Below are 920,723 nucleotides of genomic sequence, written 5' to 3' on the forward strand. Positions count from 1 at the left end.
CCTGATGACTGCCATTGGCCAGCACACAGGGCTGCTCGGAGCGGTATTGCCGGCCATCGAGCACATGGAAACGTGCCAGTCTCCCGTAGTCCAGGCGCCGGTAGATGCGCATGTCGGCGCCCCTGGGCAGGCTGCTGGTACGCAATGGCATATGTTCGTAATACGCCTGGTAGGCCGCCGCCCGCTGCTGCAGAAATTGCTCCAGCGCAATCTTCGGGTCCTGGGACCAACGGTTGGCGTAGTCGTTCTGCACCTCGTGATCGTCCCAGGTGGCGACGCTGGGCGCGGCGGCGTGCAAGGCCTGCAGGTCAGGGTCGGTTTTGTACAACGCGTAGCGGTTGCGATAATCACTGAGGCTTACCGCATTACCGCTGCCATGGGCGCGAAACACCTTGCCAGAGTCCGGCGCGTAGGAACTGTCGTAGATATAGTCGCCCAGGAAAAACACCAGGTCCGGCTGCTCGGCGGCCAAGTGGCGATACGCACTGAAATAGCCACGCTCCCAATGGGAGCACGAGACAAATCCCACACGCGCCGACGTCATTGCCTGCACCGGCGGGGCGGTCCGCGCCTGCCCAACCGGGCTTTGCGCCCCCAGCCCTTCGAACTGATACCAGTACGGTCGCCCCGCCTGCAGCCCGGCGACCTCCACATGCACCGAATGCGCAAACCGTTCGCTGGTCATGACCTTGCCTTGCCGCACAATGCGCGTCATCCCGACATCGCTGGCCACTCGCCAACGTACCGGTACCGCGCGGCTCAATCCTCCACGGCCGTCCACAGCATTGAACAACGGGGCCAGCCGCGTCCAGATCACAAAGCCATCCGGCAGCGGGTCACCCGAGGCCACCCCGAGGGTAAACGGATAATCCACCCCGGCGCTTCGTGTATACGGGCTGAGGATCGAAAATGTAGTAGCAACCGCGAGCCCGGCCAGCACCCGACGTCGGCCGTGATCGACCGAGCCACTCATACCCTGGCCTCCCAGTCAGCGCGCAACGTGGCGAACACCAGCATGTCTTCATGCACACCGTTCTTGAGAAACGCGCCGCGCAGGCACCCCTCGTAGCACAGGCCGATGTTCTCCATGACCCGCGCCGATTCTTTATTACGGCTGAAGCACTGACTGCCCACGCGGTGCAGTCCCAATGCCTCGAAGCCATACGCCATCAACGCGCTGGCAGCCTCAGCCGCAAACCCTTGGTTACGCTCAGACGCCGCTACCCAGCCGCCCAAGTGCCCATACCCGTGGGCCGTGTTGATGCGCAGACTGACGACGCCGATCAACCCATCGTCGTCGCGCCGATGCATGCCCAGGCTCAGCAACCCCGTAGCGCGAAATTTTTCCTGCATCCCCTCGATAAATTCCTGCGCGGTTTGCAGCGTATAGGGCGACGGCATACTCGCCGTGTTCTCGGCGATGTTCGGCCCGTTGGCCAGCTCGCACAACCGCTCGGCCTGGTGCGGTTTCAGCACACGCAACAGTAAGCGCGGGGTCGACAGGTGTGGCAATTGGTTACTCATTCCCAGAGGCCCTCGATGTAAATTTTCTGAGAATGCGCAGCTTGTATTTCAATTCTGTGAAGCTCTGAAAATGACCGGTAAGTCTTCTGTAAGACGCGTCCTAGAGCCGTCAAAACGTCAATTAAAGTTAACCGTTCGGTCATTTTTGCTTGTTAGCGTGTCGCCCCTAATTCAATAACGGGGTAAGGGAATGAGAACCTGGGACGAACCGAAAAAACGCAAGGCGCACATCGAATTGATCCCGATGATCGACGTGATGATGTTCCTCCTGGTGTTTTTCGTACTCGTGAGTCTGAACGTGATTCCGGCCCTCGGTATGAAGACTCAACTCCCCAGCGCCAGTAGCTCGCAGCAGCTCAAGCCGCAGAATAAATTCATCCTGACCCTGGGCCTGGAAGGTCAGTTGCAACTCGACGGCAAGGCCATTGCGGTGGATGCCCTGGTGCCGGCGTTGAAAGCTGCGCAAAAGCCCGACGCGAAGTCGACCATCATCGTTAACAGTGACAAGGGCGTGGACGTCGCGCGCCTGGTGGAGGTGATGGACACCCTGCGCCTGGGTGGCTTCACCTCCGTGTCCATTGCCACGCGTAAGTCCTGACTATGTACGTTCTGTTTCGTGCGCGCCAACTGCTGGGCAGTGTCCCGGCCGTGATCGCCCTGGTGCTGATTGCCCTGGGTATTCAGTCCCAGACCTTGAAGGTCGAGCCGGTGTATGACGAGTCGGCAGTCGAGCTCGCCCTGGTCGAACCCGAACCGGAGCCCGAGCCGCCAGTGATCCCGGAACCGGTGGCTGAGCCGCCACCGCCGGTGATCGAGGAAGCGGACGCCGAGCCGGCGCCCCCGCCTCCACCGCCTAAACCGTTGCCAAAACCCGAACCCAAGCCCAAGCCCAAACCGCTGCCCAAACCGGTAGTGGCGAAAGCCGCGCCTGCTCCGCCCCCGGTTGCCGCCGCCAAACCGGCGCCAGCGGTAACCGCCCCCGCGGCAGCTGCACCGGCACCACCCGCGCCGCCGAAAGTCGACGGCCAAGCCTTGGAGGGTGGCTATCTCAAGGGCCTGCGCAACGAGCTGGACACGTACAAGCAGTACCCCACCGGCCGCCAGGCGTCTCTCGAACGCCCCAGCGGCGAGGTAGTGGTCTGGCTGCTGGTGGATCGCCAGGGCCGTGTTCTGGATTCCGGCCTGCAGACCCAGGCGTCGAGCATGTTGCTCAACCGGGCCGCCACCAACAGCTTGCGGCGTATCAAGCAAGTCAAGCCGTTCCCCGAGCAAGCCTTCGGGGGCCGCAATGAGCAGCGCTTCACCGCCACCTTCAACTACAGCGTGCAATAAGCACCCGACACCAGGACGACACTGATGAGGTTCACACGGATTCATCTGGCACTCGTTGCCGCAAGCATGGGACATGGCATGGTCATGGCCGACACCCGCGACAGCGACGTCGGTACCATCGGCGTGCAAGGCAAGGCCACGGCGGGCGGCGGCTATATGGTGCAGGAAGAAAGCATCAAGGGCCGCTCCACGGTGACCAAGGAAGCGCTGGATAAACAGACCGCCACCGGTAACGCCGTGGACAAGCTCAAATACACCCCGGGCCTGAACATCTCCAGCGAAGACGCCACCGGTCTGTCGGGCTTTCGCTTCACCATGCGCGGGCTCAACTCCGACCAGGTGGGCATGTCGGTGGACGGCATGCCGATCAACGACTCAGGCAACTACGCGCTGTATTCCAACCTGCTGGGCGATCCGGAAAACATCGAGCAGATCTTCGTCACCCAGGGTTCGGCGGAAGCGGACGGTCCGCACATCGGTTCCAGCGGGGGTAATATCGGCATCGTGACCATTCGCCCGTCCAAGGAAACCGGCGCGTTCGTCAAACAGATCATCGGCAGCAACGCCACCCGCAAGACTTTCGCGCGACTGAACACCGGCGAAGTCAACGGCCTGAGCAACTGGCTGTCGGCCTCGCATACCGAGGGCGACATGTGGCGTGGCTCCGGCGCCGTGCGCGCGGACAAGGTGGAGTGGAACAGCTTTTTCGACGCCGGCGAAGGCAACACCGCCAACCTGATCCTCAAGTACCACGAGCAGGACAACAACAGTTACAGCCAGTTGACCAAGAGCCAGTTCCAGCAGAACGGTCGCAAGTTCGACCCCTACCCCGCCACGCCGGCCGTGGGCAGCAATGGCAAGGTCAACAGCTATTACGCGCTGGCGCAGAACCCATTCCAGACCTTTACCGGCGTGCTCAACACCCAATTCAAACTGGCCGACAACCTCGCCCTGTCGGTGATCCCGTACTACTACTGGGGCAACGGCAGCGGCGTCGGCTCATCCAGTTATGCACTCAACCGCGGCTCCAACGTGGGCGGTGTGTTCGACCTGAGCAACTTACCTACCGCCGCCCAGTACAACGCCGACGGTTCGTCCACCACCGGCGTCTACTACCGCCCTTCGCGTACGCAGACCTGGCGTCCGGGCATCACCACCAAACTGAACTGGGACCTGGAAGAACACAGCCTGCAATTCGGTTACTGGTACGAGCGCGCACGCCAGAGCCAGACCCAGCCGTTCATTGCCCTGAAAAACAGCGGCAAACCCAGCGACACCTGGCCGGACGGCGACGCCGTGGTGGATGCCAACGGCAACACCGTGCAGGGTCGCGACCGATTCACCGTGACCCCGGCGCAGAAGGTCTGGGCCCAGGACACTTGGTACATCAACCCGGACTGGACCCTGGTGGCCGGCCTGGCCTACATGAACGTCAAGCGTGACGGCACCAACCACGGCAGCCTTACCGAGCAGGCGGAAAAACGCAGCCAGACGTATAACAAACTGCTGCCCAACGCCGGCCTCAAATACCAGTGGGATGAGCGTGACCAGCTGTTCTACAGCCTCTCGCGCAACATGCGCATTCCGCAGAACTACGTGCTGTATGACAAAGGCGCCGGTTCGATCGACGCCAAGCCGGAAACCAGCTGGAACCACGAATTGGGCTGGCGCTACACCGATGAAGACATGACCGTGGCCGCCACGCTGTTTTATATGCAGTTCAAGGATCGCCAGGTCTCGTCCAAGGACATCAACGGCGACTTCGCCGACATCAACGCCGGCTCCGTCAACAACAGTGGCCTGGAACTAGAATGGAGCGGCCTGCTGCCGAACCACTTCAACTACTACACCTCCTACACCTACACCAAGGCCGAGCAACAGGACGATCTCACCGTCTATAACGCCGGCACAGCCATCCTGCTGCCCACCAGCGGCAAGCAGTTCGCCAACGTGCCGAAGAACATGCTGGCGGCCAACATTGGTTATGACGATGGCCGCTACTACGGCACCTTCGGCGGCAAATACACCAGCAAGCTCTACGGCGACCTGACCAACGACGAAGCCATCTCCGGCCGTACCGTGTTCAACGCCGGTGCCGGCATCTACCTGCCGGTGGACAAGAAAGTGGTGAAGGACGCAACCCTGCGCCTGAACGTCGACAACCTGTTCGACAAGAAGTACCTGGACGGCGTCTACACCACCAAGACCAACGCCGCCAGCTACAGCGGTTTCCGTGACGGAGACCCGGCCTACATCGTGGGCCTGGAACGCACCGTGACGGTCTCCCTGGAAGCCAATTTCTAATTGCGAGGTAAGCGAACATGGACATGAATCTGCTCCACGACATCACCTTCTATGTGATGTACGCCGCGATGGCGATAGCCATCTTCATCACCATCGAACGCGGCATCTACTTCGCCTATGTGCGGCGCCAGGCGCGCGCGTTGAACCAAGTGCTGGGCGCTCAAGTGCACAGCGAACGCGACCTGCCCCAGGCGTTGACCCGTCGCCCCAGCCTGCCCCTGAACATGGTGCTGCCGGTGCTGGCGCAAAAAGCCTCCCACGGCTCGCGCAAAGACCTGGACGATGTGATCGAAACCCAATATTTAAGCACCCGCGCGCCCCTGGCCCGCAGCCTGTGGATTATCGAAACCATCACCACCGCCGCGCCGCTGCTGGGGTTGCTGGGTACCATCCTCGGTATCATCGACACCTTCAAGGCGTTGGCCACGGCGGGTGTGTCGGACCCGGGGCAGATTTCCGGCGGCATCGGCACGGCCCTGTTCGCGACAGGTTTGGGGATCGCCATTGCGCTGTTCTGCGTGGTGTTCCACAACTTCTTCCAGGACAGCCTGGAACGCATCAACGACCAACTGAAAATCCTGTTGATCCGCGCCGCCACCGGCGCCCGCGTGCAGAACGAAGCACCGCACCTGGTAACGGCGCCGTTGCACACCCGCACGGCCTGAGGTTCCCGGCGGGCGCTTGATGCGCCCGCCGTTCTTTTGCCACAGAGGTCCTGAATGTCTGTTTTCTTGAAATTGCGCATCATGGGCCTGGCCGGCGTACTGATCAGTCCGCTGGCCCAGGCGGACTTTTCGATTCCGGGCTTCGAACTGGTGCACACCGTGCCGGTGGACACCACCCTGGGCACCGACGATCTGCGCGAGCCCGGGCCGGTGTGGATCGAACTGTTCGACGGTGCCAGGAGCCGCATCGATATCGGCCAGTTCTATGCCGCCGATCATCCGGGCTCCGTGATGGATCGCGTGATCGAACGCCTGGAAGCAGCCGGCAAACGCGGTGTGAAAATACGTTTTCTGCTGGAAGAAAAGGGCCTGCGTTTGTCGGACGCCGCCACACTGCAGCGCTTGCGCGCCATCCCCAACCTGACGTTCCGCGTACTGCCTTACGCGCAAGTGAGTGGCGGCATCATCCACGCCAAGTACATGATCGTGGACGGTCAACAAGCGTTTGTCGGCAGCCAGAATTTCGACTGGCGCTCCCTGGAACATATCCATGAAACGGGCTTGCGCATCAGCGATGCCACGGTGGTGGGCCAGGTACAGGCGATTTTCGAACAGGATTGGCAAGCCCAGCAGGCACTGGCCGAACACCGGACGGTGCCCCTGCCGGCGACCGGCCAGCTGCCGGCGCGTACGGGTAACTACCTGGTTGCCAGCCCGCAACGTTACAACCCGCCCGGAGTGGGTGACTCCCAACTGGAACTGCCGCGTCTGCTGGCGGAGGCGAAAAAAGAGATACGCGTGCAATTGCTCGACTACGCACCGCTGTCCTACGGGCCGGACAACACGCGCCCCTATTACGCAGTCATCGACAACGCCCTGCGCGCCGCCGCAGCGCGTGGCGTGGCGATCAAGCTGATGGTGTCCGACTGGAACACCGACGCGCTGGAACTGCCCTATCTGAAAAGCCTGGCAGTGCTGCCCAATGTGAAGGTCAAAATCGTCACACTGCCCCAGGCCAAAGAAGGATTTATCCCCTATGCACGGGTGATCCACAGCAAGACCCTGGAGATCGATGGGCAGGTCGCGTGGGTGGGCACCAGCAATTGGCTGGGCGGCTATCTGGATAATTCGCGCAACCTGGAGGTGGTGATGCGCAACGAAGCGATGGCCAGCCGCGTAGGGGATTTGCACCGGCAATTGTGGGACGGACCCTATGCCAGAGCCCTCAACGCTACCGATGAATACCCCGAGCCGCATCCTGGCCAGCATTGACCGGCAGCACCTGAGTGGTGGTAGTGTGTGGAAATGTTTCTGACACATTGATCAGAAACTTCCTACTCACTACCTGCAAAGGAATGCGACTTTCCATGCACTTTCCACTCAAGCAAATCGTGGCTGCCAGTCTGTTCGCGGCCAGCCTTACGGCCGTTACCACACCCGCTTTCGCGAACATCACCGCTGAGCAAAGCACGGCGATTCTCAAGCAATTCGGCGAAACGCCGGCCAGCGATTTCCGCGGTTTCCTCGCCACCCTGGCCAAGGGCGATGTGGGTAAAACCGCCGATGTAGGCCCGGCAATCAACGCCTTTCTCTCCAACAAAACCCTGAGTGCCGACCAGCAGAACGAAATCAACCGTTTGCTGGGTATTTACACCAGGGTCAAATACGGCAAGGCCGCGCTGGAGACGCTGCGCGAGCTGGTGGAAATCCCAACGTTCAACGTCGACGGTGTGCCGCAGTACAAGAACCCGGAATTCCTCAAAATCGCCGATAAGATCCAGGCCCTCGCCAAAGCCTTCAATCTGAATTTCCGTAACGTCGACAACCGCGTATACGAAATTTCTTTGGAAGGCAGCGGCGATGAAGTAGTCGGCATCCATGCCCACGCCGACGTGGTGCCGGTGACTCCGGAAAATTGGGTGCTCAAAGATGGCACCAAGCTCGACCCGTTCAAAGTCACGCTGATCGGCGACCGCATGTATGGCCGCGGCACCGAGGATGATAAGAACGGCATTGTGGTGGCGATGTATGCCATGAAGGTGATCAAGGAAGAGAAGCTGCCGCTGGCACGCCACTTTAAACTGTTGGTGGACACCACCGAGGAGACCTCCGGCGACGCCATCCCGTATTACTTCGAACACAACCCGACCCCGCAGTACAACCTGGCGCTGGATGGCGGTTACCCGGTGGTGATTGCCGAGAAAGGCTACGGCACGGTCATGGCGTCTTTCCCGCGTCGCAAAGGCGAAGGCAACGGCGCGGAAATCATCGCGATGACCGGCGGCATGGCCACCAACCAGATTCCGTCGGCGTCGGTTGCCACGCTGGTCACCGACCAGCCTGCCGAACTGGCGGCGAGCCTGCAGAAAGCCGGCGCGGAGTATGCCAAGCGCAACGGCGGCGACTTCGAGGTGGCCGCCAAGGTCGAGGGCAAGGATGTGAAACTGACCGTCACCGGCGTGTCGGCGCACTCGTCCGAGCCGGAGTCGGGCGTCAACCCGGTGGCGCGCATGCTGGAGCTGATCCACAGCGTCGACGGCAAGATTGCCCTCAAGCACAACCACATCACCGATGCTGCGCACTATGCGTCCGACAATTGGGGCCTGGATTACTTGGGCGGCAAATTGGGCGTCGGCTTCGCAGACGACTTTATGGGTCCGTTGACTACCTCGCTGACGTTTGTCGGCCAGGACGAAAAAGCCTTCAAACTGGCGGTGAACCTGCGCGTGCCGAAGGGCAAGGCACCAGAAACGCTGAAAAAACAAATCGCCGACAAACTGAGCGCGTGGGACAAGAACAGTAACGTCGCGGTGGATTTCACTTATTCGATTGCCGAGCCGATGTACCGCAACCCGGAAGGCGAATGGGTGAAAGCGCTGCTGGCGGTCGCCACTGAAAACCTGGGCATGGAGCACAAATTCGGCACGTCGGCCGGTGCGACCTCGGTGCATGAGTTGCCCAACGGCGTGCAATTCGGCCTGGCGCGTCCGGAAGTTAAATACACAGGGCACACCGACAACGAATTCAAGACGGTCGATCAGTTCTTGCTGGACTTGCAGATCGTGACCGAAATGATGGGCCGCGTCGGACAATTGCCTAAGCTCTGACAGCAAAAAGCCCGCCGTGTATTGGCGGGCTTTTCAGACTGAGTAAAAATCAAGCGCACACAAAAACGCCGATCATCGCTGATCGGCGTTTTTGTTGAATATGGAGCGGGAAACGAGACTCGAACTCGCGACCCCGACCTTGGCAAGGTCGTGCTCTACCAACTGAGCTATTCCCGCAAATGGCGTCCCCTAGGGGACTCGAACCCCTGTTACCGCCGTGAAAGGGCGGTGTCCTAGGCCACTAGACGAAGGGGACACGCTACTGAAACACATGGTGTGTGTTCCAGTGCCCAGAGGCCGCATCCGAAGATGGGTCCTGGTTTCACTCAGTGCCACCCGAGGGCAACACTGCTTAAAAATTGGAGCGGGAAACGAGACTCGAACTCGCGACCCCGACCTTGGCAAGGTCGTGCTCTACCAACTGAGCTATTCCCGCATTGGCGTCCCCTAGGGGACTCGAACCCCTGTTACCGCCGTGAAAGGGCGGTGTCCTAGGCCACTAGACGAAGGGGACACACGTACAACATTCACTCCCTACCGCGTATCGCTGTGTGCTTTACGCTGTAAGTGGCGCGCATTCTATGGATGGATTGAAAGGTCGTCAACCCCCAAGCATAAATTTATTTAAATCAATGACTTCGCCCCCCTTTAGCGCCCCGCGAGGGGATTTGGCGCGTCCGTGCCTTGACGCCTATATTCTGGCGTTCGACAAAACGCTATAGTTCACCTGAACAAATGATGGCAATGTGCATCCATGCGGCGAGCATCCATCTATATAGGAAGCACTCATCCAGGGAACGAGGCGACAACTGGTCGATAAGACCTATCCGCCGCAAGGTCCAGTCACTACACTCCACTGTAAACCCTATAAAGAGGTCACACCGGTGACACCACTCATGATCACCCTGCTGGTAATAGCCGGGATCGCAATACTGATCGCCATTGGCTATATGAACCACGTGGTGGAAAACAACAAGCTGGAAAAGAAGCGCGTCGAGATCGAACTCAATGATCGTCTGCGTCGTTGCGGTGAGATCACTGAGACGTTCCCTGGCCAGCTGATGAATCCGGCGCTCAAACTGCTGCTCACCCGCCTGGAACTCAACGTCAACCAGCGCTTGTTGAACCTCAACAAAACCAATGCAGCGCTCAAGGCACGCATCGCCGAGTTGAGTGCACTGGTAGCCCAGGGCGAATCCATTCCGGTCAATAACCCACCCGCGCCGATCCAGACCGAAGCCAAGGCCAAGGATGTCCGCTTCCTGCTCGAGGCCCTGCACGGCCAGGTCACTCGCGCCGCTCAGGACGGCTACCTGCCGGCCAGTGAAGCCAAGCACTGGATCAGGGAAATCCGCCACATTCTGGTGCTGCTGCACATCGAATTCTTCAATAACCTCGGCCAGCATGCCCTGCAGCAAGGCCAGCCGGGCCAGGCGCGCCTGGCCTTCGAGCGTGGCGTGCAGTACCTGCGCAAACAGCCGGAACCGGCGTTCTACAGCGCACAGCTGCAGATGCTGGAATCGCAGCTGGCCCGCGCCAACTCCACCGTGCTGACCAATAGCAAGCCCGCCGAAGACGAGGTCAATGAATTGACCGAAGGCTTGAAAGTGGTCGACGCCGATGCCGAGTGGAAAAAGAAAGTCATCTACGACTGATGTCCCCTCCCCGCCTGGCGAACGCCTGTTCGCCAGATGCCATCACTTTGCATCTATCCCTGCACCCCTGACTCGCGTAAAAAAGTGCCCCTCACTCCACGAAGTTAGAGGCCTGCTATGCCTGTTGCCGTGATTGATGGACAAGCGCTGCATTATCTCGACCAGGGCTCGGGGCCCGTCGTCCTGCTGGGGTCCAGTTACCTGTGGAGCCTCGACATGTGGGCGCCGCAGATCGAAGCCCTGTCGCAACAGTACCGCGTGATCGTGCCCGAGCTATGGGGCCATGGCGATTCCGGGCCATTGCCCTCTCAAACCCATTCCCTCGACGACCTCGCGCGCCAGGGCTTGGCACTGCTGGACCACCTGGACATCCCACGCGTCAACCTGGCGGGCCTGTCGGTCGGCGGCATGTGGGGCGCGCGCCTGGCATTGCTGGCCCCTGAGCGCGTCAACAGCCTGGTGCTGATGGACACCTACCTGGGCGCCGAGCCCGAGGCCACGCGCCAATACTATTTCTCGTTGTTCAAGATGATCGAAGAAGCCGGCGCCATTCCCGAGCCGTTGCTGGATGTAATCGCACCGATCTTCTTCCGTCCGGGTATCGATCGCGAATCAGCGCTGTACCGCAATTTTCGCGAGTCGCTGCAAACGTTTCCCAGGGAGCGCCTGCTGGACAGCATCGTGCCGCTGGGTCGAGCGATCTTCAGTCGCGAGGATATTCTCAGCCAGTTACCGCAGCTGGACAGTGACACCACGCTGGTCATGTGTGGTGAGCAGGACACGCCGCGCGCCCCGGCGGAGTCTGAAGAAATGGCCGATCTGATCGGTTGCAGCGTGATCCTGATTCCGCACGCCGGGCATATCTCTTCGCGGGAAAACCCGGAGTTCGTCAACGAAGCGCTGCTGACCTTCCTCGCCAACCACGCCTGAGTGCCCTTGGCTTTGATCGTGGCCGTGGCCGTGGCCGCGATCAAAGCCGAAAGTGCCCGACCATCCCCTTGAGTTCGGCGCCCAACCGCGCCAACTGGATGCTCGACACGGCGTTACCCTGCATGCTCAACGCCGATTGATCGGCACTCGCACGAATGCTGGTGACACTGCGGTTGATCTCTTCGGCCACCGAGCTCTGCTGCTCGGCGGCGGCGGCGATCTGCTGGTTCATCTGCTGGATCAGCGACACCGCCACCGCGATGCTGCCCAGGGCGCTTTCGGTTTCCAACGCATCGCTGACCGCCAGCTTCACCAACTCGCCACTGTGTTGAATCTGCTGCACCGATGCCTGCGCGGCGCTGCGCAAGGTGCTGACCAGCCGCTCGATCTCTTCCGTCGATTGCTGTGTACGCTTGGCCAGCGCCCGTACTTCGTCGGCCACCACCGCGAACCCCCGGCCCTGTTCGCCCGCGCGCGCGGCCTCGATGGCGGCGTTCAACGCCAGCAGGTTGGTCTGCTCGGCCACACTTTTGATCACACTCAACACTGTGCCGATGTGCTGGATCTCTGCACTCAGGCTTTCGATGCTGGCGCTGGCCCCGGTGCTGGAGGTGGCCAGTAATTCGATGCGCTGCAAACTCTGGCGCACCACCTGCTGTCCACTGTCGACTTTTTCATCAGCGGTCTGGGCAGCCTGCGCTGCCTCTTCGGCGTTGCGTGCCACATCATGCACGGTAGCGGTCATCTGGTTCATCGCCGTGGCAACCTGCTCGGTCTCTTCCTTCTGGCTGCTGACCTCGACGTTGGTCTGTTCGGTAACGCTGGACAACGAATGCGCGGAGCTGGCCAATTGTTCGATACCAGCCTGCAGCCCACTGACCATGTGGCTCAACCCACTGCTCATCTGTTGCATGGCCTGCATCAGTTGGCCGATTTCATCGCGGCGGTCGACCTCCATTCGACCGCTCAAATCGCCGTCGGCGATGCGCTGTGCCACCGCGATCGCGCTGCGCAGAGGCGCCACGATCAAGCGGGTAATCACCCAGGCGGCCACCAACCCCACCAGCAACGCCAAGGCCGACGAGCCGATGATCAGCAGCGCGCTTTTCTTCAACTGCGCCTGCATCGACACGTCCTCGGCACCATAGGCCTGGTCGACCCGACTGACCACTTGCTCCGCACGATCATGCAGTTGCTTGTAGACCGTCTTTTCCTGAGCCAGCAGGCCGGTGTACTCGCCAAGTTTTTCAGTGAAGGCGGCGATATGCCCCGAGACTTCGCCGAGTACGGTCTGGTAACCCGGGTCCTTGACCGAAGCCTTCAATTGCTCGGCCTGGGCCAGTGCCTGATCGGCCTGCTCGATCTTGCCTTGCTCGGTGTTGTCTTCGTCGACTTTACGACTCTGGTCCAGGCGCACATGGGCTTCGTTCATGGCTTGCAGCATCAGGCGCGACACCTGGCTGACCTGCCCCGCCTGCTCGATGAATTCGGCGCCCTCCTTGCCCTGGCTTTCCTTGAGCCCATAAGCGCCGTCATCGGCCAGGCCGGCCTGCAGCACATCCAGGTTATTGGCGACGCTGGACACCGACCAACTCGCCATTTCCAGCGCCAGGTCCTTGGCCTGGGTCAGCTCGACAAATTCGTCAAACGCCTTGCGATACGCCGCCAGTGCCTGCTCGACGTCGGTCATGGCCGGCACGTTGGCGGCGGATTGAGCTTTAAGGCTGGTTGCCTGAGCGGCCAGCGCATCCACGGCCTCATGCAACGCGTCGACCGCTTTGGGGTCGGCATGCAAGGCGTAGTCCTGTTCGATCAAGCGCACCTTGAGCAAACCGCTGTTGAGCGAAGACATAGCCTTCAGCCCCTCGAAACGTTGCCCGATGGTTTGCAGCGACCACACGCCAATGGCCGCCACCACCGCCGTCAGCAGCAGTACCAGGATGAAACCCAAGCCTAGCTTTTTCGCCATGCCCAGGTTGGCGAAACGTCGTTGCACGCCCGAAATCATTGCACGTGATCCTCTTGCAATGGCAGATGCCATCAAGCCCGGTTGACTGGAAGCGAGAGTCGCAACGACTGAGGCCTGAACACAAGTCACTGACGCCGCAATAATGGCAAAAAGCTACAAACCCGTCGTTTTCAGAACCGTCGAGGTCGATCTGGCGGGCCCCATGGCGCGCAGCAACGCCAGCGCCCGCTGATCAGCAGCATAGGCCACATTGATGCGCAGCCACTCACTGTATTCGCCCGTGGGGTTGAACAGTGCCCCAGGCGAGAGCAACACGCCGAGCCGACGCGCGCACGCCTGCAGCCGCGAGTGGTCCGCCGCACCGGGCCGCGCCCACAGGAACATGCCGCCGGCGGGCACCGCGAACACCTCCCACTCTTCGTCTTCGAGCACCTGCAGTGTGGCGGCCATCTCCATGCTCAGACGCTTGCGCAGGCGCTGCACCCATTTGCGGTACGTGCCATTGGCCAGCAGAGTGCCCACCACCGCTTCGGCAAACCGCGAAGTGCCCAAGCCCGTCAAGGTCTTGAGGCTGGCCAGTTGGGTGACAAGCGTCGCACTCGCGCACAGGTAGCCCACGCGCAAGGCGCTGCTCAAGGTCTTGGAAAAACTCGCGACGTAAATCACCCGCCCCTCGTGGGGCAAGGCCGCCAGTCGCGTGCAGCTGGGGTGCTGCAAGTCGCCGAAGACGTCCTCTTCAATGATCAGAAAGTTCTCGCGGCGGGCCAGTTCCAGTAAGCGCTCGGCCACCGCACGGCACAGGCTGGAGCCGGTGGGGTTGTGATACAGGCTGTGGACGAACAGGCACTTGGGCCGGTGATGCTGCAATAGGGCTTCTAGCGCCGCGATATCCGGCCCGCCTGGGGTGCGCGGAACTTCGAGCAGTTGCACGCCGTGGAAGGCCAGTTGTCGGTAGAGGTTGCCGTACCCGGGCGTTTCCACCACGACACTGTCACCGGCCTTGAGCAGCACGCGTATCAGCAGGTCCTGGGCATGGCTGGCGCCGGCAGTGGTCAGGATGCAATCGACGCGAGTGGCGATGTGAATCCGGGTCAGGCGCCTGAGCAATTGCTCACGCAGCGCAGGCAGGCCCAGGGGCGTGCTGTAGTTGAACAGGCCGGCGGTGTCGGTGCGGGTCACTTCACGAATCGCGTAGCTGATGTCATCGCTTTCATGCCAGGCATCCGGCAGCCAACCGCAGCCCAGCTTCAATTCACCCAACGGGTTGTCGGCAAACGCGCCCCACGTCAGCTCGGCGCCTTCATACCATTGGCATTCAGTGGTGACCGGTGGTTGTGCCACCACGAATCCCGCGCCTTGCCGATGCGCCAGCACGCCTTGAGCGACCATGCGCTCGAAGGCTTCGATCACATTGGACTGGCTGAGCAGGTTATCCAGGGCCAACTGCCGAACGGACGGCAAGCGTGTCCCGGGGCTGACCTGGTTGTTACGAATCCATTGAGCCACGGCCGTGACGATTTGCTGCACCACCGGTACAAGGGCTTGTCGATCGATCCCTAAATCCATGAGCCACTCACTTCAACTGTTTGTTTTCAACTCAACGAGTTAAGCACAGAAGCAGGTGATGGCCGGCCGCTAAGATTTATTAAAGTATTGATTTTATTGGATAATTTACCTTGTGATACACATTCGCACACGGCGTTGTGCCAGCTCTGGAAAAGCCCCACAGCGCCCCAGACGTTTTCGAACCGTGCGCGGCATGCGGTCTTAGATGGCGGTCGCGCCTCCGTCCACCGCCAATGCTTGGCCGGTGGTGAATGCCGCCCCATCGCTGCACAAGTAGAGCACCGCGCTGGCGATTTCCTCGACCTTGCCGATACGCCCCACCGGGTGCATTGCTGCAGCATAATCGGCCTTGCGCGGGTCGGCCTCATAGGCGCGTCGGAACATATCGGTATCGATCACCGCCGGGCAAACGGCATTCACGCGGATTTTCTTCTTCGCGTACTCGATGGCAGCCGACTTGGTCAGGCCGATCACCGCATGTTTAGACGCGGCATAAATGCTCATCTTCGGCGCCGCCCCCAAGCCCGCCACCGACGCGGTGTTGACGATGGCACCGCCACCCTGGGCCAGCAGCAGCGGCAACTGGTGCTTCATGCACAGCCATACGCCTTTGACGTTAACGCCCATGATGGCGTCGAACTCCTCCAGGCTGCCGTCGGCGAGCTTGCCCTTTTCGATTTCGATACCGGCGTTATTGAACGCGTAGTCCAGACGCCCATAGGCCGCCAGCGTCTGCGCCATCAACTGCTGCACCTCGGCTTCCACGGTCACGTTGCAGCGCACGAACAATGCTTCGCCACCGGCCTGGCGGATCAGCGAGACGGTCTCCTCGCCGCCCACCACGTCCAGGTCGGCCACCACGACTTTCAAACCTTCGGCGGCGAACGCCAGGGCGGTGGCGCGGCCGATACCCGCGGCGGCGCCGGTGACCAAGGCGACCTGGCCGGAAAACGTCATGCTCATGCAGGGGTGTCCTTCTGGAGGATTTAAGCGTGGCTCGAGTCTAGCCAAGGTTGCGCAGCCTGCGTCAGCACTATCAAAAGGCCGGTTGGCGCTGTATGAACCGCAGTGATAAAGCCTGGGTATCCACCATCAATACAGCCTATCGAGGAGCATTCGCACACTTCGCTGCGCTTGCCCACCGGCCATTCAAGGTCTATCACTGAGGCTTCCTTTCCAAAGAGTCCCAGCCATGACCGCCCAGACCAACCGCCAATTCCTGCTTGCCAAACGCCCGGTCGGCGCCGCCACGCGGGATACCTTCACTTATCAGGAAGTCCCGGTGGGCACGCCCCAGGACGGCCAGGTGCTGGTGCATAACGAATACCTGTCCCTCGACCCGGCCATGCGCGGCTGGATGAATGAAGGCAAGTCCTACATCCCCCCGGTCGGCATCGGCGAAGTGATGCGCGCACTGGGCGTAGGCAAAGTGATTGCGTCGAACCATCCGAAATTTGCCGTCGGCGATTACGTAAACGGTGCCCTGGGTGTGCAGGATTACTTCCTCGGCGAGCCGCGTGGTTTTTATAAGGTCGACCCGACAGTGGCGCCGTTGCCGCGCTACCTGTCCGCCCTGGGCATGACCGGCATGACCGCCTACTTCGCCCTGCTGGAGACCGGCGCGCCAAAGGCCGGCGAGACCGTGGTGATCTCCGGGGCCGCCGGTGCCGTGGGCAGCATCGCCGGCCAGATCGCCAAGCTCAAAGGCTGCCGGGTGGTGGGCATCGCCGGTGGCGCCGACAAGTGCGCTTTCCTGGTGAATGAGCTGGGTTTCGATGCGGCCATCGACTACAAACACGAAGACGTACCCGCCGCCCTCAAGCGCGAGTGCCCCAAGGGCGTGGATGTGTATTTCGATAACGTCGGCGGCGACATTCTCGACGCGGTGCTCAGCCGCCTGGCGTTGAAGGCTCGCGTGGTGATCTGCGGCGCAATCAGCCAGTACAACAACAAGGAAGCGGTCAAAGGCCCGGCCAACTACTTGTCACTGTTGGTCAATCGCGCGCGAATGGAAGGCTTTGTGGTGATGGATCACGCCGCGCACTTCGCCGCCGCCGGGCAGGAAATGGCCGCCTGGATGGCGCAGGGCAAGCTCAAGAGCAAGGAAGATATCGTCGAGGGGCTGGAGACGTTCCCGGAAACACTGATGAAGCTGTTCAACGGTGAGAACTTCGGCAAGTTGGTGCTGAAGGTCTAAGCGCACTGGCCAAAAAAAACGCCTGCATCCCGTTGGTTCAGGATGCAGGCGTTCTCGTCAGTGACTCGCGCTCGGCGTGATCAGGCGATCTCGGCAACCACTGCCGCCAGCGCCTTGGCCGGATCCGCCGCCTGGCTGATCGGACGGCCGATCACCAGGTAGTCGGAACCGGCGTCCAGTGCCTGACGCGGGGTCAGGATGCGGCGCTGGTCGTCCTGGGCACTGCCCGCCGGGCGGATGCCGGGTGTAACCAGTTGCAGGGACGGGTGCGCGGCCTTCAACGCCTGGGCCTCCAGCGCCGAGCACACCAGGCCGTCGAGGCCGGCCTTCTGCGCCAGGGCCGCCAGGCGCAACACCTGCTCCTGAGGCTCGATGTCCAGGCCGATCGCGGCCAGGTCCTCGCGCTCCATGCTGGTCAGCACGGTCACACCGATCAGCAGCGGTTTGGGGCCGCTGCGCTGTTCCAGCACTTCACGGCACGCGCTCATCATGCGCAGGCCGCCGGAGCAATGCACGTTGACCATCCACACGCCCATTTCAGCCGCAGCCTTGACCGCCATGGCGGTAGTGTTGGGGATATCGTGGAATTTCAGGTCCAGGAACACCTCGAAGCCTTTGTCACGCAGGGTGCCGACGATTTCCGCAGCGCAACTGGTGAACAATTCCTTGCCGACCTTGACCCGGCAAAGCTTTGGGTCCAACTGGTCAGCCAGCTTCAGTGCGGCGTCACGGGTGGGGTAATCCAGGGCGACGATGATAGGAGTCTGGCAGGCGGACATTGGAATAGGCTCTCAGGCAAGTCGAAATCGGCGCGGATTGTAGCGCAAGCGACGCCATTGCGGGATCCGATGATCGGTAAATACTGACCAAGCGTGCTCTGACGGGCATTCGGGGCATATATTTCAAAGTCGATACATTCAAGACACGCCCCCAACACGCCCCGCCGCTAGCCTCGCTCGCACGACCCTGCGACCTGCACTACCAGCCATGGGGCTGGGCGCCTATGCTGACCGCAACCACCTGGCAGATGACCGCATTATGCAAACCCCTTGCGCCCCTGTGAACGACGAGCAAAAAGGTCCGGCGAACGCCGATGACAAGCGCTGGACCACCCGCGCGCTGGTGGTCGACGACGATGTGCCGATTCGTGAACTGCTGATCGATTACCTGGCGCGCTTCAGTATTCTGGCCACCGGCGTCAACGACGGTGCCGAGATGCGCCAGGCCATGCACGCCGAAACCTTTGACGTGGTGGTGCTCGATCTGATGCTGCCGGGCGAGGATGGCCTGTCGCTGTGCCGCTGGCTGCGGGCAGAGTCGGATATTCCGATTCTGATGCTGACCGCGCGCTGCGAACCCACGGACCGCATCATCGGGCTGGAATTGGGAGCCGACGACTACATGTCCAAGCCCTTCGAGCCGCGCGAGCTGGTGGCGCGCATCCAGACCATTCTGCGCCGCGTGCGCGACGACCGCAGTGAGCAGCGTGCCAATATTCGCTTTGACACCTGGCGCCTGAACAGCGTGCTGCGCCAGCTGGTGGCCGACGACGGGTTGGTGGTGCCGCTGTCCAACGCCGAATTCCGCCTGCTTTGGGTATTCATCGAGCGTCCGCGCCGGGTACTGAGCCGTGAACAATTGCTGGATGCCGCGCGCGGGCGGTCCATAGAGGCATTCGATCGCAGCATCGACCTGCTGGTCTCGCGCCTGCGGCAGAAACTCGGGGATGACCCCAAGGCGCCGCAGTTGATCAAGACCGTGCGGGGCGAAGGCTACCTGTTCGACGCGCGGGACATCGGCTGATGCGCGGCCCCTTCAATACGCTGTTTGGTCGGCTGTTCGGCGTGTTGCTGGTAGCCATTGTGCTGGCCCACGTGCTGGGGTTCTTTTGGTTCCACCACTATGGCCCGCCCCCGCCGCCGCCCGAAGAGACTTTTGTAGAGCAGCCGGACGGCACGATGAAACCGCTGCCCAGGCATAAACGCTCCTGGTTCGGCGGCCCGGTGGTGCCGCTGACGTTTCAATTCATCTCGCTGATCGTCGCCGCCTGGTACGGCGCCAAGCTGCTCAGTCGGCCGATCCAGCGCTTGAGTGAAGCCGCCGAACGCTTGAGCCTGGACCTCGACAGCCCGCCGCTCGACGAATCCGGCCCGCTGGAAGCGCAACAAGCCGCGTCGACCTTCAACCTGATGCAGCGGCGTATCCGCGAGCAGGTCAGCCAACGCGCGCGCATGCTCGGGGCCGTTTCCCATGACCTGCGCACGCCGTTGTCTCGCCTCAAGCTGCGCCTGGAGCAGATTGAAGACACCCGGCTCCAGGGCCAGATGCGCCAGGACCTGGACGACATGATCGGTATGCTTGATGCGACCTTGAGTTATCTGCACGAACAACGCACCAGCGAAACCCGGCACTGGCTGGACGTGCAGGCGCTGGTGGAATCGATCAGCGAAAACGCCCAGGACCAGGGCTGCGACGTGCAATTTGCCGGCACCTGCGCGCCGCTTCAAGTGCAACCGATGGCCTTGCGCTCCTGCCTTAACAACTTGATCGATAACGCCCTGCGCTACGCAGGAACGGCGCTTGTGGACCTGCAGGACAGCCGTGAAGCGCTGGTCATCCGCGTCATCGACCACGGCCCCGGAATCGCCACGGACAAACGCGAAGCGGTGTTCGAGCCGTTCTTTCGCCTGGAAGGCTCACGCAACCGCAACTCCGGCGGCGTCGGCCTGGGCATGACGATTGCCAAGCAGGCCGTGGAACGCCTGGGCGGCCGCTTGAGCCTGGAGGAAACACCCGGCGGCGGCTTGACCGCAGTGATGCGGTTGCCCAGGGCTTAAAGCGCCTTGTCGTCCCGACGACCCTGTGCCTGGGTCGCGCTCCAGTCCATCAACAGGCTGTAGGCCACGGCGAGCAGGGTCGGGCCGATGAACAGGCCGATAAAACCAAAGGCGATCAAGCCGCCGAACACGCCCAGCAGCACGATCACCAACGGCAGGTTTCCACCACGGCTGATCAGGTAAGGCTTGAGCACGTTGTCCACGCCGCTGATGACGAACGTGCCCCACACGCCGAGGAATACCGCGTAGGTGTAATCGCCCTTCCACGCCAGCCAGGCCGTGGCCGGAATCCATACCAACGGCGGGCCCATGGGAATCAGGCTGAGCAGGAAGGTCACGATGCCCAGCACCAGCGCGCCCGGCACGCCCGCGATCAGGAAGCCGATAAGCGCGAGCACCGCCTGGGCGGCAGCGGTGCCGATCACACCATTGACCACACGCTGCACCGTGCCGGCCACCAATTCGATGTAGTAGCCGGCGCGATCACCGATCAGGCGCTCCAGCAAACGGTGGACGAACATCGCCAGGCGCGGCCCGTCGCGGTAGAAAAAGAACACGAAGACCAGGCTCAAGGTCAGCTCCAGAATCCCGCCGCCGATCTGCGCACTGCGTGCCAGCAGCCAGTTGCCGACCTGTCCCAGGTACGGCTTGAGGCTGACCATCAGCGCCGCGCCCTGCTGGTCGATGCTGTCCCACATCGCCACCAGCCGCTCACCCACCAAAGGGATCGAACCCAGCCATGTCGGCGCCTCGGGCAAGCCATCGACCTGGATATCCTTGATCAACGCCACGGCATCGCGCACATGGTCCGCCAGATTGAACCCCAGCCACACCAGCGGCACTGCCACCAGCAGCATCCAACCCAAGGTCAGAATGGCGGCGGCCAGCGACTCACGACCGCCCAGCCAGCGCGTCAACAACACCATCAAAGGCCAACTGGCGAACGCCAGCACCGCGCCCCAGAACAGCGCCGACCAGAACGGCGCCATCACCCAGAAGCTGGCACCAAACAGCACCAGCAGCAGGATTTGCACCAGCAGGCGATCGTTATTGAGCATGGGGTATCTCTGAAAAAAGGAGGCTGTAGGAAGAAAGCTTAGGCGAACGGCGCGGGTCCGTTCGCCCGGTACCGGTCAGCGTATCAGATGCACATGCAGACCTTTGGTTTCACTGCTGCCGCTCTCCATGCGCGCAGCGCGCACGCCCTTGTCGACCAGCGCCTGGCGCCAGGCTTCGGCGTTCGGTCCGCTCAGGCTCACGCGTAGGGTGGTGTCGAGGTTCAAGCCACGGGAAATAAGGGTCAGCCAGGTATCGTCCGGCTCATCGCTCAATGCGGGGAAGTCCAGCTCGCCGGTGCTTTTCAGCTCGCGCAGCAGGGTGGCCGACGTGGGCAGCAGGTTGCCCAACGGGTTGCCGGCGTCCAGTTGCTCCACATGCAGGTACGCGCGGCGATTACCACGGGTGATGCCGTACAGGGCCACCAGTGAATTGGCCTGTGGCTCGGCCAGGCGCAGCAGCAGGTACTCCTGCTGGCTGTCAGCCCCCACCAGCTTGGCGTTGCCGAAGATCTCATTGGCCCATAGGCTGCTTTCACCGCAGTCACGGGCCTGGCACCAGAACAGCAACTGCGCGCCCTGGGCCTGCAACGCCTCGCGCGTGGCGGTGAAGGCCGCACTGGAGGAGTGTTCGGGAGGCAATTCATAGGTAATGGCAGTGGCCCGGCCCCGCGCGATGGCCTGGCCTTCGTAACGCAGCTGGCCGCTGATCTTGCGGATGGCGCCCAGGGGGTAGATGCGTTCCTTTTCTTCAGCGGGGCGATAATCGACGATCTGCGCGTCGACCTGGCGGGCCACGGCGGGCAAGTCCTGGCTGCCCGGTACGTCGGCGGCGAACACCAGTGGGCTGAACGCGCACAACCCCAGCAGACGGATGCAGTCGTTACGCAGGCTCATCGGACAGGTAAGCCCTGGCCATTGAAGATTGCCGCGGTTTTAAGCTCGGTGTTGAAATTGCGCATGGTTGACTCCCTTTCAATCCGCCCAGCCTCGGCAGTTGACCGCCCCAAGTCAAGGCGCGGAGAAGAACCGATTGAAACAGTCTGCAACAAGGACCGCGCCGGACTCATCATTCAGGTGTAAATGATGGCCGCCCGGCAGCGTCGTCACTGTAAAGGGTAGCTCGGAAAGCAATTCGGGATGTTTCGCCAGCATGCCGTCGGCAGCCACCACCAATTGCGCAGGGCAATTGACTCGCCGTACGAAGGCCATGGCCTGGTCGTCGGTCAGACGCATCGGTGAAGCCAGCGTCAGGCGACTGTCCGTGCGCCAGGTGTAACCGCCAGGTACCGGCATCAACCCACGCTGGGCCAGCAATTGTGCAGCTTCACGACTCACAGCCACCAAGCCCTTCATCCGGGCCTCGACTGCACGCTCCAGGGTGCCGTACACCGGTTTGCGTTTGTCCCGCAGGTTCAATTGCGCCTGCAACGCCATGCCCAGGCGCTCGGCCGCGTTCTCGCCAGGGGCAGTGGGCGGGATCACGCCGTCGATCAGGCCCAGCTGCGTGATGCGCTCAGGCAAGGCGCCGGCCAGCGTCAGTGAGACAATGGCACCGAGGGAGTGGCCAAGTAATGCAAAACGTTTCCAGCCCAACTGTTCGGCCACTTGCAGCACATCGTAGACGTAATCCCACAGGGCGTAGCCAGCGCCCGGCGGGCGGTGCGCCGAGTGCCCGTGGCCGGCCATGTCCAGGGCCACGATGCGCAGCCCTGTCAACTTCGGCGCCAGGCGCGCGAAGCTGTTGGCATTGTCCAGCCAGCCATGCAGGGCGATGACCGGCACCCCGTCCTCGGGACCGAACAGATGGGCGGCCAACTCGATATGAGGCAGGCTCAGGCGCACTTCTTCGACCGGCGAGCTCATGCGCAGCTGCGCTCACGGGCGTCCCAGCGGGCAAACAGGGTTTTGATCAGGGTGGCGGTGTCCTGCGGGCGTTCCAGCGGGAACATATGGCCGCCGGGCATGGTGAGCATTTCCCCCAGGGGCAGGCGGCCGACGCCGCTGGCATGGTGACGCATCACGACGCGGCTCTGCCGGCCGCGCACCACCGCCAGCGGTACTTTCATCTGGCGCACCTGGCCGGGGCTGGTATGGGGTACACCACGGTAGATGCTGATCTCGGTGGCCGGGTCGAAGCGCAGGCGCAAGCGGTCGCCCACCGGTTGCAGGCCATGTTGCAGGTAGGCCTCGAAGCAGTCCGGGTCGAAGCCACGAAACAGGGTCTTGCCGGAGAAATAGCTGCGCGCGGCGTCCAGGTCGGCGAATTCCTCGCGCCGACCCAGGGTGCGCCCGGCCGGGGTGAGGCGGTCGATAAACCCGAAGCGCTTGGCGGCGCGGATCACCCAGCGGTCGGCGCGGGTCAGTACCGGAGAGTCGAGCATGACCACCCCGCGATACAGCTGCGGGCAACGCAGGGCGGCGTGCAAATGCAGCACGCCCCCCAGGGAATGGCCCACGCCCCATACCGGCTGCGGCTGTTGCTCCAAATGGTGGATCAGTTCATCCACCAGGTTGTGCCAGTTATCGTCCACCGGAAACCGTGGATCGTGACCATGCTGCGGCAGGTGCGCCACGGTATATTCCGGCGCCAGCGCGGCAAACAACTTGCCGTAGGTAGCCGAAGGGAAGCCATTGGCGTGAGCGAAAAACACGTGCTGCGACATACCGGATCCATCTGCAATATCAGGACTTGATTGTCATCACGCACGGCCGGCACAGCAATGACTGTAACTGCCAGGAATGGTGACACTCACGCCACGCCTATCGGGCCGGTGGGTTCTCGCCCAGCGGCACCACCGCCATGGTCAGGCGCGATATGCATGTGGCCTTGCCTTCCTCGTTGCTCAGGCGAATATCCCACACCTGGGTGCTGCGCCCGATATGCACAGCCCTGGCCACCGCCGTCACCCGGCCGCTGCGCACACCGCGCAGGTGGTTGGCATTCACTTCCAGGCCCACGCAGTAGTATTTGCTGGTGTCGACGCACAGGTAGGCCGCCATCGAGCCGATGCTCTCGGCCAGCACCACCGACGCGCCGCCGTGCAGCAGGCCGAAAGGTTGATGCGTGCGCGCGTCAACCACCATGCTCGCGGTCAGGGACTCGTGGTCGAAACTTTCGAAGCGGATATCCAGCAATTCACCGATGGTGTTTTTCTGGCTGGCGTTGAGGTGTTCGATATTCGGTTGGGTGCGCCACAGGCTCATGCAGGTGTCCTTTGGTATTTTTATGATGACCCCAATCCTGCCACACAATCGTCTCGATGCGCGCGCTCCGGGCGTGTAAATGTGCGCCATAAGTCGCATTGATGATGCGGGTTAACGCGAGGAAGGCGTTCGCACCGCTAGGGGTTTTGCACGCTCACCAGCCTCATCGACCCCGCCAGCAAGAACTCGCCTTCCAACTGCGCCAGGCTGGCGGTGTACATCGGCTGCGGTTGGCGCCAATGGCCGTGCTGGAGGAAGCTGATCAAATTGCCCACCAACGGCTGATGGCTGACCAGCAGCACGTTCTGCTCGCCGTCGAGGTGGGCCAGCACTTGCCGCGGATCGCCTTCGGGCGTCAGCCACGGCACGGTGTCAATATCCGGCTCAAACCCCAGCGCCTCGCGCACCAGCTGAGCGGTTTGCTGCGCCCGTGTGTAAGGGCTGGCGATGATCGCGTCGAGGGGGTGGCCGATCAACCGTGCGGCGCTGCGCAGCACCTCTGCGCGGCCATGCTCGGTGAGGTTGCGTTCGGCGTCGGTGCGCACCTGGCTTTCGGCCTCACCGTGACGCAGGATCCACAGCTTCACAATTTCGGCTCTTCATCGCGCACCGGGTGCGGCGCCGCCGGCACGCTGTGGGGCGCCTCGCCTTCGGGTGCGCGTGGCGCCGGCCAGTCGGCGAACGGCCAGGGCTTTTGCTCGGTATGAAAGCTGCCGAACCGGCCGATCTGTGCAAGGAACTGGCTGAGGCTGTCGCCAAAATTCATCAGGCCCAGGTTCGGCGCGCCGTAGATCAGGCGATAAACCAGTTGCACCACTACCAGCGCACCGAGCAGGAACTGCGCCACCTGCCAGACCAGGGCGAACACCAGCATCCACAGGATGCGCAGGCCGATGGATTCGTACTTGGGAGCAGCTTTGGGATCGTTCATGGTGCGTTCCTCAGTTGAAACCACTGGTGGAAATAAAGTCGACATCGGTTTTGGGCTCGGCCCGCATCAGCAGCTCGATCACTTGGTCCAAGGTGCGCCCTTCAAACAGGATAGCGTGCAACCCGGCGACCAACGGCATGTACACCCCGGCCTCCTGAGCCTTGGCCTTGAGAACCTTGAGCGTGTTGACCCCTTCGGCCACTTCGCCCAGGCGCGTGACCGCCTCATCCAGGCTCAAGCCCTGGCCCAGGGCAAACCCCACCTGATAATTGCGGCTTTTGGGCGAGGAGCAGGTGACGATCAGATCGCCCACGCCGGCCAGCCCGAGGAACGTCATAGGGTTGGCGCCCTGGTTCACCGCGAAGCGGGTCATTTCCGCCAGGGCGCGGGTGATCAGCATGCTCTTGGTGTTTTCCCCCATGCCCAACGCCACCGCCATGCCGGCGATGATCGCGTAGACGTTTTTCAACGCGCCGCCCAATTCGACACCAAAACGGTCGCTGCTGGCATAAACGCGGAACGTGCGACCATGCAGCACCGCCTGGACACGCTCGCAGAGCGCTTCGTCGGCGCTGGCCACCACGGTAGCGGTCAGCGCGTGCTCGGCCACCTCCCGCGCCAGGTTCGGCCCGGACAGCACACCAATGCGCGCCTGGGGCGCGATTTCTTCAAGGATCTCGCTCATCAACTTGAAGGTCTGCGCTTCGATGCCCTTGGTCAGGCTGACCAGCAGCTTGCCCGCGAGACGCTCGGCATGGGGCGCCAGCACCGTGCGCAAGGCGCTGGACGGCAGCGCGACGAAGCACAGCTCGCAGTCCGTGAGGGTAGCCAGCAGATCGGTGACCGGCTCGACTGCCGGGTGAATCTTGATGCCTTTGAGGTAACGGGGGTTTTCGCGGTGTACACGAATGGCCTCGGCCTGCTCGGGATCACGCATCCACTGGCGCACCGCATGGCCGTTCTCGGCCAGCAGGTTTGCCACGGCGGTCCCAAAACTTCCGCCTCCCAGGACCGCAATAGGGCGCTGTTGAGTCATATGCAATCCGTTAATCCATACCAGTGGCGATGGCGGCATTATACGGAGCGACCCGCCTGCGGCCAGCCCCCCTGTCGATTCGCGCGCTTGTCGGAAAATGCCACGGGTAGGTGAAGTAATTGCAGGGGCGACGACTGGCAAATGGCCGCGCCTCGGTTAACATGGGTGGCTATCCGTCATGATCAAGGCCGCACCGTGCATCTGCGCCCTCCTCCCCGTTCGTCTCTTCTGCTGATGCTGCTGTGCAGCAGTGCTGCACTGGCTGACGACTTGTTCCTCGACAGCCAGCCGCTGCCGCAGGTATTGACCGCCACGCGCCTCAAGCAGTCGGCCGCCGCCGTGCCCGGCAGCATGACGGTGATCGACAGCGAATTGATCAAGGCCAGCGGTGCGCGCGACATCAGCGAGCTGCTGCGCCTGGTGCCCGGCATGATGGTCGGCTACACCACCGGCAACCAGGCGGCGGTAAACTACCACGGCACCAGCGCCAGCGACGCCCGGCGCATGCAGGTGTTGATCGACGGCCGCTCGGTATACCGCGCAGGCCTGGCCACAGTGGACTGGAGCGATATTCCGGTGGCCATGGAAGATATCGAGCGCATCGAGGTGTTCCGTGGCCCCAACACCGTCAGCTACGGCGCCAATGCCTTGATGGCGGTGGTCAATATCCTCACGCGCTCACCGGCCAACAGCCATGGCTCGCGGGTCAAAGTGATTCGCGGCGAGCGCGGCATCAACGACTTCTATGCCAGCCAGGGCGCGGGCTGGGAAACCGGCGACCTGCGCCTGTCGCTGTCCGGGCAACAAGATGATGGTTTCGACAGCGATGCCGCCGGTGCCGACCGCCGCGATGGCCGTCGCCTCAACCGCTTCAGCCTGGCCGTAAGCCAGACCTTGAATACGCAGCAGAGCATCGACTGGCAACTGGATGCGAAGGAAGGCACCAACCAGCGCCCTTACACCTACAGCCCGGTCTTCGCCGGCATTACCGAGGGCGGTACCAATTCCGACGTCACGTCCAAGGACTACGCCGGTTCCCTGCGCTGGAATTTCGACTTCAACCCGGAACACAGTTTGTATATCCAGGGCTCCGCTCAACGGTGGGACCGCCGGCAGATCTGGAAAGCCTGCGACGCCAAGGTCTCATTCAGCCCGGAACTGACCCAGCTGTGGCAACTGAACCCCAATTACGCGGAAAAGCTGGCCCGGCATATGGACACCTACAGCCAGGGCAGCGCCCCGCCAGGCAGCGCCGCCGAGCAGGCGCTGGCCAACCAGGTGCTGGACCAATGGCGCAACGGCGCCAACCAGAGCGTATGCGGCGACATCGACCAGAGCACCCGGGAAAGCCGCTACGACCTGGAGATTCAGGACACCCTCAGCCTGTCCGACAGCCTGCGCCTGGTCAGTGGCATGAACTATCGCTATGACCGTGCCGACTCCGACACCTATTTCAACGGCACCCTGGACGACACCACCTGGCGCCTGTTCGGCCAGTTGGAATGGCGCGCCAGCGAACACTGGTTGCTGCAGGGTGGCGCCATGTATGAAGACACTCACCTGAGCGGCAATTCGCTGACGCCCCGGGTGGCGGTCAACTACCTGATCAACCCGCGTCACGGCCTGCGCGCGGTGTACTCCGAGGCGATCCGCTCGCCGGACATGTTCGAGAACAACGTCAACTGGAGCTACCGCGTCACTAACTTGAGCTCGCCGGCGTTCGGACAAAGCTCCGCGCAATACTTCGTAAAAACACGTGGCCCCGGCAACCTCGATAAAGAGCTGATGCGCTCACGGGAATTGGGTTACAACGGGTTTTTCGCCGACGTCGGCCTGAACATGGACGTGAAGCTGTTCTATGACGAGATCACCGACATGATCAGCTCGCCGCTGCGCAATAACCAATACATCGCCAGCAACGCCAACAGTTCGCGGTTCACCGGCGCCGAAACCCAATTGGACTGGCGCGTCAGCAACGCCGACCGCCTGCGCATGACCTATGCGTACGTCGACGCCACCGCCAGCAACCCCAGGGACAAGGCGCAAACCGCACGCAACAGTGGCTCGGCCGGCTGGCTGCGTGAATGGGGTCGCGGCTGGTCCAGCGCGCTGTTCTACTATGGCGACGACGCCCTCAACCAGTACCGCTTCGAACGGGTCGACCTGCGCGTGGCCAAACGCATTGCCTTGGGCAAAGCCAATGTGGAACTGGCCGGCATGCTGCAGCAGCGCCTCGACGACCAGCCCACCACATGGGCCGACAACACCTATGACCAGCGCCACGTGCTGTACTTCAGTGCGGAGCTGGAGTTCTAGCATGGCCGCCCCGTCACGGATGACCTTCTCCTTCATCTCCGCGCTCTGGCGCCGCTGTTCGTTGCTGGCGTGCCTGCTGCTGGCTGCACCGGCATGGGCCGCCGAGGTATTGCTGACGGCCGCCGAAGACAGTGACGGGGTGCAGGCCTTTACTCAGGCCCTGGCGCGGCAACGCCCCGAAGACCATGTGACGTTCACCCCGCTCAAAGACTTACCCGCGCCCGGCCGCCTGCCCGCCAGCACACGCTTGATCCTGCTCGACCTGCCCAGTCTCGACTGGCGCCTGCAGGACGATCAGGGCCCACCGACGCTGGTGCTGCGCATCAGCCGGCTGCAAGCACATCAGCACCCGGGCGCTGCGCAACATGCCCATGTCAGCCTGCTATGGAGCGACCCGCCGCTGGCGCGCCAACTGCGCCTGATTACGCGCATCCTGCCCCAGGCACGCCGGATCGGCGTTCTGTATGGCGCCGAAAGCGAGTTCCTGCTGCCCGAACTGCGTCAGCATGCCGCCCCCCTGAACCTGGAAATCGTGCCCCAGCGTTGGGACAACACCAGTGACAGTCGCCCTCTGCAAAGCCTGTTCAGGAACAGCGACGTACTGCTGGGCCTGGATGACCCACAGCTGTACAACCCGAAAACCGCAAAAAACCTGTTGTTGAGCAGCTACGCCCAGCAACTGCCGCTGGTGGGCCCCAACGCCGGCTTTGTGCGGGCCGGCAGCCTGGCCAGCACTTACAGCGACCAGACCGACTGGCTGGCGGTACTCGACCGTTTGCTCGACCATGCCCCCGCCAACTGGCCGCGCTCGGTGTACCCGGACCATTTCAAAGTGGTGGGCAATGCCCAAGTGGCGCGCTCGCTGGGGATCGAACAGGTCGATGAAGCCCAGGTCGCGGCGCAACTGGCCGAAGGAGAAAAACGCCCATGACCCTGCGCCGTCGTTGGGACATCAATACCCGTACCCAGCTCATTACCCTGGGCCCGGCGCTGGTGCTGACATTGCTGCTGATCAGCTTCTTTACCTTCGTGCGCATCCAGGACCTGCGCCAGGAGCTGGACCACACCGGGCAACTGATCGCCAACCAGTTGGCGCCGGCCACTGAATATGGGGTGATTTCCGGCAACACCGACGTGCTCGAGAGCCTGCTGCGCGCCACGCTGGCGACGCCTCATGTACGTTTCCTGGAGATTCAGGACAGCACCGAGAATATTCTGGTGTACGTCGAACAGCCTTCGGAAAAACATGATCGCTCGCTGTCGGTAAAAGTGTTCCAGGCGCCGATTCGCCTGCAGCATATCCAGCTGGGCAACGACTTTTTTCAGGACAACCTCAACGAAACCAAGGCGCCGCGTGCCGACTACCTGGGTCGGGTCATCGTCGGTATGTCCAACGATGCGTTCAGCCAGCGCCAGCAGGAGATCCTGCTCAAGGCCGGCATCCTGGCGCTGTTCACGCTGCTGTTTACCTTCCTGCTGGCCCGGCGCCTGGCCGCCAGCCTGTCGCAGCCGATCAGCGCCATGGGCACTGCGGTAAAAGCTATCCAGCAGGGCCACTACAAGACCGCGCTGCCGATCGTGGATGACTCGGAGCTGGGCGATCTGTCGCGGCATATCAACAACCTGGCCGAAGGCCTCAACCAGGCCAGTCGCGAACAACAGCAGGCCATGGCCCAATTGATCCAGACCCGCGAAGAGGCCGAGCGCGCGAATAACGCCAAATCGGATTTCCTGGCCATGATGAGCCATGAATTGCGCACTCCGATGAACGGCGTGCTGGGCATGCTGCAGTTGCTGGAAACCACCGAGATGACCGAGGAACAGACCGAATATGCGGCGCTGGCCTCCGAATCCACCGAGCATTTGCTCAAGGTGATCAACGACATCCTCGATTTCTCGCGCATCGAACGGGCGGCCCTGGAGCTGGAACATATCCCCTTCAACCTGGCCGACCTGATCAACAGCTGCGCCCAAGCCTTCCAGCACAGCGCCCAGCAGCGCGGGCTGGCGCTGCGACTGCCGATCCCGCCGGGCATGGAGGCGCTGCGGGTGCGGGGCGACCCCACGCGTATCCGGCAGATTCTGGTGAACCTGATCGGCAACGCATTGAAGTTCACCGAGCAGGGCAGCGTGAGCGTCGAACCCCATTGGCAGACCCTCGACCATGAGCTGGTGTGGTTTACCTGCACCGTGCGCGACAGCGGAATCGGAATTTGCGCCGAACGCCTGGAACTGATGTTCGATGCGTTCCAGCAAGCCGACAGCTCCATATCCAGGCGCTACGGCGGCACGGGCCTGGGCCTGCCCATCGCGCGTACGCTGGCCGAACGCATGGGCGGCACACTGCGCGCCCAGAGTGAAGAAGGCCGTGGCTCGGTGTTTACCCTTGAGCTCCCGCTGGCCATCGACCAGCACAGCCTGCCCTCCGCTCCCCCCGATGCCGAGCGCAAAGGCGCCGCCGGCGAAGGCCGTCACGTGCTGCTGGTGGAGGACAATCCGGTCAACCGCACCGTGGTGGAAGCCATGCTGCGCAGCCTCGGGTACGAGGTGAGCCTGGCCACCGACGGCGCCGAAGCCATCCGCAGCGCCGAAAGCCTGATTTTCACGGCGATCCTGATGGATTGCCGCCTGCCGCTGATCGATGGTTACGAAGCCACTCGGCAGATTCGCCGGTTACCCGGCTGCGCCGACCTGCCCATCATTGCCCTGACCGCCAACGCCTTGCAGGGCGACCGTGAAGCTTGCCTGGCGGCGGGAATGAACGATTACCTGGCCAAGCCGTTCAAACGTACCGATCTGCAGCAAATCCTGCAGCGCTGGGTGCAGTAATGCCGCGCGATGAGCCAACTGCGACTGGCGTGAAAGACGAAAGTGCGGCAGTCTTAGGCACCCAAATGGGCCCTTGAACGGGCCCGGTTTAACATTTCAGTGAACATGTGTACATTGAGTACCTTGACGCTGTGACTTTCACTACAACGCAATAGTCTATGTGTAGGCTGCCGACATGAGGCATGAACGCTTCATTCGGTTCGGGAAGATCTACCCTACCCTGCCGCATGGGATTATTGAGGAGCTCGCATGACCAAACAAAACGCCTTTACCCGGGAAGACCTGCTGCGCTGCAGTCGCGGTGAGCTGTTCGGCCCAGGTAACGCGCAACTGCCCGCCCCCAACATGCTGATGGTGGATCGCATCACCCATATCAGCGAAGAAGGTGGCAAGTACGGCAAAGGTGAATTGGTCGCCGAGCTGGATATCACCCCGGACCTATGGTTCTTCGCCTGCCATTTTGAAGGCGATCCTGTGATGCCAGGTTGCCTGGGCCTCGACGCCATGTGGCAGTTGGTCGGTTTCTTCCTCGGTTGGCAAGGCCTGCCGGGGCGCGGCCGTGCCCTGGGTTCGGGCGAAGTGAAATTCTTCGGACAGGTCCTGCCGACCGCGAAGAAAGTCACCTATAACATTCAAATCAAGCGCGTCCTCAAGGGCAAGCTGAACCTGGCCATCGCCGATGGTTCGGTGAGCGTCGACGGTCGCGAGATCTATACTGCCGAAGGCCTTCGGGTCGGCGTATTCACTTCCACTGACAACTTTTAAGGGTTATCCGCATGCGCCGCGTCGTTATCACTGGTCTGGGCATCGTTTCTTGCCTGGGCAATGACAAAGAGACCGTCACCGCTAACCTGCGTGCAAGTCGCCCTGGCATCCGCTTCAACCCGGAATATGCCGAAATGGGTCTGCGTAGCCAGGTTTCCGGCTCCATCGACCTGCCCCTCGAAGAATTGATTGATCGCAAGATCTACCGCTTCGTCGGCCACGCCGCCGCCTACGCCTACCTGGCCATGAAAGACGCGATTGCCGACTCCGGCCTGAGCGAAGACCAGGTGTCGAACGTGCGCACCGGCCTGATCGCCGGTTCGGGCGGTGCATCCACCCTGAACCAGATGGAAGCGCTGGACATCCTGCGCGAAAAAGGCGTGAAGCGTGTCGGCCCGTACCGTGTGACCCGTACCATGGGCAGCACCGTTTCGGCCTGCCTGGCCACTCCGTTCCAGATCAAGGGCGTGAACTACTCGATCTCCTCCGCCTGCGCCACCAGTGCTCACTGCATCGGCACTGCAGTCGAGCAGATCCAGTTGGGCAAGCAGGACATCGTATTCGCCGGCGGCGGTGAAGAAGAACATTGGAGCCAGTCGTTCCTGTTCGACGCCATGGGCGCGCTGTCCACCCAGTACAACGAAACCCCGGAAAAAGCCTCCCGTGCCTACGACGCCAAGCGTGACGGTTTCGTCATTGCCGGCGGTGGCGGCATGGTGGTGGTCGAGGAGCTGGAACACGCCCTGGCCCGTGGCGCCAAGATCTACGCGGAAATCGTCGGTTACGGTGCCACGTCCGACGGCTACGACATGGTTGCGCCAAGCGGTGAAGGCGCGATCCGCTGCATGCAGATGGCGATGTCCACTGTCGACACCCCAATCGACTACCTGAACACCCACGGTACTTCGACTCCGGTCGGCGACGCCAAGGAAATGGAAGGCGTACGTGCGGTATTCGGCGACAAGGCACCGAAAATCAGCTCTACCAAGAGCCTGTCCGGTCACTCCCTGGGTGCCGCCGGCGTTCACGAAGCGATCTACTGCCTGCTGATGATGGAAGGCAACTTCATGGCCGGCTCGGCCAACATCGACGAGATCGACCCGGTCGTCGCCGATATGCCGATCCTGACCAAGACCGTCGAGAACGCCAAGATCGACACCGTGATGAGCAACAGCTTCGGCTTCGGTGGCACTAACGCTACCCTGGTGCTCAAGCGCTGGCAGGGCAAGTAAGCCTTGTAGGTTGCTCCCCATGAAAAAGCCCCGACTGGTTCGGGGCTTTTTCATGGGCCACGGAAAATCCTGGCAGGGGCGCGGGCTCAAGGAGCGCTGTTATCACGCAGGTGCCTGGGCAGCACGGCGAGGAAATTATCCCGCGCCACCTTACGGGCAACCGTTTCAGGCAGCGCGTCAAGAAAGGGATCGAAGCGGTGCATTTCCTTGCCCAGTTTATTGAAGCGCCCGACGACGTCAGAGCCCAGCATAAAGCGCTCCGGGAAGCGCTCCACCAGGGCCAGCCACTCCGGCCGCGGTTTACCCGACTCGTCCAGCAGGTAAGGCGTGAGCATGCTCCATGACAGGTCGATGTACAGATTGGGGTAAGCCTCCAGCAGACGGCTCAAGGTGGGCAGCAAAAAATCCATCTGTACCTGATGCCGATGAATCTCCTTGCTGGCGCCGGCATGGGCCCAGATAAACCGCGTGTGCGGATGATTGCGCAGTGGCTCCTCGACTTCGGCCAGGTACAGCGGGTTGCGCTCGCGTTTGGAGGTGATGTTGGAATGCAGCAGCACCGGCAGGTCGTTTTCGGCCGCCAGGTGGTAAATGCGCGTCATGGCCTCGTTGTTGGCGCGCGGGGTGTCGCCAGAGGTCAGCGCGGTCAGGTCGTCGTGGCGGGTGAAGACCTCGCCAATGCCCTGCCACAAGCCCGGATTGAGGTCGAGCATGCGCTGGATATGCGCGTCGGAGTTCTTGTCATTGGGGTTGAAACCGGACAGAAACGGATGAAAATGGCGACGCTGCTCCGGGCTCAGTGTGTTTACGGCGGCCGCAACAATCACGTCAGTGGCGCTGTACCAATACGCATCGGCGTCATCACCGGCGTAGTAGCGTGGGCGCTTGGGTTCGTCTTCATGCCATTTCTTGGCGACCGGAACGCCTGAAATCATCACATGGTCGATGCGATTTTCCGCCATGGCCTTGAGCAGCTTGTCCATGCCCGCGGTTTCCTGGAAAAAGTCCACGTAGTGCAGGTGCGCATCGCTGTAGGCATAGTCGCGGGCCTGCACGGTGAAGCTACCGGTGGCCAATAGCAGGGCAAGGCTCAAGCGGGTCCAGGGCACGGTGATCTCTCGGCAGGCAGGGAATACAGGTAGACCCTGGCATGCCTCGCCGGGTTCATCCGGCGAAAAAAGCAGGAACACCTAAGTGCCAGCATGCTCTATAACTGCATGACCTTTATCCTGCCGTCACTGTGAGGTTTGCCATGCCAGTCATCGTCAATACGCTGAACACCGAAAACTATCGCCACAGCGTCAATATCAACCACCACGAACTGTTCACCGACCTGCCCAAAAGCCTGGGCGGTGACGATTCGGCGCCCTCCCCCCACGATTATTTCGACGCCGCGCTGGCCTCATGCAAGGCGCTGACGGTCAGGCTCTACGCACAGAAAAAAGATATTCCGCTGACAGGCGTGACGGTGGAAGTGACCCACGATGCCACCGACGAGCAAAAAGGCCGATATACGCTCAACGTCAAGTTGACCCTCAAGGGCGTGCTCACCGATGCGCAACGCGATGAGCTGCATCGTGTGGCCGACCGCTGCCCGGTACACAAACTGATGACCACCGCCGACATCAACATCGAGACTACCCTCTCCGAAGGTGCTTTCAGCCAATAGCGGCAGCCTCCCGTCGAGCGGGTTATGCTCAGCGCATTCCAACCCGCTCAGACAGGGATGCACCATGACCACCCTCACCGTGATCCGCCCTCGCCAGGAAGATGTCGAGGGCCAGCCTATCCTGCGCCCGCTGCCCTCGCGCGAATGCCGAAGCGTCGGGCCTTTCGTATTCTTCGACCACATGCTGGCTACGCGCTACGCGCCAGGCACCGGCATGAATATCCGCCAGCATCCGCATATCGGGTTATCGACCCTCACCTACCTGTTCGAGGGCGCCTTGCAGCACAAGGACAGCCTGGGCTCCGATCAGGTAGTGCAAGCCGGCGAGGTCAGTTGGATGACAGCCGGCAGCGCGATTGCCCACGTCGAGCGCACGCCGGAGGCGCTCAAGGCCAGCGGTTTTACGCTGCATGGCCTGCAAGTGTGGCTGGCGTCGCCGAGGGACCACGAAACCGGGCCGGGGCATTACAGCCACCACGCGGCGGCGAGCCTACCGCTCAGCGACTCACTGGGCGTGCAGATCCGCTTGATTGCCGGCACTGGCTTCTGCCTCAAATCGCCGGTACCGGTGCTGTCGCCCACCCTGTATGCCGAGGTGCGAATGCAGACGGCCACCACCTTGCTGATCCCGGATGAGCATGAGGAACGTGCGGTGTATGTGCTGGCGGGCGAGGCGCAACTCGATGGCGAACCGTTACAGGCCCATAGCCTGGTAGTGTTGCCGAAGGGAGAGACGATGACGTTGTCAGCCGAATCCGACTGTCATCTGGTGGTGTTGGGCGGAGCACCGCTGGATGGGCCGAGGCGGATCAATTGGAATTTTGTCGCGAGTGATCCTGCGCTGATCGAGCAGGCCAGGCAGCGCTGGGCGGCTGGGGATTGGCCAACGGTTCCGGGGGAATCGGAAAGGATTGAGTTGCCTGGGAGATAGCCATCGGGGGCAAGCCCCCTCCCACATTTTGACGATCTGAATCCAATCATGTGTGGGAGGGGAGCTCGCCCCGATGACGCCGGAACAGGCGCTGAACACTCAGCCCTTGAACACTTCATCCAGCAGGTTGTGCATCGACTGGAAGGCCCGCGCGGCAGTCTTCGCGTCGTACATCATCTTGCCCGGCACATTGGCGTGCGGGTCGGTGAACGAATGCACCGCACCGCCGTAGCTGAGCAATTGCCAATCCACACCGGCGGCGTTCATTTCATCTTCAAACGCCGGCAGTTGCTCTTTAGGGACCAAGGGATCGGAAGCGCCGTGCAACACCAGCACGGAACCCTTGATATTCCGTGCATCCGCCGGGTTCGGCGTATCGAGGGTGCCGTGAAAGGACACCGCCGCCTTCAAAGGTGCGCCCGTACGCGCCAATTCCAATGAGCAGCAGCCACCAAAGCAGAAACCGAAGGTTGCCAGCTTCGATGTATCAACCGCCGCCTCCGTCTGGTTCTGCAGTTGCTCGAAAGCTGCCTGCATACGTTTGTTCAACAGCGGTCGGTCGTTCTTCAACGGCATCATCGCCGCGCCGGCTTCATCGCCATTGGAGGGACGCACAGTTTGCCCGTACAGGTCGGCGATCAGCACTACGTAGCCGTGACTGGCGACGGTTTTGGCGATCTCTTCAGCACCGGCACTCACCCCCATCCAGTTCGGCGCCATCAGCAGGCCCGGTCGCGGGCCCACGTGGCTGGCATCGAACGCCAGGCGACTCTCATACGATTGCCCATCTATCTGATAGACCACGGAACGCACGGTGACTTGGCTCATCATTTACTCCAGTTGAAGTGCACTAGAACGAAAAAACCCGCCGAAGCGGGTTTTTCCTGCGACGTTGTTAAACCGACAGTTCAACCAACAGCTTGTTCAGTCGGCGCACATAGGCGGCCGGGTCCTTCAGGCTGTCACCAGCGGCCAGGGCCGCCTGGTCGAAGAGGATGTGCGACAGGTCGCCAAAACGCTCTTCGCTCTGCTCGCCGTCGAGTTTCTCGATCAACGGGTGCGCGGGGTTGAATTCAAAGATCGGCTTGGAATCCGGTACTTTCTGCCCGCTCGCCTCGAGGATCTGGCGCATCTGCAGGCCCAGGTCCTGTTCGCCAATGGCCAGGATCGCCGGGGAATCGGTCAGGCGGTGGGAAACCCGCACTTCGCTGACGGCATCGCCCAGGGCAGTCTTGATCCGCTCAACCAGGCCTTCCTTGGACTTGGCCACCTCTTCAGCGGCTTTTTTGTCTTCCTCGGAATCCAGGTTGCCCAGATCCAGGTCGCCACGGGCCACGTCGACAAAGGACTTACCGTCGAACTCGCTGAGGTAGCTCATCAGCCACTCGTCGATACGATCGGTCAGCAGCAATACTTCGATGCCTTTCTTGCGGAAGACTTCCAGGTGCGGGCTGTTCTTGACCTGCGCGTAGGTCTCGCCGGTCAGGTAGTAGATCTTGTCCTGGCCTTCCTTGGCGCGCGCCAGGTAGTCGGCCAGCGACACAACCTGCTCACCGTCTTCGCCCTGAGTCGAGGCAAAACGCAGCAGGCCGGCGATTTTTTCCTTGTTGGCGAAATCTTCCGCCGGGCCTTCTTTCATGACCTGGCCGAAGTTTTTCCAGAAGCCTTTGTATTGCTCAGGCTCGTTTTTCGCCAGTTTTTCCAGCATGTCGAGCACGCGCTTGGTCAGCGCCGACTTCATGGAGTCGATGATCGGGTCTTTCTGCAGGATTTCCCGCGACACGTTCAGCGACAGGTCATTGGAGTCGACCACGCCTTTGATAAAGCGCAGGTACAGCGGCAGGAAGGATTCCGCCTGGTCCATCACGAACACGCGCTGCACGTAGAGCTTGAGCCCCTTGGGCGCTTCACGCTGGTACAGATCGAACGGCGCGCGAGCCGGCACGTAGAGCAGCGAGCTGTACTCCAGCTTGCCTTCGACCTTGTTGTGGCTCCAGCTCAGCGGGTTTTCGTAATCGTGAGCGATGTGCTTGTAGAATTCCTGGTATTCCTCGTCCTTGATTTCGGTACGAGGACGGGTCCACAGCGCGCTGGCGCGGTTGACCACTTCCCATTCCTGGGCCGGGGTTTCTTCGCCTTCGGCGGCGGCCTTTTCTTTAGGCAGCTCGATCGGCAGCGCGATGTGGTCGGAGTACTTTTTGATGATGTTGCGCAGGCGCCAGCCGTCGGCGAACTCTTCTTCACCGGACTTCAGGTGCAACACGATACGAGTGCCGCGCTCTGGCTTGTCGATCGTGGCGATTTCAAACTCGCCCTCGCCTTTCGACGCCCAATGCACGCCTTCGCTGGCGTCGAGGCCGGCGCGACGGCTGAACACTTCAACCTTGTCAGCCACGATGAAGGCTGAATAGAAGCCCACACCAAACTGGCCGATCAGGTGCGAATCCTTCTTCTGATCGCCCGACAGGTTCTTCATGAAATCGGCAGTGCCGGATTTGGCGATGGTCCCCAGATGGGTGACCGCATCGTCACGGCTCATGCCGATACCGTTGTCTTCGAGAGTGACGGTCTTGGCGTCCTTGTCGAAGCTCACGCGGATTTTCAGTTCGGCGCCACCTTCCAGCAACTCGGGCTTGGACAGGGCTTCGAAACGTAATTTGTCGACAGCGTCAGAGGCGTTCGAGATCAATTCGCGAAGGAAGATTTCCTTGTTGGAATACAGCGAATGGATCATGAGGTGCAGCAGTTGCTTCACCTCGGTCTGGAAGCCCAGGGTTTCCTTTTGAGTTTCCACACTCATGGTCATCAAACTCCAATTGGATGGCAGTGGCCGCGCCCTTGCGGGTTGGCGGCGGGTTGTCATCAAAGTTGGGGGCTAACAGCAGGATTTCAAGAGCGGCTCGTGTCCTCGATCTTGAAATGCGCTCGAGCAGTGGCGATTGGCTCTGCGGCGGTGCTTTGCCACGCAGTGATCGCCACATTCGCCACGCGACGCCCCTGACGCCACACCTGGCAAGTGGCGTAAGTGTCGCGAAACTGGCCGGCGCGCAGGTAATCCAGAGAAAAGTCGATGATTTTCGGCAGTCCCGGCGCACCGGTAAACACCAGCAGGTGCAGCGCCGCAGCCAACTCCATGAAGCCTGCGATCACGCCGCCGTGCAGGGCCGGTAAAATGGGGTTACCAATGTTGTCTTTGTTGGCCGGAAGGCGAAACAACAATTCATCGCCCAGGCGCGTGCATTCAATGCCAATCAATTGGGCATACGGAATCAACTCGAGCAGCGCCGTATAGTCACCGCGCGCATGGGCCTGTTCAAGGCGGGTCTTGAATCGATGGGTCATGCCTGCGCTCCCTTGAGGGTATCGCCCAGCCCCTGCGTGCCCTTGAGACGCTTGCCCATGCGCATGAATGTACCGACTACATGGGCGATGGGGTGCTGCGGGTCCTCCTGGTAGGCAACGCCACGGGTGAAGATCACATCGGTGGTCACCCGATAGCATTGGGCGAAGCCGTAGACCGGCTGGTGAGGCGCCGCCGGGTGCATGTAGTCGATGCGCAGGTCTAGGGTCGGGCATACCTCGAAGTCCGCCAGTACACACAGGGTCGCCATGCCGCAGGCAGTGTCCATCAACGAGGTCAACGCGCCACCGTGTATCACGCCGGTCAGGGGGTCGCCGACGATCGCCGGGCCGTACGGCAGGATGAGCGTCATGCCTTGGGTATTGGCCTCATGAACGGTAATGCCCAACAGCTGGCAATGGCGCAATGCCGAAACGAAGCGTCGGGCACGCTCTAACAATGGATTTTCGCTCATTCGGTCCAGACTCTTATTAGTGTTGATCCGCGGAGTACGGGGTGCGGGCGAAAGTTCCTGGCAGGGTGCTGTTTATATATCTGCGTAATTAAAGGAACTAATGCTGAACCCTCAGGCTCGAAAGGCCAGTAGATATCTTCAATAAGGAGAAACACCCCATGCGCAAGACTTTAGCTATTTCCATGATGCTGGCCGCTGCTCTCGGTCTGGCTGCCTGCGACAAGAAATCCGAAGACAAAGCCCAAGACGCCGCTGCCCATTCTGAGCAAGCTCAGAAAGATATGGCCAAGGCTCAGGATAAAGTGAACGACGCTGCGAAAGAAAACGCCGATGCTGCCAAAGCTCAGGCCGAATCCAACGCTGCCGCCGCAAAAGAAGCAGCACCTGCCACCGGTTCCTGAGACCTGGCTTGAAGTAATCGTGCTGCAAAAAGAAAGCCCGCTCATATAGCGGGCTTTACTTTGCCTGGTATTTAACGCCAGTGGTTACAGCGTTAAGACACCGCGTCCTTCACCGGCTCCGTTAACGGCGTGTCGGTTGGCGTATAAACCATCACCTCCAGCACGTCGGAATGAAATTCGCGGCGATACAGCACGAACACCACGCCGGCACTCATCAACATGAACAACCAGGGGCTGACAAACCAGGCAAGCATGGTCATGCCGAAGTAATAAGAACGCAGTCCGAAGTTGAATTGATTGGCGGCCATTGAGATGACACGCGCCGCGCGCAAAGCAAACGCCTTGCGTTCCTGCTCAGACACATGCCGCTCGCCGATCATCGGCGCCGACCCTACCAGCACCGCCGCGAAGTTGTATTGGCGCATGCACCAGCTGAACGTGAAGAACGCGTAGACAAACACCAGCGCCAGGCACAGCAACTTGATTTCCGACATGCCCTGGGAGGCCTGCTGCACCATGGGAATATCCGCCAGCAATGACACTGCGCGCTCGGAAGCGCCAAGCACGGTCAGAATACCGGCGAGAATAATCAGGGTGCTGGAGGCGAAGAAGGAGGCATTGCGCTCCAGGTTGCCGATCACGCTGGCGTCGGCGATACGGTTGTCACGCAGCAACATGCGACGCATCCAGTCTTCACGGTAAAGATGCAGCACACTGGCCAGACACGCGGTGTCTCGGGCTTTCCAGGTGGCATAACGGGTATAGCCGCCCCAGCACAGGACGAACCAGAGGGCGGCAAGCAGGTGAATCTGATTGGTTTCGACGAACGACATGCGGGGCCTATGACAGGGTGAATGATGGCGTAATGCGCTATGACGGCGGGAGCGGCAAGCCCCTCCCACACTGATCCCTTCCAACTCTAGAGGGTGTAGTTTCATAAAGCATAAAAAATGCCCCGTATCGATTGATACGGGGCATTTCCGTAAACCTCGAACCTGGCGCGTTATGCGATCGCTTCGCTACGCTTGCCGAGCAGACGGTCTACCACTACCGCCACAACGAGAATCATCACCGACGGCACCAGCCAGGCCAGGCCTTGCTCGCTCAACGGCAGGTTCGCCAACTGCGCCGGCAACCAATCCGCCAGGCCCGCGCCCTTGAGCGCATCAATGCAACCGAAGATGAACGACACCAGCATCACCGGGCCGACGATCCGCCCCTGCTCCTGCCAGAAGCCTTTGCAGAAGCTCAGTGCCACCAGCACGATGCACGGCGGGTAGATCGCGGTGAGCACCGGGATCGAGAACGCGATCAGCTTGGTCAGGCCCAGGTTCGATACGAACAGCGAGAACAACGCCAGGATTACCACCAGGGTCTTGTAGGACAAGGGCAGCACGCGGCTGAAGTACTCGGCGCAGGCGCAGGTCAGGCCCACCGCCGTCACCAGGCACGCCAGGGAGATCAGCACGGCCAGGAAGCCGCTGCCCAGGGAACCGAAGGTGTGTTGCACATAGGCATGCAGCACTGCCGCACCGTTGCTGGCACCGGCTGCGACGGCATGGCTGCCCGAGCCGAGACGGAACAGGCTGACATATACCAGCGCCAGGCCCACACCGGCAATCAGCCCGGCAATGATCGCGTAGCGAGTGATCAGCTTTGGAGACTCGACACCTCGTGAGCGAATCGCATTGACGATGACGATGCCGAATACCAGCGCACCCAGGGTATCCATGGTCAGGTAACCATTGATAAACCCTTGGGAGAATGGCGCAGCGACATATTCCGGGGTAGCGACACCCACATCGCCGGCCGGCAGGGCGAACGCAGCGATGCCGAGGATAGCCAGCGCGATAATCTTCAGCGGCGCGAGAAAACGCCCCACCGTGTCCAACAGGCGCCCGGGATACAGGGAGACAAAGAACACCACCAGGAAGTACACCGAGCTGTACAGGAACAGCGCCAGCGGGCTTTCGCCGGTCAAGGGCGCCAGGCCCACTTCAAAGGACACGGTCGCGGTACGCGGGGTAGCGAACAACGGGCCTACCGCCAGGTACGCCGCCGCCGCGAGCAGGCCACCGGCGATCTTGCCGATCGGGCTGCTTAACGCGTCCATACCGCCACCGACCTTTGCCAGGGCAACTACGGTAACCACCGGCAGGCCGACCGCCGTGATCAGAAAGCCCAGCGCCGCCATCCAGACGTGAGGCCCGGACTGCAAGCCAACGATAGGCGGGAAGATGATGTTGCCGGCGCCCACAAACAGGGCAAAAGTCATGAAGCCCAACGCCAGGATGTCCTGGCTTTTCAACACTTTCATTTAAGGAAATACCACACTGCTGAATCGGAATTTAGAGAGGGATTCCCTGTGGATGAGGGAAATACCGGCGGCCCTTTTGGGGACCGACCGTTCCAGCGCGCAGCGTCCTTTTGGGATGCGGGCGCATAAAGAGGCGGCCAGGGTACAGAATTAGGCTGACAAACGCACTGTTGCGGGGCGTACTGTCCGATAAGCGACATCTTGATGTCGCGTTTTCATACTTAATTTGGCAATACGACCACCTGTGGGAGGGGGCAAGTCCCCTCCCACATTGGATCGTGTACATCCAAGACGCACAAAGGCCACCCGAAGGTGGCCTTTGTGGGTGGAACGTCAGTTAAGCGCGGAGCTTACTTGACAGCCCAACCGGTCAGCTCGGCCAGGGCCTTGCCGATGTCTGCCAGCGAACGCACGGTTTTAACGCCTGCGTCCTGCAGCGCAGCGAATTTCTCGTCTGCAGTGCCTTTGCCGCCAGAGATGATTGCGCCCGCATGGCCCATGCGCTTGCCCGCAGGGGCAGTCACACCAGCGATGTAGGAAACAACCGGCTTGGTCACGTGTGCCTTGATGTAGGCAGCCGCTTCTTCTTCAGCCGAACCGCCGATCTCACCGATCATTACGATCGCTTCGGTCTTCGGGTCTTCCTGGAACAGCTTCAGGATGTCGATGAAGTTGGAGCCTGGGATCGGGTCACCGCCGATGCCGACGCAAGTCGACTGACCGAAACCGGCGTCAGTGGTCTGCTTCACAGCTTCGTAGGTCAGGGTGCCGGAACGGGAAACGATACCGACCTTACCTGGCAAGTGAATGTGACCTGGCATGATGCCGATCTTGCATTCGCCTGGAGTGATCACGCCTGGGCAGTTAGGGCCGATCAGGACCACGCCCAGCTCGTCGCACTTAACTTTAGCGTCCAGCATGTCCAGGGTAGGAATGCCTTCGGTGATGCAAACGATCAGCTTGATGCCGCCGAATGCCGCTTCCAGGATCGAGTCCTTACAGAAAGGAGCCGGAACGTAGATCACGCTGGCGGTGGCGCCAGTGGCGGCTACAGCGTCTTTCACGGTGTTGAACACAGGCAGGCCCAGGTGCTCGGTGCCGCCTTTGCCCGGTGTTACGCCGCCAACCATCTTGGTGCCGTATTCGATGGCTTGCTGGGTGTGGAAGCTACCTTGCGAACCGGTAATACCCTGGCAGATAACTTTGGTGTCTTTATTGATCAGGACGCTCATTATTTGCCCTCCGCAGCTTTGACAACTTGTTGAGCAGCGTCGGTCAGGCTGGTAGCCGCGATGATGTTCAAACCGCTTTCTGCCAGTACTTTAGCGCCCAGTTCAGCGTTGTTACCTTCAAGGCGAACAACAACCGGGATTTTAACGCCGACTTCTTTCACTGCACCGATGATGCCTTCGGCAATCATGTCGCAACGAACGATGCCGCCGAAGATGTTGACCAGTACTGCAGCGACGTTGGCGTCGGACAGGATGATCTTGAAGGCTTCGGTCACGCGTTCCTTGGTAGCACCACCGCCCACGTCGAGGAAGTTGGCTGGTTTGCCGCCATGCAGGTTGACGATGTCCATGGTACCCATGGCCAGGCCGGCGCCGTTGACCATGCAACCGATGTTGCCTTCCAGCGCTACGTAGTTCAGTTCGAACTTGGCAGCGTGCGCTTCGCGCGGATCGTCTTGCGACGGATCGTGGAAAGTCTTCAGCTTAGGCTGACGGTACATGGCGTTGGCGTCGATGTTGATCTTGGCATCGAGGCAGTGCAGGTCGCCGTCGGCCTTGATCACCAGCGGGTTCACTTCCAGCAGGGCCAGATCATGATCCTGGAACAGTTTGGCCAGACCTACGAAGATCTTGGCGAACTGGGCAACTTGCTTGCCTTCCAGGCCCAGCTGGAAAGCCAGCTCGCGCCCCTGGAACGGCTGAGCGCCAACCAGTGGATCGATGGTGGCTTTCAGAATTTTTTCTGGGGTTTCGTGAGCGATCTTTTCGATGTCCACGCCACCTTCGGTGGACGCCATGAACACGATGCGACGGCTCGAACGGTCAACGACAGCGCCCAGGTACAGCTCTTTAGCGATATCAGTGCACGATTCAACCAGGATCTTGGTGACTGGCTGGCCATTGGCATCAGTCTGGTAAGTCACCAGACGCTTGCCCAGCCACTGCTGTGCGAAGGCCTTGGCGTCTTCTTTGCTGCGAACCAGCTTAACGCCGCCCGCTTTACCGCGACCACCCGCGTGGACCTGGGCTTTGACAACCCACTCGGTACCACCGATTTTGTCGCAAGCTTCTGCTGCTGCTTCCGGGGTGTCTACTGCGTAGCCCTTGGATACTGGCAGGCCGTATTCAGCGAACAGCTGCTTACCCTGATACTCGTGAAGATTCATGCTTTTTACCGTCTTCGTTAGGTACTGCGCATTCGGCGCTGCGCTCATTATGAGTGCCGCGCCACCTGTGACTGCTGCTTGCGCAACCTGCGGGGCTTATGGCCCGTAAAGCTGCGCAAGGCTGCGTCCAGCGGATATTCCGCGGTGAGTCTTGCGCGCAAGGCTCACGACGGGCAACTCCGCCGTGGTTTCTTATTATCTCGCTTAGCGCTTCTTGCGGTTGGCGATGTGGATGGCGCCGCCATTCACTGCCAACGCTGCTTCGTGCAACGCTTCGGACAGGGTCGGATGGGAGAAGACCATCATGCCCAGGTCCTCGGCACTGGTGCCGAATTCCATACCGATCGCGCCCTGCTGAACCAGTTCTGCTGCGCTTGGGCCAATCACATGCACGCCCAATACGCGATCAGTCTTGGCATCAGCGATGACTTTGACAAAACCACCGGTGTCGTTGGCTGCCATGGCACGGCCAGAAGCGGCAAACGGGAAGGTGCCGACGTTAACTTCAACGCCTTCAGCTTTCAACTGCTGTTCGTTCTTGCCGACCCATGCAATTTCCGGGTGGGTGTAGATAACCGAAGGGATCAGGTCGTAGTTCATCTGGGTCTTGTGGCCCTTGATGCGCTCGACCACCATGATGCCTTCTTCGGAAGCCTTGTGCGCCAGCATCATGCCGCGAACCACGTCACCGATGGCATACACGCCTGGAACGGTGGTAGCGCAGTGATCGTCAACGTGGATGAAGCCACGTTCATCGATGTTCACGCCGCTGTCGGCCGCCAGCAGATCGGTGGTCACCGGGCGACGGCCCACTGCAACGATCAGCTTGTCGAAGGTGATGGTTTGTTCGCCATCCTTGTCGGTGTAGGTCACGACCACTTCTTCGCCGTTGACCTTCGAGCCGGTTACGCGAGCGCCCAGCTTGATGTCCAGGCCCTGTTTGGTCAGGGTCTTGAATGCTTCCTTGGAGACTGCGGTATCGGCAGCCAGCAGGAACGTATCCAATGCTTCCAGAACGGTGACTTCAGCACCCAGACGGGACCACACCGAACCCAGCTCCAGACCAATCACGCCGGCGCCGATCACGCCCAGGCGCTTAGGCACGGCTTGGAATTCCAGGGCGCCGGTCGAATCGACGATCACGTTCTGGTCTACCGGGGCCGGTGGAATGTCGATCGGACGGGAACCTGGGGCCAGGATCACGTTTTCGGCTTCGATCACTTCAACCGAACCGTCAGGCTTGGTGATTTCGACTTTCTTGCCGGCCAGCAATTTGCCGTGGCCCTGCAGGGAAGTCACGCCGTTGGCCTTGAACAAGGTGGCAACGCCGGAAGTCAGGCCCTTAACGATATTGGCCTTGCGGCCGACCATCGCAGGGACGTCCATGGTCACGCCGGCGTGGTTGATGCCGTGGATGGCAAAACCGTCCTGCGCTTCGTGGAATTTCCAGGAGCTGTCCAGCAGCGCCTTGGAAGGAATGCAGCCAACGTTCAGGCAAGTACCGCCCAGCGCCAGTTTGCCTTCCTTGTCAGTGTATTTTTCGATGCAAGCAGTCGAGAGGCCCAGTTGTGCGGCCTTGATGGCGGCCACGTAGCCGCCAGGGCCCGCGCCAATCACTACAACGTCAAATTTCTGTGTCATAAAAGGTTCCCTTTTAGCAACAAGCTACAAGCCGCAAGCTACAAGTTTGAAACCCACCCGCTCTCGAGCCTGGGGCTTGTCGCTTGCAGCTTGCCGCTGCTTTTTAGATATCCAGAAGAAGACGAGCCGGATCTTCCAGCAGGTTCTTGATGGTCACCAGGAAAGTCACGGCTTCTTTACCATCGATCAGGCGGTGATCGTAGGACAGTGCCAGGTACATCATCGGGCGAATCACGACTTGACCGTTGACGGCCATCGGACGCTGGATGATGTTGTGCATGCCCAGGATCGCGGCTTGTGGTGGGTTGACGATCGGCGTCGACATCATCGAACCGAAGGTACCACCGTTGGTGATGGTGAAGGTACCACCGGTCATCTCGTCGATGGTCAGCTTGCCGTCACGGGCCTTCTTGCCGAAGGTGGCGATACCGCCTTCGATTTCAGCCAGGCTCATCAGTTCGGCGTTACGCAGGACCGGAACCACCAGGCCACGGTCGCTGGACACGGCAACGCCGATGTCTGCATAGCCATGGTAGACGATGTCGTTGCCGTCGATGGAAGCGTTGACGGCCGGGAAGCGTTTCAACGCTTCGGTGGCCGCTTTCACGAAGAACGACATGAAGCCCAGGCGCACGCCGTTGTGGCTCTTCTCGAACAGGTCCTTGTACTTCGAACGCAGGGCCATGACTTCGGTCATGTCGACTTCGTTGAAGGTGGTCAGCATTGCCATGTTCGACTGGGCTTCAACCAGACGCTTGGCAACGGTGGCCCGTACACGGGTCATCGGTACGCGCTTCTCGGTGCGGTCGCCGGCGGCGAACACTGGAGCAGCGGCAGCCGGAGCGGCAGCCTTGGCAGGTGCGGCGGCCGGCGCAGCTTTTTTGGCGGCGATGGCGGCAACCACGTCTTCCTTGGTCACACGACCGCCTTTGCCGGTACCGGCGACGGAAGCGATGTTGATGCCGTTCTCTTCAGCCAGCTTGCGAGCGGCCGGGGCGGCGACAGGATCATCTTCGCCCGCGTCGGCGGCAGCAGCGGCCGGGGCGGCAGCCGGAGCAGCGGACGCTGCTGGAGCGGCAGCAGCAGCGCCGCCCTCTTCGATCGAGCCCAGTACCTGGTTCGACAGAACGGTAGCGCCTTCTTCGGCAACGATTGCACCCAGCACGCCGTCAGCTTCAGCCAACACTTCCAGCACGACTTTGTCGGTCTCGATGTCGACGATCAGGTCGTCACGCTTGACGGCCTCGCCTGGTTTCTTGTGCCAGGTGGCAACGGTGCCATCGGCAACCGATTCCGGGAATGACGGGGCTTTGATTTCGATAGCCATTATCTATGGGTCCTTAAAATTCGGTTTCAGTCAGCGCGAAGGCGTTAAACAGTGAAAGCATCTTGCAGCAGTTTTTCCTGCTGCTCGGCGTGCATCGAGGCATAACCACACGCAGGTGCGGCAGACGCATCACGGCCGGCGTATTCCAGGCCCAGGGCCTTGTTATGGTTGCCGATGCTGCGACGCAGGTGATGCTGGCTGCTGTACCACGCGCCCTGGTTCATCGGTTCTTCCTGGCACCAGACCACATTCGTGAGGTTGGTGTAAGGCGCGATGACCTCCATCAGGTCGTCTTCCGGGAACGGGTAAAGCTGCTCGATACGCACGATGGCGATGTCTTCGCGGCCTTCGGCACGGCGCTTTTCCAGCAAGTCATAGTAGACCTTGCCGCTGCACAGGATCAGGCGAGTCACCTTGGCCGCGTCCAGCGTGTCGATTTCCGGAATCACGGTCTGGAACGAACCGTCCGCCAGATCTTCCAGGGTCGAGATGGCCAATTTATGACGCAGCAGCGACTTCGGCGTCAGCACAACCAGCGGCTTGCGCAGAGGACGAATCACCTGGCGACGCAGCAAGTGGTAGATCTGGGCCGGGGTGGTCGGTACGCAGACCTGAATGTTGTGCTCGGCGCACAGCTGCAGGTAACGTTCCAGACGCGCCGAGGAGTGCTCAGGGCCCTGACCTTCATAACCGTGTGGCAGCAACATGGTCAGACCGCACAGGCGGCCCCACTTGTGCTCGCCGCTGGTGATGAACTGGTCGATCACCACCTGGGCACCGTTGGCGAAGTCGCCGAACTGGGCTTCCCAGATCACCAGCGCGTTTGGCGTGGTGGTCGAGTAACCGTATTCGAATGCCAGTACGGCTTCCTCGGACAGGAACGAATCGTACAGGTCGAAACGTGGCTGGCCTTCGTACAGGTTCTGCAGCGGCACATAGGTGCTGGCGTCTTTCTGGTTGTGCAATACCGCGTGACGGTGCGAGAACGTACCGCGGCCGATGTCCTGGCCGGTCATGCGGATCGGGTGACCTTCGAACGCCAGGGTCGCGTACGCCATGGTCTCGGCGTAACCCCAGTTGATCGGCAGGCCGCCGGCTTGCATCTTCTGACGGTCTTCGTAGATCTTCGAGACCTGGCGTTGAACCACAAAGCCTTCCGGAATTTCCAGCAGCTTGGCGGACAGTTCCTGCAGGGTCTTGAGGTCGAACGAGGTGTCGTGACGCGCGGTCCAGGTGTGACCCAGGTAAGGGCGCCAGTCAACGAACAGCTCTTTGTTCGGCTCTTTGACCAGGCTTTTCACTACGTGCAGACCGTTGTCCAGCGCGTTGCGGTATTCGTCGACTTTCGCCTGAACACGCGCTTCGTCCACCACGCCGGCCTTGGTCAGGCTTTCGGCATACAGCTCACGGGTAGTGCGCTGCTTGGCGATCTGCTGGTACATCAACGGCTGGGTGCCGCTTGGCTCGTCCGCTTCGTTGTGACCGCGACGACGGTAGCAGACCAGGTCGATCACCACGTCACGCTTGAACTGCATGCGGTAGTCGACAGCCAGTTGGGTCACGAACAGCACGGCTTCCGGATCATCGCCATTCACATGGAGGATCGGCGCCTGGATCATCTTGGCAACGTCGGTGGCGTACTCGGTGGAACGCGCGTCCAGCGGGTTGCTGATGGTGAAGCCCACCTGGTTGTTGATGACGATGTGAACGGTACCGCCGGTCTTGAAGCCGCGAGTCTGCGACATCTGGAAGGTTTCCAGAACCACGCCCTGACCGGCGAATGCCGCGTCACCGTGGATGGAAATCGGCAGAACCTTTTCACCGGTGGTGTCGTTACGACGGTCCTGGCGAGCACGCACCGACCCCTCGACCACTGGCGAAACGATTTCCAGGTGGGATGGGTTGAATGCCATGGCCAGGTGAACTTCACCGCCGGTGGTCATCACGTTGGACGAGAAGCCCTGGTGGTATTTAACGTCACCGGAACCCAGCTCGACCTTCTTCTTGCCTTCGAACTCGTCGAACAGCTCACGCGGGTTCTTGCCGAAGGTGTTGACCAACACGTTCAGGCGACCACGGTGGGCCATGCCGATCACGACTTCCTTGGTACCGTAGGAACCGGAACGCTGGATCAGCTCATCAAGCATCGGGATCAGGCTTTCGCCGCCTTCCAGGCCGAAACGCTTGGTGCCCGGGTATTTGGTCCCCAGGTATTTCTCCAGGCCTTCAGCAGCAGTCACGCGCTCGAGCAGGTGGCTGCGAACATCAGCGGACAACGCCGGGCGGCCGCGCACGCCTTCCAGGCGATGCTGGAACCACTGGCGCTGCTCGGAATCGGTGATGTGCGTGAATTCAGCGCCGATGGTGCGGCAATATGTCTGCTGCAACGCTTCGTGAATTTCGCGTAGGCTCGCTTCCTCTTTGCCGATGAACAGGTCGCCGGCACGGAAGGTCGTATCAAGATCGGCATTGGTCAAGCCGTAATGATTGATCGACAGGTCAGCCGGTGCAGGACGCTGCCAGAGCCCCAGCGGGTCAAGCTGGGCCGCCTGGTGGCCACGCATCCGGTAGGCCTGGATCAGTCGCAGTACTTCAACTTGCTTCTTCTCATGCTCACTGCTCACGCTGCCGGCGGAAACCGGCTGGGCGCGGCGCTGGTTCTTTGCCAGCAGCACGAACTGATCGCGAATTGTTGCATGCGATACATCGGTGGCAGCGTTGCCGTCTGAAGACAACGTCTGAAATTTGGTGCGCCATTCTTCTGGCACAGCGTTAGGGTCGTGCAGGTAGAGCTCATAAAGCTCTTCCACATAGGCAGCGTTACCACCTGAAAGATAGCCGCTGTTCCACATGCGCTGCATCACGCTTTCTTGCATGCTTGGTCACCCTCGATTTGGGGACACCACCGGCGAAAACACCGAGTTTGCTTGCAAAAGGCCAAGTGCAGCGACCAAAACAAGCCACTTAGGATCACGCTGATAGTTCGGGTACCAACCCGAATGCCCCTGCTTGTCTCATTTCTTCAAAATAAGAGCTGCGGCTTTGTAAGTCGCTGCTCAAGTTAAAACTACGGCGCCGGTTGAAGCCTGCGCCGCAGCATTTACGGGCACAACGGTCCTGCTTTTACTACAACGTCAGTTACACGCCGCTCTGCAGCAGCATGTTACGGATGTGACCAATGGCCTTAGTCGGGTTCAGGCCCTTGGGACATACGTTGACGCAGTTCATGATCCCGCGGCAGCGGAATACGCTGAACGGGTCATCCAGCGAAGCCAGACGCTCGGACGTCTTGGTGTCACGGCTGTCTGCCAGGAAGCGGTACGCTTGCAGCAGGGCAGCAGGACCCAGGAACTTGTCCGGGTTCCACCAGAAGGACGGGCAGGAGGTCGAGCAGCAGGCGCACAGAATGCACTCGTACAGACCGTCGAGCTTGTCGCGCTCTTCCGGGGACTGCAGACGCTCGATGGCCGGGGCCGGCGTGTCGTTCTGCAGGAACGGCTTAACTTTCTCGTATTGCTTGTAGAAGATGCTCATATCGACAACCAGGTCACGGATAACCGGCAAACCTGGAAGTGGACGAACGATCAGCTTGTTGCCTTTCACCACGGCGGACAGCGGCGTGATGCACGCCAGGCCGTTCTTGCCGTTGATGTTCATGCCGTCGGAGCCGCAGACACCTTCACGGCAGGAGCGACGGTAGGAGAAACCCTCGTCCTGCTCTTTGATCAGGGCCAGCACGTCCAGCACCATCAGGTCTTTACCACCGGTATCGACCTGGAATTCCTGCATGAACGGCGCAGCGTCCTGATCAGGGTTGTAGCGATAAACACTGACTTTCAACATGGCAGCCACCCTTAGTAAGTCCGAATCTTCGGTTCAAAGGTCGGAACCGTTTTCGGCGAGAAGTTCACGGCACGCTTGGCAACGCGCTTTTCACCCGGGAAGTACAGGGTGTGGCACAGCCAGTTCTCGTCGTCGCGGTCTTCGTAGTCTTCACGCGCGTGCGCACCACGGGATTCTTTACGAACCTCGGCGGCAATCGCGGTCGCTTCGGCCACTTCCAGCAGGTTTTGCAGTTCAAGGGCTTCGATACGAGCGGTGTTGAACGCCTGGCTCTTATCGTTGATCTTGACGTTGGCGATGCGCGTACGCAGGTCGGCCAGTTGGGCGATACCCTTCTGCATGTATTCGCCGGTACGGAATACACCGAAGTAGTTCTGCATGCAGCTTTGCAGCTCGCGACGCAGGGTTGCCACGTCTTCGCCATCGGTGCGCTCGTTCAGAGCGGACAGGCGCGCCAGGGCGGCCTCGATGTTGGCGTCGGTGGCGTCGTCGTACTCGATACCGTCGGTCAGCGCCTTCTCGAGGTGCAGGCCTGCCGCACGACCGAATACCACCAGGTCGAGCAACGAGTTACCGCCCAGGCGGTTGGCACCGTGAACCGATACGCATGCCACTTCACCCACTGCGAACAGACCAGGGATGATGGTGTCAACGCCATCGGCGTCCTGAGTGATCGCCTGGCCATGGATGTTGGTCGGCACGCCGCCCATCATATAGTGGCAAGTCGGAACAACCGGAACCGGAGCAACTACCGGGTCAACGTGCGCAAAAGTCTTGGACAGTTCGCAGATGCCTGGCAGACGGCTGTGCAGCACTTCTTCGCCCAGGTGATCGAGCTTGAGCATCACGTGGTCGCCATTCGGACCGCAACCGTTGCCGGCGATGATCTCTTTAACCATCGAACGGGCAACAACGTCACGACCGGCAAGGTCCTTGGCGTTCGGCGCATAGCGCTCCATGAAACGCTCGCCATGCTTGTTGATCAGGTAACCACCTTCACCACGGCAACCTTCGGTCACCAGTACGCCGGCGCCGGCAATACCGGTCGGGTGGAACTGCCACATTTCAATGTCCTGCACCGGCACGCCGGCACGCAGGGCCATACCTACACCGTCGCCGGTGTTGATCAGGGCGTTGGTGGTGGAAGCATAGATACGGCCCGCACCGCCGGTGGCCAGAACGGTAGCCTTGGCGCGAATGTAGGTGGTTTCGCCGGTTTCGATGCAGATGGCGATCACACCGACGAACTCGCCTTGGGAGTTCTTGACCAGGTCAACCGCGTAGTACTCGTTCAGGAACGTGGTACCGGCTTTCAGGTTGCCCTGATAAAGGGTGTGCAGCAGCGCGTGGCCGGTACGGTCGGACGCGGCGCAGGTACGGGCAGCCTGCCCGCCTTTACCGTAATCCTTCGACTGGCCGCCGAACGGACGCTGGTAGATACGGCCTTGCTCGGTACGGGAGAACGGCAGACCCATGTGGTCCAGCTCGAACACCGCCGCAGGGCCTTCCTGACACATGTACTCGATCGCGTCCTGGTCACCGATGTAGTCGGAACCCTTGACGGTATCGTACATGTGCCAGCGCCAGTCATCGTTCGGGTCGGCGGACGCGATGGCGCAGGTGATGCCACCCTGAGCCGACACGGTGTGAGAGCGCGTCGGGAACACCTTGGTGATCACGGCAGTCTTGTGACCACCCTGGGCCAGCTGCAGCGCAGCGCGCATGCCGGCACCGCCGCCACCAATAATGATGGCGTCGAAGGAAATAGTTGGAATGTTAGCCATGACTCAGATACCCCAAAGAATCTGCACACCCCAGACGAAGTAAGCGAACATCGCGATGCCGCATACTGCCTGGAAGAGGAAACGTACTGCAGTCGCGGACTTGCCCAGCGCCATTGGCGTGAGGTAGTCGGTCGCGATGGTCCACATGCCGACCCAGGCGTGAGCGCCCAGGGCCACAAGTGCCAGCAGACTGAAGATTCGCATCGCATTATGGGCAAACAGGCCGTGCCATTGCTCATAGCCGATGCCCGGGTTTGCGACGAGGTATCCGATCAGGAAAATGAAATAAGCCGCGAGAACAACCGCAGACACGCGCTGCGCCATCCAGTCGTAGAGGCCCGAACGCGATAGGTTCGTAACGCTGGTTACCATATCCAAACTCCTGCCAGAACGATCAGCACCACGGAAATGGCGATGATGATTTTCGAGCCCAGGCGGCCGCCTTCCAGCGTCTCACCGATGCCCATGTCCATGATCAAGTGGCGCACACCGGCTACCAGGTGATACAGCAGAGCGGACAGGAGGCCCCATGCTACGAACTTGGCCAGCGGGCTGGTCAAGTATGCCTTCACCTCGGCGTAACCTTCCTCGGAACCCAGGGATTTGCTCAATGCGTAAAGCATGATGCCCAAGCCCAGGAACAGGATGATGCCGGAAACACGGTGCAGGAACGACGTAACGCCGGTGATGGGGAGTTTGATGGTCCTTAGGTCTAGGTTTACAGGTCGTTGGCTATTCTTCACGGCTTTTTTTCACACTGAAGAGCCCCTAACAATCAGGGCAAAGTTGTAGGGGAGTGCACTGGTCAGGTAAGCACCACCCAGGGAGTGCGACCCCCAATGAAAGCAAGCCCAAAAGCCCTTGGCGGTCGGTGGCCGAGTATAGACAGTTAGGTTACTAATGACAACGCGCGCTCCTCACCCTAATAGCGGATTGCGCTGACGGGATAAAAGGCGTAAATGGCAGTTAATTTCGACGAAAAAGTATGGTTAAAGCCTTCTGGAGCAAGACTTTAGGCAAATTGACATCTGAATTTATCTCACTATAGTGGTGCGGGCCCTGCGTGGGGGGTCTGTCTGATGATTTGAAGCATAAATAGGAGGCCACATGGCTGACAAAAAAGCGCAGTTGATCATCGAGGGCGCAGCCCCCGTCGAGCTGCCCATTTTAACCGGCACCGTTGGTCCCGATGTTATCGACGTACGGGGCCTGACGGCCACGGGCCGTTTCACGTTCGACCCAGGCTTCATGTCGACCGCCTCTTGCGAGTCGAAGATCACCTATATCGACGGCGACAATGGCATCCTGCTGCACCGGGGCTACCCGATCGAGCAACTGGCTGAAAAATCGGACTACCTGGAAACCTGCTACCTGCTGCTCAATGGCGAATTGCCAACAGCCGAGCAGAAAGCCCAGTTTGTCAGCACCGTGAAGAACCACACCATGGTTCACGAGCAGTTGAAGACCTTCTTCAACGGCTTCCGTCGCGACGCCCACCCGATGGCCGTCATGTGCGGCGTGGTCGGCGCCCTGTCGGCCTTCTATCACGACTCCCTCGACATCAATAACCCGCAGCATCGCGAAATCTCCGCGATCCGCCTGGTTGCCAAGATGCCGACCCTGGCCGCAATGGTTTACAAGTACTCCATGGGCCAACCCATGATGTACCCGCGCAACGACCTGACGTACGCGGAAAACTTCCTGCACATGATGTTCAACACCCCGTGCGAGATCAAACCGATCAGCCCGGTACTCGCCAAGGCCATGGACCGGATCTTCATCCTCCACGCCGACCACGAGCAGAACGCCTCCACCTCCACCGTGCGTCTGGCCGGCTCTTCGGGTGCCAACCCGTTCGCCTGTATCGCCGCCGGTATCGCCGCGCTCTGGGGCCCTGCCCACGGCGGTGCGAACGAAGCCGTGTTGACCATGCTCGATGAAATCGGCGATGTCTCGAACATCGACACCTTCATCGCCAAGGCCAAGGACAAGAACGATCCGTTCAAGCTGATGGGCTTCGGTCACCGGGTCTACAAGAACCGCGACCCGCGTGCCACCGTGATGAAGCAGACCTGCGACGAAGTGTTGAAGGAACTGGGCATCAAGAACGACCCGCAACTCGAACTGGCCATGCGCCTGGAAGAGATCGCCCTGACCGACCCATACTTCATCGAACGCTCGCTGTACCCGAACGTCGACTTCTACTCGGGGATCATCCTCAAGGCGATCGGCATTCCAACCAGCATGTTCACCGTGATCTTCGCCCTGGCGCGGACCGTGGGCTGGATCTCCCACTGGAAAGAAATGCTCTCCAGCCCGTACAAGATTGGCCGCCCGCGCCAGCTGTACACCGGCTACGAGTCGCGTGACATCACCAAGCTGGAAGATCGGCACTAAATCCCAGCCAGAAAAAACGGCCTCCTGATGAGGCCGTTTTTTTTGGCTGGAATTTAGTGAGCTGCAAGCTTCCAGCTATAAGCCGCAAGCAAAAAAATACCCCTGTATCTCCACAGGGGTATCTCTCTACACACCACCGCTTCTAACTTACAGCTTGAGGCTTGCCACTTGCGGCTGCATCAATGATTCACTGCCCCACTCGCCCCCAGGCCCGTCTGTGAACGCACAAACTGCGGGAAGTACAGCGCACGTTCTTTCTCTGCCGCCGCCGACTTGTCGGTGATGGAGAAGAACCAGATGCCGATGAACGCGATGATCATCGAGAACAGCGCCGGGTACTCGTACGGGAAGATGGCCTTTTCATGATGCAGGATCGAGACCCAGATGGTCGGCCCCAGGACCATCAGGCCCACGGCACTGACCAGGCCCAGCCAACCGCCGATCATGGCGCCACGGGTGGTGAGGTTTTTCCAGTACATGGAAAGCAGCAGCACCGGGAAGTTACAGCTGGCGGCTATGGAGAACGCCAGGCCCACCATGAACGCAATGTTCTGACTTTCGAACAGGATACCCAGGCCGATCGCCAACACACCCAGGGCCACGGTGGTGATCTTCGACACACGAATCTCATCTTTCTCGTTGGCCTTGCCTTTCTTGATCACGCTGGCATACAGGTCGTGAGACACCGCCGATGCGCCCGCCAGGGTCAAACCGGCCACCACCGCCAGGATAGTGGCAAATGCCACGGCCGAGATGAAGCCCAGGAAGATACTGCCACCCACCGCGTTGGCCAGGTGCACCGCCGCCATGTTGTTACCGCCCAGCAAGGCGCCTGCAGCATCCTTGAATGCCGGATTGGTGCTGACCAGCAGGATCGCGCCGAAGCCGATGATAAAGGTCAGGATATAGAAGTAGCCGATAAAGCCCGTGGCATACAGCACGCTCTTGCGCGCTTCCTTGGCGTCGCTCACCGTGAAGAAGCGCATCAGGATATGCGGCAGGCCGGCGGTGCCGAACATCAGCGCCAGGCCCAGGGAGAATGCGGAGACAGGGTCTTTCACCAGGCCGCCGGGGCTCATGATCGCCTCACCTTTAGGGTGAACCTTGATCGCCTCGGAGAACAGCGTGTTGAAATCGAAGTTGACGTGCTTCATTACCATCAGCGCCATGAACGAGGCACCCGACAGCAACAGCACCGCCTTGATGATCTGCACCCAAGTGGTCGCGAGCATGCCGCCGAACAGCACGTACAGGCACATCAGGATACCCACCAGGATCACCGCCACATGGTAGTCCAGGCCGAACAGCAGCTGGATCAGCTTGCCCGCCCCCACCATCTGTGCGATCAGGTAGAACGCCACCACCACCAGCGAACCACAGGCCGACAGGCTGCGGATCTGGGTCTGGCCCAGGCGGTAGGACGCCACGTCAGCAAAGGTGTATTTGCCCAGGTTACGCAGGCGCTCGGCGATCAGGAACAAAATGATCGGCCAGCCCACCAGGAAGCCGATCGAGTAGATCAGCCCGTCGTAGCCAGACGTGAACACCAGCGCGGAGATCCCCAGGAACGAGGCCGCCGACATGTAGTCACCGGCGATCGCCAGGCCGTTCTGGAAACCGGTGATCTTGCCGCCGGCCGCGTAGTAGTCGGCCGCCGACTTGTTGCGCTTGGAGGCCCAGTAGGTAATGCATAGGGTTGCACCGACGAAGACCACAAACATCACGATGGCCGAGACGTTCAGCGGTTGCTTGTGCACTTCACCGGTCAATGCGTCGGCCGCCCACAGGGCGGGAGCAAAAAGCGAAGCGCCGAATACTGCCAGTAGACGACGGATCATTGCGCAGCCTCCTTGAGAATCGCATTGTTCAGGTCGTCAAACTCGCCATTGGCCCGACGCACATAGATGGCGGTGAGGACGAAGGCGGAGACGATCAACCCGACACCCAGGGGAATGCCCCAGGTAATCGACGAACCAGGGCTGAGTTTGGCCCCCAGCACTTGAGGCCCGTAGGCGATCAACAGGATGAAACCGGAGTAGAGCCCTAGCATGATGGCCGAGAGAATCCAGGCGAATCGCTCCCTTTTCCTCACCAGCTCCTTGAAGCGCGGGCTGTTTTGAATCGATAGGTAAATGCTGTCGTTCATTGTTTTTATCCTCGCAGCACAGCTTTTTTATTATTGGAACGTAGCCACTGTATGCGGCTCTGGAACAGGTTCCAGACGACCTTAGTAGTAGATCGAGTGTAGCGAGGGATTGGCGGCGCGAATGAAGATTTGCAGGAAACAGAAATTAATGTGGGAGAGGGCTTGCCCCCGATGGCGTTGAGTCAGTCAGATCACTGACAACTGACACTCCGCTATCGGTGGCAAGCCCTCTCCCACAGGGGTTGTATCAAGACATCGGGGGGTTACTTACCGGTCCACTCGGCAACGCGCTCAGGGTGCTTGGCGACCCAATCCTTGGCCGCGGCGTCAGGCTTGGCGCCCTCCTGGATGGCGAGCATGACTTCGCCGATTTCATCCTTGGAGGCCCATTGGAATTTTTTTAGGAAGGCCGCAACTTCCGGCGCTTTAGCCTCCAGGCCTTTGCTGCCGATGCTGTTGACGGTTTCAGCCGCGCCATAAACGCCTTTTGGATCGTCAAGGAAGCGCAGTTTCCACTTGGCGAACATCCAGTGCGGCACCCAACCGGTAACGGCAATGGATTCCTGCTTGTCTTCGGCACGAGTCAACTCGGCGATCATCGCCGCGCCCGAGCTGGCCTGCAGTTTGTAATCGAGGCCGTACTGCTTGATGGCTTCGTCAGTCTTGAGCATCACGCCTGAACCGGCATCGATGCCGACGATCTTGTTCTTGAAGGTGGTATCGGTCTTGAGGTCCTCAATGGACTTGGCCTTGACGTACTCCGGCACAATCAAGCCGATCTTGGCGTCCTTGAAGTTGGGGCCGTAATCGACCACTTTGTCCTTGTTCTTGGCCCAGTACTCGCCGTGGGTCACCGGCAACCAGGCCGAGAGCATCGCGTCGAGCTTGCCGGTGGCCACGCCCTGCCACATGATCCCGGTGGCGACCGCCTGCAGTTTCACGTCATAACCGAGCTTCTCTTTGATCACCTCAGCCGCCACATGGGTGGTGGCAACGCTGTCGGACCAACCGTCCACGTAGCCGATGCTCAGGGTTTTGCTGTCGGCGCTGGCCAGTGTGGAGCTCATCGCAACCACCAGAGTGGCAGCTGCGCCCAAGAGTCGTCGCATCTTCATCGTACTTCCCCGAAAGTGCTGCGCCCGGCGAATGCCGAGCGACGTCAACCTGTTGTTATGTGGTGCACCGCGCCCCCTTCACGCGCTGAATCCGGCTGCTGATCCATCAGTGGAGTGCTGACACTTGGATCATCGGCCTGCAGCATCCATCGACCTGCTCTGTCAGCGACCTCGTACAAGCAGGAAACGACATCACATAGCCAGTAGGACGCTTTACTGAACGCTCGTTCAAAAACCCGCCCGAACTTTGCATGTCAAAATCGTGCGGCTCCCCTTGAGCCGCACATTTGCAGGTAAGATGCGCGCCTTTGCTCTCCCAGATAAGCCGACCATGCCCGCGACTGCCCGCTTCCCTGCCCTGCCCTATGTGTTCGCCCTGTTTTTCGGCCTGCTGGCTCTTATCGGCTATTGGTACGGCCTCGGCCGCCCCGTGGTGTTGCCGGATGTCGCCAGTGCCAGTCACAAGTTGCAATGTGCGTCCTACACGCCATTCGACAAGGACCAATCCCCCTTCGACCAGCCGTTCACACTGCGCCCGGCGCGCATGGACGCCGACCTGGCCCTGCTGGCCACGCGCTTCGAATGCATTCGCACCTACTCCATGACCGGTCTGGAAGGCTTGCCGGCCCTAGCGCGCAAACACGGCCTGAAGCTGATGATCGGCGCCTGGGTCAGCAGCGACCCGCTGGCCACCGCAAAGGAAATCGACCTGCTGATCGCGTCGGCGAACGCCAACCCGGATGTGGTCAGCGCCGTGATCGTCGGCAACGAGGCGCTGCTGCGCAAGGAAGTCACCGCCGGGCAACTGGTGAAGCTGATCCAGAAAGTCAAAAGCCAGATCCGGCAGCCGGTCACCTACGCCGACGTCTGGGAATTCTGGCTGCAACACCCGGAAATCGCCCCGGCCGTGGATTTCCTGACCATTCACCTGCTGCCCTATTGGGAAGACGACCCGTCCGGCATCGACCAGGCACTCCAGCATGTGGGCGACGTACGGCAGACGTTCGGCAACAAATTTGCGCCCAAAGACGTGCTGATCGGTGAAACCGGCTGGCCGAGCGAAGGCCGCCAGCGCGAAACGGCGCTGCCGAGCCGGGTCAACGAGGCCAAGTTCATGCGCGGTTTCGTGGCCATGGCCGAAGCCAACGGCTGGCACTACAACCTGATCGAAGCGTTCGACCAACCCTGGAAACGCGCCAGTGAGGGCGCCGTGGGCGGCTATTGGGGCCTGTTCGATGCCGATCGCCAGGACAAGGGCATCCTTGCCGGCCCGGTCAGTAATGTGCCGTACTGGCCACTGTGGCTGGGCGTAGGCGGTGTGATCCTGCTGGGTACGTTGGTACTCGGCGGACGTGTTCGCAGCACCCGCGCTGCGCTGGCCCTGCCGTTGCTGGGGGCCGTGGCGGCGTGCTCGATAGGCAGCTGGGCCGAGCTGACCCGCCTGACTGCACGCTTCAACGATGAATGGGTATGGGCCGGCCTGCTGATAGCGCTCAATCTGCTGGTACTGGCCCATGCCGCATTGGCCCTGAGCCCTCGCGAGGGGTGGCGCGAGCGCGCGTTCAACTGGCTGGAACGCCGCGCGGGCTGGTGGGTGGCGCTCGCCGGCTTTGCTGGCGCAGTGATGATGCTGGCGCTGGTATTCGACCCGCGCTACCGCAGTTTTCCCAGCGCCGCACTGGTGTTGCCGGCGCTGGTGTACCTGGTGCGCCCGGTCACCGGCCCGCGTCGAGAGATTGCGCTGCTCACCTTCATTATCGGCGCCGGCATTGCGCCGCAGTTGTACCGTGAAGGTTTGCTGAACCAGCAGGCGTGGGGTTGGGCAGTGGTCAGCGGGTTGATGGTGGTTGCGTTGTGGCGCTGCCTGCGGATGCGCAGGGCTTAAGACTGCTATCGGGGGCAAGCCCCCTCTCGCAGTTGATCGGGTTTACACATTTCCAATTGTGAATACCGGCAAATGTGGGAGGGGGCTTGCCGCCGATTGGCCGGATCAAACGCCCCGAGGCTGCCTGACCAACCGCAACCCCGCAATCACCACCGCAAACACCGCAAAGGTGGTGTTGTACAACGCGAGCGCCGGCAGCCCGAACACCAGCGCCGCTACCGCCAGGCCCCAGCCAGTGCGGCCCGCTACGAAAAATGCGAGCACCGAGGTCACCAGCGCCGCCCAGCCCAGAACTTTGAAATGGATCATCAAGCCCAGGTTCGAGCGCAGCTGGCATTCCCAGCGACTGGCCTCGTCAACGCAAATACCGACCCACCGGCCATCCTCCATAAACCCGTAACGCGCGGCATAGCTGGCAGCCAGCCAAAGTGGCAAGGCAATAAGCAGCAAAATCAATGGCAAACGACGGGACATGGAGGACTCCGATAGGCAAAAACGGCGCTCAGCTTAATGCGCCGACGGCCGTTAGCAAGGTACATACACACAATTAGTATTCACCCGGACGTTGCAGAGTGTATCTTCTGGCGACTATTACCCCGATTCCGACGTTTTTTTCCGACTTTTCGCACTGAGTGCTGGCACTTCGGTGGTACGGCGGTGGTCATAGCCTGCGAACTTCATTCAGCACGTTTCCTCTTAGGGATTAAGTCATGCTCCGTTCCTTGCGCTGTGCTGCCTTACTGGGCAGCCTTTTTTTGAGTGCGTCAGCACTGGCCGTCGACATCGACCAAGCCAGCTATGGCTACCCTTTGACCAACCCGTTCGAAGCGACCATTGCCACGACGCCGCCGGACCTTCGGCCTACGCTGCCGACCGACGACCAGATCAACCAATCCGACTACACCCTGAACATGCGCCCCGAGCGCGAGTTCAGCCTGCCGGACAACTTCTGGGCGGTGAAGAAACTCACGTATCGCATCGCCAAGCAAGACCGCGCCGCGCCGCTGATCTTCCTGATCGCGGGCACCGGCGCGCGCTATGACAGCAGCCTCAACGAGTACTTGAAAAAGCTGTATTACCAGGCCGGCTACCACGTGGTGCAATTGTCGTCGCCCACCAGTTTCGACTTCATCAGCGCTGCCTCGCGCTTCGCCACCCCAGGCATCACCCAGGAAGACGCCGAGGACATGTACCGCGTAATGCAGGCGGTGCGCGCGCAGAACGCTTCGTTGCCGGTCACCGACTTCTACCTCACCGGCTACAGCCTCGGTGCCCTGGATGCGGCCTTCGTCAGCAAACTGGACGAGACCCGTCGCAGCTTCAACTTCAAGAAAGTGCTGCTGCTCAACCCGCCGGTCAACCTGTACACCTCGATCACCAACCTCGACAAGCTGGTCCAGACCGAGGTCAAGGGCATCAACAACACCACAACGTTCTATGAGCTGGTGCTGAACAAGCTGACCCGTTACTTCCAGCAAAAGGGCTATATCGACCTTAACGACGCCCTGCTCTACGACTTCCAGCAATCCAAGCAGCACCTGACCAATGAACAAATGGCCATGCTGATCGGCACCTCGTTCCGCTTCTCCGCGGCCGATATCGCCTTTACCTCGGACCTGATCAACCGCCGCGGCCTGATCATTCCGCCGAAGTACCCGATCACCGAAGGCACCAGCCTTACACCGTTCCTCAAGCGCGCACTGCAATGCGATTTCGACTGCTACCTCACCGAACAAGTGATCCCGATGTGGCGCGCGCGCTCCGACGGCGGCAGCCTGCTGCAGCTGGTCGACCAGGTCAGCCTGTATGCGCTCAAGGATTATCTGCACGCCAGCCCGAAAATCGCCGTCATGCACAACGCCGACGACGTGATCCTGGGCCCGGGCGACCTGGGCTTCCTGCGTAAAACCTTCGGCGATCGCTTGACCGTCTACCCACTGGGCGGCCACTGCGGCAACCTCAATTACCGCGTCAACGCCGACGCCATGCTGGAGTTCTTCCGTGGCTAAATATCTTCTGCTGCTCGCCGCCCTGATGTGCGCAGGCGTGGCCAATGCCGACAACAGCAAGGCTCACGAGCCGACGCAATTGGGCGATGACGGTTTCAAACAACCGCTGACCAAGCTCAAGTTCAATCCGGGCCTGGACCAGCGCGAGTTCGAACGCTCCTCGCTCACCGCACTTAACGTGTATGACCCGCTGGAGTCGTGGAACCGCCGCGTTTATCACTTCAACTACCGCTTCGACCAGTGGGTGTTCCTGCCGGTGGTCAACGGCTACACCTACGTCACCCCAAGCTTCCTGCGCACTGGTGTGAGTAACTTCTTCAACAACCTGGGCGATGTGCCCAACCTGATGAACAGCCTGTTGCAACTCAAGGGGCATCGCTCGCTGGAGACCACCGGGCGCCTGCTGGTCAACACCACCATCGGTATCGCCGGCTTGTGGGACCCGGCCACCGCCATGGGCCTGCCGCGCCAGAGCGAAGACTTCGGCCAGACCCTGGGCTTCTACGGCGTGCCGGGCGGCGCCTACCTGGTGCTGCCGATCTTCGGCCCGTCGAACCTGCGTGACACCACCGGCTTGCTGGTGGACTACACCGCCGAGTCGCAGATCAACTTCCTCAATGTCTCCGAGGTCAGCTCCAACCACCCGGAGATCTGGGCCCTGCGCGCGGTGGATAAGCGCTACCAGACCAGCTTCCGCTACGGTCAGATGAACTCACCCTTCGAATATGAAAAGGTGCGCTATATCTATACCGAATCGCGCAAGTTGCAGATCGCGGAATAAATAACGCTCACAAAAAAGGCCATTCATGAATGGCCTTTTTTGTGCCTGCGATTTAAGCCTTGAGGGCCTTCCAAGCCTTGCCGATTCCACTGACCAGCGCCAAGACCACAGCCCCCGCAATGATTCCCGCCAGCGCATTGAGCAGCGTCGGCATCAGCCACGCCATCGCGCCCGCACTCTGGCTGACCGCCTCGATCCAGTGATGCACCACCGGCACGCCATGAGTAAGGATGCCGCCACCGACCAGAAACATCGCCGCCGTGCCGATCACCGACAGGCTTTTCATCATGTACGGCGCCGCACGCAGGATGGCACCACCGAGCCCACGCGCGACCTGGCCGGGTTTCCGGCTCAGCCACAGGCCCAGGTCGTCCAGCTTGACGATGCCCGCCACCAACCCATAAACGCCGATGGTCATGACGATGGCAATACCCGACAGCACCACCACCTGCTGCATCAGCGGCGCATCGGCCACAGTGCCCAGGGTGATCGCGATGATCTCGGCCGAGAGAATGAAGTCGGTGCGCACCGCGCCTTTGATCTTGTCCTTTTCAAAGGCCACCAGGTCGGTGGCCGGGTCAGCCACGGCCTGGGTCAACTGCGCATGCTCGACCTGGTCTTCGGCCTTGCTGTGCAGGAACGTGTGCGCAAGCTTCTCGAACCCCTCGAAGCACAAGTAGGCGCCACCCAGCATCAGCAACGGCGTAACCGCCCAGGGCGCGAAGGCGCTGATCAACAGCGCGGTAGGCACCAGGATCAATTTGTTGATAAACGAACCCTTGGCCACCGCCCACACCACCGGAATTTCCCGCTCGGCACGCACCCCGGACACCTGCTGGGCGTTGAGCGCCAGATCATCGCCGAGCACACCGGCGGTCTTTTTCGCGGCGACTTTGGTCATCAAAGCCACATCGTCGAGGACTGCGGCGATATCGTCGATCAATACCAGTAAACTGCTTCCTGCCATGAAACGCGCATCCGTAAAAGAAAAGTTGGCGCGAGCATAGCGCGGCACAACGCTTTGCGGGAGCCTTGTTGAGACTCGCGGATAGCCGGTGCTACCATGCCAGACCGCCTGTCCTGGCAAGGAAAACCCTGGTTTATGAGCACCATTCGCGAGCGCAATAAAGAAAAAATCCTGCGGGCGGCCAGCGAGGAGTTTGCCGACAAGGGCTTCGCCGCGACCAAAACCAGCGACATCGCCGCCAAGGCCGGGCTGCCCAAGCCCAACGTCTACTACTACTTCAAGTCCAAGGACAACCTCTACCGCGAGGTGCTCGAAAGCATCATCGAGCCGATCCTGGCCGCGTCCACGCCGTTCAACCCCGAAGGTGAACCGGCGGTGGTGCTGAGCAATTACATCCGCTCGAAAATCCGTATCTCCCGCGACCTGCCCTTCGCCTCCAAGGTATTTGCCAGCGAAATCATGCATGGCGCCCCGCACCTGAGCGCCGAGCAGGTCGAGCAACTCAACGCCCAGGCCAAGCACAATATCAACTGCATCCAAAGCTGGGTGGATCGCGGATTGATCGCGGCTATCGACCCCAATCACTTGATGTTCAGCATCTGGGCCGCGACCCAGACCTATGCCGATTTCGACTGGCAGATTTCCGCGGTGACCGGAAAAGCCAAGCTGGATGAGGCCGATTATGAAGCGGCGGCGCAGACCATCATTCGGTTGGTGCTCAAGGGCTGTGAGCCGGACTGATACACCGCAGAGCCGGTGCCCATCGGGGGCAAGCCCCCTCCCACAATCAACATTGTGGGAGGGGGCTTGCCCCCGATGAGGCACTGAAAGTCACACACTGTTTAAGCCGACACACCCGCATCCGCCATTAACCCCACCCCCTCGATCGCCGTGATCGCACACTGCTCGTCAATATCCGACGTATCCCCACTGATCCCAATCGCCCCCAGCACCACACCGTCCTGATCGCGAATCAACACCCCGCCCGGTGCCGGCACCACGCTGCCCTGCCCCAGGCTGTTCAGCGCGGCGATAAACGCCGGGCGTTGTTGCGCATCCAGCGCCAACAGGCGCGAACCCTTGCCCAGCGCTATCGCGCCCCAGGCCTTGCCGATGGCGATCTGCGGGCGCAGCAGGCTGGCGCCGTCTTCACGTTGCAGAGTGATCAAGTGGCCGCCGCTGTCGAGCACCGCGATGGTCAGTGGCGCAGCGCAAATCGTGCGGCCGGCGGTAAGGGCCTGGCTGGCGAGTTGGGTGGCGGTTTTCAAGGTTAAAGCGCTCATGGTGCCGTCCTTCTTTTGTTATTGGGAAAGCGATGGTGGTCTGATTGATCAGATGCTCGATCACACAAATAGAACACAATGATTTATTATTTTGTATACAATATTTCTCCAAAAACCCACCATACGTCGAAAAAAGGCGTTCCGGCGAGCTCGATCAGTCACGAATAAAATGCGTTGACCTGCGAAGCTCCCCGTGAATACACTTTGACCAAACACCACTTGTATACAATTACAAAACGCAAGAGGCACCAAACCCATGAGCAAAATGAGAGCAATCGAAGCCGCTGTCCTGGTAATGCGCCGTGAAGGCGTGGACACCGCCTTCGGTATCCCCGGCGCCGCGATCAACCCGCTGTACTCGGCCTTGCAGAAAGTGGGTGGCATCGATCACGTCCTTGCTCGCCACGTTGAAGGCGCCTCGCACATGGCCGAGGGTTACACCCGCACCAAGGCCGGCAATATCGGCGTGTGCATCGGCACCTCGGGCCCGGCCGGCACCGACATGGTCACCGGCCTCTACAGCGCCTCGGCCGACTCGATTCCGATCCTGTGCATCACCGGCCAGGCGCCGCGTGCTCGCATGCACAAGGAAGACTTTCAGGCGGTGGACATCACCAGCATCGTCAAACCGGTGACCAAGTGGGCCACCACGGTGCTCGAGCCGGGCCAGGTGCCCTACGCGTTTCAGAAAGCCTTCTACGAAATGCGTTCGGGCCGCCCCGGCCCGGTGCTGATCGACCTGCCGTTCGACGTGCAGATGGCCGAGATCGAGTTCGACATCGACGCTTATCAACCCCTGCCCCTGGCCAAGCCGCTGGCCACCCGCGTGCAGGTGGAGAAAGCCCTGGCCCTGCTCGACCAGGCGGAGCGCCCGTTGCTGGTGAGCGGTGGCGGCGTGATCAACGCCGACGCCAGCGAGCTGCTGGTGGAGTTCGCCGAACTGACCGGCATTCCGGTGATCCCGACCCTGATGGGCTGGGGCACGATCCCCGACGATCACCCGCTGATGGTGGGCATGGTCGGTCTGCAGACCTCGCACCGTTACGGCAACGCAACGATGCTCAAGTCGGACGTAGTGCTGGGCATCGGCAACCGCTGGGCCAACCGCCACACCGGGTCGGTCGAGGTGTACACCGAAGGCCGTAAATTCATCCACGTGGACATCGAGCCGACGCAGATCGGCCGCGTCTTCACACCGGACCTGGGCATCGTTTCCGACGCCGGCTCGGCCCTGACGATGTTCATTGAAGTAGCCCGCGAATGGAAAGCCGCCGGCAAGCTCAAAGACCGCAGCGCCTGGCTGCATGATTGCCAGCAACGCAAAGCCACCCTGCAGCGCAAGACGCACTTCGATGCGGTGCCGGTCAAGCCGCAACGGGTGTACGAAGAGATGAACCAGGTGTTCGGCAAAGACACCTGCTACGTCAGCACCATCGGCCTGTCGCAGATTGCCGGCGCGCAGTTCCTGCATGTGTACAAGCCACGCCATTGGATCAATTGCGGCCAGGCCGGCCCGCTGGGCTGGACGATTCCGGCGGCGCTGGGGGTGGTCAAGGCCGATCCGAGCCGCAAAGTGGTGGCGTTGTCCGGCGACTACGACTTCCAGTTCATGATCGAAGAACTGGCGGTAGGCGCGCAGTTCAAGCTGCCGTACATCCATGTGGTGGTGAACAATTCCTACCTGGGTCTGATCCGCCAGGCCCAGCGCGGTTTTGAAATGGACTACTGCGTGCAGCTGTCTTTCGACAACCTCAACGCCCCGGAGCTCAATGGCTATGGCGTGGACCACGTGGCCGTCGCCGAAGGCCTGGGGTGCAAGGCCCTGCGCGTGTTCGAACCAGGCCAGATCGCGCCGGCATTACGCCAGGCCGAGGCAATGATCGAAGAATTCAAGGTGCCGGTGATCGTTGAGATTATTCTGGAACGGGTGACCAATATTTCCATGGGCACCGAGATCAACGCCGTCAATGAATTCGAAGACCTGGCCCTGGTCGGCAACGACGCGCCGACTGCCATTTCCCTGCTCGATTAAGGAGAACCCTATGCCGCGCTTTGCCGCCAACCTGTCCATGCTGTTCACCGAACAGGACTTTCTCGCCCGCTTCAAAGCGGCCGCCGATACCGGTTTTCAAGGGGTCGAGTACCTGTTCCCCTACGAATTCAGCTCTGCCGAGATCAAGGCGCAACTCGACACCCATGGCCTGACCCAAGTGCTGTTCAACCTGCCGGCCGGTGACTGGGCCAAGGGCGAGCGCGGCCTGGCGTGCCATCCGGACCGCGTCGAGGAATTCCGCGCCGGGGTCACATTGGCTATCGCTTACGCCCAGGTGCTGGGCAATACGCAGATCAACTGCCTGGCGGGTATTCGTCCGGCCGGCGTGGACGAAAAGCTGCTGGAAGAGACCTTCGTCGCCAACCTCAAGTACGCCGCCGACAAGCTGCAAGCGGCAGGCATCAAGCTGGTCATGGAGGCGATCAACACCCGCGACATCCCAGGCTTCTACCTGAACAACACCGCCCAGGCCCTGGCGATCCGCGAGCGGGTGGGCAGTGACAATCTGTTCCTGCAATACGACATCTACCACATGCAAATCATGGAAGGTGACCTGGCCCGCACCATGGCCGCGCACCTGGGTGAGATCAATCACATCCAACTGGCGGATAACCCGGGGCGCAACGAGCCGGGGACCGGGGAGATCAACTATCGCTTCCTGTTCGAGCATCTGGACCGGATCGGATACACGGGTTGGGTCGGCTGTGAATACAAGCCGCTGACCACCACCGAAGCGGGCCTTGGCTGGCTCAAAACCCTGTGAGGAGGGGCCCCCCCTCCCACAATAAGAAGAGGCATTCATCATGGCTAAAATCGGCTTTATCGGCACCGGCATCATGGGCCAACCCATGGCCGCGAACCTGCAGAAAGCAGGTCATCAACTGTTCCTCTCCGAGCACCACGGCAAGGCTCCGCACGCGCTGATCGATGCCGGCGCCGTGGCCCTGGCCAACCCGCAGCAAGTGGCTCAGGAAGCCGAGTTCATTATCGTCATGGTGCCGGACACCCCGCAGGTCGAGGACGTGCTGTTCCGTGCCGACGGCGTGGCCGCCGGGCTGTCGCCGAACAAGGTGGTGATCGACATGAGTTCGATCTCGCCCACCGCCACCAAGGCCTTCGCCGCCAGGATCAACGAGCACGGCGCGCAGTACCTCGACGCGCCGGTGTCCGGCGGTGAAGTCGGCGCCAAGGCCGGCACCCTGAGCATCATGATCGGTGGCGAGCCACAGACCTTCGAGCGCGCCCTGCCGCTGTTCCAGGCCATGGGTAAGAACATCACGCGGGTAGGTGGCAATGGCGATGGCCAGACCGCCAAAGTCGCCAATCAGATCATCGTGGCGCTGAACATCCAGGCGGTGGCCGAAGCATTGCTGTTCGCCGCCAAAAACGGTGCCGACCCGGCCAAGGTGCGCGAAGCGCTGATGGGCGGCTTTGCCTCGTCGAAAATCCTTGAAGTGCACGGCGAACGCATGATCAAGGGCACGTTCGATCCGGGCTTCCGCATCAACCTGCACCAGAAGGATTTAAACCTGGCGTTGGCCGGTGCCAAGGAATTGGGGATCAACCTGCCGAACACTGCCGGTACTCAGCAGGTGTTCAGCACGTGCAATGCCCTGGGTGGCGGGAATTGGGACCATTCGGCGCTGATCAAGGGCCTGGAGCATATGGCGAATTTCTCGATTCGCGATCAGTAACGCCGTGATCGAATGTGGGAAGGGGCTTGTCCCCTCCCACAGTTGGCCTTTTCCAAGGCCAAGGCTGAAATAGCTGCACGTCTAATAACAAAAATATCCGGGAGCCCGCTTATGTCGGTCGATCCGCAACACCTGCTTCGCGAGCTGTTCGCCACAGCCATCGACGCTGCCCACCCGCGCCAAGTTCTCGAACCTTTTCTGCCCGTCGACCGCAGCGGCCGCGTGATTGTGATCGGTGCCGGCAAGGCCGCCGCAGCCATGGCGCTGGTGGTGGAAAACTGCTGGCAAGGCGAAGTCACCGGCCTGGTGGTCACCCGCTACGGGCATGGCGCGCCATGCAAGAAAATCGAAGTCATCGAAGCGGCTCACCCGGTGCCCGACGCCGCCGGCCAGGCCGTGGCGCAGCGCGTGCTGGCGTTGATCAGTAATCTGGGCGAAGACGACCGGGTGATCTTCCTGCTCTCCGGCGGCGGCTCAGCCTTACTGGCCTTGCCCGCCGAAGGCATTACCCTGGCCGACAAGCAGGCCATCAACAAAGCCCTGCTCAAGTCCGGCGCGACCATCGGCGAGATGAATTGCGTGCGCAAGCACCTCTCGGCGATCAAGGGCGGGCGCTTGGCCAAGGCCGCCTGGCCGGCCACGGTGTACACCTACGCGATTTCCGATGTGCCGGGCGACCAGGCCACGGTGATCGCTTCCGGACCCACCGTGGGCGACCCGAGCACCTCGCAACAGGCACTGGCGATCCTCAAACGTTATCGCATCGACGTGCCCGCCTCGGTGCACCATTGGTTGCAGAACCCGGCGTCGGAAACCGTCAAGCCCGGCGACCCGGTGCTGGCCCGCAGCCATTTCCAATTGATTGCCCGCCCGCAGCAATCCCTTGAAGCAGTGGCGGTGAAAGTGCGCCAGGCCGGTTTCAGCCCGCTGATCCTCGGCGACCTGGAAGGCGAAGCGCGGGACGTGGCCAAGGTGCATGCCGGTATCGCCCGGCAGATCGTGCAGCATGGCCAGCCGCTGGCGGCGCCGTGCGTGATTCTGTCCGGCGGCGAAACCACCGTGACCGTACGCGGCGACGGCCGTGGCGGTCGCAACGCCGAATTCCTGCTGAGCCTCACCGACAGCCTCAAAGGCCTGCCCGGCGTTTACGCACTGGCCGGTGACACCGACGGCATCGACGGCTCCGAAGATAACGCCGGCGCGCTGATGACCCCGAGCAGCTACGCGCGCGCCGAAGCCCTCGGCCTGTCGGCCAGCGATGAGCTGGATAACAACAATGGCTACGGCTATTTCGCCGCCCTCAACGATTTGATCGTCACCGAGCCGACGCGCACCAACGTCAACGACTTCCGCGCCATCCTGATCCTCGAGACTGCCCACCATGACGCCTGACAAAAAGGTCAAAATCCTCGCCACCCTGGGCCCGGCCATCGACGGGATCGATGACATCCGTGAGCTGGTTGAAGCGGGGGTGAATATCTTCCGTCTCAATTTCAGCCACGGTGAGCATGCCGACCACGCCCAGCGCTACCAGTGGATCCGTCAGGTGGAGCGTCAGCTCAACTACCCGTTGGGCATTCTGATGGACCTGCAAGGGCCGAAACTGCGGGTCGGGCGTTTTGCCGACGGCTGCGTGCAACTGGTGCGCGGCCAGGCGCTGCGCCTGGATCTGGATGAAACCCCGGGGGATGAGCGCCGGGTCAACCTGCCCCACCCGGAAATCATCGCGGCCCTGAAACCAGGCATGGACCTGTTGCTTGACGACGGCAAGCTGCGCCTGCGGGTGGTCACCAGGCACAAAGATGCCATCGACACCACGGTGCTGAACGGCGGCGAATTATCCGACCGCAAAGGGGTGAACGTCCCACAAGCGTTGTTGGACCTGAGTCCCCTTACCGCCAAGGACCGCCGCGACCTGAGCTTCGGCCTGGAGTTGGGCGTGGACTGGGTGGCGCTGTCGTTTGTGCAGCGTCCGGAAGATATCCGCGAGGCCCGCGAGCTGATCGGCGACCGGGCGTTCCTGATGGCCAAGATCGAGAAGCCCTCGGCCGTGCAGCACCTGCGGGAAATCGCGCAACTGAGCGATGCAATCATGGTGGCTCGCGGTGACTTGGGGGTGGAGGTGCCGGCCGAGAGCGTGCCGCAGATCCAGAAGCGCATCATCCGTACCTGCCGCGAACTGGGTAAACCCGTGGTGGTGGCTACGCAAATGCTCGAATCCATGCGCTTTTCCCCGGCGCCGACCCGCGCCGAAGTCACCGACGTGGCCAACGCCGTGGCCGAAGGCGCGGATGCGGTGATGCTGTCGGCGGAAACCGCGTCGGGCGAATACCCACTGGAAGCCGTGCAGATGATGAGCAAGATCATCCGCCAGGTGGAAAACGGCCCGGACTACCAGACTCAACTGGAGGTCAACCGGCCTAAAGCGGAAGCCACGGTTTCCGACGCCATCAGCTGTGCGATTCGTCGTATCAGCAGCATCCTGCCGGTGGCGGTGCTGGTGAACTACAGCGAGTCCGGCAGCTCCAGCCTGCGCGCGGCACGGGAGCGGCCGGTGGCGCCGATCCTCAACCTGACGCCAAACCTGTCCACCGCACGGCGGTTGAGTGTGGCGTGGGGCGTGCATTCGGTGGTCAACGATCGACTGCGCCAGGTGGACGAGGTGTGTTCGACGGCGCTGGAGATTGCCCAGGCCCAGGGGATGGCAGAGCGCGGGGATACGTTGGTGATTACTGCCGGGGTGCCGTTCGGGCAGCCGGGGTCGACCAACTCACTGCGCATAGAGGTGTTGATCTAGCGTCTGTAGCGGCCCCATCCGGGGCAAGCCCCTTCCCACATTGGACTGCATTCACAGCTATGACTCTGTGAACCCAATCAAGTGTGAGAGGGGGCTTGCCCCCGATGGGTTTCACCCCGGTCCAACTGAATACCCACCATGCACAACCCAACCTGCCCCGACTGGGCCGAAGCCCTGCTCAACGGTTTCAGCCAGATTTTCCTGCAGCGCCACCCGCTGTGCGGCCTGCTGTGCCTGCTGGCGATCCTGATCAGCGCCCCGGCGTTGCTCGGCGGTGCGTTGCTGGGTGGCGTCGCCGGCTTGCTCACGGCCCAGCGCCGAGGGTATCCAAAGGCTGAGCGCCAGGCCGGGCTGTATAGCTACAACGCTGTGCTGCTGGGGTTGCTGATCAGCCAGTCCTTCCCATGGTCGGCGTTGTTGCCACCGCTGATCCTGGCGGGCGGCGGCGTCAGCGCGATGCTCACGCGGCAGTGGTTGAAACATGCCAGCCAGCCCGATGATTTGCCCGCCTATACCGCGCCTTTTGTCGGCCTGGGCTGGCTGCTGCTCGGCAGCGCGCCGCCCGGCGAGGTGGATAGGATCGGCGCCGACGTCCTGGGTTTGCTCAGCGCGCCCTTCACCGGTCTGGCACAGGTCATGCTGCTGGACCAGCCGCTGGCCGGCGGCCTGATTGCGCTGGGCCTGTGGCTGGCCAGTCGCCGCGCCGCGCTGTGGGCCTTGGCCGGCGCCGGCAGCGGCGCATTGCTCGCCCTGGGGTTGGGCGAAACCCCTCACGCCCTGCTCGGCCTGCACAGTTACAACCCGGCGCTGGCGGCCCTGGCATTGAGCCAGATCAGTCGCCGCACCTGGCTGCCGCTGGCCGGTATCCTGCTGGCGATCCTGCTGACGCCGGGCTTTGCCGCCCTGCACCTGCCGGCACTCACCGCGCCGTTCATCCTCGCGTGCTGGCTGGTGCGCGCCAGCCGCAGGATGCTTCGGAAACCGCGCATGGACAGCCCCTTCGAATCCCCCTAGGCTTGCTCGAAAATCGAGTCAGGCGGGATTTATGGACAGCAACAACGATTGGCGTCAGCGGCTCTACGTCATGGTTTTCCAAAGCGACACGGTGGCCGGGCGGCGGTTTGACGGCATCCTGCTGCTGATCATTCTGGCCAGCCTGGTGATCGTGATGCTCGACAGCATCGACCAGGTGCACCAGAACTACGCCGACGTGCTGGCCTATATCGAATGGGGCTTCACGCTGATCTTCGCCATCGAGTACGGCCTGCGCCTGTACTGTTCGCCCAAACCGCTGCGCTATGCGTTCAGCTTTTATGGGTTGGTGGATTTGCTGGCCATCGTGCCCGGCATCCTCGCCTTGTATTACAGCGATGCGCAGTACCTGCTGATCATCCGCATCATTCGCATGCTGCGGATCTTCCGCGTGCTCAAGCTGAGCCCCTACCTCAAGCAAGCCAATTACCTGATGTCGGCACTGCGCGGCAGCAAGCAGAAGATCGTGGTATTCCTGGTCAGCGTGTGCACCCTGGTGACCGTGTTCGGCACCTTGATGTATGTGATCGAAGGCCCGGAACACGGGTTTACCAGCATCCCCAAGGGTATCTACTGGGCCATTGTGACCCTGACCACCGTCGGCTTTGGCGATATCGTGCCCAAGACCCCGCTGGGCCAGGTGATTTCGTCGCTGGTGATGATCACCGGTTACTCGATCATTGCGGTGCCCACCGGGATTTTTACCGCCGAACTGGCCAGTGCCATGCGCGGCGAGCAACTGCACACCGACTGCCCGGTGTGCCACAAAGACACCCACGAACCCAACGCAGCATTCTGCTCGCGCTGTGGCAGCAATCTTTTTAAGAAAGTGGAATAAGCAAAGTTCTTTTTAATCTTTAAGCGACTATGCGGCCCCGGCTATAGTCGCTGGCATTGTGCCTGTCCCCTCTTCTCGAACAACAAGGAATGAGCAGTGAAAAAACTCCTTAGCGCCTCTCTCCTGGCCGCCGGCCTTGCCCTGGCGGGCGCCGTGCAGGCCGCCCCCGTCACGCTGCTTAATGTGTCCTACGACGTGATGCGCGATTTCTACAAGGACTACAACACGGCGTTCCAGAAGCACTGGGAGGCCGAGCACCCGGACGACAAGCTGACCTTGCAGATGTCCTTCGGCGGTTCGAGCAAACAGGCACGCTCGGTGATCGATGGCCTGCCGGCCGACGTGATCACCATGAACATGGCCACCGACATCAACGCCCTGGCCGACAATGGCAAACTGGTGCCGGACAACTGGGTCACACGCTTGCCCAACAACAGCGCGCCGTTCACCTCGGCCACGGTGTTTATCGTGCGCAAAGGCAACCCCAAAGCCCTCAAAGACTGGCCGGACCTGCTCAAGGACGGCGTGCAGGTGATCGTGCCCAACCCGAAAACCTCGGGTAACGGCCGCTACACCTACCTGTCGGCCTGGGGCTATGTGCTCAAGAACGGCGGCGATGAAGAGAAAGCCAAGACATTCGTCGGCAAACTGTTCAAACAGGCGCCTGTGCTGGACACCGGCGGCCGCGCCGCCACCACCACATTCATGACCAACCAGATCGGCGACGTGCTGGTGACCTTTGAAAACGAAGCGGAAATGATCGCCCGTGAATTCGGCCGCGATCAGTTCGAAGTGATCTACCCAAGCGTGTCCGCCGAAGCCGAGCCGCCGGTGTCGGTGGTGGACAAAGTGGTCGAGAAAAAAGGCACCCGTGCCGCCGCCGAGGACTATCTGAAGTACCTGTGGTCGCCGCAAGGCCAGGAAATCGCCGCCAGCAACTACCTGCGCCCACGTGATCCGGCGGTGCTGGCCAAGTACACCGACCGTTTCCCTAAAGTCGACTTCCTGTCGGTGGAAAAGACCTTCGGTGACTGGCGCACCGTGCAGAAAACCCACTTCAATGATGGTGGTGTGTTTGACCAGATCTACTCCGGTCAATAACTGAACACATGCAGTAAACCTGTGGGAGGGGGCTTGCTGTGGTGAACGGGCTTGCCCCCCCTCCCGCAGAGTTATTTCAGCCTTTGAGACTTGTGTAGCCCCCTCCCACATTGGTTTTGCGCGGGGGGGCTGGGTAGATGTTTCTGAATGTATCATCAGCCGACATAAGTACTATCATCCCAAGCGGCCTACTCGTCGCTAAGCCTTGCATTTACCCTCGCAGGCCATCTTCCTTCGCTTTATGAGAACACCATGAACGCTACCCCACACCCAACGAGCACCATGACCCGAGGCATGGTGATGCTGTTTGCGTTTTGCTGCGGCGCCATCGTCGCCAATATCTACTATGCGCAGCCGATCATCGAACTGATCGCGCCGGACATTGGCCTCACGCCTGCGATGGCCAGCCTGATCGTGTCGCTCACGCAAATCGGCTATGCCTTGGGCCTGTTTTTCCTGGTGCCCCTGGGTGACTTACTGGAAAACCGCAAACTGATGATCACCACCACGGTGGTGGCCATTGCCAGCCTGCTGGGCGCGGCGTTTACCGAGCAACCGAACCTGTTCCTGCTGGTGTCGCTGTTGATCGGCTTCAGCTCGGTGTCGGTGCAGATCCTGATTCCCCTGGCCGCGCACCTGGCGCCCGCCGAGTCCCGCGGCCGGGTGGTCGGCAGCATCATGGGCGGCCTGCTGTTGGGCATTCTGCTGGCGCGGCCGGTGTCCAGCGTCGTGGCGGACCACTTCGGCTGGCGCGCGATGTTTATGGCCGCAGCGGCGTTGATGGCGTTTATCAGCGTGGTGCTGATGCTCACCATCCCCAAGCGCCAGCCCGATCACAGCGCCAGCTACGGCCAACTGCTGCGCTCGCTGGGCACCTTATTGCGTGAACAACCGCTGCTGCGTCAACGCGCGTTTTACCAGGGCTGCCTGTTTGCCACCTTCAGCCTGTTCTGGACCGCGGCCCCGCTGGAGCTGGTGCGCAACCACGGCCTGAGCCAGACCCAGATCGCGATCTTCGCGCTGGTCGGTGCCATCGGCGCCATCGCCGCGCCGATCGCCGGGCGCCTGGCCGATGCCGGTCACACCCATCGCGCGTCATTGCTGGCCATGCTGTTCGCAGCGCTGAGCTTCCTGCCGGCCTTCGTACATCCGCTGTACAGCGTGATTGGCCTGGCGGTCACCGGCGTGGTTTTGGACTTCTGCGTGCAGATGAATATGGTCCTCGGCCAGCGCGCCATTTACGCCCTGGACGCCAACAGCCGCAGTCGCTTGAACGCGCTGTATATGACCAGCATCTTTATCGGTGGCGCCTTCGGCTCGGCGATTGCCAGCAGCGTGTACGAACACGGCGGCTGGCTGGGGGTGATGCTGGTGGGCAGCGCGTTTCCACTGGTGGCGTTGTTGCGGTTTCTGAGCGCATCACGCCGAGGAGCCGTCGCAACAGCCTGAATAGTCATGCGCCAGGCAGCACAGTAAACGCTCGACCGTATGCTCGAGCGGCCCTGAGTTATCCAGCACGAATAATGGCGCGCTGTTGCCGGTGATCAATTCTTCGGTAAACCGTGCATTGCGCGCCAGCCGCTCTTCAATCTCAACCAGAGACTCACGCCCGCGCGCGCTCAAACGCTGCCGCAGCACCGCCTGATCAACCGTCAGTAGCAGTACCAGCGAAGAAGGATAACGCTCGCGGGTCACCGCCAGGTGCGCGCGCGAACCATTGACCAGCACGTCCTCTCCTGCCGCCAGCCAGTCGTCGATCACTGTTGGAATGCCATACCACAACCCATTGGCCTGCCAGCTCAGCGCAAATGCCCCTTGCACCTCCATCGCGGCGAACTGCTCGGGGCTCACCCCCTGCGCGGCCTCACCCACTGCTTCCGCCGAGCGGGTAATCACGCGACGCACAATGCGGCAGCCGCGCTCGGCCAGACGCGCACGCGCTGCGTCCAACAGGCTGTCCTTGCCCGAGCCCGATGGGCCGATGAGATAGATCAACCTGCCTGCCATTGAAACAGCCTCTGCGTTTATCTCCAGCCGTATTGAGCGGCTGGCAGCACCTGGGAAATTGTCGCGGGACAGTATAGAGGGTGCGCAGAGGCTCAAAGCAACGCATCAATGTGCGGTGAGGTAGATACCTTGGGCCTCCAGCAATCGGATCCGCTGATAATCCGCAGCGATCACTGCTGGATCAGCATGCACCAGGTACACCGTCCCTGGCTGGCTGAATACATCTTGCGTCACGCCCAGGGGTTGTCCCTCCTCAACGTAGAACACCGCCTCAAAGAATGACGCCAGCTTGAGCAGTTCCTCCACAAACCGCGCCTTGTGGAAGTAGCCGTCGGTGCGATTGATCAGGCACACATTGTAGGTGCGCTGCAGGCGCTGATAATCGAAGTCCCTGGCCAACAACTGCGCGAATGCCTGGGGTTTGGTGATGGACAACACCACCGCCTCGATCTGCCCCAGCCCGGTGGTCTGGCGGGATACGCCAGGACGAAGAATGCCATCGGTACGCGCGGCGATTTCCACCAGTTTCGGCCCTTCGTCGGTGAACATGACTTCCGCGTGGCTGGGGCCGTTGCGGATGCCAAGGCACTGCACCACGGCGCGGGTGTATTCCACCAACGGCAAGTAGAGTGGCGAGTCCGGCCCGATCAGTTCATCGATGTCATAAAGAATGCCGCCGCCCGGGGCCCGCTGTTTTTGATAGCGCACCACCTCGGTGACCAGTTGCTGGCCATCGACGCACACCATGTTCACCACATACTCCAGGCCGGCCAGATACTCCTGAATCAACACCTGGGTATTGCGGCCGTTCAACCGGTTCACCGTGCCCAGCAGCGTTTGCACCGCCGCCTCGCAGGCCGGCAAATCCTCGCAGATAAACACCCCATCGGCCCCCGCGCTGTCGAGCGGCTTGACCACCACAGGAAAACGCCCGTGGGCGTTGATCCAAGCATGTGCAAGCGCCCAACTGTCGGCAACGCACTGTCGTGCTACGGGCAAGTGCGCCTGGGCAACCGTTTCGATCATGGCGAACTTGTTTCGACGGGCATGGGTGTTGTCGAAGTCATTGCGATACGGTAACTGAAGGCGCTCGTTCAACTGATCGGCGAGCAGCACACCGGTTTCGGCACCGGCGATGATGAACTGGGGCGCGAAAAGCTCAACGCTGCCGAGCGTCGTGGCGAAGTCGGTATGCACAATCATGCGGTCATACAGCGAGTGATCGAAGCCCCTGTAGTAGTAATCATCGAGACTGGCTGACGACGCCACATGCATCAACCTGCAGCCTCTCTCGAACAAGCCTTTTGCTACACATTTCCCGGATGAAAAACCATCCACGACGACCACCGTGATCATGCTGCCTCCCTCCTCATTGCATATAAGGCCCGGCCCGACAGCAACAACACGATGATGCAGACGGACGCGACACTGGCCAGCGAAAAAAACACGCGATCGTCCAGGTACTGAAGTAACAGCACGAACACAGGAAGGGTCAGCAACACCAGGGAGACGTGGATCGGCGAGAGGCAATAGATGGTTTTCTGGATCAGGTAGATCGGCAGCAAATGCCCAGCGACGACCAGAACCACCATGGGCGCGATCAACCCGGACTCGAGGTAAAAACCTGTGCCGGTCAGAGGAAGCGCCAGCAGGCACACCACGATCACGTAAGCGCCGGCCCGCAGGCCACCGAAGCGACACCGACAACGGCTGGCTCCAGATAACGCAGGGCGTAAAACAGGCCGCCCCAGTTGAGTAAAACTGCGACGTTCACTAGCAGTACGCGCCTCCAATCGGCTTTGACTCTGGAACAGAAAGAAGCCGAGTCATGAAACAGCGCGACTGCCAGGAACAACGCAGCAGTCGCTATAAAGCAATAGAAAATCACCAGCAACGTGTTAAGCCTTTGCGTGACGAAGCCCACGTATACATCGAACGCAGCACTTAGCAGGCAGAACAGCAATCCGAGAAAAACACCGTGCTTTTGCATCGCACTTCACCTGGGAGGCAGCAAGTGCTTCAACTTAACAAAACAGCGAGCAGGTCAGTACTGACCGAACGGATAGGTAAACCGGCGGTACGAGAGCGCACCTTGCCAGGATCCTTGCCCCGATAGCGGTGGGTCAGTCAGCCCACCTACCACTGACGTACCGTGATCGGGGGCAAGCCCCCTCCCACAATGGATCTCAGGTGTTTGGAGGAATGGATTTCAAGATAAAAAAAAGCGACCCGAAGGTCGCCTTTTGTCACTGCGCGTACTGCTTACTCAACCCCGGCGGCACGCCTTGTACATTGGTTTCTTCCCACGGCCCGTTGGGGCTGATGGAGCGGCTCCAGCCATTGCTCCAGCGGTAGTAGGTGCGCTGGCGGTAGAAGGTGTCGGGTTGTTCGTCCAGCACATACACCTGCATCTTGCCGTCCCAATGGCTGGCGGCGCCCGGTGGTGGGGCGAAGGTCGGCGACTTGGTCGGCAGCGGTTTCGGCGGAGGGGTGACCGGGCCGGACGGTTTGGTGCTTGGCTGGGTCGACGGGCCCGACGGTGGGATGGTCGGCCCGGTCGGCCCAGGCGGTGGCCGGTGGACCGCACAGGCGCTCAGGCCCAATACCAGGCTGAGCAAGGTGATACGTGCGAATGCGGTCATGGCGTTTCCTCGAATGACTTGTCCGGACTGTCGATGGTCAGCTGCTGCAGTGCAGTGGTGGAGCTGGCCAGGGGTTGGCTGCGGCCGATCCATTCGCCGGCGGTCGGTTGACCGGCCCGGGATATGCGCGCAACCAGTTGGACTTCGGGGAAGTTGGACAGTTTCAACTGCGGCATCATCGCATCGGCATCGCCCAGTTCGACGGTGATCGGCAACTCCGCTACGGTGACACGCTTGGCCGCCAACGGCGCCGGCGGGCCACTCACGGCACGGGCGAAGATAAATACGCTGTCACCTGGCAGGGCCTTGGCCTTCACCTCGGCGGACACAGCCACGCGCACTTTCAACGTCGCTGCCTGCTTCGCCTGGGCGACGGTGCCGCCACTTTCCTTGAGTTTTTGCGCGGCGCGGTCGATACCGCCTTGCAGCGCAGCGCGGGAATTGTCTTCGGGCGGCAGTTGCGCCAGCAGACGGCTCCAGTAGTCGATAGCTTCCTGATAGCGCTGGCCTTCAAACGCGGCAATACCCAGCAGGCCGAGGCTGGTGACTTCTTTCGGGTCGAGCTTCAACGCCTCGTCCGTCAACGCCTGGACCTTCGGCGACCATTGTTTGTTGTCGGCAAAATACTGGGCCTGAGCCCACTGGCCGAGCAGTTCCGGCTGGCGACCGGCCAGGGCGACGGCACGCTCGAAGACCTTGGCCGCATCGGCGGAGCGGTCCTGGGCCATGTAGGCCCGACCGAGGAAGTACAGGCCTTCGGCCGAATCCGGCTGGGCGGCGGCGGCGCGTTCCAGGCGCTGGGTCATGTCTTGCAGGGACACCGGCGGCTGGGCAAATTCGCGCGTCAGTTCCACCTTGTCGCTGGCACCGAAGTGCAGGTACAAGCCCAGGCCCAGCACCGGCACCAGAAACGCGGCCAACAACGGCAGCGGTTTGCCCAGACGCGATTCGCGGGGGGTTTCCACGCCTTCGGTGTCGGCTAGCAATTCGCGGGCGGCTTCGGCGCGGCCGGTGTCCAGTTGTGCGGCGTCGAGCACGCCTTCGGCCTGCTGGGTCTGCAGTTCGGCCACGCGCTCTTGGTAGAGCGCCACATTCAGTGCGGTGCGATCCTCCTCGCGCTGGGCACGACGGCCGCGCAGCACAGGGATCAACAGGAAACTCAGGGCAACCAGAAGCAGCAAGCCTGCTGCGAGCCAGAAATCAATCATCAGTGGTTTTGTCCAGCAGGTGGTCGAGGCGTTGGCGCTCTTGCGGGGATAGCGCGTCGGAGCCATCGGTAGGTGCGGCGCGGCGGCGGCGGACGATCACGGCCATCACCACCACACCGCTCAGCAACAGCGCGGCGGGGCCAAACCAGAGCAGCGCCGTCTTGCCGGTCAGCGCCGGTTTGTAACGCACGAAATCACCGTAGCGGTCGACCATGAAGTCGATGATCTGCTGGTTGTCCTTGCCCTCCCCCAGCATGCGGAAGATCTCTTTGCGCAGATCGGCGGCGATGGGCGCATTGGAGTCGGCGATGTCCTGATTCTGGCACTTGGGGCAGCGCAGTTCCTTGGTCAAGTCGCGAAAACGCTCGCGGTCGGCATCATTGGCAAACTCATAGGTGTCGATGGCGGCGTGGGCGACGCCGGCCAACCCCAGTGCCAATACGGCAGCGGCTAACAGGCGCTTCATGGCTTGGCCTCATCGACCAGGGCCTGGTACTTGGCGGCCAGTTGCTCGCGCCATACCACGTCGTCGATCACGCCGACATATTTGTCGCGGATCACGCCCTTGGCGTCGATGAAAAAGGTTTCCGGGGCGCCGTAGACGCCCAGGTTCAAACCGAGGTTGCCGTCTTCATCACGGATATCCAACTGATAGGGGTTGTGAAACTCGGCCAGCCATTTGAGCGCCGCCGCGTTGTCGTCCTTATAGTTGATGCCGTAGATCACCACACCGCGCTCGGCCAGTTTGTTCAGCACCGGATGCTCCACGCGGCATGAGATGCACCAGGTGCCCCACACGTTGACCAGCGCGGGCTTGCCCAGCAGGTCGGCACGGGTCAGGGTTTTATCGCCCTGCACGGTGGGCAGGGAAAATTCCGGGAACGGCTTGCCGATCATCGCCGACGGCAGTTCGGCCGGGTCGAGGTACAAGCCGCGATACAGGAACACCGCCACCACCAGAAACGCTGCCAGCGGCAACACCATCAACCAGCGCTTCATACCGCCGCTCCTTGCAGGCCGAGCGCTTCACGCACGCGGCTCTTGACCTTGACCCGATAACGCCGGTCCAGCGCCGCCAGCAACCCACCGAAACCGGTGAGCAGGCCGCCGAACCAGATCCATCGCACGAACGGTTTGACATGCACCCGCACCGCCCAGGCGCCGTCACCCAAAGGTTCACCCAGCGCCACATAGAGATCGCGGGTGAAACCGGCGTCGATACCGGCCTCGGTCATCATTGAGCTCTGCACGGTGTAGAGGCGTTTTTCCGGGTGCAGCACGGCAATTTCCCTACCGTTTCGCACGACACGCACGGTGCCTTTGTCTGACGTGAAGTTCGGCCCTTCGAAGTGTTTAGCGCCTTCGAAGATAAAGTGGTAACCGGCCAGGTCCATGGACTCGCCCGGCGCCAGGCGCAGGTCGCGCTCGGCGCTGTTCTGGCTGGAAAGCACCACGCCGAGGGCGCACACGGCAATGCCCAGGTGCGCGACCTGCATGCCCCAGTAGCTGCGGGTCAACGCCGGCAAGCCTTTGATCAGGCCTTTGTGGCGGGTCTTGTCGACGATGTCGCGCACGCCGGCCAGCAGCACCCAGGCCGCGAGCAGGAACGTGGCCAGCACCGCCCAGTTGAAGTCGCCGTAGGCGATGCCGGCGATCACCGCCAAAGCCACGCTGCCCAGCAGCACCGGCATCAACATGCCGAGCAGCCATTTCACCGGGGTGTCTTTCCAGCGCACCAGTACCCCGACCGCCATCACCACCATCAACAGGCCCATCAATGGGATAAACAAGGCGTTGAAGTACGGCGGTCCCACGGACAGCTTGGCGCCGCTCAAGGCATCCAGCACCAGCGGGTACAACGTGCCGAGCAGGATCATCGACGCGGCCACCACCAGCACCAGGTTATTGCCCAGCAGCAAGGTCTCCCGCGACCACAGGTTGAAGCCCACCTGGCTCTTGACCACCGGCGCGCGCAGGGCGAACAGGGTCAGCGAACCACCGACCACGAACAGCAGGAAGATCAGGATGAAAATGCCGCGCGCCGGGTCGGACGCAAACGCGTGCACCGAGGTCAACACGCCCGAACGCACGAGGAAGGTGCCCAGCAGGCTGAGAGAAAATGCGGCAATGGCCAACAGCACGGTCCAGCTCTTGAACACACCGCGTTTTTCGGTGACCGCCAGCGAGTGAATCAGCGCGGTGCCCACCAGCCAGGGCATGAACGAGGCGTTTTCCACCGGGTCCCAGAACCACCAGCCACCCCAGCCGAGTTCGTAGTAGGCCCACCACGAACCGAGGGTGATACCAATGCCCAGGAAGGCCCAGGCGACGATGGTCCACGGCCGCGACCAACGCGCCCAGGCCGCGTCCAAGCGCCCACCGAGCAAGGCGGCGATGGCGAAGGCGAAGGCCACCGAGAAGCCCACGTAGCCCATGTACAGCATCGGTGGGTGCACGATCAGGCCGATGTCCTGCAGCAGCGGGTTGAGGTCACGGCCATCCACCGGCACCTGCGGCAGGATGCGGCTGAACGGGTTGGAGGTCATGATCAGGAACAGCAGGAAACCGATGCTGATCATGCCCATCACCGCCAGCACCCTGGCCAGCATGATTTGCGGCAACTGGCGCGAAAACACCGACACGGCGAAGGTCCAGCCGCCGAGGATCAGCGCCCACAGCAGCAACGAACCTTCGTGGGCGCCCCACACGGCGCTGAACTTGTAGTACCAGGGCAGCGCGCTGTTGGAGTTATTCGCCACATACGCGACGGAAAAATCGTCGGTCATAAAGGCGTAGGTCAAGCAGCCGAATGCAAACAGCAGGAATGCAAATTGCCCCCACGCAGCCGGCTGCGCCAGGCTCATCCACAGGCGATCACCGCGCCAGGCGCCGAGCAACGGCACCACGGCCTGGACCATAGCCAGGCACAGCGCAAGGATCATCGCCAATTGGCCAAGCTCCGGAATAAACAATGCGGACGTCATGGTTCAGCCCTCCTTTGCGGGTGCAGGGGCGGACTGGCCGCTGTCTTTCAAGGCTTTGGTGACTTCCGGCGGCATGTACTTTTCGTCGTGCTTGGCCAGCACTTCGTCGGCCACTACCACACCGTCGGCGTTGAGTTTGCCCAGGGCGACGATGCCCTGGCCTTCGCGGAACAGGTCCGGCAGGATGCCGCGGTAGGTGATGGTCACGGCTTTATTGAAGTCGGTGACTACAAAGGTGACGTCCAGGGAATCGCCGGAGCGTTTCAGCGAGCCCTTCTCCACCATGCCGCCGGCGCGGATGCGCGTGTCCACCGGAGCTTCGCCATTGGCGATCTGGGTCGGCGTGTAAAACAGGTTGATGTTCTGCTGCAGGGCGCTCAAAGCCAGGCCGACGGCAATGCCGACGCCGACCAGGATGGCAAGGATGATTAACAGACGCTTTCTACGCAGCGGATTCACTTTTCGGTCTCCCGGCGCAGACGACGCGCCTCTTGTTGCAGGTAACGCTTGCGCGCCAGGATCGGCGCGACGACGTTGAGGGCCAGCACCGCCAGGCAGATGCCATAGGCCGTCCAGACATACAGGCCGTGATGGCCCATGGCGAGAAAATCGCCGAAAGAACTGAAACTCATCCCCGCGCCCCCAGGCAGCTTTGTACTTCGGCCTTGACCCAACTGGCGCGGGCCTCGCGCTTGAGTACTTCAAGGCGCATGCGCATCAGCAACACCGCGCCGAAGAAACAGTAGAACCCCAGCACCATCAACAGCAGCGGCGCCCACATTTCCACCGGCATCGCCGGTTTTTCAGTGAGGGTGAAAGTGGCGCCCTGGTGCAGGGTGTTCCACCACTCCACCGAGTATTTGATGATCGGGATGTTGATCACGCCGACGATTGCCAGCACCGCGCAGGCCTTGGCAGCGCTGTCACGATTGCTGATCGCGTTGCCCAGTGCAATCAGACCGAAGTACAGGAACAGCAGGATCAACATAGACGTCAGGCGTGCATCCCACACCCACCACGAACCCCAGGTGGGTTTGCCCCAGATCGCCCCGGTGACCAGCGCCACGGCGGTCATCCACGCACCGATGGGCGCGGCGCATTGCAGGGCCACGTCGGCCAGTTTCATTTTCCACACCAGCCCGACGATGCCGCACACCGCCAGCATCACGTAGCAGGATTGGGCCAGCATCGCGGCAGGTACGTGGATATAGATGATGCGAAAACTGTTGCCCTGCTGATAATCCGGCGGCGCGAAGGCCAGGCCCCAGACCAGGCCGATGCCGATCAGCACGGCGGCGAAGAGGCTCAACCACGGCAGCAGCTTGCCGCTGATGCCGTAAAACCATTTGGGCGAGCCGAGCTTGTGAAACCAGGTCCAGTTCATTGCTGTTTCTCACGGTTGCTTCTTGTCGTTGCAAGAAGCGTAGGGTCTTTACTGGCTGAGCCAGACCTCATTATTCACCGACGCTGATCTTCAGGCCGGCGGCTATCGCAAAAGGTGTCAGGGTTACCGCCAGGGCGGTCAGGCTGCCAAGCCACAGCAGGTAACCGGTCGCCGGCATGCCCATCAGCGCGGCTTGCAAGGCGCCGCTGCCGAGGATTAATACCGGGATGTACAAGGGCAGAATCAGCAGCGCCAGTAACAGCCCGCCGCGCTTCAATCCCACCGTCAGCGCCGCGCCCACCGCCCCCAGCAGGCTGAGGACCGGTGTACCGAGCAACAGGCTCAGCAGCAGGATCGGCAGGCATTCGACGGGCAAGCCCAGCATCATCGCCAGCAGCGGCGAGAGCAAGACTAGCGCCAAGCCGGAAAAAGCCCAGTGTGCCAGTACCTTGGCCAGCACCAGAAGTGGCAACGGGTGCGACGAAAGGACCCACTGCTCCAGCGAGCCGTCTTCGAAATCACTGCGAAACAGCCCGTCCAGCGAGAGCAGGACGGACAACAGCGCCGCTACCCACACCAGTCCCGGAGACAAGGTTTGCAACAGTTTAGTCTCCGGACCGACCGCCAGCGGGAACAACGCAATGACGATGGCAAAGAACACCAGCGGGTTGGCCAGTTCGGCCGGGCGACGGCATAACAGACGCGCTTCGCGCGCGACCAGCAGGGCGAACACGCTCATAGCGACCACCGCCCGAGGTCCAGCTCGCGGTAACCGGCAGGCACCCGCGTCAAGCTGTGGTGCGTGGTCAGCAGCACCAGGCCGCCCTGCTCGCAATGCCGGGCCAGGTGTTCTTCCAACTGGGCCACGCCTTGTTTATCCAGGGCAGTGAAGGGCTCATCGAGAATCCACAGCGGCGGGCCCGGCAAATACAGACGCGCCAACGCGACACGGCGCTGCTGGCCGGCGGACAAGGTGTGACATGGCACGTCTTCGAAACCCTTGAGGCCGACGGCGGCCAACGCTTGCCAGATGGCCTCGCGGGACGCGGGGTGATGCAGCGCGCTGAGCCAACTGAGGTTTTCTTCAGGGGTGAGCACATCTTTGATACCGGCGGCATGGCCGATCCAGATCAGATTGCGCGCCAATTCGCCGCGCTGCGCATTAAGAGGCTTGCCGTTGAGGCGCACTTCACCGGCCGTGGGTTGCATCAACCCGGCCAGCAGGCGCAGCAGGCTGGTCTTGCCACTGCCGTTGGGGCCACTGACCTGCACCATATCGCCGGCCGCCAGCCGCAGCTCGAGGCGTTCAAACAGCAGGCGCAGGTCGCGCTCACAGGCAAGCGCTACGGTTTCAAGAAGAGGGCTGGTCAAGAGATCGCGGGCCTTTACGGTTCAAGTCGGCGGTGCTGCGGCCGTTAAAGAGGAATGCACAATAGCGGCTTTGGCGACCGATTTTAGAGAGCTGGATCAAATAGTTGTGAGGTTTTTACCGCTCTCTTTGAAGACGGGCGGCATTATACATGCGATGCCCTAGGCTAAAGAGGGCAATTACCCTTAGAGACGATGCGTGCAATGACCGGCGAGATCAACCTTCCTACGCTACCTCCTGCCACGGCGACCGGCCCGGCATCGCCGCCGGCCGCCGGGGCATTGCTGAAACTGCTGGAGCCGCAGATCGGCTTGATCGATCCGGGCAAGACCGCGAACGCCGAGGTGATCGCTCTCAAGCAAGGCGGCGAGGCTTTTCAATTGCTGCTCAAGCTGACCCTCGACGGCGGCCGCCAGACCCTGGTGCAGGCCAGCAGTCCGCAACCGTTGCCGCTGGGCAGCAATGTGGCGGTCAGCCAGACCTCTGCCGGCAACCTGGCCTTGAGTCTGCAGCAAGCGTTGAGCGCCAACGTTGCGGCGCTGACGCGCATCGATACCAGCAAAATTCCCGAAGGCACCCTGCTGCAGGCCAAAGTACTGACCACCCAGGTGCTGCCGCAGGGCACCACGCAGCCGGCGATCTACCGTTCGCTGGTCACGGTGCTCAGCAGCGCCATGGCCGGTGCGACGCTGACGGTGGAAAGTCCACAACCATTGCGAGTGGGCAGCCTGCTCAGCGCGGTGGTGCAGAACGCGCAAACCCTTAACTTCGTGCCCTTGAGCGACTTCAAGGATCAACTGGCCGTCACGCAGCAGCTGTCGGTCCAGCAAAATCGCCAAGGCTCGCTGGATGTGCTGTTCACGGCATTGCAGAGCCTGCCGCGCGGCGACAGCACCTCCGCCGACCTGCGCGCCGCCGCCGACCGCCTGTTGGCCGCCCTGCCGGACCTGGCGCAGGTGAGCAATCCCAAGGTGCTGGCCCAGGTGATTCAGAACAGCGGCGCCTTCCTGGAGGCCAAACTGCTGGCCGGGCAGAACCCGCAGGTACCGCCTCTGGATATGAAAGGTGCGCTGCTGCGGTTGGTCGCCGACCTGGTCCCCGCCCTGCCCGCCAGCACCAACCTGAATGCCATCCTGGCAGCCAACACCCTGGCCCAGGTGCTGCCGAACTTTGTGCGCAGCCCGCTGAACACGCTGGGTCAGCTCAGCGCACGGCAGGCGCCGGTGAGCTTCCCGCTGCCCGAGCGCCTGATGGGCAAACTGGAAGGCGAAGGCGACCTGGAAAACCTGCTGCGCCTGGCCGCAGGGGCCATTTCCCGCTTGCAGAGCCATCAGCTGTCGAGCCTGGAGCAAACCGGCACCACCGCCGATGGCCGCCTGCAAACCACCTGGCAGTTGGAGATCCCCATGCGCACTCTGCAGGACATCGTGCCGTTGCAGGTCAAGTTCCAGCGCGAGGAACCGGCGCCGGACAAGGACCAACCGGAACGCAAGACGACTAAAGATGCCAAGCAGATGCTCTGGCGCGTCGAGCTGGCCTTCGATATGGAACCACTGGGACCGTTGCAGGTGCAGGCGCAACTGACCCAGGGCAAGCTGTCCAGCCAGCTCTGGGCAACACGGCCATTCACGGCGAGTTTGATCGAAAGCCATTTGGGCAGTTTGCGCGAGCGTCTGGTGAGCTCGGGTCTTAACGTCGGCGACCTCGATTGCCACCTGGGCACGCCACCACGGGGGCCGAAAACCGGACTGGAGCAACGCTGGGTGGATGAAACCGCATGAAAAACACCGAATCATCACGCCAGGCGATTGCCCTCAAGTACGACGGCCAGCAGGCGCCAACGCTCACCGCCAAAGGCGACGATGCGCTGGCCGAAGCCATCCTCAAGCTGGCGCGGGAAAACGAAGTGCCGATCTATGAAAACGCCGAGCTGGTAAAACTGCTGGCGCGCATGGAACTGGGCGACAGCATCCCCGAGGAGTTGTACCGCACGATTGCCGAGATCATTGCGTTTGCCTGGACATTGAAAGGCAAGTTCCCGGTGGGATTTGACCCGCATGCGGGGCCGGTGGAGCGGGATGTGACCGAGCGTGGCGACGATTACTGAATAGCAAGCCGTCATCGGGGGCTTGCCCGATGGCAATGATTCAGCCACCCATAAGTCACTGATGCTCCTCTATCTGAGGCCCCCTTCCCACATCTGCCTTTTTATTCAGTTGAGGACTTCGCTCAGGGGGATGAAGTTGACTCGATCCCCCACGTTAAGCGTCGTGCCTTCCACTACCTCCACAAATCCCTCGGCCCACGCCGCGCTGCGCAGCACACCGGAACTCTGGTTGCGATAGATGACCGCGCGGCCCTGCTCAATGCGCCCGCGCAGGTACTCGCGGCGGTTGCCCGGCTTGGGCCATTCGAAACCCACCGGCACTTCGACGCGCAACGGCTCCACGTCGACCACGCCTTGACGCCGCAGGATGTACGGTCGCGCCAGGAGTGCAAACGTCACCAGGGTCGAGGCTGGATTGCCTGGCAACCCAATCACCGGAACGCCGCGAAAATGCCCGAACGTCAGCGGCTTGCCTGGCTTGATCGCCAGCTTCCACAGCGCCAGTTCGCCCTCTTCACGCAGGGCGATGCCCAGGAAGTCAGCCTCCCCCACCGACACGCCGCCGGTAGACAGGATCAGGTCTACGCTGCCCAGCCCGGCGAGGCGTCCTCGGGTCTGCTCCAGATCGTCGGGAAGAATCCCGGCATCGATCACTTCACAGCCCATCCGCGCCAGCCAACTGCAGAGCACGCGGCGGTTGCTGTTGTAGATCTGCCCCGGTCCCAGGGGCAGGCCCGGCTCGATCAGTTCGTCGCCGGTGGACAGCACCGCCACCCGTGGACGCCGCACCACGGCCAGACGGTCGCAGCCCAGGGACGCGGCCAGGCCCAGCTCGATCGGGCCCAGGCGCGTACCCGCGTCGAGCACGGTTTCGCCGACCGTGGTTTCCTGGCCTTGAGGACGGATGTTCTGGCCCAGGTGCAAGGGCTCGCTGAAACTCACGCGCTCATCGGCGTGCACCAACGCATTTTCCTGCATCTCCACACAGTCGGCGCCGGCCGGCACTGGCGCACCGGTGAAAATCCGCGCGCAGGTGCCGGCCGCCAGCGGCTGCGGCGCCTGACCGGCGAAGATGCGCTGGCTCACCACCAGCGGCTCGCCGGTCCAGTCCGACAGGCGCACGGCATAGCCGTCCATGGCACTGTTGGGCCAGGGCGGCAGGTCGAGGGTGGAGATCAGCGGCTGCGCGAGCACGCGGGCGTCGCATTCGCCCAGGGGCAACGTCTCCTGCGCGCGGATCGGCGTGGCGTCGGCCATGTCCAGCAACTGTTGCAGGGCCTGCTCTACCGGCATCAGGGCGCCGGTCTTGCCGGGCTTACCCACGGGATTCACAAGGTTCAGCCTGCTTGAGATGCGCAACGAAATTGCACGGGCGATGACGGTTGTCCAACTGCTCGCCGAGGATGCCGTCCCACCCGGTGCGCACCGCATTGGTGGAGCCCGGCAGGCAGCACACCAGGGTGCCGTTGGCCAGGCCGGCCAAGGCGCGGGACTGCACGGTGGAAGTGCCGATATCGGCCACGGAGATCTGGCGGAACAGTTCACCGAACCCGTCGACCTGCTTGTCCAGCAGGCAGCTCACCGCTTCTGGCGTGCTGTCGCGGCCGGTAAAGCCGGTGCCGCCGGTGATCAACACCACTTGCACCACGTCTTCGGCGATCCAGTGGGCAACCTGGGCGCGGATCTTGTAAAGGTCGTCCTTGAGCAGCACACGCTCGGCCAGGCGATGGCCGGCGGCGGTCAGGCGGTCGACGAAGACCTGGCCCGAGGTATCGGTGTCCAGGGTGCGGGTGTCGCTGACGGTCAATACAGCGATATTCAGGGGTACAAAAGGCGCATCAACCTTGGCTTTCATGGCACGGTCCGGTTGTCGAAGAAACAGCCCAGTGTTATATCACAGGCCCTCCTTTGCCTGCCGCTGTGGAACCACCATGTCCCTTGATTGCTGCCCATTGCCCTGTTCGATTCTGTTGTTGGCCGGTGGCCGCGGCCAGCGCATGGGCGGCCAGGACAAAGGCCTGCTGACCTGGCGCGGCCAGCCGCTGATCGCGCATGTGCACGGGCTGGTACGCGGGCTGACCGATGACTTGATCATCTCCTGCAATCGCAACCAGGACCGTTATGCGGCCTATGCCGATCGACTGGTGAACGACGACAGCGCGGACTTCCCCGGCCCGCTCGCCGGTATTCGCGCCGGGCTCGCCGCTGCGCGCCACGGGCACCTGCTGGTGTTGCCCTGCGATGTGCCGCACCTCGACGCGCGCCTGCTGACCGATCTGCGTGACACGGCACGACGCACCCCGCAGTCGCCGGTGATGGTGCGCCATGGGGAATTCTGGGAGCCGTTGATCTGCATCATCCCGACCCACCTCAAGAACGCGGTAGAACAGGCCTGGCAGGCCGGCGAGCGCAGCCCGCGCAAAATTCTGCTGCAGCTGGGCGGCGTGGGCCTGGAATGCCCGGCCAATGATCCACGCCTGGCCAACTTGAACACACCCGAACTGTTGCACCAGAAGTCTGACGTGTCAGAATGAACTTTCGTACAAGGAACTTTGGCGACGCCTTACGCGTCACAAGGTCAGCAATTTCAAAGAATTCTCTCGGAGACACACCCATGACTCAACGGACCATCGCCGCTTTCATGCTCGCACTGGGCCTCGCTACCCTCGCCGGTTGCGCCTCGCCTACCGTGATCACCCTGAATGACGGTCGTGAAATCCAGGCCGTCGACACCCCGAAATACGATGAAGACTCGGGCTTCTACGAATTCGAACAGCTGGACGGCAAGCACACCCGGATCAACAAAGATCAGGTTCGCACCGTTAAAGACCTGTAAGTCTTAAACGTTTGCCCACAAGGCCCGCCTCGCGCGGGCCTTGTCGTTTTCGCCGTTTACCAATCGAGGGTGATGCGGCTGCGAAAGTCGCGCGTCTGGCCGGTGACCGGATCGGCAAACCGCACGCCCTGGGCCAGCAATTTGAGCGGGTTGGCGTAGTCGTCCACGGCGTCCTTGAGTACGTCGGGGTAGAACGGGTCATTGCAGATACTCGCCCCCAGCGCGGTCATGTGTACGCGCAACTGATGCTTCTTGCCGGTGACCGGGAACAGGCCGTAACGCCATAGCTCGCCGTTTTTTTCACGAACCTCCACCGCGGTTTCGGTGTTGCTGACACCGGGACCTTCCTGCATGCGAAAGAACGGTTCACCGTCCACCAAACGACTTTTGTGCACCAAGGGAAAGGTGAGATCCGGCAGCGCGGGCGCGATGGCTTCGTAAAACTTATCGATCCTGCGCGTAGGAAACAGCTGCTGATACGCCGCGCGGCTGTGGGGATTGGCCGAAAACAGCACCAGCCCCGCCGTGTGCCGGTCGATGCGGTGCAGGGGCACCAGCGACGGGTTATCCAGGCGACGAATCAGACGGCGCAGCAGCGTTTGTTCGACGTATTCACCGGCCGGAGTCACGGGCAGGAAATGCGGTTTGTCGGCCACCACCAAGTGTTCGTCGGCATACAGAATGGTTTCCTCCACAGGGATGACCTTTTCATTCGGCACCTCGCGGAAGTAGTAGATGCACAAGCCTTCCTTGTAGGGCAGGCCCTGGTCGATGGGGCTGCCATCGATGTCCAGCACGCGACCGCGAGCGATGCGGTCCAGCCAGTGGTCGCGGCTGATCGCGGGGAAGTGCGCGCACAGGCAGTCAAGCACCGTGGCCCAAGGGCCGGGTGGCAGATACAAGGTGCTGGCCTGGTGCTGGGACGCGGAAAAACCGGAAGTGGACATGACGACGCTCGAAGCCTGGGAAAACCGGCGGGCATTATCCCGCATGGAGCGGGATCGAGCCTAGGGCGGATCTCAGGCCTTGGCCAATTCGGCGCGCAGGATCGGCGAGGCGCTGGCGGCCTCGGTGAATTCCTTGAGCCAACGCAGGACGTCCACCGCCTCCCAGCGCCCCGGATCGTAGAGTGCGTAGAGCAGGCCCTGATAACCCACCACATCCAACTGCTTGTGATAGCCGGCGCGCTGGAACAACGCTTCGATTTCGGCAAAGCAGGTATTGAAATGCACTTTGTTGAACGGCGTCTTGCCTTCCGTGACCAGGCCGTCCAGGCGCAGCTCGTTCACCGCATCACGCACGATGTCGGCGGACATGCGATTGACGCTGCTTTTCAGTTGTTCAACATTCACCACGGGCGTTCCCTCTATTCAATCGCTGTACAAACATACAGTAACTTAATATTTGGAAACTCGCCATCGCCTGAACGTCAGAGAAGGAAGGCGACCACCTGTCCGGTGTCGAAGGGCCAGTCCAGCTCCGCCCCCGTATCCACCCTTCGAAGCACCGGAATCCGCGGGCCGTAGACCTCGGTGAGGTCATCGGGATCGGTGATATCCACTAATTCAACCTGCAACCCATGTTCGACGAGCGGCATGATTTCGGCTTCGGCAATCTCACACAGGTGGCAACCCAGGGTGCCGAACAGCTGGCATTCAGGACGCATGACGGAAGGCCTGATCAGAATAAGGTGGGTCATTCTAAGCCCGCCTGCCGACGGTGGCGAGTTGCGCATTGTTGGCGGTGAGCGAGCGTTTGTGATGAGCCCGCTCACCACAAAAAAACGCTGCATATCATTAAAAAGCTGACCCACGTCACCATGGCCTATAACTGATTCAGCCATTCTCGCGGCTTTTTGTCCGCTTACCCTGCAACGGAGAGGTTTGTGTTCGCCAACCTGCTGATCATTCTGGCGTCATCCCTGGTGGTGATTGCCCTGTTTCGCCGGCTGCGGCTGCCGCCCGTGCTGGGCTATCTGTGCGTGGGCCTGGCCGTGGGGCCCACCGCGCTCGATTGGGTCAACGACAGCGAAGAGCTGCCGGACCTCGCTGAGCTGGGCGTGGTGTTTCTGCTGTTTTCCCTGGGCCTGGAATTTTCCCTGACCAAAATGCTTGCCCTTCGCCATGTAGTGTTCGGCCTGGGCAGCCTGCAGGTACTGGGTTGCGGCGTGCTGCTGGGGGCGACCTTGATGGCGCTGGGGGTAGCGCCGGGCATTGCGCTGTTGCTCGGCGCGGGGCTGGCGCTGTCGTCCACGGCCATTGTCAGTAAGGAGCTGAGCAGTCTTGGCGAAATTTTCAGCAGTCATGGCCAGAATGCGATTGGTGTGCTGCTGTTTCAGGACGTGGTCGCGGTACTGCTGCTGACCCTGGTGCCGGTGTTCGCCGGCAGCAGTGACCAGGCCTGGTACGTGGCGTTGCCGTTGACCCTGGGCAAGACCGTGGTGTTGTTCTTCGGCCTGCTGCTCGCCAGCCGTTGGCTGCTGCCGCGTCTGTTCCATGAAGTGGCCGCGTCGCACTCGGCGGAGCTGTTCGTATTGCTGGCCTTGGTGATCGTGCTGCTGACCGCCTGGCTGACTCACCTGCTCGGCCTCTCCCCTGCCCTCGGTGCGTTCCTGGCCGGGATGCTGTTGGGCGAAAGCCATTACCGCCATCAGATCGAAGCGGATATTCGACCGTTTCGCGACATCCTGCTGGGCTTGTTTTTTGTCAGCATCGGCATGCTCATCGACCTGCAGCTGTTCGTCAGCCACAGCCTGCTGATCCTCGGCATGACCCTTACGCTGATGCTGATCAAGGGCTGTGTGGTGGCCGTGCTGGTCAAACTGCGCGGCAGCGATGTGGAAACCGCCTGGCGCAGCGGCCTGGCCCTGGCCCAGGGCGGTGAATTCTGCTTCGCCCTGATGGCGCAGATGCAACAGAGCCAATTGATCCCGCAGCAATTCAACGGCCTGCTGCTCGCCGCGACATTCTGCTCGATGCTCCTGACCCCTTTGCTGCTGCGCGCCGCCCCGGCGATCGCCCTGCGCCTGCACCGCAAACCCAATCAACAGGTGCAACTGGAGACCATCACCGCGCTCAATGCGCAGCTGCGCAACCATGCCGTGATCTGCGGTTACGGCCGTGTCGGCCAATCCATCGGGCGCTTTCTGCGGCGCGAGCAACAGGCATTCATCGCGCTGGATGACGACCCGGAACGGGTGCAGGAAGTGGCGACCGAAGACAGCAGCGTGCACTACGGCGACTGCCGGCGCGGTGCCCTGCTCAGCGCCGTGGGCGTGGAGCGCGCGCGATTGGTGGTGATAGCCGTGGATAACAGTGATGTCGCGCTGGTAGTACTCAAAGAGGCGCGCCGCATCAACGCCCAGGTGCCGATCCTGGTGCGCACCCGCGACGATAGCCAGTGGGCCGAACTGAAGGCCGCGGGCGCCACTGAAGTGGTGCCCGAGCTATTGGAATCGAGCCTGATGCTGGCCGCCCACGCCTTGCTCCTGCTGGGCCTGCCGGACCAACAAGTGCAGGCGCGGGTCGACGAAGTCCGGCAGAACCGCTATCGCCTGCTGCACGGTTTTCACACGCCGCCCAGCGACAACGACGAGGCGCCGATCAATCCTGACTGACCGCGCCGATCTTGTGGATCGACAAGTCCGCGCCGTAGTACTCCTGCTCCTGGCTCAGCCGCAACCCGTGCACGCGCTTGATCGTGCCATACACCACTAGCCCGCCGCCGAACGCCACGGCCACACCGAGGGCGGTGCCGATCAACTGGCTGATCAGGCTCACGCCGCCCAATCCGCCAAGAACCGTCTGACCAAAGAGCCCGCAGGCAATGCCGCCCCACACGCCGCAAAGGCCGTGCAGCGGCCACACGCCCAGCACATCGTCGATCTTCCAGCGATCCTGGGCGGCGATAAAGCACCACACGAACAAACCACCGGCCACCACGCCGGTGACCAATGCGCCTACCGGGTGCATCAGGTCGGAACCGGCGCAGATCGCCACCAAACCGGCCAGTGGCCCGTTATGCAGAAAACCGGGGTCGTTGCGACCGATCACCAGCGCGGCGACGGTGCCGCCCACCATAGCCATCAGCGAGTTGACCGCCACCAGGCCGCTGACGCCGTCCAGGGTCTGGGCGCTCATCACGTTGAAGCCGAACCAGCCGACGATCAGGATCCACGAACCCAATGCCAGGAACGGAATGCTCGACGGCGCGAACGCCACCAGCCGCCCCTCGCGGTAGCGACCGTTGCGCGGCCCCAGCAGCAACACCGCCGCAAGCGCCAGCCAGCCGCCCGTGGCGTGCACCACCACCGAGCCGGCGAAGTCGTGGAAACTGGCACCGAAAGAGGCCAGCAACCAGGCCTGCAGGCCGAAATTGCCGTTCCAGACAAGCCCCTCGAAAAACGGATAGATAAAAGCCACGATCAACGCGGTGGCGCACAACTGCGGCGCGAACCTGGCCCGCTCGGCAATGCCCCCGGAGATGATCGCCGGAATCGCCGCGGCAAACGTCAGCAGAAAAAAGAACTTCACCAGGCCGTAGCCATGATCGGCACTGATCACCGCCGCCGGTTGCAGGAAGCTCACACCGTAGGAGATCCAATAGCCTATAAAGAAATACGCCAGGGTCGAGATGGCGAAATCGCTGAGGATTTTCGACAGCGCGTTGACCTGGTTTTTCTGCCGCACCGTACCGACTTCCAGGAATGCGAAGCCGGCGTGCATGGCCAGGACCATGACCGCGCCGATCAGGATAAACAGGGTGTTGGAGCTATGGACCAGGGTGTCCACCGCACGTTGCAGATTGTCCATGGAAATTGGCAGGCCTGTAGTCAGGGCAAAAAGCACCAAAGCGGTTCAAGCCAGAGGTTCGCGCACTAAATTGGCACCACCGGCACCACCCCTCTGAAGGGAGCGTGAACCGTTTTAGCGCAGCGAACAGCACAGCAGGCCATTGCCGACAGGGTTTTTCCGCGAGTTGGAGTGTTTTAGGGTAAGGTTTTTCGAGGTTTGCGCCTCGCCCGCCCGTCTTCAGCGCAGGCCCGGAGCCTGCGCACCAAGGCAAAGCAAAAGCTGTACCAGACAATTGCACTGAACCTTCACCGACGCCGGTGACTCGAAACCACACGCACCGCTCAGCCAATCACGGAGATACCCATGGCCAGAACCACTGCAAAGACTGCTCAAGAAATACTGATGGCGGATTTTCAAACCCTGGTCAGCGACACCGAGAAGTTGCTGGACGACACCGCAATCCTCGCCGGCGACCAGGCCGATGAACTGCGCAGCAAGATTCATGAGAGCCTGCTCAAGGCCCGCGAAACCCTGCAACTGACCGAAGACTCCCTACGCGAGCGCGGCCAGGCGGCGGTGACGGCGACTGAAGATTACGTACAGGCCAACCCCTGGCAGTCGATCGGCATCGCTGCAGGTGTAGGCTTTCTGATCGGCCTGCTGGCTACAAGGCGCTAAATTATGTCTATCGGCGAAAACGGCTCGTCTACGGGCGCAAGTTCTACCTCACGACGCCTGGGCGCGGCCGTTCTGGGCTTGCTGCACAGCCACGTCGAACTGTTCGGCATCGAGTTGCAGGAGCAGAAAGCCCGCACCGTCAGCCTGCTGTTGTTTGCGGGCCTGGCCCTGGTGTTTGCGCTGTTGCTGCTGGTGGGGTTGTCGACCCTGGTGATGATTCTGGTGTGGGACACCGGCTATCGTCTGACCGGTATCATCTGCCTCTGCGTGTTCTACAGCCTGGCCGCAGCCTTCTGTGGCGTGCGCCTGAAAGCGGCGGTGTTCGATGAGTCCACGCCGTTCCATGCCACCCTCGAAGAGTTGGCCAATGACCGGGAGCGCCTGCTGCCATGAGCCTGACTGAAGTTCCGCAATCCACCACACGGCGGGAAATGCGCAAGGCGTTGATTCGCCTGCGCATGGAGATGCACCGCCAGGAAATCCGCCACGAGTCCCATCAACTCCTGGCGCCGCTGCACAAGATGCGCGACATGCGGCATAACTGGCAGGACAACCTGGGCATCAAGCACGCGCCGCTGTGGGGCATGGCGGCGGTGACGCTGATGGGTTTCTTCACCGGCAAGGGCGCCAAGGGCGGCAGTATCAGCAGCGTGACACGCCTGGTGCGATTGGGGGCCGGGTTAATCCCTCTGATCAAATTGGCCATGCAGGGCCGCTCGCGCAAACCCTGAGCCGCACCCGCCCGTGCTGGCTGCATTCTTGCTAACAGAATCGGCCCGGCCCTCGTTTTAGAGGGCCGGGCCTTTTTTCGCCGACGCTTCTAAGGAGGCCCCGTGATCGACGGGCAACCGCTCGCCTGTTTCCAGCCTTTCATCGACACCGCCACCGGCCGCATCGCCGGCGTGGAAGCCCTCGGCCGCCTGCGCCTGGCGGATGGTCGCCTGCAGTCGGTGGGCCCGCTGTTCGCCGATCCGCGCACGCCGGGTGTGGCCTTGCGGCGCCTTGACCGACAACTGCGCGACAACGCCCTGAGCCGCCTGCATGAAGCGCCTGAGGACTGGTTCCTGAGCCTGAATATCTCGCCGCGCTGGATCAATCGCCTGCGTGCCGGCCAGCCGCTGCCGAGCTTGAAACAGATCCACAGCCACGGCGTCGACCCACAACGCATCGTGTTCGAGATCACCGAACTGGGTGGCGACATTCAGCGCCTGACAGAGGTGGTGGCGCGTTATCGCGAGGCGGGCGCGCGCATTGCCATCGATGACTTCGGCGCCGGCTATTCCCAGCTCGACCGGGTACTGGCGTTGCAGCCGGACATTCTCAAGCTGGACATGCGCCTGTTCCAGGAAGCCGCACGCGGCGGACCGAGCAGCGAGGTGGTACGGGCACTGGCGCAAATGGCGGAAAAGACCGGTTGCTGGATCATCGCCGAAGGTGTGGAGACCGAAGCGCAGTTGAGCTTTGCCCTGGAGTGCGGTGCCCGTTACGTACAGGGTTACCTGTTCGCCCAGGCGCAGCTGGACTGGTTTGCCGCCGATGCTTTCGTGCCACGTTTTGCGCAACTGCGCGGCGCCTACGTCAAGCAGAAACTGGCGGAGCGCGCGCGCATCATGCAGTTGCGCCAGCAAATGGCCGAGTTGATGAATATTCTGCAGCACTGGGCCCTGGCCGAGGCGCCGCTGAGTCAATTACCGCAATTGCCGGCGTTCCCGTGGTTGCTGCGCTTTTATCAGTGCGATCCTCATGGCACCCAGCTGACGCCCAACTTTGAGTGGCGCCAGGACGCCTGGCAGGCCGACAGCCGCTACCTGGGCCACAACTGGTCGTGGCGCCCGTACTTTTACCATTTGCTCGCCGAGGGCTGGGAGGAGCGCCGCCTGACGCTGTCTTCGACCTACCGCGATGCCACGACCAACCAGTACTGCCTCACCGCCGGACAATTCTTCGATCACGGTCAGCGCTTGCTGTTAATCGATATCGACGCCGCCGGCCTGTAGATTTTCGCTTGCCCCGCCACAGAGGAACCGGGAAGCTGGGAGGGTCATTCACCGCACGGAGAGTACCCGCCTTGGATTGGCCTACCCTGCTGACCCGCGAACGTCTTGGAAAACCACTGCACAGCCCGGAAGAGTTGGGCCGCAGCCCGTTTCACAAAGACCACGACCGCATTATTTTCTCCGGCGCGTTTCGCCGCCTGGGCCGCAAGACCCAAGTACACCCCGTATCGAGCAACGATCACATCCACACCCGGCTGACGCACTCACTGGAAGTCAGCTGCGTCGGCCGCTCCCTGGGCATGCGCGTCGGCGAAACCTTGCGCAGCGCCCTGCCCGACTGGTGCGACCCCAGCGATCTGGGCATGGTGGTGCAGTCGGCCTGCCTGGCCCATGACATCGGCAACCCGCCGTTCGGGCATTCCGGCGAAGATGCGATTCGCCACTGGTTCCAGCAGGCCGCCGGACGCGGCTGGCTGGATGACATGAGCAGCGCCGAGCGCAATGACTTCCTCAATTTCGAAGGCAACGCCCAAGGCTTTCGCGTGCTCACTCAATTGGAATATCACCAGTTCGACGGCGGCACGCGCCTGACATATGCCACCTTGGGCACTTACCTCAAATACCCCTGGACCGCCCGCCACGCCGATTCCCTGGGCTACAAGAAACACAAGTTCGGCTGCTACCAGAGCGAACTGCCGATTCTGGAGCAAATCGCCCACAAACTTGGCCTGCCGCAATTGGAAGAGCAACGGTGGGCGCGTCACCCGCTGGTCTATCTGATGGAGGCTGCGGACGACATCTGCTACGCCTTGATCGACCTTGAAGACGGCCTGGAAATGGATTTGCTGGAGTACGCCGAAGTCGAGTCGCTGCTGCTCGATCTGGTGGGCGACGACCTGCCTCAGACTTATCGTCAATTGGGGCCGCTGGACTCTCGCCGGCGCAAACTGGCGATCCTGCGCGGCAAGGCCATCGAGCACCTGACCAACGCCGCGGCGCGAGCATTTGTCGAACAGCAGGATGCGTTGCTGGCCGGCACCCTGCCCGGCGATCTGGTCGAACATATGCACGGTCCGGCCAAACGCTGCGTGCTGGATGCCAAAGACATGGCGCGCAAGAAGATCTTCCAGGACAAGCGCAAGACATTGCACGAGATCGGCGCTTACACCACTCTGGAAATTCTCCTGAATGCGTTCTGCGGGGCGGCACTCGAGCAACATGGCGGGCGCACGCCGTCGTTCAAGAACCGGCGCATTCTCGACCTGCTGGGCAATAACGCCCCGAATCCGGCGTGGTCGCTGCACACTTCGTTCCTGCGCATGATCGACTTTATCGCCGGCATGACCGACAGCTATGCCACCGAGATGGCGCGAGAAATGACCGGGCGTTCGAGCCCTCAATAATCATGCCCCACCAAGCCGCCTGCTCCCCGACCAGAATCTGCCTACGACGGGAACAGAGCGGCCTGATCGAATTCGCACAGCCCCTCGAAGAATAATCGCTCACGCTTCGGGCATATTGTTACCAACTGTTCCTACATGCCCCCCTTCGACGCTCGACTCATCGTGTACTTTTTATGCCCAGTCACTCTCTTAGCATCCTGTTGGTGGAGGACCATCCCTTTCAATTGATCGCCGCCCAGTGTTTGCTGCGCAGTTTCGGCTTCGAACGGCTGACCCCGGCCGAAAACGCCGCCCAGGCGATCCATTTGATGACGCTGGCCGAAAAGCCCTTCGATATTTTGCTGTGCGACCAATGCCTGCCTGACCTGCCGGGCCTCGAGCTGATTGAAATCGCCAGCCAGCAGCGCCTGATCGGCGCCGCGATCCTGCTCAGCGGACTGCCCGCAACAGAACTGGCAACGTTGTACGACCAGGCACGACAGCGCGGCCTGCCGTTACTGGGCTACTTGCCAAAACCATTGAACAAGGACGAACTTACACATTTAATCAAGGCCCTGCCAAAGTTATAAATGTAGGACTAAAAACATATAAACCCGTGGAAAATTTTCCGCAGCGCAGCCTTGAAACACCTGGCGCCAAGATTTCGCCTGGCGATCTACGAAATCCGCTTATCTCCCTTCACCAAGCCTGAGCAACCGGTAGGCCTTTACCTTTTTTAATGTAGGAATTTTCCTGTTTTATATCTAGCCACCCCAGGCTTCATGCTCCTCGCTCCGCTTCTGAGCTAATGTGCCCGCTTTATTTGCACCTGCATGGAAATGTAATCATGAACACAGTTTTTATTATTGATGACCATCCGGTTATAAGGCTTGCCATCCGAATGTTGTTGGAACATGAGGGCTACAAAGTAGTGGGCGAAACGGACAACGGATGCGATGCCATACAAATGGTCCGCGAATGCTTGCCGGACCTTATCATCCTGGATATCAGCATTCCGAAGCTCGATGGCCTTGAAGTGCTGTGCCGTTTCAACGCCATGAATACCTCGATGAAGACCCTGGTGCTCACGGCCCAGTCGCCCACACTGTTCGCTACCCGCTGCATGCGCTCCGGCGCCGATGGGTATGTCTGCAAGGAAGGCGACCTGAGCGAATTGCTCAGTGCCATCCGTGCCGTATTGTCGGGCTACAACTACTTCCCCAGTCAGGCCTTGAACGGCAATGGCGCGGATGCCGAAGTATCCAAGGAACTTGAACTGTTCAAAGCGGTAAATGATCGGGAGCTGATGGTATTGCAACTTTTTGCACAAGGCCGCACCAACAAGGAAATTGCCAAAGGCATGTTCCTCAGCAATAAAACAGTAAGCACTTATAAGAAAAGGCTGATGCAGAAACTTCAAGCCAAGTCCTTGGTAGAACTTATCGAGATGGCAAAACGAAACGCGTTAGTGTGAGAAGACGGATGCCCAGGCGTATAAAGGACTATCTGATTATATTGAGTGCCGGTCTGTGCTTCAGCATTGCCGTGCCTGCTGCCCCTCCAACCGGCCCGGAATACTTCAACTTACTGAGTCGTGCAGGCTCGGTACAACTGGAAACCCACCTGGACAAGGCCCAGCGCCAGTGGCTGCAGAACAAACGCGAACTGGTGCTGGGCACATCGGCCCCTGACTACCCGCCCTTTGATCTCACCTCCAGCGGACGCGACTATGAAGGCCTCACCGCCGATTACGCCGGGCTGCTGGCCAAGGCACTGGGCCTGCCGATCAAAGTGGTGCGCTACCCCACTCGAGAGGCGGCCATCCGCGCCCTTGAAACCGGCGACGTCGACCTCCTGGGCTCTTCCAACGGTTTCGAAGCTGCAAATCCCAATCTCAGTCTGTCGGAACCCTACGCCGTGGATCAGCCCGTACTGGTGACCCGCGAGGGCGAAACCCGCAGCCTCAGCGACGGCCTGGCGGGAATGCGCCTGGCCCTGGTGTATCACTACCTCCCCCTGGGCGAAGTCGAGAAGCTGTATCCCAACGCAATCATCCGCGCCTACCCGTCCTACCAGAACGCCTTGAATGCCGTGGCATTCGAACAGGCCGACGTGTTCCTCGGCGACACTATCTCCACCCATTACATGATCAACAAGGGCTACCTGAAAAACGTCCACATGGCCAATTTCGGCAAACACGAAGCCTACGGTTTCAGCTTTGCCATTGCCCAGCACCAGCACATTCTGCTGAGCATCGTCGACGCTGCGCTGATGGCGGTGCCCACCAGCGAACGAGAAACCATCGCCAAGCGCTGGAGCGCCGGCAGCGATATCCTGCTGACCGACAAGAAGTTGCAACTGACCTCGCGCGAAGAACGCTGGCTGCAGGAAAACCCGGTGGTCAAGGTGATCGTGAACGAAACCTTCGCGCCCCTCACATTCTTCGATGCCGAGGGTAATTTTCGCGGTATCACCGCCGACCTGCTGGAACTGATTCGACTGCGCACCGGGCTGCGCTTCGAGGTCCAGCGCGGGCGTGACGTGAACGAGATGATCGAGCAGGTCGAATCCGGTAACGCCGACATCATCGGCGCTATCGCCCCCAGCGCCGAACGCGAGGACCAACTGAACTTCAGCCGCCCCTATCTGGAAAACTCCTACGTTATGTTGACGCGCAAGGAGGAGAACGCCCCTATGGGACTGGAGGAAATGTCGGGCAAGCGTGTGGCGGTGACCCAAGGCAGCCCGCCGATAAAATTCCTGCGCGAGCACTTTCCGCAGATTCGATTGGTTGAAACCGGGGATACCTTCAAGGCCACTGAGTTGCTGGTTCAAGGACACGTCGATGGCGCCGTGAATACGCTGGTGGTCGCCAACTATTCCCTCTCCTCGTCCATGTTCCAGGACAAGGTTCAAACCAGCTTCAGCATAGGCACGACGCCCGCAGCGTTTGCCCTGGCGACCTCACGCGGCGCCACCGAACTCAGTTCGATTCTCGACAAGGCCCTGCTGAGCATCGCTCCTGATGAGCTGGGCGTGATCAACAGCCGCTGGCGAGGCTATACCGCCGCGTCCGACAGCTACTGGCGCAACTACCATGAACTGATCGCCCGCATCATTATCGGCACCGGCCTGCTGCTGTTGATTTCCCTGACCTGGAACGCCTACATGCGGCGCCAGATCAAACATCGCAAAATGGCCGAGCGTGCGCTTAATGACCAGTTCGAATTCATGCGCGCGCTGGTTAACGAAACACCGCATCCGATCTACGTACGTGACCGCAAGGGCTTGTTGCAGACATGCAACGACAGCTATCTGCAGGTATTCGACGTCAAGCGCGAGGACGTGATCGGCAAGAGCGCGGTGCAGATCAGTACCGCTCTTGCGCAGGAAGCGGCGCAATACCATGCCGACTACCAGCGCGTCGTGGCCGAAGGCAACCCGCTGATCCTGGATCGCACCCTGCACATCCGCGGTAAAAAACTCACGATTTATCACTGGATCCTGCCCTATCGCGACTCCGACGGCGAAGTCCAGGGCATCATCGGCGGCTGGATCGACATCAGCGAGCGACGCCAATTATTCGATGAGCTGCGCGCCGCCAAGGAGCGCGCCGATGAAGCCAACCGCGCCAAGAGCACATTCCTGGCCACCATGAGCCATGAAATCCGCACCCCGATGAACGCCGTGATCGGTATGCTCGAGCTCACACTCAAGCGCGCGGACCAGGGCCACCTGGATCGCCCGGCCATCGAAGTGGCCTACAACTCGGCCAAGGACCTGCTGGAACTGATCGGCGATATTCTCGACATTGCACGAATTGAATCCGGTCGCCTGAGCCTGGCCCCGGAGCGCGTGAACCTGCGGGACGTCATCGAGTCGGTGGTGCGCGTCTTCGATGGCCTGGCGCGTCAGAAAACCCTGAGTCTGCTGCTGGAATTCAAGCCTGACCTGGATAACACCGAAGTGCTGATCGACCCGCTGCGCTTCAAGCAGGTGCTGTCGAACCTGATCAGCAACGCAATCAAGTTCACCGAGCGTGGCCAGGTCAAGATCAAGGTGGAGGTGCTGCCGACCGACCTGGCACAGCAGGTCGAGATGAAACTGGTGGTGGAAGACACCGGCATCGGAATCAGTCGCGAAGATCAGTTGCGCCTCTTCGAGCCCTTTGCCCAGGCGGACAACTCCGGGCAACTGGCCAGGAGCGGCGCAGGCCTGGGGCTGGTGATCTGCCGCAGCCTGTGCGCCATGATGGGTGGGCAACTGAGCCTGAGCAGTGTGCCCATGGTGGGCACCCAGGTGCATATAAACCTGAAGATGACGCGCCTGCAGCCGGAACTGGCGGTGGAAGAGCACAAGCCACAGAGGCCCTCGACCGCGCCGGTACTCAATGTGCTGGTAGTGGACGATCACCCGGCGAACCGCCTGTTGATGTGCCAGCAACTGGGCTACCTGGGGCATCAGTTCAGCGCTGCGCAGAACGGCGCAGCCGGCTTCCAGGCCTGGCGCCAGGAGCATTTCGACCTGGTGATCGCCGACTGCAACATGCCCATCATGAATGGTTATGAACTCAGTCGTTCCATCCGCGAATACGAGCAGCGCGAACAACTGCCTCCCTGCGTGGTACTGGGCTTTACCGCCAACGCCCAGCCCGAAGAGAAGCAACGCTGCGCCCAGGCCGGCATGAACGACTGCCTGTTCAAGCCCATCAGCCTGACGGCGCTGGAACGGCAACTGGCGAAGATCCGCCCCCGTCATGCCGAGCAGCTCATCGACTTGGGCAATTTCGACGCCCTGACCGGCGGCGACCCGCTCCTGAGCCGCCGCCTGCTGGAAGAGCTGCTCAACAGCAGTCGTCAGGATCGCCAGGAATTGCTTGCCCTGACGAGCGCGCAGGCCCCCTACAAAGACATCATCGAACAGGCCCACAAAATCAAGGGCGCCGCGCGCATTGTCCAAGCCCGCGCCTTGGCGGCACAGTGCGAAGCCCTCGAACAGGCCTGCGGCCGGGGCGATGACCGGCCGTTGGTTGACGCGGGCGCAAAAGCCCTGGAAAAGCTGATGCTGGAGCTGGAAAGAATGCTGCAGGTGCAGCTCCACGAGTTGGACAACCCTTAACGGGCGGATGCTCCCAACGAATCAGCAGTCGGTCAAGCGCAGAAAGATCGCCGCCAGTTGCTCGATGCCCTGCTGGTCCTGCTCGGTAAAGCGGGCCAGCCTGGGGCTGTCGAGGTCGAGGACGCCGATCAACTGGCCGTTCTTGACCAGCGGCACCACCAGCTCGCTATTGGAAGCACTGTCACAGGCAATATGCCCAGGGAAGGCATGCACATCGTCGACGCGCTGGGTTTGCCGCGACGCGGCGGCCGCACCGCACACCCCCCGGCCAAACGGGATACGCACACAGGCGATCTGCCCCTGGAAGGGGCCCAGCACCAGTTCTTCATCACGGTTCAGGTAAAAGCCGGCCCAGTTCAAGTCGTCCAGTTGGTGAAACAGGAACGCAGAGAACTGAGCGCTGTTGGCGATGAAGTCGCGTTCATCGGCCAACAGCGACTCCAGCTGCGCGCAGAGCATGGCGTAGCCATCGAGGCCGGTTCCGGCATTTTGCAAATCGATCATGATTGACGCTCCAGCAATTTGAGGCCCACCCAATAACGGGCGAATTGATACGCGCAACGTCCGTTGCGGTTGCCGCGCCCGGTAGCCCAGCGCACGGCGAGAATATCGAGCGCTTCATCCCGCTGCCATTGCAACCCGGCCTTGCCCGCCAGCTCGCCGATCCAGTGTTCCACCACGTCCAGGAAGTGTTCCTGAGTGAACGGATAGAACGACAGCCACAAGCCAAACCGATCGGACAAGGCAATCTTGTCTTCCACGGCTTCGCTGGGGTGCAGTTCGCCGTCGACCCGTGCCCAATTGTCGTTGTCGCTCTGGTTTTCCGGCACCAGGTGGCGGCGGTTGGAGGTGGCATACAGCAGCACATTTTCCGGCGCCTGTTCCAGGGAGCCATCCAGCACACTCTTGAGCACGCGGTAGTCGCTTTCACCGGCCTCGAACGACAGATCATCACAAAACAGGATAAAGCGCTGCGGCAGCTTGAGCAGTTGCTCGACCACGCGGGGCAGGTCGGCCAGGTGGTCACGTTCGATTTCGATCAGGCGCAAACCGGCCGCGGCATGCTGGGCCAGCAAGGCGCGCACCATGGACGACTTGCCGGTGCCGCGCGACCCCCACAACAGCGCATGGTTGGCGGGCAGGCCATCGAGAAACTGCTGAGTGTTGCGGGCCAGTTGCTCACGTTGCTTGTCGACGCCGATCAGGTCGGACAAACGCATGTCCAGGCTGACCTCCAGCGGCAACAGGAACCCCGCGCGGCCTTCGCGCTGCCAGCGCGCGGCCAGGCAGTGCGTCCAGTCGATAGGCTGGCGAGGCGCTGGCAACAGGGGTTCGAGGCGGGCAAGTACGGCGTCGGCCCGCTCAAGAAAGGCGTTCAATCGAGAATCCACGATTATTCCTCTGGCAAGTTTTTGCAAAAGATGGCGTATTGGCAACCCTGCGACGGTCCGCAAAAGGCTGCGTATAAAACGATTCATGCCGGGCAGGCCAGAGCCTGTGGATGTTCAGCTATGCTTGCCGGGCGAAGGGAAACGTGAAGTGGTTCAACACTCGATGGATATCAAGTTCGCCCACCGCTTGTCTTATAAACAAGCCCGATTGACTGTGCTGGTCGGTTTCGTCTTGGGAACCTTGCTCAGTCTGATCCAAATCGCCATTGATTATGCCAGTGAAGACGCATCCATCAACCGTGAAATACGTTCGCTGATCGAAATCAGCCATAACCCGGCCTCACGCATTGCCTACAACATTGACGCCGAGCTGGCGCAGGAATTGACCCTGGGCCTGCTGCACTCCCCCGCCATCATCCGTGCGCAGTTGATCGACAACAATGGCCTGGTGCTGGCGGACGTCGGCCGGCCACGCAGCGAAAGCACGTACCGCACCGTGAGCGACCTGCTGTTTGGCGCCAACCGCCAGTTTGAAGACCGCCTGTACTTAAGCCACATGCCCAACGATGCCCTGGGGGTGCTGCGCCTGGACGTGGACACCTACGCCTTCGGCAGCCGTTTCCTGCGACGGGCCGAGATCACCCTGCTCAACGGCTTTGTACGCAGCCTGCTGCTGACCGGGATCCTGCTGGGCCTGTTCTACGTGATGCTGACCCAGCCGCTGGTTCGGATCATTCGCGAGTTGAGCGAGCGCAGGCATACCCGCGTGGACTGCCCGCCCGGGCACGAAAACGACGAGATCGGCGTTCTGGTCAGCGTGGCCAACCAGCAATTTGAAACCATGCAGACCGAGATCCAGCAGCGCCGCCACGCCGAAGACCGCCTGACGGAATATCTGGGTCAGTTGGAAGACATCGTTTCCGCCCGCACCCTTGAGCTCAAGGCCAGTAACCAGCGCTTGAGCCAGTCCAACGACGAGCTGGAGGCGGCCAAGATGAATGCACTGGGCATGGCCCAGGCCCGTGCGGCCTTCCTGGCGAACATGAGCCATGAAATCCGCACCCCGCTCAACGGTCTGCTGGGGATGATCGCGCTGTCCCTGGACAGCACCCTGAACGCCGAGCAGCGCCAGCAGCTCTCCATCGCCCATGACTCGGGCAAAGTGCTGGTGGAGTTGCTCAACGATATCCTCGACCTGTCCAAGTTCGATGCCGGCCAGCTGGAATTGGAGCGCATCCCGTTCGACCTGGGCGCGCTGGTGGAGGACACCGCCAACCTGTTATCGCAGAACGCCGCGCCGAGCGTGGAGCTGACCTGCCTGATCGACCCTCTATTTCCGTCCCAAGTGCTGGGCGACCCGACGCGTGTGCGGCAAATCGTCAGCAACCTGCTGTCCAACGCGCTCAAGTTCACGCGCTTTGGTCGCGTGGATGTGCGGCTGAGCAGCTGCGACGCCAAGGTGCGCATCGAAGTCTGCGACACCGGTATCGGTATCGCACAGGAAGCGCAGGTAAAAATTTTCCAACCGTTCACCCAGGCCGGCGCCGGCATTACCCGTCAGTTCGGTGGCACGGGCCTGGGCCTGGCCCTCACGCGCAACCTGTGCGAAGCCATGCACGGCCGCTTGAGCATCAGTTCGGAAGTCGGCTTTGGCAGCCAATTCTGCGCCGAACTGCCTCTGCCGCCCCATTCGCCCGCCGTGCAGCCACCGCCATTGAGCGGCGAAGTCATCGCCATCACTAACGCCAGCAGTGGCCTGACAGAGTTACTGAACACCCTGTTGCCCCACTGGGGCCTGACCCCGCGCTGCTACCCTCAGGACCAGGATCTGACCGGGCAAACCCCCGACCTGCTGATCACCGACTGCCCGGAGTGCCTGTTCCGTCTGCGGCCGGGGATTACCGCGCCGATCCTGGTGGTGACGGCCTACGGCAATTTCATGCCCGGCGAAGAAGTGGCAGCCCTCGCCCCCCTGCAGCAACAGGCGCGCCCGTTGAGCCGCAACGCGCTGTATCAGATCCTGCAACGTACTTTGCGCAGCGATGGCCAGTTGATCCTTGATCCGGTCCAACTGGAGTCCCCCCCGCTGGCCCACCGGGCGCGCATCCTGTTGGTGGAGGACAACCCGGTCAACCAATTGGTGGCCAAGGGCATGCTCAGCAAACTGGGATGCGAGGTGATCGTGGCCGCCCACGGGGGCGAAGCGCTTAAATGCCTGGAGCAGCAGACCTTCGACATGGTGTTGATGGACTGCAATATGCCGGTGATGAATGGCTACGAAGCCAGCCGACAGATTCGTAGCAGCGGGCGCTGGCCGGACCTGCCGATTGTTGCCCTGACGGCCAATGCCATGTCCGAAGAGCGTGAGCGTTGTCGGGCCGCCGGGATGAGCGACTACCTGGCAAAGCCGTTCCGTCGCGAAGAGCTCAACGCCCTGCTGGACCTATGGGTGCCGATGACGAACCCTCTCTGAGCTGCCCAAGCAACTGGTCCAGGCCATCGCGCAGGGCATCCGCCTGGTTCAGGTCGATGCCGCTGTCACACAATAGGCGTGCTTTGAGGCGGTGCGTATGGTCGCGCAGTTGCACGCCGGCTTCGCTCAAACTCAGGTGCACTTCGCGCTCATCCCCGGCGCTGCGCCGACGCTGCACCCAGGCCCGTTGTTCAAGGCGCTTGAGCAAGGGCGTGAGCGTGCCGGAGTCGAGCATCAGGCGTTCGCCCAGGCTCTTGACCGTGGGCTGCGCCGGCGGGAGGGCGTGCCACTCCCACAACACCAGCATCACCAGGTACTGCGGGTAGGTGAGGCCCAATGAATCGAGCATCGGTTTATAGGCACGGGTCACCGCCCGCGAGGCGGCATACAGTTTGAAACACAGCTGGTTGTCCAGGGCCAGTGATACGGCCGGCATCTCGGTCATTTGAGCAAGGCTTCGATCTCCGGGGCCAGGTCCTGCGGCTTAGTCGTCGGGCCGAAGCGCTTGACGACCTGACCCTCGCGACCGATCAGGAACTTGGTGAAATTCCACTTGATGCCCTTGGAACCGAGCAGTCCCGGCGCCTGGTTTTTCAACTGCACGAATAACGGGTGGGCATCGCTACCGTTGACATCGATTTTTTTGAACAGCGGGAAGCTGACGCCGTAATTCAACTCGCAGAATTCGGAAATCGCGCCTTCATCGCCCGGCTCCTGCTTGCCGAACTGGTTGCAAGGGAAGCCCAGCACCACCAGCCCCTGGTCCTTGTACTGCTGCCACAGTTGCTCAAGCCCCCTGTACTGAGGCGTGAAGCCGCATTTGCTGGCGGTATTGACCACCAGCACGGCCTTGCCGGCGAAATCGGCCAAGGTCTTTTGCTCACCCTTGATAGTCGTGCAGGGGATGCTCAGCAGGTTGTCGCTCATGGCAGTGCCTCGGATTATTAAAGTTGAAGGTTTTAAAGTAGCGAGCAATTCAATTGCACACAATTTAATTGAGCGCACTGATCATGCCCCATCAGGCCGGATCATGGGGCGCGAACAACGCGCCCGCTCACTTCAACGGGGCACCAGGTCCAGGCACACCGAGTTGATGCAATAACGCAAGCCTGTCGGCGGCGGGCCGTCCGGGAACACATGGCCCAGGTGCGCGTCGCACTTGGCGCAGGTGACTTCGGTGCGGATCATGCCGTGGCTGACGTCACGGATCTCGACCATCGCGCTGTCGGCGATCGGCTCATAGAAGCTGGGCCAGCCACAGCCGGAGTCAAACTTGGCGTTGGAATCGAACAGCGGTGCATTGCAGCAAATGCAGTGGTACACGCCGTCCGTTTTGGTGCCGTTGTACTTGCCGCTGAACGGTCGCTCGGTACCCTTGAGCCGGCATACGTTGTACTGCTCCGGATCCAGCATCGCTTTCCATTCTTCAACGGTTTTCTGCAACTTTTCCATCGGTACACCTCGGTAACTGAAAAACCCTGATCTGTGTCTTTTCCGTGGATCAGGCGGCACGTATGATTGCGCCTCTTCAAAACGCCAGTCTGGCACCCGCGCTACCGGCATTCAAACGTATTTCCGGGTGCGGACCTCGCAGCCTTCACAGTACGGTAGTGCCCGCGCCGTCTGGATCGTTCATTTTCAGGATCACATCGCCATGCAGGTCAGCAAATCGAACAAGCTCGCCAACGTCTGCTATGACATTCGCGGCCCAGTGCTCAAGCACGCCAAGCGCCTGGAAGAGGAAGGTCATCGCATCCTCAAGCTGAATATCGGCAACCCGGCGCCGTTTGGTTTCGAAGCGCCGGACGAAATCCTCCAGGACGTGATCCGCAACCTGCCCACCGCCCAAGGCTACAGCGACTCCAAGGGCCTGTTCAGCGCACGCAAGGCGGTGATGCAGTACTACCAGCAAAAGCAGGTGGAAGGCGTCGGCATCGAAGACATCTACCTGGGCAACGGTGTGTCCGAACTGATCGTGATGTCCATGCAGGCCCTGCTCAACAATGGCGACGAAGTACTGGTGCCGGCGCCTGACTACCCGCTGTGGACCGCCGCAGTAACCCTGGCCGGCGGCAACCCGGTGCATTACCTGTGCGACGAAGGCGCCGATTGGTTTCCTGACCTGGCGGACATCAAGGCCAGGATCACGCCGAACACCAAGGCGCTGGTGATCATCAACCCGAACAACCCCACCGGCGCCGTGTATTCGAAGGAAGTGCTGCTGGGCATGCTCGAACTGGCGCGCCAGCACAACCTGGTGGTGTTCTCCGACGAAATCTACGACAAGATCCTGTACGACGACGCCATGCATGTGTGCACCGCGTCCCTGGCGCCGGACCTGCTGTGCCTGACCTTCAACGGCCTGTCCAAGTCCTACCGCGTGGCGGGTTTCCGTTCCGGGTGGATTGCCATTTCCGGCCCCAAGCACAACGCCCAGAGCTATATCGAAGGCATCGACATGCTGGCCAATATGCGTCTGTGTGCCAACGTGCCAAGCCAGCATGCGATCCAGACCGCCCTGGGGGGCTACCAGAGCATCAACGACCTGGTGCTGCCGCAAGGCCGTCTGCTGGAGCAACGCAACCGTACCTGGGAGTTGCTCAACGACATTCCGGGCGTGAGCTGCGTCAAGCCGATGGGCGCGTTGTACGCCTTCCCTCGTATCGATCCAAAGGTCTGCCCGATCCTTAACGACGAGAAGTTCGTGCTCGACCTGTTGCTGTCGGAAAAGCTGCTGGTGGTGCAGGGCACGGCGTTCAACTGGCCGTGGCCGGATCACTTTCGCGTGGTGACCTTGCCGCGCGTGGATGACCTGGAAATGGCCATTGGTCGTATCGGCAGCTTCCTGAAGTCCTATCGCCAGTAACGAATATGCCGCCGTGCGACTTCCATTCAGTCGTACGGCGAGCATCTGGCAACACTTCTATATCGATTGCCCTGCTGCGCACTGCCCCAGCCTCGCGCTTGCCGCTATCCCCCTACAATTACAGGGCCGCAAGGCAAAAGAAGGTCGATATCGGGCGATGTTCCATGTGGGAAATTCCCTTCAAGGGTCTACATTCAGGCTGTAGGACACAGTTTGAAATAGTCGCTCGGTTGAATCACCCTATGCCGCACCTTATATACCCCGCAGTACGCAACATATTAAGCATGAGGAGAACTCTACAACCATGATGCGCATCCTGCTGTTCTTGGCCACTAACCTGGCGGTCGTACTGATTGCCAGCGTCACCCTGAGCCTTTTCGGCTTCAACGGGTTCATGGCGGCCAATGGGGTTGACCTGAACCTCAATCAGCTGCTGGTTTTCTGTGCGGTCTTTGGTTTTGCCGGCTCGCTGTTCTCGCTGTTCATCTCCAAATGGATGGCGAAGATGAGCACCAGCACCCAGATCATCACCCAGCCCCGCACCCGGCACGAGCAATGGTTGCTGCAGACCGTCGAGCAGTTGTCCCGCGAGGCGGGCATCAAGATGCCCGAAGTCGGGATTTTCCCGGCGTATGAGGCCAATGCCTTTGCGACCGGCTGGAACAAGAACGACGCGCTCGTGGCCGTCAGCCAGGGCATGCTCGAACGCTTCTCGTACGATGAAGTGAAGGCCGTGCTGGCGCATGAGATTGGCCACGTGGCCAACGGCGACATGGTCACCCTGGCGCTGGTACAGGGCGTGGTGAACACCTTCGTGATGTTCTTTGCGCGGATCATCGGCAACTTTGTCGACAAGGTGATCTTCAAAAACGAAGAGGGCCGCGGCATCGCCTACTTCGTGGCGACCATTTTCGCTGAAGTGGTGCTGGGCTTCCTGGCCAGCGCGATCGTGATGTGGTTCTCGCGCAAACGCGAGTTCCGCGCAGACGAAGCCGGTGCGCGCCTTGCCGGTACGGGGGCGATGATCGCGGCGCTGCAACACCTGCGCTCCGAGCAGGGCCTGCCGGTGCATATGCCGGACAGCCTGACCGCCTTTGGTATCAATGGCGGCATCAAGCAGGGCCTGGCTCGCATGTTCATGAGCCACCCACCGTTGGAGGAGCGTATCGACGCACTGCGCCGTCGCGGCTGAGGTCAACGGGCGACACGTACAAGGGGCGATCTGATCGCCCCTTTTTTGCGGGCGCGGTTTATATCCTGGTCAGCCGGTAGGCACGTTCGTCCAGGCGCGTGACACCGTCCTGCACGAACTTCCAGCTCTCGTCGAGGATGTCGCGCTCTTCCAGCACATCCACCGTCCAATGCGAGCCCAGCAAAACCTGCACCTCGTCATGGGCCACGGCAAACGGCGGCCCGGCCTTGAGTGCCTGATCGTAATCCAGGGTGATCAACAGGCCCTCACAGCCAGGGCGCAGCACCTGGTTCAAGTGCTCGGTATAGCGCGCCCGCAGCAACGGCGGTAAAGCGATCAACGCGGCACGGTCGTACAGCGCTGTGCAATCGGCCAATGCCTCGGCGTCCAACGCAAAGAAATCCCCGCACCACACCTCGATCGAGCTGGCCCGATAAACCGTGAACGCACCGTGCCTTGCCATTCTCGGCTGCAGGCCCTGCTCACTGAAGAAGGCCTGCACGGCCTGCTCCGACAGCTCCACTCCGAGCACGCGATGCCCCAGGCTGGCCAGCCATATCAGGTCCAGGCTTTTGCCGCACAGCGGTACCAACACCTGCGCACCGTGAGCCAGACCCAGTGAGGGCCAGTGCCGCTGCAAGTAAGGGTTGACCTCGGCCAGGTGAAAGCCGATCTGATTGCGCGCCCAACGGTCAAGCCAGAATTCAGGTTCCATGACTCCCCCCGAAAATTCGATCAAATGGAGCTAAAACTTATATTAGATTTAGATCAATGATCTGATTAAAGATGGGCCCATGTTAACGCTCAGGACCCCTTTTATGCTCCCCAGCCTGTTTATCTCCCACGGTTCGCCCATGCTGGCCCTGCAGCCCGGCGCCTCCGGGCCGGCGCTGCGGCAATTGGCGGCGCACCTGCCAAGGCCAACAGCGATTGTGGTGGTGTCGGCGCACTGGGAAAGCCAGGAATTGCTGGTCAGTGGCAATGCAGCTCCCGAAACCTGGCACGATTTCGGCGGCTTCCCTCGCGAACTGTTCGCCGTGCAGTATCCCGCCCCCGGCGCCCCGGAGTTGGCCCACGCCATCGTCGACTTGCTCCAGGCCGACGGCCTGAGCGCGCGCATCGACAACCAGCGCCCGTTCGACCACGGTACCTGGGTGCCGCTGTCGCTGATGTACCCGGCGGCGGATATTCCCGTGGTGCAGGTGTCGTTGCCCAGTCGCATGGGCCCCGCCCTGCAAACCCGCGTGGGCCGTGCCCTTGCCGACCTGCGAAAACAGCACGTGCTGCTGATCGGCTCCGGCAGCATCACCCACAACCTGGGTGAGCTGGACTGGCACGCCGGGCCGGAAAGCATAGAGCCCTGGGCTCGCGCGTTCCGCGACTGGATCGTGGAAAAGCTCGTGGCAGATGACGAAGCCGCGCTGCACGATTATCGCCTGCGGGCACCGCACGCCGTACGCAACCATCCCAGCGACGAGCACCTGCTGCCCTTGTACTTCGCACGCGGGGCCGGCGGCGCGTTCAGTGTGGCCCACCAGGGCTTTACGATGGGCGCGCTGGGCATGGACATCTACCGCTTCGACTGAGCGCAAAACCCAGGCAAAAAAAATCCCCGAACCGGTCGGGGATTTTTTTTGTGCGATCAATCAACCCAGGGGGCGGATCAATCTTCGCGGTAGCGACGCAGCTTCAGCTGCTTACCGGCAACGCGTGTGTCTTTGAGCTTGGTCAGCAGTTTTTCCAGACCGTCTTCCGGCAGCTCCACCAGGGAGAAGCTGTCGCGGACCTGGATACGACCGATGGCTTCACGTGCCAGACCACCCTCGTTGAGGATAGCGCCCAGCAGGTTCTTGGCAGCGATACCATCGCGCGCGCCCAGGGCGGTACGGCAACGGGCACGACCTTCAGCCAATGGAACCGGAGCGCGACGCTCACGATCACCACGGTCTGGACGGTCGCCGGAACGCTCTGGACGATCACCGCGTGGCGCGCTGTTCGGTACCAGTGGACGTTCTTTCTCGATGGCTGCCAGGGTCAGGGCCTGCCCGTTGGTCGCTTTGCGCAGCAGCGCAGCGGCCAGGGCACGTGGAGTGCAACCGATATCGGCGGTCAGGCGATCCAGCAGGTCGCCGTGGGTCGATTCAGCGTCAGCCACCAGGGGTGCCAGGCTGTTGGTCAGTTTCTTGATGCGGGCATCGAGAACGGCCTGGGCATCCGGCAGGCGGACTTCTGCAACTTTCTGACCGGTGACGCGTTCGATCACCTGCAGCATGCGGCGCTCACGTGGCGTCACCAGCAGCAGTGCGCGACCTTCGCGACCGGCGCGGCCGGTACGGCCGATACGGTGAACGTAGGACTCGGGGTCGTAAGGCATGTCAACGTTGAACACGTGGGTGATACGTGGAACGTCGAGGCCACGGGCGGCAACGTCAGTCGCCACAACGATGTCCAGACGGCCATCCTTGAGGGAGTCGATCACGCGCTCACGCTGGTTCTGGGCAATGTCGCCGTTCAGCGCAGCGGCCTTGTAGCCTTTGGCTTCCAGGGCGCTGGCCAGGTCCAGGGTCGCTTGCTTGGTGCGCACGAACATGATCAGGGCATCGAAGTCTTCGACTTCCAGCAGGCTCAATACCGCCGAGGTCTTCTGGTCAGCGTGAACCAACAGGTGAGCCTGTTCGATCGCGGTCACGGTCTGAGTCTTGGTCTGGATCTTCACGTGCTCCGGATCGCGCAGGTGGCGTTCGGCAATGGCACGGATCGACTGTGGCAGGGTGGCCGAGAACAGTACGGTCTGACGGGTCGCCGGCAGGGACTTGAAGATGACTTCCAGGTCATCCATGAAGCCCAGCTTCAACATTTCGTCAGCTTCGTCGAGCACCAGGTGGTTTACGGTCGACAGGACTTTCTCGTCGCGACGCAGGTGGTCGCACAGACGGCCTGGAGTGGCGACAACAATCTGCGCGCCGTTGCGGATGGCCTTGAGCTGCGGGCCCATCGGCGCACCGCCGTAGACGGCCACGACAGTAACGCCCGGCATTTGCTTGGCGTAGGTTTCAAAAGCGGTTGCTACTTGCAGCGCCAACTCGCGGGTTGGCGCCAGGATCAGGGCTTGCGGTTCGCGCTTGGCAGGATCGATGCAGTGCAGGATAGGCAGGGCGAACGCGGCGGTTTTACCGGTACCGGTTTGCGCCTGGCCGATCATGTCCTTGCCGGCCATGATGATCGGGATCGATTGCTGCTGGATAGCCGAAGGTTCTTCGTAGCCGGTCGCTGCGACGGCTGCAAGAATGTTCGGGTTAAGATTAAAAGCGGCGAAGCCGCCGGTTTCCTGGGTCATGGGTCTGCCTCTGAGTGCATCCGCAAAGACCCATGCTCCAAAGCTGCGCATGCCGTGTTGAGACTCAAGAGTCGCCCTGGCTGCTTTGTCGGCGGGGATTTGCGAAAACGAATGAATGAAAAAGATTCGTCAAGGAAGAGTCCGCTGTGCGGACGTGCAGCCGAAGCTGACTTCGGGGAATTGCGCTACCTAAACGCGGCCTGCTTAAAGGCCGGCGCGCACTATACCGGAAATACCTGAAAAAGGGAGCTTTTTTTATCGCCGGGCGCCGATAAAGCGCGTTGCGCCAGAGCTTTTTGAACGCCAGGCCAGGGGCTTGGTTTTTCAAAGGCCCGGCCCCGCTGGTCAAGGCGCTTAAACGGTTCACCTGTCCTGCACGTTCGTTTGGTCCGAAACCTGCTCGCGCACCGCACCGTTAAGTCATCGGGCCTGTCGGCTTTAAGGCACGCTCAGCCACTCAGGTGGCCGGGCGAATCGCCTTGATCAACGGCTGCAACGAGTAACCCAGTCGCGGCGCCAGCGCTTCGGCGCGGCCCGCGAGCGCCTGCATGTCCAACGTTTGATCCAGATCCGATGACACCAACAGGATCACGTTGCCCTCCTTCACCGGCAATTCCCAGTAGTGGCGGTGGTACAAGCCGCGCAGCAACGCCGCGCCCAATGGCTTGCCATCGTCGGTGGCCCATTGGTTGATGACCAGCCAGCCGCCGGGGTTGAGCTTCTTCTGGCAGTTTTCCAGGAACGCCCAGGCCAAGTGCCCAACGCCGGGGCCGACATCCGTGTACAGGTCGACGAAAATCAGATCGGCCGTTTCCGCGCTTTCCAGCAACTGCAGGGCATCGCCGATGCGAATATACAGACGCGGATCGTCGTCCAGCCCCATGTACTCGATGGCCAGCCGTGGTACATCCGGGCGCAGTTCGATGGCCTCCACGTCTTCCAACGGCAGGAACTTGAGGCACGCCTGGGTCAGCGTACCGGCACCCAGGCCGAGGAACAGCGCGCTCTCCGGCTGCTCGTGGCACAACGCGCCAATCAGCATGGCGCGGGTGTAGTCGTATTCCAGCCAGCTTGGGTCGGCGGTGAACACGCAGCTTTGCTCAATGGCATCGCCGAATTCGAGAAACCGGTAATCGGCCACTTCGAGCACACGGATCATGCCGAAGTCATCATGGACCTCGGCCAGCACGCGCTCGACACGCTCCTCTGTCATCACTGCTCCTAAAGGGTTTACCGTGAGGCAAAGGCGCGATTGTCGGCCAACCGGCGGCAGCAGGTCACGCACTAATTGCTGATAACATTGGCGCCCGACCGTCAATCAGCCAATCGAGTTCAAGATGAGCCAACCGTGGAGCCCCGAGAGCTGGCGCGCCCTGCCGATCCAGCAACAACCCCACTACCCGGACGCCGCGCACCTGTTGCAGGTGGAGCAGAGCCTGGCCAGCTACCCGCCGCTGGTGTTTGCCGGGGAAGCACGCGAGTTGCGCCGCCAGTTTGCCGAAGTGACCCAGGGCCGGGCTTTTCTGCTGCAGGGTGGCGACTGCGCCGAAAGTTTCGCCGAGTTCTCCGCCGCAAAAATCCGCGACACCTTCAAGGTGCTGCTGCAGATGGCCATCGTGATGACCTTTGCCGCCGGGTGCCCGGTGGTGAAAGTCGGACGCATGGCCGGCCAATTCGCCAAGCCACGCTCCGCCAATGATGAAACCATCGACGGCATCACCCTGCCCGCCTACCGCGGCGACATCGTCAACGGCATCGGCTTCGACGAAAAAAGCCGCGTGCCCGATCCGGACCGCCTGCTGCAGTCCTACCATCAGTCCACCGCCACCCTCAACCTGCTGCGCGCGTTCGCCCAGGGCGGCTTTGCCGATTTGCACCAGGTGCATAAATGGAACCTGGACTTCATTGCCAACTCGGCGCTGGCCGACAAATACAGCCAACTGGCCGACCGCATCGACGAAACCCTGGCTTTCATGCGTGCCTGCGGCATGGACAGCTCGCCGCAACTGCGCGAAACCAGCTTCTTCACCGCCCACGAAGCGTTGCTGCTCAATTATGAACAGGCCTTCGTACGCCGGGACAGCCTGACCAACGACTATTACGACTGCTCGGCCCATATGCTGTGGATCGGCGACCGCACCCGCCAATTGGACGGCGCCCATGTCGAATTCCTGCGCGGGGTGAACAACCCGATCGGGGTCAAGGTCGGCCCAAGCATGGACCCGGACGATCTGATCCGCCTGATCGACATCCTCAACCCGGACAACGACCCCGGCCGCCTCAACCTCATCGCCCGCATGGGCGCCGGCAAGGTCGGCGACCACCTCCCCAACCTGATCCGCGCCGTGCAGCGCGAGGGCAAGCAGGTGCTGTGGAGTTCCGACCCGATGCACGGCAATACGATCAAGGCCAGCAGCGGCTACAAGACTCGGGATTTTGCGCAGATCCTGGCGGAGGTGAAAGCGTTCTTCCAGGTGCATCAGGCCGAGGGCACCTATGCCGGCGGGATCCATATCGAGATGACCGGGCAGAACGTCACCGAATGCATCGGCGGCGCCCGGCCGATCACCGAGGATGGCTTGTCAGACCGCTACCACACCCACTGCGACCCACGGATGAATGCCGATCAATCGCTGGAACTGGCGTTCCTGATTGCCGAGACGTTGAAGCAGGTCAAACGCTGAGACTGGGCCGACGCCCTCGTGGGCAAGCCCACACCCACAGGGAATGCAGTGTTCGATGCAAAGCATTCCCTGTGTGAGCCGGGCTTGCCCGCGATAAGGCCCTAACGGCCAACATCCAAGCCGATCATCGCGCCGCGCAATCGATCGGCACTGGGCCTTTGGCAATTGAGCTGTATCTGCTGCAACCCCAGCCAGTCGGCCATCTGGCGCAAATTCACGGCCAACGCTTGCATCCCTTCTTCGTCCAGGCCCGGCTCTTCTTCGTGCACCGCATGCACCGCCAGGCGCGAGTGGGTGCGTTCGGCGCGCAGGTCAACCCGCGCGGCGATGCGTTCATTGTGCAGGAACGGCAGCACGTAATAGCCGTACACCCGCTTGTGTTGCGGGGTGTAGATCTCCAGCCGGTAGCGGAAATCAAATAGACGCTCAGTGCGGCTGCGCTCCCAGATCAGTGAATCGAACGGCGACAGCAAGGCACTGGCCAGCACTTTGCGCGGCACGGTTGGGGTTGGCAGGCAGTACGCCGGTTGCTTCCAGCCCTGCACCCGACAACTGAGCAACTGGCCCGCATCCACCAGCTCGGCGAGGCGAGTGCGGCTGTCGGCGGGATCCAGTCGAAAGTAATCGCGCAGGTCTTTTTCGGTGCCCACGCCCAAGGCGGTGGCGCTGTGCAACAACAGCGCGCGCTGAGCCTCGGCTTCGCTTACGCGGATGCGCAGGATATCGCTGGGGATGACCCGCTCCGGCAAATCGTACAGACGCTCGAAGCCACGTCGACCGGCCACAGTGACCAGGCCTGCCGCGAACAGCCATTCCAGCGCGTGCTTCTCGTCACTCCAGTCCCACCACGGCCCGGCGCGCTCTGCTCGGGTCGACAGGCTGCCCGCGCCAAGCGCGCCCTGTTGCTCCACGGTCTTCAGCACGCGCTGGATCACCGCCTGTTGTTCACGACCGAAACGCGCCATCTGCGCATAAATGCCCTGCCCCTGCTGCGCCCGCGCCATGCGCCAGCGCATCAATGGGTACAGCGCCATCGGCAGCAACGAGGCCTCATGCCCCCAGTACTCGAACAACGAACGCCGCCGCCCCTGACTCCAGGCCGCTTGTTCGAGAATCGACGGGGAATAGCTGCCCAGGCGCGAAAACAGCGGCAGGTAATGGGCACGCACCAACGCGTTGACCGAGTCGATCTGCAGTACCCCCAAACGCTCGATCAAGCGGTTTACATGAGCGGCCTTGATCAGCGCCGGCGGCTGCCGCCCGGCGAAGCCTTGGGCCGCCAACACCAGGCGGCGCGCTTGCTTGAGTGAAAAACACGGGTCGGCGGGCATGTCAGTCTCCATCGGGCCTCGCCGCCTACCCTACTGCATCCATGGCTATTTTCGCAGCGGGTCCTGCCAAAAATGCTGATGACGCTCGCGCTCAACGTCAGCGCGGTTGAGACCAAGGTCCTTCAATGCGTCGTCGCTCAAAGTGGCCAGCAACTGACGCTCCTGATGCAATGCCTGCCACCGGCTCACGACCTGAAACAGCCCGGCAAACGGGCGCTTCGCCAACAGCACAAAACCTTTCTGACCTTTCATGCTGTCACCCTCCCTTGGGGATGACGCCAGTGTGTGCGCGGGGCTATGATCAATCCAACGAATGTTTCTTATGCAACACATCTCCGAGATTGATCAATTGTCCGGCTACCCAAGTATCGATACAGACGTACTGCGCACCTTCGTGGCCATTGCCGATCATGGCGGTTTTACCCGCGCCGGTGAGTCGGTCAACCGCACTCAGTCGGCGGTAAGCATGCAGATGAAGCGCCTGGAGGAAGATGTGCTGCAGCGCAAGCTGTTTGAGCGCGAGGGTCGCCAGGTGCGATTGACGCCGGAGGGCCAGGTGTTGCTGGGGTATGCGCGGCGTATCCTCAAGCTGCACAGCGAAGTGTTCAACACCTTGCGTGAGCCGCATATGGTCGGGCTGGTGCGCATCGGCACGCCTGACGACTACGTGATGCGCTTCCTGCCGGGTATTCTCAAGCCATTTTCCAAGGCGTATCCGTTGATCCAGATCGAGATGCATTGTGAGTCGTCAGCGGTGCTGATGCAGCGACGGGATCTGGCGTTAACCGTGGTCAGCCGCGAGCCGGGCAACGAACTCGGCGAGCTGCTGCGTACCGAGCGCATGGTGTGGGCCGCGGCCCCGTGCTTTTGCGCGGACGAACACGACGCGCTGCCACTGGCGGTGTCCGGCAACGATTGCGTCTATACCCAATGGACCCGCGCCGCGCTGGAGGCGGCCGGACGGGACTATCGCCTGGCCTATCACAGCACCAACGTCGCGGCGATCCAGGCGGTGGTCAACGCCGGGCTGGCGGTGATGATCTGCATGGAAAGCCTGGTGACCGAAGAGTTGCGCGTGCTCGGCAGCGACGAAGGCTTCCCGCCGCTGCCGTCGATGAACCTGCATTTGTTGCGCAACGCAACGATGACCTCGCCGATCACCGAATGCCTGGCCGATTACATCCGTGAAGGCTTCAGACTTTGAACATCAACATCACCGCACACGCCACCAGAAAGCCGCAGAACAAGCCGCGCAGCAGCCGTTCCGGCATCGCATGGGCGACTTTCACGCCCCAGCTGATGCTGAGCAACCCGCCGATGGCCAGCGGCATACCGATCATCCAATCCACTTCGTGATGCCAGGCATAGGCCACCAGGGTCACGCTGGTGCTGGGCAGCGCGAGCGCGAGCGACAAGCCTTGCGCGACTACCTGGGTCGTGCCGAACACGCTGGTCAATACGGGTGTGGCGACGACCGCGCCGCCGACCCCGAACAAACCACCCATGGAGCCGGACGCCGCACCCAACACGCCCAGCCACGGCCAGCTGTAGCGCATGTGCGCCGTAGGCGGCGCGTTGCGTGTGAACATGCGCAGCACGTTGTAAGCCGACAGCACCAGCAAAAACGCGATAAAGCCAATGCGCATCGCCCCGGCATCCAGACCAACCGCCCAGATCGATCCCAGCCAGGCGAAGATAAACCCCATCACGCCCAACGGTAAGGCGTGGCGCAATTCGATACGGTTGCGTTGATGATAGCGCCACAGCGCCAGCATCACGTTGGGCACCACCATGACCAGCGCCGTGCCTTGGGCAATCTGTTGATCCAGGCCGAACAGCACGCCCAGCACCGGGATAGCAATCAGCCCGCCACCAATGCCAAACAGCCCGCCGACCGTGCCGAGGGCCGCGCCCAATACCAGGTAAATCGCTACATCCAACACCGTGTGTGACTCCGCATACCCCAAGACCTTGCATGCTACGCAGTCGTGCCTGGCGCGGAAACGCACAGCAACGCACAATGGTTATGCCGATCTCGCACAAGCAGCCGCCATGAATCCCAATACCCTGACCGATCAACTGAGTCTTTTCCTGGATGTGCTGGAGACCGGCAGTTTTTCCGCCGCCGCGCGTCGCCATCCGATCACGCCGTCGGCAGTGGCCCGGCGTATCGACAGCCTGGAAAATTCGGTTGGCAGTCGCCTGTTCCAACGCAGCACCCACGCGGTGGTGCCGACCCCGGCGGGCATGGCGTTTGCCGAGCGCGCGCGGCGGATTGTCAGCGAGCTGCAACTGGCGAGAGCCGAAGCGGTGTCCCTGAGTCACGCGCCGGAAGGCCTGATTCGGGTGGACGCGCCGGCGGCCTTCGGTCGACGTCACCTGGCGCCGGTGATCGCCGACTTTCTCAACGTGTACCCCGGACTGGATGTGCACCTGCATCTGATCGACAGCTTCGTGGACATGCAGGGCGCACATCTGGGCAAAGTCGACCTGGTGCTGCGCGCCGGCCATATCGTCGATACGCGGCTGATCGCCACTCCTTTGGCCAGTATCGTGCGCATCGCCTGCGCCAGCCCGGCGTACCTGAAAAGTCGCGGCACGCCGACCCACCCTCGTGAATTGAGCGACCACGACGGCCTGGACTGGGATGGCCTGGCACCGATGTTCGCCTGGCGCTTCGAACTCGACGGGCGCCGTGCCACTTACCGCCCGCAGCGTATCCGCATGAGTGCCAACAACGCAGAGGCTCTGCTTTGCGGCGCGTTGGCCGGATTAGGTATCGCTCACCTGCCGACCTGGCTGGCCAGTGAATATCTGGTGCGCGGCGAACTGTTGCCCTTGTTCTGCCAGGAAGGCCTGCCCAACCCGGAAACCACCGGGATCTACGCGCTGCGCCTGGAACAGCAGCCCAATGCGCGCAGTCGTTTGTTGCTTGAGTACCTCAAGTCACGTTTCAGCCCGGTGCCGCCCTGGGACCTGGCGCTGCAAAGCGGGCTGATCTGAACGGCGGGTCAGAATTACCTGGCGCATTAAAGATTTGCCCGCTAGATTCAAAATCAGACCTATTTTTTAAGGCACCACCCATGAGCAAAAATCCCGCACCCTGCGAATCCTTGATGCTGGACAACCAGTTGTGCTTCGCGCTGCACTCCACCTCGCTGCTGATGACCAAGGTCTACAAACCGTTGCTGCAAGCGCTTGGCCTGACCTATCCGCAGTACCTGGCCATGATGGTGTTGTGGGAAGAAGATGGGTTGACCGTCGGCGAAATCAGCAGCCGTCTGCTGACCGATCCGGGGTCTCTGACCCCCCTGCTCAAACGCCTGGAAGTAGAAGGCCTGCTCAGCCGTACCCGCAGTCGTGAAGATGAACGCGTAGTGGTGGTGGAGCTTACCGACGCCGGCCGCGCCTTGCAGGATAAGGCCATGGGCATTCCTCAGTGCATTCTTGGCGCCAGTGGTCTGGAGCTTGAGCAATTGCGCAAGCTACAGGCTGACTTGCTGGCATTACGCGGCAACCTGCAGAACGCGATCTGAACACCGCCACACCCAGGTGAGCGTGGGCTTGCGACCCCGTTAGCCTGGGGTCCGCCAGCCCGCCTGTCACTGACACACCGTCATCGGGCATAAGCCCTCTCCTACCCCCGGTTTGCAGTGCCTCAAAAAATAGTTGTGAATTTATCTTGCGCACTAAACATTAGCGCTATACATTTGCTTTCACCAACTACTTAGCGCACAAACTTTTAGCGCTAAACAAATCGAGGGCTTTACTATGCAAACACTCTATACCGCATTAGCCACCGCCACCGGCGGCCGTGATGGTCGTGCTGTTTCCAGCGACAACATTCTCGATGTCAAACTTTCTACCCCCAAAGAATTGGGCGGTGCCGGTGGCCAGGCCACTAACCCTGAACAATTGTTTGCCGCCGGTTATTCGGCTTGCTTCATCGGCGCGTTGAAGTTCGTCGCCGGCCAGACCAAGCGCAAGGTCCCGGACAACGCGGCAATCACTGCCCACGTGGGCATCGGCCAGATCCCCGGCGGTTTCGGCCTGGACATCGATCTGCATATCAGCCTGCCCGGCCTGGCCCAGGATGACGCGCAAAGCCTGGTCGACGCGGCTCACCAGGTCTGCCCGTACTCCAACGCCACCCGTGGCAACGTTGATGTACGTCTGCACGTAACCGTCTGATCACCTCTGCCGCCCAAGGAGAAGCACATGAACACCATTGGTAAAGCGCTCACCGGCACCCTGCTCGCCCTGTCCATCGGCAACGCATTTGCCGCAACCGGCGATGTGGAACACAGCACCCAGGCCTTTCTGGATGCGTTGAACAGCGGCACCGGCAAGCCGATCGAACAACTGACGCCCAAGGAAGCCCGCGCGGTGCTGACCGGAGCTCAGGCCGGGGTTAAGCTGACGCTGCCCGAGGCGGACGTGAGCCACAAAACCATCCAGGTCGACGGCCAGCCGCTGGACCTGACCATCGTGCGTCCGGCCGGGGTCAAGGGCACATTGCCGGTGTTTATGTTCTTCCACGGTGGCGGCTGGGTGCTGGGGGATTATCCGACCCATGAACGCCTGGTACGCGACCTGGTGGCAGGTTCGGGAGCCGCGGCGGTGTTCGTCAACTACACACCGTCACCCGAAGCGCATTACCCGGTGGCGATCAACCAGGCCTACGGGGCCACGAAGTGGGTGGCCGAGCACGGCAAGGAAATTAATGTCGACGGCAAGCGCCTGGCAGTGGCGGGCAACAGTGTCGGCGGCAACATGGCTGCAGTGGTCAGCCTGATGGCCAAAGACAAGGGCACGCCGGCGATCAAGTTCCAACTGCTGTTGTGGCCGGTGACGGATGCCAACTTCGAGACGGCTTCGTACAACCAATACGCCGAAGGGTACTTTCTCACCAGGAACATGATGAAGTGGTTCTGGGACAACTACACCACCGACCCTAAACAGCGCGCCGAGATCTACGCCTCACCGCTGCGCGCCACCACCGCACAACTTAAAGGCCTGCCGCCGGCCATGGTGCAGACCGCCAGCGCCGACGTGCTGCGCGACGAGGGCGAGGCCTATGCCCGTAAGTTGGATGAAGCCGGGGTACCGGTGACGGCTGTGCGCTACAACGGCATGATCCACGATTACGGGTTGCTCAACGTAGTCAGCCAGGTGCCGGCGGTGCGTTCGGCACTGCTGCAGGCGTCGGATGAGCTTAAGCAACACCTGAAGTAATCAAGCAGCGCCCACGAAAAAGCCCGACGCTAGGTCGGGCTTTTTTTCGTATCGGCACAGCCAGAATTACTTCTTGGCGCGACCTTTGTACGAACCACCTTCGCGGGTGTCGATTTCGATCAGGTCGTCGATTTCGATGAAATCGGCCACTTGCAGTTCGGTGCCGTTGCTCAGTTTGGCAGGCTTCATCACCTTGCCGGAAGTGTCGCCACGGGCGGAACCTTCGGTGTAGGCAACCTTACGCACGATAGTGGTCGGCAGCTCTACGGAAACCAGGCGCTCTTCGAAGAAAATCGCTTCGCAGACGTCTTCCATGCCTTCTTCGATGAACGGCAGAACGGCTTCGATATCTTCAGCGTTCAGCTCGTACATGGTGTAGTCGGTGGTGTCCATGAACGTGTAGGTGTCGCCGCTGATGAAGGACAGGGTCGCTTCTTTGCGGTCGAGGATCACGTCGTCCAGTTTGTCGTCGGCGCTGTAGACGATCTCGGTCTTGTAACCGGTCAGCAGGTTCTTCAGCTTGGTCTTCATGATTGCGCTGTTACGACCAGACTTGGTGAACTCAGCTTTCTGAACCAGCCAAGGGTCGTTTTCGAGACGGATCACTGTACCGGGTTTCAGTTCTTTACCAGTTTTCATTACGTATATCCGAAATTTGGATGGGATTTACAAAAATCAAGGTCGCGTATCATATCCAACTTTCATAAAACTGTACCAGCGCCGTCGCAAGATCGGTCTGCAACCCCTGTTCCAGACACCATGTTTGGGCGTGTTGGCTCACCTCCGGCCAATGTTCCAGCAGCATTTTCCACGCTTGAGCCATATCGGCCTCCGTGTTCCAGGCTTGCCAAAGCCCGATCAACGCCGCCCTTGCCGCCGCCGATAAGGCGGCGGTGTACAGCTCAAGGAAGGCATCGAGCTTATCGAGGTGAATGTCTTCGTCCTGACGGTAGATGTGCCACAGCAGCGGGCGCCCGGCCCATTGGGCGCGCACGAACGAGTCTTCGCCGCGTACGGCGTTGAAGTCGCAGCACCACAACAGGCGGTCATATTGCTCCTGGCGCACGAACGCAATGACCTGCACGGTCAGTGATCCGCGCTGCTGGATGTCGCCCGCTGTCAGACGGTCCAGGCCCAGCCAGCGCTGCACATCGCCAAGAATGCGCCCCTCGGGAACCAACAGATGAGTAGCACGCCCGTCCGTCGATAACACTTCCAGCCAACTGGCCAGTCCGGCGTTTTCGTAGGCAAACAGAGAGATCAGCCGCGCACCGACTGCGGGATACACGCCGAGGGACTGTAGGAAATATTGCTGCGCACTGACATCCTGCTGAAACTCCCTACGTCGCTCCAGCAATCCCGCCTCACGCAACAGACCGCCCGTGCCGGGCCGGAACCCGGGAAAGAAGAAGTACTTCTGCACGCCCTTGAACTTCACCGACGGCAGCTTGTGACACCCTACCACCCACTCTTCGGCACTGAGGTAATCCAGGTTCATCCACAATGGCGTGCGTTCACGTGCGGCCATACCTTCCATGTAGTCAGGCGGCAACTGGCACGCGAACGCGGCGATCACCACATCCGCCGCAGGCGCGTCCACCCACTCGGCCGGCCAATGACGCACTTCGACGCCTTCCTGCCATTGCATGCCTTGCCGCACATCAATGTCCGGGCACATGCGCTCGAAGGCGCGCAGGTCATCGACCCACAAGCGCACGTCACAACGGTGCTCAACCACCAATTGGCGGGCCAGGCGCCAGGTCACGCCGATGTCGCCGTAGTTATCGACAACGCTGCAAAAAATATCCCAGCGGGCTTTCATTCCGGGCTCCATCGATCAAAGGCTCGATTGTCCGCATAAATGCGCGGATGCAGAAGGCTTGATCGCGATTATTCTGCACAGTGGCTGTGCGACAATCGCCGTCACGCCGTCAATGCCTGCCAGGAGGCCGCCATGTCTGACCGTCCGTTATCGCCGTTCAAGCTGATACTCGCCATTGCCCTCGGCCTTTGGCTGGGGTTCGTCGCCATTGCGCTGACCACCTGGCTGGCTTCACGCTACCTGTTCCCTCAAGCGTTGGCGCCCATCGCCCAGGCGGTGCAAGAGGTGGGCAAGCCCGCCGCCGCCGCGCCGCAGCCGCCCAACCCAATGTTCGAGCAGTATCAGCAGAACCTGCAGAAACAGGAACAACAGCAGGCGCTCTATCAGGCGCGTAATAACGCGCGCAATCTGTCCAACCCCAAATGCCAGTTCTGGCTGCAACAGGACCAGAACGCACCGAACGAGAAGTCCCGGGCCAATGTCCTGCAATTCTGCGATTGATGACTATGAATAAACACGCTGTCCACACACTCATTCTGGAAAAGCTCGGCGATGATCTCGACATCGCCCAACGGGCCGCGCAGACCGCGTACGAAACCGCGACCCACGAAGAAAACATCGCCGAGAACAAATACGACACGCTGGGGCTGGAGGCCTCTTACCTGGCAGCCGGGCAGGCTAAACGGGTTGAGGAAATCAAACAGGCGCTGACGCTGTGCCAGAACCTGCAACTGCGGGCATACGATGACCAGCGCGGCATAGAAGTCGGCGCGCTATTGGGCCTGGAAGATGACAACGGGCGCCAGCAGTGGCTGTTCCTGGCGCCCGATGGGGCGGGGTTGAAAGTGGACGTGGTGGGCCAGCCGGTCACCGTCATTACCCCGCGCTCGCCTCTGGGCAAAAACCTGCTGGGCAAATTCGAAGGGGATGACGTGGAGATTCTGGTGGCAGGCGCTCGGCAACACTTCACGGTTACCGAGGCCAAATAACTTGAGCGCGCGCTCGAATCACCTAAGGACGCAAAGGTGATTCGAACGGCGCGCTATCGCAAAACGGCCGCCACGGGCCGGGCCAATCAGTGAACCGGCAGCTCCACACCGTCGAACAGCTCCTCCAGTTCCTGCTTGTTGTGGCACTGGATAGCCTTGGCCATGACTTCACGGGTGAGGTGCGGGGCGAATTTTTCGATGAAATCGCACATGAACCCGCGCAGGAAGGTTCCGCGACGGAAGCCGATCTTGGTCACGCTGGACTCGAACAACTCACTGGCATCCAGCACCACCAGGTCTTTATCGAGCTGGGTGTCCACCGCCATCTTGGCGACGATGCCCACGCCCAGGCCCAGGCGCACGTAAGTCTTGATCACGTCGGCATCGGCGGCGGTAAACACCACTTTGGGCGTGAGGCCGCGATGGCTGAAGGCCTCATCGAGCTTGGAACGCCCCGTGAACCCGAACACATAGGTCACGATCGGGTATTCCGCGAGGGCTTCGAGGGTCAGCTTCGGCAGCTTGGCCAACGGGTGGCCCTGAGGCACCACCACGCAACGGTTCCAGCGGTAGCAGGGCATCATGACCAGATCGCCGAACAGCTCCAGCGCCTCGGTGGCGATGGCGAAATCGACGGTGCCGTCGGCGGCCATCTCGGCGATCTGCATCGGCGAGCCTTGATGCATGTGCAGCGCCACGTCCGGGTACTGTTTGATGAAATCGCGGATCACCGGAGGCAGCGCATAGCGCGCCTGGGTGTGGGTGGTGGCGATCGACAGGGTGCCCTTTTTCTCGTTGGAAAATTCCTGGGCGATCTGCTTGATGCTTTCGACTTTTCGCAGGATTTCGCCGGCGGTGGTGATAATGCGCTCACCGGCCGGCGTGACGCGGGTGAGATGCTTGCCGCTGCGCGCGAACACTTCGACGCCCAACTCGTCTTCGAGCAGGCGGATCTGCTTGCTGATACCGGGTTGCGAGGTGTAAAGGCTTTGAGCAGTAGCGGAAACGTTGAGGTCGTGGTGCGCCACTTCCCAGATGTAGCGCAGTTGTTGAAGCTTCATATCAATCCCTCAAAGCAGATAGACGCCACGGGTATCAGCGACGGTATATAACTATATTAAAGGTTTGGAGGATAAATCTAGAACTTTTTATCCTTTACTCAACTCACACGTCATCACTTCGTCGACGTTGCAGCGACGGCACCAGATAAACCGGTACCGTGGACAGCTGCACCACCCGCGAAGCCGTGCGCCCCAGTGGCGTGGCCGCCGCGCTGGCGCAGCTGTGACTTCCTACGATCAACAGGTCCACGGAAAGTTTACGCAGTTGGTCGAGTATCACCTCGCAAGGATCGCCCTGGATCACGCGCACCGAGCGGATCAATTGCAAATCCTGCCCCCCCTCCCCCAACTCCTCACGAAAACTGTCCAGTACCCGCTGTTCGATGGTGGCAATCATTGTGCGCAGGCCCTCACTGCGCCACTCATTCAGGCTCTGTTCATCGAGATAACTGTGCAGCACCGATTCGGCAAACAGCCCGATCGGCTCCACCACGTGAATCACATACAGATCCGCCTTGAACGTTCGCGCAAGCGCCAATGCATGTTGCATCACGTACGGCGCGTACAGACCAAGGTCCGTGGCGTACAGCATCGAACCAATCATAAAAACCTCCTGGACGGCCAGGATGGCGCAGATCAAATCAGCTTAGCAGCGCCGCATTGATTTCGACTGCTTCAGACCTGGGTTCCGACTTCGTTGCTGATGCCATGGGGCACATGCCCGGTGGCTACCACCTCCCTGGCTTTCTCACAATGACCGGCCTGGTCATCGAAAAACACATCGGCGGCAAACGCCTCAAGGAACGCGGCCTTCTCCAGGCCACCGAGAAACAGCGATTCGTCCAGCCGGATGTCCCATTCCCGCAAGGTGCGAATCACCCGCTCATGGGAAGGCGCCGAACGCGCGGTAACCAGGGCCGTACGGATCGGGCACGCCTCATCGGGAAACTCACGCTGCAGCAAATTCAACGCCGCGAGGAATCCCTTGAACGGCCCGCCGTGCAACGGCTGGCGCGCCGACTCGCGCTCGCTGGCCTGGAACGCCGCCAGCCCACCGGCCTGGTACACGCGCTCGGACTCATCGGAGAACAGCACCGCGTCACCGTCAAAGGCGATCCGCAGCTCCTCGCTGCACGCCCGCCGTGGGCCGCCCGACAAAATCGTCGCCGCCGCGAAGCCGGCATCCAGGGCACTGCGCACATCTTCAGCATGGGTGGAAAGAAACAGATGACAACCGAACGCTGCCAAATAAGGATATGGACTACGCCCTCCGGCGAAAGCGGCGCGGGAAATATCCAGGCCGTAATGCTGGATCGAGTTGAACACCCGCAGTCCGGTGTCGGCACTGTTGCGCGACACCAGCACCACCTCGACCCGGGCGCGGCCCAGGCTGGCGTTGAGGTTCAGCAGTTTCCTGACCAGCGGGAAGGCATCGCCGGGCTCGAGAATCTCTTCTTCGTGGTCGATCTGATATTTACGGTAGGTCTCCACACCTTCGGCCAGGTAAATCCTGTGGCTTTCGCCGAGGTCGAACAGCGCCCGCGATGAAATCGCCAGCACCAGCTTGTCGCCCAATCCCTTTGCCATGTGCGTCCCCCCGAATCAGCGGTTGTGCCGATCAATAAAGCTCAAGGCCTGATAGAGCGCCCGCATGCGCGGCAACTCGCACCCGGCGGCCCTGGCGGCCGATAGCGGGCGCGCATAGATCGCCGCCAGTTCCAACGGGCGTTTGTGCATATAGTCGTGATACATGCTGGGCAGGTAATCGTCCATGGTTTCGGTCATGGCGAACATCTGCCCCGCGTAGCTTGCCGGGATGTCATGGCCGCAGGCGTGGGCAGCCTGCACCACTTCGGCCATCAGCGCCTGGATCAGCTCGCGGCTCGATTCGTCGGCCATCATGGCGGTGGTGCCGGTTTTCAAGAGCACAGAGAGCCCGTTGAACGGCACGTTCCACACTAACTTATGCCAGCGCGCCTGATGCACATTGGCCATGGCCTGGGATTCGATCCCGGCCTGGTGAAACAACGCGGCACCGGCTTCGACTATTGCTGTCCGACGCCCCTCATCATTGGCTGCCGCGCCGCTGTGGTAGCCCAGATTAACCCGCCCCAACGCCTCATGCTCGACAACGCCGGGGCCGGAGCGGTGTACGCCGATGTAGCACAAGCCACCCAGCAAGTGCAGCGACGGGGGCAGGTGTTCGCGCAGGCTGTCTTCGACGTCGAGGCCGTTTTGCAGCAACACCACCTTGGCGTCCGGGGCCGCCACCTGGGCCAGGGTCGGAGCCAGCTCCAGATTCCCGGTCGACTTGGTGCCCACCAGCAACCAATCGCAGGGTGGCATATCGGCCGCACGGGCATAGGCCTGCACCGGCTGCAGGTGCAAAGTGCCATGCACCTTACTGTTCACCCGCAGGCCATGGGCGCTCACTGCGGCATATTCACTGCGCAGCAGGAAGTGCACATCGAACCCGGCGCGCGCCAGCATCAAGCCGTAGAAGCCACCGATGGCGCCGGTGCCGATGATGCCGATACGCGGCGAGTGGGGTGCAACTGCTGTCATGGCAATTCCTCAGGTAGACGGGTTAGCGCTTCATTTACGGCCTCGGTAATGGCCGCGGGTGTAAGACGTGTCTGTAATTGCCCAAGGAATCGACCCTCGCACACCACAAACAGCGCCGGCAAATGAAAGATCTGGTATCGCTCCACCGCGCCGCCATTATTCCCCGCATCCACCCAGCACACACGGTCCACCGCCAAGCGCCAGCCCGGCAATTGCTGGCGTGCCCAGCGGCAACTGGCACAACCGGCGCTGACGAATACCAGCAGCGAAACCCCTGGCAATACCAGCAATTGCTGGTCAATATCCAGGTCGGTCAATTCCAGTTCCTTCACTATACTGCTGCCACCGCCGTCAACGGGACGGTGCTCGGAGTCCGTGTACATGGGTCGTTTTTTACCTCACCCTGATGATGTCGCTGTCGAGTTAATCCAACGTCCCTCCCCTGCCATTCCCCGCCAACGCCTGCACGCCGTCGGCCTGGGCGGTGTCGCCTGCCAGTCGCCCCGCGCCTGGCGCCAGGGCAGCGCAGTTGACTTGCATATTCCCTCACTGGGCGCCAGTGCGCGCTATCCAGGGTACGTGGCCTGGTGCCGCAAGGTGGAAAGCGGCTATCGCGTGGGCATTTCGTTTACCGACGAACATGCCTTGTTCGGCGCGCGAATGGGGGAACAAGCATGCCGGATAGAACGCTACTGCCGCCAGCACGATGATGCACAGCCGACACCGCTGCAGTTCGAGGCCCTGGCCCGAGAGTGGGTGGCGCGTCATGCTCTGGAGTTCTCCCACGAAGCGTTTGTGCAGCCGGCGCGGGATTAAACCCGCCCAGCCCATTGTCGCGGGCCCGTATTACGCGCTAAGGTTCCTCCCCCCTGCATCCAAATCATGCTGTGCACCGCCGCACGGGAATGGCTGGCGGCCGGCACCCGTGACCCTGACGAGTAACACGATGGCTGATTTACCGATCAATGACCTAAACGTCGAATCCAACGAGACCCTGATCACCCCAGATCAGCTCAAGCGCGAAATCCCGTTGAGCGAGTCTGCCCTGCAGACCGTCACCAAGGGCCGCGAAGTCATTCGAAACATTCTTGACGGCACCGACCACCGCCTGTTTGTGGTAATCGGCCCTTGCTCGATCCACGACCTCAAGGCCGCCCACGAATACGCCGAACGTCTCAAAGTGCTGGCAGCGGAAGTGTCCGACACCTTGTACCTGGTCATGCGCGTCTACTTCGAGAAACCGCGCACCACCGTTGGCTGGAAGGGTTTGATCAACGACCCGTACCTGGACGACTCGTTCAAGATCCAGGACGGTCTGCACATCGGCCGTCAATTGCTGCTGGACCTGGCAGAAATGGGCCTGCCCACCGCCACCGAAGCGCTGGACCCGATTTCCCCGCAGTACCTGCAGGACCTGATCAGTTGGTCGGCCATCGGTGCGCGCACCACCGAATCCCAGACCCACCGCGAAATGGCGTCCGGCCTGTCATCGGCCGTGGGCTTCAAGAATGGCACCGACGGCGGCCTGACCGTGGCGATCAACGCGCTGCAGTCGGTGTCCAGCCCTCACCGTTTCCTGGGTATCAACCAGGAAGGCGGCGTCTCCATCGTCACCACCAAGGGCAATGCCTACGGTCATGTGGTTCTGCGGGGCGGCAACGGTAAGCCCAACTACGACTCGGTCAGTGTCGCGCTGTGCGAACAGGCGCTTAACAAAGCCAAGATCAAGCCGAACATCATGGTTGACTGCAGCCACGCCAACTCCAACAAGGACCCGGCCCTGCAGCCGCTGGTAATGGAAAACGTCGCCAATCAGATCCTGGAAGGTAACCAGTCGATCATCGGCCTGATGGTCGAGAGCCACTTGAACTGGGGCTGCCAGGCCATTCCCAAGGACTTGGCCGATTTGCAGTACGGTGTATCGATCACCGATGCCTGCATCGATTGGGCCGCCACCGAAAACACCTTGCGCAGCATGCACGCCAAGCTCAGGGACGTATTGCCCAAGCGCACACGCGGCTGAACCCGCCTCGTATCGCGCACACAAAAACGCCGGGCTGAACCCGGCGTTTTTGTGTGCAGTTGTCTAAAACTTACAGCTTTGCAGCATGGCGCTGATGGCGCTCCATGTAGCGCTCCACGTAGGAGCAGGACGGGATCACCGTATAGCCCGCCTTTTCTGCGAACTGCAACGCCTCCTCGGTCAACGCCGCCGCAATGCCACGGCCTCTTAGCGCGTTGGGCACGAAGGTGCGATAGATATCCAGGGTCTGCTTGCCGAGATCCATGTAGGTCAGGTAGGCACGATGACCGTCCACAGTGGTCTCGAACTGATGACCTGTCTGGTCATGGTGGATGGACAACGCCTCGCTCATCACTACTCCTCGCGGGTCTTGGTGTGTGACCCTTACCTTACCGATGTTTTTCCGGCGAAGGAACATCTACGCCAACCCGTGCCGGTTTCGACAACGAGAAACCTATAGCGCTCACAACCAGCCCGTAGGGAATAGTAGGCACCAATCCTGCAATTGCTCAAGGCGCATGCACCATCCCCCGCCGCTGGCGGATATAGAAAGGGCTTCGACCTCTGGAAGATCGAAAGCCTGAACATTGCCGGCAGTTGAACCTTGAGACGAACAGGCGCTCTTAAAGTCACCTCTACATGCTTAAAAAGATGGCTGTCCAGACGCCATCAGGCGCAACGAAAGTGCCTGGGTAGTTATATAATTTTTCATCTTTGTACAAGGCGCAACGCATGCCGGCCGGCCCTCTCAGCTGACCTTCAGCGGTGTGCACGGGCAAAAAATTGAACAGTTTTTATACAACCCTACGAAAGGTTAGCCAAAACAGATTCGCTGCGAGAATTTTTTTTGCTTCTTGCGCAACGTCAGTTTACTTACTACAAGTAATGGGTAGTATGTACGCCGGCTATAAGCTCAATCTGAGAAGTAGCCATTTAACAGAAAGTCCTTGAAGGGGAACACGATGAACAACGTTCTGAAATTCTCTGCTCTGGCTCTGGCCGCAGTTCTGGCTACCGGTTGCAGCAGCGTCTCCAAAGAAACCGAAGCTCGTCTGACTGCAACTGAAGACGCAGCAGCTCGCTCCCAGGCTCGTGCAGACGAAGCCTACCGTAAAGCTGATGAAGCTCTGGCTGCTGCTCAAAAAGCACAACAGACTGCTGACGAAGCTAACGAGCGCGCTCTGCGCATGCTTGAAAAAGCTAGCCGCAAGTAATAGTCCCTCGGGGTTGTTACCAAGCCGATCCATTTTTGGATCGGCTTTTTATTGCCTGGAGTTCCCCATGAACCCGGCCAATAAAAAACCCGCCGCGGCGCGAGGCCGTGGCGGGTTCAGAAGGACGCAGGCTTACTGCTGCAGATCGATCGGCGCACTGGAAACCATGGGCGCCGCGCCAGGCACGCCGATTTCGGTGGGCAAGCCGTCTTCCGCCGCCACTACATCACGCACCTGATCCCAGTTCACCCGCAGGTTATTGGCCAGGTCTTCACGCTTGAGCAGGGCGTTGATCACAGCGGTGTGCTTGTCGACCACCGACGGCGTACCGTCATCGTTCAAGGGCGTGTGCGCCTCCAGGTACACCTTGCCGCCACTGCTGCCGAACTTGTAGGCATCGTTGATGATGCGCACCGATGTGCCCACCGGCACCATGCCGGCCATCTCCAGCACGTTGTTGTTGAACATACGGAAGCAGCCATGGCTGGTACGCGTGCCGATACCGAACTTCATGTTGGAGCCGTGGATCAGGTAACCCGGCGTGCCCAGGGTGAATTTGAACGGGCCCAACGGGTTGTCCGGCCCGGCGGGCACCACGTTGGGCAGCGGGTCGCCATTGGCGGCATGCTCGGCCTTGATCGAGGCAGGCGGCGTCCAGGTCGGGTTCGGCGTCTTGGCGATGATACTGGTGTGGGCAATCGGCGAGCCCCATCCTTCACGACCGATCCCCAGCGGGAACGTGTACACCACGTCCTGCCCCTTGGGGTAGTAATAAAGCCGGTATTCCGCGAGGTTGATCACAATACCCTCGCGCGGCCCCGGCGGCAGGATGAAGCGCGTCGGCAGCACAATCTCCGTACCCGCGCCCGGCAACCAGGCATCCACGCCAGGGTTGGCGGCAACCATCTCCGAATAGCCCAGGTCATAGGTGGTGCCCAGGTCGGCAAAGGTGTCTTCGTACTTGGCCTTGATCACTTGGACCTGGCCGACGATGTCTTCGCCCGGAGGTGGCAAGGGCAACTGCAGGGCCGCCGCCGGGCCGGCCGCACACAGGGCAGCAAGAGACAGGCAGCAGGTAACGACGGAAAGGCGCGAGAACATCCGAAAAATCCTTCGCAGAACGACGGGTAGGTTAAAGGCGAATCGCTAGCTTACAACTTATAGCTCCACGCCTGCAGCTGCTTCTAAAGCTCAAACCGCAGTTCCGGCCAGATCGGCGGGGTGCCGCGCTTTTGGGATTCAAGGATAGCCCGGCACAGGGGGCACAGGCGCTGATCCTGGAAGATCGAACGATCCACCAGCGACCAGCGTGGCTGGGCCGGCAATAAAGTGCCGCACAGCGTACGGTCGATGGAGCCGCCCAGTTCCAATTGACGCGTCACCAGATGCACCCGCACTTCCTGGCAGGCGAACAGATCCAGCTGCTCGTCCGGCTCGATCAGTTGGTAATTAAACAGGGACCAGGCAGGACGCGACATCGAGGGCTCCAAATCAGGGGGGCGCCACCTTAGCCGAAAGCCTGCCGGTAGAAAAGCGTCATAACAGCGGTTTGAGCGATGGCCAGACATTTTCCAGCAACTTGTCCTGGGCACCCACCGCCGGGTGCAGGCCATCGGCCTGCATCAGCTCGGGATGACCGCCGACCCCCTCCAGGAAAAACGGCACCAGCGGCACCTTTTTTTGCTGCGCCACATCGCCGAAGACTTTGTTGAAAGCCTCGACGTAGCGCTTTCCATAATTGGGTGGAATCTGCATGCCCAGCAGGAGCACCTTCGCCCCGCTGTCCTGAGACTGCTGAATCATCGAAGCAAGATTTTGTTGCAATTGCGCAGGCGGCTGGCCGCGCAGGCCGTCATTGCCGCCCAACTCGATAACCACCACCTGCGGCTTATGCGCCGCAAGCGCCGCCGGCAGCCGCGCGAGGCCGCCGGCACTGGTGTCGCCGCTGATGGAAGCGTTGACGACTTTATCGTCGAAACCTTCCTTCTTGAGGCGTTGCTCCAGCAATGCCACCCACCCTTTGCGGGTATCCAGGCCGAAACCGGCACTGATACTATCGCCAACGATCAGGACTGTACCCGCCGCTGCGTTCTGCGCCATGCACATCAAGGCCAGGCCAGCACTCAAAAACCACATTCGCATCGGATTCTCCATGGGCGCAAGCATTCTCACCGCGCGGAACCTTAGCAAAGTGGTTCCCAGCGCGGAAGGTGAACTGACTATCCTGCACGAACTGAGCCTGGAACTGAACAAGGGCGACAGCCTGGCTATCGTCGGCAGTTCAGGTTCCGGCAAATCCACGCTCCTGGGCCTGCTGGCCGGCCTCGACCTGCCCAGCGGTGGCGAAGTCACCCTCGCCGGGCGTGCCTTAAGCAGCCTCGACGAAGACCAAAGGGCGCGCATCCGCGCCGAGCACGTGGGCTTCGTTTTCCAATCCTTTCAACTGCTCGACAGCCTCAACGCCCTCGAAAACGTCATGCTGCCGCTGGAACTGGACGGCCGTAAAGACGCCCGCGAACGCGCCAGGCACCTGCTGGAGCGCGTGGGCCTGGGCCAGCGCCTGACCCACTCGCCACGTCAGTTATCCGGTGGCGAGCAGCAACGCGTGGCGATTGCCCGCGCGTTCGCCGCCGAGCCGGACGTGCTGTTCGCCGATGAACCCACCGGCAACCTCGACAGCCACACCGGCGAGCGCATCAGCGACCTGCTGTTCGAACTCAATAAAGAGAGCGGCACGACCCTGGTGCTGGTCACCCACGACGAGCGCCTGGCCCATCGTTGCCGACGCCTGATCCGCCTTGAAGCCGGCCTGATGGTCGCGCCCCTGGAGCCTTGATGGCACGTTTGCCGCTGTTGCGTCTGTTAAGCCTTGCCATGCGCCAACTATTGCGCGATGCCCGTGCCGGTGAATTGCGCGTATTGTTCTTCGCCCTGCTGGTGGCCGTGGCGGCCAGCACCGCCATCGGTTACTTCGGCGCGCGCCTCAACGGCGCCATGCTGCTGCGTGCCACCGAGTTTCTCGGCGCCGACCTGGTTCTCGAAGGCAGCTCCCCGGCGCGACCCGAACAGGTCCGGTCCGGCACCGAACTGGGCCTGGATCATGCGCGCGTGGTGGAATTCTCCAGCGTGATTGCCACCGACAATGGCATCCAGCTGTCCAGCATCAAGGCCGTCAACGAACAGTACCCGCTGCGCGGTGCGCTCAAAAGCGCAGCCGCGCCCTTTGCCGAAGAAACGCCGGGGGGCGGTCCGAAACCCGGTGAAGCCTGGGTGGAGGCGCGCCTGTTGACGGCGCTTGACCTCAACGTCGGCGACAGCATCGATGTGGGTATGAAAACCCTGCGCCTGGCGCGCGTGCTCACTAATGAGCCGGACCGCGCCGGTAATTTCTACAGCCTCACGCCCAGGGTGATGATCAACCTCGCCGACCTGGAGGCCACCGGCGTGGTACAGCCTGGCAGCCGTGTCAGCTACCGCGAACTGTGGCGCGGACCGCAGGGCAGCACCGCGCTGCAAACCTATCGCGACCTGATCAAACCCGGCCTTGCCGCCAACCAGCGACTGCAGGACTCACGGGACGGCAACCAACAGATCGGTGGAGCCCTGGGCAAGGCCGAGCGTTACCTGAACATGGCCAGCCTGGTGGCCGTGCTGTTGGCGGGGGTGGCGGTCGCCCTGTCGGCCAACCGCTTCGCCACGCGCCGTTTTGACGCGAGTGCGCTGTTGCGCTGCCTGGGGTTGTCACGCCGCGAGGCCATGCTGCTGTTCAGTCTGCAACTGAGCGTACTGGGCCTGCTGGCCAGTCTCACCGGGGCCCTGCTCGGCTGGCTGGCGCAGTTTGGCCTGTTCTATTTCCTGCACGATCTGTTGCCGGCGGATGTGCCGCCGGGCGGTCTGTTACCGGCCGTGGCGGGGATCGGCACCGGCCTGGTCGCCCTTGCCGGCTTTGCCTTGCCACCCTTGGCTGCACTCGGTCGCGTACCGCCGCTGCGGGTGTTGCGCCGCGACCTGCTGCCGATCCCGTCCAGCACCTGGGTGGTCTACGGCGCCGCATTATTCGCCCTGGGCCTGATCATGTGGCGTCTGAGCCTCGACCTGGTGCTGACCTTCGCCCTGCTCGGCGGTGGCGTGGTGGCCGCTTTGGTGCTGGGCGGCCTGCTTCTGCTGCTGTTGCAAAGCCTGCGTCGAATGCTGGCCGGTGCAACCCTGCCCTGGCGCCTGGGCCTGGGCCAACTGCTGCGCCACCCCTTGGCTGCGGCTGGCCAGGCGTTGGCGTTCGGCCTGATCCTGCTGTCCATGGGCTTGATCGCTCTGTTGCGCGGCGAACTGCTCGACACCTGGCAGAACCAGTTGCCCAAGGACGCGCCCAATTATTTCGCCCTGAACATCCTGCCGGCCGACAAGGAGGCTTTCGGCGCACGCCTGCTGGAAGTCCAGGCGCAATCGGCTCCCCTGTACCCGGTAGTGCCCGGACGGCTGATCAGCATCAATGGTGAACCGGTGCAGGAAATCGTCAGCAAGGACTCCAGCGGTGATCGCGCCGTGCAGCGCGATCTCAGCCTGACCTGGGCCGCCGACCTGCCACCGGGCAATGCCCTGACGGAAGGCACATGGTGGCCGCCGCAACCTTCAGACGATATTCCCGGCGTTTCGGTCGAGGCCAAGGTAGCGCAAAGCCTCAAACTCAAGCTCGGCGACCATCTGATCTTCACGATAGGCGGGGAAAATCGCGAGGCGCGGGTCACCAGCCTACGCACCATCAACTGGGACAACTTCCAGCCCAACTTCTTCATGATTTTCCAACCCGGCACCTTGAAGAACCTGCCCACCACGTACCTGACCAGTTTTTACCTGGCACCGGGTCATGATCAGCAGATCGTGGACCTGTCCCGCGCGTTTCCAGCCGTGACCATCCTGCAGGTGGAGGCGCTGCTGGAGCAGTTGCGCAGCATCCTTGCCCAGGTGACCCTGGCCGTGGAATACGTGCTGTTGTTCGTATTGGCCGCAGGCATGGCGGTGCTGTTTTCCGGCCTGCAAGCGACACTGGATGAACGCATCCGCCAGGGCGCGCTGTTGCGGGCGCTGGGTGCCGAGCGCACATTGCTGGTGACGGCCAGGCGCATCGAGTTCGGCCTGCTGGGTGCCGTCAGCGGGTTGCTGGCGGCGCTGGGCACCGAGCTGGTGACCTGGGTGCTGTACCGCTATGCGTTCGACCTGGCCTGGCACCCTCACCCGTGGCTATTGCTGCTGCCGGTGATAGGTGCTGTGTTGATCGGAGGGGCCGGCGTATTCGGCACGCGCCGTGCGCTCAATGCCAGCCCGCTTACCGTGCTGCGCGAAGGTTGATTCGCCACAGGCCCGCCCCGTTCAAGGGCGGCGGGCCTGCAGCGTTCACTTTTGATACTCAATAGCGGTAATCCACCAGCACACCTCGCCGGTTGGCGTCTGCACAATCGCCTCGTCGTCCACTTCCTTGCGCAGCAGTGCGCGGGCCATCGGTGAATCGATGGAGATGTAATCCATACGGTCGTAAATCTCGTCATAGCCGACGATGCGAAACCGTTTGGTTTCTCCCTGCTCGTTTTCAATGTCGACCCACGCGCCAAAGAACACCTTGCCTTCCTGCTCAGGGGAGTACTCCACCACACGCATGTCTTCCAGGCGTTTGCGCAGGTAACGCACCCGGCGGTCGATCTCGCGCAGCAGTTTCTTGTTGTACTGATAATCGGCGTTTTCGCTGCGGTCTCCCAGCGAGGCCGCCCAGGTGACTTTACGCGTGGTGTCCGGGCGCTTTTCGCGCCACAGGTAATCCAGCTCTTTCTTCAGCGCCTCATGACCTTCTTTGGTAATCAGCTTGGTACTCAAACGCTTGCATCCCCGGCAATGTCCATGAACGCCGATGCTCCAGAGTCTCGGCCCTGGTGTCGACTGACTGAGGTGGATGATAAATGAACCGCGCAAAGTAGCCAGCGTCGCCAATCCTCAACCCGCCAGCCCCTGGTCCATCTCCTGCAGCGCTCTTTGCAGATTTTGACGCAAAATCGATAGGTGGGATTTAGTCAGGTTCAGCGCCTCAGCCTTCTGCTCCATGGCATGCGCCTGCGCCTGCTGCTGCGTCTCGAGCAGCTCCAACTCCCGCCTCTTCTCATCCATTTGCTGCTGCTCCTGCTGCAACCGCGCCTGCCAACGCTCGAGTTCCGCCTCCCGCTCGACGACAGCGAGCTTTTGCTGGGTCAAATCCTGGGCCACCCGAGCCAGGTTTGTCAGCGTACTGTCCACTTGCGCCAAGGTATGGCGCTCCATGGGAACGGAGGGAGCCGCCTGGGGCACCGCGTCGGGTGCCTCCAGCAGCTGCGGGCTGCAAAGCTCGGCCTGCGCCTCAACCGCCGCCGGCGGGCCATCCGGCGCCGCAGGTCCCGCCTCAACCGGATCCTGCACAACCGGTTGCCGCGCACGATCCGGCGGGCTCGCGACCCGGGGCGGCGAGACCATCTGCGATGAAAAACGAATGGATGGAACAATCAGCGACGCGCTTTCAATCGCCGCCAGCGCAGGGGCCGATATCCCCAGGGTAATCACTTTCATCACCAGCGCTTTTTTGATGATTACCGAGTGATGATCTTCAGGCCTGGCAGGCGGCAACTTACAACCTTTGAGGTCGACAAAATGGTAGGGCACCTGGGGTTCGGTCCCCTCCTCCAGCTTATTGTTCGATGCAGCGGCCAGCATCAGGATCTGCTTGAACGCTTGCATCGCGATTTGCAGGTGCTCCCTGGACTCGATGCGATCCAGAAAATACCGTTCGGTCTTTTTGTGCAACGCCGCGATGTAGACCCTGGAGCTGCCGGGCTCGACTTCTTCGTCCAGGCTGTAGACAAGAAAATTGGAAGCGATCTGAGTCACCGCAAACCCACAGAGCAAGGCACCGTTGACCGGAGCATCCTGGCCGTTACGTTCAAGAACAAGAGTACGTAGAAGCATCATAGTAATCAGGCCTGATTTCAAAGGACGAAGGTTTATATAAACATCTGACACATGGATATCTAAATACACATCAATTGTTTCAGCGAAGCCCCAAGAAGGAACGTAGGACTTGTCTTATTAGTTCTGAGCACCGTTCCCAAAACCAGATAATCACCGTAACCTTTTTTCGCCTTGCCCCCTCACTCTCCGCCACACTTATTCGACAATAAAAATGATTGAAATAAGCAAGCTCAATAAAACCCTAGGCAACAGAAAGATAATTAATGACTTGTCATTCAGTTCCATTCAAAAGGAATGCCTGGGTTTATTCGGAGATGACGACAGCGCCAAGACCATGCTATTGAAATTGATAGCAGGGGCGATCCCACCGTGCAGCGGACATATTAAAATCGACACGCTGGATACACGTACCCATTCCATCAAGGCTAGAAAGCTAATCGGCTATCAAGTCGAACAAGGGCTGAGCCACCCCACCATAACCGTTAATAAAGTGCTTCATTACATGGCCGCCATTCGCGGCTTCAGCGGCAATGAAAAACGCTGGCGGGTAGCCGAAGCCGTTGCGCGCCTGGAATTGCTGGCGGTGCTGAATACGCCGCTCGACGCATTGCCCATAGACCTGAAACGCAAAGTCGCAATTGCGCAGGCCATCCTGCATACCCCCACCGTGTTGCTGCTCGATCAACCCACGCAAGGGCTGGCCCCCGACCAGATATACGCGTTCAAAGAGACCGTGCAGGCGTTGACGCAAGAGATGACGGTCATCATCGCGTCGCGCAATGCCGAGCACCTGAGTGAACTGTGCACGCGCGCGCTCATCATTACCGATGGGCAACTGGTGGCTGACGCCCCTTTGCTCGACCTGCAGCGCAACTCCCGGCACTGCCAGGCGGTGACGCTCAGCGCCGACACACCACTGGATTTATTGTCCCTGGCCGTATTGCCCGGTGTCGCCGGCATCGAAGAACACCGTCATGCTCCCGGTACAGTGACCGTACTGGCCATGCCTGGGCACGCGATCTACCCGCATATCAATACGCTGATCGCCAACCGTCGCTGGAAAATAAACACATGGCGCCTGGAACCCGGCCGCCTGAGCGATCCACGGCAAAACCCGAGCCAGTTGGGGTCCCTGTGAAGTTGATCCCGGTGATTTTCAAACGACAGTTGGGCTGCTACCTCTCGACACCCGCCACCTACTTGAGTGTCGCCCTGTTTCTAGCACTGTCCATGGCCGGAGGCGTCCACATCAACCAGTGGCCCGGACAGGAGATTGTCGATCTGGGGACATTCGTTCAGTTACATCCGTGGTTGCACTTATTGCTGATACCCGCCTTGGCCACGCAACTATGGTCGGACGAGTCCAACGCCGGCTTTATCGAACTTCTACCCACACTTCCCATCACCACGGCCGAACTTTCCATCGGCAAATTCCTCGCAGCCTGGTGCGTGGCAGGCATGGCCTTGAGCCTTATGTTCCCGGTGGTTATCGCCATCAACTACCTCGGCAACGCAGACAACGGTGTTATCGCCTCGCAACTGACCGCAAGCTGGCTGCTGGCAGGCAGTTATCTTTCGATCGGCGGTTTTATTTGCACGTTAACACGTCACCGCATAGTTATTTTCGTACTCACACTGGGCTTATTACTGATTGCCAGTGGGCTTTCTTATGTCGTAGATGCGTTGGAACATCAATTGCCTATTCAAGTGCTGGAAAGTTTGAGTGCGCTTAGCCCATTTTCAAGATTCGCGCTGATCGACAATGGTCAGTATCTGCTCCATGACAGCCTGTATTTCATCAGCGTGATTTTCGCCTTCCTGACTGCTACCACAGTCACTCTCAATTCGAAGTACCGCTGAGAAGGAAGCTCAACATGGGATCCCTGCTGCGCACCGGCATGACACTGATTGTCATCGCACTGACGTTCCTGGCGTTCAACCTGGTCTGGCTTGAAAAACTTCCCAATCCCCAGTGGGACTTTTCCCAACAGGGCATTCATTCCCCACCGGCCTCGATAAAACGCTGGTTGAGTACGTTGGAACATCCAGTGGACCTGTACTACTTCAACGCGCACAACGCCCCAAATCGAACTCAGGCGCTGAACCGACACGGCAAGCGCATTGAACAGCGGCTCAAAGACTATGAAAAACGGGCCAAGGGTATGATCAATCTGCACGTGATTGATCCACGGCCTTTTTCGGAAGATGCCTATAAGGCAAGTCTGTACGGCCTGAGCGAAGACATGGGTTTCCTCGGCCTTATCGGTACGCGCGCGGGAGTGGGCGTACAGCGTATCGAATCATTGCGCCTCGACCACGAACCGTTGCTTGACTACGAAATCAGCCACCTGATCTATAAGTTGCAGCATCCAGAACGCCCCAGCGTGGGGCTGCTGTCCGGGATACCGCTGGGCGAACCCGCGGGTCGATTGCTGGGTGAGCTGCGGCGTCATCTCGCGTTTATCGACCTGCAACCGACCGGCCAACGCGTGCCCGAGCAGCTCAAGGCACTGATGGTCGTGCAGCCAAGCCTGCTGCCGGAACGCGCCTTGTATGAGATCGAACAGTTTGTGTTGAAAGGCGGGAAATTGCTGATGTTTATCGACCCGTTGAGCGAACAGCGTACGCAAGCAGCACCCGATAATCCCAGGGTCGGTGAGTTGCTGGCTGCCTGGGGCCTGCACATGCCCGAAAGAAAGGTGCTGATCGACAGTCTTTACGGGTCCACGCCGGCACCTGGGCTCATGAAGCCCGGCATACCTGCGCTGGCGCGACTCAACTTGCCACGCCAGGCCATGAACAAAAACGACGTCAGCACCTGGCGATTGAACACCGTTGCGGTTTCCAGCAGCGGCGTCCTCTCGCCGCTCAACGGCAGCGCTGCAACCTTCACGCCGTTATTGCAAGGCTCCTGGCAGGCCGTGTTGCCGGAGGTTGCGCTCTTGGAGCCCATCACCCCGATGGCTTCATCAACGGACAGAGTGGCCTCCCCTGTGATCGCCGCCCGCATCGAAGGGCCGGCGTATTCGATTTTTCCCGATGGCCTCAAGGGCCAGCCGCCGGGTGTGCAGAAAGCCGCGCAGATACAGGTCGTGGTAGTCGCCGACACTGATCTGCTGATGGACCAAGACGCCGGCGCGGCGCCAACTGACAACGCACTGTTTATCTTGAACACGTTGGATAACCTGTCCGCCCTGGAGCCGCTTGCAAGCCTGCGTCCACGTGCGCCCCCACCCCCATCGGCGAACCTGCTCGGCAAGATGCGCGAAGACGCCGAACACGCCTATCGCGCCAAAGCGATTGAACGGGAGCGCCGTCTGCAGGAAACGGAACAGCAATGGCGGCGACTGAACCCGGCGACGCTCACGCTTGGCTCCCAGGCCGTGGACACCAGCACCCAACTGCAAGCCCTCAACAAGGAACGGCTGCGCCTGCCGATAGAGCTGCACGCCTTGAGAGCCGACGCCTATGCGCAGGTGCGCCACCTGGAGCGAACGATCAAGCTGGTAGTGATACTCGCTGTGCCCTTGATGCTGTGCCTGGTGGCCTGGCTGCTCCACGGCGTGCAGCGTCGCCGTCGCGTGGCGTTTGACAACCAGGTCCGCTGAGGGCTCAGCGCCGTGCGATCAGACCCTGCCGGGCAATGCGAGTCAGTTGGCGGATCACTTCTTCGGCGTCGTCGGCGTTGGGCGCCTGGATGACCGCAAGGTCGAAGCTGTCACTGGCAAACCGAGCCAGCGAGTCGCCATCTTCGACAAACTGGATCAGGAACGCAGACGGGCGCCCGCTGCGACGCGGCCAGCCATCCAGATAACGCAGGAGCGTCGGCTGGTGCTTGCCGCCCAGGAGAATTTTCGGATTACGTTGAGTGAGGTCCGCGGTGATCGGGGCCAGGCGTATAAGGGGGCGTAGTGCATTCATCGTGTCGTGTCTCTGCCTCAAAAGTCTGCGGGCAGGTGAGAGGCAACACCGAACCAGCGCTTTAGCGGTATTTCGAAGGTACCTCACGAGGGAGAACACACTTCTGTCGGGCTGCATTGAGTCCCGGTGGCGCCCCGCAATTAGCTGTTTAAATCGGCGCATGAACGGCATCCTAGAGAAGCCGGAGGGGCAGTGTCAAGAATCCCGAGCAACGAAAAGGCCCACGCGAGCGTGGGCCTTTTCAGAGACTTGCAGGTAGGTCAGTGGGTGATGGCGCGGTCGGCGGAGAGCCTGCCGGCACCTTCCAGCAATACCGCCAGCGTGCCGCCCAGCAAGGCCAGTGCAAACTCATAACCGTTGTTGGCCATAAACAGGCCGTTATGAATATGCACCGAGAAGATCGCCACCAGCGTCAGGATGGTCAAGCCCAGCGCCGCCGGGCGCACCAGCAGGCCGATGATCAAGGCCAGGCCGGCGAAGAACTCGGTGCCACCCGAGAGCAATGCCATCAGGGTGCCCGGTGCCAGGCCGATGCTTTCCATCCACTGGGCGGTGCCTGCCAGGCCGTAGCCGCCAAACCAGCCAAAGAGTTTTTGCGAACCATGGGCGGCGAAAATGATGCCGACAACAATACGCAGGACAGTCAGGCCATAACCGGCGCGGGTGGACAACAGGCTTTTAATCAGTGGGCTCATGGTACGCATCCTTCGGGAAGTAGGGTTGGTTTGCCGCCATATTAATCAGTTTAGACAATGATAAAAGCCGAAAAAGTGCGCCATTGATATCGATAAAATCGATTATTTGCGTGAGGCGACTTTCGTTGCGGTCGGCTCCAGGGACTCCCGCTCCCGATCAAACGCCAGGTAGTACTTATTGACGCTGTTGACATAGCTGACAGCCCCCATGCCGACCTGCTCCATGGCGATGCGCTCGACCTGGAAGAACCACTGGTTGGGGTTGAGCCCACGGCGCCTGGCCTCGGTGCGCATCCCTTGAACGCGCTCCGGCCCCATGTTGTAGGCCGCCAGCACAAATGCCATGCGCTCGCGCTCGTTAAGCTTGGGGCTGGCAAAGAATTTTCGGCGGATCATCGCCAGGTAACGCGCGCCGGCCTGCACGTTACCATCAAGGTTCTCGATATTATTGACGCCCACCCGCTGCGCCGCCGAAGGCGTGATTTGCATCAGCCCGGTAGGGCCGCCGCTGTTGTGCGCGCTGGGGTCCAGAGCGGACTCCTTGAACGCCAACGCCGCCAGGTTCAGCCAGTCCATGCCCTGCTCACCTGCATGCTTTTGCAGGATCGGGCGCAGTTTTTCCAGGCGCTGTCGGTCGACGCGGGCCAAAGGGTTGCGCACCTGGTAGAGACGCCGGTAAATGCGCTGAAACGCCACGTCCTGGTCAGCCGGCGTGCGATACGTCTTAAGGAATCGATCGATACTGGCCCGCAGCATTGACGCGTCCTGGCGCACAAACCAGTACTCGTCGCCGGACTCACTGATGGCCACCTGCTTGTCGAAACGCAACTTGGGCAGGATCTTCGACCAACGCTCGGCAATCGGTTTTTCGACAATGGTCAGGTGGAAGATCCCAGCCTGCACCATCTCCAGCACGTCTTCCACAGCGAGGGTCGGGTCAACCCACTCCACCTTGATAGGGGGCTGCTTATGCAGCGCCAGTTTCTGGTTGACCTGGCTGATGGCATCCGCCGCTGCGCTGCCGGTGGTCAATGCCAACGTCCGACCGGACAATTGCTCCAGCTTGGTAAAGCGCCGCTCACCCTTGACCCCCACCAGCCACAGCGGCACATCGCTGGCGATCGGGTCGCTGGGGCTGATCTTATGCGCCGCCTTTATATCCAGCAGCTCACCGGGCGCGACCAGGTCGCCTTCACCACGGGCCAGCGCGCCGAGCAACTGGTCCTTGGCCTTGGGAATGATTTTGAGGTTGATTGCCTGACCATCGCGGGCATGGCCATTGAGGTATTGCTCGAACGCGCGCAGGCGGTGATATTCCACGCCGATCGCCTGGCCCTGTACTTCGCCGGAGCTGTTGCGACTCTGGTTGACCAGCACGCGCAAAGTACGGCTTGAGCGGATCTCGGCCAGATCGCGGACTTTGCCGGGTTTAGTCACCTCCAGCGGGCCGTCCAGACGCGCGACCGCCGCCATGGGCAGCAGCAGCGCGAGGCATAACATCAACAATGCTGAGGGTCGGATCATCCGCTCTCCGGAAAGAATACTGCCCAGCGCACTCGGGAAAAGGAGGGGCTGGGGGTCAGAAACAGAGCGCTTTCAGCGCAGGCTTCGCGTGCAACGCGAGCACGGATAAGGCACTTAGCCATCAATCATGTCGGTCGCAACGTTCAAAGACAGCTTTAAACCGTTGTAGTTCTTGGTTTTTCTTATAAATCTACAGCTCTGATATGCTTTCCGGCCGCAGGCGGAGATAGCACCATGCAACTCATTGATATCGGCGTCAACCTGACCAACGCCAGTTTCGACGATAAACACCAGGCGGTTCTCGACCGTGCCTATGCCGCCGGCGTGCAGCAATTGATCCTCACCGGCACCAGCGTCGACGGCAGCGAGCAAGCCCTGGAACTGTGCGTAAAACTCGATCCAGATGGCCAACGCCTGTTCAGCACGGCCGGCATACACCCTCACTCTGCCAGCGATTGGAACGGCGACAGCGCTCAGCGTCTACGTGGTCTGCTCAGCGAGCCGCGTGTGCGTGCGGTGGGTGAGTGCGGCTTGGATTTCAATCGGGATTTCTCCCCACGCCCGCAACAGGAAAAGGTCCTGGAGGCGCACCTGGCCCTGGCCGTCGAACTGAAATTGCCAGTGTTCCTGCACGAGCGTGACGCCAACCAGCGCCTGCTGGAGATCCTCAAGGACTACCGCGACCATCTTACCGCCGCCGTGGTGCATTGCTTCACCGGCGAACGGCAGGCGCTGTTCAGCTATCTCGATCTGGATTTGCACATTGGTATCACCGGCTGGATCTGCGATGAACGCCGTGGGACCCATTTGCATCCGCTTGTCAGAGAAATCCCCCGAGGCCGTCTGATGCTGGAGAGCGACGCGCCTTACCTGTTGCCTCGCACGCTGCGACCCAAACCGAAAAACGGCCGCAACGAGCCCGCGTATCTAGGGGAAGTGCTGCGCGAAGTCGCCCTGCACCGCCAGGAAAGCGTGGAAGACCTGGCCCAACACAGCACCGCCAGCGCCCGTAGGTTTTTCGGGTTGCCTACGCTGGATTGATGCGGCGCATTGACCCATGTCAAAACCGGTTTCCTGAATAGCGGCACAATACTGGCACCTTGCCAATGCTGCTTTCGCTATCAGAGAAAACCTTCCATGGGTGCCTGGCTTAGCAATATCTCGTTGAAATACAAATTCTGGGCCGTCAACGCGGTCGCTTTTGTCACCACTCTGCTGCTGGTGCTATATGCCGTGCACCTCGAACAGCAGGCCCGTAGCGCGCAATCCTACGCGTCCGCGCAAGCCCAGGCGCAATTGCTCAGCGCCTGGCCGGCCGATAAGGCGGTGCCGAAAGGTGAACTATGGCTGACGTTCCCGCGCGGCAAAGCCCCACAGCTGGCTGATCAGGATCTGTCAGCCCTGAACGACGCCAGCGGCTGGGTCGAGCTCAACCACCTGCCGTTGTTCGGTGAAAATGTTCTGATCGGCGCGCAAGTCGTGGCCCACGCGGACGGCCAACAACTCGCCGCGCTCGCCTATGCGCCCAGCCTGAGCCAGGTGTTCAGCGAACGCTTCACCCATTACGCCGTGGCGGTATTGATCCTGATGCTGGCGATGCTCTGCGCCTCCCAGTTGTTGATCCGCTTCCTGCTCAGCCAGCTCAACACCCTCAAGGACGTCATGCTGCATGTGGAGAAAACCGGCGATCTCTCGGCCCGCGTGCCATTGGTCGGCAAGGATGAAGTCGGCCAGATGGCCAGCGCATTCAACGCCATGCAGGCCGGCTACCAACGCGTGGTCAACACCGTGGCGCGCACCGCCCGGCAGCTCGACGAGGGTGCCGCGCGCCTGGCCAGCAGCATGAACGACGTGCAGCACGGCATGCTCGGCCAGCAAAGCGAAACCGACCAGGCCGCCACTGCAATCAATGAAATGACCGCCACCGTGCACCATATCGCCCAGCATGCCGGCGCTACCCGCGACCTATCTAAAACCGCCGACACCCTGGCGGGCAGCGGCCGCGAGGTAGTGACCCGTGTGCAACGCTCGATCGCCGGGCTGTCCACCGGTGTGCAGCAAACCGCCGAAATGATCCAGAAACTCGCCGAAGACAGCCAAAAAATCAACGGCGTGGTCAGCGTGATTCACAGCATTGCCGAACAGACCAACCTGCTGGCCCTCAACGCCGCCATCGAAGCCGCACGCGCCGGCGAAATGGGCCGCGGTTTCGCCGTGGTCGCCGACGAAGTGCGCAATCTGGCTAAACGCGTGCAAAGCTCTACCGACGAAATCACCCGCATGGTCTCGGCCCTGCAAGCCGGCACCCGCGACGCGGTGGACTTTATGCAGGAAAGCTCATTCAAGGCCGACGACTGCGTGCAACAGGCCCAGGACGCCGGTGCCGCCCTCGCCGACATCACCGACGCCGTGGCGCAGATGCGCGAGAGCAACACCCAGATCGCCGTCGCGGCCGAACAGCAAAGTCATGTCGCCGAAGAGATGAACCGCGCCGTGGTGAGCATCCGCGATGTGACCGAAAACACCGTGCAACAGACCGTGGACTCCGCCACCACCAGCAATGACCTGGCCACCCTCGCTGGGGAGTTGAGCAAGGCGATTGGACAACTGAAGCTGTAGGAGTATTCAAGCTGTAATCCTCTACCTACAACAACACCACAATTTGCCCGCATTTTTGGCGAAATATCCTCGCTCTTCCGGCGAATAACGCCGACTTTCTTGCTCTGACAATCCCTCCAAAGTCTCTCGCCTGATCACACAGTGCGAGGGATTGCAGATGGTTTTTTTCGTTATGGCCCTGATTGATAGGGCCGCCTCATGATGGGCGCGACCAGCCAGACCATTGGCTTTCTGGTACTCGCCGCCCTGGATGCAAAGACCCGCGACGTCGAGTCCGTGCTCAGGGATTTTCGCGGATGCCTCAATAGTTACGACGCCTGGGCCGAGAGTGTCCTCAGCTTTTCGGCGCTGAATATCGAGCAGGTGTTCAAGGCCGGGGACGAAGCGGAGCGGGTCGCGCCGATCAACCGCTCGCTGTTCCCCAGCAGCACCGTTGCAGCATGCCGGGCCGACGGCACCTTGACCTTGGTGCATCGGTTCCAGAGTTCACGGTTCGTACCCATCGGCAATACACCGGTGATCCTCCAGCGCGTCGATGCAGACGGCACGCTGCTGGGCGAGCCGATCCATAAAACCATCGGGCCCAGCGGCATTCTTGAAGTCAAGGAATGCGAGCGTAACCAGCGCTACCGCATCCAGTTCTACCCGAATGTATCCGCCGCGCATTTCAAGGCGCTGTACGCCTCTTATCAGGCGGTCATCACGCCGCTGGAGGCGTGGCTGCGCAGCGAATGGTCCGACACTTTCGAACCGCTGTGGCAGGGCTACTCCGAGGCGAACTTCCTTAAGCGCTACCTCTCGCTCCACGCCGCCTACGCGCGCGGATTCGGCGAAGCGCTGTACTCGCTGTGGGACAGCCTCAAGCAACTGTTCCAGTGGCTGTCGGACCCGGTGGCCCATGCCGAGCAATGGCTGCGGTATCTGTCCCAGGCCGAGTTTGACCAGTTGCTGGCGCTCGGTGCCGACGCTATTGCGACGGGCTTGCTGATGCTCAGCGATGAGCCGTTGTTGTTCATTTACCTGGCGGCGATGGTCAGTTGGATGCGCCTGCTGCCACCGCCGTATATGAACGAGCTGCTCGGTGAAATCACCGGCGAGGTGCTGATCAACCTGTTGCTGATCTGGACCACGGCGGGTATGGGCGTGGTGGTTCGCCTGGGCGCGCAGGTGCTGGGCGGGATCAAGTCGCGGCGCGCGCGCGAGTGGTTGGAACATTTGGCCGAGCAGTTTGGCAAGGTGCGCGTCGAGGGGCACGCCGAGGTGGCCAGGCCGGTGTTGCTCGGCAGTCAGGCCACAGCGATCAACACGCCACCGGTGGGGCCGCTGAAGGTTGGGGACCAATGGGTTTCCAACCCGGTGATAGCGGCGCGCGACAAGACGCAGAGGACGGTGTTGGTGCGGCAGGAGCCTGTAGACGACACGCCGCTCGTGGCGACCAATCCTAAGGGCGATGCGGCGGCTTCTGCGGGTAAAACCGTCACCAACGGCTGCCCGGTGTCGATGGTCACCGGGGAGGAACTGCTGACCCTGACCGATGGCACGTTGGACGGGATTTTGCCGTTTGAATGGACGCGGCTGTATCGCACCAGCGCGGTGGAAGTGGATGTCGGGTTGGGGGTTGGGTGGAGTCATTCGCTGGCGCAGCGGCTGGTGGTCGACGGCGACTCAGTGGTGTGGACGGATCATGAGAACCGGTCGATCACCCTGCCCTTGCCCACGGTTGCTCGACCTGCAATCACCAATAGCTTGGCCGAAGCGGCGATCTATTTAGGCTCATCACCGGATGAATTGGTGCTGGCGCAGGCGTCACGGTTTTATCACTTTCGCGATGGCGCATTGGTCTCGATCAGTGATGCGTACGACAACCGGCTGCGGATTGCCCGGGATTTTTCCGGGCGTATCGAGCGGGTGGATAACGGCGTCGGGCGTTCGCTGTTCCTGCGCTATGGGGCTGGGCGCATTGTCGCGGTGGACTACCAGGTCCAGCGCGCCAAGGAGCATGAGCCTTACGAATGGATCACCGAGCAGAACGTTGTTTCCTACGCCTATGACGACCTGGGACGGTTGGTTTCGGCGACCAATGCCGTCGGTGAAAGCGAGGTGTACCGCTACGACGATCAGCACGTCATTGTTGAGCGCGGCCTGGCCGGTGGGGCGAGTTTCTTCTGGGCGTGGGAACGGGCCGGCAAGGCGGCGAGATGCATCCGGCATTGGGCCAGCTTCTCGCAGATGGACACGCGGTATGTGTGGGGCGATGACGGCCAGGTCACGGTGCACAACGCCGATGGCAGCCAGGAAGTGTATGTCCACGATGACCGCGCACGCCTGGTGCAACGTATCGATCCCGATGGCGCGCAGCACTTCAAATCCTACGACGAAAAAGGCCGGCTGACAGTCGAGCAGGACCCGCTGGGGGCGGTGACGGCGTATCAGTACGACGAAGCCGGACGCTTGGTGGCGTTGTTTCCTGGGGATGATGAGCCAACAACCTACGAGCATGACAACGGTTTCGTACGCGTGGTGCGCCGGGGTGAGGCGGTTTGGAAGTACGAGCGCAATGACCAGGGCGATGTCGTTCGTAAGATCAATCCCGATGGGCATGTCACGGATTACAGCTACAACAAATACGGACAACTGACCGGGGTTTGGTACCCGGATCACAGCTGCCATCGGCTGGTGTGGAATGAACGCGCTCAGCTCATTGAGGAGCAACTGCCCAATGGCGGGATCAAGCGCTATCGCTATGACGACCTGGGCCGCGAGGTGGCGCGCGAGGATGAGTTCGGCGCGCTGACCCAATATCAGTGGGACGGTGTCGGTCGGTTAGTCCGCATCGTTTTACCGGGCGGTGCCACCCGCGAATACAGCTACAACCCCTACGGAAAAATCACCGCCGAACGCGACGAACTCGGCCACGTCACCCGCTACGACTACGCCGACGGCCTGCACCTGATCAGCCGTCGTCTGAATGCCGATGGCACTCAGGTCAACTACCGCTACGACAACGTGCGGTTATTGCTGACCGAGATCGAAAACGAAGTCGGCGAAACCTACCAACTCGACTACCACCCCAACGGCCTGATCCGGCAGGAAACCGGGTTCGACGGCCAACGCACCGCGTACACCTACGACCTCAACGGCAACCTGCAGGAAAAGACCGAACACGGCGACGACGGCAGTCAGCGCATTACCCGTTATGCGCGCGACCACGCCGGTCGCCTCGTACGAAAAACCCTGCCCGATGGCAGCGTCGTTGAATATGCCTACGACCGCCAGGGCAATCTCCTCAGCGTCAACGACGGTCACTGGGCGTTGGCCTACGAGTACGACCGCCAAAACCGCCTCACCGCCGAACACCAGGGCTGGGGCACCCTGCGCTACGGCTACGACGCTTGCGGCCAGCTCAAACATTTGCGCCTGCCGGACAACAACCGCGTGGCGTTCAACCACGACAAGGGCGGGCATCTCGCCACCGTCGAACTCAACGGCAAACCGCTGACCTCACACCTGTTCAGCAAAGGCCGCGAATATCAGCGCCAACAAGGCCAACTGCTCAGCCATTACCACTACGACGACCAGCAGCGCCTGCACGCCCACGCCGTCACCCACCAGACCCATCCGCTCTACCAGCGCCAATACGACTACGACCAAGCCGGCAACCTCACCCGCCTGCTCGACACCCGCAAAGGCGAACACCACTACCGCTACGACCCGCTCCAGCGCCTGACCCGCGCCGACCATTCCCACGACGTACAGGAACGTTTCGCCCACAACCCGGCCGGCAACCTGCTGATGCAAAACCGCCCCGGCCCCGACATCGTCGCCGGCAACCGCCTGATGATCCAGGGCGACCACCACTACACCTACGACGCCTTCGGCAACCTGATCCAGGAACGGCGTGGCAAGGGCCATCAACTCGTCACGGAATACCGCTACGACTGCCAGCATCGGCTGATCGGCATCACCCAACCCAACGGCCAAACCGCCAGCTACCGCTACGACCCGTTTGGGCGGCGCATCAGCAAAACCGTCGATGGCACCACCACCGAATTTTTCTGGCAAGGCGACACACTGATTGCCGAACACCAGGCCGACCGCCACCGCAGTTACCTCTACGAACCCGACAGCTTTCGGCCGTTGGCACTTTTAGAAGGCTTCGGCCCCAAAGAGACAAAACCCTACCACTACCAACTCGACCACCTCGGTACACCCCAGGAACTCACCACCCCCGAGGGCGATATCGTCTGGTCCGCCCACTACCGCGCCTACGGCGAAATCGCCCGCCTCGACGTAGGCAAACTCGACAACCCACTGCGCTTCCAGGGCCAATACTTCGACAAAGAAAGCGGTCTGCATTACAACCGCCATCGCTACTACAATCCGGATATTGGTCGCTACCTGACGCCGGACCCGGTGAAGTTAGCGGGTGGGATCAATGGGTATCGGTATGTGCCTAATCCGACGGGATGGGTGGATCCGCTGGGGTTGAGTAGGTGTCCGGGTAAATGCCACCCTGCTAAAAGTGCTGACGACCCTGAAAACAGTGCAAAGACAAACGAAGAGCAACCAAAGTTACCCGCACCAGAAAATATTCAGTGGACCGCTCATGGCTACAAACACAGCCCGTCAAAGAGAACACCCTGGAAAGATATTGTAGCCGCAACAAAATCTGGACCAGCTAAGTACAAACCAGGCATTGACATCGAAAAAACAGAAAAAGACGCCTATAGAAACGGCAGCATTACTACTAACGGCAAACCTTGGAAAGTGATGGAATATCCTGATAGTATCGGAGCAAGCGAGGGAAGCCCGAGTCGCTGGATTCGCATAGAGCTAAGTGCAAACACAATTCACGGCCATCCTATTTCAGAACGTGAGTTCAGGAGATTAACTAAGTGATCTCATTAGATTTCTTACACGGCAAAATTACTTATGATGAGTTTTCATCCCTGCAAAACCTTTCCATAGAGCATCAACTCCAAAACTTAAAAGAAGATATGCTTCAGGTTGAATATCCTAGCGGGTTCCTGCTTGACGTAGGCTGGTATCCGTCTTTCGATACAGAAGGGTGCTTTCAAGTAAAAATTATTAAGGATTTTGACTGGGACTTTCCCATCCTGAGCCTGACTTCAAAATCAATTGACAGCACATGCTCACTACTTGATCTCGCGCAAAATAAAATCAATGAAGAATTAAGAAAACAAAATAACCGCTAACTATCTAACACTATGATTCGCACAAACCCGACGAAAATTCTCACAAGCACAAAACAAGAAAAATCCAGACCAAGCAAGACTAACTAACTGATACCCCAAATCTATAAAAAATCAAAAAAAACGCCCCATAAAAAATGTACTTAGTCTGCGCCCCCCCCTGAAAGCTATGCTGCTTCCGCTTAAGAAATCCAAAAAAAAAAAAAAACACCTATTAAATAAATAATCTGTGATTGTAAGTACATACTCACTATCACCCCCATAGCCAACCCCAATTCGCCGCCCCGCCCTACCCCGCCTAAACTTTATTCAAGTTGTTTCAACGGACAGAGGATTCATCACCATGGGCAAACGTCATCCTAATCTCCCCGCCTGGCAATGGCGCCACTACCCGCAGAACCATCAGCACCCGACCAATCTGGCGCTGCATCTGATCGCGGTGCCGCTGTTTATCATCGGGTTTCTGTTGATCGTGTCCGGGGTGTTCAGCCTGAGCGTGGCCAGTTTTGCCGTAGGAGTGGTCGGTATCCTGGCGGGGTTGGCGTTGCAGCGTCATGGGCATAGCCTGGAAGCTCAGGCCAGTGAGCCGTTCAGTGATCGCAAAGATGCGGTGCAACGGTTGGTGGTCGAGCAGTTCGTGACCTTTCCGCGCTTTGTGGTAAGCGGCGGCTGGTGGCGTGCCTGGCGGCAGCGCCAGCGGCATTGAGGATCAGGCGAACACCGCCACGGTCTGGCGGCTGATGGCGATCAGTTCGCCGGTCGGGCCCCACAGTGCGGCGGCGGCATGGCCGTAGCCGTCGCGGGCGTGTTCGATCTTGACGTAGTACTGGCACCAATCAAGGGTCGTGAGCTTCGCCAGCGGCTGGATGAGCTCAATGGTCCAGGTCAGGGTGCTGCCGGGCGCCGGCTTCTTGAGGTGCGGTAGCAACGCCGGGGGCCAGGCGTCGACCAATGCCAGGATATGCGCTTCGGTCAGCGGCTCCTCTTTCACATCGCCGCGCAGTCGGACCCATCCGCCCATCTCGCGGGATTTGTTGCCGGTAAACGGCAGGCCGCCAACGCTCCAGCGCATCGCCAGGTGGCGCATGAATTCAGGGGTCACGCCTTTGATGTAGGGCAACTCCTGGCAATCGTCCCAGTGTTTGAACGTCGGCGGTGGCTCGCTGGCTACGTCGATTTCCGACTCGCGGGCGCCGCCGAAACTGGCTTGCACCAGCGTGGCCACTTCACCGTTCTGCACCACGCGCCCCAGCAACTGGCTGACGGCCTTGCCTTCACGCAGTACTTCGACTTGATAACTGGCGGCGACCTCAGGCGCCACCGGGCCAACAAACGTCACCGCCAATGAGCGCAAGGGCCTATCGGTGGGAACTTGGGCGCGCAGGGCTTCGTATTGCAAAGCGGCTACCAGGCCGCCGAAAGTCGCTCGGCCTTGGCCCCAGTCGGCGGGAATCGTCACGTCCAGAGGGTGATGACGGGCAGCGTCGAGCAAATCACTGAAGTGCATGGTGACCTCAAAGCGAGAGACAGAAGGCAGATCTTAACGATCCTGCCTACGCGGTACAGCGCCTATTCCGGCCAAAAACCGGACCGGTCAAAAGCAACGCGCGCTGAGCTTGTCCAACACGCGATCCGACTGGCCCTCGGCTTTGTCCAGGGTGCGCTGCCACACCGCTACACAGGGCTGCAGGTCTACCTGATGGTCGGCCTGGGCCAACCACTGCAAGCAATCATGCCAGTCGCCAAGCACAGCCTGGGCTTTCTTGAGACGCGGGATGGCATTGGCGGGGAGCTTGTCCAACTGCGGGTACGCCTCGGCGGCGTAGCGCACGCGTTTGATCAACAAGCGCAGGCGATGCCGATCGTGGCCAGGCTCTTTGAGCGCTGCACCGAGCTTATGCCATTGCTTGGCCAAGCGCTTTTCGATACGCGCACGCAAACCCTTGAGCAGCTTTTGGTGTCCGGACGCTCGTATGAAGCGCGGAAAAGCGTCCAGTATCTGTAACAACTGCGCAAGCTCAGGTGATTGAGCCACGTGACGATAGGCATCGGGCTGTGGCCGCAGGCGTCGATCCGCCGCCTCGTGATGACCATGCTGATGCAAATAAGTGGCGAGCACTTCTCGATCACGCAACGGCGTGGTCAATTGGCCGACCGCCCGCGCTGCGTCCTCCAACTGCTCCACGCCGGGTAAACCGCGCAACGGGCGCAGCAGGCTGCGCAGCCGGCGCACGGTAGTGCGCAGGTCATGCAGGGCCTCATCGTCGGTGACGGCAGCGAGCCGAGCCTGGCAGCTCAGTAACCCTACTTCCAGGCCAATGACCTGAGCGACTAACTGATCAACCAACGCTGACATCACTGACTCCCCTGAAAAGGTATGTTTCCTGACGGCTCAAGATGCGCGGTGCGGATCAACGGCCGGCGCGTGATTCACGAATATAGAAGCGTGCTTTTTCGGCCTTGTTGGCACAACCTTCAAACGCTTCGAATTGCTGCTGGGTTTTCGCGCCGGTCAACAGCGACAAGGCTTTGGAATAGCTCACGGTGCCGGCGAAACCTTCGGCCTTGGCCAGGTCCAGTTCTTTCCAGGCGGCATCCAATTGCGACCCGCAGCTGTCGCGGTAGGCGGTTTTCCCGGCACAACCGGCCAGGGCCAGCACGATCACAGGTACACACATCCAGGCTTTCATTGATGACACCTCAAAAGGAAGAAACAGTCGTAGGGAGTAGACGTTGCCCACGGGGAAAAGTGCCTTGTCCACCAAGGGGAAATCACGCCCGCCGATTGCCAGAGCATACCCGAGCGGCGTGACTATTCTGGAAAAATTGTGCAGGTCGGCGCCGAGCATTGAAGCGGCCCCCTCAATAGGTGCATTGTGGGCGTCTGCGTTGGAAAGGACATGGACCATGAAGAAACGTGTTGCCCTGGTGCTGGGCTCCGGCGGAGCCCGTGGCTACGCCCATATCGGCGTCATCGAGGAGATCGAGCGGCGCGGCTATGACATCGCGTGTATCGCCGGATGTTCCATGGGGGCCGTGGTGGGTGGCATCTACGCCGCCGGCAAGCTGGACGAATATCGCCGCTGGATCGAAAGCCTGGATTACCTGGATGTGCTGCGCCTGGTGGATGTGAGTTTTCGCCTGGGGGCGATCCGCGGCGAGAAGGTCTTCGGGCAGATTCGCAAGATCGTCGGCGAACTGAATATCGAAGAGCTGCGCATCCCCTACACCGCCGTCGCCACCGATCTCACCAACCAGCAGGAAATCTGGTTCCAGGAAGGTTGCCTGCATCAGGCCATGCGCGCCTCGGCGGCGATTCCCAGCCTGTTCACACCGGTGATGCAAGGCAACCGCATGCTGGTGGACGGTGGCCTGCTCAACCCGTTACCGATCGTACCCGTCGTCTCGAGCCACTGCGACTTGATCATCGCCGTCAACCTCAACGCGACCAACCAGAAGCACTATCAGCTGCCGGTCATTCCTCGCCCGCCGGCGTTCAAGAGTCGTTTCAACAGCCTGGCCAAGTCACTGGGCTCGCACTTGCCCTTTCGCCGCAAACAGGCCGAGCAGTTAATGAAGCTTGAACAGGAAGCGCTGCAGGCCCAGGCAGCGGATATCAATCCGTGGCTGGAGTCGGCCGAACCCGAATCGCAGCAACCGGCCGCCGCGCCGGAAAAACCCGGTGCGCCGAAGTCGGCGACCGGATCTTTCATCATCGATAATGTCGGCCCGGCGTCGCTGCTGGACCTGATCAACCAGAGCTTCGAGGTGATGCAAACGTCGCTGGCCCAGTACAAAATCGCCGGCTATCCGCCGGATGTGCTGATCAACGTGCCCAAGCGGGTGTGTCGTTTTTTTGAGTTCTACAAGGCACCGGAGTTGATCGCCCTTGGGCGGGAGATTGCCAGCGACACGCTGGATCGGTACGAGAGTGAACAGCCTTGAAGGCGCCGGAGTCAGGCTTGTCCTGGTGAGCACGCTTGTTGTGGTGAGCAGGCTTGCCCTGCGCTGGGCTGCGAAGCGGCCCCACTTCAGACAATGTGGTTTACCCGACAAACCAAGGCGCCTGGATTTGGGGCATACCCTCTACTCAAACGCCGGAAACATATTTACGCCCCCAGCAACCGATACCCCACCCCGGCCTCGGTCACAATAAACCTCGGCTGCGTCGGGTCATCCGCCAATTTCTGGCGCAGATGGCCCACCACGATGCGCAGGTAGTGGCTGTCTTCGGTATGGGTCGGGCCCCAGATGTCCTTGAGCAGTTGTTGCTGGGTAATCACCCGACCGGGGTGGCGCGCCAGTTGCGCCAGCACCGCGTATTCCTTGCGGGTCAGCGCCACTTCGGCGCCGTCCAGCAGCACGCGGCGATAGGCCAGATCGACGGTCAACGGGCCGAAGCACAACGCGGCTTCCTGCGCCTCACCCGCCGGGGCCTGGCGCAACAGTGCACGTATCCGCGCGAGAAATTCCTGGATGCCAAAGGGCTTGGTCACATAGTCATTGGCGCCGCCGTCGAGGGCTTCGACCTTCTGCCCTTCGCTGGCGCGTACCGACAGCACCAGCACCGGCACCGTCGACCATTCACGGAATTCGCGCAGCACTTGCTGACCATCCATATCCGGCAGCCCCAGATCCAGCACCAGCAAGTCCGGCTTGCTCAGCGCCGCCTGGGCCAGGCCTTCGTTGCCGGTACCGGCCTCGATCACTTTGTAGCCCTGGGAGGCCAGGCTGATGCGCAGGAACTTGCGGATCTGCGGTTCGTCATCAATGACCAAAATCGTCGCGGTCTGGCTCATGGTGTTCCATCAAAATCCGGGGAGAAAACAGGGTAGCTCACGGCTCACGCTCCAGGCCAGGCTGGGTGGGCAGCGGCAGGTACAGACTGATGCAGGTGCCGCGCCCGTCGATGCCGTCGCCAACGCGAATATGCCCACCGTGCGCGCCAACCATCCCCTGGCAGATCGCCAGGCCCAGGCCAGTGCCCTGCCCGCCGCGATCACCGCGCGCAGCGGTGTAGAACATATCGAAAATTTTCGTGCGCTCCTCCTCGGGAATCCCCGGCCCTTCGTCAGCCACGGCGAAAAACAGCTGGTTGTCCAAGACCCCGGCCTTCAATTGCAGGCGCCCGTGGGGCGGTGAAAAGCGCGCAGCGTTTTCCAGCACATTGACCAGCGCCTGTTCGATCAACGCCGCGTGCACATACAGCAGCGGCAACTCCGGCGGCACATCGGTGCTCACCTGCAACGGCGCCAGCACCGCGCGCAGACGGCCCAGGGCGCTGCCGACGATATCGCCCGGCGACACCCAATCGCGCGCCAATTTGAGCGCGCCGTGGCCCAGGCGCGTCATATCCAACAGGTTCTGGATATAGCGGTCGAGGCGCTCGGCCTCATCGCGGGTGCCCTCAAGCAGTTCGAGACGATCTTCCAGGGGGATGGCCTCGCCCAGCGCCAACAGGCTGTCGATGCTGCCGCGCATGGACGTCAACGGCGTGCGCAAATCGTGGGACACCGAGGCGAGCAAGGCGCTGCGCAGTTGTTCGGTTTCCCCGTGCAGTCGTGCGGACTCCAGCTCCTGCGCCAATTGGGCGCGGGCCAACGCCTGGGCCAGGGGTTGACTCAAGGCCGTGAGCAGGCGACGGCGTTGGCCGCTCAACTCAAGGCCGGGTTTAGCGCTGACGCCCAGCAAACCCAGCGGCCCCTCCTCCCCCGACAGCGGCCACCACCACCAACGCCCGAACGGCAAGGTGCCGGTGCCCATGCCCGCCGGCTGGTCGTGTTGCCAGGCCCAGTCGGCGGCGGCGCGTTCAGCTTCGGTGAACGTCAGCGGGCCACCGTTCTCCACCGTCCAGCCGCCCTGACCGTCGCGATTGACCAGGCACAAGTCCAGATCGCTCCAGCCCTCCAAGTGATGCGCGGCCGCGCTGATTACCGCCTGGCGGTCGGTGGCGGCGGTGAGTTTGCGTGACAGGTCGAGCAGTTCGCTGGTCTCTTCCTGGGTATCGCGCAAGGCTTGCAGTTGCCGGCGCTGGCGCGCGGCGAGGTTGCCGGTGAGCGCCGCCATGAGCAGGAAAAACAACAGGGTCAACACGTCTTCTTCACGCTGGATAGCAAATGAGAAGTTCGGCGGAATAAACAGAAAGTCATAGGTCAGGAACGACAACGCCGCGCACACCAGGGACGGTCCCAGGCTGCTGCGTACCGCCACCAGCAACACCGCCGCGAGGAACACCAGCGAAATATTCGGCAGCGGCAACACACTGGACACCGCCCACGCCACGCCAGCGGCCACCAGGGTGGCGAACACCGCCAGGGCGTAATCGAACCACACCAGGCCGCGCACTTCCGGTAGACGTGGCGCAGCCGGGGTATCGTCGCTGTCGAGCACGTTGATTTCCAGGCCCCGGGCATTGCGCAGCAGCCGTGCGGCCAGGCCGCCCCCGAACACCTGGCGATGCCAACGTCTGCGCGACTGCCCCACCAGCAGCAGGCTGGCGCGACGCTCGGCGGCGTGCTGGATCAAGGTCTTGGCCACCTCGCCGGCGCGCAACAGCACCACCTCCCCGCCCAGCCGCTCGGCCAATTGCTGGGCGTTTTGCAGGCGCAGGCGCGATTGTTCGTCCCGTGCGCGACCGTTGTCGATGTGCACCAGGCTCCACGGCAGATGCCGACGCTGCGCCACGCGGCTGGCGTGCCGCACCAGGCGTTCGGCCTGGGCATCGCCATCCACGCCCACCAGCAAACGCCCGCGCACCGCTGGCGCGGCCTGGCCGAGTTGGCGGTAGCCCTGGGCCAGGTCGTCGTCGACGTGGGCCGCGGCGGTCTGCATCGCCAACTCGCGCAGCGCCATCAGATTGGTCTGGGTGAAGAACGCATCGATGGCCGCGCGCGCCTGCTCCGGCACGTAGACCTTGCCGTCGCGCAGGCGCTCGAGCAGTTCGCGGGACGGCAGGTCGATCAGCAGCAGTTCGTCGGCCTCCTGCAACACCCAGTCCGGCAGGGTTTCACGCACCTGCACGCCGGTGATGCCGCGCACCTGGTCGTTGAGGCTTTCCAGGTGCTGGACGTTAACCGTGGTGAACACGTCGATACCGGCGGCCAGCAGTTCCTGGATGTCCTGCCAGCGTTTTTCATGGCGGCTGCCGGGGGCGTTGCTGTGGGCCAGCTCGTCCACCAGCACCAGTTTGGGCCTGGCCGCGAGCAGGCCGTCGAGGTCCATTTCTTCAAGTGTCACGCCACGGTACTCGCGGCGCACCAAGGGTTGCTGCGGCAGGCCACCGAGCAAGGCTTCGGTTTCGGCGCGGCCGTGGGTTTCGACCACACCGGCGATCAATTTCACGCCCTGGCGCAGCTGGGTATGGGCGGCCTGGAGCATTGCGTAGGTCTTGCCCACACCCGGCGCGGCCCCAAGAAAGACTTTGAGCCGGCCACGGCCGTCCCGGGGCAGATCGGCTAACAGGGCGTCGGCGCGGCCGGAGTCGCTCATGCTCGTTGGTTCCTTACGGTGTTTATTGGTTGCGCTTCAGGCCGCCTTCACGGGCAAGCCCGCTCCCACATTTGAAATGCATACTCCTGTGGAAGCGGGCTTGCCCGCGAAGGCGGTTTCACTGCTTACAATTTTTCCAGGGCCATGTTCAATGCCAACACATTCACCACCGGCGGGCCCACCAGCGGGCTTTCGATGTGTTCATCCAGCAACCGCTGCAACGTGGCCACCGGCACGTTCCGCGCCGCCGCCACGCGCGCCAGTTGATAGGTAATCGCCTGCGGTGGCAAGTGTGGATCAAGTCCGCTGCCAGAGGTCGTCAGCGAGGCCAATGGCACCGGCCCCTGGCTGGGCACCAACTGTTTAGTGGCATCGTCGAAGACGCGCGCAGCCAACGCCGGGTTGCTCGGCCCGAGGTTGCTGGCGCTGCTCGACACCGTGGCAAAAGCGCCGGCGGACGGACGCGGGTGGAACCAGCTGTCACCGGTAAATTCCTGGGCGATCAGGCTGGAACCGCGCACTTTGCCGCTGGCGTCGCGCACCAGGCTGCCGTTGGCCTGGTCGGGGAATGCCAGCTGGGCCACGCCGGTGACCACCAACGGGTAAGCGATGCCGGTGATCAGAGTCATCAGAACCAACAGGCTGATGGCTGGGCGAATGGTAGGGGTCATGTTCATATCCTCAATCAGTTGAGAAACCCGGTGGTGAGGGCGCCGGGGCCGCTGCCCGAGCAAGCGCCCTCACCACGCAAACAGGCTTGGAGTTACACCAGGTGCAAGGCGGTCAGCAGCATGTCGATGGCCTTGATGCCCACGAACGGCACCAGAATCCCGCCCAGCCCGTAGATCAACAGATTGCGGCGCAGCAAGGCCGCCGCACTCGCCGCCTGCACCCGTACACCGCGCAGTGCCAGCGGGATCAGCACCACGATAATCAGTGCATTGAACACAATCGCCGACAGGATCGCGCTCTGCGGGCTCTGCAGGTGCATCACGTTGAGCACGCCCAGTTGCGGGTAGATCGAGGCAAACAACGCCGGCAGGATCGCGAAATATTTGGCCACGTCGTTGGCGATGGAAAACGTGGTCAGCGCGCCGCGGGTCACCAGCAGTTCCTTGCCGATCTGCACCACGTCCAGCAACTTGGTGGGGTCGCTGTCGAGGTCGACCATGTTGGCGGCCTCGCGGGCGGCCTGGGTGCCGTCGTTCATGGCCATGCCGACATCCGCCTGAGCCAGCGCCGGGGCGTCGTTGGCGCCGTCGCCGCACATCGCAACCAGGCGACCGTCGTTCTGCTCATGGCGAATGCGCGCGAGTTTTTTCTCCGGAGTGGCTTCGGCGAGGACGTCATCCACGCCGGCTTCGGCGGCAATCGCGGCGGCGGTCAGCGGGTTGTCGCCGGTGACCATCACGGTGCGAATCCCCAGCTTGCGCAGCTCGGCGAAACGTTCACGGATACCCGGTTTGACCACGTCCTTGAGGTGAATCGCGCCGAGCAATTTGCCATCGGCACACACCAGCAAAGGCGTGCCGCCGCTCTGGGCGATCTTGTCGATCTCCCGCGACATGGCCGGTTGCAGGTCGCCGCGTTGCTGGCCGATAAACGCCAGCAGCGAATCCACCGCGCCTTTGCGGAACACGCGGCCTTGGTAGTCGACACCGGACAAGCGGGTTTCGGCGCTGAACGGCACGCCGGTCAGTTCATCCGGGGTCGGTTCAGCCTGTGGGTGCAGGGCGCGCAGGTATTCGACGATGGATTTGCCTTCCGCGGTGTCATCCGCCAGGGACGCCAGCAGCGCGCCCTCGGCCAGCTCGCGGCCGCTTACGCCAGGCGCCGCCAGCACGGCCGCGCAACGACGGTTACCGAACGTGATGGTGCCGGTCTTGTCCAGCAGCAGCACATGCACGTCCCCCGCCGCTTCCACGGCGCGGCCGGACTTGGCGATCACGTTCAGACGCACCAGACGGTCCATGCCGGCGATGCCGATGGCCGACAACAAACCGCCAATGGTCGTAGGAATCAGCGTCACCAGCAGTGCGACCAGGAACACCAGAGGCAAGCTGCCATTGGCGAAGTGGGCGAACGGCTGCAGCGTCACCACCACCAGCAGGAAGATCAGGGTCAGGCCGATCAGCAGGATGTCCAGCGCGACTTCGTTGGGAGTTTTCTGGCGTTTGGCGCCTTCCACCAGCGCGATCATGCGGTCCAGTGTGGACTCGCCGGGGTTGGCGGTGATCCGCACCAGCAGCCAGTCGGAAACCAGCCGCGTGTTGCCGGTCACAGCCGAACGGTCGCCGCCGGACTCACGGATCACCGGCGCGGATTCGCCGGTGATCGCCGCTTCATTGACCGCCGCGATGCCTTCGATAACCTCACCGTCACCGGGGATCATCTCCCCGGCGGCAACGCGCACCACATCGCCTTTACGCAAGCTGGTGGCCGGCACGACCTTGAAGCTGCCATCGGCTTCCTTGCGCCGCGCGCTGAGCCCTTCACTGCCGGCCTTGAGGCTGTCGGCGCGGGCCTTGCCACGCCCTTCGGCCAAGGCTTCGGCGAAGTTGGCAAACAACACGGTGAACCATAGCCACACGGCGATTTGCACGGCGACGAACGTGGGCACCGCCGTGTCCGGCACGAAGCACAGTACCGTGGTGAGGATCGCCGTGAGTTCCACCACCAGCATGACCGGCGAGCGTTGCAGTTGACGCGGATCCAGCTTGACGAAGGACTGCACCAGCGCCGGGCGCCACAGCGCGGAGATGGCGGTTTTGGCCGGCTCCTGGGGTTTGACCGGGGCGGCATTTTTTACAGGCATATTCATTTTCATATCCCTTTTCTAGAAGCCCATGCTCAAGTGTTCAGCGATAGGCCCCAACGCCAGTGTCGGCAGGAAAGTCAGGCCGCCCACCAGCAGAATGGTCACGGTCAACAGGGTCACAAACAGCGGGCCGTGGGTCGGGAAGCTGTTCTGGCCAATCGGTGCGCTCTTCTTCATCGCCAGGCTGCCGGCCAGGGCCAGTACCGGGAGGATGTAACCGAAGCGGCCGATCAACATGCCCAGGCCCAGCATCAGGTTGTGGAACGGCGTGTTGGCACTCAGGCCGCCGAATGCCGAACCGTTGTTGGCGCTGGCGGAGGTGTAGGCATAGAGCAACTGGCTGAAACCGTGGGGTCCGGGGTTGCTGATGGCGGAGGCCGGGCCCGGCAGGCTGGCGGCGATGGCACCCAGTACCAGCACGCCAACCGGCATCACCAGCAAGGTCACCACCAGCAGTTGTACTTCTTTGGCCTGCAGTTTTTTGCCCAGGTATTCCGGGGTGCGGCCGATCATCAGGCCGGCGAGGAACACCGCAATCAACACGTTGAGCAACATGCCGTACATGCCGGCACCGACGCCGCCGAAGATCACCTCGCCGACCATCATATTGACCAGCGCCACCATGCCGCTGAGGGGGCTGAGGCTGTCCTGCATGCCGTTGACCGAGCCGTTGGACGCGGCGGTGGTGGTCACCGACCAAAGCACGGTGCCGGTGGTACCGAAGCGCGCTTCCTTGCCTTCCAGCGGTGCGGTTTGCTCCACCGCCGGGTTGTTCAGGGTCGGGTTGGGCTGGTACTCGGACCACAGCGAGGTCGCGCCACCGATCAGGAACAGCGCCAGCATGCAGCCGAGGATCGTGCGGCTCTGACGCAGGTCTTTGACGTAGTGACCAAAAGTGAATACCAACGCCACCGGAATCAGGATGATCGACGCCACTTCGAACAGGTTGGCCCAGGCAGTCGGGTCTTCAAACGGATGGGCCGAGTTGACGCCGAAGAAACCACCGCCGTTGGTGCCCAGTTGCTTGATGGCAATCTGGCTGGCCGCCGGGCCCAGGGGGATCACTTGATCCACGCCCTGCATCGTTACGGCATTAACGTAATGGGCGAAGGTCTGCGGTACGCCCTGCCACACCAGGAACAGCGCCAGCACCAGGCACAGCGGCAACAGGCCATACAGGGTGGCGCGAGTCATATCGACCCAGAAGTTACCCAGGGTGCGCGCGGATTTGCGGCCGATCCCACGGCAAAGCGCGACCAGCACGGCAAGGCCGGTGGCTGCGCTGACGAAGTTCTGCACGGTCAAGCCGGCCATCTGACTGAGGTAGCTCAGGGACGCCTCACCGCTGTAGGACTGCCAGTTGGTATTGGTCATGAAACTGACCGCCGTATTGAACGCCAGCGTCCATTCCTGGCCCGGCAAATTCTGCGGATTCAGTGGGAGAGCACCTTGGAACAACAGGATCGCGAACAACAGCAAAAAACCCGCAAGGTTGAACGCCAGCAGGGCCAGCATGTATTTCTGCCAGCTTTGCTCCTGCTGCGCGTCCACGCCCGACAGGCGATAACAGGCTTTTTCGACAGGCCCCAGCACGGGGCTCAGCCAGGTGCGCTGGCCTTCCATTACCTTGTAGTAGAACCGCCCCAGAAACGGCGCCGGCACCAGCACCACGGCGAAGAAGGCGATGATCAGCCAATAGTCATAACTGTGCATAGCCTGCTCCTAGTTCCGATCCGCGCGTAACAGCGCAACCAGCAGATAAATGAACAGCGCCACGGCCAATAGCAGTGACACCCCGTCCAGAACGCTCATGGAAGTCTCTCCGTTTAGCGGCGAGTGCCGCGTGTGGGGCAATTGTCGGCAGGAATGGTGTAAAGGAACGAGAGCGAGGGCGTGGGCGGGGCGTAAAGACGGCGTAAAGAGTGGGTTTATGCGGGTGCTGGGGTGGACGCTATCGGGGTTCAAGCCCCCTCCCACATTTGCCCGGGTACATCCTAGGTCAACCTGTGGGAGGGGGCTTGCCCCCGATAGCGCCGGCCCGGCCACCGCCGCACCTGACTGGTGCAACACCGCAACACTTCAAACGCCAAACCATCCCCCACACGACAGTTGCAACGCTTTACGACACGGTTGCGCGCCATGGCATGGCCGCTGCAACACCTTGAACCATTCCAACCCGTTCAAGGAGCGCCACACGATGAACACACAACTCAAACCCACCTTGGGCACCCTGCATCTCTGGGGCATCGCCGTCGGGCTGGTGATCTCCGGGGAGTACTTCGGCTGGAGCTACGGCTGGGGTGTAGCCGGAACCCTGGGGTTCCTGGTGACCTCATTGATGGTGGCCGCGATGTACACCTGCTTCATCTTCAGCTTCACCGAGCTGACCACCGCGATTCCCCATGCCGGCGGGCCGTTTGCCTACAGCCGTCGAGCCTTCGGTGAGAAAGGCGGCCTGATCGCCGGGTTGGCCACCTTGATCGAATTCGTCTTCGCGCCACCCGCCATCGCCCTGGCCATCGGCGCCTACCTGAACGTGCAGTTCCCGGCCCTGGACCCGAAACACGCAGCCGTCGGCGCCTACATCGTCTTCATGGGTCTGAACATCCTCGGCGTGAAACTCGCCGCCACCTTCGAGTTGGTGGTGTGCGTACTCGCCGTCGCCGAACTGCTGGTGTTCATGGGCGTGGTCGCGCCGGCGTTCAGCTTCAGTAACTTTGCCCTCAACGGCTGGGCCGGCTCCGACACCTTTGGCGCCCCGGCGATTGCCGGCATGTTCGCGGCAATCCCCTTCGCCATCTGGTTCTTCCTTGCCATCGAAGGCGCGGCCATGGCCGCCGAGGAAGCGAAAGATCCCAAGCGCACCATTCCAAAAGCCTACATCAGCGGCATCCTGACCCTGGTGATCCTGGCTATGGGCGTGATGTTCTTCGCCGGCGGCGTGGGCGACTGGCGCGCCCTGTCGAACATCAACGACCCATTGCCACAAGCCATGAAAACCGTCGTGGGCGACAGCTCCGGCTGGTTGCACATGCTGGTGTGGATCGGCCTGTTCGGTCTTGTGGCGAGTTTCCACGGCATCATCCTGGGCTACTCGCGCCAGTTCTTCGCCCTGGCACGCGCCGGTTACCTGCCACCTTTCCTCGCCAAGTTGTCGCGCTTTCAGACACCGCACCGCGCCATCATTGCCGGCGGCGTGGTCGGTATCGCCGCCATCTACAGCGACGGCCTGATCAACCTGGGCGGCATGACCCTGACCGCGGCAATGATCACCATGGCCGTATTCGGCGCCATCGTGATGTACATCATGAGCATGCTCAGCCTGTTCAAACTGCGTAAGACCGAACCGCTGCTGGAGCGCACGTTCCGCGCACCCGGTTATCCCATCGTGCCGGGCATTGCGCTGGTACTGGCGGTGGTGTGCCTGGTGGCAATGGCCTGGTTCAATGCCTTGATCGGGCTGATCTTCCTGGGCTTTATGCTCGCCGGCTTCATCTACTTCCAACTGACCGCCCAGGACCGCGCCGATGCGCCAGCGGATGCGATGCTGACAGGGCTTTAAGGTTTCTGAGGCGGAACAGGCCTACACTGAACTACTCAGAAAGCCTGTAACTCAAAGCAGTTATTACCGTGGGAAAACTCTCCCACGGCAATCTGCCTCAAGGAGAGCGTTATGCCGTGGTATGCATGGTTGATTTTAGTGGTGGCGATCGGGTCGATCGTCGGTGGCCTGATGATGCTGCGCGACAGCGCCAACAAGGTTGAACTCACCGACGAACAACGCAAGCGCGTGGCCGAGCGAAATGCGCAGGCGGATGCCAAGGATGCGCAGGATCGCTGAACCTTGGGTTATTCCCAAGCCGCCCTGGCGATCTGCAAACCGTGCTGTCCCTTATAGGCAGCACGTTCCGGCTGGCTCCAGCCACTCAGCAACTCGTCCTCCAGCTTGTAAACCTCAACCCCCAACGGCCGACACACCGTCAGCGGGTCCTGCGCATCCGGCCCCCACATCGGCAGCGACAAATCCCCACCCGGACAGGTCGACAGCGCACACAGCAGATCGATCTCGGCAAAGAACTCCAGATAATCGCCCTTCTGCGCCGGACAGGCTTTCATGAAGTACATGTCGTCATGATTGAGGCCCGTGCATTGGAAAATATTCAGCACATCGTGCACGTCGAACTCCGTCAGGCCGTGGGGTAAAACCGCGCGGGTCAGATTCGAGTGACAGTGGTGGTGGAAGTCTTCGCCGGTGAGCATGCGGTTCACATAGGGGTCGCAGCGCGTACCGAGCAGATCATGCAGGCGACCGCCGTGCTCGTCGATGCCGTAGTTGGCCAGGCTGTCGTCGGTGATAGTGACCAAGGGCCTTAGAAAGGGCAGGTTCGACCATAGACGGTCGTGAGTGCTGACATGGGCTCCCTGCAGCTGACGCGTACGCGCCGCCCATAAACGCTCGCGTGGGTCGTTGGCGTTCCATACGTTGAAGTCGCCGACCTGCGGGCCCACCGGTGTCGTGACACGGAATACATGCCCAGCCGGCACTTTCCACGCCCTCCCCGTACGAATCGGTACCTCGAACTGCTCGATCAACGTACGCTGATCCTTGTGATCGCGAATACGCGTATAGAACGCCGTATCAACCTGCAATGCTGAGCCTTTACTGACTTGGTAAGCGGCCGGATAGTCTTCGTACATGCTGCAGATCCTCAATCAGGGCTAGGTAAACAGCGCCAACACTGGAGCTTCGAATCATTCAAGTACAAGCTAATGACCTCGTCTCCCGCCTGTTTATCAGAGCGTAATGGTTGAACCATTTTCACTCCAAACGTAATCAGTATTCGTGCCAACGTCACGGGGTTCAGAAAATAAAAAGACCGGTCAATGACCGGTCTTCTAGGCGACTTTTTACATCCTTAATTAATAATAAGCCTGTCGCGATTTTTCTCCAGCAATGCCTTGCCGATACCCTTTACCTCAAGCAACTCATCTACCGCCGTGAACGGGCCATTACTTTCGCGGTAGGCAATGATCGCCTTGGCCTTGGCGGCACCGATGCCAAACAGGTCACGGCGCAACACCTCGGCGTCCGCGGAGTTCAGGTTGACCTTGGTGAACTGTTCGACTTTGTTCATCTGAACGGTGATAGGCGCTGCGGTTTCCGGCTTGATAGACGGGGCTGCGTTGGCGACAGCAGAGAGAGTAGTTAGCAAGGCGAAGACCAGAGACGACAAGTAAGTGTTATGCATTGGTGACGCTCCATGACATCGTTAATAAGAAAGCAGCTTTTCGAAGCTACCTCTCAAATCTAGGCAATTGCATGGATTAGTCAAAAACAGCTAAGTTACAAAACATGAGTTCAATACTTTCAACATTAAGTGATAAACACCCACGCAATGCCTTCTTACCCGTTATGAAGAGGGCATTCATTATAGCGGCCAAAAAGCTGTCGGCGGGTTAATGTGGTGCTACATTGATACCTTTGGCTTCAAGCTGGCGGGTCAAATAGATCACTGCCGCTTTGAGTTGATAAAGTTCTTCACGATCCGAAACCGACAGGTAGCCTTCAGGATTGACCACCACGGCATCCGGGTTAGTCTTTTGAACATCTTGAGCCAAGTTACCGGTCTCATTACTGGTTATCTTCTGCCGCTTCTCTGTTACGACGCCTTTTGCGTCGGTTTCTTTCCACACAATGTAGCGGTCAGACACATAAATTTTGTTGGCTAGCACACGCTGCATGCTTTTGGCATAATCGACCTCACCATGCACCTCTTGCAACTTGCTATCGGTCGGGGTCATGACACGGCCCACCTGCACATCGCCTACAAAGTAACCGGAATAGTTGCTCTTGCCGCCAATTGCGTTGGCGTAAACGCCATAGTTGGCGTCGTTTCGTCCATCTACGATCGCACGGTAGCCAATAGCTTGTTTACCATCGGTTGCGAGCACTGTCGAGCTGGCACCGCGTACGTCATCGGAGCCGCTCACTGCATTACTCACTCGCGCATCGATAGCGGTCACGCGCGCGGAGCCTGTTGACGCAGCGTTCGGCTCAATGCGTGACTCGCTAGCCACGAGCGGCGCGTTGCGTGAACCACCCCCTGAGACCAAGTCAGACGTGACGACGCCCATTGCGCCGTTAGCGCGCTCGAAAGCGTTTGATACTGGCGAGTTGTTTGTCGCGTCAGTGAGCGAGTCAACCGCTTTGGCTGCGTTGGCTGCCGAGAATGCCCTTAGTGCAGAGTCTCGCCCTCTGGAGTCGGCCAAGATCGAATAGCCCCAATCTCCCGACTTTTTCAGGCCGGCAACTGACGCATTATCAATGCCCACCGCGCCTTTCGCATAACCCAGCACGCCATAACCAGGCCCGGCGCCGTTCAAGCGCTCACCATAAACGCCGGAGCCGTCAGTTGATTCATTTTTGCCATAAACACCATGACCATCGCCGGTCAGGATTTTGTAACCGGTGACACCGCTGCCGGTACCTGTTCCACGCATCAGCCCGTAAACGCCTGACCCGTCACCATTCTCCCAACGAGTCCCGATTACCCCATTACCCGGGCCGGCAGCACGTCGATTGCCGACAATCGCATCCGCCATAGTCGTCCTGGTGGTGGCACCGCCTATGGCACCACCGCCCGCCCCACCGTCACCCTCGTCCAACGCATGAAAACCGTAGCCGGATGCAAGCGGGCCAATTGCATTGTGGTAAGCAAACACGGCATCAGATACGCCGTGCGTATCCTTGACCACGCGCAAAGAACTTGGCTTGTCCACCGAGTCATCAGTGACGATATTTACATGGTGGGCGGTAACTTCCGGGATAGGGTCGGCAATTACAACGCACGGAACGGCGCTCAACAGCAACGCCACGGCCCAATTACTCATCAAAATTTTCCTTTAAAGTCAATTGTTCAATCATACTAAACGCGATTGCCAAGGATTTTCAGGCCGACACTTTTCATGAGTTTCGGCTAAATACCAGAGAAAAGCCGCTACATCACTCAGCGCTCATGATGTAAAAAAAGGCCGATCTATGTCGGCCTTGTTTTTCCACAACGTTTTAGTATGAGAGGCTTAGCGCAATTGTGCTCAGGGTTCCAGGCGACGTTGCTGGTAAATCCAGTCAACGATTTCACCATCAGGTGCGTAGCCACTCACGGTGTCACGCAGCAGTTGACGAACAAGCGTGTAATCATCCTGATCCACCGCTGCGAGCAGCTCGGTCAACCTGGCTTTAAGCACATCCCACGGCAGATAGTCTTCGTTAGCGCTCATGATCATCGGGTGTTGAGTCGCCACCACGTTGTCACCGATCAACAGCTCTTCGTACAGCTTTTCACCAGGTCGCAAGCCGGAGAACTCGATAGAAATGTCGCCATGCGGGTTCTTTTCAGAGCGCACGCTGAAGCCTGAAAGGTGAATCATTTTTTCGGCCAGCTCGACAATTTTGACCGGTTCGCCCATGTCCAGCACGAATACATCACCACCGCGGCCCATGGAACCCGCCTGGATGACCAACTGAGCCGCCTCGGGAATGGTCATGAAGTATCGCGTGATCTTCGGATGGGTCACCGTCAGCGGCCCCCCCGACTTGATCTGTTTGTGAAAAAGCGGAATAACAGAACCTGAGGAACCCAGCACATTGCCAAAGCGCACCATTGTAAAACGGGTCTTGTTAACGTGCGAAACGTTTGATTTTTCGCCAAATAAAACAGGTGCGATTTCGCGACTGAGCGACTGAAGCGTCAACTCGGCCAAACGCTTTGTACTGCCCATCACGTTAGTCGGGCGAACGGCTTTATCGGTTGAAATCAACACAAAGTTTGCGACACCTACCTGAAGCGCAGCCTGAGCTGTATTCAGCGTACCGATCACATTGTTCAATATGCCTTCGGCTATGTTGTGCTCTACCATCGGTACGTGCTTATAAGCCGCCGCATGATAAACAGTATCAACATGCCAGGTTTTCATTACATCCAACAGCTTGGCCTTGTTACGTACAGACCCCAGGATTGGCAACACTTTCACAGGCAGCGACTCGCGGACGACACACTGTTCAAGTTCAGACAGAATACTGTAGAGATTAAACTCACTGTGCTCGAAAAGTAACAGGGTCGTCGGGCGCAGCGATAGGATCTGCCGACACAGCTCGGAACCAATAGAACCGCCTGCGCCAGTCACAAGTACGCTCTGACCCTTGATGCAATGTTCAAGCAATTCGTGCTGAGCTGGTACGGCGTCGCGGCCTAAGAGATCGGCGATGTCGACTTCTTGAATATCGTCAACCTTCACACGCCCGCTGGCCAGATCCATGAAGCCTGGAACGCTTCTGACGTGCAGCGGAAAAACCTCCAGAAAACTGAGAATTTCGCGACGACGCGCCCGGTTTGAAGAAGGCAGTGCCAAAAGAATCTCTTGAGCACCGGTTATATCGATCATGCGCTGGATGTGCTTCGGTTTATATACCTGCAAACCGGAGATCACGCGGTCGGAAATACTCGCGTCATCGTCGATGAAGGCTACCGGGCGCATCACGCGGCCCATGCGTAACGCTGCAACCAGTTGGTTACCCGCAGCCCCGGCACCATAGATGGCCACACGCGGCAGACCATCTTCACGACTGGTGAAAGGAACATGCTGAACCGTCGAAAACCAGTCACGAAGGAAATACTGACGCATCGCCAAACGCAGGCCGCCAACCATGATCAGGCTGAGCCACCAGTAGTTGAAAATAATCGAGCGCGGAACTACCGTCTGGTGATTGCTGTACCAATACACCAATACGCCCAGAATCAGGGACGAAAGGCTGACGGCCTTGATAATCGCAATTAACGCATCATTACCGAAATAGCGCATGACCGCTCTGTACATACCAAAACGAATGAACAAAGGGATCGCAACTATCGGCGCGGCAAGGAACAGCCACAAATGGTCTCGCAGAGGATTGACCATATCATCAATGCCAAGCCTTACGACAAATGCCAGCCATAACGCCGCCCACACGACGATTACATCAGTGGATACCTGAATAAGGCGTTTCTGACGCCGTGGTAGGCCCACAAGCATCGTCCGTAATTTCTCCATAACCCCTTCGTCCACCCAGACTGCTCCTACTAATTAAGCGCCAGCCCTGATTGTACGGCTCTCAGCAATTTTTGACTGCAAATATCACCGTGCTGCTAAGAAGCGTTTTCAAGCTTACCCGCATGAAACTTCACCGCCAACGCGACAAGCGGCAGGTAGGCCAGCAACAGACACACAAGGCCGTCGACCTGATAAACCGCAGCGGCGATTGCCCAAGGCATAAGCCATGCCACGTTGATCGCAGCCACAGCCAACGTCACCGGGCGATGATGCCCGAAACGCCGAGAAGCGTATTGATAGGCATGGCTGCGATGAGCCTCGTAAATTTTATCACCGCGCATTAAGCGACGAGCTAGGGTGTAGGTCGCATCAACTACGAATACCCCGACCAGAATCAACCAAGACCAAAAGAGCTGTGACGACGTCCAGGCCGCCTGAATAGAGATAATCCCCAGCACAATGCCCAAAAAACCGCTGCCAGCGTCGCCCATAAAAATTCGCGCGGGGGGGAAGTTCCAAAAAAGGAACCCTATAACAGACATAGCTAGTAAAAAAGGCAACCAAATCAGCTGGGGCAGCCCGACAAACCAGTACAGTAAACAAGCGCCAAAACAGGCAAATATAGCTTCGACACTGGCTATACCGTCAATGCCATCCATAAAGTTATATAAATTCAGCATCCAGACTAAATAGAACGCTGCCAAGATGTGGCCTACCCAGCCAAAATCAACACTGACACCCATTAACTGAAGCGGCGGAAGCCCACCGAGCCAAAAAAGCGCCCACGTTGCAGCGCAAAAATGACCGAGCAGACGCCAGCGTGCCGCGATATGACCATGATCATCCATAAACCCGATAATCGCGATTAACGCGGCCGCACACCCCAAGCCAATCAGCACCTCTAGGCCAACTAGGTTTAAGTACCCGAGTACTGGCAAGCATAAAAGAAACGCCAGCACGATGGCCACGCCTCCACCGCGCGGGGTCGCGACCGAATGCGAGCTCCTTGCATTGGGGATGTCCATAATGCTTCTCGACAAAGCGTAACGCCTTAACGCGCCGGTCAGCACGAGCGACAGCAGGACAACGACGATAGCTAGAGACCCGTAAATCATTGTTCTTTAAGTTCCAAATAATGTAAAGCCGTCGCTCTAAGCGCTGCATCAACCGTCACCGGAGGCTGCCATTGCAGAACCGTCTTGGTCTTAGCAATATCGACCTGCAACGAACCCAATAGTCGCTGCGACAGGTCCTTTTTTCCGACCGCCGCGGCAGTAACTTTCAACATACAACCAGGCACAGGAAGAAGATAAGCACGTTTATTCAACGCTTTTGCCATTTTTTTCAGCAGGCCCGTGGTTGATAAATCCTGCCCGTCACTGGCCAAAAAGGTTTGATTAGCCGCTGCCGGGTGCGCAATACACGTCACGATCAGATCAACCAGGTTATTGATCGCGACCAGACTGCGGCGGTTACCTATAGCGCCAAACGGTAAAGGAACGCCCTTGTCCAACCAACGCATCATGCTTAGGAAATTGGCCTTAACGCCTGGGCCGTATACCAGTACGGGGCGAATAATGACGACCTGCATGCCGGTCTTTTCAGCCAGGGCACGAAGCCCGTCTTCGGCTTCCCTCTTCGACACGCCATACGGGTCGGTGGGGCAAGGCGCATCGTCAGCCTTATAAGGGATGCCCGGCAGAGTGCCGTCGCCGTTTACTTTGATCGAGCTGATAAACACAAACCGCTTAACGCCTGCCGCCGCAGCTTGTGACGCGAGGTGCAGAGTGCCGTCAACGTTGACCTTACGAAATTCGGCAAGCGGGTCCATCACAGTATCGTTCATCACATGCACGCGCGCCGCGCAATGAACGACAACATCTTGGCCAACCAACGCCGTCGACCAGTCAACCAATTCTTCCAACGAGTCAAAATTTACCGTTTTCACAGACGCAGGAATTGAATCAACGTGTCGTCGTACCGCCGCCACACAGGGAATATTATCGGCGACTAATCTTTCGACTAATGCCCGGCCAACAAAACCAGACGCGCCCGTCACAAATATGCTATTCATAAGCGTAGCCTCGCACTAATAAATTCCTAAAATGATCACGATCGCTAAAAGAAAACGATCACGAAGTCGACGCCGTGTGCAATTGAAGTTCTTCACCAGGAAACTTAACGAAACTTTACCGGAAGCTTTTAACTCGGCAGGCAGTTGCGGCAGATCTGCCGACAACAGCTGGGTAATTTTGGCTATCTCAGCTCTGTACCAACCGGAACGCATCAACGACAGGCGAGCCATAAGCGCTTTTAAACCCTCATTTGCGCCTACCTGATTATTAGAGTGCTGACGGTACAGTATCTTTGGGCAAGGATCGATAAACCACACCAAGCCCTTGGCACGAAACCAAGCGTACATCAACCAATCATGCAGAGATACATTATTCGCCGCGGACCAATTATCCAAAAGAAACTGTTTGAAGGCACTAGCCTCTGCCACCTTCAATACATAACTACAGCCTGGGCCTGCAGCCTCAAAAATGAAGTCATACGTTTGTTGTGCTTGCGCCTTATTCAAGACCACTTGGCGGCCGTCAGGCCAAAACGCTGTGACGTTACCCGAGTAAGCCGACACACCGGGATTGGAAAGCTTTTGATGAGCTGATACAAGTTTGTCGGCGACCCAGATATCGTCTTGATCAGCGAAGGAAATATAATCATAACCATTGAAATCCACATCACGAATCAAACGAAAGAAGTTTTTCGCCGCCCCTCCAAACTTAAGACCGTAGGGCAATGGAATAACGCGTGCGTCAGCCTCGCTGAGTGAAGTCACCCATTGCTCAGTGTTATCTGACGATATATCGACACTTACAAACAATGTAACGTCGACACCTTGCTGACCAAGAATTGAGTCAACCTGCTCTTGCAGCCATTGGGTGCCGTTATAGGCCGCCATTAATACTGCCACGCGCGCCTTGGTGGGCGCGGTACTCAATGTGCTCATACCTCCACCCACGATGAGCTGACGATATCATAGGATTTTATCACCTTAGCAGGCGATCCCACCGCAATACACATTGGCGGAATGCTGCGCGTCACTACCGACATGGCACCGATAATACTGCCTCTTCCGATAGTCACACCCGGCAGCACACACACGAACTCACCAAGCCACACATCGTCTTCAATAACGATAGGAGCAGACACGAGCTTGCGCTCTATAGGGCTCTCAAAAGGCGAGGAATGGGCTTCGCTGCCTTTATACACCCCGTGGTTGTGGTCACTGATAAAGACCTTGCTCGCGATCAATACCCTGTCGCCGATTGTGATCGACTCAACACTGCCCAAGTGCACGTAATCATTGATTTGTACATCCTTACCAATATGGATACAAGTGCCAGCCTTTTCGGGGAAAGCGTCAATCCTACAGCTTACCCCGGTAGTAAACCCCTTACCGATCGCAACATGCCGCGCACCACGCATATAAAACGGACGTCGCACAATACGCGCGCTTGGGTAAAATAGCCTGCTATACATCACGTCACAGAGCAGCTTCAAAAGCCCTCTAAAACCATATACTTTCAGCACAATAGTTAACCTATAAATTAGTAAGGAGAATAGTTAATAAGCTTCAAACTTTTAGCAATTAAACGCAGCAGCCGCGGATACGTGGCCAGTCTCAACACCGCCTTGTGTTTAATTCCAAGTAATGCCTGAACGTCTGGGCTATTGGCCAGATTCATCTCAGGCAGCCCCATTAGCTTAACTGCTACGCTATTGTACTCCGCATACACCGGCATACGAAAAGCGGCGAGCACCAACGCATGAGAAATTTGCTTGGACACATGAGCAAGGAATAAATGATAGTATTGTTGCGCCACACCATTTTTTTCAAGAAAGATAGATTCCAATCGAATGACCTCTATCAGCGAGCTAAAAAATACCCAACTAATAGAGCGGCTAGTACTGTTATTTCTAATCAAGGCGTGGTAATAAACCTTAGAAACAAACGCTGTACGCGATGAGAAAAAAGAGACCGCCCTGGAAAAATACATGTCCTCACAGGCGCGGACCGCTGGAAACTCAATTGAGTGCTCTCGTAAAAATGAACGACGGTACATCTTGTTGACGGGACTTGATAAAACCGCATCATCTAACATTGCCGCTTTGAAGATGGCATCCCCCGACAGTGTTTCAAAGCGGAAACGCCTGATCTCGTGCACAATCTTCTCGTCTTGCGTGACAAAGTCAAGACCAAAACTAATGAAATCCAACCGTTCCTCTGTCATGCGCGAAACTAAGTCTAAGCACAGGTCTTTATCAATCCAGTCATCTGCGTCAACAAAAACAATGTACTCCCCCGAGGCGACGCGCACACCCAGATTGCGCGCCACGCCTTGTCCACTATTGAGCTGTTCTAAAAATTTTACGTTTAGGTCATGCGCAAAAAATTCTTTGCAGACCTCCAGAGATCCGTCGGTGGAGCCGTCGTCAACAATTATAATTTCGATATTTTTATAAGTCTGAGCCTTTAAACTTACCAAGCATCTCTGCAAAAATTCATGCACATTGAACACGGGAACAATAATTGAGCACATCGCTTCCGACATCGGGTTCACTCCCAGAAAAACAAATATGGTACAAAGGGCGATGGACCTTCGTTAAAGCTGTCCGAAAAATTCTTCATTTTTAGAATGAACGCAATAACCGCCACGCCCAACAGTGCTGCTTTAGACACGTTGGAAAGTGTGACACGATTGCTCGACATCGAAATGATAAAGTAGAGAAACGTCGCGAAACTGACTAACTGCAAAAACCTTAAGCCTGCGTATGAAATTTGCGCAACACCGAACATCAAGCATGCAATACTTAACAAAATACAGCAGGCCGAGAACGTATTTTTGCGTGTGCCAGGATCAAGCATCCATATTAAGAGCGCCGCAACAGTGACGATTAAAGTAGACAGACCCGAAAAGATAGAAGCGGTGTAAATCTCAGAGTAATTCTGAAATTTCGCGATGAAATACGGGTAGGCGCCGACGAACCCCACGGCGAATAGAACCGTGCAACCAATCAATACCCTCCAGCGCCGACTGTGCAGAACATACAACATCAGGCCAAGCAGCCCACCCGAGCTTTGAATCAGGCTGGCCACCACTACCCAAGCGATGAACCTTTTCTCTTTGCCATCTCTTAAGTAAATTAACGCCCAAAAAACGATAGCAAACGAAAGTCCATAGCGGACCCCATTCATCACCATATCAAAATAATAAACGGGAATTATAAAGGCGCAAAAAACCAGCAATGATTGGTTTTTTTGAATCGCGCCCATTACCAAAAAAACCGTCGTTATTGCGCCTAATGCGGCCAATACAGCTCTTGGCGAGTCAAAAAAACTCGAAAAAAACAGGATCAGTTTTTCAAACAAAGGCTCAAACGTGCGGGTATACTCGCCGGCCTCCGCGATGCGTTGTATTTCTTGCAAATAGACGGCCGTATCGATACCGACGTTACCTCTAAGCAATGCGATCAAAATCATAGGGAGCAGGCCTATGAAAAAGAATGTACGCGGCCACCTTGTGTAGCTACCAAACAAACTCGCCATCACAAAAAACAAGGTACTCGAAACATAAAATTCCATTAAAAACCTATTCACCTAAAAGCGTTACTATTGAGATCCATCTGTAAAAATTTAACGGCGAACCATATACCTCTTGCTATTTTGATTCACGGCAAACGGCGCAAACCTTAATAAAAATCAAAACTAACGCCTTACCCTCTGCACGCGCGCTCACACCGGAAGCCTAAGCTTTGCAGGGTAATCAGCTAAAAAAAGTTGCAAGCCGTGACTCGCGCTGTACGTCGTATCAAGCCCCTTCAACACTGAGCTATCAAGTGACACTTTTGACTTAAACAGCTTTGTAGAAATGCGTGACAGAACCCACACAAACTCCGCCCCCACCGAGCGAACCACTTGATAGATTACTTTCGCGTAACCATAGTACGCTGCGGTTCTTCGAAAAGAACTAAACGTTTCTTTGTAAGAACGAGGAAAATAAACGAAGCACTTTACCAGCACCCGGCCAAAATTTGGATGTAGATTAAGGCCGTCAGACGCTTCTACTTTTTCAACGGCTTTCAACAGCGAGTAGGACCACACCGTCGGAACCGAATAAAATTCCGGGATACGCTCATCCCATACCAGATTTTTAAACGGAGCAATATGAGCGTTTTCCCTTAGCTTGCCGTAATGCTCACCTGAACTGCTTTGCCCAGAAGTACTCATACCTGAAGCACCCGGTATAATAACAGGATAATCTACCAGTACGCAGGCATTCGATTCATTGGCAATAAGAAAAGAGCTGTATATATCAGGGCTTACACCGCCAAATACCTGACCGTACTTCAGCTTGATTCTCCGCGCCAACTCCGCAGAAATCATCCCGGCATAAGCGCGAGGCATATCAAAAACTCCCCCCCCAAAATTATCAAGCGCATGGCGCATGGATGCTTTTAAGTCATGAGGTGTCACCGAGCCGTCAAAGGGCGTGATGTGCAGGGTTGCGGAATAAGCATCGCCTTGAGTGGAGTGCTTAAAGTCATCCCAGTAATACAAAGCCGGAAAATTAAATTTCACAGAATCAATTTTCTTGCCTCGCGCCCACTCAGCGACCTGCACGATCTCTTTGCCAACAAAGTCGTCATCCCCGATGAACACCAGGTACTCACCGTCCGCAGAATCAAGCCCGAGATTAAAATTATCGACAACACTAATGCCATGGCCCGACCTGATTAACTTTAAACGCGAGGCTGAGTAACTGTCCACGAAGTGGCCAGAGATCTCGTCAACAGGGCTGGAGTCGCACACCACCACTTGAATATCGGGCGACAGCTCTAAAATTGAACTAATCGATTGCACTGCGTACTGGGCACGGTTATGTGTAGGTATAATGACGCTTAATAAGGTCATGCTGATCAACCAATATTCTGTTGAATATAGGTTAGCGTCAGCAGCAACTGCTTGATCTGCTCTACGCTCAATAGTTCTGTATTGTGAGAAGTGTAATCGTCAATCGCATTTGCTTCAGGCTGCCCTTCGATAATGAACTTATCGTAGTTCAGATCGCGGTTATCCGCAGGAATACGGTAGTATCTGCCCATGTCCTTGGCCTTGGCCATTTCTTCGCGAGACACTAACGACTCGTACAGTTTTTCGCCATGGCGTGTACCAATGATATTGACCACAGCTTCACTGGCAAACAGCTCTTTCAATGCAACGGTCAGGTCACCGATGGTGCTGGCCGGCGCTTTCTGTACGAAGATATCGCCTTGTTCGCCATGTTCAAAAGCATGCAGTACCAAATCGACCGAATCTTCCAGGCTCATCAAAAAGCGTGTCATGTTCGGGTCAGTAACTGTCAGTGGAACGCCGGCTTTGATTTTATCGACGAACAGAGGAATTACCGAGCCGCGCGAAGCCATCACGTTGCCGTAACGGGTTGCGCAAAAGACAGGGCCGCCTTCGCGAACGGTGCGCGACTTGGCGATCAGAATCTTCTCACCCATGGCCTTCGAAATACCCATGGCGTTGATCGGATACACGGCTTTATCGGTGCTCAGGAGTACAACACGTTTTACATTGTTATCAATCGCGGCATTCAGGACGTTTTCGGTACCTGTGACGTTTGTCAGAACCGCTTCCATTGGGTAAAACTCGCAGGACGGTACTTGCTTCAAGGCAGCTGCGTGAAAAACAAAATCAACGCCGGCCATAGCGCGATTGATGCTTTCATAATTTCGGACATCACCAATATGAAACTTGACTTTAGGATTGTTCAACGCAATCCGCATGTCTTCCTGTTTTTTTTCATCACGGCTGAAGACGATGATTTCTTTAACATCGGTGTTCAAAAACCGGTTCAGCACGGTGTTACCAAACGAGCCGGTACCGCCCGTGATCATCAAAACTTTATTGTCAAACATCGTTGAATCCACCTATTAAATAAATATATATAGCGCAACGCCAAACACCGAGACAGATGTGAAAATCAACACCGACATCAGTAGCGCCGCGTTTTTTGCGTAGGCACCGACCTCAGGAAGTCTTGACGCCCTGATCCACGAAACCACAGTCGAAGCGATGTGGTAGGCCGAGTAGGCGTAGCAGACGGCTTCGATATTTTTCTCAGCGGCAGCAACGGTAGCCAACACCAGAGTCACTGCTGTCAGGCATGCAGACATTGAGGCTTGAAAACGATAGTCCTTGGAAAAAATCAACAAACTATAAGGGATAAACCCAAACGCGCCAATGGCAAGACCGGGCAGCAATATCGCGATATAGCTTGCAATCAAGCGGTTACTTTCACTTGGCCCAACCCATAGCTGGATAATGGGAGCGCGGAACCACCACAGAATGAAGGTGGGCAAAGCCGTGACGAAAAAAACGGACAGGACAAATCGCTTCACTGTCTTGTGTGCTTGACCCAGCCTCCCCTGCGCCGCCTCGCGCAACAGTATCGGCTGAAAATACTGACTGACTGGGCCTGCCAAAATAGAAATCGGCGTCATACACAACAAGCTGGCCAAATAGTAGGGCGTTACACTGCTGGCAGAGGCGAATATGGAGATTATAGGCTTGTCCAGCTGAGTTACCGCGGCGCCCGCGGCGGAAAATAAAACCAGCGCGCCACCGGTCCTGGTCAGTGCTATAGCGTCCTTAAGTGTCGGCCGTTTTTCTTCAACACCCGCCGTAACGTGAGCGGAGACTCGCCTCATTACAGCAAACCGTGAACACCACCAGTGCACGGCTGTGATAAGCAACTGAGTGATAATAAACACTTCAAGCGTAGCGGCTATATACATCAGCGCGGCGGCTGTTACACCCGCGCGAACGGCGACGCCTACGATCTGTATACCACTGCCCAGTGTGTATTTTCGCCACGCTATCAAAGTGCAGTAATAGAGGTTTTGCATAACGAGCAGCCAAAACAACACCACCGCACCGATCACCACCAGCCAGGAGGCCGAATCGCCAAAAAAGGCGAGTTTAAGTGCCACTGCGACGCCTAATAGAATGGCGTAAAAACCCGAAAGACTTAGCTCGGCCGTCTGTAGCAAAGTGCGCAGAGAGCGACTGTCGTCGGAGGCAACGGAAACCTCCCTCCCGGTCAGGGTCGACATGCCCAAGTCCATCATCACCAAAAGTGCTTGAAGCGACAGAATGACTGCCACGACGCCAAACTGCGCGCTGCCCAATAACCGGCTATACCAGGGTAAAAAAAGGAAGGCCACCAGCAAGCTGGAAGACCTGCCCGCGTAAAGCATTAACATTCGCCCAATCGCAGGCACGCGCAACTTCATGCGCCGCTGTCGACTTTACTGGTGACTTTAACGCAGACGGCTTCTTTCAACGCGCTTGCGACATGCATGACATCAACATCGTTAAGCCACCAACCGCATGGCACGCCGATCACACTGCCCTGCAAATAATCTGTATTAGGCAACGCACTAGCATCCGCTTTGAAGCCACTGTAGGTGTCATTGCGCTGGTGCACGATGGAAGCCATTACCCCCTTGCTTTTTAACTCACTGAGTACGTGCTCTCGGTTATCGACAAATACCAAGAACACCCAGTACGCAGGTTTACTAAACTGCGGCACCGGAACGGGTGTTAGACCTTCTACGTCCTCCAGCAACGCGCGCAAGGTTCGCACATTCCTGGTCGTGCGCTCATGCCTGGCATGCAGCGTCGGAATTTGCGCGCAGCCCAGCGCTGAACACAAGTTATTCATAGTCATCCCCCAACCAATCTCGGGTATATCCGATGCGGGGCTGATTTCACCGCTTTTGCTTCTGAAGGTCGTGAAGTCAATACCAAATCGCCTTAACTGACGCGCTTTGATAGCCATTGATTCACTACGGCAGGCCAAAGCACCGCCCTCCGTGGTGTTGATTTGTCGATTCGGGTAAAACGAGTAAATCGCAAAATCCCCATATGAACCGACTGGCACAGCTTCTTGCTCGGCAAGCAGGGCGTTGTCGCAGTCTTCAATCAACGCGATATTGTGCTTCTTGCATAATTCGCTGATCTCTTTCGCAGGCCCAGGATAACCGGCAACGTGATACAAGATCACCGCTTTAGTTTTTTTACTGATTTTCGATTTAAGGTCTGCAAGGTCCATCGACACTGTGCCAGGGCTCACATCAACCCAAACGGGCAGCGCCTTGTGTTGTGCAATGGCCGAGTTGGTTGAAAGGCATGCAAAGGGAGTGGTCAACACCTCATCGCCTTCCTGGACGCCCGCCAGATGCAAAGCAAGGAATAACGCACTGGTCATATCGACCGTCGATACAACATGCGGCAGCCCGATGATTTGTTTCAGGCCTTCCTCAAACTTTGTTACCCACTCTCCTCCAGCGATCCTGCCGGAGCGCAATATGTCCAGCGCTACAGCCTCCATCTCAGGCAGACTGACGACGCCATATAGGGGGATAACTTCAGACATCAACTAGGCTCCGCTCAACCACGTTTGAGTACATGGACGATCCGCTCGCGGTCGTCATCGGACACCCACCACCCACATGGAATATGCACCAGGCGCTTGTAAAACTCGTCCAAGCCTGGCATTGCGCCGGCAAACGGTTTAAATACGGAGTGAAAGTGGTTGGGCCTATGAAGTTTTGACGCCATCACGCCATTCGCGGCTAATAATTTCTCAACGTCGTCCGAGTCATCTGCCAATAGCGTGTACAGCCAGTAGGCCGGTGTGGCCTGTGCTTCTACGGTCGCCGGCGCAATACCGGTTATCCCGGTTAACGCTTGATCAAAATAACGCCCGTTATCGTGGTGTTTTTTCAACAATGGCGATATGCCCTCCAGCTGCTTTAATCCAATCACAGCAGCGACGTTGTGCATATTGTATTTGTAACCTGCGGTCGTAATATCGACTTCGGTACGAGGCACGCCTTTCGCCAAACCAAACCAGCGCAGCTTCCGCGCCTCCGCCATCTGGGCCGGGTCTTTCATTACCAGCATCCCACCATCGACGGTGGTCATGTGTTTAATTGCTTGGAATGAATAAATCGCGTAGTCGGCCATCGAGCCGACAGGCTCGCCGCCATACTCAGCACCCAATGCATGGGCGCAATCTTCAATCAGAGAGATATTGTGCCAGTCCGCAATATCTCTGAGTTCTTTGAGGCGTGCAGGGTAACCGGCGTAATGTACGACACAGATGGCCTTGGTCTTTTCGGTTACTGCAGCTTTTACAGCGTCAGGGCAAAGATTACCTGTTTTGCGCTCAACATCGGCAAATACCGGCGTCGCGCCCATTTGCAAAATAGTCGTATTGGTCGGCTCGGCCGTCATGGAAGTCGTGATGACTTCATCACCGGCGCCCACGCCTGCCAACAGCATCGACAGGTGAAGGGCTGCAGTGCCGCTGCTGGTTGCCAACACATTTTGCAGTTTGAAGGTTTCAGCAAATACTTGTTCAAAACGATAGACATGCTCCCCTTCAGAAATCATGCCACTGTAGAGTACCGACTCCAACGCAGGGAGCAGAATATCGCGTGGAGGCATTGCGACTTTCACGAGAGGTAGCGGTGGAGTTGTGTTGGACATTTTTCAGACCCGATCAAGAAATTTGATGTTCGGAAGCTCAACCGCCGTGCGGCCGCTTAAATATTTAACCATTCTAACGGCAGCAGACTGCAAATTAAGCGCCACTCCGCTTTTTTCCAATTCAGCTAGCAAGGGGTCATCTTGAGCACTATTAAGAGACCACCTTGCGGGCATGGAAGCCATCATCAGGTCGACGACATCTCTACTGTCCCCTTCCCACTCTGCGACGGTGAGTCCGCTGTTTGAAGCCAATACAATAATTCGGGCGTTTTCATTTGAAATCACTTGACCGCGAATCGCGAAAGGCGGCAGCCCGCGCGTCAAAAGACGGGTTGAATCAGGCCAATCGTTTGTCGCGTAATCCACCTTGACACTATGTTCGATAACGCATTCAACAGAACCAAAGCGATCTTCCTGATCGATGACAAACCCTTGACTGACGTAAACCTCGGGTTTTTGCGTCCAGAGCACCAATGCGCCCAAATTTTCGCGCTCGGCAAACTCGATAGCGCGGGACATTAAACGTGAAGCCAGACCTTTTCCGCGCCACTGTTCAGCGACACACACAAGCCCTATCAGACCGATGGAATTGCCTGAACCTATATCCAGATACCTTACGACCAGAGCGGCGAGCGTTTCGTTCTGTTCTTCAGGGTTTATGAATTCAATGCAAGACACATTTTCATCATCCGCCAGCCACGGAAAATGGGTAACCAAATCGATACCTCGCCCTCTGGAAGCAAAAAAAACCTCCCAAAATAGCGTACGCGCAGATTCAGGGGCCCCTGAAGAGATAATTGGCTTCAACGTAAAACCCATCCGATACAACTCCATTTCTCAACTCATCACGACGCAAACTGGAAGAATTTTTCCTGCCGCTCTCGGGTTACCGTATCAAAACCCTCAGCTCTGGCAAACCGTCATAAAAACCTCAACGACCCATAAAGCAAACTTGAGCAAGACGCCCGAAAATTGGCATTTATTACCCCTTCACAGTCAGGGCTCCTGCAACAGCATCAGTACCGAAATATGAAGATCTCGCATGGAAGAGATTACCCGATTAGTCATCTGAAAATTCGTTCACGCTACGACGCGCAATCGAGGATGAAATGCTCAAGGCTACCTAAAGCTTGCTTACCAGCGCCGGAGTAGATTTATCCTCCGTGAGAACCTGTTCAGAGCTAAAAAAACTCGGACGGCGACGCAGCAAACTGCGCGCGACGGCAACTGCCCCTCCCAGCGCGAGCCCCGCAAGCAAGCCGATCAGGATGATCAGCATTTTTTTCGGTTTGATCGGTCGCAGCGGCTGTAGAGCCTGCTGATCTACGACGACGAGCTTCAGCTCATCCATATTTGTATTGAAAAGCTTCAACCTTACGACTTCAGCACGCAACGGCTCTACACCCGCAAGAAAAATATCTTCATTTTTACGCTGCCCCAGCACCTCAACCTCACGGTTGGCCTTGAGCAACTGCAGCTCTTTGGCAATTTGAGCGATACGCCCTTCGGTAAAGTCATCTGACTTACGTGCCTGCAACGCCGTGCGTTCAGCTTGAAGCGCTTCAACCCCCATAAAATAGAGCGGGATTTGTTGATTGTTTATTTCTGTTCGCATGATGCTACCGCTTTCACGGCGCGACTCGCCCAACGATGTCGGCGAGGAGGGTTTTTCTATACCTAATGACTTGGCAATGCCTATCGCCTCATTTAATTGAGAGATCCGGTCAGCGCGTTGAATTTTCAGTTGCTCACGGAGTGCTTTCAGTTCGTCCGTCAATTTAGCGCGTCGAAGGCTGTCTACTTCTTGCAAAGAAGCGATCCTAGCTTCCTTGCTATTTAAATAATTAGCCCGTGCGGCGTCTAGCTTAACAGATAGCTCATTGAGACTATTTTGTATGATGACATTCAAGTCAGCCGCGATTTGCTTTCGCTCAGACGCGATAGCATAGCCGACAAAATTGTTAAGTATTGTAACGCCATCAACGCCTTGGGGATAATTCATCTCCAGCCTGATGAAAGTGCTTATGGAGTCAGACGTCTTGGCATCGGGCAAAATGAGCTTGATCGAGTTTTGATTGAACGCCTCGAAACTCTGCTCAAGGCTGCGCCCTGGACGAACAAAGCTCTTGAAGAGCTGTTGATTCTCACGAAAAAACCCCAACCTCGTCTCGTACGACTCCAGCGCAGCGCCCACTTTCAAAAGCGCCTCACGGGAAGACAGCCTATAAAGCTCAGACCGATTCAGTGCATCCAACTCGTTAATAGCGGCGGGGCGCAAGACACTACTGACCTGATACTCAGGGGTAGCCGAAAAGGCGTAAATGGCCGCCACCAGCACAGCGCCTGCGGCAAATAGCGCGATGAGTTTTTTCTGGTGCATAACGGATTGAAAGAGCGCGACGAGGTCGATGTCGTCGGACGAGGGCACCGAGGGCGCACGGAAATTACTACTCACAACAAAAACCTGCCTTCAAGGAGAAACTGCGGGCTCGTTATGCAGACGATTTGCTGTGTTTATTTATAATTATGTTAATACCGCTCAAAACCCGGCGTCGCTGCTAGGTCAGGAACACACAAAAATGCCTGTTATCGAGAATGCCCGCATTTTGCCATCTATCGCTTACATTACAAGCCTTGACAAGTATGCAGGACATTTCCTCACGCGCGTAGGGAGCTTTCCGATGCGCGCAAATATGAGATGCCGTGAGGTTTTTGAGAGAGGCTATCGATCAAATTGATAACCGATGCAGTAGGTTTTCCGACGAACGGATGAGCCCGTTGGGAGCGCTGAAGGCCAAGCGATCAGCGACACCACGGCTAAGCGAAATTGCGGTGAGCAACCCTGCGCAATGAAGAGCCCCTTCGATCAAGGCCAAACCAAAATGGCCAGATACTAAACTTTATGCCTTATTCGCCGACTGTTTTTTAACCCGCTGAGCAAAAAAAAGCGCAGGCCCCACTAACAGACCTATGATCAAAGCCACTACTATAAACAACGAGACAGGCAGGGATGGCGTAGCCCACCCGACAAACGACAACGCCGTTTTTTGTTGGTTTTCCAGTGCGAACGCCAAAACCCCAAACGCAATAACCAGCACAATGAACACTGCAAAAACGCGCTTAACCCCACGCATAACCTTCTCCTACCCCAAAAACACTCAGACGCCCTCTTCCTCTTCTTCGTTCACCCGGTCGCGCAATTCCTTGCCCGGCTTGAAGTGGGGAACGAACTTTCCGTCGAGGCTGACGGATTGGCCGGTTTTTGGGTTACGGCCTACTCGCGGTGCGCGGTAGTGCAGGGAGAAACTGCCGAAGCCGCGGATTTCGATGCGATCTCCGGTGGCAAGGCATTGGGACATTTGCTCAAGCATGGTCTTGATAGCCAGCTCCACATCCTTGGATGAGAGCAGCCCTTGATGGGTGACAATTCGTTCGATCAACTCCGACTTCGTCATATTTTTCCCTTCTTTTTCAAGCAGCTAGGAAAAGCGCTTCAAAGGTTTTAGCATGACTTGATGAATTTGAACAGCCCGTGCATAAACTAATATACGACTGAATAAACACTGACGAACAAAGCTCCTCAGGCTATTTGCAGATTACGAGCATCTTGCGTGTGACGGCTCCTGCCGGGTTCCATCCGAACAAGTAGTCGCCCTCTTCATCCGTGGCGTCGCTGGAGCGCGTGATGACCTTGTAGCCCTGCATCTTGCACTCGCGTGCAGCGCGCTTCTCGCACTTCCCCCACTTGTTGCCTAAGCCCGAGCAGTCGATCTCTACACCGCTGACGCCGCGCTTCACATAAGTTTTTGCACTGGTGCTTGCGCACCCTGCCAGCATTACCAGGGCGAGCACTACGATAAGCCTGTTCATCCGAATCCTTATTGAAACAACAGCGTTGGTGAAGCCTTTCTGAAGACTATAGTCACTTCCGACACTGAGCTGAACGCGCTGGTTCTAAGTTGTTGATTCAACAAATTTCAGGCACAAAAAAGGGCGACCGAAGTCGCCCTTTTCCTACAGCTTTTACAGAACTTAGTTCTGCTTAGCCATTGCTTCGCGCAGCAGGGAGGCCATGGTGGTCTCGCCAGTTGCAGCTGCCGGAGCTTCTTTCAGGCTCTGGATAGCTTCTTTCTCTTCAACTTCGTCTTTCGACTTGATGGAGAGTTGGATTACGCGGCTCTTGCGGTCAACGCTGATGATCTTGGCTTCTACTTCCTGGCCCTCTTTCAGTACGTTGCGCGCGTCTTCAACGCGGTCACGGCTGATTTCGGAGGCTTTCAGAGTCGCTTCGATATCGTCGGCCAGAGTGATGATGGCGCCTTTAGCGTCAACTTCTTTCACAGTGCCCTTAACGATTGCGCCTTTGTCGTTCTCTTGAACGTACTCGGAGAACGGATCGCTTTCCAGTTGCTTGATACCCAGGGAGATGCGCTCGCGCTCTGGGTCAACCGACAGGATAACGGTGTCCAGCTCGTCGCCCTTCTTGAAACGACGAACAGCTTCTTCGCCCACTTCGTTCCAGGAGATGTCGGACAGGTGAACCAGGCCGTCGATGCCGCCGTCCAGACCAATGAAGATACCGAAATCGGTGATCGACTTGATGGTGCCGGAGATTTTATCGCCCTTGTTGAACTGGCCGGAGAAATCTTCCCATGGGTTGGATTTGCACTGCTTGATGCCCAGGGAGATACGACGACGCTCTTCGTCGATGTCCAGAACCATAACTTCCACTTCGTCGCCGACTTGTACGACTTTCGAAGGGTGGATGTTCTTGTTGGTCCAGTCCATTTCGGAAACGTGTACCAGGCCTTCCACGCCTTCTTCCAGCTCAGCGAAGCAGCCGTAGTCGGTCAGGTTGGTAACACGCGCGGTCACGCGAGTGCCTTCTGGGTAACGTGCTTTGATAGCAACCCATGGATCTTCGCCCAGCTGCTTCAAGCCCAGGGAAACGCGGTTGCGCTCACGATCGTACTTCAGAACCTTGACATCGATCTCGTCGCCAACGTTGACGATTTCGGAAGGATGCTTGATACGCTTCCAAGCCATGTCGGTAATGTGCAGCAGGCCATCGACGCCACCCAGATCGACGAATGCGCCGTAATCGGTGAGGTTTTTGACGATACCTTTGACTTGTTGGCCTTCCTGCAGGGATTCCAGCAGAGCTTCACGCTCGGCGGAGTTCTCTGCTTCCAGGACGCTGCGACGGGAAACGACAACGTTGTTGCGCTTCTGGTCGAGCTTGATGACCTTGAATTCGAGTTCTTTGCCTTCCAGGTGCGTGGTGTCGCGCACTGGACGAACGTCGACCAAAGAACCTGGCAGGAACGCACGGATGCCGTTAACGTCGACAGTGAAGCCGCCTTTAACCTTACCGTTGATAACGCCCTTGACCACTTCTTCAGCTGCGAAGGCTGCTTCGAGAACAATCCAGCATTCAGCGCGCTTGGCTTTTTCACGGGACAGCTTGGTTTCACCGAAACCGTCTTCAACCGAGTCCAGAGCAACGTGAACTTCGTCACCGACATTGATTGTCAGATCACCAGCATCGTTGTAGAACTGTTCCAGCGGGATCAGAGCTTCAGACTTCAGACCAGCGTGAACGGTTACCCAGCGAGCTTGGTAATCGATATCAACGATAACACCGGTGATGATGGAGCCTGCCTGAAGGTTCAGGGTTTTTAGGCTTTCTTCAAAGAGTTCCGCAAAGCTTTCGCTCATTTTAATTCCTGTTGATAAGGGCGAAGAATACGCCCATCTCCACACCCCAGACGGTGTGGGTCAGTTTCAATTAAAAGAAGCACCACAGGACTATGACTGGTCCCCTGCAGCCTTCTTGGTCACCCGGCGATGTCGCGAATGGCGATCTCGCTCATGATGCGTTCCAGCACCTGATCGATGGACAACTCCGTGGAATCCAGCTGGATGGCATCAGCCGCCGGTTTGAGCGGGGCTACTGCGCGCTGGGTATCACGCTCATCGCGTGCACGGATCTCATCTAGCAGACTCGACAGACTAACACCATCGACTTTTCCCTTCAACTGCAAGTAGCGGCGGCGCGCCCGTTCCTCGGCGCTGGCCGTCAGGAAAATCTTCAGCGGCGCGTCGGGAAACACCACGGTGCCCATGTCGCGGCCGTCGGCCACCAGCCCCGGCGCTTCCTGGAAAGCCCGCTGACGCTGCAGCAACGCGTCACGCACCGCCGGCAGCGCGGCAACCTGGGAGGCCAAGGAGCCTACCTGTTCGTTACGCAGGTCGTCCGTCACATCATCGCCTTCGAGGATGATGCGCTGGGGATGGCCTTCCGTCGCCCCGACGAACTGCACATCAAGGTGCGCCGCCAGCAGTTTCAGGGATTCCTCGTTGGTCAAATCGACGCCATGATTGCGCGCAGCAAATGCCAGCAGACGATACAGCGCGCCGGAATCCAGCAGGCCCCAGCCGAGGCGCTTGGCCAGGATGCCGGCGATCGTGCCTTTACCCGAACCGCTTGGCCCGTCGATGGTTATCACCGGTGCTTTGATATTCACAATTGAGCCTCTTGGGCAACACGGATGCCGACTTGGGCACACAGTGTAAGAAAATTCGGAAAAGACGTAGCAACATTGGCGCAGTCATGGATACGAATCGGCGCCGCCGCCCTTAGAGCAGCCACACTGAAGGCCATCGCGATGCGGTGGTCGCCATGGGCATGAACCTCACCACCGGCCATCGGGCCACCGTCAATGATAAGCCCATCCGGGGTGGCTTCACACTTCACACCCAGCGCCGCCAGACCGTCGGCCATGACCTGGATGCGATCGGACTCCTTCACACGCAGCTCCTGGGCACCGCGCAACACAGTGCGCCCCGCAGCACACGCAGCTGCGATAAATAACACCGGAAACTCATCGATCGCCAACGGCACCAAAGCCTCGGGAATCTCGATACCTTTCAACGCCGCAGCGCGTACCCGCAGATCGGCAACCGGCTCCGCGCCTACTTCGCGCAGGTTTTCCACGCGGATATCCGCGCCCATCAACCGCAGGATATCGATCACCCCAGTCCGCGTCGGATTGATACCAACGTGCTCCAGCACCAACTCCGAACCCTCGGCAATCGAAGCAGCCACCAGAAAGAACGCCGCCGAAGAGATATCCCCCGGCACTTCAATCGAGGTCGCCGCCAACGCATGGCCGGACTCGACCGACGCCGTCGCGCCCTCCACCGTCACCGGATAACCAAAACCACGCAGCATGCGTTCGGTATGATCGCGGGTCGGCGCGGGCTCAGTCACCGCAGTCCTGCCGTCGGCATACAGACCGGCCAGCAGCAGGCTGGATTTAACCTGGGCACTGGCCATCGGCAGCGTGTAGGTCAAGCCCTTCAATGGCTGGCCGCCACGGATGGTCAACGGTGGGCGACCTTGCGGGCCGGTCTCGATCAGCGCGCCCATCGCCCGCAGCGGCTCGGCCACGCGGTTCATCGGGCGCTTGGACAGCGACGCATCGCCGGTCAACACGCTGTCGAAGCGTTGCGCGGCCAGCAACCCACAGAGCAGCCGCGTGGACGTACCGGAGTTACCCAGATAAATCGGCCCGGGTGCAGGCTTCAAGCCATGCAGGCCCACACCATGGATGGTCACGCGACCATGGTGCGGCCCCTCGATCACCACCCCCATGTCGCGAAACGCCTGCAAGGTCGCCAGGGCATCTTCGCCCTCCAGGAAACCTTCGATCTCGGTTACGCCCTCAGCCAACGAGCCCAGCATGATCGACCGATGGGAGATCGACTTGTCGCCCGGCACCCGGATGCGACCGTTCAAGCGGCCACCCGGGTTGGCGAGAAACGTCAGCGCTTGGGCGTCCACAGCGGTTTCCATATAGGCCCGGCGAGCCAGGATCTTGCTGAAATGTTCACGCGCCACCCGCGCACGAGTGAACACCCCCAATAATTGATGGCCGTCCCCGGCATCCACCGCGTCGCGTAAGGCGTCGAGGTCGCTGCGGAAGGTGTCGAGCGTGCGCAACACCGCCTCGCGATTAGCCAGGAAGATGTCGTGCCACATCACCGGGTCGCTGCCGGCAATGCGCGTGAAATCGCGGAAACCACCGGCGGCATAACGAAAAATCTCAAGGTTCTCGTTGCGCTTGGCCAGCGAATCCACCAGACCAAACGCGAGCAGGTGCGGCAGATGACTGGTCGCCGCCAGCACTTCGTCGTGGCGTTCGACCTGCATATGCTCGACATCCGCCCCCAGCTCGCGCCACAAACGATCCACCATTGCCAGAGCCGCCGGATCGGTTTGCTCAAGCGGCGTGAGGATGACTTTGTGGCGGCGGAACAACTGCGCATTCGACGCCTCGACCCCGCTCTGCTCGGAGCCGGCAATCGGATGCCCAGGCACAAAGCGCGCCGGCATGCCGCCAAAGGCCAGTTGCGCCGCGCGCACCACGTTGCCCTTGGCACTGCCGACATCGGTAAGAATCGCTTGCCCAAGGTCCATCCGCGCCAGCACCGCGAGTAACTTCTCCATGGCCAGGATCGGTACGGCCAGCTGAATCACATCGGCCCCCTGGCACGCCAGCGCCAGGTCGGCTTCGCAGCGATCCACTACGCCCAGCTCAACCGCCAACTGGCGCGATTGCGGGTCCAGATCGACGCCTACCACCTCGCCGCATAGCCCGCTTTCACGCAGGCCCTTGGCGAATGAACCACCGATCAACCCCAGGCCGACCACCACCAGGCGACCGATCATAGGCACAACAGGTTGCAATGCAGTGACATCAACCACGAGCCAGAACCTTGGCCAGCGCCTCCAGGAAGCGGCTGTTTTCAGCCGGCAGACCGATGGTGACTCGCAGGTGGTTCGGCATGCCGTAATTGGCCACCGGGCGCACGATCACGCCTTCGCGCAGCAACCCCTGGAATACCGGCGCGGCTACCTGGCCGAGGTCGACGCAAATGAAATTACCCTTGGACGGGATCCAACCCAGGCCCAACTCACGGAAGCCGTCCTGCAACTGCTGCATACCACGCTCGTTGAGGCGACGGCTTTCCTCCAGGTAGTCGACATCCTTGACCGCCGCACAGGCCGCGGCCAGGGCCAGGCTGTTGACGTTGAACGGTTGGCGCACCCGGTTAAGCACATCGGCGACCACCGCGCTCGACAAGCCATAGCCCACCCGCAGCGACGCCAGGCCATAGGCCTTGGAAAACGTACGCGACACCAGCAGGTTCGGATACGCGGCGAGGAAATCCAGGCCATCCGGCAGGTCGCTGCCTTCGGCGTACTCGATGTAGGCCTCGTCCAGCACCACCAGCACATGCTCGGGCACGTCCTGCAGGAAGTCATTCAAGGCCTCGGCACCGAACCAGGTGCCGGTCGGGTTGTTCGGATTCGCGATGAAGACCACGCGGGTCTGCGCATCGATAGCCGCCAGCATGGCCGGCAGGTCATGCCCCCAGTCCTTGGCTGGAATGACGCGCGCATCGGCGCCGACAGCCTGGGTCACGATCGGGTAGACCGCAAATGCGTGCTCGCTGAACACTGCGTTCAAGCCGGGCGCCAGGTAAGCGCGGCCGACCAACTCCAGAATGTCATTGGAGCCATTGCCCAGGGTCACCTGGTTCAGTTCCACCCGGCATTGTTCCGCCAACAGGGACTTGAGCGCGAAGCCGTTGCCATCCGGATAGCGGGTCAGCTCGGCCAGTTCTTCACGAATCGCCGCCAGTACCTTCGGGCTCGGGCCCAGGGGGTTCTCGTTACTGGCCAGCTTGACGATGCTCGCCGGGTCCAGATTCAACTCACGCGCCAGCTCGTCCACCGGTTTGCCCGGAACGTAAGGCGACAGTTGTTGCACGCCCGGCTGCGCCAGGGCGAGGAAGTTGCCACTCATGTTAACGCCTCACAAAACCGCTTTCGGGTAAGAGCCCAGCACCTTGAGTGCCACGGCTTCCTGACTGATTTTCTCGAGCACGCCCTTGACCAGCGGGTCGCGGTGATGGCCGACGAAATCGATAAAGAACACGTAGGTCCATTTACCGCTGCGCGAAGGTCGAGTCTCGATACGCGTCAGGTCGATCCCATTGTCATGGAACGGCACCAGCAGCTCATGCAGCGCGCCAGGCTTGTTGCTCATGGAAACGATGATCGAGGTCTTGTCGTCGCCGGTCGGCGGCACTTCCTGGTTACCGATCATCAAAAAGCGCGTGGAGTTGTCCGGGCGGTCCTCGATTTTTTCGGCCAGGCGCGTCAGGCCATACAGGCCCGCCGCCATGTCACCGGCGATCGCCGCCGAGTTCCACTCGCCCTTGACCCGCTTGGCCGCCTCGGCGTTGCTGGACACCGCCACCCGCTCGACATTCGGGTAGTGGGCGTCCAGCCACTTGCGGCACTGAGCCAGGGACTGGGCGTGGGAATAGATGCGGCTGATGCTGTCGGTCTTGGTGTTCTCACCCACCAACAGGTGATGGTGGATACGCAGCTCGACTTCGCCGCAGATCACCATGTCGTGCTCGAGGAAGCTGTCCAGCGTGTGGTTGACCGCGCCTTCGGTGGAATTTTCCACCGGCACCACGCCGAAATTCACCGCACCGGCCGCCACTTCTCGGAACACTTCGTCGATCGCCGCCATTGGCTTGCTGATCACTGCGTGGCCGAAGTGCTTCATGGCCGCCGCCTGGGTGAAGGTGCCCTCGGGACCGAGGTAGGCCACTTTCAGCGGCTGCTCCAGGGCCAGGCACGACGACATGATTTCACGGAACAACCGCGCCATCTCTTCGTTACCCAGCGGCCCTTTGTTGCGCTCCATCACACGCTTGAGCACCTGGGCTTCGCGCTCCGGCCGGTAGAACACCGGCACTTCGCCTTCCGCCAGGGACGCCAACTTCACCCGCGCCACTTCCTGGGCGCACCGCGCGCGCTCACTGATCAGCTCCAGGACTTTCTCATCCAGGCTGTCAATGCGCACGCGCAGGGCCTTGAGTTCTTGTTCAGACATTAGCCGTGTTCCTTTTCGAACTCTGCCATGTAGGCCACCAGCGCGTTGATCGCGTTGATGTCGACAGCGTTGTAGATGGAGGCGCGCATGCCGCCCACCGAACGGTGACCCTTGAGGTTGAGCAGACCGCGCTCGTCCGCGCCGGCCAGGAACGGCTTGTCCAGGCGATCGTCGGCCAGGCGGAATGGCACGTTCATCCACGAGCGATCGGTTTTGTTGATCGGATTGCTGTAGAGGCCGCTGGCGTCGATGAAGTCGTACAGGGTGCGCTTCTTCACTTCATTAAGCTTGCCCATGGCCGCCACGCCGCCCTGCTCCTTGAGCCACTCGAACACCAGGCCGGAGAGGTACCAGGCGAAGGCCGGCGGGGTGTTGTACATCGAGCCGTTATCGGCCGCGACCTTGTAGTTGAGCATGGTCGGGCAGACCGACCGGGCGCGGCCCAGCAGGTCTTCGCGGATAATGTTGACCAGAATGCCGCTCGGGCCGATGTTCTTCTGGGCCCCGGCGTAGATCATGCCGTAGCGCGACACGTCGATGGGACGCGAGAGAATGTCCGAGGACATGTCGCACACCAGCGGAACGTCACCCACTTGCGGTACCCAGTCGAATTCAAGGCCGCCGATGGTTTCGTTCGCGACGTAGTGCACGTACGCCGCGTCTTTCGACAGCTTCCACTCGTTCTGGCCGGGAATGGCGAAATAATCGTAAGGCTTGGCGGTGCCCGCCACATTGACGTGGCCGTAGCGCGAGGCCTCCTCAATCGCTTTCTGCCCCCAGATGCCGGTGTCGATGTAGTCCGCAGTGCCGTCTTCCGGCAGCAGGTTCAGCGGGATCTGGGCGAATTGCTGGCTGGCACCGCCTTGCAGGAACAGCACTTTGTAGTTGGATGGAATGTCGAGCAAGTCGCGCAGATCCTGCTCGGCCTTGGTGGCGATGGACACGAACTCATCGCTGCGATGGCTCATTTCCATCACGGAGAGGCCTTTTCCATGCCAGTCGAGGAGTTCACCCTGCGCGCGCTGCAGGACTGCTTCAGGAAGCGCCGCGGGACCGGCACAGAAGTTATAGGCTCTCTTGCTCACATCCAATCTCACTCTGATCTGGTGGGGCTGCAATCATGTTCGGTAACAACCTTTCTCTGGAGCGAACCCTTGTGGGAGCTGGCTTGCCTGCGATAAGGGCAACTCGGTAGCGCGGTGATACCGCGGCGCCACCAGCGCAGGCGAGCCAGCTCCCACATTGACCGCGTCCAGCCAAAGGACGTGTTATTTCATAAGGGACAAACAACAAGGGGGCGAATCTTCATCCGCCCCCTGTGTGTCCGCTTATTCCTGCGGTTCTTCTTCGTCTGCGGCAGCGTCGAGGGTTGGCTCGTCGACGGTGTCATCGCCCGTTGCGATCACCTCGCCTTCGAACTCCTCACCTTCCAGCTCTTCGCCTTCGACTTCCGATGGTTCCTGGACGCGTTCCAGGCCCACCAGTTTTTCGTCCTTGGCCAGCTTGATCAAGGTAACGCCCTGGGTATTACGGCCCAGGCTCGACACTTCGGCCACGCGGGTACGGACCAGGGTGCCCTGGTCGGAAATCAGCATGATTTCCTCGCCGTCGAGCACCTGCACCGCGCCGACCAGACGGCCGTTGCGATCGTTGCTGACCATGGCGATCACGCCCTGGCCGCCACGCTTGTACTCCGGGAACTCGCTGATGGCGGTGCGCTTGCCATAACCACGCTCGGAAGCGGTGAGGATCTGGCTGCCTTCTTCCGGGATCAGCATCGAAATCAGCTTCTGCCCTTCCGGCAGACGCATGCCGCGCACACCGCGAGCGGTACGGCCCATGGCGCGAACGTCGGATTCCTTGAAGCGAGTGACCTTGCCGCCGTCGGAGAACAGCATGACTTCACGTTCGCCATCGGTGATGGCGGCCGAGATCAGCACGTCGCCTTCGTCCAGCTCCAGGGCGATCAGGCCCACGCTGCGCTGACGGCTGAAGGATTCCAGCGGGGTCTTCTTCACAGTGCCCTTGGCGGTGGCCATGAAGATGAAGTGACCTTCGGTGTATTCCTCGACCGGCAGCATGGTGGTGATGTACTCATCACTGTCCAGCGGCAGCAGGTTGACCAATGGGCGACCACGGGCGGCACGGGAGGCCTCCGGGATCTCGTAGGTCTTGAGCCAGTACACCTTGCCCTTGCTGGAGAACAGCAGCAGCGTGGTGTGGCTGTTGGCGACCAACAGGTGAGCGATGTAGTCCTCGTCCTTCACGCCGGTAGCCGATTTACCTTTACCGCCACGACGCTGGGCCTGGTAGGCCGCCAACGGTTGGGTCTTGGCATAGCCGCCGTGGGAGATGGTCACCACGCGCTCTTCTTCCGGGATCATGTCACCCAGGGTCAGGTCGAGGCGCGCATCGAGGATCTCGGTGCGGCGCACGTCGCCGTATTCGGCGCGGATCACTTCCAGTTCTTCGCGGATCACTTCCATCAGGCGCACGGCGCTGCTGAGGATGCGGATCAACTCGCCGATCTGGTTGAGGATTTCCTGGTACTCGGCCAGCAGCTTCTCGTGCTCCAGACCGGTGAGGCGATGCAGACGCAGCTCCAGGATCGCCTGGGCCTGTTCCGGCGAGAGGAAGTACTTGCCTTCGCGCAGACCGTATTGCGGGTCCAGGGTTTCCGGACGGCAGGAATCGGCACCGGCACGTTCAACCATCGCGACAACCGCGCTGGATTCCCAGGGCGTGCTGATCAGCGCTTCCTTGGCTTCCGACGGGGTTGGCGAGGCTTTGATCAGGGCGATCACCGGGTCGATGTTCGACAGCGCAACCGCCTGGCCTTCCAGGATGTGGCCGCGCTCGCGGGCCTTGCGCAGTTCAAACACGGTACGGCGGGTGACCACTTCGCGACGGTGACGCACGAAGGCTTCCAGCAGATCCTTGAGGTTCAGGATGCGCGGGCGACCGTCGATCAGGGCCACCACGTTGATACCAAACACGCTTTGCAGCTGGGTCTGGGCGTAGAGGTTGTTGAGGATCACCTCCGGCACTTCGCCGCGACGCAGCTCGATCACGACGCGCATACCGTCCTTGTCGGACTCGTCGCGCAGCTCGGTGATGCCTTCGAGCTTCTTCTCCTTGACCAGCTCGGCGATCTTCTCGATCAGGCGCGCCTTGTTCAACTGGTATGGGAGTTCGGTAATGACGATCTGCTGGCGGCCACCGACCTTGTCGATGTCTTCGATGATCGAGCGGGCGCGCATGTAAATGCGCCCGCGACCGGTGCGGTAGGCTTCGATGATACCGGCGCGGCCGTTGATGATCGCGGCGGTCGGGAAGTCCGGGCCGGGGATGTATTGCATCAGCTCATCGACGGTCAGCTCAGGGTTGTCGATGAGGGCCAGGCAACCGTCGATGACTTCACCGAGGTTGTGCGGCGGGATGTTGGTGGCCATGCCCACGGCGATACCGCTGGAGCCGTTGACCAGCAGGTTGGGGATCTTGGTGGGCATGACGGCCGGGATCATTTCGGTGCCGTCGTAGTTCGGCACCCAGTCCACGGTTTCTTTATGCAGGTCGGCCAGCAGCTCGTGCGCCAGCTTGGTCATGCGCACTTCGGTGTATCGCATGGCCGCTGCGTTGTCGCCGTCGACCGAACCGAAGTTGCCCTGGCCGTCTACCAGCAGGTAGCGCAGGGAAAACGGCTGGGCCATACGTACGATGGTGTCGTACACCGCAGTGTCGCCGTGAGGGTGATACTTACCGATCACGTCACCGACAACACGGGCAGATTTCTTGTACGGCTTGTTCCAGTCGTTACCCAGCTCGCTCATCGCGAACAGCACACGCCGGTGCACGGGCTTCAAGCCATCGCGCGCATCAGGCAGTGCTCGACCGACAATCACGCTCATCGCGTAGTCGAGGTAGGACTGTTTCAGCTCGTCTTCGATATTGACCGGGAGGATTTCTTTGGCCAGTTCGCCCATGAGAAGCCTGATTCCTTTTTCGGGTGAAACTTCGTCACATCCATTCGGGACGAACGAAGCTCGCCGCTGCCGGCAGAGTGCCTGGCAACGACTTACGACAAATCAACGAGTTATGACACGGATCTGCACGTTATAGGACACCCCTCGGGGTGGCCTTGGAAACCGCCGGATGTTATCACAATCGCCGCCACGCACCTATCCCCTTGATGGGCATGGAGCATAGTAAGTTGACGGATGACAGGCTTGAGGGCGACGAGAGGGGCTCAGAGGTGGGGTGGTGGTGTTTTTCGAGGGCGGATCCGAGGGTTTTATTGACTTTCAGGGCCAATCGGGGGCAAGTCCCCTCCCACACTTGAAGTGTGAACACCGTCAAATGTGGGAGAGGGCTTGCCCCCGATGACCATTTCAGTCCCCACACAAACTTCAGTGCAGCCGCTTACGGCACATCAACTTGGCCAATTTCGCGGTGTCCGGCCGCTCGACGATGCCTTTTTCGGTCACGATCACATCGATAAGGTCGGCAGGGGTCACGTCGAACACCGGGTTGTAGGCCCCCACATCCAGGCGCTGCCCCGCCACCTCCAGCAACTCGCCAGCATCGCGCTGCTCCAGCGCAACGTCATCGCCGGTAGCCATCATCAGGTCCAGGGTTGAACTCGGCGCCACCACCATGAAACGCACGCCGTGGTGCATGGCGCAGACCGCCAGTTGATAGGTGCCGATCTTGCCGATCACATCACCGTTGGCGGCGATGCAGTCCGCACCCACGATCACCCAGGTCACCCCTTTGGTCTTGAGGATATGCGCGCCGGCCGAGTCGGCATTCACCAGTACCGGGATGCCTTCGCCGGCCAACTCCCAGGCGCTCAGGCGCGAGCCTTGCAGCCACGGGCGCGTTTCATTGACATAAACCTGCTCGACCATGCCTTCCAGGAAGGCACCGCGGATCACTCCCAACGCCGTACCGACGCCGCCGGTAGCCAGCGCGCCCGCGTTGCCGTGGGTCAGAATGGCCTGGGCATTGCCCTGGTGCCTGCGGATCAGTTCGACGCCCAATTGCGCCATGGTGAGGTTGGCTTCGCGGTCGCTCTCGTGAATCGCGACGGCCTCGGCTTCCAGCGCAACCAGCGGATCGGCGTGCGGCTTGAGACGGTCGAGGCGCTCGCGCATGCACTTGAGGGCCCAGAACAGGTTCGACGCGGTTGGACGGGTATCGGCGAGCAGTGCGTAGTCTTCTTCCCAACCGGCCTGCCAGTCACCGCCCTCGGCGATGCGTGCCCTAGCGGCGAGCACCAGGCCATAGGCGGCGCTGATACCGATGGCTGCCGCGCCACGCACGACCATCGCGCGAATGGCCTGCGCCACTTCATCCACCGTGGCGCAGGCTATCCAACTCTCCCGGGACGGCAAGGCACGTTGGTCGAGCAGGTGCAGCGTGCCGTCGCGCCAATCGATGGCCTTCACTTTCTCCGCTGCCAACAGTCGATCGCGCATCCCTTACTCCGCACTCATGAACAAAAGCCGCCGATTATAGCGATCCGCCAGCCAGGACGCTCGGGTATACTTCGCGCTTCTTTTATAGCTGCCCAGGAAGAAGCCCGCGATGACCGCCACTGCCGCCCCGCTCGACATCTTGCTGCTGCCGACCTGGCTGGTGCCTGTGGAGCCGGCCGGCGTGGTACTCAAGGAACATGCCCTGGGGATTCGCGACGGGCGCATTGCCTTTATCGGCCCGCGGGCGGCGGCACTGAAGCTGCAGGCCACCGAGGTGCGTGAGCTGCCGGGCATGCTGCTCAGCCCCGGCTTGATCAATGCCCACGGGCACGCGGCGATGAGCCTGTTTCGCGGCCTGGCCGACGACCTGCCGCTGATGACCTGGCTGGAAAAACACATCTGGCCCGCCGAGGCCAAGTGGGTCGACGAGGCCTTCGTACGCGACGGCACCGACCTGGCGATCGCCGAACAGCTCAAAGGCGGGATCAGCTGTTTCTCCGACATGTACTTCTACCCCAAGGTCGCCAGCGACTGCGTACACAACAGCGGCATGCGCGCACAGATCGCGATTCCGATCCTCGACTTCCCGATCCCCGGCGCCGGCAGCGCCGATGAAGCGATCCGCCAGGGCATCGAGCTGTTCGGCGACCTCAAGCACCACCCGCGCATCAAGATCACCTTCGGCCCCCATGCGCCCTACACCGTCTGCGACGCCAACCTGGAGAAAATCCGGGTCATCGCCGAAGAACTCGACGCCGCCATCCATATGCATGTCCACGAAACCGCCTTCGAGGTGCAGCAAGCCGTCGAAAAGACCGGCGAGCGACCGTTGGCACGTCTGGGTCGCCTGGGGCTGCTGGGGCCGCGCTTCCAGGCCGTTCACATGACCCAAATCAGCGAGGACGACCTGGTTTTGCTGGTAGAAAGCAACACCAGCGTGATTCATTGCCCCGAGTCGAACCTGAAACTGGCCAGTGGCTTCTGCCCGGTGGAACGTCTGTGGCAGGCTGGCGTCAATGTAGCCCTGGGCACCGACGGCGCCGCCAGCAACAACGACTTGGACTTGCTCGGCGAAACCCGCACCGCTGCAATGCTGGCCAAGGCCGTCGCCGGTTCGGCCACCGCTCTGGATGCGCATCGCGCGCTGCGCATGGCTACGCTCAATGGTGCGCGCGCCATGGGCCTGGAAAACGAGATCGGCTCGCTGGAAGTGGGCAAGGCGGCGGACATCGTCGCCTTCGATCTGTCGGGGCTGGCGCAACAACCGATCTACGATCCGGTCTCACAGCTTATATATGCCACCGGACGTGACAGCGTGAAACACCTTTGGGTCGCCGGCAAGCAGTTGCTCGACGACCGGCAATTGACCCGCATGGATGAGCAACAGTTGACCGCCACGGCCATCGCCTGGGGCCGGCGCATCAGCGGGCAGCACGAATAACGACGGTGTTGAACCCGCGCGTTCAGCACCGGCCAACCGATTTATCAGATTCAGAGGATGCACCATGAGCAACGTCGATCACGCCGAAATCGCCAAATTCGAAGCCTTGGCCCACCGCTGGTGGGACCGCGAAAGCGAGTTCAAACCGCTGCACGACATCAACCCGCTGCGAGTCAACTGGATTGACGAACGCGTCAATCTGGCCGGCAAGAAGGTGCTGGACGTCGGCTGCGGCGGCGGCATCCTCAGCGAAGCCATGGCCCAGCGCGGCGCCACGGTGATGGGCATCGACATGGGCGAAGCGCCACTGGCCGTGGCCCAGCTGCACCAGTTGGAGTCCGGCGTGAGCGTTGAATACCGCCAGATCACCGCCGAAGCCCTGGCCGAGGAAATGCCCGGGCAGTTCGACGTGGTCACGTGCCTGGAGATGCTCGAACACGTGCCGGACCCGTCCTCGGTGATCCGCGCGTGCTTCCGTATGGTCAAGCCGGGCGGCCAGGTGTTTTTCTCCACCATCAACCGCAACCCCAAGGCGTACCTGTTCGCGATCATCGGCGCCGAGTACATCATGAAGCTGTTGCCGCGCGGCACCCACGACTTCAAGAAATTCATCCGCCCTTCCGAGCTGGGGGCCTGGAGCCGCCAGGCCGGGCTGACCGTCAAGGACATCATCGGCCTGACCTACAACCCGCTGACCAAGCACTACAAGCTGGCCAACGACGTCGACGTCAATTACATGATCCAGACCCTGCGCGAGGAGTAAGCCTGTGAAGCTGCGAGCGGTTCTCTTCGATATGGACGGCACCCTGCTGGACACGGCGCCGGACTTTATCGCCATCTGCCAGGCCATGCGCGCCGATCGGGGCCTGGCGCCGATCAACGACCAGCACATTCGCGACGAAATCTCCGGCGGTGCGCGGGCGATGGTCGCGGTGACGTTCTCGATGGACCCGGAGTCGCCGGGTTTCGAGGAGCTGCGCCAGGAATTCCTTGAGCGCTACCTCAAGGGCTGCGCGGTCCATAGCAAGCTGTTCGACGGTATGAGCGAGCTGCTGGCGGACATCGAGAAGGCCAACCTGATCTGGGGCGTGGTCACCAACAAGCCGGTGCGCTTTGCCGAGCCGATCATGCAGCAACTGGGCCTGGCCGAGCGTTCTGCGCTGCTGATCTGCCCGGACCATGTAAAGAACAGCAAACCGGACCCGGAGCCGCTGATCCTGGCGTGCAAGATGCTCGACCTCGACCCTGCCAGCGTGCTGTTCGTGGGCGACGACCTGCGCGATATCGAATCCGGCCGCGACGCCGGCACGCGCACGGCGGCGGTCACCTATGGCTATATCCACCCGGACGACAACCCACATCATTGGGGCGCAGATGTGGTGGTGGATCACCCACTGGAACTGCGCAAGGTGCTGGATAACGCGCTATGCAGTTGCTGATGGCTCACCGATCCAGCTGACCTATGAAGCTCCCCCTCCCACAGGGTATCTCCACCGGTCTCAAGTTTTGTGCTGAAACATGTTGAATTCTGTCGAGGCTATTTATGTTTGATTACTCCGCACGTCCAGAACTGCTCAAAGGCCGGGTCATCCTGGTGACCGGCGCCGGTCGCGGGATTGGCGCGGCAGCGGCGAAAACCTATGCCGCCCACGGCGCCACCGTGCTGTTGCTGGGCAAGACCGAAGCCAACCTGGCCCAGGTGTATGACGAAATCGAAGCCGCCGGCCACCCGCAACCGGTGGTGATCCCGTTCAACCTGGAAACCGCCCTGCCCCATCAATACGATGAGTTGGCGGCGATGATCGAGAAAGAGTTCGGCCACCTCGACGGCCTGCTGCACAACGCCTCGATCATCGGCCCCCGCACGCCGATCGAGCAGTTGTCCGGCGAGAACTTCATGCGTGTGATGCATGTGAACGTCAATGCGATGTTTATGCTGACCAGCACCTTGCTGCCATTGCTCAAACTGTCCCAGGATGCGTCAGTGGTGTTCACCTCCAGCAGCGTCGGGCGCAAAGGCCGCGCGTACTGGGGCGCGTATGGCGTGTCCAAGTTTGCCACTGAAGGCCTGATGCAGACCCTGGCCGACGAACTGGAGGATGTGGCGGCGGTACGCGCCAACAGCGTCAACCCAGGCGGCACCCGCACCAGCATGCGTGCCCAGGCCTATCCAGGGGAAAACCCGATGGAAAGGCCGGCACCGGAAGAGATCATGCCGGTGTACCTGTACTTGATGGGGCCGGACAGTGCCGGCGTGAATGGGCAGGCATTCGATGCCCAGTAACAACTGACACAACTGGAACAAAATGTGGGAGGGGCAAGCCCCCTCCCACACTTGTATTGCGCGGTTGCCGAATGCTTAGTTTTTCACGACTTCTTCCAGGGTGAAACGGCCCAGCGGGTTTTGCAGGAAGTTGCTCACATTCTTGCGTGAGATATTGATGTAAGGGCTGTAGTACAGGTCGATCCAGTTCACATCCTGCTTGGCCAGTTTCTGCAGTTCCACATACATCTGCTCACGCTTGGCCGGGTCGGCTTCGATGCGGGCTGCGGCGACCAGGTCCTTGACCTTGTCGTTCTTGTAGCGGGTCATATAGTTCTGGTTGGTGTCGTGGCCCAGCACGAAGGTGGTCTTCTGGTCCGGGTCGAGGATGTCGTTGGTCCAGTACATCACCGAAATGTCGTACTCACCGTCCACCAGCATCTGCCAGCTCTGGGTCGGGTCGACCTTCTGCAGGTTGGCGGTCACGCCGACCTTGGCCAACTGGTCCTTGATAATCACCGCGATCTGCTCATCGGCTTCGTTGCCGGCATTGACCACATAGTTGAGTTTCAAGTCCTTGGCACCGGCCTGTTCCAGCAGCTTCTTGGCGGCGGTGGGGTCATACGGGCGCTGCAGGTTATTGGGGTAGTGGTACAGCGAGCCTTTCGGGATGTAGGAATAAGCCACGGTGCCCTGGCCGTACGTGACGGTTTTGACCAGCGATTGCTTATCGATGGACATGTCCAGCGCCTGGCGCACTTCGGGTTTGGCCAACAGGCCGTGGGCATGGTTGATCAACAAGTGATCTTCACGGGTGGACGGGTCGGCGTGGACCACCACGTTTTTGTCTTTCTTCAACTCTTCAACTCGAGAGAACGGCACGAAGATCGCGGTATCGAGTTCGTCGTTCTGCACCATGCGCATACGGGTGTTGTCGTCGGTCACCGAGACCCACTCCACACCGTCCAGGCTTACCTTTTGAGCCTGCCAGAAGTTCGGGTTCTTCTTGAGGATCACCCGATCGCCCTTGCGCCACTCTTCTACCGTAAACGCACCGGACGTCACCGGGTTTTCCGAGTAGGCGTCTTCGCCCATGGAGGTCATGGCTTTTTCGGACAGGATCGACACCGTCGGCGAAGCAAGTTGGGAGAGGAAGGCCACCGCCGGGGTCTTGAGCGTGACCACCAGGGTTTTCGGGTCGGCGGCCGTGGCCGTGTTGATCAGACTGAACGGGTCAGCCCACAGCGAAGCCTTGTTGTCGCGGATGCGCAACAGGCTGAAAGCGGCGTCGGCGGCGGTGATCGGCGAGCCATCGGAGAATTTCGCGTCACGCAGCTTGAAGGTATAGGTCAGGCCGTCCTTGGATATCTCCCAGCTTTCAGCCAGGCCCGGTTCCATCTTGGTGCCCAGGTTGTCTACGCGCACCAGGGTGTCGTAGACGTTGGCAAACACCCAGGTATCGCGGTTCTGCGCGCTTTTGATCGGGTCGAACGTGGTGCTGTCTTCACGGCAACCGATGGTGAGTACACCGGCGGCCTGGGCGAAACCGGCGGTCAGCGACCAGGCGGTCAGCGTGGCGGCGGCGAGTAACTTCAAGTGGCGGGATTGCATGTCATAACTCCTTGTTCATGAATGGCAGAGGGTTAAAGCAAAGGCGTTTCAAGCACGCAACTGTACCGGTGCTCGTGCAGGTGGTGGGTAGGCGGCAACGCTACGGAACACATTGCCCGCGCATGCCGGCAACGCGGGTGGAAGGCACAGCCGGTCGGTAAATTCAGCGGGCTTGGCGGCTCGCCCGGCAGGGGTTCGGCCGGCAATGGCCGCTGCGGGTCGATCTGCGGGATCGCCTCGATCAAGGCTGCCGTGTACGGATGGCGCGGCGACGTGAACACCGCTTCCACCGGGCCTTCCTCGACGATCTTGCCCAGGTACATCACCGCCACGCGGTCGCACAGGCGCCGCACGATGGCCAGGTCATGGGCGATAAACAGGATCGCCAGGTTCATACGCTGTTGCAGTTCCAGCAGCAGATTGATGATCTGGCCCTGAATCGATACATCCAGCGCCGCCACGCATTCATCGGCGACGATCAGGCGCGGCTCTACCGCCAGGGCCCGGGCAATGCCGACGCGCTGGCACTGGCCACCACTGAGGGCACTGGGTTTGCGCGTGGCCAGCTCAGGGCGCAGGCCCACCAGATCGAGCAGTTCGTTGACCCGGGCGGGAATGTGGTCCGAGCCGACTTTGCGCTGCACGCGCAAGACTTCGGCGATGGTTTCGCCGATGGTATGGCGCGGATTCAACGCGGCGTACGGGTCCTGAAAAATCATTGCCGTTTCATGGCGCAGGCGCGCGATGTCGATGGCGCTGCCTTGGGCCATGTCGACGCCATCGAACAGCACCTGCCCGGCACTGATCGGGTTCAGATGCAGAATCGCCCGCCCGAGGGTGCTTTTGCCGCTGCCGGACTCGCCCACCAACCCAAGGGTTTGGCCTGCTGCGAGGTTCAGCGATACACCGTTCACCGCCCTCACCCACTGTTTGTTCAGGCCGAACAAGCCACTGCCGGACGCGGCAAAACGTACCTCCAGGTCCTTGATCTGCAACAGGCTCATGGGCGCACTCCCAACGGATAGTGACAAGCCACCCGCGCGCCTTCAGGCAAGCGCTCGGTGCACAACGCGCCAACCTGCGGGCAACGCGGGTTGAAGCGGCAGCCGGCGGGTAATGCATCAAGCAATGGCGGCTGACCGGGGATGGTGCGCAGCAAGGCGTGGCCGCTGCTGTGGGCCGGCTGGCAGTCGATCAGGCCGGCGGTGTACGGATGCTGCGGATGCGCCAGCACCTCGTGCTTGCTCGCATGCTCGCACAGACGCCCGGCATACATCACCGCGATGGAATCGCAGGTCTGCGCCACCACGCCAAGGTCGTGAGTGATCATGATGATCGACAGGCCGCGCTGGTCGCGCAGGTCCAGCAGCAGGCGCAGGATTTGTGCCTGCACGGTCACGTCCAGGGCGGTGGTCGGCTCGTCGGCGATCAGTACCTTGGGGTTGCAGCCCAGCGCCACGGCGATCATCGCGCGCTGGCGCATGCCGCCGGAAAACTCGTGGGGATAGTTGTCGGCGCGCGCTTGAGGGTCGGGAATGCCGACCTGGCGCAGCACCTCGACGGCCTGCAGACGCGCATCCTTTTTCGATACGCCTTGATGCAGGCGAATGCCCTCGGCGATCTGCTCGCCGATGCGCATCAAGGGGTCCAGATGGCTGCTGGGGTTCTGGAAAATCATCCCCAGTTGCCCGCCACGCACCGCACGCATGCCGGCGGCGTCGAGGCTGAGCAGGTCCTGGCCGGCCAGGCGCACCGCGCCACCCTGCACACGCAGGTTGGGCGATGGCAGCAGGCGAATCAGGCCACGGCAGGCCATGGTCTTGCCCGAGCCGCTTTCGCCCACCAGGCCGAGGATCTCGCCTTCGGCCAGGTCGAACGACACACGGTCCACCAGGGTCACGTCACGCCCGGCATTGTGGGCGATCACGCTCAGGTCGCGCACTTGCAACAGGCTCATGTGCGGTCTCCCAGTACTTGCGCCACGCCATCGGCCAGCAGGCTGAAGCCCATGGCCAGCGTGACGATGGCCAGGCCGGGAAAGGTGCAGATCCACCAGGCCGTGGTGATAAACGCCTGGCCCTCGGCGACCATGGTGCCCCACTCGGCGGTCGGCGGTTGCACGCCCAGGCCCAGGTAGCTCACGGCCGCGCCATTGAGCAGCACCAACACCGCATCGGACATGGAAAACACAATCGAGCCGAACATTGCATTGGGCAGCAGGTGTCGAAACAGGATGCGCCCGTGGCCGAAGCCCAGGCTCTTGGCGGCCAGGGCGAAGTCGCTTTCCTTGAGCACCAGGATCTGCGAGCGGATCAGCCGCGCATACGACACCCAGCCCACCAGCGCCATGGCGATATAGAAACTCTTCAAGCCTGGGCCGAGGATGGCCATGATCGCCAGCATCAGCACCAGAAACGGGAACGCCAGGATTACGTCGATCACGCGCATGCACACGCTGTCGAAACGCCCGCCGATATAGCCTGAGACCGCGCCGATAAACGTGCCGATGATAAACGGAAAGATTACCCCGACCACCGCCAGTTGCAGGTCGATGCGCGCCCCCCAGATTACCCTCGAAAGGATGTCTCGGCCGTAGTTATCCGTGCCGAATGGATGGGCAAGGCTGGGGGCCAGCAGGCTCAGGTCGGTGTTCTGCGCAATTGGGTCATACGGCGCGATCCACGGCGCGAACAAGGCCAGGCCGAGCCACGCCAGCAGGATCAGCAGCCCCCACGCCGCCGTGAGCCGGCCGTTGCGTAAACCGAGTCGCAGGCGCAGGCGCCAGGGCGCAACCAAGGGTCGAGTGCTCATTGCATCTTCACTCGCGGGTCGAGCGCCACCGTCACCACATCGGCGATGAAGTTGACCAGCACCGTGGCGCACGCCAACACCATCGCCACGCCCTGCACCACCATGTAGTCGCGGGTAAAGATGCCGCGCACCAGCAACTGACCAATGCCGGGGATAGCAAACAGGCTTTCGATGACCACCGTGCCGCTGATCAACCAGCCGATATTCACCGCCAGCAGGTTGACCGCCGGGACCAGGGAGTTGGGCAATACGTGCCGGCGAAACACCTCGGCTTCCGACAGCCCGCGCGCACGGGCGGCGGTGACGTGATCGGCCTGCAGTTCCATCAGCATGCTCGCGCGCAGGTTACGTACCAGTACCGCCGACAGCGCCAGGGCGATGGTCAGGCACGGCAGCACCATGTGGTGCGCCTTGTCCAGCCAGGTGCGGCCATACCCGGACACCGGGAACAGGCCCCATTGCACACTGAGCAGCAGGATCAGCATCAAACCCAGCCAGAACGCCGGCATGCCCAGGCCGACGGTGGTGAAGACGCGGACCAGGTTATCCGCCCAGCCGCCTTTGTGGCGCGCGGCCAGTGTGGCCAGGGGCAGCGCGATCAGCAGCGCCAGCAACACGCTGCCGAGCACCAACATCAGGGTCGGCTCGATACGGGTGACGATCAGCTTCAGTGCATCGACCTTGTACAACAGCGATTGACCCAGGTCGCCCTTGAGCAGGTTTTTCAGGAAATAGAAGTACTGCAGCCACAGCGGCTGGTCGAGACCGTATTGGGCGCGGATTTTCAACAATGCATCAGGCGTACTGCGCGATCCCAGCAGCGCCCGCGCCGGGTCGCCGGGGATCGATCGCACCAGCACGAACGTAATCACACTGATGCCGAACAGTACCGGCAGCAGTTGCAACGGTCGGAACAGGACGAAACGGTAACGCGCCAGGTTCATGCGTCAGCCTCGGTGGCGAGCGAGAAAGTCCAGCAGCACCGGAAAATACGCCTGGGGTTCTTCATAGAACGGCATATGGCTGCTGTTGGGGAACACATGCAATTCGGCGTGCCGGGCAGCCATTTTCATGCGCATGGCGCACGCCGGCGTCAGTTCATCGTGCTGGCCGGTGGTAATCAGCATCGGCATTTTGAAGTCGGCCATCTCGGCGATACGGTTCCAATCCTTGAGGTTGCCGACGTAGAGAAACTCATTGGGACCCTGCATGGTTTCGTAAGGGCCCATGTTCCAGTCGCCAAGGGAACGCTTGACCGGCTCGGGCCATTCGTCCAGGCGGCACACGTGGCGATAGTTGAGCAAGGTGATCGCGGCCTGGTACTGCGGGTGGTCGAGGGTGCCCATGGCTTCGTGGCGTTGCATCATGGCCACGGTTTCGCTGCCCAGCGCGCCACGCAGGCGCTCCAGTTCCTGGGAAAGGTGCGGAATATCGCCGACGGTGTTTGCCAGGATCAGGCTTTTGAGCTCGTCGGGATAATGAATGGCGTACTCGATGCCCAGCCACCCGCCCCAGGAATGCCCTAGCAGGTGCACACGGCCCAGGCCCAGGGCTTGGCGCACGGTTTCGACTTCTTCGACATAACGGCCGATTTCCCACAGGGAAACATCGGTCGGTCTGGCTGATGCCCCCGTGCCGAGCTGGTCGAATGCGACCACTCGCAGGTTATGCTCCTTGAGCCAGCCATGGGCGTCGCGCAAATAGTCACACGGCAGGCCAGGGCCACCGTTGAGGCATAGAAGCACCTCATCGCCTTGGCCAAAGCTGTAGACCACGAGTGTGTGGCCGTCGACTTGCACGTTGTACCGCTGGTCGGGGGCAATTTCACGCCACATGCATACATTCCTTGTGTTGTATCGGCCTGGCGGGCAGCGGCCGTTTATCAGGCCAACACTACCGAGGATGCCGCGCGTCCATAACCTAGTATTTCTTATAGGTTTGGCCTGGCAGTCCTTCGCCGGGGCGTGGCATTCTACTTGCCGCAAGTCGAGATTCAAATGAAATCGGGAGCAGAACGGATGCTGGCCAAGCTTACTGCCTTCAACGACCGTCTGATGCCGGGCAGGAGCCTGGAAGAACAGATGGACAACACTTTCGTCCTCGCCCGGCAATTGGGCTTCGACGCGCTGGTGTACGACTACACCCCGGTGCCGATGGACCCCAATGGCACCCTGATCACCCCGTCGGTGCTCGAACTGCGCAACACCCCATCGGACTGGCACGCCTTATGGTGCAGCGAAGGGTTCTACCAGATCGACCCGGTGCAGCATCTTGCGCTGGCCACGGTGTCACCGTTCGTATGGTCCTACGACGTCAAGGTCGATACCCCGCTGAAAAAAGTCATCGATCCGTGCCACGCACCGGTCTCCTCCTACCTTCACGACCAGCAGCTCACCTGCGGCGTCAGCGTGCCGATCCACCTGCCAAGGGGCGGCTTCGCCTCGCTGACCGGCCTGCGCACCGGCAAGAGCCGCAGCGTGCTGCGGGACGCACACCACACGCTGGCGGATTTCAGCCTGATCACCCACGCGTTGCAGGAAGCGGCCTATCCGTTGTTCGGCAAAGAGCTGCGCAGCTACCCGCATATCCGCCTGACCAAACGCGAACGCGAGTGCCTCAAATGGGCCGCCGAAGGGCTGACTGCGGCTGAAATCGCCACCCAGTTGAGCCGTTCACTGGCTGTGGTGACCCTGCACCTGGCCTCGGCGATGCACAAACTGGGGGCCAAAAACCGCGTGCAGGCGGTGGTGCGCGCCACCCATTACCGCCTGCTGGAAGACTGATCCACCAGTAAAACCTAGCTGTTTTGCTAGTTACCTAAATTTTCCCGGCGGCTTATCGTGACCCTGATCCTTTTTTCAAGAGCAGGGTACGAAATGGAATTCATCGAAAAAATCCGCGAAGGGTATGCGGCGTTCGGCGCCTATCAGACCTGGTACCGCGTCACCGGCGACCTGAACAGCGGCCGCACCCCGCTGGTGATTATCCACGGTGGCCCCGGCTGCACCCATGATTATGTCGACGCCTTCAAGGACGTCGCGGCCAGCGGCCATGCCGTAATCCATTACGATCAATTGGGCAACGGCCGTTCCACCCACTTGCCCGACAAAGATCCGTCCTTCTGGACCGTCGAACTGTTCCTCGCCGAGCTGGACAACCTGCTGGACCACCTGCAGATCAGCGATAACTACGCGATCCTCGGCCAATCCTGGGGTGGCATGCTCGGCAGCGAACACGCGATCCGCCAGCCCAAGGGCCTGCGGGCGTTTATCCCGGCCAACTCGCCGACCTGCATGCGCACCTGGGTCAGCGAAGCCAATCGCTTGCGCAAGCTGTTGCCCGAAGGCGTGCATGAAACCCTGCTCAAGCACGAAGCCGCCGGTACCTACCAGGACCCGGAATACCTCGCCACTTCGCGGATTTTCTATGACCACCACGTGTGCCGGGTCAACCCGTGGCCGGAAGAGGTCGCGCGCACCTTTGCTCAGGTCGATTCAGACCCGACGGTGTATCACGCCATGAGCGGGCCTACCGAGTTCCACGTGATCGGCAGCCTGAAGGATTGGAAATCGATTGGCCGTCTGTCGAAGATCAACGTGCCGACCCTGGTGATCTCCGGCCGCCACGACGAGGCCACGCCGCTGGTGGTCAAGCCGTTCCTGGATGAGATCGCCGATGTGCGCTGGGCGCTGTTTGAGGACTCCAGCCACATGCCCCATGTGGAAGAACGCCAGGCGTGCATGGGGACCGTGGTGAAGTTTTTGGATGAGGCGTGCGCGGTGCCGCGCGCGGCACTCAAGGCCGGTTGAGTTCAGTGTGGGAGGAAGCACGCGCCCTCCCACTCCTTCAGACCTCGGAGGTCTCAGGCTTTGATGCCTGCCGTGCCGGCTCAGCCGTCACCGGGATCTCTTTGCCCTCGGCATCGAACAACTTGCCGCCCCTGAAGTAATCCCCATCACGCAGCGCCGCCACATCGTGGAAGCACAGGCTGCGTTCGGTCCCCGCGACGAACACCGACTGCTGGTCCGAGTTGCCCGCGGTGAAATGGTTGAACGCCAGGTTCAGCAGAATCGCCATGATCGCCGACGAACTGATCCCCGAATGGAAAATGGTCGCGAACCAGCTGGGGAAGTGGTCATAGAAGCTTGGCGCGGCGATGGGGATCATGCCGAAACCGATGGAGGTGGCGACGATGATCAGGTTCATATTGTTGCGGTAATCCACCTTGGACAAGGTGCGAATTCCACTGGCCGCCACCGTGCCGAACAGTACGATCCCGGCGCCGCCCAGCACCGACGTGGGCACTGCGGCAATCACCCGGCCCATGAACGGCAGCAAGCCGAGAATGACCAGGAACAGCCCGCCGGTGGCCACCACAAAGCGGCTTTTCACCCCGGTGACCGCCACCAGGCCGACGTTCTGGGCGAAGGCACTCTGGGTGAACGAACCAAAGATCGGCGCGAACATGCTCGACAGCATATCGGCGCGCAGGCCGTTGCCCAGGCGCTTGGAGTCCACCCTGGTGTCGATGATTTCACCCACGGCGAGGATATCCGCCGAGGTTTCCACCAAGGTCACCATCACCACGATACACATCGAAATAATCGCAGCGATGTGAAAGGTTGGCATGCCGAAATGAAACGGCGTGGGGAAGCCGAACATTGGCCCTTGGGTCACGCTGGAGAAGTCGGCCATGCCCAGCAGCACCGCGATCAGCGTGCCGATCACCATCGCCAGCAGGATCGATAGGCGCGAAATGGTCGCGCTGCCGATTTTGCTCAGCAGCAGCACCAGCACCAGCGTCAACGCCGCCAACCCGATATTGGGCATGCTGCCGAAATCCGCCGCGCGGCTGTTGCCGCCCATGGCCCAGCGCGCCGCGACGGGCATCAGGGTCAGGCCGATAGTGGTGATGACGATACCGGTGACCAGCGGCGGGAAGAACTTGGTGATCCGCGAGAACACCGGGGTGATCAACAGGCCGATCAATGACGCGGCCATTACCGCTCCGAGAATCGCCGGTAAACCACCGGCACCGTCGCTGCCGACAATCGCCACCATGGTGGCCACACCGGCAAACGACACGCCCTGCACCAACGGCAGCTGGCAGCCGAAAAACGGCAGGCCGAGGGTTTGCAACAAGGTCGCCAGGCCGCCCGCGAACAGCGACGCGGCGATCAACAGGCCGATATCCGCCGGCGATAACCCGGCCGCCTGGCCGACGATCAACGGTACGGCAACGATGCCACCGTACATGGTGAGCACATGCTGCAGGCCGTAAGCCATGTTGGCCGCGATGCCAAGATTCTCATCTTCCGGCCGCTGCGGTGACGCCTTCGGGGTAGTCATGGTGAGGGGTTCTCTGTTTTTGTTGTGCGGCCACTGTATGCAATCTTTGGACTGGATGTCCATAGAGTTGTATACAATCAACCAGACAAGATACCCTCCGCCGGCGTTACAAAAACCATTCGGCCGTGATGAGCCGCAACGCCAAGGACACTAAAACAATGAAAAAGGCACTACAGGGCGCTACCGTCGCACTCACTCTGCTGGGCGGCGGGGAGGCTGTCGCGGTGGAATGGATGAACAACAGCGTAGGGTTTCGCTACGGCCAGCAGTTCACCAATCCGAACAACCCCGATGAATTCAGCAAGCGCATCTACAGCTTCACCCACGCCAGTGGCTACCGATACGGCAGCAATTTTCTCAACCTGGATGTGTTCCTGTCCGACAGCCGCGACCCGCGCAAGGGCACCGATCACGGGGGCAGCGAGGTGTACGCGGTGTACCGGCACCAGCTGTATGCCTCGCGGGTATTCGACAGGCCGCTGGGCACGGGTGCGATCAAGGACTACGCCCTGACCCTGGGCTTCGACGCCAACCGAAATAACAACTTCGCCTCCGCGAAGAAACGCGCGCTGGTGCTCGGCCCGACCGTGAAATTCAATACTGTCGGCGTGTTGGACCTGAGCCTGCTGTATTACAAGGAGCGCAACCACACTGGCATTCCCGGCGCCCAGGAATCCGACCACACCTTCGACGACACCTACATGCTTAACCTGACGTGGATGCGCCCGTTCGAGATCGCCAACCACGGGGCGAAATTCCAAGGGTTCATCAATTACGTCGGGGCTAAAGGCGAGGACTACCACGGCCGCGACACCGCTGCCGAAGCGCTGATGCGCACCGCGTTGATGGTGGCCGTGCGACCGGGCAAGAGCGTCAAACCGAACCTGTACCTGGGCGTGGGTTACGAGTACTGGCATAACAAATTCGGCGTCGACGGCGGCCGCGGCAGCCGCACCTCCACGCCGACCGTGAATATGGAAATCACCTTTTAATCACGGGTGCTGCTGTGAGTCGGACACACCGCATTCGCAGCCATTAGGGCCGCTGCGCAGCCCAGCGCAGGACAAGCCTGCTTACCACAGGGAAGCAGCACCCCCGCAGTTGTGGTGAGCGGGCTTGCCCCGCGCTGGGGCGCGAAGCGGCCCTGTCTCCAGACACTGCGGTGTGACAGGCTTAAACAGTTTGCAGACTTTGGGGCAGCCGCTACGCAGGTGTTCTTTCAGTTCAGCTCTGTCATCAGCTCGGCACGATTGGTCTTCGGCCGGGCCAGCCAATATCCCAACACTGCCAGCGGCGCGGTTGCCAGCATCACGATCACGGTGATCATTAGCGGATGTTCGAGCATTGATGACACCAGCAGGCTGCTTACAAAACACAACCCCAACTGCAGGGTGTTTTGCAGCGCTGCGGCCTTGCCGGAATTTTCCGCGAAGGGCATCAGCGCGTTCGCCACCACGATGGGGTAACTGGCACCGTTGCACAGCGCCATCAGGCAGAACGGAATCAACAGGGTAGTGAGCGTCGGCACGGTCAACGTGGCGACCAGGTACAGCGCCCCCATGCTCACGCAGTAGGCAAGCAGCAGCCACGGCAGCAAGGTTTTACCCTGCAGATGCTGCAAGGCGCTGCGGCAACTGTAACCACCTATCAGGAATGCCAGGGTCGGCACCACATAGCTCAAGCCAATATCATTGGGGCTGTAACCCATACCGCCGAGAATGAACGGGGACGCTGTAAGCCAGGCAAAAAAACTGGCCGAGCACGCGGCAAAAATCATTACGTTGCCGCTGAATACCCGCGACTTGAGCAACTGCCCATACCCCAGGCGCGCCGGTGCCTGTGTCAGTCGTTTCGGCGCACTGCGCAGGAATAAGGTGGGTAACAGCAGCGCCAGCGACACAGCCAGCAACACGCCGAAGATCGCCTGCCAGCCTACGTGATTCAACACCAGCGCGCCCAACAGTGGCGCCAGGGCCGGCGACAGCGACATCAACGGCATGATGCTGGCGAACACGCGATGGGCCTTGTCGGCCGGGTAGCGATCAATCACCAGCGCCTGCCAGCTCACGGCGGCGGAACACACGCCGATCGCCTGGATAAAGCGCAGCGCCAACAGTTGCGCAGCACTGTCGACCCAAAACATGCCGGCGCAGCCCAGCACAAACAGGCTCAGGCCCGCTAGCAGAATCGGCTTGCGCCCCAGGCGGTCGGACAACGGCCCCCACACCAACTGCCCCAGCGCAAACCCGGCGAGGAAGACGCTCAAGCTGGCGCCGACCGCGCCCGCGCTGATCTGCAAGTGTTCGCCCATGGCGCCGAACGCCGGCAAGTACATGTCCATGGCGAGATAACCGAGCATGCTCAGGCCCGCCAGATACCAGGTAAAACCAAACGAATTTTTCATTGAAGCCTTGTTGACCTTGCCATCAAACTATTTGCTGACTGGCGCCCATTATGAAGCTGACAGTTTTCATGTGAAGCGATAATAATTGGCCGAAGCTATCAATAATTTTGAAGGCAGCGATCATGTGGTCCGAATATTCCCTGGATGTGGTAGACGCCGTGGCGCGCCACGGCAGCTTCAGCGCCGCCGCACAGGAATTGCACCGTGTGCCGTCGGCCATCAGCTATACGGTGCGTCAGCTGGAAGAATGGTTGGCGGTGCCGCTGTTCGTGCGGCGTCACCGCGACGTGGAACTGACCCCCGCCGGCCGCCTGTTTATCGACGAAGCCCGGGGCGTGATGAAGAAAATGCTCGGCACGCGACGCTTGTGCCAGCAAGTGGCCAATGGCTGGAGCGGCCAGTTGAAGGTGGCGGTGGACTCCATCGTCAAACCCCAGCGCTGCCGGCAATTGGTGCTGGATTTCTATCGACGGTTCCCCGAGGTGGAATTACTGCTGGAGTACGAGGTGTACAACGGTGTGTGGGATGCCCTGGCCGACGAGCGCACCGACATTGTGATCGGGGCCACCAGCGCGGTGCCGGTGGCCAGCCACTTTACCTTTCGCGATATGGGGTTGTTGAACTGGCTGTGCGTGGTCAGCGCGCGGCATCCGCTGGCGAGCGTTGAAGGCCTGCTCAGCGACGACCAATTGCGCCCCTTCGCCTCGCTGTGCATGACCGACACCTCGCGTAACCTGCCCAAGCGCGACACCTGGACCCTGGACAACCAACGGCGCCTGGTGGTGCCTAACTGGGCGTCAGCCATCGATTGCCTGCGCGATGGGTTGTGCGTCGGCATGGCGCCGGCACATAAGGTAGCGCCCTGGATCGAACGCGGCGAGCTGGTGGCGCTGCACCTGACCCGCCCCTTCCCCGCCAGCCCGTCCTGCGTGGCCTGGGCGCAGAACAAGCTGTCCCCGGCCATGGCGTGGTTACTCGAATACCTGGGCGACACCGAAACCCTCAACCAAGAATGGCTCAATGGCCCTGATCCAATAAGCGGCTGATGGCCCGCACGATCATCTCGACTTCCTTGCCGTCCAGGGTCAGCGGCGGCAGCAGGCGGATGATTTTGCCGCGCGTCACATTGATCAGCAGCGCATGCTCCTGGGCGGCGCGCTGGGCCAGGTCGCGATACGGGCTGACCAGTTCGATGCCGATCATCAAGCCCTGCCCGCGAATCGCCAGCACCTGGGGGTGTTCCGCCAGTTCCACGCGCAGCCGCGCCAGCAAGCGTTCGCCCTGTTGCGCGGCGTTGTGCAGCAAGCCCTGCTCTTCGATGATGTCCAGCACCGTGCAGCCAACCCGGCAAGCCAGCGGGTTACCGCCAAACGTGCTGCCATGACTGCCCGGCGTGAACAAGCGCGCCACACCGGCCCGTGCCAGGCAGGCGCCGATCGGCACGCCATTGCCAAGGCCTTTGGCCAGGGTCATGACGTCCGGCACGATGCCTTCATGCTGGAACGCGAACCACGCACCGGTGCGACCGATGCCGGTCTGGATTTCATCGAGCATCATCAGCCAGCCGTGGGCTGTGCAGTGATCGCGCAAGCCACGCAGATAGCCGGGCGGCGCCGGCAATACGCCACTTTCACCCTGGATCGGCTCCAGCAACACGGCCGCAATCTGCGCGCCATGGGTGCGGGTGATCGCTTCGATGGCGGCCAGGTCACCGAACCGGACCTTGAGAAAATTCCCCGGTAAGCGCTGAAACCCGAGGCGCACCGACGGTCCGTCGCTGGCCGCCATGGTGCCCAGGGTGCGCCCGTGAAAGGCGTTCTCCATCACCACAATCAACGGTTCTTCGATGCCCTTTTTCCAGCCATGCAAGCGCGCCAGCTTGAGGGCGGTTTCGTTGGCCTCGGCGCCGGAGTTGTTGAAAAATCCGCAATCCAGGCCGGACAGCTGCGCCAGGCGCCGGGCCAGGCGTTGTTGCCAGTCAATGCTGTAGAGGTTGGAGGTGTGCAGCAACAGACCGGCCTGCTCGCTGATGGCCGCCACCAGGCGCGGATGGGAATGCCCGACATTGGTCACCGCCACACCCGCCACCGCATCGAGGTACTCGCGACCCTGCTGGTCCCACAGACGCGTGCCCAGGCCACGGGCGAAGCTCAGGGCCAAGGGTTGGTAGGTGGTCATCAGGCAGGCGGCGGTCATGGTGCGGGCTCCAAGTCATCAGGTTGATGGTCTCAGTATCGTTAGCCACCTGAGCTGGATAAACTGCGCATTTCTGCAATGACTTTAAACCAGGGCTTGATAATGGATCTGTTCCAGGCAATGTCGGTGTACGTAAAAGTGGTGGAGACCGGCAGTTTGACGGCGGCGGCCCACGCCTGCGGCCTGTCGACCACGATGGTCGGTAACCACCTGCGCGCCCTGGAACAGCGCCTGGGAGTCAGTCTGCTCAAGCGCACCACGCGCAAGCAGAGTCTCACGGAGTTCGGCGGCCAGTATTATCAACGCTGTCTGGAAGTGCTGGGGCTAGTGGCCGACTCCGAACAACTAGCCGAACAAGCCCACAGTGACGTGCCTAGAGGCACCTTGCGCATCACCGCCCCACCCGCCTTCGGCACCGAGCGCCTGGCGCCGGCGTTGAGCGAATTCTCCCAACGTTATCCGCAGATCAAGCTCTATGTGGTGCTCAGCAACCAGCGCATGGACCTGGTCGACAGTGGCTTCGACGTGGCGATCCGCTTGGGCGAGTTGGAACCGTCGAGCCTGATCGCACGGCCCATGCAGGACTACACCATCACCCTCTGCGCTTCGCCGAGCTACTTGGCGCGACGCGGCACGCCGACCAGGCCCGAAGACCTGCAACAACACGACTGCCTGGCATTCGCCTATCCGTCCACCGACGACTGGCGCAACGCCGACAAGCTCTGGCGTATGACGGGAGCGGACGGCGAAGTGGAAATCCCGGTGTCGGGATCGTTGACCATCAATAGCTCACAAGCCCTGCGCCAAGCGGCGGTGCAAGGCATGGGCATCGTGATGCTGCCCGATGCGCTGGTCCAGCCCGATCTGCACAGCGGCAAACTTGTGGCGTTGCTGACCGACTATCAATTGCCCAGCCGCCCCATGCACGTGCTGTACGGCCAGGATCGTTATCGCCTGCCCAAGTTGCGAGCGTTTGTCGATTTTGTGATGGAGAAATGGGCGCGCTAGAAGCTCACGCCCAATTCACGCAATCGTGCCGATGTCTGCTCGGCCGATACATGATGAATGTCCTGCCAACCCAGAGCGCTGGCGGCATCGGCTTGTCGGCCACGTCATCTCGTAAAAGGCCGTGATCGAGTCTCTAGGGTGGGGGTGTTGATCGATCAGGATTTGCGTGGCTTCGGCCAGCGGCCGCCCCGCATCTTGTTCGGTATTCCAGGCCTGGGTGCAGATGTTATCCAGGAATCACTGCCGTTCTTGATCGTCGGCAATCAGTTTGCGGTAGAGGTGATGCGGGCTCCAATCGAAGAGAACACCGCCGAAATCAAAAACTACTGCACGAATCGTCATCAGATCCTCCGTTGGCTTGGCTTGATAGCGGGAGGAGTCTGGCAGATTTGAAGAGAGGGAAAGGCGCGCTGAAGCGCAAGAAACCTCTGAAACGCACGCAAATCAACGTGGGAGGGACTTGCCCCCGACGGCGATAGCTCAGCTACAGCTGAGCTGTCTGACGCGAAGCCATCGGGGGCAAGCCCACTCCTACATTTTTAACCGCGCTTTAGGCTTGGATCAGACCGTTGATCTTCACCGTCGGATTTACATCAGCCTCGTAGTCCACGCCATCGACTTCAAAGCCGAACAAGCGCAGGAATTCCGCTTTGTAACCGGCAAAATCGCTGATCTCGTTGACGTTCTCGTCGGTGACCTGGTTCCACAGGGCCGCCACGGCGTCCTGGACCTTCGGCTCCAGCTCGGCCAGGTCGGCGCGCAGGCGGCCGTCGGTGTCGAGCTTCGGCTCTTTGCCGTACAGGCTGTCCTTGAACAAACCGTAGACCTGCTCGATGCACCCTTCGTGAGTGCCCTGCTCTTTCATCACTTTGAACAGCAGCGACAGGTACAGCGGCATGATCGGGATCGCCGAGCTGGCCTGGGTGACCACGGCCTTGAGCACCGACACACGGGCGTCGCCCTTCAGTGCGGCGAGGTTGTCGCGCAGGGTCAGGACTTTCTTGTCCAGGTCTTTCTTGGCTTCACCGATGGAGCCGTTCCAGTAGATGTCCTGGGTCAGCTTTTCGCCAAGGTAGGTAAAGGCGGTGGTCTTGGCGCCTTCGGCCAGTACATCGGCGTCACGCAGCGCGTCGATCCACAGCTGCCAGTCTTCGCCACCCATGACTTTCACGGTGCCGGCGATTTCTTCTTGGGTCGCCGGCTCCAAGGTGGTGTCGACCACAACCCCTTTGTCGGTGTTGATACCGCGCAGGGTCACGGCCTTGCCGATCGGCTTGAGCGTGGAGTTGTAGACTTCACCGGTCTTGGGGTCGGTACGGCGTGGCGCGGCCAGGCTGTAGACCACCAGGTCGATCTTGCCCAGGTCTTTTTTGATGGTTTCGATGGTCAGGCGCTTGATCTCGTCGGAGAACGCGTCGCCGTTGATGCTCTTGGCATACAGGCCTTTTTCGACCGCAAACTTCTCGAACGCAGCGCTGTTGTACCAGCCGGCGGAGCTCAGCTTGCCTTCTTCGCCTTCTTTCTCAAAAAACACGCCCAGGGTGTCGGCGCCGCAGCCAAACGCAGCGCTGATGCGCGCGGCCAGGCCGTAACCGGTGGAAGCGCCGAGTACCAGCACCTTCTTCGGGCCGCCTTCGATGGCGCCATGCTGGGTCACGTAATCGATCTGTTCCTTGACGTTCGCTTCACAGCCAACAGGGTGAGCGGTCACACAGATAAAGCCACGAACCCGCGGTTTGATGATCATAAAGTTTCTGCCTCTTCCAAGGTGCCGAAGGCCAGTGGTGGCCATTCAGCTTCAATCGTACCGGTCTATGACGTCCGAAAAACCGAAGCGTCACGATAGTCGTAAATCTCGCGTTTACAAAATTCGGTGCACACACCCCGGCAACCGTTAAAAACTGTGAGTGGCCTGCACACTTTTTCGCACTATTTAAACTGCCGACACGGGGTCAAACGCCTTATTATGACGTAGTTGTTTCAACATGTTTCAAACCCACCACTCGCAGCCACCGGTCCGGACCTGTCGAATGGCGTCCTTGTGGAGCTGAGTTCATGAACAAGCCTGCTGTGCGTAAAAAAGCCATCTCGCTGGCCTGGGTGCTCGCGGGCCTGCTGTTTATCGATGTATTCCCCGAGACCACGCTGGTGTTTCTGTGCCTGGTGCTGCTGTGCGGCCTTTACGATTTTTTGCGCAACGGCCTGTACGATGCGTCCACCATCAAAAAGTACTTTATCGGCAGCGGCCGCAACACCTGGCTGTTGGCGCCGTTCAATACCCTGTTCGACCTGCTGAGCTCGCGCAATCGCCACATCTATACGATGCGTGACCTGCCACCCGCCTGGCGTGAAGAGCTGCAACGGGTCATTGATGAGGCCATGGCCCACAAGGACGAAATCATCGGTTACCTCGACGAACGCATGGCCGAAAAAAAGCGAGGCATGTTGTTTTTCCAATGGTACGGGCGGCCGATCGAGACCCACCTGGACATCCCGGCCCTGCGCAAAAAACTGCCGTTCGTAAAAACCATCGGGGTGTCGGTGTTCAACGAAAACCGCTCCACGTCCTTTCACTTCGGCCCACTGCGCATGATGTTCCGCGTGCTTTACAACATGGCGCCGGCGCCCCATCACGACGGCGTGTATATCCAGGTGGGCGAGCACAAACACTACTGGCATGACGACCCGTTGTTTATCTTCGATGACACGCTGATGCACGCGTCTTTCAATAAGAACGATGCCAAGCGCTACTGCCTGTTCATCGATATCGTGCGGCCGACCCCAGTGCCATCGGTGCTCAATGCCGTGATCGCCGGGTTTGCCGCGCTGGTCTTTACCCTGCGTCGGGTTTTCTACAAAAACTGGAAGCTGATCGAGTGAGTTCTGCGGCATGATGGTGTTGAGCGGTGTTTGCGCTGGGCCGTGTGCCTGAGTTAAAAAACCGTCTCGTGCGCCCCTCATCGGCGCCCACCTTTCCCAAGCCATCGCGCCTCAGCGGCTGCGGTGGCTGTGCTTTCAAGGAATCAGAATGCCCCAACGTCAAGTCATCAACGCCTCCGTCAGCCCCAAGGGCAGCCTCGAAACCCTCTCCCAACGCGAAGTGCAGCAACTGAGCGAAGCCGGCACCGGCAGCATCTATACCCTGTTCCGCCAATGCGCCCTGGCGATCCTCAACACCGGCGCGCACATCGACAACGCCAAGACCATCCTCGACGCCTACAAAGACTTTGAAGTGCGCATCCACCAACAGGACCGCGGTGTGCGCCTGGAATTGCTCAACGCGCCGGCCGACGCCTTCGTCGATGGCGAGATGATCGCCAGCACCCGCGAAATGCTGTTCAGTGCCCTGCGCGACATCGTCTACACCGAGAACGAGCTGGACAGCCAGCGCATCGACCTGAGCAACTCCCAAGGCATCACCGACTACGTGTTCCACCTGCTGCGCAACGCGCGCACGCTGCGCCCTGGTGTGGAACCGAAGATCGTGGTGTGCTGGGGCGGGCACTCGATCAATACCGAAGAATACAAATACACCAAGAAAGTCGGGCATGAACTGGGCCTGCGCAGTCTGGATGTGTGCACCGGCTGCGGCCCGGGCGTGATGAAAGGTCCGATGAAAGGCGCGACCATTTCCCACGCCAAGCAACGTATCACCGGCGGGCGCTACCTGGGCCTGACCGAGCCGGGCATCATCGCCGCCGAAGCGCCGAACCCGATTGTCAACGAGTTGGTGATCCTGCCGGACATCGAAAAACGCCTGGAAGCCTTTGTGCGCGTGGGCCACGGCATCATCATCTTCCCCGGCGGCGCCGGCACGGCCGAAGAGTTCCTGTACCTGCTGGGCATCCTGATGCACCCGGATAACCGCGACGTGCCGTTCCCGGTGATCCTCACCGGACCGCAGCAGGCCGCACCGTACCTGCAGCAACTGCACGCCTTTGTCGGCGCCACTTTGGGCGAAGCGGCGCAGGCGCATTATCAGATCATCATCGACGACCCGGCCGAAGTGGCCCGCCAGATGACCGCCGGCCTCAAGGCGGTGAAGCAGTTCCGCCGCGAGCGCAACGACGCCTTCCACTTCAACTGGTTGCTCAAGATCGACGAAGGCTTCCAGCGCCCGTTCGATCCGACGCACGAGAACATGGCCAGCCTGCAACTGAGCCACACCCTGCCGCCCCACGAACTGGCGGCCAACCTGCGCCGGGCGTTCTCGGGGATCGTGGCGGGTAACGTGAAGGACAAGGGCATCCGCCTGATCGAAGAAAATGGCCCATATGAGATCCATGGCGATCCAGCGATCATGAAACCGCTGGATGAACTGTTGAAGGCGTTCGTCGCGCAGCACCGCATGAAATTGCCGGGCGGCGCGGCGTATGTGCCGTGCTACCGCGTGGTGCGGTAGGCAGCCGGCATGCGTTCATAGTTTGTATTGCTTTGGCGCCAGGCCAGGTGTGCGAGAAATAGAAGTTCGGGCTAGGTTTTTTACTTACCCACTTTTACATGAGCAGAACGACCTATGGACCAACGGACCTTGTCTGCCATCGTTCCTTACCTTAGGGTAAGGAACACCCCGATGGAGATATTTGCTATGGCCACCGCCACCCTCACCTCTAAAGGACAAATCACCATCCCCGTGCAGGTCCGCACCGCCCTAGGCCTGGAAACCGGCGACCGCGTGGAATTCGTCGAAATGGAAGACGGCAGGTTTTCCATTGTTGCGTCAAGCAAGAGCGTCCGCGACCTTAAGGGGTTGATCCCGACGCCAGCCAACGCGGTCTCGCTCGACGAGATGAACCAGGCCATTGCCGCGCAGGGAGCGAGCGCTCGATGATCGGGTTGGATACCAACGTCCTGGTGCGCTACATCACCCAGGACGACCCGGTTCAATCCGCCCAGGCATCCGAATTGATCGAATCCCTCACTACGGTGTCTCCAGGGTTTGTCAGCCTGGTGTCGGTAGTGGAACTGGTTTGGGTCCTGCAGAGCTGCTACGCCTGCGCCAAGCGTGACGTGGTCAGCGTGCTGGAAACCCTGCTGCGCACCCGCGAGTTGACCCTGGAACATGCCGAAGTCATCTGGCAGGCGCTACGCAAGTTCAGCGCCGGCAAGGCCGATTTCGCCGACTGCCTGATTGAGCGGTGCGCCCATGGAGCCGGCTGTGAATACACTGCGACCTTTGACGCTGATGCCGCCAAGGCAGCCGGCATGAAGCGCCTGGGCTGAGCCGGGCTCAACGCACCCAGCCACCAATCTGCCAGTGAAAGCCATCACTGCGCTGCACCCAATGCGGATGCACATAGCGATAGCCTTCGCGCACTGGCTCCCAGTGGCCATGGACCGCCACGTAGCGACCGCCCTCCCAACGCCAATAACCGCGAGACCAGATATAGCCATAACGTGCCGGCGGTTCGACTTCGACCACTTGCACCGGCGGCGGCTGCGGCGCCACCACCTCGACATATTCCCGTTGCACCGGTCGGCGCTCATGCACCACACGCTCTTGCACACACCCGGACGCAGCCACGACCACCGCCGCCAATGCCGCATAACGTAGCAACATACAAACCCCTCGGGCGTTAGCGCCCAACACCTGCCGCTGTCAAAAATCCCCCCGTTGCCGCAACCATGCTCCTGCGTGGCCATGGACAATTTGTAACAGGCGGTATCTGTCAGCTTGCTGAAGCTGAGGGCATCACGATGTGCAGGCGACGGTCGGTCGCTTGAGTCGAACCAGAATCAGACCGGCGACAACCACCGCAATGCCGGCATAGGTGGAGGCGAGAATCGCATCGCCAAACATCAACGCCGCCCACACCAAGGTCACTGGCGGCTCCAGGTAAACCAGCACTGCCACGTGGGTCGCGGTCATGAACCGCAGCAGCATCCAAAGACTCAAGTAGGCAATGAAGGTCGAGAACACCGTCAGCCAGACAATCGAGATCAGTACCTCAGGCTCATGGGGAATGCTCAGGGTGTCGGTATACAACACCGCAGCGGTAAACCCGATCAGCGTCAATAGCGATTGGATAAACAGCGGCAAGACCAGGCCCGTGCTGTGTTGTTGCGCCGAACGGCGCTCATACAGGGTTGCCAGGGTCAGCCCCAACGCCGACACCAGCGGCAACAGATACATGACCAGGCCGACACTTTGCCCGCTGCTGCCGTATTGCCCCGAGATGACGATCGACACGCCGACAAACCCGATCAGCAACCCCAGCCACTGCCATCCACCACTGCGCTCCCCAGCGTTCCCCGTTGACAGCGCCGCCGTCATCAACGGCTGCAAGGCCGCGATAATGGCCGCGATCCCCGGCGGCAACCCGTTCTGGATCGCCACGTAAACGCAACTCAAGTAGAGGAATTGCGAGAGAAACCCGATCACCGCGTGATGGCGTATCTGCGCCCAGGAAACCTTGAGTAACCGCACATTCAAAAATACGCCCAGGCACAGCGAGACCAATAGAAATCGCCAGAACAGCAGGTTGAATGCACCGGCACTCTGCGCGCCCAATTTGGCGCCAATAAAGCCCGAACTCCAGGACAGGACAAACACCGCCTGCAGGAGCAGCAGCTTCACATAACCCATGCGGGGCGCGCTCACGGCGATACGCTCAACGGATCGAGATCGGCGAAGGTAATGGGCTCGATGCCCAGTCGCTGATACTGCTCGTGGGCCGACCGCGCCAGGTCGCGTTGAAGCCGGAACCACGGGCATATCGTCCTCAACACCCCGTCATCCGAAGCCAGGTGCCAGAACTTGTTCACATCCTCCTGGCTATAAGGGCAATGAAACGATAGCACCAACGACATACGACGACCGCGCGTAAGCGGACGCACTCCATGGAACACACGGCTGCCGTAGATATACACCGCATCACCACTGGATTTGACCGAGCAACTGCGCACACGCTGATCCAGCTCCTCGACGTCAAACTGCTCAGCGCTACCGTCGAAGTAAACGAACTCTCCACCGTCATATTCATCGGCCTCAGACAGCAGAATATTCAGCACGAAACTGGTGCCGTCGGTGTGCCACATGCCGATCTGCGCTTTGTCGTGGTGTGCCTGAGGCGGATAGAAATAATTGACCTGGGAACGTGCCCGCGGGAACGGATGTGGCACCAACGGAACCCCGGCAATGCGCGATACCGCCAGCAGAAAGGCGCGACTGTTCATCATCTCGCGTATCAGTGTGGACGACTCGGTGACGCCGCGGGTGCGGTTCGAAATGATCCAGGCACTGGTGCTGGAACCCGCCTCCAACTGATAACAGGCACGTCGCAGTTGGAGGATGCCCTGCTCGCTGAGCAGCCCGGATACCTGGGCCAAGGCCGTCAACTGTTGAGGCGTGGAAACCGCCAAGGGCGAGTCCACATAACCCAAGTCCGCAAGGGTGCGGCTCCCGATGAGACTGGGCCCATCCGTTCGCAAATAACTGTCGCGCCAAGGTTGCAACGTATCAAGCAATGCGCCCGGATGTTTACAACGGGATGTGGGGGCCAATGACGCCTGCAAGGCGGATCTGATGCGCGCGAAGCCTTGGGCAAATACCGGTAGCTCACTTTGTCTTTTCATGGTGATTGCCTCACTCAATTGACGGCCGCGTGATCCGCGCAATATTCCGACAGCTGAAACAGCACGCTGCCGTCACCGCTGCAGTACTCGCCGATGACGCGGCAACCGCCGTAGTCTTGGCGTACGCGGGTAAATTGTTCGCGGGTGTACTTCAAACAGACATTGGTCAACAGCTAGCCCCGTGCCGAACCTTTGCTGACGGGCAACAAGGTGGCGGCAACGCGATAGCGATCCACCCCGTGCTCGATTTCTGAAACAACCACTTCGTGCTCGCCGGTTTTCTGGAAGCCGAGCTTGATGCCGATCAGGTCGGAGAATCGATACATACAGTCGTGCCGGTAAAAGCGCTGGATGTGTTCGTCCCCCTGGGCAGTGGACAGTTGCATCTCCGAAAGCACGTAGGTTCGCGCGCCACCAATACGCCGTAGGATCTGTCCGATGGTGTCGGGCAGTTCATTACCTTCCTGAAACCCCAGCATGGTGATCAGCGTCACATCCTGCCCGCAGTCGATGTGGCGCCTGTACAGGGAGCGAAAATCCGTCGACAAGTAGCGAAACCCTTGCGGCGCTGCGAGCAATGGCTCGACCGATCGGCGCATGACCCCGTGTGATGCCTGGTTGATATCAACGGCGGTGTAATGCAAGGGTTCAGCGCCGTCCTCCAGCAGGTGTCGCATCAGCGCGCAGGTTTTGATCGGCTCAGGGCCCAACTCCACATAGTGCAAGCGGTCTTGACCGACCAGCTCCACAAGGTCATCCGCCACCGCGCGCAACAGTTGACCCAACGCGCCCTGGCCACAGGGTGCGGCGCACAGATCCACGCGGTCGACGCCCTCCTGATTCAGCGAGGTCATCAGGTGCAGGATTTCTTCGCTGACCAACCGGTCCCATTCCGATAAATCAGCGCCTGTGGCCGCGTATTTAGCGGCATTTTCAACCGTCCATATCGGGCTTTCGAAGCCGTGGTTGTTCTTCAACGACGACACCACCAGCTCATTGATATCCATAAGCGCTCCCTTTCTTATTGTTCTCAGGCACGACCGGCGTACCTGCTTGACCCTAAGCCTAGGGAGCGAGCATGATTTTGTATATTTGAATAATCTGCACAACTGATCCTTAAAAGAAGAATCATGAGTAAACAACTGAATGTCGACCTGCTGCGCACTTTTCATGCGGTGGCGCGTTTCCGACGCTTCAATGAGGCCGCGCAGCATGTGCACCGCAGCGCCTCGACGGTCACCACGCAGGTCCAGAAGCTCGAAGCGTTGATCGGCCAGCGCTTGTTCATTCGCAGCAACCAAGGCGTGGAGCTGACGATGTATGGCAAGAAGCTGCTCAGCGAAACCACTGACTTCCTCAAGAGCCATGACCGACTGCTGGCCTCGCTGACTCCGCAGCGCATGCAAGGGAAGATTCGCCTGGGTTTGCCGGACTCTTACGCGCCCGCCTTTATGCGCGACTTCCTGCCTCGACTGATCGCCGATAACCCGCTGCTCGAACTGGAAGTGGAAGCCCGCTCCAGTGGCGAATTGTTCACCATGTTCAGCCGTGAACAGATCGATCTGGCGTTGATTGTCAGCGCCCAGCCGCTGGAACAAGGGGAATTGTTAGGGTCGATACAGCCGGTGTGGGTGGCGTCCGAAAATTTCAAGACACCCGAACAGGCGCCGCTGCCGATCGCCGTGCAATTGAACGGTTGCCCCTACCGCGCCTCCGCCATGCGGGTGCTCAAGGACAACGGAACCTACTACCGGGTGCTACTGGAAAGCGCGAGCTCCACGGCAGTGGAGGCGGCCATCAGCTGTGGCCTGGCCGTGGGCATGATCGAAGAAAGTCGCATCACCGCCGGGCTGACTAAAAACATTCCAGGGGTGCAACTGCCCGAACTGCCACGCCACCATCTCTACTTGCTGTCCGATAGCGCGAACTACTTGGCGCTCGATCTGCATGAGCAGTTAAAGCAGGGCTTCACCCTCTGACAGATGCCCACAAAAAAGCCCGCTGACCGTTACCGGTTCAGCGGGCTTTGTTGTGTCTTACAGCATTTTTTACAGCGCCAGGTCAGACGCCGGCTTGCTTGGCTGGGCCGCAGGCTTGGCAGCCTCGGTAGCCGTTGGTGCCGTCCGCTGTGGAATCGCAGGCGGTGGAGTCAGTTGCAGGATACCGGCGGTGTAGGCCCATTCCTTGGCAACCGCTTCCGGGCTGTCATTCAGCTTGGTGCCGTAGCTCGGCACGATCTGGTGCAGTTTTTCCTGCCAGGCCGGGGTGGCGACCTTGTCCTTGAAGACTTTCTGCAGCACGGTCAGCATGATCGGAGCCGCGGTGGACGCGCCCGGCGATGCACCCAACAGGCCGGCGATGGTGTTGTCGGCGGAGCTGACCACTTCGGTGCCGAGTTTGAGGACGCCGCCCTGCTCTTCGTCACGCTTGATGATCTGCACGCGCTGACCGGCCTGCCACAGGCGCCAATCTTCTTTCCTGGCGTTCGGGAAGTACTCTTTCAGGGCGTTGTAACGGTCGTCATCCGACAGCATCAGTTGGCCAGCAAGGTACTCGACCAGCGGGTATTCACGAATACCGACTTTGGTCATGGGCCAGATGTTGTGGGTGGTGGTGCTGGTCAGCAGGTCCAGGTACGAGCCTTCCTTGAGGAACTTGGTGGAGAAGGTCGCGAATGGGCCAAACAGGATTACGCGCTTGCCATCGAGCACGCGGGTGTCCAGGTGCGGCACCGACATCGGCGGCGCGCCGACCGAAGCCTTACCGTAGGCCTTGGCCAGGTGCTGCTCGGCGATGGTCGGGTTATCCGTCACCAGGAACGAGCCGCCCACCGGGAAGCCTGCGTATTCCTTGGCTTCAGGAATGCCCGACTTTTGCAGCAGGTGCAGTGCACCGCCACCGGCGCCGATGAACACGAACTTGGCGTCGGTTTCAGTCTGGGTGCCGTCCTTCAGGTTTTTGTAGCTGACGCGCCACGAACCGTCGTCGTTTTTGGTGATGTCCTGCACTTCGCTCGACAGTTTCAGGTCGAACTTCGGTGTGGTTTGCAGGTGCGCGACGAACTGGCGCGTGATCTCGCCGAAGTTCACGTCGGTGCCGATCGGGCTCCAGGTGGCCGCGATTTTCTGGTTGGGGTCACGCCCTTCCATCATCAGCGGCACCCACTTGGCAATCTGCGCCGGGTCTTCGGAGTACTGCATGCCGGCGAACAGCGGGCTCGCCTGCAGGGCTTCGTAGCGCTTTTTCAGGAACTTGATGTTGTCATCGCCCCACACGAAGCTCATGTGCGGTGTGGAGTTGATGAACGAACGCGGGTTCTTCAGCACGCCCTGCTGGACCTGCCAGGACCAGAACTGACGGGAGATCTGGAACGCTTCGTTGATCTCGACCGCTTTGGGGATTTCAACGTTACCGTTCTTGTCTTCCGGGGTGTAGTTCAGCTCAGCCAGGGCCGAGTGACCGGTACCGGCGTTGTTCCAGCCGTTGGAGCTTTCTTCGGCGACGCCGTCGAGACGCTCGACCATTTCCATCGACCAATCCGGTTCCAGCTCGTTGAGCCATACGCCGAGGGTCGCACTCATGATGCCGCCGCCGATCAGCAGCACATCGACTTTCTTTGCCTCTTGCGCTTGCGCGGTCGTGATCCCCATCGACAACGCCAGCCCCAGCAGGGCAGTGTTTACTTTCTTAAACATCCGTAGCACCTATGATAAAACGCCATCCGCCCCACTGCTCCCAAGCCTGGGCACCCCTCCATCACGCTGCGCCAGGCAACGCACCGCGGGGTGTGCACAGTCACTTCAGGGCCGCAGGGTGGGCACACAAGGCCGATGGATCGACCTCACTGTTATGTCCCTTCTGCGCTGACTTCTTATCATTATTGGCTTCAGCTGCCTGGCGACAGCCGCCCACCGCAACGTATACAGGTGTACGTTTGGGGAGCAGGCCAGACCAGGACGGCGCGCAGAATATCACGGCAAAAGGCCTTTATGCGCTGTTTGGCCAATTGACAGCTCCAAAACGAGGGTTTTCGCGCGTCTGATCGGCCTCAGTGTCAAGCCTGGCGGGCGCGACGTGGGGTCACAGGCTGGCCACTGTGATGGAACTCTGACCAAAACGACTGTTCTAGACACCTTCGCCGTTGCTTGCGTAGCATCGGCGGCGCCTCCACGTACCCCCTTTACTAAGAGCGATCCATGTCAATCCACCCAACACCCGGGCACGTACTGCCCGCGCGCAGCGCCGCCAAAATGGAAGCGGCCATGGCCGTGGGCGCCTTCGCGATCGGCACCGGCGAATTCGCCATCATGGGCCTGATGCCGGACATCGCCCAGAACCTGGGCCTGAGCGAACCCCAGGTCGGCCACGCCATCAGCGCCTACGCGTTGGGCGTGATGGTCGGCGCGCCGCTGCTGGCCATCCTTGGCGCCAAGCTGCTGCGCAAACACATGTTGCTGCTGCTGATGGGCCTGTACGCCCTGGGCAACCTGGCCACCGCCTTTACCCCGACCTTCGGCTCGCTGGTGGCCTTTCGCTTTATCAGCGGCCTGCCCCACGGCGCCTACTTCGGCATCGCCGCCGTGGTGGCCTCCAGCATGGTGCCCAGCGATAAACGCGCCGGCGCCGTGGCGCGGGTGATGCTGGGCCTTACGCTGGCCATGCTGCTGGGCAACCCCATCGCCACCTTCCTCGGCCAACACCTGGGCTGGCGCTCGGCGTTCGTACTGGTCAGCGCCATCGCCCTGTGCACCATTGCCCTGGTCTGGCAATTCGTACCCCACCGCCACGACGAACAACGCAGCGACCCGCGCAAGGAACTGCGCGCCTTCACTAAACCCCAGGTTTGGATGGCTCTGGCTATCGGCGCGATCGGGTTTGCCGGGATGTTCTGCGTGTTCAGCTACCTGGCGCCGACCATGCTGGAAGTGACCAAAGTGTCGCCACAGTGGATCCCCTTCGGCCTGGCCGCATTCGGCGTGGGCGGGATCATCGGGAATATTGCCGGCGGCAAGCTGTTTGACCGCCTGCAGTTTCGCGCGGTGGGCTGGATCATGGTGTGGTCGATGGCCGTACTGATTTTCTTCACCTTCGCCGCCAGCTCGCTGTGGAGCGTACTGCTGGGCATCGGCCTGGTCGGCACCATGATCGCCATGGCCGCGCCGCTGCAGATCCGCCTGATGGACATCGCCCACGAAGCCCCAAGCCTCGCGGCGGCATCCAACCACGCCGCGTTCAACCTGGCGAACGCGCTGGGGCCGTGGTTCGGCGGCATGGCAATTAGCGCCGGGTACGGCTGGACCAGCACCGGCTACATCGGCGCCGCTACCGCACTGGTCGGCCTGGGCATCTACCTGATCGCCCGGCGCATGCCAGGCGGCCACTGAAGCCACCCGCTCCACTGGAGATCAAACTGAGGGAGGGGGCTTGCCCCCGATAGCGATGGGCCAGTCAATACACCACTGACTGACCCACCACGCCATCAATCATCATGCAACAACCCCGAACCATACTCCCCATAACTGCTACCCAGCCCACTGCCGCCAAAATTGATCCTGGCGGCTTTGCTCGGGCTGTGGTCGCCGAAGGCTTGGCATCCGCCTGAGAAGCACGGGTCGCTGTTGACGGTGGGTGAGGATGAACACGCGCTTAGCAGCAACGCGCCAGCGATCAACACGACTTTGACGAGCTTCGAGGTCATTTTTCGGTTCCCGGTGGGTTGGAGGCACGGCGGTCCTCGCTTAAGCGGATCGTAGACCCCGCGGGCAAAGGTGATGATGAAACTTTGGCGAGTGACAGGATGGGTTCAGGTTGCCGCCTTGGGGTAAGGCGGCGGACGGGACGGTCAGGCGGTTGGCTTACCGCTGGCAGGTGCGACCTGGTCCTGGGCGCGGTCGACTAAAAGCTCGCTTAGCTCGATCAGTTGCTGGATGCCCAACACGATGGCGCGGTGGGGTTCTTCGACGTCGAAGGCCAGGGTTGCGGCCATTTGGCTGGCGGACGCCAGATTTTCGGCGGCGTTGGCCAGGAGGGTTTCGGTGTCGATGTTGGGGGTAACGGTGAAGAGGTTGGTGGTGGGTTGGTGGAGGGGCGAGGCGTCTTCATCTGGCGGCAGGTAGTGATGAATGGCCCGCTGGGCCGCTGCTTGAAGCTTGGCGTTTTGGGATGAAGCGCTTGATGCATGAGGCGGGTTAGGTGTGACTTTGTACATGGCGAAGCTCCTTAACTATTCAGGAACTACCAGTCTCACTTCCACATGAGAGGTGGCAGCTGTACGCAGGTGTGGAAGACCAGGGCTAAGGACCCGGTGCACCGAAGTGCCCCGCGCACAGCCGCCGAAACACATGATACAGGCGTAAAAAAACGCCGGTAGGTGTTTGTGACGATTGCGTCTTAGCTTGGTACGGACTTCCACATCCGACCGCTGGATTGGCAGCGGCTGGGGGAGGTTAGCTAGGGAGGGTCTGAGGGGCAAGCCGAGAAAAGCGTGGGATATTTCTTAAAAGGCCTGTCCCCGTACACGCTCTTTGATGTCGCTCCAATTCCAACACCCCCTGCAAACGTCAATATCTGACGCTATGTGGATGAGAGTGCGCACGCGTGAACCTAAATGTAGCGGCTCACGTTTGAAAACACGCGGGCTAGCGTTCAGCAGAATTTCTGGCTCATATTAGCTGCACCAGTCAAATGTCCCGGCTCAGATTAAAGGCAAGCAGACTTGCATTCGATGGAGCTGGCTTGCATTCCATTGAGGCGGGCTCACGCTGTTTGCATCACTCCGACAGTCCTGTTTTGTCTCATTAGGTTCTAGACGTTCGTCGTGACGCATCTCGAAAGGGCATTCAGATCCTTGTAATACGAAAATAACGTCTAATGCCCATGGCCCATTTGGGTATACCAAACAGCACAAACATCAATAGCATCCAGAATACGGAGAGGGATAACCTTTTAAAGTACAAGTATAAAAAACCCAGCTTGAGCCGGGTTTTTTGCAAACCTAAATATCACTCAACGTATACTTATTTTCAACCATGAAGGCCGGCGCATTCCAGTTTGGACCTTTCCTTATTCCTCCATCAACATGTTCAACCACCCCTTCGAGCTCCATATTTTCAATAAGCTTCAAAAGCTCTAGGTTATTTGAAATATTCGCCCACCCATTCCTGCTGTAGAGTCGGTCTAGCATTGGATACGAAATTGGTTTGTTTCTTACAATAAAAAGAACTACATCCCTCGGCTCTTCAGCGACTACCACATCATTAATGTTACTCATTTTACTCTCCATAAACTTGTTTAATTTCTGCAGCGATGGCTTCCGGCGTATAGAACAAATCGTCAGCATCTCTCAGTTTATAGTCTTCCAAGGTTGCAGTATGGGCATTATTCCAAATATTTCCTTCTACTCCATCAGCGACCCCGATCGCCCTGTAACGTTCCAACTCTCGCATTTCATGGGTGTAAAATCGTTTATCAACATCCGTAATAGATATGTGACCACTTAGGATCTTTTCTAGCCGATCAATCATGATCTTATTAGCATCAGAAGGTACGAATCGTGACGTATGCAGTTTAACCAGATCAATACCTTCCTGAGTCACCGTTGCCGTTGCCCAATCAAGATCTTGTGTTGGACCTCCGGCTTTATCAGGATTGTACACCCGCCCGCTGTGTATACCTTTAGTAGTGGCGCCTTCGTACGGACTACTAAATACCGCGTAAATCGGCGGCAACCCCGAATCTGCGGGGTAAACATAAATAGCGTCTCGGATGCCCAATTGGCTGGCGATCGGAAACGGCACGGCTTTGACCTCAATTGGAGTCAGAGTGATGCCGGTGTATACCGGAGTTTCCACCGGCTGTGCCGGAGTTGCCGTTGAGCTATTTCCTGGTAATGCAATCGGGAATGCCAGAGTGATCGGCGGTGTATCGGTTGTAGTAAACGTATAGGCGTTGGCCACAGGATCAAGCACCAATGCCCTTACCGGAATAGTGGGGGCTAGTCCCCCAGTAACCTGTGTGGCGACTACGGAATACTTCGATTGATCACCATAAAGCCGATATGGCACATCAACCGTCCCACCAGCCGCCGCTACCTCGAGAAGATTATCAGGCAGGCTAGGCGCCAGTTCCTTAGCGGGCAGGTCCAGCATTGTCGCGGGCAGCTCCCCGTTGCCAAGGGACTCTGAATACGTCAAAGCTCCAATACCGACCGCCGTTGCCGCACTCACAACTGTACCCAGCGCTACCTTAGCCGCTTTAATCGCCGCCTCCAACGTAACGCCTGAACCTGCCGTGACGGCAATAGAGCCTGCTGCCGCAGTCAGTTGCGTAGCGCCAGCTCCGGGCAGCCTGAACGTGTGAGCAGCTTTAAGTGCTGCGGCTTCAGCGGCTACCCTAGCAGCCTCTGCTGCGGCCGCTTCAGCTGCTACCCTTGCAGCCTCTGCTGCAGCCGCCTCATCGGCAATACGTTTTGCCTCGGCGTCTGCGCGTGCTTGATTAGCCTGCGCTTGAAGGTTCTGCTTCAAGGCATTCAAATAATCGATCTCGCGGTTGCTGTATTTCGCAGCATACGCAGCCTCAAGTGAGGCGTACCATTCTTTATAGTTCTTATCCGGAGGGTAATTTGTCTTGCTCCCGCTGATTGCATCTTTAATAAATTGCATAGTCGGGAAACGAAAGAAGTCTCCGTAGTAGTACTTATCAGCAATCACTTTTTGAGCAGCGGAAACCTGTGCTTTTTGAGCGATCAGCGTATCTACCGAACGAATATGCTGTTCGATTTTATCGACTTCGCTCGCCGGGCCACCTTCATTTTGTTCTATTGCAGCAATACTTTTTGAAATAGTTTCTGGCATAGATTGTAGATTCGTCGCAAAGCTCGCCTCCTGATCATTAACATTCTTGGAAATCATAGGGGGATATGTGTTAAGTACATAAGTACGCGTTGCAGCGTTAATGAGCTGTCCGGTGTGACTATGTGAGAAATCACTGTCACCACCACCTCCTCCGAATGTCTGAGGTTCATATTTATTAATATCGTTGATTACAATTGGTGGTAAATAAATCGTATCGTCATTAGCCATAGTGAATTTCCTTTTCGCTATTCAGTTCAAAAGTCTCATATCTCAGTAAAATGAACGGCGAGTTATCCCATCACCTTACTACGATCTGACGAACGGCTTCGGCTCTCAAATTTTCTGTTTTTGAGAACTCAAAGAACAAAAATCCCCGTCTTGTGCACTCTTCATCATGTCGCACACACACTGTATGTACATACAGGTCGAAAGACAACAAAAAATGCATTTGTGCATAATTTCAGATGCGAGCCGCCGCGATTAACCCCGCTGAGGCCCAATTCTGTAGTGGATGTCTGTCGCTCCGATCCTGCGGCGTCATCCACTTGTAAGCATCTGAGGCTGTGTGAGTGAAATGTGAGCGTAAAGGTTGTGAGGACTGCGTACTGCATCACGCAGTTCCGAAAGCGCTAGGCGTTGGAGCCAGAACACAGGTTGAATGGCTTGAAAGGCACTCAAGAACCTTGAAGACGAAGCTAGCGATATTGCCCTCGAAAATCCCACGGCGGCCGGCGACGTCTCCGATTGTGTTTTCAAAAGCATCGACAAACTCGCCCAGTTTCCTTCTATGGGCCGCAAAGGACAGGTTAAACGGACTCGGGAGTGGGCAGTGCCAATGGGGGTATCGATTCCATAAGTGTTGAACAGCACGGAACACCCTCTCCGACACCCACCATCCATCCCTGATAAACTGCGCCCCATTCGCCACGTTGACTCAGACCCCCAATGCCCCTACAAGCCGCCCCCCTCTCCCGCCGCTTCTCCGTCGCACCCATGATGGACTGGACCGACCGCCACTGCCGGTTCTTCCTGCGCCTGCTCTCCAAGCACGCCCTGCTCTACACCGAGATGGTCACCACCGGCGCGATCCTGCACGGCGATCATGAGCGCTTCCTGCGTCACGACGAAGCCGAGCACCCGCTGGCGCTGCAGCTGGGCGGCAGCGTCCCCGCCGACCTGGCTGCCTGCGCGCGCATGGCCGAGGCCGCGGGTTACGACGAAGTAAACCTGAACGTCGGCTGCCCCAGCGACCGTGTGCAGAACAATATGATCGGCGCGATCCTGATGGCGCACCCCGCCCTGGTGGCCGATTGCGTGAAGGCGATGCGCGATGCGGTGTCGATTCCGGTGACGGTGAAGCATCGTATCGGGATCAACGGTCGGGACAGTTATGGCCAGTTGTGTGATTTCGTCGGCACGGTGAAGGACGCCGGCTGTACCAGTTTCACCGTGCATGCGCGGATTGCGATTCTGGAGGGGTTGTCGCCTAAGGAGAACCGCGACATTCCGCCGTTGCGCTATGACGTGGCGGCGCAGTTGAAGCAGGATTTCCCTGAGCTGGAGATTGTGCTCAATGGCGGGATCAAGACGTTGGAACAGTGCCACGAGCATTTGCAGACGTTTGATGGTGTGATGCTCGGACGTGAGGCATATCACAACCCCTATCTGCTGGCGGAAGTGGATCAGCAGCTATTTGGCAGTGAAGCGCCGGTGATCAGTCGGGCGCAGGCGCTGGCGCAGTTGCGACCTTATATTGCCGAGCATTTGGCCACGGGTGGGTCGATGCATCATATAACGCGGCATGTGCTGGGCTTGGGCACGGGGTTTCCGGGGGCGAGGAAGTTTCGGCAGTTGTTGTCGGTGGATATTCATAAGGCGAGTGTTCCGCTGGCATTGCTGGATCAGGCTGCGGAATTGCTGGAGGGTCGCTGATTGTTCCCATGCTCTGCGTGGGAACGATCGAACTGCCGCTATCGGGGCAAGCGTTGCCCACATGGCAGTTGGGTTGAACCTGCGGTCAGTTTCGCCCTCCTATTAAGCACCACAGCCGGTGATTCAAACGGCTGTTTTCAGGTTGTTGCCCCCGCAAACGATCGAACGCATTTGCGCCCTTGAGCGCCTGTCGGCGCTCGGGTAATGTCAACAGACCCATAGGACAGAGCACGCTCATGACTTCCAAGCTGGAACAACTCAAGCAATTCACCACCGTCGTAGCCGACACCGGCGACTTTTCCACCCTCGCCAAGCTCAAGCCGCAAGACGCTACCACCAACCCTTCGCTGCTGCTCAAGGCCGCTTCGATTGCGGGCTATGCCAATCTGTTGGATGAGTGCGTGAAGGACTGCAACGGTGACGTGGGCCTGGCCAGCGACCGTTTTGCGGTGGCGGTCGGTCAAGAAATTCTCAAAGTGGTACCGGGCCGCATTTCCACCGAAGTGGATGCCCGCTTGTCGTTCGACGAAGGCGCGATCCTCAAGCGTGCGCACCGTCTGATCGAGCTGTACGACAAAGCCGGCGTCGGCCGTGACCGCGTGCTGATCAAGATCGCCTCCACCTGGGAAGGCATCCGCGCGGCGGAGAAGCTGGAAAAAGAAGGCATCCAGACCAACCTGACGCTGCTGTTCTCCTTTGCCCAGGCCGTGGCGTGTGCCGAAGCAGGCGTGTTCCTGATCTCGCCGTTCGTGGGCCGCATCTACGACTGGTACAAGAAAGCCAATGGCAACGACTACACCGGCGCGGATGATCCGGGCGTGCAGTCGGTGACGCGCATCTACAACTACTACAAAGCCAACGGTTACAAAACCGTGGTCATGGGTGCGAGCTTCCGCAACCTCAGCCAGATCGAAGAGTTGGCCGGCTGCGACCGCCTGACCATCAGCCCGGACCTGCTGGAGAAGTTGGCGGCGGATGAGGGCACGCTGGAGCGCAAGTTGTCGCCAGGGCATGCCGGCGAGGCGCGCGTGCACATGACTGAAGCGCAGTTCCGTTGGGAGTCCAACGAGGATGCGATGGCAACCGAGAAACTGGCCGAGGGTATTCGCCAGTTTGCGCGGGACCAGGAGAAGCTGGAGGCGCTGCTGTCCGCTAAGCTGTAAACGGCGGAGGCGACAAAAAGGGCGGTACCTGTGAGGGTACCGCCCTTTTTTGTGTCGATGTCTCAAGCCAATGTCATTTCAACAGTGGAAGATACATTGACCGACACTGCGTTATCGGGGGCAAGCCCCCTCCCACAATGGGGCGAATGTTAGCCAGAGGCTCAGTGACGCTCGAGGGCGTTGACCAGGTCGTGGAAGGCTTCGCGGTTGGACTCGTTGAGGCCCATCAGAATTTTGTGCGCTTCCAGCACCTTGACCCGCACGACTTCCTCGGACTGGTCCTGGGAGGGCAAATCGGTAAGGCACTCCGGGCATGGAATCGGGCGACCAACGATATTGAACACCTGATCGAAGCCCATGGACTGCAGCAGCCGGGTGATGTCGTCGTGGGTAGTGACCACGGTCGGCAACAGGCCAACCTTCTGCCGAGACAGAATGGACAGCTTGGCCAAGAGGCCCAGCGTGGTGCTATCGATGCTGCGGGTTTCGGTCAGATCGATCACGATCGCCGAGAAGTTCAGCGCAGTAAAGATGCGCTCAATCGTCGCATCCAGCGCCGAACACAAGGTCAGGCGCACTTCACCGACAAACTTCAGGACAAAGGTCCCGTCTTGCTCGGCGAATTGGATTCTTCCGGTACTCATCAAAGATTCCTGCTCAACACCAGTAGGGCGATATCATCCGGCATCTCCCCCAGCGTGGCCAATCCAAAAACCTGCCGCAAGCCATCCAGGCTGCCGCCCGCCGACTTGACCTTTTGGGGCAAGGCGGCTTCTTTCTCTTTGAGTGTAGGTTCTGGAAGAAGGTCCAGAATGCCATCGGACATCAGCGTCAGGCTGAACGTCGGCGGCAGTTCCAGAATGTGGTCCTCGTAGGTCGCTTCATTAAACAAGCCTACGGGCAGGCCACGGCCTTCCAGGTAACGCACACTGTCAGGAGTGTATAAAACAGGCATCGGCAGGTGACCGCCAATACTGTAGGTCAAAAGACCGGTTTCTTCGTCAATCACGCCGCCGACCATCGTCACGTGCTTGCCCAGCTTGCAACTGATCAGGCCTCGGTTGATGTGGCCCAGCACTTGCGACGGGGTAAACTCCGGCAAGGTGCCATTGCGCTTGGATTCGAACAACAGCCGTGTGGTCATGAATTTCAACAACACGGTCACAAAGGCCGAAGACGCACCGTGGCCGGATACGTCGGCCAAATAAAACGCAACGCGCCGCTCATCAACGCGAAAATAGTCGACAAAATCCCCCGACAGGTACAACGACGGGATGATCTGGTGCGCGAACTGGAACTCATCGATGGTCCAGGGGCTCACCGGCAGCATGTTCATCTGCACCTGGCGACCGGCGTTCTGGTCTTCCTGCAGCAGGTTCAGGCTGGCTTCGAGCTCGCGATTGGCGGCTTCGAGTTTCTCACGGTAGCGCTGGTTTTCCAGCAGCAGGCGTGCCCGATCCAGGGCACGACGCACCGAGTGCTCCAGCACCGCCAGGTCTTCCAGGGGCTTGATCAGATAATCGGCGGCGCCCAGGCGCAGCGCCTCGACGGCGTCGTTCATCACACCGGCGCCGGACACAACGATCACCGGCGTCTGCGGCGCACGCTCAGTGACCTGGCGAATCAGCTCCAGGCCGCCCATCTGGGGCATGCGCAGGTCGCAGATCACGAGGTCGGGCTGGTCGCGCTCGAACACCTGGAGACCCTGTTGGCCGTTGCCGGCCTGCAGGACGCTGAAGCCACTGTCTTCCAAATAGGCCGCGAGACTCGCGCGCACTACTTCGTCGTCATCGATTATCAGCAGCGTGGCACTGGTTTTTTGCATGTGGGCAAACGGCGCCAGAATTAGGTTGGCGTAGGCGGCGCGGCAATGGCCGGGCTCATACTACTGGATTCGCTTTCTAGCCTCTCTGTCCTACAAAGCATGGGCTTTTTGCCCACGCACAACTGTAATGCAGAGGTGCCCTTCTAAGGCGCAGACGGTACTCCCATCCGTCAGGTGTTTCAAGCTCATGCCGATGGTCGCCGGGCGTCTTTACACCGCAAATCACCGGGAGTTATAAGAACGGTCACTACCCCAACACAAAGTAAGGACGGATGCTGTGAGCGAACACGAGCGCGATTACGCCGAAAAACGCGATTTCATCCGCATGCGGGTGGATGCCAATGTGTCCCTGATCCACGCCGGGCAGGAGATTGAAGGCGTGTGCCTGGACCTGTCCAGTTCCGGCATGCAAGTGCAGGCACCCCGCCAGTTCAGCGTGGGCGACCTGCTGAGCGTGCGCATTGATTCCGAGCACGCGGCCCTCAAGGGCCTGGAAGCCGAGACCGAGGTGGTTTGGATCAAAGCTGACGGCGAGCAGCACGAGACTCAGCGGCTGGGCCTTAAGATCCTGAAAATGCGCTGAAAGACGCGCACAAAAAAGGCGACCTGCACGGGTCGCCTTTTTCGTTTCAAAACATCACAGCTTAAAAGTCGTCGACGACCTTGCCATCCTTGACCTTGAACTCACGGTTCTGCAGGTAAGCATTGCGGATAAAGGTGTATTTGTCGCCGGTGATCAGCTTCTCGCTATCCAGCAGGCTGGCGCGGGTGTCGATGATGTTGAGGCCCATCGTGCTGTTGCGCCAGTCGATATCGTTCATATAGCGGTACGGCTGGGTGTAACTGTCCACGTACTTGGAAGGCGCATCCCGCAGCGTGCTAGGGCCCAGCAGCGGGATCATCACGTACGGACCGCTGCCCACGCCCCAGTAGCCCAGGGTCTGGCCGAAGTCTTCATCACTGCGTTGCAGCCCCATTTTGGTGCCGACATCGACGAAGCCCAGCACGCCGAACGTGGTGTTGACCAGCAGGCGCGCGGTATCGACACCCGCGTTGTGTGGCTTGAGCTGCAGCACGTTGTTGGCCAGGTTGCCGACGTCGCCGATGTTGCGGAAGAAGTTGTGGATGCCGTCTTCGACAAATTGCGGGGTGATCCACTCATAACCCTGGGCCAGAGGCTTGAGGGCGTAGGTATCAATGGTGTCGTTGAACGCGAAGATCGGGCGGTTAACGCTTTCCCATGGATCGTCTTCGGTTGCAGCCTGTACGGCGAACGGCGCCAACATCACAGTGGCACACACCGACAGCTGAGCGAAGTAGTGACTCCAGCGCATAGCTTTTGCTCCTTGAATGGTCTGTCATGGGCGCTATGCCCTGAATAAGGCGGTGAGTATATGACGGAAGTGTCCTTTTAGGCAGCTCCTAGGAAACGACATACGGAAAATGCACAAAATTCCTACAATTGCATACAGCTGTCATCGCCTTGTCATCCCGCGCCGATAGCGTCGGAGCTATTTCAGGGACGTCGACATGCCACACGCCGAGATCGCCATCGCCACCGCCCCCACCTTGACTGCGGTGCTGTTCGGCCTGAGTGGTTGCCTGGTGGACTTTGGTTCCCAGGCGCGTACCGATTTCTCGGCGCCCGACTCTCAGGCCACTCCAGGCGCCCTGAACATCCTGCGCCACCTCAAAGAACAAGGCGTGCCCTGCGCCTGGCTGGATGAACTCCCACCCACCGTGACCACTGCGCTGGCCGCCGTGCTGCCGCGTTGGGTCAAGGCCATATCGCCCTCCCCGATCCGCTGGCCCGCGCCCCACGCCTGTTGGCAAGCCTTGATGGAGTTGAACATCGAGCGTCTGGAAGGCTGCGTGTTGGTCAGCGGCGAGCCGCGCCTCCTGCAATCCGGGCTCAACGCCGGATTGTGGACCATCGGTTTGGCCTCCTGTGGTTCGCTGTGCGGCCTGGCGCCCGAACCCTGGCAAGCGCTGAGCGAAAAGGAACGCGAGCACAAGCGCGCCAAGGCAACAGTGGCGCTGTACGGCCTGGGGGTACACTCGGTGATCGATCACCTGGGCGAACTCGGCACTTGCCTGGCCGACATCAGCCTGCGCCGGCTCAAGGGCGAGAAGCCCTGATCGAGATCATGCACAGTTGGCCCCAGTGAATTAATCTACAGGTCAGCCCGTAGACCTTTCACGGCGTGCCGCGGTCTATGCCAGTGCCTATCGATAAAAGGAAAGAACGTCATGCCTGATCGCGAAAAGTTAAAACAGCAGGCCGATATTGTGAGCAAACAACTGGAAGAGCATCCGGATTTGCCCGTTGAAAAGCGCCGAGCCCTGGAAAAACTGGTTGCCGATTTGAATTTTCAACTTCAAATGGAACCGGGTGCCCAGTCACCCAGCATTGCCGACGATTTCAACAAAGCGGCGATCGAGTTTGAGTCCAGTCATCCCGGGTTGGCTGGAGCGTTTCGCAATATAGTCACTACCCTGGGCAATATCGGCATCTAACCCGAGCCCAAGCCGAACACCAAACCAAATGTGGGAGCCAGCTCCCACAGTATTGTTGGGTAAAGGCTACTGGCGCGCCAGCCGCACGTTCAGGAACTGAGTGTTTTCGGTACTGCGGTAGGGGTTGATGTCCAATCCACCCCGGCGCACATACCGCGCGTACACGGTCAACTTCTCGGGCTTGAGCAAGCGCTGCAGGTCCAGGAAGATCCGCTCCACGCACTGTTCATGGAAGTCCGAGTGCTGGCGAAAGCTGACGATATATTCCAACAGGCTGGCATGATCCAGCGCCGCACCACGATATTCCACCACCACACTGCCCCAGTCCGGCTGGCTGGTCACCGGGCAGTTGGACTTGAGCAGGTGGCTGTGCACGCTCTCCTCTACCACACGCGAGTCATCGCAACGCAGCAGTTCCGGGCGCGGGTGTTCGTAACTGCTGACGTTGATATCCAGGTCGTCAATGCACACGCCCGGCAACGCCATCACGCCTTCGGCTTCGATATCGGCCAGGCTACGAATGCGCACGCTCACTGGCTTGCCGGCAGCAAAACTGAGGTCGGTGCGCAGGGTGGCTTCAAGGCTGGCCGTATCGGCAAACGCCGTCTGGTTCAGCGAGTTGAGGTACAGCTTGAAGGACTTGGATTCGATAATATTCGGCGAATCGGCCGCAATGCTGAACTCACCAATGGCCACCACCGGCTTGCCCGACGGCAGCAGCCACGACAGTTCGAAGCAGTTCCAGAAATCCACGCCCTTATAGGGCAGGGTCTCGGCGCTCAATCCCAGCTCGGCCCACTTGGCGGCACGGGGAATCGGGAACAGCAACGACGGGGTGTAGGTAGAGATGTATTCACTGGACTTGCCCAGCGGCGAATGTTCGGCTGCGGGATGCATGGCGGAAACCTGACTGAATAAACCGCGCCAGTCTAACAGCCTTTGGCCCCGCGTTTGCGCACCCGCCGCTTACTGGCTGACGTTGAGCTTGCCCACCATGCCCGCCTGGTAATGGCCCGGCAGGTTGCAGGCAAACTCCAACCCCGTCGCCTGCTTGAAAGTCCACGTCAGTTCAGCGGTCTTGCCCGGCGCCACCAGCACACTGTTCGGGTCGTCGTGCTTCATGACCTCACCGTGGCCCATGGCACTGTGGTCCATTTCCCCCATTCCCGTGGGGGTAAGCATGCCGCTGGCCTGCATCTGCAACATTTCCTGCTGGTGCTGTGCATGCATCGCCGCGTCGCCCAGGTTGAATTCGTGCAGCAGCCGGCCTTTGTTGACCAACACGAAGCGCACGGTTTCACCGGCTTTGACGTCCAGCGATGTGGGCGAGAAGGCAATGTCCTGCAACGTGATTTCCACCGTGCGCGTGGCCTTGTCGGCCGGTGCCGGCTGTCCGAAGGCGTAGGTGTGCGCCCCTTCGGCCAGTGCATTGACGCTCAACGCTAACAGGCAGCCCGCCAGCAACAGGGGTGTACGTAACGTCATCGCTCTTCTCCAAAAATGTGTCACTGCGTTGAGCGGCACTCTAAGATGAAGCGGCTGCCAGCCAGCTGACTGCTGGATTACAACTTTGTCAGGTTGCGCCCTTTGCCTGATACCCGCGGTATAAAGCCCGTCGTCACCTGTTACCCAGAGCCGCCCATGAAACTGCTGATCGTCGAAGACCAACCCAAGACTGGCCAATACCTGCGCCAGGGCCTGGCAGAGGCAGGTTTCATCACCGAGTGGGTGGCCGATGGGCTCACCGGGCAGCACCTGGCATTGACCGGTGATTACGACTTGCTGATCCTCGACGTGATGCTGCCGGACCGCGACGGCTGGCAAATCCTGCAGGCGGTGCGTGCAGCCGGTCTGGATGTGCCGGTGCTGTTTCTCACCGCGCGCGACGCCGTGGAAGACCGCGTGCATGGCCTGGAGCTGGGTGCCGACGACTATCTGGTCAAGCCGTTCGCCTTTTCCGAACTGCTGGCCCGCGTACGCAGCCTGTTGCGACGTGGCAGCAGTTTGCCGCAGGACACCGCGCTGCAACTGGCCGACCTGCGCCTGGACCTGATCCGCCGCCGCGTCGAGCGTGACGGCCAACGCATCGACCTCACCGCCAAGGAATTTTCTTTGCTCGAACTGCTGCTGCGACGCCAGGGCGAAGTGCTGCCCAAGTCGCTGATCGCCTCCCAGGTGTGGGACATGAACTTCGACAGCGACACCAACATCATCGAAGTCGCGATCCGCCGCCTGCGCCTGAAAGTCGATGACCACTTTCCCACTAAACTGATCCACACCGTGCGCGGCATGGGCTATGTGCTGGAGGAGCGGTGCAATTGATCCGTCGCCTGTCCCTGGCCAGCCGCCTGGCGCTGTTGTTTGCCGCCTGCACCGCGGTGGTTTCACTGCTGGCCGGGGTGCTGTTCAATCAGGCCAGCGAGGCGCATTTTCTTGAACTTGACCAGCAGTTGCTCGATAGCAAGCTGATTGCGCTGCGCGCCGCCCTGCAAGGCGTCGACACCCAGCAGGCATTGGCTCAACGCGCACCCCAACTGCAGGCCGAACTCAGCCGCCAACCCGATCTGGCCCTGCGCATCACGGCTGCCGGGCAGGATTGGTTCGACAGCGCGACGAGTATTAGTTTGCCGCAATCATCCGGGCTGCATAGCCTGCAACACGCCGGTACGGATTACCGGGTGTACAACGCGCCGTTAATTGCAGAGCAGCCCGATTCGCCGCAATTGAGCCTGGTGCTCGACATCACCCATCACCAGCATTTCCTGCAGCGCATGCAGCACCTGATCTGGCTCACCGTCGGCCTGTCGGCGCTGGCCACCGCCCTGCTCGGCGCCTGGGCCGCGCGCAGCGGTCTACGGCCTTTGCGGCGCATGGGGGAAGTCGCGGCCAGCGTGTCGGCCAACTCCCTCACCCAGCGCCTGCCCCAGCAACAGATGCCGGCCGAACTGGCGGAACTGGCCCAGGCCTTCAACGCCATGCTCGGCCGCCTGGACGACGCGTTCCAGCGCCTCTCGGCGTTCTCCGCCGATATCGCCCACGAATTGCGCACACCGCTGTCGAACCTGCTGACCCACACCCAGGTCATCCTTACCCAGCCGCGCCCGCTGGAGGATTACCGCGAGGCGCTGCACAGCAACCTTGAAGAGCTGCAATGGATGGCGCAGCTGGTCAACGACATGTTGTACCTGGCCAAGGCCGACCATGGCTTGCTGATGCCCAAGCGCGAGCCCCTGGCGCTGGTGGATGAAGTCGACGCCGTGCTCGAATTCTTCGCCCTGCTGGCCGAAGACGCGACGGTGCATCTGGTTCGCGAGGGCACGGCCGATACACGCGGTGATCGCGGCATGTTGCGCCGGGCGTTGTCGAATCTGCTGGATAACGCGCTGCGTTTTACCCCGCCCGGCGGCGAAGTGCGAGTGACGCTGACCGAGGATGGGCGCGCAGTGACGATGGCGGTGCAGAACACCGGCGAAGGCATCCCGGCGCAGCAGTTATCGAAATTATTCGACCGTTTCTACCGAGCAGACCCGGCGCGACGCGAAGGCAGCAGCGAGCATGCCGGACTGGGCTTGGCGATTACCCAGTCAATCGTACGGGCCCACGGGGGGCGGATTTTTTGTGAATCCGCGGCTGGAGTGACAAGGTTTGTGATTGAGTTGCCCAGAGTGAATTGATGCAAGATGGGCCGGCCCTATCGGGGGCAAGCCCCCTCCCACATTCGACCGTACGCTTCCTGAATAAACGCGATCAACTGTGGGAGGGGGCTCGCCCCCGATAGCGGTCTCAATGACTACGAATATCTCAGCGCATGCGCCGGCTCGATCTTCGCCGCCCGGTACGCTGGGTAAATGGTCGCCAGAAAGCTCAGTACAAAGCCGGCCGAGCAGATCAACAGCACATCCCCGCCTTGCAGCTCGGACGGCAAGTTGCTGACAAAGTACACATCCGAACTGAAGATATGCTGCCCGGTCACGCGCTCCAGCCACCCCACCAGTTCACTCACGTTCAACGCCGCGATCACGCCGAGCACGCCGCCGATCAAGGTGCCGACGATCCCGATCACCGTGCCCTGCACCATAAAGATCGCCATGATCTGGCGCGGCGTGGCGCCGATGGTGCGCAGAATCGCGATGTCCGCGCCCTTGTCGTTCACCACCATGATCAACGTAGCGATGATATTGAACGCGGCCACGGCGACAATCATCAGCAGCAACAGGCCGATCATGGTCTTTTCCATTTTCATCGCGCTGAACAGACTGCCCTGAGTGTGGGTCCAGTCATCGGCCTTGTAGCCCGCGCCCAGGCTGGCGGCAATGTCCGCCGACACTTTGGGCGCGGCGTACAGGTCTTTCACCGCCAGGCGTACGCTCTGCACCTGGTTCGGCTGCCAATGTTGAATCTCGGCGGCGTCGGCCATGTTGATCAGGGCCATGGAGCCATCCAGCTCGGCGCCGACCTTGAAGATCCCCACTACATTCAACCGCTGCATGCGCGGGGTGATGCCGCCAGGCGCGCTGCTGAGTTCCGGCACGATCAGGGTCAGCTTGTCGCCCACATTGAGGCGGAAACGCCGCGCGGTGATCTCACCGACCACCACGCCGAACTCGCCCGGCCTCAGGTCTTCCAGTTTGCCGCGCACGATATGCTGGGCCACGATCGACACCTTGCCTTCCTGGGCCGGATCGACGCCGCTGATTTCGATGGGCTGCATGGCGCCCTTGTAGGAGAACATGCCGTCCATTTGCGTGAAAGGCACCGCAGCCGTGACCTGCGGGTTCTTCATCGCAGCGGCCGCCACCGGCTGCCAATCGTCGATCGGTTTTACGCCGACGACGGTCGCATGGGGCACCATGCCGAGGATGCGCGAACTCATTTCGCGCTGGAAGCCGTTCATCACCGACAGCACCACGATCATCGCCAGCACGCCCAGGGCGAGCCCGATCATGGATGTCATGGAGATGAACGACACAAAGCGATTGCGGCGCTTGGCGCGGGTATAGCGCGTGCCGATGAAAATCGATAACGGTCTGAACATTCGCGTGCACCGCCTGAAAAAATGAAAAAGCCCGACGCCAGGCGCCGGGCTGGAAAACGGGTCAGATGGCGACCAGATGACCTTCCTGCAGATGCAGCACGCGGTCCATCTGCCGGGCCATGCTCATGTCATGGGTCACCACCAGGAACGCGGTGCGCATCTGGGTGCTCAACTCCAGCATCAAGTCCTTGATGCCTTGGGCGGTGTGGGAGTCGAGGTTGCCGGTGGGCTCATCGAGCATCACCAGGCCGGGGTTGTTCACCAGGGCGCGGGCAATCGCTACGCGCTGGCGCTCGCCCCCGGACAACTCCGCCGGTTTATGCTCCAGACGGTGACCGAGGCCGACACGCTCCAGCAGCGCCGTGGCGCGTTGGCGGGCCTCGGGGATCGCGGTCTTGCCGATCAGCAACGGCATGCACACGTTCTCCAGGGCGGTGAATTCCGGCAACAGGTGGTGAAACTGGTAGACAAAACCCAGCGACCGATTGCGCAGCTGGCCACGGGCCTTCTCACCGAGAGCCGACAGCTCTTCACCGGCCAGCCACACACTGCCCTGGGACGGCGTATCAAGGCCGCCCAACAGGTTGAGCAACGTACTTTTACCGGAACCCGAACTGCCGACAATCGCCACGCGCTCGCCCGGGTGCAGTTCAAGCTGCAGGTTGGAGAGCACCACCACGGATTCCGGGCCTTCCTCATAGGATTTGCCCAGGTTACGGCAGCTCAAAATTGCTTTTTCACTCATGCCCGATTCACTCATAACGTAAGGCCTGTGCTGGCTGGGTGCGTGCCGCGCGCCAGGCTGGATACAGGGTGGCAAGGAAACTCAGGACCAACGCCGCCCCGCCCACCATCAACACATCCTGGGCCTGAACCTGGGACGGTAAGTAGTCGATGAAATACACGTCGGCGTTGAGAAATTTGTGACCGATCAGGGTTTCCAGGCCGGCGATGGCCGCGCTGACGTTGAGCGCGGCGAGGATGCCGACGGCGGTGCCGATCAAGGTGCCGACCACGCCGATCACGGTGCCCTGCACCATGAAGATCGCCATGATCTGCCCCGGCGTGGCGCCCAGGGTGCGCAGGATGGCGATATCGCCTTTCTTGTCGTTGACCACCATCACCAGGGTGGAAATGATGTTGAACGCTGCAACGGCGACGATCAGCAGCAGCAACAGGCCGATCATGGCTTTTTCCATGCGGATGGCCTGGTACAGGTTGCCGTGGGTGCGGGTCCAGTCGCGGGCGTAATACTCGGTTTCACCCAAGTGCTGGGCGATTTCCCAGGCACCGCGCGGCGCGTCGAACAGATCGCTGAATTTCAGGCGCAGGCCCTGCACCTGATCCGGCTGCCAGCGATGCAGGCGGGCCAGGTCGGTGAGATTGGTCAGGCCGAGGTAGCCGTCGATTTCACCGGCGCCGACGTGGAACGTGCCGACCACGGTAAAGCGCTTCATGCGTGGGAACATACCGGCCGGGGTGACCGTGACTTCCGGGGCGACGAAGGTGAGCTTGTCGCCGATGCCCACGCCGAGCTTGGCTGCGGCCTTGTCACCGATGACGATGCCAAAACTGCCGGGCGCCAGGTCGTCAAGCCTGCCCTGCAGCATGAACCGGTCGATGATCGAGACCTTGCGCTCCTGGGCCGGGTCGATGGCGTTGAGCAGGATTTTCTGCACCTTGCCATCATTGGTCAGCAACCCCTGCATCTGAGTGAACGGCGCAACGGCCACCACCTTGGGGTTCTGCTTGACCTTGTCGGCCAGGCTCTGCCAGTCGCCGATGGGCTCGCTGGCTTCGATGGTCGCATGGGGCACCATGCCCAGCACGCGGGTGCGCATCTCATGATCGAAGCCGTTCATCACCGACAGCACCACGATCATCACAACCACGCCCAAGGCGAGCCCGATCATCGAGGTCAAGGAAATGAACGACACAAAATGATTGCGGCGCTTTGCACGGGTATAACGCGTGCCGATAAATACGAAGAGAGGTCTGAACATGTCGGGGCTTGTTCGGAGGAAAAGAAGACGTCCCGGTGGCGGGGTCTGGTAAGCAGCTTTACACTCAGACCATTACCGCCAGCTGGGGTTCGCCATGACGACATTAGATGAAGAAGAGCGCCGCGAATACTACCGTATCGATGACATGATCGCACTTCAAATCAAAAGCCTGTCTGCCCCTGAAGCAGCCAGCAAGGAAGTATTGCTGGATGATTCACCGCTGTTCAACCTGCTCAGTGAATTGCACCTGAGCGAATTCGAAGCCCAGCACCTGTTGCGCCAGATCAGCGAGAAAGATCGCAGCCTGGCGGCGTTCCTCAAAGTCCAGAACAAACGCCTGGATCTGCTCAGCCAAATCATGGCCCGTGGCCTGTTGGACGAAGTCGGCGCCCCGCAGCCGGTGATCATCTCCGAAGGCGGTATCGACTTCCAGCACCCCTCATCGTTGCCTGTCGGCGCGCACCTGGCGGTCAAGCTGGTGCTGATGCCCCAGGCCCTGGGCCTGCTGCTGCGCGCCAAGGTTACCCATTGCGACGCCAAGGGCGAGGGCTTCGATGTGGGCACGGAATTCGAATCCATGACCGATGCCCAACGCCAGTTGCTGGCGCGCTACATCCTGCAGAAGCAAGCCCAGGAACGGCGCCTGGCGCGGGAAAAAAGCGACGCCCAGGCCACCTGAATTCGTATACATCCCGCCGGACGATCCGGCGAAAAGGAGCAACTGTGACCCTGATTTACGGCCACCGCGGTGCCAAAGGCGAAGCACCGGAAAACACCCTGACCAGCTTTCAACAATGCCTCAAGCACGGTGTACGCCGCTGCGAACTGGACTTGCACCTGTCCATGGACGGCGAGCTGATGGTTATCCACGACCCGACCCTCAAACGCACGGCTGACCGTCGCGGCAAGGTGGTCGACTATTCGGCAGCCGACCTGGTGAAAATGGACGCGCGCAAGGGCGGTCCCGGCTGGCTCACGCCCTGCCCCATTCCACGCCTGGAGGCGTTGTTCGAACAGTGCGACTTCGATCACTGGCAACTGGAAGTCAAAAGCGCCTCGCGCACTCGCGCGGCGACCACCGTATTGGCAATCCGTGAAATGGCCGTGCGCTTTGGCCTGATGGACAAGGTCACTGTGACCTCCAGCTCGCGGGAAGTGCTCAAGGCCGCCGTGGAGCTCACGCCGGACCTGTCACGCGGGCTGGTGGCCGAATACGCCTGGCTCGACCCATTGAAAGTCGCGCAGAACTACGGCTGTGAGTACCTGGCATTGAATTGGACGCTGTGCACCCCTGAACGCTTGCAGAAAGCCCAGCGCCAGGGGTTGCACGTGTCCGTGTGGACGGTCAACGAACCCGCGCTGATGCGCAGGCTCGCCGACTTCGGCGTCGATAGCCTGATTACAGACTTTCCCGGTTTGGCCACTGCCACCCTCGGGAATGGCTGAAATCGGTCTCCCCGGCCGGCTCAGGCCACCGGCCGGAGCCGCTCAAAAAAGCCGGTTGAGGCCGTCGTAGGCGGCTACCCGATAGGCTTCGGCCATGGTCGGGTAGTTGAACGTGGTGTTTACAAAATACTTGAGGGTATTTTGCTCGCCCGGCTGATTCATGATGGCCTGGCCGATGTGCACGATCTCCGACGCCTGGTAACCGAAGCAATGCACGCCGAGGACTTCCAGGGTTTCACGGTGAAACAGAATCTTCAGCATGCCTTGCGGCTCACCGGCGATCTGCGCACGCGCCATGCTCTTGAAAAACGCCTTGCCCACTTCATAAGGCACCTTGGCCTTGGTCAGTTCGTGCTCGTTCTTGCCGATCGAGCTGATCTCGGGAATCGTGTAGATACCGGTGGGCACGTCGTTCACATAGCGCCAGCTGCCGTTGTCGACAATACTGCCGGCGGCCGAACGCCCCTGGTCATGGGCGGCGCTGGCCAGGCTCGGCCAACCGATCACATCGCCGGCGCCATAGACGTTCGCCACACAGGTGCGGTAATTCTCGTCCACTTCGATCTGGCCACGGTTGTTGACCTTGACCCCGATGTTTTCCATGCCCAGCTTGTCGGTGTTGCCGGTACGCCCGTTGCACCACAGCAAGGCGTCGGCCTTTATCTTCTTGCCGGACTTGAGGTGCAGGATCACCCCGTTGTCCAGGCCTTCGACGCGCTCGTACTCTTCGTTGTGGCGCACGGTGATGTTGTTGTTGCTGAAGTGGTAACTCAACGCCTGGGAAATTTCCGAGTCCAGAAAGCTCAGCAACTGGTCGCGGTTGTCCACCAGCTCCACCAGTACGCCCAGGCCGCTGAAGATCGAGGCGTATTCACAGCCGATCACGCCGGCGCCGTAGATGATCAGTTTGCGCGGGGTGTGGCCCAGGCTCAGGATGGTGTCGCTGTCGTAGATACGCGCGTGGTTGAAGTCGATATCGGCCGGGCGATACGGGCGCGAGCCGGTGGCGATGATGATGTGCTTGGCCACCAGTTTTTCGACCACGCCGTTGGAACACACCACTTCGATGGTTTGCTCGTCGGCGAAGCTGCCGGTACCGAAGAACAGGTCGACACGGTTGCGTGCGTAGTAACCGGTGCGCGACGCCACTTGCTTGGAGATGACTTTCTCGGCGCTTTTCAACACGTCCGGGAACGAAAACCAGCGCGGCTCGCCAATGGCCCGGAACATCGGGTTGGTGTTGAACTGCATGATCTGGCGCACCGAGTGACGCAAGGCCTTGGACGGGATGGTACCCAGGTGGGTGCAGTTACCGCCGACCTGGCGACGGCTATCGACCATCGCCACCTTGCGCCCTGCCTTCGCGGCGTTCATCGCCGCACCTTCTCCAGCCGGGCCGGAACCCAGTACCACCACGTCGTAGTTGTAGACAGCCATGCGTACTCCTCAGAACAGGCCAGGCGTACGGTTGGACGCCGGGCTAAATCATGCCGCGGCCAGCGGTCATGAAGGACAATTTGGCTCAAGTGTGTGAACCGGGGCACAGTCTATAGAAGGCTCAACGCCGCGCACATTAACCCTTGGTCGCGTCGTAGGCCAACCTTGCCATACTACAGGACGCAAATCAGCGTCGATTTCAGGATGAGCATTATGCGACAACTATTTTTTTGTTTGATGCTGATGGTGTCGATCACCGCGCACGCCAGTGATGCTCAGCGGCTCAAGCAAGCGGCCTTCCCGGCGCAGGCTGGGGAACTGATCCTCAAAAACCAGGCGGTGCTCACCTATCTGTGGGCGGACGTGTATGCCGCAGCGCTGTATGCCCCGGCAGCGCTCAGCGCCAGGCACGCCTGGGACCAGCAGGCTGCACTGCGCCTGACGCTGTATTACTTTCGCGACATCGACCGCAACGACGTGATCAAGGCCGCCACGGCCACCCTTGAGCGCCAACAAGCCAATGCTCGATTAAAGCCTGAGCTGGATAAGTTGCACGCCAGCTTTCGCGACATCCGCAGCGGTGACCGTTATGCCCTGGACTTTCATCCCGGTCGCGGTTTGGAGCTGGAGATCAATGGGCAAGTGGTGTTCATCAGTCGCGATGACGAACTGGCACGGGCCTACCTGGGCATCTGGCTCGCGCCTGGGGGGTTATCGGATGAGTTGCGCGGCCGGTTGCTGAAGTGATGCGACGGCTGAACGATCGCCATCGAGGGCAAGCCCCCTCCCATATTTGAATCTATTCCCACATCAAACCGTGGGAGGGGGCTTGCCCCCGATGAGGTATCCCAGACAACACAAAATCCCAGCCACAAAAAAGCCCCGAACCAGTCGGGGCTTTTTCATTCAGCGCAGAGGCTTAGCGCGGAAACGCCGGCGGGTTGACCCCGGCCATGTCTTCCATCACGCGAACCACCTGGCAGCTGTAGCCGAACTCGTTGTCGTACCACACGTACAGCACAACGCGGTTGTCCTGGGTAATGGTCGCTTCCGCATCCACCACACCGGCGTGGCGCGAGCCGACGAAGTCGGTGGACACCACTTCCTGCGAATTGACGAAGTCGATCTGCTTGTGCAGGTCGGAGTGCAGGGCCATGTAGCGCAGGTACTCGTTCATCTCTTCGCGGGTAGCGGCTTTCTCAAGGTTCAGGTTGAGAATTGCCATCGACACGTTAGGCGTCGGAACACGGATCGCGTTGCCGGTCAGCTTGCCGGCCAATTCAGGCAGGGCTTTGGCAGCGGCAGTGGCGGCACCGGTCTCGGTGATCACCATGTTCAGCGCGGCGCTGCGGCCACGGCGGTCGCCTTTGTGGAAGTTGTCGATCAGGTTCTGGTCGTTGGTGTACGAGTGAACGGTTTCGACGTGGCCATTGACGATGCCGAACTTGTCGTTCACGGCCTTGAGCACCGGCACGATGGCGTTGGTGGTGCAGGACGCGGCCGACACGATTTTGTCGTCAGCGGTGATGTCAGCGTGGTTGATGCCATGCACGATGTTCTTGAGCTTGCCCTTGCCAGGCGCGGTCAGGACGACGCGGGCGATGCCCGGGCACTGCAAGTGCTGGCCCAGGCCCTCGGCATCACGCCATACGCCGGTGTTGTCCACCAGCAGGGCGTCCTGGATGCCGTACTGGGTGTAGTCCACCTCGGTCGGGTTCTTGGCGTAGATCACCTGGATCAGGTTACCGTTGGCCGTGATGGTGTTGTTTTCTTCGTCGATGGTGATGGTGCCGTTGAACGAACCATGTACCGAATCGCGACGCAGCAGGCTGGCGCGCTTGGTCAGGTCATTCTCGGCGCCTTTGCGCACGACGATGGCACGCAGGCGCAGGCCGTCGCCGCCACCGGTTTTTTCGATCAGGATGCGTGCCAGCAGGCGGCCGATACGACCAAAGCCGTACAGCACCACGTCGGTGCCCTTGCGGGCCGCGGCGCTCTGCTGGCCGACCACATCGGCCATTTCTTCACGCACGAACTGCTCGGCGCTGCGGCCGTTGGCTTCATTGCGGAATTTGTAGGCCAGTTTGCCCAGGTCTACCGATGCCGCGCCGAGCTTGAGCTCGCTCATGGCCTTGAGCAGGGGGAATGTTTCGTGGACGGAGAGTTCGCTGTCGTCGGCGGAGCGATGGCGAGCAAAGCGGTGCGCCTTGAGAATCGCGATGACTGACTGGTTGATCAGGCTGCGGCCATAGATCGAGCTGACCACATTGTTATTGCGGTACAGCTGACCGATGAGCGGGATCATCGCTTCTGCGAGTGCTTCACGGTCGATCCATTCACCAAGACACTGGTCGGGCTTCTGAGTCACGGGAACCTTCCACATGTAGGGGCTGAAAAAAGGGGCTACATTATGTCGCCCGACTGCCCGTTGAGCAATGCGCCGACACCAACAAAAAGCCCTTGCAAAAAACTACCACCACGCTACAGGCCAGGAAACACGCGGGTTCCAGAAGGCCACCATTGAGACGGTTGCGCCGACTTGTCCGTAACCCTCCGAAACATACGTGCTTTTCGGCACTACATATTGAGTCAAAACCCTGCATTGTTTGTCTTAGCCACTACATTTCCTACAAACCGTAATAGGCACAGTCAGCAACTGACAGGCGGCACCTGGGGCCGTTACAATTACCGACTTTGTCGCAACGCTTGGAGCTCAACCTTCCGTGCCCGTTCTGCGTCTACCGCAACTCCCTGCCGCGGCAGGTAAACAGCACTGGGGCAACCTGCCCGGTGCCGCCCTGAGCCTGGCCATCGCCGAGGCTGCCAGCGCAGCCAAGCGCTTTACCCTGCTGCTTACCGCCGACAGCCAAAGCGCCGAACGGCTGGAGCAGGAGCTGAGCTTCTTCGCCCCCGATTTGCCGGTGCTGCATTTTCCCGACTGGGAAACCCTGCCCTACGATCTGTTCTCGCCGCACCAGGACATCATCTCCCAACGCATCGCCAGCCTGTACCGCCTGCCGGAACTGGCCCACGGCGTGCTGGTGGTGCCGATCACCACGGCGTTGCACCGCCTGGCGCCGACCAGGTTCCTGTTGGGCAGCAGCCTGGTGCTGGATGTGGGCCAGAAGCTTGACGTGGAGCAGATGCGCACGCGCCTGGAAGCCAGCGGCTATCGCTGTGTGGACACGGTGTACGAGCACGGCGAATTCGCGGTACGCGGCGCGCTGATCGACCTGTTTCCGATGGGCAGCAAGTTGCCTTATCGCATCGATCTGTTCGACGACGAAATCGAAACCCTGCGCACCTTCGACCCGGAAAACCAGCGCTCCATCGACAAGGTCGAATCGATCAAGCTGCTGCCGGCGCGGGAATTCCCGTTGCAAAAAGACGCAGTGACCCGCTTCAAGGCGCGTTTTCGTGAGCGCTTCGACGTCGACTTCCGCCGCTGCCCGATCTTCCAGGACCTGAGCAGCGGGATTACACCCGCCGGTATCGAGTACTACCTGCCGCTGTTTTTCGACGAAACCTCCACCCTGTTCGATTACCTGCCCCAGGACACGCAAGTGTTCTCGCTGCCGGGCATCGAACAGGCGGCGGAAAACTTCTGGAACGACGTGCGCAACCGTTATGAGGAGCGCCGCGTCGATCCCTCGCGTCCTTTATTGCCGCCCGCCGAATTATTCCTGCCGGTGGAAGACTGCTTCGCGCGCCTGAAAAACTGGCCGCGTGTGGTGGCCAGCCAGCAGGATGTGGACGCCGGTGGCGGTCGCGAACGCTTCCCCGCGCAAGCACTGCCCGACCTCGCGATCCAGGCCAAGGCCACTCAGCCGCTGGAAGCGCTGTCCACATTCCTTGGCGACTTCCCGGGCCGCGTGCTGTTTACCGCCGAATCCGCCGGGCGCCGCGAAGTGCTGCTGGAGCTGCTCGAACGCCTGAAACTGCGACCTAAAACCGTCGACAGTTGGCCGGACTTTGTCGCGGGCAAGGATCGCCTGGCGATCACCATCGCACCGCTCGACGAAGGCCTGCTGTTGAATGACCCGGCCCTGGCACTGATTGCCGAGAGCCCGCTGTTCGGCCAGCGCGTGATGCAGCGTCGGCGTCGTGAAAAACGCGCCGACGCCAACAATGACGCGGTGATCAAGAACCTCACCGAACTGCGCGAAGGCGCGCCGGTGGTGCATATCGACCACGGTGTGGGCCGCTATCTGGGCCTGCAGACCCTGGAGATCGACAACCAGGCCGCCGAATTCCTCACGATGGAATATGCCGAAGGTGCCAAGCTTTACGTGCCGGTGGCCAACCTGCACCTGATCGCGCGCTATACCGGCAGCGACGACGCCTTGGCGCCGTTGCACCGGTTGGGCTCCGAGACCTGGCAGAAAGCCAAGCGCAAGGCCGCCGAACAAGTGCGCGATGTCGCGGCCGAGCTGCTGGACATCTACGCCCGCCGCGCCGCGCGTGAAGGTTATGCCTTCGCCGATCCGAAGGCCGACTATGCGACCTTCAGCGCCGGTTTCGCCTTTGAAGAAACCCCGGACCAGCAAACCACCATCGAAGCGGTGCGCGCCGATATGCTCGCGCCCAAACCGATGGATCGCCTGGTCTGCGGCGACGTCGGCTTCGGCAAGACCGAAGTGGCCATGCGCGCCGCCTTCATCGCAGTGCACGGCGGCAAACAGGTGGCAATCCTGGTGCCCACCACCCTGCTCGCTCAGCAGCACTACAACAGTTTCCGCGACCGCTTTGCCGATTGGCCGGTGACCGTGGAAGTGATGAGCCGTTTCAAGTCCGCCAAGGAAGTGAACGCGGCCGTTGCCGACCTGGCCGAAGGCAAGATCGATATCGTGATCGGCACCCACAAGCTGCTGTCGGACGATGTGAAGATCAAGAACCTGGGGCTGGTGATCATCGATGAAGAACACCGCTTTGGTGTTCGGCAAAAGGAACAACTCAAGGCTTTGCGCAGCGAAGTCGACATCCTCACCCTGACTGCCACGCCGATTCCGCGCACGTTGAACATGGCGGTGTCGGGCATGCGCGACCTGTCCATCATCGCCACCCCACCGGCGCGGCGCCTGTCGGTGCGCACTTTCGTGATGGAGCAGAATAAAAGCACGGTCAAGGAAGCGCTGCTGCGGGAATTGCTGCGCGGCGGGCAGGTGTATTACCTGCACAACGACGTCAAGACCATCGAGAAATGCGCCGCCGATCTCGCCGAACTGGTACCCGAGGCGCGGATCGCCATCGGCCACGGGCAGATGCGCGAGCGCGAGCTCGAACAGGTGATGAGCGACTTCTATCACAAGCGCTTCAATGTGCTGATCGCCTCGACCATCATCGAGACCGGCATCGACGTGCCGAGCGCCAACACCATCATCATCGAGCGCGCCGACAAATTCGGCCTGGCGCAACTGCATCAGTTGCGCGGCCGGGTCGGACGCAGCCATCACCAGGCTTACGCCTACCTGCTCACGCCGCCGCGCCAGCAGATTACCGGCGACGCGGAAAAACGCCTGGAAGCCATCGCCAACACCCAGGACCTGGGCGCCGGCTTTGTGCTGGCCACCAACGACCTGGAAATCCGCGGTGCCGGCGAACTGCTGGGCGACGGCCAGAGCGGGCAGATCCAGGCTGTAGGCTTCACGTTGTATATGGAAATGCTTGAGCGCGCGGTGAAAGCCATTCGCAAGGGCGAGCAGCCGAACCTTGACCAGCCTTTGGGCGGCGGTCCGGAAATCAACCTGCGCTTGCCGGCGTTGATTCCCGAAGACTACCTGCCGGACGTGCACGCGCGGTTGATCCTGTACAAGCGCATCGCCTCGGCCACCGACGAAGAGGGCCTCAAGGACCTGCAAGTGGAGATGATCGACCGCTTCGGCCTGCTGCCGGAACCGACCAAGAACCTGGTGCGCCTGACCCTGCTCAAACTGCAGGCCGAGCAGCTGGGCATCAAGAAGGTCGACGCCGGGCCGCAGGGCGGGCGGATCGAGTTCGAAGCGCAGACGCCGGTAGACCCACTGGTGCTGATCAAGCTGATCCAGGGCCAGCCCAACCGCTATAAATTCGAAGGGGCTACGCTGTTCAAGTTCATGGTGCCGATGGAACGCGCCGAAGAACGCTTCAATACCCTGGAGGCGCTGTTTGAGCGCCTCATTCCGACACCTGTTTGAAGGACGCCCCAATGCGCCTGTTCCGCATTCTGAGCCTGTTGTTAGTGGTATTCGCGCCTGCGGCGTTCGCCGACAGCCCGTACCAGGTAGAAATGATCCTGGTGCGCCAGAATGCGGAGCCGGTAATCAACAGCCGCGCCGCGCCGGAAAACTGGGATGCCGGCGCCTCGCGCTTGGGCACTGACACCATGAGCCCGCCGCGCCTGAACAACATTGTCGACAAACTGAACGCCGATAACAGCTTCACCGTGCTGGCGCACAAGGCCTGGGAGCAGAACCTCGGCGAACAGCCGGTAAAAATCGCCGTCACCGATGGCCAGGAGCAGTTCGGTCAATTCCCCATCCAGGGCGTGCTGAACCTGCAACTGGGGCGCTTCACCGATATCGATGCGGATTTCTGGATCAACCAGTTCGACAGCAACGGCAGCGTCGTCGCCAGCGAGCACTTGTCGCAGAAGGACGTGCGCACCAAGAACAACCAGCTCAACTACCTTGACGGCGGCCATCTGGCACTGCTGATCAAGATCACTTCACTGACCGCCAAACCACCCAGCGCGCCGCCGCCCGAGCTGCAGGACTGATCCAGCGCCATGCCCCCGACGTCGTCGCTTACCAAACCCCTGGCCCCTTCGTGGGCCAATCGCTTTAAAGAGCAAAGCCTGGAGCGTGGCCGGCGTTACGCGCTGGAAAACCGCGTACGCATCGTCGAGGCCGGCGACAGCACCATTATTGCCAGTTGCGAAGGCTCGGGCGGCAACGTGTACCGTCAGACCATTTCGCTGCGCGAGTCGGCCAAAGGCGCGCTGCTTTTGGTGGACAGCCGCTGCACCTGCCCGGTGCACAGCAACTGCAAACACATCGCGGCGGTACTGCTCAAGGTACAGGAAACCCTGGCCTACCCCGCCGCCGCCCAGGACGCCGAACTGCTGGAAAAACTCCAGGCCGTACTGGATAACCGCGTCGTACTGCCGCAAGTGCCGATGGACGACGTCCAACCGGTGCCGCGCCTGTGGCTGGCCAGCGCCGAGTTCAGCGCGTTCGAACCGCGCAACGGCAAGATGCAGCGTTATATCCAGCACCGCGCGGCGTTATCCTTCAACTACCTGGGCAACTATGTCAGCGGACAGAAAAACGCCGACATCATTGTGCGCCAGGACACCCAGAGCCTGCGGATCAAGCGCCACCCCGAGGTGGAACAGGCCTACCGCGAACAGCTGCGCCTGCTGGGTTTCAAGATCGCCACACGCCAGAGCAAAGCCTTGCCGGAAAGCGCCGGCGAACTGTTCGAGATGGTCAATGACAGCGCCTGGCTGAACTTCACCCTCAACGCCGCGCCGACCCTGCGCGCCGACGGCTGGGAACTGCAGATTGACGACGACTTCGGTTTCGACCTCAGCGCGGTGGACGACTGGTATGCCACCGTCGATGAAGGTCCCGAACGGGATTGGTTCGACCTTGAGCTGGGGATTATCGTCAATGGCGAGCGGCTGAGCCTGCTGCCGATCCTGCTGAACCTGATGCGCTCCCACACCGAGCTCCTCAACCCGGAGAAAATCGCTCGGCGCCGTGATGACGAGCTGGTCCTGGTGAATATCCCCGGCCTGCCCAATGGCGGGCATGGCCCGCTGCAAGTGGCACTGCCCTACGGCCGCCTGAAACCGGTACTGGCTACCCTCGGTGAGTTTTACCTGCAGGAGCCCGGCACCACCGCGCTGCGCCTGGCCAAGGCCGATGCGATTCGCCTCAACCCGCTGGAAGACGTGCCTTTGCAATGGGAAGGCGGCGAGAAGATTCGCAACTTTGCCCAGCGCCTGCGGGACATCAAGGACTTCACCTGTGTGGCGCCCGAAGGCCTGAACGCGACCTTGCGGCCTTATCAGCTGGAAGGTTTGAGCTGGATGCAGTCGCTGCGCCAGTTGGAGGTGGGCGGCATTCTTGCGGATGACATGGGCCTGGGTAAAACCCTGCAGACCCTGGCGCATATCCTCAGTGAAAAGGCCGCCGGGCGCCTGGACCGGCCGTGCATGGTGGTCATGCCCACCAGCCTGATCCCCAACTGGTTGGACGAAGCGGCGCACTTCACCCCGCAACTCAAGGTGCTGGCGCTGTACGGCGCCACGCGTAAAAAACACTTCGCCAGCCTGCAGGACTACGATCTGCTGCTGACCACTTATGCGCTGCTGCCCAAGGACATCGAGCACCTGGCCGCCCTGCCCTTGCATGTGCTGATCCTCGATGAAGCCCAGTACATCAAAAACCCTTCCAGCAAGGCTGCCCAGGCCGCGCGCGAGCTGAATGCCCGGCAGCGTCTGTGCCTGAGCGGCACACCGCTGGAAAACCACCTGGGCGAACTATGGTCACTGTTCCACTTTCTGCTGCCGGGTTGGCTGGGCGACGTCAAAAGCTTCAACCGCGACTACCGCGTTCCCATCGAAAAACGCGCCAGCGAGGTACGACTGCAACACCTTAACGGTCGGATCAAACCCTTCCTGCTGCGCCGCACTAAGGAGCAGGTGGCCACTGAGCTGCCGCCCAAGACCGAGATCATTCACTGGGTCGACCTCAACGAGGCCCAGCGCGACGTGTACGAAACCATGCGCCTGGCCATGGATAAGAAAGTCCGCGATGAAATCACCCGCAAAGGCGTGGCGCGCAGCCAGATCATCATCCTTGAAGCGCTGTTGAAGCTACGCCAGGTGTGCTGTGACCTGCGCCTGATCAACGATGCGACCCTGCCCACTCGTGGCAGCAGCTCGGGCAAGCTCGACAGCCTGATGGAAATGCTCGAAGAACTGTTTGAGGAAGGCCGCCGGATCCTGTTGTTTTCCCAGTTCACCTCGATGCTGAGCCTGATCGAAGTGGAGCTGAAAAAACGCGGTGTCGCTTACGCGCTGTTGACGGGCCAGACTCGCGACCGACGCACACCCGTGAAGGATTTCCAGAGCGGCAAGTTGCAGATTTTTCTGATCAGCCTGAAGGCCGGCGGTGTGGGTCTGAACCTGACCGAGGCCGATACAGTGATTCACTATGACCCGTGGTGGAACCCGGCCACGGAAAACCAGGCGACCGACCGTGCTTATCGCATCGGCCAGGAAAAACCGGTCTTCGTGTACAAAATGATCGCGCGCGGCACCGTGGAAGAGAAAATCCAGCACCTGCAGAAGGAAAAATCCGACCTGGCGGCGGGGGTGCTGGATGGACGGACCACGGGAGATTGGCAGTTGGGCAACGAGGATATCGAGGCGTTGTTTGCGCCGTTGCCCAATAAGCAGGAAAAGCGCTAGATCAGCTGTGCATCCCGCAAAGCGCCAAGTGCGGTGAGCCAGCGCGGATCCTGTTTGTAGTCAGTCGAAGCAATCGCCTGCCCACGCATACGCGCGATGCGGGCCGATGGCGTGACCCTCATCCGCTGCGCCGCACTCAGCGCCAACTCGGCCGCCGCACGATCGTTGCACACCAGCCCCATGTCACAACCGGCGGTCAGCGCCGCCTCGATCCGGCTGGCCGCATCGCCGACCACATGGGCACCGGCCATCGACAGGTCATCGCTGAAAATCACCCCATCGAACTGCAACTCGCCGCGCAGGATGTCCTGCAACCAGCGGCGTGAGAAACCGGCGGGCTGGGCGTCCACCTGCGGGTAGATAACATGCGCCGGCATCACTGCCGCCAACTGCTTGCTCAGGCGTGCGAAAGGCACCAGGTCATTCGCGCGAATCTGCTCCAGGCTGCGTTCGTCATTGGGAATTGCGACGTGGGAATCAGCCTCAGCCCAGCCGTGGCCGGGAAAGTGTTTACCGGTGGCGGCCATGCCGGCGCTGTTCATGCCACGGATAAAGGCACCGGCGAGCACGGCGGCGCGCTCGGGGTTGCCCTCAAAGGAACGGGTGCCGACCACGGCGCTACGCTGGTAGTCCAGGTCCAGTACCGGGGCGAAGCTCAGGTCGAGACCGACCGCCAGCACTTCAGTGGCCATGATCCAGCCGCACTGCTCGGCCAGGTACTCGGCGTTGGGGTTGTCCGCCAACGCGCGCATGGCCGGCAGGCGCACGAAGCCTTGGCGCAGGCGCTGCACGCGCCCGCCTTCCTGGTCGACCGCCAGCAGCAGGTCCGGGCGCACCGCCCGAATGGCCGCGCTCAACTCACGGACCTGGCGTGGATGCTCGATATTGCGCGCAAAAATGATCAAGCCGCCCACCTCCGGCTGGCGCAACAGGTGGCGATCCTCAGCCGTGAGCCAAGTACCGGCCACGTCGACCATCAAAGAACCTTGCAGGGCAACTGTCATAAACCTTCCTTAAATAACGCACACAACCCGTTGCGCTCACTCGGTGCAAGGCACGCGGTGAGCACAACGGGTTGCGAATAATCAGCAGACATGAACATGGCGGCTAGCTTAGCGGATGCCAGTGGCCGCGCACACCCAGGGAGATCAAACCTTGGCGGGGGTGGGCACGGTTTTGCTGCGTGGGCGCAGTTGCGCGGCGGCCATGGTCGGGTCGGTCACGCCGGTTTCAGCGCGCATGCCGGCGGCAAGGAAGGGCACCATCAGGCGCATGACTTGCTCGATGGAGGTATTGACGCCGAAATCAGTCTCGGCAATTGCACGCAACGCCTTGATGCCGGACATGCTGAACGCCGCGGCCCCGAGCATGAAATGCACGCGCCAGAACAATTCGATCGGCGGAATACGCGGCGCGGCTTCGTTGACCAGCAACATATAGCGGCGAAAAACCTTACCGTACATATCTTCCAGGTACCGCCGCAGGTGGCCCTGGCTCTGGCTGAACGCCAGGCCGAGCAAGCGCATGAAGATCGACAAGTCATTGCCGCTGCGCGGTTGCACCACGAGCGCTTGCTCGACAAGAATTTCCAGCAGTTCTTCCAGGCTAGGCTTGTGATCGGCCTTGGCCTGGCGGCGCTCGAGCTCACGGTCGAGGCTGGCGCAGAAAGGCCCCAGGAAGCGCGAGAACACCGCCTGGATCAGGGCCTTTTTCGAGCCGAAATGGTAATTCACTGCCGCGAGGTTGACCCCGGCCTTGCTGGTAATCAGCCGCAATGAAGTTTCAGCAAATCCTTTTTCCGCGAACAATTGCTCGGCGGCATCGAGAATGCGTTCAACGGTTTCCGACTGGGCCATGGCTACTCCGCCTGACAAACACTTGTTTGAAACATACGTTTCAGGTTGTGTCTTGTCAAGCCTGGCAGGCCGTTTTCCGGCCGGGCAGTCATCGCTCCAAGCGCCATTTAATCACATCCGAACGGGTCTGTAGGTAGCGCTATCCAGCACTTGTAGGAAGGATGCATCACGACCGTCCAGCGGAGTGCTGAAAAAGGATGATTGCCAAGCGCAGTTCACTGTATATAATCCCAGTCACTGTATAAAAAGACAGAGCGATCAACATGCTAAAACTGACGCCACGCCAAGCTGAGATTCTGGCTTTTATCAAGCGCTGCCTCGATGACAACGGCTACCCGCCGACGCGAGCGGAAATTGCGCTGGAACTGGGGTTCAAGTCCCCCAACGCCGCCGAAGAACACCTAAAGGCCCTCGCACGCAAAGGCGCGATCGAGATGACCCCAGGTGCTTCGCGAGGCATTCGCATCCCAGGCTTCGAGGCCAAGGCCGACGAGTCGACATTGCCGATCATCGGGCGCGTCGCCGCCGGTGCGCCGATCCTGGCGCAGCAACACGTCGAAGAGTCCTGCAATATCAACCCGACCTTCTTCCATCCTCGCGCCGACTATTTGTTGCGAGTACATGGCATGAGCATGAAGGACGTCGGCATCTTCGACGGCGATCTACTGGCCGTGCACACCACCCGTGAGGCCCGCAATGGCCAGATCGTCGTGGCCCGTATCGGCGATGAAGTCACCGTCAAACGCTTCAAGCGCGAAGGCAGCAAGGTCTGGCTCCTGGCCGAGAACCCTGAGTTCGCCCCGATTGAAGTGAACCTGAAAGATCAGGACCTGGTGATCGAAGGCTTGAGCGTCGGCGTCATTCGCCGCTAGAGGAGGCACCATGCAGCTCGTACACACCCCACAACACACCCAACTGTCGCTGTTCGAGGCCTTCATGGCCCATCCCCTTGCGCCGATCCTCAAGGAAACGGTCGAGGCGCCCTGGAACGTCGAACCCGAGGCGTTCAGTGAGCTGTCGTTGCGCGGTGCTGCCGAGAGCTGCCTGAACCTGTTGGCGCCTATCCTGCGCAACTTGAGCGAAGAGCAGGACGCCCGCTGGCTGACCCTGATCGCCCCGCCCGCCAGCCTTACCCAGGCCTGGCTGCGGGAGGCCGGCCTCAACCGCGAACGTATCCTGTTGCTGCAACCGCGCGGCACACAAAGCGCTCAACAGCTGACGTGCGAGGCACTGCGCCTGGGCCGCAGCCACACCGTGGTCAGCTGGCTGAACCCACTGAGTGCCGCTTCCAGGCAACAACTGGTCAACGCCGCGCGCGTCGGCGATGCGCAGAGCCTGAATATTCGATTGGGATGAAGATTCCCCCATGCGGGCCATCCTCAGGAGGAGGCTCGTTGTGGTGGAGGGTGAAGGTAGGCGTGAAACGACGTGAGTGGTGAGCCTGCTTAATACCCCACCACAACACCATACGGCTTGAACAATCAGTGAAGTACTCGCGGTCCGTCTTCTTTCTCCGGCTCGCCTTCGGCCAGTCGCCCCGCCATCTGCACACCGACGCTCAACATGGCTTTTGCCACTTCCACATGCTGACCTTGCAGAAACACCTTGGCGTCCTCGGAAAAATCCAGAATAACCAGAGAGCCCTCGTCCTCAGCCCGGCGCAGTTCGATTCGGCCGTCAGGCAGTTCAACAATTTCCAGAAAGGACGTCGGCATAAAATCTGTTCTCCACGAAAGGCCGGGATTATATCAGTCATCCGCCCGGCCTCGCTGCGGATCTGAACAGGTTTCTTTACGGCTTGATGAACGGTGCTTTTTAAGTAAAAGCCGCTATTAACACTCGTTGAGCCCTTCACGAAAGCGCAGTGCCATCTTTTTCAGCGCTTGCCGCCAGCCTTCCAGCTCTTCCCGACTCAGGGGCTTGGGCTCCTCCTCTTCCAGCGCGACCGCTACGATCAGCGGTTGAGTGACGTCGCCTTTAGGTACATGGGGGACGCGGGGCGGCTGGAACATATCAGCATGGGCCTTGAGCAAACGCGCCACCCAGCTGTCGGGACTCTGAGCCATTTCTACCAGCTCGGCTAATTCGGGAATGGCCATAGACGCCAGCACTTCACTGTTCATGATCATTTCGGCACGCGGCGAACCCGCCTGGGGTAAGCGGTAGAACCCGGCGATTTCATGGCACAGCCCCAGCAAGGCGCCGTACAAGTGGAACAACGCCGCTTCTCGCCCCGCCTGGACCAGCGCGATGGCGTTCATCTCCTTCCCTTCCTCGGCACGACCGAGGGCTTCCAGGGACAAACCCGCGAAGTAAATTTTCTGATTGGTACGGGTATAGAGTTCGTGGGCCATAACGGCAATCTCCACAACGAATTAGGCGTGATGCTGGCTGAACAGTGTCACGGATCAGCCGAATCGACCGCAAGTGCAATAACCGCTGCTTGTGCAGGTCGGAACTCTACTTTCAGAAACCAAAAAAATCCAAATGTGGCAGGGGCTTGCCCCTCCCACACTGGATCTTCAGTGCATGCGAAAGATCAAGCGCCCTGGCGCTTGTCCTCGACCTTCCACTTGCCACCTTCGTAGAAGGCTTTCCAGCCGGTCGGCTTGCCATCCACTTCGGATTGCACGTACTGCTCCTTGGTCTTGCGGCTGTAGCGAATCACCGCTGGGCGACCGTCCGGGTCCTTCTTCGGTGCTTCACACAGGAAGTGGTACTTAGGATCGATCTCGTCCTTGTGCGGCACGATCTCCATCACCAACGGCGCGCGGGTCTCGCGGTTTTTCGGGAACTGACTGGCCGCCAGGAACAAGCCCGAGGCACCATCACGCAGGATGTAAGTGTCGTTGACCTTCTCGCACTTGAGCTCCGGCATTTTCACCGGGTCCATCTTCGGCGGCGCCGCGTCGCCGCTTTTCAGCAGTTTGCGGGTGTTTTTGCACGTCGGGTTGGTACAGCCGAAGAACTTGCCGAAACGGCCGGTCTTGAGCTGCATCTCACTGCCGCACTTGTCGCATTCCAGGCTCGGACCTTCGTAGCCTTTGATGCGGTAAGTGCCCTCTTCGATCTCGTAGCCGTTGCAATCCGGGTTGTTACCGCAGATATGCAGCTTGTGCTTCTCATCCAACAGGTAAGCATCCATCGCCGTGCTGCAGATTGGGCAGCGATGCTTGCCGCGCAGGACCAGCGATTCGGATTCACCTTCGTCGTCGGCGGCGATTTCATCGCCCGGCACCAGGTTGACCGTGGCCTTGCAGCGTTCTTTCGGCGGCAGGCTATAGCCCGAGCAGCCGAGGAAAACACCCGTGGACGCCGTGCGAATCTGCATCGGACGACCGCATGTCTGGCATGGAATGTCCGTCATCACCGGCTGGTTGGCACGCATGCCGTTTTCAGGGCTCTCGGCCACTTCGAGCTTCTTCTTGAAGTCGCCGTAGAACTCGTCCAGCACGTTTTTCCAGTCGCGCTCGCCCTGCGCCACATCGTCCAGGTTCTCTTCCATGCCGGCGGTGAAGCCGTAGTCCATCAGGTTGGAGAAGCTCTCGGAGAGACGCTCGGTAACGATGTCACCCATCTTTTCCGAATAGAAACGACGGTTATGCAGCGCCACGTAGCCACGGTCCTGGATGGTGGAAATGATCGCCGCGTAGGTCGACGGACGACCGATGCCGCGTTTTTCCATCTCTTTGACCAGGCTGGCTTCCGAATAACGCGCCGGCGGCTTGGTGAAGTGCTGGGACGGGTCAAGCTTGATCAGCTTCAACGTGTCGCCCTGGGCCATGTCCGGCAGCACATCGTCGTCGCCAGGCTTGGCGATCTGCGGCATCACGCGGGTGTAACCGTCGAACTTGAGGATACGGCCCTTGGCGCGCAACTCGAAATCCCCGGCGCCCACGCTGACGGTGGTGGACAGGTATTGCGCCGGCAGCATCTGGCAAGCCAGGAACTGGCGCCAGATCAGCTCGTAGAGGCGCTCAGCGTCGCGTTCCATGCCACTGAGCTTGCTTGGCTCGGTGTTGGCGTCGGAAGGACGAATCGCTTCGTGAGCCTCCTGGGCGCCTTCCTTGCTGCTATAGACGTTAGGCTTTTCCGGCAGGTACTTCTTGCCGAACTCGCTTTCGATATAGGTACGCGCCATCGCCACCGCATCCTGCGACAGGTTGGTGGAGTCGGTACGCATATAAGTGATGTAACCGGCTTCGTACAGACGCTGGGCCATCATCATGGTTTTCTTCACACCGAAGCCCAGGCGGTTGCTCGCGGCCTGTTGCAGGGTGGAGGTGATGAACGGTGCCGACGGCTTGCTGCTGGTAGGTTTGTCTTCACGCTTGACGATGCTGTAGCTGGATGCCTTGAGCTTTTCCAGCGCGGCCATGGCCTGGGCTTCGTTCAGCGGCTTGAAGGCTTCGCCTTTCTCACGAGCCACTTCGAAGCGCACATTGGCGCCCTTGGCGGTGCCCAGGTCGGCGTGGACTTCCCAGTACTCTTCAGGGATGAATGCACGGATCTCGCGCTCACGTTCCACCACCAGTTTCACGGCTACAGACTGCACACGGCCGGCGGACAGGCCTCGGGCGATCTTGGCCCACAGCAGCGGCGAAACCATGTAACCCACCACGCGGTCAAGGAAACGCCGCGCCTGCTGGGCATTGACGCGGTCGATATCCAGCTCGCCGGGCTTGGAGAAAGCTTCCTGGATGGCTTTCTTGGTGATCTCGTTGAACACCACGCGCTTGTAGCGGCTGTCGTCACCGCCGATGGCTTCCCGCAGGTGCCAGGCAATGGCTTCCCCTTCGCGGTCCAAGTCCGTCGCGAGATAGATGGTGTCAGCATCCTTGGCGAGCCGACGCAGCTCTTCGATCACCTTTTCCTTGCCCGGAAGGATTTCGTACTTGGCCTTCCAGCCATGATCCGGATCGACGCCCATGCGCGAGACCAGCTGCTTGCGCGCTTTCTCCTTGGGGCTGAGTACCGGACCTTCGCCTGCGGCGGCCTTGCCGCGCTTGGCGGCAGGCTCCTTGCTGGCGCTAGCCGAACCGCTGGTGGGCAGGTCTCGGATATGGCCGATACTCGACTTCACCACGTACTCGTTGCCCAAGTACTTGTTGATGGTCTTGGCCTTAGCCGGGGATTCCACAATGACCAGCGATTTGCCCATGGATCGGAAAATTCCTGAATTCGAGAAGTGAAAGGCAGTTGGCGCCTGACGCGGCAACGCTATATATAGTGGCAACCGGGTGAGGTCAAGCGCAGCATTCTGCGCGGCCTACGGTTATTGCCCTTTAAAAAGACTGGGTTCGGCCTGGACCAAAGCAAAGCGTGGGACCTGCTCGCCGTCAACCTCGACGCTTTCCAGGAACATGCTCAAGGGGCGCACCCAAAAGCCGTAATCGCCATACAGTGCTTGGTAAAACACGACTTGCTCTTCGGTCTCGGAGTGGCGCGCCACGCTGAAAACCCGGTACTGCGGACCTTTATAATGCTGGTAGAGCCCTGGTTCGACTTTCATGCTCTGGCCCCCTTACAAAATTTATAAAAAAAAAATTTAAAAATTCCAAAAAACAAAAACCGGGGCACTGGGCCCCGGCTTCCGTCAACCCAACGCTTAGACGCGTTCGAAGACGGTGGAAATGCCTTGGCCAAGACCAATGCACATGGTGGCTACCCCAAGGTTGCCGCCATTTTGCTTCATTACATTGAGCAACGTGCCAGAGATCCGCGCACCGGAGCAACCGAATGGATGGCCCAGGGCAATCGCACCGCCGTGCAGGTTAACCTTCTCATTCATCTTGTCGAGCACTTTCAAATCTTTCAGCACCGGCAGAGCCTGTGCGGCGAATGCTTCGTTGAGCTCGAAGAAGTCGATATCGCTGATGGAAAGACCCGCGCGCTTCAAGGCTTTCTGCGTCGCCGGTACTGGACCATAGCCCATGATCGCCGGGTCCACACCCGCCACCGCCATCGAACGAATCACCGCCAGCGGTTGGATCCCGAGGTCCTGGGCACGCTGCGCCGACATCACGATCATGCACGAGGCACCATCGGTGATTTGCGACGACGTGCCCGCCGTGACGGTACCGCCCTTCGGATTAAAGGCAGGCTTGAGGGCCGCCAGGCTTTCCAGGGTGGTATCCGGACGAATGGTCTCGTCGTAGTCGAACAGTTTCAGGAAACCGTTCTCGTCGTAGCCGTTCATCGGGATGATTTCATCCTTGAACTTGCCTTCCACGGTCGCCTTGTGAGCGAGTTGATGGGAACGCAGGCCGAAGGCATCCTGGGCTTCACGGGTAATGCCGTGCATTTTGCCGAGCATCTCCGCCGTCAGGCCCATCATGCCCGAGGCTTTGGCCGCGTACAGCGACAGATGCGGGTTCGGATCGACGCCGTGCATCATGCTGACGTGGCCCATATGCTCCACGCCACCGACCACGAATACATCGCCGTTACCGGTCATGATCGCCTGGGCGGCGGTGTGCAGCGCGCTCATCGACGAGCCGCACAGGCGGCTGACGGTCTGGCCGGCCGCAGTGTGGGGGATCTGAGTCATCAGCGACGCCATGCGCGCGATGTTCCAGCCCTGCTCCAGGGTCTGGTTGACGCAGCCCCAGATCACATCCTCGACTTCGTTCGGGTCGACCTTGGTGTTACGTTCCAGGACTTTGCTGATCAGGTGCGCCGACATGTCTTCGGCGCGGGTATTGCGGTGCATGCCGCCCTTGGAGCGGCCCATCGGCGTGCGACCGAAGTCGACAATCACGACGTCTCTTGGATTCAAGCTCATAAATATTCTCGCTCTAGTCGTCTGGGCGCTTAACCGAAGAAGCTCTGGCCGTTCTTGGCCATTTCACGCAGCTTCGCGGTCGGGTGGTACAGCGGGCCCAGCTCAGCGTATTGATCAGCCAGGGCAACGAACTCGGCCACACCGATCGAGTCGATGTAACGCAGCGCACCACCACGGAATGGAGGGAAACCAATACCGTACACCAGGCCCATATCGGCTTCGGCGGCAGTCTCGACGATGCCATCTTCCAGGCAACGCACGGTTTCCAGGCACAGGGCGATCATCATCCAGTTGATGATGTCCTCGTCGGACACTTCACGCTGCTCGTAGACGATCGGGGCGAGTACTTCGTGCACCGAAGGGTCGGCGACTTTCTTCTGCTTGCCCTTCTTGTCCGCCTCGTAGGCGTAGAAGCCCTTGCCGTTCTTCTGGCCCAGGCGCTTGGCGTCGTACAGCGCGTCAACAGCCGAGCGGCGGTCATCTTTCATACGGTCCGGGAAGCCTTCGGCCATCACGTCGCGACCGTGGTGGCCGGTGTCGATGCCAACCACGTCCATCAGGTAAGCCGGGCCCATGGGCCAGCCGAATTTTTCCATGACTTTATCGATGCGCACGAAGTCCACGCCGGCGCTGACCAGCTTGGCGAAACCGCCGAAGTAGGGGAACAGCACGCGATTGACCAGGAAGCCCGGGCAATCGTTGACCACGATCGGGTTCTTGCCCATTTTCTTGGCGTAGGCAACGGTGGTGGCCACCGCGTGCTCGCTGGACTTCTCGCCACGGATCACTTCCACCAGCGGCATCATGTGCACCGGGTTGAAGAAGTGCATGCCGACGAAGTTTTCCGGACGCTTGAGGGCCTTGGCCAGCAGCGAGATGGAAATGGTCGAGGTGTTGGAGGCCAGGATGGTGTTTTCCTTGACCTGCGCTTCCACTTCAGCCAATACGGCCTGTTTGACTTTCGGGTTTTCGACGACCGCCTCGACCACCAGGTCGACGTGGCCGAAATCACCGTAGGACAGCGTAGGACGAATGCCATTGAGCACTTCAGCCATTTTCGCTGCGGTCATACGACCTTTATCCACACGGCCCACCAGCAGTTTGGCGGCTTCCGCCAGGCCCTGCTCGATACCGTGTTCGTTGATGTCTTTCATCAGGATCGGCGTGCCTTTGGACGCCGACTGATAGGCGATACCGCCGCCCATGATACCGGCGCCGAGTACGGCAGCCTGCTTCACGTCGCTGGCGATTTCGTCGTAGGCCTTGGCCTTTTTCTTCAGCTCCTGATCGTTCAGGAACAGGCCGATCAGGCTCTGGGCAGCCGAGGTCTTCGCCAGTTTGACGAAGCCCGCCGCTTCCACTTCCAGGGCTTTGTCGCGACCGAAGTTCGCGGCTTTCTGGATGGTCTTGATGGCTTCAACCGGCGCCGGGTAGTTCGGGCCCGCCTGGCCAGCGACGAAACCTTTGGCGGTTTCGAACGACATCATTTGTTCGATGGCGTTGAGCTTGAGTTTTTCCAGCTTGGGCTGACGCTTGGCCTTGTAGTCGAATTCGCCACTGATGGCGCCTTTGATCAGGTTCAGCGCGGCCTCGGCCAGTTTGTCCGGGGCAACCACAGCGTCCACGGCACCGACTTTCAGTGCGTCTTCGGCACGGTTTTCCTTGCCGGCGGCGATCCACTCGATGGCATTGTCCGCACCGATCAGGCGCGGCAGGCGCACGGTGCCGCCGAAACCTGGGTAGATGCCCAGCTTCACTTCCGGCAGGCCGATTTTTGCGGTCGCCGACATCACACGAAAGTCAGCGGCCAGGCACATCTCCAGGCCACCACCGAGGGCGATGCCATTGATCGCGGCAACCGTCGGGACGTTGAGGTCTTCGAAATCGCTGAAAATCTTGTTGGCTTCGAGGTTGCCAGCCACCAGCTCGGCATCGGGCAGCTTGAAGTTGTCGACGAATTCGGTGATGTCAGCGCCGACGATGAACACGTCCTTGCCGCTGGAGACGATCACGCCCTTGACCGAAGCATCTGCTTTGATGGTGTCTACGGCCTGACGCAGTTCGTTCAGGGTTAGACGGTTGAACTTGTTGACGGACTCACCCTTGAGGTCGAATTTCAATTCGACGATGCCACTTTCAAGAGCCTTAACCGTGATGGCTTTACCTTCGTAAATCATCAACTGATCTCCACGATATGGAAGCTGAACAGTACACATCGGACGCTGGCCTCTGGTTGGACACTGACGGTGAGGTCAATGCTCATGCCAATCCGCCAGGCACACCCGCCAATGCGATAGTCGGGATTCTGTACGAGCGGTCTGACAGACAAACGCTCAATTCATACGCCCGTTTGATTTGGGTACGCCACCTTCATCCAATTCCGGGCAATTGTCAATCGCTCCAAAGGCTAGGAAAAACGCGACTTTCCAGTCATTTCAGAACCCCAACCTTAGGCCTGCGCCTCGTCAATATTCAATTATTCACGAAATCAATAGTCGGCAAGGGCGCGAAGGGTCGCGCAGTAAGCTCCCCGCTTAAAATGCCAACATGGGCATCAGGCCAACGCTTTAAGCAGCGCATCAATGTCCTGCAAAACCTTCGCGTCGCCCTTCTCGCCCCAATACAAGGCGATCATTTGCTTGTCGGCTTGGACTTTGTAGACATTGGCCGGCAACGTTGAAAAATGCGGCAACAACTTCTCATCCACGCACGGTTCACGCCATTGGTTGACCCACACCCCGGGCTCCAGTTGCCAGTAACTCCAGATCGCCGGCGCCGCGCCGCGCCGCGGCCGGCAGTATTGCGCGCACGGGCTTGGCGGCTCCTGCTTGAGCCAGTGCGGCCACTCCTGAGGTGCCAGTTGCATGGCCAGACCGATGCGACGCGCCTCCATGCGCAGGGCCATGCGCCCACTCTGATGACGCGACGGGCGCAGCCATGCCAGGGGGCTCAATACCACTACAAGGATTGACACCACTATCCAGACCGTCATATCTGTACTCCCGATTTTTCTGATGAGCGGATTTGACCTGACGCAACCCCATCCGCTTGAAACCAGCCATACTTAATTTATTGCAGTCCCCCTGGAGGAACGCCTCATGTCGTACGAACATATTCTGGTCGCTGTAGATCTGACCGAAGAGTGCGATCCAGTGATCAAGCGCGCACGAGCTTTCGCAGTCGCCAGCGGCGCCAAACTGTCCCTCGTGCATATCGTCGAACCCATGGCCATGGCCTTCGGCGGCGACGTTCCCATGGACCTTTCCCAACTGCAGCAGCAACAATTCGACCAGGCCAAGGAGCGTCTCGATCGCCTGATCGTCAAATATCCCGAAGTGACCAAGGAAAACTCCCACCTCACTTACGGCCAACCGCGTCAGGAGATCCACCACCTGGCCAAGGAACACGGCTGTGACCTGATCGTGGTCGGCAGCCATGGCCGCCACGGCCTGGCGTTGCTGCTCGGCTCTACTGCCAATGATGTGTTGCACGGCGCGCCGTGCGATGTGTTGGCGGTGAAGCTGGTTAAAAATACTTAAGGACGCTGAAGACCAAATGTGGGCGGGGCGGTGCGACGTGCCCCCTCCCCCATTTAAACCGTATTTCATATGAAAAAGCCCGGTGCTCATCAGATGAACACCGGGCTTTTTATGGCCTGTAGATCAATCAGGCATCCAATTCAGCCCAACGCTCGACCAACGCCTCCAACTCCTGATTCAACGTCTCCAGCGAAGCGATGACCTTGGCGGTTTCCGCCGCAGGGCGCAGATAAAAACCCGCGTCAGCCATTTGCGCTTCTACCGCGGCGATCTGCTGTTCCTTGGCATCGATATCACCGGGCAAGGCTTCCAGCTCACGCTGCAGCTTGTAGCTGAGTTTCTTCTTGGCGGCCGGTGCGGCTTCCTGCACCGGGGCAGCAGCTTCCACCGGAGCCACCACAGCGGAGGTCAGGTCGGCTTTGCCGGATTTGCTTTCGGTCACGCCCAGCAGACGCGCAGAGCCGCCCTGGCGCAGCCAGTCCTGGTAACCCCCGACGTACTCGCGCACCTTACCTTCGCCTTCGAACACCAGCGTGCTGGTCACCACGTTGTCGAGGAATGCCCGGTCGTGGCTGACCATCAGCACAGTGCCGTTGAAGGTCAACAGCACCTCTTCCAGCAGTTCAAGGGTTTCCACGTCCAGGTCGTTGGTCGGTTCGTCGAGCACCAGCAGGTTGGCCGGCTTGCTGAACAGCTTGGCCAGCAGCAGACGCGCACGCTCACCACCGGACAGGGCTTTTACCGGGGTACGTGCTCGCTGCGGGCTGAACAGGAAGTCGCCCAGGTAGCTCAGCACGTGGCGGCTCTGACCGTCGATGTCGATAAAGTCACGGCCTTCGGCCACGTTATCGATCACGGTTTTTTCCAGGTCCAACTGATGGCGCAGTTGGTCGAAGTAGGCCACATCGATGCGCGTGCCCTCTTCCACCGTGCCGCTGGTCGGTTTAAGACCATTGAGCATCAGCTTGAGCAAGGTGGTCTTGCCGGTACCGTTGGCGCCGAGCAGGCCAATACGGTCGCCGCGCTGCAGGACCATGGAGAAGTCTTTGATCAGGAACGGGCCGTCCGGGTGATGGAAGCTGACGTTCTCCAGCACCATCACCTGCTTGCCCGACTTGTCGGCGGTATCCAACTGGATATTGGCCTTGCCGGTACGCTCGCGACGTTCGCTGCGCTCAACGCGCAAGGCTTTGAGCGCACGCACGCGACCTTCGTTACGGGTGCGGCGCGCCTTGATGCCCTGGCGAATCCAGACTTCTTCCTGGGCCAGCTTCTTGTCGAACAACGCATTAGCAGTTTCTTCAGCGGCCAGCGCGGCTTCCTTGTGCACCAGGAAGCTGGCGTAGTCGCCGTTCCAATCGATCAGGCCGCCGCGATCCAGTTCCAGGATGCGCGTCGCCAGGTTCTGCAGGAAGGAACGGTCGTGGGTGATGAACAGCACCGCACCCTGGAAATCCTTGAGGGCTTCTTCCAGCCAGGCGATGGCGCCGATGTCCAGGTGGTTGGTCGGTTCGTCGAGCAGCAGCAGATCGGGTTCGGACACCAGCGCCTGGGCCAGCAGCACGCGGCGACGCCAGCCGCCGGACAATTCGGCGAGGGTCTTGTCGGCCGGCAGTTGCAGGCGGCTCAAGGTGCTGTCCACCAACTGCTGCAGGCGCCAGCCGTCACGGGCTTCAAGGTCCTGCTGGACATGCATCAGCTTGTCCAGGTCTTCCTCGGTGACGCAGTTCTGCGCCAGGTGATGGTATTGCGCAAGCAACTCACCGACACCGTCCAGGCCTTCGGCAACCACGTCGAACACAGTCCGTCCGTCGGCCACCGGCAGTTCCTGGGGCAATTCGCCGATCTTGAGGCCCGGCGCGCGCCACACGGAGCCGTCATCGGGCTTCTGATCGCCCTTGACCAGCTTCATCATGCTGGATTTGCCGGTGCCGTTGCGGCCGATGATGCACACCCGCTCACCACGGGCGATCTGCCAGGACACCTTGTCCAACAACGGCATAGCGCCGAAAGCAAGGGACACATCGCTGAATTTGAGCAGGGTCATACGCTTCTCCAAAAACTGGGCGCGCATTCTACCTGAGTTGAGGGTGGGATGCGGCCGGCATTTTCGCTGCCGACACGTTCTGTAGGACATTTCCGGCGAACTTGCAGGAAGCGCCCGGCAAAGCTTTCACCGGCCGCTGGCAAAAGGCTAAGCTAGGGGCAATCAGTGTCGGCGGTGCCGGTGCTAGTCGTGATTTCTTTGCACGGACGTCTCATGCGCAGTCGCCTTTTCAACTTTTTATCTTGTCTGCTTCTTTCCGCCACCGCCGTTCAATCCGCCCAGGCCGTGGACCTCACCACCCAACGTCAATATTACGATGAAGCCAAACGCGCCCTGGCCAAAGGCGATACCGGCCCCTACATGCAATACAGCCAGGCCCTGGCCGATTACCCGTTGACGCCATATCTGGCCTACGACGAGCTGACCGCACGCCTGAAGACCGCCAGTAACGAGGAAATCGAACAGTTCCTAGCCAAGAACGGCGACCTGCCCCAGGCCAACTGGATGAAGTTGCGCTGGTTGCGCTGGCTGGCCGATCGGGGCGACTGGCAGACGTTTGAAAAGTATTACGACCCCAAACTCAATTTCGTTGAACTGGACTGCCTGCACGGCCAGTACCAGCTCACACACAACTTGAAGGCGGAAGGTTACAAAACCGCCGAAAAACTGTGGATGACCGGCAAATCCCAGCCGGCCGCCTGCGATGTCACCTTTGGTCAATGGGCCGCCGACGGCCAACTTACCGAACAGAAAATCTGGGACCGCGCCAAGCTGGCCGCCGAAGCACGCAACTACGCCCTGGCCAACAGCCTGGTGAAAACTCTGCCGACCCTCGGCGCCCAAGGGCGTCTGATGGTGGACGTGGCCCAAAAGCCGGACATGCTCAGCGACCCGTCGCGCTTCCTGCCGGCCACCGAGGCGATGTCCGACGCCGTGGGCCTGGGCCTGCGTCGCCTGGCCCGTCAAGACCCGGACAAGGCCATGGCGCTGCTGGATGGCTATGCCAGCAGCATGCACTTCTCACGTGACGAAAAAGTGGCGATCGCCCGCGAAATCGGGCTGACCCTGGCCAAACGCTTCGACCCTCGCGCGCTTGAAGTAATGACCCAATACGACCCGGAGCTGCGCGACAACACCGTTTCCGAATGGCGCCTGCGCCTGTTGCTGCGTCTGGCTCGCTGGGAAGATGCCTACCAGCTGACCCGCAAACTCCCGCAGGACCTGGCCACCAGCAACCGCTGGCGCTACTGGCAGGCCCGCAGCCTGGAGCTGGCCGAGCCGAAAAACCCGCAAGCGCTGGTGCTGTATAAAAATCTGGCTCAGGAACGGGATTTCTACGGTTTCCTTGCCGCCGATCGCTCCAAGGCCCCCTACCAGTTGAAAAACAAGCCACTGTTGATGAGCCAGGCGCTGGTCAACAAGGTACGCAACACCCCCGGCGTACGCCGCGCCCTGGAATTCTATGCGCGAGGCCAGGTGGTCGACGGGCGCCGCGAGTGGTACCACGTCAGCCGTCATTTCAACCGCGACGAAATGGTCGCCCAGGCCAAGCTGGCCTACGACATGAAGTGGTACTTCCCGGCCATCCGCACCATCAGCCAGGCGCAGTACTGGGACGACCTGGACATTCGTTTCCCGATGGCTCACCGCGACACCCTGGTGCGTGAGGCCAAGGTACGGGGGCTGCATTCAAGCTGGGTGTTCGCCATTACCCGCCAGGAAAGCGCCTTCATGGACGACGCCCGCTCCGGCGTCGGCGCCAGCGGCCTGATGCAGCTGATGCCCGGCACCGCCAAGGACACCGCGCGCAAGTTCAGCATCCCGCTGGCCTCACCGGCCCAAGTGCTGGACCCGGATAAAAACATCCAACTGGGCGCCGCTTACTTGAGCCAAGTGCACAGCCAGTTCAATGGCAACCGCGTGCTCGCCTCCGCCGCCTACAACGCCGGCCCCGGCCGAGTACGCCAGTGGCTGCGCGGGGCCGATCACCTGAGTTTCGACGTATGGGTGGAGAGCATCCCGTTTGACGAAACCCGCCAATACGTGCAGAACGTGCTGTCTTATTCGGTGATCTACGGGCAGAAGCTCAACTCGCCGCAGCCGTTGGTGGATTGGCATGAGCGGTATTTTGATGATCAGTGAACGCTGAAGCAGTCGCCCGCTGAAGCGCCAAGATAAGTGCCCGCATTGGACCATGCGGGCATTTTTTATGGAGGGTCGATTCCACACGTTCCCCATCCTGTGGCAGGGGAGCTGATCACCGCCAACAATCGCCTAACTGGCCGACTCTTCCCCATCACTGAACTGCAACGCCGCCAACCGCGCATACAGTGGATTGCTCGCAATCAACTGCTGATGGGTGCCCACCGCCACCAGCTTGCCCTGGTCCATCACGGCGATGCGATCAGCGTTCTTCACCGTCGCCAACCGATGCGCGATAACCAGCGTGGTACGGCCCTGCATCAACTGCGGCAACGCTTGCTGGATCAGGTGTTCGCTTTGGGCGTCGAGTGCGCTGGTGGCTTCGTCCAGCAGCAGGATCGGCGCGTCCACCAGCAGCGCGCGGGCGATGGCCAGGCGTTGACGCTGGCCGCCGGAGAGGCCCAGGCCGCCATCACCGAGGTGGGTCTGGTAGCCGTCGGGCATTTGCAGGATGAAGTCGTGGGCGTGGGCGATCCGAGCGGCGGCTTCGACCTGCTCGCGGGTGGCATCCGGGTTACCGTAGCGGATGTTCTCCTCGACACTGCCGAAAAACAGCGCCGGGCTCTGGGATACCAGGGCGAAGTGGCGGCGCAGGTCCGTTGGATCGAGGTTGGTCAACGGTTGGCCTTCAAGCAGGATGCGGCCCTGCAGGGGGTCGTAGAAGCGCAGCAACAGGTCGAAGAGCGTCGATTTACCTGCACCGGAGGGGCCTACCAGCGCCAGGGTTTCGCCGGTGTTGACGGTCAGGTTCAGGCCATCGATGGCGTAGCTGTCCGGCCGCGAAGGGTAGGCAAAACGCAGATCCTGCAGCTCCATGCGGCCACTGACCCGTTCTGGAAGCGTTACGAGGCCCGTGGCGGGCGCCTGGATTTCGTTGTTCGACTGCAACAGCTCGCCGATGCGTTCCGCCGCACCGGCGGCGCGCTGCAGCTCGCCGAGCACTTCACTCAGGGTGCCGACGGCGCTGCCGACGATCAGGCTGTAGAACACGAATGCCGCCAGTTCGCCGCCGGAGATGCGCCCGCTGATCACGTCCATGCCACCGACCCACAGCATCACGCCCACGGCACCGAGCACCAGCATGATCACCAGGGTAATCAGCCAGGCACGCTGGGCAATGCGTTTGCGCGCGGTGTTGAACGCCTGTTCGACGGTGACGGCAAAACGCTGCTCATCCTGTACTTGGTGGTTGTAGGCCTGAACCGTCTTGATCTGGCCGAGGGTCTCAGCCACATAGCTGCCCACGTCGGCGATGCGGTCCTGGCTCTGGCGCGACAGGCTGCGCACACGCCGACCGAAGATCAGGATCGGCGCCAGCACCAGCGGCAGTGCCACCACCACGATGCTGGTGAGTTTGGGGTTGGTGACAAACAACAGCACGATGCCGCCGATGACCATCAACGCGTTGCGCAGGAACAACGACAGCGACGAGCCGATCACTGACTGCAACAAGGTGGTGTCCGTGGTCAGCCGCGACTGGATTTCCGAGCTGCGGTTGTTCTCGTAGAAACCGGGGTGCAGATAGATCAAATGGTTAAACACCTGCCGGCGAATGTCCGCCACCACTCGCTCGCCGATCCACGACACCAGATAAAACCGCGCGAAGGTGCCGACCGCCAGCCCCACAACCAACAGCATAAACAGGCCGATGGACTGGTTGAGCAGGTGCGGTGACTGGGTCATGAAACCCTGGTCCACCAGGAGACGGATACCCTGCCCCATGGACAGGGTAATGCCGGCGGTGACGATCAGCGCCACCAGGGCACCGAAGGCCTGCCAGCGGTAGGGCGCAATGAAGCGGCTGGCCAGGCGAATCGCGCGGCGTTGTCGGACTGAGAGCATGGAGGGTGTCACCGATGAGGAACCTGTACACACCCACATGGGGGGAACTTGGGCGAATAACAATGAGTCAGGTTAATTATGCCCGCCGATACTGGCCACTAGATGCTATCGGTCTAACGCCCGGCTGGAAATCCTTGGCGGTTTCTGGTGGACTGGTCGTTCGAACCGGTGATCTTGTAAGGAGTTGTAATAGCTCGGTCACGCGGGGGAATTAAAGTAGGTACACAACCTGATGAGGAGACAGGCCATGTCCTTGCAACACAGCAGCGATGCCAAGATTGACGTAATCCGCCAGCCACAGGCGTTGCCTTGCTCGTACATCGACGCCAAGGGTGACGAAGTGCAGATTACCGAAGAAATGATCCAGCGCGCCTGCAGCGAGCTGGAACAGCGACTGGTCAAGCCTGCCCAGCAAGGCTGAAACGCCCACGCTCTTTCAGACCCGGCCCCGGTGGCCGGGTTTTTTATGCGCCACGTTCCTACAGCTGTTGGGCGCCCAAGGCATTGACAATGCGCGCCAGCTCTGCCGACTCGCCGTTGAACCGCACCTTGAGCCCCTCGATCTCGCGACGCTGCGGGTAATGTTTGCGCAGCCGGTCAAAGGCCAGGCGCTGCTCCTGCACCGTGCCGACCAGGCTACGGCGAAAATCCGCGTCGTCACGGCGCGGGTCGTACACGCTGCGACATAAGGTCGCCAACGCCCAGGCCGGCTCCGTGACTGGGTTCAGGTGCACTTCGGCCAGCCACGGAGGCGGCAGCAGATCGCTCAGCTGAATGCTCGGTGCCTGGCCCAGATGGGCACAAAACGCCTGATAGATCTGCGCCGTGCCGCGTTGTTTGCCGTCCAGGCTGTAACCGGCGATATGCGGCGTGGCCAGCACGCACAGGTCGGCGAGTGCCACGTCGACTTCAGGCTCGCCTTCCCACACATCCAGCACGGCTTGCAGGTCTTCGCGCGCCAGCAGCACCTCGCGCAGCGCGGCGTTGTCCACCACCGGGCCACGGCTGGCGTTGATGAGCCAGGCGCCGGGCCTGAGCTGGTTGAGACGCTGACGGTCGAACAGGTGCCAGGTAGAGCCGTTGCCGGACTTGATCAGCGGCGTGTGCAGGCTGATCACATCGCACTGCTCGATGATCTGCGCCAGGCTGACGTAGTCGCCGTCCTCGGCGATCTGGCGCGGCGGATCGCACACCAGCACATTCCAGCCCAGGCCCTTGAGCACCTGAACCAGGCGCCCGCCCACTTCACCGGCGCCGACCACACCGTAGGTGCGCCGGGTGAGGTCCACACCTTCGATCTCGGCCAGGGTCAGCAGGCTGCCCAGCACATAGTCCACGACGCCGCGGGCATTGCAGCCGGGGGCGCTGGCCCACTGGATACCGGCCTGCTTGAAGTAATCCAGGTCCAAATGGTCGGTGCCGATGGTGCAGGTGCCGACAAACCGCACCGATGTGCCTTGAAGCAAAGCGCGGTTGACGTTGGTCACCGAGCGTACCAGCAGCACATCGGCCTGCTCGACGGTCGCGCGGTCGATGGAACGGCCGGGCACACGGCGAATCTCGCCGAACCCTTGGAAGAATGCGTCGAGCAGGGGGATATTTTCGTCGGCAACAATCAGCATGGCGGGCTCCTTTGGCGGACAGGCAGTGTACAGGGATCGCGGGCATCGCTTACAAATCCCTAACACAGGTTTTTTCCTGACCGTTGCGTCAAGGCGTAGAATCCGCGGTCCTTGCGCACCTCTCGACTGGACACCTGTACGTGAACACTGCCACCGCTCCCCTCACCCGCCCCGCCCGCATCAGCCGGGAAGTGCGCGACCTGCTGACGCTCGCGCTGCCGATCATGATCGGCCAACTGGCGACCACCGCCATGAGCTTTGTCGACGCGGTGATGGCCGGACGCGTCAGCCCGCAGGATCTGGCGGCGGTGGGCCTGGGCAATTCGATCTGGATCCCGGTGTACCTGCTGATGACCGGCACGCTGCTGGCCACCACGCCGAAGGTCGCCCAGCGTTACGGAGCGGGCCGGTTCAGTGAGATCGGCCCGTTGGTACGCCAGTCATTGTGGTTGGCGGTGGTCGTCGGGGCCATCGGCGCATTGTTGCTGCTGTGCGCCGAACCGATCCTGCATGCGATGAAGGTCGAACCCGACCTGATCGCGCCATCCATGGGCTACCTGCATGGCATCGCGGCGGGCATGCCGGCGGTGGCGCTGTATTACGTGCTGCGCTGCTTCAGCGACGGCCTGGGCCGCACCCGGCCAAGCATGGTCATGGGCCTGGTCGGCCTGGGGCTGAATATTCCGCTGAACTACATCTTCATCTACGGTCATTTTGGCGTGCCGGCCATGGGCGGCGTGGGCTGCGGCTGGGCCACGGCCATCGCGATGTGGGTGATGATGCTCGGCCTGGCCGGTTGGACGCGCTGGGGCGCCGCCTACCAGAGCAGCGAACTGTTCAAACGCTTCGACTGGCCGCAGTGGGCGGTGATCAAGCGCGTGCTGGGCATTGGCCTGCCGATCGGCGTGGCGATCTTTGCCGAATCGAGCATCTTCGCGGTAATCGCCCTGCTGCTCGGCAGCCTGGGCGCCACCGTGGTGTCGGGGCATCAGATCGCGCTGAACGTAAGTTCACTGGTGTTTATGATCCCCTACTCCCTGAGCATGGCGGTCACCGTGCGCGTCGGCCAGGCCCTGGGACGTGGCGAGCCGCGTGAAGCGCGTTTCGCCGCCGGGGTCGGCATGGGCACGGCATTGGCGTACGCCTGCCTGTCCTGCAGCCTGATGCTGCTGTTGCGCGAACAGATCGCAAGTATCTACACCCCGGACCCGGTGGTGATTCACCTGGCGTCCACGCTGATCGTATTCTCAGCGCTGTTCCAGTTCTCGGACTCGATCCAGGTCACCGCCGCCGGTGCGCTGCGCGGCTACCAGGACACGCGGGTGACCATGGTACTGACGCTGTTCGCCTATTGGGGCGTGGGGCTGCCGGTGGGGTACGCCCTGGGGCTGACCGATTGGCTCGGCGAACCCAGCGGCCCGAGCGGTTTGTGGCAAGGGCTGATCGTAGGCTTGAGCTGTGCGGCGGGGATGCTGCTGGTGCGCCTGGCGCGCAGTGCACGCCGGCGCATTCGGGCCGACAAGGCACGGGGCTAATCGGCTTTCTTGCGGATCCAGTACAGATAGGTACCGGCCTGCTCCTGCTGCTCCACCAGTTCGTGGTCCAGGAACACGCAGAACTTGGGGATATCGCGGCGGGTCGACGGGTCGGTCGCGATCACCTTGAGCAAGCCGCCTGCCGGCAGGTCACGGATGTGCTGGTGCAGCATCATCACCGGTTCCGGGCAGTTGAGGCCGGTGGCGTCGAGGGTGGCGTCGACGGGCAATTCAAGACTCATATTTCACTCCTAAAACCAACCCGATCTTTTATGGGAGCGGGCTTGCTCGCGAAGACGCGGGCACATTCAACATAAATTTCGACAGTTATACCGCTTTCGCGGGCAAGCCCGCTGCCACATTCTGAGCGGTGAGTCAGCGGGCCTTGGGTTTCTTTACGCTTTCCAACCGACGCAGGTGGCACGTCACTTCTTCACGGTCGTGGTACAGCTGCTTGCAGCCGATTTCCACACGAATGCCACGCGCCTTGAAGCCTTCCTCGATGCGCTCCAGCAGGCGCTTGACCTCGGCATAGCGCTGTTTCATCGGCAACTTGAGGTTGACCACCGCCTCGCGGCAATACCCTTCGCCGATCCAGGTCTCCAGCAGCGCCGCGTTACGCGCGGGTTTCTCGACGATGTCGCAGACCATCCAGTCCACCGGCTGCTTGGGTACGAAAGTGAAACCGTCGGCCATCAGGTGCTGCACCAGACCAGTGTCCATCAGGCTCTCGGCCATCGGGCCGTTGTCGATGGCGGTCACCAGCATGCCACGGTTGACCAATTGCCAGGTCCAGCCACCGGGCGCGGCACCGAGGTCGACGCCGGTCATGTCGCCATGCAGGCGCTCGTCCCATTGATCGCGAGGAATAAAGTGGTGCCAGGCCTCTTCCAGCTTGAGCGTGGAGCGGCTCGGCGCTTCACGTGGGAACTTCAAACGCGGGATGCCCATCGGCCACATCGCCGAATTGTTCGATTCGGCCAGGCCCATAAACGCCTCGCGGCCGCTCTTGAAGGTCAGCAGCAGGCGCGGTTTGCTCGGGTCATCCACCAGCCGGCCGGCATTGAGCAGGGCTTTGCGCAGGTGCACTTCGAATTTCTTGCAGAAGTTCGACAGCTCTTTGCCGTCATTGGTGTCGACCATTTCCAGCCACAGGCTGCCGCACACCGGGAATTCGCGCAGGTGGGCAAGGATCACGCTGATGCGGTCGGTTTCCGGCAAGTCGATAAACACTCCACGCGCCCATTGCCGCGGGAAGATCAGCTCGGCAAAACGCTGGCCGTGCATCAGGCGCTGGGCGCCGTCTTCTTCGGTGCAGACAAATTCGGCGCAGGCGCTGCCGGGCTTGGCCTTGGCGTAGCCGGATACGTTCAGGCGCGCGGCAAGCTCGGCGATCTCGGAACAGACTTCGCCTTCAAACCCTGGGCGGCAGTGCATAAAAAGGGTGTTCATCAACTCTCCTGGTGACTCGACCGACATTGCGCTATCGCAATGCCGGTCATGAAAACGCGCGCATGATAGCCGAGTTCGGAACCTTGGACTTAACCATAGAGTCCAGTTATTAGCCTGCTAATCAAAACAGGGCTAACGTGATAGCTCTGTTCGTCCCGTCAGGTCCGTGGCCGTGCGGACCATAAGGAGTCGTGTCATGTCATCGCTTGATAGCCTGAGAACCCTTAAAACCCTCGAAATAGACAGCAAGACCTATCACTACTTCAGCCTGCCCGAAGCCGCCAAGAGCCTGGGCGACCTGGACAAGCTGCCGATGTCGCTCAAGGTGCTGCTGGAAAACCTGCTGCGTTGGGAAGACAACAAGACCGTCACCGGCGCCGACCTCAAGGCCATCGCCGCCTGGCTCAAAGAGCGCCAGTCCGACCGTGAGATCCAGTACCGCCCCGCCCGCGTGCTGATGCAGGATTTTACCGGTGTACCCGCCGTGGTCGACCTTGCCGCCATGCGCGCCGCCGTGGCCAAGGCCGGCGGCGACCCGCAGCGCATCAACCCGCTGTCCCCCGTCGATTTGGTGATCGACCACTCGGTGATGGTCGACAAGTTCGGCAACGCTGATGCCTTCGAGCAGAACGTCGACATCGAAATGCAGCGCAACGGCGAACGCTACGCCTTCCTGCGCTGGGGCCAGAGCGCGTTCGACAATTTCAGCGTGGTGCCGCCGGGCACCGGTATCTGTCATCAGGTCAACCTCGAATACCTGGGCCGCACGGTGTGGACCAAGGACGAAGACGGCCGCACCTATGCCTTCCCCGACACGCTGGTGGGGACCGACTCCCACACCACCATGATCAACGGCCTGGGCGTGCTCGGCTGGGGCGTGGGCGGTATCGAAGCGGAAGCGGCGATGCTCGGCCAGCCGGTGTCGATGCTGATTCCCGAAGTGATCGGCTTCAAGCTCACCGGCAAGCTCAAGGAAGGCATCACCGCCACCGACCTGGTGCTGACGGTGACCCAGATGCTGCGCAAGAAAGGCGTAGTGGGTAAATTCGTCGAGTTCTATGGCGACGGCCTGGCTGACCTGCCCCTGGCGGACCGCGCCACCATCGCCAACATGGCCCCGGAATACGGCGCCACTTGCGGCTTTTTCCCGGTCGATGAAGTGACCCTGGACTACCTGCGCCTCTCCGGCCGTCCGACAGAAACGGTGAAACTGGTCGAGGCGTACACCAAGGCCCAGGGGCTGTGGCGCAACGCTGGCCAGGAACCGGTGTTCACCGACAGCCTGGCGCTCGACATGGGCAGCGTCGAGGCCAGCCTGGCCGGGCCGAAACGCCCGCAGGACCGGGTGGCGCTGCCGAATGTCGGGCAGGCGTTCAGCGACTTCCTCGACCTGCAATTCAAGCCCACCAATAAAGAAGAAGGCCGCCTGGAAAGCGAAGGCGGCGGCGGTGTCGCCGTGGGTAATGCCGACCTCGTGGGTGAAGCCGATTACGACTTCGAAGGTCAGACCTATCGCCTGAAAAACGGCGCCGTGGTGATCGCCGCGATCACCTCCTGCACCAACACCTCCAACCCCAGCGTGATGATGGCCGCCGGCCTCGTCGCGAAAAAGGCCGTGGAAAAAGGCCTGACGCGCAAACCGTGGGTCAAAAGCTCCCTGGCGCCCGGCTCCAAAGTGGTCACCGACTACTACAAGGCCGCGGGCCTGACCCAGTACCTGGACAAGCTCGGCTTCGACCTGGTGGGGTATGGCTGCACCACCTGCATCGGCAACTCCGGGCCGTTGCCCGAGCCGATCGAAAAAGCCATCCAGAAAGCCGACCTCACCGTCGCGTCGGTGTTGTCGGGCAACCGCAACTTCGAAGGCCGCGTGCACCCCCTGGTAAAAACCAACTGGCTGGCCTCGCCGCCCCTGGTGGTGGCCTACGCCCTGGCCGGCACCGTGCGCATCGATATCAGCAGCGAGCCGTTGGGTAACGACCAGCAGGGCAACCCGGTCTACCTCAAGGACATCTGGCCCAGCAGCCAGGAAATTGCCGACGCCGTGGCCCAGGTCAACACGGGCATGTTCCACAAGGAATACGCCGAGGTGTTTGCCGGCGACGAACAGTGGCAGGCCATTGAAGTGCCGCAGGCGGCGACTTACGTGTGGCAGAAGGACTCGACCTACATCCAGCACCCACCCTTCTTCGATGACATTGCCGGCCCGTTGCCAGTGATCAAAGACATCACGGGCGCCAACGTGCTTGCGCTGCTGGGCGATTCGGTGACCACCGACCACATCTCCCCGGCCGGTAATATCAAGATCGACAGCCCCGCCGGCCGCTACCTGCGCGAACAGGGCGTGGAACCGCGTGACTTCAACTCCTACGGCTCACGCCGGGGCAACCATGAAGTGATGATGCGTGGCACCTTTGCCAACATCCGTATCCGCAATGAAATGCTCGGCGGCGAGGAAGGTGGCAATACGCTGTATATCCCCACTGGCGAGAAGATGGCGATCTACGACGCCGCGATGAAATACCAGGCCGCGGGCACGCCGCTGGTGGTGATCGCCGGGCAGGAATACGGCACCGGCTCCAGCCGCGACTGGGCGGCCAAGGGCACCAACCTGCTGGGTGTCAAAGCGGTGATTGCCGAGAGTTTCGAGCGTATCCACCGTTCCAACCTGGTGGGCATGGGCGTATTGCCGTTGCAGTTCAAGCTGGACCAGAACCGCAAGGCGCTCAAACTCACCGGTAAGGAGAAGATCGATATCCTGGGGCTGAGCGACGTGGAGATCGTGCCGCGTATGAACCTGACGCTGGTGATTACTCGGGAGGATGGCAGTACGGAGAAGGTCGAAGTGCTGTGCCGGATCGATACGCTCAATGAAGTGGAATACTTCAAATCGGGCGGCATCCTGCACTACGTGCTACGCCAATTGATCGCCTCCTAAGAACATAGGAGATCTAATGTGGGAGGGGGCACCCCCTCCCACAGATTGTTCGATCAGCCGAACAGCCACTTCCACAGCAGCACCAGCACAACCACCGCCAGTACCGGTCGCGCAATGCGGTAAGCCTTCGGATGCTTGCGCTTCCACTGTTTGACCACGCCACTGAACTTATCGCTGAAACGCTTGCTCCAGGCATACGCCTGGTTAATCCCACCCACGCGCTCGTCGTCGAGGTTCTGCGGTGCGGTGGCGCGGCCCAGCTGCTTACTGACCCAACGGTTGACACGGGTCATCAGGCGGTTACTCAGCGGACGCTCGATGTCGCAGAACAGGATCACGCGGGTCTGCTCGGTTTCGTTCTTGACCCAATGCACATAGGTTTCGTCGAACATCACGTCTTCACCGTCGCGCCAGGCGTACACCTGGCCGTCGACAAAGATGCGGCAGTCGTCGGAATTGGGCGTGGACAAGCCCAAGTGATAGCGCAGGGAGCCGGCGAACGGGTCACGGTGCGGGTTGAGGTGGCTGCCGCCCGGCAACAGCGCGAACATCGCGCCCTTGACGTTGGGAATGCTGCTCACCAACGCCACGGTTTTCGGGCACAGCGCCTCGGCCGACGGCAGCGGTTTGTCGTACCACTTGAGGTAGAAACGCTTCCAGCCCTTTTTGAAGAACGAACCGAAACCGGCGTCGTTGTTCTTTTCGGCGGCGCGGATGTAACCCTCGTCGAACAGGTGCATGGCCTCTTCGCGGATCACTTCCCAATTGTCCTTGAGCACATCCAGTTCCGGGAACTTGCTGCGGTCCAGGTACGGCTTGGACGGCACCGCCGAAAACAGGTACATCAGGGCGTTATACGGGGCGAACAGCGCCGAATGGTTGACAAACTGGCGCAACATCGGCAAACGGGCCTTGCCGCGCAGGTGCACGTACAGCGTGCTGCCGATAAACAACAGCAGCACCGACAGTTTGGCGGTCAGAGAAAAGGTCATGCGGCAACTCCTGGAAATAAGCGTCTGGCCGACAGCACCCCCTGGGCGGGATGCCAGACGTAGCAGCCGGCCATGATAAACAGTTGCGCCATTATGCAGAAGGCCCGGACCGACCAGCTGACCTGCATCAAGCCTGGTTTTCCTGCTCAGTGAACAGATCGCTGAATAACATGCTCGACAGGTAGCGCTCGCCGGAGTCCGGCAGCACCACCACGATGGTCTTGCCCTGCATCTCCGGTTTCTGCGCCAGCCGCACCGCCACCGCCATCGCGGCACCGCAGGAGATCCCGCACAAGATCCCCTCCTCCTGCATCAAACGCAGGGCCATGGCCTTGGATTCCTCGTCGCTCACCAGTTCCACGCGGTCGACCATCGACAGGTCGAGGTTCTTCGGCACAAAGCCGGCGCCGATCCCCTGGATCTTGTGTGGGCTGGGCTTGACCTCCTGACCGGCCAGGGTCTGGGTAATCACCGGCGAACCGATGGGCTCGACGGCCACCGACAGAATCGGCTTGCCCTGGATATTTTTGATATAGCGCGACACCCCGGTGATGGTGCCACCAGTGCCCACGCCCGCCACCAGCACATCCACGGCGCCGTCGGTGTCGTTCCAGATTTCCGGGCCGGTGGTTTTTTCGTGGATCGCCGGGTTGGCCGGGTTTTCGAACTGGGCCGGCATAAAGTACTGGGCCGGGTCGCTGGCGACGATCTCGCCGGCTTTCTCGATAGCGCCTTTCATGCCTTTGGCCGGCTCGGTCAGTACCAGCTCGGCGCCGAGGGCCTTGAGCACCTTGCGCCGTTCCAGGCTCATGGACGCCGGCATGGTCAGCAGCAATTTATAGCCACGGGCCGCGGCGACGAACGCCAGGCCGATGCCGGTGTTGCCGGAGGTGGGTTCGACGATGGTCATGCCCGGCTTGAGTTTGCCGCTGCTTTCGGCGTCCCAGATCATGTTTGCACCGATGCGGCACTTCACTGAGTAACCGGGGTTACGCCCTTCGATCTTGGCCAGGATGGTCACACCGCGCGGGGCGATGCGGTTGATCTGAACCAGGGGCGTATTACCGATGGAGTGCGCGTTATCTGCAAAAATGCGGCTCATGGCGGGTCCTATTGGGCGGTTGCGAAAGGTTTCAAGGGTATGCCTGGTCTTCCGGGGCGTCCAGTCGGAGGAACGTTGAGGCCGGCGCGGGAGTCCATCTGCTTACGAGCAAGGAGAACTGCCCCATGAAACGTCGCTACAGTTGGCCGCTATGGACCATCGCCGGGCTGGTGGTGGTGCTGATCGCCCTGAACATCGCGCTGCCCTACCTGGTACGCAACTACCTGAATGACAAGCTCGCCAATATGGGCGAATACCGTGGCGAAATCGCCGACGTAGACCTGGCCCTGTGGCGCGGCGCGTACCGCATCAACGGCCTGCAGATCGTCAAGGTGGACGGCAAGGTGCCGGTGCCGTTCGTCAAGGCGCCGCTGATCGAGTTCGCGGTGAGCTGGCATTCGCTGTGGTACGACCATTCCGTTGTCGCCGAAGGCCACTTTGTGCGGCCGGAAATCAACTTTGTCGACGGCGGCGCCAACAAACAGGCGTCCCAGACCGGTAAAGGCACCGACTGGCGCGAGCAATTGGGCAAGTTGTTGCCGATCACGCTCAACGAAGTGCGCATCGAAGACGGCAAGATCGCCTTCCATAACTTCAATTCCAAACCGGCGGTGAACATCAATGCCACCGGGGTCAACGCCAGCTTCTACAACCTGACCAACGTGGTCGACACCGAGGGCAGGCGCGATGCGCGCTTTGAAGGTAAAGCACTGCTGCTGGGCCAGGCCCCGCTGGAGGCCAACGCCACCTTCGACCCCTTGAGCGATTTCGAAGACTTCGAATTCCGCTTCCGTGCCCGCGACTTGCAGCTCAAGCGCATGAACGATTTCGCCTCGGCCTATGGCAAGTTCGATTTCAAGGCAGGCACCGGCGACCTGGTCATTGAAGCCCAGGCCGAAAAAGGCCAGCTGTCCGGCTACATCAAGCCGTTACTGCGGGATGTGGAAGTGTTCGACTGGCAGCAGGACGTGGAAAACAAAGACAAAAACATCTTCCGTTCGATCTGGGAGGCCGTGGTGGGCGCCAGCGAAACGGTATTGAAGAACCAGCGCAAAGACCAGTTCGCCACCCGCGTCGAGTTGAGCGGCAGCGTGCACCAGCAAAATGTCAGCGCGTTTTCGGCGGTGATTGCCATTTTGCGCAACGGGTTCATCCAGGCATTCAATGCCCGCTATGAACAGCCCAAGCCCAGTGCCGATTGAGCGCTCGGCGTGACCGGCCATTCAGAGACTGAATAGCCCGTCTGCGTTCACAGTCGCCGGGGCCGCGCGGTATAGTCCGGGCATTGATGAATTCGAGGAATGACCGATGAAGTTCGAAGGCACCCAGGCTTACGTTGCCACCGATGACCTGAAACTGGCCGTCAACGCTGCCATTACCCTGGAGCGTCCGCTGCTGGTCAAGGGCGAGCCCGGCACCGGCAAGACCATGCTCGCCGAACAACTGGCCGAGTCCTTCGGTGCCAGGTTGATTACCTGGCACATCAAGTCCACCACCAAGGCCCACCAAGGTCTGTACGAGTACGACGCGGTGAGCCGCCTGCGCGACTCGCAGCTGGGCGTGGACAAGGTGCACGACGTGCGCAACTACCTGAAAAAAGGCAAGCTCTGGGAGGCGTTCGAGTCCGAGGAGCGCGTGATTCTGCTGATCGACGAAATCGACAAGGCCGACATCGAGTTCCCCAACGACCTGTTGCAGGAACTCGACAAGATGGAGTTCTACGTCTACGAAATCGACGAGACCATCAAGGCCAAAAAGCGCCCGATCATCATCATTACCTCCAACAATGAAAAAGAGCTGCCGGACGCCTTCCTGCGCCGCTGCTTTTTCCATTACATCGCCTTCCCCGATCGCACCACCCTGCAGAAAATCGTCGACGTGCACTACCCCGACATCAAGAAAGACCTGGTCAGCGAAGCGCTGGACGTGTTTTTCGACGTGCGCAAAGTCCCTGGCCTGAAGAAAAAACCCTCCACATCCGAACTGGTGGACTGGCTCAAGCTGCTGATGGCCGACAACATCGGCGAGGCGGTGCTGCGCGAGCGCGATCCGACCAAGGCCATCCCGCCATTGGCCGGTGCCCTGGTGAAGAACGAGCAGGACGTGCAGTTGCTGGAGCGTCTGGCGTTCATGAGCCGTCGCGGTAATCGCTGATGTTGCTCAACCTGTTCAATGAAATGCGCGCAGCCAAGGTGCCGGTGTCGGTGCGCGAATTGCTCGACCTGATCAACGCGCTCAAACAACGCGTGACCTTCGCCGACATGGACGAGTTTTATTACTTGGCGCGGGCGATCCTGGTGAAGGACGAGCGGCATTTCGACAAGTTCGACCGCGCCTTCGGTGCCTATTTCAACGGCTTGGAAAAGCTCGACGATCACTTGCAGGCGCTGATCCCCGAAGACTGGCTGCGCAAGGAATTCGAGCGTTCCCTCAGCGACGAAGAACGCGCGCAGATCCAGTCCCTCGGCGGCCTGGACAAACTGATCGAGGAATTCAAGAAACGCCTGGAAGAACAGAAAGAACGCCACGCCGGCGGCAACAAGTGGATCGGCACCGGCGGCACCAGCCCGTTCGGTTCCGGCGGCTTCAACCCCGAAGGCATCCGCGTCGGCGACGCCGGCAAGCGCCAAGGCAAGGCCGTCAAAGTCTGGGACCAGCGCGAGTACAAGAACCTCGACGACCAGGTGGAACTGGGCACGCGCAATATCAAGATCGCCCTGCGTCGCCTGCGCAAATTTGCGCGCCAGGGCGCGGCGGAAGAATTGGACATCGACGGCACCATCGATCACACCGCTCGCGATGCCGGCTTGCTGAATATCCAGATGCGCCCGGAACGGCGCAACACCATCAAGTTGCTGCTGCTGTTCGATATCGGCGGTTCGATGGATGCCCATGTGAAGATCTGCGAAGAGCTGTTCTCCGCGTGCAAGACCGAGTTCAAGCACCTGGAGTACTTCTACTTCCATAACTTCGTGTACGAATCGGTGTGGAAAAACAACCAGCGCCGCACCTCGGAACGCACCTCCACCCAGGACCTGCTGCACAAGTACGGTGCCGATTACAAAGTGATCTTTATCGGCGATGCCTCGATGGCGCCGTATGAAATCACCCAGGCCGGCGGCAGCGTCGAACACTGGAACGAAGAGCCGGGGTATGTGTGGATGCAGCGCTTCATGGCCAAGTACAAGAAGCTGATCTGGATTAACCCGTATCCCAAGGACACTTGGGGGTACACCGCCTCCACCGGGATTGTGCGGGAGTTGGTGGAGGACCAGATGTATCCCCTGACACTGCGCGGGCTGGAAGAAGGCATGCGCTTTCTCTCCAAATAATGCCCGGTCCCACAGATTGGAAGCGGTGCAAATACTCTCTACAAGTACACCGACATCCAATGTGGGAGAGGGCTTGCCCCCGATTCCGATGGTGCAGTCACCGACGGATGGACTGATACACCGCTATCGGGTGCAAGCCCTTCCCGCCGTCTGGAAGCGGCGCAAATACTCGATGTGCTGCCGATGCGCCGTTTCCTGCACCACCGGCGCCAATCGCACGTTCTCCCCCGGTAGACATTGCGCCAGCCTGGCCAACGCCAAGGGTGTGAGCGCACCCAGCCGTGGGTAACCGCCAATGGTCTGCCGATCATTGAGCAGCACGATCGGCTGCCCATCCGGCGGAACCTGGATCGCCCCCAAGGGAATCCCTTCGGAGATCAACGACGGCCCCTGATACTGCAACGGCGTGCCCAGCAGACGCATGCCCATGCGGTCGGCACGGCTGTCGAGCGTCCAGTCGGTGTTGAACGCGTCAAACAGACTCTGCCCGCTGAACCGGCCGATCTGCGCGCCGACAATCACGTCCAGCGAGCCGCCGGTCGGCAAGGCGGGCTGACTCAGCTCCTGCAGGGCACCGCCCGTACCGGAATAGGCCAACCGACCGCCTTCGGCCAGCGCCTTACCCCTTCCCTCCACGCCACCGAGGGCTTCACGCACCACCGTGGCGCAACTGCCCAACACCGCCGGCGCATCAAACCCGCCCGGTGCCGCCAGGTACGCCCGCGCACCGCTGAACGGCTGGGTAAAGCGCAGACGCTGGCCCTTCTGCAGGACAAAACTGCGCCCGGGGCTGATCGCGCGCTCGTCGATAAAGGCCCCCAGGTCGGCACCGGCCAACGCCAGCAGGCAATAGTCCTCGGCCTTCACGGTAAAACCGCCGAGGGTGATTTCCACCACCGGCGCATTCAGCGCATTGCCCAGCAACCAATTGGCCCAGGCCATCGACACCCAATCCAACGCACCGCCCTGGGTTACGCCCAGATGGCGCACACCAAAACGCCCGGCGTCCTGCAACAGGCACAGCGGCGTGCTGGCCTCGATCAATAAACCGCTCATGCATGCGCCTCCAGCGGTGCGTCATCGCCACCCAACCGGATGAATTCGGCGTGATCCACCGCCTGGAAACGCACCGTGTCGCCGGGCTGCATCAGACTGTAGCCGTCGCGCTCGCGGTCGAAGAGTTTGGCCGGGGTGCGGCCGATCAGGTTCCAGCCACCCGGCGACACCACCGGGTAGGCCGCCGTCTGCCGCTCGGCGATGCCCACGCTGCCGGCCGCCACGCGTTTGCGCGGGGTGCTCAGGCGCGGGGTGGCCAGGGCTTCATCTACCAGCCCCATAAAGGCGAATCCGGGAGCAAACCCAAGGGCGAACACCTGGTATTCGTGGGCGCTGTGGCGGCGGATCACCTCATCCACCGTCAAGCCACTGCGCTGGCTGAGCAAGCCCAGTTCGGGGCCGACGCGCAGGTCGTACCATACCGGCAGGACATGGCACTTGCCGCTGCCCTGGGCCTGGGGTTGCAGGTCGGCGAGGGCTCGATCGATGCGTTGTCGCGCCTCGGCCGGGCTCAACGCGGTGAGGTCGTAATGCACCATCAGCGTTGTATAGGACGGCACCAGGTCCACCAAGGCCGGGCCGAATGCGCCGCGCAATTGCTGGGTAGCGGCGAGCATCCACGGCATATTGGCTTCGGCGATGACCTCGAACAGACGCACCATCAGGCAATCGATGGCCACCACTTCAATGCATGGTTTCATGCTGACTTCAACGCTTGGCGAATGCGTTGCACTGCGGCGATGGAGCTGGCGTTGTCGCCGTGTACGCACAACGTATTGGCCTGCAACACCAGGGCGCTGCCGTCGCTGGCGGTCAGCGGCTCGCTGCGGGCGATGGTCAGGGCTTGCTGGAGCACGGTGTCGGCGTCGTGATGCACCGCGCCCGGCAGTTGGCGCGAGACCAGGTGGCCGTGGCTGTCGTAGGCCCGGTCGGCGAACGCTTCGAACCACAGGGTCAGGCCGTATTCGTCACCCATCGCCTGGGCCGCGCTGTTGTCGCGGGTGGCCAGCAGCATCAGCGGCAGGCCGGCGTCGTAGGCCGCGATGGCCTGCATGACTGCGCGCAGCTGCGCCGGCTTGGCCATCATGTCGTTGTACAGCGCGCCGTGGGGTTTGACGTAGCTGACGCGCGCGCCCTGGGCCCGGCAGATGCCGTCGAGGGCACCGATCTGGTAGTGCAACAGGTCCTGGATTTCTTCAGGGCTGTAAGCCATCGAACGACGACCGAACCCCTGCAGATCCTGATAAGCCGGATGTGCACCGATTCGCACGCCATGCGTGAGCGCCAGGCTGACGGTCTTGCGCATGATACTCGGGTCGCCGGCATGGAAGCCGCAGGCCACGTTGGCGCAATCGATGAACGGCATGACCTCGGCGTCCAGACCCATGGTCCAGTTGCCAAAGCTTTCGCCGATATCACAGTTCAGTAGCAGGCGGCTCACGGTGGTCGCTCCTGTAGGCTTTGTTATTTTGTAGTGTGGGATTTTTACCGCAGGACACGCAACTTGTCCTGGCACCCCCACGCCGCTTATCGTGGAACGAACCGATTTTTGGCGCTGGCCCCGTGCCGCGTCCAACTAATAAAAACCGATCCAAGCATAAGAAAAAGTTGATCCCATGAATTTGAAGTTCCTCGAAACCTTCGTCTGGGTCGCCAGGCTCAAGAGCTTTCGCCTGACCGCCGAAAAGCTGTTCACCACCCAGGCATCGATCTCCAGCCGCATCGCCGTGCTGGAAAGCGAACTGGGGGTCAAGCTGTTCCTGCGCGATTCGCGGGGTGTGAGCCTGACCCCGGAAGGCGTCAAGGTGCTCGATTACGCCGAACAGATGATGGTGACCCTGCAAGGTTTGAAGCAGTCCCTGGAGACCACCAGCAGTAAGGTCGGACGGATTCGGATCGGCGCCATGGACACGGTGATCCACACCTGGCTCAGCCCGCTGGTGGCGGAATTGATGGACCGTTTCCCGCTGGTGGAAATCGAATTGGTCGCCGATACCGCACTGAACCTCAGCGATCAGCTGCAAAAAGGCTTCCTCGACCTGATTCTGCAAACCGACCTGCTGCGCCTGGAAACCGTGCGCAGCCTGGAGCTGGGCAGCCACCCCATGGCCTGGATCGTCGCCAGCCAGTCGATCTACAACCGCGACTATGCGTCCCTCGCCGACCTGGCCCAGGAGCGCATCATCACCTATTCGAAAAACTCCCACCCGCACCAGGACGTTATCCGCCTGATGCAGGCCAACGGCGTCGCCGCGCCGCGCATGAACTGCGTGAACTCGGTGTCGGCGATCACCCGCCTGCTGCGCGACGGCTTCGGCATCGGCGCCCTGCCGCCGGTGCTGGTCAGCGAAGAACTGGCGCGCGGCGAACTGTTGATGCTGCCCATGGAGCAACGTTTGCCGAACCTGCAGGTGGTGGTGTCGTGGCGCGTTGGGGTGGAATTGGTGGAGGAGATCGTGGGGTTGTGCCAGAAGGTGGTGGCCCGGTATGCCGAGGAAGTTGGCGAAGAACGGATGGTGCTGGCAGTTGAATAAACCGGATATGAATGTGGGAGGGGGCACCCCTCCCACAGTTGACCGAGTTGGGCGTTAGAGGCCCTTGAGGTCCCGCTCCTCAATCGGCCGGCTTTGGCGCAGGCGCTTGCCGCCCAGCACGATCCAGTCGATCAACCGGTACAGGCATTCCAAGCCGAACGACAACAGCATCGCCCCGCCCAGGCCCCAGCCCATGGCTTCGGGAGTCAGCAGGATCTGGTAGCTGTAGCCGTTCCAGGTTTCCAGGCGGATATCCGGATCGGCGGCCACCGCCACTTGCAGCGCGCGGATGTACCACGGGCCCTGCATGGCCTGGAATTGCTTGTCCAGCGCCACCTGGCGATCAAGCAAGGCGCCCAGGCTGCTGGCATCGCTCTGGAACACCGGGTCATCGCTGGCCCGGTAATGCTCGACCAGGGCGTGCATATCTCCCTTGAAGAACTGCTGCGCCGTGGTTTCGAAGCCGCGCAGGCTGGTCTGGGCCTCGATCAGGTGGGCCTCGACGCGCTTGGCATAATCGCTGATAAACCCCGGCACCTGCACACCGACCAACAGGCCAAAGGCAAACAGCACCAACCGCAGATAGCTGAGCAACATAGTCGATGTCCTTACTCGGTAATGCCCTGGCTGACGCATTCACCGCGCCGCCACAGGCTCCATTGACCCGGTTCGTAGCGGGTCCAGTTTTCGTTGTCGGTCAGGGGTTCGGTGGCAATCACCGTGACCACGTCGTTGGGGGTGGTTTCGGCCTGAAAGTCGACGATCACGTCGACATCTTTCAAGCGCGCCGGGCCGAACGGTGCACGTCGGGTGATCTGGGCCAGTTTGGTCGAGCAATAGCAGAACAGCCAGTCGCCATCGCTGAGCAGGCAGTTGAAGACGCCTTTGCTGCGGTATTCGGTGCAGGCCGCGATCAGGTCCGGCAGCACCTGCTCCAGGTCCACCGGCTCTGGGAAGGCTTCGCGCACGCGGTTGAGTAAATCGCAGAACGCCGCTTCGCTGTCGGTATCGCCCACCGGCCGATAGAACGTGGCGCGCGGGGCGAAGTCCGCCAGTTGGCCGTTGTGGGCAAAACACCAGTTGCGCCCCCACAGCTCGCGCACGAACGGGTGGGTATTGGCCAGGCTCACCTTGCCCACGTTGGCCTGGCGGATATGACCGATCACCACTTCGCTCTTGATGGGGTAACGCTGCACCAGCAGCGCAACTTCCGATTCGCTGCTCGCGGCCGGGTCTTGGAACAGGCGCAGGCCACGGCCTTCGTAGAACGCGATGCCCCAACCGTCGCGGTGGGGCCCGGTGCGCCCGCCACGCTGCATCAGCCCGGTAAAGCTGAACACGATATCGGTGGGGACGTTGGCACTCATGCCCAATAATTCACACATGCCAGGGCTCTCGCTGCAGGGCTTACAACGTTAAAGGCGCGGTTCGACCCGCATACCGCTGACGGGCGCCGGACGCCGGAAGGGTTCGTCATCCTCCGGGTCTTCGGCGGCCAGGGCGGCGTCGGTGGCGGCCTTGCGTTCACGGCGTGCCTTGGCGGCGCGCTCGATGGGCCAGCGGATCAACACGAAGACCAGGTACACGCCGAATGCGATCATGGTGTACATGAACAAATCGGAAATGGCCCGCCAGGCGTTATTGCCAACCTTGAGCACCAGGTCCAGCGCGGTGATGGCCACGGCCGGCGCGAACTGGGTCTTGACCGGGTCGACGATGGTGGGGCTCAGCAGCAGCACCGCCATCAGCAATTGCAGCGGCTCGCGCAGCCAGCGCCAGATCCAGCGCGTCATGCGCCACCACACCAACAGGCAGCCCAAAGCGGCGAAGGCGTACAGGCCCCAAGCGGTCAGATAGTCGTTCTCGGTCATGGTGTCCATGGCAAGGTAGGCAAACAGGCGGCTATGATAACGGCTTTTGCGTGTCGCGGCTGCAATGCCGGCCACCTTCCGCCAGACAGAGAGTGATCCATGCCGTCATCGACCCACATCACTGCCGCCCCGATTGCCCGCAAGGCCCCCGGCCAGGACCCGTACGCCTGGCTGCAAGAACGTGACAGCGCCGAAGTGCTCGATTATCTCAAGGCCGAAAACGCCTGGCAGGAAGCCCAGCTCGCCGACCAAGCCGCGCTGCGCGAAAGCCTGTTCGAAGAGATCAAGGGGCGCATCCTCGAAACCGACCTGTCACTGCCCTCACCCTGGGGCCCGTACCTGTATTACACGCGCACCACCGCCGGTGACGAATATGCGCGTCACTACCGCTGCCGTCGCCCGGCCGACGACAGCACCCAGGTGGATGAAAGCAGCGAGGAATTGTTGCTGGACCCGAACGAACTGGCCAACGGCGGCTTCTTCTCCCTCGGCGCGTTCAGCATCAGCCCCGACCACCAGCGCCTGGCCTACAGCCTCGATACCAGTGGCGACGAGATCTACACCCTGTACGTGAAGGAATTGGCCACCGACAAGGTCAGCGAACTGGTATTCGATAATTGCGACGGCAGCATGACCTGGGCCAACGACAGCCTGACGCTGTTCTTCGGCGAGCTGGACGATACCCATCGCCCGCACAAACTGTATCGCTATCGCCTGGATGGTACGGCGGCTCAGGAAGTCTTCCACGAGCCTGACGGACGGTTCTTCCTGCATTGCTACCGTTCAAGCTCCGAACGCCAGCTGCTGCTGGCCCTGGGCAGCAAGACCACCAGCGAAATCTGGGCGCTGGACGCCAACCAGCCGCACTTGGACTTCACCTGCCTGGCGCCACGGGTCGAGGATCACGAATACGATGTGGACCACGGCCAGCTCGATGGCGAGTGGACCTGGTTTATCCGCAGCAACCGCGATGGCATCAACTACGCGTTGTTCGTCGCCGCCGATACCGGCGAGGTACCCACCGAAGCCCACTGGCGCAACCTGATCCCGCACCGCGACGACGTAATGCTCGACGGCGTGAGCCTGAACGCCAGCGCCATGACCCTGAGCCTGCGCATCGGCGGCTTGCCGGTGATCGAAGTGCATCCCCAGGACCTGGCGGCCTACCGCGTCGAATTGCCCGACGCCGCCTACAGTCTCTACGTACAGAACAGCCTGGAATTTCCCAGCGACAGGATCCGCCTGCGCTATGAAGCGCTGAACCGTCCGGCCCAGGTGCGCCAACTGGAGTTGGCCAGCGGTGCGCAGCAGGTGCTCAAGGAAACCCCGGTGCTTGGCGTATTCAATGCCGACGACTACGTGAGCCAGCGCCTGTGGGCCACGTCGGCCGATGGCACTCAAGTGCCGATCAGCCTGGTGGTCAGGCGCGATCAGTTGGGCAAGCCGACGCCGTTGTACCTGTACGGCTACGGCGCTTACGGTTCGAGCCTGGACCCGTGGTTCTCCCACGCGCGCCTGAGCCTGCTGGACCGAGGCGTTGCGTTTGCGATTGCGCATGTGCGCGGCGGTGGCGAGTTGGGCGAAGCCTGGTATCGCAACGGCAAGCAGGAGCACAAGCAGAACACCTTCAGCGACTTTATCGCCTGCGCCGAACACTTGATCGCCCAGGGCCTGACCACTTCCAAGCAACTGGCCATCAGCGGCGGCAGTGCCGGCGGCCTGTTGATCGGCGCCGTTCTCAACCAGCGCCCCGAGCTGTTCCAGGCGGCGATTGCCGAAGTGCCGTTCGTGGATGTGCTCAACACCATGCTCGACCCGGAACTGCCGCTGACCGTCACTGAGTACGACGAGTGGGGTAACCCCGAAGATCCGGAGGTCTACGCACGGATCAAGGCCTACGCGCCGTACGAAAATGTACGGGCACAGGCTTACCCTGCCCTGCTGGTGATCGCCGGCTACAACGACAGCCGCGTGCAGTACTGGGAAGCGGCCAAATGGGTGGCCAAGCTGCGGGACACCAAGACCGACGATAACCTGCTGCTGCTCAAGACCGAACTGGGCGCCGGCCACGGTGGGATGAGCGGCCGCTATCAGGGATTACGTGATGTAGCGCTCGAATATGCATTTGTATTCAAGGCGCTCGGGCTGATTTAGGAACTTAGTGCGGCGGTTCGGTCTGAACACAGGACCGCCACTGTTTGATGGACCAAATTGCAGCTATGCCACCACCTACCCAACTCAATAATGAAATCCGCGACATGCTCATGGACTGCGGATTATTCGATCCGCTGCTGCCGGAAGATTTTCATATCGCCGCCGGCTACTTCAACATCAGCAGCATTGCCCAGGGCGAAGTGATTTTTCTCGAGGGCGATGCGGGCACCTTCATGTGCATCATCCACAGCGGCCAGGTGGCGGTGCAGAAAACACCTCACGAAGGTCAACCCGTGACCATCGCCACCCTGCGCAGCGGCCGCACCTTTGGCGAGATGGCGGTGCTAGACGGCGAGCGGCGCTCGGCCAGTTGCATGGCCGCCAGCGACTGCGTGCTGTTGAACCTGGGCAAGGACTCCCTGGAGAAAATGCTCAACGAAGCGCCGCGGGTGGCCGCCAAGATCATCCGCGCCATTGCGATTGCCTTGTCCAAGCGCCTGCGCATGGCCGACGGGCAACTGCTGGCCCAGCAGTTCTAGCCGCCGGGTGTCTTCGGCTTGCTGTCGTTCTGCTGCAGGCCGGGCACCGGCTGATCCTTGGGCGGCGTCGGCAAGACAATGGGCGCCAGGGGCGGCGAGCCGTTTGTCTTCGGCACCGCTGGCGGCGTGACCTGAGGGTAGAGGGTGGGCGTTGGGGTGCCCGGTGCGCCAGGCGTGGGCGCGGGGGCGACCGGTACGGTTTGCAACTCCTGAGCCTGCGCCGCACCCAATGTGAGCGCGCTCAACACAATGACCGTTAGAATGCTGCACTTCATCGATGGCTCCATGGCCTGACCGGAATGTCCTAAGGCTACTCCCAACCGCGCAAGAATGCCCTTCCCAATGAGATTTCCATGAAACGTTTCGTTCTGCTGGACACCACCCCGATCCCCGACAACGGCGGCGCTTTGTGCCTGTTCGAATATGGCGAGGATTTTGTCATCAAGATCCAGGGCGGCGACGGTGGCCAGTTGATGAATACGCGCATGCACGGTTCCGAAGACGCACTGGCCGAAATTCCCTGCCGCAAGGTCGCCGGCCGGCCGGGCTCGCGGGTCTTGATCGGCGGCCTGGGCATGGGCTTCACCCTGGCCTCGGCCCTCAAGCACCTGGGCAAGAGCGCCGAAGTGGTGGTGGCGGAGTTGGTGCCTGGCGTCGTGGAATGGAACCGAGGGCCGCTGGGGGAAAAATCCGGTCGGCCATTGCTGGACCCGCGCACGGTGATCCGCCAGGAAGACGTGGCCAAGGTGCTGCAGGCCGAACCCCAGGGCTTTGACGCGATCATGCTCGACGTCGACAACGGCCCCGAAGGTCTCACGCAAAAGGCCAACAGTTGGCTTTATTCGGCCGGTGGCCTGGCCGCCTGCGCCAAGGCCCTGCGCCCCAAGGGCGTGCTGGCCGTGTGGTCGGCCAGCGCGGATAAGCTGTTCAGCGACAAACTGCGCAAGGCGGGCTTCAGGGCCGAGGAAGTGCAGGTGTTCGCCCATGGCAACAAGGGCACCCGGCACACCATATGGATAGCGGAAAAGCTTAAGGGCTGAATCACGCTGTGTCGTGGCTATCGGGGGCACGTGGAATCGTCACACCGCCCTTCCCACATCAGTGATGGGAGTGGCGGTAGTCGATCACGTACGGCACTTTTTTCTCGAAGGTTTTCTCCAGCTCATCGCGGTCCAACTGGGGCATGCCGCCCAGTTGACGGGCCGTGAAACCGCTGTCGCCTACCTGCGCGCCCGGCGCCAGGCTGACCATGCGTTTGGCGACCGCTTCAATCGCGTCACGATAGCCGCCCTTCTTGTTCAGGTTGTACGCCGTCAAATCCACTTGGGTACGCAGCCAGTTGCCCCAGTAGAACTCCAGGAATTCCGGCGCCACTTCACCCTCGTCCGGTTTGCCGTAGGCCGCCTTGCGAGTGAAGTACACCAGGCTGCGGAAGGTGTCGTCCTGCAGGGATTTGAAGCCCAGGTGGGCCGGCAACTGCTCGGGCCGCAGGGGCTGGCCCTGGTTATCCTTGAGCCAGACCTTGCGTGCAGCCTCCATGCGCTGCCAGAAAACAGCCAGGTTCGGGCTGTCGCTGAAGTCGTCGGTGACCTTGACCCACATTTTCAACCGAGGCCCGCCGCCTGGGGTTTCCCACAGTGTGGTGAAGCTGTGGTGACCATCGGTCAGGTACAACTGACCGCCCAGGCCCACCACCACGGTTTTCATGTCGGACGCATGGGTGCCTACCGGGCTGGCGCAGCTGAAACTGGCGGGCTGGCGCAGGTCGGCGTTTTTCGGCACGTTGGCGGCCTCGCCCTGGCCGTTGGTTTCGCAGTATTCATCGAAGGCCTTGGCGGGCTTGGCGGCAAACAGTCCGAGGCTGTAATGGATCTGATCGAACCCCACCACCGCCTGGGTCGGGTGCAGCTGTTCGAGGGTCACTTCGATCACCTGCCCCGGCTTGGGCGCCGACAACGCCTGAGCTTGAGCGGCAACCACACACAGCAGCAGTGCAACAGTCCATGATGACCAACGCATGACTTCCCATTCCTTATCGATAAAGTGAATCGAACCTAGCGGTCATTTGCGGCGCGAGCGGCTAGAATCAACACTGTCCGTGACCCACCTAATAGCCAGGAGCCATGATGAGCTCGAGCAACCCGCCCTCCCACACCGCCAAGCTGGACCGCATCCTCGCCGATGCCCAGCGCGACCGCGAAATGGGCTACCGCGACAAAGCGCTGAAGATGTACCCGCACGTGTGCGGCCGCTGCGCCCGCGAATTCTCCGGCAAGCGCCTGAGTGAACTGACGGTACACCACCGCAACCACAATCATGATGACAATCCCCAGGACGGCTCCAACTGGGAATTGCTGTGTCTGTATTGCCATGACAACGAGCACTCGCGCTACACCGACCAGCAGTACTTCGGCGAAGGCTCCACCAGCAGCCCGACGATTGCCAAGGCCACCCACAACCCGTTCGCGGCATTGGCGGGGTTGATGAAGAAAGACGACTGAAGATTGTCGTCGTCCGTTGCGCCTGCCTCCCACAGATGAAGGGGCTCACAATAGACAGGTGAGAGGGGGCTTGCCCCAATGCCAGTCAGTTAAGGAGGAACACTGTAACTGTGGCGAGCGGGCTTGCCCCGCGCTGGGCTGCGCAGCAGCCCCAATAGGAGCGTCGCAGTATGCCAGGCAGTTCCGGGACTATGTTTTGGGGCTGCTTCGCAGCCCAACGCGGGGCAAGCCCGCTCGCCACAGGTTACTGGTTGCCCGTTCCGTCGCTTAACTGACCGGCATTGGGGCTTGCCCCCCGACAGCGCTGGCCCAAGCACGACATCCCCTTCAGGCCGTATAATCGCCGCTTTTCTTCAAGGCACCCTTCCCCGTGGGCAATAAACGCTACAGCTGCATCGGTCTGTATAACCCAAAATCCCCCGAAAACGTCGGCTCGGTGATGCGTGCCGCCGGCTGCTATGGCGTGGCGTCGGTGTTTTACACCGGGGTGCGTTACGAACGCGCGCGGGATTTCATCACCGACACCAAGAAGGTCCATCACGATATTCCGCTGATCGGCATCGACGACCTGAAAAAGATCCTGCCGCTGGGCTGCATCCCGGTGGCCGTGGAACTGGTGGACGGCGCCCGCCCGCTGCCCGAGTACACTCACCCCGACCGTGCGCTGTATATCTTCGGCCCGGAAGATGGCTCGCTGGATAAGGATATCCGCGACTGGTGCGAAGACGTGGTGTACATCCCCACCACCGGTTGCATGAACCTTGCCGCCACCGTCAACGTGGTGCTCTACGACCGGTTGGCCAAGGGCAACAACACCCGTTCGGGCCCCAAGTACTGATTTTTTCGGAACATCCGGCGCCTGCCGGCAGTCATCTGCAGACACTTGCCCTTGTTGGAGAGAGATCATGAGCGACAGCACAACCTTGCGCCCCGTCATCGAACACACGCCGTTCCAGACTCAGCCGACGCAGAATGTGCACGGTTGGGAACGCATCGGCTCGGTGGCCGGCGGCGTGATGATGGTCGGCAAAGGCCTGCGCCGTGGTGGCATTTTTGGTCTGATTCAGGTGGCGATTGGCGGCGTGGCGCTGGCCCGTGGCTTTACCGGGCACAGCTCGCTCAAGGACAAACTCGAGCAGGGCCGCCGTGAAATGAACAGCGTGCGCACCAAGATCGAACGTGCCGGGGAAGAGTTGAAGAATCTCAAGACCCGTGCGGAAGTGGCCGCCGAAAAAGCGGTTAAAACCACTGGCTGATCCCGACAGCTGAGCTGCTGGAGTTACAAATGAATGCAGGAGGTGGCGAGCCTCCTCCTGCAGTGGGATCTGTACAGGGTTGAGGATCAGCGCAGAAGCTTGGAATCGAGGACTACCGACGATTCGCCGATGATGCTTTCAGCCAGCTGCACAAACTCCGCCGTGGTGATGCGGTCGGCGCGCATCACCGCCTGCGCGAGATCATCGAGGGAGCGCTTGTTATGGGTTTTCACCCGGATCTCCCGATCCAGTTCCTGCAGCACCAGCACTGCCCGTGACACCGTCGCGCCGCTGACGTGTTCGCCGCGCAGGCTGGTGACATCCTTGCTTTCCCTGGCCAACCGCGCCTGTATCGCCTGATACCGCTCATCGGTCACGCCGCCTGCACGGCGCAACAGTTCGATGGCGTAGAACTCGCCCATCCCTTCGCTGATCCAGTCACTGCTGTCATGGTCATTGAAACGGCCAATCGCCTGTACCACCTCACGGATCAACGGGCTGCCGCCGTTTTCACTGACCAGCGGCGTACGGCTGTTGAGAAAGATCGAATCGCGCGCTGAAAACGCGCCGCGGCGCATCGGGTCGCTGGCTCCAACCACCAGCAGCTTGGCCGGATGGCGCGGGAAGGCGGCTTCGACCTGGGGCCAGACGAAAGTCAGCAACGTCAGCACATCCATGCGCCGCATGCCCTGCGCTTTGGGCGATGCCACCGTGACTTCGGTTTCACCCAAGCGCACGCGCCGACTGCCGAGGTTGCCGGCAAGCATCCAGCCGGTGGGACGGTCAAACAGGCGCGAAACGTTGTCGACACGGAACTTGTGTTTGCCGATGCGCGGCCAGGCGGTTTCGATGCTCTTCCAGCCGGCCGGCAACTCGAACATCAGGCGCGAGACCAGCTCGACGCCATCCTGCTGGTCGAGCCGCGCGGTGGGCACCAGGTCCTCACCACGGAACATCGCCCAACCTGGGGTCACGCGCGCTTCATACACACCGGGTTTACGCGCCTGGGTGAGGCGGACCCGGTAGGTCAGGCTGGCCTTGTCGGCGCTCGGTTGCCACAGGCCGCGGTGGCCCGTGACTTTCCATTGCCCGTCGGCCTTGAAATCGCTATAGGTGCCGTCGTGGCCCAGGTCGAAATCCAGGCTACGCACCGCCGAACCTTGGGACAGGCTCACGCGGACTTCGGCCTGTTCGGTCTGGGGCAACAGTTTGACGTGGTAATCCAGGTCGACTTTTCGGGCGCTCCACGCCGCACTGCTGATGGCCAGCACCATCAGGCCCGCCGCCAGCTTGGCTGCAACCTTCATACACATTCCTCTCAGCCAGCGCGGAAGATCAGGTAATCCTCCCAGTCGTCTTCGGGCACGCTGCCTTCGCTGAGCATGCGTCCGGACTGGGAAATACGTTCGTGATGCACGGCGTCGCGGTCGCCGCACACCAGGTGGTGCCACAGCGGCAAATCCTTGCGTTCGCTCACCAGGCGATAACCGCAGGTGGGCGGCAGCCATTTGAATTGGTCGGCCTGGCCCGGGGTGAGCTGGATGCAGTCCGGCACCGACGCGCGTCGATTGGGGTAGTCGGTGCACTGGCAGGTTTTCAGGTCCAGCAACTTGCAGGCGATGCGCGTGTAATAAACGCTGTTGTCGTCTTCGTCTTCAAGTTTTTGCAGGCAACACAAGCCACAGCCGTCGCACAGCGACTCCCATTCCTCCTGGTCGAGCTGTTCGAGGGTCTTGCGTATCCAGAAAGGTTCGACTTTGGCGGCCATGGCTCTACGTGGGTATCGGTCGGTAAAAGGGCCGCCAGTCTAGTGCGATGGCCGTCCGCGGCCAAGCGCTTACGACTGGCGGTGTTGCAAGACTTGTCAGTCTAGCGGGCGCGCAGTAGCTTTGAGCATCGAATTGACGATCAGGAACCACCTATGACCCGCGTTGCCGACTACCCGATCCATCCCCAGTTCACCGACCGCTGGTCGCCGCGCGCGTTCACCGGCGAAAACATCTCGAAGGAAACCCTGCTGAGTTTCTTCGAAGCCGCACGCTGGGCGCCGTCGGCCTACAACTCGCAACCCTGGCGTTTTCTCTACGCTCGCCGCGACACACCGGACTGGGAACGCTTCCTGGGCCTGCTCAACGAATTCAACCGCAGCTGGGCACAGCACGCCTCGGCCTTAGTGATCATTGCCTCGAAAACCGACTTTGTCGCTCCCGGCGCCAGCGAAGAAACGCCGGCACTGTGGCATACGTTCGACACCGGATCGGCCTGGGGCCACCTGGCGCTGCAAGCCAGCCTCAGTGGCTGGCACACCCACGGCATGGCCGGCTTCGATCAGGAACTGACCCGCAACGAGTTGAAGATCCCAGAAGGCTATGCCCTGCATGCGGCGGTGGCGATCGGCAAGCTAGGGGACAAGGCGACCTTGCCGGAGTACTTGCAAGGCCGTGAAGCGCCCAGCCCGCGCAAACCGTTGAGCGAGTTGGTATCGGAGGGCGATTTCAGCCATTAAGGCTAAGCGTGTCGGGGATGGGCCAGGTGATACTTTGCCAGCGCTGCCCCTCCCCGGCAGGCACACGTTTGAATGTGCGGCGCATTCAAGTGCACGGGCTTTTCTGCCCCTGTCGACTAGGCAAGCAGCTCACTCAAGCGTCTCTTGAGATCGTTCTTGCTGCGCGTATACGCCGCGATTTCCATCTCATAAAGCGCCTCGCCCGGCACCATCAGTTCAGGCGGTAGCGACTGAATATCAACCGGATAGATTTTGTTGTCTCTGGAGGAATATAAAAGGTTCTTCAACTGCAGATCCTGGTGATAAACGCCCTTGGCTTCCATCCCGTTCAATGCGTCCTCAAGTAAGGTTCGAACCTCTGGGGGCAAACTGCGCTTTTCAATTTTCGCCATGCTGACGCCGTCCAGTTTCGGCATTTTGATATATGAGCGGCCATCCTCAAGAATCGCCGTGGCAAAACCCTCTCCGTAATATTGGTTCAGCGCTCGGGTTTCATGCCTCGTGTAGTCGGGCAGAACGTCGGAGCTCGTAGCCCCCATGTCCTTATAGGCACTACGCCCATCGAGACTCTCATAGACGACGCCTTCGGTACCTCGCCCAATCTCACGTCCCAGGTCCGCTTTCACTGAAGCCGGACTCCCCCCACGGGCTCCCAGTCGCTGCCATTGATCACCCTGGACATGCTCAACCAGCAACGACGTTTGTCGATTGTTGTGATAAACCCGCGCCTGCACCCTGCCATCCTCGGTGCGCGTGACCTGTCGGACTTCGTAAACAGCTGTCCGGCCCGTGCTGTCGGTGTGGCGAATATGCGATACGTGGCCATCGGCGGCGACATACACCCCCTGGCTGTTGCGTGGACACCCGGCGATCCTCGCTTCGGGCACGTTGAATGAGCCAAACAACGCATTACTCAGCTCAGCGTCCGGCGCCTTCGGCAACAGGGTCACCTTGCCCTCCACTGCGCGGGCAGCCGGTACAAAATCTTCGAGCGGACGGCCATAAGGCCGCATGGCCTGCGCGTCCAGGGCATACCATTTGCCATTGTGCAGCGTCGCTGCGCCTTCAACACGTTCACCAGCCACTTTGAAGCTGCCCGTTGCCACGTCACCGTATTGCTTGCTGGCAATTTTGAGCAGGTCATAGCTACCGGTGGCACCCTTGAGGTGATTCACCACAGTACGACCACCTCTCAACGCCAAGCGGCCACCGACCAATGCCAGATCGCCCAGACCGCTCAAGGGGTTGAACGCCTCAACCACAGTCGCGCCGACGAACCGCGCGGCCTTGGCCAGCCTGCTCGCCGTTGACAGAGTTTTACCCAATGCCTTGCCCGCTTGCGCAGCCTTGCCGGCACCCAAGGTGACCAGGCCGACCACATCCATGCCCAAGTCGAAGAGGCCCTGCCCGACACTGCCGTTTTGAAAGTTGACGATGGCCGAGCGTAAAGGGATGAGGTTCAGAAAGAACTCGGAAATCGCGTGGTTCCGGCTGCGGTCTTGATCATATGAAGTGACCCCTCTGGCCTCCTGCAGTAGATCGGCGTTGTTCAGGTCCAGTGATTTGACGAAAACATCGGCGATCAACTGGCTGCGAGGGGAATTAAAACTATCAGGCTGCCCCGTCCCCTGCGGTTGCTGCGCATAATGCGCGGCGCGCTTACCGTCATAGGGGTCAAACACTGCCGTTCGCGAGAGGATATTGGCCTCGCGCTGTTCCATTTTGCGGGTGGTATACGGCTCGGTACGTCGGCGTAGCAGGAAGTTCTCTTTTTCGATGACACCTCTGCGCGTGTCGATGGTGTAGAGGTTTGGGCCATCTCGGGTGGTGGTCTTCACCTCCAGTGTGTGGCCTCTGACATGCAGGGCGGGAGGGGTGAGTAGATCACCGGCAATTGTGTATTGGTTGGTATGGAAGAATTCCAGCTTGCCCTCTTCCAGGTTCCTGCGGTCCTCCAAAGGCAACGTGGAGATCAGGTGCCGAACCAGGCGTTGCTGACCGTCCTCCAGTGCGCTCAGGGCCTCGTCATATGAAGCCTGGAAGGGCGCGGCAACCCCCAATCCACCCTTCTCGTAAAGCGCGCAGAACCTTTGGACGGGTAGCCGTTTGTCAGTGCTTATCCAATGATCTTCAGGCCCCAGCGCGCCGCCTTCCATGACGACGTCCAGCATTGAGCGCTCGCCGGGATACAGGCCTGGCCGACCTTCCTTCAAGCGTGCTTTGTGGAGCGCGCGCACCTCAAAGAGGTGGCTGTCCAGGTCGGGAAACGCGGCCTTGAGCTGGGTAAGTGCCATCGCCTTGCGACTGGGAATGTCAGTTTGCAGCAACGTACTGGCGTCTTTGAGCGAACTCAGGTGATGGTTATACGCTGTTCGCACGCGCTCCATATCGCTGGCCGAAGGCACTTGTTCCGCGCCGACGAGAAAGCCACTGGCGATGCCCCAATCCCTCAGCGCCTGGTAATCGATAGGCTGGCTGACCGTTTCATCGCTATCGAGCTGTTCGGCAGCCAGCAGAATCTCGGCGTACCCCATGGCGAGGGTGCGTCCGGGTGTCTGCACCTCGATCCTGGCCACGGCCATCGTCAATTGTGCCCACAGGACGCTACCGTAGGTCACGCTTTGGGGAATGTCTTTGACCAGGTAGTGAGGAGCAGCCTTGGCCAGCAGCAGATAGGCTCCTAAATGGGCGGTCGTCGCGCTGACACGGCCTTGCTCGATCAAATGTTTGCCTAGCGCCTCAACCACCGTTGAGGCCGGTTGCCCCCAATACTGGCTGCTCGCCAAGTCAAAACCGGCAACGTGATTGCGAGCGGGGGCCGCCAAAGACTCCGGATCAAGGCCCAACTGGATCGCCGTCATCACATAATCGCTGTTACAGCCCACGGCAGGCATACCGCCCAGCCGCGCCCGCAGGGCTTGCTCCAAAGCCCGCGCCTTGGGGGAGGCGAGCAGCTTCTCCATCGCGACCATCGGGTGTTTGAGGTCGGCCTCAACCACCGAGCTGCCACTGAGCAGATAGCCCAAGGCCCCCTTCCCGCCCTCAGGCAAAGGCAGACTTTGTAAGCCGGTTTCATTGCTGTGCAGCAGGTGGACGAGGGTGTTCTGGTCTTCACCGGGCATCGCTCGCGGCCAGGACAGGGCACCGCCGAGGTTCCCCAGCGGATGGGCCTGAGCTTGCGCGGACAGCGCATTTTTCAGCTCGACCAGCGCTTCCAGGGTTTTGGGCACCTGCAGCGCACAGCCTTGAAGGTACGCATCAAGACTGACCAGACGGTTGGGCGGCAGCGGCTGGGGTGGTTGATAGGAGGCGTCCTCGCACACATACATCGTTGTGCTGCTCAAGAGCGAGGCGAGCGCGGTCTCCATCCTTTCTCTGGCTTTGGCAGGGGTTAACGTGTCATCGGGCACGAGCTGGCCCGGGAGTTGCTGAATGACGGTCTGGAGCCGCCGACTCAGGGTTCGTCGGTCGCAGTGGTCGCCCAAGGAGTTCTTGAATGCCGAAATAGGTCGGGGCACAGGGGTGGCAAGCGTTTCAGACGGTTCGTCAGCGGAGGCGATAGCGGAGTGCAAATACTCCCTGTGGCGCACATAAACAGCAGGCGGTGTGGGTGTAGTCATGACAGTACCTGTCCTTAATCCAGTGGATATCCTTTAAAAGACGCAACCTTGCGCCTTTGCGATCACTGGGTGGCAGGCCCGCCAGGGCGGTTCCAACCGGACTGTCAGGTTTTGTGTACACGACCGAACGTAGATCAAAACGCGTCCGATGGCCGGGTGCGGCGGTCAGTAACCGCGCTCGAAATCCACTTCACCGCGCAAGGCTTGCTTTGCCTTGTATGCGCGTACGTTGTCCAGAAACAACTCCACCATCATCGGCGGCGACGTCGGCGCAGAGCTGTGCCCAGTCAACAACAGCCCCCAGGCGGTCCAGAATGGATGGCGCTGCGGCAGCGGTTCCTGGCGGCACACGTCGATCACCGCACCGGCCAGGTGCCCTTCTTTCAACGCCTCGACCAGATCCGCATCGACCACCGCCACGCCACGCCCGACGTTGATGAACAGGCCGGTGGGCTTGAACTGCTTGAACAGCGCCGCGTCGTACAGGTCATGGGTGTTGGGTGTGTTGGGCAACAGATTGATCACATAATCCACCTCCCCCACCAACCGGCCCAGTTGGTCCGGCCCGGCCACTTCTATAAAGGGCTCCTGCTCACGTGCAGTGCTGGCGATGCCGTACAGCTTGACGCCAAACGGCACGAGGAATCGGGCGACGCTCTGGCCGATATCCCCCGTACCGACGATCAACACCTTGCGTCCGGCCAGGCTCTGGCCCATGCGGTTGTCCCACTTGCGCTCGACCTGGCTGACCAGGCGCGCCAGCACCTCGCGCTCATGGCCGAGCATGTAGGTCAGCACAAACTCGGCCATCACCTGGCCGAAAATCCCCACCGCACGGGTCAGGCGATAGTCGCGCGGCAAGCCGTCGGCCAGCAGCGGCGTGATGCCGGCCCAGGTCGACTGCAGCCATTGCGGGTGGTGGCCCTGGCGCAGCAGGGTCGCCAGCAGGTCCGGCTGGCCCAGCCACACCGGGCAGTCGGCGGCCAGGCGCGACAGCTCGGCGGAGTCGCCGCTGGTCAGCACTTCCAGCTCCGGCGCTGCTTCGCTGAGCAGTCGGGCATACAGCGGGTGATCCTGTTCAGCAATCAGAACACGCATGGTTCAAACCTTTCAAAAACAGTGCAGACGGCCGCCCGCATCCTTACGGCCACCGCCAACTCAAACGATTTCATTGAGAATGTGCCCCGGACGGGGCACCTACCGATCACATCGGGTCATTGCGACGCAGCAGCTCTTCGGGCAAGTGTTCGATGTACTCGTCCTCGGCCGGCGGCATTTGCAGGTGGTAGCCCTGTTTATCGAGGTTTTCCAGGACCACGGCGATGTCCTCGCGCGACAGCTTACGCTCTGGTGTCAGGACCATGTCGAAGGCCAGGTGCGGTTTGCCGAACGCCACCATCAAGGGCTCGGGCACGCGCTCAAGGGCATCGCTCTTGAGCACATAGAGGTACATGCCGTCTTTTTTCAAGCTGCGGTAAATGGAGCAAATACGTTTCAAGGCTGTTCTCCGGCAGTGGCCAGGCTGTCGAGCAGCGCCTGGCCCATCAACTCGCGGCGCCAGCCACGCAGCGAGTCTGGCAGTTGGTAAGGTCCATCGGGGTAGCCACTTTTAACCAGGGCTTCGAGGGTTTTCTTGCGCAGCATCAGTTCCGGCGCCATGTCCAGGCGTTCGGCTTCGGCCTGGCCGAGGGCGCGCAGCTGTTTGATCAGCGCGGCGGCATCCACCGGCAAGGGCTCGGCCACGGTCGGCGGCCATTGGTCCGCGGGCACACTGCCGGCACGCTTGATCAGGTCCAGCAGGAACTGCCCGTCCTGGCGCACGGTGCGCGGGTGCATGTCTTCGATCTTGCCCAGGGCGGCGAGGTTATCCGGCTGGGACTTGGCCAGGGGCCAGAGCGAATGTTCGCGGATGATGCGATTGCGCGGCAGGTCCCGGGCACGGGCCTGCTGCTCGCGCCAGGCGCACAGCTCACGCAATACGGCCAACTGCGCGCGGGACAGTTTCCACGCCAGCTTGGCGTCGCGGTACACCTCGTAGGGGTCGACTTCGCGGCGCAGGTTGGCCACCAGTTCGGCGCCATCCTCCAGCACCCACGCGAATTTGTCGTCCGACAGGCGTGGACGCAGGCGTTCGTAGACTTCGGCCAGGTGCACCGCGTCTTCGGCGGCGTAGCTGATCTGGGTCTCGGACAACGGGCGTTGCAACCAGTCCGAGCGGGTTTCGCCCTTGGGCAACTCGATGTCCAGTACGGCCTGGACCAGGCGCGAGTAGCCCATGGAGAAGCCAAGGTTCAGGTACGCAGCCGCCAGTTGGGTGTCGAACAGTGGCACCGGCAGGCTGCCGGTCAGGCGCAGCAGCACTTCGAGGTCTTCGCTGCAGGCATGCACCACCTTGATCACCGCCGGGTTTTCCAGCAAAGCAGCCAGGGGTTGCCAATTGTCGATGGTCAGGGGATCGATCAGGTAAGCGCGTACGCCGTCACCGATCTGGATCAGCCCGGCAATGGGATAGAAGGTGTCGACCCGCATGAATTCGGTGTCGAGGGCGACGAATGGCAACTGCTGCCATTCGGCGCAATGCTGGCCGAGGCTATCGTTGTCGCAGATCCAGTGAATATCGATGGCCACACGGCTCTCCCTTGAAGAATGGCGCGCAGTATATATCGCGAAAGAGCCTTGCGAGCATCCGCAGTGCACAGCCGATCATGAAAACTCAGACAGGCATTGAAGAATAGTCCGACAGGCGGGAGTTATCATCTCTTACGCAGAACATAGACACGCCATACCGCGGAGCCCGGTACGAATTCCTGATGGTGCAGCACCTTGAAACCCGCCTGGCGAAACTCGCCCTCAACCGCGGTGCGGGAGTTGACCGAGATAATCACGGTGTCGCGACTGACCCGATGAAACTCGCGCAGCAGCGCCAGGCGTCCTTCACTGTCGGGTACATGACGAAACAATTCCAGACAGAAGATGCAGTCCACCGCGTTTTCCGACAGGCCGATGGAAAACGCCGAGCCCTGGAACGTCTTGACCCGCTTGAGCAAGGATGCGGGGTGATGGGTGCGGGCATGGTCGAGCATGGCCTGGGAGTTGTCCGACGCCAGAATCACGCGGTTGACGTGCTCGGCCAGCACCGGCCAGAAGCGCCCCGAGCCACAGGCCAGGTCGAGGATCAGCCCCGGCTCGCCGGCCACTTTCAATGCCTGGCGCACCAGCCAGGCATCGCGCCACGCCACCAGGCGCCGACGCAGCCCTGGCGGGCGCGTGTCACCGCAGACGCTGGCGTGTTCACGGCCACAGCGCTCGGCGTATTCGATCTCGATGGAGGATGGTGGTTGTGACGACATCTATGGGCTCATCTGGGCGAAACGGTAGTGAACGACCTTGATTGGCAGCTTAACGGCCGCCACGTGAAAAAAAGGTCGAAGACTTTCTACCGTTAATCCCGTCATGCCTGATGCAGGTACCAACGCCAATCCTGCTCCCCGACTTCGCCCATGAACTGGCGGTATTCGGCGCGTTTGACCGCCAGGTACACGCCGAGAAATTCTTCGCCGAACGCTTCGCGCGCCCATTGGGAGCCTTCCAGCGCGCGCAGGGTGGTGAGCCAGTCGGTGGGCAGCAGCTCTTTGGCCTGGGCGTAGCCGTTGCCTTGCACCGGAGCGCCGGGGTCGCGCTGCTCGCGCAGGCCACGATGGATGCCGGCCAGGATCGCCGCGGCAGCCAGGTAGGGGTTGGCGTCGGCACCGCAGATGCGGTGTTCGATATGCCGCGAAGGCGCCGGCCCGCCCGGCACGCGCAGGCTGACGGTGCGGTTGTCGACCCCCCAGGTGGCGGCCAGCGGTGCGTAGCTGTTGGCCTGGAAGCGCCGATACGAGTTGGCGTTGGGGCAAAACAGCAGCAACGCGTCGAGCAAAGTACTGAGCATGCCGCCCACCGCATGACGCAGCAGCGGCGTGCCATCGGCTGCGTCGCTGGCGAACAGGTTGTGGCCGTCGGCATCCGCCAGGCTGACATGCATGTGCAGGCCGGTGCCCGCCAGGTCGTCGAACGGTTTGGCCATAAAACAGGCGGTCATCCCGTGTTTGTGGGCCACACCCTTGACCAGACGCTTGTAGCGCACGGCTTCGTCCATGGCCTGCAGGGCATCGGCGCGGTGCTCCAGGGTGATTTCGACCTGGCCGGGGGCGTATTCGGAAATCGCCGTACGCGCCGGGATGCCTTGCAGCTTGCAGGCACTGTAAAGGTCGGCCAGAAACGGTTCGATCTGCTCCAGTTCGCGCAGGCCATAGACTTGGGTCGCGCGCGGACGGCCGCCGTCCTGGTCGCGCGCCGGTTGCGGGCGGCCGTGGCTGTCGGGTGTCTGGTCAAGCAGGTAGAACTCCAGCTCGGCCGCCATCACCGGGTAATAGCCGTCGGCCTTGAGCGCGTCCACCACCTTGGCCAGCAGCTGGCGCGGGTCCGCCACGGTGGCGGGCAGGCCTTCGCGGGGGTGCATGCTCACCTGCACCGCCGCGGTGGGGATCAACCGCCACGGCATGCGTTGCAAGCTGCCGCTGATCGGGTAGGCGCGGCAGTCGATATCGCCCACGTCCCAGACCAGGCCGGAATTTTCCACGTCATCGCCGTTGATGGTCAGGCCGAGAATGGTGCTGGGCAGCGGGCGGCCGCTTGCGTACACCGCCAGCAGTTCATCGCGGTGCAGCAGCTTGCCGCGTGGCACGCCGTTGTTGTCGAGGATAAACAGCTCGAACAGTTCAATGTCCGGGTTGTGTTCAAGAAAGGACTGGGCTTCGTGCAGGCTGGCAAAAATACTCATGGGGGCTCTCATACGGGTACGTCAGGCAGGCGCGCGGGCGCCGCCGGGCAGATGCGCACAGGTGTGCGTCATCCAATGGGTCAATCAACGTAGGAGAGCGGTATCCGGCGGGCGCGCGTGACGGCAGTGGAACAGCGCCCAGAACGCCAGCGCGGACGGCAGTGTCGCGAGGTGAGCGTCGGGGGAAGCGGCCATGGGCAATCACACTGGTGGGATGCGCGCCAGCCTCACACGCGGCGACCGCCGGTTAAATTCACGCTTGGCGGAGTGTGGTTGCAGCCCGGCTAAACAATCGTCACGCCTTGCCACCCTGCCCCGCGCTGGAAATAATGGCCACCCGCCCTCACCCCAAGGACTCGACCGCATGAAAGCTCCTTTAGCCCTCTGTGTACTGGCGAGCCTGGCCACGTCGGCCCTGGCCGACACCGGTGCGTCGCGCCTCGATGAGGTGTTGCAGCGTGGCACCCTCAGCGTGTGCACCACCGGCGACTACAAGCCCTACACCTCGCTGCGCGCCGATGGCCGCTATGAAGGCATCGACATTGCCATGGCCGAGTCCCTGGCCAAAAGCCTCAACGCCAGGATCCAATGGGTGCCTACCACGTGGAAAACCCTGATGCCGGACTTCCTGGCCCAGCGCTGCGATATCGCGGTGGGGGGCATTTCGGTGTCGCTGGAGCGTCAGAAAAAGGCCTTTTTCAGTCAGTCCCTTGGCGTCGACGGCAAGATCCCACTGGTTCGCTGCGCCGACGTGCAGCGCTACCAGAGCGTCGAACAGATCAACCAGCCCCAGGTACGAGTGATCGAACCGGCAGGCGGTACCAACGAAGTGTTCGCCCGTACGCACTTGGGCAAAGCGCAGATTCGCCTGCACGACAACGTGACGATTTTCGACGAGTTGCTGGCGGGCAAGGCCGACGTGATGATCACCGATGCCAGCGAGGCGCGCTTCCAGCAAAAGCTCAAGCCGGGGCTGTGCGCGGTCAACCCGGACAAGCAAATGCAGTACAGCGAAAAAGCCTTTCTGCTGCCCCGGGACGACGTGGCATGGAAAAGCTATGTGGACCAGTGGTTGCACCTGAGCGTGGCCACCGGCGTGTACGACGGCATCGTCAATCAATGGCTGGCGGCGCCCTGAGCCATAGGCGTCTACGCTGTGCTCACATCAACAAGAACGAGGATGGGTTCATGAAGGGACTGCTGAGAATGACCTGGCTGCTGCTGTTGGGATTCAGCCAGGTGCATGCCGATACCGCTCAGGATGACGATGCCCAGGCCGCGAAGGCGCTGCTGGAAAAAGCCCTGGTTTATTACCAGAGCAATGGCGACAAGGCCTTTGCCGCCTTCAGCCGCCAGGGGGAGTTTGTCGACCATGACCGCTATGTGTTCGTGGTCGACACCCAGGGTGTCTTGCTGGCCAGTGGCGGCCCCTCCTCCGCGTTGATCGGCCGCGACGTATCCGAGGTGCTCGGGCCGGACCTGCGCGAGTCATTCGAGCAGGCGCTCAAGGTGCCCGAGGGCCAGGGCATGCAGCAGGCCGACTATCGCTGGCAGAACTGGAACGACGGCAAGGTCGAGCACAAGCATGTGTTTTACCAGCGCGTGGGCGAGCGCATCCTGGCGGTGGGTTACTACCTGCCACGGGCCACCCCGGAACAGGCCCGGGCGCTGCGCAACAAAGCGGTGAATGCGTTGGTCAAGGACGAAGCCGGTACGCTCAAGGCGATCAACTCACTGCAGGGCGGCTTTCTGCAGGATGACCTGTACGTGTTCGTGGTGGACCTCAATACCCAGCGCTACGTGGCCCATGGCACCACGCTGCGGTTGATCAACACCGACTTCAGCAAGATCAAGGACCCCGACGGCAAACCGGTGGGCGAGCCGATACTCAAACTGATGACGGAGCAGGACCAGGGCGAATACAAATACCGCTGGAAAAACCCGATCACCGACAAGGTCGAGAACAAACATGCGTATATCCGCAAGAGCGGGCATTACATGGTTGCGGTCGGCTACTACAGCCCCTGATCGGCAGTGGAATGCGTTCAGGTGGCAGACTTGCCCCCGCCCCAGTTTTAGTCTTCATGGTGCCGGTTATTTCGCCTTGTCCTCGCGCCCGCGCAGTAGGCGGTTGGGCATGACCATGGCCGCCGCCAGCCCCAGCAGCGACACCGCCGCACTCACCAGCAGCAAGTGTCGGAATGTCACTGCCAGTTCGGCGCGCAGGGCATCCTGCGCCGGGCCGGGGGCGGCGTTGAGGCCGTCGAGCAGCACGTTGCCCGAACTGCCCTCGGCCACCAGCGCGCCGCTGGACAGGTGGGCGAAGCTGGAGTCCTGCAGCAGCGCCAGCAGCAACGCCGACATGCAGGCCACGCCCACCGCACCGCCCAGCGAACGGAACAGGTTGGTGGTGCTGGTGGCCACGCCGATATCCGGCTGCGCCACCGAATTCTGCGCACCCACCAGGGAGGTCGGGAACTGCATGCCGGCGGCGATCCCGCAGAGCAGCATGAACATGGCGGTGAGCAACACATCCTGGGGCGCGCTGTAAGCCATGCCGAAGATGGCCAGCGGGCTCAACAATGCACCGCTGAGGATCATCGGTTTATAGCGCCCGGTCACCGAGGTCCGACGCCCGGCGCAGTAGGCACCGATTGGCAGGCCCATCGCCAGCGGCAGCAGGTGCAGGGCGGCGCTGTCGGCACCGGCGCCGGTCACGGTCTGAAAGCGCAACGGCATCAGCACGGTCAGGGAAATCGCCTGGAAACTGGTGAAAAAAATCGTGCACCAGCACAACACCGCACTGGCATTGGCAAACAGATGCATCGGCAGCAGCGGTTCGCGCGCGCGGCGTTCATGCCACACGAACAGCGTCAGCACCACCAGCGCGCCGGCCAGCAGGCCCAGCACCTGCGAGTCACGCCAGGAATGGCCCTGGCCGATTTCAGTGACGCCCAGCAACAGGGCGGTCAAACCGATGATCATCAGCACAGTGCCGAGGTAATCGATGATCGGCTTGCGCTGAGGCACCGGCAGCCCCACCAGGGTGCGGTGGGCCACGTACCACGCAGCGGCGCCCAGAGGCAGGTTGATCAGAAACACCCAGCGCCAGGACAGGTACTCGGTCATGTAACCGCCCAGCACTGGCCCGGCCACACTCGCCACCGCGTACATGCTGCTGAAATAGCCCTGGTAACGCCCGCGTTCGCGAGGCGCGATGATGTCGCCGATGATCGCCTGGCTCACCGAAACCATGCCCCCGGCGCCGATCCCTTGCAGCACCCGCGCCAGCACCAGTTGCTCCATGCTGTGCGCCATGCCACAGAACAGCGACGCCACGGTGAACACGCCCATGCCGATCAGCATCATCGGCCGACGCCCATACAGGTCGCCGAGCTTGCCGTAGATCGGCACCGCCACCGTCATGGCCACCATGTAGCCGGAAATCACCCAGGCCAGCAGATTGACGTCGTGAAAACGCGCCGAGATGGCCGGCATGGACACCGCGACGATGGTCTGGTCAAGGGCGCCAAGGAAGATGGCCATCATCAGCGCGACCAGAATACTGCGCACGGCGGGTAACGGCGGGGTGGGATGATTAAGCTGAGTCACGCAGGAACCTTCGAACAAGGTCGTGGGAAAGGCGCCCCACGACAATGGCGAATACGATAGCAGGCTATTCGATAGCCTCGTAAGGAAGTCCGACGTAATTTTCCGCGATCGTCCGGCGCCCGGCTTCGGAGTCGATGAAGTAGTCCAGCTCACTCTGGGCGATGCGCTGGCTGAACTCGTCGGCTTCATCAAACGTGTGCAGCATGGAAGTCATCCACCAGGAAAACCGCTCGGCCTTCCACACCCGGCGCAGGCAGATCGCCGAGTACTGTTGCAGCAAATCCACCCGGCCCTGGCGATACACCTTGAGCAGAATCCTGAACAAGGTACTGACATCACTGGCCGCCAGGTTAAGGCCCTTGGCGCCGGTAGGGGGCACGATGTGCGCGGCGTCACCCAGCAGAAACAGGCGCCCGTACTGCATCGGCTCCACCACGAAGCTGCGCAGCGGCGCGATGCTTTTTTCGATCGACGGCCCGGTCACCAACTGCTCGGCCAATGCGGCGGGCAGACGCTGTTTGAGCTCTTCCCAGAACCGCGCATCCGACCATTGCTCCAGTGCTTCATCCGCCGGCACCTGCAGGTAATAGCGACTGCGGGTGGGCGAGCGCATGCTGCAAAGGGCAAAGCCACGAGGGTGCTTGGCGTACACCAGTTCCGCGTGCACCGGTGGTGTGTCGGCGAGGATGCCCAGCCAGCCGAACGGGTAGACCCGTTCGAAAATGTTCAAGGCATCGGCCGGGATCGATTGGCGGGCGACTCCGTGAAAACCGTCGCACCCGGCGATGTAGTCGCACTCCAGGCGAAACGTCTGGCCCTGATGTTCGAAGGTCAGCCAGGGCCGATCGCTCTTGAGGTCGTGGGGCTGGACGTCGCGTGCTTCATACAGGGTGATGGCGCCCGCATCGGCACGCGCCTCCATCAGGTCACGGGTGACTTCGGTCTGGCCGTAGACCATCACGGATTTGCCGCCGGTCAACGCTTTGAGGTCGATGTGGGCGAGCCTATCGTTGAGCGCCAGTTCGAAGCCGTCGTGCACCAGGCCGTCGCGATCCATGCGCTGGCTCACGCCGGCCTCGCGCAGCAGATCGACCATGCCCTGCTCCAGCACGCCGGCACGAATGCGGCCGAGCACGTAATCGGCGCTCTGGCGCTCAAGGATCAACGTCTGGATGCCGGCGTTGTGCAGCAACTGGCCGAGGAGCAGTCCGGATGGACCGGCGCCGATAATGGCGACTTGGGTGTTCAGCGTTTTCATTATTTTTATGGCCCGCAAGTTCCACCCGAACGGATCGAGTGAAAGAGTTGTCATTGGTCTTGTAGCTGACATTTTCACTTGAGCGCCCAGCATAAGAAGGTGAAAACTGCGCCAAAGCCTGCGCTTTTTGCCAATCGGGGCGATTACCGCACAACTATCCCGAGTATCGGATTTAAACCATGACCAAAACCGCGATTCCGGTCTTCAAGCTTTACGGGGAAAGCCAGCAGTGGCCGACGCCCGATTTGTTGCACTGCGAAACCATTTCCCGGCGCAGTCGGGAATACCAGTGGGAAATCCAGCCCCACCGGCACGCGGATCTGTGCCAATTGCTTTATGTGCACAAAGGCCAGGCCCAATTGGAAATCGAAGGCCAGCGCACCACCCTCAATGAAGCCACGTTGCAGGTGCTGCCACCGCTGTGCGTGCATGGCTTCCACTTTGCCGAGGATGTCGAAGGTTACGTGCTGACGCTGGCGGCCCCGCTGGTGGACCATCTACAGGCGCAACTGGGCGCCACGGCCGACGCGTTGCAGATGCCGGGCAGTTACCCGGCGGGCAAGGACAGCGAGTACCTCAACCGCCTGTTCGCCCGCTTGCAGGAGGAGTACGCCGATGAGCAACCGGCCCGGGACATGCTGATGCATGCCCTGGTCAGCGTGTTGCTGGTGTGGATCAGTCGTCAGGCAATCCAGCGTCGTCACCCTCGGGCGCCACGCGGGCGTGAGTATTTCCGGCGGTTCACCCAACTGGTTGAACAGCACTACCGCGAGCACCCGAAGATCGAAGACCTGGCCCACAAACTGGGGATCTCCGTGTCGCACCTGAACGGCACTTGCCGTGAATTGGGCGGCCAGCCCGCGCTGCAGATCATGCATGACCGCCAGTTGCTGGAAGCCAAGCGCTTGCTGACGTACACCAGCATGACCATCAATGAGATGTCTGAGGTGTTGGGTTTTTCCGACCCGACCAATTTCTCGCGGTTGTTCCGTCGCCGGGTCGGCTTTTCGCCCAAGGCCTTTCGCGAGCAGCTTAAATCCAGGCAGCCTACCTGAGCGCGCTGAAACTGCCGCTGCGCGGAACGCACAGATCCTGATGGCAGCTGATCGCAAAGGTCGGCTGCATACGGGTTTGCTCGACGCGGTAGGCGGCCGTTGCGTAAAGCGCGCTGGCCAAGACGCTGAGGGCGAAAATCGTCAGGTACTTGCGGGTTTTGATGCTCATGGCACTGACCTCTGCACGGTTCTACACGGTGCTGTTTAAAGCATAGGTCAGTCAGGGCAGGTTGCCATTATTGGCCGCCATTCAACCCGTTTATGTCGCGTATAAACCCTCATCCCACGCCGGCTCCTCGGGAAAGCGCAGGACCAGGAAATCCAGCAGGCTGCGCAACGCCGAGGGCATGTGTTTGCGCGAGGCGTAGACCGCGTAGATGTTCATCTGCCGGGGATCGGCGCCAGGCAGCAGGCGTACCAGTTCGCCACGACGAACATAGTCGCCCGCCTGATAGCTGGGCAGCATGGCGACCCCGGCGCCGGCCAGGGTAAGGCGCAGTAAGGTGCTGGCCTCGTTGGCGGTGATATTGCCGCTCACCGGTACCGACACATGCTCACCCCGCTCGTCGAAATGCCACAGGCTCTTGCCGAAATAGGAGTGGGTGAGGCAATTGTGGCGCGCCAGGTCTTCGACTTTGCGCGGCGCCGGATGCTCGCGCAGGTACTCAGGCGTGGCGCACACTACCGAGCGGCAAACGCTGAGGCGCCGGGCGATCAGGTTGGGGTCCAGGTCGTTGCTCATGCGAATCGCCAGATCGATGCGCTCATCCACCAGGTTTACCGTGCGGTCGAGCAGTTGCAGATCCACCGTCACCAACGGGTGGCGCTTGACGTATTCGGCGATGGCCTCGGCCAATTGCACCTGGCCGAACGACGTACTCACACTCAGGCGCAACAGGCCGCGAGGCGCGTCGTCCGGTTCGCTCACGGCGGCCTGCATGTCGGCACCCAATTCCAGCATTTGCCGGCAACGGGGCAGGGTTTCGCTGCCCGCTGCGGTCAGGCTGAGCTTGCGTGTGGTGCGGTGCAGCAGGCGCGCGCCGACCCAGTCCTCCAGCTCGACCAGGTAGCGCGATACCACCGGGCGTGACAGGTCCAGATGATCGGCGGCGGCGGATTGGCTGCCCAGGTCGACCACGGTGACAAACACGCGCATTGCTTGAAGACGATCCATGATCTGCCCGATTTTAGAAACAAACTATGTTCCAGCATCGCATTTTTAGTCTGGTTTGGTGCAACTAAGCTCTGTGCATCCTTTGAATCGATGCTGGAGCTGCCCAATGTTCTCAACCTTCAAGCGCCTGAGCCTGGGCACCGCCGCCCTGGCCTTCGCCGCCCATGCGGCCGCGGCCGAGCTGAAGCTCGACGTGTACAACCCCGGCGAAGCGGCAATCTTCCCAGTCACCTCGGTGCTGGTCAGCGGCGCCAGGGACGCGATCCTGGTGGATGCGCAATTCGGCAAAAGCCAGGCCGAGCAACTGGTGCAGAACATCCGCGCCAGCGGCAAGCACCTGACCACCATCTACATCAGCCATGGCGACCCGGACTACTACTTCGGCCTCGACACCCTGACTGCGGCTTTCCCCGACGCCAAGGTGCTGGCGCCGCAACCGGTGGTCGAGCACATCAAGGCCACCGTGGCCGACAAACTGGCATTCTGGGGCCCGAAAATGGGCGCCGACAAACCGGCTAAAACCATCGTGCCGCAGGTACTTGAAGGCCACAGCCTGAGCCTGGAGGGCCAGACACTGGAAGTGGTCGGCCTGGATGGCCCACAGCCGGATCGCAGCGTGGTGTGGATCCCGTCGATCAAGGCGGTCGTCGGTGGCGTGGTGGTGGCCCAGAACATTCATGTATGGATGGCTGACACCCAAAGCGCACAGTCCCACAAAGACTGGCTGGCGACCTTGCAACGCATCCAACAGCTGCAGCCGCGCACCGTGATTCCGGGCCATTACCTGGGCACGCCGTCGCTGGCGTCGGTGGCCTTCACGGCTGACTACATCAAGGCCTTTGACCTGGAAACCGCCAAGGCCAAGGACGCCGCCGCGCTGATCGCAGCCATGAAAAAGCGCTACCCGACCCTCGCCGACGAGAGCTCGCTGGAGCTGAGCGCCAAAGTCGCCAAGGGCGAAATGAAGTGGTGAACCGCTGTAAACCCTGACTTTTACTGGAGAACATCATGAGCAAGATCGCAATCATTGGCGCCACCGGCCGTGCCGGCAGCCAACTGCTGGAAGAAGCGCTGCGTCGCGGGCATAGCGTGGTCGCCATCGCGCGCAATACCGATACCCTGGCGGCGCGCGCCGGCGTCACCGTCGAACAGGTCGATGCCCTGAATGCCGACGCTTTGCAACAGGCCATCAGCGGCAGCGACGTGGTGATCAGCGCGGCGCACTTTGCCACATTGCCCGCTGCCGCCGTGATCGGCCCGGTGAAAAAAGCCGGGGTCAAGCGCCTGCTGGTGGTGGGCGGCGCGGGTTCGCTGCTGCTGCCGGACGGCAGCCGCGTGATCGACAGTCCGGGCTTCCCGGCTGAATACAAAGCCGAAGCCAGTGCCGGTGCTGAGTTCCTCGAAGCCCTGCGCCAGGAACAGGACCTGGACTGGACCTTTCTGTCACCGTCGGCGGAATTCGTCGAGACCGAACGCACCGGCCGCTTCCGCCTGGGTCACGACCATTTGCTGGTGAGCGCCGAAGGCCGCAGTTGGATCAGCTTTGCCGACTACGCCATCGCGCTGATCGATGAAGTGGAAAAGCATCAGCACCCGCGCCAGCGTTTTACGGTCGGTTACTGATTGGTGGAGTGACTGATCCATCGCTATCGGGGACAAGCCCCCTCCCACATGCACTGACGAAACCAGATCAAAACTGTGGGAGGGGGCTTGCCCCCGATGGCGATCGATCGGTCAGTTCAAGTACCGCTGCCCCACCCTGATCTGAAGAGTGCGCCTGGCTCTGCAGCCAAGCCATCAATGCCTCTAGCTCCGGCATGGGCTGCGCGCCCGGCGCAGACACCAGGTAATAGCCCATCCCCGTCGGCACACGCCGTTCAAACGGCATGACCAGCCGCCCCGCCTTCACATCCTCGCCGATCAGCGCACAATCGCCGATCGCCACGCCGGAGCCTTGGGACGCCACTGTCATCGCCAGGTCCAGGGTTTCGAAGTGATGGCCTTGGCTCACGGTGCTCAAGCGCACATCCGCCGCATTCAGCCAGAGCGTCCAGTCCCGTTCGTCGCGCGTGGGGTGCAGCAGCACCTGGTGTTGCAGGTCTGCCGGCGCGCGCAGCGTCGCGAGCAAGGCCGGCGCGCAGACCGGGGTGAGTCGTTCGTCGAATAGATGCACGGCCTCGGCGGGCTGTTCGGCGATGGGCGCGTAAATCACGGCCGCATCGAAAGGCTCGCGACGAAAGTCCACGGTGTTGGCCACGGTGGTAGTGAGCTCAACCGGCACATCAGGGCGTTCCCGTTGCCATTGCATCAGGCGCGGCAGCAACCAGCGCATCACGCAGGTGGAAGCCTTGAGTTGCAGGGCCTGACGCCGACGGCCGATCTGTTCCACCGCGGCACCGACCAGGCCAAACACCTGCTGCGTGCACTGCTGCCATTCACGCCCTTGCTCGGTAAGGCTCAAACCGCGCGCCTGACGCACAAACAAGGGGTAGCCCAAGTGGCGCTCCAGCCCGGCGATCTGCCGGCTCACCGCACCCTGGGTGATGTGCAAGCGCTCGGCGGCGCGGGTGAAGTTGCAGCACTGGGCCGTGACCCAGAACGTGTGCAGCGCAGGCAGCGGCGGAAGGCGTTTCATGCGATGAGCCATGACGTGAGGACATGGCGAGTATGACGTTTTATCGATTGTGGGCGCCATGGGCCAACCGTTCCAATACCGCCTTCTCTCATTCACAAGAGCGACCTGTATGGCGACCTGCGGCGAAGTGTTGGTCAACCTCCTGGAAGGCTACGGCGTGGACCATGTGTTCGGCATACCCGGGGTGCACACCGTGGAGCTGTATCGCGGCCTGGCCCGCTCCGGTATCCGCCACGTCACCCCGCGCCATGAACAGGGCGCCGGCTTTATGGCCGACGGTTACGCACGCACCCGTGGCAAGCCGGGCGTGTGCTTCATCATCACCGGCCCCGGTATGACCAATATCACCACGGCCATGGCCCAGGCGTATGCCGACTCGATCCCGATGCTGGTGATTTCCAGCGTGCAATCGCGCAGCCAGCTGGGCGGTGGACGCGGCAAATTGCATGAGCTGCCGAACCAGAGCGCGCTGGTGGCTGGGGTGGCGGCATTTTCCCACACGCTGATGTCGGCGGCGGAGCTGCCGGGCGTGCTGGCCAGGGCGTTTGCGTTATTCCAGGCCGGGCGGCCGCGCCCGGTACATATCGAAATCCCCCTGGACGTGCTGGTGGAAAACGCCGATGCGCTGCTGCCCTGCGCACCGGTTAACGTGGCCCGCGCCGGCGCGGCACCGGCGGCGGTTGCACAGATGAGCCGTTTGCTCGTCGCGGCCAAGCGCCCGCTGATCCTGGCCGGCGGCGGTGCCATTGACGCCGCCGCTGCGCTGACCGAACTGGCCGTCACCCTCGGCGCACCGGTCGCGCTGACCATCAACGCCAAGGGCCTGTTGCCGGCCGCGCATCCGCTGCTGATCGGCTCGACCCAGAGCCTGCCCGCCACCCGCGCCCTGGTGGCCGAAGCCGACGTGGTGTTGGCCATCGGCACGGAGCTTGCGGAAACCGACTACGACACCACCTTCGCCGGCGGCTTCGAAATCCCCGGTGTCTTGCTGCGCATCGATATCGACCCGGACCAGACCGTGCGCAACTACCGGCCCGAGGTGGCGTTGGTGGCGGATGCGCGGATCGCCGCCGACGCCTTGCTGGCCGACGTTTTGCGCGGGCCACTGCCTGCGCGTGAACCCCACTGGGGGCGCCTACGCGTGGCGCGGTTGTGGGCTGAATTGACGCCCACCTGGGACGCCGCCACGCGCGCGCATAGCCTGTTCCTCAATACGGTTCTGCACGCCTTGCCGGACGCCGTGCTGGTGGGCGACTCGACCCAGCCGGTGTACAGCGCCAACCTGACCCTGAACCTCGACCAACCGCGCCGCTGGTTCAACGCCTCCACCGGCTACGGCACCCTGGGCTACGCCCTGCCCGCCGCCATCGGCGCCTGGCTTGGACGCGGCGACGGCCGGCCGGTGGTGTGCCTGATCGGCGACGGCGGCCTGCAATTCACCCTGCCGGAACTGGCGAGCGCGGTGGAGGCTCGTACGCCGATCATCGTGTTGCTGTGGAACAACCAGGGCTATGAAGAGATCAAGCGCTATATGCTCAACCGCGCCATCGAGCCGGTGGGCGTGGACATCTACACGCCGGATTTTATCGGCGTGGCCAAAGCCCTCGGCAGCGCCACCGCCAGCGCGCACAGCGTTACGCAGCTGCGTAGGGCGTTGGATGCCGCCGCGCAACGGCAGAGGCCGACGCTGATTGAAATCGACCAGGGGCTGTGGATGAAGGAGGTGGCGGTGTGAGCCCAGTCACCACAGGGGAGCGGCGTACACACTGGTTGTGGTGAGCGAGCAGTCTGTTGCAAGCCCATCAACCCCCGCGCAATTTTTCAATAACCCCTGCGACTTTCTCATTTGCTCCGCCTGCATCCACCGTGGCCTGATTCGCGCTTGTTCACTCAAGGCTTGCCCATGGAAAACGTTCACGCAAAACCCACTACGGCCGTCTGGCTGATGCTCAGTGTTGTGCTGGTCGCCCTTAACCTGCGTCCGTCGATGGCGGCAGTCGGGCCGTTGTTATCGTCGATTCGCGGCGATGTGCCGTTGAGTTTCAGCAGCGCGGCACTGTTGACCATGCTGCCGGTGATGGCCATGGGGCTGGCGATGTTTTTCGGTATGGGCCTGGCCAAGCGGCTTGGCGAACACCGCAGCATCGTGCTGTCGCTGGGGGTGATCGGCGTGGCGACGCTGTCACGGTTGTGGCTGGATTCGGCGCTGGAGCTGATCGTCAGCGCCATCGCCGCCGGGGTGGGGATCGCGTTGATCCAGGCGGTGATGCCGACGCTGATCAAGACCCGCTTCAACCAGAATGTGTCGTTGTTCATGGGCCTGTATGTCACCGCAATCATGGGCGGTGCCGCGTTGGCCGCGTCATTCGCGCCGTTCGTGCAGGCACGGACCGGCAGTTGGCGCATCGGCCTGGCGATCTGGGCAACGCTCGCCGTGCTGGCGCTGGTGTTCTGGTGCGCCCAGCGTGCGACGCTGCCGACGGTGCCCCAGGCCGGCTCCGGCGCGCAGGAAAGCTTTTTCGGTAACGCACGCGCCTGGTTGCTGGCGATCTTCTTTGGTCTTGGCACGGCGTCCTACACCTGTGTACTCGCGTGGCTGGCGCCGTACTACGTAGAGCAAGGCTGGAGTGAACAGAACGCCGGACTGCTGCTGGGCTTTCTCACGGCGATGGAAGTGGTGTCGGGGCTGGTCACGCCGGCCATCGCCAACCGTCGCCGGGATAAACGCGGCGTGGTGGCGGTGTTGCTGGTGCTGATCATCCTCGGGTTCTGCGGCCTGATCCTCGCGCCACAGCACCTGAGCCTGCTATGGCCCTGCCTGCTCGGCCTGGGCATCGGCGGGCTGTTTCCGATGAGCCTGATCCTGTCCCTCGACCACCTGGACAACCCCCGCCGCGCCGGTGGTCTTACGGCCTTTGTGCAGGGCATCGGCTACCTGATCGCGGGGCTGTCGCCTCTGATCGCCGGCGTGATCCGCGACCAACTGGGCAGTTTCGAATGGGCCTGGTGGGCGCTGACTGCCGTGATCGGTGTGATGCTGCTGATCGTGACGCGCTTCGACCCCAAGCGCTACGCGCAGCAAATTCGCTGAGGTCGTGTCGCCAACAGTTTTTGTCCCACACCCAACATAGAAACAGCCTACGAAGCTTCCTATTGGGACGCCCGTTCCGTTAATCTTTTGCGCTGTCTTGTACTGAATTCGGTACATGGGGTTTACGGACGAAACCGATGTTAAACAGTAACTTGCTCAGAAAGCTCGATATGCAGGACTTGATGGTGTTTATCGCCGTTTATGACCAGAGCAGCGTTACCGATGTGTCAGAAACGCTGTTCGTCAGCCAGTCCACCGTGAGCTACAGCCTCAAGAAACTGCGTACCAGTTTCGAGGATGAACTGTTTATCAACACCCGTGCGGGCATGCGACCGACGTACAAGGCCACCACCATGTACGGGCATGTGCAGAAGATTCTCGAAAGCATCAACCTGTGTCATGCCGGTGGCCAGGCGTTCGACCCGACCCAGCAGGCGGTGACCTTCAATGTGTGCGCCCCGGAATACTTCGAACAGCTGATCCTGCCGCGCCTGCTCAAGCAATTCGACCGCGCCGACCTGCCGGTGATCGTCAATGTGCGCAAGCTGGAAGCCGATATCCCCGCCGAGGACCTGCGCCAAGGTCGCCTGGACCTGGTGATTTGCTTCGGCCCGCACTTTCATCGCACCCACAAAGACTTCAGAACCCAGATGCTGCTGGAGGATGATCTGGTGTGCGTGTTCGACAAACGCGCCGCGCCACAGGAACCGGCGTTCAGCCTGCAATCGTTTGTGGAGCGACGCCATGTGTTTCCCACACCGTGGACGTCCGATACCAATATGATCGACGGTTGGCTGGGCCGCCTGGCGCGTAAACGCCACGTGGTGGCGCGGGCCAACAGCTACAGCGCGGCATTAAAGATGATCACGGGCACCGACTATGTCGTCACCCTGCCCCGCCGTGTGCAAAAGCTACTGGCACCGGCCTCGACCTTCGGTCACTGCGAAGCGCCGAACGGCTTGCCGGGTTTTACTCTGGATATGCAGTGGAACGAAAGCAGCGAGCAGGACCGCGCCAATACCTGGTTCAGGGAACAGGTGGTGAAAGTCTGCGCCGAACAAGGGCTGCTCTGACGCAGGCTCTGCAGTGATTTTGCGGGGCGGTGATCAGCCGATGACAACCTTGCTGTAGGACTCTCGATCCATATCGAGCAGTTGCACGCTGAGCTGCACCTGCATGTCCGCCGGCCAGTCGCCCATATCGTGCAACGCCGCCAACAGGCCTTCCGACAGCTGTTTCTTGACTTGAGGCGAGCGTCCGCTGAGCAGCGACAATTTCACCGCAATGAAACCGCGTGGGTTGAAGGACGTGCCCACCTGGAAACTCTCGACTTTCACCGCGCGGCTTTTGATATCGAACTCCGAGCCGAATTGCCCGGATGCCATCAGCACATTGTTGAGCCGCAACAAGGCTTTCTCGACGGCCAGGCCGGTGAGGTTCGCGGTGTACTCCAGGTGCAAGTGCGGCATGGATCGCTCCGAGTTATTTGTAGGAAGACTCTTAGATATATCACGGAAAAAACCGTCAGGCAGGATTCAGCGGCCCGCGATCGCTCATAAACGCTTCCAACCGCGAACGCACCCAGCGCTCGGCCGGGTCGGTATCCACGTGGCTGAGCCAGACCATGGACAAATCCAGGGTCGGCGTCTCGAACGGAAACGGCTCGCAAAACAGCTGGCCTGACACGGCCATGGCCTCCGCGGTGTAGTCCGGCAGGCTGGCGATCAGGTCGGTGCCGGCCAACAGCGCCGGCAAGGCGCTGTATTGCGGCACCGACAACACCACCTGCCGCTTGCGGCCGATTTCCGCCAGCCATTCATCGGCAAACCCCGACACGTTGGCGGTGTGAGACACCAGCACATGGGGCCGTGCGCAATATTCATCGAGGGTCAACGGCGTGTCCGACGCATCGGCGCGCAACAGGCGCGGACGGATATGACGCAGCAATTTGCGCTTGGCATTGGCCGGCAGGCCACGGGTCTGGGTAATGCCGACGGTGATGTCACCGGATGCCAGCAGATCGGGGATGCGCCAGTAATCGACATGCTGCACCACAAACACCACCTTCGGCGCTTCCTGGCGCAAGGCGCGCAGCAAAGGCGGCAACAGGCCGAATTCCACATCGTCGGACAGGCCGATGCGGAAGGTCATGGTGCTGATGGACGGGTCGAAATCGTGGGTCAGGCTCAAGGCCGACGACAGCGAATCCAGGGCCGGCGACAGGTGCTGGATTATCTCTTCGGCTCGCGCGGTGGGCTCCATGCGGTGGCCGACGCGGATAAACAGCGGGTCGTTGAACAAGGTACGCAAACGGTTGAGCGCCGAACTGATAGTGGGCTGGCCCAGAAACAGTTTCTCCGCCACCCGCGTGACGTTGCGCTCGAGCATCAGTGCTTCGAAGACCACCATCAGATTGATGTCGGCCTTGCGTAATTCGTTGCGATTCATCGGCGCCTGCCCTTTCCCCAAGACGAACCGCAGTGTAGAAAGCGCCGCGAGCGGCGTCTACGCGCGACAGCGCCGGATTCACCGGCAGGCCATGGCCCACCGGTGCCTGTCAGACCTGGCGCTCAGGGTTTGAGCGGCCTTTCCTGATCGCGCTCGGACAACTCCGTGCCATCGTCCGGATGTTTCCAGGTTTGTGGTTTTTCCTCTTCGTGACGCCGGGATTGCTCCTGCGCCGGCTCATCGTGGTGCTTCGGTTCGTTACCCATTGTCACCTCCCTTGCGTAAGCATTGGCCATCGTTATCAGCATAGAACAGGACAAGGGTTTCGGATGCGGTCGCCGATTGATAGCCATGACGCATCAATAAATCCAAAATTTTCACTTATCATTTCTAAATGTGTCAGCCACTATCCCAGGTCTTAAGCGAAACAAGCACTTTAAAAAGAACGCTGGAGACACAAACCATGACTAGCTCAACCCGGCCTGACTCTGCCCGCTCCAAAGTGGGCGCGGTATTGCGCGTTACTTCGGGTAACTTCCTCGAACAGTTCGACTTCTTTCTGTTCGGCTTCTATGCCACTTACATTGCTGCCGCGTTCTTCCCCGCCGCTAATGAGTTTGCATCATTAATGATGACCTTCGCCGTGTTCGGCGCGGGCTTCCTGATGCGGCCCCTGGGCGCGATCATTCTGGGGGCGTATATCGATGACGTCGGCCGGCGCAAAGGCCTGATCGTGACGCTGTCGATCATGGCCAGCGGCACGCTGCTGATCGTGCTGGTGCCGGGCTACCAGAGCATTGGCCTATGGGCGCCGTTGCTGGTGCTGCTCGGCCGCCTGCTGCAAGGCTTCTCGGCCGGCGCGGAACTGGGCGGGGTGTCGGTGTACCTGGCCGAAATGGCCACGCCGGGCCGCAAAGGCTTCTATACCAGCTGGCAGTCGGGCAGCCAGCAGATCTCCATCGTGGTCGCCGCCGCGCTGGGCTACGGTTTGAACGTGTGGATGGAACCGTCGGTGGTCGCCGACTGGGGCTGGCGCATTCCGTTCGCCGTAGGGTGCGTGATCATCCCGTTTATCTTTGTGCTGCGTCGCAACCTGCAGGAAACCGAAGAGTTCGCCAATCGCAAGCATCGCCCGACCATGCGCGAAGTGCTCGCAACCCTGGTGAAGAACTGGACCGTGGTGATCGGCGGCATGCTGATGGTGGCCATGACCACCACCGCGTTCTACCTGATCACTGTGTACGCGCCGACCTTCGGCAAGACCGTCCTGCAATTGAGCACCTCCGACGCGCTGCTGGTGACCTTGCTGGTGGCCATCTCCAACTTCGTATGGCTGCCCATCGGCGGCACCCTCAGCGACCGCTTCGGGCGCAAACCGGTGCTGATCGCCATGACCGCATTGACCGTGCTTACGGCCTATCCGGCCCTGTCCTACGTGGTTAACGCGCCGAGCTTTGCACATATGCTGGAAACCCTGCTGTGGTTCTCCTTCCTGTACGGCATGTACAACGGTGCGATGATCCCGGCCCTGACCGAAATCATGCCGGTGGAAGTGCGCGTGGCGGGTTTCTCCCTGGCCTACAGCCTGGCGACCGCGATCTTCGGTGGCTTCACCCCGGCGATCTCCACCTGGTTCATTCACATCACTGAAGACAAAGCTTCGCCGGCCTATTGGATGATGTTCGCCGCGCTGTGTGCACTGTGCTCGACCCTGGCGCTGTACCGCCGCGCCAACGCCCGTGGCCAAGTGATGCAGGGGGCCGCATGATGAAGCCGCTGTTCAATACGCTGACCGCCCTCGCCCTCGGCGCCCTGGCGCTGACGGCCCAGGCCGAGCAGCTCAAGGTCATGACCTCCGGTGGCTTCACGGCAGCCTATAAAGTGCTGGGCCCGCAATATGCCCAGCGCAGCGGCGACACCCTCGACACCATTCTCGGCCCGTCGATGGGCAAGGCGCCGGAAGCGATCCCCAACCGCCTGGCCCGTGGCGAACACGCCGACGTGGTGATCATGGTCGGCTACGCCCTGGATGAGTTGATCAAGCAAGGCAAGGTCGACCCGGCCTCGCGGGTGGAATTGGCCGATTCGCGCATTGGCCTGGTGGTCAGGCAAGGCCAGCCGAAACCGGCGATCGGCACCGATGCCGAGCTCAAGGCCGTACTGAGCAAGGCCAAGTCCGTGGCTTACTCGGACAGCGCCAGTGGCGTGTATGTCGAGAAAGAGCTGTTCAAGAAACTCGGCATGCCGGCCAAGGGCACCATGATCGAGCGCCTGCCGGTGGCCGAGCAGGTTGCCAAGGGCGACTACGAAGTGGGCTTGCAGCAGGTGGCAGAACTGTTACCGGTGCCGGGCGTGACCTACGTAGGCAAAATCCCCGAGGACGTGCAATCGGTGACGCGCTTCGCCGCGGGTATCCCGGTGAACGCCGATCACCCAGCGCAGGCCAAGGCGCTGCTGCAGTACCTCGCCTCTCCCGAGGTACAACCGGCGGTGCGCGCCACCGGCCTGGACTCGGTATCACACTGACCGAAACGGCATCTCGCGCACCAACCGTTCCAACTCCAACGCCGCCGGCGGCAACGTCCGCCCGCGGCGTTTGATCAAGCCCACATTGCGCATCACCTGCGGCTCCACCAGCGGCACACTCACCAGAATCGGGTGTTCGCACGCCGGCATTGCAATCGATGGCACCATGGCCACGCCCAGCCCCGCCTCTACCAACCCGATCATGGTAGTCACGTGGTGGGTTTCGCAGATACTCGGCTTCTTTACCCGCACGCCGCGCAAGGCCTGGTCGAGCAGGAAGCGGTTGCCCGAGGTTTTATCTACGGTGATGTAGTCATGCTCATAGGCTTCGGCCCAGGTCACGCTGTCGCGCCCGGCCAGTGGATGGTCACGCCGGCACGCCAGCACGTAACGTTCCTGCAGCAACAGTTCAAACTCCACCTCATCGGCCAGGCTGCCGCTGAAACTCACGCCGAAATCCGCCTCGCCGCTTTCCACCGCACTGCACACCTCGCCGGCACTGGCGTCGAGCACGCGCAGGCGAATCTTCGGGTAGAGCTTGTGGAACTCGGCGATTACATGAGGCATGAAGTAGTACGCGGTGGAGGGCACGCAGGCGATGGTGACATTGCCCATGCGCGTGGACGCCACATTGCTGATGCCCATCAGCGCGAGGTCAAGGTCGTCGAGCATGCGTTCGACCTGCGGGAGAAACGCGCGCCCCACCATGGTCAGGCTGACACGTCGGGTGGTGCGCTCGAACAGCTTCACATCGAGCGCCGATTCGAGCTTTTCGATGCGTCGGCTCAAGGCCGGTTGCGAGATGCGGATCGCTTCGGCGGCGCCGCGAAAACTGCCTTTGTCCACCACGGCACGAAAGGCCTGCAGGTCGTTGAGGTCGAAATTGATAATCACGGGAAGCACTGGCCGACTGAGAGGGTCGATCTATAGTACCCGAGGCCCATGAACGTGGGGCGACGCAGTTTGTAGACATCCCCCGCAATAATCAGTGTAAAAAGTTTCAAACGACACATTTTGGTATAGATTGCGCGCAGCATATATCAGGCATCCAGGAGCTTTCCCATGGCGACACTTCACGCGAACACCGTTCAGGCGCTGCAAACCAACAAACTCAGCCTGTTGAGCACATGGATCGAAAGCCTCGAGGCCTCGGGTGCCACCCGTAACGTCAAGGAAGCCGAGCTGAAACAACAGGCCAACGACTTCCTGAGCACACTGATTGCAGCCTTGGAACAAGGCGGTTCGCAGAACGTCAACCACGAGAACTGGGCCGAAACCCGCGTGCTCCTGGAAAAGCTGTCCCATAGCCGCGCGCTGGTCGGCCAGGACTCGCAACAGACCGCCAGTTTCATCTTCGCGCTCAAAGGCCCGCTGTTCGCCCTGCTGCAACGCGAATACGTCGAACAGCCGGCGCAACTGGCCGAACAGCTGTGGGAAATTTCCGAGCTGCTCGATGCCCTCGGCATGCACACCATTCGCACGTTCCAGAAGTCCCGTGAACTGGTGATCAAGCGCCAGCAGGAAGAACTGCTCGAACTGTCCACGCCGGTGGTCAAACTGTGGGATGGCGTACTGGCCCTGCCGATGATCGGCACCCTGGATTCCCAGCGCACCCAGGTGGTGATGGAGTCGCTGCTGCAACGCATCGTCGACACCGGCGCGGAAATCGCAATTATCGACATCACCGGTGTGCCGACCGTCGATACCCTGGTGGCCCAGCACCTGCTCAAGACCGTGACCGCCATTCGCCTGATGGGTGCCGACTGCATCATCAGCGGCGTGCGCCCGCAGATCGCCCAGACCATCGTGCACCTGGGCCTTGACCTGCAAGGCGTGGTCACCAAGGCCAATCTGGCCGACGCCCTGGCCCTGTCCCTCAAGCGCCTGGGCGTGACCGTGACCAAGGCCGTCTGATTATGGAACGCATCCCGATTTTGCAGATGGGCGAGTTTCTACTCGTGACCATCCAGGTGGACATGCACGACCAGTTGGCGTTGACGCTGCAGGACGACCTGTCCGAACGCATCAATCGCACCTCGGCGCGTGGCGTATTGATCGATATCTCGGCGCTGGACATGGTCGACTCCTTTATCGGCCGCATGATCGGCACCATCTCCGGCCTGTCGCGGATCATGGACGCGCAGACCGTGCTGGTGGGCATGCAACCGGCGGTGGCCATTACCCTGGTGGAATTGGGCATGACCCTGCCCGGCGTCGCCACCGCATTGAATGTCGAACGAGGCATGAAGCTGTTGCGAGAACGGGTGGACCACTCATGACCGTGGCCAGCAATGGCACGCACCCCGTGCTGATCGAACAGGACGTCGTGCTGGCTCGGCAATTGGTCCGCAAACTGGCCCAGGACTGCGGCATGCGCCTGATCGACCTGACCAAACTGGTCACGGCGGTCAGCGAGCTGGCGCGTAACACGGTGGTCTACGGCGGTGGCGGGTATATGGATTGGGAAATAGTCGAGAAGGACCTGCGCCCCGGCGTTCGCCTGACGTTTCGCGACGAAGGCCCGGGCATTCCCGACCTCAAGCTGGCGATGACCGACGGCTGGACCTCCGGCGGCGGGCTCGGCCTGGGGCTGACCGGCGCCAAGCGCCTGGTGGACGAATTCGAACTGGACACCGCACCCGGCCAGGGCACCCGCGTGACGATCACTCGATGGGCCTGAATATTCCCAGCGCCCTCACCGAGGTGTTGTTGATCGAGGATGTAAGCCAGATTGGCCACGCCCGACGCACCGCGCAGAAACTCGCCGAACACCTGGGCTTCGACGAAACCGACGCCGGCAGAGTGGCGTTGGTGGCCACCGAGCTGAGCAGCAACATCCTCAAGCATGCGGCTCACGGGCAATTGCACCTGCGCGCCACCGGCAACGGCGGTGTGGAGATGATCGCCGTGGACCGCGGCCAGGGCTTTGACCTGGACAGCTGTCTGGTGGACGGGTTTTCCACCGGCGGCACCCAGGGCATCGGCATGGGCGCCATTTCACGGGTGGCCCAGGTGTTCGATGTATATGCCGACCCTCGCGGCACGGCGATGCTCGCGCGTCTGTATCCACGAGCCTCCACGGTCAGCGACATTCGCTACGGGGTCAGCCAGCATTCGCTGCATGACGACCCAGCCTGCGGCGACGCCTGGCACCTGGCAATCGAACCCGGCCGTTTCAGCGTGATGGTGGCCGATGGGCTGGGCCATGGCAGCGAAGCCGAACGCGCCGCGCGGGACGGCGAACAGGTATTTGCACGCAGTGCCTTTGATGAAGCCACGCGGCTGATGGCCGACATGCATGTCGGCATGACCGGCACCCGTGGCGGTGCGGTGGCCGTGGCGCAATACAACGCCGCGACCGGCAGCCTGCGCTTCACCGGCGTGGGCAATATCGGCGCCAGCCTGATCGGCTCCGGCAAGTCCCGTGGCCTGGCGTCCCACCCGGGCATCGTCGGCGTGCAGTTTCGCAAGGCGCAGCCGTTCGACTACGCTGAGGTCGGCGGCCAGTTGCTGATCCTGTACAGCGACGGCTTGCAGTCACGCTGGAACCTGGCCGACTACCCTGGGCTGACGCACCGCCACCCGGCTTTGATCGCCGCCATCCTGCACCGTGACTTCTGCCGCGGGCGGGATGACGTCACCGTTTTCGTGATTGCCCTGGAGGCCATCGATGGCTGACACCACTGCCTCGCTCGCCGCTGAGGTGCAACGCCTGCGCCAGGAAGCCGACGCCTTGCGCGCCGAGCTGGATGAAACCAACCAGGGCGTGCTGGCACTGTATGCCGAGCTGGACACCCAGGCCGACCAACTGCGCCAGGCTTCGGACCTCAAGAGCCGTTTCCTGTCGTACATGAGCCATGAGTTCCGCACGCCGTTGGGCTCGATCCTGAGCATCACCAGCCTGCTGGACGATGAACTCGACGGCCCGCTCAGCCCTGAGCAGCACACCCAGGTGGGCTTTATCCGCAGCTCGGCGCGGGAACTGCGCGAGATGGTCGATGACCTGCTGGACCTGGCCAAGATCGAGGCAGGGCGCATCAGTATCTCCCCGGCCTGGTTCGACATGTTCGACCTGTTTTCGGCGCTGCGCGGCATGTTCCGGCCGATTGTCGATGCCTCGGCGGTGGACCTGATCTTCGAAGAGCCGGCCGGCCTGCCCAAGCTGTACACCGATGACAAGAAGCTCGCGCAGATCCTGCGCAACTTTATCTCCAACGCTCTGAAGTTCACGCTGCAGGGTGAGGTACGCGTGTCGGCGTGCATGGAGAACGAGCGGGAGATCCGCTTCGCGGTGCAGGACACCGGCCTGGGTATCCCGGTCGAACTGCACAGCAATCTGTTCGAGGACTTTTCCCAGATCGACTCCCCGCTGCAGAAGCGCCTGCGCGGCACCGGGCTGGGACTGTCACTGTGCAAGCGCTTCGCTCAATTGCTGGGTGGCCGGGTCGGCGTGGAGAGCAAGCCCGGCGTGGGTTCGCTGTTCTATGTGGTCATTCCTCTTTCCATCGCCAACGAGATCGTCGATGAAACGTGACATCCAAGTGTTGATCGTCGACGACAACGTTGCCACGCGCTACGCCCTGCGCCGGCGCCTGGAAAACCATCACTATCGGGTACTGGAAGCCGGCACCGGCCAGGACGGTCTGGACCTGATCGCCAGTCGCACCATCGATGCGCTGATCCTGGACGTCAACCTGCCGGACATGAGCGGTTTCGATATCGTGCGCGGCCTGCGCGCCGACCCCGCCACCGCGTTGCTGCCGGTGGTGCATGTCTCGGCGGCGTCGATCGAGACCGGCGATATCATCACCGGCCTGGACGCCGGCGCCGATGCGTACCTGATCCATCCGGTGGACCCGGAGGTGCTGCTCGCTACGCTGCGCACCTTGTTGCGCGTACGCGACACTGAATACGCCTTGCGCGAAAGCGAAGCGCGTTTTCGCGAGATTTTCTTCAACATCAGCGCGCCCATCGCGGTGATGGACGCGCACCTCAAAGTCCACGAATGCAACCATGCCTTCGCCCAGCTGATCCACGCCAACCTCAACCCCGACGCCCTGCTGGAATGCTTCGCCACCGATCAATTGGCCGTGATCCAGGAGCTATGCCTGCGCCTGGCCGCCGGTGAACGCTGGAAAGGCACGTTATTGATGAAGGTCGACGACCAGCTGCGCGAGACCGAATGGCAGATTTCGCCTTACCGTAGCGCCGGCCTCAGCCTGGTGTTCGTGGAGGACGTCACCGAGCACCGTCATCGCGAACGTCATCAACAGGCCGAACTGGCCAATGCCGCGAGCCAGTTGGCCCGCACCGAGGCGCAGTTGCTGCAGGCGCAGAAAATGGATGCATTGGGCAAGCTTACCGGCGGCATCGCCCACGACTTCAACAACCTGCTGACCGGGATCATCACCAGCCTGGAGCTGATCAAGAAACGCATTCAGAGCCAGCGCACCGACAAGGTGCTCAATTATGCCGACGCCGCGCTGAACTCCGCCCTGAGCGCCGCCGGCCTGACCAACCGCTTGCTCGCGTTCGCACGCCAGCAGCCGCTGGACACCCGCCCCACCGATATCAATGCGCATATCCGCTCTCTGGAAGAGCTGCTGATGCGCACCATCGGCGAACACATCGTGCTGAATCTGGAGCTGACCACCCACCCCGCCGTGGCGCTGGTCGACCCGATCCAGCTGGAAAGCTCGGTGCTCAACCTGGTGATCAACGCCCGAGACGCCCTGCCCCAGGGTGGCGTCATCTGGGTAACCACGTACCCTGCGCATTCCACCGGCAACCCCAAGCTGGAAAACGGCCCGTACATTGCGTTGTCGGTACGCGACAACGGCGTGGGTATCGAGCCCGGCGTGATCGACAAAGTGTTCGACCCGTTCTTCACCACTAAACCGGTGGGCCAGGGCACCGGCCTGGGCCTGTCGACCATCTATGGGTTCGCCCGCCAGTCCGGCGGCGATGCGCAGATCCGCAGCGTGACCCGCCAGGGCACCGAAGTGACCATCATGCTGCCCGCCGCCGACGGCCCGGCCGCCCTGGCCACGAAAGTCGAGGCCGTGCCAGGGGTGAGCAACGGCGAGCACATTCTGGTGGTCGAAGACATGCCTTCGGTGCGTGGTTTCGTGGCTGAAGTGCTGGTGGATGCTGGTTATCGCTGCAGCCTGGCCGCGGACGGTGACGAAGCCATCGCCATGCTGCGAGCCGATCCGACGATCGACCTGCTGCTTACCGATTTCGGGCTGCCGTACATGACCGGCCGCGAGCTGGCCGATCATGCGCGGGATCTGCGCCAGGAATTACCGATCCTGTTCATGACCGGTTACGCCGAGAATGCGGCGAACCGCCAGGATTTTCTCGGCGAACGCATGGACCTGATCACCAAGCCGTTTCATATCGATCAATTGCTGGAAAAAATCCGCCACGGCCTGGAGGTTTGATTCGGGCTTTAAGAGGCGTGGTACACAATCCCAGGGCAGGCAGGCGTCATGACAGCTGGTTTCGATCCATTGGTGCATATCGATTGGAAAACTCCCGGCGGCGAATGGCTGGCCCTGTTGCCGCCTTCCTACCCCCATATCCCTGCGCTGTGCGGCCCGGCATTCGAGGCGCTGCTGGACGAACTGTGCAATGAAATGCCCGAGGTGTGCTTCGATACGCTGGCCACTGCATTGGCGCGCGAGGGCTTCGACCTGTGGAACCTCGACGCCGGTGGCGACGATTACCGCCCGGTGATTGTCCCGACCAATCAGCGCGAGCGGTTTGCCCGGCATTGGCGCGAGCACAACGCAGCGCCACGCTTCACGCCCACGCTGATCGAAGCGCAAACACCGCCCGCGCGCCCACCCAGGCGCAGCAAGCTCAAGTGGCTGCAGGACGTGCACGACTACCCCGGCCCGACCTCTGTGCACGCGTACAACTACCGCAACGGCTGGGCCGCGATTACCGAGCAGGACGAAGACCGCTGGCTGTGCTTCCTGATTGATTACAACCCCTGGCCACCCACCGAGCAGGACATGCTCGAAGCCCGCGACGACGGCGTGGACGGCGCCGATCTGCAACTTATCGATGCCAACGTTCAACACAGCCTGTGGAAGCGTCAGGTGACGCGCGGCGCGTACGGTTCGGATGACCGCTATCAGTACGAGATCCGCCAGGGTGATGCTGTGGAGGGTTTCGGGCCTGCCCAGATCCAATGGCCGGCGTTTGAAGAGCCCTGCGTGGTGGTCGATGGGCAGATATACGAGCGTCAACGCCTCTACGATCCCGAGCCGTTGACGCGGATCTGGCGCATCACCGCGCAGACCAGCGAGGTCATTTTCGAACACCCGGATGAACTGACCCTCTTGCCTATCGGGCCCAACCGTTTGCTGTTTATGCAGCACAACGGCCCGCAGTGCTGGATCTGCAACCAAGCCCCCGCGCAACACGCCGTCATCGCCGCCAAACCGTTGCCGGCTGAGGGTTATCAGTTGCGCGCGGCCACAGCGTACCTGGAAGGCGACGAGGTACTGTTGTTCAGCGAAGGCACACGGCCCAACCGCGAACACTCGGGCTATCAGGAAACCGTGCTGCTGGCGTGGCGCTTCAACTTCATCACCGGCGCCAGCACCCGTGCAGTCCTGGACGGCTTCGGCAGCGAACTGCGCCAGGACACGCGCCTGCTGACCACGCAACCCAAGCAGGTCATCACCCTGCGCACCTTTCATGGGCAACTGCACGTCGCCCGCGGCCATGGCGATTGGTGGGTGTGGAATTACCACACGCAAACCTTCGGCACGCACACGCTGGCGTGGTTCTGGAACCAGCGCAGCAATGACGTGCTGAAACTGTCCTCCAAAGACATCCCGCGAGTGAAACCGCAGATTCGTTACGTAGCGGCGCAGGATCGGTATCTGGCGTTCGAAACGGAATATGTGGCGCGGCTGCCGGAGTTTGCGCAGATGGTGGAGGCTTTGGGGAGTGAGGGGTTAGTGTTTGAGTGAAGGACGCCGGTACCCGCACCGGACACAACCCACCTCTACGATGAAGCCATCTGAAACGCAAAAGCCCCTGAAAGGGTTAAACCTTTCAGGGGCTTTTGGTTATTCAATAATGGCGGAGAGATAGGGATCGAACGCCACGCCGACGATGTTGAACCGTGCGGCCTGTTCGCCGAGACGTGTGGCGACGACTTTTGGTGCCTGCGCGGATCATGTCCACCACGACACGGGTTTGTATTCGTGGATTTCGTCCAGCAACGCGATAGGCGGACGCGCCGTCGTCGGCGCTGATTGGGCGGAATAAACTGCCAAAGGCGAAGTGGGCCAGGCTCAAGACCTTTTCGCCGCGACCGGATTTCTCCAGGCGCTCGGCCAGCAATGCGGATTGGTCGACCATCGAAACCGCGTCGTGAAACAGGATCATCGATTGGTGTTTTTTGGTCGCGGCTGCGTAGATCTCGGCGCGGGCTTCGGCGTCCGAGGTCATGCCGTAGAGGCCGATGCCGGTGGCCAGCGGCGACTTGCCGGAGCCTTTGGCGGTCGATGTAGGCGGTGCGGAAGCGGCGGAAACCGTCTGGGCCTTTCCAGCCAAATAGACTATCGACAACGAAGGATTGCCAGGACAGCAGCAGAGTTGGCCGTCGATTGTGCAGCCGAGAATTACGCCGGATTTTTCGAAGCGTTGTTTGTGGGCGTCGTTATGGGGTTGGATGTGGTCGACGACCGATGCTTGGGTGATACGGCCGTGGCGCTCGCATTCGGCGCACAGCGGGTGATGTCTTAACCAGCCGAGGCGAGCCTGCTGCCAACGGTAGCCGTAGCCGCGCTGGGGGGATGTGTTAATTCATCCTCGTCGCGTCGGGAGGATTTTGGCACCGGCGAAGCGTTCAGCCAGATTGCGCGCCTTGTCGACGCCGGTAGCCCAACCATGCCCCCACGAACGCTGCCGCCTCTTGTGGGAGCTCTAGCAGGCTTAGCCCAGAGAGGATTGCCAGAGTGGTGCAGCCACAGTTGAGCCCGCCATGCGAGGGTAACGGCCCAAGCGGTGGGGTCTTTACTGGATGGCATATCGACAGTCCTGCGATACATCGAGACTCGTAAAAAAAACCAGTTACAACTCATCGGCTGCACGCTGACGTATACGGGCTTAGCATTGCCGAAAACTAAGCCAATGGCGTACATTAGCTATGATTTTCATTGAGACCCCAACCTTCACGCGCCGTGTGAAAGAATTGATTGATGACGATGCCTACACTGTTTTTCAGCGTGCATTGATGCTTAACCCGTCCGCAGGTGACGTGATCGAAGGCACCGGTGGAATTCGTAAAGCTCGAATTGCTGCGAAGGGCCATGGCAAACAAGGTGGAGCCCGGGTGATCTACTACCACTTCGTCTCGATGTCGCAGATTATTCGGTTGATGATCTACCCGAAGAATGAACAGCACGCCCTGACCAGCGACGAACGCAAAGCGTTGAAGGCTGCAATCGAACACTGGAGATAATCATGAGCAAATTTTTTGACGAGCTGATGGGAAGCGTGCAGGAAATGAACGAAATCCTACGGGGTGAGCGTCAGCCTTCGCGCGAATTCCACGTTGATGCGCTACAGGTCAAAGAGATTCGCAAAGCAACGGGTCTGACTCAAGCCAAGTTTGCCGCACTGATTGATGTGCAACTCGGAACCTTACGCAATTGGGAGCAGGGACGGCGCGAGCCTACTGGCCCAGCAAAAGCACTGCTTAAGGCCATTCACAACGATCCAGTACATGTGCTGAACGCATTGGCGGGTTGAGCAATGAGCTTGCAAGGTGTCTAAAGAATCCGGGGCGATTCAGGGGCAGCCAGTGAGCCACCCCAGAGCTCCAATATTTGCCGATTTAAAAAGGGTGCAAATTCGGTTTTCTATACGCGTACTAAGCGCATTTCCGCCTTCGCTGATTCAGCAGCTTTTTTCCTACTTCTTCAACCATGCTTTAAACGTGTAGAACGCCTTCCCGCTGGGTGAAAGGAAGCTTGCAGCGTATTCGTTTTCCTGGAACACCCGCACCTTCATTCCGGAGCTGATGCGGCACTTGCCGTCACTGACCATCTTATTCGCGCCGTCCTCATCCCCGTCTTGAGCAAAGGCCCCGAATTCGTCTAGCGACTTTTGGCTACCGCAGTAGATGTATTCCTTTTTCAACGTGGCGTTGTATTCCACGTCACCCCACTGAGCTAACGCCAACCCTGAAAAACCCAGCAATCCGACCACGACGATATTCCGAATCATTCCCTGCTCCATATTTTCAAGATACGGCGTCACGCCTTCCGGGAGGTATAGCAGCCTGCCAAGAATTAGGGGTGTGGAATGGTTGTAGAACGGGAATGCTCGCCTACGCTTCACGCTGGACATGGTGTCCGCCTGAATAAAGGGAGCATGAAATGGGTGAGGTTACATATCCGTGCTACTGGCAGAAAAAAGACAATTCTAGGCAGTGGTACTGGATCTATTACGCCAAGAATGGAGAGGAAATCGCTCGGAGCAGTGAGAGCTACGTGAATCGTTCAGACTGCACGCATTCCATCAATCTGATGCAAAATTCAACTGCATCAAAGATCTTCTACACAGAGTAAACAGAGGTAAGAGATGGGTAGAAATACTGGGTAGAATCGGAATGTCGGCGCTGATTGAAAACTGACCCACCCTGCCGATTGAAAATTGACCCAGGGCAGATTGCCGATTTGTCATCAGCAATTGTGGATTAGCGTAGCAGTCCTGTCCGATCTCAAAAGATCGAAAGCCCCACCACATGTGCGCGTGTGACAGGGCATTTTTCCGATGGGGATCAAAATGGCTCATCGTCCTCAACAACATCACCTTCCTTGCGCTTTCGCTCACGTGTCTTGATCTTTGTCTGGTCAGCCAGAGTGCTGTGTTGCAGCCGATAGGACTCATTACCTGTTTCAACGATGTGGCAGTGATGCGTCAGTCGATCCAGCAGCGCTGTGGTCATTTTGGCGTCGCCAAACACACTCGACCATTCCGAGAAGCTGAGGTTGGTCGTGATGATCACGCTGGTGTGCTCGTAAAGCTTGGACAGAAGATGAAACAGCAGCGCGCCACCGCTTTGGCTGAAGGGCAGATAGCCCAGCTCATCCAAGATGACGAGGTCTGTGCGCAGCAGCCCCTGTGTAATCCGGCCCGTTTTCCCATCGTACTTTTCACGTTCCAACAGATTGACCAGGTCGACCGTGGAGAAGAAGCGGACTCGTTTGTTGTGGACGGTGATCCCGGATACAGCCAGTGCGCTGGCCAAGTGTGTTTTGCCTGTTCCAGGGCCGCCGATGAACACCACGTTTTGGGCCGTTTCCGTGAACTCCAGGCTGGATAGTTCCTTGACCAGACGGGCATCAGCGCTGGAAGCGCTGAAGTCAAAACCTGCCAAATCACGGTGCATGGGGAGCTTGGCCATGTTCATCTGATGAGTCACGGAGCGCACGGCACGATCTGCTTGTTCCTGCTGAAGCAGATGCTCCAGCAACCATTTTGAGGACGCTGTCGAGGCTTCTCCTTGGGCTGCCAGTTCTTCCCACGCGTGCGCCATGCCATGCAGGCGAAGCTCTTTAAGTTCTGCCATCAAGTCACGCATTTCGGCTCTCCTCATCTTTGGTGCGCAGTTGGTCGTACCGAGCCGTGTTGGCAGCCGGCGCGACCTTGAGCTGAAGACTCGTTTCTACAGAAGGCGGCGGTGCCGTGGACGTGAGTCGAGCCAGGACATTCAGGATGTGATCCGCGCTCAAGCTGCCAGATTCAAGCACCAGTTCCACGGCCACCAAAACTGAGTCCAGGCCGGTAATGGGCACCGCAGCCAAGACTTGTGTCATTACGCGATCACCGTTCACGTGACGCCGCAGGCCACGCTTGAGCAGGCGTAATGGCTTGGGCAAATCGGCAAACGGAGCGCCATTGCGAAGTGCGCCAGGCTTGCGCTCGATCAGCGGGATGTAGTGCTGCCAGTCGTAGCTGACTTGGTCTCGATCAAACAGTCGCTCATGACTGGCGATAGTTGTTTCATCAGCAACGACCACAACCCGCGAGGAGTATAAACGGCTGCTGACCCACTGACCGACGCGCTCGCAAGGCACCGAGTAACGATTGCGCGCCACGCTGATCAGGCAGGTACTGGAGACCCGCACTGTGCGTTCGACATAGCCGTCGAAAGCGCTGGGCATCGGCATCATTTCCACCCGCTCCAGCTCCAGAACATCTGCCACCGTAAGCCCCTTATATTGCGGGTGCGGCAGCTCGCTCCAGAGAGTCCGGCAGCGCTGGCCGAGCCAGACATTCAGCTCATCGAAGGTATGAAACAGGCAATCTTGAGCATCGAGCCAGATACGTCGCCGACTGTCTTGGACGTTCTTCTCGACGATCCCTTTTTCCCAACCTGAGGCTACGTTGCAGAAGTCTGGATCGAACAAATAATGCGAGCACATCACGGCAAAACGGGCGTTGACCGTCCGCCCTTTGCCTTTGCTGACCTTGTCGACAGCCGTTTTCATGTTGTCGTAAATGCCGCGACGAGGAACGCCGCCCAATGCCCCAAACGAGCGAGTATGGGCGTCAAACAGCATCTCGTGACCTTGGCTGGGATAGGCCACCAGCCAAAATGCGCGGCTGGCACAGAGCTTCATGTGGGAGACCTGGATCCGCCTGAACAGCCCACCGATCAGCAGACCTTCTTCACTCCAGTCGAACTGGAAGGCCTCGCCCAACGCGAACGTCAACGGCACAAAGGCTCGCAAGGATTTTCCTTGCTCGCCGCGCCACGCGCGGATGAATGCGGTCAGTTGGCTGTAGCCGCCGTCGTAGCCCTCGGCTCTGATCTGCTCGAAGAGAGCCTTGGCGGTTCTGCGGTTGTGTTTGGCCCGAAGCGAATCGGCTTTGAGTGCCTGCTCCAGTATTTCGTGGAAAGGACTGAGCTTGTTGAAAGCGGCTTGCCGCTGGTACACCGGCTGTTTGGCTTCGGGGGCTCTGATCCACTTTCGGATAGTGTTTCTGGACAGCCCGGTACGCTTCGCTATCTGGTGAAGCGAAAGCTTGTCGCGGAAGTACATCCGCCGAATTTTTCCCATCATTTCCATGCTGATCACCTGGTGTTCTCCTGCTCGGAAAGTGAGCAGAAGCAGTTGAACACCTGGGTCAGTTTTCAGTCGGCAGAACAGCCTTTAATGGGTCAGTTTTCGGTCAGCGGCAACAGGTTAGAGCGTGCGAAATTTCACTTCACCTGACCGCCGGATTGCATCGATACTGACCACTTGCTTGCATACTATCTGACCACCGATTGCATCGAATTTGACCAGCACACTTAATAATCATTATCGGCTGAGAGCTGCCATTGTCGCCGGTTGCGACAGGCAGAAATCGGCCGATTTTGTTGAAAAACTCGGATTTTCAGCTGAGCTGAACTCAGGCACGGCTACCCTGGAGAACCCCTTTTGGTCGGCCACTATTGCGTTGATGCAGTCTCTAGACAGCATTCAAGGAACCTAGTGATGGCGATACACGGAAAGTAGAAATAAGGATAGGTTATGCTAGATCTATATTCTGAAGAAATTGATGTGCTTTCGAACAAGCATATTGATGCGGAAGTACGCAACTTAGCACTAAAAAAAATACGGGAAAAGCTACCAACCTCAGAAAAAAAGCGACGTGAAATTCTGAAGTTTGCTACAGCCATTCTCCTCAACAATGTCCGAAACCGCGATTATAACGCTTCATTTGGAATGCTCAGGTTTACATTTTTTACAAACTTAGAAAAGCCTATTGCGGAAGCTCGGAAGCAGGGGGTTTTTAGGGCATCAAAAACAAATTTTAACCCAAAGCTAACTAAAGAACTTTTGGAAGAGCTGTATCGCAGCCAAACTTTAGCTGATGATGAGCTAAATTATATTAGATCCGTTAATGGTTTATTGAAACTCGCCCCTGACGTATTGGATTTCAAGAATAAAATCGCAACGGCGGCAAGCTCAAGGCGGTATTTTCTCAAAACAATACTTTCTATAGCTGAGACCAAGTATAGTGATTTGCTATCTCACTATGATGAGCGCCCCGAAATACCTTATATGGATATTCTTTTCCATAACAACAAAGAAAGCATCCTTACCTCGGCCTCGTACATAGTTCAGATCTATAGAGAAGTCACTTCAGGCTTAAAGCTTAAAGATAGCAACGGCATTGATGAAAACATTAGTCACGACTTTTATCACAATCTTCTCGAAGCCGCATTTGCAATAATAAATTATCTTGAGGCTGAAATTAAAGTCGACTTCTATGGCTATGGGGTTTGGTTTGACGAAGAAACTAGGAGCTTTAGTGTTGATAGCGTTGAATTCGAAACCGCTAAGAGCTATGGGTATGCGAAAGCTGACTTGAGAATTTATTCGCAAAGCCGAATCTATAACGAGGCTGCGAATTCAAAAAGTTACGCGGAGATGCTGAATGAGTTTTGGCTGAAGGATAGCCAAGAGGCGGAAAGTGTCGTACATGCCATTAAGAATGCTCCATTTGAACGAATTGTTTTAAAGACGTTTCATGTTGAATATGGGCATCAAGCAAACATTTTCGGTCACGACCGTCCTTTCAAAGAAGAACAAATGCAGCTTATGGCCTTGATGGATGAAAATTATAATGTAGATGTATTTGATACAAAAATTTACCGAGATTTTGCCTGCTTTGATATATTTAAACTGCAACGTTTTTTCGGATTTATAGCCTTCATTTATAAAAAAGCGTATGAAAAGTTGAGGGCAGAAGGACATTCCAATTCTGATTTAATAAGAAAGCGCTCAGTTCTTCCGGTTTTTGATAAGAAGGATCTAGTAAGGATATTCCAGAATACTACTGGCAAGTCACAAGCAGATTGTGAGGGTTTACTTGAAAAACTAACAAATGATAAAGTTACGGATTATGAGGTAATCGACCTCCAGTACAAGCCCATACTAACCATAGAACACAGGTATCTGGTGATGCCTACATTGTTCGCTTATTCAAATTTGTGTAGATCCTTAGCTATCGATGAGGGTGTACATTTTTCTGTTTCTGGAAAGTATGACTATATGGTCAAAAACGTATCAGACATTCTGAACGATCAAGGGTTTACTGTTCAGCATGACTTTCCGTTTGGTGACGATGAGATAGATATTGCGGCAGTGTACGGCGAGAATTTATTTCTATTCGAATGTAAAAACCCTTATCACCCCGTAAATGATTTTGAACTGCGAAACACATATGCCCATCTAGTGAAAGGTTTTTCGCAGATTGAGAAATTTCAGGAGCGTTTCAAGGATCGCCAAGTGCTTGATCAGTTTTTAAAAAATCTAAAAGTAAACCCGAAAAACATAAAGAACATCCATTATGGAGTAATTAATGCGAATCGAGCCCTAACTGGACTTTCTAAAAATGGGGTGAAGGTATTTCATGCAAATGAACTAATGAACTTTATATCTACCGGAAAATTGATATCCGCAGGCCATGAATATCATAGTTGGAAATCAGAGACATTCCATGGAGAGGATCTTGTTGCATACATGACCGGAGAGGTAATTAGTGATGATATGGTCCGTCACAAACTGCCACTACCGTTTTCAATTGCGTTCCGAAGCGGAATAATGCATTTCAGAACCTATCAATATGATCTTGAAAAGACAAACGCACTAATTAAGACGAAGTATCGATATATCGGCCCTCACAAGTAGACTTCTAAACCGAAAAAACCCAAAGCAAATAATAACCTTGAGAGCTTTCATTCATGCTTGTATCTTCTGAGTTGCGAAATAGATTGTTGGCGCGGCGTGTAAACATTAAAAAAAGCGGCCGGTAGCCGCTTTTTTGTATTCTTGCTAGATCTAACAAAAATCTGTCTTATCGATAATTATTAACATGCGAAACTAATGTTTGCGCTATAACTTCTCCCAGCCTTACGGGAACTGCATTACCAATAAGCCGCCCCATTTTATTGAATCTGATTGGAGTACCTGAAGGTACAAATTGATAGTTTTGGGGAAAAGTTTGAAGCATTGCTGCCTCTCGAAGTGATATCGCCCGATTTTGTACTGGATGACCAAATCTGCCATTACCATATCCGAAACACTGCGTAGTTATTGTGGGACCTGGCTTATCCCATTCCATCCGACCATAGACGCTAGGATAAGTCGCCCCAGTAGACTTTTTGTGGCAGGCAGCCTGTAACGCTTCAGGCCAATCTCGCCAAGTACCACCCGGTACTGAGGCCTCTATCCTCTGAAGATTCAGTTCACTTAGTGAGGATGCGTAGTGAAGTGCATCGTTAGGATCCTTACCTCCTGCGGTTAATGCAGGCAGCCCCCCAATGACATCTCTCACTGTAACCGCCTTAGCATGAGTAGGTACCAGCTTCAGATCTTGGTCACCTAATCGTGAAGCGAGCAGCACAAGACGCTTACGCGTTTGAGGAATCCCATACAAAGAACAATCTACTACGCCCCACCATGTGTGATATCCAATCAGGCTATCTACAAAATCTTGAAAAACGGGATGATCCGCAAGCTGCGGCACATTTTCCATCGCAACCAAATCCGGCTTCAACTCATTTACCAGATTTCCGAAGGCTAAAGCTAAAGGCCACTGCGCTTCATATTGGCTATTTCGCCCACTTCGGCTGTAAGTCGAAAATGGCTGACAAGGTGCACATCCAGCTAACAGGGTGACCCCAGAGCCATTATAAAACGCTCTAAGGTCGTCTCCTTTTAGCTGACTGATATCACGTTCTAGAAAAACCGCTGAGTTATTTTTTTCGAATGGATATCGGCTATTGGGGTCGATATCAACGCCTGCCGTAACAGAAATACCACCATCAATTAGCCCACGCGTAAGACCGCCCACGCCACAAAATAAATCAATTGCGGTTATAACTGGAGTGCATACAGCGTTAAAATTAACTGACTGGTTCAAGCTGGGCGCCGCTCAGGAATAAGGAATTCATATCTTTCGACATAGCCGCCAAAGCAGACTATTACCTCTTTCAAATAATTAGCTGTATTATCCTTTAGCTCTATTAGGCGAACAACCGTCTCCGCCTCCGCGCTTTCTGTAAAAGAAATCGATCCATGCGCGAGCATATTTCTAAGTTTTTTGACTAGACCAAGTGGGCCTAAATCGTCTCTAAATTTTCTCTTCACATCACTATAAACCCTTCGACTGACATTCAATCGAAAACCCAAACGAGTGGCCATAGCCTCGATTTCATTATCATCCCAGTTCCCACCACCACCTTTTTCGATGGAAAACTCTGTAAGCGGGCTTGCGGAAACTAACAAGCTGCAAAGAGTTAAAGCATGATCCAATCGATGCTCAGGTGTGAGTTCAGTGTGAGTCCTAGCAGTCAACCGTATCCACTCTCGAAACAGTGTCTGGCTTAAATCATTAGGTCGCCACGTAGCATCTTTGAAAGCGCTTTGAGCTATAAAATCTATGCATCTCGTCATTGTCGACTCGACGAGGTTGTACAGCTGCAAATATACACCTGCATAGAGAATTTTTTGCTGCTGGACATTTATGACCTGATCCGTCCCTGAAAATTTAGGCGGACCTGCTTGCATGCTGGCTTGCAGTAACTTGAGAAACTCCAGGTACTCCTCGACTTCGGCCAATCTCTCTTCGAAAGCAGCTCTCAGTTCTTCCATGATCAGTTGCCCAACAATCGCTGCTGCACAAAACCAATTCGCTCACGCAAACGAGCGACAGCGTTGGCCCCGTCAGACCCAGTGACTCTTTTGAACTCATCGCTATCCAGCCATCTTTGCACGTCGATGTTTTGAGCGTTATGGAGTGTTGGGTCGTCGTTGAGAGCCAATCTTGTTCCGATAGCTATTGCTTCGAATCTCGCTCTAGGAGTCGCCTTCGCGGTCTGAGTTTTCCTAAAACCATAAGGAAATACCCTCTCAACAAAACTCATAACCTGATCGAATTGACGGCGATACTCCTGAATTAGATTAGGGTCAGCAGCCACACGCTCATTCATACCTTTGACGTAACCAAAAAGGAATTCAGCCGGACGATCTTTGTAGCCCTGCAACCCGTCACCGTAAGCAAAAAGTCGGGTAACAAGATCTTCCCGCCCCCTTTCCTTCTCATCTTTGGTTGAAACCGGCGCGAGAGTTTTCAACCTAGGGTCCACGGCGAGTTCAATAATGAGGCTCATAAAATCACCTGCCAGTGCTCCCCTACGCACCTCAGCATGATTTGCGATTTTGCTACCAGTGTTAATCCGCTCAAACAGATCGAAGCGTGCTTGTTCATCAGCATGCTCATTCAAGACAATGCCTCGAATCGACCTATTATTGATTTTCCGTTTGCGAGACTCGGGCAGCTCAGCAAATGTAAAACTTGAAAGCTTCGTCAAGCTCTCAAGCTCTCCTAAGCGAAAATCATCATGCACGAATTCAGCAATGGTCCTCAGTCGCTGTGATCCATCAACGATTTCCAGCTTACCGTTTGGCATTTCCCAAAAAAACAGAAACGGGATTGGTAGGCCCAAAAGCACCGATTCTATAAATCGTGATTTTCGGTCGTCTTCCCATGTGAAGCTACGCTGATAGGGAGGGACTACAAATTCGCCATTCTTGACCTTGGCAGCCAAAAGCTCAATGGAGTATTCAGTAAGATAGAATTCAATTCGCTTCGATAGCTCAACAATCTGAGCCTCCGCACTCGCAATGTCATCCTTGGTTTTCGCAGCATGTTGCTTTGGAGGTCTCATAGGCTTCGTTGTTCTCTTTAGGTTCGCGCCCTGAACGCGCTGCTTTGCAGCTAACTAACTGAAAAATGTTTGGCCTACCGGCAGAGCAATTTGTCCCATCAGATAGGCATTTCCCAACGATACCACAAGGGCCGCAGTGGGTTTGAGAGCCAGCCCATATCTTGGCGCCTGAGCCGTACCGCCAAGACGCGGAGGGCAAGAACCAGCTTGATGTTACCGACCTTCCCGAAAAGCTCACTCACGCGCTCTGAGGACGCTTGCGGCAAACGGGGCGGGAAAGATGGGTAGACAGCAATAGGCAAACCGTCAGGACTAAGGTTCTCTGGTTACCCTTGGCAACGGAAAACAAAAAAGCCCGCAAGACGTTATCACGCCATGCGGGCTTTGTGGGATCACTGTGGGATCACCTTACTGCTGCTAGAAAAACTCTTTACATTACGTTTTCCGTAAGTGCCTGATTTCCTAGCTAAATATGGCGGAGAGATAGGGATTCGAACCCTAGGTACCGGTGAAGGTACAACGGATTTCGAATCCGTCCCATTCGGCCACTCTGGCATCTCTCCAACGGCGCGCATCATAACAGCCTGTTTCGTGGAAGCAAAGCTCTTGCGAGATTTTTTTCCGTGCTATCAGATGCTTGCGTCGATTAAAGCGGTACGCCCAGACGGTTGGCGACTTCTTCGTAGGCTTCGATGACATCACCGAGGCCCTGGCGGAAGCGGTCCTTGTCCATCTTCTTCTTGGTGTCCTTGTCCCACAGGCGGCAGCCGTCCGGGCTGAACTCGTCACCCAGGACGATGGAGCCGTCATGGAATACGCCGAATTCCAGTTTGAAGTCCACCAACAGCAGGCCGGCGTCGTCGAACAGCTTGCTCAGCACGTCGTTGACCTTGAGGGACAATTCCTTCATGCGCGCCAATTGCTCGGCGGTGCCCCAGCCGAAAGCCACAACGTGGGACTCGTTGATGAACGGGTCGCCCTTGGCATCGTCTTTCAGGAACAGTTCGAAGGTGTAAGGGTTTAGCTTGAGGCCCTCCTCCACACCCAGGCGCTTGACCAAGCTGCCGGCGGCGTAGTTACGCACGACGCACTCGACCGGGATCATGTCCAGTTTCTTCACCAGGCATTCGTTGTCGCCCAGCAGCTTGTCGAATTGGGTCGGAATACCGGCCGCTTCGAGCTTCTGCATGATGAAGGCATTGAACTTGTTGTTCACCATGCCCTTGCGATCAAGTTGCTCGATGCGCTTGCCGTCGAACGCCGAGGTGTCGTTGCGAAACAGCAGGATCAGGCGGTTGGCGTCGTCGGTCTTGTACACCGACTTGGCTTTGCCGCGGTAGAGTTCTTCACGTTTTTCCATGATGGGCTCCGCTTTGAGTGAGGTGGGCTAGGCGATATGTCGCCAGTCGAGCCCTGAATCTTGATCGGCCAGTTGCAGCCAGTCCGGGTCGCACCCGAGGGTGTCGACAAAACATTGCCGGGCAAGCGTCGGCAGGTTGTTCTTGCTGCTCAGGTGGGCCAGGACCAGATGTTGCAGGTCTTGCCAGCCCAACTCATACACCAGGTACGCCGCCTGGTGGTTGTTCAAATGCCCCCGTTCGCCGCCCACCCGCTGCTTGAGAAAATACGGGTAGTGACCACGCGCCAGCAGGTCTCGGCAGTGGTTAGACTCGATCATCAACGCATCGAGGTTGCGGTAACCGTCCAGCACCTTGGCACAGTAGGAACCCAGGTCGGTGAGCACGCCGAAACGCCGCTCCCCATCGCTGAAGACATACTGCGTCGGTTCCTGAGCGTCGTGCGCGACGGCAATCACGTCGATGCTCAAGGCACCGACCTGCAACGTCTCGCCACCGGCCAGGAAACCTGCGGGTTCAATGGGTTTGCGCATCCCGCGCAAGGTACCGCGACTCAAGTACACCGGAAGATTGTAGCGCCGAGACAGCAAACCCACGCCATGCACGTGGTCGGCATGTTCGTGGGTCACCAGAATCGCGCTCAGCTGCGTGGGGTGAACCCCCAGGCGCAGCAGGCGTCGCTCGGTTTCCCGTAGCGAGAAACCACAATCGACCAGCACATACGTGTCGTCATGGGCGACCAGCGTGCCGTTTCCTTGGCTACCGCTGCCGAGAACGGCAAAACGCATCGGATCAGCCCAGGTTGTCCTGAATCACGCCCAACACTTTGCGCGCTGTTTCAGCCGGCGCTACGGTGTTGATGTTCTTCTCGACCGTGACTTGCACGGTTTCGCCAACCTTGCTCAAACGGACCTGATAACGCTCGGCGCGGGTCTCGACTTCTTCCTTGGTCGGTGTGCTGCCAAACAACTTGCCGAAGAAACCAGGCTCGTCATCCTTGCGCTCGGCCTTTTCGGCGACGTTGATGTAGTAAAGACCCAGGCTGCGGTTGATGTCTTCAACGCGCCATGGGCCTTGCTCCAAGGCACGGCCGACGCTGGCCCAGGCGCGATCCAGGTCTTCACCCAGGTTCAGCACCACGTTGCCGCTGCCGTCCTCGGTGAGGCTGACGCGGCTTGGGGTGTCGTAATCGCGGGCCGCGAGCAGCGAGACCGAACCGCCCTTCTCGGAGATCCGGCTCATGCTGGCCAGCATTTCATCGACCAGTGCAGAGTCGACACCGGTATTGACCGAGCGATTGGTGAACTCGACGTTGGACGTGCTGCCGGCAGGGCGCTCGGCGCTCACCACATAGACTTCACTGGTATTGCGCTGTACGCCGGGTTCGATCCGCACGCGCACACGCGTTTCGCTATCGGCGGCGACGCCACCGGCTTGCAGGCGCTTGGCCATGCTGGCGGACAATTCATTGCCCTGCTGCCACGCAGTGGTGAATTCACCGGTCTGCGGACGTTGTTCGTCAATGCGGAAACCGTTGTCCTGGAAGAACTGCACCGCCACCGGCCAGACTTCGGCAGGTGGACGTTGAGCAACGATCCAGCGCGAGTCGCCGCTTTTCTGCAGGCTGTAGTCGCTGGCATCGGCCACGGCCGCGATCGGCTGTGGACGTGGCACCACGTACTCACCCTTGGTGGTGTCATCGGCGACGTTGCGTGGAATCGGCAGCAATGGGTCAAGGCGCTTGGCGACATTGACGTCCGGCGGCAATTGCATCGGTTTGGTTGCTTGTGCTTCCAGATAATCGCTGCCGCGGTCACGGAAGTAGCCTTCCGGGCCCCAGATCCAACCGCAGCCGCTGGTGCTGGAGATAATCAAGGCAAGTGCGGAAAGTCCGGCCAATCGCTTCATGCGTAGTGCTTCCTCAATTAAACCAGGACGCCGGACTGGCGCAGGGCCTGTCGCAGCGGTTCGTGACAGGCTTCGCTGAGACGGGTGAGCGGCAGACGGATACCGTCCGGCATCATGCCCATCTCGAACAGCGCCCATTTCACGGGAATAGGGTTGGATTCGATAAACAGTGTCTTGTTGAGCGGCATCAGCTTCTCGTGGATCGCACGGGCTTTGGCGGCATCGCCGGCGAGAGCGGCGGCGCACATGTCGCTCATAGCACGGGGGGCCACGTTGGCGGTCACGGAGATATTGCCCTTGCCGCCCAGCAGAATCAGCTCGACGGCAGTGGCGTCGTCACCGGAATACACCAGGAAGTCGGCGCTCACGCCGGCCAGGATGTCCTTGGCGCGCTGCAGGTCGCCGGTGGCTTCCTTGATGCCGACGATGTTCGGCACGGTGGACAGGCGGATTACGGTCTCGGCCTTCATGTCGCAGGCGGTACGACCCGGCACGTTATAGAGGATCTGCGGAATGTCGACGGCTTCGGCAATGGTGCGGAAGTGCTGGCAAAGGCCTTCCTGGGTCGGCTTGTTGTAGTACGGGGTCACCAGCAGGCAGGCATCTGCACCGGCTTTCTTGGCGTTTTTGGTCAGTTCGATCGCTTCACGCGTCGAATTGGCGCCCGTGCCGGCGATGACCGCGATACGCCCGGCCACGCGCTTGACCACGAACTCGATGACCTGGATATGTTCTTCCACATCGAGTGTGGCCGATTCACCCGTGGTGCCGACCGCAACAATGGCATTGGTGCCTTCTTGCAGGTGGAAGTCCACCAGTTTGCCCAGGCTGTCCCAGTCGAGATGACCTTGTGCATCCATGGGTGTGACCAGTGCCACCATACTGCCCGCAATCATGCAACCGCTCCTGCCGGAAAAAGAGAGCCGTAATGGTACTGGCGCCAAGATGCTTGCACAAGCGAAGTACCGCGTGAGGATGCGTTCTGACGCAACTAAACGGCGATCGATGCCATCATCGGGCCAAAGGGCGATTCGAGGACCGCTGGAATCGGGCCGATGACGCAATGAAATCGCCACCTCCTAGCCCTTGGCGACGCTTTTCGCTACCCTTGATCCTTTGATCGATACGGCCCTCTCGGTATCGACCGCTCATCGCTTTAGGAAGGCTGCATGTCCACCCCCACAGTTCGCGAACAATTCCTTGTTATCAGTGCCCTCGGCGCCAACCCCATGGAGCTGACCAACGTCCTGTGCCGCGCCAGCCATGAGAACCGCTGCGCCGTCGTAACCTCTCGCCTGACCCGCCATGGCGAGTGCAGCGCCCTGGTGCTGCAGATTTCCGGGACCTGGGACGCCCTGGCGCGCCTGGAGACCGGCCTGCCGGGCCTGGCCAAGAAGCATGACTTCACCGTTAACGTGGTACGCAGCGCGGCCCTGGAGAACCGTCCCCAGGCCCTGCCTTACGTAGCTTATGTCAGCTCGGCCTACCGTTCGGACATCGTCAATGAGCTGTGCCAGTTCTTCATCGACCATAACGTCGAGCTGGAGAACCTGACGTGCGACACCTACCAGGCGCCCCAGACCGGCGGCACCATGCTCAACGCCACATTCACCGTGACGTTGCCGGCCGGCGTGCAGATCAGTTGGCTGCGCGACCAGTTCCTGGATTTCGCCGATGCGCTGAACCTCGACGCCCTGATCGAACCGTGGCGACCACAGAACCCAATGTAAGGATGTACCCATGGCGGTAGTCATCGACCAACCCGTACCCGACTTCGAAGCCCAGGCCACCAGCGGCCGGACGTTCAGCCTGGCCGCCCTCAAGGGCAAGCAGGTGGTGCTCTACTTTTACCCCAAGGACAGCACGCCGGGCTGCACCACCCAGGGCCAGGGCTTCCGCGACCAGCACGCAGCGTTCCAGGCTGCCGACACCGAAGTGTTCGGCGTGTCGCGCGACAGCGTGAAGTCCCACGAAAACTTCAAAGCCAAGCAAGCATTCCCCTTTGAGCTGCTCAGCGACAAGGACGAAGCGGTCTGCCAGCTGTTTGACGTGATCAAGTTGAAGAAGCTGTATGGCAAGGAATACCTGGGCGTGGACCGCAGCACGTTCCTGATCGATAAAGACGGTGTGCTGCGCCAGGAATGGCGCGGCGTGAAAGTGCCAGGGCATGTGGATGCGGTGCTGGCCGCCGCCCAGGCCTTGAACAAGGCCTGAACCGGCATCGGCAGGCGAGGGCCTGCTCTCGCCTGCAGCGGCAGCGGGCCAGACAGATCAGGCCTTGCGCAACCAATACCGGTACACACCGCAGGCATCTTCTTCGCGCAACAAGGTGTGCCCGGCCAGTTTGGCGAAGGTACGGAAGTCGCGCTGCGAGCCTGCATCGGTGGCGATCACCTTGAGCACCGCACCGCTGGCCAATCGATTGAGCTCCAGCTTGGCCTTGAGCAAGGGCAACGGGCAATTGAGGCCGCTGGCATCAAGCTCGGCGTCGAAGGCGATGGGGTCGGTCATGTCTTACTCCGGGACAAGCATTCGGGGCGCTTAGAATATCTGGTCCGAAGCTCAGTGTCCGGCTACAGTAAGCTCTTTGTCGAAAGGCCTCGTGCATGAATTTTTTGCGCCCTTCCCTGCTGACGCTGGCCTGCCTGCTGGCCTCTCCCGGCTTCGCCGATGACTTGCCGTCGCTGGGCGACGCCAGTTCTGCCATTGTCTCGCCGCAACAGGAATACCAACTGGGTCGTGCCTGGCTGGCGTACCTGCGGGGCCAGGTCTCGCAGCTCAACGACCCCCAACTCAAGGATTATGTTGAAACCAGCGTCTACAAGCTGGTGGAGACCAGCCAGGTCAACGACCGGCGCCTGGAATTCATCCTGATCAACAGCCCGCAATTGAACGCCTTTGCCGCACCGGGCGGGATTGTCGGGGTCAACGGCGGACTGTTTCTCAATGCCCACACCGAAGGCGAATACGCCTCGGTGCTGGCTCACGAACTGGCTCACTTGTCCCAGCGCCACTTCGCACGAGGCGTTGAAGCACAACAGCGCATGCAGGTACCGATGATGGCCGCACTGCTCGGCGGCATCATCGCTGCCGCAGCAGGCGCGGGCGATGCTGGCATTGCAGCGATTGCCGGCACTCAGGCCGCAGCGATCCAGGAGCAGCGTCGTTTTTCCCGACAGAATGAACAAGAGGCCGACCGCATCGGCATCGTCAATCTGGAAAAAGCCGGTTACGACCCACGCTCAATGCCAACCATGTTCGAGCGCTTGATGCGCCAATACCGCTTCGACGCCAAGCCACCGGAATTCCTGTTGACTCACCCGGTAACCGAATCCCGGATCGCCGACACCCGCAACCGCGCCGAACAAGCCAAGCCCGGCGGCAAGGAAGACAGCCTGCGCTACCAGTTGATTCGCGCACGGGTGCAGTTGAAATACGAAGACACCCCAGGCCTGGCTGCGAAACGCTTCCAGGCACAGCTCGACGAAAATCCAAAGAACGATGTGGCGCGCTACGGCCTCGCCATTGCTCAGATCAAAGGCACGAAACTCAAGGAAGCACGGGAGAACCTGGCGCCGCTGCTGGCTAAGGCTCCCAACGATATCACCTACAACCTGGCGCAGATCGAGCTGGACATCATCAACAACCGCCTGCCCGATGCCCAGCAACGCACCGACAAGATGCTCACCCAATACCCCAGTAACTACCCGCTGAATCAGGTCCGGGTCGACCTGCTGCTCAAGCAGAATCGCACCGCCGATGCGGAAAAGGCCCTGGATGCGCTGCTCAAATCCCGCCCGGATGATCCGGACGTGTGGTATCAGGTCGCCGAGACGCGCGGTTTGTCCGGCAACATCATCGGCCTGCACCAGGCCCGCGCCGAATACTTCGCGCTGGTAGGCGACTTCCAGCAGGCTATCCAGCAATTGGACTTTGCCAAGCGCCGTGCCGGCAACAACTTCCCGCTGTCGTCGCGGATCGATGCGCGCCAGCGTGAGTTGATCGAACAGGAACGACTGGTCAAAGGGATGATGAGCTGAATCCATCGCCCACAAAAAAGCCCCGCTCTCTCTAAAGGAAAGCGGGGCTTTTTATTGAGCTGGCGCGTTACTCGGCCAGTTTGAACGTAATGAAGCTGGCACGGCCTTGACGCAGTACACGCATCGACACAGAACGATTCTTCGGCAGCGCTTTGGCAATGTCAGTGAACTGCTTGGTCGTGTCGATCGCCTGGTTGTTCAGGTGCGTAATCACATCACCCGGTTGCAGACCGATCAACGCGGCAGGCCCATCCTGCACTTCCTTGATTACCACACCGCTCTTGAGGTCGAAGCTCTTCTTCTGCTCGTCAGTCAGCTCGGCCACCGCAATGCCCAGGCGATTGCTGCTGCGCTCGGCGCCCGGCTTGGTGTTACCCAGCGCATCCAGGGTGGCGCCTTCTTCAGGAATGGCGCCGACGGTCAGCTCCACATTCTGACGCTTTCCATCACGGATCACTTCGAGCTTGGCTTTACTGCCCGCCTTCAATGCACCGACCAGATGCGGCAGGTCGGCCGACATGATGATCGGCTGGCCATTCATGCTCAGGATCACGTCACCGACCTGCAGGCCACCCTTGGCGGCCGGACCATTGTCCTGAATCTGCGCAACCAGTGCGCCCGCCGGCTTGTCGAGTCCGAAGGATTCAGCCAGGTCCTTGTTCACTTCCTGGATTACCACGCCCAACCAGCCACGACTGACCTTGCCACCGCTTTTGAGCTGATTGGAAACATCCATGGCCACGTCGATCGGAATGGCAAACGACACGCCCATGAACCCACCGGAACGGGTATAGATCTGCGAGTTAATCCCTACGACTTCACCCGCCAGATTGAACAGCGGCCCACCGGAATTACCCGGGTTGATCGGCACGTCAGTCTGGATGAACGGCACGTAGTTTTCATTGGGCAGGCTACGACCAATGGCGCTGACGATACCTTGCGTTACCGTATGGTCAAAGCCAAAAGGCGAACCGATGGCGACCACCCACTGACCGGCTTTCAGGTCTTGGGACTTGCCCAGTTTCAGCACCGGCAGATCCTTGCCATCGATCTTTAACAACGCCACATCGGAGCGCGGATCGGTGCCTATCAACTTGGCTTTGAGTTCGCTGCGATCAGCCAGGCGCACGAGGATCTCGTCCGCATCGGCAATCACGTGATTATTGGTGAGAATGTAACCATCCGGGGAAATGATGAAGCCCGAACCCAGCGATTGCGCTTCACGCTGACCGCCACCACCGCCACCCCGTGGCGCCCGGGGTTGTGGCATGCCACGCTCGAAAAACTCACGCAACATGGGCGGCAGGCCTTCGAGATCCGGCATCTGCTGGTTCGACACTTTGCGATCCGGCAGCTTCTGCGTGGTACTGATGTTCACTACGGCTGGCGAGGCCTGCTCAACCAGTTGGGTGAAGTCAGGCAGATCGGCCGCTTGCACAGGCACGGCCTGACCCAGCACCAACACCGTGGCGATTATGGATAGATAGGATTTCAAACGTGGTATCGACATACAGCTCCCGTTACGACGAGCAGGGTTGAGCGACAGGGTTCAATAAACGCCGGAAAACCGCGACCGACGTCTTTGTTCCGCGAACAAAACAAGGCCAGAGCCGACAAGCTCTGACCTATAAAAAACATGGAAGGTTTTTGCAAGTGAAAATCCTGATCCAGACATTTCATGCTCTCGGCAGCCAGGCGGGCATGGACGTAAGTTGAAAGGTCAAGATGAACATAGGATTAACAACTCACGGTGCAGGTTTGGCGGATGCCTTTTTTTCACCGCGCACCGATAACGCGATGCGTTCGGCAGTACCTATGGGGATTTCTCCTACCACCGTCACCATCATTTCGCCATCGACGGTATTCAGACGCCGGGACACTGCGACGGTCGGGCCCAGCTGCGTTCGAGCTTCCGTGACACTGCCATCGCTGATCGGCTCCAGAAACACCGAGAACCGTGCCAGGCCGTCGTCATACATCATGCTGTCGACGATGGCTTTGGTGTGGACATCCTTTCGCGCACTAGTGCGGGTGAGCTGAAACCCCGGCGGCAACCAATCCAAACGCCATATGTGGGTGGGCTGCACCTCAGGCGCACTGCTATTAGCCAGGGCAATGGGCGTGCAGTCCTTACTCGGCTGCAAGTTGCGATCATCCGGCTGGACCGAGGTGTTCAAGCGCGTGAACTGGAATCGCTCCAGCAGTTGCCCTTGGTCGTTAAGCAGCAGGGATTTGAGCGCGAGTGCGGTTTCGCGATCCAGATGCAACTCGAACCCATACCGGTATTGGTCACGCGGTGTAACGGCCACAATCACAGCATTACGACCAGCCACACGGGATTTTCCGATGACGGCCAGTTCATAAAATTGATTGAGTTTTTGCGGATCAAGCGCGCGCGAAGGTGCATCGCGGGAATTCCCAAGCCCGGGCACTAAAGTGCCGCTTACGCATTGGGTACGGCCATCCTCTCGCACGACTTCCTGGGCAGAGCCATCGAGCTGCAAAAGGCGCTCTCTGACTTGACCGTTCTGGACACGATGCCAGATGTCATGAGTGGAAAAACTGCCATTACGTTCATAGACGAACGTACCTTCAAAACTTTGGGTCTGCTCTGCACGCCCAAGTCGATTAAGCCAGTCCTGCGCTTCATCGGCATGGGCGGGGAGTACAAACCAACCACTGATCAACAGCGTAAGGAGCGGTATGGCGCGCATAAAGCTCCTTAACGGTTCAACGGTTTTCCAGGCTTGCAGCGCGAGCGTATGGCAGAGCACTTTCAGTGCCTTTCAAGGCCGATTCCTGAGCGTGTTGGCGCAGGTAACCTGGAAGACGCTGATCCTGCCAGCCGGATTGCCCCTGAAGCACGCCGTTAGCCATCGGGCCGGTCGTGTCGGAGCTTTCCTTGTAGCCGGCAAGTACGGCCGGACCTTTGACCTGCGGGCCAGCCATAACCGGCTGCTGGGTCTGCTGGGCCAATTCGGCACCGGCAATTTCGTCCTGGTTGTACAGGCGAACACCCGCCAGCACGGCAACAGTTACCGAGGCTGCCACTGCAAGGCGACCCAGGCTACGCCAAGGACCACGAGCAGCTTTAGCCGGAACGGCTTCATCAGCCAGCGCGGCAGAAACAGCCGCAGCAATATCCAGACGAGGGATTAGAAGATCCTTGTGCATCACCGCCCGAGCGACTTGGTAACGAGACCAGGTATCACGGGTTTCGGCATCATCAAATGCGTTGAGCACTCGACGAAGTTCCAGTTCATCCGCTTCGTTATCCATCACTGCGGACAGCGATTCCTGCAGGGCATCACGACTCATGGCGGTTCCTCTCTTGGCTGTCGCCGCTGTCTTTAGTTTTCCTGCAACAACGGTTGCAAGGCTTTGTCGATGGCTTCCCGGGCCCGGAAAATCCGTGACCTTACAGTCCCCACCGGACATTGCATGACGCTCGCAATGTCTTCGTAACTCAGACCATCGAATTCACGTAAAGTTAATGCGGTACGCAAATCTTCCGGCAGTTGCTGAATTGTGCGATGAACGGTTCCTTCGATCTCGTCGCGCAGCAATGCACGCTCCGGCGACTCGAGATCTTTGAGGCCGTGATCACCATCATAAAACTCAGCATCTTCTGAACTTACATCGCTATCCGGTGGGCGGCGGCCGCGAGACACCAGATAGTTTTTCGCCGTGTTAATGGCGATTCGGTACAGCCACGTATAAAACGCACTGTCACCGCGAAAATTGCCGAGTGCACGGTAAGCCTTGATAAAAGCTTCCTGTGCAACGTCCTGCGCTTCATGGGTGTCGTGCACAAACCGCACGATCAACCCGAGAATTTTGTGCTGGTATTTCAGCACTAGCAGATCAAATGCTCGCTTGTCGCCGCGTTGTACGCGCTCAACCAGCTGCTGATCCTCTTCCTGGGTTAGCATGAACACTCCTCGTAGTACTTGAAGGAGGCTTGCATAACTAAACGATCAGGCTTGCAAACATAGACTCGGTCTTTTCGCAAAAGTTCTCCCCCTCCAAGCAAGTTTCCGGCATGCACTGATTTGGCACACACGAAAAACGCAGCGCGGGTAACGCCGGCTGCGCGAATAATCTTGTCGTCGGTTTTCTGACGCGTCCAATGCTCCCGACGGGCCAATAAACTCAACGTTTTCCCAGCTTTCGGGCAACCTGCTATTGAGTCGGGAGCCATGCAAAAAGTTCCCGATTCGATAACCGGCTGATTATACCCAAGCCACGCACCGTAATCTCATATTGCCACGCATGCCTGGCTATTGTGCCGGTCCCCCCCTCTATATACTAGTGGGCCGTGTGACCCTTTGATTCGCCGATCCCGGCGTTCTGTCAGCGCCACCCTTGCGGATCGCTTTTTGCGGAATCCTATAAATGAGCCAACAGTTTCAACACGATGTTCTGGTGATTGGCAGCGGCGCAGCCGGATTGAGCCTTGCCCTGACCCTGCCCAGCCATCTGCGCATCGCGGTGCTGAGCAAAGGCGACCTGGCCAACGGCTCGACATTCTGGGCCCAAGGCGGCGTGGCGGCGGTTCTGGATGACGCCGACACTGTGCAGTCCCACGTCGAAGACACCCTCAACGCCGGCGGCGGCCTGTGCGACGAGGACGCGGTGCGCTTCACCGTCGAGCACAGCCGCGAAGCGATCCAATGGCTGATCGACCAGGGCGTTCCCTTTACCCGTGACGAGCACGCACGCGCCGACGACGGCGGCTTCGAGTTCCACCTGACACGTGAAGGCGGCCATAGCCACCGGCGCATCATCCACGCCGCCGATGCAACCGGCGCAGCCATTTTCAAGACCCTGCTCGACCAGGCTCGACAGCGCCCGAACATCGAACTGCTGGAGCAGCGCGTCGCGGTCGACCTGATCACCGAAAAGCGCCTGGGCCTGGACGGCGAACGCTGCCTTGGCGCCTACGTGCTCAACCGCGGCAGCGGCGAGGTCGACACCTATGGCGCGCGCTTCACCATCCTCGCCTCGGGTGGCGCAGCCAAGGTCTACCTCTATACCAGCAACCCCGACGGCGCCTGCGGCGACGGCATCGCCATGGCCTGGCGCTCGGGCTGCCGGGTGGCCAACCTGGAATTCAACCAGTTTCACCCCACCTGCCTGTATCACCCGCAGGCCAAAAGCTTTCTGATCACCGAAGCCCTGCGTGGCGAAGGCGCACACTTGAAACTGCCGAACGGCGAACGCTTCATGCAGCGTTTCGACCCGCGCGCCGAACTGGCACCGCGCGATATCGTCGCACGCGCCATCGACCATGAAATGAAGCGCCTGGGCATCGACTGTGTGTATCTGGACATCAGCCACAAGCCTGAAGCATTCATCAAGACCCACTTCCCCACCGTCTACGAACGCTGCCTGACCTTCAATATCGACATCACCCAAGGCCCGATCCCGGTAGTGCCTGCCGCGCACTACACCTGCGGCGGCGTAATGGTCGACCAGCATGGCCGCACCGATGTGCCGGGCCTGTATGCGATTGGCGAGACCAGCTTCACCGGCCTGCATGGCGCCAATCGCATGGCCAGCAACTCGCTGCTTGAATGCTTCGTCTACGCGCGTTCGGCGGCGGCGGACATACTCGAGCAATTGCCGCGAATCCCGGTGCCGGCCGCCCTGCCCCGCTGGGACGCCAGCCAGGTCACCGACTCGGATGAAGACGTGATCATTGCCCACAACTGGGACGAGTTGCGGCGTTTCATGTGGGACTATGTGGGGATCGTGCGCACCAATAAGCGCCTGCAGCGCGCGCAGCACCGAGTGCGCTTGCTGCTCGATGAAATCGACGAGTTCTACAGCAACTATAAGGTCAGCCGCGACCTGATCGAGCTGCGCAACCTGGCTCAGGTCGCCGAGCTGATGATCCGCTGCGCCATGGAGCGCAAGGAAAGCCGAGGCCTGCATTACACCCTCGACTACCCACAGATGCTGCCGGAGGCCCGCGACACTATCCTGGTGCCAACCACCTACGGCGGCTGAACTTCAGGCGTACCCGCAGGCGCCGGTGCGTATCGGCGGCCTGCGAATCCCTCGGCACGCAGATCGAACGCGACCACCATTGCCCGCGCACGCGATAGCGCAGCACCACGATCGGTGGCAGTGCCAGGCTGTCGGGGCGCAACTGCACGGCGTGCCAGCCACGCTGTTCACTGAACAACTGCCAACCCTCTTCATCTCGGCGCAGGCCGCAGACCGATGAAGGATGGGTTAACAGAATATGTCTGGGCAGCACCCAACCCGCATGCGCAAGGCACAGCAGCATGCAAAGGCTTGAAAATGGCACATCCACTGCCGACAAGGCACCCAGCGCGAACGCCTGGGCAAGCAAATACGCCACCAGCAGCCTGCGCGAAGGCTGCCAGCGGCATTCGAAACGGTTACTTGGGCTGGACACGGTCCAGGATCATCCGAACCATGCGCTGCAGTTCCGGATCGTCCGACTCGGCGCGCTCCATGAACCAGCCGAACATATCCTGGTCCTCGCATTCCAGCAGTCGCACATACACCTTGCGATCCACCTCATTGAGCGTGGAATAAACCTCTTTGACGAATGGCACCAGCAACACGTCCAGCTCAAGCATGCCGCGACGACTGTGCCAATAGAGGCGATTGAGTTCTACATCTTCGACCATGGAGCGCTCCTCAAATAGAGCGCAAGTATACAGGCCCGACGGCAGCGCAACAGTCGGCTTTGGTCGTGCTCCCACGGAAACTATCCATTTGCCGGGCGCCCCTCTATGATGCACCCAAGACTTTTTGACCTGCGATGACCCATGGCCGACTCTGCTTTTTTCTGCCCCCTGTCCCACGAAGGCGTTCTTGCCGTGCGCGGTGCCGACGCTGCCAAATTCCTGCAGGGCCAATTGACCTGCAACCTCAACTATCTGAGCGACACCCAGGCCAGCCTGGGCGCGCGCTGCACACAAAAAGGGCGCATGCAGTCCAGCTTTCGCATCCTGCTGCAAGGCGACGGTGTGCTGTTGGCGATGGCCACCGAGCTGCTGGAACCGCAACTGGCCGATCTGAAGAAATACGCGGTGTTCTCCAAATCCAAGCTCACCGACGAAAGCGCCGCGTGGGCACGCCTGGGCCTGTACAACGCGGATTCAACCCTGGCCAGCCTCGGGCTTGAACTGCCGGCCGACACCGACAGCGTTGCCCGCAACGAACACTTGATCGCGATTCGCGTGTCACCTGATCGCAGCGAACTCTGGGTGCCGGCGGAACAGGCCGACGCGGTACATGGCCAGTTGAGTGCGCAATTGAAAGAAGCCGATCTGAACGAGTGGCTACTGGGCCAGATCCGTGCCGGTATCGGCCAGGTCATGCCCCAGACCCGCGAGTTGTTCATCCCGCAGATGCTTAACCTGCAAGCCGTCGGTGGCGTGAGTTTCAAGAAAGGCTGCTACACAGGCCAGGAAATCGTCGCGCGCATGCAGTACCTGGGCAAACTCAAGCGCCGCCTGTACCGCTTGAGCCTTGAATCGACGCAAATGCCCGAGCCAGGCACCCCGCTGTTTTCGCCCAGCCATAACAGTTCGATCGGTGAGGTGGTAATCGCGGCCAATGCGGGTCCGGTGATTGAACTTCTGGCCGTATTGCAAGCCGAAGCTGCCGATAGTGGCGATGTGCATTTAGGCACGCTCGAAGGCCCCGGCCTGCAACTGCTTGACTTACCCTACACGCTGGACCGCGATCGAGAGATCCAGCGTTAGTCGCCGTACTTTTTTGCAACACCCTAGAGAACATGAATGAACAAGCTGGCGGAAAAAGTCCAACAGGCTTTGGTCACGGCCATCGAAAACGATGACCTGGTTCTGCCGACATTACCGGAAGTGGCCCTGAATATTCGCAAGGCCGCCGAGGACCCGGAAATCAGCATCAGCCACTTGAGCAAAGTGATCGGTCGCGATACCGCCCTGTCCGCACGCTTGATCAAAGTGGTCAACAGTCCGCTGCTGCGCGCCACCCAGGAAGTCACCGACCTGCACACCGCCATCACACGGCTGGGCACCAACTACAGCAGCAACCTGGCGATCGGCCTGGTGATGGAGCAGATTTTTCATGCCCGCTCTGAAACGGTCGATCAGAAAATGCGTGAAGTGTGGCGCCGCAGCCTGGAAGTAGCCGGCGTGAGTTACGCCTTGTGTCGCAGCCACAGCCAGCTCAAGCCGGACCAGGCAGCGCTTGGCGGTCTGGTGCACCAGATCGGCGTGCTGCCGATCCTGACCTACGCCGAAGATCACTACGAGTTGCTGTCCGACCCGGTCAGCCTCAACCACCTGATCGACACTATCCATCCAGCCTTGGGTGATAAATTGCTCGGCCGCTGGGACTTTCCGGAGATGCTGGCGAAACTGCCCGGCCAATACCTGAACCTTGAACGCGACTCCAGCCGCCTTGACTACATCGACCTGGTGCAGTTGGCGGTGCTGTATTGCTATCGCGGCACCGATCACCCACTGGCAGGCGTGGTGGTTTCCGAAGTGCCGGCGATGAAAAAGCTCAAGGTCGACCCCTACAGCGACCGCCTGCGCGCGGAGCTCGATGAAGCACGCTCGATGTTCTACTGATCAACCGGCGATAAAACTCACCCTTACTTTCAGCCCCGCGCGCTCGCCATCGTGCAGGCTGATCTGGGCCAGATGCGCCCGGCAGATTTCCCCGACAATCGCCAAGCCCAGGCCCGAACCCATGCCCTGCTGACTGCGCCGGTAGAAGCGTTCGAACACCCGCTCCCGCTCATCCTGCGGGATCCCCGGGCCGTCGTCCTCCACCTCCAGTACCGCCGGTGCCGTCACCCGCAGGATTACATTGCCACCGGGCGGCGTGTGCGCCAGGGCGTTGTCCACCAGGTTGCTCAGCAGTTCGTTCAACAGCGTTGGCTCGCCGCGCAACCACACCGGCTCATCGGCTTCCAATGCCAGCGCCACGCCACGCGCATGGGCCAGGGGCGCCATCGCCATCCCCAACTCACGGGCCAACTGGCTCAGATCCAACAACTGCGCGCCGCCTTCTGCAATTGCCCGTGCGCCGTTCTCGATACGCGCAAGAGACAGCAATTGATTAGCCAGATGGGTCAGGCGATCAGTGCCCTGCGCAGCGGTTTCCAACGTGCTGCGCCAGGTGGCCGGTTCTTCGGCGCGCAGGCCCAACTCCAGGCGCGCCTTGAGCGCGGCCAAAGGGGTGCGCAGTTCGTGTGACGCATCGGCGATAAACTGTGCCTGGCGTTCGAACTGCCCGCGCAGGCGCTCGGTAAAGTGGTTGAGCGAACTGACCAGCGGGCCGAATTCGTGCTGCACTTCCACCAATGGCAGCGGCCGCAGATCGTCGGGCTGGCGTTCTTCCACGGCCTTGCGCAGACGCTCCAGCGGGCGCAGCGCGGCGCTCACGGCAAACCACACCAGGAGCAACGCGCCGACCGCCAGCATGCCCAGGCGCAGCAGCGTATCGGCCATCAAACTGCGAGCCATGCTGACGCGGGCTTCGTCGGTTTCGGCCACACGGATTTCCGCCATGCCGTTCATGTTCGGCTCGGACACCGCCTTGAGCAGGCTCACCACCCGTACTTCCTGACCCTGATACTTGGCGTTGTAGAACCGCGCCAGCGCCGGGTAATCATCGGTGCGCGGCGTGCCGGGAGGCGGACCGGGCAGGTTCTCGTAGCCGGAGATCAGCTTGCGATCAATGTCGTTGACCTGGTAATAAATGCGCCCGGCACTGTCGTAGGCGAACGTGTCCAGGGCCACATAGGGCACATTGGCGCTGAGGGTGCCGTCCACCTGGGTCAGGCCTGCGGCGATGGTGCGCGCCGACGCGAGTAACGTGCGGTCGTAAGCGGTATCGGCGGCTTCGCGGCCGTTCCAGTAGGCACTCATGCCGCTGGCCAGCATCAACAATACGAGCAACAGGGCCAGGTTCCACACCAGGCGCCAGCGCAGGCTGCTGGGCTTATGCATCGCGAGCTTCCAAGAGGTAGCCGAGGCCGCGGAAAGTCACAATGGCGATGGGTTGGCCATCGAGCTTCTTGCGCAGGCGATGCACATAGATTTCGATTGCATCGGGGCTGGCCTCCTCGTCCAGGCCAAAGACCTGCGAAGCCAGTTGCTCCTTGCTCATCACCCGGCCCGGGCGCGCGATCAGCGCTTCGAGCACCGCCTGCTCGCGGGAGGTCAACGTCAGCAGTTCGCCACCCAGCGTGAAGCGCCGGGTATCCAGGTCATACACCAGTACGCCGCAGGCCTGCTGACGCTCGCCGCCCAGCACGCTGCGGCGCAACAGGGCCTTGACCCGCGCCTCCAGCTCCGTCAGCTCAAAGGGTTTGGCCAAGTAGTCGTCGGCGCCCAGGTTGAGGCCATGCACGCGGTCCTTCACGTCGCTGCGCGCGGTCAGCATCAACACCGGCAGGTTTTTCCCACGGGCCCGCAAGCGTGCGAGCACCTCGAAACCATCCATGCGCGGCAGCCCCACATCCAGGATCGCGACCGCGTAATCCTCGCTGCTCAAGGCCAGGTCGGCGGCCACGCCGTCATGCAGCACGTCGACCGTCAGACCCGTGCTCTTGAGCGCCTGGGCCACACTGTCGGCAAGTTGCAAATGGTCTTCAACCAGAAGGACACGCATGGTTTTCTGCCTCGTTCAGGGGTGGTCGACGCCACGCTTTGGCGGGGAGTTTACAGGCGCCCGAGGCCCTGTGAAGCCCGGAAACATTGAAAGACTGCTGAAAGGTTAGTGAAAGCTTCGCCCATTAGCATCCAGCTCACGGTGAGCCTTGCCCACCCAGTTGCCCAAGCCGCAGCGCCCGCAAAACGCCTCGATGCGTTTTCGTCACAATAAGAACAATAACGGAGTGCACAACCATGCTGTCGACACAGCGCCAGAACCGCCCGCCTGTTCGTTTTCCTCGCTTGAACCACGCCGCCCTCGCCGGCGTTATTTCGTCGTTCAGCCAAACCGTCGTCCTCGAAGACCGCGGCACGGCCGCTGATGCGGATGAAGTGCGCCTGCTGGACCGCAAAGACGCCGCACGCTGATAAGCAGTGCCTGGTAGTAGAACCTCATAACAAAAAAGACGGAGATACCCATGACTCTTTCATTGCGTAAATTGGCCCTCGCCGCCGGCTGCATGCTGTTCGCCGGCCAACTGCTGGCCGCCGACGAGCCCAAGCGTCCGGAATGTATCGCCCCCGCCTCCCCCGGCGGCGGTTTCGACCTGACCTGCAAACTGGCGCAAAGCGCACTGGTCAACGAGAAACTGCTGACCAAACCCATGCGCGTGACCTACATGCCCGGCGGCGTTGGCGCGGTGGCCTACAACGCCGTGGTCGCCCAGCGCCCGGCGGATGCCGGCACCCTGGTGGCCTGGTCCAGCGGCTCGCTGCTGAACCTGGCCCAGGGCAAGTTCGGGCGTTTCGACGAAAGCGCCGTGCGTTGGCTGGCCGCGGTTGGCACCAGCTACGGGGCCATCGCAGTGAAAAGCGATTCGCCCTACAAGACCCTCGACGACCTGGTTCAAGCCCTGAAGAAAGATCCAGGCAGCGTGGTAATCGGTTCCGGCGGCACCGTCGGCAGCCAGGACTGGATGCAAACCGCCCTGATCGCCAAGGCCGCCGGGATCAACCCGCGCGAGCTGCGCTATGTGGCCCTTGAAGGCGGCGGTGAAATCGCCACCGCGCTGCTCGGTGGCCACATTCAGGTGGGCAGTACCGACATCTCCGACTCCATGCCCCACATCCTCAGCGGCGACATGCGCCTGCTGGCGGTGTTCTCCGAGCAGCGCCTGGACGAGCCGGAAATGAAGGACATCCCAACCGCCAAGGAGCAAGGCTACGACATCGTGTGGCCAGTGGTGCGCGGCTTCTACCTCGGGCCTAAAGTCAGCGATGCCGATTACGCCTGGTGGAAAGACGCCTTCGACAAACTGCTGGCGTCCGAAGAGTTCGCCAAGCTGCGTGACCAGCGCGAGCTGTTCCCGTTCGCCATGACCGGCCCGGAGCTGGACACCTATGTGAAGAAACAGGTGGCTGACTACAAAGTGCTGGCCAAAGAGTTCGGCCTGATTCAGTAAACGCCCCTCTGTCGCGCGGCCATGCCTGGCAAACCCCAGGCGTGGCCCAGGAGTTCACCATGCTCTTACAACGCATATTCGCCGCCGCGCTGCTGCTGGCCTGCGCCGGCCTGGCGCTGATGGCCTGGCCATATCAGGCGTCGTTTTCCTACGAACCCGTAGGGCCTCGCGCCTACCCGTTGCTGATGCTCGGGCTGATGAGCCTGGCGCTGATCTACATGCTGTTCCGCCCGCAACCAACCAAGCACACCGAAGAAGAACCGGCGCTGGATCGCGAAACCCTGGTCAAGATCGGTTTCTGCGTGGCGCTGCTGATTGTGTTCGCCGCCACCTTCGAACCATTGGGCTTCATCCTCAGCAGCATGCTGATCGGCATCCCCATGGCGCGCCTGTACGGCGGTCGCTGGGTGCCCAGCATCGTGATCGTCACCTTGATGGCCATCGGGCTGTACCTGCTGTTCGATAAAGCCATGGATGTGCCGCTGCCCCTCGGCCTGCTCGACGTTCTGGAGAACTGATATGGATACTTTCGGCTACTTGGGCCAGGGCTTCGGCGTGGCGCTGTCTCCTTACAACCTGGTGACCGCCCTGTGCGGCACCTTGATCGGTACCGTGGTCGGCCTGCTGCCGGGTCTGGGCCCGATCAACGGCGTGGCGCTGTTGATCCCCATCGCCTTCGCCCTGGGCCTGCCGCCGGAATCGGCGCTGATCCTGCTGGCGGCGGTGTACCTGGGCTGCGAATACGGTGGCCGGATCAGCTCGATCCTGCTCAACATTCCGGGCGAGGCCTCCACCGTAATGACCACCCTCGACGGCTACCCGATGGCCCGTAAGGGCCTGGCGGGTGTGGCGCTGTCGCTGTCGGCGTGGAGTTCGTTCATCGGTGCGTTTATCGCCACCTGTGGCATGGTGCTGTTTGCGCCGTTGCTGGCCAAGTGGGCGATTGCCTTCGGCCCGGCGGAATATTTCGTCCTGATGGTGTTCGCGATTGTGTGCCTGGGCGGCATGGCCGGCGACAAGCCGTTGAAGACCTTTGTCGCGGCATTGATCGGGCTGTTCCTCTCGGCGGTGGGCATCGACGCCAACAGCGGCGTGTACCGTTTTACCGGCGATAACATTCACCTCACCGACGGCATCCAGTTCGTCGTGTTGGTGCTGGGCCTGTTCTCCATCAGTGAGATCCTGTTGCTGCTGGAAAAAACCCACCGTGGCCAGGAAGCGGTCAAGGCCACCGGACGCATGATGTTCAACGTCAAGGAAGCGGCGTCGGTGTTCGTGGTGAACATCCGCTGCGGTCTGCTGGGTTTCATCATGGGCGTGTTGCCGGGTGCCGGCGCAACCCTGGCCTCGGCCGTGGCCTACATGACCGAGAAACGCATGGCCGGCGCCAGCGGCAAGTTCGGCCAGGGCGATATGCGCGGCCTCGCCGCCCCGGAAACCGCAATCGGTGCCTCCGCCTGCGGCGCTCTGGTGCCGATGCTGACGCTGGGCGTGCCCGGTTCGGGCACCACGGCGGTGATGATCGGCGCACTGTCGCTGTACAACATCACCCCCGGCCCGCTGTTGTTCCAACAGCAACCGGACATCGTCTGGGGCCTGATCGCCTCGTTGTTTATCGCCAACATCATGCTGGTGATCCTCAACATCCCAATGATCCGTCTCTTCACGCGCATCCTCGCCGTGCCGAACTGGGCGCTGGTGCCGGTGATTGCGATTATTACCGCGATCGGTGTGTACGCGGTGCATGCCACCACGTTCGACCTGTTCCTGATGGTCGGGATCGGCATCTTCGGCTATATCCTGCGCAAGCTGGACTTCCCGCTGTCGCCGGTGCTGCTGGGCTTTATCCTCGGTGGCCTGATGGAGCAGAACCTGCGCCGCGCGCTGTCGATCTCCAACGGTGCGCTGGAGATTCTGTGGTCGAGCCCGATCACCTTCGGTGTCTGGGTGCTGACGGCGTTTATGCTGGTCTTTCCGCTGATCCGCATCTACCGCAAACGCGCCCTGCAGCGTCGCGCCGTGGCCGATGTCTGAGGTCACCTTTAAACAGTGGTGGGGAACGCCGCTGGTCGGCCTGGCCGGCGGTTACCTGGCCAGCCTGATCGGCTGGCCGTTGCCGTACATGGTCGGCTCGTTGCTGGCGATCATTCTGGTGCGCTGCCTCACGCCGTGGCAGTTGGCGGAGATTCCCGGCGGGCGCAAATGCGGCCAGTGGGTAGTGGGGATCGGCATCGGCCTGCACTTCACCCCGGTGGTGATCGAGCAGGTGATGAGCCACTTCGGCCTGATCTTCTTCGGCGCGCTGGTCACCAGCCTGTCGAGCGTGGTGGGCGTGTGGCTGATGCGCCGCAGCGGTGAAGACCGCGCCACCGCGTTTTTCTCCAGCATGCCGGGCGGGTCCGGTGAGATGGTCAACCTCGGCGCACGCAATGGCGCGGTGCTCAGCCGTGTCGCGGCGGGGCAGAGTCTGCGCGTGCTGGCGGTAGTGCTGTGCGTACCGGCGATCTTCAAGTATTTGCTGGGGGGCGGCGCGCCGCAGTTTCATCCGGCACCGGTGAGTTGGGCGTGGCTGGCGTTGCTGTTTCCACTCGGGGCTCTGGTGGCCTGGGGTTGGCAGCGCCTGCGTCAGCCAAACCCGTGGTTGTTCGGCCCGTTATTGGTCAGTGCGACCGCCAGCGTTGTCTGGGATTTGCATATCGGCCTGCCCGACGGCGGCAGCCAGATTGGCCAATGGCTGATCGGCAGCGGCCTGGGCTGCCATTTCAACCGCCAGTTCTTCCGTCGCGCCCCATCGTTCATGGCCCGCACCTTGATCGGCACCGCCCTGACCATGGTACTGGCGACGCTGGCGGCCGTGGGCCTGAGCGCCCTCACCCACTTGGACCTGCGCTCGCTGACCCTGGGCATGATGCCCGGAGGCATTGCCGAGATGAGCCTCACGGCCGAGACCTTGCAACTGTCGGTGCCGCTGGTGACCGCGATGCAGGTGATGCGCTTGTTGTTTGTGTTGTTCCTGGCCGAGCCATTGTTCAGGCGGTGGAATCGTCAGCCGGAAACACTCTAGACCCTCCCCGTTTTTAGCAGGCCTGGCCTTAAAGAGGCGGCAGGCGCCACTCAATCGGCGTCTCGCCGTTCTGCTCGAGAAACTTGTTGGCGCGGCTGAAATGCCCGGAGCCGATAAACCCCCGGTACGCCGACAGCGGCGACGGATGCACCGACGTCAACACCAGGTGCTTGGTGGCGTCGATCAGCTTCTGCTTGCTCTGCGCATGGGCGCCCCACAACAGGAATACCAGGTGCGGCTGGTGCTCGCTGACCACCTCGATGATCCGATCGGTAAAAAACTGCCAGCCCTTACCCGCATGGGCATTGGCGTTGGCGCGCTCCACGGTCATGGTGGTGTTGAGCATCAGCACGCCTTGGTCGGCCCAGCTCTGCAGATAACCGTGGTTGGGGATGTCGATGTTCAGGTCGCGCTTGAGTTCTTTATAGATATTGACCAACGACGGCGGCGCCGGCACGCCCGGTTGCACCGAGAAGCACAGCCCATGGGCCTGGCCAGGTCCGTGGTAGGGGTCCTGGCCGAGTATCACCACCTTGACCTTGTCCAGGGGCGTCGAGTTGAGCGCATTGAATATCAGCGGGCCGGGCGGGTAGATCTCTTTGCCGGCGGCATGCTCCTGGCGCAGGAATTCGCGCAACTGGGCCATGTAGGGCTTGTCGAACTCGTCGCGCAGGGCGTCTTTCCAGCTGGGTTCGAGTTTGATGCGGTCGCCGTCGGTCATCGTTGAACTGTCTTGTAAAAAAAAGAATGAGGCGAACCCTAGGAAAGCCGACTCCGCTTGTCAATTGATCTGACACACCACCGGCACTTTCCCACCAAAGGATCATACTGATCCTTCACTTTCTCGATTGAGGTCACGATGAATCTGCACTTTGAAGAACTGACCGGCAGCGGCGGCGCCCGTATCGGCATCGCCAGCCTCGACGCGGAAAAAACGCTCAATGCCCTCTCCCTGCCGATGATTCTGGCCCTTGGCGACCGCCTGGAGGCCTGGGCCAAAGACCCGCAAATCGTCTGTGTGTTGCTGCGCGGCAATGGCCCCAAAGCGTTCTGCGCCGGTGGCGAAGTACGCAGCCTGGCCCAGGCGTGCCTTGAGCACCCCGGTGAAGTGCCCGCCCTGGGCGCGCAGTTTTTCGCCGCTGAATATCGCCTCGACTATCGCCTGCACACCTATCCCAAACCGCTGATCTGTTGGGGCCATGGCTACGTGCTGGGCGGCGGCATGGGCCTGCTGCAAAGCGCGGCGGTGCGTATCGTCACGCCGAGCAGCCGGCTGGCCATGCCGGAAATCAGCATCGGCCTGTACCCGGATGTAGGCGCCAGTTGGTTCCTGTCGCGCCTGCCGGGCAAACTCGGTGTGTTCCTGGGCCTGACCGGTGCGCATATCAATGGGCGTGATGCCCTGGACCTGGGGCTGGCCGACCGTTTTCTGCGCGATGACCAACAAGATCAGCTGGTCGAGGGCCTGTTGCAACTGAATTGGCAGGAACAGACCGCGATGCAACTCAACAGCCTGCTCAAGGCCCTGGCCCAGGAGGCGCAGGACCAACAGCCCGAAGCACAGTGGCTGCCGCGGCGTGCACAGATCGACGCCTGGCTGGACGTGGGCGATGTGCGCTGTGCATGGCGGGCCCTGAGTGCCCTGCGCGAGCATGCCGATCCGCTGTTCAATCGCGCCGGCAAGACGTTGAGTGAAGGATGCCCGCTGACGGCGCATCTGGTGTGGGAACAGATCCAGCGCGCGCGTCATTTGTCCCTGGCTCAGGTGTTCCAGATGGAATACACCCTAAGCCTCAATTGCTGTCGCCACCCGGAGTTCGCCGAAGGGGTGCGGGCGCGGTTGATCGACAAGGATCAGACGCCCCATTGGCACTGGCCGGATATCAACACGGTGCCCGACGCCGTGGTGCAGGCGCATTTCAGCAAAGCGTGGGAAGGTAGGAATCCTCTGGCAGATCTTTCTGATTACTGACAGCTATCTTCGGAGTTGCTTTACGGTAAACGAGCAGTTGTCCGGCTGGCGGTCTTCACAGATGTACACGTCCCGGCCGAAGGGATCCTCGACCAGGCGCCAGTGCGAAGTCGTGGTCAGCGAAAAGCTGTAGGGGCCGTTCTTCGCGCTGTAGCGTAATGCGACCGACTGGCCGCGATTAGTGCTGTAAATGCACTGTTCAAAATACCCCTCGTCGCGCGAGTCCCCCTCCTTCGGAATAAACACAGCGCCTACGAAACGCTCGACATAACCGTCGTACGGAACGCTGGGGCTGCGCCAGAGGGTCCTTCCATCAAGCGCCTGGAACCGGTTTTTTTCGTAGCGAACGGTCGATGGGTACGGGCACCCCTGCGCGGCGCTCGTCTGTATGACCGCACAGCTCAACAGCAGAAGTAGACAGGACATGGATCTGGTCAAAGGACGCCCCCAAAAGGCACTCACTATCCTGTGAGTGAAGGACATCCTGGGCAAAAAAGAAACCTGTTATAAATGACAGTCCCGATAAACGGTTGCAAAAAAAGCGGCGCTCTATGCGCCGCTGCTCATTCAGGACCTTCAGCGGTGACCGCCGCGGCCTTGTCCATGATCACCTCGATGGCCGCGGTCGCCCCGGTCATAGCCACCATGCCCTCCACGGTCGCCCCAACCGGGGTTTGGATAAGGCCGGTAGCCGGCGCGCGGGCCCGCAGGGTAATAGCGTGGTGCCGGCTGGTAGTAACGCGGGGCGGAGTAATAGCGCGGCGCAGGCGTGTAGTAACGCGGTGCCGGGTAGTAGTCGCGCCGGTATTGATACACCGAACCGCCACCGTAGTAGTACGCCGGTGCAGGTGAGGTGTAGACCTCGGAACGGTAATAGCTCTGGCCTCCATCGTAATAAGGCACGCAAGCGGTAAGGGTCAGACCGAGTAAAGCGCTGAGCAGCATTCGTCGATACATGGCGGCCTCCTGGACCGCGAGGGAGCACCTTCAGCGACGCTGAAGGGCGGCATTCAGCTTTCACCGAATGACGAAATATCTGACATCAAAAACGGAATCTGGTGCGTTCCGGCAACACATTGATACATCTATGTCGACCGGCGGCAAGGCCGCCGAAGCCACGTCGCCAGCGGCTCCCACGGCGGCTTCAGCTTTAACGTTTCAGTTAATTTTGAAACACCGAAACTCTTCGGCTTACGATGATGTCATTATGATGTCGCGCAACGCCAGGGAGGCTCTAGCGTGCATCCTTCGCTAACATCCCCGGATTCGAGCCATGAAAATTTCAACCAAGCTGCTGCTTTCATTTCTACTGTGTGCGCTGGTCACCCTTGGGGTCGGCCTGCTGGGTATCAAGGGGGTCGTTCGGCTCGCCACGGCGTTGGAACTGACGTTTTCCAACAACCTGGTGTCCGTGAGTAATACGGCGGCCACCCTTAATGGGCTGGTGGCGCACAACCGAGGTTTGTACCGCCTGATGGACGCCAGCCGAGGCGATGTGGCGCAGCAGGACCGCGACCGCGTACGCCAGGATATCGGCAACGAACTCAAGCGCAGTCAGAGCGCTTACGCCACCTACCGGGCAACCCCGCTGGAAGACGACGAACGGGCGGCCGGTGACAAGCTCGATCAGATCTGGCCAACCTACATCAGCAGTGCCGAACGCATCATGACGCTGCTCGACGGCGGCAAGATCGACCAGGCCCGCGTGGAGCTCAACACCACCAACAACGAGCTGTTCCGCCAGGCGCGCGAACTGATCCGCATAATCATCGATTCCAACAACCGCCAGATCAAGGAAGGCGCCATCGCTGCCGAGCAACTGCGCGACAGCGCGTTGACGTGGATGATCAGCGGCATCGTCCTGGCCTTTATCATCGCCATCAGCGTGGGCGTGCTGATCACCCGTCTGATCACGCGCCCCATCGCACAGGCGGTACAGAGCGCCCAGCGCATTGCCGACGGCGACCTCACCCACGCCATTCTCACCGAGCGCACCGACGAAGCCGGGCAACTGTTGATGGCGCTGTCCGACATGCAGGGCGGTCTGAAAAGCACCCTGGTGGAAATTGCCAATGCGGCTGATCAACTGGCCTCGGCCGCCGAAGAGTTGAGCGCGGTCACCGATGAAAGCAGCCGCGGCCTGACCCGCCAGAACGATGAGATCCAACAGGCGGCCACCGCCGTAAACCAGATGACCGCCGCAGTGGACGAAGTGGCGAGCAACGCCGTATCGACCTCGCAAGCCTCGCACCAGGCCACCACCGAAGCCGAGGAGGGTCGCCAGCAAGTGGAACAGGCGGTGTCGGGCATGTCGTCGATGGTGCTGGAGATCAACGATTCGACGCAATCGGTCGCCGACCTGGCCAACCAGGTGCGCGAAATCGGCAAGGTGATCGACGTGATCCGCAGCATCGCCGACCAGACCAATCTGCTGGCCCTCAATGCTGCGATCGAAGCGGCGCGCGCCGGCGAGCAAGGCCGTGGTTTTGCCGTGGTTGCCGACGAAGTACGCGCGTTGGCCCATCGCACCCAGACGTCCACGGTCGATATCGAAAAAATGATCGGCGAAGTACAGGTCGGTGCCGATGGCGCGGTGGCGGCGATGAACAAGAGCCTGACCTGGGCCAATAACACCCAGACCCTGGCGCAGAGTGCCGGTGAAGCGCTGCAGCGCATCACCGCCAGCGTGGCGAGGATCAACGAGCGCAACCTGGTGATCGCTTCGGCCTCCGAGGAACAGGCCCAAGTGGCCCGTGAAGTGGATCGCAACCTGCTCAATATCCAGGACCTGTCCACCCAGACCGCGGCCGGTGCGCACCAGACCAACGCCTCCAGCCAGGACCTGTCGCGCCTGGCCACCTCCTTCAATGTGCTGGTGAGCAAGTTCAAGCTCTGAGTAGCCGACGCAAGGTCGGCCCTGTATCGTGCAAGGCACGCCGGAATTGACCGGCTCCTTGCCCGATACCGTCTGAACCCACCGATGACCACGCCCACCCTCTGCCCCGCCTGTGGTGCCCGCAACGACTGCGCCCTGGCCGACCCACGCCGCGTTGACCAGCCCTGCTGGTGTTACAGCGTCACCATCGATCCGGCAGTGCTCCAAGCCTTGCCCGATGCACTGCGCAACCAGGCCTGCCTGTGCCCGCGCTGCGCCCAGGTCGACCAGCAACTGCGCGACGCCGGCCCGTCCTGATGCGTGTCGATCGTTTCCTCAGCAACCTGCCGCGCTTCAATCGCCAGCAAGTGCGCCTGCTGCTGGTGGAACGCCGGATCAGCGTCGACGGCGTGGCCGTCAGCGATCCCCATCATGACGTGCGCGAATTCAGCCGGGTGTGCGTGGACGGGCAAGTGCTGCAGGCGGGCAGACCGGCGCGTTATTTCATGCTGCACAAGCCCAAGGGTTGCGTGAGTGCGACGGCGGACGCCCGACATCCGACCGTGCTCGACTGGCTGGACGAGCCGGATAAAGGCGAGCTGCATATCGCCGGGCGGCTGGACTTCAATACCACCGGTTTGCTGGTGATCACCAACGACGGCCAATGGTCGCGCCGCCTGACGCAACCGCAGACCAAGTTGCCCAAGGTGTATCGGGTCCACACCCAACAGGACATCGGCCCTGAGTACGCGGCGACGTTCGCCGCCGGCCTGTACTTTGCTTTCGAAGACCTCACCACCCAGCCCGCCGAGCTGGTGTTGCTGGGACCGAGGATTGCACGCTTGAGCATCGTCGAAGGCCGCTACCATCAGGTCAAACGGATGTTCGGGCATTTCGATAATAAAGTGATCGATCTGCACCGCGAGCGCATGGGGCCGCTGGAGCTGGATGCGACGCTCGCGCCGGGCGAGTATCGGGCATTGACCGACGCGGAAATCCGCCAGGTCTGACCACCGTTCAGCCGGTGCAGGCAAAAACCGGTTCGAGCGCCTTGCGGCATCCCGGGTCTGCTGCTTGAATCACCACGTCAGCCGCACTATGACTGATGAGTCGCCTATAACCTCCAAGACCTACCTTGCCCCGCCCGCGCTTGATCCACGGGCCTTCCAGGCAAACCGCCCGCCATAACAACACCCGCCGGCCAGCCGTTATCGGACCGACATGGGCCCTCCTTTTCCAGGCGTATGCCTGCCTGTCACAAAGCGCGTGCAGAGTGTTCTGCGCGCCCTACCCGCTTGCCAGGAGTCTTACGACATGAGGCCAGAAATCGCTGTGCTGGATATACAGGGTCAGTATCGGGTTTACACGGAGTTTTATCGCGCGGACGCTGCTGAAAAGACCATCATCCTGGTCAACGGCTCGATGGCCACCACGGCATCCTTCGCCCAAACCGTGAAAAGCCTGCACCCGCAGTTCAATGTGGTTTTGTACGACCAGCCCTACGCCGGCCGCTCCAAGATCCACAACCGCCATGAGCATATGCTGACGAAGGACGTTGAAGGCCAGATCCTGCTGGAGCTGATCGACCATTTCGCCGCCGAACACGTGCTGTCGTTTTCCTGGGGCGGCGCCGCCACCCTGGTGGCCCTCGCCCAGCGCCCGCGCCGGGTGGAAAAGGCCGTGATCAGCTCGTTCTCACCGGTGATCAACGCGCCCATGCGCGACTACCTGGAACGCGGCGTCGACTACCTGGGCAACCTGGACCGCGATCGCGTCGGCCATCTGGTCAATACCACCATCGGCAAACACCTGCCGTCGTTGTTCAAGCGCTTCAACTACAAACACGTGAGCAGCCTGGCCGAGCATGAATACGGGCAAATGCATTTCCACATCAGCCAGGTACTGAACAGCGATCGACTGTGCTACCTCAAGGCCGCCAGGCAAATCGATATACCGGTGCTGTTCGTCAACGGCGAATGGGACGAGTACACCAGCGCTGAAGACGCCAGGCAGTTCGGGCACTACGTGCCCCACAGCAGCTTCAGCGTCATCCAGGCCACCGGGCACTTCCTGGACATGGAGCACAAGGCGGCATGCAGGGACAGCCGTGCAGCCGTGGTGGGCTTCTTGACACACACACGCCGCCCCAGCCACTTGCGCTATGACCAGGGCCAGACCCAGCACGCCTTCGCGCTGTGAAACACAGGCTCGGTGCTGGCTTACGGTGACGAGCGAACCGGCTCGCCACCGTAAGCCAGCACGCGCATTGAGTGCGTTCGCCGGATCTGCCACTGCGCGCAACCCGTACATTTCCCAAAGAAAAACTTCAAATCCCGGCGCACATCTGGTACAAAGTCAGCCGCTCTGAGCGGGTGTCGTATAATGGCATTACTCCAGCTTCCCAAGCTGATAACGAGGGTTCGATTCCCTTCACCCGCTCCACTCAAATGTGCTTCCCGTCACGCAGTTACCGACGGGAACGCTTGAAAACCGGTCCTTGGTGGCCGGTTTTTTTATGCATGCGATTCAGCCATCACAGCGCTTGGTCACTCCGCTACTTGCCGCAAAAACCTGTACAAATTTATATTTTTGTACAAGTATTACGCCCTATCGGGGTGTCTTTCCCCGCACGATCATGGAGTGCGCTACCGCCTCAACCTGCCGGTGGACGGTTCGGTGTATGAGGTCAGCTTCGACGACTGGATGTACCTGATGGACGAAGACACACTGATCAACCGTTCGAGCATGTCCAAGTTCGGTGTCGAGTGGGGCCAGGTCACGTTGTTTTTCCGTCGCCAATAAAGCGCTTGTCGTGCCTGTCAACAGGCTTGGGGTGAATGATGAATAAGCAAATGCTGTCGGATCGGGCTGCAAAAGGTGAAGTCCGCGAGCTGCAACTGCTGTCGCTGGAAGGCGGTTTCTATGTGGCGCGCATCCGCTTTGACCATGGGGAAACGACGCTGCTGGGAGAGGATGGCCAGCCGCTGCGCATCCGCTCTACCACGCACCTGCGTGACCTGCTGCTGGGCGTGACGCCCTTCCCCTGTGTGCTGGTGCAACAGTGCGCACATGACGAGATGTGCGGGGTCCGCGATGGGCCCATCGCAGCGTTGCGCGTGCCGTTTTCGCTGGGCGCCACGTTTTGAGGGCCTTTCAGCCGATCAATGCGATGAGCGGCCAGAAACGCAGCGGCGGGAAGCGGGTGGATACTCAGTAAAATCCGAATGCGCGCGAGGGTTCACTATAGTGATGATGACCATCCCTTGAGCCCGAGAGCGGAATGACGCATGCCTGGATACGCCCCAACCACTCCCCGCCACATCCGGCGTCAAGTCATCGGCTGGGTGTTGGTGTTGCCCTTGCTGGTGTCGTTTTTGCGGCTGCCATTCCCATTCGGGCTGTTGCTGGGGCTGGGCAGCATCGCTGCCTCGGCCTATGGCGTGTGGTTCGCCAGCCGCCATGCCAGCCGGCGCGTGACCCTGTTCGCGCTGATCGTCACCGTGTTCAATGCCTTTTCGTTGTTCATGCTGGGGACTGCATCCTTGCTCAAGGTGCCGTATCTGATCGCCTGGTATTACTGGTACGAGTACCACGCCAGCTGGGTTTATGGGTACTTCTAACGGCTGGGAATTGCACCGCAAGAAACGTAGTTTTCACTGAGGCGGGCGGCACTAGAATGGGCCTGTCGCTTTTAACCCCACCCAGTCGAGGACACCGCTCATGCCCTGCCACTACAAGCTTATGCCCTCGCCCGTTGGCGTGCTCACTCTGGTGGCGCGCGATGACAAACTCGCTGCCATCCTCTGGGAAACCGAGCGCGCCAACCGCGTCCGACTGGGGCAGTTGAATGAGGCCAATGACAGCCCGGTACTGCTGGAGACCGAACGTCAACTGACCGAGTACTTCGCCGGCAGGCGCAACAGGTTCGAGCTGGAACTGGACTTCACCGGCACCGATTTCCAGAAGCTGGTATGGCAGGCGCTGCTGACTATCCCCTTCGGCGAAACCCGTAGTTACAGTGAGATCGCCCAGCAGATCGGCAACCCGAAAGCCGTGCGTGCCGTGGGCGCGGCGAATGGGCGCAACCCGATCTCAATCATCGCGCCCTGCCATCGCGTCATCGGCGCGTCCGGCGGGCTGACCGGGTTCGCCGGAGGGCTGCAAGCCAAACAGTATCTGCTGGCGCTGGAAGGCACTGGTCAGGCGAGGCTGCTTTTTTAATGGCTGGTTTTTTCGAAGGTATCGGCGGACTTGAACATTCATCTCGTCCGCCTGTGTATTTGTAAAAAGAAATTTCAAAGCTCAGCTGCGGTCAGTTTATTCATCACCCACTTCTTTGAGGAAAACGGTCATGAAATTCTCCGCTGTTTCACAAACCCTGTCCCGTTGGGCAGGCAGCCCCCGGACGTTCTACACAGCGGTGGCGCTGATTCTGGCGTGGAGCCTGAGCGGGCCTTATTTTCACTTCAACGACACTTGGCAACTGATCATCAACACCTCGACCACCATCATCACGTTCCTGATGGTGTTCCTGATCCAGAACACGCAGAACCGTGACAACGACATCCTGCATATCAAGATCGATGAGCTGCTGCGCGTGTCCAAGGACGCCCAGAACGCCGTCCTGAGCCTTGATGGCCTGGACCGCAAGGAGTTGGAAAAACTGCGTCAGGAATATCGCAGCATTGGCCAGGCCGGGACGGTCAACCTCAACAACAGTTGCGGGCATGCCGCCGACGATGCGGCGCCGACGAAAACCGACTTGAACCAGGCCTGAAAAAAACGGCGGTTGGAGCTTATCCAACCGCCGTTTCGTTATTCAACCCACCGGTTCAACCGTCGCCTTGGTGGCCTTTGCCATAGGTCGATGCCAACGCACGCGCCTTTTGCAGACGTTCTTCCAAGCGCGGCAAGGTTTCATCCACCAGCGCTTTAATCTCCGGCACATCGGAAGCGGCGCCTTCTTTTTTGAACAGTGCGATGGCCTCTTCGTTTTCCTTGACCTGCTGCGCTGTATAGGCCGCATCGAAGGAGTCGCCGTCCTTGAGTTCAGGCATCAGGGTTTCGGCTTTATCGACGATTTTTTCCCGCGGGGCCACCGGCAGGTCGAGCTTCTTGGCGATGGCCGCCAGATGCTGGTTGGCCAGGGTGCGCTCGTTGATCACCTCGATGGTGTAGTCCTTGATTTCCTGGGACGAGGTTTTGGAGTGGGCCATGCGGCTGGTCTCGATATCGGCCATGCCCTTGGCCGACGCCTGCTCGATGAACTCAGCGGGCGACTGGGCGAAAGCACTGCTGGTGCCGAGGCCCAGCAGCATCGCGAAACTGGCGGTGCGTAACCGGATAGCCATGCGGCTCATGATGGGTTCCTCCAGAGCAAAAATTAGGGCGGGGCACAGGCCTCGCCCTGAATTCGAATTTTCACAGGAGTAAAGGTTTAGAAAAAACTTACCAGTGCGACGAACGGTCATCGGCTCGTCAGGCCGCTTTGCTGCCAAACAAGCCGGGCAAGGCATGGGCCAGTGCGTTGATGGCGAAACCGATAAACATCAGGCCACAGAGACGGGTGATAAGAATTTCATGCCGTTGGTACAGGGTGCGCACCCGATGAGCGCCGACTACGCCGATCAGAATCCCATAAGCCAGCAACCCGCCGATAAAACTCAACACGATTAACCACGGCAGCATCGACCAGGTCAGCAGCTCGGCACGGCTGGACAACAACGCAGTAAAGGTGGCCACCGCCACCGGGTAGGCCTTGGGGTTGGTCAAGCCAAACAGAATGCCGTGCCAGAACGGATGCCGCGCCGCGCCCTCGGGAGCATCGCTGCTGCGACGCCGGGTGCGAATCGCGCGCCAGCCGAGCCAGAACAGATACGCACCGCTGAGCACGCCCAGCACATCGAACGCGCTGCTGCCCACCTCTCGCGCACCGACGATGGCAATCAACGCAGTGCTGCACCACACCACGTCCCCCAGCAAATGCCCGCACAAAAACCCCGCTCCGGCCCGCCGACCACGGGCTGCACCGATGCCGAATACGGCCAGTACACCGGGGCCAGGGGTAATCCCGTAGATAAAACCCGAAGCAAGCACAGCGAGCAGCAACGAAGGGGTCATGGCGCGACTCTGATAAGTGAGCGGTGCAAGGATTTTGCACGTTCCGGCGTTACGGGTAAAAGGTCATGCCGGTATAAGGCCGGGTGCGACAGGCTCGCAGGCGCGAAGCCAGATCGCCGACGTGGACTTCGAGCTTATGGCCGTCGGGGTCGAGAAAATAGAACGAGGCGCCCTCGCTGCGGTTATCGCGCCATTCCTGCACACCGGCGGTACGCAGACGTTCGATCAGCGCGGTGAACCCCTGCGGCTCAGCCGTGAACGCGTAATGCGTGTAGTCCGCAGCCGGCTCCGACCCGCATGAGCGGTCGAGGGACAGGCACAACCACAACCCCGGCAATGATAAATACGCACCATTATCCCACGTGGCGTCGAGCTGAAGCCCCAGCACATCATGGTAGAAATGGACGCTGCGCGGCACGTCGGTGACGGCCAGAGTCAGGTGGTTGAAACCAGAAAGCATGATATTTCCTCGGCGCAATAGCGTGAGCAAGATCCAACAGTGCGAGCGCAGATTATGAAGCGAGCGGACCTCAACCCACCACCGCTTGTAGGTGGCAGGGTGAGCAATTGCCGATGATCAACGTTCTGCACGCCACGGGCGGACATCGTCAGGATCAGGTCCGTGCCCAGGATCAACTGTGGCGCCACGCCCCAGTGCGGCAGGCTGATCGCCACATATCGGCGCTGGCGGATCGCCCTCAGTACCCGCTCGATTTCCGGGGTGCCGCTGCCGCGCATTTCCAACAGCACGTGGGGGCGTGCCAGGTAAGTCGGCCTGTTCGGTCTTGCAGAGCGTCAGCTGACAACGCCCCGGGTGGTCGGGGCGTTGTTGCTGATGGGGGGCGTGGCGTTGATTCAGTTCGGCGGCGCGCCAGGCAAAGCGCTGGCGTCCGCATGAACCCGCGTCAGCGCTTGTCGGACGTGCGCATTTTCTGCGGCAGGCCCCACATCAACAGTGCGGCGGCGATCAAGGCGCACACGGCAATCACATACAACGCCGGCGTGGTGCTGCCGGTAATGTCCTTGATGCGCCCCACCATCACCGGGCTGACGATCCCGCCCAATTGGCCCAGCGTGTTGATCAGCGCTATCCCGCCCGCCGCCCCTGCTCCGGCGCCCGCCAACAGTTTGGGCGGCAAGGTCCAGAACGTCGGGATCGAAGCAATGATGCCGGCGCCCAAAAGGCCCAAGGCAATGATCAGAAACACCTGCTGGTCATCGAAGATACCCGCGCAGAAAAACCCTACAGCGCCCATGACCACCAACCCACTGACGAACTTACGCCGCTCACCGGTGGCGTCAGACCAGCGTCCTACCACGACCATGGTAATCGCGCCGCAGATATACGGGATGGCGGTCAACAGACCGATCACCACCGCGCTTTCGATGCCCGCGCTGCGGATCAATTGCGGCGCCCAGAAGTTCAGTCCGTAAGACGCTACCTGGATCAGGAAGTAGATCAATCCCAGCATCAGAAAACCGGGGATGCGCAGGGCTTGGAGCAGCGAACCTTTCTTGTGCACCTCGTGCACGGCAATGCGGCTGGCGAGCAGGGTTTTTTCCTCGGCGCTCAGCCACGGCGCGTCTTCGATGCGGTCCTTGAATTGCGTCAGCACCATCCACGCCAGCCCCACGCACGGCAGACCGCCAAGCAGGAATAACCAGTGCCAGCCGCGCATCTGCAGCACCCCGTCCATGTGTTCCAGCACCAGGCCGGAGAACGGCGCGCCCACCAGCCCGGAAAACGCCGAGGCGAGGAACAGCATCGAGGTGATGCGTCCACGGAAGTCCTGGGGAAACCACAACGTCAGGTAATACAGCACACCGGGGGCAAACCCGGCCTCCATGGCCCCGATCAGAAAGCGCAGGGCATAGAACTGCCATTCGGCCGTGACGAACACCATGGCCGCCGTGGCCAGGCCCCAGGACACCATGATCCGTGCGATCCAACGGCGGGCGCCGACCCTGTACAGCATCATGTTGCTCGGCACTTCAAAGATCACATAGCCGATCACGAACAATCCCGCGCCCAGGCCGTAGGCGGTGTTGCTCAGGCCCAGGTCGGCCTGCAGCTGGAACTTGGCGAAGCTGATGTTGATGCGGTCAAAAAAAGCGAACAGGTAGCAGACCATGATCAACGGCATCAGGCGCCAGGCAACCTTGCGGACCACCGCCTTGACCGGATCGACTTCACCGACCGGGCGCGCGCCGGTCTCTACTGTGTTGGTGCTCATTGTTTTTCTCCCAGCGGACCGCTCCAAGGCGTCCGATTGTTTTTGTTGTCTGGTATGGCGTTACAGCGCGGCGGTGTGCGCCGGTGGCGGATGCAGATCGCAATTACGCCCGGCCTTGGCCACCTGCCCTGGCAGTTCATGGCCCAGCAAGACCGGCAAGCGCCGGGACAGCTGCAACAGGTGCGGCAGGTCGATGCCGGTGTGAATCCCCACTTCGTCGCACAGGTTGACCAGGTCTTCGGTGCAGATATTGCCCGACGCCCCCGGTGCAAACGGGCAGCCACCCAGGCCGCCGAGGGCCGCATCGAACCGACGCGCGCCCACTTCGTAAGCCGCCAGCACGTTGCACAAACCCAAGCCACGGGTGTTATGAAAATGCAGGGTCAGGTCACTTGCGCAAACCCGCTGCAGCATGCGCTTGACCAGACGCTGCACCTGACGCGGGTTGGCCATGCCGGTCGTGTCGGCCAGGCTGATGCCTTCAATCCCCATGGCCTGGTACGCCTCGACTATCTGCAGCACACGGTCTTCGTCGATGCGCCCTTCGAACGGGCAGCCAAACGCCGTAGAGACACTGGCGTTGAGGCGCACCGGATGCTCGGCGGCAAACCGCGCGATATCGGCGAAAGCCGCCAATGAGGCTTCGCAGCGCATGCGCATATTGGCCAGGTTGTGGGTCTGGCTGGCGGACATCACCAGGTTCAATTCATCGGCGCGGGCCTCGATCGCGCGCTGGGCGCCCTTGAGGTTGGGGATCAGCGCCACGTAGATCACCCCCGGCAGACGTTCGATGCCCTGGAACACCTGCTCGCCATCGCGCAGCGCCGGGATAGCTTTGGGCGACACGAACGAGCCGGCTTCGATGCGGGAAAAACCGGCCAGGGACAACTGGTCGATCAAGGCAATTTTGTCGGCGGTCTCGACCCAGGTCGGTTCGATCTGCAGGCCGTCGCGCGGCGAAACTTCCTGCACGATCAGCGGGTCGCCATAGTTCTGGATCATTGCACCACCCCCGCGTTTTTCAGGCGTTGGATATCGGCGCCACTCAGGCCCAGGTTGCCGAGGATTTCGTCGGTGTGCTGACCCAGCGCGGGCCCCTGCCACTTCACGCCGCCGGGGGTTTGCGAGAGCTTGGGCACGATGCCCGGCATCTTCACCGACACACCGCCGGGCAACTGGGCATCGAGCAGCATGTCGCGGGCCTGGTAGTGCGGGTCATTGACGATATCCGCCACCGAATAGATGCGCCCGGCCGGGACTTCGGCAGCCTCCAGGACGCTGAGCACGCGGTCGATCGGCTGGCCGGCGGTCCAGTGCGTAATGGCCGCATCCAGCAAAGTACTCTGGGCGGCGCGGCCGTCGTTGTGGGCGAACTGCGGCGCATCGGCCAGATCGGCGCGGCCGATGGCGTGCATCAGCCGTTTGTAGATCGGGTCGCTGTTGCCGGCGATCACCACGTAGGCACCGTCGGCGGTCGGGTAGGTATTGGACGGCGCAATGCCGGGCAACGCCCCGCCGCTGCGCTCGCGCACATGGCCGAGCATGTCGTACTCCGGCACCAGGCTCTCCATCACGTTAAACACGCTTTCGGCCAGGGACACATCGACGACCTGCCCGTCGCCCTGGCCGGTCTTGACCCGCAGCAACGACATCAACGCACCGATCACGCCATGCAGCGATGCCAGGGAATCGCCCAGGCTCACTCCGACCCGCGCCGGGGGCGAATCGGGGTTGCCGGTGGTGTAGCGAATGCCGCCCATGGCCTCGCCGATCGCACCGAAACCCGGACGGTCCCGATAAGGGCCGGTCTGGCCGTAGCCGGAGATGCGTACCAGGGTGAGCCTGGGGTTCAAGGCATGCAGCACCTCCCAGCCCAGGCCGAGCTTTTCCAGGCCGCCGGGGCGCAGGTTTTCAATAAGCACGTCGGCATCGCCGAGCAGTTGCTTGATCAGCCCCAGGCCTTCATGGGACTTGAGGTCCAGCGCCAGGGACTTTTTGTTGCGCGATTGCAGGTACCACCACAGCGACGTGCCTTCATGCAGCTTTCGCCACTTGCGAAGCGGGTCGCCCTGGCCCATGGATTCGATCTTGATCACATCGGCGCCAAACTCGGCCATCAGGCGTGCGGCGAACGGCGCTGCGATCAGCGTGCCGATCTCGATCACCTTGATTCCGCTCAGGGGAGCTGTCATCGGGTGCACCTCTTATTCTTGGAATAGTGACCAAGGCTAGAGGAGCACCGCGCGGGAAATCCAACCGTCAGTGGGCAAGGAGCGTTCGCTAAACGCGAACGCTCATGAATTTTTCCGTAGGACCAGGCTGTCAGGCCGCTCCAGGGAAGGCATTGAGAGGCTCAGGTAGTCGAACAATAAACGGCTGACCGGCGACAATTGTGCTTCATCCCGTACGACGAGAATCAGACTGCGGTCCGACCAGGCATCCGTCAGCGCCACGGCATGCAGGCCCAGGGGACGTCCGAACAGTTCATAGGCCTTGCGCGGCAAGATACCGATGCCCATCTTGGCCTGAACCATGCGGCACATCGCATCGAAGCCCGGCACATGAATGCGCAGGCGCAGCATCTGGCCCGCCTCGCGCGCGGCGGCATGGGTGCGCATGTTGATGGAGCTGGCGGCGTGCAGGCCGATGTGATCGCTGCCCAGGGTGTCGGCGAACGCCAGGCTCGGCCGGCCCGCCAGAGGATGGTCCGGCGGCATCAGCACCACCAGTTTGTCGTGGCGATAGGTCACGCTGGGCAGGCCCTTGGTGTCGGTGTCGCAGGAACAGATTCCCAGGTCCGCCACCCCGTCCAGCACGCCCTGCACTACGCCGTTGCTGGGGCGCTCTTCCAGATCGGTTTTGACTTCGGGGTGCAGCTCGGAAAAATCCCGCAGGTCTTCGGGCAGGAACTGAATGATCGCGGACAGATTGGCCAGCATCCGCACATAGCCGCGCACGCCATGGCTGTGCTCGCCCAGCTCAAGGCCCATTTTCTCGACGTTGAACAGCATCCTGCGCGCATGGTGCAGCAGGGTCTCACCGGCGGCAGTCAGCTCCATGCCTTTGGCCCGGCGCACAAACAGGCTCACACCAAGCACCTGTTCCAGTTCCATCAGGCGCTTGCTGGCAGCGGACACCGCAATGGCTTCACGGGTGGCGGCGCGGGTCAGCGTGCCTTCTTCGAACACCGCGACGAACAGTTGCAGGGTGATCAGGTCCAGGCGCCGTACCAGACTCTTGTGCAACATCACACACGCTCGCCGGCCAGACGCTGGATTTGGGCCTGTTCCACCACCGCCTGCGGCGCGCCATGGCGCACCGCCGCCAACATCGCGCGACCAACCGACTCGGTGCTCACCACCCATTCAGGCTTTACCCGACGGACCAGCGACAGCAGCGGCCCGAACACGCTGTAGAACGCCTGATACAGCGGCGTCTTGGAGCGCACACCGTGCAACGGTTGAATGACCCCGGGGCGGAACAGGTACACCGCCTTGAACGGCAAGCGCAGCAAAGCGTTCTCGGTCTTGCCCTTGACCCGCGCCCACATCGACTTGCCCGTCTCGGTACTGTCGGTGCCGGCGCCGGACACGTAGATAAACGTCATCTGCGGATTGAGCCGCGCCAGGGTGCTGGCAGCGACCAGGGTCAAGTCGTAAGTCAGATGGGTGTAGCGCGCTTCATTCATGCCCGCCGAAGAAACACCCAGGCAGAAGAAACACGCATCGAAGCCCTGCAACAGATTTTCCAACGCCTGGAAATCCAGCATATCGGCGTGCAACACCTGATGCAGCTTGCCATGCACCTGCGGCAGCGGGGTGCGGCCAACGGCGACGACTTCCTGCACATCCGCCGCCAGCAGACACTCGCGCAACACGCCCTGGCCGACCATGCCAGTGGCGCCGAATAACAAGACTCTCATAAAAGGGACCTCAGCATTAAGCCGCAAGCGGTAAGCCGCAAGTTGATCGCAGTGGAAGTTCCACACTTTGGCAACCTGTAGCTTACCGCTTGCGGCCGATGCCCGCCCCTGTCAGAACGCGCTGCGAAAGATCTCCTCGATCTGACGCTGATCGGCCCGGCGTGGGTTGGTCAGCCCGCAGGCGTCCTTGAGTGCGTTGGTGGCCAGCAGGGGGATGTCCTGCAACTTGGCGCCCAGTTCACGCAGGCCGGCGGGGATTTCCACGTCGTGGGCCAGGCTGCGGATGGCGGCGATGGCGACCTGGGCGCCCTCTTCATCGCTGATGCCTTGGGTATCGGCGCCCAGGGCGCGGCCGACGTCGCTCAAGCGTTTGGCGCTGACGCTGGCGTTGAAGCTTTGTACATGAGGCAACAGGACTGCGTTGCACACGCCGTGGGGCAGGTCGTAGAAACCGCCCAACTGATGTGCCATGGCATGCACGAAGCCCAGGGACGCGTTGTTGAAGGCCATGCCGGCGAGGAACTGCGCGTAGGCCATGTTTTCCCGCGCGGCTTTATCGCTGCCGTCGCGCACGGCCAGGCGCAGGTTGGCGCTGATTAATTCGATGGCCTTGATCGCGCAGGCGTCGGTGATCGGCGTGGCGGCGGTGGACACGTAGGCTTCGATGGCGTGGGTCAGCGCGTCCATACCGGTGGCGGCGGTGAGGCCCTTGGGCATGCCGACCATCAGCGACGGATCGTTGACCGACAGCAACGGCGTGACGTTGCGGTCGACGATGGCCATTTTTACGTGGCGGGTTTCGTCGGTGATGATGCAGAACCGGGTCATTTCGCTGGCGGTGCCGGCGGTGGTGTTAATGGCCACCAGCGGCAACTGCGGCTTGGTTGATTGATCGACCCCTTCGTAGTCGCTGATATGCCCGCCGTTGGTGGCGCACAGCGCGATGCCCTTGGCGCAGTCATGGGGCGAGCCGCCGCCCAGGGACACCACGAAGTCGCAGGCGCTGTGCTGCAACAGCGCCAGGCCTTTTTCGACGTTTTCCACATTGGGGTTGGGCTTGGCGCCGTCGTAGATCACCGAGTCGATGTCCTGCATCGCCAGTTTCTCGGCAATCATCGCGGCCACGCCGGCCTTGGCAAGCCCCGCGTCGGTGACGATCAGGGCCTTGCGAAAGCCGTAGTTGCGAATGGCGTTCATGGCTTCGTCGAGGCAATCGGTGCCCATGATGTTGACGGCTGGAATGAAGAAAGTGCTGCTCATGGCGAATCCTCGGATGACGTTATACGTACAGCATCAACCTCAGCCGCAGGGCGCACCTTGATCAGGATCAACGCCGGCTCGTGATAAAGTCACCGCCCAGCCGATTTCGAGTAGACCCGCCGCAATGAAGGATTTCCAGGATACTGATGCCCACCTTGAAGACTGGAGCGCGCTGCGCAGCACCCACGACTTCAGCGCGATACTGATCGGCAACGGCGCCAGCCGGGCGATCTGGGAAGACTTTGCCTACGACTCGCTGTTCGAAAACGCCCGCACCGTTGAAGAAAAACCCTTAAGCGCCTCCGAACTGAGTGTGTTCGATGCGTTGCAGACCCGCAGCTTCGAGCAAGCCCTGAGCGCATTGAAAACCACCAGCCGGGTCAACAAGGCGCTGGCGGTCAGCTCGGCCGCGCCGCGCAATCGCTACTACGCGATCAAGGAGGCGCTGATCAATACGATTCACGCCGTGCATATTCCCTGGCGCCTGGTGCAGCCGTCGACGCTGGCGACAATCAATGCGGAACTGGCCCGCTACCCCACGGTGTTCACCAGCAATTACGACCTGCTCAACTACTGGGCGATCCTGCACACCCCCGGCATCGATGACCTGTTCCGCGGCGCCGACGCCCGCTTCGACCTGCGCGACACCCGCAGCGAGGCCACGCGTATCCTGTACCTGCACGGCGGGCTGCACCTGGTGCGCAACCTGGACGGCACCGCACGCAAACTGCCGACCACCGACAGCACGCTGCTCAGCAGCTTCGCGATCAACAACACGCTCAAGACCCTGGACGATGTGCCGCTGTTCGTCAGCGAAGGCACGGTGCAGGAGAAGCTCAAGACCATCCGCGGTTCGGACTACCTGTCGTTCTGTTACGCGCAACTGCTCGCTCACCAGGGCGCGCTGTGCATCTTCGGCCATGAGCTGGGCACGCAGGACAGTCATTTGGTGGACGCGATTCGTCACGCCAGGCCGAGCCTGTTGGCGATCTCGGTTTCAGGGCGCAGTGATGGCTTCATTCGTCAGCAGAAGCGCCGGTATTCGCAGTTGTTCGACGGCACCGGAGTGGCGCTGAGGTTCTTTGCGGCACGCACCCATGCGCTGGGCAATCCGGCGTTGTCGGTCCCTGTGGAGCCATAGGTCACGACACCCATCTAAAGGCAGACACCACAGGCGGAGCGGCGCACACACGGGTTGTGGTCTCGGGTGTTATTTCCGCTGAACATGTGTCGAGACCTAACGATATAAGGAAAGCCAGCTTTACCTGGAGACAAATGACAATAATTCTCGATATCATCCGCGACGTTTTCACACCCTCTCTGCGTCAGGAAGGATATCCATGTCTCGTCCCAAGCCCGACCCGTTGTCGGCCGATGCTTTTCGCGGATTCTATGCGGACATTCTGCATTTTCTGCGCAAGCGCACGGATAACGTCAGCGACGCGGCGGACATGACCCAGGATGTGTTCGCCCAATGGCTGGGTTACCGCGACCGGGCCAACGTCGAGCAGCCTCGGGCGTTTCTGTTTCAGGTAGCGCGCAACCTGCTGCGTGACCATTGGCGCAAACAAAAGGTGCGCCAGACCGTGCAGTGCGAGCAGGTCGACAAGGACGCCGAAGCAGTCACCGAGGAGCAGAACGAACCCATGGCCGCCGCACTGCGCCTGCAGCGTCTGGAACAATTGAAAGAAGTCCTCGCCGAACTCTCGCCCCGCAGGCGAGAAGCCCTTATGCTGCACCGCTTCGAAGGCCTGAGCCAGGCGCAGATCGCCGCGCGCATGGGCATTTCGATCAGCATGGTGGAAAAACACATCGCCTTTGCCTTGCTGCATTGCAAGCGACGCCTTCAACACGAACCCGGCACGGAGCAGCCAGAATGAACCGCCTGAGCGACACCGACATTCTGGATATCGAAGCCAGCGATTCCATCGATGCCCAGGCCGCCAGTTGGTTTGCACGCAACCGTGAAGACACCGGCCGTGCCGACCGCAAGGCTTTCGCCGCCTGGCACGCCGTACCGGCCCATGCCCGCGCCTATGCCGAATTCGAGCAGTTGTGGGCCGATCTCGCGCAGTTGCAGCAACTGAACAAACCCGTGGCGCTGCCGCCGCGCAAGGCATCGGTATGGCGCCCGGCGCTGGCGGTAGCGGCGGCGGTCCTGTGCGCCTTGATGGCCACGCAACTCGGCGCGCCCCGCGAGCTGTATCACCTCCAGGTGTCGGCCCAGGCCAAGGGCGCGCGCACGCTCAGCCTGCCGGATGGCAGCACGCTCTACGTGAACGCCAACACTCGTCTGCGCGTGGATTTCAGCGCCCTGCAGCGCATCGTGCAGTTGGAGGAAGGCCAGTTGTATATCGACGTGGCGCCCGACAAGGAACGCCCGCTCTTCGTGCGCGCCGGTGAGGCCAGTGTGCGCGTGGTCGGCACCGGGTTTGATGTACGTCGTGGTCCCCGGCAACTGGTAGTCAGCGTCGCCCACGGCCAGGTCGCGTTCGCACCTACGCCCCAAGGCCCAACTCTCCAGCTCCATGCCCAACAGCGCGCCAGTTACACCTACGCCAAGGGCACGCTGGTCCAGCAGCCCCTCTCCGACGAAGCGGTCGCCGATTGGCGCAGCGGGCATTTGGCCTTTCGCAATCGCGAACTGGCCAGCCTTGTGGATGAGTTGAGCCTGTACCGGCCTCAGGCACCGTTGCAGGTCAGTCAAGCCGTGGCGCAGTTGAAAGTATCGGGCAACCTGGATGTGAACGACCCCGACGCCCTGCTCAACGCCCTGCCTGCGTTACTGCCGGTGAAAACCGTAAGCGCGGCCGACGGTGCGATCAGGATCGAACCGAACCAATAATCCCAGGCCCCACACATGAGAATATTTTGCATTCGCATGTGTGGATTTTTTTTCCAGCCCCGTCTTCCTCCCGTCTGCGTTTGATACGCACACCTTTTCGGCCTTTCAGCCACCCTGGGGGATTTCATGTTTCGCGCGCCTTGCCTCGCTTCGCCGATGTTTCGACCGACCCTTGCCTTTACCTGCCTGGCCTTCAGCCTGGGCGCCCAGGCCGAGTCGTTCACGCTGCACCTGCCCGCCCAACCTTTGGCCGCGTCCTTGAGCCAAGTGGCGCAGCAGACCAAAATCCAGCTGTTGTTCGACGAGGCCCAACTCAAGAACCTGCAGGCCCCGGCGCTCGACGGCGACTACAGCGCGGAAACGGCGATTCGCAACTTGCTGAACAACGGCGAGTTCATCCTGATCAAGGTCGGCAGCACTTACGTGGTCAAACCCGAAGCGGCCAGGACCACTTCCAGCAGCACGATCCAGCTGGAGGCCCTGAGCGTGATCGGCACCGGCAATGAAGTCGACTCCAGCACCGTCGGCCGCTCCACGCTGAGCCAGGCCGACATCGAGCGCTATCAGGCCAACAATATTCCCAGCCTGCTGCAGACCCTGCCCGGGGTCAGCCAGGGCGGCTCGCTCAAACCCGGCGGCCAGACCATTAACATTCGCGGTTTCGGCGATGCCGAAGACGTGCCGCTGACCGTTGACGGCGCCACCAAGAGCGGCTTCGAGCGCTACCAGCAGGGCACGGTGTTTATCGAACCGGAACTGATCAAGAGCATTGAGGTGGAGAAAGGCCCTAACTCGCCCTTCACCAGCAACGGTGGCTTTGGCGGCACGGTCAATATGACCACCAAGGACGCCCCCGACCTGCTGCAAGAGGGCCGCAACAGCGGCGCGATGCTCAAATATGGCTACTCCAGCAACGACCATGAGCAGGTCTACAGCAGTGCCGTGTTCGGTCGCACCGACGACGGCCGTTTCGACGCCCTGGCCTACCTGACCAAGCGCGACGGCGACGACATGAAAGTCGCCGCCAAGTTGCCTAACGAGAACAACCAGTACCCGATCAACCCTCAGCGCCTGCCCAACTCCGCCCAGAACGTCGACGGCCAGTTGTTCAAGGTCAATGCGCACTTCACCGATGAGCACAGCGTCGGCCTGTCGTACTCGCGTTCCCACAGCGACCGCTGGACCCCGTTTTCAGCCGCCAGCTACCCCACGCCACCGACCCAGGCCAATATCGACCGCTACGGCTACGAAGGCGCGTTGAAGCGTTTCCTGGCCAACCGCGATACGGTCGACACCACTTGGTCCGGCAAGTACGAATACCAGCCGCTGGATAACCCGCTGGTGGACCTGACCGTCAAATATTCGCAATCCAACACCGAGCAGACCGACGAGCGCACCGACACGGCGTTTTTCCAACTGGCCAGTGGCGGCCGCCGGATGGACACCGCCTACACCGACAAAAACCTCGACATCCGCAACGTCAGCCTGTTCGACACCGGGCCTTTGCAGCACGCGGTCACCGTCGGCACGCAGATCCGCAGGCATACGCGGGAAACCGAGATGTGGATGCCCGGCGCCACCTACAACACGCCGCGCTACAACTACGGGCATTTCCAGCCGGGCTTCATGCCCCACGGCAAGGTCGATACCAACAGTGTCTTCATTCAGGATGCGGTCACCCTGGGCGACGTAACGGTCACTCCGTCGCTGCGCTACGACCACGTGCGCAACCGTGGCGAGGCCAACGATGCGCCGTACTACAGCAATCCCGATCCGGCGGTTGGCCATGATTACAGCGACCGCACCTACACCGGATGGTCGCCCCGCCTGGCGCTGTTCTGGACCGTCACCCCGCAGGTCGGACTGTTTGCCAACTGGAGCCAGACCTGGCGCGCCCCGGTGATCGACGAACAATATGAAGTGCAGGGCGTGGGCAGTCGCACCGCCACCAGCGTCGACCTCGACCCGGAGCGCATCACGTCGATCACCGTGGGCAACATCACCAGCTTCGACAACCTGATTGCTCAGGACGACAGCCTGCAAGTGCGTACGACGCTGTTTCACAACAAAGTCGAAGACGAAATCTTCAAGGCCACCGGCGTCGGCTGCCAGAACCAGGCAATCAATGGCGGCACGATTTCCACGGCCTGCCCGCCGGGGCCGATGGCCAACTACCGCAACATCGGCGGCGTGACCATCAAAGGCTTCGAGGTGGAATCGTTTTATAACTCCACCTACCTGTTCGGCTCGGTGTCGTATGCCTATACCACCGGCCAGCACGAAGGCGCGTACACCAACCCGTGGGGCCCGGATGTGTCGGCGCGGGACATTCCACCGACCAAGTGGGTGCTGGTGCTCGGCACTCATATTCCGGCCTGGGACGCCCAAGTGGGATGGATGGGCCAGTTCGTCGGCGCCACCGACCGCCTGCCCAGCGACAAATACTCCGGCGGCCCCGGCAGCAGCGTCGGCGACACCTTTTACGACCAATACAACAACAAGCGCTACAACACCCAGGGCCTGTTCGCCAAATGGAAGCCGCAGCAGGCTTACCTGAAGGGCACCGAGGTCAACTTCACCCTCGACAATATGTTCAACAACAACTATCGCCCAGCCCTGAGCGGCGACCGGGCCTACACCAAGGGCCGCGATGCGAAGATCAGCGTCACGCGTTTTTTCTGAGCAGGTGTACGGATAAATCCGCGCGCAGCAGGGTTTCCAGGCAGTGTTCAGTGATGTGGTAATACGCTTTCAGCGCCTGGATTTTCTCCAGCAACGACGCGTTATCCACCGGCTCGGCACGCTTGACGGCCAGGATCATTTTGTTCTTGTTGGTGTGTTCCAGTGAGATGAACTCGAACACTTTGGTCTCGTAGCCGCAGGCTTCCAGGAACAGCGCACGCAGGCTGTCGGTGACCATTTCCGCCTGCTGGCCCAAGTGCAGGCCGTATTGCAGCATCGGCTTGAGCAGCGCCGGGCTCTGGATCTGCAGGCGGATCTGTTTGTGGCAGCACGGCGAGCACATGATGATCGACGCACCGGAGCGGATACCGGTATGGATCGCATAGTCGGTGGCGATGTCGCAGGCGTGCAGCGCGATCATCACATCCAGTTCGCTGGGCGCCACGCTGCGCACGTCGCCGCATTTGAATACCAGCCCAGGGTGATCCAGACGCGCGGCGGCGCTGTTGCACAGGGTCACCATGTCTTCACGCAGCTCGACGCCGGTCACTTCAGCTTCGGCGTTGAGGGTATTGCGCAGGTAATCGTGGATGGCGAAGGTCAGGTAGCCCTTGCCCGAACCAAAATCGGCGACCCGCACCGGCTGGTCCAGTTTCAGCGGCGACGAGGTCAGCGCATGGCTGAACACCTCGATGAATTTGTTGATCTGTTTCCACTTGCGCGACATCGACGGGATCAGCGTCTGCTTGGCGTCGGTCACGCCCAGGTCGGCAAGGAACGGTCGGCTCAGGTCGAGAAAACGATGCTTTTCGCGGTTGTGCTCGGCCGACGGCGCCTCACGCAGTTGCTGCGGCTTGCTCTTGAACAGCGAGCTTTTGTTCTTCTTGCTGTATTCCAGCTGGGCTTCGTCGGTCAGCGCCAGCAAGTGCGCGTTCTTGAACGACGCCGGCAACAGCGCGGCAATCGCCGCGACGCCTTCGGCCACGGGCAGGTTCTTGGTGATGTCGCGGGTTTTGTAGCGGTACACGAAGGACAGGCACGCCTGCTCCTTGACGGTCACCGGCTTGATGATCAGCCGTTGCAGCTCGGCTTCGTCACCGACGTACTTGGCCAGCACCAGCTTGATAAAGGCACTGTGCGCAAGGCTTTCGCCGAGCAGTTCGATGAACTGGGCGTGATGATCCGGCGCAGGGCGGGCGGGTTGAGCGGTGACGGACATGAACAAAAACGCCTCGGGCAGGGAATGCCGGGCATTTTAGGGGGGATGAGGGTTCAGGGCACGGAGTTATTTGATCAACGGTACGGCGCTTGAACAGACCGGGGCTGAATGTGGGAGGGAGCAAGCCCTCCCACACGGTTTGATCGAGGTATTCGGGTTACTCAAGTACCACCAGGCGGTTAGGCAGTTCATTGCGCGCCTGGGTCAGCGGCACATGCACCTTGAGCAACTCGCCACAGGCTTGGATGCAGGCAATGAACCCGGCCAGTGTCTGGCCCTGTTTCACCTGCTGGGTGAAGGCCTGGACAATGGCGTCCCAATTGCTGTCGTCCAGGCGTTTGGAGATGCCCTCATCCACCAGGATTTCCACATAGCGCTCGGCCTCGCTGACAAAAATCAGCACGCCGGTGCTGCCCACAGTGTGGTGCAGGTTCTGCTCCAGAAACTGCCGGCGCGCCAGGTTCGATGCGCGCCAATGCCGCACCGAACGCGGGATCAGGCGGGTCGTCACCTTGGGCAAGCGGAACACCAGGCACAACACAATGAACGTCGCCCACTGCGCCAGCAGCAAGGTGTACATGGTCAGGTAGCCGGACAGGTAATGCACCACCCCCGGCACCACCAGGGCGATCAGGCTGGCCCACAACAACGGGATGTACGCGTAGTCATCGGCACGGGCGGCCAGGACTGTCACCAGCTCGGCGTCGGTCTGCTGCTCGACCCGGGCGATCGCTTCGGCGACCTGGCGTTGTTCGTGTTCACTCAGTAGTGCCATGGTTATAGATGCTCTTTTATCGTTATTGTCATTACCAGCCGCCCGAGGCCCCGCCCCCGCCGAAGCCACCCCCGCCGCCCCGGAAACCACCGCCGCCGCCCCCGCCACCGCCGCCGCGTCCACTGCTGCTGAGGATCGCCAGCAGGATCGCGCCCACCGGCAGGCCCAGGCGATTGCACAGCCACAGCACACCGATCAGCAGCACGAACAGGCCAATGGAAAGGCCGGGATTATCCTTGGCAAAATTGCCGTCCGCCACATGGGCCGGCACCGCCAGGGGTTCACCGCCGACCACCTGGACCATCGCGGCCACGCCGTCGCTGATGCCCTGGCTGTAATTGCCGGCCTTGAACTTGGGCGCGATCACCTGGTTGATGATGACCCACGACTGTGCATCGGTGAGCACGCCTTCCAGGCCATAACCCACTTCGATGCGCAACTTGCGTTCATCGCGGGCGACGATCAACAGCGCGCCGTTGTCCTTGCCCTTCTGGCCGATGCCCCACTGGCGCCCCAATTGATAACCGAAGTCCTCGATCGGCACGCCTTGCAGGTCGGGCACGGTGACCACCACGATCTGGGCGCCGCGCGTCTGCTCCAGCGCCTGCAACTGCTGGGTCAACTGCGCGCGCACCGCCGGGTCGATCATCTGGGCGTTGTCCACCACCCGCCCGGTCAGCGCCGGGAAGGTCAACGCTGCCTGGGCCGCGCCCGCGCAGGCCAACAGCCACAGCGCCAGGCCTATCCTTAATAAACGCATCGACACCTCAGTGCAGCCTTATTTGAACTTCACTTGCGGCGCTTTATCGGCATCGGCACTGGTGGCTTCGAACGTGGCGCGAATCGGCAAATCGCTGTACATCACGCTGTGCCACAAACGGCCTGGGAAGGTGCGGATCTCGGTGTTGTACGCCTGCACGGCCTGGATAAAGTCGCGGCGCGCCACGGCGATACGGTTTTCGGTGCCTTCCAGCTGGGATTGCAGGGCCAGGAAGTTCTGGTTGGCTTTGAGATCCGGGTAGCGCTCGGACACCACCATCAAGCGGCTGAGGGCGCCGCTCAAGCCGTCCTGGGCCTGCTGGAACTGCTTGAGTTTTTCCGGGTTGTCCAGGGTGCTGGCGTCGACCTGGATCGAGGTGGCCTTGGCCCGCGCTTCGATCACGGCGGTCAGGGTGTCCTGCTCATGGGCGGCGTAGCCTTTGACCACTTCCACCAGGTTGGGGATCAAGTCGGCACGGCGCTGGTACTGGTTCTGCACCTGGCCCCAGGCCGCCTTGGCTTGCTCGTCGAGGGTGGGAATGGTGTTGATGCCGCAACCGCTCAGCACCGTGCTGATCAATAGCAGAGCCGCGGCTTTGAGGCCCCAGCGGTTAACGTGTGCTGCTTGCATGATGTATCTCCTGCCCAAACTGGATGGAATTGGATGACCTGCCCTATAAACCGCGCGCTTGGGGCATAATCCGCCACCACTGGTATGCATCGAGCCAATCAGCTACAAAGATGCCCAGCGCGAATAAGAGTTCAGAAGTGTGCGGTATTTCTCTGAACAACGCCCGAACAACAATAGACGCTCCCCACATTTTGGCCGTCAGCGCGAGCGCTGTGCAGTGAGCCGAAAAAGGATATTCATGAAAAAGCTGTGTTTGCTCGGCCTTGTTGCCACGCTGGCCACTCACCCCGTATGGGCAGAAACAAAGCCTGCTGCGCTTAAGGACAAGGACGCCTTTGTCAGCGACCTGCTCAAGCAGATGACCCTGGATGAAAAGATCGGCCAGTTGCGCCTGATCAGCATCGGCCCCGAAATGCCCCGCGAGCTGATCCGCAAGGAAATCGCCGCTGGCCGCATCGGCGGCACGTTCAACTCCATCACCCGCCCGGAAAACCGTCCGATGCAGGACGCGGCCATGCGCAGTCGCCTGAAGATCCCGATGTTCTTCGCCTACGACGTGATCCACGGCCACCGCACCATTTTCCCGATCAGCCTGGCCCTGGCCTCCAGCTGGGACATGGACGCCATCGGCCGCTCCGGCCGCATCGCCGCCCAGGAAGCTGCGGCCGACAGCCTGGACATCACCTTCGCGCCGATGGTCGACATCTCCCGCGACCCGCGCTGGGGCCGCACCTCCGAAGGCTTCGGCGAAGACACTTACCTGGTCTCGCGCATCGCCGACGTGATGGTCAAGGCGTTTCAGGGCACCAGCCCCGCCAATGCCGACAGCCTGATGGCCAGCGTCAAGCACTTCGCCCTGTATGGCGCGGTGGAAGGCGGGCGCGACTACAACGTGGTCGACATGAGCCCGGTCAAGATGTACCAGGACTACCTGCCGCCGTATCACGCGGCGATCAAGGCCGGTTCCGGCAGCGTGATGGTGGCGCTCAACTCGATCAACGGCGTACCCGCCACCGCCAATACCTGGCTGATGAACGACCTGCTGCGCAGGGACTGGGGCTTCAAGGGGCTGGCCGTGAGCGACCACGGCGCGATCTTCGAACTGATCAAGCACGGCGTGGCCAAGGACGGGCGTGAAGCCGCCAAACTGGCGATCAAGGCCGGCATCGACATGAGCATGAACGACTCGCTGTACGGCAAGGAACTGCCGGGGCTGCTCAAGTCCGGCGAGATCGAGCAGAGCGACATCGACAACGCCGTGCGCGAAGTCCTCGGCGCCAAATACGACATGGGCCTGTTCAAGGACCCGTACCTGCGTATCGGCAAGGCCGAGGACGACCCGGCCGACACCTACGCCGACAGCCGCCTGCACCGCGCCGAAGCGCGTGATATTGCGCGCCGCAGCCTGGTGCTGTTGAAAAACCAGAACAACACCCTGCCGCTGAAAAAATCCGCGACCATCGCCCTGGTCGGCCCGCTGGCCAAGGCGCCGATCGACATGATGGGCAGTTGGGCGGCTGCCGGTAAACCCGAGCAATCGGTGACCCTGCTCGACGGCCTCAACGCCGTGATCGGTGAAAAAGGCAAAATCCTCTACGCCCGTGGCGCCAACATCACCAACGACAAGGCGGTGGTCGACTACCTCAACTTCCTCAACTTCGATGCGCCGGAAGTGGTGGATGACAAGCGCTCGCCGCAGGTATTGATCGATGAGGCGGTCCAAGCGGCCAAGCAGGCCGACGTGATCGTCGCCGCCGTGGGCGAGTCCCGTGGCATGTCCCACGAGTCCTCCAGCCGCACCGACCTGAACATCCCGCAAAGCCAGCGCGACCTGATCAAGGCGCTCAAGGCCACCGGCAAACCGCTGGTGTTGGTGCTGATGAACGGCCGCCCCTTGTCAATCCTCGACGAGAACCAACAGGCCGACGCCATCCTGGAAACCTGGTTCGCCGGCACCGAAGGCGGCAACGCCATCGCCGATGTGCTGTTCGGCGACTACAACCCGTCGGGCAAACTGCCGATCACCTTCCCGCGTTCGGTGGGGCAGATTCCGACCTACTACAACCACCTGACCATCGGCCGGCCGTTCACCCCAGGCAAGCCGGGCAACTACACCTCGCAGTACTTCGATGACACCACCGGGCCGCTGTTCCCGTTTGGTTATGGCCTGAGCTACACCACGTTCAGCGTGTCGGATATGGCGCTGTCGTCCACGACCCTGAACAAGACCGGCAAGCTCGACGCCAGCGTCACCGTGAAAAACACCGGTAAGGTCGACGGCGAAACCGTGGTGCAGCTGTACATCCAGGACGTGGCCGGTTCGATGATCCGTCCGATCAAGGAGTTGAAGAACTTCCAGAAAGTCATGCTCAAGGCCGGTGAAGAGCGCACGCTGCATTTCACCATCACCGAAGAAGACTTGAAGTTCTACAACACCCAGCTCAAGTACGCGGCCGAACCGGGTGAGTTCAATGTGCAGATCGGGTTGGATTCCCAGGATGTGCAGCAGCAGACCTTCGAGCTGCTTTGATTCAATGATCGTTCCCACGCTCCGCGTGGGAATGCAGCCACAGGAAGCTCCGCGTCCAAAGCGTGACGCAGAGCGTCACAAGAGGCATTCCCACGCAGAGCGTGGGAACGATCGTTAATCGCGTCGATCCAGCAGATTTACCACCAACCGATCAATCCAGCCCCACACCCGCTGCTTCACCCGCCGCCACAATGGCCGCGCCTTCCACGCCTCCAGGCTGACCACCTGGCTCTGGGCAAAATCCGCGGTAAAACTCGCCGCCACCGCCTGGGTCAGCTCAGGGTCCAACGCTTCCAGATTGGCCTCCAGATTGAAACGCAGATTCCAGTGGTCGAAATTGCACGAACCGATGCTCACCCAGTCGTCCACCAACACCATCTTCAGGTGCAGAAAGCACGGTTGGTATTCAAAAATCTGCACGCCCGAGCGCAGCAGACGCGGGTAATAGCGGTGCCCGGCGTAACGCACCGACGGGTGATCGGTGCGCGGGCCGGTCAGCAGCAAACGCACATCCACCCCACGCCCTGCTGCCCGGCGCAATGCGCGGCGCACACCCCACGTGGGCAGAAAATACGGCGTGGCGAACCAGATACGTTGCTGACTACTGTTCAGCGCGCGGATTAACGATTGCAGGATGTCGCGGTGCTGTCGGGAATCCGCGTAGGCCACCCGGCCCAGCCCCGGCCCCGTCGCCGGCACCTTGGGCAGACGCGGCAAACCGAAATGCGTGGCGGGTTTCCATGCGCGCCGCGCCGCGTTGGCGTGCCATTGGCGGTCGAACAGCGCCTGCCAGTCCAGCACCAGCGGGCCGCTGACCTGCACCATCACCTCGTGCCACTCGGCCGTGTCCTGGCCCGGCGTCCAGAACTCATCCGTTACGCCCGTGCCGCCGACCACGGCGAGCTGTTGGTCGATCAGTAACAGCTTGCGATGGTCGCGGTACAGGTTACGCATCCAGCGTCGCCAGCTCAGACGATTGTAGAAGCGCAGTTCCACCCCGGCGTCAGTCAGGCGTTTGCGCAGCGACAGGGTAAACGCCAGGCTGCCGTAGTCATCGAACAGGCACCGCACGCGCACACCGCGCTCGGCGGCCAGCACCAGTGCCTGCACCATGGCCTCGGCGCACGCACCGGCCTCCACCAAGTACAACTCCAGGTCCACTTGCTGTTCGGCACGGGCAATGCCCACCAGCATCTGCGGGAAAAACTGCGGGCCGTCGATCAACAACTCGAAACGGTTGGCGCTGCGCCACGGAAACACCGCGCCGCCCATGTCAGCGCGCCGTGAAGATCAGTACCGCACCCACCGGCACCGACAAACTGATCGACTTCAGCCCGGCCGCCTTGCGCAGCGCGGCCACCCCCGGCGCCAGGTCGAAATCCTCGGCATGCAGCACCACCGGCTCCAGGGTCACCACCTGGAAACGCCGGTCATCCAGGCGCGTGGCCAGCAGCTCGGCGCTGTAGGCCTGGGTTTTGCCGTGCAAGGTCACACTCAGTGGCAGGCGCAACTCCAATTGCGCGCCGGGGGCCAGGTCGTTAATGGGCTGCAGATTGATCTGCGCGCTGATCAACGCCTCGGGGAACGTCTTGATCTCAAACAACTGATTGCGCATGCGCTCATCGCGCAGCGGCACGCCGCTGTTGACCGACTCCAATTCCACCTGCACCTGCGCCGCGCCCTTGTCGTCGACCTTGCCGTGCAGCACCAGAAAACGATGCACATCGGCAATCTCAGTGTTTTTGGTGGTGACGAACGACAGGCGCGAGGATTCGTTATCCAGGTAGCAGTCGGCATGGGCGGGCACAGCAGCGACCGCCAGCAAGGCGAAGGCCAGGGGTTTTATCAGAGAAGCATTGAACATAAAGACTCGAGGGGCAAAAAACCTGGACGAACCTTAACTGCGCCGCCTGCCGGGCGCAATGTAACTGACGAAGCAGATCAACTGTGGGAGCTGGCTTGCCTGCGATAGCGGCAGGTCAGTCAACATCACTGTCGCCTGTGCCGTCGTCATCGCAGGCAAGCCAGCTCCCGCAGGGGAAGTGTGCCGTGTCAGGGATTCAGGCGGCAGCCTTGACGGTCGCCGAGCCACCTTGCGCTGTGGGTTCGGCCCAGCCCGCTCGCCGTCACTTCACTGCGCTCCGGGTTGTCGCTGAAGGCGCTGGTCGGCACGTACTGCTTCACATACCCCTTGCAGTACTGCGCCGGGTTATTCGCCACATAGCGGCATGAGCAATACTCTTTGGCGGTGTACGCCGCGATGATATCGGGGAAGGCTTGCAGGTTGACGCGTTCGTGCCAGACCCACGCCAACAGCGCGAGCAATAACAGCAGAAAAAAACCGGTCAACGGCCGACGACGGATCATGGTTGCACCGCCGCAAGCACGCGTTTGAGCAATTCGTTGTGGCGATAGCTGCCGTCACGATCGTCGCCGTAGCGCACGATCACCAGGCGTTCATCGGGCAATACGAACAGTGCCTGGCCCCAGTGGCCGAGCGCCGCGAAGGTATCGGCGGGAGCGCCGGGCCAAGGCCTTGGCGTGCCTTGGTTGAGCCACCAATGGCCGCCGGGGACAGCTTCGTCCTGCCCGGTTTGGTATCGGTTGAACGGCTGGCGATTGAAGGCCACCCACTCCTTGGGCAGCAGTTGCTGGTCACCCCAACGCCCCTCCCGCGCCATCAGCAGGCCGACCCGCGCCAGGTCGCGAGCGGTGAGGTAAGCGTAGGACGAGGCGACAAACGTCTCGTCGCCGTCGGTTTCCCACGTGGCATTGCGAATGCCCAGTGGCTTGAACAACGCATCCCACGGGTAACTCATATAGGCCTTGTGACCGAGCATGCCTTTCAGTGCGGCGGATAAAAGATTGCTGTCGCCACTGGAGTAACGGAACGCCTGGCCCGGCGCGCTAGAGGCCTCCGTGTTCGCGGCAAACTCAGCCATGTCCGTGCGGCCACGGGTATAGAGCATGGCCACCACCGAGGATTTGAGCGGGGCGAACTCGTAGTCTTCCTGCCAGTCCAGCCCCGAGGCCCAGTGCAGCAGATCGGCCATTGTGACCGTCGGATGCTGCTTCATCGGCGGGTAAAACCGCGCCACCGGGTCGCTCAATTTGAAGCGGTTGTCGCCGTAGGCCACCCCCAGCACGCAGGCCATCAGGCTTTTGCTGACCGACCAGGTCAAGTGCGGCGTGCTGGCGGTAGTGGGTGCGGCGTAGCGTTCGTAGATGACTTCACCGTCGCGTATCACCAGCAGGGCGTCGGTGCGAATGCCTTGGCGGGTGCTGTCGTCGCGCGGGGGAAAGGCATAGGCGTCCAGGGCTTGGAGCGCGGGACCGGTGAGCCGCGCGCCCTCGGCCCATTGCGGGTCGGGCCAGGTTTCAGCGTGGCCGTTAACGGTGAACAACAACAGCGCAACGCACAACAGGCCTCTGACCATGGACGCGAACTCGACGGGGCATTCAAACCCGCGAGGCTAGCCCAGGCGCATGACAGATTGACGACAAAGGGCCTGTCATCCAAGCGTCACCATAACTTCATGGAGATGACACCGGGCCTCCATAGCCTGACTTCGGACAACAAAGTCGACCGGCCGAAACGTGGCCGGCACTCGGAGACTCGCCATGACTCAGATCGCCCGCATCAGCGACACCGGCAATGAACGCCGTCTGCAAGCCGAACGCCTGATCGGCGCCCAGGCTTTGCAGGAAGCCCAGGCCCTGCGGTTCAACGTATTCAGCGGCGAGTTCAACGCCAAGCTGAAAGGCGCGGAACACGGCCTGGACATGGATGACTATGATGTGCACTGCAGCCATATCGGCGTGCGGGACTTGAACACCGGTCGACTGGTAGCCACCACTCGCTTGCTCGACCACCAGGCCGCCAGCACCCTGGGCCGGTTCTACAGCGAAGAAGAATTCAGCCTGCATGGCCTGCTCCACCTGAAGGGCCCGATCCTGGAAATCGGACGCACCTGCGTCGACCCGGCCTACCGCAACGGCGGCACCATCGCGGTGTTGTGGAGCGAGTTGGCCGAGGTGCTCAACCAGGGCGGCTACAGCTATTTGATGGGCTGCGCGAGCATTCCGATGCACGACGGCGGCATCCAGGCCCATGCGATCATGCAGCGCCTGCGCGAACGCTACCTGTGCAACGAACACCTGCGCGCCGAGCCGAAAAAGCCGCTGCCGGCCCTGGATCTGCCGTCCAACGTGATCGCCGAAATGCCGCCGCTGCTCAAGGCCTATATGCGCCTGGGCGCGAAGATCTGCGGCGAGCCATGCTGGGACGAAGACTTCCAGGTCGCCGACGTGTTTATCCTGCTCAAGCGCGACGAGTTGTGCCCGCGCTATGCGCGCCACTTCAAGGCGGCCATGTGATGAGCCGCCTGCGTGTATACGGGCGCATCGCCCGCGTGCTGCTGGTGGTGGCGCTGGGCTTGAGCATGGCCAGCGTGTTTGGCCTTTTCGAACGCTTGGGCGTGGCCAATTCGATGGTGCGCCGCCAGCGCTGGTCGCGGTTCTTCATGGCCCGGCTGACCAACGCCCTGCCCTTTCGCGTGACGGTTCATGGCCAGTTACCGACGCAACCGATGCTATGGGTGAGCAACCACGTGTCCTGGACCGACATACCGCTGCTGGGCATGGTTGCGCCGATGTCGTTTCTGTCCAAGGCCGAAGTGCGCACCTGGCCGGTCGCCGGCTGGTTGGCGGCGAAGGCCGGCAGCCTGTTTATCCGCAGGGGCTCGGGCGACAGCCAATTGATCCGCAAGCAGATGACCCGGCATCTGGAGCAGCAACATCCACTGTTGATGTTCCCCGAAGGCACCACCACCGACGGCCGCAGCCTGCGCACCTTCCACGGGCGCCTGCTGGCCAGCGCGATCGATGCGGATGTGTCGCTGCAACCGGTGGCGATCCGTTACCTGCGCGATGGGCAGGTGGACCCGCTGGCGCCGTTCATTGGCGATGACGATTTGCTCTCGCACCTGATGCGGTTGTTTGCCAATGATCAGGGCGATGTGGAAATCCACGTACTCACACCGATTGCCTGCGCCGGGCAGGAGCGTGCCGCCCTGGCGTTCCAGGCGCAGCAGGCGGTGCAGAAGGCGTTGTTCGGGCCGATCGCTGAAGTTGAACCGGTAGCGGCGCGACCAGCGTTCGCTGCTTGAAACCATGTGGGAGGGGCAAGCCCCTCCTACATTTAGTTTTACGGCGTCAGTTGAGCCTGTGCGAACACCTGCAATTGAGGGTAGAAGCGCCGGAAGTCTTCACTCAACGGTTCATATAAAAGTCGCAACTCCTGCATCGCGTGCCCCAATTCCTCAGGTTGCGTCAGCCGCCGCGAAATCCCGCGCAGCACGTGCTCCATCACCGCAAACTCGCGGTATGAGCCCAGCCAATCGTCCGCTGCCATATAAGGCGCAATCTGCGCCAACCGCCCCGGTAACGCCGGTTCGGCCGCCAGTACCCGGTACACCCGCGAAGTGAAGTCTTCCAGCGGCTGGTCGGCATACAACGCCCAATCCCGCGCCAGGCAGTGATCGAAGAACACGTCCAGAACGATCCCGGCATAGCGCCGACGGGTCAGGCTGAAGCGTGACAACGCCTGCCCTACCAACGGATGGCTGTCGGTAAAACGGTCGATCGAACGATGCAACTGGATCGCCGCTTCAATGGATGGGCTGAACTGGCCCTGCAGGCGGCCTTTAACGAAGTCGCCATACAGGCTGCCCAGCAGTTGCGCAGGCAACTGGCCGCCCAGGTGCAGATGTGCGAGATAATTCATGGCGCGCAGTCTAGCACTGCGCTTAACGTATCGTTATAACCCGATATACCGATTCAGTCTGACCTCAGAGCAAAATCGTATTGGTATATCGGGATATACCGATTTAAAGTTCGCCTCATCGCGATATAACGCTTTACAACACCGAGCACACTGCCATGTCCATCGACCTCGACGAAATAATAAAAGCCCTGGCGCACCCGGTACGGCGAGACATCCTCACCTGGCTCAAAGACCCGAAGGTGCAATTCCCCGAGCAATTGCACAACCACGAGTACGGCATCTGTGCCGGGCAGATCGACCAACGCTGCGGCTTGTCCCAGTCGACCGTGTCGGCCCACCTGGCCACCTTGCAACGCGCGGGTCTGATCAGCAGCCAGAAGGCCGGGCAGTGGCACTTTTTCAAACGCAATGAGGAAGTGATCCAAGCCTTCCTCACAGCGCTCATCACTGAACTCAGCGCCGAACCGCTGTAAAAGGACCCTGCAAATGCCCCTCTCGCTCCTCATCCTGGCCCTGAGCGCCTTCGCCATCGGCACCACCGAGTTCGTCATCATGGGCCTGCTGCCCGATGTGGCGGCGGACCTCGGCGTATCGATCCCGGGCGCCGGCTGGCTGGTCACCGGTTATGCCCTGGGCGTGGCCATTGGTGCGCCCTTTATGGCGCTGGCCACGGCTAAATTGCCGCGCAAGGCCGCCCTGGTAGCGTTGATGGGGATTTTCATTATTGGCAACCTGCTCTGCGCCCTGGCCAGCGACTACAATGTGCTGATGTTCGCTCGCGTGGTCACCGCGCTGTGCCACGGCGCCTTCTTCGGGATTGGTTCGGTGGTCGCCGCCAACCTGGTGCCGGCCAACAAGCGGGCCTCGGCCGTGGCCTTGATGTTTACCGGCCTGACCCTGGCCAACGTGCTCGGTGTTCCCCTGGGCACTGCGCTGGGCCAGCAAGCCGGCTGGCGCTCGACCTTCTGGGCGGTGACGGTGATCGGCGTGGTGGCGTTGATCGGCCTGATTCGTTTCCTGCCGGCCAAGCGCGACGAAGAAAAGCTCGACATGCGCGCCGAACTGGCCGCCCTCAAAGGCGCCGGTATCTGGTTGTCGCTGAGCATGACCGCCCTGTTCGCGGCGTCCATGTTCACTCTCTTCACCTACGTGGCGCCGCTGTTGGGCGATGTCACCGGTGTATCGCCCAAAGGCGTGACCTGGACCCTGCTGCTGATCGGCCTGGGCCTGACCGTCGGCAATATCATCGGCGGCAAGCTCGCGGATAAGCGCCTGGCAGCCACTCTGATCGGCGTGTTTATCAGCATGGCCGTGGTGTCCACCGCGCTGAGCTGGACCAGCGTCGCCGTGATCCCCACCGAAATCACCTTGTTCCTCTGGGCAACCGCCGCGTTCGCCGCCGTACCGGCGCTGCAGATCAACGTGGTGACCTTTGGCAAGGCCGCGCCGAACCTGGTGTCCACCTTGAACATCGGCGCGTTCAACATAGGCAACGCCCTCGGCGCCTGGGTCGGCGGCAGCGTGATCGCCCATGGTTTCGGCCTGACCAGTGTGCCGCTGGCGGCCGCTGCCCTGGCGATCCTTGCCCTTGTGGTGACCTTGATAACTTTCCGTCAGAGCGGCGATGCCGACCTGGCCCCTGCGACCAACTGATCAATGTAATAAAGAAGGTATTGTGCGATGACGACTATTTTCGATCCGATCAAACTGGGTGACGTGGAGCTGTCGAACCGCATCATCATGGCCCCGCTGACCCGCTGCCGCGCCGACGCCGGCCGCGTGCCCAACGCGCTGATGGCCGAGTATTACGTGCAGCGTGCCTCCGCCGGGCTGATCCTCAGCGAAGCCACCTCCGTAACGCAAATGGGCGTAGGCTACCCGGACACCCCGGGCATCTGGTCCAACGACCAGGTGCGTGGCTGGGCCAACGTGACCAAGGCCGTACACGGCGCGGGCGGCAAGATTTTCCTGCAACTGTGGCACGTCGGCCGGATCTCCCACGAGTCCTACCTGAACGGCGAACCCCCCGTGGCACCGAGTGCGATCCAGGCCAAGGGCCACGTCAGCCTGGTGCGTCCGCTGGCCGACTATCCGACCCCGCGCGCCCTGGAAACCGCTGAAATCGCCGACATCGTCGACGCCTACCGCACCGGCGCCGAGAATGCCAAGGCTGCAGGCTTTGACGGCGTGGAAATTCACGGGGCCAACGGCTACCTGCTCGACCAGTTCCTGCAGAGCAGCACCAACCAGCGCACCGATCAGTACGGCGGCTCCCTGGAAAACCGCGCACGCCTGCTGCTGGAAGTGACCGATGCGGCCATCGACGTGTGGGGCCCTGGCCGCGTGGGCGTGCACCTGGCACCCCGCGCCGATGCGCACGACATGGGCGACGCCAACCTGGCGCAGACCTTTACCTACGTCGCCACTGAGCTGGGCAAACGCGGCATCGCGTTTATCTGCTCGCGCGAGAAAGAAGGCGCCGACAGCCTCGGTCCACAGCTGAAAAAAGCCTTCGGCGGCGCGTATATCGCCAACGAACGCTTCACTAAAGACAGCGCCAACGCGTGGCTGGCCGAGGGTAAGGCGGATGCGGTGGCGTTTGGCGTGCCGTTCATTGCCAACCCGGACCTGCCGGCTCGCCTGAAGGCCGATGCCCCGCTGAACGAAGCGCATCCGGAGACGTTCTATGGCAAAGGCCCGGTGGGTTACATCGACTACCCGACCCTGCCGCTGTAATCGCCTGAGACACAAACCAAATGTGGGAGGGGCCTGTCCCCTCCCACATGTTTGCCCCGTCGTTGCCTGTGTAACATTCCTTCACAGCCCTGCAACAAATTCCCTACAAAATACTTAGGCGGCTACCTATCAAGCGCCGGCCAGCCCGTATATAAAGTCACCCCACGAATAAGTCAGAAGGACGATTGACCGTCCTTAGGCTTTACTGTTGACACAACTGGACGCAATTACGCATTTTGTCTCAATTGCGCAGGCTTGGGCTCAAGCGCAGCATGTCCAGCCCTGCCTCTACCCAGCGTTCGGCTTCCTGCTGCAATTGGAAGCTGTCGGGGACCAGCAGCCATTGGCCGATCAGCCCATTGATGTAGGCATGAATGCACACCGCGCCACGCGTGGTGTCGAGGTTTTCCGGAAGTTGCCCGCGATGGACCGCATTACGCAGTGTCAGGCCGATGCGCAGGTTGCATTCCAGGCTATGCGTTTGGCGCTGGCGGCGCATGTCGCACATTTCGTCGGTGAATTCGCACTTATGAAACAAGATCTCATTGATGCGTCGGGTTTTCGGGTCCAGGGCCACTTGATGGAACAAACGAATCAGCAGCTTGCGCATACAGCCCAGCGGGTCGAGTTCATCCTCGCTTTCACTGGCCCGGGCCAACTCGTCCAAGGGCTCGTGCAGCGTATCGAGCAGCGCCTGGAGCAAATCGGATTTATTACTGAAATGCCAATAGATAGCGCCTCGCGTTACGCCGGCCAGTGCGGCGATGTCCGCCAGCGTGGTCCGCGCGACGCCGCGCTCGTAAAAGGCTTGCTCGGCGGCATCGAGAATCTGGCTGCGCGTTTCCTGAGCTTCCTCTTTGGTGCGACGAACCATGGCAGTAAAACCTCAATCAGAACACTTAGGACTATCGATAATGCTGTCTTAATAGGCGGTATCGATCATCTGAATAATTGTGGGACGACGCCGTCATGGGCACCGAACGTACTAAAATCGAGGCTTTGGCCGCTGCTTTGTCAACAACGCGCGAAACCTGTCAAGAGTTTACAAACAACCATGAACGTAAGTATATTGCGTAGCAAGCTACTTATCTACTCACGGCTCGTTTTTTACCCTTCCACACTTCTTGTGCGCACTCTGCGCGCCTGACCCGAGGATCTTCATGCAACTTAAGCCAGCTGTTACCGCTCTGGTCACTGCCGTCGCCCTGGCATCGCTGCTCAGCGGATGTAAAAAGGAAGAAGCGGCTCCGCCCGCTCAAATCCCTCTGGTCGGCGTGGTCACCCTGCAACCGCAAGCCTTTACCCTGACGTCCGAACTCCCTGGCCGCACTACGGCCTTTCGCATCGCGGAAGTTCGCCCGCAGGTCAACGGCATCATTCTCAAGCGCCTGTTCAAAGAAGGCGCGGACGTGAAGGAAGGCCAGCAGCTTTATCAGATCGACCCGTCGGTCTATGAGGCCACCCTGAAAAGCGCCCAGGCCACCCTGAGCCAGACCAAATCCATCAGCGACCGCTACAAGCAGTTGGTGGATGAGCAGGCCGTGAGCCGCCAGGAATACGACACCGCCGTCGCCAATCGCATGACCGCCGAAGCCAACGTGCAAACCGCCCAGATCAACGTGCGCTACACCAAAGTGTTCGCGCCGATCTCCGGGCGTATCGGCCGTTCTTCGGTGACCGAAGGCGCGCTGGTCAGCAATGGCCAGGCCGATGCCATGGCGGTCATCCAGCAACTGGACCCGATCTACGTCGACGTCACGCAGTCTTCGGCCGAAATGCTGAAGCTGCGCCGCGACCTGGAAAGCGGCCAACTGGAAAAAGCCGGCGCCAATGCGGCCAAGGTCAAGCTGACCCTGGAAGACGGTAGCGACTATCAACACGACGGCAAACTGGAATTTTCCGAAGTGTCGGTCGATCAGACCACCGGCTCCGTGACCCTGCGCGCTGTGTTCCCCAACCCTGACCACACCCTGCTGCCGGGCATGTTCGTACACGCCCAATTGCAAGCCGGCGTGAACAGCAAGGCGATCCTGGCCCCGCAGCAAGGCGTGACCCGCGACCTTAAAGGCACTCCGACGGCGCTGATCGTCAACGCGCAAAACAAGGTCGAGCAACGTGAACTGGTGGCCAACCGTACCGCCGGTGCCTACTGGCTGGTGGAGAAAGGCTTGAACGCCGGTGACCGTGTCATCACAGAAGGCTTGCAGTACGTCAAGCCAGGCGCCGAGGTCAAGGTCAAGGACGCGGACAACGCCAAGCCCGCCGGTACCGCCGCTCCTGCTGCCGCTGCTGGCAAAGGGGAGTAACCCATGTCGAAATTTTTTATCGACCGTCCCATTTTCGCCTGGGTGATTGCCCTGGTGATCATGCTGGTCGGGGCACTGTCGATCCTGAAGTTGCCCATCAACCAATACCCGGCCATCGCGCCGACCGCTATCGATATCCAGGTGACCTACCCAGGCGCGTCCGCACAAACCGTGCAGGACACCGTGGTGCAGGTGATCGAGCAACAGCTCAACGGTATCGACAACCTGCGTTATGTCTCCTCGGACAGTAACTCCGACGGCAGCATGACCATCACCGTGACGTTCAACCAGGGTACCAACCCGGACATCGCCCAGGTTCAGGTGCAGAACAAGCTGAACCTGGCCACCCCGCTGCTGCCGCAAGAAGTACAGCAGCAGGGGATCCGCGTGACCAAGTCGGTGAAGAACTTCCTGATGGTGATCGGTCTGGTGTCCGAAGACGGCAGCATGACCAAGGACGACCTGTCCAACTACATCGTGTCCAACATCCAGGACCCGATCTCGCGGACAGCCGGCGTGGGTGACTTCCAGGTATTCGGTTCCCAGTACGCCATGCGTATCTGGCTCGACCCGGCCAAGCTGAACAACTACCAGTTGACTCCGGTCGACGTCAGCACCGCCATTTCCGCACAGAACGTGCAGGTGGCCACCGGCCAATTGGGCGGCCTGCCTGCCCTGCCCGGCACTCAGCTGAACGCCACCATCATCGGCAAGACGCGCCTGCAGACCGCAGAGCAGTTCGGCAACATCCTGATGAAGGTCAACACCGACGGCTCGCAGGTTCGCCTCAAGGACGTCGCGCGCATCGAGCTGGGCGGCCAGACCTACAGCATCAGCGCGCAGTTCAACGGCAAGCCGGCCTCCGGCATGGCGATCAAGCTGGCGTCCGGCGCCAACGCCCTGGACACCGCCAAGGCCATCCGCGCCACCGTGGCGTCCCTGGAGCCGTTCTTCCCGCCAGGCATGAAGGCAGTGGTGCCGTATGACACCACCCCGGTAGTGACCGAATCGATCTCCGGTGTGGTGCACACCCTGGTCGAAGCGATCGTGCTGGTGTTCCTGGTGATGTTCCTGTTCCTGCAGAACTTCCGCGCCACCATCATCACCACCATGACCGTTCCGGTGGTACTGCTGGGTACGTTCGGCATCCTCGCGGCGTTCGGTTTCACCATCAACACCCTGACCATGTTCGGCATGATCCTGGCCATCGGCCTGCTGGTGGACGACGCCATCGTGGTGGTGGAGAACGTTGAGCGGGTGATGGCCGAGGAGCACCTGTCGCCTAAAGAAGCGACGGTCAAGTCCATGACCCAGATCCAGGGCGCCCTGGTGGGTATTGCCCTGGTGCTGTCGGCGGTACTGCTGCCAATGGCGTTCTTCGGCGGTTCCACCGGTGTGATCTACAAACAGTTCTCCATCACCATCGTTTCGGCCATGGCGTTGTCGGTACTGGTTGCCCTGATTTTCACCCCGGCGCTGTGCGCCACCATGCTCAAACCGATCGACCCCGAAAAGCACGGCCAACCCAAGCGTGGTTTCTTCGGCTGGTTCAACCGCACCTTCGACCGTAGCGTGGTGAGCTACGAGCGCGGCGTGGGCAACATGATCAAGCACAAGATCCCGGCGTTCCTGGTCTACCTGCTGATCTTCGCCGGCATGATCTGGCTGTTCATGCGCATCCCCGCGGCGTTCCTGCCCGACGAAGACCAGGGCGTAATCTTTGCCCAGGTGCAGACACCGGTCGGCTCCACCGCGGAACGTACGCAGAAAGTCATCGACGACATGCGCATCTTCCTGCTCAACGACAAGGAAGGTGAGCCAGGCGAAGGCAAAGGCGTCAAATCGGTGTTTACCGTGAACGGCTTCAACTTCGCCGGTCGTGGCCAAAGCTCGGGCCTGGCGTTCGTGATGCTCAAGCCGTGGGACGAGCGTGATGCGTCCACTTCGGTGTTCGAGATCGCCAAACGTGCCCAGGGCTACTTCATGCAGACGTTCCAGGACGCCATGGTGTTCGCCATCGTGCCGCCGTCGGTACTGGAATTGGGTAACGCCACCGGTTTCGACGTGTTCCTGCAGGACCAGGGCGGTGTCGGTCATGAGAAGTTGATGGCCGCGCGCAACCAGTTCCTGGGCATGGCGGCACAGAGCAAGATCCTGGCCGGCGTGCGCCCCAACGGCGTGAACGATGAGCCGCAATACGAGCTCACCGTTGACGACGAGAAGGCCAGCGCCCAGGGCATTTCCCTGTCCAACATCAACCAGACCCTGGCGATCGCCCTGGGTGGCAGCTACGTCAACGACTTCATCGACCGTGGTCGTGTGAAGAAGGTGTACGTGCAAGGTGACGCCGCCAGCCGCATGTCTCCAGAAGACCTGAACAAGTGGTACGTGCGCAGCGACTCCGGGAAGATGGTGCCGTTGTCGGCCATCGCCACCGGCAAGTGGATCTACGGCTCGCCGAAGCTCTCGCGTTACAACGGCGTGGCCGCGATGGAAATCCTCGGCACCCCGGCACCGGGCCACAGCACCGGTGAAGCGATGGCCGAAGTCGAGCGCATCGCCAAGCAACTGCCGGCGGGCGTGGGCTATGCGTGGACAGGCCTGTCGTACGAAGAACGCTTGTCCGGCTCGCAGGCACCGGCGTTGTACGCGCTGTCGCTGCTGGTGGTGTTCCTGTGCCTCGCGGCGCTGTACGAAAGCTGGTCGATTCCGATCGCAGTCGTGTTGGTGGTGCCGCTGGGCGTGGTGGGTGCGTTGATCGCCACCAGCATGCGCGGGCTGTCCAACGACGTGTTCTTCCAGGTGGGCCTGTTGGTCACGGTGGGTCTGGCGGCGAAAAACGCCATCCTCATCGTGGAGTTCGCCAAAGAGCTTCACGAACAAGGCAAGGGCATCGTCGAGTCGGCCATCGAAGCCTCTCGCATGCGTCTGCGTCCGATCATCATGACCTCCATGGCGTTCATCCTCGGCGTACTGCCGCTGGCGATCTCCTCGGGTGCCGGTTCAGGCAGCCAGCACGCCATCGGTACCGGCGTGATCGGCGGTATGATCACGGCCACTGTCCTGGCGATCTTCTGGGTGCCGCTGTTCTTCGCCACCGTGTCGGCCATCGGCAACCGCAAAGAACCCGAAACCAAGCAAACTTCTAAAGAGGCTGGCCAATGAGCAAGTCGCTACTTTCCCTGGCCGTCACAGCATTCGTGCTCAGTGGCTGCTCGCTGATCCCTGACTACCAGCGCCCCGAAGCGCCGGTAGCGGCGCAATACCCGCAGGGGCCGGCCTATTCGTCGGCCCAGGCGCCGGGCCAGGCTGCCGCCGAGCAAGGCTGGAAGCAGTTTTTCCATGATCCTGCCCTGCAGCAACTGATCCAGACCGCACTGGTGAACAACCGCGACCTGCGTGTCGCGGCCCTGAACATCGATGCCTACGCCGCGCAATACAACATCCAGCGCGCCGACCTGTTCCCGGCCGTATCGGCCACGGGCAGCGGCGAACGCTCGCGCACCCCGGCTCGCCTGTCGCAGACCGGCGAATCGAGGATCGCCAGCCAGTACTCGGTCGGCCTTGGAATCAGTTCCTATGAGCTGGACCTGTTCGGCCGCGTGCGCAGCCTGAGTGAAGAAGCCCTGCAAAGGTACTTCGCCACGGAAGAAGCGCGGCGCAGCACCCAGATCAGCCTGGTGGCCAGCGTGGCCAACGCCTACCTGACCTGGCAGGCCGACAAGGAACTGCTCAAGCTGACCCAGGACACCCTTGGCGCGTTCGAGCAAAGTTTCAAACTCACCTCGCGCAGCAACGAAGTCGGCGTGGCCTCGGCCCTCGACCTGAGCCAGGCGCGCACCTCGGTGGAGAACGCTCGCGTGCAATTGGCGCGTTACACCCGCCAGGTGGCCCAGGACGAAAACAACCTGACCCTGCTGCTGGGTACCGGCCTGCCGGCCAATCTGGCCAGCCAGCCGCTGTCGGATAACCTGCTCAGCGAAGTACCGGCCGGCCTGCCTTCGGACCTGCTGCAACGTCGCCCCGACATTGTGCAGGCCGAGTACAACCTCAAGGCCGCCAACGCCAATATCGGCGCGGCCCGCGCGGCGTTCTTCCCAAGCATCAGCCTGACCGCCAGCGCCGGCACCGCCAGCCCGAACCTGGGCGGCCTGTTCAAGGGCGGCTCGGGCACCTGGTCGTTCGCCCCGCAGATCAACATCCCGATCTTCAACGCCGGCAGCCTGCGTGCCAGCCTGGACTACTCGAAGATCCAGAAAGAGATCAACGTGGCGAACTACGAAAAGGCGATCCAGACCGGCTTCCAGGAAGTCTCCGATGGCCTCGCCGCGCGGGCGACCTACAAGCAGCAACTGGAAGCCCAGCGCGGTTTCGTCGAGGCCAACCAGGATTACTACCGCCTGGCCGAGCGTCGCTACCGCATCGGTGTCGACAGCAACCTGACGTTCCTCGATGCCCAGCGCCAGCTGTTCAGCGCTCAGCAATCGCTGATCACCGACCGTCTGGCGCAGTTGACCAGCGAGGTCAACCTGTACAAGGCCCTCGGCGGTGGCTGGAATGAGCAGACCGCGAAGAACGAACCGCTGAAAGAAGAAGCGCCGGCGTTCAAGGCGTTCTGATAACGGCGTTGTCATAAAAAACCGCCTCCCTCACAGGAGGCGGTTTTTTTTGGCGACGGCGCTTTGCCCAATCGCCGCATCACTCGCCCCGTCAGCCATCCGCCTTGCATTCCCTTCAACCTTTCGCGGTAAAATCTGTCACAGATTCTTACAGACCACAGAGGGAGCTTGTCGTAATGATCGTAGGAATCGACCTGGGGACAACCAACAGTCTCGCAGCGGTCTGGCGCGGCGATGCCGCCGAATTGGTGCCCAATGCCCTCGGCCAGTTACTGACCCCGAGCGTGGTCGGGCTGGACGACCAGGGTCGCGTGCTGGTCGGTCAGGCCGCCAAGGAGCGCCTGCACACGCACCCGCACCTGACCACGTCGCTGTTCAAGCGCTATATGGGCAGTGCCACCGAGGTGCGCCTGGGCGACCGTTCGTTTCGCCCGGAAGAACTCTCGGCGCTGGTGCTCAAGAGCCTGAAAGAAGACATCGAACGCACCTACGGCCACGCCGTCACCGAAGCCGTGATCAGCGTGCCTGCCTACTTCAGCGACGGCCAACGCAAAGCCACGCGCATTGCCGGTGAACTGGCCGGGCTCAACGTTGAAAAACTGATCAACGAACCCACCGCCGCCGCCCTCGCCTACGGCCTGCATCAACGCGACAAAGAAACCTCGTTCCTGGTGTTCGACCTCGGTGGCGGCACGTTTGACGTGTCGATCATCGAGCTGTTCGACGGGGTGATGGAGGTGCGCGCCAGCGCCGGTGACAACTTTTTGGGCGGCGAAGACTTCGACACGCTGCTGTTGGAGCATTTCGTCGACAGCCAGCGCAACGCCCAGGGTTTTCCACCCACCAGCAGCGTGCTGCAGGCCCTGCGCCGCGAGGCCGAGCGTGTGCGCAAGGCGTTGGGCCAGGATGACAGCGCCGACTTCACCCTGCGCGTCGACGGCCAACAGTGGGTCAAGACCATCAGCCAACAGGAACTGGCCAAGCTCTACACGCCGCTGCTCGAGCGCCTGCGGGCACCGATCGAGCGTGCCCTACGCGATGCGCGCATCCGTGTCAGTGACCTGGATGAAATCCTGCTGGTGGGCGGTACCACGCGGATGCCGCTGGTGCGCAAACTCGCCGCCGGGCTGTTCGGGCGCTTCCCGTCCATCAGCCTCGACCCCGACCAGGTGGTCGCCCACGGCGCCGCGATCCAGGCCGCGCTCAAGGCGCGTTCCGCCGCGCTGGAAGAAGTCGTGCTGACCGACGTGTGCCCCTACACCCTCGGCATCGAAACCTCAAACCAGTACGGCGGCCACATCGAGAGCGGGCTGTACCTGCCCTTGATCGAACGCAACAGCAGCGTGCCGGTGAGCCGGGTCAAAAGCGTGGTCACCCTGCATGACGACCAGAGCCGCGTCCTGTTGAAGATCTACCAGGGCGAAAGCCGCCTGGTAAAAGACAACATCGAACTGGGCCAGCTGGAAATCGCCGTGCCCAAGCGCAAGGCCGGCGAAGTCTCGCTGGACGTGCGCTTCACCTACGACAACAACGGCCTGCTCGAAGCCCAGGTGAATATCCCGCTGACCGGCGAGCAGCACTCCCTGGTGATCGAGAACAATCCCGGCGTGCTCAGCCCGCAGGAAATCCAGCAACGCCTGCAAGCCCTGGCGCTGCTGAAAATTCATCCGCGCGACCAGCAGGTCAACACCGTCCTGACCGCGCGCCTTGAACGGCTCTATCAGGAAAGCCTGGGTGAGCTGCGCGAACAGCTCGGGCATTGGGCCGCGCAGTTCCAGCAGGTGCTCGATACCCAGGACGAACGCCGCATCCGCGAAGCCCGCAGCGAACTGACCCGGCAACTGGAGCAGCTCGATAACGGGTTCTGGCGCTGAGGAAACCTCCCATGGATTGTTGGACCGTATTGCAGCTGCCGGAAGATGCCGACGAGCGCACCATCAAGCGCAGCTATGCACGCTTGCTCAAAAGCTGCCGCCCGGACGAGGATGCCGTCGGCTTCCAGCGCCTGCGCGAGGCCTATGAAGAGGCACTGAGCGAAGCGCGCTGGCGCGTGGACAACGACGAGCAGGTGGCCGTCGAGGCACCGCCGGCCGAAGCGGCCCCCGGCAATCTCAGCGACCTGGCCGAACTGATGGACGTGCGCCCCCTCAGCCCGGCGCCGTTCGACGCCCCCGCGCCAGACCCAGCCGAGGCGCTGATCTGCGGCCTCAATGCCCATAACCTCGATGAACGCTGGGCGCAGGCTCGGCAACAGGGTTGCGCCGACGCGTTCCAGGCCGGCCTGTTGCGCCATTGTTTCACTGCCCCCGGCGAACGCAGCGCCATCGCCCAATGGGCCGCGCAGCACCTGGAATGGCTGACGCCGTGGCAGCAGGTGGCGATGACCACCTGGCAGTACGAGGCGCTGACCGGCGAACTGTTGCAGGACTACCGCCGCACCTTGCAAGAGCTGCTGGAGCAGCAGGCCGAACGCGAGTTCATCCGCCAATTGACGCAGCACAACAGCCAAGCCTGGTTGCAGGTATTCGACCTGCAGCAACAGTGGCAACGCATCGTTCTGCAATTGCTGCATGACACCCAGTGGAGCGTGCCGCTGTTCGAACGGGTGTGCCAGGCGTTTGGTTGGGATGACCAGAAAGGCGTTTACCCGGAACCGGCGTGGATGTGGCGCCAGTTGGTGTCGCGCTGCGAGCAGGAGAGTTTCTTCGCTCATCTGCAGGAGAAAGCCCAGGACACCCGACGCAACTCCGCCGACGCCCTGGCCGCGCGCCTGCTGCTGACGCCGATGTCCGCCACGCAACAAAAACGCATCATTGATACCTTCGGCGACAACGAATGGAACGCCTGCCAGCACCTGGCCGAAACGTTGACCTGGCGCTACCCGCAACTGACCGAGCGGCTGCCTCAACCTGACCTGTTCTTCTGGCGCAAATTCGTGCCACGGCCGATCTACACCCAAGTATTTATCCGGTTGTGGGCCGTGTTCGCCCTGGGTATCGGCCTGAGCATCGCCCACTCCGGGCCCGACAAACTGGACTTGATGTCGGTGTCGATCTTTATGTTCATGGCACTGGTGCCGGCCGGCATCGGCTTTCGCGTCACGCAGCTGTGGGCCGGGATGAGTTCGACCTACAGAGTGCTGGACTTGTGGCTGAGCCAGCGCTTGATCCCCAAGCGACTCAACCCCAACGACTATTGGCTGGTGATCCGCCACGGCGTGCCGCAGGCGATCATGCTGGTGGCCTGCGGCTTGATGCTCGGCGTACTCGGCGCGTTCACCTATGCCGGCATGGTACTGATCAACCTGTTGCACAAAAAACGCATCGGCCATATGAGCCAACGCTTCAGCGAAGGCTACCCGTGGCTCAACGGCCTGCATTGGGCGTTCTGGAGCCCGTGGCAAGTGGTGTTCCTGGTGGTGATGGTGGCCGTGATCGTCGCGGCCCAGCATTACTTGCCGGCGTTCCCCTGGACCCACATCGACCTGCCCAAACGCTGAGCCTGCCTGCCGGGCCCAAGCGCCCGGCAACTTGCGTTCGATCACCGCCCACAACCCGCCCTCCCCCGATTGAAGCGCGCCCGCAGCCCCGCGCACCATGGCCGCCACCTGCATAACCCCAATAACAACAGGTCCGCCACCATGAGCACTTTCCATCCGCGCCGGCTGCTGCTGGCCATCGCTGTCGCCAGTCTTGCCCTGCCTGCCGTCGCCCAAGAGCACGGTTTTTTCGAAGACGCCGGCGCCAACCTCAATCTGCGTAATTTCTTCTTCAACCGTAACTTCACCAACCCGAGCAAAACCCAGGGCGGCGCCCAGGAATGGACGCAGAGTTTTATTCTCGACGCCAAATCCGGCTTCACTCAGGGCGCGGTGGGGTTCGGCGTGGACGTGCTGGGGCTGTATTCGCTCAAGCTCGACGGCGGACGCGGCACCGGCGGCACCCAGCTGTTGCCGTTGGATCACGACGGTCGCCCGGCCGATGACTTCGGGCGTTTGGGCGTGGCGTTCAAGGCACGGCTGTCCAGGACCGAGCTGAAGGTGGGCGAGTGGATGCCGGTGCTGCCGATCCTGCGCGCCGACGATGGCCGCTCCCTGCCGCAAACCTTGCGCGGCGGGCAGATCACGTCGAAGGAAATCGACGGCCTGACCCTCTATGGCGGCCAGTTCCGCGCCAACAGCCCGCGCGACGACAGCAGTCTGTCGGACATGTCGATGGTGGGCAAAACCGCGTTCACCTCGGACCGCTTCAACTTCCAGGGCGCTGAATACGCGTTCAACGACAAACGCACCCAGGTCGGCCTGTGGAACGCTCAGCTCAAGGACATTTACCGCCAGCAATTCGTCAACCTGATCCACAGCCAGCCTGTGGGCGACTGGACCCTGGGCGCCAACCTCGGGTTCTTCTACGGCAAGCAAGACGGCAGCGCCCGCGCGGGCGAGCTGGACAATCAAACCTGGTCCGGCCTGTTCTCGGCCAAATACGGCGGCAACACGTTCTATGTGGGCCTGCAAAAGCTCAGCGGCGACAGTGCATGGATGCGCGTCAACGGCACCAGCGGCGGCACCCTGGCCAACGACAGCTACAACTCAAGCTACGACAACGCCCGGGAGAAATCCTGGCAAGTGCGCCACGACTACAACTTCGCCGCCCTCGGCTTGCCGGGCCTGACCCTGATGAACCGCTATATCAGCGGCAGCAATGTGCACAGCGGCACCGTTACCGACGGCAAGGAATGGGGGCGCGAAAGCGAAGTGGGCTACACCGTGCAAAGCGGTGCGGCGAAAAACCTTACAGTACGCTGGCGCAATTCCAGCATGCGCCGCGACTACAGCAACAACGAGTTCGATGAAAACCGGCTGATCGTCAGTTACCCGATCAGTCTGCTGTAAACCGGCGCGGCACTTGCTGTATGGTGCGCGCCTGCCGCTGCTGATTCGCCCAGCAGCGGCCTCTTTGCCGAGCCCGTGCCCACCATGAAACTCTATGCTTTCGCCGCTGCCGTGCTGGCCCTGGCCCTGAGCCTCGGCGGCTGCATCGGCGCGCCCATCGCCCTGACGCCGCAGACTGAGCAACGCCTGCAAGCCCAGGCGCCGATCCGCTTTCTGTTGACGTTCGATGACGGCCCCAGCGCTTCGGGCTACAACAATCCGACCCGCTCGGTGATCGCCGACCTGGCACACAACCCCGTGCTGCCGGGCATCAAGGCGGTGTTTTTCCTGCAGACCGAATCCGCGCGCGCAGGCGGCAGTTCGCGGGGCCGCAAGACCATGGAGCGTGAGTACGCCGGCGGGCATGTGCTGGCGTTTCACACCGCCACCACCTTCCACACCAATCACCGCTGGCTCAACGATGCCGAACTGGAACGCACCCTCATCCAGGGCGCGGCCGATATCGCCGCCATCACCGGCGCACCGCCGCGCCTGGTACGCCCGCCGTTCTGGAATTACGACCGCCGCACCTTCGCCGCCTACCAGCGCCACGGCATGCAGGTACTGCTCACGGACCTGAGCGCCAATGACGGCAAGATCTGGGGCTTCAACGCCAGCCCGAGGCGGCGCGCCAACCTGTACCGGCAACTGTCGGTGGTGCGCGAACGTATCGCCCTGGGCGAATTGCCTACGGTGGACGGCGTGATCCCGGTGGTGGTGACCTTCCACGACATCAACCGCTACACCGCGCGGCACCTACAGGAGTACTTGCAGATCCTGCTGGACAGTGCCCGCACCAACGGCATGCACACCGCCGCCGAGCCTTTCTACACCGACCACGCCGCACTGCAACGCGCCGCACTGGCCCGTACCGTCAAGGATGTGAATGAAGCCGTGCACCTGCCGGGTGTGTGGAACTGGGTATGGGACTCGGATTCCCACTGACCCGGCGTGGCGCCCATCTGTCAGCCCTGGCGGGATTCAACGCCCAGCTCGTCCCATACCGACTCGGCCAGGTGAAAAGTCGCATTCGCCGCTGGAATCCCGCAATAGATCGCGCTCTGCATCAACACTTCCTTGATCTCGGCGCGGGTCACGCCGTTGCTGGCGGCGGCGCGCAGGTGCAGCTTGAGTTCTTCGCCGCGGTTCATGCCGATCAGCATGGCGATAGTGATCAAGCTGCGGGTGTGCCGGGGCAGACCGGGACGGGTCCAGATATCGCCCCAGGCATGACGGGTGATCATCTCCTGGAATTCGCTGTTGAACTCGGTGAGGGCATTGAGGCTGCGGTCGACATGGGCGTCCCCCAACACGTCGCGGCGCACCTGCAGACCCTCGGCATAACGTTGTTTCTCGTCCACGAAAAGCTCCTTAGCGGCACAGCAGGAATTTAATCACCCGGTCACTGAACGCAGCACCGGCCTGGACGTTGGACAGGTGCGCGGCATAGAACTCGGCGTATTCGGCGCCCTTGACCTGTTGCTGGATAAAGTGGCCACCGGCAGGCGGGGTGACGGCATCTTCACTGCCGGCGATAACCAGGGTCGGCACCTGGATCGACGCTAACGCCCCGCGCAGGTCCGCATCGCGCACGGCCGCGCAGTTGGCGGCGTAGCCTTGAGGCGAGGTGGCGGCGAGCATATCGGTGATCAGTTTGGCCTGGTGCGGGTTGGCGGCGGCGAAGTCGGGGGTGAACCAGCGCGCGATCGATGCATCGCGCAAGGCCACCATCGCATCCGGGCCATCGCGCAGCACCGTCTCGATGCGTGGGTTCCACACCTCGGGCGTGCCGATCTTGGCGGCGGTGTTGCACACCACCAGCCGCTGCAGGCGCTCGCCGGCGTTGATCCCCAGCCATTGGCCGATCAGGCCGCCCATGGACAGGCCACAGAAATGCGCGCGGGGAATCTGCAGCGCATCCAGCAGCGCGAGCACATCGCGCCCCAACTGCTCGATGCGGTAAGGCCCCTCGGTCACCAGCGACTTGCCATGGCCACGGGTATCGTAACGCAACACGCGAAAATGCTCGGTGAACGCCGGGATCTGGATATCCCACATACGCAGGTTGGTGCCCAATGAATTGGACAGCACCAGCACCGGCGCATCGACAGGACCTTCCAGTTGGTAATGCAGGTCGCCCTCGGCGAGTTGTACAAAAGCCACAGCAGTCTCCTCAGGCACTCAATGCAAAATGGTCGGTCACGGCGCGGGTAACCCAGGTGTGCGCCTGGCCCAGATAATGGGCCGGGTCGAGCAGGCGATCCAACTCGGTGGCGGACAGTTCGGCGCTCACCTGCGGCTCATCGGCCAATACCGCGCGCAGATGGCGTCCCTCGGCAACCGCGCGCCGGCAGCAGCGCTCGAGCAAATCGTGCGCGGTTTCGCGGCCCAGGCGCTGGGCGAGCACCATGCTCACCGCCTCGGCCAGCACCAGACCCTGGGTCAAATCAAGGTTGTGGGCCATGCGCGCCGGATCGACCTCCAAGCCTCGGCCCAGCAGCAGCGCCTGTTGCAACGCGCCGGAGACCAACCGGCAAATGTCCGGCAGGGTTTCCCACTCGGCATGCCACAGGCCCAGGCTGCGCTCGTGCTCCTGGGGCATGGCGCTGAGCATTGTGGCCACCAGGCCCGGTACGCGGGTGGCGGCGCTGATCAGTACGGCGGCGCCGACCGGGTTGCGTTTGTGCGGCATGGTGGAAGAACCGCCCTTGCCCGGCGCCGCAGGCTCGAACACTTCCGCCGCCTCGGTCTGCATCAGCAGGCTGATATCCCGGCCCAGTTTGCCGAGGCTGCCGGCGATCAGGCCCAGCACACTGGCGAACTCCACCAGGCGATCGCGCTGGGTGTGCCAGGGTTGTTCGGGCAACGTCAGGCGCAATTCGGCGGCCAGGGCTTCGGCTACCGGCATGGCCTGTTCGCCCAGCGCGGCCAAGGTGCCGGATGCGCCGCCCAATTGCAGCACCAGCAGGCGCGGTTTGAGTTCGGCCAGACGTTGCCGGGAACGGGTCACCGCACCCAGCCAACCGGCGATTTTCATACCCAGGGTCACCGGCGTCGCATGCTGCAACCAGGTGCGCCCGGCCAACGGCACGGCGGCATAGCGCTGGGCTTGCGCGGCCAGCACTTCACCCAATTGCGCCAGGTCGCTTTCGATCAATACCAGGGCGCGCCGCAGTTGCAGCACCAGGCCGGTGTCCATCACGTCCTGGCTGGTGGCCCCCAGGTGCACATAGCGCTCGGCGTTGGCGTCTTCACTGGCAATCAGTTTGCCCAAGGCCTTGACCAGCGGGATCGCCGAATTGCCCGCCGAGGCGATGGCTACGCCGAGGGCGTCAACGTCGTACAGCGACGCCAGACATGCCTGGGCAATCGGCGCCACCGCCGCTGGCGGAATCAACCCCACGCGAGCCTGCGCCCGGGCCAGGCCGGCTTCAAAGTCGAGCATGCCTTGCAAGCGGCCGTGGTCGCAGAACACCTCAGCCATGCTGTCGGCGGTGAAATAGGCGTCGAACAGTTGGTTGCTCGTGCGCAATGTCATAAGGCTTTCCTACTTCCGATTACAGATCGTGGTGCAAGTACGCCGCCTGCCGGGGCAGGCGCAGGCTGAACAGGAACGCCACCGCCATCATCGCCGTGACGTACCAGTAGAACGTGTTTTCCATCCCCATGGATTTCAGGCCCAGCGCGACGAACTCCGCCGAACCGCCAAAGACCGCATTGGCCACCGCATACGCCAGGCCGACACCGAGGGCGCGCACCTGTGGCGGAAACATTTCGGCTTTCACCAGGCCGCTGATCGAGGTGTAGAAACTGACGATGGCCAATGCCAATGTGATCAGCACGAACGCCAGGAACGGGCTGGCGACGGTCTTGAGGGTGAGCAGGATAGGAACGGTGAGTAATGTGCCGAGGCCCGCGAACCACAGCATCGAATTACGCCGGCCGATCTTGTCCGCCAGCATGCCGAACACCGGCTGCATGCACATATAGAGGAACAGCGCGCCGGTCATGATGTAGCTCGACGTCTTGGCGTGCATGCCGACGGTGTTCACCAGGTATTTCTGCATATACGTGGTGAAGGTATAAAAAATCAACGAACCGCCGGCGGTGTACCCCAGCACCGTAATGAACGCCGCCTTATGGTCGCGAAACAATGCGGCGATGCTGCCGGCGTCTTTGTCTTCGCGGATTTCCTTGCTGGTGGTTTCCTTGAGCGTGCGACGCAGCAGCAGCGAGATCACCGCCGCGATGGCACCGATTACAAACGGGATGCGCCAGCCCCAGGCGCGCAGCTCTTCTTCGGTGAGGAACTGTTGGAGAATCACCACCACCAGCACCGCCAGCAACTGGCCGCCGATCAGCGTTACGTATTGGAACGAGGCGAAAAACCCGCGCTGGCCCTTGAGCGCCACTTCGCTCATGTAGGTGGCGGTGGTGCCGTACTCACCGCCCACCGACAGGCCTTGGAACAGGCGCGCCAGCAGCAGCAGGATCGGCGCCCACACACCAATGTCGTTGTAAGTCGGCAGGAACGCGATGACCAGCGAGCCGGCGCACATCATCAGCACCGAGATCATCATTGAGTTCTTGCGCCCGTGCTTGTCCGCCACGCGGCCAAACAGCCAGCCACCGATGGGACGCATCAGGAAACCGGCGGCGAATACCCCGGCGGTGTTGACCAATTGCACGGTGGGGTTGTCCGACGGAAAAAACGCCGGGGCAAAGTAGATGGCGCAGAAGGCATAGACGTAGAAGTCGAACCATTCGACCAGGTTGCCGGAGGACGCCCCCACAATCGCAAAGATCCGTTTGCTGCGTTCTTCTCCGGTGTAATGACTGGTTTTTGTGGTCATGATTTTTTTACTCAATGGGAACGGTTATAGCCTAGACATACTTTGCAACAACCATGTTCCGCAAGCAGACTTTCAGGAAGGCAGGCAGTGCCTGGGCCGGCCTCATCGGGGGCAAGCCCCCTCCCACATTTTGATCGCACCACCTATCAACTGTGGGAGGGGGCTTGCCCCCGATGAGGCCCCAACAAGCAACTCAATAATCGAAGAACACCGTTTCCTTATCGGTCCCCTGCAAAATCACATTCCACTGATACACACCGTGCTCACCCGGCGTGGCAATCAACGTGCCCCGTCGCTCTGCCGGCACACAGGCCAGCAACGGGTCATCCCCATTCAGCGCCTCACCGTCGAAGTAAATCCGCGTCAGCAGGTGCTTCACCAACCCACGGGCAAACACCAGCACCACCAGATGCGGCGCCTGGGTGGTGCCCTTCAGTCCGGGCACGCTGCCCGGTTTGATGGTGGTAAACCGGAAGCGCCCTTCGGCGTCCACCGGCACGCGGCCGAAGCCGTCGAAGTTCGGGTCGAGGGCTTTGTCCTGCTCGTCCTCGGGGTGAGCGTACTTGCCGGCGGCATTGGCCTGCCAGACTTCCAGCATGGCGTCGTTGACCACCTCGCCATTGCCATCCAACACCTGCCCGCTGATCGCCACGCGTTCGCCGAGGGTGGCCGCGGTGGTCAGGTCCTCGCGGTTCAGCCAGGTCAGGCCGATGTGGTAATACGGCCCGACGGTGTGGGACGTGGTCGCGTTGAGTGTCATCTTATTTCTCCATCGGCGTGGCGTCGCGGCCGCGCAGGACGATGTCCCAGCGGTAGCCGAGGGCATAGGCAGGGATGGTTTTTTCCAGGTCGAAACGCGCGATCAGACGTTCCTTGGCACGGGTGTCCGGCACGCAGTTGTAGATCGGGTCGTATTCGAGCAGCGGGTCGCCGGGGAAATACATCTGCGTCACCAACCGCGTCAGCACACTGGGGCCGAACAGCGAAAAGTGAATATGCGCCGGGCGCCACGCGTTGTGGTGATTGCCCCACGGATAGGCGCCGGGCTTGATGGTCTGGAACTGGTACCAGCCCTCGGCGTCGGTGACCGTGCGCCCGGTGCCCGTGAAGTTGGGGTCCAGCGGCGCGTCGTGCAGGTCGCGCGGGTGGTGGTAGCGCCCGGCGGCGTTGGCCTGCCAGATCTCCACCAGAATGCCCGGTACCGGCAAGCCATTTTCATCCAGCACGCGGCCGTGAATGATGATGCGTTCGCCCTGGGGCTCACCGTCGTGCTGGGCGGTGAGGTCGTTGTCCTGCTCGCCGATCCGCTCGGCACCAATGGTCGGGCCGGTGATTTCCGACAAGGAATGAGGCAGAAACACCAACGGCTTGGACGGCGAACGCAGGTTCGTCGACTGGTATGCCGGGTGCAGGTAGTCAGGCTGGGTGCCCGCCTGGGGGCGCCGGTAACCGGGCTTATCACTCATGGAGCCATCCTCTCTTATTAGGCTTAGACGCGTTCGATCGCCAGGGCCAGGCCTTGGCCGACGCCCACGCACAGGGTTGCCAGGCCTTTGCGGCCGCCGGTTTTTTCCAATTGATGCAGGGCCGTCAACACCAGCCGCGCGCCGCTCATGCCCAACGGATGACCAAGGGCGATGGCGCCGCCGTTCGGGTTGACCTGCGGCGCATCGTCGGCCAGGCCCAGTTCACGCAGCACGGCCAGGCCTTGGCTGGCGAAGGCTTCGTTGAGTTCGATCACGTCGAAGTCGCTGACCGCCAGGTCCAGACGCGCCAACAATTTGCGCACCGCCGGCACCGGGCCAATACCCATCACGCGCGGCGCCACACCGGCACTGGCCATGCCCAATACGCGGGCACGGGCGGTCAAACCGTGTTGTCGCACGGCCTCGGCGGACGCCAGGATCAGCGCCGCCGCGCCGTCGTTGACTCCCGAGGCATTGCCGGCGGTGACGGTCTTGCCCGGGCCGTTGACGGGTTTGAGCGTGGTCAGGGCTTCCAGGGTGGTGTCCCGTGGATGCTCATCGCGCTCCACCACGGTGTCGCCTTTTTTATGGGCGACCCGCACCGGTACGATTTCCTCGGCAAAGTAGCCGGCGGCTTGCGCGGCAGCCGCACGTTGCTGGCTGCGCAGGGCGAACGCGTCCTGGTCGGCACGGGAGACGTTGTAGTCGTCGGCCACGTTGTCGGCGGTCTGCGGCATCGCATCCACGCCATACTGGGCTTTCATCAACGGGTTGATAAAACGCCAGCCGATAGTGGTGTCTTCCAGCGTCATGTTGCGCGAAAACGCGGCATCGGCTTTGCCCATCACGAATGGCGCACGGGACATTGACTCGACGCCACCGGCAATCGCCAGCTCCATTTCGCCGCTGGCGATGGCACGAAACGCGGTGCCGATGGCTTCCATGCCCGAGGCGCACAAACGGTTGAGGGTCACACCGGGCACGCTCTGCGGCAGGCCGGCCAGCAGCAGCGCCATGCGCGCGACATTGCGGTTGTCTTCGCCGGCCTGGTTGGCGCAGCCGAGGAATACCTCATCGACCGCGCCCCATTGCACCGACGGGTTGCGCGCCATCAACGCCTTGATCGGCAGCGCCGCCAGGTCATCGGCACGCACGCTGGACAAACCACCGCCAAAGCGGCCAATGGGGGTGCGAACGGCGTCGCAGATAAATACCTCGCGCATCAGGCTTCTCCCGGGGTTTGGCCGTGGGCGGCGGCGGTGCGGGCTTCAAGATCGCGCAACGCGGTCAGCTCGACGACGGTGGGTTCGGGGGTAGTGCCGAGCTGCTCGGCGAAGCGAATCGCCCAGCCGGTGGCGGCCACCACCTGTTCGCGGGTCACGCCGGGATGCAGCGTGGTGACCACAAACTCATGGGTGCCCTCCTCCGGCTCCATGATGCACAGGTCGGTAATAATCCCTACGGGACCTGCACCTGGCAGACCCAGGCGTTTGCGCGAGTCGCCACCTTCGCCGTGGCCGACCGAGGTGATGAAGTCCAGTTTGTCGACGAACGAGCGCGCCGATTGTTTGAGGATAATCAACACGCTCTTGGCCGAACCGGCGATCTCCGGCGCCCCCCCGGCCCCCGGCAGGCGCACTTTGGGTTGGTGATAATCGCCGACCACAGTGGTGTTGATATTGCCGAAGCGGTCTACCTGGGCCGCGCCGAGAAACCCGACGTCAATGCGCCCGCCCTGCAGCCAGTAGCGAAAAATCTCGGCCGTGGGCACCACGGTGTCAGCGGTTTGCGCCAACTCGCCATCACCGATGGACAGCGGCAGCACGGACGGCTTGGCGCCGATCGGACCGGACTCGTAAATCAACACCACATCCGGCGACGAGGTCAGGCGCGCCAGGTTGGCGGCTTTGGAAGGCAGGCCGATACCGACGAAACACACCGAGCCGTTCTGGAGGCGACGCGCGGCGGCGACGGTCATCATTTCATGGGTCGAATAAGTCATTGCTTGGCCTCCTGGGCGGCGGCCAGTTTGGCCTGGAACTCAGTGAAATCGGCAGTGCCGCGGATGTAGTCGTCGATCCACGCAGTAAACGTCCCACGGTCGCGAGCGATTGGGTCCCACGCCTGATAGAAGCGGTTATCCCGTTCGTTGTAGCCTTGGGCGTAGGACGGGTGCGCGCCGCCGGGCACATGGCATACCGCGCTCAGGGCCCAGGTGGGCAGCACGCAGCTGTTCATCGGCGCATTCAGGTCGTCGACAATTTCTTCCACGGTGACGATGCAACGCTTGGCGGCCAGCGCGGCTTCTTTCTGCACACCGAGAATGCCCCAGAGCAGTACGTTGCCCTTGCGGTCGGCCTTCTGCGCGTGAATCACCGTGACATCCGGGCGCACCGACGGCACGGCCGCCAGCACTTCGCCAGTGAACGGGCACGTCACGCTCTTGATCAGTGGATTGACCTTGGGCAAGTCGGAACCGGCGTAAGCACGCAGCACCGCAAAGGGTAGGCCGGAGGCGCCAGCAACGTAGGCATTGGCCAGGTCGGCGTGGCTGTGTTCTTCGATTTCCAACGGCTGCGGCCACTGCTTCTCGACCGCGTCGCGCAGACGATGCAAGGAACCTACGCCGGGGTTGCCGCCCCAGGAAAAAATCAGCTTGCGGGCGCAACCGGCACCGATCAACTGGTCGTAGATCAGGTCGGGCGTCATGCGGACCAGCGTCAGGTCTTTCTTGCCTTGACGGATGATTTCATGACCCGCTGCCGTAGGTATGAGGTGGGTAAAGCCTTCCAATGCGACGGTATCGCCGTCATTGACGAATTGCTTTACCGCATCACGCAGCGCGAGGATTTCAGCCATGGGGTCGGGCTCCCGGTGTTGATCGAAAAAGGCGCTGAGGGGGCGCCGAAGTGCTTGCAGATTAAGCCGGGCAAATAGGCCAAACAATCCGATAATCGACTAAGCGTTCGATTATCGAACCGATTGTTGGCAGGCTATCGATCAGGTCGCGTCGGCGTGGCTGACCATGCCTTTGATCACCACGGCAGTGGTGGCCAGTGCGGCGGGAATCACCAAGGCGCTGAGCACTTGCTCGAAGTTCCAGCCCAGGCCCAGCAGCGTGGCGCCCATCCAGGCGCCGAGAATCGCGCCGAAACGCCCGATGCCGAGCATCCACGACACGCCTGTGGCGCGGCCCTGGGTCGGGTAGAACCGCGCCGCCAGGGAAGGCATCGCCGATTGCGCGCCGTTGACGCACATGCCGGCGACCAGCACCAGGGTGGCCAGTAGCGTGATATTGCCCAGGCTCTGCCCGACCGCGTAGGCAAATACCCCGGCCAACAGGTAAAACGTGCCGATCACCTTGTGCGGATTGAACCGATCCATCGCCCAACCTACGCCGACCGCGCTCAACACGCCGCCGAACTGGAACAACGCGCCGATAAACGCGGCCTGCTCCATACTTGCGCCGCTGTCGCGCATCAGGGTCGGCAGCCAACTGGTCAACAGGTACACGATTACCAGGCCCATGAAGTACGTCAGCCACAGCAGCAAGGTGCCGGCGCTGTAGGTACCGGAGAAGATCACCGCGAACACGTTGCGGGCCTTCACGGTTTTTTGTTCGGGCACGCTGAAATGAGTGGCCTGGGCGACCAGGTTGGGTTCGATGGGCGAGAGGGTCCGGCGCACGTTGTCGGCGCCACGGTTGCGTACCACCAGATAACGCGCCGATTCCGGCAACCACACCAGCAATACCACGGCCAGGATCAACGGCAGGATGCCGCCGACCAGCAGCAGACTGTGCCAGCCGAATGCCGGAATCAGCTTGGCCGAAATAAACCCGCCGCCGGCCATGCCCAGGTTGAAGCCGCAGAACATGCTGGTCACCAGCAGCGACTTGTGGCGTTCAGGAGTGTATTCGGAGAGCAAGGTGGTGGCGTTGGGCATCCCCGCCCCCAGGCCCAGCCCGGTGAGAAAACGCAGCACCAGCAACTGATCGACGTTGCTGCTGTAGGCCGAAGCCAGGCTGAAGGCACCGAATACCAGCACCGCGCCTACCAGCACGACTTTGCGCCCGAAGCGGTCGGCCAGCGGGCCGGAGCCGAGGGCGCCGAACACCATGCCGATCAACGCGGCGCTCATCACCGGGCCGAGGCTGGCGCGGTCAATGCCCCAGTCCTGGGACAACGCCGGTGCAATAAAGCCCATGGCTGCCGTATCGAGGCCATCGAGGAACACAATCAGGAAACACAGGATAACCACGCGCCACTGATAGCGTGACAGCGGCTGGGCATTAATAAAGGACTGCACGTCCAGGGTGGTACCGACAGAAGGCTGATTCATTATTTTTATTCCACACCGATGGCGGGCGGACGGCCTGGGGCCGTCATTCTTATTAAGTGGCGCTTGAACAGCGCTGCCGCACATTAATAAGCCGGGGGAAACAGCGTCAATTGATCAGCTCGGGATCTGTGCGGTCACCGAACAGCTTACGCAAATAATTGCGCACTCAGCTCGCGGCTGGCGCTGAGCATGCTCGGCAGGAAGCGCTGCTCCAGCTCGCTGCGGCTGACACGCCCGGCGTGGGTGCTGACGTTCAGCGCCGCGAGCACCTGCCCGGAAGCGTCATAGACCGGCACCGCGATGGAACGCAGGCCTTGCTCGAGCTCCTGGTCGACGATGCACCAGCCTTGCTGGCGTACCTGCTGCAGGCATTCGAACAACGCTTCGGGGGTGGTGAGGGTGCGGCTGGTCTTGGTTTGCAGGTCGGCATGATCGAGGTAGTCCTGCAGCGAAGCGTCGTCCAGCGCCGCCAAAAGGATGCGCCCCATGGACGTGCAGTAGGCCGGCAAACGCCCGCCGACGGACAGATCGACCGAGATCAGCCGCTGGGTGGTCGCCGAACGCGCGATGTAGAGGATGTCGTCGCCTTCGAGGGTAGCCATGTTGCATGCCTCGTGCAGTTGCTCACTCATGCGGTCCAGATAAGGTTGGGCCGACACCGCCAGTGGCGTGGACGACAGGTACGCATGGCCCAGGGTCAGCACCTTGGGCAATAACGAATAGGTACGCCCGTCGGTGGTGGCGTAGCCGAGCTTGATCAGGGTGTGCAGACAACGGCGCACGGCGGCACGCGGGATTTCGGTGCGGTGGCTGATCTGGGCGATGGTGAGGTGGCGCTTGCGCTCCTGGAACGCCTGCACCACCGCCAGGCCGCGAGCCAGGGAGGTCATGAAGTCGGGGTCACCGGTGAACGCCTGGATGCGCTTGGCCGGCGAAGCAACGATCGGAGGCGCCACGGACGCGAAGGAATTGCGCAATTGATCGTTCATCTCGATGCCTTCTCTTATTGTCAGCCGCTGGGGAGGTTTGCCAGGTATTACAAGCCGCGCCGGCTGCGGGATACAAGATTGCGCCGACATCACTGTGCGATTATCGGACGATGATTCGATAATCGCAATTTAGCGCGAGCACACCGCAGAGTGCTCAGCCGTGAGTGTGCCAAGGGAAAGTTGTACAAATGCATTAACAGCGTTTAACCAATTGTGAAGCGCAGGCACTTATTAAATGCTCACACACCGATGTAACAAAAGCCTCATACAAAGTTGAAGCTTTTTAACTCTATGCCGATAGTGTTATACAAATGCGCCGCTATAATGCACCCTGCGCCCGGATCGCGGTCTGCAGGTTCGCCGACCACGCCTGCCGCCACTGCACAGGAGTGCGGGGCAAGCGCACTATCAGCCTGGAATGACCCGCACGTCGCATGCAAAGGCACCTGTGTTTCATAAGTTGGCGTTGCAAGGGGTCAACTTTGTTCGCCTTGAGACGCCATCCAGGCATAACGCTTTAACTTACTTACACCCAACTCAATTAGGTAACGATGTGACGAAAGATGAACTGCGCGCGGAACTAGAGCGCCAGGAACAACGTTACAAGGACGTTTACGGCGGGGAAGTCACCACCTACGCCGCCCAGCCTGAACCTGAGCGTAAGCCATGGCGCAAGCGCGCCAGCCTGCTGGACCAGGCCTTTGCCCAGGAAATCCAGAAGATTGAAGAGGAACTCAAGACCGAAGAGCCGTAGGCGCAGCACAAAAGGATGGCGCATAGCCAGCTCGAGCCAATCCGCCTCTCTGCGCCCTCGGTAAAATTTCATACAAATGTTTCAGAGATGACGTTTTGGCGACAATCGCCCTCGCAAAGGGGCCGCGGCTATATAAATCAATGACTTGTCAAAGCCCCGGAAACCCTGGGATGCACAGCGCTCCCCGGTGTTTTTCCAGTGAAGATTGTTACCGATGAGCAGCTAGTGCATCGATTACTGAGGTTTTCTGGCATAATCGCGCCCCCTTACGACCGGGTCAGAAAACCTTCATGATCGATTTATTCAGCGGACTGGATGCGTGGGTTCTAGTGAGCCTGTTGCTCGCCCTGGCCTTTGTCCTCGCCTTCGAGTTCATCAATGGCTTTCATGACACCGCTAACGCGGTGGCCACAGTCATCTATACCAAAGCCATGCCGCCGCACCTGGCCGTGTTCTTCTCCGGGGTGTTCAACTTCCTCGGCGTGTTGCTCGGTGGTGTCGGTGTCGCCTACGCCATCGTGCACCTGCTGCCGGTGGAGCTGTTGATCAATGTGAACACCGGTCATGGTCTAGCCATGGTCTTCTCATTGCTGGCGGCGGCGATCACCTGGAACCTGGGCACCTGGTACTTCGGTATCCCCGCGTCCAGCTCCCACACTCTGATCGGCTCGATCCTCGGCGTCGGCCTGGCCAACGCACTGATCAACGATATCCCCCTGGCTGACGGTGTGAACTGGCAAAAGGCAGTCGATATCGGTGCCTCTCTGGTGTTCTCGCCGATGGCCGGTTTCCTGGTGGCAGCCCTGGTGCTGATCGGCCTGAAGTGGTGGCGCCCGCTGTCGAAGATGCACAAGACTCCGGACCAGCGCCGCAAGCTCGACGACAAAAAGCACCCGCCGTTCTGGAACCGTCTGGTGCTGGTGATCTCGGCCATGGCCGTGAGCTTCGTGCACGGTTCAAACGACGGTCAGAAAGGTATCGGCCTGATCATGCTGGTGCTGATCGGTATCGTGCCGGCGCAATTCGTTCTCGACCTGGGCAGCACCACTTACCAGATCGAACGCACCCGCGACGCCACTGTGCATTTGAGTCAGTTCTATGAGCGCAATAACGCAACCCTCGGCGAGTTCCTGGCCCTGGGCAAAAGCGTGAAAGATGACCTGCCGGGCAAGTTCCAGTGCAACCCGCAGCAGACCGAGCCGACGATCAATGCGCTGGTCAACACCTTGAAAGGTGTATCCGACTACCACTCGCTGAGCGCCGATCACCGCATCGAAGTGCGTCGCTACCTGCTCTGCCTGGACGATACCGCGAAGAAAGTCGGCAAGCTGCCAGGCCTGGATGCGCGCGAGAAGTCGGACCTCGACAAGCTGCGCAAAGACCTGACCGCCACGACCGAATACGCACCGTTCTGGGTAATCCTGGCCGTCGCATTGGCCTTGGGCCTGGGCACCATGGTGGGCTGGAAGCGCGTAGTGCTGACCATCGGCGAGAAGATCGGCAAACAGGGCATGACCTACGCACAAGGCATGTCGGCGCAGATCACCACGGCGAGCATGATTGGCCTGGCCAACATCTTCAGCCTGCCGGTATCGACCACCCACGTGCTGTCGTCGGGTGTCGCCGGCACCATGGTTGCCAACAAAAGCGGCCTGCAAGGCGGCACGGTCAAGACCATCCTGATGGCCTGGGTGCTGACCCTGCCGGCGACCGTTGCGCTGTCGGCCGGGTTGTTCTGGCTGGCGTCCAAAGCGCTGGGCAGCTGATCGCCCTACGCTGAAAAAAGAAGGTGCGGCCTCGCAAGAGGACCGCACCTTTTTTTATGACTGGGCATTAGCGAAGAGCTCAAATCGCAGGTAAAAAAAAGGGCGACCGAAGTCGCCCAAAATGCCTTGCGTGCTCATGTAATCCAGAAAGACCTATGGTTTTTTACGCTTATTCGCGTCTTTCCAGATAAAAAATCCAAACCCTACAAAGAACATCACCATGAGGCTGACGGTCAGCACTCCGGCAAACACCACATTATCGATGAACATGACCGCCCTCCCGTGCTTGCCCTGTTGCGATGGGGCTAAGTTAACGGAGATGGTGCAGGGGAAAATTGACGAGGATCAATGTCGCCCGCAACGGGGCGTAAAGAAGGGCAATAACTGACCTGCATCAATAGATGCAGGGCATTTCAACGCTTTTTGGGTTTGTTTTTCGGTTTTTTCTTGGTTTTCCCAAGCGGCATGGCCTGTTCAAACGCCTGGCGCACTTCGTTCAGACGCTTGTCGTTCAGGTCATGCACGCGCTTGGCACGTTCGGCATTCAGGTCGATCAGCTTGGGTTCATCACTCATGGCTTGGCTTACGTGGTGGCGGGGAGGCCTCAATAATGCGGCCTCGCCCGCCCGACGGCAAATCAGCGGGCGACAAAAGGCAGGCCATCGACCAAAATCGACGCGTCTGTCCAACCTTTTGAGGCGTCCCCAGGTGGCACTGCACAAAGACCTTCCACCGCTGCTGGCCCTGCGCGCTTTCGAAGCCGTGGCACGACATTTGAGCTTTATCAAGGCAGCGTCTGAATTGTCGGTGACCCAGAGCGCGTTGAGCCATCAAGTGCAGAAACTGGAGCAGCATCTGGGTAAATCACTGTTTGTCCGGCGCACACGTGCGATTGATCTGACCGCCGACGGCCAACAGTATTACGACGACATTCGCCCGGCCCTCGACGCGATCGCCGTCGCCACCCGTGCGCAACGGGCGGCGCCCAGTACGACGGTCTTGCGCATCGGTCTGCTGGCCTCGTTCGCCACCCTGTGGCTGGCCCCCCGCCTGGCCGGATTTCTCAACCGCTACCCGTCTATTCAGGTTGAGTTGCTGCCGGCCATTCAACTGGCCAATGTCCCCGCCGCCGAAGTCGATCTGGCGATCCGCTATGGCAAAGGCGACTGGCCCGACGTACATGCCACACGATTGATGCCGGAGGTGATTTCCCCGGTGTGCAGTCCTGCGTTCAAGGCCGGCCCATTGCACAAGGGGCCGTTGCTGATGGCCACTTCGCACCGGCCGTTCGAGTGGAGCGATTGGTCCGCGCATTACCAGGTCGATCTGGAGCACCACCCCCGCGTGCTGCTGCACGACTACAACATCGTCGTCGAAGCAGCCGTGGCCGGCCAGGGCATTGCCATGGGCCGGCATCGTTTGATCGAAAGGCGTTTGCAGGATGGCAGCCTGGTGCCAGCCTTCGATTGGCCGCCTTATCACAGCGATATCGGTTACTGGCTGATCGCCCCGCCAGGCGGTATCAGCCCAGCGGCCGAATGCTTCGTTGAGTGGCTGAAGGACGCCTGCACTGACGCGTGAGTTATTTCGATACGTCGGGTGAGATCTATCCGTTTGTCGCCGCCGCTCAAGGCCAACATGCTCACGCCTCCCACTCTTAAGAGGTTTGACCATGGACTCCCTCCGCGCCCGCGTAAATGCTCTGGGCCTGACGCTGCCCTCCCCCAGCCAGCCGATTGCCAATTACATCAACCATGTCGCCAGCCACCATCAACTGTTTATCTCCGGGCAAATCCCGCTGGTGGACGGCAAGCCTGCTTATGTGGGCCGATTGGGCGAGACCCTCGGCGATGAAGAAGGCGTTCGGGCCGCGGAGCTGGCGGCCCTGGGATTGCTCGCGCAATTGAGCGATGCCCTGGGCGATGACCTGTCGCGCCTGGTACGAACGCTGCGCCTGGGCGTGTTCATTGCCGCCAGCAGCGATTTTCAACGCCATGGCATGGTGGCCAACGGCGCATCGAACCTATTGGTCAACGTCCTGGGCGAAAAAGGCCGGCATGTCCGCACTGCGATAGGCGTGGCCAGCCTGCCCGCCGGCGTGGCGGTGGAGGTTGATGCGGTGTTCGAGGTGCAGCCGTGAGCCCGCTGGAGGTTCGGCAATTGCGCGCGGCCACGCCGGGCTGCCAGTCGGGGTTGGTGCATTTCAATCATGCCGGCGCCTCCCTGCCGAGCCAGGCGACCGTCGATGCCATCATCGAGCAACTGCAGCGCGAGGCGCGCGACGGGCCAATGGAAGCCGGCGAGCACGGCGCCGTAATGGCGGACAATGCCAGGCGCGCCGCCGCGCGGTTGCTCAACGCCCCGCCCTCCTCGATCGCCTTCGCCGGCAGCGGTTCGAGCGCCTGGAACCTGGCATTCCAGGCCCTTGGTCCCTGGCAGCCGGGGGACCGGATCCTGGTCGGGCGCCATGAATGGGGCGGCAACCTGGCGAGCATGCAAGTGGCCGTAAAAGCGGGCGCCCGTGTGGAAGTGATCCCCTGCGATGCCAGCGGCGCCGTATGCCCGCTGGCGCTGACGGCAATGATCGACGCGCGGGTCAAGCTTATCGACCTGACCTGGCTGCCCGCCAACGGTGGCCTGATCAACCCGGCCCAGGCCATCGGCGAAGTGGCCAGGCGCCATGGCATTGCCTACTTTATCGATGCCGGCCAAGCCGTCGGCCAGATCCCGGTGGATGTGCAGGCGCTGCACTGCGATGTACTCAAGTGCGCCGGGCGCAAGCACCTGCGCGGGCCACGCGCAACGGCACTGCTGTATGTGCGGCCGGCGTTTCTGCCGCGCCTCGACCCGGCCCAGCGCGATGTGTTTTCCGCACCGTGGAGCGCGCAAGGTTTCGACCTGCGCAATGACGCCCGGCGTTTTGAAACCAGCGAAGTGTCCTACGCCCTATTGGCCGGATTGGGCAATGCATTGCACGAGATCAATCAGCTTGGGATCGAGCGAGTCTGGGAAAGGGTTGCGCAGACAAGTGCGAGAATTCGCCAGGCATTGGGTGAGATCGAGGGCATCTCGCTGCATGACCTGGGCGAGCATCGATCGGGCTTGATCGCCTTCAACCTGGAAGGCTGGGACGGGTTCGAACTCAAACGGCAACTGGCCTTGCAACGCATCAATATCGGCGCCAATAACGTGGCCTATACCCCGCTGGACATGCAGGCAAGGAGCCTGCCCGGCATCGCGCGCATCTCCGTCAGCCCGCTTAACGACGAGGGCGATATCGAGATCTTGCTGAACGCCCTGCGCGCACTGCGTGGCTAGACTTCGACGTCTACCCACAATCCCTGGCGCGGCGCATCTTCAATCAGCGGCACGACCGGCACGGTGTTATCGGCGTTGAGCACATCGCCAGGAATGGCCAGGTGCTGCTCCGGGTCTTCATCCGCCTCCCGCCGACGCTTCTGCTGTTCCTGCTGGCGACGCTGTTCCTCGCGCAGCAGAAAGGTGGATTGCTCGGCGTCGCCCTTTTTCAGATCGATCGTACTTTCGTTGGAGCCCTGTTGCACGGGCACCACGGGCGGGATATCCGGCTTCTGGCGCACCGGGTCAAGTTGTGACGTGACCGGCACGACGCTGACGGGCAGCATGGGTGGCAGCATAAGTTTTTCTCTCCTGATCTCAGGCTGTCGGCGCGGCGCAGAGCGACTTGAGCACCAAGGTTGGAACCTGTGACCCAGTCGACACTCGCAAGTGCCCGCCACCCGTCGACTCGACGCACATCGCTGCCCGCGAACGGCGTAGTTTTTGTCAGAGTCCTTGGGCGGTGGACCTTGTTCCGTTAAGATAGTCGGCTTTTTCACGGCGGGAGTCAGGCAGCATGGCGCAGCAGTATCAACCGGGGCAACGCTGGATTAGTGACAGCGAAGCAGAGCTGGGGTTAGGCACCGTTCTGGCACAGGACGGCCGCTTGTTGACCGTGCTCTATCCGGCCACTGGCGACACCCGCCAGTATGCGCTACGGAATGCGCCCCTCACCCGCGTGCGGTTCTCGCCGGGCGACTCCATCACCCATTTCGAAGGCTGGAAAATGACCGTGCAGGAAGTCGACGACGTCGACGGCCTGCTGGTGTACCACGGCCTCAATGGGCAGAACGAGCAGGTCACCCTGCCGGAAACCCAACTCTCCAATTTCATCCAGTTCCGTTTGGCCAGCGACCGTCTGTTCGCCGGGCAGATCGACCCATTGGCCTGGTTCTCGCTGCGTTACCACACCCTGGAACACACCAGCCGCCAACTCCAATCCTCGCTGTGGGGCCTGGGTGGCGTGCGTGCGCAACCCATTGCGCACCAACTGCACATCGCCCGTGAAGTCGCTGACCGTATCGCACCGCGCGTATTGCTGGCCGACGAAGTGGGCCTGGGCAAGACCATCGAAGCCGGCCTGGTGATCCATCGCCAACTGCTGTCGGGCCGCGCCAACCGCGTATTGATCCTGGTCCCGGAAAACCTGCAGCACCAGTGGCTGGTGGAAATGCGCCGCCGCTTCAACCTGCAGGTGGCGCTGTTCGACGAAGAACGCTTTATCGAAAGCGATGCCACCAACCCGTTCGAAGACACTCAACTGGCCCTGGTTGCGCTGGAATGGCTGGTGGACGACGAGAAAGCTCAGGACGCGCTGTTCGCCGCCGGCTGGGACCTGCTGGTGGTCGACGAGGCTCACCACCTGGTCTGGCATGAAGACAAGGCCAGCCCGGAATACGCGCTGGTCGAGCAACTGGCCGAAGTGATTCCGGGCGTATTGCTGCTCACCGCCACCCCGGAGCAATTGGGCCAGGACAGCCATTTCGCGCGTCTGCGCCTGCTTGACCCGAACCGCTTCCACGATCTGCAGGCCTTCCGCGCCGAGAGCGAGAACTATCGCCCCGTCGCCGAAGCCGTGCAGGAACTGCTGGACAAAGGTCGCCTGTCGCCTGCCGCGCACAAGACCATCCAGGGTTTCCTCGGCAACGAAGGTGAAGCGCTGCTCACCGCCGTCAACGATGGCGACACCGAAGCCAGTGCACGCCTGGTGCGCGAGCTGCTCGACCGTCACGGCACCGGCCGCGTGCTGTTTCGCAACACCCGCGCCGCGGTGCAAGGGTTCCCGGAGCGCAAGCTGCACGCTTACCCGCTGCCGAACCCGGACGAATACCTCGAATTGCCGCTGGGCGAGCACGCCGAGTTGTACCCGGAAGTCAGCTTCCAGTCGCAGCCGGACATCGAAGAAGAACATCGCTGGTGGCGTTTCGACCCACGCGTGGAGTGGCTGATCGATCAGCTCAAAATGCTCAAGCGCACCAAGGTCCTGGTGATCTGCGCCCACGCCGAAACCGCCATGGACCTGGAAGATGCACTGCGCGTGCGCTCCGGCATTCCAGCCACGGTGTTCCACGAGGGTATGAATATCCTTGAGCGCGATCGCGCCGCCGCCTACTTCGCCGACGAAGAATTCGGCGCCCAAGTGTTGATCTGCTCGGAAATCGGCAGTGAAGGCCGCAACTTCCAGTTCTCCCACCACCTGGTGTTGTTCGACCTGCCGTCCCACCCGGACCTGCTGGAACAGCGGATCGGCCGCCTGGACCGGATCGGCCAGAAACATGTAATCGAACTGCATGTGCCCTACCTGGAAACCAGCCCGCAGGAGCGCCTGTTCCAGTGGTACCACGAAGCGCTGAACGCTTTTCTCAACACCTGCCCGACCGGTAACGCCTTGCAGCATCAGTTCGGCCCGCGCCTGCTACCGCTGCTGGAAAACGCCGACGATGGCGAGTGGCAAGCGCTGATCGACGAAGCGCGTGCCGAGCGCGAACGCCTGGAAGAGGAACTGCACACAGGTCGCGACCGTCTGCTGGAGCTCAACTCCGGCGGCGCAGGCGAAGGCGATGCGCTGGTGGAGGCCATTCTGGAGCAGGACGATCAGTTCGCGCTGCCGATCTACATGGAAACCCTGTTCGATGCGTTCGGCATCGACAGCGAAGACCATTCGGAAAACGCCCTGATCCTCAAGCCCAGCGAAAAAATGCTCGACGCCAGCTTCCCCCTGGGCGACGACGAAGGCGTGACCATTACCTACGATCGTGACCAGGCGCTGTCGCGTGAAGACATGCAGTTCATCACCTGGGAACACCCGATGGTGCAGGGCGGCATGGACCTGGTGCTGTCCGGCTCCATGGGCAATACCGCCGTGGCGCTGATCAAGAACAAGGCGCTCAAGCCGGGCACCGTGCTGCTTGAACTGCTGTACGTCAGTGAAGTGGTGGCGCCGCGCTCGCTGCAATTGGGCCGCTACCTGCCACCGGCCGCCCTGCGCTGCCTGCTGGACGCCAACGGCAACGACCTGTCCGGCCGCGTGTCGTTCGAAACCCTGAATGATCAGTTGGAAAGCGTGCCACGGGCCAGCGCCAACAAGTTCGTCCAGGCCCAGCGCGATCAACTCACGCCGCGCATCAATGCCGGCGAAGAAAAGATCAGCCCTCGCCATGCCGAACGCGTGGCCGAAGCCAAACGGCGCCTGGCGGCGGACACCGATGAAGAACTGGCTCGCCTGACGGCACTGCAGGCGGTCAACCCGACCGTGCGCGACAGTGAACTGATTGCCCTGCGCCAGCAACGCGAACAGGGCCTGGCCATGCTCGACAAGGCTGCGCTGCGCCTGGAGGCGATTCGGGTGCTGGTGGCGGGTTGATGACCCTCCTGCCCTGCTGACCTTATCGGGGGCAAGCCCCCTCCCACAGTTGACCGAGTTGTCATGTCGGTCACTGATCAATGTGGGAGGGGGCTTGCCCCCGATGGCTTCACCCCAGTCTCAAGCGGTCGCGGCAACAGCCGGCACCTCAACCGCACTCAACCCCTCCTTCATGCGCTTGGCATCCCGCACAAAGCTGCGCGAGGCCTGGAACAGAAACAGCATCGTCAAGAACAGCGCCACCGGGATCAGGTACATGGCGTCGTGCAGGCCCACGGCTTTGTAGGCTTCCGTCATCTGTTGCGCACCGTCGGCGTACATCGCCGAATGGGCAAAGTGGTCGGACAAACCGCCCACCACAATCGGCCCCATGCCGCCGCCCAGCAGGTACAACCCGGCAAAAAACAGCGCCATCGCCGTGGCCCGCAGGCGCGGTTCCACTACGTCCTGAATCGCGGTGTAGACGCAGGTGTAGAAGTTGTACGCAAACAGCCAGCCGACACTGAACAGCGCGACAAACACGCCGATCTCGATGCGCCCGGCATGCAGGGCCCAAGCGGTGGTGACGGTGGAAATAATCAGGCTGCACGCGGCAAATAACAGCCGGCCATTGGCAATCCGCTGATGGATCTTGTCGGCGATCCAGCCGCCCAGTGTCAGGCCGATCAGGCCTGTGACGCCGACGATGAAACCGGTGGCCACCGCCGCGTCCTGCAACGGCAACAGGAAATAGCGCTGCAGCATCGGCACCAGGAACGAGTTGCAGGCATAGGTGGCGAAGTTGAAGCACAACCCGGCCAGCACCAGCCATAGGAACGTCGGCACCGCCAGCACGCGGCGGATCGGGCGGTCGACGCGCGCCTGGGACACCTGCACCGCCTCCGCCGCGCCACGCTTGGGTTCTTTGATATAGAACATGAACACCGCCAGGATCAGCCCCGGCACCGCGGCGATAAAGAACGGCGCGCGCCAGCTGTCGAACGCCTTGACCATCGCCCCGATGGTAAAGAACGCCAATAGCAGGCCCAACGGTAGCCCGAGCATGAAAATCCCCATGGCGCGGGCGCGGCGGTGCGCCGGGAACAAGTCGCCGATCAGCGAGTTGGCCGCCGGCGCGTAGCTCGCTTCACCGATGCCGATCCCCATGCGCACCAGCAGAAAACTCCAGAAACTGCCTACCAGGCCGTTGATCGCCGTGAGCCCGCTCCAGGCAAACAGCCCCCAGCCCATCAACTTGCTGCGCGAGCCGGTGTCGGCCAGACGCCCAAGGGGCAGGCCGGCGATGGCATAGACGATGGTAAAGGCGGTGCCGATGATGCCGAGCTGAAAGTCACTCAGGTGCCATTCCATGCGGATGGGTTCGATGATGATTGCCGGAATGGTTCGATCGAAGAAATTGAACAGGTTGGCGAGGAACAGCAGGAACAGAATGCGCCAGGCATTCGCCGCTTGGGTCGAGTTCTGCATGGGTCCGTCTCTTTTATTGTTATGAGAGCTGCGATGCCCGATGCATCCCGCTCAGGTAACTGCAACATAGTCACGCCGGCGGTGGTTGTCTGTAATGATTCGTAAAGCTGATAGGACGTAATTTCACCCGGCACTGCGGGACTTCGCCTACACAAAATATATGTGTGCCCCCCTCTTCCCAATGGCGTTGGCGTGGATAGAATGGCGAGCCTTCCTGCAGTGCCCCTATCCCACTTTTCTTATCGATGACGCCCATGTCCGAAGCCAGTCCGTGTCTGAGTTGCGGTGCCTGCTGTTCCTATTTTCGCGTGTCGTTCTTCTGGGGCGAGTGCGCCTCGTCGGGTGGTACGGTGCCCGATGATCTGGTGGAACAGATCAATCCCACTCGCGTGGCGATGATCGGCACCGACCGCAAACCTGCGCGCTGCTGCAGCCTTGAAGGCACGGTGGGCGAAGGGACGCGCTGCACGATCTATGAGCAGCGCTCCAGTGTATGCCGCGAGTTCGAATCGTCCTGGAGCCAGGGCGTGCAGAACGTCGATTGCGATGCCGCGCGCGCCGCCTTCGGCCTGCCGCCCCTGCAGGCACCGTTTGAATTCGAGCTGCCCATCAGCGCTTAGCATCAAACGCTATGGGCAGCATGCCGAAAAGGTTCTTAGCAAAGTGCCATTATCCCTGGCAAATTCCGCGAGGCTTCTATACTCGACCTCATAGGTCATCGCCTTAGGCCGTGACGTGACGCTATGACAGGACATGCTATGGAATGGCTGGGTCTGCATTTCTTTACCGACCTCCCCACCAACGGGCATTTATTACTCAATTGCAGTCATAACCCGTTTCTGGTGCTGCTGGCTTATCTGGTGGCCTGCGCGGCAGGGTTCGGCACGCTGGACATGGCCGAGCGGGTCGGCCATGTCGAGGCCCCCACCGCGCGCCGACATTGGCGCTGGCTGGGGGCCGGCTGCCTGGCTGGGGGCATCTGGTCGACACATTTCATCAGCATGCTGGCCTTCCAGGCGCCCATCGCAATTCACTACGAACTGACGATGACCTTCGTGTCATTGCTGATCGCGCTGATTGCGTCGTTGTTTGCCATGAAAACCCTCAGCCATCCCAAGCTGCGGCTGCTTCAATACCTGCTGGCCTCGGTGTGGATGGGACTTGGCATCGCCTTGATGCATTACGTCGGCATGTCAGCGATACGCTCCCAGGCATGGATGTACTTCGACTCATGGCTGCTGCTGGCCTCGATCGGCATTGCCATCGGTGCCAGCCTCGCCGCGTTGTTGCTGTCGAATTATCTGCGCACCGGGGCCGGGATCTTCCACCAACTGCTTAAATATGCCGCCAGCCTGGTCCTGGGCGCGGGCATTATCAGCATGCATTTCACTGGCATGGCCGCCATGCAGATGGTAGTGCCTACCGGTGCTGACCTCTCGGTTGCGCCCAACAATAACCCCATGCAGCTGGGCCTGTCGGTGGCGGTGATCACCTTGCTGGTAATCGGCAGCAGCATCAGCGCGGCGCTGGCGGACAAGAAACTGCAACACAAGGAACGCGACCTGCGTCGGGTCAACGCCCTGCTCAGCGAATTGGACCAGGCCCGCGCGTCCCTGCAGCAGGTGGCCCATTACGATGCGTTGACCAGCCTTCTCAACCGTCGCGGGTTCAACCAGATTTTTGCGGAAAAAGTCGCGGAAAAGACCGCCACCCACGGCATGATGGCGGTGATCTTCCTCGATATAGACCACTTCAAGCGCATCAATGACAGCCTCGGGCACGACGCCGGCGATCAACTGCTGACCGTACTGGCCAGCCATATAAAAGGCTCGGTGCGCAGTCATGCCGACGTAGTCGCGCGCTTTGGCGGCGATGAATTCTGCATCCTGATCAGCATCCATCACCGCGACGAAGCGCGCCATCTGGCCCAGCGCATCATGCAAAAAATGAAAGAACCCGTGGAACTGGCCGGCCGTCGGATGGTGATGACCACCAGCATTGGCATCAGCCTGTTTCCCGATGACGGCATGACCTGTGAAGAACTGTTGAAAACCGCCGACCTGGCGCTGTATCAGTCCAAGGATGCGGGACGCAACAGCCTGAATTTTTTCAGCTCCAACTTAAAGACCCGCGCCACCCTCGAACTGCAGTTGGAAGAAGAGCTGCGCAACGCCCTGCGCACCGGCACCCAACTGGTGCTGTTCTATCAACCGATCTTCGACATGAAACTGGGCAAGGTCAGCCGCCTGGAGGCTCTGGTGCGCTGGCAGCACCCACAGCACGGGCTGCTCGCACCCGACCGGTTTATCGAGATCGCCGAAAGCAACGGCCTGATCGCCGAGCTGGACCATTGGGTACTGCGCCAGGCCTGTCATGACCTCAGCCAGCTCACCGACCGAGGCTACACCCAGCTCACGCTATCGGTGAATTGCTCGGCCCTGAACCTGGCGCGCGACGAGCTGGCGGATGAAATCGAAGATGCCCTGCGCTTCAGCGGCCTGGCCGCCAACCGCCTGGAACTGGAAGTGACCGAGAATGCGCTGATGGGCAATATCAGCAGCACCCTGGCGCTGTTGCGGCAAATACGTTCGCTCGGGGTATCGCTGGCCATCGACGATTTCGGCACTGGCTACTCGTCCCTTGCCTACCTCAAGCGCTTGCCGCTCAACACGCTGAAGATCGATCGCTCCTTTATCCAGGACATTCCCAAATCCACCGCCGACCTGGAAATCGTCCAAGCCATCATCGGCATGGCCCATACCCTGCACCTGCAGGTGGTGACAGAAGGCGTGGAAACCCACACCCAGTTCGAACTGCTTCATAGCCTTGATTGCGACTTCATCCAGGGCTACCTGTTGAGCCCGGCGGTGGGCATCGGCGAGATCATCGGCGTAGTACAAGGCATTGAGCGGCATAATCCGCTGCATACCTTCACGCCTGCGGCGAACAAAGAGCCTGCACCGTCCAAAGCGGTGTCGCCAAACCGCGGCAGCGCCGGCTCAACCGTGAGGCCAATCCGCTGACGTCGAATCCTTGGCAGTTAGCCATCATTTATCTAAAGAACTCCGACGAACGGCCGATCCATGAACGTCCGGCCAGGTTTTGCCGAGCCCATCAAGCCTAAGGCCAATGGTTCAGGACAAGGACGCACTGCAAAGTCGCGAACAACCCAATCCGTGATGGCCCTTTGATATTTTCCAGCCATCCGCCCAGGCACATGGCGCACAATGACTTCTAAAAATAACTCTGCCACCGTGGTATCCGACGTGTTGCTCACAGCTCCTGCGGAAAAACCCTCAGGTTCCAAGTCATTGAGCTCCACCTCCGCGCTGGCCACCCAGCAATACCTGTACTTCACCGAGACCAATACCGACCGCATCCTCGACAATCTCGACGGTCTGCGTGACATGGTGTTCCCGCGTCCGCCTCACGCCGAGGGCGATGGCGAACAGCACAGCGACCAGGAATTCCCCTCGGTGTGCCTGATCGGCCTGGGTCGTTGCGGTTCGAACATCGCCCTGGATGTGGCAGAGCTGGTGTACAACGCGCGCAAGTTTTACCTGAACGAGTTCAGCACTGAAGACAAGTCGATCGATAAGGGTTACAGCCCGGCCCAGTGGATCCGCAACAACCTGCGCCTGGGCAATGGCAAGGCCAGCAAACCGGTATTCCTGGTGGAGCCGCTGGTCATGCTGGGCGATCTGGACAAGGACATCGCCGGGCGCATCCGCTTCTCGCGCAAGAACGAAAAAAGCGGGTTCCTGCGCGACTACAGCAAAATGAAAATCATGGACCTGTCGGAAGTGCACGCCGGTGGCGCCGGCAACGCGCCAATCCTGGGCCAGTACCTGGCCAAGATCATCCTCAATAAAGACACCCAGCGCTTTTCCAGCCCCGACTGGAAGATGATTCACTCGTACCTCATCGATTCATGCGGCATCAAGGCCAACCAGTCGCGCCTGTATTTTTCGATCTTCAGCGCCGGCGGTGGCACCGGCTCGGGCATGGCTTCGGAGTTCGGCCTGGCCCAGCAGCATTCGTACATGAACAAGACATTCGACACCAAGCCCGCCGACGAGCACGACAGCAAGAGCGGCCACGCCTTCGTGTTCGAGCCGATCTTTACCAGCGGCATTTGCGTGCTGCCGAATATTTCCGACCATCGCAGCGAGATGTCCGAGGCCTTGCACATCAACGCCGGGCGTCTGCTATGCAAATACCTGTCGGAAGAATGGGATTTCTCTTACAACTTCGCCAATGAAGACAGCAGCGAAGCCAGTGTGAAAGGGCGTATCCGGCCCTGGAACGCCATGATGCTGATCTCCAACGACATCATGCGTTATGCCGAAGAAAGCGATGACGGCAACATCCAGAACATTGATGTCAATGCCATGGAAAAACACGCCAACCAATACATCTCACAGCAGATCTTCAACATTCTTACGGCCCAGGCCGTGACCACCGACTACGATCAGAACTATTTCCGGCGCGCCGGCATCGACATCGGCGAGACCATTCGCCTGGATGCCAACGACTTGTTTATGAGCCTGGCCGGTCCTGTGGCGATTGCGTACGCTGAATCCGTCGTCCCCGAAACCCCGGCGCCCTCGAATGACAAATTCAAGGTGTTCGAAAAAGAACCTCAGCGCCTGAACATCGACGACCTGTTCTTCCGGTCCATCGACCTGCCGCATTTCAACAAGGTCACCCAGGCCATCGAAGGCATCAGCCTGTTGCCGATCGAGTCCAAGCGCTACAAGGCATCCCTGGAGCAATACAAGAACTCCGGCTATGACGCAGCGGCGCTGCACGACCTGCACTTCTTCAAGAACTGCTCGTCGGTGGTGTCGATCGTCTCATTGCCCAAGGACTACAAGCTGTCCTACATGGATCTGAATCGGCTCAAGACGCACCTCAACAGCCTGTTCCCCAACACCACGCTCAAGCGTTATGCCCTGGTGATCGGCGCGTCGGCCAACCTGTCGCTGACCACCCTGATCGCTAAGAGCCCGTGCCTGTCGGACGACTTCCTGACGCTGATCGTGGCGTTTATCAAACGCTGTTTCGCCCGCAACCCCTACCGATTCGATGACACCCTGGACAACTCGATCCTGGACTTCATCATCCACGAGGATTTCGATGAGGAGCGCATCGACGAACTGCTCAACGAGTTCGAGAACCCGGCGAAAATCCTCGATACCAACTGGTACGCGATCAAACCGATGTACGAGAAGAAGTACCGCGAGCTGATCAACGACAAAGAGAAGTTCGTGTCCATCAATGACATTCGCCTGTCACGGGACTGCGTGAAAAAGGCGATCAAGTACCTGCGCGAGATTTACCGTCACCGCATCGGCAAGACCAAGGTGATTTCACTGAACAACCACACCGGCAAGACCGGCTAGGTTGAGGCGCGGCCATCGCGGCCTGGAAATCCATGGGCAGCCTCCTGACGCTGTGGTGAGCGGGCTTACTGGGTGAGCGGGCTTGCCGTGGTGAGCGGGCTTGCCCCGCGCTGGGCCGCGAAGCGGCCCCATTCCAGACGACACGGGGCAACCCCCTGCCCCACTCACTCACAAAATCACAACCTTTACTGCCACACCCGGAAACAATTCCCCACGCATTCCTTCCCACGCAAAACTGTTCCCGTGACGTTTACGTCACCCTGATCTGTGACCTTTCTTCACGGCAAGGTGCCATCACCGGCGCAGCGGTTACTCCGCTACACACTCGACGCGCAAAAATACATGCACCCTTTTAGTGCGCCGCTCCTCACACCGCCCTTTCCTGGATCAGAATCCACGGCGAAACCACAACCGCCCATAGGCTCGGGTCACGCTCGACCAAGTCCAGCGCCCGCGTCGCAGACACTTCGCCCAGGCTGCCGGAGGCCAGCCAGGCGGCGACTTTGTCGCGGTTATCTTCGGCCATGCCCTCAGCCGCCTCGATCAAATCCAGGCTGGCATCGACCCACAATAGGGCACCCTTGGCAAAGAACGGCTCAAGCTCCTTCCAGGAGATTTCGGCGGTTTCACCGAGCAGCTTGGCATAGAGGGTGCTAGGTTCTTGCGTCATGGGAGTCCACCTTGGAAAAAGTCGGCGCAATCATAGCGTCACGTCTCGTTTAGAAAAACCCAAGGCAGAAAAACCCGGTTGCAATTGAGTCATCGAGAAAAACGTCAGGAAAGCCAAGGATTGCCGAAGCGTCTGTCACCACCCGCGCCGCAATTCTGTCTTTTCCTGTCGTTAAAGCGACACCCACGGAATTTGCCCCTGGCAGCCAGCTTTTCAAGCGATCAACCGGCGCTCTACACTGTACCGGTACAGTTGCCAGGCGGTTGCCGGGGGGATATTCCAGATATCCGATCCGGTTCAGCTGCCGATCAGGCCGCTAGAACTATAAAAAATACAACAGTAAGAGTGGAGCACTATGAATAAGGCTACTAAGCAGATTTCCAAACTGTTTGCCGCTATGGTCCTGGCTGGGGTTGCGGGCCATTCGTTCGCTGCCGACACCATCAAGATCGGCATCGCCGGTCCGAAGACCGGCCCTGTGACCCAGTACGGTGACATGCAGTTCATGGGCGCCAAGCAGGCCATCGCCGACATCAACGCCAAGGGCGGCGTCGACGGCAAGATGCTCGAAGCCAAGGAATACGACGACGCCTGCGATCCCAAGCAAGCCGTGGCCGTGGCCAACAAAGTGGTGAACGACGGCGTCAAGTTCGTGGTCGGTCACCTGTGCTCCAGCTCTACTCAACCCGCCTCGGATATTTATGAAGACGAAGGCGTCATCATGATTACCCCGGCAGCCACCAGCCCGGAAATCACTGCCCGTGGCTACAAGCTGATCTTCCGCACCATCGGCCTGGACAGCGCCCAGGGCCCCGCGGCCGGTAACTACATCGCCGACCACGTGAAGCCCAAAGTCGTTGCGGTACTGCACGACAAACAGCAATACGGTGAAGGCATCGCCACCGCGGTCAAGCAGACCCTTGAGAAGAAAGGCGTAAAAGTTGCCGTCTTCGAAGGCCTGAACGCCGGTGACAAAGATTTCTCCTCGATCATCCAGAAACTCAAGCAAGCCAACGTCGACTTTGTCTACTACGGCGGCTACCACCCTGAACTGGGTCTGATCCTGCGCCAGTCCAAGGAAAAAGGCCTGAACGCCAAGTTCATGGGGCCGGAAGGCGTCGGCAACGACTCCATCTCCCAGATCGCCCAGGACGCTTCCGAAGGCCTGCTGGTAACCCTGCCGAAATCCTTCGACACCGATCCGGCCAACAAAGCCATCGTGGAAGAGTTCACCAAGAACAAGCAGGACCCGACCGGTCCGTTCGTGTTCCCGGCCTACTCGGCCATCGAAGTCATCGCCGGCGGTATCAAAGCCGCCAAGAGCGAAGACACCGCCAAAGTGGCTGAAGCCATCCACGCCGGCACCTTCAAGACCCCTACCGGCGACCTGAGCTTTGACAAAAAGGGCGACCTGAAAGACTTCAAGTTCGTGGTCTACGAATGGCACTTCGGCAAACCTAAAACCGAAGTTTCTCCTCAGTAAGCCAGGCATTACTGGTCAACAAGCCCACTGTGAAAGCAGTGGGCTTTGTTTTACGAGGTTTATGGGCCATGTCACCCGCGATCCGGGCGCTGGCTCACCTGAAAATCTTAAAACCGTCACCAGCGGTTCGCTGGCAAACGCTACGTGCAAATGTGCTCACAGAACACAGCACGGGGCCGGAACATGACTCCACCAGTGAAATGCGTATCGGGTTTTTAGGAGCGCTGTAATGCCTGAGATCTATCATTTTTTCCAACAGCTGGTTAATGGCCTGACCATTGGCAGCACCTATGCCTTGATAGCCATTGGCTACACAATGGTTTACGGCATCATTGGAATGATCAACTTCGCCCATGGCGAGGTGTACATGATTGGTTCCTACGTGGCCTTCATCGCCCTTGCCGGGCTGGCCATGATGGGTATCCACTCCCTGCCGCTGTTGATGACCGCTGCCTTCATTGCATCGATCGTCGTAACCAGTGCCTATGGCTACAGTATCGAACGCGTTGCCTACCGCCCCCTGCGCGGCAGCAACCGTCTGATCCCGTTGATTTCCGCCATCGGCATGTCGATTTTCCTGCAGAACACCGTATTGCTGTCCCAGGACTCCAAGGATAAATCCATCCCCAACCTGATCCCGGGGAGCATCTCTTTCGGCCCAGGCGGCGCGGAAGAAGTCCTGATTTCCTACATGCAGATCCTGGTCTTCGTGGTCACACTGGTGGCGATGCTGGGCCTGACCGTGTTTATCTCTCGCTCCCGTCTGGGCCGCGCCTGCCGGGCCTGCGCCGAAGACATCAAGATGGCCAACCTGTTGGGCATCAATACCAACAACATCATCGCCCTGACCTTCGTGATCGGTGCCGCGCTCGCTGCCGTCGCGGCGGTGCTGCTGAGCATGCAGTACGGCGTGATCAACCCCAACGCCGGTTTCCTGGTAGGCCTCAAGGCCTTTACCGCAGCGGTCTTGGGCGGTATCGGCAGTATCCCGGGCGCCATGCTCGGCGGGCTGGTGCTGGGTGTGGCCGAAGCGTTTGGCGCCGATATTTTCGGCGACCAGTACAAGGACGTCGTGGCGTTCGGCCTGTTGGTCCTGGTGTTGTTGTTCCGTCCGACCGGCATTTTGGGCCGTCCGGAGGTTGAGAAAGTATGAGCAGATATCTTAAATCGGCGTTCTTCAGCGCCTTGCTGGTCTGGGCCGTGGCCTTTCCGGTACTCGGCCTCAAACTGAGCATTGTCGGCATCAACCTGGAAGTGCATGGCACCGGTCCCGTGACCCTGACCATCATCGCCCTGTGCTCGGTGCTGATGTTCCTGCGGGTGCTGTTCAGCCAGCAGGTCGGGGCTTTGTTCAAAAGCAACCGTGGCCCGTTGATGTCGCCCAAGGTCAGCCAATTCCTGACCCTGCCGCGTACCCAGCGCTACATCATCATCGGCCTGATCGTGGCCGCGTTGATCTGGCCGTTCTTCGGCTCGCGCGGCGCAGTCGACATCGCCACCCTGATCCTGATCTACGTGTTGCTGGGCCTGGGCCTGAACATCGTGGTGGGCCTGGCCGGCCTGCTCGACCTCGGTTATGTGGGCTTCTATGCGGTAGGCGCCTACACCTACGCGCTGCTGTCGCACTACCTGGGCTGGAGCTTCTGGATCTGCCTGCCGCTGGCCGGCATGGCGGCGGCCACGTTCGGCTTCCTGCTGGGCTTCCCGGTGCTGCGCCTGCGCGGTGACTACCTGGCCATCGTGACCCTGGGCTTCGGTGAAATCATCCGCTTGTTCCTGCGTAACCTCACCGACATCACCGGCGGCCCCAACGGCATCAGCAGCATCCCCAAGCCGACGTTCTTCGGGCTGTCCTTCGACCGCACCGCTGCCGAAGGCCTGCAGACGTTCCACGAATACTTCGGGATCGACTACAACCCGGTGAGCAAAGTGGTGTTCCTCTACCTGGTCGCCCTGCTGCTGGCGCTGGCTGCGCTGTTCGTGATCAACCGCCTGCTGCGCATGCCGATCGGCCGTGCCTGGGAAGCGCTGCGCGAAGATGAGATCGCCTGCCGCGCCCTGGGCCTGAACCCCACTATCATCAAGCTCTCCGCCTTCACCCTGGGCGCTGCGTTCGCCGGTTTCGCCGGCAGCTTCTTTGCCGCGCGCCAGGGCCTGGTGACACCGGAATCGTTCACCTTTATCGAATCGGCGATCATCCTCGCCATCGTGGTACTGGGTGGCATGGGCTCGCAGTTGGGCGTGATCCTGGCGGCGATCGTGATGATCCTGCTGCCGGAAATGATGCGTGAGTTCAGCGAATACCGCATGTTGATGTTCGGCGCCCTGATGGTGCTGATGATGATCTGGCGTCCTCAAGGCCTGCTGCCCATGCAACGTCCACATATGGAGCTGCGCAAATGAGCCGCGAGATCCTGAAAGTCGAAAATCTGAGCATGCGCTTCGGCGGCCTGCTCGCGGTCAACGGCGTGGCCCTGACTGTGAAAGAGAAACAGGTTGTGGCGCTGATCGGCCCCAACGGCGCCGGCAAGACCACGGTGTTCAACTGCCTCACCGGCTTCTACAAACCGAGCGGCGGCAGCATCCTGCTGGACGGCCAGCCGATCCAGGGCCTGGCCGGTCACGAAATCGCGCGCAAGGGCGTGGTGCGCACGTTCCAGAACGTGCGGCTGTTCAAGGACATGACGGCGGTCGAGAACCTGCTGATTGCCCAGCACCGGCACCTGAATACCAACTTCTTCGCCGGCCTGTTCAAGACCCCGGCGTTCCGCAAGAGCGAGCGCGAGGCCATGGAATACGCCGCGTACTGGCTGGACAAGGTCAACCTCACCGAGTTTGCCAACCGTCCCGCCGGCACCCTGGCCTATGGTCAGCAACGTCGGCTGGAAATCGCCCGCTGCATGATGACCCGCCCACGGATCCTCATGCTCGACGAACCGGCCGCCGGCTTGAACCCCAAGGAAACCGAAGACCTCAAGGCGCTGATCAGCGTACTGCGTGAGGAAAATAACGTGACGGTGCTGCTGATCGAACACGACATGAAACTGGTCATGAGCATCTCCGATCATATCGTGGTGATCAACCAGGGCACACCGCTGGCCGACGGAACCCCGGAGCAGATCCGCGACAATCCCGAAGTGATCAAAGCCTATCTGGGGGAAGCGTAAAATGCTGCAATTCGAAAACGTTTCCACTTTCTACGGCAAGATCCAGGCCCTGCACAGCGTCAATGTGGAAGTGCGCCAGGGTGAGATCGTCACCCTGATCGGTGCCAACGGTGCCGGTAAGTCGACCCTGCTGATGACCTTGTGCGGTTCGCCCCAGGCCTACAGTGGCAGCATCCGCTATATGGGTGAGGAACTGGTGGGCCAGCCGTCGTCGCAGATCATGCGCAAGAGCATTGCTGTGGTGCCGGAAGGCCGTCGGGTGTTTTCGCGTCTGACCGTGGAAGAGAACCTGGCAATGGGCGGGTTCTTCACCGACAAGGGCGACTATCAGGAGCAGATGGACAAGGTGCTGCACTTGTTTCCACGGCTCAAGGAACGCTTCAGCCAGCGCGGCGGCACCATGTCCGGCGGCGAGCAGCAAATGCTCGCCATCGGCCGAGCGCTGATGAGCAAGCCCAAGTTGCTGCTGTTGGACGAACCGTCCCTGGGCCTGGCCCCGATCATCATCCAGCAGATCTTCGACATCATCGAACAACTGCGCAAGGACGGTGTAACCGTGTTCCTGGTGGAGCAGAACGCCAACCAGGCGCTGAAGATCGCCGACCGTGCCTATGTGCTGGAGAACGGCCGGGTGGTGATGCAAGGCTCGGGCGAGCAACTGCTGACCGACCCGAAAGTGCGCGAGGCGTACCTGGGCGGTTAAGAGAAGGTTGCTGAACGAACCGGACCCAAATGTGGGAGGGGGCAGCCCCTCCCATTTTTTTTGCATTGTTTGAGGTTATTTCTCCCGCCCCTGTAACGAACCGCGTCCTCCTACCTCTAGTGGTGCAAGCAGGCATTCAAGCCCGCTTCTCAACCCACTGCTGGAGTTACCCCAATGACGACCAAACTGTCCGCCACCGCCCTCATCCTCGCCCTGGGCTCGACCCTGAGCCTGTCCGCCCTGACCACCAGCGCCCACGCGGCCGATGACATGCAAAAGTGCTTCGGCGTTGCTGAAGCCGGCCAGAACGATTGCGCCGCCGGCCCCGGCACTTCCTGTGCGGGCACCTCGAAAACCAAGGATCAGGCCGATGCCTGGAAACTGGTCCCCGCCGGTACGTGCACCGAGACCCCCAGCACTACCTCGCCGACCGGCTTCGGCCAGGAAGCCGCGTTCGCCGCCAAATCCTGAACCCTCACCCGGCCGCGCCTGAGTATCGACGATGACACCTATATTACCGCCCACATGCTCACCGGCTCAGGCGCCCGGCTTGCCTGATCGGGCCGGGCTGGGGCTCAAGCACGAGCACTTTGTCGAAGTGCTTGAAACCTTGCCCGACCTCGGTTTTTTTGAAGTGCATGCCGAAAACTACATGATGGCCGGCGGCCCGTTTCATCACTATCTGGGGCTGATCCGTGAACGCTACCCGCTGTCGCTGCACGGCGTGGGCCTGTCCATCGGCGGCGAAGGCCCGCTCGACCGTGACCACCTGGCACGCCTGGCTGCGCTGCTTGAGCGCTATCAACCCCAGGCTTTTTCCGAACACCTGGCCTGGTCCAGTCATGGCCCGGTGTTTCTCAACGACCTGCTGCCCCTGGCCTATGACAGCGCCACCCTGCACCGTGTGTGCGATCACATCGACCAGGTCCAGAGCACGCTCAAGCGGCCAATGCTGCTGGAGAACCCGTCGACTTACCTGTTATTGGAACGTTCGACCCTGGACGAGACTGACTTCATCAGGGAGGTCATCCGCCGCACTGGCTGCGGTTTGCTGCTGGACGTGAACAATGTCTATGTGACGTGCACCAACCACCAGCGTGATCCGGATGCCTACCTGAACGCCCTGCCCTTGCATGCCGTGGGGGAGATACATCTGGCCGGCTTTGCCGAAGACACCGACAGCCTGGGCGATCGCCTGCTGATTGACGACCATGGCGCCTCCATTGATAACGCCGTATGGCAGCTGTATCAACGGGTGCTGGGGCGGATCGGCGCGGTACCGACGCTGATCGAGCGGGACAACCAGGTGCCCGCCTTATCGGTGTTGTTGGCCCAAGCGTGGCAGGCCGAATGGCAGCTGTCGCAGGTGCGCCCATGACTACCCACGGCACATTTGCCCGCGCACTGCTGGAACCCGACCGGGCCTGCCCGGCTGGTTTGTTCAGCCGTAACGGTGCCGATCCGGCCAGCCGCTTTGCGGTATACCGCAATAACGTGCACAACGGCTTGATCAATGCGCTGGCATCGGCGTACCCGGTCACTCTGCAACTGGTGGGCGATGCCTTCTTTCGCGCCATGGCCGGCCTCTACGTGCAGGCGCATCCGCCCACCAGTCCATTGATCGGCGAATACGGCAGCACCTTCGCCGGGTTTATCCAAGACTTCGAACCGGCGGCCAGCGTGCGCTACCTGGCGGATATCGCACGCCTGGAGCGCCTGCGGGTACGTGCTTACCACGCCGCCGATGACCAGCCGCTGGCGCCACAGGCCGTGCTCGACGCCTTGCAAGGTCGCGCCGACCTCGGCGCGGTGCGCCTGCAGCTGCATCCCAGCGTCGCCACGCTGATGTCACCGTATGCCGTAGTCACAGTATGGGCGGCGCATCAGACCGAAGGCGGCCTGGCCACCCTCGATCCCGGGTACGCGCAAGGCGCGTTGGTCCTGCGCCAGGGCTTGGAGGTCAAGGTGTTCGCCATCGACGCCGGCTCCGTGACCTTCATCCAGCGCCTCGTCTGGGGCGAAACATTGCAGACCGCCGTAGAAGGGGCCCTGGACGCCAGCAACGACTTCGACCTGCACCAATGCCTGACGCTGTTGATCAGCCACCACGCCATCACTTATTTACACCTGGACTCAAAGGTATCGCCATGAACACCCACGCACAGTGCCTGATCAAACGGGCCATCCAGCTTTTTGAACAAATGCCTTACAGCCTGATCGGGTTTTTCGCGCGCTTCTCCATCGCCGCGGTGTTCTGGAAATCCGGGCAGACCAAGGTCCAGGGCTTCGCGATTGACCTGGTCAACGGCACCTTCGAGCTGGGGGAGCCGCGCTTGGCAGCCTCGACGCTGCCGCTGTTTCGCAGCGAATACAAGGTGCCGTTACTGACCCCGGAAGTGGCCGCGCACCTGGCCGCATTCGCCGAGCATTTTTTCCCGTTACTGATCCTGCTGGGGCTGGCCACACGGTTCTCGGCGCTGGCCCTGATCGGCATGACCCTGGTGATTCAGCTGTTCGTCTACCCGGACGCTTATCCGACCCACGGCACCTGGCTCGCCCTGTTATTGCTGTTAGTCGCCAAAGGGCCGGGGCGTCTGTCCATCGATCACCTGATTGCCCGTCGCTACCGTTAAAGCCGATCGAGGGCCTCGCCGCCGCGCTTGAACCAATCCACCAGGTAATCGGCCAACACCTGGGTGCGACGCGGCAGGCCACCCTGATAGGGATGAACCAGGTACATCGGCTGGCTGGCCGTCTGGTAATCGCGCAGCAGCCAGCGTAAACGTCCGTCAGCCAGCTCCGCCGGCAACACGTAGGACGGCAGCCGCGCGATCCCCGCGCCCACCAGTGCGGCTTTTTTCAACAGGTTGTAGTGATTGGACGCGAACGTGCCGCTGACCCGTACCCGCAACAATTCGTGCTGCTGGTGGTAGAGCCACTCTTCGCGCCCGCTGTAGTGGCTGTTGAGCAGGCAACGGTGCAGGGCCAGATCCGCCGGGGTCCGCGGTTCGCCATGCTGCTCCAGGTAGGCCGGGCTGGCGCAGGTCATTTCGCGCCAGGCCAGCAGCGGTCTGGCCACCAGGCGCTCGTTCTCGACCGCGCCTGATCGCACCCCCAGGTCGAAACCGTCGCGCGCCAGGTCGCGATAGCGGTTGTTGAGCTCCAGCTCGATCTGCACCTGGGGGTACTGCTCGGTAAATTCCAGCAGCAAGCCATCAAAGAAGGTTTCGCCCAGCGACACCGGCACCGTCATTCGCACCGGTCCCGCCAGGTCGTCCTTGAGCCGCGCCAGGGCCTGGCGCGCCCGCTCCACCTGCGCCACCAACGCCTGAGCCTGGGGCAGTAACGCCGCGCCGGCCGCGGTGAGGCTGAGCCGCCGCGTGGTGCGATGCAACAACACCACGCTGAACTGTGCTTCCAACTGGCTGATGCGCTTGGATAACTGGCCCTTGCTGCAGCCCAATTGCTCGGCGGCCACGGTAAAGCTGCCGGCCTCGATCAACACGGCGAAGGCCGCAAGGTCATCCATCTCGCTCATGGATTGTTTCCAAATGAAAACCAAAGGTTGCCTATTAGCGCGTTTATCCCGTTCAAAAGCCACCCTAGACTGGGTCGACATTCACCCTTGAAGGAACAGCACCATGAAAATCCTATTGATTGGCGCCAACGGCACGGTCGGCTCGGCGGTCAAGGCGGAGCTCGCCCAACGTCATGACGTTATCAGCATCGGCCGCACCCGCGGCGACTTCCAGATGGACATCAGCGACAGCGCGTCCATCCGCAGCCTGTTCGAACAGACCGGCAGGTTCGATGCGCTGGTCTGCGCCGCCGGCAGCGTGACGTTCGCCGCCTTGGGTGAGATGCATGAGGGTGACTTCGAACTGGGCCTGCGGGACAAATTGATGGGCCAGGTCAACCTGCTGCTGATCGGCCGAGAGTACGCCAATGACGGCGCCTCCTTCACCTTCACCAGCGGCATCCTCAACCGCGATCCGATTCGTACCGGCGCGTCGGCCGCCTTGGTCAACGGTGCCATCGACGGGTTTGTCAAAGCCGCGGCGATCGAATTGCCACGCGGGCTGCGCATCAACGCGGTAAGCCCCACAGTGCTGGTGGAAGCGATGGACAGCTACGCGCCGTATTTCCGTGGCTACAAACCGGTCAGCGCTGCCGATGTGGCACTGGCCTACGCCAAAAGCGTAGAAGGCCTACAAACCGGCCAGACGTTTATCGTTGGGTGAAAGTCCATTCCGTAAGAATTGCCTGATGCTGGCGGGTGGGCTTGTGATGCGACGCCAGCCTGCGTAACGTGGCGGCACTTGCCTGGAGACCCTTTATGCGTGCCGCCCGTACCCTCGCCCTGTTCGCCTTGCTTCCCCTGTTCGCCGCGTGCCAGCTGTTCGAAAGCGAGCCGGCCAAGCCCTCCCTCGCCGGGTTGACCCGCATGCAGGGCGAGCTGACGGCGGCAGGCGACAAGCTGCTGTTCCAGCCGTGCAACGACAAACGCAACTACGTGGTCAAGGACACCGGCGGCACCAGCATCCTGCAGGAAGCTGCGTCCCTGGCCGGGCAGCAGGGCGCTTTGTTTGCCGACCTGCGCGGCAAGTTCTCCGGCGTCGCCAGCGGTACCCAGGGCGAAGTGGAGTTGCAGCAGCTGTACCGCGTCGAACGGTCCACCTCCGCCTGCGACGATCCCGACTTCAAGCGCATGATCCTGCGCGCCAATGGCCACAAGCCTGCGTGGGCCCTGAATGTCGCGGCCAAGGGCATGGTGCTCGAGCGCGAAGGCTTGCCGCCGTTGGCAGTGCCCTATGTGGAGGAGCAGCTCGGAGACGGCCGCTTCAACCTGATGACCGAAGCCAACAACGAACACATCGAACTGTGGGTGGCCCCGCAACGCTGCGTGGACAGCGTCAGCGGCAGCCTGCAGCACATGAGCGCCGAATTGCGGATCAACGGTAAAGTCCAGCGTGGCTGCGCGGCGTTCGGCGGCTCGCGGGACGATTGATCGGCGCCCGCGCTGTTTTAACATGACGGGACACCCGCGTTGGGGCTTATAATCGCCGGTTTGCAAAACCGCCGGCCTTACCAGGCGCCGCACACCGGATCCCGTCATGTTACGAATCACCGAACTCAAGCTGCCCATCGACCATCCCGAAGAAGACCTGCGGCCCGCCATCGTGCAGCGCCTGGGCATCGCCAGTGATGACCTGCTCGATTTCACGCTGTTCAAACGCAGCTACGACGCGCGCAAGAAATCGTCGGAGCTGTGCTTTATCTACACCATCGACCTGACCGTCAAAGGTGACGAAGCCGCGCTGCTGCGCAAGTTTGCCGATGACCGCAACGTCAACCCGGCCCCGGACGTCAGCTACAAAGTGGTCGGCCACGCGCCGGCCGATCTGGTGCAGCGCCCGGTGGTGGTCGGGTTCGGCCCATGCGGCATCTTTGCCGGGCTATTGCTGGCGCAGATGGGCTTCAAGCCGATCATTCTCGAACGCGGCAAGGAAGTGCGCCAGCGCACCAAGGATACCTGGGGCCTATGGCGTAAAAGCGTGCTCAACCCCGAGTCCAACGTGCAGTTCGGTGAGGGCGGCGCCGGGACCTTTTCCGATGGAAAGCTGTACAGCCAGATCAAAGACCCGCAGTTCCACGGCCGCAAAGTACTGCACGAGTTCGTCAAGGCCGGTGCGCCGGAAGAGATCCTCTACGTCAGCAAGCCCCATATCGGCACCTTCCGCCTGACCGGCGTGGTGGAAAATATGCGCCAGCAGATCATCGCCCTCGGCGGTGAAGTGCGCTTCGAGCAACGGGTAACCGACGTGCTGATCGAAGACGGCCAACTGAACGGCGTGGTGCTCGATGGCGGCGAGCAGATCCTGTCCAGGCATGTGATCCTGGCCCTCGGCCACAGCGCCCGCGATACGTTCCGCATGCTGCACAGCCGGGGCGTGTACATGGAAGCCAAGCCGTTCTCGGTAGGCTTTCGTATCGAACACCCGCAGTCGCTGATCGATGCCGCGCGCCTGGGCAAGTATGCGGGCCACCCGAAACTCGGCGCCGCCGACTACAAATTGGTTCACCACGCCAAGAACGGCCGTTCGGTCTACAGCTTCTGCATGTGCCCGGGTGGCACCGTAGTCGCGGCCACGTCCGAGCCGCACCGCGTGGTGACCAACGGCATGAGCCAGTACTCGCGTAACGAGCGCAATGCCAACTCCGGTATCGTGGTCGGCATCACGCCGGAAGTGGACTACCCCGGTGGCCCGCTGGCCGGTATCGAGCTGCAGGAGCGCCTGGAATCCCACGCTTATGTTCTCGGTGGCAGCAACTACGAGGCACCGGCGCAACTGGTCGGTGACTTTATTGCAGGCAAGCCCTCCACCGCCTTGGGCAGCGTGGAACCGTCCTACAAACCGGGCGTGTCGCTGGGCGATCTGGCCTTGGCGCTGCCGGACTTCGCCATCGAAGCGATTCGTGAAGCGTTGCCAGCGTTCGAAAAGCAGATCAAGGGCTACTCGCTGCACGATGCGGTTTTGACCGGTATCGAGACCCGCACCTCGTCGCCGCTGCGGATTACCCGTAACGAATCGATGCAGAGCCTGAACGTCAAGGGCCTGTTCCCGGCCGGCGAAGGTGCGGGTTATGCCGGCGGGATTCTATCGGCGGGCGTGGACGGGATCCGGATCGCCGAGGCATTGGCGCGGGACATGTTGGCCAGGCGGGGCTGAAGCGGTAAGCGGCAAGTGCGTCTGCTCTGACTTGCCGCTGCCCTCTTAAATATTCGCCCGCAGTACGTTGGCGGGCAGCGGTTCGCCGCGCTCCACGCTGGCGGCAACGGCCGATATCAAAGCACCCAGTTCATACCCCTGCCCCGCGAGCCACGCCTGATCGTAATAAGTGGTGGCGTAGCGCTCGCCACCGTCACATAAAATCGCCACGATCGAGCCCGACTCCCCCGCCGCTTTCATCTGCTGCGCGGCCATCAGCGCGCCGATCAGGTTGGTCCCGCTGGACCCGCCGACGCGTCGTCCCAGGCGCTCGGCCAGGTAATGCATCGCGGCCAGGGACAGCGCATCAGGCACCTTGACCATCGCGTCGATGACCTTCGGCAGAAACGACGCTTCGACCCGTGGTCGGCCGATGCCTTCGATGCGCGAACCGCAGTCCAGGCGCAGGGTGGCGTCGCCGCTCTGGTAGAAGTCGAAGAACACCGAACGCTCGGCATCGGCGCATAACACGCGGGTGCAATGCTGGCGATAGCGAACATAACGTCCCAGGGTGGCGGTCGTGCCGCCGGTGCCCGGACTGGAGATCAGCCAGCTTGGTTCGGGGTGCTGCTCAAAGCGCATCTGCTGGAAGATCGACTCGGCAATGTTGTTGTTCGCTCGCCAATCGGTGGCACGTTCGGCATAAGTGAACTGATCCATGAAATGACCGCCACTTTCCTGGGCCAGACGCTCCGACTCGGCGTAAATCCGCGTCGGATCCTGCACCAGATGGCTCTTGCCGCCATAGAACGCGATCTGCGCGATCTTTTCCTGGGACGTGGTCGCGGGCATCACCGCAATGAACGGCAGGCCGAGCAGACGCGCAAAGTACGCCTCCGAAATCGCCGTGGAGCCACTGGACGCTTCAATGACCGGCGCGCCCGGCTTGAGCCAGCCGTTACACAGCGCATACAGAAACAACGAGCGCGCCAGCCGATGCTTCAGGCTCCCGGTGGGGTGGCTGGACTCATCCTTGAAATACAACTCGATACCCGGCAGGCCCGGTAATGGCAGTGGGATCAGGTGGGTGTCGGCGCTGCGCTGGAAGTCCGCTTCAATGATGCGAATGGCTTCGCGGGCCCAGGGACGGTGGTCGCTCATCGGGGATATCTCTAAGGATGTTGAACGCAATCTTAGGATGTTTCCTACACTCCACACAGATACAGTGAAGACTGAATTGGACACACAATTGCTAGTCTTTGGCGCAACGCCTTTGCCACCCGCCACTTATAACAAATAAGAATATAACTTTTGTTTTAACAACTAACGGTACGGGTTAGGGTACCCACCTATTGAACCTGGATTGGAGAGCATCCCTTGCCTCTGCGTAGCACGTTTACCCGTTTCTTTCAGCTCGAAGCCGCCAGTGGCCTGCTGCTGATCGCCGCCGCAGCGTTGGCGCTGATCATCAACAACTCACCGTTGTCGCACCTCTACGCCGCGTTTCTGGACGTGCCGGTGGTGGCGCAGATCGGCGCATTGCAAATCGCCAAGCCGGCCCTGCTGTGGATCAACGATGGCCTGATGGCCCTGTTCTTCCTGCTGATTGGCCTGGAGGTCAAGCGCGAGCTGCTCGATGGCCATCTGTCCAAACCGTCCCAAGTGGTGTTGCCGGGCGCGGCGGCAATTGGCGGCATGGTGGTGCCGGCGCTGATCTACTGGGCCATCAACAAGGACTTCCCTGCCGCGCTGTCCGGCTGGGCGATCCCGATGGCGACCGACATTGCCTTCGCCCTCGGCGTGCTGGCCCTGCTGGGCAAGCGCGTGCCGGTGTCGCTGAAGCTGTTCCTGATGACCCTGGCCATCATCGATGACCTGGGCGCGATCATTGTGATCGCCGTGTTCTACTCCACCGACCTGTCCGGTGCCGCCCTGGCCGGTGCGGGCGCCTGCCTGGTGGCGTTGATCGCGATGAATCGCCTCGGCGTGATCAAGCTGGCTCCCTACTTGATCGTCGGGCTGATCCTGTGGGTGTGCGTGCTCAAGAGCGGCGTGCATGCCACGCTGGCCGGTGTGACCCTGGCGTTCTGCATCCCGCTGCGCACCAGAAATGCCGAGCCTTCGCCGCTGCTGACCCTGGAACACGCCCTGCACCCGTGGGTGGCCTACGGCATTCTGCCGTTGTTTGCCTTCGCCAACGCCGGTGTGTCTCTCACCGGCGTCAGCCTGGAAAGCTTTACCCACCATGTGCCCATGGGCATCGCCGCCGGCCTGCTGTTCGGCAAGACTATCGGCGTGTTCGGCCTGACCTGGCTGGCCATCAAGACCGGGCTTGCCGCCCTGCCGACCGGTGCCAACTGGGGCCAGGTGTTCGGTGTGGCGATCCTGTGCGGTATCGGCTTCACCATGAGCCTGTTCGTCGGCTCCCTGGCGTTTGCGCCGGGGGCCAGCGAGTTTGCCGGTGAAGATCGCATGGGTATCCTGACCGGGTCGATACTGGCGGCTTGCATCGGTTACGCCGTCACCGCGATGGCGAGCCGCAAAAAAGTCTGACTACGCGCGTAAACAGCGCAACAAAAAACCCCAACCGGTCACCCGGTTGGGGTTTTTCTTTACCCGTCGATTAACCCTCAGCGGGTAACGCGGCTGGTACCGTCAACGGTCATGATGCGCACACGATCGCCGATGCGGAAGATTTCATTCTCCTGCACGGCCTGAACATAGGCGCGCATGCTGCCATCGTCTTCGCGTACGGTGATTTCAACACCCTGTGTACGAGTCAGGCCTTCTTCGGTCGCCGAACCCAGCAGGCCGCCGGCTACCGCACCGATCACCGCCGTGACGATGCTGCCGCGACCGCCGCCGATGGCACTGCCACCCACGCCGCCGACGACTGCACCGGCAGCGCCGCCGATAGGCGTCTTGGTGCCTTCGATTTTCACCGGACGCAGGGATTCGATGGTACCCATGCGAACGGTCTGTACACGACGCGCTTCGTCACGGGAGTACGAGTCGCCGGTCAGACTCGAGGCGCAGCCACCCAACAGCAACGACAAGGTGGTAAAGCAGGCAACCAGTAAAACAGACTTACGCATAGCATCAACTCCAAAGGACAGGTATTCATTAAACGCTGCCGCTTGACGCCTGTCACGGCAAGCCCGGCAGAAAACTGTTTTCATTCAGCCCCAGTACAGACAGCCCGTACCCGACAACTCGACGAACAGTAACACCCCGGTCGTCATCAGGACATCCATGGACTATTTCATCATTGTAGTCACAACCCTCGCCGGCCTGTATTTCCACGGCTGGCTCTACGTGCGCATCCGCCGCTGGGTGGATCGCGACCTCGCGCTGTCACTGGCAGGTGATGACCCGCATAAACGCAGTTTCATGCTGCAACGACTGGAGACGGCGCGCGCCCTGAGGATCAAACGCAGGGACTTGCCAGGCTGGCTGAAAGACGCCGCGCAGCACTACACGCCCGCAGTCTCTTGAACAGAGACCGCGGGGTGAAGGGCATCATTCAGTTGAAGTGACGAAAGGTGAAGCTCAGGGCGCCAGGCGCTCGCGGACCCACTGGGTGTCGTCTTGCAGACGATAGTTGAGGCGGTCATGCAGGCGGCTGGCGCGGCCCTGCCAGAACTCAATGCGCTCGGGCAACAGGCGGTAGCCACCCCAATGCTCGGGGCAGTCGGGCTGACTGTCGCTGAAGCGTTGTTCAGTGGCCTTGAGCAGCTCCTGCAGCGCTTCACGGTCGCGAATCACCCGGCTCTGCGGTGAGGCCCAGGCGCCCAGGCGGCTACCCAGTGGACGAACCTGGAAATAAGCGTCCGACTCCTGAGGCGTGACCTTGACCACCCGCCCTTCGATGCGCACCTGGCGTTCCAGGGTCGGCCAGAAGAAGGTCATGGCCGCGAACGGCCGCGCCGCGAGCTGCTGGCCCTTGGCGCTTTCGTAGTTGGTGAAGAAGGTAAAGCCCTGGGTATCCAGGCCCTTGAGCAACAGGATACGACAGTGAGGTCGACCGTCCTGATCGACCGTGGCCAGGGTCATGGCATTGGCCTCCACCGGCGGCTGCTCGGTTTTCACCGCATCGGCAAACCACTGGTGAAACAACGCAAACGGCTCGCTCGGGGCTTGGGCCTCGCTCAAACCGTCCCGTGTGTAGTCACGACGCATATCGGCCAGTGCCTGGGTCATGCGGCTTTATCCTTTTGGTTCAGCGGGTCAGTTTTTCGCCTGGTCGTTTGCAGCCGGATCTGCCGCCTTGGCCTTGGCCGGAGCAGGTTTCTTCGCGGCAGGCTTGGCAGGCGCCTTTTTGGCAGCCGGCTTGGCGGCGGCTTTCTTGGCGGCAGGTTTGGCGGCAGCGGCTTTTTTTGCCGGCGCCTTGGCGGCCGGCGCAGGGGCCGGCACGTTCTGCACGGCTACCATTTCAGCCACGGGCGGGGTCTTGCCGGAGTTGTACTTGTTCAGCAACGCCAGCATGGTGGTGCGCTGGGTGAACATGATTTCCATGCGACGGTTCAGGGCGCGTCCCTGGTTGCTGTCGTTGGCCGCACGCGGCATCAGGTCACCCATGCCACGCAGCATCAGGCGGTCTTGCTTGAGGCCGCTGAGGCTGAAAATCGAGGCGATGGACTGCGCACGTTCCTTGGTCAACGCCTGGCTGGCCGGGGCACTGCCGGTAGCGTCGACATGACCCAGGACCAGCACGGCGGTCTTGGGATCGGACTCAACCGCCTTGGCCACACGGGTAAACGGCCCCAGCGTCACTGGCAACAACATTGCCGGGCGCTTGGGGTTGTAGGAACCGTCGACCGGGGCAATCACCACCAGCACGTTGTCGCGGCGTTCCAGTTGCAGGTTGCTGTCCTTGATGGCAGCACGCAGGCGCGGCTCGTAGTCGTCCAGCCAGGCCTGAGTGATTTTCGGGTCAGGCATTTGCACGTTGGCGACGTCGACCTTGGCCAATGGCTTTGGCTTGCTTTCGAACGGCCACCACCAATGGGTCTCCGTGTCGGTCTTGGCCACGGCTGGGGCCGGGTCTGCGGCTTTGAGATCGGCTTTCAGATCGGCCTTGGCGTCGGCGGCCTTGTCATCGGCGCTCTTGGATGAAAACGGCCACCAGCTGGAGCCGGTGTCGGCCTTGGCCACCGGAGCAGGCGCTGGGGCAGGCGTCGCCGCAGGAGCAGCAGCGGTGGCCGGTGCGGCAGGCTTGGCGCCAGCGGCGGGTTTAGCCTCCGGCTTGGCATCGGCCTGGCTCACAACGTCCTTGGTAGCCGCCTTGTCCGATCCGAATGACCACCAATGCCCACCTTCGGCATCATTTTGTGGAGTTTGTGCACAGCCGGTAACAGTGAGGCAAAGCGCCAGAGCCAAGGACTTGTTCGATAACATGAGATATCCACAAAATGAGAAAAGAAACGGGGGTCTGAGTGACCCGTTAAACAGACGCTTACAGAACATTTAAGTTACATGATTTCGTTCAGCGCCTTTTATAGTTGCCTTTGTAACAAAAAATTGTGAAACGGCAAGGGTTTTACAGACAACCGGCCAATATTCCGACCAACTTCTGCGCACGCGGGTCCATAAGTACATAAGGGCCGAGTGTATTAGTGACGAACCCAAACGCTACATCATGTTCAGGATCGGCAAAACCTACCGAACCGCCCGCCCCCGGATGCCCGAAAGCGCGGGCGCCAAGGCCGAATGTGGCATTGGGCAAGTGGGGTTGATCCAACATGCAGCCCAGGCCGAAGCGGGTTTGGGTCAATAATGTTTTATCCGGCCCGATACTGTGTTCGCGCGTCAATTGTTCGAGCATGTCAGCTTCCAGCAAACTACCGTCCAACAAACCACTATAAAAACCGGCCAGGCTGCGCGCATTACCGTGACCATTTGCCGCTGGCTGCTGCATACGTCGCCATTCGGGTTTATTAGTGCTGGTCAGAATAGACGGTGGGTTGGTAAAAGCCCGCGTGGTCATGGCCGCCGGTTCACGCATCATTACTTGCAGTAAACGTTGCGCGGCTTCATCGCCCATATTGCCTTTGCTGCGGGCTATATGCGCAACCCGATGAAACTGGTCATCGGCCAGGCCTACATGAAAGTCCAGCCCCAGCGGCTGCGCGACCCGCGCCACAATCGATTCGCCTGGCCCACGGCCATCGGCACGCCGCAGCAGCTCGCCGACCAGCCAGCCATAGGTGATCGCCGCATAGCCATGGCCCTGCCCCGGTGTCCACCACGGGGCTTCGGCAGCCAGGGTGTCTACCATCAGCTTCCAGTCATACAGGGCTTCGGCGGGCAGGGCCTCGCGGATCGCCGGCAAACCGGCCTTGTGGCACAGCAATTGGCGCAGGGTGATGTCTTGCTTGCCGGCCGCCGCGAATTCCGGCCAGTACTGGGCGACCGGTGCGTCCAATTGCAGCTTGCCCTCGGCCACCAGTTGCAGGGCCGTGACGGCGGCGAAGGTTTTGGTACAGGAGAACAGATTGACGATGGTGTCGCTGTGCCAGGCTTGAGCGCCGTCCTTGTCGGCGGTGCCGGCCCACAGGTCGACCACGCTCTCACCGCCGATCTGAATGCACAGCGCCGCTCCACGCTCCTGCGGGTCATCGAACAACGCGGCGAAGGCTTCACGTACCGCTTCGAACTGGAGCTCGTAATGACCCTGAATCTGCACCTAAGCCCCCTCGTGAAGCACCATGAAAAGTGGGCGACATTGTTCCAGCCCTTGTGGGGTTTGTGAACCCGTCAGCGCTGAATCAATGACCATTTCCAGAATGCCCACCCGCGTGCCCGGCGCCCTGCGCAGCGCCTTTGCCGTCATGGGCCGAGCGACCACCTGCCTTTTCCTGCGCTGCCGCGGCCGCATTGGCTTTCTCGGCTTCCTTGCCCAGTTGCTCGACCGCCGCCAGGTTGCTTTTGCGCACGCTCTCGACGAAGCCCTGAAATGGCACATCGGTGATGCCTGCCAGGCCGAAATGGCCGTTTTCACCGTCCAGCAAACGGCCGGTCACGGGTTGGTCCAGATATTGGAACCAATGCACGCCGACAATGGACGGCTCGGCCATGGCTTGCTTGAGGAAGTTGGCATACGCCGCGCCGCGATCCTCTTCCCTGGCCAACTGCGTCACACCGCCCCAGAACGGACCACGGTCGGCCGAGCCAACGTTGAACTCGGTGATCAGCACCGGCTTGTCCAGCGCACGCAGGGCGGCGAAGTCATAACCATCCTGGGGTTTGAGGGTGTACATGTTAAAGCTCAGCACGTCGCAATACTGCGCGCAGGACGCCACGGCCTCCGGCGTACTCACCGCAAAGCGGCCGCCGAGCAGCAACTGGTTGGGGGCGTGCCATTTGAGCGAGTCGGAGATGGTCTTGAAATACGCATCGGCGAAGGTTTTTTGGAAGTATTTGAAGTCGGCCTCGATTTCCGGGTGCGCAGGGTTGGGCATCGGCGGCTCGAAACCGGGATCTTCCATCAGCTCCCAGCCTGTAAGCTCGATCCCCCAGGCTTTCGACAGGCCCTCCTCGTTGCGGTATTTGTCGCGCAATTGCTTAAGAAACGCACGCTTGGCCGGTACATCGGTGGTCATGCGCAAGGTGCCATATGCCAGCGCATAGCGGGCTTTGGGGTCATCGCCAGGACCGGCCCAGGCCAGTTCGTTATCGGCGAAGAAGCCGATCAGCCAAGGGTCGTCGCGATGATCGCGGGCGGCGATGGCCACGGCGCGTTCGGTGGCCATGGCAAAGCGTGGGTCGAACGGGTCAGGCATGCCACCCCACCAATCGGTGCCCGTGCTGATGCTGGCGTAGTCGCCGACGATGGACAGCGGCAAGGTGTACGGCACACGGTCGGCGGTGGCCAGGTCCGGGTCGCTCCAATTGCCTACGGTGTTAAAGCCCCAGGCCTGCAGACGGTCGAGGGTGTGGTTGACCCAGCGTTTCTGGTCGAACCCTGCCGTGCCGTAGGCGCGTTCCAGATTGGCGCGGTAAAAATCGTACCAGCGCCCGGCGCCGAAGCTGCGGCCTTCGCCCGAACCGTTGCCGGTGCGGTGATCAGCACTGCCGTAATATTTATCGAAGGGCTCGCCGGCCTTGGGCAAGGCGGCAAACATCCATTCACGACCGGCCACATAAGTCTGGCTATTGTCCGCAGCCACGGTGTTTACGCCGAGGGAATAGAACGGATGTCCCTGAGGGGTCACCAGGTACCAGCGGCCGTCGCGTTTTTCGGTGCGGAAAAAGCCGCTGGCGGTGAACGCAGGGCCTTTGTTCCAGCCGCCGTAAGGGTCCAGCGAGGATTTGTCCCGCGTGGCCAGCCATGCCTGCAGTTGCTGCTGCTCCCTGGCGGCGCCAGCCTTGAGTTGCTCATCACTGCTGACCTTCTCCGGCCAGCGCGCACGAGTGGATTGACCATAGGCGTCGACCAGTTCGCTGTAGGCTGCCTTGATGACCGGTTCCACGTCCTGTACGCCGAAGCGCTCCAGCAGGATGCTCTGGGCCACATTGGGATTGAGCATCGACACGCTGACCGACACCACTTGGCTGCGGTCGATCTCGCCGGCGCTGCTGGCCAACAGTACACGCTGGCCGTCCACCGTGATCGGCATCGGCGGGCCGGCCTTCATGCCCTGGCTCAGCGCCGAGTTGGCTTGCAGCGGGATCAGCAAGGTCTGGGCCGGGCCGGCCGGCAGGTCGATGCGGCTGGTCAACGTGCGGCCGTCATTGCTCTGCACCTTGACATACAAGGTCAGCGCCCAGTCCATGGCACTTTGAATGCGCAGGCTCACGGCCCCGGACTGCGACCAGTCCCATGCACCGCTTTGCGGGCTGAGCACCAGGCTCGGTTCGGCCGCCGGGTTAAAGGTGATGCGCCGCAGCACCTCGCCCTCGGGAGTTTGCTCGGCATTGTATTGCGGCAGGCTGGCGTCCTGGGTCGCCACCTTGACCACATCGGCAGGTCGGACGAAGTTGAACAGTGTTTGCTGCCCGGCGGGCGCGGCGATCAAGGGCGCTGCGAACAGCAAGGCAAAAAGAGCAGGCAGCGTGCGAATCATACGAGCAAGGTTCTCCCAGACGGCCGATGAATGGCCTGTGATGACGGTGATGAGATAGACCACAAAGTGGGCGAATTCGCCCACGGTGAATTAAGAAATTTCGCGCCGGAACGGCGGCAATGCGTTAAGGATAGCCTTGCCATAGCGCTGGGTGACCAGTCGGCGGTCGAGCAAGGTGATGGTGCCCCGATCCTGTTCGGTACGCAGCAGCCGGCCGCAGGCCTGCACCAGCTTCAGCGAGGCATCCGGCACCGAGATTTCCATGAACGGGTTGCCGCCCCGCGCTTCGATCCATTCGGCCAGCGCCGCTTCGACCGGATCGTCCGGAACCGAGAAAGGGATCTTGGCGATCACCACGTGTTCGCAGTAGGCCCCCGGCAAGTCCACGCCCTCGGCGAAACTCGCCAGGCCGAACAGCACGCTGGAGTCGCCGCCGTCCACCCGCGCCTTGTGCTTGTTGAGGGTCTCCTGCTTGGACAGGTTGCCCTGGATAAACACCTGCTTGCGCCAGTCGCGATCCAGGCCGTCGAACACATCCTGCATCTGCTTGCGCGACGAGAACAGCACCAGGGTGCCGCGCGAGCCTTCGACCAGTTCCGGCAGGTCGCGGATGATTGCCGCGGTATGGGCCGCCGCGTCCCGTGGGTCGGCCTTGAGGTCGGGCACCCTCAGCACGCCGGCGTCGGCGTGGTGGAAGGGGCTCGGCACCACGGCGGTGACGGCTTTTTTCGGCAGCCCGGCGCGCATGCGGAAACGATCGAACGTACCCAGCGCGGTCAACGTGGCCGACGTCACCAAGGCCCCATAGGCCACGTTCCACAGGTTGCGACGCAGCATGTCGGCGGCAAGGATCGGGCTGGCGTTGACCTCGATATCGAATAGCGCACCACTTTCGGCCAGGGTCAGCCAGCGCGCCATGGGCGGGTTGTCTTCCGGGTCTTCGACGGTAAAGGCGGTCCACAGCTCCCAGTTGCCCTGCGCGCGCGACAGCAGGCTGCCGAACAGCGGGTACCACTCCTCGGCCTGGTTGCTGGCGATGCCGATGTTGACCTCGCCATCCATGCCTTCCTTGAGCAGGTCGGTGAGACGGGTGAACAGGTCGGTCAGGCGTGAAAAACCCTTCTTCAGCTCGATGCCCATTTCGCGCATGTGCTCGGGGATCAGGCCGCCGACGAAACGGTGGCGTGGCCGTTCGCGGCCTTCCACGTCTTCGCCGGGCTTGAAGTCGGCCACCTGCTCGCAGGCACTGAACATGAACTGCTGCTGGGTCTTGATCTCCCGCGCCAGCTCCGGCACCTGCTCGATCAGCTTGCCCAGATCGCCGGGCAGCGGGTGCTGGGCCAGCAGTTTGGTCAGATTTTTTGCGGTGGACTCTAGCCAATCGGCGGTAGAGCGCAGGCGCGTGTAATGGGCGAAGTGGCCGATGGCCTTGTCGGGCAGGTGGTGGCCTTCGTCGAAGACATAGAGCGTGTCGCGCGGATCGGGCAACACCGCACCGCCGCCCAGCGCCAGGTCGGCCAGCACCATGTCGTGGTTGGTGACGATCACATCGACCTTGCCCATGCCTTCGCGGGCCTTGTAAAAGGCGCACTGGCCGAAGTTGGGGCAATGCCGGTTGGTGCACTGGCTGTGGTCAGTGGTCAGGCGCGCCCAGTCGGAATCTTCCAGGGCGGTGGGCCAACTGTCGCGGTCACCGTCCCATTTATTGCCGGCCAGTTTCTCGATCATGCTGGTAAACAGCTTCTGGCTGGCCTCATCGACTTCAATCCTGAAGCCTTCTTCTTCGAACAGCTGCGCGGTGGCGGTTTGCGCGTGGCCTTCCTGCAGCAGCACGTCGAGCTTGGACAGGCACATATAGCGGCCACGGCCCTTGGCCAGGGCGAACGTGAAGTTCAGGCCGCTGTTGCGCATCAGGTCGGGCAGGTCCTTATAGACGATCTGCTCCTGCAGCGCGACCGTGGCGGTGGCGATCACCAGGCGCTTGCCGGCGGCCTTGGCGGTCGGGATCGCGGCCAGGCTGTAGGCCACGGTCTTGCCGGTACCGGTGCCGGCCTCGACGGCCACGACCGCAGGCTCGCCTTCGCGGCGGCCTTCGTCGTCGGTGTCGATATCCCCGAGGACTTTTGCCACTTCGGCAATCATCAGGCGTTGGCCGTAGCGCGGTTTCAAGCTCTTGGCTTCGAGAAAACGCGTGTAGGCGCCCTGGATCGTGGTTTTGAGTTCAGTGCTGATCATGAATAGTCGGGCGCAAAAAACGCTGGATAAATTTTCAGTGGTTCGGATCGGCGGCTATCATACCCCGCTAATTAATCCCGCGCAGAACGGAGTACCGCAATGACCGTCTTCAGCCTCGCTTACACCCTGCATGTATTGGCCGCCCTGGTATGGGTCGGCGGTATGTTTTTCGCCTGGATGATCCTGCGCCCCGCCGCTGTGGCGGCCCTTGAAGGCCCTGCCCGGCTCAGGTTGTGGGCGAATGTGTTTCAACGTTTTTTTGTGTGGATCTGGGTGGCGGTGCTGATTTTGCCGATCAGCGGTGTCGGCCTGCTGCACCTGCGCTTCAACGGCTTTGAAACCGCGCCGCGTTATGTGCAGGTGATGATGGGCTTGTATCTGGTGATGACCGCATTGTTTATCCGCATCCAGGCGTTGAAATTCCCGGCGCTGCGCGCGGCGGTGGTGGCCGAGGACTGGCCGGCGGGCGCGGCGGCCCTGGGACAGATTCGCAGGTTGGTGGGGAGCAACCTGATCATCGGGCTGGTGGTGGTGGCTATTGCTTCGGCGCGACCGATGTTCTGAGGGTCAGGCAAGCTGCAAGCCTTGACTTGCAGCTTGACGCTGCGGCGTTTCAGAGCCGCTGAATAGTCACGGCACCCGCCGGCCCGGCAGGCCCTGGCTGCCCTTCCAAACCTGGGCGGCCTTTTTCGCCGCCCTCGGTGCGGTACACCAGGCAGCCCTTGGATTGCCCACCTTTACCCGGCTTGCCCGCCGTTCCGGCAGGGCCGCCCGGACCGCCATCCACCCACACCTTGATCCGTTCGGCCGGGAAGTCTTTCGGCAATTCGACCCGCACCTGCGCGCCCGCCGCGCCTGGCAAACCATCGCCGCCATTATCCCCGTTGGCGCCTCGCCCGGCCGCGCCCCAGGTGCAGCCCGGGTCTTCGCCGTTAGCGCCATCCAGACCGGCGTAGCCCTGGGCACCGGCGCCGCCACGGGCGTCCACCGAGAGTTCTTCGGCCGTCAGGGCATTGATGCGCAAAGTCAGGTCGCGCCCGGCCTTGGCCGGTTTTTCATGGGTGCCGGGAGCCCCACGCGAGGTGATCTGGCTGCCAGGGTCCAGCTGCGCCTGGCGCACCTGCAATTGCAGCGCGGTACTGCCGGGAACAATGGCGATGCGCGCGTCGCGGCCCAGATGCAACTCTTCTACGGTGACCTGGCTGATGGTGGCCGGCACCAGCAAGGTGCCGTAGTCCGCCACGTCCAGGCGCTCCAGTTGCAACACGCTGGTGCTGCTGGGCAGACGCATCAACGAGTTGGTTTCCACACTGACGCTCTGGGCCAGGGCAATGGGGCTGACCAACAGGGCCAACAGAAAAACCTTACGCATCATGGGGCTCCTGAGTATTTTCGAATTTTTCTTTGGACGCACAGTAACGACTTCCACGGACGGTTTGCCAGTGAAGGATCAAAAAACTTGAGAAGGGAACAATGCAGGAGGCTTGGCGGCAACATCCCAGCGGATCCCACTGGGGCAACGGCGGTCAGCGGTTGTTCTGGATTTGCGTAGTACAGTTTCAGCGCGCGACTTCTCGCGCCGGGGCCGCAGCATAAAGCGCGCTCTTTTCATCGGCACCAGCCCCGGATTCATTGGGATTGACCGCTTCACAGGACTTTTCGCCACCACCCGCTCTAGGCCCGCACGCTCAGCCGCGCTAGTCTCTATAGTCCTGATGTGAGGATCTGTGATGACCGCCGGTAACTCTGCCCGTACGCCCCAGCAAGCCCTGGCCGCCCTCCTTGACCAGCACGCGCCCAAACGCTTGCTGGTGTTGAGCGTCGGTCGGTTCCCGGCGCTGGAGGCCTTTGAACAAGCGCACCCGGACAGCCAAGTGTGCTGTGCCGGGCCCGGCCCGTTGCCGGCAGACCTGGCGGCCCAGCGTTTTGACCTGGCGCTGGTGGTCGACTGCCTGGAACACTTGTCAAAACCCCAGGGCCTGACGCTGCTCGGCGGCATCCGCAACCTCAATGCCAGCCGCATTGCCGTGCTGGTCGACCTGGGCGCCTGCGACTGGAAGGACACCGACTTCTACTCCCTGGCGCTGCAGGCCGGCGAGCGTTTCCAGCGCGACGAGCAGGTCCTGACCTTGTTCACCTACGATCTGCTTGACTATAAACAGGTGCCCGACTGGCTCAACGCCCGGTTCTGGGCCAACCCGGAAAACTTCGGAAAGTATTGGTGGTGATCCCGATGAGTACATCCATTTGCCCCTGCGGCAGTGGCAACCTGCTGGATGCCTGCTGCGGCCATTATCACGCCGGCCACCCGGCGCCCTGTGCCACCGCGTTGATGCGCTCGCGCTACAGCGCGTACGTATTGGGCCTGGTGGATTATCTGGTGGCCACCACCCTGCCCGCGCAACAGGCCGGCCTGGACCGCGACGCCATCGCCGCGTGGAGCGCCCAAAGCACTTGGCTGGGCCTTGAGGTGGAAAGTTCGGAGGTGTTCGGCGGCCAGCCGGAACACGCGTTCGTGACCTTCACCGCACGCTGGCATGACAGCACCGGCGAACATAGCCACCGCGAACAGTCCTCTTTCGTACAGAATGACGGGCGCTGGTACTTCATTGACCCTACAGTGCAAGTCAAGGCCAGTCGCAACGATGCCTGCGTATGCGGCAGCGGGCAGAAATTCAAGAAGTGTTGTTCCAGCTACCTCTAACCCCCAGGAATCGCGCCATGCTTCGGATATACAGCTTGATGCTGGCGTTAACCCTCGGCCTGAGCGGCTGCGCGTCGTGGTTTGAAGACGACACGCCACCGCCTCACGTGTCGCTGGTGAAGGTCGAGGTGGTGCGCGCCAAATTGCTGGAGCAGAAATTCAAGCTGTACTTTCGTGTAGACAACCGCGACGACGCCGACCTGACCGTGCGCGGCTTGGTCTACAAGGTAAGCCTGGGCGATTTCGTGCTGACCGAAGGCGAGTCCAATGAATGGCTGACTGTGGCGCCGCACGGCCACGCCGTTTTCAAGGTCACGGTGCGCACCAACCTGTGGCCGCAGATACGTGATGTGGTGCAGATGCTGAAAAAACCCGACAAGCCCGTGCCTTACCGTCTGGAAGGCGAGCTGAAAACCGGATTATTCATCGGTTATGACGTGCAGGTCGCGCACAATGGGCAGATAATCCCCGGCGATTTTATTCCGGAGCGACATCGATGACTCAACAACCCCATGTCCATGGTCCTGACTGCAACCACGATCACGATCACGTTCACCATGATCATGACCACGGCCATGTCCACGGCCCGAACTGCGGTCATGCTCACCAGGAGCCGGTGCGCAATGCGCTGAAGGACGTTGGTCGCAACGATCCTTGCCCATGCGGCAGCGAGAAAAAATTCAAGAAGTGCCACGGCGCCTGATCGCGACCGCTGACATTCACTTGACCCTCGTGGGAGGATTCCAAACGCCTCCCACACTGTTTTGCCCAAGGCTTACGCAATTACACAACTCCTGCTTGCGTCGTTTCACCGCGCTCACTAACGTAGCGCCTTTACTGACGCTACCCCCCGCAGGAGCTTTGCCATGGCCTCGCCAGCCCTTTCACATTTTCTTCCCCGGTTCGGCGTTGCCGCGGCAGTGGCCAGTGCATTGAGCCTGGCCGGTTGCCAACTCCAAAGCACCCAGGACACCCTGCCGCCGGTGGCCGGCGTACAGCCGCTCAAGGGCCTGGCCCAGAATGTGTCGGTACGCCGCAATGCCCAGGGCATGCCGCTGATCGAAAGCAACACCTTCCACGATGCGCTGTTCAGCCTTGGGTACGTGCACGCCAGCGACCGGATCCAGCAGATGGTCACCCTGCGCCTGCTGGCCCAGGGCCGTCTGGCGGAAATGTCGGGCCCTGAGGTGTTGGACGTGGACCGCTTTATGCGAGCGGTCAACCTGAAAAAAAGTGCCGGCGAGCTGTATAACGCCTCGTCGCCGCGCCTCAAGCGGTTCTTCGAAGTGTACGCCCGCGGTGTCAATGCCTATCTGTTCCGCTACCGCGACAAGCTGCCGCCGGATCTGGCCCAGACCGGCTACACGCCCGAGTACTGGAAACCGGAAGATTCCGCACTGCTGTTCTGCCTGCTCAATTTCAGCGAGTCGGCCAACCTGCAGGAGGAATTGGCGTCCCTGGTGCTGGCGCAGAAAGTTGGCGTCGACAAGCTCGCCTGGCTTACACCAAGCGCGCCGGATGAGCCGATCCCACTGGCCGAAGCCGACAAACTCAAAGGCATCAATCTGGGCCAGATCACCGGCCTGGTGGGACTCGACGCGGTCAGTCAGCAGTTGAGCAGCCTCAACGCGCTGGCGGTCACCACGTCAAGCAACTGGGCCATCGGTCCGCAGCGCAGCCGCGCCGGCAAGAGCCTGCTGGCCAGCGATTTCGCAGCCCAGCCACAGGCACCGTCGCCGTGGAGCTACGTGCAGATCCGCGCCCCGAAATACCAGGCCGTGGGTGCCTCGATTGCCGGGCTGCCCACACTGCTGTCCGGGTTCAACGGCAAAGTGGCGTGGAGCATGAGCGCGGTCAAGGGCGACACCCAGGACCTGTTCCTGGAAAAGGTCAAACGCCAGGGCTCCGCCCTGTATTACGAAAACAACGGCAAATGGCTGCCGGCCGGCGTGCGTAACGAAACCTTCTTTATCAAGGGCCAACGCTCGATCCGCGAAGTCGTCTACGAAACCCGCCACGGTGCTCTGCTCAACAGCAGCCAGGCCTTGACCAGCGGTTTGGGCCTGGCCCTGCAAAGCGCCGACTTCAAAGATGATAAGAGCCTGGACGCGTTCTTCGACCTGTCCCGCGCGCAAAATGCCGGTAAAGCCTCGGACGCCACCCGGGAAATCCGCGCGATCGCCCTGAACATGATCTTCGCCGACGCCAGCAATATCGGCTGGCAGGTCACCGGTCGCTTTCCCAACCGCCGTGAAGGTGAAGGCCTGTTGCCGTCGCCGGGCTGGGAGGGTCGCTTTGACTGGGACGGTTACGCCGATGCGATGCTGCACCCCTATGATCAGGACCCGCCCCAGGGCTGGATCGGCACCGCCAACCAGCGCACCGCGCCACGCGGCTATGGCATGCAGCTATCCAACTCCTGGGATGCGCCGGAGCGCAGCGAACGCCTGGCGCAACTGGCCAATGCCGGCAAACACGACAGCCGCAGCGTGATCGCCATGCAATACGACCAGACCACGGCCTTCGCCGCCAAGCTCAAGAGCATGTTCCAGGCGCCGGGCATGACCCAGCCATTGAAGCAGGCGATGGATGGGTTGCCGGCCGCCGAGCAGGCCAAGGCACGGGAAGCGCTGAAGCGCTTGATGGCATTCGATGGTCGCCTGGTATCGACGTCCTCGGACGCAGCGCTCTACGAACTGTTCCTGCAGGAGAGCACCCGACAGATCTTTCTCGACGAACTCGGCCCGGAAAACAGCGCCAGCTGGAAAGCCTTCGTGAGCAACGCCGGCCTCTCCTACGCCGCCCAGGCCGACCACCTGCTGGGCCGTGAAGACAGCCCGTTCTGGGACGACGTGCGCACCGCACAGAAGGAAGACAAGCCGACGATCCTCGCACGCAGCCTGGCGGCCGCCATTACCGCTGGCGACAGCCAACTGGGTACGGACCACAAGGCGTGGCAGTGGGGCAAGTTGCACAGCACCACCTGGAAAAACGCGCAAGGCCAAGTGATCCGTGGGCCGCTGGCCAGTGGCGGCGACCATAACACCTTGAACTCGGCGCCTTACAGTTGGGGCCAGGATTTCAACACTACCCAGGTGTCGGCATTGCGCATGATCGTCGACTTCGGCCTGGCGGAACCGATGATGGGCCAGGGTGGCATCGGCCAATCCGGTAACCCGGCCAGTCCGAACTATGCCAATGGCATCGACCCGTCGCTCAAGGCGCAATACCTGAGCTTCCCGATGCAGCCGCAGAACTTCGACAAGGTGTACGGCAAGACCCGCCTGACCCTGACCCCAGGCAAGTAAACGCTGGAAAATGCAGGAGGGGCTTGTTGTGGTAAACCGGCTCACCACAGAGTCAGGTGTCTGCCTTTAGATTGATGCAGATGCCTATGCCCCTCCCACCTTTTCAGCCAGTGTCGAACGTCTATTGAAGTACGATCAGCCGGTTTCGCCGTTGATCATCGGTAGCCTGCTGGAACAACCAGGATCCACATGCATTCAGATAGAACTTCTGCGCTCGCCCCTGCCTCATAAGTAACAAGCCCCTCTTGCGGTCATCCCATGGACCTTGTCATCGCCCGCCCCGAAGGCCTCTATTGCCCCGCCGGGGATTTCTACATTGACCCCTGGCGCCCGGTGGAACGCTCCGTAATCACCCACGCCCATGGCGACCATGCCCGCACCGGCAACACCCACTACCTCGCAGCCGCGCCCGGCGAAGGTATCCTGCGCTCGCGACTGGGGCAGGACATCAACCTGCAGACCTTGCCCTACGGCGAACGTCTGGTGCACCACGGGGTAACCTTGAGTTTCCATCCGGCGGGGCATGTACTCGGTTCGGCCCAGGTGCGCCTCGAATATCAGGGCGAAGTCTGGGTAGCGTCCGGCGACTATAAAGTCGAGCCCGATGGCACCTGCGCGCCCTTCGAGCCGGTGCAGTGCCACACGTTTATTACCGAATCCACCTTCGGCCTGCCGATCTACCGCTGGCAGCCGCAGGCGCAGATCTTTGCGGGAATCAACGAGTGGTGGCGTGGGAATATCGCCAACGGCAAAGCCAGCGTGTTGTTCTGTTATTCCTTCGGCAAAGCCCAGCGCATCCTGCATGGCATCGACGCCAGCATCGGCCCGATCCTCTGCCACGGCGCGGTCGAGCCGTTGAACCGGGTGTATCGCGATGCCGGCATCTATATCCCCGAAACCCTGTACGCCGGCGATTTCAAGAAAAACGACCCGCTGCTGCGCCAGGCGCTGATCATCGCGCCGCCCTCCACCGGCGGCGGCACATGGATACGCCGCTTCGGCGATTACAGCGATGCCTTCGCCAGCGGTTGGATGCGCCTGCGCGGCACCCGACGGCGGCGCGGAGTGGATCGCGGTTTTGTCCTGTCGGACCACGCAGACTGGCCGGGCCTGTTGTGGGCCATCGAGCAAACCGGCGCCGAGCGGGTGATGGTGACCCACGGCTCCGTCGGCGTCCTGGTTCGCCATCTGCGTGAAAAAGGCTTGGATGCCCAGGGCTTCACCACCGAATACGGGGACGACGAAGAAGAGGTCTCGGCATGAAGGCCTTCGCCGAGCTGTACGCCAACCTCGACGCCACCACCTCCAGCAACGCCAAGCTTGCCGCTTTGCAAACCTACTTCCGCCAGGCCCCGCCGGCCGACGCCGCGTGGGCGGTGTATTTCCTCTCCGGTGGGCGGCCACGGCAACTGGTGCCGACCCGCCTGCTGCGTGACATGGCCACCGAGGCGTCGGGCATCGAGCCGTGGCTGTTCGAAGAAAGCTACCAATCGGTGGGCGACCTGGCCGAGACAGTTTCCCTGCTGCTGCCGGAGTCGCCCTACACCTCAGAGGACGGCCTGGCCGTGTGGCTGGAGGAAAAACTGCTGCCCTTACGTGGCCTGCCGCCGGCGGAGCTGGCCGAACGCTTGCCGGCGCTGTGGGCGCAACTGGATCAACCGAGCCTGATGGTGTGTATCAAGCTGATCACCGGCAGCTTCCGTGTGGGGGTGTCCAAACTGCTGGTCACCCGCGCCCTCGCGGCGATGGCCGGGTTGGACAGCAAGCGCGTGGCACAAAGGCTGGTGGGCTACACCGATCTGTCCAATCGCCCTACGCCGCAAGGGTATCTGAAGCTGATCGCCGCCGAATCTTCGGACGAACACGCTCAACGTGGCGGGCAGCCGTATCCGTTTTTTCTGGCCCATGGCCTGGCGCAACCGGTGGAGCAATTCGACACCTTGCTTGGTTCACCCAGCGACTGGCAGGTGGAGTGGAAGTGGGACGGCATTCGCGCGCAAGTGGTCAAGCGCGAGGGCCGCCTGTGGGTCTGGTCCCGAGGCGAAGAGCTGGTGACGGAGCGTTTTCCTGAACTGCACAGCCTGGTGAGCGGCCTGCCCGACGGCACGGTGATCGACGGCGAGATCGTGGTGTGGAAGGACGCAGTGCAACCTTTTGCCCTGCTGCAACAGCGGATCGGTCGCAAGACCCTGAGCAAAAAAGTCCTGGAAGACGCGCCAGTGGCAGTGCTCGCCTATGACCTGCTGGAACACCAGGGTCACGATTGGCGCAACCATCCCCAGGCCGAGCGCCGGGCACAGTTGGAACAGGTGATCGCCCAGTGCAACCAACCCGTGCTGCTGCCTTCGCCGCTGCTGACGGGCGCGACCTGGCAGGATCTGGCGCAGCAGCGCGAGGATTCGCGAAGGCTGGGGGTGGAAGGCATGATGCTCAAGGCACGCGACGGCCTTTACGGCGTGGGCCGCACCAAGGACATGGGCGTGTGGTGGAAATGGAAGGTCGACCCGTTCAGCGTCGACGCGGTGCTGATCTACGCCCAGCGCGGCCACGGGCGGCGCGCCAGCCTTTACAGCGACTACACCTTTGCGGTGTGGGATGGCCCGCCGGGCAGCGAACGCACGCTGGTGCCGTTCGCCAAGGCCTACTCCGGGCTGACCGACGAGGAAATGCGCAAGGTCGATGCCATCGTGCGCAAGACCACCGTGGAAAAATTCGGCCCGGTCAGCAGCGTCACGCCGAGCATGGTGTTCGAGTTGGGGTTTGAGGGCATCGCCCTGTCCAAGCGCCATAAAAGCGGGATTGCGGTACGGTTCCCGCGAATGTTGCGCTGGCGCCAGGATAAAAGTGTGGAAGACGCCGACAACCTCGCGACCTTGCAGGACCTGTTGGCCTGAGACAAATCCCCTAAATGGTGCATTGAAAAATCGGTGCCCATTTTTGGGCATCTCCTACACTCTCGACGCTACCTTCCTACCTTTTAAAACGCTCATTCGGAACTATGGTGCAGAAATTGCTACTTGGGATCCGTCTGACACCGTTCAGTAACAGTCCTAATCGCGCCACAAGCGCTTATCTTGGTTTCAAGGGATTACATAATGAAAAAAGCATTGCTGACCCTTTCTGCACTGGCTCTGTGCATGGCCGCCGGTACCGCGCTGGCCAAGGAATACAAGGAATTGCGTTTTGGTGTCGACCCGTCCTACGCCCCGTTCGAATCCAAGGCGGCCGACGGCAGCCTGGTGGGCTTCGATATCGACTTGGGCAATGCCATCTGCGCCGAGCTGAAGGTCAAGTGCAAGTGGGTCGAAAGCGATTTCGACGGCATGATTCCGGGTCTCAAGGCCAACAAATTCGACGGCGTGATTTCGTCCATGACCGTCACCGATGCCCGCATGAAGGCCATCGACTTCTCCAACGAGCTGTTCTCCGGCCCGACCTCGCTGGTGTTCAAGAAAGGCGCGGGCTACTCCACGCCGGAGTCGCTCAAGGGCAAAACCGTTGGCTACGAGCAAGGCACCATTCAGGAAGCCTACGCCAAGGCCGTACTGGATAAAGCCGGTGTAACCACCAAGGCCTACGCGAACCAGGACCAGGTTTACGCTGACTTGACCTCCGGCCGCCTCGACGCTTCGGTACAAGACATGCTGCAAGCCGAACTGGGCTTTTTGAAGTCGCCGGCCGGCGCCGGCTATGAAGTCAGCGCGGCCATCGACGACCCTTTGCTGCCGTCCAAAACCGCCGTCGGTATCAAAAAAGGTAACACTGAGTTGAAGGCCCTTTTGGATAAAGGTATCAAAGCGTTACACGATGATGGCACCTACGCCACCATTCAGAAGAAACACTTTGGCGATCTGAACCTGTACAGCGGCAAATAATGCCTGGGCGCCCCTGTTTATTCAGGGGCGCTTTTTTATCGCCATAGGTCCCGATTTATGTTCGAAGAACTGTTGCAAACCCTCGGGCTGAGCGCACTCAGCTTGAAGGGTTTCGGCCCGCTGTTGCTGCAAGGCACCTGGATGACCATCAAATTGTCGGTGCTGTCCCTGGCCGTCAGCGTATTGCTGGGGTTGCTCGGCGCCAGCGCCAAACTGTCCAGCCTGCCCTTTCTGCGTATCCCCGCGCAGCTCTACACCACGCTGATCCGCGGCGTACCCGACCTGGTGCTGATGCTGTTGATTTTCTACAGCCTGCAAACCTGGCTCACTGGTCTGACCGACTTGATGGAATGGGAGTACATCGAGATCGACCCATTCAGCGCCGGGGTAATCACCCTGGGCTTTATCTACGGTGCCTACTTCACCGAGACGTTTCGCGGCGCGATTCTCGCCGTACCCCGTGGCCAACTGGAAGCCGCCACCGCCTACGGGCTCAAGCGCGGCCAGCGGTTTCGCTACGTGACTTTCCCGCAGATGATGCGCTTTGCCCTGCCGGGCATCGGCAATAACTGGATGGTGATGCTCAAGGCCACCGCGCTGGTGTCGATCATCGGCCTGGCGGACTTGGTCAAGGCGGCACAGGATGCCGGCAAAAGCACTTATCAGCTGTTCTACTTCCTGGTACTGGCCGCGTTGATCTACCTGTTGATCACCAGTGCCTCCAACTTTGTCCTGCGCCGTCTTGAACGCCGCTACTCCGCTGGCGCCCGGGAGGCCGTGCGATGATCGAACTCCTGCAGGAATACTGGCGCCCGTTTCTGTATAGCGACGGCCAGCACGTCACCGGCCTGGCCATGACCCTGTGGCTGCTCAGCGCCGCACTGGTCATCGGGTTTCTGGTGTCGATCCCGCTGTCCATTGCCCGCGTCTCGCGCAACCCGCTGGTGCGCTGGCCGGTGCAGTTCTACACCTACCTGTTTCGCGGCACGCCGCTCTATATACAGCTGCTGATCTGCTACACCGGCATCTACAGCATTGCCGCCGTGCGCGCGCAACCGGTGCTGGACGCGTTTTTCCGCGATGCGATGAACTGCACCATCCTGGCCTTTGCCCTCAACACCTGCGCCTACACCACGGAGATCTTCGCCGGCGCGATCCGCAGCATGGCCCACGGCGAGGTCGAAGCCGCCAAGGCCTACGGGCTCAGCGGCTGGAAGCTGTATGCCTACGTGATCATGCCCTCGGCGCTGCGCCGGTCGCTGCCGTACTACAGCAACGAAGTGATCCTGATGCTGCACTCGACCACAGTGGCGTTTACCGCGACGATTCCGGACATCCTCAAGGTGGCTCGGGACGCCAACTCGGCCACCTTTATGACCTTTCAGTCATTCGGTATTGCCGCGCTGATCTACCTGACCGTGACCTTCGCCCTGGTCGGCCTGTTTCGCCTGGCGGAGCGGCGTTGGCTGGCGTTTCTCGGCCCCAGCCACTAAGGAGCGTTCATGCGTCATCGGATTCATCAATTGATCGCGCCGGTGCCCGGCACCGCGCGGCAGATCCACAGTTTTCACTTTGGCCCGGAACACAGCCACGGCAAGGTCTACCTCCAGGCGTCGCTGCATGCCGACGAATTGCCGGGCATGCTGGTGGCCTGGCATTTAAAGGCGCGCCTGGCCGAACTGGCCGCCGCCGGGCGCCTGCGCAGCGAAATCGTGTTGGTGCCGGTCGCCAACCCGGCGGGCCTGGAACAGGTGTTGATGGACACCCCGCTGGGCCGCTATGAACTGGAGAGCGGACAGAACTTCAATCGGCTGTTCGTCGACCTCAGTGACGAGGTAGGCAATCAGGTCCAAGCGTTGCTCGGCGACGATCCGCAGCACAACGTGCGAGTGATCCGTGCCGCCCTGGTCAGCACCCTGGCCGGGCAAAGCGCAACGACCCAGTTGCAGTCCCAGCGCCTGGTGCTGCAACGCCTGGCCTGCGACGCCGATCTGGTGCTGGACCTGCACTGCGATTTCGAAGCGGTGGCGCATCTGTACACCACACCTGAAGCCTGGCCCCAGGTCGAAGCGTTGGCGCGCTACCTTGGCTCGGAGGCCAACCTGCTGGCCACGGACTCGGGCGGCCAGTCCTTCGACGAATGCTTCAGCCTGGTGTGGTGGCAGTTGCAGCAGCGCTTCGGCGCGCGGTTTCCGATCCCCTTGGGCAGTTTGTCGGTGACCGTCGAACTGCGCGGCCAGGGCGACGTCAACCATGGCCTGGCGAGCCTCGACAGCCAGGCGATCATCGATTATCTGATCCGCTTCGGCGCCATCGCCGGCGACGCACCGCCCCTGCCCGAGCTGCCCTACCCGGCCACCCCGCTGGCCGGCGTGGAGCCGGTGGCCACGCCGGTGGGCGGCTTGCTGGTGTTTGCCGCCCTACCCGGCGAGTACCTGGAAGCCGGGCAATTGCTCGCTGAAATCATCGACCCCATTACCGACCGCGTAACGCCCGTGCGCTGCCGCACGGCCGGCCTGCTTTACGCCCGTTCGCTGCGCCGCATGGCCACTGCCGGGATGGTCATCGGCCATGTCGCAGGCACCGAAGCCTACCGCAGCGGCTATCTACTTTCGCCTTGAGGATGCACGCCCCATGTACAAATTGACCGTTGAAGGCCTGCATAAAAGCTATGGCGACAATGAGGTGCTCAAAGGTGTTTCGCTCAAGGCCAGGACCGGTGACGTGATCAGCCTGATCGGCGCGAGCGGCTCGGGCAAGAGCACCTTTTTGCGTTGCATCAATTTTCTGGAAACGCCCAACGATGGCGCCATGACCCTCGACGGCCAGCCGATCCGCATGGTCAGCGACCGCCACGGCATGCGCGTGGCCGACGACGCCGAACTGCAACGCTTGCGCACGCGGCTGGCGATGGTGTTCCAGCACTTCAACCTGTGGAGCCACATGAGCGTGCTGGAGAACATCACCATGGCTCCGCGCCGGGTGCTGGGCTGCAGTAAGAAGGACGCCGAAGACCGCGCCCGCCGTTACCTGGACAAGGTCGGCCTGCCGGCTCGCGTGGCCGATCAGTACCCGGCGTTTCTCTCCGGCGGGCAGCAACAGCGCGTCGCCATCGCCCGCGCATTGGCGATGGAGCCGGAGGTGATGCTGTTCGACGAGCCCACCTCGGCCCTCGATCCGGAACTGGTGGGCGAAGTGCTGAAGGTGATCCAGGGCCTGGCGGAGGAAGGCCGCACCATGATCATGGTCACCCACGAAATGAGCTTTGCGCGCAAAGTGTCCAGCCAGGTGCTGTTTCTGCACAAAGGCCTGGTGGAGGAGCAAGGCGCGCCGGAAGACGTGCTGGGCAACCCCAAGAGCGAACGCCTGCAACAGTTCCTGAGCGGTAATTTGAAGTAAACCTTTGTGATGCCTGGGGGGTCTGTGGAATAAGCCCTCCAGAGCGTCAGCCGCCGCATGGCAAAACCCCACGACTTCGCCAGGCAATGGTTCGCCGCCAAAGGCTGGAAACCGTTCGCCTTCCAAAAAGCCGTGTGGACGGCGGTCAAGGAGGGAAATTCCGGCTTGCTGCATGCCAGCACCGGTGCCGGCAAGACTTACGCACTGTGGTTTGCCGCGCTCAATCGCTTCGCCATCACGCGCCCACCGGCCACCGGCAAACGCAAGCCACCGGCCGAGCCGCTGACGGTGTTGTGGATCACGCCGATGCGAGCCCTCGCCGCCGACACCGCGCGCGCCTTGGAAGCGCCGCTGGCGGCGTTGCAAATCCCGTGGAGTGTCGGCCTGCGCACCGGCGACACCAGCAGTGCCGAACGCGCCCGACAAACCCGTCGCCAGCCGACCACACTGGTCACCACCCCGGAAAGCCTGACCCTGATGCTGGCCCGCGCCGACAGCGAAGCCAGCCTGGCCCATGTGCGCATGGTGGTAGTGGATGAATGGCACGAACTGATCGGCAACAAACGCGGGGTGCAGTTGCAACTGGCCCTGGCGCGCTTGCGACGTTGGCAGCCTGAATTGCTGGTGTGGGGGATTTCCGCGACGCTGGGCAATCAATCCCACGCCTTGGAGGTACTGGTCCCACAAGGCGGAGGAATCAATGTGCAGGGGCAAACGGCCAAGGCGCTGCACGTCGATACGCTGTTGCCACCCGTGGCCGAGCGCTTCCCCTGGGCCGGACATATTGGTTTGAAAATGCTGCCGCAGGTGGTGGCCGAGGTGGACACCAGCAGCAGTTGCCTGGTGTTCACCAACACCCGGGCACAGTCGGAAATCTGGTACCAGGCATTGCTCGATGCGCGGCCGGATTGGGCCGGAGTGATAGCCCTTCACCATGGTTCGTTGTCCCGGGAGACGCGCGACTGGGTCGAACGGGCGCTGAAAGACGGGCAACTCAAGGCGGTGGTGTGCACCTCGAGCCTGGACCTGGGGGTGGATTTCCTGCCGGTCGAGCGCGTGCTGCAGATCGGTTCGGCCAAGGGCGTGGCGCGCCTGATGCAGCGCGCCGGGCGCTCCGGCCACGCACCCGGGCGGCCGTCGCGGGTGACGCTGGTGCCGACTCACAGCCTGGAACTGATCGAAGCCGCGGCGGCGCAGGATGCAATTGCCGAGCGACGCATCGAAGCCAGGGAATCTCCTTACAAACCACTGGATGTGCTCGTACAACACTTGGTGAGTATGGCCTTGGGTGGCGGCTTTATGCCCGCATCGTTGCTGGAGGAAGTACGCGGCGCCTGGGCCTATCGCGACCTCACTGACGCCGACTGGGCCTGGGCCCTGGGCTTTGTGCGCCACGGCGGCTTATCACTGACCGCTTACCCGGATTACCGCCGCGTGGAGCCCGACGAGCACGGCATCTGGCGGGTGCCGGATGCACGGTTGGCCAGGCGCCATCGCATGAGCGTGGGCACTATCGTCAGCGATGCGAGCATCCAGCTTAAATTCTGGAGCAAGGGCGGTGGCGGCAAGAACCTGGGCAGTGTGGAAGAAGGCTTTATTGCGCGACTCAAACCGGGGGACGGTTTCCTGTTTGCCGGTCGCTTGTTGGAGCTGGTGCGGGTGGAAAACATGACCGCCTACGTACGCCGCAGTACCGCCAAAAAGGCCGCAGTGCCGCGTTGGAATGGCGGGCGCATGCCCCTTTCCAACGAACTGGCCCAGGCCGTGGTGGAACGCTTCGATGCCGCTGCCCAGGGTCACTTCGACGGCCCGGAGATGCAGGCGGTACAACCACTCCTGCAGACGCAGCTGCGTTGGTCCGGCCTGCCGACCCGCGCGCACTTGCTGGCCGAAGCCCTGAAATCCCGCGAGGGTTGGCACCTGTTCCTTTACCCGTTCGCCGGGCGCCAGGTGCACCTGGGCCTGGCCAGTTTGCTGGCGTGGCGCGTCAGCCAGGGGCAACCCGTCACATTCTCCATCGCGGTCAACGACTATGGCCTGGAATTGCTCAGCGCCACTCCGGTGGATTGGCCCGCGCTGTTGAACGCCCCGCTGCTGAGCCCGGACCGCTTGCTGGAGGACGTCGCCGCCAGCCTGAACGCCGGTGAACTGGCCCTGCGGCGCTTTCGCGAAATCGCGCGCATCGCCGGGCTGGTGTTTGCCGGCTACCCCGGCGCGCCGAAAAGCACCCGGCAAGTGCAGGCCTCCAGCGGCTTGTTCTTTGAAGTGTTCAAGCAGTATGACCCGCACAACCTGTTACTGGCTCAGGCCGGCGAAGAAGTATTGCGCGACGAATTGGACATTCGTCGACTGGAAGCGGCGCTACGGCACCTGTCCACTCTGACACTGGAGCTGCACCTGATTGAACGGCCCACGCCCCTGGCATTTCCGCTGCTGGTTGAGCGCATGCGCGAAAGTATGAGCTCGGAAAAACTCTCGGAGCGCATCGCGCGGATGGTCAAGGATTTGGAAAAAGTCGCGGATAACGGAAAAGCTTGATGTATTGCTCAGTTCAATTGGAAGGCGAAGAGCTATGGCTGCTGGCCCAGAAGGCCATCTACTGGCCCGCGCGCCGGTGCTTGCTGGTCGCCGACGCGCATTTTGGCAAGGCATCGGCCTATCGCAGCCTGGGACAGCCGGTGCCCCAGGGCACCACCACCGACAACCTGGCGCGCCTGGACCGGGTGCTGGAGGCATTCGATTGTGCGCGAGTGGTGTTTCTGGGTGACTTCCTGCACGGCCCAGGCTCCCATGCCAGCGGCACGTTGGGCGCCCTGCGAGCGTGGCGCGAACAGCATCGTGACCTGCCGCTGACGTTGATTCGCGGCAATCACGATAAGCGTGCGGGTGACCCGCCTGGCGACCTCGGGATCGACGTGGTGCCAGAACCGCTGTTGATGGGCCCGTTTGCCTTGCAGCACGAACCCGACGCTCATCCCAGCCACCATGTGCTGGCAGGTCATGTGCATCCGGTGTACCGCTTGCGCGGCAAGGGGCGCCAGAGCCTGCGCCTGCCCTGCTTTCAGCTCGGGCCACGGGTCAGCCTGCTACCGGCGTTCGGGGCGTTTACAGGAGGCTATGCGGTCGAGCCGGACGCCAACCACCGGATTCTGGTGATTGGCGATCAGGAGGTATGGCCTGTCAGGTGATGCAGGCCAACCCTAAAGGCTTCAAGCAACGGGCGCGGGTGGCGGCTCGTCCGGCAGGGTAGGCTCACTGGGCTCGGTGGGCTGCGGGTAATCCGGCTCAGGTTCGCCGGGGATGCCGCCCGCATAGGCAGGATCGGCCATCAGAGACCATGCCAGAACGCCAATCTGATTGGGTTCAAGGCGAGCGAGTTCTGCGCTGATTCGGGGGTCGATCTTCATAAGGTACTCCTCAAGCGTGGCTCGACACGTTTTACACGTGCCGAGGCAGTACACCCAATAGAGTCACTTTCTTCAGACTAATTCCCTTTGCGTGTCGGAGCTTTCGATCAAGCGCGCGGCAGCGTGACGCCGAGCTGGCCCTGATACTTGCCGCCACGGTCCTTGTAGGACACTTCACAGGCCTCGTCGGACTGCAGGAACAGCATCTGCGCCACCCCTTCGTTGGCGTAGATTTTCGCCGGCAACGTGGTGGTGTTGGAGAACTCCAGCGTCACATGGCCTTCCCATTCCGGCTCAAGGGGGGTCACGTTAACGATGATGCCGCAACGGGCGTAAGTGCTTTTGCCGAGGCAGATGGTCAGCACGTCGCGCGGGATACGAAAGAACTCCACGGTGCGCGCCAGCGCGAACGAGTTCGGCGGGATAATGCACACATCGCTCTTGATATCGACGAAGCTTTTTTCATCGAAGTTTTTCGGATCGACGGTTGCCGAATTGATATTGGTGAACACCTTGAATTCATCGGCGCAACGCACGTCGTAGCCGTAGCTGGACACACCGTACGAAATCAGGCGTTCGGCGCCCTCTCCACGCATCTGGCGCTCGACAAAGGGTTCGATCATGCCGTGCTCTTGCGCCATGCGGCGAATCCACTTGTCCGATTTGATGCTCATGGCGGGTGTCCTGAATAGCGAGGTGGAAAAATTCTGTGAGGCATCTTACCGGGGCCGGCGTTGGGGTTCAAAGGGCGTGGGGGTTTTCTTGATGAATGCGCCCTGGACCTGGAGCCGCAGCCAGCGGGGCCGGGAGCCATCGCGTTGCGTGGGGTGTCGGTAAATACCACCGCCAGTCACGAAAATAGAGAAACCTTCGGAAATACCATTGGCACGTTCCGGAAAAAGGGTTAAGGTGGCGCCACTGTGCTGCTTGTGTCACTGAGAATCTCTACACGATATGTTGAATTTCGATCCAACCATCTCCAAGAATTTTTCCTGCTCTTTGCACTCAGTCTCGGCCAGGGCTTTTCCTGAGTCGCAGTTAACTTTGTCCAAGGAGATACACCATGTCTAATCGCCAAACTGGTACCGTTAAGTGGTTCAACGATGAAAAAGGCTTCGGCTTCATCACTCCACAATCCGGTGACGACCTGTTCGTTCACTTCAAAGCTATCCAATCCGACGGCTTCAAAAGCCTGAAAGAAGGCCAACAGGTTTCTTTCATCGCTACCCGCGGTCAGAAAGGCATGCAAGCTGAAGAAGTTCAAGTTATCTAACTTGTACTGACTTAGTCGAAAAGACCCCGCCCTTAAAAGCGGGGTTTTTTTATGCCTGGGATTTGGTATCCAAACCCACTTGATGCTTGAAAAATAAAAATGTGGAAGGGGGCTAGCCCCCGATGGCGGGTCAGCAGTCACATTTGCATTGACTGTCACACCGCTATCGAGGGCAAGCCCCCTCCCACATTCAGGCATTCAAGCAGACGCTATTGAAACAGCGACTCACTCGACAGGCCATTTTTCTCCAGGATCTCACGCAGGCGCTTGAGCCCTTCAACCTGGATCTGCCGCACCCGCTCGCGGGTCAGACCGATCTCCAGGCCTACATCCTCCAAGGTACTGCTCTCATGGCCGCGCAGGCCGAAGCGGCGAATCACCACTTCACGTTGTTTGTCCGTAAGTTCAGACAACCACTGGTCAATGCTTTGGGACAGATCATCGTCCTGCAACAGCTCACAAGGGTCTGTAGGGCGATCATCCGTGAGGGTGTCCAGCAGGGTTTTATCCGAATCCGGACCCAGCGAGACGTCGACCGAAGACACGCGCTCGTTAAGACCAAGCATGCGCTTGACCTCCGCTACTGGTTTTTCCAGCAGGTTGGCGATTTCTTCGGGTGAGGGTTCATGATCGAGTTTTTGTGTCAGCTCACGCGCCGCCCGCAGATAGACGTTGAGCTCCTTGACCACATGGATCGGCAACCGGATCGTGCGGGTCTGATTCATGATCGCCCGTTCGATGGTCTGACGAATCCACCAGGTGGCGTAGGTCGAAAAACGGAAGCCGCGTTCAGGATCGAACTTTTCCACTGCTCGAATCAGGCCAAGATTGCCCTCCTCGATCAGGTCCAACAGGGACAGCCCACGATTGACGTAGCGCCGGGCAATTTTCACTACCAGCCGCAGGTTGCTTTCAATCATGCGCTTGCGCCCAGCCGGATCGCCTTTTTGCGACAAGCGCGCAAAATGGACTTCCTCTTCAGGGGTAAGCAGAGGGGAAAAGCCGATTTCATTGAGGTACAGCTGGGTCGCATCAAGCGCCCGGGTGTAATCAATGTATTTGTGTTGCTTTAACGCGGAGGAGTTCTTGGATTTGGTTCGAACTGAAGGTGTAGCAGGTCCCTCATTCGACATCGATTCCATAGCGATGCTGGTCTCCATAAGGAGAACCTCATCGTCGATGTCAAACTCCGGCGCTTCTTTACTGAGAGCCATTGTTATAGTCCTTTGGTGAGTTCGACCTCAAGCTCAAGCGACGCCTTTATCCTTGGCAACGCTGGAGCCTGTTCCTTCTACGCTAGGAACAGGCTGGCAACACATCAACGACGGGGTAGGAATTGCAATGGATCTACAGGCTTCCCTTGACGGCGAATCTCAAAGTGCAGTTTCACCCGGTCCGTACCAGTTGACCCCATTTCGGCAATTGTCTGTCCGACTTTGACCTGCTGTCCCTCCCGAACCAACAGCCTGCGGTTGTGACCGTAAGCACTGACGTAGGTGTCACTGTGTTTGATGATGACGAGTTCGCCGTAACCCCGTAGACCACTCCCGGCGTACACCACTGTCCCATCAGACGCAGCTAAAACAGGCTGTCCCAAATCCCCGGCGATATCAATGCCTTTATTCAAACTACCGTTTGAAGAGAATTTTCCAATCAACACTCCGTTTGAGGGCCATCCCCAACCGGTCGGCGCAGGCCCCGCAGGTGGCAACGGCGCGGGCGCCGGCTTGTTTGCGGGGGTCGGCACCGCCGTGCCTGCAGGCCGCGTAGTGATGGTGGTTTTGCTGGACGACGAGGCCGAAGATCCAGAGGTTGTCACAACTGTCGTAGGCGCAGAACCGCTACGCCCATCGAAGCGAATGGTCTGGCCTGGATGAATCGTATACGGCACGGGAATATTGTTTCTAGCTGCGAGCGCCTTGTAGTCCCAGCCATAACGGAAGGCAATGGAGAACAACGTATCGCCCTTGCGTACCACGTATTGTCCAGTGGTGACGGTAGGTTTTTGCGGTACCGAGCTGTTGCGGTCAACGACTCGTGCGCCACTGCTTGGCGAGCTGGAGCAGCCGACCAACACGGAACTGAAGACGAGGCCAAGCACCAGTCGCTGAAAACTTGTTTTACTCATACGCTGCGCAAGACCTGTGAGACTCACCCGCCGCTCCCTTTGTGGTGGCTGAACATGGACGCCTGTATCAGGCTGGAAAGATGACGCAAGTATAACTGGGCATTGAAGTTTTACCGGCACGCGTGCGAAACGAATCTTTGAGAGTGCCGAATGTATCCACCCATCATGCTGACTTCATAGACCCCGCCGTAAGACACATCCGCGCCAGCAGAATTCACTGGCCGCGCAAATAGATCAGGCCAGCGGGCCGTTGAGCAACGGCACAAAGCGCACGGCTCCCAGGATATGCCGGGAAAAGCCTTCATCCTCACGAACGATAAGCATCAGTTGCTGCACTTCGCCGGAGCCGACCGGAATGACCAGGCGCCCACCCGGTGCCAATTGGTCGAGCAGGGCCTGCGGCACGTCGGTGGCCACGGCGGTGACGATGATGCCGTTATACGGCGCCAGCGCCGGCCAGCCTTCCCAGCCGTCCCCCCAACGAAACACGACGTTGCGCAGGTTCAGCTCAACCAGGCGCTCCTTGGCGCGGTCCTGCAACACCTTGATGCGCTCCACCGAAAACACCCGTTCCACCAGCTGCGACAGCACCGCCGTCTGGTAACCGGAACCGGTGCCGATTTCCAGCACCTTGTCCAACGGGCCCGCCGCCAACAGCAGCTCGCTCATGCGCGCCACCATGTACGGCTGGGAAATCGTCTGGTTATGCCCGATGGGCAGCGCGGTGTCTTCATAGGCGCGATGGGCCAGGGCCTCATCGACAAACAGGTGCCGCGGCGTGCGCCGGATCACTTCCAGCACTTGGGCGTTGGACAGTCCCTCTTCGTAGAGACGCTGGATCAGCCGCTCGCGGGTACGCTGGGAGGTCATACCGATGCCGCGACGCAATAGATCGTCTTGTTCACGTGCCATCAGCGCAACCCCTCCAGCCAGCCATCGAGACCACTGAAGGCATCACTGAAGGTGCGATCGAGTTGCAATGGTGTAATCGACACATAACCTTGCATTACCGCGTGAAAATCCGTGCCGGGGCCGCCATCTTCGGCGTCGCCGGCGGCCGCGATCCAATAACCCTCCCTGCCACGCGGGTCCACCACCTTCAACGGCGCCGCCGCGCGGGCGCGGTGGCCCAGGCGCGTGAGCTGGATACCACGAATATGGTCCAACGGCAGGTTGGGAACGTTGACGTTCAGCACCGTGCGCGGCGGCAGGTCCAAGGAAGCGTGGGCCTCCACCATCAGGCGCGCAAAATGGGCGGCGGTCGGCAGGTTGTCGAGCTGGCGTGAGGCGAAGGAGAAGGCGAACGAGGTGCGCCCCAGGAAACGCCCTTCCAGGGCAGCGGCCACGGTGCCGGAATACAGCACGTCATCGCCCAGGTTGGCGCCGAGGTTGATGCCCGACACCACCAGATCCGGCTCCTGCTCCAACAGGCTGTTGATCGCCAGGTGTACGCAGTCGGTAGGGGTGCCGTTCACGCTGATAAAGCCATTGGCCAGAACCTGCGGGTGCAGGGGACGGTCGAGCGTCAGCGAACTGCTGGCGCCGCTCCTGTCCTGGTCGGGGGCGACCACTATGCACTCGGCGTAATCCTGCAGCGCGGCATGGAGCGCGGCAAGGCCGGGTGCGGTGGCACCGTCATCGTTTGATATCAGAATACGCATGGGCTGTCCGTCTGCCCCACCGGCACCAGATCAACAAGCTCGCGCACCAAGACAGTGGCGAAGCATCCGGCCGGCAGGACGAATTCCAATTGCAGAATGTCAGGCCGGGGATAATGCCACGTCAACCCGCTAATGGGCAGTCGAAGAATGCGACGTTCCTGGCTCATGCCCGCCTTGACCAGCCAATCGCGCAGGTCGGCCTCACTGGCGGCGACCGCCTGTTCCAGCTCGAAGGTGGCACCCGCGGCAGGTGAATCGCCCTCGCCCCACTGCGGCCCCGTCGGGTGCAGGTCCAGGATCGCCAGGCGCGGATCGCTGCACTCGGCTTCACCGGCCGGAAAAAAACTGCGGCTGTCGGTAAAGGCGAGCAAATCGCCCACCTGGGCGCGCTGCCAGGAGCCGTCGGCGACTCGCGCCGCCAGGACTTTGTTGAACAGGAAACTGCGCGCGGTGGACAACAGCCGCGAGCGCACATTGCGCTGTTCGGGCAAGGCCTTGCGCGCCGCCCAGTCGCGAGCGTCGACGACGTTGCCACCGTTATGCCCAAAGCGCTGGGTACCGAAATAGTTGGGGATGCCGTGCTTGGCGATCTGCTGCAAGCGGGCGTCGATCGCGGCGGTATCCGCGGCCAATTGAGTCAGACGCAAGGTGAAGCCGTTGGCCGAATGCGCGCCGCGCTGCAGCTTGCGTTTATGGCGCGCGGTTTTGAGGATGGTGAGGCTGTCGTTTTGCGCCGCGCTCATGTCCGGGTCGGCCCTGCCCGGCAATTGCACGCTGAACCACTGTCGGGTCAGCGCCTGGCGATCCTTGAGTCCGGCATAGCTGACAGTGCGCAACGGCACGCCAGCCGCCTTGGCTATCCGCCGCGCCGCCTCTTCGGTGTTCAAGCCGCGCTTTTCCACCCACAGCCACAGGTGCTCGCCCTCGCCGGTCAGCGGGATGTCGAGCACTTCGTCCACTTGGAAATCTTCGGCCGTGGCTTTCAGTACCGCGCTGCCCAGCGCTTCGCCATAGGCCCGCGGGCCCAGCAGTTGCAGGTCAGTCATGCGCGCAGCAACAAGGCGACGGAGTGCACCGCGATGCCCTCTTCACGACCGGTGAACCCGAGTTTTTCGGTGGTGGTGGCTTTCACGTTGACTTGTTCCACTTCAATTTGCAGGTCTGCGGCTATCAGTGCACGCATCGATTCGATATGGGGCGCCATTTTCGGTGCCTGGGCGACAATGGTGTTATCGACATTGCCGACCTTCCAGCCTTTGGCATGGATCAGGCCGACCACATGGCGCAGCAGCACGCGGCTGTCGGCGCCCTTGAAAGTGGGGTCGGTGTCTGGGAAGTGCTTGCCGATATCACCCAATGCCGCCGCGCCGAGCAATGCATCGCTCAAGGCATGCAGGACGACATCGCCGTCGGAATGCGCCAGCAATCCGTGGTGGTGCGCAATGCGCACACCGCCCAGGGTAATGAAATCGCCCTCAGCGAAACGGTGCACATCGTAGCCGTGGCCAATACGCATAAAAAAACGCCCCGATTTAATTCAGGGCGTGATTCTACCTACTTTTTTCTCACATTAACCGAGCAAAGCACGTGCGTGATGCCGCAGATGATCTTCGATGAAGCTGGCAATGAAAAAGTAGCTGTGGTCGTAGCCTGGTTGCAGGCGCAGTTCCAGCGGATGGTTGGCCGCCTTCGCGGCCTGGCGCAGCGCTTCAGGCTTGAGCTGCACGGCGAGGAAATCGTCGCGATCGCCTTGATCTACCAGCAATGGAAGTTTGTGCGAGGTTTCGCTGATCAGCACGCAGGCATCCCACTCACGCCATTTGGAACGTTCTTCGCCCAGGTAGCGGGAAAAGGCTTTCTGGCCCCATGGGCAGTCCATGGGGTTGCTGATCGGCGAAAAAGCCGACACTGAAAGGTAACGCTCCGGGTTGCGCAACGCACACACCAATGCGCCATGTCCGCCCATGGAGTGGCCGCTGATGCCGCGCTTATCGGACGCCGGGAAGTGTGCCTCCACCAACGCCGGCAATTCCTGCACCACGTAGTCATGCATCCGATAGTGCTTGGCCCAGGGTTGCTGGGTGGCGTTCAGGTAGAAGCCGGCGCCGAGGCCGAAGTCCCAGGCGTTGTCAGGATCACCCGGCACGCCGGGGCCTCGGGGGCTGGTGTCCGGCGCCACGATGATCAACCCCAGTTCCGCCGCCATGCGCTGGGCACCGGCTTTCTGCATGAAGTTCTCATCGGTGCAGGTCAGGCCGGACAGCCAGTACAGCACCGGCAGCTTGCCGCCCTGCTCCGCTTGCGGCGGCAGGTAGACGGCGAAGGTCATGTCGCAACCGAGCACGTGGGAATTGTGTTTGTAGCGTTTGTGCCAGCCGCCAAAACTCTTCTGGCAGGAGATATTTTCCAGGGTCATGGGAGTGCTCCCAGCTGCAAGTGGCAAGCTTCAAACGGCAAGTAAGGCGTGCACCCACTTGCTGCTGATAGCTTGCCGCTCGCCGCTGCTTCAAAAGTGAATGACGGTACGAATGCTCTTGCCTTCATGCATCAGGTCAAACGCTTTGTTGATATCTTCCAGGCCCATGGTGTGGGTGATGAAGGTATCCAGCGGGATTTCGCCGGTCTGGGCCATTTCCACGTAGCTTGGCAATTCGCTGCGACCGCGTACGCCGCCAAACGCCGAACCGCGCCAGACGCGACCGGTGACCAGTTGGAACGGACGGGTAGCGATTTCCTGGCCGGCCCCGGCTACGCCGATGATCACCGATTCGCCCCAGCCTTTGTGGCAGCACTCAAGCGCGGCTCGCATCAATTGGACATTGCCGATGCACTCGAAGGAAAAATCCACGCCGCCATCCGTCAGGTCGACGATCACGTCCTGGATCGGGCGGTCGTAGTCTTTCGGGTTAATGCAGTCGGTTGCACCCAGTTGCTTGGCGATTTCGAACTTGGCCGGGTTAATGTCGATGGCGATGATACGTCCGGCCTTGGCCTTGACCGCCCCGATCACCGCAGACAGGCCAATGCCCCCCAGGCCGAAGATGGCCACGGTGTCGCCTGGCTTGACCTTGGCGGTGTTGATCACCGCACCGATACCGGTGGTGACGCCGCAACCGAGCAGGCAGACCTTTTCCAACGGTGCTTCTTTAGGAATCTTGGCCACGGAAATTTCCGGGAGCACGGTGTACTCGGAAAACGTCGAGGTGCCCATGTAGTGGAAAATCGGCTGCCCTTTGTAGGAGAAACGCGTAGTGCCATCGGGCATCAAGCCTTTGCCCTGGGTGGCGCGAATGGCCTGGCACAGGTTGGTCTTGCCCGAGCGACAGAATTTGCACTGGCCGCATTCCGGGGTGTACAGCGGGATCACATGGTCACCCACCGCTACTGAAGTCACGCCCTCGCCGATGGCCTCGACCACCGCACCGCCCTCATGGCCAAGGATGGACGGGAAGATGCCTTCCGGATCGGCGCCCGACAGCGTATAGGCGTCGGTATGGCACACGCCGGACGCGACCACGCGCAACAGTACTTCGCCGGCCTTTGGCATGGCGACATCCACTTCTACGATCTCAAGGGGTTTCTTGGCTTCGAAGGCTACGGCAGCGCGGGACTTGATCATCCGGAAATCTCCATCGGGTTGAAAACTGAAGCGATGAGTGTAAAACATGACCGGCTGATTAATAATCCGACCAAAAGCAAAACTTTATTGCTGTACAGGGATAATCGCCATGCAGGACAACCGCTGGGAAGGCATCGATGAGTTCGTCGCGGTCGCCGAATGCAACCAGTTCACCGCCGCCGCCGAACGCCTGGGGGTTTCGTCGTCCCATATCAGCCGGCAAGTTGCGCGCCTGGAAGACCGGCTGCAGACGCGGCTGCTCTACCGAAGCACCCGCAAGGTCACACTGACAGAGGCCGGTCAGACCTTTCTGCAACACTGCCAGCGCCTGCAGGATGGACGCGAAGAAGCCTTGCGCGCGGTGGGCGACCTGACCAGCGAACCCAAGGGCATGTTGCGCATGACCTGTGCCGTGGCTTACGGCGAGCGTTTTATCGTGCCATTGGTGACGCGATTCATGGGGCTTTATCCGCAACTGCGGGTGGATATCGAGCTGAGCAACCGCCAACTGGATCTGGTGCACGAAGGCCTCGATCTGGCGATTCGCCTGGGGCGCCTGCAAGACTCAAGCATGGTCGCCAGCCGCCTCGCGCCTCGGCGAATGTACCTGTGTGCGTCACCGTCCTACCTGGCCCGGTACGGCCGGCCGCATAGCTTGTCGGAATTGAGTCGGCACAATTGCCTGATCGGCAGCTCGGACATCTGGCAACTGGCCCAGGACGGGCGCGAATTTTCCCAACGGGTACAGGGAAACTGGCGCTGCAACAGTGGGCAAGCCGTGTTGGATGCGGCGCTGCAAGGGGTCGGGTTGTGCCAACTGCCGGACTATTACGTGCTGGAGCACTTGCACAGCGGCGCGTTGGTGTCGCTGCTGGAGGCGCATCAACCACCGAATACCGCGGTGTGGGCGCTGTATCCGCAGCAACGACATTTGTCGCCAAAGGTCAGGAAGTTGGTGGATTTTTTGAATGAGGGGTTGGCCGAGCGGCCGGAGTACAGCGGTTGAGTATTGGGTGTCCGGGCGGGCCTCATTGCGGGCAAGCCTAGCTCCCACAGTTGACCGAGTTGCCTGGGGGAGAACGTGATCGAATGTGGGAGCTGGCTTGCCTGCGATGAACTCGACCCGGTGCAACTGACTACCGGCGATTGGCCCAACGCAGCCGCAGCCACTCCAGGTCTTCCGGCCGGGTCACCTTGATATTGTCCGAGCGCCCTTCGATCAAGCGCGGCGCCTGCCCGGACCATTCCATGGCCGAGGCCTCATCGGTGATCAGCGCGTTGGCCACCAGGCTGTCGGCCAACGCGCGGTGCAAGGCTCCGAGGCGGAACATCTGCGGCGTATAGGCTTGCCAGATCAAGCTGCGGTCGACGGTTTCCACCACCCGCCCCTGCTTGTCGACGCGCTTGAGGGTATCGCGAGCCGGCACCGCCAGCAGGCCACCGACCGGATCGTCCGCCAACTCAGCCAGTAACTTATCGAGATCATCACGGCTCAGGTTAGGCCGCGCCGCATCATGCACCAACACCCAATCGTCATCGCTGGCGCCCAGGGCATTGAGGTGCAGCAGTGCATTGAGCACCGAGCCCGAGCGCTGCGAACCACCGTCCGCACGTTGGATACGCGGGTCAGCGGCACATGCCAGGTTGGGCCAATACGGATCATCAACAGCAAGACTGACCACCAGGCCCTTGAGCAGAGGGTGGTCAAGAAAACAGCCCAGGCTGTGTTCAAGAATAGTCCGCCCCCCCAATTGCAAGTACTGCTTGGGACGGTCCGCGGCCATACGGGCACCGACGCCCGCGGCAGGAATCACGGCCCAGAAGGCCGGCAAACGATAGCTCATTGGGCCAACTGGTAGAGGGTTTCACCCTCCTTGACCATGCCCAACTCATGGCGAGCCCGTTCTTCAACGGTCTCCGTGCCCTTTTTCAACTCAAGCACTTCGGCGTCGAGGACGCGGTTGCGCTCCAGCAGGCGTTCGTTTTCGGCGTGCTGGTCGGCAATTTGTTGGGTCAGGTCTTTTACCTGCGCGAAGCTGCCGTTACCTACCCATAGGCGGTACTGCAGGCCAGCCAGCAGCAGGAGCAAGACGAGAAACAACCAATTGGGACTGCGCATCGAATATCGGGTATCCAGTGGAAAAAGACAGCCATGCATCACTTTTGGAGCAACTGATAGCACGAAGCCTGGAAGAACCAGGCTTGTGCTAGATAGTCACCAGATTAACGCCGAAATTCACATTGCCGTGAGTTTTCCGACGCAATCCGCCGACTTTTTACCATGTGACGCTCAGCCGCGAAACTCGCCGCGACCGTTGTACTTGGCTTTGCCGGCCAGTTGCTCTTCGATACGCAGCAATTGGTTGTACTTGGAAACACGGTCGGAACGGCACAGCGAACCGGTCTTGATCTGACCAGCCGAGGTGCCCACGGCCAGGTCGGCAATGGTCGAATCTTCGGTTTCGCCGGAACGGTGCGAGATTACGGCGGTGTAGCCGGCGGCCTTGGCCATCTGGATGGCTTCCAGGGTTTCGGTCAAGGTGCCGATCTGGTTGAACTTGATCAGGATCGAGTTGGCGATCTTTTTATCGATGCCTTCTTTCAAGATCTTGGTGTTGGTCACGAACAGGTCGTCGCCCACCAGTTGGACTTTTTCGCCGATCTTGTCGGTGAGGATTTTCCAGCCGTCCCAGTCGGACTCGTCCAGGCCGTCTTCGATCGAGATGATCGGGTAGCGCTGGGTCAGGCCCTTCAGGTACTCGGCAAAACCTTCGGAGTTGAACACCTGGCCTTCGCCGGACAGGTTGTACTTGCCGTCTTCGTAGAATTCACTGGCCGCGCAGTCCAGCGCCAGGGTCACGTCGGTGCCCAGGGTGTAGCCGGCGTTGGCCACGGCTTCGGAGATAACCTTGAGGGCATCTTCGTTGGAGGCCAGGTTTGGGGCGAAACCACCCTCGTCACCGACCGCGGTGCTCAGGCCACGGGCCTTCAGCACAGCCTTGAGGTGATGGAAAATCTCGGTGCCCATGCGCAGGCCTTCGGAGAAGGTCTTGGCGCCAACCGGCTGCACCATGAATTCCTGGATGTCGACGTTATTATCGGCGTGCTCGCCACCGTTGATGATGTTCATCATCGGCACCGGCATCGAGTAGACACCTGGAGTGCCGTTCAGGTTGGCAATGTGCGCGTACAGCGGCAGGTCCTGATCCTGGGCAGCGGCCTTGGCGGCGGCCAGGGACACGGCGAGGATGGCGTTAGCGCCCAGGCTGCCTTTGTTGTCGGTGCCGTCGAGCTTGATCATCGCGTGATCCAGCGCTTTCTGGTCCAGCGGGTCTTTACCCAGCAGCAGGTCACGGATCGGGCCATTGATGTTGGCTACTGCCTTGAGGACACCCTTGCCCAGGTAACGGCTCTTGTCGCCATCACGCAGTTCCAGCGCTTCGCGCGAACCGGTGGAAGCACCGGACGGCGCGCAGGCGCTGCCGATGATGCCGTTATCGAGAAGCACGTCGGCTTCGACGGTGGGGTTGCCACGGGAGTCGAGAACTTCACGACCTTTGATGTCGACGATTTTTGCCATTGTTGTAAACACTCCAAAGTTGACGAAAACGCTCTATACCGCTCGATTTAACTTGTCGCGCACATTGCAATATTTGGAACAAACTTGCCAGTCATAGTGCCCTCTCAGGGCTCATTGCGAGCAAGCTCGGCTCCTGCACGGAGAAAGCGCAGTTACGCGGTTTCTACCGTCGGAAAACTCTTTACCAGCTCATCCAACTGCTTGAGCTGTGCCAGGAACGGCTCCAATTTGTCCAGGCGCAGGGCGCAAGGACCGTCGCACTTGGCATTGTCGGGGTCCGGGTGGGCTTCCAGGAACAGGCCGGCCAGGGATTGGCTCATGCCCGCCTTGGCCAGGTCGGTGACCTGGGCACGACGCCCGCCGGCGGAGTCCGAGCGACCACCGGGCATTTGCAGCGCGTGGGTCACGTCGAAGAACACCGGGTATTCGAACTGTTTCATGATGCCGAAACCGAGCATGTCCACCACGAGGTTGTTGTAGCCGAAGCTCGAACCGCGCTCGCAGAGAATCAACTGGTCGTTACCCGCCTCCACGCACTTGCTCAGGATGTGCTTCATTTCCTGAGGCGCGAGGAACTGGGCTTTCTTGATATTGATCACAGCGCCGGTCTTGGCCATCGCAACGACCAGGTCGGTCTGGCGCGACAGGAAGGCCGGCAACTGGATGATGTCGCACACCTCGGCGACCACGGCAGCCTGTTCAGGCTCGTGGACATCGGTGATGATCGGCACGCCGAAGGCTTGCTTGATGTCCTGGAAGATCCGCATGCCTTCTTCAAGGCCCGGGCCGCGATAGGAGGTTACGGACGAACGGTTGGCCTTGTCGAAGCTGGCCTTGAACACATAAGGAATACCCAGTTTCTGGGTAACCCGCACGTATTCTTCACAGACCTGCATCGCCATGTCACGGCTTTCCAGCACGTTCATGCCGCCGAACAGCACCATGGGCTTGTCGTTGGCAATCTCGATGTCGCCTACGCGAATGATCTTCTGGGCCATCAGGTTTACGCCTTTTTCTGATGTTGCGTCAGTGCAGCTTTGACGAAACCGCTGAACAGTGGGTGACCATCACGTGGAGTCGAGGTGAACTCAGGGTGGAACTGGCAGGCCACAAACCACGGATGATCCGGCGCCTCGACCACTTCAACCAGCGCGCCATCACCGGAGCGACCGGAAATTTTCAGGCCGGCTTCTTTGATCTGCGGCAGCAGGTTGTTGTTCACTTCATAGCGATGGCGGTGACGCTCGACGATCACGTCCTTACCGTAGCAATCGTGAACCAGCGAGCCCGGCTCCAGCAGGCAATCCTGCGCGCCCAGGCGCATGGTGCCACCCAGATCGGAGGCTTCGGTACGCACTTCGACCGCACCGGTGGCGTCTTCCCACTCGGTGATCAGGCCCACGACCGGGTGACCGCTCTTGCTGTCGAACTCGGTGGAGTTGGCGTCTTTCCAGCCCAGCACGTTACGGGCGAACTCGATAACGGCCACTTGCATGCCCAGGCAGATACCCAGGTACGGCACTTTGTTTTCACGGGCGTACTGCACGGCGGTGATCTTGCCTTCCACGCCACGCAGGCCGAAACCGCCAGGCACGAGGATCGCATCCACGCCTTCGAGCAGCGCGGTGCCCTGGTTCTCGATGTCTTCGGAATCGATATAGCGCAGGTTGACCTTGGTGCGGTTGCTGATACCGGCGTGGCTCATCGCTTCGATCAGCGACTTGTACGCGTCCAGCAATTCCATGTACTTGCCGACCATGGCGATGGTGACTTCGTGCTCGGGGTTGAGCTTGGCGTCGACCACCGCTTCCCACTCGGACAGGTCCGCGCCGTTGCACTGCAGGCCGAAACGCTCGACCACAAAATCGTCCAGGCCCTGCGAATGCAGGATGCCCGGGATCTTGTAGATGGTGTCGGCGTCTTCCAGGGCAATCACCGCACGTTCTTCAACGTTAGTGAACTGCGCGATCTTGCGACGCGAGGAAATATCGATCGGGTGATCGGAGCGGCATACCAGCACGTCCGGCTGCAGGCCGATGGAACGCAGTTCCTTGACCGAGTGCTGGGTTGGCTTGGTTTTGGTTTCGCCGGCAGTGGCGATGTACGGTACCAAGGTCAGGTGCATCAGCATCGCGCGCTTGGCGCCGACTTCGAAACGCAGCTGGCGGATGGCTTCGAGGAACGGTTGGGACTCGATGTCACCCACGGTACCGCCGATCTCGACCATCGCCACGTCGGCATCGCCCGCACCCTTGATGATGCGGCGCTTGATTTCGTCGGTGATGTGCGGGATCACCTGGATGGTTGCACCCAGGTAGTCACCACGGCGCTCTTTGCGCAGCACGTGCTCGTAGACACGGCCAGTGGTGAAGTTGTTGTTCTGGGTCATGGTCGTGCGGATGAACCGCTCGTAGTGGCCCAGGTCCAGGTCGGTCTCGGCGCCGTCGTGTGTGACGAACACTTCACCGTGCTGGAACGGGCTCATGGTGCCCGGGTCGACGTTGATGTACGGGTCCAGCTTGAGCATGGTGACTTTAAGCCCCCGCGCCTCCAGGATGGCCGCCAATGAAGCGGAGGCAATGCCTTTCCCCAATGAAGAAACAACACCGCCCGTGACGAATATGTAGCGCGTCATGAAAAACCCTAGAAGTCTGCGTTAAAGCGGTCCGAGCCGCCGGGGAAAGCGAAGAGAGGCCGAAGCCCCCGATCACCTGCATTAATCACAGTGCACCTTTCAAAAAAACCGCCGCGTGGTGACAGACCAGCAATGGAACACCGGTACGTTGATCGCTACACATTTTTTGGAATCGCCCAGCAAAGACTGCTTGGTAATCGGCAACTGCTGCGATTCAGGCGAATCCACAGAAGTTGTATCAAGAAGGGAGCGTAGTCTACCGGAAAGGCTCTATCAGCTCAAACCTTGATCGCAGGTCTGTGGCACCCAATGCAATTGCCAGCCTTCACTCGGTGCGACCCGCAGTCCAGCGAGGGTGGGCACGCCGAGCAATCGTTCGCCCTGATACAGCAGCGGCAATCTGCCACGGACGAAGCCCGGCACGCCGCTTTCGTTGAGCAAACGCTTCAGATCTCGTCGACCGCGGCCTGGCACGTCAAGGGTTTCACCGCCCTGGCGATAACGGACCTCGAACGGACCTGCCGGCGCCTTGCCGACAATTCTCAGCAGGCCATTGCCGGGTAACGATAGCGGGTGTTGCGCATCAGGCCAGCTCACCGCGGTGTCGGAAAATTCCGACCATGAGGAAGGCAACCACCAGATGCGCTCGCCGCAACGGTGTAATTGCCCATCAGCCAGACGCCATAACGGCTGCGCGTCGTGCCGGGCATCACGCAAGGACTGCCAGCCGACCCAGTGATCGCTGTCGGGCAGGCGTGTCAGCGGACTCAGCCAATGGCGCAAGGCGTTGCGCTGCCGGGCATCGGAAAGCTCTCGCAGACAAGCAAGCGCCAGGGATGGCAAGGGCAGCCAGGGAAATGGCGAGGGCTGATCGGCTGCCTGCAGATCTATCCGGGCCAACTCATCGAGCAAGCCCTGGGCTTCGTTCAAGTGTTCCGCGCTGCGGGCCAGCCGGCTGACGGCTTGCGGCCAGCGCTCGGTCAGTCTCGGAAATACGCGGTGGCGCAGGTAATTGCGGGAGAACTGAGTGTCCGTATTGGAAGGGTCGGCGATCCACTGGAGCTGATGCGCCATGGCATAGGCTTCCAGCTCGCCCCGAGAGACATGCAACAGAGGGCGCACCAAGTGACCACCCGCCAACGGACGATGCACGGGCATTGCCGTCAACCCACGTACGCCCGCGCCGCGCAACAGGCGAAACAAAAGCGTTTCGGCCTGGTCTTCACGATGCTGGGCAGTGAGCATCACCGCCCCTGCCCCCATCACCTCGGTAAACGCCTGATAACGCGCCTCACGCGCCGCACCTTCTAAACTGGCGCCGGCCTGCACTTGCACGCGCATGATACGCAGGGGCACGCCCAGGTGGTCGCAGATTGACTGACAATGGCTCGGCCATGCGTCGGCGGCGGCTTGCAAGCCATGGTGGACATGCACAGCGCTTAGAGGCGGAATTGACTCGGAGTTGGCCAGGAGATGCAGCAGAACAGTGGAATCAAGGCCGCCAGAGAAGGCGATATGCCAAGCCGGGGCGTTGCGCCACGGGGCCAGGGCGTGCAGGAGCTTGGCGGGCAAAGTCGGTTTCATCAAACGTTACCGCCGCAAATCTGAAATACGTTGACCAAGCATACACACAGCAAATATGGGAGGGGGCTCGCCCCCGATTGCTGAGTGTCAGTCACTGTATTTGCTGACTGATGCACCGCTATCGGGGCAGGCCCCCTCCCACATTAATGCTGTTGCGACCTTAGAGACCGTAGCTCATCAGGCGCTCGTAGCGACGAGCCAGCAGCGCTTCGTTATCCAGCTTCTTGAGCATCGCCAGCTGCGAGCCCAATTCTGCACGGATGGTGGCGGCAGCTGCAGCCGGGTCGCGATGGGCGCCGCCCAAGGGCTCGGCGATCACTTTGTCAACGATACCCAGGCCTTTGAGGCGGTCGGCGGTGATACCCATGGCCTCGGCGGCGTCCGGTGCTTTTTCGGCGGTTTTCCACAGGATCGAAGCGCAACCTTCGGGCGAGATCACCGCGTAGGTCGAATATTGCAGCATGTTCAACTGGTCGCAGACGCCAATCGCCAGCGCACCGCCGGAACCGCCTTCACCAATCACGGTGGCGATGATCGGGGTCTTCAGGCGCGACATGACACGCAGGTTCCAGGCAATCGCTTCGCTCTGGTTGCGCTCTTCGGCGTCAATGCCTGGATACGCGCCCGGCGTATCGATAAAAGTCAGGATCGGCATCTTGAACCGCTCGGCCATTTCCATCAGGCGGCAGGCCTTGCGGTAACCTTCCGGACGCGGCATGCCGAAGTTGCGACGCACCTTCTCGCGCACTTCACGGCCTTTCTGGTGGCCGATAACCATGACCGGCTGGTCGTCCAGACGTGCAATACCACCCACGATAGCCGCGTCGTCGGAGAAGTGACGATCGCCGTGCAGTTCGTCGAACTCGGTAAAGATGTGCTGGATATAGTCCAGGGTGTACGGACGGCGCGGGTGGCGAGCCAGACGCGCGATCTGCCAACTGGTCAGCTTGCCGAAGATGTCCTCGGTGAGCGTGCTGCTCTTTTCCTGCAGGCGGGCGATCTCATCGCCGATGTTCAGCGAATTGTCATTGCCGACCAGGCGCAGCTCTTCGATCTTGGCTTGCAGGTCAGCGATCGGCTGTTCGAAATCAAGAAAATTCGGGTTCATAAGCGTCCGTCTTGGGTCGACGGCCAGGGAGTGCCTGGCCAGCCGGTTGTCTATTCGCGCCCTACCTTAAGGGAGAGGCGCGTTTAGGTCGAGATTAAATGTTTTGTCGATCAAGCTGAATGCCACTACCGGGCCAGCCATCAACGGTATTGGAGGAAGACGTTGTCTCGCCCGAACTGGTCACGCAATGCTTGAATCAAGCCATCGGCGGGATCAATTCGCCAGCTTTCGCCGAACTGAAGCATGGCCTTCGCATCGTTACCGGTGTACTCCATGGTCACCGGGCACGCGCCACGGTGACGCTTGAGCAGATCACCCAACCAGCGTAGCTGATCGCCTTTCAGGGCCTCGGTTTTCACCTTCAGGCGCAGGCTCTCGGCCAGGTTGGTGCGGGCATCCTCCATGCTCATCACCCGCTTGATCCGCAGGCGCAGGCCGCCGGAGAAGTCATCGTTGCTGACCTCCCCTTCCACCACCACCATGGCGTCGGTCTGCAACAGCGACTGAGCAGAATGGAACGCATCGGCAAACAACGAGGCTTCGATCCGCCCCGAACGGTCATCAAGAGTAATGAAGCCCATCTTGTCGCCCTTTTTGTTCTTCATCACCCGCAGCGCAATGATCATGCCGGCCACGGTCTGGGTATCCCGCGCCGGTTTCAGGTCGATGATGCGCTGGCGAGCGAAACGGCGGATTTCGCCTTCGTACTCGTCAATCGGATGGCCGGTAAGGTAGAGCCCCAGGGTATCTTTTTCGCCCTTGAGACGTTCCTTGAGCGTTAACTCCTTGGCCTTGCGGTGGTTGGCGTACACATCCGCGTCTTCTTCGACGAACAAGCCACCGAACAGGTCGGCATGCCCACTGTCGTGGGTACGGGCAGTCTGTTCCGCTGCCTTGATCGCCTCTTCCATCGCGGCCAGCAGCACGGCGCGGTTGCGGTCGATATTGGCCTGGTAAGCCTTGGGCTCATCGTGGAAATACGGGCCGAGACGGTCGAGTGCGCCGCTGCGGATCAGGCCATCGAGGGTGCGCTTGTTGATGCGTTTGAGGTCGACTCGCGCGCAGAAATCGAACAGGTCTTTGAAAGGCCCGTCCTGACGCGCTTCGGTGATGGCTTCCACCGGGCCTTCGCCCACGCCCTTGATCGCGCCCAGGCCATAAATGATGCGACCTTCGTCGTTCACCGTGAACTTGAACTCCGAGGCGTTCACGTCCGGCGCGTCGAGGCGCAGCTTCATGGTGCGCACTTCCTCGATCAAGGTCACGACCTTGTCGGTGTTGTGCATATCCGCCGACAATACCGCGGCCATGAACGGCGCCGGATAGTGGGCTTTCAGCCAGGCGGTTTGATAAGACACCAGACCGTAGGCGGCGGAGTGGGATTTGTTGAAGCCGTAACCGGCGAACTTCTCCACCAGGTCGAAGATGTTACCCGCCAGGTCGGCATCGATATTGTTGGTGGCGCAACCTTCAATGAAACCGCCCCGCTGCTTGGCCATTTCCTCTGGTTTCTTTTTACCCATGGCCCGACGCAGCATATCCGCTCCGCCAAGGGTGTAACCCGCCATCACCTGAGCGATCTGCATCACCTGTTCCTGATACAGGATGATGCCGTAGGTCGGCGCCAATACCGGCTTGAGGCCTTCGTACTGGTAATCGGAGTGCGGGTACGCCAGCTCGGCACGCCCGTGCTTACGGTTGATGAAGTCATCCACCATGCCCGATTGCAGCGGCCCCGGACGGAACAGGGCCACCAGTGCGATCAAGTCTTCCAGGCAGTCGGGCTTGAGCTTTTTGATCAGCTCTTTCATCCCGCGCGACTCGAGCTGGAACACCGCCGTGGTTTCGGCTTTTTGCAGCAGGGTGTACGTCGGCTTGTCATCCAGTGGAATAAAGGCGATATCCAGCGGTTCCTCGCCCACCTTGGCGCGGTCGCGGTTGATGGTCTTGAGCGCCCAATCAATGATGGTCAGGGTGCGCAGGCCGAGGAAGTCGAACTTCACCAGGCCGGCCGCCTCCACGTCATCCTTGTCGAACTGGGTCACCAGGCCGTCGCCTTCTTCGTCGCAATAGATCGGCGAAAAGTCGGTGAGCTTGGTAGGCGCAATGACCACGCCGCCGGCGTGCTTACCGACGTTACGCACCACACCTTCAAGCTTGCGGGCCATCTCCCAGATTTCGGCGGCTTCTTCGTCGACCTTGATGAAATCGCGCAGGATTTCTTCCTGCTCGTAAGCCTTTTCCAACGTCATGCCGACTTCGAACGGGATCATCTTCGACAGGCGATCGGCCAGGCCGTAGGACTTGCCCTGCACCCGCGCCACGTCGCGGATCACCGCTTTGGCCGCCATGGAACCGAAGGTAATGATCTGGCTCACGGCGTTGCGGCCATACTTCTCGGCCACGTATTCGATCACGCGGTCGCGACCGTCCATGCAAAAATCGACGTCGAAGTCGGGCATGGAAACCCGCTCCGGGTTCAGGAAGCGTTCGAACAGCAGGTCGTATTCCAGCGGGTCCAGGTCGGTGATCTTTTGCACATAGGCCACCAGCGAGCCAGCACCTGACCCTCGGCCCGGGCCAACCGGCACGCCGTTGTTCTTGGCCCACTGGATAAAGTCCATCACGATCAGGAAGTAGCCGGGAAAGCCCATCTGGATAATGATATCCAGCTCGAAATTCAGCCGGTCGACGTAGACCTGGCGCTTGGCTTCGTAGTCTTCGGTGGTGTCCTTGGGCAGCAGGACCGCCAGCCGCTCCTCGAGGCCATCGAACGACACCTTGCGGAAATACTCATCGATGGTCATGCCATCGGGAATCGGGAAGTTGGGCAGGAAGTGCTTGCCCAGTTTCACCTCGATATTGCAGCGCTTGGCGATCTCGACGGAGTTTTCCAGGGCCTCGGGCAGGTCGCTGAACAGCTCGGCCATTTCTTCGGCACTTTTAAGGTACTGCTCTTCGCTGTAGTTCTTCGAACGGCGCGGATCGTCCAGGGCCCGGCCTTCGCCGATGCACACGCGGGTTTCGTGGGCCTCGAAATCCTCTCGCTTGATAAAGCGCACATCGTTGGTCGCCACCAGTGGTGCGCCGAGCTTATCGGCCAGCGACACGGCGGCGTGCAGGTGTTCTTCATCGTTGGGACGGTTGGTGCGTTGCACTTCCAGGTAGAAACGGTCGGGAAAGACCTGCATCCACTCGCGAGCCAGCACTTCGGCTTCCTGCGGGTTGCCGCCCAGCAGCGCAATACCGATCTCGCCCTCCTTGGCGGCGGACAGCATGATCAGACCTTCGCTGGCCTCGGCGACCCATTCACGCTCGATGATGATCGAGCCGTTGCGCTGACCCTCGATAAAACCACGGGAAATCAATTCGGTCAGATTGCGATAGCCCACGCCGTTCATCGCCAGCAGGCTGATACGGCTCAAGGGGTTGTCCGGGTCTTTGTTGGACAGCCAAAGATCGGCGCCGCAGATCGGCTTGATGCCGGCGCCCATGGCATTCTTATAGAACTTGACCAGAGAACACATGTTGTTCTGATCAGTCACCGCAACCGCAGGCATGTTCATGCCCACCAGGGTTTTGACCAGAGGTTTGATCCGTACCAGGCCGTCGACCAGGGAATACTCAGTGTGCAGGCGCAGGTGAACGAATGAAGCCGGCATAGTGATCCTGTTCCAATACGTGAAGACAACAAGGCCCGGATTGTACCGGGCCTTGGCAAAAACATCAGCTTCGCGACTAAACCTCGATGAAGCTCTCGCGCAGCTCGTAGGCCTGGCGTACCGGGGCGAACGAGCGCCGATGAATCGGCGTGGGACCCAGGCGTGCCAGAGCTTCCAGATGAACGGGCGTAGGGTAGCCTTTATGCCCACCAATGCCGTAGCCTGGGTAGATCAATTCAAACGCGGCCATTTCACGATCACGACTGACTTTGGCCAGGATCGAGGCCGCCGCAATTGCAGGCACCTTGCTATCCCCCTTCACCACCGCTTCCGACGGCATCCCCAGTTTCGGGCAACGGTTGCCGTCGATCATGGCCATTTTCGGGGTGATGTGCAGGCCTTCGACGGCACGCTGCATGGCCAGCATGGTGGCGTGCAGAATATTCAGCTTGTCGATTTCTTCGACTTCAGCCCGGGCAATATGCCAGCTCAAGGCTTTTTCACAGATTTCGTCGAACAGCTTTTCACGGCGGGCTTCAGTGAGCTTTTTCGAATCGTTCAACCCCAGAATCGGACGGTTCGGATCCAGGATCACCGCCGCCGTGACCACTGCGCCGCACAGCGGGCCGCGGCCGACTTCGTCGACGCCGGCCACCAGCTCATGGACTTGAGCAACCAGGCTGAAATCCAGGCCCATTTGCGTACTCATAAAGCTTCCTGTTGTTTGCCGATCAAGGTCAACACGGCGTCAGCCGCCTGGTTCGAGGCATCACGACGCAGTGTGCGGTGAATCGCATCGAAACCACGGGTCTGCTCTTCGCCGCCGTCGATCAAGGGTAGTAGGGTTTGCGCCAGGGCGTCAGGCGTCGCATCGTCCTGCAACAACTCCGGCACCAACAGGCGCTGGGCCAGCAGGTTGGGCAGGGAGATGTAAGGGCTTTTGACCATGCGCTTGAGGATCCAGAAGGTCAGCGGCGCCAGACGATAGGCCACGACCATGGGGCGCTTGTACAGCAGGGCTTCCAGCGTAGCGGTGCCCGAAGCAATCAGCACCGCATCACAGGCCGCAAGGGCCAGGTGCGATTGACCATCGAGCAGGGTTAGCGGCAGGTTGCGGCCTTGAAGCAAGGTTTCGATCTGAGCACGGCGTTGCGGGCTGGCACACGGCAACACAAACCGCACGCCAGGCTTGAGGTCTTGCAGACGTTCGGCGGCATCAAAGAAGACGCTGGCCAGGCGCCCGACTTCACCGCCTCGACTGCCGGGCATGAGCGCCACGAGCGGGCCATCGGGCAAGCCCAGTTCGGCACGGGCCGCGGCTCGATCAGCCTGCAAAGGTATCTCATCGGCCAGCGTATGCCCGACAAACCGCACCGGCACGCCCTTCTCTTCATAAAACCTGGCTTCGAAGGGCAACAGGGTCAGCATCAGGTCGCAACCCTCGCGGATCTTCAGCACGCGCTTCTGACGCCACGCCCACACGGAGGGGCTGACGTAGTGCACGGTCTTGATGCCCGCCTGGCGCAGCTTGAGTTCGATATTGAGGGTGAAATCGGGTGCATCGATGCCGATGAAGACGTCGGGCTTTTCCTTGATCAGGGTCTGAATCAACAGCTTGCGGCGCGCCAGGAGTTCGCGCAGGCGCCCCAGCACCTCTACCAACCCCATGACCGACAAGCGCTCCATAGGGAAATAGGACACAAGCCCCTCAGCCTGCATCAACGGACCACCGACACCGATGAATTCCACGGCCGGGTGCTGTGCCTTTAGCGCCCGCATAAGACCTGCGCCCAAAATGTCGCCGGAAGCTTCTCCGGCTACCAGCGCTATACGCATATTGGCCATGATCAGCGGGTGATGCCGCGCGTCGACATCTGGATAGAGTCGCGGAACACCGCAACTTCCGGGAACAGCGCAGCCGGCTCGGTGAGTTGGGTCAATGCCTGCTCCACGGTCAGCCCCTGGCGGTAAACCACCTTGTAGGCACGACGCAAGGCGTGAATGGCCTCGTCGCTGAAACCACGACGACGCATGCCTTCGAAGTTCATGCTGCGAGCTTCGGCGGGGTTGCCGAATACCGTGACATACGCCGGAACGTCCTTGCCGATAGCGGTGCCCATGCCGGAAAAGCTGTGGGCGCCGATATGGCAGTACTGGTGCACCAGCGTGAACCCCGACAGGATCGCCCAGTCGTCAACGTGCACATGCCCGGCCAAGGCGGTGTTATTGACCAGTATGCAGTGGTTGCCGATCACGCTGTCGTGGCCGATATGGGCATAAGCCATCACCAGGTTGTGATCACCCAGGGTGGTTTCGGCGCGATCCTGCACGGTGCCGCGATGAATGGTCACGCCTTCTCGAATGATGTTGTGATCACCGATGACCAGGCGTGTTTCTTCACCCTTGTATTTCATGTCCGGTGTGTCTTCGCCTACCGAGGAGAACTGGTAGATGCGATTGTGTTTGCCAATACGGGTCGGCCCTTTGAGGATCACGTGCGGCCCGATGACAGTCCCCTCGCCGATTTCCACACCTGCGCCGACGATCGACCAGGGGCCGACCTCAACGTCGGCGGCCAGTACGGCCGACGGATCGATGATTGCGCGAGGGTCAATCAAACTCATAGTTTGCGTTCCGCACAGATAATCTCGGCGGAGCATACCGGCTTGCCATCCACCGAGGCCTGGCATTCGAACTTCCAGATCTGGCGCTTGCAACTGATGAATTTGGCTTCGAGGATCAACTGATCACCCGGGGTGACCGGGTTGCGGAAACGCAGCTTGTCGGAGCCCACGAAATAGTAGAGCGTGCCGTCGGCAGGCTTGAGGTCAAGCATTTTAAAACCAAGGATACCGGCAGCCTGGGCCATCGCTTCAATGATCAACACGCCCGGCATGATGGGATGCGCGGGGAAGTGACCGTTGAAGAACGGTTCGTTGATGCTGACATTCTTGTAGGCGCGAATGCGCTTTTCCTCGACATTGAGGTCCACTACACGGTCCACCAGCAGGAACGGGTAACGGTGGGGCAGGTATTCGCGAATCTCGTTGATGTCCATCATTTCGGGGGGAAGCCTGTAATAAAGATTGGGGGCGGGCGGACTAAAGGCACGCCCCGCTAGCAAATCAAGGAGGCAGTCTAGCGGCTGTGCACACTTGATATGAAAATGGTATCAGCCTTCTGATGAAGCATTACCGCCAGGGGTCACTTCTCCAACACGCTTTTCCAGCTGCTTGAGCCGTCGGGCCATATCGTCGAGCTGGCGCAAACGCGCCGCACTCTTGCGCCATTCAGCCGCAGGTTGCATGGCGGTACCGGAAGAGTAGGCACCCGGCTCGGTAATCGAGTGGGTCACCATGGTCATTCCGGTGATGAAGACGTTGTCACAGATATCGATATGCCCTACCAGGCCGACACCGCCGGCGAGCATGCAATGCTTGCCGATACGGGTGCTGCCGGAAATCCCCACGCACGCCGCCATGGCGGTGTGATCGCCAATCTGTACGTTGTGGGCGATCTGGATCTGGTTGTCGAGCTTCACACCATTGCCGATCACGGTATCGGCCAGGGCCCCGCGATCAACTGCAGTGTTCACGCCGATTTCCACATCGTCGCCAATCAGCACGCCGCCGACCTGGGCAATCTTGTGCCAGACGCCTTTGGCGTTGGCAAATCCGAAGCCTTCGCCTCCGATCACCGCGCCCGACTGAATGACCACACGCTGGCCGATACGCACATCGTGATACAGCGTCACGCGCGGCGCGAGCCAGCCATCGGCACCGATCTCGCATCGCGCACCGATAAAGCAGTGCGCCCCCACCGTGACGCCTGCGGCAATGCGCGCACCACTCTCGATCACCGCAAAGGCACCAATGCTGGCCGCAGGGTCGACCTGGGCGTCATCGGCGATCATCGCTGACGGGTGAATGCCGCCGGCTGCCTTGGGTTTGGGATCGAACATGTGCGACACCTTGGCGTACGCCAGGTACGGGTCGGCCACCACCAGCGCATCCCCGGCAAAACCTTCGGCATCGGCGGCTTTGAGCAATACGGCTGCGGCGCGGCTGTCGACGAGGTATTTACGGTATTGAGGGTTTGCGAGGAAGCTCAACTGAGCTGGGCCAGCCTCCTGCAAGGTGGCTAGCCCAGTGATTTCTTTCTCCGGGGAGCCATGCAAAGTGGCCCCCAGGAACTCGGCCAACTCGCCGAGCTTGATAGTCGCGGTCATGGCTTACTTCAGCTGGTTCATGCGCTCGATCACCTGACGGGTGATGTCGTATTGAGGCTTGACGTCAATCACGGCGCCGCGCTCGAACACCAGGTCAAAGGCGCCTTTCTTGATCACTTCTTCCACAGCGCTGTCGAGTTTCGGCTTGAGCTGCTTAAGCATTTCGCGATCGGCCACAGCCTTGGCTTCGTTCAGCTCTTTGGACTGGAACTGATAGTCACGGGCCTTTTGCTTGAATTCCAGCTCCAGACGTTCGCGCTCGCCTTGCTGCATCTTGTCACCACCGGCCACCAGACGATCCTGGATGCCCTTCGCGCTGCTTTCCAGGGTCTTGAGCTTGGTCAGTTGCGGACCGAATTTTTTCTCGGCATCCACGGCATATTTTTTGGCCGCATCGGATTCCAGCAGGGCCATCTGATAGTTCAGAACGGCGATTTTCATTTCGGCGAAGGCCGGGGTGGCTACCAGCACGGTTGCCAGCAGAACCAATTGAGTCAACTTACGCACGATGCACTCCTACAGAATCCGTTGTCGTTATCTTAGGTCAGACGCTTAGAACGTCTGGCCGAGGGAGAATTGGAAAATCTGGGTTTCAGCGTTATCCGGTTTCTTGATTGGCATGGCCAGCGCAAAGCTCAACGGGCCCAGCGCAGTCACCCACGTCACACCCACACCCACGGAGCTCGCCATGTTGCTGAGGCTCACGTCGTTGCACTGGGTGTTGGACTTCAAACCGCTTGGGTTTTTGATCTGCTCGCACTTGGAATCGAACACGTTACCCACGTCCCAGAATACGGATGTACGCAGGGAACGCTGATCTTTCACGAACGGCAGTGGGAACAGAATTTCAGCACCACCCTGGATCAACACGTTACCACCGAAAGGCAGCGGGTCGTTGTCAGTGTCAGGTTGAGTGCCGATGTTACCGGTTTTATCAACACCGCGGCTCGGGGTACCGCGCGGGCCGAGAGTGCTGTCCTTGAAGCCACGTACCGAGTTGAAACCACCTGCATAGTAGTTTTCATAGAACGGCAAGCCATTGGTCGAACCGTAACCGTCGCCATAGCCGAGTTCGGTGTGCAGGCGCATGGTGTAGTTGTCGCTCAACGGCTGGAACAACTGGCCGCGGTAGTCGAGTTTGAAGAACGACAGGTCGCTGCCCGGCGTGGTGACTTCGGCCGTCAGGCTCTGGGAATGGCCACGGGTTGCCAGCACGCCTTTGTTCAGGGTCGACTCGGACCAGCCGGCGGACGCCTTGAAGTTCAGGAACTTGTCGCCTTCACGACGGGTGAAGTCGAAGATCTCGTCCACGGTATAAATACCGGTCTTGATCTCATCCTGCTGCGCAGTCAGGCCGAAGGTCAGGCGCGAAGTTTCGCTGATCGGATAGCCGATGTTCACGCCAGCACCCAGGCTGTCGATCGCATAGCTAGCTACGTCTACGTCGAGATCTTTGTAGTCGGTGGTGCGATAGAAGGCGTTGTAGCCCAGGCTCACACCGTCGGCGGTCCAGTAGGGGTCGACATAACCGAAGTTATAGCGGCTCTGGTATTCGCTGCGGGTCAGGCCAATGGAAACTTTGTTACCGGTACCCAGGAAGTTGTTCTGAGTGATCGAGCCACCCAGGATCAGGCCGGCGCTCTGCGCGAAACCGACACTGGCGGTGATCGAGCCCGAGGCCTGCTCTTCAACGGCGTAGTTCACGTCAACCTGGTCGTCCACACCCGGCACAGCCGGCGTTTCGACGTTGACTTCCTTGAAGAAGCCCAGGCGTTCAAGACGGGTCTTGGACTGGTCGATCAGGTAGGTCGAAGCCCAGCCACCTTCCATCTGACGCATCTCACGACGCAGCACTTCGTCGGCGGACTTGGTGTTGCCACGGAAATTGATGCGGTTTACGTAAGCACGCTTACCGGGGTCTACCACGAAGGTGATATCAACGGTGTGGTCTTCGTCGTTGGGGGTCGGCACGCCGTTGACGTTGGCGAAGGTGTAGCCTTCGTTACCCAGGCGGCGGGTGATCAGTTCGGAGGTGGTGGTCATCAGCTTGCGCGAGAACACCTGGTCTTTCTGCACCAGCAACAGGGACTTGACCTGGTCTTCAGGCACTTTCAAGTCACCGCTGAGCTTGACGTCACGAACCTTGTACTTCTCGCCTTCGTTGACGTTGACAGTGATGTAGACGTGCTTCTTGTCCGGCGTAATGGACACCTGGGTGGAGGCGATGTCCATGTTGATATAGCCGCGATCCAGGTAGTAGGAACGCAGGCGCTCCAGGTCACCGGAGAGTTTCTCACGGGCGTACTTGTCATCGTTCTTGAAGAACGACAACCAGTTGGTGGTCTTGAGTTCGAACAGGTCGACCAGGTCTTCATCCGGGAACTTGGTATTGCCTACCACGTTGATGTGCTGGATGGCCGCCACGGTCCCTTCGTTGATGTTGACCTTGAGGCCGACACGGTTACGCGGCTGCGGAACCACTTCCGTTTCCACGGTCGCGGAGTAGCGACCCTGGGCGACGTACTGGCGCTGCAGTTCGTTACGCACGCCTTCAAGGGTGGCGCGCTGGAAGATTTCACCTTCGGCCAGGCCCGATTGCTTCAGGCCTTTCATCAGGTCTTCAGTAGAGATCGCCTTGTTGCCTTCGATCTCGATACTGGCGACGGATGGTCGCTCGACGACGGTGATGACCAGGACGTTGCCTTCTCGACCCAGTTGGATGTCTTGAAAGAACCCGGTTTTGAACAGCGCACGAGTGGATTCCACCAGGCGACGATCATCAGCCTGTTCCCCGACGTTCAACGGCAAGGCACCAAAGACGCTACCGGCGGAAACCCGCTGGAGGCCGTTGACGCGAATATCGGAGATGGTGAAGGACTCGGCGTGAACTTCGGCGATCATCAATACGGTGAGAACCGCAGTTAGCAGCAGACGTTTCATGAAGTCCTTTCTTATTCCAACTGGCAATAAACAAACTGCCGCAAAATGCGGCAGATTCGCAATTCAGCGAAGCGTTACAGTCGACCCAAATCGTTGACCAGGGCTAACAACATCACCCCGACCACCAAACTGATACCGATCTGTATCCCCCAACCCTGCACACGATCCGACAAGGGGCGACCACGCACCCACTCGACCAGATAAAACAACAGATGTCCCCCATCCAATACTGGAATGGGCAACAAATTCAGAACCCCCAGGCTGATACTCAGATAAGCCAGGAAATTCAGGAAATCCGCGACACCCGACTGGGCAGAAGCGCCCGCCACTTTAGCAATGGTTATCGGCCCACTCAAGTTTTTTACCGAGAGCTCGCCGAACAACATTTTCTTGAGGGATTCGAGCGTCAGCACGCTCATGGTCCAGGTGCGTTTCGCACCCTCGCCAATTGCCGCCAATGGACCGAAGCTGACCTCGCGCATCATCGAAGGCGGCCACTCGGGACTTTTGACACCCGCACCCAGGTAACCTGCGGCCGCCTTGGCTTCCCCGCGCACCGCCAGGGTCACCGGGACGTCGATTTGAGCACCATCGCGCTCAACTTTCAGCACAATTCTGGTATCAGGGCGCACACGAACCAGATCAACCACCTGCTGCCATTCGCTCAACGGCTGACCATCGAGCGCCAGCAGGCGGTCGCCGGTTTTCAGGCCTGCGGCCTGGGCCGGGCCTTTGGAGTCGAGTTCGGCGAGCACCGGCGGCAACGCCGGACGCCACGGACGAATGCCCAGCGACTTGATCGGATCGGGCTCGTCAGCACCCTTGAGCCAGTGGTCCAGGGCCAACGCACGTGAGGCTTCGGCGCTGGAGTCCTGCTCACGCACCACGACGTTGACGGTGCCGCTCTCACCCAGGCGGCGCACCAGCTGAAGATTGACCGCCCCCCAACCCGTGGTCGGTTCGCCATCAATGGAAACAATTTCCTGACCCGCGACCAGACCGGCCTTCGCCGCGATACTGTCTGCCTCGACCGCGCCGATCACCGGGCGGATCTGCTGGCTGCCCAGCATGGCCAACACCCAGAAAAACAGCATGGCCAACAGAAAGTTGGCGATCGGGCCGGCGGCCACTATGGCGATACGCTGACGAACGGTCTTGCGATTGAAGGATTGATCCAACTGATCAACCGGCACCTCGCCTTCGCGTTCGTCGAGCATCTTGACGTAGCCACCCAAAGGGATGGCCGCGATCACGAACTCGGTACCGTGGCGGTCATGCCAACGCACCAGCGGCATGCCGAAACCGACGGAAAAGCGCAGTACCTTGACGCCGCAACGACGCGCCACCCAAAAGTGGCCGAATTCGTGGAAGGTAACCAGCACACCCAGAGCAACCAGGGTGCCGACAATCATATAAAGCGCACTCATCTAATTTCTCCGCATTCCAATCCAGTGCCTGAAGGCTCAACGCGCCTGCAGACTATTGCGCGCTGCGGCTCAACCAATCTTCGGCCAGGGCCCGGGCCTTGGAGTCCGCCTCGAACACTGCGCCCAGATCATTGACGGCTACGACAGGCTCACGGCTCAAGACGTCCTCGATCATACTCGCGATCTGTGGAAAACGGATGCGCCGCTCGAGAAACGCCGCCACGGCCACTTCATTGGCCGCATTAAGCATCGCCGGTGCACTGTTACCCGCCTCCGCCGCCTGGCGCGCCAGGCGCAGACAGGGAAAACGCTGCTCGTCGGGCGCTTCGAAATCCAGGCGAGCCACGGCAAACAGATCCAGCGGCGCCACGCCCGAGTCGATGCGCTCAGGCCATGCGAGAGCATTGGCGATCGGCGTACGCATATCGGGATTACCCAACTGCGCCAATACCGAGCCGTCCACGTAATCCACCAGGGAATGAATCACACTTTGCGGGTGAATCACCACCTCGACCTGCTCAGGCCGCGCATCGAACAGCCAGCAGGCCTCGATCAACTCCAGGCCCTTGTTCATCATGCTTGCCGAATCCACGGAGATCTTGCGCCCCATCGACCAGTTCGGATGGGCACATGCCTGGTCGGGAGAGACCTGCTCCAGCTCGGCCAACGGCGTTTGCCGGAACGGACCGCCCGAGGCCGTGAGCAGGATCCGACGTACGCCGACCTGGCTCAAACCCCGTGCGAAGTCACCGGGCATGCATTGGAAAATGGCGTTGTGCTCGCTGTCGAGCGGCAGCAGCACCGCCCCGCTCCTGCGCACAGCCTGCATAAAGAGTGCACCGGACATCACCAGTGCTTCTTTATTAGCCAACAGGATCTTTTTGCCCGCATCGACGGCCGCCAGGGTAGGCCGCAGGCCCGCCGCACCGACAATGGCCGCAACCACGGTGTCGACTTCGGCATCCGCCGAAACCTGGCACAGCCCCTCCTCGCCCACCAGCACCTGGGTGGCGAGCCCGGCTGCGCGCAAACCATCCTGCAAGGCGCGCGCCGCAGCCGCCTCGGGCACCACGGCGAAGCGCGGCGCATGGCGCACGCACAATGCCAGTAGCTCGCTGAGGCGGGTATAGCCGGTCAGCGCGAACACCTGATAGCGGTCCGGGTGACGCACGATCACATCCAGCGTGCTCAGCCCCACCGAACCGGTGGCCCCCAGCACGGTCACCTGCTGCAGGCGACTCACGAAGCGGTCATCCACAGCAATACGGCAAAGATCGGAATGGCGGCGGTAAGGCTGTCGATACGGTCAAGCACCCCGCCATGTCCAGGCAACAGATTACTGCTGTCCTTGATACCGGCCTGGCGCTTGAACATGCTTTCGGTGAGATCACCCACCACCGAAATAAACACCACGACGGCCGTGCCCAGCAGGGCCAGAATAATTTCCTTACCTGTCCAGCCGCGCACGAGACCGACCACCAGCGCGATAACCAGTGTCAGGGCGAGCCCCCCGTAAACACCCTCCCAGCTCTTGCCCGGGCTCACGGCCGGCGCCAGCTTGCGCTTGCCGAATGCCCGGCCCGAGAAGTAGGCGCCGATATCCGCGCCCCAGACCAGCACCATCACCGCCATGATCAGCCAGTTGCCCATCGGCGAATTCTTGATTTCCACCAGCCCTTGCCAGGCCGGCAGCAAAATCAACAGGCCAATCACCAGCTTGCTGGCGACGCTGGACCAATGGCCGCTGGTACGCGGATAGGTCAGCACCAAGAAGGTCGCAAGCGCCCACCACAGCACGGCCGCCCCCAACACCCACGGCACCACGATGCTCGACAGGGTATGCATCAAAAACAGCAACACCGCCACGACCGCTGCGTAGGCCACGCGCGGCAACTGGGCAGTAAAACCGGCAAGGCGCGCCCACTCCCAGGCGCCCAGGGTCACGACCAGGCCAATAAACAAGGCGAAGCCGGAACCGTCGAGCAGGAAAAACCCACACAAGGCGATCGGCAATAGGATCAGGGCGGTGATGATTCGTTGTTTAAGCATTTAGACCCGGGCTCCAGCTTCGATCTGCTCGCTTGTTTTACCAAAGCGACGCTGACGGGAAGCGAAATCGGCCAGCGCAGTGCGCATGGCATCGTGTTTGAAGTCCGGCCAGAACAGGTCGGAGAAGTACAGCTCGGTATAGGCCAACTGCCACAACAGGAAGTTACTGATGCGGTGCTCGCCACCGGTGCGAATGCATAAGTCCGGCAATGGCAGATCGCCGGTCACCAGGCAGGTTTGCAGCAATTCGGGCGTGATGTCGTCCGGTCGCAGATGACCGGCCTGCACTTCGCGGGCCAGCCGCTGCGCGGCCTGGGCGATGTCCCACTGGCCGCCGTAATTGGCTGCGATCTGCAACACAAAACGGTCGGCGCCGGCGGTAATCGCCTCGGCTTCACGCATGGCCGCCTGCAGTTCCGGGTGGAACCGCGAGCGATCACCAATGATGCGCAGGCTGATGTTGTTGTCGTTAAGGCGCTTGGCCTCACGACGCAGGGCCTTGAAGAACAGGTCCATCAGAGCGCTGACTTCTTCGGCGGGCCGCTGCCAGTTCTCACTGGAGAACGCGAACAAGGTGAGTACTTCCACCTTGGCCTCGGCACACACCTCAATCACCGCCCGCACTGCATCGACACCCGCTTTATGCCCGGCAACACCTGGCATGAAGCGTTTCTTTGCCCAGCGATTATTCCCATCCATGATGATCGCGACATGGCGCGGCACCACGGAGGGTACAGTCTGCTTGGTCTTTTCCATGAAGGCGTCCTGACCCCTTATACGGCCATCAGGTCCTTTTCTTTTTCTTCGGTTGCCTGGGTGATCTTCGCCTCGGCTTCCTTGGTCAGCTTATCGATATCGGCAACGGCGCGACGCTCTTCGTCTTCGCTGATTTCCTTGTCCTTGACCAGCTTCTTCAGCTCACCCAGGGCATCGCGACGAATGTTACGCACTGCAACGCGCGCGTCTTCCGCCGCGCTGCGCGCCTGCTTGGTGAAGCCCTTGCGGGTTTCTTCGGTCAGGGCAGGCATGGAGATCAGCAACAACTCGCCCAGGTTGGTCGGGTTGAGGTTCAGACCGGCGCTCTGGATCGCCTTGTCGACCGCAGCGAGCATGTTGCGCTCGAAGGCTACGACTTGCAGGGTCCGCGAGTCCTTGACGGTGACGTTGGCCACGCTGCTCAGCGGGGTGTCGGCGCCATAGTAAGGCACCATGACACTGCCCAGGATGCTCGGGTGCGCCTTGCCGGTACGAATCTGGCCGAATGCATGGCTCAGAGACTCCAGGGATTTCTGCATACGCGCTTGGGCGTCTTTTTTGATTTCGTTGATCATTGTTGGCCTTCCTCGATCAGAGTCCCTTCCGCACCGCCATGGACGATATTCAGCAGGGCGCCGGGCTTGTTCATGTTAAATACGCGCAGCGGCATCTTGTGGTCGCGGCACAGGCAAATAGCCGTCAGGTCCATCACGCCCAGCTTGCGATCCAGCACTTCATCGTAGGTCAGATGATCGAACTTCTCGGCATGCGGGTCTTTGAATGGGTCTGCGGTGTACACACCGTCCACCTTGGTGGCCTTGAGCACCACGTCGGCATCGATCTCGATGGCACGCAGGCAAGCCGCCGAGTCCGTGGTGAAGAACGGGTTGCCCGTGCCTGCGGCGAAGATCACCACTTCTTTGGAGTTCAAGTGACGCATGGCTTTGCGACGATCATAGTGATCGGTCACGCCGACCATGGAAATAGCCGACATTACGATGGCCGAAATGTTGGCGCGCTCCAGGGCGTCGCGCATGGCCAGGGCGTTCATCACAGTGGCCAGCATGCCCATGTGGTCACCGGTGACCCGATCCATGCCGGCAGCACTCAGTGCCGCGCCACGAAACAGGTTGCCACCGCCAATCACCAGGCCCACTTGCACGCCAATGCCGACCAGTTGGCCGACTTCCAGCGCCATGCGGTCGAGCACCTTGGGATCGATCCCGAACTCTTCCGAGCCCATCAGGGCCTCGCCGCTGAGCTTGAGTAGAATGCGTTTATAGCGAGCCTGATAACCACTGCCCTGCTGAGCCATTGCGAATCTCTCCTGCGGCGTATTTTCAAAAATTCTTGGCGAGCCGTTTACGGCTTGCGTTCACTCTAGCTGGACGCTATCACAGCGCCATCGGAACACGGCTTTGTAAGCCAGTTCCGACGGGAAGCCAAATAAAATCGGCCTTCCCATTTGAAAAGAGGCTGCGCGCGTGAGCGGGCAGCCTCTTTCGGGCGACAGTTGAAACTGTCTTATTGCTTGGCGGCAGCCAGCTGGGCAGCAACTTCTTCAGCGAAGTTGTCGACCGGCTTCTCGATGCCTTCGCCTACTTTGAAGTAAGTGAAGGAAACGATTTCAGCGCCGGCTTTCTTGGCCAGCTCGCCAACCTTGATTTCAGGGTTCTTGACGAACGCCTGCTCAACCAGGCTCGCTTCTGCCAGGAACTTGCTGATACGGCCTTTGACCATGTTCTCAACAATGTTTTCCGGCTTGCCTTTGATTTTCTCTTCGTTCAGCTGCAGGAACACCGCTTTTTCGCGCTCGATGGCTTCGGCGGATACTTCCGAAGGCAGCAGGAACTCAGGGTTGCTGGCTGCGACGTGCATCGCGATGTCTTTGGCCAGCTCAACGTTGCCGCCCTTCAGAACTACCGCAACGCCGATCTTGTTGCCGTGCAGGTAACCACCAACCACGTCACCTTCAACACGGACCAGGCGACGGATGTTGACGTTTTCGCCAACCTTGCCGACCAGCACCAGACGGGCAGCTTCCTGAGCTTCGATCAGAGGCTCGACGGTGGTCAGCTTGTCAGCGAACGCTTTTTCGACGCTGGCCGCAACGAATGCCTTGAAGTCGTCCTGCAGAGCCAGGAAGTCGGTCTGGGAGTTCACTTCCAGCAGAACAGCGGACTTGCCGTCTTCTTTCAGAGCGATGGCGCCTTCAGCAGCTACGTTGCCTGCTTTCTTGGCAGCCTTAATGGCGCCGGAAGCACGCATGTCATCAATGGCTTTTTCGATGTCGCCGCCGGCCTTGGTCAAGGCCTTTTTGCAATCCATCATGCCTTCGCCGGTACGCTCACGCAGTTCTTTAACCAACGCTGCAGTAATCTCTGCCATTTCAAAATCCTCTTGGATAGGTTTTCAACCATTCCACCCGAGCAAACGGGCGATCAATTCTTCTCGAACCACCCTTGTAGGCCGCTGCACGTTACAGATGATGTAGCTGCGCTGCCGACAAATGGTTTTCGAGGGGGCAAAAAGGGGGCCAAGCCCCCTTTTTGCTTACTGAGTCAACGCCAGGGCGTCAATTACTCAGCGGCAGCTACCGGAGCTTCTTCAACGAACTGCTCGGTACCACCAGCAACGTGGTTACGACCACGGATTACAGCGTCAGCCATCGAACCCATGTACAGCTGGATAGCGCGGATAGCGTCATCGTTGCCTGGGATGATGTAGTCAACGCCTTCCGGGCTGCTGTTGGTATCGACTACGCCGATAACAGGGATGCCCAGCTTGTTGGCTTCGGTGATCGCGATGCGCTCGTGATCAACGTCGATAACGAACAGTGCGTCAGGCAGACCGCCCATGTCCTTGATACCACCCAGGGAACGATCGAGCTTTTCCAGGTCACGAGTGCGCATCAGCGCTTCTTTCTTGGTCAGCTTGGCGAAGGTACCGTCTTCGGCTTGCACTTCAAGGTCACGCAGACGCTTGATGGAAGCACGGATGGTTTTGAAGTTGGTCAGCATGCCGCCCAACCAGCGGTGATCGACGTACGGCGAACCGCAACGTGCTGCTTCTTCAGCAACGATCTTGCCGGCGGAACGCTTGGTGCCGACGAACAGAATCTTGTTTTTGCCCTGGGCCAGGCGCTCTACGAAAGTCAGAGCTTCGTTGAACATTGGCAGGGTTTTTTCAAGGTTGATGATGTGGATCTTGTTGCGCGCGCCGAAAATGTATTTACCCATTTTCGGGTTCCAGTAACGGGTCTGGTGACCGAAGTGCACACCGGCCTTCAGCATATCGCGCATGTTGACTTGGGACATGATAGTTCCTTAATAAGTCGGGTTTGGCCTCCACGTATCCCAATGACCAACCAGCGGCATCAAGGCCTCCGGCACCCAGGTCATCGTGTCGACACGTGTGTGGATTTAAGCTTTTCGGGGTATCCCCGGAAAGCGGCGCATTTTATACCACACGAAGGGCGAAAACGAAACCCGCAATCACAGTTGCCGTCGGCTGTCTCAACGCAAGCCTTTGAAACCAGCCGAAACAGCCCCACCCTATAGAGAGAAGCGATCACCAGACGTTCATGACTTGAGACCCTGGTCTGTTAGAATCGCGTTTTTTGGGGCTTGTGCGAATTCTGCAACCTTTTGTCGCACACCCGTAAACCGTATTGATTTCAGCGCGTCGCGCTAGAGAGAGCCTGTATGACCGTTAGTTTGAAAACCGCCGAAGACATTGCCGGCATGCGCATTGCCGGCAAACTGGCTGCCGACGTGCTGGAAATGATTGCCGAACACGTCAAGCCCGGCGTCACTACCGAAACCCTGAACCAGATCTGCCACGACTATATCGTCGACGTGCAGAAGGCTATCCCTGCTCCCCTCAACTACAAAGGCTTCCCCAAGTCGATCTGCACGTCGGTCAACCATGTGGTCTGCCACGGTATTCCCGGCGACAAGCCGTTGAAGGACGGCGACACCCTGAACATCGACGTGACCGTGATCAAGAACGGCTACTTTGGCGACACCAGCCGCATGTTCCACGTCGGTAACGTTCCGGTATGGGCCGAGCGCCTGTCCCAGGTCACCCAGGAATGCATGTACAAGGCTATCGAGATCGTCAAACCCGGCTGCCGCCTGGGCGATATCGGCGAAGTGATCCAGAAGCATGCCGAAAAGAACGGCTTTTCGGTAGTGCGCGAATTCTGCGGCCACGGCATCGGCACCGTGTTCCACGAAGAACCGCAGATCCTGCACTACGGCCGCGCCGGCACCGGCATGGAACTGAAGGCGGGCATGACCTTCACCATCGAGCCCATGATCAACCAGGGCAAGGCCGACACCAAGGTGCTGGGCGACGGCTGGACCGCCATCACCAAGGATCGCAAGCTCTCGGCCCAGTGGGAGCACACCTTGCTGGTCACCGAGACGGGCTACGAGATCTTCACCTTGCGCGCAGACGACACCATCCCGCGCGTTTCGGCGTAATCCAAGGCTGCGTTGGTTTTCCCAAACGGTGTTGTGACTGATTCATAGATAGAAAGGAAAGCCGAACGATGCCCCAGGTGGATCCCGAACTCTTCGACCGCGGCCAGTTCCAGGCCGAACTGGCATTGAAGGCGAGCCCGATCGCCGCCTTCAAGAAAGCCATCCGCCAGGCCCGCGAGGTGCTCGACGCGCGCTTTCGCAGTGGGCGCGACATCCGTCGCCTGATCGAGGACCGCGCCTGGTTTGTCGATAACATTCTGCAAAAGGCCTGGGAGCAGTTCACCTGGAGCTCCGACGCCGATATCGCCCTGGTGGCGGTCGGCGGCTACGGTCGTGGCGAATTGCACCCCTACTCCGACATCGACCTGCTGATCCTGCTGGGCAGCGCCGATCATGAGGTCTTTCGCGATTCCATCGAGCGTTTTCTCACACTGTTGTGGGACATCGGCCTGGAAGTCGGCCAGAGCGTACGCTCGGTGGACGAATGCGCCGAAGAGGCCCGTGCCGATCTGACCGTGATCACCAACCTGATGGAAAGCCGCACCATCGCCGGCCCCGAACGCCTGCGCCAGCGCATGCTCGACGTCACCAGCACCGCGCACATGTGGCCGAGCAAGGACTTCTTTCTGGCCAAGCGCGCCGAGCAGAAAGCCCGGCACCACAAGTACAACGACACCGAGTACAACCTGGAACCCAACGTCAAGGGCTCGCCCGGCGGCCTGCGGGACATCCAGACCATTCTGTGGGTTGCCCGTCGCCAGTACGGCACCCTGAACCTGCGCGCCCTGGCCGGCGAAGCGTTCCTGGTGGAAAGCGAAAATGCGCTGCTGGCCTCCTCCCAGGAATTCCTGTGGAAAGTGCGCTACGCCCTGCACATGCTCGCCGGGCGCGCCGAAGACCGCCTGTTGTTCGACCACCAGCGCTCCATCGCCACATTGCTCGGCTTCGAAGGCGAAGACGCCAAGACCAGCATCGAAAGCTTCATGCAGCAGTACTACCGCGTGGTCATGAGCATCGCGCAACTGAGCGACCTGATCATTCAGCACTTCGAAGAGGTCATCCTGGCCCCCGAAGATGAAGCACCGCCGCAGCCAATCAACGCGCGCTTCCAGTTGCACGACGGCTATATCGAAGCACGCAGCGACAATGTCTTTCGCCGCACGCCTTTCGCCATGCTGGAAATCTTCGTGCTGATGGCCCAGCAGCCGGAAATCAAAGGCGTGCGCGCCGACACCATTCGCCTGCTGCGGGAAAATCGCCACCTGATCGACGACGACTTTCGCAACGATATCCGTAACACCAGCCTGTTCATCGAGCTGTTCAAGTGCAAGATCGGCATCCACCGCAACCTGCGCCGCATGAATCGCTACGGCATCCTCGGGCGCTACCTGCCCGAGTTCGGCTTTATCGTGGGGCAGATGCAGCACGACCTGTTCCACATCTATACCGTCGACGCGCACACGCTCAACCTGATCAAACACCTGCGTAAGTTGCAGTACACCCAAGTGTCGGAGAAATTCCCGTTGGCCAGTAAGCTCATGGCCAAACTGCCCAAGCCCGAATTGATTTACCTGGCCGGGCTGTATCACGACATCGGCAAAGGTCGGCATGGCGACCACTCGGAAGTCGGTGCCGTTGACGCCGAGGCCTTCTGTCAGCGTCATCAACTGCCGCTGTGGGACAGCCGCCTGATCGTCTGGCTGGTGCAGAACCACCTGGTGATGTCGACCACCGCCCAACGCAAGGACTTGTCCGACCCGCAGGTGATCCACGATTTCGCCCAGGTGGTCGGCGATGAAACCCGCCTCGACTACCTGTACGTGCTCACGGTGTCCGATATCAACGCCACCAACCCCACTCTGTGGAACTCCTGGCGCGCCAGCCTGCTGCGCCAGCTGTACACCGAGACCAAGCGCGCCCTGCGCCGTGGCCTGGAAAACCCGGTGGACCGCGAGGAGCAGATCCGGCGAACCCAAAGCGCCGCCCTGGATATCCTGGTGCGCGGCGGCAACGACCCCGACGATGTCGAGCAATTGTGGTCGCAATTGGGTGACGATTACTTCCTGCGCCACACCGCCGGCGATGTGGCCTGGCACACTGACGCGATCCTGCAGCAACCCGCCGACGGCGGCCCGCTGGTGTTGATCAAGGAAACCACCCAGCGCGAATTCGAGGGTGGCACGCAGATTTTCATCTATGCGCCGGACCAGCATGATTTCTTCGCCGTGACCGTGGCCGCCATGGACCAGCTCAACCTGAACATTCATGACGCTCGGGTCATCACCTCCAGCAGCCAGTTCACCCTCGACACCTATATAGTGCTCGACACCGATGGCGACTCGATCGGCGATAATCCGGCGCGCGTGAAGAAGATCCGCGAAGGCCTTACCGAGGCCCTGCGCAACCCCGACGACTACCCGACCATCATCCAGCGCCGCGTGCCGCGCCAGCTCAAGCACTTTGCGTTCGCACCCCAGGTGACTATTTCCAACGATGCGCAACGCCCGGTCACCGTGCTGGAGCTCAGTGCGCCGGATCGCCCTGGCCTGCTGGCACGCATCGGCGGGATCTTCCTGGAGTTCGACCTGTCGCTGCAGAACGCCAAGATTGCGACGCTCGGCGAGCGGGTCGAAGACGTGTTCTTCATTACCGATGCCGATAACCAACCGTTGTCGGACCCTGAACTGTGCCGGCGCTTGCAGGAAGCCATCGTCCAACAGTTGAGCGTGACACAGGAGCCCGGAGTCGAGCTGACGCGCCTGACAATTTGATATCAGGAGCGGCCCGCCGCTCCTTTTGCAGTTTTAACGCCTTGCACGAGATCCACCGATGAACAACGCCCTGAACCAGCTGCAGCCCTACCCGTTCGAGAAACTGCGCGCCCTGCTGGGCAGCGTCACGCCAAACCCGGACAAGCGCCCCATTGCCCTGTCCATCGGCGAACCCAAGCACAAGTCGCCGACATTCGTGGCCGAGGCGTTGAGCAGCAATCTCGATCAGATGGCGGTATATCCCACCACACTGGGCATTCCGGCGCTGCGCGAGGCCATAGGTGCCTGGTGCGAACGTCGCTTCAGCGTGCCCAAGGGCTGGCTGGACCCGGCGCGCAATATCCTGCCGGTCAACGGCACCCGCGAAGCCCTGTTCGCGTTCACTCAAACCGTGGTCAATCGCGGTGACGACGCACTGGTGGTGAGCCCGAACCCGTTCTACCAGATCTACGAAGGCGCCGCGTTCCTCGCCGGCGCCCAGCCGCATTATCTGCCGTGCCTGGACAGCAACGGCTTCAACCCGGATTTCGACGCGGTCTCGCCGGGCATCTGGAACCGTTGCCAGATCCTGTTCCTGTGCTCCCCCGGCAACCCGACCGGCGCGTTGATTCCAATCGACACCCTGAAAAAACTTATCGCCCTGGCCGATGAATACGACTTTGTGATCGCCGCCGACGAGTGCTACAGCGAGCTGTATTTCGACGAGCAAACCCCGCCGCCGGGCCTGCTCAGCGCCTGCGTTGAACTGGGTCGCCAGGACTTCAAGCGTTGCGTGGTGTTTCACAGCCTGTCCAAGCGTTCCAACCTGCCGGGCCTACGCTCAGGTTTTGTGGCCGGTGATGCCGAGATTCTGAAGGCCTTCCTGCTGTACCGCACTTACCATGGCTGCGCTATGCCCGTGCAGACGCAACTGGCCAGCATCGCGGCCTGGCAGGACGAGGCTCATGTCCAGGCTAACCGTGAGCTGTACCGCGAGAAATTCGACGCCGTATTGGCGATCCTCAAGCCGGTGCTGGATGTGCAGGCCCCGGACGGCGGGTTCTACTTATGGCCGAAGGTGAATGGCGAAGACGCTGCGTTCTGTCGCGACCTGTTCGTGCAGGAGCATGTGACCGTAGTGCCCGGCTCGTATCTGTCGCGCGAGGTGGACGGTTTCAACCCAGGCGCAGGGCGTGTGCGCATGGCGTTGGTGGCGCCATTGGCGGAGTGCGTGGAAGCGGCCGAACGCGTGCGCGCCTTCGTCCTACGCAATACTTGAGGCCTGCGGCCCGTACGCGCCACAACGCATACGGGCCAAACTTACACGCCCTCATACCTGATGCTGGAACCACCCTGTGGTCAGGACGACTCAAGGGACACCCTTGTCCTTCAACACCACAGGTCAGCCCGCATGATTTCTCCCACGCACTTCACCCCGATTTATCCGTCAATCACTGACTGCAGCGTCGAAAACGCACACCCGTCCGAAAGAGGCGCAAGAACCCGCCGCAATGTGGGAGAGCCTGCCAAATACTGGCCACAGAACAGCACCCTCAAGATCGCACTATCCGATTACGAAATGAATGATCCCTATGTGGTGGCCGTCAAAAACGCCGCCAGCCAGTGGTTGCCGCATATCAATCTACGCTTCGAGTTCGTCTCGGGAGACACGGGTGATGTGCGCATCACGCAGCACGGCAACAAAAGCGGAGGCAGCTCTGAAATAGGCACCGATGCCGTGAACAGATTCGGTGACCCAACCATGCTGTTGCCTCTGGACCATACGGCTGCCAACTTCGAGTACACCGTCATTCACGAATTCGGGCACATGCTCGGCGCCCTCCACGCCCATCAGCACCCCGACGCAACTATCTCGTGGAACCTTCCCGTTCTGAGTCGACAGTTCACGCAGAGCATGCTGCAAGACAACTTCCTGAAGGTGGCCCGCAGCGGTACGTATGACCTTTTGCCCTATGACCCGGACTCGGTCATGCACTATTCCACTCAAAGCGGGTGGACCACCGACACCGTCGTGCACTCAAGGAACGCGATGCTCAGCCAGGGCGATATCGCCTGGGCGAAGAAGGCCTACCCCAGGGCGCCGGCGACCGCCGAGTGACCCCAGTAGCGACTCCCTTCACTTTCGCGGCCCCAGGTTGGCCTCGCTCATGTCCAGGTCCGCCAGCACCTCGCGCAATACATCGTCGCCGATCTGGTGCTGGCGGCTGAGCCGATACAGCTCTAATCGCTGGGCCCTCAATGCCTTGAGCCGCAACCTGCTTTCCAATTGATCCAGTTGCAACGCCAACGCCTGTGCTTCGGCGGAGTCGTTGAACACCTCCAATTGATGGCGGTACTCCGACATGATTCGCGCCTTGAGTTCGGTGGCCAACGCCGCCTGTGCCGCATCCTGTGTCTCGTTGGACTCCTCGATTTCCAACGCATGGATAGCGGCCACCGCCGTCTTTTTCCAAGCCTCGCGCACCTCTTTATGGCGCTTTTCGTCAGGACTCTTTTCGATACCGCGCAACAGTAGCGGCAAGGCGATGCAGGCGGCGATCAACGACAGCAGGATTACCCCGGCCGCGATGAAGATCAGCAAATCACGTTCGGGAAAATCCTGGCCTGGCGCGAGCAGCAGCGGCACTGACATGACACCGGCCAGGGTCACGGCACCGCGCACACCGCCGACGGTCAACAGCCAGCAGGAGCGCGCGGTTGGGACCAATGTCAGTTCGCTTTTGCCACGCAGCCGTCGCAGCAGCCCCGACAGGCGCCAGATGCTTTGTACCCAGACGAAGCGCAACACCACCAAGACCAGGAAAATTGCGACGACTTCCAGACAGCGATACAGCAAGGTCGGCCACAGCGTCGATTCATGACTCACCACTGCCTTGATGATGTCCGGTAACTGAAGGCCCAACAGCAGGAAAATCAGGCCATTGAAGGCAAATTCCAGCAACGACCATACGCTGCGATTAAGCAGGCGTGTGCTGGTCTGGCGTGGCAGCAGGTCGAGCCAGCTTTGCATCATGCCGGCCGCCACCGCCGAGAGAATGCCCGAGGCGCCCAAGCGCTCGGCAAGCACATAGGCGGCGAACGGCAGCAGCAACATGAACACCACATGCGTCGCCGGATCGTCCCAGCCGCGTGCGATCATCCAAGCGCGCAACCGCCCGACCAGCCAACTCAATGCCACGCCCACCGCCAGGCCACCGACGGCAACCAGCACGAAGGTCAGGCTGGCATCGGCCAACGAAAACACCCCGGTCAACGCCGCGGCCAAGGCGAACTTGAAGGTCACCAGACCCGACGCGTCATTCATCAACGCCTCGCCCTGCAACATGTGCATCAGTGGCGTCGGCAAGCGATTCTGGGAAATGGCCGACACCGCCACGGCATCGGTCGGCGATAACACGGCCGCCAGGGCGAAGGCCACCGGCAGCGGGATCGCGGGCAATATCCAGTGGATGAAGTAACCGGCACCCACCACGGTAAACAGCACCAGCCCTACCGCCAACGTCAGGATCGGCCCGCGCAAACGCCATAATTCACGCTTGGGCATGCGCCAGCCATCGGAGAACAGCAGCGGCGGCAAGAACAGAAACAGAAATAACTCAGGGTCCAACGCCACGTGCAGCCCCAAGGTGGGCCAGGCCAGCAAGGCGCCAGCGGCAATCTGCACCAAAGGCAACGGCAACGGGATGACACGCCCGACCAGGCGCGAAACGCTGACCAGCATCAGCAGGATAAGAACGGTGTAGGCGGTTTGCATAACGCGGGTTCCCGGACAATCAACAAGCAACGACACCCCTCTGGCAACAACGCGCCGTTGAAGTGCCATATTAGCCGCCTATGCTGCGCGCTGGCGTTTGCACAAAAGTCGCACGGCGCTGACGAGCGGCACCCAAATGCGCTGGGCGTGGCATAATCCCAGACCTTTGGCTTTCATCAGCCCATTCCATTGGATCAGAGGGGGGCAATTCCTTGACCGCTTCAAGCAAAACGTTGCACCTTTTCGGTATCAAAGCGTGCGACACCATGAAAAAGGCGCGTACCTGGCTCGATGAGCACGCGGTGAATTATGAGTTCCACGACTACAAAACGGCCGGTATCGACCGCGAACACTTGACCCAATGGTGCAACGAGCACGGCTGGCAAGTGGTGTTGAACCGCGCGGGCACCACCTTTCGCAAACTCGAAGACGAACGCAAAGCCGATCTCGATCAGTCGAAAGCCATTGAATTGATGCTCGCGCAACCCTCGATGATCAAGCGCCCGGTGCTGGATCTCGGCGACAGAACCCTGATTGGCTTCAAGCCAGACATTTATTCGGCGGCCCTCAAGTAGGCCAGCCCTTTTATTTTTGTAGAGGTAACAGCATGTCCCATTCCCTGTTCAGCCTGGGCTTCGGCGTCGGCACTCAGAACCGCCAAGGCGCTTGGCTGGAAGTGTTCTACGCACAGCCGTTGCTCAACCCTTCGGTTGAAATCGTCGCGGCCATCGCGCCGATCCTCGGTTACAGCGAAGGCAACCAGGCCATCACGTTTACCGTCACTCTGGCCCTGCAAATGGCGGATGCGCTCAAAGGCGTCGATGCTACCCAGGCCGCGCTGCTCAGCCGTCTGGCCGAAAGCCACACGCCGCTGGTCGCCACCTTGCTGGCCGACGACGCCGCGCTGACCTCCACGCCTGAGGCCTACCTCAAGCTGCACCTGCTGTCCCATCGCCTGGTCAAGCCCCATGGCCTGAACCTGGCCGGTGTATTCCCGCAACTGCCGAACGTGGCGTGGACCAGCCAGGGCGCGATCGACATCGGCGAACTGGCCGAGCGTCAACTGGAAGCGCGCCTGCGTGGCGAGCTGCTGGAAGTGTTCTCGGTGGACAAGTTCCCGAAAATGACCGACTACGTGGTCCCGGCCGGTGTGCGCATCGCTGACGCCGCGCGCCTGCGCCTGGGCGCCTATGTCGGCGAAGGCACCACCGTGATGCACGAAGGTTTTGTCAACTTCAACGCCGGCACCGAAGGCCCGGGCATGATCGAAGGCCGCGTATCGGCCGGTGTATTCGTCGGCAAGGGTTCGGACCTGGGCGGCGGTTGCTCCACCATGGGCACCCTGTCGGGCGGTGGCAACATTGTGATCAAGGTCGGCGAAGGCTGCCTGATCGGGGCCAATGCCGGTATCGGTATCCCGCTGGGCGATCGTAATACCGTGGAGTCGGGCCTGTACGTCACCGCCGGCACCAAGGTTGCGCTGCTCGACGAGCAGAACCAACTGGTGAAGGTGGTCAAGGCGCGCGAGCTGGCCGGCCAGCCCGACCTGCTGTTCCGTCGCAACTCCGAGACCGGTGCCGTGGAGTGCAAAACCCACAAATCGGCCATCGAACTGAACGAAGCGCTGCACGCTCACAACTAAGCAGCCACTCGATGCCACTGGCGGGCCTTACCTTCGCGGTGCGGCCCGCTTATACGAGTCTTGATCATCATGCTTGTGCCCTCCCCCTGGCGCGCGGACTTTCCGGCGATCGCCACCCTGCAACGGCAGGACCAGACCTATCTGGACAACGCCGCCACCACGCAGAAACCCCAGGCGCTGCTGGACGCGATCAGCCATTACTACGCCAACGGCGCAGCCAATGTACACCGCGCCCAACACTTGCCCGGCGCTCATGCGACCCAGGCCTTCGAAGACAGCCGCAGCAAGGTTGCACAGTGGTTGAATGCAGGTGACAGCGGGCAAATCGTATTTACCCATGGCGCAACGTCTGCGCTGAACCTCCTGGCCTATGGCCTTGAGCACTTATTCACAGCGGGCGATGAAATCGTTATCAGCGCCCTGGAACACCACGCCAATCTACTGCCGTGGCAGCAACTGGCTGAACGTCGCGAGTTGCAGCTGGTGGTATTGCCACTCAATGATGACGGCGTGATCGATGTTGAAGCCGCCGCCGGATTGATCGGTCCCCGCACGCGCCTGCTGGCGGTGAGCCAGTTGTCCAATGTATTGGGAGCCTGGCAACCGCTGGAAACCTTGCTGGCCATGGCCCGAGCCCACGGCGCCCTGACCGTGGTGGATGGCGCCCAGGGTATCGTCCATGGTCGCCATGACGTGCAGGCCCTGGGCTGCGACTTCTATGCCTTTTCCAGCCACAAACTGTACGGCCCGGACGGCGTCGGCGTGTTGTTTGGCCGCAATGAGGCCCTGCATGGCCTGCGCCACTGGCAATTTGGCGGCGAGATGGTCCAGCAGGCGGACTATCACAGCGCCAGCTTCCGTCCCGCGCCGCTGGGTTTCGAAGCCGGCACGCCGCCGATCGCCGGCGTGATCGGCCTGGGCGCGACCTTGGATTACCTCAGCTCGCTGGACCCTCAGGCGGTTCTCGCCCATGAAGCCGCGCTGCATGATTACCTGCTGCGCGGCCTGAAAGCCCGCAACGGCGTGCGCGTGCTGGGCTCGCCGCAGGCCGCGTTGGTCAGCTTTGTGGTCGACGGCATCCATAACGCCGACCTCGCGCACCTGCTCACCGAGCAAGGGATTGCCGTACGCGCCGGCCATCACTGTGCAATGCCGCTGCTCAAGGCGATGCACTTGTCGGGGGCGGTCCGTGTATCCCTGGCGCTGTACAACGATTCCGATGACCTGGAACGCTTCTTCGGCGCGCTGGATCAGGCGCTGGAGATGTTGCGATGAACTTGCCCACGCAGGCCGCGAGTGCGCTTGAAGCGTTTCAAGCCGTCGGCAGCTGGGAACAACGCGCCCGAATGCTGATGCAGTGGGGCGAACGCCTGCCCGCCTTGGCGGATGAAGACAAGGTCGATGCCAACCTGGTGCAGGGCTGCGAGAGCCTGGTGTGGTTGGTTGGCCGGTTGGAGAGCGACCACTGGCAGTTCGCCGCCAGCAGCGATGCGCGGATGATTCGTGGGTTGGTGGCATTGCTGCTGGCGCGGGTCAACGGATTATCGAGCGCGCAGTTGCAGGTGGTCGACTTGCCCGACTGGTTCAATCAACTCGGGCTTTCCCGCCAACTGTCGCCGTCGCGCAGCAATGGCTTGAATGCAGTCCTGCAGCGCATGCGAACACTAAGCCAAACACAGAACTGAATGTGGGAGGCGCGGCGAGACTCAGGTGGGCTTGACGCGCTCCGACGGCCGGCGCACCCCGGCCACAATTTTGTCCACCGCCTTGGTCGCCGCCACCATGCCGAAGGTCGCGGTGACCATCATCACCGCGCCAAACCCACCGGCGCAGTCCAGTTTCACCCCATCGCCCACGAAGCTTTTCTGCAAACAGATGCTGCCATCCGGCTTGTGATAGCGCAGTTGTTCGGTGGAAAACACGCACGGCACGCTGTAGTGACGGGTCACGGTGCGGGAGAAACCATAGTCGCGGCGTAACGTGGAGCGCACTTTCGAGGCCAGTGGGTCGTTGAAAGTACGGTTCAGGTCGCAGACCTGGATCAGTGTCGGGTCGATCTGCCCACCCGCGCCGCCGGTGGTGATGATCTGGATCTTGCGGCGCTTGCACCAGGCAATCAGCGCGGCCTTGGCGTTGACGGCGTCGATGCAGTCGATCACGCAATCGATGTTCGGCGTGATGTACTCGGCCATGGTGTCGCGGGTCACGAAATCCGCCACCGCATGCACCGTGCACTCCGGGTTGATGCCGCGCAGGCGTTCGGCCATGACCTCGACCTTGGGCTTGCCCACGGTGCTGTCGAGGGCGTGCAACTGGCGGTTGCTGTTGCTGACGCAGACGTCGTCCAGGTCAAACAGCGAAATCTCGCCGACACCGCAGCGGGCCATGGCCTCAGCCGCCCACGAGCCCACGCCGCCGATGCCGACGATCGCCACATGGGCCGCTTTCAAGCGTTCCAGGCCCTCAATGCCATACAAACGGGCAACGCCTGCAAACCGCGGATCTTCTGTACTCATGACCACCACCTCAAAAACCGGCGCGCATTATAGGGCTACGCAGCGACAAGTTTTAAGCTACAAGCTACAAGTTAAGAACTTAGATGTACTTTCGCTGCCCAATGTCCGGTTTTTCTCGGCTTGCTGTACGGTCAGGGAAAGGCCGGTGTAGGATGCGCGCCGTTCGGCGCAGGCCGGCACCTCATTTCGTTCCACACCCTTTGGAACCCGCATAACCATGGCATCGCGTAAATTTGGACTCAACCTGGTGGTGGTGCTGGCAATTGCCGCGCTGTTCACCGGCTTCTGGGCGCTGATCAACCGCCCGGTCTCCGCACCCAACTGGCCTGAACAAATCTCCGGGTTTTCCTACTCGCCGTTCCAGCAAGGCCAGTACCCGCAAAAAGACCAATACCCCACCGATGAACAGATGCGTCAGGACCTTGCGATCATGAGCAAGCTGACGGACAACATCCGTACTTACTCGGTCGACGGCACCTTGGGGGATATTCCCAAACTGGCCGAAGAGTTCGGCCTGCGAGTAACCCTGGGGATCTGGATCAGCCCGGACCTGGAGCGCAACGAACGCGAAATCCAGCGCGCCATCGAGATCGCCAACAGCTCGCGCAGCGTTGTGCGCGTGGTGGTGGGCAACGAAGCGTTGTTCCGCGAGGAAATCACCCCTGAGGCCCTGATCGTGCTGCTGGACCGCGTGCGCGGTGCCGTCAAAGTTCCGGTGACCACTTCCGAGCAATGGCACATCTGGGAACACAACCCACAACTGGCCAAGCACGTTGACCTGATCGCCGCGCACATCCTGCCGTACTGGGAACATATTCCGGTGGATAAAGCCGGCCAATTCGTACTCGACCGCGCCAGGGACCTGAAGAAAACCTTCCCGAAAAAACCGCTGCTGCTGTCGGAAGTCGGCTGGCCGAGCAACGGCCGCATGCGCGGCGGGGCTGACGCATCGCCCGCTGACCAGGCGATTTACCTGCGTACGCTGGTGAACAAGCTCAATCGCCAGGGCTACAACTACTTTGTGATCGAGGCGTTCGACCAGCCGTGGAAGGCCAGTGATGAAGGCTCGGTCGGCGCTTATTGGGGCGTGTTCAACGCCGCGCGCCAACAGAAATTCAACTTCGAAGGGCCGGTCGTGGCGATTCCGCAATGGCGCGTGCTGGCCATCGGCTCGGTGGTGCTGGCACTGCTGTCCCTGACCCTGCTGATGATCGACGGCTCGGCCCTGCGCCAGCGCGGCCGGACGTTCCTGACCTTTATCGCGTTCCTGTGCGGTTCGGTGCTGGTCTGGATCGGCTACGACTACAGCCAGCAATACAGCACCTGGTTCAGCCTGACCGTCGGCTTTTTGCTGGCGCTCGGTGCACTGGGCGTGTTCATCGTGTTGCTGACCGAAGCCCACGAACTGGCCGAAGCGGTGTGGACCCACAAGCGTCGGCGTGAATTCCTGCCGGTGGTCGGCGATTCGGACTACCGCCCGAAAGTATCGATCCACGTGCCGTGCTACAACGAGCCGCCGGAGATGGTCAAACAGACCCTGGACGCCCTGGCCGCCCTCGATTACCCGGACTACGAAGTCCTGATCATCGACAACAACACCAAGGACCCGGCCGTCTGGGAGCCGGTGCGCGATTACTGCGAGACCCTCGGTCCACGTTTCAAGTTCTTCCATGTCGCGCCACTGGCCGGCTTCAAGGGCGGCGCGCTGAACTACCTGATCCCGCACACCGCCAAGGACGCCGAAGTGATCGCGGTGATTGACTCCGACTACTGCGTGTCGCCCAACTGGCTCAAGCACATGGTGCCGCACTTCGCCGACCCGAAAATCGCCGTGGTGCAATCGCCGCAGGATTATCGCGACCAGAACGAGAGCACCTTCAAGAAGCTCTGCTACGCGGAATACAAAGGCTTCTTCCATATCGGCATGGTCACCCGCAACGACCGCGATGCGATCATCCAGCACGGCACCATGACCATGACCCGCCGCTCGGTGCTCGAAGAGCTGGGCTGGGCCGACTGGTGCATCTGTGAAGACGCCGAACTGGGCCTGCGGGTATTCGAGAAAGGTCTGTCGGCGGCGTATTACCACGACAGCTACGGCAAAGGTTTGATGCCCGATACCTTCATCGACTTCAAGAAACAGCGTTTCCGCTGGGCCTACGGTGCGATCCAGATCATCAAGCGCCACACCGCCAGCCTGCTGCGCGGCAAGGACACCGAGCTGACCCGTGGCCAGCGTTACCACTTCCTGGCGGGCTGGCTGCCGTGGGTGGCGGACGGCATGAACATCTTCTTCACCGTCGGCGCGCTGTTGTGGTCGGCGGCGATGATCATCGTGCCGACGCGGGTCGACCCGCCATTACTGATTTTCGCGATTCCGCCATTGGCGTTGTTCGTGTTCAAGGTGGGCAAGATCATCTTCCTGTACCGCCGTGCGGTGGGCGTGAACCTCAAGGATGCGTTCTGCGCAGCCCTGGCCGGGTTGGCGTTGTCCCACACCATCGCCAAGGCGGTGCTGTATGGCTTCTTCACCACCAGTATTCCGTTCTTTCGTACACCGAAAAACGCGGATAACCACGGTTTCTGGGTGGCGATTTCCGAAGCCCGCGAAGAAATGTTCATCATGCTGCTGTTGTGGGGCGCGGCGCTGGGGATCTACCTGGTGCAGGGCCTGCCGAGCAATGACATGCGCTTCTGGGTGGTGATGCTGCTGGTGCAGTCGCTGCCGTACGTGGCGGCGCTGATCATGGCGTTCCTGTCGTCGCTGCCCAAACCGGCGCCGGCGGTGGAGCCCGCGCCGGCCGCGTAAAAACTTGCGCAATGCACTAAACGGCGGCCTCTGGCCGCCGTTTTGCTATAAGATAACGGCCGTTTTGTCCGCCCGCCCTGCTCTTCCAAACACGCTTTCCGGAGTTTTCCCCATGACGGCCCATGCCGACCTTTCGCCGACCCTTCAACTTGCCATCGACCTGATCCGTCGTCCCTCGGTCACGCCGATCGACGCCGATTGCCAGAAGCTGATGATGCAGCGCCTGGGCGACGCCGGTTTTGCGCTGGAGCCGATGCGCATCGAGGACGTGGACAACTTCTGGGCCACCCATGGCAAGCACGACGGCCCGGTGTTGTGCTTCGCCGGTCACACCGATGTGGTCCCGACCGGCCCCGTGCAGGCCTGGCAGAACGACCCATTCGACGCCTTGATCGACGAGAACGGCATGCTCTGCGGGCGTGGCGCAGCCGACATGAAAGGCAGCCTGGCGGCCATGCTGGTAGCGTCCGAGCGCTTCGTCGCCGACTACCCGGACCACAAGGGCTCGGTGGCCTTCCTGATCACCAGCGATGAAGAAGGCCCGGCGCACCATGGCACCAAGGCCGTGATCGAGCGCCTGGCCGCGCGCAAGGAGCGCCTGGACTGGTGCATCGTCGGCGAACCGTCGAGCACCACCCTGGTCGGCGATGTGGTCAAGAACGGGCGCCGTGGCTCACTCGGCGCCACGTTGACCGTGCGCGGCGTGCAAGGCCACGTGGCCTACCCGCACCTGGCGAAGAACCCCATCCACCTGGCCGCGCCGGCACTGGCCGAGCTGGCCGCCGAGCATTGGGACGACGGCAACGCGTTCTTCCCGCCTACCAGTTTCCAGATTTCCAACCTCAACTCCGGCACCGGCGCCACCAACGTGATTCCCGGCGAGCTGACGGCAGTGTTCAATTTCCGCTTTTCCACCGAGTCCACCGTGGAAGGTCTGCAGCAACGAGTTGCGCAGATTCTCGACAAGCACGGCCTGGACTGGCACGTGGAATGGGCGCTGTCGGGGCTGCCGTTCCTGACCGAACCGGGAGCGTTGCTGGATGCGGTGTCGGCCAGCATCAAGGCGATCACCGGTCGCGAGACCCAGGCGTCCACCAGTGGCGGCACGTCCGATGGCCGCTTCATTGCGACCCTTGGCACACAAGTGGTCGAACTGGGGCCGGTCAACGCGACCATCCACCAGGTCAATGAACGCATTCTGGCCAGCGACCTCGATGTACTGACAGAAATCTATTACCAGACCCTGATCAAGTTGCTCGCCTGATGCTCGCCTGCCCCATTTGCAGCGCTCCGCTCAACGCAGTGGACAATGGCGTGGCGTGCCCGGCCGGGCATCGATTCGATCGTGCGCGCCAGGGTTACCTGAACCTGTTGCCGGTGCAGCACAAGAACAGCCGCGACCCCGGCGACAATCTGGCCATGGTCGAGGCCCGTCGCGACTTCCTCAATGCCGGGCACTACGCCCCGGTGGCCAGGCGCCTGGCTGAACTGGCCGCTGAACGTGCACCGCAGCGCTGGGTGGATATCGGCTGTGGCGAGGGCTATTACACTGCGCAGATCGCCGAGGCGCTGCCCCATGCCGACGGCTACGCGCTGGATATTTCCAAGGAAGCGGTCAAACGCGCGTGCAGGCGCAACCCGGCGCTGACCTGGTTGATCGCCAGCATGGCTCGCGTGCCGTTGGCCGACGCCAGTTGCCAGTTCCTGGCCAGCGTGTTCAGCCCGTTGGACTGGCAGGAAGCCAAGCGCCTGCTCAGCCCCGGCGGCGGCTTGATGAAGGTCGGCCCTACCCGCGGCCACCTGATGGAGCTGCGCGAACGTCTGTATGACGAAGTGCGCGAATACACCGACGACAAGCACCTGGCCCTGGTGCCATCGGGCATGAGCCTGGCACACAGTGAAATCCTCGAATTCACACTGAGCCTGGCCGATCCCCGGGACCGCGCCAACCTGCTGGCCATGACGCCCCACGGCTGGCGGGCCAGCGCCGAACGCCGCGCCGAAGTGATCGAAGCGGTTGAGCCGCTTAAGGTCACGGTGTCGATGCGCTACGATTATTTCGTGCTTCAATAACCGACTTTATTTTCGCGAATGGATTTTCGAATCCCGCAACGAGGAACATCCATGCGCCAACCCGATATCGAGATTTACCTCAAGGACGCCGACGTCGACCACAAGGCCATTGCTGCCTGGCTCGGCACCGCCCTGGGGACGTGCAGCGACTGGGTCCAGAAAGGCCAGACCTACAAGTGCACGGCCGGCAACGTGCCTGTCACCTGGCTGCCAAAGGCCGTCGGCAAATGGAACAGCCTGTACCTGGAAAGCGACCAGACCCCATGGGACGACGACATCGCCTGCGCCCGCGCCGCGTTTGCCGCGCTGAACGTTGAAGTGCGCTGCGCGCCGGGCTCGTGGGTCGAGGAAGAAGGTGAAGAAAGCGCCGACACCTGGATTCGCATCAGTGCAGACGGTGAAGAGCAGATTACTTGGAGGACGGGTTGAAAAAGCAGCTTCAAGCGGCAAGCTGCAAGCTGTAAGCCAAAGCGCTTGTAGCTTGTAGCTTGCAGCTTGCAGCTTGCAGCTTAAAACCTACCACTCAGCCTACAGGCCGACCACATCCTCAGCCTGCAAACCCTTCTCGCCGCTCACCACGGCGTATTCCACCTGCTGGCCCTCGGCCAGGGAGCGGTGGCCTTCACCGCGAATGGCGCGGTAGTGCACAAACACATCCTGGCCGTCCTCACGCTGAATGAAGCCATAGCCCTTTGCATCGTTGAACCACTTCACATTGCCGGTTTCACGCGTTGCCATCTGTTTTACTCCCACTTCGGTTTTTATTATTGAGCCGGTTCGCGTTGAACTGCCGAGTATATGGCAGGTTCAAAGCCTTCAACTCAAGTTTACATCGCTGCTTTTTTGCCGATTTTCGGCGAATACGGCACACTACCCGCCCGAGCGCCTGCTCGGTTTTTCTCACTTGAAGCAGCTCGCCTATGACCCGCTCCCCGTTCCGCCGTCTGGTGTTTGGCACCTTGCGCCGACTGTTGTACCTCTGGGTTCGCTCGGAGACGATCAACCAGTCGTCCCTTACCCTTAACCTGGACCGCAGCCGGCCGGTGTTCTACGTCCTGCAATCGCCCTCCCTCACCGAACTGGCCGTAGTCGACGCCGAGTGCACCAAGGCCGGCCTGCCACGCCCGGTGTTGCCGGTGTCGGTAGGCCCGCTGATGGAGCCGGCGGCGTTCTTCTACCTCACGCCGGAACCGGACTGGCTGGGTCGCCAGGACAAGCGCGGCGCGCCACCGACCCTGACCCGCCTGGTCAACACCCTCAGCGACCATGCCGAAGAGAATGCACAAATCATTCCGGTCAGCGTGTTCTGGGGCCAGTCTCCCGAGAGCGAGTCCAGCCCGTGGAAGCTGCTTTTCGCCGACAGTTGGGCGGTCACCGGGCGTCTGCGTCGGCTGTTGAGCATTCTGATTCTGGGACGCAAGACCCGTGTGCAATTCTCCGCGCCTATCAACCTGCGTGAATTGATCGAGCACAATAAAGGTCACGAACGCACCGTGCGCATGGCCCAGCGCATCCTGCGTGTGCACTTTCGTAACCTGAAGACTGCGGTGATCGGCCCCGACCTGTCGCATCGGCGCAATCTGGTGAAGGGTCTGGTCAATATGCCGCTGGTGCGCCAGGCCATCGCCGACGAAGCCGAACGCGAAAAGATCTCGCCGGAAAAAGCCAAAGCCCAGGCCCTGCGGTATGGCAACGAAATCGCTTCGGACTACACCTACACCGCGATCCGCTTTCTGGAAGTGGTGCTGAGCTGGTTCTGGAACAAGATCTACGACGGCATCAAGGTCAATAACATCGAGGGTGTGCAACAGGTCGCCCAGGGCTACGAGGTGATCTACGTCCCGTGCCATCGCAGTCATATCGACTACCTGCTGCTGTCCTACCTGCTGTTCAAGAACGGCCTGACCCCGCCGCACATTGCCGCCGGCATCAACCTCAACATGCCGGTGATCGGCAGCCTGCTGCGCCGTGGCGGTGCGTTTTTCATGCGCCGCACCTTCAAGGGCAATCCGCTCTACACCGCCGTGTTCAACGAATACCTGCATACGCTGTTCACCAAGGGCTTCCCGGTGGAGTACTTCGTCGAAGGCGGACGCTCGCGCACCGGGCGCATGCTGCAGCCGAAGACCGGCATGCTGGCGATCACATTGCGCAGCTTCCTGCGCTCATCGCGCATGCCGATTGTGTTCGTGCCGGTGTACATCGGTTATGAGCGCGTGCTCGAAGGCCGCACTTACCTCGGAGAATTGCGCGGGGCGAGCAAGAAGAAAGAGTCGATCTTCGATATTTTCAAGGTGGTCGGTGCGCTCAAGCAGCGCTTCGGCCAGGTCGCGGTCAACTTCGGCGAGCCGATCAAGCTGGCGGAATTTCTCGACGCCGAGCAACCGGACTGGCGCGCCCAGGATTTGGGGCCGAACTACAAGCCGGCATGGCTCAACGAAACCACCCATCGCCTGGGCGAACAGGTGGCGCGCCACTTGAACGAAGCCGCCGCCGTGAACCCGGTGAACCTGGTGGCCCTGGCGCTGCTGTCCACTACGCGCCTGGCCCTGGATGAACAGGCCATGGCCCGTCAGCTGGATCTGTACTTGACGCTGTTGCGCCGCGTGCCGTACTCGCCCCATACCACCGTGCCGGAAGGCGATGGCATGGCGCTGATCCGGCACGTCAAAGACATGAAGCTGCTGTCGGAACAAAGTGACGCTCTGGGCAAGATTCTGTACCTGGACGAGCAGAACGCGGTCTTGATGACCTACTACCGCAACAACGTGCTGCACATCTTCGCTCTGCCTGCGCTGCTGGCGAGCTTCTTCCAGAGCAGCTCGCGCATGAGCCGCGAACAGATCCTGCGGTACACCCACGCGCTGTATCCGTACCTGCAATCGGAGCTGTTTATCCGCTGGTCCCTGGACGAGCTGGACGCCGTCATCGATCAATGGCTGGAAGCGTTCGTCGAACAAGGCCTGCTGCGTTTCGAAAACGATGTGTACCTGCGCCCGGCCCCGAGCTCGCGACACTTTGTGCTGTTGACGCTGCTGTCCAAAAGCATCGCCCAGACCCTGCAGCGCTTCTACATGGCGATCTCGCTGCTGCTCAACAGCGGCCAGAACAGCATCAGCGCCGAAGAATTGGAAGACCTGTGCACGATCATGGCCCAGCGCCTGTCGATCCTGCATGGTCTCAACGCGCCGGAGTTCTTCGACAAGAGTCTTTTCCGACATTTCATTCAGACGTTGCTGGAGCAAGATGTGCTGCGCCGCGATGACGCCGGCAAGTTGAGCTATCACGACCTGCTCGGCGAGCTGGCCGAAGGCGCGGCCAAACGCGTACTGCCGGCCGAGATTCGCCTGTCGATCCGCCAGGTGGCCTTGCACCGTGTGGACGGTGCCGGGGATGCGCCGGTGCAAGCGCAAGAAAGCCACTAGATTGAATAACGCGCCGGAGAGCCTCCGGCCCCGTTGAAAAGGAGCTGCACCATGAAAAAGATCATTCTTCTGGGCCTCACCGCCCTGCTCGGAGCCTGCCAATCCATGAGTCCCGCGCCCAAGGCCAGCCTCGACGGCGAAGTGTTCTACCTGCAACGTATCGCCCTGCCGCCAACGGCGACCTTGAGCGTGAGCCTGCAGGACGTGTCCCTGGCGGACGCGCCCGCAGCGGTCCTGGCCGAGCAGAAAGGCCCGGTCAAAGGTCAGGTACCGCTGGCATTTCACTTGAGCTACGACCCGGCGCAGGTCAAGCCTGGCCACAGTTATGCGGTGAGTGCTCGCATCGAGCTGGAGGGCAAGCTACTGTTTACCACGACTGAACGCCACACAGTGCGACTCGACGGCCAGGATCCACAGCCGCTGCGCCTGCGCGTCAATGCCGTGGCCCCCTGAAGCAGCCCCCTGAATTCGAACATAAGGAAGCCCTCATGCTCCGCAACTCCCTTCGCCTCACTGCCCTGTGTGCCGGCCTGCTGCTCGGCGCCAACGCCTTGGCCCTGGATCTGGGCAGCCTGTCCCAGAGCGACGCCGCCGGCGGCCTGAAGGATGCCCTGACCCAAGGCGCTCAGGTCGCCGTCAAGCAGCTGGGCGTGCCCGGTGGTTTCAGCAATAACCCCGAAGTGAAGATCGGCCTGCCGGGCAAGTTGGGCAAAGTCGCCGACAAACTGAAAATGTTCGGCATGGGCGACCAGGTCACCCAGCTGGAAACCAGCATGAACAAAGCCGCCGAAACGGCCGTGACCCAGGCCCAGCCGATTCTGGTGAATGCCGTGAAAAACATGAGCGTCACCGACGCCAAAGGCATCCTCAGCGGCGGCCAGGATTCGGCCACCCAATACCTGGATAAAAGCAGCCGCGAACAAATTCGCGCCAAGTTCCTGCCCATCGTCAAGGCCGCGACCGACAAGGTCGGCGTCGCGCAGCAATACAACGCCCTGGCCGGCAAGGCCGCAGCCTTCGGCGCCCTGGACGCCAAGAGCGCCAACGTCGAAAACTACGTGACTGAACAGGCACTGGATGGTTTGTTCAAGATGATCGCGCAGCAGGAAGAGACGATTCGCCAGAACCCTGCGGCGGCTGCCACCAGTTTGGCGAAGAAAGTGTTCGGCACCCTTTAAACGAAGCACAGAACAGTACCGATGAACCACAAAAAAGCCCTGATCTCCTCAGGGCTTTTTTGTTTTTCACCGCGCACAAAGCCAGGCGGGACGATTCGATAATGTGTCAGGTGAGAATCGAGGTCGCCAGGCGGCCAAGCAGCACCGTCGCGAAACAACCAATGGCGAGCGCGGCGGTCCGGTTGATGACACGCGGCGTCAGCCAGTGCCGCCCGCGTCCGACGACGCCGGCGCCGAATACGATCCAGGCCGCCCCGACCGGTATCACGACCAATGCCAGCGTGCCCATGAAGGCGAGGTAACCGGTCCAGTGGATAAACGTATCGGGTGGCGCGATCAACGAGGCGATCAACAGCCCTTTAGGGTTCATCACCGTCATCCAGAAAAAATACCCACCGGTGAAGCGGTCCTGGTTCACGTCTTCCAGAGCTTTTACGCTGCGCCATAAGCGCCAGGACACCACTAGCAGGTAGGTGCCCGCCGCCAACTGGATCAGCTTGACGGCCCAAGGGGAGTAAGCCGCCAGGTAGAGCAGCGCCACTCCCCACACCGACACTTGCAGCAGGTACGCCAGGCATTCGATAAAGGCCAGCTTCCACGACGCCCGCAGGCCGAACAACACACCGGCGCGGAACAACAGCGTGTTAGTCGGGCCAGGGGCAAGCAACAACAACATCAGGGCTGAAACGGTGGCCAGCATGATTACGCGACGTCCTTCCTCACTCGGAACCACGCAGCATACAGGGCCGGCAGGAACAATAGGGTCAATGCCGTGGCCACGATCAACCCGCCCATGATTGCCACCGCCATCGGCCCGAAGAATACGCTGCGCGACAGCGGGATCATCGCCAGCACCGCCGCGAGTGCCGTCAGCACAATCGGCCGGAAGCGGCGCACGGTGGCTTCGATGATTGCCTGCCAGGGGGCCAGGCCGGCTTTGATGTCCTGCTCGATCTGGTCCACCAGGATCACTGAGTTGCGCATGATCATCCCGGACAGGGCAATGGTGCCGAGCATGGCGACGAAGCCAAAGGGCTGACGGAACGCCAGCAGGAACAAGGTCACGCCGATCAGACCCAACGGCGCCGTCAGAAAAACCATCGCCATGCGTGAGAAACTGCGCAGCTGCAACATCAGCAACGTCAGCACCACCACGATAAACAGCGGTACCCCGGCCTTCACCGAATTCTGGCCGCGCGCGGAATCTTCAACGGTGCCGCCGACTTCCAGCAGGTAACCGTCGGGCAGTTCAGCGCGCACGTCGGCGAGGGTCGGCAGGATCTGCTGCACCAGCGTCGCAGGTTGTTCCTTGCCGTAGATATCCGCGCGGACCGTCACGGTGGGCAAGCGGTTGCGGTGCCAGATCACGCCTTCCTCAAAACCGTATTCGAGGGTGGCGATCTGCGACAGCGCAACGCTTTTGCCATTGTCGGTGGGCACTGCCAGGCTGGGTAACCGCGACAGTTCGGTGCGTTCATGGCGAGTGCCGCGCAGGAGGATTTCGATCAACTCGTTGTCCTCGCGGTACTGGCTGACGCTGGAACCGGTCAACGAGCTCTGCAGGAATTTCGACAGGTTGGCGGTGCTCACGCCCAAGGCCCGAGCGCGGTCCTGGTCGATATTGAGGGAGACGATTTTGCTCGGTTCTTCCCAGTCCAGGTGTACGTTGACCACGTGGGTGTTTTCGCGAACCTTCGCAGCGACCTTGCGTGCCAGGGCGCGGACTTCCTCGATGTGCTCGCCGGTTACGCGAAACTGCACCGGGTAGCCCACGGGAGGACCGTTCTCCAGGCGAGTGACACGCGAGCGCAGGTCGGGAAACTGTTCGTTGAGCGTGCCAATCAGCCAGGTGCGCAGGGTTTCGCGCTCTTCGATGCTGTTAGCCAGTACCACGAACTGGGCGAAACTGGTGGCCGGCAATTGCTGGTCCAGGGGCAGGTAAAAGCGCGGCGAACCGGTGCCGATATAGGCCACATAGTTGTCGATACCGGCATGCTCCTTGAGCAGCGTTTCCAGGCGTTTGACCTGGTCGGCGGTGTTGCTCAGGGACGCGCCTTCGGCCAGTTTCAGGTCGACCATCAGCTCCAGGCGACCGGACGCGGGGAAGAACTGCTGCGGCACGAAGCGAAACAACGCCACCGAGCCGACGAATAACATAAGTGTCAGCACGATCACGGTTTTGCGCCGTTTCACACACCACTCCACCACCCGCCTTACACGTTGATAAAACGGCGTACCGTAGGGATCCGGGCCATCGTGACCGTGCTTGGCGGCATGAATTTTCGCCAGGTCCGGCAGGAGTTTTTCCCCCAGGTAGGGCACGAACACCACGGCGGCGACCCAGGAAGCGAGCAACGCAATGGTCACCACCTGAAAGATCGAACGGGTATATTCGCCGGTACTCGACTGCGCGGTTGCAATCGGCAGGAAGCCCGCCGCAGTGATCAGCGTGCCGGTGAGCATCGGGAAGGCGGTACTGGTCCAGGCGAAGCTGGCGGCCTTGAGCCGGTCGTAGCCTTGCTCCATTTTGATTGCCATCATTTCCACGGCAATGATGGCGTCATCGACCAGCAGGCCGAGGGCCAATACCAAAGCGCCGAGAGAGATCTTGTGCAGACCGATGCCGAGGTAATACATGGTGGCAAAGGTCATTGCCAACACCAGCGGGATTGCCAGCGCCACTACCATGCCGGTGCGCAGGCCGAGGGAGAAAAAACTCACCAGCAGCACAATGGCCAATGCCTCGGCCAGCACTTGGACGAATTCGCCGACACCGGTTTTTACTGCGGCGGGCTGGTCCGACACCTTGCGCAGTTGCATGCCCGCTGGAAGGTTCTTTTGCAGGCGTGCGAATTCGCCTTCAAGCGCCTTGCCCAATACCAGAATATCGCCGCCCTCGCGCATCGCCACGGCCAGCCCGATGGCGTCTTCACCCATGTAGCGCATGCGCGGTGCGGGTGGATCGTTGAAACCGCGATGGATATCGGCCACATCGCCGATCCTGAAGGTGCGGTCACCCACGCGAATGGGGAAATTGCGGATCTCCTCGACCGTCTTGAAGTTGCCCGAGACGCGCAACTGCACACGCTCGCTCGGGGTTTCGAAGAAACCGGCGGTGGATACCGCGTTCTGTTCCTGCAAAGCCTGCTGCACGGCGGCCAGCGGCAAGCCGAGGGTGGCGAGCTTGAGGTTGGACAGTTCAATCCAGATTTTTTCGTCCTGCAGCCCGAGCAAGTCGACCTTGCCCACATCGGCCACCCGCTGCAGTTGAATCTGGATGCGGTCGGCGTAGTCCTTGAGCACTGCATAGTCGAAACCGTCGCCGGTCAGGGCGTAGATATTGCCGAAGGTGGTGCCGAATTCGTCGTTGAAAAACGGCCCCTGGATATCCGGCGGCAGCGTCTGGCGGATATCGCTGATTTTCTTGCGCACCTGGTACCACAGTTCGGGAATCTGCGCCGAGTGCATTGCGTCGCGGGCGATGAAGGTCACCTGTGACTCGCCGGGCCGGGAAAACGAGACGATGCGCTCGTAGTCACCGGTCTCCATGAGTTTCTTCTCGATGCGCTCGGTTACCTGCCGCGAGACTTCCTGGGCCGTGGCGCCCGGCCAATTGGTTTTGATCACCATGGCTTTGAAGGTGAAGGGCGGGTCTTCGCTTTGCCCCAGCTTGGTGTAGGACAACGTGCCCACCACGGCCAGCAGGATCATCAGGAACAGCACGATCTGGCGATTACGCAACGCCCATTCGGAAAGATTGAAACCCATCGGGACTACTCCTTGGCCGCCAGATTCACCACACGGTTGGAGCGGTCCACCGGGCGCACCTGCTGCCCCTCGTGGAGCACATGCACACCCGCCGCCACCACCCAATCACTGGCGCTCAAGCCTTCCAGCACCGGCACGGTTTTTTCGCCGAAGGCGCCGATACGCACAGGCGTGCGCTTGAGGGTGTAGTCCGGCTCCACACGCCAGACGTAGGACGCACCGTTCTCCGCGCTGAGGGCAGACAGCGGAACGGACAGCGGAATATCACCATCAACTTGGATGAACACGCGAGCGCTCTGCCCCAACTCAGCCGGGACTTTGCCCCCGGTAAACGCCACGCGAGCCGCGAAGGTGCGCGACTTCGGGTCGGCAGCGGGCGACAACTCACGGATGCGCCCGGCGAAGCGTTGGTCCGGCTGGCTCCACAACTCCACGGACACCGACTGCCCGATCTTGAAGCGACCGAAACCCTGTTCGGGCAGGCTGATCAGCACTTCGCGCTCGCCATCGGTGGCCAGGGTGAATACGGTTTGTCCCGCTGCCACCACTTGACCGACCTCCACGGCACGTTTGGCCACCACGCCGTCCTGCGGCGCGCGCAGGACCGCGTAGGCGGCCTGGTTACTGGCCACATCGAATTCGGCTTTGATCTGCTTGAGGCGGGCTTCACCTGAGCGGTAGAGGTTTTCGGCATTGTCGTATTGGGAACGACTGACCATCTGACGCTCCAGCAGCGTCTTGTAGCGGTCACGCTCGGCGCGCACCAGGCTCAGATTGGCCTCGGCGGCGGCGACCTGGGCGCGGCTGGCCTCCAGTTGCAAACGCACATCCTGGGGATCGAGTTCAGCCAGGGCCTGGTTGGCCTTGACCCGCTCGCCTTCGTCCACCAGGCGCTTACTGACTTTGCCGCCGATGCGAAAGGCCAGGTCCGGTTCATAGCGGGCGCGCACTTCACCGGGGTAGCTGTCCATCGACTGCGCCGACGGCTGCGGCTGCACCACCATGGCCGGGCGGAGGGTGGTCTGGGCCGTCTCTTCATGGCCGCAGGCGGCCACCAGGAGGGCCAGACACGCAGGCAACGCAAGGGGCAGGAAAATGCTGCGCATGCTGAAGGACCTTTCGCAAATGATGCTATGAATAATTATACTGGCCAGTATGTTATTAATACCAAACTCGCCAGTCCAGTATTAAAGGTAAAAATGTCCGACAATCCTCTCAACACCAATAGCCCCGGGCGTCCCAAGGACATGGCAAAACGCCAGGCAATCCTCGAAGCAGCCAAATTCCTGTTCTTGAGCAATGGTTACGCCAGCACCAGCATGGACGCGGTGGCCTTGGAGGCCGGCGTGTCGAAACTTACGGTCTACAACCACTTCACCGACAAAGAAACCTTGTTCACCGCAGCCGTCGTGGCCAAGTGCGAGGAACAATTGCCGGTGATGTATTTCGAGATGCCCGAAGGCGTGCCGGTGGAAACGGTACTGCTGACCATCGCCCGGGGTTTCCATCGGCTGATCAACAGCGAAGAATCGGTGAACCTGCACCGGTTGATGATGACCACCGGCAGCCAGGACGTGAAACTCTCACAGATCTTTTTCGAGGCCGGCCCGATGCGCATGCTGCAGGGCATGGAGCGTCTGCTCAGCACAATCAACCGGAGTGGCGCCCTGAGCATCGACGAGCCGTTCAAGGCGGCCGAGCATTTCTTCTGCCTGCTCAAAGGCACGGCGAACTTCTGCCTGCTGTATGGCTGCGGCGGCCAATTGAGTGAAGACGCCGCCGAAGCCCATGTGCAGGATGTGGTGGGATTGTTTATGCGGGCCTATAAGCCTTGAAGGATTTCAGGGCTTGAGTGCTTTTTTGGGGTAAATGTCATAGCGACTGGATTTACCCTCCAGCGCATGGCTTGGCTTGGGCCCTTCGATGCACGGCGCCTTGCGCGGGCGCTTGACCACCACGCGGTGGCTGGCCAGGGCCAATGCTGCGGCGAGCAGGGCCTGAGCATCCGGGTCATCGCCCACCAGTGGACGGAACAGGCGCATTTCCTTCTTCACCAGGGCCGTTTTCTCACGATGCGGAAACATCGGATCGAGGTAGATGACCTGAGGCGGCTCGCCTTCCCAGTTGCGCATCACCTCGATGGAGTTGCCCTTCAGCAACTGCATGCGCGCCACGATCGGCGCCACCTCGAAATCATCCGCGCCACGCGCCAGGCCGTCTTCAAGCAAAGCGCCAATCAACGGTTGGCGTTCGATCAGGCTCATATCGCAACCCAGGCTGGCCAGCACGAAGGCATCCTTGCCCAAACCGGCCGTGGCATCCAGCACTCGCGGGCGTACGCCCTGGGCGATGCCCACGGCCTTGGCAATCATCTGCCCGCTGCCTCCGCCATATAACCGTCGGTGCGCCGCGCCACCCTCAACAAAGTCCACACGCACCGGCCCCGGCGCGTCAGGGCTCAGTTGCTGCAATTGCAGGCCGTGTTCGCCGACCTGCAAGGAAAAATCCGCATCCGCCAGCATTAGCGGCAAGCCAAGCTGGGCAGCCCACTGCTCGGCGCGGGCCTGGAAAGCGTCGGCCAAGGCCTCGACCCGGATGCGGCTGGCCGCTGGTTGTTCGCTCATCAATCGCTACGCTCAAAAATATTAAGGATCGGCCAATACCGGCCGATAAAACCAACAGTCAGGTATTTTGCCAGAGCTGAGCGTCGACCGAAGAAAATGTCAGACATTCTCCCCCTAACCATCGGTGTACTGCCGACCCACAACCACTACGGCCTGCGCAATACACAAGCGCTGGCCGGCGTGAGTCATGTGTGGCAGGACTTCTTCGCCCGGGCATTGGCCGAGCAGCTCGGCGACACGCCGGACGCGCTGGCGGCCCAGGCGCCGGCACCGATGGACCCGGCGGTAGAACCCAGCGCCGGCGCCGACCTGCTGTCGCAGATCCTCACTCAGCGCGAGTGCGACGTCAAAGACACCGAAATCGCCCCGCCAGAACCGTTGTTCCTGCCCATCGCTGAATTCGAAACCGAGTTGCTGCCACCGGCCGCCACGCCATTCCCGGAAGAGGAAATCGTCGCCCAGCAGCGCCAGCAGAACTTCGAAAGCGGCTGGGTACGCCCTATCGTACTGAGCGCCGGGCAGCCGTTACCGGAGCCAGGCCCAGCGCCGCAACCGCGCGCCCTGCACTTGCCGATCGCCGAGTTTGAACTGGACCTGTTGCCACCGCCGCCTACGCCTTACCCCGAAGAAGCGTTGGTGGAGCAGCAAAAAGCCCTGGACTTCGACTACTACTGGGCGCGCCCATTGATCACCCATAACCTGCGCCTGGCCGCCTGATCCTCAGCGACACACCCACCAGCGCCCCATATCCAGGTGAAAGTGATTACGGTGCGCGGCGTTGTAGTCCGGGCTTAATACCACATTGAAATCATCACAGGCACTGTCGCGCACCTGGCGAAGGAACCGCGCATTGGCGCCCTCCCCCGGCCAATCTCGGAGCACGCTGATGCTGCGTCCGTCGGCCAAGCGAAAGCCGGCGATATCCAGCGCATTGGCCGATGCATGCTGGCTCATTCGCCCGCCGGCACGGTTATACATCGTGCGGCAGGCAAAACTGCCCAGGTGATCGACCCGCGTCACGGCTTGGCCAAACGCCGCCTGGGCCGCCGGTTGCAGGCTGTGGCGCTCAAACAGCGCGAACGCCACGGCCAGCGGGCAACTGGCGAGAAAGCTGCTGCTCAATCCCACCTCTGCACCCTGCACGCGCAAGGTGTTGCGCAATGGACAGGCGGCATCGGCGGGTGAATCAGCTTGATGGCTCACGCGCAAGCCTGAAGTCTTCAGCACCTGGTCGCACAGCGCCGGGTCGTCCTGCAGACGTCCCAGCTTAAAACGCGTCAACAGGTTCGGGCTGGCGCGCACATCCAGCGGCGCCCATGGATTCCACTCTGATGCCAACGGCACCCAGCCACGCCACACACCAACAACCACCGCGCCGCCCAGCACCAGCAGCACGCCCATCGCCTTGATAAACCGCATGGGTCAGACCTTGAAAAACTGATTGGCCGTGCTGAACGGCATCGAGCGATCGGTAAAGGTAAAGGTGCCCAGTTCGCGGATTTCCTGAGCCGCGCGATAGAACTCGCCGTAAGCGGCCAGCGCCATCGCCGAGCCGACGCTGATGCGCTTGACGCCCATCGCGCTCAATTGCGCGACGCTGAGTTTCAGCGCACCGGACATCAACACATTCACCGGTTTGGGCGCGACCGCCTTGACCACCGCCAACACCTCATCGGCAGTTCGCAGGCCCGGCGCGTAAAGCACATCGGCACCGGCCTCGGCGTAGGCCTGCAGACGGCGGAGGGTGTCGGGCAGATCCAGACGACCATGCAGAAGGTTTTCCGCGCGGGCGGTGAGCGTGAACGCAAACGGCAAACTGCGGGCCGCGACTACCGCCGCTTGTACTCGCTCCACAGACAGGTCGAAGGCATAAATGGGATCGCCAGAGTGTCCGGTGGCGTCTTCGATGGAACCGCCGACAATACCCGTGGCCGCCGCACGCAGGATGGTCTGGGCGCAGCCATCCGGGCTGTCGCTGAAGCCGTTTTCCAGGTCGGCCGCCACCGGCAGTGTCGTGGCCTGGGCGATCTGGTGCGCGTTGAGCAAGGTGTCGTCCAGAGACAACGCGCCCTCCGCATCCGGCCGACCAAGGCTGAAGGCATAACCCGCGCTGGTGGTGGCCAAGGCTTCGAACCCCAGGCTGGCAAGCATCACGGCGGAACCGGCGTCCCACGGGTTGGGCATCACGAACGCGCGGTCGCGTTCATGCAGGAGCTTGAAGGTTTCGGCGCGAAGGGTTTGAGCATCCATGGCAGGCTCCAGGCGGGAAAAGGAACCTTAGAGTAACCCCAGTTGCTCCGCTTCGGGCTCGCGATCCAACATGGGCAACGGCGCAAGGCCGGGCAAGCGTGCCATCAGTTGGGTATGAAAGCGCATGGCCAATTGGGCGGCGAGGCGATTGTCCGAGGTATGCAGAAACACGTAGGGAGTGCGGCCCTCTTCGATCCAACCGGCGACTTTTTCAATCCAAGGCACTAGAAACGGGTCGTTGGCCTCCAGCTCCGGATGGCCAATGAAGCGCACCTGCGGAAACTGAGTCAGCGCAGCCGGCCGCGGCGGCACTTTGGGCTTTTTCGATTGCGCGTGCAGCACCGCCGGCGATGTCGAGGTGCAACTGAACAACGCACGCGGGTCCAGGCAGATACGCTCGACACCCCGGTCACGCAACAGGCGATTAAGCCTGCGCTCGGCATCGCCTTTGGCGAAGAACTCGGGATGACGGACTTCCACCGCCATCGGACGCTCAAGCCCGTCGATAAAACCGGCCAGTTCCGCCAGGCGCTGCGGTGAGAACGAGGTCGACAATTGCAGCCATAGCGGCGTGACGCGCTCACCCAACGGGCTCATCAGGCCCACAAAGCTTTCTGCCGCCGGCAGTTGCTCGCGCAGATCGCCATCGTGGCTGATATCCCTGGGGAATTTGGCGGTGAAACGAAAATCCTCAGGCATGATTTCGGCCCAGCGCTGCACCGTGGCGGCCGAGGGGCGAGCGTAGAAAGTGGTGTTGCCTTCAACGGCGTTGAAAACTTGGGAATAAAGGGCGAGGTAATCGCTGGCGCGGGCGTCGGCTGGGTAAAGATACTCACGCCAGGCGTTTTCACTCCAGGACGGGCAACCGAGGTAGTAAGGCCGACGCATCAGATGTGAACGTCGAGGCCCAGCACTTCCATATCCCATTCGACAAAGCCGGCGGTAGTCAGGTAACTGGCCAGGGCCGTGGCAACGCTTTTGCTCATGGAACGTGGGAACACCATATCCTGCTGACGGGCAGGCAGGCCGCTGATACGCGCACTGCCGGCGCTTTGGGCCGACGACGCTGCTTCGGACTGGACTTCGATGAAGTCCGGCGAATCTTCGACCGAATCGTCTACCGTGACGTTCGCCTTGCGCGGCTTACGTTTGAGGGGGTAGGACTGTGAGGAAAATCCGTCTATACGCATCGATGCGAACTCGCTATCAGTGATGGCATTTTAGTGGCGACTTCCGTTGCGCGCAAATGCTCTGGTGATAACTAGAACACATAATTTGAAAAAGGTTTAAATCCTGGGGCAAATTCTGACGATTGGCGCAGATTGCCATCACTTTGGCGTCAAATCAGCCCGCGTTCGGCTTTGGTTTGCGCGACTTTATCGCGCAGGTACACCGGTGCCGCCTGATCGGCGGGGATCGCCTCACCGCGCTCGAAGGCATAACGCGCCAGGGTCAGCAGGTCTTCGGCATGGGGCAGCATGGCCGCATCCTGGCCAGCCAGCTTGACCGCGATGCGCTCGCCGTAGCCCCAGCCGGTGCCCGCGCCGAACCAGTCGCCGCTGGCGTCCTGCGGCAGCGCCGACGCTTCGGGAGGCTGCACGGCCTCCGTACCGACCAGGCGCATTTCGCCTTCGGCTGCGCGATAACAGCCCCAGTAGACTTCATCCATCCGCGCGTCGATGGCGGCGGCCACCTGCACGGCGCCGTGTTCACGCAAGGCGCGCTGGGCCAGCACGGCAAGGTTGGAGACCGGCAGCACCGGGCGCTCCAGGGCAAAGGCCAAGCCCTGTACTACGCCGATGGCGATGCGCACACCGGTAAATGCGCCGGGGCCGCGACCAAAGGCGATAGCGTCCACCGACGCCAATGTGGTGCCGGCGTCTTCGAGCAGTTGCTTGATCATCGGCAACAGCTTCTGCGCGTGCAGGCGTGGGATCACCTCGTAGTGGCTGGTTACTTTGCCGTCGTGCAGCAAGGCAACGGAGCAAGCTTCGGTTGCGGTGTCCAGGGCCAGCAGGGTGCTCATCGGTGTCGGTGTCCAAGTCGGAAAAAAGTGCGCCAGTATAAACAACAACGGCCCGCAAGCGGGCCGTTGTGTGTAACGCCGAGCGGGTGATCAGCTCAGGGCTTCCATGACCTTGGCGGTGATGGCTTCCACCGAACCAACGCCCGGAATGTGGCTGCACTTGGGCTTGCCGTTGGCAGCGGACAGCTTCTGGTAGAAATCCACCAGCGGCTTGGTCTGGGAATGGTAGACCGACAGGCGATGACGCACGGTTTCTTCGGTGTCGTCCTTGCGCTGTACCAGGTCGTCGCCCGTGATGTCGTCCTTGCCATCAACTTTCGGCGGGTTGTAGACGGTGTGGTACACGCGGCCCGAGGCTTCGTGAACGCGACGACCGGCGATACGCTGGACGATCTCTTCATCATCAACCGCGATTTCCACCACCGCATCCAGTTCGACACCGGCCGTTACCAGCGCCTCGGCCTGGGGAATGGTGCGAGGGAAACCGTCGAACAGGAAGCCGTTGGCACAGTCAGGCTGCGCGATACGGTCCTTGACCAGGGCGATGATCAGGTCATCGGAAACCAGGCCGCCGGCGTCCATGATGCTCTTGGCCTGGATGCCCAGGTCGGTGCCTGCTTTTACCGCGGCGCGCAGCATGTCACCGGTAGAGATTTGTGGAATGCCGAATTTTTCAGTGATGAACTTTGCCTGAGTACCTTTACCGGCCCCGGGAGCTCCCAGCAGAATGACGCGCATCGATGTGCTCCTCAATTTTTTATAGAGATGACGCTCGGATTCGCCGCATGGGGCCAATCTCGTAAAAATGTGATTCGGGCCGACCAAACGGCCAAAGGCTGATCAAGATACACAGCAGGCCCTGCCCACACAAGCCGCCGAAAGTCGGAGGAACCCGCGCCGCGCATGCGTCATAGGTAGGGTATGCCAACGTGCAACCCTGGCCCTTGAACAGCGACCGCCCCATTCGGGGCGGTCGTCGTGGTTTACCCGCAAGCTATTGAGAACACGCGAAAAACCTCAGCCGGTGTTGCGCAGGCCTGCCGCGATACCGGCCACGGACACCAGCAGCGCCTGTTCCAGAGGGCTGTCCTGCGCGGCTTGCTGGCGACGCGAGCGCGCCAGTAGTTCGGCCTGCAGCAGGTGCAAAGGGTCGAGGTAAGTGTTGCGCAGGCGGATGAACTCCAGGGTATCGGGGCTGTGGGCCAGCAGTTGCGACTGGCCGGTCAGCCCGAGCACCACCGAGCACGCCTGCGACAATAGGTCGCGTAAGTGCGCACCCAATGGCAACAGATCGGGCTCCACCAGGCGCTCGTCATACAGCCGCGCAATATCCGCATCCGCCTTGGCCAGAACCATTTCCAGCATGTCGATACGGGTGCGGAAGAACGGCCACTGCTCGCGCATCTGCCCCAGCAAGTCGCCTTCACCCCGTTCCAGGGCCTTGCTCAACGCGGCCTCCCAGCCGAGCCAGGCCGGCAGCATCAGGCGGGTCTGGGTCCAGCCGAAGATCCACGGGATGGCGCGCAGGCTCTCGATACCACCCGCGCGGCGCTTGGCCGGTCGGCTGCCCAAGGGCAGGCGCCCCAGCTCCTGCTCGGGGGTGGACTGGCGAAAATATTCAACGAACTGCGGATTTTCCCGCACCACGGCGCGGTAGGCCCTTACACCGTCCGCCGCCAATTCATCCATCAAATGGCGCCAGGCCGGTGCAGGCGGCGGTGGCGGCAAGAGCGTCGCCTCAAGGACGGCGGCCAGGTAAAGGTTAAGGTTCTGCTCGGCGATGTCCGGCAGGCCGAACTTGAAGCGGATCATTTCGCCCTGCTCGGTGGTGCGAAAGCGCCCCGCTACCGAGCCCGGAGGCTGGGACAGGATCGCCGCGTGCGCCGGGCCGCCGCCACGGCCGACGGTGCCGCCGCGGCCGTGGAACAACAGCAACTCCACTTGCTGTTCACGACAGATGTCCACCAAACGCTCCTGCGCGCGGTACTGCGCCCAGGCGGCGGCGGTGGTACCGGCGTCCTTGGCCGAGTCGGAGTAGCCGATCATCACTTCCTGCGGACCTTGCAACCGGGCCCGATAGCCCGGCAACTGCAGCAATCGTTCAATCACCGGGCCGGCGTTATCCAGGTCGGCCAGGGTTTCGAACAGCGGCACTACGCGCATCGGTCGCTGCACGCCCGACTCTTTGAGCAGCAACTGCACCGCCAGCACATCCGAGGCCGCGCCGGCCATGGAAATAACATAGGAACCCAGCGATGCCGCTGGGGCTGCCGCCACTTCCCTGCACGTGTTGAGCACTTCGGCCGTGTCGTCCGACGGCTGGAAATAACCCGGCAGCAACGGTCGACGGTTGTCCAGTTCCTGCATCAGGAAACGGATACGGGTCTCCTCGTCCCACTCTTCGTAGCGCCCAAGGCCGAGGTAGTCGGTGATTTCGGTCATGGCCGCGCAATGGCGAGTGGAATCCTGACGCACATCCAGGCGCACCAGGAACAGGCCGAACGTCACCGCGCGGCGCAGGCAATCGAGCAGCGGTCCATCGGCGATCACGCCCATGCCGCATGCATGCAGCGACTGGTAGCACAACTGCAGCGGTTCGAGCAGGTCATGGTTGTCCTGCAACACCTCGGCGGGCGCCGGCGTGCTGCTGCTCAATGCGGTGTGGGCCCACTGGCGCGTGGCGCGCAAGCGTTCGCGCAACTGCTTGAGCAAGGCGCGATAGGGTTCGACACTGTCGCCGACCCTGGCCTGCAGCGCCGGACTGGCCTGTTGCATCGACAGCTCGGAGGCCAGGTGATCGATATCGCGCAGGTACAGGTCGGCGGCCATCCAGCGCGCCAGCAGCAGGACTTCTCGGGTGACCGGCGCGGTCACGTTCGGGTTGCCGTCACGGTCGCCGCCCATCCACGATGCAAAGCGAATCGGCGCGGCCTCCAGGGGCAGACGCAGGCCGGTGGCGGCATGCAAGGCCTGGTCGGCCTTGCGCAGATAATTGGGGATGGCGTGCCACAGCGAATGTTCAATCACCGCGAAGCCCCATTTGGCCTCGTCCACCGGGGTGGGCCGGGTGCGACGGATCTCTTCGGTGTGCCAGGCTTCGGCGATCAGACGTTGCAGGCGCTCGCGGATCTGCTCGCGCTCGGCGCTGGTGAGGTCGCGGTGGTCCTGCAGGGCCAACTGCGCGGCAATGGCGTCGTATTTCTGGATCAGCGTACGGCGCGCCACTTCGGTCGGGTGGGCGGTGAGCACCAGTTCGATCTCAAGGCTCGCCAATTGGCGGGCCAGGGACTCATCGCTGTGGCCTTCGCTTTGCAGGCGCGCCAGCAACTCGGGTAACACACGGGCTTCGAAGGGGGCGGGCTGCGATTCATCGCGCCGATGAATCAACTGATACTGCTCGGCGATGTTGGCCAGGTTGAGGAACTGGTTGAAAGCCCTGGCCACCGGCAGCAGTTCATTTTCCTGCAACTGGTTGAGGCTGGCGCTCAGTTCATCGCCAGCGGTTTTCTCCGAGTCGGTGCCACGGCGGTCGGCCTTGGCGCCTTTGCGGATCTGCTCGATCTTGTCGAGAAAATCGTCGCCATACTGCTCTCGAATCGTGTTACCCAATAGCTCACCCAGCAGGTGAACATCCTCTCGCAAGCGTGCATCGATATCACTCATCAGCCACTCTCCAGCCAGAAATCCGGGACGCGCAGACCTGCCAGAGTGCCGCCCGCATTGTTTTATGACAAGACTTTAAACCTTGTGGGTTGCAGCTAGTCTCAACGTTAAGCCGTCGCGATACGCGAGCGGCTGGTCACTCATCACCGCCCGCCCACCGTGGGCTTTATTGAGGTTGCCATGAAAATCCGAGAATTGGCCCAGCACTGGGAAGAGAATGCCAAGGGTCGCCTGACCAAGACCGAATACGCGATTCACCTGGATGTAGAAGCCGCCGCCCGGCTGGCGGCCATCGCCGAGATGTACCCCAAGCGCAACACCGAAGAGTTACTGGGCGAGCTGATCGGCGCCGCGCTTGAAGAACTTGAAGCCAGCTTTCCCTACATCAAGGGTCAGCACGTGATTGCGACCGATGAGGAGGGCGACCCGCTGTACGAAGACGTCGGCCCCACCCCACGCTTTTTGTCGCTGTCGCGTCGCTATCTGCATGATTTATCTACCAGTGCGGACGAATCCCAGCACTGAGGTACTGTCGTTTAATCCACTCCTTCCTATGTATTTCGGGCCTGACGCAGGCCCGAAATACTATCCGGCACTGCAAAAGTTCCAATTTTTTTCCCTGACCAGTCAGTCAATTATTTTTTTAGGCAAATCGCCATCTCTACTGAACTTTTGAAAAAAGCCTCCGGTCACAGCCAGTAAGCCATCACTTGGAACGGCCGTTTGAAAGGGCACCAGGCGCTTTATTACCGGGCTCGCAGCCGTTCACTGACTGAGATGGATTTTGATTTTTTCAGGAGTTATCCAATGGAGTTGAAGACGATGAAGACCAGCACTGCCAAATCCTCGTTTAACCACCTGCGCGGGCTCAAATTGGCCGCGCTGGCAATCGGCACCAGCTTCGTACTGGCTGGCTGCGCCGGCAACCCGCCGACTGAGCAATATGCGGTGACCCAGTCTGCGGTCAACAGCGCTGTCAGCGCCGGCGGCACCGAGTTCGCAGCCGTGGAAATGAAGTCGGCCCAGGACAAGCTCAAAGAAGCTGAAATCGCGATGCACGACAAAAACTACGACAAGGCTCGTATGTTGGCTGAACAAGCCGAGTGGGACGCCCGTGTCGCAGAACGTAAAGCCCAGGCTGCCAAAGCTGAGCAAGCGGTGAAGGATTCCCAGAAGGCCGTTGACGAGTTGCGTAAAGAAGGCATGCGCCCGGCTGCTATCCAGCAGAAGTAATCCGAGCCCCTTGACTGCACCGCACCCGATATCGAATTGAAAGGACGACACGATTATGCGTAAACAACTGATGATCCCTGCCCTGTTGGCAATGAGCGTTGCCCTGGCGGCCTGCTCCACCCCGCCGAACGCGAACCTGGAAAACGCCCGCACCAACTTCTCCTCTCTGCAGACCAACCCACAGGCCACCAAGCTTGCGGCGCTGGAAACCAAAGACGCTCAGGAGTGGCTGGACAAAGCCGATAAAGCCTATCGCGACAAGGAAGACCAGAAGAAGGTCGACCAGTTGGCCTACCTGACCAACCAGCGCGTTGAAGTGGCCAAAGACACCATCGTGCTGCGCGAATCCGAAGCGAAGCTGAAGAACGCCGGCGACGAACGTGCCCGCGCCCTGCTGGATGCTCGCGATGCGCAGATCAAGCAGCTGCAGGACAGCCTGAACGCCAAGCAGACCGATCGCGGCACACTGGTCACGTTCGGTGACGTACTGTTCGCCACCAACAAGTCCGACCTGAAATCCAGCGGCCTGGTTAATATCACCAAGCTGGCTCAGTTCCTGCGCGACAACCCGGACCGTAAAGTGATCGTCGAAGGCTACACCGACAGCACCGGTTCGGACTCGTACAACCAGAGCCTGTCGGAGCGCCGTGCCGCTTCCGTGCAACGTGCACTGGCCCAGCAAGGCGTGGATATCTCGCGCATCGTGACCCAGGGTTACGGCAAGGAATACCCGGTTGCCGACAACGGCAGCGCTTCGGGCCGTGCCATGAACCGTCGCGTTGAAGTGACCATCTCCAACGATAACCAGCCGGTCAAGCCACGTTCGTCCATGGCTAACTGATGGATTGATGCACCCAAAAAAACCACCGGAAACGGTGGTTTTTTTTGCCCTCAGAACGGGATCGGCCCTTTGCTCTCTTCGTAGCCCACCGGCTCAGGCTCCGTCGATTGCTGCAACTTTTCAGGCTGCCGTTGCGACCGCTCCTCATCGCATTCCTGGTACAGATCCAGGCTCGCCTGCGCCCTTGCCATCTCCAGCCATTTAACGATCGCACCAATCTGCATCGCGACTCTCCTGCGCTCGCTGTTTCCAAAGGGTGGGTCAGCCAGGCTGACTGCCCCGTGAGTGGCGACTGAGGCGCAAGGGTTCCAGCTATTTGCAATAGCGTGGGCATCGAGCCAACTATTGCTGCAACTGCGGGGTCTCCTGGCCCATGCAACGCACCGCCTGTTTTTTATTATTCACCAGCACGCCGCTCAGGCCTTTCTGCTCGGTATCGAACATGACCAGCACACCATCCACGCACTGTGCCACTTGGGCGGCCGGGGTCAGGGAGATCTTGTAGTCTTCGCCCGGCACGGTCTTGAGCATGGTGAAATCGCTGAGCAACAGCGCGTCTTCCGGTTTGGCGAAGTGCAGGTAGCCGTAATACCACAGGCAACCGACGGTACCGATGATGGTGCCGATGCCGGTGAGGATCAGCGGGATCATGTTGCGTTCTTCGCTCATTGCGGGCTCTCTGATGGATCAACGTTAGGAGTCGGATAGTTCGGAATTTCGCCCAGGCGCCGCAGGCTATTGAAATGTTGCGGGTCGTCCAGATAGCGCAGCATCACGGTTTGCCAGGTTTTATCGGCAAAGGTCTGCACATGCCCGCCCCGGGTCAATTGCAAGACTCTGGGCGGCGGTGCGGCCTGGTACAGGCGGATGCCATTGGCCACGGGCACGATCGGGTCATCGAGGCTGTGAAACAACAGTTTAGGCACGCCGCTCAACTGGGGCATGGCATTGATCGCACTGTCCGCGTCGGGCACGAGCCAGGATAAGGGCACTTGCAACGGCCATGTTAGCCAAGAGGTGCTCAAGGCGAATTGTCCTACGTCACGATAACTGGCCGGCACGCCGTCCAGCACCAGCGCCTTGAGCTGGGCCTGACGCTGCGGGTGCGCCGCCAGGTAATGCACGGCGAGCGCGCCGCCCAGGCTTTGACCCAGGACTATCAAGGGCTGGCCTTGGGTTTCAGGGGCCTTATCGATCCAGCGGAACGCCGCGTCCACGTCTTGATAAACCGCCGGTAGCGACGGTTTGCCCTGCGATAACCCATAACCACGGTAGTCCAGCAGCAGCACTTGGTAACCCTGCTCCGGCAACCACCAACTGCCGCCCAAGTGCCAGGCCAGGTTGCCACCGTTGCCGTGCAGATGCAGCACCGTGCCCTTGAGCGGCACGCCGGGTTTGGCCGGCAACCACCAAGCGTGCAGCTGGACGCCGTCGGCGGTGGTCAGGGTGATGTCGCGGTAGTCCAGGCGCGCTTTTTCCGGCGTGAACGGCAGGCCGGGTTCGGGATAGAACAAGAGCGAGCTGCAGCCGTTCAATGTGAGTAGCAGGCACAGAATGCCGAGGATTCTCATCCGTTGAAGCCTCGTGAATAACAGCATTTAAAGGATATTGGAGTAGTCCGCCTCGATCCGATCCAGGCTCAGGTGGTTAAGGAAGTTGGAGAAACACATCCATGCCGCCAGGGCGTTCATGTCACGGAATTGATCGGGCAGGTATTTGGGCGGCACCACCAGGCCTTCGTCTACCAGTTGGCGCAGGGTGCGCATGTCTTCCAGGGTGGTCTTGCCGCAGAACAGCAGCGGCACCTGTTCCAGCTTGCCTTTGCGCACGGCCAACTGGATGTAGTTGTAGACCATGATAAAGCCCTTGAGGTAAGACAGGTCCTTGGTAAACGGCAGACCGGTCGGCACCGAGCCACGGAACACGCGGCTGGCGTTGCCGTAGCTTTCAGCCATTTCAAAGCCTTGCTCACGGAAGAATTCGAACACCTGCAGGAAGTCGGCGCCCTCCTCCACCATATGGATGGCGCGCGTGCGGTTGGTCAATTTGCGCAAGCGGCTGGGGTAAGAGGCAAAGGTAATGATCTCCATCAGGATCGCCAACCCTTCCTGGGTCACGGTCGACGACGGCGGCCCCTTGGACAGGAACGTGCAGATCGGCTGGTTCTGGCCGTTGAGCGTGGTGCCCACATGCACCAGGCCTTCATGCACTTCCAATGCGCGCACATCGCGGTCGTTGAACATCGCGTCGGCGCGGATCTTGATGTAGTCGGCTCCCGCCGCCGCGTCGGCGACGATACCGTCGGACTCGAACACGCGGATGGTTTCCTCGGCCTCGCCGAATACCTTGTTCAGGCGGGTCTGCAGCAGGGCCACGGCGTCCTTGGCGGTCAGGGTCTTGGCTTCGTCCTTGAGGTCGCCACGGCCATCGATATTGTTCAAGTAATCGGAGAGCATCAGGCCCAGGTCCGCCAGGGTCGGGTCGCCGGCGTGGAACGCATCGGAGGCAGCGCCGTACAGTTCCTGGGAGATCAGGCCGAAATCCTCGGTGCCCCGGGCCTCCAGCATGCGCACCACCATGCGGTATTCCTTGCACATGCGGCGCATGATCTGCCCGACCGGGCTGAATTGGCCGAGACGGCGGGTGATGTCACGCTCGATATTCTGAAATTCCAGCTTCACCGCGCTGGAGTCGAAGGACAGCGGCCGGTTCAGGTAATAGTCGCGATCCACGGCCGGCATGGCTTTGCCCTTGGCCTTGAGAAACCCCTGACGGATGTTCTCGTCCCACTTCACGGCGTCGAGGACGCGGATCGGGGTTTGCGCCAGCACAATGCGATCGGACAAGGTGCGTATCGTCTGCTGGTAATCGTCCACCCGGTATTTCCTCTTTAAACGTTATTGACCCGCGCGCCGGTAGCGCACGGCTTCAACGAACACATCGGCATTGGCCGGATCATCCAGGTAGGCAAACACCTGGTTCATGGCACTGTCGACCCGTACACCGGCGCCTTCGACGGTGTCCACGGGGCTGCCCTGCAGTCGCTGTTGCCCGATGGCCTGGCGAATCTGCTCGAGGTCCAGGTTATAGACCACCAATTCGTGCTTATCGTCGAACTCGAATCCCGCCAGAAAATAGTGCCCTCCGAACCTGGCCGGCAACGGTGCCGACAGGTACCAGCGGCTGCCATGACGCGTCACGGTAAACAGGTACTCATCGCGCTGCGTCGGCGAGGCTTTAGGGTAGCTCACCGCCTTGTAACGGTGCTCACCGGCGCGGCTGATTTGCAGATTGAGCGGTTCGCCCCAGGCATTCCTGCTGGTCCAATGGCCCAGCAATTCATCCGGCGCCGCCTCATGGGCGGGCAACGGGTCCTTGAACGTTACCAGGCAACCCCCGAGCAACAGGAACCACACGGCGATTACCGCCACACGCCAGGTTTTCATTGGACTCCCCCGGTGTCAGACCGAGGCCAACACCAAATGCATATAACGCTTGAGAATCTCAAGCATCTCGTCAGCGGTCAGAGGCTCCGGGCCGCCCAGCAGGCCCTGATATTCCATCCGACCGATAATCGCCGTCAACACCTTGGCATCCTGTTGCGGCTCGCGGGAACCCAGTACCTGGAAAAACTGCCCGGTGCCCTGCAGCAGGATCTGTTGATGGGAACGCACCAGTTGCGCCAGGCGCGGGTTGAGCAAGGCTTCCTGACGGAACGCCTGTTCGGCCATCAAGTGCTCACGGCGGTTGGTCAATTGGCGCATGACGTAATCGGCGGTCAAGCGCGCGATGTCGTCCGCCAACTGCGAACGCGACTGCGGGCTGCCATCGCCATAGGCAACCATCTCGCGCAGCAAACCTTCGTTACGCACCCACAGCTTGCCCATGAACGCGGCGCTGCGCTCCACGTACTGGGCGAAGGTGTCGGTGAGCAGGTCGTCAATGTCTTTGAAGTAATAGGTGGTCGCCGACAGCGGCACCCCCGCCTCGGCCGCCACCGCGCGATGGCGCACGGCCCGCACGCCATCGCGCACCACGATGCGCATGGCGGCATCCAGAATATCTTGCCGGCGCTGCTCGCTGCCTTGGCGACTGGCCTTGCGGCCCTGGTACTGGACGCTTTCAACCACGGCAGCAGCAATGCCGGCGGCGCCTTCTTGTGGGGTTACGCGGTTCACGACTTACATCCTTGAACAGATCAAAACCTGGCGCTGTTTGCTTGACGCTTATAGACGCCACATAAAAAAGCCGCCTTATAAAAGGCGGCTCTGGATTTCGCTACGGTTACGCTTGTGGCCGCATGTGCGGGAACAGGATCACATCGCGGATCGACGGCGAGTTGGTCAACAACATCACCAGGCGATCGATGCCGATCCCTTCACCGGCGGTCGGCGGCATGCCGTATTCCAGGGCGCGAACGAAGTCGGCGTCGTAGTGCATGGCTTCGTCATCGCCAGCATCCTTGTCGGCCACCTGGGCCATAAAGCGCTCGGCCTGGTCTTCCGCGTCGTTCAACTCGGAGTAGGCGTTGGCGATTTCGCGGCCGCCGATGAACAGCTCGAAACGGTCGGTGACGTTCGGGTTGTCATCGTTGCGACGGGCCAGCGGCGACACTTCGAACGGGTACTGGGTAATGAAGTGCGGCTGCTCCAGCTTGTGCTCCACCAGCTCTTCGAAAATCATCACCTGCAGTTTGCCCAGGCCTTCGAAGCCCAGCACCTTGGCGCCGGCTTTCTTGGCGATGGCGCGAGCCTTGTCGATGTCGTTCAGGTCATCGGCGGTCAGCTCGGGGTTGTACTTGAGGATCGAATCGAACACCGAGAGGCGCACGAACGGCTCGCCGAAGTGGAACACCTTGTCGCCGTACGGCACGTCGGTGCTGCCCAGGACCAGCTGCGCCAGCTCGCGGAACAGTTCTTCGGTCAGGTCCATGTTGTCTTCATAGTCGGCGTACGCCTGGTAGAACTCCAACATGGTGAATTCAGGGTTGTGACGGGTCGAGACGCCTTCGTTGCGGAAGTTGCGGTTGATCTCGAAGACCTTTTCGAAGCCACCGACCACCAGGCGCTTGAGGTACAGCTCAGGCGCGATACGCAGGAACATTTCCATGTCCAGCGCGTTGTGGTGGGTTTCGAACGGTTTGGCTGCGGCACCGCCGGGGATGGTTTGCAGCATCGGCGTTTCCACTTCCAGGAAGTCACGCTGCATCAGGAAACTGCGGATGTGGGCGATGATCTGCGAACGGACGCGAAAGGTGTGGCGTACGTCTTCGTTGACGATCAGGTCGACGTAGCGCTGGCGATAGCGCTGCTCGGTGTCGGTCAGGCCGTGGTGCTTGTCCGGCAGCGGGCGCAAGGACTTGGTCAGCAGGCGCACGTTGGTCATTTCCACGTACAGGTCGCCCTTGCCGGAACGGGCCAGGGTGCCTTCGGCGGCGATGATGTCGCCCATGTCCCAGGTTTTCACCGAGGCCAGGGTTTCTTCGGACAGGGTCTTGCGGTTGACGTAGACCTGGATACGCCCGGTCATGTCCTGGATCACCATGAACGAGCCACGGTTGAGCATGATGCGACCTGCCACCTTGACCGGGATCGCCGCTTCAGCCAGCTCTTCCTTGGTCTTGTCCGCGTACTGTTTCTGCAAGGCATCGCAGTAGTTGTCGCGGCGGAAGTCGTTGGGGAAGGCGTTGCCCTTGGCGCGCTCGGCAGCAAGCTTTTCCTTGCGCAGGGCGATCAGGGAGTTTTCTTCCTGTTGCAGGGCTTGCGGGTCGAGTTGTTGGTCGCTCATGTCTTTAGATTTTCCATCACAGGTTCGTTGCCCCCAGGCCTTCGGCCTGGGGATCGCGGGCAAGCCCGCTCCCACAGAGGGTGTTACAGGCCGGACTTCAGGCTGGCTTCCAGGTACTCGTCGATATCGCCGTCGAGCACCTTGTCGCAGTCGCTGCGTTCGATGTTAGTGCGCAGATCCTTGATCCGCGAGGCATCAAGCACATAGGAGCGGATCTGGTGACCCCAGCCGATGTCCGACTTGGTGTCTTCCAGCGCCTGGGACGCGGCGTTGCGCTTTTGCATTTCCTGCTCGTACAACTTGGCCCGCAGCATTTTCATGGCGGTGTCCTTGTTGGCGTGCTGGGAGCGTTCGTTCTGGCAGCTGACCACGGTGTTGGTCGGTACGTGGGTAATCCGCACGGCCGAGTCGGTGGTGTTAACGTGCTGACCACCGGCACCGGAGGAGCGATAGGTATCGATCCGCAGGTCCGCCGGGTTGATCTCGATTTCCACTTTGTCATCGATCTCGGGCGAGACGAACACTGCGCAGAATGAGGTGTGACGACGGTTGCCGGAGTCGAACGGGCTCTTGCGCACCAGGCGGTGCACGCCGATCTCGGTACGCAGCCAGCCAAAGGCGTACTCGCCCTTGATGTGCACGGTCGCGCCCTTGATGCCGGCCACTTCACCGGCCGACAGCTCCATGATGGTCGCGTCGAAGCCGCGTTTGTCGGCCCAGCGCAGGTACATGCGCAGCAGGATGTTGGCCCAGTCCTGGGCCTCGGTGCCGCCGGAACCGGCCTGGATGTCCAGGTAGGCGTTGTTCGGGTCCATTTCGTGGCTGAACATGCGGCGGAATTCGAGCTTGGCGAGGTTCTCCTCGAGACGGGCCAGCTCGGCGACCACATCGCCCACTGCGCCTTCGTCGTTTTCTTCAACGGCCATGTCCAGCAGGTCACGGCAATCGGCCAGGCCGGTGTTCAGCTCATCGAGGGTGTCGACGATCTGCGCCAGCGCAGCGCGCTCGCGACCCAGCTCCTGGGCGTATTCAGGTTTGTTCCAGACACTCGGATCTTCAAGCTCGCGATTGACCTCGGTCAGACGCTCATGCTTTTGATCGTAGTCAAAGATACCCCCGAATAGTTTCGGAGCGCTCGGACAAGTCCTTGATGGTGTTAAGGATCGGGTTGATTTCCATGGCGGGCAGCACTCGTTGGCGAACTTTTGAAAGCCGGCGAGTATAACGGCAAACAGCTGGAAACGGCAGCCCGCTGAGCCGAAAAGGCGGTTTCAACTCCCATGGAAATCCACTGTAAGAGCGGGCTTGCCCTCTCCCACAGTGAGTTGAGCATAGCCTCAGGTCACTCGATACCGACCTGATTGCGCCCATTGTGCTTGGCCGTGTACAGCCCCTTGTCAGCGGCCATGATCACCTGCCGGCAACTGGAGCCCTGCTGCGGCGTCATGGTCGACAGGCCGATGCTGACGGTCAGGCACGAACCCTCGGTCGGGGCGTTGTGCGGGATGTTCAACGCGGCGACGGCCATGCGCAGTTTCTCCGCCACCAAACGCGCGCCACCCGGCGAAGTGTTGGGCAGCACCAGGGCGAACTCTTCGCCGCCGTAGCGCGCCGGCAGGTCCGACGGGCGGCTGCTGGCTTCGCGGATGGTGTCGGCCACCTTGCGCAGGGCTTCGTCGCCTTCGACGTGGCCGAAGCTGTCGTTGTAGGTCTTGAAGAAATCCACGTCGATCATCAGCAGCGACAACTGGGTCTGGTCGCGCATGGCGCGGCGCCATTCCAGCTCCAGGTATTCGTCGAAGTGGCGGCGGTTGGACAACCCGGTCAAGCCATCGGAGTTCATCAACCGTTGCAGCACCAGGTTGGTGTCCAGCAACTGTTGCTGGCTGACCCGCAACGCACGGTACGCCGCATCACGCTGCAACAGGGTCATGTAGGAACGCGAGTGATAGCGGATGCGCGCCACCAGCTCGATATTGTCCGGCAGTTTGACCAAATAATCGTTGGCGCCGGCTGCAAAGGCCGCGCTCTTGATCAGCGGGTCTTCCTTGGTGGAGAGCACGATGATCGGGATGTTCGCCGTGGCCGGGTGATTGCGGTACTCACGCACCAGGGTCAGGCCGTCGAGGCCGGGCATCACCAGGTCCTGCAGGATTACCGTGGGCTTGATGCGGATGGCCTGGGCAATCGCCTGGTGCGGGTCGGCGCAGAAATGGAAGTCGATGTTTTCTTCCTGGGCCAGGCCACGCCGGACGGCTTCGCCGATCATGGCCTGGTCGTCGACCAGCAACACCATGGCGGCGTTTTCGTCGGTCTTGATATCGTCGATCTGTAAGTCATTCATCTGCAGTCACCTGAATTACCACCTGCAAACCAGCACCGCGCAAGGCCTTGCTCATTGTGCAAAGACCTCCAGCAGACGAGGCGCAATTCTATCCAGTGGGCGAATTTCAACAGCGGCATCGATTGCCGCCGCCGCTTTGGGCATGCCATACACCGCCGAGCTCTGCTGATCCTGGGCGATGGTCAAATAACCTTGTTCACGCAGCAACTTGAGGCCCTGGGCCCCGTCACGGCCCATGCCGGTCAGCAATACGCCGACGGCATCGCCATTCCAGTGGCTGGCGACGCTCTCGAAAAACACGTCGATCGAAGGGCGATAGATCTCGTTCACCGGCTCGGCGGTATAGGCCAGCGTACCGTTCTTCAATAAACGAATGTGATGGTTGGTGCCGGCCAGCAACACCACCCCGCTCTGGGGCGGCTCACCTTCACGGGCCAGGCGCACCGGCAGGCCGCAAGCGCTGCCGAGCCATTCGGCCATGCCGGCGGCGAATACCTGATCGACGTGCTGGACCAGCACAATGGCGGCAGGGAAATCCCGGGGCAAGCCCTTGAGCAGGGTTTCCAGGGCCGCAGGACCACCCGCCGATGAGCCGATGGCCACCAGGCGCTGGCGTTTACCCTCATGGCGCGGGGGCGCGACTTCAGCGCGCACACGGCTGCCGCGCTGGCCGATCAGCCAACCGATATTGAGGATCTTGCGCAGCAACGGCGCGGCCGCATCCCTGGGGTTGCCCACGCCCAGCGCCGGTGTATCCACCACATCAAGGGCGCCATGCCCCATGGCTTCGAACACACGACTCACGTTGGCCTGGCGGTCGACGGTCACGATCAGGATCGCACACGGGGTCTCGGCCATGATCTGGCGCGTGGCCTCCACGCCGTCCATCACCGGCATGATCATGTCCATCAGGATCAGGTCCGGGGTCAGCTCGGCGCAGCGCTGCACCGCGTCCAGGCCATTGTTGGCGACCCACACCACCTCATGCGTCGGCTCGAAACTCAACGCACGGCGCAAGGCCTCGACCGCCAGGGGCATGTCGTTGACGATGGCGATCCTCATGCCCGCGCGCCTCCGATCAGTTCCATCACCGCATCAAGCAAGGCGTCGTCGTGGAAACTGGCCTTGGCCAGATAATAGTCGGCCCCGGCGTCGAGCCCGCGCCGGCGGTCTTCTTCGCGGTCTTTGTAAGACACCACCATCACCGGCAACGATTGCAGGCGACTGTCACGGCGCAAGAGTGTGACCAATTCGATACCGTCCATGCGGGGCATATCAATGTCAGTGATCAGCAGGTCGAAGTCCTCGGAACGCAAGGCGTTCCAGCCGTCCATGCCATCGACGGCCACGGCCACTTCGTAGCCACGATTAAGCAACAATTTGCGTTGCAGTTCACGCACCGTGAGCGAGTCATCGACCACCAGCACGCGTTTGCGCGGTGCTTCGGTGGTCTGCTGGCTGCGGCGGGCAATGCGCTCCAGGCGGCCGGTATTGAGCAACTTGTCCACCGAGCGCAGCATGTCTTCGACATCGACGATCAACACCACCGAGCCGTCGTCGAGCAACGCACCGGCGGAAATGTCCTGAACCTTGCCCAGGCGATCGTCCAGCGGCAACACCACGAGCGTGCGCTCGCCGATGAAACGCTCCACCGCGATACCGTACACCGCGTCACGCTCGCGGATCACCACCACTTTCAGCGTCTCTGAAGGGCTCTGCCCCGCCGGGCGCTGCAGCAGCTGGCTGGCGGCGACCAGGCCGACATGCCGGCCTTCGTGCCAGAAATGCTGGCGCCCTTCCAATTGCACAATGTCCTCGGGCGCCAGGTCGCACATGCGCTCGATATGCGCCAGCGGGAACGCATACGCCTCTTCGCCGACCTCCACCACCAGGCTGCGCACCACCGACAGGGTCAGCGGCACCTCCAGATGGAAGCGGCTGCCCTGCCCCGCCGTCTGCTCCAGCACCACCGCGCCGCGCAACTGGCGCACCATATGCTGCACCGCGTCCAACCCGACGCCGCGCCCGGAGACCTCGGTGACTTTGTCGCGCAGGCTGAACCCCGGAAGGAACAGGAACGTCAGCAACTCCTCCTCGCTCAAGCGCAACGCGGTTTCCAGCGGCGACAGCTTGCGCTCGACGATAGTGCCGCGCAGGCGCTCCAGGTCCACCCCATTGCCGTCGTCGCTCAGTTCCAGCACCAGCAACCCCGCCTGGTGGGAGGCGCGCAGGCGGATCAGCCCTTCGGCCGGTTTGCCCGCCAGTCTGCGCTGCTCGGGCATTTCGATGCCGTGATCGACGGCATTGCGCAATAAATGCGTGAGTGGCGCTTCGAGCTTTTCCAGCACGTCGCGATCGACCTGGGTTTTCTCGCCTTCGATCTCCAGACGCACCTGCTTACCCAGGCTGCGGCCAAGGTCGCGCACCATGCGCACTTGCCCACCAAGTACGTCGGCAAATGGACGCATGCGACAGGCCAGCGCGGTGTCATAAAGCACCTGGGCGCGCTGCCCGGCCTGCCAGCCGAACTCATCGAGCTCGGCGGTTTTTTCCGCGAGCAGCGCCTGGGCTTCTGCCAACAGGCGGCGTGCATCGGTCAGGGCCTCCTGGGCTTCGAGGTTCAAGTGCTGGGTCTTGAGCTGACCGTCCAGGGTGTCGAGGGCGCGCACGCTCTGGCTTTGAATACGCTTGAGGCGCTGCAGGCTGACCAGGTACGGCTTGAGTCGCTGGGTTTCCACCAGGGACTTGCTCGACAGGTCCAGCAGGCTGTTCAAGCGCTCGGCGGTCACGCGCAGCACGCGCTCGCCGCCCTCGGTCATGCGCTTGCCTTGGCGCGGCGGGTCGCTGGCGACGGGCGGTGCCGGCTCGGGTTCCGGCGCCAGTGCTTCGGGCGCCGGCTCGGGTACCGTCGGCGGCGCGATTGCGGCGCTCGGTTGCGCGGGGTCCAGCAAGCGCTCCATCGACGCCACGTATGCCTCGATATCCGCCGGCCCTACGTTATTACCAGGCGTGGCGATGCGCATCAGCAGGTCGGTGCCTTGCAGCAACGCATCGATATGTTCAGGTTGCAGGTACAGACGGCTTTCCTGGGCGCTGACCAGGCAGTCCTCCATGACGTGGGCCACGCTGACCCCGGCATCCACCCCCACGATGCGCGCCGCGCCCTTGAGGGAGTGGGCCGCGCGCATGCAGGCCTCAAGCTGGTCGGCCTGGGTCGGGTTACGCTCCAGCGCCAGCAGCCCCGCGCTCAGCACCTGGGTCTGCGCATCGGCTTCCAGGCTGAACAGCTCCAGCAGCGAGGCATCGCGCATCTGGTCGGGGGTCATGTAAGGCTCCGGGTCACGGCAGACAGCAATTGTGCCTCGTCCAGCCAACGCAGACTGCGGCCTTTCCACTGCAGCACGCCCTGGGTGTAGCGCGCGCTGGCCTGGGTGCCGGACACCGACGCCGCGCTCAGCATGCGCTCGTCGATGGCGTGGATACCGTCCACTTCATCCACCGGCACCACCACCGGGCCATCCTGGGCGGCAATGATCAACATCCGCGGCATGCTGCGCCCGCCAACGGGGCCAGCGCCGGCGGCGTCCAGGCCAAGCAGTTCCACCAGCGAGAGGCACGCCACCAGCGCACCGCGCACATTGGCCACGCCGAGCAGGGCGCGTGAGCGCTGGTGGGGCAAGGAGTGAATCGGTTGCAGCGGTGCCACTTCCACCAGGCAACGGGTAGCGATACCGAGCCACTCCTCGCCAAGGCGGAACATGAGCAGTGAACGGGTGACCACGTCCTCGTCGACTGTCTCGGCGACGTGGGCGCGATGATCGCCCTGCTGCAACGCATAGCGGTCCAGCAGGCGCGTGGCGGCGGCGGAATACACCGAGCAGTTCCGGCAGTGGATATGCTCCACCAGCAGCGGGCAGGATTTGTCGCCATGGATGCCGATGCGATTCCAGCAATCGTCGATGGCTTGGGTGTCGGCCAGGGTCAGGTCCAGGCCGGTGGTGTCGAGCGCGTCACTACTCATGGTTTGGACTCACTGTCAGCTCGCTCGCTGCGCACGGCCCGCGCCTGCAAACGACGCGCCCCCGCACGGTCGCCCTGGGACTCCAGCAACGCGGCCAACTGCATCAGGGCCTGCGGATGCTGGGGTTCCAGGTACAAGGCTTTTCGATAATACCCCTGCGCCTGCAGGGCGCTACCTTCCACATCGCTGAGCAGCCCCAGCCAATAGAACACCTGGGCGGCCGGCGGGTGGTTGCTCAAATATTGTTCGCACGCAGCACGCGCTTCGGCACTTTTGCCTTCGTTGGCCAGGGTCGCGATACGGCTGAGCAAGGTGCCCGCCTCGGACGGCGGCACCTGGATCGGCATCACCTGGGCACTCACCGTGCTGAACGGCCGAGGCTTGGCGGGAATCGGTGCCGCGCTGCGTTGCGGCCTGGGCGTCGGTACAAAGGTCGGCGCCGGCTTGGTCGGCTCGACATGTCGGCTGAAGGCAAAGGACTGCGGCACGCCAATCGAACGCATGCCATGACGTCCAAGCAGACTGCCCTCGGCCGGGCCGATGAACAGCACGCCGTCAACGTGGGTCAAGCGCTTGAGCACGTCGAACACTTGCTGTTGGGTCGGTTGGTCGAAGTAGATCAACAGGTTGCGGCAGAACACGAAGTCATAACTGGCCTCACTGGCCAGCAGCGCCGGGTCGAGCAGGTTGCCCACTTGCAGGCGCACCTGCTCACGCACGCGCTCGGCGATGTGGTAACCGTCGCCATGCTCGGTGAAGTGGCGCTCGCGAAACGCCAGGTCGCCGCCGCGAAACGAATTTTTGCCGTACACGCCGCGCCGGGCGCGCTCCACCGACAGTGGGCTGACGTCGACGCCCTGCACCTTGAACTGATGCGGCGCCAGGCCGGCATCGAGCAAGGCCATGGCGATCGAGTAAGGTTCTTCGCCGGTGGAACACGGCAGGCTCAGGATGCGCAGCGCACGCATCTGGTTGATCTCGGCCAGGCGCGTGCAGGCCAGGCGCGCCAGGGTTGCAAAGGATTCGGGGTAACGGAAAAACCAGGTTTCAGGGACGATCACCGCTTCGATCAGCGCCTGCTGCTCGTCGTGGGAGCGCTGCAGGTGCTGCCAGTAATCATCCGGCGTGCGCGCCTCGACAGCTTTGCTGCGCTGGCGCACCGCGCGCTCGATGATGGCCTCGCCCACCGACGCAACGTCCAGGCCTATGCACTCCTTGAGAAAAGCGAAAAAGCGCGGGTCGTTACTCATAGGCTTTGCTCGTCGGCGAACAACAGGGCACGCACGTCGTCGGTGAGCAGATCGTTGACGCCGATCCACTGCATCAAGCCCTGTGCATCCTCACGCACCAGCCCCAGGTACGGCGCCTCGCGGTTGTCCAGGCCATACGCTTGGAACTCTTCAAGGCCGCAACGCAGGGTGTCGGTGGCCTGCTCCAGAATCAGCCCCAGCCGGCGCGCCGCAACCCAGGGCTGCGGCTGGTAGTGCACCAGTACCAGCCGCGTGCTGGTGCGGGCCTGGGCCGGTGTGCCGAAAGCCAGGGCGCTGAGGTCGATCACCGGCACCAGCGCGCCCCGATGGGCAAAAATCCCCGCCACCCACGCAGGCGCGTGAGCGATGGGCTTGAGCGGCAGGCGCGGCAGCACTTCGGCCACTTCGGTGGCCCGCAGGGCATAGCGTTCGCTGCCGATATGAAATACCAGGAACAACGCTTTTTTCGCTGCCGGGACGGCGCCGCGTTTAGCCGCGAGGTCGCTCATCAGACTTTGAAACGCGACACGCCGCTGCGCAGACCCACCGCAACCTGGCTCAGTTCATCGATGGCGAAGCTGGCCTGACGCAGAGACTCCACGGTCTGGCTGCTGGCGTCGCCCAGTTGCACCAGCGCATGGTTGATCTGCTCGGCACCGGTGGCCTGGGCCTGCATGCCTTCGTTAACCATCAGCACCCGCGGCGCCAGCGCCTGGACCTGATGAATGATCTGCGACAGCTGCTCGCCCACCTGCTGCACTTCGAACATGCCTCGACGCACTTCCTCGGAGAATTTGTCCATGCCCATCACCCCGGCCGACACCGCCGACTGGATCTCACGCACCATCTGCTCGATATCGTAAGTCGCCACGGCGGTCTGGTCGGCCAGGCGCCGCACCTCGGTGGCCACCACGGCAAAGCCGCGCCCGTACTCACCGGCCTTCTCGGCTTCGATGGCGGCATTGAGCGACAGCAGGTTGGTCTGGTCGGCGACCTTGACGATGGTGACCACCACCTGGTTGATGTTGCCGGCCTTCTCGTTGAGGATCGCCAACTTGGCGTTGACCAGGTCGGCGGCGCCCATCACCGAGTGCATGGTTTCTTCCATGCGCGCCAGGCCCTGCTGGCCGGAACCTGCGGCCACCGATGCCTGGTCGGCGGCGGTCGAGACTTCGGTCATGGTGCGCACCAGGTCCTTGGAGGTGGCGGCGATTTCGCGGGACGTGGCGCCGATCTCGGTGGTGGTCGCGGCGGTTTCGGTGGCGGTGGCCTGTTGCTGCTTGGAGGTGGCGGCGATCTCGGTAACCGAAGTGGTCACCTGCACCGACGAGCGCTGGGCCTGGGACACCAGGGCGGTCAGCTCGGTCATCATGTCGTTGAAGCCGGTTTCCACCGCGTTGAATTCGTCCTTGCGCGACAGGTTCAGGCGTTTGCTCAGATCGCCGGTGCGCATGGTTTCGAGGATTTCGACGATACGCTGCATCGGCGACATGATCGCGCGCATCAGCAGCAGGCCGCACAGGCCGGCGGCGAGGATCGCCACGGCCAGGGACACGAACATGCTGACTTTGGCGGCAGCTACGGCTTCATCGATAGCGGAGGTGGCGTTGTCGGACACGCCTTTGTTTTCGGTGATGATATCATTGAGCTTCATACGGCCTTCGGTCCAGACAGGCGTCAGTTGCTCTTCGAGCAGGTCGTGCGCGGCCGGCAAATCATTGGCCTGGATGCGCTCGATCACCTGGGCCAGAACCTTGTTGTAATTGATGTGCGCAGCCTTGAAGTTATCGAACTCCATGCGGTCGGCCTGGTTGCCGATGGTTTTCTCGTAGTTGGCCATCTGCTGTTCGATGCGCTTTTCAAAACTCTGATAATCGCTCTTGTCGGCGCTGGTGAGGGTCTTGTCTTCACGCATGCCGATGATATCGAGGGTCAGCAGATAACTGTCGACCCATGCGCTGCGGATCATGGAACTGAGATACACCCCCGGCACCGCGTCATCGCGCACGGCCTCTTGCCCGGCTTCGATTTTCATTAACCGTGAATAGGAGACCACGACCATTAACAGCATGATGGCGATAACGACCGCAAAACTTGCCAGGATCCGTTGGCGCAAGGTCCAGTTCTTCACAGTAATTCCTCGAAGGCCCATTCAAATGGGGGGAGTATAGCTGAGCAGCAGCGCTCATTTATGAATGGGTTTTGGTGGGGTACCGACATAAACACTAAAACGTCGGTGGGAGGGGCAGCCCCCTCCCATACTTTGTTTGAAACCGGTGGTTATGGGTTAAGGCGTACCTGCTTTTCCAGTTCCAGCTTCAAGCCCGGCTCCAGTTTGAGCTGGCGCGCCAATTCATCCAGATAGGCCTTTTCCATAAAGTTTTCCTCATCCACCAGCATCACACTGGCGATGTACATCTCGGCGGCCATTTCCGGGGTGCCGGCGGCGCGGGCGACATCGGCAGGGTCCAGGGGCTTGTTCAGTTCGGCGTGCAGCCAATGCTGCAATTCGCGGTCGTTGTCCAGCTTGGTGAATTCGCCTTCGATCAGTGCGCGCTCGCGCTCATCCACATGCCCGTCGGCCTTGGCGGCCGCGACCAATGCCTTGAGGATGCCCTGACTGTGCTGCTCGGCCTGGGCCGGTGGCAGACGGTCGATGGTCTGCGGCTCGCCCTGGGGCGCGCTGGCCTGTTGCGCCTGCCAGTTACCGTAGGCTTTGTAGGCGATGACGCCCAAGGCGGCCAGCCCGCCGTAGGTCAGCGCCTTGCCGCCGAATTTGCGGGCTTTCTTGTTGCCCAGCAACAGCCCCATGGCACCGGCCGCCAGGGCCCCGCCACCGGAGCCACCGAGCAGACTGCCCAGGCCGCCACCGCCGAGCAGACCGCCCAAGGCGCCCTTGTCTTCCTGTTTGCGCTGGCCGCCGGCCTTGTTCTGCAACATGTCCTGGCCGGACTTGAGCAACTGATCGAGCAATCCACGGGTGTTCATAACAGCCTCCAGATACTTGAGTTCATAGGACCAATAGGCCGCCAGCGTAAAACTAAGTGCCAAAAAACCTGGATCTAGAGTGCTTCCAGATGTAACGCCGCTGCCCTTCGCTAAAACCGATATACACTCGCGCACATCTATAAAAACAGCCTTCTGGTAATTCCCGCATGATGACCTTGCGTCAAATTCGCCACTTCATTGCGGTGGCCGAGACCGGCTCGATCTCCGCCGCAGCGCAGACTGCGTTCATTTCCCAGTCGACTCTGACCCTGGCGATCCAGCAACTGGAGCAGGAGATTGGCGTCAACCTGTTCAATCGCCACGCCAAGGGCATGACCCTGACCCACCAGGGCCATCAGTTCCTGCGTCAGGCGCACCTGATTCTCGCCACCGTCGACAACGCCAAGCGCAGCCTGCAACAGAGCACCGACCAGGTAGCCGGGCAATTGATCATCGGCGTGACCAGCCTGGTGGCCGGCTATTATCTAGCCGACCTGCTGACCCGCTTCCAACGCGCCTACCCCAATGTGGAAATCCGCGTGATGGAAGACGAGCGGCCGTATATCGAGCACTTACTGGTCAGCGGCGAAATCGACGTGGGTGTGCTGATCCTCTCCAACCTTGAAGATCGTCACGCCCTGCAGACCGAAGTCCTGACCCATTCACCTCATCGCCTGTGGCTGCCGGCGCAGCATCCATTGCTGGAACACGACAGCATCAACCTCGCCGACGTGGCGCGCGAACCGTTGATTCAACTGAACGTCGACGAAATGGACCATAACGCCCAGCGCCTGTGGGCCGGCGCCGGCCTGCAACCGCGCGTGACCCTGCGCACGGCCTCCACCGAAGCGGTGCGCAGCCTGGTGGCGGCGGGCCTGGGGGTGTCGATCCAGCCGGACATGACCTACCGCCCATGGTCGCTGGAAGGCGACATCATCGAAGCGCGGCCGATTGCCGACCTCAGTCAGACCCTCGACGTGGGCCTGGCCTGGCGCCGTGGCACCGCACGGCCAACCCTGGTGGACCCGTTCCTCACCGTGGCGCGCGAACAGCCACACCCACGCAAGCCATCTATTTAATCGAATGCTGCATTCAGTATTTAGTATTTGTTGACCTCGCGCCCGCGCTCTACTCTCGGCTCATCCATAAGAGAAGGCCGGGCGCCTTGTAAGAGAACGCCCATGGCCACACAAGAAAAGAGATCGCGAAAAATGTCCGGCGCGCCCACCCCGCTGCTCACTGCGTTGCTGATCGACGGCGAATTGGTTCAGGGCCAAGGATTTGTCGAGCCGATCCTCAACCCGGCCACCGGTGACGTGCTGACTCACATCGCCGAAGCCAGCACCGAGCAAGTCGAAAGCGCCATCCTCGCCGCCCATCGTGCATTTGCCGGTTGGTCACGCACCACGCCGCAGCAACGCTCCAACCTGCTGCTGGGCATCGCCGATGCCATCGAAAAACAAGCCGACTACCTGGCCCGCCTGGAATCGCTGAACTGCGGCAAGCCGTTGCATCTGGCGCGCCAGGATGATTTGAGCGCGACGGTGGACGTGTTCCGTTTCTTCGCCGGCGCGGTGCGTTGCCAGACCGGCCAACTGAGCGGCGAATACCTGCCGGGCTACACCAGCATGGTGCGGCGCGACCCGATTGGCGTGGTGGCCTCGATTGCGCCGTGGAACTACCCGCTGATGATGGCCGCATGGAAAATCGCCCCCGCCCTGGCCGCCGGCAATACCCTGGTGTTCAAGCCGTCGGAACACACGCCGTTGTCGATCCTGGCCCTGGCGCCCGTGCTTAAAGCGCTGTTGCCACGCGGGGTGATCAACATTCTGTGCGGCGGCGGCGAAGGCGTTGGCGGCCATCTGGTCAGCCACCCCAAGGTGCGCATGGTGTCGCTGACCGGCGATATCGTCACTGGCCAGAAGATTCTGCAAGCCGCGTCCAAGACCCTGAAACGCACGCACCTGGAACTGGGCGGCAAGGCACCGGTGATCGTGTGCAACGACGCCGACCTGCAGGCCGTGGTCGAGGGTGTGCGCGCCTATGGCTATTACAACGCCGGGCAGGACTGCACTGCCGCGTGCCGCATCTACGCCCAGGCCGGGATTCACGACAAATTGGTCGCCGAACTGGGCGCCGCTGTCAGCAGCCTGCGCTTTGCCGGCAAACGCGATGCCGATAACGAACTCGGCCCGCTGATCAGCACACGCCAGCGCGACCGCGTCGCCAGTTTCGTCGAGCGCGCCCTCGGCCAGCCCCATATCGAACGGGTCACCGGCGCCGCGGTGCATTCCGGTGCCGGTTTCTACTACCAACCCACGCTGCTGGCCGGTTGCAAGCAAGGCGATGAAATCGTCCAGCGCGAAGTATTCGGCCCGGTGGTCACCGTGACCCGCTTCGATGAATTGGAGCAAGCGGTGGACTGGGCCAACGACTCCGAATACGGCCTGGCTTCGTCGGTGTGGACCCAGAACCTGGACAAAGCCATGCAAGTGGCCGCGCGCCTGCAATACGGCTGCACCTGGATCAACAGCCATTTCATGCTGGTCAGCGAAATGCCCCATGGCGGCTTGAAGCGTTCGGGGTATGGGAAAGATCTGTCGAGCGACTCACTACAAGACTACAGCGTGGTGCGCCACATCATGGCGCGTCACGGTCAGCACCTTTAAAACAACAACTAAGCTCATGCGTCACGGCTTCACACACTGCCCCGACCATAATTAAAGAAGAGGGAACCCCCATGTCCGCGCACAAGACCGCACTGCTCAGTGCCTTGACCACCGCGCTGCTGGCCAGCGCCAGCCTGCAGGCCGCCGAACCGCTCAAAGCACTCGGCGCCGGCGAAGGCCAATTGGATATCGTCGCCTGGCCCGGCTATATCGAACGTGGCGAAAGCGACAAAGCCTACGATTGGGTCAGCGGTTTCGAGAAGGAAACCGGCTGCAAGGTCAATGTGAAAACCGCCGCCACCTCTGACGAAATGGTCAGCCTGATGGCCAAAGGCGGCTATGACCTGGTGACCGCCTCCGGCGATGCGTCGCTGCGGTTGATCGTCGGCAAGCGTGTGCAGCCGATCAATACGGCGCTGATTCCCAACTGGAAAAACATCGACCCGCGTCTCAAGGATGCGCCGTGGTACGTGGTCGGCCAGCAGACCTACGGCACCCCGTACCAGTGGGGGCCGAATGTGCTGATGTACAACACCACCGTGTTCAAGACCGCACCCACCAGTTGGAGCGTGCTGTTCGCCCCGCAGAACCTGCCGGACGGCAAGCCGAACAAGGGCCGCGTGCAGGCGTATGACGGCCCGATCTACATTGCCGATGCGGCGCTGTACCTCAAGGCCACCCAGCCGGAGCTGGGCATCCAGAGCCCCTACGAACTGACCGAAGCCCAGTACAAGGCCGTGCTTGACCTGCTGCGTGCCCAGCAACCGTTGATTCACCGCTATTGGCACGACACCACCGTGCAGATGAGTGACTTCAAGAACGAGGGCGTGGTGGCCTCCAGCGCCTGGCCATATCAGGTCAACGGGCTGGTCAACGAGAAACAACCGATCGCCTCGACTATTCCCAAGGAAGGCGCCACCGGCTGGGCCGACACCACCATGCTGCACAGCGAGGCCAAACACCCCAACTGCGCCTACAAGTGGATGGACTGGTCGCTGCAGCCGAAGGTCCAGGGCGATGTCGCCGCATGGTTCGGCTCGCTGCCGGCGGTGCCGGCCGCGTGCAAGGAGAGCGAACTGCTCGGCGCCGAGGGTTGCAAGACCAATGGCTTCGACCAATTCGACAAAATCGCCTTCTGGAAAACCCCGCAGGCCGAGGGTGGCAAGTTCGTGCCGTATAGCCGCTGGACCCAGGATTACATCGCGATCATGGGCGGCCGGTAACGACCTTCAGGTTATTTGAAGGTCTCCTGTGGGAGGGGGGGGGCAAGCCCCCTCCCACGTTGACCGCACTCACAGATGTTTTGTTTTTTCAGAAGTCCAGGCCGGGCCGCTGCGACGACCCGCGCCTTTTTGGAGCACCGCACCATGACGCTTGCAGTCCAATTCACCCACGTTTCCCGTCAATTCGGCGAAGTGAAGGCCGTTGACCGGGTGTCCATCGATATCCAGGACGGCGAGTTCTTTTCCATGCTCGGCCCCTCCGGCTCGGGCAAGACCACTTGCCTGCGCCTGATTGCCGGTTTCGAGCAACCGAGCGCCGGCTCGATCCGCATTCATGGCGAGGAAGCCGCCGGCCTGCCGCCGTATCAGCGCGACGTAAACACCGTGTTTCAGGATTACGCACTGTTCCCCCATATGAATGTGCGCGACAACGTGGCCTACGGTCTGAAGGTAAAGGGCGTAGGCAAGGCCGAACGCCTCAACCGCGCCGAGGAAGCCTTGGGCATGGTGGCGCTGGGCGGCTACGGTGAGCGCAAACCCGTGCAGCTCTCCGGCGGCCAACGCCAACGGGTAGCCCTGGCCCGGGCGCTGGTCAATCGTCCGCGCGTGCTGTTGCTCGACGAGCCATTGGGCGCCCTCGACCTCAAGCTGCGCGAACAAATGCAAAGCGAGCTGAAAAAGCTGCAACGCCAGCTCGGCATCACTTTTATCTTCGTGACCCACGACCAGACCGAAGCGCTGTCGATGTCCGACCGCGTGGCGGTGTTCAACAAGGGCCGTATCGAACAGGTCGATACTCCACGCAACCTGTACATGAAACCGGCCACGGCGTTCGTCGCCGAATTCGTCGGTACCTCCAACGTGATCCGCGGCGAACTGGCCCGGCGCCTGGGCGGCAGCGCCCAGCCGTTTTCGATCCGCCCGGAGCACGTGCGGTTTGCCGAAGGCCCGCTGGGCGCCGGTGATGTGGAGATCAGCGGCGTGCTGCATGACATCCAGTACCAGGGCAGCGCCACCCGCTTTGAGCTGAAATTGGACAACGGCCAGACCCTGAACATCAGCCAGGCCAACAACCAGTGGCTGGACACCAGCGGCGCCCATCAGGTCGGCCAGCCCCTCACCGCGCGTTGGGCGCGGGAAGCCATGACGCCGCTGACTGACAGCGCAGGCGAGGTGTGACATGAGCCTGGCCCTTTCCCAACACGCGCCGATGCGCAGGTTTTCCAACCTGCTGTACCGCAAGCCCAACCTGTACCTGGCAATGCTGCTGGTGCCGCCGCTGATCTGGTTCGGCGCGATCTACCTGGGGTCGTTGCTGACCCTGCTGTGGCAGGGCTTCTACACCTTCGATGACTTCACCATGGCGGTCACTCCAGACCTCACCTTGGCCAACTTCGCCGCGCTGTTCCAGCCGTCGAACTTCGACATCATCCTGCGCACCCTGAGCATGGCGATCGTGGTGTCGATTGCCAGCGCCATTGTCGCCTTCCCGATTGCGTACTACATGGCGCGCTACACCACCGGCAAGACCAAGGCGTTTTTCTACATCGCCGTGATGATGCCGATGTGGGCCAGTTACATCGTCAAGGCCTACGCCTGGACCCTGCTGCTGGCCAAGGGCGGCGTGGCGCAGTGGTTTGTGCAGCACCTGGGGCTGGAGCCGCTGCTGCATTTCGTGCTGGGCATCCCCGGCGTGGGCGGCAGCACCTTGAGCACCTCGCACCTGGGACGGTTCATGGTGTTCGTCTATATCTGGCTGCCGTTCATGATTCTGCCGATTCAGGCGTCCCTGGAGCGTTTGCCGCCGTCGTTGCTGCAAGCCTCGGCCGACCTGGGGGCCAAGCCGCGCCAGACCTTTATGCAGGTGATTCTGCCGCTGTCGGTGCCGGGGATCGCCGCCGGGTCGATCTTCACGTTCTCGCTGACCCTGGGCGACTTTATCGTGCCGCAACTGGTGGGCCCGCCGGGCTACTTCGTCGGCGGCATGGTGTACGCGCAGCAAGGTGCCATCGGCAATATGCCCATGGCGGCGGCGTTCACCCTGGTGCCGATCGTGCTGATCGCGATTTACCTGTCCATCGTCAAACGCCTGGGGGCCTTCGATGCACTCTGAAAAAGCCACTCTCGGTTTGCGCATGGCCGCCTGGGGCGGCCTGTTATTCCTGCACTTTCCGATCCTGATCATCTTCCTCTACGCCTTCAACACCGAAGAAGCCGCGTTCAGCTTTCCGCCCCAGGGCTTTACCCTGAAGTGGTTCAGCGTGGCGTTCGCACGGCCCGACGTGCTGGAAGCGATCAAGTTGTCGCTGCAGATCGCTGCCATCGCCACCCTGATCGCCATGGTGCTCGGCACGCTGGCCTCGGCGGCCTTGTATCGACGGGAGTTCTTCGGCAAACAGGGCGTGTCGCTGATGCTGATCCTGCCGATTGCGCTGCCGGGGATCATCACCGGTATCGCTCTGCTGGCGACGTTCAAGACCCTGGGCATCGAGCCGGGGATGTTCACCATCATCGTCGGCCACGCGACCTTTTGCGTGGTGATTGTCTACAACAACGTCATCGCGCGCCTGCGCCGCACCTCCCACAGCCTGATCGAGGCGTCGATGGACCTGGGCGCCGACGGCTGGCAGACGTTCCGCTACATCATCATGCCCAACCTGGGCTCGGCGTTGCTGGCCGGCGGCATGCTCGCGTTTGCGCTGTCGTTCGACGAAATCATCGTCACCACCTTCACCGCCGGGCATGAACGCACCTTGCCGCTGTGGTTGCTCAACCAGTTGAGCCGGCCACGGGATGTGCCGGTGACCAACGTGGTGGCGATGCTGGTGATGCTGGTGACGATGTTCCCGATCCTGGGCGCTTATTACTTGACCCGCGGCGGTGAAAGCGTGGCGGGGAGTGGCGGTAAATAACTTGGCCACTGAAGGAACGCGGTTCAAATGTGGGAGGGGGCTTGCCCCCGATAGCGGTGTGACAGCCAACACAGCTGTCACTGAACCACTGGCATCGGGGGCAAGCCCCCTCCCACATTTAAATCCGGTTTCTTCAGGGAAATAACACGCGTTTTTTGGAGGACTCAATCATGCAAACCAAACTGCTGATCAACGGCCAACTGGTACAAGGCGAAGGCCCGGCACAAGCGGTGTTCAACCCGGCCCTGGGCCGTGTGCTGGTGGAAATCAACGAAGCCAGCGAAGCCCAGGTCGACGCCGCCGTGCGGGCCGCCGATGCCGCGTTTGAGAACTGGTCGCAGACCGCGCCCAAGGACCGCTCGCTGCTGTTGCTCAAATTGGCCGACGCCATCGAAGCCCACGGTGAAGAGCTGGCCAAACTGGAGTCGGACAATTGCGGCAAACCCTACAGCGCCGCGCTCAACGACGAGATCCCGGCGATTGCCGACGTGTTCCGCTTTTTTGCCGGCGCCAGCCGCTGCATGAGCGGTTCGGCCGGCGGCGAATACTTGCCCGGCCATACCTCGATGATCCGCCGCGATCCGGTAGGCGTGATCGCGTCCATCGCGCCGTGGAACTACCCGCTGATGATGGTCGCGTGGAAAATCGCCCCGGCCCTGGCCGCCGGTAATACCGTGGTGCTCAAACCGTCGGAGCAAACCCCACTGACGGCGTTGCGCATGGTGGAACTGGCGTCGGAGATCTTCCCGGCCGGCGTGCTCAATCTGGTGTTCGGCCGTGGCCCGACCGTGGGCAGCCCACTGGTGCAGCACCCGAAAGTACGCATGGTGTCACTGACCGGTTCCATCGCCACCGGCGCGAACATCATCGCCAACACTGCCGACAGCGTGAAACGCATGCACATGGAGCTGGGCGGCAAGGCACCGGTGATTATCTTCAACGATGCGGACATCGACGCCGCCGTTGAAGGCATCCGCACCTTCGGCTTCTACAACGCCGGCCAGGACTGCACGGCGGCGTGCCGCATCTATGCCCAGGCGGACATTTACGACGCGTTTGTCGAGAAGCTCGGCGCGGCGGTCGCCAGCATCAAGTACGGTTTGCAGGATGACCCGAACACCGAGCTGGGGCCATTGATCACCGCGCAACACCGCGACCGCGTGGCCGGGTTTGTCGAACGTGCCGTGGCACAACCGCATATCCGTTTGATCACCGGCGGCAAGGCCGTGGACGGCAATGGGTTCTTCTTTGAACCGACCGTGCTGGCCGACGCCCAGCAGGACGACGAAATCGTGCGCCGCGAGGTGTTCGGGCCAGTGGTGTCAGTGACCAAGTTCAACGACGAAGCCCAGGTGCTGGGTTGGGCCAACGATTCGGACTACGGCCTGGCCTCGTCGGTATGGACAGCCGACGTAGGCCGCGCCCATCGCCTGGCCGCGCGCCTGCAGTACGGCTGCACCTGGGTAAATACCCACTTTATGCTCGTCAGCGAAATGCCTCACGGCGGTCAGAAACTGTCGGGGTATGGCAAGGACATGTCCATGTATGGCCTGGAGGACTACACCACGGTCCGGCATGTGATGTTCAAGCACTGATTCGCCGCCACCCCCTGCACGCAGGCTCTTGCAGGGGGCTCATAACAATAATTTTCAGGAATGCCCATGGACATCACCCGCCGCGACTTCCTCAACGGCGTCGCCATCACCGTCGCTGCCGGCATGACGCCGCTGCAGATCCTTCGGGCCGCGCCCGACGGTCGCTATTACCCACCCGCCCTCACCGGCCTGCGCGGCAGCCATGTCGGCGCCTTCGAAATGGCGCACCAGATGGGTTGGGAAAAGAAAGTCTTCGACACCGATAAATTGCCCATCACCGAGCACTATGACCTGGTGGTGGTCGGCGGTGGCCTGAGCGGCTTGTCGGCGGCGTGGTTCTACCGCGAGAAACATCCGAATGCGAAAATCCTGATCCTGGAGAACCACGACGACTTCGGCGGCCACGCCAAGCGCAATGAGTTCCAGGCCGGCGGCCGCATGATCATCGGCTACGGCGGCAGTGAGGCCTTCCAGTCGCCCAACCACCTGTTCAGCAAACCGGTGAACGGCCTGCTGAAAAAACTCGGGGTGACTATCAAGCGCTTCGAAACGGCCTTCGACCGCCAGTTCTACCCAAACCTGGGGCTGTCGCGGGGGGTGTTCTTCGACAAGGAGAATTTCGGCGAAGACAAACTGGTGACCGGCGACCCGACGCCGATGGTGGCTGACGACATCGCCCCGGACCAGTTGCATGCGCGTGCCCTCGGTGACTTCATCAATGACTTCCCACTGCCGACCGCCGACCGCCAGGCGCTGATCGAGCTGCACACCGCCCCCAGGGACTACCTGCCCGGCAAGAATGCCAAGGAAAAGGCTGACTACCTGGCAGCCACCAGCTACCGGGATTTCCTGCTCAAGAACGTGGGATTGTCGCAAGGCGCGGTGAAGTATTTTCAGAGCCGTACCAACGATTTCATGGCCTTGAGCATCGATGCCGTGGCTGCGTCCGATGCCTACAATGTGGGTTTCCCAGGTTTTGGCGGAATGAATCTGGCACCTATCAGCGAAGAAGCCGCCGCAGAAATGGAAGAGCCCTACATCTACCATTTCCCGGACGGCAATGCGTCGCTCGCACGCCTCCTGGTGCGCAGCCTGATTCCCGGTGTGGCACCAGGGCACAGCATGGACGATATCGTGCTGGCGGCCTTCGACTACGCCAGGCTCGATCAACCCAAGGCACCGGTGCGCCTGCGTTTGAACAGCACGGCGGTGAGCGTGCGCAATGTCGGCGATGGCGTGCATATCGGCTACAGCCGAGGCGGACAACTCGCCCAGGTGCGCGGCAAACGCTGCATCCTGGCCTGCTACAACATGATGATTCCTTACCTGCTCAAAGGCCTGCCCGCGCCTCAGGCCCACGCCTTGAGCCAAAACGTGAAATTCCCGCTGGTGTACACCAAGGTAGTGATCCGAAATTGGCAAGCGTTTCAGAAGCTGGGGGTGCATGAAATCTACGCGGCCACCCAGCCGTACAGCCGCATCAAACTGGACTACCCGGTGAGCATGGGCGGTTACGACCACCCGCGCGACCCCACGCAACCGATCGGCCTGCACATGGTCTACGTGCCCACCAGCCCCAACAGCGGCATGAACGCCCGCGATCAGGCCCGCGCCGGACGTGGCCGCTTGTATGGGCAGACATTCGAGCAACTGGAAGCGCAGTTGCGTGACCAACTGCAACGCATGCTCGGTCCGGGCGGGTTCAATCATGAGACGGATATTCTGGCGATCACAGTGAATCGCTGGTCCCACGGCTATGCGTATTTTTCCAACAGCCTGTTCGATGACGCCGACGAAAGCGAAGCGCTGATGAACCTGGCGCGCAAACCCCTGGGGCATGTGAGCATCGCCAACTCGGACGCGGCGTGGAGTGCGTACGCCCATGCGGCGATCGACGAGGCGTACCGAGCCGTGGGCGAAGTGGCCTGAAACACACCTCTGACCGACAATACAAAACTCTTTGTGGGAGGGGGCTTGCCCCCGATAGCAGTGGGTCAGCACTGAAATAGTTGGCTGATACACCGCTATCGGGGGGCAAGCCTGCTCCCACATTGGATTTTCATAATTCTTGAGTAATGTGTTCGTCCACAGCCCCGGAAATGTCTTGTCGCATTTGCAATGCCATCACCCCGCCACCAATCAATTTTCCTCCTCCACCGAACCGCTTAAGCTATCCGGCGTCTGTTTAATGTCCGTAGCGTTTGGCCGAAGGCATGTCCGAACCGTATTTTCTGATCCAGCACGTGCCAGGAACGGCGCGGGATTTGCTCACGACAGGTTGTCTCTATGCATCGCAGGAATTTGCTCAAAGCGTCCATGGCCATTGCGGCTTATACCGGTCTGTCGGCCAGCGGGCTGCTCGCTGCCCAGGCCTGGGCCGGGAACCGCGCCGCCGATGGCAAAGCCGTGGCGTTCGACTTCGAAACGCTCAAGGCCCAGGCCAAACAACTGGCCGCAACCGCCTACAAAGACACCAAACAAGTACTGCCGCCGACGCTGGCGACCATGACTCCGCAGAACTTCAACGCGATCGGCTACGACGGCAACCATTCGCTGTGGAAAGAACTCAATGGCCAGCTCGACGTGCAATTCTTCCACGTCGGCATGGGTTTCAAGACGCCGGTGCGCATGCACAGCGTCGACCCCAAGACGCGTGAAGCGCGTGAGGTGCATTTCCGCCCTTCACTGTTCAACTATGAAAAAACCACGGTCGACACCCAACAGCTGACCGGCGACCTGGGTTTCTCCGGCTTCAAACTGTTCAAGGCGCCGGAGCTGGACCGTCATGACGTGCTGTCGTTTCTCGGCGCCAGTTACTTCCGCGCGGTCGATTCCACCGGTCAGTACGGGTTATCCGCCCGCGGTCTGGCGATCGACACCTACGCGAAAAAGCGTGAAGAGTTTCCCGATTTCACGCAGTTCTGGTTCGAGACCCCGGACAAGAACGCCACCCGCTTTGTGGTCTACGCCCTGCTCGATTCGCCGAGCGCCACGGGTGCCTATCGCTTCGATATCGACTGCCAGGCCAACCAGGTCGTGATGGCCATCGACGCGCATATCAATGCGCGCACCGCAATCGAGCAACTGGGCATCGCGGCGATGACCAGCATGTTCAGTTGCGGCACCCACGAGCGCCGCATGTGCGACACCATCCACCCGCAGATCCACGATTCGGACCGCCTGGCCATGTGGCGCGGCAACGGCGAGTGGGTCTGCCGTCCGTTGAACAACCCGGCCAAGTTGCAATTCAACGCATTCGCCGACACCGACCCGAAAGGCTTCGGCCTGGTGCAGACCGACCATGAGTTCGCCAGCTACCAGGACACCGTGGACTGGTACAGCAAACGCCCAAGCCTGTGGGTAGAACCCACGACAGCCTGGGGTGAAGGTTCGATCGACTTGCTGGAAATTCCCACCACCGGCGAAACCCTGGACAACATCGTGGCCTTCTGGACCCCGAAAAAACCGGTGGCCGCCGGCGATTCGCTCAACTACGGCTACAAACTGTACTGGAGCGCCCTGCCGCCGGTAAGCACGCCGCTGGCGCAGGTGGATGCCACCCGCTCCGGCATGGGCGGTTTTACCGAGGGCTGGGCACCGGGCGAGCATTATCCAGAGGTATGGGCACGGCGTTTTGCCGTGGACTTCAAAGGCGGCGGCCTGGACCGCCTGCCGGCCGGCACCGGGATCGAACCGGTGGTCACCTGCTCCCACGGCGAGGTAAAGGATTTCAGCGTGCTGGTGCTCGACAACATCAAGGGCTACCGCATTCTGTTTGACTGGTACCCGACCAGCGACAGCGTGGAGCCGGTGGAATTGCGCCTGTTCATTCGCACCCAGGACCGCACCTTGAGCGAAACCTGGCTGTACCAGTACTTTCCGCCGGCACCGGAGCAGCGCAAGTACACGTGATAACAAGGGGGGAGCACCCGCTCCCCCCTGACTGGAGGGCGGATCAGAACCGCGACACGCTTTTCATCGCGCCAATCAAATAGCGCATGGCCACCTGATCGTCCTCCGTCAATGCGCGATACTGCGCCAGCAGTTCCACTTCGTCCGAACTCAACCTTCGCCCCCGCAAAGACACCCTGCGCGTCAGAAATGACGTCACCACACCCGCTACACCAAAGGACTTGGCCATGGACTGCTTCTCCTGATATCGAACAACTACTCCTTGCGCCCATCACCTGCGTCCCGTGAAGCGCAACGCCCCGACGGCAAGCCGACTGACTTCCCGGGCCAGAAATCAGGCTTACCGTAAGCGTAGAAACAATCTCGCAGCGCGTGGGATTTTTTTAGAGTATTCACTTAAAAAAATACTTGGGTAACAAATACCTACAGCCTTTTCCCCATCGCGAGGCGTAAAAAAACCCACCGGGTCAGGGCAATGCCAGTCAGTTTAAGGAGGAACATTGTAACTGTGGTGAGCGGGCTTGCCCCGCGTTGGGCTGCGCAGCAGCCCCAATAGGAGCGTCGCAGTATGCGAGGCAGCTCCGGGACTATGTTTTGGGGCTGCTTCGCAGCCCAACGCGGGGCAAGCCCGCTCGCCACAGGGTACTGGTTGCCCGTTCCGTCTCTTAACTGACCGGCATTGACCGGGTCAGGGTGGGTTTTGAAGCGACGAAGGCTAATTCTTCAAGTCAGACTCATGGATCGGCTGATCCCGATGGGTCGCGCGCTGATATTGCGCCGGCCAGGTCGCCTTGCGCCCGCCCAGGTCGTCGTCGGCATGCAAGGGCCAATACGGATCGCGCAGCAGCTCTCGGGCCAGGAAGATGATATCGGCCTGGCAGGTACGCAGGATGTGCTCGGCCTGCGCCGGCTCGGTGATCATGCCGACGGTGCCGGTGGCGATGCCCGCCTCCTTGCGCACGCGTTCGGCGAAACGCGTCTGATAGCCCGGCCCGGTGGGGATCTCGGCGTTGGCGGCGGTGCCGCCGGACGAGACGTCGATCAGATCCACCCCAAGGTCCTTCAGGCGGCGCGCCAATTCCACGGTTTCATCCGGGTTCCAGCCATCTTCGACCCAGTCGGTGGCCGATACCCGCACGAACAACGGCAGCTCCCGTGGCCACGCCTCGCGCACGGCCTGGGTCACTTGCAGCACCAGGCGAATGCGATTTTCGAACGAACCACCGTATGCGTCCTGGCGCTGATTGCTCAGCGGCGAGAGGAACTGATGCAACAGGTAGCCGTGCGCCGCGTGGATCTCTACTACCTTGAAGCCGGCCGTCAGGGCGCGTTTGGCCGCCGCGACGAAGTCGGCGATCACCTGCTGGATCTGGGCTTCATCCAACGGTTTGGGCTGGGTGTGCTGGGGGTCGAACGCAATGGGCGACGGCGCGACCGGCACCCAGCCACCGTCTTCAGGCTTGACGCTGCCGTGCTTGCCGAGCCACGGGCGGTGAGTGCTGGCCTTGCGCCCGGCATGCGCCAGCTGGATTCCGGCCACCCCACCCTGGGCCGCAATAAAGCGCGTAATGCGTTGCAGCGGTTCGATCTGTTGGTCGTTCCACAGCCCCAGGTCCTGGGCAGTAATGCGACCAACGGCGCTCACCGCAGTGGCTTCGGTGAAGATCAGGCCAGCGCCGCCTACCGCACGGCTGCCGAGATGCACCAAGTGCCAGTCATTGGCCAGGCCATCGGCGCTGGAGTACTGGCACATCGGCGATACGGCGATGCGGTTGGGCAAAGTCAATTGGCGCAGGGTGTAGGATTCGAGCAGTTGACTCATGGCGCACCTCTTCTGGGTTCTGTGGGCACTCTTCAAAGCGTGCTTAGAGCCTAGTCGACAACGCGCGATCGCACAGGGTTCAGCACAACACGGGCGCCGATGGCCGGCGCCCGTGCTGCGTGGGCTTACATCTCGACCTGGGTACCCAGCTCGATCACCCGGTTAACCGGCAGTTTGAAGAAGCGCAGGTTGCCGTTGGCGTTTTTCAACATAAACGCGAACAAGCCTTCGCGCCAGCGCGCCATGCCCTTGATGCGCGAGGCAATCACCGTTTCACGGCTGAGGAAATAGGTGGTACGCATCGGGCTGAAATCCAGTTCGTCCAGATGACACAGCTTCAGCGCCTGGGGTACGTCCGGCTCGTCGGTGAACCCGAAGTGCAGGATGACGCGGAAGAAGCCTTCGCCGTAGGCATCCACCTCGAAACGTCGGGTGGCCGGTACGCGTGGAATATCTTCGTAGACCACGGTCAACAGCACCACCTGCTCATGCAGCACCTGGTTGTGCAGCAGGTTGTGCAACAGCGCATGGGGCACCGCATCCGGGCGCGCCGTGAGGAACACCGCCGTACCCTGCACCCGATGGGGCGGTTGCACGCGGATGCTGCTGATAAAGATCGGCAGCGGCAGGCCGCCTTCGTCGAGGCGCTCCACCAGCAATTGCTTGCCGCGCTTCCAAGTGGTCATCAGCACGAACAGCACGATGCCCGCCAATACCGGGAACGCGCCGCCCTGGATGATCTTCGGCACGTTGGCGGCGAAGTACAGACCGTCGACCAACAGGCAGCAGACCAGCACCGGCACCGCCAGCACCGGCGGCCATTTCCACAGCAGCAGCATCACCGCCGACACCAGGATGGTGGTCATCAGCATGGTGCCGGTTACCGCCACGCCGTAGGCCGAGGCCAAGGCGTTGGACGATTCGAAACCCAGTACCAGCAGGATCACGCCGACCATCAACGACCAGTTCACCGCGCCGATATAGATCTGGCCCTGTTCGGCGCTGGAGGTGTGCTGGATATGCATGCGCGGGATGTAACCGAGTTGGATCGCCTGGCGCGTCAGGGAGAACGCACCGGAAATCACCGCCTGGGAGGCAATCACAGTGGCCAGGGTGGACAACACCACCAACGGGATCAGCGCCCAGCTCGGCGCCAGCAGATAAAACGGGTTGCGCGCGGCTTCGGGATCGCCCAGCAGCATCGCGCCCTGGCCGAAATAGTTGAGTACCAACGCCGGCAACACCAGCATGAACCACGCGCGGGCAATCGGCTTGCGACCGAAGTGGCCCATGTCGGCATACAGCGCTTCGGCGCCGGTCAATGCCAGCACTACCGCGCCGAGGATCGCCACGCCGATGCCTGGATGGGCCTCGAAGAAACGCACGGCCCAGATCGGGTTCAGGGCATGGAGTACCTCAGGGTGCAGGGTAATGCCGTACACACCCAGGCCGCCCAGCACCAGAAACCAGGTCACCATCACCGGCCCGAACAGTTTGCCGATATGGTCGGTGCCGTGCTTCTGGATCAGGAACAGCGCCACCAACACCACCAGGGCAATCGGCACTACCCATTTTTCCAGGCCATCGAACGCCAGTTCCAGGCCTTCCACGGCCGACAATACGGAAATTGCCGGGGTGATCATGCTGTCACCGTAGAACAATGCCGCGCCGCACAGGCCACAGACCACCAGGAAACTGCGCAGCCGTCTGCGCTCCCCCGCCGCCCGCCGCGCCAGCGCGGTGAGGGCCATGATCCCGCCTTCGCCCTGGTTGTCTGCGCGCAGTACAAACAGCATGTACTTGATCGACACCACCCAGATCAGCGACCAGAAGATCAGCGCCAGAATCCCCAGCACGCCATCGTGGTTGACCTGAACCCCATAACCGCCGTTGAACACCTCTTTAAGGGTATAGAGCGGGCTGGTTCCGATATCGCCATAAACCACCCCGACCGCTGCCACCAGCATGCCAATCGGTTTGGCGTTTGAATGCTCGGCACCTACTGCCTGACTACTTGCCTGACCCATCAACCACTCCTGCCCTTTGACCTGAGGTCTTATATGAACAACGCGTCTAAGCCGACGCTAGCATGCGCCGTTTTACTTCTCGTAACAGACGTTTTATTGACCCAAGGGTTTTACCCATGCGCAACGGCGCGAAGCATAGCGCAGCGCTCGTCGTATTTCCCTGCATAAAGCTGGTCAAGTCCGTTGCCCATCGCTAGAATTGCGCACTTTTTGATCAGAGGCGCGCCAAGCGCCCGTCCGCTGCCCTGCCCTTTGCGGCGGCGGCGTCATTCAATACCGAGGTTAGACATGTCCACCACTCCCGCAACGGCCAACCCCAAGGTCGGCTTTGTATCCCTGGGTTGCCCCAAGGCGCTGGTCGATTCCGAGCGCATCCTGACCCAACTGCGCATGGAAGGCTATGACGTGGTGTCCACTTATCAGGACGCGGATGTGGTGGTGGTCAACACCTGTGGCTTTATCGACTCGGCCAAGGCGGAGTCGCTGGAGGTGATCGGTGAAGCCATCAAGGAAAACGGCAAGGTCATCGTGACCGGCTGCATGGGCGTGGAAGAAGGCAATATCCGCAATGTGCACCCCAGCGTGCTCGCGGTGACCGGCCCGCAGCAGTACGAGCAAGTGGTCAACGCTGTGCACGACGTGGTGCCGCCACGCCAGGATCACAACCCGTTGATCGACCTGGTGCCGCCCCAAGGCATCAAGCTGACCCCGCGCCACTACGCGTACCTGAAGATCTCCGAAGGCTGTAACCATAGCTGCAGCTTCTGCATTATTCCGTCGATGCGCGGCAAGCTGGTGAGCCGTCCGGTGGGCGACGTACTCGACGAGGCCCAGCGCCTGGTCAAGTCTGGCGTGAAGGAGCTGCTGGTGATCTCGCAGGACACCAGTGCCTACGGCGTCGATGTGAAATACCGCACCGGCTTCTGGAACGGCGCGCCGGTAAAAACCCGCATGACCGAACTCTGCGAAGCCCTCAGCAGCCTGGGCGTATGGGTGCGCCTGCACTACGTCTACCCGTACCCGCATGTGGACGAGCTGATCCCGCTGATGGCCGCCGGCAAGATCCTGCCGTACCTGGACATCCCGTTCCAGCACGCCAGCCCGAAAGTGCTCAAGGCCATGAAACGCCCGGCCTTTGAGGACAAAACCCTGGCGCGCATCAAGAACTGGCGCGAGATCTGCCCGGACTTGATCATCCGCTCCACCTTTATCGTCGGCTTTCCCGGCGAGACCGAAGAAGACTTCCAGTACCTGCTGGACTGGCTGACCGAGGCCCAACTGGACCGCGTCGGCTGCTTCCAGTACTCGCCGGTGGAAGGCGCCCCGGCCAACCTGCTGGACCTGGCCGTGGTGCCGGACGACGTCAAGCAGGACCGTTGGGAACGCTTCATGGCGCACCAACAGGCCATCAGCTCGGCGCGCCTGCAACTGCGCATCGGCAAGGAAATCGAAGTGCTCATCGACGAAGTCGACGAACAAGGCGCCGTGGGCCGTTGCTTCTTCGATGCGCCGGAGATCGACGGCAATGTGTTTATCGACGATGCCAGCGGTTTGAAGCCGGGCGACAAGGTCTGGTGCACCGTGACCGACGCCGACGAATACGACCTGTGGGCCGAAAAACGCGACTGATCGCTGGAAACTTGAAAAAGCCCTGCTTCTGGACAAGATGCGGGGCTTTTTTCGGTCTATTGTTTTGCCCATCGGCGCACACATCGGCAAGAGGCAACGGGCATGCGGCAGCATTCGGTCATTCATACACCTAACACCCGCGATTACCCGGAACTGGTCCGGGTGTGGGAAGCGTCGGTGCGCGCCACCCATGATTTTCTGCCCGACAGCTACATCGTATTACTCAAAGACCTGGTGCTGACCCGCTACCTGGATGCGGTGATGCTGGTCTGCACCAAGGACGCCCGCCAGCGCATCACTGGGTTTGCCGGGGTAGCGGCGGGAAAAGTCGAGATGCTGTTCATCGATCCGCAACATCGTGGCCAAGGCTTGGGCCGCCAGTTGCTGCGCTACGCGGTGGAGTGCATGAACGCCGACGAGCTGGAAGTCAACGAACAGAACCCCCAGGCCCTGGCCTTTTACCTCAAGCAAGGTTTCGAGGTGATCGGACGCACCGAGCATGACGGCCTTGGCCAGCCTTATCCGTTGCTGCGCATGCGCTTGCGCCAGTTGTCGTCGCAGGCGCGCCAGGGCTAAATGAAATGGGGCCGGGATTAACCGGCGCCAGGCAGGTACAATAGCCGCCCCCTTTTGTTACGGCCCTTGTCATGACTGACCCCATACGCCTCTCCAAACGCCTTATCGAACTGGTCGGTTGCTCCCGTCGGGAGGCTGAGCTGTTTATCGAAGGCGGCTGGGTCTCGGTGGACGGTGAAGTGATCGACGAACCGCAGTTCAAGGTCACCACCCAGAAAGTCGAACTCGACCCCGAGGCCAAGGCCACCGCGCCGGAACCGGTGACCATCCTGCTGCACGCCCCGGCCGGTGTGGATGCTGATACCGCGATGGCGATGATCAGCGCCGAAACTCTGTCGGACGAACATCGTTTCGGCAAGCGTCCGCTCAAAGGCCACTTCCTGCGCCTGAGCGCCAGCGCCGACCTGCAGGCCAAGGCCAGCGGCCTGCTGGTGTTCACCCAGGACTGGAAGATTCTGCGCAAATTGACCGCCGATGCCGCCAAGATCGAGCAGGAATATGTCGTGGAGGTCGAAGGCGAGATGGTTGCCCACGGCCTTAACCGCCTGAACCACGGCCTGACCTACAAAGGCAAAGAGCTGCCAGCCGTAAAAGCCAGCTGGCAGAACGAAAATCGCCTGCGCTTTGCGCTGAAAAATCCGCAACCCGGCGTGATCGCGCTGTTCTGCGAGGCGGTCGGCCTGAAGGTCGTGGCTATTCGCCGCATCCGCATCGGCGGGGTGTCCATTGGCAAGGTTCCAGTGGGCCAATGGCGTTACCTGTCCGGCAAAGAGAAATTTTAAGCTGCTCCCCCTTTCGACAGCGCCCCGCCGGGCGTTGTCCACCGTTGAAAACCAGGATTGCCCACCATGATTCACAACGACGTACTGCGCAGCGTGCGCTACATGCTCGATATCAGCGACAACAAGATGGTCGAGATCACCAAGCTCGGCGGCATGGACATCACCAAGGATGACCTGCTGACTTACCTCAAGAAGGACGAAGAAGAAGGCTTCGTGTTCTGCCCGGACGAGGTCATGGCGCACTTTCTCGATGGCCTGGTGATCTTCAAGCGTGGCAAGGATGAAAGCCGTCCACCGCAGCCGATCGAGACGCCGGTCACCAACAACATCATTCTCAAGAAGCTGCGCGTGGCCTTCGAACTGAAGGAAGATGATATGCACGCCATTCTCAAAGCTGCCGAATTCCCGGTGTCCAAGCCGGAATTGAGCGCGCTGTTTCGCAAATTCGGCCACACCAACTATCGCCCGTGCGGCGACCAGTTGCTGCGTAACTTCCTCAAGGGGCTGACGCTGCGGGTGCGTGCGTAAGCCATGAGTCACCTGGTCTCCCCCGTCGGCTTCGTGCGCTCCTGTTTCAAGGAGAAGTTCGCCATCCCGCGCCAACCGCAACTGGCGCCGGCCGCCCGCGGCGTGCTGGAGCTGGTGGCGCCGTTCGACCAGGGCGAGGCCGTGCAAGGCCTGGAGCAGGTCAGCCATGTGTGGCTGCTGTTTCTGTTCCATCAGGCGTTGGAAGACAAGCCGCGCCTGAAAGTGCGCCCGCCACGCCTGGGTGGCAATACGTCCATGGGGGTGTTCGCCACCCGTGCGACCCATCGGCCCAATGGCATCGGCCAGTCGGTGGTGAAACTGGACAGGGTCGAGCCGGGTCGGTTGTGGATCTCCGGGATCGATCTGCTCGACGGCACGCCGGTGCTGGACATCAAGCCTTACGTGCCTTACGCCGACATCATCGACACGGCCAGCAACCGCATCGCCAGCGGGGCGCCGGCGTTGATTCCCGTACAGTGGCTGAAGACAGCGCTGCAGCAAGCACAAGGCCATGCCCAGCGTCTCGGCGAGCCGTTGGTGGAATTGATTGATCAGTGTTTGGCGCAGGACCCCCGGCCCGCGTACCAGACGCCTGGGCCGGAGCGCGAGTACGGGGTGCGCTTCTGGGATGTGGATGTGCGCTGGCACTATCCCGAGGCTGGGGTGATTTGCGTATTGGAAGTGGTGACAGCGGGATAAACCGCAAACCAACTGTGGGTGGGGACAAGCCCCCTCCCACATTCAGGTCTTCTGTATTGTCCAGTCAGCACATGGTTTGGCTGCTTTATTTCTCGACGAATGCGCGTTCGATCAGGTAATCACCTGGCTCGCGCATGCGTGGCGAAACTTTCAGGCCGAAGCTGTTGAGCACTTCGCTGGTCTCGTCCAGCATGCTTGGGCTGCCGCACAGCATGGCGCGGTCGTCCTCGGGGTTGATCGGCGGCAAGCCGATGTCCCGGAACAGCTTGCCGCTGCGCATCAGGTCGGTCAGGCGGCCCTGGTTTTCAAAGGGCTCGCGGGTCACGGTGGGGTAGTAGATCAACTTCTCACGCACGGCCTCGCCGAAGAATTCGTTCTGCGGCAGGTGCTCGGTGATGAACTCGCGGTAGGCGACTTCGTTGACGTAGCGCACGCCGTGGCACAGGATCACTTTTTCAAAACGCTCGTAGGTTTCCGGATCCTGGATCACACTCATGAACGGCGCCAGGCCAGTGCCGGTGCTGAGCAGGTACAGGTGTTTTCCGGGCTTCAAGTCGTCCAGCACCAGGGTGCCTGTCGGTTTCTTGCTGATGAGGACCTCATCGCCTTCCTTCAGGTGCTGCAATTGGGAAGTCAGCGGGCCATCCGGCACCTTGATGCTGAAGAACTCCAAATGCTCTTCCCAGTTCGGACTGGCAATGGAGTAAGCACGCATGAGCGGGCGGCCGTTGGGTTGCTGCAGGCCGATCATCACGAACTGACCGTTCTCGAAGCGCAGGCCCGGATCGCGGGTGCACTTGAAGCTGAACAGAGTGTCGTTCCAGTGATGAACACTGAGGACACGCTCGTGGTTCATGTTGCTCATGTACGGGGGACTCCTGGAAATGGGTCTGCGCCAAATGTGAAATGCGCAATTGCAGCGCATTCTAATGGCGGCGACAATATCTGTTAACTGGATTATTAAGATAAGGGTTATCGGTTATATCGATATGCGATTTACTCTCCGTCAACTGCAAGTCTTCGTCGCCGTCGCCCAGCAGGAAAGCGTTTCGCGCGCTGCTGGCCTTCTGGCTTTATCCCAATCCGCCGCCAGCACGTCGATTACCGAACTGGAGCGTCAATCCATCTGCCAATTGTTCGACCGCGCCGGTAAACGCTTGAGTCTCAATGCCCTGGGCCATCAGCTGTTGCCCCAGGCGGTCGCGCTGCTGGACCAGGCCAAGGAGATCGAAGACCTGCTCAACGGCAAGTCCGGCTTCGGCTCCCTGGCGGTCGGGGCCACCCTGACGATCGGCAATTACCTGGCGACGCTGCTGATCGGCAGCTTCATGCAGCAGCACCCCGAAAGCCAGGTGAAATTGCACGTGCAGAACACCGCACATATCGTGCATCAAGTGGCGCATTACGAAATTGATCTGGGTCTGATCGAAGGCGACTGCAGCCACCCGGATATCGAAGTACAGACCTGGGTAGAAGACGAGTTAGTGGTGTTTTGCGCCCCACAGCACCACCTGGCCAAACGTGGCGTGGCGAGCATGGACGAGTTGACCCATGAAGCGTGGATCCTGCGCGAACAAGGCTCAGGCACACGCCTGACGTTTGACCAAGCCATGCGCCATCACCGCAGCGCACTGAACATCCGCCTCGAACTGGAACACACCGAGGCGATCAAGCGTGCGGTGGAGTCGGGTCTGGGGATCGGCTGTATCTCAAGGCTGGCGCTGCGTGACGCGTTTCGTCGTGGCAGCCTGGTGCCGGTGGAAACCCCTGATCTGGACTTGGCACGGCAGTTTTACTTCATCTGGCACAAGCAGAAATACCAGACCTCGGCGATGCGCGAGTTCCTGGAACTCTGCCGCGCATTCACCGCCGGCGTGCAGCGCAGCGACGAAATCGTGCTTCCCAACATTGCCTGAGGCTTAGATCAGGATGACGACCCACACCAGGGTAATCATGGTCAGGGCCACGAATTGCGCGGCGCTGCCCATGTCCTTGGCGTTTTTCGACAAAGGATGGCGATCCAGGGAGATGCGATCGATGGCCGCTTCCACCGCCGAGTTGAGCAGCTCGACAATCAACGCCAGCAGGCATACGGCAATCAGCAACGCCCGCTCGACACGGCTGACATTGAGGAAAAAGCTCAGTGGGATGAGGATCACATTGAGCAACACCAACTGCCGGAATGCCGCCTCGCCGGTGAACGCTGCGCGCAGGCCGTCCAGGGAATATCCCCCAGCATTGAAGATACGTTTGATACCGGTTTGACCCTTGAAAGGCGACATAGATGTAGGCAACTGAACCAAAGGAGTGGGGAAACTAGATCACGCAAAGTCAAAAAAGCGTGAATCGGTGAGATCTTAATGCTGCGAAATTGACTCAAGTTGTTGCAGGAGCAACGCTGCCTGGGTGCGGGTGCGCACGTTCAACTTGCGGAAAATGGCAGTGACGTGCGCCTTGATGGTTGCCTCCGAAACTTTCAACTCGTAGGCAATCTGCTTGTTCAACAAGCCCTCGCAGACCATGGTCAATACCCGGAACTGTTGGGGGGTCAAGCTGGCCAAGCCATCACGAGCGGCCTTGGCTTCGTCGGATACATTGACGTGTTCAAATGCTTGGGGCGGCCAGGACATATCGCCGTCCAACACGGCACGCACCGCCTTCTGGATATCTTCCATGGCGCTGGACTTGGGAATGAACCCGCTGGCACCAAATTCCCTGGATCGCACCACCACATCGGCCTCTTCCTGCGCCGAGACCATCACCACCGGAATCTGAGGGTACTGGCCGCGTAGCAACACCAGCCCGGAGAAGCCATAGGCACCGGGCATGTTCAGGTCAAGCAACACCAGGTCCCAGTCGGTTTTATCGGTCAGGCAGCTTTCCAGCTCGGCAATGCTGGCCACTTCGACCAGCCGGACATCCGGCCCAAGGCCCAGCGTCACCGCTTGACGCAACGCACTGCGAAACAGCGGGTGGTCGTCGGCTATCAGGATTTCGTATGTGGCCATTGATTAAATGATCCTGTTTTTTATGGGAGCCCCAATGGGTTCAAGGGTTCACCAATACACAAGGCGGCGACCAGGCAGCCATCGCCAGAGGGCGTGCTCGACGCAAAACGACGTCGAATCTCCATGCTGGCGCCTCAATCGGCGCACAGCATGCCCAGCGTAGCCTGGGGGGTCAAGCACTACGCCCGTGGGCAGTTTAGCGGGGGAGCGGGTAAGGTGCCATCATGCAAACGTCGTCTGGCTAAAGCGCTGGGACATAGGGCGCAAGACGCGTGTGCACGACATCCGTCGGGTCCAGCGGCAGCTGGAACTTGGCGGCCAGGTAGTGGGCGCTGAATACGTCAAGGTAAGCGTCCAGCACCTCGCTGGCGACCGCATCCTCGGCCAACTCCAGGCACAGCGCCGCCACTTCGGCGGTGCAGAAATGATCATCGCGCTTGGAGCGCCGCAGTTTGTAGCGCGACAGCTGCTCAGGCGCCAGGCTCAGCACCGGCAGATGTTCCAGATACGGGCTCTTGCGGAACATCTTGCGCGCTTCACTCCAGGTGCCGTCCAACAGGATGAACAACGGTCGTCTGCCCTCTTCCACCGTCACGGCACTGACGACCCGCTCCGGCGCCACGAACTCGCCGGGGAACACGACATAGGGCTGCCACTGTGGGTCGGCCAGCAGGAGCAGCAGCTCCGGATCCACTTCGGTGCGCGACCAGGCGAACGCCGTGGTGTCCTTGATGACATCAGCGATCAGCCAGCCGGTGTTGCTGGGCTTCATCGGTTCGACATCGTGCATCAGCAGGCACATGGCGGACCTGGCGGCGACCTTGGGACGCCAGGCGCACAGGCAATATTGCGCAATCACGCGGCAGCCGGAACAGCGCTCAGCGCGCGAGCCACGATTAACGAAGGGTTTGATGGCGCGCGCCAGACGCTGAGCACGCAGGCGGGAGACGGCGTGGCTCATCGGATGCGCCGCATGGACGGGTAAATCGACACAGGGTCACTCAAAATGGGTTGAAGTGGCGGCAGTTTACCAGCGATACGCCTGGCTGTAGTGGCGACGCCTCACCTATAATCGCCCGCCACTGAACGCACAGCGCAGTGGCGGGTCTATGCACCTGTAACCGAATCAGGAGAATTTCATGCTGCGTTCCATGCTGCGTCTTGTCGCCCCATCCGTCGCGCTTGCGCTGGTCCTGCCCATCGGCGCCCAGGCGGCCTCGCTGCTGGAGGCTCAAATGAACAGGAAGCTGCAAAGTGTCGCTGCTGAAAGCAACAAAGGCCTGCCGCGGGAAATCGACGAAAAAACCCTCGAAGTGGCCTACACCGTTGAAGGTATGCAGTTAATTGACCACCTGAGCGTGATGCCTGACCGCGCCGAACAGATGCGCGCCAATCCAAAGGCTGTGTACTTTCAGTTGGGCCGCAGCGTTTGCACGAACGCGGGCTACCGCGAATTGATGGCCAAGGGCGCGGTGATGCGTTATGAAATCACCGAGAACAAGAGCAACCGTCCAGTGGCCTCGGTGAAGTTTGCGGAAGCGGACTGCCCGGCGCCATCGAAGAAGAAAAAGTAACCTGGCCTTATCCTCGCGCTGCGGTCCCGCGGCGCGCTCCCCCGCTTTGACATTGTTCCTCGCCCATCTGACCGACCAATAAGCGGTTGCCAGCCAAGGCTTTTTCGGCCCATGATCAGGCCATCCCAGCCCCCCTTGCACAACGGCGCTCACGCCGTCCTGTAACATTTCCCGGGCACAAGAGGGTTGCCCTCCCGCGGACTTGAAGTGCAAAGGTTTTTAAATCAAAAGGACTATACAGAGCGCGCTTTGCCGACAGGCAAACAGGTACAACGCCTATGGCATGCAGCGACACATGCAGTGTCGTGGCCTGCGGACGATCGATTGCCGTCGGTCCAACCTCTGTGAAGAAGGAGACGTTGAATGCCTTACCAACCGAATGACAGTTTGCTACGCCATTTTGAAGAACACGGGCTCCAGCTCGCACAGCAAGTCGACGCGCAGCTCGAGCAGATAGCCCCCAACAGCCCGAATACCCCTCTTTATCGCGACATGATTCTCACCGTGCTGCGCATGGCCCAGGACGACCGCGACCGCTGGAACGCCAAAATCACCCTGCAGGCCATCCGCGAACTGGATCATGCGTTCCGGGTTCTGGAACAGTTCAGGGGCCGACGCAAAGTCACGGTGTTCGGCTCAGCACGTACCCCCGTAGAAAGCCCGCTGTATGCCTTGGCTCGCGAGGTGGGCGCAGCTTTGGCGCGCTCTGACCTGATGGTGATCACCGGCGGTGGCGGCGGCATCATGGCGGCAGCACATGAGGGTGCCGGCCTGGAGCATAGCCTGGGGTTCAACATCACCCTGCCGTTTGAACAACACGCCAACCCCACCATTGATGGCACGGAAAACCTGCTGTCATTCCACTTCTTCTTCACCCGCAAGCTGTTCTTCGTCAAGGAAGCCGATGCGCTGGTCTTGTGCCCTGGCGGCTTTGGCACCCTGGATGAAGCGCTGGAGGTGTTGACGCTGATCCAGACCGGCAAGAGCCCTCTGGTGCCGGTGGTGTTGCTGGACGCACCAGGTGGCGGGTTCTGGCAAGGCGCCTTGGACTTTATCCGCAATCAACTGGAGGCCAATCGCTACATTTTGCCGACCGACCTTAAGCTGGTAAGGCTTGTGTACAGCGCCGAAGAAGCTGTAGAGGAGATCAATCAGTTCTACGCCAACTTCCACTCCACGCGCTGGCTGAAACGCGAGTTCGTGATGCGCATGAACCATCCGCTCAGCGAGCGCGCCCTCACCCACTTGCAGACGGAATTTGCCAGCCTGCGTTTGAGCGGGGAGTTCCAGCAACTGGCATATACCGGGGAGGAACATGATGAGGCGAAGTTCAGCCACCTGACGCGATTGGTGTTCAACTTCAATGGACGGGATCAAGGTCGGTTGCGGGAGCTGGTGGACTACATCAACCTACCGGAGAACTGGGCGCACGCCCAAGGCACGGCGCAGCAGCGGGTGGCACCGGAGCCGGCGTGAATCCATAAACGCAGAACGCAAAAAAGGCCCGCTATTTTCATAGCGGGCCTTTTTGGGTGTATCAGGGGATCGTATTGAGTGGCTATGGGTTACGTCACAGTTTGTCGGAACAAATCTCCGGCTCTCAGTCGTCCATCTCTCGACCGCTGAGCAAGCGGCTGATCATGTCCATCGGAAACCCGCGATAACTCAAAAAGCGTCCTTGTTTTGCACGTTCCCTGGCATCGATTGGCAAATGACCAGAGAACTTGCGGCGCCAGGTATCCTCCAGTTGCGACTGCCAATTGATACCGCACTCGCGCAACGCGAGGTCGATATCGCCACGCTGCAAACCGCGCTGGCTCAACTCCTCGCGAATTCGCGCGGGGCCGTAGCCGGAACGGGCTCTATAGGACACAAAGCTTTCAAGGTAACGGGATTCGGAAAGCAGACCCTCTTCCGTCAACCGGTCGAGGGCGGTTTCGATCATTTCGGGCTCCGCGCCGCGCTGACGCAGCTTACGCGTCAGCTCGACTCGACCATGCTCGCGGCGAGCGAGCAGGTCCATTGCAGTGCGCCGAACGGCGACGAGTGTATCCAGTACAACAGTCATCGCTGGCTTCAGATGTCGGTATCGGCTTCTTCCATCTCGTCAACCGGCTCACGGTTGGCGGCAGCTTTCACATCTGGTGCTGCGGTCAGCAGCTTGTCGCGAATCTGCTTCTCAAGCGTAGCGGCGATGTCCGGGTTATCCGCCAGGAACTTGGCCGAGTTGGCCTTGCCTTGACCAATCTTGCTGCCGTTGTAGGCGTACCAGGCACCGGATTTTTCAACGAAACCGTGCAACACGCCCAGGTCAATCATCTCGCCGTTCAGGTAAATGCCCTTGCCGTAGAGAATCTGGAATTCAGCCTGACGGAATGGTGGAGCCACCTTGTTCTTCACAACCTTGACGCGAGTTTCGCTCCCGACAACCTCGTCACCTTCCTTCACCGCGCCAGTACGACGGATATCCAGGCGGACCGATGCATAGAACTTCAACGCGTTACCACCCGTGGTGGTTTCCGGGCTGCCGAACATTACGCCGATCTTCATACGGATCTGGTTGATGAAGATCACCAGGCAGTTCGCGTTCTTGATGTTACCGGTGATTTTACGCAGTGCCTGGGACATCAGGCGGGCTTGCAGACCCACGTGCATGTCGCCCATTTCGCCTTCGATTTCAGCCTTGGGCACCAGTGCCGCCACGGAGTCGACCACGATCACGTCGATGGCATTGGAGCGCACCAGCATGTCGGTGATTTCCAGGGCCTGCTCACCGGTGTCCGGCTGGGAAACCAGCAGGTCATCGACGTTGACGCCCAGCTTGCCGGCGTACTCAGGGTCCAGGGCGTGCTCGGCGTCGACGAATGCGCAGGTGGCGCCCATCTTCTGCGCCTGGGCGATCACCGACAGGGTCAGGGTGGTTTTACCGGAAGATTCAGGACCGTAGATCTCAACGATACGGCCTTTTGGCAGGCCGCCAATGCCGAGTGCGATATCCAGACCCAGAGAGCCAGTGGAAATAGCCGGGATCGCCTGACGGTCGTGATCGCCCATACGCATTACGGCACCCTTGCCGAATTGACGTTCGATCTGACCCAGGGCCGCAGCCAAGGCTTTCTTCTTGTTGTCGTCCATTAAAGTCCTCACGTAATCAATAAGGCCTGACGGCCAACACCTGTATAAGTAGACAGTATTGTTCCACAAAGATCGGAGATCGCCTACCCCTGATTTTCTATTTCTAGTGCAGCTCGTCGCAACAAGCCCTCCAGCGCAGCTTTTACCGTTTGTCGACGGACTTCGTCGCGGTTGCCGGAGAAGTGTTCGCGCTGTGCCGTGACCGCCTCCCCCACGCCGAACGCCAGCCACACCGTACCCACCGGTTTTTCCGGCGAACCACCATCCGGCCCTGCCACGCCGCTGACCGCCACGGCGAACCGCGCCAGACTTTTCTCCTGCGCGCCACGCACCATCGCCTCCACCACCTCCTGGCTGACAGCGCCCACCTTGTTGAACAAGCCCTCCGGTACATTCAACTGTCGAGTCTTCTGCCGGTTGGAATAGGTGACATAACCTGCTTCGAACCACGCCGAACTGCCGGGAATCCGCGTGATAGCCTCGGCAATACCGCCACCGGTACAGGACTCGGCAGTGGTGACATGAGCATTGAGCACCTGGAGTCGGCGCCCCAGTTCAGCGGCAAGTTGAGTGATTTCGTTCACGGTCGTCTCCGGGAATGAGCGGGCGTTCGCCTACCCTACAGGAGCAAATCGCACACGCAAGCGACAGGCTGCATCAGGATGCTAACGCGCGACGGCGTGCACATACGCCTGGCACGCACGCAAGGCAATCACGGCGTTATCGCCGTCATCGGTGATGGCGATAATTCGTTGAGCATGCGCCGGGTCAAGTCGGGCTCGCGGGGCTGCATGAACCACGCCGCCGGCGGGGGCGGGGGCTGGCACCGAGCTGCCATTGGCGGGTTCGGTGGCGTCGAGAAGGACTGACAACCGCACATCAGCAGTGGCCAGGCGATCACGCAAAACCGCTTGATGACGTTGGGCATCGCTTAACTCCTGAGCATGCTGTCGGTCGCTGGCATTGAGCTGTTGCTCAAGAGCCAGGCGCCTGTCTTGTTCGGCCTGCTGCTGATGCAACGCCTGCCGGGTTTGTTGATCGAGCGCCTGCGCGTGCACGGCCGACAACCGCTCAAGCTGTGCGTCATATCGCCAGGCCTGAACCTGCCAGGTCAATCCCGCCGCCATAACCAGCAGCAGGAAATAACCGAGCAAGCGGTAGGACGCTAGGAAGCGCATAACACCGCCTTCGCCCTCGCCCATAGCTGCATACGATGATCCAGGCCATTGAGGCCGCCATTGATACGTCGAGTAATGGTGGTGAACTGGTCCTTGTCGGCCAACTCGTTCAGGCCGTTGCTCTGCCAGAACCAGGCGGCGGATTCACATGCCCATTGGGGTTGTTCCAGCAGTTGAGGCTGGGCCAATAACCGTTCGTCACCGAACAGCGCCCGACTGCACGCCAGGTAATTGCGACGCCCAGTGATCTGTATCAGCCCCCTGCCTCGGTACTGCTGGCCGTCGCCATCCGCTTCAGGGGTATTGCCCAGTCTGGCGGCAAGGGGTCCGATGTCATATTTGCTCAGGTAGCGATCACTGCCCAGTTCGCGCAGGTACTGCAGTTCGCCGGATTCGTGACCGATCTGGGCGAGGAACGCAGCGATGCGCTGGGGGCTGGTAATCGAGTGCCGGGCCATCGCCGCATTTATGGCAGGCAAAAAAAGACCCGCTGTGAGGCGGGCCGTTGGCATGACGTGGACAAGCTGGGGAAGCGTAATCAGCATGGTTTCTACTCTGCAAAAAGGTCTAGATCGACAACCCACCCGCCACAATCGAACTGCGATACCCCGTCACCGGGTCGCCCACATGGGTAACCTGGATAATCGACCAGCGCCCTTGCATATACGAGGGCCAGCTTTCATCCAGGCGCAGCAACCCTTCGGCGGCGAGCAGCGGGTTGCCAGGGCACTCGATCTGCAGTTTCAAATCTTCCCGGCCCACGCGTCGCAGTTCGGCTTCGGCCACGGCACGGGCTTCGGCTTCGTTCTGGCAGCGTTGGCGCAGGTTTTTGAACGGCGCGATGCCCACCTCCACGACATGCTGCTTAGCCCCCACGGCATCCCACCAGGTCACGCGGCAGCCCATATATTTGGAGCGCGACTGCTCGTCGAGCTTGGCGGTGATGAATGCCCGGTCGCCGGGGCGGTTGTCTTGGGTCACGGATAGCGTCACCTCCGGCAGCAGCTGGCCCGAGAGCGAATGGACCTTGCCGGCTTCCGCCAGCACGTACAGTTCGTTGATCGGTTTGGTGACGGCGCTGTAGCGACTGGCCAGGCGCGTGATAAATGCCATGTCGCTTTCGTTGGATTGATCGATATGGGGGATCGGAATGCTTTCCAGTGCCGGCGCGACGCGGGGTGAATAGCCATGTCGACCGATGACCTGGCGAAACAGCGCGCCCAGGGTGGTGGGGCCGTAACTGGCGGAGCGGCGCTGTCGGTAATGGCTGGGGTCCACCGCGCTGAAAGGTGCGGCGGTGGCGACGATCAGCAGGCGCATCGGAAACAGCACGGGAGTGCGCTGCATGATGACAAACTGGCCTTTTTCCACCAATCCCGACTCCTGATAGCCGACTCGCAGGCCGATCTTGCCGCTCAGGCTCGGCAACCCTTCCAGGCCCTCGATGTTCAGTGTCAGTTCGAGCCTGTCGGCTTTGATACCGGCGGCGTCGGTGTGGCTCCAGTGCATCAAGCGTTGATTGAGCAGCGCCGCATTGGCGCCGTAGAACTCGACGATCGGGGTGAATCCCTGTGCCATGCAGCCTCCTCAATCCCACGCTGAAACAGGTTGCGACACCGTCGGCCGCGCGGGCATCTCCGGCACCACCACCCACACGCCGGCCGGCAACACCGGGCCATGCTCGGCCAACTCGGGGTTCAAGCGCCAGAGGGTTTCTTCAGCTGCGTCGTCGCAGCGCCCCAACTCGCGGTAAAGCAACAGGTTGACCGAATCGCCGGCAATACTTCGCACTCTACGCATTGACGAATTCCTCCAATTCAAGGGTCCAGGCCACGACCATGGCGGTGCCGTCATCGATCACGTTGCTTTGGGTTTCCACCAACGAATTGATACGCCACAAGCCCCAGTTACGGCCAATGCCATCGACCAGGGGCAATGGCGCCCGCGCATCCTGCAACGCGCGCAATTCGTCCAGGCGCTGCATGCCCACGGCGTACATCGCCATGCCGCTGAACGAGAGCTTTTCCAGTTGCTGGCCGTTCTGCCGTGACTGCGGCTTGCTGGCAATGATTTCCAGGTTGCTCCAGCCGCCGTAACTGCTATGGATGAGCGAGGCGTAGGCGAAGCCACGGGACAGGCCAAAAATAAAATCGCCCAGTACCATCTGTTGTCGCATCAATCACCTCCTGTATCGGTCAGTGCCGCGTTGCGTCGAATGCCCAGGGAATCGGTGACCATGGGCATGCATTGAAACTGCAGGGCTTGCATCACCTGGTTGACGACCTGCTGGGCCTCGGCGGGGTTGACGCCAGTGATCTGGATACTCGGTGAGATCGTGACCTGGACGTTATCGGTGCGAGCACTATTGAGTTCCTTGCTCAGCGTATTCGGCGCGGGCAGGCGATCACTCGATCCGAACAGTTTGTCACCGATCCAACTGCCCGCTTCGCTGCCCAGCAAGCCGCCAATGGCGCCGCCGACCGCGGTGCCGACTCCGGGAAAAATCAAGGTGCCGATCGCCGCGCCAGCGGAAGCCCCGGCCCAGGCGCCACCGGCGGTGCTGAGACCGGCGCCGACAGCCTTCGCGTCGCCATTGCGCACGCCCTGCACCACGTCAATGGCGGTGTCGACATACTTCAGCGGCCCGAGACGGCGGGCGCCGGCGGACTCCAGCTTACTCATCACTCCGGTCAGCCCGGAGGCCGGTATTTTGGGCGCGTGAGTCACCCCAGGCACGGCTGAACGCTCGTGACTGGAGTTCTGCGTGTGCGGCTGGGCAGTTGCGCGCGCGTCGGCAGGCAGAGGCACGCCGCCACGTTCCAGGTTTTCAATCAGCCCAGGGGCTCTGGCTGGGAGCGGTTGGCGCAGGTCGGCGTGGCTCGTTCGGCTATTGACCTGCGCGTCGCGCGGCTGCAGGCCCTGCACCGGGGCAACGGCATGGAAACCTGTGGACTGAGCCGGGAAAAACGGTTGCATCAGGCGCTCAGGCAAACCACGCAGCATCGACATCGCGCCGCGACCTTTCAGGGGTGCAAGCCTTGCGGCAGGCGACCGCGCCCCAGATGCCGGTTTCTTCTGAGGGCCCTGTTTCTTCGGCGTGCTCTGCGCTTTGCGGTTTTTCTGGGACTTAGGCTTGGAGGTAGGCTTTTTCCCGGCGGACGGGGCTCTGCGAGCAGGACGGCGGCTACTCACCGGGGCTTGGGTTGCGGTGGCGCAGCAGCATGGTTGGCTCTTTTTGAAGCCATCGCTTTTGAACAGTTTGCCAAGCCCGCCAGGCAGTTTGCCCAGCGTCAGATCGAGCACGTTGCCTGTCACCCGGCTTTTGATCGTGTCTCCCATGCCCGAGAAAAAGCCGGTAACCACCGGTGAAAACATCGGCAGAACCACGGCCTCCGCGGTTTTGACAGTGGTGGCGGCGGCTGGCGACTCGCCGGCCCAGGCGTTGGCTTTGTCGGTCACAGCGGTCTTGGTTCGCAGCCACACGTCTTCCCAGAGTACCGGTGCGGGTTTAAGCGTCGTGGAGAGGCGCTCCTCACTCTTTGCCGACGACTCCCGCAGTTGCGCTATTGTTTTTTCCTTGACGGCCGGCGCAGCGAACGATTGTTGAAAAGCGGCAACGGGATCGAGGGCCTTTACGTCGAGCAGCGTCATGGACTCACGGACCAGATGCTGGTCTTTCGATGTACTCGACTTAACTTCAGTCGTTGCCTTTTGTTCGGTCCCCTTGCCGATTTTAGACGCCTCACTGTCCACCGCCTTAAGCTGCGACAAGGAGGTTTGCAGCGCGTCCACACTGTCACGCAGTAACCCCAGGGCCAGCGAAAGACCGTTGAGTTGCACGCCGGCGTTGGTCAGCGCCAGACTCATCGAAAACAAAGGCGCCGCCTCTGCGTGACTTCCAGACGCCAGAGGGCCTGGGTTAACACTGTCGGCACCCTGCGCGCCGTCTGAGTGGCGAAATACACCCTGGCCATCCTTGACCACGGCATACGCGAGCGAATACTTGTCCTGCATCCCGCTTACTCCTGTTTAACGCCAAGGCGAGTGATCGCAATGTCGTAGCGGCGCAATGCTTTTCCGGCGTCCCAGTCGAGGATCTCCGCCTCGTTGACCGAGTAGATCAGCGGCACCACGTCGAGGATTACCTCGATGTCGCGTTCCGAAAGAAGTCCGCCGGTTGATTTAAAAAATCGTCGATCCGCTCCTGCAGCTCGGTCCAGTCGGGCACGGTCAACCCCGACAGGTCAGGGATCATCAACCCTGTGCAATGGGCGGTAATAAACTCGGCGCGCTCTTTATTGGTGGCGAGCTTTTTCATCACCTTGGTGGCGCGCAGAGCCGGCATCTCCAGAGGCAGTTCGGTCAGGGTTCGGCCGGCTGCTTCCAGGGGCAATAGCAGTTGCACGGGCTGGTCGTAAGGCGGCGCCTCGTGGGCATTCAGGAAAAACGACGCCGGGCGTGTCGACATATCGTGCACGTATTGAGCGATGCTTACGTAGTCCGGGCGTTTCAGCTGATCCAGCTCTTTTTCCGACAGGCCGGTGGCGAGTTTCGCCAGTTCAAAGAACTGGTCGTCCTCGTCGTCACCGGCCCGGGCCAGCGCATCTTTTTGCGCGGCGTAGTACAGCGGTTTGAGTTGCACCTGCTCGATCGTTGCACCGGTGTCGGCGGTGATCGGAGACAGCAGGTGATGCAGCGGTGGCATCCAGGCCATGAGGCAATTCCTTGTTCAAACAAGGGGCGAGCGTGCTCGCCCCAAGGGGTTTAAGGCATCAGCACGGCGCGGCGGGCATCGCCCAGAATATCGACACCGTTGAGCACGAATTTCTGGGTGCGCACGTCGATATCAATCACCGGGATGCCATTCTCCAGTCGGGTGTAGGTGCGGCAGGACAACTCCAGCGTGGTCAGGGCTTTGTCGCCCATTTTCAGCTTCGCTTCATCGAGTGATTTGAGCTTGCCGCCGACGGTGTGGTAAGTGAAATACGTTTTGCCGTCCTGGTCCTGGCCGGCCTCACGCACGTTCAGCAGGATGTCGTCGCTCATGCGCACGCCCAGGGCCAGCATGATTTCCGGGCCGGCGCCTTGCAGCACCAGCGTGGCGCCGAGCACCTTGCCGCTCTTGGCCATTTCCTCGGCAATAAAGCGGCCGCCGGACATGGATTCCATCTCGAACTCGATCTTCGGCGGGGTGAACTCTTCCACGGTCGCGGACAACGGCAGGCCTTGGAGGGTGGCCGCAATGGCCTGTCTGACTCGGTTGGTAAACATTAGAGAACGTCCTCCAGGAACTGCTCGATGATTTCATCGCGGGCGTTGAGTTGATAAATCATGTGTTCGTTTGGCGCGTAGCGGCCGTAGTCGATGACGATGAACCAGGTGCCGTTCTTGTACTTCTCGACGCTGTTCAACTCGGGGTGCAGGTACACGCTGCCGCCGGGAATGGTTTCGTCGACGACCAGGGTTTGCAGCCAATCGTTGATGCGCTTGACCTCCTGGTCCATGAAGGACTTGGTGAGGTTCTTGGCCATGGCTTTCTGGCCGGCCTTGACCAGCTTGCGGCTGATGGCATCTTCCAGGCCGACATAGCTGATGAACTTACCGGTGATGGAACGGTTACCCAGCAACGAAAAACCGCCAAGGATGGTGCGGGCGTAGTAGCTGATGCCATAGCGATTGAGCAGGTCGCCTTCGGTGGAGGTATCGAGGATGTTGTACTCGACGACGCGGGAAACGTCCTCGGCGAACGTCACCTGATTACCCGGGCTCTCCCACTGTTTGACCTTGGCAAGCGCAGCGATGGCCAGGGACGACGGCGACAGGAACACGTTTTTCTTCGCCGCCTTGGAGTACACCGACGGCATGTTGTGCACCAGCAGGCAACGATCGAAACCGAGGTCGGCACCGCCCAGTTCGCCGCTGTAGGTGACCTGGTCGGCAACACTGGCATCTTTGCCATCGAGCACGACACGTGCCTTGATGCGCTTGCCGAACGCGGCGAACTCGCCGGCCACGGCCTTGGTGCCGGTGAAGCCTGGAGCGCCGATGATGGTCAAGTCTTCGGGGACGCTGCTCAGGGCGGCCAGGCCCAGTTTGCGGCCGGTCACCGGCTCGTTGCCGCCGATCACGTTGTTGAGGGTGTCAGCGGGCGTCGCGCCCTCCTCCACAATCACCACGTAGACCGGCACCTTTACGACTTTGAGAATCTGGTAGACGGCGTGGAACAGCGTGCCCGACTCGGCCCCGGTGGGGTCCAGCAGCGCCTGGGTGGTGAAGCTATTGATGCGAAGCGGTGCGTTTTTCGGAATCGACGCATGGGCGTTCGGCGCGGTGCCGACCAGACCGATCACGTTGTCACCCAGGCCACCCATGGCCTCGGGGGATTCGGTGGCATTCACGGTGATGCCGTTGTGCTCGAAGTTAAGAACCTCAGCCATGGTTATTCAGCCTTCTTGGGGGTGGAGTTGAGGACGCTGGTCAGTTCCAGACGGCCGGCGGTGCGCAGGGCGGATGCTTCGACGTCCAACAGTTCGAGCTCCTCGCCGACGGTGGACCAATGGCCCTTGCCGGTGGGGAATGGGATGAGGACGGTGTAGGTTTGGCGGTCAGACATGAGTGGAATTCTCCGGGTGTAGAACGCCAAAGCCCCTGCGGGGAGGGGCTTTGGGGAGGCGAAAAAAAACCGCTTTCGCGGTGAGGTTATTTGAGAAAGGGAGGTTTAGATGGCCACTCGACCGCGTCCGGGTCGCTGCCTTGGTCCGGGATATCTCGCAGGCCCTGACGATAGGTTAAAAACGCAGCCTTGTTTGACTCCTCCATTGGATAATCTGGCATAGCCGCATAATCACTGGCAGCCAGATCCTGGTCGCGAGCACTACGAATTACCTGCCACTTGATTAGCGGATGAAGTTCAGCAGGTACAAAAATCGGTTTCATAATTTCTCCTTAATTCAACGCCAACATAGTTCCCCAGTCACCTGGACTAGTAACAACACCCGTACATGCACCTGCCAGCATCACCTCGACAACCCCGGATGCGGAGTTGCGCATTGGGTGCAGATGATAATAAGCACCGAAGAGCTCGGTGGGTGCTACAACCGCAGAGCACCAGCGCCATTTGCCTTTTTCTACCCCTGTGCTCCAAGCACCAGCAATTGCCCCCTCTACAACTCGGACAAAAGCCCCCAATGTAATGTAAGAGTTAAGCGGCACCGCGCCAGTCCCATTTGCAAGCGCCGTATCTACGGTGTAGGGGAAAGCCAGCCACGGACTCACACCGGCGGTTGCCCATTTCAACTGCCACACGTTGACGATAGTTCGCCAGTACTCACTGGCCCTAATATCAAATTCAGGAAACTGTTCACGCACGTCCGCCTGTACCTGCAACATGAAGTCCACATCCGCCTGCGGGCGTCCCGTGGCTTGAGAGGTAGCAGTTATCGAACGAAGTTTGTTGCAAGTTACTTCACCATGAATACCCCAGTTATCAATCAATTTCCCGTCGGCGCTGGGGTACAAATTGAAATTTTTAGTCACCGCCAGCCTTGGCAAGCGATTTTTAAGATCCAACAATTGCGCTTCATAGGCACGTCGTGCCTCAGCAATCGCTTTATCAATCTCTCCGACCTTTCCGGTGATAACTTGGGTAAGGTTATTCGCTGCACTGACCACGGCGGCCAGTTGTTGTTCTGTACTCAAAATATGATCTCCTTATCTTTTACAATGACCAGACAGTTTCTCAATTTAGAAAGCCGACAAAACTAGATGCCGCCGCCAACACTTTCGAGTTTCATTACTCGAAACATGAGCCCTACCCCTCTGGCCATGTTGTCTACACTGGCTGCGGACAACGCTGCCAACTCATCGATCAACAACACATTCAGATTTTCACTCCCCACCACAATCACCAAGCTATCCCCCGGCAACGGCGAAACATCCAGCGTAAACTTCTGCAGTACCCGAGCCGCCGCCGCTTTATACGTCAGCAACTTCCCGGCGACGGAATACACCGCCAACAACGTCCCACTGGCGAGATAAAAACCAAACTCGCCAATTTCATATTCACCGTCGCCATCAAACAGCGCGGCCATCCTGAGTTGGTGGTTGCCCAGGTCTTCATAATCCACGATGGCGACCCGCTGGCGTTCGTCGCGCAAGGCCACTTCGCTGCCGTCCGGGTTGTAGCGCCCGGTGCCGGCGCCAATGTGGGTTATTTCACCTTTCAAACCCTGGTTCTTTGCCTGCAGCACTTCATCCAATCCCTTGGAGGTGAAGCGCACCAGGCGCGTAATGTCATCTGTCATGGCTGCGCCCTGAGGTCGTAGTCGTTAATGGTGTAGTGCCGGGCGACGCCTGCACTGTTTAGCCCAGCAACCAGCGCCAATTCAGGCAATGCGCCGCTGAGCGAAAACTCCCCGTCGCTTAAGGGGGCCTCGAGGACTTGCGCAAACGCAAGCTGACCTGCGGTTTCATGCACGATGGTGATCGTCGCCTGATCCCGCTCGCTCTTGGCAGCGTTGATACGCCGGATCAACCGGTTATGGTCGCCACTGGACCAGCTGCGCCCAATAATGGCCTGCACGTCGAACGTATAGGGCACACCCAAAGGCCGCTGCTGGTACCAAGCGCTGATGTTGGGAGTAAAACCCAGTGACTCCACCGCATGGCTCAACGCCTTGGGTGTGCCTGCCTGACGCTGAATCTGCCAGGACAGGCCCACGGTCAGGCGCTTCTCTGTTTCGGTAGCGTGTGCATCCCATTCGCTGACACCGCGGTCGGCCGCCAGGTAGGGAAGAAACTCGACGGGCGTCAGCAGCGGGTTCATTAAGGCGGGAAACGGCGGTATAACGCGGTCGAGCAATGTGCCGAAGCCTACGTCCAACGCCTTCTCCAACGGTGAGCTATTGGCCGGCAACAGGCTCGCGGTGATGTCACTCATAGCGTGCGTACCTCCACCTCGACACCGGTGCAGTAAGGGGCCTGGAAGGCCGTGGTGACGATAGGCTCCAGGGGTTCGAGAATCTGCAATTGCGCCGCGCCGGCGCTGTGAATGGCGTAGTCGATCCAGCTGGGGTCGACGCGTCCTTCAAGGCGATGGCAGGATTCCGCATAGGTTTGCAGCAGACGTTGCGCCGCGACCTGGGTCAAGCCGGAGTCCGGACCGGCGTTGATCCTGGCCACTACGCGGATCTTGTAGGGAAGAATCTGCGCACTCTGCACGCTGACCAGGTCGGTTTCCGGCCGCACATCCGGCCGTGCGAAATGTCGTCGTACACCGTCAAGCAAATCGGCGGATGCAGTGCCATCACCCTCTCGGGACAGCACGGTGACCATCACTTCGCCTGGGGCGGTGCGTCGTCCATTGCCGTCCTTGACCTGGGCTGCATAGCCGTCAGGATCAAAGGTGTAGCTGACCGTGACCAGCCCTGGTGTAGCGCTTTGTACCTTCACCGACGGCCGCTCGCCCAGGGTGAAGACCTCGCGGCGGTACTGCATCCGCGAACCCGCCGCCGGCGCATGGGGCGCCAGGTAATAGCGCAGGCGGGCATCGTCGTCACTTTCCAGGGTCGGCGGCACGGGCGGGAATGCCGCCGGGTCGCCGGGGTCGAGCACCTGGCGCTCCAGCCCCATGTCGGCCAGGCGTGCATCCAGGTTGCTGCCGTTGGCCCACCAGGCCAGCATCTGCTTGATGCGGGCGTTGTATTTGCGTTCATGGGTTTGCAGGCGCACGCAGAACGCTTCCAGGGCCAGGGTCAACAGTTCGCTTTCATTGTCCAGGCTGACCTTGAGCTTGGCCGCGCTCTGCGGCGCACGGCTGGCAACGTAGTCGATGACGAACGCTTTGAACTCCGCCAGCAAGGGTTCGAACGCATCCACGGCGATAAGGGCCGGCTCCGCCAGTTGGTTCTGGCCTGGGATCAACATACTCATGTCACGACCTCGAAGGTTTGTTGACGGTTTTTCCAGGTGCCGGCAAAGCGCAGCAACAGGCCGGCGCCTTGCCGCGTGGCGACGATGACGTCGGGTTGAAAGTCGGCGATGCCGTTCTGGGTGTTGTAGAACGCCTGTGCCGCGTGGCTCTGGGCGAGGATCAGCAGGTCGTCGCCCAAGTTCCGGCCGAGCAACTGCGGGATCAGCGAGCCGTACAACGGACGTTTCTGGCGACTGCCCACGGGGGTAGTCAGCGCTCGGGTGGCACGCTGCACAAACTGCAGCCAGTCATCGACGGCTGCCCCGGTATTCCTATCGATTCCGATCATGGCAAATCCTTATGCGCTGCTGATCACGCGGCCCTGGTGATCCACCACCGGGCCGCTTAAATGCACGCCGCCGGCATCCAATCGCAGACCGGCAGCGCCGAGTTGCAGAGTGATGCTGTCGGCCATCATCACCAGATTGGCGGCGCCGACGTTTACGATCACTTGTTCACGAGAGCCTGTGACGGTGGTGGGACCATTACGCCAATTGAATACGTGACTGGCGTCGTCATATTCGCTTTGAGTACCGTCCTGATGCTGGCGACGGGTCAAGGTTGCAAGGCTGGAGACCGGTGGAAACAGACTACTGTTCAGGCCGAACAGGGCTACGGACTGTGCGCCGCCTTCCCCGCTGCCATAGTTGAGCAGCAGGCACTGTTCGCCCACTGAAGGGATGCGGGTTTCCGTCTGCGCACCGGCACTGGGATTGAAAAAACGAATGGCCGGGGTGAGCAGATCGCCGTGGCTGACCTTGCAGGTATGACTGGCGGCGTCGACTTGCTGGCATGTGCCGATGCGGCAGAAGCTGTCGGCGCGGCGGTACAGGTCCTCGAGCTGGGTTTCCATTTCCGCCAGCCGTTCGATGATCGGCCCCAGCTGCATGCGTAGCAGTGCTTCGAACATGGACTACTCCTGCAGTGGGCGGTATTGATCGGGGTCGTCGATATTCGAGACTTCCCAGATGCGGGCAACCAGCGGTATGCCCGTGGGATCGTCGAGCAACGACGGGCCGAGGTAGAGGTTTTGGGTAAAGGAAACCGTCCAGGTGTCGTAGTCCGTTTCGCTACTGACGGATATCGAGGGCGCTGCAACGATGGACATGGGCAGGTCGCAATGCTCGGGCGGCAAGCCCCAGCGGTTGTCCAGGGCCAGGTCCATCAGTTGACTGGCCAGGTCACAGGTATCGAAAGGCGCCGAAGCGTTGGTGATGGTGGCCGTGAGCGAGACCAGCAAGGCATGTGCCTTGCGACCTTCAAGGGTGCGAGTGCCGGAGCCGTTGCGCTCCACGTTGATCAGGATGCCGCTTGTATCCGCAGCGCCCGCGAAGTCCCGGTGATTGCCCACCCTCAAGTGCGGAAACACCGACTTCAATACCGCTGCGATCGCGGCAGGCAACTGGGAAGGTTTTTCGATAAGTGTCATGTCGTTGCTTCCTTGCAGCGATTACTGCTGATCCGGGCGTGAAGTCGGCGTCTCGTTGACCCCAATTCGTTTGGCCGCCCAACGCTCGTAAAGACCAATGGCCACGTCGGCCCCCGCCATAGCGGTGAGGCATCCGATGGCGCCGGCGGTCCAGATCGACATTCCGGCGGCATAACACAGCATCAGGGCTGAAACCCCACAGACCATGCACGCTCCGGACCTCAAGGCCAGACGTCGAATCAACGACCAGCCGCGGGCACCCTCTTTGTCGGCGCGCCACATTTCGCCGGACACTCCGCCGATCAGGGCCAGTGCGATCACCAGCCAGATAGGCATTTCCGCTAACGCTTGCTGCTCGTTTGTCATGTCACGCCTCCTGGCTGAGCAATGCCGGCTGAACGCCGGTTTTCCGGGTAAATCCATTTATAGGTAGGCATTCCAAAAAGCCCGGTCGCCCGGGCTTTTCAGTAATGCTGTCCTCGAACGTTCGGCGCTACTGGCGCGGTACGGTTCTTTCCTCAATGTTTTTCCGACCACGATCCCTGTCTGCCGGATAACTGCTTCTGGTGCTTTACGCTGCACACCCGGGTCAGTTGCCAACCCTCTGAACCGTTAAGGCCGGTTCATCGCTGCCTGTTCTTGTAAAGCGGTGCCACTAAAGAGCGTCGGCATCCTTGCCGGTGTTGCCTGGCCTCCCTGCCATCGCTCGGATGGCGTCCTTGCCAGTGTTGCGTGCCTTCCTTGTCTTCCTTGGCAGCATCCTTGCCGCCTCCACCAGGCCTTGTCGGCTGGCTTGAGACACAGAATATGCATGTATGCATATACAGTCAATGCGTAAATGCATTTATTTTTGCCCAAAATATGCTCAAATGCATTTTTGCGTGGGTGTTCAAAGGGTTGCCAGCTTTTTGCAGGCGAAAAAAAACCCGCAGCTTGGCGGGTTTTGTCCTGTTGAACTGGGTTAACGAGCGTACATGCCCCACCAGAACACATGGCCGAGGATACTGATCTGCTCGTCCTGGATGTCCTGGAAGCTATAGTCCTCGTCCGGATGTTCGTCACGATTGAAACTGCGCAGACGAATGCCGGAAGGCAGGCGGTAGAGCTGCTTCACACGCAACTGACCATTGTGATTGATGGCATACAAGTCACCATCAACGATATCGCCAATGCCGCTCTTACCGGCATTCACCCCGACAGTCGCGCCATCGCGCAGCACCGGCAACATACTGTTGCCCCGCACCGTCACGCACTTGGCCTGGTCGAACTGCACGCCATTGTGCCGCAGGCTGCGCTTTCCAAAGCGCAGACTGGCCTTCTCGCTTTCCTCGATGACGAATCTTCCTGATCCAGCAGCCAATTCAACCTCGCGCAGAAAGGGGATCGACACCTCATCGTCATTGATAGGGGTGTCGTCGTCCCACAGGCTTATGTCCTTGAGTTCCGAATGCATCGGGTCGCGCCCTTCGTCCCGCGCCGCGCCCACCGACATGCGCCCGCGCAGTTGGTCGGTGCTCACGCCGAAGTATTCGGCAATGCGGGAGATATGCTTGTCCGACGGATCGACGATCTTGCCGCTGAGGATCCGGGACAGCGTGGATTGAGGCACACCGGTGCGCCGGTGAAGCTCCGTGGGGGAGATCCGGTCGCGGTCCAGCAGCTCTCTTAGTACGATAGAAACGTTGCGTTTTTGCATAACCGGGATAGTGAACGGAGTTTTTAACGTTGGCAAATGCTATTTTGCATATTTTATGCATAAAGGGCAGATAACCCGTAGCGCCGAGTTTGTGTTTTACCCGGCTTTTTGCGAACTGCGAAGGGCCGACCTCGCGTGTTAACCTTGCGCCCATCGCAAAAAATGCTGGGCCAAGCGCCCCCTTTGCCCCATCACTTTCAACGAATTTGCCTACTACCCAATGAGTAAAAACACGTCCGACCTGTCCTCCCACACCCCGATGATGCAGCAGTACTGGCGCCTGAAAAACCAGCACCCTGATCAACTGATGTTCTACCGCATGGGCGACTTCTACGAGATCTTCTACGAAGACGCGAAGAAGGCCGCCAAGCTGCTGGACATCACCTTGACCGCGCGCGGGCAGTCGGCGGGGCAGTCGATTCCGATGTGTGGGATTCCTTACCATTCGTTGGAAGGCTACCTGGCCAAGCTGGTGAAGCTGGGCGAGTCGGTGGTGATCTGCGAGCAGATCGGCGATCCGGCCACCAGCAAAGGCCCGGTGGAACGCCAGGTGGTGCGCATTATTACGCCGGGCACGGTGAGTGACGAGGCGCTGCTGGATGAGCGTCGCGATAACCTGATCGCGGCGGTGCTGGGTGACGAGCGTCTGTTCGGCCTGGCGGTGCTGGATATCACCAGTGGTAATTTCACGGTGCTGGAGATCAAGGGCTGGGAGAACCTGCTGGCGGAGTTGGAACGCATCAACCCGGTTGAGCTGATGATCCCGGACGACTGGCCCAAGGATTTGCCTGCGGAAAAACGTCGTGGGACAAAGCGTCGCGCGCCGTGGGATTTCGAGCGTGACTCGGCATTGAAAAGTCTGTGCCAGCAGTTCTCGGTGCAAGACCTTAAAGGCTTCGGCTGCGAAACCCTGACACTGGCCATCGGCGCCGCCGGTTGCCTGCTCAGCTACGCCAAGGAAACCCAGCGCACCGCCCTGCCGCACTTGCGCAGCCTGCGCCACGAGCGCCTGGACGATACCGTAGTGCTCGACGGCGCCAGCCGGCGCAACCTGGAGTTGGACACCAACCTGTCCGGCGGACGCGACAATACCCTGCAATCGGTGGTCGACCGCTGCCAGACCGCCATGGGCAGCCGTCTGCTGACCCGCTGGCTGAACCGCCCGCTGCGGGATTTGAAGGTGCTGCAAGCGCGCCAGTCCTCCATTACTTGCCTGCTGGACGGTTACCGTTTTGAAAAGCTGCAACCGCAGCTCAAGGAAATCGGCGATATCGAGCGCATCCTGGCGCGGATCGGCCTGCGTAACGCACGCCCGCGCGATCTGGCACGACTGCGCGACGCCCTTGGCGCCCTGCCGCAACTGCAAGCCGCCATGGCTGAACTGGACGCGCCGCACCTGCAGCAGTTGGCCGTCACCACCAGCACATACCCTGAACTGGCGGCGCTGCTGGAAAAAGCCATCATCGACAATCCTCCGGCGATCATCCGCGACGGTGGCGTGCTGAAGACCGGCTACGACAGCGAACTGGACGAACTGCAGTCGCTGAGTGAAAACGCCGGGCAGTTCCTGATCGACCTGGAGGCCCGCGAAAAAGCCCGCACCGGCCTGGCCAACCTGAAGGTCGGCTACAACCGGGTGCATGGCTACTTTATCGAGTTGCCGAGCAAACAGGCCGAGCAGGCACCGATCGACTATCAGCGGCGCCAGACGCTCAAGGGCGCCGAGCGCTTCATCACCCCGGAACTCAAAGAGTTCGAGGACAAGGCACTGTCGGCCAAGAGCCGAGCCCTGGCGCGGGAAAAAATGCTTTATGAGGCGTTGCTCGAAGACCTGATCGGCCAATTGGCACCGCTGCAGGACACTGCCGCCGCGCTTTCCGAGCTGGATGTACTGAGCAACCTCGCCGAGCGGGCGCTGAACCTTGACCTCAATTGCCCGCGGTTTGTCAGCGAGCCGTGCATGCGCATCGTGCAAGGGCGTCACCCGGTGGTGGAGCAGGTGCTGACCACGCCGTTCGTCGCCAACGACCTGTCGCTGGATGACGATACTCGCATGCTGGTAATCACCGGTCCGAACATGGGCGGTAAATCCACCTACATGCGTCAGACCGCGTTGATCGTGCTGCTGGCGCACATCGGCAGTTTCGTGCCGGCGGCCAGTTGCGAGCTGTCCCTGGTAGACCGGATCTTCACCCGGATCGGCTCCAGCGACGACCTGGCCGGTGGCCGCTCGACCTTTATGGTGGAAATGAGCGAAACCGCCAATATCCTGCACAACGCTACCGACCGCAGCCTGGTGCTGATGGACGAAGTAGGTCGAGGCACCAGTACCTTCGACGGCCTGTCCCTGGCCTGGGCAGCGGCCGAACGCCTGGCGCATCTGCGCGCATACACGCTGTTCGCCACCCACTATTTCGAACTGACGGTATTGCCGGAAAGCGAACCCCTGGTCGCCAACGTGCACCTGAATGCGACCGAGCACAACGAGCGCATCGTGTTCCTGCACCACGTACTGCCTGGGCCGGCGAGCCAGAGTTACGGTCTGGCCGTAGCGCAACTGGCCGGCGTACCAAACGATGTGATCACCCGCGCGCGCGAACACCTCCGTCGCCTGGAAACCACGGCCCTGCCTCATGAAACCGTGGTCGCGCGCCCATCCAAGGCCGCCAGCAAGCCCAGCGCACCGCATCAGAGCGATCTGTTCGCCAGCCTGCCCCATCCAGTGCTGGATGAGTTGGCCAAGCTTGACCTGGATGACTTGACGCCGCGTAAAGCGCTCGAAATGTTATATGCACTGAAGACTCGGATATAACGCATACGCGTGCAAGCTGGTAGACTCTCGCGCGGTTTGGGATGCTGCAGACTCTTAGCCTGGCCTGCAGACTATCGCTCCCGAACCTCGCGAGCCCTGCCATAAAGGGTTTCGCTGCCGCCGCCTGAGGAGAAAATTAGAAATGACCTTCGTCGTCACCGACAACTGCATCAAGTGCAAGTACACCGACTGCGTAGAAGTCTGTCCGGTGGACTGCTTTTACGAAGGCCCGAACTTCCTGGTCATCCACCCGGACGAGTGCATCGATTGCGCCCTGTGTGAGCCAGAATGCCCGGCCAACGCGATCTTCTCTGAAGATGAGGTGCCTGCCGGCATGGAGAACTTCATTGCGTTGAACGCTGAGCTGGCTGATATCTGGCCCAACATCACCGAGAAGAAAGACGCGCTGCCTGACGCCGAAGAGTGGGATGGCAAGCCAGGCAAACTCGCCGACCTCGAACGCTGACAGCGTCACCGTTCGTCAAAAGGCCCCTTGCGGGCCTTTTTGCATTTATTGGCATCTGTTTTTACTTTTCTACAGGCAAAAAAAGGGGCGGTATGACCCGCCCACATTTTTTCCCTAGTCCCTGTATTCCTTTTCATCATCCTGATGAATCGCGTCCTGCGATATTCCTTGAACCATCGTTCCGTGATGGCCGTGCCAATCCGTGGACACAGGGCTGATGTTAGAGAGTTCCAAGGGAAGTTCAACGGGATGCTACATCCGCACCAGCACCCGACACCATTCAAGCGCACCTAAATAATTGTTATTTTTCAATTAGATAGAAAAAGACTGCATGTTTTTTAGCGTCTTGGTTCGGCTAAAAAACCCATTCGCTTACGAAAAAGTAAGCGAATGCTTACACGTGCAATTGGGCAAAAGCGTAACGACTCCCTACACGCTTCAATCTTCGCTGACGGTAATTGTCGGCATGGCCGGCATTGCGGCTTCCTGCAAGACAATCCGCGCGCCCACGTGACGGGCCAGTTCCTGATAAATCATTGCGATCTGGCTGTCGGGCTCTGCCACCACCGTCGGCTTGCCGCCGTCGGCCTGTTCGCGAATCAGCATCGACAGCGGCAGCGACGCCAGCAACTCGACACCGTACTGAGTCGCCAGCTTCTCGCCACCACCCTCGCCAAACAAATGCTCGGCATGGCCGCAGTTGGAGCAAATGTGCACCGCCATGTTTTCCACGACCCCCAACACTGGGATGTTGACCTTGCGGAACATCTCCACGCCTTTTTTCGCGTCGAGCAGCGCCAGGTCCTGGGGCGTGGTAACGATCACAGAGCCGGCCACCGGTACCTTTTGCGCCAGGGTCAGCTGGATATCGCCGGTGCCGGGCGGCATGTCGATAACCAGGTAATCCAGGTCGCCCCAGGCGGTCTGGGTGACCAATTGCAGCAATGCACCGGAAACCATCGGCCCACGCCACACCATGGGTGTGTTGTCATCGGTAAGGAACGCCATGGACATCACTTCCACGCCCAGGGACTCGATGGGCACGAACCACTTCTGATCCTTGACCTGCGGCCGCGTGCCTTCGGCTATGCCGAACATGACGCCCTGGCTCGGACCATAGATATCGGCATCGAGGATGCCCACCCGCGCACCTTCGCGAGCCAGGGCCAGGGCCAGGTTCGCCGCCGTGGTGGACTTGCCCACGCCACCCTTGCCCGACGCTACCGCTACCACGTTCTTGACGTTGGCGAGGCCAGGGATCTGTGCCTGGGCCTTGTGAGCGGCGATCACGCAGTGGATGTCGATGCTGGCCGAACGCACGCCGTCCAGGCCTTCGATGGCCATCTGCAGCATCTGCGCCCAACCGTTCTTGAACAGGCCGGCGGCGTAGCCCAGCTCCAACCGGACCGAGACCTGATCGCCCAGGACCTCGATGGAACGCACACATCCGGCACTGACCGGGTCCTGGTTCAAATAGGGGTCGGTGTACTGGCGAAGAACGGCTTCCACCGCTGCGCGATTCACGGCGCTCATGGGCTACTCCCGAAAAAGACTGACTGAAACAGGCGGCTATCCTAACCGTTCCAGGCGCTTAACGGCATGCTTTCGACAGTTTGCAGGAGGCTGAAACAGCACCACGGGGTGAAATAAATTTGCCGGCGCTTTATAGTGGCCGACCTCCGTTTCATCAAGTAGCCGAGCCCCATGTCCGAGCCACGCAAGATCCTCGTCACCAGCGCCCTGCCCTATGCCAATGGTTCCATCCATCTTGGCCATATGCTTGAGTACATCCAGACCGATATGTGGGTGCGCTTTCAGAAGCATCGCGGCAACCAATGCATCTATGTCTGCGCGGACGACGCCCACGGTTCGGCCATCATGCTGCGCGCCGAAAAGGAAGGCATCACCCCGGAACAACTGATCGCCAACGTGCAGGCTGAACACAGCGCCGACTTTGCCGAGTTCCTGGTGGACTTCGACAACTTCCACTCGACCCACGCCGATGAAAACCGTGAGTTGTCGAGCCAGATCTACCTGCGGTTGAAGGACGCCGGGCACATCGCCACGCGCTCGATCACCCAGTATTTCGACCCGGAAAAGAAAATGTTCCTGGCCGACCGCTTCATCAAGGGCACCTGCCCCAAGTGCGGCACCGAAGACCAGTACGGCGACAACTGCGAGAAATGCGGGGCCACCTACGCCCCCACCGACCTGAAGGACCCGAAGTCGGCAATCTCCGGCGCCACCCCGGTACTCAAGGATTCTCAGCACTTCTTCTTCAAGCTCCCGGACTTCCAGCAGATGCTGCAGACCTGGACCCGCAGCGGCACCTTGCAGGACGCCGTGGCCAACAAGATTGCCGAATGGCTGGATGCCGGCCTGCAGCAGTGGGACATCTCCCGCGACGCGCCGTACTTTGGTTTTGAGATCCCGGGCGAGCCGGGCAAGTATTTCTATGTATGGCTGGACGCGCCGATCGGCTACATGGCGAGCTTCAAGAACCTTTGCGACCGCACGCCGGAGTTGGACTTCGACGCGTTCTGGGGCAAAGACTCCACCGCCGAGCTTTACCATTTCATCGGCAAGGACATCGTCAACTTCCACGCGCTGTTCTGGCCGGCGATGCTTGAAGGCTCGGGCTATCGCAAGCCGACCGGCATCAACGTACACGGCTACCTGACCGTCAACGGGCAAAAAATGTCCAAGTCCCGTGGCACCTTTATCAAGGCGCGCACCTACCTGGACCACCTGTCGCCGGAATACCTTCGCTACTACTACGCCTCCAAACTGGGCCGTGGCGTCGACGACCTGGACTTGAACCTGGAAGACTTCGTACAAAAGGTCAACTCGGACCTCGTAGGCAAAGTCGTAAATATCGCCAGCCGTTGCGCCGGGTTTATCCACAAGGGCAATGCGGGCGTGCTGGTGGCCGAGAATGCCGCGCCGGAACTGACCGACGCCTTCCTGGCCGCCGCGCCAAGCATTGCTGATGCTTATGAAGCCCGTGACTTCGCCCGCGCCATGCGCGAGATCATGGGCCTGGCCGACCGCGCCAACGCCTGGATCGCCGACAAGGCGCCGTGGTCGCTGAACAAGCAGGAAGGTAAAGAAGCTGAGGTGCAGGCGATCTGCGCCACCGGCGTCAACCTGTTCCGCCAACTGGTGATCTTCCTCAAGCCGGTACTGCCCCTGCTGGCCGCCGATGCCGAAGCGTTCCTCAACGTTGCGCCATTAACCTGGAACGACCACGCCACCTTGCTCGGCAACCATCAGTTGAATGCGTTCAAGCCCCTGATGACCCGAATCGACCCCGTGAAGGTGCAGGCGATGACCGACGCGTCGAAAGAAGATCTGGCCGCCAGCCAGACCGATACCGGCGAAGCGACTCCGGCCGGCAATGGCGAACTGACCAAGGACCCACTTGCCCCGCAAATCGATTTCGACGCCTTCGCCGCCATCGACTTGCGCGTTGCCCTGATCGTCAAGGCCGAAGCCGTTGAGGGCGCCGACAAGCTGCTACGCCTGACGCTGGATATCGGTGACGAGCGGCGCAACGTGTTCTCGGGCATCAAGAGTGCTTACCCGGACCCGTCCAAGCTCGATGGACGCCTGACCATGATGATCGCCAACCTCAAGCCGCGGAAAATGAAGTTCGGTATTTCCGAAGGCATGGTGATGGCGGCAGGGCCTGGCGGGGAAGAAATCTACCTGCTGAGCCCCGACAGTGGCGCCAAGCCGGGTCAGCGCATCAAGTAAGTCTGCACAACAGCCCTGTCGTTTCGGCGACGGGGCTATAGAGCAGGTCCCCCTTCTTGCCTGCCGGATAATCAGGCTCTGTTTGGTTCAATCAACCGGCATGCAAACGATCTCAGCATGAACCTCATTCAACGTATCGACGCGCTGCTGCCTCAGACCCAATGCGGCAAATGCGGCCACCCAGGTTGCAAGCCTTACGCAGAAGGCATTGCTAAGGGCGAAGCAATTAACAAGTGTCCGCCTGGTGGTCAGGAAACCATTGCTGGGCTTGCGCAATTGCTGAGCGTGCCGGTGCTGGAACTGGACACCAGCCGAGGCAACGCTCCAGCCCAGATCGCCTACATCCGCGAGGCCGAATGCATCGGCTGCACCAAGTGCATCCAGGCCTGCCCGGTGGATGCCATCGTCGGCGCCGCCAAGCTGATGCACACGGTGATCATCGACGAGTGCACCGGCTGTGACCTTTGCGTGGCGCCCTGTCCGGTTGATTGCATCGAGATGCGTCCGCCGCTCGGCACCGTTGTGCTTGTGGGTGGTGTGGCGAGCAACGATAAAGAACGCTTTGAGCGCGACGCCAAACGCAGTCGCGCCCGTCGCCGCTTCGAGCAGCGCAATGCGCGTCTGCAGCGCGAAGAAACACACAAACTCGCCGAACGCCTGGCCCGCTCCAAGCGTTCGGCGCCGGTAGAAGCAATGCCGACAGACGCGGCAAACGCTGCACGCGATGCGGCGGTGAAAAAGGCCAGGATCAATGTAACCATGAGCCGCGCCCAACTGCACAAATCCTTGAAAGCCTTTGGGCATCCGCCGACGTTTGAGCAACAATCGCAGCTGGTTGTCCTGCAACAGCAGTTCGAGGCAGCGGAACAGGCCCTGACAGCACTGGAGATCAATAGCGCTCCGGCAGCCGAACAACCCAACAGCAAAACCGCTGACCTTAAACGCGCCAAGATTCAGCTGGCGATGCGCCGCGCCGAGTTGAAGAAGGCCCAGGATCAACAGGCCGACGCGCAGCGACTGGCGGATGCACAACACAGACTCGATGAAGCCCAACGCCAGGTGGATAGCCATGGCGACTGAGCTGTAACAGGCACTGAACCTGGCGCTATTGGTCTTTCGACGCGCAGCCTCCGACATCACATTGATGCCCGTCGGGTTTATTCTGCTTGAACTGTCGCCCATAGGCCCCCCACATAGGGTGCCCCACTCGACATCCCGCTGACCGCCTGCAAGGAACACTTCGCCCCATGAATGCCGCAAAACGCCTGGAAATTTTTCGCAGGCTCCACGAAGACAATCCGGAACCCAAGACGGAGCTGGCTTACTCGTCACCGTTCGAGTTGCTGATTGCGGTGATTCTGTCAGCCCAATCCACAGATGTGGGGGTCAATAAGGCCACGGCCAAGTTATTTCCCGTGGCCAATACCCCCGAAGCCATCTATGCCCTGGGGGTTGAAGGGCTGTCGGAATACATCAAGACCATCGGCCTTTACAACAGCAAGGCCAAGAATGTGATTGAAACCTGTCGTTTGCTCGTTGAACAGCATGGCAGCGAAGTACCGCAGACTCGTGAAGCGCTGGAAGCTCTGCCAGGCGTAGGCCGCAAGACCGCCAACGTGGTGCTCAACACCGCCTTTCGACAACTGACCATGGCCGTGGATACACATATATTCCGGGTCAGTAACCGCACCGGTATCGCTCGCGGGAAAAACGTAGTTGAGGTGGAGAAGCAGCTGATGAAGTTCGTGCCCAAGCCTTACCTGCTCGATTCCCACCACTGGCTGATCCTGCACGGGCGTTACGTGTGCCAGGCCAGAAAGCCGCGCTGCGGCAGCTGTAAGATCGAAGATTTGTGTGAATACAAAGACAAGACTTCTGACGATTGAGGAATTATTGATTTTCCATATCCTTCGATTGAAAAAATCTTTTTTACCCATTCGCAGATTATCGCTATAAGGAGCGCCAACGGCAGTCTTAGCCTGGAGTTAACCTTATGAGCGCTGGCAAAGAAGAATTGGAAATCGAAGACGACCTTGTGGAGTCGGAGGAAGATGGAACTGATGCACCTGTTGCGGAAGTGGCCAAGACCAATCTGAGCAAACGCCGCACCATCGACAATCTTCTGGAAGAGCGACGCTTGCAGAAACAATTGGCCGATTACGACTTCGACCTTTGATCAAGCGGTCGACGACCGGAAGCCTCCCTGACGGAGGCTTTTTTCTGCCGGACACCCTGAGCACGCAGGGTGTTACGCCCTCCTCTAGACCAGACCGTTGCGTTGAGCCAGCTCGATCAGATCCACCAGGGAACGGGCATTGAGCTTGAGCAGCAGGCGAGTCTTGTAGGTGCTGACAGTTTTGTTACTGAGGAACATGCCGTCGGCGATCTCTTTGTTGGTCTTGCCGCGGGCCAATTGCTGCAACACCATCATCTCGCGCCCGGACAGGCGTTCGACCATGTCGGCTTCACTGGCGTTGCCTATGGTGGAGCGCACCGAGTTGAGCGCCTGGTTCGGAAAATAGCTGTAGCCCGACAGGACAGCCTTGATCGCACTGAGCAACTCGGTCAGGTCCTGTTGCTTGCATACATACCCGGCGGCCCCCGCCTGCATGCAGCGCATTGAAAAATGGCCAGGGGCCTGAGAGGTGAGTACCAGCACCTTGAACGGTGAAGGTTGCTTGGTGGAAGACAAGCGGCATATAACTTCCAGCCCATCCAGTTTGGGAATTCCAATATCCAGTATGACGATATCCGGCATATGTTCCCGTGCAAGTTGCAACGCATCGACACCGTTATCAGTCTCGGCAACGACTTCATAACCATGACGCTCCATTAGCATACGCACAGCAAGACGAATGACAGGATGATCATCCACGATCAGCACTTTATTCATGAGAAAGTCCAATTTCGCTGTTCGAATTATTCAGAGCAAGCACAATAGCCTAGTCGTTTCCTAGTTGGCATAGCGCTCCCCCCCGAGCAACAGCAAGCAGAGACCCAACCCACAACGATAAAGGAATTGCCCTACAAAAAAACACCAACTCGGATGTATCCAGTTTTATGGAGCCTTTCAGACCTTTCCGGGGTTTTACATATTTCGAGTGAAATCTCCTTTGAGAGAGGGGCTTGAGGTAATCGCGGCGCACAGCACTTTCAGCAAATGCCCCTTGCCCGCAGGCACGGGAAGCTGCGGCACGCAGCAAATATTTGATTGTTTCAGTTCCATTCAACATATTTATTTACATCCATTTTTCCTACAGAACTTTCTATGACTTACAGGTCATGTACGTTTACATGAGTGAATTTCCTGTAAGACCAGTTCCTACATGGACATAAAAAAATAATTAATTCCTACAAAAAGCTTATGGAGCTCATACACGCCCTCTAGTCTGATAGGCGTTATTTGAACCAAGGACTTGTTTTTTAAACAGGAATAAACATCGAACAATGGCTAAAAAAGCTCAAAAAAAATGGCCCCTGAAAAAGGGGCCATTTTCACAACGGGTTCACTCAGAACAACGAGCGGCCCTTATTGGCAGCGATACGCATGCGCAGCGCATTCAACTTGATAAAGCCCGCCGCATCCGCCTGGTTATAAGCGCCGCCATCTTCTTCGAAGGTGGCGATGTTGGCGTCGAACAACGACTCGTCGGACTTACGCCCGGTGACGATCACGTTGCCCTTGTAGAGCTTCAAACGTACCACGCCATTTACGTGAGCCTGGGACGCATCGATCATCTGTTGCAGCATCAGGCGCTCAGGGCTCCACCAGTAGCCGGTGTAGATCAGGCTGGCGTACTTGGGCATCAGCTCGTCTTTGAGGTGAGCCACTTCGCGGTCCAGGGTGATGGATTCGATGGCACGGTGAGCGCGCAGCATGATGGTGCCGCCGGGGGTTTCGTAACAGCCGCGGGACTTCATGCCCACGTAACGGTTTTCCACGATGTCGAGACGACCGATACCGTGTTCGCCGCCGATGCGGTTCAAGGTGGCCAGTACGGTGGCAGGCGTCATTTCCACGCCGTCCAGCGCCACGATGTCGCCGTTACGGTAGGTCAGCTCCAGGTACTGCGGGGTATCCGGCGCCTTTTCAGGGGAGACGGTCCAGCGCCACATGTCTTCCTCGTGCTCGGTCCAGGTGTCTTCCAGCACGCCACCTTCATAGGAGATGTGCAGCAGGTTGGCATCCATCGAATACGGAGATTTTTTCTTGCCGTGACGCTCGATCGGGATCGCGTGCTTTTCGGCGTAGTCCATCAGCTTTTCACGGGACAGCAGGTCCCATTCACGCCACGGCGCGATTACCTTGACGCCAGGCTTGAGCGCATAGGCGCCCAGTTCGAAACGCACCTGGTCGTTGCCCTTGCCGGTAGCACCATGGGAAATGGCGTCGGCGCCGGTTTCGTTGGCGATCTCGATCAGGCGCTTGGCGATCAGCGGACGTGCGATGGAGGTACCCAGCAGGTACTCGCCTTCGTAGACGGTGTTGGCGCGAAACATCGGGAAAACGAAATCGCGGACGAACTCTTCGCGCAGGTCGTCAATGTAGATCTCTTTCACGCCCATGGCTTGCGCCTTGGCACGTGCAGGTTCGACCTCTTCGCCCTGACCCAGGTCAGCGGTGAAGGTCACCACTTCACAGTTATAAGTATCCTGCAGCCACTTGAGGATCACCGAAGTGTCCAGGCCGCCGGAATACGCGAGAACGACCTTGTTTACGTCGGCCATGCCATCACTCCACGGGGTTGTACGGAAAGGCGTCGATTCTACCGATCAAAACCGTGAATTTACAGGGGCGCGACAGCAAATGAAGATAAAGCGACAGATTATGTCGAAGGGGCGACCGATGGTCGCACCTCAGGAAGTATGCGCCGGGTTGCTCGGAGCGGTCGCTTGGGGCGCCGGTTTCTCCGGCGCGGCCACCCTTTCCAGCTGAATATTCACGCGGCGGTTACGGGCACGGTTGGCCGCGTTGGTGTTGGGGGCCAAGGGATAGCTTTCGCCATGGAAGCGTAAGGTAATCTGAGATTCCGCGATGCCATTGGCCTTGAAGTAGTCCATGACCGCCAACGCGCGTCGGCGCGAGACATCGCGGTTGGTCAGGCGATTGCCGCTGTTGTCCGAGTGGCCGTTCAACTCGATATGGTTGACCGTGGGGTCCGCCTTCATGAACGCCAGAATCACCGACAACTTTTGCTTGGCCGCCGCATCCAGCTCGATGCCACCGCCGGGGAAGCCGACCTCGGTCTGCTTGACCTGATCGTAATTCATCGGCAGCAATTTGGCTGTGCACAGCTGGTAGTCGCTGTAGGCCTTGTTGAATTTCACCGGCAGCAAACGGATTTCCGAATAACCGCCTTCGCGCCCGTAATGCCGTACGGTGGGTGAGCGGCCCTCAAGCAAGCCCGTAAAAAGACGCCCCGCCTGGGCCTGGGAGCTGTTAAACAGGACATCGCCGCTGCCGGCGCGCACCGCTCCCAGGTTAATATCGCCGCGCCCCGGCTGCCACGGAGCCGCAGCGGCCAGCAAAGTGGCCGACCCTGCGCCCAGGGAACCGTTATAGGCTTTGAGTCGAAATGTTGCCTGCTCGCCGGCCCGGCGCACGAACTCACCCGATCCGAAATCCGTGATCGGCTGGGTCAGGCGGCACTCGAACTGATCGCCTTCCACCTTCCACTCAATGTTCTCCAGACGGGTCTGGAACGTGAGTGCCATCGCAGGCAGGCTGGCGAACACACTGAGCAGGGCTAGATAATGCTGGCGCACGGGAGGCTCCACTGGTTTCTACAACACTTCAAAGCGTCATACATCGTTAAGGCATACCCAGAGCTATCGGTCGCATCCTGCAAAACTTGATAGCGAGTGCCTGCACGAGTCTTTTCCGGTAGCATTCCCACCAGATTGACCCGCCTGGAATCCCCAATGTCCGACCGCCTGACCCTGCTGCGTCCCGATGACTGGCACATTCATCTTCGCGATGGTGCCGCGTTGCCCCATACCGTGGCCGATGTTGCGCGCACGTTTGGCCGCGCCATCATCATGCCTAACCTGGTTCCTCCGGTGCGTAATGCCGCCGAAGCCGACGCCTATCGCCAGCGTATCCTCGCGGCACGCCCGGCCGGCAGCCGCTTCGAACCGCTGATGGTGCTCTACCTGACCGACCGCACCCAGCCCGAAGAAATTCGCCAGGCCAAGGCCAGCGGTTTCGTACACGCCGCCAAGCTGTACCCGGCCGGGGCCACTACCAACTCCGATTCCGGCGTGACCAGCATCGACAAGATCCTGCCGGCCATCGAAACCATGGCTGAAGTCGGCATGCCGTTGCTGATCCACGGTGAAGTCACCCGTGGCGATGTGGACGTGTTCGATCGCGAGAAGATCTTTATCGACGAGCATATGCGCCGCGTGGTCGAGTTGTTCCCGACGCTCAAGGTGGTGTTCGAGCACATCACCACGGCCGATGCCGTGCAGTTCGTCACCGAGGCCCCGGCCAACGTCGGCGCGACCATCACTGCGCATCACCTGCTGTACAACCGCAACCACATGCTGGTGGGCGGGATTCGGCCGCACTTCTATTGCCTGCCGATCCTCAAGCGCAACACTCATCAGGTCGCCCTGCTGGATGCCGCCACCAGCGGTAATCCGAAGTTCTTCCTCGGCACCGACTCGGCACCTCACGCCCAGCACGCCAAGGAAGCCGCGTGCGGCTGTGCCGGTTGCTACACCGCCTATGCCGCGATCGAGTTGTATGCCGAAGCGTTCGACCAGCGTAATGCGCTGGACAAGCTCGAAGGCTTTGCCAGCCTCAACGGTCCGCGTTTTTACGGCCTGCCGGCCAACACCGACCGCATCACCCTGGTCCGTGAAGACTGGACCGCCCCTGCCAGCCTGCCGTTCGGCGAGCTGACTGTCATCCCGCTGCGCGCCGGTGAAACACTGCGCTGGCGCCTGCTGGAGGAAAGCAAGTGAGTGAAGACCATTACGACGACGAACACGAGCACAATGGCGGCGGTTCCCGTCACCCGATGGCCGAGCGTTTTCGTGGCTATCTGCCGGTTGTCATCGACGTAGAAACCGGTGGCTTCAATTGCGCCACCGATGCCTTGCTGGAAATCGCTGCCACGACAATCGGCATGGACGAGCAGGGTTTCGTGTTCCCGGAACATACCCACTTCTTCCGTGTCGAGCCGTTCGAAGGCGCCAACATTGAAGCCGCCGCGCTGGAATTCACCGGGATCAAGCTTGATCACCCGCTGCGCATGGCTGTGAGTGAGGAAGCGGCGCTGACCGATATCTTCCGCGGTGTGCGCAAAGCGTTGAAGGCCAATGGCTGCAAACGCGCGATCCTGGTTGGCCACAACAGCAGCTTCGACCTGGGTTTCCTGAATGCCGCCGTGGCGCGACTGGACATGAAACGCAACCCGTTTCACCCGTTCTCAAGCTTCGATACCGCCACCCTTGCCGGCCTCGCGTATGGGCAGACGGTACTGGCGAAAGCCTGCCAGGCCGCCGGTATCGACTTTGACGGTCGCGAAGCCCACTCGGCACGCTATGACACCGAGAAGACCGCCGAGCTGTTCTGCGGCATCGTCAATCGCTGGAAGCAGATGGGCGGCTGGGAAGACTTCAGCGACTGAAGCCAGACCCTGCGCATAAAAAAACCGGCCTTCACAGACCGGTTTTTTTGTACCTCAACCCTGGCTTACAGCTTGCCAGCGTTCTCGGTCAGGTAAGCCGCAACACCTTCGGTGGAAGCGGTCATGCCTTTGTCGCCTTTTTTCCAGTTGGCAGGGCACACTTCGCCGTGCTCTTCGTGGAATTGCAGCGCGTCAACCAGGCGGATCAGCTCTTCCATGTTACGGCCCAGCGGCAGGTCGTTGATGATCTGCGAACGCACGACGCCCTTGTCATCGATCAGGAACGCGCCACGGAAAGCCACGCCGCCTTCGGACTCAACGTCGTAGGCCTTGGCGATCTCGTGCTTCATGTCGGCTGCCATGGTGTATTTGACTTTGCCGATGCCGCCATCGTTGATGGCAGTGTTGCGCCAAGCGTTGTGGGTGAAATGGGAGTCAATGGACACCGCAACCACTTCCACGTTGCGCGCCTTGAAATCGTCCATGCGGTGATCCAGGGCGATCAGCTCGGAAGGGCAGACGAAGGTGAAGTCCAACGGATAGAAGAACACCAGGCCGTATTTGCCTTTGATGGCTTCAGACAGCTTGAAGCTGTCAACGATTTCGCCATTACCGAGGACGGCAGGTACGTCGAAATCCGGGGCTTGTTTACCGACGAGTACGCTCATGGGGTATCTCCTGATAGGTGAAGATTGAAGTAATGGGACCGGACAGAGTCTGCCGTGTTCAAGCGACAGGCCTGTGACGCGGTCACGCTTCGTGAAGACCGACCATCATACACGGAAAAAACCGTTCGTCAGCGCGAGGGCCGCCCCGCGAAAAGTGCACGATTCTACTTTGACAATCATTCTCGTTAACATTAAGATCCAACGCACTTAAGCCCTAAACCCGCGACGGTTCTCCCTTATGTATGTGTGCCTGTGTACTGGCGTCACCGACGGAAAAATCCGCGAAGCAATCTACGAAGGTTGCTGCAGCTACAAGGAAGTGCGTGAAGCCACCGGCGTCGCCAGCCAGTGCGGCAAATGCGCCTGCCTGGCCAAGCAAGTGGTAAGGGAAACCCTGACCCAGTTACAGACAGCCCAGACTGCACTCCCCTATTCAGCAGAATTTACACACGCCTGATCAGACGTGTTTTAAAGAACCGGACTTGATGTCCGGTTTTTTTATGTCTGTAATTCAAACAGTTAGCGCCAAGACGCGGAACACAAACATTCTTATTCCGATTAATTTTCATTTATTATTCAATAACTTAGGTTTGACACCAAAGAGTTCGCCGCTCAAACTCCGCCTTATACACAGCTATTACAGGGCAGGACCCCAGTCATGAAAGGCGACATCTCAGTCATCCAGCAACTTAACAAAATCCTTGCCAATGAACTGGTCGCGATCAATCAGTACTTCCTGCATGCGCGCATGTATGACGATTGGGGCCTGGAAAAGCTGGGCAAGCGTGAATACAAAGAGTCCATTAAGGCCATGAAGGACGCCGATGCGCTGATCAAGCGCATCCTGTTCCTGGAAGGCCTGCCTAACGTACAGGACCTGGGCAAGTTGACCATTGGCGAGCACAGCCAGGAGATGCTCAGCAGCGACCTGGGCTTTGAACGCAAGAGCCACAGCGACCTCAAGGCCGCCATCGCTCACTGCGAAGCGAGCGCCGACTTCGGCAGCCGTGAACTGTTGGAAGACATCCTGGAAGACCAGGAAGAGCATATCGACTGGCTGGAAACCCAATTGGGCCTGATCGACAAAGTCAGCCTGGAGAACTATCTGCAATCGCAGATGGGTGAGTAACCCTTCGCTGGCAGATACAAAAAAGCCCCGCTCTCTTTCGAGAAGCGGGGCTTTTTAATGCGGTCGAATCAAGCGTCTGTCTTGGCCGCCGCGTTTGCCGCTGCGTCTTTGATCAGCGTTTGCAACGAACCATCAGCCGCCATCTCGACGATGATGTCACTGCCGCCGACCAACTCACCGGCAACCCACAGTTGCGGGAACGTTGGCCAGTTGGCGTACTTGGGCAAGTTGGCGCGGATTTCAGGGTTTTGCAGGATATCCACGTAAGCGAATTTCTCGCCGCACGCCATGATGGCCTGGGACGCCTTCGCGGAAAAACCGCATTGAGGAGCGTTCGGGGCACCCTTCATGTAAAGCAGAATGGTGTTGTTGGCAATCTGCTCTTTGATCGTTTCGATGATATCCATGGAACACCTCTGCAGGAACTTTGCGACTCACAGTCGGCACTTTGGCGCATTGTAACGCAAAATTCCAGCACGGTGCTCAGGCAAGCTTACGCCGCCGCTACCTGCACGGGCACGCCATTCAAGGCCGCATTGCCGGATAACTCGTCCAGTTGCCGCTCGTCGGTCAGGTCATTGGCGCTGGCCCCTGGCTGCTCGCTGGCAATGCTCATCCGCACACCGGGACGGCCATGGCCCCAGCCGTGAGGCAGGCTGACCACGCTCGGCATCATGTCGAGACTGGCGACCACCTCCACCTCGATCATCCCGATACGCGAGCTGACCTTCACCCGCTGGCCATCATGCAATTGACGACGGGCCAGATCGTCGGGGTGCATGTGCAACTGATGGCGCGGCTTGCCCTTCACCAGGCGATGGTAGTTATGCATCCAGGAGTTATTGCTGCGCACATGCCGACGCCCGATCAGCAGCAACTCATCGGCGGTCGGCACCGGCTGCGCCGCGAAGCGCGCGAGGTCAGCAAGAATTACCGCCGGAGCGGCCTGCACCTTGCCATCCGCCGTTTTCAGCCGCGTGGCCAGATTGGGCCGCAGCGGACCCAGGTCCACGCCGTGGGGATGGTCCGCCAGCATTGCCACCGACAGGTTATGGCTGGAGCCATCGCCGTACGCCCCGGCACGCAGCCCGAAGTCGATCATCTGCGCGGGCGGCAGGGTCGGCTTCAGGGCGGCGCCGGTCTTTGCCGCGAACGCTTGGGCCAGGCCCACGAAGATTTCCCAGTCATGCAACGCGCCCTCGGGTTTGGGCAGGATCGCGCGATTGAACCGGGTGACATTGCGTACCGCGAACATATTGAACGTGGTGTCGTAGTGATCGTTTTCCAACGCCGACGTAGACGGCAGGATCAGGTCGGCATGGCGCGTGGTCTCGTTGATGTACAGGTCGACGCTGACCATGAACTCCAAGCCCTCCAGCGCCTGCTCCAGTTGGCGACCGTTTGGCGTGGACAACACCGGGTTGCCGGCCACCGTCACCAGGGCGCGGATTTGTCCTTCGCCCTCGGTCAGCATTTCTTCCGCCAGAGCCGATACAGGCAGCTCGCCACCGTACTCCGGCCGCCCGGAAACCCGGCTTTGCCAGCGGTTGAAATGACCGCCGCCGGTTGACGCCACCAGATCCACCGCAGGCGAGGTGCATACTGCGCCGCCGACACGGTCCAGGTTGCCCGTCACCAGATTGATCAATTGCACCAGCCAGTGACACACGGTGCCGAACGCCTGGGTCGACACCCCCATGCGCCCGTAGCAGACCGCCTTGTCCGCCGCTGCGAAATCCCGCGCCAATTGACGGATCTGCGCGGCCGGTACAGCGCACTGGCGACTCATCGCTTCGGCGGTAAAGCCGCTGATCGCATCGCGTACCTCACCCAGGCCTTCAACGGGCAAATGGCTGGTGCGCGTCAGATTCTCGCTGAACAAAGTATTGAGCACGCCAAACAGCAATGCCGCATCGCCGCCAGGCCGTACGAACAGGTGTTGGTCGGCAATCGCGGCCGTTTCACTGCGTCGCGGGTCGACCACCACCACTTTGCCACCCCGGGCCTGGATCGCCTTCAGGCGCTTTTCTACATCCGGCACCGTCATGATGCTGCCGTTGGACGCCAGCGGATTGCCACCCAGGATCAACATGAAGTCGGTATGGTCGATATCCGGGATGGGCAGCAAGAACCCATGCCCGTACATCAGGTGGCTGGTGAGGTGATGGGGCAATTGATCCACGGACGTTGCGGAAAACCGGTTGCGCGTCTTGAGCAGGCCTAGAAAGTAATTGCTGTGGGTCATCAGTCCGTAGTTATGCACACTGGGATTGCCCTGGTAAACCGCGACCGCATTCTGCCCATGCTGCGCCTGGATACCCGCCAATCGCTCTGCGACCAGGGCAAACGCATCATCCCAAGGGATCGGCTGCCATTCGCTGCCCACCCGCAGCATCGGCTGGCGCAGGCGATCGGGGTCATTCTGGATATCCTGCAGCGCCACGGCTTTGGGGCAGATATGACCACGACTGAACGTGTCATGTGGATCGCCCTTGATCGACGTGATCGCCAGGCTGCCGTCGTCGGCTCGAGTGGTTTCCACGGTCAGGCCGCAGATGGCCTCACACAGATGGCAGGCACGGTGATGGAGAGTCTTGGTCATGGCCAGTCTCTTTATAGGGGCTTTGGCCTGACTATGGGCCGTGGCCGCGGCGGGCGCCAGCATCGTTCGTGCCGTGAATCGACAGGCATCAGGCCGGGCCATGCGGGAGTAAGCATGAGCAAATGTTACAGAACCTGGCACAGGCCCACTGAAACCGACGCGGCCTGCCCCAGCCCCGCCCCCGCACATTGCAAAAGGTTGCAGCGCCAGTGTACAAATGGCCCGCTGCTGTCAGGAAATTGTCTTCAAACGCGCCTCGGCGTCCTGCTTGAACACCCCTAAAAACGTAGCCCCTATTGGTAAGACGCGACATTTAATGTCAATATCGCGCCTTCCCCTATTTCGTCGCCCCCGTGCGGCTTCCGCCGCAGGTCTCGCCCGTTGTCACAATAAACAAGGCTTTGAGAATCTGCGGTCTGTTGCAAAAGGTAGTTAATGATGAGCGCAAGGCACTTTCTCTCGCTGATGGACTGCACGCCCGAAGAGCTGGTCAGTGTGATCCGTCGAGGCATTGAGCTTAAAGACCTGCGTAACCGCGGCGTACTGTTCGAGCCTTTGAAAAACCGCGTGCTCGGGATGATTTTCGAGAAGTCGTCCACCCGCACCCGCTTGTCCTTCGAAGCCGGCATGATTCAGCTGGGCGGCCAGGCGATCTTCCTGTCGCCGCGTGACACCCAACTGGGCCGTGGCGAGCCGATCAGCGATTGCGCCATCGTCATGTCGCGCATGCTCGACGCGGTGATGATCCGTACTTTTGCCCACAGCACCTTGACCGAATTCGCCGCCAACTCGCGCGTGCCGGTAATCAACGGCCTGTCCGATGACCTGCACCCCTGCCAGTTGCTGGCCGACATGCAAACGTTCCTTGAACACCGTGGCTCAATCCAGGGCAAGACCGTGGCCTGGATCGGCGATGGCAACAACATGTGCAACAGCTATATAGAAGCGGCGATCCAGTTCGACTTCCATCTGCGCATCGCGTGCCCGGAAGGTTTCGAACCCAATGCCCAATTCCTGGCCAAGGCCGATGGGCGCGTACAGTTGCTGCGCGATCCGAAAGACGCCGTGGTCGGCGCCCATCTGGTGACCACCGACGTCTGGACCTCCATGGGCCAGGAAGACGAAACCGCCAAGCGCATGGCCCTGTTCGCGCCCTATCAGGTCAACCGCGACCTGCTCGATATGGCCGCGACGGACGTGCTGTTCATGCACTGTCTGCCCGCGCACCGTGGCGAAGAAATCAGCCTCGACCTGCTCGACGACCCGCGTTCGGTCGCCTGGGATCAGGCTGAAAACCGCCTGCATGCGCAAAAGGCCCTGCTCGAATTCCTGGTCGAGCCGGCGTACCACCACGCATGAACCATTCATTACTGCTGAACCTGCGCAACCTGGCATGCGGCTATCAAGACCAACGGGTGGTGCAGAACCTCAACCTGCACCTCAATGCCGGTGACATCGGCTGCCTGCTAGGCTCCTCTGGCTGCGGCAAAACCACCACGCTTCGTGCAATCGCCGGGTTCGAGCCGGTGCACGAGGGCGAAATAAGCCTGGCGGGCGAGGTCATCTCCAGTGCCGGCTTCACACTCGCTCCGGAGAAACGTCGCATCGGCATGGTGTTCCAGGACTACGCGCTGTTTCCTCATCTGAGCGTGGCCGACAACATTGCCTTTGGCATTCGCAAGCATCCGCACAAAGAACGCGTGGTCGCCGAGCTGTTGGAACTGGTCAATCTGAAAAACCTGGGCAAGCGCTTCCCCCACGAGCTTTCCGGCGGTCAGCAACAACGCGTGGCCCTGGCCCGCGCCCTGGCGCCGGAGCCGCAATTGCTGCTGCTGGACGAACCGTTCTCCAACCTTGATGGCGAATTGCGCCGCAAACTCAGCCATGAGGTGCGCGATATCCTCAAGGCGCGCGGCACCAGTGCAATCCTGGTCACCCATGACCAGGAAGAAGCCTTCGCCGTGAGCGATCAGGTGGGTGTGTTCAAAGAAGGCCGCCTCGAGCAGTGGGACACGCCCTATAACCTCTATCACGAACCGCAGACGCCTTATGTGGCCAGCTTTATCGGCCAGGGCTACTTCATTCGCGGGCAGTTGAGTTCGCCGGAATCCGTGAGTACCGAACTGGGCGACCTGCGTGGCAACCGTGCCTACACGTGGCCCACCGGAGGCGCGGTGGATGTGTTGCTGCGCCCGGATGACATCGTCTACGCGCCGGACAGCGCGTTGAAGGCAAGGATTGTCGGCAAGACTTTCCTCGGTGCATCGACGTTGTACCGCCTGCAACTGCCGACCGGCGCACAACTGGAGTCGATTTTTCCCAGCCATGCCGATCATCAGGTGGGCGCGGAGGTGGGCATTCGTGTTGCGGCTGAACACCTGGTGCTGTTCCAGGCGTCAGGCAGCGTTGCGGCGCAGATTCCGCAAGTCGAATCCGGCGTACGGCGCTACAGCCCTGTCAGTTGATAAATAGGGGGGAGGGCGGAAAGTCCCTCCCACATTGGATTCCCGGCTACTTGAATTACGTCCGGCCAATCTCGGCGAACTTGGCTTGGGTATGTTCCGCCAGCACCGCGGCGGGCAACTCCACTTCCAGCCCTCTCCTGCCCGCACTGACAAAAATCGTCGCGAACGGCTGCGCCGTCACATCGATAAACGTACGCAAGCGTTTCTTCTGCCCCAGCGGGCTGATGCCGCCCAGCAAATAACCGGTCGAACGCTGCGCCGCCGCAGGATCGGCCATTTCGACTTTCTTGACCCCCGCCGCATGAGCCAGTGCCTTTAAGTCCAGACTTCCGACGACCGGTACTACGGCCACCAGTAACTCGCCTTTCTCGCTGCTGGCCAGCAGCGTCTTGAACACCTGCGCCGGGTCAAGGCCCAATTTCTCCGCGGCCTCCAGCCCATAGGAGGCGGCCTTGGGGTCGTGTTCGTAACTGTGAATGCGATGTTCGGCGCGAACTTTTTTCAACAGATCCAATGCAGGGGTCATGGACGCTCCAGGCGTGGCGAACGGATGGCCAATTCTAAGCCAACCCCGCACAAAACGCTCTAGTGCGCCGCCTGCCTTGGCACGCGCCACGCTACGGCGACGTGATCATTCATCAGACCAATAGTTTGAAAGTGACTGACAGTTCACTTTCGACCTTTGACAGCGGTCATTCTTGTCTATATTTTTTCGTTTCCGAATACCGTGGAAATAATCCTACGCATTCGAGCAGTAAGCCGTGACGGAGATGGGGATCCCCGCCACGGTGAAAATCGCGCCAGGTCCAACGAGGCCAAACGCCAGACAAGAAAAACAATTGAGGTTTTCCATGACAACTGCTCTTCGACAGCCTTCACTTTCAAGCCAATGCATGGCCGAGTTTCTGGGCACTGCGCTTCTGATCTTCTTCGGTACCGGTTGCGTCGCTGCGCTCAAGGTTGCGGGCGCCAGCTTTGGCTTGTGGGAAATCAGCATCATCTGGGGGGTCGGCGTGAGCATGGCGATCTACCTGAGCGCCGGGATTTCCGGCGCCCACCTCAACCCGGCGGTCAGTATCGCCCTGTGCCTGTTCGCTGATTTCGACAAGCGCAAACTGCCGTTCTATATCCTCGCCCAGATCGCCGGCGCTTTCTGCTCCGCCGCCCTGGTGTACACCCTCTACAGCAATCTGTTTTTCGATTACGAACAAACCCATCACCTGGTGCGCGGCACTCAAGCCAGCCTCGAACTGGCGTCGGTGTTCTCTACCTACCCCCACGCCCTGCTGAGTACCGCCCAGGCATTCCTGGTGGAAATGGTCATCACCGCCATCCTGATGGGCGTGATCATGGCCCTGACCGATGACAACAATGGCCTGCCACGCGGCCCGCTGGCGCCGCTGCTGATCGGTTTGTTGATCGCGGTGATCGGCAGCTCCATGGGACCACTGACCGGTTTCGCAATGAACCCGGCGCGGGATCTGGGGCCGAAGCTGATGACCTTTTTCGCCGGCTGGGGTGAAATGGCCCTTACTGGCGGACGCGATATTCCTTACTTCCTGGTGCCGATCTTCGCGCCGATTGTGGGTGCATGCCTCGGTGCCGCTGCCTATCGCGGGCTGATTGCCCGCCATCTGCCAAGCGCCGCGCCTGCGGTAATTGAAACACCTGACACGGCTGTCAACGGTAATACCCGTATTTCCTGAAAGCGCCGGCCTGGCGCCCCTGCCCTTCGCGGCCCAGGCTGGTTTCTGACTTCCTATTTCGTTCAAGGCAATCGACATGACCGACCTTCAGAATAAGAACTACATCATTGCCCTCGACCAGGGCACCACCAGTTCGCGGGCAATCATCTTTGATCGTGACGCCAACGTGGTTTGCACCGCCCAGCGCGAGTTTGCCCAGCATTATCCGCAGGCGGGCTGGGTCGAACACGACCCGATGGAAATCTTCGCCACTCAGAGCGCGGTGATGGTCGAAGCGCTGGCCCAGGCCGGCCTGCACCATGACCAGGTTGCCGCCATCGGCATTACCAACCAGCGGGAAACCACGGTGGTCTGGGACAAAGTCACCGGCCGCCCGATCTACAACGCTATCGTCTGGCAGTGCCGTCGCAGCACCGAGATCTGCCAACAGCTCAAGCGCGACGGTCACGAACAGTACATCAGCGACACTACCGGCCTGGTCACCGACCCGTACTTCTCCGGCACCAAGCTCAAGTGGATCCTCGACAACGTCGAAGGCAGCCGCGAGCGTGCACGCAACGGCGAACTGCTGTTCGGCACCGTCGACAGCTGGCTGATCTGGAAATTTACCGGCGGCAAAACCCACGTCACCGACTACACCAACGCCTCGCGCACCATGCTCTTCAACATCCACTCGCTGGAGTGGGACGCGAAGATGCTGGAGATCCTCGACATCCCGCGCGAAATGCTGCCGGAAGTGAAGTCCTCGTCGGAAATCTACGGCCGCACCAAAAGCGGCATCGCCATCGGCGGCATCGCCGGTGACCAGCAGGCCGCGCTGTTCGGCCAGATGTGCGTGGAAGCCGGCCAGGCCAAGAATACTTATGGCACCGGCTGCTTCCTGCTGATGAACACCGGTGACAAGGCCGTGAAATCCAAGCACGGCATGCTCACCACCATCGCCTGCGGCCCGCGTGGCGAAGTGGCCTACGCCCTGGAAGGCGCCGTGTTCAACGGCGGTTCCACCGTGCAGTGGCTGCGCGATGAGCTGAAGATCATCAACGATGCCCATGACACCGAATACTTTGCCGGCAAGGTCAAGGACAGCAACGGCGTGTACCTGGTGCCGGCATTCACCGGCCTGGGCGCACCGTATTGGGACCCCTATGCCCGTGGCGCGCTGTTCGGCCTGACCCGTGGCGTACGTGTGGATCACATTATTCGTGCCGCCCTGGAGTCGATTGCCTACCAGACCCGCGACGTACTGGACGCCATGCAGCAGGATTCCGGCGAACGCCTCAAAGCCCTGCGCGTGGATGGCGGCGCGGTGGCCAACAACTTCCTGATGCAGTTCCAGGCCGACATCCTCGGCACCCAGGTGGAGCGCCCGCAAATGCGCGAAACCACAGCACTCGGCGCCGCATACCTGGCCGGCCTGGCCTGCGGCTTCTGGGGCAGCCTGGACGAGTTGCGTGGCAAGGCGGTGATCGAGCGCGAATTCGAACCTCAGCTGGACGAAAAGGAAAAGGAAAAGCTCTACGCCGGCTGGCAGAAAGCGGTCAGCCGCACCCGTGACTGGGAGCCCCACGAAGGCGCTGAATAAGCCAACGTCGGGTTGTAACTGGCAGGGAGCAGATTCCTGCGTCATCATGGGCCACTTTTGTATGGCAGCCCAAAGGACGCCCCATGAATCTGCCTCCCCGCCAGCAACAAATCCTCGAACTGGTCCGCGAGCGCGGCTACGTCAGTATCGAGGAAATGGCGCAGTTGTTCGTTGTCACCCCGCAAACCATCCGCCGCGATATCAACCAACTGGCGGACGCCAATCTGCTGCGCCGCTACCACGGCGGCGCGGCCTATGACTCCAGCGTCGAAAACACTGCGTACGCCATGCGTGCCGATCAGATGCGCGATGAAAAACAACGCATCGGCGAAGCCGTCGCCGCCCAGATCCCCGATCACGCCTCGCTGTTCATCAATATCGGCACCACCACCGAATCCATTGCCCGTGCGCTGCTGAACCACAACCATCTGAAAATCATCACCAACAACCTCAACGTTGCCACCATGCTCAGCGCCAAGGACGACTTCGACGTGCTGCTCACCGGCGGCAATGTGCGACGCGACGGCGGCGTGGTGGGCCAGGCAAGCGTGGATTTCATCAATCAGTTCAAGGTCGACTTCGCGCTGGTGGGTATCAGCGGCATCGACGAGGACGGCAGCCTGCTGGACTTCGATTACCAGGAAGTGCGCGTGTCCCAGGCGATCATCGCCAATGCGCGGCAAGTGATACTGGCGGCGGATTCCAGCAAATTCGGGCGCAATGCCATGATTCGCCTGGGGCCAATCAGCCTGGTGGATTGCCTGGTAACTGATCAGGAGCCGGTGCCGGCGCTGGTGCAGTTGCTGAATCAGCATAAGGTTCGGCTGGAAGTCGTGTAGGACCCTCTCCCACCTCGAATGGGTTCACCCACCAAAATGTGGGAGGGGGCTTGCCCCCGAAAGCGATCGATCCGCCCCACATAGGTTGAGCCTGATACAGGCTCATGTTCACAAATTTTCCTTTCCCCGCCCTTCGATGAGTTTTTTCAATCGAAGTCGGGTGGCTGTGCCCGCGTTTATCAGCTACCATTTTCGCAAATGAACATTAATGTTCGAATTCCAATACGAAAAGATCGCGAGGCCAGCCGATGAACCCTTCTACCTTGCCTGCTCCACCGCTTGCCGAAGTCTATGACGTTGCCGTGATCGGTGGCGGGATCAATGGCGTCGGCATTGCAGCAGACGCAGCCGGTCGCGGGCTGTCGGTATTCCTTTGCGAAAAGGATGACTTGGCCAGCCACACCTCTTCCGCCAGCAGTAAGTTGATCCACGGCGGCCTGCGCTACCTCGAGCATTACGAATTCCGCCTGGTGCGTGAAGCCCTGGCCGAACGCGAAGTGCTGCTGGCCAAGGCGCCGCACATCGTCAAGCAAATGCGTTTTGTCCTGCCGCACCGCCCGCACCTGCGCCCGGCGTGGATGATTCGTGCCGGGCTGTTCCTCTATGACCACCTGGGCAAGCGCGAAAAACTCGCGGGCTCCAAGAGCCTGAAGTTCGGCCCGGACAGCCCGCTGAAAAGCGAAATCACCAAGGGTTTCGAGTATTCCGACTGCTGGGTCGACGATGCCCGACTGGTAGTGCTCAACGCCATGGCCGCCCGTGAAAAAGGCGCCCATATCCACACTCAGACCCGTTGCATCAGCGCCCATCGCAGCAAGGGCCTGTGGGAAATGAACATGGAACGTGCCGACGGCAGCCTGTTCTCGATCCGCGCGCGCGCGTTGGTGAATGCTGCCGGCCCATGGGTGGCCAAGTTCATCAAGGACGACCTGAAACTGGATTCGCCCTACGGCATTCGTCTGATTCAGGGCAGCCACCTGATCGTGCCAAAACTGTACGAAGGCGCTCACGCGCACATCCTGCAGAACGAAGACCAGCGTATCGTTTTCACCATTCCTTACCTGAACCACTTGACCATCATCGGCACCACCGACCGCGAATACACCGGCGACCCGGCGAAAGTGGCGATCACGGAGGGCGAAACCGACTACATGCTTCAAGTGGTCAACGCTCACTTCAAGAAGCAACTGAGCCGCGATGACATCGTGCACACCTACTCCGGCGTGCGCCCGCTGTGCAACGACGAGTCGGACAATCCGTCGGCAATTACCCGCGACTACACCCTGGCACTGTCCGGGGGCACCGGCGAGGCGCCTATCCTGTCCGTGTTCGGTGGCAAGCTGACCACTTACCGCAAGCTCGCCGAATCGGCCATGGCCCAACTGGCGCCGTACTTCACGCAGATGCGCCCGAGCTGGACCGCCACGGCCAGCCTGCCGGGCGGCGAAGACATGAGCACGCCCGAAGCGCTGGCCGAGGCGATTCGCGCCAGGTTCGACTGGGTGCCGAGCGAGATTGCGCGTCGCTGGTCCACCACCTACGGCAGCCGCACCTGGCGCCTGCTGGAGGGCGTGCAATCCCTGGCCGACCTGGGCGAGCACTTGGGCGGTGGCCTGTACACCCGCGAAGTCGACTACCTGTGCGCTGAAGAATGGGCCACCCAGGCCCATGACATCCTGTGGCGCCGGACTAAGCTCGGCCTGTTCACCACCGAACAGGAACAGGAAGGCGTACGGCGTTACCTCTCCAAGGTTGAGCAGAACCGCAGCAAGATCGAAGCGGCCTGATGACCGCGCTGTACTGAGCGAGCTTGCTCGCTCCCCCCGGAACGCCGCGTTTATTCGGAATAAACGCGGCGTTTTTGCAGTGCTCACGTAGGAATTCGTACCCGGGCCACTGCAGGACCATTCGGATTTCCGAACGCCACACCCCGAGCTATTCGGTTTGCCGGATCGCAGCGCTGGAAAAAACCTGTCATACAAACTTAATCTTTATGTAAATCATATATTTAAGCTTTTGTTTCGAGCCTGGCACGACTCATGCTCTACACTCTTGGACGATTGCCGAGACGCCTCAGGAGCCGTCACGGACATTCGCTGTACAAGAGAGCCGTTTAGCTGGCTTCATAAAAAAAACAAATGTCGAGGAAGTATTGATGCGCATCGTTCCCCATATCCTGGGCGCAGCTATCGCTGCTGCTCTGATCAGCACTCCAGTTTTTGCCGCCGAACTCACCGGCACTCTGAAGAAAATCAACGACTCCGGCACCATCACCCTCGGGCACCGCGACAGCTCCATCCCGTTTTCCTATATCGCGGATGGTTCGGGCAAACCTGTGGGCTACTCCCACGACATTCAGCTAGCCATCGTTGAAGCCCTGAAAAAAGACCTGAACAAACCCGATCTGCAGGCCAAGTACAACCTGGTAACTTCGCAGACCCGTATTCCACTGGTTCAGAACGGCACCGTCGACATCGAGTGCGGTTCCACCACCAACAACGCCGAACGCGCCCAACAAGTCGCCTTCACCACCAACATCTTCGAAATCGGCACGCGCCTGCTGGTCAAAAAGGACAAGGACGGCAAGCCAAGCTACGCCGACTTCGCCGACCTTAAAGGCAAGAACGTGGTGACCACCGCCGGTACCACGTCCGAGCGCATCATCAAGTCGATGAACGCCGACAAGCAGATGGGCATGAACGTCATCTCCGCCAAAGACCATGGCGAATCCTTCCAGATGCTCGAAGGTGGTCGCGCGGTAGCGTTCATGATGGACGACGCCCTGCTGGCCGGCGAAGAAGCCAAGGCCAAGAAGCCGGATGACTGGGTCATCACCGGTACCCCACAGTCTTTCGAAGCCTACGCCTGCATGGTCCGCAAAGACGATCCAGCGTTCAAGAAAGCCGTGGATGACGCCATCATCGGCCTGTACAAATCCGGTGAGATCAACAAGATCTACGCCAAATGGTTCGAAAGCCCGGTTCCACCAAAAGGCCTGAACCTCAACTTCCCGATGAGCGACAAGGTCAAGGAACTGATTAAGAACCCGACCGACAAGCCGGCTCCGGAAGTAAAGATCTAAAAGCTGACTAACCTTATCTCCTGAGGGAGCCAACCCTCCCTCAGGCGTCTGCTACTACCTGCTGGTTTTAACTTGGAACACTCGACCTGGCGGTTTTCGAGCCGATCGCGTGTGCCTGGCGTTCAACGTCAGGCGGGAATGGATTTTCCCCAAGCGGGTGCTTGTACATCGATCGATTTCGAGGGGAGACCCTAATGAATTACAACTGGGACTGGGGCGTGTTCTTCAAGTCCACCGGCGTGGGCAGCGAGACCTATCTCGACTGGTACATCGCCGGTTTGGGCTGGACCATCGCCATCGCTGTCGTGGCATGGATCATCGCTTTGCTGCTGGGCTCCATTCTGGGGGTCATGCGCACCGTGCCGAACCGTTTGGTATCGGGCATCGCGACCTGCTACGTGGAGCTGTTCCGCAACGTACCGCTGCTGGTGCAGCTGTTCATCTGGTACTTCCTGGTGCCCGACCTGCTGCCGCAGAACCTGCAGGACTGGTACAAGCAGGACCTGAACCCGACCACCTCGGCCTACCTGAGCGTCGTCGTGTGCCTGGGCCTGTTCACCGCCGCCCGTGTGTGCGAGCAAGTGCGCACCGGTATCCAGGCGCTGCCGCGTGGCCAGGAATCCGCCGCGCGCGCCATGGGCTTCAAGCTGCCCCAGATCTACTGGAACGTGCTGCTGCCCCAGGCCTACCGCATCATCATTCCGCCGCTCACCTCGGAATTCCTCAACGTGTTCAAGAACTCCTCCGTGGCGTCCTTGATCGGCCTGATGGAACTGCTGGCGCAAACCAAACAGACCGCCGAGTTCTCGGCCAACCTGTTCGAAGCCTTCACCCTGGCCACGCTGATCTACTTCACCCTGAACATGAGCCTGATGCTGCTGATGCGCCTGGTCGAGAAGAAAGTCGCAGTGCCCGGCCTGATCTCCGTGGGGGGTAAATAATGGAACTCGATTTCAGCGGCATCATCCCCGCCATACCGGGCCTGTGGAACGGCATGGTCATGACCTTGAAGCTGATGGTCATGGGCGTGGTCGGCGGCATTATCCTGGGCACGCTCCTCGCGCTGATGCGCCTGTCGTCCAGCAAACTGCTGTCGCGGCTGGCCGGCGCCTATGTGAACTATTTCCGCTCGATCCCCCTGTTGCTGGTGATTACCTGGTTCTACCTCGCGGTGCCGTTCGTGCTGCGCTGGATCACCGGAGAAGACACCCCGATCGGTGCGTTCACCTCCTGCGTCGTGGCCTTCATGATGTTCGAAGCCGCGTACTTCTGTGAAATCGTGCGGGCCGGCGTGCAGTCGATCCCCAAGGGCCAGATGGCGGCGGCGCAGGCGATGGGCATGACCTATGGCCAGACCATGCGCCTGATCATCCTGCCCCAGGCGTTCCGCAAGATGACCCCGTTGCTGCTGCAACAGTCGATCATCCTGTTCCAGGACACCTCGCTGGTCTACACCGTGGGCCTGGTGGACTTCCTCAACTCCGCCCGCTCCAACGGCGACATCATCGGCCGCTCCAATGAGTTCCTGATCTTCGCCGGTGTCGTCTACTTCATCATCAGCTTTTCCGCCTCGCTGCTGGTCAAGCGTCTGCAAAAAAGGTTTGCCGTATGATCTCTATCAAGAACATCAACAAGTGGTATGGCGACTTCCAGGTGCTGACCGATTGCAGCACCGAGGTTAAAAAAGGCGAAGTGATCGTGGTGTGCGGGCCGTCCGGCTCGGGCAAATCCACCCTGATCAAGTGCGTGAATGCGCTGGAACCGTTCCAGAAAGGCGACATCGTCGTCGATGGCACCTCCATCGCCGACCCGAAGACCAACCTGCCGAAACTGCGCTCGCGCGTCGGTATGGTGTTCCAGCACTTCGAGCTGTTCCCGCACCTGACCATCACCGAAAACCTGACCATCGCGCAGATCAAGGTGCTCGGCCGCAGCAAGGAAGAGGCCACCAAGAAAGGCCTGCAACTGCTTGAGCGCGTCGGCCTGTCGGCACACGCCCACAAGCACCCTGGCCAGCTCTCCGGTGGCCAGCAGCAACGTGTGGCGATTGCCCGCGCCCTGGCCATGGACCCGATCGTCATGCTGTTCGACGAACCGACCTCGGCGTTGGACCCGGAAATGGTCAACGAAGTGTTGGACGTGATGGTGCAGTTGGCCCAGGAAGGCATGACCATGATGTGCGTGACCCACGAAATGGGCTTCGCGCGTAAAGTGGCCGACCGCGTGATCTTCATGGACGCCGGCAAGATCATCGAAGACTGCCCGAAGGAAGAGTTCTTCGGCGACATCAGCGCCCGCTCGGAGCGCGCGCAGCACTTCCTCGAGAAAATCCTGCAGCACTAAGCAATTAAGCCCGAGCCAGTGTGGGAGGGGGCAAGTCCCCTCCTACATGGCAGCTCTGGTTGACCCAAGGCATCTGTGATGAAATGCGACCCCAACCAATTTCGCGCCGCACCGCCATCACTTGCCGTGAAACCTCGTCTGATTCGCCAGTTGTTCCTGCCGCCGTTGATCATCGCCCTGATGGTCGGCCTGGGTTACATCGGCTTCTGGATCAGCGAGTACTATGGCATCCGCACCCTCAGTGACAATGGCGAGCGCCAACTGGAACTGCATGCCCGCACCGTCGAAAGCGAGATCAGCAAGTACACCTACCTGCCCAGCCTGCTGGAGCTGGAAACCAGCGTCTCCACACTGCTGGCCGATCCGAATCAGGAAACCCGCAAAGCCGTCAACGAATACCTCGAAGGCCTGAACCGTCGCAGCCGCAGCCGCGCCATCTACGTGATGGACACCACTGGCCGCGTGCTCGCCACCAGTAATTGGCGCGATGCCGACAGTTACCAGGGTGAAGACCTGTCTTTCCGCGCCTATTTCCAGAACGCCGTGCGCGGCCAGCCCGGCCGTTTCTACGGCATCGGCAGCACCAACGGCGAGCCCGGCTATTACCTCGCCCATGGCCTGGAAGAGCACGGCAAGATCATCGGCGTCGCCGTGGTCAAAGTGCGCCTCGAAGCCCTCGAAGAACGCTGGCAGCGCGCGCGCCTCGAAGCATTCGTGAGCGACGAGAACGGCATCATCATCCTCTCCAGCGACCCGGCCCGCCGTCTCAAGGCCGTGCGCCCACTGAGCGATGAGGTCAAGGAACGCCTGGCCCACAGCCTGCAATACTACTGGGCCACCTTGAACGAGCTGGAGCCCCTGGCCCGCGAGCGTTTGAAGGAAGGCACCGAAAAACTGACCTTCCCGGCCAACAGCGAAGTGGTCAATGACGAGCACGCCGTCAGCTACCTGGCGCAAACTCGTCCGCTCAACGACACACCGTGGAGCTTTACCCTGCTCACCCCGCTCAACGACCTGCGTCGCGCGGCCATCAACCAGGGCATCCTGGTGGCAGTGGCCTTCGGCCTGGTCGCCTTCCTGCTGATCGCCTGGAACGAGCGACGCAAGGTCATCGCCACCCGCCTCGCCGCGCGGGAAGCCTTGCAGGAAGCCAACAGCCAGCTGGAGCGTAGGATTGCCGAACGCACCACCGACCTGCGCGCCAGCAACGAACGGCTCAAGGGTCAGATCCGCGAACGGCGCCAGGCCGAAGAAACCCTGCGCCGTGCCCAGGATGAACTGGTACAGGCCGGCAAACTCGCGGCCATCGGCCAGATGTCCACCAGCATCGCCCATGAACTCAACCAGCCATTGGCCGCGCTGCGCACGTTGTCCGGCAACACTGTGCGTTTTCTTGAGCGCGGCGCGCTGGACACCGCCAGCGCCAACCTCAAGACCATCAACGAACTGATCGACCGCATGGGCCGCATCACCGCCAGCCTGCGCTCCTTTGCCCGGCGCGGTGATGACCAGGGCGAGGCCAGCCTGGCCAAAGCGGTGGACGCCGCGTTCCAGGTGCTGGGCGCGCGTCTGGACAACTTGCCGCTGACCCTGCACCGAGACTTCGCCGACGCTGCCTTGCAGATCGATCAGACCCGCCTGGAGCAGATCCTGGTCAACCTGATCGGCAACGCCCTTGACGCCATGCAGGCGCAACCGGCCCCCGAACTGTGGCTGGAAGGCAGCGGCAGCGAGGGCAAGTACCGCCTGCAGGTGCGCGACAATGGCCACGGCATCGACCCCGAGGCGCGCAAGCATTTGTTCGAACCGTTCTTTACCACCAAACCCGGCGAACAGGGCCTGGGCCTGGGCCTGACCCTGTCGGCCAGCCTGGCGGCCGCCACGGGTGGCAACCTCGCCGTGGAGCATCCGGCCAGCGGTGGTACGGCCTTTGTCCTGAGCCTGCCGTTGGCGGGCGCTCAACCCACTGAGTCGACATGAATACAGACCGCAACGACCTCACCGTCCTGATCGTCGAAGACGACCCCCATGTGCTGCTCGGTTGCCAGCAGGCCCTGGCGCTGGAGGACATCACCAGCGTGGGCGTGGGCAGCGCCGAGGAAGCCTTGAAGCGCGTCGGCGAGAACTTCGCCGGCATTGTCATCAGCGATATTCGCCTGCCGGGCATCGACGGCCTGGAGCTGCTCACCCGCCTCAAGGCGCTGGATAAAAGCCTGCCGGTGGTGCTGATCACCGGGCATGGCGATATTTCCATGGCCGTCGGCGCAATGCGCAACGGCGCCTATGACTTCATGGAAAAACCCTTCTCCCCCGAACGCCTGGTGGACGTCGCCCGACGCGCCCTGGAGCAGCGCGGGCTGGCGCGGGAAGTCTGGGCGCTGCGTCGTCAACTGGCCGAGCGCGACTCCCTGGAAGGCCGCATCATCGGGCGCTCGCCGGCCATGCAGAGCCTGCGCGAGCTGATCGCCAACGTCGCCGACACGTCGGCCAACGTGCTGATCGAAGGCGAAACCGGTACCGGCAAGGAACTGGTCGCCCGTTGCCTGCACGATTTCAGCCGGCGTCACGCCCACCAATTTGTCGCCCTGAACTGCGGTGGCCTGCCGGAAAACCTCTTCGAAAGCGAGATTTTCGGCCACGAGGCCAATGCCTTCACCGGCGCGGGCAAGCGACGCATCGGCAAGATCGAACACGCCCACGAAGGCACGCTGTTTCTCGATGAAGTGGAAAGCATGCCGATCAATCTGCAGATCAAATTACTGCGGGTCCTGCAGGAACGCACCCTGGAACGGCTGGGGTCCAACCAGAGCGTGGCGGTGGATTGCCGGGTCATTGCGGCCACTAAATCCGATCTGGACGAACTGAGCCGCGCCGGTCAGTTTCGCAGCGACCTGTATTACCGTCTCAACGTGGTGACCCTGGAGCTGCCGCCCCTGCGCGAGCGCCGCGAAGACATCCTGCAACTGTTCGAACATTTCCTGCAGCAGTCGTCCCTGCGCTTCGACCGCACGGCGCCGGAGCTGGACAACCAGACCCTGTCCAGCCTGATGAGCCACGACTGGCCCGGCAATGTCCGCGAACTGCGCAACGTCGCCGAACGCTTCGCCCTGGGCCTGCCCGCGTTCAAGAAAAGCGGCACCGGCAGCGGCGGCCAGGGGTTGGCCTTTACCGAGGCGGTGGAAGCCTTTGAACGCAACCTGCTGATGGACGCCCTGCAACGCAGCGGCGGCAACCTCACACAGGCCAGCCTGGAATTGGGGATGGCCAAGACCACACTGTTCGACAAGGTCAAAAAATACGGGTTGAGCCACTGATGGATCTGTTTCTGAAGGCCGCCCTGGGCGCGGCGGTGGTGCTGATACTGGCCGCGCTGGCCAAGACCAAAAACTATTACATCGCCGGGCTGGTGCCGCTGTTCCCGACCTTTGCGCTGATCGCCCACTACATCGTCGGCAAAGGCCGCTCGGTGGAAGACTTGAAGACCACCATCCTGTTCGGCATGTGGTCGATCATTCCGTACTTTGTGTACCTGGCTGCGTTGTATGTGATGGTGGACCGAATGCGCCTGGAAGCTTCTTTAGCCGTGGCGGCGCTGGCTTGGCTGATGGCCGCCACAATCCTGGTGAGCATCTGGGTACGCCTCCATACATGACCGGACTCGGTCAAAAACTGTGGGAGGGGGCTTGCCCCCGATAGCTGTGTGACAGTCAGCTCATCTGTAACTGGGCCACTGCAATCGGGGGCAAGCCCCCTCCCACAGTTTTATCCTGGTTGAGTCAACGGACGATCTTGTCGACCTGGATGCCCAGCTTCTTCAGCCGATACCAGAAGCTTCTCTCGGAAATCCCGATCTTGGCCGCCGCCGCGGCCTGCACGCCGTTGCTCTCCTGCAACGCCGCAAGGATGTAGGCTTTCTCGACCTCGGCCAGCGCCGCATCCAGGTCCTGGGGAATGCCCGGTCCGTCGCTGAGAATCGTCGTCACGCCGCCCTCGCTCGGCTTGGACGCAAACAGATAACCCGGCAAATCAATGTCTTCGATCACCGGCGTGGCGGCCACAATGGTCGCGCGCTCCACGCAGTTCTGCAGTTCACGGATATTGCCCGGCCAGTGATAAGCCGCCATGGCCTGCAACGCCTCAGGGCTGAAGCCGGTGATCCGCTTGCCCGCCGTGGCGCTCAGGGTCTGGGCGAAATGCCGGGCCAGGGGTGCGATGTCTTCCACCCGCTCGCGCAGGGCCGGCAGCGGGATCGGGAACACATTGAGGCGGTAATACAGGTCTTCGCGAAACTCCTTGCTGGCCACCGCCTCCAGCAGGTTTTTATTGGTGGCGGCGATTACGCGCACGTCCACCTTGCGCTCGCGCGGGTCACCCACCGGCTCGATCACCCGCTCCTGCAAGGCGCGCAGGATCTTAGCCTGCAACGCCAGGGGCATATCGCCCACTTCATCCAGAAACAGCGTGCCCTTGTCCGCCTGCTGGAAGCGCCCGACCCGGTCCGACACCGCGCCGGTGAACGCGCCCTTGCGATGCCCGAACATCTCGCTCTCCAGCAGGCCTTCGGGAATCGCCGCGCAGTTGACCGCCACGAAGGGTTGGTCGGCACGGCTACCGTGCTTGTGGATGGCGCGGGCCACCATTTCCTTGCCGGTGCCGCTCTCGCCCGTCAGCAGGATGGTGGCGCTGCTGTCACGCACGGAATCCACCGCCTGCAGCACCTTGCGAAACGCCGGGCTATCGCCCACCAGGCTATCGAACTGCGCGTGTTCGTCCAGCTCGGCGCGCAGGCGTGCGTTGTCGCGCAGGATGTCGCGAAATTGCAGAGCCTTGGCCACGGTGATGTCCAGCTCGTCGATATCGAACGGCTTGGCGATGTAGTCATAAGCGCCGTTGCGCATCGACTGCACGGCGTTTTTTACCGTGCTGTAGGCGGTCATCACGATCACCGGCACCTGGGGATAGCGCGTCTTGATTTCCGCCAGCAGTGCCGGCCCGTCCATGCCCGGCATGCGCCAGTCGCTGATCACCAGGTCGATGTCTTCCTGCTCCAGCACCTTGAGCGCGTGCAGGCCGTTGCCGGCGGTAAACACCTGGATGCCATTCTGGCCCAGGGCCGACGAGAGCAAATCACAGAGTTTGGGCTCGTCGTCGACCACCAATACGTTATGCGTCATGACTGTCCTCCTCGTCTTCGCCCCGCGCCGGAATGTACAGGCTGAACGTGGCGCCGGCCTCTTTCTCACTTGTGCATTCAATGCTGGCGTCGTGACTTTCCATGATCGAATAGACCTTGGCCAGGCCCAGCCCGGTGCCGGAGGCCTTGGTGGTGACGAACGGCGTAAAGATACGCTCGATCATCTCGGCAGGAATGCCTTGGCCGCTGTCGGCAATGCTGATGACCGTATTCTCGCCGACGCTGCGGATGCCCAGGGTCAAACGCCCGCCGTCGGGCATGGCGTCGATGGCGTTGATAATCAGGTTGAGGCAGGCCTGCTTGAGTTGCCGGGCGTCGGCATACAGCGTCGCGCCCGGCGCCTGGTCGTCGATCTGCGCATCGATGTTATGGGTGGCCAGCTCCGGCGCGCAGAAGCCGAGGATCTCCTCCACCAGCGCCCGCGCCGGCTGCACCACGCGCAGCGGCGGGTTGGGCTTGGCGAAGTCGAGGAATTCGGTGATCAGGTCATTGATGCGGCTGACTTCGCTGATCACGTATTCAAGGTGGCGCTTGTCGGCGGCCGGCAGGTCGGCGCGACGGTGCAGCAACTGGGTGGCGGTCTTGATGATGCCCAATGGGTTGCGGATCTCGTGAGCCAGGCCCATGGCGACTTCGCCCAGCGCGTGCAGGCGGTCGCGGCGACGCAACTGGGCTTCGAGCTGGTGCAATTCGCCCAGGCGCTCGGTCATGTGATTGAAGGTGCTGCTCAACTGCGCCAGTTCATCGCCGCCGCTGACCTCGACGCGGTGTGCGTAATCGCCGGAGATCACCGCGCTCACGCCCTGGGACAGATCCCGCAGCGGCCGGGTCAGGCGCCGCGACACCAGCACCCCGGCGGCCAGTGACAGCGCCGAGCTGAGCAGGAAGATCAGCACGAACAGGTTGCTCTGGTTGACCAGCCCCACCAGGCTGGTGTGGCGCAGCAACCCGCTGAAAATCACGCCTTGCAACTCGCCGGCATCGTTGAAGATCGGCCAGTACAGCCCGCTGTAGTTATGGGTGAACTGCTCGCTGGGTTGGCGCGTGCTGCGCATCGCCGCCTCGACATCCTTGGGGATCCGCGAGGGGTGATCCTCGAAACGCTGGGTCGAGAAAATCTCCGAGAACCCTTCCGGGTTGGCCAGGTACAGCCGCAGGTCGAGGGAATGCACATCGGCCACGCTGGTGAGGAAGCTGCTGTCCAGGTAGGTGCCGACCAGCAGCACGTAATCCACGCCGTCCTGGGTGGTCTCGAAGGTCGAGACCACGATGCCGGTGGACACGCCGCCCACCTGCACGGTCTGCAAGACGGTGTTCCTGGCCAGGCTGATCTGTTTGACGATGTCGTCGGCGGCAGTGCTGAACACCGGTTTGTTGTCACTGACGCGAATCAGCGCGACCACATCGATGTCGGTGGCATCGGCAATGTCCGCCGTCAGCCGGTCGTGCTTGGCCGCCTGTCTGCTCGCGGGCGGGCTGGTGTAGCGCAGGAACAGCTTGGCCATGCGCGCGTTGTCGTGAAGGATATCGCCGATCTCGTCCTTGACGATCTTGGTCGACTCCTGCAGCCAGATGCGCACGTTGCTGTCGAAAATCTCCGACAGCGTGGTGGCGGCCAGCTCCGCCGCGATCATGGTGGGGATCACACTGACCAACCAGAACGCCAGCACCAGCTTGCGCTGGACACTCCAGCGCGAAATGGCAAACGGACGGGCTTTCTGGCGGGTCTTGGTGATCATCGGGATTCGCTTATTGCAGCAGCCATGGCAGGGTCGGAACGATCCGGTCGGATAAACAGTTTTACCAGCGCGAGCAGACCGTTGACCAGGCGGTTACGGTGCCGGAAGAACACCTGGTTGCCCTGGAACTTGCAGCCCAGGCGCAGCTTACTGGCATAGCCGGCCTGCCCGCACTCGTACGCTGCAATTTTGTGTTGAATACAGTAGTCGACATTGGTCAGCCAACTGCGAAAGTACAGGTTGTGGTCGCGGGTGAAGGCGACGTCATGCCCGAAGAACTTGTCCACCAGCCGATGTTCGTCCCTGAGCATGAGGTTGAACGCTACCAGTTGCTCATCCACCCAGTACAGAACACACACCGCGCGGCCTTCGAGGCGTTCGAGCACGCCGGTGAAGTAGCTGGCGGGCAGGCGCTCGAACTGCAACTCGGCGCGGGTAAGCGTGGCTTCGTACAGCCTCATGACCTCGGGCAGCACATCATCGATATTGTCCCGCCACTCGACACGCGGCCCCGGCGCGCGCAGCTTGCGGCGCAGGTCCTTGCGCGTGGACTTGCCCAGCGAACCGAGGTAGGCGTCCACCGAGCCATAGGGCAGCGGCAGCACGCCAGTAGGCAGGCTCGGCATACTCTGGAAACCGGCGGCGCGGCAGCTTTCGCGCCAGTGCGGGTCGTGGCTGGGGGCATCCTTGACCGCCAGCAGGCCGATGCCGAGGTCATCGGCGTCCTGTCGGGCGGCCTGCAGCAGATGCGTGAGCACCAGCGGGCGGCGCACCTGCGGTACCTCGCTGGCAAACCCGACGTCGCAGCGCTCGGCCAGCGGCGAGCCCAAGGCATACAACCCCAGCTGCAACGCCCCCGGCCACAGGCGTTGCAGGCGAGTGGTCAAGCGCTTGCCGACGCCGGACACGGTGGTGTCGAGACGGTAATGGGTAATAAAGGCCGGCGCCACGGCCACCAGCGTTCCATTGTCGTACACGGCCAGGTAGCGCCATTGAAAATCCTCGACGGCGGCGTTTTCCACGGCGACGTAATAGTCCCAATCTTCAAGCGCACCGGGAAAACAATCGTTCCAGGCAATGCGCTGCAGAGCCCGGATGGTTGCAAAGGCTTGGGTGGTGATCACGTGTTCCCCTTTTTTGGCTGAGGATCTGGTTGGGTCAGTTCGAGTGGTGAGCAGGCTTGCCACAGAGCCCGCTCAGCACATCCGTCGCGTTAACCACAACACGCCAACACATCGTCGGTCGCCCGTTCGCGGATAAAAGCGGCGCTCAGTTCGATCACACGCCGGTATTGCAGGTCGACGGTGATCATGTGGTAGCAGTCGTCCAGCAGGATCTTGGTCACCGGTCCGCCCAGGTAGCGCTCGACGTAGTCGGCGTTCCAGCGGCTGGTGATGTCGTCTTCGATCGAATGCAGCACGAGCGCCGGGACGTTGATCGACGGCATGCGTTTCTTCACCACGGCGTTCATCCAGTGCAACTCGCGCACCGTCACCCCTTCCATGGTCAATAACCCCGCCTCGCTGCTTTCACCCTCCTTCATCTGCCGCTCGACGATTGCCCGTAACCGTTGGTTCTTGATGCCGTAGGGCGGCTTTTCAGTAAACCGGAACAGGCGCACGCCGAACGGGATGCGGATCAGCAACGGCGTGATGAACGCCATTTTGCTGATGCTCCAGCCATCGTACTTAAGGGTGGTGGAATACATCAGCAGCCCGGCGACCTGGCCCGGATGCTCCGAAGCCAGGTACATCGACATCACCGCGCCCATGGACAAGCCACCGACGAACACTTGCCCATGCCGCTGGCGCACCTGCACGAAGGTCTTGCGCACGCCTTCGTACCAGTCGCGCCAGCCGGTGGCCTGCAAGTCGCTGTTGCCGCCGCAGTGTCCGGCCAGGGTCGGCACGTACACCGTGCACGTACCGTCCCTGGCCAGGCCCTTGGCGACCTGGCGCAATTCATTCGGGGTGCCGGTCAGGCCGTGGATCAACAGGACCCCGACCGGACCGTTGCCGAGCACGAAACCGGCATCACCTTCACCGAGGTCGAACCCGTGACCGTTCACCGCTTGGTCGCCCGTACCAGCAGTTGTTCCAGCAGCTTGAGGCCCAGTTCGATTTCCGGGTAGCTGATTTCCAAGGACGGCGCCAGGGTGATCACGTTTTTGTAGTAACCGCCCACGTCGAGGATCAGGCCGAGTTTCTGCCCGTCGACCACCATATCGCCCTTCATGCCTTCCTCGACCATGTAGTCCAGGGTCGCCTTGTCCGGGGTGAAGCCATCCGGACCGCAGATTTCGCAGCGCAGGGCCAGGCCCAGGCCGTCCACGTCGCCGATGATCGGGAAACGCTTCTGCAAATCCTGCAAACCTTCAAGGAAGAACTTGCCCTTGGCCATGACCATCGCGCCGTAGTCGACTTCGTTGGTCATCTTGAACATTTCCAGACCCACCGCCGTGCCCAGCGGGTTGGAGGCGAAGGTGGAGTGGGTCGAGCCTGGCGGGAAGATCTTCGGGTTGATCAACTCTTCGCGAGCCCAGATGCCGCCCAGGGGGTTGAGCCCGTTGGTCAGCGCCTTGCCGAACACAATCACATCGGGCTGCACGTCGAAGTGTTCGATCGACCACAGCTTGCCGGTGCGGTAGAAGCCCATCTGGATTTCATCGGACACCAGCAGAATGCCGTGCTGATCCAGTACCTGCTTGAGTTCGCGGTAAAAGTTCATCGGCGGGATCACATAACCGCCGGTGCCCTGGATCGGCTCGACGTAGAACGCGGCGTATTCGCTCTGGCCGACTTTCGGGTCCCACACGCCGTTGTATTCGGTCTCGAACAGCCGCGCGAATTGCTGCACGCAGTGGCTGCCATACTCTTCCTTGGTCATGCCCTTGGGGCCGCGGAAGTGGTAAGGGAACGGGATGAACTGCGCACGCTCGCCGAAGTGGCCATAGCGGCGACGGTAGCGATAGCTGGAAGTGATCGACGAGGCGCCGAGGGTGCGCCCGTGATAGCCGCCTTCGAAGGCGAACATCAAACTCTTGCCGTTGGTGGCGTTACGCACCACCTTCAGGGAGTCTTCAATCGATTGCGAACCGCCGACGTTGAAGTGCACGCGGCCGTCGAGGCCGAATTTGTTCTTGGCGTCGACGGCGATCATTTCCGACAACTCGATCTTGCCCTTGTGCAGGTACTGGCTGGCGATCTGCGGCAGGGTATCGATCTGCTGTTTCAGCGCATTGTTCAGGCGCGGGTTGGCGTAGCCGAAGTTGACCGCCGAGTACCACATTTGCAGGTCGAGGTAGGCCTGGTCTTCGGTGTCCCACACGTAGGAACCTTCACAGCGGCTGAAAATGCGCGGCGGCTCGATGTAATGGACGGTATCGCCGTAGGAGCAGTACTTGGCCTCTTTGTCCAGAAGCACCTGGTCTTCGGCGGTTGCGATGCGGATATCAGACATGATGGAAGAGTTCCTGGGAGTCAGTAGCAAAGGAGGATGTGTTGGCGGCAATGCTCTGCGGGAGCCGCGCCAGCAATGCCGTCACTTCGGCAAAGGTGTCGAAGCGCGCATGGGGGATGGCGTTGGCGACGCAGTACTCGGCAAGGCTGCCCTTGGCGAACACGAAGTCAGCGGTGGAGGCCACGCACATGTCGGACTTGCCGTCGCCGATCACCAGCACCCGCTTGTTGCGCGGGGTGGATTTGCACTTGCAGTTGCCGGACGCGGCGCGGCAGGCATCGCTTGAATAGGGAAAATCGATGCGCCAGCTGTTCTGGTCGACCTGGCGCAGGCGGTTGGCGAGGATCGGCAGCAAGGTCACATAGTTGCGCGACAGAATCCGCGCGATGCCTTGCTCGATGCCGTCGCTGACCACTTCCAGACTCGCCCCCAGGCCGAGTACGTGATCGACGAAATCCGGAAAATCCGGGTCGATCTCGACGCTGTCGAAGTACGCCAGCAATTCGCTGGGCGTGGCCTTGATCAGCGCCAGTTGGCGGCTCAGGCATTCGCGTGAACCGATATGCCCGTCCAGCCATTGCTGCTCGATGGTTTCCCACTCGGGGCCGGCGAAGCGTTGGAGGACGTTGTCGATGACATCGGTGGGCGTGATGGTCCCGTCGAAGTCACACACGATATGCCAGTCAATCATCTGCGTTTACCTTGAAGAGGGCGCGCTGCATGCGCTTGCCCAAGGGGTAGAGCAGAGACTGTGCCAAGTGGCCATCACCCCGTGCAGCCGGGGCTTTGCTCGGGGTGCGGGGCTCATATGTGTCGTGACAGCTACAATTTTTGTAGCTTGCTACAAACAACATGAGTGCTTGCACGGCCACCGTGCTTTGCGCGTTCATGCGCGGGTATTCAATCAAGGAACAGTGACCATGTTGAGGATCACCTGCGCGGCACTCGCCGGTTTGCTTGGCCTGTGGGGCGTTTCCAATACCGCGTTGGCCGACGGCATCAGGGGTGAAGTCGGCGCCGGCCTGAGTTATCAGCCCCACGACCCGACCGGCAGCCGCTACGAAACGCGGCCCGTGCCCTATGTGGATCTGGACTGGGGCAATGTCAGCCTGAGCACCGACGACGGCCTGACCTGGAGCGCGGTGGACACCCACGGTTTCAGCGCCGGGCCGTATATCAATTACCTGCAGGGGCGTACGTCCAACGGCTCGCTGCAGGGGTTGCGCAACGTGTCGGACATGGCCGAGGTCGGGGGCTTCGTGCAATACGCACCGGCTGACTTCTGGCGGGTTTACGCGCAGTTGGGCCAGGCCGTCGGCGGCGGCCACTCCCAGAGCGGCACATTGGGCAAGCTGGGTGGCGAACTGGGCTACCCGCTGGGCGGCGGGATCATCGGCAGCAGCGGCCTGGTGGCGCATTTTGCCGACGCGCGCCAAGCCAATACGTTTTTCGGCGTGGACGACCACGAGGCCGCCGCCACCGGTTTTCGCCCGTATAACGCCAGCGGCGGTTTCCAGAATGTAACGCTGACCCAGAGCTTTGAATTTCCCCTGGCGCCTCACTGGTCGCTGTTGACCAGCGCCAGCTGGGTGCACCTGGTGGGTTCGGCGGCGAACAGCAGCATCGTCAAGCAGACTGGCGATGTGAACCAGGGTCAGGTGCAAACGGCGATCAGCTACAAGTTCGATTGATCCACTGTGGGAGGGGCTTGCCCCTCCCACCCATGAACATCGGGGGGCCAAGCCCCTCGACCATCAGTTCTCTTCGCCTTCGGCCAGCAGGGCGATGCCACCGATGATCACTGCAACCCCCACCCAGTGCAGCGGGCTGATATGTTCCCCCAGCCCCAGCCACGACCCCAGCAGCACCACCACGAACACCAGTGAACTCAGGGGAAAGGCCAGTGACAAACTGCTGCGCCGCAGGATCAGCATCCACACGAAAAACGCGCCGATGTAGCAGGCAATCGCCGCCAGGATGCCGGGGTTATGCGCGACTTCCACCAGCCACTGCCAATTGAAATCCATCTGTCCCAACTGATCGCCGGCGATCTTGGTGAACAGCTGGCCGGCACTCTCGGTGCAGATCAATAAGGCCCACAACACCACCGTGCCCAGGCGTTCGTGCAGCCAACCGGCACTGACGTTTTGCGTACTCATGCCTGCCCTCCTCCAATCGCCACCAACATCACCCCTAATGTGATCACCAACGTGCCCAGCCAGCGCCGGCGGCTGACGGTTTCCCCCAGCACCAGCTTGCCCGCCAGTACCACGCCGCAGTACGCCAGCGCCGCCGCCGGAAACAGCAGGCTCAGCGGCGCGCGGGACAAGGCTTCGAGCCAGACGAAAAACTCGATCACATAGGCGCCGATTCCCGCCCACAACAGCGGCGCATTGAACACCTGGCCCCAGAACGCATTCAGGCGAAAATCGCCCTCCAGTTCGGGCAAACGGTCCAGGCCCATCTTGAAACACAGCTGGCCGATCACATCGAGCACGATGGAAAACGCCACCAGCACCACCACGGTCAGGCTCACGGGAACAATTCCTCGAACAGGTCGATCAGGGCCGCATTGGTGGCGGCATTGCGCTGCAGATCCTCAGGGCTCCAGCGCTCGGCGGGAGGCTGGTCGGACTTGGCCTCCCAACGCTTGAATGCGTTGCTGAACGTCGGCGTGGCGAACTCGCCGCAGACGTCGATGCCGATGATGCGTTTGTGTGCGGCCAAGGCGCGCAGGGCCTGCAGCAAGTGGGTCAGGCGCATGCCGCCCTGGTCCCAGTTGGTGGCTGCGTCTTCGCTGGCCAGCACGTCTTTATCCACTGTGATCCAGACCGCGTCGGTGGGCAGGCTGCTGATCATCTGTTCGAGAAATGCAGTCCAATCCAGCTCGGCCAGGTTGCGCCAATACAAGTGATCTTCGCGCTGCTGATGCCCGGTGCCATCGCCGATCCGCCCCCATACTTTCGACGGCGCATGCTGCCAGGGAAACAGCTGCAACTGCCCGCGCTTGAGCGCAGCGAGGTTGCCGCCGCGCAGTTGCGGGTTATGCAGGTCATCGCTGCACGGGCCGAGGGTGACAATGCGTTTGATCGCCGGCATCTTCAACGCGCGGTTGACCCATGACCCGCAGTGGCGCTTGGGCGCCAGGCGCACCCAGTCGGGGTGATTGTCAAAGTGGATCAGGCTGACCGGCTCTTTCAAGTCAGCCAGGAACGCCGGCGTGAGGTGGTGGTAATCGCCGGAGCCGACAAACAGGATCTCCGGCCGCGCGTCCGTGGGCCGCGGCCGCCGGGCCAGGCGTTCGACGAAGCGTTTCCAGGTCTTTTCGGTAGACCAGAGGCGCAGCTTCGGGCCCAGGTCCAGCAGATCGATACGCGTCGCCTGCCCGCTGGCCAACCGCCGGGCAATCGGCGCCTGCGCGGTGAGGCTGTGGTCTAGATCGAGAATATTCACGGCAGTGTTCCCCTAAGGCTTTAGGGGGTCAATGCAAGGCGCGGGCCAGCACCTACCCCAAGCACACTGCCAAACCCTGGGGGAGAGGGCTTGCCCTCGCTAGGTGGTTGGGGCGCTACAGGCGCTGACTGACACTCAGCCATCGAATCGTCGCAGCGCCCCTCCCACCTTTGGTATGGGGTTCTAGTTTTTGGCCTCGTTGATGATCTGGCGAATCGCCCCCACAAAGGCTTCGGCCGGCTGGCCACCGCTCACGGCGTACTGGTCGTTGAACACGATGGTCGGCACCGAACTCACGCCACGGGAAATCCACAGCTGCTCCTGCTCGCGCACGTCGGCGGCGTATTCGTCGCTGGCGAGAATCGCGGCCGCGCGCTGGATATCCAGGCCGACGCTTTCGGCGATGATCGCCAGGGTGGCGTGGTCGGAGGGGTTCTGCTGGTCGGTGAAGTAAGCCTTGAACAACGCTTCCTTGAGGTTGTACTGCAAGCCTTCAAGGCCGGCCCAATGCAGCAGGCGATGCGCATCGAAGGTGTTGTAGATGCGGCTCCGGCCATCGGTGCGAAAGGCAAAGCCCAACGCCGCGCCCAAATCGCGGATGCGCGCGCGGTTGGCCTGGGACTCTTCGGCGCTGGAGCCGTATTTCTCGGTGATGTGTTCGACGATGTTCTGCCCTTCGGCCGGCATGTTCGGGTTGAGTTCGAACGGCTGGAAGTGGATCTCGGCCTGTACCTCGGCGCCCAGTTGGTCCAGGGCGTCGGTCAGGCCGCGCAGGCCGATGATGCACCAGGGGCAGGACACATCGCTGACGAAATCGATTTTCAGGGGGGTACTCATGTTAGGCAACCTCGCAGGCCATATGCGCCACAAAGGTTGCACCATACACCAATGTCACAGCACCTTCGAAGGTGCCACCGGCTCGATGCGTGCCCAGTGCGCGGCATCCTCGCGATGGGCTTGCAGGTACGGCAGCACCGCCATCAGCAGCGGCGCCTTGAACGCTTCCTGGAACCGGTGGGCCATGCCCGGAATCAGCTTTAACTGGCTGCCCTGGATATGCGCCGCCAGATGCACGCCGTGCATCACCGGCAGCAACGGGTCGGCGGTGCCGTGGACCACCAGCGTCGGCACGCGCAGCTGGTTGAGCAACGGCACGCGGCTGGGTTCGGCGAGAATCGCCATGATCTGGCGCTTCACGCCTTCGGGGTTGAACGCACGATCGTAGGACAGCGCCGCCTGGTGCAGCAGGGCCTGGCGGTCGTCCTTGATGTTCGGGCTGCCCAGCGCCGCGAGCAGGTCGGCCTGCTGCTCCAGGGCCACTTCGCGGTTGGGCGCACTGCGCCGCGACAACAACTGCACCAACGCCGCGTTCGGCGCCGGCAGCCCTTCGGCGCCGGAGCTGGTCATGACCAGGGTCAGGCTCTCGACCCGCTGCGGCGCCATGGCAGCCAGGTGCTGGGCGATCATGCCGCCCATGCTTGCGCCCAACACATGAAATTGCTGGATCTGCAAAGCATCCATCAGGCCCAGGGCGTCATCGGCCATATCGGTCAGGGTGTAGGGCGCCGCCACCGGCAGGCCGAGCTTGTAGCGCAATACTTCAAAGGTCAGATTGGCGCTGGCCGGGGTCTGGCGCCAGGTGGACAGCCCGACGTCGCGGTTGTCGTAGCGGATCACCCGAAAGCCCTGCTGACACAGGGCGACCACCACTTCATCCGGCCAGTGGATCAACTGCCCGCCCAGGCCCATCACCAGCAGCAAGGCCGGGTCGGACGCGCGACCGATGCTCTGGTAGGCGAGGCTCACCTGATCCAGGTCGACCGTTTGGGTCGGGACATTGATATCGCAACGAGAGGCCGCAAAAGACGGCAGGCCGAACAGGAAGGCGGCCAGTAACAGCAACACACGCATGAAAAACACCAAAACGCAGAACCCCAGTAGAGCGCGAGTCTGATGAAGTTTGTTCAAGCGCGCTGCCACAGTTCGATGACAGTTTGATGAAGAGTGCCCGATGGTCACGGTCGACAGGTTCTGCAACATGAGCCAAACTCACGCCATTGTACGCCGTCACAAATTATCTTCATGGAGAGCCCGTGCTCGAGATCCGTCACCTCAAGACCCTGCACGCCTTGCGCGAAGCCGACAGCCTGGTGGAAGCCGCCGAGCGCCTGCACCTGACGCAATCGGCGCTGTCCCATCAGTTCAAGGAGCTGGAGGAACGCCTGGGCATGCCGCTGTTCGTGCGCAAGACCAAGCCGCTGCGCTTCACCAGCGCCGGCCTGCGCCTGTTGCAATTGGCCGATGCCACCCTGCCCTTGCTGCGCGGCGCCGAGCGCGATATCGCGCGCCTGGCCGGCGGCACCGCCGGGCGGTTGCACATGGCGATCGAATGCCACAGTTGCTTCCAGTGGCTGATGCCGACCATCGACCAGTTCCGCGACGCCTGGCCGGAAGTCGAGCTGGACCTGGCCTCGGGCTTTGCCTTCGCACCGCTGCCGGCCCTGGCCCGTGGCGACCTGGACCTGGTGGTGACTTCCGACCCGCTGGAGCTGCCGGGCATCACCTATGTGCCGTTGTTCACCTACGAGGCGATGCTGGCCGTGGCCAACCAGCATGCGCTGGCGAACAAGTCCTACATCGTGCCGCAAGACCTGCTCAGCGAAACCCTGATCACCTACCCGGTGGAACGCGACCGCCTGGATATTTTCACGCGCTTCCTGGAGCCGGCCGATGTGGAACCGGCCCAGGTCCGCACCTCGGAGCTGACGGTGATGATGATGCAGCTGGTGGCCAGCGGCCGTGGCGTATGCGGCATGCCCCATTGGGCGCTGCACGAATACAGCTCGCGCGGCTACGTGAAGGCCAAGCGCCTGGGTGAGAAGGGTTTGTTCGCCACGCTGTACGCCGGCATCCGCGCCGACATGCTGGATGCGCCGTATATGCGCGACTTCCTGCTGACGGCCAAGGACACGTCGTTTTCTACGTTGGACGGGGTGAGTGCGGTGCGCTGAGGGGCGAGTCAGCCGACACAGGCCGTCAGGGACGAGCGATAGAACGGCAGGATCAGGTCACGCGTCAGCGGCGCCAGGACCAGGCCGCCGTCGCCGGCCGGGTCGATCCAGCGCACTTCTTCGATTTCGGCGGCGGGCGTCACCGCCACATCGATGTTGACCTGGAACAGCTCGGCTTGCACGGTAAAACCCGGCTCGTTGGCCGCCGGCGCCGAGAAATGGCCCAGGTAGACGGCGGCGTCGGGGTTGATGCGCAGGTTCAATTCCTCGAACAGTTCACGGGCCAGGGCCTCGGCAGGTTGCTCGCCGGCGTCGATCTTGCCGCCGGGTTGCATGAAGGCCTGGGTGCCGCGCTTGCGCACCAGCAGGGTCTGGCCGTCGCCGCCGATCAGGAGCGCGGCAGCGATGCGGATAGTGGTGGACATACGATAAAAAGCCTTGAATTCAAATCAGTAAAAATCACCGCACAAGGCTTACGCCTCGTCCGGTTCCTTGATAAAGACGCTGTACTTGGCACCCTCCATCGCCTCGAACGCAATCAGCTTGTCCACCAGCGGCAGGTTCAGCACCTTGCCGGCGTTGAGCAGCAACATGCCGTTGTCGGCGTTGAGGTTGCGCGCCAGGATCATACCGTCCTGCAGTTCGCGGGTGGTCAGCACCTTGACGGTCGGGTCGCCCAGGGTCACGTCACTCAGGAAGGTGGCGCAGGCCTGCACAAAGCCCTCGACCAGTTCAGGATCATACAGGCGCCCGGCGTATTTGCGGATGAACAACAGCGCTTCATCACTGTTCATCTGCCGCTCCAGGATCAGGCCCTTTTGCAGCTCGATAAAATCCACCGCCAGTTTCAGCAGACGCGAACCGAAGGGGATCGCATCGCCCTTGAGATGGTCGGGAAAGCCGCTGCCATCCCAGCGCTCCTGGTGATGACGAATGATCCGCGCGGCATCTTTCATCGGCTCCAGGGTCATCAGCAGCGATTCGCTTTGGGTCGGATAGCTGCGATAGCGCTCGCGGTCGGTGCTGTGCAGCTTGTCCGAAGGTTCTATCAGCATGCTGTCGCTCCAACTCAGCTTGCCGATGTTGTACAGCGCAGCGGCCATCGCCAGGTCGCGCGAGCTGGCTTCATCGATAAATTGGGCGGCGCAGTACACCCGCACCAGTTCAATCAGCGCGCGGTTGGTTTGCTTATTCTTGGGCAAGCGCAGGTTGGCCAGCAGCGAGAACACTTCCGTACCGGTCACGTAACTGCGCTTGAGTTCGTCGTAGGCCAGGTCGAGCATGTCGGCGGTCTGCTGCAGCTCGCTGGTGCGCGCCGCCACGCGTTTTTCCAGGTTGGCGTTGAGTTGCTTGAGCTGATCGTTCTGCACCTGGGTCAGGCGCTCCAGGCGCTGGTGCTCCAGGGTCTGGCGCAAGACCAGCTGCAATTCTTCGTCGTTCCAGGGCTTGCTGATGTAGCGGTGGATCTGCCCTTCGTTGATCGCCTTGACGATCGTCGGCAGGTCGGCGTAACCGGTGAGCAGGATGCGGCTGGTGCCCGGGTACAGGCGATGCACTTCGGCCAGCAGCTGCGCGCCGTCCATGCCCGGCATACGGGCGTCGCTCATTACCAGGTCGATGGGTTGGGCGGCCATGATTTCCAGGGCCTGAGCACCGCTGCCGGCCAGCACCACATCGAACGGTTGACCGCGCAACAGCCGGCGCAGGCTGTTGAGGATCGACTCTTCATCGTCGACCAGCAAAATCGTGGGTTTCGTCGCCAGTTGTTCATCCATGCGTGCTGCGCCTTCAAATTAAACCGAATTGAGCTACATTGAACCGTCGTGCCGAGCCATGATCCCTCGCCGAGGCGCGGGCTTGATTTGACGCCAACTGGCCATCAATTTCAAGGGAGCTCGACTATGCTGTCACAGTAGTCGGCCCCGTTCAGAAGTGAAACCAGGGAAGGAACCGTTATGTCATCGAGCCCTTTGGAAGTACCGGATGCAGGCTCGGCGCGCGCCAACCGCCGCATCCTGATCGTCGATGACGCCGCTTCCATCCATGAGGACTTTCGCAAGATCCTGTGTGCCGACGCAGAAAGCGAACAATCCCTGGACAGCCTCGAAGAGGCCCTGTTCGGCACCACCGCCGCTGTGCGCCAGGCCTTCGTACTGGATTCCGCCTACCAGGGCCAGGAAGCGCTGGCACTGGTGAACCAGGCCCTGGCCGCCAATGCGCCCTACGCTCTGGCATTTATCGACATGCGCATGCCGCCCGGCTGGGACGGCCTGCAAACCATCGAACAGCTGTGGAACGTCGACCCCAACCTGCAGATCGCCCTGTGCACGGCGTATTCGGACTACTCCTTCGAGGCCATCGAGGCACGGCTGAAATACAACGACCAATTGCTGATCCTGAAAAAACCCTTCGACCACCTGGAGATCCGCCAGATGGCCAGTGCCCTGACATGGAAGTGGCAACTGGCCCAGGACGTGGCCCTCAAGGTGATCAGCCTGGAACGCACCATCGAAGAACGGGTGCAGGAACTGCTGAAAGTCTCGCACCTGCTGCAATACGACGCGCTCACCGAGCTGCCCAACAGCACCCTGCTGGGCGACCGCCTGACCCAGGCCATTGCCCTTGGCCGGCGGCACGACACACAGCTGGCGGTGATGTTTATCGGACTCGACCGGTTTAAACGTATCAACAACGCCCTGGGCTACCCGGTGGGCGACGAGGTGCTCCAACAGGTCAGCCACAGCCTGGTCGCAGCGGTGCGCGCGTCGGACTCAGTATTCCGCTACGGCTCCGATGAGTTTGTGATCCTGCTCCACGACGTGCAGCACCCGCAGCAGACCCAGCACATCGCGCACAAGGTGCTCAAGGCCATCAGTGTAACGCGCCACGTGGCCGGGCATGACCTGAGCGTCACCGCCAGCCTGGGCATCAGCCTCTACCCGAACGACAGCTGCAACGCAGTGGAATTGATCAAGCACGCCGAAACCGCCATGCACACCAGCAAGGAACGCGGCGCGAACGATTTCAGTTTTTACACCGAAGACATGAACCTGCGCGCCCAGCGTCAGCAAAACCTGGAGAGCGCGATTCGCCAGGCCCTGGACCGCGATGAATTTGTGCTGCACTACCAACCCAAGCTGGACCTCAAGTCCGGGCGCATCGTCGGTGCAGAGGCGCTGATACGCTGGTTTCAGCCGCGTTCGGGCTGGGTCAGCCCGGTCGATTTCATCCCGGTGGCCGAGGACAGCGGTTTGATCGTGCCGTTGACCCAATGGGTGCTGCGCCAGGCCTGCGAACAGGCACAAGCGTGGCGCGGCATGGGCCTGCCGCCGTTGTGCGTGTCGGTGAATGTCTCGGCCATCGACTTCCGCCAGCGTGATTTCGTCGACAACCTGGCCGCGATCCTCAAGCAAACCGGCCTGCCGCCGGCACGACTGGAGCTGGAGATCACCGAAAGCGTACTAATGCAGAACGTCGATGACACCGTGGACCTCCTGCACAAGATCAAGGCCCTGGGCGTGCGCCTGGCGCTGGACGATTTCGGCACCGGTTACTCCAGCCTCAGCTACCTGCGCCGCTTTCCCATCGACGTGTTGAAAATCGACCAGTCGTTCGTGCGCGGGCTGAACGTAAATAGCCAGGACGCGCAGCTGATCAGCGCTATCATCGGCATGGGCAAGAGCCTGGAGCTGAACATCATCGCCGAAGGGGTGGAAACCCTCGAACAGCTCGCGTTCCTGAAAAGCCAGGCGTGCGAAGAGGGCCAGGGCTTTCTGTTCAGCAAGGCCGTACCGCCGAAGGATTTCGCCCAGTTGCTGCAAGTGGGCAGTCCCACACTGATGCCCAACCCATAGGCCGTGCCTGCAAGGAGTGCTCGCTTGAGCGAAGTCTCACGTTACCGTTTCGGCGTCATGCTGGTGTTGTGCTCGGGCTTGACTCAGTCGCTGGCGGCCGCGCCGCTGGACGAGGCGCTCAAACCGCTGCCGCCGGTGCCCGCGCTGGACCCGGCCAAGGTCGAACTGGGCCGCCGGCTGTTCAATGAACCGCGCCTGTCGGTCAATAACACCCTGTCCTGCGCCAGTTGCCATCAGCTTGAAACCGGAGGCGCCGATAACAAGCCGTTTTCCCTGGGGTTCGACGGCAAGCCGGTGCAGGTCAATACCCCGTCCGTGTTCAATGCCAGCCTGAACTTCAAGCAGTTCTGGAACGGCCGGGTGGACACCCTGCAAGCGCAGATCGAACAGGTGGTCATCAGCCCCATGGAAATGGGCAGCGACTGGAACACCGTGGTGCAGAACCTCACTGCCCTGCCGCTCTACCAACGCGCCTTCAGCCAGGCCTACCCCGACGGTGTCACCGCCGCCAATGTGCAAAACGCCCTGGCCACCTATGAGCGCACGCTGCTCACGCCCAATTCACGCTTTGACCAATACCTGCTGGGCAACACCGAGATCCTGACCCTCCAGGAAAAGTACGGCTACCAGCGCTTCAAGGATTACGGCTGCATCGCGTGCCACCAAGGCATCAATATCGGCGGCAACATGTTCCAGAAGTTCGGCGTGATGGGAGACTACTTCAAGGCCCGCGGCAACCCGGTCGAGGCCGACCTGGGCCGCTACCTGATGACCCAGGACGAAGATGACCGCCATGTGTTCAAGGTGCCCAGCCTGCGCAACGTGGCGGTGACCGCGCCGTATTTTCACGATGCCTCGGCCAAGACTCTGGAAGAAGCCGTCGACGTGATGTTCAAGTACCAGTTGGGGCGTAATCCGAACCAGGAAGACAAAGACTTGATCGTGCAGTTTCTCAAGACATTGACCGGTGAATGGGCGGACAAGCCACTATGACGACTCAGTCGCGCCGTCGCTTCACCCAATTCGTGCTTGGTCTGGTGACCGTGCTGCTGGCCTCGACCCTGGTGTTTCTGTACCTGAAGGCCGCCCGCGACCAGACCGCCAGCTACACCCAGTCGCGGGACCTGATCCGCCAGCTGCAACAACTCAATGCGCAGTGGGACAGCGAAGTGCTCAAGGCCAGGATCGCGATCACCCACAATTATGATCCTCTGGTCACACCGCTCACGGAAATGACCCGGATCTGGGCCGAACTGAACCGCCGCGACACCTACCACAACCCAAGCGACCTGAGCGGTTGGCAAGCCACGCAAGCCGCCTACCAGATCGCAGTCCAGGAAAAAGCCCGGCTGGTGGACCAGTTCAAATCCCACAACGCCGTGCTGCGCAACTCCCTGGCATTCCTGCCGACCGCCGAAGACGACATCCAGGCCCAGTTCAATCGCCTGGACGACGAAGGCCGGTTGCAATTGCAAGGCGTGGCCACCGACACCTACGACCTGCTGCTCAGCAGCCTGGAATTCGCTCAGGTCACCAGTGACGATCGGGCCGCCGATATCCTGGTGGGCCTGGGCAAACTGGCCACCAACAAGGAACAACTGCCGAGCGAGTTCCAGGGCCCGGTGGATCTGCTGAGCAATCACATTGCGCTGATCCTGCGCGAACAGCCGGTGGTCAACAACCTGCTTGAGCGAATCGCCGAAGTGCCCGTGGCCGAACGTCTTGACGACCTGACCACCCACCTCGACCAGGATCAGCAGGCGGCTGACCGCATCGACCACCAATACCACCGCTACCTGCTGATCTTCTCGACCCTGCTGGTGGCGATGCTGCTTTACCTGGCGGTGCGCCTGTTGCGCAGCTTCGCCGAGATCAACCGGGTCAACCGCGAATTGCAGGCCGCCAACGAAACCCTGGAACAGCGCGTGGAGCGACGCACCCAGCAGCTCAAGGATGCGCAGAGTGAATTGCTCGACAGCGCACGCCAGGCCGGCATGGCCGAAATCGCGACCAACGTGCTGCACAACGTGGGCAACGTGCTCAACAGCGTGAACATCTCCGCCGATCTGGTCACGCGCAAACTGCGCAGCAGCAAAGCGCTGGGGCTGGGCAAGGCGATGCAGTTGATCAATGAGCATAAAGCGGACCTGGGCACGTTCCTCACCGACGATGAGAAAGGCAAGCTGCTGCCCGGCTACCTCAACCAACTGGTGGACGCCATCGCCTCGGAACAGCAGGCCATGACCGATGAACTGGCGCAATTGAGCAAAAGCGTGGACCACATCAAGGACATCGTCTCTACCCAGCAATCCTATGCCGGCGCCTCCACACTGCTGGAGCCGGTGCATATCAGCGCCTTGATGGAAGATGCGCTGCGCATGAACGCCGGTGCGCTGAGCCGCCATCACGTCACGGTGGTGAAGGAATACGCGCAAATACCGGAAATCCTCGCCGACAAACACCGCCTGCTGCTGATCATGGTCAACCTGATCAGCAACGCCAAGTACGCCATGTCCAAACTCAGCGACCGGCCACGCCAGATAACCCTGAAAGTCCAGGCGCGGGAAGACAACATCTTGCAGATCAGCGTGAAGGACGACGGCGAAGGCATCCCCGCCGAGAACATGACGCGGATCTTCACCCACGGTTTTACCACCCGCAAGGAAGGCCACGGCTTCGGCCTGCACAGCTGTGCGCTGGCCGCCGTTGAAATGAATGGCCAGCTCAGCGCCCACAGCGACGGGCCTGGCCTGGGTGCGGTGTTTACCTTGACGATCCCTATGACCCCTGCCGGAAGCCCCGCATGAACCAGCCTCCCAATCGGCGCATCCTGTTGATCGATGACACGCCGTCGATTCACGACGATTTCCGCAAGATCCTCATGCCAACCGTCGAGAACAACCAGGTTCTCGACGACCTGGAGTCGGCGCTGTTCGGCGACACCAGCAAAACCGAGGTCCAGGCCTTCGAATTGCATTCGGCGTACGGCGGCGAAGAAGGCCTGCAACTGCTCACCGTCGCCATGGCGGAAAAACGCCCCTACGCCCTGGCGTTCGTCGACATGCGCATGCCCCAGGGCTGGGATGGTGCCAGGACCATCGAAGAGTTATGGCAAGTCGACCCCGGCCTGCAAGTGGTGGTGTGCACGGCGTATTCGGATTATTCCTGGGATGACCTGCTGTACCGCCTGAAGGGCCATGATCGCTTGCTGATCCTGAAAAAACCCTTCGACAACATCGAAGTGCAGCAAATGGCCAATACCCTGTCCAGCAAGTGGGACATGGCCCGGCGCGCCTCCTTGAAAACCAGCCACCTGGAACAACTGGTGGCGCAGCGCACCGTGGCGCTGACCCAGGCCAGCGAGGCGTTGCAACTGGAAATCGACGAGCGCAAGCAGTTGGAGAGCCAACTGGTGCAGTCGGAAAAACTCGCGTCCCTGGGGCAACTGGCGGCCGGCGTCGCCCATGAAATCAACAACCCGGTGGGGTTCATCTCCTCCAACCTGAGCACCCTCGACAGTTACTTCAACCAGCTGCAACAGATGCTCGATGCCTACCGGCAGGTCGAAGACAGCCTCACGTCGGCCGAGCAGCGCGACCCGCTCAAAGCCCTGCGCGACGAGCTGGAGCTGGATTTTCTCAAGGAAGACATTCCCATCCTGATCAGAGAGTCCAAGGAAGGCATCGGGCGAGTGGTGCAGATCGTCAAGGACCTGAAAAACTTCTCGCGGGTGGACAATGACCAGACCTGGCAGTGGGCCAACCTGCAACAGGGCATCGACTCCACGCTGAACATCGTCGCCAGCGAACTCAAGTACAAGGCCGACGTGATCAAGCAGTACGGCGCGCTGCCGGAAATCGAATGCCTGGCTTCGCAGCTTAACCAGGTGGTGATGAACCTGGTTATCAACGCCGCCCAGGCCATGGGCCCGGAGCGCGGCACCATCACCATCAGCAACGGCGTGGAGGGCGATAACGTGTGGCTGGAAGTCGCCGACAACGGCTGCGGCATTGCGCCCGAAACCGTGCAGAAAATCTTCGATCCGTTCTTTACCACCAAACCGGTGGGGGAAGGCACGGGGCTGGGGCTGTCGCTGTCCTACGGCATTATCAAGAAGCATCACGGTGATATTTCCGTGAGCAGCGAACCGGGCAAAGGTACGACCTTTCGCGTGGTGTTGCCGATTCGGCAGACGGCGGCGTAGGGCTGCACACCGCCCGGGCATGCAAACCGGCATCAGCCGCGCCGCAAAACCGGGCACTGCCGATTATCGGAAATACCTGCCGACCTGTTATTTCTGACAGTAGACGCTACCGTTCCTTCCGCTCAAAACTCCAGGCAAGCCACAGGGTTGCCTGACCGCGTAGTACCGATCGTGGTGCCTGGTTACTTTCTTCGAGCAAAGGCCACCATGTCTACGCGCCGCGAGTTTCTGACGTACGCTTCAATGATCGCCCTCCTCACGCCCCTGAGCCGAGGAGCCCTGGCTGCCGACGATGCCGAGCAAGCCAGCGCCTTTTCTTTCGAACACCTGATCGAACAGGCGCAGGCCGATGCCTTGAAACCCTATGTTTACCCCAATCATGCCTCCGCCGCGCTGCTGGCCAAGCTGGACTACAGCGCCCACGGCCAGATCCACTTCAAACCTGAGCAGGCATTGTTCGCCAAAGGGCCGGGGCCGTTTCCGGTAACGTTTTTCCATCTGGGCTCATTCTTTCGCACCCCCGTCAGAATGTATGTCCTGGACAACACCGTGGCACGCGAGATTGTGTACGACCCGGCGCACTTTGACATGCCGGCCGACAGCCCGGCCCACGATCTGCCGCGTAACAGTGGGTTCGCCGGTTTTCGTATCCAGGAGAGCCGCCTGGGCAACCAGGCCAATCTGGCATGGGAAAGGAACGATTGGGTGGCGTTTCTCGGTGCATCGTACTTTCGCGCCATCGGCGAATTGTACCAATACGGTCTGTCGGCACGTGCCATAGCCCTGGATGTGGCCCAGGCCGGTAAAGCGGAAGAATTCCCGGACTTCACCCACATCTGGTTCGAGCCACCCAAGAACGAACACGCCCAATCGATGACCCTTTATGCACGGCTCGACGGACCCAGCCTATGTGGCGCATACCGTTTCGTGATCAGCCGTACCCACGGCGTGATCATGGACGTGGACTGTACGGTTTTCCTGCGTCACAACGTCAGACGATTGGGCATCGCCCCGGTGACGTCGATGTTCTGGTTTGGCGAAGCTGCCAAGCGCACGGCCGCCGACTGGCGACCCGAAGTGCACGACAGTGACGGCCTGGCGCTGTGGACCGGTAACGGCGAACGCATCTGGCGCCCTTTGAACAACCCGCCGCGCACGATTGTATCGGCATTCAGCGATCGTCAGCCGAAGGGCTTTGGCCTGTCGCAGCGCGATCGCAACTTCGACCACTACCTCGATGGCGTGAATTACCAGCGGCGCCCCAGCCTGTGGGTCGAGCCGTTGGGGGATTGGGGCGAAGGCAGCGTGCAACTGATGGAAAACGGCACCGACGACGAGATCCACGACAACATCGTAGCCATGTGGGTGCCCTCGGCGCCTGCGGAAGCGGGCAATCGGTATGACCTGCGTTATCGCCTGCACTGGCTGGCCGATGAGCCCTACCCATCGTCCCTGGCGCGTTGCCTGGCCACGCGCCTGGGCAAGGGTGGTCAACCCGGCCGGACGCGGCCGGCGGGCACACGAAAATTCGTGGTGGAATTTCAGGGCGCGCCCCTGGAAAAGCTCGCGCCCAGCGTCAAACCCGAGGCCGTGATCAGCTGTTCCAGAGGCGAACTCAGCCTGGTCTTTACCGAAGCAGTGCCGAACGGTGTGGCCGGCCATTGGCGCGCTCAGTTCGATCTGACCGTCGACGGTAACGACCCCGTGGAAATGCGACTGTTTCTGCGCCTGGATGGCCAGCCTTTGTCTGAAACCTGGCTGTATCAGTACCACCCCTTCCGCTCGGAATCGACGGCCATCGGTACCCCTTGGCCGGTCGACAACGGCCCACCGACATGAAGTTTTACCGTCAACTGGCACTGATCTACCTGACATTGAGCATGACCGGCGGTGCCGTGCAGGCCATCGAGCAGGACACGGTGGAAGACCTGCTGCGGCAGATGACGCTGCAAGAGAAGATCGACCAGCTCAGCCAGCTCGGCATTCAGACCACGCCGACCGGTCCGGTCATTGACTACGGTGAACTGTCCCCGGCGCCCATCAACACCGTCGGTTCGGTGCTTGGCGCCTATGGCGTCGAGCAGACCCGGCGGTTGCAGGAACAGGCGGTCAACCAATCGCGCCTGCATATTCCGCTGCTGTTTGCCTTTGACGTAATCCACGGTTATCGCACGATATTTCCGGTGCCGCTGGCCGAAGCCGCGGCCTGGGACGCGGACCTGGCCTACCGCACCGCCCGCGCGGCCGCCGTCGAAGCCACGGCCAGCGGCGTGCATTGGACGTATGCGCCGATGGTCGACATTGCCCGTGACCCACGCTGGGGTCGGGTAGTGGAAGGCGCCGGCGAAGACCCGTTCCTCGGTGCCGCGCTGGCGGCGGCCAAGGTCCGTGGGTTTCATGGCGCAGGGCCGCCGGACCGCTCTTTTATGCTGGCGACCGCGAAACACTTCGTGGCCTACGGCGCGGCAGAAGGCGGACGCGATTACAACGTGGCCGACGTTTCAGAGCGCACCTTGCGCGAGGTCTACTTCCCCCCGTTCCAGGCAGCCGTGGCGGCGGGTGTCGACGCGATCATGCCATCGTTCAACGAACTGGCCGGCGTTCCGCTGCACAGCAATACGGCGCTGTTGAGCGATGTGCTTCGCAATCAGTGGCGGTTTACCGGGCTGACTATCAGTGACGCCAATGCCGTCTGGGAACTGAGCCAGCATGGGATTGCCGATGTGCCCGGCGACGCGGCCCGTCTGGCGTTCAACGCTGGGATAGATATCGAAATGGTCAGCCACGCCTACCGAGGATTTTTACCCTCACTGGTGCGCAATGGCCTGGTGCCCGTGGCTGCCGTGGATGACGCGGTGCGCCGCGTCCTCAAGGCCAAGCAGCGTCTGGGCCTGTTTGCCGACCCCTACCGCTACAGCGATGAGGCACGGCAGCGGGCCAGCGTCCTCACGCCGCAGCACCGTGCCCTGGCCCGAGAAGCGGCGCAGCAATCCATCGTGCTGTTGAAAAACACCGACGCGCTCCTGCCGTTGCCCAAGCACCTGCGCAACCTGCTGGTGGTCGGCAGCCTCGCCACGGATGCCCAGGCCACGATCGGCCCATGGTCCGCACAAGGGCGTGCCGACGATTCGATCACCATCCTGCAGGGGATACGCAACGCCGTTGCACCGAACACCGAGGTCGTTTACCTGCCCGACGCCTCCCCGCTCAGTCAAAAGGTTCAAAACCTTCCGGCCATCCGACAGGCTGCGCAGAAAGCCCAGGTCGTGATCGCCGTGCTGGGGGAGAGCGCTGACCAGAGCGGGGAAGCGCACAGCCGCGCCGACCTTGGCTTGCCGGGCAATCAGGACGTTGTATTGCGCGCGCTTCTGGACGCCGGTCAGCCGGTGATCATTGTTCTGATGAATGGCCGCCCGCTGGTGCTCTCTGAGAACGTTCAACGGGCGCCCGCTTTACTTGAGACCTGGTTTCTGGGCACGGAAATGGGCAGTGCCGTGGCCGACATCCTGTTCGGCGATGTCAGCCCCAGCGGTAAATTGCCGATTACCTTTGCCCGTAGCGTCGGGCAAATCCCTCTTTATTACGCACACAAAAATACCGGCCGCCCCCCTCGCGAAGGGGAGAGTTGGGTCAGTGCCTACATTGACACGCCGTGGTCACCGCTGTATCCCTTCGGCTTCGGCCTGAGCTACACCACGTTCAGCTACTCCACGCCTCGGCTCAGCGCTGACCGGATTGCCTCCACCGACACCCTGACGGTGCAAGTCAGCGTCACCAATACCGGCCAGCGCGCGGGCGATGAAATCGTGCAGCTATACCTGCGCGATGACGTCGCCAGCGTGACCCGCCCGGTCCGCCAGTTGCGCGGCTTTCGCAAGGTCCACCTGGAGGCCGGTGAAACGCGGAGCGTGAGTTTTACCCTGGACGCGCAGGACTTTGCCTTGCTGGACGAACACTGGCTGCCGGTGGTAGAAGCCGGTCGCTTCACGGTGTTCGTCGGGGCCGATTCGACGACCGCCAACCAGGCGTGGTTCGACGTCACCGACAGCCGCGCGCTGTCTGAAACGGGGCTGTCCAGGCCGCCCTGAGTGCAGCCTGCGGTTGTCCGGGCCTTCCTTTGCGGCGCAGAATGCCGCACCGACCTGTAAGAGTCCGACCCCAAGGAAACCGTATGAGCCTGTCCTTGCTAAGCCGTTACGCCTTCTTTGCCGTGTGTGTCCTGTTCACCCTCGCCAGCCTGCCGTTTATCCACCATGACTGGCTGTGGCCGATCACCGGGGTTACCGGCCTGCTCAGCCTGATCGGCCTGTTCGACCTGCTGCAAAGCCCCCACGCGGTACGCCGCAACTACCCGATCCTGGGCAATATTCGTTACCTGGTGGAAGCCATCCGCCCGGAAATCCGCCAGTACCTGCTCGAATCCGACAGCGACGCCCTGCCCTTCTCCAGGGCCCAGCGCTCGCTGGTGTACTCGCGCGCCAAGAATGAAACCGCCGACAAACCCTTCGGCACCTTGATCGACGTGTACCAGTCGGGCTTCGAATTTATCGGTCACTCCATGCGCCCCGCGCCGCTGAGCGACCCCAGCGCATTTCGCGTGATGGTCGGCGGCCCGCAGTGCACGCAGCCGTATTCGGCGTCGGTGTTCAATATATCGGCGATGAGTTTTGGCTCATTGAGCGCCAACGCGATCCGCGCGCTGAACCAAGGCGCCAAGCTGGGTAACTTTGCCCACGACACAGGTGAAGGCAGCATCAGCCCCTACCACCGCGAACATGGCGGCGACTTGACCTGGGAGCTCGGCAGCGGCTACTTCGGCTGCCGTACCAGCGACGGCCGTTTCGACCCGGAACGCTTCGCCGCGCAGGCGCAAAACCCGCAGGTGCGCATGATCGAAATCAAGATGAGCCAGGGCGCCAAACCCGGCCATGGCGGAATTCTACCCAAGCACAAAGTGACGAAAGAGATCGCCGAAACCCGCGGCATCCTGATGGGGGAAGACTGCGTCTCACCGTCGCGCCACAGTGCGTTTTCCACGCCGATCGAGCTGATGCAGTTCATCGCCCAACTGCGTGAACTGTCCGGCGGCAAACCGGTGGGCTTCAAGTTCTGCCTGGGCCACCCATGGGAATTCATGGGCATCGCCAAGGCCATGCTCGAAACCGGCATCCTGCCCGACTTTATCGTGGTCGACGGCAAGGAAGGCGGCACCGGTGCGGCACCCGTGGAGTTCACCGACCATATCGGCGTGCCGCTGCGCGAAGGTTTGCTGTTCGTGCACAACACCCTGGTGGGTCTGAACCTGCGCGACAAGATCAAACTCGGCGCCAGCGGCAAGATCGTCAGCGCGTTCGATATCGCCAGTGTGCTGGCCATCGGCGCCGATTGGGCCAACTCGGCGCGGGGCTTTATGTTCGCCATCGGCTGCATCCAGTCACAGAGCTGCCACACCAACAAATGCCCCACCGGCGTCGCCACCCAGGACCCGCTGCGCCAGCGCGCCCTGGTGGTACCGGACAAGGCCCAGCGCGTGTTCAACTTCCACCGCAACACCCTCAAGGCCCTGGCCGAAATGCTCGCGGCGGCGGGGCTGGATCACCCATCACAACTGTCGGCCAAGCACTTGGTGCGGCGCATGTCGGCGACGGAGATCAAGTTGTTCTCGCAGTTGCATGTGTTCCTCAAGCCAGGGGAGTTGCTGAGCGGGGAAGTGAACGGCGAGTTTTATTCGCGCATGTGGCAGATGGCGCGGGCCGATAGCTTTGAACCCCTTGAAGTTGCTGCTGCCTGATCTACGCCCTCAGCCCGCCCAACTTGGGCGGGCTGTCGAGACATTCAGTAATACCCAGCCTTTGCAATTGCTTACAAATACCGCCAACCTGCGCCCGCCCGACACGCGGCGTACGACATCGCCGCCACTTACCCGCCACGACTAAACCTACTGTTCAAGAGCCCGCTGCCATGCTGAACGGACGCGACCCGCGCATCGATTTTTTTCGGGGCCTGGCGTTGATCTTCATTTTCTGGGATCACGTGCCCCACAACCCCCTCGGCCAGATCACCCTGCGCAACATCGGTTTCAGCGATGCCGCCGAGGTCTTTGTGTTCCTTGCCGGTTATGCCTCGGTGCTGGCCTACAGCAAGGTGCTGCAACGCGAGGGCTACTGGATGGCCTGCCTTAAAATACTGCGCAGGGCCTGGGTGTTGTACGTGGTGCATATCTTCCTGCTGGCGATGCTGATGGGCATCGTGTTCTTCGCCAACAGCAAGGTAGAGACCCGCGACCTGGTGCAGGAGATGGGCCTCACGCACTTCATCACCCACCCGCAGCAGGCGTTGACCGATGAGCTGCTGTTGCGTTTCAAGCCCAACCTGATGGACCCGCTGCCGCTGTATATCGTGCTGTTGCTCGGCCTGCCGCTGGTGCTGCCGATACTGGTGCGAGCGCCGCTGGCGGTGGTGGCGGTGTCGCTGACGGTGTACCTGTTGGCGCCGAAACTGGGCTGGAACCTGGCGGCAATCGCCGACGGTGTGTGGTACTTCAACCCGGTGACCTGGCAATTGTTGTTCGTGCTCGGTGGCGCCGCGTCGATTCACTACCGCGCACCGCGCGCGTCTGACACCCGGCCATTGATGCGCCAGCCATTGTTTGTGGCAGCGGCGGTGTATGCGCTGGCGGCCGGTGTGATCACCCTGTCGTGGCGCTGGCCACACGTTCACGACGCGCTGATGCCGGCGCTGCTCGGCGAATGGTTGTACCCGATCAGTAAGACCGATCTGTCGCCGGTGCGCCTGCTGCACTTTCTGGCCCTGGCCTATGTCACCGCCAAGCTGCTGCCCACCCACGGCTGGACGCAGAACTGGCCGGCGCGGCAGTGCTGTCGCATGGGGCGTTATTCGCTGGAAGTGTTTTGCCTTGGGGTGTTGCTCGCCCCATTGGCGGACATGCTCAACGCCCAGGTCGAGGATGCCTGGCCGATGCAGGTATTCAGTGCGTTGCTGGGTTTACTGTTGATGGCGGTGCTGGCGGCCTGGCTGGAATTGAATCAGCGTTTGAGCGCGCCACGGCCGGCCCCGCCGGGCACCGACCGGTAACGCCGACCTGCGACCGCCTTGCGCGGTCGCAGGGTTCACCGGCTCAAGCCGACTGCGCCGCCGCTTGGGTCGGTTGCAGCTTGAACACGTAAAACAGCACGGTCAGCAGCACCAGGAACGCGGGGCCGATATACAACGCCACGCGGGTGTCCGGGAAGTACGCCATCAGGCCCACGACCAGCACCAGGAATGCCAGCGCCAGGTACGAGCTGACCGGGTACAGCCACATGCGGTATTTCAAGGCTTTCTGTTCGGCAGGGCTCAGGCTTTTACGGAACTTGAGCTGTGCCAGCAGGATCATCACCCAGGTCCAGATTGCGCCGAAGGTGGCGATCGACGTTACCCACACAAAGACTTTTTCCGGCACCAGGTAGTTGAGCAGCACACCCAGCAGCAGCGCGGCGATCGACAGCAGCAGCGCCCGGCGCGGTACGCCATTGCTGGAAGTCTTGGCGAAGGTGGCCGGTGCCTGGCCGTTCTGGGCCAGGCTATAGAGCATGCGCCCGGTGCTGAAGATGCCGCCATTGCATGACGACAGCGCGGCGGTGATCACCACGAAGTTGATGATGCCGGCGGCGGTCTTGATGCCCAGGCGCTCGAAGGTCATCACGAACGGGCTGCCCTGGGTGCCGATTTCGTTCCACGGGTAGATCGACAGGATCACGAACAACGCACCGACGTAGAACAGCAGGATGCGCCAGAACACCGAGCCGATGGCATTGGGAATGGTCTTCTGCGGGTTGCGCGCTTCGCCGGCGGTGAGGCCGATCATCTCCACGCCCAGGTAGGCGAACATCACCATTTGCAGGGACATCAGCACGCCGGTCATGCCGTTGGGCATGAAGCCGCCATGGGCCCACAGGTTGGAAATCCCCAGGGCCACGCCGTCGTTGCCGAAACCAAAGGCAATGATGCCGACGCCGCCGACGACCATGGCAATGATCGTGACGATTTTGATCAGGGCAAACCAGAACTCGAATTCACCGAACGCCTTGACCGCGATCAGGTTGATGGTGCCCATGCTCACCAGGGCCGCCAGCGCCCAGATCCAGCGCGGCACGTCGGGGAACCAGACACCCATGTACACCGCCACGGCGGTGATCTCGGCGACGCAGGTCACCAGCCATAGGAACCAGTAGTTCCAGCCGGTCAGAAAGCCCGCCAGAGGGCCAAGGTAATCCTGCGCATAACGGCTGAACGAGCCGGCCACCGGGTTGTGCACGGCCATCTCGCCGAGGGCGCGCATGATCACCAGGATCGCCAGGCCGCCGATGATGTAGGACAGCATGATTGCCGGGCCGGCCATTTCAATGGCCTTGGCCGAGCCGAGGAACAGGCCGACGCCGATACAGGCGCCCAGGGCCATCAGGCGGATATGCCGTTCACCGAGTTCGCGTTTGAGCGGGCCGCCTTGAGCGGTCTCGCCATGGGGCAGGTGGTTGCCGGAGGGCATAGGGATACAACCTCGTCTTGTTATTGGATTGATCCACCGAGTCGTGGGCGTTAGCGCGGGTGAGCGCGTGTGCCTGGGGAACCGCGCCGGCCTCGTGGGCGGACGCGTCTGACAGAACAATCGGTCAGATCAGCGGGCGTGCAGTATAAAAAGCCCGCGACAGGGCTTTTCACTCAATAAATGGCAAAATTTGGCCAGAACTCGCGGCAAAACCCGCTCACACGGAGGGGCATTAACTGCCTGGCGGAGCATTGACCCAGCGAAACGGCGGCGAGTATTGCACAGCCTGGGGGCGGCATCCTATCCCTAGGCGCAGCTTCAGGGCTAACGGCGAAGGCTCTGGATCAAGCCTTTGACCAACACCTGGGCCTGCATCCGACACAATCGCCGATGCCTGGCGACCCCGCGATGCGAGCCCGTCCCGCATTGGCGACGACGATAAAAAAGGACGTGTACGCACGCCTTGCGCACGCCAATCAGCGTCTAAGCTTCATTCAAGTCCGATCAATCTGCGTGAATGGATCAATCGACTATGGGCGCTTTATGGCAAACCGCTTCAACCCAGTGCGCAGCCTCCACCAGCAGCCTGGATGAGCAGCCATTGCCAAAACGCCCGCGTAGAAAACGCTACGGGTGGCGCATGGCAGGGCTGCTGCTGACAATGCTGCTGATTGCCGCCGGCGTGGCCACCCATCGGGAAATGCGCACCGCCCAATGGCAGTCCCAACAGCTGAGCCGCCTGGCCGCCACCCTGACCTACCAGGTACAGGCAGGGCCCAGCGATGCGATCGTCTATCCCGGCGCCGGGCCCTTCGACAAGCGCCTGGGCTACAGCGACCTCGACACGTTCCTGCCGCGCCTGCTCAAACGTAATTACCTGATTGAACGCCAGGCACGTTTTTCCGCGCCGTTGATGGCCTATACCGAGCGTGGCCTGTTCGTGCCTTACGCCGAAAAAATCCAGGCCGGCCTGTCGATCACCGACTGTCGCGCCGCGCCGCTGTACCAGTTCACCTACCCACAGCAGTCGTACCAAAGCTTTGCCGCCATACCGCCGGTGGTGGTCGACAGCCTGCTGTTCATCGAAAACCGCGACTTGCTCGACCCGAATCCGCTCGAAGCCAACCCGGCGGTGGATTGGCCGCGCTTCGCCAAGGCCGCCTGGTCGCAGGTGGCCAGGCTGTTGCATCTGCCGGGGCAGACCGCCGGCGGCAGCACCCTGGCCACGCAGTTGGAAAAATATCGCCATTCGCCCGACGGCCTGACCCTTTCGGGCGGCGAGAAAATCCGCCAGATGATTTCCGCCAGCGTGCGCGCCTATCAGGACGGCCCGCAGACCTTGCAGGCCCGGCGGACTATCGTGCGCGACTACCTCAACAGCGTGCCGTTGTCCGCCGTGCCGGGGCATGGCGAAGTGCATGGCATGGCTGAAGGCTTGCGGGTCTGGTACGGCGCCGACTTCGACAAAAGCAATGCGTTGCTCGCGAGCAGCGACCCCGGCGACCTCGCGCCAAAAGGCCTGGCCCTGCGCGAAGTGCTGTCGCTGATGATCGCCCAACGGCGGCCTTCGCATTACCTGTCCAAGGGCCGTGAAGAGCTGGCGCAGTTGACCGACAGCCACTTGAGGCTGTTGGCGGCAAACGGTGTGATCGAACCGGCACTGCTCACGGCGGCGCTGGCGAGCAAGGTCGATTACCGCGACTGGCAGCAGCAACCGACGATCCAGATGATCGATACCAATAAAGGCGTCAGCGTCGCGCGCAGCCGGTTGGGCGCCCTGCTCGACCGCCCGCTGTATGACCTCGACCGCCTTGATCTCTCCGCCACCAGCACCTTGCAGGGCCAGTTGCAGGAACAGGTCACGGCGTACCTCAAGCACCTGGCCGACCCCACGTTCGCCGGCCAGGTCGGGCTGTTGGGCGAGCGCCTGCTTACTCCGGCCAGCACGCCGCAGGTGCGCTACAGCTTTACCCTGTTCGAACGTACCGACGACAGCGCGCGAGTGCGGGTACAGACCGACAATACCGACCAACCTTTCGATATCAACGAAGGCAGCAAGCTGGAACTGGGGTCCACCGCCAAGCTGCGGGTGCTCACGACCTACCTGCAAATCGTCGCCGAACTGCACGACCGCTACGGCGCCCTGGCGCCGGCGGCGTTGAAGAAGGTCGAGGTAGACGAGCAGGACCGCATCAGCCGCTGGGCCGTGGACTATCTACTGCAAAACCCCGGTAAAACACTGGCGAACATGCTCGACGCCGCGCTCGATCGCACCTATTCGGCCAGCCCCGCGGAAAGTTTCTTCACCGGTGGCGGCCTGCATCGCTTCCACAATTTTCGCAACGAAGACAACGGCCGCAACCCGACCCTGCGCGACGCCCTGCGCGAATCCATCAACTTGCCGTTTATTCGCCTGATGCGTGACCTGGTGCGCTACACCACCTACGCCGGCGCCAACAACACCGCGCAATTGCTCAAGGACGACAGCGAGCCTCGCCGCCAGGAATACCTGGCGCAGTTCGCCGACCGCGAAGGCACTGCGTTCCTGCTTAAGTTCTGGAAGAAGTACCAGAAGAAAGAGACCCAGGCTCGCCTGGAAACTTTCCTCGACGGGCTGCACCCCACGGCCATTCGCCTGGCCGCCGTGCACCGCTACCTGCTGCCGGAAGCCAGCCGGGAGAGTTTCAACGCGTTCGTGCGCGCCCACCTGGTCAGCGCCAAGGGTCAGCAGGCGCTGACCGACAAACGCCTGGACACGCTGTACGACAGCTATGGTCCCGGCGCCTACGACCTCCCCGATCAGGGCTATATCGCCAAAGTGCATCCCCTGGACTTGTGGCTGCTGGGCTACCTGCTCAACCACCCGCAGGCGACGTTCAGCGAGGTGGTCAAGGCCAGCCAATTCGAGCGCCAGGAAGTCTACAGCTGGCTGTTCAAGAGCCGGCACCAGCGCGCACGCGACAGCCGCATTCGCACCATGCTGGAAATCGAAGCGTTCCTGGAGATTCACCAACGCTGGAAAGCCGTCGGCTACCCGTTCGACCACCTGGTGCCGTCGCTGGCCACCGCCATCGGCAGCTCCGGCGACCGCCCCGCCGCCCTGGCCGAGTTGATGGGCATCATTCTTAACGACGGAGTGCGCATTCCGGTGCTGCGCATCGACAGCCTGCACTTCGCCGCCGGCACGCCCTATGAAACCCGACTGGTCAACAATCCCAACCAGGGCCGAAGGGTCATGCCCTCCGAAGTCGCCACCGCCCTGCGCGGCGCGCTCTCCCAAGTGGTGGACACCGGCACCGCCAAGCGCGTGGCCGGCAGCTTCAAACAGGAAGACGGCACCCCGATGGCCATGGGTGGCAAGACCGGCACCGGCGACAACCGCATCGAAGCCATCGGCGCCGGTGGGCGCATCCTCAGCTCCAAGGCGATCAACCGCACCGCGACGTTCGTGTTCTACATCGGCGATCACCACTTCGGCACCCTCACCGCATTCGTGCCGGGCAGCAAGGCGCAGAACTTCACGTTCACTTCGGCGTTGCCGGTGCAGGTGCTCAAGGGCATGGCGCCGTTGCTGATGTCGTATTTGCAGGGGGTTGGGGCAATGGGCTGTCAGCGGCCTTGATCCGAACAGCGACCACCCTCGCAAACTGCCCGTAAACGATGGAACACGTTTAGCCACGTGACAATAGTCAATACAGGGGGACGCCTTTCTACGCGACACGGACAATTGAATGCTGAAATGTCGATAACAGTATGATGATAATCGCAAAAAACTATAAAAAACTGTCATATCTCACAGTAGCCTCGGATGTCTTTCCCGCATAGAGTCTGTCTGAACAGATCAACTTGTGAGGTGTATTATGTCCAAGGTCGCACTTATAAAATTTTTGCCTGAGAGTCACTCTAGATACGGGTATGTATCACCAGATTTTTCCGATTCTTCCCGCGCCCTCCTTACCCCAGCGATCTTCGGCGAAGTATTGAGCATCTACAATGGGGATCCAGAATACGAATCAAGCGACGGGGCTGAATTCTTTTTCGATCTAAAAAAAAGTTTAAATATTTATAAATCTTTAAATACTTTCGGCACAAGTGTATCTCCGGAGGAAGTATCACTTCCTGACAAAAGTAACACTTATGCTTTGTTCGTAAAATGCCCAGACGAAGCGAAGAAAGGATGGATGTTTATAGATCACATCTATACAGATCCTGAAGAGTACGTTCATTGGATCGACACTCTTTTGAAAAAAGGTCTACCTCCTAGAACTCCTGAAGAAATCGAGCATGACAGACTAAAAGCCATCGAAGACGAGCGCATCGCAAACCTTCGTCCTGTCGAAATGGGCGACATTGCGCTCATTAGAATTATGGATATGTCTAACTTTAGCAGCGTTATCCTTCACCTGGATATAAATAATACAAAAGTAAAAGATATGCGAACCCTGGCGGTTAAGGTATTCGGTGGCAAGGCTGCTGACATTCCAATGGCTTCAACCAATGCATTCACTCCTGACACAATAACAGAGCTTACAAAAAAATCGAAAGAGCACAGTCCTACCCGCCATGATTCGATTAATCGTTTTAAAAGTGTTTTAGACGGAAAAAAACATGGCTATGGGCCTGCGGTCGGAGTGCCTCCTGAGACCCGATCGACTTTAGCGGATAATGTACGCCTTGCTGATATGAAGGGCCAAGTAATTGTATATTGGTATAACGGCATAACAAAAACCTCGTTCGCAGAGCAATTAAAAGAGCTTGGCATCGACGCGGCCATCGACATTTTATTTGATAGTTAGTTGATTGCAACACCTACAAAAATGATTGAAGGGGTGATATAACTTCATCATCACCCCCGCCCGTTAACCTGCTGCAAATCCCCGTAACAAAGCCCCCACTACGCGCTGATCAGCAACAAGCGCCCTGACTGCATAGGTATCTACACAAACTTTAAAGACTGATACATAACTCTGTGGGCGGGTTTCGCGCTGGGTGGCGAAGCCGCCACATCAATGACACTGCGGCTCTCCAGTTAGCATTGAGGTGCCTGGGTTGGGGGCCGCTTCGCAGTCCGGCGCTGGGCAAGACCGCTCACCACAGCAAGCTCGTTTACCACAAGATCCTCTTTTTCTCAGGTTAGTTTTTCACCGAAGATATGTAGTTACCTACGCAACAGGGATACCTGACGACTGGCAAGAAGGGCTGAAAAACACTAAAAAAGCGCACTTAGGGTTACCACGGCTGGCTGGCCGAAGCAAGGCGTTATGCAAATAAGCAGAAAACAAACCAATATATATTCAGAAAACATCTTAAATACTGTCAAGTTTAACAGTAGCCATATAAAACCATCCTGCCACCCTAACAACTCCCACTGTTAAATTAATAAGGAGTGTTGAAATGATTAGCTACAAACCCACAGCGCATACACTGGGCGTGATACTTCCAGGCCCTATAACTGGTGCTCACTTTTGGAATTCTCAAGATTACGCCGAGGGTTCAGGAGCGGGGGGGACTTCAGTACGAGAAAAAAGGGACGGCCTCCCCACTCAATGGCACCCAAAACGTTGCTTATGCGAAAAATGCGGCGGTAAACACCTCTTCGGCTATTGGAATTTAGGCACGCCGGTATTCCCCCCAGCTGACGCTCAGTATTATCAAGAAGTAGGAGTAGTTTGGACGTACCAAGCGGATGATCTACGAAAAATGATCAAAGACGTTACCGTTTTATATAGTGACGAATACATTCATGGAACATTTCACGCTAGTTATATGGTGACCCCAGAAAACTACCAAGCTGTAACATTTGATTGGGATTTTATTATTGTCCCTGGCGGCGCTACTTCTGGAGAGCCGCTATCACCAGAAGAATTTTTCAGAAGAATGAAATTACACTACTACCCATCTGTTACAAAGCAAAATGTATCCTTCGTGGAGTCTGGCACGACAAGGCTTGCGACGATCAATATGTATTGTAAAGATCAGAATTTCTACGACGCAATTTATACTGACGTAGAAAATCGCCGTTACGACATAATTTATAATGAAATTGAAAAGCGCCGTATAGCACGGGAAAGCTAGCCCCCCTCGACGAGGCATAAGAATATCCAAACACAAAAAACCGGCTTATTAGACAAGCTTGAATCAAAATCAGCCTATTGCCCTGCAGCTTGCTGCAGGGTTTCTTAGTAAAAGCTGAACATTCTTTAACAAACGCCATCGTACAAACTTTGTTTTATTTATCAACCGTCCCCCTCACACTACCGCGAAGAACTACCCGCCGATGCATAAAGCCACATTTCAAGACATCCAAAACGTAGTTATTTATTCTTCACTAACCATACGTTTTTAAATAGTTGATTTATTTAAGGCAGATTCCAATTTCACCGGAATAGGCTCACGGCTTAACCCACCGACGAGCTGACCCCATGGCTGACTCAAGCACGCTTCACCCTCTCGCCGCCCCCCTTCCAGCGGCGGCCGCCGATGACAAAGGCCCGCACTATCAGTTGATCAAAACCAAGACCCCAGACTGGCTCGCCAATGCCGATCTGGAGAGGGTCTACCCGCTCAACGACCTGGCCCTGCATCGACCCAACTGGCATGTGAACGCCAGCCTGCAACAGCAAGCCACCCTCAATGCGCTCAACGGCCAGGCCTGGGCCGCGCAAAACAAGGTGGACCAGAAACTGCGTCACGTGCAGGACGTTTATGCTTTCGCCGAGCCGTTACTCACACGGGCGATCAAGGACCAGTACGGCCTGGACCTTGATGTCAAAAACACCTATCTGCATATTTACACGCCCAAGCAGCTGCCCTGGTATGCCTTGGCGCTATCCAATGGCGTCACGTCCAGGGACGTGTCCTTACTCGACGCTGCGCTGCATAACTTTGCCCGTCACGAAAGGTTCGAACGGTACTCCTGCTACATCACCCGGCCCGACTATCGCGGCCACTTCAACATCCTGCGCCTGGAGCGCACGATGAGCCTTGAGCAGTTCAAGCAGTTGTGTCGCGGCTTGGACCTTGGAGCGCGCTATCAACGCCATCTCAACGAAAGCCTGCTACCGTCTGAACCGGTAGCCCAGGCGTATCTGCAACTGCACGTTATCGCCAGTCAGAAAGCCGCGCTCAAGGCTGCCGCCCAAGTGGCCCTGATGAAAAATGACCTGGACGCGTCCGGCCATGCGGTCGTAATGGGTGTGCTCGATGGCACGGAAAAACGCGCCACCTTCTACCAACTGAATATTCTCGACACGCCGCTCACCGGAATCCTGTTGATCACCAGTGATCTTGAGAAAGCCAGCCACATCGCCAAGGTCATCGCCTACATACCCCATGACCCGGTCAGCCCGCTCAAGCAATACGCTTCAACCGCCGAGTTCGCGCTGGAACTGTCGCGGCGCCTGCAACTCAACGCGGCACTGGCGTCCAGCAAACACGTGCCGCAACACACCTATCAGCAGTTTTTCAGCCAGTTCGTGCCCCACTCACGGCGCGGCCTGTTTTTCGCCACGCTGGCCGAGCGTTTGTACCACGTGCAATGGCATGAACGCGGCCCGCTGGACCCGGCCCCCGCCTGGTGCGAAGACCCGGTGAGCAAACCTTTGCTGCAATTCGACGTAACCCCGATAACCGGTGACCTGTGGCGGCAGCTGTACCAGGCCAGCTTCAACAAGATCCTCAACGACGCGCGCAGCCTTGCCGTCTCCACGGCCCAGGCGGATGACAATGAGCGTCGCAGGTGGTGGGACAACACCCTGAAGATCGCGTCAAGCCTGTTGAACATGGCGCTATTGGTGGTGACCCCGTTCGTGCCGTTGCTGGGCGAACTGATGCTGGCGTACACCTTGTACCAACTGACCGACGACGTGATGGAGAGTATCGTCGAGCTAAGCGAGGGCCAGGCTGACGAAGCGGCCCAGCACGTTATCAGCGTGATCACCGACGTGATGCAACTGGCCATTCTGGGCACCGGCGGGGTGCTGGCCAAGGAGGTGCTGTTCAAACCGTCCACGTTTGTCGACAGCCTCAAGGCGGTCACAGTGAACGACCAACCGCGCCTGTGGAACCCGGACCTGACACCTTATGCGCGCAAAGACTTGAGTGTGCCGGAAGGCAGTCAACCCGATGCATCAGGCCTGTATGAGCACCAAGGGGAAAAGGTGCTGCGTCTTGACGACCAGCACTTGATCGTCGAGCACGACGCGCAGAGCAACCTCCACCGGGTCAAACACCCGAGCCGGCCCGGTGCTTATGCCCCCTTGATCGAACGCCATGCCAGTGGCGCCTGGGTGCATGAAGGCGAAGCCCCGGACAACTGGGGCAGCGAGACACTCCAAAGCCGCCTGGGACCGTTGGTCGAGGGGCTCACCCCCGCTCAACGCGAACTCGCCTGCGAGATCAGCGGCACCCACGACGGCGCGTTGCGCATGATGTACGCCAATCGCGACAGCGTGCCGCCCCTGTTGGCCGATAGCCTCAAGCGTTTGAAGCTGCGTGATGAAGTCCAGCTTGGGCCGGAAAAAATCCGCGCCGGGGCCGCCATCGAACTGCCCACCAACTGGTCGGTGCAGGTCACCAGTGAGCTGCCGGGCTGGCCGGCGGGCAAGGCCATCAAGGTGTTCACGAACAGTGATTTGAGCGGCTATTCCATGACCTACGGCGCCATCGACGCGACCGAGGCCAACACCCTGAGGATCAGTCACCAGGCCGTCGAAGCGAACCAGCTACCCGAGCAGCTAAGCGGCTTTTTAAGCGAAGCGCAATTTCGCGCCTTGCTTCCGGGCGCCTTGGCTGAATCCTCGGCAGAACGAACCCAGGCCTTGCGCAACTATCTGGCCGATAAGTTGGAGCAGGAGAACATCGTCATCTTCAACCACCTCTACAGCACCGGTGAGGTACTCGACACCGTTCAGGGCCAACTGCTCCAGCAACAGTTCCCGCAACTGCCCAAAGACCTGGCGGCCAGCCTGCTGCTGCGAGTCTCGCCCCGAGAGCTGGCGGTGATGAGCAGCGAGCAACGCATCCCCCTGCGCCTGAAAAACCTTGGCCGGGCACTGGCCAACGAAGTTCGGGCCAGCCACGCCAGTGAAGGGTTCTACAACGACGCCTGGCTGACACCGGATACCGAGCGCATGGCCCTCAATATCCTGCGCCTGCATACCGATGCGCTGGGCGACCTGACCATTGCCATCCACGAGCAGACCGCCAACGGCGCCTTGCGTTGCCAGTTGGGGCCGGCCGAGGCCGGCAGTCAGAGCATTCTGTTGTACAAGGGACAGGGCCGATATCAGATTCATGAGCCACGGCAACCGGCGCCCCAGGCGCAGTACAGCTTTTATGAGGCGGTGCTGCGTGCCGTCCCGCCGGACGCGCTCGACTACCGACCTGGCCAGGGCGCGATCTTCAAGGCGTGGTTGAAGGAGAAACTGGAGCCACCGGTTGAACGGCGCACCGTGCTGCAAGCGGCGACGCGACGCCGGGTCGACGAGCGTACAGTGCAAACCTTGTTGCAAAGACCCCTGTTCAAAACCTTCCGCCGCTGGCTTCGGGATGACCCGCCCAGGCAACGCCCGACGGTTAAACAGACCTTGACCCGATTGTGCCCTCGCCTGAGCGAGGAACAGATACAACAGGTGACGGCATCGCTGAACACATCGCAAGGCGAAGAACTGCTCAACGCGCTGGAAGCTGACCACACGAAGCTGCTTAAAGAACTGGAAAAGTTCCGCAACAGCCACCCCACACTCGTGCGAGCAGAAGGCCTCCTTACGCTTGATGAACGGCTCATGCGAGCCAAAATCATCATTGAATTGCGAAGCAACTGGGAAGACGGCGCCTATCTGCGCATGCTCCCTGCGCAACCGAGAGCTCGCGGCACCCTGCTGGACCTGAGCGAACTGGTACTGGGCCGTTACATACGGCGCCTGGAGCCGCTGGCGGCTGATTTCAGCCATGTCACCCGCTTGAATCTCAGCGGCACGAGGCTGGGGGACGGGGACAGTACCTTCCTGGAAAACTTCCCCAACCTGCGGGCCGTGGACCTATCACACAATAACCTCAGCGCCCTACCGCCCCAACTGCCGAAGATGAATAACCTGCGCGCGCTGAACCTGAGCGAGAACCCCATCGCCTGGCGCCCCTCCGACTACGCGATCCTTGCACAATGTCCACACCTTCGGTCATTGAACCTGGAAGGCAATACCCAACTGGAAATTGCGCCGGACATCAGCCACATGAGGGACCTGCGCCAGCTGGTGCTGCGCCGAACCCGCATCAGGCAATGGCCGAACGGGCTGGAAAGCCCCAGGCTCGATATCCCGGAACTGGACCTGAGCAACACCGCGATCACGACTGTTCCCGAGTTCGCACTGGATTCGGTGGGCGCCCGGATCGTGGCCAGCAGTTGGTTGGACCGCACAAAGCTTGAACGCCTTGATGAAGACCGGTTCGTCAGCTATCGCCGAGGCTTCGGTATCGACCCTTACCGCACCGTTCCGCGCGGCGGCAGGGCTGCCAGCCAGTATTGGGTCGCGGGCCTGGAGGGCGAATCGCTCGCCGTCGCCAGAAAAGTATGGGATGACCTCGAACGGGAACACGGCTCCCAAGGCTTCTTCGACGTGCTCAGGCTGTTGCAACCGCCCGAACAGTTCCAGACCGAACTCGATGCACAGCTCTATGAGGCGGGCCGCTCGGACCTTTCCATCCGAGTCTGGCAGATGCTCTTCGCGATGGATGAGAACCCACAATTCCGTGAACGGATGTTCAGCCTGGCCGGCGTGCCGGACAATTGCGCCGACGCCGGCGCGTATACGTTCAATCGCATGGGCGTCGAGACCCTGCTGGAAGAGATACACCGAGACAACAGCGCGCCAGGGTTGGCCACCCGGGAAAGCCGCCTGGCACACCTGGCCATGCAGTCCTGGCGACTGGATGAGGTCAACCGTCTGGCCGGCAAGGAAATCGAGTACCGTGTCAAACCCGTCAGCAAGGGCGGACTGGGGTTGGCCTTTGGCAGCGGTGCCAACGAGGTCGACGATGTGCAGGTGCACCTGGCCTACCAGACCGGGCTCAAGACGCGCCTCGACCTGCCGTGGTTATCCGAACATATGGTGTACCGCAACACCGCCAGGGTCACGCAGACACACCTCGACGACGCGGCCATCAAGATTGCCGCGGCCGAAGAAGGCGACGGCCTGGTCGACGGCATGCTGAAACAGCCGTTCTGGAGCGATTATTTACAGGACACGTATCTGGAAGCGTTCAACACTCGACGCGAGGCTCGCAACCAGGCAGGCAGCCAACTGGAAGACTTGCTGGACCTGCAAAAGCAATGGGCCGACGCGTCCGTATCGACTGAGCGCAAAGCCCGCCTGCGCGAGCAACTTGTCGCACTGGCGGACGCTTTGGAGATCGCACAGGACGAGGCGCTGAGCGACCAACCACTGGCGGACGACACCGTGCTGCGGCTCTACACCCATATCCAGCGTGATTACATCGAACTGGGCCGGCAACTGACGCGCCAAGCCCTGGCCGACATGATTTGACCGGCATAGGTATCTTCACAAAGGCTTGCCCGCGGTGGCCGTCAATATCTACATAAACCGCACAGGCTGCCACACCACGCTGTGGTGAGCAGGCTTGCCCTGCGCTGGGCTGCGAAGCGGCCCCAAACCCAGGCACCTCGGTGTGTCAGCTAAACCACTTCGCCTCAAATGGGGCTGCTTCGCAGCCCAACGCGGGACAAGCCCGCTCACCACAGAGTTATTTCAACCTTTGAAACGTGTGTAGATATCTATGGCTATCGGGGCCAAATGCACCGAGTCGCCGGATGGCGCGGTGTTGCTGAGTTAGGTGTTTGGATGTAGCGAGTGGTGATCCCTCTCTGACCCAGAGGAATCTAACTGTGGGAGGGGGCTTGCCCCCGATGGCGGCCTGACAGCCGACCAGGATGTTGGGTCAGACCGAGTACATATCCGTTGCTGCGGTCATGGCGGCTATGGGTTCCGCCCTTACGGCGGGTCACTTTTGGAAGAGCGCCAAAAGTAACCAAAAACGCTTCGCCCCACCACTCGGCACCTCGCTCAGGCTCGGTGTGCCCGGAATCCGACATTGATTTGGGGGGCCGCCGCCACGCGCCATCCATGGCGCGGGGCGGCTAAACCGGCATCCCTGCCGGTTTACCCCCCAAATCAATGCCGAATTCCGGCCAGCGTGGTTAACGGGGCGCCTGAGGTCAAAAGCGAGAGCAAGAGCGGCTCGCTTCGCATCGTGGTTAGGGTTGGTGGCTGCATGTCTTCGGTGAAAACATAGCCTGAGAAAATGAGGTTCTTGTAGTGAACGGGCTTGCTGTGGTGAGCGGGCTTGTCCCGCGTTGGGCTGCGAAGCAGCCCCATTTGAGGCGAAGTGGTTTAGCTGACCCAGCGCAGGGCAAGCCCGCTCACCACAAAAGAATCGCTTATTTTCACCGCAGAAATGTAGATACCCGTGCTGTGCGCCGTTTAGCCGTTCACCTCCACAAGCCTTTGGCTGTCGCCTTCGACCAAATAAAAACGGTACGTGCGCCCGGCCTGTTTTTCGAAGCTGAAAGTACGCCCCGGAAAGATATGGTTCTTGGTGGTCGGCGCGCACGACGTGCGCTTGGCCACCGAGCAATCCTTGAACTCATCCACCATCACCACGGTGTTCCCGGCGTTGCGCAACGTATAGCGCTGCCCGCCGTTTTCGATGCGCGTATCGAAGCGGCTGTTATCGGGCCGCACAAAGAATACCGTGCCATACCCAGCCATTACCTGGACACCGCCCACTACGGTTTCTACATAAGCTTTGCGTTCCTCCTCACTCACACCAAACTCGTCGCCTTTCTCCGGCGCAACCGGCAGGTAGCGCACGCGGAAGTAGCGTTCGCGCTGACGGTCGCCGATGAACACAAACCGCGTACTTTGCATGCCATCAGCCGGCACGATCAGGCGCGCGGGGCTGGCGATCAGGCCATTGCGCGTACGGCCGTCCGGGCCGACCTCCAGTGGCACTTCATCGTAGGTGCCGTTGGGCTTGTAGAGCATTTCGCTGATGTTGACCTTGACGAAGGCAGTGGAAGTGCCGCCGTTGTATATCCGCTTCAGATAAGTGCCTTTGTCGCCCGGCAAATAGTCGTAGAAATCGCCGACGCTGATGTTCGGCCCCGCCTGAGCGCCCAGGGAACACAGCAATAAAGCCAGGCCCGCACATACACGTTTCATAATGACTCCTTGGAAAACCATCACGGCCGCACCGCATCGAACAGCAGCTCGACGCTGCCGTAGTACTCACCCGGGGTAAAACCGTCCGCCGGCTGCACCGCCGAGATGTCCAGCAGGACACGCTTGCCCAGCCGCGCCTCGTCATGGGACACCACCAACCTGTCGTCCAGGCCCAGCACCTGGCCGTTGAAGGTCACGCTGAGGTCGATGTAGGTACGCCCTCCATTGAACAGCGTGGGCAACGCGCCCAGGCGTGCATTGATGCCGCCCGCCGAGCTTTTCACGTCGAAGTGTTCGCGCAGCGGCCGCAGGCGCCCCGGCACCAGCTCCCAGACCATCTGCTGCTCACGCTCCAGGAACCCTGGGTCCACCGGCAACACGTAGAAGTCCTGGGTAGGAATGGTCACCGAAACGTCGAACACCTCGACTTCGCGAATCGCCTGCGCCGGGGTGCTGAGCAATACGCCCACCAGCAACACCAGGCCCATCAGGATTTTGTACAGCGCGTCATACGCTGGCCGGGGCCACTCGGGTTGGATTTTTTCACTGACCATCAGCCTTTGACCTCATAGGTTTTTTTCTCGCTGCCTTCGATCAGGCTGAAGCGGTACACCCGCCCCGCCTGCTTATCAAAGCCGAACGCACGGCCCGGCAAAATGTGGTTCTTGGTAGTGGGCTGGCAGTCCGTTGGGTCGGCGGCGGAACAGTCCTTGAACTCATCGACCACCACCACGCTGTTGCCGGCGTTGTTCAACTGATAACGGCCGGCGCTGTCGTCCACGCCGGTTTCGAACCAAGCGGCCTTGGGCCGCACGAAAAACACCGTGCCGTACCCCGCCAGCACCGTAACCCCGGCCGACAAGGCGCCTTTGTAGGCTTCGCGTTCTTCCTCCGGGAGGGCGAACTCGTCGTCCTTCTCGGGCATTACCGGTACGAAGCGCACGCGGAAATAACGCTCTTTTTCCCGCTCGCCGAGGTACAGCAAGCGGGTGCTCTGGACGCCATCGGCCGGCACAATCAGGCGTGACGGGCTGGCCATCAGCCCCTCCCGTACGCTGGGGTCTGCGCCGGGCTTGAGCTCCACCTCTTCGGATGAGCCGTCGGCGTTGTAGAGAATTTCCAACACTTGAATACGCACGAAGGCGGTACTGTCGCCGGCGTTATAGACCCGTTTGAGGTAGGTACTTTTATCGCCGTCCAGGTAGTCGTAGAACACCCCGACGTTGAGGCTGGGGCCAGCGTTCGCGCACAGCGGAAAACCGCACAATGCGCCCAGCACCAATAGATATCTGATCCACATGACTCTCTCCAATAAGACGCGGTACGCCATTACAAATCCGAATCCCAAATCACCGTGGCCTGCCCGGAATAGGTGCTGCCGCCCTGGGTGAGCATGGCCTCGACGTGTTCCCTGGCGACTTCGAAATGCAGGGTTCCAGGACGACGGTTCACGTAGTACCGAGGGTCGAACTGCTCGGTGCCGGCGCCGCTGAGCAGCAAGGGCTGGCGACTGACGGCGGAGCCATCGGGACGGTTGAGGCCGTTGGGCAGGCTGACGCTGAGGTTGAGCGGCACCTGGTGGCCGGCGGCGTTGCGCAGCGCGCAGGTGTCGCCCATCACGCGCTCGCATTCCAACTGCATCTTGAAACGCGATGAGGCCGAGATCGTGAAGGTCTGGTCGCGGAACAACCGCGCCGGTTTGCGGCCCTGGTTCAGCCAGGCTTGCCAGCCGCCCTGGGGCACCAGTTCAATGCGATTACCGCCGGGGGGGACTTCGACTTTGAGGTCATGTTCAACCCTCAGCGTGAAGTTCAGCGTGAGCAGCGAGTCGTTGGGCAGCATTACATCGCCCATATCGAAATCCTGATGCGGCCCTAGGGTGTACTGATAAGTCCCCTCGTATTCCCCAGACGACATGCCCAGCGGATTAGGCGTGATCAACTCGTAGGTAAAGTCCAGGTAGTTGTAACGCAGCCAGGGAATATCGAAACGGGCCGGCTTGGCACAGACCCCTTCTACAGGCGTTCTCCAGAAAAAAGTGTAATAGGTATCTGTATACGCCGCGAGCCCCGACCCCGTGCAGGGAGGCGCGCTTCTGAGCCAGCCCCCGCCAGTCCATAAGAGCCCGTGTGCCCCGGCAGCGGGGACACCGCCACCTACCAGATCAATCACGTTTTCCGTCACATATGACGAGCCGAAGCCTGCCATGCGTATCTTTACCGTTTCCTGCTCCTGCGTCTGGCGATGCACGACAGTGAGCTCCCTCCATTCAGTCGGGGCGTCGAACATGGCACCTTGCCGGGGATCGGTATGGAGCGCCGCGATGGGTTGGCTGGAATCAAACCGAATGGGCGCCCGCAAGCTGAATATCCCAAGACTCTGGCATTGCGTCGGATACGATGCGCAGTAACCACTGTTGGGTGTCTTGTTTTCAAACTTGTTCAAGTGAGGGTTGGCAGGGTCCGGCTTGAACTCTGCCTCAATGGGCATATCCACGCCCGATGCCGGCATTGCCAGCAATGCCAACAGCAGGCAGGCGCCTGCTCCCAGACATTGCTCTATCGATTGCGATACGTTCACGTGATTGCTCCACATACGTGTCAAAGCTCTGAATCCCAGATCACCGTGGCCTGCCCCGAATAGGTGCTGCCGCCCTGAGCCAGCATGGTCTCGGTGTGTTCCCTGGCGACTTCGAAATGCAGGGTTCCAGGACGACGGTTCACGTAGTACCGAGGGTCGAACTGCTCGGTGCCGGCGCCGCTGAGCAGCAAGGGCTGGCGACTGACGGCGGAGCCATCGGGACGGTTGAGGCCGTTGGGCAGGCTGACGCTGAGGTTGAGCGGCACCTGGTGGCCGGCGGCGTTGCGCAGCGCGCAGGTGTCGCCCATCACGCGCTCGCATTCCAACTGCATCTTGAAACGCGATGAGGCCGAAATCGTGAAGGTCTGGTCACGAAACAGCCGCGCCGGTTTGCGGCCCTGGTTCAACCAGGCTTGCCAGCCGCCCTGGGGCACCAGTTCAATGCGGTTGCCGCCGGGGGGGACTTCGACTTTGAGGTCATGTTCTACCGAAAGAGTAAAGTTCAGTGACAACATCGAGTCGCTGGGAATCATCACGTCGCCCATATCAAAGTCCTGGCCGGGACCGACGGTGTAATGATAAGTACCGGTGTACTCGCCGGAAGACATTCCCAACGGGTTAGGCGTGATCAGCTCGTAGGAAAAATCCAGGTATTCGTAACGTAGCCAAGGAATATCGAAGCGCGCCTGCTTGGCGCACACACCGTCCCCGGTCGTGGGGGTTCTCCAGAAAAATTGATACCAGGTCACGGTCAACAAACCGTAACCGGTACCTCTGCAGGGCGTTGGTGCGTTGACCCAACTCGACCCGGTCCATAAAAGTTGATGCGCACGAGTCCCGGTTACACCTCCCCCCACCAGTTCGATCGGATTGTGTGTCACATATCGCGAACCTAACCCTGCCACTCGCACTTTTACCGTTTCCTGCTCCTGGGTCTGGCGATGCACGACAGTGAGCTCCCGCCATTCAGAGGGAACACCGAACATCGCACCTTGCCTTGGATCAGTGTGGAATGCCGTAATGGGTTGGCTGGAATAAAATTGTATAGGGGCCTGCAGACTGAATTGCCCATAGGGCTCGCATTGACTTGGATAACTCCCACAGTAACCACTGTTGGGCGTCTTGTTTTCAAACTTGTTCAAATGAGGCTGTGCGGGGTCCGGCCGGAACTCTGCGCGTATATCCAACTCGGCCGCCATGGCGGGCAGTGCACCGGCCCCGCCTAACAGCACGGCTTTCAGCGCAAACCTCAACAACGTCGATGCGTTCAATAGCTTCACCCTCATCACCCCGCCGTTCCAGTGTTAAAGCTTGAGTCAGCCAAGGTATCCGGCGTGCAACGCAGGTCGCCGATCATCAGGACGTTGCTCTCAATGCGCGCCTTGGACGGATCGAGTCGGAACTGGCACAGCAATTGGTTATCGCGGCGAACTTCGAGGGTGGGCGAGCTGGCGTTCATTTCCAGCGAGAAGAAGCCGTCGACCTCACTCACCCCGCGCGTGGCGTGATTGATGATGTGCAGGCCCTTGAGCGGCTTGCCTTGGGAGTCGACCATGCGCCCCAGCACCGTCACGGTCTGCATTACGCTGATCTTGCGATACTCCACGCCGCCCTTGTTCAAGTGATAGCGGGTGCGGGGTGGCTGGATAGCGGCCGACGGCGCGTGATTGCCTTCGAAGTCGAACGCTACCGAGCTGCCCTTGTAGGCGGTGATCGGAATGAAGTTGCGCCCAGGGCGCAGGGCCACGCTGCCGCCGCTCATGTCGTCGGCCCGCAGGGCGATGTCGTCGAGGTCGGTCTCTACGTCGACGATCAGCCCGGAGCCACCGCCGTGGTACTGGCTGGTAAGCACCATCTGGCGTTGCCCCACGGCAAAGGTGCTGTCCAGGTTCAGGCCGCCGCTGAGCTCATCGTTGAATGAAGAGCGCTGGACGAAGCCGTCGCCCCGAACGAAGTCATTCTCGAAGCTGGCCATGCCGGACAGACCGACGCCGTAGGTATCGGTCGTCGCAGTGGCGGAGACGCTCTGCAGCACGTGGTCCTGCAAGTCTTTGCGGTAGGTCAGCGAGGCATTATTGTCGCGCGAGCCATCGCGGGCGGTGCGCGTGCCGATGCTGGCGGACCACTGCTCGCCCGGCGCGCCGAGGGCCAGGCTGACGCTCAGGTCGACCCCGCGATTGCGCTGGTCGCCGGTACTGGCGGTGGCTGGTCGGTCGAACACCGACAAGCGCCAATGGGCATCGTTGTCGAACAGACGCGTACGCTCGGTCCAGCCCAAGTCCAGGCCGACGCCCTCGACATTGCCTTCGCTGTACGAGAGACGGCCATTGATCGAGCGCAGGTTACTCAGGCGGTGGTTGACGGACAGCGACGAGTTGCTGGTCTGGCCGACGAAGACATCACGCTGGCGGATGCGCGTGCCATCGGGCAGGGTCTCGTAGGTGTTGCGGGTGTCGAGCCAACTACGGGTGTGGTTGAACACCACGCTGCCGGCACCGTAGTTGTACAGGCCGTTAAGGTCCAGGCCGGTGCCATACTTTTCGGTCCGGTAAATGTTGGCATACAGGTTGGCCTGGTCGGCGACCGTCCAGTCCACCGAAGTACCTAACTGCATGTTGTCCTTGACCTGGCGTCCGGACACGCCCAGCACCACGCGCGGGTGGGCCAGGTAGTTGACGGACACACCGGCGGTGGCGCTGCCGCTGGTCTGCTCGTCGAAGTTACTCAGCAGCTTGCTTTCCTGGCCGGCGAACAAATTGTAGCGCCAGCGCTCTTCGTGGTTGCTCCAGTTGTTGGGCTTGTACACCAATTCCTGGGTGGTGCTGGTGATCTGGCCGTCCTCTACCAATCGCACCTCCACTTCATAGATGCCGCCAGGCAATGACCGGGTATCCAGGCTTTGCAGGCCGCTGCCAACGGCCTGGGTATTGAGCAACAGGCCATTGCGGTAAATCTCCACCGAAGCCTGGCGGCTGGCGGTGACGTAGATCGGGAACACGGCGGGCTTGGCATTATTGATCATCAAGCTGTCGGAGCTGCCGTACATCACGCCGATGGCTGTATCCGGGCTGGCGCCGAAGGTACGCAACTGGCGCGTCAGCCCTTCGGCATTGGGGGTGAAGTAGCCCAAGCGAAAGAAACGGCCTTCCAGCTCGCGCTGGGTATAAAGCGAATAAACGGCATGGTTGAGGTCTTTGTCATCCGGCCCGCTCAGTCGTGAAAACTGCATGTTCAGGGTCTGGCTCCACAAGCCCAGGCTGCTGCTGGCGTCGATGCCGAAGCGGCCGCCGACGTCCTGGTCCTGGCCACCGGTGAGATTCAACTGGTTGCGTACGATCAGACCGGTGCTGCCACCGGCAGGCAGGAAGTAATAACGCTGCGCCTTGTCGTCGCGCTCGACGTTTTCGGTGAGCAGGGAAACCGTGGAGTTTTCCAGGTTGTAATGCACGGCCATGAGCCTTTCGGGGCAGGCGCTTTCACATGTGCCCAGGGCCACGCCCTGTTTTAGGTATTCGGCCCAACGGTCGCGCTCTTCATCCTGGATCACGCTGCCGTCGTGGTCGGTAAAGTCGAGCAATGTCAGGCGGTCATCACGGGACAAGACAATCATTGCCTCGGAGACAAACTCTCTATCCAGTTCAACCCTGACCGCCAGTGGCACATCGAAAAAGTGCTCTTCAAAGTCCGCCGGCAAACCCTTTGCCTGGGATAACAAACTACGAGGTGTCGTGCCGTCGGTGGTGCCGGCCGCGAGCGCGCCGGCACAAAACAACAAGGCAAGCGCTGCCGCGATGGGAGTCATCGGGAACATGAACTGAATTCTCTGAATTTCGGACTTCATGGGAAAACCGGTCGACCGACAGAAGCTGCCTGTCGACCGGTATCGCTACCCGGCAATAAAACGGTGCTTATTGCTCAGTTGGCTATGCCTCAAGGGGTTACACGTGGCTCGTGGTCAAACACCACGGTGTAGCTGGTGGTGAACAGACCGGCAATGCCAGCCGCTGGCTTGGCGGCAGTCACCACCATGTCGGCTTGGGTACCTGGGGTGGAGCTGGGGTCATCGACCACTTCCAGCGGCGAACCGGTGAGGGTTACGTTGTTGAAGGTGGTGGTCAGCGCGATGGAGTCGGTGCCGTTGGTCAACGACGCTGGGCCGCCTTCGATGTACGCCTTGATGGAGCCGTCGGTGTTTTTCACGTTGTAGGTGGCGCGCAGCGAACTCAGGTCACCGGTGACGGTGTTGTAGTTCATGGTTTCATCGCGACCCCAGTTCGGATCAACCGGCTGTGCATGGAACTGCTGGGTCGGAATCGTCGCCTTGATGTTGATGATGCTGGAGGCTTCACCGGCAGCGAATACGCTGGAGGAGCCGAAAGCCAGCGCCATCAATGGCAGTACGAAAGCGGTCTTCTTAAGCATTTTAAGTACCTGTTTTATCACGTCAGAAAGTTAGTTGAACAACGCATTTCCGTGCGTCGCACAGCCCAATTCGAACCGGGTCTTGCGAAGCACGTAAATAGTCCCTCGAAAACCAACTTAATGAAGCCAGCCGTTTCGCATTAAAGCGTAGTAATGCACAACATGAGCAGAAGGAAAAAAATCATTAAATTCAATATGATGAATAATTACTGTAGTCCGATTACCACAACTAATTAAGCCCAGATACTACTTATCTAATGCACTTAACTGTAAGAAATGTACTACACGCCACAGCCTGCCTGACCATTACTTGTTTTAGAGTAATAACTCCAACTAACAACTGTAAGCGTTATTCACGAAAATGCTATTTATTTAATCGACAACTCTCGATATAGGCGCGGCTTCTCCCTGCCGTTTTCCGTTCTTCGACGCGGGGTGCGGCAGTCGATACCGCTGGTCAGACAACGTTGCCCTTTTCGTAAGATATATCTTAAGTTGTATCTAAATCAGACAGAGGCTACGACCATGAGAGACCCTCATCATCACCGAGACCACGGTGACAGCCGCGACGGCTTCGAAAAACGCCCCGGCCGCGAACGCGGCGGACGTGGCCCACGTGTATTTGCGCCGGGTGATCTGAAATTGCTGCTACCGGCACTGATCGCCGAGCAGCCTTGCCACGGCTATGACCTGATCCGCAAGATCGAAGCCCTGTTCGACGGTGCCTACAGCCCCAGCCCGGGCGTGATCTACCCCACGCTGACCTTCCTGGAGGAAAGCGAATTGATCAGCGGCGACGCCGAAGGCGGAAAAAAACGCTACACCATCACCGACGCCGGCCGTCTCTTCTTGAGCGAACAAGCGGTTGCCCTCGATGGCATTCGCCTGCGCATGGACGTAAGCAAGCGCTCGCTGCGCGGGCATGATCGTCCGCCGGAAATCCACGAGGCGGTGCATAACCTGCGCCACGCCTTGCATTCGCACCACGGGCGCTGGAGCCCGGAAGAAATCGTGCGGGTCGCCGCGTTGCTCAACGGCACCGCCCAAGCCATCGCTGACGGGAAAGCTCAATGAATAGGCCAGTCATCCACCGCGTCACCCACGAAATCAAACGCCGCCGCCTCGACGTGCTGCGCGTTGTCGATATCACCCCACGCATGCGCCGCATCACCCTGGGCGGGCCGCAGCTGGCGGGCTTTATCAGCCTGGGCAGCGACGACCACGTCAAGCTGTTGTTCCCGCGCGACGCCGCCGAACAGGCCGCACTGGAGAGCCCGACGTTCAACATCAAGGGCGATGGCCCGCAACCGGCCATGCGCGACTACACGCCACGCCGCCATGACGCGCAACGCGGCGAACTGGACATCGACTTCGTGCTGCATGGCGACGGCCCCGCCTCCACCTGGGCCGAACAGGCCACACCCGGCCAGCACCTCTACATCGGCGGGCCAAGGGGCTCGTTGATCGTGCCCGACATATTCGACAGCTACCTGCTGATCGGCGACGAAACCGCGCTGCCGGCCATCGGTCGACGCCTGGAAGAACTGCCGGCCGGGCGCACGGTATTGGCGGTGATTGAAATCGCCGATGCGGCGGAGCAACAGCTACTGCACAGTGCAGCCAATGTGAAGGTCATTTGGGTGGTGCGTGGCCAGGATGACCTGGTTCAGACGGTGCAGAACCTGAGGATGCCTGAGGGTTCGCTGTACTGCTTCGTGGCGACCGAAACCAAGGTGTCGCGCCAACTGCGACGGGTGCTGCTCGACACGCACCGTGTGAACGAGGAGTACCTCAAGGCTGTCGGTTACTGGCGCGCCGACGGTAGCGAAGAGGAATAACTCGTCCCTCCAGAACAGAGGATGATCCAATCCCGATAGCAGCATGTCAGCCAACGATGAACCGGCTGACATGCCCAGATCAGAGCGATGGCGACCGCAAAGACTTGTCCACCCCCACCACCACTGCCGCAATCAGCACAAACCCCGCCAGAATCCCCCCGGCATTCACGAATACCTGGGGATAACCCAGCGTACTCACGTCGATGAACGGGTACTGATATTGCCCGAGCAGATCGCCACGCAGCAGCGCGTAGCCGAAATACACCAGCGGGTAGATCACCCACAGGCCGATGTGCGTAAAGCGCAACTGCCCCTTGGGCACGTACCGCCACCAATACACCGCGAACAGCACGGGCATGACGTCGTGCAGCAGTTCGTCGGCAATGAATTGGAAACCTTCGGGCTGCCACAAATGCCGCAGCAACAGGTTGTAGGCCAGGCCCACCACCACGATGCTCACCGCGATGCCACTGCTCACCGCTGGCGCGAGAAAAAATCGCCGCGCCGCCGAGGGGCGATTGACCAGGGCATAGCTGAGCACCACCACCGCCAGGGTATTGGTCAACACGGTGAAGAAACTGAAAAAGTTGATCAGCCCACCCATCAGGCTGGCGCCGGACGTCCAGCGCGAATAGAAAATCAGGTACTGCTGAATCGCCAGGCCCACCCAGCCGGCCAGTGCCGCTGCCGCCGCATACCGCTTCATGGGTTCAATCCAACGGTGGTTTGGTGCGCATCAGCTTCACGTATAGCCCTTCGACTTTTTCCCGCGCCCATGGGGTTTTGCGCAGGAAGGTCAGGCTCGACTTGATGCTCGGGTCGCTCTTGAAACAGCGAATATCAATGCGCTCGGCCAGGCCTTGCCATTCGTAATGCTCCACCAATGTGGTGAGGATGTGTTGCAGGGTGACGCCATGGAGAGGGTCGTTGCTTGTCGCGGTCATGCCAGGCCTATGAAGAATCGGGTCGGAAGGGTGCACACCTTATCACCCCGTCAGACCAGGTAAAAAAGTTCCCGTTCCCTGGCAAAAAGAGATGTTATATTGTAACTATAACTTTCAAATCTTTTCGTCGCTTTTCCAAGGAATGTCCGATGTCCCTCCCCTCCTTCTGGCGCTTGACCCCACTCGCCGCCGCGCTGCTGATCTGCACCGAAACCCACGCCCTTGAGCTGCCAACCCAGGTGGTCACCGGCAACCCGCTGGGCAGCGAACAACTGGCCTCGCCCACTACCGTGCTGGAGGGCGATGAACTGACCCTGCAGCAAAAAGGCAGCCTGGGTGAAACCCTGAATAAACAGCCGGGGGTGTCCTCGTCGTACTTTGGTCCAGGTGCGAGCCGGCCGATCATTCGCGGCCAGGATGGCGACCGCATTCGCCTGCTGCGCAATGGCGTGGGCGCGCTGGATGCGTCGTCGCTGTCCTACGATCATGCGGTGCCGCTGGACCCGGTCAATGTGGAGCGCATTGAAATCGTGCGCGGCCCGGCGGCGCTGTTGTATGGCGGCAGCGCCATCGGTGGCGTGGTCAATACTTTCGACAACCGCATCCCCACCGAAGCCATTGAAGGTATCCAGGGCGCCGGTGAGCTGCGCTACGGCGGCGCGGACACCACCCGCAGCAGCGCCGGCAGATTGGAGGCCGGCAACGGTGCGTTCGCTCTGCACCTGGACGCCAGCGCGCGGGCGTTCAACGACCTGAAAATCCCCGGCGACGCACGCAGCCGGCACGCACCGGACAGCGACGACGGCCCCAGCAGGAACGGTCGCCTGGGCAACAGCGACGGGCGTCAGGACGGCGGCGCGGTGGGCGGTTCCTACACCTGGGACGACGGCTACGCCGGGCTGTCCTACAGCAACTACGACAGCAACTACGGCTCGCCCGCCGAACAGGACGTGCGTATCCGCATGCAGCAGGATCACTACGCTTTCGCGTCGCAGATCCGCAACCTGCAGGGGCCGTTCACCTCGGTAAAACTCGACGCGGGCTACACCGATTACGAACACCGCGAAATCGAAGGCGGCGAGACCGGCACCGTGTTCAAGAACAAAGGCTACGAAGCCCGAGTGGAAGCGCGGCACCAGCCGATCGGGCCGCTCAATGGTGTGGTCGGCGCGCAGGTGACGCGCAACGAGTTCTCGGCCCTGGGCGAAGAAGCCTTCGTGCCGCAAACCGACACCACCGCTGGCGCGCTGTTTATCCTCGAAGAACTGCAGGCCACCGAACGCCTCAAGCTCAGCCTTGGCGGGCGCCTGGAGCACACCCAGGTCGACCCCGACGCCAAAGGCAACGCACGTTTCGCCGGCGCCGACCAAAGCAATACCTTCACCGCCGGCAGCCTGTCGTCAGGCGCGGTGTATACGCTGACGCCGATCTGGTCCCTGGCCGCGACCCTGGGCTATACCGAACGGGCGCCGACATTCTATGAGCTGTACGCCAACGGTGCGCACGTCGCCACCGGTACCTTTGAATTGGGCGACGCCAACCTGAAAAAAGAAAAAGCCGTGTCCAGCGACCTGGCGCTGCGTTTCGACAATGGCACTCACAAGGGCAGCTTCGGCGTGTTCTACAGCCACTTTTCCAATTACATCGGTTTGTTGGGCACCGGTCGTACGCTGAACGACGAAGGTGAAGAAGATCCGACGGGCATCCCCGAGTACGAATACTCCGGTGTGCGTGCGCGATTCGCCGGCTTCGAAGCCCAGGATCACTGGAAACTCGGCGAAAGCGCCTACGGCAAGTTTGCGCTGGAATTGTCAGGCGATTACACCCGCGCCACCAATCTGGACACCGGCGAAGCCTTGCCGCGCATTGCGCCATTGCGCCTGAACAGCGGCCTGCTGTGGGAACTGGACCGCTGGCAGGCGCGCATCGACGTGGAACACGCCGCCGGCCAGGGCCGCGTACCGGATAACGAAAGCGGCACCGACGGCTACACCACCCTGGGCGCCAGCGCCGGTTACCGCTTCAATGTCGGCACCAGCCAGTGGCTGGCATTCGTGAACGGCGAAAACCTCACCAATCAGACCGTGCGCTATGCCAGCTCGATCCTGCGCGACATCGCCCCGGCACCGGGCCGTAGCGTGCAGGTGGGCGTTCGCACGACCTTTTAAAAATCCGAGGCTCTTGTGGTGAAGGGGCCGGCCTCGCGCGAGGCAAGCTCGCTCACCACAAAAAAATCGCTTCTTTTCAGCAAAGAAAATGTAGACACCCGTGCTGTGCGCTGTGGGAGGGGGCTTGCCCCCGATGGCCATCGAGTCTCACAGGCTGACCCACAACGGTGTGGTGAGCGGGCTTGCCACGCGCGGGGGAAGTTCGTTCGCCATTCAACTCAAGGCTGAAACCACCGTGTATGCAGCGACGTTCTGTCACTGTTACCAAATCGGAAATGATGCATCTTGCGATTTGCGCTTTCTCTCGGCGCGTCATCTCTTTATCCTTGCCGCAACAAACTGAAACGTTTCACGCCTGCGGTCGATCCCATCTTGCCGAATATCTCCCATACCCAAGACAGCGCTGTCTTATCTCGACCTGCGCCTGGGGTTCAATCGCCCGCCGGTGGATAACCCGCGCCATCCCCCACAAAAACCGAAATAACGCTGAACCAAGCCCGCGCCGAATCGTCATCTACAGTGAGTGAAGCACGGGGTTACACAACTATTCCAACGTCACGGAGAAACACACTATGAGCACTGATGGTGCTTCGAGCCCAAGCCGCCTGCTGCCTAGGCTGCTCGGCGTCTTGCTGCTGATCATGGGCCTGGCCCTGCTGGCCGGCGGTATCAAGCTGACTACGCTCGGCGGGTCGCTGTACTACCTGTTGGCCGGTATCGGTATTACCCTCACCGGCGTTCTGCTGCTGGCCACCCGCCGCGCGGCGCTGGGCCTGTACGCACTGGTGCTGTTTGCCAGCACCGTGTGGGCATTGTGGGAAGTCGGCCTGGATTGGTGGCAACTGGTACCGCGCCTGGCGCTGCTGTTCGCCCTGGGCATCGTCATGCTGCTGCCGTGGGTTCGCCGTCCGTTGCTGCGCGGCCAGCCTGCGCCACTGGGCACCGGCGCGCTGAGCGTGGCCGTGGTGCTGGCCGGTGCGACCGCCCTGGCCAGCCAATTCACCAACCCCGGTGAAATGGTCAAGACCGGCGAACTGGACCGTGACGCCGTGCCGGGCATGGCCAGCGCTGCGCCGGCCCAGGCCGATGGTGACTGGAATTCCTACGGCCGTTCGGCCTTTGGTGATCGCTACTCGCCGCTGGCGCAGATCACTCCGGAGAACGCGCACAAACTGGTGCCGGCGTGGACCTACCGCACCGGCGACATCCCAGGCCCTAACGATCCAGGCGAGACCACCGCGGAAAACACCCCGCTGAAAGTCAACGGCATGCTCTACGTGTGCACACCGCACAGCCAAGTGATCGCGCTAGATCCGGACACCGGCAAGGAAATCTGGCGCTTCGATCCGAAGATCAGCAGCCAGGGTGCCGAGAACTTCAAAGGCTGGGCGCACATGACCTGCCGTGGCGTGTCGTATCACGATGACGCCGCCTATGCCTCCGAACAGAGCCCGACCGGCAGCGCCAGCCCGGCCGCCGCGCCGAATGCCTGCCCGAAACGCATCTTCGTACCGACCGCCGATACCCGCCTGATCGCCCTGAACGCCGACACCGGCAAAATGTGCGAAGACTTCGGCGACAAAGGCCAGGTCGACCTGCGTGCCAATATCGGTAGCTTCGCCCCAGGCGGTTACTACTCCACTTCGCCACCGGCCGTGACCAAAAACCTGGTGGTCATCGGTGGTCATGTGACCGACAACGTTTCCGTCGACGAGCCAAGCGGTGTGATCCGCGCGTTCGACGTGCACACCGGCAAGCTGGTGTGGAACTGGGACAGCGGCAACCCGGACGACACCACCCCGTTGGCCGAGGGCAAGACCTACACCCGTAACTCGCCGAACATGTGGTCCATGTTCGCCGTGGACGAAAAACTCGGCATGCTCTACCTGCCGATGGGCAACCAGATGCCCGACCAGTATGGCGGCGACCGTACCGATGATTCCGAGAAGTACGCTGCGGGCCTGACCGCGCTGGACATCGACACCGGTCACGTGAAGTGGACCTTCCAGTTCACCCACCATGACCTGTGGGACATGGACGTCGGCGGCCAGCCTTCGCTGATCGACATCAAGACCGAAGCCGGCGTGAAGCAGGCGGTGATGGCGTCGACCAAGCAGGGCAGCATCTATGTGCTGGACCGTGCAACCGGCCAGCCGGTGGTGCCGATCCACGAAGTGGCTGTGCCGCAAGGCGCAGTGGCGGGCGACCGTACCTCCCCGACCCAGCCGAAGTCCGAGCTGAACTTTATGCCACCGCCGCTCAAAGAGCGTGACATGTGGGGCGTGACGCCATTCGACCAGATGCTGTGCCGTATCGATTTCAAATCCATGCGCTATGACGGTCCGTTCACCCCGCCGTCGCTGCAGGGTTCGATCGTGTACCCAGGTAACTTCGGCGTGTTCGACTGGGGTGGCATTTCCGTCGACCCGGTACGTCAGATCGCGTTCGTAAACCCGAGCTACATGGCGTTCAAATCCAAACTGATCCCGGCCGCCGAGATCGCCAAGCAAGGCCCGCGCGTCAGCGAAACCGAAGGCGTGCAACCGAACAAAGGCGCGCCGTACGGTGTGATCCTCGAAGCTTTGCTGTCGCCGATGGGCTTGCCTTGCCAGGCGCCGGCGTGGGGTTATGTGGCGGCGGTCGACCTGACCACCCACAAAACCATCTGGATGCACAAAAACGGCACCGTGCGTGACAGCTCGCCGGTTCCAGTGCCGCTGACCATGGGCGTACCGAGCCTGGGCGGCACCTTCACCACCGCCGGTGGTGTGGCGTTCCTCAGCGGCACCCTGGACCAGTACCTGCGTGCCTATGACGTGAAAAACGGCAAGCAACTGTGGGAAGGCCGCCTGCCAGCCGGCGCCCAGACCACCCCGATGACCTACACCGGCAAGGACGGCAAGCAATACGTGCTGGTCATGGCCGGCGGTCACGGCTCCCTGGGCACCAAGCAGGGTGATTATGTGATGGCGTTCAAACTGCCGGAATAAGCGTTACCGGCGGTAAGACAAAGGCGGCTTCCCTTACGGGTAGCCGCCTTTTTCATGGGTTCAATACGGCTGCTGTCAGCCAATAAAAAGTTCTCACTGCCCCGCCGCCATAGGGGCACAGCTATCTACAAGCCTTCGAAAACATGCGGTTCTTGTGGTGAGCAGACCTGATGTGGTGAGCAGGCTTGCCCCGCGCTGGGCTGCGAAGCAGCCCCAAACCAAGACACCACGGTGTGCCAGACAAGACCACATCGCCTGGAAAGGGGCTGCTTCGCAGCCCGGCGCAGGGCAAGCCTGCTCACCACAACAAACCTGCTCACCACAAGGTTGTGGGTCAGCCTGTGAGGTTTATATAGATGCCGCCGGCCATCCGGGGGCAAGCCCCCTCCCACATTGGAATGGGGTTGGAGCGGGGATCAGTGCTCGATCACTTCGCCGCGCATGGGCGCCAGGCGAGCGAGCAGGCGGTTTTGTGTGGGCACTGGGATCCCTTCGCTGTCCATCGCTTTGATCAGATCCTCCACCAATGCGTTGAAGTCACTGCGGCTGACGTTCTGGCCTTTGTGGCTCTCGGCCATGCTGTCGCCGGTGTAGGTGCATGGGCCGCCGGCTTCGACGCAGAACTGTTCGATCAGTTTGTTGCGCAGGCGCTGGATGTCGATACGCCGGAAGCGCTCGACGATGCGGTCGTCGCGGGCGATGTTGAGCAGCATGCCTTCGACGATGCGAGTGATGCCGGGCATGGCACCGAGGTCGCGGTAGAGGCTGTCGTCCTTGGGCGGTTGCTGGGCGCAGGCGCTGAGCAGCGCCAGCAGCAGCACGGGTAATACACGCATCAGAAACTCCCCTGGACGGACAGGTAGGTGCCGTTCTGGTTATCCAACGTGGCGATCTCGCCAAGGCGGGCATAGGCCAGGACAAACGACACCTGCTTGCTGGGGAAGTAAGCCAGAAACACATCCGCCCAGTCGCTTTCACCGGCGAACGACAGGTTGTCGGGTTTCTCGCGGTACTCCACGCCCAATGCCCAGCGTGGGTTGAACAACAGCGCCACCGAGCCCTCCTTGAGCAGGCTGCGACGGTCGCGGCGGTCGCCACCGAAGCCGAGCAGGCCGGTTTCATTGGCGCGGCTGTAGCGCAGGCCGCCGTTGACCAGCACGTTGTAGCCAAAGGCTGCGCCCATGAACAGACGGCTGGCGGCCAGGTAGCCTTCCACGTCGCTGTCACGCTTGGCGCCGACCAGGCGCGGAATATCGAACGTATTCTGATGCTTGTATTGCAGGCCCAGTGAAACCTGGGGCAAGCGGTCGTAGATCACATCGCCGAACAGCCGCACTTTTATCCCCAGCACATCCTGGCCGAGGTGGTCGTCGGGCAGGTTCAGCTTATGCACCAAGGTGCCCAGGTCAAAACGTTGCCGAGCGAAGGAGACTTCCACGCGGTTGTCGTAGGCCAGCGCCAACCCGGCGACATCGAGCCGATAATCAGGCAGATTGACCGTGGTGGCGAACGCCGTCGCGCCCCACTCGTGTTGTTCGCCATAACCGCTGAGCACCGCCCACGGCGTGATGCCGCCGCCCGCAGCGCCCTCCAGGCTGCTGGCGCCGCCGGTGGCGATCAGGCGACCGTTATCGGCCAGGGCGGCGGGCAGGCTCAGGCTGGCCATGCAACCGATCAGTAGAGAAAGACGCACGTCATAGCCCTCAATGCACCTGCGAAGTTTGCGCACTGAGAGGCAAGGCCACCCAGGCTTCGAAAGCGTCGGCGCTCAAGGGCCGACTGATCAGGTAGCCCTGCGCCGTATCGCACTGCCAGCGCTCCAGCAGGCGCAGGCTGTGGGCGTATTCGACGCCTTCGGCGACCACCTTGAGGCCCAGGTTGTGGCTCATCTCGATGGTCGAGCGCACGATCACCGCGTCTTCACTGGTTTCATCCAGGTTGCGCACGAACGACTGGTCGATCTTCAGTTCCTGCACCGGCAGGCGCTTGAGGTGGGCCAGTGACGAATAGCCGGTGCCAAAGTCATCCACCGACAGGCTGATGCCACAATCACGCAGCAGGTGCAGCACCTTCAGGGCCTTTTCCGGCTCGCGCATCACCGCACTCTCGGTGATTTCGAACACCAGTTGTTCGGCCGGCAGGCCATAGCGCCGCAGCAGCGTCGAGACGCGGTGGGCCAGCTCATCGCCGAGCAAGTCCTCGGCCGAGATGTTCAGCGACAGTTGCAGGTACAAGCCGCGTCGGTTCCATTCGCACAACTGGCGGATACCCTCCTCGATAACCCACTGGGTCAGCAACTGAACGCTGCCCGAGCGCTCGGCCAAGGGAATGAATTCCGCCGGCGAGACCATACCGAACTGCGGATGCTGCCAGCGCAACAGGGCTTCAGCCTGGCGCACGTGGCCCTGGCGAATATCCAGTTTGGGCTGGTAATGCAGCAGCAGTTGCCCCTGGCCGGGCGCATGGCGCAGGTCGCGGATCAGGGTGATCTGACGACGATGGGCGAGGTCGCGCCCCGGTTCGTACACCTGCAGGCGACCGGGCATCTGCGCGGCATCCTTCATGGCGATCGCCGCGCGCTCAAGCAGGCTGTGGGCGGTGTCGCCATCGGCCGGATACGCCGCAATGCCCAGGCGGCAGTCGAGTGCCAGGTCGTGGTCGCCGATACGTTGCGGACGCAACAGCAGTTGCTGGAGCTTGTCGGCCAGGCCTACCGCTTCGTCGCGGCCCGCGCCATCGAGCAGCAGTAAAAACTCGTCGGCCATCAGGTGCGCCAGCGTATCGCGCGGACGCAACGCGGCCTGCAGGCGCCGGCTGACGTTGAGCAGCAGCGCGTCGACGGCCTCCGGCCCGGCGGTTTCGCTGGCGGCGCGCAGGTTGTCGATGCCCAGGCAAATCAACGCCATTGGCCGCTGCATGGCAATCGCACTGCCCAGGCGCTCCACGGCCAGCGCGCGGTTGGGCAACCCGGTGAGCCGGTCATGCAGCGCATTGTGGGCCAGTTGCCGCTCGCGCTCGGCGATGCCGCTTTGCATCGCATTGAGCGCCAGGGCCAGGCGACCCAGTTCATCGCTGCGGGTCAGGGTCACCGGGGTCTGGTAGTTGCCCTGCCCGATGCGCTCGGCCGCCTGGGCCAGTGTCTGCACCGGCCGCGATACACCACGCGCCAGCAGCAAGGCGCCGATCAACGACGCCGCCAGCGCGACCAGGGCGATGGCGAGGATCTTTTCGTCCAGCGGCACAAAGGCTTGCATCGCCGAATCCAGTGGGCTTTGCAGCAACGCCAGCACCTGACTGTCGGCATTGGTGGCCAATACCAGCGATTGGCTGAGAAAACGGTGTTCGAGGTGCTCGGTGGTGGACACACCCTCATGCCTGGATGGCCCGAGCATCAGGCTGACGATACTGTCGCGCAGCACCTGGGGTTGGGTGCTGACCAGCGTTCCGGGCTGCTGGCGGTCGATGGCCAGGAACGACACCTCCAGGTTGCTCAACGAGCGCAATTCATCGGCGAATGCCGTGTCCATGCTGAAGCCCATCACCACCCGTGCGATCGGCAACGGCGCCAGCACCGGCGCTTCCACCAGCAGGTGCGGGGTGCCCTGCAATGGCACGATCAACAGCGCGGCCTGGCGCTGGCGGCGCATTTCGCGCAACGCCTGGTCATAGCGAAAACTGGAACCCTCGGCGACTTCGTCGACGGTGCTGGCCAGGACTGTGCCGTCCATGCCCAGCAGGATCATGTCGCTGGCATTGATGCGTTTGCCGTGGTTGAGCAGCACCGAGCGCATCGTCGCCGAATCGCCACTGGCCACGGCATCGCGAAAGCCGAAGTCGGCGGCCAGCAATTGCACACCGTCGGCCAGGCGCCGGCCGCGTACATCCAGCAAACGCTCGAACACCCGCGTCCCCACCTCCAACTGTGCCGATGCCTGGCCCTGGACAGCCTGGCGGGTGGCGACCTTGACGCTGAAATACAACGCACCGATCACCACCAGCAGCAGCAGGATCAGGACCGTGGCGACCCGCGCCTGGTAACTACTGCGCAGTTTCACGGGCAGCTCGATTGAAAGCGTCGCCGAAGGCCGTCGGGGCCGGGGGCAGGTCCGCCGACGCGGGCTCAAGTGTGAGCAGCATACGGTGGCTCAGGCCTGCGGCGGGAATATGCAGGGTGCCACCGTCCATCGGCTGCAGATCGGCCAGTTGCGGGTGCCACACCGTGGCGCGGTAATCGCCCGGAGTCAGTTGCTCCAGGCGCACGCGGCCCTGGGCATCACTGACGCCGAAGTGCGGATCGTCGGTCACGTAGATGTAGCCGAGCATCCAGTCATGGATATTGCAGCCCAGCACTACCACACCCGGCTTGTCGAACAGCAGCGGCGCCGTCGGCGTGCCTTCGTACAGGCGCAGCTCGAAGCGCTTGGCGGTCGAAAAGGAATACACCTGGTGGCGAATATTGTCGCTGTTGGGGAACCGCACCTGCGTGCCGGTATGCACCGCCAGCACATGCGGCGCGAAGCGCTGGCTGCGTTGGTCCATCTCGGCGCTGGATACGACGGCCGCCGCGCCGGCCGGGCCTTGCAGCGTCACCACCGCGTCGGCGACCGGGCGCCCGTCGGCCTGCTGCATCAGCACTTCAAGGGTCGCTGCCGAAGCAGGACCGGCCGCCGCCAGCAACAGTAATAGGTGGGATAACAGGTGAACACATCGGGCCATGGGAGATCCGGTAGAAAACGGCCAGCCTTGGCGAAAAAGAACGATCACAGCCATGATGCCGCAATCAAGGCAAAATGCCACCATCGAACCACGGGAGACGCCAAACCGTTGGTCGGTAAAAAACGCTGCAATCGGTCAGGCTGCATCACTGTTATCGACCCTCTGCGAAAAAGCTGAAGCCGGTCAAGGCGATTGCTAGACCGCCGTGCGTTCGCGCCGCATCCACATTTCAAAGGCCATCGCGTTGAGTGGCCGGCTGATCAGGTAACCCTGGGCGGTATCGCAGTTCCATTGCTTGAGCAGCCTCAGGCTGGGTTCGAACTCCACGCCTTCGGCGACCACCTTGAGTCCCAGGTTATGGCTCATCTCGATGGTCGAGCGCACGATCACCCCATCGCCGCCATCGCTGTCGAGGTTGCGCACGAACGACTGGTCGATCTTCAACTCCTGCACCGGCAGGCGCTGCAACTGGGCCAGAGAAGAATAGCCGGTGCCGAAATCATCCACCGACAGGCTGATGCCGCAGCCACGCAATTGCTCGAGTACGCTCAGGGCCTGCCGCGGGTCGTGCATGATCGCGCTCTCGGTGATTTCGAACAGCATCTGGCGGGCCTCCACACCATGCTGCGCGAGCAACGTGGTCACACGGATCGCCAGGTCGTCGTCGGCCAGGTCGTCCACCGAGATGTTCACCGACAGTTGAATCAGCAGGCCTCGCCGTGCCCAGTCGGCGATCTGGCGGATGGCTTCCTCGATCACCCACAAGGTGAGGCTGGACATACTGCCGGTGCGCTCGGCCAGGGGGATGAACTCGGCGGGCGAGACCAACCCCAGCCTGGGATGCTGCCAACGCAGCAGCGCCTCGGCCTGACGGACCTGGCCATGCTTGAGGTCGAGCTTGGGCTGGTAGCACAGGTGCAGCGCGCCTTCGGCGGCGGCGCGGCGCAAGTCGCGGATCAGGGTGATCTGACGTTGGTGGGCCAGGTCGCGGTCCTGCTGATAGATCTGCAGGTGGCCCGGCAGGGTCGCCGCGTCTTGACGGGCGATGGCGGCGCGGCTGATCAGCTCTTCCACCTGCTGACCATCGGTGGGGTACGCCGCGATGCCGATGCTCACTTGATGGCGCAGTTCGTCGCGGCCGATGCGCTGGGGTTCGGTGAGCAGCGCATAGAGACGGTCGGCGCGGGCCACGGCACGGTCGACCTGGGTATTTTCCAGCAACAGTAGAAATTCGCTGCCGGACACACGTGCCGCCGTGTCGCTGGCCAACAGGCTCATGGACAGGCAGCGGCTGGCTTCGCGCAACATCTCTTCGACGCCCTGGGGGCCGAAGCCTTCGTTGATTGCGCGGTAGTTTTCGATGCCCAGGTACAGCAGCACCACCGGCCGCCGCGCACTGATCGCACTGCCCAGGCGTTCCATGGCCAGGGCACGATTGGGCAGGCCGGTGAGGGGGTCGTGCAGAGCGTTATGGGCCAGCTGCCGTTCACGCATGGCAATCGCGCTTTGCATGGCGTTGAACGCCCGCGCCAGCAGGCCGAACTCATCGTGGCCCCGCACCCGCACCGGCGTGCGGTAGTCACCGGCACCGATCCGCCCGGCAGCTTCCACCAGGGCAGTGAGCGGCCGCGACACGCGCCGCGCCAGGAACAATGCGCCGGCCAGTGACACCACCAGCACCGCCAGGGCAATCCCGAGGAATTGCCGATCCAGCGGCGCGAAGGCTTCCACGGCATGGTCCAGCGGGCTTTGCAGCAGCACCCGCACGTCATCGCCCTCGCCCGTGTTGCCCAGCGACCGCACCTGGCTGAGCACACGCTCGCCGTAGAAGCGATGGATATGCGCCTCGGTGTCCGGGTTAGCGCCACGCAACAGGTTGAGCACTGCGGCCTGATAGGCGTCGGGCTGGGTGCTGAACAATTGACCGGCCTCCCCGTCCCGCACGCTGAGGAACGACACCTCCAGGTTGCTCATGGAGCGCAGCTCATTGGCGAACAACGTGTCCATGGGAACGCCCATGACCGCACGAGCGATGGGCACGTCGTCGACCACCTCGTCCTGCACCAGCAGGTAGGGGCGCCGATCCATGGTCACAATCAATATTTGCAGGCCGCTGCGCCGTGCGCGACGCAGTGCGTCGGCATAGGGGAAGGCCTGGCCGCGGGTGAACCCAGGCAAGGTGCTGACCCTTACCGTGCCGTCCAGGCCCAGCACCAGCACTTCGCTGGAACGAATGCCGCTGCCGTGGCGCTGCAGCGCCGCCAGGATCGACGCGCTGTCGCCGTCGGCCACTGCACGGACGAAGGGGCCATCGGCGGTGAGCCAGTCAAGGTCGTATTGCAGGCGCCGGCCTCGCAGATCCAGCAGGCGTTCGAACACCTGGCTGCCGGTTTTCAGTTGGGCTCGCGCCTGGTTTTCCACGGCGCGAGTAGTGGCGGCCTGGACCGCCAAGTAGGTAGCCACGACCACCACCAGCAGCAGCAACGCCCACACGCCGGCGATGCGGGTCTGGAACGTATGGCGCCACGTCATCGGCGTGCCCTCTGGCAACGTTCGTATGTATGTGCCACTGCGTCCCTGTGTCATGTGCATTCCCTGCGACAGCTGACCTGGCGTCAAAAAATACCCGTCCCATTCGGGTATTCGTGTTGAGCAGATTAGCTCGCGGCAGGCGCTTGTCCACCCAATAAAACCGGGGGCCTGGCCGTCAGCTTATTGGCGACAGAGGGTTGGCTTTGCGCGTCAGGCCGGCCCTCGCGCGCGCATGAAATCACCCCAGCGGCGCACCAGGTAATTGTGCTCGTCCATTACCGAGTTCCACACCGCGATATGGCCCATGCGCTGTTCGTAGGAACCGCCGTCGCGCATCTCGCCCCGGTCGATCAGCGGCAGGCCGTCGCTGCCCGGCAGTTCTTCGCGTGCGGGTTTGCCGGCGTACCAGTAATCCCACTCGGCGGCGCTCAGGTGGTCGCGACTACGGGCCGGGTTGCCGATGTAATAGCCCTGGCGCGCCATCACCGCACCGGGCCAGCCCGACAGCCACCAGTTGAGGTAGGCATAGGCGGCGTCCAGCACCGGCCCCTGGGCATGGCGTGACAGCGACAAACCACCGAACCAGGCGCGATAGCCTTCACGCGGCACCGCCAGGCGGTATTTAACGCCGGCACGATGCAGGCGCATCAGGGTCGGCGACCACAGGCTCTGGATATCAATATTCGGGCTGAGCATCAGTTGCGCGGCTTCTTTGTCGTCCGACCAGAACGCTGCGAAGTGCCCTTCCTTCTGCTTGCGCACCAGGATATCGGCGAGCACGTCGATGTCTTCGATGCTCATGTTGCCAATGTCCTTGAAGCTGGCGAGCCCGGCGCCCTGCACCGCCAACGCGGCATCCAGCGCGCCGATGGCGGCGTCGCTTTGCAGCGCGGTACGCGCGCGCCATGCCGGGTCCAGCAGCCAGCCCCAGCTTTCATTGCCGTGGCAAAAGCCGTCGGGCAGACGCTCCGGGCGGTAGGCAAAACTGTCGGCATTGTGGGTCAGGGGCAGCATGCTGATGCGTTCGGTCACGGTGCTGCCGAGGCTGCCGTCGTGCTGCACGAACAGGCGCTCGCTGGGCACGCTGCCGCTGCCCAGGCGATCACCGGGGCTGAGGCGCCCGCGCTTGGGCAGGTCGTTGATCTCGTGCCACAGCGCGATGCGTCGCGTGTCGATGGGCTGGATCGCCCGCGCCGGCCAGACGAAATCGACGTTATGGAACCATTGGTCATAAAGGTCGTAGCTGTCGGGTTGCATCACCGCAATGCGCTGGGCCTGCTCGACATCGTGCACCTGGTAGACCAGGCGGATGCCAAGTTCCTGCTCGGCCCGCACGCGCAAGGTTTCGAGCAAGGTCACGGAGGTGCCGAGGACGCGCAGCGTAATCATCGGGCGAACCGCCGCGAAAACACCTCGAACGATCGGCGCAACCGCGCGGCATCCAGGCCGCGCAGGATAAATACCAAGCGTGATTGGCGGTCGCTGCCCGGCCATGCAGGCAAGTGCACCGGCGCATGCAGGCAATGCTGCACGCCATGAATGACGATGGGGGCGGTACTGGCGTTCACGTTGAGCAGTCCTTTGACCCGGAGGATTCGGTCGCCGTGGCATCTTAGCAGCATCGACAACCACACCCCGAAGCCCACCCAGTCCAGCGGCTGTTCGAAGGTCAGGCAGCACACCTGCGCGGCGCCGTGGGTCGCGGTGGTGGATCGGTGCAATTGCCAGCGCTGCACCTCCAGCGCGGGCTCGGCGCTGCGCACACCTTCGCCCAGCAGCAATTGGTCGCCGCTGAGGATGGCGTGGGTATCGAGGATCGGTGTACCGGCGTTCAACGCCCGCAAATGCGCGCGCAACCACGTGCAGTCGCCGGCCAGGTCGGTCTTGCTCAGCAGCAGGCGGTCGGCCGCCGCTACCTGAGCCAGCCACTCAGGGTGCAGACGCTCCTGCAAGGCGGCGTGGCTGGCGTCCACTAACGTGATGACCAGGCCTATATGGAAACGCCCGCGCAGTTGCGCGTCATTGTTCAGTGTGGCCAGGATCGGCGCCGGGTCGGCCAGGCCGGTGGTTTCCAGGATCACGCGCTTGAACGCCGGGATCTCACCGCGCTCGCGGCGCTGCAACAGGGCCAGCAGCGCGTCTTTCAACTCGCCGCGAATCGAACAGCAGATACAGCCGCCGGGCAGCAGCACGGTGTCCGGCGCGACCTCTTCGACCAACAGATGGTCAATGCCCACATCGCCGAATTCGTTGATCAACAACGCCGTTTCGCCCAGGCTTTCACCTTGCAACAGGCGCGTGAGCAAGGTGGTCTTGCCGCTGCCGAGGAAGCCGGTGATGACATTCAAGGCAATGCTCATGAGGTTGACTCCAAGTGATCCAACAGCCTTGGGTCGAGCGGGTCCAACGGGCGGCCGAGCATGCTTTCGGCCGCCTGCCAGAGCTGATCCAGGCCGCTGGCCAGGGCCTGTTTGCCGGTCGCGCCCATCAGCAAATAGGAGGCGCCCTGGAAGTCTTCGACTTTGAGGCGGAACACTGCGAGCACCTGGTTGATCGCGGCGATGCGGCGCAGGCGCTCACGGCGCCTGGGCACGGCATCGCCCAAGGGGTCGCTCCAATGCAGGTCTTCGCCGAGCAGTCCGCAGAGTCCGCACATGGCTATACCCCGCTCATGGCATGACATCGCCGGCATTCGGGCCCAGCGTCTGGCCGACGAACAGATTGCCGCCCGGCTCGCTGGCCAGCAGCACGGCGGTGGGCGCCACTTCATCGGCCAGGCCGAAGCGGCCCAGAGGTAACTCGGCAGCCTTGGCGCGTTTCCAGGCCGCGCTGATCCCGCCTACCAACGGCGTTTCGATCGGGCCGGGGGCGATGGCGTTGACCAGCACGTTGTCCTTGGCGACTTCCAGAGCCAGGGACTTGGTAAAGCCAATCACCCCGGCCTTGGCGGCGGCGTAGTGGCTCAGCTCGGCGCCGCCCTTGATGCCCAATTGCGAGGCCACGTTGATAATCCGCCCCCAGCGCTGCGCCAGCATGTGCGGTAAGGCGCGCTGACTGGCGACGAATACGCTGGTGAGGTCGACGCGCAGCATGTCGTTCCACCTTTCGATGGACAGATCGACGCAACGCGCCTGGGTCAGCATGCCGGCGTTGTTGACTAGAATATCGATGCCGCCGAAGTGCTCGACACACCGGTCGACCCCGGCCTGAGCGCCTTCGACCGTACCGACATCGGCCACGCACTCGACCACCTCGGCCCCCAGGTTGCGGCAGGTGATGGCGGTTTCGGCGAGGCTGGCGGCATTGCGCTCGGCCAACAACAGGCGCGCACCTTCAACCGCATAAGCGCGGGCGATGGCGGCACCAATGCCGCTGCCGGCACCGGTGATCACAGCGCGACGATCAGTGAGTTGAGGCATATCGATTCTCCAGAAACAAACACAATTCCAATGTGAGAGGGGTCTGCCCCCCGATTGCAGCGGTTCAGCCAGGACAGCTGTGTCTGGCACACCCCCATCGGGGGCAAGCCCCCTCCCACAGTTGAAGCCAGTACATCCGCCGGGCCAGTGTCCTTCCAATGTGAGAGGGAGCTTGCCCCCTCACACCGTTAAAGCGAGTACATCCGTCGGCCAGCGGCATTCCAATGTGGGAGGGGGCTTGCCCCCGATTGCGGCGGTTCAGCCAGGACAGCTGTGTCTGACCCACCACCATCGAGGGCAAGCTCCCTACCACCCATCAGTCAGGCCAGCGTACGGTCAGGCCGCCGTCGATGACGATGCTCTGGCCGGTCAGGTAGCTGGACGCATCACTGGTCAAGAACTGCACCAGCGACGCCACTTCATCGGCGCGCCCTACCCGGCCCAGCGGAATAGCGCGGGCGGCTTTGGCCAGGCCTTCAGGGCCGAGGGAGTTTTTTGCGTCCAGGGACTGCGGCGTCTCGATCAACCCCGGGATCACTGCGTTGCACCGAATGCCCAGTGGCGCCAGTTCCACCGCCAGGGAGCGGCACAACCCCGGCACACCAGCCTTGGCGGCGGCGTAGTGACTGTGGTCCTGCCAGCCGTACACGCCGCCGGCAATCGACGAGATTGCCACCAAGGCGCCGCCCTCGCGCATATGCCGGCTGGCGGCGCGGAACGTGCGCATGACGCCGGTCAGGTCGACATTGAGCATCTCGTCCCACAGCGCATCGGTCATCTCCAGCAACGGTGCACGACGCAGCAGGCCGGCGTTGGCCACCGCATAGTCGAGCCGACCGAAATGCTGCATGGCCTGTGCGGCCAAGGCGTCCACCGAGGCGGTGTCGCCCACGTCCAGCGGCAGCATCAGGCACACGCCGCCGGCCTGTTGCACCAGGCTCACGGTGGTGTGCGGGTCATGGGGATCGGCCGGGAAATACCCGCCCACCACCGTCACGCCGCTGCGCGCATAGGCCACGGCGAGGGCTTGGCCGATGCCGCTGGCGGCACCGGTGATCAAGGCAACTTTACGATTCATCTCACACTCCTTACTGCACGGTTTCCGGGCGGACATGGCGCGCGGCGAACATCAGCGCACCGGACAGGAAGCACGGCACCGCGCCGAACCACAACGCGGCGGTCTGCCAGTCGCTGCCGGCGGACAACACCTGGGTGGCACCAAAGCCTGCCACCACCGCACCGATAGGCCCCATGGCATGGATGATCGCGCCGCCGGTGGCGCGGATGCTGGTGGGGAAGCTTTCGCTGATAAAGAACAGCGCCGCCGAGTACGGCCCGATCAGGAAGAACAGGCCCAGGCTATACAAACCGACCACCATGGCCATGTTGCTGGGGCCGAACAGCATGCCGGCGAACGACAGGCCGCCAAGCATCCAGCCCAGGCCGATCACATTGCGGCGGCCGATCTTGTCGCCCATCCAGCCATGGCTGAGGTAGCCGCAGTAACCCACCAGGTTCGACAGCACCAGGATGATCAGCGAGTTCTCGAACGAGATGTGGTGCACGCTGACGATCACCGACGTGCCCAGCACACTGAACACCTGGATCGCCGCCCAGTTGAGCAACAGCGCGGCGCCGATCACCAGGGTGGCGCGGCGTGCCGGACCACGGAACGCAGCTTTGAGCCCGGCCTTGCTGTGTTCGTCGTAGTCCACGCCATAGGTCGCGGCGACGTTTTGCGCTTCGTTCACCGCGCCGCTTTTACGCAGCTCGCTGATGCGCTGATGGATCTGGAACTGCGGGCTCTCCTTGAGCTTGCGCGCCATGATTGCGATGACGATGGCCGGGATCGCCGCGAAGATAAAGCAGCCCTGCCAGCCGATAACCGGCAGCAATAACGCGGTCAACCCCGCCGCAATCAACGCCCCTACCGGCCAGCCGCCCTGCACCAGGCTGTAGATGAAGCCGCGACGTTTGGTCAGTCGCGGGTCTTGCGAGGCGCCGTACAGTTCGGTCAGGTAGGTGGCGTTGACGGTTTCTTCGGCATAGCCCAGACCGCCCAGGGAACGGATCAGAATCAGCGGCGACTTGCCCCATGCCCCGCCGATCGCGGTCAGCGCTGAACACAGCGCCGACCCGGCCACGGTGAAAATAATCCCTTTGCGTCGCCCCAACTTGTCGACGATGGGGCCGATGGCCAGGGCGACTACGGCGGTGCCCACCGCCACCCAGGTCGCGATCTCGGCTTGCTCCACTTCGCCCCAGCCGAAATGCCGGCCGATCTCCGGCAGCAAGGTGCCGAACAGGATGAAGTCATACACCGCAAACACCCAGGCGAAAAACGCGATCCAGGTGGCGAAGCGCACTTCCTGGGACGACAGTTGCCGGGGCTTCCAACCGGTCAGGTCAAGCTTGTTGTAGATGGACATCGGTGGCGCCTCAAGGGATGGGGTCAGGTACGCGGTTGGCGACGGATAAAGTCGTCGGCGATTTCATCGAACGTGACAAAACGCACCCCGGCATGGCCCTGGATGTGCTCGATCAGGCGCTCGAGCATCAGCAGCACTTGCGGGCGGCCGGATACGTCGGGGTGGATGGTCATGGTGAACACCGCGTGTTCGTGTTCGCGGTAGACCCAGTCGAACTGGTCGCGCCACATTTCTTCGAGGTGACGCGGGTTGACGAAGCCGTGGCTGTTGGGGGCTTTCTTGATGAACATCATCGGCGGCAGGTCATCCAGGTACCAGTTGGCCGGGATCTCCACCAGGTCGGTTTCTTCGCCGCGCACCAGGGGTTTCATCCAGGTGTCGGGGTGCTGGCTGTAGTCGATCTTGGTCCAGCTGTCGCCCTTGCGCACGTAGTAGGGGTGGAAGTCGTTGTGCATCAGGCTGTGGTCGTACTTGATGCCTTTTTTCAGCAGCAGCTCGTTGGTGACCTTGCTGAATTCCCACCACGGCGCAACGTAGCCGGTGGGGCGTTTGCCGGTGACCTGGGTGATCAGTTCGATGGACTTGTCGAGGACGATTTCTTCCTGCTCGGCGGTCATCGCAATCGGATTTTCGTGGCTGTAGCCATGCACACCGATTTCGTGGCCGGCCTCGGCCACCGCCTTCATCTGCTCGGGGAAGGTTTCCATCGAGTGACCGGGAATAAACCAGGTGGTGCGCAGGCCGTAGCGCTCGAACAACTTGAGCAGGCGCGGCGCGCCGACTTCGCCAGCGAACAGGCCGCGGGAGATGTCGTCCGGCGAGTCTTCGCCGCCGTAGGAACCGAGCCAGCCGGCGACGGCGTCAACGTCGACGCCAAATGCACAGAGGATGTCTTTAGCCATGGTGTGTCTCCTTAAACGTTAAGTACGGATTCGACGGACAACGCGGCGCGCAGCAGGCGCGCGTCCTCCCCCGTCGGGGCGCTGAGCAGCATCCCGGTGGGCAGGCCCAGGGCGTCGCGGCCGCTGGGCAGGGTCACGCCGGGCATGTCCAGCAGGCTGCCGGGCATGGTCAGGCGCAGGGTGGCGAGGTTGGTGGTGGCGAAGAGTTGATCGTCGGCTTCCAGTGGGGCCAGGGGCGGGGCGACGTGGGCGACGGTGGGTGTGATCAGGATCGCGCCGTCGAGGTCGTCGACCACGTGTTGTTGCAGGCGTTGGCGCGCTTCGATCAGGCCGATCAACTGGCTGGCCGGCAGGCCGCGCGCGGTTTCAAGGCGGCGCCGCACGCGTGGATCAAGTTGCGCGGCGTGGCAGCTGTCGAGCAGGGCCTCGTGCAGGGCGAAGGCTTCGAAGGCACCGAGCCAGCCTTGTTGCTGGATCAGTTCCAGCGTGGCCTTGAAAGCCGGGCTTTCCCGATTTTCGATCAAGGCACCGGCGACCTTCAGTTGCTCCACGGCGCGCAGCAGGTTATTGCCCACGGCCGGCTCAACGTTGCTCAGCACACTGTGCTCCAGCACAAACCGCTGCCCCTTGAGGCTGCGCGGCGTGTGACGTTGAGCTCGGCCGTGGAGCAGATCGTCCAGGGTCAGTGCATCGCGCACGCTGCGCGTCAACGGGCCAAGGCTGTCGAGGGAACGGGCCAGAGGGAAGACGCCGTCGCGGCTGTAGCGCCGGCTGCTGCTGCGATACCCCACCAGGCCGTTGAGCGCCGAGGGGATGCGGATCGACCCGGCGGTGTCGGTGCCCATGGCGATCGGCACGATACCGGCGGCGACGGCTACCGCCGAACCGGACGACGAGCCGCCGGGAATCCGCGGCTGATCGCTGCCATAGGGGTTGTGCGGCGTACCGTAATGCGGGTTGAGGCCCAGACCGGAATAGGCCAGTTCACTGAGGTTGGTTTTGCCGACGCTGACCATCCCGGCGCGGCACAACAGGCCGACAATGGGCGCATCGAGCACGGCGGCGGGCGCATTACGACGGTAGGCGGTGCCGGCGGTGGTGACGCTGCCGGCGACGTCGAACAAGTCTTTCCACACCAGGGGCACACCATCGAACCCGCTCAGTGGCTGACCGGCACGCCAGCGGGCGGCGGCGGCCTCGGCTTCACGGCGGGCGCGCTCGGCGGTGAGGCTGATAAACACGCTGCTCGACCGTTGGGCCTGGTCGAGCGCATGTTCAAGCGCTTGCACCGGATCGCTGCGACCGCTGGCGAAATCCTCGGCCATTGACGTGGCATCTGGCATCATCACACCCCCACCCTAAAACGTACATATTAATAAAATGTACATTTTACAAAGGCAGTATCCGTGCCAGCCTGTGTTCGTGGGTTGACGATCAATCCGTGGCTGTCGCTAAGAATCGCGGGATAGAGGCTTTTCCAACGTTGGAAAAATCTGACGGGTAAAGGAAATCTCCGCCAGGCCCAAATAATGTATGTTTTATTAATAAATACATTTTGGTGCAGAAAAGTAACAACGCCTCGGCCAAGGCCCCAAAAAAGTGCCTCCGGCGTGGCGCAGAGTGACAGGCGCTTCTATGAGAGAATCCCCGGCCATCGTCCTACATGCCTTTGAGAAATCGATGAAAGCAGCATCCGCCTCGGCCTCCCGTTACGCGATGATTCACCAGGTGTTGCGTGACGCGATTGTCAGCGGCACCGCGCGGCACGGGCTGGTATTGCTGGAAGCGCCCCTGGCCGAACTGTTCGGCACCAGTCGCGTGCCGGTGCGCAAGGCGTTGGATCTGCTGCATGACGAAGGCCTGATCTGCCGCTTCAACGGCCGTGGTTATCTGATCAACCCCGAAGGCCTGGCGATGGAGCCGCTGCGCCTGCCCTTGAGCCATGCGCACCTGGGCCTCAATGGCGAGGCCGAACTGATGGACACTCGGCCGCTGGGCGAGCGCATCGTCGAGGAGATCGGCGCGGCGCTGTCCACCTGTATCGCCTTCGGCCATTACCGCCTGGATGAGCAAGCCGCCGCCGACCATTACGGGGTAAGCCGCGCGGTGGTGCGTGAGGCGCTGATGCGCCTGCGCGACCGCGGCCTGGTGGAAAAGGAGCCCTATTCACAATGGCTGGCGGGGCCTCTGACCGCGCGGGAAGTCACCGAAGATTACGAATTGCGCGCCTGCCTGGAACCCGAAGCCTTGCGCCAGAGTGCACCGAACCTCGACCGCGACATGCTGGAAGCCATGCTGCAGCGCGTACTGGATGCCCAGGCCAGCCCCCAGTGCAGCCTGGAAGCCATCGAGCAGATCGAAGAGGACTTGCACCAGCGCTGCCTGGCCGGCCTGCAAAATCGCAAGATTGCCGCGTTGATTCGCCAGGGCCAGAGCCCGATGATCATCAGCCGGATCTTTTACCGATTGCTGGGGATCGGCGCCGACCGGGCGATGCTCGCCGAACATCGCTTGATTTTGGAGCTGCTGCTGCATGGCGCATTCGATGCGGCGGCGTTGAACCTGCGCGAGCACTTGCAACGGGCCCGGCAGCGGATGCTGCAGCGCTTGAAAGTGCTATCGGTGCTGCCGGAACAGCCACTCCCCGCCTACCTTCATAAAATCAGCTGACCCAATGTGGGAGCAGCCCCCTCCCCCATGAGCGGGTCGCCGCAGTAATTTCATGCAATATGTTGCTATCTCACCCCCACCATTGAAACCACCGCTACCTCGCCCCATCTAAGCACCATACTTCCTGATGCAGGTGCCCCATGAGCGACCAGCAAGAATTTCCTGATTACGACCTTAACGACTACGCCGATCCCGAAAACGCTGAAACCCCTTCGACCAATACCGGCCTGGCCCTGCCCGGTCAGAACCTGCCGGACAAGGTCTATATCATCCCGATCCACAATCGGCCGTTTTTCCCCGCGCAAGTGTTGCCGGTGATCGTCAATGAAGAGCCCTGGGCCGAAACCCTGGAACTGGTGAGCAAGTCCGAGCATCACTCCCTGGCCCTGTTTTTTATGGACACGCCGCCGGAAGACCCGCGCCACTTCGACACTTCCAGCCTGCCTTTGTATGGCACCCTGGTGAAGGTGCACCACGCCAGCCGCGAAAACGGCAAACTGCAATTCGTCGCCCAGGGCCTGACCCGCGTGAGGATTCGCACCTGGCTCAAGCACCACCGCCCGCCGTATCTGGTGGAAGTCGAATACCCACACCAGCCGTCCGAGCCGACCGACGAGGTCAAGGCTTACGGCATGGCGCTGATCAACGCCATCAAGGAACTGCTGCCCCTCAACCCGCTGTACAGCGAAGAGTTGAAGAATTACCTCAACCGCTTCAGCCCCAACGACCCGTCGCCGCTGACCGACTTTGCCGCCGCCCTCACCTCCGCCACCGGCAACGAGCTGCAGGAAGTGCTGGACTGCGTGCCCATGCTCAAGCGCATGGAAAAAGTGCTGCCGATGCTGCGCAAGGAAGTCGAAGTCGCGCGCCTGCAAAAAGAGCTGTCCGCGGAGGTGAACCGCAAGATCGGCGAGCACCAGCGCGAGTTCTTCCTCAAGGAACAGCTCAAAGTCATCCAGCAGGAGCTGGGCTTGACCAAGGACGACCGCAGCGCGGACGTCGAGCAGTTCGAGCAGCGCCTGGAAGGCAAAGTGTTGCCGGCCCAGGCGAAAAAACGCATCGACGAAGAACTGAACAAACTGTCGATCCTGGAAACCGGCTCGCCGGAATACGCGGTCACGCGCAACTACCTGGATTGGGCCACCTCGGTGCCATGGGGCGTGTACGGCAAGGACAAGCTTGACCTCAAGCACGCCCGCAAGGTGCTGGATAAACACCACGCGGGCCTCGACGACATCAAGAGCCGCATCCTCGAATTCCTTGCCGTGGGCGCCTACAAAGGCGAAGTCGCCGGCTCCATCGTGCTGCTGGTGGGTCCGCCGGGCGTGGGCAAGACCAGCGTGGGCAAATCCATCGCCGAATCCCTGGGCCGCCCGTTCTACCGTTTCAGTGTCGGTGGCATGCGCGACGAGGCCGAGATCAAGGGCCATCGCCGCACCTACATCGGCGCCCTGCCGGGCAAACTGGTGCAGGCGTTGAAAGATGTGGAAGTGATGAACCCGGTGATCATGCTCGACGAGATCGACAAGATGGGCCAGAGCTTCCAGGGCGACCCGGCGTCGGCGCTGCTGGAAACCCTGGACCCGGAGCAGAACGTCGAATTCCTCGACCACTACTTGGACCTGCGCCTGGATCTGTCCAAGGTGCTGTTCGTGTGCACCGCCAACACCCTGGATTCCATCCCCGGCCCATTGCTCGACCGTATGGAAGTGATTCGCCTGTCGGGCTATATCACCGAAGAAAAAGTCGCCATCGCCAAGCGCCACCTGTGGCCCAAGCAACTGGAAAAAGCCGGTGTGGCGAAGAACAGCCTGACCATCAGCGACGGGGCATTGCGCGCGCTGATCGACGGTTACGCCCGTGAAGCCGGGGTGCGCCAGTTGGAGAAGCAGCTGGGTAAACTGGTGCGCAAGGCCGTGGTCAAGTTGCTGGATGCGCCGGACACGGTGATCAAGATCGGCAACAAGGATCTGGAAAGCTCCCTGGGCATGCCGGTGTTTCGCAACGAACAAGTACTGTCCGGCACCGGGGTCATCACCGGCCTGGCGTGGACCAGCATGGGCGGCGCGACCTTGCCGATCGAAGCGACGCGCATCCACACCCTCAACCGTGGCTTCAAGCTCACGGGCCAGTTGGGTGAAGTGATGAAGGAGTCCGCCGAAATTGCCTACAGCTACATCAGTTCGAATCTGAAATCGTTCGGCGGCGATCCGAAATTCTTTGACGAAGCCTTCGTGCACCTGCACGTACCGGAAGGCGCCACACCGAAGGACGGCCCGAGCGCCGGCGTGACCATGGCCAGCGCGCTGTTGTCGCTGGCACGCAACCAACCGCCGAAAAAAGGCGTGGCCATGACCGGCGAGCTGACGCTGACCGGGCATGTGCTGCCGATTGGCGGCGTGCGCGAAAAAGTCATCGCGGCGCGGCGTCAGAAGATCCATGAACTGATCCTGCCGGAGCCCAATCGCGGCAGCTTCGAAGAACTGCCGGAGTACCTGAAAGAAGGCATGACGGTGCATTTCGCCAAGCGTTTTGCAGATGTGGCGAAGGTGCTGTTCTGATGGACCGTTAGCGCTTGCACTGGCCTCATCGGGGGCAAGCCCCCTCCCACACTTGAATGGGTTCACAACTCAACCTGTGGGAGGGGGCTTGCCCCCGATGGCGTAAGTGGCCGCAACCTGTATCCAGCGTGTAACACCCGGTCTTATCTTCGGTTATGCTCGGTCTTCGTCGCCAAACAACGGAGCCCTCATGACCGCTGCCCGCCTGCTTCTCCCCTTGAGCCTTGCCCTGCTGACCGCGTGTGCCAGCGCGCCGAAGCAAAACGTCAGCGTGGACAATCAGAGCGCCTGCCCGCTTCAGCTGAAAAGCGGACAAAACCTGATCCTCACCCTGCCCAGCAACCCCACCACCGGTTACCGCTGGGCCATCCAGGATTCAGCCGGCGGGGTGTTGCGCGCGCTGAGCCCCGAGGTCTATAGCAGCAGCGAATCCGGGGTGATCGGCGGGGGCGGCCAATCGACGTGGCGCTTCCAGGCCTTCGCACCGGGCCAGGGCCGTTTGCGCCTGACTTCCCAGCAACCCTGGGAGCCCGAAGCCGAGCCCGTCGAGAGCTTCGACTGCGCCATTACGGTCAACTGACATGCCTTGGCTGATTCTCGCGCTGATGGGCGCCGGCACCTTTATCTACGGCCTGACAACTCACGCCACACTGTTGTGTCTGCTGGTCAAGCCGTTGCCGGTGCTGGCGCTGTTGGGCTGGCTGCATGATGCGCCACCCACCGACTATCGACGCTGGATCAGCCTGGGACTGATTTTTTCGCTGCTGGGCGATGTACTGCTGGCCTGGCCGGGGGACCTGTTTATCTTTGGCCTGGGCGCGTTTTTGCTGGCGCATCTGGCGTACCTCAAGGCTTATTTCAGCGATTGCCGGCGTCTGGCGCTGCTGCCGTTGATCCTCGCGCTGGGCGTGGGCGCCGTGTTGCTGAGCATCCTGATTGGCCACGGCCTGGGCGACCTGCTGGTGCCGGTGGTGGTCTACGCCCTGGTGATCAGCGCCATGCTCTGGCGCGCGCTGGCCCGCTTGGGCAGCGATGTGCCCAAGCGTTCGGCGCTGCTCGCCGCGGCGGGGGCAGCATCCTTTGTGTTTTCCGACACGCTGATCGGCATCAATCGTTTCGTGGTGGCGTTTGAGGCAGCTCCCTATTTGTTGATCGCAACCTATTGGCTGGGCCAGTGGGGCATCACGGCCTCGGCTTTCCATCAGACAACCCGCGCATCCGCTGACCAACTTGGCTAAAATGCCGGCCTTTCCCCCACCGTCGCCGGAACAACCGTGAGCCAAGAACCCGATCGCCTATTCGCCCAGCCCCTTCCCCAGGTGCCGGACTTCGCCTTTAACGAGGACGTGGTGCGGGTGTTCCCCGACATGATCAAGCGTTCGGTGCCCGGTTACCCGACCATCGTCGAAAACCTCGGCGTGCTGGCCGCGCAGTTCGCCCAGCCCCACAGTGTGCTCTACGACCTCGGTTCGTCCCTTGGCGCAGTGACCCAGGCGTTGCGGCGCCATGTACGCACTGAGGGTTGCACGGTGATCGCGGTGGATAACTCGGCGGCAATGGTCGAGCGCTGCCGCCAGTACCTCAATGGCCAGGACTCGATGTTTCAGGAGTTGCTGCCGGTGGAGGTGGTCGAGGGCGATATTCTCGCGCTGCAATTCCAGCCGGCCTCGGTGGTGGCGCTGAACTTCACCTTGCAGTTCATCGCGCCCGAGGAGCGCCTGGCATTGCTCGGGCGTATCCGTCTGGCGCTGCTGCCCGGCGGAGCGCTGATCCTCTCGGAAAAACTGCGCTTCAATGACCTTGAAGAACACGCGCTGCTCACCGACCTGCACATCGCGTTCAAACGCGCCAACGGCTACAGCGAACTGGAAATTGCCCAGAAGCGCAGCGCCATCGAAAACGTCATGAAGCCCGACAGCCTCGAAGAACACCGCGAACGCCTGTTGGCGGCCGGATTCTCGAAAGTGGTGCCGTGGTTCCAGTGTCTTAACTTTGCCTCGTTGATTGCCTTGCCATGATTGATTTGTCCCCCCTCGCCCGCCATCTGGTCGGTACTCCCCTGGCCGTCTGGGCCCAGGGCCTGCAGGCGCAGCTCGACAGCAAGATGGAGAAGGGGCATGGCGACCTTGCGCGCTGGCAAAGTGCGTTGGATGCGCTGCCAGAGCTTCAGCCCAGCCAAGTCGACTTGCTCAATGGCCTGACCCTGGACGCCGATTGCGACGACGCCACCCGCGCACAAATGCACACCGCGCTGATGGGCCTGAGCCCGTGGCGCAAAGGCCCGTTCCATTTGTTCGGCGTGCATGTGGACACCGAATGGCGCTCGGACTGGAAGTGGTCGCGCGTGGCCCCGCACCTGGACCTCAAGGGCAAACGCATCCTCGATGTCGGTTGCGGCAACGGTTACTACATGTGGCGCATGCTCGGTGCCGGCGCCGACAGCGTGATCGGCGTGGACCCCAACTGGCTGTTCTTCTGCCAGTTCCAGGCTGTGCAGCGCTATCTGTCCGAGCCCAGGGCCTGGCACCTGCCGTTCCCCTTCGAAGACCTGCCGGCGAACCTGGAAGGCTTCGACACGGTGTTTTCCATGGGCGTGTTCTACCACCGTCGCTCACCCATCGAGCATTTGCTGGCGCTGAAGGACACCCTGGTCAAGGGCGGCGAGCTGGTGCTCGAAACATTGGTGGTGGAAGGCGATCAGCAGCAAGTTCTGGTGCCGGAAGACCGTTATGCGCAGATGCGTAACGTGTGGTTCCTGCCGTCGGTACCGGCATTGATGCTGTGGCTGCGGCGTGCGGGGTTCAGTGAGGTGCGTTGTGTGGATGTGAGCGTGACCACGGTGCAAGAACAGCGCGGCACGGAGTGGATGAAGTATCAGTCGCTGAGTGACTTCCTGGATCCGGATGATCACAGCAAGACCATTGAAGGGCTGCCGGCGCCTATGCGGGCCGTCATCATCGCCAAAAAGTAAGCCCCCGTCCCGCTGGAAAAATGAAGCTCAAAATATGGGTGGAGGCTTGCCCCCGATTTCAGAGTGTCGGTCAGCATAGCCTTAGCTGACCCGCCGTCATCGGGGGCAAGCCCCCTCCCACATTTGATCTGCTGTGTTCTTTAGAGGGCGGGTTTGGCCCGGCGGGCTTTGAAGAATTCGCTCAGCACCGTGCCGCACTCCTCGGCCAGCACACCGCCTTCAAACAACACCCGATGATTCAAAAAACCCTGGGTAAAAAACTGCCCCTGGCTTTGCACAATCCCGGCCTTGGGCTCCAACGCGCCATACACCACCCGCGCGATGCGTGAATGCACGATCAGCCCGGCGCACATGCTGCACGGTTCCAGGGTCACGTACAGCGTACTGCCCGGCAGGCGGTAGTTGCTGACAGCTTGCGCGGCGGCGCGGATGGCGACCATCTCGGCATGCGCGCTGGGGTCGTGGGTGCTGATAGGGCAGTTGAAACCACGCCCGATGATTTCGCCGTCCTGCACCAGCACCGCGCCGACCGGCACTTCACCCAGCGCCGCGCCTTGGGCGGCGAGGGCCAGGGCTTGGCGCATGAAGTCCTGGTCACGGCTGCGGTCGATGATTGCGATGGGGCGAAACTGGCGCATCACGCCACCTCGATGGCGGCCATCAGGCCGGTTTCCATATGGTCGATCACGTGGCAGTGGAACATCCACACCCCTGGGTTATCCGCCACCAGCGCTACGCGCGCGCGTTCGTTTTTGCCCAGCAGGTAGGTGTCGGTAAAGTACGGGATCACCTTGTGGCGGTTCGAGGCGATCACCTTGAAGCTCATGCCGTGCAGGTGGATGGGGTGCTGGTACTGGGTCATGTTCTTCAATTCGAAAATGTAGCTCTTGCCCTTTTCCAGCCTCGCGATCGGGCGGTCGGCGCAGGTCTTGTCGGTGATGTCCCAGGCCTGCCCGTTGATCTGCCACAGGCTCGGCGGCTTGCCGTTGTCGACATTGACCGAGACAGAACCGACCCACTCGAAATTGAAGTTGAGCTTCTCGGCATTGGCCAGGTCCGGCTCGCTGATCGGGTTGGCGGGCAACGCCGCGGGCCACTCGGCGGGCGCGTCGGAGCCAGGCACCGAACGAAAGGTGCCCAGGCGCACCGGGCCGTTGCGGATCGACAGTTCTTCACCCGCCGGCGGCGCCTTGATTGCCAGGCAGATGCGCATGCCCGGGCCCAACCAGTATTCCTTGCCCAGCGGGCGCGGTTCGACGGGGTTGCCGTCCAGCGCGTAGATCCGTGCTTCGACGTCGGGAATATTGATGCGATAGGTCAGGGTGTTATCGAGGTTGAGCAGGCGCACGCGGGTAATCTGCCCGGCCGGCAGATCGATCACCGCCTGGGACACGCCATTGATCGTCGACAAGCGCCCGGCCGTACCGCCACGCGCGGCCTCACGGGGAATGCTGAAAGCGACGAAGGCGCCCTCGTCATCCACGTGCCAGCTTTTCAGGCTCAGGGTGCGTTCGTGCTTGAAACCGGTGGGTTCGCGTTCTTCGATGATCAACGGCCCGACCAGGCCCCGGCCAAGTTCTTCGCTGCTGTTGACGTGGGGGTGGTACCAGTAGCTGCCAGCGTCGGGCACGCGGAATATGTAGTCGAAATATTCGCCGGGCAGCACCGGCAACTGCGAGACGTAGGGTACCCCGTCCATTTCCAGCGGCAGGCGGATACCGTGCCAGTGGATGGTGGTGGCGACCGGCAGATGGTTGATAAAGCGCACCCGCAACCACTCACCCTGGCGCACACGCAACTCGGTGCCCGGCGCCGATGGGCCGAACGCCCAGGCTTGAGTCTTGTGTCCCGGCACCAGCTCAACATCCAACGGTGCCGCGATCAGTTCGTAATCGTGCCCCGCTTCGGCCTCGGCGACTTTCCCCAGCCAGTAGCGGTAGGCGCCACCGGCACCGACGCCCACTACGGCCAGGCCTGCCAGGCCACCCAGGATTTGTCGACGGGAAAAGGATCGGGACACAACAACCTCACGTATCGGCCGCAGGCGCGTGGCCTGCAAAGGGCAGATACGATACACCTGCGCGGGCTAAACAGTAAGGGTTCTCATGTGGGAGGTGACGCCCTCCCACATTGCAGCTTGGCTGTTTTTAGTGCTTGGCGGCGGCCAGGATCAGGGCCTTCATTTCGGCAACCGCGCCTTTGAAGCCGACGAACAGCGCGTGGGCCACCAGGGCATGGCCGATGTTCAGTTCGTTGATGCCCTTGATCGCGGCGACGGCCTCGACGTTGTGGTAGTGCAAGCCGTGACCGGCATTGACGATCAAGCCTTCATTGAGACCGCAGTTCACGCCTTCGATAATGCGTTGCAGCTCGTCTGCGACCTCTGTCGGCGTGGTGGCATCGGCGTAGCGGCCAGTATGCAGTTCGATGGCGGGCGCGCCGACGCGGCGCGAGGCCTCGATCTGGCGCGGGTCGGCGTCGATAAACAACGACACTTCGCTGCCGATCTTCGACAAACGCTGCACCGCCGCCTTGATCCGCGCTTCCTGGCCCGCCACATCCAGGCCGCCCTCGGTGGTCAGTTCCTGTCGGGTTTCCGGCACCAGGCAGATATGCGCCGGACGAATGCGCTCGGCGAAGGCCATCATTTCTTCGGTAACGCCCATCTCGAAGTTCATACGGGTTTGCAGCACATCCTTGAGCAGCAGCACATCGCGCTCCTGAATGTGGCGGCGGTCTTCGCGCAGGTGCACGGTGATGCCGTCGGCGCCCGCTTCTTCGGCGTCCAGCGCGGCCTTGACCGGATCCGGGTAGCGCGTGCCCCGGGCCTGGCGCAGGGTAGCGACGTGGTCGATGTTGACGCCAAGAAGAATGCGATTGCTGGTGGTCACGGAAGCGCTCCTGAAAAGGGGAAAGAAACGCTGCACAGCATACACGGGGAGGTCAGGGCTTTCGAAACAACTCGCGACTGACCAGCGGCCGCCCGCCCAGGTGCACGGCCAGGGCCTGGCGCATCAGGCGCTTGGCGGCGGACAAGGCCCCGGGCGCGCTCCAGTCGGCTTCGCTCATGGCCAGCAGCTCGGTGCCCTGGAACAGCCCCGGTTGCAGCAGGTACACACGCTCCAGGCCCGCATCCACCTGCAGACGGTACATGCCATCGGCGGCGATGGGGTCGCCGTGCAGGTCGTTGTGCAGTTCGAAGCCGTAGCCCAGGTCGTCGAGCAGGCGCCATTCGAAGGCGCGCAGCAGCGGCTCCAACGCGCGTCCTTCGGCCAGGGCCAGCAAGGTGGCGGCGTAGTGATCGAAGACCGCCGGGTGCGGGTCTTCGGCGGGCAGCAGGCGAATCAGCAGCTCATTGAGGTAGAGACCACTGAACAAGGCATCGCCATTGAGCCAGGCCGATGTGCCGACACTTTCCAGGCGGCCGACGTTCTTCAGCTCGCCCTTGCCGCGAAACTCCACGTCCAACGCCACAAAGGGCCGCGCCAATGTCCCGGCCTTGCCCCGCGCGCTACGCAACACCGCGCGCAGGCGGCCTTGGGGCGTGAGGAAATCCACCAGCGCGCTGGTCTCGCGGTAGGCACGGCTGTGCAGGACATAGGCGAGTTGGCTGGGGGGTTGGGATTGGGACATGGGTTCTCTATCGTGAAAACAACACAAACCTAATGTGGAAGGGGCTTGCCCCCGATGGCGGTGGCTCAGTCACGTATTTATTAACTGATCCACCGCTATCGGAGGCAAGCCCCTCCCACATTTTTGGCCCTGCGGCGTCCTTACAGGTCGCCGTAGCCAAGGGAACGCAACGCGCGCTCGTCATCCGACCAGCCGCCTTTCACCTTCACCCATAGGTTGAGCATGATTTTGGAGTCGAACAGCAATTCCATGTCCTTGCGCGCTTCGGTGCCGATGCGCTTGATGCGCTCACCCTTGTCGCCAATGATGATCTTCTTCTGGCCATCGCGCTCCACGAGGATCAGCGCATGGATATGCAGGGTCTTGCCCTGCTGCTTGAACTCTTCAATTTCGACGGTGATCTGGTAAGGCAGCTCGGCGCCCATCTGGCGCATGATTTTCTCACGCACCAGTTCGGCGGCGAGGAAACGGCTGCTGCGGTCGGTGATCTGGTCTTCCGGGAAGAAGTGCTCGTTCTCCGGCAGGTGCTCGGCGATTACGCGCTCCAGAGCATCGAGGTTGTGGCCGTGCTGGGCGGAGATCGGGATGATCTGCGCGTTCGGCAGTTGTTCCTGCAGCCAGCTCAGGTGCGGCATCAGCTCGGCTTTGTCTTCGATGCGGTCGGTCTTGTTCAGCGCGACGATCAACGGGCCGGTGACGTATTGCACACGCTCTAGAACCATTTGGTCTTCGTCGGTCCACTTGGTGCGGTCGACCACGAAGATCACCACGTCGACGTCTTTCAACGCCGCCGAAGCGGTCTTGTTCATATAGCGGTTGAGGGCTTTCTCGCCACCTTTATGCATGCCCGGCGTGTCGACGTAGACCGCTTGCACGTTGCCTTCGGTCTTGATGCCCAGCATGTTGTGGCGGGTGGTCTGTGGCTTGCGCGAGGTGATCGCGAGTTTCTGCCCGAGGATGTGGTTGAGCAGCGTGGACTTGCCCACGTTGGGGCGGCCGACGATGGCAACATAGCCACAGCGTGTTGCGGTTGAATCAGTCATGGCCATTCTCCACGCCCAGGGCAATCAGTGCTGCGGCGGCCGCTACCTGTTCGGCAATACGACGGCTCACACCCTGACCTCGGCTTTTTTCGTTCAATAAGGTGATTTCACATTCCACGAAGAACACGCGGCAATGGGGCTCGCCCTGGATATCCACCACTTCGTAGCGTGGCAGTTCGCACCCGCGCGATTGCAGGAATTCCTGCAGACGGGTCTTGGGGTCTTTGTTGGTGTCGACCAGGGTAAGGCTTTCGATTTCCGACGTCAGCCACGCGGTAACCCGCTCCTTGGCCGCTTCCATGCCTGCATCCAGGTAGATCGCACCGATCAGCGCCTCGAGGGCATCGGCCAGGATCGATTCACGACGAAACCCGCCGCTTTTCAATTCGCCGGAACCCAGGCGCAGATATTCGCCCAAGCCAAAGCCACGAGCCAGTACGGCCAGGGTCTCGCCTTTCACCAGGCGTGCGCGCAAACGCGACAGCTGGCCTTCACGGGCTTGAGGGAAACGCTCAAACAGCGCTTCACCGGCAACGAAATTGAGAATGGCATCACCGAGGAATTCCAGGCGCTCGTTATTGCGCCCGGCGAAACTGCGGTGTGTGAGGGCAAGGACCATCAGTTCCTGGTCCTTGAAGGTGTAACCGAGCTGGCGCTCGAGACGACTGAGAGAAACGGTCACGGTTTATCCATATTGAGTTGGTGGCACCGGCGGCCATCGACGATTGACGCAGTGTTCAAATTCAAATCCTGGTGGGTGCTGCCTGAGGTCGGAATTGTCCACGCCCCAGAAAAGCATTCGGCGCTGTGTTCACAGCGCCGTCTGTATTACTTGATCAACCCGACCCGCGAGAAATTCGGCAGGTGGCTGAGCTTGGGTTCCGGCCAGCTCATCCAGACGGCGAAAGCCTTGCCGACGATATTCTCGTCGGGGACCATGCCCTGGAGCTCCTTGGGAATCGTTGCATCATCCCAGTAGCGGCTGTCATTGGAGTTGTCGCGGTTATCGCCCATCATGAAGTAATGGCCGGCCGGTACTTTCCACTGACCTCCCTGCATGGTGCGGCTCATGGCCTTGTGCACCAAGTGCTCGGAGTCTGCGCCCAGTTGTTCCTTGTACACGGCGACATCACCCAGTTGCGGGTCGTACGTGGTGCCGATCATCTGATCGGTGATCAATTGATCGTTCACGTACAGATGCTTGTCGTGCGTATAGCGAACGGTATCGCCGGGCAAGCCGATCACGCGCTTGATGTAGTTGACGCTAGGGTCCGCGGGGTAGCGGAACACCATCACATCGCCGCGTTGCGGGTCGCCGACTTCAATGACTTTCTTGTCGATCACCGGCAGGCGAATCCCGTAGGAAAACTTGTTCACCAGAATGAAGTCGCCCACGTCCAGGGTAGGTTTCATGGACCCCGAAGGGATCTGAAACGGCTCCACCAGGAACGAACGCAGCACCAGCACGATGAACAAAACCGGGAAGAACGACTTGCCATATTCAACCAGCAGGGGCTCTTTGTTCAGCTTCTCGATCACCACGCCATCGGGCTGGCTGACGCTGCCCTGATAGGACGCGATAGCCGCCCGACGACGCGGGGCGAAGAACACCAGATCGAGCAACGCCAGGAGGCCGCACACGGCAACGGCGATGACCAGCAACAGCGGGAAATTTAGCGACATAGGACCTAACTATCCAACCTGAGCACCGCAAGGAAGGCTTCTTGTGGAACTTCCACGTTGCCCACTTGCTTCATGCGTTTTTTACCGGCCTTTTGCTTCTCAAGCAGCTTGCGCTTACGGCTTACGTCACCGCCGTAGCATTTGGCCAGTACGTTCTTTCTGAGTGCCTTGACGGAAGTTCGCGCGATGATCTGCCCGCCGATGGCGGCCTGGATCGCAACGTCGAACATCTGGCGCGGAATCAGTTCTTTCATTTTCTCGGTCAACTGGCGACCTTTGTAGTGCGCGTTGTCCTTGTGCACGATCAGTGCCAGGGCATCAACCTTATCGCCGTTGATCAACACATCCAGTTTCACCAGATTAGCCGATTGGTAACGGTCGAAATGGTAATCCAGCGAAGCATAGCCGCGACTGGTGGACTTGAGACGGTCGAAGAAGTCCAGGACCACTTCGTTCATCGGCATGTCGTAGGTCACTTGGACCTGGGTACCGAGGAACAGCATATCGCGCTGCACGCCGCGCTTTTCGATACACAGGGTAATGACGTTGCCCAAGTGTTCCTGCGGAACCAGGATATTGGCCCGCACGATAGGCTCGCGCATGTCTTCGATCGCCGACAGATCCGGAAGCTTGGAGGGGTTGTCGACGTAAATCGTTTCACCGGTTTTGAGCAACAGCTCGAAAATAACGGTGGGAGCGGTGGTGATCAGGTCCAGGTCGTATTCGCGCTCGAGGCGCTCCTGGATGATTTCCATGTGCAGCATGCCCAGGAACCCGCAGCGGAAGCCGAAGCCCAGGGCGTCGGAGCTTTCCGGGGTGTACTGCAACGACGAGTCGTTGAGGGTCAGCTTTTGCAGGGCTTCGCGGAAATCTTCGAAATCGTCGGAGCTGACCGGAAACAGGCCTGCATATACCTGCGGCTGAATGCGCTTGAAGCCCGGCAGCACGTCGACGTCCGGCGTGGAGCTGAGCGTCAGGGTGTCACCCACCGGCGCGCCGTGGATGTCCTTGATGCCGGCGATGATGAAGCCTACTTCACCGGCTTTCAGATCAACGGTCGCGGTGTGCTTGGGGTTGAACACCCCGACGCTGTCCACCAGGTGGATCTTGCCGGTGGATTTGACCAGGATCTTGTCGCCCTTCCTCACGCGGCCGTGACGCACGCGCACCAGGGAGACGACGCCCAGGTAGTTGTCGAACCAGGAGTCGATGATCAACGCTTGCAGCGGATCTTCGATATTGCCGGTGGGGGCCGGAATGGTGTGGACCAGGCGCTCGAGCACTTCGTCGACGCCCAGGCCGGTCTTGGCGCTGCAGGTGACGGCGTCGGTGGCGTCAATGCCGATGATCTTCTCGATCTCTTCCTTGACGCGCTCGGGCTCGGCCTGCGGCAGGTCGATCTTGTTCAGCACGGGCATGACTTCCAGGCCCTGCTCGATCGCGGTGTAGCAGTTGGCAACCGACTGGGCTTCAACGCCCTGGCCGGCGTCGACCACCAGCAGGGCACCTTCACAGGCCGCCAGGGACCGGCTGACTTCGTAGGTGAAGTCAACGTGGCCCGGGGTATCAATGAAGTTCAGCTGGTAGGTGATGCCGTCTTTGGCCTTGTAGTACAGCGTGACGCTGTGGGCCTTGATGGTGATCCCGCGCTCGCGTTCGAGGTCCATGGAGTCCAGGACCTGGGCTTCCATTTCACGCTCGGCAAGGCCGCCGCACATCTGGATGAATCGATCGGCCAGCGTCGACTTGCCATGGTCAATGTGGGCGATGATGGAGAAATTGCGGATATGACTCAAATCACTCACGGATCAACACTCAAAAAGGCTGCAGGCAGATTGCCCGCTGAAAAATAGCCGGGAATTGTACCTGATGGTCAGGCCAGGCGTCATCTTTGCTGACCAGAACAAAAATGCCCCGATCTTCCAACCGGGGCATTTTTTATTCATAAGCGCGCTATCAACCGGCTCGACGCAGCAGCCAGAACCCGGCCAGGGCGCAGATGGCGGTGGGCACCAGCACTGCGAACAGTGGCGAGAAGCCAAACACCAGGCTCGAGGGACCGAGCAGGTCCTGGGCAATCCGGAAGGTAAAGCCCACCAGCACGCCGGTGAACACCCGCTGGCCAAGGGTCACGGAACGCAGCGGCCCGAAGATGAACGAGATCGCCATCAGCACCAACGCGGCGGTCACCACCGGCTGCAATACCTTGACCCAGAAAGCCAGCCAGTAACGACCGTTATTCAAGCCTTGATCCTTGAGGTAGTGGATGTAGCTCCACAGGCCGGAGATCGGCAGGCTTTCCGGGATCATCACCACCGTATTGAGCAGTTCCGGCTTGAGGGCGATGTCCCAGGCCTCGGTCGGCACGTTGATCACTTCGGTGCTGGCCTTGGTGCCTTGGCCGGCGTTGCGGAAATAAGTGGTGGTGACATCGCTCAGTTGCCATTTTTCCGCGTCGTACTGCGCACGTTTGGCGAAACTGGACGACAACATGTGGCGTTCTTTGTCGAAGGTATAGCGCGTCACACCGATCAACAAACCGCCAGGTTGCACGGCGTTGATGTGGATGAATTCTTCACCCTGACGATGCCAAAGGCCGTGCTTGGCGCTTTGCGCGTCGCCCGAACCCTGGGCCAGGGCGCGGTTGGCCTGGGCCGTGGACTCGGCTGGCGGCGCCACGTATTCACCGATCAGCACGCTGCACAGCATCAACAGCAGCATGGGTTTCATCACCGCCCACACGATACGACCGATGGACACACCGGCGGCACGCATGATGGTCAGTTCGCTGTTGCTGGCCAGGCTGCCGAGGCCGATCAGGCAACCGATCAGCGCGGCCATCGGCATCATGTCGTACAGGCGACGCGGCGCGGTGAGCGCTACGTAGCTGAGCACGTCGGTGACCGTATAGGTATCGCTGACGTTACCCACTTCATCGATGAAAGCGAACAACGAGGCCAGGCCCAGGATGATGCCCAGTACCGCCAGGATGGCGATGAGCACACTGCTACCGATGTAGCGATCAAGCTTAGCCACGGGCCAACTCCTTCTGGCCACGACGGCTCTTCATCTTCAAACGAACAGGTTCCCAATAAAGCAGCCCCAGGCCGATCACCAGGAAGATTGCGTGCACCCCCCACAGGCCTACGACCGGCGAAAGCTTGCCTTTCTCCAGGGAACCACGAGCGGAAATCAGCAGGGTGAGGTAAGCCATATACAGCAGAATTGCCGGCAACAGCTTGAGGAATCGGCCCTGGCGTGGGTTGACGCGCGACAGCGGCACGGCCATCAAGGTCACGATAAACACCAGCAGCGGCAGGGAAAGACGCCATTGCAGCTCGGCGATGGAGCGCAGCTCCGGGTTGCCGAACAGCTGCGCCGTAGGAATTGCGTCGCGGTCGGTGACTTCGTTGCTGACGTCCGGACGAGCCAGCATCACACCGTACGTGTCATACTTGATCGCGCGGTAATCGGCCTGGCCCGGGCTGCCGTCATAGCGGTAGCCGTTTTCCAGGATCAGGTAGCGGCTGCCGTCGGGACGCACTTCCTGGCGGCCCGAGTCGGCCACCAGCACGGAAATGCCACGGTCCTTCTTATCCTGGCCCAGGCGTTTTTCGGAGATGAATACCCCGCCCAGGTTGGCGCGGTCTTCGGTCATGGTTTCGGTGTAGGTCACCCGAGTGCCATCGCTGAGCGCCTGGAAACGGCCCGGCTCAAGGGTGTCGAACTCGGTCATCGCATCCTGTTTGTTCAGCACCAGCTGGAACTGCATGGCGCCTTGGGGGGCCAGGCTCAGGCTCAGCCAGGCTACGATCAGAGCAATGCCGGCTGCCGGGATCATGGTCATGGCCAGCAGGCGCTGCTGGCTCATGCCGGTGGCCGAGAGCACGGTCATTTCGCTTTCGAGGTAGAGGCGACCGTACGCGAGCAGGATCCCGAGGAACAGGCCCAGCGGCAGGATCAGTTGCAGGAACCCCGGCAGGCGAAAGCCCATGATCAGGAACAGTGAACCTGGGTCCAGGGCGCCGGAAGCCGCCTGGGCGAGGTATTTGACGAAACGACCACTCATGATGATGACCAGCAGCACCGCACTCACGGCACTCAGGGTCAACAGGACTTCGCGGGACAGATAACGGAAGACGATCAAACCAGACACTCCAGGGTTGTCAGGCTAAGGCGGCCAAACAAGCAAGCATACCGAGTCAGCCCCCTTTACGAGGGGCCGGCTAAAAAGATGGCGCATTATCCTGTGATTGACCGCGCCTGTCACTGCGCAACCTCACGTGCATGCACAAAGGCTGCGCCAAGGGTTGTCAGGCTCCGCCGGCGAGGTTCAAACTGCGGCCTTTGTCGCTGGCGGTTTACACGACTGCCAAGCTTTAAAGCCTGGGTACAGACGCCAGGCTCACAGACCTTTATAAGGGACCCGAACATGGAATTGGTTGTAAAAAGCGTTAGCCCCGAAACGTTGAAGACCGCCACCCTCGTGGTCGCCATCGGCGAAGACCGCAAGCTCGGTGTCGCCGCCAAGCAACTGGATGAGCTCAGCGGCGGCGCGATCAGCGCGGTGCTCAAGCGCGGTGACCTGGCCGGCAAAGTGGGCCAGAGCCTGCTGCTGCAAAGCCTGCCCAACCTCAAGGCCGACCGCGTGTTGCTGGTGGGCGTGGGCAAGGACGCCGAACTGGGCGACCGCCCGTTCCGCAAGATCATCAGCGGTGTGCTCGGCACCCTCAAGGGCCTGGGCGGCGCCGATGCGACGCTGGCACTGGATGAAATCGTGGTCAAAGGCCGCGACAGCTACGGCAAGACCCGCCTGCTGGCCGAAACCCTGGTGGACGGCGGCTACGTATTCGACCAGTTCAAGAGCCAGAAAGCCGAACCCCGTGCCCTGAAGAAAATCACCCTGCTGACCATCAAGGCCGCCCAGGCTGAAGTGACCCGCGCCGTGACCCATGCACAGGCCATCGCCAACGGTATGTCGTTCACCCGCGACCTGGGCAACCTGCCGCCGAACATCTGCCACCCGACGTTCCTGGGCGAGCAGGCCAAGGCGCTGGGCAAGGAATTCAAGGGTCTCAAGGTTGAAGTGCTGGACGAGAAGAAGATCAAGGACCTGGGCATGGGCTCGTTCTATGCCGTGGGCCAGGGCAGCGACCAGCCGCCACGCCTGATCGTGATGCAATACAACGGCGCCAAGAAATCCGAGAAGCCATACGCCCTGGTAGGTAAAGGCATCACGTTCGACACCGGCGGTATCAGCCTCAAGCCTGGCGCCGGCATGGATGAGATGAAGTACGACATGGGCGGCGCCGCCAGCGTGTTCGGCACCCTGCGCGCCGTACTGGAGCTCAAGCTGCCGATCAATCTGGTGTGCATCCTGGCGTGTGCCGAGAACATGCCGAGCGGCGGTGCTTCGCGACCAGGCGATATCGTGACCACCATGAGCGGCCAGACCGTGGAAATCCTCAACACCGACGCCGAAGGCCGCCTGGTGCTGTGCGATGCCCTGACCTACGCCGAGCGTTTCAAGCCGCAGGCCGTGATCGACATCGCCACCCTGACCGGTGCCTGCGTGGTCGCTTTGGGCGCTCACACCTCCGGCCTGTTGGGTAATAACGACGAACTGATCGAGCAACTGCTCAGCGCCGGCAAGGCCGCCGACGACCGCGCCTGGCAACTGCCGCTGTTCGATGAATACCAGGAACAGCTGGACAGCCCGTTCGCCGACATCGCCAACATCGGTGGGCCGAAGGCCGGCACCATCACCGCAGCGTGCTTCCTGTCGCGCTTTGCCAAAAACTTCAACTGGGCTCACCTGGATATCGCCGGTACCGCCTGGACCAGCGGCGGCAAAGACAAGGGCGCCACCGGCCGTCCAGTGCCGTTGCTGACTCAGTACCTGCTCGATCGCGCCAAAGCTTAACCAACGCCCCCTCCCCCCTTTGCCTCTATAAAAGGGGGGCGGGCCGTTGCAGGAACCCACATGCCCCAAGTCGACTTCTACATATTGCCCAGCGCCGATCCCTCCGCGCGCCTGGACTTTGCCTGCAAACTCACGGAAAAAGCCTGGCGCATGGGCCATCGCATCTACCTGCATTGCAGCGATGACGCCCAACGCGAGGAACTCGATGCCCGCCTGTGGCGCTTCAAAGGTGAGAGCTTCGTGCCCCACGGCCCTGCGGAAGCCGAACCCGAAGGCCGGGTGGTGCTGGGGCTGGGCGATAACTGCGGCGACCACCAGGACCTGCTGGTCAATCTGGACTTGAAAGTCCCGCCCTTTGCCGGAGCATTCGCCCGCGTAGCGGAGGTGGTGGTGGAAGATCCGGCTATTCGTCAGGCTGCGCGGGAGAGTTTCCGTTTCTACCGCGAACAGGGCTATCCTTTGCAAGATCACCGGTTACAACGACTTTGAGCACACGATGGACACTTCCAACCCGTTAAAAAAAGATGACCACCTGCTGGACGACCTGGAGTCGATCCGTCAGTTGCTGGGTGATGAGGGTTTGCAACCGCCACTGCTGACCGAAGCGGTCAACGGTGAGGTACAGATCCCGCTGTTGTTCGACATGGTCGGCGGCAAGCCGGTTGCGCCGCAGCCGAGTGTCGAAGCCCCAGCCGTCGTGGAAGCCGCGCCTGCCGAAAAGGCACCCGACGCCTTGCTGCTGCACCTGGACAACGAACTGCGCGCCGCCGCACAACTGATCATGCAAGACGTGATCGACGACTTTGCCCCGCATATCGAAACCGAGATCAAACGCCGGATGGATGCGCGGATGGAGCGGCTGATCGCCGCTGCTACAAACAACTAGCCACAAGCCGCAAGTTAAAGCACTGCACGCCACTTGCAGCTTGTGGCTTATAGCTTGCAACTGCTTCACACCGCTATACTTGCCGGCTTTCCTGAATAAATGCCAACTAGGGTCCCGCCGCGCATGGATAAGACCTACCAGCCCCACGCAATTGAAACTTCCTGGTACCAGACCTGGGAGTCCGAGAACTATTTCGCCCCACAAGGTGCGGGCGAGTCCTACACCATCATGATTCCGCCACCGAACGTCACTGGCAGCCTGCACATGGGCCATGGCTTCAACAATGCGATCATGGATGCACTGATCCGTTTCCGCCGCATGCAGGGCCGTAACACCCTGTGGCAACCGGGCACCGACCACGCCGGTATCGCCACGCAGATGCTGGTGGAGCGTCAACTCGAAGCCACTGGCCAGAACCGCCATGACCTGGGCCGCGAGAAATTCCTGGAAAAGATCTGGGAATGGAAGGATCAGTCCGGCGGCAATATCAGCCGTCAGATCCGTCGCCTGGGTTCGTCCGTCGATTGGAGCCGCGAGCGCTTCACCATGGACGACGGCCTGTCCGAGGCCGTAAAAGAAGCCTTTGTGCGCCTGCACGAAGACGGCCTGATCTACCGCGGCAAGCGTCTGGTCAACTGGGACACCAAACTGCACACGGCGATTTCCGATCTCGAAGTGGAAAACCACGACGAGAAAGGCTTCCTGTGGAACCTCAAGTACCCGCTGGCAGACGGCGCCAGAACCGCCGAAGGCAATGACTACCTGATCGTGGCCACCACCCGTCCGGAAACCATGCTCGGCGACGCCGCCGTCGCGGTTAACCCGAACGACGCGCGCTACCAGGCGCTGATCGGCAAGTTCGTCGAGCTGCCATTGGTCGGCCGCCGCATCCCGATCATCGCGGACGACTACTGCGACCCTGAATTCGGCACCGGCTGCGTGAAAATCACCCCGGCCCACGACTTCAACGACTATGAAGTCGGCAAGCGCCACAACCTGCCGCTGCTGAACATCTTCGACAAGAACGCCACTGTGTTGCCGGCCTGCCAGGTCTTCAACCTGGACGGCAGCCTCAACGACAGTGTCGACGGCAAGATCCCGGGTGAATTCGCCGGTCTCGACCGCTTCGAAGCACGCAAGCAGATCGTTGCCGCCTTCGACGCCGCCGGCCTGCTGGTCAGCGTTGACGACCATGGCCTTAAGGTGCCGAAAGGCGACCGTTCCGGCACCGTGATCGAGCCGTGGCTGACCGACCAGTGGTACGTCTCCACCAAGCCGCTGGCCGAGCCTGCGATTGCTGCCGTGGAAGATGGCCGCATCCAGTTCGTGCCTAAACAGTACGAGAACATGTATTTCTCGTGGATGCGCGACATCCAGGATTGGTGCATCAGCCGTCAGCTGTGGTGGGGCCACCGTATTCCGGCCTGGTACGACGAGTCGGGCAAGGTCTACGTAGGCCGCGACGAAGCCGAAGTGCGCGCCAAGCACAACCTCGGTGCCGACGTTGCGCTGCAACAGGACAACGACGTACTGGACACCTGGTTCAGCTCGGGCCTGTGGACCTTCTCCACCCTGGGCTGGCCGCAGCAGACCGAATTCCTGAAGAAATTCCACTCCACCGACGTGCTGGTCACCGGCTTCGACATCATTTTCTTCTGGGTTGCCCGGATGATCATGCTGACCATGCACCTGGTGAAGAACGAGGACGGCACCCCGCAGGTACCGTTCAAGACCGTGTACGTGCACGGCCTGGTCCGCGACGGCCAGGGCCAGAAGATGTCCAAGTCCAAGGGCAACGTGCTGGATCCGCTGGACATCATCGACGGCATCGACCTGGAAACCCTGGTGCAGAAACGCACCTCGGGCCTGATGCAGCCGAAACTGGCGAAGAAGATCGAGAAACAGACCCGCGACGAATTCGCCGACGGCATCGCCAGCTACGGCACCGACGCCCTGCGCTTCACGTTCTGCTCGCTGGCGTCTACCGGCCGCGACATCAAGTTCGACATGGGCCGCGTCGAAGGCTATCGCAACTTCTGCAACAAGATCTGGAACGCCGCACGCTACGTGCTGGACAAGGGCGAAGACTGCGGCCAGAACGGCGAAGCCTACGAGCTGAGCCTGGCCGACCGCTGGATCATCTCGCAGTTGCAGCGCACCGAAGCCGAAGTGACTCGCCAGCTCGATCAGTTCCGTTTCGACCTGGCGGCCCAGGCGTTGTACGAGTTCATCTGGAACCAGTATTGCGACTGGTACCTGGAACTGTCCAAGCCGGTGCTGTGGGACGAAAACGCGCCGGTGGAACGCCAGCGCGGCACCCGCCGTACCCTGGTGCGCGTGCTGGAAGTGGCGCTGCGCCTGGCGCACCCGTTCATGCCGTTCATCACCGAAGAAATCTGGCAGCGCCTGGCGCCGCTGGCCGGTATCGAAGGCAAAACCATCATGCTGCAACCTTGGCCGGTGGCCAATGAAGCCCGCATCGACGAGGCGGCAGAGAGCGATATCGAATGGCTCAAGACCCTCATGCTCGGCACGCGCAACATCCGCGCCGAGATGAACATAGGTCCAGGCAAGCCACTGGCCGTGTTCGTCAAGAACGCCAGCGCTGAGGACCAGCGTCGCCTCAGTGAGAACGATGCGCTGCTCAAGAAGCTGGCCAAGCTGGAGTCGATCACCGTATTGGCTGCCGATGCCGAAGCACCGCTGTCCGCCACCGCACTGGTCGGCGACATGGAAGTGCTGGTGCCGATGGCCGGGTTGATCGACAAGGGCGCGGAACTGGCCCGTCTCGACAAGGAAATCGCGCGCCTGCAAGGCGAAGTGCAGCGGGTGGGCGGCAAACTGTCCAACGCGGCGTTCGTCGACAAAGCGCCGGCCGAGGTGATCGAGAAAGAACGCGCCAAGCTGGCTGAAGCTGAACAGGCTTTGGGCAAACTGGCCGAGCAGCATGCGCGGATTTCCAGCCTCTAAGGCTTGATTCGCGTGAAGAAAGAGACCTTCGGGTCTCTTTTTTTTGCCTGCATTTTCCCAAGCCCTTGCCTGCAACACTGCCATAGGGGCAAGCCCTCCCCCACATTTGCCCGAGTTGAGCTCAGGATGTGTGACAATGGCCGCCACATTGAGCCAAACCCAGAATCAACATGACCGCCCCCAGCACACCGAAACCTCCGCGCAAGAAGCCTAAATCCGCCGCCGCAGCCAAGCCTGTGGTGCCGCGCAAAGAGGCAACCCTGCACCCGCGCAACCGCCACACGGGCCGTTACGACTTCCCGGCCCTGATCAAGACCACGCCGGAACTGGCGCAATTCGTGATCATCAACCCCTACGGCAAAGAGAGCATCGACTTTGCCAGCCCGGATGCGGTGCGGGTGTTCAATCGCGCGTTGCTCAAGGCGTTCTATGGTGTCCAGCACTGGGACATTCCCGCCGATTACCTCTGCCCGCCGGTGCCGGGGCGTGCCGATTATGTGCACTTCCTCGCCGACCTGCTGGCCAGCGTCAACGACGGCAAGATCCCGCGCGGCTCGATCGTCAAGGTGCTGGACATCGGCATGGGCGCCAACTGCGTCTACCCGCTGATTGGCTACATGGAGTACCGCTGGAACTTCCTCGGTTCGGAGGTCGACCCTATCGCCGTGGCGGCGGCCAAGGCCATCGTGCAGTCCAACGACCTGAGCAAGGTCATCCAATTGCGCCAGCAGACCAACCCCAAGCAGATCCTGCTGGGCCTGCTCGAACCGGGCGAACGCTTTGACCTGACCATGTGCAACCCACCGTTCCACGCGTCCATGGAAGAAGCCACCAAGGGCAGCGAGCGTAAGTGGCGCGCCCTGGGCAAGGCCGACCCCAAGCGTAAGTTGCCGGTATTGAACTTCGGTGGCCAGTCGGCCGAGCTGTGGTGCGAAGGCGGCGAAGCGCGGTTCGTAACGCAGCTGATCGCCGAAAGCGCGCATTTTGCTCACAAGGTGTTGTGGTTCAGCACCCTGGTGTCGAAAGCGTCGAACCTGCCAGCCATCGAAACCGCACTGAAAAAGGCCGGGGTGCTGGAAAGCCAAGTGGTGGAAATGTCCCAGGGGCAGAAGCAGAGCCGCTTCGTGGCCTGGACCTTCCAGACCAAGAACGAGCAGCAGATCTGGCGCCAGCGCTGGGTGCGCTAGCGCCCGAATCGCAGGCAACAAAAAACCGTGCCCGGATCGCTCCGAAGCACGGTTTTTTTTGCTGCGTCTTACTTGTTAACAGCGTCGGTCAGGCCTTTGGCCACAACCAGCTTGATAACTTTCTTGGCAGCGATTTCGATGGCAGCGCCAGTCGAAGGGTTACGGCCAGTACGGGCAGGACGCTCGGTCACTTTCAGTTTGCCAACGCCTGGCAGAGTGATTTCGCCGCCGTTTTCCAGCTGATCGGCAACAACCTGGCTCAGTTGGTCCAGCAGAGCGCGCACGGTGGTTTTCGGTGCGTCTACTGCTTCAGCCAGATCAGCGATCAGTTGGTCTTTAGTAATAGCCATTGTGGTGTTCCTTCCCTATCAAATTCATATGGATTGCAGAGTGCAGTGTCAGCCGTCGAGCCCGACCGTCTAGGCCTGGCACCCCTGGCTATAACCGCGGAGATCGGGGTTATAGATGCTTGAAACGGGGATTGGTTCGACCTGACAAATGCTGAATGCACGCTTATCGCCGAGACTTGGCGTAAGACGAGGCAAAACTAGCACAGAGACGGGGAAATATCCGCTTCTACCTACCCATTTGGTCAGCTTTATCGCTCTAAACCGTGAAAAAAAGGCATATGCCCCGTCGGACGGCATGCAAAACCCCCTTCCGGGCGCGTCTTGACCAATGGGTGCGGTACACTGGGCAACTTTTCGGGGAGGCCGACCGCTCCCCTTCAACCAGCCGAGAAGCCTATGCCGATCCGTCATTGCATCGTCCACCTGATCGACAAAAAACCCGACGGCACACCTGCGGTTCTCCATGCCCGCGACTCCGAGCTTGCCGAGTCCGCCGCCATCGAGAACATGCTCGCCGACCTCAACGAGAGCTATAACGCCAAACAAGGCAAGGCCTGGGGTTTCTTCCATGCCGAGTCCGGCGCGCACCCGTTCAGCGGCTGGTTGAAAGAGTATTTCGACGGCGGCCAGGATTTCACCGCGTTCAGCCGCACCGCGGTCGAGCACCTGCAAAAGCTGATGGAAGAGTCCAACCTCTCCACCGGCGGCCATGTGCTGTTTGCCCACTACCAGCAAGGCATGACCGACTACCTGGCCATCGCCCTGCTGCACCACAGCGAAGGCGTGGCGGTGACCGACGAGCTGGACGTGACGCCCTCGCGTCACCTGGACCTGGGCCAGCTGCACCTGGCGGCGCGTATCAATGTCTCCGAGTGGCAGAACAACAAACAGTCCAAGCAGTACATTTCGTTTATCAAAGGCAAGAACGGCAAGAAGGTCTCGGAGTACTTCCGCGACTTTATCGGTTGCCAGGAAGGCGTCGACGGCCCGGGCGAAACCCGCACCCTGCTCAAGGCCTTCAGCGACTTCGTCGAAAGCGAAGACCTGCCGGACGAGTCCGCCCGCGAGAAAACCAAGACCCTGGTGGATTACGCCAGCAGCCAGGCCAAGCTCGGCGAGCCCATGGGCCTGGAAGAATTGTCCGGGCTGATCGATGAGGACCGGCCCAAGGCGTTCTACGACCATATCCGCAACAAAGACTACGGCCTGTCGCCGGAAATCCCCGCCGATAAGCGCACCCTCAACCAGTTCCGCCGCTTCACCGGGCGCGCCGAGGGCCTGTCGATCAGCTTTGAAGCGCACCTGCTGGGCGACAAGATCGAGTACGACGAGGCCGCCGGCACCTTGATCATCAAGGGCTTGCCGACCCAACTGACCGACCAGCTCAAGCGCCGCAACTGATGCTTGGCGGGGTTTTCAAGAAAGTCCTGCTGGTGTTGCTGGTGGTAGTGGTCATTCAGAACTGGGGCAAGATCGAGCGGGTGTTCAACCCATCCCAGGCGGTGTCCGAGCAGGTACGCGCCCAGGCGCGCGTGGTGCTCTACACCACCGAGTGGTGTGGCTACTGCAAGCAGATCCGCCGCTTCCTGGACCAGAAAGGCATTCCCTACCAGCAATTCGATATCGAAAAAGACGCTCAGGCGCGCAAGGCGTACGAGGCGCTGGGCGGTGGCGGGATTCCGTTTGTGGACGTCAATGGCACGCTGATTCGCGACTACCAGCCTGAACAGATCATGGCGGCGCTGAAATAGTCAGCGCACCACGATCACCCGGTCCAATAAGCTGTGCTGTTCGAACCCCAGCACCGCCTGCAGCGCATTCAGCACTGCTTGCGGGTCCTTGCTCGGGAAACTGCCGCTGACGCGCTTGGCGCCCATCTCCTTATTAAGCAACAGGATGCGGCCCGGGTAATAACGTCCAAGATCCTCGACCACATCGGCCAACGCAGCCTTGTAGTAATTGAGCCAACCGTCGCGCCAGGCCAGGCGCGATTCGCTGTCGACCGCTTGCAAGGGTTCGGCGATGCCATCGGCATAAGCTACCTGCTGGCCGGCGATCAGCACCTGCTGCTGGCCGTTTTTAGAGGGTGTGACCCCGACACGCCCGGTCAACACCGTCACCTGCGCGCCCGCCGGTTGCAGGCGCACTTCGAATTGCGTCCCCAGCACACGCGCTTCACCACTGCCGGCCTCCACCACAAATGGCTCACCGGTGTGGGTCACGCTGAAAAAGCCGGCGCCGCGACGCAACTGGATATGCCGCTCGCCGTGGCTGTAATCCACCGCGATGGCACTGTCGGCATCCAGGGTCACTTGAGTGTTATCCGCCAGGGTCACGGTCTTCACCTCCCCCGGCGCGCTCACATAATCGGCACCGAAGTCATCGATCCAGCGCGACGGCTGCCACCCGGCGCCCATCGAAATCATCAGCAGCAGGCACGCGGCCATGGCCAGTGCGCCGGACCAACGCAGCGCCCGCGAGCGCTTCGCGCGGTTCATGGCGTCGAGGTAGCCCTGCAGCGCCTGGGCATCTTCATGCACGAGCTGGCGCGCGGGCACTTCGCTCAACTCCCACAGCACCTGAGCCTGGGCGTAGGCTTCGACGTGGGCCGGGTCGGCGCGCAACCAGCGGCTGAACGTGGCCTGATCGCCACTGCTGGGCTGGTCGTGCAGCAGACTCAGCCAGGCCAGGGCGGCTTTTTCCTGCTCGGGCGTGGGGGTGAGGTTCACAGTGCTTTCCCTGGCGTGCGTGGGGTCGATGGCTCGCGAAGGCTGGCCTTGCAGGCTTCGAGGGCACGCATCATATGTTTTTCCACGGCGCTTTGGGACAGGCCCATGGCCTTGGCGATGTCGGCGTATTTACGCCCATGGATGCGGTTGAGCAGGAATATGTGCCGGGTGCGCTCCGGCAGGCTGCGCAGGGCGGCTTCGACATGCCGCAGATCATTGCCTGCCTCCAACGCGGCCTGGGGTTCGCAGCCATGATTGTCGCGCTGCTCCGGCAACCAGCCTTCGTTGCTGCGCACCCGCGCGCCTTCGCTGCGCAGGTGGTCGATGGCGATATTACCTGCGCAACGCAACAGGTAGGTGCTGAGCTCTTCGACCTGCACCAGGGGCCGGCGCCAGAAGCGCAGGAACAAATCCTGCACCAGGTCGGCCGCCGTGGCGCGACAGCCGACGCGGCGATTCACCAGAGCTTCCATCTGCGCACGCTGGGACAGGAACACCTGCAGAAAATGCGCGCGCCCACCCGGCGTGTCGGGCTGGGGCGAGTCCTGGGAATCGGGTGGGTTGCCGATCATGATGCAAACACACTCAGAGGATGGCGAAGGCCGCAACGGGACTGGCCAGCAGGCCGACGCCCGCCAGAATCAAGGCCAGCCTTGGCCGATACGGCAACAACAGCACCAATAGCAAAGCGCTGAGCATTAACACCGCGCACCACTCCACCAGGCCCTGGGCCCAACCGGACAGCCAGACCGCCGGCCCTATGGCCAGCGTCAGCAACAGCCCGCCCGCCACACGCAAGCCCAGGCGCCGAGCCGGCGACGGTTTGCTGCGCAGCAGTTCGCCATGATGACGGTCGGTGGCCAGGCACAATGCGGTGAAACCCGCGTAGCACATCAACATCGCGATCAGCATTCAGTGGGCCTCACGTTTGAGGGTCAACGGGCGTGCGCGCTCAGCCTTGGGCGCTGGCACGCCGCGACGCTGCATCTTGCGGGCTGCCCAGGCGAAAAATACACCGCAGGCCAGGCAGGTCAGGTCGAAACCGGCCATAGCCCAGTCGCCGCTGGCCAGTGCCACGCCCAGGTGATGGGACGTGGTCAACGCATTGATCACCGGGATCGCCATAAACAGCAGCGCGGCGACGCTCAGTTGCTCGACCCCCCCCCGGCGGCCACGGCGCACACTCGCGTGCAGCAGGCTCAAGCCCCAGGCAATGAAGAAGGTCTGAACTTCCCAGCCGGAACGTTCGGCGAAGCTCACCGGCAGCAGACGATTGGCCCAGAAGAATGCGGCGATGGCGATCAGCAGGCCGGACATGCTGGCGATGTTCAACACCTCCACCAGACGCAATTCAAACGGCATTACGTGGGCTTTGGCATGCTTGAGTTGACGCTTGCCGAGCCAGATCACCAGCCCGGTGCCGATCATCGCCGTGCCCGCCAGGCCGCAGATAAAGTACAGCCATCGCAGCACCGGCCCGGCGAAACGGCCCATGTGCAGGCCATAGAAACTGCCGCCGACCACCGCCGGCAACGACGGCTCGCCGCTGACCCGCAGCAGCTCGCCGGTGGTGCCGCTGAACGACACGGTGCTGCCAAAGTCGTGCACCACGCTGTCGGAACCGGCGCGGAACACATTGACCGACGCATTTACGTCGCTGGGGTTATTTACCGCCACCCGCTCAACATGGCCACCCGCCCATTGCGCCCGCGCCTGTTGGTACATCGATGCCAGCGGCAGCAAGCGACCGGGCTGGCCGAGCGCGGGAGCATTATCGGTGGCCGGGAATACGTCGCTGAAAAACGCCTGGGTGTCATTGCCATAGGCGGCCAGGATCGGCGCCGGCATCACCATGCTCATGAAAATCACCAGGCTGCTGTAGGTAATCATCAAGTGGAACGGCAGCACCAGCACTCCCACGGCATTGTGTCCATCGAGCCAGGAACGCTGGCCTTTGCGCGGGCGGAAGGTGAAGAAGTCCTTGAAGATTTTCTTGTGGGTGATGATGCCGGTGATCAGCGCGACGAACATCACCATCGCGGCCAGGGTGGAGAGCCAACGCCCCCACGGATAGGGCATTTGCAACTGGAAGTGGAAGCGATAGAAGAACTCGCCGCCCATGCTTTCGCGCGCCTGCACGGCAAGGCCGCTGACCGGGTCGAGGGTTTTGCGCATGAAATTGCCGCGCTGGCCGGGGTCGACCTTGTCCTGCCACATCACCGACAGGCCGGGCTCGCGGGCGTCCGGCAGGTTGATAAACCAGCGCGCGGCGGTCGGGGCGTTTGCCTGCAGGTACTGCTGCGCCACAGTCAGGCTGCGCACGTCATCGACCGGGTGGGTCTGTACTTCGGGTTGCATCCAGTGGCTGATTTCTTCCTTGAAATAGGCCAGGGTGCCCGTCAGGAAAATCGCGAACAGCAGCCAGCCGAAGATCAATCCGGCCCAGGTGTGCAACCAGGCCATCGCCTGGCGAAAGCCCTCTCTCATGTGCGCGTCATCCAAAAACCAACGCCCGCCAGGGTCGCAAACAGGGCACTGGGCAGCATCACGCCAAGCCATGCACGCGCGGCGCTGCGGCAGGCGAAGCACCAGAGCACCGCCAGCAGATAGAACACAAACGAGCTCATCATCCCGGTGATCACCGCGTCGGCACGCGCGGTGGGCAACCACAGTGCCAGGCAGATACTGGCCAGGGAGGCCATAAGGTAACCGCCAATCACCGCCGCCAACAAGCGCGAGGTGACAGCAAAGCGGTAAGCCAGGGGCAATGAGGTTTTGCTTTTCATGGGGAACGGCGCCAGGTTCGTCAGCGCGCAATATTAATGATAAATATTCTCATAAGCAAAACAGAACGGATGAATCACCTCCCCGTGCCGATTGCCGAACCTCGGTGCCGGCCCTACAATGCGAACAATTCTTGTTCTCTAACGCCTGCCGATGCCTGCGGAGTGTTCGCGTTGTCGCCGTCCAACACCGTCGAAGTTTTGTACAACGACCATCATCACTGGCTCACGGGCTGGTTGCGACGCAAGCTCGGCTGCCCGGAAAGTGCCGCCGACCTGGCGCAGGACACCTTTATCCGCGTGCTCACCGCCCGCGAAACGCCCACACTGATCGAACCGCGCGCCTTCCTTACCACCGTCGCCAAGCGCGTGCTGTACAACTTCTATCGCCGCCAGGATCTGGAGCGCGCCTACCTCGACGCCCTCGCGCAGATGCCCGAGCAATTAGCACCCTCGGAAGAGGAACGCGCGATCATCCTGCAAACCCTGATGGAGCTGGATCAACTGCTCGACGGCCTGCCCGTCCAGGTTAAACGCGCCTTTCTGCTGGCCCAGCTCGACGGCCTCACTTACGCGCAGATCGGTGCCGAACTGGGCATCTCCATCGCCACCGTCAAACGCCACCTGCATAAAGCGGCACTGCGCTGCTACTTCGCCCTATGAACATTTCCAGCCATGTCGCCGACCAAGCCGTGCATTGGCTGCTGGAAATGCAGCAAGGCACGCTCACCCCACGTCAACAGGCGGCCTGGCAGCAGTGGTTGAACGCCCACAGCGAACACCAGCGCGCGTGGGAGCATATCCAACGCGTCAATCAGCGCCTGCGCGGCATGCCCTCGCCCCTCGCCCATGCAACGCTTACTGCTCCTACCAGCAGTCGGCGTCAGGCGCTGAAGCTGTTGTTGCTCCTGGGTGCCGGCTCGGCCGCGGACTGGGGCTTGCGCCGGCAGCACATCCTGCCGCCGCTGACTGCCGATTACCGCAGCCCCGTCGGCCAGCGCCGCCAGGTGCAGTTGGCGGACGGCAGCCAGCTGCAGCTCAACACCGGCAGCGCGGTGGATGTGCATTTCGATGGTGAACAACGCTTGGTGCGCCTGCTCGAAGGCGAGATCCTGCTCAGCGCCAACGCCGGCAGTTTCCCGCTGCAGGTACTGACCGGCCAGGGCCTGCTCAGCAGCCAGGCCGCGCGCGTCAATGTGCGTCAGTTCAACGACCACACTCAGGTGGCCGTGCTCAAAGGCCGCGTCGAGGTGATGCCCAACACCTACAGCGGCCTGCCGCTGGTGGTCGAAGCCGCGCGCCAGGTCAATTTCACCCGTAAGGGCTGGGATACCCCGCGCGCCACCGACGCCAACAGCGGCGCCTGGGCCGAAGGCATGCTGATGGCTGCGCATATGCGTCTGGAGGACTTCCTCGGCGAACTGGGCCGCTATCGCCGAGGCCAGCTCAACTGCGATCCGCAGGTAGCCAATCTGCTGATTTCCGGCAGCTACCCGCTGGATGACAGCGAACGCATTCTCGACCTGCTGGAAATCAGCCTGCCGGTGAAAGTCCGCCGCTTCACCCGCTACTGGGTCACGGTGCAGGCCCGCGCATAAATTATTTTTCAACACCGTGAGCCGTTTTCCGTACCTCGCGTGACAGAGAAGGAAAGCCCCCTTGATCCTTCCTTCTCAGGACCGCCCTTCATGCCCCAGCAACCGACCCTTCTTGCCCGCACCCTGCGCCAACTGCTGCTCGGCGCCAGCCTCAGCCTGACGGTGCTGCCGTCGGTCATGGCGGCCCAGACCCAGCCTTATCACATTGCCCCCGCCTCCCTTGAAGCAGCGTTGAATCAGTTTGGCCGCGAAGCCGGTGTGTTGATTTCGTTCGGCTCCGAGGTAACCGCCGGCCTGCAGAGTCGCGGCCTGTCCGGCAACTACAGCGCCGCCGACGGCCTGCAAACGTTGTTGGAAGGCACCGGCCTGCAAGCACGCGCCGAAGGCGCCAACGCCTACAGCGTGCAACCGGCCAGCGCGCCCGCGACCATTGAGCTGGGCACCTCCAGCGTGGTCGGCGACTGGCTCGGCGATGCGGCGCAGACCCATGTGTTCGAACACCCCGGCGCCCGTGACGTAATCCGCCGCGAAGACTTCGAACGCCAGGGCGCCACCCAGGCCCGCGACGTGCTCAACCGCATCCCCGGCGTCAACGCGCCGGACAACAACGGCACCGGTAGCCACGACATGGCGCTCAACTTCGGCATCCGTGGCCTCAACCCGCGCCTGGCTTCGCGCTCCACCGTGCTGATGGACGGCATTCCGGTGCCGTTCGCGCCGTATGGCCAGCCGCAGCTGTCCTTCGCGCCGATCAGCATGGGCAACATGGACGCGGTGGACGTAGTACGCGGTGGCGGTGCCGTACGCTACGGTCCGCAGAACGTCGGCGGCGTGGTCAACTTCGTGACCCGTGCGATTCCGGATGCGCCCACCGTCAAAGGCGGCCTGCAGACTGAAACCAGCCCATCCTCCAGCCACGATGGCTTCAAGACCACCGGCAACCTGCTGGCCGGCGGCACTGCCGACAATGGCCTGGGTGGCGCGCTGCTGTACTCCGGCACCCGTGGCGGCGATTGGCGCGAACACAGCGACACGCGCATCGACGACCTGATTCTCAAGGGCAAGTACCAGCTCGACGACGCCAACAGCTTCAACGCCATGGCGCAGTATTACGAAGGCCAGGCCGATATGCCGGGCGGCTTGAACGTCGCGGATTACAAGGCCGACCCGTATCAGTCCACCCGCCCCTACGACAAATTCTGGGGCCGCCGCACGATGTTAAACGTCGGCTACCGCTACGAGCAGGACCGTCGCGAGTTCACCGTCAACAGCTTCTTCACCAAGACCCTGCGCAGCGGCTACCTGGACCAGGGCTCGTTCCTGTCGTTGTCGCCGCGCGAATACTGGGTACGCGGTCTGGAAACCCGCTTCGCCCAGGGCTTCGACCTCGGCCCGACCAACCATGAAGTCGGCGTCGGCTACCGCTACATCAACGAAGCCGGCCACGAACTGCGCTACCGCACGCCGATCAACGCCAATAACCAGCAGATCCCGAGCACCGACAGCCGCAATGACCGGGACACCCGGGGCGGCACCGAAGCCAATGCGTTTTTCATCGATGACCGGATTGATATCGGCAAATGGACCTTAACCCCAGGCATTCGCTACGAGATGATCGAGTCCCAACAGACCAACAACCTCAGCAACGTCAAGTACAAGGGGGATTACAACACCGCGCTGCCGGCGCTCAATGTGCTGTATCACGTGACCGACGACTGGAACCTCTACGCCAACACCGAAGGCTCGTTCGGCAGCGTGCAGTACAGCCAGATGCCCAACCGCGTGACCAGCGGCGAAGTCAAACCGGAAAAAGCCCGCACCTGGGAGCTGGGCACCCGTTATGACGACGGTACCCTGCGCGCGGAAATCGGCGCGTTCCTGATCAACTTCGACAACCAGTACGAAAGCAACCAGACCAACGACTCGGTGATCGCCCGAGGCGAAACCCGGCACCAGGGCATCGAGACCAGCGTCAACTACGCGCTGGACGGTTTGAACCCGGCGCTGGCCGGCTTCGATGTCTATGCGTCCTACGCCTACGTCGACGCCACCATTCGCGAAGACGGCCCGAACAAAGGCAACCGCGTGCCCTTTTCCTCCAAGCACAAAGGCACGCTGGGCGTGGGTTACACCGAAGGTCGCTGGAAACTCAACCTGGACAGCAGCTACCAGAGCAGCCAGTTTGCCGACAATGCCAACACCCGCGCCGAAACCGCCGACGGCGCCAACGGACGCATCCCCGGCTACATGCTGTTCAGCAGTCGCGCGGCGTACGACTTCGGCCCGCAGCTGTCGGACCTGAACGTGGCCGTCGGGGTGAAAAATATCTTCAACAAGCAGTACTTCACCCGTTCGTTCGATGACAACAACAAGGGCAAATACGTCGGCGAACCGCGCACGGTGTATGTACAGACGTCCATCGCGTTCTGATCAGCTGCCCGCCAGGCACGACGGCGTGCCGGCCACCAGCGCATCGATGGCACAGCGCGTCTTGGCCGGCATGTGCGTGGCCGTCGGCCAGATCACATGGATCGGCGCAGGCTGCTCACGGCAATCCGGCAGCACCGCCTCCAATTGCCCACGCAGCACGTAATGCGCAATCAACCAACTCGGCAACCAAGCCAGGCCGACACCCGCAATCGCGGCATCGGCCACGGCCTGGAGGTCGTCCATGATCAACGGCGAGGCGATACCGGCACGCTGCGAGGGTTGGCTGCGGTACGCGATGCCACGGTGATTGGCGAGGTCTTCGACCCGCAGGATCGGCCCCAGGCGCTTGAGGTAAGCCGGGGACGCGGCCAGCCCCACCACCTGTTCGCCCAGGCGCCTGGCGCTGAGTCGATCGGTGTCGGGCAGCGCACCGATGCGTACGGCAATGTCGAATCCTTCCTGCGCCAGGTCCGTCAGTCGATCGGCGAAACAAATCTCCACCTCCAGCCCCGGATAACGGTCCATCAAGCCCCACAGCGCCGGCGCCGCATAGTGATGACCGAACGCCAACGGTACGCTCGCCCGCAGGCGCCCGCGCGGTTGCTGCCGACCGCTGTGCAGCACCGATTCGGCGGCCTCCAGTTCGGCTTGCGCGCGCAGACAATGCTCGTAGTACGCCTGGCCATCCTCAGTCAGACGCTGGCGACGGGTGGAGCGCTGCAACAGACAGGTGCCAAGCCGCGCCTCCAGCCGTGCCAGGCCCTTGCCGACGGCGGACCGGGTGAGGTTCAGGCGTTCGGCGGCCTCGGTCAGGTTGCCGCTTTCCACGATGTGTAGAAACAGTTCAACGCCATCGAAACGTGGAGTATTCATAGCTCGATTGTCGCCATTAATTCCCTTATCGAGGGAAAACTTATCACAAATAAAGAACCAGATTCCCTTGAAGATAGGCAGGTCATCCATCGCCAGGAAAACCCCATGTCAACCGCCCCGTCTTTAACCGCCCGCTCAACGCACCCCGCAAGACACGCCCTTGCCCTCACCGGGGTATGCCTGGTGGCATTGATGTTCGGGTTGGAAATCTCCAGCGTGCCGGTGATTCTGCCCACACTTGAGCGAGCCCTCGGCACAGGTTTCCAGGATGCACAGTGGGTTATGAACGCCTACACCCTGGCCTGCACCAGTGTGCTGATGGCGGCGGGCACCCTGGCTGATCGCTTTGGCCGCCGGCGCGTGCTGGTGCTGTGCCTGTGGGTATTCGGGCTGGCCTCGCTGGCCTGCGGGCTGGCCGACAGTGCCGCCACGCTGATCGCGGCGCGCTTCGTCCAGGGCATCGGCGCCGGCGCAATGATGATCTGTCAATTCGCGATTCTCTCGCACCTGTTCCGCGAACCGGCGGCGCGGGCACGGGCGTTCGCCATCTGGGGCGTGATCGCCGGTATCGGCCTGGGCTTCGGGCCGATGGTCGGCGCGCTGATCCTCGCGGTCGCGGATTGGCGTTGGGTGTTCCTGGTGCATGTGCCGCTGACGCTGTTCACCCTGGTACTGCTGCGCGTCAGCGTGCAGGAATCCCGCGATCCGGCCGCCCATCGCCTGGATATCGGCGGCATGCTGACCCTGACGTTGGCGGTGTTTGCCCTGGTGTATTTCATCACCCAGGGCAGCGAAAACGGTTTCGCTACGCCGATGATGCTGGGCTGGGCAGGCGTGTCGGTGCTCGCCTTGCTGTTGTTTGTGCTGATCGAACGGCGCAGTGCGCACCCGATGTTCGATTTTTCGGTATTCCGCATCCGCCGCTTCAACGGCGCGTTGATGGGGTCGATCGGCATGAACGTCAGTTTCTGGCCGTTCATGATCTACCTGCCGCTGTATTTCCAGTCCGGCCTGGGCTACGACACCCTGACCACCGGCCTGGCCCTGCTCGCCTACACCCTGCCGACCTTACTGGTGCCGCCCTTGGCCGAGAGGCTGGCATTGCGCCATGGCGCCGAGCGCATCATTCCATTGGGCCTGGGTTTGATGGGGGTGGGTTTTCTGGCGATGGCGGCCGTCAACCGAGTCGAGCACGCTGCTGTCGGGTGGGTGCTGGCCAGCTGTGTGATCGCCGGGGTGGGTCTGGCACTGATCAACTCGCCGACCACCAATACCACCACCGGTTCGGTGTCGGCTGATCGCGCGGGAATGGCCTCGGGCATCGATCTGAGCGCGCGCCTGATTACGTTGGCGCTCGCCATTGCGCTGATGGGCCTGGTGGTGTTGTTCGGCATTGGTCATTACCTGGCCGGCGTATTACCCACCAGTTCGGCGCAGGAATGGCGGGCCATCAGCCAGCACCTGGCGTCGGGCAAGCTTACCGCGGTGGGGCTGAGCTCGGCGGATGCGCAGGCGGCGCTGCGCCACGGAGCAGGCTGGGCGATGGTATTTGCCGGGCTGGGCGCGGCTGGACTTGGGCTATTGAGCAGGTATTTTTTCCGACGAACCCAGTAACGAAAAACGGGCCTGCATGTGCAGGCCCGTTTCCAGAGGGGATGACAGAACGGTCAGTGATCAGCCGTTGAAAACGGCGCGTTCTTTTTCCAGGAACTCCTGTTCAAGCTCATCTTCGTTGACTTTGGTGGTCGGCTGGCCTTTGCCGGCAGCGCGGGGCTTGCCTTGCAATTTGCCGAAGAGGTGTTCCAGCGCGTGGTCCAGCTTGGTCGCCGCACCGTCGATGGCCTGTTCCAGGGTATCGGCCTTGTGCAGGACCGACAGCGGTTGATGGCCTTTTGGCCGCGCTTCGAGGCGGCAACTCAGATCATGGGGGCCAGGCTTGTCGCCGTTCTCATCCCGCAGGTAGACCTCGACACGGGTCAGGTCTTCTTCATAACGTTCGAGCGTGCTCTCAATGGTAGTACGTACCCACTCCTCCAGTCGGATGCTGCTTTCAATATGGTTATCGCTATTGACTTGGATTTGCATAGTTCTTCCCTTATTTCAGCTAGCTCGCGAGAGGTCACAAACTGCAACACCGTTGTGGTGAAACCATGACCTCTTGATTACACAATTGAGCACCTGCGGAAACAATTCAACCCCTTTGCAAAGATAAATCCTACATTACAAATTAACCCTGACGACGAGCAAAAACACTGTTAGGGTGGGGAGTTAGTTACATCTTCTTACGTCCTCTCGATCGTCATAATTGCCCCTCTCCCAACGGGTGCACACTGCGAAAAACCGCCGCTTCCTCCACCAGCCAGTCATGCACCGCACGCACGCCTGGGTGGCTCAACGCGCCTGGGGCATACAGCAATACGTAGCGTTTGTGGTTCGGCACGGCAAGGCCGAACGGTACGATCAAGGTGCCGCGCTCCAGCTCATCATTGAGCAGGGTACGTCGTGCAATGGCCACGCCCATGCCGGCGATGGCCGCCTCGATGGTCAGATGGTTACGGTTGAAGGTGTGGCCGCGTCGCACATCGGCGTCGTGATAGCCGATGGCATTCAAGTAGAACTCCCACTCGGCGTACTCATAACTCCCACGCCAGGCGGTGATGTCGTGCAACAGCGGGAAATGCGCCAGGTCGGCGGGGCCGTGCAGCGGTGGCCGTCCGCGCAGCAGGCTCGGCGCGCACACAGGGAAGATCTGTTCGTCGAGCAAGGCTGTGGATAAAAGTCCAGGGTAGCTGCCGTCGTTGAGGTCGATGGCCAGGTCGAAGTCGCCTTCGTGCAGGGCGACGCTGCTATCTTCGGCGACCAAGCGCAGTTGGATATCCGGAAAGCGTTGCTGCAGACGCGGCAAGCGCGGGGTCAACCACTTGCCGAGAAACGACGGGATCGATCGCAGCCGCAAGGTGCCGCTGATCATGCCCGCGTCCAGCCGCTGCAACTCGGCGTCAATGCTGCCGTAGGCCTCCCCTACCGTCGCCGCTAATCGCTGCCCTTCGGCACTGAGTTCCACACCTCGGGCGCGCCGATGGAACAGGCGAAAGCCTAGGCGCTCCTCCAATTGACGAATCTGCTGACTCACCGCCCCCGGCGTGATGTGCAGTTCTTCGGCGCAGCGGGTGAACGACAAATGCCGCGCCGCACAGGAGAAAACATGCAGCCAGACGTAAGTCTGACCATGGAGTGGCCGAGCCATATGGTTTAGTCCTGCTAAAGAGTGTCTTAGGAGAATTCGTTGGTCAGTGGTGTTACAGGCGCTCAGTATCGCGCCAATTGCGCTCGTCCTACAAAAAATGGCAGCGATTCCTACTCCATTGCTTGTAAGGCTTTAGCATGGCTATCAGTGTTTTCGATCTATTCAAAATCGGCATCGGCCCGTCCAGCTCCCACACCGTCGGGCCCATGCGCGCGGCGGCGACCTTTGCCCAGGCGCTCACCGAGCAACAATTGCTCAGCCAAACGCGCCGGGTCGAAGTACGCCTGTACGGCTCGCTGTCCGCCACCGGCGTCGGCCACGCCACTGACCGCGCCTGCGTGATGGGGTTGATGGGCGAGTGGCCCGATCAGGTCGACCCTACCTCGATCAATCCGCGTATTCAGCAACTGCGCGACAGTGGCCGCTTACTGCTGGCAGGCACCGAGGACATTGCCTTCAACTGGCACACCGACCTGCTGCTGCTCGAAGAGAGCCTGCCCTACCACCCCAACGCCATGTCCCTGCACGCCTATGGCGACCATGGTCTGTTGTGTGAAGAAACGTATTACTCGGTGGGCGGAGGTTTCATCATCGAGGCTGCCGAGGCGGCGTCGGGCATCGCGCCGGTCAGCGATGTGGCATTGCCTTATGACTTTTCCAGCGCCGCCGAACTACTGGCCCTGTGCAAACAGCACGGCCTGCGGGTGTCGGAGCTGATGATGGCCAACGAACGGGCGTGGCGCAGTGACGAAGAGATCCACAGCGGCTTGCTGCATATCTGGTCCGTGATGCGCGAGTGCGTGGAACAAGGCCTGCGCGATGAAGGCATCCTGCCTGGCGGCCTCGACGTTCCGCGCCGCGCAGCGAAATTGCACCGTAGTCTGTTGGAAATCGGCAAACCAAATGTGATCACGTCCACCTTGTCGGCAATGGAATGGGTCAACCTGTTCGCCCTGGCCGTTAACGAAGAAAACGCCGCCGGGGGGCGTATGGTGACCGCGCCGACCAATGGCGCGGCCGGGATCATCCCGGCGGTGCTGCATTACTACATGAAGTTCAACGCCGACGCGTCCGACGATGACGTAGTCAATTTCTTCCTGGCGGCGGCGGCCGTCGGCATTTTGTGCAAGAAAAACGCTTCCATCTCCGGCGCCGAGGTCGGTTGCCAGGGCGAGGTCGGCTCAGCCTGCGCCATGGCCGCCGCCGGTCTGGCGGACATCCTCGGCGCCACACCCGAGCAATTGGAAAACGCCGCCGAAATCGGCCTGGAACATAACCTGGGCCTGACCTGCGACCCCGTCGGCGGCCTGGTGCAAGTGCCATGCATCGAGCGCAACGCCATCGCCGCGGTCAAGGCGATCAATGCCACTCAAATGGCCTTGCGCGGAGACGGCAAGCACTTCATTTCCCTCGACCGGGTGATCCGCACCATGCGCGACACCGGCGCCGACATGCATGACAAATACAAAGAGACCTCACGGGGCGGCCTGGCGGTGAGCTGGGTGGAATGCTGACTGCGCTGTGTGGGATCGTTTTGCTGACAGTGCCCTGAAATAGATCACGGGCCAGAAACAATTGTGGAAAGGGGCTTGCCCCCGTTATCGGCGTGTCAGCCAATAAATACTCAGCTGAAAGAGCGTTATCGGGGGCAAGCCCCTCCCACTTCAGGACGGTCGTTATACGGCACGGCCCTTGCTGTAAAGCTCTTGAGGCAAACGGAATTTGTGCCCCTCAGCGACGAAGTGGCCGGTGGTCAGGCGATGCGAACTAATCCTGACACCGGTCGTCAATGACTGCATGTTCTTATCAGGCGGTAACGCACCATGGACAATCCTTTTCAGATCATCACCGATACCTTCAGCCCAAAGTACCGCGTCAACTTGAGCATCCAACGGCTCGACGGCAGCATCATGCTCACCCTCTCGGATGAGACGGGCGTGGTGGCCAAGCGCATGATCAGCGCCGAGCAACGCAACGACCCCGAACGGCTCAAACGCCTGGTGCAGAGCATCCAGTTCGGAATCGCCATCGAGCAGGGCCACAGCGCCATGGAAATCCTGGCGGTGATGACCGACGGCGACAGCCACAAACTGATGCAGCCACCGCCGGCCCGCGACCTCCCGCTCAGCGTCGGGCTCTAGAGCTCGCCCTTCTCGGTCTCCAGGCTCGCCTCGCCCTTGCGGCGCGGGCCTTCGACCTTCACCGAGGGGAACGCCGACGACGCATAGCGCACCACCAGAATCGCGAACGCCAACAGCAGAATCCCGCCGCACAGGTAAATGATGCCCAGATCCGGCGGATTGTGGTGGGACACGTTCGAGATCAAAAGACGCGTGAGCGCGGTGATCGCCACATAGATCAGGAAGCGCACGGGCATGTGGTTGGTCTTGAAGTAAATCCCGACCATCGCGCCCAATTCCAGATAGATGAACAACAGCAGGATGTCATCGATCTTGATATGCCCGTTTTCCAGCATCCCCAGAAACTCCATCACCGCTGCCCAGGCGGTTACCGCGCCAATGGCGAACAGCGCCAGATAGTGGAACGACTCGACAAACAGATTACCCAGCGACTCGGCCAGGCCATGGACCTGGTGGCGCAGCTTTTCGGCCCAGTTGATTTTCACGATGATGCTTCCTTAGGTCGACTCGACCGGATAATGCGGGTTGGACGTGACGGTTGTTCTGCATGCAGAAAAAAGGCCAGAGGCGGGTATAAGATGATGGCGGGGTGACATGAGACACGTGGGAGGATGAGCAGAGTGGATACTTTGCCCATCCGAGAAGCGGATTTTTCAAGGATATCGCTGGCGGTCGTGTAAAACCGAGATGACCCGAATGTTGTCTGTCACTTTATAAACGACCAGATAATTCGGGTGTACCACCATCTCTCGCGTACCGATGACACGCCCAGGGCGGTAAAGATGGGGCCTACGAGAAAGAGCCAGCACGGAGGCTTCTATTGCTTGGTTTACCTCAAGCGCAGCAACTGGACTGCAGTCGCTGATGTAATCAGTAATTTGCCGGAGTTGCACCCGCGCTGCGGGAGCCCACTCAGCATCGCCTTACTTGCGTTTGGATTCGATGAAGAAGGAGTCTAGTCGCTGGAGTTTTACTGTCGTGCTCCGAGCGATGAAGTGAGCAACAGGAAAACTCGAAGCCATTTCTTGACCGCTCCCATAAACGCAGGAACGGTCAGAGGGCTTGGCATCAAACTGGTGCGACTTTCTCTAGCGCTTGGTCGACTAACAGACCGCCAATCTCAACCAACTGGTGAATGGCCAATACCAGACTTCGCTGCGGACCTTCAAGGTCGAATGCCAGCATATTAGCCATTTCACGGGCGCTGTTCAGGGTTTCGCTGGCGTTAGCCAGTAAGGTTTCTGTGTCAGCTTCAGGCGTAACGCTAAATAGCGTCGAATCGGTGGGCGAGGGGTTGGGAGTGATTTTTTTCATAGATTAGTTCCTTAGTTAAGAAACCATCACCGCCTGCCGCCAAGCAGGTTGGGTGACGGATTGCACAAGGTTGGCGGACCGGCAAGGAACAACCCGGCACCCCGAAGGGTCCATGCGCAACCCGCCATGACACAAGAATGCAAATGCAAAAAACGCCTGCAATCTTATAGGGGGGTTGTTGCGCTTCCTTGTTGGGCCGCCAAGCCCGCTAGCTGCATTTGCAGCGCCCGGTGAAAGTAAGCCACCGGACAAATCCAGCGCAACCCCGGCAAGTTGTCAGAAATTTCCGGTGTAGCAAACCCCCGTTTCCCAACTACATTAAAAAACTGCTACCCAAACCCCACGGTTTGGCTTACTCTTTTAGCTGTATATAAATACAGTAGTCGCAAAAGACAACTATCGTGAAGGCATGTGAGGTGGTGAATGGCCGTCGAAGTGGTATACCGCAGCAGCCGAGATCTGGAGCGTTTGTTCATGGATAAAGCCGAAGCTGACCGTCATGACAAAATGCTTGAACTCGCTGAGTTGCTGGCAGAAGTGTTGCAAAAAGCCGTGCCGTCTCTGAGCGAGCAGCAGGTGGAGGAAGCCGGGATCTACATGGCGAAGAATCGCGATGTATTTGCCAAGGCCTTCAAGAGCCAGCCGGACGCGCTGTCCGAGTTGCTGAACGCGCCGGCGGAATAAAGCCCGAATTGAACAGGCCCTGAATCGTTGATTCAGGGCCTTTTTAATAAGCGGTCATGGGTAGAGCAGACGCTCGGCCAGTTCATCGGCCACCCGCGCGGGTGAGCGTTTTTCGGCTTGGGCGTGGGCGTAGATTTCGGTCAGGCGTGTGGCAATGTTCGACAGGTGTGCCGTGATGGTGGGTAGCTCGGCGCCGCTGTGCTTGAGCGCGACGTAGATCAGGCCGCCGGAGTTGATCACATAGTCGGGCGCGTAAAGAATGCCGCGCCCCTCCAACTGATCGGCCACTTGCAGATTGGTCAGTTGCGCGCTGGCGGAACCGGCCACGGCGGCGCAGCGCAGTTGGGCAACGCTCTGGCGATTGAACACGGCCCCCAGGCCACAGGGCGCCAGGATGTCGCAGGGCGTACTGAGCAACGCGTCGTTGGCAATGGGGTGCGCGCCGAATTGTTCCATGGCCAGTTGCACCTTGCCGTGATCGATGTCGCTCACCAGCAACTCGGCGCCGGCCGCGTGCAGTTGTTCGGCGAGGGCATAGCCGACGTTGCCCAGGCCCTGGATCGCCACGCGCAGGCTTTCGAGGTTATCGCTGCCCAGGCGCGCCATGGCCGTGGCGCGGATGCCGGTAAACACGCCCATGGCGGCGTGGGGCGCAGGGTCGCCGGCGGCGCTGGTGCTGGTGACGAAGCGGGTCTGTTGAGCGATGCAATCCATGTCGGCCACCGAGGTGCCGCTGTCGATGGCGGTGATATAGCGACCGTCGAGTTGTTCCACGCAGCGCCCGAACGCTTCGAACAGCGCCGCACGGTTTTCCACATGAGCAGGCCGCAGGATCACTGCCGTGCCACCGCCCACCGGCAGGCCGGCCAGTGCTGCCTTGTAGCTCATGCCCTGGGCCAGGCGCGCGGCATCGGCCACGGCACTTTCGTCGTCGGGGTAGGCAAGGTAACGACAGCCGCCCAGGGCAGGCCCCAGGCGGCTGTTGTGAATGGCTATGACCGCCTTCAAGCCTGTCACCGGGTCGATGCTCAGGTGCAGCGATTCAAGGCGGGTGCTGTGCATGAGAGCAAACATCGTCGAGCTCCCGAATCACTTCTTGTGTCGCCAAGTATAGGCTCGCGGTAGAAAACTGCCGAAGCGCGCGGGAATAAGTCGTCCGATTTTGTAGGTTCTGCGACATAAGCCCGCAGGATCTTTCTTAAGTTACTGGACGAAAATTCCCAGCAAGGCTAAAACGGGGCATCCGCCGGAGAACGCAATGAAGCCCCGCCAAGCCTTTTTCGCCTGCCTGGAACGCTCGCCCCCTGCACTGTTCGAGGCCGCGCTATGGATTGCCGCTGAACATGACGCAACCGTGCAACCGTTACAGATTCTGCAGGAACTGGGGTTGCTGCAACAGCAAGTGAGCGCAGGCATGCCCGTGCTGCCGGCGGATGAGCTGGGCCAACCACTGCTGCGGCGCATGAACGACCTGGGGTTTGCCCAGGATGACCTCACCCCCCTGCGCCCCGCGGCCGCACTGTTGGATAAAGTCCTGCTGCGCAAACGCGGGCAGCCTCTGGCCGTAGGCTTGATCGCCATGGAGCTGGCGCGTCGCCTGCATCTTCCCATGGTCGGCGTGAATTTCCCTGGACACTTCCTGCTGCGGGTGCCCGGCGCCGACCATCTGCTGGACCCTTGCGGCGGTCGACGCCTGTACCCCAACGACTGTCGCGAACTGCTGCAACGCCAATATGGTCCCCATCTCAAACTACAGGCCCACCACCTGCTCACCGCAGAGCCACGGTTGATCCTGCAACGCTTGTCGCGCAACCTGCGCCAGTTGCACCTGGCCAATGACGATCCGCTGGCCGCGCTGATCGACGCCGAGCGCGTGCTGGAACTGGGCAACGCCAGCGCTGCGGACTACCTGGCGCGGGCCAGCCTGTATCAACGCCTGGACTGCCCCAACGCCGAACGCTTCGACCTGGAACATGCGCTGCTGCTCAGTGAAGACCCGATCCAACGCCTGCGCCTGACCGAGCGGTTGGGGCATTTGCCGCCCAACACGGTGGTGCATTGACGGACGCTTTGGCTCTGGTTAAGACGCCAGTTTTGCGTGGTGAGCGCGCCCGTCAGTGATTGACCGGCGTCTTGAGGATATCGCCATGCAACGGGTTCCTCGGCGTCCCGGCAGCCGGCGAGCGCACCTGGATAATCAATAACGCTGCCATCACCGCTGGAATAGCGCAGAAAAAGAAAATCTGCTGCACGGGCATGTGCAGCGCGAGCAACAGACTCCCTAATAATGGCCCAAGGATCGAACCGAAGCGCCCCACCCCCAACGCCCAGCCCGTGCCGGTGGCGCGCACATGGGCCGGGTAGAAGTTGCTGGCGAAGGCATTGAGGGTCAGTTGCCCGCCGATGATGCAGAAGCCGGCGGCAAACACGCATGCCACCAGGTAACGCGGATTGTCGTGGTTCAGGCCCAACAGTACGGTGCACAGCGCCGCAGCCAGCAGCACGCCAAAAAGCAGGCGCACTTTGTTCTTAAGGCGGTCGGCAAACCAGGCCATGCCGATCGCACCGATGGTGCCGGCAAACAGGAACATCGACGTCACCAGGTTGGCTTGCTTAAGCGCCAGGCCACTTTCCAGCAGCAGCGACGGCAGCCAGCTGATCATGAAATACAGCAGGATCAGGCTGACAAAAAAGGTCGCCCAGATCAGCAAGGTCGGCCGCGCGTAACCGTGCCGAAACAACTCCACCACCGTCAGTTGACTGCCGCGTGTTTGCGCGTCGTCAGCCGCACTTGCCAGCGGCGGTTGCCAGTCGGGCAACAGGCGTGCCGTAACCCGTTGCAAACGCCGATAGGGCGGCGCATCCCGCAGCAGACGCGGGAGGGATTCGGGCAGCAGCCAAACGAGGAATGGAAACAGCAGCAGCGGCGTGACGCCTCCGGCCAGGAACACCGCTTCCCAGCCGTAGTGCTCGATAAACCCCGCAGCCACGAACCCGCCCGCCGCGCCGCCGAACGAAAAGCCACAAGCGGCCAAGGTCACCATCAAGGTGCGCAGGCGCGGCGGCGAATAGTCTGACATCAACGCCATGGCACTGGGCATCGCGCCGCCCATGCCGATCCCGCAAATGAACCGCGCGGCCATCAGCGTGGTCAGCGAGTCGGCGAACACCATCAACACCGTGAGGCTGGCGTAGATCAGCACGCAGGCCAGCAGAACCCGCCGTACACCGAAGCGGTCCGCCAGCGGCGTTACCAACAGTGAACCGAGGGTCAGCCCCAGCAGGTTGGCACTGAACACCGGGCCGAACGCGGGCTTTTCCAGCCCCCAGTCCGCGGCCAGCGCCGGCACCACGTAGCCCAGCACCTGGGCATCGTAGCCGTCGGTCACCAGCAGTAACGCCAGCAACAGGAGGATCAGCCACTGGTAGCGCGACACCGGACGGGCGTCGAGTGCCGCGCGAAAGCTGGCAATCTGAGAGTGCATCGCAAGGTACCTGTTTATTTTTATGGGTGTCACACAACGGATTTACGAAGCGTCAGGGGTATCCGGTTGGTTGGCGGGATGGGCCTGGATAAACGCCGGATGCTCCTTCGCCAACGCCGCAACCCTGCCGATACGCGGATAATCGGCCAGCGACACCTTGAACCGCTCGGCCGCGTACAACTGCGGGATCAGAAACACATCGGCCATGCCCGGCTGCTCGCCAAAACAGAACCCTTCAGCACCGATCAACTGCTCCACCGCGCCCAGCCCCTGGCTGATCCAGTGCTCGATCCACGTCAGTACCTGCCCTTCGTCATGCCCCCTTTGACGCAGGAGGTTCTGGGTACTGGAGTTGTGCAGCGGGTGGATATCACAGCCGATGATCGACGCCACGGCGCGCTCGTGGGCACGGGTCGCCAGGTCTTTGCTCAGCAGCGGCACGTGTGGATAACGTTCCTCGAGGTATTCGATGATCGCCGGCGACTGGATCAACAGATCGCCGTCGTCAGTGCGCAGGGCCGGCACGCGACCCTGTGGGTTAATCGCCAGGTACTCCGGCTGACGGTTGGCGCCCCCTGCCGGCACCAGCAGGTTGACCGGCACCGCTGTGAACGCCAGGCCTTTGAGGGCCAGGGCGATACGCACCCGGTACGACGAAGTGGAGCGGTAGTACGTATAGAGTTCCATCCCCTGCCCCCTCAGCGCGCCGCAACCACGGTGCCACGGCATTCGCCGAAACCGATGGAGGCGTAGCCATCTCGCGTGCAGCGCGCGCGCAGGATGATTTCATCGCCATCTTCCAGGAATTTACGCACTTCGCCGGACGCCAATTCGATCACTTTCTTACCGCCTTCGGTGATCTCCAGCAGGCTGCCGAGCTGGCCCGCTTCGGGCCCGGACAAGGTGCCGGAACCGAACAGATCGCCGGGCTGCATCTGGCAACCGTTGACGCTGTGGTGGGCCACCAACTGCGCGACGGTCCAGTACATATGCAGGCTGTTGCTCAGGGCCAGGCGATGGGCCGGCAGGTTTTGCTCGCGCATGGCGGCAGTGCTGAGCAGCACTTCCAGTTCGATATCCAGAGCACCGCCGGCCTGGTCGCGTTGATCCAGCAAGTACGGCAGCGGTTGCGGATCGCCTGCGGGACGTAGCGGTTGAGCCTTGCGGAACGGCGCCAGCGCTTCGGCCGTGACCACCCACGGCGAGACGGTGGTGATAAAACTTTTCGACAGGAACGGCCCCAGCGGCTGGTATTCCCACGCCTGGATATCCCGCGCCGACCAGTCGTTGAGCAAACAGAAACCGGCGATATGCTCGGCCGCGTCACCGATGGCGATCGCTTCGCCCATGGTGTTGCCCTGGCCGATCCAGATGCCCAGTTCCAACTCGTAGTCCAACCGCGCACAGGGGCCGAAGGTGGGCTCGGTCTGGCCGGCAGGCAGGGTCTGGCCTTTGGGGCGACGCACCTCGACGCCCGAGGGGCGAACGGTGGAGGCGCGGCCGTGATAGCCGATCGGTACGTACTTGTAATTGGGCAGCAACGGGTTGTCGGGACGGAACAGTTTGCCGACGTTCTGCGCGTGCTCGATGCCAACGTAGAAGTCGGTGTAGTCACCGATTTTCGCCGGCAAGTGCAGCTGGCAATCAGCAGCGCGGTGCAGCACCTGCGCCTCACGGGCTTGCAGTGGGCTGCCCTCGGCCAGCAGTTCCAGCAGGCGCTCGCGCAATGCTACGCGGGGGCCACGCCCCAGGGCGAACAACCCGTTCAACTGGCCGCCGGCAGTCGCTTGCACCGCACGGCGGGCCTCGCCGTCGAACGCGTCCAACGCCGCGTGCAGATCGAGGATGCAATCCCCAATCGCCACGCCGCTGCGCGGGGCCGCGTGGTTGAGGCTGAAGATGCCCAGCGGCAGGTTCTGCAGCGGGAAGTCCGCGTGACCGTTGGCGGACGCTACCCAACTGCGGGCAAGGGTGGGCTGAGTCATGGGTTATCTCCGATTCGGGTTGAAGGTGACGGGCAGCGAGGCCCAGCACGCGTCGTAGGCAGGTTGCAGTTGCGGGCAGTCCAGGGCGAACCGGGTGGGACGCAGCACTTGGCTGGTCTCGAACATGAAGGCCATGGTGTTATCGATCTTGTGCGGCGCCAGTTCCACGTTGATGGCCTTGGTGCAGGTCTCGCCATCCGGGCCGTGGGCGCTCATGCAGCTGTGCAATGACGCACCGCCGGGCAGAAAGCCCTCGGCCTTGGCGTCGTAGGCGCCCTGGATCAAGCCCATGTATTCGTTCATCAGGTTGCGATGAAACCACGGCGGACGGAAGGTGTTCTCGGCCACCATCCAGCGCGGCGGGAAGATCACGAAGTCGAGGTTGGCCAGGCCGTGCACGCTGGTGGGCGAGGTCAACACGGTGAAGATCGACGGGTCCGGGTGATCGAAACTGACGGTGCCGATGGTATTGAAGCGGCGCAGGTCGTATTTGTAGGGCACGTTGTTGCCGTGCCAGGCCACAACGTTCAGCGGTGAATGATCGAGTTCGCAGGCCCACAGTTCGCCGAGGAACTTCTGCACCAGGGTGGTCGGTTGCCGCAGGTCTTCGTAATGGGCGACGGGGCTGAGGAAGTCCCGCGGGTTGGCCAGGCCGTTGCTGCCGATGGGCCCCAGGTCCGGCAGGCGCAGCGGCGCGCCGTGGTTTTCGGCGATATAGCCGCGCGCCTGGGCATCCAGCAGTTCGACCCGGAATTTAAGGCCGCGCGGCAGCACGACGATTTCCAGCGGCTCGACCTCAAGCACGCCCAGTTCAGTGACGAGGCGCAGGCGGCCGTGCTCGGGGACGATCAACCATTCGCCGTCGGCGTTGAAGAACACCCGCTCCATGGAGCGGTTGGCGCGGTAGTGATGAATGCTGATGCCTGAAGGTTTTTCCGACGCCGAGTTGGCGACCATGGCGACGAGCCCGTCGATAAAATCGGTCGGCTCGCTGGGCATATCCAGCGGGTTCCAGCGCAGCCGATTGGGTGTCACCGCGCCCAGCGGACCGCCGGCCAACTGCCGCTCCAGTTTGGCGAACGCCGGGTGATTGGCCGACGGCTGGATGCGGTACAACCAGGTTCGCCGGGCTTCGCTGCGGGCCATGGTGAACGCGGTGCCGGAGAACAGCTCGGTGTACAGGCCGTAGGGTGCTTTTTGCGGGGAGTTCTGGCCGACCGGCAAGGCGCCGGGCAGGGCTTCGCTGGCAAATTCATTGCCGAAGCCCGACAGGTATTCGAGGGTCATGGATCGTCCTCTGTGCGGAAGTTGTTTTTATCGTAATCCAGTTACGCATAACGTAATTTGATCGCTATCGAGCGTCAAGCTATAAAGACGCCCATTCATCTTTCGGAACCCCGCCTCTCCATGGAAAAGCCCCGCGACACCGGTAAACAGAAAGTCCGCTCGGCCGAAGTGGGCACCGATATTCTCAAGGCCCTGGCTGAGCTGTCGCCGGCCACGTCGCTGTCGCGCCTGGCCGAACATGTGCAGATGCCGGCGAGCAAGGTGCATCGCTACCTGCAAGCGTTGATCGCCTCGGGGTTCGCCGAACAAAACGCCGCCACCAACCATTACGGCCTGGGCCGCGAAGCCTTGCGCGTGGGGCTGGCCGCACTGGGCAGCATGGACGTACTGAAAGTCGGTGCCCTGCCCCTGGCGGAACTACGCGACCAACTGAATGAAACCTGCTTTCTGGCGGTATGGGGCAACCAGGGCGCGACCGTGGTGCAGATCGAGCCGGCGGTGCGCGCGGTGACGGTGGTGACGCAACTGGGCTCGGTGCTGCCGCTGCTCAGTTCATCCACCGGCCTGGTGTTCAGCGCGTTTCTGCCCACGCGGGAAACCGTGGAGCTGCGCCAGCAGGAGATCGAGGCAGGCATCGCCCACGCCCTGGCGGACGACCAGGCCTACGCCATCACCTGCCAACAGATCCGCCAGCGTGGCCTGCATTTTGTGCATGGCTTGCTGATGCCGGGGGTGGACGCTTTGTCGGCGCCGGTGTTCAACGCCGTCGGCCAGGTGGCGGCGGTAATGACCGTGGTCGGCCCCACCTCGCTGTTCCACGCCGACGAAGACGGCCCGGCGGCCCGGCAATTGCTGGCGGCGACCCGGGCGGTGAGCTGGCGCATGGGCTATCAGCCCTGATTCAGTCCTGCCACTGAGCCAGGGCCCGGGCCACGCGGTTCTCCACGGCGCGCACCGGCGCGGCGTCGCTGAGGTAGTTGTTGCTGACCATCGAAAACACCAGGCGCCGGCCGTTGGCGTCGGTGATATAGCCACTTAACGACGACACACCGGCCATGGAACCGGTCTTGGCATGCAGGTTGTTCTGCGCCGCCGTCCCGCGCAGGCGATAGCGCAGGCTGCCACCGACCATGCGGTCCGGGTCGCCGGCAATCGGCAGGGCGGTGTACCAGGCGTCGAACCAGGGTTGCCGGGCGCTGGCCAGCAGCAAGTCGGTGAAGGTCTGAGATGACACCAGATTGCGCCGCGACAGGCCCGAACCGTCCACCTGGCTCAGGGCGGACGGGTCCAGGCCCTGACGTGTCATAAAGCCCGCCACCGCCGCCACGCCCGCCGCCGCAGTGCCGGCATCCGCGGTCTTGCGGCCCATGGCCTTGAGCAGGGCTTCGGACATGTTGTTGTTCGAGAGTTTAAGCAACGGCGTGATCAAGTCCTGCAACGGCGCCGACTGATGTTCGGCCAGCGTCGTCGCCGTCGCGGGCGTAGCGCCACCGATCACGCGCCGGCCCTGCACCTTGATGCCCTGCTGAGCCAGCGCCTGTTCAAACAGGTTCGCCACCAACTGGGTCGGTTCCCACACACTCACCCATTGCCGGCTCTGCTTGCCAGGCGCCAGCGCACCGCGAAGTTGCAGCAGGTTGGTGCCGTGCTGACGGGTGATGCCGTAATCGTTGCCGGGGCCGCTGACGGCGCGATTGCTCAGTTGCACGTAATCGGTGGCCGGGCTCACGGAGACGTTCACCGGCTGGCCGACTGCCACAGGTGCCTTGGCCGTGACGATCAGAGTGCCCGCATCGAAATCCGAGTCGGGCGACACTGTCAGCGCGGAAATCTGCGCGCCGTAGTAAGTGCTTTCGTCATCCTGGGCCCAGTCGACGCCCAGGCGCTCGGCGTCGAACCAGGTATCGTCGAACACCAGATCGCCCTGCACCTCGCGCACGCCCTGACTGGCCAGTTGCGCCGCGAGTGCCTGGTAATCGGCGAACTGCACGGTGGGGTCGCCCAGGCCGCGCAGATACATATTGCCCGCCAGCCGCTCGCCCTGGCGGCCGCCCGTGCTCAGCACCTGCGTGGAAAACCGGTAGTGCGGCCCCAGTACATCCATCGCCGCCGCCGTGGTCAGCAACTTGAGGTTGGAGGCCGGCACCAGACGCGTGCGCGCGTTGTGCTGGTAGAGGGTGGTGCCGCTGCGGGCGTCGCGCACCATCAACGAGACCGTGGCGCCGTTGAAGGCCGGATCGGCCAGCAGGTGGTCGAGGATGGCCGGGGTGGAGGTTGGCGAGACACTCGCACAACCGCCTATGAAAACGCTCAGGCACAGCAGGGGTAGCCATCGTCCAACATGCATCAGTGTGAAATTCCGCACGATCTTCAGTGGCGGCAACGCTAACAGCTCCGCACGCCGGTGGCGAGCGGGCCTACCACCAGCCTTAGAACTCCAGTGTGCTGGACACCGACACCTGCCGCGCATCGCCCATGGACACGAAGAACCGGCTGGCCGCCGAGGTGTAGTACGTGCGGTCGAACAGGTTTTTCACGTTGAGCTGGAATTTGACCTTCTGCCCGTCGAGTTTCGTGTCGTAGGTGGCAAAGGCATCGGCCACGGTGTAGCCCGGCAAGGTGAAGTCATTGGCGGCATCGCCCGCGCGCTCGCCCACGTAGCGCGCACCCGCGCCCATGCGCAGTCGATCGCCGCCAAACAGGCTGCCAAAGTCATAGGCCAGCGCCAGCGAGCCGGTGTGTTTGGCGACGTTCTGCAGGCGGTTGCCTTCCAGGGTCGGGTCGTTGTCCTTGATGTCTTCGGCGTCGGTGTAGGCGTAGCTGCCGATCACGCTCCATTGGTCGCTCAACTGGCCGGTGGCGTCCAGTTCAAGGCCACGGGAACGCACCTGGCCGGCGATGCTGTAGATCGTGTTCGCGCCGGAACCCACCGAGACCAGCACATTGCGCTTGTCGATGGTGAACAACGCCGCGTTGGCGGTGATGCGCCCGGGAATGTCGAGCTTGGCTCCCAGCTCCCAGGACTTGGCCTGCTCAGGCGTCAGATCGCCGGTCAAGGTGCTGCCATCGGCCAGGGCGGCGATGGTGGAGTTGGGTTTGAACGACTCGGTGTAACTGCCATAGAACGACAATTCATCGGTATAGCGGTACACCAGCCCGGCACGCGGCACCCAGGCCTGGCCCTTGCCGTCGGTATTGGCTTTGAACGGCACGCCCTTGCCGGCGTACTGGTCATACATCTGGTAGCGCGCGCCGGCTACGAAAATCCACTGGTCGGTCAGGTGAATCGCATCCTGGAAAAACAGCGAATCGCTGCGCAGCAGGTCGGTCTGGGCACTGTCGGCGGCACTGACGCTGGTGCCTGCCACTTCGTTGCCGTACACCGGATTGTTGTAGTTGAACGGGCCGCGCGAGGCCTGGCGAATCAGGTCGGCGCGGTAGATTTTGCGGTATTCGTCATCCAGGCCGAACACCAAGTCATGTTGCATGCCCAGTACGCTGACCTTGCCTTCCAGGCTGGCAGTGCTGAAACGGTCGGTGGTGAGTGCGCCCTGGGTGCCGTCCATTCTGCGCGTCAGGCTGCCATTGGCGTTCACGGCACTGACGCGTACCTGGCTGGCGTCGTAGGTTTCGCGGTTCCAGCTGTAGCCGAAGTGGGCTTTCCAATCGTCGTTCAGATCGTGGTCGGCTTCGAAGCGGTACAGGTCGGAGCGGCCTTCCATGTTGTTGAACGGCTCATCCAGGCGGCGGGTCGCCGGAATATCCAACGGATGGTTGGTCTTGGGATCGATGGCCGTGCCCCGGTCGAACGGCGAGAGAAATTCACGGTGCTCATAAGCGAACAGCAGTTGAGTGGAGTCGCCGTACCAGGCCAGGGACGGCGCCACCAGCGATTCGCGATGGGTGCCGAAGTTGCGCCAGTAGTCTTCGTCTTCATGGTCGACGATCAGCCGATACGCCAGGCCCGAATCCCCCAGGGGCCCGGTGGTGTCGAGGTTGCCGCCACTGCCGTTCTTGCCGTCGCCGAAGGTGGAGCCGCGCACCGTCAGCGCGGTGAACGGCGTCAATTCCGGCTTTTTGCTCACGATATTCACCACGCCGCCCGGATCCTGGATGCCGTACAGCAGCGACGACGGGCCTTTGAGCACTTCAACCCGCTCGGCCGTGGCGTTCAGCGCACGGCCCTGCACCACCGGCATGCCGTCGCGCATGATCGAACCGTTACGGTTGTCGCCGAAGCCGCGCAGCATCACCGCGTCCTGGGTGCTGGCCAGGGTGTTGGCCTGGGTGATGCCGCTGACATTGGCCAGGGCGTCGTCCAGGTTGCGCGGGGTCTGGTCACGCAGCACCTGGGCCGGCACCACGTTGACGGTTTGCGGGGTTTCCAGCAGCAGGCCGTGGGAACGCATCACCGAGCTGGTGGGTGGCGGCTGGTAGCTGCTGCTGTCTTCGACCTGGCCGATGCCGCTGATGGTGGTGGCGCCCAGGTTGAGCGCGCCGTCGGTGGGCACCGGTTCGAGGGCCAGAGTGCGGGCGTCGATCTGGCGGAAGGTCATGCCGGTGTTGCTCAACAGCCGTTGCAGGGCCTGGGTCGCGCTCATCTGCCCGCGCACCGCCGGCGCACTGAGCCCGTAGGGCGCTTCATCGGTGTAGATCACGCTGATCCCGGTGACCCGGCTGAAATCGCTGAGGGCCTGGGGCAGCGGTTTGGCCGCCAGAGCAAAGTTAAAGGCCGTGCTTTGCTGCTCCTGCGCCCGCGCCACGCTCAACGGCAGCAAGGCCACGCCTGACACCGCCAGTACCGAAGCCCCCAGCCACTGTTTTACCCAACCGCCCGCCATCGACTTCATGCTGTGAGAACCCGTGTAGAAAACGCTGTTAATGCGAATTGATCGCAGTTTCAAGCACTACACGGATGGGCCGGCGGTTTACCTCATCGGTTCTGGATAAATAATTTCAGTCAGTGCGCCTGGATACGGAAACCAAAGCGTGGGAAATGCACATGCACGGTGCCGGCGCGGTCGTCGGTGCGGCGCAGGATCAGCTCCTCGCGCCCGGCGAACAACAGCTCGCCGGCCACCGGGTCGACGCCGTAGTCAGTGGCGCTGATGCTCACCGCCTGGCCGGCGTGAAAGCCGTTCAGGTCCTCAAACGCCTCGTCCGGCAGCGGTGCCGATGCAGCGTTGCGCGCAATCTCCAAGGCCTGGTCGGCGGTCATCTGGCTGGGCGTGCCGTGGCCGAACCCGAGCACACGTCCCAGCCACGCGCACACCGCCGGGTAGGCATCCACCAGCGGCGCCGTCACCGGCGTGGCCTTTAAAAACCACAGCGAATGAGCCAGGGCGAAATCGGCAATCGACGGTTGGCCAAATAGAAAGTCCCCCGTCTCGCGCTGCAACTGCTGCTCCAGGCGCGTCATGATCGCCGGCCATTGATGCTTGGCCACCTCGGCACTGAGCTTGCTCGCCGAACCGCCGCTGAACAGCGCGGCGCGGTCGGCCATAAAAGCTTTGATCGCTTCCGGCGGCAACTTGCCAAAGCGCACCGCCACCGATTCCGGCTGGAACACCAGGCTCACGGCGTGGGCAAAGACCACGCTGTCGGCCCAGGTGGCGAAGGTCTGGGTGATCATTTCCTGGCCGAGAGGGAACAGCGCCGGCGCGGACTTTTCCTGCTCCAGGCGCCGGGCGATCAACGCGGTGTCGCAATAGATATCGGCGCCGATCTGCAGCACCGGGGTCTTGCGGTAGCCGCCGGTGAGCGCGGTGAGGTCCGGCTTGGGCATCACCGGCGAAATCAGTACGGACTGCCAGGACAGCCCCTTGAAGCCCAGCAACAACCGGGCTTTTTCCGCAAAGGGGGACGTGGGGTAGTGATGAAGAATGAGCTCAGACATGCCGCGGTCCATTTAACCAGTTGAACCGCCAGCTTAGCGCGCAATGTGCAGCGATGCCGTGATGAGCATTCATCAGTCAGATCAATGAACCACTCGCCGCCAGGCATTCCTTGGCGCTCTTCTTCAGTCGCTTGATCAAGCGCTCCTGGCGCAGCGCTTCGCCCTTGCTCGCACACTGCTCGGTGTACACCAGCGCCACGGCCGGGCTGGACAGGAAAAACCGCGCGCCCTTGCCGCTCTGGTGCATCGCGAAGCGGCGCTGCGGGTCATTGCTGATGCCGCAATACAGCGCGCCATTGGCGGCGCGCACCAGGTAGACGAACCAGGGTTTGGTTTGAACGGGATCAGTCACGGGCAACGTCAATCAACCGGGGAAGCGCCAAGCTTATCAACGACCGGCCTGGAATGCCTTCAAGCCTTTGCGCGCCTGGGCGCGCACGGCGTTCTTGACCAGCGGCGTCCAGCCCAGCAACAAGCCCTTGGTACCCAGCGCCTGGCGCGACCAGCGCCACAGGTCGAAGCTGTCGTGGTGCGCGCAGATCCTGCCGTCGCGAAACACGAACCGCGCCTGGATATCGTTGACCACTGTGTTGCCGGTGGCGCTGAACAGATACGTCGCGACCCAATGCGCGCTACCGCGGGCGTCGTCGCTGCGCACGCTGTCGAACGTCAACGAGAAATCCTGGGCGCGCGAAGTGAGCATGCGCCACATGTCGCCGGCGTCACGCCCGCGCAATTCGCCGAAAACCGGGTCGCTGAAGACCACGTCGTCGGTGTAACAGGCGCTCATGGCGTCGGCGTCCAGGCGCTGGAACGCGCGGTAGAACTCGGTGATCAGGGCGTTATGGGCGTCACTCATGGGCAGGCTTCCGTTGGCGGCGAAAAAGATAGCCGCACGATAAGCCGCCTGCGCCGCCAAGGCTACTGGCATTCACCCGCCCGATAGCGTGTCTTACGGCACCATGCCGCAACTGCGGGCATAAGCGAACAGGTCCACGTCCGTGGAAATGCACAACCGGTTCATGGCCGTGCACTTCTGCTTGCTGATGGTGGACACACTGCGGTTGACCCGCGCCGCGATCTGGCTGACGGTCATGCCGCTGGCCAGCATGCGCACCACTTCGCGCTCCTTGCCGGACAGCTGTGGTTGCTGTGATTGGTCGCCCGGCCCCGCCTCCACCAGTTGGTTGCGCAAACACTCACTGACAAAGGTCTGGCCGGCCCCCACCGCCCTGATCGCCAGCGGCAGCTCCTTGGCCGAGGCACTTTTGGCGACAATGGCCTGGGCGCCATGGGCAAACGAAGCGCGCAGGGTGGCGACATTGGCGAACATGGTCACCAGAATCACCGGCAACGTCGGGTACTGGCGGTGCAGCAGGCCAAGCAGGCCGTAGCCATCGGCCTGCTGGTCGCCCGGCATGGCGAAATCGGTAACAAGCATATCGCAAGGCATGGTGCTTAACAGTTTGAGCAATTCATCGGGGCCATTGGCCTCACCCACCACTTCGCACCTGCCTGCCGCCTCGATCACCACCCGCTGTCCGATGCGAACAATGGGGTGATCGTCAGCAATAATTACTCGAAGCATAAGTACCCACGGATGATGGCGACCTGAATCCGCGCAAAATAACCCTGCGGGCGATCCTCAACAACCGGCAACTTCGAGTCTGTCCAAGCATCGCCCAATGTTTGGTAGCTCATAACATTTAACCTACAAAACACCAGGAAAGCTCTTACATACTCGAAACACATTAAAGTCATTCAAATCATCACAACACACTCAAGTAAGTGAGATACGCCGTTAAATCCCGCATAAAAACATCCAAATGTACGCAACTGAGCAACATCCCTTGGGTGCGTATCTCGTGGATCAGCGCGATTCCCCTGGCCTCCAGTTCAGTCCCGCCAAGAAAAGCCAGGCTGCCCACCAGGCGATGCAGGCACTGCTCGGTCAGCGCGGCATCCAGGATCATTCGGGCATGCGCCAGGGCCGAGCAGTCCGCACGCGCTTCAACGAGCAGGCCGGCGAGCATCTGGTCGACCACCTGCCCGCTGCCGAACATCTGGATCAGATCGGCGCGGGTCGGCCATGTCGACGCCCGGGTTGCCGGCGCGCCGGGCCGCTGCACATGAATCGGACCAGGCAGCCAGCGCGACAGCAACTCGTGCAACTGGGCGAGGGTCAGTGGCTTGAGCAGCCAGGCGTCCATGCCGGCGTCGCGGCACCGTTGCGGATCGTCGTGCAACATGTTGCCGGTCAAGGCGATGATCGGGACTCGCCCATGCCCCAAGGCCTGCTCATGTCGGCGAATGGCGCGGGCCATGGCGTAGCCGTCCATCACCGGCATCTGGCAGTCACTGATCACCAGGTCGAAGCGCTTGCGCGCAACGGCAACCAAGGCGCTGCGCCCATCCGCGACCAATGTGTGGGTAAGCCCGAGCTTGTGTAGAAACCAGCCCATCATGGCTCTGTAGGTTGAATGGTCCTCTGCCACCAGCACGCGCAAGTGCCGCCAATGCGCAGGTGGGGAAGCAAGGCGTTGCAGTTCCCGCGAAGCGACATCGCTCGAAAGCACGCTCGCATACCTCATGGTTGCTTTCGTTTTTCCAGTGCCCTGTGGATCGGGACGAACGATTGTGATCCCGCGGGCACTGACGCGACAGTCAAAGAGGCGCACTGTGCAGCGGTTACATGACACATACATGACCATCGTCGCCTGAACAGAAATAGCCTCGATCAACCGCAGCCGACATACGAAAACTACGAAAAGGCAGTTTTTCCTACACGTGCGATTACTTCTTCTGACACTGATTCGGCTGTAACGTCACCTCCAATTCTTTGTCGTAAAAGTTGTATATCCCCGACCACCCTGCACCGCTAAATTCCGCACCACCCCGTTAGAGGGTGACGATCCGCCACTTCGACAGGCGGTTATAAAACCAGACCGGACACACCGCCCGACAGTGCCAGCACTTGATGCTGAGTCATCGGCGCGTGTGCGCCTGTCAGCCACACACCGGAACAGCATCGACATGAACAAGCATTTGGTTGCGCTCGGCAGCGCGCTACTCTTCACCGCCTCCCTGCCAGTGCTGGCGGCAAGCACCACGGAGCTGACCGTCACCGGGGTGATCACGCCCAGCGCCTGCACGCCGACGCTCCCAGGCGCGGTCGACTACGGAAAAATCTCCGTGCAGGACCTCCAGGCGGACCGCTATACCAATCTTGAGCGGCGCACCCTTCAACTGAGCGTGAACTGCGACGCCGCCACGCTGTTCGCGATCAGCCCTATCGACAATCGTGCAGGCTCAGCAATCCACGGTTCTGCGTTTGGCCTGGGCCTGATTAACGAGAACCAAAAGCTGGGCCGTTATCACTTGACCTTCGGCAATCCCGCCGCGGACACCCCTTCCACGCTGCTGACCAGAGACGAGGTGAACAACCGCTGGTACCTCCTCTTTGACGATGATGCCGTCAGGCCAAACGATCTGGTCGCGCTGGGCAGCCTGACCGACAGCGGCTGGATACCCCACCCTTTGCAGAACGCAACGATGGACATCACCCTTCACACCGCCATCGCGGCAACCAACACCTTGACACTGACCAGTGAAGTCGCGCTGGACGGTTCCGCGACTATGGAAGTGAAGTACCTGTAGCGCCGAGCTCCGCCCCAAGATGACACCTGACAAAGGGCTATTTGCACATGCACACTTTTGCCTCCCGCCTCATATTTACGTTGCTGTTGGCCCCGCCTGCATTCGCGGCCAGTTCCATGGACCTGGCCGTACGGGGCTCTATCACCCCCAACGCCTGCGAACCGCTGATCGGCGGTGAAGGTACGATCGACTACGGAAAAATGTCGTTCGCCACCCTCAACCCCGACCACCACACCGCGTTGCCTGCGCAAACGATGCCAATCAGCGTGCGGTGCGAAGGCCCGACGTTCTTCACCCTCACCACCATCGACAATCGTGCCGGCACCTCCGCCAATCACGAGCATTGGCACGGGCTTGGCCTCACGCCTGATGGAGAAAAAATCGGAGGCGCCGCGTTTCATCTTCATAACGCCGTGGCCGACGGTGCGCCGGCCCACCTGATCGTTTCCTGGGATGGCGGCATGAGCTGGGCGCCGGACAACGTCCTCAGTAGCGCCACCCTGACGGCGATTTCAGCCAGCAACACAGACCTTGTGCCCGCTGCCGTCAAGGATTTGGATGCCGACATCGGGGTGCTTACCCACCTCGTCCCTACCGATCGCATAACGCTGACCGATGAAGTCCCGCTCGACGGTTACGCCACCGTGCAATTGAGCTACCTCTAAGCGCCACCCAAGATAGAAGTGAAAGGAACTCAGCCCCATGAAAAAGCCCCTCATCGCCCTTGCCACCAGCTTGCTGATCAGCAGTCCCGCAGCCTTCGCCGCCTCAACCGTGGACCTTACGGTCAGAGGCTTGATCATTCCGAGCGCCTGTACCCCGAGCCTGTCGAGCAACGGGGTGATCGACCACGGCAAGATCTCCGCCAAGGACCTGAACACCGATAATCCGACCCACATCGGCACGCACAACCTCACCCTCGCGGTGTCCTGCGATGCAGCCATTCCTTTTGCATTGCATTCGATCGACAACCGGGCCGGCTCATCGATCATGTCTTCCGACTATGGGCTGGGCCTGATCAACGGCGACCAAAAGCTCGGCTGGTTCTCGCTGACGCTGAGCAATCCGGTCGCCGACGGTACAGCGGTACAACCCATTGCGTCGTTCAACGGCCAGGATAATTGGTACAGCGAAAGAGTCTGGAATGCCGGCCTGTACATGTCGGTTGCCAGCATGGATGACCCCACTCAACCGGTGCCGGTCCAGGAACTGGTGGCGCAACTGCAGGTGCAAACTATCATCGCCCGCACCGACGGGTTGGACCTGAGCAACGAGGTGACCCTCGATGGCTCCGCCACCCTTGAAGTGAAGTATCTGTAACGCCGTGGACGTACATGCCTTGCAGCCACTGACGGGCAGGACGTTTTCCCGTATCGGCCATACTCACCTCTGCCAGCGGCCCAACCGATGAACACGCTTTTTCGTATCCTGACGGTGCCGCTGGTGCTGGCGATGGCCACCACGACCCTCGCCGCTTCATCGGTAGACCTCACAGTGACCGGCCGATTGACGCCAGACGCCTGTCAAGTGGAACTGTCCGAGGAGGGCAGCGTCGATCACGGGAAAATCCCGGCCCACACGCTTAACGCCAATGAGTTCACCGTGCTGCCCAGCCGTTGGCTGGCGTTGAGCGTGCACTGCAGCCGACCGATGCTGTTTGCGCTGGTGGGTGTCGACAACCGCGCAGAGTCCTCGCTGGCGCCCGACTATTTCTATGGCCTGGGAAGAAATATTCATGCCCCCGCAGAATTGCTGGGCTCCGTGGCGTTGTCCTACCGCAACCCGGTGGGTGATGCACAACCCTTGCAAGTACTGGCCTCAAGCGACAGCGGTGAAACCTGGACACAGGAATCCAATGCCTACCCACGTACCTACATGGGTTTCGCCTTGCCAGGGGACCGTCAACCCGATTTCTTCAGCCAGTTGGCTACCCAGTTGCGGATCGACACGTCGATCAACCTGTCCCGGTACCTGAGCCTGGATCAGGAGATACCGCTTGACGGTTCCATCGTGCTGGATCTGCGCTATCTCTAACCCCCATGTTGCCCCAATGGAAACCTGCGTCATGACGACAACCTTGTTGAAAATCGCGGCACTGGCCTTGCTGATCAGTACACAGGCACTGGCCGACGGTATGGTCCCGGAGACATCCGTAGTGATCGTTAATGAAGCGGATGGGGAGGCCGCCGTTTCGGTCACCAACACCGACAGCCAACTGGCACTGCTGCACGTCACCCTGGAAGATATTCCCGAGGACACCGAGCCGTTGCTGGTGCTGACCCCGCCGCTGTCGCGGGTGGAAGCCTCTGCATCGCAGTTGGTGCGCTTCATTCTGCAAAACCGGCAACCGTTGCAGACCCAACGTCTGAAAAGGGTGATTTTCGAAGGCATGCCGCAAGGCCGCCCCGCCACCGAAGCCGGCCATGCGCGAGTCGGGGTGACGGTACGGCAAAACCTGCCCGTCATCATTCACCCCAAGGGGCTTGCTCCCAATCGCACTCCGTGGACCGGGCTGACCTGGTCGCTCAAAGGAGGCTCCTTGCAGGTGCGCAATGACACCCCGTACGTGGTGCGACTGGCTCAGGAGCTGCGCCTGCTGCCCGGCGATGGCAAGGCCATGTTGCCACGCACCTATGTGCTGCCGGGGGAAACCCTTAGCGTGCCGGCAACAGGGGGCGCGGCCAGCAAGGTACGCCTGCAGCCGGCGACGGTGTATGGCTTTGCCGTTTCCGCCTACGAAGCGCCTATCACCTTCTGAAAAAACCAGGCGCCACCGCGCCTGCACAACGAAGTGACGGCTCAAGGACCGTCACCGGGACACCCAGGTATCCCTTACTCGAGTGCATTTCGTGAAAACAGTATTGAGTTACCGTGACGGCGAAGCCGTGCCCAATGCGCCCACCCGACTGACCTTAGCGGCGACGCTGTTGGCGTGCGCCTTGTGGCCCGCCAGGGTGTGGGCCGATGAACGCCCTGAGTTCGATGCCAAGACCTTGCTCCAGCGCGGCATTGACCCGCAACTGGCCAGCCTGCTGCTGGACTCACCGCGTTTCGCCGCCGGCCGCCACGCCGTTACCCTGCGCGTCAATGGCCAGCGCCGTGCCCGAGTGGAAGTCAGTTTCGACCAACAGGGCACCCTGTGTTTTGACCACGCGTTGCTGGAGGCCGCCAACCTGGTGAACCCAGGCGACGGCGAGCGCTGTAACGACTTTCTCGCCCGGTACCCGCAAAGCCTGGTGGAGCCGGACCCGGCCACGCTCACGGTTTCGCTGGTGGTGCCGACCGAGGCTCTGCGTCCGCTGCGGCAGGACGTCTCCGGGTATCAAACCGGTGGCTTCGCGGGTTTGCTCAATTACGATCTCACCGGTTTTTACAATCGTCTGGGCGATGATGCCAGCCGCTTCGGCTCGGCCAATACCGAGGTGGGCTTCAATGCCGGTGACTGGATCGTGCGCAGCCGCCAGGTGAAAACCTGGCAGGACGGGCTAACGCGCAGCACCCACCTGGAGGCCTATGCCCAACGCACCTTCGCCAGCCATCAGGCGGTGGTGCAGGCCGGGCAGATCAACCTTTACAACCCGGTACTGGCGGGTGCGCAGATCACCGGGGTACAGGTGCTCACGGAGCAGGCGCTTCAGGAGCAGGGCCAGGGCGCGACCATCAACGGCATCGCCGACAGTCCGGCGCAGGTCGAGGTTCGCCAGAACGGCGCATTGATTCATTCCACGGTAGTCCCCGCCGGGCCGTTTTCGCTGACCGACGTGCGACGCTTGAACACGCGCTCGGACGTCGAAGTCACGGTCAAGGAAAGCAGCGGCGGCGAGCGGCGTTTTACCGTGCCGGCGGCCATGCTCGGCCTCGGTCTGCCCGCCCCCGGCTATTCGGTGGCGGCCGGACGCGTGCGCACTATCGGGGATGCCCGAAGTGACAACCCGTGGGTTGTCAGTGCTGGCTGGACGGGCACCGTGCACCCGCAATTGACCCTCGGCAGCGGCGTGCTCACGACCAGCGACTACAGTGCCGTCGGACTGAGCCTGGGCTGGCTGCCGTGGCTGGACGGCCAGATCCAGCTCTCCAGCCAGGTCGCCGACGCCCGCGCCGGGAACAGCGCACGCGGCGTGCAAACCGACCTCGCCTGGTCGCAGCGGCTCAATGAACAATGGTCGTTCAGCGCCGCCAACTCCTGGCGTACGGCCGGCTATCGCGAGCTGGAAGAAACCACATACGGGGCTGAAACCAGTCAACAACGGCGCTCGCGCTATCGCGATCAACAAAGCCTTACCTTGGGCTGGGCCCATGCGTGGCTGGGGGCTTTCAGTGTCGGCGCTTCGCGTTCCAGCAGCTTTGATGGCAACAGCAGCAGCCGGGGGCTGGCATCGTGGGGCACCAGCGTCGGCGGGGTATCGCTGTCGGCCAGTGCCGAGTGGCAGATGGGTGGGCGCCAGCAGCAGGACAACGCGGTCTACCTGAACGTCAGCGTACCGCTAGGCGCAAGCCGCCGGGTTCGCGGCTGGGTGCGCAACTCAGACGGCGAACAGCGCACAGGGTTGGGCCTGAACGAACAGGTCAACGATCAATTTGGCTATCGGCTCAGCGCCGAGCACGACACCCGTGACCAGCAGGTGGAAACCACACTGGGCGTCTCAGCCCTGCCGCGCTACAGCCAACTGGACTTCAGCTACAGCCGCTCTGACGCCGAGCGATCGAGCTACCAGGGCGGCGCGCGCGGCGGCGCAGTGCTGCATGGCGGCGGGGTCACGTTGTCGCCGTATCCAGTGCGCGACACCTTCGCCGTGGTCTCGGTGGGCGACATGAGCGGCATCAAGCTCAACACCCCCAGCGGCCCGGTCTGGACCGACTGGCAAGGCCAGGCGGTGGTGCCCCAGGTCAGCGCTTACGGCCGCAGCCCGGTCGAAGTCCACACCCGCTCGCTGCCGCGTAATGCCGATATCAATAACGGCCTGGCGATGATCTCCGCCGGACGCGGCGCCGTGGACCGGGTTGAATTTGGGGTGTCGCTGACCCGCCGGGTACTGCTGACCGTCAGTGACGATCGGGGCGCCCCGCTGCCGCGAGGCGCCACCGTCAGCACGGCCACCGGCGAGTTCGTCACGCTGGTCCAGGACGCCAGCCAGGTATTCCTGCCCAACGTACTGGATCAAACCACGCTGTGGGTCACCACCAGCGCCAACAAGCGCTGCGAATTACGCTTCAACCTGCCGGAAAAAGGTGATCCATCGGTGTATTTCGAAACCGCATCCGCGCGCTGCCACACGCCTTGAGGAAAACCGACATGCCGCTTGAAAACCGCTTGCGACACCTGAGCGCCTGGTTGCTGATCGGTGCCTTGGGCACCGCCCAGGCCCAGGACGACTGCCAACTGACCATCAGCGAACCGTTACTGGACTTCGGCCTGATGAACCGCACGGCGCAAAAAGATAGTGCACCCCAGCGGTGGCTTGGCGAACGCCGGTTGAGCGTGCACTTCAATTGCCCGCAACCGACCGATATGAGCCTGTTCTATCGCGCGCTGGCGGCAGGCTCGCAACGCCTGCGATTTACCGAACATGGCAGTTATGAAATACAGGCTGGGGATGGCGTGCTGGATGGCCAGGCCGTCGAGTTGGGATTGCTGCCCGCCAACGGTCAACCCCCCGTGCTCAATGGCGCAGTATTGAACTGGCGGGCTGACCACGGCATCGCTCCGGTACAAAACGGCTCGGTATTAACGGGCAGACGCTTTTCACTGCAGTTGACTGTCGGCGCCTGGGCCGATGTCGGCGCCACCCATGTTCGAGACGCCACCACTTGGGAGGCCTATGGGACATTTCACAATGGCCGCAGCGGCTACTCCCAGGAACTCACATTGCGTGCCCACTTCACCCCCGTCGCCTGCCGTCCGCTGCTGTCCAACGATGGCTTGGTGGATTACGGCACCTTGCTGGTCAAGGATCTGAACGCGACCAGCGAAACGCCACTGCCTACTCGCACCTTGCAGCTGTCCATCAGCTGTGACGCGCCGGCACGTTTCGCCCTGCGTATGCACGACAACCGCCAGGGCTCCGCCACCGGTGGCACCGACGAGACCGCCTACGGCCTGGACCTGGATAACAGCCAGAACAAGATCGGCCGTTTTTACCTGACTATCGATCCGGCGGAATTCACCGCCGACGCGTTCGCCAGGCTCTATCGCACCGACTCCACCAGCGGTGGCGCGGCCTGGAGCAGTTCCAGTTCACGACAAATCCCCATGGCCGCCAACAGCATCATGGGTTTTACCGACAGCACCGGGAGCACACTCGGCCCGGTGGCGATCCAGAATCTGTCCGGCACCGTTCGCATCAAGACCTATCTTGCGCCGACCCAATCCCTGGACCTGCGCAACGTGGTGTACATCAACGGCTCCGGCACCCTCGAAATCATCTACCTGTAATCCCCTGGAGTGCACATTATGAAGATGCGTCGCATCGCAGTTTCCTTCCTGCTGCTGACCAGCGCCCAGTACAGTCTGGCCGCGTCCACGGTGGACCTTAGCGTCAATGGTGCGATAACGCCCACCGCATGCACACCCCGGCTTTCAAGCGCAGGCGTGATCGACTACGGCAGGATTTCCCAGCAGGATTTGAATATCGACAGGGGCACGCGCCTGGCGGCCAGGCATCTGCAGGTCAGCTTGTATTGTAACGGCGCGAGCCGCTTCGCCCTGCGCATGCGTGACAACCGTGACGGCACGGCCATGGTCAACAGTGAGATTTACTACGGGTTGGGGCTCGACAACAGCGGCAATCGCATTGGCCTGTATTCCATGACATTCGATCCGCGCCAAAGCCTGGTCGACAGTGCAACGCAGGTCTACGGCACCGAATCCACCACCGGCGGCGTGGCGTGGCGTACCGCCAACTTGAATCCCATCGATATCGGGGCCAACAGCTATCTGGGGTTCACCGACATCGAAGGCAGCACCAGCGGGCCATCGGCAATTCAGGAGCTGATCAGCACGGTCAAGGTCGACGCCGTGATCAATGCCAGACAGAACCTGGACCTGAGCCAGGACGTGCGACTCGACGGCTCGGCAACCCTGGAGGTGGTGTACCTCTAGCGCGCTTCGGTGCTCACTTGCACATAGCGGGCACGGCCGGCGCCCAGCCCGGCGATGGTCGCCCCCAGGCCAAGCACGGCGAAGATCCAGCCCACGGCCGTCCAGCCGCCGGTCCAGTCGTGCACCAGGCCGACCGCCAATGGGCCGAGGGACGCCAGGGTGTAGCCGATGCCCTGGGCCATGCCTGACAGGTTCGCCGCCACATGGGCGTCGCGCGAACGCAGCACGATCAGGGTCAGCGCCAGACTGAAGGTGCCGCCCTGCCCCAGGCCCAGCAGGATCGCCCAGCCCCATAGCCCGTCGAGCGGCGCATACAGGCAACCGAACAGGCCGCCCAGGGTCAGCAGCATCACCACCACAATGGCCAGGCGCTGGTCCTTGCCACGCGTGGCCAGCCACGGCGCGGCCAGGGAGCTGGCCAGTTGCACGAGCACCGAGCCGGACAGCACCAACCCCGCCTCGGTCGCGCTGAGGCCACGGCCGATCAGGATCGACGGCAACCAGCCGAACACGATATAGGCCAGCGACGATTGCAGGCCCATGTAGAGGGTGACTTGCCAGGCCAACGGGTCCGCCAGCAGCCCCCGCACCCGATAAGCGGCCTGATGAGCACCGTGTTTCTGGCCGGTCTGAGGCAGCCAGAACAGCGCCGCCACCACGGCCGGTACCATCCAGAAGCCCAGGCCGATGCTCCAACGGTCGCCAAAGTAATGACTCAACGGCACCGTGGCACCCGCCGCCAGCGCCGCGCCCAGGCACAGCGCCATGGTGTAGACGCCGGTCATGGCGCCGGCCTGCCTGGCAAAGTCGCGCTTGACGATCCCCGGCAGCAACACGCCGATGATGCCGATACTCGCCCCGGCGATCAGGCTCCCGATAAAGAGCCCGGTTTCACCGAACGAGCTGCGCAGAACGATCCCCGTCGCGAGCATCAACAGAATCCCCAGCACCACCCGCTCGGCACCGAAACGCCGCGCCAGGATCGGCGCCAATGGCGCAAACAGGCCCAGGCACAGCACCGGCAAGGTCGTCAGCAGACCGGCCTTGGCCGCCGACAACCCCAGGCTGGCGGACACATCGCTGAGCAACGGTGCCATGCTCGACAAGGCCGGGCGCAGGTTCAGCGCCACCAGGATCAGCCCCAGCAGTAGCAGCCACGGGCGCTGGACCACGGGGTGACTGTGCTGTACCTGGTCGTCATCGGCCTCGGCGTCGATCAACAGTTCTTCGAGTTCGTTTGTGCGTCGGGTTTCAAGGTTCATTGATCAACTGCCGGCAGAGGGATTGGGCGCGTTCCGGGTCCTGGTGTTCCACGGCGTCGAGCAGGGCGGTGTGCAGATCGAATACCGCCTGACGACGCGGTGAGGTGTTCAAGGTCTGGCGCAACTGGGCGGCGACGACGCTGGAAAAGTACTGGTACAGCTCGCTCAACGCAGGGTTGTGGGCGGCGTCCACCAGGCGTTTATGGAACACCAGGTCGGCGCTGATATAGGCCTCCAGGTCACCCTGGTACAGCTCGCCGCTGGCCTTGAGCGCCGCACGCACCTGTTCGAGGTCCTGCTCGGTACGGCGCAGCGCCGCCAGGCCGATGGCTTCCACTTCCAGAATCCGCCGCGTTTCCTGTGCCTGCTCCAACGTGCAATGGGACAGCGCGCGCATCGTGCCCAACGGGTCGGTCATTGAACGCAGGTAACTGCCGTCACCCTGGCGGACCTCGATCAACCCCGAAAACGCCAGAACGCGCATGGCCTCGCGCACGGTATTGCGGCTGATGCCGAGTTCAGCGCATAGCTCGGGTTCAGTGGGCAGGCGTTCGCCGATGGCCCATTTGCCTTCGCTGATGCGCCAGCGCAATTGCTCAAGGGCCTGGTCCACCAGGGAGCGTTTGATCAACGGGGCGATGTCTGTCATGGGTTGCGTGATTTCGTCCAATCATAGGATGAATTTTCCCACAGCCTATTCAGAGTTGCCTACGAACGCAACGCACTAGGGTTCTTAGGCAGGAAAATGAGCAGTATTTTCCATTGGTAAAATTACCCTTAGAGGGTAATTATTGGGCTCAGGTGTCTTATGGAAAAGTACACACCTCATCACGACTTGGCGGTGATAAAGGCGGATGTCAGGCGACTTGGGGAAAAGGCATTTACCTCAACGGCGAAGATCACGGGGAGGAAACTCGGCTTTGAGATCCATGAAATGCAAGAGGTCGTTTTTCAATTGCAAACCAGGATGTTGTACAAATCGATGACTACCTATGCAGACCATAAGGTCTGGCAGGACGTGTACCACATCAGTTCACACGGCATGGAGATTTACATAAAGGTCACTTACGGCTCAGGTGGTAACCCACCGGTAATCTCCTTCAAGGAGTGCAGCTCATGAAAACTCAACAGTGCTTTATATGCGGTACGCCCGAAGGCATGACTCGGTTCGAGGGCCGTAGCGAGACCATTAGCGTCAAAGGGATGGAGCGTCGTGTCGATGACCTTTCTGGCTGGGAATGCCATGCCTGCGGCGACGGCATGTATGATCCGGACAGTGCGGAGCGTCACGCAAAAGCTGGTGATGAACTCGTCCAGGCTGCGCGGACAATGATCGGTAACGAGATGAAACGTATCCGTCGCAAGCTGCACCTTACCCAAAAAGAAACCGTGCAGCTGTTATCCGGAGGCGGTCACAACGCTTTTTCACGGTATGAGCGCGGTGAGCTTCTGCCACCGAAGCCACTGGTTCTGTTGATGCGATTGCTCGATCGTCACCCTCATTTGCTCGCCGACGCCAAGGTATTGGCCGAAGGCGCTGACCTGCGGGGCTTCACTCATACCGTGAACACAGGGCAGAAGGCACTGAAGGCCTGCTGAACAGAAACAATAAACCCGGCCAGGCCGGGTTTATTGTTTCAAGCATCGATCAATGCAGAATCTGGCTCAAGAACAACTTGGTCCGATCATTCTGCGGGTTGTCGAAGAAGTCATTCGGTGCCGCTTGCTCAACGATCTCGCCCTTGTCCATGAAGATCACGCGGTTGGCCACGGTGCGGGCAAAGCCCATCTCGTGGGTCACGCACAACATGGTCATGCCGTCTTCGGCCAGGCCGATCATGGTGTCCAGCACCTCTTTCACCATTTCCGGGTCGAGTGCCGAAGTCGGCTCATCGAACAGCATGATTTTCGGCTTCATACACAAGGCACGGGCAATCGCCACACGCTGTTGCTGGCCGCCGGACAACTGCCCCGGAAACTTGTGGGCCTGCTCCGGGATGCGCACGCGCTCCAGGTAGTGCATGGCAATTTCTTCGGCCTTGCGCTTGGGCATCTTGCGCACCCACATCGGCGCCAGCGTGCAGTTCTGCAGGATGGTCAGGTGCGGGAACAGGTTGAAGTGCTGGAACACCATGCCGACTTCACGGCGGATCGCTTCGATCTGCTTGAGGTCGTTGGTCAGCTCAACGCCATCGACCACGATGCGGCCCTGCTGATGCTCTTCCAAGCGGTTGAGGCAGCGGATGGTGGTGGACTTGCCCGAACCCGACGGTCCGCACAGCACGATACGCTCGCCCTGCTTGACGTTCAGGTTGATGTCTTTCAACACGTGGAACTGGCCGTACCACTTGTTGACGCCCTGCATCTGGATAATGCCTTCAGGGCCCACAGGCTGTTTGATTGCTTCGCTCATCAAAAGAACTCCTAACGCTTGTGGCCTGTGTCGAGCTTGCGTTCCAGATGCATGGAATAGCGCGACATACCAAAACAGAAAATCCAGAACACCAGGGCGGCGAACACGTAGCCTTCGGTGGCCATGCCCAGCCATTTGGGGTCGGCGGCGGCTTGCTTGACGCTGTTGAGCAGGTCGAACAGGCCGATGATGATCACCAGGCTGGTGTCCTTGAACAGCGCGATGAAGGTGTTGACGATCCCTGGGATCACCAGCTTCAGCGCTTGCGGCAGGATCACCAGGCCCATGCTGCGCCAGTAACCCAGGCCCATCGCCGCGGCAGCTTCGTACTGCCCTTTAGGGATGGCCTGCAAGCCGCCGCGCACCACTTCGGCGACGTAGGCCGACTGGAACAGGATCACACCGATCAGCGCCCGCAGCAGCTTGTCAAAGTTCATGCCTTCGGGCAGGAACAACGGCAGCATTACCGAGGACATAAACAGTACGGTGATCAGCGGCACGCCGCGCCAGAACTCGATGAACGTCACGCAGACCACACGAATCGCCGGCATGTTCGAACGTCGCCCCAAGGCCAGCACGATGCCCAGCGGCAAGGCGCCGGCGATACCGACGGTGGCGATCACCAGGGTCAACATCAGGCCGCCCCATTGGCTGGTGGCCACGGTGGCCAGGCCAAACACACCGCCATGCAGCAGGAAGAAGGCGATGATCGGGTACAACACCAGGAAGCCCAGCCCGTAGATCGCCTTGCGCGGGAAGCGCGAGATGAACAACGGTGCCACGCCGACGATGGCCAGCCACACGGTCAGGTCCACGCGCCAGCGCAGGTCGCCGGGGTAGTAGCCGTACATGAACTGCCCGAAGCGCTGTTGGATGAACACCCAGCAGGCGCCCTCCTTGGTGCAGTCGGCGCGGGTAGTGCCGACCCAGTTGGCATCCAGGATGGCCCAATGCAGGATCGGCGGCACCACCAGGTACACCAAGTAGATCGACAGCAAGGTCAGCAGGGTGTTGAGCCAACTGGAAAACAGGTTGGCGCGCATCCATGCCATCGGCCCGAAGACTTTGCTCGGCGGCGGCGTATCAGGTTTGAAAGTATGCGAACTCATGTGCGTTTCCTCACCGCTCGATCAGCGCAATGCGCTTGTTGTACCAGTTCATCAGCAGAGAAATGCTGATGCTGATCGCCAGGTACACGCTCATGGTGATGGCAATGACTTCGATCGCCTGGCCGGTCTGGTTAAGCACCGTGCCGGCGAACAGCGAAACCATTTCCGGGTAACCGATACCGGCGGCCAACGACGAGTTCTTCGCCAGGTTGAGGTATTGGCTGGTCAGCGGCGGAATAATCACCCGCAGCGCCTGCGGGATGATGACCTTGCGCAGCGTGGGACCGTTGCGCAGGCCCAGGGAGCGAGCGGCTTCGGTCTGGCCGTGGCTGACGGACTTGATGCCCGAGCGCACGATCTCGGCGATAAACGCCGCCGTGTACACCGTCAACGCCAGGGTCAATGCCAGCAGTTCGGGGATCAATACCCAGCCGCCGACGAAGTTGAAGCCCTGCAGCTTGGGCATTTCCCAATGCAGCGGTGCGCCGAAGATCAACGCGCACAGCGCCGGGATCAGCACGAACAGCGCCAGGCCCGCCCAGAATTTATGGAACGGAACGCCCGTGGCTTCAAATCGCTTGTTGGCCCAGCGCGCCATCAGCACGATTGCCACGATGGCCAGCACCATGCTCGCCACGAACGGCCAGAAACCATCAGCGGCGAGCGCTGCCGGCATATTCAGACCACGGCTGCTGACAAAGAAGGTGTCGCCGAAATTATGGCTGTTACGCGGCCCTGGCATGGTCAGGAACACCGCGAAGTACCAGAACAGGATCTGCAACAGCGGCGGAATGTTGCGGAAGATTTCCACGTACACCGTCGCCAGCTTGTTGATCATCCAGTTCGACGACAAGCGCGCCACGCCGACGATAAAGCCGAGCAGGGTCGCCAGGATCACGCCGATGAACGTCACCAGCAAGGTGTTGAGCAAGCCGATCACAAACACCCGGGCATAGCTGTCCGATTCGGTGTAGTCGATCAAATGCTGCGCGATGCCGAAGCCGGCACTGCGTTCAAGAAAGTCGAAACCCGAGGTGATGCCCCGGTGCTGAAGGTTAGTCTGGGTATTGTTGAAGAGGTACCAGCCCAGCGAGACCACCGCCACAATCGTGATGATCTGGAAGAGCCACGCACGCACTTTGGGGTCGCTGAAGCTGAGCTTCTGCTTGGGTGCGCCGATTTGATTTTGCATGAAGTGCCCCGGAAAGAATGGAACAGAACATCACCCGGCGGTTGGCCCACCGGGTGACAGAACCATCAGCGATCAGCGCACAGGCGGTGCGTATTGAATGCCGCCGTTGTTCCACAGTGCGTTCAGGCCACGGTCGATTTCCAGCGGGGTGCTCTTGCCCAGGTTGCGCTCGAACACTTCACCGTAGTTACCGACTTGCTTGACGATTTGTACGACCCAGTCCTTCTTCACTTTCAGGTCTTTGCCGTATTCGCCGTCCGCGCCGAGCAGGCGGGCCACGTCCGGGTTCTTGGTGGACTTGGCTTCAGCTTCGACGTTTTTCGAGGTGATACCGGCTTCTTCAGCGTTGAGCATGGCGTAGCCTACCCAGCGCACGATAGCCAGCCACTCGTCGTCGCCGTTACGCACGACCGGGCCCAGCGGCTCCTTGGAGATGGTTTCCGGCAATACGACATAGTCCTTCGGCGAGGCCAGCTTGCTGCGCTGGGCGAACAGTTGGGACTTGTCGGAGGTCAGCACGTCGCAACGCCCGGATTCCAGCGACTTGGCGCTTTCGTCGGAGGTGTCGAAGGTGATCGGGGTGTATTTCAGACCGTTGCCACGGAAGTAGTCGGAAACGTTCAGTTCGGTGGTGGTACCGGCCTGGATGCAGATGGTTGCACCGTCCAGTTCCTTGGCGCTTTTTACGCCCAGCTTGTTGTTAACCAGAAAGCCGATGCCGTCGTAGTAGGTAATGAAACCTGGAAATTTCAGGCCCATGCCGGCGTCGCGGGAGCTGGTCATGGTGGTGTTACGGGACAGAATGTCGACTTCGCCCGATTGCAGCGCGGTGAAACGCTCCTTGGCATTCAACTGGCTGAATTTGACCTTGGTCGCGTCGCCGAATACGGCAGCCGCCACAGCGCGGCACACGTCAGCGTCGATCCCCAGGATCTTGCCGCTGGCATCCGGTACCGAGAAACCCGGCAAGCCGTCACTCACGCCACATTGCACAAAGCCTTTCTTCTGCACGGCGTCCAGGGTAGCGCCGGCTTGGGCGAAACCGCTGACACCCAATACAGCGGCCGCGCAAACGATGGCCAGGGTGGATTTCAAAACCTTCATTCAAACCTCCAGTTGCTCTTGTTGTGTCGGAGCTCGAACCCCACCGCACCCTTTTGAGGCGACCTTGACCCGTGTTGGCTTTTTTTGGGGTCAAACAGTAAGAGGCTGTCGCTGTAAGTCCAGTTGCTATCCCGAAAGCGGCAGTCACTGATAGTGTTACCGTCACGGAAGAGACCTGACATCGACATGTGCATAGCAAGCGCCGTACCAGAGTGAGGACGGAGTTGCTTCAACCTATGGTCAAGCACTAAAGAGTCAAACTTGCGACATTTTCGTAACAGATAAACCTACTACGCACCGTTGCGACGCACCCTATCGGAGCGCGCGCACATTTTTGGAGCAGACATGACCGAACCCTTGATTCTTGAGCCCGCCAAGGCAGCTGACGCCTGCGTAATCTGGTTGCATGGCCTGGGGGCCGATCAATATGACTTCTTGCCTGTAGCCGAACTCCTACAGAAAAATCTAACGTCGACCCGTTTCGTTTTACCCCAGGCCCCAACCCGCCCGGTGACGATCAATGGCGGCTATGAGATGCCCAGCTGGTACGACATAAAGGCCATGAGCCCGGCCAGGTCCATCAGCCTGGAAGAGCTGGAAAGCTCGGCAAAAACCGTTATGGATTTGATCGAAGCGCAAAAAAGAACCGGGATAGACGCTTCGCGGATTTTCCTCGCGGGGTTTTCCCAGGGTGGCGCCGTGGTCTACCACACGGCTTTCCTTAAATGGCAGGGGCCCCTGGGTGGCGTGATTGCCCTCTCCACTTACGCGCCGACTTTCGATGACGCACTGGAGCTGTCGGCCAGCCAGCAGCGCATTCCCACCCTGTGCCTGCACGGCCAGCACGACAACGTGGTGCAAAACGTCATGGGCCGCACAGCAATGGAGTACTTGAAGCACCATGGTGTCACCGTGACATGGCGGGAATACCCAATGGGCCACGAAGTGTTACCCCAGGAGATCAGCGAGATTGGCACGTGGCTGAGCGAACGCCTGCGCTGAAAGCCTGGCGTTATGTAGCCGTATGACAGACGCACTACGCCGCGCCCGTTTCTTGCATTACACTGGCCGGCGTATATTCCTTAACCAATTAATGAGATCACCGTGCTCGAAGCACTCAAGAAGATGTTCGGCAAAAGCGAGGCTGAGCCGCTCGCGCCTGTTCCCAGCGCCCCTGTCCCGACACACGGCAGCCGCAGTGACGGTCAACAGCCCGGCCGGACCGCACCTGCCGTCCAGCCCGATAAGCCGACGGTGATGGCGCCCCAACAGGCAACGCCTGCTCAAGCCGCCCCAGCCCCTCAGCCCAAGGCCCCACGGCGTGAACGCGCGCCCAAACCGCCGGTCATCCCGTGGAAACTCGAAGACTTCGTCGTCGAACCTCAGGAAGGCAAGACCCGCTTCCATGATTTCAAGCTGGCCCCGGAACTGATGCATGCCATCCAGGACCTGGGTTTCCCGTACTGCACACCGATCCAGGCGCAGGTGCTGGGCTTTACCCTGGCCGGCAAAGACGCCATCGGCCGCGCCCAGACCGGCACGGGCAAGACCGCTGCGTTCCTGATCTCGATCATCACCCAGTTACTGCAAACGCCGCCGCCCAAAGAGCGCTACATGGGTGAACCGCGCGCGCTGATCATCGCCCCGACCCGCGAACTGGTGGTGCAGATCGCCAAGGACGCCGCCGACCTGACCAAGTACACCGGCCTCAACGTCATGACGTTCGTCGGCGGTATGGACTTCGACAAGCAGCTCAAGCACCTCGAAGCGCGCCACTGCGACATTCTGGTGGCCACCCCGGGCCGCCTGCTGGACTTCAACCAGCGCGGCGACGTGCACCTGGACATGGTCGAAGTGATGGTGCTGGACGAAGCCGACCGCATGCTCGACATGGGCTTTATCCCGCAGGTGCGCCAGATCATTCGCCAGACCCCGCCAAAGGCCGAGCGCCAGACCCTGCTGTTCTCCGCGACCTTCACCGAAGACGTGATGAACCTCGCCAAGCAGTGGACCACTGATCCTTCGATCGTTGAGATCGAAGCCGAGAACGTGGCCAGCGAAAATGTCGAGCAGCATATCTACGCCGTGGCCGGCGCCGACAAATACAAACTGCTCTATAACCTGGTCAATGACAACGGTTGGGAGCGGGTGATGGTGTTCGCCAACCGCAAGGATGAAGTGCGCCGCATCGAAGAACGCCTGGTGCGCGATGGCGTCAACGCTGCGCAACTGTCCGGTGATGTACCGCAGCACAAGCGCATCAAGACCCTGGAAGGTTTCCGCGAAGGCAAGATTCGCGTGCTGGTGGCTACCGACGTGGCAGGCCGCGGGATTCACATCGACGGCATCAGCCACGTGATCAACTTCACCCTGCCGGAAGTGCCTGACGACTATGTGCACCGGATTGGCCGTACCGGCCGCGCGGGCGCGGCGGGTGTGTCGATCAGTTTTGCCGGTGAGGATGACTCCTACCAGTTGCCGTCGATCGAGGCGCTGCTGGGCCGCAAGATCAGCTGCGAGACACCGCCGACGCATCTATTGCGAGCCGTGGAACGCAAACGCCCCTGAGCTGAATGCGATAAGCTGATTTTGAGATAGGTCTTCGGCTGGCTACTTCCAGCGATCCGCCGCGGCGTGGTCGCTGTCCCGCCCTTCCACCCAGCGCGCACCTTCCGGTGTGTTTTCTTTCTTCCAGAATGGCGCGCGGGTCTTCAGGTAGTCCATCACAAATGCACAGGCGTCGAACGCGGCCTGGCGATGGGCGCTCGCCGCCGCAACAAACACGATCGGCTCGCCCGGTTCCAGGGCGCCTACGCGGTGCAGCACCTGCAGCTTGAGCAACGGCCAGCGCTGCTCGGCTTCCACGGCGATCCTGGCCAGGGCTTTTTCGGTCATGCCCGGATAGTGTTCCAGGAACATGCCGGACACATCGCGGCCATCGTTGAAGTCGCGCACGTAACCTACAAAGCTCACCACCGCCCCCACGCCAACATTCGCGGCATGCATGGCGTTGACTTCCGCGCCGGGGTCAAAGGCCTCGGCCTGCACACGAATGGTCATGCTCAGCCTCCAGTCACGGGCGGGAAAAATGCCACTTCGTCGCCGGCCTGCACCGGCTCATCGAGGTCACACAACTCCTCGTTGCGCGCACACATCAGGCTCGTCTCGTTAAGTACGGCAAACTCCGGATCACAGGCCAACGCCAGGCGCACGGCGTCGACAGTGGCGAACTCACCTTCCATCTCCAGCGAATCGAAGCCTACCGCTTCGGCGTATCGCGCAAAAAACAATACGTTGATGCTCATGCCTGGTCCGCCTTGAAATGCCCGCTCTTGCCGCCGAGTTTTTCCAGCAGGCGAATGTTTTCGATGGTCATGCCGCGATCCACCGCCTTGCACATGTCGTAGATCGTCAAGGCCGCGACGCTGGCGGCGGTCAACGCTTCCATCTCCACGCCCGTCTGGCCGGAGAGTTTGCAGCGCGCCACGATATGCACCGCATTCTCGCCTTCGGCACTAAGCTCGACCCTGACACCGGTCAGCATCAGAGGATGGCAAAGGGGGATCAGATCACTGGTCTTTTTCGCGGCCTGGATCCCGGCGATGCGCGCCACCGCGAACACGTCGCCCTTGGGATGAGCGCCGTCGACGATCATTTTCAGGGTTTCGGGCAGCATGCGCACACGCGCTTCGGCCACGGCCTCACGGAACGTCACGGATTTATCGGTGACGTCGACCATATGGGCGCGACCTTGGGAATCGAGATGAGTCAGCACAGCGATACTCCTGATCGGGAGCGCCGATTGTAAACCCGCCGGTCAACATCGCGCACGCCTGATTCCGCTGCGCGGCCAAGTAGCAGCCAATGGCCGATCAGCGTGACGAATACGGCTCATCAGAACAAAGAATTGGCGCCGTCAAACCGATCACCGTAAAACTTTAAAAAAACGGAAAGCAAACTCCATGACCTTACTGATGTTTGTCCTGCTCAGTTTATTCGCCGGTTTCGCAGTGCCCTTGCAAGCAGGGACTAACGCCAAACTGGGCAATCTCCTGGGCCACCCTTTGTGGGCAACCGCCGTTTCCTTATTGGTCAGCCTGGTCGTGCTCATCGTTGTCATCATTGTTGTAAAAGCCCCCCGCCCAAACTTATCGACGGTACAAGAAGGTCCATGGTGGATTTGGATGGGCGGTGTCGCGGGTGTGTTTTACATCACCGTTGCTTTATTGATGGCACCGCGGCTCGGCGCACTAAATTTCATCATGGCGGTGTTGGTCGGCCAACTTATCGTTTCAATTGCGATTGACTACTTTGGCCTGATCGGATTTCCCAAGCAGTCTATTAATATCAATAAATTGGTCGGCGTGATTGTCGTCATAGGAGGTTTTCTTATTACAACGCGCACATGAAAATGAAAGACGGGTCACCGAAACAGAAGACTTCTTCATGTTCCCGAGTCAGGGATTGACGACAGCTATTATTATTAAAAAGGTGAGGCAATGACTAAGCAATCTGCAACCGCTACATATGACGCTATTGGCGAACGCTTCGAGGCTTTCACGGATACGGCCTCCCAGCGTTCAGTAGAAACCGCGACGTTTTTCCATATGGTCGGCGATGTCAAAGGCAAGTCAGTACTGGACTTGGCCTGTGGCTTCGGTTTCTTTGGCCGCGAGTTATATCGCCAGGGCGCGAGTAAAGTGGTTGGGGTGGATATTTCCGCCTCGATGATAGACCTGGCTCGCAAGGAATCGGCGCGTAACCAGGAAGCGATCGAGTACCACGTCAGCGATATCTGTGATCTGGGCATACTCGGCAAATTCGATCTGATTACTGCCGCATGGTTATTCAACTATGCCGACTCGCCGGCAAAGCTGGACAAGATGTTCCAAGTGGCCGCCAACAACCTCGCCCCCGGCGGCCGCGTCGTGGCCTACACCGTGGAGCCGACGTTCCAACTGCAACGCGGCAACTTCACCAAGTACGGCGTGCATGTGCTGACCGAGGAAGCCCACGAGGGCGGCTTTCGTCACCACGCTGAATTCGTCACCCAGCCACCCAGCGCCTTTACCTTTCATCGCTGGAGCCGTGAGCGTTATGAGCTGGCAATCATGAAGGCCGGTTTCCCGCGCCTGCAATGGCAAAAACCCATCATCTCTGATGCCGAACGGGCCAAGCATCCTGAGGGCTACTGGGATGACTTCGAGCGCAACTGCCTGCAGACCGGACTGATCTGCACCCTATGAAAGCCGGGCGCGCCGCATCTGGATGCGCGTGCCTTTTCCTTATCGCAGCAGGAAACCAGCGTTATGACTTCCAAGGGTTTCAACCATTGGCCGGTGTTCGACGGCCCCCTGACCCCCGAGATGACCGACCGATTTTTGATGGGCCTGCCTGAACACTTCCAGGGCGCGCTTAACCTGAAGCTACCCCTGACCGCCTGGCGCCAGCTCGCGGAAGAGTCCATCGAACAGTTGGCTGACCGCGTGGAAAACCCGGTCTCGCCACTCGCCTGGCGCTATGCCGCCGCCCAACTGCTGGCCCTGACCGTGGACCCGCGGCTCGACGTGCTCAATCCGGCAATGATCCACATCAGTGGCGGCCAGGTGGAAATCGGCTTGGCCGAGACGGCGGTGGATCAGGTCATGCACGACCTGCAGGGCCTTGGCCTGGATCGCGACTGGATCGCCAAGGAAGTACCGCGCCACCCGGTGTACCTGCAACCCTACGCAATTGGCAAATACCCGGTCACCAACCTCGAATACCGCGCCTTTCTCGAAGCCTCAGGCCAGGCGCGGATTCCCGAAAGCTGGGCGTTCGGCCAATACCCCAACGAACGCGCCAACCACCCGGTGTACGGCATCACCGCTGAAGACGCCGATGCCTACGCCGCCTGGCTCAGCGCGGCGAGTGGCCAGGCCTACCGGCTGCCCACCGAAGCCGAATGGGAATACGCCGCGGCCGGCCCGGAAAACCTCGAATACCCCTGGGGCCCGACTTTTCTGCCGCAGCACGCCAACACCGCTGAAATGGGCCTGTTCGACACCACGCCGGTCGGCCTGTTGATTGATGGCGCATCGCCCTTTGGCTGCCTGGACATGGCCGGCAATGTCGAAGAATACGTGATCGATCACTATGCCCCCTACCCCGGTGGCACGGCCATCACCGACGATCTGGTCAATGTGGTGGGCACTCATCGCATAGCCCGCGGCGGCAGTTTCACCCGCTTCCGCGACCTGACACGCAACTGCCGGCGCCACGGCAAATATCCGCGACAGATTTATGTAATGGGTTTTCGCCTCGCCAAAACCCTGTAGCCCCTCCTTGTCTTAAAACGAAAGAATTCAGAATAAAAACGCGTTAATCATTCAGCATGGAAGGAACCGCCATGAACCGCCTAAGCGTACGCAATCACGTAGATATTCCCTTGGATGACACTTCGAATCCGGGGACTTTTTATACTTTCAGCGGACTCGAAACCGACCACGAACATATTGTCATCAAACTGGGACCGGCCAATCCAGTCAGTCCATTAGTCCGGATTCATTCCGAATGCCTGACGGGTGATGTTTTCAGCTCACAACGCTGTGATTGTGGTCCGCAATTAAATGAGTCCATCGAGCGTATGCGGGAAGTCGGTGGTTATTTGATTTACCTGCGCCAAGAAGGTCGGGGAATCGGACTATATGCCAAGTTGGATGCTTATCGCCTGCAAGATTCCGGCATGGATACGTTCGAGGCAAACGCCCATCTTAACTTCCCCGAAGATGGACGCGACTTCTCCATGGCCGCGGGCATGTTGAAAGCATTGAATATCAAACACTGCCAATTGATCACCAACAACCCGGATAAAGTCCAGGCCTTGGTGGATAACGGTATCGTGGTCGATAACGTTATTCCTACGGGTGTATTCGTGACGCGCCACAACACCCATTACCTGCAAGCAAAAGTCGATAAGAAAAATCACGTGATCAAACTGGTGAAATAACTCGCTCGCGCGGCTGAATCATTCAGGTCGCCCGCAATAAGCCAACCTCAACATTAAGGATAATGACGCATGAGACATTTTGGCCCTATCAGCGGTATTGCAACGTTCAACGACACCTATGTCGCCACCGCCGGGTATGACAACCAAGTCATTCTCTGGGACGCGCGCACCAAGACGCCGATCCAGCGCGTACTCCACGATCACCTGGCCAACCAATGCGCGTTCAACGCCAGCGGCACTCTGCTGGTCAGTGCCAGCAGCGACTACACCGCTCGGGTCTGGGAAATCCCTTCGTTGCGCCTGAAAAGCGTGCTCGTTGGCCACGATGACGACATAGAAATGGCCGCCTTCTCGCCAGACGGCCAGACCATCGCCACCTGCTCGCGCGACCACACCATCCGCCTGTTCGACCTCAGCGGGCAAACCCGGAAAATCCTGACCGGCCATGAGGCCGATGTAATCTCGGTGTGCTGGGCCGCCGACGGCCAGACCCTGGTGTCGAGCAGCGATGATGGTTCGATCCGCCGCTGGGATGCCGCCAACGGCGAGCAACTGGACATTATCGACCTCGGCGGCGTCGAGACCGACACCGTGGCCTTGTCCCGCGAAGGCATCATATTTGCCGGCGACGACGAGGGCAAAATTTCGGTGATCAGCAGCAGCGGTACCTACCTGCAACCGGCCCACGCCGCCGGGATCAAGCGCATTGTGTGGAACGACGCGCAACGTATGCTGGTCAGCTTGAGCTATGACCGTTGCGTGATGCTGTGGAAGCTGACCGCCGCCAATCAACTTGAGAAAACCGCACAGACCTCACTGCCAAGCATCATCTGGCCACGTAGCTGCGCATTGCTCGGCGACCAGCGCATCGCCTTCGTAACCTTTGGCTCCACCTACGCCACTTGGGATTTCACTACTCAGCAATGGGACATCGGCGGCATCGAGCCGGCCATCAGCCTGAACGCGGTGACGGTGGTCGGCGACGACATTTACAGCATCGGCGACGCCGGCATCCTGCAGATCAATGGCCAGCCCAGCACCATGGCCGGCAGCCTGTGCAACTTCCTGCTGCCATTCGGCGCCAGCGTGCTGACGGGCGGACAGATGGGCACGGTGTTCGACGCCAAGACCGGGGACGTGGTCTACCAGCACCGCTCGCCGCTCAACTGCGGCACCACCTTTGAAAAGGACGGCGAGCTGCATGCCGCGATCGGTACCTACACCGGCGAAGCCTTGATCTTCAAGCTGGTGGATCAACAGCCGCAATTTCTGCGCGAAGTGCGCATGCACGAAAACGCGATCAAGGGCATCGCGGCGGATGAGCAGTATCTGTTCAGCGTGTGCGCGACGGCGGCGGCGGCGTTTTTCCGGATTGCCGACTTCGAACTGGAGACCTATCTCGACAAAGCCCACGACCGCATCTCCAACGGTTGCACGCAGATCCAGGGCGGCTTCGCCAGCATCGGCCGCGACCTCAAGCTGCGCCTGTGGCAGGCCGGTAACAGTGAAGTCTACGACACCCCGCATAGTCACTCGATCAAGTGCATCGCCATCTCCAAGGACCGTAAGATGATCGCTACCGGCAGCTACGGCGGCACCGTGGCCGTGTTCGACCTGGCCAGGCGCAGTTGGGCAAAGGTGGAGAAGATCACCGCCAGCGGTATCTCCTGCCTGACCCACGACGCCGAGGGCAGCGGCTTCCTGGCCAGCGCCTACGATGGCCGCATCTATCCGATCGCCGTCCAGGCCTCGGCACGGCATTCACGCCAATGACCCACTTCAGCGAAATCGACTTTCAACATATGCACCATGCATTGTCGTTGGCCGAGCGCGGCATTCACTCCACCTGGCCCAATCCTCGGGTCGGGTGTGTCATCGCTCACGGTACGCATATCGTGGGTGAAGGCTGGCATCGGCGTGCGGGTGGTCCGCACGCCGAGGTGTTTGCCCTGCGCCAGGCCGGCGCCCTGGCCAAGGGTGGCACCGCTTATGTGACGCTCGAACCGTGCAGCCATGTCGGCCGCACGGGCGCCTGTCACCAGGCGCTGATCGAGGCCGGCGTGGCCTGCGTGATCGTGGCCCATGAAGACCCGTTCAAGCAGGTCGACGGTCGCGGCATCGCCGAACTGCGCGTGGCCGGGATCGAGGTCAAGGTCGGCTTGCTCAACGTCGCGGCGCGGGAACTCAACCGGGGATTTTTATCCACGGTCAAGCGCCAGCGCCCCTGGGTGCAACTGAAGATGGGCATGAGTCTGGACGGCCGCACCGCGCTCAACAACGGCAGCTCGCAGTGGATCACCAGCGCCCGGGCGCGCGCCGACGTGCAGTATTGGCGAGCGCGTAGTGCAGCGATTCTGACCGGCAGCGGCACCGTACTGGCGGACAACCCCTCGCTCACCGTGCGTGAAATGGCGTCCGCCGAGGCTATCGCGCCATTGCGGGTCATCCTCGACAGCCAGGCACGCGTGCCGCAGACCGCACGCGTGTTCGACGACCAGGCGCCGAGCCTGCATGTGATGCACGAACGCCATGTGCCGCAAGGGGCGAACGGCGAACGCCTGCTCGGCCTGCCGGGCAGTCAGCAGGGCCTGGATCTGCACGCCCTGATGACTCACCTGAGCCAGCGGGGCCTGCATGACGTCATGGTTGAAGCCGGTCCGACGCTGGCCGGCAACTTGCTGCGCGCGGGCCTCGTCGATGAGTTGCTGCTCTATGTGGCACCGCGGCTGCTGGGCGACCTGGCACGTCCGCTGGTGCATCTGCCGGAGCTGGAACACCTGACGCATTCGCTGGACTTCACCCTGTACGACGTTACTCAATTGGGGCAGGACCTGCGCCTGCGCCTGCGCCCCGATCAGTCGACCGGCATGGTATGAGCCACCACTTGCTTGACCTGATCGCGCAACCACGCATGTGCCGGATCGTCACAGAAACGCTGGTGCCAGATTTGCACAAAGGGAAAGCGCGGAATGCTGAACGGTGGCGGCAATCGCACCAGATCCGGGTTAAGCAAGGTGTCTTCCAGGGTGCGCGTCGCCACGGTGAGGATCAGGTCCGTGTTGTGCAGCAGGCTCGGCGCGGTGCGCCAGTGCGGCACGCTGACGGCGATACGACGGCGCAAGCCTTCGGCGCGCAGCAAGCTGTCCACTTCGCCATTCGTGCCGCCGTCCATGGACACCTGGATATGCGGGCGCTCCAGGTAGCTCTCAAGATCCAGCACGCCTTTCTTGGGCAAGGTCCGCCGGTCAAGCAGGCAGGAAAAGCTTTCCTCGAACAACACTTCCATCGACACATCGGGCGTCAGGCTGGGGAATACCCCCAAGGCCAAGTCGATCTTGCCCTGTGCCACTTGCTCGAACATCCCATGCCGGCTGCCCTGAGTCACTACCAGGGTAGTGTTCGGCGCCTCGTGACGCAGTCGCACCAGCAACTTTGGCAAGATAATCGCCGCGCCGTAATCCGACATCGCCAACTGGAAGGTGCGCTGGGAGCTGGCCGCGTCGAAGTCGATGGACTTGCCGAACAAGGTTTCGATCTGGCTGAGAATCTCCCGCAGCGGCCCCTGGAGGTTTTGCGCCAAGGCGCTGAGCATCACCTCGTTGCCGTCGCGGATCAGGATCGGATCGTCCAGCAGCGCCCGCAGCTTACTCAGGGAATGACTGATGGCCGGCTGGCTCAAATGCAGACGCGCCCCTGTGCGGGTGACGTGTTTTTCGGTCAGCAGTGCGTCGAGCACCACTAACAGATTCAAATCGATATTGCGCAGTAAGACCGTGATCATGCGGTGAATTCCATTTCAGGGAGCAACCCTTCAACAAGGAGCAAACCATGCCTCAAATCAAACGAATTATTGAGACCGCGCTGTATGTGGATGACCTCGAGCGCGCCAAAGCATTTTACAGCCAGCACCTGCAACTGGAGGCGATGGTCGAGAGCAGCGTGCTCGTCGCGTTCAACGTCGGTCAGCAGAATACTCTCTTGTTGTTCAAACGGGGCGCCTCCCTGCACACCAAATACTTGAGCGGCGGCGAGATCCCGCCCCATGACGCCAACGGGCGTATCCACATCTGTTTCGCCATCGACGCCGAAGACCTGCCAACCTGGGAACAGCGTCTGGACGCGGCCAATATCGCTATCGAAGGGCGTACGCACTGGCCCAAGGGTGGGTCGAGTGTGTACTTTCGCGACCCGGATGCGAATCTCGTCGAACTGTTGACACCGGGCTGCTGGCCCATCTATTGATGACTCTTCAAGGAATGAAGCTTATGCCTTACGTCAGCACACCGGGACGTGCCGTTTCCCGAACCACCGTAACGTTGCTGATCGCCGTGCTCCTGCTGCTCGCCGTGGCCTGGGGCCTGTGGCGCTGGAGCCATCCGGCCGTTGCCGCCTATGCCCCGGCGCCGATAAAAGTTGCGATTGAGCCGGTCAGCGGTGCGCCGTTCTCCCGCTACCTGGAGGCAATTGGCGAGCTGGAAGCGGTGCAACAGGTGAGCGTGCCCGCCGAGGTCGGCGGGCGCGTCGTGCAGTTGCCGGTGGAATCCGGTCAGCGCGTCGAGCGCGACCAGGTATTGGTCAAGCTCAACGATGCGCCACAGCGCGGCAGCCTGATGCGCCTGCAAAGCGAGCTGGAAAACGCCAAGGTCAAGTTGGAACGCTCGCGCAGCCTGGTCAAGGTCAACGCCATTTCCCACGAAGCCTATGACAATGCCCAGACCGAGTACACCACCGCTCAAGGGGCCCTGCAGGAACTCAAGGCGCAGATCGACCAGTTGACCATTCGCGCGCCGTTCGCCGGCACACTGGGAATTCGCAAGGTGCACCTGGGGCAGTACGTCAACCCAGGCGACAGTCTGATCAACCTGGTCGGCGACCAGGGTTTGTACGTCAATTTCAGCGTACCGGAACAAGCTTTGGCGCAACTCAAAGTCGGTAACAGCCTGAACGTGCAACTTGATGCCCTGCCGGGGCAGCGCTACACCGCGCGCATCAGCAGCATCGACCCGTTCCTCGATCGCTCGCGCACCCTGAGTGTCCAGGCCCTGCTGCAAGCGCCGACACACGGCGCCTTGCCGCGCATGTTCGCCAAAGTGCGCCTGCCCCTGCCGCCGTCGAGCACTACGCTGACCGTGCCGGAAACGGCGATCACCTATAACGCCTACGGCGAAGATGTATTTGTGGTGCAGCCCGCGCCAGACGCCGACACCCCGCCGACTGTACGCCGGGTGCTGGTCAAGACCGGCGAACGCCGCGATGGCCGGGTGGTGATCGACTCAGGTTTGAATCCGGGTGAACAGGTGGTCATTTCCGGGCAGATCAAGCTCAGTGACGGCGCTGCCATCGAGCCCATGGAACGCACCGTATTGAACGATGCGAACGTGCCCGCGCGATTGAGCATGACCGGAGACCAGCCGTGAAATTCACCGACCTCTTCGTGCGCCGCCCGGTGCTGGCCCTGGTGGTCAGCCTGCTGATCGTGCTGACCGGCCTCAAGGCTTACCTCGATCTGCCCGTGCGCCAGTACCCGCTGCTGGAAAGCTCGGTGATCAGCGTCACCACTGACTATCCCGGCGCTCCCGCCGAACTGATGCAGGGCTTCGTGACCCAGCCGATCAACCAGTCGCTGGCCTCGGTGGAAGGCGTGGACTACGTCAGCTCGTCCTCGGTGCAGGGCCGCAGCCAGATCACCTTGCGCATGGCGCTCAACCAGGATTCGGCCAAGGCCCTGAGCGATGTGATCGCCAAGGTCAACCAGGTCAAATATCGCCTGCCGGAACAGGCTTACGACCCGGTGATCGAACGCTCCGCCGGCGATGCAACGGCGGTGGCCTATGTGGGTTTTTCCAGTGACTCACTGTCTGCTTCGGCCCTGAGCGACTACCTCAGCCGCGTGGTGCAGCCGCTGTTTTCCACCATCGAGGGCGTAGCCAAGGTCGAGACTTTCGGTGGCCAGCGCCTGGCCATGCGCCTGTGGCTCGACCCTCAACGCATGGCCGGCCACGGCATCAGTGCCGCCCAGGTCGAACAGGCGATCCGTGCCAACAACTTCCAGGCCGCGCCGGGCCAGATCAAGGGTCAATACGTGGTCTCCTCGATCCAGGTCAATACCGACTTGAGCAGCCTGGATGAGTTTCGCGACATGGTCCTCAGCAACAACGGTGATCGCCTGCTGCGCCTGCGCGATATCGCCACGGTGGAACTTGGTTCGGCCGTCTATGAAACCAGCGCCTTGATGGATGCCAAGCCGGCGGTGCACCTGGGCCTGTACGCGACGCCCACGGGCAACCCGCTGCTGATCGTCGCCGATATAAAGCGCCTGCTGCCGGCCATCGAGAAAACCCTGCCGCCGGGGGTCAACGTGGCCTTGGCGTTCGAGACCGCACACTTTATCGAGGCATCGATCATCGAAGTGATCGAAACCCTGATCGAAGCGATCCTGATCGTGGTGGTAATCATCTACCTGTGCCTGGGCTCGGTGCGCAGCGTGATCATCCCCATTGTCGGCATCCCGCTGTCGATGCTCGGCGCCCTGGGCCTGATGGCACTGTTCGGCTTCAGCATCAACCTGCTGACGCTGCTGGCCATGGTACTGGCCATCGGCCTGGTGGTGGATGATGCCATCGTGGTGATGGAAAACATTCACCGTCACCTCAAGGAAGGCCGCACGGCGTTGCAAGCCGCGCTGTTCGGCGCGCGGGAAATCGCCTCGCCGGTAATCGCCATGACCATCACCCTGGCCGCTGTCTATATGCCCATCGGCCTGATGAACGGCCTGACCGGCGCGCTGTTCAAGGAGTTCGCCCTGACCCTGGCCGGCGCGGTACTGGTCTCCGGGATCATCGCCCTGACCCTCACTCCAGTGATGTGCGCCAAGCTGCTGCCCAGCCACGAACATGAAGGGCGCATGAGCCGCCTGGCCGAACGCTTCTTCCAACGCCTGGCACGCCTGTATCAACGCGCGCTGCTCAGCTCGCTGCGCCAGCGTGGGCTGATCCTGCTGCTGGGCGCACTGGTGCTGATCAGCCTGCCCTGGCTGTACGGGCAGGCCAGCAAGGAACTGGCGCCGAATGAGGATCAGGGCAACCTGCTGCTGGCAATCAAGTCACCGCAGCACGCCAACCTGGATTACGTGGAGCGCTACGCCTATCAGTTGAGCGAGATCCTCGGCCAGCTGCCGGAGGCCGTCAGTACGTGGATCATCAATGGCAACGACGGGGTGGCGGCCAGCTTTGCCGGGGTCAACCTCAGCGAGTGGTCGCAGCGCCAACGCAGCGCCGCGAGCATCCAGGCCCAATTGCAACAAAGCGTGGACGCGGTGGAGGGCAATTCGATTTTCGTGTTCCAGCTGCCGCCACTGCCCGCCTCGACCGGGGGCTTGCCGGTGCAGATGGTCATCCGCAGCACCGAGGACTACCGCTCGCTGTACCAGGCCATGGAAGAGCTAAAAACCCAGGCACGGGCCAGCGGACTGTTTGCGGTAGTCGACAGCGACCTGGCGTTCAACAACCCGGTGACCCAGGTGCGCATCGACCGCAGCAAGGCCAACAGCCTGGGAATTCGCATGCAGGACATCGGCAGTACCCTGGCGGTGTTGATCGGCGAAAACTACACCAACCGTTTCGCCCTGCAAGGCCGGTCCTATGATGTGATTCCCCAGAGCGAGCCGTCGCAACGCCTTACGCCCCAGGACCTGAATGCCTTCTACCTGGATACCGACGCAGGCCAGCAGGTGCCGCTGTCGACCGTGGTCAGCCTGCATGGCGTGATTGAGCCGAACAAGCTCAAGCAGTTCAACCAGCAGAACAGCGCGACCTTTCAGGGCATTCCAGCGCCGGGGGTCAGCCTGGGCCAGGCGGTGGCGTTCCTGCAGAAGTACAGCCAACAGCTGCCCGCCAGCTTCAGCCATGACTGGCAGGCCGATTCCCGACAGTTCATCCACGAAGGCAATGCGTTGATGTTGACGTTCCTGTTTGCGCTGATCGTGATCTACATGGTGCTGGCCGCGCAGTATGAAAGCCTGACCGACCCGTTGATCATCCTGATCACGGTACCTCTGTCGATCTGCGGCGCATTGATCCCGCTGGCCCTGGGCTTGGCCACGATCAATATCTACACGCAGATCGGCCTGGTGACGCTGATCGGGCTGATCAGCAAACACGGGATCCTGATGGTCGAGTTCGCCAACGAATTGCAGGTGCTGTACCGCTGCACCCCGGCGCAGGCGATCATCCGCGCGGCGCGGATTCGCCTGCGGCCGATCCTGATGACCACGGCGGCGATGGTGGTCGGCCTGGTACCGATGCTGTTCGCGTCCGGGGCCGGCGCCAGCAGTCGCTTTGGCCTGGGCCTGGTGATTGTGATCGGGATGCTGGTGGGCACGTTGTTCACGCTGTTCGTGCTGCCGTCGGTGTACACGCTGTTGTCGCGTGCGCATAAGCCGGCGATCGATTGGGCACTGGTCGAAAAAACCGCCTGATAAAAAACGGGCGCCCCAAGGGACGCCCGTTCCAGTCAGTGCATCGTTTAGAGATGGGATTCGGCGTATTCGGCAAGAATCGAGCGAGGCACCCCTTGCAGCGCAATGTGCACGCCGTTCGGGAAATCCTTGAAGCGCTCGGTCAGGTAAGTCAGCCCGGAACTGGTCGCGGACAGGTAAGGGGTGTCGATCTGTGCCAGGTTGCCCAGGCACACCACTTTGGAACCGGCGCCGGCACGGGTGATGATGGTTTTCATCTGGTGCGGCGTAAGGTTCTGGCATTCGTCGATCAAAATCAGGCTCTGCTGGAAGCTGCGACCTCGGATGTAGTTGAGGGATTTGAACTGCAACGGCACTTTGCTGAGGATGTAGTCGACGCTGCCATGGGTGTTTTCGTCATCCATGTGCAAGGCTTCGAGGTTGTCGGTGATCGCCCCCAGCCACGGTTCCATTTTCTCCGCCTCGGTACCGGGCAGGAAACCGATTTCCTGGTCCAGGCCCTGCACGCTGCGGGTGGCGATGATACGGCGATAGCGCTTGGTCACCATGGTCTGCTCGATGGCGGCAGCCAGGGCGAGGATGGTTTTACCGGAACCGGCAGCGCCCGTCAGGTTGACCAGGTGAATGTCCGGGTCGAGCAGCGCATACAGCGCCAGGCTTTGATAGATGTCACGCGGTTTCAGGCCCCAGGCTTCCTGGTGCAACAGAGGCTCCTGATGCAGGTCGAGGATCAGCAGCTTGTCGACCTGGATCTCTTTGATCCAGCCCACAAAACCCTGCTCATCGACAATGAATTCATTGATATGCACAGCCGGCAGGTTATCGGTGAGCTGAACCTGATGCCAGGTGCGGCCATGGTCCTGGCGGGTTTCGACCTTGCTGACGCGGTCCCAGAAGGAGCCGGTCATCATGTGATAACCACGGGAGAGCATCGACACGTCGTCGACCAGTTGGTCGGTGCTGTAGTCCTCGGCCGCGATCCCGCACGCGCGGGCCTTGAGGCGCATATTGATGTCTTTGGTCACCAGCACCACGCGCAGGTCCTTGTCACGCGCGTGCAGATCGATCAGCTGATTGATGATCTTGTTGTCGTTGAGGTTTTCCGGCAGCAGGCTGTTGGGTTCGTTGCGCTTGCTCATCAGAATCGACAGCAAGCCCTTGGGCCCGCTTTTGCCGCGCTGGATCGGCACACCGACCTCAACGTCGTCGGGCGAAGCTTCGCCCAATGTCTTGTCGATCAGGCGGATGGCCTGGCGGCATTCGGCGGCAACGCTGTGGTGGCCGCTTTTGAGTTTATCGAGCTCCTCAAGCACGATCATCGGGATAGCGACGTGGTGTTCTTCGAAATTGAGCAGTGCGTTTGGATCGTGGATCAATACGTTGGTATCAAGCACGTAAAGGATTGGCTGGTCGGAAGAAGGGTTACGTCCATGATCATCCATACTCGGTCACCTTTGTGGGAGCCAGTCGACGCAATACCTGGGCGGTGCTGCGCCTCGATTCGACCACCGAATGCACCTGAGTGACGTCAAGTGCATTGCCCACATGAGGAGTCTTGGAAGACGCCACCTATGCTGCAGGTTTCGGCGATCTGACTTCGTAATACCGCAAAACGTGTGACAGGAAATAGCACTTTGACGCTTTTTTGAAGTTTATTTTTCAGGATGACGAATAGCACTAGCCGAGTGCCAGCCACGCCGTTAAAGTCGGAAGTCCGCCTGCATCGAAATGTCGCACCAAATCACCCCGAAAACCGCGCATCCCCAGCAGGGCCGGGCACTTTCTCAAAACGCTTCGCGACAGTCCTGCCAGCCGAGCCCGCTCTGCGCCGTTGCCTGCAACAACCAGGGCAACGCCACCCGCGCCTTGTCCTGCGTGTCATGAAACACAATCACCCCTTTGCGCCACAACAACATCAGCGTGAGCACGCGCTGCGCCGATTCTTGTGCCTTGAGCCTGCCCGGTTCATCCTGGGAATCGATGTCCCACAACGCCACCTGCAAGCCCTGTGACTGGAAGAACCCCTGGCTGTCCGCGCGACGCTGACCATAAGGTGGGCGAAACAGTGGCACATAGTTTTCCGGCATCAGGTTCTGCGCCAGTGCAGCGCTGCGGGTAATCGAACTTTGCCAGTCCACCCAGTGGCTGTGGGAGCGGTACTGCCAGCCCTGGGTGCCCACGCACTGGCCTTGGTACAACGCCTGCACATCGGCGGCGGAGCTGCGCTCCAGGCGGGTCTGCAGGCTGCTGCCGAGGACAAAGAAAATCCCGTTCATCTTCTGTTTGCGCAGATAGTCGGCGAGCCAATCAGTGTTGCCGGTGACAGGCGCGGGGCCGCCGTCGAAGGTCAGCAGGAACAAACGGTCATTGAATTCATCGCCATTGCGCTCATGTTCGCCGAAGCGCGCGACTTCGCTGCCGATCTGCGGAAACAGCGCGGCCTTGCGCAGCAACTCGTCCAGGTAGCGCTCATGGAAGGCATGACTGGGGGCAGCCCAATCTATATAGAAGGAGTTTGCGCTGACCTCGAACTTGCCGGCCTCTTCGCGCAGGTCGTCCATGTTTTCCACCAGATAGCAGAAGGAGGCATCCACCTCGCAGCTCTGCTGGGCCACGCTGTAATTCTCCAGCAGGCGCCGCCACAGTTCACGACGCAGATCGTTGATGGCCGCTAGGTTGATGATCTTCAGCCCCAGCCGCTGCTTGAGCGCGGCGTCATCCTGAGTTTCGCTGGCCAGCAGGCTGTGAGCAAACATCAGGATTTCGGCACGCGAGCCCACATCGAACAATGCCGGGCTGGTGAGCTTTTCGGGCCAGGTGCCACGGTCCAGGCTGGCGACGTCCACCGACGCCGCCTGAGCGCTCATGCACAACAGACCAGCGGACAATAAAAGCGCTATTCGCACACAGGGTCTCCCTCTCCAGAACTACCGGCCATCATAGCGGATCGTGCCTATCGCCATCATAGGTGGAGTCAAATCGCCCAAGCCCCTAGAATCGCGCCCACGATTACAGGAGCCAACTTCATGCTGATGGTGATTTCCCCCGCCAAAACCCTCGATTTCGAGTCAAAGCCGGTCACTGCGCGCTTCACCCAGCCGCAGTACCTGGACCACTCACAGGAACTGATCGAGCAACTGCGCCAGTTCAGCCCGGCGCAGATCAGCGAATTGATGCACGTCTCCGACAAGATCGGCGGCCTCAACGCCGCGCGTTTCGGCAGCTGGACACCGGCCTTTACGCCCGAAAATGCCAAGCAGGCCCTGCTGGCGTTCAAAGGCGACGTGTACACCGGCCTCAACGCCGACACCTTCAGCGACGCCGACTTCAGCTACGCCCAGGACCACCTGCGCATGCTCTCGGGCCTGTACGGCCTGCTGCGCCCGCTGGACCTGATGATGCCGTATCGCCTGGAGATGGGCACCAAGCTGGCCAACGCTCGTGGCAAGGACCTGTACGCCTTCTGGGGTACGCGGATCAGCGAATGGCTCAATGAAGCCCTCGCCGCGCAAGGTGATGATGTGCTGCTCAACCTGGCGTCCAACGAGTACTTCTCGGCGGTCAAACGCACGGCCCTGAACGCCCGGATCATCAATACCGAGTTCAAGGACCTGAAAAACGGCCAGTACAAGATCATCAGTTTCTACGCGAAAAAAGCGCGGGGCATGATGAGCCGCTTCGTGATCGAAGAACGCATCAACGACCCGGCCAAGCTTAAGGAGTTTGATGTACAGGGCTACCGCTTCAATGCGCAGCAGTCCAAACCGGACAACCTGGTGTTCCTGCGCGATCATGCACCGCAATAAGGCCGTACCAGCCTTTCTCAGACAATGAAATCCAAATGTGGGAGGGGGCAAGCCCCTCCCACATTTTTGATTGCACTTCAGACAAAATCGCCATTTATTTGACGTCAAAAAATATCACAACACAACCCTATCAATAGTTTCACTCGACATTCATCGAATTTTTTCGTAGTGGCACTGGTTTTTTTTAACACTAGTGGCACAAAACTATCCCTGCGTGCCAACTCCCCATAACTACTGGCCCAAATAGCAAGTGCTATCAATATAGTACTAGTGCCATCTCTGCTCGTATTTCAAGAAATTTCAGGAAACAGGATGAGCGGCCAGGAACTTCGTCCTAAAGCGCCGCTCATACCACCGGTAACGAAATTCTCTGATGCTGTAAGAGATGACTTACATGGCGACCAAAGGAAGTAGCAAAGTTGTCACATTAACTTTGACTCATGGGTCATATTACCGACTGACTAGTTAAAGGCGGCAATAAGGAAGTATTGCCACGAACTATAAGGCCAAGGCTGCGCTTACCCCAATGGGTCAGTGATACATCCCAAGGTTTTGATTTTTATAGGCTTATTGCCTCTATCAAAGCTCTGTGGCACTGGCGCCAGGCCCTTCTCCCAGGAAGGCCGGCTGCATTTGAGGGCAAGCCCCAATAACAAGGCCATGTTGCGCCCTACTTGAGTGCAATTATTAGTCACTCACTATTTAACATGCCTGTACGCGGCAAGTCGGCGTCTATTCGCCCAACTTCCGCGGGCATCAGTGACGCTTGCAAACATGAACTCCGGCCATTTATTGGCATGATTAACACCGTCTTCAATGACAACGAGGTAAATGCGATGCGCATCAGCATATTTGGTTTGGGTTACGTTGGCGCTGTCTGTGCCGGTTGCCTGTCTGCCCGTGGCCACGAAGTAGTCGGCGTGGACATTTCCAAGGAAAAGATCGACCTGATCAACGCCGGCAAATCGCCAATCGTTGAACCGGGTCTGGGCGAATTGTTGAGCCAGGGTATCCAAACGGGTCGACTGCGCGGCACCACCAACTTCGCCGAAGCCATCCGCGATACCGACCTGTCGATGATTTGCGTCGGCACGCCAAGCAAGAAAAACGGCGACCTGGAACTCAACTACATCGAGTCGGTATGCCGCGAGATCGGTTTTGTTCTGCGTGACAAGACCACCCGCCACACCATCGTGGTGCGCAGCACCGTGCTGCCGGGCACCGTGGCCAACGTTGTGATCCCGATCCTGGAAGACTGCTCCGGCAAGAAAGCCGGCGTCGACTTCGGCGTCGCGGTCAACCCGGAATTCCTGCGTGAATCCACCGCCATCGCCGACTACGACCTGCCACCGATGACCGTCATCGGCGAGTTCGACAAAGCCTCCGGCGATGTCCTGCAGTCGCTGTACGAAGAACTCGATGCACCGATCATCCGCAAGGACATCGCCGTTGCCGAGATGATCAAGTACACCTGCAACGTGTGGCACGCCACCAAGGTCACCTTCGCCAACGAGATCGGCAACATTGCCAAGGCCGTCGGCGTCGACGGTCGCGAAGTGATGGAAGTGGTCTGCCAGGACAAGACCCTCAACCTGTCCCAGTACTACATGCGTCCAGGCTTCGCGTTCGGCGGCTCGTGCCTGCCCAAGGACGTGCGTGCCCTGACCTACCGCGCCGGCTCCCTGGACGTGGAAGCACCGCTGCTCAACTCGCTGATGCGCAGTAACGAGTCCCAGGTGCAGAACGCCTTCGACATCGTCGCCGGCCACGACAAGCGCAAAGTCGCCCTGCTGGGCCTGAGCTTCAAGGCCGGTACCGACGACCTGCGCGAAAGCCCGCTGGTAGAGCTGGCCGAAATGCTGATCGGCAAGGGCTACGACCTGAGCATCTACGACAGCAACGTCGAGTACGCCCGTGTCCACGGCGCGAACAAGGACTACATCGAAGGCAAGATCCCGCACGTGTCGTCCCTGCTCAACTCGGACTTCGACGATGTGATCAACAACTCCGACGTGATCATCCTGGGCAACCGCGACGAGAAGTTCCGCGCCCTGGCCCATAACGCGCCGGACGGCAAGCAAGTGGTCGACCTGGTGGGCTTCATGTCCAAGGCCACCAGCGTGAGCGGCCGCACTGAAGGCATTTGTTGGTAAGGGGCAGCGGCTAGTTTCAAGCGGCAAGCGGCAAGTTAGAAGCGATCGTTTTTCAGCTTATAGCTTGCCGCTTGTGGCCCTACTCCCCCGTGACGGACACAAATATGCAACGGTTAAACCAAGCCACTGGCTGGCTAGTATTTCTGGCGCTTTTAGCGCTTCTAGCTCTGGCTTTGCCAGCCAGCACATTCGACTCCGAGTCGAAGAATTTTATTTTCCTGATTGGCGCCGTCGGTATCTGGCGCTACTCGATGGGTGCTACGCATTTCTTTCGCGGCATGCTGTTCCTGTATGTGGTCTACCCGCACCTGCGCCGCAAAGTCCGCAAGCTGGGCAAGGCCGCCGACCCGTCCCATGTGTTCCTGATGGTCACCAGTTTCCGCATCGATGCGCTGACCACCGCGCAGGTGTACAGCTCGGTGATTCGCGAAGCGATCGACTGTGGCTTCCCGACCACGGTGGTCTGCTCGCTGGTGGAGATGTCCGATGAGCTGCTGGTCAAGAGCCTTTGGGAAAAGATGAACCCACCGGAACACGTCAAGCTCGACTTCGTGCGTATCGCCGGCACCGGTAAGCGCGACGGCCTGGCCTTTGGTTTCCGTGCCATTTCGCGTCACTTGCCGGATGACCGCGCGGTCGTGGCGGTGATCGACGGCGACACCGTGCTCGCCGAAGGCGTTGTGCGCAAGACCGTGCCGTGGTTCCAGCTGTTCGGCAACGTCGGCGGCCTCACCACCAACGAGTTCTGCGAAGTGCGCGGCGGTTACATCATGAGCGAATGGCACAAGCTGCGGTTCGCCCAACGCCACATCAACATGTGCTCCATGGCCCTGTCCAAGCGCGTACTGACCATGACCGGTCGCATGTCGGTGTTCCGTGCGAGTGTGGTCACCGACCCGGGCTTTATCGCCGACGTGGAAAGCGACTCGCTGCAGCACTGGCGCCTGGGCCGCTTCAAGTTCCTCACCGGTGATGACAAGTCCAGCTGGTTCAGCCTGATGCGCCTGGGCTACGACACGTTCTACGTGCCGGATGCCGCGATCAACACCGTGGAACACCCGCCGGAAAAGAGCTTTATCAAGGCCAGCCGCAAGCTGATGTTCCGCTGGTACGGCAACAACCTGCGCCAGAACTCCCGTGCCCTGGGCCTGGGTGTGCGTCGCCTGGGTCTGTTCACCAGCATCGTGTTGTTCGACCAGCGCGTGTCGATGTGGACTTCGCTGCTCGGCCTGACCGTGGCAATCATCGCCACCTTCAAGTACGGCGGCGCATTCATCCTGGCGTACCTGCTGTGGATCGGCATCACCCGCCTGATCCTGACCCTGCTGCTGTCGTGCTCCGGCCACAAGATCGGCCCGGCCTACCCGCTGATTCTCTATTACAACCAGATCATGGGCGCGCTGGTGAAGATCTACGTGTTCTTCCGCCTTGATCAACAGTCCTGGACTCGCCAGGACACCAAACTGACCCGCGATTTGGCCAGCTTTCAGCGTTGGTTCAACACCTGGTCGTCTCGGACCATGACCTTCTCCGCCGGCAGCATTTTCGTCGCCGTGTTGCTGATGATGGTCTGACCCAGCCAAGCCTGAATTAACTAGGAACTAGAACACTATGAACAGCCAAGTAAACGCCAACGTTGTCCACGAATCCGAAGCTCAGCGCCAGCACGCCCGCGTGAAAATCCCGGCCAAACTGCGCTTTTTCAACACCGACCGCAGCCAGACTGAAGCACGGGTGATCGACCTGTCCGCCGGCGGCCTGGCGTTCACCGCCACGCAGCCGCTGAACGTCGGTGAAGTGCACAAGGGTCGCCTGCAATTTGTCATCGATAACCTCGGCCTGGCCATGGATGTCGAGCTGCAGATCCGCTCCTACGACCGCCAGACCGGCCGCACCGGTTGCCAGTTCCAGAACCTCGACGCCCAGGATATCTCCACCCTGCGCCACCTGATCACCTCGCACTTGTCCGGTGACATCGTGACCATGGGCGACGTACTGGCGACCCTGCAGCGCGACAACTTCACCAAGGCGCGCAAGGTCAAGGACGGCGGCAGCAACATGAGCGCCTTCGGTCGCCTGCGTGCCGTGACCTTCAGCCTGGCGATCTTCCTGGTGGGCCTGGCGGCGTTCGGGTTTGTCTTCAAGTCGATCTACGGCATGTACTTTGTCAGCCACGCCCAGGCCGGCCTGGTCAGCGTACCGGGCATGAACGTGACCATGCCGCGCGACGGCACCGTGCAAAGCCTGCTCAAAGGTGATGCGGTGGCCGCCAAGGGCGCGCCGCTGGCCACCTTCAGCACCAGCATGCTCGACGTGCTCAAGGGCCACCTCGACGAAGACCAACTGCAACCGGCCAAGGTCGAAGAACTGTTCGGCAAGCAAATGACCGGCACCCTGACGTCGCCGTGCGATTGCGTGGTAGCGCAGCAACTGGTCGCCGACGGCCAATACGCCAGCAAGGGCGACGTGATCTTCCAACTGGTGCCACGTGGCAGCCAGGCCAACGTCGAAGCGCGCTTCACGTACCGCCAGTTCGCCGACGTGCGCCCAGGTACGCCGGTGAGCTTCCAGGTCGCCGACGAAGAACAACTGCGCACCGGCACCATCGTCAGCAGCACCAGCCTGAACAGCGCCGACCTGTCCTCCGACATCCGCGTGCAGATCAAGCCTGACGCGCCGCTGGACAGCACCTACGCCGGTCGCCCGGTGGAAGTGACCAGCGACCGTGGCCCGTCGCTGAACTGGCTGATCGACAAAGCCATGGCTCACGGTCTGTAAGCGAGGACATGCCTGTGACTCTTCCGAATACACCGTTGACCAATGTGGGAGCCGGGCTTGCCCGCGATGGGATCGACTCGGTACATCTGCAACACCGAGGTGCCCGTATCGCAGGCAAGCCAGCTCCTTCCAGATCGCACTTCGCCTCGGCTTACTGCGCACTGGCCCTGGCTATCTCGCTGGCCGGTTGCGCCGGCCTGCCCGACCAACGTCTGGCCAACGAAGCGCTCAAGCGTGGCGACACCGTCACCGCGCAGCAGAATTACCAGCAACTGGCCGACCTGGGCTACAGCGAGGCCCAGGTGGGCCTGGCCGATATCCAGGTAGGCACCCGCGACCCGGCGCAGATCAAACAGGCCGAGGCCACGTACCGCGCCGCAGCGGATACCTCGCCTCGCGCCCAGGCGCGCCTGGGTCGCCTGCTGGTGGCCAAGCCCGGCGCTACCGAGGCCGAGCACCACGAAGCCGAAACCCTGCTGAAAAAAGCCTTTGCCAATGGCGAAGGCAACACCCTGATTCCCCTGGCGATGCTGTACCTGCAATACCCTCACAGCTTTCCCAACGTGAATGCCCAGCAGCAGATCAGCCAGTGGCAGGCGGCGGGTTACCCGGAAGCGGGCCTGGCCCAGGTGCTGCTGTATCGCACCCAGAACACCTACGATCAGCATCTGGATGATGTGGAGCGCATCTGCAAAGCCGCGCTGAGCACCACCGACATTTGCTACGTCGAACTGGCCACGGTCTACCAGAAGAAAGCCGAGCCGGAAAAACAGGCCGAACTGCTCAAGCAGATGGAAGCCGGCTACAGCCGTGGCACTGTCACCGCTCAACGGGTCGACAGCGTTGCCCGCGTATTGGGTGATGCCTCCCTGGGCAAGACCGACGAGAAAACCGCCCAGGCCCTGCTGGAAAAAATCGCCCCCGGCTACCCGGCTTCCTGGGTCAGCCTGGCGCAACTGCTCTACGACTTCCCCGAACTGGGCGACGTCGAGCAAATGATGAAATACCTGGACAACGGCCGCGCCGCCGACCAGCCGCGCGCTGAACTGTTGCTGGGCAAGCTCTATTACGAAGGCAAGTGGGTGCCGGCCGATGCCAAGGCTGCCGAGGCGCATTTCGAAAAGGCCGTAGGCAAGGAAGTGGCCGCCGATTACTACCTCGGCCAGATCTATCGCCGTGGCTACCTGGGCAAGGTCTACCCGCAAAAGGCCCTGGACCACTTGCTGACCGCTGCGCGCAACGGCCAGAACAGCGCCGATTTCGCCATCGCCCAATTGTTTTCCCAAGGCAAGGGCACCAAGCCCGACCCTGTCAATGCGTATGTCTTCGGCCAGTTGGCCAAGGCCCAGGACACGCCGCAGGCCAATGACCTGGCCGCTCAACTCGAAGCCCCGCTGACTCCTGAACAACGCGCCCAAGGCCAACGCCTGGTGCAACAGGAGCTGGCCGCACGCGGCACCCTGGCCCAAAGCACGCTGCAACTGCACGCCCTGCAAGAAGAAGACGGCGAGGAATCCCTATGAAGCTCAACCCATTCGTCAAGGCCGGTATCGGCCTGACCTTCGCCCTGCTGTGGTCGTGCCCGACCCTGGCCGCGCTGACCGAAGCCAAGAACTTCGGCCTGGAAGTCAAAGCCACCGCACAGTCCGAAGACGACCGCGACCTCGGCACCCAGAAAGGCGGCGACGTCAACGGTGTCGGCCTGGACCTGCGCCCGTGGATCTACGGCGAGAGCGGTAACTGGAGCGGCTATGCGATGGGCCAGGCGGTGGTGTCGAGCGACATCATCGAGACCGACACCCTGCAACAGTCGGCCGACGATGCAAACCAGCAAACCACCAACAACGACCGCAAGGCCAAGAAAAACTACCTGGCGATGCGCGAGTTCTGGGTCGGCTACAGCGGCTTCACGCCCTACCCCGGCGAGATTCTCAAGTTCGGTCGTCAACGCCTGCGCAACGACGACGGCCAGTGGCGCGACACCAATATCGAGGCGCTGAACTGGACCTTCGACACCACCTTGCTCAAGGCCAATGTGGGCGCCGCCGAACGTTTCAGCGAATACCGCACCGACCTCAAGGAACTGTCGCCCAAGGACAAGGACCGCCAGCACTTCTACGCCGATGCGTCCTACCAGTGGATGCCGGGCCAGTGGATCGGCCTGCGCGGCCATCACACCCATGACGACGGCAAGCTGGATTACCCGGAACCGGGCGTGCCCACCGACTCGTTGGACAAACGCGAGAACGGCGACCTGACCTGGCTCGGCATCGAAGCCAACAGCGACGCCTACAACTGGCGCAACACCAACACCGTCAACTACTGGGCCAGCATCACCGGCATGCAGGGCGACCGCGACACGGTCAACGCCCTCAAAGCAGACGGCAGCCGCCCGGACCAGGCCAAGCGCAGCGATGACGTGAACGGCTGGGCCACCGACCTGGGTATTCGCCTGCGTCTCGACCCGCAGTGGCAAGTGGGTGCGGCGTATGCCCGCGCCAGCGCCGAATACGAACAGAACGGCCTGCAGAGCAACCGCTCGAATTGGACCGGCACCCAGTCCCGCGTGCACCGCTTCGGCGAAGCGTTTCGCGGCGAGATGAACAACATGCAGTCCATGAGCCTGTTCGGTTCCTGGCAGCTGCGCGAGGACTACGACGCCAGCCTGGTGTACCACAAGTTCTGGCGCGTGGACGGCAACAAGCCGGTGGGCAGCAATGGCATCGATGCGGTGCAGAACAACACCGATGACGTGACCGGCGCGATCCTGTCCAGCACCTCGCTGCCGCTGGAAGATGGCAAGAAAGACCTGGGCCAGGAGATGGACTTGGTGGTCACCAAGTACTTCAAGACCGGCCTGCTGCCGGCCGCGCTCAGCCAGTCGATCGACGAGCCGTCGGCGTTGGTGCGGTTCCGTGCCGGTGTGTTCAAACCGGGTGACGCCTACGGCAGCCAGGTCGACTCGTACATGCATCGCGCGTTTGTCGACGTGATCTGGAAATTCTGATGGGAGCCTGTGCAATGAATGCTCAAAGCCTACTCGTCGCGGCAATGCTGGTGGCCAGTGCCCCGGCATTTGCCAACACGGCGGCCAAGGCGCCTACCATCGCCAAGGAACTGCAACAGGCCAAGACCTACACCATTTCCAGCCCGCCGACCGCGCCGCTGGAGATGGCCAAGCCTGCCCTGCCGGACCTGTCGGGCTACACCGCCGCGGCCATGGAAAAAAAGATCGTCAGGACCAAGCCGGGCAAGATCAGCATCCGTCGCATGATGCAGGAAGACGCGCTCAAGGACTTTATCGGCGGCGATAACAAGATGGCCGAATGGGTGGTGCGCCAGCACGGCATTCCCCAGGCGATCTTTGTCGACGACGGCTACATGAACCTCAAGGACCTGCTGGGCAAAGTGCCCAAGCAGTACCTGAGCGAAACTTCGCCGGGCGTGTTCCTGGCCAAGTTGCCGATCGTGGTCGGGCGCAAGGGCATCCTCGAAATCGACAAGCGCACCCAAGAGCTGCGCCTGTCCCAGGAAGCCGGTTCGTTCCTGATCAACGACGGCCAGCTGTTTGTGCGTGACACTAAAATCACTGGCTGGAGCGAGAAGGCCAACGGCCCGGCGCTGTTCAAGTCGCCCAAGGAATTTCGTCCGTTTCTGCTGGCCTGGGGCGGCACCGAGACCTACGTCGCCAACAGCAAGATGGCCAGCTTCGGCTACGCCAACAGTAAGTCGTACGGGGTGAGTATTTCCCAGTACACGCCGAACATGGCCAAGGTGCTCAAGCGCCCTGAGCCGACCGGCTGGATCATCGATTCCGAGTTCTCGGACATGTGGTACGGCTTCTACTGCTACGAAACCACGGGCTTCGTGCTCAAGGGCAACACCTACAAAGACAACATCGTCTACGGCATTGACCCTCACGACCGTTCACACGGGCTGATCATCGCGGACAACACCGTCTACGGCACCAAGAAGAAGCACGGCATCATCATTTCCCGTGAGGTGAACGACAGCTTCATCTTCAACAACCGCAGCTACGACAACAAACTCTCGGGCCTGGTGATCGACCGGAACAGCGTCAACAACCTGATCGCCGACAACGAGATCTACCGCAACCACACCGACGGCATCACCCTCTATGAGAGCGGCGACAACCTGCTGTGGGGCAACAAGGTGATCAGCAACCGTCGCCACGGCATCCGCGTGCGTAACAGCGTGAATATCAAGCTGTACGAGAACACCGCGATGGCCAACGGTTTGACCGGCGTCTACGGCCACATCAAGGACTTGACCAACACCGACCGCGACATCGCCCTCGACCCGTTCGACGCCAAGGTTTCGCTGATCGTGGTCGGCGGGGAACTGGCGGGGAACGGCAGCGGGCCGCTGTCCATCGACTCGCCGTTGAGTATCGAGCTGTATCGCGTGTCGATGCTGGCGCCGACCAAATCCAGCGGTATCAGCTTCTCCGGCGTCCTCGGCGATCGCCAGGAAGAGATTCTCGACCTGCTGGTGCGCCAGCAGAAAGCCGTGCTGATCGACCCTGTCGAACGCCAGACCGAAATGCAGGACTGAGGATGACCCTTATGCACCCACACATGATCAAACTGCTGAGCCTCTCGGGTCTGACCCTCGGCCTGCTCGCGGCCAGCCAGGGCGTACGCGCCGACGACGTCAAGGCGCCGACCTTCACCGCAGAACCGTGCTGCAGCCTGTGCCCGGCCGCCCACGACGCGAAAAATTACACCACGCGCTACCAGCAGAACTTCACCACCCTGGTCCAAGCCCAGGGCGACTGGCTGTTCCGTACCCAGGAAGACCTGCGCACCGAATTCGACACCACGCCGGCCGGCTACAAGCGCATGCAGCAGTTGCACGATGCGTTCAAGGCCAAGGGCGTGGAACTGGTGGTGGTCTACCAGCCGACCCGTGGCCTGGTGAACCGCAACAAGCTCAACCCTGCGGAAAAAGCCTCGTACGATTTCGACAAGGCGCTGACCAACTACAAGACCATGCTCGGCCGTTTCGCCAAGATGGGCTATGTGGTGCCGGACCTGTCGCCGCTGACCAATGAGCAACTGCCGGACGAACTGCCGGCCCACGACTTCTACTTCCGTGGCGACCAGCACTGGACCCCGTACGGCGCTCAGCGCACCGCGAAAATCGTCGCGGCCAAGGTCAAGCAGCTGCCGCAGTTCGCCGATATTCCCAAGCGCGAATTCGAAACCAAGCGCACCGGACGCATGGGCAAGACCGGCACCCTGCACAACATGGCCGGGCAACTGTGCGGCACCAGCTACGCGATCCAGTACATCGACCAGTTCACCACCGAGCCCAAGGGCGAAGCGGGCGACGGCGACCTGTTCAGCGATTCGGGCAACCCGCAGATCACGCTGGTGGGCACCAGCCACAGCGGCAAGAACTACAACTTCGCCGGCTTCCTGCAAGAAGAAATCGGCGCCGACATTCTCAACGTCGCCTTCCCGGGCGGCGGCCTGGAAGGCTCGATGATCCAATACCTGGGCAGCGACGAATTCCAGAAGACACCGCCCAAGATCCTGATCTGGGAGTTCTCGCCGCTGTATCGCCTCGACCAGGAAACCATCTATCGCCAGATGATGGCGCTGCTGGACAACGGCTGCGAAGGCAAGACCGCGCAGATGAGCGCCAGCGCCACCTTGAAGCCCGGCAAGAACGAATTGCTGGTCAACAGTTCGAACAAAGACCTGCGCAACGCCAACCACCAAGTTGATATCCGCTTTGCCGATCCGTCGGTGAAAACCCTGCAAGCCACCCTCTGGTACATGAACGGGCGCCACGAGGACATCAAGATCGAGAAACCCGAAACATCCGATACAGACGGGCGTTTCGCCTTTGAACTGCGCACCGATGAAGACTGGGCCTCGCAGAACTTGCTGGCCGTGGAAGTGCAGGGCCCTGAAAAGGGTGCCGCCGCGCAGAAGGTCGAAGCGAAAATTTGCACACGCAACGTATTCCCAAGCGGTGGTCAACAGACCGCCCAACTCGGGAAGTGAGGTTACTTATGCAAAAGTTGATGCTACCTACCCTGCTGGGCCTGGCGATGTTCGCCGGTTCAGTCAACGCCGCCGCCCCGCTGCGTCCGCCTCAAGGCTATTTCGCCCCGATTGAAGCGTTCAAGACCGGCGAGGCCAAGGAAAACTGCGACACCATGCCGACGCCGTACACCGGGCCGCTGCAGTTTCGCAGTAAGTACGAAGGTTCCGACAAGGCGCGCTCAACCCTGAACGTGCAGTCGGAAAAAGCCTTTCGCGACAGCACCGCCGACATCACCAAGCTGGAAAAAGACACCAGCAAGCGCGTGATGCAGTTCATGCGCGACGGGCGCCCGGAGCAGCTCGAATGCACGCTCAACTGGTTGGTGTCCTGGGCCAAGGCCGATGCATTGATGTCCAAGGACTTCAACCACACCGGCAAGTCCATGCGCAAATGGGCGCTGGGCAGCATGGCCTCGGCCTATGTGCGCCTGAAGTTTTCCGACTCGCACCCGCTGGCCAACCACCAGCAGGAATCGCAGCTGATCGAAGCCTGGTTCAACAAACTGGCCGATCAAGTGGTCAGCGACTGGGACAACCTGCCGCTGGAAAAAACCAACAACCATTCCTACTGGGCCGCCTGGTCGGTGATGGCAACCTCCGTCGCCACCAACCGCCGCGACCTGTTCGATTGGGCGGTGAAGGAATACAAGGTCGGCGTGAATCAGGTCGACGACCAAGGCTTCCTGCCTAACGAACTGAAGCGCCAGCAGCGCGCGCTGTCGTACCACAACTACGCCCTGCCGCCGCTGTCGATGATCGCCAGTTTTGCCCTGGTCAATGGCGTGGACCTGCGCCAGGAAAACAACAGCGCGCTCAAGCGCCTGGGCGACAAAGTGCTGGCCGGGGTCAAGGACCCGCAGATCTTCGAGCAGAAGAACGGCAAGGAGCAGGACATGAAGGACCTCAAGGAGGACATGAAATATGCCTGGCTTGAGCCGTTCTGCACCCTCTACACCTGCGCGCCGGATGTGATCGAACGCAAGCATGGCATGCAGCCGTTCAAGACCTTCCGCCTGGGCGGCGACCTGACCAAGGTCTACGACCCGGCGCATGAAAAAGGCAATAAAGGCAGCTAGTCGCTGATCGTTCCCACGCTCTGCGTGGGAATGCAGCACGGGACGCTCTGCGTCCCAAAGCGTGACGCAGAGCGTCACAAAAGGCATTCCCACGCAGAGCGTGGGAACGATCAAAGCTTCCCCCGACACCGTGGGGGGGTTTGGGGGGGCCGTTGGCCCTTGACTGTTGGTTAAACATGGAGAGATCGGGATGGTTTTCTCGTCCAATGTGTTCCTGTTTCTGTTCTTGCCGATCTTTCTCGGCTTGTACTACTTGAGCGGGCAACGCTATCGCAATCTGCTGCTGCTGATTGCCAGCTACGTGTTCTACGCCTGGTGGCGGGTGGACTTCCTGGCGCTGTTTGCCGCCGTGACACTGTGGAATTACTGGATCGGCCTCAAGGTCGGTGCCGCCGGTGTGCGCACCAAACCGGCCCAACGCTGGCTGCTGCTCGGCGTGGCCGTCGACCTGTGCATCCTCGGCTACTTCAAGTACGCCAACTTCGGTGTCGACAGCATCAATGTGATGATGAAGTCGATGGGCCTGGAGCCGTTCATCCTGACCCACGTGCTGTTGCCGATCGGTATCTCGTTCTACATTTTCGAGTCCATCAGCTACATCATCGATGTGTACCGTGGCGACACCCCGGCGACGCGTAACCTCATCGATTTCGCGGCGTTCGTGGCGATTTTCCCGCACCTGATCGCCGGCCCCGTGCTGCGCTTCCGCGACCTGGCCGACCAGTTCAACAACCGCACTCACACCTTGGATAAGTTCTCCGAAGGCTGCACGCGGTTCATGCAGGGTTTCATCAAGAAGGTCTTTATCGCCGACACGCTGGCGGTGGTGGCCGACCATTGCTTCGCCCTGCAAAACCCCACCACCGGAGATGCCTGGCTGGGTGCACTGGCCTACACCGCGCAGCTGTACTTCGACTTCTCCGGCTACAGCGACATGGCCATCGGCCTGGGCTTGATGATGGGTTTCCGCTTTATGGAAAACTTCAAACAGCCGTATATCAGCCAGTCGATCACCGAGTTCTGGCGCCGCTGGCACATCAGCCTGTCGACCTGGCTGCGTGACTACCTGTACATCACCCTGGGCGGCAACCGTAAAGGCACGCTGATCACCTATCGCAACCTGTTCCTGACCATGCTGCTCGGTGGCCTGTGGCACGGTGCGAACATCACCTACATCGTGTGGGGCGCCTGGCACGGCATGTGGCTGGCGATTGAAAAAGCCATCGGCCTGAACACCGCGCCGCGCAGTTTCAATGTGCTGCGCTGGGCCTTCACCTTCCTGCTGGTGGTGATGGGCTGGGTGATCTTCCGCGCCGAAAACCTGCACGTCGCCGGCCGTATGTACGGTGCGATGTTCAGCTTTGGCGAGTGGTCGCTGTCGGAACTCAACCGCGCCAGCCTTACCGGCCTGCAAGTGGCAACCCTGGTGGTGGCGTACGCAACCCTGGCGTTCTTCGGTCTGCGCGACTTCTACACCAATCGCCCCGCCGATAAAACCAAGCCGGCCGACCCGAGCCTGATCAAGGCCGTGCCGGGCGACAACCCCGGCAGCATCCATCAGCCCGGCTTCACCGTGGGCCAGGACGCCGCCGTGCAACCGGCCTACTGGACCGCTGACTGGCCACGCTACGCCATGCGCGCTGCGGTGCTGGCGCTGTTCGTGGCGTCGATTCTCAAACTGTCGGCGCAGAGTTTCTCGCCGTTCCTTTACTTCCAATTCTGAGGGAGCCGACCATGACCCGTTCATTACGCATCCTCTATATCGGCCTGTTCCTGGTGCTGTTGCTGGCACTGGGCGCCTGGTCGCTGCGCAGTTTCTTCGGCTTCAGCACCAATGCCGACGCCACCGTGCTCAACGGTCGCTGGACCAAGGCCGTCGAGACTCACTATGACGATGAGTTCCCGATCAAGCGTCTGGGCACCAACCTGTGGGCCGCGCTGGACTACAAGCTGTTCAATGAAGGCCGTCCTGGCGTGGTGTTGGGCCGCGATCACTGGCTGTACAGCGACGAGGAGTTCAACCCCGCCGTCAACGAAGACCAGAACCTGGAAGGCAACTACGCGCTGGTCGAAGGCGTGCGCCAGAAGCTCAAGGCCCAGGGCATTCAACTGGTGATGGCGATCGTGCCGGCCAAGGTGCGCCTGTACCCGGAACACCTGGGTGAAGTGAAGCCGGCGAGCATCCACGCCAACCTGTACCAGGACTTCCACGCCCGTGTCGCCGCCGACAAGATTCCTGCTCCCGACCTGCTTGGCCCGCTGCAACAGGCCAAGTTGAGCGGCAAGCAAGTGTTCCTGCGCACCGACACCCACTGGACCCCGGACGGCGCGGAAGTCGCCGCCAGGCAACTGGCCAAGGCGATTGCCGAGCAGACCCCGCTCAGTGGCGAGCCGCAGCGCTTTGTGACCGAGGCCGAGAAGATCGAGCCGCACAAAGGCGACCTGCGTCTGTTCCTGCCCCTGGACCCGCTGTTCGAAAACCTGATGCCGCCCAAGGAGCCGCTGGAAAAACGCGTTACGCACCTGGCTGAAACCAAAGGCGACGACGCGCTGTTCAGCGACAGCGAAACGCCAGTTGCACTGGTGGGCACCAGCTACAGCGCCAACCCGAACTGGAACTTCGTCGGCGCCCTCAAGCAAGCCCTGGGCAGCGATGTAATCAGCTACGCCGAAGACGGCCACGGCCCGATCCTGCCCATGCTCAGCTACCTGAAAAGCGACGACTTCAAGAACAACCCGCCACAAGTGCTGATCTGGGAGTTCCCAGAACGTTATCTGCCGGTCAACAACGAAATCGGTGATGCCGACCCATCGTGGGTTGCGCAACTTAAACAAGCCGGTTCACGCCAACAAAACATGGCACAGAACACCCTTAAAAAATCCGAGACGCCCGACCGGGCGCAAAACTGAAAGAGAGGTAACTCACATGACTTTCACTACTACTCCTCGTCGTCTCGCCAAGACCCTGGCCATCGCTGCCGGCTTGAGCTTCGTATCGATGTCTGCCTTCGCCGGCGGCGACGCCGCCCTGTACGGCCCGACCGCGCCAAAAGGCTCAAGCTTCGTGCGCATCTACAACGCCAGCAACCAGGAAGTCAGCGCTACAGTCGGCAACACCAACCTCAGCGAAGTGGCCCCGCTGGCCAGCAGCGACTTCAGCTTCATGCCAGGCGGTGACTACAGCGCCAAGGTGGGCAGCCAGACCGTGCCGGTCAAACTCGCCGCCGATCACTACTACACCCTGGTCAACAACAGCAGCGGCCAGCCGCAACTGATCGAAGAGCCGCCATTCAAGAACAAGCAGAAATCCCTGGTGCGCGTGCAGAACCTCAGCGACAAGGCCCTGACCCTGAAAACCGCCGACGGCAAGACCGACGTGGTCAAGTCGGTGGCCGCCAAGGGCCGCGGCGAGCGCGAGATCAACCCGGTGAAGGTGAGCCTGGCGTTGTATGACGGTGACAAGAAAGTCGGCGATGTGAAGCCGGTTGCGTTGGAACGTGGTGAAGCGGCGGTGCTGTATGTAACGGGCTCGGGTTCGAGCCTGTCGCCAGTCTGGGTGAAACGCCCTGTGTCGACCCGCTGATTAGCTTTTGAAATTGACGCTCCCCCTGTGGGCGCAGGCTTGCTCGCGAATGCGGTGGTTCAGTAACAGATGTACCGACTGAAACACCGCCTCGGGGGCAAGCCCCCTCCCACAGGCTCTGACCCAAATCGATTCAAGGAGAAACACCCATGATCCCAGTAATCCTTTCCGGTGGTAGCGGCTCACGTCTTTGGCCGCTTTCCCGTAAACAGTTCCCCAAGCAATTCCTGGCCCTGACCGGTGAGCACACGCTGTTCCAGCAAACCCTGGAGCGCCTGGTGTTCGAAGGCATGGACGCCCCGATCGTGGTCTGCAACAAGGACCACCGTTTTATCGTCAACGAGCAACTGGCCGCGCGTAAGCTTGAATGCCAACGCATCCTGATGGAACCGTTTGGCCGCAACACAGCGCCGGCCGTGGCCCTGACCGCGATGATGCTGGTCAATGAAGGCCGCGACGAGCTGATGCTGGTGCTGCCCGCCGACCACGTGATCGACGATCAGAAGGCCCTGCAACGTGCCCTGGCCCTGGCCACCGTGGCCGCCGAGCGCGGCGAGATGGTGCTGTTCGGCGTCCCGGCTACGCGTCCGGAAACCGGTTACGGCTACATCAAGTCCACCAACGATTCGCTGCTGCCAGAAGGCGTGAGCCGCGTGCAGCAGTTCGTGGAAAAACCCGATGAAAAACGCGCCGTCGAGTTCGTCAAGAGCGGCGGCTACTTCTGGAACAGCGGCATGTTCCTGTTCCGCGCCAGCCGCTTCCTGGAAGAGCTGAAAAAACACGACCCGGACATCTACGACACCTGTGTACTGACCCTGGAGCGCAGCGAGCAGACCGCCGACACTGTGACCTTCGACGACGCCACCTTCGCCTGCTGCCCGGACAACTCCATCGACTACGCCGTGATGGAAAAAACCCAGCGCGCCTGCGTGGTACCGCTGAGCGCCGGTTGGAGCGACGTGGGTTGCTGGGCGTCGCTGTGGGCGGTCAACGACAAAGACGCCAACGGCAACGTGAGCAAAGGCGACGTAGTGATCCAGGACAGCCGCAACTGCATGGTGCACGGCAACGGCAAACTGGTGTCGGTGATCGGCCTGGACAACATCGTGGTGGTGGAAACCAAGGACGCGATGATGATTGCCCACAAGGACAAGGTCCAGGGCGTCAAGCAGATGGTCAACACCCTCAACGAACAGGGCCGCAGCGAAACCCAGAACCACTGCGAAGTGTATCGTCCGTGGGGCTCCTACGATTCGGTGGACATGGGCGGCCGTTTCCAGGTCAAGCACATCTCGGTCAAGCCGGGCGCGTGCCTGTCGCTGCAGATGCACCACCACCGCGCCGAACACTGGATCGTGGTCAGCGGCACCGCTGAAGTGACCTGTGACGAGAACGTGTTCCTGCTCACCGAAAACCAGTCCACCTACATCCCGATCGCCTCGGTGCATCGCCTGCGCAACCCGGGCAAGATCCCGTTGGAGATCATCGAAGTGCAATCGGGCAGCTACCTGGGCGAAGACGACATCGAACGCTTCGAAGACATCTACGGCCGCTCGACGCCGGTAGAACGTGGCGTGTCGGTGAAAACTATCGCGCAGTAAAACAGTCGTACAAGAAGCCCTCGCCCAACCCATTGCGTCCCCTATCCGCAGTGGGTTGGGTGGGGGCTTTTTTTTGATTTTCGCTGGCTGTGAGGGCCTTATCGGGGCAAGCCCCCCTCCCACCTTTGATCTGTGAATACATTCCAATGTGGGAGGGGGCTTGCCCCCGATAAGGCCCGCAAGGCCACCACAGCACTCAAGCTACCCAATCCCACCTACGCTTAAGTTAGGATGCTGGTTCCAAATTCGAGGTGGTCTCCATGTTCTTCGGCGTTCTCCTGATCATCACCTGGCTGATCCTGCTGCTGCGCTACCCGGCCAAAGCACTGCCGGTATCCCTCGCCGCCTTGGCCGGCCTGGGTTGCGTGGCCGTCTGGGTGGTGTGGCTGGACAACCGCGAAGCCTCACAATTGGCGCGCCTGGAACTGCGCATCACCTACGCGCCGCAGGACTGCCCGGCCGATCGGCCGCTGAAGCTGACCTTGAACAACGGCAACGACGTGCCCCTCACCGAACTGCGCTGGCGCGTGGCCGCCTACGCACCGGGCGACACCGTGAACCTGGCCGACAACGTCTACGCCGCCCCGCGCTATCGCGGCCCCGGCGAATTGCAGGCCGGCGCCACCTGGGACGATTGCCTGCCCACCCCACCGCTACGCCCCGGCTACCGCCCGCAAACCCTGGAATTTCGCGCCGAGCACCTGCAAGGCAGTTTCTCGGACTGACAAAGGACTGCTCCATGCCCAACGTACTCATCACCGGTTGCTCCAGCGGCATCGGCCGCGCCCTGGCCGATGCCTTCAAGGCTGCCGGCTTCAACGTATGGGCCAGCGCCCGCCGCCCTGAAGACGTAACCGTCCTCGCCGCCGCAGGTTTCACTGCAGTCGAACTTGATGTCAACGACAGTGATGCCTTGCAGCGCCTGGCCGAGCAACTGGGCGAGCTGGATGTGCTGATCAACAATGCCGGCTACGGCGCCATGGGCCCGCTGCTCGACGGCGGCACCGAGGCCCTGCAGCGCCAGTTCGAAACCAATGTGTTCTCCATCGTCGGCGTGACCCAGGCGCTGTTCCCGGCCCTGCGCAAACGCAAGGGCCTGGTGGTGAATATCGGCAGCGTTTCCGGTGTGCTGGTCACGCCCTTCGCCGGCGCCTACTGTGCGTCCAAGGCCGCCGTGCATGCGTTGAGCGATGCATTGCGCATGGAACTGGCACCGTTTGGCGTGCGCGTGATGGAGGTCCAGCCCGGCGCCATCGACACCCACTTCGCCAAAAATGCCGGCGCCCAGGCCGAACTGCTGATCAACCAACAATCGCCCTGGTGGCCGTTGCGCGAGGGCATTCGTGCGCGCAGCCAGGCGTCCCAGGACAAACCGACACCCGCTGCAGTGTTTGCGGCCGATGTGCTCAAGGCGGTGCGACAACCGCAACCGCCGCGCCTGTTGCGCTCGGGCAATGGCAGCCGGGCGTTGCCGTTGTTGGCGGCGTTGTTGCCCAAAGGATTATTGGAAACCGTGTTGAAAAAACGCTTTGGTTTGAATGGGAGTTTGTAAATGATCGACTACAGCGATTTCTTTGAAGAAGTGACCCAGACCCACATCGAGATCGAGCAATGGTTTGCCGGCGTCGCGCCTGAAGGCACCCTGCAGAACCTGCTCGCGCGTTTCTCGCCCGACTTCAGCATGATCGCCCCCGCCACCGGCGCACGGGTGAATGCGGCCGGGGTCAACGCACTGTTCACCCGCCTGGGCGGCATGCGCCCTGGCTTGAAAATCACCTTGAGCGAAATGACCGGGATTGACCGCCACGCGCGCGGCGCCACGGTGACCTATCGCGAACATCAAGTGGACGACAGCGGCACGCAGACCGACCGCCGAGCCACCGTGGTGTTCGAGAAACAGGCCAGTGGTGCGCTGTTGTGGCGGCATTTGCATGAGACCTTCATCAAGGCATAACACAGTCAAATGTGGGAGGGGGATTGCCCCCCCACATTTCAATTCTGCGCTTGGTCAACGATCACCGTGCAGGTAATCCCCGCCGCCAACACCACGCCCTCCGGCACTTCATCAATGTGAATCCGCACCGGCACCCGCTGGGCCAATCGCACCCAGTTGAACGTCGGGTTCACATCGGCGATCAGTTCGCGGCTCTCGGGGTTGTCGCGGTCGTAGATGCCGCGGGAGATGCTTTCCACATGGCCCTTCAAGGTCTCGCCGCTCATCAGTTGCATATCGGCGTTGTCGCCGACTTTGACATGGGGCAATTTGGTCTCTTCGAAGAAGCCATAGACCCAGAACGAGTTCATATCCACCACGGCCATCTTGGCCTCGCCGATGCGTGCGTAGTCGCCACGGTGGACGTTGAGGTTGGTGACGTAGCCGTCCACCGCCGCTAAGACCTGAGTCCGTTTCAAATTCAGTTCCGCCGCTTCCAGCTGGGCCAGCGCATGTTGGTAATCCGCCAGTGCCGAGTCGGCGATGTTGCTCGCGTCGTCGCGGTTTTCCCGGGAGATCACCAGCGCGTCGAGGTCGGCGCGGCGGTGGGCGTTGACCTTGCGCATTTCCCAGGTGGCTTTGCGCGAAGCGACAAGGGCCTGGGCCTGTTTGACCGCGATGCGGTAGTGCTCCGGATCGATCTGCATCAGCAGGTCGCCCTTTTTTACCAACTGGTTGTCACGCACCGGCACGTCGACCACTTCACCGGTGACGTCGGCGGCGACATTGATGATGTCGGCGCGCACGCGGCCATCGCGGGTCCACGGCGTCTCCATGTAGTGCACCCACAGCGTGCGGCCAATCCAGATCGCCAGGGCCAGTACCAGCAAGGTGGCGAGCAGGCTGAAAAATTTTTTCATCGGGGCATTCTCAACGGTAGACGCTCAGCGCCAGGGCGCCGAACAGGCAAACGAACAGGCTCAGGCGCAGCAACGCCGGGTGCCAGAAAAACCGGTACAGGTCGAACCCGGCCAGGAAGCGGTCCAGCGCCCAGGCCAGCACGGCGGCGATCAGGAACATCAGGGTCATGGTCGGCATGTAGAGGCCGTGGAATGCGATCTCACGGGGCATGGGAGGATCCTTTGAGGGCCGCCAGCGGCGATTGCGGGTCCAGCAGCGAGGTGCGGATAAAGTGCAGGTAGCTTTTCACCCGGCGCAGGGCCGAAGTGTCGAAGTGCGGAGCGAACGGTTCGTCAGTGGCCTGCACGCGGCTGATCGCATGGTCGACGGCGACGAGCCCGCGCTCCAGATTGCTCGCGCTGGGCTGCAGGAACAGCCGCACCAGCGAACGACCCATCACGCGGATGGCCTGGCGCCACGGCTGGGATTCGGCGTACGCCGGGTGCACCGGCAGGATCGCCTGTTCCTTGCGCAACTCGATGATCGCGTGGCCGACCTCCAGCACCACAAACATCCAGCGCAGCAAGTCGCGCTGCACCTGCGGCTGGCCCACGGCGAGGCCGTAGGCCTGGTGCAACAGGTCGCGGGTGCGGCTCTCGAAACTGGAGGCCAGGCCTTTGAGCCTGCCGCTGATGGCATACACCACTTGTTCGCGCAGGTCCTGCTCCAGGCGGCGCCACAACCAGCGGCTGTTGGGGGGCAGGATGATCGCCCCGGCCGCCGCGCATACCAGCATGCCGATGACCATGGCGATGTAGTCGTTGATAAAGGTGTAGGGGTTGTAGACCGTGAGGTTGTCCGGCACCGAACCGGTGCTGAAGAAAATCAGCAGGCCCACACCGACACCGGCGTATTGCGGGCGTGAGGCGAGAAAGGCGCCGGCAACGATGACCGGTGCGAGCATCACGCACAACAGTGGGAAACCGTCGATCCAGGGGAACACGAAGAACATGTCGACAAACCCCACCAGGGCACCGATGAAGGTGCCGCAGGCCATCTGAAACGCCATGCGCTTGGGGTTGGGCGTGGCGGCGGACAGGCCGACGGTGGCCGCTGCGATCAGGGTCATGGTGGCGCCGCTGGGCCAGGCGGTGGCGACCCAGTAACTGCCCAGCACAATCAGAATGAACGAGGCGCGAATGCCGGATGCGGCGCAAGCCAGCCAGTTGGTTTTCGGTGTGTAGGGCTCGTCCCAGTCTTCCCGCGCGTGACTGTGATCGGCCAGGGAGGCATGGGTCTGCGCGTAGTTGTGCAGGTCGTCGACAAAGCGGTACAGCAACTCGTAGGCGGTATGAAAATCCAGTTGCTCGGCTTCGGTGGGCTGCGTTTGCTGGAAGATTGCGCGCAGGCTGCGCACGGTGGCGGGCAAGCCGTCCTTGTAGGCACTCAATTGCGTCACCAGGCGGGCGGCATCGGGACTCGTAAGTGCACGTGCGGAGAAACCATCGAGCCGTTCGGCAAGATCCTGCAAGCCAGGTTTGATCGCCGCGACCACGTGGTCGGCGGCATCGGCGCGCAGGCGTTCGAGCAATTGGTGCAGGGCGTTGAAGCGTGTGGTGACGCTCATGAATTCGCTATTGAGACGACTGAGGCGACCGTTGCGCCGGCGCATGTGCGGGTCTTCGAACACGGTGACGCTGCGCAGTCCTTCCAGGCCCACGGCTTCGGCGATGAAGCGCACGTTGCCGGCCTCGAAGGCGTCGCGCTGGCTGCGCCCGCGCAGGCCATCGGTGACGAACAACGCAAATACCCCAAAGCGCTGATAAAGTGCATTGCGCATGGCAGCGCTGGAGGTCTGCGGCAGGATCGCAGCACTGACCAACGTCGAGCAGATGATCCCCAAAGAGATTTCCAGCACGCGCCACACCGCCGCCATGAATGCGCCATCCGGATGCGCCAGGGCCGGCAGGCCGACCATCGCGGCGGTGTACCCGGCCAGCACAAACCCATAGGCGCGAAAGTTGCGGTTGCGCGTGGCGCCGGCGGTGCAGATGCCGACCCAGATCGCCAGCGCGCCAAGAAACAGCTCGGTGTTCTGCGCAAACAGGGCGATCAGCAAGACCATCACCGCCGACCCCGCCAGGGTGCCGAGGAAGCGGTAAAAACTCTTGGCGAACACCTGGCCGCTCTGCGGCTGCATCACGATAAACACGGTGATCATCGCGGTGCGCGGTTGCGGCAATTCCAGGCGCATGGCCAGCCACAACGTGAGAAATGCCGCGATCAACACTTTGAAGATATACACCCAGGTCACGCCGTCGCTGCGTGCCCAATCGAAAAAACCACGGCGCCACTCAAGGGCGTGCAACCAGCGCAGCGGTGCAGGCAAGGAAGTCATCGCAAGCTACTCAGTGATCGAACACGGCCAGCGCCGCCGGGGTTTTGCTCGGAAGGGTCTTGGCGGGCGCCGGCACGTCGTCGCCGGCACCGAGGCCGCCGCCCAGGGCGGTCACCAGTTCGGCGTGGGCGCTCAGGCGCGCGGCCTGCACCTGCTGCTGGATCTGTTGCTGGCGAAATAGCAGGGTCTGGGCGTTCAGCACGTTCAGGTAATCGGTGAGGCCGCGTTGGTAGGCGATCATCGCGATGTCATAGGTTTTCTGCGCCGAGGCCACCGATTTCGCGGCGAAGGCCTGCTGCTTGCCCATGGACTCGCGACGGATCAACTGATCGCTGATGCCCTTGAGTGCGTTGACCAGGGTCTGGTTGTAATGCGCCACCGCGATGTCATAACCGGCGCTGGCTTCACCCAGTTGGGCGCGCAGGCGGCCGCCGTCGAAAATCGGCAGGGTGATGGCCGGGCCGACGCTGTAATTGAATTTTTTACCGGCCAGAAATTCCAGCATGCCGCCGCCGGTGGCCATGTAACCGAGGCTGCCGACCAGATCGACGTTAGGGTAGAAACCGGCATGGGCCACATCGATGCCCCGTGCCTGCGCCGCCACTTGCCAGCGACTGGCGACCACATCCGGACGTTGGCCGAGCAGTTGCGCGGGCACGCTCGACGGCAGTGCGAGCGGCGCAGCCAATGACAGGCTCGGGCGCCGCAATTGCGCGCCCTGCCCCGGCCCCATGCCCGCCAGCGCCGCCAGTTGGTTGCGGCTCAGGGCGATGGCTTCGTCCAGCGCATCCAGTTGGCGATGGGTTTCCGGCAACGGCGTTTCGGCCTGGCTTACGTCGAAGTGCGTGCCGATCCCGGCATTGAGGCGTTTGTTGGCCAGGTCGAGAATCTGCTGTTGCTGGGCCAAGGTCGCGGCGACGATGTCGCGGTTGGCGTACTGCAACGACAGCTGAATATAGGCGCGCACCACATTGTTCTGCAGTTCGAGCTGGGCCTGGCGCGCTTCGGCGGCGCTCATGTGCGCCAGATCGACCGCCCGCTCGGTGGCATTGCTTTCGCGCCCCCACAGGTCCAGGGCATAGCTCAGGCCCAGGGACGAATTGTTGTCCCAGGTGTTGGCACCGCTCAATTCGCCCGGCCCGTAGAACTGATCCTTGGGCCAATTGTGGCGTTTGAGGGTGGTGTCGCTGTTGATCTGCAGCGCCTCGGCCGACTCGGCCAACCCGGCCATGGACCGCGCCTCACGCACCCGCGCGGCGGCCATGGCCAGGCTTGGGCTGTGCCGGGTAGCGAGATCGACCCAGTGGTCCAGTTGCGGGTCGCCGTAGGCTCGCCACCACTGCGCGGTGGGCCAGTGGGCATCTTGCACCGCCTGCTGGATCGCCTCGTCGGTCGCCAGTTGATTGGCGTCGAGGGCCTGGCCTTGCGGGGCGATTCCTCCGGTTCCGATGCAGCCGCTGATTGCTAACGATAAAGCCCAAACACTGAGAGTCTTCAGCTCTCTGCTGATGCGACGCGGCACGGCAAGCGAATTCCTGAGATGGGTGAAGCGGGAGAGGTGGCGCAATTCTAGGGGGCGCGGGGGATGCCGATAAGCGGGCATTCCTGTGAATCTTTGTTACCGTTCAGGCGATAATCCGGGCGTTTGCCCTACACAGTCCGGTGCGGGCAGCTTCACATAATGGGCAACATTCATTTCTTGCGGAGCCGCCCATGCTTCCTCCCTTGAGCGTCCTTGCCCCTGCCGCCGCGCCTCTGTCACCCGCCGAAGCCTGCGCCGACGGCTTGCGCAGGCAACTGCACATTCATCCGGAACCGCTGAGCCCAGGTAGGTTGCCCTTACAGCGCGATGCGCGCTGGGTCCTCGACACGGTGCTGGAAAAGCTGATGAACCTGGCCGGCTATCCGCGCGATAAAGAGGCGCTCGAAGCGCTTCATCACACCCTGTCCAACAGTCCGGCCAGGCTGGAGATGGCGGCTGAGGAACTGCCCGATTTCTATCATTTTTTCAAAAAGGCCGAGCACTTGCTCAAGCGCCACCGCAGTGTCGATGATCCAAACATCGAAGCTGACTATCGCTTGTGCCGCGCCCTTAAGTGGCAGTTCCGGGCCGCTACCAGCGATACCAGGCACACGCGTCTGACCCAAGGCGTGTTGTCAGCGCTGGGTTATATCGATGCCGGTGGTAAACGTATCAACCATCGCCACCTCGGCTACGAATTCGCGCTGGAACCCACGCGACAGTTAAGTGCAGGCCCTTACCTGGCGGCCGATTCCCAGGTGGAAGTTACCGACGACCAGCGCATCAGGAGCACCCGCGTGGTTGGCCTGCTGGGCAAACTGAACTCGACGCTGGCGAACGTGACGGCGGGCACGTCGGGTCATCAACTGGGAATCGGCTATTTATCCTCACGGGAGTACCCAAGCCATGCGCACTATGCCGATGCCCGCAGCCACTCGGTGCGCACGTCCCTGAGTGAAAATATCGCCCGGACCGTGCGGAATTTTCCGGCCATTTTGAGTGACCGTTTCCATTTGCAAAGGCATCGGGACTACAGCGCACAGAGCCAGCCCTACACCCGCGAGGCACTGGCCGCCAATGGCCTGGGCGACGTTGAATTGCCCTGCCTGCAACACACCGAGCAGCCGGTGATGACCGAATGCGGTTTTAAAATGACTGCAGGCAGCAGACTGGCGCTGGATGTCTTCAGCTTTCTGAAGGTAAACACTGCGATGGCGCTGACATTGCAACGCACTGTGCAGTCCAAGATGCTTGATATCCTTGGCCTGTACGACACAGCGCCGGCGCTGGCCCGGCAGCAACTGGCCACCCGACAATCGTCGGCGGACACGCCGCTCAAGCTGCTGGCGGATCTGAATGCACAGGTGGCGTCCAGCAGCCGACACTTTGTTCAACAGCTCAACTCACCGCGCGCAAACGCCGTCGTTGACCTGCGCACTCAACAGGCCCAATCACTGCTGGAGCGCTACGTGCTGCTTCAGGACCTGGGGCCTGTCGATCCAGTGGTGAACGCAGACATACGCGACCTGATCCAGCAGCACCGCGCCCTTCTGCGGCCGCAGGCATTGTGCGTCTATCAACTGAAGGCCCCGACCCAGATACTGAGCGGGTCGGTGAGCGCCTCGGTCTCGTCCCGGGCCGAGGGCGGTAAAGGCGTGACCCTCGAGGTCAGCCACCGAACATCCGACGATCCACATTTGAGTGGCGACTACCTGGCGATCGATATCGCCCCGCTCAAATGCAAAAAAGGGGTGGTCACGGCACTGCGCGAAGCATTGGCGGCCCTGGGTAAGCAGACCTTCGACTGGGAAGACCTGATCCACTCCATCAGCGCATCGCTGCTCGACCCCGCCCGACAGCCGTCCACCCACGTGCTGGTCAAGATCAAGCATGGGCAACCGGTAGTGCTTCTGACCCGCCATACCCGCGACAAGCATCGCGACCTGGCCTTGCCGGAACCGATCAGCCACTACACCGGCGTCCAATTGCAGTCGTTGCGCACCCGGCAATCGCTGCACAAGGAGCAATGGGGCACCGATTCGCTGGACCACCTGCTACCGGTCGCCCGCCGCTACCTGGCCAACCCCGAAGACAGGCCCGGCTGGGACCGTTATATAGAGGCACACAGCGATGACCTGTCCAAGCTGTTCGACGCCATGGGCCGACAATCACCGGGCAGTGTCCTGAGCGCTGAGCTGGACGTACTCAGGCGTATCGGCCCGGCACTCGATCAGGCGGTTGAAACGCTGGCACAGCAGGCCGCCGACACGCTTGCGGCGCCGACACCGGAAAATCGTGCGCGGGCGCGACAGGCATTGGACCGGATGTTGCTGGCTTACCTGCCGCACTATGTGGCGAAAGTCAGCGAGGCCTGGCGGTTGGACTGAGCCCTGGCGGGGATTTTCATCGACTTAGGTCGTGCCCAGCGGATACACACCTGCTGGCAACTTCATGTCACAATTTGCCATCGACCTTGAGAACCCCCCATGGACACTTTGCAAAACATGCGCGCCTTCAGTTGCGTGGCCGAAGCCGGCAGCTTCACCGCCGCCGCCGCCCAGCTGGACACCACCACGGCCAACGTCTCGCGCGCGGTCTCCAACCTTGAGGCCCATCTGCAAACCCGCTTGCTCAACCGCACCACCCGCCGCATTGCCCTCACCGAGGCGGGTAAACGCTACCTGCTGCGCTGTGAACAGATCCTTGCGTATGTCGAGGAGGCCGAGGCCGAGGCCAGCGACGCCCATGCCCGCCCCGCCGGGCAACTGAAAGTGCACACCATGACCGGTATCGGCCAGCACTTCGTAATCGATGCCATCGCCCGCTACCGCCGCACCCACCCGGACGTGACCTTCGACCTGACCCTGGCCAACCGCGTGCCGGACCTGCTCGACGAGGGCTATGACGTGTCCATCGTGCTGGCCAGCGAACTGCCGGACTCGGGCTTCGTATCCCAGCGCCTGGGCATCACCTACAGCATCGCCTGCGCGTCGCCGGACTACGTCAAGGCCAAGGGGTGCGCACAGCGCCCCCAGGACTTGCTCAACCACGCCTGCCTGCGCCTGGTCAGCCCGGTGATCCAGCTGGACAAATGGACGTTCAATGGCCCCGAAGGCCAGGAAAGCGTGGCGATCAACACCTCGCCGTTCCTGGTGAACTCGGCCGACGCAATGAAAACCGCCATCACCAGCGGCATGGGCGTCGGCCTGCTGCCGGTGTACGCCGCCATCGAAGGCCTGCGCAACGGCACCCTGGTGCGGGTGATGCCCAACTACCGCTCCCAGGAGCTGAACCTGTACGCCATCTACCCGTCGCGCCAGTACCTGGATGCGAAGATCAAAACCTGGGTGGAATACCTGCGCGGCTCACTGCCGGAGATTCTGGCGGCGCATCAGGCCGAACTGGTGGCGTATGAATTGAGCGGCAGCCTGGGTGGGGTGCGGTTGGCTAATTGATAGCCAGCAAACAACACAGTGTGTCCGGTGCCCAGATTGGATCGGCGGTGTCCTGACAACCGCCGGCAGGAATGTTAGCGTGCCTGGCATTCTTCCGTAGTCGATGAGCCCCGCCTGCCATGAAAAAGACTGTCCTCGCCTTCAGCCGCATCACCCCGTCGATGATTGAACGCCTGCAACAGGACTTCGAGGTGATCGCGCCGAATCCCAAGCTGGGGGATATCAACGCGCAGTTCGCCGAGGCCCTGCCCCACGCCCACGGCTTGATCGGTGTGGGCCGCAAACTGGGCCGCGCGCAGCTCGAAGGCGCGGGCAAGCTGGAGGTGGTGTCGAGCGTGTCGGTGGGCTACGACAACTACGATGTGCCGTACCTCACCGAGCGTGGAATCATGCTCACCAACACCCCCGACGTGCTGACCGAAAGCACCGCCGACCTGGCGTTCGCCCTGTTGATGAGCAGCGCCCGCCGCGTGGCCGAGCTGGACGCCTGGACCAAGGCCGGGCAGTGGAAGGCCAGCGTCGGCGCACCGTTGTTCGGCTGCGATGTGCACGGCAAGACCCTGGGCATCGTCGGCATGGGCAATATCGGCGCGGCGGTCGCGCGGCGCGGGCGACTGGGGTTCAACATGCCGATCCTGTACAGCGGCAACAGCCGCAAGCCGGCGCTGGAACAGGAACTGGGCGCGCAGTTGCGCAGTCTCGAGCAATTGCTGGCCGAAGCGGACTTCGTCTGCCTGGTGGTGCCGTTGAACGACAAGACCCGCCACCTGATCAGCACCCGCGAGCTGGGGCTGATGAAGCCCAGCGCCATCCTGGTGAATATTTCCCGCGGCCCGGTGGTGGACGAACCGGCGCTGATCCAGGCCTTGCAGAACCGGACCATTCGCGGCGCCGGGCTGGACGTGTACGAGCAGGAACCGCTGGCCGAGTCGCCGCTGTTCCAGCTGAGCAATGCCGTGACCCTGCCGCACATCGGCTCGGCCACCACCGAAACCCGCGAAGCCATGGCCAACCGTGCCCTGGACAACCTGCGCAGCGCCCTGCTCGGGCAGAAGCCGCAGGATCTGGTGAACCCGCAAGTGTGGAAGGGCTAAAGCCTGGGCCGCGCAGGTCGATAACCTTCCATAGATCGTCCTCCCTGATTCACAGAAGGTTTTTATGCCTACCTCCAAAGCCCGCGCAGATTCACTCTCGCTTCTGCTCTTTACCTTGCGCAGCGGCAAGCTGATGGCCATCAACCTGCTGAAGGTCAGCGAAATCATCCCCTGCCCGCCGCTGACCAAACTGCCGGAGTCGCACCCGCACGTCAAAGGCATCGCTACCCTGCGCGGCGCCTCGCTGTCGGTGATCGACCTGAGCCGCGCCCTTGGCGAGATGCCGCTGGAAGATCCGAATGGTGGCTGCCTGATCGTCACCGATGTGAGCCGCTCCAAGCAGGGCCTGCACGTGCAGGCGGTGAGCAAGATCGTGCACTGCCTGACCACCGATATCCGCCCCCCGCCCTACGGCTCCGGCGGTAATCGCGCGTTCATCACCGGCGTGACGCAGGTGGAAGGCGGCCTGGTACAGGTGCTCGATATCGAAAAAGTCATCCACGGCATCGCCCCGGCCCCGATCGAAGCGGCGCCGACCGACCTGACCATGGAAGAAGCCGAAGTGCTCGGCCATGCGCGGATCCTGGTGGTGGATGACAGCCAGGTGGCGTTGCAGCAGTCGGTGCATACCCTGCGCAACCTCGGCCTGACCTGCCACACCGCGCGCAGTGCCAAGGAAGCCATCGATGTGCTGCTGGAGCTGCAAGGCACCGGCGAAGAAATCAACGTGGTGGTGTCGGACATCGAAATGTCCGAAATGGACGGTTACGCCCTGACCCGCACCCTGCGCGAAACCCCGGACTTCCAGCACCTCTACGTGCTGCTGCACACCTCTCTGGACAGTGCGATGAACAGTGAAAAAGCACGGCTGGCTGGCGCCAACGCGGTGCTGACCAAGTTCTCGTCCCCCGAGCTGACCAAGTGCCTGGTGGTGGCCGCCCAGACCGTGGCGCAACAAGGTCGTTGAGCCATGGCTGCATATTTTCAGCTGCTGCGCCGCCCCCTCACCGGGAGCCTGCCCGCGCCGCACTGGCCGGCCGGTACGCAGTTGGATCATTACCGCGATGAGCTGGCCCCGGCGATTCATGCGGTATTGCGCCTGACTCAGGAACAGGGCGGTGGCCGCGTACCCGATCTGCACACCTGGCAGGACCGGTTTGTCACCGATGCCGAGTTCGACCCCACCCTGTGCCTGGTCGCCAGCAACGAGACGGGCATTCTGGGCGTGGCCCAGTGCTGGACCAGCGCGTTTATCAAGAACCTGTCCGTGCACCCCTGCGCCCAGGGTCAGGGGCTGGGTCGCGCCTTGTTGCTGCACGCGTTCCAGGTGTTCAAGCAACGCGGCGAGCCCTATGTGGACCTCAAGGTGCTGGAAACCAACCTGCGTGCCCGGCGACTGTATGAAAGTGCGGGCATGCTGTTTGTCATGCGCGATGTGGTCAGCGAAGAATGACTGGCGCATAACTTGCTTCCAGAGCGGTATTGCGGTGAACAGAGGTAAAAACCCGTCACCGCCGTTGCATCCCCTCTGACCTAGCCTGGTGACAGCCTGCCATGAACACTCATTTTTCCTGCGTCGGTTGCGGCAAATGCTGCAGTGACCACCACGTGCCCCTGACCCTCGACGAAGCCCGTATGTGGGCGGCGGACGGCGGTAACGTCATCGTTCTGGTGGAGGGCTTTCTCGGCAACGGCCTGGGGTTGCCCGTGCAACAGCGCGAGCACGCCGAACGGCGTTCGGTGGTAGTCCCCAGCGGCACAGCCGAGGCGTTCGTGGCGATTACCTTCGCCGCCTACAACGCCGGACGCTGCCGGAATCTTGACGAAGACAACCTGTGCCGCATCTATGAACGGCGCCCGCTGGTCTGTCGCATCTACCCGATGGAGATCAACCCACACATCCCGTTGAACCCCGCGGCCAAGGACTGCCCGCCGGAGTCCTGGGAACAGGGCCCGGCACTGATCGTCGGGGGCGAATTGGTCGATCGGGAACTCGCGCAGTTGATCCAGCAATCACGCCAGGCCGACCGCGACGACGTGCAAACCAAGGAGGCGGTCTGCGCCCTGCTGGGCATTCGCACCACGGCGCTCAAGGGCGATGGCTTCACCGCCTACCTGCCGGACATGGGCGCATTCGCCCAGGCCATCGAGCTGGCGATGGCCCACCCCTCTGCGGCCAGTGAGTGGGTGTTCCAGGTGTCCGGCCCGGACATCGCCGAACAACTGCTGGACGCCGGCGCGCAGATCGCCACCGAGGTGCCGGCCAATTACACATTTATTCCGCTGCGGGCGGCGTGATGCGACGCGCCGCCCATCCGCGCGGTGTTGATTGGCGCCCTCAATAGCTGGCGACGCACTCTATTTCGATGCGCGCATCCAGTAGCAGCCGACCGGCAGCGAACGCGGTTCGGGCGGGCAGATGATTCGCCGGGAAGTAGCGGCTATAGACTTTGTTCATGGCGGCGAAATCGTTGATATCGGCGAGGATCACGGTGCACTTGACAACGCGTTCCATCGACAATCCCTTGTCCTTGAGAATCGTGCGCATGCTCTCCAAGGCCCTGGCGGTTTCCGCTTCTATTCCACCGGGTACGCGCTTGCCAGCGCTGTCCAAACCCAGCAAGCCCGACAGAAACAGCAAGGACCCGGCCCGCACCGTTTGCGAAAACGGTAGGCCTGCGTCGGCGGGAGAGAAGCCCAGAGGTTGGAGTACAGGGCGCTGGGGCGCTGGCGCGGCGGCGAGATAACGTCCCGTAATAGCGGCGTGCTGGCCGTTGTCCTTGAGTCGTTGCAAGGCCTGGTTCAACGCGTCACGCAGTTCAGGGTCGGTTTTGCTCAGGCCGATGGCAACCCCGGTGCCGAGCATTTCATCCTTGATGGCGGGCCCGGCAAACGCGAAATCCACACCTTGCGCAGTTTTCAACAAGGCTTGCGAGATTTCGATGCTGTCCTGCAACGTTGCATCAATCTCGCCCTTGCGCAGGCTCTCGATCAACTGCGCGTTGAGCTTGAACGTCTTCACCTCGACCCCATGGGGGGCCCAGCGCGCCAATGCGTAGGCCTCCCGACTGGTACCGGCCAGCACGCCGATGCGGCGGCCCTGCAGTACCTTCAGATCAGGCTGCAGGGCCAGGTCGCGTCGCGCCACCAGCCTGGTTTCGAGCGGGTACAGGTTATCGGTGAAATCGATCTGCTTGCGCCGCGCGGGGGTGGAGGACATGGGCATGATCGCGTCAAAGCGGCCGGCTTCAAGCGCCGCCAGATTGGTGGCGTAGCTCTGGTCGACCCACTCGCAACGCCTTTTGAGTTGGGCGCACAGTGCGTTGCCCAGTTCTATATTCAACCCCACCAGCTCGCCTTTGGCGTTGCGACTTTCAAAAGGCGGTACCAGAGGCTCGACGCCAAACCGTATGACTTGTGATCGTTTTTCCTTCGCGTAAGCCGTGGAGCACAACACACCGGTCATCGTGCATAAAGCCAGCGCCAACATCAGTCGTGTCAGGATCATGATTCAGTCCTTGCAAAAAATAAGAGGGCTTTCGGGCGCCTATCAATGGCCGCACCGACTACCCCAGTAGATTTAGCAGGACTCCTCGCATAATCGCCCGGCACTCATCCTGTAATGCTGTAGGAAAAACCCTAAAATCTCGGAATTTCCAGGCGATAGGGCGCGACGATCCGCTGGTACTCACCGTTCTGCTTCAACTGTTCAAGCGCTAGGTTGAGCGCATGACGCAACGCGGTATCAGGCTTGCGCACCGCGATTGCCACACCATCGCCCAACAGCTCGGCGGAAACGGCCGGGCCCAGGAAGTCGAAGGCCTGGCCTTCGTCGGTGTCGAGCAGGGCCTCGCGAATTTCCACGGTGCCCTGCAACGTCGCGTCGAGTTCGCCCGCCAGCAGGCCGTGGACCAAGTCGGTGTTGAGCCAGAAACTTTTGATAATGACGCCCTTCGGCGCCCATTTGGAACGGGCGAACGCCTCACGATTGCTGCCCAGCAATACCCCTACCCGCTTGCCCTTGAGCGACTTGGCGGTGGGCAGCAGGCCGGAAGCCTTGCGCGCGACCAGGCGGGTGGTGAAGGGGTAGAGCAGATCGGTGAAGTTCGCCCATCGCCGGCGTTCCGAGGTGGGCGCGATCCCCATGATGGCGTCGAAGCGCCGGGCATCCAGGGCGCGGAAGTTTTCCACCTGTACCTGGTCGACCCAGGTACACCGCACATGCATTTGCACGCAGAGGGCATTACCCAGTTCGATATTCAGACCGACCAGTTGCCCTTGTGGGTCGCGGCTCTGGAACGGGGGGAACAGCGCGGCGACGGCAAATCGGACTTCTTGACGCGGTGGGTCGGCGGCCGCGACGGCATCCACCGACAGCAACAGGGCGAGCGCTACACAGAGGTGTATCAAAGCCACGGGAAACGTCCTTTTCCAGAGAAACCAGTCTCATCGCCCCTCGCCCGGTATGCACGGGCGCAGCAAAGGCAGGCAAGCTTTCTAGAAACGGACTTGATCCTACAAGCAGAAATATCAGCAGAGCTTGTAGGCAAATGCCATCACGATTAAACGGTAATTACACTCAGCGTTTACCCATGGAGCGACGCGTGCCGGGCGGGGCCATTCCGGGAGTCTTGGTGTGGCCGTTCTTGGCGCCGTTCTTGTACCAGGGCTGCGCGGCGTTCTTGGCTCCGGCAAGTTCACCCGGTTTGAAGGGAAACTTGAACGCCGGGATCTCGGCCTTTTCAACGCCTTCGGCGCTGGCCGGATCGGCGAGGTCGGCCGCTTCAACGGGGGATTGTGTCGGGGAATTCATGGAAGCTCCGGAGCGTGCAGAAAAATGAAGCGAGACCGCTTGCCGGCCACGCTGGCGCGCAGTATACCTGCCCGCCCCGGTTCTTTAACCACCGCCTGTACGAATGGTCGGCGTTTGCTGACAGCCCTGTCAGTTAGCCGTCACCGTGCTGACCGGGTTGGCGGGCTATAAAGGCCGCCACCTATTCCACTCCTCTGTCCCGGCCCCCTGCCCATGCACATTCAGCGAAAAACCGCCCTGATCGCGGCAGTCCTCGTGGTTTCCGCGGTTGTTCTCTGGGCCGTGACCCGCCCGGCCAAGCCTCGGCTGGCGGCACCCAGCGCGATTCCGGTACGCGTGGTAAGCGTGGCCCGGCAGGATGTGCCGCGCTTTGTCAGCGGCATCGGCACGGTGCTGTCGCTGCACAGTGTGGTGGTACGCCCGCAGGTGGATGGCATTCTCACCCGGTTGCTGGTCAAGGAAGGCCAGTGGGTCAAGGCCGGCGACCTGCTGGCCACCCTCGATGATCGTTCGATCCGCGCCGGCCTCGACCAGGCCAGGGCCCAACTGGGCGAGAGCCAGGCCCAGTTGCAGGTGGCGCAGGTCAACCTCAAGCGCTACAAGGCATTGAGCGTCGACGACGGTGTGTCCAAGCAGACCTATGACCAGCAGCAAGCCCTGGTCAACCAGCTCAAGGCCAGCGCCCAGGGCAACCAGGCGGCGATTGATTCGGCTCAAGTGCAGTTGTCCTACACGCAGATTCGCTCGCCGGTCAGTGGTCGCGTCGGTATTCGCACGGTGGATGAAGGCAACTTCCTGCGCAGCAGCGATGCCCAGGGGCTGTTTTCCGTGACGCAGATCGACCCGATCGCCGTGGAATTTTCCCTGCCGCAGCAGATGCTGCCGACCCTGCAAGGCCTGATCGCCGCTCCGGAAAAAGCCAGTGTTGACGCCTATCTGGGTGCCGACACCGACGGCCAGACTGGCGATTTACTGGGCCGGGGCCACCTGAGCCTGATCGACAACCAGATCAGCTCCACCACCGGCACCCTGCGCGCCAAGGCCGAGTTCAGCAACGCCGCCCAGCGTCTCTGGCCCGGCCAACTGGTGACCGTCAAGATCCAGACCGCCCTCGATAGAAACGCCCTGGTGGTGCCGCCGGCCGTCGTGCAGCGTGGCCTGGATTCGCACTTTGTGTACCGGGTCAACGGTGACAAGGCCGAAGTGGTGCCGGTACAGGTGACGTATCAGAACAGCGACCTCAGCCTGATCACCGGCGTGCAGGCCGGGGATGTGCTGGTCAGCGACGGTCAGTCGCGGCTCAAGGCCGGTGCGCGGGTCGAGGTGCTCAAGGAGCCGCCCCAGGCGATCCAGACCGTCGACGCCACGGTGCAGCCATGAGCGGCAGCCGCTCGCCGTCGGCCTGGTGCGTCGACCACCCGGTCGCCACGTTGCTGCTGACTTTCGCCCTGGTGCTGCTCGGGCTGATTGCCTTCCCGCGCCTGGCCATTGCGCCACTGCCGGAAGCGGAATTTCCGACGATCCAAGTCACCGCGCAGTTGCCCGGCGCCAGCCCCGACACCATGGCCTCGTCCGTGGCCACACCGTTGGAAGTGCAATTCAGCGCCATCCCCGGCGTGACTCAGATGACCTCCAGCAGTGCCTTGGGCTCCACCCTGCTGACCCTGCAATTCACCCTCGACAAAAGCATCGACACTGCCGCCCAGGAAGTGCAGGCGGCGATCAACACCGCGTCCGGCAAGCTGCCCAGCGATATGCCAAGCCTGCCGACCTGGAAGAAGGTCAACCCGGCGGACAGCCCGGTGCTGATCCTCAGTGTCAGCTCCGACAGCATGCCCAGCACCGAACTGAGCGACTACGTGGAAACCCTGCTGGCCCGGCAGATCAGCCAGATCGATGGCGTCGGTCAGATCAACATCACCGGCCAGCAACGTCCGGCGATTCGCGTGCAGGCTTCGCCCGACAAACTCGCGGCCATCGGTCTGACGCTTGCCGATATCCGCCTGGCCATTCAGCAGTCGAGCCTGAACCTGGCCAAGGGGGCGATCTACGGTGATAACAGCGTGTCGACCCTGTCGACCAATGATCAGTTATTCCAGCCACAGGACTACGCTCAATTGATCGTGTCCTACAAAAACGGCGCGCCGGTGCAGTTGCGCGATATCGCCAAGGTCATCAACGGCTCGGAAAACGCCTACGTGCAGGCCTGGTCCGGGGACACTCCCGGGGTCAACCTGGTGATCTCGCGCCAGCCTGGCGCGAATATCGTCGAGACCGTCGACCGCATCCAGGCGCAGCTACCGCGCCTGCAAGCCATGTTGCCGGCATCGGTGCAGGTCAGTGTGCTGAGCGACCGCACCAAAACCATCCGCGCCTCGCTGCATGAGGTGGAAGTGACCTTGCTGATCGCGATCCTGCTGGTGGTGGCGGTGATGGCGCTGTTCCTGCGTCAACTGTCGGCCACGCTGATTGTGTCCAGCGTGCTCGGCGTGTCGCTGATCGCCAGTTTTGCGCTGATGTACCTGATGGGCTTCAGCCTGAATAACCTGACCCTGGTGGCCATCGTGATCGCCGTGGGCTTTGTGGTGGACGATGCCATCGTGGTGGTGGAGAACATCCACCGGCACCTGGAGGCCGGGCTCGATCAGCGCGCGGCGGCGATCAAGGGCGCCGGCGAGATCGGCTTTACGGTGGTGTCCATCAGCTTTTCCCTGGTGGCGGCGTTTATTCCGCTGCTGTTCATGGGGGGTGTGGTCGGGCGGCTGTTCAAGGAGTTCGCGCTCACCGCTACCTCGACCATTCTGATTTCGGTGGTGGTGTCCCTGACCCTGGCACCGACCCTGGCCGCGTTGTTCATGCGCGCGCCCAGCCATCACACCCAGGCCAGGCCCGGTTTCAGCGAGCGCCTGCTGGCCGGCTACGCGCGCAACCTGCGGCGAGCCCTGGCCCATCAACGCAGCATGCTGGCGATCTTCGGCGTGACGCTTGCGTTGGCCGTGGTCGGCTACGTGTTTATTCCCAAAGGGTTCTTCCCCGTGCAGGACACCGGCTTCGTACTCGGCACCAGCGAGGCGGCGGCCGATGTGTCCTTCCCGGACATGGTCGCCAAACACAAGGCCCTGGCCGAGATCATCAAGGACGACCCGGCGGTACAGGCGTTTTCCCATTCCGTGGGGGTGACCGGCAGCAACCAGACCATCGCCAACGGCCGCTTCTGGATCGCCTTGAAAGAGCGTGGGGAGCGCGATGTGTCGGCCAGCCAGTTTATCGACCGCGTCCGCGCAAAACTCGCCAAGGTGCCGGGCATTGTGCTGTACCTGCGCGCCGGCCAGGATATCAACCTCAGCTCCGGCCCCAGCCGCGCCCAGTACCAATATGTGCTCAAGAGCAACGACGGCCCGACGCTCAACACCTGGACCCAGCGCCTCACCGAGAAACTGCGCGCCAACCCGGCCTTTCGCGACCTGTCCAACGACTTGCAACTGGGCGGCAGCATCACCCACATCAGCATCGACCGGCAGGCCGCCGCACGGTTCGGCCTGAGCGCCACCGATGTCGACCAGGCGCTGTACGACGCCTTCGGCCAACGCCAGATCAACGAATTCCAGACCGAGATCAACCAATACCAGGTGGTGCTGGAACTGGATCGCCAACAACGCGGCAAGGCCGAGAGCCTGAACTATTTCTACCTGCGCTCCCCCTTGACCAACGAAATGGTGCCGCTGTCGGCGCTGGCCAAGGTCGACCCACCGACCGTCGGGCCATTATCCATCAGCCATGACGGCATGTTCCCGGCCGCCAACCTGTCCTTCAACCTGGCACCCGGCGTAGCCCTGGGCGATGCGGTGATCATGCTCGACCAGGCCAAGGCCGAGATCGGCATGCCCAGCACCCTTATCGGCAGCTTCCAGGGCGCCGCCCAGGCATTCCAGAGTTCACTGGCCAGCCAGCCGTGGCTGATCCTTGCGGCGCTGGTGGCGGTGTACATCATCCTGGGGGTGCTGTACGAAAGCTTCGTGCATCCGCTGACGATCATCTCGACCCTGCCGTCGGCCGGCCTCGGCGCGCTGATCATGCTCACCCTGATGGGCCAGGACTTTTCGATCATGGCGTTGATCGGCCTGGTGCTGCTGATCGGCATCGTGAAAAAGAACGGCATCCTGATGATCGACTTTGCCCTCGACGCCCAGCGCGTGCGTGGCCTGGCGCCTCAGGAGGCGATTTACCAGGCCTGCGTCACGCGGTTCCGACCGATCATCATGACCACCCTCGCCGCCCTGCTTGGCGCGGTGCCGCTGATGCTGGGTGCCGGTCCCGGCGCGGAACTGCGCCAGCCGCTGGGCATCGCGGTGGTCGGCGGGCTGCTGGTGAGCCAGGCACTGACCCTGTTCACCACGCCGGTCATATACTTGTACCTCGAAAAGTTGTTCCATCGGCCCACACCAGCGCCCGCGCTGGCGACCACAGAGTGAGGCGGGGTCATGCGCGTCCTGATTATCGAAGATGAAGAAAAAACCGCGGACTATCTGCACCGTGGCCTGACGGAACAGGGCTACACCGTCGACGTGGCCCGTGACGGTGTCGAAGGTTTGCACCTGGCGTTGGAGAACGACTATGCCGTGATCGTGCTCGACGTGATGCTGCCGGGCCTCGACGGCTTTGGCGTGCTGCGGGCGTTACGCGCGCGCAAGCAGACCCCGGTGATCATGCTCACCGCCCGCGAGCGCGTGGAAGACCGCATTCGCGGCCTGCGCGAAGGCGCCGACGACTACCTGGGCAAACCCTTTTCGTTTCTCGAACTGGTGGCGCGCCTGCAGGCGTTGACACGCCGCAGTGGCGGGCATGAGCCGGTGCAGGTGACCGTCGCCGACTTGTGGATAGACCTGATCAGCCGCAAGGCCAGTCGCAACGGCCTGCGCCTGGATCTCACCGCCAAGGAATTCTCGCTGCTCAGCGTATTGGCGCGCCGCCAGGGCGAGATCCTGTCCAAGACAGCGATTGCGGAGATGGTGTGGGACATCAATTTCGACAGCGATGCCAACGTGGTCGAAGTGGCGATCAAGCGCCTGCGGGCCAAGCTCGACGGCCCGTTCGAACACAAACTGCTACACACCATCCGTGGCATGGGCTATGTGCTGGAGAACCGCAGTGCCGGCTGATTCCATTGCGCTGCGCCTGAGCGGCATGTTCACCCTGGTGGCGGCGCTGATCTTCCTGCTGATCGGCGGCGCGCTGTACCAGCAAGTGGACCGCGGCCTGGGCCTGCTGCCGGAGGCCGAACTGGACGCACGCTACAGCGTGCTCGAATCCTCGGTGAACCGCTTCGGCACCCCGGACCACTGGGCCAAGATCACTAACAAGCTCAAGCTGCTGAGCGAAGAAGACAAGCGCATTCATTTCTGGGTAGTCAGCAGCGACCCGGCCTATGAATACGGCAACCCCGACGCACGCATTCGCGCCTTCGCCGCTGAACGCACCGGTAAGCGTGACTTGCACCTGCCCGGCCAGCGTTATCCGCTCAAAGTGCTGGTCAGCCAGTTCGCCGCCAAGGACCAGCGCCCGCCGCTGCGCTTTATGATCGCCATCGACACCGAAAACTTCCGCGCCACCCAGCATCACTTGCTGGTGGCGCTGGTCAGCCTGGCGCTGGTGGGCGTGCTGCTGGCGGCGCTGCTGGGGTTCTGGGTCTCGCGCATCGGCCTCAAGCCGCTGGGCAAGCTCTCGGACGAGGCCAGCCAACTGGCGCCGCCGAAACTCTCCGGCCGCCTGCTGTTGTCACCGTTGCCGCCGGAGCTCAAGCAGTTCGTCAACACATTCAATGCCACGCTGGACCGCGTGGAACAGGCTTATTCGCGCCTGGAGTCGTTCAATGCCGACGTGGCCCACGAGCTGCGCTCACCCTTGACCAACCTGATCGGCCAGACCCAGGTGGCGCTGACGCGCGGGCGCTCGGCCGAGCATTATCTGGAGGTGCTGCAGTCGAACCTGGAAGAGTTGGAGCGCCTGCGTTCGATCGTCAACGACATGTTGTTCCTCGCCAGCGCGGACCAGGGCACCAAGGCCACCAAGTTGAGCGAAAGCTCCCTGGCCGACGAGGTCGCAACGACCCTCGATTACCTGGACTTTATCCTCGAAGACGCCCAGGTGCAGGTGCAGGTCCATGGCGACGCACAGGTGCAGATCGAGAGAGCCCACCTGCGTCGCGCGCTGATCAACCTGTTGAGCAACGCCGTGCAACACACCGCGCCCGGTCAGGTCATCGACGTGCACATCGAGGTGCAGGCGCATCACGTCGCCATCGGCGTGACCAACCCCGGCGAAACCATCGCCAGTGAACACCTGCCTCGGCTGTTCGAGCGGTTCTATCGGGTCGACGCCTCGCGGCGTAACAGCGGCGCGAACCATGGGTTGGGCCTGGCCATCGTCAAGGCGATTGCGCTGATGCACGGCGGGGATGTGTTTGTACGCAGCGACAGACGCGGCAATACCTTTGGTATCACGCTGCCGGTATGAGCGCGTGACTGTTGCGGTTTGGGCAACAGTCATTATCTTGTTACACTCTGTTTCGCAGTGCTCGCCTGCGTTAATTTGACGCATCGATGAGCGCGACGGCAAAGACAGCTGCCCCGTTTACCCGAATTTCCCTCGACTTATTTCCAGGGCTCTACGCTGGGAATCTGTCTTAAAGCCGCTGACCTTCAGCGGCTTTTTTTTGCCGTCAAAAAAGGCCGGGCATTTCCCACGACACCGGCCGTTTACGTCTGATCCAAAGGAGCTCCACCGGTGCAGAACTCGCTGACGTTCACCCCGTTATTCCTCGCGATTACCGCAACGATTGCGCCCATCGCTCACGCGGCGGACAGCGTCCCCGTCGACGGTTTCGTCGAAGGTTCACACCTGACAGTCGACACCCGCAACTACTACATGAACCGCGACCGTCGTGATATCCACACCGATGACAGCAAGGAATGGGGCCAGGGTTTTATCGGCACCTTCGAGTCCGGCTATACCCCGGGAACGCTCGGTTTCGGCCTGGACGCCCATGCCATGCTCGGTCTCAAGCTTGACGGCGGTGGCGGCACTGACGGTTCCAGCATCCTTCCCTATGGCAGCGACACCGGCAGCGGCAAGGCGCCGGGGTCGTTCTCCACCGCCGGCGGCACCTTGAAAATGCGCGCCTTCGACACCGAACTCAAAGCCGGCGACCTGTTCCTCAACAACCCGGTGATCGCCGGTGGCATGACGCGCATGCTGCCGCAGACCTTCCGTGGCGTCAGCCTGACCAACCGCAGCCTGGACGGCTGGATGTTCGAAGGCGGCCAGGCCAGCTTCACCAAGCTCTATAACCAGAGCGGCCACCGGCGCATCGGCACCAGCTACGGCGCCTTGCCCGATAACCACGACAGCCAGCACCTGGACTGGGCCGGTGTATCGTTCAGCGCTGCGCCGGGTGTGACCAGCAACCTCTATGCGTCGCAACTCAAGGACGTCTGGCAGCAGTACTACTACGATCTGGATTACACCTACGCGTTGAACGACCGCGTCAGCCTTAACCCAGGCCTGCACTACTACCATACGCAGGACACCGGCCAATCCCTGCTGGGCGACATCGACAACAACACCTGGAGCCTACATTTCACCGTGGGCGTGGGCAGCCACAGCGTCACCGCCGCCTATCAGCGGGTCAACGGCAACACACCGTTCGACTACATCACCCAGGGCGACAGCGTGTACCTGGACAATTCCCAGCAATACTCGGACTTCAACGGTCCGAATGAGCGCTCGTGGAAGCTCAAGTACGCTTATGATTTTGCCGGCCTTGGCATGCCAGGCCTGACCTCGGCGGTGTCTTACATCAGCGGCAAGACCGATCTGACCCAGGTCGATCCGCAAAGCCGTGGCTACAGCGCCTGGCACAGCGCCGACGGCAAAGACGCTGAACACTGGGAACGGGATATCGATCTGAAATACGTAGTGCAGGACGGTCACGCCAAGGACCTCGCCGTGCGCCTGCAATGGGCCACGCACCGAGGCGGCCGCGGTTATTCGGCGGTGGATCGTGATGTGGATGAATATCGGGTGATCGTCGACTATCCGATTGACGTGTTTTGAGGGCTCGAATCTTTCTTTTTAGCTGAGTATTCAATTTTCATCGGGTAGAACTAAACTGCCAGCATCTATCTCGCTGAAGTCTGCCCGATGAGTCAACGCCGTGTTCGTCCCCCGCCAGCACACCCGGAATTGCTGCTGCTCCTGGGCAGCGGCCTGACCGTCGTCCTGATCGTCATCATCGTCGCGGCCTTACTGGTTCGCGAACATGCCAGTACGCTGCAGGCGGCTACGCGCTCGACCACGAACATTGCCCAACTGATCAACGCCGATGCGCTGCGTAACGTCGAGCTCTACGACCTGGCTCTCAAGGGGCTGATTGCGGCCAGGCAGCGCGAGGACCTGGCCAAGGTCGATGCGAACATTCAGCATCTGCTGCAGTTTGACTTGGCAACCGCCGCGCCCTTCAAGGGTGAAGTGCTGATGCTCGATGCCAATGGCACGGTGATCGCCGACTCGTCGACCCTGCAACCCACCGCGCGCAATTTTGCCGACCGCGACTATTTCCAGGCCCATGTGAATAACCCTCAAGCCGGGCTGTTTATCAGCCGGCCGTTCAGGGTGCACTGCGAGTGCGATCAGGTCTGGCGCATGGCCTTCAGCCGCCGCGTATCAGGCCCCAATGGCGAGTTTACCGGGGTGGCGGTGGCGACCATGCGCCTGGCGTACTTCGACCAGTTGTTCAATACCCTCACCATCGGCAACGGCAGCAGCGTCAATCTGCTCAACAATCGCGGCATTCTACTGGCCCAGCAACCGTTGCTCGAACGCGACATGATCGACAAGGACCTGAGCGAACGCCCGAACTTCAAGCGCATCCTGCGCGAAGGCAGCGGCAGCTTTCAGGCCGTCTCGGCCATCACCGGCAAGGAACGGCTGTATACATTCACCACCGTGGGCGACCTGCCGCTGATTGTGGTGGTGGCGTTGTCCCGCGAAGATGTGTTCGCCCCTTGGAAACGCGCCGCGCTGCTCACCAGCGGTGCCACCGGCATTCTGTGCGTCGGTTTGCTGTGGCTGACCTGGATGCTGCGTCGCGAGCTGCGACGGCGCTATCGCGCGGAGCGAGTGCTGTCAGAACTGGCAGCCACCGACCCCCTGACCGGCCTGGCCAACCGCCGCGTCCTGGACGAACGCCTGCGCCAGGAATGGGACCGCGCCCAACGCTCGACCGAAGCGCTGACCCTGCTGATGATTGACGTAGACCACTTCAAAGCCTTCAACGACCGCCACGGTCACAGCGGCGGCGACGAGGCCTTGCGCGCCGTGGCCCAGGTCATCGGCGACAATATCCGCCGCCCGGCTGACCTCGCGGCGCGCTACGGCGGTGAAGAATTCGCGGTGGTGCTGCCCCATACCGACGCCAAGGGCGCGATGGTCATCGCCGAGCACATCCGCAGCAGCGTCGAACGCTTGCCACGGGCGGCAGGCAGCGAAGGGCCGATTACCGTGAGTATCGGCATGAGTACCTGGGACAAACGCAACCGCCAATCCCTGGAAGCGCTGCTGCTTAGTGCGGACCAGGCGTTGTATGAGGCCAAGCATGGCGGACGTAATCGTATAGTCGATGCAATCCGCCATTGAGACGATCGCGCGCAGTGAGCGCAGAAAGCTTTATCGACGTCCGTAGAGTATTGGCTGACTCACTTACAATTTACCTGTCTTATCATCTTTTTTGACGGCCGCCTCCATGTAGCTATCCGAGAAAAAGTGCCTCGCAACTTTTATCTCAGGACGATACAAGCCGTTAATCAACTTATTCATATGTTCTTCCCCTGTGCCCGCCAGCAGACGTTTACTTGATTCCGGCGGTAACTTGCGCAGATCCTTGATAATCGACAGTCCGATTCCCGCTTTCATGTCATCCCCGGAAAATACGGTCTGGAAAGGTTCCAGCTTTCGCCTGGAAATATCCTTAAATTCGCCTTGCGTCAGCGGTTCGATATGTCGTTCAAGATACGGTGTTTGCGCAAACCTCATTTCTACCAAACTCACCCACGCAGCATCCTTGAACGCCGGGCTTTCAAAGTCAAAACGAAAGGTAGTTCCGCCAAAACGACTGCTTGGTTTTTTTGGCTCGCCTCCCGCTTCCAAGGCAAAAAATACAAAATCGTCATTGCCGAGAATCTTAATATCTTCTTGGGGAGAGTTCTCCGTGTTAAAAATGATATTACGATCAATCAATTTTTGACGTGAAAACAAGCCGACGCTACCATCGTCGCGTTTTACCGGAGCTCCAGTACTATGCGTCGCATATAACGAACTTTCGAAATAGTTATTCAAAAATTGCTTCTCATCCGGAGTTAGTGCACCCAACTCATTTCGAAGATTGCGCAGGTTAGTCTTAGAAAGACCATCGACATAAGTTTTTTCCGAAGAGACAGGAACGGTGTTCCATAGCGTTCCATTTTTTATCATCCGCTCGTGGGACTTCCCGCTGATAAATTGGCGTATTCCTTTGGTTATCTGGCGAGCGGCTACATCTTCATTCATGGTAGGCCGGTCGCTTGATGAATAAGGTTTAGCGATACCGTTACCGATTCCCACGTCTGCTTTCGCAAACACACGTTCTATATGATTACCCTGCAAAACGCCTTCATTTCCGGCGTGTTTAGCATAATCAATCAAACCAGGGGTCTTGATCTGGCTGATACTAGGCATAGTGAGCACCACTGAGACGAAGGAATTGATGATGGGCCGGGGCAGGTATAACCCGAGCTGAATTCAGAGTGCGTGTGTCAAACATATATGAACTTTCCAAAACCCAATCGATAAGGGCATTCAACTTCTCGCTAAGTCGTTTAGGCGACACATCACCCTCTACAATATGGCTCATTGCCAACAGCGCTGTGGATGCACTATTGAATCCGACCACAGGGATATGTTCGTGCAAGAAACCCATCTGACGTTCAAATAGCAAGCGGTACCAGCTGTCCATTTCCAAACCATCTATCGCAACATGGGGAAATTCGCAAATCAGGCTGATACATCCTTGAGCCCGATTATCATAAATCGCCAACTTCATGCCTTCTATCTTCATTTGGCACATCTGGCACTCATCAAACTTAAGATCAGGCAGACCAATCTGATCACCGAACAGCTTTAAAACAGCGTCATTTTTTTTCATACTCTACAAACTCCAGCCAAAGCACGAAACTCATAGCGTACAACCCACTGCGCCAATAATGCCGAGTAACTACCGACAAAAATATCGATACCAACAGCCTTGAAAATAGAAAACATAGTCATAACTCCGAAACTGGCCAACATCATTATCAGAGCATCCATGCCAAGCTTCGGAGGAAACACTACACTAGGAACTCTCAAATTCCGACTCAGGAAAAATGTAAAATCTTTGCCAGAAAATTCTATAACGCTGAATGGAACGTATCCTTTCTGAATAACCACCCAGGTTTTTACGAGACGAAAAAAGGCCACCCGAAGGTAGCCTTTAAAAACTAAAGAAAGAGAGTTGTTACTTACACCGCCGCAACGGGACGCATGTAAGAGATCGGTGCGGTGCTGGCATCTTCGAAGGTCACGACTTCCCAAGCATCTGTCTGCTCAATCAACTTGCGCAGCAGCTGGTTGTTAAGGGCGTGGCCCGACTTGAAGCCTTTGAACTCGCCTATCAGGCTATTGCCCAGCAGGTAGAGGTCACCGATTGCATCGAGGATCTTGTGCTTCACGAATTCGTCTTCATAGCGAAGGCCGTCTTCGTTCAGTACACCATCCGCGTCGACCACGATGGCGTTTTCAACGCTGCCGCCGAGTGCGAGGTTGTGCTTGCGCAGGTACTCGATGTCACTCATGAAACCAAAGGTACGGGCGCGGCTGACTTCTTTTACGAACGAAGTGCTGGAAAAATCCACGCTTGCACTTTGGGTGCGGTCACGGAATACCGGGTGATCGAAATCGATCTCAAAGCTCACTTTAAAGCCTTCGAACGGGACGAAGGTGGCGCGCTTGTCGCCGTCTTCTACTGTCACTTCCCGCAGAATGCGAATGAACTTCTTGGCTGCGTCCTGTTCTTCCAGGCCGGCAGATTGAATCAGGAATACGAAGGGTCCAGCGCTGCCATCCATGATCGGGACTTCGGACGCGGAGAGCTCGACGTAGGCGTTATCGATGCCCAAACCGGCCATGGCCGAGAGCAAGTGCTCCACCGTGTCCACTTTGACGTCACCGTTGACCAAAGTGGTCGACATAGTGGTTTCGCCAACGTTTTCCGCGCGAGCAGGTATCTGCACCACAGGGTCCAGGTCGGCACGCACAAACACGATGCCGGTGTCGACAGGTGCAGGCTTGAGGGTCAGGTAGACCTTTTCCCCGGAGTGCAGACCTACACCTGTGGCACGAATAATATTCTTCAGGGTGCGTTGTTTAATCATGGCTTGGACCGCTTCAGCGCAAATTGCGAACTGGTATCAACAAAGGCTGGCGATAATAGCAGACCAGACCTTTGCTGAACACCAATCACCTTCATAGCCCTGATACATTCCATTAATCGGCCTGACGACGCAGGAATGCCGGGATGTCCAGGTAGTCCAGGTCATCTTGCGGATTCGGGCTACGGGACGCTGCAGCACCGGCCTGAGCCTGGTTGCGCATCACAGTCGGACGATCCAGGTCGCGGTAGTTCACCGACGGCAGCTCCTGACGCGCAGGGGCTGGAGCGGCGGTGGCCTGACTGGCCTGGCTACCGTGCAGGGTATTGTCGATCACCTTCACAGGCTTCTCGATCTTGGCACCCAGGCCGGTGGCAACTACGGTGACATGCAGCTCATCGCGCATATCCGGATCGATAACGGTACCGACCTTGACCATGGCGTGCTCGGAAGCGAAGGCTTCGATGATGCTACCCACGTCGGAGTACTCACCCAGGGACAGGTCAGGACCGGCGGTGATGTTCACCAGAATGCCGCGTGCGCCTTGCAGGTTCACGTCTTCGAGCAGCGGGTTGCGGATGGCCGCTTCGGTGGCTTCGCGTGCACGGTTCGGACCGCTGGCGCAGCCGGTACCCATCATCGCCATGCCCATTTCGCTCATCACGGTACGTACGTCGGCAAAGTCGACGTTGATCATGCCTGGGCGCTTGATGATGTCGGAGATACCGCGAACGGCACCGGCCAGTACGTCGTCAGCCTTGGCGAAGGCGGACAGCAGGCTCGCGTCCTTGCCCAGGATGGTCAGCAGCTTCTCGTTGGGAATGGTGATCAACGAGTCGACGCTTTCAGACAGCAGACGGATACCTTCGTCGGCGATCTGCATACGCTTGCGGCCTTCGAACGGGAACGGACGGGTCACAACTGCAACCGTCAGAATCCCCATTTCCTTGGCCACTTCGGCAATGATCGGCGCTGCACCGGTACCGGTACCGCCGCCCATGCCAGTGGTGATGAACACCATGTTGGTGCCCTGCAGCACTTCGGCAATACGCTCGCGGTCTTCCAGGGCGGCTTGACGGCCGACTTCCGGATTGGCGCCGGCGCCGAGGCCTTTGGTCACCGCGGTGCCCAATTGCAGGATGGTGCGCGCGCCGATGCTTTTCAGCGCCTGGGCATCAGTGTTGGCGCAGATGAATTCAACGCCTTCAATGTTGCTCTTGACCATATGGTTGACAGCGTTGCCGCCGCCACCGCCGACACCGATCACTTTGATGACCGGGCTGGCGGGGATGTTGTCTACGAGTTCGAACATGTTCCCTCTCCTTTCATTTTCTCTAGTTTTTTCGCCTACTGCTTTACAGCAGCTCCAAGTTGCAAGCCATGAGCTGCAAACTTGAAGCTTGTAACTTGTCGCTTGAAGCCAACTTCGTCAGAAGTTCCCTTTTACCCAAGCCTGCAACCGCTCGAACAACGGCGCCTTGGCCTCGTCGTCGCTGCGGTAGCTGTCACGGTTGCTCGGGCCCGACAGGGAAATGCCGTCGGTCTGCTTTTGCAGTCCGTACAACAGCAAGCCCACACCGGTGGAATAAATCGGGTTGCGCACCACGTCGCCCAGGCCCTTCACGCCATGAGGCACGCCCAGACGCACCGGCATATGGAAGATCTCCTCGGCCAGTTCGACCGCGCCTTCCATCTTCGAGGTGCCACCGGTCAGCACGATGCCGGCCGGGATCAAATCTTCGTAGCCGCTGCGGCGCAGCTCAGCCTGGATCAGGGTGAACAGTTCGTCGTAGCGTGGCTCGACCACTTCGGCCAGGGCCTGGCGCGACAGTTCGCGCGGTGGACGATCGCCCACGCTCGGCACCTTGATGGTTTCGCCGGCGCCGGCCAGTTTGGCCAGGGCGCAGGCGTAACGGATCTTGATTTCTTCGGCGTACTGAGTCGGCGTGCGCAGTGCCATGGCAATGTCGTTGGTGACCTGGTCGCCGGCAATCGGGATCACGGCCGTGTGACGGATCGCACCTTCGGTGAAGATCGCGATATCGGTGGTGCCGCCGCCGATATCCACCAGGCACACGCCCAGTTCTTTTTCGTCGTCGGTCAGCACCGAGTAGGCCGAGGCCAGTTGCTCGAGGATGATGTCATCGATTTCCAGGCCGCAACGGCGCACGCACTTCTCAATGTTCTGCGCGGCGTTAACCGCACAAGTCACCACATGGACCTTGGCTTCCAGACGTACGCCCGACATGCCCAGCGGCTCGCGAACGCCTTCCTGGTTATCGATCACGTAATCCTGCGGCAGGGTGTGCAGCACGCGCTGGTCAGCCGGGATCGCCACGGCCTGGGCGGCATCAAGCACGCGCTCCAGGTCGGCCGAGCTGACTTCGCGGTCGCGGATCGCCACGATGCCGTGGGAGTTCAGGCTGCGGATATGGTTGCCGGCCACGCCGACGAACGCCGAGTGGATCCGGCAACCGGCCATCAGCTGCGCTTCTTCGATGGCGCGCTGGATCGATTGCACGGTGGACTCGATGTTGACCACCACGCCCTTCTTCAGGCCCCGGGACGGATGCGTGCCAATACCGACGATTTCGATCGCGCCGTCTTCCCCGACCTCGCCCACCAGCGCCACCACCTTGGAGGTGCCGATATCGAGACCGACGATCATTTTGCCGCTTTGCACGTTTGCCATGGGTCCTGCCTCTTCTTAATTCTTCGCGACAGCGGGTTGCGCTGACGTGGGCGCAGCCGGTTCACGCCAGCCGACGGCAAGGCCGTTGGCGTAACGCAGGTCGACGCTCGCAATGTTCGTAATCTGTTCTTTCAAGGTTTTGTCGTAGATGGCAATAAAGCGGCGCATCTTCTCCACCAAGCGGTCGCGTCCCAGCAACAATTGGATGCCCGGGCCGGAACTGCCTGCCCCGGTTGTCAAAAACCAGCTGCCCCGTTCACGCAGTTCCAGGCGTGCAATGGAGAAGCCCAGTGGCCGCAGCATCTGGCTCAAGGCCTGGTACTGCTGCATCACTTGCTGCTGCGCCCGCTGCGGCCCGAACAGCTGCGGCAGGTGCTCGTAGTTGGCCAGCTCACGCGGGGTGAATGCCTGGCCCTGGTTGTTCAACAGCGCCTCGTCGCCCCAACGGGCCACCGGCAGTTGTTCTTCCAGGCGGATCGTCACCTGGTCAGGCCATACACGCCGCACTTCGGCATGAGCGATCCAAGGCATCTGCTCCAGCTCCCGGCGCATGCCGGCCAGGTCAATGGTGAAGAAGCTTGCCGCCAGGAACGGACCGATGCGCTGCTGCACCGCCTGCTGGCTGATGTAGCTCAGGTCGCCCTGCACGCTGATTTTGGTAATCGGGCGGTCGGCGTATGGCAATAGACGCTGCGCGCCTTCGTAAGTGCCGAAGCCCAACACCACCAGCAACACCGGCCAGAACAGCGCCTTGAGGAAACCGAAATTGGCTTTCGGCAGGCGCGCCGACATCGGCTCTTTAGCCACCATGCGACTGGCACCCCGGGGCACCGGCTTGCGGCTCGGTGCGTGTGGGGGCTGATGACGAAGCGATGCGCCTTTCATGGAGTTAGCCTCTTGGCTCAATACTGGCGGCCAGGATAGCCAGCACCAACTGCTGGAAATCCAGGCCGGCGGCACGGGCGGCCATCGGTACCAGGCTGTGGTCGGTCATCCCCGGTGCGGTGTTGACTTCAAGAAACCAGAAGTTGCCCTGGTCATCCTGCATCACGTCTGCCCGCGCCCAACCGGCGATACCGAGCGCCTCACAGGCTTTCGCCGTGAGGTCCATCAATTCCTGTTCTTTGGTTGCGTCGAGGCCGCACGGAATCCGGTACTGCGTATCGCAAGCCACGTACTTGGCGTCGTAGTCGTAAAACGTGTGGGGCGTGCCCAGGGCGATGGGCGGCAATACCTGGCCACGCAGGGTGGCGATGGTGTACTCGGGACCGGAAATCCACTGTTCCACCAACACTTGCGAATCGTAGGTACTTGCCGCTTTCCATGCGTCGATCAATTCGGCGGCCGAGTTCACTTTAGCCATGCCGATACTGGAGCCTTCATGGGCAGGTTTGACGATCAAAGGCAGGCCCAGTTCCTTGGCTGCAGAAATACAATCGTCTTCGCTGCACAGAACACTGTGACGCGGGGTGGGAATACCCAGGCTGTGCCATACCTGCTTGGTGCGCAATTTGTCCATCGCCAGCGCCGAGGCCAGGATGCCGCTGCCGGTATAAGGAATACCGGCGCACTCCAACAGGCCCTGCATGCTGCCGTCTTCACCGCCGCGGCCGTGCAGGATGATAAAGGCGCGGTCGATTTTTTCCGCTTGCAGACGCGCGAGGAAATCATCGCCCACGTCGATCCCGAACGCATTCACGCCGGCACTTTGCAGCGCGTCGAGCACGGCGTTGCCGGACTTGAGCGACACTTCGCGCTCGGCGCTCTTGCCGCCGAACAATACGGCCACGCGGCCGAAGTCGGCCGGCGCGATTGTTGAAAACAGGGAGCCGTAGTCAGCAGTCATTTCGACGCTCCCTTCTTGGCGGCTGCAAACAGCGGGCTCGCCAGCAACTTAGGCGCAAGGCCGCCGATATCACCGGCGCCCTGGCACAGCAGGATATCGCCGGCACGCAGCAGCGGCTTGACGATCGGGGCCAGGTCCACGCCACGCTCGATATAGATAGGGTCCAACTGGCCCCGCTGACGGATGCTGTTGCACAGCTTGCGGCTGTCGGCGCCCGGGATCGGCTCTTCACCGGCCGGGTAGACCTCCATCAGCAGCAGCACGTTGGCATCGGCCAGCACATTGACGAAATCGTCGTACAGGTCGCGAGTACGGCTGTAGCGGTGCGGTTGGTAGACCATCACCAGGCGGCGCTCCGGCCAGCCGCCGCGCACGGCCTTGATCACGGCGGCAACTTCGGTCGGGTGATGCCCGTAGTCGTCCACCAGCATCACGTCGCCACCGTCTACCGGCAGTTGCCCGTAGACCTGGAAGCGTCGGCCCACACCGGCAAAGCGCGACAGCCCTTCGACGATGGCTCCATCGCTGACGCCTTCATCGGAAGCGATGCAAATGGTTGCCAGGGAGTTCAATACGTTGTGGTTGCCCGGCATGTTCACCGACACGTCCAACGGCTCACGATCCGGACGCAGCACGGTGAAATAGGTCTGCATGCCTTCCTGACGCACATTGATCGCACGCACGTCGGCGTCTTCGCTGAAGCCGTAGGTGACGGTCGGACGCTTGACCAGCGGCAGGATCTCGCGCACCACCGGGTCGTCCAGGCACACCACCGCCAGCCCGTAGAACGGCAGGTTGTGCAGGAACTCGACGAAGGTTTTCTTCAATTTGTTGAAGTCGCCGTCGTAGGTCGCCATGTGGTCGGCATCAATGTTGGTGACCACGGCCACCAACGGCTGCAGGTGCAGGAAGCTGGCATCGCTTTCGTCGGCTTCGGCGATCAGGTAGCGGCTGGTGCCCAGCTGTGCATTGGTGCCGGCTGCATTCAGGCGGCCACCGATCACGAACGTCGGGTCCAGGCCACCGGCGGCGAACACCGAGGCGATCAGGCTGGTGGTCGTGGTCTTGCCATGGGTACCGGCGACGGCGATGCCGTGGCGGTAGCGCATCAGCTCGGCGAGCATCTCGGCACGTGGCACCACCGGAATACGGCGCTCAAGGGCGGTTGCCACTTCCGGGTTGGAGGTGTTCACGGCGCTGGACACCACCAGCACGTCGGCCTCGGCGGCGTTCTCGGCACGATGGCCGATAAAGATCTGCGCGCCGAAGGACTTGAGGCGGTCGGTGACCAGGGATTCTTTCAAGTCCGAACCGGATACCTGATAGCCCAGGTTGAGCAACACTTCGGCAATGCCGCACATGCCCACGCCGCCGATACCGACGAAGTGGATGCGACGGATGCGGCGCATTTCCGGCTGTGGCATGGCTTTCTGATTCTCAACCATGGGCCACCTCCAGGCAGATATCGACCACGGTGCGGGTTGCTTCAGGTTTGGCCAGGCGGCTTGCGGTGCTCGCCATGCTGTTGAGTCGTTCCGGTTGCATCAAAACCTCGGTCAGGCGTGCGGCCAAATCGGCGGCGCCAGTCGTTCTTTGCGGCAGCAGGAAGGCAGCGCCCTCCCCGGCCAAATATTCGGCGTTGCGGGTCTGGTGATCGTCGATCGCATGGGGCAAAGGCACCAGCAAGGACGGCAGACCGGCGGCGGCCAGTTCACTGACGGTCAGCGCGCCAGCGCGACAGACCACCAGGTCGGCCCAGCCATAGGCTTGGGCCATGTCTTTGATGAAAGGCTGTACGTTGGCCTCCACACCGGCTTCGCGGTAACGCGCAGCGGTGACTTCATCGTGGTTTTTGCCGGCCTGGTGGAAGATCTCCGGACGCAGGTCCAACGGCAGTTGCGCCACGGCTTCGGGCAGCAATTTGTTCAGCGGTTCAGCGCCCAGGCTTCCGCCCAGGATCAACAGGTGCGCCTTGCGCCCGGCCAATGCAGCGCGGGCGATGCCCATGAACAATTCGGTGCGCACCGGGTTGCCGGTGGTGCGACGTTTGCTCGACAAGCCAAAGGTGTTCGGGAACGCTTCACATACCCGCGCGGCCAGCGGCACCAACAGACGGTTGGCGGTGCCGGCCACGGCATTCTGTTCGTGCACGATCACCGGCACACCGGCCAGCCTGGCCGCAACGCCGCCGGGGCCGGTCACGTAACCGCCAAAGCCGAGCACACACACTGGCTTCAACTCACGAATGACCTTGCGCGCCTGCCACACCGCTTTGAGCAACACAAACGGCGCCTTGAGCAGCGACAACTTGCCCTTGCCACGCAGGCCGGTGACGTTGATCAGGTGCAGCGGTAATCCGGCGTTTGGCACCAGTTCATTCTCGATGCCGCGCGGCGTACCCAGCCAGTGCACGCTGTAGCCACGGTTCTGGAATTCCCGCGCACACGCCAGGGCAGGGAACACGTGCCCCCCGGTGCCGCCTGCCATGATCAGCACATTAGCGCCCATGGGTCGGCTCCTCGGCGAAGTCGCTTTCGCTGAATTCCATCTCTTCGCTGCCCAGGTGGGTGCGACTCTCCCACTCGATGCGCAGCAACAGGCCCAGGCAGATGCAGCAAATCACCAACGAACTGCCACCGTAACTGAGGAATGGCAGGGTCAGCCCCTTGGTCGGCAGACGCCCGACATTCACTCCGACGTTGATAAGGAACTGACCGATCCAAAGGAATGCCAGCCCGTAAGCCACGTAGGCGGCAAAGAACTGCTTGGCTTTCTCGGCCCATAGGCCTATGTAAAGGGCCCTCACGCAGACGAACACAAAGAGCGCTACCGTGCACAGCGAGCCCACGACACCCAGCTCTTCGGCAAGCACCGAGAATACGAAGTCAGTATGGGCTTCAGGCAGGTAGAACTGTTTCTGCACGCTGTTGCCCAGCCCGACACCGAACCAGCCGCCTCGACCAAAAGCAATCAGCGCCTGGGTCAACTGGTAACCGGCACCAAACTGATCGGACCAGGGATCGGTGAAGGTAATCAAGCGTGCCATCCGATAGGGTTGCGCCAGAACCAGCAGATAAACCGCAACAACCGCCAGCACCACCATCAACGCGAATCGCAACAGCCCAACACCGCCAAGAAACAGCATCGCCGCCGCCGCGCCCATCATTACTACCGTTGCGCCAAAATCCGGCTCCATCAGCAACAGACCGGCCATGGGTAGCAGCACGATGAATGGCTTGAAGAACCCCATCCAACTCTCGCGCACTTCCTTCTGACGTCGCACCAGATAGCCAGCCAGGTAGATCACCACGAACACCTTGGCGATTTCCGATGGCTGCACGTTGAACGCGCCGAAACCGATCCAGCGCATCGAGCCGTTCACCTCGCGACCGATGCCCGGCAGGATCACCATCACCAGCAAGCCGAACGCGCCGATCAGCATCAACCAGCCCAGGCGCTGCCAAGTGGCGATGGGGATCATCATGGTCACAATGCAGGAACCGATACCGATCAGCAGATACACCAGGTGACGGATCATCATGTACAGCGTATTGCCCGATTGCACGGCAGCCACTTCGGAAGAGGCCGAGGTAATCATCACCAGGCCCAGGCCCAGCAGCGCCAGACCGGCGGCGAGCATTGCGAAGTCAAGGTCGATACCGCGCCCGGTAATAATCGGCGACGGGTACGGCTTGATGATGTTTCTCAGGTTCAGATTCATGCCAAGGCCTCCACGGCGCGAGCGAACAGCTGGCCGCGCTCTTCGTAGTTCTTGAACATGTCCAGGCTGGCACAGGCCGGCGACAGCAGTACGGCGTCACCGGGTTGGGCAAGGGTTTTGCCTTGCATCACGGCTTCGTCCAGGGAGGCCACGCGAACCTGCGGCACCGCGTCACCGAGGGCGGCGGCGATCAGCTCCGCATCACGCCCCATCAACACCACCGCGCGGCAATGTACGGCGACCGGCGCCTTGAGATCCTTGAAGTCGGCGCCCTTGCCGTCGCCACCGGCGATCAGCACCAGCTTGCCGTCGATATCGGCGCCAAGGCCTTCGATGGCCGCCAGCGCGGCGCCCACATTGGTGGCCTTGGAATCGTTGTAATAGCTCACGCCATCCAGGTCACGCACCCATTGGCAGCGGTGCTCAAGCCCGGCGAACGTGCGCAGGGTCGACAGCATCGCATCGAACGGCAAGCCGACGGCATGCCCCAAGGCCAGGGCCGCGAGGGCGTTTGACTGGTTGTGGGCGCCACGTATTTTCAACTCGCGCACCGGCATCAGGTTCTGGAATTCGAAGGCCAGGTATTTCTCGCCGTTCTCTTCGCGAATGCCGAAAGCCTTGAAGTCCGGTTTGCCCAGGCCGAAGGTCCAGCACGGCAGGCCCTCGCCCATCAGCGGACGGCTCAAGGCATCCTGACGGTTGACCACCACTTGCCTGGCACCGCGGAAAATCCGGTGCTTGGCCAGGTGATACGCCGGCAGGCCGCTGTAGCGGTCCATGTGGTCTTCACTCACGTTCAACACAGTGGCCACTTCGGCGCCGAGGTCGTGGGTGGTCTCCAGCTGGAAGCTCGACAGTTCCATCACGTACAGCTCGACATCATCGCTGAGCAGGTCGAGCGCCGGGGTGCCGAGGTTGCCACCCACGGCCACGCGCTTGCCGGCCGCAGCCGCCATGTCGCCGACCAGGGTGGTCACGGTGCTTTTGGCATTGGAGCCGCTGATGGCCACGATCGGCGCCTTGGCATTGCGCGCAAACAGGTCGATGTCGCCTGACAGCTTCACGCCACGGGCCGCGGCGGCTTGCAGGGCCGGCGTGGACAAGGCCAGGCCGGGGCTCACATAGAGCTCGTCGGCACGGCACAGAAACTCGACATCCAGCTCGCCACAACGCACTTCCACGTGCGGGTAGTCACGGCGCAGCGTGACCAGCTCCGGTGGATTTTCCCGCGTATCGGCCACGGCGAACGACGTGCCGCGGTTCGCCAGGAAGCGAACCAGGGACATGCCGCTCTTGCCGAGGCCGACAACGATGCGGAAGTGGTCTGAAGCGATCAGGGACACTCTTTTCTACCTCAGTTTCAGGGTGGCAAGGCCGATCAGCACCAGAATCACGGTGATGATCCAGAAGCGGACGATCACGCGTGGCTCGGGCCAGCCCTTGAGTTCAAAGTGGTGGTGAATCGGCGCCATGCGGAACACGCGACGCCCGGTCAATTTGAAGGACGCCACCTGGATGACCACCGACAGGGTTTCCATCACGAACACACCGCCCATGATGAACAGCACGATTTCCTGGCGAACGATCACCGCGATGGTGCCCAGGGCCGCGCCCAGCGCCAACGCGCCGACGTCACCCATGAAGACTTGTGCCGGGTAGGTGTTGAACCACAGGAAGCCCAGGCCCGCACCAATCAGCGCGCCGCAGAATACGATCAACTCACCCGCGCCCGGTACGTAGGGGATCAGCAGGTATTCGGCGAATTTCACGTTACCCGACAGGTAGCAGAAGATACCGAGCGCACCGCCCACCATCACCGTCGGCATGATCGCCAGGCCGTCGAGGCCGTCGGTAAGGTTGACGGCGTTGCTGGAGCCGACGATCACGAAGTAGGTCAGCACCACGAAGCCGATGCCCAGGGGAATGCTGGCGTCCTTGAGCATGGGCAGAATCAGCGTGGTTTCCACCGCGCTTGGGGCGGTCATGTACAGGAAGATCGCCGCGCCCAAACCGAACACCGACTGCCAGAAATACTTCCAACGGCTTGGCAGCCCCTTGGAGTTCTTCTCGATGACCTTACGGTAGTCATCCACCCAGCCGATGGCGCCGAACAGCAGGGTCACCAGCAGCACCACCCATACATAACGGTTGTGCAGGTCAGCCCAAAGCAACGTGCTGACACCGATGGAGGACAGGATCAGCGCGCCGCCCATGGTCGGCGTACCGGACTTGGACAGGTGCGACTGCGGGCCGTCATTGCGAACCGATTGACCAATTTGCAGGTTCTGCAGGGTGCGGATCATCCACGGCCCCAGGAACAGTGACAAACACAACGCGGTCAGCACACCCAGGATCCCGCGCAGAGTCAGGTACTGGAAGACCGCGAAGCCTTTGTGGAACTGTTGCAGATACTCAGCCAGCAGCAGCAGCATTAATGTTTCTCCGTACTTGAGCCACACAAGGCCACGACGACGTTTTCCATCACCGCGCTGCGCGATCCCTTGATCAAAATGGTTGTCTGTTTGTCGTGTTCGGCCGCAGCCAGCGCCTGGATCAGCTCGGCTTGGGTGGCGAAATGCTGCGCACCTGGGCCGAAAGCGTTGACGGCGTGGGCCATGTTCGGGCCGACGGCATAAAGGGCGTCGACCTTGCCGCTGGCGTAGGAACCGACTTCGCGGTGGGATTGTTCGGCCCAGTCGCCCAGTTCAGCGATATCGCCCAGCACCAGTACCTTGCGGCCGTCGAAGCCTTTGAGCAGGTCGATGGCGGCGCAGACCGAGGACTGGTTGGCGTTGTAGGTGTCATCGATCACGCGCATGCCGTTTGTCGCCAACTGCGCCACGGTGCGGCCCTTGACCGGTTGCACCGCGCCAAGGCCCGTGGCAATACCGAACAGCGACACGCCCAGGGCGTACGCGGCAGCGGCGGCGGCCAGGGCATTGGCAACGTTATGGTTGCCCAACAAATTCAGTTGCACGTGTTCGCTGCCTTGCGGGGTGTGCAAGGTAAAGGACGGGCAGCCTCGGGCATCGACGGTCATGTTGGATGCACGGAAATCAGCCGCTGCGTTATGCACGGCAAACGTCAGGACCTTGCGACCGGCGGCGCGCACGCGCCAGGTTTCGAAGGCCTTGTCGTCGAGGTTCAATACGGCGGTGCCCGAAGCGTCGAGGCCTTCAAGGATTTCACCCTTGGCTTCGACGATCTTTTCCGGGCCACCGAACTCGCCCACGTGAGCAGTACCGGCGTTATTGATAATGGCGACGTGGGGCTTGGTCAGCGCCACGGTGTAGGCGATTTCGCCGACGCGCGAAGCACCCAACTCGATCACCGCCGCCGTGTGTTCCGGGGCCAATTCGAGCAGGGTCAACGGCGCGCCGAAATCGTTGTTCAGGTTGCCACGGGTAGCGAGTACCGGCCCGCGTGTGCGTAGCACGCCGGCCAGCAGTTCCTTGACTGTGGTCTTGCCGCTGGAGCCGGTGATGGCCGCCACCGGCTGCTCGAAGGCGGCACGGTTGAGTGCGCCCAGTTGGCCGAGGGCCAAACGGGTGTCGGCGACCAGCAACTGCGGCAAGCTCGACTCCGGTACTTCGCGCTGCACCAGGGCACCCACGGCGCCTTTGGCGGCGACGTCATTGAGGTAATCGTGGCCGTCAAAGCGCGGGCCGGCCAGCGCGACAAACAGTTGCCCTGGCTGGATGGCACGGCTGTCGATGCTGACGCCATCGAAGCGGCAATCGCCGGACAGAAGGCGAGCGGACAGGGCCTGGGGCAGTTCGCTGAAGCGCATCGGCTTAAGCATGGGCGATCTCCCAGGCACTCAAGGCGTGATCGGCCTCGACCAGGTCGGAAAAGGCATGCCGCTCGCCGTTGATTTCCTGGTAGTCCTCGTGGCCTTTACCGGCGAGCACCACCACATCGTCGACGCCGGCGCTGGCGATCAGTTGGGCAATGGCGTTACCGCGACCGGCGACAAAGGTAGCTTTGGAGACGTCTTTGAAGCCTGCACGGATGTCATCGAAAATCTGGCTTGGGTCTTCGCTGCGCGGGTTGTCGTCGGTCACCAGCACGCCGTCGGCCAGGCGCTCGACAATCTCGGCCATCAGCGGGCGCTTGCCGCGATCACGATCACCGCCGCAACCGAACAGGCACAGTAATTTGCCCTTGGCGTGTGGGCGCAGCGCTTGGAGTACTTTTTCCAGGGCGTCCGGGGTGTGGGCGTAATCAACCACTACCAGCGGCTGTTTTCCGCCACCCAGGCGCTGCATGCGACCGGCCGGGCCTTCCAGCTTCGGCAGTACGTTCAGAATTTCGTCGAGGGCATAGTCCAGGCCCAGCAGCGCACCGATGGCAGCAAGCACGTTGCTGAGGTTGAAACGACCGAGCAAGGTGCTGCGCAGGTGGTGTTCGCCCTGCGGGGTCACCAGGGTGGCGCGCACGCCTTCGTCGTCGAACCGGGCTTCGCGGCAATACAGGTAGGCACTTGGGTCCTGCAGGCTGTAGCTGATCAGGCGCCCTTCGCGGTCTTCGGTGGCGAGTTGGCGACCGAACGCATCGTCCAGGTTAACGACCCGGCATTTGAGATCATTCCACGCGAACAGCTTGGCCTTGGCGGCGGCGTACGCCTCCATGGTGCCGTGGTAATCCAGATGGTCGCGGGACAGGTTGGTCATCACCGCCACATCGAACGCCAGGGCGCTGACGCGACCCTGCTCCAGCCCGTGGGATGAGACCTCCATGGCCACGGCCTTGGCACCGGCTTTTTTCAGGTCGGCCAGGGTCGCCTGCACGGCAATCGGGTTCGGCGTGGTGTGCAGACCGCTTTGCAGCGCGCCATAGAAACCAGTCCCCAGAGTGCCGACAATGCCGCAGTGCTGGCCCAGCAGATCAAGAGCCTGGGCCACGAGCTGGGTCACGCTGGTCTTGCCGTTGGTGCCGGTCACGCCCACCAGATTGAGGTGGCGGCTCGGCTCGCCATAGAAACGCCCGGCGATATCGGATAACTGCTTGGCCAGCCCTTTGACCGGAATCAGCGGCACGTCGGTGATCGGTAGCACGGTGGCGCCTTCGGCTTCATACGCCACGGCGGCGGCACCGCGTTGCAGCGCATCGGCAATGTGCGCGCGACCGTCGAACCTGCCACCCGGCACGGCCAGGAACAGGTCGCCGGCACGCACATTGCGGCTGTCCAGGGTCAGCTCACGGATCAACAGGTCGCGACCGGCATGGGCGAAAATCTTGTTCAAACTTAGAGACATCAGCCGCGCCCTCCATTGGCTTTTACGGCAGCGGCCGGTGGTCCGGCGTTTGCTTGCTGGGTCGGCGGCAGGTTGTCGGGGGTGATGTTCATCAGGCGCAGGGTGCCGGACATCACTTTGCTGAACACCGGCGCCGAGACCAGGCCACCGAAGTAACCGGCCTTGCTGGGTTCATCGATCACCACGACGATGGCGTAGCGCGGGTCGCTCATCGGACCGAAGCCGGCGAACAGCGAACGGTACGAGTTCTCGGCATAGCCCTTGGTGCCCACGGATGTCTTACGTGCGGTACCGGATTTGCCGCCCACGTGATACGCCGGCACCTGGGCACGGAACACGCCGCGCGGTGCTTCGATCACTTGTTGCAGCATGCCTTGCATGGTCTTGGCGACATTTTCCGGGATCACCTGAGTCGCCTTTGGCGCTTCGTCGACGTGAATCAGGCTTAACGGCACCATGCGGCCATTGTTGGCCAGCACGGAGAAGGCGTGGGCCAATTGGATTGCCGTCACCGACAGGCCGTAGCCGTAGGACAGCGTGGCGGTCTCGGCTTTTTTCCAATCGCGGTAGTTCGGCAGGTTACCGACGCGCTCGCCAGGAAAGTCCAGGCCCGTGGGTTGGCCCAGGCCGATTTTCTGCGCCAGGTGGTAGATGGTTTCGCCGCCGATATCGAAGGCGACCTTACTCATGCCCACGTTACTGGAGTTGATCAGGATGCCTGTCAGGTCCAACACCGGCCCTTCGGTCCGGGATACGTCGCGAATGGTGTATTTGCCCAACTGCAGCGTGCCCGGATAGACCTCGACCTTGTCGCTGGGCTTCCAGCGTCCCGTTTCGAGGGCAGCACTCATGGAAATGGCTTTCATGGTCGAACCCGGCTCGAACACGTCGATCATGGCGCGGTTGCGCATCATCGCCGGTTGCAGGTTGCGACGGTTGTTCGGGTTGTAGGTTGGCTGGTTGACCATGGCGAGAATCTCACCGGTCTTCACGTCCATGATCACCAGGCTGCCGGCCTTGGCGCCGTTCTCGATGATCGCGTTACGCAGTTCGCGGTTGGCCAGGTATTGCAGACGCAGGTCAATCGACAACGCCAAGGGCTTACCGGCCTTGGCGTTCTTGGTGACCTGGACATCCTTGATCAGCCTTCCGCGCCGATCCTTGATGACTTGTCGCTTGCCTGGAACCCCGGCCAGCCATTCATCGTAGGCCAACTCGACACCTTCGCGACCGTGGTCGTCGATGTCGGTGAAGCCCACCATATGGGCGGTGGTTTCACCGGCCGGGTAGAAACGACGGAACTCCTCGATGCCGTAGACACCGGGGACTTTAAGGTCGAGCACCTGCTGGCCCTGCTCAGGGGTCAGGCCGCGTACCAGATAGATGAACTCTTTGTTGGCCTGGGCTTCCAGACGCTCGGCCAGGGCCTTGGGGTCTTGACCAAGGGCGGCGGCGAGGGCCGGCCAGCGGTCCTTGGCAACCTGCAGTTCCTTGGCGTTAGCCCACAGCGTGGTCACCGGTGTACTGACGGCCAGGGGCTCGCCATTGCGGTCGGTGATCAGGCCACGGTGCGCGGGAATAGGGATATGACGCAGGCTGCGGGCGTCGCCCTGGCCGATCAGGAAGTCGCGGTCGACCACCTGCAGGTCGATGATGCGCCAGGCGATCGCGCCCACCATCAGTGCCAGCAAGCCAAGCACCAGGCGGAAGCGCCATGGATAGAGCGCGCCTTCAAGTTTCATCATGGCGCCACCATCCGCACGTCAGCTGCGCCGGGGATATGCATTTTCAGCTGTTCCGTGGCCAGCACCTCGATACGACTGTGGGCGGTCCAGGTACTTTGCTCCAGGATCAACCGTCCCCACTCCGCCTGAGCTTTGTCGCGCACGCTCAATTCCCCGTACAGGGTGTTGAGCAACTGACGGTTCCAGTGGGCGCTGTAGGACACCGCGATGGCGGAAACCAGCACGCCGATAAACAGCAGCAACATAAAGAAGCTGCCGCCTGGCAGGGGCTTGGCGAAAAGCTTGCTCACCGCAACTTCTCCGCAACACGCATGACCGCACTGCGGGCACGTGGGTTGGCCTTAAGCTCAGCATCGGAAGCGAACTGCGCTTTGCCATGGATCTTGATTTTCGGCACAAAGGCTTCGAAACGTACCGGCAGGTTGCGCGGCAGGTTGTCGGACTCGCCCTTGACCAGGCGGCGCATGAATAGCTTGACGATACGGTCTTCCAGGGAGTGGAAGCTGATCACCACCAGGCGACCGCCCACTTCCAGCGCGTCGAGGGCAGCCTCCAGGCCGGCCTCCAGATCGCCCAATTCGTTGTTGACGTGAATGCGCAGGCCCTGGAACGCACGGGTCGCCGGGTTCTTGCCCTTTTCCCAGGCTGGGTTGGCGACTTTCAGCACTTCGGCCAGGTCAGCGGTGCGCTCGAACGGTTGCAGTTCGCGGCGCTCGACCACGGCACGAGCCATACGGCCGGCGAAACGCTCTTCGCCGTATTCCTTGAACACCCGGGCGATTTCTTCCACCGGCGCGGTGGCGATGAACTGCGCGGCGCTGACGCCTCGGGACGGGTCCATGCGCATGTCGAGGGGGCCGTCGTTCATGAAACTGAAACCGCGTTCCGGGTCATCGAGCTGGGGCGAAGACACGCCCAGGTCAAGCAAAACGCCGGCGACCTTGCCCGCCATGCCGCGCTCGGCCACTTCGGCTCCCAGCTCGGCAAAGCTGCGCTGCACAACGACAAAGCGGCCGTCTTCGGCCGCTAGCGCTTGCCCGGTGGCAATCGCTTGGGGGTCTTTGTCGAACCCGAGGAGCGTTCCGTCCGGCCCGAGCTGACTAAGGATCAATCGACTGTGCCCGCCCCGGCCGAACGTCCCATCCACATAGCAGCCATCCGCGCGTACGGCGAGAGCCTCGACGGCTTCGTCAAGCAGTACGGTGATGTGGTTAAAGCCGCTATCAATAGTCACAGGATCAGATCACGCAGTTCGTCAGGCATGGCGCCCGGTTGTTGAATAGCAGCCAGGTCAGCTGCGGAAACAGCATCCCAGGCATCTTCGTCCCACAATTGGAACTTGTTCAGTTGGCCGACCAGCATTGCGCGCTTATCGAGCTTGGCGTACTCGCGTAGACGCGGGGGTACCAGGAAACGACCACTGCCATCGAGTTCAAGGTCGACGGCATTACCGATCAGCAAACGCTGCAGGCGGCGGTTTTCTTCACGCAATGAAGGCAAGGCGCGCAATTTGGTTTCGATCAACTCCCACTCGTCGAGGGGGTAAACACATAAACAAGGGTCAACGGCATCGATTGTGATGATTAACTGCCCGGAACTTCTCGAAATCAGCTCGTCGCGATACCGGCTCGGCATAGCGAGACGGCCTTTTGCGTCGAGACTGATAGCGTTAGCTCCGCGAAACACAGATGCGTTTCTCCAAATTTTAGCGTTTTACGTTCAAAAAACCCACTTTGTGCCACTTTCCGCCACTTGCGCACACTATAGGAATGCGCCCACCACACCGTCAAGGCACGGATTCAAGGAAAAGCCTTACAGAACGGAGATTTAGGAGCGTAAAGGGAGGAGAAACCCGAGTTCGACGATATTTTTGACCCAACAAGCGCAGAGCACTCAAAGCGCTATAGCTCGAAGTTAAAGTGATTTATTAAGAGTAAGATTTTTTTGGTATTACGAAGATGCATCTGCCAATGATTTGGCAGGGAGGGAGTCTTGCGTTACTACCGGTTTTTTTGCTCGAGACTCGAACAAAAGGAAATAAGGTGGAGAGTCGATCTATAAGCCGGGTTCTGTCTTGAACAGTCATTCGTCTACGATGGCCATCACTGGACATCTTTAGCAACCTACCCGGTCCCAGCGCGGGCCACGCCTTGGGACCCTATTTGGTCTTGCTCCAAGTGGGGTTTACCTAGCCACGAACTGTTGCCAGTCGTGCGGTGCGCTCTTACCGCACCTTTTCACCCTTACCGGCACCGAAGCGCTTAGGCGGTTATTTTCTGTGGCACTTTCCGTAGGCTCACGCCTCCCAGGCATTACCTGGCACTTCGCCCTATGGAGCCCGGACTTTCCTCCCCCCCCTAATTTTCATAGAGGGCAGCGACTGTCCAATCGACTCTCCGCCGCGCAGGTTAACGGCACGGCGGTCTCAGGACAAGTATTAAAAGACCGCGACTGCCATCATGATCGGATGAATTGCACCCTCCACCCCGGAACTATTCGGCTTTCTGCTTATCCAGCGCCACTTGATACAGGACGTTCTTGCGCACGCCAGTGATTTCCGCCGCCAGGGCCGCTGCGCGTTTAAGTGGCATTTCCTTGAGCAACAGATCCAGGATGCGCATGGCCTCGCTGCTCACCGCATCCTCGCTCTCCGGCGCGGTCCAGCCCGCTACCAGCACCACGCACTCGCCGCGCTGCTGGTTACTGTCGCCTTCGACAAAGGCTCGAAGCGCTTCCAGGGGTAAGCCTTTGAGAGTCTCGAAGGTTTTGGTCAGCTCGCGGGCCAACAGCGCCAGGCGCTCGCCGCCGAATACCAGCTCCATGTCCTGCAGACACTCCAGGATGCGGTGCGGCGCTTCGTAGAAGATCAGCGTGCGCGGTTCCTCCTTGAGGGCCTCAAGGCGCGCTCGACGCCCCACCGCCTTGGCGGGCAGGAAGCCTTCGAAGATAAACCGGTCGGAAGGCAGGCCGGCCGCCGATAAGGCAGCAATCAACGCGCACGCCCCCGGAACAGGCACTACATTGATACCTGCGGCGCGTGCCTGGCGGACCAGGTGGTAACCGGGATCGGAGATCAATGGCGTGCCCGCATCGGAAATCAACGCCACGTCGTCGCCGGCCAGCAGACGCACGATAAAGCGGCTGCCTTCCTCGCGTTCGTTGTGCTCATGGCAGGCCGCCAGCGGCGTACTGATACCAAAATGCTGCATCAAACGTTGGGAGTGGCGCGTGTCTTCGGCCGCGATCAATTTAACGTCGCGCAACACTTTCAATGCGCGAGCACTGATGTCGTCCAGGTTGCCAATGGGCGTCGCCACGACAAAAAGCGAGCCTGCAGTGGAATTCAAAGGACCTGGAGCAGTCAAAACGCACACCTCGATGGTTGGCAAAAAAATCATTGTAGCGCGTAGATGCCTTGAAAAAACGCCATCGAGGCCGATCCCTTCAGGGTCGCTTGCGTCCGGTAACATCCAGTCAGCCGCTTTTGCACGACCTAAATCGACGGTTTCACGCCAGTAACATCGCGCCTGGGCCAGTGCTTGGGTACACTTCCACGCTAATTTGATCGGTATCAGGAACACTTACATGATCGCTTGCCTGCGGCTGCTCTCCGCCCTCTGCCTCGCTGCCCTACTGGCCGCCTGCGCCAGCTCGCCCTCGTCCAGCCTTGGCGAGCTTCCTCGGACCCCGGACGCCAGTATCGAGCAACTGCTCGAACAGGCCACCTCCGCCAAGACGCCGGAAAAGGCCGCACTGTTGCGCCTGAGTGCAGCTGACCTGGCCTACCACCAGAATAATCCTGGCCGCTCGGCGCAGATTCTTGCACAAGTGCCCCTGGAGGCTCTCAAGCCTGCCGCACAGGTGTTTGCCAGCACACTGGCTGCCGAGCTGGCGATGACGCGCAACCAGCCCAAGGCCGCGTTGACGGCATTGAGCCACCCGAGCCTGCAAAGCCTCAAGGACTTGCCTGCCGAGCAGCAGATTCGCACCGGTACCGTTCATGCCCGCGCTTATGAGGCCGACGGCCAGACCCTGGCCGCCGCCCGTGAGCGTGTCGCCATGGCCTCGTTGCTGACCGGCGACGCCGCGCATGCCAACCATGACGCCATCTGGGCGCTGATTGCCGCCCTGCCGGCCGAGCAGTTGCAAGCCAGCGGCAACCCTATCCTCGATGGCTGGATCACCCTGGCTCAATCGGTCAAGAGCGCCGGCACCCTGGAGCAACAGCAGGCCGCCATCGACACCTGGCGCGCGCAGAACCCCAACCATCCGGCGGCGCTGCAATTGCCGACGCCGCTGACCAAGCTTAAGGAACTGGCCAGCCAGCCCCTGAACAAGATCGCCCTGCTGCTGCCACAAGACGGCCCGCTGGCCTCCGTGGGCAAGGCGTTGCGCGAAGGCTTCATGGCGGCCCATTACCAGGCCGAACAGGCCGGGCAGAAGCCGCCGGTCATTGAGTTCTATGACAGCTCCCGCTTGACCTCCCTCGACGATTTCTACGCCAAGGCCCAGGCCGCCGGCGTGCAACTGGTGGTCGGCCCGCTGGAGAAGCCACTCGTCAAGCAGCTCAGCGCGCGACCTCAACTGCCGATCACCACCCTGGCGCTGAATTACGCCGAAACCGATCAAGCTCCGCCGCAGCTGTTCCAGTTCGGCCTGGCCGCCGAAGACGAAGCCCGCGAAGTCTCGCGCCGCGCCCGTGCCGATGGCCTGCACCGCGCCGCAGCCATGGTGCCGCGTGGCGAATGGGGCGAGCGTGTCTACAAGGCGTTCCGCCAGGATTGGGAAGCCAACGGCGGTACGGTCATGGGTGTGGAGTATGTGGATCAGCCCGTGGCCCTGGCCCAGCAGATTGCCGACCTGTTCCAGCTGCGTAAAAGCGAAGCCCGCGCCAAGAGCCTGCAAAACACCGTTGGCACCGATGTGGCGGCACAACCTTCACGTCGCCAGGACATCGAGTTCATCTTCCTGGCCGTAACCCCGCAACTGGCCCAGCAGATCAAGCCGACCCTCAACTTCCAGTACGCCGGCGACGTGCCGGTGTATGCAACATCCCACGTATTCAGCGCCAGCGGCGACAAGAACCAGTACCTGGACATGACCAACGTGATGTTCTGCGAAACGCCTTGGCTGCTCAACACCACCGACCCGCTGCGCAACCAGGTCGCCGCGCAATGGCCACAAGCCAATGGCAGCCTCGGCCGCCTGTATGCGATGGGCGTCGATGCCTATCGCCTGGCGCCACGCCTGGGCCAGCTCAAGGCGCTGCCGGACACTCGGGTGGATGGCCTGTCGGGCAATCTGGGCATCAGCGGCAACCAGCGCGTCGACCGCCAGATGCCTTGGGCCAAGTTCGTCGGCGGCCAGGTCCAACGCCTGCCGGACACCCCGCGCTGATGCCCGAGCGGTCCCGCGCGCAAAGCGGCAAGGATGCCGAACTTCAAGCTCTGAACTACCTGCAGCAACAGGGTCTGCGCCTTCTGGCGCAGAACTGGTTGTGTAAACGCGGCGAGCTTGATCTGGTCATGCTTGACGGCGATACAGTAGTATTCGTCGAAGTCCGCTACAGGAAACACGCACAATGGGGTGGCGCGCTCGCCAGTATCGACGGGCGCAAGCGTCAAAAGCTGATACTCGCCGCGCAGTTTTTCCTGCAAAAAGAGCATCGCTGGGCCGACTCCCCCTGCCGTTTCGATGTGGTCGCCATAGAAAGCACACCGTCGGGGACGGCTGATCTGAACTGGCTGCCCAATGCCTTCGACAGCTGATTCGCCGGACCTCTACACCACACACTTTTGCTCTTTGCTTTGCGGGCTGCACATTCCTGTGCCAAACAGCCGCGCTACTTAAGGTCACACAGATGGACATGCAATCCCGAATTCGCCAGCTATTCCAGGCCAGCATCGACACCAAGCAACAGGCGATGGACGTACTTGCACCGCACATCGAGCAAGCCAGTCAAGTCATGGTCAATGCCTTGCTCAACGAGGGCAAAATGCTTTCGTGCGGCAACGGCGGTTCAGCCGGCGACGCCCAGCACTTTTCCTCCGAGCTGCTCAACCGCTTCGAGCGCGAGCGCCCGAGCCTGCCGGCCATTGCCTTGACCACCGATTCGTCGACGATCACCTCGATCGCCAACGACTACAGCTACAACGAGATCTTCTCCAAGCAGATCCGCGCCCTGGGCCAGCCGGGCGATGTGCTGCTGGCGATTTCCACCAGCGGCAACTCGGCCAACATTATTCAAGCGATCCAGGCCGCACATGATCGCGAAATGATTGTCGTAGCATTGACCGGACGCGACGGCGGCGGCATGGCCTCGCTGCTGCTGCCAGAAGATGTGGAGATTCGCGTTCCGGCCACTGTCACTGCACGTATCCAGGAAGTCCACCTGCTGGCGATCCACTGCCTGTGCGATCTGATCGACAGCCAACTGTTCGGGAGTGAAGAATGACCGTTAACCGCCTCAGCCTTTTGGCCATGACGCTGTGCCTTGCCATCAGCGGCTGCAGCACGGCAATCACCGCGACACGCGACACCCCCATCCAGGACGACAAGGGCACGCGTACCTTCGGCAGCAAGATCGACGACTCTCTGATCGAAACCAAAGTCGAGGTCAACGTCGCCAAAGCCGCGCCGGACCTGGGCAATGGTGCCTCGCGCATCGTCGTCACCAGTTTCAACGGTGTGGTACTGCTCGCCGGCCAAACGCCCCGCGCCGATCTTAAGGCCCAGGCCGAGCAAGCCGCAGCGGCCGTGCAACGCGTGAAGAAGGTGCATAACGAATTGCAGGTGATGGACCCGATCACCCTGCTGGCCATCAGCAATGACGCGCTGCTGACCACCAAGATCAAGGCGCAGATGCTCACCGACAACGCCATCCCAGGCTCGCGCATCAAAGTCGTCACCGATAACGGTATCGTCTACCTGATGGGCCTGCTGACCCAGGCGGAAGCCACCCGCGCCGCCAATCTGGTACAGGGCGTATCTGGCGTGCAGAAGATCGTTAAGGTGTTCGAATACATCGATTGATGTAAACGCCGCCCACAAAAAAGGACGCCGTGCAGCCATTGCACGGCGTCCTTTTTTATTACCCGAGCTTACTGGTACTGCTGGTACGGGTTGCCCTGGAACTGGTTATTTTGCTGCGGTGCCTGCTGCTGGGCCGGCTGGCCATACTGCTGGCCTGGGATAGGACCCAGGTTGACCTCGACCCGACGGTTCTGGGCACGGCCATTGACGTCCGCGTTGCTGGCGATCGGGTTATCCGGACCGGCGCCGCGCGCGCTCAGGTTGGCCGGACTCACGCCTTGGGACGTCAGGTAATTGGCCACGCTCTGAGCGCGACGCTGGGACAGGTCCATGTTCAACTGGCGGCTGCCGGTGCTGTCGGTGTAGCCGACAATCTGGATGGTGTTCTGATTGAACTGCTTGAGCGAATTGGCCAAGTTGTTCAGCGGCTGGTAGAAACTGCTGGAAATCGCGTCGGAGTTGGTGGCGAAGGTGATGTTACCCGGCATGATCAATTTGATCTGGTCGCCCTGGCGCTGCACTTCGACTCCGGTATTGGCCATGCTTTCGCGCAGTTTCTTTTCCTGCTGGTCGGCGTAGTAGCCATAGCCGGCGGCACCTGCACCGGCCACCACTGCGCCGATCAGCGCGCCCTTGCCACGGTGGTTGTGGTCGATGGCGGCACCGGCCAATGCCCCGGCCAGAGCGCCCAGGCCACCATACTTGGCGGTCTTGCTCATACCGCCGGATTCATTATTCGCCTGTCCCTGGCTGCTGCCGTCATAAGGATTAGGGGAAGCGCAGCCGGACAACAGGGCTACGGCGGTAGCGACAACAAGCAGACGACGCGGAGTGAACATGAAGGAAGCTCCTACTTTTGCATTCTGTGGTGCAAAGGACATTGGCAACGGACCTGTGCCGGGTTTGGAACGCGACAAACGGCAAAAATTCCGTCATCGCGTTCCAGGCTGTAACAAAAGACTGGCCAACACTGACCGCCATCAAAACCCTAGCAGACACCCGCTGAACACAACCTGAGATTTTTCTGTAACGGCGCGCTCGCTGACGTCAAGCCCGAACGAACGGGTTCTCGCGCATCTCATCCCCCAGCCGCGTATCCGGCCCGTGCCCCGTCACCACGATGGCATCCTCGTCCAGGGTATACAGGCGCTGCTTGATCGAACGCACAATGGTCGCCTGATCGCCACCCCACAGATCCGTACGCCCCACGCCGCGGCGGAACAAGGTGTCACCGGCAATCAGCAATTTGGCATCGGCGAACCAGAAACTCATCGATCCCGGCGTATGCCCAGGCGTGTGCAAAGCCACGCCGCAGCCGCAGGCCAAGGCCTCATCATCGGCCAGCCAGCGGTCGGGCGACGGCACTGGCGTATAGGGCACCCCAAACATCTGGCATTGCATCTCCAGGTTGTCCCACAGGAATTGGTCTTCCTTGTGCAGATGCAGGGTGGCGCCGGTTTTCTCTTTCAATTGACCCGAAGCGAGGAAGTGATCGAGATGGGCATGGGTATGAATGATGCTCACCACCTTCAGGCCCAGCGCATCGAGCCGCGCCAGGATCCGTTCCGGGTTGCCGCCCGGATCGACCACGATGGCTTTTTTGGTGACGGGGTCGCCGATGATCGTGCAGTTGCACTGCAACGGGCCGACCGGGAAGGTTTCGCGGATAAGGGCGTTGTGTTCAATATTCATCGGTACTCCTGCGCTTCATATGGCATATTCGCCACAGTATGGTTGACCAAGCCTCACACCCGAAAGTGACGGTTCGCTCGCCCGCATGCAAAGCCGCCGCTGCTAAGCTTTGCGGGCGCCCCTCAACCCCACCCAAGATCGCAAACGTGCCGCGCTGGAGCGAGCCTCATGGCGAACCACTTGATCATCTGCGAGCACTGCGACTGCGTGTACCGCAAAGTCGCGCTCGCCCGGCATCAAAAAGCCGTGTGCGTGCGCTGTGCAGGCGTGTTGCAGCGCTACAACGGCCTGACCCTGCAACAGCGCCTCGCCTTGACGCTGACCGCCGCGGTGCTATGGGCTTTCGCTAACTTCTATCCGGTGATGACGATCAGCCTGCAGGGCCTGAAAAACAGCGCCACGCTGTGGGACTCAGTGGTGGCCCTGAGCCTGGGGCCAATCACCTTTATCGCCTTGGTGGCCGCGATCTCCATCATCATCGCGCCGGTTTTCCAGTTGTTACTGCTGATATGGGTGTTGAGTTTCGCCTTGGCCGGCCAGCGTTCGCCGGCGTTCAGGCTATGCATGCGCTGGCTCGAAGCACTGCGGCCGTGGAGCATGCTCGAGGTGTGCCTGCTCGGGGCGATGGTGGCGGTGTTCAAGTTGGCCGGCATGCTCGATGTCATTCCCGGCACCGGCCTGTTTGCGCTGGCCGTGCTGAGCCTGTTGCTGATCCGTATCGCCGGGCGCGATGTGCGTGACCTGTGGGACGTTGTGTGAATACCCCGCCGACCGCCAGCGAACTCAACCTGTGCCTGTGCCACAGCTGCGGCCTGGCGGCTGACATCAGCGCAGCCCCCGGCGAATGCGAACGCTGCGGCGCGCCCCTGCACCGGCGCAAGGTCCGCTCGCTCACTCGCACCTGGGCCTACATGCTCACGGCGCTGGCCTTTTATGTACCGGCCAATGTGCTGCCGGTGATGAATACCAGCCTGTTCGGCTCGGGCGCCGACAGCACCATCATGAGCGGGGTTCTGGAGTTCTGGCAGCACGGCGCGTGGGACATCGCGCTGATCATTTTTATCGCCAGCATCGCCGTGCCGGGGATCAAGTTCGTTTCTCTGGCGCTGCTGCTGGTGACCGTGCAACGCAACAGCCTGTGGGCGCGCAAGGAGCGCTCGAAGCTGTTCCGTTTTGTCGAGCTGATTGGCTACTGGTCGATGCTGGATGTCATCGTGGTCGCGCTGGTGGCCGCGCTGGTGAAGTTTCAGGCGCTGGGCACTATCGAGCCGCGCCTGGGCATTCTGTTTTTCGGCCTGGTGGTTGTATTTACCATGTTGGCTGCGATGAGCTTCGACCCGAGGCTGATCTGGGAACCCCCGCACACTAAGGAGACCTCGGATGACGTCCCGCACTGACGCTGCGAAAACGCCCGGATCGCCGGCCATCAAGACCCGGCGCTTCAGTGTGTCGCTGGTTTGGATCGTGCCGATCGTTGCGGTATTGGTGGGGATTTCGCTGGTGGTCCACAGCGTCCTGCAGCAGGGCCCGACCATCACGCTTAACTTCAAGACCGGCAGCGGGCTGACAGCGAATAAAACCGAGGTCAAGTACCGCAACGTGGTGATCGGCCAAGTGACCGATGTGGCCCTGAGCGGCGATCAGAAAAGCGTCAACGCGACCGTGCAGTTGGCCAAGCAGGCCGAAAGTTTCACGCGCGCCGACTCGCAGTTCTGGGTGGTACGCCCGCGCATCGGCGCGGGTGGCGTTTCCGGTATCGACACGCTGTTGTCCGGCGACTATATCGGTGCCGACATCGGCCAGTCCGAGACCCGCGCCAGGCAGTTCAAGGGCCTGGAAAACCCGCCGCCGATCACCTACGGAGAACCGGGCAAACGTTTTACGTTGCATACGCAGACCCTGGGCTCGCTGGATATCGGCTCGCCGGTGTACTACCGCAAAATCGAGGTCGGCCAAGTGGTGGCCTACAAACTGGATGCCGAAGGCAAAGGGGTCGATATCGAAGTGTTCGTGCATGCGCCCAATGATGCGTACGTCACGCAGAACACCCGCTTCTGGAACGCCAGTGGGATCGACCTGAGTGTCGGCGCCAATGGCTTCGCGCTGAAAACCGAATCGCTGTCGTCCATGCTGGTGGGCGGTATTGCGTTCCTGGCGCCGCCTTACAGCCCCAACGATAAGCCCGCCGATGAGGAACAAACGTTCGAACTGTTCGACGACCAGGTCAGCGCGCTTGCTCCGCCCACCGGCGACGGCCAATACATGGCCCTGCGTTTCGACCAGGCCCTGCGCGGGCTCAAGGTCGGCGCACCGGTGGAGTTCCTCGGCATCGAGTTCGGCAAAGTGGTGTCGGTCAACCTGGACTTCGATGCCAAAAAGCGCAGCTTCCCACTCAACGTCGGCATCGTCATCTATCCCCAGTTGCTCGGACAGGCCCATACCAAGCTGCTCAAGACCATGAACAACGATCCCAAGGATGAAGCCGCCGGCGTACGCCTGATCGGCTCGTTCATCGAGAACGGTCTGCGGGCCCAGGCGCGCAGCGGCAACCTGCTGACCGGCCAGTTGTACATCGCCCTGGACTTCTACCCCAAAGCCGACAAGGTCACCTTCGACCCCACCCTGCGCCCGGTCAGCATCCCGACCATTCCCGGTAACCTGGAACAACTGCAGGAAAAACTCGAAAGCATCGTCAACAAGATCAATCAACTGCCGATCGAACGCATCGCCGGCAACCTCGACAGCAATCTCGTCGAGTTGCGCAAAGGCCTCACCCAGTTCAACGCCAAGACCCTGCCCGGCGTACAGACGACCTTGGCCGACGTCAGCAAGACGTTGCAATCGGCCAACGCGACCCTCGCCGAAGACTCACCGCAGCGCGAGCAACTGACCCAGACCCTGGATGAGCTGGGCCGCATGTCCCGCTCGTTGCGCGAGCTGTCGGACTACCTGGGCCGTCACCCGGAATCGCTGATTCGCGGTCGCCCCGACAACGCCGCGCCCCTGAACCTGCAAGGGCCACCGCGCAAATGAAACCTGGAGCAAGCGCCATGACGTTTCCGTTCAAAGCCACCCTGCTCGGCGCGTTGTTGGCGCTGTCGGCCTGCGGCAGCACGCCCATTACCTTCCATACGCTGACCCCGGCGCATGCGAATCTGCCCACGGTTGGCGGTACCGGCACGATCCGCATCGAGAGCCTCACGGTGCCGCCCGCCGTGGACCGACCGCAGATCGTGGTGCGCCAGGGCGACACGGGCATCGCCATCCTGGAAACCCAGTGGTGGGCCGCCAGCCTGGCGGACGAAATGCGCAGCGCGCTGGTGGATCAGTTGGCCAACAGCAATCCTCGGCCACCGCTGCTGTTGCGGGTCGACGTACAGCGCTTTGATTCCGTGCCTGGCCAGTACGCCCGGTTTGACGCCCAATGGCGTCTGCGGCCCGCCAGCGGCACTGACCGCCCGTCGCTGCTGTGCCGAACGACCTTGCAGTCGCCGGCGGGCAGCGGCATTGACGATGTGGTGTTGGCCCATCAGAACAACCTCAAGCGCTTCGCGGCACAGGTCAGCCGGGCAGCCGCCAGCGCTGCTGGCCAGTGCCCAGGCACACCGTAGCCCACCGCGAGATCAGGCCAGCAACCCCATGGCCTTCGCGCGGGCCACGGCCTGAGTGCGTCGCTCCACGCCAAGCTTGCTGTTGATGTGGCTGGCGTGGGTTTTCACGGTGTGCAGGGAAATGAACAACTGATTGCTGATTTCCTGATTCGAACATCCCAGGGCAATCAGTTGCAGCACGGCCATTTCGCGCGCGCTGAGCGCCTCATGGGAGGATGACCCCCCCGCCGCCACCGTGGGCAACAACGCCAGCAGGGCCTGGCTCGCCAGGGCGTGAGGGTGCTGAGCCAACTGCTCGCGCATCCAGTCAGCATGGTTTTCCAACAGCCGCTGGAACGGTTGCAGTGCGCCCCCGGCGGCAGCCTGCAGGGCCTGGGCCAGCATCGGCCGCGCCTTGGCCGGCTGCCCGCCCTCCAGCAGCAGTTGCACCTGCTGGGTCAGCGCCAGCAAAGCGATCATCTGGCGGCCGCTGGTCTGGGCCTCTTGCGCCAATTGTTCCAAACGCTGCAACGCCGCTTCGGGCTGATGACGCGTGGCGTCCAGGGCGGCTTGTTGCAGGCCGATGTGTTGCGGCAGGTGGGGATGAAACTCCGGCGCAGCGGCGGCGTGGTAGCCGTTGTAGGTCTGCCCCAGCCGCGTCAGCCAGGCATCGGCCAGGTCGGTACGGCCCTGGGCCAGCCACAGTTCGCATTTGATCAGGGTGATCATGGCCAGGTAGTAAATCGGCGGCACGTCCCAGATATGCATCAAGCGCTCGGCTTCAGCCAGCTCGGCGAAGGCCAGAGGAAAGTCGCCGCGGCGTCCTTCGAAACTGGCGATCACACAGTGCCCGATCAGCACACTGATATCGCGGCAGGCTCGGGCCTCCGCCAGCCCGGCGCGCAGGCGAGCCAGGCCCGCTTCGGGCTGCAAGCGCAACAGCAGCAAGTAACCTTCATACAGCGCCAGGCGCGCGCGCACCGCATACAACCGCTGAGGCGCCAGGCCATGCAGGCGCTGCAGGCCCTGGCGCACTTCGTCGAGCGAACGCAGGATTTCACCGCGCGCCTGCAACACCCGCGCACGGTCGTAGTGGGCCAAGGCCTCGAACAGCGGATTGCCGACCCGCTGCGCGAGCTCCAGCGATTCGCGATTCAAGCCCCGGGCGCGCCACAGGTCGGCATCGGCAATCGCCAGGTTGGATAAGGTCGACAGACACATCAGCCGCTGGCCATAGCGGCGCTGCGGCAGGCTGTCCAACGCCTCGCCGCAGTAGCGCTGGGTCAGCTCGCGATCACCGCGACCACGGGCGATGATGCCGCTCAGCGCCAGCCACTGCGCCAGCATCGATCGTTGTGCGGTGGCCGAAGGGGCCGGCAGGAAGCGACTGAGGTAACTGGACAGTTCCTGCGCCGCGTCGAGCTGGCAGGCCAGGCCCAACGCCCAGCTGTACAACACAATCAAGCGCGGCGTGCTGATCAACAGGCTGTCGGGCAAGTCCATTTTCCAGCGCAGCAGCATGCCGACATTCTGCTCGGCCAGCAGCTGTTCTTCGGACAGGTTTTGCACCAGGTTTGCCGCCACATCCAAATGGCCGGCGCGCAATGCCTGCTCCACCGCTTCGTCGATCAGGCCCTGGGCATTGAACCAGCGACAGGCGCGCAGGTGCAGGCTCGCGGCCGGCAGCACCGGGCTGTTCGCGCGGCGACTGCGCAACAGGTCGGAGAACAGATGGTGATAGCGAAACCAGACGCCCTGCTCGTCCAGCGGCACCAGAAACACCTGGTGAGATTGCAGGTAGCGCAGGATGTCCGCGCTGTCGTGGGCTTCGCGCACGGCGTCGCACAGTTCGCTGCAAAAGCGCTCCTGGGGCGCGGTGTCGAACAGGAATGCCTGCACGTCAGCCGGCAGACAGTCGATCACCTCTTCCAACAGATAATCGCGGATCAGACCTTCGCCGCCGTGCAGGCTCTGGGGCAAAGCGCCTTCGTTGCCGGCTTCGGACGCCGCCAGCAACCAGAAGCGCAGTCCGGCCACCCAGCCTTCACTGCGCCGGATCAAGTTATCGAGGGCTTCGCCGCGCAGCGCATTGCTATGGTGATCCAGCACTGCCAAGGATTCGCCATGGGTCAAACGCAGGTCATGTTCGTGCAGTTCGAGCAAGTGCCGCGACAAACGCAGGCGCGCCAGATGCCAATCCGGGCGCTGGCGGCTGGTTACCAGCACCACCAGGCCGTCGGGCAAGTGGTTGAGGAAAAACTGCAGGCAACGGTCCAGCACCGGTCCCTGGGCCAGATGATAGTCATCGAGTACCAGCAACAGCGGCGCGCGGGTGGACAAGTGAACGGCCAACTCATCGAGCAGACCATCGAGCCATTCTTCAAAGGCAAAGGGTTGATGACGCTGGCGCATTTTCAGCAGGCCCAGGGACTGGGCGCCGAGCGGCGAAAAGTACTGTTGCAGGCCTTCGAGCAAACGTTCGAGGAAACGACCGGGGTCACTGTCCCGTGGGCTCAGGCCCAGCCACAGGCTTTGCCAGTGCGTCGGCAGGCTTTGGCAGAACTCGACCGCCAGGGAACTCTTGCCGAAGCCGGCCGGCGCGCTGACCAGCAATAACCGCCCCTGCAATCCGGCACTCAGCCGTTCGCACAGGCGCGGTCGCGGCACGTAGCCGTCAGGCAGCGGTGGCCTGTAGAAACGCGCGTCCAGGGACGGGATCGCCGTACTGGCGGGCCCTTGGATTCGGGACAGATCAGTCATCGCCGGGCTCTTATTGAAGGCTATTGTCGGCATTGCAGATGTCCGCAGACTAGCGGTAAAAGCCGCCGGTTTGTAGATCTTTGCAACAATTGCCTGGAAAAGAACTGCGACAAGAAATATCGCCACAAACAAAAGTGGAAGGGGGCTTGCTCCCGATAGAGGCGGATCAGTCGATGCTGCGCTGACTGTCACACCGCTATCGGGGGCAAGCCCCCTTCCACATTGACTCGTTCAGCTTAGCGCACACCATCCTGACGCAAGGCCGCCGGGGTGAAGTCGCTGGTGGTAGCGGTGAAGCCAAAGTCGTAGGCCTGTTTCTCTTCGTTCTTCATGCCCAGCGCCAGGTAACGGCCGGACTGCAGGTCGTAGAGGGTTTCCAGGGCGTACCACGGCACTTGCTTGTCGTAGTAGTTCTCGGCATGGGCTTCGGCGACGCGCCACAGTTGGCCACGGCCGTCGTAGTGGTCGATCACCGCGGCTTGCCAGGTGTCTTCGTCGATGTAGAAGTCACGCTTGGCGTAGATGTGGCGCTGGCCTTCCTTCAAGGTGGCGACCACGTGCCAGACGCGGCGCAGTTCGTAACGCGCAAGGTCCTGGTTGATGTGGCCGGCCTTGATGATGTCGGCGTACTTAAGCTTCGGATCGTCGATCTTGTAGCTGTTGGAGGCGATGTAGATTTCCTTCTTGCCTTCCAGCTTCCAGTCGTAGCGGTCCGGCGCACCGTTGTACATGTCGAGGTTGTCGGAGGTCCGCAGGCCGTCGGCGGCGGTGCCCGGGCCGTCATAGGAGACTTGCGGGGCCCGGCGCACACGACGCTGGCCGGCGTTGTAGACCCACGCCGAACGCGGCTCCTTCACCTGGTCCAGAGTTTCGTGCACCAGCAGCACACCACCGGCAAGACGCGCCGGCGCGGTTACTTGCTGCTTGAAGTAGAACAGCACGTTGCCTGGGTTCTTCGGATCGAAGTCCTTCATTTTGTCGCGGAACACGAACTGGTCGCGGAAATACACCAGGCTGTAAGAGCCATTGGTCTGCGGGGTAGCCTGCGTCACCAGGCGCGTGACGCTACCGCCGCGATAGCGAGTGATATGGTTCCAGATCACCTCGACGCCACTTTTCGGAATCGGGAACGGTACCGCAGTTTCGAAGTTTTCCAGGCCGTTGCCGCCGGACACCAGGTTGGTAGTGGTGGCGTTCTTCTTGATCGAGGCGAACACATCGGCCGGCACGGTAGCGCCGCGATGGGTCGGGTAGACCGGCATCTTGAAGGTTTCCGGGTAGCGCTTGAACATCGCGTACTGCCCCGGCGCCAGTTTGTCTTTGTACTGCTCGACGTTCTGCGCGGTGATGGTGAACTGTGGTTGCTCACTGGCGTACGGGTTGGCGAGGAACCCCTTGGCATCCACAGCGCCGGCATTGGTCGGCATCGGCGACCACTTGGGGATCGTGCCCGCCGCGTTCCCGGCCATCTCGGCGCCCATCGGCGTGAGGGTGGTGCCCAGCTTGGCGGCTTCATCCGCCGAGACCGCCGCCATGACGTTGCTCGCCAGGATCGACAGCCCCAGCACACCTACGTGCAACAGACTTTTAGTTATTTTCATATTTCGGTCTTCCTGAAATTCAGTGTGCTTAGAAGTTCGCGCCGACGCTCAGGGCGACAAAATCACGGTCATCCACGGTGCTGAACTTGCCGCCGAAGAAGTTGGTGTACGCCAGGCTCGCGGTGTAAGTGTTCTGGTATTCGGCATCCAGCCCCAGGCTGACCGCTTTGCGACCTTCTTCGAAGTTACCGCCAGGGCCTGGCGAATAACCTTTCACGTCGTGGGACCACGCCACGTTGGGCTTGAGGTTCACACCGGCGAACACGTCCGGGTATTCCCAGATGGCACGCGCGCGGTAGCCCCAGGAGGTTGCCGTGGTGAAGCCGTCGTTGTTGCAATTGGTGTTCAAGCCGGCGGCGTTGGGCAGGCCGGCGCCATTGGCCGTGGATTGGTTGAGCCTGTCGCAGAAGCCAGCCGGCAAGGTGCCAGGACCGAATACCGGGTCACGGCCGTAACGGGCTTGTGATTTGCTTTCCAGGCCGCCCACATGGGTCACGCCGATTTCACCGACGGTGGTCAAGCGGCTCGCGCCCATCACTTGGTCGAAGAAGTGCGTGAAGGTGGTCTGGAACTGGGTCACTTCCTTGCGGTTGTAACCGTGCAGATCCTGGCCTGGGGTGCCCTTGAGCACGGACGCGTTGCCAAAGCCCGGGATCGGCGTAACACCGGCGAAGAGAATATCGGTGGTGCTCAACTGCACCGGTGCGTTGGGACGGTAACTCAGCTCACCGCTCCACGCGGTGCCCGTCGGCAGCGTGGTGGAGAAGCTCAAACCGTAGAGGCGGATATCTTCCGGGTACTCGACGAAGTAGTTGGAGTTGCCGGCCACGACCAGTGGCCGCAAGGCGCCCAGCGGCCCCAGCGGACGGGTGTAGGCCGACGCCGGCGCACCCTGTGCACTGAAGATCGGCGCACGGCTGTGGTAATTCATGAAATACGCGCCGAACTCGGTGTCCAGCGGCTCGAAGTTGTAGTGCATGGCCACGCCGAATTGGCCGCTGTCGCGGGCATCACGGTCAGGGCCACGGCGCACCAGCACGCCTTCGTTGTTAACGTCCACACCCAGGGCCGTCAACGTCGGCAAGGCAGCCCCCGGAATGGTCGAGCGCTTGTTCAGCACGCGCAGGTTATTGCTGCAGCCATCGGAAATCACATCCGGCTGCGAGAAAAACGTACCGCAGTTGTCGGTGACGGTCTGGTCCCATTCCAACTGGTAAAACGCTTCGGCCGACAGGTTATCGGTCAGGGTCTGTGACACGTAGAACATGTTGACCGGAATCAGGCCTTCCTTGATTTCGGCACCCGGACGACGGAATGCGGACACGTCAATCGGGTTGACGGAGTTGATACCGCCGCCGATGAAGGTGCTTTCGCCCCAGCTCACCACCTGCTTACCGAACCGCACGCTGCCCGGCTGATCGGCAATCGCATAGTTGTGATAGACGAAGGCATCGAGAATCTGCCCACCGGAAGACTTGGCGCCTTCCTTTCGATTGTTGTCGCTGATGTCCTTGAACTCACGGCTTTCATCCTTGAGTTCGAAGTCGTACCAGTATTTGCCCCGCACGAACACGCCGGTGTCGCCGTACTTCAGCTCCAGGTCGTGAATACCTTTGAAGATCTTGGAGAAGGTCTCGCCGCGCGTGAAGTTCAGATGACCGTCATCGGAGGTCTGGGACAACCCCCGGCCGCCGTTGTTGGCGCCGATCAAGTCCTTGTTAGGCTTGGCTGTCGACCAGCTCGCACCCACCGAAAGCGACGAGTCGAAGTTGCCTTCGATTTCACCGATATTGAAACTGACGCCGAATGCAGGCCCGGCGAGCGTAGAGGCGAGGCTGACGGCCAGAGGCAATCTTGCCCGGCGCCAGAACTGGTTTACTGAGGTCATCGACGCTACTCCATGTGCATTATTGTTATGGCAGTGAGTTCTTGATGATGCGTGTAACAGCCGGAATACAACGATTCCAATGCTGCCTGGCAACTGAACCTCCATGGCCCGAAGCGATGCATCCTTGAAAAACTCAGGTGGGACTATAGCCAGCAGGGGGTACCGCATGATCCCTCTAAAGTGTGATTTGCATCACCGACCCGTCTGCCACAGACCTTTCGCCATGTCGGCGAGGGCCGACGCGGCAAGGATGGCTGAAAATCGGCAAATCACAAGTGAAGGCGCCAGATAGAGCATTGCCGTGCCCGAACGGGCACGGCGAAGGGGGTCAGAGTGTAGACAGGAACGTGCTGTTGTTAGCCTGCCATTCAATGATGTCAACGCGGATACGTTTCTTGTCGAGTTTGCCGACACTGGTCTTGGGAATTTCCGTAACAACGGCGATCTGACTCGGAATCGCCCACTTGCTCAAGTGCCCCAACTCCACGAACGGCTTGAGATGTTCCTTCAGCTCGCGGGCACCCATCACATGGCCCTCACGCATGACCAGCAAGGCAAACGGGCGCTCGCCCCACTGCGGATCGGCGATACCCACCACCGCTACTTCGCGTACCGCCGGATGACGGCTGACCAGGTCTTCGAGGGCCAGGGACGAGATCCACTCACCGCCGGTCTTGATCACATCCTTGATGCGGTCGCGGATATCAATCACCCCAAAGGCATCCAGCGTGGCCACGTCACCGGTGTGCATCCAACCGCCCGCCCACAGCTCGGCGCCCTTTTGCGGCTCCTTGAAATACCCTTCGGTCAGCCACGGTGCGCGCAACACCAGCTCGCCCTGGGACTCGCCATCGGCCGGCAGGAAACGGCCCTCGGCGTCGATGATCGCGGCGTCGACCAACGGCCCCGGTACGCCGGCCTTGATGCGATAGGTAATGCGTTCGTCGTCGCTGCCGGCCAGCAGCTCCTCATTGAGGTGCGCACAGGACACCAGCGGCCCGGTCTCGGACATGCCGTACGCGGCGGTCAGTTGAATCCCACGGGCCTTGGAAGCTTCGTACAGCGAACGATTCAGCGCACTGCCACCGATGACGATTTTCCAGCCGGCAAAATCCACCCCTTGAGCGGCCTTGGTGTTGAGCACCATCTGCAGGATGGTCGGCACGCAATGGGAGAACGTGACCTTTTCCTTGCGCCACAGCTCCACCAGCAATTGCGGGTCGTAGCGGCCGGGGTAGACCTGCTTGAGGCCAAGCATGGTGGCCACATACGGCAAGCCCCAGGCGTGCACGTGGAACATCGGCGTGATCGGCATGTACACGTCGTTGGTGCCCAGCAACCGCACGCTGTCGACGCTGCCCATGATGGTCGCCACCCCGATGGTGTGCAGCACCAGTTGGCGATGGGTGAAATACACACCCTTGGGGTTACCGGTGGTGCCGGTGGTGTAGAACGTGGTGGCGACGGAGTGCTCGTCGAAATCCTGAAAGTCGTAGTCGGGGCTGGCGGCGGCCAGCAGGGTTTCGTACTCGCCGACCAAGTCGGGCAACTCGGCGGTTTTGGCTTCGCCATCGGTGAGCAGCAGCGTTTTGTCCACCGTGGTGAGCTGCCCGGCGATGGCTTGATAGAGCCCGACGAACTCGCTGTTGACCAGCACGAACCGGTCCTCGGCATGGTTCATGGTGTACAGGATCTGTTCCGGCGACAGGCGCACGTTGATGGTGTGGATCACTGCGCCGATCATCGGGATGGCGAACATGCATTCCAGATAGCGATGGCTGTCCCAATCCATCACCGCCACCGTGTCACCGGCCTTCACACCCGCCTCGGTCAACACATTGGCCAGACGCGCGACGCGCTCGATCAGGGTTGGGTAGGTGTAGCGCAATTGGTCACGGTAAACGATTTCCCGGGTCTTCTCGTAACGGGTGCCTGACATTAACAGGCGCTTGATCAACAGCGGGTATTGGTACGCACCTTCGGCGGGCGGGATAACACGGGTCTGCAACATACGAATCCCTTTTTATGACTGCACGGTCTTGGCTTGAAGACCTGCACTGTAGAGACGTTGTGTTGGCGCTAAATCAGCCAAAGGAATGATTTGCAGACCTCAGCAAATGCTAGCTTTGCGCCAGCATTTGCACAGAACCTGAGCCTGTCCACGTGGGTGGGCCAGTGTTATTTCATGCTGGTAAACGCCAGCTTCACACCAATGGCAATCAGCACAGCGCCCATGGTCCGATCGAACCAATGGCCCATGCGCGCGAAGCCGGCGCGAACGCGTTGCTGGCTGAACAGCATCGCCACCAGGCAGAACCAAAGCGCCGTCGCCACCGCCAGGTACACGCCATAGCCGGCCTGCACCGCCAACGGCGTGTGCGGATTGATCACCACGGTGAACAACGAGAGAAAGAACAACGTGGCCTTGGGGTTCAAGCCATTGGTCACGAAACCGGCGGTGAAGGCGCCGCGCGGGGTGCGCTCGCCCGCTTCGCGGTGCAGTTCGCCCTCGGCGGCGGGTTTGGCCGGTTGCGCGCGCAGGGCCTTGAAGCCGATGTACAGCAGGTAGGCAGCCGCGGCCCACTTGAGCGCGTTGAACAGCACGATGGACTGAGACACGATCAGACCGATCCCCAGCAACGAATAACCCACATGCAGGAAAATCGCCGAGCCCACGCCCAGGGCCGTCCAGGTGCCGGCGCGGCGACCGTGGGTCACGCTCTCGCGCACCACCACGGCGAAGTCCGGGCCGGGGCTGGCCACGGCCAACAAGTGAATCAAGGCAACGGTCAAGAACTCGGCGAGGTACATGCGCACTCCAGTAAGTAACTGATTATTTCATCTGATAGGCTCGGCAGATTACGCCTTCGAACCCTGTCGCAAAAGGTACAGTTGATGACGAACAATCGCCGCGCCGTCTTCCTTGATCACCCGTCCCTCGACCTTGGAGATCTCGACCTCAGCCACTTGCGAAACAGCTTCAGTGAGTTGCAGCTGTTTTCGGACACAACGCCGCACAATCTGCTGGAGCGCCTGCAGGGTGCCCAGGTAGTCATCAGCAACAAGATCGCGCTCACCGCACCGACACTGGCGGCCTGTCCCGAACTCAAGCTGATTCTGGTATCGGCCACCGGCACCAACAACGTCGACCTCCAAGCCGCCCGCGCCCATGGCATCACCGTAAGCAACTGCCAGGGCTATGGCACACCGTCGGTGGCGCAGCACACGCTGATGCTGCTGCTTAACCTGGCGACGCGGTTGAAGGACTACCAGCAGGATGTGGCCGCCGGCAAATGGCAGGAGGCCAAGCAGTTCTGCCTGCTGGACCATCCGATCATCGAACTGCAAGGCAAAACCCTCGGCCTGCTGGGGCACGGCGAACTGGGCAGCGCCGTGGCGCGCCTGGCCGAGGCCTTTGGCATGCGCGTGGTGCTGGGCGCGATTCCAGGGCGCCCTGCACGCGCCGATCGCGTGCCGCTGGATGAGCTGTTGACACAGGTCGACGCGCTGACCCTGCACTGCCCGCTCAACGAGCACACCCGCGACTTGATCGGCGCCCGCGAATTGGCGCTGCTCAAACCCGGCGCACTGGTGGTCAACACCGCGCGTGGCGGCTTGATCAACGAACAGGCCCTGGCCGACGCGTTGCGCAGCGGGCACCTGGGCGGTGCGGCTACCGACGTATTGAGCGTGGAGCCGCCGGTCGATGGCAATCCGCTGTTGGCCGGCGATATCCCGCGCTTGATCGTCACCCCGCATAACGCCTGGGGCAGCCGCGAAGCGCGCCAGCGTATCGTCGGCCAACTGGCGGAAAACGCGCGGGGCTTTTTCAGCGGCGCCCCGCTGCGGGTTGTGAGTTGATAAACTGCGCCCCTTTTCAAGGAGCAGACCATGGATCCGCGCAGTGAAGTACTGCTTCGCCAGGCCGAACTTTTTCAGGGCAACCTGCTGCTGGTGGGCCTGCCCGCCGACGACCTGCTGGGGCGCCTGCCCAATGCCCACGGTTGGTGCTGGCATGCCGGCGACCAGGCGGCGCTCGACGCGCGCTTCCCGCAGCGCAGCCAGTTTGGGGTGAATGCGCCGGAGCGCGGGTTCGATGCGGCGGTGATTTTCCTGCCCAAGTCCAAGGACCTCACCGACTACCTGCTCAAGGCCGTGGCTGCGCGCCTGCCCGGCGCCGAACTGTTTCTGGTGGGTGAGAAAAAAGCCGGCATCGAAAGTGCCGCCAAGCAGATGATTGCCTTGGGCAAACCGCGCAAGCTCGACAACGCGCGACATTGCCAATTGTGGCAAGTCACCGTGGCCAATGCCCCGCAGGCGGTGGCATTGGAGAGCCTGGCACAGACGTTCGACGTACCGCTGGCCGAAGGGCCGTTGAAGGTGGTGAGCCTGCCGGGCGTGTTCAGCCACGGCCGCCTGGATCGCGGCACCGAGTTGTTGCTGGCGCATCTGGATAAATTGCCGAGCGGTCATCTGCTGGACTTTGGCTGTGGGGCTGGCGTACTGGGGGCCGCAATCAAACGCCGCTATCCGCATAACACTGTCACTCTGCTCGACGTGGATGCTTTCGCCGCCGCCAGCAGCCGCCTGACCCTGGCCGCCAACGGCCTGGAAGCCGAGGTGCTGACCGGCGATGGCATCGACGCCGCGCCGATGGGGCTGAATGCGATCCTGAGCAACCCGCCATTCCATGTGGGCGTGCATACCGATTATTTCGCTACCGAGAATTTGCTGCGAAAAGCAGCGAAACACCTGGCAAAAGGTGGCGAACTTCGGCTGGTGGCTAACAGTTTCCTGAAGTACCAGCCACTGATCGAAGAACATCTGGGCGTATGCGCAATCAAGGCCGAGGGCAATGGATTTCGCATCTATCGCGCCAAGCGCGGTTGATCGAGGTTTGAAAAAGAACGCTTGCCCAATGGCATTTGCCTAGGCAGAATCCGCTCCGTCCTAGGGGAGTAGTCTCCCACGAGCGCCACGCTCGTCCGGCATACGTCAACATACTTGGTCAGCAGACCATGGCGTATGCGACCCAGGAGTCCGCACAGACGGACCGGGGTTTGACAAGACCTATGACACGCACACCTTACCCGGGGCGGGAAGGCTGTACGTGTCATAGCCGTGTCGACCCGCCCCTGGAAACCTACCTGATGCTGGATTCATTGCTCGTCCCCACCGCAATCGTTGCCCTGGCCGAAATCGGCGACAAGACGCAACTGCTCGCGCTCATCCTGGCCGCTCGCTTTCGCAAACCCTGGCCGATCATCGCCGGCATCGTCGCCGCCACCCTGGCCAACCACGCAGCCGCAGGTGCCGTGGGCGCCTGGTTCGGCAGTTTCTTCTCGGACGCGGTGCTGCATTGGATCCTCGCGGCCAGCTTCTGCGCCACCGCGCTATGGACCCTGGTGCCGGACAAACTCGACGATGACGAAGCCAGCACTTCCCGCAAGTTCGGGCCTTTCGTGACCACGCTGATTGCGTTCTTCCTGGCTGAAATCGGCGACAAGACCCAGATCGCCACCGTGATGCTCGCCGCGCAATACCCGGAGCTGTGGCTGGTAATTATCGGTACTACCCTGGGCATGCTGATTGCCAACGTGCCGGTGGTGCTGGCGGGGAATTTTGCCGCAGAGAAACTGCCGCTGACCTTGATTCGCCGACTCGCCGCCTCGGCATTTTTCATCCTGGCGATCGTGGCGGTGTACAAGGCCATGCAGAGCAGCGGCTGGATCTAGGGATCCTAAGCCTGCAAAGCAATCCAATGTGGTATGGGCTTGCCCCCTCCCACATTGGATCTTCATCAGGCTTTTAGGACTTCTTAGCCTGCTGGTAGAGCGGCATGACCTTGGGAATGGCTGCCTGCAGCGAGGCGATGCGGCTGTCAGAGGCCGGGTGAGTGCTCATGAACTCCGGCGGAGCGCCTTCGGACGCCTTGGCCATCTTGTTCCACAGCGTGATCGCGGCGTTCGGGTTGTAGCCGGCGCGAGCGGCCAGCTCCAGGCCAATCAGGTCCGCTTCGTTTTCGTTACTGCGGCTGTTGGGCAAGGTCATGCCGTAGTTGGCCACGGTGTCTGCCAGTGCCAGGCTGTCCTGCCCCAGGCCGAACAGCGCGCCGGCGCCTTGCTTGGCCATTTCGATGCCGTAGGCCTTGGACATGGCTTCGCGGCCATGCTCGCGCAGGGCGTGGGCGATCTCATGGCCCATTACCGCCGCCAGTTCGTCATCGCTAAGCTTGAGATTGTCGATCAGCGCGCTGTATACGAAGATCTTGCCGCCAGGCCCGCAGTTGGCGTTCATCTCGTCGCTCTTGATCAGGTTCACTTCCCAGTTCCACTGCGCCGCATCCGGGCGGAAAGTAGGCGCCTGGGCGATCAGACGCTTGGCGATGGCCTGCACGCGCTTGGCGTTGGCGCTGGTCTTGTCCAACTGGCCCTTGCTGCTGGCTTCGCCCAGGGTCTGCTGGTAGGACTGGGCATACATCTGGTCGACTTCCTGGCTCGACAGCATGCTGAACATGTACTGCTTGCGCTCAACGCCGACGGCGCCGCCGCTGGTGGTGTTGACCGATTGACACCCGGCCAGCAGGACCGCTGCCGCCATTACACTGACCGCCAGTGATTTCTTCATCAATACACTCTCCCTGAAAAGACGACCTGAAAACATGGCGCGTATCGTAGGCGCTCGCGTGTATCGGCGCTAGATACACCAGACGTGTAACCGCTGAATTTCGGATACATCTCACATCTGCGGCTACGGCAGCGACCATTCCATTTGCGACAACCGACGGCCTTTTGAGCAGCAATCACTCATGCCCTGCGCGCCTGCGGCCGATACATAAAGGCAGCCCGTCTCTTCTGCGCTTGGAGTGCTCATGAAATTCAAGTCAATTCAGTTTTCCGTCGCCGCGCTGACCGGGGCCATTGTGCTGACCGTGGTCGCGGTGCTGGTGGCCTATGCCGTCTTCGCGGGTGCGCGCACCCAGGAGATGGTGCAGCAGCGCACCCAGGCGCAGTTCGAGCAGATCGTGGAGCAGCGCCTGACCGCCCTCGCGCAGACCCAGGCGACCCTGATCCAGCGGGAGCTGGAGGCGCCGCTGGTAACCGCCAAAAGCCTGGCCACCGCCAACGCCCTGCTCGCCATGAAAGACGCCAAAGGCGAACCCGCGTTGCAGGTCGGCCGTGAACAACTGATCAACCTGCTGCATGAAACGGTGGTGCGCAACCCGAAAATCCTCGGCGCCTACATCGGCTGGGAACCCAACGCGATCGATCATAACGACGCCGCCTACGTGAACAGCCCCATCGTCGGCATGGGCGCCGACGGCCGCTTTATTCCGTGGTGGTACCGCAACGCCGATGGCAGCCTGGGCTTGGATAAACTCGCGGACGTGGCCGACCAGAAAATGCTCTCCACCGGCGTGCGCGCCAGCGAATACTACCTGTGCTCCAAGGAAAGCCAGAAACCCTGCGCCATTGACCCCGCCCCTTACAAGGTCGGCGACGTCATGGTGATGCTGGCGTCGTTTATCGAACCGATCATGGTCGACGGCAGGTTCCAGGGCATCGTCGGCGCCGATCTGTCGGTGAACTTCATTCAGGACATGCTCACCAGCGCCGACCGAGCCCTCTACGGCGGCGCCGGCGAACTGGCGCTGATCTCCAGCAACGGCCGCCTGGTGGCTTACACCAAGGACGCCGGCAAGCTCGGCGAAAAGGCCAGCGACCTGCTCGACGCCAGCGAACTGGCCGGCCTCAGCCAGCTCAAACCCGGCGAAGTGCGCTACACCATTGACCGTGAGCATGGGCATATCGAGTTGTTCCTGCCCTTCGGTATCGGCCAGACCGACGCGCGCTGGACCCTGATGATGCAACTGCCATTGGCGGCGGTGATGGCCGACGCGCAGACACTGCAAAGCGACCTGCAGGCCCAGCGCGAGACCGACACTGTCGGCATGGCGATTGTGGGCCTGGTGGTGGCCGGGCTCGGGCTGCTGGTGATCTGGCTGGTGGGCCACGGTATCGCCCGCCCGCTCAAGCAGATGGTGGCCATGCTCAACGACATCGCTCAAGGCGAAGGCGACCTGACCCGCCGCCTGACAAGCGACCGCGCCGACGAACTGGGCGCAATCGCCAGCGGTTTCAATACGTTCCTGATCAAGTTGCAGGGCATGATTACCCAGGTGGTGAGTTCGGTGCAGAAAGTCAGCGATTCATCGGAGCACACCGCCGATATTGCGATTCGCACCAACCAGGGCGTGCATAAGCAGATGGTGGAAATCGACCAGGTCGCCACCGCCGTGCACGAGATGACCGCCACTGCGCAGGATGTTGCGCGCAACGCCACCCAGGCCGCGCAAGCCGCCAGCCACGCCGACCAGGCCGCCAGCCAGGGCATGCGCATTGTGCGCGACACCTCGGCGTCCATCGGCGTACTGGCCGAGGAAATCGGCAAGGCCGTGGCGGTGGTGCAAACGCTGGCCAAGGACAGCGAAAACATCAATGCCATCCTTACCGCCATTCGCGGGATTGCCGAACAGACCAACCTGCTGGCGCTGAACGCCGCCATCGAAGCCGCACGGGCGGGCGAGCAAGGCCGAGGCTTCGCGGTGGTCGCCGACGAGGTGCGCAACCTGGCGCAGAAAACCCAACAGGCCACCGAAGAAATCCAGAGCATGATCCAGCAGTTGCAACAGGGCACGCGGGAAGTGGTGCGGGTGATGGAGGACAGTCAGAACCGCACCGACGAAAGCGTGCAACACGCGGCCAAGGCGGCCGAAGCGCTGGAGACCATTACCCAGGCTGTGTCGGTGATCAACGACATGAACACTCAGATCGCCAGTGCGGCCGAGGAGCAGAGCGCGGTAGCCGAGGACATCAATCGCAACGTGATCAATATCGGCCAGGTGGCCAATGAAGTGGCGGGCGGCGCGGACGAATCCAGCGCGGCCAGCGCGGACTTGACCAAACTGGCGGAGCAGCAGCGGCGGTTGATCAATCAGTTCAAGGTGTAGGGCGCGTCGACAGGCTCATGCCGGGGTCAGGCACTCCGGCCCATTGAGTTTGGGATCGTTGATCAGGTTGGCCAGGACCCGCTCGCGCAACGCGCTCGGTTCGCTGGCCAGCAATGCCTGCAACACGGGCAGCGGCGTGTCAGGGTTGAGCCAGGCCGCCTGCCCGGCCGCATCCAGGATCAATGGCCGGCGCTGACTTTGCGCGGCCTGCGTCACCACCGCCGTACTCAGCCACACCTGTTCCTGCACCGGATAAGCTTCCCAGATCGCGGCAAAAAACACGCTGGAGCCCTCCCCCGGTGTCAGCCAGTAGGGGCGCTTGCGCTGCGTGCCGCGCCATTCGTAAAAGCCATTGGCCGGCAGCAGGCAACGGCGCTGACGAAAGGCTTCGCGGAACATCGGTTGCTCGGCCAGGGTTTCGGCGCGGGCATG

At 61.0% G+C, this 920,723-nt stretch carries 855 protein-coding genes, 6 tRNA genes, 1 other RNA gene, 8 pseudogenes and 1 riboswitch (2 of these 871 running past the window's edge); of the genes and pseudogenes, 385 read left to right on the forward strand and 485 right to left on the reverse strand.

The window, feature by feature from the left end; all coding sequences use genetic code 11:
* Together OSC50_RS15475 and OSC50_RS15480 are read right to left on the reverse strand one after the other, a co-directional pair.
* On the reverse strand, positions 1-973 hold the 5' portion of the coding sequence (locus tag OSC50_RS15475; RefSeq protein ID WP_266248681.1) for an alkaline phosphatase D family protein. 602 nt of this gene lie to the left of the window's left edge; only the first 973 of its 1,575 coding nucleotides appear in the window; it begins with the start codon at positions 971-973; the stop codon falls past the left edge of the window.
* Positions 970-1,524: a GNAT family N-acetyltransferase gene (locus tag OSC50_RS15480; RefSeq protein ID WP_266248679.1), complete on the reverse strand. Its 555-nt coding sequence runs from the start codon at positions 1,522-1,524 to the stop codon at positions 970-972. The genes OSC50_RS15475 and OSC50_RS15480 overlap by 4 nt, the downstream gene beginning before the upstream one ends.
* A gap of 190 nt (positions 1,525-1,714) precedes the next feature.
* On the opposite strand from OSC50_RS15480, the gene OSC50_RS15485 reads away from it, so the two are divergent.
* The 6 genes from OSC50_RS15485 (at position 1,715) to OSC50_RS15510 (ending at position 8,932) form a co-directional block, all read left to right on the forward strand.
* Positions 1,715-2,122, forward strand: a complete 408-nt coding sequence (locus tag OSC50_RS15485) for an ExbD/TolR family protein (RefSeq protein WP_181079935.1) — start codon at positions 1,715-1,717, stop codon at positions 2,120-2,122.
* Positions 2,123-2,124: 2 nt separating this feature from the next.
* Positions 2,125-2,856 (forward strand): energy transducer TonB family protein, encoded by a 732-nt coding sequence (locus OSC50_RS15490; protein WP_181079936.1) that lies wholly within the window; start codon positions 2,125-2,127, stop codon positions 2,854-2,856.
* Positions 2,857-2,880: 24 nt separating this feature from the next.
* Positions 2,881-5,160 carry a TonB-dependent receptor gene (locus OSC50_RS15495; RefSeq protein ID WP_253511696.1) on the forward strand — a complete coding sequence of 760 codons (2,280 nt, stop codon included), beginning with the start codon at positions 2,881-2,883 and terminating at the stop codon, positions 5,158-5,160.
* A gap of 17 nt (positions 5,161-5,177) precedes the next feature.
* A complete protein-coding gene (locus tag OSC50_RS15500) occupies positions 5,178-5,825 on the forward strand; it encodes a MotA/TolQ/ExbB proton channel family protein (protein WP_181079938.1) in 648 nt (215 codons plus the stop codon).
* Between the two features lie 54 nt (positions 5,826-5,879).
* Positions 5,880-7,097, forward strand: coding sequence for a phospholipase D-like domain-containing protein (locus OSC50_RS15505; RefSeq protein WP_266248675.1), 1,218 nt, complete (start codon positions 5,880-5,882; stop codon positions 7,095-7,097).
* 95 nt (positions 7,098-7,192) lie between these two features.
* Positions 7,193-8,932: a dipeptidase gene (locus tag OSC50_RS15510; RefSeq protein ID WP_266248673.1), complete on the forward strand. Its 1,740-nt coding sequence runs from the start codon at positions 7,193-7,195 to the stop codon at positions 8,930-8,932.
* Positions 8,933-9,033: 101 nt separating this feature from the next.
* Here the strand turns inward: OSC50_RS15510 and OSC50_RS15515 are convergent.
* The 4 genes from OSC50_RS15515 to OSC50_RS15530 form a co-directional block, all read right to left on the reverse strand.
* Positions 9,034-9,109 (reverse strand) — tRNA-Gly (locus OSC50_RS15515).
* 3 nt (positions 9,110-9,112) lie between these two features.
* A tRNA-Glu gene (locus OSC50_RS15520) sits at positions 9,113-9,188 on the reverse strand.
* Positions 9,189-9,292: 104 nt separating this feature from the next.
* A tRNA-Gly gene (locus OSC50_RS15525) sits at positions 9,293-9,368 on the reverse strand.
* Positions 9,369-9,370: 2 nt separating this feature from the next.
* Positions 9,371-9,446: transfer RNA gene (locus tag OSC50_RS15530), tRNA-Glu, on the reverse strand.
* Positions 9,447-9,816: 370 nt separating this feature from the next.
* Between OSC50_RS15530 and OSC50_RS15535 the strand changes: the two genes are divergently transcribed.
* Positions 9,817-10,587 carry a hypothetical protein gene (locus tag OSC50_RS15535; RefSeq protein WP_181079941.1) on the forward strand — a complete coding sequence of 257 codons (771 nt, stop codon included), beginning with the start codon at positions 9,817-9,819 and terminating at the stop codon, positions 10,585-10,587.
* A gap of 117 nt (positions 10,588-10,704) precedes the next feature.
* Positions 10,705-11,517 carry an alpha/beta fold hydrolase gene (locus tag OSC50_RS15540; RefSeq protein WP_181079942.1) on the forward strand — a complete coding sequence of 271 codons (813 nt, stop codon included), beginning with the start codon at positions 10,705-10,707 and terminating at the stop codon, positions 11,515-11,517.
* A gap of 40 nt (positions 11,518-11,557) precedes the next feature.
* Here OSC50_RS15540 and OSC50_RS26245 read toward each other — a convergent pair whose 3' ends face one another.
* The 4 genes and pseudogenes from OSC50_RS26245 to OSC50_RS15555 all read right to left on the reverse strand — a co-directional run bounded on the left by OSC50_RS26245 (position 11,558) and on the right by OSC50_RS15555 (position 16,015).
* Complete coding sequence (locus OSC50_RS26245; RefSeq protein ID WP_434085309.1) at positions 11,558-12,475, reverse strand: methyl-accepting chemotaxis protein; 918 nt, start codon at positions 12,473-12,475, stop codon at positions 11,558-11,560.
* Positions 12,467-13,558, reverse strand: a pseudogene (locus tag OSC50_RS26250) (methyl-accepting chemotaxis protein); the annotation flags it as partial. The gene OSC50_RS26245 and the pseudogene OSC50_RS26250, both read right to left, overlap by 9 nt.
* Positions 13,559-13,639: 81 nt before the next feature.
* Complete coding sequence (locus OSC50_RS15550; protein WP_253511644.1) at positions 13,640-15,052, reverse strand: aminotransferase-like domain-containing protein; 1,413 nt, start codon at positions 15,050-15,052, stop codon at positions 13,640-13,642.
* Between the two features lie 201 nt (positions 15,053-15,253).
* Positions 15,254-16,015 (reverse strand): SDR family oxidoreductase, encoded by a 762-nt coding sequence (locus tag OSC50_RS15555; RefSeq protein WP_181079945.1) that lies wholly within the window; start codon positions 16,013-16,015, stop codon positions 15,254-15,256.
* Positions 16,016-16,244: 229 nt separating this feature from the next.
* Between OSC50_RS15555 and OSC50_RS15560 the strand changes: the two genes are divergently transcribed.
* Positions 16,245-17,249, forward strand: a complete 1,005-nt coding sequence (locus OSC50_RS15560) for an NADP-dependent oxidoreductase (protein WP_181079946.1) — start codon at positions 16,245-16,247, stop codon at positions 17,247-17,249.
* 80 nt (positions 17,250-17,329) lie between these two features.
* Here the strand turns inward: OSC50_RS15560 and pyrF are convergent, their stop codons facing one another.
* A complete protein-coding gene (pyrF, locus tag OSC50_RS15565) occupies positions 17,330-18,028 on the reverse strand; it encodes an orotidine-5'-phosphate decarboxylase (RefSeq protein WP_181079947.1) in 699 nt (232 codons plus the stop codon).
* A 259-nt stretch (positions 18,029-18,287) separates the two neighbouring features.
* Between pyrF and OSC50_RS15570 the strand changes: the two genes are divergently transcribed.
* Positions 18,288-19,052 (forward strand): response regulator, encoded by a 765-nt coding sequence (locus OSC50_RS15570; protein ID WP_266248667.1) that lies wholly within the window; start codon positions 18,288-18,290, stop codon positions 19,050-19,052.
* A complete protein-coding gene (locus OSC50_RS15575) occupies positions 19,052-20,086 on the forward strand; it encodes a sensor histidine kinase (protein ID WP_181079949.1) in 1,035 nt (344 codons plus the stop codon). The genes OSC50_RS15570 and OSC50_RS15575 overlap by 1 nt, the downstream gene beginning before the upstream one ends.
* Here OSC50_RS15575 and OSC50_RS15580 read toward each other — a convergent pair.
* The 8 genes from OSC50_RS15580 to OSC50_RS15615 all read right to left on the reverse strand — a co-directional run bounded on the left by OSC50_RS15580 (position 20,083) and on the right by OSC50_RS15615 (position 26,315).
* The gene (locus OSC50_RS15580) at positions 20,083-21,144 is read right to left on the reverse strand and encodes an AI-2E family transporter (protein WP_181079950.1); all 1,062 of its coding nucleotides are present in this window, start codon (positions 21,142-21,144) and stop codon (positions 20,083-20,085) included. The two genes, OSC50_RS15575 and OSC50_RS15580, sit on opposite strands and share 4 nt — an antisense overlap.
* A gap of 75 nt (positions 21,145-21,219) precedes the next feature.
* Entirely contained in the window at positions 21,220-22,038 is an 819-nt protein-coding gene (locus OSC50_RS15585; protein WP_181079951.1) for a DUF4892 domain-containing protein, read from the reverse strand.
* Positions 22,039-22,152: 114 nt separating this feature from the next.
* Positions 22,153-23,007, reverse strand: coding sequence for an alpha/beta hydrolase (locus OSC50_RS15590; protein ID WP_266248664.1), 855 nt, complete (start codon positions 23,005-23,007; stop codon positions 22,153-22,155).
* Positions 23,004-23,807, reverse strand: coding sequence for an alpha/beta fold hydrolase (locus OSC50_RS15595; RefSeq protein ID WP_253511639.1), 804 nt, complete (start codon positions 23,805-23,807; stop codon positions 23,004-23,006). Before OSC50_RS15595 ends, OSC50_RS15590 begins: the two co-directional genes overlap by 4 nt.
* Positions 23,808-23,904: 97 nt before the next feature.
* Positions 23,905-24,348, reverse strand: a complete 444-nt coding sequence (locus OSC50_RS15600) for a hotdog fold thioesterase (RefSeq protein WP_181079954.1) — start codon at positions 24,346-24,348, stop codon at positions 23,905-23,907.
* Positions 24,349-24,485: 137 nt separating this feature from the next.
* Positions 24,486-24,935, reverse strand: a complete 450-nt coding sequence (gene sixA, locus OSC50_RS15605) for a phosphohistidine phosphatase SixA (protein ID WP_266248661.1) — start codon at positions 24,933-24,935, stop codon at positions 24,486-24,488.
* Entirely contained in the window at positions 24,932-25,279 is a 348-nt protein-coding gene (locus OSC50_RS15610) for a DUF4389 domain-containing protein (RefSeq protein ID WP_253511633.1), read from the reverse strand. The genes sixA and OSC50_RS15610 overlap by 4 nt, the downstream gene beginning before the upstream one ends.
* 10 nt (positions 25,280-25,289) lie before the next feature.
* Positions 25,290-26,315, reverse strand: a complete 1,026-nt coding sequence (locus tag OSC50_RS15615) for an NAD(P)H-dependent glycerol-3-phosphate dehydrogenase (protein ID WP_181079957.1) — start codon at positions 26,313-26,315, stop codon at positions 25,290-25,292.
* A 195-nt stretch (positions 26,316-26,510) separates the two neighbouring features.
* Here OSC50_RS15615 and OSC50_RS15620 point away from each other — a divergent pair, with 195 nt between their 5' ends.
* The 5 genes from OSC50_RS15620 to fabB all read left to right on the forward strand — a co-directional run bounded on the left by OSC50_RS15620 (position 26,511) and on the right by fabB (position 33,457).
* Positions 26,511-28,631 carry a TonB-dependent receptor plug domain-containing protein gene (locus OSC50_RS15620; protein WP_349679101.1) on the forward strand — a complete coding sequence of 707 codons (2,121 nt, stop codon included), beginning with the start codon at positions 26,511-26,513 and terminating at the stop codon, positions 28,629-28,631.
* Between the two features lies 1 nt (position 28,632).
* The gene (locus tag OSC50_RS15625; RefSeq protein ID WP_181079958.1) at positions 28,633-29,562 is read left to right on the forward strand and encodes an ABC transporter substrate-binding protein; all 930 of its coding nucleotides are present in this window, start codon (positions 28,633-28,635) and stop codon (positions 29,560-29,562) included.
* On the forward strand, positions 29,559-31,460 hold the full coding sequence (locus tag OSC50_RS15630; protein ID WP_181079959.1) for an ATP-binding protein: 1,902 nt from the start codon (positions 29,559-29,561) through the stop codon (positions 31,458-31,460). Before OSC50_RS15625 ends, OSC50_RS15630 begins: the two co-directional genes overlap by 4 nt.
* A 249-nt stretch (positions 31,461-31,709) precedes the next feature.
* A complete protein-coding gene (gene fabA, locus OSC50_RS15635) occupies positions 31,710-32,225 on the forward strand; it encodes a 3-hydroxyacyl-[acyl-carrier-protein] dehydratase FabA (protein ID WP_010211704.1) in 516 nt (171 codons plus the stop codon).
* An 11-nt stretch (positions 32,226-32,236) separates the two neighbouring features.
* A complete protein-coding gene (fabB, locus tag OSC50_RS15640; protein ID WP_003190033.1) occupies positions 32,237-33,457 on the forward strand; it encodes a beta-ketoacyl-ACP synthase I in 1,221 nt (406 codons plus the stop codon).
* Between the two features lie 86 nt (positions 33,458-33,543).
* On the opposite strand, the gene OSC50_RS15645 is transcribed toward fabB, so the two are convergent.
* On the reverse strand, positions 33,544-34,572 hold the full coding sequence (locus OSC50_RS15645) for an amidohydrolase family protein (protein ID WP_414704466.1): 1,029 nt from the start codon (positions 34,570-34,572) through the stop codon (positions 33,544-33,546).
* Between the two features lie 137 nt (positions 34,573-34,709).
* Here OSC50_RS15645 and OSC50_RS15650 point away from each other — a divergent pair, with 137 nt between their 5' ends.
* Together OSC50_RS15650 and OSC50_RS15655 are read left to right on the forward strand one after the other, a co-directional pair.
* Entirely contained in the window at positions 34,710-35,126 is a 417-nt protein-coding gene (locus tag OSC50_RS15650) for an OsmC family protein (RefSeq protein ID WP_181079961.1), read from the forward strand.
* Between the two features lie 64 nt (positions 35,127-35,190).
* A complete protein-coding gene (locus tag OSC50_RS15655) occupies positions 35,191-36,057 on the forward strand; it encodes a pirin family protein (RefSeq protein WP_266248656.1) in 867 nt (288 codons plus the stop codon).
* Positions 36,058-36,156: 99 nt separating this feature from the next.
* Here OSC50_RS15655 and OSC50_RS15660 read toward each other — a convergent pair whose 3' ends face one another.
* From OSC50_RS15660 to OSC50_RS15675, 4 genes are all read right to left on the reverse strand, one after another.
* Entirely contained in the window at positions 36,157-36,885 is a 729-nt protein-coding gene (locus OSC50_RS15660) for a dienelactone hydrolase family protein (protein ID WP_181079963.1), read from the reverse strand.
* A 67-nt stretch (positions 36,886-36,952) separates the two neighbouring features.
* Positions 36,953-38,857, reverse strand: coding sequence for a molecular chaperone HtpG (gene htpG, locus OSC50_RS15665; RefSeq protein ID WP_266248655.1), 1,905 nt, complete (start codon positions 38,855-38,857; stop codon positions 36,953-36,955).
* An 89-nt stretch (positions 38,858-38,946) separates the two neighbouring features.
* Complete coding sequence (locus tag OSC50_RS15670; RefSeq protein WP_266248654.1) at positions 38,947-39,399, reverse strand: PaaI family thioesterase; 453 nt, start codon at positions 39,397-39,399, stop codon at positions 38,947-38,949.
* Complete coding sequence (locus OSC50_RS15675) at positions 39,396-39,872, reverse strand: PaaI family thioesterase (RefSeq protein WP_181079966.1); 477 nt, start codon at positions 39,870-39,872, stop codon at positions 39,396-39,398. The genes OSC50_RS15670 and OSC50_RS15675 overlap by 4 nt, the downstream gene beginning before the upstream one ends.
* A gap of 158 nt (positions 39,873-40,030) precedes the next feature.
* Between OSC50_RS15675 and OSC50_RS15680 the strand changes: the two genes are divergently transcribed.
* Positions 40,031-40,273 carry a hypothetical protein gene (locus OSC50_RS15680; protein ID WP_181079967.1) on the forward strand — a complete coding sequence of 81 codons (243 nt, stop codon included), beginning with the start codon at positions 40,031-40,033 and terminating at the stop codon, positions 40,271-40,273.
* 92 nt (positions 40,274-40,365) lie between these two features.
* Here OSC50_RS15680 and OSC50_RS15685 read toward each other — a convergent pair whose 3' ends face one another.
* The 11 genes from OSC50_RS15685 to sdhC all read right to left on the reverse strand — a co-directional run bounded on the left by OSC50_RS15685 (position 40,366) and on the right by sdhC (position 54,326).
* The gene (locus tag OSC50_RS15685; protein WP_181079968.1) at positions 40,366-41,106 is read right to left on the reverse strand and encodes a DUF599 domain-containing protein; all 741 of its coding nucleotides are present in this window, start codon (positions 41,104-41,106) and stop codon (positions 40,366-40,368) included.
* Positions 41,107-41,276: 170 nt separating this feature from the next.
* On the reverse strand, positions 41,277-42,590 hold the full coding sequence (gene brnQ, locus OSC50_RS15690) for a branched-chain amino acid transport system II carrier protein (protein WP_181079969.1): 1,314 nt from the start codon (positions 42,588-42,590) through the stop codon (positions 41,277-41,279).
* Positions 42,591-42,940: 350 nt separating this feature from the next.
* Entirely contained in the window at positions 42,941-43,822 is an 882-nt protein-coding gene (gene sucD / locus OSC50_RS15695) for a succinate--CoA ligase subunit alpha (protein ID WP_003172813.1), read from the reverse strand.
* On the reverse strand, positions 43,822-44,988 hold the full coding sequence (gene sucC / locus OSC50_RS15700; protein WP_060754516.1) for an ADP-forming succinate--CoA ligase subunit beta: 1,167 nt from the start codon (positions 44,986-44,988) through the stop codon (positions 43,822-43,824). Before sucC ends, sucD begins: the two co-directional genes overlap by 1 nt.
* Before the next feature lie 204 nt (positions 44,989-45,192).
* A complete protein-coding gene (gene lpdA, locus OSC50_RS15705) occupies positions 45,193-46,629 on the reverse strand; it encodes a dihydrolipoyl dehydrogenase (protein ID WP_181079970.1) in 1,437 nt (478 codons plus the stop codon).
* A gap of 103 nt (positions 46,630-46,732) precedes the next feature.
* The gene (gene odhB, locus OSC50_RS15710; RefSeq protein ID WP_181079971.1) at positions 46,733-47,956 is read right to left on the reverse strand and encodes a 2-oxoglutarate dehydrogenase complex dihydrolipoyllysine-residue succinyltransferase; all 1,224 of its coding nucleotides are present in this window, start codon (positions 47,954-47,956) and stop codon (positions 46,733-46,735) included.
* Positions 47,957-48,000: 44 nt separating this feature from the next.
* Positions 48,001-50,832 (reverse strand): 2-oxoglutarate dehydrogenase E1 component, encoded by a 2,832-nt coding sequence (locus OSC50_RS15715; RefSeq protein WP_181079972.1) that lies wholly within the window; start codon positions 50,830-50,832, stop codon positions 48,001-48,003.
* 262 nt (positions 50,833-51,094) lie between these two features.
* Positions 51,095-51,799 carry a succinate dehydrogenase iron-sulfur subunit gene (locus OSC50_RS15720; protein ID WP_034096664.1) on the reverse strand — a complete coding sequence of 235 codons (705 nt, stop codon included), beginning with the start codon at positions 51,797-51,799 and terminating at the stop codon, positions 51,095-51,097.
* A gap of 11 nt (positions 51,800-51,810) precedes the next feature.
* Positions 51,811-53,583: a succinate dehydrogenase flavoprotein subunit gene (sdhA, locus tag OSC50_RS15725; RefSeq protein ID WP_181079973.1), complete on the reverse strand. Its 1,773-nt coding sequence runs from the start codon at positions 53,581-53,583 to the stop codon at positions 51,811-51,813.
* Between the two features lie 3 nt (positions 53,584-53,586).
* A complete protein-coding gene (gene sdhD, locus OSC50_RS15730; protein ID WP_003233245.1) occupies positions 53,587-53,955 on the reverse strand; it encodes a succinate dehydrogenase, hydrophobic membrane anchor protein in 369 nt (122 codons plus the stop codon).
* Complete coding sequence (gene sdhC / locus OSC50_RS15735) at positions 53,949-54,326, reverse strand: succinate dehydrogenase, cytochrome b556 subunit (RefSeq protein ID WP_181079974.1); 378 nt, start codon at positions 54,324-54,326, stop codon at positions 53,949-53,951. Before sdhC ends, sdhD begins: the two co-directional genes overlap by 7 nt.
* Positions 54,327-54,690: 364 nt before the next feature.
* On the opposite strand from sdhC, the gene gltA reads away from it, so the two are divergent.
* Positions 54,691-55,980, forward strand: coding sequence for a citrate synthase (gltA, locus tag OSC50_RS15740; RefSeq protein WP_034137560.1), 1,290 nt, complete (start codon positions 54,691-54,693; stop codon positions 55,978-55,980).
* A gap of 179 nt (positions 55,981-56,159) precedes the next feature.
* On the opposite strand, the gene OSC50_RS15745 is transcribed toward gltA, so the two are convergent.
* From OSC50_RS15745 to OSC50_RS15755, 3 genes are all read right to left on the reverse strand, one after another.
* Positions 56,160-57,818, reverse strand: a complete 1,659-nt coding sequence (locus OSC50_RS15745) for a cation acetate symporter (protein WP_181079975.1) — start codon at positions 57,816-57,818, stop codon at positions 56,160-56,162.
* A complete protein-coding gene (locus OSC50_RS15750; RefSeq protein WP_181079976.1) occupies positions 57,815-58,126 on the reverse strand; it encodes a DUF485 domain-containing protein in 312 nt (103 codons plus the stop codon). Before OSC50_RS15750 ends, OSC50_RS15745 begins: the two co-directional genes overlap by 4 nt.
* Positions 58,127-58,389: 263 nt before the next feature.
* The gene (locus OSC50_RS15755; protein ID WP_181079977.1) at positions 58,390-59,241 is read right to left on the reverse strand and encodes a glycine betaine ABC transporter substrate-binding protein; all 852 of its coding nucleotides are present in this window, start codon (positions 59,239-59,241) and stop codon (positions 58,390-58,392) included.
* 331 nt (positions 59,242-59,572) lie between these two features.
* Here OSC50_RS15755 and OSC50_RS15760 point away from each other — a divergent pair, with 331 nt between their 5' ends.
* Positions 59,573-61,126 carry a glycoside hydrolase family 17 protein gene (locus OSC50_RS15760; protein WP_266248653.1) on the forward strand — a complete coding sequence of 518 codons (1,554 nt, stop codon included), beginning with the start codon at positions 59,573-59,575 and terminating at the stop codon, positions 61,124-61,126.
* 105 nt (positions 61,127-61,231) lie between these two features.
* Here the strand turns inward: OSC50_RS15760 and OSC50_RS15765 are convergent, their stop codons facing one another.
* Positions 61,232-61,600: a hypothetical protein gene (locus OSC50_RS15765; RefSeq protein WP_253511606.1), complete on the reverse strand. Its 369-nt coding sequence runs from the start codon at positions 61,598-61,600 to the stop codon at positions 61,232-61,234.
* A 236-nt stretch (positions 61,601-61,836) separates the two neighbouring features.
* On the opposite strand from OSC50_RS15765, the gene OSC50_RS15770 reads away from it, so the two are divergent.
* Positions 61,837-63,135, forward strand: coding sequence for a serine/threonine protein kinase (locus tag OSC50_RS15770; protein ID WP_181079980.1), 1,299 nt, complete (start codon positions 61,837-61,839; stop codon positions 63,133-63,135).
* On the forward strand, positions 63,128-63,916 hold the full coding sequence (locus OSC50_RS15775; protein WP_181079981.1) for an MlaA family lipoprotein: 789 nt from the start codon (positions 63,128-63,130) through the stop codon (positions 63,914-63,916). Before OSC50_RS15770 ends, OSC50_RS15775 begins: the two co-directional genes overlap by 8 nt.
* 52 nt (positions 63,917-63,968) lie before the next feature.
* Here OSC50_RS15775 and OSC50_RS15780 read toward each other — a convergent pair whose 3' ends face one another.
* Positions 63,969-64,883 carry a DUF808 domain-containing protein gene (locus OSC50_RS15780; RefSeq protein WP_266248652.1) on the reverse strand — a complete coding sequence of 305 codons (915 nt, stop codon included), beginning with the start codon at positions 64,881-64,883 and terminating at the stop codon, positions 63,969-63,971.
* Positions 64,884-65,018: 135 nt separating this feature from the next.
* On the opposite strand from OSC50_RS15780, the gene OSC50_RS15785 reads away from it, so the two are divergent.
* Positions 65,019-65,624, forward strand: coding sequence for a TetR/AcrR family transcriptional regulator (locus OSC50_RS15785; RefSeq protein WP_181081890.1), 606 nt, complete (start codon positions 65,019-65,021; stop codon positions 65,622-65,624).
* A gap of 101 nt (positions 65,625-65,725) precedes the next feature.
* Here the strand turns inward: OSC50_RS15785 and OSC50_RS15790 are convergent, their stop codons facing one another.
* A complete protein-coding gene (locus OSC50_RS15790) occupies positions 65,726-66,166 on the reverse strand; it encodes a GlcG/HbpS family heme-binding protein (protein ID WP_181081891.1) in 441 nt (146 codons plus the stop codon).
* 256 nt (positions 66,167-66,422) lie between these two features.
* Here OSC50_RS15790 and gcl point away from each other — a divergent pair, with 256 nt between their 5' ends.
* The 9 genes from gcl (at position 66,423) to OSC50_RS15835 (ending at position 77,130) form a co-directional block, all read left to right on the forward strand.
* Positions 66,423-68,198 (forward strand): glyoxylate carboligase, encoded by a 1,776-nt coding sequence (gcl, locus tag OSC50_RS15795; protein WP_253511601.1) that lies wholly within the window; start codon positions 66,423-66,425, stop codon positions 68,196-68,198.
* A gap of 10 nt (positions 68,199-68,208) precedes the next feature.
* Positions 68,209-68,982 carry a hydroxypyruvate isomerase gene (gene hyi / locus OSC50_RS15800; RefSeq protein WP_266248650.1) on the forward strand — a complete coding sequence of 258 codons (774 nt, stop codon included), beginning with the start codon at positions 68,209-68,211 and terminating at the stop codon, positions 68,980-68,982.
* A 40-nt stretch (positions 68,983-69,022) separates the two neighbouring features.
* The gene (locus OSC50_RS15805; RefSeq protein ID WP_181081894.1) at positions 69,023-69,913 is read left to right on the forward strand and encodes a 2-hydroxy-3-oxopropionate reductase; all 891 of its coding nucleotides are present in this window, start codon (positions 69,023-69,025) and stop codon (positions 69,911-69,913) included.
* 111 nt (positions 69,914-70,024) lie between these two features.
* The gene (locus tag OSC50_RS15810) at positions 70,025-71,305 is read left to right on the forward strand and encodes a glycerate kinase type-2 family protein (protein ID WP_266248648.1); all 1,281 of its coding nucleotides are present in this window, start codon (positions 70,025-70,027) and stop codon (positions 71,303-71,305) included.
* On the forward strand, positions 71,295-72,710 hold the full coding sequence (gene pyk / locus OSC50_RS15815; RefSeq protein ID WP_266248647.1) for a pyruvate kinase: 1,416 nt from the start codon (positions 71,295-71,297) through the stop codon (positions 72,708-72,710). The genes OSC50_RS15810 and pyk overlap by 11 nt, the downstream gene beginning before the upstream one ends.
* Positions 72,711-72,848: 138 nt before the next feature.
* On the forward strand, positions 72,849-73,724 hold the full coding sequence (locus OSC50_RS15820; protein WP_181081897.1) for an urea transporter: 876 nt from the start codon (positions 72,849-72,851) through the stop codon (positions 73,722-73,724).
* Between the two features lie 31 nt (positions 73,725-73,755).
* Positions 73,756-74,580 (forward strand): ion transporter, encoded by an 825-nt coding sequence (locus OSC50_RS15825; RefSeq protein ID WP_181081898.1) that lies wholly within the window; start codon positions 73,756-73,758, stop codon positions 74,578-74,580.
* Positions 74,581-74,676: 96 nt separating this feature from the next.
* Positions 74,677-75,681, forward strand: a complete 1,005-nt coding sequence (locus OSC50_RS15830) for a sulfate ABC transporter substrate-binding protein (protein WP_181081899.1) — start codon at positions 74,677-74,679, stop codon at positions 75,679-75,681.
* Positions 75,682-75,933: 252 nt separating this feature from the next.
* Entirely contained in the window at positions 75,934-77,130 is a 1,197-nt protein-coding gene (locus OSC50_RS15835; RefSeq protein WP_253511588.1) for an MFS transporter, read from the forward strand.
* Here the strand turns inward: OSC50_RS15835 and phnN are convergent.
* From phnN to ccmA, 14 genes are all read right to left on the reverse strand, one after another.
* Positions 77,101-77,688 carry a phosphonate metabolism protein/1,5-bisphosphokinase (PRPP-forming) PhnN gene (gene phnN, locus OSC50_RS15840; protein ID WP_266248644.1) on the reverse strand — a complete coding sequence of 196 codons (588 nt, stop codon included), beginning with the start codon at positions 77,686-77,688 and terminating at the stop codon, positions 77,101-77,103. The genes OSC50_RS15835 and phnN overlap by 30 nt on opposite strands.
* A 105-nt stretch (positions 77,689-77,793) precedes the next feature.
* Positions 77,794-79,044 (reverse strand): ATP-grasp domain-containing protein, encoded by a 1,251-nt coding sequence (locus tag OSC50_RS15845; protein WP_266248642.1) that lies wholly within the window; start codon positions 79,042-79,044, stop codon positions 77,794-77,796.
* Positions 79,041-79,355 (reverse strand): hypothetical protein, encoded by a 315-nt coding sequence (locus OSC50_RS15850; RefSeq protein WP_253511581.1) that lies wholly within the window; start codon positions 79,353-79,355, stop codon positions 79,041-79,043. The genes OSC50_RS15845 and OSC50_RS15850 overlap by 4 nt, the downstream gene beginning before the upstream one ends.
* Positions 79,352-79,678, reverse strand: coding sequence for an EamA family transporter (locus tag OSC50_RS15855; protein WP_266248640.1), 327 nt, complete (start codon positions 79,676-79,678; stop codon positions 79,352-79,354). Before OSC50_RS15855 ends, OSC50_RS15850 begins: the two co-directional genes overlap by 4 nt.
* Before the next feature lie 256 nt (positions 79,679-79,934).
* Positions 79,935-80,330, reverse strand: coding sequence for a hypothetical protein (locus OSC50_RS15860; RefSeq protein ID WP_253511575.1), 396 nt, complete (start codon positions 80,328-80,330; stop codon positions 79,935-79,937).
* Positions 80,327-81,538, reverse strand: coding sequence for a c-type cytochrome biogenesis protein CcmI (gene ccmI, locus OSC50_RS15865; RefSeq protein ID WP_253511572.1), 1,212 nt, complete (start codon positions 81,536-81,538; stop codon positions 80,327-80,329). Before ccmI ends, OSC50_RS15860 begins: the two co-directional genes overlap by 4 nt.
* Entirely contained in the window at positions 81,531-82,004 is a 474-nt protein-coding gene (locus OSC50_RS15870) for a cytochrome c-type biogenesis protein (protein WP_253511569.1), read from the reverse strand. Before OSC50_RS15870 ends, ccmI begins: the two co-directional genes overlap by 8 nt.
* On the reverse strand, positions 82,001-82,537 hold the full coding sequence (locus tag OSC50_RS15875) for a DsbE family thiol:disulfide interchange protein (RefSeq protein ID WP_253511565.1): 537 nt from the start codon (positions 82,535-82,537) through the stop codon (positions 82,001-82,003). The genes OSC50_RS15870 and OSC50_RS15875 overlap by 4 nt, the downstream gene beginning before the upstream one ends.
* A complete protein-coding gene (locus OSC50_RS15880) occupies positions 82,534-84,522 on the reverse strand; it encodes a heme lyase CcmF/NrfE family subunit (RefSeq protein WP_266248635.1) in 1,989 nt (662 codons plus the stop codon). Before OSC50_RS15880 ends, OSC50_RS15875 begins: the two co-directional genes overlap by 4 nt.
* Positions 84,523-84,525: 3 nt before the next feature.
* A complete protein-coding gene (ccmE, locus tag OSC50_RS15885) occupies positions 84,526-84,981 on the reverse strand; it encodes a cytochrome c maturation protein CcmE (RefSeq protein WP_266248633.1) in 456 nt (151 codons plus the stop codon).
* Positions 84,978-85,154, reverse strand: coding sequence for a heme exporter protein CcmD (ccmD, locus tag OSC50_RS15890; protein ID WP_181081602.1), 177 nt, complete (start codon positions 85,152-85,154; stop codon positions 84,978-84,980). The genes ccmE and ccmD overlap by 4 nt, the downstream gene beginning before the upstream one ends.
* A complete protein-coding gene (locus OSC50_RS15895) occupies positions 85,151-85,906 on the reverse strand; it encodes a heme ABC transporter permease (protein ID WP_181081601.1) in 756 nt (251 codons plus the stop codon). Before OSC50_RS15895 ends, ccmD begins: the two co-directional genes overlap by 4 nt.
* A gap of 70 nt (positions 85,907-85,976) precedes the next feature.
* Positions 85,977-86,645, reverse strand: coding sequence for a heme exporter protein CcmB (gene ccmB, locus OSC50_RS15900; RefSeq protein ID WP_034096629.1), 669 nt, complete (start codon positions 86,643-86,645; stop codon positions 85,977-85,979).
* The gene (gene ccmA / locus OSC50_RS15905) at positions 86,642-87,277 is read right to left on the reverse strand and encodes a cytochrome c biogenesis heme-transporting ATPase CcmA (protein ID WP_266248630.1); all 636 of its coding nucleotides are present in this window, start codon (positions 87,275-87,277) and stop codon (positions 86,642-86,644) included. Before ccmA ends, ccmB begins: the two co-directional genes overlap by 4 nt.
* A gap of 201 nt (positions 87,278-87,478) precedes the next feature.
* On the opposite strand from ccmA, the gene fliK reads away from it, so the two are divergent.
* On the forward strand, positions 87,479-89,056 hold the full coding sequence (gene fliK, locus OSC50_RS15910; protein ID WP_266248628.1) for a flagellar hook-length control protein FliK: 1,578 nt from the start codon (positions 87,479-87,481) through the stop codon (positions 89,054-89,056).
* Positions 89,053-89,382, forward strand: coding sequence for an EscU/YscU/HrcU family type III secretion system export apparatus switch protein (locus OSC50_RS15915; protein ID WP_253511547.1), 330 nt, complete (start codon positions 89,053-89,055; stop codon positions 89,380-89,382). The genes fliK and OSC50_RS15915 overlap by 4 nt, the downstream gene beginning before the upstream one ends.
* A 105-nt stretch (positions 89,383-89,487) precedes the next feature.
* Here the strand turns inward: OSC50_RS15915 and OSC50_RS15920 are convergent, their stop codons facing one another.
* Entirely contained in the window at positions 89,488-90,714 is a 1,227-nt protein-coding gene (locus OSC50_RS15920) for a molybdopterin molybdotransferase MoeA (protein WP_253511544.1), read from the reverse strand.
* Positions 90,698-91,237, reverse strand: coding sequence for a molybdenum cofactor biosynthesis protein B (moaB, locus tag OSC50_RS15925; RefSeq protein WP_181081595.1), 540 nt, complete (start codon positions 91,235-91,237; stop codon positions 90,698-90,700). Before moaB ends, OSC50_RS15920 begins: the two co-directional genes overlap by 17 nt.
* 76 nt (positions 91,238-91,313) lie before the next feature.
* Between moaB and mobA the strand changes: the two genes are divergently transcribed.
* Both mobA and OSC50_RS15935 read left to right on the forward strand, forming a co-directional pair.
* A complete protein-coding gene (mobA, locus tag OSC50_RS15930; protein ID WP_266248626.1) occupies positions 91,314-91,916 on the forward strand; it encodes a molybdenum cofactor guanylyltransferase MobA in 603 nt (200 codons plus the stop codon).
* An 80-nt stretch (positions 91,917-91,996) separates the two neighbouring features.
* Positions 91,997-92,218, forward strand: a complete 222-nt coding sequence (locus OSC50_RS15935) for a YgdI/YgdR family lipoprotein (protein ID WP_034096622.1) — start codon at positions 91,997-91,999, stop codon at positions 92,216-92,218.
* Positions 92,219-92,274: 56 nt separating this feature from the next.
* On the opposite strand, the gene OSC50_RS15940 is transcribed toward OSC50_RS15935, so the two are convergent.
* The 3 genes from OSC50_RS15940 to OSC50_RS15950 all read right to left on the reverse strand — a co-directional run bounded on the left by OSC50_RS15940 (position 92,275) and on the right by OSC50_RS15950 (position 93,884).
* Positions 92,275-93,165 carry a pseudouridine synthase gene (locus OSC50_RS15940; RefSeq protein ID WP_253511537.1) on the reverse strand — a complete coding sequence of 297 codons (891 nt, stop codon included), beginning with the start codon at positions 93,163-93,165 and terminating at the stop codon, positions 92,275-92,277.
* A gap of 72 nt (positions 93,166-93,237) precedes the next feature.
* Complete coding sequence (locus tag OSC50_RS15945; protein ID WP_034096620.1) at positions 93,238-93,573, reverse strand: hypothetical protein; 336 nt, start codon at positions 93,571-93,573, stop codon at positions 93,238-93,240.
* A 74-nt stretch (positions 93,574-93,647) separates the two neighbouring features.
* Positions 93,648-93,884 (reverse strand): glutaredoxin family protein, encoded by a 237-nt coding sequence (locus tag OSC50_RS15950; protein ID WP_253512096.1) that lies wholly within the window; start codon positions 93,882-93,884, stop codon positions 93,648-93,650.
* 219 nt (positions 93,885-94,103) lie between these two features.
* Here OSC50_RS15950 and OSC50_RS15955 point away from each other — a divergent pair, with 219 nt between their 5' ends.
* On the forward strand, positions 94,104-95,834 hold the full coding sequence (locus OSC50_RS15955; protein ID WP_266248622.1) for a cation:proton antiporter: 1,731 nt from the start codon (positions 94,104-94,106) through the stop codon (positions 95,832-95,834).
* Here OSC50_RS15955 and OSC50_RS15960 read toward each other — a convergent pair.
* Positions 95,821-97,029: an ammonium transporter gene (locus OSC50_RS15960; RefSeq protein WP_181081591.1), complete on the reverse strand. Its 1,209-nt coding sequence runs from the start codon at positions 97,027-97,029 to the stop codon at positions 95,821-95,823. The two genes, OSC50_RS15955 and OSC50_RS15960, sit on opposite strands and share 14 nt — an antisense overlap.
* A 345-nt stretch (positions 97,030-97,374) precedes the next feature.
* Here OSC50_RS15960 and OSC50_RS15965 point away from each other — a divergent pair, with 345 nt between their 5' ends.
* The 8 genes from OSC50_RS15965 to OSC50_RS16000 all read left to right on the forward strand — a co-directional run bounded on the left by OSC50_RS15965 (position 97,375) and on the right by OSC50_RS16000 (position 106,186).
* Entirely contained in the window at positions 97,375-97,689 is a 315-nt protein-coding gene (locus OSC50_RS15965; RefSeq protein ID WP_034096616.1) for an ElaB/YgaM/YqjD family protein, read from the forward strand.
* A gap of 3 nt (positions 97,690-97,692) precedes the next feature.
* A complete protein-coding gene (locus OSC50_RS15970) occupies positions 97,693-98,082 on the forward strand; it encodes a phage holin family protein (protein WP_181081590.1) in 390 nt (129 codons plus the stop codon).
* A complete protein-coding gene (locus OSC50_RS15975) occupies positions 98,079-98,420 on the forward strand; it encodes a hypothetical protein (RefSeq protein WP_181081589.1) in 342 nt (113 codons plus the stop codon). The genes OSC50_RS15970 and OSC50_RS15975 overlap by 4 nt, the downstream gene beginning before the upstream one ends.
* A 102-nt stretch (positions 98,421-98,522) precedes the next feature.
* Complete coding sequence (locus OSC50_RS15980; protein WP_266248619.1) at positions 98,523-99,686, forward strand: EAL domain-containing protein; 1,164 nt, start codon at positions 98,523-98,525, stop codon at positions 99,684-99,686.
* 71 nt (positions 99,687-99,757) lie between these two features.
* The gene (locus tag OSC50_RS15985) at positions 99,758-101,089 is read left to right on the forward strand and encodes a deoxyguanosinetriphosphate triphosphohydrolase (RefSeq protein ID WP_181081587.1); all 1,332 of its coding nucleotides are present in this window, start codon (positions 99,758-99,760) and stop codon (positions 101,087-101,089) included.
* Between the two features lie 173 nt (positions 101,090-101,262).
* Entirely contained in the window at positions 101,263-101,658 is a 396-nt protein-coding gene (locus OSC50_RS15990) for a response regulator (RefSeq protein ID WP_181081586.1), read from the forward strand.
* 257 nt (positions 101,659-101,915) lie between these two features.
* Complete coding sequence (locus OSC50_RS15995; RefSeq protein WP_181081585.1) at positions 101,916-102,542, forward strand: response regulator transcription factor; 627 nt, start codon at positions 101,916-101,918, stop codon at positions 102,540-102,542.
* A gap of 8 nt (positions 102,543-102,550) precedes the next feature.
* On the forward strand, positions 102,551-106,186 hold the full coding sequence (locus tag OSC50_RS16000) for a transporter substrate-binding domain-containing protein (RefSeq protein ID WP_266248617.1): 3,636 nt from the start codon (positions 102,551-102,553) through the stop codon (positions 106,184-106,186).
* A gap of 21 nt (positions 106,187-106,207) precedes the next feature.
* Here OSC50_RS16000 and OSC50_RS16005 read toward each other — a convergent pair whose 3' ends face one another.
* Complete coding sequence (locus tag OSC50_RS16005) at positions 106,208-106,690, reverse strand: GAF domain-containing protein (protein WP_181081583.1); 483 nt, start codon at positions 106,688-106,690, stop codon at positions 106,208-106,210.
* Entirely contained in the window at positions 106,687-107,577 is an 891-nt protein-coding gene (locus OSC50_RS16010) for an ATP-binding protein (protein ID WP_181081582.1), read from the reverse strand. The genes OSC50_RS16005 and OSC50_RS16010 overlap by 4 nt, the downstream gene beginning before the upstream one ends.
* A gap of 163 nt (positions 107,578-107,740) precedes the next feature.
* On the opposite strand from OSC50_RS16010, the gene OSC50_RS16015 reads away from it, so the two are divergent.
* A complete protein-coding gene (locus OSC50_RS16015; protein ID WP_266248615.1) occupies positions 107,741-110,050 on the forward strand; it encodes a hybrid sensor histidine kinase/response regulator in 2,310 nt (769 codons plus the stop codon).
* Here OSC50_RS16015 and OSC50_RS16020 read toward each other — a convergent pair.
* The 3 genes from OSC50_RS16020 to msrB form a co-directional block, all read right to left on the reverse strand.
* On the reverse strand, positions 110,004-110,495 hold the full coding sequence (locus OSC50_RS16020) for a MarR family winged helix-turn-helix transcriptional regulator (protein ID WP_266248613.1): 492 nt from the start codon (positions 110,493-110,495) through the stop codon (positions 110,004-110,006). The genes OSC50_RS16015 and OSC50_RS16020 overlap by 47 nt on opposite strands.
* The gene (locus OSC50_RS16025) at positions 110,492-110,977 is read right to left on the reverse strand and encodes a glutathione peroxidase (protein ID WP_253511521.1); all 486 of its coding nucleotides are present in this window, start codon (positions 110,975-110,977) and stop codon (positions 110,492-110,494) included. Before OSC50_RS16025 ends, OSC50_RS16020 begins: the two co-directional genes overlap by 4 nt.
* A 132-nt stretch (positions 110,978-111,109) precedes the next feature.
* A complete protein-coding gene (msrB, locus tag OSC50_RS16030) occupies positions 111,110-111,502 on the reverse strand; it encodes a peptide-methionine (R)-S-oxide reductase MsrB (protein ID WP_253511517.1) in 393 nt (130 codons plus the stop codon).
* A 202-nt stretch (positions 111,503-111,704) separates the two neighbouring features.
* Here msrB and OSC50_RS16035 point away from each other — a divergent pair, with 202 nt between their 5' ends.
* Both OSC50_RS16035 and htpX read left to right on the forward strand, forming a co-directional pair.
* Positions 111,705-112,916, forward strand: a complete 1,212-nt coding sequence (locus OSC50_RS16035) for a pyridoxal phosphate-dependent aminotransferase (RefSeq protein WP_266248611.1) — start codon at positions 111,705-111,707, stop codon at positions 112,914-112,916.
* 304 nt (positions 112,917-113,220) lie between these two features.
* Positions 113,221-114,108 carry a protease HtpX gene (htpX, locus tag OSC50_RS16040; protein ID WP_181081576.1) on the forward strand — a complete coding sequence of 296 codons (888 nt, stop codon included), beginning with the start codon at positions 113,221-113,223 and terminating at the stop codon, positions 114,106-114,108.
* A 58-nt stretch (positions 114,109-114,166) separates the two neighbouring features.
* Here the strand turns inward: htpX and OSC50_RS16045 are convergent, their stop codons facing one another.
* Entirely contained in the window at positions 114,167-114,823 is a 657-nt protein-coding gene (locus tag OSC50_RS16045; RefSeq protein WP_253511511.1) for a thiopurine S-methyltransferase, read from the reverse strand.
* A 103-nt stretch (positions 114,824-114,926) separates the two neighbouring features.
* Here OSC50_RS16045 and OSC50_RS16050 point away from each other — a divergent pair, with 103 nt between their 5' ends.
* Positions 114,927-115,694 carry a DODA-type extradiol aromatic ring-opening family dioxygenase gene (locus OSC50_RS16050; RefSeq protein ID WP_253511508.1) on the forward strand — a complete coding sequence of 256 codons (768 nt, stop codon included), beginning with the start codon at positions 114,927-114,929 and terminating at the stop codon, positions 115,692-115,694.
* A gap of 77 nt (positions 115,695-115,771) precedes the next feature.
* On the opposite strand, the gene OSC50_RS16055 is transcribed toward OSC50_RS16050, so the two are convergent.
* Entirely contained in the window at positions 115,772-117,445 is a 1,674-nt protein-coding gene (locus OSC50_RS16055) for a DEAD/DEAH box helicase (protein WP_181081573.1), read from the reverse strand.
* 457 nt (positions 117,446-117,902) lie between these two features.
* The gene (locus OSC50_RS16060) at positions 117,903-118,658 is read right to left on the reverse strand and encodes a spermidine synthase (RefSeq protein ID WP_266248610.1); all 756 of its coding nucleotides are present in this window, start codon (positions 118,656-118,658) and stop codon (positions 117,903-117,905) included.
* A 124-nt stretch (positions 118,659-118,782) separates the two neighbouring features.
* On the opposite strand from OSC50_RS16060, the gene OSC50_RS16065 reads away from it, so the two are divergent.
* Positions 118,783-120,129: a class II 3-deoxy-7-phosphoheptulonate synthase gene (locus tag OSC50_RS16065; RefSeq protein WP_253511505.1), complete on the forward strand. Its 1,347-nt coding sequence runs from the start codon at positions 118,783-118,785 to the stop codon at positions 120,127-120,129.
* Positions 120,130-120,230: 101 nt separating this feature from the next.
* On the opposite strand, the gene OSC50_RS16070 is transcribed toward OSC50_RS16065, so the two are convergent.
* Positions 120,231-121,460, reverse strand: coding sequence for a winged helix-turn-helix domain-containing protein (locus tag OSC50_RS16070; RefSeq protein WP_266248609.1), 1,230 nt, complete (start codon positions 121,458-121,460; stop codon positions 120,231-120,233).
* Between the two features lie 45 nt (positions 121,461-121,505).
* Positions 121,506-121,712: a DUF1127 domain-containing protein gene (locus OSC50_RS16075; protein WP_181081569.1), complete on the reverse strand. Its 207-nt coding sequence runs from the start codon at positions 121,710-121,712 to the stop codon at positions 121,506-121,508.
* Between the two features lie 70 nt (positions 121,713-121,782).
* On the opposite strand from OSC50_RS16075, the gene OSC50_RS16080 reads away from it, so the two are divergent.
* Positions 121,783-122,664, forward strand: coding sequence for a LysR family transcriptional regulator (locus tag OSC50_RS16080; RefSeq protein WP_253511502.1), 882 nt, complete (start codon positions 121,783-121,785; stop codon positions 122,662-122,664).
* Here OSC50_RS16080 and OSC50_RS16085 read toward each other — a convergent pair.
* Positions 122,654-123,403, reverse strand: a complete 750-nt coding sequence (locus OSC50_RS16085) for a sulfite exporter TauE/SafE family protein (RefSeq protein ID WP_253511499.1) — start codon at positions 123,401-123,403, stop codon at positions 122,654-122,656. The genes OSC50_RS16080 and OSC50_RS16085 overlap by 11 nt on opposite strands.
* A gap of 109 nt (positions 123,404-123,512) precedes the next feature.
* Here OSC50_RS16085 and OSC50_RS16090 point away from each other — a divergent pair, with 109 nt between their 5' ends.
* From OSC50_RS16090 to OSC50_RS16105, 4 genes are all read left to right on the forward strand, one after another.
* Positions 123,513-124,463 (forward strand): LysR family transcriptional regulator, encoded by a 951-nt coding sequence (locus OSC50_RS16090; RefSeq protein WP_181081566.1) that lies wholly within the window; start codon positions 123,513-123,515, stop codon positions 124,461-124,463.
* 80 nt (positions 124,464-124,543) lie between these two features.
* Positions 124,544-124,996, forward strand: a complete 453-nt coding sequence (locus OSC50_RS16095; RefSeq protein ID WP_253511496.1) for a MarR family winged helix-turn-helix transcriptional regulator — start codon at positions 124,544-124,546, stop codon at positions 124,994-124,996.
* 235 nt (positions 124,997-125,231) lie between these two features.
* Positions 125,232-125,651, forward strand: a complete 420-nt coding sequence (locus OSC50_RS16100; RefSeq protein ID WP_266248608.1) for an organic hydroperoxide resistance protein — start codon at positions 125,232-125,234, stop codon at positions 125,649-125,651.
* A 27-nt stretch (positions 125,652-125,678) separates the two neighbouring features.
* Positions 125,679-126,695 (forward strand): alpha/beta hydrolase, encoded by a 1,017-nt coding sequence (locus OSC50_RS16105; protein ID WP_266248607.1) that lies wholly within the window; start codon positions 125,679-125,681, stop codon positions 126,693-126,695.
* Positions 126,696-126,761: 66 nt separating this feature from the next.
* Here OSC50_RS16105 and OSC50_RS16110 read toward each other — a convergent pair whose 3' ends face one another.
* Both OSC50_RS16110 and earP read right to left on the reverse strand, forming a co-directional pair.
* The gene (locus OSC50_RS16110) at positions 126,762-127,334 is read right to left on the reverse strand and encodes an elongation factor P (protein ID WP_003172723.1); all 573 of its coding nucleotides are present in this window, start codon (positions 127,332-127,334) and stop codon (positions 126,762-126,764) included.
* 49 nt (positions 127,335-127,383) lie between these two features.
* On the reverse strand, positions 127,384-128,517 hold the full coding sequence (gene earP / locus OSC50_RS16115) for an elongation factor P maturation arginine rhamnosyltransferase EarP (protein WP_266248606.1): 1,134 nt from the start codon (positions 128,515-128,517) through the stop codon (positions 127,384-127,386).
* A 132-nt stretch (positions 128,518-128,649) separates the two neighbouring features.
* On the opposite strand from earP, the gene OSC50_RS16120 reads away from it, so the two are divergent.
* On the forward strand, positions 128,650-129,018 hold the full coding sequence (locus OSC50_RS16120; RefSeq protein WP_266248605.1) for a hypothetical protein: 369 nt from the start codon (positions 128,650-128,652) through the stop codon (positions 129,016-129,018).
* Positions 129,019-129,023: 5 nt separating this feature from the next.
* A complete protein-coding gene (locus tag OSC50_RS16125) occupies positions 129,024-129,506 on the forward strand; it encodes a GreA/GreB family elongation factor (protein ID WP_181081860.1) in 483 nt (160 codons plus the stop codon).
* A gap of 86 nt (positions 129,507-129,592) precedes the next feature.
* Here OSC50_RS16125 and cysB read toward each other — a convergent pair whose 3' ends face one another.
* The 5 genes from cysB to OSC50_RS16150 form a co-directional block, all read right to left on the reverse strand.
* Entirely contained in the window at positions 129,593-130,567 is a 975-nt protein-coding gene (gene cysB, locus OSC50_RS16130; RefSeq protein ID WP_017849520.1) for an HTH-type transcriptional regulator CysB, read from the reverse strand.
* A 103-nt stretch (positions 130,568-130,670) separates the two neighbouring features.
* Positions 130,671-131,171 (reverse strand): universal stress protein, encoded by a 501-nt coding sequence (locus tag OSC50_RS16135; protein ID WP_181081859.1) that lies wholly within the window; start codon positions 131,169-131,171, stop codon positions 130,671-130,673.
* Between the two features lie 71 nt (positions 131,172-131,242).
* Entirely contained in the window at positions 131,243-132,154 is a 912-nt protein-coding gene (locus tag OSC50_RS16140) for a 5'-nucleotidase (RefSeq protein WP_181081858.1), read from the reverse strand.
* Between the two features lie 15 nt (positions 132,155-132,169).
* The gene (locus OSC50_RS16145; protein ID WP_181081857.1) at positions 132,170-133,132 is read right to left on the reverse strand and encodes a putative 2-dehydropantoate 2-reductase; all 963 of its coding nucleotides are present in this window, start codon (positions 133,130-133,132) and stop codon (positions 132,170-132,172) included.
* Positions 133,129-133,515 carry a YbbN family protein gene (locus OSC50_RS16150; protein ID WP_181081856.1) on the reverse strand — a complete coding sequence of 129 codons (387 nt, stop codon included), beginning with the start codon at positions 133,513-133,515 and terminating at the stop codon, positions 133,129-133,131. Before OSC50_RS16150 ends, OSC50_RS16145 begins: the two co-directional genes overlap by 4 nt.
* Here OSC50_RS16150 and OSC50_RS16155 point away from each other — a divergent pair.
* Both OSC50_RS16155 and OSC50_RS16160 read left to right on the forward strand, forming a co-directional pair.
* The gene (locus OSC50_RS16155) at positions 133,514-133,948 is read left to right on the forward strand and encodes a PilZ domain-containing protein (RefSeq protein WP_181081855.1); all 435 of its coding nucleotides are present in this window, start codon (positions 133,514-133,516) and stop codon (positions 133,946-133,948) included. The two genes, OSC50_RS16150 and OSC50_RS16155, sit on opposite strands and share 2 nt — an antisense overlap.
* Positions 133,949-134,078: 130 nt before the next feature.
* Positions 134,079-135,155, forward strand: a complete 1,077-nt coding sequence (locus OSC50_RS16160) for a 3-deoxy-7-phosphoheptulonate synthase (protein WP_181081854.1) — start codon at positions 134,079-134,081, stop codon at positions 135,153-135,155.
* A 70-nt stretch (positions 135,156-135,225) separates the two neighbouring features.
* Here OSC50_RS16160 and OSC50_RS16165 read toward each other — a convergent pair whose 3' ends face one another.
* Complete coding sequence (locus OSC50_RS16165) at positions 135,226-135,507, reverse strand: GNAT family N-acetyltransferase (protein ID WP_253511481.1); 282 nt, start codon at positions 135,505-135,507, stop codon at positions 135,226-135,228.
* Between the two features lie 610 nt (positions 135,508-136,117).
* On the opposite strand from OSC50_RS16165, the gene oprI reads away from it, so the two are divergent.
* Positions 136,118-136,369: an outer membrane lipoprotei OprI gene (gene oprI, locus OSC50_RS16170; RefSeq protein WP_003172710.1), complete on the forward strand. Its 252-nt coding sequence runs from the start codon at positions 136,118-136,120 to the stop codon at positions 136,367-136,369.
* Between the two features lie 132 nt (positions 136,370-136,501).
* Here oprI and OSC50_RS16175 read toward each other — a convergent pair whose 3' ends face one another.
* The 3 genes from OSC50_RS16175 to OSC50_RS16185 all read right to left on the reverse strand — a co-directional run bounded on the left by OSC50_RS16175 (position 136,502) and on the right by OSC50_RS16185 (position 138,511).
* Positions 136,502-137,470 carry a L,D-transpeptidase family protein gene (locus OSC50_RS16175; RefSeq protein ID WP_181081852.1) on the reverse strand — a complete coding sequence of 323 codons (969 nt, stop codon included), beginning with the start codon at positions 137,468-137,470 and terminating at the stop codon, positions 136,502-136,504.
* 83 nt (positions 137,471-137,553) lie between these two features.
* Positions 137,554-137,847: a hypothetical protein gene (locus OSC50_RS16180; RefSeq protein WP_003172705.1), complete on the reverse strand. Its 294-nt coding sequence runs from the start codon at positions 137,845-137,847 to the stop codon at positions 137,554-137,556.
* 58 nt (positions 137,848-137,905) lie between these two features.
* Positions 137,906-138,511 (reverse strand): arylesterase, encoded by a 606-nt coding sequence (locus OSC50_RS16185; RefSeq protein ID WP_181081851.1) that lies wholly within the window; start codon positions 138,509-138,511, stop codon positions 137,906-137,908.
* Positions 138,512-138,521: 10 nt separating this feature from the next.
* Here OSC50_RS16185 and OSC50_RS16190 point away from each other — a divergent pair, with 10 nt between their 5' ends.
* Entirely contained in the window at positions 138,522-139,205 is a 684-nt protein-coding gene (locus tag OSC50_RS16190; protein WP_181081850.1) for an ABC transporter ATP-binding protein, read from the forward strand.
* Positions 139,205-141,715 (forward strand): ABC transporter permease, encoded by a 2,511-nt coding sequence (locus OSC50_RS16195; RefSeq protein WP_266248604.1) that lies wholly within the window; start codon positions 139,205-139,207, stop codon positions 141,713-141,715. The genes OSC50_RS16190 and OSC50_RS16195 overlap by 1 nt, the downstream gene beginning before the upstream one ends.
* Before the next feature lie 45 nt (positions 141,716-141,760).
* Here OSC50_RS16195 and greB read toward each other — a convergent pair whose 3' ends face one another.
* A complete protein-coding gene (gene greB / locus OSC50_RS16200; RefSeq protein ID WP_181081848.1) occupies positions 141,761-142,234 on the reverse strand; it encodes a transcription elongation factor GreB in 474 nt (157 codons plus the stop codon).
* 117 nt (positions 142,235-142,351) lie between these two features.
* The gene (locus OSC50_RS16205; protein WP_266248603.1) at positions 142,352-143,353 is read right to left on the reverse strand and encodes a hypothetical protein; all 1,002 of its coding nucleotides are present in this window, start codon (positions 143,351-143,353) and stop codon (positions 142,352-142,354) included.
* A gap of 211 nt (positions 143,354-143,564) precedes the next feature.
* On the opposite strand from OSC50_RS16205, the gene OSC50_RS16210 reads away from it, so the two are divergent.
* The 3 genes from OSC50_RS16210 to OSC50_RS16220 are packed head-to-tail and all read left to right on the forward strand — an operon-like array spanning position 143,565 to position 146,961.
* Positions 143,565-144,491: an ATP-binding cassette domain-containing protein gene (locus OSC50_RS16210; protein WP_266248602.1), complete on the forward strand. Its 927-nt coding sequence runs from the start codon at positions 143,565-143,567 to the stop codon at positions 144,489-144,491.
* Entirely contained in the window at positions 144,488-145,213 is a 726-nt protein-coding gene (locus OSC50_RS16215; RefSeq protein ID WP_266248601.1) for an ABC-2 transporter permease, read from the forward strand. The genes OSC50_RS16210 and OSC50_RS16215 overlap by 4 nt, the downstream gene beginning before the upstream one ends.
* A gap of 14 nt (positions 145,214-145,227) precedes the next feature.
* Entirely contained in the window at positions 145,228-146,961 is a 1,734-nt protein-coding gene (locus OSC50_RS16220) for a Gldg family protein (RefSeq protein ID WP_266248600.1), read from the forward strand.
* Positions 146,962-146,965: 4 nt separating this feature from the next.
* On the opposite strand, the gene OSC50_RS16225 is transcribed toward OSC50_RS16220, so the two are convergent.
* From OSC50_RS16225 to OSC50_RS16235, 3 genes are all read right to left on the reverse strand, one after another.
* Complete coding sequence (locus OSC50_RS16225) at positions 146,966-147,274, reverse strand: class I SAM-dependent methyltransferase (RefSeq protein WP_181081843.1); 309 nt, start codon at positions 147,272-147,274, stop codon at positions 146,966-146,968.
* A 260-nt stretch (positions 147,275-147,534) separates the two neighbouring features.
* A complete protein-coding gene (locus tag OSC50_RS16230) occupies positions 147,535-147,969 on the reverse strand; it encodes a DoxX family protein (RefSeq protein ID WP_266248599.1) in 435 nt (144 codons plus the stop codon).
* A gap of 102 nt (positions 147,970-148,071) precedes the next feature.
* Positions 148,072-149,493 carry an MltF family protein gene (locus OSC50_RS16235; RefSeq protein WP_266248598.1) on the reverse strand — a complete coding sequence of 474 codons (1,422 nt, stop codon included), beginning with the start codon at positions 149,491-149,493 and terminating at the stop codon, positions 148,072-148,074.
* 234 nt (positions 149,494-149,727) lie between these two features.
* Between OSC50_RS16235 and OSC50_RS16240 the strand changes: the two genes are divergently transcribed.
* The 5 genes from OSC50_RS16240 to OSC50_RS16260 all read left to right on the forward strand — a co-directional run bounded on the left by OSC50_RS16240 (position 149,728) and on the right by OSC50_RS16260 (position 158,031).
* Positions 149,728-150,534, forward strand: a complete 807-nt coding sequence (locus OSC50_RS16240; protein WP_181081840.1) for a TatD family hydrolase — start codon at positions 149,728-149,730, stop codon at positions 150,532-150,534.
* Positions 150,535-150,630: 96 nt separating this feature from the next.
* Positions 150,631-152,112 (forward strand): methyl-accepting chemotaxis protein, encoded by a 1,482-nt coding sequence (locus OSC50_RS16245; protein ID WP_266248597.1) that lies wholly within the window; start codon positions 150,631-150,633, stop codon positions 152,110-152,112.
* Positions 152,113-152,310: 198 nt separating this feature from the next.
* Positions 152,311-157,011, forward strand: a complete 4,701-nt coding sequence (locus tag OSC50_RS16250) for an RHS repeat-associated core domain-containing protein (RefSeq protein WP_266248596.1) — start codon at positions 152,311-152,313, stop codon at positions 157,009-157,011.
* Positions 157,008-157,328 carry a hypothetical protein gene (locus tag OSC50_RS16255; protein WP_253511456.1) on the forward strand — a complete coding sequence of 107 codons (321 nt, stop codon included), beginning with the start codon at positions 157,008-157,010 and terminating at the stop codon, positions 157,326-157,328. Before OSC50_RS16250 ends, OSC50_RS16255 begins: the two co-directional genes overlap by 4 nt.
* Before the next feature lie 340 nt (positions 157,329-157,668).
* On the forward strand, positions 157,669-158,031 hold the full coding sequence (locus tag OSC50_RS16260) for a DUF962 domain-containing protein (protein WP_181078284.1): 363 nt from the start codon (positions 157,669-157,671) through the stop codon (positions 158,029-158,031).
* A 3-nt stretch (positions 158,032-158,034) separates the two neighbouring features.
* Here OSC50_RS16260 and OSC50_RS16265 read toward each other — a convergent pair whose 3' ends face one another.
* From OSC50_RS16265 to OSC50_RS16275, 3 genes are all read right to left on the reverse strand, one after another.
* Positions 158,035-158,832 (reverse strand): acyl-CoA thioesterase, encoded by a 798-nt coding sequence (locus tag OSC50_RS16265; protein WP_266248595.1) that lies wholly within the window; start codon positions 158,830-158,832, stop codon positions 158,035-158,037.
* 87 nt (positions 158,833-158,919) lie between these two features.
* On the reverse strand, positions 158,920-159,681 hold the full coding sequence (locus tag OSC50_RS16270; RefSeq protein ID WP_266248594.1) for a CHAD domain-containing protein: 762 nt from the start codon (positions 159,679-159,681) through the stop codon (positions 158,920-158,922).
* A 55-nt stretch (positions 159,682-159,736) separates the two neighbouring features.
* Positions 159,737-160,015 carry a hypothetical protein gene (locus tag OSC50_RS16275; RefSeq protein WP_034096561.1) on the reverse strand — a complete coding sequence of 93 codons (279 nt, stop codon included), beginning with the start codon at positions 160,013-160,015 and terminating at the stop codon, positions 159,737-159,739.
* A 217-nt stretch (positions 160,016-160,232) separates the two neighbouring features.
* Between OSC50_RS16275 and OSC50_RS16280 the strand changes: the two genes are divergently transcribed.
* The gene (locus OSC50_RS16280) at positions 160,233-161,270 is read left to right on the forward strand and encodes a patatin-like phospholipase family protein (protein ID WP_253511447.1); all 1,038 of its coding nucleotides are present in this window, start codon (positions 160,233-160,235) and stop codon (positions 161,268-161,270) included.
* Positions 161,271-161,434: 164 nt separating this feature from the next.
* Here the strand turns inward: OSC50_RS16280 and OSC50_RS16285 are convergent, their stop codons facing one another.
* The 6 genes from OSC50_RS16285 to kdpF form a co-directional block, all read right to left on the reverse strand.
* Positions 161,435-162,124, reverse strand: coding sequence for a response regulator (locus tag OSC50_RS16285; protein WP_181078277.1), 690 nt, complete (start codon positions 162,122-162,124; stop codon positions 161,435-161,437).
* 37 nt (positions 162,125-162,161) lie between these two features.
* Positions 162,162-164,813 (reverse strand): sensor histidine kinase, encoded by a 2,652-nt coding sequence (locus tag OSC50_RS16290; RefSeq protein WP_266248593.1) that lies wholly within the window; start codon positions 164,811-164,813, stop codon positions 162,162-162,164.
* A 125-nt stretch (positions 164,814-164,938) separates the two neighbouring features.
* Positions 164,939-165,484, reverse strand: coding sequence for a potassium-transporting ATPase subunit KdpC (kdpC, locus tag OSC50_RS16295; RefSeq protein ID WP_266248592.1), 546 nt, complete (start codon positions 165,482-165,484; stop codon positions 164,939-164,941).
* Between the two features lie 92 nt (positions 165,485-165,576).
* Complete coding sequence (gene kdpB / locus OSC50_RS16300) at positions 165,577-167,640, reverse strand: potassium-transporting ATPase subunit KdpB (protein ID WP_266248591.1); 2,064 nt, start codon at positions 167,638-167,640, stop codon at positions 165,577-165,579.
* Between the two features lie 9 nt (positions 167,641-167,649).
* Complete coding sequence (gene kdpA / locus OSC50_RS16305) at positions 167,650-169,344, reverse strand: potassium-transporting ATPase subunit KdpA (RefSeq protein ID WP_266248590.1); 1,695 nt, start codon at positions 169,342-169,344, stop codon at positions 167,650-167,652.
* A 9-nt stretch (positions 169,345-169,353) separates the two neighbouring features.
* Entirely contained in the window at positions 169,354-169,443 is a 90-nt protein-coding gene (gene kdpF / locus OSC50_RS16310; RefSeq protein WP_003218754.1) for a K(+)-transporting ATPase subunit F, read from the reverse strand.
* A 385-nt stretch (positions 169,444-169,828) separates the two neighbouring features.
* Between kdpF and eat the strand changes: the two genes are divergently transcribed.
* Together eat and OSC50_RS16320 are read left to right on the forward strand one after the other, a co-directional pair.
* Positions 169,829-171,193, forward strand: coding sequence for an ethanolamine permease (gene eat, locus OSC50_RS16315; protein WP_181078266.1), 1,365 nt, complete (start codon positions 169,829-169,831; stop codon positions 171,191-171,193).
* Between the two features lie 111 nt (positions 171,194-171,304).
* A complete protein-coding gene (locus OSC50_RS16320) occupies positions 171,305-171,472 on the forward strand; it encodes a DUF2897 family protein (protein WP_012722955.1) in 168 nt (55 codons plus the stop codon).
* An 8-nt stretch (positions 171,473-171,480) separates the two neighbouring features.
* Here OSC50_RS16320 and OSC50_RS16325 read toward each other — a convergent pair whose 3' ends face one another.
* From OSC50_RS16325 to mtnA, 28 genes are all read right to left on the reverse strand, one after another.
* Entirely contained in the window at positions 171,481-172,329 is an 849-nt protein-coding gene (locus OSC50_RS16325; protein ID WP_266248588.1) for an urea carboxylase-associated family protein, read from the reverse strand.
* Positions 172,330-172,547: 218 nt separating this feature from the next.
* Positions 172,548-172,880: a ComEA family DNA-binding protein gene (locus OSC50_RS16330; protein ID WP_266248586.1), complete on the reverse strand. Its 333-nt coding sequence runs from the start codon at positions 172,878-172,880 to the stop codon at positions 172,548-172,550.
* A gap of 208 nt (positions 172,881-173,088) precedes the next feature.
* Complete coding sequence (locus tag OSC50_RS16335; protein WP_266248584.1) at positions 173,089-174,522, reverse strand: hypothetical protein; 1,434 nt, start codon at positions 174,520-174,522, stop codon at positions 173,089-173,091.
* Positions 174,523-174,726: 204 nt separating this feature from the next.
* Positions 174,727-176,721, reverse strand: coding sequence for a polysaccharide biosynthesis protein (locus tag OSC50_RS16340; RefSeq protein ID WP_266249704.1), 1,995 nt, complete (start codon positions 176,719-176,721; stop codon positions 174,727-174,729).
* A 95-nt stretch (positions 176,722-176,816) separates the two neighbouring features.
* Positions 176,817-177,836, reverse strand: coding sequence for an MraY family glycosyltransferase (locus OSC50_RS16345; protein WP_266248582.1), 1,020 nt, complete (start codon positions 177,834-177,836; stop codon positions 176,817-176,819).
* Positions 177,833-178,795 carry a UDP-glucose 4-epimerase family protein gene (locus OSC50_RS16350; protein WP_266248580.1) on the reverse strand — a complete coding sequence of 321 codons (963 nt, stop codon included), beginning with the start codon at positions 178,793-178,795 and terminating at the stop codon, positions 177,833-177,835. Before OSC50_RS16350 ends, OSC50_RS16345 begins: the two co-directional genes overlap by 4 nt.
* A 15-nt stretch (positions 178,796-178,810) precedes the next feature.
* Positions 178,811-179,731 carry a glycosyltransferase gene (locus OSC50_RS16355; RefSeq protein ID WP_266248578.1) on the reverse strand — a complete coding sequence of 307 codons (921 nt, stop codon included), beginning with the start codon at positions 179,729-179,731 and terminating at the stop codon, positions 178,811-178,813.
* The gene (locus OSC50_RS16360) at positions 179,728-180,315 is read right to left on the reverse strand and encodes an LbetaH domain-containing protein (protein WP_266248576.1); all 588 of its coding nucleotides are present in this window, start codon (positions 180,313-180,315) and stop codon (positions 179,728-179,730) included. The genes OSC50_RS16355 and OSC50_RS16360 overlap by 4 nt, the downstream gene beginning before the upstream one ends.
* Before the next feature lie 17 nt (positions 180,316-180,332).
* Entirely contained in the window at positions 180,333-181,337 is a 1,005-nt protein-coding gene (locus tag OSC50_RS16365; RefSeq protein ID WP_266248575.1) for a glycosyltransferase, read from the reverse strand.
* A gap of 5 nt (positions 181,338-181,342) precedes the next feature.
* On the reverse strand, positions 181,343-182,368 hold the full coding sequence (locus tag OSC50_RS16370; protein WP_350355782.1) for an EpsG family protein: 1,026 nt from the start codon (positions 182,366-182,368) through the stop codon (positions 181,343-181,345).
* A 150-nt stretch (positions 182,369-182,518) separates the two neighbouring features.
* Positions 182,519-183,697 (reverse strand): glycosyltransferase family 2 protein, encoded by a 1,179-nt coding sequence (locus tag OSC50_RS16375; protein WP_266248573.1) that lies wholly within the window; start codon positions 183,695-183,697, stop codon positions 182,519-182,521.
* A 5-nt stretch (positions 183,698-183,702) separates the two neighbouring features.
* Complete coding sequence (locus OSC50_RS16380; RefSeq protein WP_266248571.1) at positions 183,703-184,710, reverse strand: polysaccharide biosynthesis protein; 1,008 nt, start codon at positions 184,708-184,710, stop codon at positions 183,703-183,705.
* 15 nt (positions 184,711-184,725) lie between these two features.
* The gene (locus OSC50_RS16385) at positions 184,726-186,087 is read right to left on the reverse strand and encodes a lipopolysaccharide biosynthesis protein (RefSeq protein WP_266248569.1); all 1,362 of its coding nucleotides are present in this window, start codon (positions 186,085-186,087) and stop codon (positions 184,726-184,728) included.
* Positions 186,084-187,232 (reverse strand): DegT/DnrJ/EryC1/StrS family aminotransferase, encoded by a 1,149-nt coding sequence (locus OSC50_RS16390; RefSeq protein ID WP_266248567.1) that lies wholly within the window; start codon positions 187,230-187,232, stop codon positions 186,084-186,086. Before OSC50_RS16390 ends, OSC50_RS16385 begins: the two co-directional genes overlap by 4 nt.
* A gap of 14 nt (positions 187,233-187,246) precedes the next feature.
* A complete protein-coding gene (locus OSC50_RS16395) occupies positions 187,247-188,350 on the reverse strand; it encodes a DegT/DnrJ/EryC1/StrS family aminotransferase (protein ID WP_267165221.1) in 1,104 nt (367 codons plus the stop codon).
* A gap of 3 nt (positions 188,351-188,353) precedes the next feature.
* Positions 188,354-189,169 (reverse strand): GNAT family N-acetyltransferase, encoded by an 816-nt coding sequence (locus OSC50_RS16400; RefSeq protein ID WP_266248564.1) that lies wholly within the window; start codon positions 189,167-189,169, stop codon positions 188,354-188,356.
* Positions 189,170-189,473: 304 nt separating this feature from the next.
* Entirely contained in the window at positions 189,474-190,805 is a 1,332-nt protein-coding gene (locus tag OSC50_RS16405) for a Wzz/FepE/Etk N-terminal domain-containing protein (RefSeq protein WP_266248562.1), read from the reverse strand.
* A 445-nt stretch (positions 190,806-191,250) separates the two neighbouring features.
* On the reverse strand, positions 191,251-191,484 hold the full coding sequence (locus OSC50_RS16410; RefSeq protein WP_266248560.1) for a lipopolysaccharide assembly protein LapA domain-containing protein: 234 nt from the start codon (positions 191,482-191,484) through the stop codon (positions 191,251-191,253).
* A gap of 24 nt (positions 191,485-191,508) precedes the next feature.
* Positions 191,509-191,805 (reverse strand): integration host factor subunit beta, encoded by a 297-nt coding sequence (gene ihfB / locus OSC50_RS16415; RefSeq protein ID WP_003189779.1) that lies wholly within the window; start codon positions 191,803-191,805, stop codon positions 191,509-191,511.
* 130 nt (positions 191,806-191,935) lie between these two features.
* Positions 191,936-192,220 (reverse strand): hypothetical protein, encoded by a 285-nt coding sequence (locus OSC50_RS16420; RefSeq protein WP_266248558.1) that lies wholly within the window; start codon positions 192,218-192,220, stop codon positions 191,936-191,938.
* 162 nt (positions 192,221-192,382) lie between these two features.
* On the reverse strand, positions 192,383-194,068 hold the full coding sequence (gene rpsA / locus OSC50_RS16425; RefSeq protein ID WP_124361860.1) for a 30S ribosomal protein S1: 1,686 nt from the start codon (positions 194,066-194,068) through the stop codon (positions 192,383-192,385).
* A gap of 119 nt (positions 194,069-194,187) precedes the next feature.
* On the reverse strand, positions 194,188-194,877 hold the full coding sequence (gene cmk / locus OSC50_RS16430; protein ID WP_181078237.1) for a (d)CMP kinase: 690 nt from the start codon (positions 194,875-194,877) through the stop codon (positions 194,188-194,190).
* The gene (locus OSC50_RS16435; protein WP_266249701.1) at positions 194,874-197,084 is read right to left on the reverse strand and encodes a bifunctional prephenate dehydrogenase/3-phosphoshikimate 1-carboxyvinyltransferase; all 2,211 of its coding nucleotides are present in this window, start codon (positions 197,082-197,084) and stop codon (positions 194,874-194,876) included. Before OSC50_RS16435 ends, cmk begins: the two co-directional genes overlap by 4 nt.
* Positions 197,085-197,112: 28 nt before the next feature.
* Entirely contained in the window at positions 197,113-198,225 is a 1,113-nt protein-coding gene (hisC, locus tag OSC50_RS16440; RefSeq protein WP_266248554.1) for a histidinol-phosphate transaminase, read from the reverse strand.
* Positions 198,226-198,234: 9 nt separating this feature from the next.
* A complete protein-coding gene (gene pheA / locus OSC50_RS16445; RefSeq protein ID WP_266248553.1) occupies positions 198,235-199,329 on the reverse strand; it encodes a prephenate dehydratase in 1,095 nt (364 codons plus the stop codon).
* A complete protein-coding gene (gene serC / locus OSC50_RS16450) occupies positions 199,329-200,414 on the reverse strand; it encodes a 3-phosphoserine/phosphohydroxythreonine transaminase (protein ID WP_181078233.1) in 1,086 nt (361 codons plus the stop codon). Before serC ends, pheA begins: the two co-directional genes overlap by 1 nt.
* 243 nt (positions 200,415-200,657) lie before the next feature.
* Entirely contained in the window at positions 200,658-203,312 is a 2,655-nt protein-coding gene (gene gyrA / locus OSC50_RS16455; protein ID WP_181078231.1) for a DNA gyrase subunit A, read from the reverse strand.
* A 423-nt stretch (positions 203,313-203,735) separates the two neighbouring features.
* Entirely contained in the window at positions 203,736-204,806 is a 1,071-nt protein-coding gene (mtnA, locus tag OSC50_RS16460) for an S-methyl-5-thioribose-1-phosphate isomerase (RefSeq protein ID WP_266248551.1), read from the reverse strand.
* Between the two features lie 109 nt (positions 204,807-204,915).
* Here mtnA and OSC50_RS16465 point away from each other — a divergent pair, with 109 nt between their 5' ends.
* From OSC50_RS16465 to OSC50_RS16480, 4 genes are all read left to right on the forward strand, one after another.
* Positions 204,916-206,247, forward strand: coding sequence for a TRZ/ATZ family hydrolase (locus OSC50_RS16465; protein ID WP_266248549.1), 1,332 nt, complete (start codon positions 204,916-204,918; stop codon positions 206,245-206,247).
* Between the two features lie 64 nt (positions 206,248-206,311).
* Positions 206,312-207,010 (forward strand): bifunctional 2-polyprenyl-6-hydroxyphenol methylase/3-demethylubiquinol 3-O-methyltransferase UbiG, encoded by a 699-nt coding sequence (ubiG, locus tag OSC50_RS16470; RefSeq protein ID WP_181078225.1) that lies wholly within the window; start codon positions 206,312-206,314, stop codon positions 207,008-207,010.
* A 4-nt stretch (positions 207,011-207,014) separates the two neighbouring features.
* On the forward strand, positions 207,015-207,686 hold the full coding sequence (mupP, locus tag OSC50_RS16475) for an N-acetylmuramic acid 6-phosphate phosphatase MupP (protein ID WP_181078223.1): 672 nt from the start codon (positions 207,015-207,017) through the stop codon (positions 207,684-207,686).
* A 104-nt stretch (positions 207,687-207,790) separates the two neighbouring features.
* On the forward strand, positions 207,791-208,531 hold the full coding sequence (locus OSC50_RS16480; protein ID WP_181078221.1) for a YciK family oxidoreductase: 741 nt from the start codon (positions 207,791-207,793) through the stop codon (positions 208,529-208,531).
* A gap of 75 nt (positions 208,532-208,606) precedes the next feature.
* Here the strand turns inward: OSC50_RS16480 and OSC50_RS16485 are convergent, their stop codons facing one another.
* From OSC50_RS16485 to OSC50_RS16510, 6 genes are read right to left on the reverse strand one after another with little or no spacing between them, the layout of a single operon-like run.
* Complete coding sequence (locus OSC50_RS16485) at positions 208,607-210,121, reverse strand: ABC transporter substrate-binding protein (protein WP_266248546.1); 1,515 nt, start codon at positions 210,119-210,121, stop codon at positions 208,607-208,609.
* Between the two features lie 32 nt (positions 210,122-210,153).
* The gene (locus OSC50_RS16490; RefSeq protein ID WP_181078217.1) at positions 210,154-211,125 is read right to left on the reverse strand and encodes an ABC transporter ATP-binding protein; all 972 of its coding nucleotides are present in this window, start codon (positions 211,123-211,125) and stop codon (positions 210,154-210,156) included.
* The gene (locus OSC50_RS16495; protein WP_181078215.1) at positions 211,122-212,078 is read right to left on the reverse strand and encodes an ABC transporter ATP-binding protein; all 957 of its coding nucleotides are present in this window, start codon (positions 212,076-212,078) and stop codon (positions 211,122-211,124) included. The genes OSC50_RS16490 and OSC50_RS16495 overlap by 4 nt, the downstream gene beginning before the upstream one ends.
* Complete coding sequence (locus OSC50_RS16500; protein ID WP_253511399.1) at positions 212,075-212,932, reverse strand: ABC transporter permease; 858 nt, start codon at positions 212,930-212,932, stop codon at positions 212,075-212,077. The genes OSC50_RS16495 and OSC50_RS16500 overlap by 4 nt, the downstream gene beginning before the upstream one ends.
* The gene (locus OSC50_RS16505; protein WP_181078211.1) at positions 212,929-213,876 is read right to left on the reverse strand and encodes an ABC transporter permease; all 948 of its coding nucleotides are present in this window, start codon (positions 213,874-213,876) and stop codon (positions 212,929-212,931) included. Before OSC50_RS16505 ends, OSC50_RS16500 begins: the two co-directional genes overlap by 4 nt.
* 3 nt (positions 213,877-213,879) lie before the next feature.
* Positions 213,880-214,767: a proline iminopeptidase-family hydrolase gene (locus tag OSC50_RS16510; RefSeq protein ID WP_266248541.1), complete on the reverse strand. Its 888-nt coding sequence runs from the start codon at positions 214,765-214,767 to the stop codon at positions 213,880-213,882.
* 183 nt (positions 214,768-214,950) lie between these two features.
* On the opposite strand from OSC50_RS16510, the gene OSC50_RS16515 reads away from it, so the two are divergent.
* Together OSC50_RS16515 and OSC50_RS16520 are read left to right on the forward strand one after the other, a co-directional pair.
* On the forward strand, positions 214,951-215,715 hold the full coding sequence (locus tag OSC50_RS16515) for a LuxR family transcriptional regulator (protein WP_266248539.1): 765 nt from the start codon (positions 214,951-214,953) through the stop codon (positions 215,713-215,715).
* Between the two features lie 93 nt (positions 215,716-215,808).
* Positions 215,809-216,741 carry a proline iminopeptidase-family hydrolase gene (locus OSC50_RS16520; RefSeq protein ID WP_181078205.1) on the forward strand — a complete coding sequence of 311 codons (933 nt, stop codon included), beginning with the start codon at positions 215,809-215,811 and terminating at the stop codon, positions 216,739-216,741.
* A 37-nt stretch (positions 216,742-216,778) separates the two neighbouring features.
* Here the strand turns inward: OSC50_RS16520 and OSC50_RS16525 are convergent, their stop codons facing one another.
* Positions 216,779-218,281, reverse strand: a complete 1,503-nt coding sequence (locus OSC50_RS16525) for a nucleobase:cation symporter-2 family protein (RefSeq protein WP_266248535.1) — start codon at positions 218,279-218,281, stop codon at positions 216,779-216,781.
* 158 nt (positions 218,282-218,439) lie between these two features.
* On the opposite strand from OSC50_RS16525, the gene OSC50_RS16530 reads away from it, so the two are divergent.
* Positions 218,440-219,273, forward strand: coding sequence for a nucleoside-binding protein (locus OSC50_RS16530; protein WP_266248533.1), 834 nt, complete (start codon positions 218,440-218,442; stop codon positions 219,271-219,273).
* Positions 219,274-219,500: 227 nt separating this feature from the next.
* Here the strand turns inward: OSC50_RS16530 and punC are convergent, their stop codons facing one another.
* Positions 219,501-220,685 carry a purine nucleoside transporter PunC gene (punC, locus tag OSC50_RS16535; RefSeq protein WP_181078200.1) on the reverse strand — a complete coding sequence of 395 codons (1,185 nt, stop codon included), beginning with the start codon at positions 220,683-220,685 and terminating at the stop codon, positions 219,501-219,503.
* A 122-nt stretch (positions 220,686-220,807) separates the two neighbouring features.
* Here punC and punR point away from each other — a divergent pair, with 122 nt between their 5' ends.
* Positions 220,808-221,731, forward strand: coding sequence for a DNA-binding transcriptional activator PunR (punR, locus tag OSC50_RS16540; protein WP_181078198.1), 924 nt, complete (start codon positions 220,808-220,810; stop codon positions 221,729-221,731).
* Here punR and OSC50_RS16545 read toward each other — a convergent pair.
* Positions 221,703-222,881, reverse strand: a complete 1,179-nt coding sequence (locus tag OSC50_RS16545; protein WP_181078196.1) for an aspartate aminotransferase family protein — start codon at positions 222,879-222,881, stop codon at positions 221,703-221,705. The genes punR and OSC50_RS16545 overlap by 29 nt on opposite strands.
* 102 nt (positions 222,882-222,983) lie before the next feature.
* On the opposite strand from OSC50_RS16545, the gene OSC50_RS16550 reads away from it, so the two are divergent.
* On the forward strand, positions 222,984-223,889 hold the full coding sequence (locus OSC50_RS16550) for a LysR family transcriptional regulator (protein WP_266248529.1): 906 nt from the start codon (positions 222,984-222,986) through the stop codon (positions 223,887-223,889).
* Positions 223,890-223,997: 108 nt separating this feature from the next.
* Here OSC50_RS16550 and OSC50_RS16555 read toward each other — a convergent pair.
* Positions 223,998-224,231: pseudogene (locus OSC50_RS16555) on the reverse strand (HAD family hydrolase); the annotation flags it as partial.
* Positions 224,232-224,439: 208 nt separating this feature from the next.
* Positions 224,440-225,636 (reverse strand): enoyl-ACP reductase FabV, encoded by a 1,197-nt coding sequence (gene fabV / locus OSC50_RS16560; protein WP_181078192.1) that lies wholly within the window; start codon positions 225,634-225,636, stop codon positions 224,440-224,442.
* Between the two features lie 308 nt (positions 225,637-225,944).
* Here fabV and OSC50_RS16565 point away from each other — a divergent pair, with 308 nt between their 5' ends.
* The 4 genes from OSC50_RS16565 to OSC50_RS16580 all read left to right on the forward strand — a co-directional run bounded on the left by OSC50_RS16565 (position 225,945) and on the right by OSC50_RS16580 (position 229,112).
* The gene (locus OSC50_RS16565) at positions 225,945-226,769 is read left to right on the forward strand and encodes an aspartyl/asparaginyl beta-hydroxylase domain-containing protein (RefSeq protein WP_181078191.1); all 825 of its coding nucleotides are present in this window, start codon (positions 225,945-225,947) and stop codon (positions 226,767-226,769) included.
* A gap of 148 nt (positions 226,770-226,917) precedes the next feature.
* On the forward strand, positions 226,918-228,291 hold the full coding sequence (gene ppnN / locus OSC50_RS16570; RefSeq protein WP_181078189.1) for a nucleotide 5'-monophosphate nucleosidase PpnN: 1,374 nt from the start codon (positions 226,918-226,920) through the stop codon (positions 228,289-228,291).
* Positions 228,292-228,462: 171 nt separating this feature from the next.
* Positions 228,463-228,720: an AbrB/MazE/SpoVT family DNA-binding domain-containing protein gene (locus OSC50_RS16575; protein ID WP_181078187.1), complete on the forward strand. Its 258-nt coding sequence runs from the start codon at positions 228,463-228,465 to the stop codon at positions 228,718-228,720.
* Positions 228,717-229,112: a type II toxin-antitoxin system VapC family toxin gene (locus OSC50_RS16580; RefSeq protein ID WP_181078185.1), complete on the forward strand. Its 396-nt coding sequence runs from the start codon at positions 228,717-228,719 to the stop codon at positions 229,110-229,112. The genes OSC50_RS16575 and OSC50_RS16580 overlap by 4 nt, the downstream gene beginning before the upstream one ends.
* A gap of 7 nt (positions 229,113-229,119) precedes the next feature.
* On the opposite strand, the gene OSC50_RS16585 is transcribed toward OSC50_RS16580, so the two are convergent.
* The 5 genes from OSC50_RS16585 to OSC50_RS16605 form a co-directional block, all read right to left on the reverse strand.
* The gene (locus OSC50_RS16585; protein WP_034096507.1) at positions 229,120-229,449 is read right to left on the reverse strand and encodes a YXWGXW repeat-containing protein; all 330 of its coding nucleotides are present in this window, start codon (positions 229,447-229,449) and stop codon (positions 229,120-229,122) included.
* 132 nt (positions 229,450-229,581) lie between these two features.
* A complete protein-coding gene (locus OSC50_RS16590) occupies positions 229,582-230,475 on the reverse strand; it encodes a DMT family transporter (RefSeq protein WP_123480769.1) in 894 nt (297 codons plus the stop codon).
* Between the two features lie 11 nt (positions 230,476-230,486).
* A complete protein-coding gene (locus tag OSC50_RS16595; RefSeq protein WP_266248524.1) occupies positions 230,487-231,263 on the reverse strand; it encodes a 2OG-Fe(II) oxygenase family protein in 777 nt (258 codons plus the stop codon).
* A 215-nt stretch (positions 231,264-231,478) separates the two neighbouring features.
* The gene (locus tag OSC50_RS16600; RefSeq protein WP_266248522.1) at positions 231,479-231,634 is read right to left on the reverse strand and encodes a hypothetical protein; all 156 of its coding nucleotides are present in this window, start codon (positions 231,632-231,634) and stop codon (positions 231,479-231,481) included.
* 3 nt (positions 231,635-231,637) lie between these two features.
* Positions 231,638-232,471, reverse strand: a complete 834-nt coding sequence (locus tag OSC50_RS16605; protein WP_266248521.1) for a hypothetical protein — start codon at positions 232,469-232,471, stop codon at positions 231,638-231,640.
* 123 nt (positions 232,472-232,594) lie between these two features.
* Here OSC50_RS16605 and OSC50_RS16610 point away from each other — a divergent pair, with 123 nt between their 5' ends.
* A complete protein-coding gene (locus OSC50_RS16610; RefSeq protein ID WP_266248519.1) occupies positions 232,595-233,443 on the forward strand; it encodes a LysR family transcriptional regulator in 849 nt (282 codons plus the stop codon).
* A 69-nt stretch (positions 233,444-233,512) separates the two neighbouring features.
* Here the strand turns inward: OSC50_RS16610 and mqo are convergent, their stop codons facing one another.
* On the reverse strand, positions 233,513-235,159 hold the full coding sequence (mqo, locus tag OSC50_RS16615; RefSeq protein ID WP_266248517.1) for a malate dehydrogenase (quinone): 1,647 nt from the start codon (positions 235,157-235,159) through the stop codon (positions 233,513-233,515).
* 501 nt (positions 235,160-235,660) lie between these two features.
* Here mqo and OSC50_RS16620 point away from each other — a divergent pair.
* Positions 235,661-236,848: an MFS transporter gene (locus OSC50_RS16620; RefSeq protein WP_181078176.1), complete on the forward strand. Its 1,188-nt coding sequence runs from the start codon at positions 235,661-235,663 to the stop codon at positions 236,846-236,848.
* A gap of 95 nt (positions 236,849-236,943) precedes the next feature.
* On the opposite strand, the gene OSC50_RS16625 is transcribed toward OSC50_RS16620, so the two are convergent.
* The 4 genes from OSC50_RS16625 to OSC50_RS16640 all read right to left on the reverse strand — a co-directional run bounded on the left by OSC50_RS16625 (position 236,944) and on the right by OSC50_RS16640 (position 240,544).
* Positions 236,944-237,162, reverse strand: coding sequence for a hypothetical protein (locus OSC50_RS16625; RefSeq protein ID WP_266248515.1), 219 nt, complete (start codon positions 237,160-237,162; stop codon positions 236,944-236,946).
* Positions 237,163-237,306: 144 nt separating this feature from the next.
* On the reverse strand, positions 237,307-237,672 hold the full coding sequence (locus OSC50_RS16630; protein ID WP_266248513.1) for a DUF6124 family protein: 366 nt from the start codon (positions 237,670-237,672) through the stop codon (positions 237,307-237,309).
* Positions 237,673-238,458: 786 nt separating this feature from the next.
* The gene (locus tag OSC50_RS16635; RefSeq protein ID WP_181078173.1) at positions 238,459-238,734 is read right to left on the reverse strand and encodes a hypothetical protein; all 276 of its coding nucleotides are present in this window, start codon (positions 238,732-238,734) and stop codon (positions 238,459-238,461) included.
* A 1-nt stretch (position 238,735) separates the two neighbouring features.
* Positions 238,736-240,544 (reverse strand): S-type pyocin domain-containing protein, encoded by a 1,809-nt coding sequence (locus OSC50_RS16640; RefSeq protein WP_414704473.1) that lies wholly within the window; start codon positions 240,542-240,544, stop codon positions 238,736-238,738.
* A 475-nt stretch (positions 240,545-241,019) separates the two neighbouring features.
* Here OSC50_RS16640 and OSC50_RS16645 point away from each other — a divergent pair, with 475 nt between their 5' ends.
* From OSC50_RS16645 to tal, 3 genes are all read left to right on the forward strand, one after another.
* Entirely contained in the window at positions 241,020-241,172 is a 153-nt protein-coding gene (locus OSC50_RS16645; protein ID WP_266249697.1) for a type II toxin-antitoxin system RelE/ParE family toxin, read from the forward strand.
* 89 nt (positions 241,173-241,261) lie between these two features.
* On the forward strand, positions 241,262-242,248 hold the full coding sequence (gene dusA / locus OSC50_RS16650) for a tRNA dihydrouridine(20/20a) synthase DusA (protein ID WP_266248511.1): 987 nt from the start codon (positions 241,262-241,264) through the stop codon (positions 242,246-242,248).
* A 236-nt stretch (positions 242,249-242,484) separates the two neighbouring features.
* Positions 242,485-243,411 carry a transaldolase gene (gene tal / locus OSC50_RS16655; RefSeq protein WP_181078098.1) on the forward strand — a complete coding sequence of 309 codons (927 nt, stop codon included), beginning with the start codon at positions 242,485-242,487 and terminating at the stop codon, positions 243,409-243,411.
* 161 nt (positions 243,412-243,572) lie between these two features.
* Here the strand turns inward: tal and rssC are convergent, their stop codons facing one another.
* Positions 243,573-244,055, reverse strand: a complete 483-nt coding sequence (rssC, locus tag OSC50_RS16660) for an anti-sigma factor antagonist RssC (RefSeq protein ID WP_181078097.1) — start codon at positions 244,053-244,055, stop codon at positions 243,573-243,575.
* Complete coding sequence (rssB, locus tag OSC50_RS16665; protein ID WP_253511314.1) at positions 244,055-245,236, reverse strand: two-component system response regulator RssB; 1,182 nt, start codon at positions 245,234-245,236, stop codon at positions 244,055-244,057. Before rssB ends, rssC begins: the two co-directional genes overlap by 1 nt.
* Before the next feature lie 277 nt (positions 245,237-245,513).
* On the opposite strand from rssB, the gene OSC50_RS16670 reads away from it, so the two are divergent.
* Positions 245,514-245,819 carry a PilZ domain-containing protein gene (locus tag OSC50_RS16670; RefSeq protein ID WP_181078093.1) on the forward strand — a complete coding sequence of 102 codons (306 nt, stop codon included), beginning with the start codon at positions 245,514-245,516 and terminating at the stop codon, positions 245,817-245,819.
* Positions 245,820-245,880: 61 nt separating this feature from the next.
* Here OSC50_RS16670 and OSC50_RS16675 read toward each other — a convergent pair whose 3' ends face one another.
* Positions 245,881-246,570 (reverse strand): MlaA family lipoprotein, encoded by a 690-nt coding sequence (locus tag OSC50_RS16675; protein WP_181078092.1) that lies wholly within the window; start codon positions 246,568-246,570, stop codon positions 245,881-245,883.
* A gap of 196 nt (positions 246,571-246,766) precedes the next feature.
* Between OSC50_RS16675 and pcrP the strand changes: the two genes are divergently transcribed.
* Both pcrP and OSC50_RS16685 read left to right on the forward strand, forming a co-directional pair.
* Positions 246,767-247,375, forward strand: coding sequence for an HAD superfamily inactivated hydrolase PcrP (pcrP, locus tag OSC50_RS16680; protein ID WP_266248507.1), 609 nt, complete (start codon positions 246,767-246,769; stop codon positions 247,373-247,375).
* 111 nt (positions 247,376-247,486) lie between these two features.
* The gene (locus OSC50_RS16685; RefSeq protein ID WP_253511311.1) at positions 247,487-247,753 is read left to right on the forward strand and encodes a DUF4404 family protein; all 267 of its coding nucleotides are present in this window, start codon (positions 247,487-247,489) and stop codon (positions 247,751-247,753) included.
* Between the two features lie 66 nt (positions 247,754-247,819).
* Here the strand turns inward: OSC50_RS16685 and queF are convergent, their stop codons facing one another.
* Together queF and copI are read right to left on the reverse strand one after the other, a co-directional pair.
* On the reverse strand, positions 247,820-248,650 hold the full coding sequence (queF, locus tag OSC50_RS16690) for an NADPH-dependent 7-cyano-7-deazaguanine reductase QueF (protein ID WP_181078087.1): 831 nt from the start codon (positions 248,648-248,650) through the stop codon (positions 247,820-247,822).
* Between the two features lie 69 nt (positions 248,651-248,719).
* Positions 248,720-249,238, reverse strand: coding sequence for a copper-resistant cuproprotein CopI (gene copI, locus OSC50_RS16695; RefSeq protein ID WP_181078085.1), 519 nt, complete (start codon positions 249,236-249,238; stop codon positions 248,720-248,722).
* A gap of 156 nt (positions 249,239-249,394) precedes the next feature.
* Between copI and OSC50_RS16700 the strand changes: the two genes are divergently transcribed.
* Together OSC50_RS16700 and OSC50_RS16705 are read left to right on the forward strand one after the other, a co-directional pair.
* A complete protein-coding gene (locus tag OSC50_RS16700) occupies positions 249,395-250,075 on the forward strand; it encodes a heavy metal response regulator transcription factor (RefSeq protein ID WP_181078083.1) in 681 nt (226 codons plus the stop codon).
* The gene (locus OSC50_RS16705) at positions 250,072-251,427 is read left to right on the forward strand and encodes a heavy metal sensor histidine kinase (RefSeq protein WP_266249696.1); all 1,356 of its coding nucleotides are present in this window, start codon (positions 250,072-250,074) and stop codon (positions 251,425-251,427) included. Before OSC50_RS16700 ends, OSC50_RS16705 begins: the two co-directional genes overlap by 4 nt.
* 116 nt (positions 251,428-251,543) lie before the next feature.
* Here the strand turns inward: OSC50_RS16705 and OSC50_RS16710 are convergent, their stop codons facing one another.
* The 3 genes from OSC50_RS16710 to OSC50_RS16720 all read right to left on the reverse strand — a co-directional run bounded on the left by OSC50_RS16710 (position 251,544) and on the right by OSC50_RS16720 (position 254,791).
* Positions 251,544-252,788 (reverse strand): lipoprotein-releasing ABC transporter permease subunit, encoded by a 1,245-nt coding sequence (locus OSC50_RS16710; RefSeq protein ID WP_083377897.1) that lies wholly within the window; start codon positions 252,786-252,788, stop codon positions 251,544-251,546.
* A gap of 61 nt (positions 252,789-252,849) precedes the next feature.
* On the reverse strand, positions 252,850-253,533 hold the full coding sequence (lolD, locus tag OSC50_RS16715) for a lipoprotein-releasing ABC transporter ATP-binding protein LolD (protein WP_162830773.1): 684 nt from the start codon (positions 253,531-253,533) through the stop codon (positions 252,850-252,852).
* 7 nt (positions 253,534-253,540) lie between these two features.
* Positions 253,541-254,791, reverse strand: a complete 1,251-nt coding sequence (locus tag OSC50_RS16720; protein WP_181078081.1) for a lipoprotein-releasing ABC transporter permease subunit — start codon at positions 254,789-254,791, stop codon at positions 253,541-253,543.
* A gap of 94 nt (positions 254,792-254,885) precedes the next feature.
* On the opposite strand from OSC50_RS16720, the gene OSC50_RS16725 reads away from it, so the two are divergent.
* On the forward strand, positions 254,886-255,470 hold the full coding sequence (locus OSC50_RS16725; RefSeq protein ID WP_181078079.1) for a PilZ domain-containing protein: 585 nt from the start codon (positions 254,886-254,888) through the stop codon (positions 255,468-255,470).
* 44 nt (positions 255,471-255,514) lie between these two features.
* Positions 255,515-256,237 (forward strand): glycerophosphodiester phosphodiesterase, encoded by a 723-nt coding sequence (locus OSC50_RS16730; protein ID WP_181078077.1) that lies wholly within the window; start codon positions 255,515-255,517, stop codon positions 256,235-256,237.
* A gap of 42 nt (positions 256,238-256,279) precedes the next feature.
* On the opposite strand, the gene sthA is transcribed toward OSC50_RS16730, so the two are convergent.
* Positions 256,280-257,674, reverse strand: a complete 1,395-nt coding sequence (gene sthA, locus OSC50_RS16735) for a Si-specific NAD(P)(+) transhydrogenase (protein ID WP_181078076.1) — start codon at positions 257,672-257,674, stop codon at positions 256,280-256,282.
* A 213-nt stretch (positions 257,675-257,887) separates the two neighbouring features.
* Between sthA and OSC50_RS16740 the strand changes: the two genes are divergently transcribed.
* On the forward strand, positions 257,888-258,421 hold the full coding sequence (locus OSC50_RS16740; RefSeq protein WP_266248497.1) for a chalcone isomerase family protein: 534 nt from the start codon (positions 257,888-257,890) through the stop codon (positions 258,419-258,421).
* A 172-nt stretch (positions 258,422-258,593) separates the two neighbouring features.
* Here OSC50_RS16740 and OSC50_RS16745 read toward each other — a convergent pair whose 3' ends face one another.
* Positions 258,594-260,057, reverse strand: coding sequence for a glyceraldehyde-3-phosphate dehydrogenase (locus OSC50_RS16745; protein ID WP_181078073.1), 1,464 nt, complete (start codon positions 260,055-260,057; stop codon positions 258,594-258,596).
* A 340-nt stretch (positions 260,058-260,397) separates the two neighbouring features.
* Here OSC50_RS16745 and mfd point away from each other — a divergent pair, with 340 nt between their 5' ends.
* Genes mfd through OSC50_RS16760 form a run of 3 tightly spaced genes read left to right on the forward strand, consistent with a single transcriptional unit; the run spans position 260,398 to position 267,131 of the window.
* Entirely contained in the window at positions 260,398-263,847 is a 3,450-nt protein-coding gene (gene mfd, locus OSC50_RS16750; protein WP_181078071.1) for a transcription-repair coupling factor, read from the forward strand.
* 11 nt (positions 263,848-263,858) lie between these two features.
* Positions 263,859-264,428 (forward strand): CsiV family protein, encoded by a 570-nt coding sequence (locus tag OSC50_RS16755; protein WP_181078070.1) that lies wholly within the window; start codon positions 263,859-263,861, stop codon positions 264,426-264,428.
* A 9-nt stretch (positions 264,429-264,437) separates the two neighbouring features.
* Positions 264,438-267,131, forward strand: a complete 2,694-nt coding sequence (locus OSC50_RS16760) for a DEAD/DEAH box helicase (RefSeq protein ID WP_266248494.1) — start codon at positions 264,438-264,440, stop codon at positions 267,129-267,131.
* On the opposite strand, the gene nagZ is transcribed toward OSC50_RS16760, so the two are convergent.
* Together nagZ and OSC50_RS16770 are read right to left on the reverse strand one after the other, a co-directional pair.
* Entirely contained in the window at positions 267,128-268,135 is a 1,008-nt protein-coding gene (nagZ, locus tag OSC50_RS16765; protein ID WP_266248492.1) for a beta-N-acetylhexosaminidase, read from the reverse strand. The two genes, OSC50_RS16760 and nagZ, sit on opposite strands and share 4 nt — an antisense overlap.
* 144 nt (positions 268,136-268,279) lie before the next feature.
* Positions 268,280-268,987, reverse strand: coding sequence for a TetR/AcrR family transcriptional regulator (locus tag OSC50_RS16770; protein ID WP_181078064.1), 708 nt, complete (start codon positions 268,985-268,987; stop codon positions 268,280-268,282).
* Between the two features lie 263 nt (positions 268,988-269,250).
* On the opposite strand from OSC50_RS16770, the gene lexA reads away from it, so the two are divergent.
* Together lexA and sulA are read left to right on the forward strand one after the other, a co-directional pair.
* Entirely contained in the window at positions 269,251-269,859 is a 609-nt protein-coding gene (gene lexA, locus OSC50_RS16775; protein WP_003172575.1) for a transcriptional repressor LexA, read from the forward strand.
* A gap of 10 nt (positions 269,860-269,869) precedes the next feature.
* Positions 269,870-270,343 (forward strand): SOS-induced cell division inhibitor SulA, encoded by a 474-nt coding sequence (gene sulA / locus OSC50_RS16780; RefSeq protein WP_181078063.1) that lies wholly within the window; start codon positions 269,870-269,872, stop codon positions 270,341-270,343.
* A gap of 125 nt (positions 270,344-270,468) precedes the next feature.
* Here sulA and OSC50_RS16785 read toward each other — a convergent pair whose 3' ends face one another.
* The 7 genes from OSC50_RS16785 to OSC50_RS16815 all read right to left on the reverse strand — a co-directional run bounded on the left by OSC50_RS16785 (position 270,469) and on the right by OSC50_RS16815 (position 278,763).
* Positions 270,469-270,702 carry a hypothetical protein gene (locus OSC50_RS16785; RefSeq protein WP_010212068.1) on the reverse strand — a complete coding sequence of 78 codons (234 nt, stop codon included), beginning with the start codon at positions 270,700-270,702 and terminating at the stop codon, positions 270,469-270,471.
* Positions 270,703-270,819: 117 nt separating this feature from the next.
* Positions 270,820-271,341 carry a DUF6586 family protein gene (locus OSC50_RS16790; protein ID WP_181078061.1) on the reverse strand — a complete coding sequence of 174 codons (522 nt, stop codon included), beginning with the start codon at positions 271,339-271,341 and terminating at the stop codon, positions 270,820-270,822.
* 185 nt (positions 271,342-271,526) lie between these two features.
* On the reverse strand, positions 271,527-274,148 hold the full coding sequence (gene topA, locus OSC50_RS16795; RefSeq protein ID WP_253511294.1) for a type I DNA topoisomerase: 2,622 nt from the start codon (positions 274,146-274,148) through the stop codon (positions 271,527-271,529).
* A gap of 114 nt (positions 274,149-274,262) precedes the next feature.
* Positions 274,263-274,499, reverse strand: a complete 237-nt coding sequence (locus OSC50_RS16800) for a DUF1653 domain-containing protein (RefSeq protein ID WP_181078057.1) — start codon at positions 274,497-274,499, stop codon at positions 274,263-274,265.
* Between the two features lie 96 nt (positions 274,500-274,595).
* On the reverse strand, positions 274,596-275,771 hold the full coding sequence (gene fadA / locus OSC50_RS16805; RefSeq protein ID WP_266248484.1) for an acetyl-CoA C-acyltransferase FadA: 1,176 nt from the start codon (positions 275,769-275,771) through the stop codon (positions 274,596-274,598).
* 29 nt (positions 275,772-275,800) lie between these two features.
* Positions 275,801-277,948, reverse strand: a complete 2,148-nt coding sequence (gene fadB / locus OSC50_RS16810; protein WP_266248482.1) for a fatty acid oxidation complex subunit alpha FadB — start codon at positions 277,946-277,948, stop codon at positions 275,801-275,803.
* 377 nt (positions 277,949-278,325) lie between these two features.
* A complete protein-coding gene (locus OSC50_RS16815) occupies positions 278,326-278,763 on the reverse strand; it encodes a hypothetical protein (protein ID WP_181078053.1) in 438 nt (145 codons plus the stop codon).
* A gap of 106 nt (positions 278,764-278,869) precedes the next feature.
* Here OSC50_RS16815 and OSC50_RS16820 point away from each other — a divergent pair, with 106 nt between their 5' ends.
* Positions 278,870-279,310, forward strand: a complete 441-nt coding sequence (locus tag OSC50_RS16820) for a universal stress protein (protein ID WP_181078051.1) — start codon at positions 278,870-278,872, stop codon at positions 279,308-279,310.
* 127 nt (positions 279,311-279,437) lie between these two features.
* On the opposite strand, the gene OSC50_RS16825 is transcribed toward OSC50_RS16820, so the two are convergent.
* On the reverse strand, positions 279,438-281,357 hold the full coding sequence (locus OSC50_RS16825; RefSeq protein ID WP_253511287.1) for an ATP-binding cassette domain-containing protein: 1,920 nt from the start codon (positions 281,355-281,357) through the stop codon (positions 279,438-279,440).
* Between the two features lie 213 nt (positions 281,358-281,570).
* Here OSC50_RS16825 and OSC50_RS16830 point away from each other — a divergent pair, with 213 nt between their 5' ends.
* Positions 281,571-283,499, forward strand: a complete 1,929-nt coding sequence (locus OSC50_RS16830) for a transglycosylase SLT domain-containing protein (protein ID WP_181078048.1) — start codon at positions 281,571-281,573, stop codon at positions 283,497-283,499.
* 132 nt (positions 283,500-283,631) lie between these two features.
* On the opposite strand, the gene OSC50_RS16835 is transcribed toward OSC50_RS16830, so the two are convergent.
* Complete coding sequence (locus tag OSC50_RS16835) at positions 283,632-285,440, reverse strand: ABC transporter transmembrane domain-containing protein (RefSeq protein WP_266248477.1); 1,809 nt, start codon at positions 285,438-285,440, stop codon at positions 283,632-283,634.
* A gap of 208 nt (positions 285,441-285,648) precedes the next feature.
* Here OSC50_RS16835 and OSC50_RS16840 point away from each other — a divergent pair, with 208 nt between their 5' ends.
* Entirely contained in the window at positions 285,649-285,822 is a 174-nt protein-coding gene (locus OSC50_RS16840) for a PA1571 family protein (protein WP_181078044.1), read from the forward strand.
* Positions 285,823-285,880: 58 nt separating this feature from the next.
* On the opposite strand, the gene pdxB is transcribed toward OSC50_RS16840, so the two are convergent.
* Complete coding sequence (gene pdxB / locus OSC50_RS16845; RefSeq protein ID WP_266248474.1) at positions 285,881-287,023, reverse strand: 4-phosphoerythronate dehydrogenase PdxB; 1,143 nt, start codon at positions 287,021-287,023, stop codon at positions 285,881-285,883.
* A gap of 140 nt (positions 287,024-287,163) precedes the next feature.
* On the opposite strand from pdxB, the gene OSC50_RS16850 reads away from it, so the two are divergent.
* Complete coding sequence (locus OSC50_RS16850; protein ID WP_266248472.1) at positions 287,164-288,558, forward strand: MATE family efflux transporter; 1,395 nt, start codon at positions 287,164-287,166, stop codon at positions 288,556-288,558.
* Here OSC50_RS16850 and tusA read toward each other — a convergent pair.
* Together tusA and rlmM are read right to left on the reverse strand one after the other, a co-directional pair.
* Positions 288,555-288,800 carry a sulfurtransferase TusA gene (gene tusA / locus OSC50_RS16855; protein WP_034096464.1) on the reverse strand — a complete coding sequence of 82 codons (246 nt, stop codon included), beginning with the start codon at positions 288,798-288,800 and terminating at the stop codon, positions 288,555-288,557. The genes OSC50_RS16850 and tusA overlap by 4 nt on opposite strands.
* A 133-nt stretch (positions 288,801-288,933) precedes the next feature.
* The gene (gene rlmM, locus OSC50_RS16860; RefSeq protein WP_266248469.1) at positions 288,934-290,010 is read right to left on the reverse strand and encodes a 23S rRNA (cytidine(2498)-2'-O)-methyltransferase RlmM; all 1,077 of its coding nucleotides are present in this window, start codon (positions 290,008-290,010) and stop codon (positions 288,934-288,936) included.
* Between the two features lie 196 nt (positions 290,011-290,206).
* On the opposite strand from rlmM, the gene acnA reads away from it, so the two are divergent.
* Positions 290,207-292,948, forward strand: a complete 2,742-nt coding sequence (acnA, locus tag OSC50_RS16865; protein WP_266248467.1) for an aconitate hydratase AcnA — start codon at positions 290,207-290,209, stop codon at positions 292,946-292,948.
* A gap of 53 nt (positions 292,949-293,001) precedes the next feature.
* Here acnA and OSC50_RS16870 read toward each other — a convergent pair whose 3' ends face one another.
* Together OSC50_RS16870 and cysK are read right to left on the reverse strand one after the other, a co-directional pair.
* On the reverse strand, positions 293,002-293,940 hold the full coding sequence (locus OSC50_RS16870) for an aspartyl/asparaginyl beta-hydroxylase domain-containing protein (protein WP_253511265.1): 939 nt from the start codon (positions 293,938-293,940) through the stop codon (positions 293,002-293,004).
* Positions 293,941-294,067: 127 nt separating this feature from the next.
* Entirely contained in the window at positions 294,068-295,042 is a 975-nt protein-coding gene (cysK, locus tag OSC50_RS16875; protein WP_181078033.1) for a cysteine synthase A, read from the reverse strand.
* A gap of 125 nt (positions 295,043-295,167) precedes the next feature.
* Between cysK and OSC50_RS16880 the strand changes: the two genes are divergently transcribed.
* The 3 genes from OSC50_RS16880 to OSC50_RS16890 all read left to right on the forward strand — a co-directional run bounded on the left by OSC50_RS16880 (position 295,168) and on the right by OSC50_RS16890 (position 298,374).
* Positions 295,168-296,244: a DUF748 domain-containing protein gene (locus OSC50_RS16880; protein ID WP_266248464.1), complete on the forward strand. Its 1,077-nt coding sequence runs from the start codon at positions 295,168-295,170 to the stop codon at positions 296,242-296,244.
* A gap of 106 nt (positions 296,245-296,350) precedes the next feature.
* The gene (locus OSC50_RS16885) at positions 296,351-297,196 is read left to right on the forward strand and encodes an AAA family ATPase (protein WP_003189627.1); all 846 of its coding nucleotides are present in this window, start codon (positions 296,351-296,353) and stop codon (positions 297,194-297,196) included.
* Complete coding sequence (locus OSC50_RS16890; protein ID WP_181078029.1) at positions 297,196-298,374, forward strand: vWA domain-containing protein; 1,179 nt, start codon at positions 297,196-297,198, stop codon at positions 298,372-298,374. The genes OSC50_RS16885 and OSC50_RS16890 overlap by 1 nt, the downstream gene beginning before the upstream one ends.
* A gap of 123 nt (positions 298,375-298,497) precedes the next feature.
* On the opposite strand, the gene OSC50_RS16895 is transcribed toward OSC50_RS16890, so the two are convergent.
* The 3 genes from OSC50_RS16895 to OSC50_RS16905 are packed head-to-tail and all read right to left on the reverse strand — an operon-like array spanning position 298,498 to position 300,871.
* Positions 298,498-299,430 carry a 5-oxoprolinase subunit C family protein gene (locus OSC50_RS16895; protein ID WP_266248462.1) on the reverse strand — a complete coding sequence of 311 codons (933 nt, stop codon included), beginning with the start codon at positions 299,428-299,430 and terminating at the stop codon, positions 298,498-298,500.
* The gene (gene pxpB / locus OSC50_RS16900; protein ID WP_253511256.1) at positions 299,427-300,131 is read right to left on the reverse strand and encodes a 5-oxoprolinase subunit PxpB; all 705 of its coding nucleotides are present in this window, start codon (positions 300,129-300,131) and stop codon (positions 299,427-299,429) included. Before pxpB ends, OSC50_RS16895 begins: the two co-directional genes overlap by 4 nt.
* Positions 300,128-300,871 carry a 5-oxoprolinase subunit PxpA gene (locus OSC50_RS16905; RefSeq protein ID WP_253511253.1) on the reverse strand — a complete coding sequence of 248 codons (744 nt, stop codon included), beginning with the start codon at positions 300,869-300,871 and terminating at the stop codon, positions 300,128-300,130. Before OSC50_RS16905 ends, pxpB begins: the two co-directional genes overlap by 4 nt.
* Before the next feature lie 175 nt (positions 300,872-301,046).
* Here OSC50_RS16905 and OSC50_RS16910 point away from each other — a divergent pair, with 175 nt between their 5' ends.
* The gene (locus OSC50_RS16910; protein ID WP_253511250.1) at positions 301,047-301,964 is read left to right on the forward strand and encodes a LysR family transcriptional regulator; all 918 of its coding nucleotides are present in this window, start codon (positions 301,047-301,049) and stop codon (positions 301,962-301,964) included.
* 54 nt (positions 301,965-302,018) lie between these two features.
* Here the strand turns inward: OSC50_RS16910 and OSC50_RS16915 are convergent, their stop codons facing one another.
* From OSC50_RS16915 to OSC50_RS16925, 3 genes are read right to left on the reverse strand one after another with little or no spacing between them, the layout of a single operon-like run.
* Positions 302,019-302,561, reverse strand: coding sequence for a DUF2937 family protein (locus tag OSC50_RS16915; RefSeq protein ID WP_253511247.1), 543 nt, complete (start codon positions 302,559-302,561; stop codon positions 302,019-302,021).
* An 11-nt stretch (positions 302,562-302,572) separates the two neighbouring features.
* A complete protein-coding gene (locus OSC50_RS16920; RefSeq protein ID WP_181078017.1) occupies positions 302,573-303,349 on the reverse strand; it encodes a class II glutamine amidotransferase in 777 nt (258 codons plus the stop codon).
* Positions 303,350-303,379: 30 nt separating this feature from the next.
* A complete protein-coding gene (locus OSC50_RS16925) occupies positions 303,380-303,910 on the reverse strand; it encodes an MFS transporter (protein WP_181078015.1) in 531 nt (176 codons plus the stop codon).
* Positions 303,911-303,934: 24 nt separating this feature from the next.
* On the opposite strand from OSC50_RS16925, the gene OSC50_RS16930 reads away from it, so the two are divergent.
* Both OSC50_RS16930 and OSC50_RS16935 read left to right on the forward strand, forming a co-directional pair.
* Positions 303,935-305,989 (forward strand): S9 family peptidase, encoded by a 2,055-nt coding sequence (locus OSC50_RS16930; protein ID WP_266248457.1) that lies wholly within the window; start codon positions 303,935-303,937, stop codon positions 305,987-305,989.
* Between the two features lie 65 nt (positions 305,990-306,054).
* Positions 306,055-306,528, forward strand: coding sequence for a cyclic nucleotide-binding domain-containing protein (locus tag OSC50_RS16935; protein ID WP_181078011.1), 474 nt, complete (start codon positions 306,055-306,057; stop codon positions 306,526-306,528).
* Here the strand turns inward: OSC50_RS16935 and OSC50_RS16940 are convergent.
* The gene (locus OSC50_RS16940; RefSeq protein WP_181078009.1) at positions 306,525-306,803 is read right to left on the reverse strand and encodes a hypothetical protein; all 279 of its coding nucleotides are present in this window, start codon (positions 306,801-306,803) and stop codon (positions 306,525-306,527) included. The two genes, OSC50_RS16935 and OSC50_RS16940, sit on opposite strands and share 4 nt — an antisense overlap.
* Positions 306,804-306,881: 78 nt before the next feature.
* Here OSC50_RS16940 and OSC50_RS16945 point away from each other — a divergent pair, with 78 nt between their 5' ends.
* The gene (locus OSC50_RS16945; protein WP_266248454.1) at positions 306,882-307,568 is read left to right on the forward strand and encodes a spermidine synthase; all 687 of its coding nucleotides are present in this window, start codon (positions 306,882-306,884) and stop codon (positions 307,566-307,568) included.
* Positions 307,569-307,626: 58 nt separating this feature from the next.
* On the opposite strand, the gene OSC50_RS16950 is transcribed toward OSC50_RS16945, so the two are convergent.
* Entirely contained in the window at positions 307,627-308,547 is a 921-nt protein-coding gene (locus OSC50_RS16950) for a ParB/Srx family N-terminal domain-containing protein (protein ID WP_266248452.1), read from the reverse strand.
* 107 nt (positions 308,548-308,654) lie between these two features.
* Here OSC50_RS16950 and OSC50_RS16955 point away from each other — a divergent pair, with 107 nt between their 5' ends.
* The 3 genes from OSC50_RS16955 (at position 308,655) to OSC50_RS16965 (ending at position 310,285) form a co-directional block, all read left to right on the forward strand.
* Positions 308,655-309,029, forward strand: a complete 375-nt coding sequence (locus OSC50_RS16955; RefSeq protein ID WP_181078004.1) for a YajD family HNH nuclease — start codon at positions 308,655-308,657, stop codon at positions 309,027-309,029.
* A gap of 370 nt (positions 309,030-309,399) precedes the next feature.
* The gene (locus OSC50_RS16960; RefSeq protein ID WP_034096446.1) at positions 309,400-309,867 is read left to right on the forward strand and encodes an RNA methyltransferase; all 468 of its coding nucleotides are present in this window, start codon (positions 309,400-309,402) and stop codon (positions 309,865-309,867) included.
* A 67-nt stretch (positions 309,868-309,934) separates the two neighbouring features.
* Entirely contained in the window at positions 309,935-310,285 is a 351-nt protein-coding gene (locus tag OSC50_RS16965) for a YgaP family membrane protein (RefSeq protein ID WP_181078002.1), read from the forward strand.
* Between the two features lie 86 nt (positions 310,286-310,371).
* Here OSC50_RS16965 and OSC50_RS16970 read toward each other — a convergent pair whose 3' ends face one another.
* On the reverse strand, positions 310,372-311,592 hold the full coding sequence (locus OSC50_RS16970) for a hypothetical protein (protein WP_253511226.1): 1,221 nt from the start codon (positions 311,590-311,592) through the stop codon (positions 310,372-310,374).
* Positions 311,593-311,603: 11 nt separating this feature from the next.
* The gene (locus OSC50_RS16975) at positions 311,604-312,053 is read right to left on the reverse strand and encodes a YcgN family cysteine cluster protein (RefSeq protein ID WP_043046481.1); all 450 of its coding nucleotides are present in this window, start codon (positions 312,051-312,053) and stop codon (positions 311,604-311,606) included.
* Positions 312,054-312,206: 153 nt separating this feature from the next.
* Between OSC50_RS16975 and OSC50_RS16980 the strand changes: the two genes are divergently transcribed.
* Positions 312,207-312,791 carry a nitroreductase family protein gene (locus OSC50_RS16980; protein WP_181077998.1) on the forward strand — a complete coding sequence of 195 codons (585 nt, stop codon included), beginning with the start codon at positions 312,207-312,209 and terminating at the stop codon, positions 312,789-312,791.
* A gap of 116 nt (positions 312,792-312,907) precedes the next feature.
* Here OSC50_RS16980 and OSC50_RS16985 read toward each other — a convergent pair whose 3' ends face one another.
* The 6 genes from OSC50_RS16985 to OSC50_RS17010 all read right to left on the reverse strand — a co-directional run bounded on the left by OSC50_RS16985 (position 312,908) and on the right by OSC50_RS17010 (position 321,233).
* Entirely contained in the window at positions 312,908-316,411 is a 3,504-nt protein-coding gene (locus OSC50_RS16985) for a serine/threonine-protein kinase (protein WP_266248447.1), read from the reverse strand.
* Positions 316,412-316,576: 165 nt separating this feature from the next.
* Positions 316,577-317,509, reverse strand: a complete 933-nt coding sequence (locus tag OSC50_RS16990; protein ID WP_253511220.1) for a D-2-hydroxyacid dehydrogenase — start codon at positions 317,507-317,509, stop codon at positions 316,577-316,579.
* A 106-nt stretch (positions 317,510-317,615) separates the two neighbouring features.
* On the reverse strand, positions 317,616-317,909 hold the full coding sequence (locus tag OSC50_RS16995) for a YcgL domain-containing protein (protein WP_181077992.1): 294 nt from the start codon (positions 317,907-317,909) through the stop codon (positions 317,616-317,618).
* The gene (rnd, locus tag OSC50_RS17000; protein ID WP_266248444.1) at positions 317,906-319,039 is read right to left on the reverse strand and encodes a ribonuclease D; all 1,134 of its coding nucleotides are present in this window, start codon (positions 319,037-319,039) and stop codon (positions 317,906-317,908) included. Before rnd ends, OSC50_RS16995 begins: the two co-directional genes overlap by 4 nt.
* Positions 319,040-319,164: 125 nt before the next feature.
* Positions 319,165-319,761 (reverse strand): class I SAM-dependent methyltransferase, encoded by a 597-nt coding sequence (locus OSC50_RS17005; protein WP_181077989.1) that lies wholly within the window; start codon positions 319,759-319,761, stop codon positions 319,165-319,167.
* 101 nt (positions 319,762-319,862) lie between these two features.
* A complete protein-coding gene (locus OSC50_RS17010) occupies positions 319,863-321,233 on the reverse strand; it encodes a glutamine synthetase family protein (protein ID WP_181077987.1) in 1,371 nt (456 codons plus the stop codon).
* 364 nt (positions 321,234-321,597) lie between these two features.
* Here OSC50_RS17010 and OSC50_RS17015 point away from each other — a divergent pair, with 364 nt between their 5' ends.
* A complete protein-coding gene (locus tag OSC50_RS17015) occupies positions 321,598-322,371 on the forward strand; it encodes a transporter substrate-binding domain-containing protein (protein ID WP_266248442.1) in 774 nt (257 codons plus the stop codon).
* A 50-nt stretch (positions 322,372-322,421) separates the two neighbouring features.
* Positions 322,422-323,261 (forward strand): cache domain-containing protein, encoded by an 840-nt coding sequence (locus OSC50_RS17020; RefSeq protein WP_181077983.1) that lies wholly within the window; start codon positions 322,422-322,424, stop codon positions 323,259-323,261.
* Positions 323,262-323,327: 66 nt separating this feature from the next.
* Here the strand turns inward: OSC50_RS17020 and OSC50_RS17025 are convergent, their stop codons facing one another.
* Positions 323,328-324,845 (reverse strand): MDR family MFS transporter, encoded by a 1,518-nt coding sequence (locus OSC50_RS17025; RefSeq protein ID WP_266248439.1) that lies wholly within the window; start codon positions 324,843-324,845, stop codon positions 323,328-323,330.
* A 64-nt stretch (positions 324,846-324,909) separates the two neighbouring features.
* On the reverse strand, positions 324,910-326,094 hold the full coding sequence (gene pobA / locus OSC50_RS17030; RefSeq protein WP_414704465.1) for a 4-hydroxybenzoate 3-monooxygenase: 1,185 nt from the start codon (positions 326,092-326,094) through the stop codon (positions 324,910-324,912).
* Between the two features lie 188 nt (positions 326,095-326,282).
* Between pobA and OSC50_RS17035 the strand changes: the two genes are divergently transcribed.
* Entirely contained in the window at positions 326,283-327,158 is an 876-nt protein-coding gene (locus tag OSC50_RS17035) for a helix-turn-helix domain-containing protein (protein WP_181081061.1), read from the forward strand.
* On the opposite strand, the gene OSC50_RS17040 is transcribed toward OSC50_RS17035, so the two are convergent.
* Both OSC50_RS17040 and OSC50_RS17045 read right to left on the reverse strand, forming a co-directional pair.
* Positions 327,151-327,327, reverse strand: a complete 177-nt coding sequence (locus tag OSC50_RS17040) for a hypothetical protein (protein ID WP_181081062.1) — start codon at positions 327,325-327,327, stop codon at positions 327,151-327,153. The two genes, OSC50_RS17035 and OSC50_RS17040, sit on opposite strands and share 8 nt — an antisense overlap.
* A 90-nt stretch (positions 327,328-327,417) precedes the next feature.
* A complete protein-coding gene (locus OSC50_RS17045; protein ID WP_266248436.1) occupies positions 327,418-328,332 on the reverse strand; it encodes a LysR family transcriptional regulator in 915 nt (304 codons plus the stop codon).
* A 106-nt stretch (positions 328,333-328,438) separates the two neighbouring features.
* Here OSC50_RS17045 and OSC50_RS17050 point away from each other — a divergent pair, with 106 nt between their 5' ends.
* Both OSC50_RS17050 and OSC50_RS17055 read left to right on the forward strand, forming a co-directional pair.
* On the forward strand, positions 328,439-329,305 hold the full coding sequence (locus OSC50_RS17050; protein WP_266248435.1) for an MBL fold metallo-hydrolase: 867 nt from the start codon (positions 328,439-328,441) through the stop codon (positions 329,303-329,305).
* Between the two features lie 35 nt (positions 329,306-329,340).
* Positions 329,341-329,955, forward strand: a complete 615-nt coding sequence (locus tag OSC50_RS17055) for an NAD(P)-dependent oxidoreductase (RefSeq protein ID WP_266248433.1) — start codon at positions 329,341-329,343, stop codon at positions 329,953-329,955.
* 67 nt (positions 329,956-330,022) lie between these two features.
* Here OSC50_RS17055 and OSC50_RS17060 read toward each other — a convergent pair whose 3' ends face one another.
* Positions 330,023-330,967, reverse strand: coding sequence for a LysR substrate-binding domain-containing protein (locus OSC50_RS17060; RefSeq protein WP_266248431.1), 945 nt, complete (start codon positions 330,965-330,967; stop codon positions 330,023-330,025).
* A 109-nt stretch (positions 330,968-331,076) separates the two neighbouring features.
* Between OSC50_RS17060 and OSC50_RS17065 the strand changes: the two genes are divergently transcribed.
* The 3 genes from OSC50_RS17065 (at position 331,077) to OSC50_RS17075 (ending at position 335,131) form a co-directional block, all read left to right on the forward strand.
* A complete protein-coding gene (locus OSC50_RS17065) occupies positions 331,077-332,702 on the forward strand; it encodes a 5-guanidino-2-oxopentanoate decarboxylase (protein WP_266248429.1) in 1,626 nt (541 codons plus the stop codon).
* A 168-nt stretch (positions 332,703-332,870) separates the two neighbouring features.
* Entirely contained in the window at positions 332,871-334,058 is a 1,188-nt protein-coding gene (locus tag OSC50_RS17070; protein ID WP_181081068.1) for a cyanate transporter, read from the forward strand.
* Positions 334,059-334,195: 137 nt separating this feature from the next.
* Positions 334,196-335,131, forward strand: a complete 936-nt coding sequence (locus OSC50_RS17075) for a LysR family transcriptional regulator (protein ID WP_266248427.1) — start codon at positions 334,196-334,198, stop codon at positions 335,129-335,131.
* Positions 335,132-335,164: 33 nt separating this feature from the next.
* Here OSC50_RS17075 and OSC50_RS17080 read toward each other — a convergent pair whose 3' ends face one another.
* The 3 genes from OSC50_RS17080 to OSC50_RS17090 form a co-directional block, all read right to left on the reverse strand.
* Positions 335,165-335,527, reverse strand: a complete 363-nt coding sequence (locus tag OSC50_RS17080; protein WP_181081070.1) for a 5-carboxymethyl-2-hydroxymuconate Delta-isomerase — start codon at positions 335,525-335,527, stop codon at positions 335,165-335,167.
* Between the two features lie 55 nt (positions 335,528-335,582).
* Complete coding sequence (locus OSC50_RS17085; protein WP_181081071.1) at positions 335,583-336,506, reverse strand: LysR substrate-binding domain-containing protein; 924 nt, start codon at positions 336,504-336,506, stop codon at positions 335,583-335,585.
* Positions 336,507-336,628: 122 nt separating this feature from the next.
* Positions 336,629-336,772: a hypothetical protein gene (locus OSC50_RS17090; RefSeq protein WP_266248425.1), complete on the reverse strand. Its 144-nt coding sequence runs from the start codon at positions 336,770-336,772 to the stop codon at positions 336,629-336,631.
* 197 nt (positions 336,773-336,969) lie between these two features.
* On the opposite strand from OSC50_RS17090, the gene OSC50_RS17095 reads away from it, so the two are divergent.
* Positions 336,970-338,274, forward strand: a complete 1,305-nt coding sequence (locus OSC50_RS17095; protein WP_181081073.1) for an MFS transporter — start codon at positions 336,970-336,972, stop codon at positions 338,272-338,274.
* Positions 338,274-339,032, forward strand: coding sequence for a substrate-binding domain-containing protein (locus tag OSC50_RS17100; protein WP_253512073.1), 759 nt, complete (start codon positions 338,274-338,276; stop codon positions 339,030-339,032). Before OSC50_RS17095 ends, OSC50_RS17100 begins: the two co-directional genes overlap by 1 nt.
* Here the strand turns inward: OSC50_RS17100 and OSC50_RS17105 are convergent.
* Positions 339,024-339,926, reverse strand: a complete 903-nt coding sequence (locus OSC50_RS17105) for a LysR family transcriptional regulator (RefSeq protein ID WP_266248423.1) — start codon at positions 339,924-339,926, stop codon at positions 339,024-339,026. The two genes, OSC50_RS17100 and OSC50_RS17105, sit on opposite strands and share 9 nt — an antisense overlap.
* 168 nt (positions 339,927-340,094) lie before the next feature.
* Here OSC50_RS17105 and OSC50_RS17110 point away from each other — a divergent pair, with 168 nt between their 5' ends.
* From OSC50_RS17110 to OSC50_RS17140, 7 genes are read left to right on the forward strand one after another with little or no spacing between them, the layout of a single operon-like run.
* Complete coding sequence (locus OSC50_RS17110; protein WP_181081075.1) at positions 340,095-340,946, forward strand: STAS domain-containing protein; 852 nt, start codon at positions 340,095-340,097, stop codon at positions 340,944-340,946.
* Positions 340,947-340,948: 2 nt separating this feature from the next.
* Positions 340,949-341,311, forward strand: a complete 363-nt coding sequence (locus OSC50_RS17115) for an STAS domain-containing protein (RefSeq protein WP_181081076.1) — start codon at positions 340,949-340,951, stop codon at positions 341,309-341,311.
* Positions 341,308-341,712, forward strand: a complete 405-nt coding sequence (locus tag OSC50_RS17120) for an anti-sigma regulatory factor (protein WP_181081077.1) — start codon at positions 341,308-341,310, stop codon at positions 341,710-341,712. The genes OSC50_RS17115 and OSC50_RS17120 overlap by 4 nt, the downstream gene beginning before the upstream one ends.
* On the forward strand, positions 341,703-342,710 hold the full coding sequence (locus OSC50_RS17125; RefSeq protein WP_253511167.1) for an ATP-binding protein: 1,008 nt from the start codon (positions 341,703-341,705) through the stop codon (positions 342,708-342,710). Before OSC50_RS17120 ends, OSC50_RS17125 begins: the two co-directional genes overlap by 10 nt.
* Positions 342,703-343,566, forward strand: a complete 864-nt coding sequence (locus tag OSC50_RS17130; RefSeq protein ID WP_181081079.1) for a sensor histidine kinase — start codon at positions 342,703-342,705, stop codon at positions 343,564-343,566. The genes OSC50_RS17125 and OSC50_RS17130 overlap by 8 nt, the downstream gene beginning before the upstream one ends.
* Positions 343,556-345,475, forward strand: coding sequence for a response regulator (locus OSC50_RS17135; RefSeq protein ID WP_181081080.1), 1,920 nt, complete (start codon positions 343,556-343,558; stop codon positions 345,473-345,475). The genes OSC50_RS17130 and OSC50_RS17135 overlap by 11 nt, the downstream gene beginning before the upstream one ends.
* A gap of 48 nt (positions 345,476-345,523) precedes the next feature.
* On the forward strand, positions 345,524-347,020 hold the full coding sequence (locus OSC50_RS17140; protein ID WP_266248419.1) for a hypothetical protein: 1,497 nt from the start codon (positions 345,524-345,526) through the stop codon (positions 347,018-347,020).
* Between the two features lie 103 nt (positions 347,021-347,123).
* Here OSC50_RS17140 and OSC50_RS17145 read toward each other — a convergent pair whose 3' ends face one another.
* Complete coding sequence (locus tag OSC50_RS17145) at positions 347,124-347,624, reverse strand: hypothetical protein (RefSeq protein WP_266248417.1); 501 nt, start codon at positions 347,622-347,624, stop codon at positions 347,124-347,126.
* Between the two features lie 580 nt (positions 347,625-348,204).
* Here OSC50_RS17145 and OSC50_RS17155 point away from each other — a divergent pair.
* Both OSC50_RS17155 and nadS read left to right on the forward strand, forming a co-directional pair.
* Positions 348,205-348,519 carry a type II toxin-antitoxin system RelE/ParE family toxin gene (locus OSC50_RS17155; RefSeq protein WP_266248415.1) on the forward strand — a complete coding sequence of 105 codons (315 nt, stop codon included), beginning with the start codon at positions 348,205-348,207 and terminating at the stop codon, positions 348,517-348,519.
* Between the two features lie 2 nt (positions 348,520-348,521).
* A complete protein-coding gene (nadS, locus tag OSC50_RS17160; protein WP_181081085.1) occupies positions 348,522-348,809 on the forward strand; it encodes a NadS family protein in 288 nt (95 codons plus the stop codon).
* A 162-nt stretch (positions 348,810-348,971) separates the two neighbouring features.
* On the opposite strand, the gene OSC50_RS17165 is transcribed toward nadS, so the two are convergent.
* Positions 348,972-349,409, reverse strand: a complete 438-nt coding sequence (locus OSC50_RS17165) for a hypothetical protein (protein WP_266248413.1) — start codon at positions 349,407-349,409, stop codon at positions 348,972-348,974.
* 29 nt (positions 349,410-349,438) lie between these two features.
* Between OSC50_RS17165 and OSC50_RS26060 the strand changes: the two genes are divergently transcribed.
* Positions 349,439-349,630 carry a DUF1508 domain-containing protein gene (locus OSC50_RS26060; protein ID WP_181081086.1) on the forward strand — a complete coding sequence of 64 codons (192 nt, stop codon included), beginning with the start codon at positions 349,439-349,441 and terminating at the stop codon, positions 349,628-349,630.
* 212 nt (positions 349,631-349,842) lie between these two features.
* Here the strand turns inward: OSC50_RS26060 and istB are convergent, their stop codons facing one another.
* Entirely contained in the window at positions 349,843-350,646 is an 804-nt protein-coding gene (istB, locus tag OSC50_RS17170; protein ID WP_266248411.1) for an IS21-like element helper ATPase IstB, read from the reverse strand.
* Entirely contained in the window at positions 350,639-352,138 is a 1,500-nt protein-coding gene (gene istA / locus OSC50_RS17175) for an IS21 family transposase (protein ID WP_266249693.1), read from the reverse strand. The genes istB and istA overlap by 8 nt, the downstream gene beginning before the upstream one ends.
* A gap of 447 nt (positions 352,139-352,585) precedes the next feature.
* Between istA and OSC50_RS17180 the strand changes: the two genes are divergently transcribed.
* Positions 352,586-354,751: a hypothetical protein gene (locus OSC50_RS17180; protein ID WP_266248409.1), complete on the forward strand. Its 2,166-nt coding sequence runs from the start codon at positions 352,586-352,588 to the stop codon at positions 354,749-354,751.
* 166 nt (positions 354,752-354,917) lie between these two features.
* On the opposite strand, the gene OSC50_RS17185 is transcribed toward OSC50_RS17180, so the two are convergent.
* From OSC50_RS17185 to dapA, 8 genes are all read right to left on the reverse strand, one after another.
* Positions 354,918-355,985, reverse strand: a complete 1,068-nt coding sequence (locus tag OSC50_RS17185; protein WP_008074453.1) for a DNA cytosine methyltransferase — start codon at positions 355,983-355,985, stop codon at positions 354,918-354,920.
* Positions 355,982-356,716 (reverse strand): MAE_28990/MAE_18760 family HEPN-like nuclease, encoded by a 735-nt coding sequence (locus tag OSC50_RS17190; RefSeq protein ID WP_266248406.1) that lies wholly within the window; start codon positions 356,714-356,716, stop codon positions 355,982-355,984. Before OSC50_RS17190 ends, OSC50_RS17185 begins: the two co-directional genes overlap by 4 nt.
* 2 nt (positions 356,717-356,718) lie before the next feature.
* A complete protein-coding gene (locus tag OSC50_RS17195; RefSeq protein WP_032830587.1) occupies positions 356,719-357,792 on the reverse strand; it encodes a DUF262 domain-containing protein in 1,074 nt (357 codons plus the stop codon).
* Positions 357,793-358,265: 473 nt separating this feature from the next.
* Positions 358,266-358,355, reverse strand: a tRNA-Ser gene (locus OSC50_RS17200).
* An 83-nt stretch (positions 358,356-358,438) separates the two neighbouring features.
* Entirely contained in the window at positions 358,439-359,152 is a 714-nt protein-coding gene (purC, locus tag OSC50_RS17205; RefSeq protein ID WP_010212191.1) for a phosphoribosylaminoimidazolesuccinocarboxamide synthase, read from the reverse strand.
* 27 nt (positions 359,153-359,179) lie between these two features.
* Positions 359,180-359,938, reverse strand: coding sequence for an MBL fold metallo-hydrolase (locus tag OSC50_RS17210; RefSeq protein WP_181081097.1), 759 nt, complete (start codon positions 359,936-359,938; stop codon positions 359,180-359,182).
* 4 nt (positions 359,939-359,942) lie between these two features.
* Positions 359,943-361,058, reverse strand: coding sequence for an NlpB/DapX family lipoprotein (gene bamC / locus OSC50_RS17215; RefSeq protein WP_181081098.1), 1,116 nt, complete (start codon positions 361,056-361,058; stop codon positions 359,943-359,945).
* Positions 361,059-361,075: 17 nt separating this feature from the next.
* Positions 361,076-361,954, reverse strand: coding sequence for a 4-hydroxy-tetrahydrodipicolinate synthase (gene dapA, locus OSC50_RS17220; RefSeq protein ID WP_266248403.1), 879 nt, complete (start codon positions 361,952-361,954; stop codon positions 361,076-361,078).
* Positions 361,955-362,227: 273 nt separating this feature from the next.
* Here dapA and OSC50_RS17225 point away from each other — a divergent pair, with 273 nt between their 5' ends.
* Positions 362,228-362,788 carry a glycine cleavage system transcriptional repressor gene (locus tag OSC50_RS17225; RefSeq protein WP_003172487.1) on the forward strand — a complete coding sequence of 187 codons (561 nt, stop codon included), beginning with the start codon at positions 362,228-362,230 and terminating at the stop codon, positions 362,786-362,788.
* 10 nt (positions 362,789-362,798) lie between these two features.
* Positions 362,799-363,272 (forward strand): peroxiredoxin, encoded by a 474-nt coding sequence (locus OSC50_RS17230; protein WP_181081100.1) that lies wholly within the window; start codon positions 362,799-362,801, stop codon positions 363,270-363,272.
* A 57-nt stretch (positions 363,273-363,329) separates the two neighbouring features.
* On the opposite strand, the gene OSC50_RS17235 is transcribed toward OSC50_RS17230, so the two are convergent.
* Positions 363,330-363,569 carry a sulfurtransferase TusA family protein gene (locus OSC50_RS17235; RefSeq protein ID WP_181081101.1) on the reverse strand — a complete coding sequence of 80 codons (240 nt, stop codon included), beginning with the start codon at positions 363,567-363,569 and terminating at the stop codon, positions 363,330-363,332.
* 95 nt (positions 363,570-363,664) lie between these two features.
* On the opposite strand from OSC50_RS17235, the gene OSC50_RS17240 reads away from it, so the two are divergent.
* Positions 363,665-365,098, forward strand: coding sequence for a M48 family metalloprotease (locus OSC50_RS17240; RefSeq protein ID WP_266248400.1), 1,434 nt, complete (start codon positions 363,665-363,667; stop codon positions 365,096-365,098).
* A gap of 67 nt (positions 365,099-365,165) precedes the next feature.
* Here the strand turns inward: OSC50_RS17240 and OSC50_RS17245 are convergent, their stop codons facing one another.
* The 4 genes from OSC50_RS17245 to rpoE all read right to left on the reverse strand — a co-directional run bounded on the left by OSC50_RS17245 (position 365,166) and on the right by rpoE (position 369,030).
* Positions 365,166-366,608, reverse strand: a complete 1,443-nt coding sequence (locus OSC50_RS17245; RefSeq protein ID WP_181081103.1) for a DegQ family serine endoprotease — start codon at positions 366,606-366,608, stop codon at positions 365,166-365,168.
* A gap of 235 nt (positions 366,609-366,843) precedes the next feature.
* On the reverse strand, positions 366,844-367,812 hold the full coding sequence (locus OSC50_RS17250) for a MucB/RseB C-terminal domain-containing protein (RefSeq protein ID WP_253511151.1): 969 nt from the start codon (positions 367,810-367,812) through the stop codon (positions 366,844-366,846).
* A gap of 16 nt (positions 367,813-367,828) precedes the next feature.
* Complete coding sequence (locus tag OSC50_RS17255) at positions 367,829-368,416, reverse strand: sigma-E factor negative regulatory protein (protein WP_003172479.1); 588 nt, start codon at positions 368,414-368,416, stop codon at positions 367,829-367,831.
* A 32-nt stretch (positions 368,417-368,448) separates the two neighbouring features.
* The gene (gene rpoE, locus OSC50_RS17260; protein ID WP_003172477.1) at positions 368,449-369,030 is read right to left on the reverse strand and encodes an RNA polymerase sigma factor RpoE/AlgU; all 582 of its coding nucleotides are present in this window, start codon (positions 369,028-369,030) and stop codon (positions 368,449-368,451) included.
* 463 nt (positions 369,031-369,493) lie between these two features.
* On the opposite strand from rpoE, the gene nadB reads away from it, so the two are divergent.
* The gene (gene nadB / locus OSC50_RS17265; RefSeq protein WP_181081105.1) at positions 369,494-371,110 is read left to right on the forward strand and encodes an L-aspartate oxidase; all 1,617 of its coding nucleotides are present in this window, start codon (positions 369,494-369,496) and stop codon (positions 371,108-371,110) included.
* Here the strand turns inward: nadB and OSC50_RS17270 are convergent.
* Positions 371,079-371,525 (reverse strand): protein YgfX, encoded by a 447-nt coding sequence (locus tag OSC50_RS17270; protein ID WP_266248395.1) that lies wholly within the window; start codon positions 371,523-371,525, stop codon positions 371,079-371,081. The genes nadB and OSC50_RS17270 overlap by 32 nt on opposite strands.
* The gene (locus OSC50_RS17275) at positions 371,509-371,763 is read right to left on the reverse strand and encodes an FAD assembly factor SdhE (RefSeq protein ID WP_034096390.1); all 255 of its coding nucleotides are present in this window, start codon (positions 371,761-371,763) and stop codon (positions 371,509-371,511) included. Before OSC50_RS17275 ends, OSC50_RS17270 begins: the two co-directional genes overlap by 17 nt.
* A 141-nt stretch (positions 371,764-371,904) precedes the next feature.
* Between OSC50_RS17275 and ygfZ the strand changes: the two genes are divergently transcribed.
* Positions 371,905-372,846, forward strand: coding sequence for a CAF17-like 4Fe-4S cluster assembly/insertion protein YgfZ (gene ygfZ / locus OSC50_RS17280; protein WP_266248392.1), 942 nt, complete (start codon positions 371,905-371,907; stop codon positions 372,844-372,846).
* 36 nt (positions 372,847-372,882) lie between these two features.
* A complete protein-coding gene (locus OSC50_RS17285; protein WP_266248390.1) occupies positions 372,883-373,704 on the forward strand; it encodes an HDOD domain-containing protein in 822 nt (273 codons plus the stop codon).
* On the opposite strand, the gene OSC50_RS17290 is transcribed toward OSC50_RS17285, so the two are convergent.
* The gene (locus OSC50_RS17290; RefSeq protein WP_266248388.1) at positions 373,705-375,090 is read right to left on the reverse strand and encodes a sensor histidine kinase; all 1,386 of its coding nucleotides are present in this window, start codon (positions 375,088-375,090) and stop codon (positions 373,705-373,707) included.
* Entirely contained in the window at positions 375,083-375,754 is a 672-nt protein-coding gene (locus OSC50_RS17295; protein WP_181081110.1) for a response regulator, read from the reverse strand. The genes OSC50_RS17290 and OSC50_RS17295 overlap by 8 nt, the downstream gene beginning before the upstream one ends.
* A 236-nt stretch (positions 375,755-375,990) precedes the next feature.
* Here OSC50_RS17295 and OSC50_RS17300 point away from each other — a divergent pair, with 236 nt between their 5' ends.
* The 5 genes from OSC50_RS17300 to OSC50_RS17320 are packed head-to-tail and all read left to right on the forward strand — an operon-like array spanning position 375,991 to position 380,262.
* Positions 375,991-376,164, forward strand: a complete 174-nt coding sequence (locus OSC50_RS17300; RefSeq protein WP_266248386.1) for a hypothetical protein — start codon at positions 375,991-375,993, stop codon at positions 376,162-376,164.
* Between the two features lie 44 nt (positions 376,165-376,208).
* Positions 376,209-377,198 carry a Bug family tripartite tricarboxylate transporter substrate binding protein gene (locus tag OSC50_RS17305; protein WP_181081147.1) on the forward strand — a complete coding sequence of 330 codons (990 nt, stop codon included), beginning with the start codon at positions 376,209-376,211 and terminating at the stop codon, positions 377,196-377,198.
* Between the two features lie 59 nt (positions 377,199-377,257).
* The gene (locus OSC50_RS17310) at positions 377,258-377,716 is read left to right on the forward strand and encodes a tripartite tricarboxylate transporter TctB family protein (protein ID WP_181081112.1); all 459 of its coding nucleotides are present in this window, start codon (positions 377,258-377,260) and stop codon (positions 377,714-377,716) included.
* A gap of 1 nt (position 377,717) precedes the next feature.
* Entirely contained in the window at positions 377,718-379,232 is a 1,515-nt protein-coding gene (locus OSC50_RS17315) for a tripartite tricarboxylate transporter permease (protein ID WP_181081113.1), read from the forward strand.
* Positions 379,225-380,262 carry an AbrB family transcriptional regulator gene (locus tag OSC50_RS17320; protein ID WP_266248383.1) on the forward strand — a complete coding sequence of 346 codons (1,038 nt, stop codon included), beginning with the start codon at positions 379,225-379,227 and terminating at the stop codon, positions 380,260-380,262. Before OSC50_RS17315 ends, OSC50_RS17320 begins: the two co-directional genes overlap by 8 nt.
* A gap of 28 nt (positions 380,263-380,290) precedes the next feature.
* Here OSC50_RS17320 and ung read toward each other — a convergent pair whose 3' ends face one another.
* A complete protein-coding gene (gene ung / locus OSC50_RS17325; protein WP_266248381.1) occupies positions 380,291-380,983 on the reverse strand; it encodes a uracil-DNA glycosylase in 693 nt (230 codons plus the stop codon).
* 138 nt (positions 380,984-381,121) lie between these two features.
* On the opposite strand from ung, the gene dspII reads away from it, so the two are divergent.
* Positions 381,122-382,234, forward strand: a complete 1,113-nt coding sequence (dspII, locus tag OSC50_RS17330; RefSeq protein WP_266248379.1) for an enoyl-CoA hydratase/isomerase DspII — start codon at positions 381,122-381,124, stop codon at positions 382,232-382,234.
* A 3-nt stretch (positions 382,235-382,237) separates the two neighbouring features.
* On the opposite strand, the gene OSC50_RS26065 is transcribed toward dspII, so the two are convergent.
* Positions 382,238-382,717, reverse strand: coding sequence for a DUF3757 domain-containing protein (locus tag OSC50_RS26065; protein WP_350355785.1), 480 nt, complete (start codon positions 382,715-382,717; stop codon positions 382,238-382,240).
* Positions 382,718-382,810: 93 nt separating this feature from the next.
* Positions 382,811-383,191 (reverse strand): hypothetical protein, encoded by a 381-nt coding sequence (locus OSC50_RS17335; RefSeq protein ID WP_181081119.1) that lies wholly within the window; start codon positions 383,189-383,191, stop codon positions 382,811-382,813.
* Positions 383,192-383,507: 316 nt separating this feature from the next.
* Here OSC50_RS17335 and OSC50_RS26255 point away from each other — a divergent pair.
* The 11 genes and pseudogenes from OSC50_RS26255 to OSC50_RS17385 form a co-directional block, all read left to right on the forward strand.
* Positions 383,508-384,272 (forward strand): annotated as a pseudogene (locus OSC50_RS26255) (MCP four helix bundle domain-containing protein); the annotation flags it as partial.
* Complete coding sequence (locus tag OSC50_RS26260; protein WP_409523076.1) at positions 384,267-385,130, forward strand: methyl-accepting chemotaxis protein; 864 nt, start codon at positions 384,267-384,269, stop codon at positions 385,128-385,130. The pseudogene OSC50_RS26255 and the gene OSC50_RS26260, both read left to right, overlap by 6 nt.
* 84 nt (positions 385,131-385,214) lie before the next feature.
* Positions 385,215-385,427, forward strand: a complete 213-nt coding sequence (locus tag OSC50_RS17345; protein WP_181081121.1) for a cysteine-rich CWC family protein — start codon at positions 385,215-385,217, stop codon at positions 385,425-385,427.
* Positions 385,427-386,119, forward strand: coding sequence for a pseudouridine synthase (locus OSC50_RS17350; RefSeq protein ID WP_181081122.1), 693 nt, complete (start codon positions 385,427-385,429; stop codon positions 386,117-386,119). Before OSC50_RS17345 ends, OSC50_RS17350 begins: the two co-directional genes overlap by 1 nt.
* 304 nt (positions 386,120-386,423) lie before the next feature.
* Positions 386,424-387,308, forward strand: a complete 885-nt coding sequence (locus tag OSC50_RS17355) for an alpha/beta fold hydrolase (protein ID WP_266248376.1) — start codon at positions 386,424-386,426, stop codon at positions 387,306-387,308.
* 169 nt (positions 387,309-387,477) lie between these two features.
* Positions 387,478-387,551, forward strand: a tRNA-Gly gene (locus OSC50_RS17360).
* Positions 387,552-387,752: 201 nt separating this feature from the next.
* Positions 387,753-387,911 (forward strand): annotated as a pseudogene (locus OSC50_RS17365) (DUF3833 family protein); the annotation flags it as partial.
* A gap of 38 nt (positions 387,912-387,949) precedes the next feature.
* Positions 387,950-388,255, forward strand: a complete 306-nt coding sequence (locus tag OSC50_RS17370; RefSeq protein ID WP_266249691.1) for a DUF6482 family protein — start codon at positions 387,950-387,952, stop codon at positions 388,253-388,255.
* Positions 388,256-388,396: 141 nt separating this feature from the next.
* A complete protein-coding gene (locus tag OSC50_RS17375) occupies positions 388,397-388,729 on the forward strand; it encodes a hypothetical protein (protein ID WP_181081126.1) in 333 nt (110 codons plus the stop codon).
* A 100-nt stretch (positions 388,730-388,829) separates the two neighbouring features.
* Positions 388,830-389,330, forward strand: a complete 501-nt coding sequence (locus OSC50_RS17380; protein WP_266248374.1) for a methylated-DNA--[protein]-cysteine S-methyltransferase — start codon at positions 388,830-388,832, stop codon at positions 389,328-389,330.
* 130 nt (positions 389,331-389,460) lie between these two features.
* A complete protein-coding gene (locus tag OSC50_RS17385) occupies positions 389,461-389,886 on the forward strand; it encodes a low affinity iron permease family protein (protein WP_266248372.1) in 426 nt (141 codons plus the stop codon).
* Positions 389,887-389,941: 55 nt separating this feature from the next.
* On the opposite strand, the gene OSC50_RS17390 is transcribed toward OSC50_RS17385, so the two are convergent.
* The 4 genes and pseudogenes from OSC50_RS17390 to OSC50_RS17405 form a co-directional block, all read right to left on the reverse strand.
* Positions 389,942-390,469: a DUF4142 domain-containing protein gene (locus tag OSC50_RS17390; RefSeq protein ID WP_181081129.1), complete on the reverse strand. Its 528-nt coding sequence runs from the start codon at positions 390,467-390,469 to the stop codon at positions 389,942-389,944.
* A 118-nt stretch (positions 390,470-390,587) separates the two neighbouring features.
* Positions 390,588-391,229: a LysE family translocator gene (locus OSC50_RS17395; RefSeq protein ID WP_181081130.1), complete on the reverse strand. Its 642-nt coding sequence runs from the start codon at positions 391,227-391,229 to the stop codon at positions 390,588-390,590.
* Between the two features lie 49 nt (positions 391,230-391,278).
* Positions 391,279-391,689: a fosfomycin resistance glutathione transferase gene (gene fos / locus OSC50_RS17400; protein WP_266248369.1), complete on the reverse strand. Its 411-nt coding sequence runs from the start codon at positions 391,687-391,689 to the stop codon at positions 391,279-391,281.
* A gap of 89 nt (positions 391,690-391,778) precedes the next feature.
* Positions 391,779-392,003 (reverse strand): annotated as a pseudogene (locus OSC50_RS17405) (type 2 periplasmic-binding domain-containing protein); the annotation flags it as partial.
* On the opposite strand from OSC50_RS17405, the pseudogene OSC50_RS17410 reads away from it, so the two are divergent.
* Positions 392,002-392,127 (forward strand): annotated as a pseudogene (locus OSC50_RS17410) (DMT family transporter); the annotation flags it as partial. The pseudogenes OSC50_RS17405 and OSC50_RS17410 overlap by 2 nt on opposite strands.
* Positions 392,128-392,134: 7 nt before the next feature.
* Here the strand turns inward: OSC50_RS17410 and OSC50_RS17415 are convergent.
* The 6 genes from OSC50_RS17415 to yiaY all read right to left on the reverse strand — a co-directional run bounded on the left by OSC50_RS17415 (position 392,135) and on the right by yiaY (position 398,645).
* Entirely contained in the window at positions 392,135-393,463 is a 1,329-nt protein-coding gene (locus tag OSC50_RS17415) for an MFS transporter (RefSeq protein ID WP_266248368.1), read from the reverse strand.
* Between the two features lie 60 nt (positions 393,464-393,523).
* A complete protein-coding gene (locus tag OSC50_RS17420; protein ID WP_266248367.1) occupies positions 393,524-394,465 on the reverse strand; it encodes a hydroxymethylglutaryl-CoA lyase in 942 nt (313 codons plus the stop codon).
* Positions 394,462-395,655 (reverse strand): CaiB/BaiF CoA transferase family protein, encoded by a 1,194-nt coding sequence (locus OSC50_RS17425; protein ID WP_266248366.1) that lies wholly within the window; start codon positions 395,653-395,655, stop codon positions 394,462-394,464. The genes OSC50_RS17420 and OSC50_RS17425 overlap by 4 nt, the downstream gene beginning before the upstream one ends.
* Before the next feature lie 102 nt (positions 395,656-395,757).
* Entirely contained in the window at positions 395,758-396,711 is a 954-nt protein-coding gene (locus OSC50_RS17430; RefSeq protein ID WP_181081136.1) for a LysR family transcriptional regulator, read from the reverse strand.
* On the reverse strand, positions 396,711-397,385 hold the full coding sequence (locus OSC50_RS17435) for an NAD(P)H-binding protein (RefSeq protein ID WP_253511106.1): 675 nt from the start codon (positions 397,383-397,385) through the stop codon (positions 396,711-396,713). The genes OSC50_RS17430 and OSC50_RS17435 overlap by 1 nt, the downstream gene beginning before the upstream one ends.
* Before the next feature lie 111 nt (positions 397,386-397,496).
* Positions 397,497-398,645 carry an L-threonine dehydrogenase gene (gene yiaY / locus OSC50_RS17440; RefSeq protein WP_253511103.1) on the reverse strand — a complete coding sequence of 383 codons (1,149 nt, stop codon included), beginning with the start codon at positions 398,643-398,645 and terminating at the stop codon, positions 397,497-397,499.
* A 124-nt stretch (positions 398,646-398,769) separates the two neighbouring features.
* On the opposite strand from yiaY, the gene OSC50_RS17445 reads away from it, so the two are divergent.
* From OSC50_RS17445 to OSC50_RS17460, 4 genes are all read left to right on the forward strand, one after another.
* On the forward strand, positions 398,770-399,786 hold the full coding sequence (locus OSC50_RS17445) for a DUF4917 family protein (protein WP_266248364.1): 1,017 nt from the start codon (positions 398,770-398,772) through the stop codon (positions 399,784-399,786).
* A 199-nt stretch (positions 399,787-399,985) separates the two neighbouring features.
* Positions 399,986-400,525 (forward strand): RNA polymerase sigma factor, encoded by a 540-nt coding sequence (locus OSC50_RS17450; RefSeq protein ID WP_181081140.1) that lies wholly within the window; start codon positions 399,986-399,988, stop codon positions 400,523-400,525.
* Positions 400,522-401,490 carry a FecR family protein gene (locus tag OSC50_RS17455; RefSeq protein ID WP_266248362.1) on the forward strand — a complete coding sequence of 323 codons (969 nt, stop codon included), beginning with the start codon at positions 400,522-400,524 and terminating at the stop codon, positions 401,488-401,490. The genes OSC50_RS17450 and OSC50_RS17455 overlap by 4 nt, the downstream gene beginning before the upstream one ends.
* Positions 401,491-401,616: 126 nt before the next feature.
* Positions 401,617-404,172, forward strand: a complete 2,556-nt coding sequence (locus tag OSC50_RS17460; protein ID WP_266248360.1) for a TonB-dependent receptor — start codon at positions 401,617-401,619, stop codon at positions 404,170-404,172.
* On the opposite strand, the gene OSC50_RS17465 is transcribed toward OSC50_RS17460, so the two are convergent.
* The 4 genes from OSC50_RS17465 to OSC50_RS17480 form a co-directional block, all read right to left on the reverse strand.
* Positions 404,156-405,391, reverse strand: coding sequence for a class I SAM-dependent methyltransferase (locus tag OSC50_RS17465; protein WP_181081143.1), 1,236 nt, complete (start codon positions 405,389-405,391; stop codon positions 404,156-404,158). The genes OSC50_RS17460 and OSC50_RS17465 overlap by 17 nt on opposite strands.
* 157 nt (positions 405,392-405,548) lie before the next feature.
* Positions 405,549-406,166 (reverse strand): TPM domain-containing protein, encoded by a 618-nt coding sequence (locus OSC50_RS17470; RefSeq protein WP_181081144.1) that lies wholly within the window; start codon positions 406,164-406,166, stop codon positions 405,549-405,551.
* Positions 406,167-406,197: 31 nt separating this feature from the next.
* Positions 406,198-406,926, reverse strand: a complete 729-nt coding sequence (locus OSC50_RS17475) for a TPM domain-containing protein (RefSeq protein ID WP_266248357.1) — start codon at positions 406,924-406,926, stop codon at positions 406,198-406,200.
* 18 nt (positions 406,927-406,944) lie between these two features.
* Entirely contained in the window at positions 406,945-407,556 is a 612-nt protein-coding gene (locus tag OSC50_RS17480) for a LemA family protein (RefSeq protein ID WP_253511085.1), read from the reverse strand.
* Positions 407,557-407,794: 238 nt separating this feature from the next.
* Between OSC50_RS17480 and bglX (OSC50_RS17485) the strand changes: the two genes are divergently transcribed.
* Positions 407,795-410,086: a beta-glucosidase BglX gene (gene bglX, locus OSC50_RS17485; protein WP_181081524.1), complete on the forward strand. Its 2,292-nt coding sequence runs from the start codon at positions 407,795-407,797 to the stop codon at positions 410,084-410,086.
* 114 nt (positions 410,087-410,200) lie between these two features.
* Here bglX (OSC50_RS17485) and OSC50_RS17490 read toward each other — a convergent pair whose 3' ends face one another.
* The 4 genes from OSC50_RS17490 to OSC50_RS17505 form a co-directional block, all read right to left on the reverse strand.
* Positions 410,201-411,358, reverse strand: coding sequence for a phospholipase D-like domain-containing protein (locus OSC50_RS17490; protein WP_253511082.1), 1,158 nt, complete (start codon positions 411,356-411,358; stop codon positions 410,201-410,203).
* A 1-nt stretch (position 411,359) separates the two neighbouring features.
* Positions 411,360-411,950 carry a YceI family protein gene (locus tag OSC50_RS17495; protein WP_266248354.1) on the reverse strand — a complete coding sequence of 197 codons (591 nt, stop codon included), beginning with the start codon at positions 411,948-411,950 and terminating at the stop codon, positions 411,360-411,362.
* 188 nt (positions 411,951-412,138) lie between these two features.
* On the reverse strand, positions 412,139-412,453 hold the full coding sequence (locus OSC50_RS17500) for an amidase (protein ID WP_253511075.1): 315 nt from the start codon (positions 412,451-412,453) through the stop codon (positions 412,139-412,141).
* Positions 412,450-413,523, reverse strand: a complete 1,074-nt coding sequence (locus OSC50_RS17505; RefSeq protein WP_266248351.1) for a serine hydrolase domain-containing protein — start codon at positions 413,521-413,523, stop codon at positions 412,450-412,452. The genes OSC50_RS17500 and OSC50_RS17505 overlap by 4 nt, the downstream gene beginning before the upstream one ends.
* A gap of 184 nt (positions 413,524-413,707) precedes the next feature.
* Here OSC50_RS17505 and olsB point away from each other — a divergent pair, with 184 nt between their 5' ends.
* Positions 413,708-414,463, forward strand: coding sequence for an L-ornithine N(alpha)-acyltransferase (gene olsB / locus OSC50_RS17510; protein WP_266248349.1), 756 nt, complete (start codon positions 413,708-413,710; stop codon positions 414,461-414,463).
* A complete protein-coding gene (locus OSC50_RS17515; protein WP_181081529.1) occupies positions 414,463-415,254 on the forward strand; it encodes a lysophospholipid acyltransferase family protein in 792 nt (263 codons plus the stop codon). Before olsB ends, OSC50_RS17515 begins: the two co-directional genes overlap by 1 nt.
* A gap of 38 nt (positions 415,255-415,292) precedes the next feature.
* Here the strand turns inward: OSC50_RS17515 and OSC50_RS17520 are convergent, their stop codons facing one another.
* Positions 415,293-415,871 (reverse strand): acyl carrier protein phosphodiesterase, encoded by a 579-nt coding sequence (locus OSC50_RS17520; RefSeq protein WP_266248347.1) that lies wholly within the window; start codon positions 415,869-415,871, stop codon positions 415,293-415,295.
* A gap of 155 nt (positions 415,872-416,026) precedes the next feature.
* On the opposite strand from OSC50_RS17520, the gene OSC50_RS17525 reads away from it, so the two are divergent.
* Genes OSC50_RS17525 through OSC50_RS17535 form a run of 3 tightly spaced genes read left to right on the forward strand, consistent with a single transcriptional unit; the run spans position 416,027 to position 418,607 of the window.
* The gene (locus OSC50_RS17525; protein ID WP_181081531.1) at positions 416,027-416,344 is read left to right on the forward strand and encodes an ArsR/SmtB family transcription factor; all 318 of its coding nucleotides are present in this window, start codon (positions 416,027-416,029) and stop codon (positions 416,342-416,344) included.
* Positions 416,345-416,357: 13 nt separating this feature from the next.
* Positions 416,358-417,524 (forward strand): MFS transporter, encoded by a 1,167-nt coding sequence (locus tag OSC50_RS17530; RefSeq protein ID WP_181081532.1) that lies wholly within the window; start codon positions 416,358-416,360, stop codon positions 417,522-417,524.
* 27 nt (positions 417,525-417,551) lie between these two features.
* Positions 417,552-418,607: an alkene reductase gene (locus tag OSC50_RS17535; RefSeq protein WP_266248346.1), complete on the forward strand. Its 1,056-nt coding sequence runs from the start codon at positions 417,552-417,554 to the stop codon at positions 418,605-418,607.
* 241 nt (positions 418,608-418,848) lie between these two features.
* On the opposite strand, the gene OSC50_RS17540 is transcribed toward OSC50_RS17535, so the two are convergent.
* The gene (locus tag OSC50_RS17540; RefSeq protein ID WP_181081534.1) at positions 418,849-419,481 is read right to left on the reverse strand and encodes a TetR family transcriptional regulator; all 633 of its coding nucleotides are present in this window, start codon (positions 419,479-419,481) and stop codon (positions 418,849-418,851) included.
* Between the two features lie 286 nt (positions 419,482-419,767).
* Between OSC50_RS17540 and OSC50_RS17545 the strand changes: the two genes are divergently transcribed.
* The 7 genes from OSC50_RS17545 (at position 419,768) to OSC50_RS17575 (ending at position 431,407) form a co-directional block, all read left to right on the forward strand.
* Positions 419,768-420,913, forward strand: coding sequence for an efflux RND transporter periplasmic adaptor subunit (locus tag OSC50_RS17545; protein ID WP_181081535.1), 1,146 nt, complete (start codon positions 419,768-419,770; stop codon positions 420,911-420,913).
* Between the two features lie 3 nt (positions 420,914-420,916).
* The gene (locus OSC50_RS17550; RefSeq protein ID WP_181081536.1) at positions 420,917-424,078 is read left to right on the forward strand and encodes an efflux RND transporter permease subunit; all 3,162 of its coding nucleotides are present in this window, start codon (positions 420,917-420,919) and stop codon (positions 424,076-424,078) included.
* Complete coding sequence (adeC, locus tag OSC50_RS17555; protein ID WP_181081537.1) at positions 424,075-425,532, forward strand: AdeC/AdeK/OprM family multidrug efflux complex outer membrane factor; 1,458 nt, start codon at positions 424,075-424,077, stop codon at positions 425,530-425,532. The genes OSC50_RS17550 and adeC overlap by 4 nt, the downstream gene beginning before the upstream one ends.
* Before the next feature lie 176 nt (positions 425,533-425,708).
* Positions 425,709-427,406: a molecular chaperone HscC gene (locus OSC50_RS17560; RefSeq protein WP_181081538.1), complete on the forward strand. Its 1,698-nt coding sequence runs from the start codon at positions 425,709-425,711 to the stop codon at positions 427,404-427,406.
* A gap of 11 nt (positions 427,407-427,417) precedes the next feature.
* Positions 427,418-429,031 (forward strand): J domain-containing protein, encoded by a 1,614-nt coding sequence (locus tag OSC50_RS17565; RefSeq protein ID WP_266248343.1) that lies wholly within the window; start codon positions 427,418-427,420, stop codon positions 429,029-429,031.
* A 141-nt stretch (positions 429,032-429,172) separates the two neighbouring features.
* Positions 429,173-430,423 (forward strand): OprD family porin, encoded by a 1,251-nt coding sequence (locus OSC50_RS17570; RefSeq protein ID WP_266248342.1) that lies wholly within the window; start codon positions 429,173-429,175, stop codon positions 430,421-430,423.
* 84 nt (positions 430,424-430,507) lie between these two features.
* Positions 430,508-431,407 carry a polysaccharide deacetylase family protein gene (locus OSC50_RS17575; protein WP_266248340.1) on the forward strand — a complete coding sequence of 300 codons (900 nt, stop codon included), beginning with the start codon at positions 430,508-430,510 and terminating at the stop codon, positions 431,405-431,407.
* A 20-nt stretch (positions 431,408-431,427) separates the two neighbouring features.
* Here the strand turns inward: OSC50_RS17575 and pcaC are convergent, their stop codons facing one another.
* The 11 genes from pcaC to pcaR all read right to left on the reverse strand — a co-directional run bounded on the left by pcaC (position 431,428) and on the right by pcaR (position 442,111).
* Complete coding sequence (gene pcaC, locus OSC50_RS17580; protein ID WP_181081542.1) at positions 431,428-431,823, reverse strand: 4-carboxymuconolactone decarboxylase; 396 nt, start codon at positions 431,821-431,823, stop codon at positions 431,428-431,430.
* Positions 431,824-431,833: 10 nt separating this feature from the next.
* Positions 431,834-432,625, reverse strand: coding sequence for a 3-oxoadipate enol-lactonase (gene pcaD, locus OSC50_RS17585; RefSeq protein ID WP_181081543.1), 792 nt, complete (start codon positions 432,623-432,625; stop codon positions 431,834-431,836).
* Positions 432,626-432,635: 10 nt separating this feature from the next.
* Positions 432,636-434,000, reverse strand: coding sequence for a 3-carboxy-cis,cis-muconate cycloisomerase (locus OSC50_RS17590; protein ID WP_266248337.1), 1,365 nt, complete (start codon positions 433,998-434,000; stop codon positions 432,636-432,638).
* Positions 434,001-434,019: 19 nt separating this feature from the next.
* Positions 434,020-435,315 (reverse strand): MFS family transporter, encoded by a 1,296-nt coding sequence (locus OSC50_RS17595; protein ID WP_181081545.1) that lies wholly within the window; start codon positions 435,313-435,315, stop codon positions 434,020-434,022.
* Positions 435,316-435,508: 193 nt separating this feature from the next.
* A complete protein-coding gene (gene pcaG / locus OSC50_RS17600) occupies positions 435,509-436,075 on the reverse strand; it encodes a protocatechuate 3,4-dioxygenase subunit alpha (protein ID WP_253511048.1) in 567 nt (188 codons plus the stop codon).
* Between the two features lies 1 nt (position 436,076).
* Positions 436,077-436,781, reverse strand: coding sequence for a protocatechuate 3,4-dioxygenase subunit beta (gene pcaH, locus OSC50_RS17605; protein WP_253511044.1), 705 nt, complete (start codon positions 436,779-436,781; stop codon positions 436,077-436,079).
* 23 nt (positions 436,782-436,804) lie between these two features.
* Complete coding sequence (gene pcaF / locus OSC50_RS17610) at positions 436,805-438,007, reverse strand: 3-oxoadipyl-CoA thiolase (RefSeq protein WP_181081561.1); 1,203 nt, start codon at positions 438,005-438,007, stop codon at positions 436,805-436,807.
* Positions 438,004-438,783, reverse strand: a complete 780-nt coding sequence (locus OSC50_RS17615; protein ID WP_266248335.1) for a CoA-transferase subunit beta — start codon at positions 438,781-438,783, stop codon at positions 438,004-438,006. Before OSC50_RS17615 ends, pcaF begins: the two co-directional genes overlap by 4 nt.
* Positions 438,780-439,640 (reverse strand): CoA transferase subunit A, encoded by an 861-nt coding sequence (locus OSC50_RS17620; RefSeq protein ID WP_266248333.1) that lies wholly within the window; start codon positions 439,638-439,640, stop codon positions 438,780-438,782. The genes OSC50_RS17615 and OSC50_RS17620 overlap by 4 nt, the downstream gene beginning before the upstream one ends.
* 141 nt (positions 439,641-439,781) lie before the next feature.
* Entirely contained in the window at positions 439,782-441,122 is a 1,341-nt protein-coding gene (pcaK, locus tag OSC50_RS17625) for a 4-hydroxybenzoate transporter PcaK (protein ID WP_266248331.1), read from the reverse strand.
* A gap of 146 nt (positions 441,123-441,268) precedes the next feature.
* Positions 441,269-442,111 (reverse strand): pca regulon transcriptional regulator PcaR, encoded by an 843-nt coding sequence (pcaR, locus tag OSC50_RS17630; protein WP_025855315.1) that lies wholly within the window; start codon positions 442,109-442,111, stop codon positions 441,269-441,271.
* A gap of 553 nt (positions 442,112-442,664) precedes the next feature.
* Here pcaR and OSC50_RS17635 point away from each other — a divergent pair.
* Both OSC50_RS17635 and OSC50_RS17640 read left to right on the forward strand, forming a co-directional pair.
* Positions 442,665-442,865, forward strand: coding sequence for a hypothetical protein (locus OSC50_RS17635; RefSeq protein ID WP_054898413.1), 201 nt, complete (start codon positions 442,665-442,667; stop codon positions 442,863-442,865).
* A gap of 290 nt (positions 442,866-443,155) precedes the next feature.
* On the forward strand, positions 443,156-444,631 hold the full coding sequence (locus OSC50_RS17640) for an inorganic phosphate transporter (RefSeq protein ID WP_181081551.1): 1,476 nt from the start codon (positions 443,156-443,158) through the stop codon (positions 444,629-444,631).
* 153 nt (positions 444,632-444,784) lie between these two features.
* Here the strand turns inward: OSC50_RS17640 and ccoM are convergent, their stop codons facing one another.
* Positions 444,785-444,901 carry a cytochrome c oxidase subunit CcoM gene (gene ccoM / locus OSC50_RS26035; protein WP_277309687.1) on the reverse strand — a complete coding sequence of 39 codons (117 nt, stop codon included), beginning with the start codon at positions 444,899-444,901 and terminating at the stop codon, positions 444,785-444,787.
* A gap of 143 nt (positions 444,902-445,044) precedes the next feature.
* A complete protein-coding gene (locus OSC50_RS17645; RefSeq protein ID WP_181081552.1) occupies positions 445,045-445,206 on the reverse strand; it encodes a hypothetical protein in 162 nt (53 codons plus the stop codon).
* 133 nt (positions 445,207-445,339) lie between these two features.
* Between OSC50_RS17645 and OSC50_RS17650 the strand changes: the two genes are divergently transcribed.
* From OSC50_RS17650 to OSC50_RS17660, 3 genes are all read left to right on the forward strand, one after another.
* Entirely contained in the window at positions 445,340-446,212 is an 873-nt protein-coding gene (locus OSC50_RS17650) for a LysR substrate-binding domain-containing protein (protein ID WP_266248324.1), read from the forward strand.
* A 91-nt stretch (positions 446,213-446,303) separates the two neighbouring features.
* Complete coding sequence (locus OSC50_RS17655; RefSeq protein ID WP_266248323.1) at positions 446,304-446,771, forward strand: RidA family protein; 468 nt, start codon at positions 446,304-446,306, stop codon at positions 446,769-446,771.
* On the forward strand, positions 446,768-447,949 hold the full coding sequence (locus tag OSC50_RS17660) for an aminotransferase class V-fold PLP-dependent enzyme (RefSeq protein WP_266248321.1): 1,182 nt from the start codon (positions 446,768-446,770) through the stop codon (positions 447,947-447,949). The genes OSC50_RS17655 and OSC50_RS17660 overlap by 4 nt, the downstream gene beginning before the upstream one ends.
* Here the strand turns inward: OSC50_RS17660 and OSC50_RS17665 are convergent.
* Complete coding sequence (locus OSC50_RS17665; RefSeq protein ID WP_034137285.1) at positions 447,946-448,287, reverse strand: hypothetical protein; 342 nt, start codon at positions 448,285-448,287, stop codon at positions 447,946-447,948. The two genes, OSC50_RS17660 and OSC50_RS17665, sit on opposite strands and share 4 nt — an antisense overlap.
* Before the next feature lie 218 nt (positions 448,288-448,505).
* On the opposite strand from OSC50_RS17665, the gene rapA reads away from it, so the two are divergent.
* Positions 448,506-451,352, forward strand: a complete 2,847-nt coding sequence (gene rapA, locus OSC50_RS17670; RefSeq protein WP_181081556.1) for an RNA polymerase-associated protein RapA — start codon at positions 448,506-448,508, stop codon at positions 451,350-451,352.
* A gap of 120 nt (positions 451,353-451,472) precedes the next feature.
* Here the strand turns inward: rapA and OSC50_RS17675 are convergent, their stop codons facing one another.
* Positions 451,473-452,819, reverse strand: a complete 1,347-nt coding sequence (locus OSC50_RS17675) for a spinster family MFS transporter (RefSeq protein ID WP_181081557.1) — start codon at positions 452,817-452,819, stop codon at positions 451,473-451,475.
* 254 nt (positions 452,820-453,073) lie between these two features.
* Here OSC50_RS17675 and OSC50_RS17680 point away from each other — a divergent pair, with 254 nt between their 5' ends.
* The 3 genes from OSC50_RS17680 to OSC50_RS17690 all read left to right on the forward strand — a co-directional run bounded on the left by OSC50_RS17680 (position 453,074) and on the right by OSC50_RS17690 (position 458,224).
* Positions 453,074-453,439 (forward strand): YkgJ family cysteine cluster protein, encoded by a 366-nt coding sequence (locus tag OSC50_RS17680; protein ID WP_181081558.1) that lies wholly within the window; start codon positions 453,074-453,076, stop codon positions 453,437-453,439.
* Positions 453,440-453,577: 138 nt separating this feature from the next.
* Positions 453,578-455,842 (forward strand): putative bifunctional diguanylate cyclase/phosphodiesterase, encoded by a 2,265-nt coding sequence (locus OSC50_RS17685; protein ID WP_253511029.1) that lies wholly within the window; start codon positions 453,578-453,580, stop codon positions 455,840-455,842.
* Between the two features lie 204 nt (positions 455,843-456,046).
* Complete coding sequence (locus OSC50_RS17690) at positions 456,047-458,224, forward strand: hypothetical protein (protein WP_181081560.1); 2,178 nt, start codon at positions 456,047-456,049, stop codon at positions 458,222-458,224.
* A 367-nt stretch (positions 458,225-458,591) separates the two neighbouring features.
* On the opposite strand, the gene OSC50_RS17695 is transcribed toward OSC50_RS17690, so the two are convergent.
* The gene (locus OSC50_RS17695) at positions 458,592-458,894 is read right to left on the reverse strand and encodes a DUF2288 domain-containing protein (RefSeq protein WP_266248315.1); all 303 of its coding nucleotides are present in this window, start codon (positions 458,892-458,894) and stop codon (positions 458,592-458,594) included.
* A 355-nt stretch (positions 458,895-459,249) separates the two neighbouring features.
* On the opposite strand from OSC50_RS17695, the gene OSC50_RS17700 reads away from it, so the two are divergent.
* The 9 genes from OSC50_RS17700 (at position 459,250) to OSC50_RS17740 (ending at position 466,880) form a co-directional block, all read left to right on the forward strand.
* Complete coding sequence (locus OSC50_RS17700; protein WP_253511024.1) at positions 459,250-460,377, forward strand: branched-chain amino acid ABC transporter substrate-binding protein; 1,128 nt, start codon at positions 459,250-459,252, stop codon at positions 460,375-460,377.
* 229 nt (positions 460,378-460,606) lie between these two features.
* Positions 460,607-461,530, forward strand: coding sequence for a high-affinity branched-chain amino acid ABC transporter permease LivH (gene livH / locus OSC50_RS17705; protein ID WP_034096299.1), 924 nt, complete (start codon positions 460,607-460,609; stop codon positions 461,528-461,530).
* Positions 461,527-462,780 (forward strand): high-affinity branched-chain amino acid ABC transporter permease LivM, encoded by a 1,254-nt coding sequence (locus tag OSC50_RS17710; protein ID WP_181079411.1) that lies wholly within the window; start codon positions 461,527-461,529, stop codon positions 462,778-462,780. The genes livH and OSC50_RS17710 overlap by 4 nt, the downstream gene beginning before the upstream one ends.
* Positions 462,777-463,544 (forward strand): high-affinity branched-chain amino acid ABC transporter ATP-binding protein LivG, encoded by a 768-nt coding sequence (gene livG, locus OSC50_RS17715; protein WP_181079408.1) that lies wholly within the window; start codon positions 462,777-462,779, stop codon positions 463,542-463,544. The genes OSC50_RS17710 and livG overlap by 4 nt, the downstream gene beginning before the upstream one ends.
* A gap of 1 nt (position 463,545) precedes the next feature.
* Positions 463,546-464,247 (forward strand): ABC transporter ATP-binding protein, encoded by a 702-nt coding sequence (locus tag OSC50_RS17720; RefSeq protein WP_181079406.1) that lies wholly within the window; start codon positions 463,546-463,548, stop codon positions 464,245-464,247.
* A 174-nt stretch (positions 464,248-464,421) separates the two neighbouring features.
* Positions 464,422-464,718: a BufA1 family periplasmic bufferin-type metallophore gene (locus tag OSC50_RS17725; protein ID WP_266248310.1), complete on the forward strand. Its 297-nt coding sequence runs from the start codon at positions 464,422-464,424 to the stop codon at positions 464,716-464,718.
* Positions 464,719-464,749: 31 nt separating this feature from the next.
* Positions 464,750-465,625, forward strand: a complete 876-nt coding sequence (gene bufB, locus OSC50_RS17730) for an MNIO family bufferin maturase (protein ID WP_266248308.1) — start codon at positions 464,750-464,752, stop codon at positions 465,623-465,625.
* Positions 465,622-466,398 carry an HvfC/BufC N-terminal domain-containing protein gene (locus OSC50_RS17735; protein WP_266248306.1) on the forward strand — a complete coding sequence of 259 codons (777 nt, stop codon included), beginning with the start codon at positions 465,622-465,624 and terminating at the stop codon, positions 466,396-466,398. Before bufB ends, OSC50_RS17735 begins: the two co-directional genes overlap by 4 nt.
* Positions 466,395-466,880, forward strand: a complete 486-nt coding sequence (locus OSC50_RS17740) for a DoxX family protein (protein WP_181079395.1) — start codon at positions 466,395-466,397, stop codon at positions 466,878-466,880. The genes OSC50_RS17735 and OSC50_RS17740 overlap by 4 nt, the downstream gene beginning before the upstream one ends.
* Here OSC50_RS17740 and OSC50_RS17745 read toward each other — a convergent pair.
* Entirely contained in the window at positions 466,877-467,785 is a 909-nt protein-coding gene (locus OSC50_RS17745) for a LysR family transcriptional regulator (RefSeq protein WP_181079392.1), read from the reverse strand. The two genes, OSC50_RS17740 and OSC50_RS17745, sit on opposite strands and share 4 nt — an antisense overlap.
* A 103-nt stretch (positions 467,786-467,888) precedes the next feature.
* Between OSC50_RS17745 and OSC50_RS17750 the strand changes: the two genes are divergently transcribed.
* The 3 genes from OSC50_RS17750 (at position 467,889) to OSC50_RS17760 (ending at position 470,978) form a co-directional block, all read left to right on the forward strand.
* Complete coding sequence (locus OSC50_RS17750) at positions 467,889-468,488, forward strand: short chain dehydrogenase (RefSeq protein ID WP_266248304.1); 600 nt, start codon at positions 467,889-467,891, stop codon at positions 468,486-468,488.
* 95 nt (positions 468,489-468,583) lie between these two features.
* Positions 468,584-469,255 (forward strand): COG3650 family protein, encoded by a 672-nt coding sequence (locus tag OSC50_RS17755; RefSeq protein ID WP_181079386.1) that lies wholly within the window; start codon positions 468,584-468,586, stop codon positions 469,253-469,255.
* Positions 469,256-469,361: 106 nt separating this feature from the next.
* Positions 469,362-470,978: an NAD(P)/FAD-dependent oxidoreductase gene (locus OSC50_RS17760; protein ID WP_266248302.1), complete on the forward strand. Its 1,617-nt coding sequence runs from the start codon at positions 469,362-469,364 to the stop codon at positions 470,976-470,978.
* A gap of 45 nt (positions 470,979-471,023) precedes the next feature.
* Here OSC50_RS17760 and OSC50_RS17765 read toward each other — a convergent pair whose 3' ends face one another.
* The gene (locus OSC50_RS17765) at positions 471,024-472,118 is read right to left on the reverse strand and encodes a PLP-dependent cysteine synthase family protein (protein ID WP_266248301.1); all 1,095 of its coding nucleotides are present in this window, start codon (positions 472,116-472,118) and stop codon (positions 471,024-471,026) included.
* A 216-nt stretch (positions 472,119-472,334) separates the two neighbouring features.
* Between OSC50_RS17765 and nhaA the strand changes: the two genes are divergently transcribed.
* Positions 472,335-473,510 (forward strand): Na+/H+ antiporter NhaA, encoded by a 1,176-nt coding sequence (nhaA, locus tag OSC50_RS17770; RefSeq protein ID WP_266248300.1) that lies wholly within the window; start codon positions 472,335-472,337, stop codon positions 473,508-473,510.
* Between the two features lie 77 nt (positions 473,511-473,587).
* Here nhaA and OSC50_RS17775 read toward each other — a convergent pair whose 3' ends face one another.
* The gene (locus OSC50_RS17775; RefSeq protein WP_181079376.1) at positions 473,588-474,052 is read right to left on the reverse strand and encodes an outer membrane lipoprotein; all 465 of its coding nucleotides are present in this window, start codon (positions 474,050-474,052) and stop codon (positions 473,588-473,590) included.
* A gap of 157 nt (positions 474,053-474,209) precedes the next feature.
* On the opposite strand from OSC50_RS17775, the gene OSC50_RS17780 reads away from it, so the two are divergent.
* The gene (locus OSC50_RS17780; protein WP_266248299.1) at positions 474,210-474,452 is read left to right on the forward strand and encodes a hypothetical protein; all 243 of its coding nucleotides are present in this window, start codon (positions 474,210-474,212) and stop codon (positions 474,450-474,452) included.
* A 54-nt stretch (positions 474,453-474,506) separates the two neighbouring features.
* Here the strand turns inward: OSC50_RS17780 and pdxH are convergent, their stop codons facing one another.
* From pdxH to dinG, 5 genes are all read right to left on the reverse strand, one after another.
* The gene (pdxH, locus tag OSC50_RS17785; protein WP_181079370.1) at positions 474,507-475,157 is read right to left on the reverse strand and encodes a pyridoxamine 5'-phosphate oxidase; all 651 of its coding nucleotides are present in this window, start codon (positions 475,155-475,157) and stop codon (positions 474,507-474,509) included.
* 27 nt (positions 475,158-475,184) lie between these two features.
* Positions 475,185-476,354 (reverse strand): OmpA family protein, encoded by a 1,170-nt coding sequence (locus OSC50_RS17790; RefSeq protein WP_181079368.1) that lies wholly within the window; start codon positions 476,352-476,354, stop codon positions 475,185-475,187.
* Between the two features lie 142 nt (positions 476,355-476,496).
* Positions 476,497-477,642, reverse strand: a complete 1,146-nt coding sequence (locus tag OSC50_RS17795) for a serine hydrolase domain-containing protein (RefSeq protein WP_266248297.1) — start codon at positions 477,640-477,642, stop codon at positions 476,497-476,499.
* 82 nt (positions 477,643-477,724) lie between these two features.
* The gene (locus tag OSC50_RS17800; RefSeq protein ID WP_266248295.1) at positions 477,725-480,022 is read right to left on the reverse strand and encodes a beta-galactosidase; all 2,298 of its coding nucleotides are present in this window, start codon (positions 480,020-480,022) and stop codon (positions 477,725-477,727) included.
* Positions 480,023-480,112: 90 nt separating this feature from the next.
* Entirely contained in the window at positions 480,113-482,257 is a 2,145-nt protein-coding gene (gene dinG / locus OSC50_RS17805; RefSeq protein ID WP_181079360.1) for an ATP-dependent DNA helicase DinG, read from the reverse strand.
* 99 nt (positions 482,258-482,356) lie between these two features.
* Between dinG and OSC50_RS17810 the strand changes: the two genes are divergently transcribed.
* Positions 482,357-482,821 (forward strand): CopD family protein, encoded by a 465-nt coding sequence (locus OSC50_RS17810; protein ID WP_253510991.1) that lies wholly within the window; start codon positions 482,357-482,359, stop codon positions 482,819-482,821.
* A 49-nt stretch (positions 482,822-482,870) separates the two neighbouring features.
* Here the strand turns inward: OSC50_RS17810 and OSC50_RS17815 are convergent, their stop codons facing one another.
* Positions 482,871-483,629 carry a collagen-like protein gene (locus tag OSC50_RS17815; RefSeq protein ID WP_266249689.1) on the reverse strand — a complete coding sequence of 253 codons (759 nt, stop codon included), beginning with the start codon at positions 483,627-483,629 and terminating at the stop codon, positions 482,871-482,873.
* A 358-nt stretch (positions 483,630-483,987) separates the two neighbouring features.
* Here OSC50_RS17815 and OSC50_RS17820 point away from each other — a divergent pair, with 358 nt between their 5' ends.
* The 14 genes from OSC50_RS17820 to pdeM all read left to right on the forward strand — a co-directional run bounded on the left by OSC50_RS17820 (position 483,988) and on the right by pdeM (position 498,731).
* Positions 483,988-484,485: a DUF6231 family protein gene (locus OSC50_RS17820; protein ID WP_253510985.1), complete on the forward strand. Its 498-nt coding sequence runs from the start codon at positions 483,988-483,990 to the stop codon at positions 484,483-484,485.
* A gap of 5 nt (positions 484,486-484,490) precedes the next feature.
* A complete protein-coding gene (locus OSC50_RS17825) occupies positions 484,491-484,961 on the forward strand; it encodes a YchJ family protein (RefSeq protein WP_253510982.1) in 471 nt (156 codons plus the stop codon).
* A gap of 17 nt (positions 484,962-484,978) precedes the next feature.
* On the forward strand, positions 484,979-485,461 hold the full coding sequence (locus OSC50_RS17830) for an LEA/WHy family protein (RefSeq protein ID WP_181079348.1): 483 nt from the start codon (positions 484,979-484,981) through the stop codon (positions 485,459-485,461).
* The gene (locus OSC50_RS17835) at positions 485,458-485,664 is read left to right on the forward strand and encodes an SEC-C metal-binding domain-containing protein (protein ID WP_181079345.1); all 207 of its coding nucleotides are present in this window, start codon (positions 485,458-485,460) and stop codon (positions 485,662-485,664) included. Before OSC50_RS17830 ends, OSC50_RS17835 begins: the two co-directional genes overlap by 4 nt.
* 163 nt (positions 485,665-485,827) lie before the next feature.
* Complete coding sequence (locus tag OSC50_RS17840; RefSeq protein ID WP_266248290.1) at positions 485,828-488,269, forward strand: penicillin acylase family protein; 2,442 nt, start codon at positions 485,828-485,830, stop codon at positions 488,267-488,269.
* Between the two features lie 258 nt (positions 488,270-488,527).
* A complete protein-coding gene (locus OSC50_RS17845; RefSeq protein ID WP_253510975.1) occupies positions 488,528-489,532 on the forward strand; it encodes a ligase-associated DNA damage response exonuclease in 1,005 nt (334 codons plus the stop codon).
* On the forward strand, positions 489,529-491,163 hold the full coding sequence (locus tag OSC50_RS17850) for an ATP-dependent DNA ligase (RefSeq protein ID WP_253510971.1): 1,635 nt from the start codon (positions 489,529-489,531) through the stop codon (positions 491,161-491,163). Before OSC50_RS17845 ends, OSC50_RS17850 begins: the two co-directional genes overlap by 4 nt.
* Before the next feature lie 201 nt (positions 491,164-491,364).
* A complete protein-coding gene (locus tag OSC50_RS17855; RefSeq protein ID WP_181079334.1) occupies positions 491,365-492,144 on the forward strand; it encodes a transporter substrate-binding domain-containing protein in 780 nt (259 codons plus the stop codon).
* A 57-nt stretch (positions 492,145-492,201) separates the two neighbouring features.
* Entirely contained in the window at positions 492,202-492,930 is a 729-nt protein-coding gene (locus OSC50_RS17860; RefSeq protein ID WP_181079331.1) for an ABC transporter permease, read from the forward strand.
* Entirely contained in the window at positions 492,927-493,637 is a 711-nt protein-coding gene (locus OSC50_RS17865) for an ABC transporter permease (RefSeq protein WP_181079329.1), read from the forward strand. The genes OSC50_RS17860 and OSC50_RS17865 overlap by 4 nt, the downstream gene beginning before the upstream one ends.
* 9 nt (positions 493,638-493,646) lie before the next feature.
* Positions 493,647-494,765, forward strand: coding sequence for a succinylglutamate desuccinylase/aspartoacylase family protein (locus OSC50_RS17870; protein ID WP_253510965.1), 1,119 nt, complete (start codon positions 493,647-493,649; stop codon positions 494,763-494,765).
* A gap of 13 nt (positions 494,766-494,778) precedes the next feature.
* On the forward strand, positions 494,779-495,543 hold the full coding sequence (locus tag OSC50_RS17875) for an ABC transporter ATP-binding protein (protein WP_016973168.1): 765 nt from the start codon (positions 494,779-494,781) through the stop codon (positions 495,541-495,543).
* A gap of 57 nt (positions 495,544-495,600) precedes the next feature.
* Complete coding sequence (locus tag OSC50_RS17880) at positions 495,601-498,081, forward strand: ligase-associated DNA damage response DEXH box helicase (protein ID WP_266248283.1); 2,481 nt, start codon at positions 495,601-495,603, stop codon at positions 498,079-498,081.
* Positions 498,081-498,731: a ligase-associated DNA damage response endonuclease PdeM gene (pdeM, locus tag OSC50_RS17885; RefSeq protein WP_266248281.1), complete on the forward strand. Its 651-nt coding sequence runs from the start codon at positions 498,081-498,083 to the stop codon at positions 498,729-498,731. Before OSC50_RS17880 ends, pdeM begins: the two co-directional genes overlap by 1 nt.
* A gap of 21 nt (positions 498,732-498,752) precedes the next feature.
* Here the strand turns inward: pdeM and OSC50_RS17890 are convergent, their stop codons facing one another.
* The gene (locus tag OSC50_RS17890; protein WP_266248279.1) at positions 498,753-498,950 is read right to left on the reverse strand and encodes a hypothetical protein; all 198 of its coding nucleotides are present in this window, start codon (positions 498,948-498,950) and stop codon (positions 498,753-498,755) included.
* Between the two features lie 107 nt (positions 498,951-499,057).
* A complete protein-coding gene (gene dcd, locus OSC50_RS17895; protein ID WP_034096266.1) occupies positions 499,058-499,624 on the reverse strand; it encodes a dCTP deaminase in 567 nt (188 codons plus the stop codon).
* 389 nt (positions 499,625-500,013) lie between these two features.
* On the opposite strand from dcd, the gene OSC50_RS17900 reads away from it, so the two are divergent.
* Positions 500,014-500,223 carry a cold-shock protein gene (locus OSC50_RS17900; RefSeq protein ID WP_002554837.1) on the forward strand — a complete coding sequence of 70 codons (210 nt, stop codon included), beginning with the start codon at positions 500,014-500,016 and terminating at the stop codon, positions 500,221-500,223.
* Between the two features lie 209 nt (positions 500,224-500,432).
* Here the strand turns inward: OSC50_RS17900 and rpoS are convergent, their stop codons facing one another.
* From rpoS to OSC50_RS17940, 8 genes are all read right to left on the reverse strand, one after another.
* Positions 500,433-501,437 carry an RNA polymerase sigma factor RpoS gene (rpoS, locus tag OSC50_RS17905; RefSeq protein WP_181079314.1) on the reverse strand — a complete coding sequence of 335 codons (1,005 nt, stop codon included), beginning with the start codon at positions 501,435-501,437 and terminating at the stop codon, positions 500,433-500,435.
* Between the two features lie 104 nt (positions 501,438-501,541).
* The gene (locus OSC50_RS17910; RefSeq protein ID WP_181079312.1) at positions 501,542-502,378 is read right to left on the reverse strand and encodes a peptidoglycan DD-metalloendopeptidase family protein; all 837 of its coding nucleotides are present in this window, start codon (positions 502,376-502,378) and stop codon (positions 501,542-501,544) included.
* Between the two features lie 207 nt (positions 502,379-502,585).
* Complete coding sequence (locus tag OSC50_RS17915; RefSeq protein ID WP_181079416.1) at positions 502,586-503,221, reverse strand: protein-L-isoaspartate(D-aspartate) O-methyltransferase; 636 nt, start codon at positions 503,219-503,221, stop codon at positions 502,586-502,588.
* Between the two features lie 41 nt (positions 503,222-503,262).
* On the reverse strand, positions 503,263-504,012 hold the full coding sequence (surE, locus tag OSC50_RS17920; protein WP_181079309.1) for a 5'/3'-nucleotidase SurE: 750 nt from the start codon (positions 504,010-504,012) through the stop codon (positions 503,263-503,265).
* The gene (gene truD, locus OSC50_RS17925; RefSeq protein ID WP_266248275.1) at positions 504,000-505,058 is read right to left on the reverse strand and encodes a tRNA pseudouridine(13) synthase TruD; all 1,059 of its coding nucleotides are present in this window, start codon (positions 505,056-505,058) and stop codon (positions 504,000-504,002) included. Before truD ends, surE begins: the two co-directional genes overlap by 13 nt.
* Complete coding sequence (ispF, locus tag OSC50_RS17930) at positions 505,055-505,528, reverse strand: 2-C-methyl-D-erythritol 2,4-cyclodiphosphate synthase (RefSeq protein ID WP_253510949.1); 474 nt, start codon at positions 505,526-505,528, stop codon at positions 505,055-505,057. The genes truD and ispF overlap by 4 nt, the downstream gene beginning before the upstream one ends.
* A gap of 54 nt (positions 505,529-505,582) precedes the next feature.
* The gene (gene fghA / locus OSC50_RS17935; protein ID WP_253510945.1) at positions 505,583-506,428 is read right to left on the reverse strand and encodes an S-formylglutathione hydrolase; all 846 of its coding nucleotides are present in this window, start codon (positions 506,426-506,428) and stop codon (positions 505,583-505,585) included.
* Positions 506,429-506,518: 90 nt separating this feature from the next.
* The gene (locus tag OSC50_RS17940; RefSeq protein ID WP_181079301.1) at positions 506,519-507,631 is read right to left on the reverse strand and encodes an S-(hydroxymethyl)glutathione dehydrogenase/class III alcohol dehydrogenase; all 1,113 of its coding nucleotides are present in this window, start codon (positions 507,629-507,631) and stop codon (positions 506,519-506,521) included.
* 109 nt (positions 507,632-507,740) lie between these two features.
* Here OSC50_RS17940 and OSC50_RS17945 point away from each other — a divergent pair, with 109 nt between their 5' ends.
* The gene (locus OSC50_RS17945; protein ID WP_266248272.1) at positions 507,741-508,637 is read left to right on the forward strand and encodes a LysR substrate-binding domain-containing protein; all 897 of its coding nucleotides are present in this window, start codon (positions 507,741-507,743) and stop codon (positions 508,635-508,637) included.
* Positions 508,638-508,767: 130 nt separating this feature from the next.
* Here the strand turns inward: OSC50_RS17945 and ispD are convergent, their stop codons facing one another.
* The 23 genes from ispD to rpsB all read right to left on the reverse strand — a co-directional run bounded on the left by ispD (position 508,768) and on the right by rpsB (position 534,917).
* Positions 508,768-509,475, reverse strand: coding sequence for a 2-C-methyl-D-erythritol 4-phosphate cytidylyltransferase (gene ispD, locus OSC50_RS17950; RefSeq protein WP_253510942.1), 708 nt, complete (start codon positions 509,473-509,475; stop codon positions 508,768-508,770).
* Positions 509,472-509,750 carry a cell division protein FtsB gene (gene ftsB, locus OSC50_RS17955; RefSeq protein WP_003172294.1) on the reverse strand — a complete coding sequence of 93 codons (279 nt, stop codon included), beginning with the start codon at positions 509,748-509,750 and terminating at the stop codon, positions 509,472-509,474. Before ftsB ends, ispD begins: the two co-directional genes overlap by 4 nt.
* A 171-nt stretch (positions 509,751-509,921) precedes the next feature.
* Positions 509,922-511,211, reverse strand: coding sequence for a phosphopyruvate hydratase (eno, locus tag OSC50_RS17960; protein ID WP_181079292.1), 1,290 nt, complete (start codon positions 511,209-511,211; stop codon positions 509,922-509,924).
* A 152-nt stretch (positions 511,212-511,363) separates the two neighbouring features.
* Complete coding sequence (gene kdsA, locus OSC50_RS17965) at positions 511,364-512,209, reverse strand: 3-deoxy-8-phosphooctulonate synthase (protein WP_003189190.1); 846 nt, start codon at positions 512,207-512,209, stop codon at positions 511,364-511,366.
* A gap of 5 nt (positions 512,210-512,214) precedes the next feature.
* Positions 512,215-513,846 (reverse strand): CTP synthase, encoded by a 1,632-nt coding sequence (gene pyrG, locus OSC50_RS17970; RefSeq protein WP_071488807.1) that lies wholly within the window; start codon positions 513,844-513,846, stop codon positions 512,215-512,217.
* A gap of 273 nt (positions 513,847-514,119) precedes the next feature.
* Positions 514,120-515,430, reverse strand: a complete 1,311-nt coding sequence (gene tilS, locus OSC50_RS17975) for a tRNA lysidine(34) synthetase TilS (RefSeq protein WP_266248263.1) — start codon at positions 515,428-515,430, stop codon at positions 514,120-514,122.
* A gap of 160 nt (positions 515,431-515,590) precedes the next feature.
* The gene (locus OSC50_RS17980; RefSeq protein ID WP_181079287.1) at positions 515,591-516,538 is read right to left on the reverse strand and encodes an acetyl-CoA carboxylase carboxyltransferase subunit alpha; all 948 of its coding nucleotides are present in this window, start codon (positions 516,536-516,538) and stop codon (positions 515,591-515,593) included.
* Between the two features lie 140 nt (positions 516,539-516,678).
* The gene (dnaE, locus tag OSC50_RS17985) at positions 516,679-520,200 is read right to left on the reverse strand and encodes a DNA polymerase III subunit alpha (RefSeq protein WP_266248261.1); all 3,522 of its coding nucleotides are present in this window, start codon (positions 520,198-520,200) and stop codon (positions 516,679-516,681) included.
* A 76-nt stretch (positions 520,201-520,276) separates the two neighbouring features.
* A complete protein-coding gene (gene rnhB / locus OSC50_RS17990) occupies positions 520,277-520,909 on the reverse strand; it encodes a ribonuclease HII (RefSeq protein WP_181079281.1) in 633 nt (210 codons plus the stop codon).
* Positions 520,906-522,045, reverse strand: coding sequence for a lipid-A-disaccharide synthase (gene lpxB, locus OSC50_RS17995; RefSeq protein ID WP_253510935.1), 1,140 nt, complete (start codon positions 522,043-522,045; stop codon positions 520,906-520,908). The genes rnhB and lpxB overlap by 4 nt, the downstream gene beginning before the upstream one ends.
* Positions 522,046-522,047: 2 nt before the next feature.
* Positions 522,048-522,824, reverse strand: coding sequence for an acyl-ACP--UDP-N-acetylglucosamine O-acyltransferase (gene lpxA, locus OSC50_RS18000; protein ID WP_181079275.1), 777 nt, complete (start codon positions 522,822-522,824; stop codon positions 522,048-522,050).
* Complete coding sequence (gene fabZ, locus OSC50_RS18005; RefSeq protein WP_003172281.1) at positions 522,821-523,261, reverse strand: 3-hydroxyacyl-ACP dehydratase FabZ; 441 nt, start codon at positions 523,259-523,261, stop codon at positions 522,821-522,823. The genes lpxA and fabZ overlap by 4 nt, the downstream gene beginning before the upstream one ends.
* 111 nt (positions 523,262-523,372) lie before the next feature.
* Positions 523,373-524,428 (reverse strand): UDP-3-O-(3-hydroxymyristoyl)glucosamine N-acyltransferase, encoded by a 1,056-nt coding sequence (gene lpxD, locus OSC50_RS18010; protein ID WP_266248257.1) that lies wholly within the window; start codon positions 524,426-524,428, stop codon positions 523,373-523,375.
* 3 nt (positions 524,429-524,431) lie between these two features.
* The gene (locus OSC50_RS18015) at positions 524,432-524,935 is read right to left on the reverse strand and encodes an OmpH/Skp family outer membrane protein (RefSeq protein WP_003219314.1); all 504 of its coding nucleotides are present in this window, start codon (positions 524,933-524,935) and stop codon (positions 524,432-524,434) included.
* Positions 524,936-524,980: 45 nt separating this feature from the next.
* Complete coding sequence (gene bamA / locus OSC50_RS18020; protein ID WP_181079269.1) at positions 524,981-527,368, reverse strand: outer membrane protein assembly factor BamA; 2,388 nt, start codon at positions 527,366-527,368, stop codon at positions 524,981-524,983.
* 74 nt (positions 527,369-527,442) lie between these two features.
* Positions 527,443-528,795, reverse strand: a complete 1,353-nt coding sequence (gene rseP / locus OSC50_RS18025) for a sigma E protease regulator RseP (RefSeq protein ID WP_181079266.1) — start codon at positions 528,793-528,795, stop codon at positions 527,443-527,445.
* Positions 528,796-528,847: 52 nt separating this feature from the next.
* Positions 528,848-530,038, reverse strand: coding sequence for a 1-deoxy-D-xylulose-5-phosphate reductoisomerase (gene ispC / locus OSC50_RS18030; protein ID WP_266248254.1), 1,191 nt, complete (start codon positions 530,036-530,038; stop codon positions 528,848-528,850).
* On the reverse strand, positions 530,035-530,844 hold the full coding sequence (locus OSC50_RS18035; protein WP_266248252.1) for a phosphatidate cytidylyltransferase: 810 nt from the start codon (positions 530,842-530,844) through the stop codon (positions 530,035-530,037). Before OSC50_RS18035 ends, ispC begins: the two co-directional genes overlap by 4 nt.
* On the reverse strand, positions 530,845-531,600 hold the full coding sequence (gene uppS / locus OSC50_RS18040) for a polyprenyl diphosphate synthase (RefSeq protein WP_034096241.1): 756 nt from the start codon (positions 531,598-531,600) through the stop codon (positions 530,845-530,847). It lies immediately after the preceding gene.
* Positions 531,601-531,617: 17 nt separating this feature from the next.
* On the reverse strand, positions 531,618-532,175 hold the full coding sequence (gene frr, locus OSC50_RS18045) for a ribosome recycling factor (RefSeq protein WP_034096240.1): 558 nt from the start codon (positions 532,173-532,175) through the stop codon (positions 531,618-531,620).
* Complete coding sequence (gene pyrH / locus OSC50_RS18050; protein ID WP_003189161.1) at positions 532,172-532,915, reverse strand: UMP kinase; 744 nt, start codon at positions 532,913-532,915, stop codon at positions 532,172-532,174. Before pyrH ends, frr begins: the two co-directional genes overlap by 4 nt.
* 209 nt (positions 532,916-533,124) lie before the next feature.
* Complete coding sequence (gene tsf / locus OSC50_RS18055; RefSeq protein WP_181079258.1) at positions 533,125-533,988, reverse strand: translation elongation factor Ts; 864 nt, start codon at positions 533,986-533,988, stop codon at positions 533,125-533,127.
* A gap of 191 nt (positions 533,989-534,179) precedes the next feature.
* Entirely contained in the window at positions 534,180-534,917 is a 738-nt protein-coding gene (gene rpsB, locus OSC50_RS18060; protein WP_003219330.1) for a 30S ribosomal protein S2, read from the reverse strand.
* A gap of 387 nt (positions 534,918-535,304) precedes the next feature.
* On the opposite strand from rpsB, the gene map reads away from it, so the two are divergent.
* The 4 genes from map to OSC50_RS18080 all read left to right on the forward strand — a co-directional run bounded on the left by map (position 535,305) and on the right by OSC50_RS18080 (position 540,956).
* Positions 535,305-536,087: a type I methionyl aminopeptidase gene (gene map, locus OSC50_RS18065; RefSeq protein WP_181079256.1), complete on the forward strand. Its 783-nt coding sequence runs from the start codon at positions 535,305-535,307 to the stop codon at positions 536,085-536,087.
* A 68-nt stretch (positions 536,088-536,155) separates the two neighbouring features.
* Entirely contained in the window at positions 536,156-538,858 is a 2,703-nt protein-coding gene (locus tag OSC50_RS18070) for a [protein-PII] uridylyltransferase (protein WP_266248244.1), read from the forward strand.
* A 58-nt stretch (positions 538,859-538,916) separates the two neighbouring features.
* Positions 538,917-540,116 carry a succinyldiaminopimelate transaminase gene (dapC, locus tag OSC50_RS18075; protein ID WP_266248242.1) on the forward strand — a complete coding sequence of 400 codons (1,200 nt, stop codon included), beginning with the start codon at positions 538,917-538,919 and terminating at the stop codon, positions 540,114-540,116.
* Between the two features lie 132 nt (positions 540,117-540,248).
* Entirely contained in the window at positions 540,249-540,956 is a 708-nt protein-coding gene (locus OSC50_RS18080; RefSeq protein ID WP_266248240.1) for a M12 family metallopeptidase, read from the forward strand.
* Between the two features lie 18 nt (positions 540,957-540,974).
* On the opposite strand, the gene OSC50_RS18085 is transcribed toward OSC50_RS18080, so the two are convergent.
* Positions 540,975-542,612: a Na+/H+ antiporter gene (locus OSC50_RS18085; RefSeq protein WP_181079244.1), complete on the reverse strand. Its 1,638-nt coding sequence runs from the start codon at positions 542,610-542,612 to the stop codon at positions 540,975-540,977.
* Between the two features lie 266 nt (positions 542,613-542,878).
* Here OSC50_RS18085 and OSC50_RS18090 point away from each other — a divergent pair, with 266 nt between their 5' ends.
* The 4 genes from OSC50_RS18090 (at position 542,879) to OSC50_RS18105 (ending at position 545,939) form a co-directional block, all read left to right on the forward strand.
* Complete coding sequence (locus OSC50_RS18090) at positions 542,879-543,187, forward strand: arsenate reductase (RefSeq protein ID WP_231980866.1); 309 nt, start codon at positions 542,879-542,881, stop codon at positions 543,185-543,187.
* A gap of 32 nt (positions 543,188-543,219) precedes the next feature.
* On the forward strand, positions 543,220-544,254 hold the full coding sequence (dapD, locus tag OSC50_RS18095) for a 2,3,4,5-tetrahydropyridine-2,6-dicarboxylate N-succinyltransferase (RefSeq protein WP_266248232.1): 1,035 nt from the start codon (positions 543,220-543,222) through the stop codon (positions 544,252-544,254).
* Between the two features lie 69 nt (positions 544,255-544,323).
* Complete coding sequence (locus OSC50_RS18100; RefSeq protein WP_266248230.1) at positions 544,324-545,529, forward strand: aminotransferase class V-fold PLP-dependent enzyme; 1,206 nt, start codon at positions 544,324-544,326, stop codon at positions 545,527-545,529.
* The gene (locus tag OSC50_RS18105) at positions 545,526-545,939 is read left to right on the forward strand and encodes a SufE family protein (RefSeq protein ID WP_181079236.1); all 414 of its coding nucleotides are present in this window, start codon (positions 545,526-545,528) and stop codon (positions 545,937-545,939) included. Before OSC50_RS18100 ends, OSC50_RS18105 begins: the two co-directional genes overlap by 4 nt.
* 21 nt (positions 545,940-545,960) lie before the next feature.
* On the opposite strand, the gene tcdA is transcribed toward OSC50_RS18105, so the two are convergent.
* Positions 545,961-546,770: a tRNA cyclic N6-threonylcarbamoyladenosine(37) synthase TcdA gene (gene tcdA / locus OSC50_RS18110; RefSeq protein ID WP_286670995.1), complete on the reverse strand. Its 810-nt coding sequence runs from the start codon at positions 546,768-546,770 to the stop codon at positions 545,961-545,963.
* Between the two features lie 217 nt (positions 546,771-546,987).
* Between tcdA and OSC50_RS18115 the strand changes: the two genes are divergently transcribed.
* The 4 genes from OSC50_RS18115 to OSC50_RS18130 all read left to right on the forward strand — a co-directional run bounded on the left by OSC50_RS18115 (position 546,988) and on the right by OSC50_RS18130 (position 552,081).
* Positions 546,988-549,579: a glycosyltransferase gene (locus OSC50_RS18115; RefSeq protein ID WP_266248226.1), complete on the forward strand. Its 2,592-nt coding sequence runs from the start codon at positions 546,988-546,990 to the stop codon at positions 549,577-549,579.
* Positions 549,580-549,691: 112 nt separating this feature from the next.
* On the forward strand, positions 549,692-550,843 hold the full coding sequence (gene dapE, locus OSC50_RS18120) for a succinyl-diaminopimelate desuccinylase (protein ID WP_181079228.1): 1,152 nt from the start codon (positions 549,692-549,694) through the stop codon (positions 550,841-550,843).
* A complete protein-coding gene (locus OSC50_RS18125) occupies positions 550,843-551,652 on the forward strand; it encodes a putative RNA methyltransferase (protein WP_181079225.1) in 810 nt (269 codons plus the stop codon). Before dapE ends, OSC50_RS18125 begins: the two co-directional genes overlap by 1 nt.
* A 51-nt stretch (positions 551,653-551,703) precedes the next feature.
* A complete protein-coding gene (locus OSC50_RS18130) occupies positions 551,704-552,081 on the forward strand; it encodes a hypothetical protein (protein ID WP_181079223.1) in 378 nt (125 codons plus the stop codon).
* A 99-nt stretch (positions 552,082-552,180) separates the two neighbouring features.
* On the opposite strand, the gene OSC50_RS18135 is transcribed toward OSC50_RS18130, so the two are convergent.
* On the reverse strand, positions 552,181-552,390 hold the full coding sequence (locus OSC50_RS18135; protein WP_034096225.1) for a cold-shock protein: 210 nt from the start codon (positions 552,388-552,390) through the stop codon (positions 552,181-552,183).
* A 182-nt stretch (positions 552,391-552,572) separates the two neighbouring features.
* Between OSC50_RS18135 and plsB the strand changes: the two genes are divergently transcribed.
* The 3 genes from plsB to OSC50_RS18150 are packed head-to-tail and all read left to right on the forward strand — an operon-like array spanning position 552,573 to position 556,255.
* On the forward strand, positions 552,573-555,077 hold the full coding sequence (gene plsB, locus OSC50_RS18140; RefSeq protein ID WP_181079220.1) for a glycerol-3-phosphate 1-O-acyltransferase PlsB: 2,505 nt from the start codon (positions 552,573-552,575) through the stop codon (positions 555,075-555,077).
* 51 nt (positions 555,078-555,128) lie between these two features.
* Positions 555,129-555,530, forward strand: a complete 402-nt coding sequence (locus tag OSC50_RS18145) for a YbaY family lipoprotein (protein ID WP_181079218.1) — start codon at positions 555,129-555,131, stop codon at positions 555,528-555,530.
* Between the two features lie 35 nt (positions 555,531-555,565).
* Entirely contained in the window at positions 555,566-556,255 is a 690-nt protein-coding gene (locus tag OSC50_RS18150) for a DUF4197 domain-containing protein (protein ID WP_181079215.1), read from the forward strand.
* Between the two features lie 106 nt (positions 556,256-556,361).
* On the opposite strand, the gene OSC50_RS18155 is transcribed toward OSC50_RS18150, so the two are convergent.
* From OSC50_RS18155 to OSC50_RS18165, 3 genes are read right to left on the reverse strand one after another with little or no spacing between them, the layout of a single operon-like run.
* Positions 556,362-556,955, reverse strand: coding sequence for a LysE family translocator (locus OSC50_RS18155; protein ID WP_253510913.1), 594 nt, complete (start codon positions 556,953-556,955; stop codon positions 556,362-556,364).
* A gap of 2 nt (positions 556,956-556,957) precedes the next feature.
* Positions 556,958-560,023, reverse strand: coding sequence for an efflux RND transporter permease subunit (locus tag OSC50_RS18160; RefSeq protein WP_253510909.1), 3,066 nt, complete (start codon positions 560,021-560,023; stop codon positions 556,958-556,960).
* A gap of 5 nt (positions 560,024-560,028) precedes the next feature.
* The gene (locus OSC50_RS18165) at positions 560,029-561,129 is read right to left on the reverse strand and encodes an efflux RND transporter periplasmic adaptor subunit (RefSeq protein ID WP_253510906.1); all 1,101 of its coding nucleotides are present in this window, start codon (positions 561,127-561,129) and stop codon (positions 560,029-560,031) included.
* Between the two features lie 93 nt (positions 561,130-561,222).
* On the opposite strand from OSC50_RS18165, the gene OSC50_RS18170 reads away from it, so the two are divergent.
* Positions 561,223-561,858 (forward strand): TetR/AcrR family transcriptional regulator, encoded by a 636-nt coding sequence (locus OSC50_RS18170; protein ID WP_181079202.1) that lies wholly within the window; start codon positions 561,223-561,225, stop codon positions 561,856-561,858.
* 6 nt (positions 561,859-561,864) lie between these two features.
* On the opposite strand, the gene OSC50_RS18175 is transcribed toward OSC50_RS18170, so the two are convergent.
* On the reverse strand, positions 561,865-562,647 hold the full coding sequence (locus OSC50_RS18175) for a class I SAM-dependent methyltransferase (protein ID WP_181079199.1): 783 nt from the start codon (positions 562,645-562,647) through the stop codon (positions 561,865-561,867).
* Positions 562,648-562,743: 96 nt separating this feature from the next.
* Here OSC50_RS18175 and OSC50_RS18180 point away from each other — a divergent pair, with 96 nt between their 5' ends.
* Positions 562,744-563,364: an energy transducer TonB gene (locus OSC50_RS18180; RefSeq protein WP_253510899.1), complete on the forward strand. Its 621-nt coding sequence runs from the start codon at positions 562,744-562,746 to the stop codon at positions 563,362-563,364.
* A gap of 3 nt (positions 563,365-563,367) precedes the next feature.
* On the opposite strand, the gene OSC50_RS18185 is transcribed toward OSC50_RS18180, so the two are convergent.
* From OSC50_RS18185 to ppc, 7 genes are all read right to left on the reverse strand, one after another.
* Entirely contained in the window at positions 563,368-564,066 is a 699-nt protein-coding gene (locus OSC50_RS18185) for an extensin-like domain-containing protein (protein ID WP_266248219.1), read from the reverse strand.
* Between the two features lie 3 nt (positions 564,067-564,069).
* Positions 564,070-564,897 (reverse strand): isocitrate lyase/PEP mutase family protein, encoded by an 828-nt coding sequence (locus tag OSC50_RS18190; RefSeq protein ID WP_266248217.1) that lies wholly within the window; start codon positions 564,895-564,897, stop codon positions 564,070-564,072.
* 27 nt (positions 564,898-564,924) lie between these two features.
* Positions 564,925-565,785: a DUF72 domain-containing protein gene (locus OSC50_RS18195; RefSeq protein ID WP_181079188.1), complete on the reverse strand. Its 861-nt coding sequence runs from the start codon at positions 565,783-565,785 to the stop codon at positions 564,925-564,927.
* Positions 565,785-566,087 (reverse strand): hypothetical protein, encoded by a 303-nt coding sequence (locus OSC50_RS18200; RefSeq protein WP_181079185.1) that lies wholly within the window; start codon positions 566,085-566,087, stop codon positions 565,785-565,787. The genes OSC50_RS18195 and OSC50_RS18200 overlap by 1 nt, the downstream gene beginning before the upstream one ends.
* Before the next feature lie 149 nt (positions 566,088-566,236).
* On the reverse strand, positions 566,237-566,923 hold the full coding sequence (gene tsaB, locus OSC50_RS18205) for a tRNA (adenosine(37)-N6)-threonylcarbamoyltransferase complex dimerization subunit type 1 TsaB (protein ID WP_181079182.1): 687 nt from the start codon (positions 566,921-566,923) through the stop codon (positions 566,237-566,239).
* Positions 566,924-567,013: 90 nt separating this feature from the next.
* Complete coding sequence (gene adk / locus OSC50_RS18210) at positions 567,014-567,661, reverse strand: adenylate kinase (RefSeq protein WP_253510885.1); 648 nt, start codon at positions 567,659-567,661, stop codon at positions 567,014-567,016.
* A gap of 279 nt (positions 567,662-567,940) precedes the next feature.
* Positions 567,941-570,586, reverse strand: coding sequence for a phosphoenolpyruvate carboxylase (gene ppc, locus OSC50_RS18215; protein ID WP_181079176.1), 2,646 nt, complete (start codon positions 570,584-570,586; stop codon positions 567,941-567,943).
* A 180-nt stretch (positions 570,587-570,766) separates the two neighbouring features.
* Here ppc and OSC50_RS18220 point away from each other — a divergent pair, with 180 nt between their 5' ends.
* The 3 genes from OSC50_RS18220 to lptF (OSC50_RS18230) all read left to right on the forward strand — a co-directional run bounded on the left by OSC50_RS18220 (position 570,767) and on the right by lptF (OSC50_RS18230) (position 572,660).
* Positions 570,767-571,111 carry a pilin assembly protein gene (locus OSC50_RS18220; RefSeq protein ID WP_181079173.1) on the forward strand — a complete coding sequence of 115 codons (345 nt, stop codon included), beginning with the start codon at positions 570,767-570,769 and terminating at the stop codon, positions 571,109-571,111.
* A gap of 282 nt (positions 571,112-571,393) precedes the next feature.
* Complete coding sequence (locus tag OSC50_RS18225) at positions 571,394-571,819, forward strand: DUF4398 domain-containing protein (RefSeq protein WP_065886057.1); 426 nt, start codon at positions 571,394-571,396, stop codon at positions 571,817-571,819.
* A 55-nt stretch (positions 571,820-571,874) separates the two neighbouring features.
* Positions 571,875-572,660 carry a lipotoxin F family OmpA-related lipoprotein LptF gene (gene lptF, locus OSC50_RS18230; protein WP_181079170.1) on the forward strand — a complete coding sequence of 262 codons (786 nt, stop codon included), beginning with the start codon at positions 571,875-571,877 and terminating at the stop codon, positions 572,658-572,660.
* A 50-nt stretch (positions 572,661-572,710) separates the two neighbouring features.
* Here the strand turns inward: lptF (OSC50_RS18230) and OSC50_RS18235 are convergent, their stop codons facing one another.
* The 16 genes from OSC50_RS18235 to OSC50_RS18310 form a co-directional block, all read right to left on the reverse strand.
* Entirely contained in the window at positions 572,711-572,884 is a 174-nt protein-coding gene (locus OSC50_RS18235) for a hypothetical protein (protein WP_181079167.1), read from the reverse strand.
* A gap of 118 nt (positions 572,885-573,002) precedes the next feature.
* Positions 573,003-573,329 carry a PA3694 family proteiin gene (locus OSC50_RS18240; protein ID WP_003172217.1) on the reverse strand — a complete coding sequence of 109 codons (327 nt, stop codon included), beginning with the start codon at positions 573,327-573,329 and terminating at the stop codon, positions 573,003-573,005.
* Positions 573,326-574,231 (reverse strand): alpha/beta hydrolase, encoded by a 906-nt coding sequence (locus OSC50_RS18245; protein WP_266248206.1) that lies wholly within the window; start codon positions 574,229-574,231, stop codon positions 573,326-573,328. Before OSC50_RS18245 ends, OSC50_RS18240 begins: the two co-directional genes overlap by 4 nt.
* Before the next feature lie 27 nt (positions 574,232-574,258).
* Positions 574,259-575,536, reverse strand: a complete 1,278-nt coding sequence (locus tag OSC50_RS18250; RefSeq protein WP_181079161.1) for a flavohemoglobin expression-modulating QEGLA motif protein — start codon at positions 575,534-575,536, stop codon at positions 574,259-574,261.
* 21 nt (positions 575,537-575,557) lie between these two features.
* Positions 575,558-576,106: a hypothetical protein gene (locus tag OSC50_RS18255; RefSeq protein ID WP_266248204.1), complete on the reverse strand. Its 549-nt coding sequence runs from the start codon at positions 576,104-576,106 to the stop codon at positions 575,558-575,560.
* Positions 576,107-576,121: 15 nt separating this feature from the next.
* On the reverse strand, positions 576,122-576,838 hold the full coding sequence (locus OSC50_RS18260; protein ID WP_181079154.1) for a TetR/AcrR family transcriptional regulator: 717 nt from the start codon (positions 576,836-576,838) through the stop codon (positions 576,122-576,124).
* 106 nt (positions 576,839-576,944) lie between these two features.
* Positions 576,945-578,447, reverse strand: a complete 1,503-nt coding sequence (gene lysS / locus OSC50_RS18265; RefSeq protein ID WP_181079152.1) for a lysine--tRNA ligase — start codon at positions 578,445-578,447, stop codon at positions 576,945-576,947.
* 83 nt (positions 578,448-578,530) lie between these two features.
* Positions 578,531-579,626, reverse strand: a protein-coding gene (gene prfB / locus OSC50_RS18270; protein ID WP_098100956.1) for a peptide chain release factor 2 whose coding sequence is annotated in 2 segments (ribosomal slippage) — positions 578,531-579,553 and positions 579,555-579,626 — 1,095 coding nt in all. Because the reading frame shifts where the segments join, the coding sequence is not laid out codon by codon here.
* Positions 579,627-579,789: 163 nt separating this feature from the next.
* Positions 579,790-580,791, reverse strand: coding sequence for a response regulator (locus tag OSC50_RS18275; RefSeq protein WP_181079150.1), 1,002 nt, complete (start codon positions 580,789-580,791; stop codon positions 579,790-579,792).
* Between the two features lie 51 nt (positions 580,792-580,842).
* Positions 580,843-581,853: a chemotaxis response regulator protein-glutamate methylesterase gene (locus tag OSC50_RS18280; RefSeq protein ID WP_181079147.1), complete on the reverse strand. Its 1,011-nt coding sequence runs from the start codon at positions 581,851-581,853 to the stop codon at positions 580,843-580,845.
* The gene (locus OSC50_RS18285) at positions 581,850-584,117 is read right to left on the reverse strand and encodes a hybrid sensor histidine kinase/response regulator (RefSeq protein ID WP_266248201.1); all 2,268 of its coding nucleotides are present in this window, start codon (positions 584,115-584,117) and stop codon (positions 581,850-581,852) included. Before OSC50_RS18285 ends, OSC50_RS18280 begins: the two co-directional genes overlap by 4 nt.
* A complete protein-coding gene (locus OSC50_RS18290) occupies positions 584,114-584,812 on the reverse strand; it encodes a chemotaxis protein CheW (protein ID WP_266248200.1) in 699 nt (232 codons plus the stop codon). Before OSC50_RS18290 ends, OSC50_RS18285 begins: the two co-directional genes overlap by 4 nt.
* The gene (locus OSC50_RS18295; protein ID WP_266248198.1) at positions 584,809-586,062 is read right to left on the reverse strand and encodes a CheR family methyltransferase; all 1,254 of its coding nucleotides are present in this window, start codon (positions 586,060-586,062) and stop codon (positions 584,809-584,811) included. Before OSC50_RS18295 ends, OSC50_RS18290 begins: the two co-directional genes overlap by 4 nt.
* Complete coding sequence (locus tag OSC50_RS18300) at positions 586,059-586,571, reverse strand: chemotaxis protein CheW (RefSeq protein ID WP_181079136.1); 513 nt, start codon at positions 586,569-586,571, stop codon at positions 586,059-586,061. Before OSC50_RS18300 ends, OSC50_RS18295 begins: the two co-directional genes overlap by 4 nt.
* A complete protein-coding gene (locus tag OSC50_RS18305) occupies positions 586,571-588,193 on the reverse strand; it encodes a methyl-accepting chemotaxis protein (RefSeq protein WP_181079133.1) in 1,623 nt (540 codons plus the stop codon). Before OSC50_RS18305 ends, OSC50_RS18300 begins: the two co-directional genes overlap by 1 nt.
* A 149-nt stretch (positions 588,194-588,342) precedes the next feature.
* A complete protein-coding gene (locus OSC50_RS18310) occupies positions 588,343-589,050 on the reverse strand; it encodes a tellurite resistance TerB family protein (RefSeq protein WP_181079130.1) in 708 nt (235 codons plus the stop codon).
* A 167-nt stretch (positions 589,051-589,217) separates the two neighbouring features.
* On the opposite strand from OSC50_RS18310, the gene OSC50_RS18315 reads away from it, so the two are divergent.
* The 9 genes from OSC50_RS18315 to OSC50_RS18355 all read left to right on the forward strand — a co-directional run bounded on the left by OSC50_RS18315 (position 589,218) and on the right by OSC50_RS18355 (position 601,361).
* On the forward strand, positions 589,218-590,129 hold the full coding sequence (locus OSC50_RS18315; protein ID WP_253510865.1) for a LysR family transcriptional regulator: 912 nt from the start codon (positions 589,218-589,220) through the stop codon (positions 590,127-590,129).
* Between the two features lie 132 nt (positions 590,130-590,261).
* Entirely contained in the window at positions 590,262-591,719 is a 1,458-nt protein-coding gene (locus OSC50_RS18320) for a gamma-aminobutyraldehyde dehydrogenase (RefSeq protein WP_266248195.1), read from the forward strand.
* A 71-nt stretch (positions 591,720-591,790) separates the two neighbouring features.
* Complete coding sequence (gene ydcS / locus OSC50_RS18325) at positions 591,791-592,942, forward strand: putative ABC transporter substrate-binding protein YdcS (RefSeq protein WP_181079121.1); 1,152 nt, start codon at positions 591,791-591,793, stop codon at positions 592,940-592,942.
* Positions 592,943-593,086: 144 nt separating this feature from the next.
* Entirely contained in the window at positions 593,087-594,121 is a 1,035-nt protein-coding gene (locus tag OSC50_RS18330; RefSeq protein ID WP_253510863.1) for an ABC transporter ATP-binding protein, read from the forward strand.
* 1 nt (position 594,122) lies between these two features.
* Entirely contained in the window at positions 594,123-595,055 is a 933-nt protein-coding gene (locus tag OSC50_RS18335; RefSeq protein WP_047881561.1) for an ABC transporter permease, read from the forward strand.
* Positions 595,045-595,854, forward strand: coding sequence for an ABC transporter permease (locus tag OSC50_RS18340; protein ID WP_181079113.1), 810 nt, complete (start codon positions 595,045-595,047; stop codon positions 595,852-595,854). The genes OSC50_RS18335 and OSC50_RS18340 overlap by 11 nt, the downstream gene beginning before the upstream one ends.
* A gap of 170 nt (positions 595,855-596,024) precedes the next feature.
* Complete coding sequence (locus OSC50_RS18345; protein WP_253510853.1) at positions 596,025-597,449, forward strand: gamma-aminobutyraldehyde dehydrogenase; 1,425 nt, start codon at positions 596,025-596,027, stop codon at positions 597,447-597,449.
* 66 nt (positions 597,450-597,515) lie between these two features.
* Positions 597,516-599,378: an NAD(P)-binding protein gene (locus OSC50_RS18350; protein WP_266248188.1), complete on the forward strand. Its 1,863-nt coding sequence runs from the start codon at positions 597,516-597,518 to the stop codon at positions 599,376-599,378.
* A gap of 357 nt (positions 599,379-599,735) precedes the next feature.
* Positions 599,736-601,361 carry a glucan biosynthesis protein D gene (locus OSC50_RS18355; protein WP_266248187.1) on the forward strand — a complete coding sequence of 542 codons (1,626 nt, stop codon included), beginning with the start codon at positions 599,736-599,738 and terminating at the stop codon, positions 601,359-601,361.
* 43 nt (positions 601,362-601,404) lie between these two features.
* Here OSC50_RS18355 and OSC50_RS18360 read toward each other — a convergent pair whose 3' ends face one another.
* The 3 genes from OSC50_RS18360 to OSC50_RS18370 form a co-directional block, all read right to left on the reverse strand.
* Positions 601,405-601,590, reverse strand: coding sequence for a hypothetical protein (locus tag OSC50_RS18360; RefSeq protein ID WP_266248186.1), 186 nt, complete (start codon positions 601,588-601,590; stop codon positions 601,405-601,407).
* Positions 601,591-602,076: 486 nt separating this feature from the next.
* Positions 602,077-603,183: an NADH:flavin oxidoreductase/NADH oxidase gene (locus OSC50_RS18365; RefSeq protein ID WP_266248184.1), complete on the reverse strand. Its 1,107-nt coding sequence runs from the start codon at positions 603,181-603,183 to the stop codon at positions 602,077-602,079.
* A 125-nt stretch (positions 603,184-603,308) separates the two neighbouring features.
* Positions 603,309-605,210 (reverse strand): potassium transporter Kup, encoded by a 1,902-nt coding sequence (locus OSC50_RS18370; protein WP_181080577.1) that lies wholly within the window; start codon positions 605,208-605,210, stop codon positions 603,309-603,311.
* A gap of 288 nt (positions 605,211-605,498) precedes the next feature.
* On the opposite strand from OSC50_RS18370, the gene rimO reads away from it, so the two are divergent.
* From rimO to tsaA, 5 genes are all read left to right on the forward strand, one after another.
* Positions 605,499-606,839, forward strand: coding sequence for a 30S ribosomal protein S12 methylthiotransferase RimO (gene rimO, locus OSC50_RS18375; protein ID WP_181080576.1), 1,341 nt, complete (start codon positions 605,499-605,501; stop codon positions 606,837-606,839).
* A gap of 102 nt (positions 606,840-606,941) precedes the next feature.
* Positions 606,942-607,415 (forward strand): GNAT family N-acetyltransferase, encoded by a 474-nt coding sequence (locus OSC50_RS18380; protein ID WP_266248182.1) that lies wholly within the window; start codon positions 606,942-606,944, stop codon positions 607,413-607,415.
* 71 nt (positions 607,416-607,486) lie between these two features.
* Entirely contained in the window at positions 607,487-608,197 is a 711-nt protein-coding gene (locus tag OSC50_RS18385) for an rRNA pseudouridine synthase (RefSeq protein WP_266248180.1), read from the forward strand.
* Positions 608,198-608,263: 66 nt separating this feature from the next.
* Complete coding sequence (locus OSC50_RS18390; RefSeq protein WP_181080573.1) at positions 608,264-608,725, forward strand: YehS family protein; 462 nt, start codon at positions 608,264-608,266, stop codon at positions 608,723-608,725.
* Between the two features lie 3 nt (positions 608,726-608,728).
* Complete coding sequence (gene tsaA / locus OSC50_RS18395) at positions 608,729-609,424, forward strand: tRNA (N6-threonylcarbamoyladenosine(37)-N6)-methyltransferase TrmO (RefSeq protein WP_181080572.1); 696 nt, start codon at positions 608,729-608,731, stop codon at positions 609,422-609,424.
* Positions 609,425-609,509: 85 nt separating this feature from the next.
* Here tsaA and fpr read toward each other — a convergent pair whose 3' ends face one another.
* Complete coding sequence (gene fpr, locus OSC50_RS18400; RefSeq protein ID WP_181080571.1) at positions 609,510-610,289, reverse strand: ferredoxin-NADP reductase; 780 nt, start codon at positions 610,287-610,289, stop codon at positions 609,510-609,512.
* 124 nt (positions 610,290-610,413) lie between these two features.
* Between fpr and OSC50_RS18405 the strand changes: the two genes are divergently transcribed.
* Positions 610,414-611,340 carry a LysR family transcriptional regulator gene (locus tag OSC50_RS18405; RefSeq protein ID WP_266248177.1) on the forward strand — a complete coding sequence of 309 codons (927 nt, stop codon included), beginning with the start codon at positions 610,414-610,416 and terminating at the stop codon, positions 611,338-611,340.
* A gap of 3 nt (positions 611,341-611,343) precedes the next feature.
* Here OSC50_RS18405 and OSC50_RS18410 read toward each other — a convergent pair whose 3' ends face one another.
* The 3 genes from OSC50_RS18410 to OSC50_RS18420 all read right to left on the reverse strand — a co-directional run bounded on the left by OSC50_RS18410 (position 611,344) and on the right by OSC50_RS18420 (position 613,393).
* Entirely contained in the window at positions 611,344-611,706 is a 363-nt protein-coding gene (locus tag OSC50_RS18410; RefSeq protein ID WP_248075753.1) for a diacylglycerol kinase, read from the reverse strand.
* Positions 611,707-611,781: 75 nt separating this feature from the next.
* Positions 611,782-612,432, reverse strand: a complete 651-nt coding sequence (erdR, locus tag OSC50_RS18415; RefSeq protein ID WP_253510826.1) for a response regulator transcription factor ErdR — start codon at positions 612,430-612,432, stop codon at positions 611,782-611,784.
* A gap of 241 nt (positions 612,433-612,673) precedes the next feature.
* Entirely contained in the window at positions 612,674-613,393 is a 720-nt protein-coding gene (locus tag OSC50_RS18420) for a tRNA-uridine aminocarboxypropyltransferase (RefSeq protein WP_253510823.1), read from the reverse strand.
* Positions 613,394-613,571: 178 nt separating this feature from the next.
* On the opposite strand from OSC50_RS18420, the gene OSC50_RS18425 reads away from it, so the two are divergent.
* Together OSC50_RS18425 and OSC50_RS18430 are read left to right on the forward strand one after the other, a co-directional pair.
* Positions 613,572-614,006 carry a PA3611 family quorum-sensing-regulated virulence factor gene (locus OSC50_RS18425; RefSeq protein WP_253510820.1) on the forward strand — a complete coding sequence of 145 codons (435 nt, stop codon included), beginning with the start codon at positions 613,572-613,574 and terminating at the stop codon, positions 614,004-614,006.
* 363 nt (positions 614,007-614,369) lie between these two features.
* Entirely contained in the window at positions 614,370-615,482 is a 1,113-nt protein-coding gene (locus OSC50_RS18430) for an LOG family protein (protein ID WP_266248171.1), read from the forward strand.
* Between the two features lie 124 nt (positions 615,483-615,606).
* Here the strand turns inward: OSC50_RS18430 and recX are convergent, their stop codons facing one another.
* From recX to OSC50_RS18545, 23 genes are all read right to left on the reverse strand, one after another.
* Complete coding sequence (gene recX, locus OSC50_RS18435; protein WP_181080566.1) at positions 615,607-616,074, reverse strand: recombination regulator RecX; 468 nt, start codon at positions 616,072-616,074, stop codon at positions 615,607-615,609.
* An 8-nt stretch (positions 616,075-616,082) separates the two neighbouring features.
* On the reverse strand, positions 616,083-617,141 hold the full coding sequence (recA, locus tag OSC50_RS18440; RefSeq protein ID WP_123714828.1) for a recombinase RecA: 1,059 nt from the start codon (positions 617,139-617,141) through the stop codon (positions 616,083-616,085).
* A gap of 83 nt (positions 617,142-617,224) precedes the next feature.
* Positions 617,225-617,725, reverse strand: a complete 501-nt coding sequence (locus OSC50_RS18445) for a CinA family protein (RefSeq protein ID WP_181080565.1) — start codon at positions 617,723-617,725, stop codon at positions 617,225-617,227.
* Between the two features lie 81 nt (positions 617,726-617,806).
* The gene (locus OSC50_RS18450) at positions 617,807-618,319 is read right to left on the reverse strand and encodes a lysis system i-spanin subunit Rz (protein WP_181080564.1); all 513 of its coding nucleotides are present in this window, start codon (positions 618,317-618,319) and stop codon (positions 617,807-617,809) included.
* On the reverse strand, positions 618,307-618,864 hold the full coding sequence (locus OSC50_RS18455; protein ID WP_253510807.1) for a glycoside hydrolase family 19 protein: 558 nt from the start codon (positions 618,862-618,864) through the stop codon (positions 618,307-618,309). The genes OSC50_RS18450 and OSC50_RS18455 overlap by 13 nt, the downstream gene beginning before the upstream one ends.
* A 22-nt stretch (positions 618,865-618,886) precedes the next feature.
* The gene (locus OSC50_RS18460; RefSeq protein WP_266248167.1) at positions 618,887-619,897 is read right to left on the reverse strand and encodes a contractile injection system protein, VgrG/Pvc8 family; all 1,011 of its coding nucleotides are present in this window, start codon (positions 619,895-619,897) and stop codon (positions 618,887-618,889) included.
* Positions 619,898-619,906: 9 nt separating this feature from the next.
* Positions 619,907-620,119 carry a tail protein X gene (locus OSC50_RS18465; protein ID WP_181080561.1) on the reverse strand — a complete coding sequence of 71 codons (213 nt, stop codon included), beginning with the start codon at positions 620,117-620,119 and terminating at the stop codon, positions 619,907-619,909.
* Positions 620,112-620,495, reverse strand: coding sequence for a phage tail protein (locus OSC50_RS18470; protein WP_253510800.1), 384 nt, complete (start codon positions 620,493-620,495; stop codon positions 620,112-620,114). Before OSC50_RS18470 ends, OSC50_RS18465 begins: the two co-directional genes overlap by 8 nt.
* The gene (locus tag OSC50_RS18475) at positions 620,495-622,333 is read right to left on the reverse strand and encodes a glycine zipper domain-containing protein (RefSeq protein WP_266248166.1); all 1,839 of its coding nucleotides are present in this window, start codon (positions 622,331-622,333) and stop codon (positions 620,495-620,497) included. The genes OSC50_RS18470 and OSC50_RS18475 overlap by 1 nt, the downstream gene beginning before the upstream one ends.
* Before the next feature lie 127 nt (positions 622,334-622,460).
* Positions 622,461-623,033 (reverse strand): phage tail assembly protein, encoded by a 573-nt coding sequence (locus tag OSC50_RS18480; protein ID WP_266248165.1) that lies wholly within the window; start codon positions 623,031-623,033, stop codon positions 622,461-622,463.
* Positions 623,034-623,083: 50 nt separating this feature from the next.
* On the reverse strand, positions 623,084-623,590 hold the full coding sequence (locus tag OSC50_RS18485) for a phage major tail tube protein (protein ID WP_266248164.1): 507 nt from the start codon (positions 623,588-623,590) through the stop codon (positions 623,084-623,086).
* Positions 623,590-624,756, reverse strand: coding sequence for a phage tail sheath protein (locus tag OSC50_RS18490; RefSeq protein ID WP_266248163.1), 1,167 nt, complete (start codon positions 624,754-624,756; stop codon positions 623,590-623,592). The genes OSC50_RS18485 and OSC50_RS18490 overlap by 1 nt, the downstream gene beginning before the upstream one ends.
* 2 nt (positions 624,757-624,758) lie before the next feature.
* Positions 624,759-624,932 carry a hypothetical protein gene (locus OSC50_RS18495; protein WP_181080555.1) on the reverse strand — a complete coding sequence of 58 codons (174 nt, stop codon included), beginning with the start codon at positions 624,930-624,932 and terminating at the stop codon, positions 624,759-624,761.
* Between the two features lie 86 nt (positions 624,933-625,018).
* The gene (locus tag OSC50_RS18500) at positions 625,019-625,255 is read right to left on the reverse strand and encodes a tail fiber assembly protein (RefSeq protein ID WP_266248162.1); all 237 of its coding nucleotides are present in this window, start codon (positions 625,253-625,255) and stop codon (positions 625,019-625,021) included.
* 9 nt (positions 625,256-625,264) lie between these two features.
* Positions 625,265-626,017 carry a hypothetical protein gene (locus OSC50_RS18505; protein ID WP_266248161.1) on the reverse strand — a complete coding sequence of 251 codons (753 nt, stop codon included), beginning with the start codon at positions 626,015-626,017 and terminating at the stop codon, positions 625,265-625,267.
* Positions 626,018-626,079: 62 nt separating this feature from the next.
* The gene (locus OSC50_RS18510) at positions 626,080-626,622 is read right to left on the reverse strand and encodes a hypothetical protein (RefSeq protein ID WP_266248160.1); all 543 of its coding nucleotides are present in this window, start codon (positions 626,620-626,622) and stop codon (positions 626,080-626,082) included.
* Positions 626,619-627,257, reverse strand: a complete 639-nt coding sequence (locus OSC50_RS18515; RefSeq protein ID WP_181080551.1) for a phage tail protein I — start codon at positions 627,255-627,257, stop codon at positions 626,619-626,621. Before OSC50_RS18515 ends, OSC50_RS18510 begins: the two co-directional genes overlap by 4 nt.
* Entirely contained in the window at positions 627,254-628,249 is a 996-nt protein-coding gene (locus tag OSC50_RS18520; RefSeq protein ID WP_253510778.1) for a baseplate J/gp47 family protein, read from the reverse strand. The genes OSC50_RS18515 and OSC50_RS18520 overlap by 4 nt, the downstream gene beginning before the upstream one ends.
* Positions 628,246-628,578 carry a phage baseplate protein gene (locus OSC50_RS18525; protein WP_181080549.1) on the reverse strand — a complete coding sequence of 111 codons (333 nt, stop codon included), beginning with the start codon at positions 628,576-628,578 and terminating at the stop codon, positions 628,246-628,248. The genes OSC50_RS18520 and OSC50_RS18525 overlap by 4 nt, the downstream gene beginning before the upstream one ends.
* Positions 628,579-628,587: 9 nt before the next feature.
* Entirely contained in the window at positions 628,588-629,199 is a 612-nt protein-coding gene (locus OSC50_RS18530) for a phage baseplate assembly protein V (RefSeq protein WP_266248159.1), read from the reverse strand.
* A gap of 3 nt (positions 629,200-629,202) precedes the next feature.
* A complete protein-coding gene (locus tag OSC50_RS18535) occupies positions 629,203-629,718 on the reverse strand; it encodes a hypothetical protein (protein WP_253510773.1) in 516 nt (171 codons plus the stop codon).
* Positions 629,719-629,739: 21 nt separating this feature from the next.
* On the reverse strand, positions 629,740-630,084 hold the full coding sequence (locus OSC50_RS18540) for a phage holin family protein (protein WP_181080546.1): 345 nt from the start codon (positions 630,082-630,084) through the stop codon (positions 629,740-629,742).
* A 595-nt stretch (positions 630,085-630,679) separates the two neighbouring features.
* Positions 630,680-631,414: a LexA family transcriptional regulator gene (locus OSC50_RS18545; RefSeq protein WP_181080545.1), complete on the reverse strand. Its 735-nt coding sequence runs from the start codon at positions 631,412-631,414 to the stop codon at positions 630,680-630,682.
* A gap of 220 nt (positions 631,415-631,634) precedes the next feature.
* On the opposite strand from OSC50_RS18545, the gene mutS reads away from it, so the two are divergent.
* Both mutS and fdxA read left to right on the forward strand, forming a co-directional pair.
* Positions 631,635-634,226, forward strand: a complete 2,592-nt coding sequence (gene mutS / locus OSC50_RS18550; protein ID WP_181080544.1) for a DNA mismatch repair protein MutS — start codon at positions 631,635-631,637, stop codon at positions 634,224-634,226.
* A gap of 142 nt (positions 634,227-634,368) precedes the next feature.
* The gene (gene fdxA / locus OSC50_RS18555; protein ID WP_181080543.1) at positions 634,369-634,692 is read left to right on the forward strand and encodes a ferredoxin FdxA; all 324 of its coding nucleotides are present in this window, start codon (positions 634,369-634,371) and stop codon (positions 634,690-634,692) included.
* Positions 634,693-635,130: 438 nt separating this feature from the next.
* Here the strand turns inward: fdxA and apbC are convergent, their stop codons facing one another.
* Positions 635,131-636,225 carry an iron-sulfur cluster carrier protein ApbC gene (apbC, locus tag OSC50_RS18560; RefSeq protein WP_253510767.1) on the reverse strand — a complete coding sequence of 365 codons (1,095 nt, stop codon included), beginning with the start codon at positions 636,223-636,225 and terminating at the stop codon, positions 635,131-635,133.
* A 171-nt stretch (positions 636,226-636,396) separates the two neighbouring features.
* On the opposite strand from apbC, the gene metG reads away from it, so the two are divergent.
* From metG to OSC50_RS18580, 4 genes are all read left to right on the forward strand, one after another.
* Positions 636,397-638,448, forward strand: coding sequence for a methionine--tRNA ligase (gene metG, locus OSC50_RS18565; RefSeq protein WP_181080541.1), 2,052 nt, complete (start codon positions 636,397-636,399; stop codon positions 638,446-638,448).
* Positions 638,449-638,565: 117 nt separating this feature from the next.
* A complete protein-coding gene (gene rsxB / locus OSC50_RS18570) occupies positions 638,566-639,528 on the forward strand; it encodes an electron transport complex subunit RsxB (RefSeq protein WP_266248158.1) in 963 nt (320 codons plus the stop codon).
* 167 nt (positions 639,529-639,695) lie between these two features.
* Positions 639,696-640,334, forward strand: coding sequence for an endonuclease III (gene nth / locus OSC50_RS18575; RefSeq protein ID WP_181080539.1), 639 nt, complete (start codon positions 639,696-639,698; stop codon positions 640,332-640,334).
* 107 nt (positions 640,335-640,441) lie between these two features.
* Entirely contained in the window at positions 640,442-640,624 is a 183-nt protein-coding gene (locus tag OSC50_RS18580; protein WP_266248157.1) for a PA3496 family putative envelope integrity protein, read from the forward strand.
* A gap of 84 nt (positions 640,625-640,708) precedes the next feature.
* On the opposite strand, the gene OSC50_RS18585 is transcribed toward OSC50_RS18580, so the two are convergent.
* The 3 genes from OSC50_RS18585 to OSC50_RS18595 all read right to left on the reverse strand — a co-directional run bounded on the left by OSC50_RS18585 (position 640,709) and on the right by OSC50_RS18595 (position 644,214).
* Entirely contained in the window at positions 640,709-641,341 is a 633-nt protein-coding gene (locus OSC50_RS18585; protein ID WP_181080537.1) for a response regulator transcription factor, read from the reverse strand.
* Positions 641,342-641,958: 617 nt separating this feature from the next.
* Positions 641,959-643,176 carry an argininosuccinate synthase gene (locus OSC50_RS18590; protein WP_034096138.1) on the reverse strand — a complete coding sequence of 406 codons (1,218 nt, stop codon included), beginning with the start codon at positions 643,174-643,176 and terminating at the stop codon, positions 641,959-641,961.
* 129 nt (positions 643,177-643,305) lie between these two features.
* Positions 643,306-644,214, reverse strand: coding sequence for a flagellar protein MotY (locus OSC50_RS18595; RefSeq protein ID WP_181080536.1), 909 nt, complete (start codon positions 644,212-644,214; stop codon positions 643,306-643,308).
* Between the two features lie 156 nt (positions 644,215-644,370).
* Between OSC50_RS18595 and pyrC the strand changes: the two genes are divergently transcribed.
* Together pyrC and rnt are read left to right on the forward strand one after the other, a co-directional pair.
* Positions 644,371-645,417 carry a dihydroorotase gene (gene pyrC, locus OSC50_RS18600; protein WP_181080535.1) on the forward strand — a complete coding sequence of 349 codons (1,047 nt, stop codon included), beginning with the start codon at positions 644,371-644,373 and terminating at the stop codon, positions 645,415-645,417.
* A complete protein-coding gene (rnt, locus tag OSC50_RS18605; protein WP_181080534.1) occupies positions 645,414-646,085 on the forward strand; it encodes a ribonuclease T in 672 nt (223 codons plus the stop codon). The genes pyrC and rnt overlap by 4 nt, the downstream gene beginning before the upstream one ends.
* A gap of 65 nt (positions 646,086-646,150) precedes the next feature.
* Here rnt and OSC50_RS18610 read toward each other — a convergent pair whose 3' ends face one another.
* A complete protein-coding gene (locus OSC50_RS18610) occupies positions 646,151-646,753 on the reverse strand; it encodes a peroxiredoxin (protein ID WP_003231418.1) in 603 nt (200 codons plus the stop codon).
* 238 nt (positions 646,754-646,991) lie between these two features.
* Here OSC50_RS18610 and OSC50_RS18615 point away from each other — a divergent pair, with 238 nt between their 5' ends.
* Both OSC50_RS18615 and bfr read left to right on the forward strand, forming a co-directional pair.
* Positions 646,992-647,210, forward strand: coding sequence for a bacterioferritin-associated ferredoxin (locus OSC50_RS18615; protein WP_083351544.1), 219 nt, complete (start codon positions 646,992-646,994; stop codon positions 647,208-647,210).
* 201 nt (positions 647,211-647,411) lie between these two features.
* Positions 647,412-647,882: a bacterioferritin gene (gene bfr / locus OSC50_RS18620; protein ID WP_181080533.1), complete on the forward strand. Its 471-nt coding sequence runs from the start codon at positions 647,412-647,414 to the stop codon at positions 647,880-647,882.
* Between the two features lie 68 nt (positions 647,883-647,950).
* Here bfr and grxD read toward each other — a convergent pair whose 3' ends face one another.
* Positions 647,951-648,289: a Grx4 family monothiol glutaredoxin gene (gene grxD, locus OSC50_RS18625; protein ID WP_060753947.1), complete on the reverse strand. Its 339-nt coding sequence runs from the start codon at positions 648,287-648,289 to the stop codon at positions 647,951-647,953.
* 86 nt (positions 648,290-648,375) lie between these two features.
* A complete protein-coding gene (locus tag OSC50_RS18630; protein WP_266248156.1) occupies positions 648,376-650,484 on the reverse strand; it encodes a molybdopterin oxidoreductase family protein in 2,109 nt (702 codons plus the stop codon).
* 438 nt (positions 650,485-650,922) lie between these two features.
* Here OSC50_RS18630 and argF point away from each other — a divergent pair, with 438 nt between their 5' ends.
* Together argF and OSC50_RS18640 are read left to right on the forward strand one after the other, a co-directional pair.
* Complete coding sequence (gene argF, locus OSC50_RS18635; protein ID WP_266248154.1) at positions 650,923-651,843, forward strand: ornithine carbamoyltransferase; 921 nt, start codon at positions 650,923-650,925, stop codon at positions 651,841-651,843.
* Positions 651,840-652,949, forward strand: a complete 1,110-nt coding sequence (locus OSC50_RS18640; RefSeq protein WP_266248152.1) for an ABC transporter ATP-binding protein — start codon at positions 651,840-651,842, stop codon at positions 652,947-652,949. Before argF ends, OSC50_RS18640 begins: the two co-directional genes overlap by 4 nt.
* A gap of 55 nt (positions 652,950-653,004) precedes the next feature.
* Here the strand turns inward: OSC50_RS18640 and ybaK are convergent, their stop codons facing one another.
* Positions 653,005-653,475 carry a Cys-tRNA(Pro) deacylase gene (gene ybaK / locus OSC50_RS18645; protein WP_253510745.1) on the reverse strand — a complete coding sequence of 157 codons (471 nt, stop codon included), beginning with the start codon at positions 653,473-653,475 and terminating at the stop codon, positions 653,005-653,007.
* Positions 653,476-653,800: 325 nt separating this feature from the next.
* Between ybaK and OSC50_RS18650 the strand changes: the two genes are divergently transcribed.
* From OSC50_RS18650 to OSC50_RS18700, 11 genes are all read left to right on the forward strand, one after another.
* Positions 653,801-654,655 (forward strand): MIP/aquaporin family protein, encoded by an 855-nt coding sequence (locus OSC50_RS18650; RefSeq protein WP_266248149.1) that lies wholly within the window; start codon positions 653,801-653,803, stop codon positions 654,653-654,655.
* A gap of 76 nt (positions 654,656-654,731) precedes the next feature.
* Positions 654,732-656,237: a glycerol kinase GlpK gene (glpK, locus tag OSC50_RS18655; protein WP_181080528.1), complete on the forward strand. Its 1,506-nt coding sequence runs from the start codon at positions 654,732-654,734 to the stop codon at positions 656,235-656,237.
* An 83-nt stretch (positions 656,238-656,320) separates the two neighbouring features.
* Complete coding sequence (locus OSC50_RS18660) at positions 656,321-657,076, forward strand: DeoR/GlpR family transcriptional regulator (protein WP_253510739.1); 756 nt, start codon at positions 656,321-656,323, stop codon at positions 657,074-657,076.
* Between the two features lie 248 nt (positions 657,077-657,324).
* A complete protein-coding gene (gene glpD / locus OSC50_RS18665) occupies positions 657,325-658,863 on the forward strand; it encodes a glycerol-3-phosphate dehydrogenase (RefSeq protein ID WP_181080527.1) in 1,539 nt (512 codons plus the stop codon).
* 368 nt (positions 658,864-659,231) lie between these two features.
* Positions 659,232-660,158: a glutamate/aspartate ABC transporter substrate-binding protein gene (locus OSC50_RS18670; RefSeq protein WP_181080526.1), complete on the forward strand. Its 927-nt coding sequence runs from the start codon at positions 659,232-659,234 to the stop codon at positions 660,156-660,158.
* 194 nt (positions 660,159-660,352) lie between these two features.
* Complete coding sequence (locus tag OSC50_RS18675) at positions 660,353-661,099, forward strand: amino acid ABC transporter permease (RefSeq protein ID WP_181080525.1); 747 nt, start codon at positions 660,353-660,355, stop codon at positions 661,097-661,099.
* A complete protein-coding gene (locus tag OSC50_RS18680) occupies positions 661,099-661,770 on the forward strand; it encodes an ABC transporter permease subunit (RefSeq protein WP_181080524.1) in 672 nt (223 codons plus the stop codon). The genes OSC50_RS18675 and OSC50_RS18680 overlap by 1 nt, the downstream gene beginning before the upstream one ends.
* Positions 661,767-662,501, forward strand: a complete 735-nt coding sequence (locus OSC50_RS18685) for an amino acid ABC transporter ATP-binding protein (protein WP_042560754.1) — start codon at positions 661,767-661,769, stop codon at positions 662,499-662,501. Before OSC50_RS18680 ends, OSC50_RS18685 begins: the two co-directional genes overlap by 4 nt.
* A 78-nt stretch (positions 662,502-662,579) precedes the next feature.
* A complete protein-coding gene (aauS, locus tag OSC50_RS18690) occupies positions 662,580-664,481 on the forward strand; it encodes a two-component sensor histidine kinase AauS (protein ID WP_181080523.1) in 1,902 nt (633 codons plus the stop codon).
* Positions 664,478-665,815, forward strand: coding sequence for a two-component response regulator AauR (gene aauR, locus OSC50_RS18695; protein WP_266248140.1), 1,338 nt, complete (start codon positions 664,478-664,480; stop codon positions 665,813-665,815). The genes aauS and aauR overlap by 4 nt, the downstream gene beginning before the upstream one ends.
* Positions 665,815-666,153 (forward strand): GlpM family protein, encoded by a 339-nt coding sequence (locus OSC50_RS18700; protein WP_253510736.1) that lies wholly within the window; start codon positions 665,815-665,817, stop codon positions 666,151-666,153. The genes aauR and OSC50_RS18700 overlap by 1 nt, the downstream gene beginning before the upstream one ends.
* A gap of 124 nt (positions 666,154-666,277) precedes the next feature.
* Here OSC50_RS18700 and OSC50_RS18705 read toward each other — a convergent pair whose 3' ends face one another.
* From OSC50_RS18705 to OSC50_RS18730, 6 genes are all read right to left on the reverse strand, one after another.
* Positions 666,278-667,675, reverse strand: a complete 1,398-nt coding sequence (locus tag OSC50_RS18705; RefSeq protein WP_266248138.1) for a sigma-54-dependent transcriptional regulator — start codon at positions 667,673-667,675, stop codon at positions 666,278-666,280.
* A complete protein-coding gene (locus tag OSC50_RS18710; RefSeq protein ID WP_266248136.1) occupies positions 667,665-669,434 on the reverse strand; it encodes a sensor histidine kinase in 1,770 nt (589 codons plus the stop codon). The genes OSC50_RS18705 and OSC50_RS18710 overlap by 11 nt, the downstream gene beginning before the upstream one ends.
* Entirely contained in the window at positions 669,431-670,558 is a 1,128-nt protein-coding gene (locus tag OSC50_RS18715; protein WP_266248134.1) for a GNAT family N-acetyltransferase, read from the reverse strand. Before OSC50_RS18715 ends, OSC50_RS18710 begins: the two co-directional genes overlap by 4 nt.
* A gap of 89 nt (positions 670,559-670,647) precedes the next feature.
* Entirely contained in the window at positions 670,648-671,502 is an 855-nt protein-coding gene (locus OSC50_RS18720) for an alpha/beta hydrolase (RefSeq protein WP_266248132.1), read from the reverse strand.
* Positions 671,499-672,893: an aspartate aminotransferase family protein gene (locus tag OSC50_RS18725; protein WP_181080516.1), complete on the reverse strand. Its 1,395-nt coding sequence runs from the start codon at positions 672,891-672,893 to the stop codon at positions 671,499-671,501. Before OSC50_RS18725 ends, OSC50_RS18720 begins: the two co-directional genes overlap by 4 nt.
* Positions 672,886-673,584: an MtnX-like HAD-IB family phosphatase gene (locus OSC50_RS18730; protein WP_253510722.1), complete on the reverse strand. Its 699-nt coding sequence runs from the start codon at positions 673,582-673,584 to the stop codon at positions 672,886-672,888. Before OSC50_RS18730 ends, OSC50_RS18725 begins: the two co-directional genes overlap by 8 nt.
* 229 nt (positions 673,585-673,813) lie before the next feature.
* Between OSC50_RS18730 and OSC50_RS18735 the strand changes: the two genes are divergently transcribed.
* Positions 673,814-674,584 carry a MipA/OmpV family protein gene (locus OSC50_RS18735; protein ID WP_253510718.1) on the forward strand — a complete coding sequence of 257 codons (771 nt, stop codon included), beginning with the start codon at positions 673,814-673,816 and terminating at the stop codon, positions 674,582-674,584.
* A 63-nt stretch (positions 674,585-674,647) separates the two neighbouring features.
* Here the strand turns inward: OSC50_RS18735 and OSC50_RS18740 are convergent, their stop codons facing one another.
* The 5 genes from OSC50_RS18740 to OSC50_RS18760 form a co-directional block, all read right to left on the reverse strand.
* Entirely contained in the window at positions 674,648-675,052 is a 405-nt protein-coding gene (locus tag OSC50_RS18740; RefSeq protein ID WP_266248129.1) for a DMT family transporter, read from the reverse strand.
* A complete protein-coding gene (locus OSC50_RS18745; RefSeq protein WP_181080512.1) occupies positions 675,049-675,429 on the reverse strand; it encodes a DMT family transporter in 381 nt (126 codons plus the stop codon). Before OSC50_RS18745 ends, OSC50_RS18740 begins: the two co-directional genes overlap by 4 nt.
* On the reverse strand, positions 675,426-676,346 hold the full coding sequence (locus OSC50_RS18750) for an arginase family protein (RefSeq protein ID WP_266248126.1): 921 nt from the start codon (positions 676,344-676,346) through the stop codon (positions 675,426-675,428). The genes OSC50_RS18745 and OSC50_RS18750 overlap by 4 nt, the downstream gene beginning before the upstream one ends.
* 183 nt (positions 676,347-676,529) lie before the next feature.
* Entirely contained in the window at positions 676,530-677,183 is a 654-nt protein-coding gene (locus tag OSC50_RS18755; protein WP_266248124.1) for a DsbA family oxidoreductase, read from the reverse strand.
* Positions 677,184-677,237: 54 nt separating this feature from the next.
* The gene (locus OSC50_RS18760) at positions 677,238-678,257 is read right to left on the reverse strand and encodes an alpha/beta fold hydrolase (RefSeq protein ID WP_181080509.1); all 1,020 of its coding nucleotides are present in this window, start codon (positions 678,255-678,257) and stop codon (positions 677,238-677,240) included.
* Between the two features lie 182 nt (positions 678,258-678,439).
* Here OSC50_RS18760 and metR point away from each other — a divergent pair, with 182 nt between their 5' ends.
* Positions 678,440-679,357, forward strand: coding sequence for a transcriptional regulator MetR (gene metR, locus OSC50_RS18765; RefSeq protein WP_056858838.1), 918 nt, complete (start codon positions 678,440-678,442; stop codon positions 679,355-679,357).
* An 8-nt stretch (positions 679,358-679,365) separates the two neighbouring features.
* Here metR and OSC50_RS18770 read toward each other — a convergent pair whose 3' ends face one another.
* Positions 679,366-679,782, reverse strand: a complete 417-nt coding sequence (locus OSC50_RS18770) for an NUDIX hydrolase (RefSeq protein ID WP_253510712.1) — start codon at positions 679,780-679,782, stop codon at positions 679,366-679,368.
* Between the two features lie 48 nt (positions 679,783-679,830).
* Positions 679,831-681,132 carry a response regulator c-di-GMP phosphodiesterase, NosR family gene (nosR, locus tag OSC50_RS18775; RefSeq protein WP_181080507.1) on the reverse strand — a complete coding sequence of 434 codons (1,302 nt, stop codon included), beginning with the start codon at positions 681,130-681,132 and terminating at the stop codon, positions 679,831-679,833.
* A gap of 180 nt (positions 681,133-681,312) precedes the next feature.
* Here nosR and OSC50_RS18780 point away from each other — a divergent pair, with 180 nt between their 5' ends.
* From OSC50_RS18780 to OSC50_RS18815, 8 genes are all read left to right on the forward strand, one after another.
* On the forward strand, positions 681,313-683,211 hold the full coding sequence (locus OSC50_RS18780) for a putative bifunctional diguanylate cyclase/phosphodiesterase (RefSeq protein WP_266248118.1): 1,899 nt from the start codon (positions 681,313-681,315) through the stop codon (positions 683,209-683,211).
* Between the two features lie 57 nt (positions 683,212-683,268).
* Complete coding sequence (locus OSC50_RS18785; protein ID WP_414704493.1) at positions 683,269-684,204, forward strand: cytochrome-c peroxidase; 936 nt, start codon at positions 683,269-683,271, stop codon at positions 684,202-684,204.
* A complete protein-coding gene (locus OSC50_RS18790) occupies positions 684,201-686,018 on the forward strand; it encodes a DAHL domain-containing protein (RefSeq protein ID WP_181080504.1) in 1,818 nt (605 codons plus the stop codon). Before OSC50_RS18785 ends, OSC50_RS18790 begins: the two co-directional genes overlap by 4 nt.
* On the forward strand, positions 686,015-687,415 hold the full coding sequence (locus OSC50_RS18795) for an ATP-binding protein (protein ID WP_266248114.1): 1,401 nt from the start codon (positions 686,015-686,017) through the stop codon (positions 687,413-687,415). The genes OSC50_RS18790 and OSC50_RS18795 overlap by 4 nt, the downstream gene beginning before the upstream one ends.
* A gap of 243 nt (positions 687,416-687,658) precedes the next feature.
* Positions 687,659-689,254, forward strand: a complete 1,596-nt coding sequence (locus OSC50_RS18800; protein ID WP_266248112.1) for an OpgD/OpgG family glucan biosynthesis protein — start codon at positions 687,659-687,661, stop codon at positions 689,252-689,254.
* On the forward strand, positions 689,251-691,503 hold the full coding sequence (gene bglX, locus OSC50_RS18805; RefSeq protein ID WP_266248110.1) for a beta-glucosidase BglX: 2,253 nt from the start codon (positions 689,251-689,253) through the stop codon (positions 691,501-691,503). The genes OSC50_RS18800 and bglX (OSC50_RS18805) overlap by 4 nt, the downstream gene beginning before the upstream one ends.
* An 83-nt stretch (positions 691,504-691,586) precedes the next feature.
* Entirely contained in the window at positions 691,587-693,206 is a 1,620-nt protein-coding gene (locus OSC50_RS18810) for an FMN-binding glutamate synthase family protein (RefSeq protein WP_253510686.1), read from the forward strand.
* A gap of 170 nt (positions 693,207-693,376) precedes the next feature.
* Complete coding sequence (locus OSC50_RS18815; RefSeq protein WP_266248108.1) at positions 693,377-694,510, forward strand: OpgC domain-containing protein; 1,134 nt, start codon at positions 693,377-693,379, stop codon at positions 694,508-694,510.
* Between the two features lie 43 nt (positions 694,511-694,553).
* On the opposite strand, the gene OSC50_RS18820 is transcribed toward OSC50_RS18815, so the two are convergent.
* Positions 694,554-695,963, reverse strand: coding sequence for an amino acid permease (locus OSC50_RS18820; protein WP_181080497.1), 1,410 nt, complete (start codon positions 695,961-695,963; stop codon positions 694,554-694,556).
* 532 nt (positions 695,964-696,495) lie between these two features.
* On the opposite strand from OSC50_RS18820, the gene OSC50_RS18825 reads away from it, so the two are divergent.
* The 4 genes from OSC50_RS18825 to OSC50_RS18840 all read left to right on the forward strand — a co-directional run bounded on the left by OSC50_RS18825 (position 696,496) and on the right by OSC50_RS18840 (position 707,506).
* Positions 696,496-699,585, forward strand: coding sequence for a transglycosylase domain-containing protein (locus tag OSC50_RS18825; protein WP_266248105.1), 3,090 nt, complete (start codon positions 696,496-696,498; stop codon positions 699,583-699,585).
* Positions 699,586-699,823: 238 nt separating this feature from the next.
* Positions 699,824-700,759, forward strand: coding sequence for a hypothetical protein (locus OSC50_RS18830; protein ID WP_266248103.1), 936 nt, complete (start codon positions 699,824-699,826; stop codon positions 700,757-700,759).
* A 598-nt stretch (positions 700,760-701,357) separates the two neighbouring features.
* Positions 701,358-702,038, forward strand: a complete 681-nt coding sequence (locus OSC50_RS18835; protein WP_253510677.1) for a hypothetical protein — start codon at positions 701,358-701,360, stop codon at positions 702,036-702,038.
* 347 nt (positions 702,039-702,385) lie between these two features.
* Positions 702,386-707,506, forward strand: a complete 5,121-nt coding sequence (locus OSC50_RS18840; protein ID WP_266248101.1) for an NEL-type E3 ubiquitin ligase domain-containing protein — start codon at positions 702,386-702,388, stop codon at positions 707,504-707,506.
* Between the two features lie 954 nt (positions 707,507-708,460).
* On the opposite strand, the gene OSC50_RS18845 is transcribed toward OSC50_RS18840, so the two are convergent.
* The 7 genes from OSC50_RS18845 to OSC50_RS18875 form a co-directional block, all read right to left on the reverse strand.
* Positions 708,461-709,201 (reverse strand): molecular chaperone, encoded by a 741-nt coding sequence (locus OSC50_RS18845; protein ID WP_181081874.1) that lies wholly within the window; start codon positions 709,199-709,201, stop codon positions 708,461-708,463.
* A gap of 20 nt (positions 709,202-709,221) precedes the next feature.
* Positions 709,222-709,755, reverse strand: a complete 534-nt coding sequence (locus OSC50_RS18850) for a fimbrial protein (RefSeq protein ID WP_253510673.1) — start codon at positions 709,753-709,755, stop codon at positions 709,222-709,224.
* Positions 709,755-710,495 carry a molecular chaperone gene (locus OSC50_RS18855; RefSeq protein WP_414704470.1) on the reverse strand — a complete coding sequence of 247 codons (741 nt, stop codon included), beginning with the start codon at positions 710,493-710,495 and terminating at the stop codon, positions 709,755-709,757. Before OSC50_RS18855 ends, OSC50_RS18850 begins: the two co-directional genes overlap by 1 nt.
* 35 nt (positions 710,496-710,530) lie before the next feature.
* Positions 710,531-711,796 (reverse strand): hypothetical protein, encoded by a 1,266-nt coding sequence (locus tag OSC50_RS18860; RefSeq protein ID WP_409567476.1) that lies wholly within the window; start codon positions 711,794-711,796, stop codon positions 710,531-710,533.
* A gap of 5 nt (positions 711,797-711,801) precedes the next feature.
* Entirely contained in the window at positions 711,802-713,067 is a 1,266-nt protein-coding gene (locus OSC50_RS26265; protein ID WP_434085155.1) for a hypothetical protein, read from the reverse strand.
* The gene (locus OSC50_RS18870) at positions 713,067-715,592 is read right to left on the reverse strand and encodes a CS1-pili formation C-terminal domain-containing protein (RefSeq protein WP_181081870.1); all 2,526 of its coding nucleotides are present in this window, start codon (positions 715,590-715,592) and stop codon (positions 713,067-713,069) included. The genes OSC50_RS26265 and OSC50_RS18870 overlap by 1 nt, the downstream gene beginning before the upstream one ends.
* A gap of 119 nt (positions 715,593-715,711) precedes the next feature.
* Complete coding sequence (locus OSC50_RS18875) at positions 715,712-716,203, reverse strand: CS1 type fimbrial major subunit (protein ID WP_253510667.1); 492 nt, start codon at positions 716,201-716,203, stop codon at positions 715,712-715,714.
* A gap of 525 nt (positions 716,204-716,728) precedes the next feature.
* On the opposite strand from OSC50_RS18875, the gene OSC50_RS18880 reads away from it, so the two are divergent.
* Both OSC50_RS18880 and OSC50_RS18885 read left to right on the forward strand, forming a co-directional pair.
* Positions 716,729-717,277, forward strand: coding sequence for a PadR family transcriptional regulator (locus tag OSC50_RS18880; protein ID WP_181081868.1), 549 nt, complete (start codon positions 716,729-716,731; stop codon positions 717,275-717,277).
* Positions 717,274-718,041, forward strand: coding sequence for a siderophore-interacting protein (locus OSC50_RS18885; protein ID WP_181081867.1), 768 nt, complete (start codon positions 717,274-717,276; stop codon positions 718,039-718,041). The genes OSC50_RS18880 and OSC50_RS18885 overlap by 4 nt, the downstream gene beginning before the upstream one ends.
* 79 nt (positions 718,042-718,120) lie before the next feature.
* On the opposite strand, the gene OSC50_RS18890 is transcribed toward OSC50_RS18885, so the two are convergent.
* Together OSC50_RS18890 and OSC50_RS18895 are read right to left on the reverse strand one after the other, a co-directional pair.
* The gene (locus OSC50_RS18890) at positions 718,121-718,747 is read right to left on the reverse strand and encodes a Pr6Pr family membrane protein (protein ID WP_181081866.1); all 627 of its coding nucleotides are present in this window, start codon (positions 718,745-718,747) and stop codon (positions 718,121-718,123) included.
* A 4-nt stretch (positions 718,748-718,751) separates the two neighbouring features.
* Complete coding sequence (locus tag OSC50_RS18895) at positions 718,752-718,985, reverse strand: VF530 family protein (RefSeq protein WP_253510665.1); 234 nt, start codon at positions 718,983-718,985, stop codon at positions 718,752-718,754.
* A 149-nt stretch (positions 718,986-719,134) separates the two neighbouring features.
* On the opposite strand from OSC50_RS18895, the gene OSC50_RS18900 reads away from it, so the two are divergent.
* Together OSC50_RS18900 and OSC50_RS18905 are read left to right on the forward strand one after the other, a co-directional pair.
* Complete coding sequence (locus OSC50_RS18900; RefSeq protein WP_266248099.1) at positions 719,135-721,153, forward strand: TonB-dependent receptor; 2,019 nt, start codon at positions 719,135-719,137, stop codon at positions 721,151-721,153.
* A 572-nt stretch (positions 721,154-721,725) separates the two neighbouring features.
* A complete protein-coding gene (locus tag OSC50_RS18905; RefSeq protein ID WP_266248097.1) occupies positions 721,726-724,143 on the forward strand; it encodes a glucose/quinate/shikimate family membrane-bound PQQ-dependent dehydrogenase in 2,418 nt (805 codons plus the stop codon).
* Positions 724,144-724,559: 416 nt separating this feature from the next.
* Here the strand turns inward: OSC50_RS18905 and OSC50_RS18910 are convergent, their stop codons facing one another.
* The 13 genes from OSC50_RS18910 to OSC50_RS18970 form a co-directional block, all read right to left on the reverse strand.
* The gene (locus tag OSC50_RS18910) at positions 724,560-724,979 is read right to left on the reverse strand and encodes a group I truncated hemoglobin (protein ID WP_370694745.1); all 420 of its coding nucleotides are present in this window, start codon (positions 724,977-724,979) and stop codon (positions 724,560-724,562) included.
* Positions 724,979-725,809: a DUF3034 family protein gene (locus OSC50_RS18915; protein WP_266249686.1), complete on the reverse strand. Its 831-nt coding sequence runs from the start codon at positions 725,807-725,809 to the stop codon at positions 724,979-724,981. The genes OSC50_RS18910 and OSC50_RS18915 overlap by 1 nt, the downstream gene beginning before the upstream one ends.
* Before the next feature lie 37 nt (positions 725,810-725,846).
* The gene (locus OSC50_RS18920) at positions 725,847-728,198 is read right to left on the reverse strand and encodes a putative bifunctional diguanylate cyclase/phosphodiesterase (protein WP_266248096.1); all 2,352 of its coding nucleotides are present in this window, start codon (positions 728,196-728,198) and stop codon (positions 725,847-725,849) included.
* The gene (locus tag OSC50_RS18925; protein ID WP_266248095.1) at positions 728,182-728,859 is read right to left on the reverse strand and encodes a methylamine utilization protein; all 678 of its coding nucleotides are present in this window, start codon (positions 728,857-728,859) and stop codon (positions 728,182-728,184) included. Before OSC50_RS18925 ends, OSC50_RS18920 begins: the two co-directional genes overlap by 17 nt.
* Before the next feature lie 195 nt (positions 728,860-729,054).
* Entirely contained in the window at positions 729,055-731,391 is a 2,337-nt protein-coding gene (locus OSC50_RS18930) for a putative bifunctional diguanylate cyclase/phosphodiesterase (RefSeq protein WP_266248093.1), read from the reverse strand.
* A gap of 210 nt (positions 731,392-731,601) precedes the next feature.
* Complete coding sequence (locus OSC50_RS18935; RefSeq protein WP_266248092.1) at positions 731,602-732,780, reverse strand: ABC transporter substrate-binding protein; 1,179 nt, start codon at positions 732,778-732,780, stop codon at positions 731,602-731,604.
* Entirely contained in the window at positions 732,777-733,751 is a 975-nt protein-coding gene (locus OSC50_RS18940; protein WP_181078312.1) for a CobW family GTP-binding protein, read from the reverse strand. Before OSC50_RS18940 ends, OSC50_RS18935 begins: the two co-directional genes overlap by 4 nt.
* Entirely contained in the window at positions 733,748-734,047 is a 300-nt protein-coding gene (locus OSC50_RS18945) for a hypothetical protein (RefSeq protein ID WP_181078314.1), read from the reverse strand. The genes OSC50_RS18940 and OSC50_RS18945 overlap by 4 nt, the downstream gene beginning before the upstream one ends.
* A gap of 13 nt (positions 734,048-734,060) precedes the next feature.
* Complete coding sequence (locus OSC50_RS18950) at positions 734,061-734,810, reverse strand: SDR family NAD(P)-dependent oxidoreductase (protein WP_266248090.1); 750 nt, start codon at positions 734,808-734,810, stop codon at positions 734,061-734,063.
* Positions 734,811-735,126: 316 nt separating this feature from the next.
* Positions 735,127-735,888: an SDR family NAD(P)-dependent oxidoreductase gene (locus tag OSC50_RS18955; RefSeq protein ID WP_266248088.1), complete on the reverse strand. Its 762-nt coding sequence runs from the start codon at positions 735,886-735,888 to the stop codon at positions 735,127-735,129.
* A gap of 10 nt (positions 735,889-735,898) precedes the next feature.
* A complete protein-coding gene (locus tag OSC50_RS18960) occupies positions 735,899-737,239 on the reverse strand; it encodes an MFS transporter (protein ID WP_266248087.1) in 1,341 nt (446 codons plus the stop codon).
* 23 nt (positions 737,240-737,262) lie between these two features.
* Entirely contained in the window at positions 737,263-738,141 is an 879-nt protein-coding gene (locus tag OSC50_RS18965; protein ID WP_266248086.1) for a polysaccharide deacetylase family protein, read from the reverse strand.
* 11 nt (positions 738,142-738,152) lie between these two features.
* Positions 738,153-739,484, reverse strand: coding sequence for an amidase (locus tag OSC50_RS18970; RefSeq protein WP_266249684.1), 1,332 nt, complete (start codon positions 739,482-739,484; stop codon positions 738,153-738,155).
* Positions 739,485-739,821: 337 nt separating this feature from the next.
* Here OSC50_RS18970 and OSC50_RS18975 point away from each other — a divergent pair, with 337 nt between their 5' ends.
* The 6 genes from OSC50_RS18975 to cmoB all read left to right on the forward strand — a co-directional run bounded on the left by OSC50_RS18975 (position 739,822) and on the right by cmoB (position 746,343).
* A complete protein-coding gene (locus OSC50_RS18975; RefSeq protein ID WP_266248084.1) occupies positions 739,822-740,811 on the forward strand; it encodes a GntR family transcriptional regulator in 990 nt (329 codons plus the stop codon).
* A 140-nt stretch (positions 740,812-740,951) separates the two neighbouring features.
* A complete protein-coding gene (gene lon / locus OSC50_RS18980; protein WP_181078326.1) occupies positions 740,952-743,372 on the forward strand; it encodes an endopeptidase La in 2,421 nt (806 codons plus the stop codon).
* Between the two features lie 190 nt (positions 743,373-743,562).
* Complete coding sequence (locus tag OSC50_RS18985) at positions 743,563-743,952, forward strand: protease inhibitor I42 family protein (protein ID WP_181078328.1); 390 nt, start codon at positions 743,563-743,565, stop codon at positions 743,950-743,952.
* A 1-nt stretch (position 743,953) separates the two neighbouring features.
* The gene (locus OSC50_RS18990; RefSeq protein ID WP_266248083.1) at positions 743,954-744,610 is read left to right on the forward strand and encodes a lysoplasmalogenase; all 657 of its coding nucleotides are present in this window, start codon (positions 743,954-743,956) and stop codon (positions 744,608-744,610) included.
* A 36-nt stretch (positions 744,611-744,646) separates the two neighbouring features.
* Positions 744,647-745,390 carry a carboxy-S-adenosyl-L-methionine synthase CmoA gene (gene cmoA / locus OSC50_RS18995; RefSeq protein WP_266248082.1) on the forward strand — a complete coding sequence of 248 codons (744 nt, stop codon included), beginning with the start codon at positions 744,647-744,649 and terminating at the stop codon, positions 745,388-745,390.
* Positions 745,387-746,343 (forward strand): tRNA 5-methoxyuridine(34)/uridine 5-oxyacetic acid(34) synthase CmoB, encoded by a 957-nt coding sequence (gene cmoB, locus OSC50_RS19000; protein ID WP_266248080.1) that lies wholly within the window; start codon positions 745,387-745,389, stop codon positions 746,341-746,343. Before cmoA ends, cmoB begins: the two co-directional genes overlap by 4 nt.
* Before the next feature lie 140 nt (positions 746,344-746,483).
* On the opposite strand, the gene tadA is transcribed toward cmoB, so the two are convergent.
* From tadA to lptF (OSC50_RS19050), 10 genes are all read right to left on the reverse strand, one after another.
* Positions 746,484-746,981: a tRNA adenosine(34) deaminase TadA gene (gene tadA, locus OSC50_RS19005; protein WP_181078336.1), complete on the reverse strand. Its 498-nt coding sequence runs from the start codon at positions 746,979-746,981 to the stop codon at positions 746,484-746,486.
* Entirely contained in the window at positions 746,981-748,363 is a 1,383-nt protein-coding gene (locus OSC50_RS19010) for a multicopper oxidase family protein (RefSeq protein ID WP_181078338.1), read from the reverse strand. Before OSC50_RS19010 ends, tadA begins: the two co-directional genes overlap by 1 nt.
* A gap of 127 nt (positions 748,364-748,490) precedes the next feature.
* Positions 748,491-749,234 carry a pyridoxine 5'-phosphate synthase gene (pdxJ, locus tag OSC50_RS19015; RefSeq protein WP_034096056.1) on the reverse strand — a complete coding sequence of 248 codons (744 nt, stop codon included), beginning with the start codon at positions 749,232-749,234 and terminating at the stop codon, positions 748,491-748,493.
* Positions 749,235-749,286: 52 nt separating this feature from the next.
* Positions 749,287-749,976 carry a DNA repair protein RecO gene (gene recO, locus OSC50_RS19020; RefSeq protein ID WP_266248078.1) on the reverse strand — a complete coding sequence of 230 codons (690 nt, stop codon included), beginning with the start codon at positions 749,974-749,976 and terminating at the stop codon, positions 749,287-749,289.
* A 140-nt stretch (positions 749,977-750,116) separates the two neighbouring features.
* On the reverse strand, positions 750,117-751,019 hold the full coding sequence (gene era, locus OSC50_RS19025) for a GTPase Era (RefSeq protein ID WP_016978271.1): 903 nt from the start codon (positions 751,017-751,019) through the stop codon (positions 750,117-750,119).
* Positions 751,012-751,701 carry a ribonuclease III gene (gene rnc / locus OSC50_RS19030; RefSeq protein WP_033902449.1) on the reverse strand — a complete coding sequence of 230 codons (690 nt, stop codon included), beginning with the start codon at positions 751,699-751,701 and terminating at the stop codon, positions 751,012-751,014. Before rnc ends, era begins: the two co-directional genes overlap by 8 nt.
* 146 nt (positions 751,702-751,847) lie before the next feature.
* Positions 751,848-752,702, reverse strand: coding sequence for a signal peptidase I (gene lepB / locus OSC50_RS19035; protein ID WP_181078343.1), 855 nt, complete (start codon positions 752,700-752,702; stop codon positions 751,848-751,850).
* A 5-nt stretch (positions 752,703-752,707) separates the two neighbouring features.
* The gene (gene lepA / locus OSC50_RS19040) at positions 752,708-754,507 is read right to left on the reverse strand and encodes a translation elongation factor 4 (protein ID WP_181078344.1); all 1,800 of its coding nucleotides are present in this window, start codon (positions 754,505-754,507) and stop codon (positions 752,708-752,710) included.
* A gap of 151 nt (positions 754,508-754,658) precedes the next feature.
* Positions 754,659-755,738: an LPS export ABC transporter permease LptG gene (lptG, locus tag OSC50_RS19045; protein WP_253510644.1), complete on the reverse strand. Its 1,080-nt coding sequence runs from the start codon at positions 755,736-755,738 to the stop codon at positions 754,659-754,661.
* Positions 755,731-756,849 (reverse strand): LPS export ABC transporter permease LptF, encoded by a 1,119-nt coding sequence (gene lptF, locus OSC50_RS19050; RefSeq protein WP_253510642.1) that lies wholly within the window; start codon positions 756,847-756,849, stop codon positions 755,731-755,733. The genes lptG and lptF (OSC50_RS19050) overlap by 8 nt, the downstream gene beginning before the upstream one ends.
* A gap of 285 nt (positions 756,850-757,134) precedes the next feature.
* Between lptF (OSC50_RS19050) and OSC50_RS19055 the strand changes: the two genes are divergently transcribed.
* From OSC50_RS19055 to rlmF, 5 genes are all read left to right on the forward strand, one after another.
* The gene (locus OSC50_RS19055) at positions 757,135-758,625 is read left to right on the forward strand and encodes a leucyl aminopeptidase (protein WP_181078350.1); all 1,491 of its coding nucleotides are present in this window, start codon (positions 757,135-757,137) and stop codon (positions 758,623-758,625) included.
* Between the two features lie 60 nt (positions 758,626-758,685).
* Positions 758,686-759,114, forward strand: coding sequence for a DNA polymerase III subunit chi (locus tag OSC50_RS19060; RefSeq protein WP_253510640.1), 429 nt, complete (start codon positions 758,686-758,688; stop codon positions 759,112-759,114).
* Positions 759,115-759,121: 7 nt separating this feature from the next.
* Complete coding sequence (locus OSC50_RS19065; protein WP_181078354.1) at positions 759,122-759,511, forward strand: DNA polymerase III subunit chi; 390 nt, start codon at positions 759,122-759,124, stop codon at positions 759,509-759,511.
* A gap of 123 nt (positions 759,512-759,634) precedes the next feature.
* The gene (locus OSC50_RS19070; protein WP_266248075.1) at positions 759,635-762,481 is read left to right on the forward strand and encodes a valine--tRNA ligase; all 2,847 of its coding nucleotides are present in this window, start codon (positions 759,635-759,637) and stop codon (positions 762,479-762,481) included.
* A gap of 170 nt (positions 762,482-762,651) precedes the next feature.
* Positions 762,652-763,668 carry a 23S rRNA (adenine(1618)-N(6))-methyltransferase RlmF gene (rlmF, locus tag OSC50_RS19075; protein ID WP_181078358.1) on the forward strand — a complete coding sequence of 339 codons (1,017 nt, stop codon included), beginning with the start codon at positions 762,652-762,654 and terminating at the stop codon, positions 763,666-763,668.
* A gap of 68 nt (positions 763,669-763,736) precedes the next feature.
* Here the strand turns inward: rlmF and OSC50_RS19080 are convergent, their stop codons facing one another.
* A complete protein-coding gene (locus tag OSC50_RS19080) occupies positions 763,737-764,018 on the reverse strand; it encodes an HU family DNA-binding protein (RefSeq protein ID WP_003188840.1) in 282 nt (93 codons plus the stop codon).
* A gap of 396 nt (positions 764,019-764,414) precedes the next feature.
* Here OSC50_RS19080 and yejK point away from each other — a divergent pair, with 396 nt between their 5' ends.
* Both yejK and OSC50_RS19090 read left to right on the forward strand, forming a co-directional pair.
* The gene (gene yejK / locus OSC50_RS19085) at positions 764,415-765,419 is read left to right on the forward strand and encodes a nucleoid-associated protein YejK (protein ID WP_123480628.1); all 1,005 of its coding nucleotides are present in this window, start codon (positions 764,415-764,417) and stop codon (positions 765,417-765,419) included.
* Positions 765,419-765,769 (forward strand): glutaredoxin family protein, encoded by a 351-nt coding sequence (locus OSC50_RS19090; protein ID WP_181078360.1) that lies wholly within the window; start codon positions 765,419-765,421, stop codon positions 765,767-765,769. Before yejK ends, OSC50_RS19090 begins: the two co-directional genes overlap by 1 nt.
* On the opposite strand, the gene OSC50_RS19095 is transcribed toward OSC50_RS19090, so the two are convergent.
* From OSC50_RS19095 to OSC50_RS19115, 5 genes are read right to left on the reverse strand one after another with little or no spacing between them, the layout of a single operon-like run.
* A complete protein-coding gene (locus OSC50_RS19095) occupies positions 765,770-766,747 on the reverse strand; it encodes a FecR family protein (RefSeq protein ID WP_253510633.1) in 978 nt (325 codons plus the stop codon).
* On the reverse strand, positions 766,744-767,319 hold the full coding sequence (locus tag OSC50_RS19100) for an RNA polymerase sigma factor (protein WP_286670994.1): 576 nt from the start codon (positions 767,317-767,319) through the stop codon (positions 766,744-766,746). Before OSC50_RS19100 ends, OSC50_RS19095 begins: the two co-directional genes overlap by 4 nt.
* Positions 767,320-767,332: 13 nt before the next feature.
* Positions 767,333-767,659, reverse strand: coding sequence for a DUF3325 domain-containing protein (locus OSC50_RS19105; protein ID WP_266248064.1), 327 nt, complete (start codon positions 767,657-767,659; stop codon positions 767,333-767,335).
* On the reverse strand, positions 767,660-769,234 hold the full coding sequence (locus OSC50_RS19110) for a PepSY-associated TM helix domain-containing protein (protein WP_266248062.1): 1,575 nt from the start codon (positions 769,232-769,234) through the stop codon (positions 767,660-767,662).
* Complete coding sequence (locus OSC50_RS19115; RefSeq protein WP_266248060.1) at positions 769,231-769,533, reverse strand: DUF3649 domain-containing protein; 303 nt, start codon at positions 769,531-769,533, stop codon at positions 769,231-769,233. The genes OSC50_RS19110 and OSC50_RS19115 overlap by 4 nt, the downstream gene beginning before the upstream one ends.
* A 171-nt stretch (positions 769,534-769,704) precedes the next feature.
* On the opposite strand from OSC50_RS19115, the gene OSC50_RS19120 reads away from it, so the two are divergent.
* From OSC50_RS19120 to fecA, 3 genes are all read left to right on the forward strand, one after another.
* A complete protein-coding gene (locus tag OSC50_RS19120) occupies positions 769,705-770,193 on the forward strand; it encodes a sigma-70 family RNA polymerase sigma factor (RefSeq protein ID WP_181078370.1) in 489 nt (162 codons plus the stop codon).
* Positions 770,190-771,128, forward strand: a complete 939-nt coding sequence (locus OSC50_RS19125; protein WP_266248058.1) for a FecR domain-containing protein — start codon at positions 770,190-770,192, stop codon at positions 771,126-771,128. Before OSC50_RS19120 ends, OSC50_RS19125 begins: the two co-directional genes overlap by 4 nt.
* Positions 771,129-771,218: 90 nt before the next feature.
* On the forward strand, positions 771,219-773,558 hold the full coding sequence (gene fecA / locus OSC50_RS19130; RefSeq protein WP_266248056.1) for a TonB-dependent Fe(3+) dicitrate receptor FecA: 2,340 nt from the start codon (positions 771,219-771,221) through the stop codon (positions 773,556-773,558).
* Here the strand turns inward: fecA and OSC50_RS19135 are convergent, their stop codons facing one another.
* Positions 773,559-774,431 carry a LysR family transcriptional regulator gene (locus OSC50_RS19135; RefSeq protein WP_266248054.1) on the reverse strand — a complete coding sequence of 291 codons (873 nt, stop codon included), beginning with the start codon at positions 774,429-774,431 and terminating at the stop codon, positions 773,559-773,561. It abuts the gene before it with no gap.
* Between the two features lie 105 nt (positions 774,432-774,536).
* Here OSC50_RS19135 and OSC50_RS19140 point away from each other — a divergent pair, with 105 nt between their 5' ends.
* The gene (locus OSC50_RS19140; protein ID WP_266248052.1) at positions 774,537-776,045 is read left to right on the forward strand and encodes an MFS transporter; all 1,509 of its coding nucleotides are present in this window, start codon (positions 774,537-774,539) and stop codon (positions 776,043-776,045) included.
* 60 nt (positions 776,046-776,105) lie between these two features.
* Here OSC50_RS19140 and OSC50_RS19145 read toward each other — a convergent pair whose 3' ends face one another.
* Together OSC50_RS19145 and OSC50_RS19150 are read right to left on the reverse strand one after the other, a co-directional pair.
* Complete coding sequence (locus OSC50_RS19145; protein WP_034096034.1) at positions 776,106-776,516, reverse strand: HPF/RaiA family ribosome-associated protein; 411 nt, start codon at positions 776,514-776,516, stop codon at positions 776,106-776,108.
* A 214-nt stretch (positions 776,517-776,730) separates the two neighbouring features.
* On the reverse strand, positions 776,731-777,678 hold the full coding sequence (locus tag OSC50_RS19150) for a LysR substrate-binding domain-containing protein (RefSeq protein WP_266248049.1): 948 nt from the start codon (positions 777,676-777,678) through the stop codon (positions 776,731-776,733).
* A 137-nt stretch (positions 777,679-777,815) separates the two neighbouring features.
* Between OSC50_RS19150 and OSC50_RS19155 the strand changes: the two genes are divergently transcribed.
* On the forward strand, positions 777,816-779,192 hold the full coding sequence (locus OSC50_RS19155) for an L-serine ammonia-lyase (protein WP_253510614.1): 1,377 nt from the start codon (positions 777,816-777,818) through the stop codon (positions 779,190-779,192).
* Positions 779,193-779,501: 309 nt separating this feature from the next.
* Complete coding sequence (locus OSC50_RS19160) at positions 779,502-779,819, forward strand: DUF3509 domain-containing protein (protein ID WP_181078387.1); 318 nt, start codon at positions 779,502-779,504, stop codon at positions 779,817-779,819.
* Here the strand turns inward: OSC50_RS19160 and OSC50_RS19165 are convergent.
* From OSC50_RS19165 to OSC50_RS19175, 3 genes and pseudogenes are all read right to left on the reverse strand, one after another.
* A complete protein-coding gene (locus OSC50_RS19165) occupies positions 779,816-780,304 on the reverse strand; it encodes a phosphate-starvation-inducible protein PsiE (RefSeq protein ID WP_181078389.1) in 489 nt (162 codons plus the stop codon). The two genes, OSC50_RS19160 and OSC50_RS19165, sit on opposite strands and share 4 nt — an antisense overlap.
* A 168-nt stretch (positions 780,305-780,472) precedes the next feature.
* A pseudogene (locus OSC50_RS19170) lies at positions 780,473-780,733 on the reverse strand (type II toxin-antitoxin system RelE/ParE family toxin); the annotation flags it as partial.
* 154 nt (positions 780,734-780,887) lie between these two features.
* Positions 780,888-781,133, reverse strand: coding sequence for a DUF6124 family protein (locus tag OSC50_RS19175; RefSeq protein WP_181078393.1), 246 nt, complete (start codon positions 781,131-781,133; stop codon positions 780,888-780,890).
* A 423-nt stretch (positions 781,134-781,556) separates the two neighbouring features.
* Here OSC50_RS19175 and OSC50_RS19180 point away from each other — a divergent pair, with 423 nt between their 5' ends.
* The gene (locus tag OSC50_RS19180) at positions 781,557-781,817 is read left to right on the forward strand and encodes a YebG family protein (RefSeq protein WP_012722374.1); all 261 of its coding nucleotides are present in this window, start codon (positions 781,557-781,559) and stop codon (positions 781,815-781,817) included.
* Positions 781,818-781,871: 54 nt separating this feature from the next.
* On the opposite strand, the gene OSC50_RS19185 is transcribed toward OSC50_RS19180, so the two are convergent.
* Positions 781,872-782,891 (reverse strand): Leu/Phe/Val dehydrogenase, encoded by a 1,020-nt coding sequence (locus OSC50_RS19185; protein WP_181078395.1) that lies wholly within the window; start codon positions 782,889-782,891, stop codon positions 781,872-781,874.
* 184 nt (positions 782,892-783,075) lie between these two features.
* On the opposite strand from OSC50_RS19185, the gene OSC50_RS19190 reads away from it, so the two are divergent.
* The gene (locus OSC50_RS19190; protein ID WP_253510612.1) at positions 783,076-783,879 is read left to right on the forward strand and encodes a SirB1 family protein; all 804 of its coding nucleotides are present in this window, start codon (positions 783,076-783,078) and stop codon (positions 783,877-783,879) included.
* 52 nt (positions 783,880-783,931) lie between these two features.
* On the opposite strand, the gene OSC50_RS19195 is transcribed toward OSC50_RS19190, so the two are convergent.
* From OSC50_RS19195 to hmgA, 4 genes are read right to left on the reverse strand one after another with little or no spacing between them, the layout of a single operon-like run.
* Complete coding sequence (locus OSC50_RS19195; RefSeq protein ID WP_266248043.1) at positions 783,932-785,302, reverse strand: MFS transporter; 1,371 nt, start codon at positions 785,300-785,302, stop codon at positions 783,932-783,934.
* A 42-nt stretch (positions 785,303-785,344) separates the two neighbouring features.
* Positions 785,345-785,989 carry a maleylacetoacetate isomerase gene (gene maiA / locus OSC50_RS19200; RefSeq protein WP_253510608.1) on the reverse strand — a complete coding sequence of 215 codons (645 nt, stop codon included), beginning with the start codon at positions 785,987-785,989 and terminating at the stop codon, positions 785,345-785,347.
* An 11-nt stretch (positions 785,990-786,000) separates the two neighbouring features.
* Positions 786,001-787,287 carry a fumarylacetoacetase gene (fahA, locus tag OSC50_RS19205; RefSeq protein WP_266248041.1) on the reverse strand — a complete coding sequence of 429 codons (1,287 nt, stop codon included), beginning with the start codon at positions 787,285-787,287 and terminating at the stop codon, positions 786,001-786,003.
* A gap of 3 nt (positions 787,288-787,290) precedes the next feature.
* Positions 787,291-788,574 (reverse strand): homogentisate 1,2-dioxygenase, encoded by a 1,284-nt coding sequence (hmgA, locus tag OSC50_RS19210; protein ID WP_181078405.1) that lies wholly within the window; start codon positions 788,572-788,574, stop codon positions 787,291-787,293.
* A gap of 120 nt (positions 788,575-788,694) precedes the next feature.
* Between hmgA and OSC50_RS19215 the strand changes: the two genes are divergently transcribed.
* Positions 788,695-789,474, forward strand: coding sequence for an IclR family transcriptional regulator (locus tag OSC50_RS19215; protein ID WP_253510603.1), 780 nt, complete (start codon positions 788,695-788,697; stop codon positions 789,472-789,474).
* A gap of 1 nt (position 789,475) precedes the next feature.
* Here OSC50_RS19215 and dacB read toward each other — a convergent pair whose 3' ends face one another.
* From dacB to OSC50_RS19250, 7 genes are all read right to left on the reverse strand, one after another.
* On the reverse strand, positions 789,476-790,921 hold the full coding sequence (gene dacB, locus OSC50_RS19220) for a D-alanyl-D-alanine carboxypeptidase/D-alanyl-D-alanine endopeptidase (protein WP_181078409.1): 1,446 nt from the start codon (positions 790,919-790,921) through the stop codon (positions 789,476-789,478).
* 82 nt (positions 790,922-791,003) lie between these two features.
* Positions 791,004-793,424, reverse strand: a complete 2,421-nt coding sequence (locus tag OSC50_RS19225; RefSeq protein WP_266248038.1) for a TonB-dependent siderophore receptor — start codon at positions 793,422-793,424, stop codon at positions 791,004-791,006.
* 110 nt (positions 793,425-793,534) lie between these two features.
* Complete coding sequence (locus OSC50_RS19230) at positions 793,535-794,470, reverse strand: glutathione S-transferase family protein (protein WP_266248036.1); 936 nt, start codon at positions 794,468-794,470, stop codon at positions 793,535-793,537.
* Between the two features lie 76 nt (positions 794,471-794,546).
* Positions 794,547-794,822: a GIY-YIG nuclease family protein gene (locus OSC50_RS19235; RefSeq protein ID WP_181078415.1), complete on the reverse strand. Its 276-nt coding sequence runs from the start codon at positions 794,820-794,822 to the stop codon at positions 794,547-794,549.
* A gap of 36 nt (positions 794,823-794,858) precedes the next feature.
* The gene (locus OSC50_RS19240; RefSeq protein WP_253510599.1) at positions 794,859-795,329 is read right to left on the reverse strand and encodes a nuclear transport factor 2 family protein; all 471 of its coding nucleotides are present in this window, start codon (positions 795,327-795,329) and stop codon (positions 794,859-794,861) included.
* A gap of 93 nt (positions 795,330-795,422) precedes the next feature.
* A complete protein-coding gene (locus OSC50_RS19245; protein ID WP_181078419.1) occupies positions 795,423-796,058 on the reverse strand; it encodes a response regulator in 636 nt (211 codons plus the stop codon).
* Positions 796,059-796,239: 181 nt separating this feature from the next.
* Entirely contained in the window at positions 796,240-797,046 is an 807-nt protein-coding gene (locus tag OSC50_RS19250) for a response regulator (RefSeq protein WP_266248032.1), read from the reverse strand.
* 457 nt (positions 797,047-797,503) lie between these two features.
* Between OSC50_RS19250 and OSC50_RS19255 the strand changes: the two genes are divergently transcribed.
* The 8 genes from OSC50_RS19255 (at position 797,504) to OSC50_RS19290 (ending at position 805,226) form a co-directional block, all read left to right on the forward strand.
* A complete protein-coding gene (locus OSC50_RS19255; protein ID WP_253510595.1) occupies positions 797,504-798,127 on the forward strand; it encodes a DUF1120 domain-containing protein in 624 nt (207 codons plus the stop codon).
* Positions 798,128-798,174: 47 nt separating this feature from the next.
* Positions 798,175-798,792: a DUF1120 domain-containing protein gene (locus tag OSC50_RS19260; RefSeq protein WP_181078425.1), complete on the forward strand. Its 618-nt coding sequence runs from the start codon at positions 798,175-798,177 to the stop codon at positions 798,790-798,792.
* Positions 798,793-798,829: 37 nt separating this feature from the next.
* Positions 798,830-799,447: a DUF1120 domain-containing protein gene (locus OSC50_RS19265; protein WP_181078427.1), complete on the forward strand. Its 618-nt coding sequence runs from the start codon at positions 798,830-798,832 to the stop codon at positions 799,445-799,447.
* A 132-nt stretch (positions 799,448-799,579) separates the two neighbouring features.
* Positions 799,580-800,161, forward strand: a complete 582-nt coding sequence (locus OSC50_RS19270; RefSeq protein ID WP_253512000.1) for a DUF1120 domain-containing protein — start codon at positions 799,580-799,582, stop codon at positions 800,159-800,161.
* Between the two features lie 31 nt (positions 800,162-800,192).
* Positions 800,193-800,885, forward strand: coding sequence for a fimbria/pilus chaperone family protein (locus OSC50_RS19275; RefSeq protein ID WP_181078431.1), 693 nt, complete (start codon positions 800,193-800,195; stop codon positions 800,883-800,885).
* 103 nt (positions 800,886-800,988) lie between these two features.
* Entirely contained in the window at positions 800,989-803,409 is a 2,421-nt protein-coding gene (locus tag OSC50_RS19280) for a fimbria/pilus outer membrane usher protein (protein WP_286671012.1), read from the forward strand.
* An 11-nt stretch (positions 803,410-803,420) separates the two neighbouring features.
* Positions 803,421-804,560 (forward strand): DUF1120 domain-containing protein, encoded by a 1,140-nt coding sequence (locus OSC50_RS19285; RefSeq protein WP_266248030.1) that lies wholly within the window; start codon positions 803,421-803,423, stop codon positions 804,558-804,560.
* 18 nt (positions 804,561-804,578) lie between these two features.
* Positions 804,579-805,226, forward strand: a complete 648-nt coding sequence (locus OSC50_RS19290) for a DUF1120 domain-containing protein (protein ID WP_181078437.1) — start codon at positions 804,579-804,581, stop codon at positions 805,224-805,226.
* Here OSC50_RS19290 and OSC50_RS19295 read toward each other — a convergent pair.
* Together OSC50_RS19295 and OSC50_RS19300 are read right to left on the reverse strand one after the other, a co-directional pair.
* Positions 805,223-806,488: a CynX/NimT family MFS transporter gene (locus tag OSC50_RS19295; RefSeq protein WP_181078439.1), complete on the reverse strand. Its 1,266-nt coding sequence runs from the start codon at positions 806,486-806,488 to the stop codon at positions 805,223-805,225. The genes OSC50_RS19290 and OSC50_RS19295 overlap by 4 nt on opposite strands.
* A complete protein-coding gene (locus OSC50_RS19300; protein ID WP_266248029.1) occupies positions 806,478-807,137 on the reverse strand; it encodes a FadR/GntR family transcriptional regulator in 660 nt (219 codons plus the stop codon). Before OSC50_RS19300 ends, OSC50_RS19295 begins: the two co-directional genes overlap by 11 nt.
* Positions 807,138-807,296: 159 nt before the next feature.
* Between OSC50_RS19300 and OSC50_RS19305 the strand changes: the two genes are divergently transcribed.
* Together OSC50_RS19305 and OSC50_RS19310 are read left to right on the forward strand one after the other, a co-directional pair.
* Positions 807,297-807,608 (forward strand): type II toxin-antitoxin system MqsR family toxin, encoded by a 312-nt coding sequence (locus tag OSC50_RS19305; protein WP_266248027.1) that lies wholly within the window; start codon positions 807,297-807,299, stop codon positions 807,606-807,608.
* The gene (locus OSC50_RS19310) at positions 807,605-808,087 is read left to right on the forward strand and encodes a type II toxin-antitoxin system MqsA family antitoxin (RefSeq protein WP_266248025.1); all 483 of its coding nucleotides are present in this window, start codon (positions 807,605-807,607) and stop codon (positions 808,085-808,087) included. Before OSC50_RS19305 ends, OSC50_RS19310 begins: the two co-directional genes overlap by 4 nt.
* Before the next feature lie 49 nt (positions 808,088-808,136).
* Here OSC50_RS19310 and OSC50_RS19315 read toward each other — a convergent pair whose 3' ends face one another.
* From OSC50_RS19315 to OSC50_RS19330, 4 genes are all read right to left on the reverse strand, one after another.
* The gene (locus OSC50_RS19315) at positions 808,137-808,901 is read right to left on the reverse strand and encodes an amino acid ABC transporter ATP-binding protein (RefSeq protein ID WP_034096008.1); all 765 of its coding nucleotides are present in this window, start codon (positions 808,899-808,901) and stop codon (positions 808,137-808,139) included.
* An 11-nt stretch (positions 808,902-808,912) separates the two neighbouring features.
* A complete protein-coding gene (locus OSC50_RS19320; RefSeq protein ID WP_266248022.1) occupies positions 808,913-810,010 on the reverse strand; it encodes an amino acid ABC transporter permease in 1,098 nt (365 codons plus the stop codon).
* A 10-nt stretch (positions 810,011-810,020) separates the two neighbouring features.
* The gene (locus OSC50_RS19325; RefSeq protein WP_181078448.1) at positions 810,021-811,202 is read right to left on the reverse strand and encodes an amino acid ABC transporter permease; all 1,182 of its coding nucleotides are present in this window, start codon (positions 811,200-811,202) and stop codon (positions 810,021-810,023) included.
* Positions 811,203-811,274: 72 nt separating this feature from the next.
* The gene (locus OSC50_RS19330) at positions 811,275-812,306 is read right to left on the reverse strand and encodes an amino acid ABC transporter substrate-binding protein (RefSeq protein WP_034096005.1); all 1,032 of its coding nucleotides are present in this window, start codon (positions 812,304-812,306) and stop codon (positions 811,275-811,277) included.
* Positions 812,307-812,651: 345 nt separating this feature from the next.
* Here OSC50_RS19330 and OSC50_RS19335 point away from each other — a divergent pair, with 345 nt between their 5' ends.
* Positions 812,652-813,308: an alpha/beta hydrolase gene (locus OSC50_RS19335; RefSeq protein WP_253510579.1), complete on the forward strand. Its 657-nt coding sequence runs from the start codon at positions 812,652-812,654 to the stop codon at positions 813,306-813,308.
* A 102-nt stretch (positions 813,309-813,410) separates the two neighbouring features.
* Complete coding sequence (rhlB, locus tag OSC50_RS19340; RefSeq protein WP_370694744.1) at positions 813,411-814,874, forward strand: ATP-dependent RNA helicase RhlB; 1,464 nt, start codon at positions 813,411-813,413, stop codon at positions 814,872-814,874.
* 42 nt (positions 814,875-814,916) lie between these two features.
* On the opposite strand, the gene moaE is transcribed toward rhlB, so the two are convergent.
* Genes moaE through moaC form a run of 3 tightly spaced genes read right to left on the reverse strand, consistent with a single transcriptional unit; the run spans position 814,917 to position 816,081 of the window.
* Entirely contained in the window at positions 814,917-815,366 is a 450-nt protein-coding gene (moaE, locus tag OSC50_RS19345) for a molybdopterin synthase catalytic subunit MoaE (protein WP_181078453.1), read from the reverse strand.
* Positions 815,367-815,368: 2 nt separating this feature from the next.
* On the reverse strand, positions 815,369-815,611 hold the full coding sequence (gene moaD / locus OSC50_RS19350; RefSeq protein WP_181078455.1) for a molybdopterin converting factor subunit 1: 243 nt from the start codon (positions 815,609-815,611) through the stop codon (positions 815,369-815,371).
* Positions 815,608-816,081, reverse strand: coding sequence for a cyclic pyranopterin monophosphate synthase MoaC (gene moaC, locus OSC50_RS19355; protein WP_181078456.1), 474 nt, complete (start codon positions 816,079-816,081; stop codon positions 815,608-815,610). Before moaC ends, moaD begins: the two co-directional genes overlap by 4 nt.
* Before the next feature lie 187 nt (positions 816,082-816,268).
* Between moaC and OSC50_RS19360 the strand changes: the two genes are divergently transcribed.
* The 6 genes from OSC50_RS19360 to ribD all read left to right on the forward strand — a co-directional run bounded on the left by OSC50_RS19360 (position 816,269) and on the right by ribD (position 822,170).
* Complete coding sequence (locus OSC50_RS19360) at positions 816,269-816,715, forward strand: DMT family transporter (RefSeq protein ID WP_181078458.1); 447 nt, start codon at positions 816,269-816,271, stop codon at positions 816,713-816,715.
* Between the two features lie 90 nt (positions 816,716-816,805).
* Positions 816,806-817,552: a class I SAM-dependent methyltransferase gene (locus OSC50_RS19365; protein WP_181078460.1), complete on the forward strand. Its 747-nt coding sequence runs from the start codon at positions 816,806-816,808 to the stop codon at positions 817,550-817,552.
* Positions 817,553-817,615: 63 nt separating this feature from the next.
* Entirely contained in the window at positions 817,616-818,623 is a 1,008-nt protein-coding gene (locus OSC50_RS19370; RefSeq protein WP_253510577.1) for a formylglycine-generating enzyme family protein, read from the forward strand.
* Positions 818,624-818,694: 71 nt separating this feature from the next.
* The gene (locus tag OSC50_RS19375; RefSeq protein ID WP_253510575.1) at positions 818,695-819,294 is read left to right on the forward strand and encodes a GTP cyclohydrolase II; all 600 of its coding nucleotides are present in this window, start codon (positions 818,695-818,697) and stop codon (positions 819,292-819,294) included.
* A gap of 69 nt (positions 819,295-819,363) precedes the next feature.
* Positions 819,364-821,067: a WD40 repeat domain-containing protein gene (locus OSC50_RS19380; RefSeq protein WP_266248017.1), complete on the forward strand. Its 1,704-nt coding sequence runs from the start codon at positions 819,364-819,366 to the stop codon at positions 821,065-821,067.
* Positions 821,064-822,170: a bifunctional diaminohydroxyphosphoribosylaminopyrimidine deaminase/5-amino-6-(5-phosphoribosylamino)uracil reductase RibD gene (gene ribD / locus OSC50_RS19385; RefSeq protein WP_266248015.1), complete on the forward strand. Its 1,107-nt coding sequence runs from the start codon at positions 821,064-821,066 to the stop codon at positions 822,168-822,170. Before OSC50_RS19380 ends, ribD begins: the two co-directional genes overlap by 4 nt.
* Here ribD and OSC50_RS19390 read toward each other — a convergent pair.
* Entirely contained in the window at positions 822,149-823,075 is a 927-nt protein-coding gene (locus tag OSC50_RS19390) for a LysR family transcriptional regulator (RefSeq protein WP_181078469.1), read from the reverse strand. The two genes, ribD and OSC50_RS19390, sit on opposite strands and share 22 nt — an antisense overlap.
* Before the next feature lie 47 nt (positions 823,076-823,122).
* Here OSC50_RS19390 and OSC50_RS19395 point away from each other — a divergent pair, with 47 nt between their 5' ends.
* From OSC50_RS19395 to OSC50_RS19405, 3 genes are read left to right on the forward strand one after another with little or no spacing between them, the layout of a single operon-like run.
* Entirely contained in the window at positions 823,123-823,536 is a 414-nt protein-coding gene (locus OSC50_RS19395; protein WP_181078471.1) for a VOC family protein, read from the forward strand.
* 23 nt (positions 823,537-823,559) lie between these two features.
* The gene (locus OSC50_RS19400; protein WP_181078473.1) at positions 823,560-824,711 is read left to right on the forward strand and encodes an efflux RND transporter periplasmic adaptor subunit; all 1,152 of its coding nucleotides are present in this window, start codon (positions 823,560-823,562) and stop codon (positions 824,709-824,711) included.
* Positions 824,708-827,770 carry a MexW/MexI family multidrug efflux RND transporter permease subunit gene (locus OSC50_RS19405; RefSeq protein ID WP_266248013.1) on the forward strand — a complete coding sequence of 1,021 codons (3,063 nt, stop codon included), beginning with the start codon at positions 824,708-824,710 and terminating at the stop codon, positions 827,768-827,770. The genes OSC50_RS19400 and OSC50_RS19405 overlap by 4 nt, the downstream gene beginning before the upstream one ends.
* A 47-nt stretch (positions 827,771-827,817) precedes the next feature.
* Here the strand turns inward: OSC50_RS19405 and OSC50_RS19410 are convergent, their stop codons facing one another.
* The gene (locus tag OSC50_RS19410; protein WP_253510567.1) at positions 827,818-829,212 is read right to left on the reverse strand and encodes a PhoH family protein; all 1,395 of its coding nucleotides are present in this window, start codon (positions 829,210-829,212) and stop codon (positions 827,818-827,820) included.
* 342 nt (positions 829,213-829,554) lie between these two features.
* Entirely contained in the window at positions 829,555-830,676 is a 1,122-nt protein-coding gene (locus OSC50_RS19415) for a polysaccharide deacetylase family protein (RefSeq protein ID WP_266248011.1), read from the reverse strand.
* Between the two features lie 120 nt (positions 830,677-830,796).
* Here OSC50_RS19415 and yaaA point away from each other — a divergent pair, with 120 nt between their 5' ends.
* The 16 genes from yaaA to OSC50_RS19495 all read left to right on the forward strand — a co-directional run bounded on the left by yaaA (position 830,797) and on the right by OSC50_RS19495 (position 850,798).
* Positions 830,797-831,576, forward strand: a complete 780-nt coding sequence (gene yaaA / locus OSC50_RS19420; protein WP_253510565.1) for a peroxide stress protein YaaA — start codon at positions 830,797-830,799, stop codon at positions 831,574-831,576.
* Between the two features lie 836 nt (positions 831,577-832,412).
* Entirely contained in the window at positions 832,413-833,729 is a 1,317-nt protein-coding gene (locus tag OSC50_RS19425) for a nucleotide sugar dehydrogenase (protein WP_181078483.1), read from the forward strand.
* A gap of 104 nt (positions 833,730-833,833) precedes the next feature.
* Complete coding sequence (gene alg8 / locus OSC50_RS19430) at positions 833,834-835,303, forward strand: mannuronan synthase (protein ID WP_034137041.1); 1,470 nt, start codon at positions 833,834-833,836, stop codon at positions 835,301-835,303.
* A 37-nt stretch (positions 835,304-835,340) separates the two neighbouring features.
* Positions 835,341-836,507 carry an alginate biosynthesis protein Alg44 gene (locus tag OSC50_RS19435; protein ID WP_181078485.1) on the forward strand — a complete coding sequence of 389 codons (1,167 nt, stop codon included), beginning with the start codon at positions 835,341-835,343 and terminating at the stop codon, positions 836,505-836,507.
* An 8-nt stretch (positions 836,508-836,515) separates the two neighbouring features.
* The gene (algK, locus tag OSC50_RS19440; RefSeq protein ID WP_266248009.1) at positions 836,516-838,030 is read left to right on the forward strand and encodes an alginate biosynthesis TPR repeat lipoprotein AlgK; all 1,515 of its coding nucleotides are present in this window, start codon (positions 836,516-836,518) and stop codon (positions 838,028-838,030) included.
* Positions 838,027-839,514 (forward strand): alginate export family protein, encoded by a 1,488-nt coding sequence (locus OSC50_RS19445; protein WP_181078486.1) that lies wholly within the window; start codon positions 838,027-838,029, stop codon positions 839,512-839,514. Before algK ends, OSC50_RS19445 begins: the two co-directional genes overlap by 4 nt.
* Positions 839,514-841,082, forward strand: coding sequence for a mannuronan 5-epimerase AlgG (gene algG / locus OSC50_RS19450; RefSeq protein ID WP_266248007.1), 1,569 nt, complete (start codon positions 839,514-839,516; stop codon positions 841,080-841,082). The genes OSC50_RS19445 and algG overlap by 1 nt, the downstream gene beginning before the upstream one ends.
* Positions 841,083-841,093: 11 nt before the next feature.
* Complete coding sequence (locus OSC50_RS19455) at positions 841,094-842,542, forward strand: alginate O-acetyltransferase (protein WP_266248006.1); 1,449 nt, start codon at positions 841,094-841,096, stop codon at positions 842,540-842,542.
* Between the two features lie 8 nt (positions 842,543-842,550).
* Positions 842,551-843,660 (forward strand): mannuronate-specific alginate lyase, encoded by a 1,110-nt coding sequence (locus tag OSC50_RS19460; protein WP_253510559.1) that lies wholly within the window; start codon positions 842,551-842,553, stop codon positions 843,658-843,660.
* Positions 843,661-843,850: 190 nt separating this feature from the next.
* Positions 843,851-845,383 carry an MBOAT family O-acyltransferase gene (locus OSC50_RS19465; RefSeq protein WP_181078494.1) on the forward strand — a complete coding sequence of 511 codons (1,533 nt, stop codon included), beginning with the start codon at positions 843,851-843,853 and terminating at the stop codon, positions 845,381-845,383.
* 11 nt (positions 845,384-845,394) lie between these two features.
* A complete protein-coding gene (locus OSC50_RS19470) occupies positions 845,395-846,570 on the forward strand; it encodes an alginate O-acetyltransferase (RefSeq protein WP_181078496.1) in 1,176 nt (391 codons plus the stop codon).
* A 16-nt stretch (positions 846,571-846,586) separates the two neighbouring features.
* A complete protein-coding gene (locus OSC50_RS19475; protein ID WP_253510557.1) occupies positions 846,587-847,243 on the forward strand; it encodes an alginate O-acetyltransferase AlgF in 657 nt (218 codons plus the stop codon).
* Between the two features lie 149 nt (positions 847,244-847,392).
* Entirely contained in the window at positions 847,393-848,844 is a 1,452-nt protein-coding gene (locus tag OSC50_RS19480; protein ID WP_181078500.1) for a mannose-1-phosphate guanylyltransferase/mannose-6-phosphate isomerase, read from the forward strand.
* 260 nt (positions 848,845-849,104) lie between these two features.
* Positions 849,105-849,569, forward strand: coding sequence for a multidrug transporter (locus OSC50_RS19485; RefSeq protein ID WP_181078502.1), 465 nt, complete (start codon positions 849,105-849,107; stop codon positions 849,567-849,569).
* Positions 849,570-849,583: 14 nt separating this feature from the next.
* Entirely contained in the window at positions 849,584-850,396 is an 813-nt protein-coding gene (locus OSC50_RS19490) for an SDR family oxidoreductase (protein ID WP_266248003.1), read from the forward strand.
* Complete coding sequence (locus tag OSC50_RS19495; protein WP_266248001.1) at positions 850,397-850,798, forward strand: nuclear transport factor 2 family protein; 402 nt, start codon at positions 850,397-850,399, stop codon at positions 850,796-850,798.
* A 38-nt stretch (positions 850,799-850,836) separates the two neighbouring features.
* On the opposite strand, the gene OSC50_RS19500 is transcribed toward OSC50_RS19495, so the two are convergent.
* From OSC50_RS19500 to OSC50_RS19515, 4 genes are read right to left on the reverse strand one after another with little or no spacing between them, the layout of a single operon-like run.
* Positions 850,837-851,697: an efflux RND transporter periplasmic adaptor subunit gene (locus tag OSC50_RS19500; RefSeq protein WP_181078508.1), complete on the reverse strand. Its 861-nt coding sequence runs from the start codon at positions 851,695-851,697 to the stop codon at positions 850,837-850,839.
* A gap of 10 nt (positions 851,698-851,707) precedes the next feature.
* Positions 851,708-851,908 carry a DUF1656 domain-containing protein gene (locus tag OSC50_RS19505; protein WP_003171907.1) on the reverse strand — a complete coding sequence of 67 codons (201 nt, stop codon included), beginning with the start codon at positions 851,906-851,908 and terminating at the stop codon, positions 851,708-851,710.
* Positions 851,898-854,075: an FUSC family protein gene (locus OSC50_RS19510; RefSeq protein WP_266248000.1), complete on the reverse strand. Its 2,178-nt coding sequence runs from the start codon at positions 854,073-854,075 to the stop codon at positions 851,898-851,900. The genes OSC50_RS19505 and OSC50_RS19510 overlap by 11 nt, the downstream gene beginning before the upstream one ends.
* Positions 854,076-854,085: 10 nt before the next feature.
* Complete coding sequence (locus OSC50_RS19515) at positions 854,086-855,597, reverse strand: efflux transporter outer membrane subunit (RefSeq protein ID WP_266247999.1); 1,512 nt, start codon at positions 855,595-855,597, stop codon at positions 854,086-854,088.
* 191 nt (positions 855,598-855,788) lie between these two features.
* On the opposite strand from OSC50_RS19515, the gene OSC50_RS19520 reads away from it, so the two are divergent.
* From OSC50_RS19520 to OSC50_RS19545, 6 genes are all read left to right on the forward strand, one after another.
* Positions 855,789-857,984 carry a hypothetical protein gene (locus tag OSC50_RS19520; RefSeq protein WP_266247998.1) on the forward strand — a complete coding sequence of 732 codons (2,196 nt, stop codon included), beginning with the start codon at positions 855,789-855,791 and terminating at the stop codon, positions 857,982-857,984.
* 99 nt (positions 857,985-858,083) lie between these two features.
* A complete protein-coding gene (locus OSC50_RS19525) occupies positions 858,084-859,052 on the forward strand; it encodes a LysR family transcriptional regulator (RefSeq protein WP_181078516.1) in 969 nt (322 codons plus the stop codon).
* Between the two features lie 119 nt (positions 859,053-859,171).
* Entirely contained in the window at positions 859,172-860,146 is a 975-nt protein-coding gene (locus OSC50_RS19530; RefSeq protein WP_181078518.1) for a 2-hydroxyacid dehydrogenase, read from the forward strand.
* Positions 860,147-860,210: 64 nt separating this feature from the next.
* Complete coding sequence (locus tag OSC50_RS19535) at positions 860,211-861,113, forward strand: chemotaxis protein CheV (protein WP_181078520.1); 903 nt, start codon at positions 860,211-860,213, stop codon at positions 861,111-861,113.
* A gap of 3 nt (positions 861,114-861,116) precedes the next feature.
* Positions 861,117-861,599, forward strand: coding sequence for a GNAT family N-acetyltransferase (locus tag OSC50_RS19540; protein WP_266247997.1), 483 nt, complete (start codon positions 861,117-861,119; stop codon positions 861,597-861,599).
* A 101-nt stretch (positions 861,600-861,700) separates the two neighbouring features.
* Positions 861,701-862,444, forward strand: a complete 744-nt coding sequence (locus tag OSC50_RS19545) for a YkgJ family cysteine cluster protein (RefSeq protein ID WP_266247996.1) — start codon at positions 861,701-861,703, stop codon at positions 862,442-862,444.
* Between the two features lie 40 nt (positions 862,445-862,484).
* Here OSC50_RS19545 and OSC50_RS19550 read toward each other — a convergent pair whose 3' ends face one another.
* The 3 genes from OSC50_RS19550 to OSC50_RS19560 form a co-directional block, all read right to left on the reverse strand.
* The gene (locus OSC50_RS19550) at positions 862,485-863,654 is read right to left on the reverse strand and encodes a transporter substrate-binding domain-containing protein (protein ID WP_266247995.1); all 1,170 of its coding nucleotides are present in this window, start codon (positions 863,652-863,654) and stop codon (positions 862,485-862,487) included.
* A gap of 131 nt (positions 863,655-863,785) precedes the next feature.
* A complete protein-coding gene (locus tag OSC50_RS19555; protein WP_266247993.1) occupies positions 863,786-864,562 on the reverse strand; it encodes a transporter substrate-binding domain-containing protein in 777 nt (258 codons plus the stop codon).
* A gap of 163 nt (positions 864,563-864,725) precedes the next feature.
* Complete coding sequence (locus tag OSC50_RS19560; protein WP_034111815.1) at positions 864,726-864,959, reverse strand: hypothetical protein; 234 nt, start codon at positions 864,957-864,959, stop codon at positions 864,726-864,728.
* A gap of 213 nt (positions 864,960-865,172) precedes the next feature.
* On the opposite strand from OSC50_RS19560, the gene OSC50_RS19565 reads away from it, so the two are divergent.
* The 6 genes from OSC50_RS19565 to OSC50_RS19590 all read left to right on the forward strand — a co-directional run bounded on the left by OSC50_RS19565 (position 865,173) and on the right by OSC50_RS19590 (position 874,652).
* On the forward strand, positions 865,173-866,339 hold the full coding sequence (locus OSC50_RS19565; RefSeq protein ID WP_266247989.1) for an efflux RND transporter periplasmic adaptor subunit: 1,167 nt from the start codon (positions 865,173-865,175) through the stop codon (positions 866,337-866,339).
* Positions 866,336-869,431, forward strand: a complete 3,096-nt coding sequence (locus tag OSC50_RS19570) for a multidrug efflux RND transporter permease subunit (RefSeq protein WP_266247987.1) — start codon at positions 866,336-866,338, stop codon at positions 869,429-869,431. Before OSC50_RS19565 ends, OSC50_RS19570 begins: the two co-directional genes overlap by 4 nt.
* Before the next feature lie 9 nt (positions 869,432-869,440).
* Positions 869,441-870,118 (forward strand): heavy metal response regulator transcription factor, encoded by a 678-nt coding sequence (locus tag OSC50_RS19575; RefSeq protein ID WP_181078533.1) that lies wholly within the window; start codon positions 869,441-869,443, stop codon positions 870,116-870,118.
* Positions 870,108-871,472, forward strand: a complete 1,365-nt coding sequence (locus OSC50_RS19580) for a heavy metal sensor histidine kinase (RefSeq protein WP_181078535.1) — start codon at positions 870,108-870,110, stop codon at positions 871,470-871,472. The genes OSC50_RS19575 and OSC50_RS19580 overlap by 11 nt, the downstream gene beginning before the upstream one ends.
* Before the next feature lie 270 nt (positions 871,473-871,742).
* Positions 871,743-873,071 carry an OprD family porin gene (locus tag OSC50_RS19585; RefSeq protein WP_266247984.1) on the forward strand — a complete coding sequence of 443 codons (1,329 nt, stop codon included), beginning with the start codon at positions 871,743-871,745 and terminating at the stop codon, positions 873,069-873,071.
* 87 nt (positions 873,072-873,158) lie between these two features.
* Positions 873,159-874,652 carry a GGDEF domain-containing protein gene (locus OSC50_RS19590; RefSeq protein ID WP_266247982.1) on the forward strand — a complete coding sequence of 498 codons (1,494 nt, stop codon included), beginning with the start codon at positions 873,159-873,161 and terminating at the stop codon, positions 874,650-874,652.
* A gap of 63 nt (positions 874,653-874,715) precedes the next feature.
* Here the strand turns inward: OSC50_RS19590 and OSC50_RS19595 are convergent, their stop codons facing one another.
* The 20 genes from OSC50_RS19595 to rsmI all read right to left on the reverse strand — a co-directional run bounded on the left by OSC50_RS19595 (position 874,716) and on the right by rsmI (position 896,116).
* Positions 874,716-875,729 (reverse strand): hypothetical protein, encoded by a 1,014-nt coding sequence (locus tag OSC50_RS19595; protein WP_266247980.1) that lies wholly within the window; start codon positions 875,727-875,729, stop codon positions 874,716-874,718.
* Positions 875,722-876,195 (reverse strand): type III secretion system chaperone, encoded by a 474-nt coding sequence (locus OSC50_RS19600; protein WP_266247978.1) that lies wholly within the window; start codon positions 876,193-876,195, stop codon positions 875,722-875,724. The genes OSC50_RS19595 and OSC50_RS19600 overlap by 8 nt, the downstream gene beginning before the upstream one ends.
* A gap of 352 nt (positions 876,196-876,547) precedes the next feature.
* Positions 876,548-877,459 carry a UDP-3-O-acyl-N-acetylglucosamine deacetylase gene (lpxC, locus tag OSC50_RS19605; protein ID WP_003171886.1) on the reverse strand — a complete coding sequence of 304 codons (912 nt, stop codon included), beginning with the start codon at positions 877,457-877,459 and terminating at the stop codon, positions 876,548-876,550.
* Positions 877,460-877,571: 112 nt separating this feature from the next.
* Entirely contained in the window at positions 877,572-878,768 is a 1,197-nt protein-coding gene (gene ftsZ / locus OSC50_RS19610; RefSeq protein WP_266247976.1) for a cell division protein FtsZ, read from the reverse strand.
* A gap of 117 nt (positions 878,769-878,885) precedes the next feature.
* The gene (ftsA, locus tag OSC50_RS19615; RefSeq protein ID WP_253510525.1) at positions 878,886-880,148 is read right to left on the reverse strand and encodes a cell division protein FtsA; all 1,263 of its coding nucleotides are present in this window, start codon (positions 880,146-880,148) and stop codon (positions 878,886-878,888) included.
* Positions 880,149-880,163: 15 nt separating this feature from the next.
* Positions 880,164-881,033 carry a cell division protein FtsQ/DivIB gene (locus OSC50_RS19620; protein WP_266247973.1) on the reverse strand — a complete coding sequence of 290 codons (870 nt, stop codon included), beginning with the start codon at positions 881,031-881,033 and terminating at the stop codon, positions 880,164-880,166.
* Between the two features lie 4 nt (positions 881,034-881,037).
* Entirely contained in the window at positions 881,038-881,994 is a 957-nt protein-coding gene (locus tag OSC50_RS19625; RefSeq protein WP_181078550.1) for a D-alanine--D-alanine ligase, read from the reverse strand.
* On the reverse strand, positions 881,991-883,439 hold the full coding sequence (gene murC / locus OSC50_RS19630; RefSeq protein WP_266247971.1) for a UDP-N-acetylmuramate--L-alanine ligase: 1,449 nt from the start codon (positions 883,437-883,439) through the stop codon (positions 881,991-881,993). Before murC ends, OSC50_RS19625 begins: the two co-directional genes overlap by 4 nt.
* A complete protein-coding gene (murG, locus tag OSC50_RS19635) occupies positions 883,432-884,502 on the reverse strand; it encodes an undecaprenyldiphospho-muramoylpentapeptide beta-N-acetylglucosaminyltransferase (protein WP_253510523.1) in 1,071 nt (356 codons plus the stop codon). The genes murC and murG overlap by 8 nt, the downstream gene beginning before the upstream one ends.
* The gene (ftsW, locus tag OSC50_RS19640; protein ID WP_370694743.1) at positions 884,492-885,715 is read right to left on the reverse strand and encodes a putative lipid II flippase FtsW; all 1,224 of its coding nucleotides are present in this window, start codon (positions 885,713-885,715) and stop codon (positions 884,492-884,494) included. Before ftsW ends, murG begins: the two co-directional genes overlap by 11 nt.
* Positions 885,712-887,058: a UDP-N-acetylmuramoyl-L-alanine--D-glutamate ligase gene (murD, locus tag OSC50_RS19645; protein WP_253510521.1), complete on the reverse strand. Its 1,347-nt coding sequence runs from the start codon at positions 887,056-887,058 to the stop codon at positions 885,712-885,714. Before murD ends, ftsW begins: the two co-directional genes overlap by 4 nt.
* A gap of 6 nt (positions 887,059-887,064) precedes the next feature.
* A complete protein-coding gene (gene mraY, locus OSC50_RS19650) occupies positions 887,065-888,147 on the reverse strand; it encodes a phospho-N-acetylmuramoyl-pentapeptide-transferase (protein WP_034111805.1) in 1,083 nt (360 codons plus the stop codon).
* Positions 888,147-889,517, reverse strand: a complete 1,371-nt coding sequence (locus OSC50_RS19655) for a UDP-N-acetylmuramoyl-tripeptide--D-alanyl-D-alanine ligase (RefSeq protein ID WP_266247967.1) — start codon at positions 889,515-889,517, stop codon at positions 888,147-888,149. The genes mraY and OSC50_RS19655 overlap by 1 nt, the downstream gene beginning before the upstream one ends.
* Entirely contained in the window at positions 889,510-890,973 is a 1,464-nt protein-coding gene (locus tag OSC50_RS19660) for a UDP-N-acetylmuramoyl-L-alanyl-D-glutamate--2,6-diaminopimelate ligase (protein WP_266247966.1), read from the reverse strand. The genes OSC50_RS19655 and OSC50_RS19660 overlap by 8 nt, the downstream gene beginning before the upstream one ends.
* Entirely contained in the window at positions 890,973-892,715 is a 1,743-nt protein-coding gene (locus OSC50_RS19665) for a peptidoglycan D,D-transpeptidase FtsI family protein (protein ID WP_181078617.1), read from the reverse strand. The genes OSC50_RS19660 and OSC50_RS19665 overlap by 1 nt, the downstream gene beginning before the upstream one ends.
* Positions 892,715-893,008 (reverse strand): cell division protein FtsL, encoded by a 294-nt coding sequence (ftsL, locus tag OSC50_RS19670; RefSeq protein ID WP_124361353.1) that lies wholly within the window; start codon positions 893,006-893,008, stop codon positions 892,715-892,717. The genes OSC50_RS19665 and ftsL overlap by 1 nt, the downstream gene beginning before the upstream one ends.
* On the reverse strand, positions 893,005-893,952 hold the full coding sequence (gene rsmH / locus OSC50_RS19675) for a 16S rRNA (cytosine(1402)-N(4))-methyltransferase RsmH (protein WP_370694742.1): 948 nt from the start codon (positions 893,950-893,952) through the stop codon (positions 893,005-893,007). Before rsmH ends, ftsL begins: the two co-directional genes overlap by 4 nt.
* Positions 893,949-894,404: a division/cell wall cluster transcriptional repressor MraZ gene (gene mraZ / locus OSC50_RS19680; RefSeq protein WP_003171868.1), complete on the reverse strand. Its 456-nt coding sequence runs from the start codon at positions 894,402-894,404 to the stop codon at positions 893,949-893,951. Before mraZ ends, rsmH begins: the two co-directional genes overlap by 4 nt.
* 356 nt (positions 894,405-894,760) lie before the next feature.
* Positions 894,761-895,114: RNase P RNA component class A (gene rnpB, locus OSC50_RS19685), an RNA gene on the reverse strand.
* Between the two features lie 96 nt (positions 895,115-895,210).
* A complete protein-coding gene (gene rsmI, locus OSC50_RS19690) occupies positions 895,211-896,116 on the reverse strand; it encodes a 16S rRNA (cytidine(1402)-2'-O)-methyltransferase (protein ID WP_181078562.1) in 906 nt (301 codons plus the stop codon).
* A gap of 187 nt (positions 896,117-896,303) precedes the next feature.
* Between rsmI and OSC50_RS19695 the strand changes: the two genes are divergently transcribed.
* The 4 genes from OSC50_RS19695 (at position 896,304) to OSC50_RS19710 (ending at position 899,750) form a co-directional block, all read left to right on the forward strand.
* On the forward strand, positions 896,304-898,115 hold the full coding sequence (locus OSC50_RS19695; protein ID WP_253510515.1) for a penicillin-binding protein activator: 1,812 nt from the start codon (positions 896,304-896,306) through the stop codon (positions 898,113-898,115).
* Positions 898,115-898,486, forward strand: coding sequence for a YraN family protein (locus OSC50_RS19700; protein WP_181078565.1), 372 nt, complete (start codon positions 898,115-898,117; stop codon positions 898,484-898,486). The genes OSC50_RS19695 and OSC50_RS19700 overlap by 1 nt, the downstream gene beginning before the upstream one ends.
* Before the next feature lie 92 nt (positions 898,487-898,578).
* Complete coding sequence (locus OSC50_RS19705) at positions 898,579-899,172, forward strand: phosphoheptose isomerase (protein WP_024073509.1); 594 nt, start codon at positions 898,579-898,581, stop codon at positions 899,170-899,172.
* Positions 899,169-899,750: a BON domain-containing protein gene (locus OSC50_RS19710; protein WP_034111799.1), complete on the forward strand. Its 582-nt coding sequence runs from the start codon at positions 899,169-899,171 to the stop codon at positions 899,748-899,750. The genes OSC50_RS19705 and OSC50_RS19710 overlap by 4 nt, the downstream gene beginning before the upstream one ends.
* Before the next feature lie 68 nt (positions 899,751-899,818).
* Here OSC50_RS19710 and OSC50_RS19715 read toward each other — a convergent pair whose 3' ends face one another.
* Both OSC50_RS19715 and OSC50_RS19720 read right to left on the reverse strand, forming a co-directional pair.
* Positions 899,819-900,589, reverse strand: coding sequence for a YiaD family glycine zipper/OmpA-like lipoprotein (locus OSC50_RS19715; protein WP_181078566.1), 771 nt, complete (start codon positions 900,587-900,589; stop codon positions 899,819-899,821).
* A gap of 208 nt (positions 900,590-900,797) precedes the next feature.
* On the reverse strand, positions 900,798-901,442 hold the full coding sequence (locus OSC50_RS19720; RefSeq protein ID WP_253510511.1) for an MBL fold metallo-hydrolase: 645 nt from the start codon (positions 901,440-901,442) through the stop codon (positions 900,798-900,800).
* Between the two features lie 168 nt (positions 901,443-901,610).
* Between OSC50_RS19720 and OSC50_RS19725 the strand changes: the two genes are divergently transcribed.
* Genes OSC50_RS19725 through OSC50_RS19740 form a run of 4 tightly spaced genes read left to right on the forward strand, consistent with a single transcriptional unit; the run spans position 901,611 to position 905,053 of the window.
* Positions 901,611-902,201 (forward strand): paraquat-inducible protein A, encoded by a 591-nt coding sequence (locus OSC50_RS19725; RefSeq protein ID WP_181078569.1) that lies wholly within the window; start codon positions 901,611-901,613, stop codon positions 902,199-902,201.
* Positions 902,198-902,839 (forward strand): paraquat-inducible protein A, encoded by a 642-nt coding sequence (locus OSC50_RS19730; RefSeq protein ID WP_181078571.1) that lies wholly within the window; start codon positions 902,198-902,200, stop codon positions 902,837-902,839. Before OSC50_RS19725 ends, OSC50_RS19730 begins: the two co-directional genes overlap by 4 nt.
* Positions 902,823-904,475: a PqiB family protein gene (locus OSC50_RS19735; RefSeq protein WP_266247959.1), complete on the forward strand. Its 1,653-nt coding sequence runs from the start codon at positions 902,823-902,825 to the stop codon at positions 904,473-904,475. The genes OSC50_RS19730 and OSC50_RS19735 overlap by 17 nt, the downstream gene beginning before the upstream one ends.
* 17 nt (positions 904,476-904,492) lie before the next feature.
* Complete coding sequence (locus tag OSC50_RS19740; RefSeq protein WP_181078574.1) at positions 904,493-905,053, forward strand: PqiC family protein; 561 nt, start codon at positions 904,493-904,495, stop codon at positions 905,051-905,053.
* A 12-nt stretch (positions 905,054-905,065) separates the two neighbouring features.
* Here OSC50_RS19740 and OSC50_RS19745 read toward each other — a convergent pair whose 3' ends face one another.
* The 5 genes from OSC50_RS19745 to OSC50_RS19765 form a co-directional block, all read right to left on the reverse strand.
* Positions 905,066-907,792 (reverse strand): winged helix-turn-helix domain-containing protein, encoded by a 2,727-nt coding sequence (locus OSC50_RS19745; protein WP_266247957.1) that lies wholly within the window; start codon positions 907,790-907,792, stop codon positions 905,066-905,068.
* A gap of 236 nt (positions 907,793-908,028) precedes the next feature.
* Positions 908,029-909,393 carry a DUF1329 domain-containing protein gene (locus OSC50_RS19750; protein ID WP_181078578.1) on the reverse strand — a complete coding sequence of 455 codons (1,365 nt, stop codon included), beginning with the start codon at positions 909,391-909,393 and terminating at the stop codon, positions 908,029-908,031.
* Positions 909,394-909,421: 28 nt separating this feature from the next.
* Positions 909,422-911,281: a DUF1302 domain-containing protein gene (locus OSC50_RS19755; RefSeq protein WP_266247954.1), complete on the reverse strand. Its 1,860-nt coding sequence runs from the start codon at positions 911,279-911,281 to the stop codon at positions 909,422-909,424.
* Between the two features lie 328 nt (positions 911,282-911,609).
* A complete protein-coding gene (locus tag OSC50_RS19760; protein ID WP_181078582.1) occupies positions 911,610-913,292 on the reverse strand; it encodes a fatty acid--CoA ligase in 1,683 nt (560 codons plus the stop codon).
* Positions 913,293-913,459: 167 nt separating this feature from the next.
* Entirely contained in the window at positions 913,460-914,092 is a 633-nt protein-coding gene (locus tag OSC50_RS19765; RefSeq protein ID WP_034095946.1) for a LysE family translocator, read from the reverse strand.
* An 84-nt stretch (positions 914,093-914,176) separates the two neighbouring features.
* Here OSC50_RS19765 and OSC50_RS19770 point away from each other — a divergent pair, with 84 nt between their 5' ends.
* The 3 genes from OSC50_RS19770 to OSC50_RS19780 all read left to right on the forward strand — a co-directional run bounded on the left by OSC50_RS19770 (position 914,177) and on the right by OSC50_RS19780 (position 917,016).
* Positions 914,177-915,142 (forward strand): 2-hydroxyacid dehydrogenase, encoded by a 966-nt coding sequence (locus tag OSC50_RS19770; protein WP_266247951.1) that lies wholly within the window; start codon positions 914,177-914,179, stop codon positions 915,140-915,142.
* 30 nt (positions 915,143-915,172) lie between these two features.
* Entirely contained in the window at positions 915,173-916,171 is a 999-nt protein-coding gene (locus OSC50_RS19775; protein WP_181078588.1) for a methyltransferase, read from the forward strand.
* 50 nt (positions 916,172-916,221) lie between these two features.
* Positions 916,222-916,343: riboswitch (yybP-ykoY riboswitch) on the forward strand.
* Positions 916,344-916,431: 88 nt separating this feature from the next.
* Positions 916,432-917,016 carry a TMEM165/GDT1 family protein gene (locus OSC50_RS19780; RefSeq protein WP_181078622.1) on the forward strand — a complete coding sequence of 195 codons (585 nt, stop codon included), beginning with the start codon at positions 916,432-916,434 and terminating at the stop codon, positions 917,014-917,016.
* Between the two features lie 73 nt (positions 917,017-917,089).
* On the opposite strand, the gene OSC50_RS19785 is transcribed toward OSC50_RS19780, so the two are convergent.
* Positions 917,090-917,908, reverse strand: coding sequence for a M48 family metallopeptidase (locus OSC50_RS19785; RefSeq protein ID WP_181078590.1), 819 nt, complete (start codon positions 917,906-917,908; stop codon positions 917,090-917,092).
* Positions 917,909-919,232: 1,324 nt separating this feature from the next.
* Between OSC50_RS19785 and OSC50_RS26270 the strand changes: the two are divergent.
* A pseudogene (locus OSC50_RS26270) lies at positions 919,233-919,433 on the forward strand (HAMP domain-containing protein); the annotation flags it as partial.
* Between the two features lie 114 nt (positions 919,434-919,547).
* Complete coding sequence (locus OSC50_RS26275) at positions 919,548-920,291, forward strand: methyl-accepting chemotaxis protein (protein WP_375139329.1); 744 nt, start codon at positions 919,548-919,550, stop codon at positions 920,289-920,291.
* Positions 920,292-920,306: 15 nt separating this feature from the next.
* On the opposite strand, the gene OSC50_RS19795 is transcribed toward OSC50_RS26275, so the two are convergent.
* Positions 920,307-920,723: the 3' portion of an SOS response-associated peptidase gene (locus tag OSC50_RS19795; RefSeq protein ID WP_266247946.1), read on the reverse strand. 204 nt of this gene lie beyond the right edge of the window; the window shows 417 of its 621 coding nt (coding positions 205-621); the start codon falls outside the window, past its right edge; its stop codon occupies positions 920,307-920,309.

The sequence above is a fragment of the Pseudomonas quebecensis genome (assembly GCF_026410085.1).
Classification (GTDB): Bacteria; Pseudomonadota; Gammaproteobacteria; order Pseudomonadales; family Pseudomonadaceae; genus Aquipseudomonas; species Aquipseudomonas quebecensis.

Bases quoted from the DNA above. Each gene is read 5' to 3' on its own strand.
- OSC50_RS15480 (WP_266248679.1), bottom strand. From the start codon at position 1,524: ATGAGTAACCAATTGCCACACCTGTCGACCCCGCGCTTACTGTTGCGT.
- OSC50_RS15485 (WP_181079935.1), top strand. From the start codon at position 1,715: ATGAGAACCTGGGACGAACCGAAAAAACGCAAGGCGCACATCGAATTG.
- OSC50_RS15490 (WP_181079936.1), top strand. From the start codon at position 2,125: ATGTACGTTCTGTTTCGTGCGCGCCAACTGCTGGGCAGTGTCCCGGCC.
- OSC50_RS15495 (WP_253511696.1), top strand. From the start codon at position 2,881: ATGAGGTTCACACGGATTCATCTGGCACTCGTTGCCGCAAGCATGGGA.
- OSC50_RS15500 (WP_181079938.1), top strand. From the start codon at position 5,178: ATGGACATGAATCTGCTCCACGACATCACCTTCTATGTGATGTACGCC.
- OSC50_RS15505 (WP_266248675.1), top strand. From the start codon at position 5,880: ATGTCTGTTTTCTTGAAATTGCGCATCATGGGCCTGGCCGGCGTACTG.
- OSC50_RS15510 (WP_266248673.1), top strand. From the start codon at position 7,193: ATGCACTTTCCACTCAAGCAAATCGTGGCTGCCAGTCTGTTCGCGGCC.
- OSC50_RS15540 (WP_181079942.1), top strand. From the start codon at position 10,705: ATGCCTGTTGCCGTGATTGATGGACAAGCGCTGCATTATCTCGACCAG.
- OSC50_RS26245 (WP_434085309.1), bottom strand. From the start codon at position 12,475: ATGGAGGTCGACCGCCGCGATGAAATCGGCCAACTGATGCAGGCCATG.
- OSC50_RS15550 (WP_253511644.1), bottom strand. From the start codon at position 15,052: ATGGATTTAGGGATCGATCGACAAGCCCTTGTACCGGTGGTGCAGCAA.
- OSC50_RS15555 (WP_181079945.1), bottom strand. From the start codon at position 16,015: ATGAGCATGACGTTTTCCGGCCAGGTCGCCTTGGTCACCGGCGCCGCC.
- OSC50_RS15560 (WP_181079946.1), top strand. From the start codon at position 16,245: ATGACCGCCCAGACCAACCGCCAATTCCTGCTTGCCAAACGCCCGGTC.
- pyrF (WP_181079947.1), bottom strand. From the start codon at position 18,028: ATGTCCGCCTGCCAGACTCCTATCATCGTCGCCCTGGATTACCCCACC.
- OSC50_RS15570 (WP_266248667.1), top strand. From the start codon at position 18,288: ATGCAAACCCCTTGCGCCCCTGTGAACGACGAGCAAAAAGGTCCGGCG.
- OSC50_RS15575 (WP_181079949.1), top strand. From the start codon at position 19,052: ATGCGCGGCCCCTTCAATACGCTGTTTGGTCGGCTGTTCGGCGTGTTG.
- OSC50_RS15580 (WP_181079950.1), bottom strand. From the start codon at position 21,144: ATGCTCAATAACGATCGCCTGCTGGTGCAAATCCTGCTGCTGGTGCTG.
- OSC50_RS15585 (WP_181079951.1), bottom strand. From the start codon at position 22,038: ATGAGCCTGCGTAACGACTGCATCCGTCTGCTGGGGTTGTGCGCGTTC.
- OSC50_RS15590 (WP_266248664.1), bottom strand. From the start codon at position 23,007: ATGAGCTCGCCGGTCGAAGAAGTGCGCCTGAGCCTGCCTCATATCGAG.
- OSC50_RS15595 (WP_253511639.1), bottom strand. From the start codon at position 23,807: ATGTCGCAGCACGTGTTTTTCGCTCACGCCAATGGCTTCCCTTCGGCT.
- OSC50_RS15600 (WP_181079954.1), bottom strand. From the start codon at position 24,348: ATGAGCCTGTGGCGCACCCAACCGAATATCGAACACCTCAACGCCAGC.
- OSC50_RS15610 (WP_253511633.1), bottom strand. From the start codon at position 25,279: ATGAACGATCCCAAAGCTGCTCCCAAGTACGAATCCATCGGCCTGCGC.
- OSC50_RS15615 (WP_181079957.1), bottom strand. From the start codon at position 26,315: ATGACTCAACAGCGCCCTATTGCGGTCCTGGGAGGCGGAAGTTTTGGG.
- OSC50_RS15625 (WP_181079958.1), top strand. From the start codon at position 28,633: ATGGCCGCCCCGTCACGGATGACCTTCTCCTTCATCTCCGCGCTCTGG.
- OSC50_RS15630 (WP_181079959.1), top strand. From the start codon at position 29,559: ATGACCCTGCGCCGTCGTTGGGACATCAATACCCGTACCCAGCTCATT.
- fabA (WP_010211704.1), top strand. From the start codon at position 31,710: ATGACCAAACAAAACGCCTTTACCCGGGAAGACCTGCTGCGCTGCAGT.
- fabB (WP_003190033.1), top strand. From the start codon at position 32,237: ATGCGCCGCGTCGTTATCACTGGTCTGGGCATCGTTTCTTGCCTGGGC.
- OSC50_RS15650 (WP_181079961.1), top strand. From the start codon at position 34,710: ATGCCAGTCATCGTCAATACGCTGAACACCGAAAACTATCGCCACAGC.
- OSC50_RS15655 (WP_266248656.1), top strand. From the start codon at position 35,191: ATGACCACCCTCACCGTGATCCGCCCTCGCCAGGAAGATGTCGAGGGC.
- OSC50_RS15660 (WP_181079963.1), bottom strand. From the start codon at position 36,885: ATGAGCCAAGTCACCGTGCGTTCCGTGGTCTATCAGATAGATGGGCAA.
- htpG (WP_266248655.1), bottom strand. From the start codon at position 38,857: ATGAGTGTGGAAACTCAAAAGGAAACCCTGGGCTTCCAGACCGAGGTG.
- OSC50_RS15670 (WP_266248654.1), bottom strand. From the start codon at position 39,399: ATGACCCATCGATTCAAGACCCGCCTTGAACAGGCCCATGCGCGCGGT.
- OSC50_RS15675 (WP_181079966.1), bottom strand. From the start codon at position 39,872: ATGAGCGAAAATCCATTGTTAGAGCGTGCCCGACGCTTCGTTTCGGCA.
- OSC50_RS15680 (WP_181079967.1), top strand. From the start codon at position 40,031: ATGCGCAAGACTTTAGCTATTTCCATGATGCTGGCCGCTGCTCTCGGT.
- OSC50_RS15685 (WP_181079968.1), bottom strand. From the start codon at position 41,106: ATGTCGTTCGTCGAAACCAATCAGATTCACCTGCTTGCCGCCCTCTGG.
- brnQ (WP_181079969.1), bottom strand. From the start codon at position 42,590: ATGAAAGTGTTGAAAAGCCAGGACATCCTGGCGTTGGGCTTCATGACT.
- sucD (WP_003172813.1), bottom strand. From the start codon at position 43,822: ATGAGCGTCCTGATCAATAAAGACACCAAAGTTATCTGCCAGGGTATT.
- sucC (WP_060754516.1), bottom strand. From the start codon at position 44,988: ATGAATCTTCACGAGTATCAGGGTAAGCAGCTGTTCGCTGAATACGGC.
- lpdA (WP_181079970.1), bottom strand. From the start codon at position 46,629: ATGACACAGAAATTTGACGTTGTAGTGATTGGCGCGGGCCCTGGCGGC.
- odhB (WP_181079971.1), bottom strand. From the start codon at position 47,956: ATGGCTATCGAAATCAAAGCCCCGTCATTCCCGGAATCGGTTGCCGAT.
- OSC50_RS15715 (WP_181079972.1), bottom strand. From the start codon at position 50,832: ATGCAAGAAAGCGTGATGCAGCGCATGTGGAACAGCGGCTATCTTTCA.
- OSC50_RS15720 (WP_034096664.1), bottom strand. From the start codon at position 51,799: ATGTTGAAAGTCAGTGTTTATCGCTACAACCCTGATCAGGACGCTGCG.
- sdhA (WP_181079973.1), bottom strand. From the start codon at position 53,583: ATGGCTAACATTCCAACTATTTCCTTCGACGCCATCATTATTGGTGGC.
- sdhD (WP_003233245.1), bottom strand. From the start codon at position 53,955: ATGGTAACCAGCGTTACGAACCTATCGCGTTCGGGCCTCTACGACTGG.
- gltA (WP_034137560.1), top strand. From the start codon at position 54,691: ATGGCTGACAAAAAAGCGCAGTTGATCATCGAGGGCGCAGCCCCCGTC.
- OSC50_RS15745 (WP_181079975.1), bottom strand. From the start codon at position 57,818: ATGATCCGTCGTCTACTGGCAGTATTCGGCGCTTCGCTTTTTGCTCCC.
- OSC50_RS15750 (WP_181079976.1), bottom strand. From the start codon at position 58,126: ATGAACGACAGCATTTACCTATCGATTCAAAACAGCCCGCGCTTCAAG.
- OSC50_RS15755 (WP_181079977.1), bottom strand. From the start codon at position 59,241: ATGAAGATGCGACGACTCTTGGGCGCAGCTGCCACTCTGGTGGTTGCG.
- OSC50_RS15760 (WP_266248653.1), top strand. From the start codon at position 59,573: ATGCCCGCGACTGCCCGCTTCCCTGCCCTGCCCTATGTGTTCGCCCTG.
- OSC50_RS15765 (WP_253511606.1), bottom strand. From the start codon at position 61,600: ATGTCCCGTCGTTTGCCATTGATTTTGCTGCTTATTGCCTTGCCACTT.
- OSC50_RS15770 (WP_181079980.1), top strand. From the start codon at position 61,837: ATGCTCCGTTCCTTGCGCTGTGCTGCCTTACTGGGCAGCCTTTTTTTG.
- OSC50_RS15780 (WP_266248652.1), bottom strand. From the start codon at position 64,883: ATGGCAGGAAGCAGTTTACTGGTATTGATCGACGATATCGCCGCAGTC.
- OSC50_RS15785 (WP_181081890.1), top strand. From the start codon at position 65,019: ATGAGCACCATTCGCGAGCGCAATAAAGAAAAAATCCTGCGGGCGGCC.
- OSC50_RS15790 (WP_181081891.1), bottom strand. From the start codon at position 66,166: ATGAGCGCTTTAACCTTGAAAACCGCCACCCAACTCGCCAGCCAGGCC.
- gcl (WP_253511601.1), top strand. From the start codon at position 66,423: ATGAGCAAAATGAGAGCAATCGAAGCCGCTGTCCTGGTAATGCGCCGT.
- hyi (WP_266248650.1), top strand. From the start codon at position 68,209: ATGCCGCGCTTTGCCGCCAACCTGTCCATGCTGTTCACCGAACAGGAC.
- OSC50_RS15805 (WP_181081894.1), top strand. From the start codon at position 69,023: ATGGCTAAAATCGGCTTTATCGGCACCGGCATCATGGGCCAACCCATG.
- OSC50_RS15810 (WP_266248648.1), top strand. From the start codon at position 70,025: ATGTCGGTCGATCCGCAACACCTGCTTCGCGAGCTGTTCGCCACAGCC.
- pyk (WP_266248647.1), top strand. From the start codon at position 71,295: ATGACGCCTGACAAAAAGGTCAAAATCCTCGCCACCCTGGGCCCGGCC.
- OSC50_RS15820 (WP_181081897.1), top strand. From the start codon at position 72,849: ATGCACAACCCAACCTGCCCCGACTGGGCCGAAGCCCTGCTCAACGGT.
- OSC50_RS15825 (WP_181081898.1), top strand. From the start codon at position 73,756: ATGGACAGCAACAACGATTGGCGTCAGCGGCTCTACGTCATGGTTTTC.
- OSC50_RS15835 (WP_253511588.1), top strand. From the start codon at position 75,934: ATGAACGCTACCCCACACCCAACGAGCACCATGACCCGAGGCATGGTG.
- phnN (WP_266248644.1), bottom strand. From the start codon at position 77,688: ATGGCAGGCAGGTTGATCTATCTCATCGGCCCATCGGGCTCGGGCAAG.
- OSC50_RS15845 (WP_266248642.1), bottom strand. From the start codon at position 79,044: ATGATCACGGTGGTCGTCGTGGATGGTTTTTCATCCGGGAAATGTGTA.
- OSC50_RS15855 (WP_266248640.1), bottom strand. From the start codon at position 79,678: ATGCAAAAGCACGGTGTTTTTCTCGGATTGCTGTTCTGCCTGCTAAGT.
- OSC50_RS15860 (WP_253511575.1), bottom strand. From the start codon at position 80,330: ATGACCGCATTCGCACGTATCACCTTGCTCAGCCTGGTATTGGGCCTG.
- ccmI (WP_253511572.1), bottom strand. From the start codon at position 81,538: ATGATTGATTTCTGGCTCGCAGCAGGCTTGCTGCTTCTGGTTGCCCTG.
- OSC50_RS15870 (WP_253511569.1), bottom strand. From the start codon at position 82,004: ATGAAGCGCCTGTTAGCCGCTGCCGTATTGGCACTGGGGTTGGCCGGC.
- OSC50_RS15875 (WP_253511565.1), bottom strand. From the start codon at position 82,537: ATGAAGCGCTGGTTGATGGTGTTGCCGCTGGCAGCGTTTCTGGTGGTG.
- OSC50_RS15880 (WP_266248635.1), bottom strand. From the start codon at position 84,522: ATGACGTCCGCATTGTTTATTCCGGAGCTTGGCCAATTGGCGATGATC.
- ccmD (WP_181081602.1), bottom strand. From the start codon at position 85,154: ATGAGTTTCAGTTCTTTCGGCGATTTTCTCGCCATGGGCCATCACGGC.
- OSC50_RS15895 (WP_181081601.1), bottom strand. From the start codon at position 85,906: ATGAACTGGACCTGGTTTCACAAGCTCGGCTCGCCCAAATGGTTTTAC.
- ccmB (WP_034096629.1), bottom strand. From the start codon at position 86,645: ATGAGCGTGTTCGCCCTGCTGGTCGCGCGCGAAGCGCGTCTGTTATGC.
- fliK (WP_266248628.1), top strand. From the start codon at position 87,479: ATGACCGGCGAGATCAACCTTCCTACGCTACCTCCTGCCACGGCGACC.
- OSC50_RS15915 (WP_253511547.1), top strand. From the start codon at position 89,053: ATGAAAAACACCGAATCATCACGCCAGGCGATTGCCCTCAAGTACGAC.
- moaB (WP_181081595.1), bottom strand. From the start codon at position 91,237: ATGAAAGCCAAGGTTGATGCGCCTTTTGTACCCCTGAATATCGCTGTA.
- mobA (WP_266248626.1), top strand. From the start codon at position 91,314: ATGTCCCTTGATTGCTGCCCATTGCCCTGTTCGATTCTGTTGTTGGCC.
- OSC50_RS15935 (WP_034096622.1), top strand. From the start codon at position 91,997: ATGACTCAACGGACCATCGCCGCTTTCATGCTCGCACTGGGCCTCGCT.
- OSC50_RS15940 (WP_253511537.1), bottom strand. From the start codon at position 93,165: ATGTCCACTTCCGGTTTTTCCGCGTCCCAGCACCAGGCCAGCACCTTG.
- OSC50_RS15950 (WP_253512096.1), bottom strand. From the start codon at position 93,884: ATGCGTCCTGAATGCCAGCTGTTCGGCACCCTGGGTTGCCACCTGTGT.
- OSC50_RS15960 (WP_181081591.1), bottom strand. From the start codon at position 97,029: ATGGACAATCTGCAACGTGCGGTGGACACCCTGGTCCATAGCTCCAAC.
- OSC50_RS15965 (WP_034096616.1), top strand. From the start codon at position 97,375: ATGGCCAGAACCACTGCAAAGACTGCTCAAGAAATACTGATGGCGGAT.
- OSC50_RS15970 (WP_181081590.1), top strand. From the start codon at position 97,693: ATGTCTATCGGCGAAAACGGCTCGTCTACGGGCGCAAGTTCTACCTCA.
- OSC50_RS15975 (WP_181081589.1), top strand. From the start codon at position 98,079: ATGAGCCTGACTGAAGTTCCGCAATCCACCACACGGCGGGAAATGCGC.
- OSC50_RS15990 (WP_181081586.1), top strand. From the start codon at position 101,263: ATGCCCAGTCACTCTCTTAGCATCCTGTTGGTGGAGGACCATCCCTTT.
- OSC50_RS15995 (WP_181081585.1), top strand. From the start codon at position 101,916: ATGAACACAGTTTTTATTATTGATGACCATCCGGTTATAAGGCTTGCC.
- OSC50_RS16000 (WP_266248617.1), top strand. From the start codon at position 102,551: ATGCCCAGGCGTATAAAGGACTATCTGATTATATTGAGTGCCGGTCTG.
- OSC50_RS16005 (WP_181081583.1), bottom strand. From the start codon at position 106,690: ATGATCGATTTGCAAAATGCCGGAACCGGCCTCGATGGCTACGCCATG.
- OSC50_RS16015 (WP_266248615.1), top strand. From the start codon at position 107,741: ATGGATATCAAGTTCGCCCACCGCTTGTCTTATAAACAAGCCCGATTG.
- OSC50_RS16020 (WP_266248613.1), bottom strand. From the start codon at position 110,495: ATGACCGAGATGCCGGCCGTATCACTGGCCCTGGACAACCAGCTGTGT.
- OSC50_RS16025 (WP_253511521.1), bottom strand. From the start codon at position 110,977: ATGAGCGACAACCTGCTGAGCATCCCCTGCACGACTATCAAGGGTGAG.
- msrB (WP_253511517.1), bottom strand. From the start codon at position 111,502: ATGGAAAAGTTGCAGAAAACCGTTGAAGAATGGAAAGCGATGCTGGAT.
- OSC50_RS16035 (WP_266248611.1), top strand. From the start codon at position 111,705: ATGCAGGTCAGCAAATCGAACAAGCTCGCCAACGTCTGCTATGACATT.
- htpX (WP_181081576.1), top strand. From the start codon at position 113,221: ATGATGCGCATCCTGCTGTTCTTGGCCACTAACCTGGCGGTCGTACTG.
- OSC50_RS16045 (WP_253511511.1), bottom strand. From the start codon at position 114,823: ATGGAACCTGAATTCTGGCTTGACCGTTGGGCGCGCAATCAGATCGGC.
- OSC50_RS16050 (WP_253511508.1), top strand. From the start codon at position 114,927: ATGCTCCCCAGCCTGTTTATCTCCCACGGTTCGCCCATGCTGGCCCTG.
- OSC50_RS16055 (WP_181081573.1), bottom strand. From the start codon at position 117,445: ATGACCCAGGAAACCGGCGGCTTCGCCGCTTTTAATCTTAACCCGAAC.
- OSC50_RS16060 (WP_266248610.1), bottom strand. From the start codon at position 118,658: ATGACAGAGGAGCGTGTCGAGCGCGTGCTGGCCGAGGTCCATGATGAC.
- OSC50_RS16065 (WP_253511505.1), top strand. From the start codon at position 118,783: ATGAGCCAACCGTGGAGCCCCGAGAGCTGGCGCGCCCTGCCGATCCAG.
- OSC50_RS16070 (WP_266248609.1), bottom strand. From the start codon at position 121,460: ATGCCCGCCGACCCGTGTTTTTCACTCAAGCAAGCGCGCCGCCTGGTG.
- OSC50_RS16075 (WP_181081569.1), bottom strand. From the start codon at position 121,712: ATGAAAGGTCAGAAAGGTTTTGTGCTGTTGGCGAAGCGCCCGTTTGCC.
- OSC50_RS16080 (WP_253511502.1), top strand. From the start codon at position 121,783: ATGCAACACATCTCCGAGATTGATCAATTGTCCGGCTACCCAAGTATC.
- OSC50_RS16090 (WP_181081566.1), top strand. From the start codon at position 123,513: ATGAATCCCAATACCCTGACCGATCAACTGAGTCTTTTCCTGGATGTG.
- OSC50_RS16095 (WP_253511496.1), top strand. From the start codon at position 124,544: ATGAGCAAAAATCCCGCACCCTGCGAATCCTTGATGCTGGACAACCAG.
- OSC50_RS16100 (WP_266248608.1), top strand. From the start codon at position 125,232: ATGCAAACACTCTATACCGCATTAGCCACCGCCACCGGCGGCCGTGAT.
- OSC50_RS16105 (WP_266248607.1), top strand. From the start codon at position 125,679: ATGAACACCATTGGTAAAGCGCTCACCGGCACCCTGCTCGCCCTGTCC.
- OSC50_RS16110 (WP_003172723.1), bottom strand. From the start codon at position 127,334: ATGAAAACTGGTAAAGAACTGAAACCCGGTACAGTGATCCGTCTCGAA.
- earP (WP_266248606.1), bottom strand. From the start codon at position 128,517: ATGAAAGCCCGCTGGGATATTTTTTGCAGCGTTGTCGATAACTACGGC.
- OSC50_RS16120 (WP_266248605.1), top strand. From the start codon at position 128,650: ATGTCTGACCGTCCGTTATCGCCGTTCAAGCTGATACTCGCCATTGCC.
- OSC50_RS16125 (WP_181081860.1), top strand. From the start codon at position 129,024: ATGAATAAACACGCTGTCCACACACTCATTCTGGAAAAGCTCGGCGAT.
- cysB (WP_017849520.1), bottom strand. From the start codon at position 130,567: ATGAAGCTTCAACAACTGCGCTACATCTGGGAAGTGGCGCACCACGAC.
- OSC50_RS16135 (WP_181081859.1), bottom strand. From the start codon at position 131,171: ATGATTGGTTCGATGCTGTACGCCACGGACCTTGGTCTGTACGCGCCG.
- OSC50_RS16140 (WP_181081858.1), bottom strand. From the start codon at position 132,154: ATGGCAAAGGGATTGGGCGACAAGCTGGTGCTGGCGATTTCATCGCGG.
- OSC50_RS16145 (WP_181081857.1), bottom strand. From the start codon at position 133,132: ATGACAGCAGTTGCACCCCACTCGCCGCGTATCGGCATCATCGGCACC.
- OSC50_RS16155 (WP_181081855.1), top strand. From the start codon at position 133,514: ATGGGTCGTTTTTTACCTCACCCTGATGATGTCGCTGTCGAGTTAATC.
- OSC50_RS16150 (WP_181081856.1), bottom strand. From the start codon at position 133,515: ATGTACACGGACTCCGAGCACCGTCCCGTTGACGGCGGTGGCAGCAGT.
- OSC50_RS16160 (WP_181081854.1), top strand. From the start codon at position 134,079: ATGGCTGATTTACCGATCAATGACCTAAACGTCGAATCCAACGAGACC.
- OSC50_RS16165 (WP_253511481.1), bottom strand. From the start codon at position 135,507: ATGAGCGAGGCGTTGTCCATCCACCATGACCAGACAGGTCATCAGTTC.
- oprI (WP_003172710.1), top strand. From the start codon at position 136,118: ATGAACAACGTTCTGAAATTCTCTGCTCTGGCTCTGGCCGCAGTTCTG.
- OSC50_RS16175 (WP_181081852.1), bottom strand. From the start codon at position 137,470: ATGTTCTCGCGCCTTTCCGTCGTTACCTGCTGCCTGTCTCTTGCTGCC.
- OSC50_RS16180 (WP_003172705.1), bottom strand. From the start codon at position 137,847: ATGTCGCGTCCTGCCTGGTCCCTGTTTAATTACCAACTGATCGAGCCG.
- OSC50_RS16185 (WP_181081851.1), bottom strand. From the start codon at position 138,511: ATGCGAATGTGGTTTTTGAGTGCTGGCCTGGCCTTGATGTGCATGGCG.
- OSC50_RS16190 (WP_181081850.1), top strand. From the start codon at position 138,522: ATGGGCGCAAGCATTCTCACCGCGCGGAACCTTAGCAAAGTGGTTCCC.
- OSC50_RS16195 (WP_266248604.1), top strand. From the start codon at position 139,205: ATGGCACGTTTGCCGCTGTTGCGTCTGTTAAGCCTTGCCATGCGCCAA.
- OSC50_RS16205 (WP_266248603.1), bottom strand. From the start codon at position 143,353: ATGATGCTTCTACGTACTCTTGTTCTTGAACGTAACGGCCAGGATGCT.
- OSC50_RS16210 (WP_266248602.1), top strand. From the start codon at position 143,565: ATGATTGAAATAAGCAAGCTCAATAAAACCCTAGGCAACAGAAAGATA.
- OSC50_RS16220 (WP_266248600.1), top strand. From the start codon at position 145,228: ATGGGATCCCTGCTGCGCACCGGCATGACACTGATTGTCATCGCACTG.
- OSC50_RS16225 (WP_181081843.1), bottom strand. From the start codon at position 147,274: ATGAATGCACTACGCCCCCTTATACGCCTGGCCCCGATCACCGCGGAC.
- OSC50_RS16230 (WP_266248599.1), bottom strand. From the start codon at position 147,969: ATGAGCCCACTGATTAAAAGCCTGTTGTCCACCCGCGCCGGTTATGGC.
- OSC50_RS16235 (WP_266248598.1), bottom strand. From the start codon at position 149,493: ATGATCCGACCCTCAGCATTGTTGATGTTATGCCTCGCGCTGCTGCTG.
- OSC50_RS16240 (WP_181081840.1), top strand. From the start codon at position 149,728: ATGCAACTCATTGATATCGGCGTCAACCTGACCAACGCCAGTTTCGAC.
- OSC50_RS16245 (WP_266248597.1), top strand. From the start codon at position 150,631: ATGGGTGCCTGGCTTAGCAATATCTCGTTGAAATACAAATTCTGGGCC.
- OSC50_RS16250 (WP_266248596.1), top strand. From the start codon at position 152,311: ATGATGGGCGCGACCAGCCAGACCATTGGCTTTCTGGTACTCGCCGCC.
- OSC50_RS16260 (WP_181078284.1), top strand. From the start codon at position 157,669: ATGGGCAAACGTCATCCTAATCTCCCCGCCTGGCAATGGCGCCACTAC.
- OSC50_RS16265 (WP_266248595.1), bottom strand. From the start codon at position 158,832: ATGCACTTCAGTGATTTGCTCGACGCTGCCCGTCATCACCCTCTGGAC.
- OSC50_RS16270 (WP_266248594.1), bottom strand. From the start codon at position 159,681: ATGTCAGCGTTGGTTGATCAGTTAGTCGCTCAGGTCATTGGCCTGGAA.
- OSC50_RS16275 (WP_034096561.1), bottom strand. From the start codon at position 160,015: ATGAAAGCCTGGATGTGTGTACCTGTGATCGTGCTGGCCCTGGCCGGT.
- OSC50_RS16280 (WP_253511447.1), top strand. From the start codon at position 160,233: ATGAAGAAACGTGTTGCCCTGGTGCTGGGCTCCGGCGGAGCCCGTGGC.
- OSC50_RS16285 (WP_181078277.1), bottom strand. From the start codon at position 162,124: ATGAGCCAGACCGCGACGATTTTGGTCATTGATGACGAACCGCAGATC.
- OSC50_RS16290 (WP_266248593.1), bottom strand. From the start codon at position 164,813: ATGAGCGACTCCGGCCGCGCCGACGCCCTGTTAGCCGATCTGCCCCGG.
- kdpC (WP_266248592.1), bottom strand. From the start codon at position 165,484: ATGACCCCTACCATTCGCCCAGCCATCAGCCTGTTGGTTCTGATGACT.
- kdpB (WP_266248591.1), bottom strand. From the start codon at position 167,640: ATGAAAATGAATATGCCTGTAAAAAATGCCGCCCCGGTCAAACCCCAG.
- kdpA (WP_266248590.1), bottom strand. From the start codon at position 169,344: ATGCACAGTTATGACTATTGGCTGATCATCGCCTTCTTCGCCGTGGTG.
- kdpF (WP_003218754.1), bottom strand. From the start codon at position 169,443: ATGAGCGTTCTGGACGGGGTGTCACTGCTATTGGCCGTGGCGCTGTTC.
- eat (WP_181078266.1), top strand. From the start codon at position 169,829: ATGAACACACAACTCAAACCCACCTTGGGCACCCTGCATCTCTGGGGC.
- OSC50_RS16320 (WP_012722955.1), top strand. From the start codon at position 171,305: ATGCCGTGGTATGCATGGTTGATTTTAGTGGTGGCGATCGGGTCGATC.
- OSC50_RS16325 (WP_266248588.1), bottom strand. From the start codon at position 172,329: ATGTACGAAGACTATCCGGCCGCTTACCAAGTCAGTAAAGGCTCAGCA.
- OSC50_RS16330 (WP_266248586.1), bottom strand. From the start codon at position 172,880: ATGCATAACACTTACTTGTCGTCTCTGGTCTTCGCCTTGCTAACTACT.
- OSC50_RS16335 (WP_266248584.1), bottom strand. From the start codon at position 174,522: ATGAGTAATTGGGCCGTGGCGTTGCTGTTGAGCGCCGTTCCGTGCGTT.
- OSC50_RS16340 (WP_266249704.1), bottom strand. From the start codon at position 176,721: ATGGAGAAATTACGGACGATGCTTGTGGGCCTACCACGGCGTCAGAAA.
- OSC50_RS16345 (WP_266248582.1), bottom strand. From the start codon at position 177,836: ATGATTTACGGGTCTCTAGCTATCGTCGTTGTCCTGCTGTCGCTCGTG.
- OSC50_RS16350 (WP_266248580.1), bottom strand. From the start codon at position 178,795: ATGAATAGCATATTTGTGACGGGCGCGTCTGGTTTTGTTGGCCGGGCA.
- OSC50_RS16355 (WP_266248578.1), bottom strand. From the start codon at position 179,731: ATGAGCACATTGAGTACCGCGCCCACCAAGGCGCGCGTGGCAGTATTA.
- OSC50_RS16365 (WP_266248575.1), bottom strand. From the start codon at position 181,337: ATGTCGGAAGCGATGTGCTCAATTATTGTTCCCGTGTTCAATGTGCAT.
- OSC50_RS16370 (WP_350355782.1), bottom strand. From the start codon at position 182,368: ATGGAATTTTATGTTTCGAGTACCTTGTTTTTTGTGATGGCGAGTTTG.
- OSC50_RS16375 (WP_266248573.1), bottom strand. From the start codon at position 183,697: ATGACCTTATTAAGCGTCATTATACCTACACATAACCGTGCCCAGTAC.
- OSC50_RS16380 (WP_266248571.1), bottom strand. From the start codon at position 184,710: ATGTTTGACAATAAAGTTTTGATGATCACGGGCGGTACCGGCTCGTTT.
- OSC50_RS16385 (WP_266248569.1), bottom strand. From the start codon at position 186,087: ATGAAGTTGCGCGTGCCTGCGATTGGGCGAATGTTAATGCTTTACGCG.
- OSC50_RS16390 (WP_266248567.1), bottom strand. From the start codon at position 187,232: ATGTCTGAAGTTATCCCCCTATATGGCGTCGTCAGTCTGCCTGAGATG.
- OSC50_RS16395 (WP_267165221.1), bottom strand. From the start codon at position 188,350: ATGTCCAACACAACTCCACCGCTACCTCTCGTGAAAGTCGCAATGCCT.
- OSC50_RS16400 (WP_266248564.1), bottom strand. From the start codon at position 189,169: ATGGGTTTTACGTTGAAGCCAATTATCTCTTCAGGGGCCCCTGAATCT.
- OSC50_RS16410 (WP_266248560.1), bottom strand. From the start codon at position 191,484: ATGCGTGGGGTTAAGCGCGTTTTTGCAGTGTTCATTGTGCTGGTTATT.
- ihfB (WP_003189779.1), bottom strand. From the start codon at position 191,805: ATGACGAAGTCGGAGTTGATCGAACGAATTGTCACCCATCAAGGGCTG.
- OSC50_RS16420 (WP_266248558.1), bottom strand. From the start codon at position 192,220: ATGAACAGGCTTATCGTAGTGCTCGCCCTGGTAATGCTGGCAGGGTGC.
- rpsA (WP_124361860.1), bottom strand. From the start codon at position 194,068: ATGAGCGAAAGCTTTGCGGAACTCTTTGAAGAAAGCCTAAAAACCCTG.
- OSC50_RS16435 (WP_266249701.1), bottom strand. From the start codon at position 197,084: ATGATCGGTCGCCTGGTGGTGGTCGGCCTGGGGTTGATCGGTGGTTCA.
- hisC (WP_266248554.1), bottom strand. From the start codon at position 198,225: ATGAGTGGCAACTTCCTCGCCCTGGCGCAGCCGGGCGTGCAACAACTG.
- pheA (WP_266248553.1), bottom strand. From the start codon at position 199,329: ATGTCTGAACAAGAACTCAAGGCCCTGCGCGTGCGCATTGACAGCCTG.
- gyrA (WP_181078231.1), bottom strand. From the start codon at position 203,312: ATGGGCGAACTGGCCAAAGAAATCCTCCCGGTCAATATCGAAGACGAG.
- mtnA (WP_266248551.1), bottom strand. From the start codon at position 204,806: ATGCGCGATCGACTGTTGGCAGCGGAGAAAGTGAAGGCCATCGATTGG.
- OSC50_RS16465 (WP_266248549.1), top strand. From the start codon at position 204,916: ATGACCGCCACTGCCGCCCCGCTCGACATCTTGCTGCTGCCGACCTGG.
- ubiG (WP_181078225.1), top strand. From the start codon at position 206,312: ATGAGCAACGTCGATCACGCCGAAATCGCCAAATTCGAAGCCTTGGCC.
- OSC50_RS16480 (WP_181078221.1), top strand. From the start codon at position 207,791: ATGTTTGATTACTCCGCACGTCCAGAACTGCTCAAAGGCCGGGTCATC.
- OSC50_RS16485 (WP_266248546.1), bottom strand. From the start codon at position 210,121: ATGCAATCCCGCCACTTGAAGTTACTCGCCGCCGCCACGCTGACCGCC.
- OSC50_RS16490 (WP_181078217.1), bottom strand. From the start codon at position 211,125: ATGAGCCTGTTGCAGATCAAGGACCTGGAGGTACGTTTTGCCGCGTCC.
- OSC50_RS16495 (WP_181078215.1), bottom strand. From the start codon at position 212,078: ATGAGCCTGTTGCAAGTGCGCGACCTGAGCGTGATCGCCCACAATGCC.
- OSC50_RS16500 (WP_253511399.1), bottom strand. From the start codon at position 212,932: ATGAGCACTCGACCCTTGGTTGCGCCCTGGCGCCTGCGCCTGCGACTC.
- OSC50_RS16505 (WP_181078211.1), bottom strand. From the start codon at position 213,876: ATGAACCTGGCGCGTTACCGTTTCGTCCTGTTCCGACCGTTGCAACTG.
- OSC50_RS16510 (WP_266248541.1), bottom strand. From the start codon at position 214,767: ATGTGGCGTGAAATTGCCCCCGACCAGCGGTACAACGTGCAAGTCGAC.
- OSC50_RS16515 (WP_266248539.1), top strand. From the start codon at position 214,951: ATGCTGGCCAAGCTTACTGCCTTCAACGACCGTCTGATGCCGGGCAGG.
- OSC50_RS16520 (WP_181078205.1), top strand. From the start codon at position 215,809: ATGGAATTCATCGAAAAAATCCGCGAAGGGTATGCGGCGTTCGGCGCC.
- OSC50_RS16525 (WP_266248535.1), bottom strand. From the start codon at position 218,281: ATGACTACCCCGAAGGCGTCACCGCAGCGGCCGGAAGATGAGAATCTT.
- OSC50_RS16530 (WP_266248533.1), top strand. From the start codon at position 218,440: ATGAAAAAGGCACTACAGGGCGCTACCGTCGCACTCACTCTGCTGGGC.
- punC (WP_181078200.1), bottom strand. From the start codon at position 220,685: ATGAAAAATTCGTTTGGTTTTACCTGGTATCTGGCGGGCCTGAGCATG.
- punR (WP_181078198.1), top strand. From the start codon at position 220,808: ATGTGGTCCGAATATTCCCTGGATGTGGTAGACGCCGTGGCGCGCCAC.
- OSC50_RS16545 (WP_181078196.1), bottom strand. From the start codon at position 222,881: ATGACCGCCGCCTGCCTGATGACCACCTACCAACCCTTGGCCCTGAGC.
- OSC50_RS16550 (WP_266248529.1), top strand. From the start codon at position 222,984: ATGGATCTGTTCCAGGCAATGTCGGTGTACGTAAAAGTGGTGGAGACC.
- fabV (WP_181078192.1), bottom strand. From the start codon at position 225,636: ATGATCATCAAACCGCGGGTTCGTGGCTTTATCTGTGTGACCGCTCAC.
- OSC50_RS16565 (WP_181078191.1), top strand. From the start codon at position 225,945: ATGAACAAGCCTGCTGTGCGTAAAAAAGCCATCTCGCTGGCCTGGGTG.
- ppnN (WP_181078189.1), top strand. From the start codon at position 226,918: ATGCCCCAACGTCAAGTCATCAACGCCTCCGTCAGCCCCAAGGGCAGC.
- OSC50_RS16575 (WP_181078187.1), top strand. From the start codon at position 228,463: ATGGAGATATTTGCTATGGCCACCGCCACCCTCACCTCTAAAGGACAA.
- OSC50_RS16580 (WP_181078185.1), top strand. From the start codon at position 228,717: ATGATCGGGTTGGATACCAACGTCCTGGTGCGCTACATCACCCAGGAC.
- OSC50_RS16585 (WP_034096507.1), bottom strand. From the start codon at position 229,449: ATGTTGCTACGTTATGCGGCATTGGCGGCGGTGGTCGTGGCTGCGTCC.
- OSC50_RS16590 (WP_123480769.1), bottom strand. From the start codon at position 230,475: ATGGGTTATGTGAAGCTGCTGCTCCTGCAGGCGGTGTTTGTCCTGTCC.
- OSC50_RS16605 (WP_266248521.1), bottom strand. From the start codon at position 232,471: ATGGATATCAATGAGCTGGTGGTGTCGTCGTTGAAGAACAACCACGGC.
- OSC50_RS16610 (WP_266248519.1), top strand. From the start codon at position 232,595: ATGAGTAAACAACTGAATGTCGACCTGCTGCGCACTTTTCATGCGGTG.
- mqo (WP_266248517.1), bottom strand. From the start codon at position 235,159: ATGTTTAAGAAAGTAAACACTGCCCTGCTGGGGCTGGCGTTGTCGATG.
- OSC50_RS16620 (WP_181078176.1), top strand. From the start codon at position 235,661: ATGTCAATCCACCCAACACCCGGGCACGTACTGCCCGCGCGCAGCGCC.
- OSC50_RS16625 (WP_266248515.1), bottom strand. From the start codon at position 237,162: ATGACCTCGAAGCTCGTCAAAGTCGTGTTGATCGCTGGCGCGTTGCTG.
- OSC50_RS16630 (WP_266248513.1), bottom strand. From the start codon at position 237,672: ATGTACAAAGTCACACCTAACCCGCCTCATGCATCAAGCGCTTCATCC.
- OSC50_RS16635 (WP_181078173.1), bottom strand. From the start codon at position 238,734: ATGAGTAACATTAATGATGTGGTAGTCGCTGAAGAGCCGAGGGATGTA.
- OSC50_RS16640 (WP_414704473.1), bottom strand. From the start codon at position 240,544: ATGGCTAATGACGATACGATTTATTTACCACCAATTGTAATCAACGAT.
- dusA (WP_266248511.1), top strand. From the start codon at position 241,262: ATGCCCCTACAAGCCGCCCCCCTCTCCCGCCGCTTCTCCGTCGCACCC.
- tal (WP_181078098.1), top strand. From the start codon at position 242,485: ATGACTTCCAAGCTGGAACAACTCAAGCAATTCACCACCGTCGTAGCC.
- rssC (WP_181078097.1), bottom strand. From the start codon at position 244,055: ATGAGTACCGGAAGAATCCAATTCGCCGAGCAAGACGGGACCTTTGTC.
- rssB (WP_253511314.1), bottom strand. From the start codon at position 245,236: ATGCAAAAAACCAGTGCCACGCTGCTGATAATCGATGACGACGAAGTA.
- OSC50_RS16675 (WP_181078092.1), bottom strand. From the start codon at position 246,570: ATGCGCTGGAGTCACTACTTCGCTCAGCTGTCGGTGTGTGCCACTGTG.
- pcrP (WP_266248507.1), top strand. From the start codon at position 246,767: ATGCCACACGCCGAGATCGCCATCGCCACCGCCCCCACCTTGACTGCG.
- OSC50_RS16685 (WP_253511311.1), top strand. From the start codon at position 247,487: ATGCCTGATCGCGAAAAGTTAAAACAGCAGGCCGATATTGTGAGCAAA.
- queF (WP_181078087.1), bottom strand. From the start codon at position 248,650: ATGCATCCCGCAGCCGAACATTCGCCGCTGGGCAAGTCCAGTGAATAC.
- copI (WP_181078085.1), bottom strand. From the start codon at position 249,238: ATGACGTTACGTACACCCCTGTTGCTGGCGGGCTGCCTGTTAGCGTTG.
- OSC50_RS16700 (WP_181078083.1), top strand. From the start codon at position 249,395: ATGAAACTGCTGATCGTCGAAGACCAACCCAAGACTGGCCAATACCTG.
- OSC50_RS16710 (WP_083377897.1), bottom strand. From the start codon at position 252,788: ATGTTCAGACCGTTATCGATTTTCATCGGCACGCGCTATACCCGCGCC.
- lolD (WP_162830773.1), bottom strand. From the start codon at position 253,533: ATGAGTGAAAAAGCAATTTTGAGCTGCCGTAACCTGGGCAAATCCTAT.
- OSC50_RS16720 (WP_181078081.1), bottom strand. From the start codon at position 254,791: ATGTTCAGACCTCTCTTCGTATTTATCGGCACGCGTTATACCCGTGCA.
- OSC50_RS16725 (WP_181078079.1), top strand. From the start codon at position 254,886: ATGACGACATTAGATGAAGAAGAGCGCCGCGAATACTACCGTATCGAT.
- sthA (WP_181078076.1), bottom strand. From the start codon at position 257,674: ATGGCTGTCTACAACTACGACGTGGTGGTACTGGGTTCCGGCCCGGCT.
- OSC50_RS16740 (WP_266248497.1), top strand. From the start codon at position 257,888: ATGCGACAACTATTTTTTTGTTTGATGCTGATGGTGTCGATCACCGCG.
- OSC50_RS16745 (WP_181078073.1), bottom strand. From the start codon at position 260,057: ATGTGGAAGGTTCCCGTGACTCAGAAGCCCGACCAGTGTCTTGGTGAA.
- OSC50_RS16755 (WP_181078070.1), top strand. From the start codon at position 263,859: ATGCGCCTGTTCCGCATTCTGAGCCTGTTGTTAGTGGTATTCGCGCCT.
- OSC50_RS16760 (WP_266248494.1), top strand. From the start codon at position 264,438: ATGCCCCCGACGTCGTCGCTTACCAAACCCCTGGCCCCTTCGTGGGCC.
- nagZ (WP_266248492.1), bottom strand. From the start codon at position 268,135: ATGACAGTTGCCCTGCAAGGTTCTTTGATGGTCGACGTGGCCGGTACT.
- OSC50_RS16770 (WP_181078064.1), bottom strand. From the start codon at position 268,987: ATGGCCCAGTCGGAAACCGTTGAACGCATTCTCGATGCCGCCGAGCAA.
- lexA (WP_003172575.1), top strand. From the start codon at position 269,251: ATGCTAAAACTGACGCCACGCCAAGCTGAGATTCTGGCTTTTATCAAG.
- sulA (WP_181078063.1), top strand. From the start codon at position 269,870: ATGCAGCTCGTACACACCCCACAACACACCCAACTGTCGCTGTTCGAG.
- OSC50_RS16785 (WP_010212068.1), bottom strand. From the start codon at position 270,702: ATGCCGACGTCCTTTCTGGAAATTGTTGAACTGCCTGACGGCCGAATC.
- OSC50_RS16790 (WP_181078061.1), bottom strand. From the start codon at position 271,341: ATGGCCCACGAACTCTATACCCGTACCAATCAGAAAATTTACTTCGCG.
- topA (WP_253511294.1), bottom strand. From the start codon at position 274,148: ATGGGCAAATCGCTGGTCATTGTGGAATCCCCGGCTAAGGCCAAGACC.
- OSC50_RS16800 (WP_181078057.1), bottom strand. From the start codon at position 274,499: ATGAAAGTCGAACCAGGGCTCTACCAGCATTATAAAGGTCCGCAGTAC.
- fadA (WP_266248484.1), bottom strand. From the start codon at position 275,771: ATGAGCTTGAATCCAAGAGACGTCGTGATTGTCGACTTCGGTCGCACG.
- fadB (WP_266248482.1), bottom strand. From the start codon at position 277,948: ATGATTTACGAAGGTAAAGCCATCACGGTTAAGGCTCTTGAAAGTGGC.
- OSC50_RS16815 (WP_181078053.1), bottom strand. From the start codon at position 278,763: ATGACGGTCTGGATAGTGGTGTCAATCCTTGTAGTGGTATTGAGCCCC.
- OSC50_RS16820 (WP_181078051.1), top strand. From the start codon at position 278,870: ATGTCGTACGAACATATTCTGGTCGCTGTAGATCTGACCGAAGAGTGC.
- OSC50_RS16825 (WP_253511287.1), bottom strand. From the start codon at position 281,357: ATGACCCTGCTCAAATTCAGCGATGTGTCCCTTGCTTTCGGCGCTATG.
- OSC50_RS16830 (WP_181078048.1), top strand. From the start codon at position 281,571: ATGCGCAGTCGCCTTTTCAACTTTTTATCTTGTCTGCTTCTTTCCGCC.
- OSC50_RS16835 (WP_266248477.1), bottom strand. From the start codon at position 285,440: ATGTGGGTGTGTACAGGTTCCTCATCGGTGACACCCTCCATGCTCTCA.
- OSC50_RS16840 (WP_181078044.1), top strand. From the start codon at position 285,649: ATGTCCTTGCAACACAGCAGCGATGCCAAGATTGACGTAATCCGCCAG.
- pdxB (WP_266248474.1), bottom strand. From the start codon at position 287,023: ATGCTGATTGTTGCCGACGAAAATATCCCCCTGCTCGACGCATTCTTC.
- tusA (WP_034096464.1), bottom strand. From the start codon at position 288,800: ATGAGTCTTGAATTGCCCGTCGACGCCACCCTCGACGCCACCGGCCTC.
- rlmM (WP_266248469.1), bottom strand. From the start codon at position 290,010: ATGAACACCCTTTTTATGCACTGCCGCCCAGGGTTTGAAGGCGAAGTC.
- acnA (WP_266248467.1), top strand. From the start codon at position 290,207: ATGTCATCGCTTGATAGCCTGAGAACCCTTAAAACCCTCGAAATAGAC.
- OSC50_RS16870 (WP_253511265.1), bottom strand. From the start codon at position 293,940: ATGACCTTTTCTCTGACCGCCAAACTGTCGGTGCTGCTGTTGTTTATC.
- cysK (WP_181078033.1), bottom strand. From the start codon at position 295,042: ATGAGCCGCATTTTTGCAGATAACGCGCACTCCATCGGTAATACGCCC.
- OSC50_RS16880 (WP_266248464.1), top strand. From the start codon at position 295,168: ATGAAACGTCGCTACAGTTGGCCGCTATGGACCATCGCCGGGCTGGTG.
- OSC50_RS16885 (WP_003189627.1), top strand. From the start codon at position 296,351: ATGAAGTTCGAAGGCACCCAGGCTTACGTTGCCACCGATGACCTGAAA.
- OSC50_RS16890 (WP_181078029.1), top strand. From the start codon at position 297,196: ATGTTGCTCAACCTGTTCAATGAAATGCGCGCAGCCAAGGTGCCGGTG.
- OSC50_RS16895 (WP_266248462.1), bottom strand. From the start codon at position 299,430: ATGAGCGGTTTATTGATCGAGGCCAGCACGCCGCTGTGCCTGTTGCAG.
- pxpB (WP_253511256.1), bottom strand. From the start codon at position 300,131: ATGAAACCATGCATTGAAGTGGTGGCCATCGATTGCCTGATGGTGCGT.
- OSC50_RS16910 (WP_253511250.1), top strand. From the start codon at position 301,047: ATGAATTTGAAGTTCCTCGAAACCTTCGTCTGGGTCGCCAGGCTCAAG.
- OSC50_RS16915 (WP_253511247.1), bottom strand. From the start codon at position 302,561: ATGTTGCTCAGCTATCTGCGGTTGGTGCTGTTTGCCTTTGGCCTGTTG.
- OSC50_RS16920 (WP_181078017.1), bottom strand. From the start codon at position 303,349: ATGTGTGAATTATTGGGCATGAGTGCCAACGTCCCCACCGATATCGTG.
- OSC50_RS16930 (WP_266248457.1), top strand. From the start codon at position 303,935: ATGCCGTCATCGACCCACATCACTGCCGCCCCGATTGCCCGCAAGGCC.
- OSC50_RS16935 (WP_181078011.1), top strand. From the start codon at position 306,055: ATGCCACCACCTACCCAACTCAATAATGAAATCCGCGACATGCTCATG.
- OSC50_RS16940 (WP_181078009.1), bottom strand. From the start codon at position 306,803: ATGAAGTGCAGCATTCTAACGGTCATTGTGTTGAGCGCGCTCACATTG.
- OSC50_RS16945 (WP_266248454.1), top strand. From the start codon at position 306,882: ATGAAACGTTTCGTTCTGCTGGACACCACCCCGATCCCCGACAACGGC.
- OSC50_RS16950 (WP_266248452.1), bottom strand. From the start codon at position 308,547: ATGCGTTGGTCATCATGGACTGTTGCACTGCTGCTGTGTGTGGTTGCC.
- OSC50_RS16955 (WP_181078004.1), top strand. From the start codon at position 308,655: ATGAGCTCGAGCAACCCGCCCTCCCACACCGCCAAGCTGGACCGCATC.
- OSC50_RS16965 (WP_181078002.1), top strand. From the start codon at position 309,935: ATGAGCGACAGCACAACCTTGCGCCCCGTCATCGAACACACGCCGTTC.
- OSC50_RS16970 (WP_253511226.1), bottom strand. From the start codon at position 311,592: ATGAAGGTTGCAGCCAAGCTGGCGGCGGGCCTGATGGTGCTGGCCATC.
- OSC50_RS16975 (WP_043046481.1), bottom strand. From the start codon at position 312,053: ATGGCCGCCAAAGTCGAACCTTTCTGGATACGCAAGACCCTCGAACAG.
- OSC50_RS16980 (WP_181077998.1), top strand. From the start codon at position 312,207: ATGACCCGCGTTGCCGACTACCCGATCCATCCCCAGTTCACCGACCGC.
- OSC50_RS16985 (WP_266248447.1), bottom strand. From the start codon at position 316,411: ATGACTACACCCACACCGCCTGCTGTTTATGTGCGCCACAGGGAGTAT.
- OSC50_RS16990 (WP_253511220.1), bottom strand. From the start codon at position 317,509: ATGCGTGTTCTGATTGCTGAACAGGATCACCCGCTGTATGCCCGACTG.
- OSC50_RS17005 (WP_181077989.1), bottom strand. From the start codon at position 319,761: ATGTCGTCACAACCACCATCCTCCATCGAGATCGAATACGCCGAGCGC.
- OSC50_RS17010 (WP_181077987.1), bottom strand. From the start codon at position 321,233: ATGAGTATTTTTGCCAGCCTGCACGAAGCCCAGTCCTTTCTTGAACAC.
- OSC50_RS17015 (WP_266248442.1), top strand. From the start codon at position 321,598: ATGAAAGCTCCTTTAGCCCTCTGTGTACTGGCGAGCCTGGCCACGTCG.
- OSC50_RS17020 (WP_181077983.1), top strand. From the start codon at position 322,422: ATGAAGGGACTGCTGAGAATGACCTGGCTGCTGCTGTTGGGATTCAGC.
- OSC50_RS17035 (WP_181081061.1), top strand. From the start codon at position 326,283: ATGACCAAAACCGCGATTCCGGTCTTCAAGCTTTACGGGGAAAGCCAG.
- OSC50_RS17040 (WP_181081062.1), bottom strand. From the start codon at position 327,327: ATGAGCATCAAAACCCGCAAGTACCTGACGATTTTCGCCCTCAGCGTC.
- OSC50_RS17045 (WP_266248436.1), bottom strand. From the start codon at position 328,332: ATGGATCGTCTTCAAGCAATGCGCGTGTTTGTCACCGTGGTCGACCTG.
- OSC50_RS17050 (WP_266248435.1), top strand. From the start codon at position 328,439: ATGTTCTCAACCTTCAAGCGCCTGAGCCTGGGCACCGCCGCCCTGGCC.
- OSC50_RS17055 (WP_266248433.1), top strand. From the start codon at position 329,341: ATGAGCAAGATCGCAATCATTGGCGCCACCGGCCGTGCCGGCAGCCAA.
- OSC50_RS17060 (WP_266248431.1), bottom strand. From the start codon at position 330,967: ATGAAACGCCTTCCGCCGCTGCCTGCGCTGCACACGTTCTGGGTCACG.
- OSC50_RS17065 (WP_266248429.1), top strand. From the start codon at position 331,077: ATGGCGACCTGCGGCGAAGTGTTGGTCAACCTCCTGGAAGGCTACGGC.
- OSC50_RS17070 (WP_181081068.1), top strand. From the start codon at position 332,871: ATGGAAAACGTTCACGCAAAACCCACTACGGCCGTCTGGCTGATGCTC.
- OSC50_RS17075 (WP_266248427.1), top strand. From the start codon at position 334,196: ATGTTAAACAGTAACTTGCTCAGAAAGCTCGATATGCAGGACTTGATG.
- OSC50_RS17080 (WP_181081070.1), bottom strand. From the start codon at position 335,527: ATGCCGCACTTGCACCTGGAGTACACCGCGAACCTCACCGGCCTGGCC.
- OSC50_RS17085 (WP_181081071.1), bottom strand. From the start codon at position 336,506: ATGAATCGCAACGAATTACGCAAGGCCGACATCAATCTGATGGTGGTC.
- OSC50_RS17090 (WP_266248425.1), bottom strand. From the start codon at position 336,772: ATGGGTAACGAACCGAAGCACCACGATGAGCCGGCGCAGGAGCAATCC.
- OSC50_RS17095 (WP_181081073.1), top strand. From the start codon at position 336,970: ATGACTAGCTCAACCCGGCCTGACTCTGCCCGCTCCAAAGTGGGCGCG.
- OSC50_RS17100 (WP_253512073.1), top strand. From the start codon at position 338,274: ATGAAGCCGCTGTTCAATACGCTGACCGCCCTCGCCCTCGGCGCCCTG.
- OSC50_RS17110 (WP_181081075.1), top strand. From the start codon at position 340,095: ATGGCGACACTTCACGCGAACACCGTTCAGGCGCTGCAAACCAACAAA.
- OSC50_RS17115 (WP_181081076.1), top strand. From the start codon at position 340,949: ATGGAACGCATCCCGATTTTGCAGATGGGCGAGTTTCTACTCGTGACC.
- OSC50_RS17120 (WP_181081077.1), top strand. From the start codon at position 341,308: ATGACCGTGGCCAGCAATGGCACGCACCCCGTGCTGATCGAACAGGAC.
- OSC50_RS17125 (WP_253511167.1), top strand. From the start codon at position 341,703: ATGGGCCTGAATATTCCCAGCGCCCTCACCGAGGTGTTGTTGATCGAG.
- OSC50_RS17130 (WP_181081079.1), top strand. From the start codon at position 342,703: ATGGCTGACACCACTGCCTCGCTCGCCGCTGAGGTGCAACGCCTGCGC.
- OSC50_RS17135 (WP_181081080.1), top strand. From the start codon at position 343,556: ATGAAACGTGACATCCAAGTGTTGATCGTCGACGACAACGTTGCCACG.
- OSC50_RS17140 (WP_266248419.1), top strand. From the start codon at position 345,524: ATGACAGCTGGTTTCGATCCATTGGTGCATATCGATTGGAAAACTCCC.
- OSC50_RS17155 (WP_266248415.1), top strand. From the start codon at position 348,205: ATGATTTTCATTGAGACCCCAACCTTCACGCGCCGTGTGAAAGAATTG.
- nadS (WP_181081085.1), top strand. From the start codon at position 348,522: ATGAGCAAATTTTTTGACGAGCTGATGGGAAGCGTGCAGGAAATGAAC.
- OSC50_RS17165 (WP_266248413.1), bottom strand. From the start codon at position 349,409: ATGTCCAGCGTGAAGCGTAGGCGAGCATTCCCGTTCTACAACCATTCC.
- OSC50_RS26060 (WP_181081086.1), top strand. From the start codon at position 349,439: ATGGGTGAGGTTACATATCCGTGCTACTGGCAGAAAAAAGACAATTCT.
- istB (WP_266248411.1), bottom strand. From the start codon at position 350,646: ATGCGTGACTTGATGGCAGAACTTAAAGAGCTTCGCCTGCATGGCATG.
- istA (WP_266249693.1), bottom strand. From the start codon at position 352,138: ATGGAAATGATGGGAAAAATTCGGCGGATGTACTTCCGCGACAAGCTT.
- OSC50_RS17180 (WP_266248409.1), top strand. From the start codon at position 352,586: ATGCTAGATCTATATTCTGAAGAAATTGATGTGCTTTCGAACAAGCAT.
- OSC50_RS17190 (WP_266248406.1), bottom strand. From the start codon at position 356,716: ATGGAAGAACTGAGAGCTGCTTTCGAAGAGAGATTGGCCGAAGTCGAG.
- OSC50_RS17195 (WP_032830587.1), bottom strand. From the start codon at position 357,792: ATGAGACCTCCAAAGCAACATGCTGCGAAAACCAAGGATGACATTGCG.
- purC (WP_010212191.1), bottom strand. From the start codon at position 359,152: ATGGAAAAACGTGAAGAACTCTACCGCGGCAAAGCCAAGTCGGTGTAC.
- OSC50_RS17210 (WP_181081097.1), bottom strand. From the start codon at position 359,938: ATGCGTTTTGCCGTTCTCGGCAGCGGTAGCCAAGGAAACGGCACGCTG.
- bamC (WP_181081098.1), bottom strand. From the start codon at position 361,058: ATGAAGCGATTGGCCGGACTTTCCGCACTTGCCTTGATTATCTCCAGC.
- dapA (WP_266248403.1), bottom strand. From the start codon at position 361,954: ATGATTGCGGGCAGTATGGTGGCACTGGTCACACCCATGGATGCACAA.
- OSC50_RS17225 (WP_003172487.1), top strand. From the start codon at position 362,228: ATGTCCACCCCCACAGTTCGCGAACAATTCCTTGTTATCAGTGCCCTC.
- OSC50_RS17230 (WP_181081100.1), top strand. From the start codon at position 362,799: ATGGCGGTAGTCATCGACCAACCCGTACCCGACTTCGAAGCCCAGGCC.
- OSC50_RS17235 (WP_181081101.1), bottom strand. From the start codon at position 363,569: ATGACCGACCCCATCGCCTTCGACGCCGAGCTTGATGCCAGCGGCCTC.
- OSC50_RS17240 (WP_266248400.1), top strand. From the start codon at position 363,665: ATGAATTTTTTGCGCCCTTCCCTGCTGACGCTGGCCTGCCTGCTGGCC.
- OSC50_RS17245 (WP_181081103.1), bottom strand. From the start codon at position 366,608: ATGTCGATACCACGTTTGAAATCCTATCTATCCATAATCGCCACGGTG.
- OSC50_RS17250 (WP_253511151.1), bottom strand. From the start codon at position 367,812: ATGCGCGCCATACCGCTCCTTACGCTGTTGATCAGTGGTTGGTTTGTA.
- OSC50_RS17255 (WP_003172479.1), bottom strand. From the start codon at position 368,416: ATGAGTCGTGATGCCCTGCAGGAATCGCTGTCCGCAGTGATGGATAAC.
- rpoE (WP_003172477.1), bottom strand. From the start codon at position 369,030: ATGCTAACCCAGGAAGAGGATCAGCAGCTGGTTGAGCGCGTACAACGC.
- nadB (WP_181081105.1), top strand. From the start codon at position 369,494: ATGAGCCAACAGTTTCAACACGATGTTCTGGTGATTGGCAGCGGCGCA.
- OSC50_RS17275 (WP_034096390.1), bottom strand. From the start codon at position 371,763: ATGGTCGAAGATGTAGAACTCAATCGCCTCTATTGGCACAGTCGTCGC.
- ygfZ (WP_266248392.1), top strand. From the start codon at position 371,905: ATGGCCGACTCTGCTTTTTTCTGCCCCCTGTCCCACGAAGGCGTTCTT.
- OSC50_RS17285 (WP_266248390.1), top strand. From the start codon at position 372,883: ATGAACAAGCTGGCGGAAAAAGTCCAACAGGCTTTGGTCACGGCCATC.
- OSC50_RS17290 (WP_266248388.1), bottom strand. From the start codon at position 375,090: ATGCATAAGCCCAGCAGCCTGCGCTGGCGCCTGGTGTGGAACCTGGCC.
- OSC50_RS17295 (WP_181081110.1), bottom strand. From the start codon at position 375,754: ATGCGTGTCCTTCTGGTTGAAGACCATTTGCAACTTGCCGACAGTGTG.
- OSC50_RS17300 (WP_266248386.1), top strand. From the start codon at position 375,991: ATGCTGTCGACACAGCGCCAGAACCGCCCGCCTGTTCGTTTTCCTCGC.
- OSC50_RS17310 (WP_181081112.1), top strand. From the start codon at position 377,258: ATGCTCTTACAACGCATATTCGCCGCCGCGCTGCTGCTGGCCTGCGCC.
- OSC50_RS17315 (WP_181081113.1), top strand. From the start codon at position 377,718: ATGGATACTTTCGGCTACTTGGGCCAGGGCTTCGGCGTGGCGCTGTCT.
- OSC50_RS17320 (WP_266248383.1), top strand. From the start codon at position 379,225: ATGTCTGAGGTCACCTTTAAACAGTGGTGGGGAACGCCGCTGGTCGGC.
- ung (WP_266248381.1), bottom strand. From the start codon at position 380,983: ATGACCGACGGCGACCGCATCAAACTCGAACCCAGCTGGAAAGACGCC.
- dspII (WP_266248379.1), top strand. From the start codon at position 381,122: ATGAATCTGCACTTTGAAGAACTGACCGGCAGCGGCGGCGCCCGTATC.
- OSC50_RS26065 (WP_350355785.1), bottom strand. From the start codon at position 382,717: ATGTCCTTCACTCACAGGATAGTGAGTGCCTTTTGGGGGCGTCCTTTG.
- OSC50_RS17335 (WP_181081119.1), bottom strand. From the start codon at position 383,191: ATGTATCGACGAATGCTGCTCAGCGCTTTACTCGGTCTGACCCTTACC.
- OSC50_RS26260 (WP_409523076.1), top strand. From the start codon at position 384,267: ATGCAGGGCGGTCTGAAAAGCACCCTGGTGGAAATTGCCAATGCGGCT.
- OSC50_RS17345 (WP_181081121.1), top strand. From the start codon at position 385,215: ATGACCACGCCCACCCTCTGCCCCGCCTGTGGTGCCCGCAACGACTGC.
- OSC50_RS17350 (WP_181081122.1), top strand. From the start codon at position 385,427: ATGCGTGTCGATCGTTTCCTCAGCAACCTGCCGCGCTTCAATCGCCAG.
- OSC50_RS17355 (WP_266248376.1), top strand. From the start codon at position 386,424: ATGAGGCCAGAAATCGCTGTGCTGGATATACAGGGTCAGTATCGGGTT.
- OSC50_RS17370 (WP_266249691.1), top strand. From the start codon at position 387,950: ATGAATAAGCAAATGCTGTCGGATCGGGCTGCAAAAGGTGAAGTCCGC.
- OSC50_RS17375 (WP_181081126.1), top strand. From the start codon at position 388,397: ATGCCTGGATACGCCCCAACCACTCCCCGCCACATCCGGCGTCAAGTC.
- OSC50_RS17380 (WP_266248374.1), top strand. From the start codon at position 388,830: ATGCCCTGCCACTACAAGCTTATGCCCTCGCCCGTTGGCGTGCTCACT.
- OSC50_RS17385 (WP_266248372.1), top strand. From the start codon at position 389,461: ATGAAATTCTCCGCTGTTTCACAAACCCTGTCCCGTTGGGCAGGCAGC.
- OSC50_RS17390 (WP_181081129.1), bottom strand. From the start codon at position 390,469: ATGAGCCGCATGGCTATCCGGTTACGCACCGCCAGTTTCGCGATGCTG.
- OSC50_RS17395 (WP_181081130.1), bottom strand. From the start codon at position 391,229: ATGACCCCTTCGTTGCTGCTCGCTGTGCTTGCTTCGGGTTTTATCTAC.
- fos (WP_266248369.1), bottom strand. From the start codon at position 391,689: ATGCTTTCTGGTTTCAACCACCTGACTCTGGCCGTCACCGACGTGCCG.
- OSC50_RS17415 (WP_266248368.1), bottom strand. From the start codon at position 393,463: ATGAGCACCAACACAGTAGAGACCGGCGCGCGCCCGGTCGGTGAAGTC.
- OSC50_RS17420 (WP_266248367.1), bottom strand. From the start codon at position 394,465: ATGATCCAGAACTATGGCGACCCGCTGATCGTGCAGGAAGTTTCGCCG.
- OSC50_RS17425 (WP_266248366.1), bottom strand. From the start codon at position 395,655: ATGACAGCTCCCCTGAGCGGAATCAAGGTGATCGAGATCGGCACGCTG.
- OSC50_RS17430 (WP_181081136.1), bottom strand. From the start codon at position 396,711: ATGTTGCACAAGAGTCTGGTACGGCGCCTGGACCTGATCACCCTGCAA.
- OSC50_RS17435 (WP_253511106.1), bottom strand. From the start codon at position 397,385: ATGAGAGTCTTGTTATTCGGCGCCACTGGCATGGTCGGCCAGGGCGTG.
- yiaY (WP_253511103.1), bottom strand. From the start codon at position 398,645: ATGAGCAGCACTTTCTTCATTCCAGCCGTCAACATCATGGGCACCGAT.
- OSC50_RS17445 (WP_266248364.1), top strand. From the start codon at position 398,770: ATGAAGGATTTCCAGGATACTGATGCCCACCTTGAAGACTGGAGCGCG.
- OSC50_RS17450 (WP_181081140.1), top strand. From the start codon at position 399,986: ATGTCTCGTCCCAAGCCCGACCCGTTGTCGGCCGATGCTTTTCGCGGA.
- OSC50_RS17455 (WP_266248362.1), top strand. From the start codon at position 400,522: ATGAACCGCCTGAGCGACACCGACATTCTGGATATCGAAGCCAGCGAT.
- OSC50_RS17460 (WP_266248360.1), top strand. From the start codon at position 401,617: ATGTTTCGCGCGCCTTGCCTCGCTTCGCCGATGTTTCGACCGACCCTT.
- OSC50_RS17465 (WP_181081143.1), bottom strand. From the start codon at position 405,391: ATGTCCGTCACCGCTCAACCCGCCCGCCCTGCGCCGGATCATCACGCC.
- OSC50_RS17470 (WP_181081144.1), bottom strand. From the start codon at position 406,166: ATGGCACTACTGAGTGAACACGAACAACGCCAGGTCGCCGAAGCGATC.
- OSC50_RS17475 (WP_266248357.1), bottom strand. From the start codon at position 406,926: ATGCGTTTATTAAGGATAGGCCTGGCGCTGTGGCTGTTGGCCTGCGCG.
- OSC50_RS17480 (WP_253511085.1), bottom strand. From the start codon at position 407,556: ATGCAAGCAGCACACGTTAACCGCTGGGGCCTCAAAGCCGCGGCTCTG.
- bglX (WP_181081524.1), top strand. From the start codon at position 407,795: ATGAAAAAGCTGTGTTTGCTCGGCCTTGTTGCCACGCTGGCCACTCAC.
- OSC50_RS17490 (WP_253511082.1), bottom strand. From the start codon at position 411,358: ATGGGCGGCGCGGTGTTTCCGTGGCGCAGCGCCAACCGTTTCGAGTTG.
- OSC50_RS17495 (WP_266248354.1), bottom strand. From the start codon at position 411,950: ATGTTCAATGCTTCTCTGATAAAACCCCTGGCCTTCGCCTTGCTGGCG.
- OSC50_RS17500 (WP_253511075.1), bottom strand. From the start codon at position 412,453: ATGATCCGTCGTCGGCCGTTGACCGGTTTTTTTCTGCTGTTATTGCTC.
- OSC50_RS17505 (WP_266248351.1), bottom strand. From the start codon at position 413,523: ATGGTCAGAGGCCTGTTGTGCGTTGCGCTGTTGTTGTTCACCGTTAAC.
- olsB (WP_266248349.1), top strand. From the start codon at position 413,708: ATGACTCAGATCGCCCGCATCAGCGACACCGGCAATGAACGCCGTCTG.
- OSC50_RS17515 (WP_181081529.1), top strand. From the start codon at position 414,463: ATGAGCCGCCTGCGTGTATACGGGCGCATCGCCCGCGTGCTGCTGGTG.
- OSC50_RS17520 (WP_266248347.1), bottom strand. From the start codon at position 415,871: ATGAATTATCTCGCACATCTGCACCTGGGCGGCCAGTTGCCTGCGCAA.
- OSC50_RS17525 (WP_181081531.1), top strand. From the start codon at position 416,027: ATGTCCATCGACCTCGACGAAATAATAAAAGCCCTGGCGCACCCGGTA.
- OSC50_RS17530 (WP_181081532.1), top strand. From the start codon at position 416,358: ATGCCCCTCTCGCTCCTCATCCTGGCCCTGAGCGCCTTCGCCATCGGC.
- OSC50_RS17535 (WP_266248346.1), top strand. From the start codon at position 417,552: ATGACGACTATTTTCGATCCGATCAAACTGGGTGACGTGGAGCTGTCG.
- OSC50_RS17540 (WP_181081534.1), bottom strand. From the start codon at position 419,481: ATGGTTCGTCGCACCAAAGAGGAAGCTCAGGAAACGCGCAGCCAGATT.
- OSC50_RS17545 (WP_181081535.1), top strand. From the start codon at position 419,768: ATGCAACTTAAGCCAGCTGTTACCGCTCTGGTCACTGCCGTCGCCCTG.
- OSC50_RS17550 (WP_181081536.1), top strand. From the start codon at position 420,917: ATGTCGAAATTTTTTATCGACCGTCCCATTTTCGCCTGGGTGATTGCC.
- adeC (WP_181081537.1), top strand. From the start codon at position 424,075: ATGAGCAAGTCGCTACTTTCCCTGGCCGTCACAGCATTCGTGCTCAGT.
- OSC50_RS17560 (WP_181081538.1), top strand. From the start codon at position 425,709: ATGATCGTAGGAATCGACCTGGGGACAACCAACAGTCTCGCAGCGGTC.
- OSC50_RS17565 (WP_266248343.1), top strand. From the start codon at position 427,418: ATGGATTGTTGGACCGTATTGCAGCTGCCGGAAGATGCCGACGAGCGC.
- OSC50_RS17570 (WP_266248342.1), top strand. From the start codon at position 429,173: ATGAGCACTTTCCATCCGCGCCGGCTGCTGCTGGCCATCGCTGTCGCC.
- OSC50_RS17575 (WP_266248340.1), top strand. From the start codon at position 430,508: ATGAAACTCTATGCTTTCGCCGCTGCCGTGCTGGCCCTGGCCCTGAGC.
- OSC50_RS17590 (WP_266248337.1), bottom strand. From the start codon at position 434,000: ATGACATTGCGCACGAGCAACCAACTGTTCGACGCCTATTTCACCGCC.
- OSC50_RS17595 (WP_181081545.1), bottom strand. From the start codon at position 435,315: ATGACCACAAAAACCAGTCATTACACCGGAGAAGAACGCAGCAAACGG.
- pcaG (WP_253511048.1), bottom strand. From the start codon at position 436,075: ATGACACTCAACGCGACCACGTCCCACACCGTCGGGCCGTATTACCAC.
- pcaH (WP_253511044.1), bottom strand. From the start codon at position 436,781: ATGAGTGATAAGCCCGGTTACCGGCGCCCCCAGGCGGGCACCCAGCCT.
- OSC50_RS17615 (WP_266248335.1), bottom strand. From the start codon at position 438,783: ATGACTTATTCGACCCATGAAATGATGACCGTCGCCGCCGCGCGTCGC.
- OSC50_RS17620 (WP_266248333.1), bottom strand. From the start codon at position 439,640: ATGGCTGAAATCCTCGCGCTGCGTGATGCGGTAAAGCAATTCGTCAAT.
- pcaK (WP_266248331.1), bottom strand. From the start codon at position 441,122: ATGAATCAGCCTTCTGTCGGTACCACCCTGGACGTGCAGTCCTTTATT.
- pcaR (WP_025855315.1), bottom strand. From the start codon at position 442,111: ATGAACGATCAATTGCGCAATTCCTTCGCGTCCGTGGCGCCTCCGATC.
- OSC50_RS17640 (WP_181081551.1), top strand. From the start codon at position 443,156: ATGATCGATTTATTCAGCGGACTGGATGCGTGGGTTCTAGTGAGCCTG.
- ccoM (WP_277309687.1), bottom strand. From the start codon at position 444,901: ATGTTCATCGATAATGTGGTGTTTGCCGGAGTGCTGACCGTCAGCCTC.
- OSC50_RS17645 (WP_181081552.1), bottom strand. From the start codon at position 445,206: ATGAGTGATGAACCCAAGCTGATCGACCTGAATGCCGAACGTGCCAAG.
- OSC50_RS17655 (WP_266248323.1), top strand. From the start codon at position 446,304: ATGGACTCCCTCCGCGCCCGCGTAAATGCTCTGGGCCTGACGCTGCCC.
- OSC50_RS17665 (WP_034137285.1), bottom strand. From the start codon at position 448,287: ATGCTGCCACCCATGCTGCCCGTCAGCGTCGTGCCGGTCACGTCACAA.
- rapA (WP_181081556.1), top strand. From the start codon at position 448,506: ATGGCGCAGCAGTATCAACCGGGGCAACGCTGGATTAGTGACAGCGAA.
- OSC50_RS17675 (WP_181081557.1), bottom strand. From the start codon at position 452,819: ATGCAGAACTCGACCCAAGCGGCGAATGCCTGGCGCATTCTGTTCCTG.
- OSC50_RS17680 (WP_181081558.1), top strand. From the start codon at position 453,074: ATGTCCGAAGCCAGTCCGTGTCTGAGTTGCGGTGCCTGCTGTTCCTAT.
- OSC50_RS17685 (WP_253511029.1), top strand. From the start codon at position 453,578: ATGGAATGGCTGGGTCTGCATTTCTTTACCGACCTCCCCACCAACGGG.
- OSC50_RS17690 (WP_181081560.1), top strand. From the start codon at position 456,047: ATGACTTCTAAAAATAACTCTGCCACCGTGGTATCCGACGTGTTGCTC.
- OSC50_RS17695 (WP_266248315.1), bottom strand. From the start codon at position 458,894: ATGACGCAAGAACCTAGCACCCTCTATGCCAAGCTGCTCGGTGAAACC.
- OSC50_RS17700 (WP_253511024.1), top strand. From the start codon at position 459,250: ATGAATAAGGCTACTAAGCAGATTTCCAAACTGTTTGCCGCTATGGTC.
- livH (WP_034096299.1), top strand. From the start codon at position 460,607: ATGCCTGAGATCTATCATTTTTTCCAACAGCTGGTTAATGGCCTGACC.
- OSC50_RS17710 (WP_181079411.1), top strand. From the start codon at position 461,527: ATGAGCAGATATCTTAAATCGGCGTTCTTCAGCGCCTTGCTGGTCTGG.
- livG (WP_181079408.1), top strand. From the start codon at position 462,777: ATGAGCCGCGAGATCCTGAAAGTCGAAAATCTGAGCATGCGCTTCGGC.
- OSC50_RS17720 (WP_181079406.1), top strand. From the start codon at position 463,546: ATGCTGCAATTCGAAAACGTTTCCACTTTCTACGGCAAGATCCAGGCC.
- OSC50_RS17725 (WP_266248310.1), top strand. From the start codon at position 464,422: ATGACGACCAAACTGTCCGCCACCGCCCTCATCCTCGCCCTGGGCTCG.
- bufB (WP_266248308.1), top strand. From the start codon at position 464,750: ATGACACCTATATTACCGCCCACATGCTCACCGGCTCAGGCGCCCGGC.
- OSC50_RS17735 (WP_266248306.1), top strand. From the start codon at position 465,622: ATGACTACCCACGGCACATTTGCCCGCGCACTGCTGGAACCCGACCGG.
- OSC50_RS17740 (WP_181079395.1), top strand. From the start codon at position 466,395: ATGAACACCCACGCACAGTGCCTGATCAAACGGGCCATCCAGCTTTTT.
- OSC50_RS17745 (WP_181079392.1), bottom strand. From the start codon at position 467,785: ATGAGCGAGATGGATGACCTTGCGGCCTTCGCCGTGTTGATCGAGGCC.
- OSC50_RS17750 (WP_266248304.1), top strand. From the start codon at position 467,889: ATGAAAATCCTATTGATTGGCGCCAACGGCACGGTCGGCTCGGCGGTC.
- OSC50_RS17755 (WP_181079386.1), top strand. From the start codon at position 468,584: ATGCGTGCCGCCCGTACCCTCGCCCTGTTCGCCTTGCTTCCCCTGTTC.
- OSC50_RS17760 (WP_266248302.1), top strand. From the start codon at position 469,362: ATGTTACGAATCACCGAACTCAAGCTGCCCATCGACCATCCCGAAGAA.
- OSC50_RS17765 (WP_266248301.1), bottom strand. From the start codon at position 472,118: ATGAGCGACCACCGTCCCTGGGCCCGCGAAGCCATTCGCATCATTGAA.
- OSC50_RS17775 (WP_181079376.1), bottom strand. From the start codon at position 474,052: ATGCGTAAGTCTGTTTTACTGGTTGCCTGCTTTACCACCTTGTCGTTG.
- OSC50_RS17780 (WP_266248299.1), top strand. From the start codon at position 474,210: ATGGACTATTTCATCATTGTAGTCACAACCCTCGCCGGCCTGTATTTC.
- pdxH (WP_181079370.1), bottom strand. From the start codon at position 475,157: ATGACCCAGGCACTGGCCGATATGCGTCGTGACTACACACGGGACGGT.
- OSC50_RS17790 (WP_181079368.1), bottom strand. From the start codon at position 476,354: ATGTTATCGAACAAGTCCTTGGCTCTGGCGCTTTGCCTCACTGTTACC.
- OSC50_RS17800 (WP_266248295.1), bottom strand. From the start codon at position 480,022: ATGATTCGCACGCTGCCTGCTCTTTTTGCCTTGCTGTTCGCAGCGCCC.
- dinG (WP_181079360.1), bottom strand. From the start codon at position 482,257: ATGATCAGCACTGAACTCAAAACCACGATCCAGGGCGCCTACACGCGT.
- OSC50_RS17810 (WP_253510991.1), top strand. From the start codon at position 482,357: ATGACCGTCTTCAGCCTCGCTTACACCCTGCATGTATTGGCCGCCCTG.
- OSC50_RS17815 (WP_266249689.1), bottom strand. From the start codon at position 483,629: ATGCGTAAGGTTTTTCTGTTGGCCCTGTTGGTCAGCCCCATTGCCCTG.
- OSC50_RS17820 (WP_253510985.1), top strand. From the start codon at position 483,988: ATGACCGCCGGTAACTCTGCCCGTACGCCCCAGCAAGCCCTGGCCGCC.
- OSC50_RS17825 (WP_253510982.1), top strand. From the start codon at position 484,491: ATGAGTACATCCATTTGCCCCTGCGGCAGTGGCAACCTGCTGGATGCC.
- OSC50_RS17830 (WP_181079348.1), top strand. From the start codon at position 484,979: ATGCTTCGGATATACAGCTTGATGCTGGCGTTAACCCTCGGCCTGAGC.
- OSC50_RS17835 (WP_181079345.1), top strand. From the start codon at position 485,458: ATGACTCAACAACCCCATGTCCATGGTCCTGACTGCAACCACGATCAC.
- OSC50_RS17840 (WP_266248290.1), top strand. From the start codon at position 485,828: ATGGCCTCGCCAGCCCTTTCACATTTTCTTCCCCGGTTCGGCGTTGCC.
- OSC50_RS17845 (WP_253510975.1), top strand. From the start codon at position 488,528: ATGGACCTTGTCATCGCCCGCCCCGAAGGCCTCTATTGCCCCGCCGGG.
- OSC50_RS17850 (WP_253510971.1), top strand. From the start codon at position 489,529: ATGAAGGCCTTCGCCGAGCTGTACGCCAACCTCGACGCCACCACCTCC.
- OSC50_RS17855 (WP_181079334.1), top strand. From the start codon at position 491,365: ATGAAAAAAGCATTGCTGACCCTTTCTGCACTGGCTCTGTGCATGGCC.
- OSC50_RS17860 (WP_181079331.1), top strand. From the start codon at position 492,202: ATGTTCGAAGAACTGTTGCAAACCCTCGGGCTGAGCGCACTCAGCTTG.
- OSC50_RS17865 (WP_181079329.1), top strand. From the start codon at position 492,927: ATGATCGAACTCCTGCAGGAATACTGGCGCCCGTTTCTGTATAGCGAC.
- OSC50_RS17870 (WP_253510965.1), top strand. From the start codon at position 493,647: ATGCGTCATCGGATTCATCAATTGATCGCGCCGGTGCCCGGCACCGCG.
- OSC50_RS17875 (WP_016973168.1), top strand. From the start codon at position 494,779: ATGTACAAATTGACCGTTGAAGGCCTGCATAAAAGCTATGGCGACAAT.
- OSC50_RS17880 (WP_266248283.1), top strand. From the start codon at position 495,601: ATGGCAAAACCCCACGACTTCGCCAGGCAATGGTTCGCCGCCAAAGGC.
- pdeM (WP_266248281.1), top strand. From the start codon at position 498,081: ATGTATTGCTCAGTTCAATTGGAAGGCGAAGAGCTATGGCTGCTGGCC.
- OSC50_RS17890 (WP_266248279.1), bottom strand. From the start codon at position 498,950: ATGAAGATCGACCCCCGAATCAGCGCAGAACTCGCTCGCCTTGAACCC.
- dcd (WP_034096266.1), bottom strand. From the start codon at position 499,624: ATGAGCATCAAATCGGACAAGTGGATTCGCCGCATGGCGCAAGAGCAC.
- OSC50_RS17900 (WP_002554837.1), top strand. From the start codon at position 500,014: ATGTCTAATCGCCAAACTGGTACCGTTAAGTGGTTCAACGATGAAAAA.
- rpoS (WP_181079314.1), bottom strand. From the start codon at position 501,437: ATGGCTCTCAGTAAAGAAGCGCCGGAGTTTGACATCGACGATGAGGTT.
- OSC50_RS17915 (WP_181079416.1), bottom strand. From the start codon at position 503,221: ATGACCTCCCAGCGTACCCGCGAGCGGCTGATCCAGCGTCTCTACGAA.
- surE (WP_181079309.1), bottom strand. From the start codon at position 504,012: ATGCGTATTCTGATATCAAACGATGACGGTGCCACCGCACCCGGCCTT.
- truD (WP_266248275.1), bottom strand. From the start codon at position 505,058: ATGACTGACCTGCAACTGCTGGGCCCGCGGGCCTATGGCGAAGCGCTG.
- ispF (WP_253510949.1), bottom strand. From the start codon at position 505,528: ATGCGTATTGGCCACGGCTACGATGTGCACCGTTTCGCTGAGGGCGAT.
- fghA (WP_253510945.1), bottom strand. From the start codon at position 506,428: ATGACCCTGGAAAATATCTCCTGCCAGAAGAGTTTTGGCGGCTGGCAC.
- OSC50_RS17940 (WP_181079301.1), bottom strand. From the start codon at position 507,631: ATGATCAAGTCCCGCGCTGCCGTAGCCTTCGAAGCCAAGAAACCCCTT.
- OSC50_RS17945 (WP_266248272.1), top strand. From the start codon at position 507,741: ATGCAGGACAACCGCTGGGAAGGCATCGATGAGTTCGTCGCGGTCGCC.
- ispD (WP_253510942.1), bottom strand. From the start codon at position 509,475: ATGAGCTATCGTTTGCCGGCCTTCTGGGCCGTGATTCCTGCCGCGGGC.
- ftsB (WP_003172294.1), bottom strand. From the start codon at position 509,750: ATGCGCAGTCCCAATTGGTTGTTTCTCGTCTTGCTCCTGCTGCTGGCT.
- eno (WP_181079292.1), bottom strand. From the start codon at position 511,211: ATGGCAAAAATCGTCGACATCAAAGGTCGTGAAGTTCTCGACTCCCGT.
- kdsA (WP_003189190.1), bottom strand. From the start codon at position 512,209: ATGGCCCAGAAGATCATTCGCGTAGGCGACATCGAGATTGCCAACGAC.
- pyrG (WP_071488807.1), bottom strand. From the start codon at position 513,846: ATGACGCGCTACATATTCGTCACGGGCGGTGTTGTTTCTTCATTGGGG.
- tilS (WP_266248263.1), bottom strand. From the start codon at position 515,430: ATGAAACCGACTTTGCCCGCCAAGCTCCTGCACGCCCTGGCCCCGTGG.
- OSC50_RS17980 (WP_181079287.1), bottom strand. From the start codon at position 516,538: ATGAACCCGAATTTTCTTGATTTCGAACAGCCGATCGCTGACCTGCAA.
- dnaE (WP_266248261.1), bottom strand. From the start codon at position 520,200: ATGCCGGCTTCATTCGTTCACCTGCGCCTGCACACTGAGTATTCCCTG.
- rnhB (WP_181079281.1), bottom strand. From the start codon at position 520,909: ATGAGTACGCAAATGGGCCTGGATTTCAGCCTGGTTGCTCAAGTCCAT.
- lpxB (WP_253510935.1), bottom strand. From the start codon at position 522,045: ATGGCCAATATGCGTATAGCGCTGGTAGCCGGAGAAGCTTCCGGCGAC.
- lpxA (WP_181079275.1), bottom strand. From the start codon at position 522,824: ATGAGTTTGATTGACCCTCGCGCAATCATCGATCCGTCGGCCGTACTG.
- fabZ (WP_003172281.1), bottom strand. From the start codon at position 523,261: ATGATGGACATCAACGAGATTCGCGAATACCTGCCCCACCGTTACCCG.
- lpxD (WP_266248257.1), bottom strand. From the start codon at position 524,428: ATGACCGCGACTATCAAGCTCGGCGAGTTGGCCGAGTTCCTGGGGGCC.
- bamA (WP_181079269.1), bottom strand. From the start codon at position 527,368: ATGAAACGTCTGCTGCTAACTGCGGTTCTCACCGTATTGATGATCGCC.
- rseP (WP_181079266.1), bottom strand. From the start codon at position 528,795: ATGAGTGCGCTTTATATGATTGTCGGCACCCTGGTTGCTCTGGGTGTG.
- OSC50_RS18035 (WP_266248252.1), bottom strand. From the start codon at position 530,844: ATGCTTAAACAACGAATCATCACCGCCCTGATCCTATTGCCGATCGCC.
- uppS (WP_034096241.1), bottom strand. From the start codon at position 531,600: ATGGAAAAGACCAAGCAGACTGTACCCTCCGTGGTGCCGCGCCATGTC.
- frr (WP_034096240.1), bottom strand. From the start codon at position 532,175: ATGATCAACGAAATCAAAAAAGACGCCCAAGCGCGTATGCAGAAATCC.
- pyrH (WP_003189161.1), bottom strand. From the start codon at position 532,915: ATGGCTCAGCAGGGCAGTGGTTATCAGGCTCGCTATAAACGCATTCTA.
- tsf (WP_181079258.1), bottom strand. From the start codon at position 533,988: ATGGCAGAGATTACTGCAGCGTTGGTTAAAGAACTGCGTGAGCGTACC.
- rpsB (WP_003219330.1), bottom strand. From the start codon at position 534,917: ATGTCCCAAGTCAACATGCGCGATATGCTGAAGGCCGGTGTGCACTTC.
- map (WP_181079256.1), top strand. From the start codon at position 535,305: ATGACCGTTAGTTTGAAAACCGCCGAAGACATTGCCGGCATGCGCATT.
- OSC50_RS18070 (WP_266248244.1), top strand. From the start codon at position 536,156: ATGCCCCAGGTGGATCCCGAACTCTTCGACCGCGGCCAGTTCCAGGCC.
- dapC (WP_266248242.1), top strand. From the start codon at position 538,917: ATGAACAACGCCCTGAACCAGCTGCAGCCCTACCCGTTCGAGAAACTG.
- OSC50_RS18080 (WP_266248240.1), top strand. From the start codon at position 540,249: ATGATTTCTCCCACGCACTTCACCCCGATTTATCCGTCAATCACTGAC.
- OSC50_RS18085 (WP_181079244.1), bottom strand. From the start codon at position 542,612: ATGCAAACCGCCTACACCGTTCTTATCCTGCTGATGCTGGTCAGCGTT.
- OSC50_RS18090 (WP_231980866.1), top strand. From the start codon at position 542,879: ATGAAAAAGGCGCGTACCTGGCTCGATGAGCACGCGGTGAATTATGAG.
- dapD (WP_266248232.1), top strand. From the start codon at position 543,220: ATGTCCCATTCCCTGTTCAGCCTGGGCTTCGGCGTCGGCACTCAGAAC.
- OSC50_RS18100 (WP_266248230.1), top strand. From the start codon at position 544,324: ATGCTTGTGCCCTCCCCCTGGCGCGCGGACTTTCCGGCGATCGCCACC.
- OSC50_RS18105 (WP_181079236.1), top strand. From the start codon at position 545,526: ATGAACTTGCCCACGCAGGCCGCGAGTGCGCTTGAAGCGTTTCAAGCC.
- tcdA (WP_286670995.1), bottom strand. From the start codon at position 546,770: ATGAGTACAGAAGATCCGCGGTTTGCAGGCGTTGCCCGTTTGTATGGC.
- OSC50_RS18115 (WP_266248226.1), top strand. From the start codon at position 546,988: ATGGCATCGCGTAAATTTGGACTCAACCTGGTGGTGGTGCTGGCAATT.
- dapE (WP_181079228.1), top strand. From the start codon at position 549,692: ATGACGGCCCATGCCGACCTTTCGCCGACCCTTCAACTTGCCATCGAC.
- OSC50_RS18125 (WP_181079225.1), top strand. From the start codon at position 550,843: ATGCTCGCCTGCCCCATTTGCAGCGCTCCGCTCAACGCAGTGGACAAT.
- OSC50_RS18130 (WP_181079223.1), top strand. From the start codon at position 551,704: ATGCGCCAACCCGATATCGAGATTTACCTCAAGGACGCCGACGTCGAC.
- OSC50_RS18135 (WP_034096225.1), bottom strand. From the start codon at position 552,390: ATGGCAACGCGTGAAACCGGCAATGTGAAGTGGTTCAACGATGCAAAG.
- plsB (WP_181079220.1), top strand. From the start codon at position 552,573: ATGACCCGCTCCCCGTTCCGCCGTCTGGTGTTTGGCACCTTGCGCCGA.
- OSC50_RS18145 (WP_181079218.1), top strand. From the start codon at position 555,129: ATGAAAAAGATCATTCTTCTGGGCCTCACCGCCCTGCTCGGAGCCTGC.
- OSC50_RS18150 (WP_181079215.1), top strand. From the start codon at position 555,566: ATGCTCCGCAACTCCCTTCGCCTCACTGCCCTGTGTGCCGGCCTGCTG.
- OSC50_RS18155 (WP_253510913.1), bottom strand. From the start codon at position 556,955: ATGCTGGCCACCGTTTCAGCCCTGATGTTGTTGTTGCTTGCCCCTGGC.
- OSC50_RS18160 (WP_253510909.1), bottom strand. From the start codon at position 560,023: ATGGGTTTCAATCTTTCCGAATGGGCGTTGCGTAATCGCCAGATCGTG.
- OSC50_RS18165 (WP_253510906.1), bottom strand. From the start codon at position 561,129: ATGCGCAGCATTTTCCTGCCCCTTGCGTTGCCTGCGTGTCTGGCCCTC.
- OSC50_RS18170 (WP_181079202.1), top strand. From the start codon at position 561,223: ATGTCCGACAATCCTCTCAACACCAATAGCCCCGGGCGTCCCAAGGAC.
- OSC50_RS18175 (WP_181079199.1), bottom strand. From the start codon at position 562,647: ATGAGCGAACAACCAGCGGCCAGCCGCATCCGGGTCGAGGCCTTGGCC.
- OSC50_RS18180 (WP_253510899.1), top strand. From the start codon at position 562,744: ATGTCAGACATTCTCCCCCTAACCATCGGTGTACTGCCGACCCACAAC.
- OSC50_RS18185 (WP_266248219.1), bottom strand. From the start codon at position 564,066: ATGCGGTTTATCAAGGCGATGGGCGTGCTGCTGGTGCTGGGCGGCGCG.
- OSC50_RS18190 (WP_266248217.1), bottom strand. From the start codon at position 564,897: ATGGATGCTCAAACCCTTCGCGCCGAAACCTTCAAGCTCCTGCATGAA.
- OSC50_RS18195 (WP_181079188.1), bottom strand. From the start codon at position 565,785: ATGCGTCGGCCTTACTACCTCGGTTGCCCGTCCTGGAGTGAAAACGCC.
- OSC50_RS18200 (WP_181079185.1), bottom strand. From the start codon at position 566,087: ATGCGTATAGACGGATTTTCCTCACAGTCCTACCCCCTCAAACGTAAG.
- tsaB (WP_181079182.1), bottom strand. From the start codon at position 566,923: ATGAGCACCCTGCTGGCCCTGGACACCGCAACCGAAGCTTGCTCCGTT.
- adk (WP_253510885.1), bottom strand. From the start codon at position 567,661: ATGCGCGTCATTCTGCTGGGAGCTCCCGGGGCCGGTAAAGGTACTCAG.
- ppc (WP_181079176.1), bottom strand. From the start codon at position 570,586: ATGAGTGATATCGATGCACGCTTGCGAGAGGATGTTCACCTGCTGGGT.
- OSC50_RS18220 (WP_181079173.1), top strand. From the start codon at position 570,767: ATGAAAATCCGAGAATTGGCCCAGCACTGGGAAGAGAATGCCAAGGGT.
- OSC50_RS18225 (WP_065886057.1), top strand. From the start codon at position 571,394: ATGGAGTTGAAGACGATGAAGACCAGCACTGCCAAATCCTCGTTTAAC.
- lptF (WP_181079170.1), top strand. From the start codon at position 571,875: ATGCGTAAACAACTGATGATCCCTGCCCTGTTGGCAATGAGCGTTGCC.
- OSC50_RS18235 (WP_181079167.1), bottom strand. From the start codon at position 572,884: ATGCAGATTGGTGCGATCGTTAAATGGCTGGAGATGGCAAGGGCGCAG.
- OSC50_RS18240 (WP_003172217.1), bottom strand. From the start codon at position 573,329: ATGAGCGAAGAACGCAACATGATCCCGCTGATCCTCACCGGCATCGGC.
- OSC50_RS18245 (WP_266248206.1), bottom strand. From the start codon at position 574,231: ATGAGAATCCTCGGCATTCTGTGCCTGCTACTCACATTGAACGGCTGC.
- OSC50_RS18255 (WP_266248204.1), bottom strand. From the start codon at position 576,106: ATGAAAACCTGGCGTGTGGCGGTAATCGCCGTGTGGTTCCTGTTGCTC.
- lysS (WP_181079152.1), bottom strand. From the start codon at position 578,447: ATGAGCGACCAACAACTCGACCCGCAAGCCCTGCAACAGGAAGAAAAC.
- OSC50_RS18275 (WP_181079150.1), bottom strand. From the start codon at position 580,791: ATGAATGACTTACAGATCGACGATATCAAGACCGACGAAAACGCCGCC.
- OSC50_RS18280 (WP_181079147.1), bottom strand. From the start codon at position 581,853: ATGAGGATCGCCATCGTCAACGACATGCCCCTGGCGGTCGAGGCCTTG.
- OSC50_RS18285 (WP_266248201.1), bottom strand. From the start codon at position 584,117: ATGACCCCCGACCAGATGCGCGATGCCTCGCTGCTGGAGCTGTTCAGC.
- OSC50_RS18290 (WP_266248200.1), bottom strand. From the start codon at position 584,812: ATGAGTAGTGACGCGCTCGACACCACCGGCCTGGACCTGACCCTGGCC.
- OSC50_RS18295 (WP_266248198.1), bottom strand. From the start codon at position 586,062: ATGAGTAACGACCCGCGCTTTTTCGCTTTTCTCAAGGAGTGCATAGGC.
- OSC50_RS18300 (WP_181079136.1), bottom strand. From the start codon at position 586,571: ATGAGCGACCTCGCGGCTAAACGCGGCGCCGTCCCGGCAGCGAAAAAA.
- OSC50_RS18310 (WP_181079130.1), bottom strand. From the start codon at position 589,050: ATGAACACCCGTGGATTGCTCGATCAGTTGCTCAAGTCCGGCCAGGAC.
- OSC50_RS18315 (WP_253510865.1), top strand. From the start codon at position 589,218: ATGATGACCTTGCGTCAAATTCGCCACTTCATTGCGGTGGCCGAGACC.
- OSC50_RS18320 (WP_266248195.1), top strand. From the start codon at position 590,262: ATGTCCGGCGCGCCCACCCCGCTGCTCACTGCGTTGCTGATCGACGGC.
- ydcS (WP_181079121.1), top strand. From the start codon at position 591,791: ATGTCCGCGCACAAGACCGCACTGCTCAGTGCCTTGACCACCGCGCTG.
- OSC50_RS18330 (WP_253510863.1), top strand. From the start codon at position 593,087: ATGACGCTTGCAGTCCAATTCACCCACGTTTCCCGTCAATTCGGCGAA.
- OSC50_RS18335 (WP_047881561.1), top strand. From the start codon at position 594,123: ATGAGCCTGGCCCTTTCCCAACACGCGCCGATGCGCAGGTTTTCCAAC.
- OSC50_RS18340 (WP_181079113.1), top strand. From the start codon at position 595,045: ATGCACTCTGAAAAAGCCACTCTCGGTTTGCGCATGGCCGCCTGGGGC.
- OSC50_RS18345 (WP_253510853.1), top strand. From the start codon at position 596,025: ATGCAAACCAAACTGCTGATCAACGGCCAACTGGTACAAGGCGAAGGC.
- OSC50_RS18350 (WP_266248188.1), top strand. From the start codon at position 597,516: ATGGACATCACCCGCCGCGACTTCCTCAACGGCGTCGCCATCACCGTC.
- OSC50_RS18355 (WP_266248187.1), top strand. From the start codon at position 599,736: ATGCATCGCAGGAATTTGCTCAAAGCGTCCATGGCCATTGCGGCTTAT.
- OSC50_RS18360 (WP_266248186.1), bottom strand. From the start codon at position 601,590: ATGGCCAAGTCCTTTGGTGTAGCGGGTGTGGTGACGTCATTTCTGACG.
- OSC50_RS18365 (WP_266248184.1), bottom strand. From the start codon at position 603,183: ATGAGTCAACTGCTCGAATCCTACACCCTGCGCCAATTGACTTTGCCC.
- OSC50_RS18370 (WP_181080577.1), bottom strand. From the start codon at position 605,210: ATGGGTCAGGCAAGTAGTCAGGCAGTAGGTGCCGAGCATTCAAACGCC.
- rimO (WP_181080576.1), top strand. From the start codon at position 605,499: ATGTCCACCACTCCCGCAACGGCCAACCCCAAGGTCGGCTTTGTATCC.
- OSC50_RS18380 (WP_266248182.1), top strand. From the start codon at position 606,942: ATGCGGCAGCATTCGGTCATTCATACACCTAACACCCGCGATTACCCG.
- OSC50_RS18385 (WP_266248180.1), top strand. From the start codon at position 607,487: ATGACTGACCCCATACGCCTCTCCAAACGCCTTATCGAACTGGTCGGT.
- OSC50_RS18390 (WP_181080573.1), top strand. From the start codon at position 608,264: ATGATTCACAACGACGTACTGCGCAGCGTGCGCTACATGCTCGATATC.
- tsaA (WP_181080572.1), top strand. From the start codon at position 608,729: ATGAGTCACCTGGTCTCCCCCGTCGGCTTCGTGCGCTCCTGTTTCAAG.
- fpr (WP_181080571.1), bottom strand. From the start codon at position 610,289: ATGAGCAACATGAACCACGAGCGTGTCCTCAGTGTTCATCACTGGAAC.
- OSC50_RS18405 (WP_266248177.1), top strand. From the start codon at position 610,414: ATGCGATTTACTCTCCGTCAACTGCAAGTCTTCGTCGCCGTCGCCCAG.
- OSC50_RS18410 (WP_248075753.1), bottom strand. From the start codon at position 611,706: ATGTCGCCTTTCAAGGGTCAAACCGGTATCAAACGTATCTTCAATGCT.
- erdR (WP_253510826.1), bottom strand. From the start codon at position 612,432: ATGGCCACATACGAAATCCTGATAGCCGACGACCACCCGCTGTTTCGC.
- OSC50_RS18420 (WP_253510823.1), bottom strand. From the start codon at position 613,393: ATGAGCCACGCCGTCTCCCGCCTGCGTGCTCAGCGTCTGGCGCGCGCC.
- OSC50_RS18425 (WP_253510820.1), top strand. From the start codon at position 613,572: ATGCTGCGTTCCATGCTGCGTCTTGTCGCCCCATCCGTCGCGCTTGCG.
- OSC50_RS18430 (WP_266248171.1), top strand. From the start codon at position 614,370: ATGCCTTACCAACCGAATGACAGTTTGCTACGCCATTTTGAAGAACAC.
- recX (WP_181080566.1), bottom strand. From the start codon at position 616,074: ATGACTGTTGTACTGGATACACTCGTCGCCGTTCGGCGCACTGCAATG.
- recA (WP_123714828.1), bottom strand. From the start codon at position 617,141: ATGGACGACAACAAGAAGAAAGCCTTGGCTGCGGCCCTGGGTCAGATC.
- OSC50_RS18450 (WP_181080564.1), bottom strand. From the start codon at position 618,319: ATGCGCTTCCTAGCGTCCTACCGCTTGCTCGGTTATTTCCTGCTGCTG.
- OSC50_RS18455 (WP_253510807.1), bottom strand. From the start codon at position 618,864: ATGCTGATTACGCTTCCCCAGCTTGTCCACGTCATGCCAACGGCCCGC.
- OSC50_RS18460 (WP_266248167.1), bottom strand. From the start codon at position 619,897: ATGGCACAGGGATTCACCCCGATCGTCGAGTTCTACGGCGCCAATGCG.
- OSC50_RS18465 (WP_181080561.1), bottom strand. From the start codon at position 620,119: ATGCGTAGAGTGCGAAGTATTGCCGGCGATTCGGTCAACCTGTTGCTT.
- OSC50_RS18470 (WP_253510800.1), bottom strand. From the start codon at position 620,495: ATGCGACAACAGATGGTACTGGGCGATTTTATTTTTGGCCTGTCCCGT.
- OSC50_RS18475 (WP_266248166.1), bottom strand. From the start codon at position 622,333: ATGCAGGACAAGTATTCGCTCGCGTATGCCGTGGTCAAGGATGGCCAG.
- OSC50_RS18480 (WP_266248165.1), bottom strand. From the start codon at position 623,033: ATGGCCTGGATGCCACCGCTGCATCACCTGCTGTCTCCGATCACCGCC.
- OSC50_RS18485 (WP_266248164.1), bottom strand. From the start codon at position 623,590: ATGTTTACCAACCGAGTCAGACAGGCCATTGCGGCCACCCTCCAAGGC.
- OSC50_RS18490 (WP_266248163.1), bottom strand. From the start codon at position 624,756: ATGGCTGAGGTTCTTAACTTCGAGCACAACGGCATCACCGTGAATGCC.
- OSC50_RS18495 (WP_181080555.1), bottom strand. From the start codon at position 624,932: ATGTCTGACCGCCAAACCTACACCGTCCTCATCCCATTCCCCACCGGC.
- OSC50_RS18500 (WP_266248162.1), bottom strand. From the start codon at position 625,255: ATGAAACCGATTTTTGTACCTGCTGAACTTCATCCGCTAATCAAGTGG.
- OSC50_RS18510 (WP_266248160.1), bottom strand. From the start codon at position 626,622: ATGACAGATGACATTACGCGCCTGGTGCGCTTCACCTCCAAGGGATTG.
- OSC50_RS18515 (WP_181080551.1), bottom strand. From the start codon at position 627,257: ATGAGTGACATCACCGCGAGCCTGTTGCCGGCCAATAGCTCACCGTTG.
- OSC50_RS18520 (WP_253510778.1), bottom strand. From the start codon at position 628,249: ATGAGTATGTTGATCCCAGGCCAGAACCAACTGGCGGAGCCGGCCCTT.
- OSC50_RS18525 (WP_181080549.1), bottom strand. From the start codon at position 628,578: ATGATCGGAATCGATAGGAATACCGGGGCAGCCGTCGATGACTGGCTG.
- OSC50_RS18530 (WP_266248159.1), bottom strand. From the start codon at position 629,199: ATGTTCGAAGCACTGCTACGCATGCAGCTGGGGCCGATCATCGAACGG.
- OSC50_RS18535 (WP_253510773.1), bottom strand. From the start codon at position 629,718: ATGACACTTATCGAAAAACCTTCCCAGTTGCCTGCCGCGATCGCAGCG.
- OSC50_RS18540 (WP_181080546.1), bottom strand. From the start codon at position 630,084: ATGACAAACGAGCAGCAAGCGTTAGCGGAAATGCCTATCTGGCTGGTG.
- OSC50_RS18545 (WP_181080545.1), bottom strand. From the start codon at position 631,414: ATGCAAAAACGCAACGTTTCTATCGTACTAAGAGAGCTGCTGGACCGC.
- mutS (WP_181080544.1), top strand. From the start codon at position 631,635: ATGAGTAAAAACACGTCCGACCTGTCCTCCCACACCCCGATGATGCAG.
- fdxA (WP_181080543.1), top strand. From the start codon at position 634,369: ATGACCTTCGTCGTCACCGACAACTGCATCAAGTGCAAGTACACCGAC.
- apbC (WP_253510767.1), bottom strand. From the start codon at position 636,225: ATGAGCGCCGTGAATCGCGCAGCGGTGGAAGCCGTTCTTCGCCAGTAC.
- metG (WP_181080541.1), top strand. From the start codon at position 636,397: ATGTCCGAGCCACGCAAGATCCTCGTCACCAGCGCCCTGCCCTATGCC.
- rsxB (WP_266248158.1), top strand. From the start codon at position 638,566: ATGAACCTCATTCAACGTATCGACGCGCTGCTGCCTCAGACCCAATGC.
- nth (WP_181080539.1), top strand. From the start codon at position 639,696: ATGAATGCCGCAAAACGCCTGGAAATTTTTCGCAGGCTCCACGAAGAC.
- OSC50_RS18580 (WP_266248157.1), top strand. From the start codon at position 640,442: ATGAGCGCTGGCAAAGAAGAATTGGAAATCGAAGACGACCTTGTGGAG.
- OSC50_RS18585 (WP_181080537.1), bottom strand. From the start codon at position 641,341: ATGAATAAAGTGCTGATCGTGGATGATCATCCTGTCATTCGTCTTGCT.
- OSC50_RS18590 (WP_034096138.1), bottom strand. From the start codon at position 643,176: ATGGCCGACGTAAACAAGGTCGTTCTCGCGTATTCCGGCGGCCTGGAC.
- pyrC (WP_181080535.1), top strand. From the start codon at position 644,371: ATGTCCGACCGCCTGACCCTGCTGCGTCCCGATGACTGGCACATTCAT.
- OSC50_RS18610 (WP_003231418.1), bottom strand. From the start codon at position 646,753: ATGAGCGTACTCGTCGGTAAACAAGCCCCGGATTTCGACGTACCTGCC.
- OSC50_RS18615 (WP_083351544.1), top strand. From the start codon at position 646,992: ATGTATGTGTGCCTGTGTACTGGCGTCACCGACGGAAAAATCCGCGAA.
- bfr (WP_181080533.1), top strand. From the start codon at position 647,412: ATGAAAGGCGACATCTCAGTCATCCAGCAACTTAACAAAATCCTTGCC.
- grxD (WP_060753947.1), bottom strand. From the start codon at position 648,289: ATGGATATCATCGAAACGATCAAAGAGCAGATTGCCAACAACACCATT.
- OSC50_RS18630 (WP_266248156.1), bottom strand. From the start codon at position 650,484: ATGACCAAGACTCTCCATCACCGTGCCTGCCATCTGTGTGAGGCCATC.
- argF (WP_266248154.1), top strand. From the start codon at position 650,923: ATGAGCGCAAGGCACTTTCTCTCGCTGATGGACTGCACGCCCGAAGAG.
- OSC50_RS18640 (WP_266248152.1), top strand. From the start codon at position 651,840: ATGAACCATTCATTACTGCTGAACCTGCGCAACCTGGCATGCGGCTAT.
- ybaK (WP_253510745.1), bottom strand. From the start codon at position 653,475: ATGACCCCTGCATTGGATCTGTTGAAAAAAGTTCGCGCCGAACATCGC.
- OSC50_RS18650 (WP_266248149.1), top strand. From the start codon at position 653,801: ATGACAACTGCTCTTCGACAGCCTTCACTTTCAAGCCAATGCATGGCC.
- glpK (WP_181080528.1), top strand. From the start codon at position 654,732: ATGACCGACCTTCAGAATAAGAACTACATCATTGCCCTCGACCAGGGC.
- OSC50_RS18660 (WP_253510739.1), top strand. From the start codon at position 656,321: ATGAATCTGCCTCCCCGCCAGCAACAAATCCTCGAACTGGTCCGCGAG.
- glpD (WP_181080527.1), top strand. From the start codon at position 657,325: ATGAACCCTTCTACCTTGCCTGCTCCACCGCTTGCCGAAGTCTATGAC.
- OSC50_RS18670 (WP_181080526.1), top strand. From the start codon at position 659,232: ATGCGCATCGTTCCCCATATCCTGGGCGCAGCTATCGCTGCTGCTCTG.
- OSC50_RS18675 (WP_181080525.1), top strand. From the start codon at position 660,353: ATGAATTACAACTGGGACTGGGGCGTGTTCTTCAAGTCCACCGGCGTG.
- OSC50_RS18680 (WP_181080524.1), top strand. From the start codon at position 661,099: ATGGAACTCGATTTCAGCGGCATCATCCCCGCCATACCGGGCCTGTGG.
- OSC50_RS18685 (WP_042560754.1), top strand. From the start codon at position 661,767: ATGATCTCTATCAAGAACATCAACAAGTGGTATGGCGACTTCCAGGTG.
- aauS (WP_181080523.1), top strand. From the start codon at position 662,580: ATGAAATGCGACCCCAACCAATTTCGCGCCGCACCGCCATCACTTGCC.
- aauR (WP_266248140.1), top strand. From the start codon at position 664,478: ATGAATACAGACCGCAACGACCTCACCGTCCTGATCGTCGAAGACGAC.
- OSC50_RS18700 (WP_253510736.1), top strand. From the start codon at position 665,815: ATGGATCTGTTTCTGAAGGCCGCCCTGGGCGCGGCGGTGGTGCTGATA.
- OSC50_RS18705 (WP_266248138.1), bottom strand. From the start codon at position 667,675: ATGACGCATAACGTATTGGTGGTCGACGACGAGCCCAAACTCTGTGAT.
- OSC50_RS18710 (WP_266248136.1), bottom strand. From the start codon at position 669,434: ATGATCACCAAGACCCGCCAGAAAGCCCGTCCGTTTGCCATTTCGCGC.
- OSC50_RS18725 (WP_181080516.1), bottom strand. From the start codon at position 672,893: ATGTCTGATATCCGCATCGCAACCGCCGAAGACCAGGTGCTTCTGGAC.
- OSC50_RS18730 (WP_253510722.1), bottom strand. From the start codon at position 673,584: ATGATTGACTGGCATATCGTGTGTGACTTCGACGGGACCATCACGCCC.
- OSC50_RS18735 (WP_253510718.1), top strand. From the start codon at position 673,814: ATGTTGAGGATCACCTGCGCGGCACTCGCCGGTTTGCTTGGCCTGTGG.
- OSC50_RS18740 (WP_266248129.1), bottom strand. From the start codon at position 675,052: ATGAGTACGCAAAACGTCAGTGCCGGTTGGCTGCACGAACGCCTGGGC.
- OSC50_RS18755 (WP_266248124.1), bottom strand. From the start codon at position 677,183: ATGAGTACCCCCCTGAAAATCGATTTCGTCAGCGATGTGTCCTGCCCC.
- OSC50_RS18760 (WP_181080509.1), bottom strand. From the start codon at position 678,257: ATGCGTGTGTTGCTGTTACTGGCCGCCTTCCTGTTCGGCCTGCCGTCT.
- OSC50_RS18770 (WP_253510712.1), bottom strand. From the start codon at position 679,782: ATGTCCACCACTATCCGCATCGCTGCCGCGCTCCTGATCGGCGGCGAC.
- nosR (WP_181080507.1), bottom strand. From the start codon at position 681,132: ATGGATGAACAACTGGCGACGAAACCCACGATTTTGCTGGTCGACGAT.
- OSC50_RS18780 (WP_266248118.1), top strand. From the start codon at position 681,313: ATGTCATCGAGCCCTTTGGAAGTACCGGATGCAGGCTCGGCGCGCGCC.
- OSC50_RS18785 (WP_414704493.1), top strand. From the start codon at position 683,269: ATGCTGGTGTTGTGCTCGGGCTTGACTCAGTCGCTGGCGGCCGCGCCG.
- OSC50_RS18790 (WP_181080504.1), top strand. From the start codon at position 684,201: ATGACGACTCAGTCGCGCCGTCGCTTCACCCAATTCGTGCTTGGTCTG.
- OSC50_RS18795 (WP_266248114.1), top strand. From the start codon at position 686,015: ATGAACCAGCCTCCCAATCGGCGCATCCTGTTGATCGATGACACGCCG.
- OSC50_RS18800 (WP_266248112.1), top strand. From the start codon at position 687,659: ATGATCGCCCTCCTCACGCCCCTGAGCCGAGGAGCCCTGGCTGCCGAC.
- bglX (WP_266248110.1), top strand. From the start codon at position 689,251: ATGAAGTTTTACCGTCAACTGGCACTGATCTACCTGACATTGAGCATG.
- OSC50_RS18810 (WP_253510686.1), top strand. From the start codon at position 691,587: ATGAGCCTGTCCTTGCTAAGCCGTTACGCCTTCTTTGCCGTGTGTGTC.
- OSC50_RS18815 (WP_266248108.1), top strand. From the start codon at position 693,377: ATGCTGAACGGACGCGACCCGCGCATCGATTTTTTTCGGGGCCTGGCG.
- OSC50_RS18820 (WP_181080497.1), bottom strand. From the start codon at position 695,963: ATGCCCTCCGGCAACCACCTGCCCCATGGCGAGACCGCTCAAGGCGGC.
- OSC50_RS18825 (WP_266248105.1), top strand. From the start codon at position 696,496: ATGGGCGCTTTATGGCAAACCGCTTCAACCCAGTGCGCAGCCTCCACC.
- OSC50_RS18830 (WP_266248103.1), top strand. From the start codon at position 699,824: ATGTCCAAGGTCGCACTTATAAAATTTTTGCCTGAGAGTCACTCTAGA.
- OSC50_RS18835 (WP_253510677.1), top strand. From the start codon at position 701,358: ATGATTAGCTACAAACCCACAGCGCATACACTGGGCGTGATACTTCCA.
- OSC50_RS18840 (WP_266248101.1), top strand. From the start codon at position 702,386: ATGGCTGACTCAAGCACGCTTCACCCTCTCGCCGCCCCCCTTCCAGCG.
- OSC50_RS18845 (WP_181081874.1), bottom strand. From the start codon at position 709,201: ATGAAACGTGTATGTGCGGGCCTGGCTTTATTGCTGTGTTCCCTGGGC.
- OSC50_RS18850 (WP_253510673.1), bottom strand. From the start codon at position 709,755: ATGGTCAGTGAAAAAATCCAACCCGAGTGGCCCCGGCCAGCGTATGAC.
- OSC50_RS18860 (WP_409567476.1), bottom strand. From the start codon at position 711,796: ATGTGGAGCAATCACGTGAACGTATCGCAATCGATAGAGCAATGTCTG.
- OSC50_RS26265 (WP_434085155.1), bottom strand. From the start codon at position 713,067: ATGAGGGTGAAGCTATTGAACGCATCGACGTTGTTGAGGTTTGCGCTG.
- OSC50_RS18870 (WP_181081870.1), bottom strand. From the start codon at position 715,592: ATGTTCCCGATGACTCCCATCGCGGCAGCGCTTGCCTTGTTGTTTTGT.
- OSC50_RS18875 (WP_253510667.1), bottom strand. From the start codon at position 716,203: ATGCTTAAGAAGACCGCTTTCGTACTGCCATTGATGGCGCTGGCTTTC.
- OSC50_RS18880 (WP_181081868.1), top strand. From the start codon at position 716,729: ATGAGAGACCCTCATCATCACCGAGACCACGGTGACAGCCGCGACGGC.
- OSC50_RS18885 (WP_181081867.1), top strand. From the start codon at position 717,274: ATGAATAGGCCAGTCATCCACCGCGTCACCCACGAAATCAAACGCCGC.
- OSC50_RS18890 (WP_181081866.1), bottom strand. From the start codon at position 718,747: ATGAAGCGGTATGCGGCGGCAGCGGCACTGGCCGGCTGGGTGGGCCTG.
- OSC50_RS18895 (WP_253510665.1), bottom strand. From the start codon at position 718,985: ATGACCGCGACAAGCAACGACCCTCTCCATGGCGTCACCCTGCAACAC.
- OSC50_RS18900 (WP_266248099.1), top strand. From the start codon at position 719,135: ATGTCCCTCCCCTCCTTCTGGCGCTTGACCCCACTCGCCGCCGCGCTG.
- OSC50_RS18905 (WP_266248097.1), top strand. From the start codon at position 721,726: ATGAGCACTGATGGTGCTTCGAGCCCAAGCCGCCTGCTGCCTAGGCTG.
- OSC50_RS18910 (WP_370694745.1), bottom strand. From the start codon at position 724,979: ATGCGTGTATTACCCGTGCTGCTGCTGGCGCTGCTCAGCGCCTGCGCC.
- OSC50_RS18915 (WP_266249686.1), bottom strand. From the start codon at position 725,809: ATGGCCAGCCTGAGCCTGCCCGCCGCCCTGGCCGATAACGGTCGCCTG.
- OSC50_RS18925 (WP_266248095.1), bottom strand. From the start codon at position 728,859: ATGGCCCGATGTGTTCACCTGTTATCCCACCTATTACTGTTGCTGGCG.
- OSC50_RS18930 (WP_266248093.1), bottom strand. From the start codon at position 731,391: ATGACGTGGCGCCATACGTTCCAGACCCGCATCGCCGGCGTGTGGGCG.
- OSC50_RS18935 (WP_266248092.1), bottom strand. From the start codon at position 732,780: ATGATTACGCTGCGCGTCCTCGGCACCTCCGTGACCTTGCTCGAAACC.
- OSC50_RS18940 (WP_181078312.1), bottom strand. From the start codon at position 733,751: ATGAGCATTGCCTTGAATGTCATCACCGGCTTCCTCGGCAGCGGCAAG.
- OSC50_RS18945 (WP_181078314.1), bottom strand. From the start codon at position 734,047: ATGTGCGGACTCTGCGGACTGCTCGGCGAAGACCTGCATTGGAGCGAC.
- OSC50_RS18950 (WP_266248090.1), bottom strand. From the start codon at position 734,810: ATGCCTCAACTCACTGATCGTCGCGCTGTGATCACCGGTGCCGGCAGC.
- OSC50_RS18955 (WP_266248088.1), bottom strand. From the start codon at position 735,888: ATGAATCGTAAAGTTGCCTTGATCACCGGTGCCGCCAGCGGCATCGGC.
- OSC50_RS18960 (WP_266248087.1), bottom strand. From the start codon at position 737,239: ATGTCCATCTACAACAAGCTTGACCTGACCGGTTGGAAGCCCCGGCAA.
- OSC50_RS18965 (WP_266248086.1), bottom strand. From the start codon at position 738,141: ATGGCTAAAGACATCCTCTGTGCATTTGGCGTCGACGTTGACGCCGTC.
- OSC50_RS18970 (WP_266249684.1), bottom strand. From the start codon at position 739,484: ATGCCAGATGCCACGTCAATGGCCGAGGATTTCGCCAGCGGTCGCAGC.
- OSC50_RS18975 (WP_266248084.1), top strand. From the start codon at position 739,822: ATGAAAGCAGCATCCGCCTCGGCCTCCCGTTACGCGATGATTCACCAG.
- lon (WP_181078326.1), top strand. From the start codon at position 740,952: ATGAGCGACCAGCAAGAATTTCCTGATTACGACCTTAACGACTACGCC.
- OSC50_RS18985 (WP_181078328.1), top strand. From the start codon at position 743,563: ATGACCGCTGCCCGCCTGCTTCTCCCCTTGAGCCTTGCCCTGCTGACC.
- OSC50_RS18990 (WP_266248083.1), top strand. From the start codon at position 743,954: ATGCCTTGGCTGATTCTCGCGCTGATGGGCGCCGGCACCTTTATCTAC.
- cmoB (WP_266248080.1), top strand. From the start codon at position 745,387: ATGATTGATTTGTCCCCCCTCGCCCGCCATCTGGTCGGTACTCCCCTG.
- tadA (WP_181078336.1), bottom strand. From the start codon at position 746,981: ATGCGCCAGTTTCGCCCCATCGCAATCATCGACCGCAGCCGTGACCAG.
- recO (WP_266248078.1), bottom strand. From the start codon at position 749,976: ATGTCCCAATCCCAACCCCCCAGCCAACTCGCCTATGTCCTGCACAGC.
- era (WP_016978271.1), bottom strand. From the start codon at position 751,019: ATGACTGATTCAACCGCAACACGCTGTGGCTATGTTGCCATCGTCGGC.
- lepB (WP_181078343.1), bottom strand. From the start codon at position 752,702: ATGTCGCTAAATTTCCCGCTGTTGCTGGTCATCGCCGTTGCCGTGTGC.
- OSC50_RS19055 (WP_181078350.1), top strand. From the start codon at position 757,135: ATGGAATTGGTTGTAAAAAGCGTTAGCCCCGAAACGTTGAAGACCGCC.
- OSC50_RS19060 (WP_253510640.1), top strand. From the start codon at position 758,686: ATGCCCCAAGTCGACTTCTACATATTGCCCAGCGCCGATCCCTCCGCG.
- OSC50_RS19065 (WP_181078354.1), top strand. From the start codon at position 759,122: ATGGACACTTCCAACCCGTTAAAAAAAGATGACCACCTGCTGGACGAC.
- OSC50_RS19070 (WP_266248075.1), top strand. From the start codon at position 759,635: ATGGATAAGACCTACCAGCCCCACGCAATTGAAACTTCCTGGTACCAG.
- rlmF (WP_181078358.1), top strand. From the start codon at position 762,652: ATGACCGCCCCCAGCACACCGAAACCTCCGCGCAAGAAGCCTAAATCC.
- OSC50_RS19080 (WP_003188840.1), bottom strand. From the start codon at position 764,018: ATGGCTATTACTAAAGACCAACTGATCGCTGATCTGGCTGAAGCAGTA.
- yejK (WP_123480628.1), top strand. From the start codon at position 764,415: ATGCCGATCCGTCATTGCATCGTCCACCTGATCGACAAAAAACCCGAC.
- OSC50_RS19090 (WP_181078360.1), top strand. From the start codon at position 765,419: ATGCTTGGCGGGGTTTTCAAGAAAGTCCTGCTGGTGTTGCTGGTGGTA.
- OSC50_RS19100 (WP_286670994.1), bottom strand. From the start codon at position 767,319: ATGATCGGCAACCCACCCGATTCCCAGGACTCGCCCCAGCCCGACACG.
- OSC50_RS19105 (WP_266248064.1), bottom strand. From the start codon at position 767,659: ATGCTGATCGCGATGTTGATGTGCTACGCGGGTTTCACCGCATTGTGC.
- OSC50_RS19110 (WP_266248062.1), bottom strand. From the start codon at position 769,234: ATGAGAGAGGGCTTTCGCCAGGCGATGGCCTGGTTGCACACCTGGGCC.
- OSC50_RS19115 (WP_266248060.1), bottom strand. From the start codon at position 769,533: ATGAAAAGCAAAACCTCATTGCCCCTGGCTTACCGCTTTGCTGTCACC.
- OSC50_RS19125 (WP_266248058.1), top strand. From the start codon at position 770,190: ATGAACATTTCCAGCCATGTCGCCGACCAAGCCGTGCATTGGCTGCTG.
- fecA (WP_266248056.1), top strand. From the start codon at position 771,219: ATGCCCCAGCAACCGACCCTTCTTGCCCGCACCCTGCGCCAACTGCTG.
- OSC50_RS19135 (WP_266248054.1), bottom strand. From the start codon at position 774,431: ATGAATACTCCACGTTTCGATGGCGTTGAACTGTTTCTACACATCGTG.
- OSC50_RS19140 (WP_266248052.1), top strand. From the start codon at position 774,537: ATGTCAACCGCCCCGTCTTTAACCGCCCGCTCAACGCACCCCGCAAGA.
- OSC50_RS19145 (WP_034096034.1), bottom strand. From the start codon at position 776,516: ATGCAAATCCAAGTCAATAGCGATAACCATATTGAAAGCAGCATCCGA.
- OSC50_RS19150 (WP_266248049.1), bottom strand. From the start codon at position 777,678: ATGGCTCGGCCACTCCATGGTCAGACTTACGTCTGGCTGCATGTTTTC.
- OSC50_RS19155 (WP_253510614.1), top strand. From the start codon at position 777,816: ATGGCTATCAGTGTTTTCGATCTATTCAAAATCGGCATCGGCCCGTCC.
- OSC50_RS19160 (WP_181078387.1), top strand. From the start codon at position 779,502: ATGGACAATCCTTTTCAGATCATCACCGATACCTTCAGCCCAAAGTAC.
- OSC50_RS19175 (WP_181078393.1), bottom strand. From the start codon at position 781,133: ATGAAAAAAATCACTCCCAACCCCTCGCCCACCGATTCGACGCTATTT.
- OSC50_RS19180 (WP_012722374.1), top strand. From the start codon at position 781,557: ATGGCCGTCGAAGTGGTATACCGCAGCAGCCGAGATCTGGAGCGTTTG.
- OSC50_RS19185 (WP_181078395.1), bottom strand. From the start codon at position 782,891: ATGTTTGCTCTCATGCACAGCACCCGCCTTGAATCGCTGCACCTGAGC.
- OSC50_RS19190 (WP_253510612.1), top strand. From the start codon at position 783,076: ATGAAGCCCCGCCAAGCCTTTTTCGCCTGCCTGGAACGCTCGCCCCCT.
- OSC50_RS19195 (WP_266248043.1), bottom strand. From the start codon at position 785,302: ATGCACTCTCAGATTGCCAGCTTTCGCGCGGCACTCGACGCCCGTCCG.
- maiA (WP_253510608.1), bottom strand. From the start codon at position 785,989: ATGGAACTCTATACGTACTACCGCTCCACTTCGTCGTACCGGGTGCGT.
- fahA (WP_266248041.1), bottom strand. From the start codon at position 787,287: ATGACTCAGCCCACCCTTGCCCGCAGTTGGGTAGCGTCCGCCAACGGT.
- hmgA (WP_181078405.1), bottom strand. From the start codon at position 788,574: ATGACCCTCGAATACCTGTCGGGCTTCGGCAATGAATTTGCCAGCGAA.
- OSC50_RS19215 (WP_253510603.1), top strand. From the start codon at position 788,695: ATGGAAAAGCCCCGCGACACCGGTAAACAGAAAGTCCGCTCGGCCGAA.
- dacB (WP_181078409.1), bottom strand. From the start codon at position 790,921: ATGCATGTTGGACGATGGCTACCCCTGCTGTGCCTGAGCGTTTTCATA.
- OSC50_RS19225 (WP_266248038.1), bottom strand. From the start codon at position 793,424: ATGAAGTCGATGGCGGGCGGTTGGGTAAAACAGTGGCTGGGGGCTTCG.
- OSC50_RS19230 (WP_266248036.1), bottom strand. From the start codon at position 794,470: ATGTCTGAGCTCATTCTTCATCACTACCCCACGTCCCCCTTTGCGGAA.
- OSC50_RS19240 (WP_253510599.1), bottom strand. From the start codon at position 795,329: ATGAGTGACGCCCATAACGCCCTGATCACCGAGTTCTACCGCGCGTTC.
- OSC50_RS19245 (WP_181078419.1), bottom strand. From the start codon at position 796,058: ATGCTTCGAGTAATTATTGCTGACGATCACCCCATTGTTCGCATCGGA.
- OSC50_RS19255 (WP_253510595.1), top strand. From the start codon at position 797,504: ATGAACAAGCATTTGGTTGCGCTCGGCAGCGCGCTACTCTTCACCGCC.
- OSC50_RS19260 (WP_181078425.1), top strand. From the start codon at position 798,175: ATGCACACTTTTGCCTCCCGCCTCATATTTACGTTGCTGTTGGCCCCG.
- OSC50_RS19265 (WP_181078427.1), top strand. From the start codon at position 798,830: ATGAAAAAGCCCCTCATCGCCCTTGCCACCAGCTTGCTGATCAGCAGT.
- OSC50_RS19270 (WP_253512000.1), top strand. From the start codon at position 799,580: ATGGCCACCACGACCCTCGCCGCTTCATCGGTAGACCTCACAGTGACC.
- OSC50_RS19275 (WP_181078431.1), top strand. From the start codon at position 800,193: ATGACGACAACCTTGTTGAAAATCGCGGCACTGGCCTTGCTGATCAGT.
- OSC50_RS19285 (WP_266248030.1), top strand. From the start codon at position 803,421: ATGCCGCTTGAAAACCGCTTGCGACACCTGAGCGCCTGGTTGCTGATC.
- OSC50_RS19290 (WP_181078437.1), top strand. From the start codon at position 804,579: ATGAAGATGCGTCGCATCGCAGTTTCCTTCCTGCTGCTGACCAGCGCC.
- OSC50_RS19295 (WP_181078439.1), bottom strand. From the start codon at position 806,488: ATGAACCTTGAAACCCGACGCACAAACGAACTCGAAGAACTGTTGATC.
- OSC50_RS19300 (WP_266248029.1), bottom strand. From the start codon at position 807,137: ATGACAGACATCGCCCCGTTGATCAAACGCTCCCTGGTGGACCAGGCC.
- OSC50_RS19305 (WP_266248027.1), top strand. From the start codon at position 807,297: ATGGAAAAGTACACACCTCATCACGACTTGGCGGTGATAAAGGCGGAT.
- OSC50_RS19310 (WP_266248025.1), top strand. From the start codon at position 807,605: ATGAAAACTCAACAGTGCTTTATATGCGGTACGCCCGAAGGCATGACT.
- OSC50_RS19315 (WP_034096008.1), bottom strand. From the start codon at position 808,901: ATGAGCGAAGCAATCAAACAGCCTGTGGGCCCTGAAGGCATTATCCAG.
- OSC50_RS19320 (WP_266248022.1), bottom strand. From the start codon at position 810,010: ATGAGTTCGCATACTTTCAAACCTGATACGCCGCCGCCGAGCAAAGTC.
- OSC50_RS19325 (WP_181078448.1), bottom strand. From the start codon at position 811,202: ATGCAAAATCAAATCGGCGCACCCAAGCAGAAGCTCAGCTTCAGCGAC.
- OSC50_RS19330 (WP_034096005.1), bottom strand. From the start codon at position 812,306: ATGAAGGTTTTGAAATCCACCCTGGCCATCGTTTGCGCGGCCGCTGTA.
- OSC50_RS19335 (WP_253510579.1), top strand. From the start codon at position 812,652: ATGACCGAACCCTTGATTCTTGAGCCCGCCAAGGCAGCTGACGCCTGC.
- moaE (WP_181078453.1), bottom strand. From the start codon at position 815,366: ATGACCATTCGTGTGCAGGCCGAGGCCTTTGACCCCGGCGCGGAAGTC.
- moaD (WP_181078455.1), bottom strand. From the start codon at position 815,611: ATGAGCATCAACGTATTGTTTTTTGCGCGATACGCCGAAGCGGTAGGC.
- OSC50_RS19360 (WP_181078458.1), top strand. From the start codon at position 816,269: ATGACCTTACTGATGTTTGTCCTGCTCAGTTTATTCGCCGGTTTCGCA.
- OSC50_RS19365 (WP_181078460.1), top strand. From the start codon at position 816,806: ATGACTAAGCAATCTGCAACCGCTACATATGACGCTATTGGCGAACGC.
- OSC50_RS19370 (WP_253510577.1), top strand. From the start codon at position 817,616: ATGACTTCCAAGGGTTTCAACCATTGGCCGGTGTTCGACGGCCCCCTG.
- OSC50_RS19375 (WP_253510575.1), top strand. From the start codon at position 818,695: ATGAACCGCCTAAGCGTACGCAATCACGTAGATATTCCCTTGGATGAC.
- OSC50_RS19380 (WP_266248017.1), top strand. From the start codon at position 819,364: ATGAGACATTTTGGCCCTATCAGCGGTATTGCAACGTTCAACGACACC.
- ribD (WP_266248015.1), top strand. From the start codon at position 821,064: ATGACCCACTTCAGCGAAATCGACTTTCAACATATGCACCATGCATTG.
- OSC50_RS19390 (WP_181078469.1), bottom strand. From the start codon at position 823,075: ATGATCACGGTCTTACTGCGCAATATCGATTTGAATCTGTTAGTGGTG.
- OSC50_RS19395 (WP_181078471.1), top strand. From the start codon at position 823,123: ATGCCTCAAATCAAACGAATTATTGAGACCGCGCTGTATGTGGATGAC.
- OSC50_RS19400 (WP_181078473.1), top strand. From the start codon at position 823,560: ATGCCTTACGTCAGCACACCGGGACGTGCCGTTTCCCGAACCACCGTA.
- OSC50_RS19410 (WP_253510567.1), bottom strand. From the start codon at position 829,212: ATGGATGATCATGGACGTAACCCTTCTTCCGACCAGCCAATCCTTTAC.
- yaaA (WP_253510565.1), top strand. From the start codon at position 830,797: ATGCTGATGGTGATTTCCCCCGCCAAAACCCTCGATTTCGAGTCAAAG.
- OSC50_RS19425 (WP_181078483.1), top strand. From the start codon at position 832,413: ATGCGCATCAGCATATTTGGTTTGGGTTACGTTGGCGCTGTCTGTGCC.
- alg8 (WP_034137041.1), top strand. From the start codon at position 833,834: ATGCAACGGTTAAACCAAGCCACTGGCTGGCTAGTATTTCTGGCGCTT.
- OSC50_RS19435 (WP_181078485.1), top strand. From the start codon at position 835,341: ATGAACAGCCAAGTAAACGCCAACGTTGTCCACGAATCCGAAGCTCAG.
- algK (WP_266248009.1), top strand. From the start codon at position 836,516: ATGCCTGTGACTCTTCCGAATACACCGTTGACCAATGTGGGAGCCGGG.
- OSC50_RS19445 (WP_181078486.1), top strand. From the start codon at position 838,027: ATGAAGCTCAACCCATTCGTCAAGGCCGGTATCGGCCTGACCTTCGCC.
- algG (WP_266248007.1), top strand. From the start codon at position 839,514: ATGGGAGCCTGTGCAATGAATGCTCAAAGCCTACTCGTCGCGGCAATG.
- OSC50_RS19455 (WP_266248006.1), top strand. From the start codon at position 841,094: ATGCACCCACACATGATCAAACTGCTGAGCCTCTCGGGTCTGACCCTC.
- OSC50_RS19460 (WP_253510559.1), top strand. From the start codon at position 842,551: ATGCAAAAGTTGATGCTACCTACCCTGCTGGGCCTGGCGATGTTCGCC.
- OSC50_RS19465 (WP_181078494.1), top strand. From the start codon at position 843,851: ATGGTTTTCTCGTCCAATGTGTTCCTGTTTCTGTTCTTGCCGATCTTT.
- OSC50_RS19470 (WP_181078496.1), top strand. From the start codon at position 845,395: ATGACCCGTTCATTACGCATCCTCTATATCGGCCTGTTCCTGGTGCTG.
- OSC50_RS19475 (WP_253510557.1), top strand. From the start codon at position 846,587: ATGACTTTCACTACTACTCCTCGTCGTCTCGCCAAGACCCTGGCCATC.
- OSC50_RS19480 (WP_181078500.1), top strand. From the start codon at position 847,393: ATGATCCCAGTAATCCTTTCCGGTGGTAGCGGCTCACGTCTTTGGCCG.
- OSC50_RS19485 (WP_181078502.1), top strand. From the start codon at position 849,105: ATGTTCTTCGGCGTTCTCCTGATCATCACCTGGCTGATCCTGCTGCTG.
- OSC50_RS19490 (WP_266248003.1), top strand. From the start codon at position 849,584: ATGCCCAACGTACTCATCACCGGTTGCTCCAGCGGCATCGGCCGCGCC.
- OSC50_RS19495 (WP_266248001.1), top strand. From the start codon at position 850,397: ATGATCGACTACAGCGATTTCTTTGAAGAAGTGACCCAGACCCACATC.
- OSC50_RS19500 (WP_181078508.1), bottom strand. From the start codon at position 851,697: ATGAAAAAATTTTTCAGCCTGCTCGCCACCTTGCTGGTACTGGCCCTG.
- OSC50_RS19505 (WP_003171907.1), bottom strand. From the start codon at position 851,908: ATGCCCCGTGAGATCGCATTCCACGGCCTCTACATGCCGACCATGACC.
- OSC50_RS19510 (WP_266248000.1), bottom strand. From the start codon at position 854,075: ATGACTTCCTTGCCTGCACCGCTGCGCTGGTTGCACGCCCTTGAGTGG.
- OSC50_RS19520 (WP_266247998.1), top strand. From the start codon at position 855,789: ATGCTTCCTCCCTTGAGCGTCCTTGCCCCTGCCGCCGCGCCTCTGTCA.
- OSC50_RS19525 (WP_181078516.1), top strand. From the start codon at position 858,084: ATGGACACTTTGCAAAACATGCGCGCCTTCAGTTGCGTGGCCGAAGCC.
- OSC50_RS19530 (WP_181078518.1), top strand. From the start codon at position 859,172: ATGAAAAAGACTGTCCTCGCCTTCAGCCGCATCACCCCGTCGATGATT.
- OSC50_RS19535 (WP_181078520.1), top strand. From the start codon at position 860,211: ATGCCTACCTCCAAAGCCCGCGCAGATTCACTCTCGCTTCTGCTCTTT.
- OSC50_RS19540 (WP_266247997.1), top strand. From the start codon at position 861,117: ATGGCTGCATATTTTCAGCTGCTGCGCCGCCCCCTCACCGGGAGCCTG.
- OSC50_RS19545 (WP_266247996.1), top strand. From the start codon at position 861,701: ATGAACACTCATTTTTCCTGCGTCGGTTGCGGCAAATGCTGCAGTGAC.
- OSC50_RS19550 (WP_266247995.1), bottom strand. From the start codon at position 863,654: ATGATCCTGACACGACTGATGTTGGCGCTGGCTTTATGCACGATGACC.
- OSC50_RS19560 (WP_034111815.1), bottom strand. From the start codon at position 864,959: ATGAATTCCCCGACACAATCCCCCGTTGAAGCGGCCGACCTCGCCGAT.
- OSC50_RS19565 (WP_266247989.1), top strand. From the start codon at position 865,173: ATGCACATTCAGCGAAAAACCGCCCTGATCGCGGCAGTCCTCGTGGTT.
- OSC50_RS19570 (WP_266247987.1), top strand. From the start codon at position 866,336: ATGAGCGGCAGCCGCTCGCCGTCGGCCTGGTGCGTCGACCACCCGGTC.
- OSC50_RS19575 (WP_181078533.1), top strand. From the start codon at position 869,441: ATGCGCGTCCTGATTATCGAAGATGAAGAAAAAACCGCGGACTATCTG.
- OSC50_RS19590 (WP_266247982.1), top strand. From the start codon at position 873,159: ATGAGTCAACGCCGTGTTCGTCCCCCGCCAGCACACCCGGAATTGCTG.
- OSC50_RS19595 (WP_266247980.1), bottom strand. From the start codon at position 875,729: ATGCCTAGTATCAGCCAGATCAAGACCCCTGGTTTGATTGATTATGCT.
- OSC50_RS19600 (WP_266247978.1), bottom strand. From the start codon at position 876,195: ATGAAAAAAAATGACGCTGTTTTAAAGCTGTTCGGTGATCAGATTGGT.
- lpxC (WP_003171886.1), bottom strand. From the start codon at position 877,459: ATGATTAAACAACGCACCCTGAAGAATATTATTCGTGCCACAGGTGTA.
- ftsZ (WP_266247976.1), bottom strand. From the start codon at position 878,768: ATGTTCGAACTCGTAGACAACATCCCCGCCAGCCCGGTCATCAAAGTG.
- ftsA (WP_253510525.1), bottom strand. From the start codon at position 880,148: ATGGCAAACGTGCAAAGCGGCAAAATGATCGTCGGTCTCGATATCGGC.
- OSC50_RS19620 (WP_266247973.1), bottom strand. From the start codon at position 881,033: ATGAAAGGCGCATCGCTTCGTCATCAGCCCCCACACGCACCGAGCCGC.
- OSC50_RS19625 (WP_181078550.1), bottom strand. From the start codon at position 881,994: ATGACTGCTGACTACGGCTCCCTGTTTTCAACAATCGCGCCGGCCGAC.
- murC (WP_266247971.1), bottom strand. From the start codon at position 883,439: ATGGTTGAGAATCAGAAAGCCATGCCACAGCCGGAAATGCGCCGCATC.
- murG (WP_253510523.1), bottom strand. From the start codon at position 884,502: ATGGGCGCTAATGTGCTGATCATGGCAGGCGGCACCGGGGGGCACGTG.
- ftsW (WP_370694743.1), bottom strand. From the start codon at position 885,715: ATGAATCTGAACCTGAGAAACATCATCAAGCCGTACCCGTCGCCGATT.
- mraY (WP_034111805.1), bottom strand. From the start codon at position 888,147: ATGCTGCTGCTGCTGGCTGAGTATCTGCAACAGTTCCACAAAGGCTTC.
- OSC50_RS19655 (WP_266247967.1), bottom strand. From the start codon at position 889,517: ATGCTTAAGCCGATGCGCTTCAGCGAACTGCCCCAGGCCCTGTCCGCT.
- OSC50_RS19660 (WP_266247966.1), bottom strand. From the start codon at position 890,973: ATGTCTCTAAGTTTGAACAAGATTTTCGCCCATGCCGGTCGCGACCTG.
- OSC50_RS19665 (WP_181078617.1), bottom strand. From the start codon at position 892,715: ATGAAACTTGAAGGCGCGCTCTATCCATGGCGCTTCCGCCTGGTGCTT.
- rsmI (WP_181078562.1), bottom strand. From the start codon at position 896,116: ATGATTTTTTTGCCAACCATCGAGGTGTGCGTTTTGACTGCTCCAGGT.
- OSC50_RS19695 (WP_253510515.1), top strand. From the start codon at position 896,304: ATGATCGCTTGCCTGCGGCTGCTCTCCGCCCTCTGCCTCGCTGCCCTA.
- OSC50_RS19700 (WP_181078565.1), top strand. From the start codon at position 898,115: ATGCCCGAGCGGTCCCGCGCGCAAAGCGGCAAGGATGCCGAACTTCAA.
- OSC50_RS19705 (WP_024073509.1), top strand. From the start codon at position 898,579: ATGGACATGCAATCCCGAATTCGCCAGCTATTCCAGGCCAGCATCGAC.
- OSC50_RS19710 (WP_034111799.1), top strand. From the start codon at position 899,169: ATGACCGTTAACCGCCTCAGCCTTTTGGCCATGACGCTGTGCCTTGCC.
- OSC50_RS19715 (WP_181078566.1), bottom strand. From the start codon at position 900,589: ATGTTCACTCCGCGTCGTCTGCTTGTTGTCGCTACCGCCGTAGCCCTG.
- OSC50_RS19720 (WP_253510511.1), bottom strand. From the start codon at position 901,442: ATGAATATTGAACACAACGCCCTTATCCGCGAAACCTTCCCGGTCGGC.
- OSC50_RS19725 (WP_181078569.1), top strand. From the start codon at position 901,611: ATGGCGAACCACTTGATCATCTGCGAGCACTGCGACTGCGTGTACCGC.
- OSC50_RS19735 (WP_266247959.1), top strand. From the start codon at position 902,823: ATGACGTCCCGCACTGACGCTGCGAAAACGCCCGGATCGCCGGCCATC.
- OSC50_RS19740 (WP_181078574.1), top strand. From the start codon at position 904,493: ATGACGTTTCCGTTCAAAGCCACCCTGCTCGGCGCGTTGTTGGCGCTG.
- OSC50_RS19745 (WP_266247957.1), bottom strand. From the start codon at position 907,792: ATGACTGATCTGTCCCGAATCCAAGGGCCCGCCAGTACGGCGATCCCG.
- OSC50_RS19750 (WP_181078578.1), bottom strand. From the start codon at position 909,393: ATGAAAATAACTAAAAGTCTGTTGCACGTAGGTGTGCTGGGGCTGTCG.
- OSC50_RS19755 (WP_266247954.1), bottom strand. From the start codon at position 911,281: ATGACCTCAGTAAACCAGTTCTGGCGCCGGGCAAGATTGCCTCTGGCC.
- OSC50_RS19760 (WP_181078582.1), bottom strand. From the start codon at position 913,292: ATGTTGCAGACCCGTGTTATCCCGCCCGCCGAAGGTGCGTACCAATAC.
- OSC50_RS19765 (WP_034095946.1), bottom strand. From the start codon at position 914,092: ATGTACCTCGCCGAGTTCTTGACCGTTGCCTTGATTCACTTGTTGGCC.
- OSC50_RS19770 (WP_266247951.1), top strand. From the start codon at position 914,177: ATGACGAACAATCGCCGCGCCGTCTTCCTTGATCACCCGTCCCTCGAC.
- OSC50_RS19775 (WP_181078588.1), top strand. From the start codon at position 915,173: ATGGATCCGCGCAGTGAAGTACTGCTTCGCCAGGCCGAACTTTTTCAG.
- OSC50_RS19780 (WP_181078622.1), top strand. From the start codon at position 916,432: ATGCTGGATTCATTGCTCGTCCCCACCGCAATCGTTGCCCTGGCCGAA.
- OSC50_RS19785 (WP_181078590.1), bottom strand. From the start codon at position 917,908: ATGAAGAAATCACTGGCGGTCAGTGTAATGGCGGCAGCGGTCCTGCTG.
- OSC50_RS26275 (WP_375139329.1), top strand. From the start codon at position 919,548: ATGGTGGAAATCGACCAGGTCGCCACCGCCGTGCACGAGATGACCGCC.